Source organism: Burkholderia sp. KJ006 (assembly GCF_000262695.1).
Classification (GTDB): Bacteria; Pseudomonadota; Gammaproteobacteria; order Burkholderiales; family Burkholderiaceae; genus Burkholderia; species Burkholderia vietnamiensis.
In genome coordinates, this window is record NC_017922.1 from 1 (window position 1) to 922,746 (window position 922,746).

Consider the following 922,746-nt stretch of genomic DNA (forward strand, 5'->3'; position numbering starts at 1 on the left):
GGCGTCGGCCTGCGCATGCGCCCGATGCGTCGAGGCCCCTGAGCGACGCCATTTTCGTTACATTCGTGCTACGAATGCTCGGATGCTACGTCACGCGGCGGGCGGCGCTTCATTCCCGCCGCCCACCGCGTACGATCAACCGCCCGCAGACCGCCCGGTTCGGCCGCCCTGCGCACCACCGTCAGGAACCCTCGCCATGAAGAAGCTCGTGAACCTCCCGTCCGATGTCGTTAGCGAAATGCTCGAAGGCATCGCGCGGCAGTCGCCGCATGTCGCGATCCTCGGCGACGAGCACGTGCTCGTGCGCCAGCCGCTGCCCGAGCCGTCGCGCCGGCCGGTCGCCGTGCTGTCCGGCGGCGGCAGCGGCCACGAGCCCGCGCACAGCGGTTACGTCGGCGAAGGCATGCTGAGCGCGGCCGTGTGCGGCGAGGTGTTCACGTCGCCGTCGACCGACGCCGTGCTCGCCGCGATCCGCGCGAGCGCCGGGCCGAACGGCGCGCTGCTGGTGGTGAAGAACTACACCGGCGACCGCCTCAATTTCGGCTTGGCCGCCGAACTCGCCCGCGCGGAAGGCATCCCGGTCGAGATGGTGATCGTCGCCGACGACGTGTCGCTGCGCGGTGTCGTCGAGCGCGGCCAGCGGCGCGGCATCGCCGGCACCGTGCTGATTCACAAGCTGGCCGGCGCCGCCGCCGCACGCGGGCTGCCGCTCGCGCGCGTCGCGGCCGTCGCGCGCGAGGCGGCCGCCGAGCTCGGCACGATGGGCGTCGCGCTGGATGGCTGCACGATCCCCGGCGCGGACAAGTCCGGGTTCAGCCTCGCCGATCACGAGATCGAGCTGGGCCTCGGCATCCACGGCGAGAAAGGCATCGAACGCACCGCGCCGCTGCCGGCCGACGCGCTGGTCGAGACGCTGCTGTCGCGCATCGTCGCCGACCTCGTGCTCGATCGCGGCGAACGCGTCGCGCTACTGGTCAACGGCCTCGGCGCGACGCCCGACATGGAGCTCGCGATCGTGCTGCGCGCCGCGTACGACAACCTGACCCGGCGCGGCATCACGGTCGCACGCGCCTGGGCCGGCACGTTCCTGTCGGCGCTGAACATGCCGGGCTGCTCGATCTCGCTGCTGCGGCTGAACGACGAACGCGCCGTGCTGCTCGACGCACCGACGCAGGCGCGCGCATGGCCCGGCGGCGGCGCAGTGAACCCGCATGTACGGATCGACGCGCCGGTCGCGCACGAGCCGCCGCCCCAGCCGGTCGATGCGGCCGCGAGCCCATGGGCTGCGCGTTTGCAGCCGGCGCTGCGCGCGGTCGCGCAAGCACTGCTCGACCACGAAGCGACGCTGACGGAGCTCGATACCGCGGCCGGCGACGGCGATCTCGGCGCGAGCATGCATCGCGCCGCGCAGGCGATCCTCGCGCTGCCGGACACCGCCTACGGCGCGCCGGCCGCTACGCTCGCGGCGTTGGGCGCCGCGTTGCGGCGCGCGATCGCCGGCAGTTCGGGACCGTTCTATGCGAGCGCGTTGTTGCGCGCATCGCGGCGCCTTGCCGACGCGTCGGACCCCATCGCGCCGTCCGCGCGCGACTGGGCGGCTGCGCTGCGCGGCGCAGCCGACGCGATCAGCGAACTCGGCGGCGCGCGCGCGGGCGACCGCACGATGCTCGATGCGTTGGTGCCGGCCGCCGACGCGTTCGGCCGCGCGCTCGATCACGACCACGACGTCGCGAGCGCATGGGCGGCCGCCGTGCAGGCCGCCGAACACGGCGCGCGGCAAACGGCCGACATGCCGCCGCGCGCGGGACGGGCGAGCTATCTCGGCACGCGCGCGCTCGGTACGCCGGACGGCGGCGCCGTGGCCGTCACGTACTGGCTGCGCGCGTTGCTGCCGCACGTGCGGTAGGCTGGGCGCGGGCGCCGCGGGCGGGCGTTTGCGGCCATCGCGTGCGTGGTAGGGCTGGGCGCGGCGTGGCGCACTCGGTTCGGCATCGTTGTCGCCGGCCGGCGCGCTCGCGGGGTGCGTCGCTGGAGGCATGGAACCGCCCGCCATGTCGCCCGCGACCGGCTGTGCGCGTTGCAGCCACACGTGCGGTAGAAGGGGCGCGGGCGGGCGTGTGCGGCCATCGCGCGCGTGGTAGGGCTGGGCGCGGCGTGGCGCACCCGGTTTGGCGTCGTTGTCGTCGGCTGGCGCGCTCGCGTGGTGCGTCGCTGGAATCGGCCGCCATGTCGCCCGGGTCGCGGGTGAAGCGGATGCGGCAAACGGGGGCCGCAGCAAGCGCGCGCGACGCGTGGTATGTCGTGCCGTGCTGTGCATTGTTGTGCCGCTTCGGGCCATGCCTTGCCATGCGGTCCCGCTCTGCGCCGCGGGGGGCCTCGCATCACCTCGCATCACCACCCCACCCCAGCTCCCCCCGGGGAAAACCCCGATCCTCACATCGTCCTATGACATCCGGCGTCGCTAATTGGCGGGATTACTTTGATCCTCGTCGGCGCCCGTCCGGGCGCATGCTGATAGCGAGGATCCCTCATGCGATACGTGCCATCGATGACTTCCGTTTCCGCGGCCGCTTCCGTTGCGGACGACGCGGCTTCCCGCGGCGACGAGCCGCACTGTCTGCCGCGCGTCGCGATCGCGGCCGCGGCCCTCGGCAATGCGACCGAATGGTTCGACTACGGCATTTACGCGTACGGGCTCGCCTATATTTCGGCCGCGCTGTTTCCAGGCAGCACGGCCAGCGCGACGCTGTTCGCGCTCGGCACGTTCGCGATCTCGTTCCTGATCCGTCCGCTCGGCGGCCTGTTCTGGGGCCCGCTCGGCGACCGCCTCGGCCGCAAGCGCGTGCTCGCGCTGACCGTCCTGACGATGTCGGGCGCCACGCTGCTGGTCGGCGTGCTGCCGACCTACGCGAGCGCCGGCTGGCTCGCGCCGGCCGCCCTGATCGTGCTGCGCATGGTGCAGGGCTTCTCGACCGGCGGCGAATACGGCGGCGCGGCGACCTTCATCGCCGAATACGCGCCCGACGCGCGACGCGGCCTGTGCGGCAGCTTCCTCGAGTTCGCGACGCTCGCCGGGTTTTCGCTCGGCGCGCTGCTGATGCTCGGCTTCGCGCTGCTGCTCGGCGACACCGCGATGCACGCCTGGGGCTGGCGCCTGCCGTTCCTCGTCGCGGCGCCGCTCGGGCTGATCGGCTTCTACCTGCGCTCGCGCCTCGAGGAAACGCCGGTGTTCCGCGAGCTCGAAGAACAGGCGCAGCGGCGCGAGCAGAGCGCCGCGGCCGCCGCGCTGCCGCTCGGCCGGCTGCTGGTCCGCTATGCGAGGCCGCTGCTGCTGCTCGGCGGGCTCGTCGTGGCGCTGAACGTCGTCAACTACGTGCTGCTCGCGTACATGCCGACCTACATGCACAAGGAACTCGGCGTCAGCGAAAACCTGTCGCTGTTGATTCCGCTGCTCGGCATGCTCGCGATGATGGTGCTGCTGCCGTTCGCCGGCTGGCTGTCGGATCGCGTCGGCCGCAAGACGATGTGGTGGATCTCGCTCGTCGGGTTGTTCGTCGCGGCCGTGCCGATGTTCGGGCTGATGACGCACGGCGTGCTCGGCGCATTCGTCGGCTTCGCGGTGCTCGGCCTGCTGTACGTGCCGCAGCTCGCGACCATTTCCGCGATGTTCCCGGCGATGTTTCCGACCCACGTGCGCTATGCGGGCATGGCGATCGCGTACAACGTGTCGACGTCGCTGTTCGGCGGCACCGCGCCGATCGTCAACGACTGGCTGATCGGCAAGACCGGCAACACGATGATCCCCGCCTACTACATGATGGCCGCGTGCGCGGTCGGGCTCGTCGCGCTGTCGGCGGTGATCGAGACGCGCGGCTGCTCGCTGCGCGGCGACGCGGTGCCGGGGCAAGCGCGTTGACGCGCGACCGAGCACGCAGCGCCTCCCATAAACGGTAACCGTCGAATCGCCCGCCGCCCGGCACCGGACGGCGGGCGATCTGCGTTTCAGATGCGGCGGGATCAGCGATGTCATCGCAGCGCGCGGAGGATCGCGCGGCCGTCCGTTTCGATCGCGCATGCGCGGCCGTCGACACCGGTTGCTTGGCGAGGCTCCGAGGCGCTGGCGCTTTCGCGTGCGGCTCCTTAGGGTCTGTTTACATTCAACGAAATGTGTTTACATCTTGTCTTTTGCGCGAGCAGGCCAAGATGATTCGAACGTTACTGAGCAACGAGGTATGGGCACGAATCGAATCGGTGTTGCAGGGCAAGGAAGGCGATCCAGGGCGAACGGCGACCGACAATCGCTGGTTTATCGAAGGGGTTCTGTGGATTGGCCGGACCGGTTGCCCGTGGCGCGATCTGCCGAAGGAATTCGGACGATGGCATACGGTGTACATGCGCTTCTCCCGGTGGCGTCGCAAAGGCGTGTGGGGGCGCGTTGCGCACGCAGTGTCCGACGAAGCGGAGATCAAACGCGTGCTGATCGACTCGACCATCGTGCGTGCGCACCAGCATTCGGCCGGGGCCCGAAAAAAAGCGGCCCGCAAGGGCTCGGGCGTTCGCGCGGTGGACTGACGACCAAGCTGCATCTGGCTGTCGATGAAGCCGGGCGCCCCCTGCGAATGATCGCCACCGAAGGACAGGTCTCGGATATTTCCCGTGCGCACGAATTGGTTGAGCATTTGCGCACAGGTGCTGTGATCGCCGACAAATGAAATGAACGCGTCCCACCCTGCGGCCGAGTGGGAGGAAACGGAAGGGTGTGGACCCTCACGGGCCAACGGCATCGATGTGCCTAGGTGGAAAATGCACGCATTTCCAAAGCAACCGGAGGATCCACGATGGACAGTATTGCAGTCGGTGTAGACATCGCCAAGCACGTGTTCCAGGTTCATTACATCGATCAGGAAACGGGCGAAATCGTGAACAAGCCTATCAAGCGGGCCAAGTTTCTTGAGCACTTTGCCAACCGTGCCAGATGCCTGATCGGAATGGAAGCCTGCGGTGGAGCGCACCACTAGGCGAGGCAGTTGATCCAGATGGGCCACGAAGTCAGGTTGATGCCGGCGGAGTTCGTGAAGGCATTCAACATTCGGAACAAGAGCGATGCGGCCGATGCCAAGGCGATCTGGCTGGCGGTGCGGCAGCCCGGCAAGCCGGTGGCGGTGAAAACGGAAATGCAGCAGGCGATGTTGACGTTGCACCGGATGCGCGAGCAACTGGTGAAGTTCCGCACGATGCAGAGCAACGGACTGCGAGGGCTGCTGACGGAATACGGCGAGGTGATGAGCCGGGGCCGCGCGAAACTGGATGGCGAGATTCCGGCGGTGCTGGGGCGGCTTGCAGAGCGATTGCCAGTAGCGTTGATCGCCACGTTGCGCGAGCACTGGAACGAGCTGGCGAGGCTGGACGGACAGATTGCCGAGATCGAGCGACGCATGCGTGCGTGGCAGAAGGAGAACCGGGCTGTGAAGGCGATCAGCGAGATTCCCGGTGTCGGCCTTCTGACGGTGACGGCAGCGGTGGCGATGATGGGTGACGCAAAGGCATTCAGATCAGGTCGAGAGTTTGCGGCATGGGCGGGACTGGTGCCGGAGCAGACGGGCTCAGGTGGCAAGGTGAATCTGCACGGTATCAGCAAGCGCGGCGACACGTATTTGCGCACGCTGCTGATTCACGGTGCACGCAGCGTTCTGACACACGCGAAAGATCCTGGCCCCTGGGTCGAGCAGATGAAGAAGCGGCGACCAATGAACGTAATCGTCGTCGCGTTGGCCAACAAGATGGCAAGAACGATCTGGGCCGTGCTGGCTCACGATCGGCAGTATCAGAAAGGCTACGTGAGTGTGAGACCCGTTTGAACAGGCCAACACTGGGTTGAAGATAAACGTTTAACACAGGGTGAACGTCGAAAGGTTGCGCAGCAATCGAGTGCGATGACAAGCCAGGTAGGACCGGGACTCGCTAAACCTGTATAGCCTGATGAGCTTCGAGCTCGCCGGACAAATGAGGTGCGAGTCAGCGAATTTCATAGGGGCCTGCAGCAGTTGTACCGGCTGCAACAAGGCCGGATATAAAGCTGCAGCCCATCCTGTCAGTCTGAACCCACGAAAACTGTTGCAAACGGGACGCGTTCATATAAAGGCTATGACTCGGATGCCTTCGTGAACACCATCCGCGCTGCACATGCGAAGGCCGTTATTCCACCGCGCTCGAATCGAAAGACCAAGCGGCTCCACTCGTTACGACAAGCTCGCAGGCAACTATCTCGCCTTCGCGGTGCTTACCTGCGCCTTTGGGCCGCTGGTGAGAATGTGAACAGGACCTAGTGCAATTGCGTGCGGTGTGACGCGGGTGTCGCGTGCCGCGCGCGACGTCGCGCATGGTGCGTGCCCGGTGTACTGCACCGCTATGGCGCACGTCGACACCAACGGTACGACCAATCGATCGGTCGGACGATGCGGCACGGCACCACCCGCTTGTCACCGGCTCGCGAATCGGAGCTTCGTCGGTCGGCGCACCGCGGCTTTGGACGGCCGTTGCGCGGCCGATGCACAGAAGCTGCAAGACATCCGAATGACAAAACCGGTAGTTTGCTATCGAATTACTTTGCCCCTATCATCTCGTGCATGACGAATCTGCCCGATCTCCGCCTCGCCGTCAGCAGCCTGCTGGTGCTCAGCGCGCGCAAGTGGCGCCGCACCAGCGACGCGGTGCTGACCGCATACAACGTGTCCGAGGCCTGCGCCACGCCGCTGCTGATCGCCGGGCGCCTGGGCGAAGGCGTGCGCCAGGGCACGCTGGCCGAACACGTCGGCATCGAAGGGCCGTCGCTCGTGCGGCTGCTCGACCAGCTGTGCGCGGCCGGTCTCGCGCGCCGCGACGAGGACCCGTACGATCGTCGCGCGAAAACGATCTCGCTGACGGCCGCCGGCCGCTCGGTCACCGCGAAGATGGAAGAAGACCTGCGCGTGCTGCGCGCGCAGGTGCTCAAGGGCGTGTCGCGCGCCGACCTCGAGGCGACGCTGCGCGTGCTGAATGCGTTCAACGCCGCCGACGTGCCGAACCCGGCCCCGGGCGCGCCGCAATCCGCCAGTTCCGCGTCATGACCTTTCCGAGCCTTCGCGACTGGCTGTTCTCCGGCAAGACGTTCGCCGCGTCGATGCTCGCGCTGTACCTCGGCCTGTATTTTCAGCTGCCGCGTCCTTACTGGGCGATGGCGAGCGTCTACATCGTGTCGAACCCGTTCGTCGGCGCGACGCGTTCCAAGGCGCTGTATCGCGCGCTCGGCACCGCGCTCGGCGCAGCCGCCGCGATCCTGTTCGTGCCGCCATTCGTCGAGACGCCGATCCTGTTCAGCATCATCGTCGCGACGTGGTGCGGCACGCTGCTCTACCTCGCGATCTCGGACCGCACCGCGCGCAGCTACGTGTTCATGCTGGCCGGTTACACGATGCCGCTCATCGCGCTGCCGACGGTGGCCGATCCGTCGACGATCTTCGACGTCGCGATCGCCCGCACCGAGGAGATCGTGCTCGGCATCGTGTGCGCGAGCGTGGTCGGCAGCACCGTGTTCCCGAACCGGCTCGCGCCGACGCTGATCGAACGCACCGATGCATGGTTCAAGGATGCCGCGTTCTACGGGCGCGAGACGTTGTCCGGACATCTCGCGGGCAAGGCGCTGTCCGCGTGCCGCCAGCGCCTCGCCGCCACCATCACCGGCCTCGAGTTTCTGCTGAGCCAGCTGAGCTACGACCACGCGCATCCGCGCGTGCTCGAGCGCGCGCAGGCGCTCGCGGGCCGGATGCAGCTGTTCCTGCCTCTGATGTCGTCGCTGGCCGACCCGCTCGTCGCGCTGATGCGCGAACTGAAAGTGCGCCCGCCCGGGCTCGACGCGCTGCTCGCCGACGCCGCGAAGTGGTTCGATGCGCCGCTGCCGGCCGTGAAGGCCGACACCGGCGGCGAGATGGCGCACGATCCGGCCGCGGACGACCTGCGCGCGCGCATCGCGTCGCTGCAGCCGCCCGACAGCGCACTCGCGAGCTGGGACGGCGCGCTGCTGTCGAATGCGCTGTGGCGGCTGCGTCAGGTCATCGACATCTGGCAGGACTGCCGCTCGCTGCGCGCGCTGATCGCGAACGAGTCGGGCATCTGGCAGCCGCGTTTCAGGCACTGGCGGCTCGGCGGCACCGAGCGTTTCTTCGATCGCGGGATGATGCTGTTCTCGACGCTGACCGTGGCCGGCGCGATCGTGTTCGCGTGCTGGCTGTGGATCGCGTCGGGCTGGCACGACGGCGCCGGCGCGGTCACGCTGGCCGCCGTCGCGTGCAGCTTCTTCGCCGCGCTCGACGAGCCCGCACCGCTCGTGTTCAAGTTCTTCCTCGCGACCGCCGCGAGCGTCGTGTTCGCGGGCCTGTACCTGTTCGCCGTGCTGCCGCACGTGCACGACTTCGCGATGCTCGTGCTGATGTTCGCCGGCCCGTTCATCCTGATCGGCACGCTGCTGCCGCGCCCGCAGTTCAACATGGTGACGATGCTCGTCGCCGTCAACACGGCGACCTTCATCAGCATCCAGAGCGCGTACGACGCCGACTTCTTCGTGTTCCTGAACAGCAACCTCGCCGGTGTCGCCGGGTTGCTGTTCGCGTATCTGTGGACGCGCGCGACGCGGCCGTTCGGCGCCGAACTCGCCGTGCGACGGCTGCTGCGCTCGGGCTGGGAGGACGTCGCGCGCTCCGCGTCGACGCAGCCGCTCGACGACCAGCGCAACCATGCGTCGCGGATGCTCGATCGCGTCACGCAATTGCTGCCGCGGCTCGGCGCGTCGGACGATCATCGTCATCCGTCGATCGAGAGCTTCCGCGACCTGCGCATCGCGCTGAACGCGCTCGACCTGCGCCGCGCGCGCCGCAGACTGTCGGGCGACGTGCCCGATGCGATCGACCGCGTGCTGGCCGGCGTCACCGATCACTACGCGCGCTGCGCGGCCGCCAACGCACGGCAGCCGGCGCCGCCCGCGCTGCTCGCGTCGATCGACGATGCGCTGCGGCGCGTGGCGGGCCGCACGCGGCCGCACGCCGCGTCGGCCGGCGCGGCAGAGGCCGGCGCGACGCCTGCGGCACCGACGTCGCGCGCCGCGCACCGGCGCTTGCGCAATACGCTGCACGCGCTCGTCGGGCTGCGGCTGTCGCTGTACCCGGCCGCGGCCGCGCAGCCGCCGCAGGCCACGGCGGACGGAGCACGCGCATGATCCGGCTTTCCCACCCGTCCTTCCGAGCGCGACCATGATCGGCGAAATCGACATCTTCGGCGTATTCGTGCCGGCTCCCCTCGTGCTGATGCTGATCGCGTATCTGATCAACATCGTCGTGCGCGCGCTGCTCGAGCGCGTCGGCTTCTACCGCCTCGTCTGGCACCGTTCGATCTTCGATCTCGGCATCTACGTGTTCGTGCTTGCCGCCGTCGTGGTCGTGTCTCACCATCTCGTGGCTAGCTAATCGTGAAAAAAACCTGGTACTCGGCAGGACAGATCCTGCTCACGCTGATCGTCGTCGTCGTGGCCGCCCTCGTGTTGTGGCGCATCATCAATTACTACATGTTCTCGCCGTGGACCCGCGACGGGCACGTGCGCGCCGACGTGATCCAGGTCGCGCCGGACGTGGCCGGCCTCATCACGTCGGTGCAGGTCGCCGACAACCAGGAGGTCAAGCGCGGCCAGGTGCTGTTCGTGATCGATCAGGCGCGCTACACGCTCGCGCAACGCCTCGCCGAAGCGACCCTCGCGCAGCGCCGCGCGACGCTCGCCCAGGCGAAGCGCGAATATGCGCGCAACCTGCAGCTCGGCAATCTGGTGGCGAGCGAACAGGTCGAGGAAAGCCGCACGCGCGTCGAGCAGGGCGAAGCCGCCGTCGCCGATGCGCAGGTGTCGCTCGACACCGCGAAACTGAATCTCCAGCGCACCACGATCGTGAGCCCGGTCGACGGCTATCTGAACGACCGCGCGCCGCGCACCGGCGAATACGTGGCGGCCGGCCGTGCGGTGCTGTCGGTCGTCGATCGCAACTCGTTCCGCGTGGACGGCTATTTCGAGGAAACCAAGCTGCGCGGCATCCATATCGGCGAGCCGGTCGACATCGTCGTGATGGGCGAACCGCATCCGCTGCGCGGCCACGTGCAGAGCATCGTCGCCGCGATCGAGGATCGCGACCGCACGCAGGGCGCGAACCTGCTGCCGAACGTGAACCCGGCATTCAGCTGGGTGCGGCTCGCGCAGCGCGTGCCGGTGCGCGTCGTGCTCGACGAGGTGCCGGACGATTTCCGGATGATCGCCGGCCGCACCGCGACCGTCGCGGTGCGCTCGCATGACGCGCGCCGTGACGACAAAACGCGGCCGGCATCGGCGCCCGCCGCGGCCAGCGCGACTGGAGCATCGCAATGAAGCGGCATGGGCTGCGCCTCGCGGCGGCGCTCGCGCCGCTCGCGCTCGCACTCGGCGCGTGCAAGTCGGTCGGCCCCGATTACGCGCTGCCGCAGCACGCATACGTGAATGCGCCGCTCGCGAACCATGCGCTCGACGATGCGGACGGCGCGCTCGTCTCGCGCGATGCGGTGCCCGGCAACTGGTGGCAGCTGTACGACGATCCGGTGCTGAATGCGCTGGTGCAGAGCGCGCTGAAATCGAACACCGACCTGCGCGTCGCTGCAGCGAACCTCGCGCGCTCGCGCGCGGCGCTGGAGGTCGCCAACGAACAGGGCGGCTTCTCGGGCCACGCCGAAGCCGGCGTGCAACGCGCGCAGGAATCGGCCGAACAGTATCTGCTCGAGAACAAGCTGCCGGTCGTCAACGAAGGCGCGGTCGGCATCAACGTGTCGTACGAGCTCGATCTGTTCGGCAAGCTGCGGCGTGGCGTCGAGGCCGCGCACGCGGACAGCGACGCGGTGCAGGCGGCGGCCGACCTCGCGCGCATCACCGTCGTCGCGGATGTGGTGCGGGCGTACGTCGAGTCGTGCTCCGCCGGCGACGAACTCGCGATCGCGAAGCAGTCGCTCGCGCTGCAGCAGCAGCGTGTGAAGCTGTCGCAGCGGCTGCGCGACGCGGGACGCGGCAATCAGACCGACGTGACGCGCGGGGTCACGCAGGTACGCACGCTGTCGGCCGACATCCCGCGCTTCGAAGGCCGGCGCAAGATCGCGCAATACCAGCTCGCCGCCTTGCTCGCGCGAGCGCCCGCAGATCTGCCGAAGGCCGTCGCCGAATGCGAGCGGCTGCCGCAGCTGCGCCAACCGATCCCGATCGGCGACGGCGCCGCGCTGCTGCGCCGCCGTCCCGACGTTCGCGAAGCCGAGCGCCAGCTCGCGGCTGCCACGGCCCGCATCGGCGTGGCAACCGCCGCGCTGTATCCGTCGGTGAGCATCGGGTTATCCGCGGGTTCGGTCGGCGTCGCCGCCGATCTGTTCTCGTCGACCACCAACCGCTGGTCGTTCGGGCCGCTGATCAGCTGGGCGTTCCCGATCAACGGCCAGCGTGCGCGCGTGCGCGAAGCCGAAGCGGCGACCGGCGGCGCGCTCGCGCACTTCGACGGCGTCGTGCTGAACGCGCTGCGCGAAACGCAGTCGAGCCTCGCGACCTATGCGGCCGACGTGCAGCGCACCGACGCGCTGCGCACGGCCTACGAATCGGCGCGAAGTTCCGCCGACGAAACGCACCGGCTCTATATGGCCGGGCGCGAGTCGTTCATTTCGGATCTGGATGCGACGCGCACGTTGACGAGCGTGCGCGCGCAGGTCGCGGCGGCTGAGGGGCAGGTTGCGGCGGATCAGGTCAGGTTGTTCCTCGCGCTCGGCGGGGGGTGGGAGGGCGATGGGGAGGTGGTGGCGGGCGTGGCGGCGGGTTCGGCGGCGGGTTCGGCACCAGCATCGGCGGCGGCTAAGTCGGCGGCATCGGCAATGGGTCGGTAAGTTTCCGTGTGGCGACAAAGCGCGACGAGCGTGTCGCGTCTACTACCGCCCCGCGGTCGCGGTTGCGTTCACGCGCAATCGCCGTTGCGGAGAAGACCGCGCCGACATCGCGCCGCACCCGCATTCCCGATAAACTCGTCTGCGGTTTTCGTCCTTCGCTCGCCGCGCGTCGCGCGGCTCACTTCCCGGAGAGTCCTCATGCGAACCAGCGCCCGTAACCAATTCCCCGGCCAGATCGACGTCGTCAAGCCCGGCGCCGTCAACGACGAAGTCACGCTGCGTACCGACAATGGCCTCGAGATCGTCGCCGTGATCACGCACGGCAGCGCAGCGTCGCTGGGCCTCGCGGCGGGGACGAACGCCTTCGCGCTCGTCAAGGCGTCGTCGGTGATCGTGATGGTCGACGTCGACAGCAGCAAGGTATCGGCCCGCAACTGCATCGCCGGCACCGTGTCGTCGATTGCGAAAGGCGCGGTGAATTCCGAAATCGTGATCCGCGCGGCCGGCGGCGCCGAGATCGTCGCGATCGTTACCAACGATAGCGTCGATCGTCTCGGTCTCGCGAGCGGCAAGGCCGCATCCGCAGTCTTCAAGGCATCGAGCGTGATCGTCGCCGTCGCGTGATTGGCCGTTCACGCAGCTGAGCGCCGTAACGACCCGGAGCAGTTGGCGACACCCGTATGCGTTGGCTGCGCAAGTCAGCTTGCGGGCATAGCAACAAGATCGATGCTTTGAAGACATCCGCCGCGACGTTGTCGACGTGGCCGCCACGCATTAGCGCCGGCATGGGCGAGCGCGAAGTAAGTGCCGCGCTCGCACCGAATAATCAGCATTGATACCGCAGGGAGACGAGGAACGACGCCCCATAAACGGTTACCTTGCCGTCCAGGCAGACGACGTCCTCGTCTTTGTCAGTGCCGATGACGGTGATGAATGTCCGGAAAATGCGCGTGACTGTGCGTGATCGGCAGATGCACGTGCGGATGGGTGTGCGGCTCGTTGCCGTCGTACGGAAAATCGTGCGCGTGCTGATGGTGTTCGTCGTGACGATGCCGGTGCGCGTGTTCGAGCCGTTCGTGCGCGTGCTCGTGTTCGTGCCGCTCGCGCACATGCAGCCAGATGCCGAGCGCCATCAGTGCGGAGGCGGCCCAGAAAGTGACGGACGGCAGCGCCGGCCAGATCAACAGTGACAGCAAGACGCCGAACAGCGGCGCCACGGAGAAGTACGCACCCGTGCGTGCGCTGCCGAGGTGGCGCAGCGCGACGACGAACAGCACGAGACTGATGCCATATCCGCCGAGTCCGGTGAGCATCGCGGCGAGCGTAATCGGAACGGTCGGCAACGCGGCGCCCGTCGCGAGCGCGATGGCGATATTCACCGGGCCCGCGACGAGGCCCTTCACGCATGCGATGACCATCGCATCGTTCGCGGCGACCTTGCGCGTCAGGTTGTTGTCGATCGCCCAGCACAGACAGGCGCCGGCAATCAGCAGCGCACCGGCCGGCACGCCCGCCTGGGCCGGCGCCCACGACAGCAGGATGCCCCCGGCGACGATCGCCACCATGCCGCCGAACACCTGCAGATCGACGTTCTCGCGGAATACGACCCACGCGATGACGGCGGTCAACACGCCTTCCAGATTGAGCAGCAACGCGCTCGTCGCGGCCGGCGTCGTCGACAGCCCGAGCATCAGCAGCGCAGGGCCTGCGATGCCGCCGGCCGCGATCGCTCCGGCGAGCCAAGGCAGCTCGGCACGTTGCAGCGGTGCGGCGCCATCCGTCGACGGACGGTGCCCGCGCAATGCGCGCAGGCCGATTACAACCCCGAGGCCGACACCGCTGCCGAGATAGAAAAGACCTGCGACCATGAACGGCGACATCGTACCGATCAGCGCCTTGGCGAGCGGCGTCGCAGCGCCGAACAAGATGGCGGCTGTGAGCGCGACGAGAATTGCGGAACGTCTCGGGTTCATGATGCGGATTGGCGTTGAGTGTCGCGAGTGGATATCGGTATTGTGCGCCGGGAGATCGGGCCAGCGGGCGGCGGGCGGTGCTTCAGCGAAATCGGTTTTGCGGTGCGTTTACATCGAGCGCCGGGCAGCGCGATTCGGTTGAGCTTTCGGCTGCGGGTGGTATTGCGTCGCGCGCATGATGCGTGTCGGCGCGGCGGTTCGGGCGAGACATTATGGCGGTTGCGGCGCGCGGCGACAATCGACGTAAGGCAATCGCGGCGCGGCGTGGTGATAGCGCATCGGGGCTCGCTGACGTGCTGGCCGATCGGGCGCGGCGAAGCCGATTCTGCGATATGGATTCGTGCGGAGCTACTCGGCCGGCTCTTCGTCGGAGATCCGTCGGCGTGAGTCGCGCCCAGGTGTGGCGATATCAGTAGCCCGAACTATTATTGTTTGCGGTGAATCTGTTCGTGAGGTCGCAACTTGCGATTGCGTATACGGCTTCGTATCGGATTTATATCCACTCGACGCGATTGATGCGTTGCCTGCGTCGTCGCGTGTCTGCGCAGCGGCGCAGCGCGCGGAGCGGCGGACGGTCGGGATAGTTCGTCGATTGGGGTCGACAGCAAAGGGCGCGGCGACAAAGCGGACACCGATGACCCACGGGCCAAGCGCCGTCGACCGCCAGGCAGTTCGATGCCGGTGCGATGATGGAAATCAGGTGATGGCGGTGTGGGCAGTGCAGGTCGTACCGACGCGCTCTTGAGCGTTCGCCGGTCCGTCACACGATGCACTGCATACGCAGCGCGGACTGGATGTTGCCGCGCGCTCGCGCGGCAACACATCGGGCGTTACTCGTTCGCAGCCGTCTGCTGTTCGGCCTGCGATGCTGCGTCCGAAGGCGCATCCGTCGGTGCATCTGCGGCCGCCGGCTGCGCTACTGCCGCGTCGACAGGCGCCTGCGCTTTCGGCTGCTGCGGTGCACCCTTTGCTGCCTGCGCCCCACCCTTGCCCGGCCGGCGCGATTTCAAGCGGCGCGCGCGCGCGGCATCGTCGTGCGTCACGCGACCGGCTTCGTTACCTTGCAGATCGACCCGCACCGCGTCTTCGACCAGACACGACCAATAACGATTGCCGCGGCACCACGTGGACATCGCTTCGCGCAACTCCGCTTCGCTCAGCCCGACGGACTGCGCCTCGCGCGCGAGGTCGTCCCAGATGCCGACCTTCAGGGGCACCTTCGGAGCCGGATTCTTCGGGAATGCGCGCGGGAAGCGACGCTGCAGTTTGCCGATCGCGACGATGACCGGATCGACCGGCGTCGACGGTTTCGCCGAAGCGGATTTGGCGCCGGACGGCGCTTTGGCCGGGGCACCCGATTTGGCCCCGCGAGCCGGCCGGTTGCCCGACTTGGGCTTTGCACCGGCATCCGGTTGCGTTGCCGGTTGCTTCGCGTTGCGCTCCTGCTTGGCCTTTGCTGCGAGCTGCGCCCGCAATTCGGCAAGTTGTTCAAAACCCATAAATTCAATCCACCAGGAATATAAGGCGTGGTTCGTGCAGCCGCTTCGCACATCGACATCCGCCGCATCGCATGCGGCTTGTTTGCCGCCGATGCACGCGATTGCGGGGCCGCATCGCCATCGCCGCTGTTTCAGGCACCCGGCCACGATGCCGGAGAAGGCAGGAGTGGAAGTATACCGGTACGCGCGACGGTCGGTTCGCCGACGGGTTCATATTTGGCTGGAACCGGGGCCGCGGGGCGTCCGAATCAGCGTGCTGCGCATTATCGCTGCGTTTTCGTCGAATAACGACCGCGTGTTACGTAGCGCCGCTTTACCCGCGTTTGAGGTGCGGTGCGTAATGCGTGTAATGCGTGCGTTGTTCCGCCGCACGAAACTTGGACGTTGTCATTGGCGGCGTTGGCGTTCGCATGTCGCGTTACGGGTCATTCAACATATGGCTGTGCCATCCTTTGCATGCTGCGTGTCGCGCGGTCGGTGCGTTCAGTGATTCGCGTCACACGCTGCCGTGGTGGCCTTGGTTGCGTATGCATCGATATGCAATCGCATGCCATGTGGGCACTCGTACGATGGCGGCGACGGGAGGCGGCATCAGGTATCTCCGGTCGACGGCATGTGCCAACGACGATCGGCAGCATCTACATCGGATCCAGCAATACAACGGAAATTGGCGCAGTGCGCCTCGTCCGCATTACATCGAAGCTGCGAATCTTCCAATTGGTAGCAACGGAGCCGCTTATTGGGAAGCGTCGTGTATGGGACTGCTTCGTATCAACGGGTTCGCATTGACATCATCGATCAAAACACGCCAAGCGCTAACCCGGCAGCAAGCGCTGCACCGGTCTCCGCGCAGCGCTCGAGATCCTCGCGGTCGATCATTTTCGGCGCCAGGATGCGCTCGGGCGTTTGCGCGTGGGTACAGACGATCAAGCCCGGCACCACACGCCTGAGCCGCCATCCGGTCGCGATTCGATCGATCTGGCGCAGCGCGTTCTGTCCGTCGCTGCCCGCACAAATCATCGCCGCATACGGACGACCGTTCACGCGATCGACCGCCGCGTAGTAACAGCGGTCGAAGAAGTCTTTCATCATCCCGGACATCGCCGCGAGATTTTCCGGCGTCGCGAACAGATATGCGTCGGCGGCGAGCACGTCGTCTGCGTGCGTCTCCTCGGCACGCTGCAACCGAACGTCGACGCCCGGCTGCTCGCGCGCCGCGGCGGCGGCCGCTTCGACCATTTGCCGTGTGCCTCCGGTCATCGTGTGATAGACGATCAACAGCGTCTTCATCTGTATTCGCTCTCTCTATTCGGTCGCGTCAGATTCAGCCGCGCTGATGGCGGGTAGCGGAGTGCGCGTGGGCCCGCATCTGCGCGTTGTCCAATTGCGGCGCGTGACTGCTGCATTGGATACCGGATTAGCCCCGCGCCGGCGCCGACGAATCCGCGTCGGCCGGACGGCCGTAGTACGTGAGAAACATGTCCGCGGCCGCTTGCGCGACCTTTTGCTGCTGCGCAACTTCGAGCGGCGGCTGACCAAGCGTCACTTGCGGCCAGAACGCGAACGCCTTCACGATGCCATGCAGTTGGTGGGCAGCAAATTCCGGATCGGGAGCGGACAGGCGACCGGCCGCCGCGGCCGCGCGAATCCAGACGGTCAAATCCTCCTCGCGTTCGCCAATGCGCTCCACCATGTCGCGTGAACGTTCCGGCGAGTGAATGACGGCGCCGATCGCAACGCGTGCCAGTGCGAGAAACGCTTCGTCGCTCAGCAGCCGCAGTTTGCGGTCAAGCAATACGAGCAACTGCTCCCGCAGCGGCACGTCTGCGCGATAAGCGGACACGCCGACGGTGCACGTCGCATCCCATAAGCGATGCAGGATCGCGGCGAACAACGCCTCCTTGCCGGGGAAATGGTTGTACACCGTGCGCTTCGACACATTTGCGCGCGCGGCGATGCGATCCATGCTGGTCGCGTCGTAGCCTGCCGCGAGAAATTCCTTGATCGCGGCATCAAGGATGGCCGCTCGCTTTCTTTCGGTCAGGCGCTCAGAGGGTGTGTTCGTATTCATGAAAGAAATTCTATACCGTTGAGTTTACTTTTCGCCCAACAGGTCTACACTGCTCGGTGTACTTTTATTGACGGGAAATCAAATATGGCGTCCCCGCTCGTTTTTCTTCATCGGGTCCTCGGTATCGCAGCCGCGAGGCGTGGCCGCGATTTGTCCGGCGGCTCGCCACAACACAATGGCGAGCGCTTCCGCAACACGACGGCAAGGCCCGCGGAGAGTTTTGGCAAGACGCTTCGCATCGCCTGGAACATGCTGTTCAACAAACCGCGCAACACGGTGCCGACGGGCGTTTTACCAATCGATCCGCTTACTCGCGAGCAACTCGACGCAGCTCCGGATCGGAGCCTGTATCGGCTCGGGCATTCGACGTTGCTATTCAAGTTGCGCGGCGACTTCTGGTTGACGGATCCGGTATTCGCCGAGCGAGCATCGCCGTTTCGGCGCGTGGGCCCGAAACGCTTCCATGCGCCGCCGATTGAACTCGGCGATCTACCGCCGTTGCGCGGCGTGATACTTTCCCACGATCACTATGATCACCTCGATCGCGATGCGGTGTGCGCGCTGGCGGACACCACGAGTGTCTTCGTTACGACGCTCGGTGTCGGCGACCGCCTGATCGAATGGGGCATCGACGCCGGGAAGGTGCGCCAGCTCGACTGGTGGCAAAGCGTTGACGTCGCCGGCCTGACGCTCACCGCGACGCCCGCCCAGCATTTTTCGGGGCGCAGCCTGTTTGACGGCAATAGCACGCTGTGGGCGTCGTGGGTCATCGTTGACGACGAACTGCGCATGTTCTTTAGTGGCGACACCGGGTACTTCGACGGCTTCCGAATGATCGGCGAGCGCCTCGGACCGTTCGATGTGACATTCGTCGAGACCGGAGCGTACGACCCGCAATGGCCATACGTGCATATGCAGCCGGAGGAGACAATCCAGGCCCATATTGATCTGCGAGGTCGTACGCTGATCCCAATTCATAACGGCACATTCGATCTCGCGATGCATTGCTGGCACGAACCGTTCGAACGTGTCACCGCGTTGTCGGTCGCCCACGGCATTCAATTGTCGACTCCAAGGATGGGCGAGCGGGTGGATCTCAACGAGCCGCATCGCGGCGAACGGTGGTGGCGAACAGTTAAGCAGGCATTGGCGGCGCCTTCCAAGAAGGTGTGGCGATGGCCATTGTGCGCAGCGCGATCGGCGAAGTAGACGCACGGAGTCGGGGCGGCTATGCGTCGATTTGTCTGCGCCCCGTGGCGCTAGCGCATCTCGCTCCTGAAGCCCCATGCGAAAAAACAACCAATTGGCTTCGGGGAGTCTGCGGTTGCTCAGCGACGCGATTGTCGATCACCCTGCTGGGAATCGTGTCGTCGCGGGCTTTAGTGTCGGGAACACTGATTCGGATTCGGCAGCACCCGCCTCTCGCCGATCGGAGGTTGGCGCCTTTTCAACCACGAACTCTAGGGTCCCCGCCGTCATCGGTCGGACTAACAGTTGCGCGCCCGCACTGTGTTGTCACGTGACAACTGCACATTGCGCCCCTGCGGAAACCGCTCCACCGCCCGCTCGAATGTATCGCAAACTACATAATACGTTTCAAATACAATGAATGTAGTCGTATTGAGGGTGCCCTGGAGAATTTCAGACCCGGTCGCGCATGTGCCCCCTAATTCGAGCCGGCAATGGCGGATCTTCCCGTGAAACAACATGAAAAATGCTGGGCAAACCATTGCAGGATAAGGGTTTCCGCTTGCGCCCGCTTTTTGGAGAAATGTTTCACGGCCAGTGGGCCGGCACGTCTAGTTGTCACATCGTCGCCGAGAATCTCCCGTTAATGTGACGCGATGAGGGGCGCTATCTGCCCCACTCCACACCTGGCTGGCGCTCAGTACGCGAGACCGCACAAAACCCGACATCCGACAGCTTCGGATGAGCATGTACGACGCGATATTGGGGTCATATCATCGCCGGGCCGTCATGGCATGCAGGGCTGTAGGTCGTTGGCCCGTCGCCGAGCGTCACCCGCGGCCGATGTTTCTCCGAGCCCCGCTCGCATATGACGAACCGACGAGCGGTTGTTACGTGACAACCCAGTCGGACCCTCGGTCTTATCCCCAGAGCAATCGAAATCCGGCGCGCGCCGTAACGCGCTGCACTTCGGATCCTGCAGTATTAACGCCAGCCGCCGCTTGGGCGCAAATCGTTGTCACGTGACAACCCGCCTTCCGCATTGGGCCGCATTTGAGCGTGGCCCGTGGCCGGCAGCAAGGTTTAGAACCGCATCAAAAGCAAGGTGCCAATGCGCTATACGCAAAGAATCCACGATTGCTGGTCGCCCACACCGTTGTCAATGAAAACCTTCATTAAGGGATCGGTGCGCAGGCGTCCACGGCAGTTGAGCGTTCGCGCAACCCAACAGGAAATACGGGCAACCCGGCTCAATGAGTGCATAGAAGAGCAACTCGTCACTTCGGCAATCACCGCCGGATTTAAAGTCATTCCGTTCGTGCCGCTCGAAGGCCAGCTACGGTAGCTATCTGGCCAACTTGTCACGTGACAAACTCAAGCCATGGTTCTCGTCTCGAAATAACTCGTCTCTCTGGACTTTCCAAAAATATTTGCATATATTACGCAAAACTCCTTGGAGAGATTTAATGGCTTTCAAGATCGCCGTCAGCAACCAAAAAGGTGGGACCGGAAAGACGACCATCTCGGTCAACATCGCGGCCGCCTTCGAAGCAGGCGGCAACAAAGTCGCCTTGATCGATGCCGATCCCCAAGGCACTTCAGTGCGATGGGTCACGAGCGGGGAAAATACGCTTCCGATGACGGTCCTGTCCCTCGCCCCGGCCGGCCGAGGAATCGGTGGCGAGATCAAAAAACAAGATGCGAATTTCGACGTAATCGTCGTCGATTGTCCGGGTAACCTCGAAGATCCACGAATCGCATCAGTGCTTGAAGTCGCCGACTTCTGCCTGGTGCCGCTGTCGCCGTCGCCCGCCGACCTTTACAGTACCGTCGCCATGATTCGCATGATCGAGTCGATGCGAGCCGTTAGAAACCCAAATCTTTCTTCTGCGTTGATGTTAAATAGCGTCAATGGAAAAACTAAAATGAGAGAAGAGATTTTAAAAATTCTAAAGGCAGAAGAAATAGGGGAGCATCTGCTCGATAGTCAGATCGCGCAGCGCGAGGTCTACCGGCAGACGTTTGCTCTCGGCACGACGATTCACCATCACAACCGATATCTGAAAGGGCTGAAGGAGGCCCGCGCGGAGATCGAAAAACTCGTTACAGAAATGGCCCAATACATCGCGTCGACGCGCGCCACCGGAGCGGCTCATGGCTAAGGACACTTCGAAGGAAAAGAAGCCGACGGGCAATCTGCATCTCGCGGCCGGTCTGCTGCGCGGCCTCGCGCAAGAAAACGCCGCACTGGAAACGCGCTTGCCCGAGCCCTCGGCGGCGTCGAATACCGCCGTCGAAGCCGCGATCGCAATCGCGCCGACCGTGACGACGCCAACCGATACACCCGACCTCGGCGCACCGCAAAAAGTCGCGGTCAAGGACTGCATCCCGAATCCGTTCAACCCACGCGTGTTCTACTCTGAATCGAGCCTGCACGAACTGGCGTTGACGCTGAAGCGGGAAGGGCAGATCGAGCCGATCAAGGTGACGCGCCTTCCGGAATTCCCGGGCAAGCTCGTCGTGATCGATGGTCAACGCCGCCTGCGTGCGACGAGCATCAACGGCGACGAGACGATCAACGCGACGTTCCGTACCGATCACACGCCCGAGCAGCTCTACACGATCGCGTACCGCGCGAACCACGACCACGAACGCCAGACGATCTTTGACGATGCGGTCGCGTGGAAGCGCCTGCTCGACGAAAAGGTCTTTCCCGACCAGAACACACTCGCGGAAAAGATCGGCAAGGACAAAGCGTCGATCAGCAAGACACTATCGCTGAACGCACTGCCCAACACCCTCCTCGAGCGGATGGCCAGCGCCAACGACGTGGTCGGCCTGCAAGCGGCATATTTCCTGAAACTGATTTTCGAACGGGTTGGCGAAGCGGCTGCCGACCGTCTGCTCACCGCCGTCATGGAGCGCAAAAAGTCGGTGCGCGATCTGGAGAACTTCCTGCGTACGCAAGGCGACGGCAACAAGAAGACGGGACGCACGCGCTACAGCGTTCGTCACGATTTCGCGCTCGAGTCGCGCGCGGTCGGCCAGTTGAAGACCTACCCGGACGGACGACTCGATCTGCAGCTGAAAGGAGTCGATACGTCGCACCAGGAAGCCCTGGCCGATCAGCTCAAAGCCGTGATCGACGCATACGTGGCCGAATTGGCCGTCGCGGCTCAGAAGTAAGCACTAAGAACCACGACCACGCATCTGCATCGCGACGCGTCGCCGGCCGAAGCCCGGCACGCGTCGCCTGACAAGCTGCGAGGCCGCTCTCAATTCGTCGCGAGGCTGCTCTTCAGCAGAAATTCGAGCAGATCGTCCGACGTCGGTTCGCCCCAGGTGTCGAGCGCCAGCCATCGGAAGAAGCTCGTTTGTGCGAGCTTGCTTGCCTTCTTCTTCGGCGACAGCGTGAGATCCTTCGAGCCTGCCACCGTCTCGTTGTAACGCTCGATCAGCTTGGTCTGATCGTCGATCTCCAGTTCGCGGAAATACGCGCCCGCTTCGTCGACCTTCGCGGCCAGGTATTTGTCGCGGATCTGCTCCTGCTTGCTCTGCGCGGACTCCTTGGCCGGCGCGGCGGCTTCCGTGCCTTGTCCATCGGACAACGTATAGCCGTGCGTAAGCGCCTTGCGGAAATACGCGCCGACGTTGTCGACCGGTGCCGCGTTCTTTTTCGTTGTCCGATTGAGCGTGTACGCAATCGCCGCCTTGATGCGCTGCACTCCATATTGCGTGATCAGACGACGCGCCTCGGAACGCGGGATGCCGAACTTGGCCACTTCGTCGACGAGCGCTTCGTTCTTGACGTCACCTTCTTCGACCGTATCCGCGCTCTGCTTGCGCGTCACCTTGAACTGAACGGCCTCCACGCTGCGGCCCGACTTGTGTTCGATCAGCTCGAGCGTATGGTCGGAAACTTCGTTCACCTCCTGAATGCAGGGCACGAGGACCTTGCTCTTGAAGAGCTTGTATTCCTTGTACGACTGCGATGCCTTGTCCTGGCCGAGGATCAGATCGCGGAACTTGGGCAACGGAATCTTCGCCGTGATGCCGATGCCCTCGTAGCGCACGGTGTTCTCCCACAGCGCGAGCGAGTGCGAGCGCCGAAACTCACGCGCAATCCGCATATCGATGAGCGCGTAAATTTCAGGATTGAGCAGTTCGCTACGGATCTGGTCCGAGAAGCTGTACTTGAGCACCGACTGCTCGAGCTCGGCGCCGGCGAGCAGGCCCGACGCCTTCCACACGGTCGACCGATCTGCGGCAAGGTAGTCCCAGTTGACGACGGTACTGATCAACGAGTTGACCGTGTCCTTCACGTACTTGGTGTTGTTGCTGTTCAGCCCGCTCTCGTGCGAAAGCGCCGCAATCGAGATCGAAAAGCTCGTGCGCCCCGGTTCGAACGCTTCCTGACGCAGCGCATTCTTGATCAGCGAACTGAACATCTTGCGCTGCTGCAGACCGATCTTTCCGGACTTCGGCGCGATGTGAATAGCCTGAACCGCCTTGCGCAGCAGATCGGGCGGCTCGGGCGTCTGGAACAGAGAGACCTGCTTGTCGGAGCCTTTGATTGCGGGCTTGCGCGGCATCGTGATGTCCGGAGAAGGTGACCTTATTGATGGCGGACTTTATACCTTTTCGCGTAATCCAGCAACTGGCGATCCTCTAGCAATACTTTCAGTAACTCTTACAACGCATTGTTTTATAAAGATAATCAATCTGTTTTGCCACGCTAAATCTGCCCCATATCCATATACCTTTTCGCCACAATGCGTCCCAAAACCAGCTACCTATGCGCCAGATCAATCGAATCCGGCACGGGTCTTGCCCAGCTCAAAGGTAACCGTTCATGGGAAACAGGCATGCAGAAAGCTACCCGCGGACCCAAATCGTGGTGCCTTGCAGCACTGGTCCGTTACCTCCCATAAAACGCTACCTTTGCCGAACCCCATGGAAGGCTACCTATCAAGACCGGCCACCGTCGTGCTTTTCGAAGGCAGCGTAAATTCTGTGCGAAGATCGACCCATAAACGGCTACCTTCGAATGCCCCCATAGGAGGTTACCCATGGTGGCTATCGAGCCGGTGGGCGGGCACAGCCTTGTTTAAGATTCCAGGGAAATCGTCGGTGACACCAGTAGTACGCCCCATAACCGGCTACCTTAACGTCGCCCTATAAATGGCTACCTTAGAGAAAACGACCTTGCTCTCCCGTCGCAGCGGTCCGAGCAACTAGCTCCCATAGCCGGCAACCAAAGAGTGTCCCCATAGACTGCTACCTGAGGTACTTCTGCGTAGAAATCCCATAACAGGCTACGCGTGCCCCATATCCACAACCCTAACTTCCCACAGCACGGTACCCGATTCCCCAAATCCACAGACCTGACACCCCATACACTTCCGCCTGTGCTCCCATAAATGGGTACCGAACCCCCCTCAAACCCTTGTGCAATAAGGCTGTGAGCCGGCTAAAAGTAGTTAAAGAAGTAAACGTCGTTTACCAAAGATGTAAACACACGCGTGCCTGTGAGAAAAACCAACCCCCATAAACCGCTACCAATAGGCGCTCTCGGGCAAGGAACCGCACGAAATGTTCTCGCGTTGCCCTCGGCAATGACCGTTTGCCGCCTCGTTCTACTGCGAGGCCACGCCTGACACGGGTTTCCAAAGGGGTGAGTACACACTCACAGCGATGGAAACGTAGCAACTTATGGGATGGAATAGCGGCTTCACGGCCAAAGGTTCCCCCCTATGGGATCGTATAAGGGCTGACGATGCCGAGCGCTTTGCCGAGTATTGGGCGTGCCGAGCAGCTGAGCCTTCCTGCGGCGCGCATCACTTTTGACGCGGCGGTGGAGGAAAATCGCCCGAATCGAGACTTGCGTAGTGTGTTGTGCGTCAGACGTGCCCCTTTCCTGAAAAAGTCGCCCGGAGTCATAGCCGCGCTGTCCCGCGTTTTCGGCGCCCCTACCTGCCCACTATGGAAGCGCCTCCTGTGATGCTTGCCTCACGCAGCCTCACAACTTTCTACCTTTCGACTAGCCGGCACAGTGAGGTTCGGCGCACCACATGGCGGCGATCAACGGCACCAGCGAGAGCGCCCGCGCGTTGCTGCAGAGCTCGACCTGGGCTCGTCGACCGTGCACCTTTTTCGATACCACTGCTGAACGGCGGTGGAATCGTGGAAGGCGGCATCTGTGGGATCCCCCAGGCCATAGTGGCGTGAACAACGCGCCAGGTTGCGCTGACCCAGCACTGAGTCGCGGCTATTAAAAGCGCGACCACAGCCAGGACATGCGGGCGAGATGCCGATCGAACCTTCAAACTGTGCCGTCGACCTCGACGCCATAGCGGCCCCAACACCTGATGCATCCCGACGAAGCGCGCAGACAGGTCACCGGATACCCTGGCGTTGGGTGACCAATCGTCCACCGCGTATGGGAGTGTCAGACGCAGCGCCGCGTACCTATCCCGGACACACCGTGGTCGTTTATGGGGCAAATGAATGGATATAAAACGGAACGACACCGAATAACGGCGCGGCGGAGAGTCCGCCCGCACAGCCATCGACGTCGATGACAAACCCACACTTGACCGGCCCCCACATCGCGCTACGCGCGTGACGCTATTCCCGAGGTGGCGGTGAGCGAAGCACCAAAACGGAGCATCGGAACTTGAAGCGCATCGTATGGCGGAAACGCATCGGGCCGGCCACACGCTCGTCGCGACGTCGAAGCCTAAGATCGCCGACACACGCTGACGGCAACCACGATTGTGGCGTCTCCTCGACATCCCGACGAATGTCGCGACGATAGCGCCACCTTTTCCGCAACCCGGTTATGATGTTCGGGCCCTGTTCGAAATATGAAGACGACCAGGGGCAGGGGCGGTATCTCGATGTACTTCACTCCGTGACCAATCACAAAAGAGAGTTCAGTGATGCGAATCCAGATCAAAAAGCTCGCACTGGCTGCTTCGGCGGCTGCTTTCCTCCTCGGCTCGACCGCGCCGGTATTCGCGCAGACCGATGCCAGCGCACCGGCCGCATCCACCGCGTCGGATGCCAAGGCCGCGAAGCACGAGGCGCGCAAGGCTGCCCGCGCAAAACGCAAGGCCGAACGCAAGGCGGCACGCGCGAAAAACACAGCTGAGCTGAAGAAGCTCGAAGCCGCTGGTTACAAGCCGGCAGCCAACGATCCGAACTATCCGCAGAACCTGCAGAACGCGCAGAAGAAAGCAGCCGAGGCGGCTGGCGCAAGCCAATAAGCGTTATCTGGCGACAAGCCCTGCTCGAACCGGGGTTTGTCGCTCGCGCATGCACAAATGAATGCGCGTCATCCAGTCATCATATGAGTTCGTCTACAGCTGAATTGATTCGTTGTCCTTGGTGATTGAGGTGCAATGATCGTCAGGGTACGTTTCGGCCAACACCGCCATTCGCCTATTCCCAGACGGTTCACTTAGTCAGTGCATCTGACATGATCAGCTGCGCGTTTCCGCGCGCACCACGTTTCCCACCGATTTCAACCAACCCGTGAATGCGCGCACGGATTCATCCTTCGCACGCGCGGTCGGCACGTAAGTGAAGTAGCGCCACGCCGGCAGCGCCGGCTCGCTGAATGGCTGCACCAAACGCCCTTCGGCGATGTCGTCGGCGACGAGCGCGATCGGCCCCATCGCGACGCCGAGGCCGTCGAGCGCACCTTGCAGCGTCAGATAGAAGTGCTCGAGCGTGAGCGAGTGCCGCGGAACCAGATCTGCATGGCCCGCCGCCGCGAGCCACTCGGGCCACATGCCGGGATAGGTTGCCGCATGCAGCAGCGTGAAGCCAGCAAGGTCCGCCGGTGTGCGCAGTTGCCGGCTGTCGAGCAGTTTCGGCGCGCACACCGGCAGCCGGACTTCGGACAGGAATTCCTCGGCGACGTAACCGTCGATCGTCTGCGGGCCGCCTCGGACGATCAGATCGACCTTGTCCCGCAACTTCTCGATCGGCTCGTTCGATGTAGACAGGCGCACCTCGATGGTTGGATGAGCAACCTGGAACGACGACAGCTTCGGCACGAGCCAACGCAGCGAGAACGTCGCCGGCGCGTTGACGCGTAGTACGCGCTGCTGCCCCGCGCCGAATTGCTGCGCAGTCGCGAGCGCGATCCGGTCCAACGCGGCGCCCACTTCAGCGAGATACGCGCGCCCCGCATCCGTGAGCTCGACGCGCCGATTGTGCCGGACGAATAGAGGCCGGCCGAGCCATGCCTCCAGTTGCTGCACATGGCGGCTGATTGCACCGTGCGTCACGCACAGTTCGTCGGCGGCCGACGTGAAACTGCCGAGTCGCGCCGCGGCTTCGAATGCGCGCAATGAATTCAACGGTGGGAGTCGCCGGGCCATTTATCCAGATCTGTGAGATTTCCTCACGCGAATTATCAGTTTCAATCGTTTGATCGCGCAAGCGGGACTGCGCCACTATTGCGTTCAAGCGGCCGGTGGCCGGCGTATATGTCTGGATTTATCACATGGAGGATCGGCCATGCCGAACGTGGTGGTGGTGGGCGCGCAATGGGGCGACGAAGGCAAGGGCCGCGTCGTGGACTGGCTCGCGGCGCAGGCGGATCTCGTCGCACGCTATAACGGCGGCCACAACGCGGGGCACACGCTGGTCGTCGGCGGGAAAACGTACAAGCTTGCACTGCTGCCGAGCGGCATCGTACGCGGCAAGCGCGGCGTGATCGGTAACGGCGTGGCGCTCGATCCGGAGGCGCTGCTGGCCGAGATCGCGCGGATGGCCGAACTCGGCGTGTCGGTGACGCCCGACAATCTGTCGATCGCGGAGAACGCGACACTCGTCCTGCCGATTCACCGCGCAATCGACGAGGCGCAGGAGCGCCTGCGACGCGAGCCGATCGGCACGACGCTGCGGGGAATCGGGCCGGCCTACGAGGACAAGGTCGGCCGCCGCGCGCTGCGCGTCGCCGATCTCGCGGAACCGGACCGGCTTGCCGACAAACTCGACGTACTGGTCGACCACCACAACGCGTGGTTTCGCGGCCTCGGGCTCGCGCCACGCTCGCGCGACGCGATGCTGGCGACGCTGGTCGAGCTCGCGCCGAAGATCCTGCCGTTCGTGCGACCCGTATGGGCCGAACTGAACGACGCTCACGCGCGCGGCGAACGCATCCTGTTCGAAGGTTCGCAGGCCGTGATGCTCGACATCGACTGGGGAACCTATCCGTTCGTGACCTCGTCCGGCACGATTGCGTCGGCGGCTGCGGCCGGCACCGGCCTCGGTGCGTCGAAGCTCGGCCACGTGCTAGGCGTGACGAAGGCCTATGCGACACGGGTCGGCGGCGGCCCGTTCCTCACCGAACTCGGCGACGCGACCGGCGAGCGATTGCGTGCCCGCGGTCGGGAATTTGGTGTCAACACGGGCCGGCCACGTCGTTGCGGATGGCTCGACGCAGCGCAGTTGCGTCAGGCCGTTTGCGTATCCGGCATCGATTCGCTCGCGCTCACGAAGCTCGATGTGCTCGACGGCTTCGAGTCGATCGCGCTGTGCGTCGGCTACGAAGTCGACGGCGCCCGCATCGCTCACCTGCCGACGAGCCTCGATGCGCAGTTGCGCGTCCGGCCCATCTACGAGGAATTCGCCGGCTGGGACGGCACGGTGAAAGGCGTACGTGAGCGTACGGCATTACCGCATGCCGCGCAGGCTTTCATCGAGCGGGTCGAGGCGGTCGCGGGCGCGCCGGTGTCGATGATCACGACCGGCGCCGAGCGCGATGACACGATCGTGCTGAGCAATCCGTTCGACTTCGAACGCGCCTGAGTGCGACGCTGCATGGCGTGCGTGAAGTGATGGCCGCGCCGCGCGCCCACCTGCTGCGGAGCCGGCTCACGGTTGGTCGTCGACGTCGGTTGCCGCGCGCGAACCGCGTTCCCCGCGCGTGCCTGCTGCAAGCTGGACACGTCTGCACTGCTGCGGTACTGTTCCGCACGATTCGCGCCAGCCCGTGCCGTGCCGGAGAGGGCGCTGCAGCGACGCGATTTCAATCCCGGAGACAGGCCGATGGACACGTTACAGATGATGCGCATTTTCGTCCGGGTGGCGGAGGAGGGCAGCTTTACGAGCGCGGCCCAGCGGCTCGACATCACGACTGCATACGCGTCGCGCTCGGTCGCACAACTCGAAACTCATCTGCGCACGCGCCTGCTCAACCGCAGCACGCGCCGCATCGCGTTGACCGATGCGGGGCAGCGTTACCTCGATCGCTGCCAGCGCATTCTCGGCTATATCGACGAAGCGGAGGCCGAGGCGGCAGACGCCCAGGTGAAACCCTCCGGCCGCCTGCATGTGCACGCGACGACGAGTTTCGGTCAGGCGTACCTGGTGCCGGCGGTGGTGCGCTACCGGCAGCGCTATCCGTCGGTGGCGGTGGAACTCACGCTGTCGCAGCATGTGCCCGATATCATCGACGAAGGCTACGACGTGTCGCTGCAATTGAGCACGACGGAACTGCCCGATTCAGGGCTGATCTCGCAGCGGCTAGGCGATGTGCACAGCGTGCTGTGCGCGGCGCCGGCGTATCTGAAGGAGCACGGTACGCCGCGCACGGTACGCGATCTCGAATCGCATGCTTGCCTGCAGATCGTCACGCCGATATTTCCGCGCGATCGCTGGCATCTCGACGGGCCCGACGGACGCGAAACATTCGAGCTGCCGACGTCCGATTTCCAGGTCAATATCGCCGAGGCACTGGGCGCCGCGCTGCGTGCGGGCCTCGGGATCGGCTCGTTGCCGATGTCGACCGCAGTGCCCGCATTGGCGAGCGGCGCGCTGGTGCGCGTGCTGCCGGAGTATCGGCTGCAGAAGCTGACCGTCTACACGCTCTATGCATCGCGCCAGTATCTCGATGCGAAGATCCGGACGTTCGTCGAGTTCCTGCGGGAGTGCGTTCCCGAAATGCTGGCGGCCGACGAAGCGGCGCTGCGCGGGACTTGCGTGTCCTGAGCGATATCTGGCGCTGACGTGGCGTTGTTTGGTGCGCCACAGTTGCAACGGTCAGGAAATGGTGTCGTTCGCGATATGTTCTGCGAAGTTGATGCCCGCGATTAGAGCCGCCATCGTATAAGACGCTCTGCCAGCTTCGACGCGTAGCGTCGAGCGTCAACGATTTCGGCCAGCGTGCCGATGAGGCGGTGGTGGGTAATGCGGGACGGCGGGTCTGCGGTCCCGCATGCACCCCTGTAAACGGACGACGCCACGGAGTCGATCCGTGGCGTTTCGTTTTCAAGCGCAGCAGCGGCAACGCCGGTCAGCGGATCACTTGCTCCAGAGCGTGCGTCCGAAGAACGTCAGCGTTCGATCCCATGCGATCTGCGACCATACCGGATCGAATTGCGTACCGCCGATGCGGCCCGGACCGACCGCCGTCTCGTTTGCAAACGCATGGTGCGCGAGATAGCGGTGGAATTCGATGCCGACGTTCGCGTCCGTCAGCTTCTTCTCCAGCGCGTCGACCTGGTCGATCTTGAAGAAGTCGTCCTGCGTCCCCCAATGGCCCATCAACGGCACCTTGATCTTCGACGCATCGAGGTAGTCGAGCGGCGGGAAGCCATACCACGTGACGCCGGCATCAGCATCGGCAAACTGCAGCGACAGCAACGTCAGCGCACCGCCCATGCAGAAACCGGTGACCGCCACACGCGACGCGCGCGTCTTCAGGTATTGCACTGCACCCGGAATGTCCTGCGAAGCTGCATCGCCGAAGTCGAGCCCGGTCATCAAGTGGTGCGCTTCTTCCTCCTCGACGGTCGACTTGCCGCGGTACAGATCGGGCACCAGCGCGACGTAGCCGCAGCGGGCGAGGCGATCGGCTACACCGCGGATCTGGTCATTCAGGCCCCACCACTCCTGAATGACGACGACCGCGGGCGCGCCTTCGGTCTTTTCCGGTGTGGCCAAGTAGCCTTGCAGTTCCTGGCCGTCCGGACGGCGAAACGTGATCATGGAACCGGATGTTTGAGACATGAAACCGCTCCTTTGCGAGAAATGCGATGAATGCGGCATCGGGCGGCCAGCGAGTGCAGTGTGTCCGGAGACTCGCGGTTCGGTTGCATTCGCTTCGGCCGGCGCCGACCACGCGGCCATTCTATGCGCAAAAGGAGGCACGCTGCGTGACGCGAAGACGGCCGGTCCGTGTGTCGCGTTGCATGCAAATAGGAGCTGCGGGAATGCAATACCCGCCTCGATGAACGGCGGCGGGGTGGCGCGCAGGCTCGGCGCGTCGCGCTTATTGACTGAAGTAGATCGACTCGCGAGCGTCCTGCTTGATGGCAACGACCCGGCCCGCATGCACACCGGCACCGGCCTGAGCACCGTAACCCGTTGTGTCGTTGTTCGTCATACGGGCCTGGGCAGCTTGCAGCGCGTTCGGGTAGTGGGCGTCTGAAAGTTCGGGCTTGTATCCGGCCTGTTCGAGCTGGATCAGTTCAGCGCGGACTTGCTCGCGCGTCAGCTGGCCGGACGAATTCGACTGCGCGAGCGCGGCAGCGGATGCGGACAGCGCGGTAGCAGCGGCAACTGCGTAGATAAAGGACTTCATGGTGACCTCCGGTTCTCGTAGATTTCGCGCTTCGCTGGTTGCGTCAAGCGGTGGATTGCATCGTAGCGAGCGAGATACTGGTCGGAAATACGCGTTCCGGCGAATAATTGTTGCAACTGAGTAAACGGTGGGAGGGAGATACCGCTTGTTGGGGGCGGGGGCGTTTGTACTAAGTTGATGGCGATGCGGCATCGGACGGACGCCGGAGATCTTTTGTTCGAATAGGAACGCTAACTGTAGAGCGAAACTAGGTAGTCATTACCTTGCGGCTCATGTCCACCGTTGCACCTTCATGGATCTGCCAGAACGTTCAGATGCACCATCGCGCCCAGCAGATCATTCACGTGAAGGCTCGATCAAGTCCGCTTCAGGCGCGTAGTCGCGGCGAACCCGTATATATCAATGCTGCGCGAGCATGCGACCACGCTGTCTTCGAGCGGAGGCATCTTCTGGACGCTTATGGGGAATTCGCCATCTGTCCTGTGCGAATCTGTGTTGCCAAAGTGAAGATCGCCAGCCCTTCAACTTGGTTGCGTGAACGAATCCGGCGACATGGTCGCAGTAAAGACCAAACCGACGGCCGGATTTCGACAGCGAATGACCGGCGAACCTTCGCTGCGCCCCAACCTGCGGACGTGCCAGCCCGGCGTGCACCGACGGTACACCATCGGAAAATTTGTCACGTGACAACCGTATGACGTTTCGCTCGACTTTATATACTGAACGAACCAACCGCCACTTCCCGGCCGGTCCCGGCCATAAATACAGCGACAGCGCCAGTAGTCAACGAACGGCACAACCCTTCCTCCCGGCAACATCCGCCCCCAGCCTTCGGCAAAACGCCTATAATGTTTGGGCAAATTGCCGGAGCACACCCATGAGCACGATCGCGTTCCATCCATCGGGCATTGCCCACCCGCGCCAGGCCGAATTTACGATCCTGGAGCAGTTGCTCGCGATTCGCGTTCGCTCCGGAGCCGATCTCGCCGATCTGGCGAACGCACGTGTCGATGTCGCGGTGATTGATCGACTCTCGGAGCGTGGTTTGAAATCCGACGAACTCGCGTTCATCATCCCGCGTCGCACATTGAGTCATCGTCGCCAGGCGCACGAGCGCCTGTCACCCGAGGAATCGGACAAGGCGATCCGGCTCGCGCGGATCGTCGCGCAGGCGATGGCCACGTTCGGCGATGCGGACAAGGCGATGGCATGGCTGCGCAACGGGCTTCAGCGCTTCGGCGGCCGCACGTCGCTCGACATGTCGAGCACCGAGCACGGTGCGCGGCTCGTCGAAGAACTCCTTACGCAGATCGACGAAGGGTACTTCGCTTGACGACGCTCTGGCGGATCAGCAATTACGCCGACCTCAAAGGCGTCGGCGGATTGCGGGCCGGCGGGCGCTGGCACTTCGCCGGACAGCCCGTCGTCTACCTCGCCGAGCATCCGGCGCTTGCGCTGCTCGAGACCCTCGTTCACTTCGAAATCGCCACCGTCGCGCAGTTGCCCAGCGGATACCAGCTTCTCCGCATCGAGGCGTCTGAATCGGTCGACGTTGCCGAGATTTCCGAAGGCGACGCGCCCGCAGATTGGCGTGAGAACGTCGACTGGACGCGCAGCGCCGGCACCGAGTGGTTGCAGACGCAACCGAGCGCGTTGCTGCGCGTGCCGAGCGTCGTCGTCCCGCATGCGCACAACTTTCTGCTGAATCCGCTGCATCCGGCCGCATCCGACGTGCGGATCGCGGAAGTCATGCAGTCGCCGTACGACAGGCGCATTCTGCATCTGGTCCAGACCACTCGACGCGACTAGCGTCCGCTGCGCACTGTCGAGCGTGTCGCGCCGATCACCGCTCGTGCGCGGCGCGATCCGCCGCTGCGTCGGGCGCGAGAGTCCGGCCGATTCGCGTGACCGTTCTTGCGCTGCTCAGGCCGAGCAGCGCGCTGACATTGGCATGCGATCGGCCGTCGAGCAACTGGCGACGCGCATACGTATTGCGCAGTACGCGCGGCCCGAGATCGGTTGCGTGAAAGCCGATCGCCTTCAACGCGTCGCGCACGACCATCAGCAGGAACATGTCGTTCATCGCAGCGCCGCTTCGCGGAGCAGGAAAGAGCAACGTGGAGGCCGGCGCATCGATGGACATCGCGCACCACGCGCCGAGCGGCGCAACCGCAAACGGCGCGACCGGGATCGTACGCGCGGGCCTCGCATGCGTGCGCGGTACGCTGATCGACGGTGGCCGTGCGTCGAGATCGAGCGCATGGCGCGTCGCTGAGCGAATCTCGGCTGACGTGATACCGGTCCCGAGCAGCACTGCAACGATCGCGCGGTTCCGGCACGCGGTGGGCGTATCTCCGGGACGCGGCTGCACGTAGCGCTGCAGCGCCGTGTCGGCTTCGGCCGGCAGATAGCACGGTTCGGGTTCGCTGTCCGGCCATCCTGCGTTGTGCGTCGTCCGGCCAGCCGGATGGATCGTGCGTACATCGGTTTCGACGAGATGTCGGCACAGTCTGTCGATCAGCTTCGCGTAGCGCACGCGCGTCGACGTGCCGGGCGCGCAGCTGCGCTCCAGTTCGCTCAAAAACGCCGCCACGTGATCGGCGCCGAACGTGGCGAGCGACACGCGATGCGCGACGAGATGGCGCAAGAACCGCTCGAACATCGCTGTGTGCTGCACGATCGATCGCGGCGCAAACGGACGACGGTCGGCTCCCCTGGCAGCCGTTTGCTGCCACGCGAGAAACGCACCGACGGGGTCGTGAGTCCAGCGATTCGTGACCATGCCTGATTTATAGCCGTAATGCGGTGCCGCCCGCAATGTTGCCGTCGGCACGTGCAATGCGTTCACGCGTATCGATCGACGTCGAGCGGATTCACGGCAGTTGCTTGCCGCGCAACTTCATACCCGTGGCGCTGCACATATGTTTCGGATCACTACGTGAACGGAGAGGTTCGCTATCAGCCAACGGCATCACGTCGTAATCGCCCATGCCCGCGATTGCGGGCCGCCCGATCAGCGGCCCGCCGACATGATTGTCAAACACTGTGAGTCAATCGTCAGCATTTGCAACCGAAGTAACAGTCGCCGCAATTCGGCGGTTTTCGGCGTTGGCATCGCTACATTAGCTCCACCTGCCGCACGTCGCGGCGAGGCATGCGACAAGCCGCGACAGGCGGCCCGCAGCAACAACGTCTTTAGGGAGAATGACCATGAACAAGATTCGTACGATCCTGCTTGGCGCCGCGCTGACGGCAATCGCATCGGCTGCCTTCGCACAAACGGCTCAGACGGGCGCCGCGGGCTCCGCTGGCGTTGGCGCACAAGTTCAGACGCCGTTGCTCGGCGGCGGCGTGGGCGTGCAGGCGGGTGCCGGCGCGAACGCGGCGGGCTCGGGTGCGGGCGCGGGCAATCTCGTCGGCGGGGCGCTGCACGGCGTCGGCAACACGGTCAGCGGCGTGGGCTCGGCCGCGGGCAACGCGGTCGATGGCGCGACGCACGCAGTCGGTTCGGCTGCCGGCTCGGCCAAGGACGCGGCGACATCGGCTGCGCATGCGACCAAGTCGCACGTGAAGCGCGTCGCAAGTTCCGCGAAGAGCCACGCGCAAGGTGCGGTCTCGACGGCCGGCGACGTCGCCGGCGAAGCGAAGGCAAAGGCCGGCGAAGCGCTCGAAGGTGCGGCGAACCCGGTACAGGGCGGCGCATCGGTCGGATTGAAGGGCTCGGCGTCGGCGCAAGGCGGTGCGCTGTAAGCAGAACGCTTTGAGCGAACACGCGGCCCGCTTCGATTCGGGCCGCGATTGAGCAGAGCCATCGAACTCGATGGAAGCAGCCCGGTCACCTATGTGACCGGGCTGCGTCATTTTATGGAGATAGGCGCTGCCGTCAGCGCTCGCACGCGAATCTAGTCGTTCGAGTCGTTCCGCAAAAGATCCGGCTGACCATAGGCCGATTGATTCGCCGCGGGCGGTCCGCGTCGGGATGCCGATCGCCAGCGCGCCATGCTTAAATAGCGAGGCAAGCTCGCCGCTGCGGGCAAAGCGGGTACAACGATCACCATCGTGACGCGTGACTCCGCTAGGCTTCCACACCGATTTCCCCTTGCTGCACCGCGACGCACGTCGAACACCGCGCGGGCCGCAAATGTGTGGGCAGCTTCGCCGGTCGACAGCGAAACATCGCACGACGCCATGATGCATCGCGTCTACCATGCTTCGCCCGGCACGTTTATCGAGCCGGAGCCACCACGCGCTTGCCGGCGTTCCGGGCCCGGCACATGCCGCGCACCGGCTTTCGGGTACCATCCCGCCCGCAGGGCGACGCGCTCGCAGCGGTTGTGACGCGCATCGCCCCATCGACGGTGCGAGCTTCGTTCAGCGCGCAATCGCCGCGACATCGCCCATCGTCATGAACCAGAGGATTCTTCGTGAAGTTCATCCACGCGGCAGACATTCACCTCGACAGCCCGTTGCACGGCCTGAGCGCCTATCCCGACGCGCCGGCTGCGCAATTGCGCAACGCCTCGCGCGAAGCGTTGCGGCAACTCGTCGATCGAGCGATCGAAGAGGAAGTCGCCTTCCTCGTGATCGCGGGCGACCTCTACGACGGCGACTGGAAGGATCACAACACCGGCATCTTCTTCGGGCAGCAGATGGGGCGCTTGCGCAAGGAAGGCATTCGCGCATTCGTGCTCGGCGGCAATCACGATGCCGAAAGCGAGATGACGAAGAAACTGACGTTGCCCGACAACGTGACGGTGTTCGGCCACCGCAAGCCAGAAACTTTCCGGCTGCCGGAATTCGACGTGGCGCTGCACGGGCAGAGCTTCAAGGACAAGGCTGTCGTCGACAATCTCGCGATCGGCTATCCGGACCCGGTGCCCGGCCATTACAACATCGGCGTGCTGCACACGGCGCTCGAAGGCTATGCCGCGCACGCGAACTATGCGCCGTGCACGCTCGCCGAGCTGCATGCGAAGGGCTACGACTACTGGGCGCTCGGTCATGTGCATGAATTTCAGCAATGGTCGGAGCCCTCAACCATCGTGTTTCCCGGCAACCTGCAGGGCCGCCACATCCGCGAGACGGGCCGCCGCGGCGCGGTGCTCGTGACGGTCGAACAGGGCCGCACGCAGGTCGAGCGTCTGTATCTCGACGTGCTGCGCTGGGAAGCCGTATCGGTCGACGCGTCCGAGTGCCTCACCGTCGCCGATCTGTCGAAGAGAATCGGCCAGTCGCTGGACGCGCTGCTGAGCGTCGACGCACACGTGCCGCGTGCGGTGCGCGTCACCGTCACCGGCCGCACACCGGCGCACGGTCTGTTTTTCGGCCGGGCGCCGCAGTTGCGCGCCGAGGTGCTGAACCAGATCGGCATCGTCGGCAACGATCGGCTGTGGCTGGAGAAGGTCCGGCTCGCGACGTCCGCGCCGGAGCAGCAGAAGGGCGACCGGGAGCAGCTCGAAGCGCTCGAGGATCTGAAGCAGATCCTCGCCGACGCCGCGCACGATCCGGATTTCCTGGCGCTGCTCGAACGCGACCTCAAGCCGTTCGTCGGCAAGGTGCGCAGCGACGTGAAGGAAGAGGTGCCGTTGCTGACGATGGCGCGCGCCGGCGAACTCACGGCGCTCGTCGAGCAGGTCGGTCCCGCGTTGCTCGCGCGGCTCGCGACGGGGGAATAAGCGATGCGCATCAGCCAACTCGATCTGATCCGGTACGGCAAGTTCACCGACGAAACATTGCGCTTTCCGGCAGCCGCGCAGGATTTCCACGTGATCGTCGGGCCGAACGAAGCCGGCAAGTCGACGATCCGGACCGCCGTGTCGGAATTGCTGTTCGGAATGAAATTGCAGACGCCGCTCGACTTTCTGCACGCGACGCCCGACCTGCGGATCGGCGGCGTGCTGGAGGGCAACGCAGGCATGCTCGCGTTTCATCGCGCACGCGGGCGCAGCTCGTTGCGCACGCCTGCCGACGACAAACTGCCCGACGATTACCTCGCGGCGATTCTCGACGGCGCGACGCGCGAATTCTTCGAGCAGATGTTCGGGCTCGACCATGGGCGCCTCGTCGACGGCGGCCGGAGCATTCTCGATGCGTCCGACAAGCTCGGCCAGGTGCTGTTCGAGTCGGCGGCCGGCGTCGGCACGCTCGGGCCCGTGCGCGAGGAGCTCGACGCGCGAGCGGCCGAGCTGTGGGCGCCCCGACGCAGCGGCAGTGCGTTCGCACTGGCCGAGACTTCATACAACGATGCGGTCGGCGAACTGAAGGCGGTTCAGGTGCGCACGCGCGACTGGGTCGAGCGCAAGGAGGCGCGCGACGCGATCGAGCACGAGATCGACCAGGCGCGTGCCGAGCAGCGTCGTCTCGAAACGCTGCGCTCGAAGCTCGAACGCGTGCGGCGGCTGGCGCCGTACCTGAAGGAATTGACCTTCAAGGAAGCGGCGCTCGCGGAACTGGGCGCCGTCGTCGAGCTGCCGCCCAGCGCGTACGCGGACTTGCTGAAGGCGCAAGGCGATTTGGCTGCCGAGCAGAAGGTGCTCGAAGAGCGTCGCGCGGACCTGCTCGCGAAACGGCAAGCGCGCGACGCGATCGTTCCCGATGCCGACGCGCTCGCGCTCGCCGGCGACATCGAAGCGCTCGACCGCTTGCGCGGCGCCTGCATGAACCATGCACAGGATCTGCTGCTGCTCGGCGCCGACGTCGAGCGGCATCTGTCCGCGGCAGCGGCCGCCGCCGCGCAGCTCGGCTGGCCCACCGACGAGCCGTCGCTGCGCGCGGCGTTGCCGACAGCGCTGTCGCTGAAGACGGTCGCGAACCTGTTGCGCGACCACGGCGCGCTGCATCAGGCGCTGAGCGGCGCACGCGAGTCGCTCGACGAGCGCACGCGCGAACTCGCGCACGCGCAGGAACAACTGGCGCGCGTGTCCACCGTCGATGTGCCGCAGGCACTTCGCACCGCGCTTGCCGATGCGCAGGGTTTGCGCGGCAGCGCTCAGCGGGAACAGGCGCTCGAACGCGACATCGCGGCCGCCGAACGCACGCTCGCCGACGCGCTCGATGCGCTCGGCCAGTGGCGCTGGCCGGTCGATGCGCTGCGGGTGCTCGATGTGCCGTCGGCCGCGCGGCTCGGCGTGCTGCTGAACGAAGCCAGCGAGCGCGCGAGTGCGGCGGCAGCCGCGCGCGATGCACGCGACGGCGCGCGCGAAGAACTCGAACGGCTCGAACTGCAGGAGCGGCATTTCGCGGAGACGCACAAGGTCGTCACGACCGCGGAGGTGCTGGCCGCACGCGCACGCCGCGACGTCGCATGGGGCGACGTCCGCGACGGCGCGGTCGACCTGGCCATCGGTGCGCCGGCCATCGACGATGCGATCCGCCTGGCCGACGAACTCGTCGACGCCCAGCTCGGCGCCACGCAAGCGGCGGCCGCGCTGCAATCGCTGCGTCAGCAGGTCGAGTCGGCGCGGGCGGTGCTCACGCGCCGGCAAGCGGCGATGGACGAGCGCGAACGTGAGCTCGCCGCGCATCGCAGCGCGTGGGCGGAACTCGCGACGGCGGCCGGCGTACCCGGCATGCCGCTCGCGGCGATGAGCGACTGGCTCGCGAAGCGCGATTCGGTTTTGGCCGCGCAGGTGGAGCTCGACCGTCAGCGCCGCGAGCTCGCGACGATCCGCGATGCGCGCACCGCGACCGAGCACGCGTTGCGTTCGGCGCTGCGCGCCGTATCCCGCGGCAACGACGCCGACGGGTTGGCGGCGCTCGTCGCGATCGCGGAGACATACGTGCAGACGGCCGAAAAGACGCTCGCGCAGAAGGAGAGCCTCGAGGACCGCGTGCGCGAAGCCGACCGCGGCTGCGCGACCGCGCGCTCGCGGGTCGGCCAGGCCGAGACCGCGTATGACGCCTGGCACGCGCAATGGCTCGAGGCGCTTGCCGACGCACAGCTTTCCGCGAGCGCGGGCACGCTGGCCGCCGCGGAAGGTGCGCTCGGGCTCGCGACGACGGTAACGGCCGAACTCGCTGCGGCCGACGCGCCGCGCAACCGGATGGCCGCGATCCGCGCTGAACTCGCTGCGCTCGAGGCAGGTGCGCGCCGGCTCGCGGGCGCGCTCGCGCCGTCATGGCTGGCGAGCGACGACTGGCTGGACGTCGCGCGCCGGTTGACCGTGCGGCTGGCGGCGGCACGGGAAACGGCACGCGCCGTCGATCGCGCCGACGAGGCGGTGACGCAGGCCGACGACAAGGTGGCCGATGCGGCCGCCGCGGTGGCCGGTGCGCAGGCACGCGTTCAGCCGCTGCTGCAGCTGGCGGCAGTCGCGACGATCGATGCGGCGTTGCCGCTGGCCGAGCGCTCGGATCGGCATCGCGCGCTTCGACAGGCCGTGGACGCCGCGAAGCAAGCGCTGGTGCGCGACGGCGATGGGTTGTCCCAGTCGGCGATCGAGGCGGAAGTCGAGGAGCAGGACATCGCCGACGTGCCCGCGCAGCTCGAAGAAGTGAAGCAGGCGCTCGGCGACATCGGCGCGCGCCTGAACGCGCTCGCCCAGCAACAGGTCGTCGCGCAGCAGGCGTTCGGCGCGATCGACGGACAGGCCAACGCGGCGCTGGCCGAGGCGAAGCGGCAGGAGGCGTTGGCGGCGATGGGCGAGGCGGCCGAGCAGTATCTCGAAGCCGCTACGGCGAGCCGTCTGCTGAAGTGGGCGATCGATCGCTATCGCGACCAGAAGCAGGGGCCGATGCTGCGCCGCGCCGGCGAGATTTTCGCGGGGCTCACGCTCGGCGAATTCGCGCGGCTCACCGTCGACACCGAACGGTCGCCGCCCGCGCTGTATGCGCGGCGCACGAAGGGCACGTCGGTGGACGTCGCGGGCCTGAGCGAAGGCACGCGCGACCAGCTGTTCCTCGCGCTGCGGATCGCAGCGCTCGAATTGCAGCTTGCCAGCCGGCCCGGCTTGCCGTTCGTTGCCGACGACCTGTTCATCAACTTCGACGATACGCGTGCGAAGGCCGGGCTCGAGGCGCTGCGCGATCTGTCGACGCGCACGCAGGTGCTGTTCCTCACGCACCACGATCACTTGCTGCCGCTCGTGCGCGACGTGTTCGGCGTGCAGGTGAACGTGGTGGCGTTGCAGCGCGAGGCGGCCGGTGCGTGATGGCGAGCGGCGCGCTACCCGATAGGTGGGAATGGTCGTTGCGGACAGGTAGTATGTGCGGTTGCGAAATGCCGACGGCCGGCCCGCTCGTCGCGGGCCGGCCACACGAGGGAGCGACATGAACAAGCTGGTAGCCGCCATCGCGTTCGCGGCCGACAAACACCGAAATCAGCGACGCAAGGACGAAGACGCGTCGCCGTACATCAATCACCCGATCGCGCTCGCCGACGTGCTGGCCAACGAAGCGGGCATCGACGACGAGCGCGTGCTCGTCGCAGCGGTGCTGCACGACACGATCGAGGATACGGAGACCACCGAGCAGGAATTGCTGCGACTGTTCGGCAAGGACGTCGCGGACATCGTGATGGAAGTCAGCGACGACAAGTCGTTGCCGAAAGACGAGCGCAAGCGCCTGCAGGTCGAGCATGCGGGCAGCATCAGCCGGCGCGCGAAGCTCGTGAAGCTTGCCGACAAGATCTGCAATGTGCGCGACATCGCACGGCATCCGCCGGCCGACTGGCCGCTCGAGCGCAAGCGCGCGTATTTCGACTGGGCGAAGTCGGTCGTCGACCGGATGCGCGGCGTGCATCCCGGCCTGGAAGCGATCTTCGATGCCGCGTACGCCGCGCGGCCCGCCGAGTGATACGCGGCCATGCCGGCGGCCCGATTTCTATCCGTCGCGCGATCGCTGCCCGCGGTGGCGGGCGTCGACGTGGGCGGCGACAAGAAACAATGCGATCTAGTGATACTGCGCGGCGCGGCGATCGTCTACCACGCGGCGCGGATCGCACCCGAGGCGCTGCCCGCGCTGTGCATCGAGCATGACGTGGTGGCCGTCGGCGTCGACGCGCCGAGCATCTGGTGGACGGGAAGCGGTCGTCGGGCCGCCGAGCAGGCGCTCGCGCGCGAACGGATTTCATGCTTTCCGACGCCGTCGCGCGAGCAGGCCGTAGCGAGCGCGTCGGGCTTCTTCGACTGGATGTTCATCGGAGAGCGCGTTTACCGCGCGCTGGCGGATACCTATCCGTTGCTCACCGACGCGCGGTATGCGGGCGAGCGCATGAGCTTCGAGACTTACCCGTATGCAATTACGTGCGCGTTGCTCGGCAAGGCGATCGCCTCGGCGAAGCAGAAGCGCAACCAGCGCCGGCAATTATTGATGCAGCTCGGGGTCGACGTGACCGCACTTCGATCGGTCGACGCACGCGATGCGACGCTTTGCGCGTTGACCGCGCAATACGTGATCGATGGAAACGCGCATGCGTATGGGGATGCGGCGGGCGGCTATATCCGCGTGCCGGTGGTCGACCGGACGATCGTTCTCGATACGCTGTAGCGACGCGGCGGTGTGCGGTTGAGGCTCTGATCGCACGGCGCCAAGGTGAGCCTTTTCGGGAGCCGCGCCGAGCGATCGCCGTTGATGGCGGAAATGGTGGCGGGCGGCCGCAAGCGCGACGTGCGCAGGCGAGTCGTCTGCCTTCCGGCCGCGGCGTTCATTCTTCGAGAATCGATTTCGGTATGTTGGACAGATCGCAGGCGTCTGCCTGCTCGAAATACGTTTGCGCATCGTCGATCATCACGACCGCTACGTCGATCAGTTCGTCGAGTCGCTGCAGCAGCGATTCGCGCCACTCGACGTCCTCATCGCGCTCCGGCGTCTTGTCGAGCTGTTCGATGATCGAGTCGGCCGTCTGCAGGAATGGGATCGCCTGCTGATAGTTTTCGATCGAGACCATCGCAGCGTTGCGCGCGCCGACGAGCCGTTCGCGATGCTGGTCCGCGAGTTCCGACTCGCCGCTGATTCGCGGCAGGACGTCCGAAATGCGTTGCAGGAGCGGCGGCACTTGTTCTTCGAGCATGACGGCGCGCTCGCGCAGGGCTGCATATTCGTCGCGAAGATCGGCATCGCCGGATTGAGTGGTGCTGTCCATCGTCGGTATGAGTGCGTTATTCGATCGCGGCATGATACGCGACGGCGTGCACGTCGTTGTTTGTGCCCCAGCCTGATGGCTGGCGTGAGTCAAATGCCGCGCGTGGTCGAATCGCGGCGTGACCGCTGTTCGATATAGCGGCGCTGACTTCCTCTTATCCGGCGGGTACCTCGTTCGTGCGGCGATATATATAGAGCGTGATGAGCACGACACCGGAAGCCGCTGTACGCGATAGCCCAGGTGGCTTTTTCAAAATATTTTCATAAAGGGGTTGCATTGCGAGAGGCGGGTGCATAGAATCACGCCTCTTTCGCGCTACCGGAAACGCGGTGCGGGAGAAGAAGGGAAGCGGTGCGGTTGGGGTGGTTGTAGTGACCCGAACGCACACGAAGCTGAACCCCTCACCGTCACAACGAAGCAGTTCAAAAAGTTGTTGACGAGTGAAGAAAGACGGTTCATAATCTCGCTTCTCTGCTGCTGAAAACGCAGCGCTGCTGAGAAACACGAAGTTCCTCGCAGAAATGCTCTTTAAAAATTAACAGCCGATAAGTGTGGGCGCTTGATGGAAGCGGGCTGATCTTCGGATCAGAAAGCGAAAGTATCAAGAGTCTCACACTAAAGTAAGTCAGGTTTATGAAGTGATTCATATACCTGTCAGCTTTGAGTGAGCGACCGGTTCTTAACGGAACCGAAAACAGTAACAGGTTTAAACTGAAGAGTTTGATCCTGGCTCAGATTGAACGCTGGCGGCATGCCTTACACATGCAAGTCGAACGGCAGCACGGGTGCTTGCACCTGGTGGCGAGTGGCGAACGGGTGAGTAATACATCGGAACATGTCCTGTAGTGGGGGATAGCCCGGCGAAAGCCGGATTAATACCGCATACGATCTATGGATGAAAGCGGGGGACCTTCGGGCCTCGCGCTATAGGGTTGGCCGATGGCTGATTAGCTAGTTGGTGGGGTAAAGGCCTACCAAGGCGACGATCAGTAGCTGGTCTGAGAGGACGACCAGCCACACTGGGACTGAGACACGGCCCAGACTCCTACGGGAGGCAGCAGTGGGGAATTTTGGACAATGGGCGAAAGCCTGATCCAGCAATGCCGCGTGTGTGAAGAAGGCCTTCGGGTTGTAAAGCACTTTTGTCCGGAAAGAAATCCTTGGCTCTAATACAGTCGGGGGATGACGGTACCGGAAGAATAAGCACCGGCTAACTACGTGCCAGCAGCCGCGGTAATACGTAGGGTGCAAGCGTTAATCGGAATTACTGGGCGTAAAGCGTGCGCAGGCGGTTTGCTAAGACCGATGTGAAATCCCCGGGCTCAACCTGGGAACTGCATTGGTGACTGGCAGGCTAGAGTATGGCAGAGGGGGGTAGAATTCCACGTGTAGCAGTGAAATGCGTAGAGATGTGGAGGAATACCGATGGCGAAGGCAGCCCCCTGGGCCAATACTGACGCTCATGCACGAAAGCGTGGGGAGCAAACAGGATTAGATACCCTGGTAGTCCACGCCCTAAACGATGTCAACTAGTTGTTGGGGATTCATTTCCTTAGTAACGTAGCTAACGCGTGAAGTTGACCGCCTGGGGAGTACGGTCGCAAGATTAAAACTCAAAGGAATTGACGGGGACCCGCACAAGCGGTGGATGATGTGGATTAATTCGATGCAACGCGAAAAACCTTACCTACCCTTGACATGGTCGGAATCCTGAAGAGATTCGGGAGTGCTCGAAAGAGAACCGGCGCACAGGTGCTGCATGGCTGTCGTCAGCTCGTGTCGTGAGATGTTGGGTTAAGTCCCGCAACGAGCGCAACCCTTGTCCTTAGTTGCTACGCAAGAGCACTCTAAGGAGACTGCCGGTGACAAACCGGAGGAAGGTGGGGATGACGTCAAGTCCTCATGGCCCTTATGGGTAGGGCTTCACACGTCATACAATGGTCGGAACAGAGGGTTGCCAACCCGCGAGGGGGAGCTAATCCCAGAAAACCGATCGTAGTCCGGATTGCACTCTGCAACTCGAGTGCATGAAGCTGGAATCGCTAGTAATCGCGGATCAGCATGCCGCGGTGAATACGTTCCCGGGTCTTGTACACACCGCCCGTCACACCATGGGAGTGGGTTTTACCAGAAGTGGCTAGTCTAACCGCAAGGAGGACGGTCACCACGGTAGGATTCATGACTGGGGTGAAGTCGTAACAAGGTAGCCGTATCGGAAGGTGCGGCTGGATCACCTCCTTTCCAGAGCTATCTCGCAAAATTGAGCGCTCACGCTTATCGGCTGTAAATTTAAAGACAGACTCAGGGGTCTGTAGCTCAGTCGGTTAGAGCACCGTCTTGATAAGGCGGGGGTCGTTGGTTCGAATCCAACCAGACCCACCATTTGTCTGGCGGTAACACCCTGAGGCATCTGTACTCATGGGGGCATAGCTCAGCTGGGAGAGCACCTGCTTTGCAAGCAGGGGGTCGTCGGTTCGATCCCGTCTGCCTCCACCAATCCTCAATGACAAGCGTTCGACGCGTCGAGCTTTTGTCATTGGCGATTGAGCCAGTCAGAGTGATATGAGTAACACCATATCGGCTGTCGTTCTTTAACAATCTGGAAGAAGTAAGTAATTTGGATAGCGGAAGCGTCTTGAGATGGACGTGAAAACTATCCGGGTTGTGATTGTATCGATGTATCTCAAGATGATTCGAACTTCATGTTCGGCTCAATTGGAATACGGCACAACGCGAGAACTCAACCTGTAGCGACTGTCGATGAGACAGACTCGTTATAGGGTCAAGCGAACAAGTGCATGTGGTGGATGCCTTGGCGATCACAGGCGATGAAGGACGCGGTAGCCTGCGAAAAGCTACGGGGAGCTGGCAAACGAGCTTTGATCCGTAGATGTCCGAATGGGGAAACCCGGCCCTTTTGGGTCATCCTGGACTGAATACATAGGTCCAGAGAAGCGAACGCGGTGAACTGAAACATCTAAGTAACCGCAGGAAAAGAAATCAACCGAGATTCCCAAAGTAGTGGCGAGCGAAATGGGATGAGCCTTGCACTCTTTATTTGTATTGTTAGCCGAACGCTCTGGAAAGTGCGGCCATAGCAGGTGATAGCCCTGTAGGCGAAAACAGTATGAAAGAACTAGGTGTGCGACAAGTAGGGCGGGACACGTGAAATCCTGTCTGAAGATGGGGGGACCATCCTCCAAGGCTAAATACTCGTGATCGACCGATAGTGAACCAGTACCGTGAGGGAAAGGCGAAAAGAACCCCGGGAGGGGAGTGAAATAGATCCTGAAACCGCATGCATACAAACAGTCGGAGCCTCGCAAGGGGTGACGGCGTACCTTTTGTATAATGGGTCAGCGACTTACGTTCAGTAGCAAGCTTAACCGTATAGGGCAGGCGTAGCGAAAGCGAGTCCGAATAGGGCGTTCAGTTGCTGGGCGTAGACCCGAAACCAGGTGATCTATCCATGGCCAGGATGAAGGTGCGGTAACACGTACTGGAGGTCCGAACCCACTAACGTTGAAAAGTTAGGGGATGAGCTGTGGATAGGGGTGAAAGGCTAAACAAACCTGGAAATAGCTGGTTCTCTCCGAAAACTATTTAGGTAGTGCCTCGTGTCTCACCTTCGGGGGTAGAGCACTGTCATGGTTGGGGGGTCTATTGCAGATTACCCCGCCATAGCAAACTCCGAATACCGAAGAGTGCAATCACGGGAGACAGACATCGGGTGCTAACGTCCGGTGTCAAGAGGGAAACAACCCAGACCGCCAGCTAAGGTCCCCAAATATAGCTAAGTGGGAAACGAAGTGGGAAGGCTAAAACAGTCAGGAGGTTGGCTTAGAAGCAGCCACCCTTTAAAGAAAGCGTAATAGCTCACTGATCGAGTCGTCCTGCGCGGAAGATGTAACGGGGCTAAGCTATATACCGAAGCTGCGGATGCGAGCTTTGCTCGCATGGTAGGAGAGCGTTCCGTAAGCCTGCGAAGGTGCCTTGTAAAGGGTGCTGGAGGTATCGGAAGTGCGAATGCTGACATGAGTAGCGATAAAGGGGGTGAAAGGCCCCCTCGCCGTAAGCCCAAGGTTTCCTACGCAACGTTCATCGGCGTAGGGTGAGTCGGCCCCTAAGGCGAGGCAGAAATGCGTAGCTGATGGGAAGCAGGTCAATATTCCTGCACCATTGTTAGATGCGATGGGGGGACGGATCGCGGAAGGTTGTCCGGGTGTTGGAAGTCCCGGTCGCTGCATTGGAGAAGGCACTTAGGCAAATCCGGGTGCGTAATTCAAGGGTGTGGCGCGAGCTCCTTCGGGAGCGAAGCAATTGGAAGTGGTTCCAAGAAAAGCCTCTAAGCTTCAGTCTAACGATGACCGTACCGCAAACCGACACAGGTGGGCGAGATGAGTATTCTAAGGCGCTTGAGAGAACTCGGGAGAAGGAACTCGGCAAATTGGTACCGTAACTTCGGGATAAGGTACGCCCTTGTAGCTTGACTGGCCTGCGCCAGGAGGGTGAAGGGGTTGCAATAAACTGGTGGCTGCGACTGTTTAATAAAAACACAGCACTCTGCAAACACGAAAGTGGACGTATAGGGTGTGACGCCTGCCCGGTGCCGGAAGATTAAATGATGGGGTGCAAGCTCTTGATTGAAGTCCCGGTAAACGGCGGCCGTAACTATAACGGTCCTAAGGTAGCGAAATTCCTTGTCGGGTAAGTTCCGACCTGCACGAATGGCGTAACGATGGCCACACTGTCTCCTCCCGAGACTCAGCGAAGTTGAAGTGTTTGTGATGATGCAATCTACCCGCGGCTAGACGGAAAGACCCCATGAACCTTTACTGTAGCTTTGCATTGGACTTTGAACCGATCTGTGTAGGATAGGTGGGAGGCTATGAAACCGGAACGCTAGTTTCGGTGGAGCCGTCCTTGAAATACCACCCTGGTTTGTTTGAGGTTCTAACCTTGGCCCGTGATCCGGGTCGGGGACAGTGCATGGTAGGCAGTTTGACTGGGGCGGTCTCCTCCCAAAGCGTAACGGAGGAGTACGAAGGTACGCTAGGTACGGTCGGAAATCGTGCTGATAGTGCAATGGCATAAGCGTGCTTAACTGCGAGACCGACAAGTCGAGCAGGTGCGAAAGCAGGTCATAGTGATCCGGTGGTTCTGTATGGAAGGGCCATCGCTCAACGGATAAAAGGTACTCTGGGGATAACAGGCTGATACCGCCCAAGAGTTCATATCGACGGCGGTGTTTGGCACCTCGATGTCGGCTCATCTCATCCTGGGGCTGTAGCCGGTCCCAAGGGTATGGCTGTTCGCCATTTAAAGAGGTACGTGAGCTGGGTTTAAAACGTCGTGAGACAGTTTGGTCCCTATCTGCCGTGGGCGTTGGATATTTGAAGGGGGCTGCTCCTAGTACGAGAGGACCGGAGTGGACGAACCTCTGGTGTACCGGTTGTCACGCCAGTGGCATCGCCGGGTAGCTATGTTCGGAAGAGATAACCGCTGAAAGCATCTAAGCGGGAAACTCGCCTTAAGATGAGATATCCCTGGGGACTAGATCCCCTTGAAGGGTCGTTCGAGACCAGGACGTTGATAGGTCAGGTGTGTAAGCGCAGTAATGCGTTCAGCTAACTGATACTAATTGCCCGTAAGGCTTGATCCTATAACAAGTCTGCCTTGTAGATCGGCGCCGTGCGAAAGCACTGGCCGCGATCCAGAGCGACATGTTGGATTCTCGTGTGTGATACACACAACTCAAGATTACTGCTTCTTCCAAGATTGGTTCTGTTGGCCACGCCAGCAGAACAACCCTCTTTGCCTGATGACCATAGCGAGTCGGTCCCACCCCTTCCCATCCCGAACAGGACCGTGAAACGACTCTACGCCGATGATAGTGCGGATTCCCGTGTGAAAGTAGGTAATCGTCAGGCTCCCTAAGCCAGGAACCCCCGCCCGAAAGGCGGGGGTTTTTGCATTGGCGCGGCAGAAAGAGCACTCGGCCAGGTGCATCGGCTTTCGAATCGGCGGGATCGAACGAACCCAGTCGGTTTGCGATAGCTCGGTGATGTGCCCAGGACGGACTCGCTAGAAGCCACGCTGCTCACCAGGTTCACGACGAGTCGGCTCATATCCCCTGATCGTCACGCTGCCGCGGAACTGCTCATCGCCGGAACGCGCGATGCATCAAGCTGGCGATATCTGCGATGCATGTCCGGCGGCCACGCGCCAACGATCTCCTACTGGGCGCCACAGCCGCGTGTAGGCGAACCTGCCGCTGAACGCCGTGCCATCGAAATCACCGGCAAGCACGACCGTTGTCGCGGTGACGATCATCTCGCCGATTGCCTGTACCCGCATCTCCACGAGATCCAGCGTGTCCACGCGCAACAGCTTCGCGCGATGCGCGGCCAGGTCGTCGGGTTTCGAAATGATCTGCCCCGTCGGAATGGTGAAAATCAGGTCATCATCAAGCAGCGTGTCCAATGCGTCGACGTCGTTGCTCAGCATCGCCGCGCGGAGCGCGATTTCATACGGTTCAATGATTTCACGAGCTGAATTCATGTCCGGGCCTCGCATCAGCTTGAAAAGTTGGGGTTTGCTGCATCGTCCATAAGGCGCTACGGAAGCTCGGCTACGCGGCCAACGTCATTCGGCCTTTGAAAGCGTGTCATCATCGTCGGCCACACGGCGGTCGATGTGAGGTGCCGCCCCAAAAGAGAGACGCGACCGCGACATTGAATATGTCAGCTGCTTGCCGCGCTCACAGCACAGCATCGATCCGCCGCGCAGCATCACGCCACAAGAACCCCCGGCGCCAATCAACAGTACACCGCCATTCCAGAATCGTTCCCAAATCCGCCGCCGGTCCCGCGCAGCGAGCGTTGACGCGCCAAACCACAATACACGCCCGCGCCGCAACCGTATCGGCTCAACCCCCTCCACGCTCCAACTGCGCCGCATTGACATCGCGCCGGAAAGCCCCCGGACTCGTCCCCGTCCATTTGCGGAACGCGCGATGAAACGCACTCGGCTCGGTGAACCCGAGTTCGGCTGCGATCTCCGCGACACTGAGCTTATGTCCGCGCAGCAGCGACTGTGCCAGCGCACTGCGCAACTCGTCCTTGATCGCCGCAAAACTCTGACCCTCGCTGCGCAAGCGCCGACGTAGCGTCGCCGGTGTCGTGCCGAGACGCACGGCCAGCGTGTCGAAGTCCGGCCACTCGGCGGCTGGTAACGCTTTCAGGTGCGCACGTGTCTTCGCGACCCAGCCGCTATCGTGCCGGTAACGGACCAGCAAGTTCCCCGGTGTGCCGCGCAAAAATGTCTTCAGCGATTGTGCGGAGCGGATCGTCGGCAACGACAGATACGCGGCATTGAACGCAAGCCTGCTGTCGGGGCGATCGAAATGCACCGGTACACCGAAGAATTGATGGTAATCGCTGCGCTGGTCCGGGCTCGGGCATGCAAAATCGATGCGTTGCAGCGGAATCCGCCGCCCGATCAGCCAGCACGCCACCCCGAGCAGTATCAGCCAGAACGTCCGGTAAGCGAACGCAGAATAGGGCGTGCCTGCTTGCGTGAGGACGATCTGGGCCTGACCGTCGGCGACGACGAGCTCGCCGCGCGGCTCGTCGAGTACCACGCGCAGAAACTGCAGCGCGCGCCGTAGCGCCTTCTCCAGCGTGCCGGCATCCAGCACGGCGTGACACAGCAACGTGAAGCTGCCGCGCCGCATCGGTCGAGCCGCAAGCCCGAAGAATTCGTCGTCGATTGCGCTGGCGATCGCGAGCCACAGCCGGCCGTACTGCTGCGGCGTGACGGGTTCGCGCACCGCAACGGGGAGTCCGGCCGCCCGCAGCACCGGCTCGGCCGCGATGCGTTGCCGGTGCAGGCATTCGAGCGCATCCTCGACGAAACCGGGCGAAATCATCTGCGGCGCCATACTCTTGATCTCCTCCGGACATGGTAAAAGCGATCACGATTCTAGATTCGCTTTGTCATTGATTGCAATGTGGCCGCTGTCTACCATCATCGACATAGCCGCGGTTCGCCGACGGTCATAACGAAACAGGAGACAAGCATGCGCAATGGAGCAACCGCCCGGGCGGCGCCGGCCTACGCCGACGCCGTTGCCGGCTTCCGTATCGAGACGGCCGCCACGCAACTGCACGGCAACCTCGAGCAGGGTCTGAACGCCTGCGTCGAATGTTGCGACCGCCATGCCGCGGCGAACCCCGACGCCATCGCGCTCGACTGGATCGATGCCGGCGGCCGACACCGCAGCTATACGTTCGCGCAGATGCTCGCGCTGTCGGCGCGCGTCGCGAACCTGCTGGTCGAGCAGGGCGTGCAGCCCGGCGACGTGGTGGCCGGCATGTTGCCGCGTACGCCCGAACTGGTCGCGACGATCCTCGGCACGTGGCGCGCCGGCGCCGTCTATCAGCCGCTTTTCACCGCGTTCGGGCCGAAGGCGATCGAACATCGGTTGCGCATGAGCCACGCACGCGTCGTCGTCACCAACGTCGCGAATCGCGGCAAGCTCGACGAGGTCGCGGATTGCCCGCGAATCGCGACCGTGCGCGGCGAGGCGCTCCCGGCCGGCGACATCGACTTCCGTGCCGCGCTCGACGCTCAGCCCGACGCGTTCGAGCCGGTGCTGCGCAAGGGCGCCGATCTGTTCATGATGATGTCGACGTCGGGCACGACGGGCCTGCCGAAGGGCGTGCCCGTCCCGCTGCGCGCGCTGCTTGCGTTCGGCGCGTATATGCGGCACGCGATCGACCTGCGTCCCAGCGATCGCTTCTGGAACATCGCCGATCCGGGCTGGGCCTATGGCCTCTACTACGCGATCACCGGCCCGCTGCTGCTCGGTCACGCGACGACGTTGTACGAAGGCGGCTTCACGGTCGACAGCACGTACGACGTGATCGAGCGGCTCGGCATCACGAGCCTCGCCGGTTCGCCGACCGCATACCGGATGCTGATGGCGGCCGGCCCCGAAGCTGCAACGCGCGTGAAGGGCAAGCTGCGCGTCGTGAGCAGCGCGGGCGAACCGCTGAACCCGGAAGTCGTGCGCTGGTTCGACGCCGTGCTCGACGCGCCGATCTACGACCACTACGGGCAGACCGAACTCGGGATGGTCGTGAACAATCATCACGGGCTCGCGCACGTGGTTCATACCGGGTCGGCCGGGCTGGCGATGCCCGGCTATCGCGTCGCGGTGCTCGACGAAGCCGGCCGCGAGCTCGGCCCCGGCGAGCCCGGCAATCTCGCGATCGATATCGCGCGCTCGCCGCTGCTGTGGTTCGACGGCTACTGGCAGCAGGCGACGCCGGCGATCGCGGGCGGCTACTACCGGACCGGCGACAACGTCGAGCTCGAGCCGGACGGCACCGTGAGCTTCATCGGACGCGCGGACGACGTGATCACATCGTCCGGCTACCGGATCGGCCCGTTCGACGTCGAAAGCGCGCTGATCGAGCACCCGGCCGTGAGCGAAGCGGCGGTGATCGGCGTGCCGGACCCGGAGCGCACCGAGATCGTGAAGGCCTTCGTCGTGCTGTCGAAAGGCTTCGAAGGCACGCCGGCGCTGGCCGACGAGTTGAGCCAGCACGTGAAGCGACGTTTGTCCGCCCACGCATATCCCCGCGCGATCGACTTCGTCGACGCGCTGCCGAAAACCCCGAGCGGCAAGATCCAGCGCTTCGTACTGCGCAAGATGGAAGCTGAAAAGGCGGCTTGACCGCCGCATATCTCACCCTGAATCGGACGACGAATGAACATCAAGGACCGTGTTTTCATGATTACGGGCGCAGGCTCCGGCCTCGGCGCCGCAGTCGCGCGCATGGTGGTCGAGCAAGGCGGCAAGGCCGTGCTGCTCGACGTCAATGACGAGGCCGGCGCGAGCCTCGCACGCGAGCTCGGCGCCGCCGCGCGCTTCGTGAAGACCGACGTGACGAGCGAAGCGGACGGGCAGGCGGCGGTCGCCGCTGCGCAACACGCGTTCGGCCGCATCGATGCGCTCGTGAACTGCGCGGGCGTTGCACCGGGCGAGAAAGTGGTCGGCCGTGAAGGTCCGCATTCGCTGGAGCGCTTCGCGCGCGCCGTGTCGATCAACCTGGTCGGCACGTTCAACATGATCCGCCTCGCGGCCGATGCAATGTCGAAGCAGGACGCCGACGAACACGGCGAGCGCGGCGTGATCGTCAACACCGCGTCGGTGGCAGCGTTCGACGGGCAGATCGGGCAGGCCGCGTATGCGGCGTCGAAGAGCGGCGTGGTCGGCATGACGCTGCCGATCGCGCGCGAGCTGGCGCGCTTCGGCATCCGCGTGGTGACGATCGCGCCGGGCATCTTCGCGACGCCGATGATGGCCGGCATGCCGCAGGACGTGCAGGACGCGCTCGGCAAGAGCGTGCCGTTCCCGCCGCGCCTCGGCCGGCCGGACGAATTCGCGGCGCTGGTGCGCCACATCGCCGAGAACATGATGCTCAACGGCGAAGTCATCCGTCTCGATGGCGCGCTGCGCATGGCAGCGCGCTGACACTGAACTGGAGGAACTCGATCATGACGACACAGGACCCGATCGTAATCGTCGGCGCGGCACGCACGCCGATGGGCGGTTTTCAGGGCGCGCTGGCCGCGGCCAGCGCAAGCGAACTCGGCGCAGTGGCGATTCGCGCGGCACTCGAACGCGCGAACGTGCCGGCCGAGCGTATCGACGAAATCGTGTTCGGCTGCGTGCTGCCGGCCGGACAGGGCCAGGCGCCGGCGCGGCAGGCCGCGTTGAAGGCCGGCTTGCCGCTGGGGGCCGGCGCGACGACCGTCAACAAGATGTGCGGCTCCGGGATGAAGGCCGCGATGTTCGCGCATGACCTGCTGTTCGCCGGCTCGGCCGACGTGGCCGTCGCGGGCGGGATGGAGAGCATGACGAATGCGCCGTATCTGTTGCCGAAGGCGCGCGCGGGAATGCGCATGGGCCACGGTCAGGTGCTCGACCACATGTTCCTCGACGGCCTCGAGGACGCATACGACAAGGGCCGCCTGATGGGCACGTTCGCGGAAGACTGCGCGCAGGCCTACGCGTTTTCGCGCGAGGCGCAGGACGACTTCGCGATCGCGTCGCTCACGCGCGCGCAACGCGCGATCGCGGAAGGACGCTTCACGTCGGAGATCGCGCCGGTGACCGTGAAGGCCGGCAAGACGGAAGCCGTCGTGTCGATCGACGAGCAGCCGGGCAATGCGAAGCTCGACAAGATCCCGACGCTGAAGCCGGCGTTCCGCGAAGGCGGCACCGTGACGGCCGCCAATTCGTCGTCGATTTCGGACGGCGCGGCCGCGCTCGTGATGATGCGCCGCTCGCAAGCGGAGCGGCTCGGTGTCACGCCGAAGGCCGTGATCGTCGGGCACTCGACGTACGCGAACAAGCCCGGCCTGTTCGCGACCGCGCCGATCGGCGCGATCCGCAAGCTGTCGGAGAAGACCGGCTGGAACCTGCGCGACGTCGATCTGTTCGAGATCAACGAGGCGTTCGCGGTGGTCGCGATGGCCGCGATGCGCGATCTCGACTTGCCGCACGACAAGGTCAACGTGCACGGCGGCGCATGTGCGCTCGGCCATCCGATCGGCGCCTCGGGCGCGCGCGTGGTGGTGACGCTGCTCGCTGCGCTCGAAACGTATGGGCTGAAGCGGGGCGTCGCGTCGCTGTGCATCGGCGGCGGCGAGGCGACCGCGCTCGCGATCGAACGCATCGCATAATCGAGACGCATGCCGCGACGCAAAGCGGGCGACGGGTTTCGCACCCGTCGCCCGCTTTGCTTTGCGCGGGACCCGGTACGCGCGACCCCGCTAAGCGTTCGGCGACACCGCGCCGCACGCGCGAATCACGAGCTGCACGACCTGCTCCGTCCGTTCGGCGAACGCCTTCTGCGTGAAGGCACGCTTGCCGCTGAGCGCGCGAATCTGCGCATCGAAATCCGCGTAGTGCTGCGTCGTCGCCCAGATCAGATACAGCAGCGCCGGTGCGTTGATCGGCGCGAGCAGCCCGCGTGCGATCCAGCCTTCGATCACCTTCACACGTGTCTCGAACCACGGCTTCACGCGCTCGGACAGGATGTCCTGCATGTGCGCGGCGCCGTGAATGATCTCGTTGGCCCACACCTTCGAGCCGAGCGGCCGGCGTCGCGACAGGTCCATCTTCGCGCGCACGTAGCCGCCGATCGCTTCCACCGGATCGTCGCCGGCCTCGAACGAGCCGGCCGCGCGGTGCCAGTCTTCGAACAGGTCGTCGAGCACGCGGCGGTACAGCGCCAGCTTCGTCGGGAAGTAGTAATGCAGATTCGCCTTCGGCAGGCCCGCGCGCTCGGCGATCATCGCGGTGCTCGCGCCGTCGAGCCCGCGCTCCGCGAATACGGCTTCGGCGCACGCCAGCAGATGCGCTTCGTTGGACGCGCGGATGTGCGCCTTGCGTCGCCGCAAAGGCGCGGCCGCTTCGTCCCCATCGGCCGCGTCGGCGGCCGTTTCGTCATGTCTCATCGTCACCCTCGCGCGGCATGCATGCCGCGTCGGGCTTCATTCTAGCCGCAGGTCCTGTTTCGTCGCACGTGCGCGCGTCGCGCGCCCCGCACACATGCTGCGTTGCGGTGGCACGCTTCTCGCTCGACGCGCTCGCACAAGAAAGACATTGCGTCGGGCTTTTTGATCGTCTAAAACCTGTCCAATCGGACAGGATTTAACGGGCGACGGAACGCGGTGCCGAACGTGCCGCAACTCGCTGCACGAATCGCGCGAACGATGCGCGCCTGCACCTCGCAGGTGCGCGTTGGCGCCGACGGCAGCAACGTGCGCACCGGCCTCGTCCGGCTGACGACATGACCGACCCCACAGGAGCGATACGAATGGACGCGGTATCGGAAACAGCGAAGCGGGCAGCATTGGACACGTCGATCAAGGTCGACGGCAGGCGGTTGTGGGACAGCCTGATGGAGGTCGCGAAGATCGGCGCGACGCCGAAGGGCGGCGTGTGCCGTCTCGCGCTGACCGATCTCGACAAGGCCGCACGCGACCTGATCGTCGGTTGGGCGAAGGCAGCCGGCTGCACGGCGACGGTCGATACGATGGGCAACGTGTTCATGCGGCGTGCGGGCCGCGTGGCCGACGCGGCGCCGGTCGTGACCGGCTCGCACGCGGATTCGCAACCGACCGGCGGCCGTTTCGACGGCATCTACGGCGTGCTCGGCGGCCTCGAGGTGATTCGGAGTCTGAACGACCACGGGATCGAGACCGAGCACCCGGTCGAGGTCGTGATCTGGACCAACGAGGAAGGCTCGCGCTTCGCGCCGGCCATGGTGGCGTCGGGCGTGTTCGCGGGCGTGTTTCCGCTCGAGTACGGGCTGTCGCGCAAGGACGTCGACGGCAAGACGATCGGCGAGGAACTCGCGCGGATCGGCTATGCGGGCGACGCGCCGTGCGGCGGCCGCAAGCTGCACGCGGCGTTCGAGCTGCACATCGAGCAGGGGCCGATACTCGAGGCCGAGTGCAAGACGATCGGCGTCGTGACCGATGCGCAGGGGCAGCGCTGGTACGAGATCACGTTCACCGGCCAGGAGGCGCACGCAGGGCCGACGCCGATGCCGCGCCGCCGCGACGCGCTGCTCGGTGCATCGCGCGTGGTCGATCTCGTGAACCGCATCGGCCTCGATCATGCGCCGTACGGCTGCGCGACGGTCGGGATGATGCAGGTGCATCCGAACTCGCGCAACGTGATTCCGGGCCGCGTGTTCTTCACCGTCGATTTCCGCCATCCGGACGACGCAGTGCTCGCGAAGATGGACGCGGCACTGCGCGACGGTGTGGCGCGCATCGCCGCCGACATCGGGCTCGACACCGCGCTCGAGCAGATTTTCTACTACGCGCCCATTGCGTTCGACTCCGCGTGCGTGGCCGCGGTGCGCGCGGCGGCCGACCGCTTCGGCTACTCGCATCGCGACATCGTGTCGGGTGCCGGTCACGACGCGTGCTATCTCGCGCAGGTCGCGCCGACGTCGATGGTGTTCGTGCCGTGCATCGACGGCATCAGTCACAACGAGATCGAGGACGCGACGCCTGCGTGGATCGAGGCCGGCGCGAACGTGCTGCTGCACGCGATGCTGTCGCGTGCGTGCGAGCCGGTTTCATGACCGCCCGAGCGTAGCGCGGCCGGCCGCCGATCCGCCCGGCCCCGGCCATCCAGAACATGACCGCCCTGACTGCGCCACGCGCAGCCGGCAGGGACGGCTTCGTCTCCACCCAGTCGAAGGAACGCGCATGACCACCAAGCCAATTGGCGATATCGCCGCGCATCGCCTGTCGTCCACGCAACTCTCGTGCGAATTCGCCGATATCGCGCCGCTGCTCGATCCGACCGCGGCGGCCGCCGCCGCGAGCCGCTGCCACTACTGCTACGACGCGCCGTGCGTGCAGGCGTGCCCGACGCAGATCGACATTCCGAGCTTCATCCGCAAGATCGGCAACGGCAATCTGAAAGGCGCGGCGATGGACATCCTCGGTGCGAACCCGCTCGGCGGGATGTGCGCGCGCGTATGCCCGACCGAGATCCTGTGCGAAGGCGCGTGCGTGCGCAACCATCAGGATGCGCAGCCGGTCGCGATCGGCGCGCTGCAGCGGCACGCGACCGACTGGGCGATGGCGACCGGCGCGGTGCGCTTCACGCGCGCGCCGGATACGGGGCGGCACGTCGCGGTGGTCGGCGCGGGGCCGGCCGGGCTCGCGTGTGCGCACCGGCTCGCGCTGGCCGGCCATCGCGTCACGGTGTTCGACGCGCGACCGAAGGCGGGCGGCCTGAACGAATACGGGATCGCGGCCTACAAGACGGTCGACGATTTCGCGCAGCGTGAAGTCGAGTGGCTGCTGTCGGTCGGCGGCATCGCGTTGCAGACGGGCGTCGCGCTCGGCCGCGACGTGACGCTCGACGCGCTGCGCGAGCGGCACGATGCGGTGTTCGTCGCGACGGGCCTGACCGGCGTGCGCACGCTCGCGATCGACGGCGAGCAACTGTCGGGCGTGATGAACGCGGTCGACTTCATCGAACAGGTGCGGCAGGCCGATGCGCTGGAGAACGTGCCGGTCGGGCGGCGCGTGGTCGTGATCGGCGGCGGCAATACGGCAATCGACGCCGCGGTGCAGAGCCGCAAGCTCGGCGCGCAGCGCGTGACGATGGTGTACCGGCGCGGCGTGGACGCGATGAGCGCGACCTGGGCCGAACGCGAGTTCGCGCAGACGAGCGGCGTCACGCTCGTCACGCACGCGAAACCGGTGCGCATCGTCGGCGAGGGCGGCCACGTGACGCGCGTCGAGTTCGAGTCGGCGTCGGGCGAACGCTTCGATATCGAAGCCGACATGGTGTTGAAGGCGATCGGCCAGACGTTGGTGCCGGCCGGGATCGACGCCGCGCTGCTGACCGCGGACGGCACGCGCATCGCCGTGGATGCGCACGGCCGCACCGTGTTGCCTGATGTCTGGGCCGGCGGCGATTGCGCGGCAACCGACGGCATCGACCTCACGGTGCAGGCCGTGCAGGACGGCAAGCGCGCGGCCGCCGCGATCGACGCGGCGCTCGCGCAGCGCGACGCCAAGGCGGCGTGAGCGCGGCCTGCGCGAGCGCATCGGGCGCACCGCAGGCATCGCTGGCGTCGCACCCCACCACGCGGATCACGATCAACGTCCCTCATTCACGGAGCCGACCATGGCCGACCTTCGCTGCACGATCGCAGGCATCACTTCGCCGAATCCTTTCTGGCTGGCGTCCGCTCCGCCGACCGACAAGGCGTACAACGTCAACCGCGCATTCGAGGCCGGCTGGGGCGGCGTCGTGTGGAAGACGCTCGGGCTCGACCCGCACGTCGTCAACGTCAGCTCGCGCTACGGCGCGGTGCAGTGGAACGGCCAGCGCATCGCCGGGCTGAACAACATCGAGCTGATCACCGATCGCCCGCTCGACGTGAACCTCGCGGAGATCGCGCAGGTGAAGCGCGACTGGCCGGACCGCGCGCTGATCGTCTCGCTGATGGTGCCGTGCAACGAGCGTGACTGGAAATGGATTCTGCCGCTCGTCGAGGATACGGGCGCCGACGCGGTCGAGCTGAACTTCGGCTGTCCGCACGGGATGAGCGAACGCGGAATGGGCGCGGCCGTCGGCCAGGTGCCCGAATACGTCGAGATGGTCACGCGCTGGGTCAAGGAGGGCACGAAGCTGCCGTGCCTCGTGAAGCTCACGCCGAACATCAGCGACATCCGGATGGGCTCGCGCGCGGCATACAAGGGCGGCGCGGACGGCGTGTCGCTGATCAACACGATCAACTCGATCGTCGCGGTCGACCTCGACCAGATGGCGCCGATGCCGACCGTCGACGGCAAGGGGACGCACGGGGGCTATTGCGGCCCGGCCGTGAAGCCGATCGCGCTGAACATGGTGGCCGAGATCGCCCGCGATCCGCAGACGCCGAACCTGCCGATCTCCGGCATCGGCGGGATCTCGTCGTGGCGCGACGCGGCGGAGTTCATCGTGCTGGGCGCCGGCAGTGTGCAGGTGTGCACCGCGGCGATGCATTACGGATTCCGGATCGTGTCGGATCTCGTCGACGGTCTGTCGAACTGGATGGACGACAAGGGCTATGCGACGCTCGACGACGTGCGCGGCCGCGCGGTGCCGAACGTGACCGACTGGAAATACCTGAACCTCAAGTACGACATCAAGGCGCGCATCGACCAGGACCGCTGCATCCAGTGCGGGCTGTGCCATATCGCATGCGAGGACACGTCGCACCAGGCGATCACCGCGACGAAGGACGGCGTACGGCATTTCGAAGTGGTGGATGCGCAGTGCGTCGGGTGCAATCTTTGCATGCATGTGTGCCCGGTCGAGCAGTGCATCACGATGGAGCGGGTCGATGCGGGCGACTATGCGAACTGGACCACGCATCCGAACAACCCGGCGCGGGCCGACGCGGGCGCGAGCCCGGCGCAGCCCGCGGAACCCGCGAAGGCAGCATGACCGGCGGCCGGCGGCGCGCGATGCGCGGCGCTGCGGCCTTTCCCCTGTTCGGCCGGCATCGCGCGATGCCGGCGCCGACGTTTACGTGGAGCGTTCGATGAAACCAGCAGCGATTCCCGCCGAACCGGACGCCGCCGCGGCGCCGGCCGGCAGCCTGTACAACGACGACCTCGCGCCGACCTCCGCCGCGCAGCGCACGTGGCGCTGGTATCACTTCGCGGCGTTGTGGGTCGGCATGGTGATGAACATCGCGTCGTACATGCTCGCGGCCGGGCTGATCCAGGAGGGCATGTCGCCGTGGCAGGCGGTGCTCACCGTGCTGCTCGGCAACCTGATCGTGCTGGTGCCGATGCTGCTGATCGGCCATGCGGGCGCGAAGCACGGGATTCCGTATGCGGTGCTCGTGCGCGCGTCGTTCGGCACGCAGGGCGCGAAGCTGCCCGCGCTGTTGCGCGCGATCGTCGCGTGCGGCTGGTACGGCATCCAGACCTGGCTCGGCGGCAGCGCGATCTATACGCTGCTGAACATCCTGACCGGCAACGCGTTGCACGGCGCGGCGCTGCCGGTGGTCGGCATCTCGTTCGGCCAGCTCGCATGCTTTCTCGCGTTCTGGGCGCTGCAGCTGTACTTCATCCTGCACGGCACCGATTCGATCCGCTGGCTCGAGAGCTGGTCCGCGCCGATCAAGGTCGTGATGTGCGTCGCGCTCGTGTGGTGGGCGACGTCGCGGGCGGGCGGCGTCGGCTCGATGCTGTCGGCGCCGTCGCAGTTCGTCGCGGGCGGCAAGAAGGCCGGGCTGTTCTGGGCGACGTTCTGGCCGGGGCTGACCGCGATGGTCGGCTTCTGGGCGACGCTCGCGTTGAACATCCCGGACTTCACGCGCTTCGCGCATTCGCAGCGCGACCAGATGATCGGGCAGTCGCTCGGGCTGCCGCTGCCGATGGCGTTGCTGTCGGTGGTGTCGGTGGTCGTCACGTCGGCCACCGTCGTGATCTACGGCAACGCGATCTGGGACCCGATCGACCTGACGAGCCGCATGACGGGCATCGGCGTCGGCATCGCGCTCGTGATCCTGACGCTCGACACGATGTGCTGCAATCTCGCGGCGAACCTGGTCGGCCCCGCGTACGATTTTTCCAGCCTGTGGCCGAAGGCGATTTCCTACCGCACCGGCGGGCTGATCACCGCGACGATCGCGATCGTGATGATGCCGTGGAAGATCCTCGCGACGACGGACGGCTACATCTTCACCTGGCTCGTCGGTTATTCGGCGCTGCTCGGGCCGGTCGCAGGCATCCTGATGGTCGACTATTTCATGATTCGCGGCACGCGGCTCGACACGCGCGCGTTGTTCGACGAGCGCGGCGATTTCAGCTATACGCGCGGCTGGAATCCGGCCGCGCTGGCGGCGCTCGCGATCGGCGTGCTGCCGAACCTGCCCGGCTTTCTGCACACGGCGTTCCCGGCATCGTTCGCGAACGTGCCGGCGTTCTTGAACACGCTTTACACGTATGCGTGGTTCGTCGGGCTCGTGCTGGCGTCCGCCGTGTACGGCACGTTGATGAAGCGGCGTGCGGCGCAGCGCGCGCAGGTCGCGAGCGCGTGACGCGCGCACGCGGACCGAACCCGACAGTCGAGACAGTCAACGAGGAGGCATCGAAATGGCAATCCTGATTCGCGGCGGCACGGTGGTGGATGCGGAGCGCACCTATCGCGCGGACGTGCTGTGCGCCGACCCGCAGGACGGCGGCACGATCCTGCAGATCGCGGAGAAGATCGACGCGCCGGCGGGTGCGGCGGTCGTCAACGCACACGACCAGTACGTGATGCCGGGCGGCATCGATCCGCATACGCACATGGAGCTGCCGTTCATGGGCACGACGGCCAGCGACGATTTCTACTCGGGCACGGCCGCCGGGCTGGCGGGCGGCACGACGAGCATCATCGACTTCGTGATCCCGAGCCCGAGGCAGCCGCTGATGGACGCGTTTCACCAATGGCGCGGCTGGGCCGAGAAGGCGGCGGCCGATTACGGCTTCCACGTGGCCGTCACGTGGTGGGACGAATCCGTGCATCGCGACATGGGCACGCTCGTGAACGAGCACGGCGTGTCGAGCTTCAAGCACTTCATGGCGTACAAGAACGCGATCATGGCCGACGACGAGATCCTCGTGAACAGCTTCTCGCGTTCGCTCGAGCTGGGCGCGCTGCCGACCGTTCACGCGGAGAACGGCGAGCTCGTGTTCCGGCTGCAGCAGGCGCTGCTCGCGCGCGGGATGACGGGGCCGGAGGCGCATCCGTTGTCGCGGCCGCCGGAAGTGGAGGGCGAGGCCGCGAACCGCGCGATCCGCATCGCGCAGGTGCTGGGCGTGCCGGTGTACATCGTCCATGTGTCGGCGAAGGATGCGGTCGATGCGATCGCGCGGGCGCGCAGCGAAGGGCTGCGCGTGTTCGGCGAAGTGCTGCCGGGCCATCTGGTGATCGACGAGGCCGTCTATCGCGACCCGGACTGGACGCGCGCGGCCGCCCACGTGATGAGCCCGCCGTTTCGCTCGGCCGAGCATCGCGAGGCGCTGTGGCGCGGGCTGCAGGCCGGGCAGCTGCATACGACGGCGACCGACCATTGCGTGTTCTGCGCGTCGCAGAAGGCGATGGGCCGCGACGACTTCACGAAGATCCCGAACGGCTGCGGCGGCGTCGAGGACCGCATGTCGGTGCTGTGGCATCACGGTGTGAACCGCGGGCGCATCACGCCGAACGAATTCGTGCGGATCACGTCGACCAACGCCGCGCAGATCTTCAACCTGCACCCGCGCAAGGGCGCGGTGCAGGTGGGCGCCGACGCCGATCTGGTCGTATGGGATCCGGCCGCGACGAAGACGATCTCGGTGAAGACCCATCACCAGCAGGTCGACTTCAACGTGTTCGAGGGCATGACCGTGCAAGGCGTGGCGACGCACACGCTCACGCGCGGCGCGCTCGCCTGGGCCGACGGCGACCTGCGCGCGCAGCGCGGTGCGGGGCGTTATCTGAAGCGGCCGCCCGCGGCCTCGTATTACGAGGCCACGCGCATCGCCAACCGGCTGCGCGAACCGCATCCGGTCGAGCGCAGCCGATAAGCACGTGGGAGGCCGAGGGCGAACCTCGGCGGCGACGCTCAGCGAGCGTCGCTCGTGCTCGCGTCGCGGATCGGGATCACCGTGCGCGCGCCGCACTGGCGCAGCAGGTCGCGCAGTTCGTTGATGACCGGAAACACCTCGTGGTTCCAGTCGGCGCCCTGGCGGTCGTGCGCTTCCTGCTCGCGCTCGACGATCCAGCGATCCTCGCGGAAGATCCGTTCGGTGAACCACACGAGCAGCGGCCATGCGAGATCGAGCGCGAACGGAATGCCCGGCTTGTGGATCGACAGCAACCCGAACGTGCGATTGGTGCGTTGCTCGGCATCGAGCGGCACGTAGACGATCCACAGGTCCATCACGAGCGTGCCTTCGCTCGAACGGATCTGCAGCGTCTGATACGGGTAGCCGGTGCGCACCGTCATCACGCTCTTGTCGGCCTGATCGCCGGGCTTCTTGCTCGAGCCGAACACGAGCGCCTCGCCGACCGGCTGCTTGCCTTCCATCCGCGCGAACGTGTAGTCGACCTCGACCCAGTCGTCGCCGCGACGGCGGCCGACCGAGCGTGCGCGCATCTGGCCCATCTGCTTGCGATGCAGGAACTGATGGTTCATGTCCATCAGGTTCTCGTGCATGAACGAGTAGTGGCACTTGACCTCGCGGCCGAAGCGGCGCGTCTTGTATGCGGGATTGTCGGCCGATTCGAGTGCGGGCACCGGGCGTTCGTCCGCCAGCGTCGCGTCGCCGGGGAACACGAAGATCACGCCGTGCGTCTCGCGGCACGGATACGCGCGCACGCCGTTGGGCAGGCGTTCGCGGCCGAGATACGGCACGTCGACGCAGCGGCCGCTGTCGCACGCGTAGGTCCAGCCGTGGTAACAGCAGCGCAGCGTTTCGCCGTCGACGACGCCCGCGTGCAGCGGCACCTGGCGGTGCGCGCAACGATCTTCGAGTGCATACACGGCGCCGGACTCGGTGCGTACGAGCACGATCGGATCGCCGGCGAAGCGCACGCCGAGCGTCTTGCCGCGTTTGAGCTCGCGCGACCATGCGAGCGGATACCAGTGATCGGGATGGATCGGCACACGGCGCAGGTCGCGCACGACCGCTTCGGTAGCCGGTTGTTCGAGGGTGCTGCTGTCAGACAAAGGCACTGCGCGCATGCGTGACGCCTCCTGGCTGGCTGTTGCATTTCGGGCGCCGCAGGTTGCGGCGGCGATCTGTAACGGAGAAGTCTACGCGAAGTTGACGCGCGAAGCTGAACCGATGCGGGTTTGTCCGGCCGGCGCGCCAGGCGTTTCGTTGATGCAGCGCAATCCGGGCCGCGGTGCGCGCCACGTGGCGCGCGGCGTGTCAGCGTCGCGCGTCGTGCCACAGCACCGCATCGGCGCGATACAACGCGGGGAAGCGCTGCTTCAGCGCGGCGACCTTCGGCAGATCGTTGAACGCGATGTACGGTGCGTCGGGATGCAGCTCGAGGTAGTTCTGGTGATAGTCCTCGGCCGGATAGAAGCCCTGGTACGGCTCGACGCGCGTGACGACGGGCGCCGCGAACGTGTGTGCGGCGCCGAGCTGCGCGATGTACGCGGTCGCGACCGCGCGCTGCTGCGCGTTGGTCGGAAAGATCGCGGACCGGTACTGCGGTCCTTCGTCGGGGCCCTGGCGATTCAGTTCGGTCGGATCGTGCGCCACCGAGAAGAACAGTTGCAGCAGGTGGCCGTAGCTGACCTGCGCCGGATCGTAGACGATGCGCACCGACTCGGCATGGCCCGTGAGGCCCGAGCCGACCAGCGCGTAGTGCGCGGTTTCGGATGCGCCGCCTGCGTAGCCGGCCGTGACCTGCTTCACGCCCTTCACGTGCTCGAACACGCCCTGCACGCCCCAGAAGCAGCCGCCGGCAAGGACGGCCGTTTCGTCGTGCGATGCACCGGGCGTTTCGTCGAGCGCCGGCGCGGGTGCGTTGTGGATCGGCTCAGCGGCGCGCACGACGCGCTGATAGCCGAAGACGGCGGCGGCCGCCAGCGCGAGCGCAGCGAGGCGGCGCAGCAGCGCCGCGCGCCGCGGCGCTGCGGAAATACGCGTGGATGTCGGGATCATCGATTGCTCCTTCGAGATGCTGTGTGGAATGACGAGAACGGCGCGCGCGTTGCGTTCGCAACGGCGGCGGCGCGAATGCGACGCTCAACCGAACGAGAATGCATACGCATCGACGCCGGGATCGAGAAACTCGATCGAGAACGTGCGATCGGCGATCACACCCGGCTGCCGGACGAGCTGATACAGCCGCTGGCCGCTGACGGTGCCGTAGCCCTGCGCGTCGACGTCGGCGCCATGAGCGGCGCCGGGCGCCGCGCCGTCGAGCGTCACGCGAAAGTGCACCGGTTTGCCGTGCGCGCCGGGACCGAGCACGAGATGCAGGTCGCGCGCGTGGAAGCGATAGACGATCCGGCCGCCCGGCGCCGCGAGCGTCGCGCGCTCGCCGCCGACCTGCCACGTGCCGGCCACGCCCCAGTCGTTCAGGTCGAGGCGGGACGGTGCGTCGTAGCGGTGGGCCGCGTCGCGCACGACGCCGCCCGGCGACGCGAACGCCTGCGCGCGTGCATAGCCGACGTAGGTTTCGGGCGAGTGGACCTCCGGACCGTCGGCCGGCGCGAGCGCGCCTTGTGCCGGTGCGCCGGTGAGCCCGAGCGGCACGTTCAGCGCTTCCGGGTGGCCGGCATCGGCGAGCAGCGCCTGGATCGTGCGTTCCGATTGCGCGTATTCGCCTTCGCCGAAATGGTGATGGCGGATGCGCCCCTGCGCATCGACGAAGTAGTGGGCCGGCCAGTATTCGTTGTCGAACGCACGCCAGATCGCATAACCGTTGTCGATCGCGACCGGATAGTCGATGCCGAGGTCGTGCACGGCCTTCTTCACGTTGCCGACATTGCGCTCGAACGCGAATTCCGGTGCGTGCACGCCGATCACGACGAGCCCGTCGCGCGCATATTTGTGCGCCCACGCGCTGGTGTACGGCAGCGTGCGCAGACAGTTGATGCACGAGTAGGTCCAGAAGTCGACGAGCACGACCTTGCCGCGCAGGCCGGCCGCCGTCAGCGGCGGCGAGTTCAGCCACTGCACGGCGCCGTTGAGCGACGGCAGCGTGCCTTCGACGGGCAGCGCGGCAGCCGCGTGCGTCGCGGGCGCGGGATCGGCCGCGCGCATCATCGCGCCGCCCGCGTCCGGCGTGGGCGCCGACGTTGCGGCCATCATCGCGCCGCTACGGCCGGCGAGTGCGTCGCGGCCGTCGTCCGCGCCCGGCTGGGCCGGCGGTGCGCCGTTCGAGCGGCCGCCGAGGCGCGCGACCAGCTTCGTTTCGAGGCTGCCGGTCGTGACGGTCGATAGTTGCGCGAGCGCGCCCGTATCGGCGCCGAGCGCGATCGCGCCGACGCCGGCCAGCAGCGCGACGCCGATCCCGCGCCGGATCCATTCGCCGGCGCCGAGCGAGCGCTTCATCGCGGCGAACACCTTGCCGCCGATCACGAGCGCGACGGCGAGCGACGTCGCCGCGCCGGCCGCATACGCGACCAGCAGCAGCGTCGTGCCGACGCTCGCGCCGCGCAGCGCGGCGCCGGTCAGCACGAGCCCGAGGATCGGGCCTGCGCACGGCGCCCACAGCAGGCCGGTCGCGACGCCGAGCAGCAACGACGACGCGGGGCCGGCCGCGCGGCCGTCGCGCCGCGCGAGGCCGGTGAGCCGGTTGCCGGCCGCGACGAGCGGGCGCGTCAGGTGTTCGGCGAAGCGCGGCAGCAGCAGCGTCAGGCCGAACAGCGCGAGCAGCACGATCGCGAGCCAGCGGCCGGCCTGGTTGGCCTGTGCGACCCAGCCGCCGCCGACCGCGGCCAGCGTCGCGACGACGGCGAACGTGAGCGCCATGCCGATCAGCAGCGGCAGGCCGGTGCGCACGAACGGCTGGTCGGCGCGCGCGAACACGAACGGCAGCACGGGCAGGATGCACGGGCTCAGGATCGTGAGCACGCCGCCGAGATAGGCGAGGACGATGAGCAACATGGAGCAGTCTCCGGTCGTTCGGGGAAGCCGCGGCCGTTCAGGCGGCGGCCGGGTGGAAGGCGAGCGCGAGCCCGTTCATGCAGTAGCGCAGGCCGGTGGGCGGCGGGCCGTCGTCGAACACGTGGCCGAGATGGCCGCCGCAGCGGCGGCAGTGCACTTCGGTGCGCGCCATCCCGTACGACGCGTCGGCTTCGGTCGCGACCGCGTGGTCGAGCGGCTTCCAGAAGCTCGGCCAGCCGGTATGGCTGTCGAACTTCGTGCTCGACGGAAACAGCGCGAGGTCGCAACCGGCGCATGCGAACGTGCCGCGGCGGTGCTCGCCGTTCAGCGGGCTGCTGTACGGCGGCTCTGTGCCGGCATCGCGCAGCACCGTGTATTGGGCCGGCGTGAGGCGGCGGCGCCATTCGGCTTCGCTGCGGGTAACGTCGAACGACGCGGTGGCGCCGCGTGCGCCGGGCGGCGCGGCGAATGCGCGGCCGACCAGCATGCGGCGGCCTGCCGAGGACAGCGCCGCGAGCGCGGCGACGCCGGTGGCGCCGGCGAACAGCAGATGTCTGCGAGTGGGCATGACGGGCTCCTGGAAGCAGGTGCGGGAAACATGCGCACAGAGTAGGCAGCGGGTGGTGTCGAAGTCCTCACGGAAAGTTAAATGAACCGTGATGACGTCGCCTTCGTGCGCGTCGAGCGAAATACCCTTCAGCACGTGGTGATCGCCGAACGACTTGTGGATGTTCTTGACCGACAGCGCAACGGGAGCAGCGGTATTCAGGACTTCACGGTCGACACGCCGAATCACTACATGGTGCGGCTCGCGCCGATCCAGCGCGCCGAGTTCCGCATCTACGCGGAGAAGCCGAACGCGCAGGTGCGTCGCCATCTCGTCATGGAAATCGGCGAACCGTGCCTGCTGTTGAAGCGCCGCACGTGGGTCGGCGAGCACGTCGCCACGTCGGTCACGCTGTGGCATCCGGCGTCGCGGTTTCACCTCGCCGGGACGATGTAGCGATCGGCTTGCCGCGCGCGCGGCGTGGCGGCCTCGTCACTTCGCCACGCGCGCAGCGCGCGACGGTCAGTGCGCGTCGACCAAGCGCGGATCGATATACGTGTCGACGTCCTGCGCCTGCTTGTACACGGCGTTGCGCACGTTGAACGCGTTCGCGTTACGCGTCGAGCCGTAGATCGAATCGAGCCCGTCGCCCTTGCGGAACGCGCGCTTCGCGGCCGCCTCGTCGAGCAGGTGCGTGCCCTTCAGCAGCGGCAGATATTGCTCCGGCTTGAGGCCGACACGCGCCGACATGATCCTGACCGCATCGGCCTGCGTCTTCGGATCGTTGATGTAGGCGACGCAGCGATACCAGACCTTGACGACCTTCGCCCAGTCGGCGCGACGCGCGGCGAGGCTCGCCGGCGCGACCGTGATCGCATCGTAGATCAGCCCCGGCGCATCGGCCGACGTGAAGATCGCCCGCGCGCCCGGTGCGCGCTTCAACGCCTCGCCGGCGTTCGGCTGCCATGCGGCCACCGCGGCGATGTCGGACGACGAACCGAGCACCTGCGGCAGTTCGTTGGTCTTCGCGTTCACGAGCGTGACGTCGCCGTCCTTGAGCCCGTGCTTCTGCAGCGCGGTTTCGAGCAGCAGATGATCGACGAGGCCCAGCTCGACGCCGACCTTCTTGCCTTTCAGCGCCTCGACGGTGCGCACCGGCGGCTTCGCGACGATCATGTCGTTGCCGGCCGAATAGTCGGTCAGCAGGACCATCACGTTCTTCGCGCCGGACGCGCCGGTCACGAGCGCGTCGCCGTTGGTCGCGGCGACCGCGTCGAGCTTGCCCGCGGAGAACGCATCGAGCGACGCCGAATAATCGAACCATTCGAAATCGACGTCGACGCCGGCTTCCTTGAACCAGCCCTTGTCGAGCGCGACCTGGAAGGCGACCCAGCCCGGCCAGTCGCTGTAGCCGATCTTCAGCGGCGCGGCCGCGTGCGCGGCGGGCGCGGCCCACAGCGCGGCGGCCGCGGCGGCGGCCCCCAAGGCATGACGGATGAGACGGAAGGACGGCAGGCGGCGCAACGCCGAGGCGGGACGGGTCATCGTTGTTCTCCAGGAGACCGGGATCGGGATCGTCGATACGGATCGTGTGCGAGCACACGGTCCGGCTGCGTGACCGGTTCCTGCGGATGCGGAACGGACGGGCGGCCACGGAGAGGCGCGACGGCCGTTGCCATCGCCAATCTCCCGGGCTTTTGTCCCGCCGTGTAGCGCGAGGGCGTCCGTTTTCGTGATCGGACGCCCGCGCGCCGGGCTGCTCTCGGACCAGACGTTCGATGAACCGGAACCCTAGCGACCCTAAGATGCGACACCGCCGCACCTCTCGGCGTCATGTCGAGCGAGAAGCGTGCCAATCGATGGCGATCGGTGTCGGTCGCGCGCGGTCGCACGCGGCCGTGCGACTCAACGGCGTCGCACGCTGCGCTGAAGTTCGATGAAGCGCGCGGCGAACAGCGCGCTCAGGGCGCGCCGGAGCAGGTCGAGCTTGTTCATGAAGGAGCGGATGGCGAGTGGCGTCGCTGCGATTTTCAGCAATGCCCATGCCATTGGGCATCGTGCGGCCCGCGCACGTGAAGCGCAGGCGGGGCGCACTGAGCCGGTGCGCCGGCGCGTGCGCATGGTGCGCCGCACGCCCGCCGCGAGGGCAAGCGTCTGCCGGGCTGCTCGCGCATGCCGCCACGTCGTCGCGCCGTCGCAGGCTGCGGTGCGGGCGCCGGGCGGTCCTCATGCATCGGCTGGCACGCAACTCGCTTCATCGACACCCGAGAGGTGCGAAGCAATTTGCATCATCTTCAGGATCGCTAGGGTTCCGGTCGTGTGGCGCAGGCGCGCCGCGCGATGTCTGGTCCGAGAGCAATCCGGTCTTGCCTTCGCCTCGACGAGAGGAAACGGCGAGGCTCCACGGAGGGATAAAAGCCCGGGAGGTCGCGATGTCGTTCGGTCGCCCTCTCACGCCCTTTGTCCAACCGACCCCGGAGCCGTCATGTCGCCGAGCCCCCAAGCCGTTCTCGCCCCGCCGCCACACATCGCGTGGGAAGCCTTGATTCCCGCCGGAACCCACTGGTCCGGCATCCTGCGCCGCGGCCTCGCGCTGCGCATCGTCGATATCGAAGGCGGCGCGAACCTGTCCGCCGTCTTTCATCGCCAGGAAGATCTGCTCGAACGCTACAACATGGCCGATACGCTGAAGGCGCAGCACACCGCGCATCTGACGCGCGGTCATGCGCTGTACACGGACATGGGACGCGTGATCGCGTCGATCACGGCCGACACGCTGGGCTGGCACGACCCGCTCGGCGGCGTCGGCGACGCGCGGCTCTTTGCGAGCAAGTACGGCACGACGTCGTATCAGGCCGCGCGCAACGCGATGGTCCGCAACGGCCGCGACAGCCTCGTGCTCGAGCTCGCGAAATACGGCTTGTCGGCGCGCGACCTCGCCGCGAACGTCAACTTCTTCAGCAGGCTCGACACCGGCGACGACGGCGCGCTCGATTTCGTCGTCGGACATTCGCCGGCCGGCAGCACGCTCGACCTGCGCTTCGAGATGAATACGCTCGCGGCGTTCTCGACCGCGCCGCATCCGCTCGACCCGCGCGCCGACTATGCGCCGAAGCCCGTGAAGCTGATCGCCTACCGCGCGTATCCGGCCGACGGCGCGGCACCCGACGACGACCCGTGCCGGTGCGCCTGCGCGGAAAACACGCGCGGCTTCGCCAACACCGACCGTCTGTTCGCCTAAGGAGCGCCGCCATGCCGATCATCGAAAGCCGTCTCGACCCGCGCGACGCGATCCACGACACCACGCTGCCCGCGGGCGAACCGTGGCTGCACGACCTGAAGCGCGGCCAGATCTTCCGGATCCTCGACCTCGAAGGCAACCAGGCCGTCGACACGCTGTTCTACCGCACCGACGACACCGACGAACGCTATAGCGCGCAGGACACGATCCGCGCGCAGCGCAACCTGTACCTGAGCGCCGGCAGCGTGCTGCTGTCGAGCCGCGGCAACCCGATGGCGACGATCGTCGCCGACACCTGCGGGCGTCACGACACGCTCGGCGGCGCGTGCGCGGCGGAGAGCAACAGCGTGCGCTACGCGCTCGACAAGCGCTACATGCACAACTGCCGCGACAGCTTCCTCAACGCGATCACGCACTGCGCGTGCGGTGCCGGCGCAAGGCTTACGAAGCGCGACCTCGTCGGCAACGTCAACTTCTTCATGAACGTGCCGGTCACGCCGAGCGGCGGGCTCACGTTCGAGGACGGCATCTCGGCGCCCGGCAAGTACGTCGAGATGCGCGCGGAGATGGACGTCACGGTGCTGATCTCGAATTGCCCGCAACTGAACAATCCGTGCAACGGCTACAACCCGACGCCGGTGCGCCTGCTCGTCTGGGAGGCCCGATGAACGGCCTGCACGCTTACGATCGTTCGCCGCGCGGCCGCCTCCGCCACGCCGGCCGGATAGTTGCGCGCGCAGCGATGCGCGGCGCATGCCGCGCTACGCCCATCGGCGCCGCCGCGCGGGAGGCAACATGAGATTCGCCAAAGTCCTCGTCGCGAACCGCGGCGAAATCGCGTGCCGCGTGATCCGGACGCTGAAGCGCCTCGGCATCGCGTCCGTCGCGATCTATTCCGATGCCGATCGCGACGCGCGCCACGTGGCGCTCGCCGACGAAGCGGTACGCGTCGGCCCCGCGCCGGCCGCCGACAGCTATCTGAACGTCGCGGCGATCCTCGCGGCCGCGCAGGCAACCGGCGCGCAGGCCGTGCATCCCGGCTACGGCTTCCTGTCCGAGCATGCGGGCTTCGCCGATGCGTGCGAGGCGGCCGGCCTGCGTTTCATCGGCCCGCGCGGCGAGCACATGCGCGCGTTCGGCCTCAAGCACACCGCGCGCGAGCTTGCCGCCGCGCACGGCGTCGCGCTGCTGCCCGGCACGGGGCTGCTCGGCGACATCGCGGCGGCGCTCGCCGCAGCCGATGCGATCGGCTATCCGGTGATGCTCAAGAGCACGGCCGGCGGCGGCGGGATCGGCATGTCGCTGTGCCGCGATGCCGCGCAGCTCGACGCGGCGTTCGACTCCGTCGTGAGGCTCGGCAATGCGAACTTCGCGCATGCGGGCGTCTATCTGGAGAAGTTCGTCGAGCATGCGCGGCACATCGAAGTGCAGATTTTCGGCGACGGCCGCGGCGGCGCGATCGCGCTCGGCGAGCGCGATTGCTCGGTGCAGCGGCGCAACCAGAAGGTGATCGAGGAAACGCCCGCGCCCGACCTGACCGCCGCCGAACGCGACGCGCTGCACGCGAGCGCGGTGCGGCTCGCGCGCGCGGTCGGCTACGCGTCGGCCGGCACGGTCGAGTTCGTGTTCGACGCGAACGCGCGGCGCTTCTATTTTCTCGAGGTCAACACGCGCTTGCAGGTCGAGCATTGCGTGACCGAAGCGGTGACGGGCATCGATCTCGTCGAATGGATGATCCTGCAGGCCGAAGGCGATCTGCCGCCGCTCGACACGCTCGTCGTCGCGCCGCGCGGCGCGAGCATCCAGGTGCGGCTCTACGCGGAGGACCCGAACAAGCAGTTCCAGCCGAGCGCGGGGCTGCTCACGCACGTCGCGTTTCCCGACGACGTGCGCGTCGACGGCTGGATCGAGGCGGGCACGGAGATCAGCGCGCATTACGATCCGCTGCTCGCGAAACTGATCGTGCGCGGCGACACGCGCCGCGATGCGCTGGCCGCGCTGCAGGCCGCGCTGGCGCGCACCGAGCTGTACGGGATCGAGACCAACCTCGACTACCTGCGCGCCATCGCCGGCTCGGACACGTTCGCGCGCGGCGCGCCGACCACCGCGTTCCTGTCGCGCTTCGCGTTCGCGCCGCATACGATCGACGTGCTCGACGGCGGCGTGCAGACCACCGTGCAGCAGGCGCCGGGGCGCGTCGGCTACTGGAGCGTCGGCGTGCCGCCGTCGGGGCCGATGGACGACCGCGCGTTCGACCTCGCGAACGCGCTGCTCGGCAACCCGCGCGACGCGGCCGGGCTCGAATTCACGATGGTCGGCGCGACGCTGCGCTTCAACACGGCGACGCTGTTCGTGCTCGGCGGCGCGCCGCTCGCCGCCACCCTCGACGGCGAGCCTGCGCCGTTCTGGCAGGTGTTGCGCGCGCGGCCGGGCGCGGTGCTGAAGCTCGGCGGCGTGACCGGCGCCGGCGTGCGCGCATGCCTCGCGGTGAAAGGCGGGCTGCAGGTGCCCGACTATCTCGGCAGCAAGGCGACCTTCACGCTCGGCCAGTTCGGCGGCCACGCGGGGCGCGCGCTGCGCCGCGGCGACGTGCTGCACCTGCACGCCGACGCCGCGCGCGGCGACGCCGGTGCGACGCTGCCCGCGGCCGAGAGTCCCGCGCTCACGCATGCGTGGACGCTCGGCGTGCTCGACGGTCCGCACGGTGCGCCGGACTTCTTCACGCTGGACGACATCGCGATGCTCTACGGCACGCAATGGACGGTTCACTACAACTCTAGCCGCACCGGCGTGCGGCTGATCGGCCCGAAGCCGCAATGGGCGCGGGCCGACGGCGGCGAGGCCGGCCTGCATCCGTCGAACATCCACGACAACGCATACGCGATCGGCGCCGTCGATTTCACCGGCGACATGCCGGTGATCCTCGGCCCGGACGGGCCGAGCCTCGGCGGCTTCGTGTGTCCGGTCACGGTCGTGCGCGACGAGCTGTGGAAGCTCGGCCAGCTGCGGCCGGGCGATACCGTGCAGTTCGTGCGCGTGGGGACGGACGGCGCTACAGCCTCGAATACAGCCGAAAAAGATGCGGCCGCGAGTAGTGCGACGCACACCCCCGCCACGGCCCCGGCCGCCGCGCTCACGCCCGCCGCGCCGGCCGTCGTAACCGGCTCGACCGCCGAGCCCAGCGAGCCCGGCGACTGCATACTGGCGCGCGACGCATCGGCCGGCGGCGGCATCGGCGTCGTCTACCGGCGCTCCGGCGATCGCAACGTGCTCGTCGAATACGGGCCGCTCGTGCTCGACCTGAACCTGCGTTTTCGCGTGCATGCGCTGATGTGCTGGCTCGACGCGCATCGTCTGCCCGGCATGCTCGACCTGACGCCGGGCATCCGTTCGCTGCAGGTGCAGTTCGACCCGCGCACGCTGCCGCTCGATGCGCTGCTCGCGCATCTGCAGGCCGCCGAGCGTGAACTGCCCGACGTGACCGACATGCGCGTGCCGAACCGCATCGTGCATCTGCCGCTGTCGTGGGACGATCCGTCGACCCGCGTCGCGATCGAGCGCTACATGCAATCGGTGCGGCCCGATGCGCCGTGGTGCCCGAGCAATATCGAGTTCATCCGCCGCATCAACGGCCTCGCCCACATCGACGACGTGAAGCGCATCGTGTTCGACGCGCGCTATCTGGTGATGGGGCTCGGCGACGTCTATCTCGGCGCGCCCGTCGCGACGCCGATCGACCCGCGGCACCGGCTCGTGACCACCAAATACAACCCCGCCCGCACGTGGACGCCCGAGAATGCGGTCGGCATCGGCGGCGCGTACCTGTGCGTGTACGGGATGGAAGGGCCGGGCGGCTACCAGTTCGTCGGCCGCACGGTGCAGATGTGGAACCGCCATCGGACCACGCGCGAATTCGAAGCCGGCAAGCCGTGGCTGCTGCGCTTCTTCGACGAGATTCGCTTCTACGAAGTGAGCGAAGCGGAGCTGAGCGCGCTGCGCGCGGATTTCATCGCGGGCCGCGCGGCGCTGAAGATCGAGGAATCGGTATTCGACCTGCGCGCATACAACGGCTTCCTGCGCGACGAGGCCGATTCGATCGCCGCGTTCAAGGCATCGCAGCAGGCCGCGTTCGACGCGGAGCGCGAACGCTGGCGCGCGGCCGGGCATGCGGAATACGTCGGCGACGCCGAGCCGGGCGACGCGCAAGCGGCGCGCGTCGCGGGCGCGCTCGACGCCACGCAGCGCGCGATTGCGGCGGACGTGTCGGGCAGCGTCTGGAAGGTGCTCGTCGAAGCCGGCGAGCGCGTGACCGAAGGTCAGGTCGTCGCGATCGTCGAGTCGATGAAGATGGAGGTGGCGGTGACGGCAACGGAAAGCGGCACGATCGAGACGATCGATTGCGCGCCGGGCGCGGCGGTGGTGGCCGGGCAGCGGCTGATGGTGATGAAGGCGGGCGCCGCCGAGGAGGTCGCATGAGCACGACGCAACGTTCGATTCTGCCGGGGCTGCATTCGATCGCCGAACTGCGCGCGCGCTACACGGCGGGCGAGCTGACGCCGCATGCGCTCGTCGAGGCGATCGCCGCGCATTTCGACGCGGGCGATCCGCACCATGCGTGGATCAGGCCGCTCACGCTCGCGGAGATGAGCGAGTATGCGCATGCGCTCGCCGTGCGCGACCCCGCATCGTTGCCGCTTTACGGCGTGCCGTTCGCGATCAAGGACAACATCGACCTCGCCGGCATCCCGACCACGGCCGGCTGTCCGGCCTATGCGTATACGCCCGAACGCAGCGCGCCGGTCGTCGCGCGGCTGATCGCGGCCGGCGCGATTCCGATCGGCAAGACCAATCTCGACCAGTTCGCGACGGGGTTGTCGGGGCAGCGCTCGCCTTACGGCGCGTGCCGCAATGCGCTCGACCCGCGCTACGCGTCGGGCGGCTCGAGCTCCGGCTCGGCGGTGGCCGTCGCGCTCGGCGTCGCAACGTTCTCGCTCGGCACCGACACGGCCGGCTCGGGCCGCGTGCCGGCCGCGTTCCACGGGCTCGTCGGGCTCAAGCCGACGCGCGGCGTGTTGAGCACGCTCGGCGTCGTGCCGGCGTGCCGCTCGCTCGATTGCGTATCGGTGTTCGCCCGTTCGCCGGCCGATGCGCGCGCGGTGTTCGACGTCGCGCAGGGCGTCGCCGAGCGCGATCCGTATGGGCGCGCATGGCAGCCGCTGCTCGACACGCATGGCGTGTGCGCGCGGCCGGCGCCGCCGCTCGGGCAACTGCGCTTCGGCGTGCCGCGCGCCGATCAGCTCGAGTTCTACGGCGACGCATCGTATCGCGCCGCCTGGGACGCAGCGCTCGCACGATTGCGCGCGACCGGCGCGCGGGTCGTCGAGATCGACTTCGGCCCGTTTCTGTCCGCCGCGCGGCTGCTGTACGGCGGCCCGTGGGTGGCCGAACGCGTCGCCGCGATCGGCGCGTTTGCCGCGCGGCAGCCCGATGCGCTGCATCCGGTGATCCGCGAAATCCTCGGCGGCGCCTCGCGCTTCAGCGCGGCCGATGCGTTCGCGGCGTTCGACCAGCTCGCGACGCTGCGCGTCGACGCGGCTGCCGCGTGGGAAGGGCTCGACGCGATCGCGATGCCGACCTCGCCGACGACCGCGACCGTCGACGCGCTCGAAGCCGATCCGATCGCGATCAACTCGCGCTTCGGCTACTACACGAACTTCGTGAACCTGCTCGATCTGTCGGCGATCGCGGTGCCTGCCGGCACCTGCGAGACCGGGCCGCATGCGGGCCTGCCGTTCGGGATCACGTTCGTCGGCCGCGCGCACGACGACGCGCGCCTGCTCGATCTCGCGCAGGCGTGGGGCGACGGCGTGGGTCACGCCGACGGTGCGGTCGCTGCGGCGTCGGCGGCTGCGTCGACGGGCGCGTCGACGGCCGCGCATCGCACCTGCGCCGGCTTCGTGCGCGTGGCCGTCGTCGGTGCGCATCTGCGCGGCGAGCCGTTGAACGGCGAGCTCACGCAGCGCGGCGCGCGCTTCGTCGCCGAGACCACGACCGCGCCCGCCTATCGCCTGTACGCGCTGTCCGCCGCGACCAGCGGCGGCGTCGCGAAACCGGGCCTCGTGCGCGTGCCGGCCGGCGGCGCGCCGATCGCGGTGGAGGTCTGGGAGATGCCGGTCGACGCGTACGGCAGCTTCGTCGCCGGCATCGCGGCGCCGCTCGGCATCGGCACGCTGACGCTCGCGGACGGCGCGACGGTGCAGGGCTTCGTCTGCGAAAGCGCGGCGCTCGACGATGCGCAGGACATCACGCGCTTCGGCGGCTGGCGCGCGTATCGCGCGCAGGCCGCGAGCCGCGCGCTGCAATGAACGTCCGGTCGCGCGGGGCTGCGGCCTGCGCGCGACCGGCACCCAAACGATACGGAGATTTCCATGTCAACGACCCGCAATACGACCGGATGGCTCGCCGTGCGCCGCGAACTGACGACGCGCGGCAAGTGGACGCTCGGCATCGCGTCCTTCCTGCTGCCGTTCGCCGTCTGGTGCCTGGTCAGCTACGTGCCGTTCATTTGGCATCCGCAAATGCGCATCACGAATCCCGGCAGCGTCGACTATTTCCAGACCGGCATGCAGATCGACCGCGACGTGTTCGACGACGAGCTCGCGCATGCGCGCGCCACGCACGCGGCCGTGCCGGAGGGCGTGCGCGCGAATCCGGTGTACCTGCCGGCGCCGCATCAGGTGCTGCGCGCGTTCTATACCGCGTTCACGACGCCGCCCGCGTCGCGCGACGGCGTGTGGCTGCACGAGAGCCTGTGGCACAGCATCCGGATCATCTTCTGGGGCTTCGTGATCTCGTCGGCGATCGGCGTGCCGCTCGGCATCGTGTGCGGCACGTTCAGCGCGCTCGCGCGGCTGCAGGAGCCGTTCCTCGAATTCTTCCGCTACCTGCCGGCCCCGGCGTTCGGCGCGCTGATGGTCGCGATCCTCGGCATCTACGACGCGCCGAAGATCGCCATCATCGTGATCGGTACGCTGTTCCAGCAGGTGCTGATCGTCGCGAACACCACGCGCAAGCTCGAATACGGGCTGTTCGAGGCCGCGATGACGCTCGGCACCAACAAGCTGAAGCTGCTCACGCACGTCGTGATTCCGGGCGTGCTGCCCGACCTGTATCGCGACCAGCGCATCCTGCTCGGCTGGGCGTGGACCTATCTGATCGTCGCGGAGCTCGTCGGCACCAGCTCGGGCATCACCTGGTACATCAGCCAGCAGGCGCGCTACCAGCATTTCGACAACGTCTACGCGGCGATCCTGATGATCGGGATCATCGGCGTCGGCACCGATCTCGCGCTCGGCGCGCTCGGCCGCCGGCTGTTTCCGTGGGACCGCACGCTCAAAGCGTGACGCCCGCTCGCGCATACCCATCGACCGATCGTTGCAGAGGCCATCATGCAGAACCCGCAAGCCGTTCCCGACTACCTGATTCAATCCGACGCGGTGCGCGAGCGCTTCGCGCGGCTCAAGGCGCGCGACGTGATCCTCGACGTGCGGCACGTCGGCAAGCGTTTCGCGACGCCGCAGGGCGAGTGCGTCGCGCTCGACGACATCAGCTTCCGCACGCACCGGCGCGAGTTCGTCTGTGTGATCGGCCCGTCGGGCTGCGGCAAGTCGACGTTGATCCGCATCCTGGCCGGGCTCGACACGCAGACGAGCGGTGAGGTGCTGCTCGACGGCAAGCCGGTGCAGGGGCCGGGCGCCGATCGCGGGATGGTGTTTCAGGGCTACACGCTGTTTCCGTGGCTCACCGTGAAGAAGAACGTGATGTTCGGCCTGCGGATGAACGGCAGCAGCAGCGGCGAGGCCGAGCGCGAGGCGCTGCAGTGGCTCGATCTGGTCGGGCTCACGCGCTTCGCCGACGTGTATCCGCACCAGCTGTCGGGCGGGATGAAGCAGCGCGTCGCGATCGCGCGCTCGCTCGCGAACCGCCCGCGCATCCTGCTGATGGACGAGCCGTTCGGCGCGCTCGACGCGCAGACGCGCGCGAAGATGCAGGCGCATCTGCTCGACATCTGGCGCAACATCGACGTGACGATTCTGTTCATCACGCACGATCTCGACGAGGCGATCCTGCTGGCCGACCGGATTCTGGTGCTGAAGGCGAATCCGGGCTCGGTGCACGAGTTGATCGAGGTGCCGGTGCCGCGGCCGCGCGACGGCTCGCAGGTCAATACGCCGGAGTTCGTCGCGACGAAGGCGCGGCTCGACGCGCTGATCTATCCGAAGGAAGCCGCACCGGCGGACGACGACGGCGTCAGGCCGCACATGATTCGGATGACCGACGTGGCGGATAACGTCGAGTAGCGGTTCGATTCGTGGCGGGTGCGTGGCGTCGGCTTGCGGGCGTGGTTTGTACACGCGGCGGGGACGATCACGCTTTCGCGATGAACGCGGGCGGGTTCGGATAGCAACGCGTCGTCGCGTCGAAATGGCCGGGTCGTCCGCCAGGCGATGGCCATGTGTCTCGTGCTGCTCGACGGTCAGCCGGTGCACCGTCGCGCACGTCGGCGCGACGCGTGCTATCGCGACGATCGCGACGCCGACGGAGGCACGCTGACAGGCGGAACGCGAGCCGCCCACCGGGCGGCGCGTTCGAGTTGCGCCCGCGCCGAACGCGGCCGCGAGACGGTCGCCGATCGACAAGCCGCGCCCGCCCCAATACAACGAGCGGCACGGGCACCGCAGGCGTACCGCGCGCATTGAACCAAGACCGCGAACGGCGAACACCGATGCGACGGGTCGATGACTTCGCCTCAGAGATTGCGAGTCGTCCACCGTCGCGCGTGCGGCCGGCGCAAGCGACGGCGTCGGCCGCACGCCGTAGCCGTTGCCGTCAACAAGCCGAACGTTCGCCCCAGCGGGGCGAGTGCCGAGTGCTCGGCGCCGCTCACATTGCCCTTCCCGCGCACGCTGATGCGAGTGCGGGCTTCCCTCTCTCCATCGTTCGATCGGTCGCGATTCGTCTTCACCCCTGGCGCGGCCCACGTGTCCGTCCATCAATGAGCCTCCTCAGCGCGCGCGAACACGCCGGCAAGCGGCGCCGCGTCGAACGCGACGCCGTTTCCATGAATACCGAAATACGGGAATTCGCGATGTCTCGCAGCCTGACGGGCGGCGGCGGGACAGCAACCTGAACGACAGGAATTCGCAATTTAACCGGGTAAACGTGAATCCGTTCAGCCGCCGTTGTCAATAGCGATAGTTTGACAAATCCCGTATTTCGGGATTAAAGTGAATTCCACTTCGTCACCTAACCCAGAGCCGCCGAATGGAAATCCCACACCTGGACACCGATGCCCGAACCCGCGATGGCGCGAGCATCGTGCTCGAAACGGCGCGCGAGCGCGGCGTCGACGTCTGTTTCGCGAATCCCGGCACGACGGAAATGCCGTTCGTCGTCGCGCTCGATCGCGTGGCGGGCGTGCGTCCGATCCTGGGGCTGTTCGAGGGCGTCTGCACGGGCGCCGCGGACGGTTACGGCCGGATGGCCGGCAAGCCCGCGATGACGCTGCTGCACCTCGGGCCGGGCCACGCGAACGGCATCGCCAACCTTCACAACGCCCGCCGTGCCCGCACGCCGATCCTGAACATTGTCGGCGATCACGCGCGCGCGCATCTGAAATACGACGCGCCGCTCACCTCCGACATCGAATCGCTCGCGCGGCCGGTATCGGTCTGGTATCGCAGCGTCGCGCATGCCGACGATCTGGCGCGCGACACCGCCGCCGCGATCGCGGCAGCGACCGCGGCGGCCTCGGGCGTCGCGACGCTGGTGCTGCCGGTCGATCTGCAGTCTGCGGCCGTGAACGAAACCGCATCGCAGCCGCGTGCGCAGGCCGCACCGGCCGTGCCCGCATTCGACGCGGCCCGGCTCGCACGGGTCGCGGACCTGTTGCGCACCGGCGTGCCCGCGGTGCTGCTGCTGGGCGCCCGAGCGCTGTCCGCGCGCGGCCAGAAGGCGGCAGCGCGGATTGCGGCGGCCACCGGCGCGGCTTGTTTCGGCGAAACCTTTCCCGCCCGCGCGGAGCGCGGCGGCGGCCTGCCGGACATCGACCGGCTGCCGTACTTTCCCGAGCCGGCGCGCGCGGCCCTCGCCGGGCGCAAGGTCGTGCTCGCCGGCGCGCTCGCGCCCGTCACGTACTTCGCATACGAAGGCATCCCGGGCGAGCTCGCGCCGCCCGAGGACCTCGTCACGCTGGCCGATCCGGGCGAGGCGGCCGACGCGGCGCTGGAAGCGCTCGCCGAAGCCGTCGGCGCGACGGCCGACGTCGACGGCGTGCGCGTCGCACGCTGGAACGTCGAAGCCGGCCCGCTGACGCCGCAGACGGCCGGGCGCGTGCTGGCCGACGCGCTGCCGGACGACGCGATCGTGTCGATCGAAGGCGGCACCTGCGGCTATCCGTTCGTGACGGCGTCGGCGCGCGCGCGCCGGCACACGATCCTCACGAACACCGGTGGGGCGATCGGCCAGGGGCTGCCGGTCGCGCTCGGCGCCGCCGTCGCATGCCCGGCGCGCCGCGTGTTCGCGCTGCAATCCGACGGCAGCGCGCAGTACACGATCCAGGCGCTGTGGACGATGGCGCGCGAGCGTCTGCCGATCGTGATGCTGATCGCATCGAACCGGCGCTACGCGATCCTGCAGACGGAACTCGCGCGCAACGGCCAGCCGGCCGACACGCCGCACGCGAGCCGGCTGACGCTGCTGGACGATCCGCCGATCGACTGGCTCGCGCTGTCGGCCGGCTACGGCGTGCCGGCCGAGCGCGTGAGCACGACGCAGGCGCTGTCGCGCGCGCTGGACGACGCGCTCGCGCACACCGACGGGCCGCGCCTCATCGAGATGTGCCTCGCCTAAGCGGGCGCTTGCCCGCTCCATCAATCCCGACTCTCACCATTTCTCGCCATGGATCTGCAACTCAACGGAAAGGCCGCGTTCATCACCGGCGGCAGCATGGGCATCGGCAAGGCCGTTGCGCTGGAGCTGGCCCGCGAAGGCGTCAACGTCACGATCGCGGCGCGACGCATGGAACACCTGGAGGCCGCCGCCGCCGAGCTTCGCACGGCGCTCGAACCGCTCGGCAGCGCCGCGGGCGCGATCCTGCCGGTCACGCTCGACACGACCGACATGCGCTCCATCGAAGCGGCGATGGCGGCCAGCGTCGAACGCTTCGGACGCCTCGACGTCCTGCTCAACGGCGCCGCGCATCCGGGCGGCCTGGTGCGCGCGGAGCTGGAGCATGCGGACCCGCAGGGCCTGCTGCAGGACATCGACATCAAGGTGATCGGCTACCTGCGCTGCGCGAAGGCGGCCGCGCCGTACATGCGCCGCAACGGCTTCGGCCGGATCGTGAACGTCGGCGGCCTGACGGGCCGCGGCAGCAAGCAGCTGTCCGGCATGCGCAACGTGGCGATCGTGCATCTGACCAAGACGCTGTCCGATCAGCTCGGGCCGTTCGGCATCACGGTGAACACGATTCATCCGGGCGTGGTCGAGACGCCGCACATCCACGAACTCTACGAGAAGGAAGCGCACAAGCAGGGGCTGACGGCCGCCGAGGTCGAGGCCAACTACGTCAAGGCGACGCCGATCCGGCGCGTGCTGCAGCCCGAGGAGATGGGCTGGATCGTCGCGTTTCTCGCGTCGCCGAAAGCCGGCTCGATCACCGGCGAGTCGATCGGCTGCGACGGCGGGCTCACCCGCGGCATCTTCCTCTGATTTCCCCGACTTCCCCGACACAAGGAGCTTCCCATGACCGCAACCGTACTGGTCGCCACGGCCGGACAAGGCATCCTGCGCTCGAACGACGACGGCAAGACCTGGCATCGCCTCGGCCTGACCGAGCCGATCGAATTCGACGGCATCGTGCGCGCGCTCGCCGTGGACCCGGCCACGTCGTCGCGCGTGTATGCCGGCGCCGATGCGGGGCTGTGCATCAGCGACGACGGCGGCGCGCACTGGTATCGCCCCGCGAACGCGCTGAACGGGCAGACCGTCTGGTCCATCGCGATCGATCCGGCGAACCCGGCGGTGCTCTACGCTGGCACCGGCGCGCCGTCGCGGGCCGCGCTTTACAAGTCGACCGACGCCGGCATGAGCTGGACGCCGACGGCGCCCGTATTCCCCGAGTTCTGCTCGGGCGTCAACCGGCCGCGCCTGCTGACGATCTGCGTCGACCCGAGCGACAGCCGCAACGTGTGGTACGGCGTCGAGGAAGGCGGTGCATGGCGCAGCCGCGACGGCGGCGCGACCTGGGTGCGGGTGGACGGCCCCGGCACCGCGATCCGCAACAGCGACATTCACGCGATCGCCGTGTTGCCCGCGACGGCCGATACCGCGAAGACCACGCTGCTGCTGACGGTGAATGCCGTGTACGTGAGCGATGACGACGGACGGACGTGGGACGGCGAGCTGTCGCGCGAGCGTTTCGACGGGCTGTACTACACCCGCACGGTCGTGCCGCTGGCGACGCCCGACGGCGCACTGCTGATGGCGATCGGCGACGGCACGCCGGGCACGCAAAGCCGCATCTACCGCTCGACCGACCGCGGCCGCGCCTGGCGCGAGACGGACCTGCAGACGCCGCCGAACTCGACGTTCTGGGCGTTCGGCGTCCACGGCGCGCGCCCGGAGCTCGTCTATGCGGGCACCAAGTACGGCCACCTGTTCCGCTCGCGCGACGGCGGCCGGAACTGGACCAAGGAATGGCGCGATTTCAGCGAGATCACGGCGGTCGCATGGACGCCGTTCGAAGCGCCGCTCGTGGCCCATGCGCAATCCACGCACTGACCGGAGCCCGCGATGACGTCATCCGACTTCCGCCAGCAGGCCGAACGCGCGAACGCGAGCGGCCGGCCGATGCCGACGCCGCACATTCAGCGCACCCACCTGTCGCTGTTCGTGCGCGATCCGGTGCGCTCGAGCACGTGGTACGCCGACGTGCTCGGCATGAAGGAAACCGCGCGCGGCGATCAGTGGGTGTTCATGTCGTTCGGACAGAAGCATCACGACATCGCGCTGATCCGCGCGGCGTCCGATGCGGAGCTCGGCACGATCGGGCTGCAGCACTACGGCCTCGAAATCGCGGGCGGGCTGACCGAGCTGCGCCGCCTGTACGGCATGCTGATCCGCCGCCACGTGCCGATCGTCAAGATCACCGATCACAAGGTGGGCATCGGCGTGTACTTCAACGATCCGGACGGCAACCGCCTCGAGTTCTTCTGCGAGACCGTCACCGACGACGAGGAAGGCAAGCGCGTGCTCAACCGCTACCACGCGCCCAGCGATCCGACGCAGCTCGAACCGCTGTTCGACTAGCGTCGCCGCCGTTGCCGCTCCGAACCACCGCATATCCACACCATTGACCAGGGAATCCCGATGAGCAAGACCGCCAATTTCGAAGGTTTTCATATCCGCAAGTGGTACACGCAGATCGAGGATTCGCTCGCGAACGAGACCGGCCAGCTGGCCGACGGCGAACCGCTGCGCAAGATCGTGATCGCGGCGGCCGTCCACAATCCGTACGCCGGGCGTTTCAGCGAGAACCTCGACGACCTCGTGCGTCCGTCGCCCGCGCTCGGCCGCGAGTTCGCGCGACGCATCGAAGCGCTCGCGGCGGGGCGCGCGATCGAGAGCTACGGCAAGGCGTGTCTCGTCGGCTCGGCGGGCGAGTACGAGCACGGCAACGCGTTCCTCACGTCGATCTTCGCCGAACCGATCCGCGCGGCGCTCGGCGGCGGCAAGGCGTGGGTGCCGTCGAGCGGCAAGCGCGGCCCGATCAACACGGTGATCGACGTGCCGCTCGCGCACAAGGACGCGCTGTACGTGCGCTCGCACTACGACACCGTCACCTGCCTGTTCCCCGATGCGCCGAACGACGACGAAGTGCTGGTGATCTTCGCGTTCGCGACACGCGGCCGCCTGCATGCGCGGCTCGGCGGGCTGAAGGCGAGCGAGATCGTCGGCCGCGACGGTCTGGTCTGAATGCTGGCGCGGCGCGGAGGGCGAACGATGAACCGGGCATCCGGAACCGATGGATGGATCGTCAGCGACGGCTTGCGGCTGCACTACGTCAGCTGGGGGCGCGACGATGCGCCGGCCGTGGTGATGCTGCATGGCCTGCGCAGCTACGCGCAGACGTGGGCCGACGTGGCGCATGCGCTGACCGACCGCTACCGCGTCGTCGCGCTCGATCAGCGCGGGCGCGGCGCGAGCGACTGGGACCCGCGGCGCGAATATTACGCGGCGGCCTATGTGCGCGATCTCGACGCGCTGGTACGGGCGCTCGGCCTGCGGCGCTTCGTGCTCGTGGGCCATTCGATGGGCGGCGCCAACGCGTTCGTCTATGCGGGCCGCGATCCGGAGCGGCTCGCCGGCCTCGTGATCGAAGACATGGGCCCCGGTGCGTCCGTCGGCTCGCAAGGATCGGCGCGCATCAAGCGCGAGCTGCTGGAAACGCCCGACGGGTTCGCGACGTGGGCCGACGCGCGCGCGTTCTGGCGCCGCCAGCGGCCGAACCTGCCGGAGGCGGCGCTCGATTCCCGCGTCGCGCATTCGCTGCGGGAGCACGCGCCCGGACGCATCGTCTGGCGGCACGACGCCGCGGGAATCGCGGCCGCGCGGCTCGCCGCGACACCCGAGCAACTGGTCGACCTGTGGCCGCTGATACGGAGCCTGCGGGTGCCGACGCTGCTGCTGCGCGGCGGCGATTCGGACTTTCTATCCGCGCAGGTCGCGGCCGACATGAGCGCGGCCAACGCCGTGATCGAGCGGGTCGATATCGCGGGCGCGACGCACTACGTGCATGACGATCGGCCCGCGGCGTTCAACGGCGCATTGCGCGAATGGCTCGACCGTCTCGACGATCCGGCATGGCGCGCGGGGGAGCGGGGCGCATGAAAGCGGACAACCGGAACCGGACCTCGGTCGCGATCGTCGGCGCGGGGCCGAACGGCGCGGCGCTGGCGAACCTGCTCGGCCTGTATGGCGTCGATACGGTCGTGGTCGAGCGGGCGCCGCAGATCGTCGACTTCCCGCGCGCGGTCGGCATCGACGACGAAGCGCTGCGGCTGTTCCAGACTGCCGGCGTGGCCGACGAGCTGAGTCGCGACATCATCCAGAACGTGCCGTTGCGGATGTTCAATGCGCGCGGCGAATGCTTCGCCGACGTGCGTCCGTCGGTCCGCGAGTTCGGCTGGTGGCGGCGCAACATCTTCATGCAGCACCTGGCCGAGCGCACGTTGCGCGATGCGCTGGCGCGCTATCCGCACGTGTCGCTGCGCACCGGCGAGGAAGTCGTCGGGCTGGAGCAGGACGACGCGCACGTGACGCTGCGGGTGCAGGGCGCCGACGGGCAGCACTATGCGCTCGACGCCGATTACGTGGTGGCGGCCGACGGCGGGCGCAGTCCGCTGCGCGAGATGCTCGGCATCCCGCTCGCCGGCACGACGCATCCGATGAAGTGGGTCGTGGTCGACGTGAAGAACGCCGGCCTCGACCAGCCCTGCACCGCGCTGAACTGCGACCCGCGCCGCCCGAACGTGTGCATCTATCTGCCGTTCAACTACCGGCGCTGGGAGTTTCTCGTGTTTCCGCACGAGGACGAACAGGCGATCGCGCAACCGGAGTCGATACGCGCATTGATCGCACCGTACGTCGCAGACGTCGAGCGGCTGGAGATCGTCCGGGCGCGCACCTACACGCATCACTCGCGCGTGGCGGAGCGCTTCGTCGCGGGCCGCATAGCGCTCGTCGGCGATGCCGCGCACCTGAGTCCGCCGTGGATCGGGCAAGGGCTGAATGCGGGCCTGCGCGACGTGGGCAACCTCGCGTGGAAGCTGGCCGGGATCGTCCACGGTACGTTGAACCCCGGCGTGCTCGCGACCTACGAAACGGAGCGCCGCGCCCATGCGAAGGCGATGATCGACCTCGCGGACACGTTCGGCGCGATGCTGATGCCGACCAGCCGTCCGGTCGCATTCCTGCGCGATCGGCTGCTCGCGGCCGCGCGGTTTGCGCCGGGCCTGAAGGACTACGTGCTGCAAATGCGTTTCAAGCCGATGCCGAGCTATACGCGCGGGATCGTGGTGACGGGCGCATCGGATGCGTCGGGCGCGATCGGCCGGATGATCGTCCAGCCCGACGTCGAAACGGCCGACGGTGTGCGCCGCAAGCTCGACGACGTGCTCGGCCCGTGGTTTTCGATCATCGGCTGGCAATGCGATCCGCAAGCGAGCCTGAGCGACGACGATCGCGCGTTCTGGACCGCGCTGGGCGCGAAGTTCGTGCAGATCGTCCGGTCGCGCAGCGGCACGTGCCGCGAGCAGCGCATCGCGAGCGCGCACGGCAGCGAGTGCGTCGAAGACGTCGACAACGCGATGGCCGACTGGTTCGACCGGCATGCGGGGCCGCTGGTCGTCGTCCGTCCGGACCGGTACGTCGCCGCGCAGACCGACGCGGTCGGCATCGCCGGCGTGACGGCCGCGTTCCGCGCATTCGCGCCGCAGCAGCAAGCGGAGGCCGCGCATGTTTGTTGAGCAACGCATCTATACGCTGGTGCCCGGCGGCGTCGCCGAGTATCTGCGGCTCTATGCGGAGTGCGGTCGCGCGCCGCAGGAGCAGGCGCTCGGCACGATGGTCGGCTGCTTCACGACCGAAGTCGGGCCGCTGAACCAGCTCGTGTATCTGTGGGCCTTCGATTCGCTCGACGAGCGCGCACGGCGTCGCGCGGCGCTGATGGCCGATCCGGCGTTCGGCGTGTTCCGCGGCAAGGTGCGGCATCTGCTGGTCCGGCAGGAGAACCGGATTCTCCGGCAGGAAATCGGCGGTTTGCTGGCCTGGCCGCAACCGGCGGCGTGACCTGCCGGTCGTCGTGCCGGCGGCGGTCACGCGCCGCGCCGGCGCCCTTCATGCAATTCCACGTGAGGCACCCGCGTTGATTCCGTTTACTCCGCTGACTTCCCGGATGAGCTCCGGCGTCCGACACGACTACGCGCCGCTTCGGCTGTACATCGACGGCAGGTTCCACGATGCCGACGGCCGGCGCACGCAACCGGTCGTCGATCCCGGGACCACACGCGTGCTCGGCGAGCTGCCGCATGCGACGGCGCACGACATCGACGCCGCGGTGCAGGCCGCGCATCGCGCATTCGTCACGTGGCGGCACGAGTCGCCGCTCGTGCGTTCCGACCTCCTGCGTCGCGCCGCCGCGCTCGCGCGCGAGCGCGCCGAGACCATCGGCCGGCACATCACGATGGACCAGGGCAAGCCGCTTCGCGAGGCGATCGCCGAGGTCGTGTCGGCGGCCGAGCAGCTCGAATGGCATGCGGAGGAGGGACGCCGCACCTACGGGCGGGTCGTGCCGGCCCGTTCCCCGGACGTCATGCAGACGGTGCTGCGCGAGCCGATCGGCGTATGCGCGGCGTTCTCGCCGTGGAATTTCCCGTTCAGCCAGGCGATGCACAAGATCGCGGCCGCGCTGGCGTCGGGATGCACGCTGGTGCTGAAAGGGCCGGAGGAATCGCCGAGCGCGATCGTCGCGCTCGCGCAGCTGTTTCACGATGCCGGCTTGCCGCCCGGCTGCCTGAACATCGTCTGGGGCGTGCCGGGCGACGTATCGAAGCAGCTGATCGAAGCGCCGCTGGTGCGCAAGATTTCGTTCACCGGATCGGTGCCCGTCGGCAAGCAACTGGCGGCGCTCGCCGCGTCGCTGATGAAGCGCATGACGATGGAGCTGGGCGGTCATGCGCCGGTGCTCGTCTGCGCGGACGCCGACGTCGAGCGCGCCGCGGCGATGCTGGCCGCGTACAAGTTTCGCAACGCCGGGCAGGTGTGCGTATCGCCGACGCGGTTCTTCGTGCAGCGCGCGGCGTTCGACCGGTTCGTCTGCGCCTATCTCGACGCGGTGGGCACGATCCGCGTCGGCTACGGGCTGGACGCGGGCGTGACGATGGGGCCGCTCGCGCATGCGCGGCGCGTGGACGAGATCGACGCCTTCGTGGCCGACGCAACGGCCAAAGGCGCGCAGATCGCCACGGGCGGCATGCGCCTGCCGGGGCCCGGCCACTATTTCGCGCCGACGGTCGTGCTCGGCCCGGCGCGCGATACGCGGCTGATGAACGACGAGCCGTTCGGCCCGATCGTGGGCATCGTGCCGTTCGACGATCTCGACGATGCGCTCGCCGAAGCCAACCGTCTGCCGTTCGGGCTCGCGTCGTACGCATTCACGACGTCGGCGCGCAACGCGCACCGGATCAGCCGCGCGCTCGAGGCCGGCATGGTCAACATCAATCACTTCGGCATGGGGCCGGCGGAAATTCCGTTCGGCGGCGTGAAGGACAGCGGCTTCGGCAGCGAAGGCGGCACGGAAGCGTTCGACGGCTATCTCGTCACGAAATTCGTCACGCAGATGAATTGACCGACGGGCGCCTGCCGCCGATCGTGCGCGGCGCGGCGCGTGTTCAGGTGGCTGCGCCGATCCGCGCGGTGGCGTCGATCAGCAGTTTGCCGAGCACCTGCTCGTCGAACAGCGCGAAGTGCTCGGCGCGGAACACGAGCGACAGGCTGCTGTTGATTTCGCCGCTGCTGGCCGTGCGGATCGGTGCGGCGATACCGACGAAACCCGCGTCGAGTTCGCCGCGCGAAATCCAGTAGCCGGACTCGACGATCTGCTGGCAGTGGCGCCAGAACGCGGTCCAGTCGGTCGCGAATTCGCCGAGCTCCGCGTTGTGCCGTTCGTGCAGGCGCTTCAGGCGCGCGCGCGACATCGCGGCGACGATCACCTTCGACGAGGCGCCGACGAACAGCGGCATGATGCGGCCGCGCCCGAAGCCCAGCTGCAGGTTTTCGGCGCCGGACTCGTGCATCACGTTGATGATCTGCTCGTCGAACAGCGTCGACACGAGCGCGTCGCCGCCGGTGACCTGGACCAGATGCTGAATCACCGGTTTCGCCGCATTCAGCGTCGGGTCCGACTGCCGCATGTTGTAGTCGAGATGGATGATGCGCGGCCCGAGCGTATAGCGGCCATTGCTGCCGACGAGCAGGCCGACGGACGCCAGTTCCTTCACGTAGCGGTAGCACGTGGTGCGAGAGAAGCCCATGTGTTCGGCGATCTCCTCGGCCGTCATCGACGTCGCGGACGACGAGAAGACGTCAAGGATGGACAGCATTTTGGTCAGGCTCGACATGACGTGATCCGGGTTCAGACGGGTTGCGGCAACCGAACGAGCGGCGCGACGGCGTTGCAGCGCAAGCGGGCCGGCCACGCTGCCGCTGCGCCGGCGACAGGGCCGTAGTCTAACTGAAGTCGGTCGCGCGGCGCCCGACCGCAGGGCGCGCAGCACCGACCAGCAACGACGGATTTCGATAGGCATCCCTACATGAAGAGGAGAGTGAAGATGAAGACGTGGATCCGCGTGCTGGCAATCTACGGATGCGGCAGCGCCGTGCCGGCGTTCGCGCAATCGAGCGTGACGCTCTATGGTTCGCTGGACACCGGCGTCACCTATACGAGCAATGTCGCGTCGGCGCCGCGCGGCGGCCGCCAGCTCGCGTTGCAGGCCGGCGTGGCGCGCAACGACGTGTGGGGGCTGACGGGCCGCGAGGATCTCGGCGGCGCGAACTTTGCGGTCTTCCGGCTCGAAAGCCAGTTCCAGACCTCGGACGGCACGCTCACCGTGCCGGGCGCCGCGTTCAGTTCGCAAGCGTACGTCGGGCTCGGCGGGGACTGGGGAACCGTGACGCTCGGCCGCCAGTTCGATTTCGTCGGCGATCTGATGCCGGCCTTCGCGATCGGCGCGAATACGCCGGCCGGCCTGCTCGCATGGGGCTTGCCGGCGAATGCGTCGGCCGGCGGCGCGCTCGACAACCGCGTCTGGGGCGTGCAGGTGAACAACGCGGTGAAGTACGTGAGTCCGACCTTCGGCGGCGTGTCGTTCGGCGGCATGTGGGGGTTCGGCAACGTACCGGGCACGGTCGCGCGCAGCAGCGTGCAGAGCGCGATGGTGTCGTACACGCAAGGCGCGTTCAGCGCCGCGCTCGTGTATTTCGGCCAGCACGACGTGACCTCCGGCGGCAATCTCCGCAACTTCTCGGGCGGCGCCGGCTACGACGTCGGCCGGCTGCGTGTGTTCGGCATGGTGTCGGACGTGCGGATCAGCGCGGCCGCACCGCTGCGGGCCACGACCTACGATGCCGGGCTGACCTATGCAGTGACGCCGTCGCTGCAACTCGGCGGCGGCTTCCAGTTCCAGCAACGCGGCGGCGATACGGGCTCGGCCAACCAGCTCACGCTGACGGCCGACTATTCGCTGTCGAAACGGACCGGCCTGTATGCGGTATTCGCGCGCGGGCACGACAGCGCGTACGGCGCACAGGTCGAGGCCGCGCTCGGCGGCGCGGCGTCGGGGTCGACCCAGAGCGCGGTCCGCGTGGGCCTGCGCCACCAGTTCTGACGGTGCGGCGCGCGACGGCCGGCACGCGCAACGCGCGGCCGCCGTCGCGCCGCGCGCATGTCAGAAGCGATGCATCATCCCGATGCGCAACGCGAGCTGGTTGCGGCCCGACGACTGTCCGGCGGTGCCGAGCACGTGCGCATGATCGAAGTCGGTGCCGGTGTTGCCGGTCGCATGCTGGTACGCACCCTGGATGTACGTGGAGGTCCGCTTGCTGAGGTCGTAGTCGAGCATCATCGACAGCTGGTGCCAGCTCGGCGAGGCGTCGCCCGCCGCCGTCGCGACGCGCGCGTGCGTATAGGTGTAGGCGGCGCCGAACCACACGTCGGGCAGGAGGAAATACTGGCCGTTGACCTCGAAATTGTCGAACTTCCACGCGTTCTGCGAGCCCGTCGCAGGCTGGTTCGTGAAGTAGACGTTCGCCTCGGGGCTGTAGACGTCGACGTGCGAATAGGCGGCGGACAGCGTCAGCTTGTCATTGAACTTGTACGACGCGCCGACATCGATGTTCTGCTGCGAACGGCCGCTGAAAACCGTATCGTCGCTCGACAACGCGCCGGCCGCCGTCGCGCCGCCGTTGTTGGCCTTCAGATACGCGATGGCGGCGGAGAACGCACCGGCCTGGTACTGCATCGCGGCGCTGTAGACGCGGTTGCGGGCGAAGCCGCCCGCCTGATTCGAGAGCCCGTAGAGCACCTCGCCCTTGAAGCCGCCGTACGTCGGCGACACGTACTTGACGCTGTTCTGGATGCGGTAGTCCCAGTCGGCGTTGTCGTTGTCGTACGGGTGGGCGCCGAAGTCGCCGAGCCAGTTTCCGGCGGCCGCGAACGGGCTCCACATGTCGAGCGTGGGGTCGTACTGACGGCCCAGCGTGAGTGTGCCGAAGCGATCGGAATCGAGCCCGACGTAGGCCTGCCGGCCGAACATCCGCGACGCGACGCCGAGCGCGCCGGTGCTTGCGTTGAAACCATTCTCGAGCTGGAAGATCGCCCGCAGGCCGCCGCCGAGATCTTCCGTCCCCTTCAGCCCCCAGTTGCTGCCGACGGTGTCGCCGCTGACCATCTGGTAGGCGCGGCTTCCGGCCGCGTTGCTCGTGAAATTGATGCCTTGGTCGATCGATCCGTAAAGCGTCACGCTGCTCTGCGCGTGAGCGCCCAGGTTGAACCCCATCGCGCAGGCCGCCGTGACGGCCGCAATCCTCTTTTTCATTGTCGATCTCCGGGTGACGCAGGAATGGCAGCCCGCGTCGCGACGGGCACGCACGCGCCTCCCGCCGGATCAGGATCTGCCATCGGTTAGTAAGACGAAAGACGTGACGTGGAACGAGCCGGGCCGCGACGAGCGGCCCGGTGGTGAAGCGTCGGGTGGTGCGCGCAGGCGCGCGGCGACGGCGTTACAGCATGCGTCGCAACACGTCGTTCTCGCGGTTCGGATCGAAGAAGCGGTGCTTCAGCGCGGCGAGCACGTGCAGCACGACGAGCGCGAGCAGCGTGTAGGCGAGCGTCCTGTGCAGCCACTGGAACGCGACGAACCAGTGGTCGTTCTTCGCCAGCAGCTCGGGCACGCGCAGACCGAAGAACGGCACGCCGTCGCTCTGCGTATAGGTGCTCGACATCGAATAGCCCATCAACGGCACGACGACGGCCAGCGCGTACAGCAGGTAATGGGCGAGCTTGGCGAGCTTGCGGTCGAGTTTCGGCAGGCTCGCCGGCAGCGGCGGCAACGTCTGCATCGAGCGGATCGCCAGTTGGGTCAGGACCACCAGCAGCGTGAGCACGCCGAATTCCTTGTGGGTCGGGTAGTACCAGTCGAATTTGGCGGGCAGGTTGTCGTCGAGCCGGACCATCGTCCATCCGGTCCACAGCTGCGCACCGATCAGGATCGCCCTGAGCCAATGAAGCAGCCGAAGCGTGAGCGGATACTTGTGCGCTGGAATTGCAATAGCCTGGTCGTTCATCTGGATGGTCTCTCGTGTAGGCACAACTGCGAAGGGCGGGATGTCGAACGCCGGCGTCGACATTCCGCGCCGTATGGGGCAACTCGCGCCGGGCCGATGCCCCCGACCGCCGCGCGGCGCACGCGTCGTCGAAACGACGCGCGTGCGGCCGATGCGCCGCGTCGTCAGGCGATCGCTCGCGCGTCCGCGCAGCACTCCTGCAGCGCGTCGCGCAGCGCATGCGCGATGAGGTCGGTCTCTTCCGGCTGCAGCGTCAGCGGCGGCGACATCACGATCTTGTTGGCGATCGCCCGGACCAGCACGCCGCGCTTGCGTGCGGCATCCGCCACGCGCGCCGCGAACCCCTTGCCGGGATCGAGCGGCGTGCGGCTCGCCTTGTCGGTCACGAGATCGAGCGCCAGCATCAGCCCCTTGCCGCGCACGTCGCCGACCGTTTCGAAGTCGCGCGTCAACGGCAGCAACTGCTCGAGCAGGCGTTGGCCCATGCGCGCCGCGTTGCCCGGAAGATCCTCGGCTTCGACGATGTCGAGTACGGCGAGCGACGCGGCGCAGGCGAGCGGATGGCCGCTGTACGTATAGCCGTGCATGACGACGTGCGAGAAGCCCGCGCCGTGCTCGATCGCTTGCGCGATCCGGCCGTTGTACAGCGTCGCGCCGAGCGGCACGTAGCCGGCCGAAATGCCCTTGGCGACGCACAGGATGTCGGCGGCGACGCCCCAGCCGCGGCTGCCGAGCATGCTGCCGGTGCGACCGAAGCCGGTCACCACTTCGTCGGCGATCAGCAGGATGCCGTGCCGGTCGCATACGTTCCGCACGCGCGCCCAGTAGCTGGCCGGCGGGACGATCAGGCCGCCGGCGCCCTGCACCGGCTCCGCGACGAACGCCGCGATGGTCTGCTGGCCATGAAAGGCGATCGTGTCCTCCAGTTGCCGGATGCAGTGTTCGACCAGCTGGTCCGGATCATCGCAGTTCCACGGATTGCGATACAGCCACGGGGTATCCAGCAGCACGCAGCCGGGCAGCAACGGACCGTGATTGTAGTGGTAGACGCCGTTGCCGCCGATCGACGTGCCGCCCATGTGCACGCCGTGATAGCCGTTGCGCAGCGACAGGAACTTCGTGCGCGACGGCTCGCCCGCGGCGACCCAGTACTGGCGCGCCATCTTCAGCGCGGTCTCGATCGCGTCGGAGCCGCCGCTGCCGAACATGACGCGCTGCATGTCCTCCTGCTCGAACATCGCGCACAGGCGGTCGGCCAGATCGTAGACGCGCGGGTGGGCCACGCCGTCGAAGGTCTGATAGTAGGACAGCTCGTCCATCTGGCGCGCGATCGCGGCCTTCACTTCCGGCCGGTTGTGGCCGACGTTGACGTTCCACAGGCCGCCGACGCCGTCGAGCATGCGGTGGCCTTCGACGTCGTACACGTAGTTGCCGTCGCCGCGGGCGATGATGACCGTCGGGGTCGTATGCCCGGCCGCGGCCGAGCTCATCGGGTGCCAGAATCGCTTTTGTCGCTTTTGGTAGTCCATGAGGTATCTCTCTTCAAGTGCGTGAACACGGTGCGGCGCGGCGTGCGCCGCGACATCACAGCGCGGCCGTGACGATCTTTTCCTCGAGGTACGAATCGAGCGCGGCCTTCGACAAGTCGCGCCCGATCCCGCTTTGCCGGGTGCCGCCCCACGGCAGGCGCGCATCGATCGGGCTCCATGCGTTGATGGCGACCGCGCCGACGTCGAGCCGTTCGGCGACGCGGTGCGCGGTGCCGACATCCTGCGTCCAGACCGAGGCGGACAGGCCGAACGGCGTGTCGTTGGCGATCCGGATCGCATCGTCCTCGGTCTCGAACGGCATCACCATGCCGACCGGGCCGAACACTTCTTCGCGCGCGATGCGCATGCCCGGATGCACGCCGCCGAGTATCGTCGGGCGCATGAAGCAGCCGCGCGGCGGCACCTGTTCGTCGCCGGCGAGCATGACCGCGCCTTCGGCCAGCGCCGCCGCGACGTGCGCCCGCACGCGTGCGAGATGCCGCGGGTTGATGAGCGCGCCCATCTGCACGCCGGCCTCGGTCGGCGGCCCGACGCGGATGGTGCGTGCCGCGTCGGCGAGCCGCGCTTCGAGTGCGTCCGCGATCGACCGGTGCGCGAGCACGCGCGAGCCGGCCGCACACGTCTGCCCCTGGTTCGCGAACATGCCGGCCACCAGCGACGGGATCGCGCGGTCGAGATCGGCATCCGCGAAGACGATCTGCGCGGCCTTGCCGCCGAGCTCGAGCGTGACGCGCTTGAAGGTGCGCGCCGCATCGCAGGCGATCGTGCGGCCGACTTCGGTACTGCCGGTGAAACTGATCTTGCTGACGAGCGGATGCGCGACGAGCGCAGCGCCGACCTCGGCGCCCATGCCGTGCACGATGTTGACGACGCCGGCCGGCAGGCCGGCTTCGCACGCGAGCTTGCCGAGCCGCGCCACGGCGAGCGGCGCATCCTCGGACGGCTTGATCACCACCGGGCAGCCGGCCGCGAGCGCCGGTGCGAGCTTCCATACGGCGATCATCAGCGGCGCGTTCCACGGCACGATCTGGCCGGCCACGCCGACCGGCGCGCGCCGCGTGTAACTGAGCGTCGGGCGGCCCATGAAGCCGTCGGTCGGGATCGTCCGGCCCTCGAGCTTGTCGGCCCATCCGGCGAAATAGCGCAGCGTGTCGATGGTCATCGGCAGGTCCATCATGCGCATCTCGGCCGGCGGCCGCCCTTGTTCGACGGCGAGGAGGCTCTCCAGCGCTTCGCTTTCGCGCTCGACGAGGTCCGCCAGCCGATACAGCCAGCGGGCGCGGGCCGCGCCGCCGGCGCGGGCCCATGCGTCGTCGTGCAATGCGTCGTGGGCGGCGCGCACGGCGCGATCGACGTCGTCGGCGCTCGAGGCGGGAACGGTGCAGATGCAGTCTCCGGTCGCGGGCGCCAGCTTGTCGAAGGTGCGGCCGGTGGAGGCATCGCAATGCCGGCCGCCGATCAGGTTCTGGATTTTCATCATGGTGTCCGTGTGTCACAGGTACGAAGCGTCGGGCCGATCGGGCGGGGCGATGACGGCTGCCACGGCCGCGGTCCAACGTCGGATTCACTGTATGTCGATGAAACGGCGCGCGTTGTCCGCTATCGGCAATCGCTGCCGCGCGTATCGGTCAGGGAATACCCGTGCCGACGGCGGCGCGACGCGTCTATGCATAGACGCGCCCGCGGCGGGATTGCGATGGGAATGCGGTGGGATTGCGGCGCGGCGGCAGCGCTGCGCGCGCCGGGCCGCGCTTACTGGGCGGCGCGCCCGAGTTCGCGGTACAGGTCGGGATCGCTGCGCTTCAATCGCAATGCGGCGCGAATGCCGAGCGCGCCGATGGCGAGCAGGAAATACGGAAACATCGCGACGAACGCGGAGTCCGATCCGCTCAGCACCGACAGGTTGCGCACCACCAGCACGAGACATGCGCCGAGCGCGACCACGCTGACGAGCGGCGCGATCAGGCGGTGCACGATCGAGGCGTCCCGATGGTCGCGCGCGAAGAAGGCGATCACCGACGTCGCCACGAGGATCTGCACGGCGATGATGCCGATCGTCGCGAGCGCGCTCATCCACGAGAACACGATGGCGAACGGGTCGAGCCGGAACGCGGCCGAGCCGACGATCGCCGCGAGCGCGATCACCGTCTGCACCTTGCCCGCGACGTCGGGGCAGCGATGCACGGGGCACGTATGGCCGAGCTTGCGCCACAGCACGCGTTCCCGCCCCATCGCGTAGAAATAGCGCGTGATCGTGTTGTGGAACGACAGGATGGCCGCGAACAGGCTCGTGACGAGCAGCACGTTCATCGCATCGGTGGCGATGTTGCCGAGCAGCCGGCTGCTGACGGCGAACCACAGATTGGCCGGATCGCGGGCCGCTTGCGCGGCGATGTGGCCTTCGCCCCACGCCTCGACGATGGCCCATGACGACAGCGCGTAGAACACCATGATGAGGATCACGGCCAGATACGTCGCGCGCGGGATCGTGCGCTTCGGGTCGCGCGCTTCCTCGGAGAAGATGGCCGTGGCCTCGAAGCCCATGTACGAGCCGAGGACGAACACGAGCGCGGTGCCGAGGCCCGGCACGAACACCGCCGCGGGCATGAACGGCCTCGCGCTGAAGCCGCCGGCAGTCGCGCCGTGCGCGACGATCGCGACGTCGAGCAGCATCACGATCGCGATCTCGCCGAGCATCAGCAGGCCGAGCAGCCGTCCGCTGAACTCGATGTGTCGCGCGCCGCAGAGATGCACGGCGGCGACGCAGGCCAGCGCGAACGCCCACCACGGCACGTCGACGCCGTAATGCTGCTGGACGGCGTTGTTGAGAAAGAAGCCGAACATGCTGTAGATCGCGATCTGCACCGCGTTGTACGCGACGATCGCGACGAATGCGCCGCCCACGCCGACGGGCCGCCCGAGCCCGTTCGCGATGTACGCATAGAAGGCGCCCGCGTTGGAGATATGCCGGCTCATCGCCGCGTATCCGATGCTGAAGATCAGGTACATCACGCCGGCCAGCACGAAGACGCCGGGCACGCCGGGGCCGTTGCCGAGCGAGAACGCCGCCGGTGTCGCGCCGACCATCGCGGTGAGCGGCGCGGCCGCGGCGACGACGAAGAAGACGATGTGTGAGAGTCCGACCGCGTTCCTGCTGAGCCCCGCGTCGGACCGGGATGACGATTCGTTCATGAGTAGTCCCGCTGGCCGGATCGTCCGTCAGGAAGCGACCACGGCATGCCTGATCAATGTCCGTGCGCCGCGGGACCATCCTGACGATCCGGCAACGGGTGCTGCCGTGCGGCGACGACACAGGTGTGTGCTTCGACGGCCGCCCTGTCACGCATCTGGTGCATGCGTGCGAACGGGCCGACGCCAGAATTTAGGGTGCCGAAATCCGGGACGTTGTCCGCTATCGGCAATCCGCGCGCGCCGTGCGGCAGGGAATTACCCGGATACGGCGCGCGGCGGCGCGACGGTTCAGCTCAGGCGCGGCGTGTGCGACGGCAGCTCGTGGAAATGTTGCTGGTAGTACGCGGAGAAGCGCCCGAAATGACAAAAGCCGAATTGCGCCGCCGCGTCGCCGATCCGCATCGTCTCGGGTGTCGTCATCAGGAAGCGGCGCACCGCGTTGAGCCGGATCGAGCGCAGGTAGGCGGTCGGCGTGGTGCCGACGACGTTCTGAAAGCTGTATTGCAGCGTGCGGCGGCTGATTCGGAGGTGATGGCAGAGATCGATCACCGTCGGCACGTCGTCGCATTCCAGTGCGATTTCCTGGCTGCGCCGCACGATGTAGCTTTGCGTCGACGCCGACGGCAGCGCGCCCGCATCCGCTTCGTCCGACTGTACGAGGTCGAGCAGGATGCCGACCACGTTATGGGCGAGCACGCGTTCGTCGAACGCGTCGCGGGCCGTGAGCGAACCGTGGTCGAGCGCCTGGCAGAGCACGCGCTCGAGGCCGTCCAGCGCCGTGCGGTAGCGCACCGGCGAGATCGGCAGCACCGGTTGCCGGAGGACGCGCGCGGGCAGGTTCGCCAGTTCGTCGAGCGCGTGATCGGCCGTGAGCGTGCGATCGATCGTGAAGGCGAGCACTTCGGTGTCGCACGGAAGATGCGCGACGAACTCTTCGCCGCCGCGCAGCGTGAGCAGGCTCGGACGCGCGACGGTGCGCCCCTGCACGATCGGTGCGGCCGTGTTCGCGATCGGCAGCGCGAAGCAGAGGCGGCCGCGCGGCGCGAGGCCGTGCTGCATGACACGCTGGTTGATCCGTTCGCGGAACACGTGAAAGCGCTGGCCGGCGACCTGGCGCAGCGTCGTCGTGGCGATGCCCGGACTGATCTGGTCGTAGTGCTGCGACCAGTTCACGATGGCCTGCGAATGGAGGAAGACGTCCGAGAAGCAGCGGGATTCGGCATGCAGGTTCATGGTGTCGCTGAGGCGCCCCATCTCAAATTCAATGCCGGCCGAAGCCGGCTCATGCTGCCCGTCGCGGGTCACGGGAATCGCGCAATGCGCGGCCCGCCGCGGCGTTGCGCTGAAGGCGGCCGGTCACGGGACCGGTCGTGCAGACGATCATATCCAGAAAAAAACCGCGGGGTGACGCGGTCTGCGGGGACCGTAATGAAGTGAAGCGACCCCTGGAAACGGGACCGACCGCGGGTGCTGGCTGCCGCAATCGTCCACGTCGTGTCGGTGAATCCCATTATAGGGGATTCAATTTAATGTCGAGAGCGGGTTTACGCATGGTGTCGCCGGGTAGTGCTGGCGCCGCCGCGACGGGCGAGAGCGCGGATCGAAGACAGGGCGGAAGGCGTCGCCTTCGAGTGGGGGTAGACGCGCGCGGACGGCAAATCGCGCCGTTCTCCGCGCCGACCGCCTCGGGGCCCCACCCGTTACCGGGCGCCGGGCAGAGCGCCGCCGGCCCGAATCTCGTGTCGCCCGTGCTCCGCCGCCGCGCGCGGGCCGTAGGCGGCGTGAAGCAAGCTGCTCGTCTCGCCGGCTTGGTTGATGACTGAAGCCAGATTCCCGATTCCGGGACATTGATGAATGAGGTGCGGATTGAATCTCATGTAAACCACCTATTAGTACCAAATTACGGGATTCATATAATCCGTTCATGCGGCCTGGCATTGGTGCCCGTTCGCTCGACGCGTTTCGGCATGCCGGGGCGCGGCTTCATCGGGGCAGCCGTCCGGACGCCAGGACGACGGCCTCGCCCCCTGCCATGCGGCGGCGAGCGGCTGCCGCGAGCGACGTTCATCTTCCGGGAGCCGTCGATGTCCGAGTCATCCTCTGCGTTCCTGTACCGCCGGGTCGCGCTGCGCGTGATTCCGTTTCTGTTCGTCTGCTACGTGGTCAACTTCATCGACCGCGTGAACATCGGCTTCGCCAAGCTGCAGTTCCTGCAGGACCTCGGCCTGAGCGAGGCCGCGTTCGGTGCCGCGACGGCCATCTTTTTCATCAGTTACGCGGCGTTCGAGGTGCCGAGCAATCTGGTGCTGGCGCGGATCGGCGCGAGCCGGACGCTGATGCGCATCATGGTGCTGTGGGGGCTGTGCACGATCGCGCAGATGTTCGTGACGGGCAGCGTGTCGCTGTACGTCGTGCGCTTTCTGCTCGGCGCGGCCGAGGCCGGCTTCTTTCCGGGCCTCATCCTGTATCTGTCGTACTGGTTTCCGGATGCCGTGCGTGCGCGCGTGAACAGCGTGCTGCTGCTCGCCGTGCCGGTGGCCGGGATGATCGGCGGGCCGCTGTCCGGCTGGATCATGGCGCACCTGCAGGACGCGCTCGGGTTGCGCGGCTGGCAGTGGCTGTTTCTGATCGAAGGTCTGCCGGCCATCGCGCTGGGCCTGATCGCGCCGCTGATGCTGAGCGACCGGCCGGAACAGGCGGCGTGGCTGTCGGCCGCGGACCGGCACGCGCTGTCGCGCGACCTGCAGGCCGAGCGGGCCGCTGCCGTCGTCGGGTACGACGGGGCCGGCGTGCTCGACGTTCTCCGCAACGGGCGCGTGCTCGGGCTCGCGGCGATCTATTTCTGCGTATACGTCGGGATGGGCGCGGTGACGTTCTGGTCGCCGTCGGTGTTGAAGGCGTCCGGGGTGGCGACCGTGTCCGGCGTCGGCTGGCTGTCCGGGCTGATTTCGGTCTTCACGATGATCGGCAACGTCGCGATCGCGTGGAGTTCGGACCGGCACGGCGAGCGGCGCTGGCATACGGTCGCGTGCATGCTCGTCACCGCGTGCAGCCTGCTGCTCCTGCGGTTCGCGGCCGGGCACGTCTGGATGACCGTGACGCTGCTGGCCGTCGCGCAGCTGTGCGCGTTCACCGTGCCGATCGTGTTCTGGACGATTCCGGCGGCGCAGCTCACCGGCCGCGCCGCGGCGGCGGGCATCGCGGCGATCAGCATGCTCGGCTCGCTCGGCGGCGCGTTCAGTTCGTGGCTCGTCGGCGTGCTGTTCACGCGCACCGGTGCGCCGTATGCGGGGCTGGCGGTGGTTGCGATGCTGCTGATGCTCGGCGCGCTGCTGGTGACGAACCTGGTGCCGCGCACACTGCGGTCGCCGCGCGTGAGCGGCGAGCGCGCAGCGTAGCCGCGGCATGACGCTGCGCGGCAGGCAGCCTCACGCGCAGAGCAGGCCGCGCGCCGCGAGGTTCGCATACAGCGCGCGCACGCCGAAGCTCCATGGCGCGATCTCCGTGCACAGCCGCACGGTGTTCACGAGCGCGCCGAGCGCGGGCGTCGCGATCGTCACGCGGTCGCCGAGGTGGTGCGTAAAGCCGGCGCCAGGCGCGTCGCGATCCTGGATCGGCGAGAACATCGTGCCGAGGAACAGCATGAAGCCGTCCGGGTACTGGTGATGCGCGCCGCAGGTCTGGGCGACGAGATCGGTCGGGTCGCGGCTGATCTCGCGCATGTGGCTGATGCCGTCGAGCACGAAACCGTCATCGGCGCCTTCGACGCGCAGCGACACGCTGGCCTGCCGCACGCCGTCGAGCGTGAAGCCGTCGGCGAACAGCCGCACGAACGGGCCGATCGCGCACGAGCCGTTGTTGTCCTTGCATTTGCCGAGCAGCAGCGCCGAGCGGCCTTCGATGTCGCGCAGGTTGACGTCGTTGCCGAGCGTCGCGCCGACCGGCCGGCCGTCGCTGGCGACGGCCAGCACGATCTCCGGTTCCGGGTTGTTCCATACCGATGCCGGCAGCAAGCCGACGTCCGCGCCGAAACCGACCGCCGACATCGGCTGCGCCTTGGAGAACACCTCGGCGTCGGGGCCGATGCCGACCTCCATGTATTGCGACCACGCGCCGCGCCGCTCGAGTTCCGCCTTCAGGCGCAGCGCGGCGTCCGAGCCGGGCACGATTTTCGACAGGTCGGTGCCGAGCGTCGCGGTGATCGCTTCGCGCACCTCGCGCGCGCGCGCCGGATCGCCGCCGGCCTGTTCCTCGATCACGCGCTCGATCAGGCTGACGGCGAACGTGACGCCGCAGGCCTTGATGGCCTGCACGTCGCACGGCGCGAGCAGCTGCGCCGCGCCGGACGCGCCAGGCGTGCCGTCGAGCGCGGCCTGCAGCAGCGGCTCGACGCGGCCGAGCGATTCGCCAGGCGCGCTGCGGGCGAGGTCGGCGGCGTCGGCGCGGTCGAACAGGTCCGCGGTGGTCGGCACGGTGCGCGTGATGTCGATCAGTTCGCCGCCGCGCACGGCGACGACGCTCGGGCCCGCGTGGACGCCGTCGTGCCGCCATACGCGGCCGATCAGCAGCGCCTGCGCGAGATCGTGCGGCAGGCAGTCGGAGACGGAAAGAGTACGCATGATGAGCTCGGCTGGAGTCGTGGGACGTTGGATCAATGCGAATGGCGCGGATTGCCGTGCCGTTCGATCACCTTCAGATACAGCGTGGCTGGCTCGAGGCAGCCGCCGGTGGACAGCTGGCCCACGAAGCGGCGATACAGCTCCTGCCACGGCGTTTGCGCCGGCGGCGCGGCGAACGTCGCGGTTTCGCGGCGCCGCGCGAGTTCCGCTTCGTCGACGAGCACGTCGACGGTCCGGCGGTTCAGGTCGACGCGGATGCGGTCGTCGGTGCGCAGCAGCGCGAGGCCGCCGCCCACCGCCGCTTCCGGCGACATGTTCAGGATCGACGGGCTGGCCGACGTGCCGCTCTGGCGTCCGTCGCCCATGCACGGCAGCGACGTCACGCCGCGCTTCACCAGCGCCGCGGGCGGCGCCATGTTGACGACCTCCGCGCTGCCCGGGTAGCCGACCGTGCCGCAGCCGCGGATCACCAGGATGCAGCGCTCGTCGATGTTCAGCTGCGGATCGTCGATGCGCGCGCGGTAGTCCTCGGGGCCGTCGAACACGATCGCGCGTGCGTCGAAGGTGTTTTCGGCGCCCGGCTCGGCGAGGTAGGTCTGACGGAACGCGTCGCCCACCACCGACATCTTCATGATCGCGCTGTCGAAGAAGTTGCCCGACAGCACGATGAAGCCCGCGCCGTGCTTGAGCGGCGCATCGGGCGTGCGGATCACGTCGCGATCGGCGGGCGGCGCGGCATCGGCGATCGCGCCGATCGGCCGGCCGGACACCGTCATGCAATCGCGCCGGAGCAGGCCGGCCGCATCGAGCTGGCGCAGCACCGCGGGCACGCCGCCGGCGCGATGGAAGCTCTCGCCGAGATATTCGCCGGCCGGCATGCAGTTGACGAGCAGCGGCACGGCTTCGCCGAAGCGCTGCCAGTCGTCGAGGCTCAGCTCGACGCCCATGTGGCGCGCGATCGCGATCAGGTGCGGCGGGCAGTTGGTCGACGCACCGAGCGCGGACGCGACGACGATCGCGTTCTCGAACGCGGCGCGCGTCATGATCTGCGACGGACGCACGTCGTCGCGCACCAGCTCGACCGCGCGCTTGCCGGTCGCGTAGGCCATCTGGCCGCGCTCGCGGTAGGCGGCCGGAATGCTCGCGCAGCCCGGCAGCGACATGCCGAGCGCCTCGGCGAGGCTGTTCATCGACAGCGCGGTGCCCATCGTGTTGCAGTGCCCGATCGACGGCGACGCCGCGGTGGTCAGCGCCATGAATCCTTCGTAGTCGATCTCGCCTGCCGCGAGCAGGTTGCGCGCGTGCCAGATCACCGTGCCCGAGCCGACGCGCTTGCCGTCGTGCCAGCCGTCGAGCATCGGCCCGCCCGACAGTACGATGGCCGGCATGTCGACGGTGGCCGCGGCCATCAGGCAGGCGGGGGTGGTCTTGTCGCAGCCGGTGGTCAGCACCACGCCGTCCAGCGGAAAGCCGTGCAGCACTTCCACCAGCCCCAGGTAAGCGAGGTTGCGGTCGAGCGCGGCGGTGGGGCGGCGGCTCTGCTCGGCGAGCGGGTGCACCGGGAACTCCATCGGAATGCCGCCCGCGTCGCGAATGCCGGCGCGCACGCGCTCGGCCAGTTCGAGATGGTGGCGGTTGCACGGTGCGAGGTCGCTGCCGGTCTGCGCGATGCCGATGATCGGGCGACCCGACTGCAGCTCGTCGCGCGTCAACCCGTAGTTCATGAAGCGCTCGACATAGAGCGCCGTCATGTCCGCATGCGCGGGATCGTCGAACCACTCCTGGCTGCGCAGGCGGCGTGGGGTGTTTGCCATGGCGAGGCTGTCTCCGAATAGGACTGTCGTGCGGGACAGTCGTGCGTTGTGCGTGCCGGATAGTTACCGGTAACATCGAGCGGATGTTAGCACGGTGGTTTTGCGTTGCGGAAGGGAATTTGCGCGGAAGGCGGCGGGGCGTTCGTGGCAGGGCGTCGCGCGTTCGCGCGCGGCGGAGCGGGCCGGCGGCGCGCTCGTGTCGACCGACGGCGGCCGGGCGGCGGGCTGCCGGCGCGCCGCGGCGGTCAGCGCGTCACGCGCTTTCGCGCGCGACGATCGTGTAGTCGATCCGGATGCTGCGCGATTCGAGCGGCTCGCCGCCGTCGCGCGCGTGCAGCGCGGCCAGCAGCGCCTCGCCCGTGTGCAGGCCGATGCCGTACGCATCGACCGACACCGTCGTGATGGTCGGATGGCAGCAGGTCGCCACTTCGAAGTTGCCGAAGCCGGCCACGGCGATGTCGGCCGGCACGGCCAGCCCGCGCCGGTGACACTCCATGATCGCGCCGAACGCCGACATGTCGCTCACGCACATCACCGCATCGGTGTCCGGCCATTTGTCCAGCAGCGCGGCCATCGCGGGGCCGCCGTGGCTCATCGTGATCGGCGAATCGCCGAGCCGCACGACGCGCGGTTCGCCCAGTGCGAGCGCCTTGATTTCGGCCTGATAGCCCTTGAGCCGGTCCAGGCCGCGGCGGTCCAGTTCGCTCGCGCCGCCGAGAAAGCCGATGCGCCGATAGCCACGCTCGGCCAGATGCCGCACCATCGCGCGCGCCGCGCGCACGTTCGAGAACCCGACCGCGGTGTCGATCGGGCGCGTGGGCAGATCCCACATCTCGACCACCGGAATAGCCGAGCGCGCCAGCAGCTTGCGCGTCGCGTCGGTGTGCTGCGCGCCGGTCAGCGCGACGCAGCGCGGCTGGTGGCGCAGCATCGAGCGCACCAGCCGTTCTTCGCGTTCGAGGTCGTAGTCGGTATCGCCGAGCAGCAGTTGCAGCCCGTGCGGTTCGAGCGCATCGGTGAGGCCGCGCACGGTGTCCGAGAAGTTGGAGCTCGACAGCGACGGCACCAGCACCGCGACGAATTCCGAACGGCCAGACGATAGCGCGCCGGCCGCGGCATCGGCGACGTAGCCGAGCTGGTCGATGGCGCGGCACACCCGTTCGCGCGTGTCGGCGGCCACGCTGTGGCCGGCGAGCACGCGCGACACGGTCATCTTCGATACGCCGGCCAGGCGCGCTACGTCGGACATGCGGGGCGGCCCGGCGGGCCGGACGGCGGTGGGACTGGGCATCGGAATTGCGTGCGGAAGAAGCATGTGAAGGCTACATCATACCGGTGCCGGATCGCGTGCCGAGCGGCGCCCGCGCGCCCGTTGCCGCCGCGCGCGTACTAGGGAAACCACTCGGCGGCCGGCGCTTGAACTGGCCGGTCCCGGCGTGCTACGTTGCTGGGCGTTACCGGTATCAGAGCGCCGGTGGCATCCGTCGCCCCGTCGGCGGATTTTTTTGCCGCAGGATGTTATCGGTAACATCGCCGGCCCGGCGAGCGTGCCGATGCGAAGAAGACCTACACAATCAGGAGACGAACGGATGCCAACCATCACACAGACCGCGGCTGCGCCGGCCGCGGCCGACTTGTCCGAAGACGCCGTCTATCGCAGGGTGATGCGGCGCATCCTGCCCTTGCTGCTGCTGTGCTACGTCGTCGCGTATCTGGACCGCGTCAACGTGGGCTTCGCGAAGCTGCAGATGCTCGACGACCTGAGCCTGAGCGACGGCGTCTATGCGCTCGGCGCCAGCATCTTCTTCTGGGGCTATTTCCTGTTCGAGATGCCCAGCAACCTGCTGCTGCATCGCTACGGCGCGCGCTTCTGGATCGCGCGGATCATGATCACGTGGGGCATCGTGTCGTCGTCGATGGCGTTCATCGTGCCGCTCGCGCAGTTCTTCCACGTGCAGACGTCGACGATGTTCTACGCGCTGCGCTTCCTGCTCGGCCTGTGCGAAGCCGGCTTTTTCCCGGGCGTCATCCTGTACATGAACTACTGGTTCCCGGCGCGTCGCCAGAGCGTCGCGATGTCGGGCTTCCTGGTCGCGATTCCGCTGAGCCTGACGCTCGGCAGCGTGGTGTCCGGCTGGCTGATGGAGCAGACGCACGGGCTGTCGGGTATGAGCGGCTGGCAGTGGATGCTGCTGCTCGAGGGCCTGCCGTCGATCGTGGTCGCGTTCGTCGTGCTGGCATTCCTCGGCGACGGTCCGCAGTCGGCGAAATGGCTGTCCGCCGACGAGAAGGCGCTGCTCGCGCGCAACCTCGAACGCGAGGCCGCGCACAAGTCGCACCGCGTCGGCGTCGCGCTGCGCAGCCCGCGCGTGTGGCTGCTGACCTTCATCCTGCTCTCGTTCAACACCGGCTTCTACGGGCTGGCGTTCTGGCTGCCGTCGATCATCCGCGCGTCCGGCGTGCGCAGCCCGCTGCATATCGGGCTGCTCACCGCGATTCCGTATCTGACGGCCATTTTCGCGATGCTGTGGAACGCATCGCACTCGCGCAAGACCGGCGAGCGCCGGCTGCATGCGGCGATTCCCGCGTTGATCGGCGGCGTCGGCCTGATCGCGAGCGCCGCGTGCGCGCAGAACGTGGCGCTGTCGATCGTGTTCCTGACCATCGCGACATGCGCGATCCTCGCGCTGATGCCGATCTACTGGACGTTCCCCGGCCAGATCCTGTCGGGCACGGCGGCGGCCGCCGGCATCGCGCTGATCAATTCGGTGGGCAACCTGTCCGGCTTCACGGGCTCGATGATCACCGGCATCGCAAAGGAAATGACCGGCAACATCAACAACGGCACCTATGCGCTCGGCGCGTGCCTGTTGATCAGCTGCGTGCTGATCCTGTCGATTCCGCGCAGCATCCTGGTGCCGCCGGCCGAGCGGTAGTACTGCGTGGTCGCATGCGGCGCGGCGGGCGACCTGCCGTATTCCCGGCGCACCGCCGCCCGACCAACATCATGCAGGCGAAGCGGCGCGTTCGGCGGCGCCTCCGCTGCGATACAGCGCAAGCGTCGCGCACAGCCCGCAGCACGCGGCGAAACTGAGCCAGTAGCCGGGCGCCGCCTTGTCGCCGGTCAGCTCGATCAGATAGGTCGACACCGCGGGCGTGAAGCCGCCGAACACCGCGGTGGCGAGGCTGAACGCCAGCGAGAAGCCGGCCACCCGAACGTTGGCGGGCATGATCTCGGTGAGTGCGGCGACCATCGCGCCGTTGTACATGCCGAAGAAGAACGACAGCCACAACAGCACGGCCAGCATGCGGCCGAAGCTCGGTGCGCCGGCGAGCCACGCGAGCGCCGGGTACGACGTCGCGATCGCCAGGACCGTCACGGCGACGAGAATCGGCTTGCGGCCGATGCGGTCCGACAGCGCGCCGCCGACCGGCAGCCACACGAAATTCGACAGGCCGACGCACAACGTGACGATCAGGCTGTCGGCGGTGGAGAGCTTGAGAACCGCCTTGCCGAACGTCGGCGTGTAGACCGTGATCAGGTAGAACGTGGTCGTGGTCATTGCGACGAGCAGCATGCCGGCGAACACCGTCCGCCAGTTCTTCAGCATCGTCGCGAAGACTTCGCGCGCCCGCGGCCGGTGGGTGCGCGCGTTGAACTCTGCGGTTTCCTGCAGCGAGCGGCGCAGCAGGAAGATCGCCGGCACGATCGCGCAACCGATGAAGAACGGAATGCGCCAGCCCCATGCGCCGATCTCCTGGCTCGTCAGCAGATGATTGAGCAGATAGCCGATGGCCGCCGCGACGACGATCGCGACCTGCTGGCTCGCCGACTGCCAGCTCGTGTAGAAGCCCTTGTGGCCCGGCGTCGCCATTTCCGCCAGATAGACGGACACGCCGCCCAGTTCCGCGCCCGCGGAGAAGCCCTGCAGCAGCCGCCCGAGCAGCACCAGCACGGGCGCGGCGACGCCGATCGTCGCGTAGCCCGGCACGCATGCGATGAGCACCGTCCCGCTCGCCATGATCGACAGCGTGACGATCAGGCCTTTGCGCCGTCCCACTTCGTCGATGTAGGCGCCGAGCACGATCGCGCCGAGCGGACGCATCAGGAAGCCGGCGCCGAATACGGCGAACGTCAGCAGCAGCGACGCGAATTCGCTCGCCGTCGGAAAGAAGACCCGCGAGATCGTGGTCGCGTAGAAGCCGAACAGGAAGAAGTCGAATTGCTCGAGAAAATTGCCGCTGGTCACGCGCAGGACCGCGCCGAGCTTCGACGGGCGGGCGGCGGCGCGAACCGGCGCGTCTGACGGTAAGCGATGCATGAGTTGTCTCCTATGGTGTGGTGGGCGGATCTGGCGCGATGCCGATCCGCTTCGCATGGCCCGGATCAGTCCGGGCTCGGTTGCAGGCGCGCGGCCTGCCGCTTCTCGATCGACGCCTTGAGCAGTGCGGCGCAGCGAAAGACGCCGTGCGCGAATTTTCCGTACGGCAACGTGACGAACAGCGCCATCACGATGCCGAGGTGGACGGCAAGCAGGCACGCCATCGCGCCGCTGTCACGCCACGCGAGCAGCGCCAGCCCCGAAGCGCTCACGAGCATCAGCAGCGCGATGAAGCCGCGATCCATCGGGCGCTGCTTCGGATCGGTCCGCGCCGGGTCGCGCCGCAGGTTGAGCCAGAGCAGGCCGGCCGGGCCGATCAGCAGGCCGATTCCGCCCGCCGTCCCGAGCAGCACGGGGACGCTCGCGAACGCATACGGCGCATGCAGGTTCAGCGCGTAGTGATAGAAGGTGGCCGTCACGGTGGCCGCGAAGCACAGCATGAAGCCGTAGAACGTGAAGTGATGGAAGCGGCGTCGCGCGAGCGTGAACGCATCGTCCGCCTCGTTGCAGCCGTCGCCGTGGCCGCCGCCGAGATAGGTCAGCGCGAGCGCGTGCTGCGCCGCTTCCGCCACGGCCGGGACGCTCGCCGTGCCGGCCGACACGTCGCGCCAGAACCGTTTCACGCCGTTGCCGAGCGCGAGCATCGCGAGGCCGAACACGCTGCCGAACATCGCCGCCAGCAGGTTGTGCGGAAACACCGCATAGAAGTTGCCGTGCGCCGCGCCGCTCAGCAGCGACCCGTTCAGCGCGGCGCCGAGTATCAGGAACAGCGCGAGCCCGACGGCGAGCGCGAGCGCGATGGTGAGTCCGTTGCGCTGATAGAGCTTGCCCATCGGCGCCGGCCACGCGTACTCGACGTAGGTATCGAAGCGGACCTGCGCCATCGCCTTCGGCACGTTGACGGCGAACGCGTGCGGCGGCGCGTACTGGCATGCGTGATAGCACGCGCCGCAGTTGTGGCACAGGTTCGCGAGGTAGTTGACGTCCGCCTTGGCGAACGCCATCCGGCGCGTCATGGCGGGGAAGACCGCGCAGAATCCCTCGCAATAGCGGCACGCATTGCAGATGCTCATCTGCCGCGCGACTTCGGCTTCGTTGTCGATGACGGGCTGCAGGCGAATGACCGGCCGGCCGGCGGCGTGCGCGGCGGGTTCGGCGCGCTCGGTGCGAGCGACGCGCGCGGCCGGCGGCGCGTCGTGGATGCGTTCTTCAAGATTCTGCACGTTGAACTCCAGTCGATTGCGCGGCCTTCGCCGCCTGAGTGCCGGCGATACGTCCGAACGCGGTGCCGATCGACATGCCGACGCCGGCCGTATAGCCCTTGCCGAGCACGTTGCCGGCCATCATTTCGCCCGCGACGAACAGGTTGTCGCTCGGTCGCCCGCCGAAATGGACTTGTGCGCGCTCGTTGACCTTGAGCCCCAGGTACGTGAACGTGATGCCCGGTCGCAGCGCGTAGCCGAAGAACGGCGGCGTGTCGAGCGGGCGCGCCCAGTGGGTTTTCGCCGGCGTGAGCCCTTCGGTGCGGCAGTCGTCGAGCGTCGTGTGGTCGAAGGTGCCGCCGCGGCAGGCCGCGTTGTAGGCGTTCAGCGTGGCGACGAACGCGTGCTCGGGCAGCTTCAGGCCGCGCGCGAGTTCCGGCAGCGAATCGGCCCGGACGCCGGGAAACACCGGCGGCATGAAGCGTCCGAGCGCCTTTGCGTCGATGATCGAGTAGGCGATCTGGCCCGGCTGCCGCGCGACGAGCCGGCCCCAGATCGCATAGCGCTTCGGCCAGAAGTCTTCCCCTTCGTCATAGAAGCGCTCTGCGTCGCGGTTGACGACGACACCCAGCGACACGCAGTCGATGCGCGTGCAGATGCCGCCGTCGTACAGCGGCGCGCGGGCGTCGATCGCGACGCAATGCGATTGCGACGGATCGCCGATCGCGTCCGCGCCGGCGTCGATCATGTAGCGCAGCAGCACGCCCTGATTGAAGCGCGTGCCGCGGATCAGGAAGTTGTCGGCGGGCCACTCGCCGCGCTCGTCTTGTCCCCACGCTTCGCGCAACCATGCGCGATTGGATTCGAAGCCGCCTGCCGCGAGCACGCAGCTGCGTGCCTCGAAGCGTTGCGCGCCGCTGCGCGCGGCGACGAAGCGCGCGCCGTCGAGCTCGATCGCGTCCACCGGCGTGTCGTAGCGGATCTGCACGCCGAGCGCTTCGGCGCTGCGGTAATAGGCGTTCACGAGCGCCTTGCCGCCGCCCATGAAGAAGGCGTTGGTGCGCGCGACGTGCAGCGCGCCGGACAGCGGCGGCTGAAAGCGCACGCCATGCGCCTGCATCCACGGACGACAGGTCGACGACGCGCGGATCACGAGCCGCGCCAGCGCCTCGTCGGTGATGCCGCCGGTCACCTTCAGCAGGTCCTGCCAGTATTCCTCTTCGGGATAGGCGCCGATCAGCACGTCCTGCGGCGCGTCGTGCATGCAACGCAGATTGCGGGTGTGCTGCGAGTTGCCGCCGCGCCATTCGCGCGGGGCCGATTCGAGCAGCAGCACCGAAGCGCCTCCTTCGCGCGCCATCAGCGCGGCGCAGAGCGCGGCATTGCCGCCGCCGATCACGAGTACGTCGACCATCTGAGTTGTCTCCTTTGAGACGCGACTCTACGGATCGACGCGACACGCCGCCATCACGCGGACGGCAACACGTCTTCAGTTTTCGTGAAGGGAAGGGCTACGTGCGCAGCGTGGCGCCCGGCCAGCGGCCGGCCGCGACGATTTCGCGCGCCACGTCGGCGAGTACGACGCGCGCGGCCAGCCCGGCCGGCGACAGCTCGTCGTCGGACACGCTCGCGATCAGGTTGGGCCGCGTCGCATGCGCGTCGGCAATCGGAACGCTCGCGAGCGCCGCATTCTCGAGCCGCGCGAGCGCCGCGCCCGGTTGGATGGTTGCGCCGAGGCCGCCGCGCACCGCGTCCATCAGCATCGCGAGGCCGTCGACTTCGGCGGTGATGTGCGGCGTAAAGCCGGTGCGCGCGAACGCGGCATCGAGCAGCGCGCGCAAGCCATGCGGGCCGCTGGGCAGGATCAGCGGCAGCGCGCCGAGCTGCGCGAGACCCACGGGCGACCCTTCGGGCATGCCGGGCTGGCCGGCGCAGCCGATCACGAACAGATGCTCGTCGAGCAGCGGCATGACGCTCCAGCGCTGTGCGGGCTCCTCGCGGAACAGCACGGCCAGGTCGATCTGCCGCGCGCTCAGCATTGCGCCGAGGTAGCCGGACAGGCTCTCGACCATGCGCAGCCGCACCTCGGGATAGCGCTGCCGCATCGCCTTCATGAACGCGAGGCCGAGCACGCCCGTGGTGCTCGGCGCGAGCCCCACGCTGACGTGCCCGGACAGGCGCGCCTGACGGGCGGCGAGCGCCGCATCGTCGATGTGGCGCAACGCGAGCTGCGCCTGTCGCCAGAAGGCGAGCCCCGCGTCGGTCGGCACGACGCCCGTGGAGGTTCGCTGCAGCAGGCGCGTGGACAACTCGCTCTCGAGCCGGCTGATCTGCTGGCTCAGCGCCGACGTCACGACGCCGAGCTCCAGCGCCGCCTTGCCCATGCTGCCGTGCTCGACCACGCAGACGAAATAGCGCAGTTGCCTGAGTTCCATCGATGCCTCGAATTGATGCGACGGCGACATTGTCGCAGCCGACGCGCGATGCGTCGCGCGAATCGCTTTCCGATCGCCACCGGATCGCTACCGGATCGCCGGTGCGCATGAACGTCGCGACTCGAATCCCGCAGCGGAGCGGTTCTCTTTTTGTCGTTTTTCGCATGCGTTCAAGCGCGCATCGATTCATGGATGAACCGCGCCGCGCTATTGCGATATTCGATTATTCATGGATGAAACGGGCGAATGATTTGCTCGGGCAGAAAATCGCCCGCCGCGTGTGATCTCGCAATCCGTAACGCATCTGCGTTACGGCGTGTCGTTACGTAACGGCCGAGAACGCGGCATTCGCGCAAACGTTACACCGGCCTGTTTCGATTTATTCAGATTATTGGCCCGCACACCTAGGTCATTGGTTTATCGATGGTTTTCCGCGCTGCAGCATCAGAATGCGCAGCGGTGGCACGGAACCTGCATTAAATGCCATGTGCCGCAGTAGTTAATACCATAACGTTAGACCAACCATGAATTACACAAGCATTCCGATCACCGGCCGCGCCGTGGGGGCAAGGCGGCCGGGGCTGGGCCTTCAATCGACGGAGCAGGTCCGCTCGCGCGTCCATTGCGGATTGCTGCGGCACGACATGTCCGTCGCCCCATTGCGTGTTATCGAGCCGTTTTCCGCGCCTGTACATAACGGTGCGATGCGCGCTTTCGAGCAGGCTGCAGTGCGTTCAACGTCCGCATGGCCCTCGCGAATCGTGGCGTGGGTCCGCTAGTCGCGAATTCGATTTCATAAGGGCATTCGAATTAATTGATTGGTTCGCGCGAATGAATCGCATTCGCGGCGAATGTGCGATGCATCGGGATACCGAGGGCTTAACGCGTCCGGCATTTCCGCGCATGTGAAAAGAGCTTGTATTGAGGAGCGCAAAAATGGGCGAACTCGCTTCCATCGGTAATGCGCGCATTGCCGCTGCGGATCTGCACGAACCCGGCCGCGGCGCCGCCGCCGCCGCCGCGGTCGTGCCGGTGATCCTGGCCGGCGGCGCGGGCACGCGGCTGTGGCCGATGTCGCGCGAGCAGCATCCGAAGCAGCTGACGCAGCTCGTCGGCGACGAATCGTTGCTGGAATCGACGCTGCGTCGCGTGCGCGGTCTGTCCGCGACGTTCGAGCTGGCCGCTGCGCAGGTGGTGTGCGGCGATGCGCATCGGCACATCACGGTGCGCCAGCTCGCGGCGAGCGAGCTGCGCGCGCAGGTGATCGTCGAGCCGGCGCGGCGCGACACGGCGCCCGCCATGACGCTCGCGGCCGAACTCGCGCGCGTGCGGCACGGCGATGCGGTGCTGGCGGTGATGCCGGCCGATCACGCGATCGCCGATACGGCCGCTTTCGAGCGTGCGATGGAGACGGCGTTGCGCTACGCGCAGCTCGGTTGCCTCGCGACGCTCGGCGTGCGGCCGACGCATGCCGATTCGGGCTTCGGCTATCTGCGCACCGGCATGCCGGTGGCGCTGGACGGCGCCGCGGGCGCGTTCGCGCTCGATGCGTTCGTCGAGAAGCCCGCGCCGGAAATCGCCGCGCATTACGTCGCGTCCGGGTCGCACTGGTGGAACAGCGGGATCTACGTCGTGCGCGCCAGCGTGTGGCTGCGTGCGATCGCCGCGCTTGCGCCGGAGATTCATCACGCGTGCGTCGCCGCGATCCGCGACGGCGCCGCCGCGGCGGACTGCTTCCATCCGGCCGCGCAGCCGTTCGCCGCGTGTCCGTCGAACTCGATCGACTACGCGGTGATGGAGCGGCTCTCGTCGCTCGCCGAACCGCCGACGGCCGTTGCGGTGCCGCTCGACGCGGGCTGGTCCGATCTCGGTTCGTGGGACGCGGTGTGGGCCGCGCTCGACAAGGACGCGAACGGCAACGCCGGGCGCGGGCGCGTGATGTTCGAGGACGCAGCCGCGTGCTACGCGCATTCCGAGGGCCGGCTCGTCGCGTGCGTCGGCGTCAGCAACGTGGCGGTGGTCGAGACGCCTGATGCGGTGCTGGTGGTGAACCGCGAGCAGGTTCAGGGCGTCAAGTCGCTGGTGGCACGGATCAAGGCCGAGCGCGGCGCGGAAGCCGACACGCATCGGCTCGTGCGGCGTCCTTGGGGCTGTTACGACTCGGTCGATCGCGGCGAGCGCTTTCAGGTGAAGCGGATCGTCGTCGATCCGGGCGCGCGTCTGTCGTTGCAGATGCATCACCATCGCGCCGAACACTGGACCGTCGTGAAAGGCACCGCGGCGGTCACGCGCGGCGACGAGCAGTTCCTGCTCGGCGAGAACGAATCGACGTACATCCCGATGGGCGTGCGCCACCGGCTCGAAAACCCGGGGCGGCTGCCGCTGGAAATCATCGAAGTGCAGACCGGCAGCTATCTCGGCGAAGACGACATCGTCCGCTTCGACGACGCCTACGGACGCGTGTGACCGCGATTGCGGCGCGCTCGTGCGCCGCGTGGAGAAAGCCCATGTTTGGAGTTCAGTCGATGGTGGCGCGCGTGCTCGACGCGGTGGTCGTGGTGGCCGCGGCGGCCGTCGCGTCGCATGTGCGCTTCGCCGACGATACGCTCGGCCGATCCGACGCGATGGTCGTGCCGTTCGTCGTGATGCTGACGCTCGCCGTGTTCCCGGCCTTGCAGGTGTATCAGTCGTGGCGCGGGCGCTCGTGGATCGCGATGATCAGCCGCATCAGCGCCGCGTGGATCGCGGTGCAGGCCTGCAACCTGGTGCTGCTGTTCGCGCTGCATCGGGCCGATCAGGTGTCGCGCCTGTGGTTCGCGTACTGGACCGGCATCGCCGGATGCGGATTCATCGCGATGCGCATGCTCGCGTATGCGATGCTCGCGCGCGTCAGGCATGCGGGCCTGAACCTGCGCAAGGTGGCGATCGTCGGCAGCGGCGCCTATGCGGTGCGCGTGATCGAGACGCTCGCGCTGTCGCCCGCGAGCGGCTTTCGCCCGGTGCTGTTCCACGATCCGGCCGGCGCGTCCAACGGCGTGCTTCCGGCGATCACCGACTTCGCCGCGTTCGCCGCGGCCGTGCGCGCCGAAGCGGCCACCGAAATCTGGCTCGCGGTGCCGATCTGCGAGGAGCGCACGATCCGGCGCGTGTTGAAGGCGTTCGGCGACGACCTCGTCAACATCCGCTTCATGCCGGACATGCGCAGCATTGCGTGGCTCGGCGGCACGATGATGGATCTGGTCGGGATGCCCGCGATCAATCTGGTCGCGTCGCCGATGTCGCATCGCGCGCTGCTGCAGAAGGCGCTGTTCGACCGCGTGTTCGCGGCGGCGGCGCTCGTCGCGCTCGCGCCGCTGCTCGGCGCGATCGCCGTCGCGGTGAAGCTGTCGTCGCCGGGCCCGGTGCTGTTTACGCAGTATCGGAAAGGCGCGGACGGCCGCGTCTTCCGCATCTACAAGTTCCGCACCATGCGCGTACACGCCGACCCGGCCGGCGTCGTGCGTCAGGCCACGCGCGGCGATGCGCGCATCACGCGGGTCGGCGCATTCCTGCGCCGCACGAGCCTCGACGAACTGCCGCAGTTCTTCAACGTACTGCGCGGCGACATGTCGGTCGTCGGGCCGCGGCCGCATGCGATCGAGCACGACGATCTGTACCGGCCGCTCGTCGACGGCTACATCCATCGCTACCGGATCAAGCCCGGTATCACCGGCTGGGCGCAGGTCAACGGCTATCGCGGCGAAACCGATCAGCTCGACAAGATGGTCGGGCGCGTCCAGCACGACCTCTATTACCTGCGCAACTGGTCCTTCGGGCTCGACATGCGAATCGTCGCGGCCACGGTGCTGAAGGGCTTCGTGCATCCGAACGCGTACTGAGGCCGCCCATGATCGAACGCATTCTGATCGTTTGCGACGGCAACGCATGCCGCAGCCCGATGGCGAGCGCGATGCTTGCGCGGGCGCTGCCGTTCATCCAGGTGCGCAGCGCGGGACTGATCGCGCTGGCCGGGCGGCCCGCCGCGCAGGCCGCGATCGACGCGATGCGCGCGCGCGGCTTCGACCTCACGCCGCATATCGCGCAGCCCGTGCATCTGGGCCACGTGCGCGCCTCGCAGCTGATTCTCGCGATGACGCTCGTCCAGTGCCGCGAAATCGAACGCCGCTATCCGTTTGCGCGCGGCCGCGTGTTCCAGCTCGACCACGCGACCAAGCGCGATATCGAGGATCCGGTCGGCAAGTCGGCAGACGTGTTCGATGCCGTGGCCGCCCATATCGAGCGCGCGGTCGCGCAGTGGATCGTGCGCATTCCGGCCGCCGCCGCACATGGAGGCGCGTGATGCGACGGCGCGTGCTGCGATTCGCGATGCTTGCGTGCGCGATCGGCGCAGCGGCGCCGCACGGCGGTGCGTGTGCGGCCGCTGCGCTGACGGTGTCGGCGCGTGGGCTCGCCGGCCTCGCGAACGTCGCGCCGTCGCGCGCGGATGGCCCGCGTGGCGCGCGTGCAAAGCCGGCGGCCGCGTCCGGCGTTGCCGTGCCGGCAGCCGGCGATTACGCGCTGCTGCCGATCGAGCGGCGCATGCGTGCGCTCTCGCTCGACGCGCCCGACCTGCCGGGCGTGCCGCGCGCCGGCCACGCGCGCCGCGTCGCGGTTCCGACTCGCGGCGCGCAGGACGGTGCGCGCGACGACTGGCCCGGCCTCGCGCCACCGTGGGCTCGCTCGCCATGGTGACCGACCGCAACGCATGCGAGCGGCGCGCACGGACGCTCGCCGTCGCGCAACGAAACGAGAGCCGCCGTGCGCCTGCTGCCGCGACGGACGCAACGACAGCCCGACATACGAGGCCGCAATGAATCGAGCATCAGACGTTGTATCGACCGCAGGCCACTGGGGCCGCTGGGGCCGACCGGGCCGCTGGGGCCGCGCGCTGGCGCCGCTCGCACTGTCCGTTGTCGTGGCCGGCTGCGCGGTCGCACCGGGCATGCGGATGAACGACGCGCCGGCCCTTCAGCTGAGCAGTGCGCGCAACGGCGAGCCGGCGCGGGCGCTCGACGTGCCGATCCGCGAGATCGACGTCGACCTGCTGCAGCGGATGCGCGACGGCGACGGCGGCGACGCCGGCGACCGGTCGGCGAACGTCGATGCGCTGCTGGCCGAGCGTGGGAAGGGCGGTTACCGCATCGGCGCGGGCGACGTGCTGCAGATCACGGTGTGGGACCACCCGGAGCTGTCCGCGGCGGCGCCGACCAATCAGACGTCGTCGACGCAACGGCCGAGCGACCCGGTCGGCGGCTTCGTCGTCGACGAGAACGGCAGCGTGCAGTTTCCGTATGTCGGCACGCTCGCGGTCGCGGGCAGGACGACGACCGAGGTGCGCGATGCGTTCCGCGTCGCGCTCGCGAAAACGTTCCGCGATCCGCAGGTCACCGTGCGCGTCACGTCGTACCGCAGCCAGCAGGTCTATGTCGAAGGCGAGGTGCGCAATCCCGGCAACCAGCCGATCAACGACGTGCCGATGACGCTCATCGAGGCGCTCGATCGTGCGGGCGGCCTGCAGCCCACCGCCGACCGCAGCCGGATCGAGCTGCTGCGCGGCGACGCGCGCTACGTGCTCGACCTGTCGCGGCTCGTCGCGCGGCGGATCGACCCGGCGCGCATCCTGCTGCGCAATCGCGACGTGCTGCGCGTGCAGTCGCGCGAGGACAGCGGCGCATACGTGATGGGCGAGGTCACGAAGCCGACGCTCGCGCTACCGCTGCGCGACGGGTCGCTCACGCTCGGCGACGCGTTGCAGCAGGCCGGCAGCTTCAACAGCGGCACCGCCGACACCGCGCAGGTGTACGTGATCCGCGCGCGCGGCTCGCGTACGCCGGACGTGTTCCATCTCGACGCGAAGTCGCCGGTCGCGATGGTCCTCGCGAACGACTTCAGGCTCGCGCCGAAGGACGTCGTCTATGTCGACGGCAACGGCCTCGTGCGCTTCAGCCGCGTGCTGTCGCTGCTGCTGCCCGCGATCAATGCCGGCATGACCGGCGCGCTCGTCGCGAAATGATCGCCCGCCGCGTCGCAGCGACCGCGCCGTAATCCCGCCGTAACCCGATAGACACTGGATTCGCCATGAACGACCTCTCCGAAACACGGCTCTACGACGCGGCGTTGTACGACGATGCGCCGCTCTCGTCCTACGTGGACATCGTGCTGGCGCGCTGGCGCCTCGTGCTCGGCATCGCGGCCGGTGTGTTCCTGCTGGGCCTGCTGTACGCGGTGTTCGCGACGCCGGTGTATCGGGTCGACGCGACGATCCAGGTCAACGAATCGACCGCCGCCGGCAACTCGCCGCTGCACGACATCGCGGCGCTGCTCGACAACGGCAGCACCACCGCAGCCGAACTCGAGCTCGTGCGCGCGCGCATGGTGATCGACGCGGTCGTCACCAAGCAGCATCTGAACCTCGTCGCCGCGCCGCGCTATGTGCCGCTGATCGGCCGCTGGGTCGCGCGCCGCTATCGCGGCGAAGGCATCGCGCCGCCGCTGTGGGGCCTGTCGCGCTTCGCGTGGGGCGGCGAGCGGTTCGACGTCGCGACGTTCGAGACGGCCGGCGCGACGAGCCACGACGGCGTCGATGCGCTGGACGGGCTGTGGTTCACCGTGACCGCGCTGGACGGCGGCCGCTACATGCTGCGGGACGACGACGACGCCATCGTGCTGAGCGGCGCGGTCGGCGCACCGGCGCATGGCGAGTACCAGGGCAAGCCGCTGACGCTGCTGGTCGCGGCGCTCGACGCGCGCCCCGGCACGACGTTCCGGCTCAAGCACATCCCGCAGATCGAGGCCGTCGCGCAACTGCAGGACGATCTGAGCGTCGAGGAAAAGGCGAAGCAGTCGGGGATCCTGTCGGTCACGCTCGAGGGCGACGACAAGGTGCGCATCAGGGAGATCCTGAAGGCGGTGGTGGACGGCTACGTCGCGCAGAACCGCGACTACCGGAGCAAGGAGGCGGCCGCCACGCTCGAGTCGCTGAAGATCAGCATGCCGGCGGTCGAGCAGACGCTGAAGGACGCCGAGGAGCGCTACGCGAAGTTCCGCGCGCGCACGCGCACGGTCGATCTCGACGAGCAGGGCAAGCTGCTGCTCGGCCAGGAAGTCGACATCGACACGCGCATGCTCGAACTCAAGCAAAAGCGCGTCGACCTGATCGCGCGCTTCGCCGACGGTCATCCGGCCGTGCAGGCGCTCGATGCGAACCTCGCCGAACTGGCGGGCAAGGCGGCGGAACTGCGCGCACGCGAAGCGCGGCTGCCCGATACGGAGCGCGAGGGCCTCGCGGTGTTGCGCGACGTGCGCGTGAACACCGAGCTGTACACCAACCTGCTGAACACCGCGCAGCAGCTGAACATCGCGAAGCAGAGCGAGATCGGCAACGTCCGCGCGGTCGACCAGCCGGTGCTGCCGGTGAAGCCGGTCAAGCCGAAGCGCCTGCTCGTGATCGCGCTGTCGCTGTGCGTCGGCATCGCGCTCGGCGTGGCCGCGCCGTTCGCGCAGCGCGCCGTGTGGGGCCGCGTCGAACACTCGGAGCATCTGGAGCAGGCGCTCGGCGTGCCGGTCTATGCGGTGGTGCCGCACAGCCGCGAGCAGCGGCGCCTCGTGCGCAGCCAGCAGCGCGCGGCGCAGGGCCCGCACGTGCTCGCCTCCGAGATCCCGGAGGACGTCACCGTCGACGCGATCCGCAGCCTGCGCACGACGCTGCAGTTCACGCTGTCCGAGACGGGCCACCACGTGATCATGGTCACGAGCCCGCAGCCGAACGCCGGCAAGTCGTTCCTGTGCGCGAACCTCGCGTCGCTGTTCGCGTCGGGCGGCAAGCGCGTGCTGCTGATCGACGCGGACATCCGTCGCGGCCAGGCGCATCGGCACTTCGGCCTGCCGGCCGCGCCGGGGCTGCCCGACGTGATCGCGAGCGGCGCGCTCGAGCGCGGCGTGCAGCGCACGTCGATCGCCGGCGTCGACGTGCTGCCGCGCGGCGCGGTCGCGCGCACGTCCGAGCTGTTCAACGACGGCCGCTTCAAGACCGTGCTCGACGCCGCGTCGCGGCGCTACGACATCGTCATCGTCGACACCGCGCCGATCCTCGCGCTGCACGACGCGGCGACCATCGGCCGCCACGGCGCGACGACGCTGCTGTGCGTGCGGCACGGCCGCAGTTCGATGCCGGAGATCCGCGAGGCGGAGCGACGCCTGCGCAACGCGGGCATCGCGATCAGCGGCGTGGTGCTGAACGACGTGCCGCGCCGGCAGGCCGTCTACGGCACGTACGGCGAACGGAATTACGCATATGAAACCGAGCACTGAGCCGGCGCTGCGCGAGTTCGCGCCGCACGCCGCGCCCGCGCACGCTCATGCGCAGGCGCACGCGTCGCCCGGCGGCGAGCGGCTCGGCGCGCGCACCGTGCGCGGCCTCGCGTGGGCGCTGGTGCAGGCCTGGGGCGGCAAGCTCGTCACGCTCGTCACGTATCTGCTGGTCGCGCGCTGGCTCGGTCCGGCCGACGTCGGCCTTGCCGCGGCGGTCACGTTGTCGCTGTCGCTGGTGCTGATGATCGCCGAAGGCGGCCTCGGCGATGCGGTGGTCCAGCGCGCCGCGCTCGCCGACGACGATCTCGAATGGCCGTTCGCGTTCTCGATCGGCATGGCCGTCGTGCTCGCGGCCGTGCTGTTCGCGCTCGCCGCGCGCGTCGAAGCATGGCTCGGCGTGCCGGGGCTCGCGCCGTATCTGCGGGTGGCCGCCGCGTTCGTGCCGATCGGCTCGGCCGGCTCGTTTCAGGAGGCGCTGTACAAGCGGCGGCTCGATTTCCGGACGCTTGCGATGCGCCAGCTCGTGTCGGTGAGCGTCGCGGGCGCGGTGGCCGTTGCGCTCGCGGTGGCCGGCGCCGGCGCGTGGAGCCTGATCGCGCAGGCGGCGACCTTCATGACGGTGTCCGCGGCGTGGCTGTGGCGCCGGCCGGTGTGGCGTCCGCGCGGCCGCCGCAACGTGTCGACGTTCGCGCCGCTCGCGCGCTTCGGCGCGCATGTCGTCGCCGCGCGGCTGATCGACTGGTGGGCGACGCGCACCGTCGACCTGATCGTCGTCGCGCTGTACGGCGCGGCCGGCCTCGGCATCTATGCGATCGGCGCGCGGCTCTATCAGACGGCGCTCGAGCTGCTGTGCCGCGCGGCGACCGACGTCGCGCTCGCCGTGCTGTCGCGCGTCGCGCACGACGCCGAGCGGATGGCGGCCACCTACGTCGACGTCACCGGCCTCGCGGCGATGACGGCGGCGCCGCTGTTCGTGCTGATGGCCGTGTTGAGCCACGACATCACGATCGTGCTGTTCGGTGCGCGCTGGGCCGCCAGCGCCGCGGTCATGACGCCGCTGATGGCGCTCGGGGCCGTGCAGACGGTTCAGTTCGTCAACGGCGCGTTCCTCGCGGCGCGCGGCCGCCCGCACGTGACGATGTGGCTGACGCTCGTCAAGCTCGCGCTGGTGCTGGCGACGATGGTGGCCGTGCCGTCGCATCGCGTCGCGCAGCTCGCATGGCTGTACGTCGGCGCGGTGCTGTGCATCACGCCGCTCAGTTTCGGCGCGGTCGTCGTCGAGCTGGCCGTGGACCGCACGCGGCTGCTGGGCCGGCTCGTGCCGCCGTATCTGATCGCCCTCGGCTGCGCGGCGATCGTGCGACAGGCGGGCGTGCATCTCGGCGGCGTGCCGGTCCTGGTCCGATTGCCGCTGCTGATCGTCTGCTTCGCGAGCGCGTACGTCGGCGCGACGTGGATGCTGCGCCGCGACGCCGCGCGCCGCACCGTGTCGATGCTGATCGCGCTGCGCGCGGCGAGGAGCGCGACATGAGCGCCGCCGTTCGTCCGCTGTCGCATTCCGCCGCGCCGACGCCCGCGCGGCGCGCGCGCCTCGACGTCGCCGATGCGGTCCTGCTGGCGCTGCTGCTGCTGAATTCGATCCAGTTCCTGAAGATCGGCGGCGCGCAGCTCGGACAGCTGTTCGCGGTGCTGGTGCTGCCGGTGCTGCTGGTGCGTCGGCGCATCCACGTCGGCGCATGGGAAGTGTGGGCGTTCGCGCTGTTCGCGGGCGCCGCGCTGTCGACCACCTTCCTGTCCGGCTATCCGCGCTTCAAGGCCGCCGAGCAGATCGTGAAATTCATCTTCGTGATGCCGGCGTTCTATCTGATCGGCCGCTACTACGGTGCGCGTGCGTGCCGGCGGCCGCTGCCGTTCGGCTATGTCGCGATCGCGGCATTCGTCGCGATCCAGTACGCGCTGCAGTACTTCGACGTGCCCGTGCTGTACGAGAAGGTCGATTTCATGCAGAACGCCGTTCACGGGTCGTTCAAGGAGCGCAACTGGTTCGCGGCGTTCTTCTTCCTGAGCGCGTACGCGTGCTTCCTGCAGTCGCCGCGCCGCGTGTCCGACGTCGCGAAGTTCGTCGCGCTCGCGCTGGTCGTGACGCTGCTGAGCGAATCGAAGACGGTGCTGATCGCGTGCGCGCTCGTGATCCTGCTGCAGGTGCGCGGCCATCTGTTCGCGAAGGTGCTGACGATGGCCGCCGGCGCGGCGTTCTATCTGTACATGTTCACGCGCGAGCTGACCGGCGACCAGCTGCAGGTGCGGCTGCAGCAGGAGCGCGGCCTTGCGTTCGTCGAGTCGGTCAAGCTCGTCGGCCGCGACTGGATCGGCCACGGCTTCGGCTTCGTCGAGCATTACTTCTCGCATTCGGCGGTCGCCGTGCGCGGGCTCGGCGAGGGCACGAGCGCCGTGTTTTGCGCGCCGCTGGACCTGCTGCTGGTCGCCGGTCCGATCGGGCTGCTCGCGTGGGCCGTGTTCTTCGGCGGCCTCGGCCAGGGGCGGCGCGCGATGCTGCTGCTCGCGCCGATCGCCGCCTGGTCGCTGATCAATCCGATGCACCAGAGCGAAACGTCGTACCTGTTCCTCGGCTATCTCGCGTCGTTCGCCCGCGCGCCGCGCGCGGTCCGCCGGACGGTGCGCGCCGCACCGCGCGTCGCGCGGCCCCGATCCCCGTTCCCTACCGTGCCCATCCGATGAAATTCTCCCTGATCATGGCGACGCTCGGCCGCAGCGACGAGATCGAACGCATGCTCGATTCGCTGCTGCAGCAGACCTACGCCGACCTCGAAGTCATCATCGTCGACCAGAACCCGGACGCGCGCGTCGCGCGCATCGTCGAGCGGTATCGCGAGCGGCTGTGCATCGTCCATCTGCGTTCGGAGAAGGGCAAGTCGCGGGCGACCAACGTCGGGCTGCAGGCAGTGACGGGCGACGTGGTCGCGTTCCCCGACGACGACTGCTGGTATCGGCCCGGCACGCTCCACGCGGTCGCCGCGCTGCTGTCCGCCGACCGCATGCTCGACGGCGTGACCGGCATGAGCATCGATGCCGCGGGGCGGCCGTCGCAGGGACGGTGGGCCACCGCGGCGCAGCCCGTGAACCGCTTCAACGTGTGGGTCTGCGCGACGTCGTACACGATCTTCCTGCGCCGCTCGGCGGTGAGCGCGGCGGGGCAGTTCGACGTCGAGCTGGGCGTCGGTGCGACGAGCCGCTGGGGCGCGGGCGAGGAAGTGGATTTTCTCGTCCGTGCGTTGCGCGCCGGGTGCCGGATCGGCTACGACCCGCAGTTGCGCGTTCATCATCCCGAGCCGCTCGCCGTGCTCGACGAGCACGCGTATGCGCGCGGCCGACGCTACAACCGCGGCTTCGGCCACGTGCTGCGCATCAATCGCTATCCGCTCGCTTACGTGCTGTACATGATCGCGCGGCCTGTCGCCGGTTGCGCGCTGGCGTTCGCGCGCCGCAATCCGCAGCGCGCGAAGTACTACTGGATCGCGGCGTCGCATCGGCTGCTCGGCTGGATGGATTGAGCGATGAGCACGCCCTTCTCCATTGCGACGACGGCGGCGGACGATGCGGTGGCCGCGTGCGCGGATCGTGGCGATCACGCCGATCACACCGACCGCGCACCCGTCACCGTCTATACGGATACGCGCTGGCCGGCCGCCACCGGCATCCACAACGTGATGGCCGCTTACGCGGCGCGCGCGCCGTCCAACATCCGCATCGTCCCGTTGCCGGTCGGCGGCGGCGTCGCGCATCCGCTGTCGCCGCTCGCGCTGAGCCGCGCGCTGCGCAAGCTGCCGGCGCGCAACGCGGTGTTCTGGAATCCCGGCTTCGTACCGGCCGCGTGGCCGGGCCTGCCGTCGGTCGTCGTCGTGCACGACCTCACGCATCGCCACTTCTATACGCGTGCGCATCGCCTGTACTACGACACCGTGCTGCGTCCGCTGTACCGCCGCTGCTCGGCCATCGTCTGCGTGTCGGCGTTCACGCGCGACGAATTCCTCGCGTGGTCGGGCATGCCGCCCGAGCGCGTGCACGTGATCCACAACGGGACCGACGACGCGTACACGCACAACCGCGACACGCTCGGCCATCCGTTTCCGTACGTGCTGTATCCGGGCAACCGGCGCAACTACAAGAACCTGCACCGGCTGATCGAGGCGTTCGGCGCGAGCGGGCTGGTCGCGCTCGGCGTGCGGCTGATGCTGACCGGCGCACCCGATCCGGCGCTGCTCGAGCACGCGGCGCGGCATCGCTGCGCCGACGCCGTCACGTTCGCTGGCGTCGTGCCGAACGACGCGATGCCGAAGCTGTATCGCGGCGCGTTGTTCGTCGCGTTCGTGTCGCGGTACGAGGGCTTCGGGCTGCCGATCCTCGAGGCGATGGCGTCGGACGTACCGGTACTGACGTCGCGCGTGTCGGCGATGCCCGAGGTGGCCGGCAGCGCGGCGATGCTCGTCGATCCGGCGTCGGTCGCCGACATCGCGGCCGCGATGCGGCGGCTCGGCACCGACGCCGGCTGCCGCGAGGCGCTCGTCGCACGCGGCCGCGAGCAGCTGCGCCGCTTCAGCTGGGACGACTCGGCTTGCCGCTTCTGGAAACTCATCGAGCAGGTCGGCGCGTCGGGATGACGCGCACGGCAACGCACAGAGCCGGACCCACCGGCCAGCACATTCAACCACCGCGCGGGGTATCACGATGGAAACCGAAGGAAGAATCAGCGTCATCGTCGTCAACTACGGCACGCCCGGCCTGACGCTGCGATGCGTGGCGTCATTGATCGCGTTGCGCGTCGCGCATGCCGGCGACATCGTCGTCGTCGAGAACGCGTCGCCGGACGACTCGTACGCGCGCTTGCGCGGCGAACTGCCGGGCGGCGTCCGGCTGCTGCGCGCGGCGTGCAATCGCGGCTTCGGCTCCGGCGTGAACTTCGGGATGGCCGCGTGCCGGCGCGACTACGTGCTGGTCGTGAACCCCGACACGCGCTTCGACGAGAACGGGCTCGCGAAAGTGCTCGACCTGTTCGACGCGTGCCCGCAGGCCGGCCTCGTCGGGCTCGACCTGCAGTATCCCGACGGCCGCCGCCAGTATTCGGCGCGCCGCTTCTACAGCTGGCTCGACATCCTCGCGCGGCGCACCGCGCTGGGCCGCTCCGACCGCTTTCGCGCGCGCGTCGACCGGCATCTGATGATCGACGCGTGGGCGTGCGGCAATCCGTTCGATGCCGAGTGGGTGATGGGAACGGGCTTCGTGGTGCGCCGCGAACTGTTCGAATCGCTCGGGGGGATGGACGAAGCGTATTTCCTCTACATGGAAGACGTCGACCTCTGCGCGCGAACCTGGCTCGCCGGCTATCGCGTGCTCGGGATGCCGGGCGTCACGCTCGTGCACGAGCATCAACGGCAGTCGGCCGCGAGCCCCGTATCGCGCGCGGGACGGCATCATCTGCGCAGCCTGTGGCGGTTCTATCGCAAGTTCCACGTGCCGCTCGCGTTGCCGCCCGGCGTGTCGCGGATCGCGCGGCAATGACGCGCCTGCCATCCGCCGCGATCGCGGCGTGCATCGCGCTGGCCGCGCTATGCGGCGGCGCCCGCGCGCAGCGCGCGCCCGCGTCGCACGTCCGGCTCGCGCAGCACGGCGTCGCGCGCTACGTCGTGCGCGCCGGCGCGGCGGATGCCGTCACGCGTCATGCGGCGGACGAGATCGCCGATTACCTGTCGCGCATCAGCGGCGCGTCGTTCGCCGTGTCGAACGATGCGCCGGGCCGCACGCCGGCCATCGTCGTCGGCGGCGAGCATGCGGCGCGCCGCTGCAGCGACGCGGCGCTCGGCAGCGACGGCTTCGTGATCTGCCGCAGCGGCAGCGATCTCGTGATCGCCGGCGACACCGTGCGCGGCACGCTGTTCGGCGCGTACTGGTGGCTCGACCGCCGGCTCGGCGTGAAATGGCTCGCGCCCGATGCGACCGAAGTGCCGCGGCAGCCCGAGCTGCAGGTCGACACGACGCCCGTGCTGCAGATCCCGCGCTTCGCGTATCGCGAGGTGCTGAGCGCCGAGGGCGAGGACAAGGCGTTCCGTGCGCACAACCTGCTGAACGGCGAATCTCACGGCCCGTCGTATCGCCCGTCGCCGCCCGGTATCGACATCTGGGATCACAGCTGGCTCGCGCGCGACGGTGACGCCGATTTCTGGACGCTGGTGCCGCGCGACCGTCATGCGTCGACGCACCCGTCGTGGTATGCCGGCGGGCAACTCGCGATGATGTCGGACGAGGTCCGCGCGACGATGGCCGCGGAGATCGTCAAGCGCCTGAAGCGTCGCGCCGACCCGACGCGCATCTGGTTCGGCATCCGCGCGATGGACTGGGGCTGGGACCCCGACGACGCGAGCCGTGCGTTTGCGCATGCGCATGGCGATGCGCCGTCGGCGGCGTTCGTCGACCTCGTGCGCGACGTGTCGGAGCGCGTGCGCGCCGAGGTGCCCGGCGCGCGCTTCGCGATGCCGGCCTATCACTGGGGCTTCGCGCCGCCCGACGGCATGCTCGTCCCGGACCACGTGCGCGTGTACCCGATGACGATCCAGGTCGACTACAGCGCCGCACTGAACGACGCGCGCAACGCACGGCTGCGCGACGGCCTCGTGCGATGGAACGAGACCGCGCAGCACGTGACCGTGTGGGACCACGTCGTGAACTTCGGCGGCTATCTGCAGCCGACGCCGAATCTCTATCCGATCGGCCGCAGCATCGCGTGGCTCGCGACGTTGCCGCACGTCGACGGCTACTTCGCGGAGGGCGACTGGCAGTCGCGTGGCGGCGAGTTCGCGAGCCTGCGCGTGTGGCTGATCGCGCGGCTGCTGTGGACGCCGCCGGCCGATCCGCGCGCGCTCGTGCGCGAATACTGCGACGCGTATTACGGCGCGGCCGGCCCCGCCATCGTGCGCTACATCGACCGCATGCACGCCGCGCTGCGCGCGAGCGGCGACGTGCTCGCCGAGCAGACGCCGCTCGGCATGTCGATGTACACGTACGAGTTCGTGCGCGAGTCGGAACGGGATTTCGACGCGGCCGCCCGCGCGGTCGACGGCGATGCGCTGCACGGCGCGCGCGTGCGGGCCGCGCGCATGCCCGTCGATTTCGTGATCCTCGCGCTGCGCGATCGTTATGCGGCGCGCGCGGCGCAGGACGGCTGGGATCTCGCACTCGGCGCGCGGCGCGCGCGCCTCGACGCGGCGATTCAGGCGGCCGGCCTGCGCCAGTACCGGCAAAGCGGCGATCTCGCCGCACTCGATGCATTGCTCGACATCGACCGGCATCCGGTCGTCGCGCCGTCGATCGCGGCCGGCGTCGCCGCCGCCGACTGGCGGGCGATCGACGTGTCGCGCGTGAATCTGTACGACAGCGCGAGGATGGTCGCCGACGCCGCCGCGCCCGAAGGCGCGGCGATTGCGATTCGCGGCGATTCGGGCGTCTGGGCGATCCAGCTGAAGCTCGACAAGCTGCCGCCCGACGGGCGCTGGGATCTCTATGCGTCGGTGCGGCTGCCGGAACGCGGGGCGTCGGCGGCTGCCGTGCGCGTCGGTGCGTATCCGCCGATGACGCTGCACACCGACACGCCGGCCGGCATGCTCGACGACGCGCAGTTCCGCTGGCTGCCCGTTCCCGGCGGCCCATTCGTTCACGACGTCGATCACGAACGCGGCATCTACGTTCATGGCGTCGGCTTCGCGCACGGGCAGTCCGTGCGGGTCGGCGCGTTCGTCGCCATTCGTCATCGTGCGCCCGACGGCGCGCAGCCGCCGGCGCCACCCAAAGGAAGTGCTTCATGAAAGTCGCGATCGTTTCACCCGTTCCGCTGTTTCCGGTCAACGCCGGCAACCGCAGCCGCATCCTCAATCTGGCGCGCGCGGTGCGGTCGCTCGGCTGCGACGTGCACTTCGTCTATCTGGAGTCGAGGCAGACCGGCGGCATGGACCTCGACGCGCATCGCGACGAATTCGGCGCCGACCACGTGCAGGTACTGCATCGCACGGGCGTCGCGCTCGCGTGCTATCGGCTCAAGCGCGTCGCATGGCTCGTGCGCCGGCTGGCGGCGAAGGCGGTCGGCAGCCGTCACGCGTACTACACGGGCCTCGACGAACTGTTCAGCGACAGCTTCTCGTCGCAGCTGCGCGCGTTGCAGCGCCGTCATGCATTCGACGCCGTGTTCGTCGAATACGTGTTTTATTCGCGCGCGCTCGACGCGTTCCCCGACACGGTCGTGAAAGTCCTCGACACGCACGACATCTTCGCGGACCGGCACGTGCCGTTCATCGGTCGCGCGGGCGCGAAGCGCTACATGTTTTCGATTCCGCCGGAGCGCGAATGCGAAGGCTTGCGTCGCGCGCACGTCGCGCTGGCGATCCAGGCCGACGAAGGCGACGCGCTGGCCGCGCGCCTGGGCAGCGATGGCGCGCCGTCGGTCGCGGTACTGAGCCACTTGCTGGCGTTCCCGCGGCAGGTGGACTGCGCGCCGCATGCCGACGCGACCTTCGTCGGCAGCGACAACCAGCCGAACCGCGACGCCATGCATTATTTCGTCGACGAGATCCTGCCGCACGTCGTCGCGCGGCTGCCGGCGTTTCGCGTGCATCTGGCCGGCACGATCGCCGCGGCCGTGCCCGACGGCGCGCACGTCGTCAAGCGCGGCCCGGTCGCCGAGCTCGGCGATGCGTTCGCGTGCGCGCCGATCTCGATCAATCCGATGCTGCTCGGCACCGGCATCAACATCAAGCTGCTCGAAAGCATGGCGCTCGGCGTGCCGACCGTCAGCACGCAAACGGGCGCGCGCGGCCTCGGCGAACACGCGGCGGGCGGCGTCACGATCGTGCCCGATGCGGACCCGCGCGGTTTCGCCGATGCGCTCGTCCGTCTCGCGACGGATCGCGCTCATCGCGTCGCACAGGGCGCGGCGGCGCGCGATGCCGCGCGCGCATGGCACGACGCGCAGTTGCGCGTGCTGCGCGAAACGCTCGCACATCGCGCGTGCGCGCGTGCGCTGGCACCTTCCACCATCCAGAGGAAACCGGACATGTCGAAACTGGCGGATCTGAAGCAGCGGCTGCGCGTGTGGCTGTACGTGAAGCGATTGACCGCGCAATGGCGCCGCGAGGCCGCACGCTGCGTCGCGCGCAACGACGCAGCGGCCGGTGCGCATCTGCTGATATTGCCGTGCGATCCGTGGACGCTGGTCGGCTCGAAAGGCGACGAGGCGATGCTGAGCGCGGTGGTCGAACGGTTGCGGGCGGCCAACCGCGCGTTGCAGGTCTCGGTCGTCACGGCCACGCCGCAGGCCGCGCAGGCCGCGACGCGGATGGGCTTTCATGCGGTCGACGCGTGGCGCGAGCCGTGGCGGCTCACCGACACGGTCGAACGGCTCGCGGCGCTGCGCCCGAGCGCGCTGGTCGTCATCGGCGCCGACGTGATGGACGGCTACTACTCGCCGATGACGTCGCTGCGTCTGCTCGCGACGGCCGATCTGCTGGTTCGGCGCGGCGTGCGCGGCACGATTCTCGGCTTCAGCTTCAACGCCCGGCCGTACCGGCCGTTGCGGCACGCGTTCGACCGCCTCGACGCGCGGCTGCTGGTCAACGTTCGCGACGACGTGTCGCTCGATCGATTCAGGCGTTTCAGCTCGGCGCCCGCGACGCTCGTCGCGGATTCGGCGTTCATGCTGGCGCCGGATCACGCTTCGGACAGCGTGCGGGACACCGCCGCATGGATCGACGCACGGCGCGCGGCCGGCGATGTCGTGATCGCGTTCAATCTGCATCCGATGCTGATTCGCGGAGCCAGCGACGCCGACATCGCCGCGCTGGTCGCGGCGGCGCAGCACGCGCTTCGCGCGATCGCGGCGCAACGTGGCCTCGGCATCGTGCTGCTGTCGCACGACTATCGCGGCCGCGACGGCGACGACACGTGCCTCGAGCCGCTGCATCGCGCGTTGGCCGCGGCGTTGGGCGAGCGGCTCTGCTATCCGCGCGCGCGCATGTCGGCGGCCGAGCTGAAGGCGATCGCGGGGCAGGTCGACGGCGTGGTGACGGGCCGCATGCATCTGGCGATCGCGAGCCTCGGGATGGGCGTGCCGGTCGCGGCGCTCACCTATCAGGACAAGTTCCAGGGGCTGTTCCGCCATTTCGGCTTGTCCGACGCCTTCCTGCTGAAGCCCGCCGATGCGATGCGCGCGACGCGTCTCGCGGCCGTGCTGGAGCGGTTCGTGTCGGCGCTGCCGCAACTGCGCGAGCAGGTGCGTGCCGCGCTGCCGCGCGTGAAGGACGCGTCGCTGCGCAATCTGCGCGGCGTGATCGACGAGATCGACGCGATCGAGCCGTCGTGCGCGGCGGCCTTGCCCGTTGGTCTCCATTCCAAGCCGCGCACGAGCACCGGCGCGCTCTCCCCTCAACCTGTCGAGTTTTCCCGGAACGCGTGACATGACCCATCCGACCATACGCGAGCTGCAGCGGCAGCTCGGCCGATTGAACCTGATCGTCGAAGAGGCGCGGCAGAAGGAGAAGCAGGCGCGGCTGAACGAAATTGCGGCGCACGTGCGCGAGTTCGGCATCACCGAAATCGAACTGCTGCGTGCGGCCGGTTTCGTCAAGGCGAGGAAGCAGAAGGCGCCGGCGAAATACTACGATCCCGACACCGGCCGCGCGTGGTCGGGCAAGGGCGCGCGCCCCGGCTGGCTGGCCGGCAAGAATCTCGACGACTACCTGATCAGGACGACCCCGCAGCCGTGGTGGCCGGAAACGCCTTGATCGCGTTCCCGCTGCCGATGTCCGGGTATCGCGCGGCCGAGCGCCGTGCGAATCGAACGACCACCTTGAAGGGTAATGGCTGACATGCGCAATCCAGAGATGGACCCGAACGATTCGGGCAATCCGGTGCGCCGGAAGAAAGTGAACTATCGCGCGCCGGCGCTCGAGAAGGGGCTCGATATCCTCGAATTGCTGATCGATCGGCAGTACGGCATGGCGCAGGCGGACATCTGCCGAGCGCTCAAGCGCAGCCGCAGCGAGCTGTACCGGATGATGCAGGTGCTCGAGGAGCGCGGCTACATCTACCGGATCGATCGCCACGATCGCTATGCGCTGACGATGAAGCTGTATTTTCTCGGCCAGCATCACGCGCCGACGCGCTCGCTCGGCGCGCTCGTCACGCCGGCAATGCAGGAGTTCACGCTGCAGACCGTGCAGTCGTGCTACCTGACCGTGTTCGACGGCGACACGATGATCGTCATTGCCGCCGCCGACGCCGAGACGGAGTGGAACATCGCGGTTCGCGTCGGCACGCGCGTGCCGTTGCAAGGCAGCGCAGCGGGCGAGATGTACGTGGCGCTGCAGGGCGACGACGCGCGGTCCCGCTTGCTGCGCGCCGGCGCGCGGGCCGTCGGCTTGCCGGGCGCGTCGGGCCACGATGAGGCGGCGGCATCGCGTTGGGCGGACGGATGTATCCGCCGCCCGAACGCGCGCATTGCGGGCGTCACGGATATCGCGACGCCGATCGTCGACAAGACCGGTGCGGCCATCGCGATCCTCGCATGTCCGTACTTGACGCATCCTGACGATGCCGGCGCCATGCCGGTCGAGCAGGTGGGCGTCGCACTGTACGAAACGGCGCGGCGGATTGCCGCGACGGTCGACCAGCGGTTCATGCAATCGGCGGTCGAGACGCCCGCGCGGCGCGCGACCTGCGCATGATGCCGGCGTGATACGCAGTGTGCCGGCGGTCGAGCGGGATCGCCGGCTTCCCGTCGTTGCCGACACGATCGTCGGCAAGCGGCCGCTCGCCACGACGGCCCGCATAAATCAGAGTTCTACGATATCTACACGCGTTCGCCGTCGATAGCATGCGGGTGTGGTGCTTCATTGATTCGACGGAAGCCGGGCGATGCGGAGATTGACGTTTCGCATAGCCGGTTCACGCGAGCGGAAGCATATCCCGTCAACATTTTTCCGTGCGGCGGCGTCGTTCCGTGAGGGGACCACTTCATCTGTCGAAGCTGGACGGATGAGGCGGCGCGCCGGTGCGCAAATTCGAGCGCCAAGAAATGAACATGTATCGCCTGTTTGCAGGGTGCCTGATCGCGGTGTCGTTCGCGGCGCCGGGCGACGCGAGCGCGGAATGCTGGTTCATCAACGGCAAGAGCGAACTGATCGCCAATTTTCCGTTGAAGGACGAGTATTACGTGGCGCCGGGCACCCCCGTCGGCACCGTGCTCGACGACGTGAGCATTTCGCCCGATACCGTTGCGTACGCGCGGTGCAGGTTGCCGGAGTCGCCGATCCGGAACGTTTATGGCGGGGTGCCGGTCGGCAACACCGGTGCATTCACAACCGGCGTGCCGGGCATCGGGTTGATCTTTTACGAGACCGATCCGCCCGACAGCTTCGGCCACCGCTTCGTGCACTACTGGGGCGACGGCATCGGCCCCTGGCGTCCGGGAGACTGGGGATGGTGGGGCTGGGTGTCGAGCACACCGCGGCTGGGCTCGAGGCTCGGCGTGATGCTCGTCGTGACGGGGCCGGTGGGTGTCGGCAGCGTCGCGGGCGGCTCCGTGTATGCGCGGATGACGATCTCCGGTCTTCCCGTTGGGACATTGAGGACCGGCGGTTTCAGGATTACGACGCCGGCCTGTTCCGTGCCGAACGTCAGCGTCGTTATGGGCGAAGTGTCGGCGAGCCGCTTCAGAGGCGTGGGCACGACTGCCGGCGACACGCCGTTCGACCTGCGTTTGAACGCATGTCCGGCCGGCCGCACGGCAATCTATTACCGGCTCGATCCGACCACGAGCGTCGTGCCCGGCACGGGAGAGTCGGTTGCCGCGTTGACCGGGAGCCGGCCAGCGACGGGCATCGGGCTGCAACTGCTCGACGCACTCGGCAAGCCGCTTGTGTACGGATCGACGATGCAAGTGGCCGGGTATGCCGGCAGCGCGGGCGATTACAGCGTGCCGCTTCGCGCTCGCTACTACCAGACCGACGCTTCGGTAACTGCCGGTAACGCTAACGCGGCAGTTACCGTCACGATCAGCTATGACTAGCGGTCCGCTGTTTTCAAATCGGATGCCGGTTCAAATCAAGGTAATGGCGCGGTTCTGATTCGAATTCAATTGGCGCTTTGGAGCGAAATACGGGGGAAATGCCCTCGACATTTTCGACGTGGGTCGCGGTGCACACGATGTTCGCCGCGGTGCCGAGTCGTGAGCGAATGGAATGGATTCGAACCAATTTTTGGAAAGACGAGTTTTCGGACAAATCAATTGCGCGTTCATGGAGGGTTCTGCGCTGGAGTGGTGAATAGCGGTATCTCGTATAAATATTGGTAATACGTCAAATCAGCATTCTCAACAACGGAGTAAAAGCAAATGAAAAATATCGCATTCGCGATGTCGCTGTTCGGCCTGGCATGCGCGGCGGCAAATACCGCTCATGCGGCCGACGGCACCGTCAATTTCACGGGCTCGATCGTCGCGTCGACGTGCCAGATCGAACCGGGGACGAACAATCAGGTCGTCAACCTGCCGAGGGTGTCCACCAGCCAGCTTGGGTCCGTGGGCGCCACCGTCGGCCGTACACCGTTCGTATTCCTGGTGTCGGGATGCGAGATGAACGCGGAAGGCGGTGACACCTCCGCACCGGCGAAGAAGGTATCGGTCGCGTTCGAGCCCGGCCCCAACGTCGACCTGTCAACCGGCCGTCTGAACCTGACCGGCGCCGATGCGGCCGGCGGCGTGCAAATCCAGATCCTCAACGACAAGTATGAGCCGATCCTTGTCGGCGCCCCGGCCTCGGAGCAGCGTACGCAAACCGTCAATGTCAATACGGACTCGGGTAGGGCAGCGCTCGTGTTCTCTGCGCAGTACATCGCGACGAGCGCTACTGTAACCGGCGGTTCCGCAAACTCGTACGTCACGTATTCGCTCGTCTATCCCTGATCGCACGATGAGCTGACCCCCGGCGCCGGCGGTCGCAAGGCGTACCGGCGCCGGGGTGTCATTCGGTGCGGTGGAGGTGGTCTTGTCTATTCGCACTGCAGAGGAACTGTCAGGAGGAAAAGGGAAATGAATCGTCCATATGCCATCGTCGTGGTCCTGATGTCGCTGCTGTTCTGCATGAATGCACAGGCCAGCGTGACGTTATCCGGCACCCGCGTCGTGTTCCCGGCCGCCGACAAGGAAGTCACGGTTCAGCTCACCAACGACGGCAAGCAGCCTGCGCTAGTTCAGGCCTGGATCGACAAGGGGAACCAGCGCACGTCCCCGGATGCGATCGACGTGCCGTTCGTGATCACGCCGACGATTTTTCGTGTCGAGCCGGGCAAGGGGCAGACGTTGCGGATCTTGTATACCGGCGAGCCTCTGCCGGAGAACAAGGAGTCGCTGTTCTGGTTGAACGTGCTCGATGTGCCGCCCAAGGTTAGCGGCAAGGACGACGTCAACCGCCTGCAGTTCGCGTTTCGCACCCGCATCAAGCTGATGTACCGGCCCGCCGGCCTGGCCGGAACGGCAGGCGACGCGCCCGCCCAACTGAAATGGGCACTCGGCACCGACGATGGACATCGTCCGGTGTTGAAGGCGACGAATCCGAGCGCCTACGTCGTCAATCTCGCCGGCGTCGAATTGAAATCAGGCGGGAAAACCTACGCGGCGGAGCTCGGTTATGTCGGTGCCGGCGAAACGGCTTCCTTCGCGCTGACCGGTGCCAACGGTGCCGCACTCGCGGGTGGGACCGTCCACTACAGCAGCGTGGACGACTGGGGGACGGCCCATGCGCACGAGGCGACGATCACGAAGTGATTCGGCGGTGCGTTGGAAGGTCCCAAGCGGCCGATGAGCGGAACACGAACGGGACGGTGGCGACTTCGCCATCGATGGGAGGAGAAAGCACGATGGAGAAAAAATACAGTGGCCCGCACGCGGAGATTGCGCCACGGCTCAAGCCGATATGTGCGCTGGTTTTCTCGATCGTCGCCAGCTGGCAAACGGACGCACTTGCGGTAGCGGATGAACACGCCCGGCCGCAGCAGATTGCGCAGATGGAGTTCGCGCAAGTCGAATTCGAGGGTGGATTTCTCAATAACGGCGCCGGTTCGATCGACGTGTCGCGCTATTCGCGCGGCAACGTGGTGCGCGCCGGCACCTACAGTCCAGACGTCTACGTCAGCGGCCGCTGGGCCGGGCGATTCGAGGTGCCGTTCAAGAGCGTAGCGGACAGTCCCGACGCGCAGCCTTGCTTCGACAAGGCGCTGCTGGAGCGCATCGGTGTCGAGCTGACCGCGCTGTCGCAGGAAATCCGCACGCTGCTTGAACAACAGGGTGGTTGCGTGCGCATCGGTCAGGCGATTCCGGAAGCCACCGTCGGCTTCGACTTCAACGATCTCCGGCTCGATCTCGGCATTCCGCAGGTATCGCTGAGCCGCACCGCGCGCGGCTACGTGAGCCCCGACCGATGGAGCGCGGGCGTGCCCGTCGCGATGCTCGGCTACAACGCGAACGTCTACCACGCGCAGGCGAGCGGCGCGCACGGCAGCACGCAAGGCTATGTCGGTGTCGATAGCGGATTCAACGTTCAGCGCTGGCATTTCCGGCACAGCGGGTCGTTCAACTGGGACGACCGCGGCCGCCGGCGCTACCAGAACGTCGCGACCTACGTGCAACGCGATCTGGCGTCGTGGTCGTCGCAGTTCGTGGCCGGCGATACGTATACGTCGGGCGATCTGTTCGACTCGACGTCGTTTCGCGGCGTGAGGATCAGCAGCGACGACCGGATGCTGCCGGACTCGCAGCGCGGCTACGCGCCGGTCGTGCGCGGCGTCGCGAACACCAACGCGAAGGTGACGATTTCGCAGAACGGCGTGAAGCTGTACGAGACGACGGTCGCGCCGGGCGGGTTCGTGATCGACGACCTCTATCCGACCGGCTATGGCGGCGACCTGAACGTCGTCGTCACGGAGGCGGACGGCTCCACGCACACCTTCTCCGTCCCGTATGCAGCCGTGCCGATGTCGTTGCGCCCCGGCCAGAATCGCTACAGCTTCACGGCGGGCGCTGTGCGCAACCTGTCGAACACGACGCCGTTGTTCACGCAGGCGACCTGGCAGCACGGTTTCACGAATATGCTGACCGGCTATGGCGGCGCGACGGCCGCGCAAGGCTACCTGGCGGCGATGGTCGGTGCGGTGCTGAACACCGGGTGGGGCGCAATCGGCGTCGACGTCGCGCATGCGACGACGAGGGTGCAGAACGACCGCACGTATTCGGGGCAGAGCTTTCGCGTCAGCTACGCGAAGACCGTCGCGGCCACCGGCACCAACGTCGCGATTGCCGCGTATCACTATTCGACGAACGGCTATTTCGGTCTGAACGATGCCATGACTGCGCGCGACCGCTCGGTGTCCGGCGGACCCTTGCGCCAGGTGTACCGGCAACGCAACCGCGCGTCGCTGGTGGCGAGTCAGCAGCTCGGCGACAAGGGCGGCAGCCTCAGCGTGACGGCGTCGACGTCGACCTACTGGAATCGCGCTGGCTCGGATGTCGATTTCACGGTCGGCTACAGCAACGCGTTTCGCAGCGTGGCGTACAACGTGTCGGCGACGCGTCAGCGCGACGCGTGGGGGCAGGCCAGCACGCTGGTCTATCTGGGGCTGTCGATTCCGCTCGGCAGCACGCGGCCGGCAACGCTGTCGACCAGTTTCAATCACGATACGCGCGGCTCGACGCAGATCGCGACGAGCCTGAGCGGTTCGGCCGGTGTCGACAGCAACGTGTCGTATGGCGTGAACGTGAACCGCAGCAGCGGGCCGGGCGGGGCGCAGACCAGCGGCGGCGCCAACGTGTCGTATCGCGGGGCACGGGCGGAGCTCAGCGCAAGCGTCGGCGCGAGCGCCGATTATCAGCAGTACTCGATCGGCGCGCGCGGTGCAGTCGTCGCGCACCGCGGCGGCGTCACGCTGTCGCAACCGCTGTCAGAGACTTTCGCGATCGTCGAGGCGAAGCATGCCGAAGGTGCGCGCGTCACGAATGCGTCGGGCGTGCGCGTCGATGCGAACGGCTATGCGATCGTGCCGTACCTGACGCCGTTCTCGATGAACGACGTGTCGCTGGACCCGAAGGGGCTGTCGACGGACGTCGAACTGAAGGAGACCAGCCAGCGCGTCGCACCGCTTGCGGGCGCCGTCCCGCTGCTGGTGTTCAAGACGGACTACGGGCGCTCGGCGGTGATTCGCCTGCGGCAGGCGGACGGATCGCCGGTGCCGTTCGGTGCTGTGGTGACCGATCAGGCCGGCAAGGACATCGGCGTGGTCGGGCAGGCCGGCAAGCTGCTGGCGCGCGGTCTCGCGGAGCAGGGCGAACTGAACGTCGGGTGGGAAAGCGACGCCGGGCGCTCGGGCTGCCGGCTGTCGTATGCGTTGCCGGCGAACCCGCGCGGCGCCGGCCAGCGGGCGCTGCGGAGTCTCGATTTGCCTTGTGTGGCGGCTGGCGCGGAGCAGTACGCGCCGACGGAGGCGCAGCCGGCTGCGTGAATCGGTGTGAAGCGGCGTCGCGTGCCACTGGTTGGCGTGGCGGCTGCATCGGACGCCGGAGTGCACGACCTTCACGCATTGCGCCATTGTCGACACGGCCTGACGACGGCGTCCGATCGTCACGGCGAGGCGCATGAATCGCAGTTCTCCGATTTTCATGCATGACTCGCGCCGATAGGCTGTGCAGATGTTGTTCTGTCGGCTCGATCGAAGTCGGAGCGATGCGGAAATTGACGTTTCGCATAACCGGTTCAGTCCAACGAATGCATAGCCCGCCAACATTTCGTCGTGGGCAGCGCCGTTCCATCATCGGAACACCTCATTGATCGATCGCAGATGGACCGATGAAGCGGCGCGTGCCTGTTCGCGTCAATCGGAGCGCCGAAAAATGAACATGTATCGCCTGTTCGCAGGCTGCCTGATGGCGGTGTCGTTTGCGACGCCGGACGGTGCACACGCGGCCTGCCAATTCATCAACAACAAGACCGAACTGCTCGCCAATTTCGCGTTGAAGTCGGAATACCAGGTGGCGCCCGGCACGGCCGTCGGCACCGTGCTGGACGACGTAAGCATTCCGGTCGATGCCGTTGCGTTCGCGAAATGCACTGCGCCCGGCCAATCGAATCGAAGCGTTTACGGCGGAACCAAGGTCGGCAGCAGTGTGACGCCCTATACGTTCGCAACCGGCGTGCCGGGCATCGGACTGGCCTTTTACGACATGGCCGACGGCGTCGTTCCGGCCTCCTTCGGCGGTTCTTCCACGAGGTACTGGGGTGCGGGCGACGGCGACGCATACGCCGGAAACTGGGGATGGTGGGGCTGGGTGGGCATGCCGTTACCGGGCGCGCGGCTCGGCGTGAAGGTCATCGTGACCGGGCCGGTGGGTGCGGGCGACGCCCCTGCCGGTTCCCTGTCGGCGCAGATGAAGCTCGATGGGCTTTCGGTTGCGACGTTGACGACCACCGGCTTCAGGGTCACGACGCCGGCCTGTGCGGTGCCGGACTTGAGCGTGGATATGGGCCAGATGGTGACGAACCAGTTTACCGGCGCGGGGTCGTCGGCCGGCGACACGCCGTTCGATTTGCGGTTGAATGCGTGTCCCGCCGGTCGCACGGGCATCTATTACCGGTTCGATCCGACGACGCAGGTCGTGCCGGGCACGGGCGATTCGGTCGCCACGTTGAACGGGGCATCGAGCGCGACCGGAATCGGGCTGCAACTGCTCGACGCAAGCGGCAAACCGGTTGCGTTTGGAACGACGGCGAAAGTTACCGGGTATGCCGGCGCGGCCGGCGATTACAGCGTGCCGCTGCGCGCCCGTTTCTATCAGACCGCCGCTGCGGTAACGGCCGGCAGTGCCAACGCATCGATTACCGTCACGATGAGTTATGACTAGCGGTTAGTGCGTCGTTCGCGCGTTCGCGGTGTGGCGTTCGAAAATCAGAAGCTCCGATCGTTCATGGCGAGCGGCGGGCGCCCGACGGTGATTCGCGTGCGGAGGGCGGTTGGCTCGCCGGCTGCCGTCCTCGCCTCGTCGAGGCGATTCGACGAGGCGTGCTGCTCGTGTGCCGCTGCCCGCTGCTTGTGGCCTGCTCCTGGCCGCCGCCCGCCTCCTATCATCCGCCATCTGCCACCAACTCGCCGCGCCCGCCATCTAGCAACTGGCAACCGCCAGCAGGCAACCAGCAACCAGCTACGGCTAAACCGCTGACTGCCGACCGCCGACCCAACCGGCAACTGGCAACCGGCAATCGGCAATCGGCAACCGGCAATCGGCAATCGGCAACCGGCAATCGGCAACCGGCAACCGGCAACCGGCAACCGGCAACCGGCAACCGGCAACCGGCAACCGGCAACCGGCAACCGGCAACCGCCCGCCACCACTCGCCCCCCCAGGCACACGCCTTGCTGTCCGACACCCCGACGACGGCAGGCGCGCATGCAGCAGCGCCTGCCGCGCGTTTTCACGCCACACGGGTAGCGCTCGGCACGCTCAACGGCCGCGGCTCCGCGGCGCTATCTCGACCTAATCGAACGGGAGAACGCATGACGATGATCATCACGCGCGACCGCCTGCCCGCGTCGTGCAGGTTTTGCCACCGGGCGTGTCATTGCGCGCATCGCGCGCCCACCGGAGCTGTCGTCGCATGACCACGATCGGCTGCCCTACGTGCGGGACGCTCGACCATATCCCGCCGATCGAAGCACACGCGCTGGCGCGCTGCAGACGCTGCCATGCGACGCTCGAACGCCGCCGCGGCCGCAGTGTTGAGGCCGCGCTCGCCTGCACGACGGCGACCTTCGTGCTGTTGTTTCCCGCCAACCTCGCACCGCTGATGACGGTCACGATGCTGGGCGCGTCGCATTCTTCGGTGCTCGCGTCGGGCATCGTGTCGATGTGGAACGACGGCTGGGTGATCCTGGCCGTGTTGCTCGGGATGTTCGGCATCGTGCTGCCGTTCGCGCGCTTCGGCGGCCTGATGCTGGTGCTGGCCGCGATTCGCTTCGGCTGGCGGTTCTCCGGTATCGGCGCGGTGTTCCGCTGGTCGCTCGCACTCGACGCTTGGGCAATGCCGGACGTGTACCTCGTCGGCTGCATCATCGGCTACGTGCGCGTCACGCACGGTCTCACCGGCTCGATGGGCGCAGGCGGCTATTGCCTGATCGCGGCCGGCCTGATGTCGATGCTCACGCGCGCGTCGCTCGACCGGCGCACCGTGTGGCGCGCCATCGAAGCCGATCGGCATCCGTCGCGCAGCGAGGCCGTGCTGTCGTGTGCCGGTTGCGACATGGTGCAGCCGTACGCGTGCGCCGGGCGTTCGTGTTCGCGCTGCGGGCTGACGCTGCGCGCGCGCCGGGTCGCGGCGCTTTCGCGCGCGAGCGCGCTGTCGCTGGCGGCGCTCGTGCTGACCGTGCCGGCCAACCTGTTGCCGATGACGACCTCGATCCAGCTCGGACGCGTGCACATGCACCGCATCGTCGACGGCGTCATGCAGCTCTTTCACGTCGGCCTGTGGCCGTTCGGCATCTTGACGTTCATCACGAGCATCGTGATCCCGGTCGCGAAGATCGTCGGCATGGGCTGGTTCGTCGCGTCCGTGCTGCGGCGATCGCGCCGGCATCTGCGCCTGAAGGTGCGCCTCTACCGCTGGATCGACGAGCTCGGCCGATGGTCGAACGTCGACGTCTTCACGATCGCGGCGTTCGTTCCGTTGATCCGCTTCGACGGCGTCGCGTCCGCGCAGCCGGCTACCGGGGCCACCGCATTCGCGCTCGTGGTGTTCCTGACCATGCTCGCGTCGCGCGCCTTCGATCCGCGCCTGATGTGGGACCGCCGCGACCGGAGGGTTCGATGAACCCGCCGCGCATCCGCCGCTCGCGCGCCGAGGTGCGGCACAGTCGTTGGCCGGGATTGATCTGGGCGGTGCCCGTCGCCACGCTGGCCGTGGTCGGATGGCTCGGGATACGGGCGCTTGCGCAGGGCGGGGAAAGCGTCACCGTGATGTTTTCCGACGCGCACGGAATGAAAGTCGACGATACCGACGTGACGCTGCGCGGCGTGAAGGTCGGCAAGGTCGCAGGCATCGCGTTGTCGCCCGACGGCCGGCATGTGGAGGTCGAGTTGAAGATCGATCGCGCGCAGCAGAAGTATCTGCTCAGAGGCACGCGCTTTTTCCTGCGCGGTGCGCAGCCGGACATGAGCGACCCGACCTCGCTGCGCGCGCTCGTCGTCGGGCCGGAAATCGTGATGGAGCCGGGCGCCGGCGCCCCCGCGCGGCACTTCGACGGCACCGAGCGCCGCCCGGCGCTCGCGCCCGAGCATGGGCCGGTGGTCCCGTACGTGATTCGGTTCGCCGGTGCGGCCGGCGAGCTGAAGGACGGCGCGCCGGTGAAACTGCGCGGCTTCCAGGTCGGCACGGTCACGCGCGTGCGGCTGAGTTACGATGCCGCCACCGGGCAGCTCGGCACGCCGGTGCAGATTGCGCTCGAACCGTCGGCGCTCGGCATCACCGGCGTGCGTCCGCCGGCCGACGGCAACTGGCGCCCCATCGTCGACGGCATGCTCGAACGGCTCGTCGCCCGCGGGCTGCGCGCGCGGCTGGTGCAGGATCCGCCGCTCGTCGGCCCGCGCATGGTCAGCCTCGATTTCGTCGCCGGCGCTTCGGCGGCCGCGTTTTCCGGTGGCGCCGGCCCGGCGGAGATTCCGAGCGTCGCGTCGGCCGACTTCGATGCGATCGCCGCGCGCGCCAACGCGATCGCCGGCAAGATCGACGCGCTGCCGATCAAGGAGACCGGCGACGACGTGCGCGCGATCGCGGCGCGGCTCAATGCGCTGACCGCATCGCCGCAGATCCGCGACAGCCTCGCGCATCTCGACCGATCGGTCGCGCAGATCGACCGCACGCTGCAGCAGGTGTCGCCGCAGATCGGTCCGCTCGTCGCGCAGCTGCGCGACGCCGCGAACAGCGCCGACCAGGCCGCGGCCGCAGCCAGCCGGACGCTCGGCGACGACGCCACCACGCAGACCGGCGTGCCCGCGGTGCTGCGCGAGCTTGCCGATACCACCCGTTCCGTGCGTGCGCTGGCCGACTATCTCGACCGACACCCCGAAGCGCTCGTGCGCGGCAGAGCGAAGGAGAAGCCATGATCCGTCGATCGAAGCGACCGGCCGGCGACGCATCGGAGCCGGCCCCGATGAAATGGGCGGTCGTTGCGCTGGCCGCCGTGCTCGCTGCCGTGCTCGCCGGATGTGGGCACAGCCCGCCGACGCGCTATGTGGCGTTGAGTGCGACGCCGGCTACATCGACCCGCGCGGACGAGCCCATCGAGCCGGTGCAACTGACTGCCGTCCACGTGCCGGCGGAGCTCGACCGTCCCGAGGTCGTCGTGCAGCGCTCGGCGAACCGTGTCTGGATCGACGAAGGCGCGCGCTGGGCCGGGCCGCTCGACCGGATGATGCGGCGCACGCTCGCGCAGGACCTGCTGACGCGCCTGCCGACGGGGGCCGTCGTCCTGCCGGATGCGCCGCGGCCGCCCGAGACGCGCACGCTCGTCGTCACGGTGCTGGACGTGCATGCGGACGACGGCGGCACGTTGACGTTGGAGGCCGCATGGACGGTGTTGGCGGGCCGGCCCGAGCGCGTGAGCGCGAGCCGCGAGACGACCTTGACCGCATCGTTGACGCAGCGCGGCGCCGCCGCGCAGGCCGCCGCGCTGAGCGCGATTCTGGGACGCCTCGCGGACCAGATCGCGGCCGGGCTGCCGCCACGCTGAGCGGACGCGATCCGGCCGGCGTGGTGGCCACGACCATTGGTGGACGGGCCGACACCGATCGAGCGATCACATCGGCACCGGTGCCGCTCGCCGCGCAGCGACGATCGGCTTGCGCCGGCCGGGCAGCAGGGAACGCCCGCGCCAAATCCAGTGCGTGTCGATCGAGAGCGTTCCCCGTCTTGATCGTTACTGGCGTGGGAGGACTTTGCGGATCGACCTGTGTGATCGGCAGCGCTTGACGGAGGCGGTATCGAAGTACGGCGCCGCCAGCCAGCACATTCCGCCGGCGCGACGCGCCTCACGATCGAACGCAGCCGGATCGACTGCGTTCGATCGCCGTGCCTGCCCACCGACGCGCCATTACGCCACGGCCGGGAAATCGAGCGTCGTATCGTTGACGCGATTGACCAGGTTCGTGAACGTGATCGACGCGATCGCCAGGCTGATCTCGATCAGCTGGCGCTCCGTGTAACCGGCGGCGCGCACGGCGTCGACGGCCGCCTCGGGCACCGTGCCGCGCGTGCCGACCAGCGTACGCACATAGGTCACCAGCGCGTCGCGCTTGGCGTCGCCGGTGGCCGCGCCGGCGCGCACCTGCTTCATGGCGTCGCCCGACAGTCCGGCCAGCTTGCCCATCAGCGTATGCGCGGCGACACAATAGTCACAGCCCACGTGTTCGCTGACCGCCAGCTTGATGACTTCGATGTCGGCCTTGCCGAGCGTGCCGGCAGCCACGGCAGCGTCGAACGCGAGCGCCGCGCCGAGGGCTTCGGGGCTGTGCGTGCCGATGGTGGCGTACGCATTGGGCACCTTGCCGACGGCCTTCTTGATCTTCGCGAACACTTCCGCTGCCGCGCCGGTGGCTTCTTCAGGGCGAATGGTGGTGAGACGGGACATGATCGACTCCTTCGTTCAGTTGAGTGGTTGAACTGCTTAGCCATGTCGTATGGCATGGGAGTCAGTGTAGGGATGCAGGGCGAGTTCTTTAATGCCATACTTGCGCAAATTCATGCTCAAACGTCTCATATGGACATGCTGGACCGATTGCTGTCGATGATGCCGGTCACCGGCCGGCTGGACGTACGGTGCCATTTCGGTTCGCCGTGGCGCATCGACCATCCCGAGTCGAACGAGCGGGAGCTTCCGTATCACATCCTGTTGCGCGGCGAGGCTGTCGTCGAAGGCGAGACGGGCGGCGCGGAAGAGCCGACGCTCCGAATGAAGGCCGGCGACATCGTGGTGTTCCCCTCCGGCAGTGCGCACCGGCTGCACGACGGCAGCGGCGACGCGCCGCGCGCGGTGCAGGAGCGGCACCGCAACGGCCTGACCATTACGACGAACGGCAGCGCCGACGCGAGCATTGACGTGCTGTGCGGGCGCTTCGTGCTGCCGGCCGTCCCGCAGCAGTTGCTGCGCGACCATCTGCCTCGGCGTCTGATCGTGAGCAGCGTCGCCGCCGGCGATGGACAGACGCGCGACGCCGCGTTTGCCGCCACGCGGCTTGCGCGAGTCATCGAATTGATGCGTGAGGAAGCGCTGGAGCAACGTGCCGGCAGCGCGGCGGTGGTCGATCATCTGTCCGGCGCGCTGTTCGCGTTGACGCTGCGCAGTGCGTCCGAGTCCGGTCACGCGCCGCGCGGGCTGCTCGCGCTGGCGCAACGCCATCGGTTGCAGCCGGCGCTCACTGCGATGTTCGACGAGCCGGAAAAGCCCTGGACGCTGGCGCAGCTGGCGGAGCGCTGCCACATGTCGCGCGCGACGTTCGCACGCCACTTCGACGAGGCGATCAGCCGCTCGGCGACCGATGTGCTGACGGAAATCCGCATGGCGCTTGCCGGGCGCAAGCTGGCGCAAACGACGATGTCCGTCGCGGAGATCGGCGAGACGGTCGGATATCGGTCGGAGGCTGCGTTCCAACGCGTGTTCAAACGGCAGGTGGGGATGACGCCGGCGAAGTGGCGCATGCAAGCGACGAGAATCGCGGCGCCGGAAGCGCGGTCATCCTGACGGACGGTGCGACCATCCGTAACGTGGGCGAGCTCGCTGGAAGCATCGAGTCAGGCGCTTGCTCGCAACGCTTGGAGGTCCTCCTTGATTCGATCGCGCAAACCTGCGGCATCGCAGTCGAGCGCGCGCGGCCAGTCGAAGTCGATGACGGCGGCCCTGCTCCGATCCGGCTCGGCAACAAGACCATCAGCAGATTCGCAAACTGCGTCACGTCCTCGCGATCGATACCGTACTGAATTACGGCGAAGTCCTGGTAAAGCTCAGTGCCATCATTGAAGTGCGCAATTGTATGGTCCATTCGGCAGGGCGAGTACCAGGCGCATTGACGTGATGAACCACCGCCAAACGCATCCGGCCGCGACCAGACGATACCTATCGACTGCTTACGAGCAAGCCACTCAACGTCGGCACCTCAGTCGACGTCGTAGTTGAGATCGTGCCACCGCTGCGACGTGCCGCCTCCTGAACCCAGCTGACCGCGTGGAAAGCGCATGACGGCGATTGCATGGAGGGCGCGCTCGTCGCCGGCCGGGTCGCCACAACTTCGGCGGACCTTCAGGTCGCGCACCCGACCTTCGTCGTCGAGCCAGACGCGCACCAAGACCCTTCGACGGCCTTTGCCGGTTTGCGGTGTTGCACGCGATAGCATGCGGTCAAGAAGCGACATGTAATTCCTCTGCATTGGTAGGCCCGGCCGGACTTGAGCCGGCGGCCGATCGACCGAGAGTCGACTGATCCAACGGGCCGTGGTACGGGCTTCAACGACGCGATCGGTGCGGGATTTTCCGATCTCGATGTATAGCTGAACAGCGTACACGTCGATCGGCACTCCCGGGAGGTATTTGGCGTCGGGAATCAAAACCGGTTGCGATTTTCCGCGCTCGTTTGTGGGTACGAACAAGACGCATCGACGATGCCGCTCGCCCAAAGTTCGGACATCGGGTTCCTCAGTAACCGCGACGCGTATCGCTCGTGTTCGACGTAATCGCGCCATGCGTTGCCGCCTGTCCGGCGCCTGGACGAAAGGAAGAACGACCTCCCGGCCGAGGCCCGCCCCAGAGTTAAACGATTTGTGATCCCTCGCCGCCGCAAAATTCTGCACAATGACGGCATCGCGGCCGCGCGATGTGTCGGCCGCCGCCGCTCGGCCGCTCCGCCACGGCCCGCGGCCACTACCGCGCTCACGCGCCCGACACCCTTACCGACGCACTGCCGCGTTCACCATGGATCACGCCAAACGCATCCTGATCGTCGAAGACGACGCCGACATCGCCGACGTGTTGAGCCTGCATCTGCGCGACGAGCGCTACGAAGTCGTCCACAGCGCGGACGGCGCCGAAGGCCTGCGTCTGCTCGAGCAGGGAAACTGGGACGCGCTGATTCTCGATCTGATGCTGCCGGGCGTCGACGGCCTCGAAATCTGCCGGCGCGCCCGCGCGATGGCGCGCTACACGCCGATCATCATCACGAGCGCGCGCTCGAGCGAGGTGCACCGGATTCTCGGCCTCGAACTCGGCGCCGACGATTACCTCGCGAAGCCGTTCTCGGTGCTGGAGCTGGTCGCGCGCGTGAAGGCGCTGCTGCGGCGCGTCGACGCGCTCGCGCGCGACTCGCGCCTCGACGCCGGCACGCTCGACGTCGCCGGCCTGTCGATCGATCCGATCGCGCGCGAGGCGAGCGTCGACGGCACGCGCATCGACCTCACGCCGCGCGAATTCGACCTGCTGTACTTCTTCGCCCGGCATCCGGGCAAGGTGTTCTCGCGGATGGATCTGCTGAACGCCGTCTGGGGCTACCGGCACGAAGGCTACGAACATACGGTGAACACGCACATCAACCGGCTGCGCGCGAAGATCGAGGCCGATCCCGCCGAGCCCGTGCGGATCCTCACGGTGTGGGGGCGCGGCTACAAGCTGGCCGCACCGGGCCAGCGGGACGCGTGATGAAGCTGAATCTGACCCAGCGGCTGTCGTGCGTGTTCGCGGTGCTGCTGCTCGCGTGTTCGGGCGCGTCCGCGTGGCTGCAGATCCGCGCGAACGACATGCGAGAGAAGGAAGTCGTGCAGGCGCTGTCGCGCGATCTCGCTGCGCACATCGCCAGCAGCACGCCGCTGATGGACGCGAACGGCCTGCGCCCGGATGCCGTGCGCCGGCTGTTCGGTCAGCTGATGGGCGTGAACCCGAGCGTCGAGGTCTACCTGCTCGACAACGCGGGACGCATCGAGGGCGACGACGCGCCGCCCGGGCACGTGAAGCGCACCCGCGTCGATCTCGCGCCGGTGCAGCGCTTCATCGCGGGCGAGCCGCTGCCGATCCTCGGCGACGATCCGCGCAGCATCGACGCGCGCAAGGTGTTCAGCGCCGCGCCGCTGCAGCGCGCCGGGCAGCCGCCGTCCGGCTACGTCTACGTGGTGCTGCTCGGCGAAGCGCACGACCGGCTGGCCGCGCGCGTCGACGCCGGCAACGTGCTGCGCACGACGCTGTGGTCGATGGCGGTCGTCGCGCTGCTCGGGCTGGTGGCCGGCCTGATCGCGTTCAGCTTCATCACGCGGCCGCTGCGCCGGCTGACCGACGCGATGCGCCGCTTCGACGCGAACGGCGCGCCCGACACGCAGCCGCCGCTGCCGCGCCCCGCGCCGGGACGCCGCGGCGACGACCTCGCGGTGCTCGAATCCGCGTTCGCGCAGATGGCCGACCGGATCGGCGAGCAGTGGCGCGCGCTGACGCGTCAGGACCAGCAGCGGCGCGAGCTGATCACGAACATCTCGCACGATCTGCGCACGCCGCTGACCTCGCTGCACGGCTATCTGGAAACGCTGTCGCTGAAGGCCGACACGCTCGCCGACTCTGAGCGCCGCCGCTACCTGTCGGTCGCGCTCGCGCAGAGCACCAAGGTCGGGCGGCTCGCGCAGGCGCTGTTCGAGCTGGCGCGGCTCGAGTCGGGCAGTGTGCAGGCCGAGCGCGAGCCGTTCTCGCTCGTCGATCTCGTGCAGGACGTCTTCCAGAAGTTCGAACTCGCGGCCCAGTCGCGCGGCATCGCGCTGCAGGCGCGCATCCCGCCGCGCGTGCCGGCCGTGTCGGCCGATCTCGCGATGATCGAGCGCGTGCTGACCAATCTGCTCGACAACGCATTGCGGCACACGCCGCAGCACGGCGCAATCGAAGTCGCGCTGACGCCGCGCGACGACCGCGTGGTGGTGACCGTGTCGGACACCGGCGAAGGGATCCCGCTGGCGCGCCGCGCAGGATTGTTCCAGCGACCGCAGCGGCCCGCCAGCGGCGGCATGGCGACGAACGGCGGCCTCGGCCTGCTGATCGTGCACCGGATGCTGGCGCTCAACGGCAGCGACATCCGGCTCGTCGACCGGGACGGGCGCGGCGCGGTGTTCGAGTTCGCGCTCGCGATCGCGCAGCCGGCGCCCGGCGACCCGCAGTGACCGTGCATGCGCGACCTGCGCCGGCGCGGCGCACGCGTCACGTCCCGCGCTTGCGCCGTACTTCGGTCGGCGTCGTGCCGGTCCAGCGCTTGAACGCGTGGCGGAACCCGACCGCGTCGCTGAAGCCGAGCGTCAGCGCGATGTCCTCGGTGCTGAGCGTGGTGGTGCTCAGGTAGTCGATCGCGAGCGCCTTGCGCACGCTCGTCAGCAATTCGCTGTACGACGTGCCTTCGGCGTCGAGCTTGCGGCGCAGCGTGCGGGACGTCATGCACAGCGTGCCGGCGATCGCGACGATGTCCGGAAACTGCCCGGGCGTGCGCGTGAGCTCCTGGTAGACGCGCCGCGTGACGTCGGCCTGGCTGCGCAATTCGTCGAGCAGATGCGCGCAGTGCGACGACACCTGCGCGGCGGTGATCGGGTTCGCGAGCTGTGGCGCGCGGGCGAGCCACGCGGCCGGGTAGCTCAGCACATGGTGCGGCTGGTCGAACGCGATCGGGCATTCGAGCGCCTCGGCGAGCAGCGCCGCGTGCGCGGGCCGCGGCTGCGCGAACTGCGCGCGCGCCGGCAGGCACCACGCGCCCATCACGTCCTTGATGACCGTCACGTGCAGCGCGAACTGCATGTCGATCAGAAAGCGGTACAGCGGCAGATCGGGGCCGGCCAGCGCGGCTTCGTGCGGATCGGGAAACAGCCACGCCGCGGTGTCGCCCTGTTCAACCCAGCGGATGGTCAGCATCCCATTCGCGAGCCGGTGATATTTGACGGCCGAATCGAACGCACGCGCGAGCGATTCCGAGCACAGCATCGCGTAGCCGTACATCCCGTAGCTCGACGCGTGCAGCCGGCGGCCGACGCGCACGCCGAGGTCGGAGCCGTCGTAGCGCTCGAGCGCGTTGCGCGCGGCGGTCAGGAACTGCAGCGGCGACGTGAGCGTGAACGGATCGGCGACGGCCTCCGGCGACAGGCCCGTGCCGGCGAGCACCGCCGACGAATCGAGCCCGAGCTCGCGCGCGACGTCGACGAGCACGGCGAGCTTCGCCGGCGAAAAGCGCTTGTCGCGCAACGCATGGGCGGGCAGGGTCTCGGGCAGCGCCGCCGCGCGGGCGGTCGTCGGGTTCAGGTGCGCGGTGCGCGGCATGGCTAGGTGTACGTCCGATTCGATACCGTTCCGGGTTGGCGATTCTGCCCCCGAACGCGCGGCCGCGCCATAGGGTTCACCCTGATCCGGCGCTTGCGTGCGCATCATGTCGCCATCCGGGCGGGCGGGTTTGCGGTTTACGGACCGAGGCGCCGGTGTGTCCGTTTCGATCATGTTTTCGGCCGCGCGAATCATTTTCAAAGCGGGCCGCGCGCGCGATATTCGTCGGTCAGGCGACGGCCCGCGCGCATCCGATGCGCGGGCCGCCGTGCGAACGGCGCCGCGTGGCGCCGTCCCCCGAGGAGCAGGACATGACGAAGAGACACTGGATCGGGTCGTATGGCTCGATCCCCGCCGAGATCGATCCCGATCGCTTTCCTTCCGTAACCGCGCTGCTGGACGACGCGATGCACCGCTTCGCCGGCCATCCGGCGTTCCGCGCGTCCGACCGCACGCTGACCTACGCGGACGTCGACCGCCTGTCGGCCGCGCTCGCCGCGTACCTGCAGCAGGTCGCGCAGGTGCGCAAGGGCGACCGCGTGGCCGTGATGCTGCCCAACGTGCTGGCGTTTCCGGTGGTGTTCGTCGCGCTCGCGCGCATCGGCGCGGTCCAGGTCAACGTGAACCCGCTCTATACGCCGCACGAACTCGAACACCAGCTCAACGACGCGGGCGTCGAAGTGGCGGTCGTGTGCGGCGGGTCGATGGCCACGTTCGCCGACGTGGTCGGCAAGACGCGCGTGCGCACGGTGCTGACCGTGGGCCGCGACGATCTCGGCGTCGTCGATGCGCCGGCCGGCGCATGCGCGGCGCTGCCGCCCGGCTCGCTCGCGCTCGCCGACGCGTTCGCGGCCGGCGCGGCGCTGCAACGCGCGCCGGTCGCGCTCGACGGCAGCGACCTCTTGCTGCTGCAATACACGGGCGGCACGACCGGCCTGTCGAAGGGCGCCGCGCTGTCGCACCGCAACCTGATCGCGAACGTCGAGCAATTCGCGGCGATCGTGCCGGCCGCGCGGCAGCCGGGCGAGGAGGTCGTCGTCACGGCGATTCCGCTGTACCACATCTTCGCGCTGACGGTGAACTTCCTGTCCTACTTCGCGATCGGCGCGCAGAACTGGCTCGTCGCCAATCCGCGCGACATGGACGGCCTGATCGACGTGCTGAAGGCCGCGCGGCCGTCGGTGTTCGTCGGCGTCAACACGCTGTATGCGGGGCTCGCGGGCCATCCGCGGCTGAAGGAAGTCGACTGGTCGCGGCTGAAGCTGTCGGCCGGCGGCGGCGCGGCCGTGATCGACGTGATCTCCGCGCGCTGGCAGGCGGTGACGGGCAATTTCATCCGCGAAGGCTACGGGCTGTCGGAAACGTCGCCGGTCGTCACGTTCAATCCGCAGTCGGTCGACCGGTTCACGGGCACGACCGGCCTGCCGCTGCCGTCGACCGACGTGAAGCTGCTCGACGACGAAAACCGCGAGGTCGCGATCGGCGGCGCGGGCGAGATCTGCGTGCGCGGGCCGCAGGTGATGGGCGGCTACTGGCAGAAGCCCGAAGCGAACGCGGCCGCGTTCACCGAGGACGGCTATTTCCGCACCGGCGACATCGGCGTGTTCGACGCGGCCGGCTTCCTGAAGATCGTCGACCGCAAGAAGGACATGATCATCGTGTCGGGCTTCAACGTGTATCCGAACGAAGTCGAAGCGGTGGTGACCGCGCTGCCGGGCGTGGCCGAATGCGCGTGTATCGGCGTGCCGGACGAGCGCACCGGCGAGGCGCCGAAGCTGTTCGTGGTGCTCGCGCCCGACGCGACCATCGGCGAGGCCGAGATCGTCGCGCATTGCCGCGCGAATCTCGCCGGCTACAAGGTGCCGAAGCAGATCCGCGTGGTCGAGCGGCTGCCGAAGTCGACGGTCGGCAAGATCCTGCGCCGGGAACTCAGCCACGCGCAGTGATGGTGCGCACGCGCCGCGCGGGCGACGACGCGCGGGCCGGCTCGCCTGCCGGCGCGGTCGTCCCGAAAGCCCCGAAACACCGGAAAGCCCCGCAAGCCCGCCGTGGGTCGCTCAAGTACAATGCGAGCGGTTCGACCGACGGGGACGCGATGACCGGTACAGATTCACCTCCCGCCCAGCCTGGGCGTGCGCTGCCGTCGCCCAGCGCGACGGTGCCGATTTCGCTCGTCAACGGCTTTCTCGCGAGCGCGGGCGCGCAGCGCGACGTGGTCGAGCGCTACCTGCGCGGCGCCGGCATTCCGCTCGAACTGCTCGGCGAGCCGCATGCGCGCGTGACCGAAGATCAGTTCTCGACGCTGTACCGCACGCTCGCGATCGACCTCGACGACGAGATGCCCGGCATCTTCTCGCGCCCGCTGCGCCGCGGCACGCTGAAGTACCTGTGCCTGAGCCTGCTCGATGCGCGCAACCTCGGCACGGCGCTGTATCGTTTCGGCCAGTTCTTCCATCTGCTGCTCGACGACTTCTTCGTCGAATCGACGCGCGACGGCCTGGTCGCGCAGGTGCTGCTGCGTCCGAACCCGGCGATCGGCCCGATCGGCGCGCTCGGCCAGGAGCTGATGCTCAAGCTCGTGCACGGCGTGTGTTCCTGGCTGATCGGGCAGAAGATCCCGCTGCTGCGGATCGAATTTGCGTGCCCGCGTCCGCGGCATGCGATCGACCATCTGTACTTCTTCTCCGGCTCCGTGCAGTTCGACTGCGAGCGCACGCTGATGCGCTTCAGCGCCGACCTGCTCGACGTGCCGATCCGGCAGAGCAAACGCAACCTGCGCAAGTTCCTCGCGCGTGCGCCGGGCGACTGGATCTTCGAATCGTTCAGCGAGCAGCTCGTCTGCCACCGCGTGCGGCAGTACCTGTCGGCGGCGCTGCCCGAGCTGCCGGTGATCGAGCGGGCGGCCGAACATCTGCATTGCTCGGTGCGCACGCTGAGCCGCCATCTGGCCGCCGAAGGCACGACGTTCCAGGCGCTCAAGGACGAGCTGCGACGCGACATCGCGATCCAGCGGCTCACCGATACGCTCGACACGATCGCGGCGATCGGCACCGATCTCGGCTTCGACGATCCGAGCGCGTTCCATCGCGCGTTTCGCCACTGGACCGGCAGTACGCCGGGCACGTACCGGCGGCGCGCGTAGCGCTTTCCCATAACCGGCATCCTTGCCGCGCTCCCATGGACGGCATCCCAGCCGGGCCGCTATCTTGCCGGCCCCGTACCGATGGCGCACATGCGCGTCGGCCCGTCGCGCATCGCTGCGGGACGGGCCGACGGTCATCGCATTCGTGCGCGGCGCAGGCCGGCGTGCCACCGGCCGCGCGCGCCGTCGCGATCAGGCTTTCAACGCGCCGAAGATTTCATTGAGCATCGACTTCGCGTCGCCGAACAACATGCGGTTGTTGTCCTTGTAGAACAGCGGATTGTCGACGCCGGCATAGCCGGACGCCATGCTGCGCTTCATCACGATCGACGTTTTCGCCTTCCACACCTCGAGCACCGGCATGCCCGCGATCGGGCTCGTCGGGTCGTCCTGCGCGGCCGGGTTCACGATGTCGTTCGCGCCGATCACCATCGACACGTCGGCGTCGGGGAAGTCGTCGTTGATCTCGTCCATCTCGAGCACGATGTCGTACGGCACCTTCGCTTCGGCGAGCAGCACGTTCATGTGGCCGGGCATGCGGCCCGCGACTGGGTGAATCGCGAAGCGCACGTCGACGCCCTTCTCGCGCAGCAGCTTGGTCAGCTCGAACACCGTGTGCTGCGCCTGCGCCACCGCCATCCCATAGCCGGGTACGATGATCACGCGCTTCGCTTCGCGCAGCAGCTCGGCCGTCTCCGTCGCGCTCACCGCGACGGCCTCGCCGGCCGGTTGCGCGGCGCCGCCCGCGGCGGCCGGTGCGCCCGCGCCGCTGCCGAAGCCGCCCGCGATCACGCTGATGAAGTTGCGGTTCATCGCGCGGCACATGATGTACGACAGGATCGCACCGGACGAGCCGACCAGCGCGCCGATCACGATCAGCAGGTCGTTGCCCAACATGAAGCCGGTCGCGGCCGCGGCCCATCCCGAGTAGCTGTTGAGCATCGACACGACGACGGGCATGTCGGCGCCGCCGATCGCCATCACCATGTGCACGCCGAACAGCAGTGCGATCACCGTCATCACGACGAGCGGCAGCATGCCGTCCTGGATGGTTTCCGCATGCAGGAACGCGCGGCCGTAGTAGATCACGATCAGCAGCGCGGCGAGGTTCAGCCAGTGCCGTGCCGGCAGCAGCAGCGGCTTGCCGCCGATCTTGCCCGACAGCTTGCCGAACGCGACGATCGAGCCAGCGAAGGTGATCGCGCCGATCAGGATGCCGACGTAGATCTCCACCTCGTGGATCGCCTTCTCGGCGCCGACGAACTGCAGCGACGTGTCGACGTAGCTCGCGAAGCCGACCAGGCACGCGGCGAGGCCGACCAGGCTGTGCATCAGCGCGACCAGCTCCGGCATCTGCGTCATCTGCACTTTCTTCGCGGCATAGAGGCCGACCGCGCCGCCGACGACCAGCGCGGCGATCACGTACGGAATGCCCGCTGCCGACACGCGCGGCCCGGCGACGGTGGCCAGCACCGCGATCAGCATGCCGATCATCCCGAGCAGGTTGCCGCGGCGCGCGGTTTCAGGGTTGGCGAGCCCGCCGAGGCTCAGGATGAACAGGATCGCGGCGCCGATATAGGAGACGGTGGTCAGATTGGAAGTCATGGTTGTCGTCCCCTTATTTGCGGAACATCGCGAGCATGCGGCGCGTGACCGCGAAGCCGCCGAACATGTTGACGGCGGTGAGCGTCAGCGCGCCGACCGCGAGGCCGAGGATCAGCCCCGACGGACGATCGCCGGCATTGGCGAGCTCGGCCGTCGGCGGCGCCACCTGCACGAGCGCGCCGATCGCGATGATCGACGAGATCGCGTTGGTCACGCTCATCAGCGGCGTGTGCAGCGACGGCGTGACGTTCCAGATCACCATGTAGCCGACGAAGCACGCGAGCACGAACACCGTGAAGTGCGACAGGAAGCTGGCCGGCGCGAACTGGCCGACCAGCAGGAACGCGAGCGCGCCGACCGCGAACACGATCGCGAGCGCCTTGGCCGACATCGGCTCGCCGCTGTGGCCGTGGCCCTTGGACTTCGCCGGCGCGGCCGCGGCGGGTGCGGCGGCCGCGGGCTTGGGCGCGACGGCCGGCTGCTTGAGCGGCGGCGCCGGCCAGGTGACGGTGCCTTCCTTGATGACGGTCAGGCCGCGGATCGCGTCGTCGTCGAAGTCGACGTCGATCGCGCCGTCCTTGCCCTTGCACAGCTCCTCGAGCACGCGCAGCAGGTTGGTCGCATACAGCGTGGACGACTGCCGCGACAGGCGCGACGCGAGGTCGGTATAGCCGACGATCGTCACGCCGTGGCGCACGACCGCCTCGCCGGGCACCGTCAGCTCGCAGTTGCCGCCCTGTTCGGCGGCCATGTCGACGATCACGCTGCCGGGCTTCATCGACTGCACCATCTCGGCGGTGATCAGCTTCGGCGCCGGCTTGCCGGGGATCAGCGCGGTCGTGATGATGATGTCGGCGTCCTTCGCCTGCTGCGCATACATCGCGCGCTGCGCCTGCTGGAAGCCTTCGCTCATCACCTTCGCGTAGCCGCCGCCGCCCGAGCCTTCCTCTTCGTAGTCGACCTTGACGAATTCGCCGCCCAGCGACTTCACCTGGTCGGCCACTTCGGCGCGCGTGTCGTTCGCACGCACGATCGCGCCGAGGCTCGCGGCCGTGCCGATCGCGGCGAGGCCGGCCACGCCCGCGCCGGCGATGAAGACTTTCGCCGGCGGGATCTTGCCGGCCGCCGTGACCTGCCCGTTCAGGAAGCGGCCGAACGCATGCGCGGCCTCGATCATCGCGCGGTAGCCGCTGATGCCGGCCATCGACGTGAGCGCGTCCATCTTCTGCGCGCGCGACAGCGTGCGCGGCAGCGAATCGATCGCGAGCACGGTCGCGCGCTTCGCCGCGAGCTGCTGCATCAGGTCGGGGTTCTGCGCCGGCCACACGAAACCGATCAGCATGCCGCCTTCGCGCATCAGCGCGACTTCGTCGGCGCTCGGCGGGCGCACCTTGAACACGATGTCGCTGCCGGACCACAGCTCGGCCGCCGTCGCGGCGATGCTCGCGCCGGCCGCGCGATAGGCGTCGTCGTCGAAGTTCGCGCCGGCACCGGCGCCGCTTTGCACGGCCACCGCAAACCCCAGCTTGATCAGTTTCTCGACCACCTCGGGCACGGTCGCAACGCGCCGTTCGCCGGTGGCTGTCTCCAGAGGAATCCCAATCTGTAGTGTCATGGTATGAAAGATGGGTGATGGCCGTCGCGAAGCGCTCGGGCCGGTGCGTCAAGTTACCAGAATCATGCCTGTGTTTCGTGGACCGGTTGCGAGATTGCATCACAGGATGATCGGTCGTTCGCGGTGCGGCGCCGACGCGGTCCGGGCGCCGCGCGCCTGCGTCGGACAAGGGCAGCACGCGGTCGCATCGCGGCTGTCTTTTGCCGCGCCGCTGTGTTTCGTCGACGCGCGCGTCTCGGCGCGGCATCCGGATCGGCGACCGACGCGGCCAGTCTGCCGCGCATCGTGCAGCGCGGCACCGGCATGCGAAATGCGCAGCGCGCGCAGGCCCTAGGGTTTTCCCATAGAAGGCGTCCATCGCGATGACCGGCGCGCCGCCCCGGCCGCCCGATCGGCGTGCCGTGGGCGCGTCGGCCCCGTGGAAATCCGCGTCGGCACACGCTGCGCAAGGGCCGGGTTCGGGTGTCGGCATGCGCGCATCGTGTGGCCGGTTTTGTCACTATCTGGGCCGGATATGACAGTGGGAAACGGCCGCGTCGGCATTACGATGGGCCACGACGTCGCCTGGTGCTGGCCGGTTTTGCCGCAGCCGCGCGGGCCGCGCGCTTCATTCACTGCCTGATTTGGAACAACGACCATGAGCTATAACGCCCCCGTCAAGGACATGCTGTTCGTGCTGAAGGAACTCGCGGGCATCGACACCGTTGCGCAGCTGCCCGGCTTCGAGGACGCCGGCTACGACACCGCGCAGGCCGTGCTGGACGAGTCGGCGAAATTCTGCGGCGAGGTGCTGGCGCCGCTGAACGTCGACGGCGACCGCAACCCGAGCAGCTGGAAGGACGGCGCCGTGACGGCGACGCCCGGTTTCGGCGCCGCGTTCCGCCAGTTCGTCGAAGGCGGCTGGCAGGGCCTGCAACACCCGGTCGAGTACGACGGTCAGGGGCTGCCGAAGCTGATCGCGACGCCGTGCATCGAGATGCTGAACGCGGCGAACCTGTCGTTCGCGTTGTGCCCGCTGCTCACCGACGGCGCGATCGAAGCGCTGCTGACGGCCGGCACCGACGAGCAGAAGCAGCGCTACGTGCCGAAGCTGATTTCGGGCGAGTGGACGGGCACGATGAACCTGACCGAGCCGCAGGCCGGTTCGGACCTCGCGCTGGTGCGCTCGCGCGCCGAGCCGCAGGGCGACGGCACGTACAAGGTGTTCGGCACCAAGATCTTCATCACGTGGGGCGAGCACGACATGGCGGACAACATCGTCCACCTGGTGCTCGCGCGTACGCCGAACGCGCCGGAGGGCGTGAAGGGCATCTCGCTGTTCATCGTGCCGAAGTTCCTGGTCAACGAAGACGGCTCGCTCGGCGCCCGCAACGACGTGCACTGCGTGTCGATCGAGCACAAGCTCGGCATCAAGGCGAGCCCGACCGCGGTGCTGCAATACGGCGACCACGGCGGCGCGATCGGTTACCTCGTCGGCGAGGAGAACCGCGGCCTCGAATACATGTTCATCATGATGAACGCGGCGCGCTTCGGCGTCGGCATGCAGGGGATCGGCGTGGCCGACCGTGCGTACCAGAAGGCCGCGGCCTTCGCGAAGGAGCGCGTGCAGAGCCGCCCGGTCGACGGATCGGCGAAGCAGTCGGTGACCATCATCCACCACCCGGACGTGCGCCGGATGCTCGGCACGATGCGCGCGTTGACCGAAGGCGCGCGCGCGCTCGCGTATGTCGCGGCTGCGCACAGCGACATTGCGCACCGCCATTCGGACGACGCGACGCGCACGCGCCATCAGGCCATCTACGAATATCTGGTGCCGATCGTGAAGGGCTGGAGCACCGAGATGGTCAACGACGTCGCGAGCCTCGGCGTGCAGGTGCACGGCGGGATGGGCTTCATCGAGGAAACCGGCGCGGCGCAGTATTACCGCGATGGGCGGATCCTCGCGATCTACGAAGGCACGACCGCGATCCAGGCGAACGACCTGGTCGGCCGCAAGACGCTGCGCGACGGCGGTGCGGTCGCGAAGGCGCTGATCGCGGAGATCGACGCAACCGTCGCGGCGCTCGGCAAGGTCGACGGCGCGGCCGCCGCATCGATGAAGGCGCAGCTCGAGAAGGGCGCGCGCGCGCTGTCGGCGGTGGTGGACTACGTGCTCGCCAATGCGAAGCAGGACCCGAACGCGGTGTTCGCGGGCAGCGTGCCTTACCTGAAGCTGGCGGGCGTCGTGCTGTGCGGATGGCAGATGGCGCGTGCGCTGCTCGCGGCCGACGCGAACCGCGCGAGCGACGCGGCGTTCCACGACGCGAAGATCGCGATCGCCCAATGCTATGCGGAACACGTGCTCGTGCAGGCCGGTGCGCTCGAAGCGTCGATCGTCGGTGCGAAGGGTAACCAGAGCGTGCTCGCGCTGACGGAAGACCAGTTCTGACCGCCACGGTCGGAGCGCAGGAGGAGACAGTATTTTGACCACCCAGGACTTGCTCGCGCAATACGGCCCGCGCGAATCGATGGAATACGACGTCGTGATCGTCGGCGGCGGCCCCGCCGGGCTGTCGGCGGCGATCCGGCTCAAGCAGCTGGCCGCCGAGAAAGGCGCCGAGATCGGCGTGTGCGTGCTCGAGAAGGGTTCCGAGATCGGCGCGCACATCCTGTCGGGCGCGGTGATGGACCCGCGCGCGATCACCGAGCTGTTCCCCGACTGGAAGGAACGCGGCGCGCCGCTCACCGTCGAGGTGACCGAGGACCGCTTCCTATTCCTGTCCGAGCAGAGTGCGGTCACGACGCCGAACTGGGCGTTGCCCGACAACTTCAAGAATCACGGCAACTACGTGATCTCGCTGGGCAACGTCACGCGCTGGCTCGGCACGCAGGCCGAAGCGCTCGGCGTCGAGATCTTCCCCGGCTTTCCGGCCGCGGAGATCCTCTACAACGACGACGGCTCGGTGAAGGGCGTCGCCACCGGCAACATGGGCGTGGGCAAGGACGGCGAGCCGACCGAGAACTTCCAGCTCGGCATGGAACTGCACGCGAAGTACACGCTGTTCGCCGAAGGCTGCCGCGGTCATTTGGGCCGCCAGCTGATCTCGAAGTTCAAGCTCGACGCGAACGCGGATCCGCAAGCGTACGGGATCGGCATCAAGGAGCTGTGGGAGATCGATCCGGCGAAACACAAGCCGGGCCTCGTGATCCACACGGCCGGCTGGCCGCTGAAGTCGGATACCTACGGCGGTTCGTTCCTGTACCACATGGACAACAACCAGGTCGTGGTTGGCTTCGTGGTTGGGCTTGGCTACACGAACCCGTACCTGTCGCCGTTCGAGGAGTTCCAGCGCTACAAGACGCATCCGTCGATCCGCGCATTCCTCGAAGGCGGCAAGCGCGTGTCGTACGGTGCACGTGCGATCACCGCGGGCGGGCTGCTGTCGTTGCCGAAGACGGTGTTCCTGGGCGGCGCGCTGATCGGCGACGATGCGGGCTTCCTGAACGCATCGCGCATCAAGGGCAGCCACGCGGCGATCAAGACCGGCATGCTGGCCGCCGACGCGGCGTTCGATGCGGTGCAGGCCGGCCGCCAGTCGGACGAGCTGCACGCCTACCCGGACGCATTCCGGCAGTCGTGGCTGTACACCGAGCTGTACCGCGCGCGCAACTTCAAGCAGTGGATGGCGAAGGGGCTGTATCTCGGCACGCTGATGGTCGGCATCGAGCAGAAGGTGATGGGCGGCAACGTGCCGTGGACGCTGCACCACAAGCATGCGGACCACGAGATGCTGAAGCCCGCGTCGCAATGCACGCCGATCGAATATCCGAAGCCGGACGGCAAGCTGACGTTCGACCGGCTGTCGTCGGTGTTCATCTCGAACACGAACCACGAGGAGAACCAGCCGGCGCACTTGACGCTGAAGGATGCGAGCGTGCCGGTGAACGTGAACCTGCGCACCTACGCGGGGCCGGAGGGACGGTTCTGCCCGGCGGCGGTATACGAGTTCGTGAAGAACGACGACGGCAGCGACCGCCTCGTGATCAACGCGCAGAACTGCGTGCACTGCAAGACCTGCGACATCAAGGACCCGACGCAGAACATCGTGTGGGTCACGCCGGAAGGCGGTGGCGGGCCGAATTATCCGAACATGTAATGCAATTCATGGTCGCGCCCGCGGGCGCGACCGAACCGGAGTGAGACGATGAGCAATGCAGCGAAGGAAGTCGTGGTGGTGAGCGCGGTCCGTACCGCGATCGGCGATTTCGGCGGGAGCCTGAAGGACTTCTCGCCGACCGATCTCGGCGCGAAGGTCGTCGGCGAAGTGCTGGCGCGCGCCAACGTGCCGGGCGATGCGGTCGGGCACGTGGTGTTCGGCCACGTCGTGAACACCGAGCCGAAGGACATGTATCTGGCGCGGGTGGCGGCGGTCAACGGCGGCGTGGCGCAGCACGCGCCCGCGCTGACCGTGAACCGTCTGTGCGGCTCGGGCCTGCAGGCGATCGTGTCGGCGGCGCAGACGATCATGCTCGGCGATGCCGAGGTCGCGATCGCCGGCGGCTCGGAAAACATGAGCCGCGCGCCGTACACCGTGCCGTCCGCGCGGTTCGGGCAGCGCATGGGCGATGCGAAGCTGATCGACATGATGCTCGGCGCGCTGCACGACCCGTTCCAGACCGTCCACATGGGCGTGACGGCCGAGAACGTCGCACGCAAGTACGGCATCTCGCGCGACGCGCAGGATGCGCTCGCGCTCGAATCGCATCGCCGCGCGGCGCGCGCGATCGCGGAAGGCCGCTTCAAGGATCAGATCCTGCCGATCTCGATCCGCACGAAGAAGGGCGAAGTCGCGTTCGACACCGACGAGCACGTGCGCCACGACGCCGGCCCCGACGATTTCACGAAGCTCAAGCCGGTGTTCGTCAAGGAAGAGGGCACGGTGACGGCCGGTAACGCGTCGGGCATCAACGATGCGGCCGCCGCGGTGCTGATGATGAGCGCCGACGCTGCACGCGCGCAGGGCGCGAAACCGCTCGCGCGCCTGGTTGCGTATGCGCATGCGGGCGTCGATCCGGCCTACATGGGCATCGGGCCGGTACCGGCCACGCAGAAGGTGCTTCAGCGCGCCGGCCTGACGGTCGCCGATCTCGACGTGATCGAGGCGAACGAGGCGTTCGCCGCGCAGGCGTGCGCGGTGACGCAGGAACTCGGGCTCGATCCCGCCAAGGTGAACCCGAACGGCTCGGGCATCTCGCTCGGTCACCCGATCGGCGCGACCGGCGCATTGATCACCGTCAAGGCGCTGTATGAACTCAAGCGCATCGGCGGCCGTTACGCGCTCGTGACGATGTGTATCGGCGGCGGTCAGGGCATTGCCGCGATCTTCGAGAATATTTGATAATCGGGGCGCACAGCACCCGAACACACAGGAATCGTCATGACCATCGAAACCGTCGGCGTCGTGGGCGCCGGAACCATGGGCAACGGCATTGCGCAAACCGCGGCCGTTGCAGGACTCAACGTCGTGATGATCGACGTCAGCGACGCGGCGCTCGACAAGGGCCTCGCGACACTGAAGGGCAGCCTCGAGCGGCTCGTGTCGAAGGACAAGCTCGAGGCCGGCGCGCGCGACGCGGCGCTCGCGCGCATCACGACGTCGACCGATTACGCGAAGCTGGCTGCGGTCGACATCGTGATCGAAGCCGCGACCGAGAACGTGGAGCTGAAGGGCCGCATCCTGAAGCAGATCGAGTCGGTCGCACGGCCCGACGCGATCATCGCGACCAACACGTCGTCGATCTCGATCACCTCGCTCGCCGCGCTGCTCGCCGATTCGTCGCGCTTCATCGGCATGCACTTCTTCAACCCGGTGCCGCTGATGCCGCTCGTCGAGATCATCCGCGGGCTGCAGACGAGCGACGCGACCGCGAGCGCGGTGCGCGCGCTGACCGAGCGTTTCGACAAGTCGCCGATCGGCGTGCGCAACTCGCCGGGCTTCGTCGTGAACCGGATCCTGGTGCCGATGATCAACGAAGCGTTCTTCGTGCTGGCCGAAGGCATCGCGACGGCCGAGGAGATCGACGCCGGCATGAAGCTCGGCGCGAGCCATCCGATCGGGCCGCTCGCGCTGGCCGATCTGGTCGGGCTCGACGTCTGCCTCGCGGTGATGGACGTGTTCCTGAAGGACTTCGGCGACACCAAGTATCGCGCGTGCCCGCTGCTGCGCGAGATGGTGTCGGCCGGGCGCCTCGGACGCAAGACCGGCCGCGGCGTGTACGACTACAGCAAGTAAGCGCCGCTCCTGGTTGATCGATGCGGCCGCCTTCGGGCGGCCGTATTCGTTTGCGGCGGCCGTCGCGCGCGATCGTCGCGCGCCCGGCAGGCATGCGGATTGCGTGGCGCGATGGACACAACCGTTTCGGAGGTCGTCCATGAACCCGCTCTCGACACGGCGGCCGGTGCTCGCGATCTGTGCATGCGCAACGTTTGCTCTCGGCTCGAACGCTGGGTCGACTGCATCGGCTGCAGCGGCCGCGCCCGACGTGTCCGTCAGCCGTGCGGATTACGGCACCACCGCGGCCGGCCAGCCGGTCAGCCAGTACACGCTCGCCAACGCGCACGGCGTGACGCTGAAGATCATCACGTACGGCGGCATCGTGACGGCGCTCGACGTGCCGGACCGCAACGGCAAGCCCGCCGATATCGTGCTCGGCTTCGATTCGCTGCGCGACTACGAGGCGCACAACGGCAACATCCATTTCGGTGCGTTGATCGGCCGCTATGCGAACCGCATCGCACGCGGGCGCTTCGTGCTCGACGGCAAGACCTGGACGCTGCCGGTCAACGATCCGCCGAATACGCTGCATGGCGGCCCCGATAGTTTCGACGCGAAGGTGTGGACGGTGACGCGCACGCGCAGCGACGCCGACGGTTCGAGCGTGACGCTGCGTTACGTGAGCCCCGATGGCGAAAACGGCTTTCCAGGCACGCTGACTACCGACGTGACCTACACGCTGACGCGCGACGACCTGATCCGCATCGACTATCGCGCGACGACGGACCGGGACACGGTCGTCAACCTGACCAACCACAGCTATTTCAATCTGGCCGGGCACGACAGCGGCAGTGTCGAACGGCAACTGATCGAGATCGCCGCGTCGCGCTTCACGCCGATCGATGCGACGTCGATTCCGACCGGCGCGCTGGCGAGCGTGGCCGGCACGCCGATGGACCTGCGCCAGCTGACGCCGATCGGCGCGCATCTGCGCGACCGTGATCCGCAGCTCGCCATCGCGCACGGCTACGACCAGAACTGGGTGCTCGACCACGGCGGCCAGCCCGCGCCGGCGTTCGCCGCGCGTGCGTACGATCCGGCATCGGGGCGGTTTCTGGAGGTCTACACGACGCAGCCGGGGCTGCAATTCTATACGTCCAACGGGTTGAACGGCAGCGTCGCCGGCAAGGGCGGCACGCTTTACCGGCAGGCCGACGCGTTCGCGCTGGAGGCCGAGCATTTTCCCGATTCGCCGAACCGGCCGGCGTTCCCGACGACCGTGCTCAAACCCGGCGAGACGCTGCATGAGGTGACGGTGTGGAGGGTGGGGGCGCGGTGAAGGGGGGGCTTTTCGCCCGGCTCGACGCAGTTGCTGCCTAGCGCGTCAATCAGGGCCACGCCGGCCATCACGGTCACGGCGTCCACCGTTGTGGGTACATCGTCAAGACTGCGCGCTGCGGGTAGCCAGTCAGCGGTCTCGCTGTCGATCAGCGTGCCGTCCGGCAGACGCAGGGCGAGCGCCGTGCATTGCAGGCGATCGACGCTCAATGCCTGGCTTGTCGAGCGCCACGTGCACCGCGCCCCAAGCGTCCGGGCTCGCGATACGTGCAACCTGATCGTGGACGTGTTGTTCCCATATCGCCTGCTGCTGGAAGTGCTGCGGCGTCGTGAAAATCCCCTTCGCCCACAGCGGTCTAGTTATCTTCATCTTCTTGGTTGGTCTGGAATGGAAGTAGCGATGTGGAGGTGCGCAACTGAACGCCCGTCACTGTTTCGCTTTCGGCAACTGCGAAACCAGAGACAGGTTGATGTCGACGCCCTCGATCTGAAAATGCGGGACGATGAATAGCTTGATGCGGAAGAACCCGGGGTTGTCCTCGATGTCCTCGACTGCCACCTTGGCCTCACGCAAAGGGAGAGCAGCCTGAAGATCGTCGCCAGGATCGGTCATTTCCGTGACAAGCGACTTAATCCAGGTGTTCAGCTCAAGCTCCAGCAATCGGCTATCGCGCGTCGTGCCGATGTTTTCGCGCTGGATCAGTTTCAGGTAATGCGCGACGCGCGACAGCAGGAAAATGTAGAGCAGACGCGCATTGATGCGGCTATTGGCTGACGCGTCACGCACGTCGTAAGCTCGCGGCCGTTGCGTTGGATGCGCTGAGAAAAAACACGTGTGGTCGTGATTGCTGGTATAGGAGAGCAGAATCAGCCCGATATCTGTGAATTCATTCTCGCGCGTTTCGGAAATCAACGCCTCAGTCGAGATCTTGCCGAGTTGTCCGGTACCAAGGTCGTATTGATGAACGGGAATATCTTCGATCAGACCGCCCGCTTGCGGGCCACGAATCTGAACGCACCAGCCGTTTCGGATAAAGCTGCGCACGATATTGACCCCGAAAGCGAATGCCGCGCTCGTCCAAAGATAGGCGTTCTGTCCGGATTCCCGTACGTTTTCGGTGTAATTGAATACGCGAACGGGACTCGTATCCAACTCGTAGGGCAACCGCGCGAGGAATCGCGGCATCGTCAGTGCGACGTAGCGCGCATCCTCGGTTTCACGGAAACCTTTCCATTTCAGATATTCGGCGCGCTCGAAGCAGGTCGGCAGGTCGCGAATGCCTGCGACCGCCTCCATTGAGGGCTCGTCGAAGAAGGCCGGCGAGGCCGCGCCGATGAACGGCATGTGGGCCGCTGCGGCGACTTTCGAGATATTGCGTAACAGCGCGATGTCTGGCGCGCGATGGTCGAATTAGAACACCGAAATAATCGCGGCGATGGGTTGTCCGCCCGGCATGTCGTACTCCCCAACGTACGTCAGCCGAAACAGGCCACTCTGGATGATATCGGGCGCGTCTTCGAAATCGTGATGGAGCGCTTCCTTCGACACGTCCAGCACTTCTAAAATCGGTGCGATCGACCAAGAACTGCAGGCCACGCCACGTGGATTCAAGCGCCTGAAATGCAGGGTGGTACAGGATAGCGTTAAGCTGCCGATCCAGCTGTTCGTCCAAATCTGCCAGACACCAATCGAGCAAATCCGGATCCACGCAGGTAATCGCGTTCGAGTTCGCGCCGGTAGGCATATCGGAAGCTGTAGCCGCTTTGGTGTGTTGATCGCTCGAAAATCCTGCGTTCATTGCTCGTCGCATTTAGTCTGACCGGACATCAGCGGAGAGCGACATATAGCACGGCGAACATCTCAAAAACAGCGCTATACGTAAACAATTGTCAGGCTTCGACCAAATACAACAATTCCCCTGAATAATGGGTGTCGACTCTTCCCGAGTCGGGGTGGGTATGGCTATTGTTTTTGCCCTGGCTCTGCTTGCGATAGTGGTATGTAGCATTGCTATCTGGATACGGGGTAACAATAATGTCAAGCCTGTTTGATGATGCGAAGCGGTTCGTGTCGAACCTGACGGGAGTTCCGGGGCGTCAGGCGTACTTTCTCGAAGTGCCCGGCACGGACTCGGCGGCTGCGCTGTCGGTCGTGTCGGTGACAGCGACCGAGCGGATGGGCGTGCCGACCGAGGTGCGCGTCGTGCTCACGCATCCGCTGCAGCTTGCGCGGACCGACTACCTGAACCGCGATGCGGCTTGCACGATCGTTCCCGACGACGGTGTGCCGCGGAAGTTCTCCGGCTTCATCGCGCGCTTTTCGACACTGCAGACGACGGACGACTTCACCAAGTACGAGATCGTGCTGAAGTCGCACTTAGCGCGTCTCGAAGCGGTGACTACCAACCGTATCTACCAGCACCAGACCACCCCGCAGATCATCGAGGCGGTGCTGCGCAGCCACGGCCTGGAAGGGCACCAGTTCGAATTCCGCCTGCGCCGCGAGTATTCGAAGCACCTGTTCCGCTTCCAGTACAAGGTCGACGACCTGTCGTACGTGCAGATGCTGATGCAGAAGGCTGGCATCTACAGTTACATCGTCGAGACCGAGCACGGCGATCAAGTCGTGTTTGCGGACGACATTGACCATTACCTATGGGACCCGCACCTGACGGCCGCATACCGCGAGACAGCGGGGCTGGAGGCAGCCGGCGCCGAGGCGGTGACGGCGCTCAAGACGCATACGGTGACGGTGCCGCAGTCGTTCCTGGTGGCTGACTACAACCCGGAGCAGGCGTGGGAGCGCTTCAAGGACGAGGCGAACGTTGCGCCGCGGGATCCGACCACCTACGGGCAGCCATACGTTTACGGCACGCACCACCTCGACCAGAACGGCGCGAAGTGGGAGGCGCAGCTGCGCCACGAGGCTGCGATTGCATGGCAGGTGGTGTACGAGGGCGAGAGCAACGTGCTGGCGCTGCAGGCCGGGCGCGTGCTGAACCTGGATACCGCACTGCCGGATGCCCCGGACGGGCAGGTGGTGATCGAGGTCACGCACACTGGCGCGCGCGACCAGGCCTACACGAACAGCTACAAGGCGATGCCGGCCAACCGTCGCTTCAGACTGAAGCTCGAGCCCGAGAGGTGGCCGAAGATCGCGGGGACGCTGAGCGCACGCGTGACAAGCCCGGATCAGTACAAATACGCGTACCTGACCGCGGCGGGCTACTACACGGTGCGGTTCGACGTCGATTTCGCGGACTGGCCAGCGGGCGGGGAGAGCGTGCCGCTACGGTTGGCGAAGCCGTTCGCGGGCAAGCTGCAGACCGGGATGCACTTCCCGGCGCTGGACAAAGACGAGGCCGTCATTTCGTTCCGCGATGCGGACCCGGACAAGCCGGAGATCATCGGGTTCCACCACCACAGCCAGGCGCGCGATCTGGTGACGAGCGATCGTCGCTGGCTGTCGCGCAACATGGTCCGCACGCAGGCGAACAACAAGCTGCGGATGGAGGACTGGGCGGGTCAGGAAGGCATCAAGCTCAGCACCGAGCACTCGGGCACCAGTCACCTCGACCTCGGCTATCTGGTCGATGACAAGCTCGAACGGCGCGGTGTGGGGTTCGAGTTGCGTACCTCGGGCCACGGCGTGGAGCGCGCGGGCAAGGGCCTGCACTTGACGACATACGACCGTCCTGGCGCAACCGGCCAGCAACTGGACATTCAGGAGACGATCGCGCAGCTCGAGCAGGCGCTTGCATTGGCGAAGTCGTTGGGCGACGCCGCACGTGTAGCGAAGGCGGTGCCGGCGGATACCGACGCGCAGCAGCAGATCAAAGATGAGTTCGACGGGCTGAAGCAGCCGGGCCTGCTGGCGAGTGCGCCGGCGTCGGTCGGGATCGTGGCGGGCAGCGGCGTACAAATATCGGCGAAGGAGAGCATTTCGGCGGTGGCGGGGAAGAACGCCGACTTTAGTGTAATGAAGCGTTTCACGGTGGCGGCCGGCGAACTGGTTTCGGTGTTCGCGCAAAAGCTCGGGATCAAGATCTTTGCAGCGAAGGGGGCGGTCGAGGTGCAGGCTCAAAACGGCTCGATGTCATTGACGGCTGACAAAGACATTACCGTGGCGAGTGTCAACGGCGCGGTCTATGTGCGGGCAGAAACCGAACTCACGCTTGGAAGCGGCGGGGCCTTCATTCAGCTCAAGGACGACAATATTACCCTCGGCGGACCGCTGGATCTCCTTCTGAAAGTAAGCATGATCCAGACCAAGGGACCTGCTTCGATGGCGATTCCGGTTCCACCCATGCCGGCATTTAAAGACGGATTCGATGATCGATATAAGTTGGTCGATCGCCAAACCAGCCAGCCTATGAAACGCCACGAATACGCAATTGTCCGCGCCGATGGGTCAGTCGAGCATGGGATCACTGACGATGAAGGTCGAACACACCTGCTCAGTCAAACCGTAAAGGCAGAATCCGTGAAGATTTACGCTTAGACGCTGTTGCGAAATTAGTCGGACGCTGTCTTGAGCTTGTTCCAGCAAATCAAGCCGCACGCGAGCGAGAGGAATGCCTCGTGCACGTGTGCGTACCGTCCGTAGCGAATCTTGAGCCGTCTGAATGCATGAAGCCAAGCAAAGGAACGTTCGATGAACCAGCGCGTTTTACAGAGGCCACTGCCGTGAGGCGAACCGATTTTGGCAAGCAAGGGCGTGATGCCGCGTTCGCGCAGACGCTGCCGGTGCGGCTCGGAACTGTAGGCCCGGTCACCCTGAACAATCTTCGGCTTGCGCAGAGGACGTCCGCGTTTTCCTCGGATGGGGGGAATCGCCTCAACCAACGCATCGAATTGCGTGATGTCGTTGCAATTCGCGGCAGTCAAGATGACCGCGAGCGGGATACCTTGCGCATCGACGATGAGGTGGTGCTTGCTGCCGAGCTTGCGCCGGTCCGTTGGGTTCGGGCCGGTTTTTTTCCCGCGAGCATCGCGCGGACCGAAGAACTGTCGACAATGGCGCGTGCCATGTCGAGTTGGCCACGACGGCGTAACTCCGCCAGCAGCGTCTCGTGGATGCGTTGCCAGACGCCGGCCTCTTGCCATGCAACCAGTCGCCGCCAGCATGCAGTGCCTGAGCCGCAGCCCATTTCTTGCGGTAGCAGATTCCAGGCGATGCCTGAGCGCAGCACGAATACGATGCCGGTCAGCACCGCTCGGTCCGGCGTCGGCTTGCGTCCCGCGTATCGGCGGTTGCGCGACGCGGGCTTCGGCAGCAAAGGGTCGATGAGTGACCACAGCTCGTCGTCTATCAGTTCTTGGGGCATCGCTTTCTGTCAGGCAAAACAAGACAGAAAGTTAACACCCTCTCGAAAAAGTTAACAGACCCAATCCGTAATTTCGCAACAGCTTCTTAGGGTGATCTGAGCAGATAACGTTGCAGAAAGAGAATGCGCCATGGACGAAAGTTTTATTTTCCCGGAAACCGAAAGTGACCAGCTTTGGATTACCAGTCCATCTGGTCGAAATCTCTCCTATATGTGCACGAAAGACACCACTATATTTAGTGACGAAAGTGTCAAGTCGGTCAATGTTCCTGAGAAGTACACAATACTCAAAATAACAACTGATACGACTGGCTACACACTTCAAAAGGTGTACGGTCATCCTAACGTGTCTTCAACGTGGAAGAAAATTACAGAGCATCAACCGGCTGTCGTCGTTCCAACATATCGCGCAATCCTCACATTGTTCGATTCGTCCAAGGAAGAAGCGAATCGCACGCATTACAACATAAACGTTACGCGTGACGCTTGGTACTATCTCGGGAAGGATAATGCAGGTGCTACCTGGTGCAGAAACATTGCATTTGAGCCTGCGGACGCGAACAAGAACAGATATTTGACGGAGCAGATTCACTTTCCGTCTGCTGCTGCCGATATTATCCACGGATACTTCTTAATGGAAAACGAATCTCAACGCGGGCATACGCCTCGACTACTGCATGCTGAGAAGGTCATCAATGCAAATCCGTACGGCTCACCGATTCCACTTCGAAAGGACGAGTCGATCGCGAGCAACGTCATGTTTCATATTGGCGGCTTCTACGAGGCGTCAGCGCAGTTTCTTCACGCAAAATGGCTAGGTGGCTCAGAAGGGTGCGTTGCGTTTATTCCAGAGAAAAGTATTCGTTCTACCCCTGAAGACGCAGCTAGGATAACGTTGGAAACGGGTTTCTTCTCTAACAAGACGTGGGTTAATTTGACGGCGCTCTTAGAGCGATATCGTGATAGTGATCCGCACAAGAGATTTTATGTGGAAATCAAGAAGCGACCGGATTTTGTTCGGGACGAGAAAATGCAGATTTTTAGCTTGTCTGGTGCGGTAGACGACACTGCGAAGCTGCTTGAGGCTGGGTATGGGCCTTACATAGTTATTCCTTAACAATTTTAGAAAACGGTGAAAAATATCATGAATTCGTCTGGAAAATATTTGTGGCCGCCGGTGCTGAAGATTGTTGTTTTGGCTTTTCTGGTAGTTTTTATTGCCGTTGCATTCTACCTCTTTTACCCGGTCATGCAGTGCGTGAGGGAATGGGGGGGATTCTCGGTGGATTGCAAGGAGACGCTTGAGTTGACTCTCTATATTCCGTTTACTCTATTTGTTGTCGTCTGGATTTTATTTCTCGCTGTCGCGATTTTAACAATGCGAAGAAATAAATAACGGCGGACGTTAGCTCTCCCTGCACCGGATAACCGACCCATATGAAGTGAGGTGTCTGGGGAGGTGACCCTAGCCCACAAAACTGTCCCATTTGAAAGTGGAAAATTCCAGCATGACGTTGTCATCAAGACCAGGAGGTCATGCCGTGAAGAAGAGCAGGTTCACCGAAGAGCAGATCGCATACGCGTTGAAGCAGGCCGAACTGGGTACGCCGGTCGCGGAGGTCTGCCGCAAGATGGGAATTAGTGACGCGACGTTCTATAACTGGCGGACGAAATCCAAGCAGACCGACGATGCGGTGGTGGTCGAAGAAATCCGCCGGGTTATCGCCGATTTGCCCAGCTATGGCTATCGCCGCGTCTGGGGCACGTTGCGTAATGAACGCGTTGCCGCCGGACAGGTGCCGTTCAATGCGAAGCGCATCTATCGCGTCATGCGCACGCATAGTCTGCTGATGCAACGTCGCCCGACTCCGGCTCGGCAGCAACGCCGGCACGATGGCAAGGTGGCCGTCGCGCGCAGCAACCAGCGTTGGTGTTCGGACGGCTTCGAGTTCCGCTGCGACAACGGCGAACCGCTGCGCGTGACGTTCGCGCTGGACTGCTGCGATCGGGAAGCCATGAGCTGGGCGGCCACGACGGCAGGCCACAGTGGTGACATCGTGCGCGACGTGATGCTGGCTGCAGTGGAAAATCGGTTTGGCAACGAGCTGCATACACCGTCCGAAATCGAGTGGCTGAGCGACAACGGTTCGGGCTATACGGCCGACGATACACGCCGGTTTGCAGCAGCCATCGGCCTGAAGCCATTGACCACGCCGGTGTGCAGCCCCCAAAGTAACGGGGCGATCAGGCAACTGCGTCGCATGCGTTGCTCAATGCGACGCCACGAACACCGCGCCGTCGAACGGCTCGGGCAGCGCGAAGCTCGCGCGCATGCGCTTCGCTTCCTGCGCGGGCGTCAGTCCGAACAGCCGTTTGAACTCGCGGCTGAACTGCGACGGGCTCGTATAACCGACCGCATAGGCCGCCGCTTCCGCCGTCAGATCCTGACGCACCATCAGAAGACGCGCCTGATGCAGCCGCGTCGATTTCAGGTACTGCATCGGCGACGCGTGCGTGATCGCCTTGAAGTGGCTGTGAAAGCTCGGCACGCTCATGCCGGCCTCGGCCGCAAGCCGCCGCACGTCGAGCGCGCGCGCGTAGTCGGCGTGGATCATGCGCAGCGATCGGCCGATCCGGCCGAACTGCCCGCGCATCGCCAGCGCGCTTCTCAGCGCGCCGCCCTGCGCGCCGGTCAGCACGCGGAAATACAGCTCGCGCAGCAGCGCCGGCCCGAGTACCGCCGCTTCGAGCGGCCGGTGCATCGCGTCGACGAAACGCCGCACGCTCGCGTGCATCGCTTCGTCCATCGGCGTCGACATCATGCTCCTGGGCGCCTCTACGGGCGCCGCGCCGCCTTCCCGATCGATCTGCGCCGTCAGCTCGGCGGCCATCGTCAAATCGACGTGCAGGTACAGCGCGAGCAGCGGGCGCTCTACGGTGGCGTCGGTTTCCATGCTGAACGGCACGGGGACCGACACGGCCAGGTAATGGTCCTCGTCGTACAGATAGCATTCGCCGCCGAAGTAGCCGCGCTTGCGGCCCTGGCACACGATCACGATGCCAGGGTCGTACAGCACCGGCGTACGCGACAGCGCACGGTCCGAGCGCAGGATGCGCACGCTCGGCAGCGCGATCGCGTTGTAGCCTTCGTGCGGCGCCAGCGCGCGCAGCAGCGCGATCAGCCGCGCGCGGCGCTGCGCCGGCTGAGACGGTGACGGCGATGACAGTGACGTGGTGATGGCGCTCATAGCTTTAGGCAAGAATCTCAGCGGAATCGGCGTTATTCGTCGCAGGCCCTCAGACTAGCATGCATGCCGTGATCGACTTTCTGGAGAACTTCACATGGCATCAGGCACCATCATGCTCATCACCGGCGTGAGCAGCGGCTTCGGCCGGGCGTTGGCGCAGCAGGCGTTGGCGGCGGGGTACACGGTGGTCGGCACCGTGAGAAGCGACGATGCGCGGCGCGCGTTCGAAGCGCTGTCCCCGCAGGCGGCCATCGGCCGCGTGCTCGACGTGACCGACTTCGAGCGCATCGACCGCGTGGTCGCGGACCTCGAGGCGAGCGTCGGGCCCGTTGACGTGCTGGTCAACAATGCCGGCTACGGACACGAAGGCATCATGGAGGAGGCGCCGCTCGCGGAGATGCGCCGGCAATTCGACGTGAACGTGTTCGGCGCCGTCGCGATGACGAAGGCCGTCGTGCCGTTCATGCGCACACGCCGGCGCGGCCGCATCCTGAACATCACGTCGATGGGCGGGCACATCACGATGCCGGGCATCGCCTATTACTGCGGCAGCAAGTTCGCGCTCGAAGGAATCTCCGAAGCGCTCGGCAAGGAGCTCGCGCCGTTCGGCATCGCGGTGACGGCCGTCGCACCGGGCTCGTTCCGCACCGACTGGGCCGGCCGTTCGATGACGCGGACGCCGCGCTCGATCGCCGATTACGACGCGCTCTTCGATCCGGTCCGGCAGGCGCGCGAACGCAACAGCGGCCGGCAATTGGGCGATCCCGTGAAGGCCGCGCAGGCGATGCTCGCCGTCATCGAAGCCGACGCTCCGCCGGCCCATCTGCTGCTCGGCAGCGACGCGCTGCGCCTCGTGCGCGCCAAATGGGCGGCGTTGCAGGACGATATCCGAGCATGGGAGCCATTGACGGTGTCGACCGACGGCTGATGCGTGGGCGCGCCGCCGCGCAAGCGTCGCGGCTTCGCACGGTTAGTTGCGCAAAAGAGTGTGCGCTGACTGGCTGTTGGGCGCCGCTGCATGCGCTCATGTATTTGGCTTCATGACGCGGTCGCAGTTTTCCGCTACAACGAAGAGGTGCCGAATCGCCCGGCGCGGCATGTGCCGTCGCGCCGCAACTCGATCCCGCCATCCGCGAGGATGGTCCGCCGGCATGCGACGTCCACCTACCCCAAAGGAGCCTGCAGCCATGCCGTACATCACTACGAAGGACCACGTCGACATCTTCTACAAGGACTGGGGCGCCAAGGACGCCCAGCCGATCATGTTCCACCATGGCTGGCCGCTGTCTTCCGACGACTGGGATGCGCAGATGCTGTTCTTCGTGCAACGCGGCTTTCGCGTGATCGCGCACGACCGCCGCGGCCACGGGCGCTCGGCGCAGGTGTCGGACGGCCACGACATGGATCACTACGCGGCCGATGCGTTCGCGGTGGTCGAAGCGCTCGACCTGCGCAACGCGGTGCACGTCGGCCACTCGACCGGCGGCGGCGAGGTCGCGCGCTATGTGGCGCGGCACGGCGAGCCGGCCGGCCGCGTCGCGAAGGCGGTGCTGGTCAGCGCGGTGCCGCCGCTGATGCTCTAGACCGACGCGAATCCGGAGGGGCTGCCGCTCGAGGTCTTCGACGGCTTCCGCAAGGCGCTCGCCGACAACCGCGCGCAGTTCTTCCTCGATGTGCCGTCCGGCCCGTTCTACGGCTTCAACCGGCCCGGCGCGACGGTGCATCAGGGCGTGATCCAGAACTGGTGGCGCCAGGGGATGATCGGCAGCGCGAAGGCGCACTACGACGGGATCAAGGCGTTCTCCGAAACCGACCAGACGGAAGACCTGCGGTCGATCTCGGTGCCGACGCTGGTGCTGCACGGCGAGGACGACCAGATCGTGCCGATCGCAGACGCGGCGCTGAAGTCGATCAAGCTGCTGAAGAACGGCACGCTGAAAACCTATCCCGGCTATTCGCACGGGATGCTGACGGTCAACGCGGACGTCCTCAACGCCGACCTGCTGGCGTTCGTCCAGGCGTAACCAGCTAGCGGCGGCGCGGCGCAGTCCCGGCGGGCGGCGCCACCGCTGCATAGCCGCGCGTTAGCCGTTGCGCAGAAACACGACGTAGCCGCGAAACCACGGATTGGCCGCGAGGTACGGCGGCGCGTCCCAGTCGCCGCCCTGGATCACGCCGATGCGAAACGGCAGCGCGAGCCGCGCGACGCGCGGCAGGTACGCGGCGTAATCGGGGATCGTGCTGCGCCCCTGATACGTCTGCACGACCACCTCGTCGACGATTCCCCTGAGCTGGTTGACCTGGTCGGTGTCGATGCGGCTGCTCCAGTCGAGCAGTCCGGTGATGCTGAGCCGGCATTCGGCGGGCAGCGTTTGGCGCAGCGTCCGCAGAAATTCGACGTAGTCCTGCAGATGGCGCGTGCGCGCGTCGAAGTCGATCTGGATGCCGGCGATGGTGCGGCCCGACGCGCGCCAGCGTTCGAGCTGCGCGAGCATGATCTGCGACACGCGCGGCGTCCAGCGCAGCGTGTGCGCGCGGTAGACGAGCCACACGCGCGCGTTCGGCGCGCGCGGCAGCGCGACGCCCTGCGCGATGACGCGCACCTGCGAGTCGTCGCGCGGCGACGCTTCGATCTGCCCGAGCAGCACGTACACGGTGCGCGCGCCGCTCACCACCGGCTGCGGCTTCACGCCGGCCCACAGCCAGAACGCGTCGTAGTCGCGCGCATCGACGGTGCCGCCCAGCGCCGCGCGGGCCGCCAGCAGCAGCGCGACGCACGCGAGCCGCCTCATGCGGCGCTCACCAGTAGTAGCGCAGCTTGCGCGCCCAGGGGGTGCCCGCATAGCTGGTCTTCAGCGTGTCGAACCAGCGCTTGCGCGCGCTCTTCGGTACGTCCTTGCCGCCGCATTCGTTGGAGCCGGCCGGCGCATAGCAGTTGACCGCCCGGTACAGCGCATACGCGCGATCGTTCGGGTTCGCCTGAGCATCGGCGATCACCGTCACGTAGCTCGACATCCGCTCGTACGGCTTGCCCGCGAACTGCGACGGCGCGTCACCGAGCGTCGGCGGCACGCGCGTGGCGGCGGCGGCCGGCGCGCTGCGCAGCCACGCCGGGGTCGCATAGCTTTCGATGCCGGCTGCGGGCGGATGAAGGCGCACGAAGTCCGCAAGGCAGTTGAGCGCTGGCGCGTCGGCGGGGTTTTGCTGCAGCGCCGCGGCGATGTCGCGCGCGGACGGGCACACGTAGCCGTCCGCATTGCGCGCGCCGGACGCGACGAACGGCTTCAGCGGCTCGGCCGGCGCACCGGACACCAGCGCGGTATCGGCGACGAAGTCGGCGTAGCGGCCGCGCGTGAGCTCCTTGTACAGCAGCGTATACAGCGCGGTGTCGCGCAGCGCCGCGCTGGTCGCCGGGTTCTGCGCCTGCGTGCGCAGCAGCGCCGCCCCGGCCGTACGCTGCAACAGCACGGCGCGGATCGCCGCGTTCTGCACCGGCGAATCGGCGGCGAACGCGTCGTCGACGTGCCCGGCCTGTTCGAGATTGATCGCGAGCGCGAGTTCGAGTGCCTCGCGCTGGAAGCGCAGGGTCGCGAGCGGGATCAGGTCGCGCCACAGCTGACGCGCCTGATCGGCCTTGCCGCTGTCCTCCAGCGCGAAGCCGCGCAGCGCCTGCTGGCTCAGTCCGAAGTAGTCGAGCGGCGCGGCCGGCGCCTGCGGCAGCAGTGCGAGCGCGGCATCGGGCTTGTGTCCGATCTGCAGATACCAGGTCGCGACCAGATAGTCGTACAGCGCCGGCGCGTTCGCGAAGCGCGGCTTCTGCGCCTGCAGGTCGTCCAGCGTCAGCGGCTTGTTGCGGCTCGGGTCCGTGCTGTCCGACGTGCGCATGCGCAGTAGATCGACGGTTGCGAGCACGGTCGGCGACTGGATCCGGCTCGCGTCGAATTCCGGCCCGAACAGCAGCTTGCTGTCGAGTTCGTTCGCGAGCTGTATCAGCGGCACGTTCGACGTCGCGGGCGACCAGCGCGCGAGCGCGTGACCGTACAGGTCGGCCTGCTGCGTGACGTTGCCGCCGAGCCACGCGATGCGCCGCAACAGCCCGGTCGCGGATACCGCGTAGTCGCCTTGCGGATAGATCTTCAGGTAGGTGCGAAACACGGTGTCGGCGGCGTCGAGCGACACCTTCGTCACGCGTGCGCGCGACGGCGCCGGGTTGTCGTTGTCGAATGCGTTGGCCTGCGCGGCGTTCAGCTGCGCCCGCCCGGTCATGTAGAGCGCGGTTTCCTTCAGCCACGGGTTCGCGCTGTGCGACGCGCTCGCGAACGCGCGCGTCGCGGTGAGGAAGTCGGCGCGATAGAACGCGTTGGTGCCGTCGAGGTAGGTCGCGAAGTCGCGCGCGAGCGCCGATTTGACCGGCGGTCGCGTCCAGGAGGCGGTCGCGCCGCCGGCGGCGCAGGTCTTCTGCGCGATGTCGGCGCGGGCGGCGCGCAGGCGCGCGGCTTCGTCGGCGGGAAGGCCGGCCGTGCCGCTCAGGGCGTCGTCGAACGCTTGCGCGCCCGACTCCATGCTGCGGCAGATGCTGCCTTCGCCGTCGGCGTACCGGTTCGACGATGGATCGGCGTCCTGTCCGTCGCCGGTCTTGTCGGGCGACTTCTGGCCGATATAGATCCAGCCGGAAAAATCCATCGGGAACGGCACGACGATCTGGTTGATCCGCTCCTTCGCCGGGATCGTCTTCGGGTCCGGGAACACCTGCGCGACCTTGCGGCTTTCGACCATCATCAGCAGCGCGTTGATCCGCGTGTCGTTGCCGGGGCTCAGCATCGGCACGTTGCCGCACGAGTAGGCGCCCTGCCGCAGCGTGAGCTGCACGTCGCAGGTGTCGTCGGAGCTGGCATGGGCGGCGGGAACGCAAAGCAGGCTGGCCGTCAGCGCGGCGAGCAGGTTGCGGTGCAGCGTCAGGGTGATTGGCATTTTTTTTGTGCTTGGATGGGGGCGCGACGGCCGGTTCTCTCAGGAGGATTTCGCCTCGGCGCGTATCGTACATCACGTGTGGCGGGGAGTTGGGGACTTCGCGGGGCGCTGGTGCCTGCGGTGAGAACGATGCCGATGCCGAAAGTGACAGCGATGTCGGGCTCGCCGGACACCGCGCGTCGCGCGGTGTCCGAACCGTGCACTCGCTGCCGGTCGCGCATTGGATGGCGCGGCTGGCAGCGCGAATGGCCTCGACCGTCGAACGGTCGATGAAGCTCCTGAACGTAGTAGACGAAGCGCAGACGGACAGCGCAATCGCGCGGGGGCTGGGAGCGACCGCGCCGCGCTGGCGCCGCAGAGGCTCGTTGAGCCAGCCGACCGCTTATGCGGCGCGCATCAACGCGCAACGCGATGCGTCGAGTAACGCGTCACGCATCGTTCACGGCGTTGTCGGCCTGGTCGCCGTCGATCGCGGCGAGCAGATCGTCGACGCCGACCATCAGCGCGCGCACCTGCCGTAGCGATTCGTACTGGTGCAGCACCGGCCGCCACGACGGTTGCGTCAGCAACGCGTCCCAGACGGCCTGCAGGATGGCCGTGTCGGCGTCCCCGTGCTGCGCCAGCGCGCTCGCATACGCGAGGCTCGCCGGCGTCGACAGCAGCTGCATCCGGCTGGCCGCGCCGAGCAGCCGCGGCGTCGGGTCGGCCGACGCATCGCAGCAGTACAGCACCTCGCGCTGCAATGCCGCATCGTCGATCGTCAGCGCGTGCAGCGACGCGCCGTGCACGCGTATCGAGCCTTCGCGCGTGTCGAACGCGTAGACGGTATGCGGATCGGCCTGCGCGAGCAGGCTCAGCCCGCGCAGCAGGCGCGGCAGATCGGACGTGGCCGCATCCGCGGATGCCTTCGCCTCGACGAGGAACCGCATGTTCCACGCGGTCGACGGATCGCCGCTGCGCGCGCGCTCGAGCAGCACTGCGTCCCATTCGGTCTTCGCGCGGTCGTGCTTGCCCGGAATCGACGCCGGCACGCGCATCGACGTGACGACCCGATACGTGCGCTGCGTGTCGATCGCGTCGAGTTGGTCGGCCAGCGTCCCGAGGGCCAGCGCGGCCAGCGCTTCGACCGCCGCGCCGCGCCGTTGCGACGTCGCGCCTTGCGCGACGGCCAGGGCGCTGCCTTCGGGCGGCCCCTGGCGTTCCCACAGGGCGCGGTACTGCCGAACCACCGGGTCGACCGATAGCGCGGCGAGACGCTGCAGACGCGCGAGCGCCGGGTTGTCGTGGAGTTTCGCGAGGTCCCGCTGGAATGCCGGGTCGGCTGCCGTTTCCGGCTGCGCGAGCAGGCGTCGCAGCTCGGCGTCGAGCGTGTCCCACGACGCGCCGGCCGCGGCCGCATGCAGCCGCGCGAGCGGCGCGCGCTGCCACGCATGCGCGTGCCGCTCGAGCCGCGCCGGATGCGCGATCGTGTTGACGGCCGAGCGCAGCGTGCGCCGATCCGGTTCGGCGTGGGCGGCGAGCGACGCGTATTCGCGCACGACCGGCGCGCGATGCCGCAGCACGGCGGCCTGGAAGGCGGGATCGCCGCCGCGCACGTCCATCGCGGCGCGGATGATCCGCGCGAGCGCGTCGACGAAACGCTGCTGCAACGCGGCGCCGGGTGCTCGGCCGTCGGCGAGCTCGCGGCGCGCTTCGTCGATCACGGTCGCGATGACGACGGCCGGATTCGTTGCGTCGTCCAGCGACGACGCAGGCACGAGCGGCGGCAATCGGTAACGGCGATCGACGGTGCGCAGGACTTCGTCGAGCAGGGCGGGTAGCGGTGCGGGCGGCATGGCGAAGGACCGGTGGAGGCGGTGCGTGCGCGATGTGCAACGGTATCACGTGGCGCCGGCATGCTGCGCAAGGGGTGATTGCGGTGTAGCCCGGTGGGGAAGGCGCGCCGGGGCGTTGGGCTCGGCGTGGCGCGGCAGCTGCGGCGGACGACTTGGTCTCAAGCGACGCGTCAACCTCGACCGACGCGCCGCTTGCGTGAACTGCGCGATGGCTCGCGCGTCAGGCGCGTCAGCGTCACCGAGGCGGTTGCGGTGCTGTCGCGCGCGGAAGTCGCAGGTGCGTTGGCCTGAGTCCGGGGCAGCAGCGGCAGCTGACGCCTCGGACTCAGCGTCAACCGACGCCTCAACCGACCCGCGCGACTGCGCGACGGCTCCCGCCTCAAGCCGTCAGCGTCACCGACAGGCTGCCCAGCTCGCCGAAGCGCACCGTCAGCGCATCGCCGAGCGGCACGTCGATCGCGCCCGCATACGAGCCGGTCGTCACGATCTGGCCGGCGCGCGCGCCGTCGCCGCGCGACGCGAGAAAGTTGACGAGCCATACGAGCGGCTTGAGCGGATCGCCGTCCGGATGGCGGCCGTCGATCGTGCGGTTCAGCGCGCCTTCGAACGACAGCGCGAGCGTCTCTAGCGGCGCGTTCAGTCCGTCGCGCACGACGGGGCCGACACACAGCCCCTGGTTGAACTGGCCGTCGGCGAGGAGTTCGAACTTCGACGCGCGGGCCGGCTCCGCATAGCGGCAGCCCAGCACTTCGAGCACGATGCGTACTTCGCGGATCGCGCCGCGCACGTTGGCGTCGTCGTACGGCTGCGCGCGCGCCGGCAGGTCGCGATCGAGCACGAACGCGATCTCCGGCTCGATGCGCACGATCGGGCCGCCCACGACGCGGTACGGCCCATCGGCTTCGCGGATCGTCGACGCGAAGATCGGCGCGACGATCACGCGATCCGGCGGCGGCAGCGCACATTTCCATCCGCCGATGGTTTCGCCGAGCAGGTCGGCGACGCGATGCTGGATCGCCAGCGCGGTATCGACGTCCTGCGGGCGGCAGGCATCGGGCAGCAGCGGGCCGGGCACGCCGGCATGGCGGGCGGCGACGAGATGCTGGGCGGCGCCGTCCACGCGTTCGGTAGTCGTTGTCATGTCGGTTGAGTGAGGTGAAAGTGAGCCGGCAAAACGGGGCCGGACGCAGATCGAAGGTCTGATGATAGCGCCTTCGGCGCGATGCACCGAGCGTGGCGCGCGGCGCTTGGCCGCACAACGGGATTTTCGCGGAGCTTGATCGTCGTCAAGCCCGCAGCCGCACGCGCGCTGATGATGGTGACACGGCCGCGCGACGTTGCGCGGCAACTCACCCCAGCGAGGAACGCATGTACAAGAAGATCATGGTGGCCGTGGACGGCAGCGCTTCGTCGAAACAGGCGCTTGCGGAGGCATTGAAGATGGCGAAGGCGGGCGGCGGGAACGTCAGCATCGTCTACGTGGTCGACAAGTCGGTGCTGTTTACGTATGCGGGGCGCTTCGATCCGAATGCGCTCATCGAGGAAATCCGCACCGAGGGCACCCGCGTGCTGCGCGAAGCCGAACAGACGGTCGCGGCGGCCGGTGCGCAGGGCGAAGGCGAGCTCGTCGAGACGGAAAGCATCGGCGAGGACGTCGCGGAACGCCTGCAGCGTTACGTGAAGGAACACGGCATCGAGCTGGCGGTGGTCGGCACGCATGGCCGCCGCGGCTTCCGGCGCATGCTGCTCGGCAGCGTCGCCGAGCGCTTCCTGCGCGGCTCGAACTGCCCGGTGCTGCTGATTCGCGGCGACGACGCCGACGTGTCGGCGGCCGCCGCAGCATAACGGCGCGGGGGTCGCGATGATACGTCGCCAGTCCCGCATCGTGGTTGCAGCGATCGCCGTGTTCGTATCGCTGGCCGGCATGATGGCCGTCGTGACCGGGCTGCTGTTCGACGAGACGGTCGCGCTGCGCGGCGGCGCGGCCGCGCTGATCGTCGGCGTGGCGTGCTTCGTCGTGATGCTGAACCCGGGGCCGAAGGGCGAAAGCTGACGCGCCGCGCTTCGCGCGCGTCCTGCCGCAGCATCGGTGGCGGCGGCCTCCGTTGGGCCGGCCCGCGGAGACTTTCCGCCCGTTCCATCCGGCGCGTTAGCGCCGTGCGACCCGACCGGTGTGTCCGCCGCGTCGGGTTTTGTCTATTCCGTCTGCATATTCCGCTCGAGCGCTGCGCGCTCGCCGCGACGTGCCGCACATCGCGGCGCTACGGTGCGATCCGCACTGCGTCGTCGTCGCTTCTCCTGTATGCCCGCCTTTTCTGCCCGGCTGATGCGGCGGTCCGCGCGGCCTGCACGGTACCTTCGTCACCGCATGGTGCGGCAAGGCCACGCACGGTCGGGTTCAAGCACGCTTTTCATAGGCCAAGGCGCAATTGAACGCGCAGCCTAAATCCGTCGCACTCCTTGCACTGCGGCGCGTCGCTCGCTCTCTGATGGTGAGTGCGCCAGTCCACATCACGCAATCCAATCCCGCCAACTTCGTATTTCGCCCCGGCAACCGTTCGGGAGTGCGGGCTGACGCTTGTGGCCGTGGCCGGCCGGCTGGGACGACGACCAGCGGCAGATAGCGCAGGCCGCGACAAGCAGCGGCCGGTTGCAGCGGACAACACAGGCAGCGACGAGCGACGGCGGGCGACCGTGGACAGCGCTGGCAGCGGCGAGCGGCGGCGGTCAGCGCGGGAGCCACGAACAGCGGCGGCTAGCGGCGGTCACCGCGGCCAGCGAAGAACAGCGGCAGGCAACCGAGCCAGCGGAAGCCAGCCGAGCCCGGCCACCCCCATCAGCCGTCAGTACTCCTCCGCCAACCCTCAGCACTCCTTCCCCACCGATCTTCCCCCATTTCCACCGTTGCACGCCGGCGAACGATCCCTCTGATTTGTATCAAGCCGTGATATGTCCTTCTACCAGACAATCTGCCCGACCCGGACAAAACGCGTCGATCAGATGCATCTTTTTGCGGCCGGCATTCCACCCCTTTCAACAATCTGAGTCTGCCAAAAGACCGGAAAAACGAGATCCCCATGAGCCATTTCCTGGATAGATTGCGTTATTTCTCCACCGCCCGGCCAGGCTTTTCCAACGGGCACGGCGCCGTCACGGACGAGGACCGAAAATGGGAAGACGGCTATCGGCTGCGCTGGCAGCACGACAAGATCGTCCGTTCGACGCATGGCGTGAACTGCACGGGCTCGTGCTCGTGGAAGGTCTACGTGAAAGGCGGGATCGTCACCTGGGAAACCCAGCAGACCGACTACCCGCGCACCCGCCCGGACATGCCGAACCACGAGCCGCGCGGCTGCTCGCGCGGTGCTTCGTATTCCTGGTATCTGTATAGCGCCAACCGCCTCAAGCATCCGATGGTGCGCAGCGCGCTGGTGAAGCTGTGGCGCGAGCGCCGCCGCACGCTGGCGCCCGTCGACGCATGGCGCTCGATCGTCGAGGACGACGCGTCCCGGCGCGCGTACCAGAGCCGGCGCGGCCTCGGCGGCTTCGTGCGCGCGAGCTGGGACGAAGTCAACGAGATCGTTGCGGCCGCAAACGTCTACACGGTCGAGCGGCACGGCCCCGATCGCGTGGTCGGCTTCTCGCCGATCCCGGCGATGTCGATGGTGTCGTATGCGGCGGGCTCGCGCTATCTGTCGCTGATCGGCGGCGTGTGCCTGAGCTTCTACGACTGGTATTGCGACCTGCCGCCGGCGTCGCCGCAGACCTGGGGCGAGCAGACCGACGTGCCGGAATCGGCCGACTGGTACAACTCGACCTTCATCATGATGTGGGGCTCCAACGTCCCGCAGACCCGCACGCCCGACGCGCACTTCCTCGTCGAGGCGCGCTATCGCGGCACCAAGGTCGTGTCGGTGTTTCCCGATTACGCGGAAGGCGCGAAGTTCGGCGACCTGTGGCTGCACCCGAAGCAGGGCACCGACGCGGCGCTCGCGCTCGCGATGGGGCACGTGATCCTCAAGGAATATCACCTGGCGGGCAACAGCGACTACTTCATCGACTACTGCAAGCGCTTCACGGACATGCCGGCGCTCGTTCGGCTCGTGCCGCACGGCGACGGCTACGTGCCCGAGCGCCTCGTGCGCGCGTCCGACTTCGACGATTCGCTCGACGAGGCCGCGCATCCGGACTGGAAAACCGTGATGATCGACGATGCGAACGGCGAATTCGTCGTGCCGGTCGGCTCGGTCGGGTTCCGCTGGGGCCAGCAGGCCGACGCCGACAAGGGCAAATGGAACCTGCGCGGCGAGACGTCGAAGGGCGCGGCGCTGGCGCCGCGGCTGTCGTGCACGGCGGCGAATGACGACGTCGTCGACGTGCTGTTCCCGTACTTCGGCAACCAGCCTCACGCTCATTTCAACTCGACGCACCACGGCTCCGAACTGTCGCGCCGGATCGGCGTGCGGCGCGTCGCGACGCGCAACGGCGAGATGCTGGTCGCGACCGTCTACGACCTGTTCGTCGCGAACTACGGCCTCGACCAGGGGCTCGGCGGCCGCGACGTGGCCGCGAGCTACGACGACGACATTCCGTACACGCCCGCGTGGCAGGAAGCGATCACCGGCGTGAAGCGCGCCGACGTGATCTCGGTCGCACGCCAGTTCGCGGAGAACGCGCACAAGACGCAGGGCAAGTCGATGGTGATCATCGGCGCGGGGATCAACCACTGGTTCCATATGGACATGTCGTACCGCGCGATCATCAACATGCTGATCATGTGCGGCTGCATCGGCAAGCCGGGCGGCGGCTGGTCGCATTACGTCGGGCAGGAGAAGCTGCGTCCGCAAACCGGCTGGACCGCGCTCGCGTTCGCGCTCGACTGGACCCGGCCGCCGCGGCACATGAACGCGACGTCGTTCTTCTACGCGCACACCGACCAGTGGCGCTACGACACGATGGACCCGAGCACGCTGCTGTCGCCGCTCGCCGACAAGACGCAGTTCCACGGCTCGCCGATCGACTACAACGTGCGCGCGGAGCGGATGGGCTGGCTGCCGTCCGCGCCGCAGCTGGCGGTGAATCCGCTCAAGGTCGGCGCGAGTCTCGGCGATGCCGCGCACGCGGGCGCCGAGCTCGCGCGGCAGTTGCAGAACGGCACGCTGCAAATGGCGTGCGAAGACCCGGATGCGCCCGAGAATTTCCCGCGCAACCTGTTCGTCTGGCGCTCGAACCTGCTCGGCTCGTCGGGCAAGGGCCACGAGTATTTCCTGAAGCATCTGCTCGGCACGACCAACGGCGTGCAGGGCGAGGATCTCGGCGCGACGGGCGGCGCGCGGCCGGAGGAAGTGAAGTGGCGCGACGACGCGCCGCGCGGCAAGCTCGACCTGCTCGTCACGCTCGACTTCCGGATGTCGACCACCTGCATGTATTCCGACGTCGTGCTGCCGACGGCGACCTGGTACGAGAAGGACGACATGAACACGTCCGACATGCACCCGTTCATCCATCCGCTGTCGGCGGCGGTCGATCCCGCGTGGGAATCGAAGAGCGACTGGGAGATCTTCAAGGGCATCGCGAAGCGCTTCTCGGAGCTGTGCGACGGCCACCTCGGCGTCGAGCGCGACGTCGTGCTCGCGCCGATCGCGCACGATACGCCGGGCGAACTCGCACAGCCGTTCGACGTGCAGGACTGGAAGCGCGGCGAATGCGAGCCGGTGCCGGGCCGCACGATGCCGGCCGTGATCGCGGTCGAGCGCGACTACCCGAACACCTACGCGCGCTTCACGTCGCTCGGCCCGCTGCTGGACAAGCTCGGCAACGGCGGCAAGGGCATCGGCTGGGACACCAGGGACGAAGTGAAGCTGCTCGGCGAGCTGAACTACAAGGTCGTCGACGGCGCCGCACGCGGGCGCCCGCGCATCGACACCGCGCTCGACGCGGCCGAGGTGATACTCGCGCTCGCGCCCGAGACCAACGGCGAAGTCGCGGTGAAGGCGTGGCGCGCGCTGTCCGGCATCACCGGCATCGACCACACGCATCTGGCCGCCGCGCGCGAGGACGAGAAGATCCGCTTCCGCGACATCCAGGCGCAGCCGCGCAAGATCATCTCGTCGCCGACGTGGAGCGGGATCGAATCCGAGCACGTGTCGTACAACGCCGGCTACGTGAACGTGCACGAGCTGGTGCCGTGGCGCACGCTGACCGGCCGTCAGCAGCTGTATCAGGACCATGCGTGGATGCGCGCGTTCGGCGAGTCGCTGTGCGTGTACAAGCCGCCGGTCGACACGGGCAGCTATGCGCACATGGTCGGCACGCGCTCGAACGGCAACCCCGAGCGCGTGCTGAACTTCCTGACGCCGCATCAGAAGTGGGGCATCCACAGCACCTACACGGACAACCTGCTGATGCTCACGCTGTCGCGCGGCGGCCCGATCGTGTGGATGTCGGAGGACGACGCGAAGGCGATCGGCGCGGTCGACAACGACTGGATCGAGTGCTTCAACTCGAACGGCGCGTTGTGCGCGCGGGCGGTCGTGAGCCAGCGGATCCCGTCGGGGATGGTGATGATGTACCACGCGCAGGAGAAGATCGTGAACACGCCGGGCTCCGAGATAACGGGCACGCGCGGCGGCATCCACAACTCGGTCACGCGCATCGCGCTGAAGCCGACGCACATGATCGGCGGCTATGCGCAGCTGTCGTACGGCTTCAATTACTACGGCACGGTCGGCTCGAATCGCGACGAGTTCCTGATCGTGCGCAAGATGAACAACATCGACTGGCTCGACGGGGAAGAACCCGTCGGCGCCACGCCGAACGTCCGCGCCGGAGAAACGTCATGAAGATACGTGCACAGATCGCGATGGTGCTGAACCTCGACAAGTGCATCGGGTGTCACACCTGCTCGGTGACCTGCAAGAACGTGTGGACCAGCCGCGAAGGGATGGAATACGCGTGGTTCAACAACGTCGAGACCAAGCCGGGCATCGGCTATCCGAAGGACTGGGAGAACCAGGACCGCTGGCGCGGCGGCTGGCAGCGCCGCGCCGACGGCCGGATCGAGCCGCGTCAGGGTGGCAAGTGGCGGCTGCTCGCGCAGATCTTCGCGAACCCGCACCTGCCCGAGATCGACGACTACTACGAGCCGTTCACGTTCGACTACGGGCATCTGCAGGAGGCCGGTCACACGCGCGCGATGCCGGTGGCGCGGCCGCGCTCGCTGATCAGCGGCCAGCGCCTCGAGAAGATCGAGTGGGGGCCGAACTGGGAGGAGATTCTCGGCGGCGAGTTCGAGAAGCGCGCGAAGGACTACAACTTCGAGGCGGTCCAGAAGGAGATCTACGGGCAGTTCGAGAACACCTTCATGATGTACCTGCCGCGCCTGTGCGAACACTGCCTGAACCCGGCGTGCGTCGCGTCGTGCCCGTCGGGCTCGATCTACAAGCGCGAGGAGGACGGCATCGTGCTGATCGATCAGGACAAGTGCCGCGGCTGGCGCATGTGCGTGTCCGGATGCCCGTACAAGAAGATCTACTACAACTGGCAGAGCGGCAAGGCGGAGAAGTGCATCTTCTGCTATCCGCGCATCGAGGCCGGCCAGCCGACCGTGTGCTCGGAAACCTGTGTCGGCCGCATCCGCTATCTCGGCGTGCTGCTGTACGACGCCGACCGGATCAGCGAGGCGGCCAGCGCCGAGAACGAGCAGGACCTGTACGAGGCGCAACTGTCGCTGTTCCTCGATCCGAACGACCCGACGGTGATCGCGCAGGCCGAGCGCGACGGCGTGCCGGCCGCGTGGCTCGACGCCGCGCGCCGTTCGCCGGCCTACAAGATGGCGATCGACTGGAAGATCGCGTTCCCGCTGCATCCGGAATACCGGACGCTGCCGATGGTCTGGTACGTGCCGCCGCTGTCGCCCATCAATGCTGCCGCGAACAGCGGCGAGCTCGGGATGAACGGCTACCTGCCCGACGTCGAATCGCTGCGCATTCCGCTGCGCTATCTGGCGAACCTGCTGACGGCCGGCGACGAGGCGCCCGTGAAGCTCGCGCTCGAGCGGCTGCTGGCGATGCGCGCGTTCATGCGCGCGCGCCACGTCGACGGCGTCGACGCGCACGGCGTGCTCGACCAGGTCGGGCTGTCGCTCGCGCAGGTCGAGGAGATGTACCGCTATCTCGCGATCGCGAACTACGAGGATCGCTTCGTGATTCCGACCACGCACCGCGAGTATGCGGAGAATGCGTACGACCTGCGCGCCTCGTGCGGCTTCTCGTTCGGCAACGGCTGTTCGGACGGCCGTTCCGAGGGCAGCCTGTTCAGTCCGAAGAAAGGCGCGAAAACCATTCCGATCAACGAGGTATCGCGATGAGCGGCGCACCCGATCCGACCTATGCGGCGTTCGCGGCGCTGCTCGACTATCCCGACGACACGCTCGTCGACGTGCTCGATTCGATCGACGGCCACCTGCGCGAGCGGGCGCAGCTGCCGGAGCGCGCGCGCGCCGGCCTCGAGCGGTTTTTCGCGTACGTGCGTGCGCGCGACCTGCTCACGCTGCAGGAGAACTACGTCGCGCTGTTCGACCGCGGCCGCGCGACGTCGCTGCATCTGTTCGAGCACGTGCACGGTGAATCGCGCGACCGCGGGCAGGCGATGGTCGACCTGCTGCAGATGTACGAGCGCCACGGGCTGACGCTAAACCCCGGCGAGCTGCCCGATTATCTGCCCGTGTTCCTCGAATACCTGTCGCGCCTGCCCGCGCCCGACGCACGCACGCTGCTCGCCGAGACCGGAGACATCCTCACCGCGCTCGCCGGCCAGCTCGCGCGGCGCGGCAGCCATTACAGCTTCGTCGTCGGCGCGCTGCTGCCGCTCGCCGGCCTCGCGCCGGTCGAGCCGCCGGCCGCCGCGGACGACGACGTGGCGGCCGTGACGCCCGGTGCGGACGACTACCGCGCGCTCGACGCGTCGTATGCGGACGAAGCCGTGCGCTTCGTCGGCGCGGCGACGCCGGCCGAGCAGACGATCCAGTTCCACGACAAGCGGCCCGCCCGCAGCGCGTGAGCGCGGGCCCACACTTGGGGAAACACATGAACGCTTACTTGCATCAGTTCCTGTTCGGGATCTACCCGTACATCTGTCTCGCCGTGCTGCTGGTGGGCAGCCTGATCCGCTTCGACCGCGAGCAGTACACGTGGAAAAGCGACTCGTCCCAGCTGCTGCGGCACGGCATGCTGCGGCTCGGCAGCAACCTGTTCCATTGGGGCGTGCTCGTCGTCGTGCTCGGGCACTTCGGCGGGTTTCTCGCGCCGCACTGGCTGGTGTCGCCGTTCATGTCGGCGTCCGGGCATCAGCTCGTCGCGATGGTGGCAGGCGGCGCGGCCGGCGTCGCGGGGATCGTCGGGCTGACGATCCTGATCTGGCGGCGCCTCGGCGACGCGCGCATCCGCAGCAACAGCCGCACGTCCGACATCGTGATCGTGCTGATGCTGTGGGTGCAGCTCGCGCTCGGGCTCGGCACCGTCGTGCTGTCGACGCGTCACATGGACGGCGCGATGTTCGAGCAGCTGACCGACTACGTAAAGGGCGTCGTCACGTTCCGCCCGGACATCGCGAGCCTGCTCGTCGGCGTGCCGCTCACGTACCGGCTTCACATCCTGCTCGGCTTCACGATTTTCCTCGTGTCGCCGTTCACGCGGATGGTTCACATCTGGAGCGGGATCGCTTCGGTTGCGTACCTGATCCGCCCATACCAGCTCGTGCGCAAGCGCTGAGGAGACCCGCATGAACGACGTTCTCTGCGAAGCCGCGACCGCGCCGCTCGCCATCAACGGCGTCGCCTTCGACGCCGCCGCCATCGCGGCCGAAGCCGAACATCACGGCGATGCGCGCGATCCGCTCGATGCGGCGCGCCATGCGCTGGCCGTGCGTGAACTGCTGCGGCAGCGCGCGGTCGCGCTCGCGCTGATCGATGCGAGTGCACCGCTCGACGACGCGGCCGTCGACGCGCTGCTCGAACGCGAGCTCACGCACGTGCCGCAGCCGGATCGCGCCGACTGCGAGCGCTATTACAGCCGGCATGCGGCGCGCTTTCGCCGCGGCGACATCGTGTACGCGAGCCACGTGCTGTTCGCGGTGACGGAGCGCGTGCCGCTCGCGCCGCTGCGCGAGCGCGCGCAGGCCGCGCTCGCCGACGTGCTGGCCGCGCCCGATACGTTCGAAGCGGTCGCGCGCGCGTCGTCGAACTGCCCGTCGGCGCAGGTCGGCGGCAACCTCGGGCAGCTGCTGCGCGGCGACACCGTGCCGGAGTTCGAGGCCGCGCTGTTCGACGGCGACGCACTCGGCGTACTGCCGAAGCTCGTCAACACGCGCTTCGGCTTTCACATCGTGCGCATCAAGCGGCGCGTGCCGGGCGCCGCGGTGCCGTTCGACGAAGCCGCCGGCCAGATCGCCGAGTACCTCGCGCAATGCGTGCGTCAGCGCGCGATGCGGCAGTACGTGGCCGTACTCGCGGGCGCCGCGCGCATCGAAGGCGTCGCCTTCGACGGCGCGAGCGGTCCGCTCGTTCAATGAAACGGAGGTCGGCATATGGCCGTTCACCAAGCTAATGTCGGTCTGCCCGCCCAGGCGCAGACCATTCCGCTGCGCGCGTGGTCGGTATTGGCCGCCAGTACGCTCGCGTTCATGGTGTGTTTCGTCGTATGGATGATGTTCGGCGTGCTCGGCGTGCAACTGCGCGCGGACCTCGGCCTGAACAGCACCGAGTTCGGGTTGCTCACGTCCACGCCGGTGCTGACCGGCGCGCTGATGCGTCTGCCGCTCGGCACCTGGACCGACCGCTTCGGCGGGCGCATCGTGATGACGGTGCTGCTCGTCGTGTGCGCGGTGCCCGTGTATGTGGTCAGCTACGCGACGCAGCTCTGGCAGTTTCTCGTGATCGGGCTGTTTCTCGGCTGCGTCGGCGCGTCGTTCGCGGTCGGCACGCCGTACGTCGCGCGCTTCTTCCCGCCGCAGCGGCGCGGCCTGGCGATGGGCGTGTTCGGCGCGGGCACCAGCGGCGCGGCGGTCAACCTGTTCGTCACGCCGCTGCTGCTCAATGCGTACGGCTGGCGCGTCGTGCCGCGCATCTATGCGATCGCGCTGCTCGTCACCGCGGTGATCTTCTGGCTCGCCTCGGCGCCCGATCCGGGCGCGGGCAAGCGCGGCGGCTCGTTGCTCGATTCGTTCAAGGTGCTGCGCGATCCGCGCGTGTGGCGGCTGTGCCAGTACTACTCGATCGCGTTCGGCGGCTTCACCGCGCTGTCGCTGTGGATCCCGCAATACCTGAAGAACGAATACGGGATGTCGCTCGTGATGGCGTCCGCGTTCGCGGCCGGCTTCTCGCTGCCGGGCTCCGTGCTGCGCGCGCTGGGCGGCGCGCTGTCCGACCGCTTCGGCGCGCATGCGGTCACCTGGTGGGGGCTGTGGGTCGCGTGGATCAGCCTGTTCCTGCTGTCGTATCCGGCGACCGACTTCGTGATCCACACGATCGACGGCACCGCGGCGCTGAAGCTGTCGATGCCGGTGGCCGGCTTCGTCGCGCTGACCTTCGTGCTCGGTGCGGTGTTCGCGTTCGGCATGGCGTCGACCTTCAAGTACGTCGCCGACGATTTCCCGGACAACATGGGCGTCGTCACCGGCATCGTCGGGCTCGCGGGCGGGCTCGGCGGGTTCCTGCTGCCGATCCTGTTCGGCATGCTGCTCGACTTCGCGCGCGTGCGCACGACCTGCTTCATGTTGCTGTACGGGATCGTGTGGGTGTCGCTGATCCTCATCTATCTGACCGAGGTGCGGCGCACGCCCGTCACGGGCTGAGCGCCGTCGCCCGACGCGCGTGCGCGACGCCCGATCCCGGCGGCGGCGCACACGCGCGCTCGCCGCCGCCGTTCGGCGTTTGCCGTCGCACGCAGTTCTGTCAAACTGGCGCCGACGACCACGCGCGGCGGCTGATCTCCTTCCTACGATTCCGAGACTGTGAACGCAGGCGATCGCCGCTTCTCCGACGAACCGCCCGCGCCGCATGCATGCGATGCGCGCATCCCGGACGGGACGGGAGGGAACGACACCGCGCCGCCGACGGTCAGAACCGGTGTCCGATAACGGAGAGGATGGATGGCATCGAATCAGGGAACCGTCGATTTCATCGTCGAGCAGAGCGCATTGGCTGGCACGGTGTCGGCGCGCAAGATGTTCGGCGAATATGGAATCTACTGTGACGGCAAGATGGTCGCGCTGGTGTGCGACGATCGCTTGTTCGTCAAGCCGACGCCCGACGGACATGCGTTTCTCGGCGCGTGTGAGCAGGCGCCGCCGTATCCGTCGGCGAAGCCGCATCTCGTCGTCGCGGGCGAGCGCTGGGACGACCGCGAATGGCTGTCGACGCTGATCCGGATCACCGCCGCGCAATTGCCGATGCCGGTGAGGCGCGGTCGATAGCCGTCGATAGCAGGCGGCATATTCCATCAAACAGGCGCGGCGACATCGCGCCATCCGCTGGAGCAAATCAATGGAGACATCCGAACATCCGCAGGCGCGCCGACGCGTGCGCCGTGCGTGGGCCGCATGCATCGCGATGCTGTGCGTGGGCTGGAGCACGCTGTCGTTCGGTGCGGACGGCGCGGCCGCGCTGCTCGAGCGCTACCGCAGCCTCGGCGAGCAGTTGAAGCACAACGCATTCCATCGTCCGCTGTACCTCGAATCGTCGGAGGCGTCCTCATCGCTGAAGGGCGATATCTACGCGGTCGTCGACTATCCATTCGCCGTCGTGAACGGCAAGCTGAGCGATCCGGCGCAGGGCCCGGCGAACTGGTGCGCGGTGCTGATCCTGCACCTGAACACGAAGTACTGTCATGCATCGGCCGGCAGCGGCGGCCCGGTGCTCGACGTGAACCTCGGGCGCAAGGTCGAGCAGAAGCTGTCGGACACCTATCGCGTACAGTTCCGCTATCGCGTGGCGGCATCGACGCCCGATTACTTTCAGGTCGACCTGAGCGCCGACAGCGGCCCGATGGGCACGAAGGATTACCGGATCGCGCTGGAAGCGGTGCCGGTGGGCGCGTCGCGCACGTTCCTGCACCTCACGTACGCGTACGGTTTCGGCACGGTCGGCCGGATGGCGATGAAGACCTATCTCGCGACAATCGGCAGCGACAAGGTCGGGTTCACGCCGGCGAGCGGTGCGTCGGCTGGCGAGCCGCAGTATGTCGGCGGCGTGCGCGGGCTGCTGGAGCGCAACACGATGCGCTATTACCTGGCGATCGACGCATATCTCGCGACGCTCGACAAGCCGCTCGACCAGCGTCTCGCGCGCTGGTTCGACGCGACCGAGCAGTATCCGCAGCAGCTGCACGAAGTCGACCGTGCGGCGTATCTGCAGATGAAGGCGCAGGAGGTGCAGCGGCAGCAGGCGGCGCGGTGACGCGTGCTGCTGCCTGAGGCCGCTGCCGGCTGCTCGGCGGCGGTCGGTTCGACGCGCGGCCGACCGTGCGAATGCTGTGCCACCGCGCCCGTTCGACGCGGAACAGCGTGTAGGGCGGCTTGATCAGGTCGCCGCGCTCGTCGAACGCGATTTTCCCGGTCACACCGGTGACCACTCCGCGTGCGCGCAGCCCGATCCGCCGGATCGGCAACGCGCGCATCCAGTCAACATTGCCGCTGAACCGTCATGACGGTCATCCGTCGCTCACTGCGGGTAGCGGGCGAACTGCCTCGCGACATCGCGCGATTCATCACCCGATCCGAGCGCAAGTGCGTACGTGCGAGCCGATTCCGAGAGACGGTAGCGCGCCGTGACGCCGACGAAGCTCACATCGAGGATCGACTTTTCGACCAGTTGCGCGATGCAATCGAGCGCGGTCGGGCGATCGACGTTGTCGTCACAAACGACGGAGTACACGGAATCCAGCGTGAACGCATGGTCGAACCGTGCGATGCGGAGAACGACGGCCTGTTCGTTGTGCGTGAGCCGCTGGAAACTCCAGTCAAATGCGGCGCGCAAGGTTCGGTGTCGCGGCTGTGCCGTGCGATAACCCCCTGCGAGCAGCAGAAAGCGTTCTTCGAGACGCTGGCGCACCCCTTCGAGGCCCAGCACGGACGCACGCTCGGCCGCGAGTTCGATCGCGAGAGGCAGCCCGTCGAGCCGGCGACAGATTTCAGCGACGAGCCTGAGCTGATGCTCGTCGACTCGCACGCCGCATCGGCTTGCGCGCTCCATGAACAGCCCGACGGCAGGCGACTGCATCAGCCCGTCGCGGCACGACTCGTCTACCGGTAGCGCGAGCGGTTCGACGCGGAACACGGTCTCGGGCGCGATGCGAAGGCGCTCGCGGCTCGTGAGCAGCACGCGCAAGCCAGGCCATTGGCCGATCAGCCGTTCCACGACATCCGCCACCTCGTCGACGATGTGCTCCGCATTGTCCAGTACGAGCAGGGTGCCGGCCGGCGGCGAGGGCGCGGGCTCGATCTGCGCGACGGCCGCGAGCGATCCCGCTTCCTCGAGGTCGATGAAGACGACGTCCGACGCGCCGGTAGCGATCGTGCGGTGCGCATGTTCGATGGCGAGGCAGGTCTTGCCGACGCCGCCCGGCCCCGTCAGCGTGACCACGCGGCTGCGCGCGAACTGGCCCTCGATTTCGTCGAGCGCCGCGGCGCGCCCGAGCAGCGTTCTTCTGCCCGGCAATCGATGCCGCGGCGCGGTCATTGCATCCGCATTGCGGAAGTGCGGCGCATGCCGCTCGGTCGGTACGTCGCGTGCCGGCTCGGCTGGCGGGTCGTCGAATACCTTGAGTCGATAGCCGCGCCCCGGTATGGTGTCGATCAGTTGACGATGGTCGCCGAGCGCTTTACGGACCGCGCTCAGATGCACGTGGATGTTGTTTTCTTCGACGAACACACCGGGCCATACGGCGTCCATCAGTTCGTCCTTGGACACGATGCGTCCGGCTGCCAGCACGATCACCGATAGAATGTCGAACGCGCGCGAGCCGAGCGGCACTTCGCGTCCCGCCTTGTACAGCGCCCGCATGCCGAGGTTCAGTTCGAATTCCCCCAGCGCGATGACGGAATGCTCGGGGGTGCTTCGATACTGCGGCCTGGCCGGCTGTTCCATCACCGTGTTCATAAGCATCGTCCGACAAAGTGTGAATGGGCTGCACGTGCCGGCGGGGCTCGGTGCGCGTGAGTTTCGCACCGTCATCTTATGAAGCGGCGGCTTGGCGGAGCGTTGCGATACCGTTAACGTTTGTTAATGTGCGCGGCCGGATGCCGCCGAGCCGCGCTGACAAACGGCGGCACGCACCCCACGCGCGCCTTGATTAAAAAAATTTAATACGGGGCGGCCGCTTGATCTGTCCCGACGAGGCGATAATGAAAGGTCAGCGCGACGGTGCACTATTTCGCCCGACCTGCACACGTCGGCGACCTTTCTGTCAGGTCGCACACGACGCGTGACCGACGGGCCGCCAATCCAGAAATGAAAATCCTCTTGGTCGAAGACAATCAGCAGGTGGCGGGCTTTCTGAAGAAAGGCCTGCTCGAAACCGGCCACGTCGTCGATTGGGCCGACAACGGCCGCGACGGCATGGCGCTCGCGATCGGGGAATCCTACGACGCGATCGTGCTCGACCGCATGCTGCCCGGCGGTATCGACGGGCTCAAGATCGTCGCGGCGCTGCGCGCGGCGGGCAGCAAGGTACCCGTGCTGATCCTCAGCGCACTCGACGAAGTCGACGAACGGATTCGGGGGCTGAAGGCGGGCGGCGACGATTACGTCGTCAAGCCGTTTTCGTTCGGCGAAGTCGTCGCGCGGCTCGAAGCGCTCGCGCGGCGTTCGCAGGACAACGGCTTCGACACGAAGCTCAAGGTCGGCGATCTCTGCATCGACCTGCTGTCGCGGAAAGTGACGCGCGCCGGCAATGCGATCCTGCTCAAGCCGCGCGAGTTCAAGCTGCTCGAATATCTGATGCGCCACGCGGAGCAGGTCGTCACCCGCACGATGCTGCTCGAAAACATCTGGGAATACCATTTCGATCCGCAAACGAACGTCATCGACGTGCACGTGAGCAAGCTGCGCCAGAAGATCGACACGGGCTTCGACCGCTCGCTGCTGCGGACCATCCGCAACGCGGGCTACATGCTCACTGCCGCCGACTGACCCAGAGCGTCTCGCGAGATGGGAACCATGATGCTGACGGGCTACGACGTAACGACATTGAGCGACGATGGTCAGTTCGTGCTGTCGCGCCTGACGAGCCCGGGGGCGTCGGACAGTTGGCTGGCGGTCACGCTCTCGGCATCGCAGCCGCAGCCGGAAAGCCATGAGCGTCTGGAGCACGCGTATCAGTTGCGCGGCATGCTCGACGGCGCGCATGTCACGCGGCCTCACGCGCTGCTGCGCGACGAGCGCAGCGCGACGCTCGTGCTCGAGGATCCGGGCGGCAGATCGCTTCGCATGGCGCAAGCGGGGCCGTTGCCGATAGGCCGGTTCCTTACCCTTGCCGTCAACCTCGCGTCGGCGCTGCGCTCCCTGCACAGCCGCGGCCTCACGCACAACGACATCCGGCCGGGCAACATTCTGATCGACGACGCGACCCAGGCCATCGCGCTCACGGGCCTCGGCCTCGTATCCCGTGCGCCGCGCGAGCGTCCGCGCGACGGCCCGCCCGCGATCGCCGTCGAAGCGCTCCCGTATCTGTCGCCCGAACGCACCGGGCTGATGAACCGCTGGTCCGACTCGCGTGCCGATCTGTACTCGCTCGGCGTCGTGTTGTACGAAATGATGACGGGGAAGCTGCCGTATCGGGCCGCTTCGGCGGCCGAGTGGCTGCATTGCCATACGGCGCAAGTGCCCATTCCGGTGGCCGAATGCATCGACGGCGTGCCCGCGCAACTGAGCGCGATCGTTGCACGCCTGCTGTCGAAGGACGCGGCGCAGCGCTATCAGACCGCAGCAGGGCTCGAACACGATCTGCGGCGCTGTCTCGACGCATGGCGCACATCGGGCGACGTCGAGGCGTTCGCGCCGGGCGCCGCCGATGCGCCCGATCAGCTGCAACGGCCGTTTCGTCTCTATGGACGCCAGAAGCAGCAGCACAAGCTCGAAGCCGCGCTGGAGCGCGTCGTGCAAAGCGGCGAGCCTGGCGTGGCGTTGGTGTCGGGTTATTCGGGCATCGGCAAATCGACGCTCGTGAGCGGGTTGCGCATGACGCCTGCCGCGTCGCGCGGATGGTTCGCGTCGGGCAAGTTCGAACGCTACAAGCGCGACATTCCTTACGCCACGCTCGCGCAGGCGTTCCGGACGCTGATCCGCGAGCTGATCGACGACGGCATGCGCACACACGCGGACCTGCGCCAGCGCCTGCACGATGCGCTCGGCGCGAACGGCCAGCTGATCGTCGAGCTGATTCCCGAGCTGGAGGCGCTCGTCGGGCCACAGCCGCCCGTGCCCGAACTCGCGCCGCAGGAAGCACGCATGCGCTTTCTCGCCGTGTTTACGCGTTTCATCGCGGCGTTCCCGTGCGACGGCCAGCCGCTCGTGCTGTTTCTCGACGACCTGCAATGGAGCGACGCGGGCACGTTCAGCGTGCTCGAACAGCTGTGCGGGCCGGGCGCGCGCAACGTGTTCGTGGTCGGCGCGTATCGCGACAACGAAGTGGGCGTCGCGCATCCGCTCAGACGCACGGTCGATCTGATCCGGCAGACGGGCACGCGCGTCGACGAAATCATGCTGACGCCGCTGCAGCCTGACGACGTGGCGCATCTGATCGGCGACGCCCTCACGACCACGCGGCCCGAACTGGAGGGCCTGAGCCGTCTCGTGTTCGAACGCACGGGCGGCAATCCGTTCTACGTCGTGCAGTTTCTGCAATTTCTCGCCGACGAGCGCTTCCTCGCGTTCGATCGCGACTGCCGCATCTGGACGTGGGACAACGAAAGGCTGCGCGAAGCGCGTTTCGCGGACACCATCGTCGATCTGATGGTCGGCAAGATCGAACGGTTGCCGCGCGGCACGCAGGCGTTGCTCGAACAGTTCGCGTGTCTGGGCGGCCGCGCGACGTCGCCGCTGCTCGCGCGCATCAGCGGCCTGGACGAGGCGCAGGTGACCACGACCCTCGCCGACGGCGTCGAGGCCGGCCTGCTGTACCGCAGCCGCGAAGGCTATGCGTTCGTGCACGACCGCGTGCACGAGGCAGCGTATGAACTGATCCCGCCGCAGCTGCGTGCGCAGGCCCATCTGCGGATCGGCCGGATTCTCGCCGCGCAGCCGGCTGCGGACGAAGCGCGCAGCATCTTCGAGATCGTCAACCAGTACAACCGCGTCATTCCTTTACTCGACGATCCCGCCGAACGCGCGCGCGTGGTTGACTTCAATCTCGAGGCGGGGCAGCGCGCACGCGCGTCGGCGGCGTACGGCTCGGCGCTCGCGTACCTGTCGACCGGCAGCGAACTGCTCGGCGAAGCAGGCTGGGACGCGGACTATGCCCGCAAATTCCAGCTGGAATGCCAGCTCGCCGAATGCGAGTTTCTGACGGGCGCCATGGACAGCAGCGAACGACGGTTGTCGACGCTCGACACGCGCGCGCGCACGCTGGCCGACCGTGCGGCCGTCACGTTTCTGCGCGTCACGCTGTACACGGCGCTCGATCGGATGAACCTCGCGGTGCAGACGTGCCTCGACTATCTGCGGCACGTCGGCATCGACTGGGATCCGCATCCGGGCCGCGACGCGGCGCGCGCGGAATACGACACGCTGTTGCAGGGCATCGGCGGCGTGCCGATCGAAACGCTGGTCGATCTGCCCTTGCTCGACGACGCCGGACTCGCCGCGACGATGAACGTGCTGACGGCCGTGTTGCCGCCCGCGTTCTTCAGCGATGAAAACCTCGTGTGCCTCGTGCTGTGCCGGATGGCGAACCTGAGCCTGCTGTACGGCAACAGCGATGCGTCGTCGCTCGGCTATGCGTATCTCGGCATGGTCGCGGGTCCGCTGTTCGACGACTACGACGCGGGCTACCGCTTCGGCCAGCTCGGCCTCGCGCTCGTGGACAAGCGCGGGCTGGACCGTTTCAAGGCGCGTGTCTACATGTGCTTCGCGTATCACGTGACGCCGTGGACGCGGCCGATCCGCACCGGTTTGCCCTTGCTGCGCCGCGCGTTCGAAGTCGCGAGCGAAGGCGGCGACCTGACCTACATCGGCTTCAGCAGCTGCTGCACGGTCACGACGCTGATCGCCGCGGGCGAGCCGCTCGCGGAAGTCGAGCAGGAAGCGCAGCGTCGTCTGCAGATCGTTCAGGCCGCGAAGTTCGGCCTCATCGTCGACATCATCACCGCGCAGCTCGCGCTGATTCATTCGTTGCGCGGCAACCTCGACGCGCATGACGCGCTTCCCGATCGCTTCGACGATGCCGCGTTCGAGCAGCGCCTCGACGGCGATCCGAGTCTCGCGATCGCGGCGTGCTGGTACTGGATCCGCAAGCTGCAGGCGCGCTATCTGGCCGGCGATATCGACGGCGCGATGCATGCGGACAGTAAGGCGTCGCCGTTGCTGTGGACATCGTCGGGTCATTTCGAAATCGCCGAGTATCAGTTCTTTGCGGGGCTCGCGCGCGCAAGCTGGCACGACGGCGCGCCGGAAACCGCCCGGGCCGGGAATCTGGACAAGCTCGCCGCGCATCAGCGGCAGCTGGCGCTGTGGGCCGGGCACTGCCCGAGCAACTTCAGCAGCCGCGCGGCATTGATGAGCGGCGAAATCGCGCGCATCGCGGGCCGCGAGTTCGAAGCGATGAACCGCTACGAAGACGCGATCCGGCTCGCGCGCAAGCATGATTTCCCGCACGACGAAGCGCTCGCGCAGGAGATTGCCGCGAAGTTCTATCTGGCGCGCGGCTTTACGACGACGGCCGCCGCGTATGTCCGCAACGCGCGCCGCGCGTGGTTGCGCTGGGGCGCGATCGCGCGCGTGAAGTCGCTCGACCGGCGTTATGCCGAGCTGCTGCGCGAGCCCGTCGAGCAGGCGCCGGCGCCCGGCGTCGTCGCCGAACAACTCGACGTCGATACCGTGGTGAAGGCGTCGCAGGCGATCTCCGGCGAACTGGTTCCCGAGCGTCTGATGCGCACGCTGATGACGATCATGCTCGAACACGCGGGCGCGCGGCGCGCGCTGCTCGTGCTGCCGCGCGCCGACGCGTTGTGGATCGAAGCGACCGCGGTGGCGGGGCGCGAAGGACCGGAAGTGCACTTCGACAGCAGACCGGTGAATGCGCAGGATCTGTCGAGCGCCGTGCTGCTCGAAAGCATTCGCACGCAACGCGCGTTGCTGATCGACGATGCGATCTTCGACCAGACCTGGTCGGCCGACGAGCATTTCGCCGCGCAGCATTCGCGTTCGGTGCTGTCGCTGCCGCTCGTCAAGCAGTCGAAGCTGATCGGCGTGCTGTATCTGGAGAACGAACTCGCGCCGGGCGTGTTCACGCCCGCGCGTCTCGCCGTGCTCAGGCTGCTTGCGTCACAGGCGGCCGTGTCGCTCGAAAATGCGTCGCTCGAAGAGAAGCATGCGTTGCTCGCCGAGAAAGACGCGCTGCTGCATGAAGTGCATCACCGCGTGAAGAACAATCTGCAATTGATCAGCAGCCTGCTGAATCTTCAGGCGGAGCGCGTGACGGACAAGGCGGTGGCCGAACTGTTCGCCGACAGCCGCAATCGCGTACGCTCGATGGCGATGGTGCACGAGAACCTCTATCGCGCGGGCAACTTCGCGCGCATCGCGATGACGGCGCACGTGAAGACCTTATGCGGTCATCTGGCGCGCGTCTACGACATGGGGCGGCTGGGCGTCGACCTGCAGATCGACGTCGACGACATTCAGCTCGACATGAACCGCGCCGTGTCGTGCGGTCTCGTCATCAACGAACTGGTGTCGAATGCGCTCAAGCATGCGTTCCCGGATCAGCGCGGCGGCGTGCTCAAGGTCGAACTCAAGGCGATCGACGACCGGCGCTGCGCGTTGATCGTCGCCGACGACGGCGTCGGCCTCGCACCCGGCTTTTCGTTCGAACGCGATGAAACGCTCGGCTTGCGCCTCGTTCACGACCTCGTGCTGCAATTGCGCGGCCGCATCGATATCGCGCAGCAGCACGGCACCACTTTCACCATTCAATTCAATGCAGCAGAACGTTGACGGCCACACGCCATGACCAGCGCGCAAATCTTGATCGTCGAGGATGACCGCATCGTCGCACGCGACATCGCGCAACAGATGAGCCGCGCGGGCTATGTCGTGGTCGGCAGCACGGGCAGCGGCGAAGACGCGCTCGCGCTGGTCGAAACGCTGGCCGCAGACAGCAAGCCGGATCTGGTGCTGATGGACGTGCGGCTCGAGGGCGAACTGGACGGCATCGACACCGCGCGACGTATCCGTGAAGCGCGCGACATTCCCGTCGTATTTCTCACCGCCTATGCGGACGAAGAGACGATCCGCCGCGCGACGGCAGCGGAACCGTACGGCTACGTGCTCAAGCCCTTCGACGACATGCAGTTGCGTACCGTCGTCGAAATGGCGCTTTACAAGCACGGCGCCGAGCGGCGTTTGCGCGAGAGCGAGCAGCGCTATGCGATCACGCTGTCGAGTATCGGCGACGGCGTGCTGTCGACGGATGTGGACGGCTTCGTCACCTTCGTCAATCTCGCCGGCGAAGCGCTGACGGGCTGGTCGCGCAGCGAAGCGACGGGACGGCGGCTAGGCGAGGTTTTCAGTCTGCACGATGAGAACACGCACGCGCCGATCGAGGATCCGATGGCCGCCGTGCTGCAAACCGGGAGCGACGGTGGGCTGCCCGCGCGCGCCATTCTGCGCGCGCGCGGCGGCAGCGACCTGCCGGTCGAATGCACGGGTACGCCGATGACGGACGAACGCGGCGTACGGCAGGGCATCGTGATCGTGTTTCGCGACGTGACGCAAAAGCGCCGCGCGCAGGAAGCGGAGATTCTTCGCGAGACCAATGCGCGACTCGAAATGGCGATGTACGGCTCGAATGTCGGCGTGTGGGAAATCGACATGCCCGAAGGCGATCACAAGCGCGGCTTCGCTCGCTATTCCAACATCTACGAGTGGCTCGGCTTCGACACGCCGCAAGCGCGCCTCGATTACGAAGCGTACATGAGCGTGCTGCATCCCGATCATCGCGACAGCACGGATCGCGCGGTCGCGTCGTTCCTCGAAAGCGGCGACGGCCTGTTCGAGCTGGAGAACCGGCTGCGGCATCGCGACGGCAGCGACCGCTGGGTGCTGGTGCGCGGCACCGCGCGCCGCGACGCGACGGGCAAGCCGGTGCGCTTCGTCGGCAGTCTGGTCGACATCACGGAACTGAAGATGACGGAGCAGGCGCTGCGCGCGAGCGAGGAGCGCTTTCGCGGCACCTTCGAAAACGCCGCGGTCGGCGTCGCGCATTGCGATCTCGATGGGCGTTTTCTGCGTGTGAATCGTCGGTCGGGCGAGATCGTCGGCTGGCCGCTGGCCGCGTTGCAGCAGCGACGGCTTCACGAACTGATTCATGCCGATTTCAGCGTGGCGAGCATCGAGCGGTTCCGCCTGCTGACGGAAGGCGGGCTCAAGCATTATTCGGAGGAAGTGCCGCTCGTCAGGTTCGATGGGGAGCGCGTGTGGGTCACGCTGTCGGTTGCGCTTCAGCACGACGCGTCCGGTCAGACGGCGCACGTCATCGTCATCATTCAGGACATCTCCGAGCGCAAGGCGCTGGAAGAAACGGTGCGCGTCGCGAAGGATGCGGCGGAAGCGGCCAGCCGCGCGAAGGACCAGTTCCTCGCCAACATCAGTCATGAGCTGCGCACGCCGCTCAACGGCATTCTCGGCTATGCGCAGATACTCCAGCGTGACGCGCGGCTCGACACGCGCCAGCTGGCGAGCGTCGGCGTGATCGAGCAGAGCGGGCAGCATCTGCTGACGCTGATCAACGATATTCTCGACTTCGCGCGTCTGGGCGCCGGCAAGCTGGAACTGCAGGTCGGCGAAGTGTCGCTGCGCGGGTTTCTCGAGACGATCGCGGAAATCGTCGCCGTGCGCGCGCAGCAAAAGCGCCTCGTGCTGAACTATGTGGCCGCGCCCGATCTGCCTGCCGTGGTCCGTGTCGATGAGCGCCGGCTACGCCAGGTGCTGCTCAATCTGCTCGCGAATGCCGTCCAGTTCACCGACCACGGCGAGGTCACGCTGTCGGTCAGCCGAGGCGCGGCCGGGCGCCTGCGCTTCGAGGTGCGCGATACCGGTATCGGCGTGAGCGCCGACCGGCTGGAAGCGATCTTTCAACCGTTCGAACAGGCGGGCGATCACACGCGGCGCGGCGGCGGCGCGGGGCTGGGTCTCGCGATCAGCCGGCAACTCGTCCGCATGATGGGCGGCGAGATCGAAGTCACGAGTTCGGCCGGCGAGGGCAGCGTGTTCGGTTTTGAACTGGATGCGCCCGCGTCGGCTGCGGGGCCGTGCGAGCGCATACCGCGTCTCCAGGCGGACCGCCTCGATGGCGCGCGCCGGGTCATTCTGGTGGTCGACGATGTCCCCGCAAACCGCACGCTTCTGGCGGAAGTGCTGGGACAGGCGGGCTTTCGGGTGATCGAAAGCAGCGATGGGCGCGATGCGCTCGACAAGGCTGCAGCGTGCGCGCCCGACCTGATCGTTCTCGACACGGTGATGCCCTTGATGGGCGGCATAGAGACGCTGCACCATCTGCGCCGTTCGCACACACTGGGTGCGACGCCCGTGATCGTCGTATCCGCCGACGCCTCCGAACAGAACGCCCGCGCGAACATCGACGCGGGCGCAAACGTGTTTCTGGAAAAGCCGCTCAATCTCGACCGCCTGTTGGGCTCGATCGCAATGCTGCTCGGCCTGGCGACCCAGCAGGGCGCCGGTCCGGCCTGCGAAGCCGACCGGCCGATGATCATCCCGCCGCGCGAGGACATGGCGGCGCTGCACCGCTATGCGCTGCTCGGCTCGATGCGCGACATCAGCCGGCACGCCGATCGTCTTGCGAGTTCGCATGAAAAGTATGAACCGTTCGCCGCGCGTTTGCGGCACCTTGCCATGACCTACGAATCGCAGGCCCTGCTTTCGTTGATCGAACATCATCTGAACAGCGAAGGGAGTTGACGATGCGAGAGCACAACATGGACGCGCCCGTCGTGCTCGTGGTCGACGACACGGCGGCGAATCTCGGGCTCGTCGTCGATACGCTGGAGGCCGAAGGGATGCGCGTGGCCGTCGCGCGCGACGGCCACGAAGCGCTGCGCCGCGCCGAACTGGTCAAGCCCGACCTGATCCTGCTCGACGTGATGATGCCTGGCCTCGACGGCTTCCAGACCTGCCGCGCGCTCAAGGACAATCCGGTCACGCGGGATATCCCCGTGATTTTCATGACCTCGCTGACGCAGACCGAGGACAAGCTCACGGGTTTCCGCGTCGGCGCGATGGACTTCGTGACCAAGCCGCTGCAAATGGAAGAAGTGGCCGTGCGCGTGCAGACGCATCTGAAGCTGCATGCATTGCAACGCTTGCAGCAGGAACAGAACGCGAGGCTCGAAGAGGAGGTCAAGACGCGCATCCAGGCGCAGGACGCGTTGATCGAAGTGCTGAACGGTGTTCGCAATGTGTCGAACGCGATTGCGCACGATCTGCGCACGCCGCTCACCGAACTCCGTTCGAGACTCGAGGTGCTGCTGCTCGGGTTGCGCAAGAAGGGCGATGAAGACACGCTGGGCCAGCTCGAAGTCGCGATGACCGACGTGGACCGCGTGATCGGCATTTTCAATGCGCTGCTGCGTCTCGCCGAGATCGATGCGGGCGTGCGGCGCTCGGGTTTCGTCAAAAGCGACGTCGTGACCATCCTGTCCGATGCCGTCGAGTTCTATCAGCCGGTCGCGGAGTTGCGCGGCATTTCGCTGACGCTGTTGCTGTGCTCGGAAACCGAGGTGCTGGCCGAGGTCGACCCGTTGCTGCTCGCGCAAGCGATCGGCAATCTGATCGACAACGCGCTGAAGTACGCGCAGGACAACGGCGAGGTCGAGGTGTCGCTGTGTGAGCGTGACGATCGGATCGAGGTCACGGTGTCGGATGACGGGCCCGGTATTCCGTTCGCCGAACGGTCCAAGGTGACGGAGCGGTTCTATCGCGGCGACCGAAGCCGGGGAACACCGGGCGTCGGACTCGGGCTTGCGCTCGTCAAAGCGGTGGCGACACTGCACCACGGTTTTCTGGAGTTCGCCGACAACGAGCCGGGCCTTGCTGCCACCATGACGATACTCCGGTTCAGCTGAACGGCTGCGGCTCACGGCATATCAGAATCACACGAAGCGTCGGCAGTCGTTGCGACTGCCTTCTCCATTGCGTCGCCTGAATGCGGCGACGGTCTTGAAGTCCGGCGCATGCCGGCCAGTCAAACCCCATCAGTTCAAGATCGCGCTGGCACGGTCGCGCCATGCGACGGCTCGGCTGCACGCGATTTGAGGCAGCCGCGACGTCGATCTCGAGCAGCACGGTCGGGTGATAGGGCGGCCGGTGCTCGCAGGCGTTGCCCCTTCGAATCCCAGGGAAGCCGGCTCCAGTTTTTCGACGAACGGGTTCGCTCCGGAAGCAATGCTAAGGTCGCCTTCCAAAATTCGCCGGTCGCACCGGACATTCTCGGACGCCTCAGGTGTATTGCGCGCCAGACCAGCCGAGGGACTCATAGTTAGGACTCGCACGCTAGTGATTTGCGCGCGCACCCGGGGATGACGTGGCCCGTCGGATAACTCACGTTCTCCAGAACCCTGACGCAAACGATTGGGACGATAGAGGCGCTCAAGGATGGTTGAGAAGCACCCGTTAAAGCAACAAGCAGCGGGGAACTCGATGACGGCCGAGCATCCCGGCAGAGGCTTCGAAACTGAATCGATGGGGGTATGAAACATGAGTTCCAAACGAATGACTGTCCGTACGAAGCTCACGGCGACCTTCAGCCTGCTTGCGGCGCTGGTGCTGATGGTATCGGGTCTTGCGTTGAACGCGTTGAATGAGGCGAACAATCGTTTTTCCGGATTCGTCAGTGGAATCAACAGTCGCGCCGAGATGGCTGCGTCCGTCCGTACCGCCGTCGACGATCGCGCGATGGCAGTACGCAACCTCGTCCTGGTCACCGCACCTGCGGATGTCGAGATCGAAAAAAATGCCGTCAGCGACGCCGAGCGGAGAGTCGAAGCCAATCTGACGAAATTCAAGGCGATGGTGGCCAGCGCGCCCGACATGAGTGAGCGGGAGCGCAGCCTGGCGGCTGAAATTCCACGCATCGAATCGCTTTATCGCCCGGTGGCGCTGGAGATCGACAGGCTTGCCGTGAGCAATCAGCGCGACGCGGCCATCGCCGAAATCGACACCAAATGCCGGCCGCTGCTTTCTGCCCTGATCAAGGCCTCCAACGACTATGCGGCCTTTGCCAATGAACGTGCGGCCGAGATGGTCAGGCAGTCCGAGGATCAATTCTCGAACCAGCGCATGCTTTTGATCGGTATCTGTCTGGCTGCGGTCGCGATGGCGATGATGGCCGGCGTTCTGATTACGCGGGGCCTGCTGCGTGCGCTCGGCGCCGAGCCGGCCGCACTGGGCGAAGTGACACAGCGTGTGGCCACCGGCGATCTCAGTGTGGTGGTGGGGGCGAAGGACGCGCCTGCGGGGAGCGTGCTTGCCGCAATGGGTGCGATGCAGGCCAGCCTCGTGAAGCTGATCGGGCAGGTGCGGACCTCGGCAGACAATATCGCCACCGGGTCGAGCCAGATTGCTTCGGGCAACCAGGACCTGTCGTCGCGCACCGAGCAGCAGGCGTCGTCGCTGCAGGAGACTGCGTCGAGCATGGAGGAACTCACGTCCACGGTGAAGCAGAACGCGGAGAATGCACAGCAGGCGAGCGCGCTGGCTGCCAATGCATCGGAAGTTGCACAGAAAGGCAGCACCGTGGTCGGGCAGGTCGTGGAAACGATGACCGACATCAGCCAGAGCTCGACGAAAGTCGCGGATATCACCGGGATCATCGAAGGCATTGCGTTCCAGACCAACATCCTGGCGCTCAACGCCGCGGTGGAAGCGGCGCGCGCCGGTGAGCAGGGCCGTGGCTTCGCGGTGGTCGCGAGCGAAGTCAGAAGTCTCGCCCAGCGCTCGTCGAGCGCGGCAAAGGAGATCAAGGACCTGATCAATGCCTCGGTACAGAAGATTCAGGACGGTTCGGCGCTCGCCGGTGAAGCCGGCAAAACGATGGCCGAAGTGACGCAGGCGGTGGCTCGCGTGACCGACATCATGGGCGAGATCGCAGCGGCTTCGGGCGAGCAGAGCCGGGGGATCGAACAGGTCAACCAGGCGATCACGCAGATGGACGAGGTCACGCAGCAGAACGCGGCGCTGGTGGAAGAAGCGGCGGCGGCTTCGACATCGCTGGAAGATCAGGGCCGTCAGCTGAGCGAAGCGGTGGCCTTCTTCCGCGTCGACGGCACACGCGCGAGCCAGCCGGTTCCGGCTGCGCCGAAGCCGGCACGGCGTCCGGCTTCCCGGGCCACGGCAGGCAAGACCACGGCGCCCGTGGCCCGACCCTCCGCGCCGGCAGTTGCTACCCCTGGCGCGACTGAAGACTGGCACACGTTCTGAACAGACCGTCACCGATCGACAACTGGAGAAAGATTCATGAACGCAGTACTTGAAGATCCGCACACGAAGGGCACGCGCGGACAGGCCGCCGTGCGAGACACGCAGGAGTTCGTGACGTTCCGGCTGGGTGCCGAGGAATACGGCATCGACATCCAGCGAGTGCAGGAGATCCGCTCCTACGAAACCCCGACGCACATCGCCAACGCACCGGCGTTCGTCAAGGGCGTGATCAACCTGCGCGACGTGATCGTGCCCATCGTGGATCTGCGGCTGAAGTTCGCGCTGGAATCCGCCGAGTACAACGACGCGACGGTCGTCATCGTAGTGAACGTCGCGCGACGGACGGTGGGCATCGTCGTGGACGCGGTGAGCGATGTCCTGGCCCTGGCGCCGGCCGATCGCCGGCCTGCGCCCGAATTCGGGGTGATGGGCGACGCCGGGTTCATCACCGATCTCGGCTCGGTCTCGGACGAGGACGGTGACCGGATGTTGATCCTGCTCGACATTGAACGGCTCATCGAGACTGTCGACGTCGGCCGGCTCGCCTGACGAGGGCTCCGTCCATCGCTTCATTTTTCGACCGGATGGTCTGACGCGCGAACCGGCGCATCGCGCGCCGCCCGCAATAAAAAATGGCGCCGCAGGCATCGAGCCCGCGGCGCCATCGGATCTCGCTGCGGCAGGTGCAACCCGCCGCAGCTCGACCGCGTGCTTACATCTGCACGGTATCGGCGACTTCCTTGAAGTCTTCGATCTGGTCGAAGTTCATGTACTTGTAGATCTTGTCGCCGTTCGCGTTGAGCACGCCGATGTCGGCCATGTACTCTTCCTTGGTCGGGATCCGGCCCAGACGCGAGCAGATCGCAGCCAGTTCCGCCGAGCCGAGGTACACGTTCGTGTTCTTGCCCAGACGGTTCGGGAAGTTGCGGGTCGACGTCGACATCACCGTCGCGCCTTCGCGCACCTGTGCCTGGTTGCCCATGCACAGCGAGCAGCCCGGCATTTCGGTGCGGGCGCCGGCCGTGCCGAACACGCCGTAGTGACCTTCTTCCGTCAGCTGCTTCTGGTCCATCTTGGTCGGCGGCGCGACCCACAGCTTGACCGGAATGTCGCGCTTGCCTTCGAGCAGCTTCGACGCGGCACGGAAGTGACCGATGTTGGTCATGCACGAGCCGATGAACACTTCGTCGATCTTCGCGCCGGCGACTTCGGACAGCGTCTTCACGTCGTCCGGGTCGTTCGGGCACGCGACGATCGGCTCATGGACGTCGGCGAGATCGATCTCGATGACGGCCGCGTATTCGGCGTCGGCGTCCGGCGACAGCAGCTTCGGATCGGCCAGCCACTGCTCCATCGCCGCGATGCGGCGCTGCAGGCTGCGCGCGTCCTGGTAGCCCTGCGCGATCATCCACTTCAGCAGCGTGATGTTGCTGTGCAGATACTCGATGATCGGTTCCTTGTTCAGGCGCACCGTGCAACCGGCGGCCGAACGTTCGGCCGATGCGTCCGACAGCTCGAATGCTTGCTCGACCTTCAGGTCCGGCAGGCCTTCGATTTCGAGGATGCGGCCCGAGAAGATGTTCTTCTTGCCTTGCTTCGCGACCGTCAGCATGCCCTGCTTGATCGCGTACAGCGGAATCGCGTTGACGAGGTCACGCAGCGTGACGCCCGGCTGCATCTTGCCCTTGAAGCGGACCAGCACCGATTCCGGCATGTCGAGCGGCATCGTGCCGGTGGCGGCCGCGAATGCGACGAGGCCCGAGCCCGCCGGGAAGCTGATGCCGATCGGGAAGCGCGTGTGCGAGTCGCCGCCGGTGCCGACGGTGTCGGGCAGCAGCATGCGGTTCAGCCACGAGTGGATCACGCCGTCGCCCGGACGCAGCGCGATACCGCCGCGCGTGCTGATGAAGTTCGGCAGCGTCTGGTGCGTCTTCACGTCGACCGGCTTCGGATAGGCGGCGGTGTGGCAGAACGACTGCATCACGAGGTCGGCCGAGAAGCCGAGGCACGCGAGGTCCTTCAGTTCGTCGCGGGTCATCGGGCCCGTCGTGTCCTGCGAGCCCACCGACGTCATCTTCGGTTCGCAGTACGTGCCCGGACGAACGCCCCGGCCTTCCGGCAGGCCGCATGCGCGACCGACCATCTTCTGCGCGAGCGTGAAGCCCTTGCCGGTGTCGGCCGGCTGATGCGGCAGGCGGAACAGCGTCGACGGCTGCAGGCCCAGCGCTTCACGCGCCTTCGCGGTCAGGCCGCGGCCGATGATCAGCGGAATGCGGCCGCCGGCGCGCACTTCGTCGAACAGCACGTCGGACTTCACCTGGAATTCGGCGATGACCTTGCCGTCCTTCAGCGCCTTGCCTTCGTACGGGCGCAGTTCGACCACGTCGCCCATGTTCATCTGCGACACGTCGAGTTCGATCGGCAGCGCGCCGGCGTCTTCCATCGTGTTGTAGAAGATCGGAGCGATCTTGCCGCCGAGGCACACGCCGCCGAAACGCTTGTTCGGCACGAACGGGATGTCCTGGCCGGTGAACCACAGCACCGAGTTGGTCGCCGACTTGCGCGACGAGCCCGTGCCGACCACGTCGCCGACGTACGCGACCAGGTGGCCCTTTTCCTTCAGCGATTCGATGAACTTGACCGGGCCGCGCTTGCCGTCTTCTTCCGGCGTGATGCCCGGGCGTGCGTTCTTCAGCATCGCCAGCGCGTGCATCGGGATGTCCGGGCGGGTGGTGGCGTCCGGCGCCGGCGACAGATCGTCGGTGTTGGTTTCGCCCGTGACCTTGAACACGGTGATGGTCAGGCTTTCCGGCACTTCCGGACGGCTCGTGAACCATTCGGCGTCGGCCCAGCTCTGCAGCACGGCCTTCGCGTGGGCGTTGCCCTTGTCGGCGAGTTCCTTCACGTCATGGAACTGGTCGAACATCAGCAGGGTTTTCTTCAGCGCGTCGGCCGCGACGGACGCGACGGCTTCATCGGACAGCAGCTCGATCAGCGGCTGGATGTTGTAGCCGCCGAGCATGGTGCCGAGCAGCTCGGTCGCGCGTTCGCGCGAGATCAGCGGGCAGGCCGTCTCGCCTTTCGCGACGGCGGCCAGGAAGCCGGCCTTCACGCGCGCGGCTTCGTCGACGCCGGCCGGCACGCGATGGGTGATCAGGTCGAGCAGCGTCTGCTCTTCGCCGGCAGGCGGGTTCGTCAGCAATTCCACCAGTTCGGCGGTTTGCTGAGCCGTCAGCGGCAGGGGAGGGATACCGAGCGCGGCGCGGGCGGCCACGTGAGCACGAAAGTTTTCAAGCATGGGGGGACCTGCTGAGATTGCGTTTCAGGGGAAGGGCTTTCCAGGTACGCCGGGGCTGCTATTCCGGATACTGCGTCAATGCTTCGACGCGATTGTAGTCGCAATGTGGTCAAGCGTCAAATGTCTTATGTCTTATATAAGAGTTGGTTGGCGCGGTGGCGGTTGGGGCTTCGTGTGTTCGCCGCGATGCCGCAGCGCGGCGGTGCGCACGAAGGCGGCGGCCGGCGCGGGCCGGCCGTGCGGCGAGCCGGCCGTGCGTGCGGATGAGCGGACGAATCTGGTGGAAAAGCGTCGCCGCCGCTGCCAAAATGACGCCCCCGTGGCGAACGGCCGCGCCGGGCGCGCGTGCCGTCGGCCCGGCGCCCGGCGGGTGCCGGACCGGCGTCCGGATCGCCGCGGGCCTACCTGAAAGGTGATCGTTGTGAAGTTGTCGTTTGAGGTCATGGAGGCGCTCGATGCCATCGACCGCACGGGCACGTTCGCGGAAGCGGCCGTGCTGCTCCATCGCGTGCCGTCCGCGTTGACTTATCTGGTGCAGAAGACCGAGAGCGAGCTCGGCGTCACGCTGTTCGATCGCAGCGGGCGGCGCGCGCAGCTGACCGACGCGGGCCGTTTGCTGGTCGACGACGGCCGCCGCCTGCTGCGCGCCGGGCGCGAGCTGGAGGACCGGATCCGCGGCGTCCATGCCGGATGGGAGGCGGAGCTGCGCCTGTGCGTCGACGAAATCCTGCCGCTCGCGTCGTTGTGGCCCCACGTGCGCGCGTTCTACGCGCTGCAGATGACGACGCGGCTGCGTTTCTCGACCGAAGTGCTCGGTGGCGTGTGGGACGCGCTCGTGTCCGGGCGTGCCGATATCGCGATCGGCGCAGCCGGGGAGCCGCCGCACGCGCCGAACGTCGCCGCAAGACCGATCGGCGTGTTGCGCCACGTGTTCGTCGTCGCGCCGCAGCATCCGCTGGCCGCGGTCGACGCACCGCTCGACAGCGGCGTCATTTCGGGCCATCGCGGCGTGGTGATCAGCGACACGTCGCGCGACCTCGAACTGAAGTCGGTGGCCGTCCACGACGGGCAGCCGGTCATCGTCGTGCCGACGCTGGCCGCCAAGCTCGAGCTGCTGTGCGAAGGCCTCGCGGTCGGCATGCTGCCGGCGCCCGTCGCCGAGGAGCCGATTCGTCAGGGCAAGCTCGTCGAGCGGCGGCTGACGGGCGTGCGCGAGCATACGAACTGCTATCTCGGCTGGCGGGAGGACAAGGCCGGGCGCGCATTGAGCTGGTGGCTCGAGCAACTCGACGAGGTCGACCTGGTCGCGGGGCTGTTCGGCGCACGCAGCGCCGCCGCGTGACGCCCGGCCGCACCCGGCGATCGTGCGGCAGCGGCAGCGGCAGCGCTGCGCCGCAGGCGGTCCGACGGTCCGGCCGTCACGCGGCAGCGCTACATTTCGCCGCGCCGCCCTGTAAATGTCGCCACGGGGCTCAATTCTTGTCCGAACCTGTCGTTAACCCGGAATGGCCGCTCTCGATGGGGCCGCACGCCGGCGTATGGATGTGCTGAACGATGGAATGGCCAACGCGCCGCGCAAAAGTGTCGCGCTCGTCGCGACGGCGACCGGTCGGCCGGTCGCCTTCAAGGCCGTTGAGCAGGCAACCGTTCGGCGCAAATGCAATCACATCTTGCCTGCCGTTGCAGGCGAGCCCGCAGGGTGCCCGATCGAAGTGCGCCGGCGAGGACTTTTCGTGTTGATTAGAGAATGTACCCGAACAGCTACGATGTTCCGATTGGACGCCTCGTCGCGCGTCAGATCCTGTCCTGCGACCCTGCCACGCCGGTGCGCGAGGTTGCGCGGCGCATGTTCGCCGAGCGCCGCAGCTCGATCGTCGTGATGGAGGGCCAGCAGGTCGTCGGCATCTGGACCGAGCACGACGCGCTGTCGGCCGGCGACGATCCCGACGCGCTCGACCGCCCGGTCGGCGACGTGATGAGCCGTCCGGTGCTGACGCTCGACGCGTCGACGCCGCTGGGCGAAGCCGCGATGCGATTCAAGGAGTCGGGCGTGCGGCACTTCATCGTGGTCCGCGACGGCGCGGCGATCGGCGTGCTGACGCAGACCGACGTCGTCGTGAACCAGGGCCCGGAATTCTTCCTGCATCTGAAGCCGATCGAATCGATCCGCGTCCATCTGCCCGTGGTGGTGTCCGAGCACGATGCGCTGCCCGACGTCGTCGCGCGGATGCGCGCGCAGCGGCTCGATGCGATTCTGGTCCGTTACGACGACGGCGAGCACGGCATCCTCACCGAACGCGACGTCGTGCGGCTGCTGGCTCAGAGCGGCGTGCGAGGCGCGGTGGGCGCATGCGCGAGCAAGCCGTTGCAGATGCTGCTCGCCACGCAGAGCCTGTATGCGGCGCAGCGCTTCATGACCGAGCACAACATGCGGCACGTCGGCATCTGCGACGAGGAAGGGCGGCTCACCGGCCTGCTTGGCTTCGCCGACGTGCTGCTGAGCATCGAGCACGAATACGCGAACGAGCTGCGCAGCGCGCTGCGCGAGCGCGACGAGGCGCTGGGCCTCGCGCGCTTCAACCTGCGCATGGCGGACCGCGTGTTCGAATCGGCGCTGGAAGGGATCATGGTGACCGATCGCCACGCGCGGATCGAGCGCGTGAATCAGGCGTTCACGCGTCTGACCGGCTACACCGAGGACGAAGTGGTCGGCCGCAACCCGGCGATGCTGAGCTCGGGCCGCCAGACGCCCGATTTCTACAAGCAGCTGTGGCATTCGCTGACGACCGACGGCCACTGGCAGGGCGAAATCTGGAATCGCCGCAAGAGCGGCGAGCTGTTCCTCGAATACCTGACGATCACCAGCATTCGCGACAACGCCGGCGAGATCTCGCACTACGCGGCGATTTTTTCCGACATCACGCAGCGTCGCCAGGCCGAGGAGCGGCTGGGCTATCTCGCCACCCACGACGTGCTGACCAATCTCGCGAACCGCGCGCTGTTCGAGGAGCGGCTCGCGCGCTCGATCGTCCAGGCGAAGCGGCTCGGCCGCAAGGTCGCGGTGATGTACGTCGATCTCGACCGCTTCAAGCTCGTCAACGATACGCTCGGCCACAACGCCGGCGACGAGGTGCTGAAGGTGGTCGCCGGGCGCATCGCCGGGCAGGTGCTTTCGAACGACACAGTGGCGCGCATGGGCGGCGACGAGTTCGCGATCGTGCTCGAGGAGTTCGACGACGTGCGCGACGTCGGCCGCATCGCGCGCAATCTGCTCGACGAAGTCGGCCAGTCGATCGAAATCGAGGGCCGCGAGATCTTCGTGACGCCGAGCATCGGCATCAGCATCTATCCGGACGACGGCATCGACGCCGAACATCTGCTGCTGCTCGCGGACCAGGCGATGTACGGCGCGAAGAACCGCGGCAGGAACGTGTTCCAGTTCTTCGAGAGCAAGATGACGTCGTCGGCGATCGAGCAGCTCGAAACGCTCGGCGAGCTGCATCGTGCGCTCGAGCAGAACGAATTCAGGCTGTTCTACCAGCCGCAGTACGATCTGGCGAGCGGCCGGATCGTCGGGGTGGAGGCGCTGCTGCGCTGGTTGCATCCGCGCCGCGGCCTCGTCGCGCCCGGCGAGTTCATCGGGCTCGCCGAGCGCTCCGCGCTGATCGTCCCGATCGGGCGCTGGGTGCTGCAGGAGGCGTGCCGCCAGGCGCGCCGCTGGCTCGACGAAGGCTTCGAGTTCGGGCGCGTGTCGGTGAACGTGTCGGCGCGCCAGTGTTTCACCGACCATTTCCTCAGCGACCTGACGACCATCCTCAGCGAAACCGCGTTGCCGACCAAATGCCTGCAGTTGGAGCTGCTCGAGAGCATGGCGATGAACACCCGCGAGGAGATCGGCATCCTGCTGCGCGAACTCGCGATCCGCGGGATCAGCCTCGCGATCGACGATTTCGGCACCGGCTATTCGTCGCTCGTGTATCTGAAGGATCTGCCGGTCGATACGCTGAAGATCGACCGCTCGTTCCTCACGGATTGCGGGACCGGCAGCACGGACGACGCGATCGTGCGCGCGATCGTCGCGATGGGACGCGCGCTCGGGCTGCACGTCGTGATGGAGGGCGTCGAGACCGAAAAGCAGCTGAGCTTCCTGCAGGAGATCGGCTGCCATCAGGTGCAGGGCTTCCTGCTCGCGCGGCCGCAACCGGCCGAGCAGCTGACGCGAAGCGTGTCGCGCCGCGGCGCGGAGCTGCTCGTCGACTGAGGCTTTGCGCGCGGCGGCCGGCGGTCGTGTGAGCCGTCCGGGCGCCGTGCGGCGCCCGTGGCTCACGAGAGCGCCCAAGCGCCGGCTCAATCGAAGTACGTGAGCCCCATCGCGCGCTTCACCTGCGCGAGCGTGTCGCCTGCGACGTCGCGCGCACGCATCGTGCCGCGCTTCAAAATCGCCATCACCTCTGCCTTGTCGGCTTCGAATTCGCGGCGGCGCGCGCGGATCGGTTCGATCAGCGCCTGCAGGCGCTCGTCGAGCACCCGCTTCACGACGCTGTCGCCCAGCCCGCCGCGGCGATAGTGCGCCTTCAGCTCGTCGACCTTCTGCACGTCCGGCTCGAACGCGTCGAGGAACGTGAACACGACGTTGCCCTCGACCTGGCCGGGGTCGCTCACGCGCAGATGGTTCGGATCCGTATACATGTCCTTCACCGCGCGCGTGATCTCGTCGGGCGTCGCGCCGAGCGTGATCGCATTGCCGAGCGACTTGCTCATCTTCGCCTTGCCGTCGATGCCGGGCAGCCGCGTGACGGCCGACAGCACGGCCTCGCATTCGACCAGCACCGGCTGCTCGACGGTCGCGTTGAAGCGCCGCACGAGTTCGTTGGTCTGCTCGATCATCGGCAGCTGATCGTCGCCGACCGGCACGTGGGTCGCCTTGAACGCGGTGATGTCGGCGGCCTGGCTGACCGGGTAGGTGAGGAAGCCGGCCGGGATGTCGCGCTCGAAGCCGCGCAGCCGGATCTCCTCCTTGATGGTCGGATTGCGCTCGAGGCGCGCGACCGTGACGAGGTTGAGCAGGTATTGCGACAGCTCGGCGAGCTCGGGCACCTGCGACTGCACGACGATCGTCGACAGCGCCGGGTCGATGCCCACGGCCAGATAGTCGAGCGCGACCTCGATCACGTTTTCCGTGACGCGCTGGCGGCGCCCCATGTTGTCGGTGAGTGCCTGCGTGTCGGCGAGCAGCAGGAATTGCGTCGCGTCGTGCTGCATCTGCACGCGTGCGCGCAGCGAGCCGATGTAGTGGCCGAGATGCAGCGGGCCGGTGGTGCGGTCGCCGGTGAGGATGATCGGTCGGGCAGGGTGCGTCATGACGAGTGGGCTCCGGGTTATCGACGCCTTCAACCATGACGCAGCCGCAGAAACGACGATGCCGCCATGGCTGGCGGCATCACGTTCGGGACATGCAAGAGGAAACGGGCCGCCTGGGTCAGGCGCGCCACCAGCGATGCAGGTTCGGCGAGGCAGGTCGGGTTTCCATCGCGCAAGTATAGCGCAGCGCGCCGGCCGCGGCCGCTGCGGCCGTTCGCGCTCCGTCGGCCCAAGCTTTTTGCTCGTCAACAACCACAAAAATGATCGTTTCGCACGCGTCGGCGTGTCAGCAGAATGTCTCCGTTCCCGGCCGCGCGACGACACGCGCAGCGCAGCGGGCCGCACTTCAAGGAGACAGCCGTGGCAGTGGAAACAACTTCGATCGATACGCTGGTGGTCGGCGCCGGACAGGCCGGCGTCGCGATGAGCGAGCATCTGGGCAAGCTGGGCGTGCCGCATCTCGTGCTCGAGCGCGACCGCATCGCCGAGCGCTGGCGCACCGCGCGCTGGGATTCGCTGGTCGCGAACGGCCCCGCATGGCACGACCGCTTCCCCGGCCTGGAATTCGCCGGCCTCGATCCCGATGCGTTCGCAACCAAAGACCAGGTTGCCGATTACTTCGACGCCTATGCGCGCAAGATCGACGCGCCGATTCGCACCGGCGTCGACGTGAAGAACGTCGTGCGTAACGCCGGCAAGCCGGGCTTCGTCGTCGAGACGTCCGACGGCACGATCGAGGCGACGCGCGTGGTGGTCGCGACGGGGCCGTTCCAGCGCCCGGTCATTCCGCCGATCGCACCCGACGATGCACGCATCCACCAGATCCATTCCGCGCACTATCGCAATCCGGCGCAGTTGCCGGACGGCGCCGTGCTGGTGGTCGGCGCGGGCTCGTCGGGCGTGCAGATCGCCGACGAGCTGCAGCGCGCCGGCCGGCAGGTGTATCTGTCGGTCGGCCCGCACGATCGTCCGCCGCGCGCGTATCGCGGCCGCGACTTCTGCTGGTGGCTCGGCGTGCTCGGTGAATGGGACAAGGAAGCGGCGACGCCCGGCCGCGAACACGTGACGATCGCCGTGAGCGGCGCGCGCGGCGGCCACACGGTCGATTTTCGTGCGCTCGCGAATCGGGGCGTGACGCTGGTCGGGCTGACGAAATCGTTCGACGGCGGCGTCGCGGCGTTCGAGCCCGACCTCGCGATCAATCTCGCGCGCGGCGACGACAACTATCTGTCGCTGCTCGACGCGGCCGATGCGTATGCGGCCCGCAACGGGCTCGAGCTGCCCGCCGAACCGCAGGCGCGCCGCATCCTGCCCGATCCGGCATGCGTGACGAACCCGCTCCTGTCGCTCGACCTCGCCGGCGCGGGCGTGACGTCGATCGTATGGGCGACCGGCTACGCGACGGACTACGGCTGGCTGAACGTCGATGCGTTCGACGCGAACGGCAAGCCGCAGCATCAGCGCGGCGTGTCGAAGGAGCCGGGCATCTATTTCGTCGGGCTGCCGTGGCTGTCGCGACGCGGCTCCAGCTTCATCTGGGGCGTGTGGCACGACGCGAAACACATCGCCGACCACATCGCCACGCAGCGCAAGTACGTCGACTATCACGACGCAGCGCAACGGCGCGGCCACGCGAGCGCCCGGCAGGACGACGCGGCGCGCCTCGCACCGGCCGCTGCGCGCCCGGTCGTCGACGCGATCGACTGAGCCGCGGCGCGCCGCGAGCGCGCCTCCACCCGCACGCCGCCGCCGGCGCGGCGTGCGAACCCACCGACATTCGAAGGACCGCGATGAGCCAGCCCACCCACACCCGTATCCGCATGTTCAACACGAAGGATACCTACCCGAACCAGACGCTCGACAACGACCTGTGCCAGGCCGTCCGGGCCGGCAATACCGTCTACGTGCGCGGCCAGGTCGGCACCGATTTCGACGGCAATCTCGTCGGCCTCGGCGACCCGCGCGCGCAGGCGGAGCAGGCGATGCGCAACGTGAAGCAGCTGCTCGAGGAAGCCGGCAGCGACCTCACGCACATCGTCAAGACGACCACCTATCTGATCGACCCGCGTTATCGCGAGCCGGTGTATCGGGAAGTCGGCAAGTGGCTGAAGGGCGTTTATCCGATTTCGACGGGGCTCGTCGTGTCGGCGCTCGGTCAGCCGCAGTGGCTGATGGAGATCGACGTGATCGCCGTGATTCCCGACAACTGGCAGCCGGCGCAGGCGTCGGCGTCGGTGCGGGAGGCGCAATGACGTTCTCCATCGTCGGCCGCTGCGCCGAAACGGGCCAGCTCGGGATCGCGATCAGCTCGTCGAGCATCGCGGTGGGCGCGCGCTGCCCGTGGGTGCGGGCGGGTGTCGGCGCGGTGGCGACGCAGAACGTCACGCTGCCCGCGCTCGGCCCGCAGACCCTCGATCTGATCGAGCACCAGCAGCTCGCGCCGGCCGCCGCGCTCGATCGCGCGCTGAACGCGAACGGCTGGAGCCAGTATCGACAGGTGACGGCGATCGATGCGCAGGGCCGCACCGCGTGCTTCACCGGCAGCGAAGCGCTCGGCACGCATCACGCGGTGCAAGGCGAGCAATGCGTGGCGGCCGGCAATCTGCTGGCCGCGCCGGCCGTGATCGACGCGATGGCGCGTGCGTTCGAACAGGCGCCGGGGCTGCTGGCCGAGCGCCTGCTCGCCGCGCTGCATGCGGCGGTCGCGGCGGGCGGCGAGGCCGGCCCGGTGCATTCGGCGGCATTGACGGTAGCCGGCGACGTGACCTGGCCGATCGTCGACCTGCGCGTCGACTGGGCCGATGCCGATCCGATCGGGCAGCTCGATGCGCTGTGGCGCGCGTATCGCCCGCAGATGCAGGATTACCAGACGCGCGCGCTGAACCCGACCGCCGCACCGAGCTACGGAGTGCCCGGCGATGAGTGACACGTCGAGCCGTACACTGCTCGCGCGGCTGGTCGGCTTCGCGACGGTCAGCCGCGATTCGAATCTCGCGATGATCGACTTCATCCGCGACTATCTCGACGGCTACGGCGTGTCGAGCGAGTTGTTCTACAACGCGGAAGGCACCAAGGCGAGCCTGTACGCGACGATCGGGCCGCGCGATCGCGGCGGCATCGCGCTTTCCGGGCATACGGACGTGGTGCCGGTGGACGGGCAGGCGTGGAAGGTCGAGCCGTTCCGGCTGACCGAGCGCGACGGCCGGTTGTACGGGCGTGGCACGGCCGACATGAAAGGCTTCATCGCGTCGATGCTCGCGGCCGTGCCGGCGTTGGTCGCTCGGCCGCTGCATACGCCGGTGCATCTGCTGCTGTCGTACGACGAGGAGATCGGTTGCGTCGGCGTTCGGCCGATGCTCGAAGCGCTCGCCGGCCGCGAGCAGCGGCCGCGCGTGTGCGTGATCGGCGAGCCGACCGGGCTGCAACCGGTGCTCGGCCACAAGGGCAAGCTCGCGATGCGGTGTCACGTGAAGGGCGCCGCGTGCCACTCCGCGTATGCGCCGCTCGGCGTCAACGCGATCGACTACGCGGCGAAGCTGATCGGCCGGCTCGGCGAAATCGGTGCGGCGCTCGCGCGGCCCGAGCATCGCGACGAGCGCTTCGATCCGCCGTTCTCGACCGTGCAGACCGGCTTGATCAGCGGCGGCCGCGCGCTGAACATCGTGCCGGCCGAATGCGAATTCGATTTCGAGGTGCGGGCGCTGCCGAGCTTCGATGCGCACGACGTGCCGAGCCAGTTGCAGCACTACGCGCAAGCCGAGCTGTTGCCGAGGATGCGCGCGGTGCAGCCCGACACCGATATCCGTCTGCAACCGCTCGGCGCCTATCCGGGGCTCGCCACGGCGCCGGACAGCGACGCGGCGCGGCTGATCGCGATGCTCAGCGGTTCCGACGCATTCGGCACGGTCGCGTTCGGCACCGAGGGCGGATTGTTCGGCGAGGCCGGCATGCCGACCGTCGTGTGCGGACCGGGCAGCATGGACCAGGGGCACAAGCCCGACGAGTTCGTCACGCTCGAACAGCTGCACGGATGCGACGCGATGTTGGGGCGTCTCGTCTCGCACGTCGCTTCGTCCGCGTGATCGTCGCGGCGGCCGCACGTTTCTACCGGCCCGTCTGCTCGACGATCTGCGCGAGCCGCTCGCGGCAGAAGTCGACGAACGACTGCGCCTGCTTGGTGAGCTGACCGCGCTTGAGCCGCGCGCTCACGAGCCCCGACGGGCTCACCGTTTCGCTGAGATCGACCGTCACCACGCGCCGGCCGTCGTACGTGTATTCGGAATGCGGGCGCGTGACGAGCAATGAGAAACCGAAGCCCTGTCCGACCATCCCGCGCACCATCTCGATCGACGGCGACGCGAACACGATGTTCGGCGTGAGCCCGAGCTCGCGGAACAGGCTGACGAAATAGGTGCGGCTCGGCAGCACGTCGAGCAGGATCATCGGCTCGACGCTCAGCTCGCGCAGCGACACGTGTGTCTGTTCCGCGAACCGGTGGTTCTCCGGCAGCAGCACGTACGGCTGCTGCGCGGGCATCAGCGGCTCGGTCTCGATCGTCCCGTCGAGGTCGTGGTCGTACAGGAACGCGAGGTCGAACGTGCCGGCGGTGAGCCCCTGCACGAGCTCGTGCTGCTCGCCGTCGCGCAGCCGGATGTTCACGCCCGGATAGCGCTCGCGAAAGCCGGCGATCAGCTGCGGCAGATAGAGCGGCGCGACCGTCTCGAAGCAGCCGATGTCGATCTGGCCGGTCACGACGTCGTTGTCGGCCAGCGCGTTCTGTTCGAACTCGTGCGCGATGCGCAGCAGCTCCTGCGCCTTGCGGTAGAAACGCGTGCCGCCCGGCGTCAGCGACACGCCCTGCGCATGATGGCGGATGAACAGCTTCACGCCGAAACTTTCCTCGAGCCCCTTGATCGCGCTGGAGATCGACGGCTGCGCGATGAACAGCTGGCGCGACGCCTCGGCGACGCTGCCGGACTCCACCGTCGTCACGAAATATTTCAGTTGCCGCAAAGTGTAGTGAGCCACGAGCACCTCTGATACGCGCCGCGGCGGCGCGTGCCGCCGCGCAGCGCGTGCTGTCCGCTGGATGCGTAGCACCTTACCCGAACCCGCGCGGCGCCGAAATTTCCCCTGCAGAGCTTTTTCGTATGTCTCGGAAATATTTTTAGTATTTTCGGGTCGCGACGCGCGTGGCGCACCATCGTCTCCAATCCGGATCGCGACAAAAGCGCGCACGTGCTGCGCCGTCGCCGCGCATCCGGACCCGATTGCCGGCGCGCACGCTCGCGCGCCGGCCGACACGGCAGGCGCGCGTTACTGCGCACGACAGGAGACTTGACCATGACGACCGCGGATCGCAACGCGTCATCGATGATAGAGAAGCACACGATCGGCTACGTGCCGCCCGCGGAACGCCACGGCAACGTGCGCGACCTGTTCACGCTCTGGTTCGGCGGCAACATCGCGCCGCTGCCGATCGTGACCGGTGCGCTCGGCGTGCAGCTGTTTCATTTGAACCTGATGTGGGCGATCGTCGCGATCGTCGTCGGGCAGGCGGTGGGCGGCGTGCTGATGGCGCTGCATTCGGCGCAAGGCCCGCAGATGGGCATTCCGCAGATGATCCAGAGCCGCGCGCAGTTCGGCTCGTGGGGCGCGCTGCTGGTCACGGTGATCGCGGCGGTGATGTACGTCGGCTTCTTCGCATCGAACATCGTGCTGGCCGGCAAGTCGGTGCACGGGATCGCGTCGTCGGTGCCGGTGCCCGTCGGGATCGTGATCGGCGCGGTGGGCTCGGGGCTGATCGGGATCGTCGGCTACCGGTTCATTCACATCCTCAACCGGATCGGCACGTGGGTACTCGGCATCGGCATCCTGATCGGCTTCTGGATGATCCTGTCGCACGTGAGCACCGCCGATTTCTTCACGCGCGGCGGCTTCGACTTCGCGGGCTGGCTCGCGACGGTCTCGCTGTCGGCGCTGTGGCAGATCGCGTTCGCGCCGTACGTGTCGGACTATTCGCGGTATCTGCCGGAAGACGTCGGCGTCGCGTCGACGTTCTGGGCCACCTATCTCGGCTGCACGATCGGCTCGACGCTCGCGTTCATCTTCGGCGCGGTCGCGGCGCTCGCGGTGCCGGCCGGCGTCGACACGATGGACGCCGTCAAGCAGGCGACCGGCCCGCTCGGCCCGCTGATGCTGGTGCTGTTCCTGTTGAGCGTGATCAGCCACAACGCGCTGAACCTGTACGGCGCGGTGCTCGCGGTCATCACGTCGGTGCAGACCTTCGCGTACCGCTGGATTCCGACCGCGAAGGCGCGCGCCGTGCTGTCGGTCGTGATCTTCGTCGGCTGCTGCTACGCGGCGATCGGCGCGTCGACGAACTTCGTCGGCAATCTCGTCGATCTGGTGCTCGCGCTGCTCGTGGTGCTGGTGCCGTGGACGGCGATCAACCTGATCGACTTCTACGTGATCCACAAGGGCAAGTACGACATCGACGCGATCTTCACCGCGGATGGCGGCGTGTACGGCCGCTTCAATCCGCAGGCGCTGCTCGCGTATGCGATCGGGATCGTCGTGCAGATTCCGTTCATGAACACGCCGATGTACGCGGGCCCGATTCCGGCGCATCTGGGCGGCGCGGATCTGTCGTGGCTGGTCGGCCTCTTGCTGACCTCGCCGCTGTACTACTGGCTTGCGACGCGCGACAGCGCGTACCGGCGCCGGCAGATGGGCGCGCAGCTGCCGTCGTCGGCGGCGCGGTAACGCGGTGAGTGTCGAGAGGGGCGGGCGAAGCGGCGGTCGTCGTGGATGAGGCATGGCCGGTGCGAACCGGCCGTGTCGTGCGCTTCGTCGCGGGTGGTTGCCGTGCGATCGGATCGCATGGATGCCCGCCGTCGTCGCCGGGCCACCCCGGCGACACGGCCGATGCGTGCGCCGCCGAGTAAGGCCGTCGCGCGCGGAGCCGGCGTCAGACGCCTGCGCTGCCCTGCGGCGTGACGGCCACCGACGCCTCGCTCGTCAGCATCAGGAACGTGAGCGTCTCGCGCAGATACAGGCGCACGACCTTGTCGGTGTGGCTCGTATAGCCGATCGATACGTCTTCGCCGAGATGCAGTTCATAGTCGCCGCCGCGCGTGGAGAGCACGCAGCCGCCGCTGATTGCCGGCGCCCAGATGATCTCGCCGCTGACGATGCGCTTGATGTGGCCGAGCACCGGATAGCCCTGGTCGCGCGCTTCGCTCAGCGCCGTGTAGGCATCGGAGCCGAGCACGACCGAGTACGGGCCGTCGACGCCGGCGAGCCGCAGCGCCTCGAGCGCGTCGCTGATTGCGTCCGGATATGCGCTGACGTCGGCCGGCAGCGCGAGCTTGCGGTTCGACGTGCCTTCGCGGATGCCGACGATGCCGGCCGCGGCATAGCCGTCGAAGATCGCGCCGTCTTCCGCGAAGGCGAGCCGTTGCGCGGCATCCTTGGCCGGCTGCCAGTCGGCGTCGCGCGCGCCGCGCTCGACGCTGTCGATCGCATCGCGGCTCAGTTCGAACGGCACCGTCAGTTCGACGATCGTGCGGACTTCGCGCAGCCGTGCGCTCACCAGCTCGCGCGGGGCGGCGACGTCGCACAGGTGCCCGGTGCCGACGGCCGACAGCGCGGGGCCGGCCGGCCCCTCGACGTCGACCACGCGGCGCCCGGCCACCGAGCGCTTGAACGTGCGTGCGACTTCTTCCTCGATCTGCTGCCATGCTGACGCCGAAACCGGCGCGAGTTCGCGGTGCAGGTTATTCATGGATAGGGGCTCCTTTCAGCGATCCGATGTTCAGCGAGCCGTCACGACGCGGCTCGGGAGATGAGGGGACGGGCGGCGCGACGGCGCCGGCATCGGCCGGCGCGGCGCGGTCGGCCAGCGCTTCCAGCAGGTCGGCCGACGGCACGAAGAACAGCGAGCCGGTGACCGCGCGGCTGTAGTCGAGCAGCCGGTCGTAGTTACCGGGCGGGCGGCCGACGAACATGTTTTCCAGCATCTGCTCGATCGGCGCCGGCGAGCGCGCGTAGCCGATGAAATAGGTGCCGAATTCGCCGTAACCGGGCCGCCCGAACGGCATGTTGTCGCGCAGGATCTTCACTTCCTGGCCGTTGTCGTCGAGCGTGGTCAGCGAGCTGTGCGAGCACGACGGCTTCACGTTCTCCGGCAACTCGATGTCGGACAGCTTGGTGCGGCCGATGATGCGCTCCTGCGTCTCGACCGGCAGCGCGTTCCAGCCGGCCATGTCGTGCAGGTACTTCTGCACGATCACGTAGCTGCCGCCGGCGAAGTCGGCGTCTTCGTCGCCGATCACCGTGAAGTCGACCGCTTCGCGGCCTTCCGGGTTCTCGGTGCCGTCGACGAAGCCGATCATCGCGCGCTGGTCGAAGTTCCGAAAGCCGTGCACCTCGTCGACGACGGTGACGGCGTCGCCCAGCGCGCCGAGCAATTGCGTCGCGAGTTCGAAGCACAGGTCCATCGTGTCGGCGCGGATGTGCAGCAGGATGTCGCCCGGCGTTGCGATCGCGACGCGCTCGCCGCCGCCGAATTCGCGAAACGGATGCAGCGACGCGGGCCGCGGCTCGCCGAACAGCGTGTCCCACGCGGCGGCGCCGAAGCCGCACACGCACGACAGCTTGCCCTCCGGCACGCGCTTGCCGACCGAGCGCACGAGCGCGGCGACGTCGCCGCACCACGCGCGGATGGTGTCGGCATGGCCGGCGCCGGGGTTCAAGGTTGCCACGATGAAGATGGCGCTGCGCGTGATCGGACTGTGGACGGCCTGCGGGAGCGGGGAGCGGGTCTGCATCGCGGGCTGGCGGTCAATCATGTCGGGACGCGCGGGCCGCGCAGATCGCGGCACACGCAGACGAACGGTTGGACTGGGTCATGCGACGGTTCTCTTTGGGCTGTGTGACATGCGAATGAAGGACGTTGTGCGCGCATGGGCGGCGCGCGCTGCGTACCAGCGTCGAGCCTGCAATCTAGCAGTTTCGACTGATCTTTGGAACATGAGCAGGAAATGCGGAAGCCGCCGGGAGCCGTTGTCGCGATCGGCGGCGTGCTTCGGGCCGGGCGGCTTCGGCAGGCGGGGCGCCCGACGGTTTAAATACCTTGCTCGCACACTGGCCGACCCAATACGGCGGAAAGCACGCCATTCGGTGGCGTTACACACTAGCCGAGCCGTGAGCCGCGCGTCGTTGCGATCGCATGGCGGATGACGCGGGGTGATGTTGTTTACGGCGGCAATCGCGCAGCCGCATGCAGAAGCGGTGTAGCGGTCGACTTTGCCGAGATGCATCGATGAACTGACGATTCGAACGCCGGACGAGCCGGCGAGCGCGCTTCTTATGACGACCCATGGCGTCTTCCGGCGCTGCGTTCGTGCAGCAACGACTTCCTTCAGCAATCCGATAATCTGCACCTTGCCGAACTTCGACCAGTTCACCAGAGTTTTTTGGGAAGGCTACTCGCAAACGTCAAAGTGGGTAGCCCGGCGATGAAAAAGATCATAAGAAACAAAGTGGGCGGTCAACTCCCATCGGTTCTCGATCTCATTTGTTCACACCTATGTACGTTTGAAACTACGGCTCACCGAGCTGCTGAACGAATTAGTCTGACGTAAATGACATGAAGCGCTATCTGGGGCGCTGCAGTGGTGGATTACTTCCTAATGGTTGGGGAATTGGGCCGGGCAAGTCGATGGCTCGGCATTGGTAGATAAATAAGCTTAGTCTGCCATCAATATGCTCATACGAATGACGGCGTTTTGCGTCGCTGCTTTGGGCTAAAGAGTTAATCAATGTCAAATCTTATGGATCCCTGACATAACGCGATGGACATGACCGGTCTATTGTTGCAATGTTACAAAAAATAATTGTCAGAGAGTGAAGAGCCTGTAGGGCGATGGTGGGGCTGGATGGGGTTCCTGAAAAGAAAGATCAACTTTTAGGTTTACTAACGGAAATTCGTCGTACGGATTGCGGATCAGTAGTCGTATCCACCGTGGATACCGGCGGCGGGGCTGTCGTGGTCACCGCCCGCTCCACTGTTGTCTCGTGGCGTGAAGGCGTCAAAGAAGGTCGATGACGGAGAGCGATTTATATGCCGAGGAACGGGTGAAGTGGATCAGGAATCGATTCGATTTGGCTTTGGTGAAATTCCGCAGGTAGGCGATATGAACATTGTCAGATTTATTTAAATAGCGGAATTTGAGATTGATTTATTTGGAATGGCGTCGGCAATTGCCGATGGGTATGAAGGGCGACTTCAACTAGAAGCGCGGGGGCGTTGAGGGATTGAGAGCGATCGGCTGGTTCGGTCTATCCGCGCGGCGCGGAGATGGCGGGCGGCTGTCCGACTCAAGCGTGACGCGGGATTGGGTACTTACGAGTAGGTGGGCGAGATGAATAAGATATTTAAAGTTATCTGGTGCAAAGCGAAGTCAATGTTCGTTGTCGCATCGGAGTTGGCCACCGCCCGAGGAGCGTCGGGTGGAACACGGGTTCGGTCGGGTGTGGGACGTGCAGACAACGAACCGGCCTTGTCGCGCGTTGCGCTCGCGGTCAGTTCCGCTTTGTCGGTTCTGTCGTTTGGGCTCGGGTTCGCGCCTGCGGCCCACGCTCAAACCGTGATGCCCGCGATCGATACCAGCAATGCGACCATTCAAACCACGTACTGGGGCGGCGGGAGCAATCAGTCCTGGTTGTGGCTGGTGAACAGCGATGGCGTGCCGCTTTGGCCGGTGGCGTCGGGCGATAATGCCCAGCCGGACTCAGTCGTGTTTTCAAGCTACTACAACAACACCACTACGGCATACAACTTATTCACTGCTTATCTGAATCCGCAATGGCCGTCCTCACCGACGCTCTGGGGCCTTTCCACGGTCATTCTCGGAGATCCGACGCTCGATACGGGTAACCACGCGAACACTTTCGTGTACGGCGGGGTCGTTTCGATCGGCAATAACAACACGTTCGGCGGCGCGACGGCGCGTATCGGCACGTTGACCAACGTCCTGGCCATGATGGGTGCGGCCGTCAACGCCAACAATGGCGTTGGCATCGGTGCCGGCTCGACGGTCGCGACGGGCGCGACCAACGGGCTGGCGATGATGGGCGCGACCGCCACGGGCGTCAATACGGTAGCGATCGGCAAGAACGCGAATACGGCCGTGGCGTCGGACGTGGCGATCGGCGCGGGCGCCAAGGCGGCAGGCGCGGCCGGTACCGGCTCGGCGGTGTCGATCGGCGCGGGGAATACGGCCTCGGGCGCTGGCGCCGTGGCGATCGGCGACCCGAGCATTGCCAATGGCACGGGCGCGATCGCGATGGGCTTCAACAGCATCGCGACTTTGGACGGGACTGCCACCGGCGGCACGGCAAACGGTGCGGTGGCGCTCGGCAACACGGCCGTGGCGGCGGGTCAGGGCTCCGTTTCGATCGGTAATACGACGACGGCCGGTAATGCTGGGTCGATCGCGCTCGGCGATGGCGCGCTGGTTGGCGCTGCGGCCACCAAGGGCGTTGCGTTGGGTTCCGGGGCTAGCGCGTCGGTGGCGAATTCGGTCGCGTTGGGCAACGGGTCGACGACAACCACCGGCGTCAATACCACGTCGTTCACCATTGGCAGCACCGTGTTCAGCGGCTTCGCCGGAGCGACGCCTGCCACCGCGGGCGTCGTTTCCGTCGGTTCCGTGGGGGCCGAGCGACAAATTCAGAATGTCGCGGCCGGTCGCGTGAGCGCGACGTCGACGGATGCGGTGAACGGCAGCCAGCTCTTCAGCGTCGCGTCCGTCCTCAATGCGGGCGTGGTATCGCTGTCCACTAGCGTGAGTTCGATGTCGACGAGCGTGAGTTCGATGTCGACCAGCGTCAGCTCGATGTCGACCACTGTTGGGTCGATGTCGACCAGCGTGGGTTCGATGTCGACGGCAGTCAGTTCGATGTCGACCGGCGTGAGCTCGCTGTCGACGGGTCTGAGCTCGACCAATAGCTCGGTCGCATCACTGTCGACCTCGACGTCAACGGGTCTGTCGTCGGCCACCAGCTCGATTACGTCGCTGTCCACCTCGACCTCGACGGGCTTGAGCTCGACCAACAGCTCGGTTGCTTCGCTGTCGACGTCGACGTCTACAGGTCTGTCGTCGGCCACCAGCGCGATTACGTCGCTGTCCACCTCGACCTCGACGGGCTTGAGCTCGACCAACAGCTCGGTTGCTTCGCTGTCGACGTCGACGTCGACGGGTCTGTCGTCGGCCACCAGCGCGATTACGTCGCTGTCCACTTCGACGTCGACGGGCCTGAGCTCGACCAATAGCTCGGTCGCATCACTGTCGACCTCGACGTCGACGGGTCTGTCGTCGGCCACCAGCTCGATTACGTCGCTGTCCACCTCGACTTCGACGGGCTTGAGCTCGACCAACAGCTCGGTTGCTTCGCTGTCGACGTCGACGTCTACAGGTCTGTCGTCGGCCACCAGCGCGATTACGTCGCTGTCCACCTCGACCTCGACGGGCTTGAGCTCGACCAACAGCTCGGTTGCTTCGCTGTCGACGTCGACGTCTACAGGTCTGTCGTCGGCCACCAGCGCGATTACGTCGCTGTCCACCTCGACCTCGACGGGCTTGAGCTCGACCAACAGCTCGGTTGCTTCGCTGTCGACGTCGACGTCGACGGGTCTGTCGTCGGCCACCAGCGCGATTACGTCGCTGTCCACTTCGACGTCGACGGGCCTGAGCTCGACCAATAGCTCGGTCGCATCACTGTCGACCTCGACGTCGACGGGTCTGTCGTCGGCCACCAGCTCGATTACGTCGCTGTCCACCTCGACTTCGACGGGCTTGAGCTCGACCAACAGCTCGGTTGCTTCGCTGTCGACGTCGACGTCTACAGGTTTGTCGTCGGCCACTAGCGCGATCACGTCGTTGTCCACTTCGACGTCGACGGGCATCGGCTCGTTGTCGACGGGCCTGAGTTCGGCCGACAGTTCGATGACCTCACTCTCGACGTCCACGTCGACCGGCTTGGCGTCGGCCACCAGCTCGATCACATCACTGTCGACCTCAACCTCCACAGCGATCCAGACCGCGAAGGGTCACTACAACAGCATCAACGACAACGGCACCCAGCAAGGTAATTACAACAACGACGGTGCAACGGGCATCAACGCACTCGCTGCCGGCACCAATGCAAGTGCTTCCGGGGCTAGCAGCGTTGCGGTTGGCGATGGATCGCATGCATCGTCGGACGGTGCAGTCGCAATCGGACAGGGCGCATCGGCGACCGGCGGCAAGGCCGTGTCGATCGGTGTCGGAAACACGGCGAGCGGTGATGGCGCGGTTGCACTCGGCGATCCGAACGTGGCAACCGGTACGGGCGCCGTGGCAATGGGTGCCAACAACACGGCGACCGGCAACGGCGCTGTCGCACTGGGCAATGCAAACATTGCGACGGGCGTGGGCTCGTTGGCCCTCGGCAATACGTCGACGGCAGCCGCCGACGGCGCGGTGGCATTCGGATCGGGTGCGGTCGCGACGAACACCAATGATGTTGCCCTGGGTTCAGGGTCCGTCACCGCGACAGCCAGTCCGACGAGTAGTGCCACGGTCGGGACCACGACATATGGCAACTTTGCCGGTACTTCTCCGACGAGCGTTGTGAGCGTCGGTTCGGCGGGGGCCGAGCGTCAGATTACCAACGTCGCAGCAGGTCAAGTCACATCATCGAGTACTGATGCCATCAACGGCAGCCAGCTCTATTCGGTTGCCAGCACGACTGTTTCGAGCATCACGTCGCTGTCCACCGGTCTGAGCACGACGGATAGCACGGTGACGTCGCTGTCGACCTCCACGTCGACGGGTCTGTCGTCGGCGACGAGTTCGATCACGTCGCTGTCCACGTCGACCTCGACGGGTATCAGCTCGCTGTCGACCGGTCTGAGCACGACGGATAGCACGGTGGCCTCGCTGTCGACCTCGACGTCGACGGGTCTGTCGTCGGCGACGAGCTCGATCACGTCGTTGTCCACGTCGACTTCCACGGGCATTAGCTCGCTGTCGACCGGTCTGAGTACGACGGATAGCACGGTGGCCTCGCTGTCGACCTCGACGTCGACGGGGCTGTCGTCGGCGACGAGCTCGATCACGTCGTTGTCCACGTCGACTTCCACGGGCATTAGCTCGCTGTCGACCGGTCTGAGCACGACCGATAGCACGGTGACGTCGCTGTCGACCTCCACGTCGACGGGTCTGTCGTCGGCGACGAGTTCGATCACGTCGCTGTCCACGTCGACCTCGACGGGTATCAGCTCGCTGTCGACCGGTCTGAGCACGACGGATAGCACGGTGGCCTCGCTGTCGACCTCGACGTCGACGGGTCTGTCGTCGGCCACCAGCTCGATCAGTTCGCTGTCGACGTCGACTTCGACCGGCATCAGCTCGCTGTCGACCGGTCTGAGCACGACCGATAGCACGGTGACGTCGCTGTCGACCTCCACGTCGACGGGTCTGTCGTCGGCGACGAGTTCGATCACGTCGTTGTCCACGTCGACCTCGACGGGTATCAGCTCGCTGTCGACCGGTCTGAGTACGACGGATAGCACGGTGGCCTCGCTGTCGACCTCGACGTCGACGGGTCTGTCGTCGGCGACGAGTTCGATCACGTCGTTGTCCACGTCGACCTCGACGGGTATCAGCTCGCTGTCGACCGGTCTGAGTACGACGGATAGCACGGTGGCCTCGCTGTCGACCTCGACGTCGACGGGTCTGTCGTCGGCGACGAGTTCGATCACGTCGTTGTCCACGTCGACCTCGACGGGTATCAGCTCGCTGTCGACCGGTCTGAGTACGACGGATAGCACGGTGGCCTCGCTGTCGACCTCGACGTCGACGGGTCTGTCGTCGGCGACGAGTTCGATCACGTCGTTGTCCACGTCGACCTCGACGGGTATCAGCTCGCTGTCGACCGGTCTGAGTACGACGGATAGCACGGTGGCCTCGCTGTCGACCTCGACGTCGACGGGGCTGTCGTCGGCGACGAGCTCGATCACGTCGTTGTCCACGTCGACTTCCACGGGCATTAGCTCGCTGTCGACCGGTCTGAGCACGACGGATAGCACGGTGGCCTCGCTGTCGACCTCGACGTCGACGGGTCTGTCGTCGGCGACGAGCTCGATCACGTCGTTGTCCACGTCGACTTCCACGGGCATTAGCTCGCTGTCGACCGGTCTGAGCACGACCGATAGCACGGTGACGTCGCTGTCGACCTCCACGTCGACGGGTCTGTCGTCGGCGACGAGTTCGATCACGTCGCTGTCCACGTCGACCTCGACGGGTATCAGCTCGCTGTCGACCGGTCTGAGCACGACCGACAGCACGGTGACGTCGTTGTCCACGTCCACATCGACGGGTCTGTCGTCGGCCACTAGCTCGATCAGTTCGCTGTCGACTGGCCTGAGCACGACGGACAGCACGGTGACGTCGCTGTCGACCTCCACGTCGACGGGTTTGTCGTCGGCCACCAGCTCGATTAGCTCGCTCTCCACGTCGACTTCGACGGGCATCAGCTCGCTGTCGACCGGCCTGAGCACGACGGACAGCACGGTGACGTCGCTGTCGACCTCGACGTCGACGGGCTTGTCGTCGGCCACCAGCTCGATCAGTTCGCTCTCCACGTCGACTTCCACGGGCATTAGCTCGTTGTCGACCGGTCTGAGCACGACGGATAGCACGGTGACGTCGCTGTCGACCTCCACGTCGACGGGTCTGTCGTCGGCCACCAGCTCGATCAGTTCGCTGTCGACGTCGACTTCGACGGGCATCAGCTCGCTGTCGACCGGTCTGAGCACGACGGATAGCACGGTGACGTCGCTGTCGACCTCCACGTCGACGGGCTTGTCGTCGGCCACCAGCTCGATCAGCTCGCTGTCCACGTCGACTTCGACGGGCATCAGCTCGCTGTCGACCGGTCTGAGCACGACGGATAGCACGGTGACCTCGCTGTCGACGTCGACTTCGACGGGCATCAGCTCGCTGTCGACCGGCTTGAGCACGACGGATAGCACGGTGACGTCGCTGTCGACCTCGACCTCGACCGGCATCAGCTCGCTGTCCACCGGCCTGAGCACGACGGATAGCACGGTGACGTCGCTGTCGACGTCGACTTCGACGGGCATTAGCTCGTTGTCGACGGGCTTGAGCACGACGGATAGCACGGTGACGTCGCTGTCGACCTCCACGTCGACGGGCATCAGCTCGCTGTCGACTGGTCTGAGCACGACGGATAGCACGGTGACCTCGCTGTCGACGGGCTTGAGCACGACCGACAGCACGGTGACATCGCTGTCGACGTCGACTTCGACCGGCATCAGCTCGTTGTCGACGGGCCTGAGCACGACCGACAGCACGGTGACATCGCTGTCGACGTCGACTTCGACCGGCATCAGCTCGCTGTCGACCGGCCTGAGCACGACGGATAGCACGGTGACATCACTGTCCACGTCGACTTCGACGGGCATCAGCTCGCTGTCGACCGGCCTGAGCACGACGGATAGCACGGTGACGTCGCTGTCCACGTCGACTTCGACCGGCATCAGCTCGCTGTCGACCGGCCTGAGCACGACGGATAGCACGGTGACATCACTGTCGACCTCCACGTCGACGGGCATCAGCTCGCTGTCGACCGGCCTGAGCACGACGGATAGCACGGTGACGTCGCTGTCCACGTCGACTTCGACCGGCATCAGCTCGCTGTCGACTGGCCTGAGCACGACCGACAGCACGGTGACGTCGCTGTCCACGTCGACTTCGACCGGCATCAGCTCGCTGTCGACCGGCCTGAGCACGACCGACAGCACGGTGACGTCGCTGTCCACGTCGACTTCGACCGGCATCAGCTCGCTGTCCACCGGCCTGAGCACGACCGATAGCACGGTGACATCGCTGTCGACGTCGACTTCGACCGGCATCAGCTCGTTGTCGACGGGCTTGAGCACGACCGACAGCACGGTGACATCGCTGTCGACGTCGACTTCGACCGGCATCAGCTCGCTGTCGACCGGCCTGAGCACGACGGATAGCACGGTGACATCGCTGTCGACCTCGACTTCGACGGGCATCAGCTCCCTGTCGACGGGCCTGAGCACGACGGATAGCACGGTGACGTCGCTGTCGACCTCGACTTCGACGGGCATCAGCTCCCTGTCGACGGGCTTGAGCACGACGGATAGCACGGTGACATCGCTGTCGACCTCGACTTCGACGGGCATCAGCTCGCTGTCGACGGGCTTGAGCACGACCGACAGCACGGTGACGTCGCTGTCCACGTCGACCTCGACCGGCATCAGCTCGCTGTCAACCGGCCTGAGCACGACCGACAGCACGGTGACCTCCCTGTCGACCTCCACCTCGACCGGCCTGTCATCTGCAACGAGCTCGATCACGTCGCTGTCCACGTCGACCTCGACCGGCATCAGCTCGCTGTCGACCGGCCTGAGCACGACCGACAGCACGGTGATGTCCCTGTCCACCTCGACCTCAACCAGCGTGAGTTCGTTGTCGACCGGCCTGACCACCGCGACCAGCGGCATCACGTCGCTGTCGACGAGCTTGAGCTCGACCAACAGCAACCTGGCATCGTTGTCTACGTCGACGTCGTCCGGTTTCTCCACGACGAACAGTTCGATCTCGTCACTGTCGACCTCCACGGCCTCCAGCGTCGGTTCGTTGTCGACGGGCCTGAGCACGACCAACAGCAACCTGACGCAGTTGTCGACCTCCACGTCGACGGGCCTGTCGACGGCGACCAGCTCCATCGCGTCGCTGTCCACATCCACCTCGACCAGCGTCGGTTCGCTGTCGACCGGCTTGAGCACGACCAACAGCGCCGTCGCATCGCTGTCGACCTCGACGTCGACCGGCCTGTCGTCCACCGCGAGCGCGATCACGTCGCTGTCGACCTCGACCTCGACGGGTTTGAGCACGACGAACAGCGCCGTCACGTCGTTGTCGACCGGTTTGTCGACGACGAACGCGACCCTGACGTCGCTGTCGACGGCGGTCGCACCGCTGACGGCGATCAAGACGCAGACGACCGACGGCAGCATGGCCATCGGCACCGGTGCGTCCGCAGCGCCGAACTCGACGGCGGTCGGCCAGGGTGCAACGGCTTCCGGCGTGAACTCGACTGCGCTCGGGAACGGCGCAACGGCGTCCGGGGACAACTCGACCGCCGAAGGCCAAGGCGCGATCGCGTCGGGTGTCAACTCGAAGGCGGACGGTCAGGCAGCGGCGGCGACGGGCGCCAACTCGACGGCATTGGGCCAAGGCTCGACGGCGTCGGGTGCCAATACGACCGCCGTCGGCCAGGGCAGTACCGCGGTCGGCGTGAACTCGGTCGCCATCGGCACGGGATCGGTGGCGTCCGAGCCGAACACCGTTTCGTTCGGCTCACAGGGCAACGAACGTCGCTTGACGAACGTGGCGCCGGGGGTCAACGGGACCGATGCGGTGAACATGAACCAGCTCTGGCGTGTCCAGTCGGGCATCAACGACGTCGCGCACCGTGCGTATTCGGGCATTGCCGCGGCGACAGCGCTGACCATGATCCCGGAGGTCGATCCCGGCAAGACGATCGCGGTCGGCGTGGGTGCCGGTAGCTACCAAGGGTACTCGGCGGGGGCGATCGGCGTCTCGGTGCGGTTCACCGATAGCCTGAAAGCCAAGCTCGGCGTCGGGATCGGCGGCGGCAGCAACACCTACGGAGGCGGTGTGTCGTATCAGTGGTAACGCGTGAGTGATCCCCGGGCGAAGCTGCGCGGCCTCGCCCGGGGGCACTCCATCCACGACAACCGGTATAGCGCGAAAGCCGACGACCGGTGATTAGTGGCCAAAGCTAACAGGCGTCCCGACCATCGATTCATTTGCATCGATGTGTCGGGGCGCTGCACATGGGTGGCACGGCTCGCGGGCGCATCACGTTCGCGCGAGCTGGCCCGATTCAAAGGCGGCCGCCGCCGGCCGTTCGCTATCCATACCAATATGTCCGGCGCGATTCGCCGGGAAGATTGTTTTGTTCCGAGCGGTGAAAACGTTGAGATGGAAAAGTATTGTGACCTGGTCCGACAGCAGCGGGAACTCCTGCATCGGTTGGCCGCGGCGCGAGACCGCGAAATCGACGACGTCATTGCGAATATCGTGGAGACGATGTTGACCTATCACATCACGCTCGACGATCTGCGAAGGGCGTTACCGATACGCAGCAGTCATGCTGCGCTGTCGAAGCGGAATGCGGCCGTCATGAAAAGACCGCCGCCCAAATATCTCGACCCGGTGTCGGGAAAAACCTGGTGCGGGAAAGGACGCCGGCCGGCGTGGCTGGTCGGCAAGGACCTCAGCGAATTCCTGCTGGAAGAAAGCGTAGAGACGTGCTGAACCGATGCGGACCTCGACGTATCGGTCGTCGATGAGCACGAGCGCCGGATCGCGCTTCTTGGCACGATTCACCACCGACGGTCGGGACGGCGCCGTCGCCCTCGTCGATCGGACGCATCGCATCCGATGAATTCGCATGGACGAACGACATGAATCGAGAGCGGATGATGCCGATGAAGGCGATGCACGACAGCAGCAAGGGAATCGGCGACTTGCGGGCGTTGAGCTACTCGCGCCCGGAAGCAGATGTCGCGGCTCGACCTGCGGGCGGGCATAGCCGGCGTCGCAAGATCGTCGCGTTGATCGCGGCGGTGCTGGCGATCGCCGTTGCACAATACGTCGCGCTGAAGATCATCTACGCGACGCAGCCGGCTCACGTCGCGCCGCGGAAGTGAATGCGCGCGCAACGGTCAAGATACCGGCTCGATAACGGAGAATCGCACGATGAAGCGCCTGCTGCTGCTCTGGAAAACTGCGCGACACGATCTGCGCGTGTTGTACGGCGCGCTCGCTCACCCGGATCGTCCGGTGTGGCTGATTCCCGCGCTGGCGGTCGTCGCGCTGTACGCATTCGAGCCGTTCAACTTCGCGATGCCCGTGCTGGGTTTCGTCGACGACGGCGTGCTGGTGCCGTTGGCGCTCCACATGCTCGTCCTCGGGCTGCCTGTGTCGATGCGTCGCACGTCGGCGCGGCCCCATCCTGAAGATGCTTGACAGTCGCGCGCGACACCGCGCAGTACACTGATTTTCAAGTCGATCCCGTAAGCGAGGCGACGATCGACCCAGAAGCCCTTGAATGCCACACGTGGATTTCAAGGGCTTCGCTACGTGTGGCCGACGTCGCAGCGAAGTGCCGACGTGCTGCCACCGTTCCAACGGAAATCGCAAGAACCAGCAAGGGGCGTGATATGAAGAAGGACATCGGGTGTGGGTTCTTTCTGCCTGCATCGGCGCGTAAGGAACTACAGGAAGCGAAGCGTCAGGGCGGCATGTTCCTCGACGACGTCATCAAGCGCTTGCGTGTCGAGTATCCCGAGGCGTTCCATACGGAAAAGACGTTGCCCGAACGTCGCTTCGCGCTCAAGCCCGTCACCGACGAAACGCCTCATAGCGTGGAACACCGGTATCCGCGTCACGACCGCGGCACGGCCTGAACCGCCGCGCCCGCCAGATTGCCGGCGCCAGGGCGCACGCGCGGCGCCGGGCACCACCACGGTGCCGCCGATAGACCGCTGAATCGGTCCTTCGCGATCGACGTTTCACCTGCATCACTCCACTGCGTTGCCCCCGACGCGCAACGGGCGCGCGCCTTGCTCGAACAGTGCGACGGTCCCCGGACCGTTCCCACTTTCGACAAGGAGGGCCTGACATGAAAGCAGTGGTATTTCACGGCATCGGCGATATCCGCGTCGATACGGTGCCCGACCCGCAACTCGCGCAGCCGACCGACGCGGTCGTGCGCCTGACGGCCAGCGCGATCTGCGGCACCGATCTGCACATGGTGCGCGGCACGCTCGGCGGCATGAAGCCGGGCACGATTCTGGGCCATGAGGGCGTCGGCATCGTCGAGGCGGTCGGACGGGACGTGCGCAATCTGAAACGCGGCGACCGCGTGCTGATCCCGTCGACCGTCGCATGCGGCAGCTGCGCGTATTGCCGCGCCGGCTACACCGCGCAATGCGACGTCGCGAATCCGGGCGGCCCGCGTGCGGGCACCGCGTTCTTTGGCGGTCCGGCCGATACCGGCGCATTCGACGGACTGCAGGCGGAATACGCGCGCACGCCGCTTGCGCATGCGAGCCTGATCCGCCTGCCCGATTCGATCGACGACGACCGCGCGATCCTGATGTCCGACATCTTCCCGACCGGCTACTTCGGCGCCCAGCTCGCGGAGATCAAGCCGGGCGATACGGTGGCGGTGTTCGGTGCGGGGCCGGTCGGCCAGTTCGCGATCGCGAGCGCGAAGCTGATGGGCGCGGGCCGCGTGTTCGCGATCGACCGTATCGCGTCGCGGCTCGACATGGCGTGCGCACAGGGCGCGGAGACGATCGACTTCGCCGAGGAGGATCCGGTCGACGCGGTGCTGCGACTGACCGGCGGGATCGGCGTGGACCGCGCGATCGATGCGGTCGGCGTCGACGCTATGCGCGCCACGCATGGGCCTGCGGCGGCCGATGCGGACGCGGCGCGCGCTTTCGATGCGGAAGTCGACGCGGTCGCACCGCGCCGCAAGCCGGACGGTCGCAACTGGGTGCCGGGCGACGGGCCATCGCAGGTGCTTCAATGGGCCGTGCGCGCGGTCGCGAAAGCAGGCACGGTGTCGGTGATCGGCGTGTATCCGCCGCAGGCGCGCGTGTTTCCGATCGGCGAGGCGATGAACCGCAATCTCACGATCAAGATGGGCAACTGCAACCACCGGACCATCACGCCGCATCTGATCGAGCTGGTGCGCAGCGGCGCGTTCGATCCGGCCGCGGTGCTCACGCGCCGCGAGCCGCTGACCAACGCGATCGACGCGTATCGCGCGTTCGACGTGCGCGAGCCCGGCTGGATGAAAGTGAAGCTGACGCCCTGACCGATGCAACCATCACGAGGAGTACTGCGATGAACGAAACGAACGCTTCCTATGACAACTGCATCGACGCGTGCGACGCATGCGACACGTGTGCGGCCGGATGCCTCGCCGGATGCCTCGCCGAATCCGACACGAACCCGCTGGCCCGCTGCATCGCGCTCGACATCGAATGCGCGCAGTTGTGCCGCGTCGCGTCGGGCGCGATGGCACGGCGCAGCACGCTCGCGCCGCAAGTGTGTGCGTTGTGCGCGCAGGCGTGCGAAGCCTGCGCGGCGATGTGCCGCGCGATGGCGTGAGGGTTCAGCGGTTCGCCTGAGCGTTGCGGGCGACGCGCTCCAGCAGCGCGTCGAGCACCGCCATTTCGACGGGCTTCACGAGGTGATCGTCGAAGCCCTCGCTCGCGGTGCGCGCACGATCGGTCGGCCGCGCATGGCCGGACAGCGCGACGCAGGTCGTGCCGGCCAGCGCATCCATCGCGCGCAGTTCGCGCAGCAGCGTGAAGCCGTCGACGTCGGGCATCGACAGGTCGACGAGCATCAGCTGCGGTGCGAACTCGCGCGCGAGCGCGAGCGCGTCGTCGGCGTTGTACGCGACGCGCGGCGCGTGGCCTTTCACTTCGAGCAGCACGGCGAGCGTATCGGCAGAGTCGCGGTTGTCGTCGACGACGACGATGCGCAGCGGCTCGGCAGCGGGCGGCGCGACGCTGCGCGCGCCTGACGCTTCGAGCGCGGCCGCTTGGTCGGCGGGCTCGGCCGGCAGCCGCACGACGAACGTCGCGCCCTGGCCGGGGCCGGCGCTTTCCGCCGAAATGGCGCCGCCGTGCAGTTCGACGAACGACCGGCAGATCGCGAGGCCGAGGCCGAAGCCGTCCGATGCGAGCGTGCCGGTCGCGTTGCCCTGATCGAACAGGTCGAAGATCGACTCGAGCGCGCCGGGCGCGATGCCGATGCCGCGGTCGCTGACGCGAATCACGGCGGCGCCGTCCTCCATGCGCGCGCCGATGCCGATCTGGCTGCCGTACGGCGAAAACTTCGACGCGTTGTCGAGCAGGTTGTGCAGCACCTGCACGAGCCGCGCCGCATCGCCGCGCACGACGAGCGGCGCGTCGGGTACGTCGACGCGCAGGTGCTGCTCGCGCGCCGCCAGTTTCGGCTGGACGCTCTCCACACCGCGGCACACGAGATCGCGGATCGTCACCGGCGCCGTGTCGAGCTCGAGCTTGCCGGCGGTGATGCGGCCGACGTCGAGCAGATCGTCGACGAGCCGCGTCAGCTGCCCGACCTGGCGATGCACGGCGTCGCGGCACTGCGCGAGCGCGGGCGCCGGCTCGGGCAGGCTCTGCAGCACGCCGACCGAATGGCGCAGCGGCGCGAGATGGTTGCGCAGCTCGTGCGCGAGCATCGCGATGAACACGCTGAGCCGATGCGTCGACGCTTCGAGTTCGGCGAGCCGCTTGCGCTCGGTCATGTCGCGCGTGATCTTGATGAAGCCGACCAGCTGGCCGCCCGGCCCGCGCACCGCGGTGATCGTCACGCTGGCCCAGAACCGCGAACCGTCCTTGCGCACGCGCCAGCCTTCGTCCTCGAAGCCGCCGTGCGCGACCGCTTCCTGCAGCCCGAACGCGGGCCGACCGGCCGCGATCGCTTCGGGCGGGTAGAAGCGCGAAAAATGATGGCCGAGGATCTCGGCCGGCAGATAGCCCTTGATGCGCTCGGCGCCCCGATTCCACGTGGCGACGTTGCCTTGCGGGTCGAGCATGAATACGGCGTAGTCGGTGATCGCGCCGACGACCGTCTCGAACCGGAATTCGGCGAAGCGGTGCAGGAGATCGCGTGCATCGGCGGGGCCGAGTGGCGGATGCGGGTCGGAAATGGCGTCGTCTTGTGTCATCGGAACGGCTAATGAAAGGGGCTCGCGCGAGCGGCGGCCGGCCGACGCCGGGTGCGCCGCTGCGGCAATTGTTGGAATCGAATGGACCCGGTCGAAACCATAAGGGTACTCAATTCCCCTGATGAATGGGTGCGCATCACGCGTGCCCCCTGCGAGCGACCGGCCCGGCATGCCGATTGCGCAGCGCTGCCATCTGCCCGCTGCGGCCCGTACGGCGGCCTTCGGCGGCGCTTCACCGTTACGAGAGGGCATCGACATGAACAGCACACTGGACCCCGACAACGAGCCGATCGGCCCGGACGAGGACAACGAGCGGCGCGGCCGCGATGGGCGGGCGCTCGGCCCGAGCGACTCGTCGGACAGCGGCAGCGACACGGTCGGCGCGCGGCGTCACGCGTTCGACGTCGATTCGCCGCTCGACCAGCACGCGCTCGAGCGCGGCGACGCGGCGCTCGACAGCGACACGGACCGTGCGGGTACCGGCGAGCGCGCGTCCGCGGACGGCGACGCGGGGCTCGACGAAGATGCGGACATCGAACCGGATCACACCGAGCGGCTGAGCGAACCGGGCAATACCGACGATCCGGATGCCGGGTCGGTCTAGCGGGCGGCTTGCGAGCGGTGGATGCGAAAAAACTGCAATCGCGTTGCAGATAGTGCGGGCTGGGTAGGGGCTCTCGGTGACGGGCGGCCGGTGGGGTAGGTGGCGGTGGTCGGGTACCGCTCGATGCCGGGATGGTTGGCGCGGCCGTATCTGAATGGCGTGTCGCCGGCTGTTTCGCCGGGACCACCGGCGCGACCGCGGGGACTCGGGCATTCGAGCACGCTGAGAACCGCAAGAACCGCAAGAACCGCAAGAACCGCAAGAACCGCAAGAACCGCAAGAACCGCAAGGACGCCGAGAACGCCGAGAAGGCCGAGAAGGCCGAGAAGGCCGAGAAGGCCGAACACGCCGAACACGCCGACAACCGTCAGAACCACGTCGATCCCGTCACCGCAACGGCCCCCGCTGCCCGCAGCCGCAACCAATGCGGCACGCAGCTTGCAACCCTTGCATCGACGCGCGCCGCGATGCGGCATCGGGCCGTGCGTGCAACGGGCGCGAACCAGGAGAGACACCATGCAACGACGATATCCCGGAGGGCAGGGCGGCCGTAGTCGCTCGTCCGACTGGCAGGAGCGCGACGAACGCGCGTACCGGGGCGTGGGGCGCGGTATCACCGACGAGCCGTCGCCGTGGCCGGAAGAAGCGTACGAATCGGCATACCACCGGTTCAGGAGCGAGGACGTCGGCCCGGAGGACTGGGGCAGCGAGTGGAGCGAGCGCGCCGCGCGTTCGCCGGCCGAAGAACGCAGCGCCGGCTGGCGCGATGCGCCCGCCGGCGCGCGCGAGCCGGGCCGCGGCTACGGCGAACGTCGTCGCGACCCGCAACGCACGGGCGGCGAGCGCGGCGGAGAACCGCAATGGCGTACCGGCGGCTACCGCGGCGAACGTGGCTACGACGCACGCGACCCGCGCGACGGCCGGCCCGGCGAAGCGCCGGACCTGTCGCGCTTCGGCGGCGGCGCGATGCGCGCTCGCACCGGCCCGAAGGGCTACACGCGTTCCGACGAGCGCATTCGCGAGGACGTATGCGAGCGGCTGGCGCGCGCGCTTGAGATCGACGTGAGCGACGTCAGCGTGGAGGTCCGCGACGGCTGCGTCGTGCTCGAGGGCACGGTGCCGACGCGCTGGATGAAGCACGACATCGAGGATCTCTCCGACGACTGCATGGGCGTGCGCGACGTCGAGAACCGCGTGCGCGTGCGTCGCGACGGCGAACACGACACGGGCACGGTGCTGCGTCCGTCGCAACGCACGGTCACGCCGACCCGGCCGAACCCGAACACCCGCGAGCCCGAGCCGGAGTCCGGGTCCGCCCGCCGCGACGAAAACGGCGCCGACCGCGAGCCGCGCCATTGACGAGCGATGCGCGCGACCGATAGACCAAGGACACCGACATCGTACGCATGACCAACGGGAACAACGGGACCGACGACCTGCTTCGGGGCACGGGCGACGATCGTGACACGCGCGGCGCCGGCGCGCGCGAAGCCGGCCGCGACCGCCGCGAGCGCGGCCTGCGCATGCGCATCGCACTGGAGCTGTGGCGCGCGATCTGGCAGTACCGCGCGCGCGTGCTCGCTGCGGTCGCGCTGCTCGTGCTCGCGAAGGCGGCGGCCATCTCGGTGCCGCTGCTGCTCAAGGAGATCATCGACGGCTTCGCCGGCGCCGCGCGCCAGCCGATGGCGCTGCCGGTGTGGCTGCTGTTCGCATACGCGGTCGTGCGCTTCGCCGCGAACGCACTGAACGAAGTGCGCGACATGACGTTCGTGCAGGTCACGCAGCACACCGTCGCGTCGTTCACGACCCGCACCTTCGGCCACCTGCATCGGCTCGGCGCGCGCTTTCATGCGCAGCGCGAAACCGGCGCGGTGGTGCGCGACCTCGAGAAGGGCACGGCCGGGATCGGCTATCTGCTCGGCGTCGCAGTGTTCACCGTCGTGCCGACCGCGATCGAGATCGGCTCGGTGCTGGTAATCGTGATCAGCAAATATGGCGGCGGCTTCACCGCGATCATCCTCGTCACGTTCGCGGTCTACGCGGGGTACACGATCGCGCTGACGCGGCGGCGGATGCGTTATCAGCGCCGCGTGAATGCGCTGGAAGCCGAATCGAATTCGCGCGTGGTCGACAGCCTGCTGAACGTCGATACGGTGAAATACTTCGCGCGCGAGGACGTCGAGCGCAGCCGCCTCGAGCGCGTGCTCGACGCGTGGCGCGACGCCGGCGTCGACAACCAGTACGCGCTGTCGACGCTGCATATCGGCCAGAGCGCCTGCATCGGCGCCGGCATCGCGGCGGTGATGCTGCTCGCCGGCCAGCACGTCGCGCGCGGCACGATGACCGTCGGCGATCTCGTGCTGATCAACGCGTACCTCATCCAGATCAGCCTGCCGCTGAACGCGCTCGGCTTCGTATTCCGCGAGGCGAACGACGCATTGACCAACATCGAGCGGCTGTTCGGGCTGCTGGACGCGCGCGGCAAGCCGGGCGAGGACGGCGACGCGCCGGGCGCGCAACCGCTCGTGGTGCGCGGCGGCGCGATCGAGTTCGAGCACGTCGACTTCGGCTACGAGCCGAGCCGGCAGATTTTGTGGGACGTGTCGTTCCGGATCGAGCCCGGCCAGTCGGTCGCGGTGGTCGGCGGCAGCGGCTCGGGAAAGTCGACGCTCGCACGGCTGCTGTTCCGGCTCTACCAGCCCGACGCCGGGATCATCCGCATCGACGGCCAGGATCTGCGCCTCGTCACCGAGCGCAGCCTGCGCGACGCGCTCGGCATCGTGCCGCAGGACACCATCCTGTTCAACGACACGCTCGCGTACAACATCGGCTACGGCAAGCGCGACGCGACCCGCGCGGAAATCATCGCGGCCGCGCGCAGCGCGCAGCTCGACGCGTTCATCGAGCGGCTGCCCGACGCGTACGACACGCGGGTCGGCGAGCGCGGCGTGCGCTTGTCGGGCGGCGAGCGGCAGCGCGTCGCGATCGCGCGCGCACTGCTGAAGGCGCCGCCGATCGTCGTGTTCGACGAGGCGACGTCGGCGCTCGACACGCGCTCGGAGCTCGCGATCCAGCAGGAGCTGATGCGCGTCGCGCAGCACCGCACGAGCCTCATCATCGCGCACCGGCTGTCGACGGTCGTCGATGCCGACCGGATTCTCGTGATGGAGCACGGCCGCCTCGTGGAGCAGGGCACGCACGACGAGCTGCTCGCGAGCGGCGGCGTCTATGCGCAGATGTGGGCGTTGCAGGCGAAGCAGCGCGAGCTCGAGCGTACCGAAGCGAAGTTCGCGCGGCTGCCGGTGCGCATCAACCCGCTGGTCGCGCAGGTGCTCGATTCGCTCGCCGACGCGGCCGCGCAGCGCGCGGTGCCGGTGTTTCGCCAGTTGGCGGACGAGGATCTCGTCGTCAAGGCCGATGCGGCCGCGCTGCGGCGTTTCGTCTGGGAAATGTGCCGCGCCGGCATCGACGCGAGCGGCGGCGGCCAGCTCGAGGTGCGCACCGCGCGTCACGACCCGGACGCGCGCATCACGATCACGTGCGCGGGCGTCGATGCGCCGGAGCTGTCGCTGGTCGATCTCGACCCGCTGCAGACGGCGATCGAGGAGGCGGGCGGCTACGTCGTGCGCGAACGCGACGACAACGGCCTGACGCTGCACCTGTCGCTGCCGATGAGCGCGGTCGCGCCGGCCTCGACCGACGCGCAGCCCGCGGGCGCGAAGCCGCTCGACGGGCTGCGCGTCGCATGCGTCGACGATCACGACGAGGCGCGCGAGGCGCTCACCGCGCTGCTGCAGACGGCCGGCGCCGACGTGCACGCGTTCGCGTCCGGACAGGCGCTGCTCGACGATCTGTGGCGCACGCGGCGCGCGGAGTGGCCGGCACTGCTCGTCTGCGACATCGACCTCGGCGACGACGAAGACGACGGCTACGCGGTGATGAGCCGCGTGCGCCAGCTCGACGCCGAGCGCCCGCGCGACGGACGCGCGCCGCTCGAAGCGCTCGCGCTGTCCGGCCACGCGCGCGAGCGCGACCGCACGCGTGCGGTGGAAGCGGGATTCCATGCTTACCTGACCAAGCCCGCGGCAGCGGCCGACCTGATCGCGACGCTGCGCGCGCTCGCAACTTCCACTGGAGAGATACATGCCGAACCTTCTGAACCCGACGACTCCCGAAACGCCGACGCAGCAGCGCGGCGGTAGCGCGTTCGCCGACCGTCAGGCCGCGGTCGCGGCCGTCGAGCTGTTGCTGCCGACCTTGTCGGCGGCGTTGCAGAGCGACTTCGTCGGCGACAGCGGCTGTCTGCACATCGTCATCATGGACCCGGCGATCGGCCCGCGCGACGCGGCGTTCGAAGACGCGATCCTGTATGAGTTCTCGCTGCCCGATCCGAAGGACTGGGATGCCGACTACCGCGCATACGCCCGCGCGAAGGCGCGGCTGTCGTGGGAAACCGGCCGCGACGGCCACGTCGTGCAGGCGCTCGAGCCGTACCGGCTGCGCGCGGGCGACACGAACCTGTGGGGCGCGGTCGCGCAGCACGGCATCGTGGTGGGCGTGTCGGGCGCGCAGCCCTGGTTCGACGAAGCCTTCGCCGGCTGCATCGCGCATTGCCTGCGCGCGGTCGCGAAGCATCGCGCGCAGGCCACGCCGGACGCGCTCGCGATCTGAGCGCGCGCCTGCGGGCCGGTTTTTACAGCCGGTTATAAAAAAGCCAGCGGGCGCGCGCGCCACCGCGATGCGGCGCGGGCGCCCCGGCAGTGGCACGCTTCTCGCTCTACTCCCCTGCATCGACACTTGTCCCGACAAGTGTCACGGCCTCGATCCTCAGGATTTCTTCGAACCGCTTGCAGGAGGTATATGTGAACGCGACTCACGATTCAGCCCGACCGCCGCTCGCCGGCCGCACCGCACTCGTCACCGGCGGTGGCCGTGGCCTCGGCGAGGCCATTTGCGAGGAACTTGCGCAGTACGGCGCGCACGTGATCGTTGCCGATCTCGACGGCGATCGCGCCGCAGCCGTCGCCCAGCGCCTCGAGCGGCACGGCGGACAGGCGATCGGACGGCCGCTCGACGTGCGCGACGAAGCGTCGGTGCTGCAGGTCGTGCACGACGCGCGCGAGGCGCTCGGCGATCTCGACGTGATCGTCAACAACGCGGCGATCGACGTGACCGCGCCGATCGACGACGTCAGCGTCGACGCCTGGCAGCAGGTGATGATGACCAACCTGTTCGGCCCGTATCTGATGTGCCACGCGGCCGTGCCGATCATGAAGGCGCGCGGCAGCGGGCACATCGTCAACATCGCGTCGACCGCCTCGAAGCGCGCGTGGCCGAACGCGTCGGCGTACCACGCGACCAAGTGGGGCTTGCTCGGGCTGTCGCATGCGCTGCATGCGGAGTTGCGGCCCGCGGGCGTCAGCGTCTCGGCGATCGTCGCCGGCGGGATGCGCACGCCGTTCCTGCTCGACCGCTTCCCCGACATCGACGAGGACACGCTACAGCCGCCCGAGCACGTCGCGGCGGCCGTGCGTTTCGTGCTGACGCAGCCGCCGGGCACCGTCGTGCCCGAGCTGATGGTGCTGCCGATGAAGGAGACGTCATGGCCCTGACGCGCGAGCGCCGGCTGCCCGGCGCCGTATTGCTCGACAAGGACGGCACGCTGCTCGAGAACGTGCCGTACAACGTCGATCCCGCGCGCATGCGGCTCGCGCCCGGCGCTGGCCGAGCGCTGCGCACGCTCGGCGCGACCGGCATGCCGATCGCGGTCGTCTCGAACCAGCCGGGCGTCGCGCTCGGCTACTTCCCCGAATCGAAGCTTGGCGCGGTCCGTCAGCGTCTCGCCGAACTGTTCGAAGAGAACGGCGCGGCGCTGGCGGATTTTTTTTACTGCCCGCATCACCCGGCGGGCAGCGTGCCGCGCTACACCTGCGACTGCATCTGCCGCAAGCCGCGCCCCGGGATGGTCCGGCGCGCGCTCGCGACGCTCGGCGCACTCGCCGAATCGAGCTGGATGATCGGCGACATCCTCGACGACGTCGAGGCCGGTCGCACCGCGCGCTGCGGCACGATCCTGGTCGATTGCGGCAACGAGACCGAATGGCGGCTCGACGCCGCGCGCACGCCGCACCATGTGGTCGACCGGCTCGATCTCGCGGCCGACATTGTCGTGCGCGAGGTCGCGCGGTGTCACGGCACGTGGGTGCGGCGATGAGCACCGCCTGGGATCGTGCGCGCCGGATCCTGTGCGTGCGCCTCGACAGCCTCGGCGACGTGCTGATGACGACGCCCGCGCTGCGCGCGCTGAAGGACGGCGGCCGCGGCCGCCAGCTCACGCTGCTGACGTCGCGCAGCGGCGCGGCGCTCGCTGGCCACCTGCCGATGGTCGACGACGTGTGGACGTACGACGCGCCGTGGGTCAAGCATCCGGAAGCGCGCGGCGATCCGGTGGCCGATCTCGACATGGTCGACCGCCTGCTGGCCGGGCGCTTCGATGCGGCCGTGATCTTCACCGTCTACAGCCAGAGCCCGCTGCCGGCCGCGATGATGTGCTGGCTCGCGGGCATTCCGCTGCGGCTCGCGCATTGCCGCGAGAATCCGTACGAGCTGCTGACCGACCGCGTGCCCGAGACCGAGCCGGAATCGCACGTGCGCCACGAGGTCGCGCGCCAGCTCGCGCTGGTGCGCTCGGTCGGCGCGACGACGTCCGACTGGCGCATGGCGTTCGAGCCGGGCGACGCCGCGCGCCGCGCGCTGCACGCGCGGTTGCGCGCGGCGCTGCAACGGCTCGGCGGGCCGCGCGACCCGGCGCGCGCGCGCTGGCTGGTCGTGCATCCGGGCGCGAGCGCCGCGTCGCGGCGCTGGCCGGCCGAGCGCTTCGGCGAGGCGGCCGCGCGGCTCGCGCCGCTGTTCGACGGCATCGCGGTGACCGGCAGCGCGAGCGAGCACGCGCTGGTCGAAGCCGTGTGCGAGCGCGCCGGGCCGCGCGCGGTGCCGCTCGCCGGCGCGCTGCCGCTCGGCGAGCTCGGCGCGCTGATCGAAACGGCCGACCTGCTGCTGTCGAACAACAGCGGCCCCGTGCATCTCGCGGCCGCGCTCGGCACGCCGGTCGTCGACCTGTACGCGCTGACCAACCCGCAGCACACGCCGTGGCGCGTGCCGCACCGCGTGCTGAACGTCGATGTGCCGTGCCGCAACTGTTATCGCAGCGTGTGCGATCAACCGGGGCATCCGTGCCTGCTCGGCGTGAGCGTCGACGACGTCGTCGCGGTGACGCACGCGCTGGTGCGCGGCGGCGAGCGTCATGCGCTGCGTGCGGCCGCGCGCGCCGCCGCACACGGCGCCGCGCCGGTCGCGGTGAACGCCTCGAACGTGATCCCCTTCGCGCACGCCATCACCAGGAGCTGACGCATGCCCGAACCCATTTATACGCTGGGTATCAACGCCGTCTTTCACGACAGCGCCGCGTGCCTCGTGCGCGACGGCATCGTGATCGCGGCCGCCGAAGACGAGCGCTTCACGCACGTGAAGCACGCGAAGCGGCCGGTGCCGTTCTCGACGTGGGAGCTGCCGTTTCACGCGATCGACTACTGTCTCGCGGAAGCCGGCATCGCGCTCGCGGACGTCGATCACGTCGCCTATTCGTACGACCCGTGGCTCGAGCTCGATCGTCACGGGGCCGAGCCCGAACTGACGCTGCCGCTGCAGCCGTCCGCCCATGCGCCGCGCGCCGACGGCGCGTCGCCGTGGCATCCGCTGTTCCTGTCGTCGATCGTGAACGCGCCGCGCCAGCTCGCGGGCGGCGCGCCGCACCATCTGCAGCGGCGCTTTCGCGGCGTCAGGCACGACGGGCCGTTCCGCTGGCACTTCATCGAGCACCATCTCGCGCACGAGGCGAGCGCGTTTCTCGCGGCGCCGTACGACCGCTGCGCGGTGATGACGATGGACGGGCGCGGCGAGCGCGCGACCACGAGCTACGGCCTGTTCGACGGCAAGTCGTACCGGCGCCTCGGCCAGGTCAACCTGCCGCATTCGCTCGGGCTGCTGTACGAGCGCGTCACGCACTACCTCGGCTTCCTGCATTCGTCCGACGAGTACAAGGTGATGGCGCTCGCGTCGTACGGCAAGCCCGTGTATGCCGACGAGATGCGCAAGCTGGTGCGCTATGCAGGCGACGGACGCTACGAGATCGTCGAAGGCGACCTCGCCGCGCTGTTCGGCCCGGCGCGCGAACGCGGCGGCCCGATCGAGCCGCATCATTGCGACATCGCGCATGCGTTGCAGCTGGTGCTGGAGGAAGCGACGCTGCAGGCGGTCGAATGGCTCGCCGCGCAGACCGGCGAGAAGCAGCTCGCGATGGCCGGCGGCGTCGCGCTGAACTGCGTGATGAACGCGAAGATCCGCGATCGCGGCCCGTTCGACGACGTGTGGGTGCAGCCGGCCGCCGGCGATGCGGGCACTGCGCTCGGCGCCGCGCTGTGGACCGACTTCCGGATCCGCGGCGCGCGCGGCGACTGGCGCATGGACCACGCGTATCTCGGGCCGTCGTACAGCGACGAGGCGATCGAAGCGTTCCTCACCGAAGCGCAGCTGCCTTACCGGCGGCTCGACGACGTCGCCGGACAGACGGCTGCGTTGCTCGCGGCGAACCGCGTAATCGGCTGGTTCCAGGGCCGCATGGAGTTCGGCCCGCGCGCACTCGGCGCGCGCTCGATCCTCGCATCGCCGACCGATCCGGACATGCAGCACAAGCTGAACCGGATCAAGGATCGCGAGGATTTCCGGCCGGTCGCGCCGGTCGTGCTCGAAAGCCATGCGCACGAGTGGTTCCGGGGCGGCCGCCGCACGCCGCTGCGCGCGCCGTTCATGCTGTTCGTCTACGACGTCGCGCCCGGCGCCGAAGCGACGATTCCGGCCGTGCGCCACATCGACGGCACGGCGCGCGTGCAGACCGTCGACGAAAGCCAGCATCCGCTGCTGCATGCGCTGCTGTCGGAGTTCAACGCGCTGACCGGCGTGCCGGTGCTCGTCAACACGTCGTTCAACACGCGCGGCGAGCCGATCGTCTGTTCGCCGCGCGACGCGATCGAATGCTTCTGGACCTCGCCGCTCGACGCGCTCGTGATCGGTTCGTTCCTGCTGGAGAAGCCGCGACATGAACATGCGTGACACGCAACGGGCGCCGGTCGTGTCGGTCGTCGTGCCGACCTATCGTCGGCCCGATCTGCTCGAACGCTGCCTCGACGCGCTGTGCGCGCAGGCGTTCGACCCGACGGCCTACGAGATCGTGGTGGTCGACGACGATCCGGCCGGCAGCGCGCGTGCGGTGGTCGATGCGTGCCGCGCGCGCGTGAGCGACGTGCCCGTGATCCGCTACATGAGCGCGCCGGACACGCAGGGGCCGGCCGGCGCGCGCAACGTCGGCTGGCGCAGCGCGCGCGGCGGGCTGATCGCGTTCACCGACGACGACACGATTCCCGACCCAGCGTGGCTGCGTCATGGTTCGGCCGCGTTGCTGGCCGAGCCGTCGGCGTCGGCGGCGGCGGGGCGCATCGACGTGCCGCTGCGCCCGCGGCCGACCGATTACGAGCGCGATGCGGCCGGCCTCGCGCATGCGGAATTCGCGACCGCCAACTGCTTCGTGCGGCGCGCGGCGCTCGAGCGCGTCGGCGGTTTCGACGAACGCTTCACGCGCGCGTGGCGCGAGGACGCCGACCTGATGTTCGCGTTGCGCGAGCACGCGGGGCCGATCGTCGAGGCGGAGGCCGCGCGGATCGTCCACCCCGTGCGCCCGGCGCGCTGGGGCACCAGCATCGGCCAGCAGTCGAAGGTGTATTTCGACGCGCTGCTGTACAAGAAGCATCGCGTGACTTACCGGCGGCACATCCGGCCGACGCCGCCGTGGAATTACTACGCGGCCGTGCTGTTCGCGCTCGGCGCGCTCGGCTGCTTCGCACTCGGCTGGCGCGCGGCCGGCATTGCCTGCGCGCTCGCGTGGGCCGCGATCACGGCCGCGTTTTGCGTCAAGCGGCTGCGCGGCACGCAGCTCACGCCGTCGCACGTGGCCGAGATGATCGTCACGTCGATCGCGATTCCGCCCGTGTCGCTGTACTGGCGGCTGCGCGGCGCGCTTCATTTCCGGGTGTTCTTCCTATGACGCACGATTCGGCTTCATCGTCCGGTCCGACGCGCATCGCGGTGTTTCGCGCGCTGCAGCTCGGCGACATGCTGTGCGTGGTGCCGGCGCTGCGCGCACTGCGGCGCGGCGAGCCGGAGGCGCGCATCACGCTGATCGGGCTGCCGTGGGCGCGCGAGTTCGCGTCGCGCTTCTCCGACTACATCGACAATTTCATCGCGTTCCCCGGTGCGCCGGGGCTCGCCGAACAGCCGGCCGCCGATGCGGCCGCACGCGAGGCCTTCGTCGCCGAATGCCGCGCGCGCGATTTCGATCTCGCGATCCAGCTGCACGGCAGCGGCGCGCACACCAACGCGATCGTCGCGTCGCTCGGCGCGGCGCGCACCGCCGGCTTCGTCCCGGCCGACGGCGGCACGACCGCGCTCGACTGCTCCATCGTGTGGCGCGACGACGAACCCGAAGTCACGCGCTACCTGTCGCTGATGCGCAAGCTCGGCTATCGCGACTGGGGCGATTACCTGGAATTTCCGCTCGGTGGCCTCGACTATGCGCTGTGGCACGTGCTGCGCGACGAGCATGCGCTCGAGCCGGGCCGCTACGTGGTCGTCCATCCGGGCGCGCGCATGGCGTCGCGGCGCTGGCCGGTCGAACGCTTCGCGCGCACCGCGCGGCAGCTCGCCGACGACGGCTGGCAAATCGTGCTGACCGGCACGCGCGCGGAGCTCGCGCTGGCCAACGCGTTTGCGGAGCAGCTCGCGCGGCCGTGCGTGAACCTGTGCGGCCGCACGCCGCTCGGCGCGATGGCCGCGCTGATCGCGCGCGCGCGGCTGCTGTTGTGTAACGACACGGGCGTGTCGCACGTCGCGGCGGCGCTCGGCACACCGAGCGTCGTCGTCGCATGCGGCAGCGACACGGCCCGCTGGGCGCCGCTCGACGCCGAACGTCATCGCGTGCTCGCGAGCTACCCGGCCTGCCGGCCGTGCATGTTCGACACGTGCCCGTACGGGCACGAATGCGCGATCGCGATCGGCGTCGACGACGTGATTCACCAGGCGGGCACACTGCTCGCCCAGGAGAGACGTCATGTCACGTAAACGGTTGCGCGTGCTTACCTGGCACGTGCACGGAAACTATCTGTATTACCTGTCGCAGGCGCCGCACGATTTCTATCTCGTGACGCGGCCGCAGCATCCGCCCGGCTATGCCGGGCGCGTCGGACACCTGCCGTGGGGCGACAACGTGTTCGAAGTGCCGGCCGAATGCGTGCGCGACACCGAGTTCGACTGCGTGCTGTATCAGCATCACAGCCACTACGCGCAGGATCGGCTCACGCTGTTGAGCGACGCGCAGCGCGCGCTGCCGACGCTGTTCGTCGAACACGACCCGCCGCGCGAGCATCCGACCGACACGCTGCATCCGGTGCAGGACCCGAACGTCCTGCTGGTACACGTGACGCCGTTCAACGCGCTGATGTGGGACAACGGCGTCACGCCGACGCGCGTGATCGAGCACGGCGTGCTGGTGCCCGACGACGTCGCGTATCACGGCACGCTGCCCAAGGGCGTGACGGTCGTGAACAACCTCGCGCGGCGCGGCCGGCGGCTCGGCGCGGACCTGTTCGAGGAAGTGCGTCGCAACGTGCCGCTCGATCTGGTCGGCATGGGCTCGGCCGAGCTGGGCGGGATCGGCGAGGTGCCGAACCCGGCGCTGCCGCAGTTCCTGTCGCACTACCGGTTCTTCTTCAATCCGATCCGTTACACGAGCCTCGGGCTCGCGGTGATCGAGGCAATGATGATCGGGCTGCCGATCGTTGCACTGGCAACGACCGAGATGGCGCAGCTCGTGAAGACCGGCAGCAACGGCGTGGCCGACACGCGTCCGGCCGCGCTGATCGATGCGATGCGCATGCTGATCCGCGACGCGGACCTCGCGCGCGAGTGGGGCGCGGCCGCGAGGCGCGACGCGCGCGAGCGCTTCGGGATCGAGCGGTTCGCGCGCGACTGGGACAGCGCGTTGCGCGACGTCGCGGCGTAGCGGCCGCGGTTACTGGCTTGCCGCGGTCGGCGGCGCCGTAGCGGCCGATGCGGCCGATGCGGCCGACCCGGTTGACGCACCGGCCGCGCCGCCCGCCGTGGCGGCGCCACTCGTCGCGGCGCCGGGCGCGCCGCCGCTCACCGCATTGCGCTCGTGCTCGGGCAACAGCGCGAGGCGGTTGTACAGCGTCTTCAGGCTGATGCCGAGCGCCTTCGCGGTGCGCGGCTTGTCGCCGTTGAAATGCCGCAGCGAGGCGACGATGAAGCGCTGCTGCGTATGCGCGAGCGTCGCGCCGATGTGCAGCGTCATCGCGTTGTGACGCACTTCCTCGCGCGGCGGCTGGCGACGCGGCAGCTGCAGTTCGATCTGTTCGTCGGCGAGGATGAACGCGCGCTCCAGCGCGTTGCGCAGCTCGCGCACGTTGCCGGGCCACGTATAGGCGCGCAGCGCCTTCATCGCCTGCATCGACAGGCGCTTGCGCGTGCGGTGCCGCGCATTCAGCCGGTCGATGATCTGCACCGCGATGTCGCCGACGTCGTCCTCGCGCTGACGCAGCGCGGGCACGTGCAGCGCGATCGTCGCGATCCGGTAGAACAGGTCTTCGCGCAGGCGGCCGCTGCGCACGGCATCGACCGGATCGTGATGCGTGGCCGCGACGATCCGCACGTCGAGCGGAATCGGTTCGTGACCGCCCACGCGCATGATCGTGTTGGTTTCGAGCGTGCGCAGCAATTTGACTTGCAATTCCGCCGGCATTTCCGCGATTTCATCGAGAAACAGCGTGCCGCCGCGCGCGGCTTCGAACATGCCGACATGTTGCGCGACCGCGCCGGTGAAACTGCCTTTTTCGTGACCGAATAAATGCGACTCAGCAAGATCTTTCGGAATCGCGCCGCAATTGACCGGCACGAACGGCCCGCGCCGACGCGGGCTCATGTCGTGAATGAGCCGCGCGACGATGTCCTTGCCAGCGCCGCTTTCACCTACTACGAGCACGCTGACGCGCGTGGCCGCGACGCGCGAGATTTTATGCAGCAAATCCTGGATTGTTCGCGAGCGGCCGTACAGTCGCGTGCCGTCATCGTCGGATTTCGACATAAGTGTTATCGCTTTGGGAAGTTTTGACCGAAACCGTCGAGGCATGCAGAAAAAGTGACACGGTATACGTCGCTTTTATGTATCAAGGATACCGGTTATGGCCCTCCCAATAGATTGAATATTGCAATGCGAGTTTCGCGAATAGATAGATTTATTCGATGATCGCCGAATGCGCGACACGCTTCTTCTATACTGCTAAGCACTCGTTTGTCATGGCGGACAAACTCCCATTTATTCGCGTGCAATGCGGGTCGTATCGCCGAGTGCCCGGCGTCGTACTCCCAGCGCACGCTCGCTGCGGTTCCGGTCGAACTTCATACCGGCCGCCCCACCAGGAGCTTCGATGCCTTATGTGCTGATCGTCGAAGACGATGCCGATACGCGCGCGATGCTCGCGGCGCTCGCGCAGGCGCAGCAGCTCACCTGCGACACGGCCGCGACGCTGGAAGAAGCGCGCACGCTCGTCTCGACGCATACCCCCGATCTCGTGCTGTGCGATCTCGTGCTGCCCGACGGCAACGGGATGGATCTGTTCGATGCATTGCCGAAGCGCGGGCATTGCGAAATCGTGCTGACCACCGGTCACGCGAGCCTCGAAACCGCGATCGACGCATTGCGTCGCGGCGCGACCGACTACCTCGTGAAGCCGCTCAACATGCAGCGGCTGAACAGCATCTTCGCGCGCGTGCCGCGCACCACTGCGCTGCACGAGGAGATCGCCGAACTGCGCTCGGAGTTGCAGCGCCTCGGCCGCTTCGGCCGCATGCTCGGCAGCTCGCCGGCGATGCAGGCCGTCTACGATGCGATCGGCCGCGTCGCGCGCACCGAAGCGTCGGTGCTGCTCACCGGCGAGTCGGGCACCGGCAAGGAGCTGGCCGCGCAGACGGTCCACGATCTGAGCCTGCGCCGGCGCGGCCCGTTCCTCGCGGTGAACTGCGGCGCGATCGCCGCGAATCTCGTCGAAAGCGAAATGTTCGGCCACGACCGCGGCAGCTTCACCGGTGCGGAGCGACAGCACAAGGGCTTCTTCGAGCGCGCCGACGGCGGCACGCTGTTTCTCGACGAAATCACCGAGATGCCGCTCGAATCGCAGGTCAAGCTATTGCGCGTGCTGGAGACGGGCCGCGTCACGCGGCTCGGCTCGACGCGCGAGATCGACGTCGACGTGCGCATCGTCGCGGCCACCAACCGCGACCCGGAAGCCGCGATGGCCGACGGCAAGCTGCGGCCCGACCTCTATCACCGGATCAACGTGTTTCCGATTCCGCTGCCGTCGCTGCGCGAGCGCGGCGACGACATTCCGATGCTCGCCGATGCGTTCCTGCAGCGCTACAACGAGGAAAGCGGACGCAACCTGCGCTTCGCGCCGGCCGCACGCGAGGCGTTGAAGTCTTACGCATGGCCCGGCAACGTGCGCGAGCTGCGCAACTTCGTGCAGCGCGCGAGCATCTTCAGCGATGCAGACGTGATCGAAACCCTGCCGCCGCCGATCATGGAAGAGCTGTCGAACATGGTCGACTCGCAGGACGACCGCGTGACCGTGCCGTTCGGCACGCCGCTCGAGGAGGTCGACCGCAAGCTGATCCTCGGCACCATCGCGCAGTGCGGCGGCGTGAAGGCGCAGGCGGCCGAAGTGCTCGACGTCAGCCTGAAGACGATCTACAACCGGCTCGCGCAACTCGAAGGCGAGGTGGAGAAGCCGGACTCCTGATGCAACCGCCGGCGCACTCATGCGCGTGCGCGCTGCCGCGCGTCGTCGTCGAGGCGGCGCCGCATGCGTTCGACGTGCGGCGGGATCGCATGCCGTTCGCGCAGGATCCACGGCAGGCCGGCAAGCGCGGGCAGGATCCCGCGCTCGCGGCGCAGCCGCGGCAGCATGCGCACGGTGTGCGCGAACGCGGCGCCGGCCGGCCATCTGAGCCATGCGGTCCACACGTCGTTGCGGGTCGATACGCTGCGCCGCGCGCGCGCGTCGCGATGCGTCGAAGGGTAATGATGAACCGTCAACTGCGGCGCATAGACGAGCCATGCGCCCGCGCGATACAGGTCGAGCGCGAGCAGCGCTTCCTCGCCGCCGAGAAAGTAGCGTGGGTGATAGCCGCCCGCGCGCAGATACGCATCGCGCCGGAACGCCGTCGCGCCGGCCAGCAACCCGAGGATCGGCCGCCCAGGCAGCGCGACGCTCGCGTCGAGCGGGCTATCGGCCATCAGTTTGCAGGTCGGGTCCTCGCGTTCTTCCGCGCCCACCAGCACGCGCGCGGTGACGGCCGCGACGTGCGGATACGCGTCGAGCAGGTTTGCTGCCTCGGCGATCGAGCCGGGCGCCCACCACGTATCGTCGTCGCAGAACGCGACGTGGCGCGTGCGCGCGACGCCCACGCCGAGATTGCGCCCGGACGCGCCCACGTTGCCGGGCGCATGCACGAGCGTCACGTGTGCGAAGCGCTCGCGCACGAGTGCGGCGGTCGCGTCGTCCGAACCGTTGTCGACCACGACGATCGCCGGACGGTCGGGCAGCGCGGTGAGGCGCGCCAGCGTGCGCGCGAGTTCGTCCGCGCGCCGGTAGGTGAGCACCACCGCGGTCACGCGCGGCTCGCGCGGCGCGAGCGCTGTGCGTGCGGGCGTTATCCGGACGTGCTGTCGCATTCGAGTTGCCAGTATGTTTCCGGTTCATGGAGGTCGGCGCGCATATGAGGCTCGAACAGCGCAATCTGGCTCTGGTATGCGTCGACCGCAGCGGCCTTCGCTGCCGCGCCGTCACTGCGGTCGCCGGCCGGCGCGGCGACCGGCCGCGCAAACCAGCCGCGCTCGCGCCATTCGGACACGCGCTTCGACATCAGCCCGTCGATGCGCCGATACGGCGCGTCCTCGTAGAAGCGCCATGCGCGCGACGTGTCGCCCGCCGCATGCCGGTCGCGCAGCACCGACAGCGCGGCCTGCTGCACCTGCAGATGATCGCGATGGAACAAGCCGGCCGGCGCGAGCACGCCGTAGCCCGGATGGGCGTCGAGCGTGTCGGCCAGCCGTGCGGCGATCTCGGCGGTCGCGGCCGGCGCGCCGTACTGATCGTCGAAGAAATCCAGCCACACCGGCCGCGCGTCGAGCAGCGCGAGCGCGCGGCGATCCTCGTCGCGCCGCGCGCGCACCGCTTCGTCGGCGCTGCGAAACCCCGCGCGCCGATCCCACGGCGGCGCGGCCGTATCGCGTGCGGGGATGCCGGCGAACACGGTCACGACGACCGAGCCGGGCGCCTGCGCGATCGCCTGCCCGCAACTGAAGACGGCGTCGTCCAGATGCGGCGAGATGACGAGCCAACGTGTCGGAGCGGTCATGTACTCGGAACCTCCGTGATGATGGACATGAACGGGCGGGCGGGCGACGCCCGCCGGCGAGCATGCGCCAGCATCCCGCGTGCCCGTCCGTATTCCCGCGCGCCGTGGCGGCCGGCCGCGCGGCAGGAGCGACCCCGATGATCGATATTGCAAGGACGCAGGCCGGAAATTACGCGACGGCCGTGATGCTGGTTGCGGTCGCAACGGTGTTGCAGGCGCTCGCGATCCGCTTCGGCGGCGTGAACCTGCCGCTGGTGCTGTACTACCCGATGCTGGCCGGCGCCGCGTGGGCGACCTCGTTCGTGTTCGGGATCGTATCGACCGCGGCGAGCGGGCTGCTGGTGTGGACGCTGTTCCTGTCCGATGCCGGCGCGTATACCGGGACGCAGCCGGAGCGGCTGGTGCGGCTCGGCGCCTTCATGCTGATCGGCGTGCTGGTGTGCGCGGTCGCGGCGATGCTGCGCGATACGCGGCTCACCAACGATCGCGCACGCCGCCGCGAAGCCGCGGCGCGCGAGCGGCTCGAGGCGATCCTCGACGCGCTCCCGCACGGCGTGATCGCGGCCGACACACAAGGCCGCGTGACCTACCTCAATGCGGCGGCGGCCGAGCTGACCGGCTGCTCCTCGGGCGCCGCGCTGCAAGAACCCGTGCGCGACGTCGTGCGCTTGTTCGATCGCGACGAGCGGCTCGTGCCGACCACCGCGCTCGACCGCGCGCTGGCAGGCGTCTCCGCGCAATCCGATCAACACTGGCTGCAGCGTCGAGGCGGCAGCGCGCCGGTGCCGATCGCCGAGATCGCGCGTCCGCTCGCCGATGCGCACGGCAACATCGACGGCGCCGTGCTGGTGCTGCGCGATGCGCTCGCGCAGCGTGCAGCCGCCGAAACGTCGCGGCTGCAACTCGCGGTGGTCGATGCGTCGCCCGATGCGATCGTGGGGATCGACGCGCAGGGCCGCGTCGTCAGCTGGAACGGCGCGGCCCAGCGGATCTTCGGCTACGACGAAGCCCACGCGCACGGACGCGCGCTCGACACGCTGGTCGCGCAGCGCTGGCTGCGGCGCTACCCGCTCACCGTATCGTTCGAGACGCTGCGCGAGCCGATCGGCCCGCTCGAAGTGCTGTGCGTACGCCGCGACGGCCGGCGCTTTCGCGCGTCGGTGTCCGCATGCCCCGTGCGCGGCGATGCGCGCAACTGCGTCGCGCTGTCGCTGACGCTGCGCGAGACGCGCGTGCAGCGCCGCCGCGATCTGCGGACGCAGCGCTCGCTGCAGGGCGCGCGCACCGCGCGCGAGCGGGCCGATACGTCGAACCGCCTGAAGGACGAACTGCTCGCCACCGTGTCGCACGAGCTGCGCACGCCGCTGAACGTGATCTACGGCTGGGTCGAGGTGCTGCGCAGCGCCGGCGACGACGCGCTGCAGCAGCAGGCGATCGACGCGATCGATCGCAGCGCGCATTCGCTCACGCGCATGGTGGGCGACATCCTCGACGCGTCGTCGCTCGCGACCGGCAAGCTGCGGCTCGACGCGATGCCGGTCGACGTCGTGCGGCTGTTCGCCGACGCGACGAGCGCGTTCCAGACCGCCGCGTCGGCGGCCGGCATCGCACTTGAGTTCGATTGCACGGCGAGCGCGTGCGTGGTGTCGGGCGACGCGGAGCGCCTGCGCCAGATGCTGTCGAACCTCGTGTCGAACGCGCTGAAGTTCACGCCCGCCGGCGGCGCCGTGACCGTCACGCTGACGCATGACGCCGCGCACGCCGTGCTCGCGGTCGGCGACACCGGGCAGGGCATCGCGAGCGAGTTCATCCCGTACGTGTTCGACATGTTCCGGCGCGCGGACGGTTCGCCCGCGTCGCCGCGGCGCGGCCTCGGGCTCGGCCTGTCGATCGTGCGTCATATCGCCGAACTGCACGGCGGCGAGGTCCGCGTCGACAGCGCGGGCCGCAACCGCGGCGCGACCTTCACCGTCACGCTGCCGGCCGGCTGGCAGCCGATCGGCGCGATGGCGTGGGGCGTGACGCAGGTCCTGCGCGATGCGCCGGCGCTCGACACGCAGCGCATCCTGATCGTCGACGACGACGCGACCACGCGCGACAGCCTCGCCGCCGCGCTGACGACGCTCGGCGCCGTCGTCGCGATCGCCGTGTCGGGCCGCACCGCGCTGGACGCCGTCGAGACGCTGCAGCCGACCGTCGTGCTGTCCGACCTCGCGATGCCGGACGGCGACGGCTTCTGGCTGATCGACGCGCTGCGCCGGCGTGGCGCGGGCGGCGTCGATGCGGCCCGTCCGCGCGTGCTCGCGGTGACCGCGCATGCGGGCCTCGGCGACGAGCGCCGCGCGCTCGACGCAGGCTTCGACGGCTATCTGTGCAAGCCCGTCGACGCGCGCGACCTCGCGCACGCAATCGCACGCGTCACGCAGCAAGACGGCTGACGCGCGGCCGCCGCCGCTTCGCTCCGCACTCCTCACGCCGGGGTGGCCGGCCGGTTCTGCGTACTGATCTGCGCGAGCAGGTGCGACGCGATCTGCGTGCTGCGCACCAGCTCGCCCGGCGCGTGGTGCGCGGCCTGCCGGTGGATGAAGTAGCGCGCCGTGTGCGCGAGCCCGGTGGCGAGCGGCGTCGTCGCGCGCCAGCCGAGGCGCCGCCGCGCCGCTTCGAGATCGGGGCGGCGCTGGCGCGGATCGTCGGACGGCAGCGGGCAGAACTCGATGTCCACGTCCGTGCCGACGACGCGCACCACTTCGCGCGCGATGTCGAGCATCGCGATCTCGTCGTCGCTGCCGAGGTTCACCGGTTCGCACGCATCGCCCGGCTCGTCCATCAACCGCACCAGCGCGTCGATCAGATCGTCGACGTAGCAGAACGAGCGCGTCTGCATGCCGTCACCGTACACGGTCAACGGCTTGCCGGCCAGCGCCTGGGTGATGAAGTTCGACACGACGCGGCCGTCGGCCGGATGCATGCGCGGCCCGTACGTGTTGAAGATCCGTGCGATCCGCACGTCGACGCCGTACTGCCGGTGATAGTCCATGAACAGCGTTTCCGCGCAGCGCTTGCCTTCGTCGTAGCACGCGCGCACGCCGATCGGGTTCACGCGCCCGCAGTAGCGCTCGTCCTGCGGATGCACGTCGGGGTCGCCGTACACCTCGCTCGTCGACGCCTGCAGGATGCGCGCCTTCAAGCGCTTCGCGAGGCCGAGCAGATTGATCGCGCCATGCACGCTGGTCTTGGTGGTCTGCACCGGGTCGCGCTGATAGTGCACCGGAGACGCCGGGCACGCGAGGTTGTAGATCTCGTCGACTTCCACGTACAGCGGAAACGTCACGTCGTGACGCATCAGCTCGAAATTCGGCGCATCGAGCAGGTGCGCGATGTTGTCCTTCGCGCCCGTGTAGAAGTTGTCGACGCACAGCACGTCGTGCCCGGCCGTCACGAGGCGCTCGCACAGATGCGAACCGAGAAAGCCCGCGCCGCCGGTAACGAGTACGCGTTTGCGATCGTAGCCCTTCATCATGCATTCTCCTTGCGGTGCGCGAGTACGCCCGGCGTGGGCGAAACCGGCGTGCGGCGGGTCGCGGCGGTGCCGGCGCGCTGCGGATACGCGACGTCGCGGTAGACGTCGACGAGGCGGTCGGCCACGCCGCGCCACGTGTAGAAGCGATGCGCGCGCAGGTAGCCGGCGCGGCCCAGCGCCGCGCACAGATCCGGTTGCGCGCGCAACTGCAGGAGCCGCGCGGCGAGCGCGGCCGGGTCGCGCGGCGGCACCAGATAGCCCGTGACGCCGTCGTCCACCGTCGTGCGGATGCCGCCGACGTCGCTGCCGATCACCGCCGCCGCGCATGCCATCGCCTCGACCGGCGTAATGCCGAACGGCTCGTACCACGGCGTCGTCACGAACACGTCGGCCGCGCTGTAGTACAGGTGCAGCGCCTCGCGGTCGCGCCGGCCGACGAAGGTCACGCGATCGGCGATACCGTTGTCGTGCGCGAGCGCCATGAGTCGCGCGAGTTCCGGGTCGCGCGCCGGGTCGGGCGTGGCCTGGCTGCCGCCGACGATGTAGAGATGGGTCGGCCGCTGCGGATCGCGCGGCATCCGCGCGAGCGCGTCGATCACGTTGTCGATGCCCTTGCGCGGCACCAGACGCCCGAGCTGCAACACGACGAACGCGTCCTGCTGCCAGCCGAGCTGCGCACGCGCGTCGGCGCGCGGCACCGGTCGAAACTCCTGCGCATCGAACCCGCACGGCACGATCTCGATGCGCGCCGCGTCCGCGCGGTAGTGCGTGGTCAGGTCGAGCGCGTCCTGCGGGCATTCGGCGATCAGGCGGTCGGAGCGGCGCGCGAGCGTGTCCTCGATCTTGAAGCGCGCATCGGGAAAGCCGTCGGCCGCGCCCTGATGCAGCCGGCGCACGCGGCCGAGCGCGTGGAAGGTCGTGACGAGCGGAATGCCGAGGCGCTTCTTCACGCGCAGGCCGGCTTCGCCCGACATGAAGAAGTTCGCGTGCATCACGTCGACGGGGTCGGGCTCGCGCCGCATGCGCGCGATCATGTAATCGGCGAACGCCCCCATGTACGGCAGCAGCCGCTCCTTCGGCACATCGGTCGGCGGACCGGCCGGCACGTGGATCACGCGCATGCGCGGGCCGATCTGCACGACCTCCGGCAGGTGCGCATTGTCGCAACGCGTGTAGACGTCGACGTCGAGGCCGCGTTCGGCCAGCTGCTTCGCGACGTTGGCGACGTAGATGTTCTGGCCGCCCGCATCGACGCCGCCGATGACGCCCAGCGGCGACGCATGTTCACTGATCAACGCGATTCTTTGCATGGTGATGCTCCCGAGGTCGGGGCCGCGCCGGTGGGCCCCGTTGCATCCCTGTCCGGCAATCGGCATGCCCGCCGCTTTGCGGGGGAAGCGGCCCGCATCGGCGCCGAAAAAATTACAACGGCTTGGATGAAAGGGCGTCTGATCGGCGCGCCGCACGCGCGAGCCGCGCCGTGCGCGCGGCACGCGACTTGCGACATCGGCATACCAGCCGGCACGGCCGGCGCTCACGAAAGGAGGTCACGATGAAGGTATTTCTGCTGCAAGCCAGCGCGCCGCGAGCGCGCCGTCGTGCGGGCACGCGTATCGGCATGGCGATCGCCGTCGCCGCTGCCGCCGCCTGCACCGTCGTCGCGCCGAGCGCGTTCGCCGCCGGCGACGACGCCGCTTCGTCGTCCGCATCGTCGTCCCATTCGAGCACCGGGACGAAGATTCACGACGCGACCATCACGACCAAGGCGAAGGCCGAACTGGTCGGCACGAGCGGCCTGTCGGCCGGCGACATCCACGTGAAGACGCGCCGCGGCGTCGTGATGCTGACCGGCAGCGTGCCGGACGAGCAGCAGCGCGGGCAGGCGACCGACGTCGTCAGGAAGATCGACGGCGTGCGCGACGTGCGCAACCAGTTGACCATCCGCCCGAAGTGATCGGCGCGACGTAACAGGAGGTGTTATGAAGTGCACGCTCAAACCCGTCGGCGAGCAGACGATCGTGATCACGGGCGCGACGAGCGGCATCGGCCTCGTCACTGCGCGCAAGGCGGCACGCCGCGGCGCCAAGCTCGTGCTGTTCGCGCGCAACGGCGACGCGCTCGATACGCTGTGCGACGAGATCCGCCAGCACGGCGGCCTCGCGGTGCCGGTCGCGGGCGACGTCGCGAATCTCGAGGATCTGCAGCGCGCCGCCGCGCAGGCCGTCGACACCTACGGCGGCTTCGACACGTGGATCAACAACGCCGGCGTCTCGATCTTCGGCACCGCGGCCGCGGTGCCCCTCGAGGATCAGCGGCGGCTGTTCGACACGAACTACTGGGGCGTCGTGCACGGCTCGCTCGTCGCGTCGGACCATTTCCGGCGCAAGGGCGATTTTCATGGCGGCGCGATCATCAACCTCGGCAGCGAGGCGTCGGACGCGCCGCTGCCGCTGCAGAGCGCGTATGTCGCGTCGAAGCACGCGGTGAAGGGCTTCACCGATTCGCTGCGGCTCGAGCTCGAGTCGGACCGCTTGCCGGTATCCGTCACGCTGATCAAGCCGGCCGCGATGGACACGATGTTCGTGATGCACGCGAAAAACTACATGAACGTCGAGGCGAAGCTGCCGCCGCCGATCTACGACCCCGAGCTGGTGGCCGACGCGATCCTGTTCGCGGCCGCGCATCCGCGCCGCACGCTGTTCGTCGGCGGCGCGGCGAAGCTGGCCTCGGCGGGCGCGTATCACGCGCCGCGCCTGTTCGATCGCCTCGCGGCCACGTTGTTCTCGCGCGGCCAGCGCACCGTGCGCCCGGCACGCCCGCGCGACGACAACGCGCTGTACGAGTCGCGCCACGCGCTGCACGAGCGCGAAGGAATGGAAGGTCCGGTGCTGCGCGGCTGCGCGTACAACGCAGTGGTGCAGCGTCCGAAGGTCGCGGGCGCCGTCGCGTTGGGCGCGGCCGCGCTGATGGTCGCGGCGCTCGCGCGTGCGCGGCGCACGACCGCGTAATCGATCTGCAGTGCGTTTTTCTTTCGAAGGAGGTTTCCATGTCATCCCGACAACACACCGGCCACGAATACAGCCACTCGCGCGCGCACGAAGGCGAGCGCACGCAGCAGGACCACGACAAGGGCGGCCATCAGACCGGCCACGGCAAGGCGCCGAGCCCGGTCGACGTGCAGAAGGCGCTGAAGGGCATGGACTACCCGGCGAGCAAGGCCGACGTCGTCCAGTGCGCGGAGCGCTCGCATGCGGACCAGCAGGTGCTGGAGATGCTGCGGCAGATTCCCGACCGCGAGTACACCACGCCGGCATCGGTGTCGAAGGAACTCGGGCGGCTGATGTGAGCGCCGCCGTCGGCCGTGCGCGCCGGCGCGCGCACGGCGCGTTACCGTCACGAGGAGCACGAGCATGGCGATGATCGTCGCAGGCCGCTTCACGACGTTCGATGAAGCGGAAGGTGGGGCGCGCCACCTCTACGAGCGCGCGTTCGGACCGGACGACGTGTCCATCTTCTTTCTGAACCCGGGCGGACAGCACGCGCGCTATCCGATCGGCGGCGACGTGTATGCCGATACGGCCGCGAAGCCCGGCGGCCGCGGCGCGATGGTCGGCGCATTGCGCGGCATGCTGATCGGCGTGATCGTCGGCCTGATCGCTTACGCGATCGGCCTGCGCTACTGGTTCGTGCCGGTCGCCGGCGCGTTGGCCGGCGCGTATCTCGGCGCCTTCGGCGGCGCGCTCGGACGGATGCGCGGCGAGCAGGCCGAGGGCAAGGGCACGCTCGAGCAGACCGAGAGCGGCGTGATCCTCGCCGCGCGCGTGACGGCCGCCACCGCGGCGGCGGCCGAAGACGTGCTGCGCGCGACCGGCGCGCAGGCGATCGAGCGCGTCGAAGGCGAATGGCAGGACGGCGAGTGGCGCGACTTCGACCCGGTGCGCCGGCCCGACGGCACGACGCAGGACGCCGCGCACTGACCATGCCGTTTCTGCACGCGCTTGCAATGCAGGGACGCACCGCGCGCGCACGGCCGCGAGCGGCCGTGCGGCACGAGCGGCGGCCTGCGGCATGCGGCTTGCGTCGTGCTCCCGACCCACGATCAAGGAGGCATACATGATCCAGGCACACACCCCGCCGCCCCAGAAGCAGACGCAGCAGCCGGGCAGCGAGCGGGACATGCAGCCGAAGCCGCGCGACGAGGCGGCCGATTACGTCGGCAGTGGCAAGCTGGCCGGCAAGGTCGCGCTCGTCACCGGCGGCGACAGCGGGATCGGCCGCGCGGTGGCGATCGGTTTCGCGAAGGAAGGCGCGGACGTCGCGATCGTCTATCTGAACGAGTCGGACGACGCCGCGCACACGAAGCGGCTCATCGAACAGGCCGGCCGGCGTTGCGAGGCGATCGCGTGCGACATCGGCGACCGGCAACAGGCGCGCGACGCGGTCGCGCGCACCGTCGAGCGGCTCGGCCGGCTCGACGTGCTGGTAAACAACGCGGGCGAGCAGCATCCGCAGCCCGGCATCGAGGACGTGACCGAGGAGCAGCTCGAGCGTACTTTCCGCACCAACGTGTACGGGATGATCTTCTGCACGCAGGCGGCGCTGCAGCACATGAAGGGCGGCGGCCGCATCGTCAACACGGCGTCCGTCACCGCGTACCACGGCAGCCCGAAACTGCCCGACTACTCGGCGACCAAGGGCGCGATCGTCGCGTTCACGCGCTCGCTGTCGATCGAGCTGGCCGAGCGCGACATCCGCGTGAACGCCGTGGCGCCGGGGCCGATCTGGACGCCGCTGATCCCGTCGACCTTCAGCGCCGAGCAGGTGTCGAAATTCGGCTCGAACGTGCCGCTCAAGCGGCCGGGCCAGCCCGACGAGCTGATCGACTGCTACGTCCTGCTCGCATCGGAAGGCGCGAGCTACATGACGGGACAGACCTTGCATCCGAACGGCGGCTCGATCGTCGGCGGCTGACCGGTTCCCCACACAAGGAGAAAGCGCATGAAACGACCCAACTGGACGACCGCGGCGCTCGCTGCGGGCGCGCTCGCGGTAGCGGGGCTCGCGCACGCACAGATGCCGAGCGAGCCGCCCGCCTCGAATTCGCACGTGCCGGGCGGCGTGATCAATCCGTCGTCGGGCGCCGGTGCCGGCGATGCGGGCATGGCGAAGGCGCCGCAGGGCGCCGATGCGGAATTCGTCGACAAGGCCGCGATCGGCGGCAAGGCGGAAGTGCAGGCGAGCCAGCTGGCGCTGAAGCAGTCGAAGTCGTCCGACGTGCGCGCGTTCGCGAAGCGCATGGTGGCCGACCACGGCAAGGCGAATGCGCAGCTGAACCAGATCGCCGCGCGCAAGGGCATCAAGCTGCCGGTCGAGCAGGTGACCGACCCGGACGTGGAGGCGCTGCGCGGCAAGCAAGGCAAGGACTTCGACACCGCTTATGTCGCGGCGGCCGGCCCGGAAGCGCACCGCAAGACGATCGCGCTGTTCGAAACGGAGGCCCGCGACGGCAAGGACGCGCAACTGCGCGCGTTCGCGCAAGCCACGCTGCCGAAGCTCAAGCATCACCTGAGCATGGCAGAAGCGCTGCAGCGCAAGGTGGGCGCGCAGTAACGCGCGCCCGGTTCAACCCCGGGCCGCGCGTGCGGCCCGCATTTTTCGGAGAAGCAGTCATGGCCCAACGTCAATCGAAGCACGAAGGCATCCTCGAACTGCTCTGTCAGGCATACGAGACCGAGCTTGGCGGCGCGCAGATCTACGAGGCCGCGCTCCAGTGCGCGACCGACCCGGACCTGCACAAGGAATGGGAGAAATATCATCGCGAGACCCTGCATCACCAGGAAGTGCTGCGCAAGGTGTTCGAAACGCTCGGCCTCGATCCGGATGCGCAGTCGCCCGGCCGTGCCGCTGTCGCGGCCACCGGCAAGTCGCTGGTGCAGGTGATCCAGCAGGCGAAGAAGCAGGCCGATCCGGCCGTCGCGCAGGTCGTCGCGGCCGAGTGCGTGGTGCTCGCCGAGACGAAGGACCATCTGAACTGGGAGCTGATCGGCTATGCGGCCGACCAGCTGCGCGACAGCGACGCAGCGCGTGCGCTGAAGGCCGCGCACGACGAAGTCGAAGCCGACGAGGATCATCACCTCTATCACACCCGCGGCTGGGCGCGCGAGATGTGGATCGAGTCGATGGGCTTCAAGGCCGTGCTGCCGCCGCCGGAGGAAGTGAAGAAGGTCGAGTCGGCGGCCGATGCGGCGCGCGCCGAGCGCTCGCGCGGGAAGATGATGTAAGCGGGTCCGCTCGCGATCGGGCCGTGCCGCTCGCGCGGCCGGCCCGAGGCGACCGTGACCGAGAAGCGCGGGAATCCGCAGGCAAGAACCGCGGCCACTTCCCGAGCGACGTGGCCGCCAGCAGCAAACCAAATGGGCCGATCAGGGGCGGTAGAGTCTGCTCGCGAGCCTCGGTGACGCCCGCGCTGTAGCCCGCTGCAATGGCGGGTTTGATTCCGGCTGGTTAAAACTCCCGTTTTTCAAGAAGGCGTCCACGCTCGTCAGGAGCGGCGCGCAGGCATTCGCGGCGGCTGTGCCTGTGAACGCTGGAATGCTCGTAAAATCGAGCATACGAGCCATAAGGAGCGATTTATCGAGCATGAAGGTCAATCAAGAGATGGCTGCCAGCCCGGCCGTGCTTGCCGAGACAAAGCACCTGGGGCAACTGCTCTCCCGTCTCCGTATAGCGAGAGGGGTCCATCAGAGCGAGGCAGCCACGCGAGCCGGACTGTCGCGCAATACCGCCTACCGCATCGAAAAGGGCGACCCTGGCGTGGCGATCGGTCAGGTGGTTCGATATCTGGAAGCGTTTGCTCCCGGCCTGCGCCTGCATGACTTGCTCTCCGAGACGGATCCGGCGCTCAAGTCGCTCGATGCCCGCACCCGTCGTCGACGAGTTAGCGTTCTGTCGGAGAGGGAACTCAAGGAGCTGGACTTCTAATGGCAGCAACGATCGCGAAGCTCGCGAGATCGCTGCGAACACTTCATCAGTGAGCCGGAGGGCATCGCAGGCCCGGCCGTCAACCGTTGTTGTATCCGCCGTCGCAGTCAGCCTCCATCGATTACCGCCATCCGTCGCCCGCAGTTGCAAACAGCAACGGCCGCCGCTCACGCCAGCATATCCACCACCATCACCACCACCGACGCCGCCATCAGCGCGACGGCAAGCCACCCCAGCACCCTCGATGCGACGCCGCTGCCCGGCTGGCCGGCCGCCCCGCGCCGCTGGGCGAGCAGCATCACGAGCACCAGCATCGGCACCGCGGCGATGCCGTTGAGCACCGCGCTCCAGTACAGCGCCTTGATCGGATTGACCGGGCCGAAGCAGATCGCGATGCCGACCAGCACGCACAGCGCGAGCACGCCGTAGAACGCCGGCGCGCGATGCACCGGCTCGTTGAGGCCCTCGCGGAACTGCCATGCCTCCGCGCAGCCGTAAGCGGCGCTGCCGGCGAAGGCCGGAATCGCCAGCAGCCCGCAGCCCACGATGCCGAACGCGAACACGACGAACGCCGCTTCGCCCGCGATCGGCCGCAGCGCTTCGGCGGCCTGCGCCGTCGACCCGATGTCGTGCCGGCCGTGCGTGAAGAACACCGCCGCGCCGATCACCATGATGCAGAACGACACCGCGTTCGTGACGATCATCCCGGTCCACGTGTCGAACGTGATGCGCCGCTCGGTGTCGCGACGGGTCGCGGGCGGGCTGGCGGTGTCGCCATCGCCGTTGCGCCGCTCGGCCTGGGTTTCCTCCACTTCGAGCGCGGCCTGCCACACGAACAGATACGGGCTGAGCGTCGTGCCGAGCACCGCGACCGCGGTGGTCGCGTAGTCGTGCGTGAACGCGATGTGCGGCAGCACCAGCGTATGCAGCAGATTGCGCCAGTCGACGTGCACGAAGCCGAGTTCCAGCACGTACGCGAGCAGGCCGAGCGTCATCCATTTGAGCCAGCGCGCATAGCGCTCGTACGACATCAGCACCTGCAGCGCGAGCGACGCGATCCCGTACAAGGCCGCGTACCGGTAGCTGCGCCCGCCGGCGACGAGCGCGGTCGCGTCGCCCATCGCGGCGAGATCGGCGCCGACGTTCACGACGTTGACGATCACGACCATCACGATCAGCGTTTTCGCGAGACGGTCGGAGAAGTGCTCGCGGATGCCGGCCACCAGCCCCTTGCGGTTGGTGCGCCCGACGAACGCGGCCGCGAGCTGCACGACGACCATCATCGGCAGCGTGACGACGATCATCCACAGCATGTTGAAACCGAACTGGCTGCCGGCCTGCGCGTACACCGCGACGTTGCTCGGATCGGCGTCGGATGCGCCCGCGAGCAGGCCGGGGCCGAGCCGCCGATACCACGGCTTCGCGGCCGGCGCGGGCGCGGACGTGGATGTCGAGGTGGGCGCGGCGTGCGTTGCGTCGTCGTTGCGCAGGTCGCTCATTCGGCGTCTCCGCGCGTGCCGTGCGCCGTGCCGGCGTCGCGCGCGAGTCGCGCTGCGGTGCGCAGCGCGTCGACCAGCGTCCGGTACGCGCGCTCGCGCGAATCGGCGCCGCGCGTGCGCAGCACGTAGGACGGGTGATACGTCGCGACGACGAGGCGGCCGTCCGGCGAGCGCAACGGCTGGCGCGCGCGTTCGAGCGTCGCGTCGTTGTCCTGCAGCACCGCGCGCAGCGCCGTCGCGCCGAGCGCGACGATCACGCGCGGCGCGAGCGTCTCGAGTTCGCGTTCGAGCCAGTAGCGGCACGCGGCGACTTCCCGCTGCGCCGGCGTCTTGTGCAGCCGGCGCTTGCCGCGCGGCTCCCACTTGAAGTGCTTGACCGCGTTGGTCACGTACACGCGGGCGCGATCGATCCCGGCTTCGTCGAGCGCACGGTCGAGCATGCGGCCCGCCGCGCCGACGAACGGCACGCCGGTCCGGTCTTCCTGATCGCCCGGTTGCTCGCCGACCAGCATGATGCGCGCGTCGGCGGGGCCGGCGCCCGGCACCGGCTGCGTCGCGTGTTCCCACAGCCCGCAGCGGCGGCACGCGTCGAGCGTGGCCGGCGCGTCGTCATCGGCGTCGCCGCCGGGCGCGTCGGCCGCGTCGGGCTGCGGCCGCTGCGACGGCTTGGCGTGCTGCGCCGCATGCGTCGGGTGTCGGGACGTGCGTTCCGTCATGCGGCGCCTCCCACGCAGCCCGACGCGTCGGCGTGCGCCGCGCGGCATGCGTCGCGCCCGCATGCGGGCGGCTTGCTGGGTTGGCGGTTCGGCCGTGCGCGCATCGAGGGGCTCCCGTATCGACGATATCGCGTCGATGCAGCAACCGGCATGCCGGGGACTTTCAATATGGGCGCGCAGTTTGCGCGGGGGCCGTATCCGCTGAATGGAGACACCCGATGCATACCCCCCGCGTCAACGATCCGGCGGCCGACGACGTGCTGCTGTGGCGTTCACCCGACAGCGTCCCGCCGCGCCCGCGCCGGGTGCTGGTGGTCGACGACTACCGCGACGCGGCCGATGCGCTGCAACTGCTGCTGGAGGCGCGCGGTTTCGAATGCCGCGTCGCCGACGATCCGTTCGCCGTCTGCGCGCTCGCGCGCGACGGGCAGCCGTTCGCGATCGTGCTGGACATCGCGATGCCGGGCCTCGACGGCCTGCAGCTCGCGACGCGGCTGCGCGCCGACCCGCGCACCGCCGACATGCTGCTCGTCGCCTGCAGCGCGCACGCGTCGCAGCGCGATCGCGAGCGTGCGCGCGAAGCAGGCTTCGACGCGCACTGCGCGAAGCCGCTCACGCCGCACCGGCTGCTCGCCTACCTGGAATCGGCGAGCGGCGGGCGGCGCTGACGCGCGCGGCGCGGGACGTTACACGACGCTTGTAAAACGGTGCCGGGGCGGCGCGGCGGCGGGCTCGCGCGCCGGTATCTTCCCGGCTGGGTCTGCCCGGGCGAATCATGCACAATACCGGGCATTCGAGAACCGGAGACTAGGCCCGTGGGAATCAATTTCGATTTGACCGACTTGCAGGCGTTTCGCGCGGTGGTGGAGCTGGGGAGCTTCCGTAAGGCCGCCGAATCGATCAGCATTTCGCAGCCCGCGTTGAGCCGCCGGATCGAGAAGCTGGAGGACGCGCTCGGCGTGCGGCTGTTCGAGCGCACCACGCGCAGCGTCACGCTGACGACCGTCGGTCGCGTGTTCGCGCCGAGCGCCGAGCAGCTGCTCGACGATCTCGACGTCGCGCTGCTCGGCATCCGCGACGTGTCGTCGAGCCGCCTCGGCCATGTGACGATCGCCTGCGTGCCGTCGGTCGCCTATTACTTCCTGCCGAACGTGATCGCCAGCTACCATCGCCGCTTTCCGCGCATTCGCGTCAAGCTGCTGGATGCGAGCGCGAACGAGGTGCTGAGCGCCGTCATCAGCGGCGAGGCCGATTTCGGCGTGAGCTTCATGGGCAGCCAGGAGCCTGAAGTCGAATTCCGGCTGCTGCTGCAGGAGCGCTTCGTCGCCGCATGCCGGCGCGATCATCCGCTCGCGGGCAAGAAGCGCGTGACGTGGAACGAGCTCTATGCGTACGACTACGTGTCGGTCGACAAGACCTCAGGCAACCGTCTGCTGCTCGATCAGGCGCTGACCGCCGTCGCGCCGCGCGCGGCGAGCGTGTGCGAAACCCGTCACGTGACGACCATGCTCGGCTTGATCGAAGCCGGGCTCGGCGTGGCCGCGGTGCCGTCGATGGCGATGCCGGGGCGCGACCATCCGGTGCTCACGAGCGTGCCGCTCGTCGAGCCGGTGGTCAAACGCCGCGTGGGGATCGTGAAGCGGCGCGGACGCACGCTGACGCCGGCCGCCGAAGCGTTTCACCGCGCGGTGCTCGATGCGCGGCGCGGCGCCGCGGCCGGCAGCGAGGCGGCGGCATGATGCGCGCATCCGCTGCCGTTCCCGCATACGCATCCGCAACCGCAACGGCGGAGCGCGCCGCATCGTGACGACCGCAACACCGCTTCGTTCGTTGTACGTGCAGGTCCTGCTCGCCATGGCGCTCGGCGTGAGCGTCGGCCATTTCTGGCCGCACGCGGGCGCGCTGCTCAAGCCGCTCAGCGATGCCTTCGTCGGGCTCGTGCGGATGATGATCGCGCCGATCGTGTTCTGCACGATCGTGTCGGGCATCACGTCGCTGGCGAACGGCCGGGCGATCGGCCGCACGATCGTGCGCGCGCTCGCGCTGTTCTATCTGCTGACCGCGGCCGCGCTCGCCTTCGGGCTCGTCGCCGCGTTCGTGCTGCGCCCCGGAGCGGGCATGCACGTCGACGTGCATCACCTCGATCCGAACATCCTCGCGCCATACGCACGGCAGGCGCCGCCGCGCGGCCTGGTGGCGTTCGCGCTCGACGTGATCCCCGACACGATGCTGGGCGCGTTCCGCAACGGCGACGTGCTGCCAGTGCTGCTGCTGTCGCTGCTGTTCGGCTTCGCGCTGAATGCGCATCCGCAGGCCGGGCGGCCCGTGCTGGCGCTGATCGACGGCGTCGCGCAGGTCGTGTTCCGCGTGCTCGCGATGATCATGCGGCTCGCGCCGCTCGGCGCGTTCGGCGCGATGGCGTTCACGGTCGGGCGCTTCGGTATCGGCTCGGTCGGCTCGCTGGCGTGGCTGATCGTGTCGTTCTACGTCGCCTGCGTGCTGTTCGTCGCGCTGGTGCTCGCGCCGCTCGCGCGGCTGCACGGCTTTTCGCTGTGGCGGCTGTTGCGCTACATCCGCGAGGAGTTGCTGATCGTGCTCGCGACGTCGTCCACCGAGCCCGTGTTGCCGCGGCTGATCGTCAAGCTCGAGGCGCTCGGGTGCGACAAGGGCGTGGTCGGGCTCGTGCTGCCGGCCGGCTATTCGTTCAACCTGGACGGCACCGCGATCTATCTGACGCTCGCCGCGATGTTCATCGCGCAGGCGTGCGACGTGCCGCTGTCCGCGCCGCAGATCGCCGCGCTGCTGGCGGTGATGCTCGTCACGTCGAAGGGCGCGGCCGGCGTGTCGGGCAGCGGGCTCGTGGCGCTCGTCGCGACGCTCGTCGTGATGCCCGACCTGCCGGTCGCGGGCGTCGCGCTGCTGGTCGGCATCGACCGGTTCATGTCCGAGGCGCGCGCGTTGACGAGCGTGATCAGCAACGCGTGCGCGGTGATCTTCGTGGCGTCGTGGGAAGGCGCATGCGACCGTGCGCGTCTCGTGCGGGTGCTGAGCGGCGCCGGGACGGCCGGCGCGGACGAGGCCGAAGCCGGCGCGTAGTGCACGTAGTGCGGCGGGAAGGCGGGAAGGCGGGGAAGGCGGGGGAGAGCGGCGGAAGCGCGGCGTCGTGCCCGCGCCCGCCGCACGTGCTCAATGCGCGGACACCGAATCCAGCCCGGTCGACTTCACTTGCGGCTGCACGTCGGGCGACGCGAGATAGTCGAGCAGCGCCTTCGCTTCGGCCTGATGTTGCGCGCCGACCGGGATGCCGGCCGCGAAGCGCGTGACGGACTGCAGCGCTTCCGGAATCTTGCCGACGTAGGTCGCGCCCTTGACGGGCAGCAGCTCGCTGACCTGCTGGAAGCCGATTTCGTAGTCGCCGTTCGCGACCACCGAGGCGACCGGAATCCGCGGAATCATCTTCGCCTTCGATTTGACCTGGTCCTCGATGCCGAGCTTCTTGAACAGCTCGCGCTCGATGTAGACGCCGCTCGCGCTGTCCGAGTACGCGATCGATTTGGCATGCAGCAGCACCTGCTTGAGGCCGTCGGCCGTGCCGATGTCGGGGGTCGGCGCGCCGGCGCGCACCACCATGCCGATGCGCGAATCGGCCAGCTCGACGCGCGAGCCGGCGATCACCTTGCCTTGCCGGATCAGGTCGTCGAGCGCGTAGCCGACCATGATCACCGCGTCGGCCGGCTCGCCGCGCGCGAGCCGGTTCGGAATCGCCTCGGCCGACTTGCCCATCGACGGGCCGAGCGCGGTGTCGAGCGTGTTGCCGGTGTGCGCTTCGAACTGCGGGCCGAGCAGCTTGTAGGCGGCCGTGAAGCCGCCGGAGCTCATCACGTGCAGCTCGGCCGCCTGCACGGTCGTGGCGAGCGCGGCAGCGGCGACGAGCGCGCTCGCGCAGAGGGTGTGGAACAGTTTTTTCATGGTCGTGTCGGTCGTCGTGGTCGAGCGGTGTCGGGGCTGCGATGCGGCTGCGGATTTCAGTGCGTCAGTGCGCGGGCGTGAGCGTCGCCGGCTGGCGGCGATACAGCGCGAAGGTCGCGAGCAGCGCGCACACAGCGGCGAGGCTCATCCAGTAACCGGGCGCGGCCTTGTCGCCCGTCGTATGGATGAGCGCGGTCGAGATCGCCGGCGTGAAGCCGCCGAACACGGCGGTGGCGAGGCTGTAGGCGAGCGAGAAGCCCGCGACGCGCACTTCGACCGGCATCACTTCCGTCAGCGCGACGACCATCGCGCCGTTGTAGATCCCGTACATGAACGACAGCCACAGCAGCACGAGCAGCATGTTGATGAACGACGGCGCGTGAGCGAGCAGCGACAGCGCCGGATACGCGGTGGCGATCGCGAGCAGCGTCATGCCGACGAGCAGCGGGCGGCGGCCGATGCGGTCCGACAGCGCGCCGCCGATCGGCAGCCACACGAAGTTCGACACGCCGACGCACAGCGTCACGAGCAGGCTGTCGGCGGTGCTCAGGTGCAGCACCGTCTTGCCGAAGGTCGGCGCGTAGACGGTGATCAGGTAGAAGCTCGTGGTGGTCATCGCGACCAGCATCATCCCGGCGATCACGACGCCCCAGTTGCGCGCGAGCGTGGCGAACACTTCCTTCATGCCCGGGCGATGCCGGCGCGCGGTGAACTCCTGCGTTTCCTGGAGATTGCGACGCAGCATGAAGATGAACGGGACGATCATGCAGCCGACGAAGAACGGCACGCGCCAGCCCCACGCGGCGATGGCCGACGTGCTGAGCCAGTGATTCAGCGCGAAGCCGAGCGCGGCCGCGACGACGATCGCGACCTGCTGGCTGGCCGACTGCCAGCTCGTGTAGAAGCCCTTGCGGCCGGGCGTGGCCAGTTCGGCGAGATAGACCGACACGCCGCCCAGCTCGGCCCCGGCCGAGAAGCCCTGCAGCAGCCGCCCGGCCAGCACCAGCACCGGAGCCAGCATGCCGATCGTCGCGTAACCCGGTACGAACGCGATCAGGATCGTGCCGCTCGCCATGATCGCCAGCGTGACGATCAGGCCCTTGCGGCGGCCGACGTCGTCGATGTACGCGCCGAGCACGATCGCGCCGAGCGGACGCATCAGGAAGCCGGCGCCGAACACGGCGAAGGTCATCATCAGCGACGCGAATTCGCTCGCGGCCGGAAAGAACACCGCGGCGATCTGCGTCGCGTAGAAGCCGAACAGGAAGAAGTCGAATTGCTCGAGGAAGTTGCCGGCCGTCACGCGGAATACCGCGGCGGCCTTCGAGCGTCCGGTCGAAGGGCTGGACGAGGGATGCATCAGGGTGTCTCCAGGAAAGCGGGAAAGGCGCGGGGCGCGATCGATTGTTGTTTCGCCAATGTTCGCCCGGAGACGGCAAAACGAGAAGTGCGATTTTTGCAGCGATTGATGTTGTTTCGTTATCAATCGGCGCGCGGGCCGAGGACGAAACCAGGACGAAAAAAAGCCCCGCATTGTGCGGGGCAGGTCGGCTCAACTGCCGCCGAATCCGGATGACGCGTCAGTTTCAGTGATGGCCGCGGGTGCGCGGGTCGGTCAGATCCTCGGTCGGGTCGGTCAGCCCGAGCTCGTCGCTGGCGCTCCAGTACGGCGTGCTGCCGTAATACTCGTGCAGCGGCTCGGCCCATTGCGGGTCGGCCATCGCCGGCCAGTGATCCTTGTCGAAGCCCGGCGCGTTCTTGATCCGCTCGGACGACACCGACAGCAGGAAGCACTTGCGTTCGGTGTCGAGCGTGAGCGCGCTCCACGGGATCGCGAGCAGCTTGTCGCCGATGCCGAGCAGGCCGCCGCTCGACAGCACGGCGTACGCCACGCGGCCCGAGCGCACGTCGAGCATGATGTCCTTGATCTTGCCGACGTCGTCGCCGTCGGTCGTGTAGACCTTGTTGCCTTCCAGCGTGTCGGCGGCCATCACGTCGGGACCGGGGCCGGCTGCGGTCGCCGCGCCCTTGCCGATGATGCGGGCTTGTCCTTGGTCGGTAGTCTGCATGGTTGTCCTCCTGGCTGTGTAGGCGCGACCGTGCCCGGGATGGGCCCTGCGGGTCGCGCGGGTGGTCGGGCGGGGCGCGCGCGCCCCGTCACGTCTGCTTCGGTTGCGACACGCCTTCCAGCGTGTTGGCTACTTCGTCGCGCGCGGGGCTGGCCGTGCGCGTCGCGATGTCCGCGAGCGACAGCATGCCGACCAGCCGCTTGTCGTGGTCGACGACGGGCAGCCGGCGCAGCTGCGCGTCGGCCATGTAGTGCTGGATCTCGTCGAGCGAATCGTCGACGAAACACCATTCGATCGGGCCCGACGCGACTTCGTGCACGCGCGTTTCCGGCGGCTTGCCCGCCGAGATCGCACGCACGGCGAGATCGCGGTCGGTGACCATCCCGATCAGCCGGTTGTTGTCGCACACCGGCAGCGCGCCGATGTCGTAGCGCTCCATCAGTTGCGCGGCATGACGGATCGAGTCGGTCGGCGCGATGCGCACGACGTCCTGCGACATGATTTCGTTGACGCGATGCATTGAGGTCCTCCTCGCGAGTTGGGAGCCGGGTCATGCGCTGCCGCAAGCGGCGTGCCGCGGAGTGCGCGTCGCCCGGCCAGGGTCATTCGTCGCGGCGCTTGGCCGGGTCCTGCCAGGGGCCGTCGTCATGCGTGCCCGGGGGCGTGTCGGGGTCGATGCGCGTGACGCCGCCGGTCGCGGGCGGGTCGCTCGCCGGGAACGTGTCCTCGAGCTGCTCGTCGATGTGGCGCTCCGAGCGGCCCGTCTTGGTCTGATCCTGGTCCTTCAGCGGCGGCTGCGGGTCGGGATGCCGCTCCTGTTCCGGCGTATCGATGCCGGCTCGGGTCGAATCGCTCATGGCGTGGCTCCGTATCGTTGGCGTTGACGTGCCGATGGCGCAACCGGCGTGCCTGCAACGCGCGGCGGCACACGATTTGCCGTCTGCGTGGCAGAGGACCACGCGCGGCGCACGCACACACGCACACGCAGTCCACACGCAATCGAGCGGGAGGCACGATGACCATTCCAAAACGACGACCCGGAGTGCGCTACGAAGTGAACGTATGTGGCGGCGGCTTCGATTCGGTGAAGAGCCACTTCAGCGCATGGAAGCGGGAGCCGCTGATTTACCGGCCCGAGCGGCGGATGTTCGAGGGCAAGGCCGACGTGCGGCCGCTCGACGAGACCTTCGGCTCGACCGAACCGGCGCGGTTCGCGCTGCAGACCGCGTGCGAGCCGGCCGACGCGTATGCGCTCGCCGCGCGGGTGCGCGACGACGGCCGCGAGCTGTGGCTCGTGATGGCCGCGTACGAGAGCTAGCGCGATGCCGTTGAAAGAATTGCAGCGCGCGGTGTAGGGAAGACATGGAATGCGATCGCGCCGCGGCGCGCGGCGGCGGGCGGCCCGTCAGGACGCGCGTGTCGCGGCGGCATAGCGCTTGCGGGCCTTTGCGAGCCTTAGCGGGCCTGATGATCGCGCGCACGCGCGACAGCGGGCGCCGCCATGTGGAGATCGGCGCCGCTTGCGCCGACACGACGCGATGAACGACTGCCTATGAACCCGATCGTTATCCGAGAGCTGCATCGCCCCGAGCCGCCGATGCCGGACGTCGAGCCGGAGCCCGAGCCGCCCGCGCCGACCGAGGTGCCGCCCGGCGTGCCGGAACCGTACCAGGATCCCGAGGGCGACCCGCCCGGGCACCCGCCGCCCGAGCGTGAGCCGCCGACCCGCGAGCCGTCGATCCGGGCGCGAGGGGCGCGGCGGGCGGTGAAATCCACAACGTTGATGGAGGTCCCACGATGAATATCCGCGTGAAACCCGGCATGTTGCGCGACGTGGCCGAGACGCTCGGCCGTCATTTCGACGCACGCGAGATGCCGTTTCATGTCGAGGAGCGGCCGGCCGGCGCGCTGCATATCGGCTTTCGCGTCGACGGCCATCCGGCGTCGCTGACGGTCACGTTCGACGCCGACGCGTTCGCCGCGCTCGAACACGCCGGCGTCGAGCGGCAGCGCGGCGCGCTCACGCGCGTCGCCGCCGAATTCGACACGATGATGGCGCGCCGCGCGCCCACCGCGTATGCGGGCGATTTCCACTTCAACCGGCTCTGAGCCGGGCCGTTCAGGCCGGCGCGGTGCCGGCCACTTGTCACGGAGGATTCGATGAAACCGATCCAGACGATACGCGTGGGCGCCGTTGCGTTCGCCGCCGCGTGCGCGCTGGGCGCATGCATGCAACCGCGGCCGAACGACGCCGCACACGCTGCGCCGCCGGCGCCTCCGGGCGCGCACGGTCCGCAGCCGACCACGACGATGCCGGACGCGAACACGCGTTACGACACGCGGCCGTCGCCGCACAACACGCTGCCGGCCGGTGCTGCCGGTGGCGAGCCGGCCGACGTGCCGCCGCCCGGACCGAACGGCGCAGAGGGCGACGCGCCGCTGCCGGGCACGCCGCCGCCGATGCAGTACTGAGGCGAGCGGTTGGTGCTGCGGGGTGGGAGCGGGCGGGACGGGGGCGCACGTGACGCATGACGCGCGCACGGCTCACGGCGCACCGCGCACGGAGGGCGCGCCGGACCCGCGGGATGCGCGAGAAGCGCGAGAAGCGCAGGACGCGCTCGACACAAGAGGCGCAAGAGGCGCAAGAGGCGCAAGAGGCGCAAGAGGCGCAAGAGGCGCAAGAGGCGCAAGAGGCGCAAGAGGCGCAAGAGGCGCAAGAGGCGGAAGACGCGGAAGACGCGCGGCCGCCAACAACGTAGCCCCCAGCGCGCGCCCAGCGCGCCACGCCCTCCGTCGCCGTCCCCCAAACCCCCGCCGCGCGCCCCTCGCCCCCGCAACCCCCGTGCCCCGCCCACCCCCGAACTTCCCGCCGCTTGTAAAAAAGCGGTTTCGCGCGCCGCCAACACCAGGGTACGAACCCTTGAGAGCCGCGCCGGACGGCGCTTTGCCGTACTGGCACGGAAGCTGCATCGATTCCCGCATACGAATTCCGCACACCGTCAGGAGGACATCGATGTCAGTCACGCTTGCGCTCCAGATGCGACAGCACCTGGCACTCACGCCGAGGCTTCAGCAGTCGCTTCGTCTGCTGCAGTTGTCTTCGCTCGAATTCCAGCAGGAATTGCGGCAGGCGCTCGACTCGAATCCGTTTCTCGAAGATGGCCAGAGCGACGACGAGGCGCCGGCCGATACACCCGAACATACCGCCGAGGCGGCCCCGCAGGACACCGCGGCCGAACGCGACGACGTGCGCGCGCCGGACGGCGACGTGTCGTACACGGCGGCCCCGACGATGCGCGGCACCGGCCGTCAGGGCGAGGATGGCGGCGATCTGTCGCCGGGCGAATGGATGGCCGCCGAGCCGTCGCTGCATCGGCATCTGCACGACGCGCTCCGGCTTTATCCGCTGAACCGCCGCGATCGCGAGGCGGCGCGCATCGTGATCGACGCGCTCGACGAAGACGGCTACCTGCGGCAGGAACTCGGCGATCTGCTGGGCGCCGCCGATCCGGCGCTGCTGGTGTCCGAGCAGAATCTGGCGGTCGCGTTGCGGCTCGTGCAGATGCTCGATCGGCCCGGCATCGCCGCGCGCTCGCTGTCCGAGTGCCTGCTGCTGCAGCTCGACGCGATCCCGGCCGGCACGCCGGCGCTCGCCGAAGCGAAGGCGATCGCCCGCGACCACCTCGAACGGCTCGCGCGCCGGGAAACGGCGGAGATCCAGCGGCGCGTCGGCTGCAACCAGCAGACGCTGCAAGCCGCCTGCGCGCTCGTGCGCGGGCTCGATCCGCGCCCCGGCAATCACTACGGCAGCACGCGCGGCGACTACGTGGTGCCGGACGTGATCGTGCGTCAGGTGCGCGACGAATGGATCGTCACGATCAACCCGGCCGTGCTGCCGCGCGCGCGTCTGCACGAGCGTTACGCGACGTTGTTCGCGCAGTCGAGCGGCGAGCGCGATTCGCCGCTCGGCCAGCAGCTGCAGGAAGCGCGCTGGCTGATCCGCAACGTGCAGAAGCGCTTCGACACGATCCAGCGCGTCGGCGAATGCATCGTCGCGCGGCAGCGCGACTTCTTCCGCTACGGCGAGATCGCGATGAAGCCGCTCGTGCTGCGCGACATCGCCGAGGAGCTCGATCTGCACGAATCGACCGTGTCGCGCGCGACGGGCAACAAGTACATGGCCACGCCGCACGGCACCTTCGAGTTCAAGCATTTCTTCCCGCGCAAGCTCGAGGCAGCCGGCAAGGGCGTGTGCTCGGCATCGGCCGCGAAGGTGCTGATCCGCGACATGATCGCGGCCGAGCGCCACACCGATCCGCTGTCGGACGTCGCGCTCGCGCAGAACCTCGCGGGGCGCGGCATTCTTCTTGCGCGCCGTACCGTGACCAAGTATCGCCAGGCGATGAAGATCCCGCCGGCCGAGATGCGCCGGCGCGACGCCGCATGACGATACCGTTCGAACTGCGCGCGGCCCGCGAGCCGCGGCCACCGCGCGCGTCACCGAAAGGAGGCAAGCGATGCCAGCCAAATCCCAGGCACAGCAGCGCGCCGCGGGGGCCGCCCTGTCGGCCAAGCGCGGCGACACGAAAATGAAGGACCTGAAGCCGCCGTCGAAGTCGATGGCCAAATCGATGAGCGAGAAGGAACTCGAAAAAATGGCCTCGACGCCGACTCACGGCAAACCCAAGCACAAGCACGATTCTTGACCGCGGCGAGCGCGCCGCCGGTCACCGTCAACCAGGAGGAATTCATGCTTCGATACGCTGTCATCTTCTTCGTCATCGCGATCATCGCCGCCGTGTTCGGCTTCGGCGGCATTGCGGCCGGGGCGGCCGAGATCGCGAAGATCCTGTTCTACATCTTCGTCGTGATCTTCCTGGTCACGCTGCTGCTGGGCGTCGTGCGTAGATGACGGACGCGCCCGACCGTTCGCAGCGCATCGCCGAACTCGAACATGCGCTCGCGAACGGGTTTCCGTCGCAGTCGACCCTCGTCGTCCACGCGGACGACGCTTCGGGCCGGCTGACGATCCAGGTGTCGTGGGTGCGCGTGCCGGCCGACGAGCGCGCACGCCAGTGGCGCTGCGTGGTCGACCTCGGCTTCGCGCCGGACGTGCTCGCGCGTTATGCGTCGCTCGGCACGGCCGACCGCCTGCGCGTGCGCACGCACGTGTGCGACCTCGCACGCCGCGCGGTGGACGAGGAGAAGCCGCGCGTCGAGGATGCCGAGATCGAATGCCGCGTCGCGGTGGACGTGACGCGCGCCGAACTCGACGACGCATTGCGCGCGCCCTGACGCCGCACCCGCGGCCCGCCGCGCCATGGCGCGCGGCCGCGCCGGCTCGCGCCGCCCCGGCGCGGGCCGTTTTCCGTAGCGGCGACACGCCGTCACGTGCACGTCGTCGCTCCTGACCGAATCGATACGAGGATGCCTGCATGACGAACTCCGCTCCATCCGGCAGCCAGCCTTCCGCCGCACCGCAATCCGACAGCGCGAAGGCGCGTCAGCTCGACGAGCACCGTCAACACCCTGACGGCGAGGCGTTGCGCACCAACCAGGGCGTGCGCATCGCCGACAACCAGAACACGTTGCGCGCCGGCGCGCGCGGCCCGTCGCTGCTCGAAGACTTCATCATGCGCGAGAAGATCACGCACTTCGATCACGAGCGGATCCCCGAGCGTGTCGTGCATGCGCGCGGGTCGGCCGCGCACGGCGTGTTTCGCGTCTACGAGTCGATGGCCGACTACACTAAGGCCGCTTTCCTGCAGGACCCGGCGGCCGAAACGCCGGTGTACGTGCGCTTCTCGACCGTGCAGGGCCCGCGCGGCTCGGCCGACACCGTGCGCGACGTGCGCGGCTTCGCGGTGAAGTTCTATACCGAGGAAGGCAACTACGATCTGGTCGGCAACAACATGCCGGTGTTCTTCATCCAGGACGCGATCAAGTTTCCGGACTTCGTGCACGCGGTGAAGCCCGAGGCGCCGAACGAGATGCCGACCGGCGCATCCGCGCACGACACGTTCTGGGATTTCGTGTCGCTCGTGCCCGAGACCACGCACACGGTGCTGTGGCTGATGTCCGACCGCGCGCTACCGGCGAGCTATCGCGCGATGGACGGCTTCGGCGTGCACACGTTCCGGTTCGTCAACGCGGCCGGCGCCGAGCACTTCGTGAAGTTCCACTGGCGGCCGGTGAGCGGCGCGTATTCGCTGTTGTGGGACGAGGCACAGCGTATCGCCGGCCACGACCCGGACTTCAACCGCCGCGATCTGTGGATGGCGATCGAGCGCGGCGACTATCCGGAGTTCGAACTGGGCGTGCAGCTGATCGACCCGGCCGACGCGCGCAAATTCGACTTCGACCTGCTCGACCCGACCAAGCTGGTGCCCGAGGAACTCGTGCCGGTGAAGCCGATCGGGCGCATGACGCTGAACCGCAACCCGGACAACTTCTTCGCCGAAACCGAACAGGTCGCGTTTCATCCCGGTCATGTGGTGCCGGGCATCGACTTCACGAACGATCCGCTGCTGCAAGGGCGGCTGTTCTCCTACACCGACACGCAGCTGAGCCGGCTCGGCGGCCCGAATTTTCACGAGCTACCGATCAACCGGCCGCTGTGCCCGTTCGCGAACAATCAGCGCGACGCGATGCACCGGCAGACCATCGCGGTCGGTCAGGCGTCGTACGAGCCGAATTCGCTGAACGGCGGCTGGCCGCGCGAGACGCCGCCGGCGCCTGCCGGCGGCGGCTTCGAGACGGTGCCCGAGCTGCTCGAAGGCACCAAGGTGCGCGTGCGCAGCGAATCGTTCGCCGACCATTTCTCGCAGGCTGCGTTGTTCTACCAGAGCATGACCGACATCGAGCAGCGGCACATCCGCGATGCGTATTGTTTCGAGCTCGGCAAGGTCACGAAGCCGGAGATTCGCGCGCGCGTGGTGAACGACATCATCGCGCGATTCGACGCGGGGCTCGCCGCGGAAGTGGCCGAGCGGCTCGGCTTGCCCGCGCCGCAGACGGCGACGACGCCGGCCGTCGCGCGCCTTGCGCCGTCGTTGAGCCTCGTCGGCCGCGCGAAGCCGACGATCCGCTCGCGCAAGATCGCGCTGGTCGCGACGCCGGGCGTGAGTCAGGCGCTGGTCGACCAGGTGCGCAGCACGCTGGCGGCGGCGGGCGCGGTGCCGACCGTCGTCGCGCCGACGCTCGCGCCGATCGGCGGCATCGTGCCGCAGGCGACGCTCGCCGGGATGCCGTCGGTGATGTTCGACGCGGTGTTCGTCTGCGGCGGCGACGGCCGCGAACTCGCGCACAACGCCGAGGCGTGTCACTTCGTGCGCGAGGCGTTCAAGCACCTGAAGCCGATCGCGGCGGTCGGCTCGGGCCGTCAGCTGTTGAGCGCCGCGCATTTGCCGGACCCGGCCGAAGGCGTGTGCGTCGCCCACGTGGCCGATCTCGACGCGGTGCTGGGCGCGTTTTCCGGCGAGCTCGGCCGGCACCGCGTCTGGGCGCGCGAGCAGCAGGCGGCCGAGCTGCCGGCGTAGCGCCGCACCGCGCGCCCGGCTCGCGCAGACGGGCGCGCCTGCGGCAAGGAGGAACAGGGATGCCACCGCGGATGATATGGAAAGGCGCGATCAGCTTCGGGCTGGTGCACGTGCCCGTGCAACTGTTCCCGGCGACGCGCACCGTCAAGCCGTCGTTCCGGATGCTCGACAGGCGCTCGATGGACCCGGTCGGCTACCGGCAGATCAACAAGCGCACCGGCAAGGAGGTCACGCGCGACGACATCGTGCGCGGCTACGAGTACGAGAAGGAGCGCTACGTCGTGCTGACCGACGACGAGATCCGCTCGGCGAATCCGGAATCGACGCAGACCGTCGACATCCTGACCTTCGTCGACGAGGACGCCGTGTCGTTCCTGTATCTCGACACGCCGTACTACCTCGTGCCTGACCGCAAGGGCGAAAAGGTCTACGCGCTGCTGCGCGATGCGCTGAAGGACAGCGGCAAGATCGGCATCGCGCTGGTCGTGATGCGCGATCGCCAGCATCTCGGCGCGCTGATTCCGGTCGGCCCGCTGCTCGCGCTCGATACGCTGCGCTGGCAGGACGAGCTGCGCCCGCTCGACGAGCTGTCGGTGCCGGCCGACGACGCCAAGCGCGCCGGCGTGACCGCACGCGAGTTCGAGATGGCGAAGAAGCTGATCGACGACATGTCGGGCAAGTGGACGCCCGACGAGTATCACGACACGTTTCGCGACGACATCCTCGAGATGGTCGAGCGCAAGGTGCGCGCGGGCAAGATCGAGGAGATCGAGGAGCGTCCGGCCGAGACCGGACGCACGGCGACCAACGTCGTCGATCTGACCGAGCTGCTCAAGCGCAGCTTGCGCGGCGGCGATGGCGGCGGCGGCCGTGCCGCGCGCGCGCGCGATGCGGAGGACGACGGCGAAGCGGATGGGGCGGGCGCCGCGCCGCGCGGCGGCGCCCGGCGCAAGCCCGCCGCGAAATCGGCGTCGAAGGGCGCGGCCGCGAAGTCAGCCGCGAAGCCCGCGGCGAAGCGGCCGGCCGCGAAGCGCGCGTCGGCGGCCGAGCATGCGACGAAGAAGACCGCCGCGCGTCGCAAGCACGCGGCCTGACGGTGCGCGATCCAGTTCACGCGAGGTGACGCGATGGCAGGCAAGCTCGATCCGTATCGCCGCAAACGCCATTTCGACGCGACGCCCGAACCGGATGGCGCGGGTGCGCGGCGGCGCGCGAAGCCGCAGCCGCAGCCCGATGGGCGTGCGGCCCCACGCCGGCCGTTGCGTTTCGTGATCCAGGAGCACCATGCGCGGCGGCTGCACTACGACTTCCGGCTCGAACTCGACGGCACGCTGAAATCCTGGGCGGTGCCGAAGGGACCGAGCTTCGATCCGGCGGTGAAGCGTCTGGCCGTGCACGTCGAGGATCATCCGGTCGAATACGCGTCGTTCGAAGGGCAGATTCCGGCCGGCCACTACGGCGCCGGCTCGGTCGTCGTGTGGGACGAAGGCACGTGGACGCCCGACGGCGGCGTCGCAGGCGCGCGCAGCGGCTATCGTGCGGGCAAGCTGACGTTCCGGCTCGATGGCGAGAAGCTGCACGGCGGCTGGGCGCTGGTGCGCAGCGGACGGCAGGAGGGACGCCAGGAGCAGTGGCTGCTGATCAAGGAGCGCGACGAAGCGGCGCGCAGCGCCGATGAATTCGACGTGGTCGGCGAGCGGTCGGGCAGCGTGCACGACGGTGAGGGCGGGGCATCGTCGGCGGCAGGCGGCGCGGGCGCGGACTCGCACGATGCGACGGCGCGCACGGGTGGCGGCGGCCCTAGCAAGCGCGCCACGCAGACCGGCAAGCGCGCCGCGCGAAGCGGCGAGCGCGCGGCACGAGCCGCCAAGCGCGCCGATGACCGCGATCGCGCGACCGCTCGCGCACACGTTCGCGATGGCGACCGCGCCGCGGCCAGCGACGGTGCTGCCGCACGCGACCCCGGCGCCGCCAGTATCCGAGCTAGCACCGGCGACGCCGACCGCACCCCTCGCCGTACTCGTACTCCCGGCCGCGCATCCGCCGGCGACCGCGACCCCTCCACCGTCGAAGGCGCCGTGCGCGCGCCGCTGCCCGAGCGCATCGCGCCGCAACTGGCGACGCTGGTCGACGCGCCGCCCGCCGACGCCGACTGGCGCTACGAGCTGAAATTCGACGGCTACCGGATCCTCGCGCGCATCGCGGGCAAGGGCGCGCGTCGCCACGTGAAGCTGATGACGCGCGAAGGCCGCGACTGGACCGCGAAGCTGCGCGCGCAGCGCGAGGCGCTCGCGGCGCTGCCCGTCGACGACGCCTGGCTCGACGGCGAGGCCGTCGTGCTCGGCGCGAACGGCCTGCCCGACTTCCAGGCGTTGCAGAACGCGTTCGGCGCCGGGCAGTCGGACGACGTCACGCTGTTCGTCTTCGACCTGCCGTATCTCGACGGTTACGACCTGCGCGATGCACCGCTGGCCGCGCGCCGCGCGCTGCTCGAGCCGCTCGTCGCCGACAGCGACCCGACCCGGCTGCGCTTTTCCCCCGATCTCGGCGACGACGTCGCATCGCTGATCGCGAGCGCCTGCGACACCGGCCTCGAAGGGTTGATCGGCAAGCGGGCGGAATCGCGCTATCGCGGCGGACGGTCGGCGGCCTGGATCAAGCTCAAATGTCGGCGCCGGCAGGAATTCGTGATCGGCGGCTACACCGAGCCGTCGGGCAGCCGCCACGGCTTCGGCGCGCTGCTGCTCGGCGTGCACGACGCGCCGCCGGCCGGCAAGCGCTCGCGCGCGGCCGCGCCGCTGCGCTACGTCGGCCGCGTCGGCACCGGCTTCGACGCGCGCGCGCTCGACCGGCTCGCGGCGCTGCTGCGCCGGCACGAGCGCGACACGACGCCGTTCGAGCCGGCGCCGCGCGAACGCACGCGCACGCGCGTGCACTGGGTCGAGCCGACGCTCGTCGCCGAATGCGAATTCGCGGAATGGACCGGCGACGGCATCGTGCGGCAGGCCGCGTTCATCGCGTTGCGCGACGACAAGCCGGCGACGCAGATCGTCCGCGAAATGCCGAAGCATATGGAAACGGAGGGAGCGATGGAGCGACAGCAGAGCACGCCCGACGCGGGCCATGAACGCAAGCGCGCGTCGCGCGCCGCCGACGATACGGGCAAGCGCAAGCCAAACGCGCGCGCGAGCGCGTCCGCGCGCAACGCCCGTGAGGATGGCGACAGCGACGCGGAGCTGTCCGCTCGCGTGCGCATTACGCACCCCGAGCGCGTGCTCGACCCGGCGAGCGGCACGCGCAAGATCGACCTCGCACGCTACTGGCAATGGGTGGCGCCGTGGCTGCTGCCCGACCTGAAAGGGCGGCCCGTGTCGCTCGTGCGCGCACCGGGCGACATCACCGGCGAGCTGTTCTTCCAGAAGCACGCCGAGCGCCGCGAGATTCCGTTCGTCACGCAGCACCCCGGGCTCGATCCCGGGCATGGGGCGCTGCTGTCGCTCGACAGCGTCGATGCGCTGCTCGGCGCGGCCCAGATGGGCACGATCGAATTGCATACGTGGAACGCGCACGCATCGAACATCGAGCGGCCCGATCGCATCGTGTTCGACCTCGATCCCGATCCGGCGCTGCCGTGGAGCGCGATGATCGAGGCCGCGCAGCTGGTGCGAGGGCTGCTCGACGAGCTCGGCCTGCGCTCGTTCTGCAAGACGAGCGGCGGCAAGGGGCTGCACGTCGTCGTGCCGATCACGCGGCACATGGGCTGGGACGACGTGAAGGCGTTCTCGCGCGCGCTCGCGCAGCACGTGGCGGGCGCGTTGCCCGAGCGCTTCACCGCGACGATGGGGCCGCGGCACCGGCGCGGCAAGATCTTCATCGACTACCTGCGCAACGGCCGCGGCGCGAGCACGATCGCCGCCTACTCGGTGCGCGCACGGCCGGGGCTGGGCGTATCGGTGCCGCTGCACTGGGACGAGGTGCCCGACACGACGGGCGGCGCGCAGTGGACCATCGACACGCTGCACGAGCGCCTCGAGCGCTTGAAGCGCGACCCGTGGGAAGGCTACGACGACACGCGCCAGCGCATCACCGCGCAGATGCGCGCGCGGCTCGACGGGGCGTGACGCGTTCAGCGGCGACGCTGCTGCAGCCGGTAATACCAGTCCATCAGCGGCGTCGCGGAGATGCCGTGCGCGATCACCGACGCGGACACGACCGCCAGCACCGGCGCCGCGAGCGGACGCACGGCGCTCGACGGTCCGTGCTCGAGCGCGAACAGCAGATAGTAGAAGGAGCCGATTCCGCGGATGCCGAACCATGCCATCAGCCGCCGCTGCGCCGGCGTCGCGCGTGAGCCGGCGAGCGTGAGCGACACCGCGAGCGGGCGCACGGCGAAAAACAGCAGCGCCGCGAGCGCCGCCGCGCCCCACGTGACGAGCGGCGCCGTCAGCGTGCCGAGCACGCTGCCGATCATCGTCATCACGACCGCTTCGGCGATCCGTTCGAGTTCGATCGTGAAATCGAGCACCGATTCCGTCATGAACGCATGCACCTTCTCCGGATGCTTCTCGGTCGCGACCACGTCTTCGGAGTCGATCCGGCCGATCACTTCGCGCGGCCGCCGGCCGCCGCTCGCGCGGTACTCGACGCGGCGCATCGCGATGCCCGCCGCGAAGGTCGCGATGAAGCCGAAGGTCTGGGCGAGCTGCGCGGCGCCGAACGACAGCACAATCAGCGCCAGCGCGAAGAAGCCCTCGAAGCCGAGCGCCTGCGCATAGCGCGTGCGCAGCCAGCCGATCACGCGCGTCGCGCTGGCGCCGAGCACGCCGCCGATCGCCGCCGCGCCCGCCGTGCCCCACAGCGCGGCCAGCAGGAACGTTCCCGACAGCGCCGGCTGCCCGTGCGGCATGTCGGCCGCGCCGCACAGCGCGAGCCCCGCGAGCGCGAACGGCAGCGCGATCCCGTCGTTCATCCCGCCTTCGCCGGACAGCGCGAAGCGCACGAGATCGCGGTCGCCCGGATCGTGCACCTGCACGTCGTGCGCGAGCACGGGGTCGGTCGGCGCGAGGATCGCCGCGAGCAGCAGCGCGGGGCCCCAGCCGAGCCCGAGCGCGAGCATCGCGCAGCCGGCCAGCAGCGGCACCGTGACGATCATCGCGAGCAGGCCGAGCCGGCACGGCACCAGCCACAGCTTGTCGGACAGCGGCACGCGCAGCCGCAAGCCGATCGCGAACAGCGACACCAGCAGCGCGATCTCGACGATTTCGCGCAGCAGCGCCGCGTCGCGTTCGATGTCGAGATGGAGCAGCCCCGCGCCGGCCGGGCCGAGCGCGATGCCGAGCGCGAGATAGATCATCGCGCTGCTGCAAGGCAGATGGCGCAGCGCCGAGGTCGCGACGCCCATGCCCATCAACACCGCACCGACGATCAGATACCAGAGGGTTTCATGCATGCGAAAACGGGCAGTTGGAGAGGGGAAAAAGGCGTGCGGTCACGGCTTGCGGCCGAACGCCTCGCGCAGTTTCCGCTTCGCGCGCTCGAGCGTCGCGCGACGGGTTTTCGGCAGGTTGCGGCCCGCGCGGTTCACATAGAAGTTCAGCATCGACATCGCCGACTGGAACGGCGTCGCCTTGCGGCGGCGGCTGTGCTCGGCCGAGCGCTTCAGCGACGCGGCGATCTCCGCCGGATCGTCGGACTGGAAGATGTGCGGCTCGAGGTCGAGGGCGTCACTTTTTTGCATCACGTCGGCAGACCAGCGGTTGCGGTGCTGGGGACCGTTGCTGCGCGCGCGGCCGGGGCGGCGCGACGCGCGTTTGCCGTGCGGCGGTGAAGCGGAAGTGGAAGGCATGGCGGCGACTCCGTAAGGGATCGGATGAACGGACGCGGGGCCGCAAGTGGCGTGCCGGCCGACGACGACGGCACGGGCCTTGCTGATTCGTCTGCGCATGAACGTTCCACGACAGCGGTTCCATTGAGGGAGAACGCACCATGAAGTCAGCATCCGAATCGAAATCTGCCGCGCGCCGTCTGGTCGCGTGCGCAGCCGTCGCGCTCGTCGCCCCCGCGCCCGCCGCGTGGGCGCAGAACTCGCAGCGCGCGGACCACGGCACCGGCGCGCCGATCCTGTCGCCGCCCGATACGTCGGCGCAGGACGGCGGCAGCGGCATGTCGAACGGCAACACGGCCGCGCCGCCGCCTGCGACGCGGATGAACGACGCACGCGGCAAACGTTCGCACGCGCGGCCGCATGTACGCACCAAGCCGGGCGGCCCGAGCGCAGCCGGTAATGGTGGCAGCGGCGGCAGCAGCGCGGGGATGGGCGGCGTCGGCGCGGGCCAGGGCGGCACCGGTGCCGGCGCGGGCGCCGGCCGCTCGTCGGGCGCGACCGGCTCGGGCGGCGGCGGTGCGGGCGGCACGGGCAGCGCGGGCTCCAGCGGGTATTGACGCGCTCATTTGACGATCACGGTGTCGCGTCGGCGCAGCCGGCGCGGCGCGATGGCGGGGGCCGGCCGCGCAGCCGGCGCGCCGCCGCCACGCAGGAGGACATCATGCACTCGAATCATTGGAACTCGTTCGACCCCAACGACCTCGACGCGGACGACATCGATACCGACGATCTCGACACGACGGTGCGTCTCGACGTCGAAACCGGCAGGATCATGTTCCATGCGGCCTGGGCGTCGGCGCCCAACGCGTCGCCGATTGCCGCGCGGCACTCGGTCATGCTCGCGCTCGACTGCGACACGATGGAGCGCTACGCGAACCTCGACGAAGCTGCGCGCTTGCGCGTTCACGCGATGCTGCACGACAGCGTGCAGGCGACCCTCGAGACGTTGCCCGACACCGGCGACGAGATGACGCTGACGGTCGAGCTCACCGATGCGATGCTCGACGTGGCGCGCCATTTGCAGTAACCCGGTAACGCGATACTCGCGACGCGTGCGACACCTGGCCGACGTCGCATGTCGATGCGTCGCCGGCCGGCCGCAGCGCGCGTTACACCGCGTTGCAATGTTTGCAGAGCACGCGGAGCGGCACCGCGACCAAAGTCGCTTGGGCGAGCGACCGGCATGGCGATTGCTGCGCAAGCTGCACGGCACGATGGGTGCCGCAACGCGGTAACACGACAGGGAGCGATCCATGAGCAACAAGCTGGACCAATGCAAGGTGGCGATCCTCGCCGTCGACGGCTTCGAGGAAGCCGAACTGGTCGAACCGCTGCGCGCGCTGAAGGCCGAAGGCGCGCAGGTCGACGTGATCTCGCAGCAAGCCGGCGAGATCCAGGGCTTCCGGCACGTCGACAAGGGCGAGCGCGTGAAGGTCGATCGCACGTTCGACGACGTGCGCGAAGGCGATTACGACGCGGTGGTGCTGCCGGGCGGCGTCGTGAACGGCGACGCGATCCGCATGCTGCCGGCCGCGCGCGAATTCGTGACCGCAGCCGTCGGCGGCGGCAAGCCGATCGCGGCGATCTGCCACGGCGGCTGGCTGCTGGTGTCGTCCGGGCTCGTCAACGGCCGCACGATGACGAGCTGGCCGAGCCTGCAGGACGACATCCGCAACGCGGGCGGCAAGTGGGTCGATCAGGAAGTCGTGCGCGACGGCAATCTGATCACGAGCCGCAAGCCGGACGACCTGCCCGCGTTCAACGGCGCGCTGGTGCAGTGCCTCGCCGCGCGGGGAGCCTGAGCGATGGCTTCCTCCGAGTGCCGCGTGACGCTGACCGATGCGCCGCCTGAATTCGACGGCGCGGCGCTGCAGTTGCGCTTCGTGATCGACGTCGACGGCAAGCCGCAGACTGCCGCGATCAGCGTGGAAGCGCTGGAAGATCATTTCGGGGCACGCTCCGCGCTGGAAGCCGACTTGCGCGACGCGTTCGAGCGTGGCCGTGCGCGGATCCAGGCGGCTTGCGCCGAGCTGCTGGCGAACGGCGAAGGCGTCGTCGAGCTGCATAGCGGCTACTTCCGTGTGCGCGAGACGGTCGTGGGCGAGGCCGCGCGCGCCGGCCTCGAGCGCGCGCGTCGGTCGTGAGCCACGCGCTGCACCGCGCGGCGACGGCCGGCGTGGCGGCGTGGCGGCGAAACCGTCGGCCGTTGTCCCGCGGCATTACATGGCGTTGAAAACTTTGCACCGGGCCGCGCCTCGCCCGTAGCGACAGACCACGCTGCACGCGCGCTGTGCGCCGATCTCGCGCTTCATCGCGGTTGGCACGATCCCTGCGTGTCCCTGTAGCTGCGGCGCGCGCCTGCACGCCCGCGCCGACGCTACGAGGCGCGCGCCGCACCGTATGAAGCCGTCCACGGGGAAATCAAACATGCTGACCGCACACGAATTCGCTGCACTGTTCCTGGTGCATCGCGCACCGGAACAGATCCAGCTCGACCGCGACGACGTCGTCGCGTTGATGGAACGGGAACTGGTCGAAATGCGGCCGGACGGGTCGGGCGCACACCGTCCTGCCTTGACCGCCGGCGGCTTGACGATGGTCCGGAGCGTGCAGCGGCACGACGACCGGCGGGTCGACGGCTTCGAGCTGTAACCCGCGCGCCGCGCGCCGCCGGCCCGCGCCTCAACGCGCGATCGCCACGGAATCGTTGACCTTCACGACCGGCGGTTCGCCGTCGAACGGCGGCGCATACAGGAAGCGGTCGATCACGCCCGGCTCGAATACCAGGCAGCAGGTCGAGCCGCCGAACTGGAAATACCCGATCTCATCGCCCTTGTCGACGCGCTGCCCCGGCACCACCTCGATCACGCACGACGACACGTCGCCCATCCCGATGAACACCGCCGCGACGGTGCCGATGCCCGGATCGTCGCTGTCGATCGCGACGATCGCGCGGGCGGCCACGGCCGTCATATAGCCCTGCGAGTCGTTGAGCCCGGCCGGATCGGGGCCTTCCGCTTCGGCGACGGAGTAATACGCGCCTTCCACACGGTACGCGTGCGTGACGGTGCCGCGCACCGGCGCGTGCCAGCGGTGATAGTTGTACGCGGCCAGATAGGCCTGATAGATCTCGCCGCCGACGAAGCGCTCGGCGAGCGGCTGCCACGTCGGCGTGAAGATGTCGCGCAACGAATACGGTTGCCCCTTGATCCAGAACGTGTCGCGAATCTTCACGTTCGACGCGATGTGGTACGGCGTGGATTCGCAGGGGCTGACGATCACGTGTGAATCGCCGGGCGCCGCGACCGGCCGCATGCCGGCCCGAAAACGCCGCGTAAAGAAGTCGTTCCACGAATCGAAGCCCCAGTGCGGCTGATCTTCGCGGTACTCGAACTGCGACAGACCGAGGCGCTTGTGCGCGGCCTCGCAGAACCAGCCGTTCGGCGCGGACGTGTCGAGATGCGCGCGCGAATGCGGACCGCCGAGAAAGTCGCACCACACGTTCAGCACCTGCTTCAACTGCGCGTTGACCGCCGCGTCGCGAAACACCGCATGGCCCGACGGCATGCACATCGGCCAGTCGAGGAATGCGTTCACCGGACACACGATCAGGCTCGTTTCGCTGAACGGCGGCGCGTACGTCATCAGATGGTCGAGCACCGTCATCAGCTCGCCGATCGACGCGTAGCCGAGCCGGCGGCCCGCGGCGCGCGCCTCGTCGATCGCGCGCGTGAGGCCCATGCGCAGCACCGCGTTATCGTCGAACAATTGCGCGAGCGCCTGCACGGCCGGCGTACGCAGCCGTTCGCCGGCCTGCGCGCGCGCGTCGCTCGCGAGCTTTTCGCGGTACGCCGCCATCTGCGCTTCGTCTCCGGCCATCCAGGCGCCGAGCCGGCGTCGCGTCGAGGGTGGCGTGCTGCGGTCTGTCGGCATGGTTACCTCCGTAACGAGTTGCGATAAGGCGCTCATAGCAAGCCGCTTGCCCGGCCATCGGCACCGGAATTGCTGCTCCAGAGGGCAGCGTTTCCTTCACCGACCCAAGGAGGGCACCCATGACTGCAGCTTCCGACATGCAACGGACCGAGGATCGAACCGCGAGCGGCGAGCAGTTTCCCGGCGGGCAACGCACGGTCGCACCGACCCGCACGCGAGCGCGGCTGCGTGCGGCGACGTCGCGCGACGCGGCGCAGCGCAAGGAGCGCCCGGACGGCCAAGGGCCAGTCGCCACGAGCGGCGGTCACGATACTGGCGAGCCGCTGTGGGAGGACGATCGCCCCGCGATGCCGCCGGAGGAATGGTCGTAACGGGCGCGGACCTGGCCAGCGGGCATTTTCGAGTGACGCAGCGATGATTCGGCAATAACCCGCCTGTCGCGGCCGAAAATTTCACTGAAGTTTTTGCGCCGCGCACCGATATATCAGGTCGGAGACAAAATTCCTGCCATGACGGGACTGGCCCCATATTCGAACAGCCGGGACTGAGAGCCGGTTGCGTGTAGTGCTGCGCTTCTTGCCGTCTTATTGCCCTTCGATGAAGTTCGTCCTGTTATCTCGTGCTCCCGCTGCGGTCCGGCGTTGGTGGCAACGTCACGTCGTCGACGGCGCCCGTCTTCCCGTCACGCTCGGGCTCGCCTTCGTGGGGCTCGCGATGTTCGCGTCGGGTCTCGGCTACATCACGATCAGCCACAACCGGCTGAATGCGCAGCGCGTGCATGCGCTGCACGCGCGCAACGATATCGACGCGCTGCAGGCGCTCTATCTGCGCGCCAACGCCGATTTTCTGCAGGGCTTCGGCAGCACGCGCGCGGCGTCGTTCGCGTGGCCGGTCGAGCGCGTCGGTGCGGTCGTGGCCGGCTTCCGGCGTCTCGAGCAGAGCTATGGCGGCGACCGCGGCGGCATCGAGACCATCCACGCGCTGCGTCAGGAAACCGCGCGATGGGCGTGGCTGCTCGCCGAAATCACGGTCAACGCGCAGGTCGCAGGCGGTCGCGCGTCGGTCGACAGTGCCGGCTTGCTGGAGGCGAACCGCCTGCTCGCGCAGATCATCGGCCAGCTCACGGCGCTGCGCGAAGGGCAAACCCGGATCCTGCGCGCGATGTCCGACCGCGCGAGCCGCAACGAGGCGATCGAGGGCAGCGTGCTGGCGCTGTCGTCGCTGCTCACCTGTGCGCTGCTCAGCTACGCGTTCGTCGCGCGCTACCGCGCGCGGCTCGAACGGCAGCGCGGGCGTCTGGTCGCCGCCGAGAACGAGCGGCGCTTTCGCCAGTATTTCGAGCACCATCCGCTGCCGATGCTGATTTTCGACGTCGAGACGCTGGCCATCATGGCCGTGAACGTCGCCGCGGCAGCCCAGTACGGCTATCCGGCGGGCGAGCTGTGCCGGCGCGACATGGCGTCGCTGTACGCGCAGGCCGACATGCCGGCGTTCCTGCGCGATCTGCAGCATCTGCGCACGTCCGGCACGGGCAGCGGCTCGGCCGGCATTTGCCGGCACCGGCGCAGCGATGGCCGCGCGATGTACGTCGATCTGTCGTATCACTTTCTGACGTACACGAAGCGCGACGCCTGCTTCATCACCGCGATCGACGTGACCGAGCGCAAGAACGCCGAGCTGGCGCTGCGGCTGCGCAGCCGCGCGCTCGACGCGATCGGCAACGGCGTGCTGATCACGCGCATCGAAGCGGGCGAGGAGATCGTCGAATATGCGAATCCCGCGTTCGAGACCATCACCGGCTACACCAGCGCGCAAGTCGTCGGCCGCGACCATGCCGGCCTCGCGCGTGCCGGGCAGCAGGGGCTGCTGTTCGAGCAGATGGCCCAGGCGCTGGCCGCCGGCAGCGCGGGCGCACGGCTGCTGCGCAGCCGGCGGGCCGACGGCTCGGCGTTCTGGGGGCAGCTGTACGTCGCGCCGGTGCGCGACGATCTGACGTATCACATCTGCGTGATCAGCGACCTGACCGAGCTGATCGATTCGCGCGATCAGCTGGTGAGGCAGGCGCGGCGCGATGCGCTGACCGGTTTGCCGAACCGCGCGACGCTGCGCGAGCTGATCGAGCAGGCGGTGGCGGAGCAGCGCGCGTTCGCGCTGCTGTTCATGGACGTGGACCGGCTCAAGGACATCAACGACAGCCTCGGCCACGGCGCGGGCGACCGCCTGCTGCGCGAGATCGCGCAACGGCTGTCCGGTTGCGTCGGCGACGACGGCACGGTGACGCGCTACGGCGGCGACGAGTTCGTCGCGATGCTCGGGCGCCCGGACGACGGCGACCGGCTGCCCGCGCTGCTGCGGCGCATCGCCCGTGCGTTGGAGCGTCCGGTGCAGATCGGCGACGCCCAGTCGCGCGTGCAGTTGAGCATCGGTGTCGCGTGCTACCCGGCAGACGGGCTCGATGCGGAGACGCTTCTGAAGCACGCCGATCTGGCGATGTACCAGGCGAAGGCGCGCGGCCGCAACACCGTCGAGCTGTTCCAGCCGTCGTTCGCGGAAGCGGCGGAGCGGCGTATCGCGCTGTCGCACCGGTTGCGCGCCGCGTTGGAGCACGATGGCTTCGAGCTTGCGTACCAGCCGCAGATCGACGTGCGCACGAGCCGCGTGAGCGGCGTCGAGGCGCTGTTGCGCTGGCACGACCCCGAGATGGGCGCCGTGAGCCCGGCCACCTTCATCCCGCTTGCCGAAGATATCGGGCTGATCGGGCAACTGGGCGAGTGGGTGCTGCGCAGCGCATGCGGACAGGCGAAGCGCTGGGCGGACACGTTGCCGGCGTTGCGCGTGTCGGTGAACGTGTCGCCGCGACAGCTGGCGAGCGGCGACTTCTGCAGCGTGGTGCGGCGCGTGCTCGAGGCGTCCGGGCTGCCGGCTCATCAGCTCGAGCTCGAGATCACCGAAGGCGCGCTGGTCGCGCCCGGTGCGCTGCCCGCGCTGCGCGCGCTGAACGAAATCGGCGTGCTGATCGCGATCGACGATTTCGGTACCGGGTATTCGAGCCTGTCGTACCTGCGCACCTTCCACGCCGACCGGTTGAAGATCGACATGTCGTTCGTGCGAGGTATCGGCACCAACTGCGCCGACGAGGCGATCATCCGCGCGATCCTCGCGCTCGCTCGCAGCCTGCATTTCGAAGTGGTGGCCGAAGGCGTCGAACGTTCGGACCAGTTGTCGTTCCTGGTCGCCGAGGGCTGCCCGATCGTGCAGGGCTATCACTTTTGTCGCGCGGTGCCGGCTGCCGAGATTCCGACGTACGTGCGGAGCTTCTCGATGCTGTCGACGGCGTAAGAGTGGGGCCGCGCGGTGCGCGCATACCGCGCGGCCGTCGCGTTATCGGCTGGCGATTTCGATTCGACGGACGTCGCCGAGCACGAACAGATAGGACGCGACGCCAAGCGCCGCGACCGCCGCAACGTAGACGAGCGCGAGATTGAACCCGCCCGTCGACTTGACGATGAAGCCGACCACGATCGGCGCCAGCGTCCCGCCCACGTTCGCGACGAAGTACAGCAGGCCGACCATGCCGTTCGGCGCGATGTCGGAAAGCAATGCGCCCGTCACCGTGGACGCCATTGCCTGACCGAAGAACGCGACCGCCATGAATGCGATCACCACGTTGATCGACGACGTGTAGTTTGCGCCGAGGATCACGCACGACAACGTGAAGCCGATGATGATCGGCACCTTGCGGGCCTTGCTGTTCGTGAAGCCTGCGCCGACCATCCAGTCGGACAGGCGCCCGGCGATCAGCGTGCCGAAGACCGCGACCAGGAACGGAATCGCCGCATAGATGCCGCCATTGAGCATCGTCATACCCTTGCCGTTGATCAGATAAGTGGGAAACCCGGTCAGGAAGAAGAACAACGTCGTATTCACCGAGAGCTGGCCGATGAACATGCCCCACAGCTGACGGTGCGACAGCAGCTGCTTCACCTTGGTCCAGGTCGGCACGGTGGGCTGATCGTGCTGCACGTCGCCGGTCGAATCGGCGAGACCGCCGCCCGCCTTGATGAAGTCCAACTCGGCGCGACTCGCGTTCGAGTGCTGCGGATCGCGGTAGCGCGCGTACCAGATCGCCGCGACCAGCACGCCGAGCGCGACGTATTGCATCGCGGTGTACATGCCGATCGCGAGCGCGCGCTCTTTCGCCGGGTGCCATGCGGTGACGACGCGCACGTTCGCCGGAAACAGATTCTGGGAGTCGGCTTTTTGCCGGGTCCGAATCGAGCCATCGCTTCTGCGAGCTTCGCGGTCGTCGCTTCGAACTTGCGGTGAAGCTGCACCACGCACCCGCAAGCATCGACTCGTTCGGCATCCAGGCCGAGCGGCAAGGCTTCGTCGTTACACTGTCAGCTTGCGTATCGCCACCGATTTTCGGCGCGGCCGGATCCTCATAAACGGGCAGTGCGACGAGCGTCGCATCGGTGTCGGCTGCGGGCCGGCGCGAACGAGAAAAATTACGTCCGCATCGGGCGACAGTTGCGCCGGGACCGGCCAGCTCGGCCGAACAGGTCAACCGATCCGGCGCAACGGCTCGTCGCGGGCCATCAGCCCGCCACGAACCGAAACCCGTCAACTCTCGTTGAGAAAACGCCCCAGCGCGCCATACACCGACGGCCGTGCATGCCGCAGCCATACCGCGAACGCGGCACCGGCGACGGCGATGGCCGGCGTCGTCCACGGCAGAATGGACACGACCGTCGACGACGTACCGGCCATCAGCGAGACGTTGCCGATCATCGCGTACAGGAAATAACCGAATCCGGCAAAGCTGATCGCCGGAAACACCGCCCACCGGATGAACGGCGTTGCGCGCTCGCGACGCATGCGGAAGAACCGGATCACCGCGAGCGCCGTCAGTGCCTGAACGCAGACGATGCCGATCGCCGCCGGAATGCTCAGATACGGCGTGATCACCATCACGGGGTCGACGCGATATACGGCGAACAGCACGATCAGCGCGATCATCAGCACGGACTGCATGTTGGCTGCGCGGATCGGCAGCCGCTTGTTGCTGCTCAACTCGCCGAGCGAGCCGAATGCGATCCCGTCGCGGCCGAGCGAATACCAGTAACGTACGGTCGCGTTGTTGAAGCTGATGATCGCCGCAAGCATGCTGGTGATGAGCAGCGCATTGGTGACCATCACCATCTGCTTGCCGAGCACGCGCTCCGTCACTGCGAACCATAGATCGGCCGGCGACTTCTGCGCCAGCGCGACCACTTCGGCGTAGCCGAATGCGTTGGACATCTGCACCGTCGACACCACATAGATCGCCATGATGATCGCGACGCTGACGTACGTGGCGATCGGAATCGACCGGTTCGGATTGCGCACGTCGTTCGCGTAGATCACCGTCGTCTCGAAGCCCATGTACGCGACCACGACGAACACGAGCGACGTGCCGAACTTGCTCGTCAGCACGTTCGCCGGATGCAGCGGCGCCAGGCTGAAGTGCTCGACGCCGCCGCCCGTGGCCGCGACCTTGACATTGAACGCGACGATCAGCCCGATCTCGATGATCATCAGCAGGAACAGCACCGCGCCGTTGAACTGCACGTTGTTGATCGCGAACACGTGCACGACGGCCGCCGCCGCGAGCGTGCAGGCCCACCACGGCACGGCGACGCCCGTCAGGCTGCCGATGAAGTAGCTGATGTAGAAACCGAGCAGCGCGTAGCACGCGAGCGTGATCACGAAATACGACGCGACGGCCATGAACGCGGCGCCCACGCCCGCCGGCCGCCCGAGCCCTTGTCCGACGTACGCGTACAGTGCGCCCGCATTCGATACGTGGCGGCTCATCGCGGTGAAGCCGACCGCAAAGAACAGGTAGATCAGCCCCACGCACAGATAGGAGCCCGAGATGCCGATGCCGTTGCCATAGGCGACGCCGTACGGCACGCAGCCGATCAGGCTGGTCAGCGGTCCGTTGGTGGCCAGCACGAAAAACACGATTCCGAGCCAGTTCAACGGCCGCGTTGACTGGGATGCACCGGTTGCCGCTGACGTCTCCATGTCTATTCCTTGTCGATGAGAGTGGAACTGCTGAATGCGTTCGAATCCGCGGCGAACAGCGCATGTCGCCGCGGCCCGTCCGGATCGGTCTCGATCCGGCAGATGCGGTCGAAGATGCGGGTCGCGGGTTGGTCGCGCGTGTAGCGCCGCCATATCGATGCATCGCCGGCCGACGGATCGCCGCAGCGCGCAAACCCGGCCCACGCGCGGCGCACGCGGGCGGCGAGGCGGAACCGGTCGCCGTGCGGGTCGTCGCGATAGCGGTCGCGCGGAAGATCGGCGCTGTCCCAGGCGGGCAGCGCGTAGTCGAGCGTGCCGAACACGAACGGGATTTCGGCACCGTGGATCGCGTAGCGGCCGCCGCAGCACGGGAATGCCCAGTCGAACCGGTAGACGAACGTGTCCGCGTGCTCGGCGTTACGCTCGGCGAGCGCCAGCGCGGGCATCCGGAACATCACGTCGGTCAGGTCGCGGCCGAGCGAGCGCGGCCCGAGCGCGTGCAACCGCGCTGCGGTGGCGGCTGCCGCCCGCACGTCGTCCGCGCCGATGCACAGCGGGCGCATGCCCTCTTCGAGCGCATCGCGATAGTCCGTCGAGTCGAGCGGGCTTCGCGCGAGCAGCTGCGGCGGCAGAAAATAGGCGGCCTCGTGCCGCGTCGTGCCGATTAGCATCGGCACCGATGCCGCACGCCGCCGCGACGCATCGACGACGTTGCCGTCGTCGACCGGCCAGAACGCGGTATAGCCGTATCGGTCGATCAAGCGGCGCGCCGCGCCGAGCAAGCGCGCATCGTCGATCGCGGCGAGCGAGCGCGCATCGGCGCCGAGCAGCGACAGCAGCGCGTCGGTGCGCTCGCGTGCCTGCGCGCGCGACAGCATCGTGACGAACGCGCCGCTCTGGATGATGGCCTTGTGAAACAGCCCGTCGGCCGACGGCATCATCGTCAGCGCGCAGATCTTCCCGCCGCCGCCCGATTCGCCGAACAGCGTGACGTTGCCCGCATCGCCGCCGAACGCGGCGATGTTCGCGGCGATCCACTCGAGCGCCAGCACGATGTCCTGCTGCCCCACGTTGGCGGCTTGCGCGCCATGCTCGTCTCGATCGCTCAGGTACAGGTAGCCGAACGCGTTCAGCCGATGGTTGATCGACACGACGACGACCTGCTGCTCGTCGGCGAGCGTGCGTCCGTCGTACAACGGCAGGTTCGCCGAGCCGGACAGATAGGCGCCGCCGTGCAGCCAGACCATCACCGGCAAACGGTCGCCGGGCATGGCGGCGGCCGGCGTCCACACGTTGAGGTTCAGACAGTTCGCCGAATGATCGCCGTCGAACCGCCACGCCGGCAGGTCGTCGTTGACCTGCGGACAGGCATCGCCGTACGCGCGGCAGTCGCGCGTGCCGTCCCACGCGAGCGGCGCGACCGGCGGCGCGAAGCGCCTGCTGCCGGTTGCCGGCATTCCGTACGGGATGCCAAGGAAGCGCGCGACGCCGTGCGAGCGGCTGCCGCGAAGCCGGCCGTGCGCAAGCGTGAGCACGCAGTCGCTGCCCGCGTGACGGTGGTCGATCTCGGAAATGTGCGCTTGCTCGTTCATCGTTCCATCGAAGCCAGGTATCGGACCGAAATTGGGCCATGGGACGGTCCGTCCAATCTAACTAAACCGTCCAGCCGGTACAGTACCGAGATCAAAAAAAAGCGCAAAGGGTATTTGTATAATGCAGCGCCCGGCCGGTATGGCTTGCCGCATCACTTCATTCCATCAAAACCCAATGAAAGAGACCAGCGATACCGATATCGGCGCGACCAAGAGAAAAATCTTCGAAGCGTCGCGGCAGATTCTGCAGGAAAAAGGGATCTTGGGACTTACCCTTGCCGAGGCTGCGGCGGTGGCCGGCGTCAGCAAAGGCGGGCTGCTCTATCACTTTTCGAGCAAGTCCGAGCTGCTTGCCGGGCTGCTGGACTTCGAGGCGGCGACGTTCGAGCAGGCGGTCACCGAAGCCGCGCACGCGGATGGCGAGCCCGGCGCGTGGACGCGTGCTTACATCATTGCGAGTTCCGAGCAGGCGCTGCAGGGGCGCAGCCTGTCGGCCGTGATCGGCAGCCTGCTGCTGGAGCCCGGCCTGCTGCCCGTGTATGCCGGTCACGTCGCGCGCTGGGGCGAATTGCTCGCGCGCGACCAATTGCCGGAACGCACGGCCCGGCTGATCCGGTTTGCGGTGGAAGGCTTGTGGTTCGACGAAGTATGCGGCGTGCGCCCGCTGGAGGCCGAGCAACGCAGCGCGTTCATCGAAGAACTGCTCGCGATGACGCGCGTGTCCGGCGACGCGTAGCGCGCGCGCCGTGGCTACGCGTCGCCGGGCGCATCACGCGCCGGATCCGTCGCGTGTCAAATCCGCCTGACGCGGTGCGATACGCGGCACCGCCACGCCATGTCACGCGCGGCGCGGCAGCCGCACCGCAAAGACCGTTTCCGACTCGTCGGAGCGCGCGTCGATCTGCCCGCGATGTGCGTTGGCGATTTCGCTGGCGATGTACAGCCCGAGGCCCAGTCCGACGTCCTCGCCGCTTTTCTCCGATGGGCCGGTGCCGCGTTGCAGCGGATCGAAGATGCGCTCCAGCAGACCCGGCTCGACGGGCGGACCGCTGTTGCCGATCTCGATCGTCACTTCGTCGTCGGTCGCGATCGCGGTGGCGCGAACCGGCGTCTTGGGCGTCCCGTACTTCAGCGCGTTGGTCAGCAGATTGCTGAGCAGTTGTTGCAGCCGCTGATCGTCCCAGTCGCCGCGGAGGTCGCCGCGCACGTCGACGTTGATTTCGCGATCCGGATGTGCGGCCCGCAATTCGTCGACCACATTGGCCACGACATGGGCGAGATCCGCGTCGCGGCGGATCACGTTGATGCCTAGCCCAAGCTGGGTTCGGCTGAAATCGCACAGGTCGTCGAGCAGGGACTGCATGCGGCGGCCGCTGCGGATCAGCCGGGCGGCCGCTTCCGACACCTGCTCGCCCGCATTGAGCGCCGACAGATAGCTTGCCGTCAGGCGAATCGTCTGCAACGGCGTGCGCATGTCGTGCCCGAGCATGCCGAGCAACAGGTTGCGCGCCTGCTCGACCTGCTCGGTAAAGAACGCGACCGATTCCGCGAGCGCCTGATCGATCGCTTCGTTGAAGCGGATCATGTCGTCGAGATCGGGCGGGCTCGGCCGACACTCATCGATCCACAGCGCCAGCACGCTGGCGCGCAGCGCGCGATACTCGGCCGCCAGCTGGTTGATGTCGAAGCCGCGCCGCGCGCGCAGCACGGCATGCGTCTGGGCGGCCGTTTCCGAGGCATTCGTCGGCTTGGGTGCGCGGCCGAGCGATTTTTCCCGCTGTTCTTCCCGCGATTGCGGGGTTGCGATGTCCTTGGCAATCGCCTCCAGGATCTGGCGCGCATGGTCGCGCAGCCCGTGGGAGTCGATGGTTCTCGCGGCCGGGAGCAGCGTTGCAGCGAACGCTTCCCACTGCACGAGGATCGGTTCCATGTTGCGCGTGATGAATTCGGCTAGACGCATGTCGCCCCTCATGACGGAATGAATGGTGGACGCTTCTGTCGATGCGCACGATATCACGTCAATGCCGGGAAACGGGATGATCCGCGGGCTGGTGGGGGCGATCGACCGCGCGCGCCGGGGATCGCGCGTGGCGGGGGCGGTTCGATCGCGAGCGGTGGGTCGGGCGCGAGGGTAGTCGACCGGTCGGCGGTTGCCGTCGCCGGGGGAGTGCGGGCCGCCCCCCGCTTCAGCCCCGACCGCGCGTCGCGACGACCACGGCCACCGGCAGCGCCGACAAACACCGATCGAGCCGCAGCATGCCGTCATGCGTCTCGACCGCGCCGCCGCCGTTCAGGCAGTCGAGCCACGGCTCGCCCGCCATCGGCGGGAGCACGACCGCCGTATCGCCCCATTCCCGAGGCTCGATGCGCGGCAAGCCCGGCATGTCGCCGAGCAGGCGGCACGCGAGCCGCGTCACGACGACCACGACGGTCGCCGTGTCGTCGCGGCGCGCGAACGCCACCGCATGCCGCCCGAGCGGACCGCGCACGCGCAGCGGCACGTAGGCGCCGTCCGCGAACGTCGCCGGCCGGTGCGCGCGCAGCGCGAGCATCCGCTCGATCAGCGCGCGCTTCACGCGCGCGTCCGGCCAGTCGCGCAGATACGCGGCGACCGGCCGATCGACCGGCTCGGCCGCGAGCTGCGCGAACGGCACCTCGCGCCGGTTGTCGGGATCGACCAGCGAGTGATCCCATAACTCGGTACCTTGATACAGATCGGGCACGCCCGGCGACGCGATGCGCAGCGCCACCTGCGCGAGACTGTTGACGACGCCGGCCGGGGCGATCCGCGCGACGAACGCATGCAGCCGATGCAGAAAATCGCCCGCACCGCGCGGCGTGAGGATCGCGCGGACGAACTGCTCGCTCGCGCGTTCGTAGTCCGCATCGGGCGCGAGCCAGTCGGTGTGCTGCTTCGCCTCGCGCAACGCCTTCGTTTGCCAGCCCACCACACGCTCCGCCAGCGCGGCGACGCCCGCCGCGTCGTCGGGCGCGAGCGTCGGCGGCCAGCAGCCCACCAGCGTCTGATACAGCATGGCCTCGGCCGCCGGCCCCGGCGTCCACGCGAGATCGCGATGCGCGGCGCCGCGATGCGGCTGGTTCAGCGCCGACCAGTCGAGCGATACCGCGCGCCACGCGTCGGGCACTTCGCTCAGCACCGCGAGCCGTGCACGCGCGTCTTCGCCGCGCTTGTGATCGTGCGTCGCGGTGGCGACGAGCGTGCGCGGCACGCTGCGCGCGCGACGCCGGTTGCGCGCGTGGAACGCGCCGCGCGACAGGCTGAAGTCGCCCGCGTCGGCGCCGACCTCGTTGCGCGACAGCAGCCGGCCGTAGCGGTAGTTCGCCGTATCCTCGACGCCCTTCGCGGCAAGCGGCGCGCTGAGCTGCGCGAACGCGACGCGCACCGCGAGCAGCGCGGCCGCATCGGCGCGCGGCACGCGGATGCCGGGCAGCCCGAGCCAGGCGGCGGCGCGCTCGAGCGCATAGCGGTCGGACGGATCGGTCGCCGCGCGGGCCGCGTCGTACGCGCGTTCGAGCACGCGGCGATCGGCGTCGCCCGGTTCGTCGCCGAGCGCCGGATACATGCGGTACACGGGCAGATGCACGGCGAGTTCGCCCAGCACGCGGTGCAGCGCGTTGCGGCTGATGTCGCGGGTCGCCGGCGCGGCGCGCGCGATGCGGTGCAGCGCCCGCGCGAGCCGCGCATGCTCGCCCGCGAGCTGGCGCGCGAGCACGCGCCGCTTGCCGGCGATCGCCTCGTCGGCGAAGGTGCGCGTCGAGCCCGACACGGCGGCCCAGTGCGCGGCGAGTGGCTCGGCGCCGGCCGGGTCGTGCAGCAACGCGGCGACGTCGTTCATGAAGTCGTAGCCGGTCGTGCCGTCGGCGTGCCAGTCGTCGGGCAGCGTCTCGCCCGGCGCGAGGATCTTCTCGACGACGAGGAACGGCCGCTCGTCGCGCTGCGCGGCGAGCCGCGCATGCAGACGCCGGCAATACGCCCGTGGATCGGCGAGGCCGTCGACGTGATCGACGCGCAGGCCGTCGACGAGGCCCGCCGCATGGAGCGCCAGCGGCAGCGCATGCACCGCGTCGAACACCGCTTCGTCCTCGACGCGCACGGCCGCGAGCGTCGCGATGTCGAAGAAGCGCCGCCAGTTCAGTTCATCGGCGGCGGTGCGCCACCATGCGAGCCGATAGTGCTGGCCTTCGAGCAGGTGGTGCAGGCAGGCGCGCGAGCGCGCGCGCCGCGGATCGACGCCGCGCAGCACCGCATCGAACGCATGCGCGCCGTGCTCGGCCGCGTAGTCGCACAATGCCGCGTGCGCCTGCGCGAGCCGCGCGCTGCCGCGCAGCGGCGCGGCGGCGAAGCGTTCGGCCAGCGCGTTCAGGTCCGCGCGGTTCGCGATGCGCAGGATCTCCGCATAGGTCGCGGCCGCGACCGGCAGCGTGCGGCCCGGACATGCGAAGAAGAAGCGCCCCGTCTGCGGATCGACGTCGAGCGTGATGTCGCCGGCCGCGAGCGCGTCGCCGTACGGCGCGCCGAGGCAGGGCAGCAGCACCTTGCCGTCGAGCGCCGCATCGGGCGGATGCCAGTCGATGTCGAAGTAGTGCGCGTAGGGGCTCTCCGGCCCCCATTCGAGCACGTCGTTCCACCAGTGGTTCGATGCGCCGCCGACGCCCATGTGGTTCGGCACGATGTCGACGATGACGCCGAGGCCGCGCGCGCGCAGGGCCTCGACCAGTCGCTCGAAGCCGGCTTCGCCGCCGAGCTCCGCGCTGATCGCGCGATGGTCGACGGTGTCGTAGCCGTGCAGCGAGCCGGGCTCGGCCGTCGTGATCGGCGACAGGTACAGATGGCTCACGCCGAGCCGCGCGAAATAGTCCGCCTGCGCGGCCGCATCGTCGAACGTGAAGCCCGCGTGCAGTTGCACGCGCAGGGTCGCGCGCGGCGTCATGCGTCCTCCCGGCGCACAGGGCGTGCGCGTTCGATCGCGGCGATGCGCTCGCGCACCGGCGCGTCGAACAGCGCGTCGATCGCGCGCGGCAGCCGCCGCAGCCAGTTCGGATGGCCGCACGGCGGGCCGGGAAGGTTCGGCTGCGCGTCGAGGGCGAGCAGGTCTTCGAGCGGCACGATCGCGAGCGGCGACGGGCTGCGCGCGACGTAGGCGACGACTGCGTCGACCGGCGGCGCAGCGGGCGGCGGCATGGCCTGATCGGCCGCGGCGCAGCCGGCGCGCTGCAGCGCGCGCCACAGCGCCGTGCGTTCGGCCGCGCGCTCGGTTTCCGCGCCGGCGGCAGCCGCCGCGAGGTCGGGATCGGGTGGCGACGGATCGCGGCCGGCGTCGGCGTCGTCGTGCAAGCACGGCGCGTTGCGTTCATCGCCATCCGCGCCATCCACGCCATGCGCGGCCGCGGCCAGCCCGACGTCGCCGCCCGCGCCGTGTGCAGGCTCGTCGTCCCGCTGCGCGTGCGCGCCGCGCCGCCATTCGAGATCGACGCCGCGCCACCAGCCGGCGACGGTCGGCAGATCGTGCGTCGACGTCATCGCGACCGTGTCGCGATCCCAGTCCGACGGCGGCCGGAACGCGCCGTCGGCGTCGCGCTCGAACCACAGCACGCGCATGCCGGCGATGCCCTGCGCGGCGATCCGCTCGCGAAAGCCGGCCGGCACCGTGCCGAGATCCTCGCCGATCGCGATCGCGCGATGCCGGGCCGCTTCCAACGCGACGATGCGCAGCAGATCGTCGAGCGGATAGCGCAGGTACGCGCCGTCGCGCGGCGAGCGGCCGTGCGGCACGATCCACAGCCGCGCCAGGCCGAGCACGTGATCGATACGGATGCCGCCCGCATGCGCGAACGCCGCGCGCAGCAGCTCGATGAACGGCGCGAAGCCGGTCGCGCGCAGCGCGTCCGGCGTCCAGGTCGTCACACCCCACGCCTGGCCGTCGGTGTTGAACAGGTCCGGCGGCGCGCCGACCGACACGCCGCGCAACAGCGTCGTGCCGTGCGCCCATGCATCGCTGCCCGCGCAATCGGAGCCGACCGCCAGATCGGCGATCAACCCGAGCGCCATCCCTGCATCGCGCGCCGTCGCCTGCGCGCGGCCGAGCGCGTCGGACGCGCACCATTGCAGGTACGTGTGGAAGGCGATCGTGTCCGTGTGGGTCTGCGCGAACGCGTCGACCTCGGGCGACGTCGGGTCTCGCCACTGCGCGGGCCATTGCCGCCAGTCCGCGCCGATCCCGTTCTCGATGCAGAACGCCTGCAGCGCGTCGAAGCGCGCATGCGCGTCGAGCGCCGCGCCGCCGGCCGCGCGGAATCGTTCGAATGCGTCGCGCGCCGGCTCGCCGTTTTCGCGCCAGGCGTCGAAGCACGCACGCAGGCGCCGCAGTCGCAGCGGAAGCACGTGCGGCCAGTCGATCAGCGGCGTGTCGGGCGCGCGGCCGTCGGCGGCGGCCGGGTCGAGCGTGCGTCGCACGAAGTCCGCGCCCGGCACCGCCTCGCCGTCGAGATACGCGACGTTGTGCCAGCGCCGCGACGACGGCGAATACGGGCTGTCGTGCTCGGGCAGCGCCGGATAGCCGGCGTGCGTCGGGCTGATCGCGACCGCGTGCGCGCCATGCCTTGCCGCGTGCGCGGCGAGTTCGGCGAGCGCCGAGTAGTCGCCGGCGCCGTCGTCGTTGGTGCGGCGCAGCCCGTACAGCTGCGCTGCGATTCCCCAGCGTCCTTCGGTTTGCGGCATGCGCTCGCCGGCGGACGGGCGCGCGCGCGGCGGCGCGATCGCGAGCGCAATGCGTCGTGCGCCGAGGTCGAGCGTGTGATAACCGGGCTCGTCGAGCGGCGCCAGCGTGCCGGATTCGCCGCTCGCTGCGATGCGCCCGTCGACGTGCGTGCCCGATTCGAGCGTGACCCGGTAGCGCGTGCCGGCCGGCGCGATGGCGTGTGGCAGCGCGAGCGGCGCACCGGCGTCGCCGGTGACGAGCTGCGGTGGCGCGTTGCGCGCATCGGCAAGCGCGGCCGCGCTGTCGACGCGCTCGATCGGCGTGCCGCAGGGCCAGCCGAGTGCGTCGACCAGCGCGACGAGCGCGTCGTCGTCCACCCGACGCGCGACACCGCCCGCGTCGGTCCAGTCCGGTTCGAGCCCCGCGGCGCGCGCGAGCTCGGCGATCGATACGTCGGTCGTCATGTGTTAGCCGTCATGTGTTGGCCGTCGGTGCGTTCGCGCGATGCATCAGCGCGTCGTGGTTGACCGCGCCATCGCGCCAGGCGATGCAGCTGCGCGCCGGCAGTCGCCGGTCAGCGAGCCGGTCGCGCGCGCGCGGTGGCGTCTCGAACACGACCTTGCCGACCGGCAGCGTGTCGAGCACCGCATCGTGCGAGCCGGGATTGAAGGCGATCGTCAGCGTGCTGCCGTCGCCGAGCCGCCAGCGGGCGGCGAGGGCGATGGGGGTGTCGTTGGCTTTGCCGTTGTCGTGGCTGTCACCGGCGCGGACGGCGTTGCCACCGTCGTCTCCGGCAGCACTAGCGCCGTCAGCGCCAGCGTCGCCGGTACCGCCAGCTTCACCAGCGCCGCTCCCAGCCGCACCAGCCGCACCAGCCGCACCAGCCGCACCAGCCGCACCGGCAGCACCGGCAGCACCGGCAGCACCGGCAGCACCGGCAGCAGCACCGGCGCCCCCGGCAGCAGCACTAGCAGTACCGGCAGCGGCCCCGGCAGCCGTGCCGGCAGCACCAGCAGCGCCCGCCCCAGCACCAGCACCAGCAGCACCGCCGTTACCCACGCCCTCCACATGCGCCCCCAACAACTCGACTCCCAACGCGCGCGCTCCCGGCAAATGCGGCGTCACAAGCGCCGCCCGCACCGTCAGCGCGCTGCGGTAGAAGCGCCGCCACGTATCGGCATCCTGATGCGCGTTCTCGTGCGCATGCGCCGGCGACGACCGCACGAACGTCCCGAGGTCGTTCGGATCGGGAATCGCGTCGCGATGCGCGGGGTCTGCAAAAGCCGGGAACGCGGCGAACTCGCGGCGGCGGCCGTCGCGCACCGCATCGGCGAGCTCGCCGCGATAGTCGGTGAAGAACTGGAACGGCTGCGTGCTGCCGTCTTCCTCGCCCATGAACAGCAGCGGCACCTGCGGCGCGAGCAGCAGCAGCGCGGTCGCCGCGCGCACCGCGTCGTCGTTGGCGAGCGCGCGCAGCCGTTCGCCGAACGCGCGGTTGCCCACCTGATCGTGGTTCTGCAAAAACGCGACGAAGCTCGTCGGCGCCAGGTGCGCGCTCGATTCGCCGCGCGGCGCGCCGTCGTGCAGCGGCGACGGCTCGCCCTGATACGCGAAGCCCTCGCCGAGCGTGCGCGCGAGCCGACGCAACGGCGCGTCGGCGTACGCGCGGTAGTAGCCGTCGCGCTCGCCGGTCAGCAGCACGTGCGCGCTGTTGTGGAAATCGTCGTTCCACTGCGCGTCGAAGCCGTCCGGCCCGAGCAGGCTCGCGGTATTGCGCTCGTTCTCCAGCACCAGATGCACGTGGCGCGCGTCGCCGACATGGGCGCGCACGCGGCGCGCCAACTCGCGCAGCCACGCGTCGTCGTCGATCGCATGTGCGGCGTCGATCCGCAGCCCGTCGAAGCGATACTCGTCGAGCCAGTACAGCGCGTTGTCGATGAAGAAGGTGCTCGGCTGCGCGCGCGAGAAGTCGATGGCCGGCCCCCACGCGGTCTTGCGGTCCGCGCGGAAGAACGCCGGTGCGTAGCGCGGCAGGAAATTCCCGTCCGGGCCGAAGTGGTTGTAGACGACGTCGAGAAACACCTGCAAGCCGAGCCCGTGCGCGGCATCGATCAGCGCCTTCAGTTCCTCGGGCCGGCCGTACGACGCATCGGGCGCGAACGGCAGCACGCCGTCGTAGCCCCAATTGCGCGCGCCGGGGAACGCGTTGATGGGCATCAGCTCGATCGCCGTCACGCCGAGCGCGGCCAGCGCCGGCAGCCGCCGCTCGACGTTCGCGTAGCCGCCGCACGCGCCGACGTGCAGCTCGTACAGCACCGTTTCGTGCCACGGCCGGCCGCGCCATGCGTCGTTGCGCCAGCGGTACGCGGCCGGATCGACGACCTGGCTCGGGTCGTGCACGTCGTACGGCTGGAAGCGCGACGCCGGGTCCGGCACCGCGAAGCCGTCGTCGAGCACGTAGCGGTACAGCGCACCGGCGCCGCACGCGGCGACCACCTCGAACCAGCCGTCGCCGACTGGCTGCATGTCGATGCGCTGTTCGCCCGGGCGCTTGTCCTCGAAATCGCCCTGCAGCTCGAGCGCGGCGCTGCGGCTCGCCGGCGCCCATAGCCGGAAGCGCGTGCGTCCGGCGTCGACGCAGGTCGCGCCGAACGACGACGCATACGCGTGCGTGCCGGGCGGAAGGTCGGAACGTGACGTCATGACGGCTCCTTCGTGGACAGGTCGGGCGGCACCGCCGCCACCGCGATCACGGCGGCGTGCGCGGCCACCTCGACGCCGCTGTCGGGCCACGAGCGCGGGCCGGCGTCGGGCGTCGCGGTATCGAGCAGCACGCGGTACTCGAGCGCGGGCGCCGGCTGCTGGAACGTGATCGTGTCGGCCGACGCATTGAGCATCACGAGCAGCGCCTCGGTGCGGCCGGTGCGGCCGGTGCCGACGCGCCGCATCGTCAGTGCGCGGCGCTCGCCGTCTTCCCACGCGGGCACGCTCAGCACCTCGCCGCGCTCGTCGAACCATTCGATCTCGCGCATGCCGGGCGCGCCGTCGCGGTCGCCCGACGGGTAGTGCGGCGCGGACATCACCGGATACATGCGCCGCATCGCCGCGAGCCGCGACACGAAGCGAATCATCTGCGTGCCTTCGTCGCCGTGCGCGAGCTCCCAGTCGAGCCACGACAGCTCGTTGTCCTGGCAATACGCGTTGTTGTTGCCGTGCTGGGTGCGGCCGAATTCGTCGCCGGCCACGAGCATCGGCGTGCCGAGCGCGGTGAACAGCGTCGCGAGCATCGAGCGCGCGACGCGCGCGCGCAGGTCGCGGATCGCCGGATCGTCCGTCGGCCCTTCGGCGCCCCAGTTGGCGCTGCAGTTGTCGTCGCGGCCGTCGCGGTTGTCCTCGCCGTTCGCGTCGTTGTGCTTGTGCTCGTACGACACGAGATCGGCGAGCGTGAAGCCGTCGTGCGCGGTGACGAAGTTGACCGACGCCCAGGTGCGGCGCCGCTGATGATTGAACAGGTCGGCCGACCCGGCGAGCCGCGCCGCCAGCTCAGGGCGCTGGCCGGCGTCGCCGCGCCAGAAGCGCCGCACCGTGTCGCGAAAGCGGTCGTTCCATTCGGCGAAGCCGGGCGGATGGCGGCCGAGCTGATAGCCGCCGGGGCCGAGATCCCACGGCTCGGTGATCAGCTTGCGCTGCGCGAGGATCGGGTCCTGCCGCAACGCGTCGAAAAAGCCCGAGCCGGGCTCGAAGCCGTGATCCTCGCGGCCGAGCGTCACGCCGAGATCGAAGCGGAAGCCGTCGACGTTGAACGCGGTCGCCCAGTAGCGCAGCGAATCCATCACCATCTGCACGACGCGCGGATGCGACATGTTCAGCGTATTGCCGCAGCCGGTCTCGTCGACGTGATAACGCGGATCGTCCTGCCGCAGCCGGTAGTAGCTCGCGTTGTCGAGGCCGCGCCACGACAGCGTCGGGCCGAGCTCGTTGCCTTCGCAGGTGTGGTTGTAGACGACGTCGAGCACGACTTCGATGCCGGCCGCATGCAGCTGGCGGATCGCGATGCGCATTTCGTCGAGCCGCCGCGTCGACAGGTACGACGGCTCCGGCGCGAAGAACGCCGCCGTGTCGTAGCCCCAGTAGTTGCGCAGCCCGCGGTTCACGAGCGCGCGCTGCTGGAGGAACGCATGCACGGGCAGCAGCTCGACGGTCGTCACGCCGATCGACAGCAGGTGATCGACGAACGCCGGATGCGCGAGCGAGGCGAACGTGCCGCGCTCCGGCGCGCGCAAGCCGGCGCGCCGCATCGACGCGCCGCGCACGTGGGTTTCGTAGATCACGGCATTGCGCCACGGCACGTTCGGGCGCCGGTCGGTGCTCCAGTCGAACGCCTCGTCGACGACCACCGCCTTCGGCATCGCGGGCGCCGAGTCGCGGCGATCCATCGACAGGTCGGAGCGGTTCGAATGCACGCGGTAGCCGAACAGCGCGTCGGACCAGCGGAAATGACCGACCAGCTTGCGCGCGTACGGGTCCAGCAGAAGCTTGGTCGGGTTGAAGCGATGGCCTTGCTGCGGCTGATACGGCCCGTCCGCGCGAAAGCCGTACACGGTGCCCGGATGCGCGTTCGGCAGATAGCCGTGCCACACCTCGTCGGTGCATTCGGGCAGGTCGAGCCGCGCGAGTTCCTTGCGGCCGGTCGGATCGAACACGCACAGCTGGATGCGCTGCGCATGCGCGGAAAACACCGCGAAGTTGGTGCCGAGCCCGTCCCAGGTCGCGCCGAGCGGATAGCAGCGGCCGGGTTCGAGGCGGGCAGGCAGTGCAGACGGCATGGGGAGCGTCTCCGTGTTGAAAGCGTGATGGGTCATGCGGGGGTCAGCCACAGCGTCGCGAGCGGCGGCAGGTGCAACGTCGCCGACCACGGCTGGCCGTGCGCGGGCACGTCCTGCGCCCACACGGCGCCGTCGTTGCCGGCGTTGGTGCCGCCGTACACGGCCGCGTCGGTGTTCATCAGTTCGCGCCACTGTCCGGGCGCGGGCAAGCCGACGCGATAGCCGCTGCGCGGCACCGGCGTGAAGTTGCAGATCGCCACCACCACGCGGCCGCTGTCGTCGCGGCGCGCGAACGCGAGCACGCTGTTGTCGCGATCGTCGCCGATCAGCCACGCGAAGCCGGCCGCATCGCAGTCGAGCGCATGCAGCGCCGGCTCGGCCGCATACGCGCGGTTCAGGTCGCGCACGAGCCGCTGCACGCCGCGGTGCGCGGGCGCGTCGAGCAGATCCCAGTGCGGCGTCGCGTCGTGCGCGAACTCCGACCATTGCGCGAACTCGCTGCCCATGAACAGCAGCTTCTTGCCCGGATGCGCCCACATGAAGCCGAAGTACGCGCGCAGCGTCGCGAGCCGCTGCCACGCGTCGCCGGGCATTTTCGCGGCGAGCGAGCCCTTGCCGTGCACGACCTCGTCGTGCGACAGCGGCAGCACGAAGCGCTCGGAGAACGCATAGACGAGCCCGAACGTCATCCGGTCGTGGTGATAGCGGCGATGGATCGGGTCTTCGTGCAGATACGCGAGCGTGTCGTGCATCCAGCCCATGTTCCATTTGAAATCGAAGCCGAGGCCGCCGTCGCCGGTCGGCGCGGTCACGCCCGGCCACGCGGTCGACTCCTCGGCGATCGTGACGACGCCCGCCGGCGCGGCCGCGCCGTGCAGCGCGTCGTTGAGCGTGCGCAGGAACGCGACCGATTCGAGGTTCTCGCGCCCGCCGTACACGTTCGGCACCCATTCGCCTTCCTTGCGCGAATAGTCGCGGTACAGCATCGAGGCGACCGCGTCGACGCGGATCCCGTCGACGTGATAGCGGCGCGCCCACGCGAGCGCGGACGCGATCAGGAACGCGCTGACCTCGTTGCGCCCGAGGTTGAACACGCAGGTGTTCCAGTCCGGATGCATGCCTTCGCGCGGATCGGCGTGCTCGTACAGCGCGCTGCCGTCGAACTGCGCGAGCCCGTGCGCGTCGTTCGGAAAATGCGCGGGCACCCAGTCGACGATCACGCCGATGCCGGCCGCATGCGCGCGGTCGACGAAGCGCGCGAAGCCGTCGACCGGCCCGAAGCGCGCGGAAGGCGCGAACTGCGCGAGCGGCTGATAGCCCCACGAGCCGCCGAACGGGTATTCGGAGATCGGCATGAATTCGACGTGCGTGAAGCCCATGCCCTTCACGTACGGAATCAGCCGCTCCGCGAGCTCGTCCCACGTCGCGCTGCGGTCCATTTCCTCGGGCACGCGCTGCCACGACTCGGCATGCACCTCGTAGATCGACCACGGCACCCGGAACCGCCGCCCGGCGTCGGGCCGCGCGTCGATCCAGCCCGCGTCGTGCCATCCGAAGCCGTCGAGCGCGGCCGTATCGGCGACCACCGACGCGGTGCGCGGCGGCGCCTCGGTCGCGCGCGCGCACGGGTCGGCCTTGTGCGGCAGCAGGCTGCCATCGGCCGCGCACAGCTCGTACTTGTAGTGCTCCCCAGGGCCGATGCCGGGCACGAACAGCTCCCACACGCCCCACGGGCGCCGCAGCCGCATCGGGTGGCGGCGGCCGTCCCAGCTGTTGAAGTTGCCGACCACCGACACGCGCTGCGCGTTCGGCGCCCATACCGCGAAGCGCACGCCGTCGACGCCGTCTACGCGGATGGGCGTCGCGCCGAGGCAGTCGAGCACGGCGGCCGGGTCGCCGGCCGCGAAGCGGGCCAGCGCGGCGTCGTCGAGCAGCGTGCCGAATGCGTAGGCGTCGTCGGTCACCTGCTGCGCGTCGGGCCAGTCGATCGCGAGCCGGTAGCGGCCGTCGTGCGTGATCGTGCCGGCGAAGCAGCCGGCGTCGTCGACGCACGCGAGCGCGCCGAGCTCGTCGCCGCCGGGCGTCACGGCGCGCACGCGCAGCGCGCCGGGCAGCAGCACGCGCACCACCGTGCGCCCGGCCTCGCCGTGCGGGCCGAGACACGCGAACGGATCGGGATGGCGGCCGCCGAGCAGGGCGTCGATATCGCGGCGGTCGAACAGCGTGTCGGTCATCGGGTGCCTCCGTGGTCGGACGCGGCGTGCGCGTCCAGCAGGCGTTCGACGAGCGCGGCGAGCCCGCCGACCGGCACGCCGAGCCAGTCGGGGCGGTTCGCGGCTTCATAGCAGAGCTCGTACGACGCCTTGTCGATCAGGAACAGCGCGAGCAGGCGATCGGCGTAGCGCGGCTCGACGAAGCGTTCCGGCGCGTGTTCGGCCGCCGCGCGATAGCACTCGACGAAGCGGTCCGCGGCTGCCTGCCCGAAGCGGTCGAACAACGCGCGCTTGCGGCCGGCCGCCTGCGGCGGCGCCTTCTCGATCGCGAACTGCGCGGTCGCGCTCACGTACGACAGCGAACGCAGCAAGCCGGCGACGTCGCGCAGCGGATGCGACTTCGCGCGGCGGCGCTCGAGCGCGCGCGCCGGCTCGCCTTCGAAATCGATCAGCAGCGCGTCGCCCTGCACGTCGAGCACCTGGCCGAGATGGAAGTCGCCGTGGATGCGCGTGCAGACCGCGTCGAGGGTGCGCGGCACCAGCGCGCCGAGCGCCTGCACGGCCGCGTCGCGCGACGCGAGCAGCGTCTCGGCCGCGTCGCGGGCGCTCGGGTCGAGCGCGTCGAGCCGCGTGGCGAGCACGTCGAGCGCATGGCCGAACGAGGCAATCGCGTCGACGCACCAGCCGTCGACGTGCTCGGGCGTCGCGCGCTCCGGCGCGAACGCGGCGTCGTCCGACGGCTGCGCGAGCGCGACGTGCAACTCGCCGAGCCGTGTGCCGACGACGCCCGCGAACGCCGCGTAGCCGAGCAGCGCATCGGGCTCGCCGTCGCGCTCCGCGGGCTCGCCGTCGCCGACGGCCGGCAGCGCCAGCTCGTCGATCGCGCGCTTGAGGAAGTCGAACGAGCGCGTCCACGCGTCGCCCTGGTTGTCGACGTAGCGTTGCAGGATCGCGACCGTGTGCGGCGTGCCGTCGGGATCGACGTGCACGACCTCGCCGGCGAGCGTCGCGGTGTTCGCATAGCCGATCCGCGTCAGGTAGCGGCTCATCTCCGCTTCCGGATGCACGCCGTGCGCGACCTTGCGCACCAGCTTCAGCACGATCGCATCGCCGATCACGAGCGAGCTGTTGCTCTGCTCGGCGGCGAGCCAGCGCACTTCGGCATCGTCGCCCGGATCGAGCGCCGCGAGCGCCTGCTCGGGCAGGAACTCGAGGCGGCCGCCGTCGGAAGTCGGCACGGTCGCGCCGTCGCGCAGCATCCGCAACATCCCGCGCGCGAAGGCCGGCAGCGCGAACGCGTCGGTCAGATAGCCGACCGTGTGGCCGCGCCGCACGCGCGCGAGCGCGAGCTGCGCGAACAGCGGGTTCGACGTTTCGCCGCCCCATGCGGCCGCGAGCGGCACCACGTAGCGTTCGACGTCGCCGCCGTGGGTTGTCACCCATGCCTCCGCGTACTGGAACGGCTCGTCGGGCATCGGCGTGACGACGTTCAGCCGCGCGTCGCCGATCTTGCGGTCCTTCGACGCGAACCAGCGGCGCCGCGTGAGCCACGACGACAGCGCGTCGTGCGCGAGCGTATGCAGCTGGCCGACGTCGGGCCGCTGCTCGCCGCGCCGCATCACGATCGTCACGTACTCGGGCAGCGGCTCGGCCTGCGGCTGCCGCCACGACGGCTCGCGGCCGTGCTCGGACAGCACGAACCACAGGAAGCCGTACGGCGGAAACGTCAGCAGGTAGGTGAGCTGCCCGATCGGCGGGAACGGCGAGTCCGACGTCATCTCGATCGGCACGCGGCCCGCGAATTCGGACAGATCGAGCTCGACCGCCTGCGACGCGCGCGACAGGTTCGCGACGCACAGCACCGGCTCGTGGCCGTCCAGCTCGCGCAGGTAGGCGAGCACCTTGCGGTTCTCGGGGCGCAGGAAGCGGATCGTGCCGCGGCCGAACACCTGGGTCGCGCGGCGCGTCGCGAGAATGCGGCGGGTCCAGTTCAGCAGCGAGTGCGGGTCGCGCGTCTGCGCCTCGACGTTGATCGCGTCATAGCCGTACAGCGAGCCCATCACGGGCGGCAGCACCAGCAATTCCGGATCGGCGCGCGAGAAGCCGCCGTTGCGGTCCGACGACCATTGCATCGGCGTGCGCACGCCGTCGCGGTCGCCGAGGTGGATGTTGTCGCCCATCCCGAGCTCGTCGCCGTAGTAGATCACCGGCGTGCCGGGCATCGACAGCAGCAGCGAGTTGATCAGCTCGATGCGGCGCCGGTCGCGCTCCATCAGCGGCGCGAGGCGGCGGCGAATGCCGAGATTCAGCCGCGCGCGCCGGTCGCTCGCGTAGGTCTGCCACAGCAGGTCGCGCTCGGAGTCGGTCACCATCTCGAGCGTCAGCTCGTCGTGGTTGCGCAGGAACACGGCCCACTGGTTGCTCGGCGCGAGGGCCGGCGTCTGCCGCATGATGTCGAGGATCGGGAAGCGGTCCTCGCTCGCGATCGACATGTAGATGCGCGGCATCAGCGGGAAGTGGAACGCCATGTGGCATTCGTCCTCGTTGCCGAAATACTCCTGCACGTCTTCCGGCCACTGGTTCGCTTCCGCGAGCAGCATGCGGTTCGGATACTCGGCGTCGATCGTCGCGCGGATCCGCTTCAGGATCGCGTGCGTCTCGGGCAGGTTCTCGTTGTTGGTGCCTTCGCGCTCGACCAGATACGGCACCGCGTCGAGCCGCAGCCCGTCGATGCCGAGGTCGAGCCAGAAGCGCATCACCTGGATCACCTCGCGCACGACGGCCGGGTTGTCGAAGTTCAGGTCCGGCTGGTGCGAGTAGAAGCGGTGCCAGTAGTACTGGCCGGCGACCGGATCGTGGGTCCAGTTCGAGGTTTCCGTATCGAGGAAGATGATGCGCGTGCCCGCGTACTTCGTGTCGGTGTCGGACCACACGTAGTAGTCGCGATGCGTCGAGCCGGGCTTGGCGCGCCGCGCGCGCTGGAACCACGGGTGCTGGTCCGACGTGTGGTTGATCACCAGCTCGGCGATCACGCGGATGCCGCGCGCATGCGCCTCGCGGATGAAGCGGCGCACGTCGGCGAGCGTGCCATAGTCCGGATGTACGCCGCGATAGTCGGCGATGTCGTAGCCGTCGTCGCGGCGCGGCGACGGGTAGAACGGCAGCAGCCAGATCGTGTCGACGCCCAGCTCGGCGATGTAGTCGAGCTTCATGATCAGACCGGGGAAATCGCCGATCCCGTCGTTGTTCGAGTCGTAGAACGACTTCACGTGCACCTGGTAGATGATCGCGTCCTTGTACCACAGCGGATCGTCCGTGCTCAGTGCGGGCTCGCGGCGCCGCGCACGGCGTGCGCGCGCGGTGCCGGCCGGTGCGACGGACGCGAACTGGGCGCGGCGCACGTCGTCGAGGGAATCTTCGCGTTTCATCATCCGTGTGCTCCCGAGAGGCGCCGGGCCTCGCCCGGCTCGGGCGCCGCCGCTCGCGCGGCGCCGGGCGACGGCGCGAGCCGCCAGATCGCGTACGGCCGCACGTGCGGGTCGAGCGATACGTATTGACGATGGCCGCGCCAGGTCTCGGCATGGGCGGCGTCCTGTTCGAGCGCGTCGAGCGGCTCGCCGTCGACCAGCCCGAAGCCGCGCCACAGCGACGCGTCCAGCGTGAAGTCGGTGGCCTGCGGATGCCAGGGGTCGAGGCTGATCGCCACCACCACGACGCTGTCGTGGGCCGGCGTCGCCTTCACGAACACGAGCACCTGATCGTTGTCCGCAGGGACGAACGTGAGGCCGAGATGGGTCTGCAGCGCCGGATGGTCGCGCCGCGCGCGGTTCAGCCGCGCGACTTCGCCGCCGATATGCGCGGCCTTGCTCCAGTCGCGCGCGCGCAGCTCGTATTTCTCGGCGTCCGCATATTCCTCGCTGTCGGGCAGCGGCGCGGACTCGCCGATCTCGAAGCCCGAATACATGCCCCACGAGCCGGCGAGCGTCGCCGCGAGCGCCGCGCGGATCACGAACTGCGAGCGCGGCGCGTTCTGCAGGTGGCGCGGATTGATGTCGGGCGTATTGACGAAGAAGTTCGGCCGGAAGAATTCGCGCGGCGGGCCGGCCGTCAGCTCGGTCAGATACTCGATGAACTCGTGCTTCGTCTCGCGCCACGTGAAGTACGTGTACGACTGCGAGAAGCCGACCTTCGCGAGCCGGTACATCATCCCGGGGCGCGTGAACGCCTCCGACAGGAACACGACGTCCGGATGCTTGCCGCGTACGTCCGCGATCATCCACGCCCAGAACGGCAACGGCTTGGTGTGCGGGTTGTCGACGCGGAAGATCCGCACGCCGGCTTCGACCCAGAACAGCACGGCGTCGCGCAGCGCGACCCACAGGCCGGGCAGCGCATCGGGCGCGTAGAAGTCGGGGTTCACGATGTCCTGATAGCGCTTCGGCGGATTCTCCGCATAGCGCAGCGTGCCGTCCGGGCGCCACGCGAACCAGCCGGGATGCGCGGCGAGCCACGGATGATCGGGCGAGCACTGGATCGCGAAATCGAGCGCGATCTCGAGCCCCTGCGCGCGCGCCGCGTCGACCAGCGTGCGGAACGACTCGAGCGTGCCGAGCTGCGGATGCACGGCCGTGTGGCCGCCGTCGGGCGAGCCGATCGCATATGGGCTGCCGACGTCGTCGGGGCCGGCGCTCAGCGTGTTGTTGCGGCCCTTGCGCGCGGTCGTGCCGATCGGATGGATCGGCGGGAAATACAGCACGTCGAAGCCCATGTCGCGGATGCGCGGCAGCTGCGCGATCACGTCGTCGAAGGTGCCGTGCCGGTGCGCGTCGTTGCTCGCCGAGCGCGGAAACATCTCGTACCAGCTCGAGAAGCGCGCGGCGCGGCGCTCGACCTCGACCGCGTACACCGTCTCGTCGTGCGTGACGAACGGCCGGTAGCGCAGCGCCGCGTATGCGTCGGCGAGCGCCGGTGCGCCCAGCATCGCGAGCCGCGCTTCGTGCGACGCGTCGCCGAATTCGTCGGCGAGCCGCTGCATCTGCGCGATCGCGCGGCGGTCGGCCGGCGCGGCCTGTTTCAGCGCGGTCGCGAGCAGCAGTTGCGCTTCGCGCAGCTCCAGCATCACGTCCTGGCCGGCTGCGCGCTTCTTCGCGACGTCGGTGACGAGCGACGCCCAGTCGTCGCGCCATGCGACCACGCGGAACGCGTGACGGCCGAGCCGGTCGAGCACGACGCTCGCGTGCCAGCGATCGTTCGGCTCGGCGATGAACGGCACCTCGCGCCAGTCGTCCTCGTCGTCGGCGCGCCATTGCAGCACGGCCGACAGATGCGCATGGCCGTCCGTGAAGATCGATGCGTGTACAACCAGCGTGTCGCCGATCACGCGCTTGATCGCGAAGCGCCCGCCATCGACGGCCGGCTCGACGCGCTCGATCGCGATCCGGTCGGCCGCGAGCGCCGCCGATAGCGCGGTGCGCTCGCGGGCCGCGTCGGCGCGCGTCGTCGCGGGCGGGGCGCGCCGGGCGTCGAGCACCGCATAGCCGCCCGGCTCCAGCGTGAACGCCTCGAGCGCGGCCGAGCCGCGCTTGCGCGTGCCGCCGGGCGCGGCGACGTGCGTGAAGCCGCCCGGCACGCCGGGCAGGATCGCCGCCGGGTCGACGAGTGCGGGCGCGTCCAGATCGGGATTCAGCGCGACGACGAGCGCCGTGTCGTCGTGTTCGAGCGACGGGCCGCTGCCGCGCAGCAGTACGGTCGCGGTCGCGCCGGGCGCGCTCAGTTGCGCGATCTCGCCGCGTTGCGCCGCCAGCGGCATCGCGCGGCGCCACGCGTTCGCATCGGCCAGCGCGCCCGACAGATCGAAGCGCGCGCCGTCGAACGCGGCGCGATAGCGCGCGGCATCCGCGTCGTGCGTCATCAGCGGCAACGCGACGCCGCGCTCGAAGCCCATCGGCACGAGCCAGCCGGTGCCGAGCGCCGCCGCGGTCCACATGGCGCGGTGGTACGCGCGCACCAGCACCTCGTCCGATGCGCCATGCCAGTCTTCCGCGATGCGCGGGCCGTCGAACGCATCGGGGCACGCGATCGGCGACGCGATGCGGCGCAGCAGCCGGTGCTCGTCGACGAACCACGGCGCGCGCAGATCCCACCAGCGCGCCGACGAGAACACGCCGTCGAAGCCGGCCGCCTCCAGCTGCACGAGCGCGTCGCGCGCATGGCCGGGCACGCCGGCGAGCACCGCGACGTCGGGGCGCGCGCGGCGCAGCGCCGCGCGCCACGCGGGCCACCATGCGGCCGGCAGACGCTGCGGCGCGTCGATCAGGAAGCCGGCCGCGCCGGCATCCGCGTACGTGACGAGATGTTTGCACCACCATGCGCCGAGCCCGTCGTGCGCGTCGTGCGGCGCATCGTCGCCGAGCTGCGCGTGCGCGACGTCCATCTCGTGCGCGGCGCTGCGCGGGTCGATCAGGGCGTCGTCGTGCGCGCGCTCGACGTACCAGTCAGGATGCTCGCTGCGCAGCGGGTTGACGCGCGCGATGCGGTCCGGCACGACTTCGAGCATCACGCGCAAGCCGTGACCGTGCGCGAGCTGCGCGAGCCGCGAGAAGGTTTCGAGCGCGCCGGCGCGCGTCGCGAACGCCGCGGCCGGCCGGTGGAAATCGGCGACGTGACGCGGAAAACCCGCGGCGCTGGCGGCCCAGAAGCTGCCGATCAGCACGTGGTCGAAGCCCATTCCCGCGATGTGCGCGAACGTGGCGGGCCATGCGTCGAGCGGGCCGACGAGGCGCGCGTCGCAGAAGTAGACATGCGGGGCGAAGGGCGATGTGACGTTCATGAGGTGCGGATGAGGATCGTGACGAAGGGCGGACGGCGGTTTGCGTCGCAACCGGCGTGCCTGCTCCGTTTGGCGCTTGGGGCCGCGCGCCGCAGCGGACGCTCGCGGCGCTGCGGCCGTCATGCTGTCGTTTTTACATGCGGGTGGCACGACATCTGCATCCCTTGCGCGGCGGCGGCCCGGCATCGCGCTGCGTCACATGCGCGGGATCGAGCGGATATCCGAGCTTTCGCCCGTGGCCGGATCGTGGTCGGTGGAAGGAATCGGCACGCCGACGTCGTGCCGCACCGGCATGCCGCGCTCCATCCGGTGCGCGAACGCCGGCGGCGTGTCGACTTCGTCGCCGAAGCGCGCGCGCACGAACGCGCGCAGCAGCGCGACGCGCAGGTTCGGCGCGCGGGCCGCGCAGGTCGACGGGCCGTCGTCGAAGCGCGCATCGCATTCGACGCCGTCCGCGCGCCGCACCACGCGCAGTTCGACCGCGTGCTCGAGCACCGCGCCCGCATCGGCCCACGACGCCGACGGCGCGAACTGCGCGTCGAGCCGCCGCAGCGCGTCGCATGCGGCGGTCACGATCACCTGCGGCTCGACGGCCGTGAAGCTCAGCGTGTCTTCGGCGTCCGCGCACAATGCGCGTGCGCACCAGTAATCGAGGGCCGTTCCGGTGAGTTCGTCGGTTCGCATGGGCAAGGCTCCGTGAGGCTCCATAAAGGGACTGCGCTCAGCCCGCAAGCGGCGTGCCCGCGCCCAGCTCCACGCGCATCTGCGCGACCAGCGGATAGTGATCGGATGCGTGGCGCGCGAGCATGCTGCGATGCACGGCCACGTCGACCAGCAGCTCGCCCGGATGGATCCAGATGCGGTCGAGCGAGAACACCGGCCACGCGGTCGGGAACGTGCGCGGCGCGGGCGCGCGGCGGAACCGCGTGGTCAGTGCCTGCAGCGCGCGGCCGCGCACGAACCATTCGTTGATGTCGCCCATCAGGATCACCGGCATCGCGCCGGTGTCGAACGCGGCGAGCAGCCGCTGCACCTGCGCGCTGCGCTCGTTCGCCGACAGCCCGAGGTGGGTCGCGACGACGCGGATCGGGCCGGCGCTGCAGTCGATGTCCGCGTCGAGTGCGCCGCGCGGCTCGCGCTGATGAAACGACAGGTCGAGCGTGCGCGCCGCGCGGATCGGGCAGCGCGACAGCACCGCGTTGCCGTAGCGGCGCTCCGGCGTGTCGATGGTCGGGCCGGCGACCGCGTGCATGCCGGTCGCGTCGCGCAGATGCGCGAGCACGTCAGGCGCGCGCGTGCCGCCGAGCGGCACTTCCTGCAACGCGATCACGTCCGCATCGAGCTCGCGGATCACCGCGACGATCCGCTCGACCGCGCGCGCGGGCCATGCGCCGTAGCCGCCGTGGATGTTGTATGTCGCGATCCGCAGGTCGTGCCCGCGCGGCGCGCCGTCCGACGTGACGATGTCCGGCGGCGGCGCCGGTTGCGTGCTCAGCGCCATCGTCGCAGCGCCCGGACGAGCAGCACCGACAGGCCGACCAGCGCGATGCCGATCGCCGTGAGCCACGCGAACGCGCCCGGATCCGGATGGCTCAACGCGGCGGTCAGCTGGTGCGCGAAGGTGACCGTCAGCACGATGCCCGGCAGCATCCCGATCGCGGTGCCGATCAGGTAGTCGCGCAGCCCGATGTGCGACGCGCCGGCCACCAGGTTCACGATCGTGAACGGCGCGATCGGCAGCAGCCGCAGCACGGCCATCGCGACCACGCCGCGCCGGCCGATGCGTTCGCTGAGCCGGTTCGCGCGCGAGCCGGCGAGCCGTCGCACCGCGTCGCGCCCGAGCCAGCGGCCGATCCCGTAGGTCGCCGCCGCGGCCGCCATCGTGCCGACCGATGCATAGGCGAGGCCCGGCCACGCGCCGAACACGAGGCCCGTTACGGTGATCAGCAGCGTGATCGGCACCGACAGCGTCGCCGCGAGCACGTAGCCGGCGAGCAGCAGCGCGGGCGCGCCCGGCAGTTGCGCGGCGCGCATTGCCGCGCGCGCGAGCGACGCGACGTTCAGCTCATGGCCGAGCGGCGAGAAGCGCCACGCGAGCGCGAGCGCCGCGATCAGCAGCACGGCCGCCCCCAGCACGAAGAAACGCGCGGTCAGCGATCGATGCTGCTCCTGCGGAACGAACTCGCGCACGAAGCGGTCCGGCTCGATCGGCTGCTCGGGGTCGAGGCGCGCGCTGACCGGCACCAGCGCATCGAGCTGCGGCGTCACGGCCGGCTCCAGCGTGCGCAGCGTGCGTCCGTCCTTCGCGCGCAGCCGGTCGAGCGCGACATTCGGCCGTTCCGGCTGCGCGAACGCGTCGGCGACGGCCGCGGGCGTCGTGCCGAGATGTTCGGCGAGCAGCCGGTCGCGCAACGCGGCGATCGCCGCGCGGATGCGCGGCTCGCCGGCCGCGACGAGCGCGACGCAGCATTCGGTGTCGAGCGCCATCGAGCGGTTGTTCAGGTTCGCGCTGCCGATCACCACGCATTCGTCGTCGACGATCGCGAGCTTGCTGTGGACGTTCACGCAGCCGTCGCCGAGGCCGTCGACGTGCGGATACAGCAAGCGGTAGCGGTCGAAGCGGTCGGCCGACTTCAGCGTGCCGTGCAGCCGCGCGCGCAACACGCCCATCGTCGCCTCCTGCAGCCAGCCGCTCTGCACGCGCGGCGCGACCACCGTGACGTCCGGCCCGTGCGGGTCGGCGAGGCGCGCGCTCAGCGCATCGCGCACCACCGCCGCGGTGAAATACTGGTTCTCGATGTACAGATGGCGACGGGCGGCGCGGATCGTGTCCTCCACCAGCGCGCGCACCTGCGACACCGGTTCGCGGTCGCGATGCCGCGGCGCCGTATAGGCGATGCCGAGTTGCACGTCGCGCACGTCGACCGGTACGCCGGGCGGCCAGGGATCGACGTCGTCCTCGCGATCGAGATGGCGATGCGCGCGGATCGCGATGCGGCGCCCGCACGCATTGAACCAGCGCGTGCGCGCCTGCTCGCCGATCGCGGCGGCCGCGTCGCCGTCGAACATCGCCTGCACGTCGTGGAACGGCCCGTACGGCATTCCGCGCGCGTCGCGCCGGCGCGGATCGTCGGCTGCGTGGGCCGACGTGTCCCAGCGCGCGACCGTCAGGTCGAGGCCGCCGACGAAGGCGAGCCGGTCGTCGATCACCACCAGCTTCTGATGATGCGACGCGCCGCGCGGATGCGAGTCGTCGAGGCGGAAGCGGATGCCGCGATGCGCGCGCCACGCCGCGCGATAGACCGGCGGCCAGTCGCGCTCGAGCGCGTAGATCATCGCGAAGTCCCACGCGAGCACGTAGATGCGCAGGTTGTGCCGCGCGGTCGCCAGCGCGTGCAGGAAGGGGGCGAGCGTGTTGGGCAGCCCGTCGTCCGCGCCGTCGGGCGCGAGCTGCATCCGGCTGTCGACGTCCCAGCCGAGGACGAACACCGTGTGGCGCGCGCGGCGCAACGCGGCGCGCAGCGTCGGGAAATACGCGGCGCCGTCCACCAGCGTCGTGAAGCGGTCCGCATGACGGATCGCGTCGCAGTTGCGGCCGCGTTCGAGCAGGCCGTGGCGCGTGGGCTCGTTCGCGGGCGACCAGGCCGGTACGGCGTCGTCGCGCGCGTTGGCCGCGAACGGCCGGTGCGTCGTCTGGTCGGGCGTGCTCATCGGGCGCCGGCGTCGCGGTTGCCGTCGATACGTTGCAGCAGCACGTCGCAGCGCGCGCGCAACGCCTTCAGCTCGGGCGACGCGAGGTCGATGCGAATCCGCTCGACGCCTTCCGGGTCGCCGTACGCGCACGCGATCTCGTAGATGCCCTGCGCGATCAGCAGCGACGCGTGCGCGATCCTGATCCGGTCGAGCCAGTCGCATTCGGCGTGATGGCACGCGAGCCACGCGCGCAGCGCGCCGACGACCTGGCTGACGGTGAGCCACTCGCCGCCGCGCATGCGCGCCGCGAGCTGGCTCGTCACTAGGTAGGAGAGCAGGCGCGTCTGGGTCACGCGAAACTCCTTGACGAGTTGTCGTTGTCGGGGCAACAGGTGCGCACGCCGGTGATGCCCTTCAGCGTCCGGCAGATCGCCGCAAATTCCGCTCCGCTCGTGCGCGAGAACGACACCGAGATGTCGTCGGTATCGGGGTCGTCGTCGGATTGCTGGACGATGAAACGCTTCACGCGCACGCGGCCGTTGCCGAGCGCGTCGTGCAGCGTCGCGAGCGTGAGGCCTCCGCGCTCGACGACGAGGCGCAGCGTGCGCTGCTGCCGTTGCGCGATGAAGCGGCGCTCGAGCGGCTTCACGCCGGCGAGGATCACGAGCACGATCGCGGTTGCGCCCAGCGCCGCGACGTACATGCCGCCGCCCGCGGCGAGGCCGATGCCGGCCACGGCCCACAGGCTCGCGGCCGTCGTCAGCCCGCGCACCACTTCGCCGCGCAGCAGGATCGAGCCGGCGCCGAGAAAGCCGATGCCCGACACCACCTGCGCGGCGACCCGCGACGGATCGAGCACGACGCCTGCCTGCCCGTGCACGTCCGCGAAGCCGAAGATCGAGACGAGCATCACGAGCGCGGAGCCGACGCACACCAGCATGTGCGTGCGCAGGCCCGCGGCCCAGTTGAGTCGCTCGCGCTCGAGCCCGACCACGCTGCCGAGCAGCGCGGCGAGCAGCAGGCGTCCGAGAAGTTCGATATGGCCGATCATCGTGGCCTCCCTTTTTATCTGGCGTACCGGAGCGGTGCGATGTGCAATGGGGACGCAAGGGGCGTGCCGGGCGCGGAGGCGCGGGCATGTCGTATGCGCGCGGGCAGCGCGGCGTGCGCGCCGATCATGCGGCGCGCATTTTTTTCATGTCATCGCAGATAAGCACAGGGGGCCAGCATGGAGCATCAACCCGATGCACAGGTGCGCGATCCGTATCGCGGCCACGAGATACGCGTGTGGGCGCGCCGCAACGAACGCGGCGCGTGGGCGGACGAGGTGCAGGTGTACGTCGATGGCGCGCGCATCGAGCTGTTCGTGCCGGAGCCGGCGAATCCGGAGTGGGCGTCGGAAGAGGAGGCGCTGCGCGCGGGCGTCGAGCGTGGACGTTATCTGATCGACAAGCGGCTCGACGACGATTGAGTCGCGTTGATGCACGTTGATGCGCGGCCGGCCGGTATGGCGTTTGCGGGCCGGCCGCGCACCTTGTCACCCGATGCCGGCGCCGTGCCGGGAGGAACCATGAACGATCCGCGTACGCTTCATATCTACCGTTACGATCCCGACCGCGACGCCGCGCCGTACATGCAGCGCTACGAGATCGACGTGAGCGCCGACGACCGCATGCTGCTCGACGTGCTCGGACGCCTGAAGCACGACGACGAGACGCTGTCGTACCGGCGCTCGTGCCGCGAGGGGATCTGCGGCTCCGATGCGATGAACATCAACGGCAAGAACGGGCTCGCGTGCCTGACCAACATGAAGACGCTGCCGCGCGAGATCGTGCTGCGGCCGCTGCCCGGGTTGCCGGTGGTGCGCGATCTGATCGTCGACATGACGGACTTCTTCAACCAGTACCACTCGATACGGCCTTACCTGATCAACGACACGACGCCGCCTGAACGCGAGCGGTTGCAGACGCCGGAGGAGCGCGACCAGCTCGACGGGCTGTATGAGTGCATTTTGTGTGCGTGCTGTTCGACTGCCTGCCCCAGTTATTGGTGGAACCCGGACAAGTTCGTCGGCCCGGCGGGGTTGCTGCAGGCGTATCGGTTCATTGCGGATTCGCGCGATATGGCGACGGCCGAGCGGCTCGATGATCTCGAGGATCCGTATCGGCTGTTCCGGTGCCGGACGATCATGAATTGCACGGATGCGTGTCCGAAGGGATTGAATCCGACGAAGGCGATTTCGGAGATTCGGACGATGTTGGTCAGGAGGACGGTTTAGGGGGCGGGGGGCTCAGCGATCCGGGCGAACGCGACGCGCGTACCGTATTTTTGCTGGAAACTACGGTCGCGATTTCGTCGGGATGCTGAAACTTGGCGCCGAGTTCGTGCGCGGGGAACCGGGTCTTGTCTGCATCACCTCGTTGCCATGAATACGGGCTGCTTTTGCCCGTGGATTCGTGTAACGCCGGGAAGCCGGTGATGGATTGTCCCGTCGCGTTACGGGATTCGGGTTTGCGGCAATACGAGACGCCCCGTCCCACGACCCCCGCACGCATCCGAATCGACCTCACGGCCGCGCGGCCACCTCGTCGAGATGCCGCAGCAAATCGGCCGGATCGTCATACACGCGCAGCGCGCCGGCGCGCTCCAGTTCGTCGCTGCCGTAGCCGCCCGACAACAGCCCGACGCCCAGCGCGCGACAGCGGCTCGCCGCGAGCATGTCCCAGATGCTGTCGCCGACCACGACGCTATGTTCGATCTGCACGTTCAACTTCGCCGCGGCCGTCAGGAACAGATCGGGGTCCGGCTTCGCATACTTGACTTGATCGCGCGTGACGACCACGTTCTTCGCCGGATCGACGCCGAGCGCCTCCAGATTGATGGCCGCGGTTTCCATGCGTCCGCTGGTCGCGATCGCCCAGCGGATGCCGGCGTTCGACAGCGCGGCCAGCAGCTCGCGCGCACCGGGCAGCGGCCGCACCTGCGCGCGCAGCCGCTGGTAGGCGGCCGCATGCAGCCGGGCGAGCCGTTCGACGCGGTCGGCGTCGATGTCGCCCGACGTTTCGCGCAGCAGCTGGTTGAGGAACAGCCCGCCGCTCATCCCGATCTTGCGATGGATGCGCCATACCGACAGCTCGATGCCTTCTGCATCGAGCGCTTCCTTCCACGCGAGCACGTGCTGGTAGACGCTGTCGACGAGCGTGCCGTCGAGATCGAACAGAAATGACGTTTCAATGCGCATGTGAATCTCCTGGCCTGGTGACATTCGGGCGAATCGTTCGCGAAGGGTTGCGCACATTATCGGCCCGCCGACGTGTCGCTGCCATGTCGCCATGTCGCCCTCGCGCCGCGGCGGCATGTCGGGCACCGCTGTACAATCGGCGCGATGCGCGGGGCGGCACTGCCCGGCACGCTCCGTTACGGCCCGCGCACGCGCGCCCAACCTTCGTCGAATTCCCGTATGGCAACTCCGGACGCCGTCAGTTCCGAGCAGTCGTGGTGGGGCGTCCTGGCCCTCGCGCTCACTGCCTTCATCTTCAACACCACCGAGTTCGTGCCCGTCGCACTGCTGAGCGCCATCGGCGACAGCCTGCAGATGCAGCCCACCGCCGTCGGCCTGATGCTGACGATCTACGCATGGGCCGTCGCCGTCGTGTCGCTGCCGCTCACCTTCGTCACGCGTCACGTCGAACGCCGCAAGCTGCTCAGTTGCGCGCTGCTCGTGTTCGTCGCCAGTCACGTCGTGACCGGCGTCGCGTGGAATTTCACGGTGCTGATGATCGGGCGGCTCGGCGTCGCGTGTGCGCATGCGGTGTTCTGGTCGATCTCGGTGCCGCTCGCGGTGCGCCTCGCGCCGAGCGACCGCAAGAGCCGCGCGCTGAGCCTGCTCGCGATGGGCACCGCGATCGCGATGGTCGCCGGCATTCCGCTCGGGCGCGTGATCGGCGAAGCGCTCGGCTGGCGCGTCACGTTCCTCGTGATCGGCGTGGCGGCGGCCGTCGCGTTGCTGCTGCTGCGCGCGACGCTGCCGACGCTCGCGAGCCAGGGCGCCGGCTCGCTCGCCAGCATCGGCACGTTCCTGCGCAAGCCGGCGCTGGTGTCGCTGTACGCGATCACGGTGCTGGTCGTGTCCGCGCACTTCACGTCGTACACGTACATCGAGCCGTTCGTGCAGACCGTCAATCATGCGAGCAGCAGCCGGATCACCTACGTGCTGATCCTGTTCGGCGTCGCCGGGATGCCCGCGGCCATCTGCTTCAATCGCGTGTTCCCGGAGCGGCCGGCCGATTTCCTGCTCGCGTCGATCGTGGCGTTGTCCGCATGTCTGCTGGTGCTGTTTCCGAGCGCGCTGAACATCGTCACGCTGTCGGTGCACACGCTGGTGTGGGGCGGCGCGATCGTCTGCTTCGGGCTCGCGATGCAGGCGTGGGTGCTCAAGCTCGCGCCGCACGCGACCGATCTCGCGGTGTCGATCTTCTCGGGGCTGTACAACGTGGGCATCGGCGCCGGCGCGCTGCTCGGCAACCATATCGCCGCGGATTTCGGCCTCGCGTGGGTCGGCACGTTCGGCGGCGTGGTCGGTATCGTGTCGGCCGCGATCGCGTGGGCCGCGTTGCGGCTGCATGAGCGACGCGCGGCGGCGTAGGGCGGCGCTGTGCCGGCTGCCGGTGAGGGCGCAGTAGGCGATTTGGTGATGTGCTGGTGTGCCGACGCCCGGTGTGTCGACCCACCGATGTACCAATGCATCAATCGGCCCATCCGCCCATCCGCCGCATCCCCATCCGCCGAGACGCTGATGCGCTGACGTGCCGGTTTGTCGATACGTCAATCGTCTATGCACCGACGCACCGACGCACCGACGCACCGACGCACCGGTGCGCCGCTGCACCTACGTGCCTCGCGCGATGGTCACTCAGCGATGGCCCGAGATCTTCGCGGGCCGCCGACTCCCTATACCGGCGCGATACCATCGCCGCGCGCCCCAGTCCCGCCGACGTCATCCCGGCGAACGGATAAGCCGCCGCATTTCCACTAGCGCCACGGTAAATCCTTCCATTCCGCCGTCAGGAAAACCCTGACCGCCCCCAGCCGACCGCTGCCTTCCGCCCAGTTTTCGCGACCGCAGCCTGCGCCGCCGCACGCCTATACCCGCGCTGCCCCCAAACCTCCTCCGACCGCGCTCCAGCAAGCGTCCCGGCACGCTCGACTGCCCATTCAAGGTATCGTGCGCCGCGAAATTTCCGTTCGTACGATGTATTTCGATACCTGGTGGGTATCAAATAGCCAGGACAAAAGTATTGGACGCAGCATTTCCCCGCCGCGTATAAATCCGTTCCATGAACTCGCCACACGCAACGTGCGACCTGCCGCGCAACGTCGAGCCGCACGACATCGCAACCGCACCACCGGCGTTGCCGTACCTGAAGTTTTCGGCGATACCGTCGCGTCGCCGCCCGCCGTTGCAATCCGACGGCGACGTTTGATTCGAGCAGCCGTCGTGTTGCGCGAGCCGCATCCGTCGATCGCTTTTTCCAAAACTACACGTGGAGACACCATCATGAGCGTCAAGGTTTTCGAAACCAGGGAAGTGCAGGATCTGCTGAAGGCCGCATCGAGTGCGAACGCCAACGGCGCGAGCACCGGCGACGCGCGCACGCAGCAGATCGTGCTGCGGCTGCTCGGCGACCTTTTCAAGGCGATCGACGACCTCGACATCACGCCCGATGAAGTCTGGGCCGGCGTGAACTACCTGAACAAGCTCGGTCAGGACGGCGAAGCTGCGCTGCTCGCGGCCGGCCTCGGGCTCGAGAAGTATCTCGACATCCGCATGGACGCCGCCGACGCCGCGCTCGGCCTCGACGGCGGCACGCCGCGCACGATCGAAGGCCCGCTGTACGTCGCGGGCGCACCGGTGCGCGACGGCGTCGCGAAGATCGACCTCGACGCCGACGCAGGCGCCGGCCCGCTCGTGATCCACGGGACGGTCAAGGACCTCGACGGCAAGCCGGTGGCCGGCGCGCTGGTCGAATGCTGGCACGCGAACTCGCACGGCTTCTATTCGCATTTCGATCCGACCGGCGCGCAGCGCGACTTCAACCTGCGCGGCGCAGTCAGGACCGGCGCCGACGGCACCTACGCATTCCGCACGCTGATGCCGGTCGGCTACGGCTGCCCGCCGCAGGGCGCGACGCAGCAGCTGCTGGACCGCCTCGGCCGCCACGGCAACCGTCCGGCGCACGTGCACTTCTTCGTGACGAGCGACGGCCATCGCAAGCTGACGACGCAGTTCAACATCGAAGGCGATCCGCTGATCTGGGATGACTTCGCGTATGCGACGCGCGAGGAACTGATCCCGCCCGTCACGACGAAAACCGGCGGCGCGGCGCTCGGGCTGAAGGCCGACGCGTACCAGGACATCGCGTTCGACTTCGTGCTGACGCCGCGCGTCGGCGGCGCGGACAACCAGATCGTCGAACGCCCGCGCGCGAGCGCCGCCGCCTGAACACCCGACCGCGCGGCCGCGCAAACACGCGGCCGCCGGTCTCCCCAGGATTCAATCGACACCGATGCGAGCGTGCTTGCAGGACGCGGCACGCGCACAGGAGGAACCAACATGTCCGCGACGATCGACCCCACCACCGAACTGGACCACCTGCTCGCCACCGCGGTGCAGGACGACAAGGACGCCGGCATCTTCCGCTGCCGCCGCGACATCTTCACCAACGAGGCGCTGTACGCGCTCGAGATGAAGCACATCTTCGAGCGCAACTGGGTGTATCTCGCGCACGAGAGCCAGATCCCCGACAACAACGATTACTACACGACGTGGATCGGCCGCCAGCCGGTCGTCATCACGCGCGACAAGACCGGCGAGCTGCACGCGGTGCTCAACGCCTGCGCGCACAAGGGCGCGATGCTGTGCCGCCGCAGGCACGGCAACAAGGGCAGCTTCACGTGTCCGTTCCACGGCTGGACCTTCTCGAACACCGGCAAGCTGTTGAAGGTGAAGGACGAGAAGACCACCGAGTATCCGGTGCAGTTCAACACGAACGGCTCGCACGACCTGAAGAAGATCGCGCGCTTCCAGAGCTATCGCGGCTTCCTGTTCGGTAGCCTCAGCGACGACGTGCTGCCGCTCGAGGACTACCTCGGCGACGCGCGCGTGATCATCGACCAGATCGTCGACCAGGCGCCGAACGGGCTCGAAGTGTTGCGCGGCAACTCGTCCTACATCTACGAAGGCAACTGGAAGATGCAGATGGAGAACGGCTGCGACGGCTATCACGTGAGCACCGTGCACTGGAACTACGCGGCGACGATGGGCCGCCGCAAGGAAGACGGCACCAAGGCCGTCGATGCGAACGGCTGGAGCAAGTCGGTTGCGGGCGTCTACGGCTTCGATCACGGCCACATCCTGCTGTGGACCAAGACGATGAACCCGGAAGTGCGGCCCGTGTACCGGCATCGCGACGAGATCGCCGCGCGCGTCGGCGCGGTGCAGGCCGACTTCATCGTGAACCAGACGCGCAACCTGTGCGTGTATCCGAACGTGTTCCTGATGGACCAGTTCAGCACGCAGATTCGCGTGGTGCGTCCGCTCGCCGTCGACAAGACCGAGGTCAGCATCTTCTGCTTCGCGCCGAAGGGCGAGAGCGACGCCGACCGCGCGACGCGGATCCGTCAGTACGAGGACTTCTTCAACGTATCCGGGATGGGCACCGCCGACGACCTCGAGGAATTCCGCGCATGCCAGGCCGGCTACGCGGGCAGCGCGGCGATGTGGAACGACCTGTCGCGCGGCGCGCCGCTGTGGATCGACGGGCCCGACGAGAACGCCGCGAAGATGGGGCTGAATCCGCGCGTGTCGGGCGAGCGCAGCGAGGACGAAGGGCTGTTCGTGTGTCAGCACGAATACTGGGTGCGCGTGATGCGCGATGCGTTGCAGCAGGAACGCGGGGAGGCACAGGCATGAACATCGACTACCAGACCATTTGCGCGGCGCTGTATCGCGAAGCGCGCCTGCTCGACGATCGCGAGTGGGACGCGTGGCTCACGTGCTACGCCGAGGACGTCACGTACTGGATGCCCGCATGGGACGACGATGATCGGCCGACCGAGGATCCGCAACACCAGATCTCGCTGATGTACTACGCCGATCGCGGCGGCCTCGAGGACCGCGTGTTCCGGATCAAGACGGAGCGCAGCGGCGCATCGACGCCCGAGCCGCGCACCAGCCACAACGTGACGAACGTCGAGGTGCTGGCGCAGCGCGACGACGAGGTGGACGTGCGCTACAACTTCCACACGCTGAACCACCGCTACCGCGTGACCGATCACTTCTTCGGCACGGCGTTCGTCACGCTGCGTCGCGCGGGCGATGCGTGGCTGATCTCGAACAAGAAGATCGTGCTGAAGAACGACTACATCCGGCAGGTGCTCGACGTGTATCACGTCTGACGCCGATCGACCGACAGTAACCAGACGGAGACGAAGCGATGTCCACCTACCAGATCGCACTGAACTTCGAGGACGGGGTCACCCGCTTCATCGACTGCAAGGCCGGCGAGAAAGTGCTCGATGCGGCATTCCGCGCGAAGATCAACCTGCCGATGGACTGCTCCGACGGCGTGTGCGGCACCTGCAAGTGCCGCGCGGAAAGCGGCCGCTACGACCTCGGCGACGACTATCTCGACGATGCACTGAGCGACGACGAGAAGGCGGCCGGCGTCGTGCTGACCTGCCAGATGGTGCCGCAAAGCGATTGCGTGATCGCGGTGCCGGCGTCGTCGCTCGCGTGCAAGACCGGCCACGGCGCGTTCGCCGCGACCGTCGCGAAGGTCGAGCCGCACAACGACGCGGCGATCGTGCTCGAACTCGACGTCGGCGCCGCCGCGCCGGTCTTTCTGCCGGGGCAGTACGTAAACATCGGCGTGCCGGGCAGTGGCCAGCACCGGTCGTATTCGTTCTCGTCCGCGCCGGGCGACGCGAAGCTCGCCTTCCTGATCAAGAAGATTCCGGGCGGCGTGATGAGCACGTGGCTCGAGACGGCTCGCGCGGGCGACACGCTCGAGCTCGACGGGCCGCTCGGCAGCTTCTACCTGCGCGAGGTCGCGCGCCCGCTGCTGTTTCTCGCGGGCGGCACGGGGCTCGCGCCGTTCCTGTCGATGCTCGAGGTGCTCGCGCGCAGCGGCTCGCAGCAGAAGGTGCATCTCGTCTACGGCGTGACGCGCGATCTCGATCTGGTGTGCGTGGAGGCGCTCGACGCGTACGCGGCGCGGCTGCCGAACTTCACGTTCGCGACGGTGGTTGCCGATGCGGCGTCGAACCACGCGCGCAAGGGCTGGGTCACGCAGCACATTCCGGCCGATGCGCTGAACGACGGCGACGTGGACGTCTATCTGTGCGGGCCGCCGCCGATGGTCGACGCGGTACGCGGGTATTTCGACGAGCAGCGCGTGACGCCGCGCAGTTTCCATTACGAGAAGTTCACGCCGAACGTGACGGCGAAGGCGGCATGATGATGCAACGATTCTCGGGCAAGGTCGTCGTCGTCACCGGCGCGGCACAGGGCATCGGCCGCGGCGTCGCATTGCGCGCGGCGGCCGAGGGCGGCAGCGTGCTGCTGGTCGATCGTGCGGAATTCGTCGCCGAGGTGGCCGCCGAAGCGCCGGCGGGCAGCGCGGCCGCATGCGTCGCCGATCTGGAAACCTACGACGGCGCGCGCGCGGCGATCGCATGTGCGATCGCGGCGTTCGGTCGGATCGACGTGTTGATCAACGGCGTCGGCGGCGCGATCCGGATGCGGCCGTTCGCCGAGTTCGAGCCGGCGCAGATCGACGCGGAGATTCGCCGCTCGCTGATGCCGACGCTGTACAGCTGCCATGCGGTGCTGCCGCATATGGTCGAGGCGGGCGGCGGCACGATCGTCAACGTGTCGTCGAACGCGACGCGCGGGATTCGCCGCGTGCCGTATTCGGCCGCGAAGGGCGGCGTCAACGCGTTGACGGCGGCGCTCGCGATGGAGTATGCGGAACACGGGATCCGCGTGGTCGCGACCGCGCCGGGCGGCACCACGGCGCCGCCGCGCCGCGTGCCGCGCAATGCGGCCGGCGACAGCGCGCAGGAACAGGCGTGGATGGCCGAAGCGGTGCGGCAGGTGACCGATTCGACGTTCTTCAAGCGCTACGGCACGCTCGACGAGCAGATCGCGCCGATCCTGTTCCTCGCCTCGGACGAAGCGAGCTACATCACCGGCACCGTGCTGCCGGTCGCAGGCGGCGATACGGGCTGAACGACGCCCGGTCAGGCGCGCCGCGTTGCAGTTCAACAGGAGGAACGGCCGGCGCTGTGCGCCCGGCCACGGAGACACCGATGCGCAACCGCGAAGCGATCATCCCGGCCGGGATGGAAAGCGTGTACGACAAGATCGGCTACGCGCCGGCGATCAAGGTCGGCGATACCGTGTACGTGTCGGGCCAGATCGGCCGCGACGCGGGGATGCAGTTGGTCGAAGGTCGTGAAGCGCAGATCGTGCAGGCGTTCGAAAACCTCAAGCGCGTGCTCGAGGCGGGCGGCGCGACGCTCGACGACGTGGTCGACCTGACGACGTTCCATACCGACATGCGCGACCTGCCGCTGTTCATGCAGGTGCGCGACCGTTATTTCCACGCGCATCCGCGGCCGGCGTGGACGGCCGTCGGCGCGCACATGCTCGGCGGCGCGCCGGGTTACATCGTGGAGATCAAGGCGGTGGCGGTGGTGGAGCGGTGAGCATGAGGCTCGCGACGTGCGAGGTCGTCGGTTGGTTGTATGTACGGGTGCGCGCGATGCTGGCCAGTCGCGCGATGGAGCCGAAATCGCTGGCACGTCGGGCCGCGACGACGCAATGAGTCCGCCGGATTGCGTCGCCGCGAGCAACGCGATCGGAGATGGGCGTGAGTGAAGGTGAGTCGGATACGTGTCGATCCGTTCGCCCACGCGCGGTATCGCCGACGATGGATCGCCGCGCGTAACCGCCTGACATCCTGTTCCGAAGCCGAAGCCGAAGCCGAAGCCGATGCCGATGCCGAAGCCGAAGCCGAAGCCGATGCCGAAGCCGATGCCGAAGCCGATGCCGATGCCGATGCCGATGCCGAAGCCGAAGCCGAAGCCGAAGCCGAAGCCGAAGCCGAAGCAGATGCCGATGCCGATGCCGATGCCGATGCCGAAGCCGACACCGACACCGACACCGACACCGACACCGACACCGACACCGACACCGACACCGACACCGACCTTGGCGCCACCCGATTCACCCACCCGCGCCGCCCCTAGCGATGAATCGCCGCACGCAATCGCCGGACGTCCTGTTCGGACACCGGCGCCGCGCGATTCCCCCACGCGCCGCGCACGTAGCGGACCACCGCGGCGATCTGACTGCTCGTCAGCGCGTCGCGCATCGCCGGCATCCACTCGACGGGGCCGTTCTTGCCGGGCGCCGGCTGCGCACCTTCGACGACGATGCGGATCGTGCTGGTCGGTTGAGGTAAATGGCGATCGCATGACGATCGCCGTCGGTCAGTAGCGCGGTGCGCTTGCCGACGACCGGCGCCATTGCGCCGAATACCGCGCCGCGCGCGGCGTGGCCGCCGCGCAGGAACGCGGCGACGTCGTCGGCCGACCAGCGGCCGAGGCCGTCCGGCGCCGCGCCCGTAAGGTTCGGCGCGAACCAGTGATCGTTGATGCCGCCGGTCAGGAACGCCGGGCTGCGCTCGTCGTAGCCGCGCTCGGTGTAGGCCGGCCCGCGCGGCGTATGGCACGCGCCACAGTGGCCGAGCCCCTGCACCAGATACGCGCCGCGATTCCATTCCGCCGATTTCGACGGCTGCGGCGTGACGCGGTCGCGGTTCGCGAACACCAGGCTCCATAGCGAAAGCGCCCAGCGCTGGTTGAACGGAAACGGCAATTCCGTACGCGTTGCCGCATTCGCGGACGGCGCGACGCCGCGCATGAAGTACGCGTACAGCGCACGCACGTCGGCGTCGCTCAGGTGCGCGAACGACGGGTACCGCATCGCCGGATACAGCCGGCTGCCATCCGCGCACACGAGCGCGGGTGAGCGCGCGAGCATCGCCGCGAAGACGGCGCTGGACAGCAGCGCGAGCACGAACGGCACGCAGCTGTCGTCGGGCATCTTGAGGATCGCGCTCGGCTTCGCCGCGAGCGGCGTGACCGCCAGCGCCTCGCGGCCGTGCGCGAGCCGATAGCCGACCCGCATGCTGCTGCGCTGCGCGGCGTCGCGCGTTTCCCACAGCGGATGCCGCGACGCGACGAGCGGCAGCACCGCAAAGTTGTACGCCGGCGCGGGCGACGCGACCGACCATTCGAGCCCGGCCGCGCCCCACGGGTTCGCGCCGGCGCGCTGGCCGCGCCGCGCGCTGACGAGCGCGTTGACGACGAACATCACGATGCCGATGCCGAACACGAACGAGCCGATCGTGGTGAGCAGGTTCGACGTGTCCCAGCCCATCCCGGACGGGTACGTGTAGACGCGCCGTGGCATGCCGAGCAGCCCCGACACGTGCATCGGGAAGAAGCCGAGATTGAAGCCGACCAGCACGACCCAGAACGTCAGCCGGCCGAAGCGCTCGTTCATCATCCGGCCCGTGAACTTCGGGAACCAGTACGTCACGCCGCCGAGCACGGGGAACACGTTGATCCCGAGCAGCACGTAATGCAGGTGCGCGACGACGAAATACGTGTCGGTGAGCTGCCAGTCGAGCGGCACTGCCGCCGTCATCACGCCGGACACGCCGCCGATCACGAACATCAGCACGAAGCCCGCGAAATAATGGAATGGCGTGCGGAACACCGGTCGTCCGGTCCAGATCGTCGCGATCCACGCGAACACGGCGACCGCGCTCGGGATCGAGATCAGCATGCTGGCCGCGCCGAAGAACGCGAGCGCGAGCGGTGCGATGCCGGTCGCGAACATGTGATGCACCCAGACCTCGAAGCCGATCAGCATCGTCGCGACCGTCGATACCGCGACGGCTTCGTACGCGACGAGCGGGCGGCGACAGAACGTCGGCAGCGCGTCCGACACGATGCCCATCGCCGGCAGCACGACGACGTACACCCACGGGTGCGCGAACATCCAGAACAGGTGCTGCCACAGCAGCGGCCGGCCGCCGTGCGCGACGTCGAAGAAATGCGTGCCGGCATTGCGGTCGAGCCACATCAGCAGGAACGCGAGGCTCACCGACGGCACCGCCACGAGGTTCGCGACCGACGCGGTCAGCGTGCCCCAGACGATGATCGGCAGCCGGTCGATCGACATGCCGTGCGCACGCATGCGCAACAGCGTGACGACGAAGTTCGCGGCGCCGCCCGTCGTCGAGATGCCGAGCAGGATCATCCTGAGCGCGTAGATGTCGATGTTCGCGCCCGCGCTGTAGTCGAGCGACGTGAGCGGCACGTAGTTGAACCAGCCGCCGTCGGGCACCGCGCCGAGCGGAAAGCTCGCGTACAGGAACAGCCCGGCGAACAGGAACACCCAGTACGAGAACGCGTTGAGCCGCGGGAACGCCATGTCGCGCGAGCCGAGCATCAGCGGCCACAGGTAGTTCGCGAAGCCGGACAGCACCGGCAGCGCGTACAGGAAGATCATCGTGACGCCGTGCATCGTGAACAGCGAGTCGTACTGCGCCGGGGTGAGCACCGTCGCGTTCGGCCGCGCGAGCTGGATGCGCATCACGAGCGCCTCGACGCCGCCGAGCAACAGGAACGCGAACGCGGTGACGATGTAGCGGATGCCGATGCGCTTGTGGTCCACCGTGCCGAGCCAGCCGCGCCAGCCGGGCGCCGATTCCCACAGCTCGGCGAGCGCCCGCTCGTGCTCGGAGCCCGGCGGTGCGTCGCCGAGGTCGGGCACGCGGCTGAGCGCGGGGCGCGTGTCGCGGGCAACGGCCATCGTCATCCTCCGTTCAGTGCAGGGTTGCGAGATAGGCGGCGAGATCGTCGGCGTCGCGCGGCGCGAGCGCGAACGACGGCATCAGCGTTTGCGGCTTGCGCTGCTGCGCATGGGCGATCCAGTCGCGCAGGTTGGCCGGCGTGTTCTCCAGCGTGCCGGCCGCGAGCAGCCGGCGCGAGCCGACGTGCGTCAGTTCGGGGCCCGCATCGCCGGTCGCGTCGGTGCCGCGCACCGCGTGGCAGCCGGCGCAGCGTTCGGTGAACAGGCGCCGGCCGCGCAGTTCCGGGCCGGCGGCGTCAGCCGGCGCCGGCTGCCGCTGCGCGGCGAGCCACGCGCGAAACGCGGCGGGCGGCTCGGCCACGACCTCGAACGCCATGTGCGCATGCTGCGCGCCGCAGTACTGCGAGCACTGCCCGCGATAGAGGCCCGGCCGGTCGGCTTGCAGCCACTGGCGATTGGTCTGGCCGGGGATCGTCTGCGTCTTGCCGGCGAGTTGCGGCACCCAGAACGCGTGGATCACGTCGGCGCTCGTCAGTTCGACGAGCACCGGTTCGCCGACCGGGATGTGTATCTCGTTCGCGGTGACGAACGCCGCGCCGTCCGCGTCGGCCGGATAGCGGACGGCCCACCACCAGTCGTGCGCGGTCACGCCGATCGTCAGCGCCGGCGGCCGCGGCGGCGCGGCCACCACCGCGAGCACGCGCAGCATGTAGACGAGCGCGCCGAACAGCAGCACGGCGATCGTCACGCACACCAACGCGCACAGCGCCAGCAACGCCCAGCCGAGCACCAGCACTGGCCGGGCGGCCGGCCCGGCCGCATGCGCGAGCGCCGACTCGCCGCGCCGGATCATGCCGCCCGGCAACGTCCAGCGCAACGCTTGCCGGCGCGCGACCAGCAGGACGCGGCCGTTGCGATGGCAGACGATCGTCGCGCGCTCCTTCGTCAACGGTGCGAGCGGCACCGCGCGCACCGGAAAATCGGACGGGTCGGGGAGCGTCATGCGAGGCGGGTAGGTGATGAGGGCGAGGCCTATGACCATGGGCGGCAACGGGTGTGCCCGAAGCGGTGCGCGGTGGGCGGCGACGAAGTCGCGGCGGCGTGGTCGTCACGTGTATCGGGCTGGACTCGACCAAACAGACAGCGTCAGATTGGCTGACTCAGTTCGGCTACAAGGTGACTTTCTGATGCACGGACCAAGTGGCCGGCCCAGTCCCGATTGAAGACACACGAAAGCGGCTCGCTCCGCCAGACTGGAGAGCAATGGTTGCCAGCTCTAGATCGCGTGCTTTCGAGCGCCGCGTACACTCGATTCTACGAGTCAACGACTTCAACCGCTTTTGCTGATGCCTAGACTCCCGGATCAAGCAGATTAGAGGAGAAGTCGCACGATTGCGCCGCAAGTCGCGCCACGGCGGCACTGAGCGAATGCGACTGTTCCGCCCGATGCATGGCGACGTACCGCACTAGCGGGAGCGCGGGCCGCGTCGGCACCACAACGAGCGCACGTCGCTCGACCATGCGCGCAAGACAGGCTTCGGGTAGGTAACTAACGCCAAGCCCCGACAGGGTGAGCCCAATCTGCGCAATCAGGCTGTTGCTCGCCAGCACTTTCTGCAACGCGACCCCTTGCTCCTCCAGAAACCGGCTATACACGTAGCCCGTACCCGACAGGCCGCCCTGCAAAATCAGCGGAAACTTCGCGATATCGGCAAGCGGAATCGCACGCTTTCCCGGCGCGAGACTGGCCGCGCACATCCACGCATTCCGGACCTGACCGACGAGCGTCGATGCATACGGCTCGACTTCGTGCATCTGCGGCACGATGATCACGTCCACCGTGGCAGCCGCCAGCCGCTCGCGCAATGTTGCATTCAGATCGACCTCCGCTTCGACCTTGACCTTAGGGTATTCGGCCTGAATCGCGGCAACGAGGCGCGGCAGCCACGTCAGGGCCGTGAGTTCCGTTACGCCAATGCGAATTTGCCGAACCAGCGCCTCTTTCGAGCTCATGCGCTCGACGATCTGGTCACGCCGCTCGAGCAATTCCCTCGCGTGCTCGAAGAATTCTGTGCCCTTCTCCGTGAGGCGCGCGCTGCGATTCGCGCGGTCGAACACCGCCATGTCGAAAGCCCGCTCCAGTTCCTGCACGCGCTTGGAGATCGCCGATTGCGTGGTATTCAGGCGCGTCGCGGCCGCTTCGAACGAGCCGAGCTGGACGATCCAGTACAAGGCTTCCATTTGCTTGAACGTCAGCATGGCTCCGGACTCACATCACTAAAAGCGATAGTTTCTCATAGAAAAAAATCGCTTTTTTAGTTCATTTTGACTGGGTACTTTTTCCTCTAACGAGTCCCTGCAGAGGCTCGACTCATCTATATCAACCGATACGTGTCTGGAGAGCGCATGGAGTCCGTCATGGAAACACCTCACCCCGAACGCGCGGCGCGCAAGCCTCGCATCGGGCTCGCGTGGCAAATTTTGATCGGCCTGATCGCCGGCATTGCGGTCGGGCTGGTGCTCAACCGTTTCCCGGAGTTTCGCGAGTCAGCCATCAACGGCTTCCTGCAACCGGCCGGCGATATCTTCATTCGTCTGATCAAGATGGTGGTCGTACCCATCGTGTTCACGAGCATGGTGATGGGCATCGCGGGCGTCGGCGACGGGCGCTCGCTCGGGCGCATCGGCCTGAAGACGCTCGTGTACTTCGAGGTCGTCACGACGATCGCCATCGTGCTGGGACTCGTGCTCGGCAACGTGCTGCATCCGGGGCTGGGCACGGATCTGTCCCAGCTCGGCCACACCGATATTTCGCGCTATCAGCAGACCACGCAGCAAACGCAGGGTCATCACGGCTTCATGGCGCTTTTGCTGAGCATCATTCCCGACAACATCGTCATGGCGATGGGGCGCGGCGATCTGCTGCCGGTGATCTTTTTCTCCGTGCTGTTCGGATTGGGCCTGCAATCCGTGCCTGCCGAATATCGCCAGCCGGTGCTCGCAACCTTCAAAGGCATCAGCGATGCGATGTTCAAGGTCACCGGCATGGTGATGCGTTACGCGCCGTTCGGTGTGTGTGCGCTAATCGCGGTGACAGTCGCGAGTTTCGGCTTCGGTTCGCTGCTGCCGCTCATCAAGCTGGTTGCGGTGACGTATCTCGCGATCGTGCTGTTCGCGGTGTTCGTGCTCGGCATTACGGCACGCCTCTTTGGCTTCAACATTTTCACGCTGGTGCGCGTCATCAAGGACGAATTGATCATCGCCTTCTCGACGTGCAGTTCGGCGACGGTTTTGCCGCAACTGATGAAGAAGATGGAAGACTTCGGCGTGCCGAAGAGCATTACGACGTTCGTGGTGCCCACGGGCTACACGTTCAATCTGGATGGCGCGTCGATCTATCTCGGCATCGGCACCCTGTTCGTCGCACAGCTCTATGGCGTGCATCTGGGCGTGCAAGAACAGATCGTGCTCGTGCTCACGATGGTCGTGACCTCCAAAGGCGCGGCAGGCGTGCCCGGCTTCATGTTCGTGATCCTGCTCACGACGCTCGCCAGTGCGGGACTACCGCTCGAAGGGCTCGCGTTCATCGCAGGGGTTGACCGCATCATGGACATGGGACGCACCGCGCTGAACGTGGTGGGCAACGCGCTTGCGCCGCTCGTCATCGCCCGCTGGGAAGGCCAGTACGACGCGGAGAAAGGCAAGGCGTATATCGCGTCGCTGGACGCATGAGATGCGTTGAATTCAGTAATGACTAACATGGAACGAGGAGCAGATCCAATGAGCAGCAATCGCGGGCAGTTGTTTTCAGCATCGATGATGGAGGCCATCAAGCAGCGCTTTCATTACGTCGATCGCGATATCGACAACCGTGAGCGTCTTTTCTTCGACAACGCAGGCGGGTCGTTCAGACTGAAATCGGCACTGGAAGCATTCGCGCGAATCGATGCGCTGCCGGACTGCCCCGAGCGTATCCACGAGCGCGCGCTGTTTCTGCAGGATATTCAGGCGCGCGGCGAAGACGACGTGCGCCGCATCCTCAACGCGCGCGGCGGAAGTGTGTACCTCTCGCTGACCGCTTCGGCGGCGATGTTCGACATGGTCCGCGCGGTGATGGAGAACGTGCCGGGCACGAACGCCGTCACCACGATTCTCGAGCATCCGTCGTCTTTCGATGCGATGACGATGTACTGCGAGCGTACGAACAAGGAGCTTCGCATTGCACCGAGCAATGCCGAAACCGGCGGCGTCGATACCGATGCCATCGTCGCGCTCATCGACGACGATACGGCACTTTTAAGCGTGATGTACGCCTCGAATATCTCGGGAGCGAAGCTCGATATTGCGGCCATCGTCGAACGTGCGCGGGCGCGCAAGCCGGATCTTTTTATCATCGTCGATGCGGTTCAGCATGCGCCACATGCGGTTATCGATCTGCAAAAGACCCCAGTGGACGGCATCAATTTCGCGCCGTACAAGTTCTTCGGGTGCCGTGGTTCTGGCGTGTCATGGCTGTCCGAACGGCTTGCCGAACTTCCGCATCATCGGCTCGCGGCCAAGGACAAAGGGGTTTGGGAACTCGGCAGCCCCACGCCCGCGCAATTCGCCGTGGTGAGCGCGATCGTCGATTATGTCGCGTGGATCGGCACCCAGTTTAGCGACGCCGAAGACCGGCGCGAACGGTTCGTACAAGGCATGCAGCGCATCGAAGAGCACGAGCGCGCGCTGCTTTCGTTGTTACTCGACGGCGTTGACGGACAGCGCGGGCTGCGAGCGATCGAAGGCGTACGCGTGTTCTGGGATCACGACGATCTGACGCGCCGCGATCTGATCGCCGGCATCGACTTCGATAACCTGGACCCGACCGCCGCCGTACGCGCCTATGAAGAGCGGGGCGTGATCGTCTATGAGCGGATTGCGACGAGCCTTTACTCGGGGCGGATGTTGAAATCGTTCAACCTCGACGGTGCGGTTCGCATCTCTCCGTTGCATTGCCATGCGCCGAGTGACGTTGCGAAGTTCCTGGCAGTGACTGAGGACATTGCGATCGCGAGTCGGCTCGCCGGATAGCGGAGGGTGAGACAGAGACGCATCGAGATTTTGTTGTGATTCTCGGTGCGTCCCCATAGCCACGTCGGAGGGGCAGCTAGTTTGCATGTCGGGAGAGTCACAGGTATCGCTTGCAAACAAATGGTCGAGTTCAAGCCAACACCCGACTGCTGACACGCCGCGTCGAGGGGCAGTTAAGGGTCGATCACGGCCCTTGATGAAGTGACGGTCGCCGCGACCAGCGAGCCGATCACTTCGAGGTGGCTCAACTCCTCGGTCGCGATGTCCAACAGCATGTCCTTGCGGCCTGGATCCTCCTCGGTGACCGCCTGCGTGAAATAGCGCATCGCAGCGGCGAGTTCGCCCTGCGGGCCGCCGAACTGTTCGAGCAGCAGGTTCGCGAGCCCCGGATTGGGCGCATCGACGCGTACCGTGTACTGAAGCCGTGTGTTGTGAATGAACATGAAACCTCCGTTGAGGGAGGGGAGCACACCTGCGATGCAGCCGCGAGCACGACGCGCACCCTTAGTGCTGGGGCTGCTCGGGCGCGCGCATCGTTGCCGGACGGCGTTCGGGTGCTGGACGGGCGCGGAAGCCATACCGTGATGGGGCCGATGCACGGCCCTGCGCCGCATCCGTCCGCGACTTTTCAACGCGTTGTCATTTCTGCCGTCAGCGCGCGAGTGTGCGCGCAGCTGCGCGGCGATAGCACCGGGCAAGCGCAGTCAGCGCGTATCGCCGTTGCCTGTGGGCATGTGCGCCCCGGCACCATCGGCCGGCGCGCGTTCATCGGAGGACAGCGGCTTGCCTTCGGGGCCGGGCGTGCTGTCGCCGCGGTCCTGTCCTTGCGAATCGGTGTCGAGTGAATTCGAACGGGTCATCGGGCTGGCTTCCTGTCGAGACATTGGGGAAGGCGCGCACGCATGGCCCGTGCCGGCGCCTTCGCGGGGCGATGCACACGGCCGGGCGCGCCGTTTGCTCACCCGCGCCGTCGAGGCCGGCCCGCGCAATGTCGCGCGCGGCCGTTGCCTGGAGCGTTGTTCGATGTCAGATGCGCCCCTGTTCCCGCTGTTCGATCCGCAGCAAGTCCTTGCCTCCCTCGTGCGTGCTTTTGCGTTTACGCCGGCACGACGCGCCGCCGTGTGCGCGTGGCGCGCGCTCGCGCCGCCCCGCGTCGCGGTATCGGCCTACGCCGGTGGTGCGGTCGGTCTCGCACCGCGCGTCGCCGTTGCGCGCGCCGGAGACGGCAACGCGGCCGGCGGCGACGACGGCAATGCCGGCCGCGACGAACGCGACGAACGCGACGAACGCGATGAGCGCGACACCGACGCGCCGGGCGGCGGCGGCGGTGACGGCCATCCGCACGACGATCGCGGCGGCCGCACCGGCGGCGATGGCGACGGCGACAGCCATGACGGCGAACGCAAGCGCCCGGGAAAGAAGCCGCTGATCATCCTCGGCGCGGTGCTGCTGGTGTTGCTGATCGTCGGGCTCGCGTGGTGGCTCGCGACGCCCGATCAGGAGCGCACGGATGACGCTTATACCGACGGCAACGCGGTCGCGATGGCGCCGCACGTGTCCGGCTAGGTGCCCCGGCTTGCCGTCGACGACAACACCTTCGTGCATCGCGGCGACGTGCTCGTCGAAATCGATCCGCGCGACTATCGCGCGCGGGTCGACGCGGCGCGCGCACAGCTCGGCCTCGCGCAGGCGCAACTCGATGCGGCGCGCGTGCAGCTCGACATCGCCCGCGTGCAGTATCCCGCGCAGTACCGCCAGGCGCGTGCGCAGATCGAGTCGGCGGACGCCGCTTACCGGCAGGCGCTGGCCGTTACCGCAAGGGGCTGCCGCCGTTTCTCGACGTGCTCGACGCGGAGCGGCAATGGTCGGAGGGGCGGCAACAGGCGGTGCAGGGCGCGTTGCAGACGACGACGGATTTCGTCGCGCTGTACAAGGCGCTCGGCGGCGGGTGGCAGACGTCGGGTACGGTGGCGGCTGCGAAGATGGGGGATGCGGCGCCGAGCGATGCGGCGCCGAGCGATGCGGCGTCGCCGTCACGCGCCGCCACATCAGCCGCGTTTCAATAGCGCGCGGCCCTCACAGGCACGCGCGCGAGAACAGCAGCGAATCGGCGTCGTTGAAGCGGATGCGCACCGGATCGGCATAGCCGGCCTTCTGCGCCACGCGGATCGACGCGGTGTTGGTCGGCGCGATCAGGCAGACGCTGCGCTCGAAGCGCTGCTGCGCATCGAGCCAGTGCAGCGCGTGCGTGAGCGCTTCGGTTGCATAGCCTTTGCCGTGCGCCCAGCTCGCGAGCGCCCAGCCGGCCTCCGGCACGCCGCGGATCGACGGCTCGATCGCGCGGTGGAAGTCCGCGAAACCGAGGTCGCCGACGTAGCGGCCCGACGCCTTCTCGCGAATCGCCCAGTAGCCGTAGCCGAGCAGCGGCCACAGTCCGCGATACGCGAGCAGCCGCATCCACGAGTCGCGCGGCGCCGACGGCTTGCCGTTGAAGATGTGCGCGACGACGGTCGGTTCGGTCCACATTGCGGCGAGCGCGTCGAAGTCGCCGAGCGGATGGCCTTCGAGTATCAGGCGTGGGGTGTCGAGAATGGGCGGGGACGTGACGGGCGGCAGGGCGCTGGAGGTCATCGGGCGTTCCATCGGGAAGGACGGGCGAAGGCGGCACGCGGCGTCGCCTTCGGGCTGCCGTACGATACCGCGGAACGCGCTGCGGATGCGCAAAGCCCCGCCTGTATCGTGGAATCCGCGCGTGTCGACGGCCGTCGCTACCCGTCGTTCTCGCGACGCTGTCGCGTGCGATCGCGCAGGCGCTCGTCGAGTGCTGCTCGCTTGCCCGTCACGCGAGGCGTGCGGACCCGCGGACTTGCTGACTGGTGGGGTTGCAACTCACAGACCCAGAGACCCGCACACTCGCGCGGCGACGCCCCGCGGAGCGTCGCCAACGAGTCCGCTCATGCCGACGTACGGCCCGCCCGCGTACTGGCGCGACGCGTCAGCGGCCGCATGCCGGCCGCCGACTACTTGCGGCTTTTCAGAAAATTGCGCCCGTGCGCGGTGATCGACGCGCCGGAGCGGCCGTTCGCCGAATGGCTGACGAAACCCGCGCCGACGAGTTCGTGCTCGACCGACCAGCCGAGCGCCGGCGCATCGCGGCCATAGCGCACGTCGGCGAGGCGCTCGAGCGCCCACAGTGCGGCGGCCGACAGGTTGGGGGTGTTGGTGGACGTGGCGTTGTCGTTCATCGCTTCCTCTGGCTGGGTGATTCGGGGTGGACGGCACGGGGCCGTGGGGCCGGACGACGCAGCGTCAGCCGGCCTGCAGCAACGGCAGCAGCGCCTGCAGCGCGGTGTCCTCGTCGCGGCCGGTGGCCAGCAACTGGGCGGACGTGCCGCCGTGCAACTGCAGCGCCGCGATCGCGGCGGCGTCCTTGGCGGCGGCGCTGACGCCGTTGGCGATCAGCAGGATGTCGCTTTCGAAGCGGCGAGCCGCCGCGACCAGCGCATCGCGCGCATGGCTCGCGCGCTTGCGGTTCCATGCCGCACCGATTTGGACGTAGACGACGGTTGCCACGATGCGGATCAGCCGCGAAGCGCGCGGTCGGAACGGCGCGCGGCGGCCGGCAGGATCGGCTGGGTGCTTGCGTCGCTGCATCGTGCGACCAGCCTGGCTGCATCATCTATCTCGAACATGTCGGCATCCTCGGTTAAGCGGCGATCAAGTCCGGCGAACGATCGGAATGGAGGATTATAATACGTACACCAGTTTATGTGTATGGCATTATAATATCGTGCGCATGATCTGCGGCCTGTCGAACGTTGGCGGGCCGCTGCGACATGCGATCCCGGCGCCGGTTTGCGCGCCGGTATTTTTTTGTCGATTGACCCGAACCCCCACCGAATGGAAGCTGCAATGAACGCCGCCCCCGCCTGCCCGCAATGCGCGATGGAAAACACTTACCCGGACGGCACGCTGTACGTGTGTCCCGACTGCGGTCACGAATGGTCGGCCGGCGCCGGCGCCGAAGCGGGCGACGAGCCGGCGGGCGACGTCGTGAAGGATGCGAACGGCAACGTGCTGTCGGACGGCGATTCGGTCGTCCTGATCAAGGACCTGCGCGTGAAAGGTTCGTCGATCACGTTGAAGATGGGCACCAAGGTGAAGAGCATCCGGCTCGTCGGCGGCGATCACGAAGTCGATTGCAAGACCGACATGGGCGGCTTCATGCTGAAGGCCTGCTACCTGAAGAAGGTCTGAGCGCGTCATGGCGCGGAGCGCCAATCGCAAGGCTTGCCGAACATGAGCGACGATCGGGCATCGTACGATGCATTCCTGCGTTTTCTGGCGACGCCGTTGAGCGACGGGCGTCCGTTCGTGCTCGAGACGAAGCACGCGGTGTCGCTGCATTTCGATCATTTCGGCACGCAGAGCTTCATGTCGCTGAAGGATCCGGTCCGGCTCGAACTCGGCTACACGCGCGTGATGATGGGCTTCCTGCTGCTGCAGCCGGCGCCCGCGCGCATCAGCATGCTCGGGCTCGGCGGCGGATCGCTCGCGAAGTACTGTTACCGCCACTTGCCCGGCAGCGCGATGGAGGCGGTCGAGATCAATCCGCAGGTGATCGCGCTGCGCGACGTGTTCCGGATTCCATGCGACGACGCGCGCTTCGCAGTGGTGTGTGCGGACGGCGCCGACTACGTCGCGCGTCCCGACGTGCGTGCGGACGTGATCCTGCACGATGCGTTCGTCGCCGACGGCACGGCCGGCCGCTGCACCGGCGCCGAATTCCTCGACGCATGCCGCGCGCGGCTCAGTGAAACGGGGGTGCTGGCGATCAACTTCATGAACGACGATCCGGCGCTGCCGCGGCATCTCGAACAGCTGCGCGCGGTGTTCGACGATTCGTACTCGCTGGTGCCGTGCGGCGACGACAACAATTTCATCGCGTTCGCGTGGAAGAACGGCAACCCGTTGCCGTCGTTGCGCGTGCTGCTCGAGCGTGCGCTCGCGTTCGGCTCGGCCGGCGAGCTCAAGCTGGCGTCCACCGCGCGGCGCATGAAGGCGGGCGAGGGTATCGACCCGGCGCGGCTGGTGTGGCGCGCGCGCGAACATCCCCGCTGGGAAATCTGCACGTGACGGCGGTGCGCGCGACGGCGCCGCCGCCATGCACGCAGCGTTATTTCCGTACCCGCTTCGCGACCGCGCTCTTGGTCTTGTAGCTGATGCCGTGCGTGTCGAGATATTCGCGGATCAGCTGACGCACGACTTGCGACGGCGTGAGATCCTGCTCGGCGCACAGTATTTCGAAGGCTTCCTTCTTCGCGGGATCGATCAGGACGGTCAGGCGGGCGGTTTTCGTTTCCATCGTCAGGCGTGCGTATTCGATAGGTTGATCGGATTGAAATTCGTCGGCATTGGCGGCCGGGCCGGGGCCGCGCTCAACGCCGGCGTTCGAACCATGTGAGCAGATCGTCGATCACGGGCATCGCGGCGAGCATGACCAGCACACCGGCGAGCGGCACGGTCGACACGTAGCCGACATGCTTGAAGCCGATCGCGCCCATGAGCCCGCCGATGAAGAACGACGCGAGCATCGTCGCGTGAATCTTCAGCTTCGACCGGTTGGCGATCACCGCATGCGCGTCGACGACCATGGCCGAGCGGTTCCAGTAGAACAGCTTGCCCAGCTCGATGCCGAGATCGGTGACGATGCCGGTCATGTGCGTCGTGCGGATTTCGGCGCCCGACATCTTCGTGATCGTCGCGTTCTGCAGCCCCATGATGAAGCAGAGCAGCGTGACCGTCGCCGGCACGAACAGCCCTTCCCACAGCGCGAGATGGCTGCCGAGCAGGCCGAACACCAGCAGCAGCACGGCTTCGACCAGCAGCGGCAGCACGAACTGGCTCTGCAGCCCGCGCCGCCGCCCCCAGTTGACCAGAATCGCCGAGCAGCCGGCGCCCACCAGGAACGACGCCAGCGAGCTGACGCCGGCCAGCGCGAGCGGGATGTCGCCGAGCGCGGTCTGATCGGCGATCGCCGACACGATGCCGCTCATGTGTGACGTGTATTGCTTGACCGCGAGGTAGCCGCCGGCGTTGGCCGCGCCGGCCACGAACGCCAGCGAGAAGCCCAGCTGGCGATTGGCGGGTGCGCTCCGGTGTTTTCCGGTCAGACTCAGAAAGTACTGCGCTGGCATAAGGGTTCGGGGTTCGCTCGATCGCCCGGATCGCCGGGCACGGACAGGGCGGCACGCGCTGGTGCCGGCCCCGGACCTGCGGGCCGGCGGCAAACGGTGCCGGATCGCTTGCATCATCTGCGATACATGATAATTACATTATCATACTCTGTTAGTCAGACTGCACTTTAAGTACAATGTCTCGCGATGCCGACGGAGCGTGTTTTTCGGCCGGCATCGTTCGTGCAGCCGGTTGCCGGCTGCTTCCGGATCGACCCGGCCGCACCCGCCACCCGTTCGCAGTTCGCTCGATATCCGCATCATGACCCCCATCAAGTTCGTTCTCCGCTACACGGCGATTCCGTTCGTGGCTATCGTGGCCGTCGTCCTGTGGGCGGTCGTGCCGTCGTCGAAGGAAATCGACGCGCGGCAATATGCGGCGCTGTCGCGCGGATACGCGAACTTTCCGCTACCGTTGCGGCATGAGATCTCGGAATCGATGGCCGACGGGCGGATCAGCGACCGGCGTTATCAAACGCTCGTGCGCGATTCGCTCGGCAATGGCGTCGCGCTGGACTGGCCGGCATCGGGCGTCGCCGACGTCGCGGCCGAGCGGCAAAAACTCGCCGAACTGCTGAAGGCCGATCACGGCCTGGAGGACCATCGACAATGAAGGTTGCACTTGTTTCAACGGCTTTCGTGCTGATCATCGGAAGCCTGATCTTCGCGCTGTATTTCATGAACCACGACCGCGGCAAGAGCAAGCGGATGGCGTGGTCGCTCGCGGCGCGCGTGGGCTTGTCGGTCACGCTGTTCCTGTCGCTGTTGATCGCGTACAAGCTCGGGTGGATCGAGCCGACCGGGTTGCCGATCGGGCGGTGACGGGCGCGACGTGCGGCGGATTTCTGCGCTGTCAGGGTTCCGTATGTGACGGCAGCAGCGTGGCGAGAAGATCGCTCGAGCCGCTGGCCGTTCGACCGAAGCCGTGGTGCGAAGGCGGTCATGCGACGCGTTGGTTTGCGCGCGTCGGCTCGCCACGCATCACACGGCGGTTTGGTTCAATGCGCGGCGCGTTGCCGCCATCCGCGCGTCGTCGGTAGCCTAGCCGCGCCCCCCGCGTAACGCCCGCCCCATCTCCGCGATCGGCATCGCGACGATCGAATTCAGCAGCCGCATCTCGCCGGCATCCGGCTTCGCCAGCTCGCGCACCTCATCGAGCGTCTGCGCGACATGACGGTCGAGCGGTTCCAGAAAGCGCTGGAGTTCGCTCGCAGCCGCCTTCTCCCTGAGCCCCAGCGCCTGACCGAACGCCATCAGCGCATTCGCGTCGATATCCGCAAACCGCGTCGCCGCGCCGAGCGGCATCGTCAGCTCGCAGTCGGGCCAATGATCGCCGCGCTGATCGGGCCGGTGCGTCGGCGTCTGATAGACGACCGTGCTGACGATGTCGTAGAACGGCGCGAGCCGGTAGCCGCGCGCGTCGACGAAGAACGACAGGTTCTTCAGATGCGCATCGCCATTGCCGACCACGACGTTGAACACGGTCCAGCGGAACACCGACAGACGCGCAAGCGCCCGCGTGCTGGTGCGGTCGATCGCGCGCGCGAGCTCCTGCGCGTTCGCGCGCTGGTACTTGAAGCCGCGGTCGTAATTGAGCAACTGCATCGCGTCGATCGTGTGCAGCCGCCGGGCCGGCTGCGAGGCGACGTCGCGATCGAACCGGTCGATCACGTAGCACGCGGACGGTGCGCGCAGGAAGTGCACGTCCGGCACGTCGAGGCCCATCCTGCCCGCGAGCTTCATGCAGAAGAATTCGTTGATCGCCGAATGCGGATAGCCGGCCGCGCGCATGTCGGGCTTGAGCAGGTGCATCGACGGCTCGCTGCCGATCGGCTCGTACAGCGCGTAATCGGGCGCGTCGCCGCGCAGCACCACCAGCAGCTTCTGCTGCGCGCCGGCCGCCGACATGCGCTTGGGCGCAGTGGCCGTCAGCGCGCGCTCGGGCATCGCGCGGATGCGTCGCTCGAGCTCGTCGAGCGGCAGCGGTTGCAGAGCGCCGGGCGCTTCGTGCTCGCCGGCGGCCAGCAGCGTCAGCGCCCCGGCCGATTCGCGCCCGAAGTACGCGAGCAGGCCCCATGCGTCGGCGGCGGCGACGTTCGCTTCGCGTGCGAGCGACGTGCGCATGCCTTCCTCGGGCAGCAGGTTGTCGAAGAACCACTGGACCGGACGATCGCTCGACGTGTCGGTGAAGGCGCCGCCGCGCAACGCGAACGCCGGCGACAGCGGATACGCGGCCGCGCTCGCCAGCCATTGCGCATCGTATTCGAACGACCAGATTCCTTTGTCGTCGGCGAGCGTGCCCATTCGCACGCCGTTGGCGGACACGACCAGCGTTCTAGCCGCCATGGCTGCTCCTGCGGCGTTGCGCGGCCTTCAGCGCCGTCGCCTCCGAAATCTCGACCGACGATTCGGCATACAGCCGCACGCCCAGCTCGCCGAGCAGCAGCATCACCTTGCCGATCTGCGCGGTCGGCTTGCCGGCTTCGACCTGGCTGATGAATTTCGGCGACAGACCGGTCGCATTCGCCAGCTCGTCGCGCGTGAAGCCCTGCTGCAACCGGGCCGCGCGGATGAGATGGGCGAGCGCGCCGAGCGTGTCGACGGACTGGGACTCCGACATGACGTTCTCCGTGCTTCGTATCTGATCGGGAACAGTATTGCACAATTCGGGCGCGCAACCGCGGTTCGTATCCAGTCGGAAACGAAAAGCGATTTGCGGGAGTTGAATCGAGGTTCCGTATCCGGTCGAATACGGAACGAGCGCAACGAGGCCTACACGGCGATGCCCGTATCCGCTCGGGTACGCGCGTTCAGGCGACGCCGGGCCGGCCGGCATCGGGCATGCGAGGGCGGCCACCAGCAGCGTGCGCCGGCGCATCTACGCCGCGGGCCGCCGCGCGCCGAATCCACGCGCGAGCCGCTGCGCGACCTCATTCGGCGAACAGATCGGGCCCGAACACCTCGTAATGAATCCGCGTCTCGGGAACGCCGAGCTGCTTCAACGCGTCGTGCTGCAACCGCATGAACGGCACCGGGCCGCAAATGTAGTAATCGGCATCGGGCAGCAGGAGCGCGTCCTTGATCGCACTCACGTCGACCAGCCCTTTCAGGTCGTAGTCGACGCCTTCCACATCTTGCGGCAGCGGTCGTCGTAGAACACGACGAGCTTGAAGTTCGCATAGGTGCTGGCCGTCTCGCGCAGCCGGTCACGCATCGCATGCACGCCGCCGTTGCGTGCGCCGTACACGAACACGGCCTGCCGGTGCGGATCCTGGATCGCGCGCTCGAGCATGCTGATCATCGGCGTCGGGATGCGCGTCGAACAGCTTCCTGTAGAAGCACGTGATGATGTCGTAGCCGTGTTGGGCGAGGACCGGGGCCGTCGCCTTGACGATGTCCTTGGTTTTCTGCGTGAGCATGGTCGAACTCCTTCGTGACGAGGTGCGGGCGAGCGTCGCGCGCCCGATGCCCGTTTCTACAATTGCGCTTGCCGCGCTACACGGTCCGCGCGCTCGGGCCGGTACGCGCATAGCGGGTCCGAACCTTGCGACGTACGCGGCGCCGCTCGCGGCCGCGCCGCGCCGCATGACGCTCGACGATTTGCAAGGAGGCACGCATGGAGCCGATGCCCGTCGTACTTCAGTGGGGCGACGTCGTCGCCAGGATCGTGCTCGCGCTCGTCGCGGGCGGGCTGGTCGGGCTCGATCGCAGCGAGTCGGGCAAGACGGCCGGGCTGCGCACGACGATCCTCGTGTGTCTGGCCGCGTGCCTGTCGATGCTGCAGGTCAATGCGCTGCTGCTGCAGGCCGGCAAGCCGCAAGGCGCGTTCTCGGTGCTCGACCTGATGCGGCTGCCGCTCGGCATCCTGACCGGGATGGGCTTCATCGGCGGCGGCGCGATCCTGCATCGCGACGGCCTGGTGTCGGGCGTCACCACGGCCGCGACGCTGTGGTTCGTGACGGTCATCGGTCTGTGCATCGGCGGCGGCCAACTGCTGCTCGGCGCGCTCGGGCTCGTGCTCGCGCTGCTGGTCGTGTGGCCGCTACGCTTCGTCGAGCAGCGCCTGCGGCGCGTCATGAGCGCACATGTCACGGTCGAATATCCGCCCGGCTCGGCCGCCCGCGAACAGCTGAACGAGAAACTGCGCGCGGCCGGCTTCACCTGCCGTACGCGCGGCTTTTGCGAAACGGCGGGGCGCGACGTGCGCGAGGAAGAGTTGATCGTGCAGTGGCGCGAAGCCGCTTCGAGCGATGCGATGCTGCAGCAGTTGATGCGAATCGTCGCCTCGGCCGGCCTGAGTTCCGCGCGCTGCTCGGCGCAGAGTTGAGTCCGCGGAACGCGCGATGCTCTGGCAGCAGGCCGCCGTGGGCGGCTTGAACAGGAGCCAAGCATGACCTCTGTATCTGAAGTGATGACACGCGATGCGGCGACCATCGCGCCGACCCAGACGCTGCGCGAAGCGGCGCAAATGATGGACGCGCTGAACGTCGGCGCGCTGCCCGTGTGCGACGGCACGCGCCTCATCGGCATGCTGACGGACCGCGACATCGTTGTGCGGGCCGTCTCGATGGGCGTGCGGCCCGACGAGCCGATCGAGGGCGTCGTCAGCGGGCCGGCGAACTGGTGTTACGAGGACGACGACATCTCCGCGGTGCAGAACAAGATGGCCGAAGCGCAGATTCGTCGCGTTCCGGTGGTCGATCGCGACAAGCGGCTGATCGGCATCGTCGCGCTGGGCGATCTGGCCACGTCGGCCGACGGCGGGATGTCGTCGACGCTCGGCGCGGTGTCCGCGCCGTCGAAACCGGAACGATAGAACGTGCAATCAGCTCAGGAGAATCGGATGAACGAAGACAGGGAAACGCAGATCAGGGAACGTGCGTACCGGCTGTGGCAGGCGGACGGCGCGCCTGAAGGGCGCGCGGACGAATACTGGCAGCGCGCCGAGCGACAGCTCGACGCCGAGGGCGGCGACCCGGACGGCGGCGGCGAGCTTGCCGCGGACGTGTCGATCGATCAGTCGGCGAAGCGTCGCAGTCCGGGGGAACCGCTGCAGGATACGGATGCCGTACCGGCCGCGGAGGTCGCGCGGGAGAAGCGGCGCACGCGGTAAGGCACGGCGTAGGGCGCGCCGGCCATCGGGCGTAAGGGCGCTGCTCGACGGCGCTGGCCGTCGCTGGCGCCGCCGCGCGCGTGGGTCCGAACTCAAAGAAGCGCGGTGGCTGCGGAAGCATCGGCAGTCGCCGCGCAGCACCAGCACGCATTCCCCGAGCGCACGCCCGGCGCCGCGCCCCCTCCGTTACGTCGCGATCGACGCGCTCACCCATCCTCCCCGACTTCAGTCGGATCGGGAAGCTCGGGCAGATCGTCCCGACGCTCGGGCTGCGGATTGCCCGGCTTGCCGGCATGGCCGCCTTGCTCGTCGTCGTCGGGTGTCAGATCGTTCGGGTCGCTCATCATCGTTCTCCTCGGTCGCAAGGGCGCCGGCGCGGCCGGCATGTCGATCTCGAGCATCGAGCGTGCCGCGGCTCAGCGCCCGGCTTGCGGACCGTCGTGGTTGGGCGTCCCGCCTTGTGCGCCGGTGCGGCTCATCGCGAGATGCAGCACGGCCGGGTCGACCGGTTTCACGAAATGCTCGGCGAACCCGGTCGCGAGGCAGCGCTCGCGATCCGAGTGGCGACCATAGCCGGTCAGCGCGAGAAAGACGCACGGCGGGACTTCGTTGATCGCCTTCAGCCGCCGCAGCAGTTCGTAGCCGTCCATCACCGGCAACCCGATGTCGAGGATCGCGACGTCCGGACGATACGCGCGATACGCGGCCAGCGCCGTCACCGGGTCGTGCACGACCGCGACTTCGTGGCCGGCGTCGCGCAACCACTGCGCGAGCGTCGATGCGGCGTCCTCGTTGTCGTCGACGAGCATCACGCGCCGGCCGCTGCCGGGTGCGGCCGCGCGGATGCCGGGCTCCGCCTGCGGCGCGGCCGCGGCGCCGGCGCGCGGCCGGAATTCCGGCAGCACGATCGTGAACGTGCTGCCGCGGCCGGGCCCGGCGCTGTCCGCGCGCACGGTGCCGCCATGCAGGTTCACGAGGCTGCGCACCAGCGCGAGGCCGATGCCGAGGCCGCCGTGCGCCTGCTTGTTGTCGCCGTCGATCCGGTAGAACGGTTCGAAGATGCTCTGAAGGCGGTCGGGCGGAATGCCCGCGCCGTTGTCGTGCACTTCGATCAGCGTGCTGCCGTCCGCGCCGCGTTGCGCGTGCACCGCGATGTCGCCGCCCGGCAGCGTGTATTTCGCCGCGTTCGTCAGCAGGTTCGCGACGACCTGCGACAGGCGCACGGGGTCGCCGTGGCAGCGCGCCTCGGGGTCCGTGTCCACGTGCAGACGGTGGCGGCGCTGCTCGAGCAGCGGGCTCGCGACCTCGACCGCGCGGTCGACGATGTCCGCGAGCCGCACCGCTTCCTTCTTCAGCGTGATCTTGCCGCGCGTGATGCGCGACACGTCGAGCAGATCGTCGATCAGCCGGACCATGTGGTCCAGCTGGCGCTGGATGATCGCAATCTCGTTCGGCGTGGCCTGGCCGTCGCGATTGCGGATCAGCTCCAGCGCGAGCGAGATCGGCGTCAACGGGTTGCGCAGCTCGTGGCCGAGCACCGCGAGAAACTGGTCCTTCGCCTGGTTCGCGTCGCGCAGCTCGCCGAGCAGCCGGTCGCGCTCGGCGTTGGCCGCGACCAGCTTCTCGCGCGCCGCGACGTGTTCCGTCACCTCCACCGCGCTGACGATCACGCCGAGCCCGTCCGCCAGCGGTTGCGGATTGAAGTGCAGCCGGTACACGCGCGCGCCGTCCGCGTCGGTATCGTCGGTATCGGGCCGGTCGTGGTGCTCGCCGATCGTCGTCGAGCGCCCCTGCACGCGCGCCGCTTCCAGCGCACGCGCGATCGCCGCGGTGTCGCCGCCGGGCAGCACCGACGTCAGTGGCCGGCCGACGATGTCGGTTCGGCCGCACAGCGCGGAGAAGCGGTGATTCGCGAGCACGATCCGATGCGCGGCGCCCGACAGCAGCGCGATCGGCAGCGGCGCATGCATCAGCACGCCGTTGCGTTGCTGCTCGGCATCCTCGCGGCGGCGGATCTCGTCGGTCAGCGCGCGCGCCCGTTGCTGGGACAGCGCGAGCGTCAGATGCAGCGCGTTCTCGTCGCTGCGCAGCGACGCGGCGGGCAGGATGCGCCGGTGCAGCGCACAGACATGGCGGAACATCTCCGACTGCTCGGCGCTAGGAAACGCGTCGTGCGGATAGCCGCAGTACAGCGAGAAGCGATATCGCTCGATCAACTCGTTCCACAGCGCTTCGAGCCGCAGCGCACCCGCGTAGCGATGCTGCGCGCACAGCAGCGCGACCATTTCGCCGAACGCGTGTACCGGCCGGCCGGCGCGCACGGCCGCTTCGACGATGGTGCCGATCGAGCGGCGAAAGCGTGTTGGGTCGGGCAGGTCGCCGTCCATGAAGCTGTCGAGCAGCGCTTGCGCGCTCGACATGAAGACGCGGTCGCGCGCCGCACTGCCGCTCGCTCGCTCGAGCGTGCCGAGCCGCGCGTAGACGGCCGCCAGCCGCTCGGGCCGCGCAATCACGATCGCGCTGCCGCCGTCGCGCAGCGCGTCGGCGGAGAACGACGCGACTTCCGACACGAGCTGCTCGTCGGAGTCGTAGAACTGAACGAAGTGGTCGGTGCGCATCGGCGCCGATTTCAGCAGGGTAGAGGCAGATTTCATATCTCACGACACCACGACGCCGCAGGCAGCCGGCGAACCGGTACGGCCGGCCTATCCCGGCCGGCCTGAGCAAACTGCGTGCCGCGCCCGGATTCCCGTGCGGCGGGCGTCGCCGCGCCGCCATGCGGGGGCGCGCGGTGCCGGGCGGCGCGGCGTTTGTAAATTCTGCAGTGCAATGATCGGATGGATACGCATATTGCACGGCCGCATGACGGCATGGCGCTTGCTGAAAGCGGGAATCGTCGCACGCCGCCGCGCGCTCGCGCTTCGAGCGCGTTCTGCATCGCCGCGGCGGCGTTGCGCCCGCCCATCCGCACACGGAGAAAGCCATGACCCGATCCCGCCAACCGAACGATCGCGACGCACGCGGCCCGGCCCGCACGCCGGACCCGCGCGGCGGCACGCAGGCCGAACCGGCGCGGCCGCCCGGCCACGCGCCCGGCGGCGGCGAGCTCGATTCGATTCCGGACGATCAGGCGCGCAAGGTCGTGCCCGACGATCCGCGTCAGACCGCCGCCCGCGATCCGTCCGACAAGCCCTGGCCCGACGGGCACGACGCGCCCGACGACGCAGGCGACCGGCCGCGCCCGTTGTAATGGCCCGTTGAGTTGCGCGCGCCGCACCGCAGCCGCGGCTCGGCGCGCTTCGGCATCCATCGCTATTCGTGTAGATCCCGCACCGGAGCACACCATGTCATCAGACGAAGTATCCGAATCGCGCCGCAAGTGGATGCAGGGCACGACGGCCAGCCTGGTCGCGAGCGTCGCGATTCCGGCCGTCGCGCAGAATGCCGGCGCGACCGATGTCGGCGACACCGCGCCGCACGACCCGCGCACGCTGTATCCGCACGCGCCGTTTCCGCAGCAGCACCAGCCGTGGCCCGGCCTCGCCGGACGCATGACGCCGCGGCCCGATCACGGTGAACGCAGCTACCGCGGCAGCGGGCGGCTCGACGGCCGCAAGGCGCTGATTACCGGCGGCGACTCCGGGATCGGCCGCGCCGCCGCGATCGCGTTCGCGCGCGAGGGCGCGGACGTCGCGATCGCCTATCTGCCGGACGAGGAGCCCGATGCGCGCGAGGTCGTGCAATACATCCGCAGTGCGGGCCGCAAGGCAGTGCCGCTGCCCGTCGACATCCGCACCGAAGCGGCGTGCGGCAAGCTCGTCGAACAGGCGGTCGCGGGCCTGGGCGGACTCGATATTCTCGTGAACAATGCGGCGCGTCAGCAGAGCCACGATTCGATCCTCGACATCAGCACCGAGCAGTTCGACTGGACGTTGCGCACCAATTTGTATGCGCTGTTCTGGATCACGCGCGCCGCGATTCCGCACATGCCGCCCGGTTCGGCGATCGTCAACACGACCTCGGTGAATGCGTACGATCCGTCGGCGAACCTGCTCGACTACGCGATGACGAAGGCCGCGATCGCCAACTTCACGAAAGGGCTCGCGAAGCAGATGATCCAGCGCGGGATTCGCGTGAACGGCGTCGCGCCGGGGCCGTTCTGGACGCCGCTGCAGGTGAGCGGCGACCAGACCGAGAAGAACGTCGAGACGTTCGGCCAGCAGGTGCCGATGGGGCGGCCGGGGCAGCCGGCGGAACTCGCGTCGATCTATGTCGAACTGGCGTCGTCGCGTGCGAGCTATGTGACGGGGCAGATCTACGGCGCGTCGGGCGGCGCGGGGCAGCCTTAGCGGTGCGGCGCAAGTGCTGATCGGCTGGACCGCTCCGGCGATCAGGCGCCGTTCGAACCGATCTTCAAGGCGTCGAATTCGACGGCGAGTTCGGCGCCGAGGCTTGAATACAAGTAGGCGATGGTCGCTCCTCGACGGCCGGAAAGGCGTTCGCCTTTGGCCAATTGGGCCGATACCCGCGCATAGTCGTGATCGGCAGGATTCATCAGCCGAAGGCTATACACGATGTTCAAAAGGCCGAGCCGGTCGAGCTGAAAGCACGTCACGCCTTCGAATGTCACCGTTGCGCGCCGATTGCCAAGATAGAGCCCAAGCGTCAGCGTGCGCGGCTCTTCATTGGGGCCGATTGCCACGATGTCGAGATACCAGTCGTGGAAGTGGCCACTATCGTCTAGGGTTGCTGTAGTTGTCATCTAGCTCACCACGGGTCGTCCGCGATTTGACGTTCCATTTGCTCGCGCGTGTCGCGATCCGCAAACGGGCTCCTGCGCTCCCGATAGCTCCAGTCTTGATAGAACGCGCTCACTGGCACGAGCGCGCATTGCCACGTGCCGATAGCAAGCGGGACATGCAGGCTGTTGTAGTTCATGGGCACGTGGCCTCATCCAGTTGTGGGTCCGCTGTGCATGCTAGCGCAAACCCGGACACCCCCTTCCCGGAAGTCAGAGAACGTTAAAACAATCCACCGATCTGCGTTCCCGGGTTCCCGAGCGTGGCAGCGCCGATCTGCCGGTCAAATTCGAAAAAGGGAGAGATGTAGCTGAGTTCGCCGTCATATCGATCGATGCAATCGTTCGATCGGCAGCCGTGCGATGCGGGAACGCGTGTGGGTTGCGCAGGCGCGATGGCTGTGGTCAGCGCAACATGCACGCATCCACGCCGCGCGTATCCCCTTACGAAAACGTGGTCGCGATCATGATGCCGAACACCACGCCGATCGCGATGCCGGTCAGCCGGCCGTAGATCGACGCGCGCACGTTGTCGTCGAGTTCGAACGGCGAGCGCTTGTGCTTCCATACCGTGCTGAAAGCGAGCGGGCGCGCGAGCAGCAACGCGCACGCGATCAGCACCGGTGTCGCGATCAGCAGCGCGATGCGCGCGGCGTTCCAGTCGACGCCGTGCATCAGCAGCGATACGACGGCGGCGAGCGGCACCTCGACGCACAGGCCGAGCAGCGATCCGCCGACGAAGGAATCTCCCGGTGTTTGGAACATGAGCGTCGGTCCGTTCGAAGGAATTGCGCACCCGCTTCGGGTCGCATGAGAAAGCGACCGTGGTCGATCGTGTGGCCGCGATGTTAAGGCAATTTGCCGGCCGGTTGCCGGCGACTCACGCTATTTAACAAAGCGCCGATGCGCCGTGACGTCATATGCGCTCGACGCACGCGCGACACTCGACGGCGCGCGGCTTCGGCCCGACAATACGCTCGCGCGTCGGCCGCTCGATTCGGCGAAACGCATGACGGAGCTTGCCGATTCGACGGCCATCGCGGCCGTCGGCGGCGCGCTCGAAGATTCCGGGGAGACCGAAACATGTTCGAAGACATCACCCACTATCCGACGACGATCGCATGCAAGGTGTGCGCTGCCGAAGCCGACATCTGCGGCGTGGTCGATTTCTCGCGCTGCGGCGCCGACATGATCGCGGGGAACAAGGTCGACCCGTTCGTCGGTGTGCCGATCTACTACTACGCATGCCGGCAGTGCGGCTTCACGTGCACGCCGGCGTTCGACCATTGGACGCACGACGACTTCGCGCGTCATGTCTACAACGACGATTACGTCCGCCATGATCCCGAGTATCTCGAGCATCGCCCGCAACAGCATGCCGACCTGATCTGCACGAGCTTCCCGGAAATGCGCGACGGCCGCATTCTCGATTTCGGTTCGGGGTTGGGGCTGCTCGAGCGCAAGTTGTCGGCGCGCGGGTTCGGCGACGTCACGTCGTACGATCCGTTCAGCCATCCCGTCGCGCCGCACGGCACGTTCGATGCGGTGCTATCGTTCGAGGTGTTCGAGCATCATCCGCAGCCGCGACGCCTGTTCGCCGACATCGTCCGCTACCGCGGCGTCGCGGGCGCGCTGCTGTTTCAGACCTCGCTGATCACGCCGGAGATTCGCGCGCGCGGCATCGAGCAGTGGTGGTACTGCGTGCCGCGCAACGGACATATTTCGTTCTACACGAGCGCGGCGCTCACGCTGCTGGCGACGGAGCACGGGCTCGAACTGGGATCGTTCAGCCCGGAACTGCACGTGGTGTTCGATCGCGCGTCCGCGCCGCGGTGGGTGTCGAAGTTCTTCTGAACGATGCGGCGCGCAACGCGCTACGTGGCGTCCGCGTTCATACCGCAATCCACCGCCGCTACGACCATGCTACGCATGGCTTTCCGAATCGAGCCGCTTCACCGATTCCAGCGCGCGTGCACGCGCGCACTGATGATCGACGATCGGCATCGGATAGCTTCGCCCGAGCGTGACGGACGCGCGTTGCAACTGCTCGCGCGACGCGGCCCATGGCGCGTGGACGGTGTCTGCGGAAAGCTGCGCGAGCTCGGGCACCCAGCGACGCGTGTAGTCGCCGTGCGGATCGAACTTCTGCGCCTGCAGAACCGGATTGAAGATGCGGAAATACGGCGCCGCGTCGGCGCCGCTGCCCGACACCCACTGCCAGCTCGCGGGATTGCTCGCCTCGTCGGCATCGACCAGCGTATCCCAGAACCATGCTTCGCCCTGTCGCCAGTCGATCAGCAAGTGCTTCGACAGAAACGACGCCGCCACCATGCGCACGCGGTTGTGCATCCAGCCGGTGTGCCACAGCTCGCGCATGCCGGCATCGACGAGCGGGTAGCCCGTGCGGCCCGTCTGCCACTTGCGCAGCGACTTCGCGTCGTCGCGCCACGGCATCGAATCGAACTGCCGGCGGAAATTGACCTGATGAAGCGGCGCGAAGTGATACAGGAGGTGGTACGAGAATTCTCGCCAGCCGATTTCGCTGAGGAACTTGTTCAACGGCCCGTCCTTTGAGTCGATGCCGCGCACGGTGTGCGCACTTCGCATTGCATCGGCCGCCGACAGCGTCGCGTACCAAACCTGCCGAACCGATATGTTGCCGAAGCGCAGATACGGCGACAGCCGGCTCGTCGCGCGAGCGGCCGGAAAATCGCGCAGCGTCGGATAGTCGGACAGCGAATTCTCCAGGAATGCTTCGAGTTGATCGCTGGCGGCTTGCTCGCCGCACTGCCAGGTCTCACGCAGCCCGCCGGCCCAGTCGGGAGCCGACGGCTGCAGCTCGAGCTCGCGAAGCGTGCAGACGTGTGGCGTCGCGTGGGCTGGAACCGGAAAAAACCGGATGTGCGACGGCGCCGGCAGCGGAACCGGCGGGAAAAAATCGTCGCGCCGAGCGGCTCTCCAGTACGCGCTGAAGACCTGGAACGGCAGGCCTTCGCGCGTGGTCACCGTCCACGGTTCGCGCAGCAGGTGCCCGTTGAACGTCGACACGGCGATCCCGCGGTCGATCAAGTCTCTCTTGATCGACGCATCGGTGCCGGTCTGCGCCTTCGCGTAACGCCGGTTCCAGACGACCATCGCCGCGCCGATCGCCGAGGCGAAACCGGTGATCGCTTCATGCTCGTTGCCGCGCAGCAGAATCAGCGAGCCGCCATGCGCCGCGAGCGCGTCGTCGAGTTTGCTCAGCGATTCATGGAGCCACCAGCGCTGCGCGCCGCCCATCGCACGACCGTGTTTCGGCGCGGCGTCGTGCACATACACGCAAACGACCGGGTGCCCGGTGTCGAGCGCATGCGTCAGCGCGGGGTTGTCGGCCAGCCGTTGGTCGTCGCGGAACCATACGACGACGGGGCGAGCTTCGTGCGGAAGGTCGGAGCGGGTCATGAGTGTGTCGTGAAGAGTTGCGGTTGCATGGTGTGAACGGGATGGGGCCGAGCCGCGCGACGAATCCGAGCGATGGCTGCGTTATTCATGTCGCGGCCGTCCATTGCCTATGCGGACCGGCGCGGTCACGCCGTCCCAACGCGCTGCGATCGCGATCGCCGCCGGCAGGATGAGCGCCCAGCCGGCCGCAATGACGACGAGCGCCGTCGTCGGCTCGTTGACATGGACGGCGCCCAACGCAGCGCCTGCACGATACGAAGCCGGGCCGCCAATTGCGCCGACGAGCGCCGCGATGAGCGGCCGCTGCCGGAGCCAGCGCAGGACGGTATTGAGTTGAATGGCGAACAGCGCCCACAGCGCCGCGAGCCAGTAAGGCGCCGAACCGTTCAGCACGACGCCGTTCGGGTATTCGAGCAGGCCGGCATGCACGACGGCGCTGTCCCATACCCATCCGGACGCCGCGATGGTGACGACGAGCCGCGCCTCGGATGACGGCCGCTGCGCGAACGTCAGATGGCCCGCGGTCGCGATCAGCGCATATGCGCATCCCCACCATGGTCGTTGCGCTGCAGCGCTCATCACGCAGACCAGCCAGCCGATCTGCGTCGTCGCGAGATAGACGCCCATGTGAGCGGCTCGCAGCGGCCGCTCATGCGATGTTCGTCGGTTCGGTGCAGTGCTCATGATCGTCTGTGGCCGCAGCGAAGCGCGCGTCGCATCTCGACAACGCGTGCAACGCAATACGTCGTTCGCAGGCGCAGCCGAGCAGCGCCGAAGGAATAGGGCGATTCGCGGACGATGGCTTCATCGGGAGCGATGGCGGGCATGCGGGCTCCGTTTGTTGGTTCATGGGTATACGGCGGTGCGCGGCGAACGGATGCATCTCGTGCCGACACGAGCGGAACGCGCGCATGCATCCGCCTGCGCTCCGGCTACGTATACGCGGGTGTGCGACCCGCATGGTCGCAATTGGAGATTTGCATGAGCCTCAAGGTGGCGCTCGCCGTGCTGTCCGTGCTGGTCGCAGCCGCTTTGCTGGCCGCGCACAGTCCGCTGCGGCTTCTGAATGCATTGACGCCGACCAACACGTTCCGCCTTTTCGCCGATATCCCCTACGGGCCCGGCGAGCGGCAAGTGCTCGACGTCTACTTGCCGGCGCGCGTGGCGCGCGACTGGCCGACCGAGCCGAATGCCGGCGCGCCCGTCGTCGTGTTCTTTTACGGGGGAAGCTGGCAGTCGGGCAGGCGCAACGACTATCTGTTCGTCGGCGAGGCGCTGGCGTCGCGCGGTTTTGTCGCCGTGGTGCCCGACTACCGCACCTATCCGGCCACCACCTTTCCCGGCTTCATCGACGACGCGGCCCGTGCGGTCGCATGGGCGCGCGGGCACGCGGCCGCGTTCGGCGGCGACCCGCGGCGCGTGTTCCTGATGGGGCATTCCGCCGGCGCGCAGATCGCCGCGCTGCTCGCCACCGACGGCCGCTATCTGGCCGCGAGCGAGATGCGCAGCAGCGAGATCGCCGGCGTGATCGGGCTGGCCGGCCCATACGATTTCCTGCCGCTGCGCGATGCGACGCTCGAACGGATCTTCCCCGACGACCGGCGCGGGGCGAGCCAGCCGATCCGCTTCGTGCGGGGCAACGAGCCGCCGATGTGGTTGGCCGTCGCCGAGAACGATACGGTGGTCGAGCCGGGCAACACCGATCGATTCGCGCGGGCGTTGCAGAACGCCGGCGATAGCGTCGTGGTCACGCGCTACCGGCATCTGACCCATGCCGCGCTGGTCGGCGTGCTGGGCGCGCCGCTCAGACGCGCGGCGTCGGTGCTGGACGATCTGTCGGCATTCGTCGAGCGAGCGGGCCGCGCGTCGAACGCCGGAGTCGCGAGCGGCGACGCAAAGCCGCGTGCTGCGACGGTCGCGTCGCCGCTTTCGGCACAGCGAGTGGTGGTGAAATGAAACGGGCGCGCTCGTCGCCGCGCATCGCGCGTCGACGACGCGCTACGCGACAACGCAACCTAACCGAACCGCTGGCTGGCGATTGCCGCCCTAGACCGACTTCGGCGCTTGCGCCGCCGCGTCCAGCCCTTCTTCGCGCAGGATGACGGCGAGCGCGGTTTCGAGCAATTCGGCGGCCCGATTCGCCGCGTCGCCGAGATGGCGGTGCAACAGCGCATCGGCGGGCGAGCGCGACACGCATTCGTCGCTGTAGCGCTCGAACGCGCTGAGCTGCATGATCAGTTCGGACAGATGGCGCGGGCACTCGCATTTGACCGTCGTCGACAAGCCGCTCAGCGACGCGAGCGTCGCTTCGTCGAAGCGGCGCTGCGTGCGCAGCCACAGCCCGCGCTCGGCGTCGTTCGCCTGTCGCGCCTTGACGACCGCCTGGGCGAGTTTCGAGATGATCGAGGCCGAGTTGGTCTGGCCTTCCGTCGAGCGGAACAGCTCGAACCCGGACAGCCGCGCCAGCTCGACTGCCTCCGCCGTGCCGAACCCGTATATGACGGCCACAGCATGTGCATTGAACGCTTGCGCCGCGCTGGCCAGTTGCGACACGACGTCTTCATGAAGCGACGTGGTCGTCGCGATCAACGCATCGGCGGACGGACCGGTGTGCCGGCTCGCTTCGTCGATCGATTCGATGCGCGCCGCGATATGGATGCCCATGCGCTCGATAGCGGAGGCCGAAATCGGCAAGGCGCCGATGACGGCCAGGCTCACGCCCGTTTCGGGCAGCGCCGCGCCGCGTGTATCGGTCAACGACAACGCCTCGAGTTCGTCGCGGCTCAGGCTCGCGATCGAGCCGATCGCATGGCCCTGGTTGACGAGGGCCTTTAGCAAACGAATCCGCTGCACGTCGTCGTCCGAGTACATCCGCTGCCCGGACGGCGTCTTCGGCGGCGCAACCACGCCATAGCGCCGCTCCCAAATCCTCAGCGTGGCTGCTGGCATGCGTGCCAGGCGCGCGGCCTCGCCGCTGCGATAGCGGTGCGGCGTATCGCGATCCTTGCGAGCGGACATCGGTGCTCTCCTGAAGTCGATGGCTGATGTATCAGGATTTTACGCAGTTTGCCGGAAATTTGAAGCAGGAAAGTGATTCAATGTGCGTAATTTTGGTCGGAAAGATGGTTCGTGAAGCGCATGCGCGGCTAGAATGTATCGGCGCGGCGGGCGTTGTGCGCGAAGTTGTAAGTGAAGGATCGTGACGCATGCGGCGTCGCGATGCGCCCGCCTCGACACCCCATGAACGACCAGCGATCGCAAAGCATCCCATGACCACCTTGAGGCTCGTTGTCGGCGACCAGCTCGACCCGCATCACTCCTGGTTCGCCGAGGTCCGGCCCGACATCGTGTACGCGCTGATGGAGATTCGGCAGGAGACCGACTACGTGCTTCATCACGCGCAGAAGCTCATTGCGGTGTTTGCGGCGATGCGCCGCTTCGCCGAGTTGCTGCGCGAGGCGGGGCACGTCGTCCACTACATCGGGATCGACGATCCGCTCAATCGCCAGGCCATTGCGGCGAACCTCGACATGCTGGTCGACCGCTACGGCGCACATCGCATCGAGTATCTGCTGCCCGACGAGTGGCGCGTCGACCGGCAACTGCATGCCTATGCGGCGTCGGCGCGCGTGCCGGTGCAAGTGCTCGACACGAACCATTTCTACACGACGCGCGACGAAGTCGCGAGCCTGTTCGGCAACAGCCGCACGTGGGTCATGGACCGTTTCTATCGAAGCATGCGCGTACGCCATCGCGTGTTGCTCGACGCGCAAGGGCGTCCCGCAGGCGGGCAATGGAACTACGATGCCGAGAACCGCGAGGCGTGGTCCGGTAAGCCTGTCGAGCCGCCCGACTGGCGTCCCCATCACGACCATCGCGCGTTGTGGAGCCGGATCGTGGCCGCCGGCGTGCGCAGCTTCGGCGCGCCGTCCGCCGGCGAGTTCCGCTGGCCGGTCGACCGCAGCGAGGCGCTCGCGTGTCTCGATTCCTTCATCCGGCATGGGCTGCCTTTCTTCGGACGCTTTCAGGATGCGATGCACCGCGATGCGCGACGCCTGTTCCACTCGATGCTGTCGTTCGCACTCAACGTGAAGATGTTGAATCCGCGCGAAGTCGTCGAGCGTGCGGAGCATGCGTATCGCACCGGCGCCGCGCCGCTGGCCGCGGTCGAAGGGTTCATCCGGCAGATTCTCGGCTGGCGCGAGTTCGTGCGCGGCGTGTACTGGACGCGCATGCCGGGTTACGCCGACAGCAACGCGTTCGGCCATCGGCGCGCGTTGCCGCATTGGTTCTGGAACGGCAGCACGCGCATGGCGTGCATGGCGCATGCACTGACGCAATCGCTCGACGCTGCGCATGCGCACCATATCCAGCGACTGATGGTGATCGGCAACTTTGCGCTGCTGGCCGGGCTCGAGCCGCGCCAGGTGCATCAGTGGTATCTCGGCGTCTACATCGATGCGTTCGAATGGGTCGAGCTGCCGAACACGCTGGGCATGAGCCAGTACGCGGATGGCGGCGCGATGGCGACCAAGCCGTACGTTTCCAGCGCCGCGTACATCAACCGGATGAGCAACTACTGCAAGGGCTGCGCGTACGACCATCGTGCGCGCACGGGCGAGCACGCGTGCCCGTTCAATGCGCTGTACTGGGATTTCTTCGACCGGCATCGCGGCGCGCTGCAACACAACCACCGGCTGTCGATGGTCTATCGGCAACTCGCGCGTTTCGACGACGAGGCGCTCGATGCGATCCGCACGCAGGCGGAGCGCGTGGTGCGGGATATCGAGTCGCTGTAGGGTGTGTTAAGGGGAGGGGGATGGGGAGCGCCGCTTGCGTCGAAATGCCGAAGTGCGCGGGCGCCGTGTGTTGCGCCCGTGTCGCATATCGAGCACTGCCGCGGCGCCGCACGCTCGCTCGCCGTATGCCTTAAGCAGCAGAGAGCAGCGCGGAATATGCGCGCGCCTCATCCTCCAACGTTTGCGAATCGATCAACGATCGGACCGGGGTGTCTCAAGGCGCGACCTCCGCGCGCCCAACGCATCGACCACGGCGCCGCCGAGCCCGCTGCCGCTCAACCATGCACCTTCGACCTTGCCGCCGCCCAGCCAGTCCCCGCACAGTCCGACGCCGGCCGTCGTCCGCCATGCAAAGCGGCCGTGCGTCGAGGCCGTGGCAACGGCCGGCTCCGCATAGCGCCACCGATGGGCAGTCGCCGACTCGGCGCCCGCGCCCGTGATGTCCCGAAACGCCGCCAACAATGCGTCGGTCACCCATTCGGCCCGCGCTTCCAGATGAGCGTGACTCCAGTCGGGCGTTGCATGCAGTACCCACGTGTCGATGCCGGCGCGCCCGGGCTTGGACGTGTCGTTGGCGATCCAGCCGAGCGGCCCGGAGTTGACGAAGGCCGCGTCGAAGCCGGGGTCCGGCAGCCCGCGACACTGCGCCATCACCGTCCACGTCGCGCGCATCTCGCTGCGCTGTGCGATGACGGCAAGACTCGGCTCCGCATGCCGCAGAAGCGGCACGGCCTGCGGCGCGGGGACGGCGACGATCACGGCGTCGTGGTGCGCGTCCAGTACGCCGTGCTCGGCCGACGTCGCGCGCCAGCAATCTCCGTCGCGAATCAACTCGACGATCGCCGTTTCGCAGAGCGTTCGAATGCCGGCCGACAGACGCCGCGCCGGCGCCGACATGCCCGGCACGCCGACGTACCGCAGCGCAGGCGCGAGCAACGCGCGCGGGCCGAGCGAGCCGATCGACGCCACGCGCGCCTCCCACGGGGCTGCTGCTCCACTTGCCACCCAGCGCGCTACTTCGGCGACGAACGCCGGATGTTGCGCGGTGAAATACGGCGCACCGTGATCGGCTTGCCAGAGCGCGGTACGGCGCGTACTCATGCGTCCGCCGACACCGCGGCTCTTTTCGTAGACGGTCACGCGGTGACCCGCGTCGGCCAGCACGCGCGCGCAGGCCAGCCCCGCTATCCCGGCGCCGACGATCGCGATATGTGCCGATGAGTCGGAAAACGGCGGCATGTGATTCATCGTGGCAACCCCGTACGTTGGGAGATCGCCGCAGCGCGTGCCGCATGGGCATCGGCACTCGACGTCGAACTTCTGCGACCGGGCTGGCTCATTGCTCGAGGTAAATCCTGAGCCGCAGCAGGCTGCGGCGAATCCAGCTCTTCATCGTGCCGAGCGGAACCTGCATGCGTTCGGCCAGCTCGGCATACGACGCGCCGCCGTGAAACGCTTCACGCAGCACGTAGGCTTGTCGCTCGCCGAGATGGGCGAGCCCGCGCTCCAGGCGCTGGCGTTCCTGGCTTGCCTGAGCGCCCGCGTCGGGCGTCGGGCCTTCGTCCGGTATCAGCAGCGCCTGTTCTTCGTCGAGCGGCGCGTCACGGTGCTGCCGGAGCCGATCGATGGTTCGATTGCGGGCGAGCGTCAGCAGCCATGTCATCGCGGTGCCGCGTTCGGCGTCGAACGCACCGGCGCGCCGCCATGCCGTCGTGAACACCTCCTGAAGCAGATCTTCCGCTTCATGGCGGTCACGTATCATCCGCACGATCAGGCCGTACAGCCGTGCCGACGTCAATCGGTACAGCTGCGCGAACGCCTGCTCGTCGCCGGCGGCGACGCGACACAGCAGGCTGTCGAGCGCCGCGTGCCAGACGGCTTGCTCGTCCGGCTCGCGCTGCGCCGTGTCGTCGGCGAACGCGTCGGCGCCTGCCGCATGCGATCGGGGATGAGCGGCGCCGCGGCGTTGCTGTCTGGCCGAATGGAGCGGCTTCGCGCGCCCGTGCGCCGACGACGGGCGGAGTGACTCGTGCGAACAGTTCATCTGCAACTCCGCATGCTGTGAGCTTCCTGCTTTTGCGCGTCGCGGTGCGAGCGGACGCCGATCATGAGTGAACACCAGGCCGGTGGATTCATTGCGCGTGGCTCCGTGCCGGCCTACGCGTCCTTGCCGGACAGAAGGGCAAGGAACTCGCGGCGAAGCGACGCGTCCGCGAGGAACTTGCCGCGCATCACGCTGTTGGTCATCTTCGCTTGGTCGTCCTTGGTACCGCGCCAGTGCATGCAGAAGTGGTCGGCTTCGAGCACGACGGCAAGCCCGTCGGGCGCGATGCGCCGTTCGAGCAGGTCGGCGATCTGCTTGACCGCCTCCTCCTGAATCTGCGGGCGCGCCATGACCCAGTTCACGAGCCGGCCATACTTCGACAAGCCGATCAGATTCGACGTGGCGCTCGGCAGCACGCCGATCCATATCCGCCCCATGATCGGGCAGAGATGATGCGAGCACGCGCTGCGCACGCGCAGCGGGCCGACGATCAGCAGTTCGTCCAGCCGCTCGACGTTGGGGAACTCGGTGACGGGCGGCGGTGCCTCGTAACGGCCGGCAAACACTTCGCGGACGAACATCTTCGCGACGCGCCGCGCGGTGTCGCGCGTGTTGTGGTCGTGATCGACGTCGATGACGAGCGAGCGCAGCACCGCTTCCATCCGCTGTGCGACTTCGCTCTGCAGCGCGTCGAGCTCGCCGTCGCGCAGGTGCGCGGCGATGTTGTCGTTCGCATGAAAGCGCGCGCCCGCATGCTCGAGCCGACGACGAATCAGTTGCGACAGAGGAATGCCCTCGTCGATCGCGGTCAACGTGTGCTCGGGCGCGTCGATTACATTTCCCATTTCGGTTCGTTTCTCGAGGTTGAATGGTGGTGCGGCAGATCGTGATCCGGTGCGATGCCGTGCGTGCGCGAAGAGGTATCGGCCGCGCGTGGCTCAGGTGCGAACGCGCGCGCGTGCCTGCCGAGCGGGCCGGCCCGCGCGCTCGCGACGGCGGCGGGCGTGCGATGTGCGGTGTCGCGCGGCAGGCGTCGTGTCGTCGCGATGCCGCATGCGCGGCAACTCCGGTTCGCTGTCGGTTCGTTCCGGCGCGAACGTGGCGGCGACCGCGCGTTTCAGTTTCGCCAGCACGAACTGACGGTCGACCTGACCGTCGGCCGCACGGAACAGATCGAAGCCGGCGACACGCAGCAGCTCGACGGCGCGCACGCTGCCGTATTCGTAGACGACCGAGGCTGCACGGACGCGACGCCCGTGCGCCAGCGACACGAGGAGCTGCGCAACGTCGCTGTGCAGCCACGTGACGTGCGCGACGAATGCATCGACGAAAAGCTCCGGTTGCCGCAGCGCCTGGAACACCGACTCGGCGCGCTCGCTTATGCGCAATCCGGGCGGCGCGGCCGGCGCGACCGGCATGTCGGCGGCGAACAGGTCGCCCATCACCAGCAGCGTCGGATAGGCGGGCGTACCGAGGTCGGCTTCGGCGAGCGTCGTTTCGTCAGTGCGGACGAACGTCGCTTCGGCGCGCGCGCATCGGTCGTTCGCCTGTGGCTGCGGGCGACGACGGCGTTCCCCGCGCGTCAGCGCCGCGAGCCGCTGGCGCGAAGCAGGTTCGTCGGCGTTCGCGGCGGGACGGTGCGAGCGCGCGCGCGCGGTGGCGGCGGCCGCACGCATCCGGCCCGCGGCCGCACGGATGGCGAGACGGCTCAGCTTGATGTGGTCGTTGCGTGTTGGCACGGAGCCTCCCTTGGGTCGATACCTGCGTCACGGCTCGATTGTATGCAAATTTTCGGGAATGTGAAGCAGAAAAGCGAGTCAATAGTTGTGAAAATGCGAATTTAGTGTGTCATTGCCTCTGCGGTGTGGGGTATCCGTGTGGAATTATGCGTGTGATATGGCCTATCGAGCTGAATCTGCTTCAATTTCGTGTCTATTGAAACGGAATTATGAGTCGCTAATCGTGATGAATTTGCGCCAAACGATCAGATTCATACGGATGCGAGCCAATGGGATGGGGTGTGTTGGGCGTCTGACTCAGGATATGACTCAGATAGATGAGTCAATGGCTCAAATTCGATTCATCCAGCCGCAGTGATGCGCTCGCCCTCCAACTGCTGGCCCATCTCGACCGGACACTGACAGGGACAGCCGGCGTGCAGCTCTTTCGACTTGCATCAACCGCGGAGAACGCACGGCGCGCATGGGCCAACAGCGCTCAACCGCGCGACGAGGTTCACCCCTGATTGGCCCGGCGCTATGCGCGACGAGCCAGCGCGACCTCAATCGCGCAAACCGAGCGACTTCCTCCTCGCGGGCGGTCGCCGATTTTGCCGGCAGCGATCCGAGCAATATCGGACGTCCTCCCACACTGCCTTCCACTTCTTTCTCCAGCTGAAAGGCAACCCACAGGCGGCACACGTTTTTCGAGGCAAGTGAGTCTTGTCGACCATGGCGAACGACGCGTTGAAAGCGATCCCGACGAAGTTCGATCACGCGGCAACGCGGCCGCGTGCGGTATTCGGCCGGCCGCGACTGCCGGCCGAATCAGCGTGCATCGTCGCCGAGCAACTGGCGGCGCAACGACGTCGCGCGTGTGCGCGGATCGAGCCAGATCTCGAAGAACGCGCGCGCGAACGCCGGATCGGCCACTTCCGCGGTGAGGCGACCGTTCGTATAGAAGCGTGCGCCGCGCTCGGGCAGATACACGCCGCAGAGCACGTCGCCGCGCGACACGTCGGTGAACGCGCGGGCGATGTCGCGTCGCCAGGCGTCGCGCGTCGCGGCGGGCAGCGGCGCTGCCGCGAGGCGCTCGATTTCATCCATGCCGGTCGCTACGAGCCGCTCGCCCTTCACGTCGTGGCGATAGGCCAGCGACAACGCGAACGGCGTGTCGAACGCGCCGGGCGCGCGACGCGCCCACAGCTGCGCGTCGTACAGACAGATCGCGAACACGCAGAAGCGGCCCGAGCCGATCAGCCGCGCCGACGCGACATCGTCGACGCAATTTGCATCGGCGGCGCCCGGCATCGCGAACGCCGCCCACGCCGCAACGGCCGCGAGGGCCGCGAACCGGCGCGTCATGTCAGCGGCCCGCCGACACGACGAAATGCATCACGTCGGTCCGCCGTTCGGCAAATCCCGCTTCGCAATAGGCGAGGTACAGCCGCCACGTGCGAATGAAGGTCTCGTCGAATCCTTGCGCGCGCACCAGATCGGCGTGTGCATCGAACGTGTGCCGCCACGTGCGCAGCGTGCGCGCGTAGTCGTCGCCGAACGCGTGCACCGGTGCGGCGGCGAGTCCGGCGCGGCGCGCTGCGTCGACGAAGCGCTCGGCGCTCGGCAACATCCCGCCGGGAAAGATGAATTCGCGGATGAAGTCGCTCGACGCGCGGTACGCCTCGAATTGCGACTCGGCGATCGTGATCGATTGGATCAACGCGCGTGCACCGGGCTTCAGACGCCGCACGAGCGTGTCGAAGTACACGGGCCAGAACTTTTCGCCGACGGCCTCGAACATTTCGATCGACACCGCCGCATCGTATTGGCCGTCGACGTCGCGATAGTCGCGCAATTCGATCGTGACGAGATCGGCCAGCCCCTCGCGCGCGACGCGTTCGCGAGCCAGCGAATATTGCTGCTGCGAGATCGTCACGCCGTGCACGCGGATGCCCTGACGCGCCGCGTGTACGGCGAAGCCGCCCCAGCCGCAGCCGATCTCGAGCACGCGCATGCCGGCGCGCAGGCCGAGCGTCGCGACGATGCGCTGATACTTCGCCGCTTGTGCGTCGGCGAGCGGGCGGCGGTCGTCGCCGTCGAAGCATGCGCTCGAATAGGTCCACGTGTCGTCGAGCCACAACCGGTAGAAGTCGTTGCCGAGGTCGTAATGCGCGTGGATGTTGCGGCGGCTGCCCGCGCGCGTATTCGCGCGCAGCCGATGGCGCAGCGCGTACCACGCGCGTGCGAAGGGGCCGCCCGTCACGGTCTTGGCGATCACCGGCTGATTGCGGATCGCGACGCGCAGCAGCGCGACCGGATCGGGCGTGTCGACCCAGCCGGCGCGATACGCGTCGGCAAAGCCGATGTCGCCGGCGCGCAGGATCGCGCGGCAGGCGCGCCAGTCGCGGATCTGCAGCGTCGCGGCCGGCTGGCGGTGCGGATCGCCGAACACGTGTTGTGCGCCTTCGGGCGTCACGAGCGTGAGATGGCCGTCGTGGATGCGTCGCATCAGCGCGATGAACAACCGGGCCGACAGCGGCAGCGCCGCTTGCGAGGCGGCAGAGAGCAGACGCAGCAGGGTCATGGGCGGGCCTCGTGATCGGACGTCGCCGGACGGCCGCGCGACGACGCGTCCGGCGAGCGGGACAGGGACGAATCGGCGCCGGCCGAATGGCCCGGCGGCGTCTTGCCGTAGAACGGCACGCGCGCGAGCCACAGCCGCAGCGCCTGCCAATGGATGCGGATGACGACGTTCACCGCGTTCAGCGGCTGGCGAGCCAGCGCGCGCCACGCGCGGGCGGCGGTCAGCGGTTCGGCGCGCATGCCGAGCGCCGTGCGCAGCAGCAGGCCGTCGTCGTCGCGATAGTCGATCGCGACGCTCAGGCGGTCGCCGCGCTGCCGCACGCGAAACGCATAACTGCCGACCACCTCGCAAAACGGCGAGACGTGAAACGTCTTTCGGCAGACGAGGGCGGTGCCGGCGTCGATCGGCGCGTGATGCAGCGCCGTCAGCAGATAGCCGTGGTACGCGCCGAAGGTGTTGCGCACGTCCGCGTAGAGCGCGCGCAGCCGGCCCGCGCGGTCGTAGCAGTACCAGAAGCTGACCGGGTTGAACGCGTATCCGAAGATGCGCGGGATCGTCTGCAGCCAGATCGGGCCGTCGGCCGGAATGCCGGCCCGCGCGAGCAGATCGCGCATCCATGGCCCGAGCGGCCGCCCGTCGCGCGGGCCGTAGTCGCGCGATGCGAGCGCGAGCGGGCGCCAGCGGTCGACGCCGAACCAGCGGCCGTCGATCTCGTCGAGCCGTTCGACGTCGCAGCAGACCTGGAAGATCGGATACGTGAACGCATGGTGCACCGGCCGCAACCGTTCGTGCATCACGTGGCCGACCAGAAGCCGCGCGGCATGGCCGTCGCGGGCGAACGGCGCGTTCATGGGCGCGCCCAGACCGGCGCGATGCCGAAGTCGGCGGCGACGCGCAACGCCGATTTCAGCCCGTCCTCATGAAACCCGTAGCCCGTCCACGCGCCCGCGAACCACGTGTTGCGCCGTCCCTGCAGCGCGGGCAGACGTTGCTGCGCGTCGACGGCCGCGAGATCGAGCAGCGGATGCTCGTAGTCGTAGCGCCCCAGCTGCGTGCCGGGCGCGGGCTCGTCGACCGGATTCAGCGTGACGACCACCGGCGAACGGAACGGCAGCGGCTGCAACTGGTTCAGCAGATAGCTGACGCACACCGGCGCTGCGTCGCCGCCGCCCGGCGCGGAGCGGCCGCTCAGGTAGTTCCAGGCCGACCACACGCGCTTGCGGCGCGGCAGCAGCGCCGTATCGGTATGCAGCACCGCGACGTTGTGCTGATAGCGCACGGCGCCCAGCACGTCGCGCTCGGCGTTGCTCGGGTCGGCGAGCAGCCGCAGGCTCGTCGGCGCGTGGCAGGCGAGCACGACCGCATCGAAGCGCTCGTGACCGGCCGCGTCGGTGGCGACCGTGACGTAGCCGTCGTCGCGCCGGATCGCGCGCACCGGCGTGCTGACGCGCACGTCGTCGAGCGTCGCGGCGATGCGCTCGACGTACTGCCGCGCGCCGCCGGCGACTGTGCGCCACGGCGGGCGGTTGTTGACCTGCAGCAGCGCGTGATTCAGGCAGAAGCGCAGGAACGTCGCCGCCGGAAAACGCAGGATGTCGTTGGCCGCGCTCGACCAGATCGCCGCCGCCATCGGCAGCAGATAGTGATGCTGGAACGGCGCGCCGTAGCGGCCGGCGGTGAGCAGTTCGCCGACCGACAGACGCTGGCGGTGCGCCGCGTCGAGATGATCGCGCGCGGCCGCGTTGAAGCGCAGGATGTCGCGCAGCATGCCGAGAAACGTCGGCGAAAACAGGTTGCGGCGTTGCGCGAACACCGTGTTGAGATTGCTGCCGGCCCATTCGAGCCGGCCGCCGTCGACCGACACCGAGAACGACATGTCGGTCGCATGGGCCGCCACGCCGAGTTCGTCGAACAGCGCGATCAGGTTCGGATAAGTGCGGTCGTTGAATACGAGGAACCCCGTGTCGACGGGGTGGCGCGCTCCGTCCAGTTCGACGTCGACCGTATGCGTGTGGCCGCCCAGATAGTCGGCGGATTCGAACAGCGTCACGCGGTGACGGCGGGCCAGCAGATAGGCGCTTGCGAGGCCCGCGATGCCGGCGCCGACGACGGCGATTCGTCGTCCGCGCGGCAGCGAGCCGATGTATTGCGGGTGCATCGCGAAGGGTCTCCGTCAGTCACAACAGCGGAATCGGAAATGACATGTCCGGATATACGTGGCGCGCGCGCGTGCGGATGCACGTCAAGCCGTCAATCGCGCCGGCCGGGCGACGCGAAGCCGGGTTGGCCGAGCTGGTCGGGCGTTTGCGGCACGCGCCTGAAGCGCGACGTGTCGTAGCCCATCGCGTCGAGCCGCGCGAGCAGCGACCGATAGGTGGCGTCGTCCATGGTCGGCTCGCGCGAGAAGATCCAGCCGAGCGTCTTGCCCGGGTAGCCGAGGATCGTATGGCGATAGTCGGCGTCGACATACAGCGTCAGCTGCGTGACGTACACCGGCCAGAACAGCCGCACGCGCCATTCGCCGCCGTCGCTGCCGGGCTTGACCGAATCGACGAACCGGTAGCGCGTCTCGGGTCGATCGAAGCCGCCTTTGCGGCCGACGAACGCGTCGTCGATCCGGCCGTCGTCGCGCAGCCGCCATTCGGCCCGGCTGCCGACGAAATCGCGCTCCGCGAAATACGGAATGTTCGCGATCACGTACCAGCGGCCCATATAGCGTGGCAGGTCGACGGGAACGGTCGACAGCGGAACGCCGGCGCGCGGATTCGGATTCGGCGGAGCGTCGGAGCAGCCGGCGGTGCCGAGCGCGAGAGCCATCGCCATCGCGACGGCCACGCGGCGCACCGCGCCGTGCGACATGACGGGCCTCACGCGCGCCCCCGGCGCTTGTCGAACAGATAATGGGCGACGCCCCATTCCTGCCCGCCGGCATAGCCGAACAGCTCGGCGACGGCCATGTAGAACATGCGCCAGCGCTGGAACCAGATGCGCGCGTCGGCGCCATAGACGGTGTCGAAAATCGGCATGATCCGGTCGCGCGCCGCGTCGAGCGACGCGAGCCACTGGTTCGCCGTGCGCGCGTAGTGCGTGCCGTCGAGCCACCATTGGCGGGCGATGCGCACGTCGTCCTGGAACCGCAGCAGCAGATCGGCCGACGGCATCGTGCCGCCGGTGAAGAAATGGCGCGACATCCAGTCGGTGTCGTCGCGCACCGCGAAGTGATAGGCGAGCAGCTTGTGCGCGAAGATGTGCACGAACAGCTTGCCGTCGTCGCGCATCCAGCGTGCGATCTTCGCGAGCAGTTGCCCGTAGTTCTTCATGTGCTCGAACATCTCGATCGACAGCACGCGGTCGAAGCCGGCGTCGTCGGCGTCGAAATCGAAGTCGACCACGTTGCCGGTCACGATGCGCAGATTGGTCAACCCGCGCCGCGCCGCGCATTGCTCGATGAACAGCCGTTGGCCGTGCGAGTTCGACAGGCCGACGATCTGCGCGTGCGGATAGCGTTCGGCGAGCCACAGCGACAGCGAGCCCCAGCCGCAGCCGAGGTCGAGAATGCGCTGGCCGTCCGCGAGCTGGGCGCGCTCCGCGTACAACTCGAGCATCGCGTCCTCGGCCTGCGGGAGCGTTTCGGTGCCGCGCGGGTAATAGCCGCACGAATACTTGAGCCGCGGGCCGAGATGCGCCTCGAAGAACGCGCCGGGCACCTCGTAGTGCTGCGTGTTCGCTGCTTGCGTGTCGATCGCGATCGGGCTCGCGCTCAGTTCGCGCACCAGCGCGTCATGGGCCGCCGCGCGCCCTTCGCCGTCGTAAGCATGTTCGGCGCGCAGGCGGTCGCGCATCAGCGAGCGCATTCCGGCGCGGATCAGCGGGTCCGGCAGCCAGCCGCGCTCGCAACAGCGGATCAGCCAGGAGTCGTCGGGGGCCGGCAGCGTGGCCGGCGACGGTTGCGAGGTGGTAGCGGTCATCAGCGTGAGCTCCGGTCTTCGGGGTGATCGGTTGGCGCGGCGGAAGTGCCGCGCATCGGCCTGGGCGGCCACGGCACGAGCGCGCTGGTCGTGCGCATGTAGTCGCGGTAGCCCGGCCGGGTTTGCACGAGACGTGCTTCGAGCAGCGGCAAGCCGGACATCTTGAGCAGCAGCACGGCCATCAGCAGCGGCGGCAGCAGCGTCAGCCAGCCCCACGGCATCGCGATCGCCAGCGCCGTGTACGCGAGCCAGTGCACGCACTCGAAAAAGTAGTTGGGGTGCCGCGAATAGCGCCACCAGCCGACACGACAGACCTGGCCGCGGTGGCCGGGATCGGCGAGGAAGCGCGCGAGCTGCCGGTCGGCGGCCGTCTCGCCGGCCACGGCGGCGATCCAGATCGCGACCGCGGCGGCAAGCGCCACGCCCGACGGCGCTTCCGCGCTATAGGCGGGGACGAAGAACGCGACCGACAGCAACATCGAGATCAGCGCTTGCAGCTGGAACAGCCAGAACATGTTGCGCGGCGCGGCGTCGCCCCATTGCTCGCGGAACCGGCGATAGCGCGGATCTTCCGGCTGCCCGCGATTGCGCCGCCACAGATGCCGCGCGAGTCGCAGGCCCCAGACGCCGCCGCCGATCGCGACGAGTGCGCGATTCGCGGCGAGGCCGGTGCCGAGCGCGGCGACGAACACGGCTACGCCGCCGAGCGTCGCGGCCCAGACGGGGTCGATCATTGCGGCGTTGCGGGAATGCAATTGTTCGATCCATACCGCCGTGAACGACAGGAACAGACCGATGAAAGCGAGCAGGGCAACGGCGACGGCGGGCATACGGGCTCCGAGGACGCAATGTCTTCGATATACGGAGCCGTGGGCCGAACGGATGCAGCAGGCAGGATGCAGCGCGGTTCGGCGGTGTCGGGAAGGGTTGGGTGAGACGTAGTCGCGCGCCGCGCGGTTGCGCGGCGTGCGTCATGTGGTGCGCGTTATGCGGCGTGCATCGGCCCGGTGGCGAGCACGGGCCCGGTCGGTTGACCGGTCGGCGAGCCGCCGCGCGGCTCGAGCGACACGGCGAGGACCGCGCGCGCGCCGAGTTGCGCGACGATCGCATCGGGCAGCGTCATCGACGCCGGCGCGTTCGGCGCGAAGACGCCGAGCGAAATCGGCTTCGCATTCGGCGGAATCAGCCACAGTTCGGTCGAGCGATCGGCGGCGATCGCCGGCGTGTTCGCCGGCACGACGACCATCGTCGCGCGCCGCAGGTCGACCGTGGCCGTCCAGTCGGCCACGCCGTCCTGCCGCGCGAGCGTGGCGGCCATGTAGGGCGTGCCGACGGCGGCGCGCTGCGGCGCCTCGCCGACGCGGAGCACGTTGACCGCGAGCAGCCCGAGCGCCGCGGCGCTCGCGCCGATGCCGACCCAGCGCCACAGTTGCAGGCTGTTCCACCATCCGCTTGATCGTGCGTCGCCGTGAGCGGGCGGCGCAGCGGCGAAGTCGAGTTCGTGCTGGATTTTCGTCCAGACGCGCGCGGGCGGCGCGACCGGCGCGACGTCTTCGGCGAGCGGCGCGAGACGGCGCTGCCAGCGCTCGAGCGTGGCGCGCAACATCGGATCGCGTGCGGCGGACTGCTCCAGCTCGCGGCGTGCGTCGGCGTCGAGCACGCCGAGGGCGTATTCCGCGCAGCGCAGTTCGGGATCGTGATCGGGCGGCGTATTCATTGCTCCAGACACACCTTTAGCTGCATCAGGCTGCGCCGGATCCAGCTTTTCATGGTTCCGAGCGGCACGCGCAATTGCGCGGCCAGCTCACTGTAGGTCGCACCGCTGAAGAAGGCTTCGCGCACCGCGCGGCCGTGATGCGGATCGAGCCGCTCGAGGCAGCGCTCGAGGCGTTGGCGCTGCTGACTCGCCTCCGCGAGCGCGGCCGGCGTCGGAGCGTCGTCGGGGAGCGTCAGCCAGTGTTCGTCGTCGAGCTGCGCGTCGCGATGCTGCCGCAACCGGTCGATCGTCCGGTTGCGCGCGAGCGTGACGAGCCATGTCATCGCGCCGCCGCGCGCCGGGTCGAACGCATCGATGCGCCGCCACGCGGTGGTGTAGACCTCCTGAAGGAGATCCTCGGCTTCCCCGTGATCGTGCACCATCCGCACGATGACGCCGAACACGTGCGCCGCGCTCAGCCGGTAAAGCTCGGCGAAAGCGGCCTGATCGCCGAGCGCCGCCTGCGACATCACGCGATTCAGGTGTTCGCGGCGCGCGGCGTCCGCGTCGCCGTCGCGCGCAGACGCCGACGGAGCGACGCGCCCGGCATCCTTCGGCCTGTCGTTCATGCGGAGAAAATGGCGCGCAGAGCCATGGCTTGAATGTGGAGCGAAATATAGCACTGTCGGACGTACCGGTTGAGCGATCGCGGTCGACACGCCGCCTGTCGTGCAGGCCGGCGCGCGTCGCAGGATCTTCAGTCAGATACGAGCGTCGCGCGCGTGCAGATGCAGCCGTCATTCGCGGGATGCTGCAGCATCCCGCCGGTCGGGTGCAAAATGGCCGGACATCGTGCCTGGAGAGCTAGTCAATGAAGCAAAGTATCGTCCGTAGGCCCGCGCGTGCGGTGTGCATGATCGTCGCCGGCGCAGCACTGTTGCTCGCCGGATGCGCCGGCCTGGCCGGCGGGCCGAGCGGCAATGCGCAGGTGCCGCAACCGGCCAGGCCCGTCGATCTCGATCGCTACGTCGGCCGATGGTACGAATTCGCACGCTACGAAAACCGCTTCGAACGGGGATGCGACGGCGTGACGGCCGACTATGCGAAGCGGGAGGACGGCCTCATCGGCGTGCGCAACAGCTGCCGCGAAGGCGGCCCGAACGGGCCGGTGCGGAGTTCCGAAGGGCGGGCGAGAATCGTCGCCGGCAGCGGCGACGCGAAACTGAAGGTGTCGTTCTTCGGGCCGTTCTTCTTCGGCGATTACTGGGTGCTCGATCACGCCGACGACTATGCATGGTCGATCGTCGGCGAGCCGTCGGGCCGGTTCCTGTGGATCCTCACACGCAGCGCGAAGCCTTCTGCCGACGAGGCCGCGGCGCTGATCGAACGCGTCCGCACGCTCGGTTACGACACGAAGATGTTGCGCCGCACCGCGCATTAGGGCGGCCGCGCGAGGTCGGCTCAGGGAGGCGACACACGCAAGCTGCATGCACGCGGCCGATCGAAGCGCATGGCGGGCGCGTGCCGACCGGCCTGCGACCCGGCTCGCGCCGGGCCACTGCCGGCGCAAGCCGGTAAGCGACTAAACCTGCCCGCGATCGCGCGCGTTCACGGCGACCACCGACGGCGATTCCGCAAGCGGGACGAAGCGCCGCGTCGCGCCGTCGAGCGCGTCGATGCCGCCGCTCTCGATGTCGTAGACCCAGCCGTGCAGGTTCATGCGGCCTTGCTCGAGCGCGAGTGCGACCGACGGGTGGGTGCGCAGGTTCGCGAGCTGCGCGATCACGTTTTCGCGGACCAGCCCGTCGAGCTTGGCGCGCGGCGTGTCGTATTCATGGGCGGCATTGATGACCTTCGCGGCATCGGCATGGCGCAGCCAGTTCGCGACGGCCGGCAGATGATCGAGGCACGTGCAGCGCGAAATCGCGCCCATCGCGCCGCAATCGGAGTGGCCGCAGATCACGATGTCGCGCACGCCGAGGACGGCGACCGCGTATTCGACGGTGGCCGACACGCCGCCCGGCTCGGGGCCGTACGACGGCACGATGTTGCCGGCATTGCGGATGACGAACAGTTCGCCGGGTTCGCGCTGCGTGAGCAGCTCGGGGACGACGCGGCTGTCGGAGCACGTGACGAACAGCGCTTTGGGGCTCTGTGACGTGGCGAGTTGCTTGAACAGCGCCTCGCGTTGCGGAAAGATGTCGCGCTGAAAACGCAGAAAACCGTCGATGATGTCTTGCATGCTTGCTCCAAGGCTTCAAGTTCGGATGCCGGCGCAGAAGCGGCACGTGCCCCTGCGCGGCGCGCAATATTATCCCGATATCGAGCCGGTGTGGTATCGCGCCTTCGCGAGCCTTCGTGTGGGGGCAGAACGATCGCGCGCAGATGCCGTGGCGATGATTCCGCTGGATTTTTGGGGTCGCACCGAAAACGAGAGAGCCGCGCGAAGCATGCCGATCGGCACTCGGCGCCGTTTTCCTGGCTCGCCGTATGGCCATTCTCCCGCGCCGGAAAAATCTTGTAGCATCGCCGGCGTGCCAGCGGGCAGGCAGCGAGCGCCGCTGCCTGCCGGCTTTTTCCTGTTTGTCGCGGTCATGCCGGGTCGGCCGGCGGTGCCGATTCACATGAGGTCAGTATGCGTCGCATTGGGCTCGTCCTCGTCCCGCAGTTCCAGGTGATGAGCTTGCTAGCGTTATCCGTGTTCGACATCGCCAATCTGCGGGCCGGGCGCTCGCTGTACGAGGTCAGCGTCATCTCGGAGGATGGCGGCCCGGTGGAGGCGTCGTTCGGCATGTGCGCGTCGACCCGGCCGGCTCACGCGGCGGAGCTGCACACCGTATTCGTCGGGGCGTCGTTGTCGAAGCCGCCGCTGACCGACGGCATGCGCCAGTTGCTGCTCGATCTCTCCGGCAAAGTCGAGCGGATGGCCTCGATCTGCCTCGGCGCATTTCTGCTGGCCGACGCCGGCCTGCTCGACGGGCGCCGCGCCACGACGCACTGGGCGTACGTCGACCAGTTCAGGGAGCGCTTTCCGGCGGTGAGCGTCGAGAAGGACTGCATCTTCGTGCGTGACGGCAGGATCTGGAGTTCGGCCGGGATGAGCACGGCCATCGACATGGCGCTCGCGATGCTCGAGGAGGATCTCGGCGCGGATGCCGCGCTGGAGGTCGCGAAGGATCTCGTGATCGAACGGTGGCGGCGCTCGGGCGCGCAGCCGCAGACGTCGGTGCTGCTCGAGCATCCGGCGCGCAGCAACCGGATCCACGACGTCATCACCTACATCCGGCAGCATCTCGGCACCGAGCTGACCGTAGAGAAGCTCGCCGACGTGGCGCGAATGAGCAAGCGCCAGTTCACGCGTCGCTTCAAGGACGAAACGGGCCTGACGCCGGCCAAGGCGGTCGATCGCATCAGGCTCGAAACGGCGCGCGATTTCCTGACGAGTTCGTCATGGACCATCGACACGATCGCGCGCGAAACCGGATACGCGGATCCGGAGCGCATGAGGCGCTCCTTCGTGCGCGCGTTCGGACAGCCGCCGCAGGCGCTGCGGCGGCCGGCCACGGCCGAGCCCGTGGATCCCGACTGACGCGTGCCGGCGGATGTCGCCCCCAGCATGGCGCGAAACGAGGGAACTGTGTCCCTCCGCGCGCATCGTTGATAAATAAAATGAGCGCTGTCCGGATGGCATCGGTTCCGGGATGTCGCCGGCCGGGGCCTCGCAGCCGATGGGGCGCATCCAGCTGATCTCGCGTCAACCCGTCGACATCGTTTCCGCCAGTTGGACAAACTTTCCGCACCCGATTTCAGTGCCGCGCTCGGCTGCGTTCGCGCATGGGGGGGGCGATGCTGGTGCTCGCCGATCCGGCGACGGCGGCCCGACCACCTCGATGCGACGCGACGCTCGCAGCACGACGGCCGGCCGCTGGTTCGGCGGCGAAGGGACGCGGTCGGTCGGGCGCGTGCCGGGTACGCGCGCGAACGCGCTCGTCCGCCGCGCACCGCACGCAATTGCCCGCGGCAAGCATCGAGCACCGGTGACGCAAGCGCCGTCGGACACGCCGGCGCGAGATGCGTCGCGGCCCGCATTCGCGGCACTGAACCATGACTGAATGGACCGTTGAGACGCAGGATATGGCAGAGGTAGCGACGCAAGACGGTTCGACGCCGGTCGTGTACATCGTCGACGACGATGCCGCGGTGCGCGCGTCGCTCGATACGCTGTTGCGCTCGATGGGCATGCGCGTCGCGACGTTTGCGAGCACGGCCGAATTGCGCGCGACGCAATGGGCGGACGCGTCGAGTTGTCTGCTGCTCGACGTCCGGCTGCGCGGCGAGAGCGGGCTGGTGTTCCAGCAGGCGCATGATCGGCCGCCGGTGCCGATCGTCGTCATCAGCGGCTTCGCCGACGTCGAGGTGTGTCGCAAGGCGCTGAAGGGCGGCGCCGTCGATTTTCTGGTGAAGCCGTTCACCGACCAGGAGCTGATCGACGCCGTGAACCTCGCGCTGTCGCTCGATACGGCTCGGCGTACGAACGACAGCACGCGCCGGCGGCTGCAGCAGTTGTTCGAGCAGCTCACGCGGCGCGAGCGCGAGGTGCTCGCGCACGTGGTCAGCGGGGCGTTGAACAAGCAGATCGCTTCGCAGCTCGGATTGAGTCTGATCACCGTCAAGCAGCATCGCGCGTCGGTGATGCGCAAGATGAATGCGTCGTCGCTCGCCGACCTCGTGCGCAAGTCGGAAGCCATCGGCGTGCATGCGCCGGTGGCGGGTTAGGCGGCGCGGCGATGACGCCCGTTCGGTGTGGTTTCAGTTCGTCTTGCCGATCGAGGTGCCGGGCTCGAACCTGTCGGTGACCGTCTATGGGGGGCGGCCGTCGTGTTGATCCGGCGCTTGGGCGAACCGCGCGTTAAGCCGCCCCGCGGCGACGAGGGCAAGCGTTCAGCAAAACTGCGTCCGGCGCTACGGCGTTCTTCACGCGTCGGCGGCGTCGGCGGCGTCAGCCGGACGGCGCGCCGGTAGCGCGAACGAGAAGCGGCAGCCCGCGCCCGGTTCGCCGTGTGCCCATATCCTGCCGTGGTGCGCGTCGACGATCGAGCGTGCGACGGTGAGGCCCATTCCCATGCCGTCGCACTTGCTCGTGAAGAACGGCTCGAAAAGCTGGTCGATCGTTGCCTGTTCGACGCCGGGGCCGGTATCGCAAACGTCGAACACGACTTCTTCCGCATTCGCAGTGACCGACACGCTGAGCACGCGCTCGCGCGACGAACCGATATCGATCGCCTGGATACCATTGAGCAGCAGATTCGCGAGCACCTGCTGGATCAGCACCGGATCGGCGAATACGCGCGCGTCCGGATCGATCGAACGTTCGATGCGGACGTCCTTTGCGCTGGCTTCGGGCGAGACCAGAAACAGCGCGGCATGCACGGCGTCCGACGCCGCGAACTCGACGAACTGGACCGGCGCCTTGGCGATGAAGCCGCGAATCTTGCGGCATATCTCGGTCGCGTCGCGCGCCCAGCGCGCGGCGCGGGCGATGGCGGCCGTCGCTTCGCCGATGTCGGGCTCGTCGCGAGCGAGCCAGCGCAACGCGGCTTCGGCCGATGAACCGACGGCCGACAGCGGCTGGCTCACCTCGTGCAGGATCGACGCCGACATCTCGCCGAACAGCGACACGCGCGCGGCACGCGCGGCTTCCGCGCGCAACGCGTCGAGCCGGTCGCTGTGCTCCTTCTGTTCGGTCACGTCGAACGCGTAGAAATGCAGGCGCCGGTAGCCGTCCTCGTGCTTCGGCAGCGAGCAGCGCCACACGATCGGCACGCTGCGGCCCTTGAAGGTCAGCAGCGTGCGCTCGCCCTGGCACGCCGGGCGAGCGTCGTAGATGGCGCGCAGCACCGCGCGGTTGCTCAATCGATCGGGCGGCAACAGGATCTGCGCATGCTCGAGGAAATGCGCTCTCGACTCCGCTTCGAACAGGCTCACCACCGCGTCGTTGACGGCTACCAGCGTGTGCTGCGCGCGCAGCTCCGCGACGGCGTGCGGATGCTCGTCGAAATAGCGGTCGAGATCGACGATGCCCGACCGCCGCAGCGCCTGCACCGCCCAATAAACGTGCGACCAGTCTTCGATCAGGATCGGTATCGGCGCCGACAGAAAGAACTCGCTTTCCGCCGGAGGTGAGCCGCCTGGCGGCTCGATCGTGAGGGTTGCGGACGTGGGCATTAGGACCAGGTGCTTGCGCTGAGGGCTCGCGTTGCGCGCGAAAAACCGGATGGACGGACGTGACGCATCGGGCCGGCGAACGATGCGTTGCATGTGCGTTCGATGCAAGTGCAACTATAAGGGAGATCGTTGCGCGTTGCAGCGCGTGCCGCGGGCGACGGATCGACAACCCAAACCTTGGTATGAGATGGAATCCACCACCGGCTGATGGTTCAGACGAAATCGTTCCACTAGACTCGCCTTCAACGTGAGTGAAGGGCGTGGTGCCGCGAAGCGGGGAATCGCCGAGGCGGGAGCTTCGCGGTTTCTTCGGCGCAACGCACCGATGGCGGGCGCTGCATGCGCGGTCGATGCGAGGGGAACGGAAGATATGACGCAGCCAACGTTTGCATACGACGATGTGTTCGAACGTGCACTGATGCGCTTGCTCGATCCGTCGAGAGGCGCAGGCGCGTGCGAGGGCGTGGCCGACGCGGCAGGTCGGCGGACGCGGCGCGGGGCGACCGCCGACGCTGCGGCCGACGTGGCCGACATGACCGCGCCTGCGGCCGTCAAGATCAGGATCGTCGAGATTCTGTCGGCGACGTCGGTCAGTGTGCGCTGGAGCGATCCGAGATTCGGGCATTTCGGCGAACAGGTATGGCGCTGCGTGACCGCGCGGATGGCGTCGCGCTGCGTGCTGACCGGTGTGCCGATCCATTGCGGCGATCGTGTGTATCGCCCGCAGGGGCGCGGCCGTACCGTGCCGTGCAACTGGGACAGAATGATCCACGCGGCAGCCGTCGCGCCGGGCACTTCGTGCATGGTGGACGACCAGTGACGCACGAGGGACCGCGGCCGGTATCGCACACTTCCACCTGGGCATGACCGTCGCGGCAGCGCGCCGACGATACGTTGCCCGAAATCCGGTTGCGTTCCCGGCCCGGCCGGCGAGCGTGGCGTCACGCGAGACATGCTGTGCACGACAAGACGGTTTGCATCATCGACGATGAAATGGCGGTAAGGCAGTCGCTGGAATCGCTCGTGCGCTCGATGGGCGCGCGCGTGATGTTGTACGCGTCGGCCGAAGCGTTTCTCGCGCACGGAAGCGGCGGGCCGTTGCACTGCATCGTATGCGATATCCAGATGCCCGGTATGTCGGGCATCGAACTGCTCGCGTGCCTGCGCGCGCGCTGCTGCGACGTGCCGTTCATCTTCGTGACCGCGCACCTGAGCGCGCGGCGGCTGGGCGACGCGCAACGTCTCGGCGCATTGTGCGTCCTGGAGAAGCCGTTCGATCCGGGGGAACTGGTGCAGCGGCTGATGTGGGCGCTCGCGGGTTGCTGACAGGGCGGCAGCGGGACACCTTCACTGCGTGCATGTGCTCTGACGGAGCCGCGGGTTGCGCCGCTTCCCCCGTGGTCGCGATCCATTCGCCGGGACGCTCCGGCCGTGTTGCCGTGCAGCGTGCGAACCGGATGTGGGCCATACCATCGCGATCGTACGGCGCCGACGAGGCGGCGCGCGCTGCCATATCGAGCGCCGCCCGACGCGCCGCTCGCGTCGTGTCCGCCATGCTCCACGGCGACACACTGCCACGAGCGGCTGTCACTTTACGCAACACGTGATCGGTGGCGCACCGTCACACGCGCGCCGCCTGCTGCGCTTCGAACATGCCGTGCAGAAGCTCGAGCGAGATCTACGCGATCGGCGTGCCGTCATCGCTCAGGATTTCATACAGCAGTTCACCGGGCTGCGGGCGCATGCTGAACAGTGCGATGGCGCCCTCATCGCCACCGCCCTCGCGATGCGGCGTCTCGGCCGCCGGCGTGATCGTGTAGCTGCCGGCCGGACGTGCTTCCCGCAGGCTGCCGTCGTGTTCGTAGATGCGGTGCTCGCCCTGCACGACAAACGTATGGTTCAGCGATGTATGGCGATGCGAAACGATCTGCCTGCCCGCATCGAACCTGAAGATCACATCGGCGATTCGCTGCTCCATGTCGACGTTCATGATGAAGAACGCGAAGTGCGGGAATTCGCCGAAGGGCTGCCAAGCGATTGCGCTGGCGTCGAAATTGCTAACGGTCATGCGTCTGTCTCCTGAATGGATCGTGTCCGTTTCCTTGGGGTGGGGCGGAAACGTCCCATCAAGATATGCGCCGGATCGCACCCACACTTGCCATTTCGTGCCACGTGCCGATGCGATGGTTCACCGGATCCGCGCGATGTCGGCCGTAGGCCTGACGCGCGCGCGGTCGATGGGGCCGCTGGTCGAGGCCGTGGTGCAATGCGGCGCATCGGTCGAGCGTCTGTTCGCGCGGGCCGGCTTGCCGCCGCGATTGATCGACGATCCGGACCATCTGATTCCGCTGCGGGACCAGTTGGCCCTGGTCGAGCATGCGCGGCGCGGTGGCGAAGCTCGCCATGCCGATGAACTGCTCGACGCGCCGAATCCGATGCGCACAACCGGCCCGCTGCACATTCCGCCGTCGCTGCCGGACGAGGACGACTTCGTCGGTACCGTGACCGAATTGGTCCGTACCAGCACGTTGTTGGACCAGCAGGCTCGCGTCGACTGGGTAGCGAAACGGCTCGGCATATCGAGCCGAATCCTGCAACGGCAGTTGGCGATGCACGGGCGCGATTTCCGGAGGATTCGTCAGGATCCGTCAGGCGGTTTCCTGTGAACGGGCGCACGCGATGCTCGCAACCGGGATGCGCGTGACCGAGATCGCGTATGAACTCGGCTACAGCGATCCCGCGCATTGTTCGCGCGCGTTTCGCGCGTGGACCGGGCGGCCCCCGCAGCGGTGGCGGTAGCGCCGCATTGGCAGTGCGTCGAGGCCGGGATCGCGAACGCGGAAATTCAGCGCAGCCGCGTGCTTCGGAGGCGATACGACGGGGAGCAGATCGCGGCCACCGTCGATGCAGAGAACGCGCGCCTGTCCGCAGCGAATCCGGTCAAGAAGTTCGCGATATGCGTCACTGCGTTTGCCGAACGGTGCAACTCGATTCGCTCGCATGCCGCCAGCGTGCCGATCGTCGGCGACGCAACGAAGTCGGCTCGACTCGCCTCGCGTGCCGGTTCCCTGAGCCTAGCCCGGCCCATCGCTGGCGGCGGCAAGCAGCGGTACGACCAGATCGCTGATCGGCGTCGGAATGCCGTGAGATCGACCGAATCGCTGCACGACGCCGTTCCGGCAATCCCATTCGAGCGGGTGACCGTGCTGCCGGTCGGCGAGAATGGACGTGCCCAGATCGGGCGGATAGCGCCGAAATGCATCGACGATTTCCTGCGGCACGTCGTCGCCCAGCTTCGCCCCTTCCGCGCGGGCGACCACCAGACATTCGCGCAGATAAGCGAGCGACAGATCGGCGATGTCGCTTCGCGCGTACATTCCGGCGCGACGGCCGGTCAGCACCATGAGCCCCGCGACCGCGTTCTGCAACAGCTTGCGCCACGCGAGCGAGATGAAATCCTCGGCGACCTCGACCGAGCAGCGCGTGCCGCGCAAGGCCGACACCACCACGCTGCTCGCCGGCGTATCGGGCACGGTGAGACGCGGCGCGGCGCGCAGCCACACCGACGCGCCCGACTCGCGTTGCGCAGGAAACCAGACCACCGACGGCACGACCGTCGCGCCCGCCGCGTACGGGGCGAAGGCGGCTTGCTGCTCGACGCCGTTCTGCAACACGCAGACGACGGAGTTCGCATCGCTGAGCGCGGCGAGCCATGGTGCGGCGCTCGCCACCTGGGTCGACTTCACCGCGACGAACACGAGATCGAACCGTGCGCGGATCGCATGCGGATCGGCGATGACGGGCCCCGGCACGACGATCTCGCCGCCATCGAAGCGCAATTTCAGTTGCGCGTGCGCCGAGCGGCCGCAGATCGCCGGCGTGCGGCCGGCTTCGTGAAGCGCGGCGGCGATGGTGGTTCCGATTGCGCCCGGGCCCACGACGGCGATGGTTGGATGGTCACGCTTGGTCATCGTGTTCCTCCTGATTGGTCATGCGCCAGATGCGGACGCAGTGCGACGGCGAACGGAAAAATCGCCAGCGCGGTCAATGCGGTGGCATAGGTCGCGGCGCGCACGCCGATCGCGTCGCCGAGGAAGCCGTAGAGCACCGGCGAAAGTGCGCCCGATGCAATCGTCCCCGTGTAGAAGATCGCGAACGCGCGCTCGGTGCGGTCGGGCGACGACATCTCCGGAACGGTTCCGTACAGCACCGACGATGTGCCGTTGAGCATCATGCCGAGGATCGGCAGCAGCACCATGGTAAGCGTCAACGGCAGATACATCACCGCGACGATGCACGCGGCCGTCCCGCCCTCCGTGAGCAGCACCGTGGCGACCACGCCGGTGCGCGCGCCGAGCCAGCCGCACATGAATTTGCCGGCCGCCCCGCCGATGAACACCAGCGCGAGCGCCGTGCCGACGAGTGGCGGCGACACGCCCTTTGCGTTGAGCAGGAACGGCAGAAACGTGAGCAAGCCCATGCGTACGGCCGTATCGAGCACGCCGATCGAGAACAGGGCCCGGAATCCGCTTCCCACCGCGCCGTCGCGGCGAGCCGGCGCCGCGGCGCCGGCCGTCACGTCGCGAGACGCCGACGGCACCGCGGGAAACGACGACGCGATGACCGCGGCGAGTACGCAGCCCAATCCGGCGACGATCCAGAGCGCGTGACGCCACGGCATCATCGTCGCGAACAGCGAAATGGCCGCCGGCAGCGCGGATTTCCCCAGATCGCCCGAAAAGTTGTAGATACCGAGCGGGCCTCTCGCGTCGCGCCCATAGCTGCGCGACACGGCCGCCGATGCGATCGGGTGCTGCGTGCTCGACCCGACGCCCGAAAGCGCCAACGCCGCGGACAAACCGAGCAGCCCGCCCGACATCCCCGCTAGCGCATAGCCAAGCGCGGCGAGCAGCGTGCCGACGGCGAGCGTGGCGTGACTGCCGAAGCGTTCAGCAAGACGCCCTGCAGGCAATTGCAGCGTCGCCATCGTGCCGGCATAGACGCCGCGCACGATCGCGAGCGCGGCGAAGTCGAGCCCGAACTCGGCCTGCCACACCGGCAGCAAGGCGTAAATCATGTCCGTATAGCCGTCGTGCAATGCGTGCGCAATGCACGATAGCCACAGCACGCGCGGCCGCGATTGCGCAGCGTCCACAGCCATCGGAGGGGAAAAATCCGGCAAGCGCATCGTGGTTCTCTCCGTACGCGAGGGAGGTGGGAGCCGCTCGTGGTGTCGATTTCAGCCTCGCCATGCGAATTCTATGACCGAGCTCGAGGGCATTTCAATTGAGCTAAAATTGCGTCACTAGAGAGAAAAAGTCACGCCATGAGCGGAATCGGAGAAATTGCGAAGTACCGGGACGAGTTGCCGCCGCTCAATGCGCTGCGCGCGTTCGACGCGGTCGCGCGGCACGGCAGCTTCGCGGGCGCCGCGGTCGAACTGCACGTCACCCACTGGGCCGTAGGAAAGCAGATCCGCTTGCTGGAAGACTGGTTCGGCCGCCCGTTGTTCGACCGTCGCCCGCGCGGCGTCGTGCTGACCGACGACGGCGCCGCGTTGCTCGGCGACGTCAGCAGTGCGTTCGAGCGCCTCGGGACCGCGGCGGTGCGGCTGCGCCAGCACGCGTCGACGCAGCGGATATCAGGCGTCGTGCGGGTGAACGTGCCGATGAGCTTCGCGTTTTGCTGGCTGCTGCCACGGCTCGCCGATTTCCATGCGCGTTACCCCGACATCGACGTGCGGGTGTCGACGACGTCGCGCAAGCTGCGCTATGTCGCCGACGCGTTCGATATCGGCGTCCGGTCCGGTGCCGAGGAAGGCGCGAGCGTGGTGTCGCGATCGTTGATGGCCGACTTGCGCGTGCCGGCGTGCAATCCCGCATTGTTGCGTCAGCATCCGATCCAGAGCGCGACCGACCTGCGTCATCACACGCTGCTGCATTCGGCCACCACGCGCTCCGCGTGGTCGCACTGGTTGAAGGCGGCCGGCGCTGCCGATCTGCGGGCGGCGCGCCACGTCGAATTCGATCACGTGAATCTTCAGCTCTGCGCGGCCGTCGAGGGGCTCGGCGTGGCGCTGGCGTCGCTGCCGCTGATCAGTCGCGATCTCGCCGAGGGGCGCCTCGTGTGTCCGCTGGCAGCGCCGGTATGGCGCGCCGACGACTACATGCTGGTGACGAATGCCGATCGCGGCGCGGATCCGGCGGTAGCCGCGTTCGAGCAATGGATCGAGCACATGGCGGGCCGCGACGGCGGCGCGTGAGCGCGTGGCGCAACGGCAGTGTATGTGGTCGAGCGCCTCGGTCTGACCGGCCGCCGGCTTTCGCGGCGATCCGAAGCAACGCACCCGAGGACGCTCTCGAGAATTGAAATGCCCGGCCTGACGGTCAGCTGAGGAAGACGACCTTGCCGCCGACCAGGTGGTACATGGCGCCGACGATCTTGATCTTCCCGTCCTTCTCCAACTGGGCCAGCACGCTGCTGCGGCGACGGATCTCGCTGATCGTCAGTTGAACATTGGTCGTCGCGACCGCGTCGACGAACTCGTTGTTCTTGCTGCTTCGGTCGCCGGTGTACGTGGTGCTCTCGACCGCGGGTTTGATTTTCGCGAGCAACTCGGTCAGATTTCCGAGTTCCGCGCCGTCGATGGCTCCCTTGATTGCGCCACAGGACGTGTGCCCCATTACCAGCACGACTTTCGAGCCGGCCACGGCACAGGCATATTCGAGACTGCCCAACAGGTCGTCGTTGGCGACGTTGCCGGCGACGCGGGCATTGAAGGTATCGCCGATGCCGGCATCGAGAATGACTTCCGCCGGTGCGCGCGAGTCAATGCAGCTCAGAATCACGGCGGCAGGGTATTGACCGTTTACGCTGGCCCGCTTCTGGGCGAGGTAATCATGCGTATGCATTTTGCCCAATCGGAATCGGTCATTACCCTTCTTGATCATCTCCAGCACGTCGTCGGGCGTCATCGCGTCACGCTGGGCCTTGGTCAGCGCAGCCGCTTCCGCTGCCCCGGGAAATATCCCGCCGACGATTCCGAGCGCCGCAATGCCGAATGCGGATTTCAGGGTGGCGCGACGCCCGATGTGGTGCGCGGTACAGCAATCGCTATCTTCGTGATTCATTGATACCTCCGGAGTATATTTTCCCGTAATTGAAACTTGGCGCCCATGAAAATTACAGCGCGCAATGAGGCGTTGCAAGAATCGTTTTTGATGTAGATCAATTGCGTTGTGGAATTTCGGTATTTCAAATTTCCAGACTGCTAAACATTAGATGAGGATATCGTTTTGTTTATCAATCTGATATCGTTATTTAAAGTATTGTATTCCGATTTTGTGCGTGACATTCTCGCGCTATTTGTGGTATTGATTTGGCGCGTTATGCATGTAAATTGAAGCGCGCCGTGTATTAAGTCGACGACGCGGCGCGATACCGGGAAAGCGCGTACGCCGGAGGCTCTGACGGATAGACGTGCCCGCGCGGCAGGCGGCGGGCGCCGGTTTTCATCGCGATAAAACGATTTGGATCACATACGAAATCGACCGCGAGTTCTACTCACGGTAGAATGCGAGCATACAAGCCCGCATGGAACGTACACGAGCCCATCTTCTGACGACGCTCGTGTGAATACTCGCAATGGACGACAAATGCGCGCGTGAAACTGCGAAGCGGGGATTGCAGGCGCCGTTGGGTCGGGTCTAAACGCGCAGCGCGTTCGACGGCCCGCGGTTCGACATCGAGATTGTTCCGGAGTTGGCCTGTCACGTCCGCTAGAGGCCATTTCGTTTTTCTGCCGTTTTTGGAGTTGTCATGTCCCACGTCGCATTGACCACCAACGTCGCGGTTGCCGACGATCACCCGATCGTATTGCGCGCCGTGACGAGCTACTTCGACTCGCTGCCGGGGTTCCGCGTGGCCGCGGCGGTCTCGTCGGGCAGCGCGTTGCTGGATGCGCTCCGCGAGCAAAAGGTCGATCTGGTCGTGACCGACTTCGCGATGCAGCAGGGCGATGACGACAAGGACGGATTGCGCCTGATCTCCCAGTTGATGCGGGCCTACGAACACACGCCGGTGGTCGTCTTCACGATGCTCACGAATGCGGGCTTGATCAATCAGCTGTGCAGGATGGGCGTGGCCGGAGTGGTCGGGAAGGAAGAGGAGATCGGCGAACTCGGCCAGGTCTGCAGAAAGATCCTGAACGGCGCGACGCAATCGTTGTCGCCGGGCATGGCCCACCGGCTCGCGCTGGCCGGCAGTTTGAAGCCCGGCATGTCGGACTTCCAGGCATTGACGCCGAAGGAGCTCGAGGTCGTGCGGCTGTTCGTGACCGGCGTGGCACTGACGGACATCGCACGCATGCTCAATCGTTCGCTCGGGACGATTTCCACGCAAAAGCGTTCTGCAATGCGCAAACTTCATGTGGAGACGAACGTCGATCTGATCGACTGCGCGCGTGAGCAGGGACTGCTCTGATGCAGAGCATTCTTCAAGAATCCGACGGCTCGCCGCTGAAGAAATTCTATTCGGTCGAATCCAATCTGACGCGCGAGCGTCGCGTGTTTTCCGTCGTCATTGCGCTGCTCGTGGCGCTTGCGCTGGCCGTGTCGATCATCACGATCGTCGGATTGTTCCAGACGGCGTTCAGGCAGGAGGAGCAAGCCGCGCGCATTCACGAGAGGGAGGTGGTCGATACCTTCCTGCAGCGGCGCATGGTGCTCACGACGGCCGCGCTCGTACTGCAGTTGCGGATGAACGGCACACCGGCGATGACGAGCGTGGCCGCACCGAACACGTGCACGGCGATCGACCAGAACAAGGTCGACGACAACGCGCTGCGCGAGAGCTGCGACTACACGGTGCAATTGCTGACGAACACCGGGCAGGCGCCCAGCATCGGCATGGTCACCGCGGACGGCTCGGTCGGCTACGGTCATCTGTTTCCGATGGGCGACCTGAGTGCGCTGCGTTCGAGCACGCCGGCCGAACTCGTCGCCGCCGTGCTGGATCGCTACAAGAAGCGCGGCATCGACCCAGCGGAAGCCGCCCGCAAGAAACAGATCCTCTGGTTCGCAGTCGGGAGCGGCGGGCAGGGCGGCGAGTTGCACATGGTCGGCGCTTCCGTGGTGTTCAGGGGCGACGAGCTCTATGCGATCGTGCTGACAAGCGTGGATCTGCACAGCCTGATCGCGACGATCGAGCGCGCGGGGCGCGTTCAGCAGCCGGTCGTGGTGGATGCGGACGGCGTGCCACTGGTCGATGCGGCCGACGTCGCGATGGTCCGCCGCGTCGACGCGAGCCTCGTCACGAAACAGGATGGCCTGTATCACTGGGTGCCGGGATTCGGCTGGGCGCTGCGCCGCCCGGCGCTGTACGCGGGGTTCGGGCACATGATGTACCTGCTGCCGCTCGAGCTGCAGCTGCGGTCGATGCGTTACGAGCTGTGGCTGATCGGCGGCGCCACGATCGTGCTGATCGCGCTGCTGTTCATCGCGTTCCGCTACTGGAACTACCGGTTTCTGACGCGCATCTATTCGGAGGCATCGCGCGCGCTCGAAAGCGAGATGCTCAATCACTTGCTGGTGCATGCGACGCCGGTGGGCCTGTGCATCGTGCGGCGCGTGACGCTCGAGATCGTGGTCGCGAACCCGATCGCGCGCACGATGCTCGGGCTGCGGATCGCTGACAAGCATCTGCCGCCCGAGTTGCAGAACACGTTCGAATCGGCGCTCACGGACCAGGACGCCGACGCGGACGATTCCCGCATTTTCCAGTTCCCGTTCGCGCTGTCGCGCGCCGGGCATGCGGCCGTCTACATCGAGATCACCTACGCGCCCGCGACGCTGAACGGCCAGGAGGTGTTCTTCTGCGCGATCACCGACATGACGGTCCATCATCAGGCGGAAATCCTGCTGAGGGAGGCCAAGCTGACGAGCGATGCCGCCGCGAAGGCCAAGGTCGCCTTCTTCGCGTCGATGAGCCACGAGATCCGCACACCGCTCGCGTCGCTCGTCGGCAACATCGAGCTGCTCGCAGGCGGCGCGCTCGTGCCGGAGCAGCAGGCTCGCGTGAAGGCGATGGAGACGTCGGCCCGCGGGCTGATGCAGATCGTCAACGACGTGCTCGACTTTTCGAAGATCGACGTCGGCGAGCTGAGCCTGATGGAAGAATGGGCGTGCGTCGCCGATCTGCTCGAGCGTCTCGCGCTGTCGCACGCATCGCTCGCGACGCAGCAAGGGTTGAAGTTCTATACGGTGTTCGAGCGCAACCTCCCGTCGCGGCTCTACTTCGACCCGATCCGCATTTCGCAGATCGTCAACAACCTGCTGAGCAACGCGCTGAAGTTCACGCCGTCCGGGAAGATCGTGCTGCGCGCGAGCTGGCGCGCGGGCGAGCTCGAGATCAGCGTGACGGACTCCGGCATCGGCATTCCGGACGACCTGAAACAGCGACTGTTCCTGCCGTTTACGCAAGGCGACAGCAACCGGCTTACGCAAGCGCGCGGCACCGGCCTCGGGCTGTCGATCTGCGCGCGCCTGTGCGACTTGATGAAAGGACAGATGGATTTGCAGAGCACGGTGGGCGTCGGAACGCGCATCACCGTCACGCTGCCGCTGAAGGCCTCCGAGGGCGATGTGAGCTGCGCCGGCTGGACGCTGCCGTATCGTCGCGTCGCCGTGCTGTGCCGCGCGCAGGAGAACCTCGAATGGCTCGGCAACTTGTTCGACCCGGCCGACGCAGTCGTGACGGCCGTGTCGAATCCGGTGGACCCGATCGACGCGCATGCGCACGAGTTCCTGATCGTGACGGACGAGTTCGCGCCGGCGGAAGTGTTGGCGTGGTGGCCGACGCCTGGCTCGATCGTGTGGGCCGCGCAGGCCGGGCCGCTGGTGCCAAGCCGGCGCGACGACGGCGGTATCGAGATCAGCATCTACAGCCTCGAGGGATTGAAGTCGGCGGCACGGATGCTGACGGCGGGACGCGACGTGCCGATCGGCGTGGCGAACCTGCGCGGCGGCGCCGGTGCCGCGACGATCCTGATCGTCGAAGACAACCTGCTCAATCGCAGCTTGCTGCTCGATCAGCTGACCACGCTCGGCGCGCACGTGATCGAGGCGACCAACGGCGAGGAAGCGCTGGCGCTGCTGTCGAAGGAGACCGTCGACATCGTGATGACCGACATCGACATGCCGGTGATGGACGGATTCCGGTTGCTCGCCGAGATGCGGGCGCAGGGTTTCGCGATTCCGGTCTATGCGGTCAGCGCGAGCACGCGGCCGGAAGACATCGCCGAGGGGCGCGCCCGCGGCTTCACCGACTATCTGGCCAAACCCGTTCCGCTCGAGACGCTCGCGGCCATCGTGCGGCAAAGCGCCGAGCGTGGCCGCTGTGACAAGCAGCGGGGCGACGAAGGTGATGTGGCCGACGCGCTTCCCGACGTACCCGACGTGCCGCAAGCATACGTGGAGGCCTTCCGCATCCAGGCCGGCCGGGAACTCGCCGAGTTCGACGAGGTGATGCGCGAGCGTACGCTGACGCGGCTCAGGCACTGGCTGCATGGCGTCGCGGGCGGGCTTGCGGTGCTCGGGCCGTCCGGGTTGTACGAGCAATGCCAGGAGCTGCGGACCTACGCGCGCGAAGCGGTCGAATGGGATCGCGAAGTCGAATTGCAGGCGATGGCCATCCGCGATCAGCTTGCGTACATGGCCGCGGTCCTGGCGCGACGCTGATCGTCAGCCGCGCGACGTTGCGCATTGATCCGGCGCGCGCGATTTGGCGCGCCGGGCCCGGTCTGTCGCAAAGCACGTGCTCGTCATCCTCCCGATCTCTGAATCTAAGAATTGTGATTCGCGCGCCGCTGTGCCCGGTTTACCTTTGACGGAAGTTCGCGCGCGCATCGCAGCAAACGCTTCGGATCAGGGGTGGCACGATGCGACGTCGCGCGCGACGGACATGAGGCGCCGCAATCGCGGCCCGTCGATAACGGCGTCTTTGGGAGAGCAACATGGGAGCGGGCATCCCGCATCATCGGGACGCATGGACCGCTTGGGAGCACGAGGTCGACTTCCCGTTCCGGGCGGCCGAGCTCGAGCAGGCGATCGAGCTCGGTGAGTTCGCAATCGATTACCAGCCCATCGTTTCGACGTGGTCGGCGGCCGTGACCGGCGCGGAAGCGATGGCGACATGGCATCACCCTCGATGGGGTGCATTGAGTCAGGCAGTTTCGTACGCGATTGCAGATCGGCTCGGCGTATCGGCGAGCATCAGCGAATATGTCGTGCGTGAGGTGTGCCGGCAGTTGGGCCAGTGGTACAAGCAGCGCAGTGGCGCGCTGCCGATCTCGCTGAGGCTGTCGGGCGCGCGGCTGTGTGCCGACGGAATGTCGGAGCATCTGGCGCGGTCGGTCGCGGAATTCGGCGTGGCGCCGGCGCAGTTGACGCTCGACATTCCGGAGATGCCCGAGCGCGAGGAATCGCAGTCGTTGCTCGACACGCTCAAACGTTTGCGACGAAAGGGATTCGGCATCGTGTTGAGCGATTTCTGCGCGCACCACACGGCGATGTCGACGTTGCTGGTGTTGCCGGTGACGGGCGTGAAGTTCAGCGAGCCGTTCACCGCGCGCTTGCCGCAGTCGACGACGGCCGAGGCTATTCTGTCGAGCGTGTCGCGCCTTACACATGACCTGCGCTTGACCTTGACTGTGTCCGGCGTCGATAGCGCAAGCCAGCTCGAATTCCTGCGAAAGTACCGCCACATCGACTTGCAGGGCGACGCGCTGTTCAAGCCGATGAACGCGCAAGCCTTGCTTGCTTGTGCCGACGGGCGCGGGTCGTCATGAGGCTCTTGTCGTGAGGCGCTATGCCCGCTTGTCGCTCGCAACGAGTTCCGGGAACCCGAGGTACCGCAGTAACGCGGCGGCGTGACGCCGCCGCATGTGCCGCTGCTCCGTTCATACGATCAAGGCGCCGCAATGCAACGCGTCGAGTACGCTGTTGTGTCAAGTCCCGCACCGGGATGTCGGCGAAAACATCGTTCGCAGCAATGCACCGGCGTTCGTGAGCGCAATGCGGAGTGCGCGTGATTCAACGCGTGTTCACGCCCACCAAGTTGGAACATCGTGTATCCGGGCTTCGCATGAAGCGCAGCGTCGATTGGATAGCGATCGAGCAGCGATGAAAGGCGTTTCGCCGCCAGTCGCGGATCTGGTTCACTCTTCGGTTTGAACTCCATTTGCCAGCGGTGCGACCAATCCGAGGTACGCGTCCCTGCGCGTGCAGGTGCGGCGAAGCGCGCGTGCCAGGCGCAGCCCGTGGAAATACACGACCGGTTCAATGGAAAATCGCCGGTCTGCCTGAGGTGTCGTCGACGCGCGTGCTCGTAGCTCTTCAAGGGCGACTGTCGACAGCTTGCTGCGCTTCTATCATCTGATCCCTGTTTCGGCTTCGTGACCTGAGTCGCTGCAGGCTCGCGTCGATATCCATCTGTCGGTTGCCGTTCGTACATACGTACTTGTGTCGCTGCGGATTCGGACGTGTACGGAAAATTAGAACAATTGAGATATTCTGATTTTCGGTATCTCGATATCTTTGAGTCTAGATCTCGCGGGGTGATGTGAAGACATTCTGTCCTTGGCGAGCCTTCTCGATTAATCCGATGTGGCGGATTAATTCCATGTTCTGACCGTGTCGTTGACGACGCTTCCGGCTCGATTCCAGTCATGTGTGTCCGCCGTCAACGTAGCACTACGAACTAAATTCGTGGGAGGATTGCATGAACAAGATTTACAAAACGGTGTGGTGCGAAGCGACGCGTACGTGGGTTGCAGTGTCGGAGAACGCAGTAGGGCACGCTGGCGGAACGTCGAAGATCGTCGAGCCTGCGCTCGAAACGAAGCGCTTTTTGAAGGTGACGCTTCTGGGTGCGGCAGCATTGCTTGCGCTCGGCATGGTCGGACCGTTTGCCCACGAGGCGCACGCTGCATCGAATACTGGCTTGTGTTTGACGTACAAGGGCGGCACCAACAACGTCAGCGGCAACGGTGGCGTGCTGTCCAACGGCTGTAATTCGGCAGCCTGGATCAATGGCTTGACGCCCGGTGGATCGACCGATTGGGTCGGGTTGACCGCGGACGATACGCAGGTCGTTCTCGACGGCAATGCTGGCAAGATTTACTTCCGAACGGGCGGAGCGAATGGCAACGTATTGACGATGTCGAATGCAACCGATGGCATATTACTCAGCGGTGTGGCTGCCGGTGTCCGGTCGACCGACGCCGTCAACATGTCGCAGCTGAACTCGCTGTCGACGTCGACTGCGAGCAGCGTCAGTTCGCTGTCTACTTCCACGGCCAGCGAAATCGCATCGTTGTCTACTTCTACGGCTGGCGACATCGCATCGTTGTCGGATTCGGCGGCAAACAGCCTCGCCTCGTTGTCGACGTCGACAAGCGGCAGCATTGCATCGTTGTCGACTTCGACGAACAGCGGCTTCGCGTCCTTGTCGACTTCGACCGAAGCTAGCATCACGGCGCTGTCGACTTCGACGAACAATGGCTTTGCATCCTTGTCGACTTCGACGGCAAACAGCATCACGTCGTTGTCGACGTCGACGGCGGAGAGCATCGCATCGCTTTCGACCAGCATGCTGTCAACCGGCACGAGCGTCGTGACGCAGGATGCGACGACCGGTGCAATCAGCGTCGGCGCCGAGTCGACCGGCCGCACGGTGGATTTCGCGGGCAGCGAAGGAACGCGTACGCTGACGGGTATCTCCGCCGGCGTCGACGATACGGACGCCGTCAACGTCAGCCAGCTGCATTCTCTGTCGACCACGACGTCGAACAGCCTGACTTCGCTGTCGACAGGGTTGTCATCGAGCGAACGTGACGTGTCGTCGTTGTCCACGTCGCTGCTTGGCACTGCCGACGAGGTCGCGACGCTGTCGACGAGACTCAGCACGGTCAACTCGAACCTGAGCGATCTCGGCGCGACTATAAGCGGTCTCCAGACGTCGATGGGCAACGCCGTGTCTTATGACGATTCGTCGCGGGCATTCATCACGCTCGGCGGGGTAGGCGCCACGAACGCAGTCCTGCTGACGAACGTCGCGGCCGGTACGATTTCGGCTACCAGCACGGATGCGGTCAATGGCTCGCAAGTGCACACTCTGCAGCAGGACTTCGCCGCGCAGTACGACGTGCTGACGTCGCAAGTGTCGTCGCTCAGCACAGCGGTAGTCGGCCTGGAGAGCGCCGCGAGCGAGAACGCCGCCGTGTCTCCCGACAGCAGCACCGCGTCGGGCGACAACAGCACGGCGACGGGTACGAACTCGACGGCGACCGGTGAGAACAGCACCGCGACCGGCACCGACTCGACCGCATCCGGCAACAAGACGACGGCGACCGGTACGGAGTCGATCGCATCGGGCGACAACAGCACGGCGACGGGCACGAACTCGACGGCGACCGGCGAGAACAGCACGTCAACCGGCACCGACTCGACCGCATCCGGCAACAAGACGACGGCGACCGGTACGGAGTCGATCGCATCGGGCGACAACAGCACGGCGACGGGTACGAACTCGACGGCGACCGGTGAGAACAGCACCGCGACCGGCACCGACTCGACCGCATCCGGTGTGGGCTCCACCGCAACCGGTGAGAAGGCTTCGGCAATGGCGGACGGCACGACGGCCACGGGCAACAACTCGACGGCCTCGGGCACCAATAGCACGGCGAACGGCTCGAGCTCGGTTGCCTCCGGCGACAGCAGCACGGCATTCGGCGCGAGCTCGGCGGCGACCGGCGAGGGCAGTACCGCGCTTGGCGTGAATTCGGTTGCGTCCGGCACGAACGGCGTCGCGACCGGCTCGGGTGCGGTTGCGGCGGGCTCGCACAGCTCGGCGTACGGCACGAACGCCAGCGCGACGGGCGAGCGCAGCGTCGCGATGGGCGAGGGCGCTGTCGCATCGGGTTCGAATTCGGTGGCGCTCGGAACGGGCTCCGTCGCGAACGAGGCCAATACGGTGTCGGTCGGTTCGTCCGGCAATGAGCGCCGCGTCACCAACCTCGCAGCGGGCGTGGCCGATACGGATGCAGTGAACGTCGGGCAGTTGAACGCCACCGTTTCCGGCATCCAGAACCAGTTGTCGAGCATGCAAGGCCAGATCAACTCGGTCGCGCGTGATGCGTACTCCGGTATTGCAGCGGCAACGGCACTGACGATGATTCCGGACGTCGACGCGGCGAAGACGCTGGCGGTCGGTATCGGCACCGCGAACTACAAGGGGTATCAGGCATCCGCGCTCGGTGCTACCGCACGCATTACGCAGAACCTGAAGGTGCGAGCCGGCGTGAGCTACAGCAGCAGCAATTATGTCTGGGGTGCGGGCGCGTCGTATCAGTGGTAAGTCGCCGGCTGCGACGCTCGACGCTGGCAATCGACCGTACGGTCGAGACGCCAGCGTCGGCGTTGCAGAGCGCGTATGTGGTGGTGGTCTGCTCCTCGCGTATGTCCGCGAAACGTGACGCAGTGGGGCCCCGCGACATGGCCTTGAATGATCGGTTTGCCGGGCGAGGGCATTCTCCACATCCTCGCCAAGCCGGGTGAGTACCCGCGCGATAGTTGACTCACAGCTCGTAGAACCACGCGCAGCGCTTCGCAATGATCCACAACGCGTATCGTCAACACCGAATCCTGCCCGCGAACTACGGCGGCGTCGCTGCGGCGATAGATGCCGGCAACCGTTGCCTGTCGCGAGTCGCTCGAACAGCTTTGGCACTTGCGAGCCCTGCTGCGAAGTACGCACTGTCGTGACAAGCCACCTGGCATGTCGTTATCGAAGCGAGCTCAAGCCTGGTCGAAGCTATACCGTATCGCGCGCCGGGCAAGTGGCTGGTGAGCGGCTCGTGAGTGGCGTGCAGCGAGCGCGGCACCGAGTGGGGCACTTCAGCGGTGAGCGGCGGCACGTCGGGCCGAGCCTCGTTCCATCACCCTCGACACGCATGAAGACATCACCGGCGACATGTCGCTGGACTTCTTGCTCTGTCCATTGACGGATCAGTTAGCGGTGTCGCTCGATCTCGAACGACGCCGATCGGAGGTTTGAAATGCTCGATCAAACGACGTCGACCCGTTTTCCATCTTCCACGCGATGGCACGCCGATGATGCATGGGACAAGACTTCGCGATGGGTGCTGTTCGTCGTGCCCGCAGTCTTCGTGATTCTCTGCGTGCTGTTGGTTTCGCTCTGGTGCGTCGACCTGCTCGACGGCTGGTTGATCGTCACGTTTGTATTGCTGATCGAGGCGATGCTGTTGGGCGTCTGCGTTTTCGTGTTCGCGTTGACGACCGTGTCCCGCTTGCGTCTGCGTAGGGCGAAGGACAGCATCTGCTGCTCGGGGCGGCCGATCGATGCGGATGCGTCGGCGTCGCCTGACGAGTTCGAGGGCATGCAGGCGGTTCGCTGCATGCCGAATTCGGGGTCTGCCGATGTGTTCCAGGTGCGCTGTTACAACACCCATTGCCCGCGCATCGGTTGTCGCGGTGACCTTGCCCCGGTCGCGCACCCTGCCGGAACGCCGGCTGCAAGTCCGCACGACGAAGCACGCGATGAAGAAGTCGCGGATCTGGTTTGATGGCACGGCGATTTGGAATGATAGGCACACAGTTCAGATCCACGAGCGCATTGCGCGACGATTCAGCGAACTCGCTCACTTATACATGATGCAATAACCAAGATCGAGCGATCCGATTCCTACGTTCCAGACCCTGTCCTTGAACAGATTCATATCGAACAGTATGGAGTTGCCTTTATGAATTTGTATCAGAAACGGATCGTCTTTGGGCAGGTCGCCCGAACCGGAAAAGTCCGTGACGACGCCAGACAACAGGATGCGCTCGCGTGAAGCTTTTACCGAAGTCTGGCCGAGTCGAATCTGCCTTATCGCCGACGCATGTCCATTGGCATCCATGTAGCGGAACTGCGCGCTGCCGTCTGCGGGCGATACTGAATAGACGAGCGTATGCATTATCACGCCATCGTTACCCGACATGGATATCGTCTTTCCCTCGCATTCAATGAGGGAATCTTTCTTGATGTCGCCTGCCGTGAGGCGTATGTAAACGCCATATGATGCAGCGATCGTGACGGCCGCAGTCAGTAAAAATAATAGGTAACGCATGGGAGCCGGGTTTGGGGTTCGTAAACGAGCATTTGCATCACTGAGGGTGTTTCCTCAAAATAATAATCAAAGCTCCGCGGTTCGGAATCGCATTGATTTTCCGGGTGTGCCTTCGATATATAGAAGGCGATCAACTCTGACGACAGCGCCGGATCCCGCACATATACTCGCATGCCCGATACATTGCGCTCTATCCATGGCTTCGACTTTTTCCCGGATGGGGCTCGTGTGTACGATACGCTCAAATAGACGCTGATCAGCGCTACGCCCATCGTTGCGAGCAGTATCGCCAGGTATCGCGCTCGCGTGATCTGCGACAAGAGGCCGAATCGGCCGCGCGGCGTCGGCTTTGCTTCAGCGCTTGCCGTCGTCGGGCCAACGCTGTCGTTCTCCGCACCTGCGGTAGCCGGTTCCGGAACGGATTGCTGATCCGCACACGAGGCGTCCGGTGCTGATGCGACGCTTGCGTTTTCCGGCGGTGTGTCGACTTCACCGCGTTCGGGCTCATCATCGAGCGACTCATCGTCGAGTTCAGGACGATTTGGCACGAGTTCGAGCCCATACCGCGGAATAGTCCGAAGAATCTTCCTGGACAAACTGAGTTCTTCGAAGCTGTTTCTTACCTGCGTGACCAGCTGGTAGTAGCTCGCGTCCGTCACGACAACACCGAGTTCGCCCCAAACGCGATGAATCAGCGCTTCTTTGGTCTGCGGCCCTTCCAGCAGCAATCCCAACAAGCGCGCTTCGTTGCGTGACAGAAACTTCTGGTCGCCGGTCGCTGGATTGCTCAACATCCGCTCGTCGAGATGAAACGGGAGCGAATCGGCGGCAAGACCGGGTTTTTGGCTTTCGTCCGTCATTGTGCCCCTACAGGGGAAGGACAAAACGGACCGCTTGGGCGTCGAATTCTGTCGGTTAAGGTAATGGTCATACTATTTTTGATGTGCTTCCAACTGCATTGCTGTACGAGGCGGAAGCCGTGAATCGACTCTCCGAACCTGATATTGCAGCGGCCTTTCCGTGTCTGTTGCACTGGCAGACGTGGAAGCCTCACGTTGACGAAAATTAACCATATTGTACATGCTGACGTTCGTCGTGCTGAAGGAAGGACGGCTGGTATTTCGGACTGCGCGAGCTTTTCGGTTATCGGACTGTTACTTCGGCGCCCGATGGTATCGACACGCAAGACGCGATACACCGTTGCGGTGTAGCGCACCGGGCGCAAACTAGGCGCCGCGCGGGATGCAACAGCTGTGGGCATTTGACTGGTGCGGCCTGATTCTGAAAAATTTCTGAAGCGTTTCTGATTCAGGGGTGCCGCACCTCATGCAGCTTAATCATTCGGTGGTTCATGTCCGGCGGATTGATGTGTCATTCACGGCTACGGGCGTGGAACACCGTCTTTACGGGGGCGGTAAAAATTTCACAATTGTGATATTCGCTGCTAAACAGAGCGAGACATGAGGCGGAATAATGCGAGGCAGCAATTCTGAATCGTAAGGTGCCGCTGATGAACCGTCAGAAGGGGCGTCGGCTTAATATCTGAAGCGCTTGATGTGCGTCGAATGTCGCCCGGCAGTATGTTGGTCTTACAAAATGCCCGTTCGCGAGCGCGTTGGTCGTCAACGCCCCCGGCCTGACGGGGCGGACGCCGCGTCAGGCCGGGGCGGTTGATGTGAAATCAGAATTATTCATATATCGATCATATATTCCTCACGGCTCGGCGTTTCTCGCTCAAGTAGACTGCTGTTTCGTTGGCATGGCGCTACTCCGTTTGCGGATCGACCATTATCCTGGTTTGGTCTGGTCTTGGTCGTTTTGCGGTGACGTATTTGAATCTTCCTGCCGCGATTGCCCCATTAGGACAGGGCGCGATTCGGGGCGGCGGCTGCCGTCATCGTTTGACTTTCAGGCGAGAATATTATCGAAGACGGCGTGGTATGAAATCGCGGTGTGGTGGAAATGACGATTTCTTCGGTTTCTCTGGCGAAACGTTGATTTTGAAGTTGGTGCGCTCAGGATCGCCGGACTTGTATCCGTCGCGTATGTGGGATGCACCCCAATATATCGGGTTGTACGCGGTCGCCGCCGCCCGACATTGGAACGCCGATTGATTAAAGGATATTTTTAGGCCGTCACCTACGACGCTCCGATCCCCCGCGGAGCAAGGTGGCTTTGCGATCGCCGGTTCGGCGATCGCCTTTTTATTCAGTACGTTTCGACGCGTGCATCGCGCGTGCCGCGCCGACTGGTGTCGCGGGAAAATCGAATGGCGCGTCGAAACGCTAATTATCTGGAGGGTGTTGTGGCAACTTATGAGGAATTGAAGGCACAGATTGACGCGCTCACCCAGGAAGCCGAAGCAGCGAGAGCGCGCGAAATCTCTGCGATCGTTTCAGAAATTCGACAGACCGTGCGGACGTATCAAATTCGACCGGAGCAGATCTTTCCGCAAGGCGCTCGTCGCCGGCCACCGACCACCCGGCGTGAACCGGCGCCAGCGAAATATCGGAATCCGGTGACGGGCCAGACGTGGAACGGCAGAGGCCGAACGCCGAAATGGCTGTGCGACGTGCGTCGCGACGAATTTCTGGTCGATGGGCTTTCGTGAGCGCAGCCTGACATTCGCCGGGTATTGGGCCGCCGGGCAACATTCATTAGTCTGGCTTGCGTTTGTCCGGTGGCGGAACCGGGGCGCTGCGGACGCCCTCGTTAATGGATAGTTCTGAGTCATCGCGCCGGCTGCAAGGCGGGAGAGCTTTTTCGAATGTCGCTTGCGTCGTGCGCGTCGCCTTGCGAACTTCTGCGTAGTACTACCCGGTGCGCGTACGCCCGGAAAGTGGCGGGCGCGATGCGAGTAGAAACTGCGTTACGACGCGACCGTTGAAACTCCCGCGGTACACCGCACCGCGGACTTGGCCAATCGACTCTAGCCAGCTTGCTGTTCGATTGCCGGAGAAAACGCCGAAGCTCGTGCGGAACTGAGCGTGCGATGTGACTCGCTATCGAGTAAAGGAGTGAATCGCTGACGCGTTGGTTTCGATTGGTGTGGTGATTTTTAAAGTGGCTAATTGAGCGAGGGTATTTTGAGCAAGAATTGCAATGTGGATTGGTGTGAGTCGGTAAATGCGTGTGGTGTGGGGGCGGAATGTGCAGCGGGATGCAGTCAAGGCACTTTGAGGCGGCGGCAGAATGCATTCACGCTTTCGCGTGTCGGTGTCACATTGCTGCTGCTTGCGGGTATTGTCGTCGGGCCGTTTGCCAGCGAAGCGATGGCCAACGGCAAGGACTCGATCGCCAATGGCGACGGCGCGACAGCCAACGGCAAGGAGTCGTACGCCAATGGCGACGGCGCGACAGCCAACGGCAAGGACTCGACCGCCAATGGCGACGGCGCGACAGCCAACGGCAAGAACTCGGACGCTGAAGGCGACGGCGCGACAGCCAACGGCAAGGAGTCGTACGCCGAAGGCGACGGCGCGACAGCCAACGGCAAGGACTCGTACGCCCGAGGCGATGGCGCGACAGCCAACGGCAAGGACTCGTTCGCCCGAGGCGATGGCGCGACAGCCAACGGCAAGAACTCGTTAGCCGATGGCGACGGCGCGACAGCCAACGGCAAGAACTCGTTCGCCGATGGCGACGGCGCGACAGCCAACGGCAAGAACTCGGACGCTGAAGGCGACGGCGCCACAGCCAACGGCAAGAACTCGAAGGCTCTCGGCGACGGCAGCACGTCCATCGGCAAGAACTCGGACGCTGAAGGCGACGGCGCCACATCCATCGGCAAGGACTCGAAGGCTCTCGGCGATGGCAGCACCGGACTCGGCAACCAATCGAACGCATCGGGCGATCGCAGCACGGCGCTCGGCAACCAATCGAACGCATCGGGAAATCGCAGCACGTCCCTCGGCAACCAGTCGAACGCGTCCGGAGATCGCAGCACGGCGCTCGGCGACCAATCGAGGGCGTCCGGCCAGAATTCCGTCGCGTTGGGTGCAGGCTCGGTCGCTGACGAGGCGAACACGGTATCGGTCGGGTCGTCCGGCCACGAACGCCGGATCACCAATGTCGCGGCAGGTGTCCACGACACCGACGCAGTCAACGTAAGCCAGCTGAACAGCGTCAGGAGCCAGATCAGTGCGGTCGAGCGCGGTGCGTATTCGGGCCTTGCCGCCGCAACCGCGTTGACGATGATCCCGGACGTGGGTGACGGCAAGACCCTCACGGTTGGCGTCGGCACCGCGAACTACAAGGGTTATCAAGCGGTCGCGATCGGCGCTACGGCGCACGTCACGCAGAACATCAAGGTCAGAAGCGGCATCAGCTATAGCGCGGACAACATGCTGTGGGGCGCCGGGATGGCTTATCAGTGGTAATGCGGTCGCCGCAGGCTCTCCCGACCGGCGTTGGATCGAGCCTGCAGCATTTCGCACGCGTTCTGCAAAGAGCGAAATACCGGCTCGACTGCGAGGGTTCGAACCGACTGGCGGTCGCTAAACCGGCGCATATCTGCGCGACCGACCAATCAACGACCGCCGGGCGGCATGGGCAATCCGAATGGCTGGCGCTATCGGTCGCGATGCCGCTACCGCCGTTCGGAAACGGCGCGACCCATCGCCGTAGATGAATCGCAGATTTTCTGCAACCCCGGCAAACACAGCTATCTGCCGGTAAGCAAGAAAAGCCACGCATCGCAAGAAAGCTAGACGTTTTATCTCGACATCATTGGAAACTCTGATGAAGAAGCAAATATTCTGGGCCGTCCTTATTGCATCGGTGTGCTGCTGCATCGCGATCGCGCTGTTCGAGCCGGCATGCGCGCGTCGATTTTCCGGTAACGATATCGGGCGCATCAGATAAGCGTATGGGAATCCCATATTGCATACGGCACTGAACACGCATTCCGCGCGCAGCAAGCCAGCAGTCGTTCAATGCACACACCGGCATATCAATCAATTCAACTCAACAGGAATAAAAACGAACATGTGTAAATCCGATACTTGCAAAACGGCAACGAACCATCCGGCCCGCCGACAATTCATCCGGATGGCAGGCGTATCCGCACTCGGTGTAGCCGCAAGCGGTGCTTCACTGACGAGTTTCGCCGCGACGCCCGATACTCGTCCGCTGCCGAAACCGCTGAATGCGATGAGCCCGGATGCCGCGATCAGCCGGCTGAAGGAAGGCAATGCCCGCTATGTCGCAGGTCTGATGCTTCGTCACGACTTCGCACACGAGCGTGAATCGCTCGGTACCGGACAGAATCCCTATGCGGCCGTCCTGAGCTGCGCAGACTCGCGAATCGCTCCCGAGTACGCGTTCGATAGCGCGCGAGGCGACCTGTTCGCGGTGCGCGTAGCCGGCAATTTCGTCAATGACGACGTGCTGGGAAGCCTCGAGTACGCAGTTGCCGTACTGAAAACCCCGGTGATCCTCGTGCTCGGCCACGACAAGTGCGGCGCAGTGAGCGCCGCCGTCAATATCGAGACCAAAGGAACCATTTACCCCGGAAAGATCCAGGACCTGGCGATGGCCATGTTGCCGTCCGTCAGACAAGCGCAGCGGGCCGGCGGCGTACCGCTGGATGCTGCGATTGCACAGAACGTCAAAGACTCCGTTCGCCATCTGTCCGCACGCTCGACCATCATTTCAGGCGCAAAGCGGGATCGAAAGCTGAAAATCATCGGCGGCATTTATCGACTGGCGACGGGTCACGTCGATTTCATCGTCTGACCGTTCGGTGTCGCTCACCCGGCCGTCATTGAAGAAACAGTCCAATCAGTTTGAATCCTCGAATCCGGCCGACGAGAGAGCGTCGGCCGGCGAGTGCGCCAAAACACAGAAACAGCACGGCACAGCAACGACGCGGCTGCCCCGGTGACTCAAGGAAAGTGCGCCATGAAGCAAGACATCAACGACATCATCGTGAATATCCTCTCGGTGACGCAAAGAGAGTGGGCCATCAACCAGGACATCAAGCGCATCGTCGCGCAGATTCTGCGCCTGAGCGGCCCCGACCAGGTGGCCGACTCCGCGTCGCTGTTCCGCGAACTCAACATGAGTCCGATCGACTACGTCGCGCTCTGCGACGCGCTGCACACCAAGGTGGACCATCGCGTCAACCTCGACAACCTGTGGCCGTTCGACCACATGCTGCTCGACCCGCAATGGCACACGGGCACGGAGTGGACCGACGCGGGCTGGAAACAGGTCTGCGACCTGATGAACTGGCCCGCTCGCGACAAGTGCGGCGCGCAGAATCTCGACGAGCACTTCTCGGTGAACTACATCGGCCGCCGCATTGCGCAGTTCGGCTGACACGTGCGCGGCACGTTCCACCCGAGCGCCCGCATCACCGTTTCTCGAGCAGCCGGTCGCCGATCCACAGCGCGTCGATGTCGTTGCGCGCGAAGCCGCGCAGCGCATCGGCCGGCGTCTCGACGAGCGGCTCGCCCGCGACGTTGAACGACGTATTGAGCAGCACGGGGATGCCGGCCACGCGTTCGAACGCGCGCAGCAACCGATGGAGATGCGGGTTGTCTTGCGGCGAAACGGTCTGCGGCCGCGCGGTGCCGTCGACGTGCGTGATCGCGGCGAGGCGCGCGCGCCACTGCGGCCGGACCGCGCAAATCCGCAGCATGTACGGGCTCGGCGTGTCGAGCTCGAAATAGCGCGCGGCGTCCTCCACCGGAACGCATGGCGCAAACGGTCGGAACGCCTCACGCCGCTTCACCCGCAGATTCATCCGGTCGCGCGCGTCCGCGTGCGCGGGACTCATCAACAGCGAGCGATTGCCGAGCGCGCGCGGGCCCATCTCGGCGCGCCCGGCGTGCAGCGCGACGCACTGCCCGGCGGCAAGCAGCGCCGCCGTGCGTTCGGCCAGTTCGTCGATCGTGCCGCGCGTGTCGCGATAGCGCGCCCGGTCGGGCAGTGCGGCGAGCGCGGCGTCCACGTCCGCCTCGCTGTACGGCCGTCCGCCGTACGGAGAAAACGGTCCGGGGCGAAACGGCACGCCCTGAACACCGTGATACCCCCACAGCGCCGCGCCCAGCGCCGTCCCGCAATCGGCGCCGGCCGGCCCGGCGAACACCGCGTCGAAGCCTGCGTCGCGCCACACCAGATCGTTGGCGCGCCCGTTGAGCGACACCTCGCCCGCGAGACAGAGCCGGCGTATCCCGGTCATCTCGCGCACGGCCCGCGCGAGATGCAGCATGGCGCGCTCGCATTCCCGCTGTGCCGCGCGGGCGAGCGCGGCGCGCGCGGTCAGGCTTGCGTCGTCCGTCGCGCCCGCGAGCGGCGACAGGCCGAACAATCGCGCGCCGTCGGCGTCGCAGCGGGCGCCGTAATCCACGGCCAGGCCATCGAGGCGTCCGCCGAGGTCCGGTGCGGCCGCATCGTCGCCATACGGCGCGAGCCCCATCGTCTTGCCGGTTTCGTGCGCGCCGAAGCCGATCGCGACGGTGACCGCCTCGTACAGCGCGCCGATGCCGCACGACGCGCTGCGCATCACGGGCTCGATGCGCCCGTTCCAGCCGATCCACACGCTGTGCGACGACGGCGTCGCGCCTTGCTCGCGTCGATGGCCGTCGACGACGAGAATCGCGGCTTCGTCGAACGGCGAGCAGTAGTACCCGGCGGCGGCATGGCAGAGCGCGTGTTCGACGCGCAGCTGCGGCACGGTATCGACATATGGCGGCAGCGGCGCGGCCTGCCCGGTGTCGACGCACGCGACGAGCGACGGGCGCGCGTCGGCGGGCAGGTCGAGCGCGATGCGGCAGGCGTCGACCGCGGCGGCCGGATACGCACACGACTGCTTGATGCGGTCGAAACGCTCCTGCCCCGCATGCGCGATGCGGCGAGCGCCGGCCGCCGTCGCGACCCATGCGGCGCCGGTGTTCGGCGCGGGGCCGGTCTGCACGCCCAGCACGCCATCGGCGTGCGCGGGCGGAATTCTGTGTGACATCAACGACGTACTTCCCTGAAAATCGCGACGCCTAGCCGTGATCGTGCTCGGCGAGCGGCGCGAAGCTGCCGCGCCTGAACCGATAGATCGCCGCGCACACGAACCAGCTCGCCGCGCACAGCACGACGATCGCGTAGCCGAGCGCGCCGAGATGCGCGTTCAACGCATCGAAGACATCGCGGAACGCGCCACGTATCCCGAACGTGTCGCCGAGCAGCGCGAAGCCCTCGACACAGCCGATCAGCAGCGCGACCGCCGCGGACAGCGCGGTGATCCCGACGTTGTAGTAGAGCTTGCGCACCGGCTCGCGGAACGCCCAGCCGTACACGCCGAGCATCAGCATGCTGTCGGCGGTGTCGACGAGCGACATGCTCGCGGTAAACAGCGCCGGAAACACCATGATCGACCACGCGGACATCCCGTGCGCCGCGCTGGTCGCGGAGATGCCGAGCACGCCGATCTCGGTCGCGGTGTCGAAACCCAGCCCGAACAGCGCGCCGAGCACGTACATGTGCCAGCTTTTCGTGACCATCCGGAGGACCGGCCGCAGCAGCCGTGCGAGAAATCCGTGGTGGTGCAGCGCCGTGTCGGCATGCGCGTCCGCGTATCGCTCGCCGCGTTTCACGCGCCGCAGCGTGCGGACGACCGAATGCAGCGTCACGAGGTTCGCGACGGCGATCGCGAGCAGGAACGTCGTCGACACGAGCGTGCCGATCGTGCCGGCGATGTCGTGAAACGCGGCGAGGCGCTCGCGCAACCCGAAGGCCGCGGCCGCGATGGCGGCCGACGCGACGATCACGATGGTCGAGTGCCCGAGCGAGAACATCAGCCCGACGGTCAGCGGACGCCGGCCTTCGTGCATCAGCTTGCGCGTCACGTTGTCGATCGCGGCGATGTGGTCGGCGTCCACCGCGTGGCGCAGCCCGAACGTGTAGGCGAGCACGCAGGCGCCCATCAGCGTGGGCTGGCCGCCGAACACGGCGACGGCCCAGCCCCAGGCGGCCAGGTTGAACGCCGCGAGCGCCGCGAGCAGCAGGACGAGCTTGCCGCGCGCGCCGCTTGCGCGAACGCCGGCGCCGGGCAGGACGGGCGCGGTCATGACGACCGCCGGCGCACGGCCGGTACACGGGCTGCCGCGTGCGGTGCGGCGCGCTCACCGTGGCGTGACGGCGCGAGAGGCGCGGCGCATGAGCGTCGCTGCGGCGGGGGGAAGGCGTTCACGGGAAGTTCCATCGTCTCTGAGTCGAAGCGGTTGCGTTGCCGCGCAATGGCCAATGGCGCGCGCAGCAGCGGCCCGCATTGTGCCGCTTTGCTGGACCGCGCGCCATGAGCGGCACATGAGCGGCACATGAGCGCGCGGCGCGACAAAGCCGTTGACTCATGCAACTTCCGTTCCAATCGGAATGACGCGCTGACCGCGCGCATATGCCGCCGGGCATCGCCGCCGAGCCCGGCGCTGCGTGCCGCCGCGCGGCCGTGCGAACGCGCTGGTCACGCCATTGCCAGTTTGGCCGGCCAACCGGATGCGCCGTGACTACCGGCCCATCCGGCGTGCGCCGCCGCCGCACCGGCCCCGGCGCCGATTTTTCCTTTTTGATACAGATCAATGGCGTCGAGTGGGCCTGCCCGTACCGTGTCGGCGCGCCCCTGGCACGGTTCTTGTTTTAAAGCACGGCATTCACGCCGAAGCCACGCTCCGGCGCCCGCTCCGGCAGCGCCCCCGCATGCCGGGCCGTCGGCCAGATGGCCATCAAGGAACCACACCGTGATTGAAACGTTTTATGAGGTCATGCGCCGCCAGGGCATCTCGCGCCGCAGCTTCCTCAAGTTCTGCTCGTTGACCGCCACGTCGCTCGGCCTCGGGCCGGCCTTCATGCCGAGGATCGTCGAGGCGATGGAAACGAAGCCCCGCACGCCGGTGCTGTGGCTGCACGGCCTCGAATGCACGTGCTGCTCGGAATCGTTCATCCGTTCCGCGCATCCGCTCGCGAAGGACGTCGTGCTGTCGATGATCTCGCTCGACTACGACGATCTGCTGATGGCGTCGGCCGGCCATCAGGCCGAGGCGATCCTCGAAGAGGTCATGACGAAGTACAAGGGCAACTACATCCTCGCCGTCGAGGGCAATCCGCCGCTGAACCAGGACGGGATGAGCTGCATCATCGGCGGCAAGCCGTTCGTCGATCAGCTGCGCCGCGTGTCGAAGGACGCGAAGGCCGTGATCTCGTGGGGTTCCTGCGCATCGTGGGGCTGCGTGCAGGCCGCGAAGCCGAACCCGACGCAGGCGGTGCCGATCCACAAGGTGATCACCGACAAGCCGATCATCAAGGTGCCCGGCTGCCCGCCGATCGCGGAAGTGATGACGGGCGTCATCACCTACATGCTGACGTTCGACCGCGTGCCCGAGCTGGACCGCCAGGGCCGGCCGAAGATGTTCTACAGCCAGCGCATTCACGACAAGTGCTACCGCCGCCCGCACTTCGACGCCGGACAGTTCGTCGAGGCGTGGGACGACGACGCCGCGCGGCGCGGCTGCTGCCTGTACAAGGTCGGCTGCAAGGGCCCGACGACCTACAACGCGTGCTCGACGGTGCGCTGGAACGGCGGCACGAGCTTCCCGATCCAGGCCGGACACGGCTGCATCGGCTGCTCGGAGGACGGCTTCTGGGACAAGGGATCGTTCTACGACCGCCTGACCCACATCAACCAGTTCGGCGTCGAAGCGAACGCCGACAAGATCGGCGGCACCGCGGCCGTCGTCCTGGGCGCCGCCGCCGCTGCGCATGCGGCCGCCTCGGCGATTCAGCGCGTCAGCTCGAAACGCGATCGCGACGGCCGCTAGCCGTTAGCCGCCCGACGCCACGCGCAGCCCCCACACGCACAGGAACTACACAACAGCATGACAGCCTATTCCACCCAGGGTTTTCAGCTCGACAACAGCGGACGCCGGATCGTCGTCGATCCCGTGACGCGCATCGAAGGCCACATGCGGGTCGAAGTGAACGTCGACTCGAACAACGTGATCCGCAACGCGGTGTCCACCGGCACCATGTGGCGCGGACTCGAAGTGATTCTCAAGGGCCGCGACCCGCGCGATGCGTGGGCGTTCGTCGAGCGCATCTGCGGCGTCTGCACCGGCTGCCACGCGCTGGCGTCGGTTCGCGCGGTCGAGGACGCGCTCGACATCCGGATTCCGCCGAACGCGCATCTGATCCGCGAGATCATGGCGAAGACGCTGCAGGTGCATGACCACGCGGTGCACTTCTATCACCTGCACGCGCTCGACTGGGTCGACGTCGTGTCCGCGCTGAAGGCCGACCCGAAGCTCACGTCCGAACTCCAGCAGCGCGTGTCGCCGTCGCATCCGATGTCGTCGCCGGGCTATTTCCGCGACATCCAGACGCGGCTGCGCAAGTTCGTCGAAAGCGGCCAGCTCGGCCCGTTCATGAACGGCTACTGGGGCAACCCGGCCTATCTGCTGCCGCCGGAAGCGAACCTGATGGCCGTCACGCATTACCTCGAGGCGCTCGACCTGCAGAAGGAATGGGTCAAGATCCACACGATCTTCGGCGGCAAGAACCCGCACCCGAACTACCTGGTCGGCGGCGTGCCGTGCGCGATCAACATCGACGGCGACCTCGCGGCCGGCGCGCCGATCAACATGGAGCGCCTGAACTTCGTGCGCTCGCTGATCGACCAGGCGGAGACGTTCTGCCGCAACGTCTACGTGCCCGATCTGCTCGCGATCGGCACGATCTACAAGGCGCGCGGCTGGCTGCATGGCGGCGGCCTCGCCGCCACCAACGTGATGGACTACGGCACGTATCCGCTCGTCAACTACGACCCGTCCACCAACCAGATGCCGGGCGGCGCGATCCTGAACGGCGACTGGGACAACATCCTGCCGGTCGACGCGCGCGATCCGGAGCAGGTGCAGGAGTTCGTCACCCATTCGTGGTACCAGTACCCCGACAACGACCGCGGCCTGCATCCGTGGGACGGCATGACCGAGCCGCACTACGAGCTCGGACCGAACACGAAGGGCACGCGCACGGCGATCGAATCGGTCGACGAAAGCGCGAAGTATTCGTGGGTCAAGGCGCCGCGCTGGCGCGGCCACGCGATGGAGGTCGGGCCGCTCGCGCGCTACATCCTCGGCTATGCGCATGCGAAGCAGGGCAACCCGCACGGCGCGCGGATCAAGGAGCAGATCGACGCGGCGCTGCAGTCGGTCAACCAGGACATGCCGAAGCTCCTCGGGCTGCCCGAGACGACGCTCGGCGCGAAGCAACTGCTGCCGACCACGATCGGCCGCACGCTCGCGCGCGCACTCGAAGCGCAGTACTGCGCCGAGATGATGTCGGACGACTGGCAGCGGCTCGTCGACAACATCCGCAACGGCGACACCTCGACCGCCAACGTCGAGAAGTGGGACCCGTCGACGTGGCCGGCCGAGGCGAAGGGCGTGGGCACCGTCGCCGCGCCGCGCGGTGCGCTCGGTCACTGGATCAAGATCAAGGACGGCCGCATCGAGAACTATCAGTGCGTCGTGCCGAGCACGTGGAACGGCGGCCCGCGCGACGCGAAAGGCCAGATCGGCGCGTTCGAGGCGAGCCTGATGAACACGCCGATGGCGAACCCCGAGCAGCCGGTCGAGATTCTGCGCTCGCTGCACTCGTTCGATCCGTGCATGGCCTGCTCGACGCACGTGATGAGCGAAGACGGCGCGGAAATGACCACCGTCACGGTGCGTTGATCGTGCAGCGCCGCTGGCGATACTTCCCGCGTCGACGCACCGTCGCCTGACGCACCACCGGTAACAACAGGACGCCGTCGCGGCCGGCTTCGGCCGGCCCGCGCGGCAAGGAAGAATGATGACGATGCAAACGCAGTCGCGGCGCGGCCGCGCGCCCGATACCGTTCCGGCCGCCAAGGCGATCTACGTGTACGAAGCGCCGGTGCGCATCTGGCACTGGATGAACGCGGCGTCGATCGCAGTGCTGTCGATCACCGGCTACCTGATCGGCTCGCCGCTCGCGACGCAACCTGGCGAGGCCAGCGCCCATTTCCTGATGGGGTACATCCGGTTCGCGCATTTCGCGGCCGCATACCTGTTCGCGGTCGGCCTCGCGGGCCGCGCGTATTGGGCGCTGGTGGGCAACCACCACGCGCGCGAGATGTTCTGGGTGCCCGTGTTCACGCGCGACTACTGGCTCGACGTGTTCGGGATGCTGCGCTACTACATGTTCCTCGGTCCGTGTCCGCGGCAGTACAGCGGCCACAATCCGCTGTCGCGCTTCGCGATGTTCTTCGTGTTTCTGACGGTCTCGCTGTTCATGGTCGTGACCGGCTTCGCGCTGTACGGCGAAGGCGCGCAGGCCGGCTCCTGGCAGCAGCGCACGTTCGGCTGGATCCGGCCGCTGCTCGGCCAGTCGCAAGGCGTCCACACGTGGCACCACCTCGGGATGTGGGCGATCCTGCTGTTCGTGATCCTTCACGTGTATGCGGCGATCCGCGAGGACATCATGGGGCGCCAGAGCGTGGTCGGCTCGATGATCTCCGGCTACCGCACGTTCAAGGACTGACGCACCGATGGACACTTCCCCGCAAACCATCCCGTCGGCGCAGGACGGCGCCGCGATCGTCGCGCTCGGCATCGGCAACGTGCTGTGGGCCGACGAAGGTTTCGGCGTGCGCTGCATCGAGGCGTTGCAGCAGCGCTTCGAATGCGCGCCGAACGTCACGCTGATGGACGGCGGCACGCAGGGCCTCTATCTGATCCAGCACGTGCAGGCGGCCGACTTCCTGCTGATCTTCGATGCGGTCGACTACGGCCTCGCGCCCGGCGAGCTGAAGATCGTCGAGGACGACGAGGTGCCGAAGTTTCTCGGCGTGCGCAAGATGAGCCTGCACCAGACCGGCTTCCAGGAAGTGCTGATGCTCGCGCAACTGACCGGCAAGTATCCGCGCCGCGTGGTGCTGATCGGCTGCCAGCCGGAAGAGATCGAGGACTACGGCGGCAGCCTGCGTCCGTGCGTGAAGGCGGCGCTCGAGCGGGCGCTGGACGCGGGCGTCGCGTATCTGCGCGAGTGGGGCGGCGCGCCGCTGCCGCGGCGCACCGCGCTGCGCGACGACGAAGCCGTCACGCTGCACCATCTGGCGCTGGCTCGCTACGAAGGCGAGCGCCCGAGCGAAGCCGACGCGTGCCGCATCGGCGACGAGCGCGTGCTGGTGCGCGCGCTCGCCAAGGAGCCGCCGTCATGTGCATAGGGCTGCCGATGCAGGTCGTCGACGCGCAACCCGGCCATGCATGGTGCGTCGGCCGGGGCGTGCGACGCCGCGTCGACACCGCGCTGGTCGGGCCGTGTGCGCCCGGCGACTGGCTGCTGGTGTTTCTCGATGCGGCGCGCGAACGGCTCGATGCCGCACGCGCGGCCGAAATCGACGCGACGCTCGCGCTGATCGAGTCGGTGATGGCGGGCGAGGGCGGCGCGGCAAGCCCGGCCGCGTTCGCGCTGCCGTCGGCGCTCGGCGTGGATGAATTGAACCGGCTCGTCGGCGGCCCGCAGCGCGCGGCCGGCAGCCTTGCTGTTCCTGAGGAATCGAAATGAGCGAAACAAGCGGCTCCGTGCCCGGAGCAACGCAGGCCGAGGTGCCGAATGTGCCGAGCGCAGCGGCGGCCGGCCAGGATTGCCCGGCCGTCGTGCAGCGGCTGATCGAGCAAGCGCACGCGACCTTCGTCGACGAGCACACGCTGGACGGCTGGCTCGCCGACGGCGGCGAGTGCGTCGTGCTGCTGATGGGCGATCCGGTGCGGTTTCCCGAATCGCTCGACGTCGCGGCCGTGCTGCCGGAGCTTGCGCACGTCGCGGCGGTCCGCTTCGGCCGGGCGCTGCGGCTGGCGGTGGCGACGCGCGCCGGCGAGAACGCGATCGCGCGCCGCTTCGGCTCGCTGCGCTGGCCCGCGCTGCTGTGGCTGCGCGACGGCCAGTACGTGACGGTGCTGTCCGGCATGATGGACTGGGACGACTACGTGAAGTGCGTCGCCGACGCGCTCGCCAGCCCGACCACGCGCGCGCCGTCGATCGGCATTCCCGTCAACGTCGCCGGCGGCTCGTCCGGCTGCCACTGAATTCACGCTCGCCGACCATGCAGATGAAAACCTTTCCCGTCCCCGTCGTGCCGTTCGGCCCGGGCAGCCAGCCCGAAGGCGATGCTGTGCTCGACTACATGCCGATGCCGCAGGCGATGCACACGTTCGTCGCGCCGTCGCTGCCCGAGCGCGCCGACGCGCGTGCGCTCGACGTGGTGCGCGGCATCCTGCTCACCGTGCTCGACGCGCTCGACGCATGCCGCCGCGGCGAACAGCCCGCGCCGATCGATCTGACGGCCTGCGACGCCGATGCGCTGCGCATCCTGAACGCGGTGCTCGGCGAAGGCGAGGTCAGCGCCCGCATCGACACCGCCGACGCCGGCAGCGTGCTGATCCAGGAGACCGTGTTCGCGGGCGTGTGGCGCATTGCCGAGGACGGCCCGGCCGGCCGCGCCGAGCGCATCGAGGTCGGCGGCGCGCCGGCCGCGCTGGCCGCGGCTGCCCACGCAGCGGCCGCGCCCGAGCTGCCGGCGTCCGACGCTCACCCGAGCGGCGTGATGAACGCGCCGGCGATCCTCACCGAAGTGCGCGACCAGGTCGCCCGCTGGCGTGCCGGCGCTGCGCCGCACGTGATCAACCTGACGCTGCTGCCGCTGTCGTCCGAAGACGGCGCGTTCATCGACGCAGTGCTCGGCGGCGGGCCGGTGTCGGTGTTGTCGCGCGGCTACGGGAATTGCCGGATCGCCAGCACCGGCGTCGTCCATTGCTGGCGCATCGCGTACTTCAACTCGCAGGACACGCTGATCCTGAACACGATCGAGATCACCGATCTGCCCGAGATCGTCCAGGCAGCGCCCGAGGACATCGACGACTCGCACGAGCGTCTCGCACAATTGATCGACTGGGTCGAGGAGGCGTGACCATGAACCAGACCGCGGCGCTGTTCGAAGGCAGCTATCTCGGCGATCGCAGCCGGATCGCGGCCGATACGCGGCTCGAATGCAAGATCTGCTGGTGGATCTACGATCCGCGCCAGGGCGATCCGGTTTGGCAGATTCCGCCCGGCGTGCCGTTCGCCGCGTTGCCGGCGCACTGGCGCTGCCCGACCTGCGACGGCGATGCGGAGCAATTCATGGTGCTGAGGGACTGACGTTGACCACGCGAAGCCCGACCCGCGACGGCGATGCGTTGCGTGCGTCCCTGCCGGGCGGATCGTCCGATCCGCGCATCGGCGCGCTCGTCGCGCACTACACAACGGTCGCGGCGACCACGATGCTCGGCATGCCGGTCGTGCATCCCGGCTTGCGGGTCGAGGCCGTGGCGTTCGGGCCGTATCCTGCTGGCGGCGATGCCAGCGGCGATCTGCTCGGCATCCTCGTCACGCCGTGGTTCATGAACCTCGTGTGGCTGCCGGGCGGGAACGGCGCGGCTCACCCGTGCCCGTCGCCTGGGCAGCTGGCCGCGCGTCGCGTGGGCGCCGTCGAGTTCGACTGGATCGGCGCGCACGTGCCGCAGGCCGGCGCGCACGCGTGCTGTTCGCTGTTTTCGCCGATGTTCGACTTCAGCGATCATGCGAGCGCGGTGGCGACCGCGCGCGCGGTGCTCGCCCAGTTGCGCTCCGCGGCCGCCGACGCGCCGCGCACGAGCCGGCGCGCGTTCCTGCTGCGCCGGCCCGCGACGCGCGAGGCCGGCGCATGACGGGCGGCGCGAGCACGAGCGAAGATACGTCCGGGTTCGCCGCGCTGGCCGGGCGATACGTCGTGCGCCCGGGCCGCTCGCCGAGCATCGACGGCGGCCGGCCGCCGCTCGCCGGGCTGCTGCTCGCCGGTCAGCCGGCCGCGCTGGCCGCGCCGCGGCTGTCCGCGGTGTTCTCGCTCTGCGGGCGCGCGCATGCGCTGTGCGCCGAGCTTGCCGTGACGGCGGCCCGCGCGTATGCGAATGCGGGCGGCGCGGCTGGCGATTGCGGTGGCGAAGGCGATGGGGATCGCAATGGCGCGGGCGATGACGATGGCGCGGGCTGTGGCAACGGCGAAGGCGATGGCAAAGGCAACGTCGATCGCAACGGCGCGGGCGATGACCATGACGCGGGCCGTGGTGAAGGCGAGCGCGACGGCGAAGACGCTCGCTCAGCCACGCTCGCGCGCGAGACGATCGCCGAGCATCTGCGCCGGATCTGGCTCGACTGGCCCGCGCGCCTCGTCGGCGGTGTGCCGTGCGCGCTGCCCGACGTACGGGCGGCCGGCACGCGCGAATGGATCGAACGTCACGTGCTCGGCGAACCGGCCGACGGCTGGCTCGCCCGCTGGGATCAAGATCCGCGCGCCTGTCTGGCCGCATGGACGGCGCGCGCGACGAGCTTCCCGGCGTCGCTGCTGCTGCACTGCCGCACGGTCGCCGACGCGCTGCGGATGCCGCCCCGCGCGCTGCGTATCGATGGCGCGGACCGCGCGCGGCTGCGCCGGATCGGCGCGGCGATCGCGGGCGACCCGCGCTTCGCGCAGCGGCCCGAACAGGACGGCGCGCCGGCCGAAACCGGCGTCTGGACGCGCTGCGGCGATCCGCACGCAGCCGCTTACGACAGCGCATGGCTGCGGCTCGGCGCGCGTGTCGCGGAGCTGGCGCGGCTCGCCGCCGGCGGCCCGGCCGCGTTCGCGCTGCGATCGGGCGCGCTGGCGCTCGCGCCCGGCGAGGCGCTGGCATGGTGCGAGACGGCGCGCGGCGTGCTGATCCACTGGGTCCGCCTCGTGCCCGGCGACGCCGCGCGCGTCGCCGACTACCGCGTGGTGTCGCCGACGGAGTGGAATTTTCATCCGGACGGCACGCTCGCGCACGCGCTCGCACGCGTCGATGTGCGGCCGGACGGCGGCGGCGATGCCGCGCTCGCGGCGCGCGTCGGCGCATTGATGGGCGCGTTCGATCCGTGCATCGCCTATGCTCTCGAAACCGCCGCGCCGGTTCGGCGCGACGATGATCATACGAATGGAAACCGATCGACATGCATGAAGTGAGTCTGGCGGGCGGCGTGCTCGCGGCGGTCGAGGCAGCCGCCGCGCGCGAGCGTTTCGCGCGCGTCAACGTGCTGCGGCTCGAAGTGGGCCGGCTCGCGGGCGTCGAGGTCGACGCGCTGCGCTTCGCGCTCGACGCGATGGCGCCCGGCACCTGCCTGGCCGGCGCGCGCATCGAGATCGCGGAGCCGCCGGGCCGCGCGTGGTGCCTGAACTGTCATTGCGACGTGCCGCTGGCCGCGCGCGGCGAGCCGTGCGGCCGCTGCGGCGGCTACTGGCTGCAGCCGAACGGCGGCACGGAATTGCGCATCGTCGACATGCTCGTCGACGATGCCTGAAATCAACCGAATTGCGGAAGGAGAACGACATGTGCGTGGTATGCGGCTGCGACAGCCCCGACGGGGCGCACCGGGATCGGCACGATGCGCATCACGCGCACCACGACGCTCAAGCGCACGTGCGCGCCGATGCGGCGAGCGGTGACCTGCATTACGGCCTCGGGCCGGCCGGCGTCACGGTGCATGGCCTGGATCAGGGGCGCACGGTGCGCATCGAGCAGGACGTGCTCGGCGAGAACGATCGCCATGCGGCGCACAACCGGCGGCATTTCGCGGCGCACGGCGTACGCGCGCTGAATCTCGTGTCGAGCCCCGGCTCGGGCAAGACGACGCTGCTGTGCGCGACGATCGCCGCGCTGCGCGCGCGCGCGCCGGCGTTGCCGATCGCCGTGATCGAAGGCGACCAGCAAACCGCGAACGACGCCGAGCGCATTCGCGCGGCCGGCGCGCCGGCGATCCAGGTCAACACCGGCAAGGGATGCCATCTCGATGCGGCGATGGTCGCGGCGGCCTATGAACGGCTGCCGCTGCACGCGCATGGTCATGATCACGGCCACGCGCATGGCCACGGCCACGAACATCACCACCACGATCACGATCATCACCACCCGCACGACGCGCACGCTTCGTCCGAGCGCCGCGGCGCGGCGCAGCAGCCCGACAGCGTGCTGTTCATCGAGAACGTCGGCAATCTGGTGTGCCCGGCGTTGTGGGATCTCGGCGAGGACGCGAAGGTCGCGATCCTGTCGGTGACCGAAGGCGAGGACAAGCCGCTCAAGTACCCGGACATGTTCGCCGCCGCGCGGCTGATGATCGTCAACAAGACCGACCTGCTGCCGTACGTGCAGTTCGACGTCGAGCGCTGCATCGAATACGCGCGCCGCATCAATCCGGCGCTCGACGTGATCTGCGTGTCGGCGACCACCGGCGACGGGATCGACGCGTGGCTCGACTGGGTTCTGCGCACGGGCGACGCGCGCGATCCGCTGGCCGCGCGAATCGGCGAGCTGGAGGCCGAGCTGGCGGCGCTGCGCGCGCAGCAGCGTCGCGCCGGAGACGCGGCATGACGCTGCGGCGCGAACGCCTGCCGCGCGCGTGGGGCGCCGACACCGTGCTCGCGACCGGCGCGTGGCTGAAGAATGCCGCGTGCGTGTACCTCGACGGCGACGTGTACTGGTCGCCGCTGCACGGCGATCTCGACGATCCGCGCCATTGCGTCGCGCTCGAGGCCTCCGTCGCGTCGCTCGTCGATGCGGCCCGGCAAGCCGGTCGGCCGGTGCGCGCGATCGCACATGACCTGCATCCGGATTTCCACAGCTCGCGGCTGGCCGTCGAATGGAGCGAGCGCCTCGGCGTGCCCGCGATCGCGGTGCAGCATCACCATGCGCACATCGGCGCGGTCGCGGCCGAGCACGGGCTCGCGGAGCCGGTCGTCGGCCTCGCGCTCGACGGCGTCGGGCTCGGCACCGACGGCGCCGCCTGGGGCGGCGAACTGCTCGAGGTCGCGCCGGACGGCTGGCGGCGGCTCGGGCATCTGACGCCGCTCGCGCTGCCCGGCGGCGACGTCGCGGCCCGCGAGCCGTGGCGCATGGCTGCGGCGGCGCTGCACACGCTCGGCCGCGCGGACGAGATCGAAGCGCGGCTCGGCGGCGACGTCGGCACACGCGCGGCGCGCACGATCGGCACGATGCTGGCGCGCGGCCTGAACTGTCCGCCGAGCACGGGTGCGGGCCGGTGGTTCGACGCGGCCGCCGGCTTGCTCGGCATCTGCCGCCATCAGCGCACCGAGGCGGAAGCCGCCATCGCGCTCGAACGACACGCCGCCGACTATCTGCGCGACCATCCCGAGCCCGATACGGACGGACTGTGGCGCATCGCCGACGATGGCGAGCTCGACCTGCGCCCGCTGCTGGTTCGCGTGCTCGAACTGGCCGATGCCGGCGCGAGCGCGCAGGGCGCCGCGCTGTTTCATCTCGCGCTCGCCGACGCGCTCGCCGCGTGGGCCGCCGCGGCCGCGCACGGACGTGCCGTGCTGCTCGGCGGCGGGTGCTTCGCCAACCGGCTGCTGTCGGCGCGCTTGCGCGCCGCGCTCGACGCGCGCGGCGTGCGCAGCTGCGCGCCGTCGTCGGTGCCATGCGGCGACGCCGGCCTGGCGTTGGGCCAGGCATGGGTCGCCGCGCATACATTGACGTCGGGCGCCGTGCGCGCGACGTCCGAAGGAGTTTCGACATGTGTCTAGCCATTCCCGCACGCGTCGTCGAGCTGCGCGACGCCGACATGGGCGTCGTCGACCTCGGCGGCGTGCGCAAGACGATCTCGCTCGCGCTCGTCCCCGACGCGCGGCTGGGCGAATACGTGATCGTGCACGTGGGCTACGCGCTCGGCAGGATCGATCCGGACGAGGCCGAGCGTACGCTCGCGCTGTTCGGCGAATTGGCGCACGCGGCCGGCGACGGCGACGTGCATCCGAGCGGAGCGCCGCAATGAAGTACATCGACGAATTCCGCGACCGCGCGCTCGCCGAACGCATTTCCGCGCGCATTCAGGCGGAGGCGCAGCCCGGCACGCGCTATCACTTCATGGAATTCTGCGGCGGTCACACGCATGCGATTTCCCGCTACGGCGTGACCGACCTGCTGCCCGACAACGTGCGGATGATCCACGGCCCCGGCTGCCCCGTCTGCGTGCTGCCGGTCGGACGCATCGATCTCGCGGTGCAGCTCGCGCTGGAGCGCGGCGTGATCGTCTGCACCTATGGCGACACGATGCGCGTGCCGGCCTCCGGCGGGATGTCGCTGATGCGCGCGAAGGCGCACGGCGCCGACATCCGGATGGTTTATTCGCCGCTCGACGCGCTGAAGATCGCGCGCCTGAATCCCGACCGCGAGGTCGTGTTCTTCGCGATCGGCTTCGAGACCACCACGCCGCCCACCGCGCTGATCGTGCGCGACGCGGCCGCTGCCGGCGTCGACAATTTCAGCGTGCTGTGCTGCCACGTGCTGACGCCCGCCGCGATCACGCATCTGCTCGCGGCGCCGGCCGTGGCGGCCGACGCCGTGCCGCTCGACGGCTTCATCGGCCCCGCGCACGTCAGCATCGTGATCGGCTCGGCGCCCTACGAGGGCTTCGCGCGCGACTATCGGAAGCCGGTCGTGATCGCGGGCTTCGAGCCGCTCGACGTGATGCAGGCGATCCTGATGCTGATCCGCCAGGTCAACGACGGCCGCGCCGAGGTCGAGAACGAATTTTCGCGGGCGGTCACGCGTGCCGGCAACGCCGCCGCGCAGGCGCTGATGGACGACGTGTTCGAGGCTCGCGAGAGCTTCGAGTGGCGCGGCCTGGGCGAGGTGCCGGCCAGCGCGCTGCGGATCCGCGCGAAATACGCGCGCCACGACGCCGAAGCGCGTTACGGGCTGGTCTACCGGCCCGTCGCCGACCACCGCAAATGCGAGTGCGGCGCGATCCTGCGCGGCCTCAAGCAGCCGCGCGACTGCTCGCTGTTCGGCACCGTGTGCACGCCCGAGAATCCGATGGGTTCGTGCATGGTGTCGAGCGAGGGCGCGTGCGCCGCGCATTACTCGTATGGCCGTTTCAAGGACATTCCGCTGGTACCCGCATGAGCTCGACACCGACCCCTCGCACCAAGCCCGCGTACGTGCGGCCCCTCAATTTCCGCGACGGCCGGATCGACATGGGTCATGGCGCGGGCGGCCGCGCGTCGGCGCAGCTGATCCGCGAACTGTTCGTCGCCGCCTTCGACAACGAATGGCTGCGGCAAGGCAACGATCAGGCCGCGTTCGCGCCGCCTGCGACGGCGCCCGGCGAGCGCGTGGTGATGGCCACCGACGCGCACGTCGTGTCGCCGCTGTTCTTTCCGGGCGGCGACATCGGCAGCCTGGCCGTGCACGGCACGGTCAACGACGTCGCGATGTCCGGCGCGCGGCCGCTGTACCTGGCCGCCAGCTTCATCATCGAGGAAGGCTTCGCGCTGGCGGACCTGAAGCGCATCGTCGAATCGATGGCGAACGCGTCGCGCGAGTGCGGCGTGCCGATCGTCACCGGCGACACCAAGGTCGTCGAGCGCGGCAAGGGCGACGGCGTGTTCATCACGACCACGGGCGTCGGCGTCGTGCCGGCGGGCATCCGGATCGACGGCGCGCTCGCGCGCCCGGGCGATGCGGTGCTGCTGTCGGGCACCATCGGCGAACACGGCGTCGCGATCATGTCGACGCGCGAGGCGCTCGAGTTCGACGTCGAGATCAGCTCCGACAGCGCCGCGCTGCACACGCTGGTCGCGAGCATGCTGGCGGCCGTGCCGGGCGTGCGCGTGCTGCGCGACCCGACGCGCGGCGGGCTGGCGACCACGCTCAACGAGATCGCGAGCCAGTCGGGCGTCGGCATGCTGATCCGCGAGGACGCGATTCCGGTGCTGCCGCAGGTAGACGCGGCATGCGAGCTGCTCGGCCTCGATCCGCTTTATGTGGCCAACGAAGGCAAGCTCGTCGCCGTCTGCGCGGCCGAGGACGCGCCCGCGCTGCTGGCCGCGATGCGTGCGCATCCGCTCGGCGCGCACGCCGTGCAGATCGGCGAGGTGACCGAGGACGCGCACGGTTTCGTGCAGGTCGAGACGAAGTTCGGCGGACGGCGGATCGCCGACTGGCTGTCGGGCGAACAGCTGCCGCGCATTTGCTGACGCCGCGGAACGGCGAGGATCGTCCGACGCGGGTATCATGCGCGTTGTCAGGCCGCCTGCTGCCGCATTCCGCGTGCGGCGGGCCTGAATCGGCCGGATCTGCACGGCCTCGATCGACCCATGAGCTCGCCTTTACCCGTCCATCCCAGCACCGACCCCGAACCCGATCCGGCGCCGCTGCGCAGGCCCCCCACCGTGCTGGTCGTCGACGACGAGCTGCGCGCGCAGGAAACCATTCGCCGCGTGCTGGACGAGGAGTTCGAGGTGCTCACCGCGAGTTCCGCCGACGAGGCGCGGGCGATCCTGCAACAGCAGCCGGTCGCCGTGATCCTCTGCGATCAGCGGATGCCGGGGCGCACGGGCGTCGAGTTCCTGTCCGAAGTGCGCGAGACGTGGCCCGACACCGTGCGGATCATCGTGTCCGGCTACACGGATTCGGAGGACATCGTCGCGGGCATCAACCAGGCCGGCATCCACCGCTTCGTGCTGAAGCCGTGGATGCCCGACCATCTGCTCCACACGGTGCGCCAGGCCGCGGAGGCGCAGTCGCTGCAGCAGGACATGCATCGGCTCGACCTCGAGTTGCGCAACAGCGTCCCGCTGCTGCGGCAGCGCAGCCACGAGAAGCTCGCGCAGGTGCAGAACACGCTCGGCTTCGATGCGATCGTGCGCGCGCCGGGCAGCCCGCTCGATCCGATCTGCAAGCTCGCGTCGAAGCTCGCGCGCTACGACCTGTCGATCCTGATCCTCGGCGAGTCCGGCACCGGCAAGGAGATGCTCGCGCGCGCGATCCACTACGCGAGCCCGCGCGCGGCCGGCCCGTTCGTCGTCGAGAACTGCGCGGCCGTGGCCGACACGCTGCTCGAATCGGAGCTGTTCGGCCACAAGCGCGGCGCCTTCACCGGCGCGGTTCACGACCACGCGGGGCTATTTCAGCGCGCGAACGGCGGCACCATCTTCCTGGACGAGATCGGCGACACGTCGCTCGCCTTCCAGGTCAGGCTGCTGCGCGTGCTGCAGGAAGGCGAGGTGCGGCCGGTCGGCGCGACGCGCGCGGTGCCGGTCGACGTCCGCGTGATCGCCGCGACGCATCGCGACCTCGAGCGCGAAGTCGAGGCCGGGCGTTTCCGCGAGGATCTTTACTACCGGATCGCGACGGCCACGCTGGCGCTGCCGCCGCTGCGCGAGCGCAGCGGCGATCTGGTGCCGATCGCGCACCGGCTGCTGCAGGCCATCGCCGAGCACGAGTCGCGCCCGGCCGGGCTGGACTTCGCCCGCGATGCGCTGGCGGTGCTGCTCGGCTATGCGTGGCCGGGCAACATTCGCGAGCTGCGCAACGAGATCTACCGCGCGGTCGCGCTGAGCGACGACGACCTGATCCGCGCCGACGCGTTTTCGCCGAAGGTGCTGCGCGGGCAGTCGGGGCCGGCCGCACGCGGGCCGGAAGCGCAGATTGCGTCGGCCGGCACGTTGCAGGAGCGGCTCGATGCGATGGAAACGATGTTGATCAAGGAGGCGCTGTTGCGGCACCGGTGGAACAAGACGCGCGCCGCGTCCGAGCTGGGCCTGTCGCGCGCCGGGCTGCGCCAGAAAATGCAGCGATTCGGTCTGGAGAAGAAATGAGCGTCGATACCCGCGCGCCCGACGGCACGGGCGCGTTCAACGTGTTGTGGCTGCAGTCGGGCGGCTGCGGCGGCTGCAACATGTCGCTGCTGTGCGCCGACACGCCGGACTTCTCCGGCATGCTGTCGCGCGCCGGCATTCGGCTGCTGTGGCATCCGTCGCTGTCGCTCGAAACCGGCGCGGACGCCCGCGACGTGCTGCAGGCGTGCCTCGACGGTACCGTCGAGCTGCATGCGCTGTGCGTCGAAGGCGCGATGCTGCGCGGCCCGAACGGCACGGGGCGTTTTCACGTGCTGGCCGGCACCGGGGTGCCGATGATCGACTGGGTCGCCCGGCTCGCGAGCGTCGCGCATTACACGGTGGCGATCGGCACCTGCGCCGCTTACGGCGGCATCACCGCGGCCGGCGCGAATCCGGCCGATGCCTGCGGGCTCCAGTACGACGGCGATCAGCCGGGCGGGCTGCTGGGCGTGGCGTACCGGTCGCGCAGCGGCTTTCCGGTCGTCAACGTGGCCGGTTGCCCGACGCATCCGGATTGGGTCGTCGAGACGCTGAGCGCGCTGTCGATGTCGCTGCTCGACCCGGCTGCGCTCGATACGCTCGGCCGGCCGCGCTTCTATGCCGACCAGCTCGTCCATCACGGTTGCACGCGCAACGAGTTCTACGAGTACAAGGCGAGCGCCGTGCGTCCGTCCGATCTCGGCTGCATGATGGAGCACATGGGCTGCAAGGGCACGCAGGCGCATGCCGACTGCAACACGCGCCTGTGGAACGGCGACGGCTCGTGCACGCGCGGCGGGTATGCGTGCATCAACTGCACGGAGCCGGGCTTCGAGGAGCCCGGCCACGCGTTCCACCACACGCCGAACGTCGCGGGCATCCCGATCGGCTTGCCGAGCGACATGCCGAAGGCGTGGTTCGTCGCGCTCGCGTCGTTGTCGAAGGCCGCGACGCCGAAGCGCGTGCGCGAAAACGCGACGGCCGATCATCTGAAAGTCGCGCCCGCGGTCCGTTCGCGGCCCCGTAATAAATAGGTGTCTTGATGTCTCGACTCGTGATCGGTCCGTTCAATCGCGTCGAAGGCGACCTCGAGGTGCGCATCGAGGTCGTCGACGGCCGGGTCAGCGACGCGCATGTGAACGCCACGATGTTTCGCGGTTTCGAGCAGATCCTGCTCGATCGCGATCCGCTCGATGCGCTCGTCTACGTGCCGCGCATCTGCGGTATCTGCTCGGTGTCGCAGGGCGTGGCGGCCGCGCGCGCGCTGGCCGACCTGGCCGGCGTGACGCCCGCGCCGAACGGCCAGATCGCGACGAACCTGATGCTCGCCGCCGAGAACCTCGCCGATCACCTCAGTCACTTCTATCTGTTCTTCATGCCGGATTTCGTGCGGCCGGTCTATGCGGCGCGCGCGTGGCACGCCGAAGCGGTGTCGTGCTTCACGCCTTATCAGGGCGAACGGCACCGCGCCTCGCTTGCCGCGCGGCAACGCTGGCTGCGCCTGATGGGCACGCTCGGCGGCAAGTGGCCGCACACCGGTTCGATCCAGCCCGGCGGCAGCGCGCGCGCGATCGACAACGCGGAGCGGATCCGCCTGCTCGGGTTCATCGGCGAATTCCGGCAGTTTCTCGAAGAGGTGCTGTTCGACGCGCCGCTCGAGGAGATCGCGCAGCTCGACAGCGAAGTCGCGCTCGCCGCATGGCGCGCACGCGGCGAGCGGCGCGGCGATTTGCGGTTCTTCCTGACGCTCGCCGACGATCTCGGCCTCGACCGCCTCGGCGCCGGCCCCGGCCTGTACCTGTCGTACGGCGCGTATCCGCAACCGGACGGCGCTCATGCGTTCCGCGGCGGCGTCTGGGACGCGCAGCGCAAGCAGGCCGATGCGCTCGATCTCGACGCGATCACCGAAGACGCGACGCATGCATGGCTGGACGATGCGGGCGGCGCGCGGCATCCGTTCGCGGGGCTCACCGAGCCGCGCGCGGACAAGCCGGGCGCTTACACCTGGAACAAGGCGCCGCGGCTGAACGGCGCGGTGCTGGAAACCGGTGCGATCGCGCGGCAGCTGGCGGATGGTCACCCGTTGATCGCTGACGCCGTCGCGCGTTGCGGCGGCTCGGTGTACACGCGCGTGCTGGCGCGATTGCTGGAGCTGGCCCGCGTCGTGCCGATGATGGAGCAGTGGGTGCGCGCACTCGCGCCCGGCATGCCGTATTGCGCGGCCTTCGCGCTGCCGGACGAGGGCCGCGCGGTCGGGCTCAACGAGGCCGCGCGCGGCAGTCTCGGCCATTGGCTGGCGGTGAAGGACGGCAGGATCGCGAATTATCAGATCATTGCGCCGACGTCGTGGAATTTCTCGCCGCGCGATGCCGGCGGCCGTCCGGGCGCGCTCGAAGCCGCGCTGATCGGCGCCCCGGTCGAGCCGGGCGAGACGACGCCCGTGGCGGTCCAGCACATCGTGCGGTCCTTCGACCCGTGCATGGTCTGCACGGTGCATTGAGCCGGCCGCCACGGTCGGCCGAACCCGGATTACGAACAGCGTACTGACAGCGTCATGGCGAGCAATCGATCGAACCCACCCAAACCGGCGGCGAAGCGCCGCGCGGCGCCCGGCGCGGATGCGCTGAGCCACGCCGCCGCGGGGCCGGACGCCCGGCCCGATGCCGAAGGTCTCGACGACGCAGCCTGGCTCGAAGTGATCCACAAGATGGACGAGGTCTACTCGCAGCTCGTGCAGGACGAGATTGCGCTCGAGGAGAAGAACGCGCAGCTCGAGCAATCGCAGCAGTTCATTCTCGGGCTGCTGTCGTCGATGTCGGACGTGCTGGCCGCGTGCAATGCGCGCGGCGAGGTCGAGGAAACCAATGCCGCGATGTGCGAACTGCTCGGGCAGCCGGACAGCGTGCTGCGCGGATCGCGCTTCGAGAGCTGGCTCGCCGACGACGCGAGCGTCACCGCGCTGCGCGCCGTCACGGCGTCGGGCACGCCGGCGCAGGGCACGGTGGTCGAACTGAACATGCGCGATCGGCAAGGCGCGGCCGTGCCGGTCGACTTCAGCTGTACGCCGCGCGGCGGGCCGCGCGGCCGCAGGCTCGGCTACCTGCTGGTAGGCCGCCCGACGGGCGAGCTCAAACGCGCGTATCGGCAGCTGCGCGAAGCGCACGACGCGCTCAAGCACGCGCAACAGCAACTGCTTCACTCGGAGAAAATGGCGGCGCTCGGGCGTCTGGTCGCCGGCGTCGCGCACGAGCTGAACAACCCGATCAGCTTCGTGCTCGGCAACGTGCATGTGCTGAAGCGGTATGGCGAGCGCCTGACGCGCTTCATCGATGCGACGGCGCAGCCGCTATCGGCCGCCGAGCGCACCCGGCTGCGCACGGAGTTGCGGATCGATCCGATTCTGGCCGACTTGCCGTCGCTGGTGGACGGAATGGTCGAAGGCGCGCAGCGCACGGCGGACATCGTCAGCGCGTTGCGCAGGTTCTCCGCGGTCGATCGCGAGGATCTCGGCGCGGTCGACATCAACGAGGTCGTGACGCGCGCGATTCACTGGATCAGGAAAGGCGCGGGGCCGGATTTCGACGTTCACTGGTCGCCCGGCGAGCCGCAACTCGTGCACGGCAGCGCGGGGCAATTGCTGCAGGTGATGATGAACCTGATCCAGAACGCGTGCGACGCCGCGTCGAGCGCGCATCGAGGCACGCCGGAGATCTGGATCGACGCGACCCACCGTGACGGCCAGGTGATCGTCACGGTGCGCGACAACGGCACGGGCATCATGGACGAGCATCTGCCGCACGTGTTCGAGCCGTTCTTCACGACCAAGCCGCAGGGGCGCGGAACGGGGCTCGGGTTGTCGATCAGCTACGGCATCGTCGATCGTCACGGCGGAACGCTGACGGCCGGCAATGCGGAGCAGGGCGGCGCGATCTTCACGCTGGCGTTGCCGCAGAGTTGAAGCGGCGTCGGGCGGGGCTCGGCAAGTCAGACGCCAACGAGCGATTTTGGAAACACCGAGGCGAAGACCAACGCCCGTCTCGCTGCAAGAAAATACCGGCCATCGCGACGGCAAGATTATCGCCACATCGAGACGCGACAAACCGCTCGTGAAATCGTATCGCCGTATCGAATCGGGAAACCCCGCGACGTAATCGAATACCTCCGCGGCGGCTGATACTGGATTCGGATAAATGATCCGCATTGCGCGTTCTTCGGCGCGCTCGAAATGCCCGCGACTACATCGCCGGTTGCGCCAGACGCATCAGTGTCAGGAACGAGGCCCGCGGTTCGACGCAACGGTGCGCCCGGCGGCGGCATGCGCACGCATAACGCGTCGAGACGCGCGCCCGAATGGACACCGGCTATCCGGTTCACCGCATCGCGCTCGCCGGTTATGCGCTCGACCGCTAACGCGTTATACTCCCGACCGTTTGACGCTTTCGAATCGAGCGTTTCATAACAATTGACAAATCGGATTAAATATCGTCTGACGCCGGCGTCGGCGCGTTGATTTCGCACGACGGTCCTGTTACAGTCTCGCCGAAACAAGACCGCCCGACGGTCGGCCGTCCGTCGATTGTGTTGCGTGACGCCGCGATTTCCTGCGTGATCGGCTGTATGGCTCCGGGGAGCCGGTAAGCCGATGTCTCGAACCGCCGAGTCCGACGTGCAGGACGGCATGCTGGATGAAACGGCATCTGACTGCGCATCGCGAGCGGCGCATTAAAAAAACTACCCTCAGCGAAGTAACCGTAAAGAGAACAAAAAAATGGCCGATTTGCATTGGACCATGCCAATCGCCAGATGGACGTCGATTTCGACCGCGGGGGCACCGGGCGTCGAAGCTCTCGATCCGATGGTGCGACGCCGCTTGAGCCGGCTGTCGCGTGTCGCGCTTCAGGCAGCGTACGACTGCGCAGGATCGGACGACGATCCGCTGCGCATGGTGTTCGCATCGCGCCACGGGGAGCTGGCGCGCACCACCGGCATACTCGCCGCCATCGGCGCGCGCGAGCCCGTGTCGCCGACGGCGTTCAGTCTCTCGGTTCTCAATGCGGTCACCGGCATCTTCGGCATCGCTAGGCGCGACCGCTCGCCCGCGACCGCGATCGCGGCCGGACACGAAACGCTCGGTTACGCGCTGCTCGAAGCCTATTCCCAATACGAAACCTCGCCGGCGTCGCCGGTGTTGCTCGTCTATGCGCACGAGCCGGCCGATCCCGTGTACGGCGCGGTCGACGACGATCCGGAGAGCGTCGGCCTCGCCATCCTGCTGGGCGCCGCCGAACCGGCCGGCTATCTGACCTGCGAGATGGCCGCCGAGGATGCGGACGACTGCGCGCACGAAGAAGCGGCCGACGCAGCCGGCACGCAAAGCGCCGCGCTGCTGCATTGCCTGTCGACGCGCACGACGGCGTCGTGGCGCAGCCGCCATGCATCGTGGCGATGGAGCTGGCATGATCGCGCGGCTTGACTACGGCTGGCGCCTGTTCGCGACCGGCGCGAGCCTGGCGTTTTTCGCGCTGTGCGGCTCGGCCTTCTCGTTGCTGGCGATCGTCGCCGGCGCCCTGTGGCCGCATCGGCGTTCGCGTCAGCGCGGCGTCACGCTCGTCATCCATCATTTCTTTCGCGCGCTGGTCGCGCTGCTGCAGCGCGTCGGCGTGATGAAGCTCGAACTGAGCGGCGTCGAGCGTCTGGCGCAGCGCGGCCCGGCCATCGTCGTGGCGAACCACCCGACCTGGCTCGACGTGATGGTGCTGCTGTCGCTGACGCCGAAGGCCTGCTGCGTGGTCAAGCGCGGCCATTGGGGCAACCCGTGCTTCTGGGGCATCGTGCGCGCCGCCGAGTACGTGAGCAACGCGGACGCCACGGAGCTGGTCGACGCCGGCGCGCGCCAGCTGGCGGCCGGCTACACGATGATCATCTTCCCGGAAGGCACGCGCAGCCCGGGCGGCAATCGCCTGCACGCGTTCTCGCGCGGCTTCGCGCACATGGCGCTGCAGTCGGGCAGCAGGATTCAGCCGGTGCTGATCGATTGCGACCCGCCGGTATTCACCAAGACGCTGCGCTGGTATCACGTGCCGTCTCGTGCGTTCCGCATGCGCATCGACGTGCTCGAACCGATGGACCTGGACCGGCTGGCAGCGAACGTCGCGTCGCCGTCGATCGCCGCGCGCAGCATTGCCCGCGAGGTGGAAGTGCACATTACTCAAAGTCTCATTCAGCATGGATACTTTAAAACTGCAAATTAAGCAGCTTCTGATCGAGACGCTCGATCTCAGCGACATGACCGTCGACGACATCGACGACGATGCGCCGCTGTTCTCGACCGACGGCATCGGGCTCGATTCCGTCGATGCGCTCGAAGTCGGCATCATGCTGCGCAAGAAGTTTCATCTGACGATCGCCGCCAACGACGAGCGCACGAAGGCGCATTTCCGGTCGGTCAACACGCTCGCGGCGTTCATCGCCGAGCAGCAGTCTCATCAGGCATCGCACGAAGCCGTGCTGGAAAAGGGGAGTCTCTCGTGACCGACGCAGAAATCCTGGAGCGCATCCGCGCCATCTTTCACGAGAACTTTGCGATCGAGCCCGAACAGGTGCAGCCCGACACGCACCTGTTCGAAGAACTCGACCTGGACAGCATCGACGCCGTCGATCTGGCGATCAAGCTCCAGGAAATGACCGGCAAACGCATCAAGCCCGAAGAGTTCAAGTCCGTGCGCACGGTCGGTGACGTCGTGGCCGCCGTGCACGCGTTGCTCGCAGACGCGTGACGATGGCGGTGACGGGCATGCGCGCGACCACCGGCACGCGCGGTTCGCGGCGGCTGGCCGTCGCGGGCCGGGCGGTGGTGGCACTCGCCTATCCGCTCGTCATCCTGTTCGCGTGGCAGAGCATGTCGCCGCGTTACGTCGGCTGCCTGCTGGTTGCGCTGCTGTGGCTGCAGCGCACGGTCGGCAACGGACCGTTCGCGAACGCGCTCCGACGCCTCGCGCTGCTCGACTGGTGCGTCGCCGGCGCATTGACCGCACTGTCGGTTGCGATCGCCGTCACCGACAGCGAGCGGCTTCTTCATCTGTATCCCGCATGCGTGAGCGCCGGCTTGCTGATCGCGTTCGGCGCGACGCTGCGGCACGGTCCGACCATGATCGAAAAATTCGCGCGGCTCACCTATCCGGAGCCGAGCCCTGAAATCGTCCGCTACACGCGCCGCGTGACCCAGGTGTGGTGCGCGTTCTTCATCGCAAACGGCGGCTTCTCCGTCTACACGGCGCTGTACTGGCGCCCGGCCGCGTGGGCGGTCTACAACGGGCTGGTCGCGTACGTGCTGATCGGTGCGCTGATCGCCGGCGAGTGGCTGTGGCGCAGGGCCTTCATCGCCGCCGCGCGCAAACGGGCAGGTGTCGCATGATCGCGCTGCACGAGATGCTCGCGGCCGAAGCGGACAGCGGCGCGGCCGTCTGTCGCGACGGCGCGCAGGTGCTGACGCTCGGCGACCTGCGCGCCCACGCCGACGCCATTGCGCGGCGCGTGGAGGCGAGCGGCGCGCGGCGCGTGGCGATCAGCACGGACGATCCGTTCGCGTTCGCGTGCGCGTTGTTCGCGGTAGCGGCCGCGCGCGCCGAAGCCGTGATTCCGGCCAGCAATGCGCCCGGTTATCTCGCCGAGCTGGCCCACGCATACGACCTCGTGCTCGATGCACCCGCGCTGGCCGCGTGTGCGCCGGCCGCGGGCGGCGAGGCCGCACCCGCGGCCCGCACGATCGACGCCGACGCCGCGGTGACGCTTTACACGTCGGGCAGCAGCGGCAGCGCGAAGCCGGTGCGCAAGTCGCTCGCGCAGTTCGACGCGGAGGTGCGTACGCTGCAGCGCGAATGGGCCGAGCGCGTCGGTGCGGCGGTCACGCTGTCGAGCGTGCCGCATCATCACATCTACGGATTGCTGTTCAGGATTCTGTGGCCGCTCGCGGCCGGCCGCGCGTTCGACCGGATCGCCGTGCTCGAGCCGTTGCAACTGCAGCAGCGGCTCGCCGCATACGGCGGCGGCATCGTCGTCTCCACGCCGGCGCAACTGGCGCGCTGGCCGGCGCTGCCGGGCTTCCCGATGCAGGCGCCGGCGCCTCGCGCGTTCTTCTCGTCGGGCGGCCCGTTGCCGGCCGATGCGGCAGCCGCGTATGCGAACGCGTTCGGCGCGGCGCCGCTCGAAATCTTCGGCAGCACTGAAACGGGCGGCATCGCATGGCGGCGTCAGGACGTTTCGCCCGCATGGCAGCCGTTCGCGGGCATCGGCGTGCGCTGCGACGACGACGGCGCGCTGTGCGTGCGCTCCGCGCATCTCGGCGACGATCGCTGGCACCGCACCGACGACACCGCGCAGTTCGATGCGTCCGGCCGCTTCGTGCTCGCGGGGCGGCGCGATCGCATCGTCAAGCTCGACGGCAAGCGCGTGTCGCTGCCGGAGCTCGAGGCGCGGCTGCTCGCGCAAGCCTACGTCGCGCAGGCGGCGGCCGTGGTGGTCGACGGCGCGACGCGCGCGCACGTCGGCGTCGTCGCGGTATTGTCCGCGGCCGGGCGCGACGCGCTGGCCGCCGACGGACGGGTCGCCGTGGCGACCGCGCTGCGGCATGCGCTCGGCGACTATTTCGACGCGGCCGCGTTGCCGCGCTACTGGCGCTTCCTGCACGCGATGCCGTTCGACGCGCGCGGCAAATTGCCGGCCGCCGCGCTCGCGGCCGCCTTCACGGCCACGCCGGAAGGTTTCGAACTGCTCGCGTCCTGGCGCGGCGACGACGCGTTGCATTACGAACTGCGCGTGCCGCCCACGCTCGCGCATTTCGACGGACATTTTCCGGGGCTGCCGATCCTGCCCGGCGTCGTGCAAATCGACTGGGCGGCGCGTCTGGCCGCGCGCGAGCTGCCGGCCGTGCGCGAGCTGCGTTGCGTCGAGCATCTGAAATTCAAGGCGCCGGTGCCGCCCGGCGCGGTGCTGACGCTGCGCATCGCGCATGACGCGGCGCGCGGCCGCGCGCGCTTCGCGTTCCGCCGCGGCGAGCGCGAATGCACGTCGGGCGTGCTCGTCTACGAGGCGGCGGCGCAATGAGCGGCACCTGCATCGTCGTTCCGATCTACAACCATCGCGACGCGATCGGCGGCACGCTGGCGCGGCTCGCCGTGCACGGCCTGCCGATCCTGGTGGTCGACGACGGCAGCGATGCGCCGACGCAACAGGTGCTGACCGCGCTCGCCGCGCGCTACGCAGGCACGATGACGCTGCTGCGGCTGCCCGCCAACCGCGGCAAGGGCGCGGCCGTGATGGAAGGATTGCGCGCGGCGCGCGCGCGCGGCTATCGGCACGCGATTCAGATCGACGCCGACGGCCAGCACGACACCGCCGACGTGCCGAAGTTCGTGGCGGCCGCGCAGGCCGAGCCGGACGCGGTGATACTCGGCCGGCCGCGCTTCGACGACAGCGTGCCGAAGGCGCGCCTGTACGGCCGCTATCTGACCCACGCGTGGGTATGGATCGAAACGCTGTCGCTCGACATTCCCGATGCGATGTGCGGCTTTCGGCTCTATCCGGTCGACGCGGTCTGCGAGCTGATCGACGCGGTGCCGCTGCCGACGCGCATGGCGTTCGACAGCGAAATCCTGGTGCGTCTGCACTGGCGCGGGCTCGCGTTCAGGACGATCGAGACGCGCGTGATCTACCCGGCCGACGGCGTCTCGCATTTCGACGTCTGGCGCGACAACGTGCGCATCAGCGCGAGCCATACGCGGCTCGTGGCCGGCATGCTCATGCGCGCGCCGCTGCTCGTCGCGCGCCGGCTCGTCGGGCGGCGCGGCGCCGCGCCGACGGCGCGCGCACGCGCGTGGTGGCGCACGCCGGAGCGCGGCAGCCGGCTCGGCATGGCCCTGCTGGCGCTCAGCTGCCGCTGGTTCGGCAAGCGCTTCACGTCGTGCTGGCTGCATCCGATCGTCGGCTATTTCGTGCTGACGAATCGCACCGCACGCGCGGCATCGCATACCTATATCGCCCGCCTGCGCGATGCCAAGGCCGCGGCCGTGCCGCAGCCCGGATGGCGCAGCGCGTACCGGCACATGCTGGCGTTCGCGCAGGCCGGCTTCGACAAGTTCGTCGCGTGGTCCGGGCGGCTCGACGAACTCGACGTGCGTTTCGACGATTCGTCCGCGTTCGATGCGCTCGCGGCGAGCGGCCGCGGCGCGCTGGTGATCGGCGCGCATCTCGGCAACCTGGAGATGACGCGCGCGCTCGCGTTGCGCGACGCCCACACGAAGGTGACCGCGATCGTCTACACCGAGCATGCGAAGCGCTTCACGGGCGTGCTCGCCGGCGCGAACCGCGACTACGGCAAGCACCTCGTCGAAGTGTCGGACTTCGGGCCGGACACGGCGATGATGATGCAGTCGCGCATCGACGCGGGCGAACTGCTCGTGATCGTCGGCGATCGCGTGCCGCCGAACGATTCGGGCAAAACGGTCGACGCTCGTTTTCTCGACGCGACGGCCGCGTTCGCGCAGGGCCCGTACGTGCTCGCGCATGCGCTCGGCTGCCCGGTCTATCTGTTCTTCTGCCTGAAGGAGGCGCGCGGCTATCGGCTCTATTTCGAGCCGTTCGCCGAGCGCATCGAACTGCCGCGCCGCGAGCGCGCCGCGCACGTCGCGGCATGGGCGCAGCGCTATGCCGCACGGCTCGAACACTATTGCCGCAAGGCGCCCTACCAATGGTTCAACTTCTTCGATTTTTGGGCGCGGCCCGATGGAGGTCCGCGTGGCCGAGCATGAGATGAGCGACGTCGCGGCAAGCGCCGCGGCGGCAGCGGGCCGGGCGGCCGTCGTGGTCGGCGCACGGCATCTGACGATCGAGGACGTCGTCGCGATCGCGCGCGACGGCGCGCCGCTCGCACTGAACGCGGCGCCCGCCTGGCGCGCGCGGATCGAGCGCGGCGCGGCGTGGCTGCGCGACCACCTCGCGAACGGCGGCACCGTGTACGGCGTCACGACCGGATATGGCGACGCGTGCGTCGTCGACGTGCCGCCGTCGCTCGTCGAAGCGCTGCCGCTGCAGCTGACGCGCTATCACGGCTGCGGAATGGGCAACTGGTTCGACGCGACCCAAACGCTGTCGATCGTCGTCGCGCGCCTGAACTCGCTCGCGTTCGGCTACTCGGGCGTGCGCTTCACGTTGCTCGAACGGCTGGCCGACATGGTGAATCACCGCATCCTGCCGCGCATTCCGTCGGAAGGTTCGGTCGGCGCGAGCGGCGATCTGACGCCGCTGTCGTACGTCGCCGCGGCGCTGGTCGGCGAGCGTAGCGTCGGGTTCGCCGGCGGCGAGTGCGACGCGCGCGACGCGTGGCGCGCGATCGATCGCACGCCGCTCACGCTCGCGCCGAAGGAAGGGCTCGCGCTGATGAACGGCACGGCGGTGATGACGGGCCTCGCGTGTCTCGCGTTTGCGCGCGCCGACCACCTGACGCGCATGGCGGCGCGTCTGACCGCATTGACGACCATCGCGCTCGACGGTCGCGCCGGACACTTCGACGCGCGGCTGTTCGACGCGAAGCCGCACGCGGGGCAGGCGGAGGCGGCGGCGTGGATTCGCGCCGATCTGGCCGGGCGCGACGAATTGCCGGGCCGCCGGCTGCAGGACCGCTATTCGGTCCGGTGCGCGCCGCACGTGATCGGCGTCGCACGCGACGCATTGTCGTGGATGCGCCGCGATATCGAGAACGAACTGAACAGCGCGAACGACAACCCGCTGATCGACCCGGACGAAGGCTGCGTGCTGCACGGCGGCAATTTCTACGGCGGGCACATCGCGTTCGCGATGGACGCGCTCAAGACCGCGGTGGCCAATCTGGCGGACCTGATGGACCGCCAGCTCGCGCTGCTGGTCGACGACAAGTTCAGCAACGGCCTGCCGCGCAACCTGAGCGGCGCCGCGCCCGAGCGTGCGGCGATCAACCACGGGTTCAAGGCCGTGCAGATTTCGTCTTCCGCATGGACGGCCGAAGCGCTGAAGCACACGATGCCGGCGAGCGTGTTCTCGCGTTCGACGGAATCGCACAATCAGGACAAGGTCAGCATGGGCACCATCGCCGCACGAGATTGCCTGCGCGTGCTGGCGCTCACCGAGCAGGTCGCCGCCGCGCACGTGCTCGCGACCGTGCAGGCCGTGCGCTTGCGGCTGCGTGACGATCCGCACGCGCAGCTGACGCCGGCGCTGCGCGCGTTCGTCGACGACGTGGGCCGGCAATCGCCGCTCGTGGTCGAGGACCGGCCGCTCGAAGCGGAACTGCGTGCGCTGTGCGCACGGCTCGCCGCATGCGAACCGATCGGCGCATCGCGCGACGGCATCGGGCAGGAGGAGGCGGCATGAACGAAGCTCGTCCGGCGCTGACCGCGACGGCACGCGTCGAAGTGCTGTTTCACGACGTCGATGCGATGAACGTCTGCTGGCACGGCCACTACCTCAAGTATTTCGAAAGCAGCCGCGCGGCACTGCTGCGCATGATCGACTACGACTATCCGACGATGCTGGCGTCCGGCTACATGTGGCCGGTGGTCGAGGCGCACCTCAAGTACGTGCGTCCGGCCCTGTACGGCCAGCAGCTCGACGTGCGCGCGACGCTGCTCGAATTCGAGAACCGGCTGAAGATCGGTTACGAGATCGTCGATGCCGTGTCCGGCGAGCGTTTGACGAAGGGGTATACGGTGCAACTGGCCATCGACGCGACGACGCGCGAACTGCAGTTCGTGTCGCCGCCGGCCTTGATCGAACGGGTGCGTGCGCAATGGGCCTGATGCTGCGTAACGGACGGCTCGTGACGATGTTCGCGGCCGCATGCCTGACGCTGGCCGGCGGCGCGGCCGCGGCCGTGGCCGCACCGGCGTCGGGCGCGGCGGCGCAATCCGCGAATGCCGCGCTCGTGTCGAACATCGCCGCGCGGCTTGCGCGGGTCGGCGCGATCCGCGCGGAGTTTCGGCAGACCCAGACGCTGTCGGCGATGAAGCAGCCGCTCGTCAGCACCGGCTCGATGTTGTTCGATCGCCGGGCCGGCGTCGTGTGGCGGATCGAGACGCCGTACCGGGCGACTTACGTGATCACCGACGGCGGCGTGCGCGAGGTCGGCGCGGACGGACGCCTCGTCGCAGCCGGCGGCGGCGGCCGTGGCGTCGCGCAGGTGTCGCGGATGATGCGCGACATGCTCGGCGGCGACCTGTCCGCGCTGTACGCGCAGTTCGACGTCGAAGCGAGCGGCACGCCCGAACGATGGCGGATGGTGTTGCGGCCGAACCAGCCGCAGCTCGCGCAGGCGGTGCGCGTGCTCGAAATGAGCGGCGGCGCGTATCTGGGCCGGCTCGACATGACCTTCGCGAACGGCAACGCGAGCGCGCTGGAGTTTGCTCGGCCGACGCCGGTCGACGCACCGGCGCCGGCCGAGCGCGCATGGCTGGAGGCGCGCTGATGAGCACGGCGCGCGACGTGAGCGGCGGCGCACCTGCACGCGCGCGACGGCGCTTGCTGTGCGGCGCGTGGCTGCTCGTCACACTGGCTGCCGCGGCGATCATCCTGTGGCGCTTCAGCGGCCCGTCGCCGCTGCAGACGAACCTGCTCGCGCTGCTGCCGGCGACCGAGGCGAACCCGGTCGCGGAACGCGCGGTCGACCTGCTCGGCGACGCGCTCGGCAACCGCACCGTGTTCCTCGTCAGCGACCGCGACGCGGCTCGCGCGAAGGCCGCCGCGAAACGCTTCGGCGCGCGGCTCGCCGCGAGCGGCGCATTTCGTTCGGTGACCGTCGAGGTGCCGCCGTTCGACCTGTCGCAGATCGCGGCCACCTATATGCCGGCGCGCTTCGGCTTGCTGACCGATGCCGATCGCAAGTCGCTGGAGCGCGGCGACCCCGCGCTCGGCGAGCAACTGGCCCGGCGCCTCTATGCGCCGCCGGCCGACGGCCTGCAGACGCCCGTGGCCGACGATCCGTTCGGCTGGCTGCAGCACTGGCTCGGCGCGCTGCCGCTGGCGGCGTCGGATCTGTCGATGGAAGACGGCATGCTGGTGTCGCATCGCGACGGCGCGACCGGCGTGCTGGTGATGACCTCGCTGCCGGGGTCGGCCTATGAATCGACGGTACAGCACGCGGTACGCGTCGCGACGGACGATGCGCAACGTGCGCTCGCGGCCGACTTCGCCGGCGTTCGCGTCGACCGCGCCGGCGCCGTGTTCTACGCGCAAGCGGCGCGCGCGAGCGCCGAGCGCGACGTGCACGTGATCGGCGCGGTATCGCTGGCCGGCATCGCGCTGCTGCTGATGAGCGTGTTCCGTTCGCCGCGCCTGCTGGTGCTCGCGTTTGCGTCGACCGCGTTCGGCATCGTCTGCGCGCTCGCGGCGACGCTGCTCGTGTTCGGCAAGCTGCACCTGCTGACGCTGGTGTTCGGCGTGAGCCTGATCGGCGAGGCCGTCGATTATTCGATCCAGTATTTCGTCGCGTATCTGTCGGCGGGGCCGCAATGGGATGCGCGCCGCGGCGCGGCGGCGGTGAGGCCGGCGCTCGCGGTCGCGCTCGCGACCAGTCTGCTCGGCTACGCGATCCTGATGTGGGTGCCGTTCCCGGCGCTCAAGCAGATCGCGTGCTTCGCGATCGTCGGCATCGCCTGCGCGTTCGCCGCGGTGACCGGCTTCCTGCCGCTGATGCTGACACGGCCGCCGCGGCGCGTGCCGGCGCGCGTGTTCGCGAACGCGGCCCGCTTGCTGCGCGGCTGGCAGTCGCTGCTGGCCGGCCGGCGCGCGGTGGCCGTCGCCGTGCTGGTGGCGCTGGTCGCCATCCCGGGCTGGGCGCTGTTGAAAAGCGACGACGACGTTCATCTGCTGATTCAGCGCGACGCGGACCTCGCGCGGCAGGAAAGCAGCATTCGTGCGGCGGTGGGCCTCGCGAACACCGCCCAATTCTTCGTCGTTCAGGGCGCGTCCGACGAACAGGTGCTCGAGCGATCGGAGGCGCTGATCGGCGCGCTCGATGCGCAGCGGCTCGGCCGCGTGCAGTCGATCGCGACGTTCGTGCCGTCGGCGCAGCGGCAGGCGCGCGACCGTGCGGTGCTCGCCACGCAGGTATTCGCCGACAGGGCCGCGTTGCGCGCGACGCTCGCGCACGCGGGCTTTCGCGACGAGGTCGCCGACGCGTGGCTGCGCGCGTTCTCCGCCGACGCCGCGGCGACGCTGTCGGTCGACAGCTGGCTCGCGGCGCGCTGGTCGGCGCCGTTCCGGCATCTGTGGCTCGGTCGAATCGACGGCGGCGCCGGCCCGGTCAGCGCGGCGCTCGCGATTCCCGAGCGCGTCGATGGGGCGAACGTCGCGACGTTCGCGGCCGTCGCGCGCACGTTGCCGGGCGTGTCGTGGGTCGACAAGGCCGCGAGCGTGTCGAGCCTGTTCGGCGCGTATCGCGTCGACAGCGGCCTGTGGCTGGCCGGTGCGCTCGTCGTGGTCGCCGCGCTGCTGATGTGGCGCTACGGCGTGCGCGGCGGCATCGCGACGACGTTGCCGGTCGTGTTCGCGATTGCGTTGACGCTCGCCGCGTTCGGCTATGCGCGCGTGCCGCTCACGCTGTTCAACTGGCTCGCGCTGATGCTGGTGCTCGGCGTGGGCGCGAACTACGCGGTGTTCCTGCACGAAGGCTGCATGCGCGACGCGGCCGGCCTGGGCGCCGTATGGACCGGCGTGCTGCTGTCGGCGGCCACGACGCTGCTGTCGTTCGGCATGCTCGGCGCGAGCGCGATGCCCGCGCTGCGCAGCTTCGGCACGACGCTCGCGCTGGGCATCGTCTTTTCGGTGCTGTTCGCACCGCTCGCCACGCCATCCGGCCAGGAGCGCCGCGCATGAATTCGACTCGTACGGCCGTCTACCTGTCGGCGCCCGGCATGATCAACGCGCTCGGCGCCACGACCGACGCGATCGTCGACGCCCTGGGCCGCGGAGTCGCGCCCGGAATGGCGCCGCGCGCCGATGCGCCGGCCGGCGGCTGGGTCGGGCGCGTGACCGCGCCGCTCGAGTGCGCGCCGCCAGCCGCGCTCGCGCACTTCGACTGCCGGAACAATCGGCTGTTGCTCGCGGCGCTCGCGCAGATCCAGCCGCTGGTCGATGCGGCGATCGCGCGTTACGGCCCGCGCCGGATCGGCGTCGTGATCGGCACCAGCACGTCCGGCGTCGACGCGGCGGAACACGCGCTCGCACGACGTGCCGCGACCGGCGCGATGCCCGCCGGCTTCGATTACCGGCAGATGGAGATCGGCACGGCCGCGCCGTTCGTGCGCGCGGTGCTCGGCGTGACCGGGCCGGCGTACACGCTGTCGACGGCCTGCACGTCGAGCGCGAAGGCATTTGCGGCCGCGCGCCGCCTGCTGCAGCTGAAGATCTGCGACGCGGTGATCGTCGGCGGCGCCGATTCGCTGTGCGAGCTGACGCTGCAGGGCTTCGCGTCGCTGGAATCGGTCAGCCCCGGCCGCACCAATCCGATGAGCCGCAACCGCAACGGCATCAACGTCGGCGAAGGCGCCGCGCTGTTCGTGATGAGCCGCGACGAAGCGGCGGTCCGGCTGGCCGGCGTCGGCGAGTCGAGCGATGCGCACCACATCTCGGCGCCCGACCCGGCCGGCCACGGTGCGCAAGACGCGCTGCGCGCGGCGCTCGCGGACGCCGGCGTGGCGGCATCCGCGATCGGCTACGTGAATCTGCACGCGACGGCGACGCGCCTGAACGACGAAATGGAAGCCAACGTCACCGCCCGGGTGTTTCCGCACGGCGTGCCGGCGAGCGGCACCAAGCCGCTGACCGGCCACATGCTCGGTGCGGCGGGCGCGACCGAGCTCGGCTTCGGCTGGCTGACGCTGGCGCGCCGGATCGCGCTGCCGGCCCACGTGTGGGACGGCGAGCACGACCCGGCGCTGCCGGCGCTCGACCTCGTGCGCGACGAACGGCGGCTGGCCGGCGACGCAGCGGGACGCTACGTGATGAGCAATTCGTTTGCATTCGGCGGCAGCAATGCCAGCCTGATTCTGGGGGCCTGACATGGATGCCGGACCATTGACCGATGCGCTGCACGCGGGCGCGGACATCGCGGTCTGCGACGTACCGGAGGTGTTGCCGCATCGCGGCACGATGCTGCTGCTCGATGCGATCGAGCGCTGCTCGGAAACCGGCATCGAGGTGCGCGCGACCGTGCGCCGCGATGCATGGTATGCGGACGGCAACGGCGCGATGCCGGCATGGATCGGCATCGAGCTGATGGCGCAGGCGATCGCCGCGCACGTCGGCCTGCTCGCCGCCCATGCGGGCGGCCGCGCGAAGCCCGGCGTGCTGCTCGGCGCGAACCGCTATGTCGCGCATCGCCCGGCGTTCGGCGCGGATACGGTGCTGCGCATCGTCGCGCGCGAACTGCTGCGCGGCGACGAAGGGCACGGCGCGTACGACTGCGCGATCCATGCCGACGGCGGCTGTTACGCGGAAGCGGTCGTCAAGGTGTACCAACCGCAGGACTTTCAATCTTTCATCGAAGGGAGCTTCAATTCATGACTCGGCGAGTTCTCGTGACAGGCGCGAGCCGCGGCATCGGCCGCGCCGTGGCAATGCGCGTGGCGTCCGACGGTTTCGCCGTGACGGTTCATTGCCGCAGCGGGCGCGCGGACGCGGAGGCCGTCGCCGAGACGATTCGCGCGCAGGGCGGCACGGCGAGCGTGCTGCAGTTCGACGTGCGTGATCGCGCGGAATGCCGGCGTGCGCTGGAAGCCGACGTCGCAGCGAACGGCGCGTACTACGGCATCGTCTGCAACGCGGGCGTGACGCGCGACGGCGCGTTTCCCGCGCTGTCCGAAGAGGACTGGGACATCGTGATCGAAACCGGCCTGGACGGGTTCTACAACGTCGTTCATCCGCTGACCATGCCGATGGTGCGGCTGCGCGGCGGCGGGCGCATCGTGACGATCGCATCCGTGTCGGGCGTGATGGGCAATCGCGGCCAGGTCAATTACAGCGCCGCGAAGGCCGGCCTGATCGGCGCGACCAAGGCGCTGGCTGTCGAGCTGGCATCGCGCAGGATCACGGTCAACTGCGTCGCGCCCGGCCTGGTGGATACCGGCATGCTGGGCGAGGTGCCGCTCGAGCACGCCCTGAAGACGGTGCCGATGGGCCGCGTCGGTCAGCCCGACGAAGTCGCGGCGGTGGTGGGCTTCCTGATGTCGGATGCGGCGAGCTACGTCACCCGGCAAGTGATCGGCGTCAACGGCGGGATGGTGTGATGAAGCGAGTGGTCGTGACGGGGATGGGCGGCGTGACCGCCTTCGGCCAGCACTGGCACGAGATCGACGCGCGCCTGCGCGAGCGGCGCAATGCGGTGCGGCGCATGCCGGAATGGGATTGCTACGAAGCGCTGCATACGCGGCTCGCGTGTCCGTTGCCGGCGTTCGAATTGCCGAAGTCCTATCCGCGCAAGAAGACGCGCTCGATGGGGCCGGTGTCGATGTATGCGGTGCGCGCGAGCGAACTGGCGCTTGCCGACGCGCGGCTGACCGACGATCCGTCGATCCGCGACGGCCGGATGGGCGTCGCGTACGGGTCGTCGTCGGGCTCGGTCGAGCCGATCCGCGCGTTCGGCACGATGATCGAAACGGGCTCGATGCACGACGTCACGTCGAACAGCTACGTGCAGATGATGCCGCATACGACCGCGGTCAACGTCAGCCTGTTCTGGGATCTGAAAGGGCGCATCGTGCCGACCTCGTCCGCGTGCGCGTCGGGCAGCCAGGCGATCGGCTACGCGTACGAAGCGATCGCGACGGGCAAGCAGGCGCTGATGCTCGCGGGCGGCGCGGAAGAACTGTCGGGCCCCGCGGTGGCGGTGTTCGATACGCTGTACGCGACCAGCACGCGCAACGATACGCCCGACCTGACGCCGCGTCCGTTCGATGCGGCTCGCGACGGCCTGGTGGTCGGCGAAGGCGCGGCGACGCTGGTGCTCGAGGAATACGAGCACGCGAAGGCGCGCGGCGCGACGATCCACGCCGAGATCGTCGGGTTCGGCTGCAATTCCGACGGCGCGCACATCACGCAGCCGACCGCCGACACGATGGCGATCGCGATGCGGCTCGCACTCGGCGATGCGGGGCTCGATGCCGGCGCGATCGGCTACGTCAACGCGCACGGCACGTCGACCGACCGGGGCGACGTGGCCGAGAGCCATGCGACGGCGTCGGTGTTCGGCGAGCGCATGCCGATCAGTTCGCTGAAGAGCTATGTCGGCCACACGCTCGGCGCTTGCGGCGCGCTCGAGGCGTGGTGGACGATCGAGATGATGAAGCGCAACTGGTATGTGCCGACGCTCAATCTCGAGACGGTCGATCCGGCCTGCGCGTCGCTCGACTACATCGTCGGCGACGCTCGCCCGATCGATGCGGAATTCGTGATGAGCAACAACTTCGCGTTCGGCGGGATCAACACGTCGTTGATCTTCCGGCGGATGGCGCCGTGACGACGCGCGTCGTCGTCACGGGGCTCGGCATCGTGTCGTGCCTCGGCAATTCGCTCGATGAAGTGGCGGCCGCGCTGCGCGCCGGCCGCTCGGGCGTGACGCGCGTGCCGGCGTGGCGCGACCGCGGCTTTCGCAGCCAGGTCGCGGGCGTGGCGTCCGTTGCCGCGGCGGCGCGCTTCGCGCGCAAGCACGAACGCTTCATGGGCGACACGGCGCGCTTTGCCGCGCATGCGGCCGCGGCCGCGCTGGACGATGCGGGCCTCGACCCGGCCGGGCTGCGCTCGCCGCGCGCCGGCGCGATCGTCGGCTCCGGCATCGGATCGATCGCCGATTACGACGACGCGATGGCCGTCGCGCAGCAGCGCGGCATCGACCGGACGCCGCCCTACGTCGTGCCGAGAGCGATGAGCAGCACGGCGTCGGCATGCGTGGCGCAGCTGTACGGCATCGAGGGCGTGTCGTACTCGCCGTCGTCCGCGTGCACGAGCGGCGCGCTCGCGATCGGCCACGCGACGCAATTGATCCGCCACGGCTGCCAGGACATCGTACTCGCCGGCGGCAGCGACGCGCTGCACGACAACATGACGTTGATGTTCGACGCGATGGGCGTGCTGTCGAGCGGTTTCAACGACACGCCGGACAGCGCGTCGCGCCCGTATGCGCTCGACCGCGACGGCTTCGTGATCGCGTCGGGCGCGGGCCTGCTCGTGCTCGAATCGCTCGACCATGCGCGCTCGCGCGGCGCGCGGATTTATGCGGAGGTGAGCGGGTTCGGGCAATGCACGGACAACGCCGGCATGGCGACGCCGCATGCGCGCGGCATCGCCCGCGCGATGCGCGATGCGGTCGAAGCCGGCGGCGGACGGCGCCCCGACTACGTCAATACGCACGCGCCGTCGACCCAGCCCGGCGACGTCGAGGAGTTGCAGGCGCTGCGCGACGTGTTCGGCGCCGACGTACCGGCGTTCTCGTCGACGAAAGGAATGACGGGCCATCCGCTCGGCGCGAGCGGCGCACATGAAGCGATCTACACGATGCTGATGATGCGCGACGGTTTCGTCGCGGGAACGGCCGTCGCCGGCCGACCCGATCCCGCTATCGCCGGCATGCCGCTCGTGCGCGACGCGCGCGACGCGACGATCGGCCGCGCGCTGTCGGTTTCGTTCGGCTTCGGCGGCAGTTGTACGAGTGTGTTGTTGGACGCCTGGAAGGGCGATTGATCTGAACCTGATGAGCTGAGAGGGCGATAACCATGAAACAAGCAGGACTTCTGGCCGGCGTGCTGGCCGCGGCCGCGTTGCTGACGGGGTGCGGCACGGTGGTGCGTTCGCTGCCTTTGCCGGCAGCGGCGACGGCGGCGGACAGCAGCGGCGTCGCGGTCTACTTCGGTGCACAGCCGCATCCGGACGTGAAGGCCGTCATCGGCCCGCATTCGGCGTCCGTGCGCGTGCAGCGCGGCACGCTGAACGAGCAGCCGACATGCGAGCTGGCGCTCGCCGAGGCATTGAACCGCCTTCGCACCTATGCGAAGAATCATGGCGGCGACGCGGTCATCAACGTGACGACGCGCTTTCACGAGAACCAGTCGAATTCGACCACCGGCTATACGTGCGGCGTGAGCCCCAGCGCGGGCGCGATCGCCGTGTCGGGCGATGTCGTGAAACTGAACGTCCGATAACGGAGTACCGATGAAACATCGCATCGCACTGGCGTTGCTCGCCGCGTCGTTTGCTGCCCCGGCCGCCTACGCGCGCGACACGATCGACACCTACCCGATCGACAGCGCACTGACGAGCGAGCCGGGCAAGGTCGACGACAGCATCGCGCTGTATTTCGGCGATCGGCCGCATCCGCGCGTGCTCAAGTCGTACGGGACGTTCGCGACCAACAAGAAGACCAACGCGTTCGGCAAGAGCGACGAGGCCGCGTGCCAGCACGTGTTCCTGTCGGCCGTGATCGAGCTTCAGGCGCGCGCCAAGCAGGAAGGCGGCAATGCCGTGATCGGCATCAACAGCAACTATCGGAACGTGTTGCACTCGAGCACGAGCGCGTACACCTGCGGCGCCGGCGCATTCGTGGCCGGCGTGGCGCTGACGGGCGAAGTCGTGACGTTGAAGCGGTAACGCGCGTCGATCCGCAACGGGCCGCCGCGAGGCGGCCTCGTCGGGCTCAGGCAGGCTTGCGTGCGGCGACGTTGACGAGCGTCTCGCGACGCTTGCCGGGCTTCGGCGTGTACAGGCCGATGCGCTCGAGCAGGCCGAAGTCTTTCGCGCGGCTCCACCACAGGTACGGGAACGACACGTTGCGGGCGTCGAAGGCGAAGCCGGCATCGCGCAGCATCGCGAGGTAGCCGTCGGCGCTTTTCTGAACCTGCATCGGATGGCGGAACAGCAGCCGGATCACCCACGACTTGATGTACGCGTCGGTCGATTCGGCGAACAGCAGCACGCCGCCCGGCTTCAGTACGCGGCGAAACTCGGCCAGTGCCTCGTCCTGATGAACGAGGTGGTGAAAGGTCTGGTGGCAGAACACGACGTCGACGCTCGAATCGGCCAGCGGAATCTGCGTGCAGTCGGCCCAATGCAGCTCGACCGGCGTGGCGCAGCGGCCGGCTTGTTGCGTCGCTTGCGCGAGCGATTCGTCGTGGCAGTCGACGCCGATGATCTTGCCGGGCGCGAACGCCTCGCTCAGCAGCCGGAACGACTTGCCCTGGCCGCAGCCCGCATCGAGGAGCACCGGCGCGGCCGGCAGCGGCGCGGCGATGAGCCGCTTCAGATCGGCGATCGCCACCCTGAGCACGTGATGCTCCCAGGTGTGCGTGCGCAGGAACCAGACGCCGAAGCGGGTTTCGGGAACATAGGCGGGAGCGTGCGTGCGGTGGGACGTCATGGGCCTTGGTCGGAATCCGGGATTTGTTTGGCGCCCATTGTAGTTTGCAACGCCATGTTGCGGCGTGAGAAACGTAAGATACCCAATCAATCGAAATGAACGGGCAAGCATGAACGAAATGAAATCGAATTCGGTCGACGTCGCCATCATCGGCGCCGGGCCGTCCGGCGCCGTCGCCGCCGCGCTGCTGCGCAATGCGGGCCGCTCGGTGCTCGTGCTCGAGCGCCAGCATTTTCCGCGTTTCTCGATCGGCGAGAGCCTGTTGCCGCAGAGCATGCGGTATCTCAAAGAGGCCGGCATGCTGCAGGCGGTCGTCGAGGCCGGCTTCCAGTTCAAGAACGGCGCGTATTTCGTTCATCGCGACCGGATGTCGTCGTTCGATTTCCGCGACAAGTTCTCCGACGGCTGGGGCACGGCCTATCAGGTCGAACGCGCCGCCTTCGACGATCTGCTGATCCGCTGTGCGGAGAAGCAGGGCGCGCAGGTGCGATTCGGTCATGCCGTGCGTGCGTTTCACGCCGGCGATACGCCGCGGCTCGACGTGGTCGACGAGGCCGGCCACGAATACGCCGTTCAAGCGTCGTTCGTGCTCGATGCGAGCGGCTTCGGCCGCGTGCTGCCGCGGCTGCTGGGGCTCGAAGCACCCACCGGCCTGCCGACGCGGGCGGCGATCTTCTCGCATGTCGAAGATCGTTTGCCGGCCGGCTCCACCGATCGCGACAAGATCTGTATCGCCGTGCATCCCGAGCGGCGCGACGTCTGGTTCTGGATGATTCCGCTGACCAACGGGCGCTCGTCGGTCGGCTGCGTGGCCGATGCGGCGTTCCTCGACGTGCCCGAAGCGGAGCAGGAAGCGCTGCTGCGCGAATTGCTGCAGACCGAGCCGACCCTGGCGCGGCTGGTCGGCAGCAAGCCGTTCGTGATGCCGGTGCGCCGCATCTGCGGCTATGCGTCGAACGTCGAGTCGCTGCACGGCCACGGCTATGCGCTGCTCGGCAACGCGGGCGAGTTTCTCGATCCGATCTTCTCGTCGGGCGTGACGATCGCGCTGCGCTCGGCCCATCTGGCGGTCGCCACGCTGGAACGGCAGCTGCGCGGCGAGACGGTCGACTGGGCACGCGATTACGACGTCGCGCTGCGCAAGGGCATCGATACGTTCCGCGCGTTCGTCGAGCGCTGGTACTCGGGCGCGCTGCAGGACATCGTGTTCCACGAAGACAAGGCATCCGACGTGAAGCGCATGGTGTGCTCGATCCTGGCAGGGTACGCGTGGGACGAGACCAATCCGTTCGTTCGGGAGCCGGCGCGCGGGCTCGATATCCTCGCGCAATTGTGTTGCCCGACGGGGGCGTCCGGCAACGCCGCTCAAGCGGCGACGCCGGATGGGGCGCGACGCCGTTGAATCCGAAGGCGTTCCTGCTCGCAAAAGCACGGCGTTTCCGCTCCCCGAAGCATCGCAATCTTCCGGCGAGGAGCGGGACGCAAAGCGGACCGGCGTGAATGCGCGTGCGCTACTTGCTGGCCGTCCGCAATTTCTCGCTCGCCGCGCGGAACGCGGCGTAGTGATCGCCCTCGTCGGCGGCGATCTGCCGGAACATCGCGGCCACTTTCTTGTCGCCGGCCGCATCGGCCTGCTCCGCGAATTTGACGTACATCTTGGTGTTCTCGTAGTGCTCGCCGGCCATGCCGTCGGCGAGGTTGGCCTCGTCGGACTTCGCCAGATTCAGCGCTTCCGCCTCGCGTGCGAAGTGCTCGTTGGCCTCCACGTTCGCGCTCTCGTCGAACAGCTTCGCGATCTCCGGGTGGCCGCTCTTGCGCGCATGCTCGGCGTAGGCCAGGTACTTCAGGTGCGCGTAGGCCTCGCCGTGCATCGCGGCCTCGAGGTTCTGCTTCGTCTGGTCTTTCAACGGACCGTCGGCGAACGCGGGAGCCGCGACGAACGAAAGCGCCGCCAGCGCGGCGACGGGCATCTGTTGCTTGAAGCGTTTCATGATCGGTATCCTTTTCGGGAACGTCGCCGACCGTGGCGACACCGACCATGTTGTCGTGCAGGATTGACAATGTCCTGACGTGCGCCACGACGTGCAACGACCATCGATGTGTGACGACGCGCATCGGCGCGGGTTTGTCAGGACATGGTCAGAAGGCGTCTCTAAGCTTGGCGATGAGCGCGCCTTGCGCTCGCCGTTTCAGGCAATAGGAGCCGCAACATGAATCGCAACCGCATCGGCAGCATCGTCGCTATCATCCTGCTGGGCAGCATCGCGGGCCAGGCCGTCGCCAGCCCGACCTGCACGCGTCAGCCCGAATCGCAATGGCTGAGCGAGACGGAGATGCAGAAGAAGATCAGTCAGATGGGCTACAAGGAAATCAAGGTGTTCAAGAAAACCACGTCCGGTTGCTACGAGATCTACGGTCGCACGGCCGACGGCCGCAAGGCCGAGGTCTATTTCAATCCGGTGACGGGCGCGGTCGTCGAAAGCAACGTGGACTAGCCATGCTGCCGCTGCATCGTCACGACACGCAGATCACTCCCGCCGCCGCCGGACATGACGCGAACGCGCGGTCGATCCCGGTGTGGGACCTCGTCGTGCGCATCTTTCACTGGAGCGTCGTGGCCGGCGTGCTCGCGAACTACGTGTTTCTCGAAGCCGGCAAGGCGCCGCACCGTTACGTCGGCTACGCGGTGGCCGGCGCGCTCGCCGTGCGCGTCGTGTGGGGCTTCGTCGGCAGCACGCACGCGCGCTTCGCGGACTTCGTCACGACGCCGCGCGCGGCGGCGATGCACATCGCGAGCGCTGCAACCGGGCGCGATCGCCGCTATGTCGGCCACAACCCGGCGGGCGGCCTCATGATGCTCGCGCTGATGGCGCTGCTCGCCGCCGTCTGCATCACGGGCTGGATGCAGGGCCTCGACCGCTTCTGGGGCGAGCAATGGCTTCAGACCACGCATGCGTTGCTCGTCGACGCCGTGCTGGTCATGGCGGCGCTGCACGTGACGGCCGCGGTAGTGGAGAGCCGCCGACATCGCGAGAACCTCGTGCTTGCGATGGTGACCGGGCGCAAACGGGCAGCATCTGAAACGGACGTCGATCATGCGGCTGCTGCTCGTCGAAGATAACGCCAGGCTCGCGTCGCTGCTCGCCGACGGGCTGGCGAAGGAAGGCTTCGCGGTGGACTGGTGCGCGACACTCGATCTCGCGACGCGTGCGTTCGCGTCGACCCCCTACGACCTGGTGCTGCTCGATCTCGGCATGCCGGACGGCAACGGCGTGACCTTCGTGAAGGCGATGCGCCGCGGCGGCCATACGGTGCCGGTGCTGATCATCACGGCGCGTAGCAGTCTGGACGACCGCGTGATCGGGCTCGACTCGGGCGGTGACGACTACCTGGTCAAGCCGTTCGAGCTGCGCGAGCTGACGGCGCGGTGTCGTGCGCTGCTGCGCCGGCCGGGCGCGTGCCTCGGCACCACGCTTGCGGTGGCCAATCTCGAACTCGATACGGCGGGGCGGGAAGTGCGCGTCGCGGGGCGCGTCGTGCCCGTGCCGCCGCGTGAGCTGGGGCTGCTCGAATGCCTGATGCGGCGGGTGGGCCATGTGGTCACGAAAGGCGCGCTCGAGGATTCGCTGTACGCGCTCGAAGCCGAGGTCACGCCGAACGCGCTGGAGGCAGTGGTGTCGCGCTTGCGGCGCCGGCTCGCCGCGGCGCATGCGCAGGTCGCGTTGCACACCGCGCACGGGATCGGCTACATGCTGACCGGCACATCCGCGTCCGCGTCGGACGACGGCGACGAAGCGCAGCGCAATGGTTGACGGGGCGGGCACGCGGGTGCGGCGACGCCACACGCTGTTCTTCACGATCTCCGTGCGGCTGGCCGTCGTCGGTTGCATCTTCATGCTGGTGCAGTTGCTCGCCGTCATGTGGATGTACGTGCGCAACCCCAACGAGCTCGATCAGTTGCTGATCTCGGCCGAGGCGACCCGCATCGCGCGCGCCATCGCCGCCGACGGCGCGGATGCCGGCCTCGCGCGATCCGCGGATCTCGCGCAGCCGCTCGCGCCCTACACGCGCCGCGCGTTCGTCGTTCACGAGAAGGGCGGCGCGATCGTCGCGCGACATGACGACGGCGAGGTGCGGATCGAACAGGAGGCGCCCATGTCGTTCCTGGTGATCCGCACGCAGCGCGAAACATGGGGCGACCGCTTTCTGCTCACGGGCACGCGGCGCGTGACGGTGGCCGACCGCCCGTACTGGGTGACGGTGGCGATCGCCGGCCGCGGCTTCAAGCCGTTCGTTCCGGTGATCTTCGACGAGATCCGCTTCCATGTCTTGCTTCCGCTCGCGCTGCTTTCGGGCTTGCTGCTGCTGTTCAACTTCAGCGTGGTGCGCAGCACGCTGAAGCCGCTCGATGAAACGATTGCCGCGGTGGATCGCATCGATCCGGCGCAGATCGCCACGCGCATAACGGATGCGACGCCGCTGTGGGAGGTGCAGGCGCTGGTCGGATCGGTGAACCGCATGCTCGACCGGCTGCAGCTGTCGGTGGAAACGCTGCGCGAGTTCGCGGGCGACGCTGCGCACGAGTTGCGCACGCCGCTGGCGATCCTGATGCTCGGCATCGGAAGCCTGCCCGACGGAGAGACGAAGACGAAGCTCACGCGCGACGCGCAGCGAATGAAGCGGCTCGTGGACCAGATGCTCGACATGGCGCAGGCGAGCACGGTCGAAATTGCCGCGGACGATCGCGTCGACCTCGGTGCGCTGGCGCGCGACGTTTCCACCGACCTGCTGCCGCTCGCGGTGGCGCGCGGCCGTTCGATCACGTTCGTCGATGCAGGCGGCGCGACGATCCGCGGCCACACGGAAGCGCTCGGCCGGGCGCTGCGCAACGTGATCGAGAACGCGCTCGAGCATACGCCGAGGGGAACGACGGTCGAGGTGGTGAGCGGGCCGGGCAGGTGTTGCTCGGTCCGCGACCACGGCCCGGGTGTTCCGGCGCGCGAGCGCGCGAGAATATTCGATCGCTTTTATCGGGTCGACCGGAGTCGCAACGCAGGCGCGGGGCTCGGACTCGCGATCGTCGCGACGATCATGGAAGCGCACGGCGGCTGGATCGAAGTCGACGATGCGGCGGATGGCGGCGCGTTGATGCGTCTGCGGTTTTAGGGCGGCCATGCGGGCGCGGCGTAGCGGGGATGCATGACGACATGCACGCTCGCCTGCCTTCACGCCGCCTGCCTTCACGCCGCCTGTCGCGCGACGCCGAGTGCGAGCGCCGCCTTCGCGAGCAGCCGACGCAAACGCTCGGTGGCGGTCGCGACCGCGTGAAGCGGCGCGCGCGCCAGTTGCCGATCGTGCAGCGTCAGCAATTGCGCCACGTGCCCGTGGTCCTGTGCATCCATGCGCCATTCGCCCGTGGTGTGGCCGCGGTCGGTGCATCGGCGCAGCGCCGCTTCCATCTCCGCGAACGCGGCCTGGTCGCCGTCCCCATAGCCGGCTTCGTGAAGAAACTCGGCCAGGAACAGGATCTCGACGAGCCGCGAGAGCTGCCGCTCGTTGCCGTGGCCCGCACGGATCGCGGCCAGCACGAGGTGGTACTCGAGCGATTGTCGGTCGACCGTCGCACGCGGCGTCGGCAGCAGCATGGCCTTGTTGCGCGAGCGAACCGGCGAACGTCGAAGCGTCATCGTGCGGGATCCTTCAGGCGGAACATCGGACCGCGAATAGCCATGCACCGGCGCATGCCGCGTATGCGGAGCGGCCGAGCGGCCGGTTCCGCTGCGTTCCACTGCGAACCATCTCGACCTCCTTCATGCGCGGCCCGTCACCGTTCCGGAACCTGGGCGAGCAGCGCATCGACGACGCCGTACCCGACGCGATCGGCCGGATCGAGCGCGCGCAATTTCTCGACCAGCGCGCGCGCGACGCGGTACTCGCCCAGCCGCACGCTGATGAACGCGAGCGCCTTCAGCGTGAACAGCCAGAAGCGGGCGGGGCCGGGCACCGAAAAATCGGCGTCGCTCGCGCGCACCGTGCGCCAGTCGCGGGCGAGCGACGCCTGCTCGGCCGCGACCGCGAGCGCCTTGATCGCGACCTGTTGCGCGTGCGCGAGCTCGCCGGCCGCCGCATGGAACTTGTAGAGCAGGTAGTACGCGGGCAGGCTGCGCGGCGCGCTGAGCACGGCTGCCCACAGCGCCGCGCCGGTCTCGTCGCGCGTCGCCCCGCGCGCCGAGTCGATCAGATGCCGGATCGACGCGGGCACGTCGCCGCCGAACAGCTCGGCGGACTCGGATCCCGTCATCAGGTTCACCAGATCTCCCTCGGCGCGAGCAGACGTGCGACCGGCTCGCCACGTTCGAGGTGGCTGGAGAAAATCTCGTCGACGTCGGCCGGCGTGACGCCGCTGTACAGCACGGCTTCCGGATAGACGACGACATTCGCGCCGCGCTCGCACGGGCCGAGGCAGCCCGCGTAGGTGATGGCGACCGTGTCGTAGGCCTGGCGCTTCTGCTGCTCGGCCCAGAACGCCTGCAACAGCGCGGCCGAGCCGTGGCCGCCGCCGCAGGAGCCGCGCGGATGGTTCGGCGGCCGGTTCTGCGTGCAGACGAAGACGTGTCGTGTCGGACGTGGCATCGCGGTATCCCTCCTTCAACCGAACTTGAACAGGATCCCGTGGCCGCCCCGCGGGTACTCCCATTCGATGTTCTGATGTTCGCTGCACAGGATCCGGCAGCTCCCGCACTCGAGGCAGCCGTCGGTGATCAGCGTCACCGCGCCGTTGCCTTCGGCCTTGTAGCACGACGCCGGGCAGACGAACGTGCAGCTCTTCTGCCTGCAGTCGTTCAGGCAGACGTCCGTGCTCTTGATGCGGATGTGCGGCCGGCCCGCGTCGACGCGGTAGCGGTTCTGAAACAGCTTTTCCTCGACGTTGACTGTCACGGTGTTCATCGGAATGCCCTCCAGATTTTGAACGCGTCGCCGACCAGGCCGGCGAACGAACGGCTCTTGCGGAAACTCGACACGATCGCGCGCTCCTTGGTCTTCTTGTCGACGCCGTCGACGGTGATCATCGTGCGCGCGGCGTTCGCGACCAGATCCGGATAGGTCGTGAAGAACTGCGGATTGCGGTGCAGCGTGTCCGGCATGTCGCGGTACTTGTACAGATCCTTCATCACGAAGCTGTCGTCGAGCTTCGCCTTGTACGCCTTCAGCTCGCCCGCGCGATAGCCGCAGCCGGCCGCCTTCGCCGCGATCACCGTCTCGGCCGCGAGGCGCCCGGTCGTCATCGCGAGGTTCGAGCCTTCGCGGTGCGCGGCGTTGACGAAGCCGCCCGAGTCGCCGACGATCATCCAGCCGTTGCCGTACACGCGCGGCACCGCGTGGAAGCCGCCTTCCGGGATCAGGTGCGCGCAGTACTCCTTCATCTCGCCGCCCTCGATCAGCGGCGCGATCGCCGGATGGCGCTTCATCTGCTCGATCAGCACGTACGGGCTCGTGCGGTTCGCGTTCTGCTTGAAATCGGACAGCATGCAGCCGACGCCGATCGTCAGCGATTCGCGGTTCGTGTACAGGAAGCCCGTGCCCATCATGCCGTCGGTGATCCGGCCGACCATCTCGATCACGACGCCTTCGTCCTCGCCGATGTTGAAGCGCTGACGGATCGTCTCTTCCGGCATGAACAGGATTTCCTTGACGGCGAGCGCGACGTTGCCGGCGTCGATCTCGTCGTGGAAACCGGCCTTGCGCGCAAGCGTCGAATTCACGCCGTCGGCGAGGATCACGACGTCGGCGTACACGTCGCCCTGCTCGCGATCACACTGCACGCCGACCACCTGGTCGCCGTCGAGGATCAGATGGTTGACGGTCGTCTCGCAGATGACCAGCGCGCCGGCCTCGCGCACCTTCGACGAGAACCACTTGTCGAACTGCGCGCGGATGATCGTGTAGCGGTTGTACGGCGGCTTGTTGTAGTCGTCGCTGCGCACGTGCGTGCCGACGAACGACGTCTCGTCGAGCATCCACAGGCGCTGCTCGATGATGTGACGCTCGAGCGGCGCGTCGTCGCGAAAGTCGGGGATGATCTCCTCGAGCGCCTTCGCGTAGAGGATCGCGCCTTGCACGTTCTTGCTGCCCGGATACTCGCCGCGCTCGATCTGCAGCACCTTGAGGCCGGCCTTCGCCATCGTGTAGGCCGCGGCATTGCCCGACGGCCCCGCGCCGACGACGATCGCGTCGAATTGCGACGGTTTTTTCATCTCGCTGCTCCTTATGCGACCTGCTTGCCGCGAACCGACAGGTGTTCCGCGAACGCTTGCGTGAGCGCGGGCAGCACCTGCATCGCATTGCCGACGATGCCGAAGTGCGCGAAGTCGAAGATCGGCGCGTTCGGGTCGGTGTTGATCGCGACGATCACGTCCGCGCTCTCCATCCCCACGCGATGCTGGATCGCACCGGAAATGCCGGCCGCGATGTAGAGCTTCGGCCGCACGGTCTTGCCGGTTTGTCCGACCTGCCGGTCGGCCTCGACCCAGCCGGCCTGCACGCACGGGCGCGTCGCGCCCACCTCGCCGCCGAGCACGCGCGCGAGCTCGAACACGAGGCGGAAGTTCTCCGGATTCTTCAGCCCCTTGCCGCCGCTCACGATCACGTCGGCATAGGGCAGGTTGATGCGGTTGCTGTTCGCGTCGGCGATGAAGTCGAGCAGCTTCGTGACGATGTCGGTCTCGACCATGCCGAACGTTTCCTGCACGATCTCGCCGCCGCGGCCGGGCTCGGCGCGCGGCATCGCCATCACGCGCGGGCGCACGGTCGCCATCTGCGGCCGGTACGCGAGCGTCATGATCGTGCACAGCAGCGAGCCGCCGAAGGTCGGCCGCGTCGCGGCCAGCGCACGCGTGGCCGGATCGATGTTGAGCGCGGTGCAGTCCGCGGTCAGTCCGGTCAACAGCGTGGTCGCAACCGAGCCGGCGAGGTCGCGGCCCATCGACGTCGCGCCGAGCAGCAGGATTTCGGGCTGGTAGCGATTGACGAGCTCGGTGAGCGCCTTCGTGAACGGCTCGTTCCGGTAGCCGTGCAGCACCGGCGCGTGAATCACGTAGGCCTTGTCGGCGCCGTAGCCGAACGCGTCGGCGGCGAACGCCTCGAGCGCTTCGTCGGGGCCGCCGAGCAGCACGACGGACACGTCGCTGCCGAGCTTGTCGGCGAGCTTGCGCGCCTCGCCGACGAGTTCCCACGACACGCCGTGCACGTGGCCGCGGTCGTGCTCGACGAACACCCAGACGCCCTTGTACGCCTTCAGGTGCTCGGGCAGCTCCAGATTGCGGCCGCCGGCCTTCCTGACGGGCGCGGCGGGCGGGTTGGCGGCGGTCGTCATGTCGACTCCTTCATCAGCAGGTCGGTTTCGAGCGTCGGATGACGCGTGAAGATCTTCTGCAGCAAGGTCAGCGACACGTCGCGCAGCGTCGACGTGTCGAGTTCGAGCAGGTCGGCCTTCTCGCTGCGCGGGGTCGGGCCGAACACCTTGCTGACGACGGTCGGCGATCCCTTCAGGCCGATCTTCGTCACGTCCTCGATGCCGGCGTCCTCCTTGTTCCATCTGCGCACCGGGAAACCGGCCGCGTGGATCATCGCGGGCATCGTCGCGAAGCGCAGCTCGTTGGTGTTCTCGAGCATCGTGACGAGACACGGCAGCGCGGTCTTCAGCACCTGCACGCCGCCTTCCGCGCGACGCTCGACGACGATCGTGCGCGCCTCGGGATCGATCTCGACGATGCGCGACACGTAGGTCAGCAACTGCATCCCGAGCCGCTTCGCGATGCCGGGGCCGACCTGGGCGGTGTCGCCGTCGATCGTCTGCTTGCCGGTGAACACGATGTCGACCGCCTGTTCGCGCGCGATCTGGCGAATGCCGGCCGCGAGCGCATAGGAGGTCGCGAGCGTGTCGGCGCCCGCGAACGCGCGGTCGGTCACGAGGATCGCGTCGTCGGCGCCGTAGCTCACGCATTTGCGCAGCGCGTCCTCGGCCTGCGGCGGCCCCATGCAGAGGGCGGTGACCATGCCGCCGAAGCGGTCCTTCAGCCGCAGCGCTTCTTCGAGCGAGAACAGGTCGTACGGATTGGGGATCGCGGGCACGCCCTGCCGCATGATCGTGTTGGTGACCGGATGAACCCGGATCTGCGCCGAATCCGGAACCTGCTTGATGCAGACGACGATGTGCATGGTGGGTTTCTCCGTCATGCGGTGCCGCGCGCCGGCAGCGACGCGCGGAGAGTGTCGACGGACACGTGCTGGCGGCCGTCGACGTCCTGGAATACCTTGAAGACCTTTTCCTCGGCGGGCGTCGACGCGACGAAGTCGCGGTAGGCCCGTGCGAGCTGGTCGCGGTAGGCGGCGAACAGCGCGGCTTCGGTGTCCTGCGGGATCGACGCCTGCTGCCGGATGTACTGGAAGAAGCGCTTGAGGATGTGCAGACGGCAGACGTCGACCACCTTCTGGTCGAACGGCACGCCAAAGAACTGCAGGAAGTCCTCCGCGGAGGACAGGTGTTTCAATCGTTCGGCGAGGGGCGTCATGGCGAATCACTCCGGACGGCGGGACGGGGATGGCGCGTGCACGGCGTCCATGCAGCCGTCGCCGCAGCATGGTTCGCCGGGCGCGCCGGGACGCGGCGGCAGCGGGCCGCCTGGGCTGGACTGCTCGAGCCGGGCGACGCGATCGAGCAGGCACGCGAGCGCCTTGCCGACCGGGTCGGGAATCAGGTGATGGTTCAGGTCGTAGCCGTGCGCGGTGCGCCGGTCGCGCGGCGCGACGACGCGCGCCGGAATCCCGACGACGGTCGCGTGGTCCGGCACCGCGTCGATCACGACCGAGTTCGCCGCGATCCGCGCGCCATCGCCGACCGCGATCGGGCCGAGGATCGTCGCGCCCGCGCCGACGATCACGCGCTCGCCGAGCGTCGGATGGCGCTTGCCCGCGTGCAGGCTGGTGCCGCCGAGCGTGACGCCGTGATAGAGCGTGCAGTCGGCGCCGATCTCGGCCGTCTCGCCGATCACGACGCCCGAGCCGTGATCGATGAACAGGCGCGGGCCGATCGTCGCGCCGGGATGGATGTCGACCTGCGTGACCATGCGCGCGACGAACGACAGCACGCGCGGCAGGTAGCGCCAGCCGCGCCGCCACAGCGCATGCGCGACGCGGTGCGCGGCGAGCGCGTGCAGCCCCGGATAGATGGTCCAGACCTCGAGCCGGCTGCGCGCGGCCGGATCGCGCTCGAGCACGCAGCGTGCGTCGCCGCGCAGCAAGGCCCACCATGAGCGGCCGGCGGCGCGCTCGGCCGCCGCCGCCGCCGCGGATGCGGTGCGCGGCACGGCGCTCATGACCATTCCTCGACGAGTTCGCGCGTCTCGACCAGGAACCGGTACAGATCGGCCGCGTTCGGCGCCTGCTTCGTCTGGGTCGCATGCTGACGGATGCGCGCGAGCAGCAGCGGCACGAGCTGGTCGGCGACCGGCAGCCCGAGCGCCTCGTACGCATGGCGCACGCCGTGCGAGCCGGAATGCTTGCCGAGCACGAGCGAGCGCGCGCGGCCGAGCTCGGCCGGATCGAAGCTCTCGTAGGTCGTCGGATTCTTCGCGAGGCCGTCGGTGTGGATGCCCGACTCGTGCGTGAACACGCCGCCGCCGACGATGCTCTTGTTGAGCGCGACCTGCCGCCCGGACGCATGCTCGACGAGCCGCGAAATGCCGACGAGCGCGGTGGTGTCGACGCCGGTGTCGCGGCCGAGCAGATGGCGCGAGCACATCACGACCTCCTCGAGCGCCGCGTTGCCCGCGCGCTCGCCGAGGCCGTTGACCGTCGTGTTCGCATGCGTCGCGCCGGCCCGCAGCGCCGCGAGCGTGTTGGCGGTGGCGAGCCCGAGATCGTTGTGCGCGTGCATCTCGATCTCGATGTCGACGGCGTCGCGCAGGCGCGCGACGGCTTCGTAGGTCGAGAACGGATCGAGCACGCCGAGCGTGTCGGCGAAGCGGATGCGCTGCGCGCCGCATTGCTGCGCGAGCCGCGCGACGTCGGCGAGGAACGCCGGGTCCGCGCGCGACGCGTCCTCGGCGCCGAGCGAGATCTTCAGGTCGCTGCGCACGGCCTCGCCGATTACGCGCTTGATCTGCGCGAACACCCAGGCGCGCGGCTGGCGCAGCTTGTATTGCAGATGGATGTCCGACACCGGCACCGACAGGTGAATGATGTCGGGCCGGCTGCGCAGCGCCGCGGCGAGGTCGCCCGGCGTCAGGCGTCCCCAGACCATGACGCTCGCGTCGAGATTCAGGTCGACGATCGAGCGGATGTCCGCAATCTCGTCGGCGCCCATCGACGGGATGCCGATTTCGAGTTCGGGCACGCCGGCGTTCGACAACGCGGTCGCGATCGCGCATTTCTCCTCGACGGTGAACGCGACGCCGGCGGTCTGTTCGCCGTCGCGCAGTGTCGTGTCGTTGATGATCGGAATGGACATGGTTGCGATTCCAGAGGGCGTTGCGATACGTATTTGCAAAGGTCGTGCCAATTGCGCATGGGTTCGCGAGAGGCCGTCGCGACGCGGGTTTGCGCGAATCGCGCAGCGTGCGGATGGCGGCTTGCCGCCGACGCGTGTCGCGAATGTGCTGTTTCGGACAGCGGTGCGTCGGCTGGATGTCGGGTCGTTGGCGCGCCGTGTGCGCGACGTCGCGCGTGCAGCGCGGCGCGCAGGAGAACGTACGAGCGGGATGAGCGGCAGGCGCGTGACGAAGAGGTGAACGGCGTCCCGCGGACGGCCCGCGCGCTCAGCGTTCGCGTGCGAGATTGCGCGTGTGGCGCGGGAGTTCGATCGTCAGGTCGTCGTTGCCGAGGCTCACGCAGCACGCGAGCCGTGACTGCGCGTCGAGCCCCCACGCGCGATCGAGCTGGTCGTTCTCTTCGTCGTCCGGCGGCGCGAGCGACGCGCCGCCTGCGCGTACATACACATGGCAGGTCGCGCACGCGGCGACCATCTCGCACGCATGCTCGAGCGCGATCCCGCTTGCGAGCAGGCTCTCGCACAACGACGCGCCGCGCGGCGCATCGAATGCATGGCCGTTGGGACACAGCGCAGGATGGGGCAGAACCCGGACGCAGGGCATACGCGCTCCTCGGTGTCCGTTACGCGAGGCTGTCGAGCGCGCGCCCGGCGAGCGCGCTGCGGATCGACGCATCCATCCGGCGCGCGGCGAACTGCTCGGTGGCGCGGGACAGCGCGTCGGCGGCCTCGCGCAGCGCGTCGAGCGGCGCGGCCGTGCCGAGCGCATCGGCGACGCGGAACAGCGCCTGCCGGACCGCCGCGAGTTCGTCGGCCGACAGCAGCGATGCATGCTCCGTCAGCGCGGCTTCGGTCGCGTCGAGCATCCGGCGCGCATCGACCTGCGCTTCGCGCCACGCGCGCAGCTGCATGTCCGCCACGGACGTGTCGATCGCATCGCGCAGCATCGACGCGACCTGGTCGTCGCTCAGGCCGTAAGACGGCTTCACTTCGACGTGCGCATCGACGCCGCTGCGCTGCTCGCGCGCGGTGACGGCCAGCAGCCCGTCGGCGTCGATCTGGAACGTGACGCGGATGCGCGCGGCGCCGGCCACCGCGGGCGGAATCCCGCGCAGCGTGAAACGCGCGAGCGAGCGGCAGTCGCCCACCGATTCGCGCTCGCCCTGCACGACGTGAATCGACATCGCGGTCTGGCCGTCCTTGAACGTCGTGAATTCCTGCGCGCGTGCGACCGGAATCGTCGAGTTGCGCGGAATGATCTTCTCGACGAGGCCGCCCATCGTCTCGATGCCGAGCGACAGCGGGCACACGTCGAGCAGCAGCCACGCGTCGCTGCCGGCGTTGCCGGCGAGGATGTCGGCCTGTTTCGCGGCGCCGAGCGCGACCACCTGATCGGGATCGATGTCGGCCAGCGGCTCGCGGCCGAACAGGCTGCGCACCGCGTCGCGCACGACCGGCATCCGCGTCGATCCGCCGACGAGGATCACGCCGTCCAGCTCGCCGATCGCCAGCTGCGCGTCGCGCAGCGCGCGTTTGGTCGCCGCCAGCGTGCGCGCGACGAGCGCTTCCGCGAGCCCCGCGAACGCCGCGCGCGACAGCGTTTGCCGCAGCTCGACGCCGTTCGACAGCCGGATCGCGAGATCGGCGCTCGCCGCGTGCGACAGCGTTTCCTTCGCCGCGCGCGCGGCGCTCAGCATCGCGCGCTGGTCGCCGGGCGCGTGCGAGGCGAGCGTGTCGACGCCGTGCGCGCGGCACAGCCAAGCCGCGATCGCGTGATCGAAATCGTCGCCGCCGAGCGCCGAGTCGCCGCCCGTCGCGAGCACTTCGAACACGCCGTTCGCGAGCTTCAGCACCGACACGTCGAAGGTGCCGCCGCCGAGATCGTAGACGACGTACGCGCCTTGCGCGCCGCGGTCGAGGCCGTAAGCGACCGCGGCGGCCGTCGGCTCGTTCAGCAGGCGCAGCACGGTCAGGCCGGCGAGCCGCGCGGCGTCCTTGGTCGCTTGCCGCTGCGCGTCGTCGAAATACGCGGGCACCGTGATGACGACGCCGGCCAGCTCGCCGCCGAGCGCCGTCTCGGCGCGCACGCGCAGCGCGCGCAGGATCTCGGCCGACACCTCGACGGGCGTGCGAACGCCGCCGGCCGTGTCGAGCGCGACCATGCCGGGCCGTTCGACGAACCGGTACGGCAGGGCGTCGGCGCCCGCGACATCCGCGAGGCCGCGGCCCATCAGGCGCTTCACCGACACGATCGTGTTCTGCGGATCGTCGACCTGACGCAGCTGCGCGAGCCGGCCGATCTCGGTTGCGCCGGACGGCAGATAGCGCACGATCGACGGCAGCAGCGCGTGGCCGTCCGCATCCGGCAGCACGCGCGCGAGCGCGCTCTGCACGGTCGCGACGAGCGAGTTGGTCGTGCCGAGGTCGATGCCGGCGGCGAGCCGGTGCTGATGCGGTGCGGCGGCGCGCCCGGGTTCGGCGATCTGTAGCAGGGCCATGACGGGTCTCCGTGCGGTCGGTGCGAATGTCGCGTGCGGGCGTGCTCAGACGGCGAAGCTCTCGCCGCAGCCGCAGTTCGCGGTCGCGTTCGGGTTGTGGAACTTGAAGCCTTCGTTCAGGCCCTCGCGGACGAAGTCGAGCTCGGTGCCGTCGAGCATCGGCAGGCTGCGCGGGTCGACGACGACGGTCACGCCGTGCGTCGCGAAGCACAGATCGTCGTCGTTCGGCGCGTCGACGAATTCGAGCGCGTAGGCGAAGCCGGAGCAGCCGCTCGTCTTGACCGCGACGCGCAGGCCGAGCCCGGCGCCGCGCTTTTGCAGCGCCTTCTCGATGTGGCGCGCGGCCGCTGGAGTGACGGAGATGGCCATCGCGCGCTCACACGGAAAAGGAACTGCCGCAGCCGCACGTGCTCTGCGCGTTCGGGTTCTGGATCACGAAGCGCGAGCCTTCGAGCCCGTCCTCGTAGTCGACGCGGGCGCCCGCGAGGTATTGCCGGCTCATCGCGTCGATCAGCAGCGTGACGCCGTCGGTGACGACTTGCAGGTCGTCATCGGCGACCTGGTCGTCGAACGCGAAACCGTATTGAAAGCCCGAGCAGCCGCCGCCCGACACGTAGAGCCGCAGTTTCAGCTGCGGGTTGCCTTCCGCGTCGATCAGCGCCGCGACTTTCGCGGCCGCGTTGGGCGTGAAGTCCAGAAAGGCCGGCAGCGGGACGGGCGCGGCGTCGGCGGACGGTTGCAGGAGTTCCATGGGGCGATCCTCGAAGGAGTGAAGCGTTCAGTTCGGCGTGGACGTGCAGACCGGCTGCTCGGCGAGCGTCTCGCCGCCCGCGCCCGGATGCCGCGAGCGGAAATCGGCGACGGCGGCCTTGATCGCGTCCTCGGCCAGAATCGAGCAGTGAATCTTCACGGGCGGCAGCGCGAGTTCTTCGGCGATGTCGGTGTTCTTGATCGCGAGCGCTTCGTCGAGCGTGCGGCCGCGCACCCATTCGGTGACGAGCGAGCTCGACGCGATCGCGGAGCCGCAGCCGTAGGTCTTGAATCTCGCGTCCTCGATCACGCCGTCGGCATTCACGCGGATCTGCAGCCGCATCACGTCGCCGCATGCGGGCGCGCCGACCATGCCGGTGCCGACGTCGTCGGCGCCGGCGTCGAACGAGCCGACGTTGCGCGGGTTTTCGTAGTGGTCGAGGACCTTGTCGCTATAGGCCATTGCATGCTCCGCGTGGAGGGATGACGACGGTGGATTGACGACCGCCGGATTTGCAACATCCATGCCACGCTTTTTTTTCGCTTGATATCGTGGATGTCGAGCTGCGCATTGTCGAGTTTGTCGCGCGCACCCGGCGAACGGCGCGCGACCTTGTCGCCTTTGTCTGGTCTTTTCTCGCCTGTGTCGGCTTTGTCGCCGCGGGCAGGCGTCGTGATCCGGCAGCACGAGATGGGCGCAGATATTGCTTCGCCATTACGTCGCGCCGGAGTGCTGCACGCGCGGGCGAGCCATCGCAGGAGCGAAAGCCATGCCGAATTCCCATGCAAGCGAGCATCGCCGTGATCTCGACGTGGTCTATGAAGTGGGCAAGACGCTGATATCGTCGCTCGACGTCTCGCAGACCTTCCTCACGTCGCTGCGTTACCTGTCGTACACGCTGGGTTGGCGCTCGGCGTTCGTCGTCGTCGTCGAGCCGGACGGCTACCTGCGCGGCCTGTGCTGCACCGGCCTCGCCGACGACTGGCGCCAGCGCGTGCGCTTCCTGCCCGGCGAGGGCATCGTCGGACGCATCTTCACGAGCGGCTCGCCGGTGATCGTGCCGGAAGTGCGCGACGAGCCGCTGTTCCTCGATCGCACGGGCGGCGCGGGCGAGCCCGACGACGGCTCGGTCGCGATGCTCGGCATGCCGATCCGCCACGAGCAGCGCACGCTGGGCGTGCTGGTCGCGTTTTGTTCGAACCCCGATCGCAACCGCGTGTTCGCGAACGACCTGTATCTGATGAAGATCGTCGCGACGCTGATGGGGCAGGCGATGCTGCTACATCGCAGCGTCAGCTGCGCGCACGACCGCCTGCAGGACGAGGTGCGGCGCATGCAGAAGGCGATCCGGCCGGTGCAGCAGCTCGATCAGGTGGTCGGCGTGTCGGCGCCGATGCAGCAGGTGTTCTCGCAGGTCCATCAGGTCGCGCCGGCTCGCACGACGGTGCTGCTGCGCGGCGAGAGCGGCACCGGCAAGGAGGTGATCGCGCGCGCGATCCACCGGCTGTCGCCGCGCAACGACCACGCGTTCATCTCGGTGAACTGCGCGGCGCTGACCGAGACGCTGCTCGAAAGCGAGCTGTTCGGGCACGAGAAGGGCGCGTTCACCGGTGCGCAGGGATTGCGCAAGGGGCGTTTCGAACTGGCGCATGGCGGCACGCTGTTCCTCGACGAGATCGGCGACATCTCGCCGTCGTTCCAGGCGAAGCTGCTGCGCGTGCTGCAGGAGCGCGAGTTCGAGCGGGTCGGCGGCGCGGCGCCGGTGAAAGTCGATGTGAGATTGATTCTCGCCACCAATCGCAATCTCGAGCGGATGGTGAAGGAAGGCGAGTTCCGCGCCGACCTCTACTACCGGATCAACGTCGTCAGCATCCAGTTGCCGCCGCTGCGCGAGCGGCGCGACGACATCCCCGCGATGGCCCAGCACTTTCTCGATCGCTTCAACCGCGACAACGGCCGCGCGCTGCGCTTCAGCGAGGACGCGATGCGCGTGCTGACGAGCTGCTACTGGCCCGGCAACGTGCGCGAGCTCGAGAACTGCGTCGAGCGCACCGCGACGATGACGCATCACGACACGATCGACCGCCTCGCGTTCCTGTGCCAGGAGGACCGCTGCCTGACGAAGGTGCTGCATCACATCGAGCGCGAGGACGCGGTGCGTCCCGCGCGGCTGCTCGACATTCCGATCTGCGAGGTGCCCGCGCCTGGCGCGGGCGATCACCGCGGCTTGCCGCGCGACGGCGGCTTCGCGGACGACCCGTTCGACGACGCGTTCCATGAACACGAGCACGACCACGACCACGACGACGCGTTCGCGATGAACGGCGACGACGAAGGCAAGCCGGAAGGCGAGCGCGAGCGGCTGATCTGGGCGATGGAGCGCTGCGGCTGGGTGCAGGCGAAGGCCGCGCGCCTGTTGAAGATCACGCCGCGACAGATCGGCTACGCGCTGCACAAGTACGGCATCGAGGTGCGGCGGTTCTGACCGGCGCCGCCATGCCGCGCGTGCGCTGAGCTGCACGCGCGGCGCCTGACTGCGCGCTTGCGCCGCCGCATGCGCGCACGCCGCTTCCGCTTCCACTTTTCTTCCCGACCGACCTCACGCGCACGCCCGCGGTCCCATCCCGCTGCAGCCGCCGACGCATCGGCGCGCTTCCCTCCGCCACTTCCCGTTTGTGTCGTTTGTCGCAACCGCGACAGCGGCGGCCGCCGTTCTCGTCGCGGAACACGCGCCGGCCCGACAAACCGGACATCGGATCCGCCGCTCAGGCGCGCCGCTGCGTGCGTCGCGGCGTGGCACGGTTCTGGCTTTTAACGTCGCACGTCGTCCCCGTCGAATTCCAGGAGAAGTCCATGCACAGCGCACAGAACGTCGGCATGCCCCCCGCGTCGGCCTATATCGGCATCGGCGAGATCAAACCGCTCGGTATGCCAGCGGACGTCCCGGCAGCGGGCGGCGGTTGCGGCACGCAGGGCGGCGACGGCAAGGCGAGCTGCGGCTCGTCGGGCGGCCCCGACGACATGCCGGCCGAGATCTGGGAGAAGGTCAAGAACCACCCGTGCTACTCGGAAGAGGCGCATCACCACTACGCGCGGATGCACGTCGCCGTCGCGCCCGCCTGCAACATCCAGTGCAACTACTGCAACCGCAAATACGACTGCTCGAACGAGTCGCGCCCCGGCGTCGTGTCGCAGAAGCTCACGCCCGAGCAGGCGGTCAAGAAGGTCGTCGCGGTCGCGAGCGAGATTCCGCAGATGACGGTGCTCGGCATCGCCGGCCCCGGCGATTCGCTCGCGAACCCGCAGAAGACCTTCGACACGTTCCGGATGCTCCAGGAGCAGGCGCCCGACATCAAGCTGTGCCTGTCGACCAACGGCCTCGCGCTGCCTGCGCTGGTCGACGAGATCTGCCGCTACAACATCGACCACGTGACGATCACGATCAACATGGTCGACCCGGCCGTCGGCGCGAAGATCTATCCGTGGATCTTCTGGGACCACCGGCGCGTGACCGGCTACGAGGCCGCGCAGATCCTCCACGAGCAGCAGATGAAGGGGCTCGAGATGCTCACCGCGCGCGGCGTGCTGACCAAGATCAACTCGGTGCTGATCCCCGGCGTCAACGACGAGCACCTGATCGAGGTCAACCGCGAGGTGAAGAAGCGCGGCGCCTTCCTGCACAACATCATGCCGCTGATCTCCGAACCCGAGCACGGTACCTATTTCGGCCTGAACGGCCAGCGCGGACCGAGCGCGCAGGAACTGAAGGCCGTGCAGGACGCGTGCATGGGCGGCGCGAACCTGATGCGGCACTGCCGGCAATGCCGCGCGGACGCGGTCGGCCTGCTCGGCGAGGACCGCAGCGACGAATTCACGCTCGACCGGATCGACGAGATGGAAGTGGTCTACGACCTCGATCGCCGCCGGGCCTATCAGGACCGCGTCGAGGCCGAACGCAGCGCGCAGCATGCGGCGAAGCAGGAGGCGCTCGCGGCGTCGATGGCGAGCGACGTCGCCACGGATCTCAAGGTGCTGGTCGCCGTCGCGACGAAGGGCGGCGGGCGCGTCAACGAGCACTTCGGCCACGTGAGCGAATTCCAGATTTTCGAGGTGTCCGCGTCGGAAGCGCTGTTCGTCGGCCATCGCCGCGTCGACCTCTACTGCCAGGGCGGTTTCGGCGACGACGAGCAATTGCCGTCCGTCGTGCGCGCGATCAACGACTGCCACGCGGTGCTGGTCGCGAAGATCGGCGCGTGCCCGCGCGACGAGCTGGCGCAGGCCGGCATCGAGCCGGTCGAGCGCTTCTCCGGCGAGTTCATCGAGAAGGCCGCGCTCGCATGGTTCGACGATTACCGCAGCCGCGTCGCGTCCGGCGCGGTCGTGCATGCGGATCGCGGCGACGCGGCGATCCGGCAGGGCGCGTACACCGGCAGCGCGGCGGCGTAACGCGCGCGTCATCAGGATCTCACCCACAACAGGAGCGTCACCATGTCCCTGAAGATCATCGCTTCGACCTGCACCGGCTGCTCGGCGTGCGAACCGGAGTGCCCGAACGTCGCGATCGGCGAAAAAGGCGGCGTATTCGCGATCGATCCCAAGAAGTGCACCGAATGCGAAGGGCACTTCGACAGCCCGCAATGCGTCGCGGTGTGCCCGGTCGACGGCTGCATCGTGCCGGCGTGAGCCGCGTGCCGACCGCCGTCCACGCGTTCAATGCGTTCAACGACAAGGAGTGAATCGCGATCATGCTGCCGAATGTCACCATCACCGCCGCGGCGGACAAGTTCATGCGCCGCATCGTGCGTTTCTCGGGCTTGCCGGCCGGCGCGGGCTTCCGGCTCGTCGTCAGCGCGGGCGGCTGTTCGGGCTATAACGCGGCGTTCAGCGCCGAGGCCGCGCCGCAGGCGGGCGAGGCGGTGCTCGACGCCGACGGCCTGCGCGTGTTCCTGCCCGCGGAAAGCCGGATGCTGCTCGACGGCGTGACGATCGATTTCGTCGAAACGGCGACGCAGTCGGGCTTCACGTTCACGAACCCGAACCAGGCGCCGTGTGCGTGCAGCAGCGCCGCGCCGGCGGAGCCCGGCGTCGCGAAGATCGGCATCGACGCGATCGGCCGCGGCCGGCCGCCCGAGCTGTCGCGCGCGTCGTGACCGACGGGAGCGGACCATGTACGGCGAATCCCGCACGCTCGACGACGCACTCTCCGCGTTCGCGTGTTCGGCGCTCGGCGGTGGCCTGCCGGCGCCCGTTGCCGCATGGATCGACGCCGCCGGGCGCTTGCAGCATCGCCCGGACGACGCGCTGGCATTGCTCGAACGCGCGCGGGCGGCGCTGCCCGCGCATCCTGCGCCGCTGATCGCGTTGTACCGCTTCCATTTCTACGGCCATCGGCTCGCGCAGGCGCGTGCAGTCGGCGAGGCAGCGCTTGCGCTCGTGCGCACGGCGCTCGGCCCGCGCGTCGCCGATGCGCCGCCGACGGGCGACGCGGTGCGCTACGACGCGACGGTGCGCTTCCAGCTGTTCGTGATGAAGGGGCTCGCATACCTGAACCTGCGGCTCGGCGAGCGCGCGGCGGCGCGCTCGCTGCTCGACGAATTGCGGCGCCTCGACCCGGACGACCGGGTGGGCGGCGCACTGCTGCTGCACGTGCTGACGCGCGACGAACGCCGCGCGGACGACGATGACGACGACGCGCTGCACGCGCATCCGGCGCGCGGCTGGGCGGAGACGCCGAGATGAACCGCTCGCCACGCTCCCCGCGCGCAGGGCGGTCGCCGCGCGAGCGCGCCGCCGCGCCGTCTCGCGAAAGCGCGCTCGGCCGGGCGCGCAGCGTCCCGGCGCAGGCCGACGCGAACGCGCCGGCCGCGCCGCGCGCGTCGGCGCCCGCCGGCGACATCCCGCCGCTGGACTGGCAGGGCGGCGCGCTCGACTGTACGCGCTGCCCGTACGCGGCGCTGCGGGGCCGCGCGGGCGAAGCCGGCTGCGAGCCGGGCCGCGCCTGCATGCAGGACGCGTATGCGCGCCGGATCGACCGCTTCTTCAGTTGGCATCCGGCACTCGCCAACGAACAGCTCGCACACCCGTATTTCGAGGTGCGCGCGATCGCCGCGCGCTACGCGGACGTGTTCCGCCTGCCCGCGCTGATCGACGATCCGGACGAAACCGTACGGCTGCAGGTGGCGTTGCGCCTGCCGCACGCATATCTGTCGCGGCTCGCCGGCGATCCGCACCGCGAGGTGCGGATCCGCGTCGCGCAGCGCGTCGATCCGGCCGTGCTCGCGAGCATGCGGACCGATCCCGACTACGGCGTGCGCGACTGGGTCGCGCGCCGCCTGCCGGTCGCGCTGCTGCCGTCGATGGCGCGGGACGCCGATCGCGGCGTGCGCATGCGCGTGGCCGAGCGGCTCGACATGCCGGCGCTGCTGCGGATGGTGGACGACGCCGACGCCGAGGTGCGCCGGCGCATCGCCGCGCGGCTGCCGGCGCCGCTGCTCGGCAACCTGCTCGGCGACGCGGATTGGCGCGTGCGCTGGGAGATCGCGCGGCGCGCGCCGCCGGGCATCGTCGTGCTGCTGCTCGACGATGCGGACGACGAAGTGTGCGCGCTCGCCAGGCGCCGGCTGCGTTCGGACGATCCGTCGCAACCGCTGGAACTCGATAGTGGAGCGGACCATGGCTGACATCAAGCGCGACGACGACGTGATCGAGGTCGCCCATCCGCCGCGTTTTTCGTTCGGCGAGCGGGTGGTCGCGCGCTCGGCGGTGCGCAACGACGGCACCTACAGCGGCAAGGACATCGGCGAGGTGCTCGTCAACAAGGGCGACGTCGGCTACGTGACGAGCATCAACACGTTCCTGCAGCAGTTCTATATCTACGCGGTCGACTTCGTCGACACCGGCCACCGGGTCGGGATGCGCGCGAAGGAGCTGTGCACGCTCGACAACCTGCCCGACGACGTGCTCGCGAAGCTCGGCGCGCACGCGAGCCGGCTCGGCGAGCTCGGGCGGGCCGTTGCAGCCGACGGGCCGCACGCCGCGGCGCGCGAAGAACCGGAGACGTCGTCGTGAACATGATGGAGCCCATGCGGGAGCCCGAATATTCGTGGGGCATGCGCGTCGTCGCGCTGGACGATCTGTGCAACGACGGCAGCTATCCGGACCATGCGCTCGGCGCGCGCCTCGTCGACGCGGGCGCGGTGGGCGAGATCGTCAACGTCGGGCAGGTCGTCGACACGGGCGAGCCCGTCTACCTGGTCGAATTCGGCCGGCAGGTGATCGGCTGTACCGAGGACGAGATCGCGCCGGCGCCGGCCGGCCTGCTGCCCGGACACGACGGGGCGGCGCGATGATGACGCAGGGGCGAGCGGCGCCCGGGCGCGGCCAGCCGGCGAGCGTCGTCGATTTCACGCAGCGGCGGATCGAACGCGCGCTGCGCGAGCGTGCGCGCTATCGCTACGTGAGCCCGCGCGTGCTGCGCGACGCCGACGGCTTCCGGATCGAGAGCCCGTGCTGCTCGCGCAACGTCGATCCGGGCGGCGGCGTGATCGACATCGCGCGGCTCGCGCGCGGCCCCGCCGGGCGCTGGAGCCTGTACGCCCGCGATCATGCGGCGCGCCGCTGGTCGTGGCGGTACGAAAGCGCCGATCTCGACCTGCTGCTGGAGCTGCTGTGCGTCGACGCCGAGCGCGTGTTCTGGCCGTGACGCACGACGGGGAGCGACGATGATCTATCTCGACCACAACGCGACGACGGCACCCGCGCCGGCGGCGATCGACGCGATGCTCGCCGTGCTGACCGACGTGTGGGCCAACGCGTCGTCGCAGCATGGCGCCGGACAGCAGGCGAAGCGCACGCTGGCCGCCGCGCGCGCGACGATCGCCGGCGCGCTCGGTTGCAAGGCCAGGGACGTGGTCTTCACGAGCGGCGCGACCGAGGCGAATCATCTCGCGGTGCTCGGGCTCGGGGCGTCGGCCACGGCCCCGGCCGTGCGGCGCAGGCTCGTCTTCGGCGCGACGGAGCATGCGGCGCAGCTGAAGCTCGCGCACGCGCTCGCCGCCCAGGGCCGTCCGGTCGATTTCATCGCGGTGCGGCCGGACGGCGTGCTCGATCTCGACAGCGCCGCGCGCGTGATCGGCCCGGACGTCGCGCTGGTGTCGGTGATGGCGGCGAACAACGAGACCGGCGTGCTGATGCCGATCGCCGACGTGAGGGCGCTCGCGCAGGCGGCGGGCGCGCTGCTGCACGTCGACGCGACGCAGCTGGTCGGCAAGCTGCCGTTCGATTTCGCGGCGCTCGGCGCCGACGCGGTGTCGCTGTCCGCGCACAAGCTGCACGGGCCGAAAGGGATCGGCGCGCTGCTCGTGCGCGACGGCGTGCCGCTCGCGGCGCAGTTTCCCGGTAGCCAGGAGCGGCACCGGCGCGGCGGCACTGAAAACCTGCCCGCGATCGTCGGCTTCGCCGCGGCGCTCGAGCGGCTGGCCGATGCGCTCGCCGACGCCGCGCGCATCGCCGCGCTGCGCGACGCGTTCGAGGCCGGCCTGCGCGCGGCGCTGCCCGGCGTGCACGTGTATGGCGCGAGCGCGCCGCGCTTGCCCGGCACGAGCTGCCTGCGCGTCGGCCGGCTGGACGCCGACACCGTCTTGCAGCGCTGCGAGCAGATCGGCGTGTGCGCGTCGTCGGGCTCGGCGTGTTCGTCCGGCGGCAGCGAGCCGTCGCACGTGCTGAGCGCGATGGGCGTGCCGCGCGACGAGGCGCTCGGCGCCGTGCGCTTCTCGCTCGGCGCGGCCACCAGCGCGCGCGACATCGATTACCTGCTCGCCGCGCTGCCTCCGTTGTTGAAGCCGTTGCTGGCCGAAGCGGCCGTGCAGCCGACCTGAACCCGTCGTATCCCCGGAGTCTTTATCGTGAAAGTGATGATTCGCAGAGACAGCAAAGGCGTGCTGAGCGCCTACGTGCCGAAGAAGGACCTCGAGGAGCCGATCGTGTCGATGGCGCGGCCGCAGATGTGGGGCGGGCTCGTCACGCTCGGCAATGGCTGGCAGCTCGAGCTGCCCGAGATGGATGCCGCCACGGCGCTGCCCGTGACGGTCGAAGCGCGGCGTATCGCCGGCGTGGAGGAATGACATGGCGCTCACCGCCGAGCAAGTCCAGGCCGCGGCCGAGCTGATCGGCTCGGCGTCGACGCTCGACGCCGCTGCGAGCCGGTGGCGCGAGCGCTTTCCGGACGTGCGCACGATGCAGCTCGGCGCGGCCGACATGTGCGGCGAGACGCCCGCGTTGCGCGTCGGCGCGCGGGCCGTCTACTTCGTCCGGATCGCCGGGATGTGCCTGTCGATCACGGCGCATGCGAGCGAAGCGAACGCGCTGATCCTGACCGACGATGGGAGCGGCCATGGAACTTGACGAGATTGCGCTCGCCGAGCCGGCGTGCGGTGCGCGTGAAATCGAGCTGGTGAGCGCGGTGCTGCGCTCGTCGCGCTGGAGCGACGGCCCGATGCGCGAAGCATTCGAGCGCGCGTTCGCTGGCTGGGCCGGCCGCGCGCATGCGGTCGCGGTCGCGAGCGGCACGCTCGGCGCGTGGCTCACGCTGCGCGCGCTCGGCATCGGGGCCGGCGACGAGGTGATCTGCGCATCGCACACCTGGCATCAGGTCGCGCAGGCGATCACGCTGGCGGGGGCGACGCCGGTGTTCGCGGACATCGATTACTGGAGCGGCTGCCTGAGCGCCGACAAGGCCGGCTCGAAGATCGGGCCGCGCACGCGGGCCATCCTCGCCGGCAACACGAACGGCCATCCCGCCGCGTGGGGCCCGCTGCGCGAGCTGGCCGATGCGTACGGGCTCGCGCTAATCGAGGACAGCACCGAGGCGCTCGGCTCGCGCTACCGCGGCCGCACGGTCGGCTCGTTCGGCGACGTCGCGATTTTCGAGTTCTCGGCGCCGAGCGCGCTGTGCGCGGGCGAGGGCGCGATGCTCGTCACCGACGACGACGCGCTCGTGCACGAGCTGCGTTATCTGCGCGAGCGGCGCGTCGCGGACCGCGGCTCGGTGTCGGTCGGCGCGCGCGTGCCGCTGCAGGCCGGCATCAGCGAGCTGACGGCGGCGCTTGGCCTCGCGCAGCTCGCGAGCCTCGACGAGCGCCTCGCGCAGCGCAAGCAGGTCGAGCGCTGGTATCACGAGCAGATGCGCAGCTTCGAAGGCATCAAGCCGCCGTACACGGCCGACGACGTCGACGAGGTGAACTGGATGCTGTACGTCGTGCACCTCGGCAAGCGCTTCACGCAAAGCGCGCGCGCGCAGATGATCGACGATCTGAAGTCGTGCGGGATCGAGACCGCCGCATACAGCCATCCGCTGCACGAGCAGTTCCACTACATGCAGGCGGGCGACTCGATCGGCCGCAAGCGCGGCGTGCTGCCGGACACCGAGCGCATCGGCGACCGCGCGCTGGCGCTGCCGCTGCACACCTTGCTCGACGCCGACCAGGTGAAGTTCATCGTCACGACCCTGAAGGACACCGCGACCAACGTGGGCGCGGGAGCCGCGATCTATCTGTGAGGAAGCCGTTCATGAGCATGTCGATCGAGCACATCGCCCGCCGGATCGAGGCGGGCAGCATCATTCCGTATCTCGGCCCGGGCCTGCTCGCGCTGTGCGCCGACGTGCGCGTGCCGGCCACCGCGGAGGCGCTGGCGCGGCTGATGACCGACAAGGTCAGCGTGCCGCACAAGATCCGCCACCGGCTCACGCAGGCCGCGCAGTTCATCGAGAACTTCAAGCATCGCAAGTCGGTGGTGAGCCTGATGAACGACGCGTTCGCGGCCTCGCCGGCGCCGTCGGCGCTGCATTGCGCGCTCGCCGCGAGCGGGGCGGGCCTGTATGTCGACACCTGGTACGACGACACCTTCGCGGCGGCGCTCGCGCGCATGCGGCCGGGCGGCTGGGCGCAGGTGCAGGGGCTGTCGCAGTCCGAGCACTTCGGCGAATGGTTCGCCGGCTACGACGCGCACGGCGCGCGGCTGCCCGAGGTCCCGTCCGCCGGCGCGCTGCTCTACAAGCCGATCGGCGCGCATGCGCCTGCCGCGAACTATCTGGTGTCCGACAGCGACTTCGTCGAAGTGCTGACCGAGATCGACATCCAGACGCCGATTCCGCCCGCGGTGCAGGCGTGGCGCAGCGGCCGCAGCTTCCTGTTCGTCGGTTGCCGCTTCGACGACCAGCTCGCCCGCAGCTTCGCGCGCCAGATCATGAAGCGTTCGTCCGATACGCACTGGGCCGTGCTGCCGGACGAGCCGACGCGGATGGAGGCGCGCTTCCTCGACGAGCAGCGCATCGAGCGGATCGCGATGCCGCTCGATGCCTTTGCTCGCGCGCTGGTCGCAGAGTTGAGGCACGCGCTTCCCGCGTGACGGCCGCGGCGCGGCATGTCGTCACGCGGTAGTTGCCGCCATTTTCCTTGTTGTCTTTCTCGTCCCGTGAGTATCTGACCATGACCATGACCATCCTGACCGTTCTTCCTTCCGGTAAATCCTACGATGTCGCCGTCGGCGCGACGCTGTTGCAGGCGCTCCTCGGCGTCGGCGAGGCCATCGCGCACAAATGCGACGGCAAGGCCGAATGCGGGTCGTGCCATCTGTTCGTGCAGGAGGGCCGCAAGAGCCTGTCGAAGATTCAGCGCACCGAGAACGAAAAGCTCGATGCGATCGTCGGGGTCGGGTCGAAATCGCGGCTTGCGTGCCAGGCGGTGCTCGGCGACGAACCGGTGACTGTCGAGCTGTTGAGCTTCGTGTGAGGCTGACGTGAGGCCGTCGTGAGGCGGTATGCGGAGGCGGGCGTCGATGTCGCGAGCGGCTCTTGAGAACCGCATCGCGCTCATCGCCCGACCGACGCGCCCCCCGTCATTGCGCTACTTCAGCAGCTTCGCGCGCTCCGCGGCCGAGAAGTTGCTCAGATGGCCCTCGTGGGCCGCCTGCCGGCGGGCGTTCCTGACGATCTCGCGCGAGCGTCCGGGCGGCGCGGGCGCGCTGACCTGCTTGTCGAGCGCGGTGCTGCCGCAGTGCGGACACGCAGGCGACGCGCCCGCCCGCACCAGCGCTTCGAAGGTCCGGCCGCAGTCGCGGCACCGATAGTCGTAAAGAGGCATGGCGGCTCTCCGGTCAAATTGCATTCAGGCCGACGCGGCGGCGCAGCCCGTCGTCGCGGCCGCACAGCCTTCGAGCGAACCGGTCGTCACGTCTGCCGCCGTCAACGGACCGAGGCCGATCCACGCATGCACGCGCGCCGCATCGAAGCCGACCATCCGGCCGTCGCCCGCTTCCATCAGCGGCCGGCGGATCAGCAACGGTTCGGCCAGCAGCAGCGCGAGCGCGGCCGCGGCGTCGAGCGCCTCGGGGACGATCCGGCCGGCTTTCACGTCCGGCGCCGCGCGGTTGAACCATTCGTGCACCGGCAGCGGCTCGAGAAACGCGAACAGCGTCTTCGGCGTCCACGGCCAGCGCAGCAGATTGCGCGCCTCGAGTGTGTGGCCGGCGGCGACCAGCAGCGCCTTCTGCGCCGCATTGCCGCCGCAGCCGGGTTTTTCGTAAAACGTGACATGAGCCATCGCAAGATCCTTCATCAGAGTCGGCGCAGCAATTGCAGGCATTCGGCCGTCGCGGCCATGTCGAGGGCGGTGAAGCCGTCCCGCGAGCGGATCGCCGGATCGGCCCCCAGCGCGAGCAGCGCACGGACGACCTCGGCCTTGCCCGACGATGCCGCGTACATCAGGCAGGTCGCGCCCGTCACGTTCGCATGGTCGAGCGGCACGCCGGCCCGCGCGAGCCGCTCGATGCCGGCCGGGTCGCCGTGCACGCATGCGAGCCACAGCGCGTTGTTGCCGTCCGCGTTGATCGCATCGACCGCCACGCCGTGCGCCAGCAGCGCGTCGACGGCTTCGCGCGCGCCGCGCCACGCGGCAACCATCAGCGGCGTGTTGTCGTGCGCGTCGCGCGCGCTCGGGCCGACGAAGCCGACGCTCGTGAGCCACGCGGCAAGCGCTGGCTCGACCGGGCTGCCGGACGGGTTCGCGCCGGCAACGCTCGCGGCCCATGCCGCGTGCCCGCCGATCAGGTCGCAGACGACCGTGAAGCCGAAGTCCGCGAACATGCGCGCCCAGGCCTGGCTCGCGTTGCCGCGATGGCAGTAGATCAGGATCGGCCGGCCGCGCCGCGTGCGCAGCAACAGCTCGTCCTGGTTGTCGCGTGACAGCCGCACGGCGTCCGGCCAGCCGGAGCGCGCATGACTGTCGGCATCGCGCGCGTCGAGCACCAGCGCATCGGGATGACGGCCGCGCCACGCGCCGAGCTCGTTGACCGTGAGACGTCGAAAGACGCGTTGCCCCTTCATTGCGAACGCTCGCGCTGCATGCGCTTGCCGACGACGCGCGCATCCGCGAGCGGCAGCGGTTCGAGCGGCGCGCCCTCATCGCGCCGGAACGCGGTGCGGGGTGCGTCACGGCTCGGTCCGGCTGCATGGCGCTCGTGCCGGAATACCGGCCGGAGCAGATGATCGAGCGCGCCCGCCGCATCGGCGAGCGTGTAACCCGAGGCCGGGCGACGCGAAGCACACGCGCTCATGCCGCGTCGTCCTGCGTCGCATGCGCGAGCCGGTGCGATTCGCGCAGCAGCTGCAGCGCACGATCGGTGGCCATGTCGCGCGCGCTGCGGCCGTCCGGCGCGCATAGCGTCTCGCTCGCGCCGCATGACAGCAGCAGCTGCATCACCTCGATCCGGCCGCTGGCGGCCGCCTGCATCAGACACGTGACGTCGTCGTCGTTCGCGTGGTCGACGTCGGCGCCCGCCTCGATCAGCCGCAGGATCGGCGCCGGCGCGCCGCCGATGCACGCATACCACAGCGCGCCGTTGCCGGCGTCGTCGAGCGCGTCGAGCCGCGCACCGTGCGCGAGCAGCGCGTCGAGCACGCCGTCCTCGCCTTGCAGCGCGGCCAGCATCAGCGGCGTGACGCCGCCGGTGCCGCACGAGTGCAGATCGGGAAAGTCGTGCCACGCGAGCCAGGTGGCGAGCGCGGCGGGCATCCGTGCGCGCGGCGGGTCGTCGTCGCGCACCGCGCGCAGGTTGCCGCCGCGGCGTGCGACGAAGGAACTGTGCAGGGACATGGTCGTGCTCCGGCTCCGGTTGACGGACAGGGTTCGGCCAAGCGGCCCGCGGGCGCCGGTGCCGGCGCGCGGGAAACGCCGGGCCGCCCCACGTTGCTCAGGCCCGCTCGTGCGCGAGGCCCGAATCGACAGGTTCGCGGCCGCTCATACGGGCCGGTTCTCGTTCGGGTTGCGCACCGGCCCCATCAGTTCGAGCCCTTCCGCGTACGTGATCGTGTCGAACGTGACGTCGAACTTGAGCGCCGCGTCGGCGACGGCGTCGAGCTTGCCCGCGGTGTCCTTCTTCTTCAGCTCGCTCTTCTCCAGATAGAGCAGCTCGAGCATCTCGTTGTAGACGGTGCTCTCCAGAATCGGCAGCACATAGAACATCGCGCCCTTGTATGGCACCTGGTAGCGCTTGCTCAGGTCGATGTTGTCGCAGAACAGGAAGTACTTGCCGCCGGCGCTCAACGTGTCGCCGAGCACTTCGGCGACGTCCTTCAGATATTCGAAGCTCAGCAGGAAGCCCGCGAAGAACGGCAGGTGCGGCTCGCCGAAGGTCGCTACGGCCATCACCTGATCGCAGGTCAGCTCGGGCGGGCGCGCTTCGTCGGCGAGCTTGGCCGCGAAACGCAGCGCGAGTTCGCCGCGGAATCCGACCCGCCCGAAGGTATTCGTGAGCCCCTTCAGCACGGGGTTGAGCAGACGGCCTTCGGCTTCGAGCCGCGCGAACGCGGTATCGTCGAGCGTGGTGCGGGTGAGCGCTTCGGTCATGATGAAAAATCCTCGGTGTCGTCGTCAAAGGTGAGGGCGAACGTCATCGCCCGGTGTTGCGCAACCAGTCGGCCAGCTTGAAGAGCGCCTGCATCAGTTCGTCCCGCAGTGCCGGCTCGACGCCGCATTCGTCGAGCGCCGCGCGCATGCAGGCGAGCCACGCGTCGCGCTCGGCCATGCCGATCGCGAACGCGCGATGCCGCATCCGCAGACGCGGGTGCCCGCGCTGCGCCGAATAGTGACGCGGGCCGCCGAGCCACTCGCACAGATAGGTGACGAGCACCGTCTTCACCGGGCCGAGATCCGCGCCGTGCATCGCGCGGATGCCGGCGGCATCGGGCCGCGTGTCCATCTGGCGATAGAACGCATCGACGATGCGCGCGAGCGCGGCTGCGCCGCCGAGACGATCGAAAGGCGACGGCGGCGCGTGCGCCGCGTGAAGCGAATGAGCGGAGTGGGCGGGCGTGTTCATGAAGCCGCTTGGTGCAACAACCGTACCAGGCGAGATGCGCCGGGCCGCAGCGGACGAAGCGGACAAAACCACGCACGGACGCGCGACAACTGCGTGTCGTTTGCGACGCTGCGCGCGGCGTTTGTCGGGAATCCGACACGACGAAGGAAGCCGGCGCCGACCTTGCGCCGCGTGCAGCCGGCCCGTCGCGACGGGCGTTGCAACGAATGTCGTGCGGGTTGGCACGGAAGCTGCAATTGCTGGGCTGCGGACAACTCCTGGCCGATGCGCGGTGCGACAGAAGAAGACCAAAGGCGATACGGACACGGCAGGCTGACATGGTCGCGATTTCGCAACCCTGGTTTCAACCTCTTTTCTCAATGTGGAGCACGCAATGTCTCAACTTCGGCAAATCGCCTTCTATGGCAAAGGCGGCATCGGCAAATCGACCACGTCGCAGAACACGCTCGCGGCGCTGACCGATCTGGGCCAGAAGATCCTGATCGTCGGCTGCGACCCGAAGGCCGACTCGACGCGCCTGATCCTGCACGCGAAGGCGCAGGACACGATCCTGTCGCTCGCGGCGGAGGCCGGCTCGGTCGAGGATCTCGAGCTCGAGGACGTGATGAAGATCGGCTACAAGGACATTCGCTGCGTCGAGTCGGGCGGCCCGGAGCCGGGCGTCGGCTGCGCGGGGCGCGGCGTCATCACGTCGATCAACTTCCTCGAGGAGAACGGCGCGTATGACGGCGTCGACTACGTGTCGTACGACGTGCTCGGCGACGTGGTGTGCGGCGGCTTCGCGATGCCGATTCGCGAGAACAAGGCACAGGAGATCTACATCGTGATGTCGGGCGAGATGATGGCGATGTACGCGGCCAACAACATCTCGAAGGGCATTCTGAAGTACGCGAACAGCGGCGGCGTGCGCCTCGGCGGCCTCGTCTGCAACGAGCGTCAGACCGACAAGGAGCTCGAGCTCGCCGAAGCGCTGGCGGGCATGCTCGGCACCCGGCTGATCCACTTCGTGCCGCGCGACAACATCGTGCAGCACGCGGAGCTGCGTCGCATGACGGTGATCGAGTTCGCGCCGGATTCGAAGCAGGCGAACGAGTATCGCCAGCTCGCCAACAAGATTCACAACAACGCGGGCAACGGCACGATCCCGACGCCGATCACGATGGACCAGCTCGAAGATCTGCTGATGGAGCACGGGATCATGAGCGCGATCGACGAGTCGCAGGTCGGCAAGACCGCGTCGGAATTGACCGCGTAACGCGCGTCGCGCGACATGCCCCGCCGCGCGGCGCGCGCGGCGGGGCGCGCAGTGGAGAACGACCTCACATATGGAGCATGCTATGACCGCCACGGTTGAAGAGCGCAAGGCCGCGAACAAGGCCCTGATCGACGAAGTGCTGAAGGCCTATCCGGAGAAGATGGCCAAGCGGCGCGCCAAGCATTTGGGTACCTTCGAGGAGGGCAAGCCAGACTGTGGCGTGAAATCCAACATCAAGTCGCTGCCCGGCGTGATGACGATCCGCGGCTGCGCGTATGCGGGCTCGAAGGGCGTCGTCTGGGGGCCGATCAAGGACATGATCCACATCAGCCACGGCCCGGTGGGCTGCGGCCAGTACTCGTGGGCGGCGCGCCGCAACTACTACATCGGCACCACCGGCATCGACACGTTCGTCACGATGCAGTTCACGTCCGACTTCCAGGAGAAGGACATCGTGTTCGGCGGCGACAAGAAGCTCGACAAGATCATCGACGAGATCCAGCAGCTGTTTCCGCTGAACAAGGGCATCTCCATCCAGAGCGAATGCCCGATCGGCCTGATCGGCGACGACATCGAGGCGGTGTCGAAGAAGAAGGCGACCGAATACGCCGGGCACACGATCGTACCGGTGCGCTGCGAAGGCTTTCGCGGCGTGTCGCAATCGCTCGGCCACCACCTCGCGAACGACGCGATCCGCGACTGGGTGTTCGACAAGACCGATCCCGACAAGCGCCCCGCGTTCGAATCGACGCCGTACGACGTCGCGATCATCGGCGACTACAACATCGGCGGCGACGCATGGTCGAGCCGCATCCTGCTCGAGGAAATCGGCCTGCGCGTGATCGCGCAGTGGTCGGGCGACGGCACGATCGCCGAGCTGGAGAACACGCCGAAGGCGAAGCTCAACGTGCTGCACTGCTACCGCTCGATGAACTACATCAGCCGGCACATGGAGGAGAAGTACGGGATTCCGTGGGTCGAGTACAACTTCTTCGGCCCGACGATGATCGAGAAGAGCCTGCGCGAGATCGCGAGCCACTTCGACGACACGATCAAGGCGAACGCCGAGAAGGTGATCGCGAAGTACCGCCCGCTGATGGATGCCGTGATCGCACGGTACAAGCCGCGGCTGCAGGGCAAGAAGGTGATGCTGTTCGTCGGCGGCCTGCGTCCGCGCCACGTGATCGGCGCATACGAGGATCTGGGGATGGAGGTGGTCGGCACCGGCTACGAGTTCGGCCACAACGACGACTACCAGCGCACGACGCACTACGTGAAGGACGGCACGCTGATCTACGACGACGTGACGGGCTACGAGTTCGAGCAGTTCGTCGAGCAGGTGCAGCCTGACCTCGTCGGTTCCGGGATCAAGGAAAAGTACGTGTTCCAGAAGATGGGCGTGCCGTTCCGGCAGATGCACAGCTGGGACTACTCGGGCCCGTACCACGGCTACGACGGCTTCGCGATCTTCGCGCGCGACATGGACATGGCGATTTCGAGCCCGGTCTGGAGCCTCGCGAAGGCGCCGTGGAAGAAGGCCGCCTGACCCCGCCCGCCGACGCTCGCTGCAGACCGCCGGCACCGCGCCCACCGCCCATTTGACGACTGAATCAGGAGTACGTGATGCCACAATCCGCCGACAAGATCCTCGATCACGAGTTGCTGTTCCGCGAACCCGAGTATCAGGAGATTTTCCGCACGAAGAAGGAGCAATTCGAGTTCAACCATCCCGACGAGGCGGTCAAGCAGATCGTCGAGTGGACCAAGACCGAGGACTACAAGCAAAAGAATTTCGCGCGCGATTCGCTGACCGTGAATCCCGCCAAGGCGTGCCAGCCGCTCGGCGCGGTGTACGTCGCGAACGGCTTTCACAAGACGCTGTCGTTCGTGCACGGCTCGCAGGGCTGCGTCGCGTATTACCGTTCGCACTTCTCGCGCCACTTCAAGGAGCCGACCTCGTGCGTCAGCTCGTCGATGACCGAGGATGCGGCGGTGTTCGGCGGCCTGAACAACATGATCGACGGCCTCGCGAACGCATACAACCTCTACAAGCCCGAGATGATCGCGGTGTCGACGACCTGCATGGCCGAGGTGATCGGCGACGATCTCGATGCGTTCATCAAGAACAGCAAGCAGAAGGGCAGCGTGCCGGAAGACTACGACGTGCCGTTCGCCCATACGCCGGCGTTCGTCGGCAGCCACGTCACCGGTTACGACAATTCGCTGCTCGGCATCCTCAAGCACTTCTGGGACGGCAAGGCCGGCAGCGCGGCGCCGCTCGTGCGCGTGCCCGACGACAGCGTGAACTTCATCGGCGGCTTCGACGGCTTCGTCGTCGGCAACATGGCCGAAATTCGCCGGATCTTCGCGCTGTTCGACGTGAAGGTCAACGTGATCTGCGATCCGTCCGAGACCTGGAACACGCCGACCGACGGCGAGTTCCGCATGTACGAGGGCGGCACGACGAAGGAAGAGGTCGAACGCGCGCTGCACGCGAAGGCGACCTTCGTGTTCCAGGAGTACTGCTGCGAGAAGACCAGCAAGTTCATCGCCGAGCACGGCCAGGAAGTCGTCGTGCTGAATGCGCCGGTCGGCGTGGCGGGCACCGATCATTTCCTGATGGAAATCTCGCGCGTCACCGGCAAGCCGATCCCGGCGGAGCTCGAGAAGGAGCGCGGCCAGCTGGTCGACGCGATGGCCGACAGCCAGGCGCACCTGCACGGCAAGCGCTACGCGTTGTACGGCGATCCGGACCAGATGCTCGGCTATACGCAGTTCCTGCTCGAACTCGGCGCGGAGCCCGCGCACGTGCTCGCGACCAACGGCAACGAGGCATGGGCGGCGAAGGTGCAGGCGATGTTCGACGCGTCGCCGTACGGCGCGGGCTGCAAGGTGTATCCGAAGCGCGACCTGTGGCACATGCGCTCGCTGCTGTTCACGGAGCCCGTGGATTTCCTGATCGGCAACACCTACGGCAAGTATCTCGAGCGCGACACGAAGACGCCGCTCGTGCGCATGGTGTTCCCGATCTTCGATCGCCACCACTACCACCGCTATCCGACCTGGGGCTACGCGGGCGCGCTGCGCACGCTGATCATGTTGCTGGACGAATTCTTCGAAGCGCTCGACGCGAACACGATGGTGCCGTCGAAGACCGACTACAGCTACGACATCATCCGTTGACACGGAGGCCGCGATGACGGAACGGGTACTCGTCAAGACGACGCAGGACGGCCGCAAGGTCGAGGTGATCGACGGCTGGGTCTGCCTCGCAGGCGTGCGCGAGACCGATCATCTGGTGCCGTTGGGCGAGCATCCGAACCGCCAGGCGATCGCCCGCACGGTGCGCGGCGCCACGCACGTGGCGGGGCGCCTGCCGCTCACGCACGACGAGGCCGCGATCGCGCAGGGCGCGCTGGCGGCCGCGCAGCGCGCGTTCGATGCGAGCCCGCAAGGGATCGCGCAGCGCATCCGGAAGGCCGTATGGGCGAAGACGGCAGCGGAGGGCGTCGAGTGAGCGCCGGCCGTTGCGATACGACGGCGTTACGACGTGGCGTCGCTCGGTCGCGGCGCGATCGGTCGGTCGGTCGGTCCAACAGGGTTTTACCTCGCGAAATTTGGCCCGCCGCCGGTATGGGGCTGCTTTTTTTCGGCGCGGCGATCGAGCGGCGCGCGTGACGAGGATTCGACGGCGTGCGCCGCGGCAGCGATCGGCCATCGCCGGGCCGCGATGCATGGCCCGACGCATGCGCCGTGGCCGCAGCGGCCGGATGGCGCCAGGAGGACGCGGTGATCTACGTGCTTGAACTGCCGGAAGCCGGCGCGCCGAACGCGTGGTTCGCGTACGACGACGCCGATTTTGCGCGCAAGGTGGCGGCGTCCGACCCGCTCGCGCGCGACGAAATCCACGACACGCTGACGGTGCGCGAGCTGCTCGGGTTCGACGGCGCCGAACCCGGCGTGGCGCTGCGCGCCGCGTATCCGGCGCTGTGCGCGCTCGGCGATGCCTATGGCTGGGACGCGACGCTCTACCGGGCCGACTACGTGCTCGGTCGCGGCGTCTGCGGCAACCAGCCGGTCACGCTGCGCGACGCGGCGGCGGCCGCGCTCGCCGCACGCGGCGCAGCCATCGTGTACTGGACCGACGACGACGCGCTCGCCGCATTCGAGGGCGGCGATCCGCGCGTGGCGGGCGAGCGAAACTGGCGGGCGAGACGGGCGCTGTACGAGCAGCTCGTCGCGCTCGACGTACTGGCCGACGACAACTGACCGGCGGCGCACGAACATGAAGAAACGGCGAACCGCACGAACTCCGGCCGATGCGTCGGCGAACGCTTTCGCGACCGGATACGGGAACGAGCGATCGCCCGCTCGCACCGGCGCTGCGCCTTACAGCGTTCGCCGCTCGAGCGCGACTCGCGCGTTGTCGGGTTCCGTTCAAAACCGTCCAAAGCGCGTCCGAATCCCGACAACGCGCGCGCCCCGTCAGACCGCATCGAACGGTGTTCATGGGGCTGAGCCGCATGGTATGGAATTTGCGGATATCCCGTTGCACGAACCTGAGAGGAACCCGTCATGTCCGCATCGCTGAAAGCCAAGATTGCCGAAGTGTTCGACGAACCGGGTTGCGACAAGAACCAGGACAAGAGCGAGAAGGCACGCAAGAAGGGCTGCACGAAACAGCTTTCGCCCGGCGCGGCGGCCGGCGGCTGCGCGTTCGACGGCGCGAAGATCGCGCTGCAGCCGATCGTCGACGTCGCGCATCTCGTGCACGGCCCGATCGCGTGCGAAGGCAACTCGTGGGACAACCGTCACTCGGCATCGTCGGGCTCGCAGCTGTACCGCACCGGCTTCACGACCGACATCAACGAGCTCGACGTCGTCTACGGCGGCGAGAAGCGGCTATTCCGAAGCGTGCGCGAAATCATCGAGAAGTACGATCCGCCCGCCGTGTTCGTCTACCAGACCTGCGTGACCGCGCTGATCGGCGACGACATCGAGGCCGTCTGCAAGCGCGCCACCGAGAAGTTCGGCAAGCCGGTGATTCCGGTCAACTCGCCCGGCTTCGCGGGGCCGAAGAACCTCGGCAACAAGCTCGGCGGCGAGGCGCTGCTCGACTACGTGATCGGCACGCGCGAGCCCGACTACACGACGCCCTACGACATCAACATCATCGGCGAATACAACCTGTCCGGCGAGCTGTGGCAGGTCAAGCCGCTGCTCGATGCGCTCGGCGTGCGCATCCTGTCGTGCATCTCCGGCGACGGCCGCTACGACGCGGTGGCGAGCGCGCATCGCGCGAAGGTCAACATGATGGTGTGCTCGAAGTCGATGATCAACATCGCGACGCGGATGCAGCAGCGCTATGGGATTCCGTATTTCGAGGGCTCGTTCTACGGGATCGGCGACATGAGCGATACGCTGCGGCAGATCGCGACGCTGCTCGTGCGGCAGGGCGCGCCGGACGACCTCGTCGAGCGCGCCGAGCGTCTGATCGCGAGCGAGGAAGCGCGCGCGTGGGCGCGCATCGCGCACTACAGGAAGCGCCTCGCCGGCAAGCGCGTGCTCCTGATCACGGGCGGCGTGAAGTCGTGGTCGGTGGTCGCCGCGCTGCAGGAGGCGGGGCTCGAGATCGTCGGCACCAGCGTCAAGAAGAGCACGAAGGAAGACAAGGAGAAGATCAAGGAGATCATGGGCGACGACGCGCACATGATCGACGACATGACGCCGCGCGAGATGTACGCGATGCTGCGCGACGCGAAGGCCGACATCATGCTGTCGGGCGGGCGCTCGCAGTTCGTCGCGTTGAAGGCCCGCATGCCGTGGCTCGACATCAACCAGGAGCGCCACCATCCGTACGGCGGCTACGAAGGGATGGTCGAGCTCGTGCACGAGATCGATCGCGCGATCTTCAACCCGGTGTGGCAGCAGGTGCGGATCCCCGCGCCGTGGGGCGACGACGGCGAGACGCTCGGCGCGGTGCGCGCCGGTGCCGCGGCCGCATCGGCACCGATTCCGCATGGCGTGCATGCGTGGGCGATGGGGCTCGAACCGGGCGTCGTCGCCTGAGCGGGCCGGGGAGAGCTGCGATGGCTGAAGTCGTCGATTCGAAAAAGGCTTGCGCGGTCAATCCGCTCAAGATGAGCCAGCCGCTCGGGGCGAGCTATGCGTTCATGGGCCTCGACGCGTGCATGCCGGTGATGCACGGCTCGCAGGGCTGCACGTCGTTCGGCCTGGTGCTGCTCGTGCGTCACTTCAAGGAGGCGATCCCGTTGCAGACGACCGCGATGAACGAGGTCACCACGATCCTCGGCGGCTACGAGAACATCGAGACGGCGCTGCTGAACATCCGCAAGCGCGCGGCGCCGAAGATCATCGCGATCTGCTCGACGGGGCTCACCGAAACCAAGGGCGACGACGTCGAAGGCTATCTGCGGACCGTACGCAAGCGCAAGCCGGAGCTCGACGATACCGAGATCGTCTACGTGTCGACGCCCGACTACGTCGGCGGCTTCGAGGACGGCTACCGGCTTGCGGTCGCCGCGATCGTGCGCGCGCTCGTGAAGCCGCTGCCGGCGAACGCGCGGCAGGTCACGCTGCTGCCGGGCAGCCACCTGTCGCCGGCCGACATCGACGAGCTGCGCGAGATCGTCGCGGCGTTCGGGCTCGACGCGATCGTGCTGCCGGACCTGTCCGGCTCGCTCGACGGCCACATCGCGCCGGACTGGCGCGGCACGACGCTCGGCGGCACGACGCTCGAGCAGATCCGGGCGGCGGGCGCGTCCGCGTTCACGATCGGCGTCGGCGAGCAGACGCGCATGGCGGCCGAGACGCTCCATGCGCTGACCGGCGCGCCGTTCGAGATCTTCGAGCGGCTCACCGGGCTCGCGCCGAACGACCGGCTGCTCGTGCGGCTCGCGCAGCTCGCCGGGCGGCCGGTGCCGGACAAGTATCGGCGGCAACGCAGCCAGTTGCTCGACGCGATGCTCGACGGCCACTTCTACACGGGCGGGATCAAGGTCGCACTCGGTGCGGAGCCGGACCTGCTGCTCGCGCTCGGCTGCCTGCTGCACGAGATGGGCGCGGAGCTGCGCTGCTGCGTCAGCACGACCGCGTCGGCCGCGCACGCGCTGCTGCCCGCGCCACACGTGCTGCTCGGCGATCTCGAGGACCTGGAGCAGCGTGCGGCGGATTGCGATCTGCTGATCACGCATTCACACGGCCGGCAGATGGCCGAGCGGCTCGGCAAGCCGCTGATGCGCGTCGGCTTCCCGGTGTTCGACCGGATCGGCAACGCGCACCGCTGCCAGGTCGGCTATCGCGGCACCATGAACCTGATCTTCGAGATCGCGAACCTGATGATCGAGCGGATTGCGCATCACGGCCCGGGCGACTGGCCGCTGCCGCCGCACGCGGTCGATCTCGCGGCGCGCGATCCCGCGCGCACATTGGACATTCCGATCGTCGCCCAACCGATATTCGACCAGGAGCACACCGCATGAAGATCGCCTTCGCGACCCAGGACAAAGAGCATGTCGACGCGCATTTCGGCTGGGCGAAAAGCATCGTCACGTACGACGTGCGGCCGGACGGGCACACCTTCGTCGAGTCGTTCGAGTTCGGCGGCAAGCTCGAGGAGGACGGCGACGAGGACAAGCTCGCCCCGAAGCTCGACGCGATCAGGGACTGCGCGATCCTGTACGTCGCCGCGATCGGCGGCTCGGGCGCGGCGCGCGTCGTCGCACTGAAGATCCATCCGATCAAGGTTCCGCAGCCCGAACCGATCGGCGAGATCCTGGTGAAGCTGCAGGAGGTGCTCAACGGCACGCCGCCGCCATGGCTGCGCAAGGCGCTCGCGAAGGACGGCGGGCGCACATTCGATTTCGACGAAGACGACGAGGTATCACATGGCTGACGCCACCATCGACACGACGCCCGACGCGGCCGCGGACGAAGCGCTGCTCGCGACGCCGTTCGTGCAGCAGCTGATCAAGCAGCTGCGTGCACAGGACCTGCACGGCACCTGGGAGAACCGCAGCGACCTGCAACTGCTGAAGCCGTTCATCCTGAGCGCGGACGAGCGGCGCGCGATTCCGATCATCGGCGACCCCGATCCGGAGACGCTGTGGCGGCTCGAGCTGTTCTACGCGGCGGTTGCGGTCGCGATCGAACGCGAGACGCGCCAGATGGTGTCGCCGATGATGAAGATGAGCCACGAGGGCTTCGGCCGGATGGTGCTGATCGCGGGGCGGCTCGTGGTCGTCAACAAGCAATTGCGCGACGTGCACCGCTTCGGCTTTCCGTCTCTGGAGAAGCTCGCGGCGGCGGGCGGCAAGTTCCTCGACGACGCGATCGAAATGATTCGCGCGTACCCGGCCGTCGCGCAGTACGGCGCGTGAGCGGCGCAACGCGGAGAAAATCGATGACCAACCAAGCCGACGAACTGAAAGCGCGCCTGAAGAAGCTCAATGCCCAGGCGACGCAGGCGAAGATGGATCTGCACGACCTGTCCGAGGAACTGCCGACCAACTGGGAGCAGATTCTCGCCGTCGCGCAGCGCTGTCACGACGCGCATGCCGCATTGATGGAAGCGCGCAAGGCGAGCGCCGCGTGACGCGAGGCACCCGACCATGAGCGAAACCTTCAACGTGAAACTGCCGAGCGGGGAGACCTGGACGCCGACGTTCGTGTCCACGCTCGATGAGGCCAAATGCATCGGCTGCGGCCGCTGCTTCAAGGTGTGTCCGCGCGGCGTGCTCGAGCTGGTCGGCGTCGACGAGGACGGCGAGCACGTCGCGCTCGACAGCGACAGCGACGATGACGACGAGTACGAGAAGAAGGTGATGACGATCGCGCACCGGCAGCTGTGCATCGGCTGCACCGCGTGCGCGAAGATCTGCCCGAAGAAGTGCTATACGCACGCGGCGGCGCAGGTTTGACGGGGCGAGCGGCGATGGACGTGCGCGCGATCCTGATGCGTTGTGCGCTCGACGCGCAGGATCCGACCGTGCTCGCGTTCGTCGGCCCGCTCGCGGTAGCGTTTGCACGCGGCGAGGCCGACGCCGCGACGATCGCCGGGCTCGACGCGACCGATACGCACCGCGTGCTGGATCGCTGGTTTCCGGGCGCACGGGCCGCACTCGCGGCATGCGCCGAGTCGCCCGGCGCTGCGCTGCCGCCGATGCACACGCAACCGCACACGCCGCGTGACGACGAGTTCGACGATCTGGTCGCGCTCTTCGTCGAGCACGCCGACTCCGATGCGGGCACGCGCGACGAAGCGCGCTGCGTCGCCCACGTGCTGGCGGCCGCCTGCGCGGGCGACAACCATTTGTGGCAGGACTTGCTGCTGCCGTCGCGCCGCGAGCTGTCCGCGCTGATCGGGCGGTGGTTTCCACGGCTCGCCGCGAAGAACACGCGCGACATGAAGTGGAAGAAGTTCTTTTACAAGCAGCTGTGCGAGCGCGAAGGACTGTTCGTCTGCAAGGCGCCGAGCTGCGGCGCGTGCGCCGATTACGCGCACTGCTTCGGACCGGAATAGCGGCGTTTCGCGCGATGTGGCGCGGAACCTGCTTCGTTTCGGACATCGTTATGTAGCGCGATATATAACCGACAAACCGAACAGGGAGCCGACACGCTCATGAACCCGAACCCGGGGGCCACGCCCCGCGCACGCTGGACGCCGTGTACACGCGCCTGCTATCGGACGCTGCAATGGCCGGCCGCGCCTTTTCCACATGAGCGGCGCGACGCCGTCGGGCCGACCGTATGCCCGACGCTGCCCGCTCCGCCGCACCGGCTGCTCGCGATCTGCACGGAAGCGGGCCTGCGCGATCTGGTGGCGTGCCACATGGCGCGCTTGAAGACGACGCCGCTGTTCGCACGCGCCGGCGACTGCTTCGATTGCATCGTCGAGCGCGTCGCGGACTTCGTCGTCGAATCGTGCGGCGGCCCGCTGTATTTCAGTCAGCGTCACGCGCGTCTGCAGGCGGGCGCCGGGCTGCCGCTGCTGCTCGACGAGGAGGGGCGGGAGCTGTGGCTCGTGCATTTGTGGCATGCATTCGACGACGTCGGCTTGCCGAGCGCGTTGCGCGCGGATTTCTGGCGCTGGGCGGAACCGCTGTCGGTGCAGCTGCTCGCGCCGCCTGCGCAGCCCGACCCGCCGGGCCGGGATCGCACCGGCGCGCGCTGATCATGCCGCGGCCGGCGATGCGCGCGCTCGAGCGCAGCACGCAGCGCGCGTCGCAATCGATGCGCGAGCACGACGAAGCGCTCGCGCGTCTCGCGCGGGTACGCGCGCATGCGGCAAGCCTCGCGCACGAGCTGCAGGCGGTCGAGCAGGTCATGCTCGACGGCGACTTGCTGTCGGCGATGCTGGTCGGCCGCCGCTTCGTCTACGTCGGCGGCCGGCCGGTGAGCAACGCGGTATTGCGCGCATGGTCGAGCGCGTCGGGCGGCGAATTCGTTCATCACGTGGCGCGGATCGACGACGACGGCGGCCCACGCGCGCAGCAGTTCGCGGCGCTGCTGCAACGCGCCGACGCGGTGCTGTGTCCGCTCGACACGATCGATCCGGACTCGCTCGCCGCGCTGCGCGCACACTGCGCGCGCCGTCGCGTGCGCTGGATCGCGCTGCGCACGTCGAGCGTCGCCAGCTTCATCGCCGGTGTGCTGAAGGCGCAGCGCATCTCGCGCGCGGCGCGTGCGGCGGCATGCGTGTGTCCGCGTCATGGATGACACCGGCGCTGCACGGCATTCGTGTCATGTCGGGAATCGGACATGTCGGTTTCGTTACGTTGCCCCGGTGTCTTTCTCAATGTCGAGAACGCGTGCGGCGACGAGCGCCGGGTTCGGTGGCCTGGCACGCTGCGCAGCGCCGATTTGTCGCGTGGCCGCATTGCTCCGCCCGCATCGGCAGCTGCTCGAGCCGGCCGCGCGTGACTTCGAACCTGCGCAGGGCGCTCGCGCGGCTCCCGGCGCGCCTCGGTCGGAGTTGAGGCTTTCCTGCGGGCCGACGCCTCGCGATGGAGGATGGCCTGCATCTTGCAACATCGGTGATGTAGCCGAGTTCATCACGAAAGGTGTCGCAAATGTCGGGTTTCCTACAACGCATCGACTGGCCGCCGCTGTTGCTGTCGCTGAAAGTCGCGAGCCTCGCGACGCTGCTCGCATCGATCGCCGGCATCGCGCTCGGCTGGCTTTTCGCGCGCCGTCGCTTTCCGGGGAGCGCGATCGTCGAAGCCGCCTGCATGTTGCCGCTGGTGTTGCCGCCGACCGTGATCGGCTACGGGATTCTGATCGTCGCGGGCCGGCGCAGCGCGCTCGGCAGCTGGCTCCATGAACAGTTCGGCTACACCTTCGTGTTCAACTGGCACGGCGCGGTGCTCGCGTCGACGATCGTCGCGCTGCCGCTGGTGCTGAAATCCGCAAGCGCCGCGTTCGCGGGCGTCGACCGCTCGCTCGAGGCGGTCGCGCGCACGCTGCGGCAGTCGCCATTCTCGACCTTCGTGCGCGTCACGCTGCCGCTCGCATGGCCGGCGATTCTGGCCGGCGCGCTGCTCGCGTTCGCGCGTGCGATGGGCGAGTTCGGCGCGACCTTGATGATCGCGGGCGACATCCCGCGCGAGACGCAGACGCTGTCGCTCGCGATTTACGACGCGATGCAGGATGGCCGCGACGGCACCGCGTTCTTCCTCGCGTGCGTCACGTCGGTGCTGTCCGTCGCGGTGCTCGTGTTGTCCAAGCGCTTTTTCACACTACGTTGAGCCGGAGAGGGATTCATGAAATCAATGATTCGATGCTTCGCGAGCCTGCTGTGCGTGCTCGCGCCCGTCGTCGCGCTCGCGCAGCAACTGACCGTGTCGGCCGCGGCCAGCATGACCGATGCGTTCAAGGAAATCGTGCCGCGCTTCGAAGCCGCGCATCCCGGCGTGACGGTGCGGATGAACTTCGGCGCATCGGGCACGCTGCTTCAGCAGATCCGCGTGGGCGCGCCGGTCGACGTATTCGTCAGCGCCGATGCGGCGACCGTCACGCACGGCATCGATGCGGGCATCTTCGACGGCGCGACGCAGCGCACGCTCGCGACGAACACGCTGGTGCTGGTCGTGCCGGCCGGCGACGCGTCGCCCGTGAAGTCGCTCGCCGCGCTAGCGGACCCGGCCGTGCGACGGATCGCGATCGGCAAGATCGCGACCGTGCCATGCGGCCGGTATACGCAGCAGGCGCTCGAGCGCGCGAAGCTGTGGGGCGCGCTCGGGCCGAAGATCGTGGAGTCCGACAGCGTGCGGCAGGTGCTCGACTACGTCGCGCGCGCCGAGGCCGACGCGGGCTTCGTCTATCGGACCGACGCGATGCTGATGCCCGATCGGGTCGCGGTCGTGCAGACGGTGGATGACCACGATCCCGTCGTTTATCCGGTCGTCGCCGTTCGCGCGAGCAGCGCGCCTGCGCTCGCGAAGGCGTTCATCGCGTATCTCTTCGGCCCGGACGCACAGGCGATCCTGAAGCGGTACGGCTTCACGCATGCGTGACGGAGCGCACCGGTGATCGACGTCGACTTCGATGTGGCGGTGTCGGACGGCACACGGCGTTTCGCGCTCGCGATGCGCTTCGCGTCCGACGCGCGCGTGATCGCGCTCTACGGGCCGTCGGGCGCCGGCAAGTCGTTGACGCTGCAGACCGTCGCCGGGCTGCTTGCGCCGCGACGAGGGCACGTGCGCGTCAACCGGCGCACGCTGTTCGACGCGGACTGCGGAATCGACGTGCCGCCCGAGCGGCGCGGCATCGGCTGCCTGTTCCAACATTACGCGCTGTTTCCGCATTTGTCGGTGCGCGAGAACGTCGCGTTCGGGCTGACCACGTGGTATCGACGCCGCTTGTCGATCGACGCGCGTGGGCGCGTCGACGAGCTGCTGGAGCGCTTCGGTCTCGCGTCGCTCGCCGGCAGCCGGACCGACGGGCTGTCGGGCGGGCAACGGCAGCGTGTCGCGCTGGCGCGCTCGCTCGCGTGCCAGCCCGGCCTGCTGTTGCTCGACGAGCCGTTTTCCGCGCTCGATCCACCGTTGCGACGCGACTTGCGACGCTATCTGGACGAGGTGCTCCGCGAGTGGCAGATCCCCGCGATGATGATCACGCACGACGTCGACGATGTGGTGGCGCTTGCCGACGTCGCGTTCGTGATCGAGCAGGGCCGGGCGGTGCGCGAGGTCGACGTGCAGCGCGGCGTGGCGACTTCGCTGGAACGTATGTGCGCGGACGCGCGCCCGCCGACGCCGCACGAACAGCGTGTGCGCGGCTTGCTGCGGGCGTCCGCGATCGACTGACGCGGCGGACGGATGCGAGAGACGAGTGGTACGCGCAACGATGCGACGCTGTTGATCGGCGAGCTGAAGCTCGCGGGCCGCCTCGATGGGCGGTTTTTCGCGCTCCTGGAAGCGATCGACAACACGGGCTCGATCAACCGTGCGGCGCGCGTCGCCGGTTACAGCTACAAGGGCGCGTGGCTGGTGCTCGAGAGCGCGTCGAATCTTGCGAGCCAGCCGTTGTTCACGACGGAGACGGGAGGCAAGGGCGGCGGCGGTACACGACTTACGCCGGCCGCACGGGAGTTGCTGTCTGCATGGCGGGTGCTGCAGGTGAGGACCCGACGGTTCCTGCGGGAACAGGAAGCATGGCTGGTTCAATCTCCGGCGCTGTCCGGATTACTCAGGAGAATCGCAGTGAAAACCACCGCTCGCAATCAGTTTTCGGGAACCATAGCTGCGGTCAGCGATGGACCGGTCACGACCCAGGTGACGTTGAAGATATCGGGCGATCAGGAGATCGTTGCGACGATGACCACGGCCGCGGCGAAGCGGCTCGGTCTCAAGATAGGGCAGGACGCGATCGCGCTGATCAAGTCGTCGGCCGTCGTGCTGGTCGCCGATTTCGCCGGCTACGTGCTGTCCGCGCGCAATCAGTTCAGCGGGTCGATCTCGCGGATCGAGCGCGGCGCGACGACGTCGCTCGTCGTCGTGACGCTGGCGGGTGGCGTGAACGTGACGTCGAGCGTCACGAACGACGCGGTCGATGCGTTGGGGCTTGTCGTGGGGCAGCCGGCGACGGCGGTGTTCAAGGCTTATTCGGTGATGGTGGCGGTGGCGGCGGCTTGAGGGGAGGCGGTTGGTTGATTGGCGGGTTTGTCCGATGATCGGCTTCATCGGCAATACGCGGCTCGAGTGGGCGCGTATTGCCGGGGGCGACGGGTGCGGCGCTTGCACCTGGGACCCCCGAGACCGAGGAGATGGATGCCTTCGGGCCGCTCGATACAAGCTCACGCCAGCGCTTGGCGAAGCGCTCGCGAAGGTCAGTACGCGCATATCGATCAGACGAACCAAAGCGACGTGTCGTTGTTGACGCGGCTCGCGAAGCGGTACGACGCGGTGATGACGGTCAAGGATGGGCGGCGGCTGCTCATGCAGATCGGGGCAGGTACGAGCGCGAGCGGTAAGCCGCTGCCGACGCTCGAGATCCGGAAGGCGACGGGGCGATTCGTACCGCTATCACGTGTCGCAGGGCGAAAGCGATACGTCGGTGCGTGCGCGCTGGCATACGTCAAAGAAGGGCAAGCAAGAATCCGTGATCGTCGGCGGTGAAAACAACCGCAGCACGAATCTGCTGCCGGACATCTACGGCTCGCGCGCTGAAGCGGAAGCGGCGGCCAAGGCTGAATACGCGCGCGCACAGCGCGGACAGGCAGCGTTCGATATGACGCTCGCGCTCGGCCGGGCCGACCTGTACCCGGAAATGACCGTGAACGCGAAGGGATTCAAACTGGATATCGATTCGACGCAGTGGCTCGCGAAACGTGTCGTGTCTCGTATCGATCGAAACGGCGGATTCACGTCATCGCTCGAAATTGATGGAGCGGCCCCACGTATCTGAGGACGCGAGGACTCTCTTAAAATCAGGGATAGTCTTGTGCCTATCAGTAAGCCTAGCTAGAGCCGCTTCAGATCGGGAAGCAGGCGATCGAATTCGCGTTTGACCACGCTGTAGCATTCACACACACGCTTTTCGAGCCCCGGCCGATCCAGCACCTCGATATGACCGTAGTTGTAGCGGATGAGGCCCGCGTCCTGCAGCTTCAATGCCGCTTCCGTCACGCCCGACCTGCGCACGCCCAGCATGTTGGCGATCAGCTCCTGCGTCATTCGCAGCTGGTTCGAAGGCAGGCGGTCGAGGCTGAGCAGCAGCCAGCGGCACAGCTGCTGATCGATCGAATGATGCCGGTTGCATACCGCGGTCTGAGCCATCTGCGTGATCAGCGCCTGGGTATAGCGCAACAGCAGGCGCTGCATTGAGTTGCCGCGCCGGAATTCTTCTTTCAGGATGCTCGCGTCGAGCCGATAGGCCAGCCCCGCGCTTTGCACGACGGCTCGACTCGGCGTCGTTTCGCCGCCCATGAACAGCGACACGCCGATCATGCCTTCATGGCCGACGATCGCGATTTCAGCGGACGAGCCGTCCTCCATCACATACAGCAGCGACACGATCGACGTGGTCGGAAAATAGACGTGATGAAGCTGGCCGCCCGACTCGTACAGGACTTTCCCCAACGGCATGTCGACGAGCGTCAGGTGTGGGGCGAGGTGGGCGCGCTCGTTTTCCGGCAGCGCGGCAAGCAGGTGATTTTCGGTAATGAGCGGGATGTCCTGCATGCGTGGCTCCTGCACGTGCGCCCGGCTGACGACGGAGAATCCGGCCGATGTGGGCGCAGCGGGAATCGGCGGAAGGGGCCAACCGTCATATCTTACCCATCCGATGACCGGACGGGTGGGTGGCGGCAATGTGTCCCTTTTCCCGATGAGTTCGGGATGACCGACCGTTCGAATTGCGAATCCACCTTCAAAAATTATAGTGCCGATACATGTCTCATCAAGGTGCGCGCAATCCCGCGCGCTCGATACGGAACCGATATCTCACGGCGCGATTGACGGGAAATCGCGGTCGCCGGGCCTGGACGGCGTCGACCGCGAAATGATGCGCCGCGATGATTCGCGTGCATCAGGGACCTTGCCGGACAAGCGCCAGGCACGAACACGCTTGCGCTTACTTGCATATCAGGCGGTCGAGTCCGGATTCGCCGCCGCGCCGCCGCGCCGGCGGATCGCCGCGTTGGCCACTCGTTCGCCTGGCTGGCTTTGAGCGCTACAGCGCCGTCAGCTTGGTTATCTTCGTTCCTTCCAGCGTCACACCCGCCATCAGCCCGCTGTTCGTCAGCACGAACGCTTCGATCGGCGCGGTCGCGGTGCTGGTGTCGGCATTGCCGTTCGCGCCGACTTTCAGTACTGCAACCGATGCGTCGCCGCCCACCGACCAGCCTTCGCTGTTACGGAACTGGTCAAGCACGTCCTGGGTTATGAACAGGAAAATGATGGCCTTCGATTGCGCGCCGATCTGCAGCCCGATCGAGCCGGTCGTGGTGCTGTAATACCCGACCGTGCTGCCGGCAACGCGCAGCGAGCCTTCACCGTACTGACCGCCGATCCAGAAGCCGGCCGCGATGACCGACGGGAACACCAGCACGCCACGCGCTTTGCCGACGAGTTCGCGCGAGCCTTTGGCGCTGGTGTAAAGACGTGCGAGGGTCGAGTCGACACCGGCATCGATGGTGTGGCGCTTGTCGACCTGGTGGCCGCTCGCGTCGGATTTTCCGGTCATCGTGCAACCTGAAACAACGAGGGAAATGGTAAGGATGGATCCCGGCGTGCCCCATAGGAATGTTCGTCGCAGCATCATCGCTATATGAACGCCTCCCGTTTGCGACGGTTTTTCGTGTGTTCCGACTGCGACAGGATGGGTCGCAGCTTTATACCCAGCAACTGGACCTTACCGCCCGTGCCGGTTTGCCTCGGCACCAGCCCGATCCACGCCGCAAACTCGCGCCCGGATCGGAACGTCTTCACATCGCTCATCGTTGCAACTGCTGCGGTCGCCGTCAGCGGCCCGACACCCGGTACCGCGGCAATTGCCCGGCACGACTTGTCCTCTCTCAGCCATGCCCGTAGACGCCGTTTGATTTCGGCAATCGGCTTATCGAGGTCCGTCAAGCCGTTCCACTGATCGCGCAGCGTGTCGATCAGTATCTTTGGCAGACGATCAACCAGTCGCGCGAGCACGCTCGGAACCGCCTTGTCTAGTGCGGCACGCCCCTTGCCCATCACTTCACCGTATTCAGTCAGCAAGCCGCGCAGGCTGCTGGTCTGCATCGTGCGAAACTTCACGAGTTGCTCACGCATCCGGTGCAACCCCAGCACCGCCTGCTGAATTTCCGTTCTCACTGCCACCGACCTGCCCGGCTGCTGCGCCGCCATCCAGATTGCTCGCGCATCAGCTGCATCGTTCTTGTTGCCCATCACGAATGCCTTGACGAACTTCCCCGGCATCGACTTCACCTGATGGCCCATCGCGATCAGCTTGCGAGCCCAATGTTGGGAACCGCCACACGCCTCCATTCCGATCAAGGACGGTGACCGGTTCGAAAAATGTTCGAGAAATCCCGCGCGCTTCACGGGTTTGTTCACGATCTCGCCCGTCTCCGCATCGCTGAAATGGAGCTGGATCACGTTCTTTGCGATGTCCGCACCAACTGTCGTAAGCTTCATCTCGGATGCTCCGGTATGCCTGTGAAGAATCTTTATGATCTTCCACCTTGGGCACTTTGATGCCGTCGGCCCGTGAGGGGCCACCTTCCTTCTTGGCTCCCCCCATTCACGGGTGGGAGGCGTTCATATCATTTCTCCTGGTTGTCCGTGGAGCTTCGACGCTATGCCAGGGCGGCTACGGACGCGGTGCGACCGCGTACAAAGGCGCGATATCCGTCTCGGCCGGTGTGGCGTTCGGCTTCGCAGCGCATGCGTCGTGTGCGGGTGAATGTCGGTCGATGTCGCGCAACCGGTGTGGCAACGTACGCAAAATCAAGTTGCGGAGATTCACGATGGCGGCCGGGACCTTCCTCCGGTTCGCCTCCGCAAGCGTCCTTCACCGTACAGACACGCAATCTCGTTGACAGGAGGATGTCTGCTGAAACCATCCATTCGTGCGTGATCCTTTCACGAACATCGACGTGCGTCACATCGGCGGCGAACGATTCCGTCATGCGTCTCCGGTCGATCGAACGAAGCGCCACACTCGAATGCGACTGGCAAGGAGAGCAACATGCGTGCATCTATCTATGTCTGTCTTGCGGCTATTGCAACCGTGCTTGCCGGATGCCTTTGGGCACCCGGCGACGGCTATCGCGGTGATCGAAACGGGGGGTATGGCGGCGCGTACGGCGACAGTTACGAAAGCGGATGGAACCGAGGCGGTACTTACCGCGACCACATGAATCATTCCCGGCATCCCGATGACCGGTGGCCGCATAGGGACGGGCAGCGGGAAGGATGGTAGGCGGGCTGCGGTCATCACATGTATACGGCCGGTCAGCGTGCGTTCGGCGCGCTTCATCATGACCGATTCGCGTCGTTTCGCGACGCTGGCGAACCTGATGCCCCATCGTTCACGTCCTGCCGGACTCGAGCAGGTTCTTCAGCGCCGCCATCTGTTCCTTCTGCATGTTCAGCAATTCAGTCCATTGCTCCTCGCGCAACCCGTCGAGCTTTTCATGGAGCAACATGATCTCGAGTTCGGCCTTCAGATTGATTTCGTAATCATGTTCGGCAGATACCCGGTCCTTGTATGACTGCCGGTTCTGGGCCATCAGGATAATGGGTGCCTGGATCGCTGCCAGCATCGAGAGAAACAGGTTGAGCAAGATATACGGGTAAGGATCGAAGGCCTTGCTGTACGTTGCCAGAATCAGCGAATTCAGGCTGACCCACACGACCATGACGACCATAAAGCACGTGATGAATATCCACGACCCGCCGAAGGCGGCAACGGCATCTGCCGCGCGCTGGCCGCGCGTTGCCGCTTCCTCCAGTTCTTTCGTGGAGTCTCTCGCTATGCGCTTTCGTTCCGAAACGAGACGTGCAACATTCTTCGCGCGTTCGTCCAATGATTCATAGGGTACGCCAAAGAATTTTTCGGCAAGCTCCGCAGGTTTATGCATGTTGCCCTCCGCGCGGTCGCGCAATCCGAACAGGATGGAATCGCAATAAGGTCACGGCAAAAGACTGGTTGCGCAGTAATCGCGAAGCAAAGAAACCGAGACAGGCCGAACAGCGGTCTCTCCCGGCTTCGTTGCCATCCGACCCAGCAGACAAAGCCCCGTGCGATTCCGCACCCTACCGGAATCGGAGCGGTATGAACAGGCTGACACCCGGTGACGACTGCGGGGCATAGACCACGGGTGGTGGCGCATACACCACGGGTGGTGGTGCATACACATAGTCCCGGTTGTCGTAGTAGTCGCCGCGACGGTAGTCATTGCCCGGATGTCGATAAACCTGCCGATTGCGGTGATCCCACTGATGCCCATGGTTCTGCCAATAACCGTCACCCATGCGATGTTGCTGTGGTTGGCTTTGGTAACGCTGATAGTCGTCATTCGCGCCATACTGCTGTTGGTTCTCGTAGTTGCCGTAGTCTGCGCCGAAAGCCGGTGCCATGGACATGCCGCCGATAGCCAAGACCAAGCCGACCGTCGTCATGATTCCGGTCGTCATCGAGCCTATGAACGCGGTGTGTACTTCTGGGATTTTCATGATGTTCCCCTGTCTGAGATCCGGAACCTGACGGCGGCGCCGGTCCGCTTCCTGCTGCGGGTATCTTGAGATCACCCCTTCTTTGCGGAGTGTTGATGGTCAGTCCGGAAAATCAGATCGGCATTCTTCTTCTGGGCGTCGGACATGCTGTCGTACAGCGCCTGAAACGCAGGGATGACCTTTCTCATGCCGTCCGCATGGGCGTCGGCGACCTCGCCATAGGACTTAAGGTCGTCGACGGCGGTCATGCTGGTTGCATGACTGGTTCGCGCCTGTCTGAGCGAGTCCATCGTGGCTGCATTGTCGCGCATGACCTGCGCGACCTTGCGCCAAAGTTCTTCCTCCGCCGCGGTGATCTGAAGCCTGTCGTGAAGGTTATTGATGCGCGTATCGATCTGGTCGTGGGTCGCAACGGTCTTCGCGCTTGCAGGTGCTTGAGTCTGCACGGGGGAGGCAGCGCTCGCAGGATTGGCGAATGCCGTTATCGCGAGAAAAACCGCTATCGCGAGCGCCGATGCAGTTCGCGGTCGGGATGGAGGGGCAATGAGGCTCATGATCGATCTCCAAAGGAATTCGATGGACTCGCGAAGGGATTGCCATCATTGCGCGCGAGTTCGATCGAATAGATCATCTGTGCGCCGACTCCCGACCGGCGTCTGTCCGGTGCCGGACGCTTGTGCGCCGCCGTTGCACGACCGGATCGACGGAGCAGCGGGTGACCCGATTCGAAGCCCGGCGCTTGCGCTGCAAATGCAAGCGGCCGCACGTTCTTGCCGCCGTTTGCCCGTTACGCTGCAACGCCGTCAGGCTTCGGCTCTGGGCCGAACGCGCTTGCCGTGCCGGTCGAGACAATGCATGCGTTGACCATATCCCGGACCGAAGTGGCATAGTGATCGGCGCCGATCGCACTGCGGAGATCCTCGGGCCACTGATCGGTATCGCCTGCCGGCCAGAGGCCGACGACGATCGGCGCGTCCGGCAAGCGCTGCCGCACGCGTCGCAAAAGGTAACGCAGGTGCGACGGGATTCCATTGATGGCTAGATAAAAAATGCACACTATCGTCACTGCGGTGACGTCCAGACCGTCGATCCGGACGCGCGAGGCCGCGTCATGGTTGACCACTCGGCAATCGAGATCGTGCTTGCCGAGAAGCTGAACGAGAATGGCCGATGCCAACTCGTCGAGCGGCCCCCGGCCTGCTATGCAAAGGACCTGATTGTCGGCATGCCGAACCGGGCGAGCTTCGATACCGGACGAAGAAGCGTTCCGAGCCGGTTGGCACGATACCTTTTGTGCGGCAGCAGGCGCAGCCGGTGCGCCCCAGTCGGCTGCTGCTGCATCGGTAGCCGGATCGGTGTCCGCGAAACCATCCAGGCCCTCGATGAGGTCGTTGACCGTGGTCTCGATTCGCGCCAGTTGTGCCAGCGTTACGCCGCCGCGCAAGACATCGTCGGCCGCAAGCTGCAAGCCCTTGAGAACGATTTCATCGTAATAGGAGGACAGCGGCCGGTCGCGAAGCAGTATCCCGGCTTGTTCTACTGCGTCATCGGGGTCACCGGCGAGCGCTCGCTGGTAGAAACTTTCGACTGGAGACAGCGCGGGCTGGTCGCCAAGCAGCACGTCGAGAAATTCGAGCCGCGTAACATGGCGACCGAGGACCAGCAGGCAAAGTGTCAGCGGAGTGGACAGGATGAGCCCGATTGGCCCCCATATCCAGCTCCAGAAACTCGCAGCGACGACGACCGAAAACGGGGAAAGGCCGGTGCTATGGCCGTACAGCAGTGGCTCGACGGCCTGACCGGCCAGCAACTCGACGGTCACGAAAAGCACCATCGACCAGATCGCCATCGTCCATTCCGGACTGACGGCTGCGGCGAGTGCGGTAGCCAGAATGGCGGAGATCCAGATTCCGACGTAGGGGACAAGACGCAACAGCGCGGCCAGAATCCCCCACAGCACCGGGCTGGGGACGCCAATGAGGAACAGCCCGGTTCCGATCACGACGCCCACGCCCGCATTCAAGCCGAGTTGCGAAACGAAATATCGACTGAGGCGCCGCGCGGCTTCGTCCATTGCGGTGGTGGTCCGATGGAGATCTCTCGAACCGAACAAGCGGATAGCCCGGTCCCGAAGATCATCGCGCTGCAACAGAATGACGATGGTGACGACAAATACGATGAAGGCCGTCTCGAGTGGACTGACGACGGGAGACAGTATGCGCCGTGCAAGCTGGAATGGTGTCTGGGCCGGCTCGCGCACCTCGACGAGAAGCGCCGCGGGCGGTTGGGCGCCGGACGAGGATGAGGAAGATTCGCGTATCGTTTTCGGCTGATCGACGGTTGCCCGTTGAAGCGCCTGACCGGCGGTACCCGCCAGCTGGTTCAATTTTCCAACCGTGAGCCCATGCACGACAGAGATCTTCTTGTCGATCGTCGCCTGATAACGGGGGATGCCGACAGCGAGGTCCGTGATCTGGGTGGCGATGATCCCCCCAAGCACGACGATCACCGAGACCGACATCGTCACCGCAAGGAGAACCGAGGCCACGTGGCCAAGCTTGATGCGGCCAAGAAGATTGGCGAGGGGAGCGACCAGGAAGCTGAGCAGAATCGCCAGCGTGAACGGGATCAGGATCTCGCGCGCAAAATAGAGCGCGGCGATGACCGTGACGCCAACGGCAAGCGTAATCAAACCCTGCACGCTGGGTTTTTCAGGAGGCTCGATGCGCGCTGCTGGCCTCGCGGGGCGCAATTCCTTGAAATCGAACATGACGGCTAACGCCCGCGATATCGTCCATTCTGATGGGTGCTTTCGGCGCGGATGCGTCCCATGTCACGCGGCGCGGCGTGGCGGGAACGATGAAAGTAAAACGGGATGATACGTATCGAACGCGATAAAACAGACACTTCGAGTGTACGGCCTACGTTGCTCGCCGTCTGGATTGAAGTCGGTACGGTGCCGTACCCGGGACACAGTCATGCCAGGGCACGCTGACGACGCGAGGAGTCGAGTTCGCTGCGGCGTTCCCGATCCCGGGGCGGCAAAACGGATATCTCGATGTCCTCCACCGTACCGACTGCGTGGCTGCTCGATGTCAAGTTCACTTTGCCGGGCAGGTTTCTCACTCACATTGCAGATGTCCAACGGCATCAAATTGAACTGTGCGGCGATACCTCGCGCAAGGCCCGGAATGTTCCGGGTCCCAAGCGCGGGCGGCGACGGGTTCGTCGAAACACTGAGTCGAAAGGAGAAGGCCCATGTTGGGAACAATATTGATCGTCGTGCTGGTGCTCGTATTGATCGGTGCGATACCGACCTGGCCGCACAGCCGTTCGTGGGGCTATATGCCCAGCGGCTTGCTGGGCGTGGTGCTGCTCGTCGTAGTTGTGCTCCTCCTCCTGGGGCGGATATAGGAGGCTCGAGAGTCCTGTCGGGAAAGGCCGCTTCGTGGATCATCGTTGCCGTACCGTTGCATCTCGAAACGAGTGGCCGCCGCGCATCCGCGAGACCGGGGTGGCGCGCTTGCGGTTGCCGGGTATGACGCGGCAAGCGCCGCCTTGCGCAGATCGCCCGCAAACGATTCCGACGCAAGGCGGCCGGGCAGGTGGTACGGCTAACGAGCATGGCGGACTTGTCAGGTCCGCGCAGACTGTCATGAGAAAAACACTCCTCAACGCGCTGGCCGCATGCCTTGCAGGCGGAGTCGGGCTCACCCCCGCGCCGAGCCAAGCCTATGCGCTGGACGCGCAGTTCGACTGCACCACCGACGCGCACGCGTTCATCGTGCGCCTGTTCAATCACGGCTATATCGATCGCGATCCGATGCGGGTCGAACAGAATTCGGTCAACGCGTTCCGGCCTACCCGCGACGCTGCGCTCACGGTGTTCGGCTTCAGCGTCTATGCTGTGTTCGCCTATGCGCAGTATGACGCGCTGTTCAAGCAGGGAACCGGTCGACCTCTGCCGGGTTCGATTTACGGCGTCGTCGTCAAGGCGCCGATCGATTCGGTCGAAGCACATTCTCGGTTAGCGGGCAGCAAGGCCGTCGCGCATCAGGTCATTCCGTTCATCCTCACTGCCGTCGTCTGTGCAAGACCCTGAGACTGGCGCTGCGCAACCGCACTAACGGTGCTTGATGTGCGACGGCTTCCGCTGATGCTTTCGACGGACCGGTTTGGAAATCGTCTTGGTGACGGCGCCTATTAACGGCGGACCGCTGGCGGGAAACGTCCCTTCGACCGCCGCGTCGACATCGCGTTCGCTCTTGTTGCGGTTCATATGCCGTGCTTGGACCTGTTACGCATAACGGCTTCCACGGAGCATGACCGTCTGATCCGGTTGCTCCCGAATTCGCCCGGCCCAAGTAGTCGCGCATGGCCGGTCCGAGCCAATACGGAGGCTGCTTCGGTTCCACGTGCCACACGCGTGAGCAAACCGTCCGGCATCGGACAGACCGAGCCCGTACATCCCGTACATCACTACGCGACCGGCCTGGTGCGTGGCATGAATGGCTGATTCACTCCATTAATCAACAGTTGTCGCGCCACGCCGGCGTTCATGGAATACGACATGGTTCCGTCCACAAAACTCGACAGCGATATCGACCGCCAGGCGGATTCGTGACTGACGAAGCTCGGTCCAGGACTGATCACCGGCGCAGCGAACGACGATCCGAGCGGCATCGCCACCTATTCGCAGGCGGGTGCGCAATTCGGCTTCAACATACTGTGGACCGTCCTGCTGACCTATCCGCTGCTGGTCGCCATTCAGGTCGTGAGCGCGAGAATCGGCCGGGTGAGCGGCCACGGTCTCGCGACGAACCTGCGGACGCCATTACCCGCGGTGGCTGCTGTATGTCACCGTCGTCCTGCTGCTGGCGGCGAACACGATCAATATCGCAGCCGACCTGACAGCCATGGGTGCCGCCGTCCATCTATTGGTCGGCGGCCCCACGCATACCTATACGGTCGGCCTGGGCGTGTTTTCGCTGGTGTTGCAGATGTTCGTGCCGTACCGCAGGTATGTCCGCATACTCAAGTGGCTCACCCTGGCACTGTTCGCCTACGTCGGCGTGATCTTTGCCGTCCAGATCCCATGGGCGACCGTGGCCCTGCGCACGGTACTTCCGCACGGCTCGTGGAGCGCCGGCTACATTACGACGGTGGTCGCCGTGTTCGGCGCCACCATCAGGCCCGTATCTGTTCTTCTGGCAGAAGTCCCAGGAGGTCGAGGAACTGCAGGCGAAGGATGTACAGCAGGCGTTGACGAAGAAGCCGTCGCAAGGGCCGGCAAACCTGAGCCGCATCCGCGTTGATACGTCGATCGGCATGGCATTTTCCAATCTCGTTGCGTTTTTCATCAATCTCACGACCGCGGTCCGCTGCATGCGCACCATATCACCGACATCCAGACGTCGGCGCAGGCCGCCACCGCATTGAAATCGATCGCCGGCCAGTTTGCGTTCCTGCTCTTCAGTCTCGGCATCATCGGCACGGGGTTGCTCGTGCTGCCGGTGCTGGCCGGCTCGGCAGCCTACACGATGGCCGGCACGTTCCAGTGGAAAAAGCAGCCTCGCGCTCGAGCCGCAACTGGCGAGACGGTTCTACGCGTTCACCGTGCTCGCGACGGTCGTCGGCCTCGCACTCGATTTCACGTCGATCGACCCGATCAAGGCGCTGTTCTGGAGCGCAGTCATCAACGGTGTCACGTCGGTGCCGATCATGGCGCTGATGATGCTGATGGCGTCGAACCGGAAGGTCATGGGCACCTTCGTCACGCCCGTGCTGCTGCGGCTAGCGGGGTGGCTTTCCACCGGGGTGATGGCCGCCGCCGTGATCGCGATGTTCGTGTTCATCTGAGCACCGGCCGATCATTCCTTTTCGCGGCCCGGTACGGCGCCGTACCGACTTCGTATCCCGGCTGCGCGCATCGTTGCCACTCGTTCTCAGTGTTCAATGCCATGGGTTTCCCGCGTGAGCGGCAGGTGCGCAACGAATATGGTGACGAGGGGCGATGCATATCGCGTGACCGGTATGTGCCGTCCATCATGGCGATCCGGCGATCCGCGCCGGTATCCCGCGAAATGAACCCAGGAGAAAATCATGACGATATCGGACCCGACCCATCGGCCATCGACCAGCGATACAGGTGCCGCGATTATCGGCAGCGGGACCGGCGACGGGCCAGGCCCCAACGTGATGGAGGCCGATACGCTCAAGGGCAACAAGCTTTACACGTCCGACCAGGCGGAGATCGGAAAGATTTCGGAAATCATGCTGGACGTACGCAGCGGCCGGGTCGCCTATGCCGTACTGTCGAGCGGCGGCTTTCTCGGCGTCGGCGGAAAACTCTACGCCATTCCGTGGAGCGCGCTGACTCTCGACACCGACGAAAAATGCTTCCGGCTCGACGTCACGGCGGATCACGTGAAAAATGCCCCCGCGTTCGACAAGGACCATTGGCCCTCGATGGCAGACGAACAGTGGGGGGCGTCGCTTCACCAGTTCTACAATCGGCAGCCGTACTGGATCGCGACGCGCGACGTTGTCGCGAATCGTCCACCGGAACATTGAAGCGCACTCGCCAACCGGGAAAACGATCGGGATAACAGAGGATTTTCATCGAAAACCGATCCGTCGGTCAGTCAGCCCCTGTGATCGCCTGACGGCAAGCGATAGCAGCATCATCCACGAACCAGTTATGTATTGGAGCTTTACCATGAACAAGGATCAAGTCAAGGGAACTGCGGAGAAGGTAAAAGGCAAGGTGAATGAAGTCATTGGCCGAGCCACAGGTAACGCGAAGCAGGAAGTCAAGGGGGATCTCCAGCAGGCGGCCGGGCAGGCGAGAAAGCATCTCGGTGACGTGAAGGAATCCGTCAAAAAGACCTGATCGAACACGGAGGCTTAGCGGGGGGGCATTCCCCCTCTCACCGTGCTTCACGCCGGGAGGCTGTATCGAACGGACGTGCGGCTACTGCCGTACAGACATGCGCTGTCGGATGCGAGAACGTCAAGTTGCGTCCTTCGCGCACCGGGATTCCCGCCCCCTCTGTCGCGACGCACGCAGCGGATCAGGTCAGCGTCTAACTTGAGAGGAGTTGCCATGTACAACGTTGTTTGGCTCGTTGGAGCCGTGGTTATCGTTCTGTTCGTCCTTGGCTATTTCGGATTGAGATAGGGCGTCTCGTTCACGTGCTCGTCACGCGATGGCTGGTCAACGACCGCTATGACACCGGCGGCGGTAAAACCGCAAAACGATCCAGGTCGCGACAACCATCGTTTATCGCAGGAAGCAAGATGAAGACGCTCAGGATCATCGGCTATGTGGGGCTCGCGGCAGTCGCGATCATGCTGCTCGTCGCGATGTGCGCGATACTCGAGGACGGCGTGATTTCGCGCGATGCGCAGCGACCGGGACTGACCGGCAACACGCTTTCCAGCCCTGGATCGCCGAATCGCATCGGTTAAGTCGGCCGTCACCGATTGACCGTTCCCAACTTCTTTTGAGCGACTCCGGCACGCGCGGTCGGAGCCCGCGTGCACCGTTGTCGATGTCCGCACGAGCCGAAAATCGGCCTGCCATTTGCAATCGACGCTCGAGATCACGGCAGCGCCGCAACAGGCGATCGGCTGCCGCTCACGCGATCCAGCCGCATCACAGCCGTTCCCGTCTGGGTACGGCAGCGTACCGACTCCCGGGTTGCTCGCGCATAGGGTAGGTTGAACTGATCGGAACGCATGTCGCGACCGTTCGCGATGGGTTCTCCAGCCGCATGCACGATACGCGACCAGAGCACACATCAGCGCCGGGCGCCGCCGGCATGGCACCTCGAAGCACATCGCTCGTGCGCTGCGCTTCGAATGTCATCGCGTCGACAGCAACGGATACCGGACCGCGAGACGATGGTGCTCAAAGCGATGCTCAGGCTGTGAGCATGTCACAGCAACCCGCGCGCATGCCGGCACGAAACACTCGAATCGAGCATGTTGTTCGGCCCGCATGACGGCGGGCGATTGCAGGCGAAGCGCGCTGTGCGCGTCGCACCGTCACACTGGCCGGCGAGGCTCGCCGGCATTTCGCGAAATGATCACAGGAGTGGGTCATGACACTCGTTTCTCCCAGCAATCAAGCGCCGAGCAACAGCAGCGGCGCCCGGATCATCGGTCACGCAACCAGCATCGGCGGGGCCGGCCCCAACGTCATGGCGGCCACCACGCTGACTGGCGACAAGGTTCTATCGTCCGACGGCAAGGAAATCGGGAAGGTTATCGACATCATGTTGGACGTATGCAGCGGCCGGATCTCATACGTCGTGTTGTCTTGCGGAGGCTTTCTCGGGATGGGCGACAAACTTTTCGCCGTTCCGTGGGGAGCGTTTACCCTGGATACCGACGAGAAATGCTTCCGGCTCGATGCGACCGAAGAGCGGATGAAGAGCGCCTCCGGATTCGACAAGGACCATTGGCCTGCAATGGCGGATTCGCAATGGGGGGCACTTCATTCGGGTAACACGCCGCTGATGTAGCGACACGTCCGCAGGAAGCCCGGCCGGCATGCGGCCATGCACGCACCGGCGTGACGGCGCAATGCGGTGAGCGATTGCTGTTTTTTTCGGATCCTGCCGTATCGCGTGCATTGGCCGACGCGCCGACCGCGACGGGCGGCAGGTCATCCAGCCAGCAGATGTGACCGGAGCATTCATCATGAACAAGGATCAAGTCAAGGGCGTCGCAGAGAAGGTAAAAGGCAAGGTCAACGAGGTGATTGGCCGAACCACTGGTGACACGAAGCAGGAAGTAAAGGGCGATGCCCAGCAAGCAGGCGGCGAAGTGCAGAAGAAGTACGGCGACGCCAAGGAAGCGATCAGGAAGCACGCGAAGAGCCTGCATGGATCGCGGCGTCAGCCGTGACCGAGAGGCGTCGTGATGCTGCGACTTTCGCCGGTGGACCCGACGCGCGATGTGTCTCGCGTTCGATCCGCCAATCCGCACGCCGTCACGAGCCGGAGCCTATCGATGAGTGCACCTGCCGGAAGCCCGATCAGCCGCGCGCTACGCAACGCGGCGCTGATGGCGTCGGTGCTGATGGCGTGCAACCTGCCATGCCTGGGAGGAGCTCCTGCGGACGAGGCGGCCAGCTTGCGCGATGCATACCGGAAGCTGATTCCCCGCCTCGATCACAACGCGTTCAAGCGCCCGTTGTATCTAGATTCCGAGGAATCGTCCTCCACGCTCAAGGGCGAGGTCTACGCAGTGATGGCCTACCCGTTCGCGACCGTCAACGGCGCGTTCAATGACCCCGCGCGAGCCCCGTCGAACTGGTGTGATGCGTTGATCCTGCACCCGAACATCAAGTATTGCCGTGCCACCAGCGGCGACGGCAAGACACTGATCGTGAACGTCAGCAAGAAGGAAGTTGCCGAAGAACTCAGCACGACCTATCGGGTGCAATTCGAATACGACGCGACGACCACCGGCCCGGGTTACTTACAGGTCAGGCTCCATGCGGCCCAGGGGCCGTTGAACACCCGCGATTATCGGATCGCGCTGGAAGCGGTGGCGCTTGGCGGCGACCGCACGTTCCTACATCTGACCTATGCCTATAGCTACGGTCCGATCGGCCGTCTGGCGATGAAGACCTATCTTGCCGCCTTCGGCCGTGGCAAGGTCGGCTTCACCGACATCGCCGATCCGTCCGCGGCTCAGGCGGAATACATCGGCGGGATGCGCGGCCTCATGGAGCGCAACACGATGCGCTACTACCTGGCCATCGATGCATATCTCGGTGCATTGTCCAGCCAGCCCGACAAGCAACTGGAGCAACGCCTGACCGACTGGTTCGACGCCAGCGAGCGTTATCCGCGGCAACTGCATGAGATGGATCGCCAACAGTACATGCAGATGAAATACGAGGAATACCAGCGCCAACAGACCATGCAGTAGCGTCGGGGGATGAGCAGGCCGCATCCCCCCAGCAGACAGGGCAGGTGCTCGGGATATAGGTGCAGCGTTAGCTGAGCAATCTGTTCAGCAAATCTCCAAAGCCCCAGATCAGGGTGCCCATGAAGCTGACGAAAGGCCCCCACAACCCAACTGCCGCCCTGGTTCGGTGATCCTCATGCACCCAATCCGGAACGGGCTCGCCAACCTGTCTATAGTGCTCCGGGTCAAGCCTGCTCAGCCCCGTTTCGCCCTCTATAATGTGGGTTCGGATGTCCTCCCGGATCACGCTGGCTCGCGACAGAAGCGTAATGCCGACCGCCACGACCAGCGCACCGCGCTACGGGAAAACCAAGTGAAGTCGTGGGCTGCGAGGCCGAGCGACAAGCCGCCAATGGCAAGCAGTGTCGCAAGCGTTAGCATCGATTGGGTGTTCCCAAAAAAAGCGCGCATTTTGTTCCATCCTTCGTCCGACCCGGTCGCTGTCGTTACTCATGGGTAGCGGGGTCGTTCGCGGCGCAGGGCGCGTCAGGTGTGGCCGGTGCTGTCCTCGCGCCACGAGCAACTTCCTGCGTGTCGACCCATGCGAGCATGAGGGCATAGGTGACGGCAAGCATCACCGGCCCGATAAACAGTCCGATCATACCGAAGGCAATCAGACCGCCAAGCACGCCGGCAAGAACGAGGATCATCGGCAGCGCGATGGCGCGCCGGATCAGGATCGGGCGCAAAATGTTGTCAAGCGTCGCCACGCCGATGGACCAGACGAACAGCAGGATCGCCGCAACCCGTGCGTCATGCATGAACAGCCAGGCGACAGACGCCAATAACGGCAACAGCGGGCCGAGCTGAGCGAAGCAGGAAATGAACAAGATCGCTGTTAGGACGCCGGCATACGGGACGCTAGCGACCCACAGCCCGATGCCGCCCAGCGCGGATTGGGCCAGTGCCGTAACCACGACGCCCAGTGCGACCGCGCGAATCGCATGTTCGACGAGCCGCACCATAGCCGCGCCGTTCCCAGGTGCCACACGCCGTGCAACGCGGGTCGCGATGAGCCCGGCTGCTTCCCCCTTCGTGTAGAGAATGCCGCAAATGATGACTGTGAGCAGCAAATGAAGCACGAGTACACCAATAGCGCTCGCGCGTTGGAGAAGCCACCCGGCAACGCGACTCGCATACGGCTGCAGCGTCGCCAGGACGCCGCCCGGTCCTGCGTCCGTCAGCATTTGCCATTCGTGTGTGGCACGCGCGCCGACGAACGGCAGGCTACCGAGCCAGTTCGGCGGCGGTGGCAACGTGTAGTTCGGCAAACTCTTCGCGAGTGTCGAGATCTCGTCTGCGTGGGCCGCCAGAGTCGACACCGCGCCATAGATGGGAAGCACGATCACGACCATCAATGCGAGCAACATCACGACCACGGCCGGCCCGCGGTGACCTCGCAGACGTCTCTGCACCGCGTCCAGGGCCGGCCAGGTCGCGACGACGATCATGGTGGCCCACACGAGCGCGAGCAGAAACGGACGAAGGATATAGAGGCTACCGCCAATCAGCAGTGATAGCGTTAAAACTCCCAGCACGATGCGGGCTAGGTCGACCGTCGGGCGGGCGTGCACGACCCGCCTGGCTCGGACAACTGTTACATGAGGGTGGCGGTTCAATTCGCGGCCTCCAATCTCTGCCCCGACTGTTCCAGCTTGCATGACCTTACGCGGCTCGCAAACGCCGCGCTTGAAGCTTGATTGTGAGCGGCCACGGCCCCGGCGGATTGACGAAAATCAACCTTGCCGGCCAGGTGAGAAATACAGTGAATGGAAGTGCGTACGGTCGGCGTGCCGGCTTTGTCAGGTTGATTGGGCGGTAGGATGACCCCGGATCCCGCCTTGAACAATGGCCCTGGTTGCTTCGGTTGAAAGAGGTGGCCTCGCTCGTTCGGACAGTTTCTGAGATTTTTAAGTGGAGCGTCCGAGGCAATCATGCTGCCGATTTGATCGCAGGCAGCGTCGCGAAGTATGCCTCATCCGGCGTCTGATCCGCCAGGCTCGAATGGGGCCGTTTCCGGTTGTACAAGTTGATGTACTCGCCGATGGAGCGCCGGGCATGGCTGACCGACTCGTACGCTTTCAGGTAGACCTCTTCGTACTTGATGCTTCGCCACACTCGTTCGACGAACACGTTGTCGCGCCAGCTTCCCTTGCCGTCCATCGACAGCCGGATGCCTCGGCCCAATACGGCTTCCGTGAACGCGTTCGCCGTGAACTGGCTGCCCTGATCGGTGTTCACAATGTCGGGCTGCCCGTAGCGCGCGAACGCTTCCTCGAGCGCCTCGACGGCGTGCACCGCTTCCAGCGTGATCGCCACCCGGTGCGAGAGCACCTTGCGACTCGACCAATCCACTACCGCCGTCAGGTACACGAAGCCTCGCGCCATCGGAATGTAGGTCGTGCAGTGCCCACGCCTGATTGGCCCGGTCGATTTTCATGCCGCGCAGCAGGTACGGCCAGATCTTGTGCTGCGCATTGCGTCGGCTCGTGTTCGGCTTGCAGTACAGCGCTTCCACGCCCATGCGTTTCATCAGCGTGCGCACGCGGCGGCGGCCGACCTCATGGCCTTCCCGGCGCAACAGACGCGCCAGCATCCGCGCTCCGGCAAACGGAAACTCCATGTGCAGTTTGTCGATCCGCCGCATCAGCAACTGATCCGCCTCGCTCACTGGCTGCGGCCGGTAATACGCGCTCGATCTCGCCACGCCAACGAGCCGGGCTTGCTGCGAAACCGACAACGCATGCGTACGGTCGATCATCGCTTTGCGCTCAGCAATCCCGCTTTGGTGAGCGCGCCTTCTAAAAAATCGTTCTCCAGCGTTAGCTGCCCGATCTTCGCGTGCAACGATTTCAGATCAACCGGCGGCTCGTTCGACGGCGCACCGGCCGCGCCGAACACATCCGCGGCACGCTCCTGCAGTTGCCGCTTCCATTCCGTGATCTGGTTCGGGTGCACATCGAACTGCTGCGCCAGTTCGGCCAGCGTCCGCTCGCCCTTGACCGCTGCCAGTGCCACTTTCGCTTTGAACGCCGCTGAGTGCGTCCGTCGGGTTCTCTTCGTCATCTTTCCGGTTCCTTTGCCTGCATTATCGCTGGCCCAGGCCCCGGGCATTCCACTTACCCGGCTGTCCGAATTTGCGCGGCCACCTCTGAACGATACTATTGCTTGAACTCGCTGGCGCAATTTCTAACGGAGGCACTATGCGGCTGCGCCATCTTGAACTGCATCGTCTCGGATCTATGAACTGGCTGCGTGCCGCTGTATTAGGCGCCAATGATGGCATTGTGTCGACGGCGAGCCTCGTCGCCGGCGTCTCCTCTGCGCACACCCCTCATGGAAGCGTTGTGCTCACGGCCATAGCCGGCTTGGTGGCCGGTGCGATGTCGATGGCGACCGGGGAATATGTTTCTGTTTCCTCGCAAGCGGATACCGAAAAGACCTCCCTCGCCCAGGAGCAGGCCGAACTCAATGCCGACTTCCCGCGCGAACATCGAGAATTGACTGCAATCTATGTACGTCGCGGCCTGGATGTGCCGCTTGCCAAGCAGGTTGCCGAAAAGCTGATGGCGCACGACGCACTAGGTGCGCATGCGCGTGATGAGTTGGGCATTTCGGAGGCGACGTCTGCCCGACCTCTTCAAGCCGCGCTGGCTTCTGCCTCCAGTTTTGCGGTTGGCGCCACGTTGCCGACTATCGTTGCTGCGCTTGCGCCCGAATCGGTGCTGCTTCCAGCCATCGTCCTCTCGGCTCTCGTTTCGCTAGCCGCGCTAGGTGGTCTAGCCGCTAAAGCGGGCGGAGCGAAGGTTGGCCCAGGTGTCCTTCGCGTCGTGTTCTGGAGTGCTCTGGCAATGGGCGTATCCTCAGGCGTCGGCGCGTTGTTTGGTGCGGTCGTCTGAAGCGCCGGACGCTCGCATTGCTTGTCGCCGGCCTGTCGCTATGGAAGAGCATCAGCATCATGACACGGGTGCGATGCCGCTCTGAGTGTCGTGCTGTGCGCTTTTCGCTTCCCATAGCGAACCAGCCAATTGCCATCACGCGTTGCTTTCAGCAGGTCTTTCCTTCAATCGATCGTGGCACGACCGACGCCTTGGAAACGGCGTGAATGAATCGTTGAGACGGGGCGGTGTTGATGTACGTCAACGTGGGCCATTGGCGCCGGGGTAGCGTGAGTCGGAATACAAGCCTCGGAGGTAAGCGCATATGAAGCCCCAAACCAGGCCGTTTAAGGCCGGCAGCCAAGAAAAACTGTTCCCGGAACGAGGGCACGATGCGTACAAGTTGCAACACAAGTTGCGCGAACCCACAGTGTGTCCAACCTGCGGAGCGGTTTATCAGGAGGGCAGATGGCAATGGGGGCCGCGTCCGTCGGACGCGGACGAGGTTGTCTGCTCAGCCTGTCATCGCATTGCCGATCGTGAACCTGCAGGATTCGTGTACATCGAGGGTGAGTTTGCGACGCAGCATCGAGATGAACTGGTTCATCTTCTGCGTCATCACGAGGAGCATGCGCGCGCGGAGCATGCCATGGAGCGCATCATTGCGATCGAGGACGAGTCTGGCAAAACGATTGTGACGACGACCGGCGTTCATCTTGCACGCGACCTGGGTTCGGCGCTCAAGGCAGCTTTCCAGGGAACTCTGGAGCTTAAATACAGTAAGGACGAGAACTTGCTGCGCGCCTACTGGCGACGTTAGGGGGTACGAGGTAATACTTGCCGGCTGCGTACTGCACGAATGGCCGTTGTATCTTGAGATCCGCCCTTGATGTTCCGGCGGGTCGAGGGGCCGAAGTGGGTCGCAAAGAGTCCTTCGCGTGGCTCCACAACGGCCACTCTGTATCGCGCGCGGCTGTTTGCAGACATCGCCGAACGGCGTGATAACGAGGTAATCGCTGATATGCTGGTAGTGGTTTTCATCGATTGCGACGTTGTTGAGCCTGCCATACCGCTCCATCCGCCATACGATCCGCCGCCTGTTGATATCGGTCAAACTCATCCCGCATTTCTGAGTGAGGCATTCATCCTGTAGTCCGGTCGGTTTCCGTGACGGCGAGCGCAGCTTCTGCCGCCGACAAGCCGGTGAAGGGCCAGTGCATTGAAGGAGAATCTTCATGTGGGCGCGTGACGTGATGACAACGCCGGTCATTTTCGCTACTCCGGAGATGGGCGTGCAGGAGACCGCCAAACTGCTCGTCGAACACTCGATTAGCGCGGTTCCGGTAGCAGATGCAGACGGCAAGCTGATTGGTATCATCAGCGAAGGCGATCTAGTGCGCCGCGTCGAGATCGGCACCGGCGCCAGGCGGCGCTCCTGGTGGCTGGAGTTACTCGCATCCAGCCGCGAACTGGCCAGCCAGTATGTGAAAGAGCATGCGCAGACGGTGAAGGATCTGATGAGCATCAACGTCGTAACCGTCGACGAAGACACGCCCCTCTCTGAAGTTGCCGAATTGCTGGAGCGCTACCGTATCAAGCGTGTGCCAGTCGTCAAGAACGACAAGGTGACAGGATTGGTAAGCCGCGCGGATCTCGTGCGTGCGCTGGCCAGCGATACGCACGACAATCGGCAGCCAGTGGCGCGTGCTGACGCAGAGGTACGCGAGGCGATACTACACGCGATGTCTGGCCAACGTTGGGCGCTAACGCGCGGCCAGGTCATCGTCAAGAAAGGACAGGTACATCTCTGGGGCGTGATCTTCAGCGAGGAGGAGCGCAAAGCAGTGTGCGTTGCAGCACAGACTGTACCGGGTGTTAAACGGGTAATCAGCCATCTTGGCTATCCGGTTACGCTTCCGTCCATGTAAAAGTACACAAATCCGCGCTATTGGCAGCACGTCCGCAGCACACCTGGAGGCCTCGCGGTGCGAGATTGGCCATACGAATAGCAGTGTCGATGGATGGCACTCCCAGTGCTGCGATCTCAGGAGGTTGACCATGGCAAACGACCGTCCCAAGGCGGTTCGGGCAGAAACGCATCGGACTTTATTGGACACTGGCGACGTCGGCCTTCTGCAGTATTTGCGTCGCGTTTATAACTATATGGCCGGGGGGCTGGCACTGACAGGCGTCGTTGCTTACGTTGGAGCAACGAGTGGCTTTTACGTGGCGATCGCCGGAACGCCCCTCATCTGGGTCGTGCTGCTCGCCCCGCTGGGGTTGGTCATGTTTCTGAGCTTCCGCATCGAGCGCATCCGCCTTGGCGCAGCGCAGATCAGTTTCTGGGTCTATGCGGGGCTAGTCGGACTGTCCCTTGCCGGGATCTTCCTCGTATATACGGGCGAGAGCATAGCGCGTGTGTTCTTCATCAGTGCGGCCACCTTCGGCGCAATGAGCATCTATGGTTACTCGACGCGGGCCGACCTCTCACGCTTCGGCTCGTTTCTGTTCATGGGGCTTGTCGGGATCGTCATCGCCGGGCTCGTGAATATCTTCGTGGGTTCCACGGCACTCCAGTTCGTCGTATCCGTGATCGGCGTGCTCGTGTTCACGGGCCTTACGGCATACGACACGCAACGGATCAAGAACATCTATACAGCGGGCGAAGATGACGCGATCGCCGGCAAGAAGGCGATCATGGGCGCGCTTGCCCTCTATCTCGATTTCCTCAATCTCTTCCTGATGCTGATGCGACTCTTCGGCGACCGCCGCCGCAGCTAGGTGAACGATTGAGGATCAGGACCGAGAGCGCCGCGGCAAGCCTCTGCAGGATCGCCGCCGGAGGAAGCGGAGATCGCTGGGAAAGTAGTCAGCGTCAAGACACCCCAAGCCGCTTCGGGCGGCACGGGTCGAGCACTCGTGCCGGCGGAAAACCCCTGTCCACGCGACCAGGCCGAGGGCAGGGATGTGTCCCCGGCATCGCCTGCCGAAACCGGCCACATATCATGTCGGTTTAGTCTGAGAGTTGACGCCGCCCAACGCCTCGAGCGCGGCGAGTCGGGCATTCATCAGTTCCGCATGCAGCTTGATTGCCCGGATCAGAAATTGAACATCCTCGTTTTCGCTTTTTGAAGCAAGGTCATCGAATTCGGCCCACAGCTCCTTTATCCGTTCGGCGCGCATGGCGACTCTCCTTTGGCGTATGGATGGAACTACGTTGAACGGCAGGTCGCAACATCCTTGATGCCGTACGAACAGCATCCGCATTAACCTGCCTTGGGCGCTGATCTGGATCAAGGGGGCGTAACTTGGGGCGGCTTTGATTTCCGTGCATTTTCTTGATTAGTCTTACTGTGTCAATAAATCAGCATTGGACGCTGAACAAAACGGACATCGCCGGAGCCGGCGCGCGATGTAGGCGGAGGTACGCCAGCGCAACGTGGTGATGGAATCAGCCACGTGGCGCTGCGCGCGCTGGGGACCCGCGTGGCACGTAATCCGAGGGTAAGGTAAATGGGTCGCGGATCGCGGAGTTTTTTTTACTGTCGCCTTGAATGAGGCGTTGAGCAACAAGAAACCCATAGGCAGCAATACACAACGATGCATGGTGATGGAATCCACGCCAGCCACGTCCTTCGAAGTGTCCCAGGCCGAATTCCTGCTTGAGATCTTGATAATCCCGCTCGATACGCCAGCGCATCTTGGCAACATGAACCATGCGTTCGAGCGTCGTGTCTGGGGGCAAAGTCGAAAGCCAATATTTGAGTGGCTCCGGATCACCTTCGGGCCATTCGATCAGCAGCCATTGCTCATCGCGCAGTGTGGACCGCCAGTAATCGCGGTGTGAAGCACGCACGCGCACGGCGGCAAAGCGCGAACTGAGCGCGACGCATGTGCCTTCGCGCCATATCACATTGCGATAGCACGAGGCATCGAGCGTCGAGGCCAGATCCTTGACTCCGATCGGCTCATGTCCCGGCGCGCGCCGCAACAAGCTACGCGGCCGGCCCGATTTCCCCGCGGAGGGCTCGGGCGGTAGAGGAGCGGTGCCCGGCGCCCATACGCGCGTGTTCGAGCGAATGCCCACCGCATATTGCAGCCCGAGCTCGCTGACGGCCTCGCGAAACGAGGTGTCGTCTCCATACCCTGCATCGGCCAAAACGACACCGTCGGGCGCGCCGCTTTGCCGTGCTTCGCGCAACTGCCCGGTCGCAATCTCCGGTTTGGTTGCAAACTCGATTTCTTCGGGCACGCCGGCTTTCTCTCGTCGAGCAGGATCGTCGCTCCATTCACGCGGCAGATACAGTCGATACGACACCGGTAGGCTCGCGTCTTCCGTCGCCACCGATAGACTCACCGCAACCTGACAGTTTTCCTGCTTGCCCAACTGGCCGCAGTATTGCCGCGCTACGCCGACCGAATGCTTGCCCTTCTTGGGAAAACCCGTGTCGTCAATGATCCAGTACAACCCGCCAGCCGGGTCCATGTGCGGCAGCACCCAGCGCCGCACTTGCTCGAGAAGCGCCGTATCGGACCATTCCGACTTCGCCACGAAATGATGCAGCGACTGGTGTCGCGCGCTTACACGTTCCGGTTCCAGATGTGCCGCCAGCGGCTCGACGCTCTTGCGCCGAATTGGCAGCATCAGCCCTTGGCAATAGCCCCTCAATCCTGAGTCGCGATCGTTATGCCCAAGCGCTTCACACAAATGTTCCAGATACGCCTCGAATGACGTCTCCCAGTCCATCATTCCTCACGCCATGGATGAAGAAGTTTCTATAATGGCATGAATTTATTGACACAGTAAGACTAAGAATGCCCGACTCACTTTCGGGCGTCGACTTGAGATGGTTCAGGAGATCACCGAATTCGGTTCGAGTGTGCAGCAGGCCGCGGCCGATCACGGCGTGACAGCGCCGACCGTGCGCAAATGGCTGGGCCGCTATCTGGCTGGTGGCGCAGCAGCGCTGGCTGATGCCTCGGCCCGGCCCGCTCGCTCTCCATGCACAATCGCTCCCGCCACGGCTTTGTTAATCGTGGAATTACGTCAGCGGCGCCTGCTGCAACGTCAAATCGTCCGACAGGGGGTAATTGTCCTTTTCGTGCAAAATCTGGTGGTTTCGCCGCAACGCCTTCTGTAGGAAGGCCTTCCGGTCGATTCTAACTATCGTCGGCAGTCCCGGCGGCGATCTGCTGCAAGCTACGTGCCCGCAATTTTCAATTGCGATCGTGACGGAGGCAGCAGATGCCAGGCCTGGAATTTCGGTATGTGCGGCAAGACCGCTTGCCCGCGCGACTGTCGGAGTTCGACGTCCAGTGCTACTTCGCGCTGAACGACAGCGACGTAGCTGCGATCAACGAACGTTTCCGGCGCGATCGTCGCGCGGGCGCCGCCGTTCAACTGGCTTTCTGCGGGCCAGCGGCCACACGCAGGACCACGTTGGCACCCTTCCACGGCAACTGTTGCGCTATGTCGGCGAGCGACTCGGTCTGCCGACGCCGTCGATCGCATCGCTGCGCGCGCTCTACCAACGCTACAAGACTCAATACGAGCACCAGGTGTGGGCGTGTGAATACCTCGGCCTGACGTCGATCCGCGCTGACCAGTGGACCGGCCTCGGAACATGGATGCGTCAGGATGCGGCCGAATCGCTGACGCTCGACGAACTCGTCCAGCATGCGCATTACTGGCTGTCCGAGCGGCGACTGTTGATTCCTGCCGAGCGAACGCTGCGGGATTTGGGGCGAGCGATCTGGGTGGAGGCCGAACGCGGTCTGCTCGCCACGATTCAGGCGACCGTCAGCGACTCCGAATTGATGCGCGCCGATGCGGTCTTGTCCACGCAACACGGCACGTCAGGGATGACCGTGCTCGAATGGCTGAAGACGCCGCCGGCACGGCACAGCCCGTCGACCATTACCGAAACACTTTCGCAGGTCCGTTTCCTCAAGTCACTCGGCACTCGTACGTGGAACTTGGACGCGGTGCCGATCGAGAAGCAGCGTGCCTATGCACAGTGCATACAGGCCCAGCGTCCCGCCCAGGTTCGTGAGCTCAAGGCGTCGACGCGCACGATCGAGCAGATCATTTTCTGCACTTCACGCTGCTGGAGTTGACCGACGCGCTGCTCTATCAAACGGGTCGCCGCGTGTCCGATCTCGTCCGGCACGTCTACGATCGGACGACGGTCAAGCACGCCCGGTCCGCTGTCGAGTACGGCCAGCAGCTGATGTAAATCAACGTACTCGTCAACGATATAAGCCGCTCCGCAGAAGAACGGCTCGACGACATTGGCAAGTTGCTGGAGGATCTGTCAGACAAGCCGCCGACGAGTCACGCAGCCAGCGTTCGCGAAACGCTGACCGACGATCATCATCGCATCCGCAACCTGCTGGTGCCGTTACGCGAACTGGAGCTGTCCGGCAGGGAGGCTGAGCCGAGCCTGCAGCAGCTCGAACTCCTCAGCTCACTGCACGACCGCGGCGTGACCGAACTCCCGTCCGACTGCGAGGTGCCAGTAAGCGCAAGCTGGCGGAGACCAGCCGGCACCAGCACGACCCACAAGATGCTGATCGTGAGCCGGATCCCGTTGAGCAGCGGCCCGGCGATGGCCGGCAGCATGATGTGGATCAGCGGTTCACGGCGGTCGCCGCCAGGCTTGAGCCGAACTGCAGCCACTACCGCTCGATCTGCGTGGGCGCGCCGGCGGAGTATGCGTGGTAATAGCTGCTTTGACATTTGCAGCATGCCAATAAGTCGATATCGTCAGGCTGATAAATATATACGGACCTTTGCCCGCCAAACAGCAGCATGTCAGCATATTTGCTGATTAATCAGCAGCGCTGCAATCGAATTCGGGTGATCTCAATGCGGTTCCGGTGATGGTGCTTGATGGCACGGCTTCTGCTTTAGTCCTGGCATTGCAGCCATTTCTGATCTGCTGGAGCCAATATGACCGCATCAAATCACCTTAAATCCGTCCAGTCTTTCGATTCGCAATTATCGACAGGCACGGATTATGAGCGCCTGGCAGAACGCTTTCGCCCGATTTTCGCTCGTATTGCAGATGGTGCGCTTGAACGCGAGCGTTCTCGCATGCTGCCGTATGAGCCGGTCGAATGGCTCCGAAAGGCGGGGTTCGGCGCCGTGCGAGTGCCCGTCGAACGAGGCGGTGCGGGCGCGTCGTTGCCGCAACTGGTACAGCTGCTCATCGAACTGGCCGCCGCCGACTCGAACGTGCCGCAGGCGTTGCGCGGGCACTTCGCTTTCGTCGAGGATCGGCTCAATTCCGAACCGGGGGCGGCGCGCGACGAATGGTTCCGCCGCTTCGTCGCGGGTGAACTCGTCGGCAACGCGTGGACCGAGGTCGGCAGCGTTGCAATAGGCGATGTGATCACACGCGTGCGGCGCGATGGCGACGGCTGGATTCTCGACGGGGAGAAATACTATTCGACGGGCAGCATCTTCGCGGACTGGATCGACGTATTCGCGCGCGACGAAGATGGCCGGGACGTGATCGCGGCCGTGCGAACGAACCAGCCCGGCGTGCAACGCAGCGACGACTGGGATGGCTTCGGCCAGCGCACCACCGGTAGCGGCACGACCCGCTTCGACGCGGCACGCGTCGAAGCGGAGAACGTCATCGACTTCGCGACGCGCTTCAAGTACCAGACGGCGTTCTACCAGCTCGTGCTGCTCGCGGTGCTTGCGGGTACCGGACACGCCGCGCTACGCGACATCGCGCGAGAGGTGGGCGCACGCAAGCGCATCTTCAGCCACGGCAATGCGCCGTCGTTCGCGCAGGACCCGCAGATCCAGCAGGTGGTCGGCGAGGTCGCGGCGCGCGTATTCGCGGCCGAGGCGACGGCGGTGCGCGCGAGCGAGGCGGCGCAGCGCGCATACGAGGCCCGCTTCGGAGGTGACGAGCAGGCCGAGCACCGGGCGAACGTCGACGCGGAACTCGACTCCGCACGTGCGCAGATCGTGGTCTCGGATCTCGTGCTGCGCGCGACGACCGATCTGTTCAACGCGCTCGGCGCATCGGGCTCGAGCGTCGCGAAGGGGCTCGATCGCCACTGGCGCAATGCGCGCACCGCGGCCTCGCACAATCCACTGGTGTTCAAGGCGCGCATCGTCGGGGACTGGGAGATCAACGGCACTGAGCCGCCGTATGTCTGGGCCATCGGCAGCGGACCGGCCGCGCAGGGCGCTTCCCAGGCCGCCGCCTGAACCGGCGTAGGGAGCGGCTCGGATGCATCCCGCTGCCGTTCCCGGACGCGACAGACCGTTGCATCAGGAACGATTGCTGCATACCGGGCAAGTGTCCGGCATGGTTGCTTGTCGGTACGTATGCGGATCAACGCCGATCGGATATCGATCGTGCCTTACGTAATGCCGCCGTTTGAACGCCGGCTGACGCTTCGACAATGTCGAGGTCAACGGCATGTATGGGCTGACGCCCGCGCTCGCGCTGGTCGGCAACGACGGATTCACGTCCGGCAAGGCGTCGCAGAACGGCAGGTCGGATTCGCTGCGCCGGTACTCGGTTACTGCGGGCGTGGATTATTCGTTCAGCAAGCGTACCGATGGCCTATCGAGCGTCTATCCGGCCGGTATTTACCAGCATGCAACGGGCATTGACCAGCGCCCGTGCGGAGCGTGCTACTTCAGCGCATTGATTTCCTTTGCCCGGATCAGACGCGCGCGCAGTACGTTGCGGCTGATGCCGAGCAGTTTCGCTGCCTGGATCTGATTTCGATGACTGAATTCAAAGGCAATGCGCATCACGGTATCTTCGATATGCTCGAACAGATTGTAGTGTTCCTCGTCGAACAGGCCGCGTAACGCCTGCTCGAAATTTTCCTGGGCATCATGGTGTTGAAGCGGATCGCTGCGAGGCGTGAACGGCGTGTCGCCGTACCTGATCTGGAGATCGGATTCCTGCAGCAGATCATGGCGGCTGACCAGGAGCGCGTGGTGGATCACGTTCTCCAGCTCGCGGATATTGCCGGGCCAGTTGTGCGCAAGCAGTTTCTGTTCGGCTCGCACGTCGATATCCGCGGGGCCGTATCCGAGGCGGCTGCGATAGTCCTCGATGAAATAGCGTGCGAGCGGCAGGACGTCGCCAGGGCGTTCGCGTAGCGCGGGGATCGCGAGCTGCACGACGTTGAGCCGATAGAACAGATCGCCGCGGAAGTGGCCTGCGGCGACCGCATCGTTGAGGTGGACGTTGGTCGCCGCGACCACTCGAACGTTGATCGGAATGCTGTGGCGCGACCCGAGCCGGACGATTTCGCGCTCCTGCAGCACCCGCAGCAGTTTGACCTGCATCGACAACGGCAGGTCGCCGATCTCGTCGAGGAACAAGGTGCCGCCGTTGGCCGCCTCGAACCATCCGGGCTTCGCGCAGAATGCGCCCGTGAACGCTCCTTTCTCGTGGCCGAACAGTTCGCTTTCCACCAGCGTTTCCGAGAACGCGCCGCAGTTGACCGCGATGAACGGGCGGTCCTTGCGGTGGCTCAGATTGTGAACGTGTCGCGCAACCAGTTCCTTTCCGGTTCCCGTTTCACCGACGATGAGCACGCTTGCATCGCTGGGCGCGATCATGCGTATCTGGTTGAGCAACGCGAGCGAGCGGGGATCGACGAAGACCTGCGCGCGCGCCCGGATCGACGTGGTGAGCGCGTGCCGGTCCGGCAGGGTCAGCACCGCCGAGTCGGCGGTCCCGGCCGGTTCGCTCAGCTGGACAGGAGGGAGCGGACGGTTCATGAGTAGAAGCTCGGTTGGGGGTAGGTCCGTTTGAGTGCCCACTCGCCGAGTTCGCGCAGCTTGTACGCCAACGGATCGTGCAGCGAGTGGGTTCGCAGGTTGCGCCAGTGTCTGTCGAGGCCCAGTGCGCCGTGGGTCGCGCGTGCTCCTGCAACGTCGAACATCCGGGTACAGATGTCGAGTCCGGTCCGGATCGACGAGACTTTTGCGCTCGCGACGGCCACCGCGACTTCTCCACGTTGGTCTTCGCCGAGTGCCGCGCCGAGCGCCCACGCGTCGTCGAGCCGGGCGGCCGCGCGGTCGGCCAGGACGCGTACGGCTTCGAGCCCGACCCAGAACTCGCCGTACTGGCTCAGGATGTAAGGATCGTCGGCGGTTCGTGCGACGCGCGTAGCGGGCCATGGCCGGGCCTCGTGCAGCGTGTAGTGTTGCGCGTCGTTGAAGGCGGCTTCGCTGATGCCCAGATAGATGTTCGTGAGCACGAGTTGCGCGATCAACGGGCGCAGGCACGCAAACGGTGTGGAGAGCGGCCCGGGATTGGCGAGAATCTCGCGATGCTCCACGCGCACCCGTTCGAACGTGACAGTTCCGCTGTCGGTCTGGCGCTGGCCGATGTTGTTCCAGTCTTCCGAGATGGAAATGCCGCTGCGTTGCGTCGGCACGGCGGCCACCAGCAACGCATTCGTGTCGACGGCGCGCGCGGACGCGATCAGCATTTCCGAATCGAGCGCACCGGAGCAGAAGCTTTTCTGTCCACTGAATTCCAGCCAGCCATTGCGCGGCGAACTGATCGTGCGTTCGTCGAGCGGGTTGAGCGCATTCCCCCAGAACCAGTCGTGGGTGGCCGTCTGCTGGAACCACGGCTCCCATTGCTCGGGCGCGCCGAACAGACGGGCGGTCGCAAGCAGCAGATGATGAAAACCAAACACGTGGGCGATCGAGCTGTCGGCGCGAGCCAGCGTGCGCACGATATCCAGCGTGGTGAGCCAGTTCGTGCCCAGGCCGCCATACGCAGTCGGAATGCTGAGCCGCAGCAGCCCGCTCGCACGTAACGCATCGCGTTCGGCCTTCGGCGTGCCGCCGGCACGATCACGTTCGGCGGCGGTTCGCGCGAATTGCGTGGCGAGTTGTTCGGCGATAGCCAGCGGATCGGGGTGCGCGCCGTTCGGCCCGGTCGTAGGCGGATAGGTCGAGAGTGTTGCCATGTGAAAGGGGGATGAGTGAGATGAAACCGAGCGTCCCAGTCCAACGATTCTGTTTGTCTCGGTGCTGCGTGGGAAGCAACAAATTGTCATATTCAAATCAGATGCCCGGCTTTTAGGCAGCAAGCGCTGAAGAATTGCGGATCGAGCAGCAGTTTGCTGGCGCGCTGCTGCCAGACAAGCGCGGCGGCTCCGGTTTCGACGTCTTTCGAGCCCATTCGCCCGTGGCATGGAACCTGCATGAACGCCCGCTCGAATAATCTCGATCGGAAGGCGTCTTGCTAATGAAGCATATCGGTGCTGAGACAGTTGCATTGGCGTCCTGGCAGCCGGCGGTGGAGTCGGTTGCGCAGGAACTGGAGCGTACGGCCGTTGCGCGTGACCGGGCCGGCGGGACGCCATTGCGCGAGCGTCGCATGTTGCGCGACAGCGGCCTGCTGGGGCTGAGCGTGCCTCGTGCGTACGGCGGTCATGGCGCGAGCTGGTCCGAGACCCTGGCCGTAGTACGGCGGTTCGCGCAGGTGGACAGCTCGCTGGCCCATCTATTCGCTTTTCACCATCTGCATCTCGCGACGGTGCGCCTGTTCGGGCGCCCACAACAGTGGGAACCATGGCTGGAGCAGACCGTCTCGCAACGCTGGTTCTGGGGAAATGCGCTTAATCCGCTCGACCGGGGCACGCGTGCGGAACCGGACGGTGCAGACGGATGGAATTTCGTTGGACGGAAGAGTTTCTGCTCCGGCGCGGCGGATTCCGATCGTCTGCTGGCCTCGGCTTTCGATGCGCAGGGACGTTTGCTGATCGGCGTGGTGCCGACTGCACGCGAGCGGATCGTGATTCTCGACGACTGGGACAACATCGGGCAGCGCCAGACCGATAGCGGCACGGTGATATTCGAACGCGTGGCGGTGGCGCGCGATGAAATCCTCGCCGATCCGGGGCCGCTGTCTTCGCCGTTTGCCTGTTTGCGGCCGTTGTTGGCCCAACTGATCCTGGCGCATATCTATCTTGGCCTCGGCGAGGGCGCGTTACGTGCGGCGCGGGATTTTACGCGGGAGAGCACGCGCGCGTGGATCGCATCCCCGGCGCGCCATCCGACCGAAGATCTTTACGTACAGGGGCACTACGGCCGGTTCTGGCTTGCGCTCGAGGGTGCGGGCGCACTGGTGGAGCGAGCCGCCGCCGCGTTCGATGCGGCGTGGACGCGTGAGGCCGCGCTCACCGAGATCGAGCGCGGCGAGGTCGCGATTGCCGTTGCGGCGGCAAAGGTCTCGTCTGCGCAGGCCGGCCTCGATGTCACGCAGTGCATGTTCGAGGTAACGGGCGCGCGGGCGACCACCGCGGCGCTGCGGTTCGACCGCTTCTGGCGGAATCTGCGTGTCCATACCCTGCACGATCCGATCGACTACAAGATTCGCGAGCTCGGGGACTGGGCGCTCAATGAGCGTTTTCCGACGCCGTCCTTTTACTCCTGATGCTGCTCATGAAGCAGTGAGGAAGCAGCTTTGCTGCCGCTCGGTCATCTGCGCCGGCGATATGGTTTCCAGTCTGCCCGGAATGACGCGTGGGTCGTCTCGCGAACCACGCATGTCGTGAATATGCGGCGAATCGCGGCCGGTTTTCCTGTCGTGGAACGAGAACGAGGCCGTTTGGCACGGTATTCGCTAAATGTTTGGCCTGCACGGCTGGCTGCAAGGCTGGCGTCACGCAGCACATGAAAAGGAACGCACGATGGGCAAGAAGATTTACAAGGTGGTCGTTGTCTCGGGCAACACGTCACGGCCTTCGCGAACGCTCGCACTGACGGAGGCGTTGCTGTCGGGCCTGCGTGCGGTGCTGCCGGTCGAGCCGCATTTGATCGAACTCGGAGAGATTGCGCCGGTGCTGTCCGGCGTGCTTTCCCGAGCGGATGCTTCCGCCGAGCTGGCGCTTCAGTTGCGCGCCATCGAGGAGGCCGACGTGCTGATCGTTGGCAGTCCGGTCTACCGGGCGTCGTACACGGGGCTTTTCAAGCATTTGTTCGATCTCGTGCATCACGAGGCGCTGATCGACGTGCCCGTGCTGCTGGCCGCGACGGGCGGCAGCGAGCGTCATGCGCTGGTGATCGACCATCAGTTGCGCCCGCTGTTCAGTTTCTTCCAGGCGCGGACCTTGCCGCTCGGTGTGTTCGCATCCGAGCGGGATTTCCACGACTACGCGATTACGAGCCCGGAGCTGCTCGATCGCATCCGGCTTGCCGTCGAGCGGGCCGTACCGCTCGTGCGGGAAGCCAGTCGTCTCGAACCTGCGGTGGCCGCGTCGGCCGCGTGAGTTTCAACATCTTCTGAACAGGACCTTTCCATGAGCAATGCCACTTCTTCCGACGAAGCCGTCAAGTTCGCCTACTGGGTGCCGAATGTGAGCGGCGGCCTTGTCGTCAGCACGATCGAGCAGCGTACCGACTGGAGCCTCGAATACAACCAGAAGCTCGCGAAGACCGCCGAAGACGCGGGTTTCGAATACGCATTGAGCCAGATCCGCTTCACGGCCGGTTACGGCGCCGAGTATCAGCACGAGTCGGTGTCGTTCAGCCACGCGCTGCTGCACGCGACGACCAAGTTGAAGGTGCTTGCCGCGATTCTGCCGGGGCCGTGGCATCCGGCCGTGGTCGCGAAGCAACTGGCGACGATCGATCACCTCACGAACGGGCGCATCGCGATCAACGTGGTGAGCGGCTGGTTCAAGGGTGAATTCACTGCGATCGGCGAGCCGTGGCTCGAGCACGACGAACGCTATCGGCGCTCGAAAGAGTTCATCGAAGTGCTGAAAGGTATCTGGACCCAGGACAACTTCACATACAAGGGCGACTTCTATCGCTTCCACGACTACACGCTGAGCCCCAAGCCGCTGCAGAAGCCGCACCCGGAGATCTTCCAGGGCGGCAGTTCGCGCGCGGCCCGCGACAACGCCGCGAGCGTGTCGGACTGGTATTTCACCAACGGCAATACGCCGGAGAACCTGAAGGCGCAGATCGACGACATCCGCGCGAAGGCGGCTGCGAATGGCCATCGTGTGCGCATCGGCGTGAACGCGTTCGTGATCGCGCGCGACACCGAGGAAGAAGCGCGGGCCGTGCTCGACGACATCATTGCGCATGCGCACGTCGAGGCGGTCAATGCGTTCGGCGACGCGGTGAAGCAGGCGGGCAAGGCGTCGCCGGAAGGGGAAGGCAACTGGGCGAAATCGACGTTCGAGGATCTCGTGCAGTACAACGACGGCTTCCGCACGAACCTGATCGGCACGCCGCAGCAGATCGCGGAGCGGATCGTCGCGCTGAAGGCGATCGGCGTCGATCTGGTGCTGACGGGTTTCCTGCACTTCATCGAAGAGGTCGAGTACTTCGGCAAGAAGGTGCTGCCGCTGGTGCGCGAACTCGAAAGCCGGCTGCAGCCGGTCGCGGCCTGAACGGGTGCCTGACACATGACGCAGACCGCACCGCCGCTGCTCGCGCTCGAGCGCATCTCGCTGTTGTTCAAGGGCGTGAAGGCCGTCACCGACGTCAGCTTCGAGGTGGCGGCGGGCGAAATCTGCGCGCTGATCGGACCCAACGGCGCGGGCAAGAGCTCGCTGCTCAACGTGATCAACGGCGTGTATCGCCCGCAGCAGGGCGCGGTCCGCTTCGACGGACACACGTACCGGCACATGGACCCGTATCGCGCCGCGCATCGCGGCATCGCGCGCACGTTCCAGAACCTCGCGTTGTTTCGCCGCATGAGCGTATTCGACAACGTGCTGACGGGCCGCAACCTGCATCGGCGCAGCACCTGGCTGGAACAGACGCTGCATGTCGGCCGCGCCCGCCGCGACGAAGCCGCGCAGCGCCGGTATGCGGAGCGTGTGATCGAGAAACTCGACTTGCAGGCGTATCGCGACGCCGTGGTCGGCTCGCTGCCGTACGGGCTGCAAAAGCGCGTCGAACTGGCGCGCGCGCTCGCGGCCGAGCCGCGGCTGTTGCTGCTCGACGAACCGATGGCCGGGATGAATGCCGACGAAAAGCATGCGATGGCCGAATACGTGCTCGACGCCAACGCGCACTTTGGCGTGACCGTGGTGCTGATCGAGCACGACATCGGCGTTGTGATGGGCGTGTCCGATCACGTGGTGGTGCTCGACTACGGCAGGAAGATCGCCGACGGCAGACCGGACGAGGTGCGGGCGCACCCGGACGTGCTGGCTGCCTACATGGGCACGCATCACTGACGGAAACGGACAACGGGGAACGTGATGGCGTTTTTTATCGAGGTGCTGGTCGGCGGGTTGCTGGCGGGCGTGATGTATTCGCTGGTCGCGATCGGTTTCGTGCTGATCTACAAGGCATCCGGCGTTTTCAACTTTGCGCAGGGCGCGCTCGTGCTGTTCGGCGCGCTGACCTATGTGAGTCTCGTCGAGCGCGGCTGGAACGGATGGCTCGCGTTTGCCGCCACGCTCGTCGCGCTGGTCGTGATCGCGATCCTGACGGGGCGGCTGGTGCTGCGCCCGCTCGTGAACCGGCCGCCGATCGTGCTGTTCATGGCGACGTTGGGCCTGAGCCTGATACTCGAGGGCGCGGCGCAATTGTTCTGGGGCGCGCAGGTCCACGGTCTCGATCTCGGCATCGACGATCGGCCTCTGCATCTGGCCGGTGTGATGGTCAGCCAGTTCGACCTGTTCGCGGCGGCGGCGGCCGGCGTGCTGGTGCTCGGACTGTCGCTGTTCGCGAAATGGTCGCGGCTCGGCCTGTCGCTACGCGCGGTGGCCGACGATCCGCTTGCCGCACTGGCAGTCGGCGTCCGTCTGCCGCGTGTATGGGCGGTGGTGTGGGCGCTTGCCGGATTCACGAGTCTGGTCGCCGGCCTGCTGTGGGGCGCGCGGCTCGGCGTGCAGTTCTCGCTTTCCCTGGTCGTGCTCAAGGCCCTGCCGGTGCTGATCATCGGCGGCTTTTCGTCGATTGGCGGCGCTATCGCGGGCGGGCTGCTGGTCGGCGCCGCCGAGAAGCTGGCGGAAGTTTACGCGGGCGGGGTGATCGGCGACGGCATCGAGAACTGGTTCCCGTATCTGCTGGCGATGCTGTTCCTGCTGGCGCGGCCGTACGGCCTGTTCGGCGAGCCGGCCGTCGAGCGTGTCTAGGAACGGACCCAGGGGAATTCACATGGATTTGACCAATACCGCTTCGATTCCCGCGTCGCGTCGCCTGGCCTGGCGCCAGTGGGTCGGGCCGGGCATGCTGGCGGTGGCCGCATTCGTCGGCGTGCCGCTGTGGGCCAACGATTACTGGCTCAATGCGATTCTCGTGCCGTTTCTGATCCTGTCGATCGCGGGACTCGGCCTGAACTTTCTGACCGGCTATGCGGGGCAGCTTTCGCTCGGCTCGGCGGCATTCATGTCGATCGGTGCATACGCGAGCTATAACCTGCTCGTGCGCGTGCCGGCGCTGCCGTTGCCGGCGGCGCTGCTGCTCGGCGGGGTCGCGAGCGCAGCGGTCGGTGTGCTGTTCGGGTTGCCGAGCCTGCGCATCAAGGGTTTCTATCTGATCGTGTCGACGCTGGCCGCGCAATTTTTCGTGGTCTGGCTGTTTACCCGCGTGAGCTGGTTCTCGCACGACGACATGTCCGGTGTGCTGAGCGCGCCGCAGCTCGCGATCGGCCGCTGGCACATCGACAATCCGGCATCGCGCTATTTGCTGGTGCTTGGCGTGGCCACCGTGCTGTTCGCACTGGGGGCGAGCCTCGTGCGAAGCGAACTGGGGCGGCGCTGGATGGCGGTGCGCGACATGGATACGGCGGCGCGCGTGATCGGCATCCCGATCGGGCGTACCAAGCTGCTCGCATTTGCGCTCAGTTCTTTCGTGCTGGGCATCGCCGGCGCGCTGTGGGCCTTTGCGTATCTCGGCACGATCGAACCGGACGGCTTCAGCCTCAACCTGTCGTTCCAGATCCTGTTCATCATCATCATCGGCGGCATGGGCAGCATCGGCGGGAATTTTCTCGGCGCCGCCTTCGTCGTGCTGCTGCCGATCCTGCTGTCGAACGCGGGCAGCGAACTCGCCCGCATCGGAATCGGCAGCGACCAGTTGCAGAACCTGCAGAAGATCGTGTTCGGCAGCCTCGTGATCGTGTTTCTGATCAAGGAGCCGGACGGGTTGGCGCGCCTCGTCCAGGTGGCGCGACAGCGGTTCAGGCACGCGAAATGAATCCGTATCGACCGGGAATGACGTCTTTTATCATCATATAAATAAGGAATATCGATCATATGGGAAATGTTCGCAGGCACCTTGGCCGTTCGGCATGGAAAAAACGGGCTGGCACATTCATCGCTGCGCTCGCGCTGTGCTCGGCGGCGCTGCCGCAGGCACACGCGGCTGCCGAGGAATATTTCCCGCTGCAAAGCTACCGTGTCGGCCCGTATGCGGCCGGCGGCAGCGGCTTTTTCGGCGGCTTCATCGATTACATGCAACTGATCAACGCGCGCGACGGCGGCGTCAATGGTGTCAAGCTGGTATGGAAGGAGTGCGAGACCGAATACGTCGTGGAGAAAGGCGTCGAGTGCTACGAACGCCTGAAGAACGGCGGCCCGGACGGCGCACCGGCAGCTGCCACCAATCCGCTGTCGGTCGGTATCGCGTATGCGACGCTCGACCGTTCCACGGCCGACAGGATTCCGCTCATCACGATCAACCACGGGCGCACCGATTCGACCGACGGGGCCGTGTTTCCCTACGTGTTTCCTCTGCAGCTGAATCCGTACAGCGAAGTCTCGGCGATCGTCAACTACATCGGGCAGCGCTCGGGCGGGCTGGCCAACCTGAAGGGCAAGAAGATCGTCGTGCTTTATCACGGCTCGCCATATGGCCGCGAGACGATTCCCGTGGTCGACCTGCTGGCGAAGAAATACGGCTTCGACGCGATCCAGATCGAGGTGCCGCACCCGGGCAACGAGCAGGGCTCGCAGTGGCTGAAGATCCACCAGATCAAGCCCGACTGGGTGATCCTGCGCGGCTGGGGCGTCATGAACCCGGTGGCGCTCAAGAGCGCGCAGAAGGTCGGGTATCCGGCCGACCACATCATCGGCAACATCTGGAGCAATTCGGAAGAAGACGTGCGCCCGGCCGGCGATGCGGCCAAGGGCTTCGTCTCGATCACGACGCACCCGTCGGGCACCGATTATCCGGTCCTGCAGGCGATCAACCAGTACGTGATCAAAACCGGTAACGGCAACCTCAAGGACCCTGCGCGCTTCGGCACCGTCTACTACAACCTCGGCGTGGTGAACGGCATCCTGAACGTCGAGGCGGTGCGCGTCGCGCAACGCAAGTACGGCAACAAGCCGCTCACGGGCGAACAGGTACGCTGGGGCTTCGAGCACCTGAACCTCGACGATGCGCGGCTTCGGCAGCTCGGCGCGCTCGGTCTCGTGCAGCCGCTCAAGCTGTCGTGCTCGGACCACGAAGGCGGCGGCGCGGTGCGCTTCCAGCAATGGAACGGCAGCAAGTGGAACGTGATCAGCGACTGGGTGCAGGCCGATCGAGCGCTGCTGCGCCCGATCATCGAGAAATCGGCGCTCGCCTATGCGAAGGAAAAGAACATCACGCCGCGCGATTGCAGCAAGGAGCCTTGAGCATGAGCGAACCGATCCTGCAGGCCGACGAGATCTCCGTGACCTACGGCGGGATCATTCCCGCGTTGCGCGGGGTGTCGCTGACGGTGCCCGAGCGCGCGATCGTTGCGCTGCTCGGCGGCAACGGGGCGGGCAAAACCACCATGCTGAAGGCGCTTTCGAGCCTGGTGCGCGCCGAGCGCGGCGAATTGACGGGCGGGCGTGTCGTCTATCGCGGCGAGGACGTCACGCGTCTCGAGCCCTGGACGCTGGTCGAGCGCGGTCTCGTGCAGGTGCTCGAAGGGCGTCGCTGCTTCGGGCACCTGTCGATCGAGGAGAACCTGCGGATCGGATCGTTCGCGCGACGGCCGAAGCGGGCCGAGATCGACGCCGATCTCGAACGGATCTACACGATTTTTCCGCGCTTGAAGCAGAAGCGCGGCGCGTTGGCCGGCTATGCGTCGGGCGGCGAGCAGCAGATGGTGGCGATCGGTCGCGCGCTGATGGCGCATCCGTCGCTCGTGCTGCTGGACGAGCCGTCGATGGGGCTGGCGCCGCATGTCGTCGAGGACATCTTCGAGATCGTCGCGGCGCTCAATCGTGACGAGGGCGTGAGTTTCCTGCTCGCCGAGCAGAATGCTTCGATTGCGCTGCGCTTCGCCAGTTGCGGCTACGTGCTCGAAAGCGGACGGGTCGTCGCGCATGGCACGTCGGCGCAACTGCGGGAGCTGGATGCGTTGCGAGATGCCTACCTCGGCGGTGCGCCGGTGGATTACGCGGCGAGGCGTGCGCAACGGGCGGCGGCGACGACCGGCGTATGACCGTGTTTCGGCAGCCGTGGGGCTGATTTTGCAGGACCCCGGCATCGCAGGATGTCACGGGTGCGGTGGATGATCATTTAACGAATACATCATGAGTCTCGATATTTTCTGGTTCCTGCCCACTTCGGGTGATACGCGTTATCTCGGCAAATCGGATTTCGGCCGTCAGGCAACGAATGCATACATGCGCCAGATCGCGGTGACGGCCGACCAGCTCGGCTACGACGGGCTGCTGATTCCGACGGGCGCTTCCTGTCTCGATCCGTGGGTGACGGCGGCCAGCCTGATTCCGGTCACGCAGCGTATCAAGCTGCTGGTGGCGCTGCGCACGTCGCTCGGCAATCCGACGGCTTCCGCGCGCCAGGCGGCGACGCTCGACCAGGCGCTCGGCGAGGGGCGGTTGCTGCTCAATGTCGTGCCGGGCGGCGATGCGACCGAACTCGCTGCAGACGGCGTGTTTTACGGTCACGACGAGCGCTACGAGGCCGGCGACGAATTTCTGACGATCTGGCGCGGCCTGCTGTCGGGCGAGAAGGTCGATTTCGACGGCAAGCACCTTAAGGTGCAGGGTGCACAGAATTTCTTTCCGCCCGCCAGCAAGCCTTATCCGCCGCTGTATTTCGGCGGGTCGTCGCCGGCGGCGCACGAGTTGGCTGCGAAGCATGTCGATGCCTATTTGACCTGGGGCGAACCGCCGGCCGCCGTGGCCGAGAAGATCGCCGACGTGCGGCGGCGAGCCGAGCGGTATGGCCGCAAGATTCGGTTCGGCGTGCGGCTGCATGTGATCGTGCGCGAAACGAGCGAGGAAGCGTGGGCGGACGCGGATCGATTGATCAGCCACCTGACGGACGACGATATCGCGGCGGCACAGCGCAATTACGCGAGCATGGATTCCGTGGGCCAGAAGCGCATGGCGGCGTTGCACGGCGGCAGCCGCGACACGCTGGTGGTCGGCCCCAATCTGTGGGCCGGTGTCGGCCTCGTGCGCGGCGGTGCGGGCACGGCGCTCGTCGGCAGCGCCGAAGAGGTGGCCGCGCGACTCAACGAGTATGTGGAGCTCGGCGTCGATAGCTTCGTGTTGTCCGGCTATCCGCACCTCGAAGAAGCGATTCGATTTGCGGAGCTGGTGTTCCCGTTGCTGCCCGGCAAGACGCCGGTCACGTTGCGCGACCGGACGCTCACGGGCGGAGCGTTCGATATCCGCGCCACGCCGCAAGGCGCCGGAGGGAAACACTGACGGGTTCGCCTGTCCGAATCCATTTCTTCGGCCGCAGCGTGATCGATCCGCGCTGCCGGCCAGCCTATCAACCTGACGTTTTCGGGGCGATCGCCGAGTCCGAGCGCGAATCCATCGTGCGCTGATTGAACCGGCGCACGGGTATCGAACGGTGCGAGCGGAAGTGGAGCGTGATCGCGCGGATCTTGGCGTGTCTTGGCCAGACGAACCCGAAGCGCGCGTAGTAGACGAGAAGGAACCAGACCTGCGTTTTGGCGCGAAGGCCAGCGACGTCAATGTGGTCACGGCAATCGAGGTTGCGCCGCGTTGGACGATGCAGCGGCTTGAGGGCCGCGCGTCGGCCCGCTATGCGGGCAATCTCTGCGCACGCAAGATCGCCGCGAAGGCATCCTTCTCTTCGCGCATCGGAAACCGCGGTCAAGGGGCTGGCGGACCGACGCCGCGCCGGTCCGTCCTTTCGCAAACCCCTGTCTTTGGCGGCCGTGCGCCAGCGCCGTGCGCGGGGACACGCGTCATTCGTCGGTGTACAGCCCGCTCGCGTGCTTCTTTGGAAATGAAAATTTATTGGTTCGCCGTTCGCGGACGCTCGCGCATCATCGTTTCCTGATGGCTATAGACGGCTTGCCGTGAAACGGCCATGTAACGAACCCGGGAGGCGTAATGGCAGCAGTACTCGAAGAACGACCGGTCCACGCAGCACTCGAGACGGCACGCGAACAGGCGGCGAAGGAAGGGCTGGCCTACGCGGGCGGCGTCGCGCCGCGCGATGCATGGGCGCTGGTCTCGGCAGGCAACGCGGTGCTGGTGGATGTCCGCACCGCCGAAGAGCGCAAGTTCGTTGGCTATGTGCCGGACAGCGTGCATGTGGCGTGGGCTACGGGGACGAGCTTGACGCGCAATCCCCGTTTCGTGCGCGAGCTCGAAGCGAAAACAGGCAAAGATGTCGTCGTGCTGCTGCTGTGCCGCAGCGGCAACCGGTCGGCGCTCGCGGCGGACGCGGCAGCCAAGGCCGGTTTCGCACACGTGTTCAACGTGCTCGAAGGCTTCGAGGGTGCGCTCGACGACGCGCAGCACCGCGGCGGCCAGAACGGCTGGCGTTTCCATGGGCTGCCGTGGGTGCAGGACTAGCCGCACGACTGCGGTGGATCGCTCGGGCGCATTATGGGGATGGCGGTGCGATGCGCTTCGGTCGAACCATGCTCGGTCACGTGCCGGCGATGAATGACAAGGAGTAAAGCCTGTGGCCGTATTCGAAATCGATGAAATCGTGGGCTCGCTGTACACGGTCCGGCAACGGTGGCGCGACGAGCAGAAGCGCGCGCTGGAGCCCGGCGGGCGAGACCTGCCTTCGCGGGATGCGTTGTCGGAAGTCGTCGACGCGCTCAAGGGCGTGCTGTTTCCGATGCGGCTCGGGCCGCCCAGCCTGCGTCAGGACAGCGAGAACTTCTACGTCGCACATGCGCTCGACGCCGCATTGCACGGGCTGCTCGCGCAAGCCAGGCTCGAATTGCAGTACATCGCGCGGCGCGAAGCCAAAGACAGCGAAGCCGTGGAGGCGCGCGCCGTGCACGCCGTACGCGCATTTGCGCAGCGTTTGCCCGAGATTCGCGCGCGGCTGGATGCCGATGTGATCGCCGCCTATCACGGCGATCCGGCGGCAGGCAGCGTTGACGAAGTGCTGCTCTGCTATCCCGGCGTGCTCGCGATGATTCATCACCGGCTGGCACACGAGCTGTATCGGCTCGGGCTGCCGTTGCTCGCGCGCATCGTGGCCGAGCTCGCGCACGCGCAGACGGGTATCGACATTCATCCAGGCGCGCAGATCGGCGCAGGCTTTTTCATCGACCACGGCACCGGCGTCGTGATCGGCGAAACGTCCGTGATCGGCCAGCGTGTGCGTCTCTACCAGGCGGTGACGCTCGGCGCCAAGCGGTTTCCGGTCGATGCAGACGGCCATCTCGAAAAGGGGCTTGCAAGTCACCCCATTGTCGAGGACGACGTCGTCATCTATGCCGGTGCGACGATACTGGGCCGCGTGACGATAGGACGCGGCGCGACGATCGGCGGCAACGTGTGGATCACGCAGGACGTCGCGCCCGGCAGCCACGTGACGCAGGCCAGCTTGCGCAGTGAAGCGGCCCGGCCGGCTGGCGCGGTAGTGGTCGGCCTGACGGCGGGAGTGCACGTATGACCGCACTCGTTCGCAATTTCGGCGCGGCCGTGCGCGCGCAGCGGGAAGCGCATGCGTGGTCGCAGGAGCAGCTCGCGGAGCACGCCGGCCTGAATCGCTCGTATGTCGGCGAAATCGAGCGCGGTACGGCCATCGCGTCGATCGTGACAGTCGAGAAGCTGGCTCGCGCGTTCGGCGTGCCCATCTCGACGTTGCTGGGCGTGCCGCCCACCGCTTCAGCGAGCGTGCTCGCGCCGGATCGCGGTCCGGCCACACCTGCGCCAACCTTCTGATTTTCATCGGCCATGGCCGGCCGGCGGCGTCGCACCTTGCCGGTCGACCGGCCGGTGATGGCTATAGCATGTTGAGCGCCATTTTCAGGCTCCCGATAATTCCCCATCGCAATAAGCATTCCCGTATTTCTTCTATCGACCAGGAGCCTCCGAATGTCGACGATCGTGAGCGGCCCGACCGCGCTCGGCGATAACGCAGCACGGCAACTCGCCAATGCCACCAAGACCGTCCCGCAACTTTCGACCATCACGCCGCGCTGGCTGACCCATCTGCTGCAATGGGTGCCAGTGGAGGCCGGTATCTATCGCCTGAACCAGGTGAAGAACCCCGAAGCCGTGCGCGCCACCTGCACGGCACGCGAAGACGAAGGGACGCTTCCCACCACCTTCGTCCCGTACGAAGAAAACCCGCGTGAATACTTCCTCAATGCGGTGAGCACGGTGCTCGACGTGCATACGCGCGTGTCGGACCTCTACAGCAGCCCGCACGACCAGATCAAGGAACAGCTGCGCCTCACGATCGAGACGATCAAGGAATTGCAGGAAAGTCAGCTCATCAACAATCCGGACTACGGCCTGCTCGCGAACGTGGACGAAGAGCAGCGCGTTTTCCCGCTGACCGGCGCGCCGACGCCCGACGATCTGGACGAACTGCTGACGAAAGTCTGGAAAGAGCCGGCGTTCTTTCTCACGCATCCGCTCGCCATCGCCGCATTCGGCCGCGAATGCACGCGCCGCGGCGTGCCGCCGCCCACCGTCAATCTGTTCGGCTCGCAGTTCATCACGTGGCGCGGCATTCCGCTGATTCCGTCCGACAAGGTCCCTGTCGCCGACGGCAAGACGAAGATCCTGCTGCTGCGGGTGGGTGACAAGCGCCAGGGCGTGGTCGGTCTGTACCAGCCGGGTGTGGCGGGAGAGCAAGGTCCGGGGCTGTCGGTGCGCTTCATGGGCATCAACAATCAGGCGATCGCGTCGTATCTGATCTCGCTGTATTGCTCGCTCGCAGTTCATTCGCCTGATGCACTGGCGGTGCTCGATGACGTGGAGATCGGCAAGTACCATGACTACGCTGACACCTACCGGTAACCTGCGGCCAGGCGACGCAGCGCCCGATATCCCGCCCGCCACGGTGCCGGCCGGACTGCCCGATGCGGACACGCTCGCACGCCTCGCCAACGCGTTTTTCTCGACGTTGCCCGGCAGTGTGGCGTCGCCGGAGTCGCCGTCGGCCGTAGGCGGGCTGCCGTCCGCGTGGCCCGCTGCGGTGCCGGTGGTCTCCACGCTCACGAACCCGGCGCCCGCCGGCTCGCCGCTCGCGGGGCCTGGCGGAGCGGGCACGGGTGTGCCCGGCGCGTCGCTGCCGGCAGGGCGCGTGCCGGGCGGAAATTTGTTGCCCGCCGCGCCCACGCACGTGCTCACGCTCGGCAACCGTGCACCCGCGTTGGCACCGCATGCGGTCGCGCAGACCGGGGTGCCCGACAACGTGGCGACGATTGCGCCCGCCCTCGAACCGCGTATCGGCGGTGCCGCGCTCGGCGTGCCGCCGGTGCAGGCGCCGGCGCCGGCCGTTGCCTCTCACGAGGCAGGGGCTGCGGCGTCTTCATCGTCCGCGGGGAGCGCACCGTACTACTTCATCGGCGCGCCGGAACATGGCTGGCAGCGTCCCGCGCAGGATATCGTCGTGCCGTCGGCGGCGGGCGTGACGCCGCAGTCGTTCGGGCTGCCTCACGAAGACGATCTGCGTTCGCTGCTATCTATTCATCGCTTCGCACCGGGCGTCGAGCCGCATCGTCACGCAGCTCACGGCGTACCGTACTTTCTCGACGGCGAGCGTGCCGCGCTTGATCCGCGCGGCGCAGGCCCAGCCGTGCCGGCCGCGCATCCGCCGTTCGACATCAACGCGATTCGCCGCGACTTCCCGATTCTGCAGGAGCGCGTGAACGGCAAGCAGCTCGTCTGGTTCGACAATGCGGCGACGACGCAAAAGCCGCAGGCCGTGATCGACCGCCTCGCGTATTTCTACGCGCACGAGAACTCGAACATCCATCGCGCCGCGCATGCGCTGGCGGGCCGTGCGACGGATGCCTACGAGAACGCGCGGGCCATCGCGCGGCGTTTCATCGGCGCGGCGTCACCGGACGAAATCGTGTTCGTGCGCGGCACGACCGAGGCCATCAACCTGATCGCGAAGACCTGGGGCGCGTGCAATGTGGGCGAAGGCGACGAGATCGTCGTGTCGCATCTGGAGCATCACGCGAACATCGTGCCGTGGCAGCAACTCGCAGCGCAAGCGGGCGCGAAGCTGCGGGTGATTCCGGTGGACGATTCGGGCCAGGTGCTGCTCGACGAGTACCGCAAGCTGCTTTCCAGCCGCACGAAGATTGTGTCCGTCACACAGGTGTCCAATGCGCTCGGCACCGTGGTGCCGGTGCAGGAGATCATCGAGCTGGCCCACCGTGCGGGTGCGAAGGTACTCGTGGACGGCGCGCAGTCGGTGTCGCACATGCGGGTGGACGTGCAGGCGCTGGACGCGGACTTTTTCGTGTTCTCCGGCCACAAGATTTTCGGGCCGACCGGCATCGGCGTGGTGTACGGCAAGCGCGCCATTCTCGACGACATGCCGCCGTGGCAGGGCGGCGGCAACATGATCGCGGACGTGACGTTCGAGCGCACGGTGTTCCAGCCGCCGCCCAACCGCTTCGAGGCCGGCACGGGCAACATCGCGGATGCCGTCGGACTCGGCGCGGCACTGGAGTACGTCGAGCGGATCGGTATCGAGAACATCGGTCGCTACGAACACGATCTGCTCGAGTACGCGGCGAGCCGGCTCGGTCCGGTGCCGGGCGTGCGGCTCGTCGGTACGGCGCGGCACAAGGCGAGTGTGCTGTCGTTCGTGCTGAAGGGTTACGAGACGGAAGAGGTGGGGCGTGCGTTGAACCAGGAGGGCATCGCGGTGCGCTCGGGCCATCATTGCGCTCAACCGATTCTGCGACGTTTCGGGCTCGAAGCAACCGTGCGTCCGTCGCTCGCGTTCTACAACACCTGCGACGAAGTGGACGCGATGGTGTCGGTCATCCGGCATCTGTCTGCGCGAAGCGCCTGAAGGGAGCGGCTCCTGACGTGTTGGGCAGCGGGTCGTCATCGATGCGATGACGGCCATCCATGCTCGATGGTCGGGGCCGCTTCTTCCCCTGCAAGGACGTTCATAAACGTCGCCCGTTCCCCCCTCGGGCGATATGTCGTGCAGGACGAAAACGAGCCGGATGCGCCGGTCGTCATCCGGCCAACGATCCGATCGCTCGATGCTCATGCTCCCGCGTGATAGCGAGTCGCGACGCGGCGCAAACAACAGCGCACGGTGCGACGCGCAGAGCCGCAATTCGCGCACCGTCATTTGCTTTGCTCTAAACATCGGTTCACCGACGCGCATGCGGCCGTTAGCATCGGCTGTCTGACTGCGTGAATCCGGCCGTATGCACTGCCGTTCCTTTCGCTGCGGCACACGCCCACTCCATATGACCGAACCGGGGAAATACCATGAAGCAATCGAGCCGCGTCGGCTTCGCGCGCGTGCGGGCGGCCGTCGCCGCCTTTGTGGCCGTCGCCTTCACGATGCTGACCGCGGCGCTCCCGCCGCGTGCGGCTCACGCCGCCGAGGCCATACCCACGGAGCTGAAGCTCGACTACGCGTACTACTCGCCCGAAAGCCTCGTGATTCGCCACTACGGCTGGCTCGAGGAAGCGTTTGCGCCGGACCACACGAAGATCACGTGGGTGCTGAGTCTCGGCAGCAACCGCGCGCTGGAATACCTGAACAGCGGAGCGATCCAGATCGGCTCCAGCGCGGGGCTTGCCGCGGTGCTCGCCAAGGCGAACGGCAACCCCATCCGCACCGTCTACATCTTCTCGCGCCCCGAGTGGACGGCGCTGGTCGTGCGCAAGGATTCGAACATCCAGTCGCTCGCGCAGCTCAAGGGCAAGAAGATCGCCGCGACGAAGGGCACCGACCCGTATCTGTTCACGCTGCGCGCATTGCACACGGCGGGCTTGTCCGCGGACGACGTCGAGATCGTCAATCTCCAGCATCCCGATGGCCGCACGGCGCTCGTCAACGGGCAGGTGGACGCGTGGGCCGGGCTCGATCCCCACATGGCCGCGGCGGAAGTGGACAACGGCGCGCGCCTCTTGTACCGGAACGTGGACTTCAACACGTGGGGCTTCCTGAATGCGCGCGAAGACTTCATCAGGCAGTACCCCGGCGCGCTCGCGCGTGTGCTGAAAGTCTACGAGAAAGCCCGGCTGTGGATCGCCGCGCATCCGGACGAGACCGCACAGATCATCGCGAAGGAGTCGAAAGTGTCGCTCGCGGTGGCGAAGCTACAACTGAGCCGCAACGATTTCAGCCAGCCGCAGCCGGGGCCGAAGCAGATCGCCGCGCTCAAGGCCGCCGCGCCCATCCTCACGCGGGAGCAACTGGTGAAGCCCGGCACGAAGGTGGAGCAGGTCATCGATGCGCTGATCGACGTTCGGCCGGCCCAGACAGTCATCGCGTCGACGGGCGCACATTGAAGGGTCACCTTAAAGGAACACCCTGAAGGACCATCCGATGGCTATCGACGACGCGCTCACGCTGCGCAACAGCAGCGCATCCGGCGCCGTGCCCGCGCACGAAGCACACGAGCGGGGCGCCACGCAGGCGGCCGCCGTTTCGCATGCCGTGACGGCGCGCCGTGACGTAGCGGAAGCCGGGCACGGCGAGACTGCGGAACAACGCCTGCGACGCTGGCATTGGGCCGGCCTTGCGTTGCCCGTGGTGTTTCTCGGCGCGATCGAACTGCTGGTTCGTGCGCAGGTATTGCCCGCCAACCTGGTGCCCGCGCCTTCGGCGATCGCGGGCACGATGATGCACATGGGAGGCGAACGGCTTCTGCGCCACGTCGTCGCCAGTACGCTGCGCGTGCTGGCGGGCTTCGGCCTGGGTGCGGCGCTCGCTGTGCTGATTGGCGCGGCGATGGGGCTGAGCAGCAGGCTCGAGGCGCTCTTTGATCCGTCGTTCCAGGCGCTGCGCGCGATTCCGTCGCTGGCGTGGGTGCCGGTGTTGCTGCTCTGGATGGGCATCGACGAAGCACCGAAGGTCGCGCTCGTCGCGATCGGCGCTTTCTTTCCGGTCCACCTCGCCGTGGTGGCGGGCATTCGCAATGTGGAGCGCAAGCTCGTAGAACTCGGCGCGGTTTATCGGCTGAGTCCGGCACGCATGCTGACGCGCATCCTGTTGCCGGCCGCGCTCCCGCAACTCTTCACGGGGCTGCGCACGGGCCTGAGCCTCGCGTGGATGTTCGTGGTGGCCGCGGAACTGATCGCCGCCACGCGCGGCCTCGGCTATCTGTTGAGCGACGGGCGCGAAACCGGACGGCCCGACATCGTGTTTGGCGCCATCATCCTGCTGGCCTTGATGGGCAAACTGACGGACGGCGCGATGAAGGCGCTCGAAGCCCGCGTGCTGGTGTGGCGCGATACGGATACCGGCGAGAGGCGAGGATGAGCGATTCCGTGCTCCATGTACGTGTGCGGCTGAAGCGCTACGGCGGCCGCGCGGTGCTGAACGACACGCAGCTTGCGGTGCGCCCCGGCGAGATCGTGAGCCTGCTCGGCCCGAGCGGCTGCGGCAAGAGCACGCTGTTGCGCATCGTGGCCGGGCTCGATCGCGATTTCGATGGGGTAGTCGCGCTCGGAGGCCTGCCGCTCGATGGTCCGTCGCCGGCGCTTGGTGTGATCTTTCAGGAGCCGCGGCTTTTGCCGTGGCTCGATGTGGCGAACAACATCAGCTTTCCGCTGCGTGCTCGCGACGAAGCCGCCGACCGCGTCTCGGCACTGCTCGCCGAGGTTGGCCTGCCCGGGATCGAGGCGCGCTGGCCGAAGGAGCTATCGGGCGGTATGGCGCAACGCGTGGCAATCGCGCGTGGGCTCTTTTCACGACCGAGCGTGCTGCTGCTCGACGAGCCATTCAGCGCGGTCGATGCCATTACGCGAATGCGCTTGCAGGATCTGTTATTGCAGGTCACGTCGTCGCATCGGATGGCCGCGCTGGTGGTGACGCACGACGTGGACGAAGCCCTGCTGCTCTCGGACCGCGTGCTCGTGATGCAGTCCGGGCAAGACGGCGCGGGTGGCGGCATCGTGCACGAGTTGCGGGTCGATCTGCCGCGTCCGCGTAACCGGCAGGCAGCAAGCGACGGTGGATTGCGAACGGCGTTGCTCGATCGGTTGGCTGAGTTGTTCGCACAACCGGCTTGAAACTGGCTCGAGCTGTTGCCCTGAACCGGCACGAGCGCCACGACGATGACGGTTGGCCGGCGCCTGCGGGCGCCGGCATTTTCCCGTTGAGGGGATTAGAACTCGAAGCCCGGACCGCCCGCGCCTGCGCCAGCAGGCAATGCGGAGGGCGCCGCGTCCTTGGGCGCTTCATATACCGTCGCATCCGTCGTCAGCAGCAGACTCGCCACGGAGGCCGCGTTGAGCAGCGCCGTGCGCGTCACCTTCGTGGGATCGACCACGCCGGTTTCCACCAGATCGCCGTATTCGCCGGAGGCCGCGTTGTAGCCGAAGTTGCCCGAGCCCTCCGCCACCTTCGCGACAATCACGCTGGCTTCTTCGCCGGCATTCGCGACGATCTGGCGCAGCGGCTCTTCCAAGGCGCGGCGCACGATGTTGATGCCCGCGTTCTGGTCCGCGTTCGCACCTTGCAGGCCGGCAATGGCCTGCTTCACGCGAATCAACGCGACGCCTCCGCCCGGCACGATGCCTTCTTCCACAGCGGCGCGCGTGGCGTGCAGTGCATCGTCGACGCGGTCCTTCTTCTCCTTGACTTCGATTTCGGTCGCACCGCCCACCTTGATGACCGCTACGCCGCCCGCAAGCTTCGCCACGCGCTCTTGGAGCTTCTCGCGGTCATAGTCGGACGTTGCTTCCGCGATCTGCACGCGAATCTGCTTGACCCGCGCCTCGATGTTGGACTTCTCCCCGCCGCCGTCGATCACGGTGGTGTTCTCCTTGCCGACCTCGATGCGTTTGGCCTGGCCCAGTTCGGCAAGCGTCGCTTTTTCGAGCGTCAGGCCGGTTTCCTCCGCGATCACTTGGCCGCCCGTGAGAATTGCGATGTCTTCGAGCAGTGCCTTGCGGCGGTCGCCGAAGCCCGGCGCTTTCACGGCCACCGTCTTCAGGATGCCGCGAATATTGTTCACGACGAGTGTGGCGAGCGCTTCGCCTTCCACGTCTTCCGCAATGATCAGCAGGGGCCGGCCCGACTTCGCGACCTGTTCGAGTACGGGCAGCAGGTCGCGGATGTTCGAAATCTTCTTGTCGTGCAGCAGCACGAAGGGCTCTTCCAGGATGGCGAGCTGCCGGTCCTGATTGTTGATGAAGTAGGGCGAGAGGTAGCCGCGATCGAATTGCAGCCCTTCGACCACATCGAGTTCGTCGGCAAGCGACTTGCCGTCTTCCACGGTAATCACGCCTTCCTTGCCGACGCGGTCGATGGCTTCCGCAATGCGCTGCCCGATCGACTCTTCCCCATTGGCCGAAATGGTTGCGACCTGCGCGATTTCCTTGCTGGTGGTCGTCGGCTTGCTGATCTTCTTCAGTTCCTCGACTGCCGCGACCACGGCTTTGTCGATGCCGCGTTTCAGATCCAGCGGGTTGAGGCCGGCTGCCACGTACTTCTGGCCCTCGCGCACGATGGCCTGTGCGAGCACCGTCGCGGTGGTCGTGCCGTCGCCGGCGTCGTCGCTCGTTCTCGAGGCGACTTCCTTGACGAGCTGCGCGCCGATGTTCTGCAGCTTGTCGGCCAGCTCGATTTCCTTGGCGACGGATACGCCGTCCTTGGTCACGACGGGGCTGCCGAAACTGCGTTCGAGCACCACGTTGCGGCCCTTCGGACCGAGTGTGACTTTCACGGCATTGGCGAGCAGGTTCACGCCTTCAACCAGTTTGGACCGTGCGTTGTCGCTGAAGGCGACTTCTTTGGCTGCCATGTTTGACTCTCCCTCAGGATTGAACGACTGCGACGATGTCTTCTTCGCGCAGCACGAGCAGTTCGTTGCCGTCGACTTTCACCGACTGCCCCGCATATTTTCCGAACAGGACGCGTTCGCCGACCTTCAGGTCCGGCTCGATACGCCTGCCGTCGTCGCCGCGACGGCCCGGACCGACTGCGACGATTTCGCCCTGATCCGGCTTCTCGGCGGCGCTGTCCGGAATGACGATGCCCGATGCCGTACGGCTTTCCTGATCGAGACGCTTCACGATCACGCGATCATGTAACGGACGTAGACTCATTTGCTGTTCCTTTCTGGACGAGTGACGGAGGGTGATGCCCCTGCACCTTTGCTGCATCTTCGACTGGCACTCTCGGATGGTGAGTGCTGACCGGAAGCCGAGTATAGAAACGGCGTGCAAACGGCTCCAATAACCGATTGGCAGAACGTTTGCCGGCAGCGCGGGATTTGCAATGCACGGTTTGCGCTAAAGGGCCAGGAGGAGCGGCCCGCGTGAATCCGCACGGAGGGAGCTTTCCTATCGCGAGCGGCGAAAAAGCATCGAAAGAATGCTTGGTTGTGCGGCCGTGCGACGGTGACTAGATTGAATGCGTGAACGCCAGATGACCAGGAGGTGCCGTCATGTCGATGAGCCTCGCATTGCTCTCTCGCAACGCGATATCGCGGCTGCTACACAGCGTGCGGCGACGTTCGAGAGACCACGCCGCGTCCGTTGTCGCGCGGGAAAGCGCACGCCCTTTTGCAGCACGGCGGCTGTCCGCCCCGCAGGGCCATGACGCCGAGCACTTCGAACGCATTGCGACGTACGCGCTCGCCGGCTACTTCAACATGGGCTACACGCTCGAAGTGTTTCACGTGAGCGACTAACTTTCGCCGACGTAGAGGGAGCCGGATTCAACTACCCGGTTCTGAATGGCGAGTGGCCGGCAACATGCGCGTATGAGCCACCTGAGGGGCTGCCGAGCCTGCGGGGTATGCCGGGTGCGCCATTACGCAGCGGCGTCTATCGCGCGCAGCGCTGACTGACCCCGCGCGCCTGACCGCCGATACGGCGTTCGACGATCCATCTGCGCTACCCGATGCGCCGGCGCGCCGCAGCATCGAATCGCACTCGCTACTGTTCTTCCAGGCGAGCGACTGCCGGGCGCGCGATGGCGCCCGGATCAGGAAGCGACACAGAACTGCTGATAAAGCACATCCATCACGGCAAGCGCCTCGGCACTCGCCACCGAGTAGAAAATGTTCTTGCCCTCGCGGCGCGCAGTGACCAGACCATTTTCCCGAAGCACGCCCAACTGCTGGGACAGGGTGGGCTGGCGGATGCCTAGCTGATCCTCCAACTCGCCGACGGACAACTCGTCCTGAGACAAACGGCACATGACCAGCAAACGATCCGAGTTGGCGAGAACCTTCAGCAGGGCGCAGGCATTTTTCGCAGAAGCCTGCATGGTGCGAAGGTCGATGGTGGAATCGGAAGAACTCATTGAACGATTACAGTTTATATGTTGATAATCTATCTAAAGCTTATGTGAAAAATTTGGTTTGAGGCGCGAACCCTGGTCAATAGACTCTGCCCCGTTGGCTGTTAAACATTATTCGGGGAAACGTATGAAGCTACAAGGGACCTCACGCGCACTCCTTGCTGTTGTCGCGGCAATACCGGGCCTGGCATGGGCGACCAATGGCTATTTTTCCAACGGCTATGGCGTGGCGTCGCAGGGCATGGCCGGCGTAGGAATCGGGTTGCCGCAGGATGCCCTGTCCGCGGCGGCCAACCCTGCAGGCATTGCCTTCGTCGGCAACCGGTTCGATGGCGACATCAGCCTCTTTCTGCCGAAGCGCGGCGCGGAAATTTCGGGCAACGGCTTCGGCGCTGACGGCAGCTACGCAGGCAACAATCGCTCGATTTTCGCGCTGCCCGAATTCGCCGTGACGTATCAGGTTCTGCCGAACACTTATGCAGGTCTCGCACTGTACGCGAACGGCGGCCTCGACACGGGCTATGCGCGCAATCCCTATCGTGCCTTCGGTGCCACGGGATCGGCCGGCGTGGATCTCGAGCAGTTGTTCCTCTCCCCGACGATTGCCTACAAGTTGCTGGACCGACATGCGTTCGGTATCGGCCTGAACATCGCCTATCAGCGCTTTACCGCAAGCGGGCTGCAACCGTTCACGGGCATGTCGGTCGCCCCCGGCAACGCCACCGATCGCGGAGCCGATTCGACAGTGGGAGTGGGCGTGCATCTCGGCTATACCGGCGAAATCACGCCCACGCTGACGGTCGGCGTGACGTGGGCTTCGAAGATTCACGGACGGTTCGACAAATACAAAGGTCTCTTTGCCGATGGCGGATCGTTCGATATTCCGGAGAACTACGGCATCGGCCTCTCCTGGAAAGTCACGCCGGCATGGACAGTGGCGGCCGATTTTCAACGCATTCTGTACGGCAATGTGAAGTCGATTGCGAATCCGCTCGCCAACCTGTTTTTAGGCAACACAATGGGGTCGTCCAACGGGCCGGGTTTCGGCTGGCGCAATACCAACGTAATCAAGATCGGCACCAGCTATGACGTGACTAGCCACCTCACGCTTCGTGCAGGCTACAGTCATTCGAGCCAGCCGGTCGCCAGTACGGAGACCTTCCTGAACGTCCTCGCGCCAGGTGTCGTGCAGGATCAGGCGACGCTTGGCGCCACGTGGAAGACCGATGCGAAGACGTCGTTCGGTGTGTTCTACGGCCATGCGTTCAAGAAGACGGTCGACGGCAACAACTCGATTCCCGCAGCCTTCGGGGGCGGCAATGCAAATTTGCATCTGGCCGAAGACGTCGTGGGCGTGTCCTTCGGAAAATCGTTCTGAGTCTCGTCGTCCGGCGAAACCGCACGGGTTGCCGGCTCGATGCGGCTAGCCACGCGATCCGATCGCTCGGCCAAGCGCATACGTCTGACGTTGCGCATTCGCGAAGCGGCCGCCCGTGTCGGCAGCCGTATCGTGCTGCCGTTTGCGGCGAGGCGCAGAGAGACGACGAAACGAATAGCAATGGTTGCATGGCGCTCACAGCGCACTCGATCACCAGCAAATCACGCTGTTCACGTTCCTCGTCCGCCAACAGGAACTGTTTTGCGAGAGAACTGCCTCGCAGATTGCCGGTAAGACCCGACCCGTCTCAAACCTCTGTTCAGCGAATTTCGCAACTGCTTCTTGAACCAATCAGCCCCCACGATTCCCGGTGCGGTTCAATCGGTCGCGCAGGATAGCCGCATCGTGCAGGCGACCTCGCGGCGCGGGTAATTTTGCGGATGCATCGATTTGTCAAAGCCAGATTCAAATGTCCGGGTTTCGGCTAGATAGAAATGTCCGGTTTTGACGTCGTTTTTGCCTTGGTTCCGTTTGTGTTTTTGGGGTGGGGCGGCGCAGCCACCTCCGTTCCCTCACTTCTTTTGCGCTGATATCGAGAACGGCCTGGTTCAGGTCGGCGACCTCGATGGCACGCTGCTTCTTCAGCCCGACGAGCGCCTTCTTCGCACGGACCGCTTCACCGATATGCGTGCGGGAAGGCGAGCCCGCCGCGCGCCGGTCATCACGTATCGCCTGAACCTGCCGCACCACTTCCAGCGCGCTCGCGAGCCGCTTGTTGTCGATTTCCGCGCCCTGGTCGATCTTCGTGATGCGGTCATATTCGGTGTGCGGCAACACCGTGCGGTCGGCCTGCACCTCGATCACGCCATCGGGATACTCGACGACCTCCACGTACTCATGGATCAGGCGGCGATTGACCGCCGTGTCTTCCAGCAGGTACATCACACGGTCGTACTGCACCGTGAGTGAATTCGTTACCTTGCGCGGCACGCGATAGGCCAGGATCTGCCGCAGGTCCTCGTCATCGCGCAGTGGCCGGTGCGCGTTGTAATCGCTCGCCGGCGGCTTCGCGAAACGCCGGTTGAAGTCCACGATGAAGGAGGGCGCGTACGCATTGGCGGCTTCCCGCGTGCTGATGCCGCGCAGCCGAAGCTCCTTCACGAGCCGGTCCTGCAGCGTACCGTTGGCGCGCTCGACGCGCCCCTTCGCCTGGCTCGAGTTCGCACAGAACGTCTCGATGTTGAGCTCGTACAGCGCCCGCCCGAACTGCGTGACGCCTTTGCCCGCAGTCTCCGAGCGCTTCTTCACGTAAAAAACGCTGGCCTTGTCGCTGTAGAACGCCACCGGCTTGCCGTGCGAATCCAGATACTTGGACAGCGCCTCAAAATAGCTGAAGGTCGATTCGGTGGCCGTGAAGTGCAGCGCCATCAGCCGGCTGGTCGCGTCGTCGACGAACACCAGTAGCGTGCACGCTGGCGCCCGCTTCTCGAACCAGTGATGGTCACTGCCATCGATCTGGATCAGCTCCCCGTAAGCACGCGCGACGGTTGCGCGGCTGGTACACCTTCGGCGGACGCTGCGCGCGCGGCACCCAGAGCCCGGCATCGTACATCCATTGCCGCAACGCTCCTTGGCCAGCAGGATGCCGTGACACTCGTGAAGCTTCTCGCGCGCCAGCGTCGGCCCGAAATCGGCATAGCGCTCGCGGATGATGGCGATCACGCGAGCCCGCACGTCCACTGGCAGTTGTCTGTTGCTCGGCCTGCCACGTTTGGCCGAAACCAGACCCGCAGCCCCCAACGCCTCGAAGCGGCGTCTCAGGCGCGAAACCTGACGCTCGCTCAGTCCCAACTGATCGGCAGCACGCACGCCGCTGAGCCGTCCTTCGAGAACCGCCTCGATGATCTTGACACGCTGCAGTTCGTTCATGCTGATCGTCATCAGTCCGGGTTCGTTCATCACAGGCTCCGTCGTGTGCGCGCGCCACAGCATGCGCCTCGCGGAGTCCCAAACCGGACATTTCTAACTGGCTCAAACCGGACATTACTAAATGGCCGTTACATCGTTCCGACTGATAATAGTTATTATGTCAAGTGTACTCCTAACGGATTTTTGGCAGATGGCCCGCGACAACGCCATCTGCTTTTTCAAGACAAGCGGTAATACCCCCGTTCAGTAGGCGGGATCAGAAGTAGAATTTCCAGCAAAGGGAGTTCTACGCGATGAAGAAGTCGAAGTTCACGGATAGCCAGATCATGGAAGCGCTCAAGCGCGCGGAAGCTGGGGTGGCGGTGCCGGAGATTTGTCGGGAGTTGGGCGTTAGCACGGCGACCTTCTACAACTGGCGCAGCAAGTACGGCGGGATGGACGTGTCGCTGATGGCCAAGATGAAGGAGCTGGAAGCGGAGAACGCGCGACTGCGCAAGATGTATGTCGAAGAGAAGATCAAGGCGGAGATCGTCGCGGAGGCGCTAGCAAAAAAAGACTGAGGCCATCTACCCGCCGCGAGATGGCCAGAGAAGCAGTAGCGAGCCGGGGTGTGTCGATCCGGCTTGCGTGCGAGGCATTTGGCATAAGCCAAACGTGCTACCGCTATGAGCGGCAGCGCAATGCGGAGAACGAACAGATTGCCGATTGGCTGCTACGGCTGACCGACAATCATCGCAACTGGGGCTTCGGGCTGTGTTTCCTGTATCTGCGCAACGTGAAGGGCTTCGGCTGGAACCACAAGCGCGTGTACCGGATTTATCGAGAACTGGAGTTGAACCTGCGCATCAAGCCGCGCAAGCGGCTCGTACGGCAGGCGCCGGAGCCGCTGATCGTGCCGGCGTCGGTGAATGCGGTATGGTCGATGGATTTCATGCACGATCAGTTGAAGGACGGCCGCAGTATCCGGCTGTTCAACGTGATCGACGACTTCAACCGAGAAGCATTGGGAATCGAGATCGACTTCTCGTTGCCCTCGGCGCGCGTCATTCGGTCACTGGAGCAGATCATCGGCTGGCGGGGAAAACCGATGGCGTTACGCTGCGACAACGGTCCAGAGTATTTGAGCGATGCGATCACGCAGTGGGCCACCAGACAGGGCATTTCATTGAACTACATCCAGCCTGGCAAGCCGCAGCAGAACGCCTACGTGGAGCGATTCAACCGGACAGTACGCTATGAATGGCTATCGCAGTACTACTGGGACGACCTCGCGCACGTGCAGCACTTCGCAACCGAGTGGATGTGGCAATACAATCACGAGCGCCCTAACATGGGCCTTGGCGGCGTGACGCCGAAACAGCGGCTCATGGCCGCGGCATAGTCTCTACTTCTGACTCGCGTTAAAAGCGGGGGGATTACCCATCAACAACACCATCAAGGTCATCAAGCGTCGGGCTTACGGGTACCGTGACGATGAATACTTCTTCCTCAAGATCCGCGCCGCCTTCCCCGGTAATCCTCGATGAACCTGAAAAAATGACATCGGCTCGCATGCGCGTCATCCCATCTGGATGGGCCATGCGCTTCGAATGTTGCGCCCTCGCGCAGACCACGCACCAAGAGCCTTTTCGCAGATTCTCAGCGGTCTTCTCGAAAGCGTGCCCTGCCTTACAGAGAAACTGGAGTGGTGTGCCGCGGCCCGCATACTGCTCCGAAAGACAGCGCCCGCCCGCCTGCCGCGCGAGTTGATGGATCTGACGAAGTACCTCGTCAACACGACACGCCGGACACTGAACCATCGTGTAGAACAGATAGGAGCCGCATCGACTTGATTCGTGTCCTTTGCGACATCGAAATCGATACTGCGCGTGCCAACCTTTCCATTCTGATTCCAGCAACTTCAGTCCGTATGGACGAAGTGCCTCTCGCATTCGCTTCAACTGATCGAGTGACAACGTCGCTGCTCCGCTAAATACCTTTCGCCGGCTTACTCGTGCATACGGGACAGGAAACCGACAAGCCCCAACTAACGACTCTCACAAGGCAACCTCACCGAACCAATTAAAGCGCAACAAACCTACACAAACAGTTCATCATTCAAATTTCACGCACACTAGAATAAATGGCGGTTTTAACAACACCCGACCGGAGCAACAGGTCGAGCGACGTCGTTATAGAACTGAACGCTGCCATTTATCTTTAAAATTAAGGAACTCCTTTTTCTTCACCATCCATTTACCCGCCATTTCCTTCATAGTAAATCGGGATATCGTCAACATTCCCGATGTCTGGCGAATGGTGAAAATCACCTCTCCGTCGGTGGATTCGACGCTATCTTCAACATCAGTTTCAGGATCGTATGTCGGCGGATCCGAACAACCCAAGTCAATTAATCGACCTTGGTTTGTTTTTTCTTGGAACGCCCATTTCTCTAAAATAGCAGAAAGATCTTTCCGTGCACGGACATCAATACCAGAAACATCGCCACCATCTTTCAAAGCACTATGCTTTTTCTCGTAAAAATCCTTTTCCCATCGATTCATCTCCAACATAAATGATCGCAACGCCGCTCGTGCTTGCTCAACATTATCATCCATCATCTTAAACCTTTAATTATTGAAAATACTACCCATAACCTTCTGCCCATTCTGGAATACGTCATAGATTATTTGTGTGGGCCGAGTGCCACCATTACCGTAGACAAATTGGATGTCCACATCAGCCGAGCCAGTCCTCTTCACATACGCTGCAACCCGTCCCTCGAAATCTCTGAACAAACCGCGGTTGATACCCGGCAACTGAGGGAAGACACCGTCCTTTCCACCACTCCCGCCGAGAAGTTTTCCTAGAATGTGGCCTGCATCGTCAGTTGGATACCCCAATAATCTCGCCCACGCTCGAGACGAAGCATTCGTTGCGGTTCCGGTGCCGAGGTCCGCAGCCGTGATCGTCGCGGTTGCACGAAGCGGCTGACCGGCTGCCCCACGCGAAACAGTAGGTGTAACACACCATCCCCACGGATCAATCCATCCGGTTGGATTGGGCGCATACGCGTACAGATTGTCACCACCCAACAAGCCGATCGGATCTTGGTTGATGAACCGACCTACGTCCGGATCATAGTATCGAAACGTGTTGTAGTGGAGGCCGGTGCTGTCGTCGGCATATTGCCCAGCATAGCGCAACGGCTGATCGGTGCGCGCGGCCGTCACTTGTCGGCTGCTCGGTTCGACCTTACCCCAAGCCGCATATCGCCCGGCCCACGCCAACTCCCCCGCCTCGTCGGTCACTTCGAGCGGCGCCCCCACGAGATCGGTATGGAAGTAGTAGATCCGCGCGGCACGCTTGGCCGTGTCGATTGCCGCTGCAGCCAACGCCTCTGCGAGTACCGCGTCGACGCGCGCCACTGGCGAGTAAGGTGCGTCTGGACTGTACACATAGCTGCTCACACCAGTCTCGCGGACCTCCTGAGCCAGTCGCGCCCCCTCCCAAACAAACCGTTTCGTCTCGGACCGTCGCTTCGCGCCGCGCACATCGAAAGTGGTATCGGTTTTCGCGATGCGCCGACCGAGCGGATCGTAGGCAAAATGAGTTTCGACGACGCCACGCACGTCCTGCGTTCGGACCAGAATCAGCCGGTCCTGCCCGTCATACGTGAAGCGCTGCGTCCGGTTCGCCCCGCGAAACTTCGCCGCCAGATTGCCGAACGCGTCGTATTCGAAGCGCAGGTCCTGCCACATGCGCAGGCGATTGCCTTCGACGTACCCACGACTTCGCCGCTGCGCTTCGTCGAGCAGATTTCCGGCGGCGTCCCAAGCAAATTCCTCCAGCTGCCGGTCCACGGTGTTTGCGCGGCGAGTCAGTTGCCCAGCCGGATCGTAGTTGTACTGCGTGTTGCCGCGTAGGCTGTCGCTCATCTCGATCAACTCGCCGGCGGCGTCGTATCCGTAGTTTCGCCACAACTGACCGCGCCCGCGTACCAACGCTTCAGGTTGGAGGCCAGACGACTGCCAGACCTTACGACCGAGCGGATCATAGGCGGAGCGTTGAGTCAGCCGCCCCTGTGTGCGCGTGATCTCGCGATGCAAGTCGTCACGCTCGAAGTCGCTCACCACCTGATCTCCGCAGCGGATCTGGTGGACGTGCCCAGAGCCGTAACGCAACATCTGCAGCGTCTGATTGTGCGGCAACTCGAGCGCCATCACGTTATCGAGTGGATCGAGCGCATATTCGACCCTGCCATTCGCACCATGCTCGGCAAGCAGTCGACCGGCCTTGTCGTATTCGAAGTTCACAACGTCCGGCGAGATCCCAAGTGCTATGCCGGCTGACGTCGGCGTCCGCTCTACCCTCACTAACTGGTCGCCCTTGTTGTACTCGAAGCGCGTGACTTCGGTCGGCGAATATTGCACCTTCACATTTCCCATCCGGTCACGTTCCAATCGGATGGTTCGAATCGGACGATCTTGCGCCGAATGGCCTTCCGGCGCACCAACAAAGTCTACAGCCAACAATTCACCAGCTTCCCCATACTCAAACCGCCGCTGCACGCCATCCGGACGGGTCTCGGTCAACAGGCGGCCGCCTGCGCTGTACGTGAATGTGTAGTGGGCGTGGCCCTGCCGGAGCTCGCGAAGCCGTCCTTGTTCATCGTAGCGATAGCAAAGCCGCCTTCCGGCGGGATCGATCGTCTCGATTAGCTGCCCTCGAGTATTCCGCAGCAATTGCTGGACGTGTCCGCCACGGTCGACGTGTCTGACCATCAATCCTGCCGCATCGTGCTCGAATGTCTCCGCGCTGCCGTCTGGATACCTAATCTGGCGCGGCTCCCCGGTGGCGCGCAGATCATACGAGATGCGTTGCCCCAGTGCATTCTCGCGCGCGAGCGGCAGGCCGAACGCATCGAAAATCGTCCGCGTCGTTTTGCCGGAACAGTCCGTGTAGCGGACCAGCTCGCCGAGGCCGTTCCACTCCAGCGTCGAACGGCCGCCACGCGCGTCGACGTGCGCGATCGGCAGCGCGGTCAGCCCTTTGGGATATTCGTAGCGATTTTCCCGACCAAGCGGATCCTGACTCAACAGCAGCCGGCCCTGCGGATCGTATTCCGCGCGCCAGGCGCCGCCGTCAGCCCCGACAACCTCCACGGGCCGCATGCTGTTGCCGTCATAGCGAGTGCGAGTCGTACGGCCCAGCGGATCGGTCTCGGCGACGATCCGGCCTGCATCGTCGTACTCGAACTCGACCGTGCGCTCACCCGGCAGCATCAGCATCACCGGCATGCCAGCGTCGTTGTATTTGATCCGGTAGAGTCCGCCGTCGAAGTCGGTGTACTCGACAATCTGAAACTGTGCGTCGAAGCGCCAGTGCGCGGTGCGGCCATCGGCGTACCGAACGCGGGTTTGACGGCCTTCGATGTCGTATTCGAGCGTCGCGTCCTCGCCTTCGCTGGTGCGTGTCGCGACTACCCGCGGCTGGCCTTCTATCGTCGACCACACGTAACTCGACGTGAAACCCAGTGCGTTCACATGACTCGCCATCAGGCCGTTGGTATATGCGAACTGGCGCACGACCGCCCCATTTGCATCCGTCACCGACGCCAGCTGGCCGTTCTCATCGTATCCGTAAGCGACGGCCAGCCGGCGCTCATTGCCATGAACGAGCGTGACCGCGCTAAGCCGTCCGCGTTCCTGCTCGTAATCGAGCACAGCATTCAATCCGCCGCACGTCAGAATCTCGGTGACGCGGGCGCGGCTGTCGCGCTCGAACTGGCACCACTGCCCAGCCTGATCCTCGATGCGGCGCACCCATGCGATACGGCCGGAGTCCGGATCGTATCGGCCGAAGTCGTAATACGTCTCGCCAATGTCATGCAGGACGTAACGTCCATCCGGCGTACAGGTCAGATATTGCTGCTCGGCTTCGCTGAACGCAGCTTGGCCAGCCCTCAGCAGCGGAAACCCGCTCTCGCGTCCTTGTGTGTCAGTCAACCAGAGGCGCCCGTCACGAGCATGCAGACGGCGCTCCCACGGCAGCACCCACCCGCGGCCGAGCGTTCCCGCATAGTCAATGCTGCTTGAATAAAATCGTTCGACCGAAACCGGCATCGGGCTCGGGATCACGAAGTCGGTTTCCGATTCGGCCTGCAGGATCTTCCGGCCGGTCGTCACATCGACCGGGTTACCAAACATCCCGCCTATCGCCTTGTTGATCGCAGGGCCGGCGACGTAGCGCCCAAAGGCTTCTCCAAGAACAAACCCGCCGATGAACTTTGCGGCGCACGGTAGAACCGCGCGCGACAGGCCGCCAGCTGCCTTCAAGAGTCCGCCAAGCCCCCCGACCAGTCCCGCCAGCGCAAACGCCCAGTCGGTCGCGGTCCGTAACCAAGGCGGCACTTCGTCATCAACCGGTAGGTATGTCTGCGTGCCGCCGTGAAAGAACGTGTCGTGAGAACCGTCGCCGATCGTCGCGCCGCAGGTGATCTTGTCGTCCTTCCGCGCCGCGGGACGCCCGTTGATGAAGATGTTCGTCGATCCTTGCGCGACAAGCGGAATGGGATTGTGCTTGCTGCATGCCACGCCGCTCAACGTCGCATAGGCCGCCGACAAGGAATTGACGTAGACGTCCGGCGAACCTGTAATGATGTTGCCGGATTGCGAGCTGAACATCTTCCCGATCGACTCTCCTATTGATAGGAGAGCCTGCGCTCCGATACCGGCCATCATACCGGCCAACAACGCGACGCCGAATCCGCATGTGAATGTGGCGAAGGCGACCGCGGCGATCAGGGCAATGCCCAGCACGGCGCCGACCAGAAAGCCCGCGAGCGCGCTGGTGTGATCGATCGGGTCAGTGACTCGTGCGGCTTCGTACACGATGATTGTCCTTTGCTGTTGTTATGCCGGCTCTTGTTCTGCCGGACGGTAGCCGTCGAGCCAGTTGCGCCACAATGCGTCGAGCGTTTCGCCGAAGCTCTTCGCGCTCGAAGCGGTAAAGATCAGCACGCGTCCTGGGGCAACGATGAATGCGCCTTGCCGTTGAAAAACGGTCTTTGGACCGTTCCGATAGGCAGCGTCGATGCGCTCCCCCGGCATTCCATCGGCTTCAGGCCCAAGCCGTTCAGCCCGGCGCGAAAGCAGCCGGTGTCCCTGCAGCCTCGATTTGAGCAGCGCGATCTGCCGATCGATATACGGCGCAAGGGTCTCTCCGTCCTTGAGCCAGTCGCGTGCGACACTGAGGTTCGGCTGCGCGACCGTATCGACCGGCACGAAGAGGTTGGTCGTGCGATCCTCGAAACCGTTCGGCAGAACGATGCTGCCTTCGTGAATCCGGATACGGTTTTCGGACTCCGTCATGCTAGTTCTCTCGTGATGTGTAGTTGTTGGAATGAGTGAAAATCAGCGTCCAATCGCGCCGACACTCATTTTCCCTGCGGCGCGACGGCGCTTTCCCGGCGCAAGCGCAAGCTGCCCGCGAGCAGTACGACATGCGCGACGAGCCACACGTAAAACGCGACGCCGTAGCCGGATATTGGCGTCGCGTCTGCTTCGTTGAAGTACCACTTTGTCGTGAACAATGAACAGAGCGCACATGCGAGCGCAGCTGCCGAAAACTGGCTCGCACGCGTATATCGGTTCCGGGCGAGCTGGACGGCCGCAACGACGTAGAGCGGATTAGCGAGCCATGCTGGATTGAGCATGAACAGTCCCCACCAGCCCTGGGCGAGAACCGACAACCCGCTAAGCGACGCTTCCTTTTCGAAATGCATCGCCGGCATCGTCAGCGAAAGGAAGTACAGCGCACCGGATACGCCGAGGACCGTCTCTCGCCTGACACGCGGCGTCGAATCAAAAACGTTCATCATTTCCCGAATCCATTGCACGACGCTTCAACCGTCACGCGTGCGTTCAATCCGTCTGGCCGGCCGGCGTCACGACCTTCTCGCCGCGCGCGCGCATCGCTGCACGTTGCGCCTTCGGATCGAGCGGCGGCCAGGGCGCGCCGGCCGTTACGATCTTGCGACGGATCTCTTCGACGCGCGCACGCGCCGGCGAATCAGTGGTCGTATGGTTCTTCAACTCGTTCTGCAGCACCCACCCGTACGACACGCCGAGCTGGCTGGCAATCTTCGGATCCGCGCCGTGCGAGAGGAGGTAGTCGACGACGTCCCACTGCTGAATCATCGTCGCCTCGAAGAGGGCCGTCTTTCCGAGCGAATCGCGAGCATTCACGTTCGCCTTGTGCTCGATCAGCAGCTTCAGCTGGGGCAGCAGCCGGTTCTCTGCAACCGCGAAGATCATCGGCGTGTCGCCGTTGTACAACCAGTTGGGATCGAGCCCGCTGTTCAACAGCACGCGCAGGAGGTTGGGCGTATCGGCCCGCAATGCGACATCGACTACAGATCCGCCGCTGGCACCGACCGGCGCCTTGGGATCTGCGCCGTTCTTCACGAGCACCGAAATGATCTGGTAGCGCGGATTGGACGCGTCGTTCTTGACCGGGACGACTTCCTGCACTGCATACGACAGCAGCGTCGTATTCTTCGCGCCCGGCGCATTCAGATCCGTCTTCGGCGCGAGCTGCTGAACGCGGCTGAGATCGCCGTCATGAATGGCCTGCGCCAACGTGAGTTGCTGCCCTGAAAAGAAATCTTCCGGTGCGTAACGCTTGAAGCCAGTCATGTTCGTCCCTTGGGCTTGAGTGGGCCACCAGAGCGGCGAGGACACTCCAACGAGTGCGGCAATCGCGCCGGCGGTTATCGCTTTCTTGTATCGCATCAGTGAGATGAATTCAGTTGGGAGACCAGGTCGAGTTGTTCCTTCGCGACCTGCTGGTTGATCCCGTTCGTCACGTCACCCATCAGGTGACGGCCGACTGTGGTCACGCTTTCACCGTCGAGCGTGACGGGGCTACCAACCGCCTTTGGCATCAGCGCCGCCGTCCCGTCGCTGATCGGCCCGAGACGGCCTTCCTGCAGGCCGGTCAGGATATCGCCATCGACGCGGTAGGCCGTGATGTTGGCCGGCTGGGCGGTCCCACCGTATTGCGCGACGGTCTCCGGATTGAGGCCGGCAGCATTGAAGGTCACCGCCGAGCCTCCGCTGGCCTCGGCTGCAGCGGACGCCAGCCCGCCGCCGAGCGAATGCCCGGTGAAATCGACGCCGGCCGACGCGCCCGTGGTCTCGATGTTCTTGCCGATCGTGACCGCATTGCGGTAATACGGCGCATCGGCGCCGAGCCCTTGCGCCATGTTGTTGCTCATGTCTTCGCCGAAGAGCTGCTGGGTACCCTTGAACGCGACCGTCGGCTTCATGCTGTCGCCGAAGACATTCGGATCCGGGATATACATCTGCGACCCGAAGTTGCTACCGCTTTTCTCGAAGTCGCTCGGCTTGAGCCCGAAAGCCTTCAACGCTTCCGGATCGTTGGTCGCCATCTTCCACCCGGTCGGCGGCGGATCGTTCGGGTGATACACGTGATCCGCGAGTTTCGCCAGTTGCTGCGCCTTCAGCGAGCTCGCCAGCTTGGCCGCCGCCGCGCGCGTCGCCGGATCGGGGCTCGCCAATCCCTTCGCGATCGTCGCCTGCTCTGCCGCCCACTCGAGCGCGAGCGCCTGTTCCGCGGATTGCGCACTGCCGCGATTCAAATGGATGACCGGCCCGTCGAGATAAATGCCGTTCGCGTTGATGACGATCGTTGACGGACCGAAGGTCAGCTTGATGCTGTCCGGCGTCATCGTCACGACGCCATCGCCGACACGATGCTCGATGCCGTCGCTCGCCTGATGGCTTTGCATGCCGGGTCCGGCCTTGCTTGCGATGGCCTTCGTATTGATCACGTTCGCCGTGGTGTCGCGCGTCAGCGCGATGGTTTCCTTCAGTCCGCCCTGCGCGATCTGCTTCGTCTCGCTGCCCTTGAGCAGCGACACCGTGCGCCCGCCGGCTTCGACCGTATGCGTTTCCGAATCCTTGATGACCGTGTTCATGTCTTTCTGCGCGTGCAGAAAGACTTCTTGCGCGCCGTTCACGTCGGAGAACCGCAGTTCGTTCGAGCCGGCGCCCTTGTGCGTCTGGCTCTTGATCCCCATCGTCTGCCCGGCAGCCCCGTGATAAGGGTTGCCCTGCTCGCCGTTGTAGACGCGGCCCACGATGACCGGATTGTCGGGGTCCCCTTGATTAAACGCGACCAAGACCTCCTGATTGATCCGTGGGATGGCGGCCGCCCCCCACCCGTCGCCCGCCCAAGGTTGGGACACGCGGATCCACATCGAATCCGAGCCGTCCAACTTGCCGCGGCGATCCCACAGAAAGTGCACCTTCACGGCACTGCCGTTCGTGTGAATTTCTTCGCCCTTGGGGCCGACCACGATTGCCGACTGCGTGCCGTGAATGACGGGCTTTGGTGTATGCCTGGGTGAACGATACGGAAACTTCTTCGGGAGCAGGGAAAATGTATTGCGGTACGGCAGTTTCGCGTTGTGTTCCGTGTAATCGTTCACGGCCTCATGACGAACGTGCAGGACTGCGTATTCCTGATTGTTGGCCATCACTGGATGGTTGGTCACCGTCACACTGCCTGCAGCGCTCATCCGCCACGCATAGCCGCTGCCCGTATACCGATGCGCGCTCGCTTCTTCTGCTTGCATCGCAATGCGTGCGTAACGGTCGCCGTCATCGCCGTGGTCGAATAACGACTGATGTTCGAAACGCTCTGTCGTTTCGAGCCCCGCATGCCGGAGATTCTCCGGCTCGGCCTGCGCCAGCATCAGCGGCGACGACGGGTTCTGGTGATTGAAGTCGCGAAAGGCGATCTTGCCCACACCAAAACGCCGACCTTCATGCAACTGGTCGATACCGTTGTCTTCACTCGCTGCGCTGGCGTTATACGGCAAGTTGGCCAGCCCGTCGATGGGGCGGAAAACGAAATTCGTATCGCCGATGACAAGGAAGTGCTTTTCCTTCTCGTAGCGGTGCGTCCAGATCAGGCCTTCCTGCTCCATCAGACGCGCACAGAAGTTGTAATAGGACTCCTGGTACATCACGATGTATTCGAGCGGCTTCTGCGCGGTCCGGATGTCGAACTCGAATTCGGTGAACCCGTGATCCTGGAAAATCTCGGTGAGGATGTCCTGAGCGGTCTTGTTCTGGAAAATCCGGCAGTCGGTCGAGCGCGTCAAAAACCAGAACCACGGTGCCACCGTCATTTGATATTGCGTCACCTTGCCCGGGTTGCCCGCCCGGTCGAACGATGTGACGTATCCGTCGAAGTAGCGAATGCTGTCGGCCCCGCCTGACGAGACGATGCGCTCGAGCGTGGATTGCCGGGCGCTTTGGTCGAATCGAATCTTGATCGGTTGCCCGATCAGCTGATCAGGCACCAGATCATGCTGGTGTGACAGTAAATCGAGGTGAATCTCTGGCAACCGATTGACATGTTCATCGATGACCGCGGTGCTGACCAGAAGCACGTCCGGACCGAGCGGTGAGTCGATGGTCACGTATCGATTGAGCTGAGTCAGTCGAGCAACGCCGCCGGCCGCATTGTTGAGCGCGTCCGCAATCGCGGCCGGCGTTTTGTTCATCAGCGAAAAACCGGTCTGCGCCAGCTGAACCGCGCGTTGCACGGTGTCGATATGACTTGCGACGCCGGCGAGCGGGCCAATCTGGCCTGCCACCGTGGATGCGACCGGCCCGGCAAGGCCGCCAAGCGCGCTCAGCGAGCCCAACAGATTCCCGCCGGAACCGGCCGGAATACCGCCATTCGGGGCGAAACTCATTTGAATTCCCTTTATTTTCGTCTCAGGTTCTGTCCCCAATTGGCTCACCAGCTTGAGGCCCCGCTACTGTAGGACAAAACGTTTGCCAGCGAAAGATACCTGAAATTCCTTTGCAATTTCCCTGCTGATCAAATAAGCGGTTGGGAACCGGCGCAGGGTTCACCGCGTCGCAGTGCCGCACCGGTCTCTGCCGAGACCAATACGATTTGCACGAAGCTGGTGACTGGAACGTACGGGGAAAATAGTCGATCCATCACGCGCGCCAATCCGGCGAGACTGAATTGGACGAAACGCTGCTCGTCGATCACGAGCCGGACATCCAATCCTTGGACGAACGCTGAAGCCGGCTTGCCTGGCATCCAGCCCCGCACCCGCGCAGTCGAGAGCGACACGAGCGCGTCGAATCGCCGGCCGGCGTCGGGCGCGGACATGCCGAAGCGGGTGCACAAGCGCTTGAACTCATTGAGCCCGTCGGCGTTTAGCCGCGCTGCCTGCGGAACCAGCCACGACAGCAATTCCCACAGGTCGCCGCGGCGAAGAATCGGCGCGGGACTTGCACTGGGCTGAGCCAATAACTCGATCTCGTCACCCGAGTCCCCATCGCGCACGGCTAACCGGCGCTCGCGCATGTCCGCCAGGTTGCCATTTGTGCAAGACAGCGCGATGTCGAGCTGGCGCTGCGCGGCCGGATCAACCGGCTCGCCGCGGGCGTTCACAAGCGCGAGTTCCAAGCCACGCAATCCGGCTGCGCGCGCTCCAGTTGCATGTCTGCGCAGCGCTTCCTGTCCCGGCTTGCCGGGCTCGGAAGGCGGCTTCGGCGCGCGCCGGGCTTCGTCCAGCAAAACGATCCAATACGGGCCTGGAGCTGCGCCAAGCGCATGCTGCAAGGATTCGAAGGGCGGCAGAAGTGCGGCACCCTGGGCGGTCGTGATACGGACCTGATCAACTGACCAGATCTCGGTCGTGGCTGCGCTCTTCAGCGAAAACGGTTTCAGCGCATAGTACGCTTGCCCAGCCTTCGTTTCGATTGGCTCCGCATTGCTCGAGAACAAGTTGACTACTGGTGTGCAAAACAGCCGGAGATTGTCGGCCGACGCTGCAATCAATCGTTGGGCGCGACGTGAGTCGGGGTGGACGCCGGCAAGGGCCAAATGCAACGTGATCCGGCGCGCACCGCCCGCCAACCGTTTCAACCGCGCCAAATCCAGATCGAGGTTGTCAAATCGAGCGGGAAACGCGCCGTACTCCATCAACAAATGAAACGGAGCAGTCGTATTGTCGCGAGGCGGCGGAAGCAGCGCGTCGGCATCGTCGAAACCTGCGGCCGCCAGCGGCATGTCCACCCGACGCCAGCGCCCGTTGCCGTCCAGTTCAACGAAGGCACGCGTGGCGTGCATCAGCACGCCGTCGGCGAGCGCAGCCACCACCTCCCTCTCTCCCGCCAAATGTATCCGCAGCATATCGGGAGCGATGGAGAACTGGGCCGACGGTGCCGTGAGCTCAAGGGTGAAAGACAAAATCCCCGTCGTGTCGGACGGCAGTGTCGTTTGCATCGGCGCGACGGTCGACGTCGCGTAACGTACAGCGGAAACGGTCAACGGCACCAACGTGACGTCGGCGGCAGTGCGGAACACCAAGCGGCTATTCGGCGCCACCAATTGGGTGCCGCGTGGAACTATTCGCGGCTCGGTCTGCTTGCTGTCTCGATCCACGCGGAATTGGGCCATCGCACAAGATGGAAACGGCCGCAGGAACGCTCCGTGGATTGTGTCAATCAATGCGTGAGTAAACTCCGGCACCTCATCTTCGAGTCGGATGTCGTGCCGAGCGCACATCAACGCGAACGATTGCAGCAGCCGTTCGACGTGTGGGTCATCCGAGTGCTCACCTGCCATCGCAAGGCGAGCCGCGATTTTAGGGTAATGCTGAGTGAACGCGCGCATCGAACGGCGCAGCAGCCCCAACTCACGCTCGAAGTGTGGTAGAAGATCCTCAGGTTCGATGGCCATACACTTTCCGGATGGTCACGCCGATCAGGTAATCGGTGCAGTGTCCAAGAGGTAGAGGGGACGATTTTAACCGGACGTTCGCCCCCGTTACTATCTTCACGCCCCGATAATCGGGGCTATGGCCAGCCAGGCCCGGCATGATTCTCGCCCCCAGTCGCAGTCATGATCCGGGGGGTGTTGTCACCGGGCCTGGTGGGTGGCTGGTGATCGCTGATAGGGGTTTGGCCGGGATATCCCGACGCCGTCCGTAACGTGGATGCCGAGACTTGCCACCGTTGTTGCAGGCCAATCCGTTCACTCTGCATAAACTTCGATGCAAGACACTCAACAACGTGACGCCGTCGATGTCTTTGTCGGCGTCGATGTCGGTAAGGGCCACCATCACGCCGTGGCACTCGATCGGAACGGTAAGCGCCTGTACAACAAGGCACTGCCCAACGACGAGGCCAAGCTGCGCGCCCTCATCGCCGAACTCAAGACTCACGGTCGACTGCTGTTCGTCGTCGATCAGCCTTCCACCATCGGTGCGCTTCCTGTAGCCGTCGCCCGCGCCGAAGGCGTACTCGTCGCCTATCTGCCCGGACTGGCCATGCGCCGCATCGCTGATTTGCACGCCGGCGAAGCCAAGACCGATGCCCGCGACGCCGCGATCATCGCCGCAGCCGCTCGCTCGATGCCGCATACGCTGCGCTCGCTTCGACTGGCCGACGAGCAACTCGCCGAACTCACCATGCTCTGCGGCTTCGATGACGACCTCGCCGCTCAGGTCACGCAAACCAGCAACCGCATTCGCGGGCTGCTTACCCAGATCCATCCGGCGCTCGAGCGTGTTCTCGGACCGCGCCTTGACCATCCAGCGGTACTCGATCTGCTTGAGCGCTATCCGTCGCCCGCCGCGCTTGCCGGCACCAGCGAGAAGACGCTCGCCAATCGCCTGACCAAGCTCGCTCCGCGCATGGGCAAAGGCTTAGCGGCCGAAATCGTTCAGGCACTGAGCGAACAAGCCGTGACCGTGCCCGGCACGCAAGCCGCCACCATCGTCATGCCCCGTTTAGCCCAGCAGCTTGCGGCATTGCGTAAGCAACGCGACGAGATCGCTGCCGAAGTGGAGCGATTGGTGCTTGCTCACCCTCTTTGGCCGGTCCTGACCAGCATGCCGGGAGTCGGCGTCAGGACCGCCGCCAGACTCCTGACCGAGGTCGCTCATAAGGCGTTCGCTTCGGCGGCGCATCTGGCGGCCTACGCCGGCCTCGCGCCGGTTACCCGACGCTCAGGTTCATCGATACGCGGTGAACATCCATCCAGACGCGGCAACAAGGTGCTCAAGCGCGCCTTATTCCTATCCGCCTTCGCGGCCTTGCGGGACCCAGTCTCACGGGCCTATTACTCGCGCAAGATCCAGCAAGGCAAGCGTCATAACCAAGCGCTCATCGCGCTCGCGCGGCGACGCTGCGACGTTCTGTTCGCCATGCTGCGCGACGGCACCATTTACCAACCCAAGTCAGTCCCTAACGCTTGACGAAACACATAGGGGCACCCCCCTTATCTCGAAATTATCGGGTTCGGCACACACAAAAAAAACGGCCGTCCCATCGGGTCGGCCGAAATAGCTCCGGCGAATGAGAAGCTCGCCAGAACCTGAGAGGCCTTCATTATGCTCTATGCGGGGGAACGATCCGAAAAGGAGTCCTCGCGCACATCACAACTCGCACTTGCTTGATGCCGCGTGGCACGCGGCTATCTCACGCCAGTCGACCATCGCCAACCGACAGAAGCGGACCAGCTGCGGCGAATCGCTCCCACTCATATGGAAGGTATCAACTTGCGCGGCACCTACTATTTCCAAGTGGCGCTCTATGCGAAGCGGATCCTGTCGAGTACCGCGACCGACAACGCCATCGCATCAACCAGTCAGCGAGCCTGACAAGGAGACCTTTCGAGCTCGCGGTGTTGGAATTTCGGGCCGACACAACCTGCTGACAATGACCAGCGACTTTCAAGCGAGGGGTAGACAGTATTGCTTTGATTTATATAGACATTTATTTGGGGCCACAAGGAAAAACCTTACTGGGCCTAAAGCCGGCTGACCGGAAAAATGCGTGAAAATCGAGGGCACTCCGATTGCCGACTCTTTGGGCTTCCATGTGAACACCATCTATGCCGCCTTCAAGGAACTCGCTCGGCGAGGCCTGACTCGCGCCTTCGCGCGTCGCGGCACTTTCGTTCTTAACGTTGAGACAGTGTAATTGCGATCGCCCGCCTGCCACGCGCAGGCGGGGCCTCCCGAACCCTTACGGGCATGCTGGCCGATCACGAGTGCATGAATGGTGACCGCGCGTCATAGGCCGGTGCCGCCATCACCGCGTTCCCTGCGATCGCAATCGAGCGCATTTCGACACGGAGTCGGAACGGGCTGGGGAAGCGGCGCGACGAAGCGGCGAATCTGCCGCGTCGTCAATTCCGGCCGTGCTGCCGCGCGCCGCGGCTCGAGCTTGCCGTCCACCACGTCCTGAACGACCTTGCATCGATCCAGATCGCGCATCGTCACCGTGATCCGCTCCGTTGCAACCATAACGACATCCGGCGCCTGAAAACCGGCAACTGGACAGCTTACGCGGCCCGAAAGCGGACATTCCAATCTAGCCACTAGACTCGTGTCATACCCGGATTCTGAACCGCACCGGATTTTGTGGAGGCTCGTATTCTTGAGAGAAATGGTATGGACGCCTCCCTCCCGCATCGTGAGGCGCAGTCCTTCGACATGAGCGAGCGTATAGCGCAAGATCACATGGATCTTCACGGCGAAGCGGAGGCATCTAGTAGCATTAGAACCTCGCCCGGGGACCTTCGGTTGCAGTCCAAAGCGGCAGATCGATCGTAGCGTTCCAGCCGGTTTCAACGTCACGCCACGGATCAACGTTTAGCTGCTCGTCTGGCTCGGTTAACTATCGCACCCAGACGAACATCACGAGCTCGCCGGAAGGAAGATCGGCGTCAGACCCAATCGACCTTCGGTAACTCAGAAGCCCCGCCGGCGCATCTCCAACGCTACGGCAACTGCGACGGGGCACTCCGCCCGTCCCGTTTTCCTACGACATACACCGACGCGCCCTCATGTTTAACTCATGCCGAACCGTATCGCGTGCCTGCTGAAACCGAGCCGCACCCCGATCGAACCTTCATGAACTGAACGGCCGCCTTCACGACTTCAGGCGTATTCGCCATGCTGCCGTTGCAAAGCGCTGACGCCCCAGCAACCGGGAACCGAGCGAGACCCGCGCAGGGCAATCGCGCCGCTTTCCTGCCGAGCCAAAATCGCCGACGCATCGCGACGACAACAGCGAGTGGAACCTCAATGACGACATCCCGCCAACACGTGACGCCCCGCCGCGCGCGCACCGACACGTCCGAAGCAAGCACCCCGCCCGCATGCGCCTGATCTGCTTCCCCTACGCCGGCGGCTCGGCCGCCGTCTATCGCCCTCTCGAAGCCTTGTTGCCCGGCATCGACGTATACCGACACGAGCTCGCAGGCCACGGCAGCCGCTTGTCCGAGCCAGCCGCACGAGACATGTCGACGTTGATCGACACGTTGCTGCGCGACCTGCGCGACTGCTTCGATCGCCCGTTCTCGTTACTCGGCCACAGCATGGGCGCGGCGATCGCCGCGGAACTGGCGCTGCGGCTTCCCGCCGACGTGCGCCCGAACCTGCGCCATCTGTTCGTGAGCGGCCGCGCCGCACCGGGCAACGCGCGACCGGGTCGTCGCATGCAGGCGCTCGACGATCGCGCCTTCATCGAAGCCTTGCACGAAATGGGCGGCACGCCGAAGCCCGTCCTGGAGAACGACGAGCTGATGGCGCTGCTGATGCCGGCCCTGCGTGCGGATTTCGCGCTGATCGAAAACTACCGGCCCGAGCCGGGGTGCCAACTGGCGGTGGACATCACCGCGTTCGCCGGCCGCGCAGATACGCATGCTCCGGTCGATTCTGTTGCAGGCTGGCGCGCCGCGACGGCCGGGCACTTCGATTTCCACGTCATCGAAGGCGATCACTTCTTCCTGCGAAGCGAAATGCGGGCGATGGCCGGCATCATCGCGGCGCGCCTGCGGCACGCGCACTGCATCGCGTCGAACGCTTGAAACGCATCACCGGCCGATCGTCGCGATCGGCGAACGAAACGGCCCGCGCGCCCGATCGGCCCAGCCGCCGCCGGGCGCGCGAAACTTTTGGGGTGCCATTGTGCAACGTAATCGAAAGCGAATCCTCGTAACAGGCGGCGCGGGTTTCCTCGGTTCGCATCTCTGCGAGCGACTGGTCGAACTCGGCAACGATGTGCTGTGCGTCGACAATTACTTCACCGGTACGAAGCGGAACGTGGCGGCGCTGCTCGGCAACCCGAGCTTCGAGGCGCTGCGCCACGACGTCACCTTTCCGCTGTACGTGGAGGTGGACGAAATCTACAACCTCGCCTGCCCCGCTTCACCGATCCACTACCAGTTCGATCCGGTGCAGACGACCAAAACCAGTGTGATGGGCGCGATCAACATGCTGGGGCTCGCGCGACGCACGCATGCCCGCGTGCTGCAAACGTCGACCAGCGAGGTGTACGGCGACCCCGACGTGCATCCGCAGCCCGAGAGCTATCGCGGCAACGTCAGCCCGCTCGGCCCGCGTGCCTGCTACGACGAAGGGAAACGCTGCGCGGAGACGCTGTTCTTCGACTATCACCGCCAGCAAAACGTCCAGATCAAGGTCGTACGCATCTTCAACACGTATGGCCCGCGCATGCATCCGAACGACGGCCGCGTGGTGTCCAACTTCATCGTGCAGGCGCTGCGCGGCGACGACATCACGCTGTATGGCGATGGCAGCCAGACCCGCGCGTTCTGCTATGTCGACGACATGGTCGACGGCCTGATCCGAATGATGGCCACGCCCGCGGATCTCACCGGGCCGATCAATCTCGGCAATCCGCACGAGATCGCGGTCAGCGAACTTGCGCAAGTGATCTTGCGCCTGACCGGTTCGAAATCGCGGCTCGTGTTCCGACCGCTGCCGCAGGACGATCCGACCCAGCGCTGCCCCGATATCGGCCTCGCACGCACCCACCTCGACTGGGCGCCGACGGTCGGGCTCGAAGCCGGTCTGCGACGGACCATCGACTATTTCCGCTCGACTCTGCCCGCTTGATGCCGCGCATCGAAGCGACCGGACGACGACCGGCACGACGATGGCCTCACGCGGTGACGCGCGCAGCGCAATGTCCCATTTTTACGTGACAGACGCGCTATGGCGTCCATGCTCCAATCACACCGTGCCGTTACACCATTGGCGGAGATCGAGCGATTCTCGCGCGCCAGTGTTCCTCACTCCGTATCGCAAGCCGGATCTCCGCGCATGGAAAAACTCGAGTATCTGAAGCGTGTCGAATCGAAGGCGCGAACCTACGCGACCTCCATTCCGCGGCTGTTTACCCATGCCAAGGGCGTCCGCATACGCGACTCGGACGGGCAGGAATACATCGACTGTCTGTCGAATGCGGGCACGCTCGCGCTCGGACACAATCACCCGGAAGTCAACGAAGCCGTCATGCGGTTTCTGTCGTCCGATCAGATGCAGCAGGCGCTCGACCTCGGTACGCCGGCCAAGCACGCGTTCGTCGAGCAGCTGTTCTCGCTGTTGCCCGCCGCGCTCGCCAGAACCGGCAAGATCCAGTTCTGCAGCCCGAGCGGCGCGGACGGCGTCGAAGCGGCGCTCAAGCTGACCCGGCACCATACGGGCCGCTCGACGGTCATGGCGTTTCACGGCGCGTATCACGGGATGACGGCGGGCGCGCTCGCCGTGACGGGCAAGCTCACGCCCAAACCGGCCGGCGCCAACGGGCAGGACGTGCATTTCCTGCCGTTTCCGTATGCGTTCCGCTGCCCGTTCGGCACGGACGGCTCGGCTACCGATCGACTGAGCATCAACTATATCCGGACCGTCCTGTCGGACCCGGAGAGCGGCATACCGAAGCCGGCGGCCGTCATCGTCGAGGTCGTGCAAGGCGAAGGCGGCTGCATCCCCGCCTCCGACGCGTGGCTGATCGAGCTGCGCGAGCTGACGCTGCGGCATGAAATCCCGCTGATCGTCGACGAAGTGCAGACGGGGCTCGGCCGAACCGGCGCGATGTTCGCGATCGAGCATTCCGGCATCCGCCCCGACGTGCTGGTGTTGTCGAAGGCATTCGGCGGCGGCTATCCGTTGTCGGTCGTGGTCTACGACGAGCGCCTCGACACCTGGCCGGCCGGCGCGCACGCCGGCACGTTCCGCGGCAACCAGATCGCGATGGTGGCCGGCCTGACGACCATGCAGATCGTCGAACGGGACGGGTTGTCGGCTCACGCCGAGCGCGTCGGCAAGCTGCTGCTCGCGGGCCTCGAGGCGCTGGCGCAACGGTTTGCGTGCCTTGGCCAGATCCGCGGCCGCGGCCTGATGATCGGCGCCGAAGTCGTCGCGCCGGGCAGCGACGGCCGCGCCGGCCCGGCCGATGGGGCGCTCGCCAAAGCCATCAAGCAGAACTGCCTGCGCAATGGCCTCGTCATCGAAACCGGCGGACGCAACGGCGCGGTGCTCAGGTTTCTGCCGCCGCTGATCCTGTCCGAGCCGGACGCCCACGAGGTTCTCAATCGCTTCGAGCATGCCGTGGAAACGGCCTCCCGCGCATAGCCGCGCCGCGGCGCGACCACGCATTCCGGCCGGCTGCGGCTCGGGTCCAGAAAGGAACACACACGATGCAGGGCATGACGGAACGCAAGCTGCTTGCCGACGGGAGTTCTCCGTGGCTGCTGGAACCTGCGTCGAACGAGCGCGATATCGCAGCGGCGGTGAATGCCAATCGGCCGGCACTCGAAGCGCGGCTACACGAGCACGGCGCGCTGCTGTTCCGCGGCTTCGACGTTTCATCCGTGAGCGACTTCGACGCGTTCGTCAATGCGGTTTCAAGCCACAAGTCCGACTACGTCTATCGCTCCACGCCGCGCACGTCGGTCGGCAATGGGATCTTCACGGCCACCGAGTATCCGCCGAGCGAGACGATTGCACTGCATTGCGAAAACGCGTATCAGCGCAGCTGGCCGCTCAGCGTGGCGTTCTGCTGCCTGACGCCGGCCGCGAGCGGCGGCGAAACGCCGATTGCCGACATGCGCGAAGTGACCCGCCGAATCGGGCCGCGGCTCCTGGACGCGTTCGAGACGAAGCAGGTCCGCTATGTCAGGCACTACCGCAGCCATGTCGACATTCCGTGGGAAACCGTCTTTCAGACGCGCGACCGCAACCGGGTCGCGGCGTTCTGCGCGGACCACGACATCGCGTTCGAATGGCTCGCCGACGACACGCTGCGCACCGTCCAGATCAATCAGGGCGTGGCCTACCATCCCGTCACCGGCGAGCGGGTGTTCTTCAATCAGGCGCATCTGTTTCACATCTCGAACCTCGAAGCCTCGCTCGCCAGCTCCATCGTCAGCCTGTTCGGCCTTGACCGCGTGCCGCGCAACGCGTGCTACGGCGACGGCCAGCCGCTCGATCTCGCCGACATCGAGCACGTCCGCAGCGCGTTCCGCGAATGCGCGATCACGTTTCCGTGGCAACGAGGCGACGTCCTGCTCGTCGACAACATGCGATTCGCCCACGGCCGCAACCCGTTCGAAGGCGAGCGCAAGGTCGTCGTGTCGCTGCTCGACCCGTACGCGCCAACCGCCACGCAACAACCGCGCGCCGGCGATCACGCGCGCATTCCGCAATAGAAGCGCGGACCGATCGCTTACGCGAAACGCCGTGTCATTGGATTACGGGGCAGACGTCGGATTAGAGCGATGCTCTAATTTCAATGCCGCCCCGACCCCGGCAAGCGCCGCGGGATAGCGACACCGGTCCAGAGGGTTTGAACGTTCAGCGGACAACGAAGATCGAGTATGAATCCCGATACAAAATTCAGGACTGTTACTGAAGTAATAGCGTTTCGCGGCGCGACCCAACCCGAGAAGACGGCTTTCATTTTTCTCGAGAACGGCGAAACGGAACAGGCTCGGCTCACGTTCGGCGATCTGGACAGGCGGGCTCGCGGTATCGCCGCGAGGCTGCAGCGCCTGGCGCAACCCGGCGAGCGCGTGCTGCTGGTCTACCCGCCCGGGCTCGAATTCATCTGTGCGTGGGTGGGATGCCTGTACGCCGGCCTGATCGGCGTGCCGGCCTACGCGCCGCGCCGCCATCGGCCGGCCGACCGGCTGAAGGCCATCGTCGCCGACGCGACGCCCGTAGTCGCGCTCACCGATGCGGCCACGCTCGACGGTCTGACGGATCGCGCAGACGGCTATTCCGACACGCTGGAGCTGTATGTCCTGGCGACGGACCAGCACTTCGATGCGCCGGCCGAGCAATGGCGTGCGCCGGACATCACGCCGCAGACACTGGCGCTTCTGCAATACACGTCCGGTTCGACCGGCACGCCGAAAGGCGTGATGATCAGTCATGCAAACATCCTGAGCAATATGGAGGTCATCGCCGAGGCGAGCGATGCCGATGCGTCGACGGTTTTCGTCAGCTGGCTCCCGGTGTTTCACGACATGGGCTTCTTCGGCAAGGTGCTGCTGCCGATCCATCTCGGTGTGTTGTCGGTGCTGATGGCGCCCGCGGCCTTCGTGCAGCGGCCGGTCCGCTGGCTTCAGGCGATCACGAATTATCGCGCCACGCATTGCGCCGCGCCCGACTTCGCCTACGACCTGTGCGCACGCAAGGTCTCGGATGACGCGCGCGCGCAGCTCGATCTCGGCAGCTGGAAGGTGGCATTCAACGGCGCCGAGCCGGTGCGCGCGGAGTCGGTCGCGCGTTTTTCGCGCGCGTTCGCCGCATGCGGCTTTCACGCGCACACCATGCGCCCCGTCTACGGGATGGCCGAGGCGACCTTGTTCATCTCGGGGCAGCCGGCGCATTCGCCGCCGCTGGTGGCGGACTACGACGCCGACGATCTCGCCCGCGGCGTGGCGACGAGGCACGAGCACGGCAAGCGCCACGCGCTGGTTTCATGCGGGCGGCCGTGGGCCGGGCATCGCGTGCAGATCGTCAATCCGGATACCGGCGAGCGGTGCCCGCCCGGCCGGATCGGCGAAATCTGGCTGACCGGCCCGAGCGTCGGCGCGGGCTACTGGAAGCGCGACGACGAGACGGCGCGCACCTTTCGCGCGACGCTCGACGGCGATGCCGCGCATTACCTGCGCACCGGCGATCTGGGCTTCGTCGACGGCGAGCACCTGTTCGTCACCGGCCGCCTGAAAGACCTCATCATCGTCGCGGGTCGCAATCACTACCCGCAGGATCTCGAGCACACCGCCGAGGGCGCGCACGCCGCACTGGCGCCGAACGCATCGGCGGCCTTCTCGATCACCGTCGACGGAGCCGAGCGGATCGTCGTCGCCTGTGAAGTGCGCCGCGAAGCGCTCAACACGCTGAATGCGGAAGCCGTCGCTGCGGAGATCCGGCGCACGCTCGCGGAACAGCATGACGTCGATCTGTACGCGGCTGTGCTGTTGAAGCCCGCGACGATCCTGCGCACGTCGAGCGGAAAGATCCAGCGCAGCCGCATCCGGCAGGCGTTCGTCGACGGTCAGGGGCTCGCGATCGCGGGCGAGTGGCGCCGCCCGCTGCCGGCGGCGCACGCACCGTCCGAGGCCCCATCGCGCGATACGCAAGCGCTCGTGCAATGGTGCGTCGAGCGTGTCGCACATCTGTCGGGAATCGACCCGGCCGCCATCGACCCCGACCAGCCGTTCAGCATCTACGGCCTCGATTCGCGGGACGCGATCATGCTGTCGGGTGAGTTGCAGGACTGGCTCGGGCGTCCGGTTTCGCCTACCGTCGTCTACGATTTTCCGAGCATTGCGCTGCTTGCGCGCCATCTGTGCGGCGCCGACGACGTCGCGCCGGCCCGCGCCGCGGCCGCGCCGTCCAGTGCACATGCCGACATCGCGATCGTCGGCATCGGATGCCGATTCCCTGGCGCGAACGGCCCCGACGAATTCTGGCGACTGCTGCTCGACGGCCGCGACGCGATCGGCGCGTCCACCCGGCGCGCCGGCGCGCTGCCGCCGACGGGGCTGCTGGAAGACGTCGACCGCTTCGATGCGGCGTTCTTCGGCATCAGTGCCCGCGAAGCCGAGTCGATGGATCCGCAACAGCGTCTGCTGCTCGAGGTCGCATGGGAGACGCTCGAGCATGCGGGGATCGCACCGCGCAGTCTCGCCGGCGCACGCACCGCGGTCGTCGTGGGCATCAGCAATGCCGACTACATCCGGCTGGCGCAGCAGGAAGCGGTCGATATCGGCCCTTATGTCGCGACCGGCAATGCGCTCGGCGTCGCCGCGAACCGCATCTCGTACACGCTCGATCTGCGCGGCCCGAGCTGGGCGGTCGATACCGCGTGTTCGTCGTCGCTCGTCGCGGTTCATCACGCGTGCCGCACGCTGCAGCGCGGCGAGTCCGACGCGGCGCTGGCCGGCGGCGTCAACCTGATTTTGGCGCCGCAATTGAGCGCGTCGTTCACGCAGGCCGGCATGCTGTCGCCGGACGGCCGTTGCAAGGCTTTCGATGCGGCCGCCAACGGTTACGTGCGCGGCGAAGGCGTGGGCATGGTGCTGCTCAAGCGTCTCGACGATGCGCTCGCGAACGGCGACACCGTGTTCGCGGTGATCCGCGGCTCGGCGGTGAACCAGGACGGGCGCAGCAACGGCTTGACCGCCCCCAACGGCCCGGCGCAGCAGGCCGTGATCGTCGACGCGCTGCGCGATGCGGGCGTGCCAGCGCAGGACATCGGCTTCGTCGAGGCGCACGGGACGGGGACGCCGCTCGGCGACCCGATCGAGTTGAACGCGCTGGCGGCCGTGCTCGGTGAATCGCGCGCACCGGACGCGCATTGCTGGATCGGTTCGGTCAAGACCAATATCGGGCATCTGGAGTCCGCAGCCGGGATCGCCAGCCTGATCAAGACGGCCCTCGTGCTGCACCACCGCGCGATTCCGCCGAACCTCCATTTCCGGTCGATCAATCCGCAGATCGCCATCGACGGCACGCCGTTCCGCATTCCGCAGCAAGTCACGCCGTGGCAGGCCGAACACGGCACGCGCATGGCCGGCGTGAGCTCGTTCGGCTTCGGCGGCACCAATGCGCACGTGATTCTGTCGGAAGCACCGCAGGACGCGCGCCCCCAAGCGGAGGCGACTGCGAGCGCATCGTGCGTCGTGACGCTCTCCGCGCGCACGCCGGAAGCGTTGCAGACGCTGGCGGCCGCGTATGCGGCCTATCTCGACGCCCATCCCGACGCGCGGGTGCAGGACGTCGCGTTCACCGCGAACACCGGACGCACGCACTTCGCGCGGCGGGCGGCGCTCGTCGCGTCGAGCCTCGAAGGGTTGCGTGCGCAACTGGATGCCGTCGTGGCCGGCGCGCCGGCCGAGCAGCCGCCCGCGGTGACGTTCCACTTTGCCGCCGACGACGGCGGCAGCGCCGATGCCATGCGCCACCTGCGCGCCGCGAGCCCGGCCTTCGACGCGCTGATGCAGCGGAACGCGGACGCAGCCGACGCAGCCGAAGCGCCGCCGTTCACGGCGTTCCAGTGCGCGCTCGCGCAACTGTGGATGTCGTTCGGCGTCACGCCGACGGCGCTCAGCAGCACGGGCGACGGGCATCGCGCGGCTGCATCGCTGACCGGCGTGCCGCAGCTGTCCGACGGCGCCAAGGCGGCCGACACCGGCAACTCGATCGAGATCGGCACGCAGGCGGCCGCGTGGAACACGATCCTGCACACGCTCGCAGATCTCTACGTGCGCGGCGCGTCGCTCGACTGGGATGCCGTCGCGCGACACGCGCCGCGTCGCCGCCTCGCCCTGCCCACCTATCCGTTCGAGCGCCGCGCCTTCTGGATCAGTCCCGACGCGCCGCGCCATCCGCTGCTCGGGCGTCGTCTCGAGCAGCATGCGCATGCGCCGGCCACGTGGATCTGGCAGTCGCGTCTCGACGCGCCGGCCACCACGTTTCTCGACGGTCATCGCGTCAAGGGTTCGCCGGTGCTGCCCTACTCCGCATATGTGGAAATGGCGCTGGCCGCGACCTCGGAAATCGGCGCGGCCGGCCATACGACGTTGAAGGACCTCGCGCTGCATGCGCCGTTACCGTTGCATGCGCATCGATCGCACACCGTGCAGACCGTGCTGAGCCGGCGGTCCTGGGGACCGTTTTCGTTCGCCGTCTATCACCGGATCGACGACACGAGCGGCGCCGCCGCATGGCAAATGTGCGCGAGTGCCGAAATACACGAATCGGAGCGGAGCCACGCATGAAATTCGGCCTGATGTTCTTCGCGAGCAGTGAAGAGGCGCTGTCCGGCAACAAGTACCAACTGGTCATGGAGAGCGCGCGCTTCGCCGATGCGAACGGCTTCTCCAGCGTCTGGGTCCCGGAGCGCCACTTCACCGAATTCGGCTCGCTGTACCCGAATCCGGCCGTGCTGCATGCGGCGCTGGCCGCGCTCACCCAACGCGTGACGCTGATCGCGGGCAGCGTGGTAGCGGCGCTGCACAACCCGATCCGGATCGCGGAAGAATGGTCGATGGTGGACAACCTGTCGAACGGCCGCGTCGGCGTGTCGTTCGCGTCGGGCTGGAATCCGGACGACTTCGTGTTCGCGCCGGACAAGTACGCGACCCGGCACGACGAGATGCTGACCACGATCGACGCCGTCCGAAAGCTGTGGCGCGGCGCGCTGCTGGAGGCGACCAACGGCGTGGGCAAGCCGGTGCAGCTGCGCATCTATCCGACGCCGGTGCAGCCGGAGCTGCCCGTCTGGGTCACGGCGGCCAGCAATCCGCAGACCTTCGTGCGCGCCGGCGAAGTCGGCGCCAACCTGCTGACCCACGTGCTCGATCAGGACCGCGACCAGCTCGCGCAGAAGATCGCGCTGTACCGCGACGCGCGCGCGCGGCACGGCTTCGATCCGGCTGCCGGCACCGTGTCGGTGATGCTGCATACGTTCGTCGGCGACGACGCGGCGCGCGTGCGCGAGCAGGCGCGCGCGCCGTTCTGCAACTACATCCGCAGCAATATCGGCCTGCTGAACGGGCTGGCGCAGAGCCGCGGCCAGTCGGTGGACGTGCGCGCGATGGGCGCGCGCGAGCTGGACGAGTTCGTCGAGTTTCTCTACGAACGCTTCGCGCAATCGCGCGGGCTCATCGGCACCCCCGATACCTGCGTCGAACTCGTGCGGGAACTCGAATCGATCGGCGTGGACGAGGTGGCGTGCCTGCTCGATTTCGGGCCGCCGGTCGAAGCGATCCTCAGCAATCTGCCGCACCTGCGCCGGCTGCGCGAGATGTGCGCGCCGACGCGCCGCGTCGCGCCGACGAAGTTCGATGCCGCCGCGGTGCAGGCCCGCTGCACCGAGACGACGTCGGGCGTCGACTTCAACGGCGAGATCGGCCAGCACGGCGTGCAGATCGACGGCGCGTTCAACGCGATCCAGCAAATCTGGCGCACGGCCGGCGAAGCGCTCGGCCGCATCAGCCTGCCGGCCGACGCGCCGGCGTCGTCGCAGTACCACGTGCACCCGGCCTTTCTCGACGCGTGCAGCCGCGTGCTCGCCGCCGCCGTCGATCCGGCTGCGCTGGAGGCCGGCGACCTGTACCTGCCCAGTTCGATCGGCGCGGTGCGGGTTCACCAGCCGCCGTCGTCGACCGATGCGTGGAGTTACGCGACGCTGCGCAAGGCGGACGGGCAACGCGTACTGGAAGGCGATATCCGCGTCCACGACCTCGCCGGCCGGCTGCTGATCGAGATCGACGCGCTGCGCTTGCAGCAAGTGCGCTCGGCGCGCGGCGCCGAGCGGCACGACCTGTCCGGGCTGCTTTATCAGCGCGTCTGGAGGCCGTCGAGCGCCGACGCGACCATCGGCGCTTCGTCCGCCGGCGAGTGGCTGATATTCGCGGATCGCGGCGGCGTCGGCGCGCAACTGGCCGGCCTGCTCGAAAGCGCCGGCGATACCTGCACGCTGCAGTTCGACGACACGACGCCGGCGCTGCCCGCGCTCGACCGTCCGCTCAAGGGCGTGATTCATCTGTGGAGCCTCGATCTCGCACCCGCCGACATCGCGGCGCGACGGCGTGCCAGCGCGAGCGTGCTGCAACTGGTCAGGGCGCTGGCGTCGGGCGCGGCGGCCGGCCCGCAGCCGCGTCTGTGGCTGGTGACGTCCGGCGCGATGAACGTGCTGGACGGCGAAGCGACCGCGGTCGCGCAGGCGCCGCTGTGGGGGCTGGGCCGGGCGATCGCGGTCGAGCATGCGACGCTGTGGGGCGGGCTCGTCGATCTCGATCCCGAGCAGCCGTCGGCGGCCGATGTCGTGCAGGCGATCCGGGCCGCCGGCCGCGAAGACATGATCGCGTTTCGCCGCGGCCAGCGCCACGTCGCGCGCATCGCCCGCGACAATCGCGAATTCGTCAGCCACCGGCCGGTCCGGTTCCACCGCGACGCGACCTATCTGGTGACGGGCGGCCTCGGCGGGCTCGGCCTGCGCCTCGCGTCGTGGCTCGCCGACAACGGCGCCGGTCAGGTCGTGCTGCTCGGCCGCAGCGCGCCGTCGGCCGAAGCGGAGCAGATGCTGCGCACGCTCGGCGCGCGCTTCATCCGCGCCGATCTCGCGGATCGCGACGACGTCGTGCAAGCGCTCGCCGAAATCGCGCACGCGATGCCGCCGCTCAAGGGCGTGTTCCACCTCGCCGGTGCCCTCGACGATGCGCTGCTGACGCGCCAGGACGACGACTTCTTCCACCGCGCCGGCAGCGGCAAGGCCGACGGTGCGTGGTATCTGCACGAGCTGACGGCCGACTTGCCGCTCGATCATTTCGTGCTGTTCTCGTCGATGGCCGCGCTGCTCACCATGCCGGGCCAGGGCAACTACGCGGCGGCCAACAGCTTCCTCGATGCGCTGGCGCAGCACCGGCGCGCGCACGGGAAACCGGCGCTCAGCGTCAATTGGGGGCCGTGGGCCGACATCGGCCATGCGGCCAGCGACTACGGCCGGCGCGCGCACGAACAGCTGGCTGCGCTCGGCGTCGGCACGCTGTCGCCGGACCTCGCGATCGCGACGCTGGAGCGGCTGATGGCGGCGGGCGTCGCGCAGTCCGGCGTCGCGCACATCGACTGGCCGACGCTGTTCCGGGTCGATGCGCCGGCCGCCGGGTCGGCGCTCTTCAGCGAGCTGGCGCAACCGGCCGCCCAACCCGCGCAGCAGGAGACGCCGCTGGTGCGCGAGCTGCAGGCGTGCGCGCCGCGCGAGCGGCTCGCGCTCGTCACCGACACGCTCGCGAAGATGCTGGCCGAGACGCTGCGGCTCGCCGGCCCCGACGCCATCGCGCCCGAACAGTCGCTGCTCGATCTCGGCCTGGATTCGCTGGTCGCGCTCGAACTGACGGACCGCCTCGCCAAGACGTTCGGCAAGCCGTTGCGCGCGACGCTGTTCTTTTCCTATCCGAACCTGCAGACGCTCGCCCGCTTCATTCTCGACGAGCTGTCGTCGTCGCTTCCCGAGGCGGCCGGCGACGCCGCCTCGGACGACCTCGACGAGCTCGACGAGGACGAACTTTCCGAACTGATCGCCCAGGAGATCGGCGCCCAATGAACGCCAAGGCCACGCAAGCACTCAAAGCCGCGCTCGACGAACTCCGCCTGCGGCGCGCGGAAATCGCGGCGCTGCGATCGGACCGCAACGAGCCGATCGCCGTGATCGGCATGGCGTGCCGCTTTCCCGGCAGCAGCGACACGCCGGACGCGTTCTGGCGATTGCTCGACGGCGCGCGCGATGCCGTCACCGAAGTGCCGGGCGAACGCTGGAGCATTGATCGCTATTACGACCCCGATCCGGCCACGCCGGGCAAGATGGCAACGCGGCACGGGGCCTTCCTCGAGCGCGTCGACGAATTCGACGCCGCGTTCTTCGGGATCGCGCCGCGCGAAGCGACCTACCTCGATCCGCAGCAACGGCTGCTGCTCGAAGTCGCGTGGGAAGCGCTCGAGAATGCGCATCTGCCGCCCGAGCGCTTCCGGCAATCGGCCACCGGCGTGTACGTCGGCATCACGTGCTTCGATCATGCGATCCAGGTGTCGAACGCGGCGATGCCGTCGAGCAGCTACGCCGGCACGGGCAGCGCGCTGAACATGGCCGCCGGCCGGCTGTCGTTCGTGCTGGGCCTCACCGGGCCGAGCATGGCGATCGACACCGCGTGCTCGTCGTCGCTCGTCTGCCTGCACCTCGCGTGCGAAAGCCTGCGCTCGCGTGAAACCGACATGGCGCTGGCGGGCGGCGTCAACCTGATGCTGTCGCCCGAGGTGATGGTCAGCTTCTCGCAAGCCCGGATGCTGTCGCCGGACGGCCGCTGCAAGACCTTCGATGCGGCGGCGGACGGCTACGTGCGCGGCGAAGGCTGCGGGATGGTGGTGCTCAAGCGCCTCGCCGACGCGCTCGCCGACGGCGACCGCGTGCTCGGCGTCGTGCGCGGCACGGCGGTCGACCAGGGCGGCGCGGGCGGCGGCCTCACCGTGCCGAGCCGCGATTCGCAGGAACGCGTGATCCGCCGCGCGCTGAGCCAGGCCGGTGTCGCGCCGGACGAGGTCGGCTATGTCGAAGCGCACGGCACCGGCACGTCGCTGGGCGACCCGATCGAGGTCGACGCGCTGGCCCGCGTCTACGGCGCCGGGCGTGCGGCGCACGAGCCGCTCGTGATCGGTTCGGTCAAGACCAATATCGGGCATCTCGAATCGGCGTCCGGCATGGCCGGGCTGATCAAGGTGCTGCTGTCGTTCCAGCACGGCCGGATTCCTGCGCACCTGCACTTCCGGCAACCCAATCCGCATACGCCGTGGCAGGAGATTCCGGTCCGCGTCGCGGCCGAGCCGCTCGACTGGCCGCGCGGGGAACGCCGGCGTGTCGCCGGCGTGAGCGCGTTCGGATTCAGCGGCACCAACGCGCACGCCGTCGTCGAGGAGCCGCCGGTCGCGCCGTCGCCTGCGGCGCAGCGCGCGCTGTTGCTGCTGTCGGCCCGCTCCGAAGCGGCGCTCACGGCGCTCGCGCAACGCTACGAGCGCGCGCTCCGCGACGCGCCGCCGCAAGAGCTTGCCGCCGTGTGCCGCGCCGCCGCCACTGGGCGAAGCCACCATCCGTATCGCGCGGCCTATGTGGCCGGCGTGCGCGTGCCGTCGGCCGGCGCGCCGCGCACCGGCAAGGCGTTGCGCGTGGGCGTCGCGTTCGGCGCGCCGGACCCGGACGCCGCGCGCGCGCTTCACGCGTCCGAGCCGCTGTTCCGCGACGCGTTCGCGCAATGCGCGGTGCCGCTCGCGGCGCTCGATACCGATGCGGGCCGCTTCGCGGCCGCGTTCGCGTGGGCGCAGCTGTGGCAGGCGTGGGGCATCCGCCCGGCCGTCGTGGCGGGGCACGGCGTCGGCGAATATGTCGCGGCCTGTGTGGCCGGCGTCCTGAGCATCGCCGACGCGCTGCGCGTGCTCGCCGTCCGCACGGATGCCGCCGCCATGCGCGCGGTGCTGCACGACGTACGGCTCGCGCGGCCGGCGGTGCGGCTGATCTCCGGCTGCCTCGGCGCCGAGGTCGCCGACGAGGTGACGCACGCCGCGTACTGGTTGCAGCTCGCTGAAGCGTCCGAGCGGGCGGCCGAGCCACCCGTGCCGGAAGGGCTCGCCGACAGCTGGCTGCCGCCGCCCTGCGCGGGCGATGCGCTGGAGCGCGCAATCGCGGCGCTGTACGTGCGCGGCGGGCAGTTCGACTGGCAGGCGCTGTTCCCCGTGGCTGCGCAGCCTGCCACGATGCTGCCGAACTACCCGTTCGAGCGGCAGCGCTTCAGCCTCGAGAAAATCCAGTCGCCGGCCGTCGGCATGGACGCCGGCAGCATCGACGCGGCGGTGCGGCACCTGAAGGCGTCGGGCAAGTACCCGGACGACGTGCTGAACGCGTTTCCGGAGCTGGTCCGCACCGCGTTCGCACCGGCCGCCGACGAAGCCGCAGCACCGGCCGCGCCGTCGCTCTATCACGTCGCATGGGAGCAGCACGTCGCGGCACCGACTGCGCGCGCGGCCCTGCCCGCATCGTCGTGGCTGATCTTCGCGGACGAAACCGGCGTGGGCGAGCGGCTGGCGGCGCTGCTGCGCGCGCGCGGCGCGTCGTGCGCGCTGGTGCGCGCGGGCGCCGACTATGGCGGCAACGCGGCGGCAGGCTGGCAGGTCGCGCCGGAGCGCCCGGACGATTTCGTGCGCCTGCTGGATGAAGCCGCCGCTCCCGCCCGGCACATCGTGTTTCTATGGGGGCTGGACGAAGCCGCCGGCGCGACGCGCATGTCCGCCGCGCTGCTGCATCTCGTGCATGCGCTGGTCGGCGGCGAGCGCGACTGGACGGCTTCGCTGCGGCCGCGCATCCGGGTGGTCACGCGCGACGCCGTGGAAGCGGGCGACGCCCCGCGCGTGACGGGCGTCGCCCAGGCCGCGCTGATGGGCCTCGCGCGCGGCGCGATGATCGAGCATCCGGACTGGTTCGGCACCGCGATCGACCTCGACCCGGCCGCGCCGGACGACGAACCGGACGCGCTGCTGGACGAACTGCTCGTCGAGAGCCGCGAGGATCAGGTCGCGTTGCGGCACGGCGCGCGCCTGGTGGCGCGCCTGAGCCCGCTCGTGCCGGCCGAAACGGACGCGCTGCGGGTCGAGCCGGACGCGACCTACCTGATCACCGGCGGGTTCGGCGCGCTCGGCCTGCACACGGCCCGGTGGCTCGCGGCGCGCGGCGCGCGCACGCTGATCCTGGCCGGCCGCCAAGGCGCGGCGAGCGACGCGAGCCGGCAGGCGCTCGCCGAGCTGCGCGAGCGCGACGTGGCGGTGCGCTGCGAGCGCCTCGACATCGCCGACCCGGTGGCGGTCGACGCCTTCTTCGCCGAACTGCGGCGCGATCGCGTGCCGCTGCGGGGCATCGTGCATGCGGCCGGCGTCGTCGGCTACAAGCCGATCCTGCAGGTCGGGCGCGACGAACTCGACGCGGTCCTGCAGCCGAAGGTCGCCGGCGCGTGGCTGCTGCATCGGCACAGCGAGGCTTTCCCGCTCGACTTCTTCGTCATGTTCTCGTCGATCGCATCCGCCTGGGGCTCGCGGGAGCAGGCGCACTACAGTGCCGCCAATCGGTTCCTCGACGCGCTCGCGCATCATCGCCGCGGCCTCGGCTTGCCGGCCCTCTCCGTGAACTGGGGGCCGTGGGCGCAAGGCGGCATGACGTTCCCCGATGCGGAAGCGCTGCTGCGGCGGGTCGGCATCCGTTCGCTGGCGGCCGATCGCGCGCTCCACATGCTCGACCGCGTGGCCGCCGTGCCGCAGGCGGCGATCGTCGACATCGACCTCGAACGGTTCCAGGGCTCGTACGAGGCGCGTGGGCCGCGGCCGTTCCTCGATCGCGTGCGGACCAGCGCGAGCCCGTCGAACCCGTCGGGTGCCACGGGCACAGCTGCGCTGCCGGTGTCGGGCGACGTATCGCCGCGCGAGCGGAGGCGGCAGGTCGCGGACAGCATCGAGCAGGCGGTGGCCGACGTGCTCGGCTACGGCGCCGGGACGCTGGACCGCGACCTCGGCTTCTTCGAGATGGGCATGGATTCGCTCATGGCGCTCGACGTGCGCACGCAGCTGGAGAACGCGCTGGGCATCAAGCTGTCGGTCGCGCTGTTGTTCGATCATCCGACCATCAACGCGCTCGCGGATTTCCTGACGGAGCAAGCGCCCGGCGTGGCGCCGGACGCGCTCGCGGAGCCGACGCAGCCTGCAGCCGCCAAGCCGGCCTCGCAACCGGCCGCGCCGACGGCCACGGCCCGCGAGGCCGGCACGCCGGAGCCGATCGCGATCGTCGGCATGAGTTGCCGCTTTCCGGGCGCCGCGCACGATCTCGACGCCTATTGGCAGTTGCTGAACGACGGCGTGGACGCGATCTCCGAGGTGCCGCGCGAGCGCTGGGATGTCGATGCGTACTACGATCGCGATCCCGAAGCGCCGGGGCGCATGTATTGCCGCTTCGGCGGCTTTCTCGACGGCGTCGACCAGTTCGATCCGGCCTTCTTCCGCATCACGCCGCGCGAAGCGGCTGCGATGGACCCGCAGCAGCGCTTGCTGCTCGAAGTCAGTCACGAAGCGCTCGAGCATGCCGGCATTCCGGTCGACGGCCTGAAGGGCAGCCGCACCGGCGTGTTCGTCGGCATCACCACCAACGATTACGCGAACCTGCAGCTGCGCCACGGCGGCATCGACGGCTATTTCTTCACCGGCAATCCGCTGAACACGGCCGCCGGCCGCATCTCGTACGGCCTCGGCCTGCAAGGGCCGAGCATGGCGATCGACACCGCGTGCTCGTCGTCGCTCAGCGCGATCCATACGGCCAGCCAGAATCTGCGCAGCGGCGAATGCGATCTCGCGATCGCGGGCGGCGTGAACCTGATCCTGTCGCCGGACAATTCCATCGCCGTGTCGCGCACGCGGGCGCTCGCGCCGGACGGCCGCTGCAAGACCTTCGATGCGGCAGCCGACGGCTTCGTGCGCAGCGAAGGCTGCGGCGCGCTGGTGCTCAAGCGCCTGTCCGATGCGCTCGCCGCGGGCGATCGCGTGCTGGCCGTGCTGCGCGGATCGGCGGTGAATCACGACGGCGCATCGAGCGGCTTCACCGCGCCGAACGGCCGCGCGCAGGAAGCCGTGATCCGCCAGGCGCTCGGCGCCCTTCCCGCCGCGTCGATCGACTACGTGGAAGCGCACGGCACCGGCACGCCGCTGGGCGACCCCGTCGAGCTGAACGCGCTGGCGACGGTGTTCGGCGAAGGCCGCGACGGCCGCCCGCGCCTGCGCGTCGGTTCGGTGAAGACCAACATCGGCCATGCCGAATCCGCCGCCGGCATCGCGGGGGTCATCAAGGTCGTGCTGGCGCTGCACCACGAACGCCTTCCCGCCCATCTGCATTTCCGCCAGCCGAGCCTGCTGGTGCAGTGGGACGCTTTGCCGCTCGAGATCTGCGCCGAGGCAAGCGCGTGGCCGCGCGGCGAGCGGCCTCGCCGGGCCGGCGTCAGCGCATTCGGCGCGAGCGGCACCAATGCCCACCTCGTGCTGGAAGAGGCGCCCGCGCCGGCGCGCGCGGCGACGCCGTCGAAGCACAAGGTGCATCCGCTGGTGCTGTCGGCGAAGACGCCCGCGGCCCTGCGCGAACTCGCCGGGCGCTATCGGAGCCGGCTCGAAGCCGAGCGCGGTCTCGACATCGCGGCCGTGGCGTTTTCGGCCGCGACCGGCCGCTCGCACTTCGCGCACCGGCTCGCGCTGCCGGTGACGTCGATCGACGACGCGATCGACAAGCTGCGCGCGTTCCACGAACAGGAACCGTCCACCGCGGCGCCGCGCGCGGCCCGCGTGAAGACGGCGTTCCTGTTCACCGGCCAGGGCTCGCAATATGCGGGCATGGGCCGCCGTCTGTACGACGCGTATCCGGTGTTCCGCGACGCGATCGACCGCTGCCGCGCGGTGGCCGATCCGCTGCTCGACAAGCCGTTGCTCGACGTGCTGTCCGCCCCCGGCGACGACATCCACCAGACCGGCTACAGCCAGCCGGCCCTGTTCTCGCTGCAGTTCGCGCTCACCACGCTGCTCAGGTCGTTCGGCGTGGTGCCCGACGCCGTGATGGGCCACAGCGTCGGCGAGTACGCGGCGGCATGCGCGGCGGGCGTCTTCTCGCCGGAGGACGGGCTGCGCCTGATCGCCGAGCGCGGACGCCTGATGCAGGCGTTGCCGCGCGATGGCGAGATGGCGGCCATCTTCACCGACCTCGGCACGGTCGAGCGTGCGATCGCCGCGTGGCCGCAGGAGGTCGCGGTGGCCGCCGTCAACGGTCCGGCGAGCACCGTGATCTCGGGCCGGCGCGAGCGCATCGCGCTGCTCGTCGACGCGTTCGCCGCGCAGGACATCCGCTCCGTGCTGCTCAACACGTCGCACGCGTTCCACTCGCCGCTGGTCGAGCCGATGCTCGACAGCTTCCAGGCCGCGGCGAAAGGCGTGCGCGTCGCGCGCCCGGCGATCCCGTTCTATTCGAATCTCACCGGCGCCGTGATGGACGACGCGCCCGACGACACGTACTGGCGTCGTCATTGCCGCGAGCCGGTGCAGTTCGCGAGCAGCGTCGAGCGTCTCGCCGAAGCCGGCTTCAACGTGCTGGTCGAAATCGGCCCCAAGCCGGTGCTCGTCAACCTGGCCCGCGCGTGCTGCGCACCGGACGCCGCGATCCACTTCGTTGCGCTGCAGCGACCACAGGCCGAGCAGCAGGCGCTGGTCGAAACCCTGACGGGCCTGTATGCGCGCGGCGTCGACATCGACTGGGCCGCAACCGAAACACCGGCGCCCGCGCGCGTCGCCTTGCCGTCCTACCCCTTCCAACGCAGCCGTACCTGGTTCCAGAAAACGGAAACGTCCATGACACAGACAAGTGCATCTCCCGTCGCCGCCACGCCGGCGCCCGATCGTAGCGGCGAGGTTCTCGACTGGCTTCGCGGCAAGATCGGCGAGCTGATCCAGGCCGATCCGGCCACCATCAACATCGATGTGCCGTTCCTCGAGATGGGCGCCGACTCGATCATCCTGATCGAGGCAATCCGCCACATCGAAAAGCAGTACGGCGTGAAGCTCGCAATGCGCCGCTTCTTCGAGGACCTCGCGACGATGGAGGCGCTCGCCGAGTATGTCGCGGACAACCTGCCGGCGGTCGCCGCGCCGGCCGAGCCGGAGGCCGTGGCTGCGGCCGAGCCGGCTGCTGCCGCCGCTGCGGTCGCGCTCGCACCGTCGGCGCCGTCCGCGCCGGCGCTCGCGCCGGTCGCAGCGGCCCCGACGCAATGGGTCGCGGCCGAAGGCGGCTCCACGGTCGAGCGCGTGCTGCGCGAGCAGAACCAGCTGCTGTCCCAGCTGATGAGCCAGCAGATGGAACTGCTGCGCACGTCGCTGCACGGTCAGGCCGGCGCGGCGGTGGCCCCGCAAGCCGCGGCGAGCGGCGCCGCCAGTCCCACGAACGCCGCCAGCGTCGCGAACGTCGCCGCCAAGGCCGCGGTGGCGGCCCCGGCCGCCGCTCGCGCGGCGACGCCCGCTGCCGCGAACCCGGCCGCGCCCGCCGCGGCCGACAACCGCAAGCCCAAGCCGATGATGCCGTGGGGCAGCCCGGTCGAACAGCGCGCGCGCGGCCTGTCCGCGGCGCAGCAGGCGCATCTCGAAGCGCTGATCGTGCGCTACACGTCGCGCACCCGCAAATCGAAAGAGTCGGTGCAGGCGTCGCGTCCGGTGCTGGCCGACAGCCGCGCGACGGTCGGCTTCCGCTTTTCGACCAAGGAGATGCTGTATCCGATCGTCGGCGATCGCGCGGCCGGTTCGCGGCTGTGGGACATCGACGGCAACGAGTACATCGACTTCACGATGGGCTTCGGCGTGCATCTGTTCGGCCATTCGCCCGACTTCATCCAGCAGCAGGTCACGCGCGAATGGCAGCGCCCGCTCGAACTGGGCGCTCGCTCGAGCCTCGTCGGCGAAGTCGCCGCGCGCTTCGCGCGCGTCACCGGCCTCGATCGCGTCGCGTTCTCGAACACCGGCACCGAGGCCGTCATGACCGCCATGCGGCTCGCGCGCGCCGTGACCGGGCGCGACAAGATCGTGATGTTCACGCACTCGTATCACGGCCATGCCGACGGCACGCTCGCCGCGGCGAACGCGGAAGGCGCGACGGAAACCATCGCGCCCGGCGTGCCGTTCGGTTCGATCGAGAACATGATCGTGCTCGACTACGGCAGCGACGCCGCGCTCGATGCCATTCGCAACCTCGCGCCGACGCTCGCCGCCGTGATGGTGGAGCCGGTGCAGAGCCGCAACCCGTCGCTGCAGCCGGTCGCGTTCCTCAAGGAATTGCGCCGCATCACCGAGGAAGCCGGCGTCGCGCTGATCGTCGACGAAATGATCACCGGCTTCCGCGTTCATCCGGGCGGCTCGCAAGCGATGTTCGGCATCAAGGCCGACCTCGCGACGTACGGCAAGATCATCGGCGGCGGCCTGCCGCTGGGCGTCATCGCGGGTTCCACCCGCTTCATGGATGCGATCGACGGCGGCATGTGGACCTACGGCGACCATTCGTTCCCCGCCGCGGACCGCACTGCGTTCGGCGGCACCTTCTGCCAGTACCCGCTCGCGATGGCGGCCGCACTGGCCGTGCTCGAGAAGATCGAACAGGAAGGTCCGGCGCTGCAGGCCGCGCTCAACGAACGGACCGCGCAGATCGCCGACACGCTCAATGCCTTCTTCGTGGAAGCCGAGGCGCCGATCAAGGTCACCTGGTTCGGCTCGATGTTCCGCTTCGAATTCACCGAAAACCTCGACCTGTTCTTCTATCACATGCTCGAAAAGGGCATCTACATCTGGGAATGGCGCACCTGCTTCCTGTCGACCGCGCATACGGATGCCGACATCGAGCGGTTCATCGGCGCGGTGAAGGACAGCGTGGCCGACCTGCGGCGCGGCGGCTTCATCCGGCCGCACTCGAAGCACGGCACGGTCGCTTCTCTCAGCGAGGCGCAGCGCCAGCTGTGGGTGCTGTCGGAAATCGATCCCGAGGGCTCGCTCGCGTACAACGTCAACACGACGCTCGAACTGAAGGGCCGCCTCGACGAGGCCGCGATGCGCGCGGCCGTCCAGAGCCTCGTCGATCGGCACGAGACGCTGCGCACCACGATCCTGCCGGACGGCTCGGGCCAGATCGTGCATCCGTCGCTGACGCTGGCGCTGCCGCTGATCGACCGCGATCAGGACGCGTGGCGCGAGCAGGAGAGCCGCCAGCCGTTCGACCTGGTGAACGGGCCGCTCTTTCGCGCCGCGCTGGTGCGCATGGACGACGAGCATCACCTGCTGGTGATGACGGCCCATCACATCGTCTGCGACGGCTCGACGTTCGGCGTGCTGCTCGAGGATCTGGCCCGCGCGTATGCCGGGGCCGCGCCGGACGCGGCGCCGCTGCAGTTTCGCGAGTACCTGAAGACGCTCGACGCCCAGCGTCACAGCCCGGAAACGAAGGCGAATCGCGACTACTGGCTCGCGCAATGCGCGCGCGCGGTCGAGCCGTTGAGTCTTCCCGCGGACTATCCGCGGCCGGCCGTGAAGACGTTTCACGGCGCGCGCGTGTCGCTGCACCTCGACGCCGCGGCGGCCGCGGCGCTGCGCACCGTCGCGCGCCAGAACGGCTGCACGCTCTATATGGTGTTGCTCACGGGCTTCAATCTGTTCCTGCATCGCGTCGCCGGTCAACAGGAAATCGTCACGGGCATCCCGGTGACCGGCCGCTCGGTGGCCGGCAGCGAGCGCGTGGCCGGCTACTGCACGCATCTGCTGCCGCTGCGCTCGACGCTGCCGGACGGCGCGTCGGTCGCCAGCTTCCTGGCTGCCACCCGCCAGAACCTGCTCGATGCGCTCGAGCACCAGGATTATCCGTTCGCCGAACTCGTCCGCGAAATCGGCGCGCAGCGCGATCTGAACGCCGCGCCGCTGGTGTCGGCGGTGTTCAACCTGGAGCCCGTGTCGGCGCTGCCTGAACTGCCGGGCCTGACGGTCGGCCTGGTTGCGCCGCTGATCCGCTATACCGCGTTCGATCTGAACGTCAACGTGCTCGACGCCGGCGACGAGCTCCTGATCGATTGCGACTACAACACCGATCTGTTCGACGAGCGCACGGCCCAGCGATTCCTCGGCATCTACGAGACGCTGCTGACGGCTGCGGCCGCCGACGCGTCGGCCGCGGTTGCGCGGCTGCCGCTGACGAGCGACGCCGAGCGCGCTTTGGTGACCGTCGAATGGAACCGCACCGACGTCGATTTCGGCGACGCGGCCGCGCAACCGCTGCATCGGCTGTTCGAGCAACAGGTCGAGCGCACGCCCGATGCCGTCGCCGCCGTCTACGACGGTGCGGCCCTCACCTACGCCGAACTCAACGCGCGCGCCAACCGTCTCGCGCACCGGCTCATCGAACTTGGCGTCGCGCCCGATACGCTCGTCGGCGTCGCGATGGAGCGTTCGCTCGACATGATCGTCGCGCTGCTCGCGATCCTGAAGGCCGGTGGCGCATACGTGCCGGTCGATCCCGACTATCCGGCCGAACGCGTGCGCTTCATGATCGATCACGCGCAGCTGCGCTGGCTGCTCACGCAACAGCATCTGCTCGCCGCGCTGCCCGATACCGGCGCGCAGGCGATCGTCGTCGATCGCGACACGCTGGACCTCGATGCGGCGCCGACGTCGAACCCCACGCCCGAGCTGAACGGCGACAACCTCGCGTACATGATCTACACGTCCGGCTCGACCGGCCGGCCGAAGGGTGCGCTCAATACCCATCGCGCGATCGTCAACCGCATCCTGTGGATGCAACACGCATATGCGCTCGACGCCGACGATGCCGTACTGCAGAAAACCCCGTTCAGCTTCGACGTGTCGGTGTGGGAGTTCTTCTGGCCGCTCGTCACCGGCGCGCGTCTCGTGTTCGCGCGCCCAGGCGGGCAGCGTGAGACGGACTATCTGGTGGAACTGATCGAGCGCGAGCGGATCACCACGCTGCATTTCGTGCCGTCGATGCTGCGTGCGTTCCTCGATCATCCGCAACTCGACGCGCACTGCACTTCGCTGCGCCGCGTCTTGTGCAGCGGCGAGGCGTTGCCCTACGACCTGCAACAGCGTTGCTTCGAGCGCCTGGATGTCAAGCTGTACAACCTGTACGGCCCCACCGAGGCCGCGGTCGACGTGACCGCGTGGGAATGCCGGCGCGACGACCCGCAGCGCATCGTGCCGATCGGCCGGCCGATTGCGAACACGCGCATCTACATCGTCGACGCACAGCTGCAGCCCACGCCGATCGGCGTGCCCGGCGAGTTGCTGATCGGCGGTACGCCGGTGGGCCGTGGCTATTACAACGAGCCTGTGCTGAGCGCCGAGAAGTTCATCGCCGACCCGTTCTCCGACGACCCGCACGCACGCCTCTACCGCACCGGCGACCTCGCGCGCTACCGCCCCGACGGCAACATCGAGTTCCTCGGCCGCATCGATCATCAGATCAAGCTGCGCGGCCTGCGCATCGAGCCCGGCGAAATCGAGGCCGTGCTGACGTCGCACCCGCTGGTCGACGCCGCGGTCGTGGCGCTGCGCGGCGTGGACGACGGCGCGCGACTCGTCGCATGGCTGTGCTCGCCGCATCGCGAGGCCGACGTGATCGACGCCGTGCGCACGCACCTGCGGCAACGGCTGCCCGAATACATGGTGCCGTCCGCGTTCGTCGTGGTGCCCGCGTTCGCGCAGCTGCCCAACGGCAAGCTCGATCGCGCCCACCTGCCCGAGCCGGCCGACGGCGTGGCTCACGTCGCGCCCGGCAACGCGCTCGAAGCGCAGCTGGCGGCGATCTGGCAGGAGGTGCTCGGCAACGCACGGATCGGCACGACCGCCAATTTCTTCGAGCTGGGCGGTAACTCGCTGCTGGCGACCAAGGTCGTCGCGCGCATCCGTCGCGATCTGCACGCGAAGCTGGAGATGCGCAGCCTGTTCGAGCACCCCACCATCGCGAGCCTCGCGAAGCGCATCGCCGCGACGCAGCCGATCGACTACGCGCCGGTGACGCCGCTGCCGCCGCAGGCCCACTACGAGCTGTCGCCGGCCCAGACGCGGCTCTGGGTCCAGGATCGCCTCAATGCCGGTCAGGCCGGCGGGCCGCTGCCCACGTCGCTGCTGCTGGAAGGCGTGCTCGACGTGGACGCGCTCGTGCGGGCGTTCCGCGCGTTGAGCGAGCGTCACGAGATCCTGCGCACGCGCTTCGTGCTGGCCGGCACCCAGCCGGTGCAACAGGTGCTGCCGCCCGACGAAGCCCCGTTCGCGGTCGAGGTCGTGGATCTGCAGGACGCGGCCGACCGCGATGCGCGCGCGATGTCGATCCACGCGAGCGAGCGGCTCGCGCCGATGGATCTCGCCACCGGCCCGCTGTTCCGCGTCAAGCTGCTCAGGCTCTCCGAAGTGCGGCACGTGTGCATCTGCACGATGCATCACATCGTCACCGACGGCTGGTCGACGGAGGTGCTGCTCGACGATCTGTCGACGCTCTACGACGCATTCGTGCAGCGTCGCGACAACCCGCTGCCGCCGCTGCAGATCCAGTACAAGGATTACGCCGGCTGGCTGAACCGGCTGCTCGCCGGCCCGGACGGCGCGCGCATGAAGGACTACTGGCTGAACAAGCTGGCCGGCCTGCGCGCGCTGGCGCTGCCCGGCGACGTCGCGCAGCCGGCCGCGCCGAGCTGGAAAACCTGGCGCTTCGCGCTGCCGGCCGCCGAGACGGCCGCGCTCGACGCGCTCGGCAAGCGCCACGGCGCGACGTTGTTCATCGCGCTGCTGTCGGCCATCAAGGCGCTGTTCTACCGCCGTTCCGGCCAGGAGGACATCGTCGTCGGTACGCCGGTCGCCGGACGCGAGCTGCCCGAACTCGAGTCGCAGGTCGGCCCTTACCTGAACGTGCTGGCGCTGCGCGATCGGGTCGCCGGTGACGACCGCTTCGACACGCTGCTGACCCGCGTGCGCGACACCACGCTCGAAGCGTTCTCGCATCCGCTGTATCCGCTCGACCGCCTGCTCGACGAGCTGCACATCGAGCGCGTCGCCGGACGCAATCCGCTGTTCGACATCGGCCTGACGCTGCAGAACCAGCGTGACGGCGCGACCGATCGCTATGCGGGGCCGGTGCGCCTCGCCGAGCTGCCGGATCACGATCCGCAGCACGCGGACAGCGAAGCCGCCACCGATTTCTGGTTCCTCGCCGAGCCGCGTGCGGACGGTCTCGCGATCAGCGTCGTCTATCACGCCGGCCGCTTCAGCGACGCGCTGGTGCGTGGCCTTGCGGACGAACTGACGTCCGTCGTCGGCGAAGTGCTGGCCGATCCGGGCGTCCGCATCCGCAACCTGACGCTCGGACAACGCGCGCTGCAGGCCGACGCGCGCCAGCCCAGCGTCGAACTGAGCGCATTCTAAGGAGCCTTCGTTGACCATTTCGTCCAACACGCAGGTCTACCTGCGACAGAACATCCAGTTCGAACCGTTGATCAACAGCTGGTACGCGTGGTTCCACACGCTGCCGCCGTTGACCGCCGCGCTCAACGTGGCCGAGCGGTTCCTGCCGCTGCTGAAGTCGTACGCCGCATCGCCGCTGATGCACGCGGCCGCCTGCAGGGACCCCGCGATGCGCGGCGGCCCGTTCCTCGATCTGGACGGCAAGCGCGTCGACGAGATCCGCGCGCTGATCGAGCAGACCGAGCGCCGCGCGACCCGCCAGCTGGAGCTGGCGAAGACCTACAAGGCGTTCTCCGCGCTGCTGCTGGACCAGGCGAAGGGAATGGCCTCGGACCCGCTCTATCGCGCGCTTCCCGACGTGTTGAAGGGTTACGTCGAGATCTATTACGACTTGAATCACAACCCGTCGTTCCGGATCTTCGAAAGCCTGCTGTACGCGAGCCCGTTCTACGCGCGCGATGCGCAGAGCATCGCGCTGTCGGCGATCGAGGAACACACGCCGCGGCCGTTCATCCTCAGCACGCCACGGCTCGGCGACGAGCGCACGCTGTTCCGCGACATGGCGTTCGACGAGCCCGCGCTCGACGCGCTGTTCCGCATGCGCGAGACGCCCGCCAGCTACGCGAAGATCGTCGACCTGATGCGCGTGGAGGAACGCGACGAGCCGCTGTTCCGCTCGTTCTTCGTCGAGGAGGCGCCGGCGCCGAAGCCGGACCGCTCGTTCGACGGCGACGACATCCGGATCCGCTACTACGGCCATGCGTGCCTGCTGATCCAGAGCCGCGGCGTGAGCATCCTGATCGACCCGGCGATCAGCTACGGCTACGACACCGCGCTGCCGCGCTATACGTTCGCGGACCTGCCGGACCAGATCGACTACGTGCTCATCACGCACAGCCATCACGACCACATCGTGCTCGAAACGCTGCTGCAGCTTCGCCACAAGATCAAGACCGTGGTGGTCGGCAGGAACCTCGACGGCTTTCCGCAGGATCCGTCGCTGCAACTGGCGTTGCGCAAGCTCGGCTTCGCCGACGTGCTCGAAGTCCGCGACGCGCAGGAGATCCCGCTGCCCGGCGGCGCCATCACGGCCATTCCGTTCCTCGGCGAACACAACGACCTCGCGATCCAGAGCAAGCAGAGCTTCATGATCCGCTTCGGCTCGCGCTCGGCGCTGTGCATCGCCGATTCGTGCAACCTCGATCCGTGCCTCTACGAGCACGTGTTCCGGCTGGTCGGCAAGCCCGACACGCTGTTCGTCGGGATGGAGACCGAAGGCGCGCCGCCGTCGTGGGTCTACGGCCCGCTGTTTCCGCACGCGCTGCCGCGCGACATCGACCAGTCGCGCCGCGCGCGCGGCTGCCAGTTCGGCGAGGCCGCCGCACTGGTGGACGACTTCGCGTTCAACGCGGCGTACGTCTATGCGATGGGTCAGGAGCCGTGGCTGAACCATCTGCTCGACAACACCTTCGACGAAAACTCGCCCAGCCACGTCCAGTCCACGCAATTCGTCGCGCACTGCAAGGCCAAGGGCATCGCGTCGGAAATCCTGTACGGGACGAGGGAGATCGTGCTTTGTCAGAACTGAATCTCAATGCGCTGTCGACCAGCGGGCAATACCGGGAACACGCGGCGTTCTGGCGCGACGCGCTCGGCCGCAGCGCCGAGGACTTCCGGCTGCAGCAGGCGTGGCAAGCCTATGCGCTGCCGCTCGGCCCCGCGCCGGAACTGACGTACGCGCTCGACGGCGACGCGTCGCTCACGCTCGACAAGCTCGCCGCCGGCAACGAGCTCGGCGCGTTCGTCGTGCTGCTGGCTGCGCTGTTCCGCGTGCTGGCCCGTTACGGCGACACGTCCGCGGCCTTCGTCGAGACGCCGGGCCTCGTCGCCGCGGCCGCACGCGATCTGACCAATCCGGTGCCGCTGTTCGACGCGATCGAGCCCGGCCCGACGGTTCGCGCGTATCTGAACCAGCTGCGCGACACGGTGCAGCGCAGCTATTCGTATCAGGATTTTCCGGTGGCCGCGCTCGCGCACCAGCTGCACGGCGAACGGCGCACGACCAACGTCGGCGTGCGCTTCGACGGGCTTCACGAAGCGTGGGCGGCGGCGGACTACGACCTGTCGATCGAGATCAGACGCCGCGCGGGCTACGAGATCGTGCTGACGGGCCGGCCAACGGTGTTCACGCTGCACTATCTGCGGCACCTCGCACGCCATCTGGGCAACGTCGTGGCCGGCTTCGGCGCGCTGGACGCGCCGCTCGACACCGTATCGCTGCTCGACGACGCCGAGCGCGCGCGCCTGCGTGCGCATGCGGCGCCCGTCGCGGTCCGGGGCACCTTCCTCGAACAGTTCGCGCAGCGGGTCGCCGCCGCGCCGGACAGCATCGCCGTCGCGAGCGCCGAGGCGTCGCTGACCTATGCCGAACTCGACGACCAGGCGTCCCGGCTCGCGCAGTTCCTGCGCGCCGAATACGCGATCGAACGCGGCGACGTGGTGGGTGTCGTGGCCGACCGTTCGGTCCGCTGGATCGTCGGTCTGCTCGGCGCGCTGAAGGCCGGCGCGGTCTATCTGCCGCTGGACCCGGAGTTTCCGCCGGAGCGGCTGCGCTTCATGATCGACGACGCGAAGGTCAAAGCGCTGCTGACGCAATCGGAACACCTGTCCCTGCTCGCCGACTTCTGGGCGATTCCGATGTTCGCGCTCGACTTCCAGCTCGACACGCTCGAGCCCGCACCGGAACCGGCGCAGGCCGACGTGCGGCCCGACGATGCGGCGTACGTCATCTACACGTCCGGCTCGACGGGCGTACCGAAGGGCGTCGTGCTCGAACACGCCGGGCTGCTGAACATGGCGCGGTACCACGTGGACGCGTTCGGCTTCGACGCTGACGACCGCTTCGTCCAGTTCTACTCGCCCGGGTTCGACGGCTCGATCATGGAGATCTTCGTCACGCTGCTCGCGGGCGCGCGTCTGGTGCTGGCGAAACCGAGCGTGATCCGCGACGTGCCGCGTTTCGTCGAATACGTCGCGCAGCAGCGCGTCACCACCATCAACGCGACGCCGGCCTATCTCGCCGCGCTCGACTGGCGCGCGCTCGACACGGTGAAACGCGTGATCAGCGCGGGCGACGCCGCGCGCGCGGCCGAGCTGCGCGAGCTGGCGCGTACCCGCATCTGCCACAACTCGTACGGCCCCACCGAGGCGACCGTCTGTATCGCCGACTACGTGGTCGATCCCGCGATCGCGTACGGCAGCCGTCTGCCGGTCGGCCGCCCGATCGGCAATACGCACCTGTACCTGCTCGACGAGCACGGCGCGCTCGCGCCCGACGGCTGCACGGGCGAGGTCTGCGTGTCGGGCGTCGCGCTGGCGCGCGGCTATCTCGGCCGCGACGACCTGACGGCCGCCGCGTTCGTCGCGCATCCGTTCGAACCCGGCGAGCGCCTGTATCGCACCGGCGACCTCGGCGTGTGGCTGCCGGACGGCAACCTGGAAATCACCGGCCGCCGCGACACGCAGGTGAAAATCCGCGGCTACCGCATCGAGATCGGCGAGATCGAAGCGGCGCTGCGGCAGCATCCCGACGTCGCGGACGCGATCGTGTTCGTGCGCGAGGACGCCGCGCAGCACAAGCAGCTGATGGCCTGCGTCGCCCCGGCGACGGCGAGCGCCGCGAGCCTGCGCGAGCACTTGAGGGCACATCTGCCCGCCTTCATGGTGCCCGCGTCGATCGTGGCGCTGGAACGCCTGCCCGTGACGCCGAACGGCAAGCCCGATCGCAACGCACTTGCCGCGCTCGACGCGCTGGACGCCTCGCCGGGGCCGGCCGACGCCGCGTACGCCGCGCCGACCAACGACGTCGAAGCGCGGCTGGGCAGGATCTGGTCGGATGTACTCGGCCGCGCGCCGATCGGCGTGCACGACAATTTCTTCGAGCTGGGCGGCGACTCGATCCTGCTCATCCAGGTGATGTCGCTCGCGCAGCAGGTCGGCCTCAAATTCACCGCCAACCAGTTCTTCGCGCATCCGACCATTGCGGGCCTCGCGCAGGTCGTCGTCGATGCGCCGCCGCTGCGCGCCGCGCAGGAGCCGGTGGTCGGGCCGGCGCCGCTGACGCCGATCCAGCACTGGTTCTTCGCGCAGGACGTGGCCGACCCGCACCACTACAACCAGTCGACGATGATCGAAGTGCCGGCGACGTTGCGGCCCGACGTACTGCAACGCGCGCTGACGGCCGTCGCAACGCATCACGACGCGCTTCGGCTCGGCTTCGAGTGCGTCGCCGGCGCGTGGCGGCAAACGCACGCGGCGGCGCCGCTCGCGATTCCGCTCGGCGTCACGTCGCTGGTCGGCGCGCCGGCCGCCGCCCGCCACGCCGCAATGCTCGACACGGCCACGCACATGCAGCAGGGCTTCGCGCTGTCGTCGCCGCCGCTGCTGCGCGCGCATCTGTTCCAGTTCGAACCGGACGCGCCGCAACGCCTGCTCGTCGTCGCTCACCATCTGGTCATCGACGGCGTGTCGTGGCGCGTGCTGTTCGAGGATCTGTACACGGCGTGCCGACAGCTCGACGCCGGCGAAGCGGTGGCGCTGCCGCCGAAGACGACGTCGTGGCTCGACTGGTCGACCCGCGTCGCCGCGCTCGGCGCACAGGGGCTCGACGGGCTCGACTACTGGCTGCAGCGGAACGTCGACGCGCTGGCGTGCTTCGACGACATGCCGGTCGGCACCGTCGCCGACGCCGGCACGGCCGTCGTCGAGCTCGACCCGCAGCACACGCTCGCGCTGTTGCAGGACGTGCCGCGCGCGTTCAACACGCAGGTGAACGAAGTCCTGCTGACGGCCCTGCTGCTCGCGTTCGGCGACTGGGCCGGCACCGCGTCGCTGGTCGTCGATCTCGAAGGCCACGGCCGCGAGGCGCTGTTCGACGGCGTCGACACGTCGCGCACGATCGGCTGGTTCACCGCGCACTATCCGGTGTACCTCGACGCCGGCGACGCGACCGGGGCCGTCGAGGCGCTGCGCGCCGTCAAGGAGCAGCTGCGCGCCGTGCCGCTGCGCGGGCTGCCCTACGGCATCGCGCGCTACCTCGGCCGCGACCCGCGCGTCGCGGCCGCGCTGGAGCGGCAGCCGCCGGCGCCGGTGCGCTTCAACTATCTCGGTCAGGTCGATCGCGTGCTGGGCGACGACACCGGCTGGAAGCCGGTGCTCGATTTCCAGAGCCCCGAACACAGCCCGCGCGCACGGCGCGGCCATCTGTTCGAAATCGACGGGATGGTATTCGACGGGCGCCTGCGCCTCACCTGGCACTACAACGGCGCGAGCTGCGCGCCGGACGTCGTCGAGCGGCTCACGCAGTGCTACCGCAGCCGCCTGCTGTCGATCGTCGCGGCCGCCCGCGACGGACAGCACGGGCTCAGCCCGTCGGACTTTCCGGCTGCGCGCATCAGCCAGGACGCGCTGGACGCCCTCGTCTCAAGGATCAAATCGTGACATCCCCGACCATCGCCGATATCTACGAGCTCTCCCCGATGCAGGCGGCGATGCTGTTTCATGCCGTGCACGCGCCCGGCTCGCGAAGCAGCTTCAACCAGCTCAGTTGCCGGATCGCCGGCAGCCTCGATCCTGCGTCGTTTCATGCCGCATGGCAGCAGCTCGTCGATCGGCATCCGGTGCTACGCACGTCGTTCCATTGGGAGGAAGTCGACAAGCCGATGCAGGTCGTGCATGCGCACGCCACGCTGCCGTGGGTGCAGGACGACTGGCGCGAGGTGCCGGAGCGCGAACAGCGCGCGCGCTGGAGCGCGCATCTCGAGGCGGATCTGGCCGAGGGCTTCGCGCTCGATCGCGCGCCGCTCGTGCGCTGCCGCCTGGTGCGCATCGCCGACGATGCCCATCTGTTCAGCTGGAGCCACCATCACATCCTCGCCGACGGCTGGTGCCTGTCGCTCGTCATCGAGGAGATCTTCCACGTCTACGGTGCGCTGCTGCGCGGCGCGGCGCCCGCGCTCGCGCCGGTGCGCCCGTATCGCGACTATATCCAGTTGCTTCAGCAGGGCGACCCGCAGGCCGCGCAGCAATACTGGAAGCGCTATCTGGAAGGGTTCCGCTCGCCTACCCCGCTGCCGAACGCGGCGCGCGCCGGCGCGAGCGAGCGCTTCGGCCAGGGTCTCGCACAGGTGCAGGCCGACCTGTCGGCCGATCTCAGCGCGCGCTTGCGGCAGTTCGCGGCGCGCCATCACATCACGCTGAACACGCTCGCGCAGGCGGCCTGGGCGCTCGTGCTGTCGCGTTACAGCGGCGAGACCGACGTGGTGTTCGGCGCGGTCGTGTCCGGGCGCGGCGTCAATCTGCCGGGCATCGAGACCATGCTCGGCCTGTTCATCAACACGGTGCCGGTGCGCGTGCGCGTCGATCCGCGGCAGCCGCTGGTGCCGTGGCTGAAGATGATCCAGGCGCGCGTGGCCGCCCGCGCGCCGTTCGAGCACACGCCGCTGCCCGACATCCAGCGCTGCAGCGACGTGCCGGCGGCGACGCCGCTGTTCGAGAGCAACGTCACGTTCATGAACTACCCGCTCGACGCGTCGCTCACGCACGGCGCGCACGGGCTGGCCGTCGACGAGGTGCAGCTCTACAACCGCGCCGACATTCCGCTCGAGTTCGTGGTGACGGCGCGCGACGACTGGAAGATGGAGCTGTCGTTCGACCCGCGTCGTTTCGACGAAGACGCGATGCAGCGCATGCTCGGCCACGTGGCCGCGACGCTCGACGCGTTCGCGGCCGATCCGGGCCGGCTGCTCGGCCGCGTGCCGATCCTGCCCGACGCCGAACGGCATCGGTTGCAGGACGTGTTCAACGACACCGCCGTGCCGTTCGACGCCGCGCGCACCGTGGTGCACCGTCTGGAGCAGGCGGCCGCCGAGCATCCCGAGCGGCCGACGGTCGAGTACCGCGACGGCGTGCTGAGCGCCGCCGAACTGAACGCCCGCGCGAACCGCACCGCGCGCATCCTGCTGGCCGCCGCCGAGCTCGGGCCCGACACGCTGGTCGCGATCTGCATGCAGCGGTCGGCGCGGCTGATGGAGGCGATCCTCGCCGTCTGGAAATGCGGCGCCGCGTACGTGCCGATCGACCCCGACTATCCGGCGGCCCGCATCCGCACCATCCTCGAAGACTCCGGCGCGGCGCTGGTGATCACCTGCGACGGCCTCCTTCCGCCTGAGCTGACCGCAATCGCGCCGGTCGTGTCGCTCGACGCGGACGGCGGCGACGTCGATGCCGACGACAGCAACCTCGGCCGCCCGGTGTCGCCCGACGGCCTCGCCTACGTGATCTACACGTCCGGCTCGACCGGCAAGCCGAAAGGCGCGATGGTCGAACACGCCGGCATGCTGAACCACATGCTCGCCGAGATCGACGCGCTGTCGATCACGGCGTCGTCGGTGATTGCCCAGACGGCGCCGCATTGCTTCGACATTTCGGTCTGGCAGTTCTTCACGGCGCCGCTCGTCGGCGGCAGGACCCTGATCGTCGACGACGACTGCATCCGCGATCCCGCGCGTTTCGTCGACTATCTGGAAGCCGCCCGCGTCAGCATCCTGGAACTGGTGCCGTCGTATCTGTCGGCCGTGCTCGACCGCGCGTCGGAACGGCCGGCGTCGATGCGGCATCTGCAGGAACTGCTCGTCACGGGCGAGATGGTGAGCCCCGCGCTGGTGAAACGGTGGTTCGACCTGTTCCCGGACATCGCGCTGTCGAACGCGTACGGCCCGGCCGAAGCGTCGGACGACGTCGCGCAGCACCGCATGACCGGTGCGCCGGCCACGCCGTACGTGCCGGTCGGCAAGCCGCTGCGCAACGTGCGCCTGTACGTCGTCGATGCCCAGATGAACCTGTGCCCGATCGGGATCCCCGGCGAAGTGTGCGTATCGGGCGTCGCGGTCGGGCGCGGCTATCTGAACGACGAAGCCGCCACGCGCGAGGTGTTCGTCGAGGACCCGTTCCGTCCGCAGCGCGGCGTGCGCCTGTACCGCACGCGCGACATCGGCAGCTATCTGCCCGACGGCACGCTGGTGCTGCACGGCCGCAGCGACCACCAGCTGAAGATCCGCGGCTACCGGATCGAGCTCGGGGAGATCGACAACGCGCTGGCCGCGATTCCGGAGATCCGCCAGGCGGCCGCGCTCGACTATCGCGACGAGAACGGTCGCGCCGCGCTGTGCGCGTATGTCGCGTTCCGCGACGGCGCGTCGCTCGGCGACGCCGAGATCGCCGCGGCGCTGTCCGCCACGCTGCCGGCCTACATGGTTCCCGGCGTCTACGTGGTGCTCGACGCGCTGCCGCTCAGCGGCAACGGCAAGATCGACCGCAAGGCGCTGCCCGCGCCGGACCGGTCGCGGCGGTCCGCCGTCGCCGACGCGCCGACGCCGCCCCGCACGCGCACCGAGACGCTGCTGTGCGGCATCTGGGCCGAAGCGCTCGGCATCGCCTCGCCCGGCATCCACGACAACTTCTTCGCGCTCGGCGGCGATTCGATCCTCAGCATGCGCATCGTGTCGCTGGCGGCCCGGGCCGGCCTGAAGATCACGACGCGGCTGGTGTTCCAGCATCCGACCGTCGCCGAGCTCGCCGCCGTGGCCACGCTCGGCACAGCGGCCGCCGCGCAGTTCGTCGCGTCGTCCGGCCCGCTGCCGCTGACGCCGATCCAGCAGCGCTTCTTCGCGCAGCGCAAGACCGATGCGGATCAGTACAACCAGGCCGTGCTGCTCGACGTGCCGGCGGACCTCGACCCGCAGCTGCTGCGTCAGGCGCTGCGGCACGCGGTGCGATGGCACGACGCGCTGCGGCTGCGCTTTCGCGCAGGCGAAGCCGGCTGGCTTCAGGAAGTCGTCGACGATCAGGAGGTGCCGGTCGGCGTGTTCGACGTTGTGCGCGACGAGCTCGCGCAGCACGTCGCGCAGTCGCATGCGAGCCTGAATCTCGCGCACGGCCCCGTCGTGCGTGCGGACCTGCTGCGCCTCGATGGCGGCCGCTCGCTGCGCCTGCTGCTGATCGCCCATCATCTGGTGGTCGACGGCGTGTCGTGGGGCGCGCTGCTCGAAACCGTGTACGACGCCTATACGCGGCTGCGCAACGGCAAGGCGCTGGAATTCGCCGGCGGCAGCGCGACCTGGACCGCATGGACGCAGGCGATATCGGCGTGGGCCGGCTCCGGCGCCGCCGACGCCGATCTCGCCCATTGGCAGGCCATCGCGCGCGGCAGGCAGCCGGGGCTGCCGGTCGATCGCGCCGCGCCGGCCGCCGCCAATACCGTGTCGTCCGCCGAGACGATCGTCGTCGAACTCGGCGAGGCCGCCACCGCGGCGTTGCTCGGCGCCGCGCCGCGCGCCTACGACGCGCAGATCAACGACCTGCTGCTGGCGGCGCTCGCGCGCGCGGTCGGCGACTGGAGCGGCTGCGCCGACGTACTGGTCGATCTCGAAGCGCACGGGCGCGAGGAGCTGATCGACGCGCTCGACATCTCGCGCACGGTGGGCTGGTTCACGTCGATCTTCCCGGTCGTGCTGAGCGCCGATGCCGGTGTGCGCGATCCGGCGCGACTGGTGGCGTCGGTCAAGGCGCGACTGCGTGCGGTGCCGAATGGCGGCATCGGCTACGGCCTGCTGCAGGACCGCCTCGACGGCCCGCTGCCGCAGCCGGCGCTGCTGTTCAACTACCTGGGCCAGACCGACCAGCTGTTCGCCGCCGCACGCGACTGGCAGCCGGCCGCGGAGCCGAGCGGCGACGGCCGCCATCCGGACCAGCTGCGCGAGCACCTGCTCGACGTGAACGCGTACGTCGCGGGCAATCGCCTGCACGTTGCATGGGAATTCAGCCGCGCATGCCACGACGCCGACACGATTCGGCGCGTCGCGCATGCGTACGTCGCGGCGCTCGAGGCGCTGGTCGCCGCACATGCCGCGTCGCCCGCGTTGTCGGCGTCGGCGCCGGCAGCGCTCGCCGCCGACGAGATCGCCGACGTCTACGCGCTGACGCCGACCCAGCAGGGCATGCTGTTCCACGGCCTGTACGAACCCGAGTCGGATGCGTACTTCAGCAGCCTGAATTTCCGGATCGACGGCGCGCTCGACGTCGCACGCTTCCGCCGCGCATGGGAGACGGTGGCGCAGCGACACGACGTCCTGCGAACCTCGTTTCACTGGGAAGAAACCGAAAGTCCCGTGCAGGTCGTGCATCGCCGGATCGACTTGCCGTGGCACGACGAGGATCTGCGCGCGGCATCCGCCGCGGACGCGCAACGGCGCTGGGACGCCTACGTGGCGCAGGACCGGGCGCGCGGCTTCGACTTCACGCAGGCGCCGCTGTTCCGCGTCGCGCTGTTCCGCCTCGCCGATCAGGCATGGCGGTTCCACTGGAGCCATCACCACATCCTGCTCGACGGGTGGAGCTCCGCGCGGCTGCTGAGCGAAGTGGCCGCCGCGTATCAGGCAGCGGCCGACGTCGCGCCGCCACCGGCCTTCGGCGATTACGTGCGCTGGCTCGCAAGTCAGGACACCGCTGCCGCCGAACGCTTCTGGCAGGCGAAACTGGCCGATTTCCCGGCGACCACGCCGCTCGTACTGGGCCAGCCGGAACTCGACGGCACGGCCGCGCCGGGCGCCTATGTCGAAGAGCCGTTGCTGCTGTCGGAGCACGACACGCAGCGGCTGGTCGCGTTCGCGCGAGCCAGCCGGATCACCCTCAACACCCTCGCGCAGGGCGCGTGGGCGCAGTTGCTGAGCCGCTACAGCGGCGAAGCGGACGTCGTGTTCGGCACGATCGTGTCCGGTCGCCCGGCGTCGCTGCCGGCGTCGGACGAGATGGTCGGGCTGTTCATCAACACGCTGCCGGTGCGGGTGCGGATCGACGCGCGTCCGACCTCCGCATGGCTCGCCCAGCTGCAGGCGGATCTCGCGCAGCAGGACGAATATGCGCACCATCCGCTCGCCGACATCCAGAAATTCGCCGGCCTGCCGCCCGGCGTGCCGCTGTTCGAAAGCCTGCTGATCTTCCAGAACTATCCGGTCGAGGAGGCGCTGGCCGATGCGCTGCCGGGCCTGCGGATCGGCGCATTCGACGTGTCCGATCCGAACAACTACCCGCTCACGCTGGTCGTGACGCCGGGCAAGCGCCTGTCGCTGCAGGCGCTGTACGACGACGGGCGGTTCGATCGCGACACGATCGTGCGGCTGCTGCGCCATGTCGAAACGCTGCTCGTCGGCCTGGCCGGCGCGCAGGATCGCCCGAACCGCAGCATCCCGCTCCTCGCCGCCGCCGAGCGCGACGCGCTCCTGCACGGCTGGAACGATACCGGCGCGCCCGTTCCGGTCGACCACACGCTGCCGGAACTGATCGAGGCCGTCGCAGCCGCCCACCCGGACCGGATTGCGGTGCGCTGCGGCACGGAGGTGCGCACCTACGGCGAGTTGGTCGAACGCGCGGACCGGATCGCCGCCCGTCTGATGCAGGCCGCGCCGCTGCGCGCGGACGACCGGATCGCCGTGTGGATGCCGCGCTCGCCGCTGATGCTCGAGACGATCCTCGCCATCTGGAAATGCGGCGCGGCATACGTGCCGGTCGATCCGGCCTATCCGGCCCAGCGCGTCGAGACGATCCTGACGCTGGCGCGCCCTTCGATCATCGTCGGCGCCGACCGTCGGCCGCCGGCCGCGCTCGCGTCGGTGCCGCTCGTCGACCCCGCGCATGCCGCGCACCGCGACGGCGACGGCGACGCGCCGCCGCGCACGCCGCGCGCCGGCCCGGCGGACCTCGCCTACGTGATCTTCACGTCGGGTTCGACCGGGCAGCCGAAGGGCGCGATGGTCGAGCATCGCGGCATGCTCAATCACGTGCTCGCGATGGCGCGCCGAGTCGGGCTCGGCGCGCACGGCGCGGTGGCGCAGACCGCGTCGCACTGCTCCGACATTTCGGTGTGGCAATGCTTCGCGGCGCTGGCGTCGGGCGGCACGACGGTGATCTATCCCGACGACGTCGTTCTCGAGCCCGCGCGCCTGATCGACTGCCTCCGTCGCGACCGCATCACGGCGATGCAGTTCGTCCCGTCGTATCTCGCGACCTTCGTCGAAGAGCTGGAACAGCACGCCGAGCCGGCCTTCCCTGACCTCGACACGCTGCTGACGATCGGCGAAACCTTGCAGCCGGCCACCGCGCAGGCGTGGTTCCGGCTGAATCCGGCCGTGCGGCTCATCAACGCGTATGGCCCGACCGAAGCGTCGGACTCCGTCGCGCACTACGCCATGACGCACGCGCCGGCGCTGCGGGCCATCCCGATCGGCCGGCCGATCGAGAACCTGCGCCTCTACGTCGTGGACGCCGACATGAATCCGTGCCCGGTCGGCGTCAAGGGCGAAATCTGCATCGGCGGCGTGGGCGTCGGGCGCGGCTATCTGTTCGACGAAGCGCGCACGCAGGCGGTGTTCCGCGACGATCCGTTCAGCCCGGAACCCGGCGCACGCCTGTATCGCACCGGCGATATCGGCTGCTTCGGGGCCGACGGCAACCTCCACTTCTTCGGCCGCCGCGACTTCCAGGTCAAGATCCGCGGCTACCGGATCGAGCTCGGCGAAATCGAAGCCGCGCTGACCGGCCTCGCCGGCATCTCGAACGCGGTCGTCGTCGCGCGCGACACGCAGGACGCGGGCAAGACGCTGTGCGCGTACGCAGCGTATGCGGCCGGCGCAGCGGGTGCATCGGACGCCGGCTGGACGCCCCAGCGCGTGCGCGACGCGCTGCGCGAGCAATTGCCCGCGCACATGGTGCCCGACGCGGTGGTGCTGCTGCCGGCCCTGCCGGTGATGCCGAACGGCAAGATCAACCGCGCGGCGCTACCGCTGCCGGAAGCCGCTGCGCCGCCGGCCGGCGCGCCCGCCGACGCGCAGACGCCGGTGGAAGCGGCGCTGCTGCGGATCTTCGCCGACGTGCTCGGCCACCGGCCGACCGGCGTCGACGACGACTTCTTCGAGCATGGCGGCCAAAGCCTGAAGGCGATCCAGATGGTCAGCCGGATCCGCCGCGAACTGAAACTGAACGTCGCGGTGGCCGACATCTTCCATGCGCCGTCGCCGCGCGCCCTCGCGCGCAAGCTCGCCTCGTCGGCCGCGGGCGACGCCGCCGACGACGCACTCATCCCGGCACTCGCCGCACGAGCGTCCTATCCGGTATCCCGCGCGCAGAAGCGCATCTGGCTCGCGAGCCGCAGCGCGGACCCGTCGACCTACAACATGGCAGGCGCGCTGCAGCTGGACGGCGCCGTCGACACCGCGCGCCTCGTCGCCGCGTTCGACCGGCTGGTCGATCGCCACGAGAGCCTGCGCACGGTGTTCGCGATGAGCGAAGGCGAGCTGCGCCAACGCATCCTGAGCCGCGACGCGTCCGGGTTCCGCGTCGAGCACGCGACGCTCGCGGCCGACGCCGGGCCGGACGCGATCGATGCGCTGATTCGCGCGGAAAGCGAGCAGCCGTTCGATCTCGCCACGGGGCCGCTGCTGCGCGTCAAGCTGGTGAGGCTGTCGCCGACCCGGCACCTGCTCCTGCTGAACATGCACCACGTGATCTCCGATGCGTGGTCGATCCGCGTGCTGACCGACGATCTGCAGGCGCTCTACGACGGGCGCGCGCTGCCGCCGCTGTCGATCCAGTACCGCGACTACGCCGCGTGGCACAACGCGAGCGTCGCCGGCCCGCGCGCGGCCGCGCATCGCGCGTACTGGCTCCAGCAACTGGCGCCGCCGCTGCCGCGCCTGCAACTGGCGGCGGATTTTCCGCGGCCCGAACGGCTCGGCCATGCGGGGCAGACGCTCGAAGTCGCGCTGTCGCAGCCCCAGGCGGACGGCCTCGCGGCCCTCGCCCGCGCGCACCACACGTCGCTCTACGCGGTGCTGCTCGCGTCGTTCTGCGTGTTGATGCACCGCTACACGGGGCGCGAGGACATCGTCATCGGCAGCGTGTCCGCGGGGCGGGACCGCGAGCAGCTCGAGCCGCAGATCGGCCCGTACCTGAACACCGTCGTGCTGCGCGTTCCGGTACGCAACACCGCGACCGTCGCCGACGTGATCGACGCCGTCGCGCAGGCGTCGACGCAGGCGCTCGAGCACGCGTCCTATCCGTTCGACGCGCTGCTCGACGATCTGAAAATCCGCACGCCGGCCAACCATTCGCCGGTCTTCGACATTCAGGCGAACCACGTGTCGATGCCGGCGCCGCAGTCCGGCCTGCGCATCACCGACGTTTCGCCGCCCGACACGACCGCGAAGTTCGATCTGTCGTTCCAGGTCGTCGAAAGCGCGGGCACGCACCTGATCCAGTTCATCTACAACACGCACCTGTTCCGCGCCGCGACCATCGCCGCGATGCGCGACCGGCTGCTCGCGATCCACGACGCGTTCCGTCGCGATCCGGCCATGCCGATCGATCGCATCGCGCTCTCCGCGGAGGCGCCCGCGGGCGGCGAGCGCGTGCGGGTCGGCCTGCGCCTGAAGCGCACGGCCGCGCCCGCGGTCACGGCCGACGCCGCGATCGAGGAGAAGACCTGATGCGCGCCGTCCGTGGCGACCGCGGCGCGCGTCATGCGCGCGGCCGGGGGTCGTTCCAGCTAAACAAAACGTCTCAAGGAGTGTCCTGTGCAAGACAATAACGTGCTGGTCACCGACCATCGCTATGCGCATACCGCGCGTTTCTGGCGCGAAAGCCTGTCGCAGGTTGCCGGCGTCTATCGGATCGCACCGCACGGACCGGGCCGCCAGCCCGCGCGCCGGCTGTCGCGCACGGTGCCGCTCACGCGCGCGTCGGTCGACGTGCTGCGGCGCATCGGCGACGGCGAGCTCGGCGAGTTCGCGGTCGCGGCGGCGGGCATCGCGTTTCTGCTGTGGAAGTACTTCAGGATTCCCGTGACGGTGCTCGGCACGCCGGGCCTCGCCGCGCAGCCGTCGGCGCGCGCCGCCGCCATTCCGCTGATCGTCGAGGTCCGTCCCGACGAGCGCGTCGACGACTATCTGGCGCGCGTGGCCGCGATCGTCGAAGACAGCTACGCCGCGCCCCATTTCCCGCTCGACACGCTGGTGCGCAACGAAAAGGACATGGACGTCGCGCAGCTCACGCGCGTCGCGCTCGCGGACGATCGCGTCCACCAAGCGCCGACCCTGCGCGACGACGACCTGCAGCTTGAGCTGCGGCTCGCGCGCGGCGAAATCGAGCTGCACCATAGCGACGCGATCGAGCCGTTCGTCATCGACGGTTTCGCGAACAGCCTCGGCGCCGTGCTGGAGGCATTCGAACGCCTCGACGCGGCGGTCGGCGACATCGTCGCGAGCACGCCGGCGGAGCGCCGGCTGCTGGCATCCTTCAACGAAACCGCGACGGCCGGGCCGCGCCACCCGACGGTCGTCGAGATGTTCGAGGCGCAGGTCGCCCGCACGCCCGCGGCGCCGGCCCTCGTCACGGACACCTCGCTGATGAGCTACGCGGATCTGAACGCGCGCGCCAACAGCCTCGCGCATCGCTTGCGCGAAGATCATGGCGTCGGGCCGGAAGCGCTGGTCGGCGTCATGTTCGACCGCTCCGAATGGATGATCGTCGCGATCCTCGGCATCCTGAAGGCCGGTGCGGCGTTCGTGCCGCTGGACCCGGCGTATCCGGCCGAACGGATCGATCACATCCTCGCCGACACGGGCCTCGCGCTGCTGCTGACCCACTCGGACCAGCTCGCGCAGTGGTATGAGTTCTCCGGCGCGACGCTGCTGCTGGATCAGGAGCTGCCCGGCTGGACGCCGCTGCCGGACAATCCGCCGTGCCGCGCGGAGCCGGCGCAGCTCGCCTACGTGATCTACACGTCCGGCTCGACCGGCAAACCGAAAGGCTGCCTGCTCGAACACCGCAATCTGGCCCACTACATCGGCTGGGCCGCCGACTACTACTTCCCGGAAAGCACGACCGGCAGCTTCGGGCTGTACAGCTCGCTGTGCTTCGATTTCACGCTGACCAACATCTTCTGCCCGCTGGTGCGCGGCAAGACGCTGCGCATCTATCCGCAGTCGGAGAGCATCGACACCATCCTGGCCCGCATGTTCCAGCCCGGCAGCGGCGTCGACACGCTCAAGCTCACGCCGACCCACATTCACCTGCTGGAATACATGAACCTCGGGCGCTCGGGCGTGCGCAAGGTGATCGTCGGCGGCGAGGAGCTCGCGCCGCAGCACATCGCGACGCTGCGCAAGATCGACCCTGCGATCGAGATCTACAACGAGTACGGTCCGACCGAAGCGACGGTCGGCTGCATCGTCGAGCGCGTCGACGACGTGCCGTCCACGGTGCTGATCGGCCGGCCGATCGCGAACACGCGCGTGTACATCGTCGACGATGCGCTGCGCCCGGTTCCGCTCGGCGTGCCGGGGGAAATCTGCATCGCCGGCGCCGGCCTCGCGCGCGGCTATCACCAGCGTCCCGACGTCACCGCCGCGAAGTTCGTCGAGCAGCCGTATCCCGACGAACCGCGCATCTACCGGACCGGCGACATCGGCCGATGGCTGCCCGACGGACGGATCCAGTGCTACGGACGCGTCGACGACCAGGTCAAGATCCGCGGCCACCGCATCGAGCTGGGCGAGGTCGAGGCCGCGATCGCCGCGCACGAGGAGGTCGTCGGCGCGGCGGTCATCGTGCGCGAGTCCGCGCACGGCGCCCGCAAGCTGGCCGCCTACGTCAAGGGTTCCGCGAACCTGAGCATGGCGGACCTGCGGGCCTTCCTGGCCGCGAAGCTGCCCGACTACATGGTGCCGTCCGACCTCGTCCCGATCGCCGAATTTCCGCTCAACGCGAACGGCAAGCTGGATCGCCCGGCGCTGCTCGCGCTGACGCCCACCGCCGCGCCCGACGATGCCGCCGTCGACGCCGACGCCACGCCGATCCAGCTCGAGCTGTTGCGGATCTGGCGCGATGTGCTCGACAACCCGGCCGTCGATCTCGCCGGCCGCTTCTTCGACTACGGCGGCGATTCGCTGCAGGCCATGCAGCTGGTGTCGCGCATATGGAGCAGCTTCGCGGTGGAGATCGGCATCGACGCGATCTTCGAGCTCCAGACCATCGGCGCCGTGTCCGACCTGATCGAGGCGTCGTCGCCGCGCGCCGGTTCGACGGCCGGCAGCATCGTGCCGCGCCCGCGCGCCGGCGACCTGCCGCTGTCCTTTCCGCAGCAGCGCCTGTGGTTCCTCGCGCAACTCGAAGGACCGTCGTCGACCTACAACGTTTCGAGCGCACTGCGCTTCGAGGGCGAGCTGGACGTCGAGCGGCTGCGCGCCGCCGTGTCGGAGATCTGCCGGCGTCACGAGATCCTGCGCACGACCTTTCCGGCCGTCGACGGTCTCGGGGTCCAGCGCATCGCGCCGGCCGCAGCGGTCGCGCTCGACGTCGTCGACGTCGCGACCGAAGCCGATGCGCTCGAACGGCTCGCGCAGCAAGCCGACCGGCCGTTCGATCTCGCCGCCGGGCCGCTCCATCGCGTCGCGCTGTATCGCGTGCATGCGCGGCTGCACGTCTTCGGCATCGTGATGCATCACATCGTCTCCGACGCGTGGTCGTCGGGCATTCTGCTCGGCGAACTGGCCGCGCTCTACGCCGGGCGGTCGCTGCCGGAACTGGCCGTCCAGTACGCCGATTACGCGGTGTGGCAGCACGAGCGTCTCGCATCCGCCGACACGCATCGCGAGCTTGCGCTGCTGAGCGCCGCGCTCGCCGACGCGCCGGACCTGATCGCATTGCCGACCGACCGCCCGCGGCCGGCGATCCAGCAGTTTCGCGGCGCGGTGCTGCCGTTCCAGCTCGACCGCGATCGCGCCGGCGGCCTGCGCGCGCTCGCGCGCGCGTCCGGCACCAGCACCTACATGGTCGTGCTCGCCGCGTATGCGCTGCTGCTGTCGCGCTACAGCAACCAGCAGGACCTCGTGATCGGCTCGCCGATCGCCAATCGGCGCTCCAGCATGACCGAGCCGCTGATCGGCTTCTTCGCGAACATGCTCGCGCTGCGCGTGGACCTGTCGGGCAGCCCGAGCTTCGGCGAACTGCTCGCGCGCGTGAAGCGCGTCGCGCTCGACGCCTACAGCCGTCAGGAGATTCCGTTCGAGCAGGTGGTGGACGCGCTCGCGCTCGAACGCGACCTGAGCCGCACGCCGGTGTTCCAGGTCGTGTTCGCGTACGAGAAGGCGCAGCCCGACGCGCTGAACTTTCCCGGCCTCGTGACCACGCCGGTGCAGGTGGAGAGCCACACGTCGAAGTTCGATCTCACGCTGCACGTCGAGGATGCCGACGACGGCCTCGCGGGCGCGATCGAATACAACCTGGACCTGTTCCATGGCAGCACGATCGAGCGGATGGCCGCGCACTTCCGCACGCTGCTCGATGCGGTGATCGCCGCGCCCGACCGGCCGCTCGGCGAGTTGCCGCTGACGAGCGACGCCGAGCGCGCTTTGGTGACCGTCGAATGGAACCGCACCGACGTCGACTTCGGTGACGCGGCCGGGCAACCGCTGCATCGGCTGTTCGAGCAACAGGTCGAGCGCACGCCCGATGCCGTCGCTGCCGTCTACGACGGTGCGGCCCTCACCTACGCCGAACTCAACCAGCGCGCCAACCGTCTCGCGCACCGGCTCATCGCGCTCGGCGTCGCACCCGATACGCTCGTGGGCGTCGCGATGGAGCGTTCGCTCGACATGATCGTCGCGCTGCTCGCGGTCCTGAAAGCCGGTGGCGCATACGTGCCGGTCGACCCCGACTATCCCGCCGAGCGCGTACGCTTCATGATCGATCACGCGCAGCTGCGCTGGCTGCTCACGCAACAGCATCTGCTCGCCGCGCTGCCAGATACCGGCGCACGCACGATCGTCGTCGATCGCGATACGTCCGAGTTCGACGCCGCGCTCACGTCCAACCCGGCGCTGGACCTGAGCAACGACAACCTCGCCTACATGATCTACACGTCGGGTTCGACCGGCCGGCCGAAGGGTGCGCTCAACACCCATCGGGCGATCGTCAACCGCATCCTGTGGATGCAGCACGCGTATGCGCTCGACGCCGACGATGCCGTGCTGCAGAAAACCCCGTTCAGCTTCGACGTGTCGGTGTGGGAGTTCTTCTGGCCGCTCGTCACCGGCGCGCGCCTCGTGTTCGCGCGCCCAGGCGGGCAGCGCGAGACCGACTATCTGGTCGAACTGATCGAGCGCGAGCGGATCACCACGCTGCATTTCGTGCCGTCGATGTTGCGTGCGTTCCTCGATCATCCGCAACTCGACGCGCACTGCGCGTCGCTGCGCCGCGTCGTGTGCAGCGGCGAAGCGTTGCCCCACGACCTGCAACAGCGTTGCTTCGAGCGCCTGGATGTCAAGCTGTACAACCTATACGGCCCCACCGAGGCCGCCGTCGACGTGACCACGTGGGAATGCCGGCGCGACGACCCGCAGCCCATCGTGCCGATCGGCCGGCCGATTGCGAATACGCGCATCTACATCGTGGATGCACAGATGCAGCCCACGCCGATCGGCGTGCCCGGCGAGTTGCTGATCGGCGGTACGCCGGTGGGCCGTGGCTATTACAACGAGCCGGATCTGAGCGCCGAGAAGTTCATCGCCGATCCGTTCTCCGACGACCCGCACGCGCGCCTCTACCGCACCGGCGACCTCGCGCGCTACCGCCCCGACGGCAACATCGAGTTCCTCGGCCGCATCGATCATCAGATCAAGCTGCGCGGCCTGCGCATCGAGCCCGGCGAAATCGAGGCCGTGCTGCGCACCCATCCGGCGGTCGACGACTGCGTCGTGATCGCGAAAACCGAGGACGCGCGAACCTTCCTGATCGCATACGTCGCGACCGCTTCCCGTGACATCGCCGGCCTGCGCGACCATCTGCGCGGCAAGCTCGCGGATTACATGGTGCCGTCGCAATTCGTCGCGCTGGCGTCGTTGCCGCTGCTGCCGAACGGCAAGATCAACCGCAAGGCGCTGCCGGCTCCGGCGGCGGCCGACGATGCGGCGCGGCCATACGCGCCGGCCGTCACGCCGCGGGAAATGCTGCTCGCGTCGATCTGGCAGCAGGTGCTGCAACTGCCTTCCGTCGGTATTCACGACAATTTCTTCGAGCTCGGCGGCGATTCGATTCTCAGCATCCAGGTGATCGCGCGCGCGAACCGGGCCGGGCTGCGCGTGACGGCGCAGCAGCTGTTCCAGTACCAGACGATCGCGCAACTGGCCGCCGCGCCCGACGCGCACGCCGCGCCCGCGCCGGTAGCCAGCCCGCTCGGCGATGCGCCGCTGACGCCTGTACAACACTGGTTCTTCGAACAAGACCTCGACGCGCCGTCGCACTACAACCAGACGGTCCTGATCGAGGTGCCGGCCGACCTCGACGCCGCGCGGCTCGCGGACACGTTCCGGCAGGTCTGCGAACATCACGACGCGTTGCGCACGCGCTTCGCGCGCGGCGCGGACGGCTGGACTCAGGAAGTGATCGGCAGCGGCGCGATGCCCGCCGTCTTCGCGGTGCAGACCGTCGCAGGCGACGCCGCCGAGCGCCTCACGGCGATGCGCGCGGCGGCCGCCGACGCGCAGCGCGGCATCGACATCGTGCACGGCCCGCTGCTCGCGGCGCGGCTGTTCCGTGCGGCCGGCGAGCCGCTCTCCCGCCTGTTCGTGGCGATCCATCACCTCGCGGTGGACGGCGTGTCGTGGCGCGTGCTCGTCGAGGATCTGCATGCCGCGTACCACGGCCGGCCGTTGCCCGAGAAGACGACGTCGTTCCGCGAATGGGCGCTGCATCTGCAGCAACTGGCCGGCTCGCAAGCCGTTGCCGACGAAGCCCCGACGTGGCAGGCGCTGCTCGCGCAGCCCGTCGAGCCGATGCCGGTCGACTATCCGGCCGCGGGCACCAACAACGCGGTCGGCGATGCGGCGTCCGTGTCGTTCGAGCTGGACGAAGCCGCCACCACGGCGTTGCTGCGCCGGCTGCCGCGCGCGTACGACACGCGCATCAACGACGTGCTGCTGGTCGCGCTCGCGCAAGCGTGCAGCATGGCGACCGGCAACGTCCGCACCCGGATCGACCTCGAGAGCCACGGCCGCCACGTGGCCGATGCGGCGCTGGACCTCAGCCGCACGGTGGGCTGGTTCACGTCGATCCATCCGGTCGTGCTCGAAGTCGACGCGATGCAGGCGCCGGGCGACGCGCTGCGTGCCGCGCGGCAGCAACTGCGGCGCATCCCGGCCGACGGCCTCGGCTATGCGCTGCTGCGCTACCTGAGCCCCGACGCCGCCGTGCGCGCGAGCCTCGCCGCGCTGCCGAAGGCCGACATCCTGTTCAACTATCACGGCCAGCTCGATACGGTATTGCAGCAGTCCGACGACTGGCGGCCGGCAGGCGATGATCTCGGTGCGCTGCGCGCCGAGCGCTCGCAGCGCACGCACGCGTTCGAGATCGTCGCCGCCGTTGCCGACGGCAAGCTGCAGGTCGACTGGCATTACGGCGAGCGGCTTCACCGTCGGCAGACGGTCGAGAACCTGGCCGCGCACTTCAAGGACCGGCTGCTCGACTTCGCGGCGTCGGTGCGCGACACCGCGTGGGACGGCGTCGACGACAGCTATCCGCTGTCGTCGCTGCAGCAGGGCATCCTGTTCCATTCGCTGTACGACCTCGACCCGGCCGCCTATTTCCAGCAGTTCAGCTTCGTCGTCAGCGGGCCGCTGCAGGTGCCGGCGCTGCGGCAGGCGTGGGCCAACGCGATGGCGCGCCATCCGGTGCTGCGCACCGCGTTCGCCTGGGCCGACCGCGAACGCCCGGTCCAGACCGTGCTGCATACGGTCGACCTGCCGTGGAGCTTCGTCGACTGGCGACACCGCGACGCGACGCGCCGCGCGCAGGACTTCGACGCGTTCCTCGCCGACGACCGGCAGCGCGGCTTCGATCTGCGCCATGCGCCATTGTTCCGCTGCACGCTGATCCAGGAAACCGACACGCGCCATCGCTTCTGCTGGAGCGCGCACCACATCATCCTCGACGGCTGGAGCACCGCGATCCTGATGAAGGAGGTGTTCGACGACTACCTGTCGCTCGCCCGCAGCGGCGCGCCGGTCGCCGTCGCGCCGGTGCCGGGCTACCGCGCGTACCTCGACTGGCTCGCGCGGCATCCGCGCGCGGCCGACGAGCGCTGGTGGCGCGCCGAGCTCACGGGCTTCCGGGCCGCGACGCCGATCGCGGGCGGCGCCGCGCAGCCGGCGGCCGGCGACGCCGCGCGGCGCGACACGCTGCGCAAACAGCAGTTCGTGCTCGACGACGCGCTGACGGCGCGGCTGCAAGCGCTGCTGCGGGCCCATCGCGTCACGCTGAACGTGCTGATCCGCGCGGCCTGGGCGCTGGTGCTGTGGCGCCGCGCGGCGACCGACGACGTCGTGTTCGGCGTCACCGTGTCGGGCCGCCCGCCGGCGCTCGAGGGCGTCGAGTCGATCGTCGGGCTGTTCATCAACACGCTGCCGCTGCGCGTGCGCATCGCGCCGGAGCGCCCGTTCGTCGACTGGCTGGCGGCGCTGCACGCCGCACAGGCCGCGATGGAGCCGCATTCGTACAGCTCGCTGGTCGATATCCAGTCGTGGAGCGAGCTGCCCGCCGGCGACAGCCTGTTCGACAGCCTGCTGGTGTTCGAGAACTTCCCGGTCGCCGCGGCCCCCGATCTCGGGCCGGACGAAATCGAGATTCTCGACGTCCGCGCGTTCGCCGAATCGAACTACCCGCTGACGCTGACCGTGCATCCGAACGAGCGCATCGGCTTCGAGCTCTCGCACGATGCACGCCGCGTCGCGCCCGAGGTCGTGCGGCAGATGCTCGACACGCTGCGCGCGTTGCTGGAGCGATTCGCCGACGACCCGCTGCAACTGACCGGCCAGCTCGTCGATGCGGCGAGCGCCGCCGGCCGGCCGGGCACGCCGCACGGCGCGCCGGGGCACGCCGCGCCGGCCGTCGAGCCTGCCGCCGACGCGGCCGCGACGGCGCGGGCCGTCGTTGCGCCGTCGGCCGACGAGCGCACGTTGCTGGAGATCTGGCAGCGGATCTTCAAGCGCGACGACATCGCGGTCACGGACAACTATTTCGATCTCGGCGGCCATTCGATCATCGCGATCCAGCTGATGGCGAACGTCGAGAAGGCGTTCGCGCGCCGGCTGCCGATTTCCTGTCTGTTCGAGAATCCGACGATCGAGAAACTGGCGGCGGCGCTCGCGACCCAGGCGACGTCGGCGCGCACGGACGTGCTCGTGCCGATCCGCGACGGCGGCCCCGCGGCGCCGCTGTTCCTGCTGCCGGGCGCGGGCGGCAACGTGGTCTACTTCCACCCGCTCGCGCACCATCTGAGCGCGGCCCACGCCGTGTACGGGCTCGAAGCGCTCGGCCTCGACGGCTCGTGTGAGCCGCTCACTCACGTGGAAGACATCGCGGCCCGCCATGTCGAACGCATCTGGCCACTGGTGGGCGCCGGGCCCTACTACCTCGCCGGCCATTCGTTCGGCGCGCACGTGGCGCTCGAGATGAGCCGGCAGCTCGTCGCCAAGGGCGCCGTCGTGAAACTGCTGGCGATCTTCGACGCGTCCGCGCCGGTCGACAGCACGGCCGCCGCCTACTGGCACGACTGGGACGACACCGACTGGCTCGTCGCGATCGCGCACGAAATCGGCACCTTCCTCGGCGCCGATCTTCAGGTGACGCGCGACGACCTCGTCGCGCTCGATCCCGACGGCCAGGCGGGCCTGATTCTCGCGCGGATCGGCGCTCGCGGCAGCTGGTTCGCGGACGCCGACTCCGACCGGCTGCGCGCCTATCTGCGCGTCTATCAGGCCAACTTCAAGTCGCGCTACGCGCCGCAGGCCGAGCCGCTGCCGGTGCCGATCGCGCTGTTGCGCAGCGTCGAGCACGACCCCGGCGACCACGCCCCGTCGCCGGAGATCGCGCAGCTCCGTCTGGACCCGACCTGGGGATGGTCGCGCTTCTCGACGCTGCCGGTAGCCGTGATGGACGTCCCCGGCGACCACCTGACCATGCTGCTCGATCCGCATGCCGGCGCCGTCGCTGCCCATCTCAACCCGTTCCTGGAAAAAACGCCCTCATGAAATCGACCGCGACGATCGACAACACCTTTGCCCGCAAGGTCTGCATCAACCTCGACCGGCGCCCCGACCGCTGGGAAGCGATGCAGCGCAAATTCGCGGAACAGGACATCCGCACCGTCGAACGGCTGTCCGCCGTCGATGCCAGACAGATCAGCGTGCCGGCCTCGCTGAGCCACATGCGGCCACAGGATTACGGCTGCACGATGAGCCATCTCGCCGCCGTGACACAGGCGAAGGCGGCCGGCGCGAGCGAAGTCCTGATCTTCGAGGACGACGCGTTCTTCGCCCCCGAGTTCGCGGAGCGCTTCCCCGAGTTCATCGCGCAGGTGCCGCAGGACTGGCACATGCTGTTCCTGGGCGCCTACCACTTCACGCCGCCGATTCCCGTCGCGCCGAACGTCGTGAAGGCCGTGGAGACGCTGACCGCGCACGCCTACGTCGTCAGGGACTCGCTGTACGACGCGTTCATTGCGATCAACGAACGGCCACCCGCGATCAACGACCGCAACAACCTCGTGCTGCAGAAGACCTTCAACTGCTACTGCTTCGAGCCGAACCTGGTCGGACAGGAGTCCGGCTACTCCGACATCATGGAAGAGGTCATGCCGGAGAAGCCGCTGGCCTATTCGCTGCCGATTCCCGACGGCTGGTGAGCGCCGCGTGCGCCGTTCGCAGCAATCCCTATCCCGACAGACTATGACGACCATGAAAATCACCACCGCCGACCACGAAGCGGCGTTCGTGCAGTCCGCACTCGATTCGCTCCACCGCGATCACAAGCTCGCCGAGGCCATTGCGCTGACCTTCGGGAAATGCGAATCGGCCGCCGACGTGATCGATCTGATTTTTCCGCTGATCACGAAGAAGCGGCGGGTCGATTACGTTCTCATGTACAGCATCGTGAGCAATCCGCGCACGCTGCTGCAGTTCCTTCGCGCGGCCGATTCGCGGCTGAGCCAGGCCGTCGCGTGGGCGCCCGCGTCGGTCGACGCGTCGTTGCGCGCCGCGGCCGCGGCGGCCGACCTCGGCTGGGACCGTGCGCAGCGCGTGCTGAAGTGCTGCGTGCTGTTCTCCGACTCGCCGCTCGAAATCGTCGCCAGCATCGCGTTCCTCGGCCGGCACGAAACCGCGTCGAGATTGCGGTCGGCGGCGCACAACGTCGAGCTGAGCCACCTGGTCAACTGAGCATATTGGCATCCCATGGATTTCGCTGAAAGCAAATCGCCGCCGTGGCATTCGGCCGTCACGCTGATGTGGCGCAGCCATCCGTGGCTGACGCTCGGCACGGTGCTGACGGGGCTGCTGAGCGGCGTCGCGTCGATCGTGGGCGTCGGCCTCATCAGCCGCGCGCTGCACGACCCGGACGAGCGACGCACGCTGCTGCTCGTGTTCATCGCGGTCAACGTCGTGGCGATCGTCTGCCGCAGCGGCGCTGCCGTGATGCCGTCCTATGCGTGCATGAAGCTGATGACGCGCCTGCGCGTCAACCTGTGCAAGCGGATCCTGGCGACCCCGCTCGACGAAATCGACCGGCGCGGCGCGCCGAACGTCCTGACGCTGCTCACCCAGGACATTCCGCAACTGAGCCAGACGCTGCTGACGATACCGACGATCATCGTTCAATCGGTCGTGCTGATCTGCAGCATCGCCTATCTCGCGTATCTGTCCTGGATCGTCTTCGCGTCGACGATGGTCCTGACGATCGTCGGCCTCGCGCTTTACCTGTTCTTCTACCGGAGGGCGGTCAATTTCACCGAGCGCGTTCGCGACGAGTTCGTGCGCTTCAACGAATACACGCACGGGCTCGTGTTCGGCATCAAGGAGCTCAAGCTCAACCGCGCGCGGCGGCGCTGGTTCACGCGTGCCGCGATCGAGCTGTCGTCGAAGCGCGTGGCCGGCTTCAATTACATCGAGCGCTTCTGGTTCATGGGCGGCGACACCATCGGCCAGATCACGGTGGCCGTGCTGCTCGGCTTCCTGCTGTTCGGCGTGCCGTCGCTCGGCGTCGTCGATCCGTCGGTGCTCACCGCGAGCATTCTCGCCGTGCTCTACATGATGGGTCCGCTGACCATGCTGATCAATATTCTGCCGATGGTGGCCGAGGGCAAGACGGCGCTCGCGCGGCTGGCGGAGTTCGGCTTCCTGGTCGACGACACGCAGGTCTCGCCCGCCGACCGCTCGCCCGAGCGTGCGCCGGAATCGTCATCGGCCGGCGCGTGGCGCGTCATCGAGCTGAAGGGCGTGAAGATGAACTACCGCGACAGCGAGTCGACGACCGACTTCGTGCTCGGCCCGATCGACATGACGATTCATGCCGGCGAGCTGGTCTACGTGATCGGCGGAAACGGCAGCGGCAAGAGCACCCTGGGCAAGGTGCTCAGCGGCCTGTATGCGCCCACCGAAGGCCACATCGCGCTCGATGGCGCAGTCGTCGACGACGATGCGCGGGAGCGCTACCGAAACCTGTTCTCCGCCGTCTTCACCGATTTCCATCTGTTCGACCGCGTGATCGGCCCCGATCGCGAGGACGAAGGCATCGCGCGTGCGCGCCGATACCTCGAGACGCTGAAGCTGGCTGACAAGATCAGGATCGACGGCAAGCATTACTCGACGACGACCGCGCTGTCGACCGGGCAACGCAAGCGGCTCGCGCTGCTTTGCGCGTACATCGAGGATCGCCCGATCTATATCCTCGACGAATGGGCCGCCGATCAGGACCCCGTTTTCAAGCGGTTTTTCTACGAGGTGCTGGTGCCCGACCTGCGAGCGCGCGGCAAGTGCGTCGTCATCATCACGCATGACGACCAGTACTTCGGGCTGGCCGATCGCGTCATTCGCCTCGAGCGCGGCCGGATCTTCTCCGATACGGCGATGGAAACCGCGCGAGCCGAAGCGGCAGGATGAGCGGCGCGCCGGGCGCGCGCGTCGCCGCGCCCGATTCACCGCCGGCCGTTCATCGGCTGTCCCTGCTATCCGTTACAGACGCGGCCGCCGCCCGGTGCTTAAATCACGTCGGCATCCGTGCGCGCAAGCGCAGCTTCAACGTCTCATCAGGAATCCATTCATGGAGTTCAGCAGATTGTTCGCACACGTCGGCGAAGCGATCTCGAGCAGCGGGAGCCGACGCTTTCCCCGCATGATGTACAGCCTGATCTCGGCGGCGGTCCCCGTCGACGAGATTCGCATTTCGGAATTTTCGGTCGACGCCGCGCCCGCCGGCGAGCTCGCGATGCGCAGCCTCGGCGCCGCGCCCGACAAGACCGGCGCGGCAGGGGCCGGCCATGAAGCGCAGATGCCGCCGCAAGCGAGCGCGCGCCGCGTGTACGTCGACGACACGCCGGCCGGCCTCGGCGCGGCCCCCGCGCTGGTCGAGCGCATCGTCGCGCTGCTGTCGGCAAACGCGTCGCCGCACGGCCGGCAATTCCATCTCGTGAGCCGCAAGCGCACGCACTGTTACGTGATCTCGTTGCATCGCGCCGAGACGGCGGACGATTTCTCGCCGCAGGAGCAGGACTTCATCAAGGAACTGTCGCACGTGCTGTTTCCGATCGTCGCGAGCCACGCGACGGCGCTGGGCTCGGCTCCGCCCTCACCGGCGCGGCTCGCCGCCGTTGTGCCGCCCGCGACGGAATCGGGCCGCGAGCGCGTCGCGCGGCGATTCGCCGAGCGTCTGCGGCATGCCGGCGTCACGCTGTCGGCGCGCGAGATCGACGCGTGCACTGCGCTGCTGGCCGGCGACACGGTGGCCGCGATCGCGATGCGCTTGGCGCTGCGCGAAAGCACCGTCGAGACTTACCTGAAGCGGGCCGCGGTGAAGCTCGGCTTCGGCGGCCGTCATGGCCTGACGCGGTGGATGCTGGACGAAACGGCCGGCGGCGCGACGGAAGCCGGCCTGGAGCGCGCCGGCGGCGCGTGCCGCGACTGCGGGGCGTCGCGCCTCGGTACCTGAACGCTCGCGGGTAGGATGCGCGAGGGCCGTCGGTTGCTCTGCGTGCGTTGAGCCCGGCGCCGCGCGCTGCTGCATGCCGGCCGCCGATGCAGGCGTCGTACGAACGCGTCACGTATCGCCACGGCGGCCGCGCTGTGCGTCGATTCGTACGCCGGCTATCGTACATTCGGACTCAACCGCGCCGCAGCGCCGACCGACATCGTCACGGCTCTTGCTGCAACCGGCGTCGAAGCGGCCGAGCACATCCGCAATCGGGGCTCGCTCGGCCTTGCCGGCGATCGTCGTCGATCGCCGGCATGAACCGGATCACGCTGCCGACGCGTAGGTCGTGCAGTCGTCGATCATCCATTTCGTGAGCCCGTGCCGGCCGCTGATGCCGAGCTTCACCGCGGCGCGCTTGATGTACGTCTCCACCGTGCTTTCCTTCACGCCGAGCTCTTCGGCCAGTTCCCGCAGCATCTTGCCCGCGAGCAGGCCGAGGCACACTTCGCTTTCGCGAGCGGACAGCGCGACCGCCGCTCGCGCCAGCCTCGACTCGAACTCGTGCCGCAGCGCGTCGACGCCCGGCAGGCCGCCGGTCGCGAGCGGCGCCGGCGCGCAGTCGCGCTCGCCGTGGCGGCGCGTCGACGCGTGCCATTCGACGAGCGGCAGCAGCGTATCGGCGAAATTCTTCAGGAACGACATTTCCCGCAACGAGAAGTCGTGATGCGATGCCGCGCGATGCAGCGAGATCACGTAGCGGCGGTTCGCCTTGCCCGACACCAGATGACACTGGAATCCATCGCATGCGCCGCGCGGCGGCGCGGCTTCGCTGCCGTGACCGTGCTGGCGCTGCGGGCTGATGTGGATGAGTTGCCGGTCGCTCGCGGACCGGATCCGGTTCAACAGCGGATGCGCCGGCTCGCGCTCGCCCTGCGCCGCCGCCGTGCCGAACGCGCCGAGCGACTGCACGTGCACCACTTCGCCGGCCGGCTTGTCGAGCGTCCATTCCGTCATTCGGGTGATGGCGAGCGGAACGGATTCGACCAGCAATGCATGCATGTCGGATGCGAATCGCTCGCTGCCGGCGCTCGAAATCACCTTCCCAAGCTTCGCGAATATCGCGACCATCTGACTCTCCTAGTTGTGCCTGCGTGACGACCAGCGGCGCAATGCCCGCGTGCATCGGCGCGATTTGCTGCCGCTGCTTCTCGACACGCATCGTTGCGCGCGGCTGCCGCGATTACCGCGCCGTCGCCACACGTGTTGAAGGCCAAAATCGAAAAACCCGACGACGTTTCGAACGGGATGAGTTCCCTGCAAATCAAGCAAAAATCGCAATCGAAAAATGAAACAATCATTTTCATTGAATTTGATCGGCATAAATACCCGCTGCGTATGATAGCCACGATTTTAGAAGTTTGCAGATGGCGTGATGGTGACTTCGTCGATTTTCGACCATCGAGAATACGAATTCAGCTTCCCCTACCGTCTGACACGTGAACGCAACATGAATCAGCTCGATAAATCAATATCATTTTGCATTGAATTTCTGTAACAATCCGATGACGTCGGCATACCACGAATTCTCGCCATTCGACGTTCCCGGCAGTTGGAATATCAACCTTTGCCGCGCCGTTTTTCTTTTAACCGTATGGCTTCGCGTTCCGCATACCGTGCATTGTTGCGAATCCCTCAATGCTCGGCCGAATATGCGCGACGAAAGGGCACAATTCATCGCGGCCGCCAGGCGGCCTCGTCCGACCGATTACCCCATTCGGCAATAAAAATCCACCTCGATAATATTTACGATGGCATCGACGCCTGCGTTGCAAAATACCCACAAAATGCCGTTCACTGGCTGCCGCAAACCCGTCATATTGAAGCCGCGCAGTTCATCAACTCCGCGGCTTGCTCACGGATGGATAAATTGCTAATCTCGCCCGGCGATATAACGCATGTGCAGTCCAATTACCTTGAATTACGATAGCGTTTATTCAGAAAATCGAAACATGCCTATAAACATTCACGCCGCATCATCTTTTATCGCGCGCCGTTGCTGACGGCCGCCCGCCGCAATTAAAGATTCAATCGAAATACCGATATTCCCTCGGCCGAAGGATCGGTCGACGGCTCGTTGCAAAAGTCGTCCGAAAAATACTCGTTTCTCTCGTTGAACGCCCGTGACGATGCGCGCTCGCGCCACCTCGTTCGCGCATCACACGCGCTTGAAGTGCCACACCCGCCTCAACGCATCGATTGCCGTTTCTCCAATCACAAAACGCATCCGAAGAACTGGAGCACACGATGAATCAAGACTTCCGAGACGAACCCGCGCGCCGATCCTTCCTGGCCGACATGGCGAAGCTGGCGGCGGCCGGCGTCGTCGCCGGCTGGACCCCGCTCTATCAGATCGCCGCGCACGCGCAGTCGGCCGGCGCGACGCCGCCCGGCTTTCCGGCCGACGTGCCGCTTTACAAGCAGGCGTTCCAGAACTGGAGCGGCGAAGTTGCCGTGCAAGACGTGTGGACGGCCGCGCCGCGCTCGGCCGATGACGTCGTCGCGATCGTCAACTGGGCGCGCGCGAACGGCTACCGCGTCCGACCGCGCGGCTACATGCACAACTGGTCGCCGTTGACGCTGGATCCGGGCGCCGGCGCCGCCAATGTCGTGCTGCTCGACACGACGAAGTCGCTGACGACCGTATCCGTCGACACGTCGGCGCGTCCGGCGCGCGTCACCGCGCAAACGGGCGTGTCGCTGGAGAGCTTGCTCGCGACGCTCGAGCAATATGGCCTCGGCTTGATCGCCGCACCTGCGCCCGGCGACATCACGCTCGGCGGCGCGCTCGCGATCGACGCGCACGGCACCGCGGTGCCGGCCACCGGCGAAACGCTGCAGCCGGGCCATAGCTATGGGTCGCTGAGCAATCTCGTCGTCGCGCTGACGGCGGTCGTGTTCGATTCGGCGCGGCAGCAATACGCGCTGCGCCGGTTCGAGCGCAACGATCCCGAGATCGGCGCGTTCCTTGCGCATCTCGGGATGGCCTTCGTCGTCGACGTCACGCTGATCGCCGGGCCCAACCAGCGGCTGCGCTGCCAGAGCTTCGTCGACATTCCGGCTTCGGAGTTGTTCGCACCGGCCGGCACGGCCGGCCGCACGATCTCATCGTTGCTCGACCGCTCGGGCCGGATCGAAGCGATCTGGTTTCCGTTCACGAGCGCCCCGTGGCTCAAGGTCTGGACGCCGACGCCCAGCAAGCCGTTGTTGTCGCGCACCGTCACGCAGCCGTACAACTATCCGTTCTCCGATTCGATCTCGCAGTCGATCTCGGATCTCGTGAAGCGGATCGTGATCGGCGGCGAAGCCTCGTTGACGCCGCTGTTCGGCCAGACGCAGTTCGCGGTGACGGCCGCCGGCCTCGCGCTCACGCTCAGTGCGGACCTCTGGGGCTGGTCGCGCACGGTGCTTCAGTACATCCGGCCGACGACGCTGCGCGTGACCGCGAACGGCTACGCCGTACTGGCGCGGCGCGCCGACGTGCAGCGCGTGATCGGCGAGTTCGTGCAGTTCTATCAGAACCGCATCGACGCGTACAAGGCACGCAACGAATATCCGATCAACGGCCCGGTCGAGATCCGCATCACCGGCCTCGACCAGCCGGCCGACGTCGGCGCTGCAGCGGTGGCGCCGACGCTGTCCGCGCTCACGCCGCGCCCCGATCACCCGGAATGGGACGTCGCCGTCTGGTTCGACATTCTGACGTTGCCCGGCACGCCCGGCGCCGACCGCTTCTATCGCGAGATCGAGCAATGGATGCTGGCCAACTACACGGGTTCGTATGCGATGCTGCGCCCCGAATGGTCGAAGGGCTGGGGCTACACCGACACCGCCGCCTGGCAGGACGGCACCATGCTGTCCGTCACGATCCCGCGCCTGTATCGCGACGGCCAATCAACGACAAGCAACTGGGACGCCGCGCGAGCGACGCTCGCGCGCTACGACCCGCAGCGGATCTTTCGCGCACCGCTGCACGACCGCTTGATGCCGTAGCGAACCGTGCGACTGCGGGCTCGCTCGATGCAACGGAGCCGATGCCGATAGCGGCGCGCGAGCCGGGCCTGTTCGGCGCATAGAGGACGGCCGGTCCGGTGCGCCGCGAGGTGACGACTCGGCTCGCGGCCCGCGGCCGTCTGCGCGTGTCCGAGCGGCCTCGCAGCCCGCTGTAAAAATCGACGCAGCGGCGATCGCGCCGATGCCCAGGCTCGCGTCGTTCGACCGATTCGGTTCGCTCGTCACGGTGTCGCGCACACGCGCCGTGAATCGTCGGCGGGACGATCGCGCGTCGCGTCGTTCGCGCACTTGACGAGGTTCGTAAGCGGAATCGAAGCGATGGGAAAGATTGCGGACGACGAACCGACGTTGCGCGGGCGCGTTACATGCGCTGCATCGATGAACGCAGCATGTACCGTACCGCGGATACGGCGAGCGCCGGGCGATACGCAACCTGCGCGTACCGCCCGGCGTCGCCCGTTCCGACGGCTGCTTGCTTCGCCTTCGATCAGCCGATCGATCAGCGTGTGGGCACGGACGCCCTGTCTCGTCACGCCAACTTCGGCTGCCGCACGCTTGCTCGTTCCAAAATCGGCGTCGCCGCGCATGCTCGCCGCGCCCACCGCATCTTCATCGAACCGACGCGTCGGCGTCGGCCTGGCGGCGCGTATTGCCGAGCACGGCGACGAGCACCAGCCCGCCGATCAGCCCGAGATGCTCGAAGAACGCGTTGAGCGCCATGAAGCGCGCGGCGCCCGACATGTTCCAGAAGTCGGCGGCCACCAGCATCGCGACGAGCGTCAACACGCCGAGGCCGCCGGCGCCGAGCCACGTGAAGCGCCGGGACAACACGCACAGCGGCCCGCCGATCTCGACCACGATCGCCATCGCGGCCCAGACGGGCCCGGGATGCAGGCCGAAGTGCGCCTGCTCCGCGGCAGCTGCATTGAAGTCGAGCAGCTTGTAAATGCCCGCGATCAGATACGCGGACACCAGCGCGGCGCGCGCGACCGGCAGCACCCACCGCTGCGACAGCAGTGCGCCGACCCAGGCCGGACAGTCGTAAGCCGCACGTGCCGTCATCTCAGATCGCCCAGCACGAGCATCCGAACGCGCCCCAGAAGCCCTTCGCGTCGGACGTCGGCAACGCGCTGCCCCATGCGCCCGCGTGCGCATGCTGGTGAACGTTGCATTCGTTCGCGCAGCCGCACATCGCGGCGGCCGCCGCGCGTTGCAGCGGCGCACCGGCGCGCTGCGTCGCGCCCCAGCCGCCGTAGCCGCCGAACTCGCGCACCGGCGACCAGTCGGGCATCGCCGGCGGGATCGGCGCGTCGTGCGACTCGAACGGCCCCGCACCCCAGACGATCTTGCCGTCGACCACCGTCAGCAACGCAGTCGTGGCGGCGATATCGTCCTCCGCGCACGCGAAGAAATCGCGGTCCGGGACCACGAGGTCGGCAAGCTGCCCCACCGCGATGCGCCCTTTCTTGCCTTCTTCGTTCGAGAACCACGTCACGTACTCGGTCCACATCCGCAGCGCGGTTTCGCGATCGAGCAGGTTGCGCTGCGGATACATCCTGAGGCCGCCGACCGTCTTGCCCGTCACGAGCCACGCGAGCGATACCCACGGGTTGTACGACGCCACGCGCGTCGCGTCGGTGCCGGCCGACACCTTCAGCCCCTTGCCGAGCATCTTCGCGACCGGCGGCGTCGCCTCGGCGGCTTGCGCGCCGTAGCGCTCGACGAAGTATTCGCCCTGATACGCCATCCGGTGCTGCACCGCGATGCCGCCGCCGAGCGCGGCGATCCGGTCCATCGATTTCTCGGTGATGGTTTCCGCGTGATCGAAGAACCAGTTCAGCCCTTCGAGCGGGATGTCCTTGTTGACCTTCTCGAACACGTCGAGCGCGCGGCTGATCGTCTCGTCATAGGTCGCGTGCATGCGCCACGGCCAGCGGTTCTCCGCGAGCACGCGCACGACGCCTTCGAGGTCGTCCTCCATCTGCGCGGGCAGGTCCGGGCGCGCCACGCGGAAATCTTCGAAGTCGGCCGCGGAAAACGCCAGCATCTCGCCGGCGCCGTTGTTGCGGAAGTAGTCGGTTCCGTCGTGATACTTGACGCTCTTGGTCCAGTTCACGAAGTCTTCCTTCTCGGCGTTCGGCTTCTGCGTGAACAGGTTGTACGCGATGCGGATCGTCATCTCGCCGGCGTCGTGCAGCTTGCGGATCACCTCGTAGTCTTCCGGGTAATTCTGCGAGCCGCCGCCCGCGTCGATCACGCCCGTGACGCCCAGCCGGTTCAGTTCGCGCATGAAATGGCGCGTCGAATTGTATTGATACTCGAACGGCAGCTTCGGCCCCTTCGCGAGCGTCGCGTAGAGGATCGTCGCGTTCGGGTTCGCGAGCAGCAGGCCGGTCGGGTTGCCGGCGGCATCGCGCAGGATGGTGCCGCCCGGCGGCTCCGGCGTGTCCTTCGTATAGCCGACGACACGCAGCGCCGCTGCGTTCAGCAGCGCACGATCGTACAGGTGCAGGATGAACACCGGCGTGTCCGGCGCGACTGCATTGAGTTCGTCGATCGTCGGCAGGCGCTTCTCGACGAACTGATGCTCGGTGAAGCCGCCGACCACGCGCACCCACTGCGGCGCGGGCGTCACGGCCACCTGGCGCTTGAGCATCTCCATCGCGACGGCGAGCGACGGCACGCCGTCCCAGCGCAGCTCCATGTTGTAGTTCAGTCCGCCACGAATCACGTGGCAGTGGTTGTCGATCAGGCCGGGCAGCACGCCGCGGCCGCCGAGATCGACCACCTTCGTCGCGCGGCCCGCGAGCGGCATCACGTCCGCGTCGCTGCCGACGGCGACGAAGCGGCCGGCGGCAATCGCGACCGCGGTCGCGATGGGGTTCGCGCGGTCGAGGGTCGTGAATCGCCCGTTATGCAGGATCAGATCCGGTTGGGTCACGGTTGCGGTCATGTGCATCACCTCTTGATGATCAGAAGCCAAACAGCTGTTTGACGGTGGGCAAGGCCTGCACGCCGATCAGCATGCCGAGCAACCCGACCAGCGCAATCAGCGGCGGTGCGGGAGAGCGAACCTTGATGGCGCTGTAAATCACACCGATCAGCAGGCCCGCACCAAGGGAAACCAGATAAGGTTCCATGCGATAAATCTCCCGGAGAATGTCGAACGCGGCGGCGGTGTGCCGGCCCGCATGCCGCGCGCGGCATGCGTGACGCGCTCACGTGCGCCCGCGCGGCAATGGCCGCTGCGGCGGTCGTAGCCCGTCTGCGCTTACTTCGCCGGAACCGGCGGGATCGACTCGTGCGGCGTCGCGGTGCGCGGCGCGGTCTTGTGGACCATCGTGTACGCGTAGTCGACGCCCATCCCGTACGCGCCCGAATGCTCCTTGGCGATCGCCATCACGGCGTCATACGTTTCGCGGCGCGCCCAGTCGCGTTGCCATTCGAGCAGCACCTGCTGCCACGTGACCGGCACCACGCCGGCCTGCACCATGCGCTGCATCGCGACGTCGTGCGCGGCTTGCGACGTGCCGCCCGATGCGTCGGACACCATGTAGATTTCGTAGTCGCCTTCGAGCATCGCGCACAGCGCGAAGGTCGTGTTGCAGACTTCGGTCCACAGGCCCGACACGACCACCTTCTTGCGGCCGTTGGCGGCCAGTGCGTCGCGCACTTTCTGGTCGTCCCACGAGTTCATCGACGTGCGTTCGAGCGTCTTCTGGTTCGGGAACACGTCGAGCAGTTCCGGATACGTGTGGCCCGAGAAGCTGTCGCTTTCGACGGTCGTGATCGTGGTCGGGATGTTGAAGACCTTCGCGGCCTTCGCGAGGCCGACGACGTTGTTCTTCAGCGTCTGGCGATCGATCGATTGCACGCCGAACGCCATCTGCGGCTGCTGGTCGATGAAGATCAGCTGGCTGTTGTGCGGAGTCAGTACTTCAAGCTTCGGGTTGCTCATGGCGATGATGTCCTTTGACGCGGAGAAATGTGAGGCTTGCCCCGCCGACGAATCTGCGAGGCGTCCGATGCGTTGTGTCGAGCGGTTCGACAGTCAACGCGCACCATTTCAGCGGCAAGCAGCCGACTACGCCAGTTAATCGTTCTGATTATCTCGACCAGCGATATTCAGGCTTAAAAGATCTGAATTTCAATGAAAGCACATGGGATGAACGCGAAGACCTGATAGGCTGATTCGAGACTTTCGGATCGCCGCCGAACCGGTCGCGATCGCTATTTCAACACGCTGTCCGTCACGTTCCATTGCCATGAAACCGTACGTTGCTTCACTTCTCGCCGGCATTCTCGCCGGCATCGTCTACGCGCTGATCGGCGTGCCGTCTCCGGCGCCGCCCACCATCGCGCTGGCCGGCTTGCTGGGCATTCTGGCGGGCGAACAGATTCTTCCCGTCGCGCGGCGGATGATCGGCGGCATTCGGCTCGGGACCGCCTGGCGCGAGGCGAAGTGCAGTCAGCATATGTTCGGTGCGCTGCCGGGCGGTCATGCGGCGGATGCTGGGGTGAAGCGCGATTGATGGCAGGACAGCCGGCTTGCGTGAGATCACGGCGGGGTCTGCAAACGGCCGTCGGATTTGGACGTGAGGCGTTGCCGCATGCGGCTCTGAGCGGAGAGCCCGCCGGCTTTTGCACGAGACGGACGATTGACGATTGAGGCGCCTCGACGGTGTCGCGGCGCACACCGTCACGACGTCACGTTCTGCGCGCCAAGCTCGCCGAGCAAGCAGCCGGCTGCTTGCCCATCCCAACAGCAGCGCAACCGCTGGGCATTCGCCGGCGCCACCGTCGAACCACCTGTCGACGAGCGATCGACGAATCCGCGCACGCCGCCCCCCTCATCCCCCCGCCCCACCGCCTCCCCGCACCCCGCTCCGATAAGCCCCCGGCGGCACCCCATACCAGCGCTTGAACGCCTGCGAAAAGCTCGATAAATCGCTGAAGCCGAGCCGTTCGGCCACTTCGGTCAGCGGCAGATGCGCGTCGCCGAGCAGCGCCTCGGCCATCGCGCCGCGGGCCTCGGCCAGCAGCGTACGGAACGTCGTGCCCTCCTCCTGCAGCCGGCGCTTCAGCGTGCGCGGGCTCGTGTTCATCAGCCGTGCGATGTCGTCGAGCGAAAACGGCACGTTGCCGGGCGTCGCGGTCAGATACTGCCGCACCATCTCCGCCGTGCCGATCCGGGCACGCCGCGCATCGAGCAGATGCGCGCACATCTGCTCGCACATCGAAACGGTCAGCGGATTCGCATGCGGCAATGGACGGTCCAGAAACGTGCGATCGAACCCGAGGCTGTTCGCCCGCGCGCCGAATACCGGTTCGATGCCGGCAATGCGCGGCGCGGCGCCACTCGGCGCGCTCGCCGCCTGCATCGTGAAGCGCGACAACCTGAAATCGCCGCCGCCGATTTCCTGCAGCAGCACGGCAGCGGCCGCCATGTCGCGCTCGACGAGGAAACGGCTCAGATCGGTCTCGAGCTCCGGCGCACCGAAATTCAGCACGCCCGTATGCGGCTCCTCGCGGTACGTGATCACCGTGTACGCATACGTGAGCGGCAGGAAGCGCATCGCGAGCGCCAGCGCGTCGCGCGCGGTCGCGCTCGCGATCAGCCCATAGCCCCACACGCCGTACGCGGAGAAGTGATAGCGCTGCCCGACCTCGAACCCGAGGCCCGGCGCACGCCCGAGCGCGCGCACCAGGTTGCCGGTCAGCCGCAGTTCCTGCGCGGCCGTCACCTCGGCGTTGGGATCGTCGAGCTGCGCGTCGGCGAGGCCCGTGCCGGCCAGCAGCCTTGCATGCGGCACGCCCCGTTCGTCGCCGAAATCGACCAGCAGCCGTGCGCTGGCCGGACTCCGGGTGAAGTCCCAGAAGCTCATGCGGAGAAACCCTCGAAGCGCCGATTTGGCCCAAATACTAAAACAATTGTCCCGAACCAGCATTGGTGTTTTCCCATGCGGCCCGCACCATCGGCGTCATCAGTCGTCGCCCGAACGACGCCAACACCCCGGAGGAGACACCATGCGACCGAGTCGCCCACCCGAGCTCGCCGCCCGCTTCGAACGCCAGCGCGCCGCCTATGCGCGCGATCCCGCGCCGCCGCTCGCGATCCGCCTGTCGCGGCTCGACCGTCTGCGTGCGCTGCTCGATACGCATGAAGCCGCGCTCGTGCAGGCGATCGACGCCGATTTCGGCGGACGCTCCGCGCACGAGACGCGGCTCGCCGAACTGTTCGTGGTCCGTAGCGGCCTGCGCCATGCGCGCGCGCACCTGCGGCAGTGGATGCGCGAGCGCCGCGTGCCGACCGCCGCGCATTTCCGGCCGGGCTACAACCGGATCGCGCCGCAACCGCGCGGTGTCGTCGGCGTGATGGCGCCGTGGAACTATCCGCTGCAGCTCGCGCTCGGGCCGGCGGTCGCCGCGCTCGCCGCCGGCAACCGCGTGCTGGTCAAGCCGTCCGACCTGACGCCGCGGCTGTCGGCCCTGCTCGAATCGCTCGTCGCCGACGCGTTCGATGTGGACGAACTCGCCGTCGTCACCGGCGACGTCGACACCGCGAAGGCGTTCGCGCGCCTGCCGTTCGACCATCTGTTCTTCACCGGCTCGACCGCGGTCGGGCGCGACGTCGCGCAGGCCGCGGCCGCGAACCTGACGCCGGTCACGCTGGAGCTGGGCGGCAAGTCGCCGGCGATCGTCGACCCGTCGTGCGATCTGGCGCACGCGGCCGCGCGCATCGCGTTCGGCAAGCTGCTCAACGCCGGCCAGACCTGCATCGCGCCCGACTATCTGCTGGTGCCGGCCGGCACCGCCGAGACCGTCGCGGCACGCGTGGCGGACGCGATCGCGCATCACTACCCGACGCTCGCCGCCAATCCCGACTACACGTCGATCATCGCCGCCACGCATCGCGACCGCCTCGCGGCGCTCGTCGACGACGCGCGCGCCGGCGGCGCACGCGTGCGCGAAGTGAACCCGGCAGGCGAACGCTTCGCTGCCGGCTCGCGCAAGTTCGCGCCGACCCTCGTGCTGGACGCGCGCGACACGATGCGCGTGATGCGCGAGGAGATCTTCGGCCCGGTGCTGCCGATCGTCGAATACGCGGATCTCGACGATGCGATCGACCGCGTGAACCGCGGCCCGCGCCCGCTCGCGCTGTACTGGTTCGGCCGCGACGCCGCGCGGCGCGATCGCGTGCTGCGCGAGACGGCGTCGGGCGGCGTCACGGTGAACGACTGCCTGTGGCATCTCGCGCAGGAGCACCAGCCGTTCGGCGGCGTCGGCGCGAGCGGCATCGGCGCCTATCACGGCAAATGGGGCTTCGATACGTTCAGCCACCACAAGCCCGTGTTCCATCAGGCGCGCCGCAGCGGCACCGCGCTGTTCCATCCGCCGTACGGCAAGACCTTCGATCTGCTGCTGCGCGTGCTGACGCGCTTCGCGTGACCATCGACCACTGGGAGACGATTCCATGAGCAGGACTTTCGACTACATCGTCGTCGGCGGCGGTTCGGGCGGCTGCGTCGCCGCGGGACGGCTGACCGAGGACCCTTCCGTGACCGTCTGCGTGCTGGAGGCCGGCGGCCGCGGCGACGACGCGCTCGTCAACGTGCCGACCGGCGCGGTCGCGATGCTGCCGACGCGCGTGAACAACTGGGCGTTCGACACCGTGCCGCAGTCTGGGCTCGGCGGACGCATCGGCTACCAGCCGCGCGGCAAGGCGCTCGGCGGCTCGTCCGCGATCAACGCGATGGTGTACGTCCGCGGCCATCGCGTCGACTACGACGGCTGGGCCGCGCTCGGCAACGAAGGCTGGGCCTACGACGACGTGCTGCCGTACTTCCGGCTCAGCGAACACAACGAACGCTTCGACGACGCGTTTCACGGCCGCGACGGCCCGCTGTGGGTCAGCGACCTGCGTACCGGCAACCCGTTCCATGCGCGCTATCTCGAAGCGGCGCGACAGGCCGGGCTGCCGCTCACCGACGACTTCAACGGCGCGCAGCAGGAAGGCATCGGCCTCTACCAGGTCACGCAGAAGCACGGCGAGCGATGGAGTGCGGCGCGCGCGTATCTGCTGCCGCACGTCGGCCGCCGCGACAACCTGAGCGTCGAGACGCACGCGCAGGTGCTGCGCATCCTGTTCGACGGGACGCGCGCAACGGGCGTCGAGGTGCGGCAGCACGGCGAGGTGCGCACCTTGCGGGCCCGGCGCGAGGTCGTGCTCGCGGCCGGCGCGCTGCAGACGCCGCAACTGCTGATGCTGTCGGGCGTCGGCCCGGCCGACGAACTGCAGCGGCTCGGCATTCCGGTGCGCGTCGCTCTGCCGGGCGTCGGCCGCAACCTGCAGGACCATCCGGACTTCGTCCTCGGCTACCGCACCCGCGGCGTCGACACGATGGGCGTGTCCGCACGCGGCGCGCTGCGCCTGCTGCGCGAATTCGCGCGCTTTCGGCGCGAGCGGCGCGGCATGCTGACGTCCAATTTCGCCGAAGGCGGCGGCTTCCTGACGACCCGCGCCGGCCTCGCCGCGCCCGACATCCAGCTGCACTTCGTGGTCGCGCTGGTCGACGATCATGCGCGCCGGCACCATGCCGGCCACGGGCTGTCGTGCCACGTGTGCCTGCTGCGCCCGCGCAGCCGCGGCACGGTCACGCTGCACAGCGCCGATCCGCTCGCGGCGCCGCGCATCGATCCGGCGTTCTTCGCCGATCCGCGCGACCTCGACGACATGGTCGCCGGCTTCCGGCTCACGCGCCGTTTGATGGAAGCGCCGGCGCTGGCCGACTGGACCACGCGCGACGTGTTCACCGCCAACGTGAGCACCGACGACGAGATCCGCGACGTATTGCGGCGCCGCACCGATACCGTCTATCACCCGGTCGGCACCTGCCGGATGGGACGCGACGCGCTCGCCGTCGTCGATCCGCAACTGCGCGTGCATGGCGTCGACGGGCTGCGCATCGTCGATGCGTCGGTGATGCCGACGCTGATCGGTGGCAATACCAATGCGCCGACGATCATGATCGCCGAGAAGGCGGTCGACCTGATCCGTGGCGTGCGCCGCGTGCCCGCGCGGCCGTCCATCGACACCGCATCCGAAACCGCCGCCCCATCGTGCCCGTCCTGCACCTCGGACGCGGCCCACCACCCGGAGGAAAACCGTCATGTCGTCGCCTGAAACGTCACGTCCCGCCGAAGCGAGCGCACCGCTCGCGGCCATCGTCATCGGCGCCGGCTTCGCCGGCATCGGCATGGCTGTCGCGCTGCAACGCGCCGGCATACACGACTTCGTGATCGTCGAGCGTTCGCACGACGTCGGTGGCGTGTGGCGCGACAACCGCTACCCCGGCGCCGCATGCGACGTGCCTTCGCATCTGTACTCGTTCTCGTTCGAGCCGAACGCGAACTGGTCGCGCGTGTTCGCACCGCAACCGGAGATTCATGCGTACCTGCAGCATTGCGCGCGCAAGTACGGGCTGGCACGCCATCTGCGCTTCGGCGCCGAGGTCGAGCACGCACGCTATGACGAAGCCGGTGCGTTGTGGCGCGTCGCGCTCGCCGACGGCACGACGCTCAGCGCCGCCGTGCTGATCAGCGGCACCGGCCAGTTGAGCCGGCCGGCGCTGCCCAAACTGCCCGGCATCGATACGTTCCGCGGCCGCGCGTTCCACTCCGCGCAATGGGATCGCGACTATCCGCTCGCGGGCAAGCGCGTGGCGGTAGTGGGCACCGGCGCATCGGCGATCCAGTTCGTGCCGGCGATCGCCGGCGACGTCGCGCGGCTGCTCGTGTTCCAGCGTTCGCCGGCCTACGTGCTGCCGCGCCCGGATCGACCGTATCGCCGCTGGGAACGCACGCTGTTTCGCCGCTTGCCGGGGGCGATGAAGCTGCATCGCGCGTCGATCTACCTGCGTTACGAATCGCGCGCGATCGCCTTCACGCGGCTGCACGGGCTGATGGACTTCGCGGTCGGCCGGCCGTTCCGGAAGCTGCTCGCACGCGACGTGCGCGACCCTGCGCTGCGCAGCAAGCTCACGCCCGACTATCCGATCGGCTGCAAGCGGATCCTGCTGTCGAGCGACTACCTCGCCGCGCTCGGACGCGACAACGTCGAGCTCGTCACGCGGGGCATCCGCCGCGTGACCGAAACGGGCATCGAGACCGACGACGGCGTTCACCATCAAGTCGATGCGATCGTCTACGGCACCGGTTTTGCCGCGACCGAATTCCTGTCGCCGATGCGCATCACCGGTCGCGACGGGCTCGACCTGAACGACGCGTGGCGGCGCGGCGCGCAGGCGTATCTGGGCGTCACCGTGCCGGGCTTTCCGAACTTCTTCATGCTGTACGGCCCGAACACGAACCTCGGCCACAACTCGATCGTCTACATGCTCGAAAGCCAGATCGCGCACGTGATGCGCTGCCTCCGCGCGATGCAGCGCGACGGCGCGAGCGCGATCGACGTCGACCCGCGCCGCTACCGCCGCTACAACGCGCACGTGCAACAACGGCTCGAAGGCTCGGTGTGGAGCGGCTGCAAGAGCTGGTACGTCGACGCGTCGGGCCACAACAGCACGAACTGGCCCGGCTTCACGCTCAGCTACCGCTGGATCACGCGCTTCACCGGCCTGTCCGCGTATCGCTTCTCGCGACCGCTGGCCGGCGACACCGCGCCGGCACAGGCGGTCGTCGTCGCGCCGCCTGCCGGGCGCGTGGAAGCGCTGGCCGCAGCGTCGTTGCGCGGTTTCCTGCGCGCTGCGTTCCGGCCGCTGATCGGGCCGCCGTTCGGCGCGCGCGTGCAGCGCCGCGTCGTCGCGATGCTGTCGCCGCTGATGCCCGGCGCGGGCGGCACGCTGCGCTACCGGACGGCTGCCGCCGGCGTGCCGGTCGAAGTGATCGCGCCGAAACGTGGCGACGCCGGCGGCGCGATCCTCTACCTGCATGGCGGCGCCTTCTGCGTCGGCAGCCCGCGCACGCATCGCAGCGTGACGACGCGCCTCGCGGCCGAAGCCGGGCTGCCGGTGTGGGCGCCCGACTACCGGCTCGCGCCCGAGCATCCGAGCCCGGCGGCCGTCGACGACGCGCTGGCCGCGTACGACGCGTTGCGCGCGCAGGGCTACGCGCCGCACCGCATCGTGATCGCCGGCGATTCGGCCGGCGGCGCGCTCGCACTGGCGCTCGCCATAGCGCTGCGCGAGCGCGGCGAGCCGGCCGCGGCCGCGCTGCTGCTGATCTCGCCCGTGACCGACGCGGCGCTCGGCGGCGCCACGCTCGCCTCGCGCCGCCACGACGATCCGATGATCCGCCGCGGCTGGCTCGAACAGGGGCTGCGCTGGTATCACGGCGCGGGCGCCGGCGCGTCGCGCGGCCCGCTCGACGCCGACCTGCGCGGGCTGCCGCCGATGCTGGTGCAGGTCGGCGATCAGGAGGTGCTGCTGTCGGACGCCCAACGGCTCGCCGCGCATGCGCGCGCATGCGGCGTGCCGTGCCGGCTCGAGATTCATGCCGCGCGCTGGCATGTGTTTCATCTGCAGGCGTTCTATCTGCAATCGGCGCGCGACGCGTTGCGGACGCTGGCCGGATTCGCCGCGCAGCGCGTTGCCGCGCCGGTGTAGTGTTGCTTGCTGCGGCGATGCTTGACGAGCCTGGCGGTCGTACGCGGCTGCCAGAGCACGCCCACCGCGCCCGCATGCGCGTCAAAACCGATGCCGGATCCCGACCGCCATCACCAACTGGTTCGCGCCGGATGCGCGCGAGAAATTCGAGATCTGCGCGCCGGCAATGCCCGTTCCGGCCAGTCCGTTCGCATGCTGGAACAGCGCTTCCGTATAAACGTCGGTGCGCGGCGACAGCGCATCGATCGCGATGACGCCCGCTTGCTGCCATCGCGGCCGCGCCGCGCCCGCCGCACCGTCGAACGACGCGACGGTGAACACGTAGTCGGCCGCGACGGTCCATTTGCGCGTCAGCGCGTAGCGCGCGTTGATCTCCGCGTTGTGGAACGTGATGTTCGCGCCGTGCAGCACGATCGGCGCATCGGCGACGTTGTTGATCGACGTGACCGCATCGAGCCGCGTGCGCGTCGCGATCGCGGACACCCGCAGCCGGTCCCACGTATAAGCGGCCGCCGCGCTGACGGTGCGCTGCCGCGCCGCGTTGAACGGCGCGCCGGCCGGCTCCGCGCCATCGGCATTGGCGGGCGGCAGATTGCCTTCGCGGTCGAATGCGAGGTAGCTCACGCCGGCCGAAAACGGCCCGTGCTCGTAGGTGACCGCGAACGCGTAGCCGCGGTTGTCGCCGAAGCCGCCGGCCTCGTTCGAGAACCCGTAGGTCGCGCCGAACCGGAAGCCGCCGAGCAGCGGGCTCGTGTACTTCACCGAGTTGTTGGTGCGCGTGTAGTTCGCGAGATTGTCGTTGTCGAACGGATGCGCGAACGCGACGCCGCCGAACGGCGTGCCGGCCAATGCAAACGGCTGGACCAGTTGCAGCGTCGAATCGAACTGGCGGCCGACCGTCACCGTGCCGTACCGGCCGGACGCGAGCCCCACGTAAGACTGGAAGCCGAACAGCCGCCCTTGCTGCCCGAGCGCGCCGCTGGTGACCGCAAAACCCGTCGCGAGCAGAAACAACGCGTTCAGATCGGCGCCGAGCGGCTCGTTGCCGGAGAGCGTCAAGCGGCTCACGTTGGCGTCGCCGGATTTCGCCTGGAACGCGTGCGCGTCGCCGCGGTGGCTGCCGATGTCGTCGACGAACGCGATCCCGCCGTCGATCAGGCCGGAAATCGCGACCGTGCCCTGCGCACGCGCGACGGCCGGAATGAACAGCGCGACGATGCAGCCGCGCACGGCGGCTCGAATCCGTGGGTTCATACGCGCTGCCGCGATGCGCTCGACGGCTTGCCGGACGCCGCTTCCGCGCGGCGCAACGGCGCGCGCTGCACGGCCGAGATGCGCGAACGCAGCGCATGGACGATCCACGCACGCTCGGCCACTTCCCGCTGAATTTCGCGCGCGTGGCCCGACGCGTGATCGCCGTCGCGCGAGCTTTCCGGCCGCGTCGCGTGCGCGTGCGCCGGCGCGGCGTCGGCGATCAGGCGCGCGGCGTCGCGCGCGGCTGCGGCAATCGTCGCCCGGTCCAGCGCGTCGAGCGTATCGTCGAGATACTCGACCGGCGCGAGCGCGCCGACCAGCGCCTTCATCTGCTGCATCGCGACGGTTGCGCTCGCGGTGCGCGGGTCGGACGCAATCGATTCGAAGCGCGTCGCCGCGATGGTCGCATCGAGCCGATCGATCGCAACGCACGCCTGGCGGCGCAGCACGGTCAGCGATTCGCGGCGCGCGCGCGCGTGCGCGGGCGCGTCGTCGCCGACCGCGCGCAGGTAGGTCGCGGTGGCCGCCATCGCGAGATCGGCCACCTCGCCGATCCGGTGATGCTCGCGGTCGGGCCATGCGAGCAGGCTGATGACCACGCCGACCAGCACCCCGGCAAAACTGTTGCCGACCCGCAGCGCGGCCAGCATCCATGACGGCCCGATCGGCGTCCCGAGATGCGCGACCAGAATGAAATGCGACGTCAGGAACAGGATGTACGACACGTAGCTCACGCTGCGCGTCGCGAGCGTGCCGGTGGCGAGCGGCAGCACCGCGAGCGCCAGCAGCAACGGATCGTGAACCAGCAGCGACACGGCCGATGCGAGCACCGCGCCGAGCAGCGTGCCGCCGATGCGCAGCCCGGACAGCTTCACCGTCTGCGACAGCGTCGGCTGCATGATGAACATCGTCGTCAGCGCGAGCCAGTATCCCTGCTGCACGCCCGAGATGCGCGCGAGCGCGACGGCGATCATCGCGGCCACGGCAAGACGCGACGCATATCGATGAAACGGATTCGGCGCGACGATCTCGCGGCGCAGCGCGGCGAGCCGGCCCGCGCCGCGCGCGGGCTTGCCCGGTGCCGGCGCGGTGAGCGCCGCAGGAGCGGTCGCGGTAGAAGGCGACTCCACCGCCGGATGAAGCAGCACTGCCGCGTATCGCGCGATCAGCGTTTCGCACGCGCGCAACCACGTCAGCCCCGCGTCGTCGCGATGCGCAACGCGAAACTCGGCGACGCGCCCCGCGAGCGTCGCGCGGAGTTCGGCGAGGTCGTTCGCGAGCGACTGCGCCGCGTCGGCGGCCGCGCCGTCGCGGCCAACGGCGCGCGGACACGCTTCCACGAGCCGCGCCAGTTGCGCGAGCACCGGCGCGAGCAGCGCGGCGGCTTCGCGCCGTTCGCCGACGCCAGCCGCGGCGATGTGCGACTCGAGGCCGGCGAGCAACGCCATCGCGCGTTCCGCATCGGCGCGCCACTTGGCGGACAGCGGCGGAAGACCGCCGCGCGGGTGCATCGACACGGCGATCATCGCGTCGAGGCGCGCGCGCAATGCCGCGCGGCCGCGCTCGAGCGAGGCGGAATCGCCGTTCGCGGCCCGTGCGAGCCGTTCGACGAAGTTCGCCATCGCATGCAGGAACGCCATCGTCGCCATCCGCGCGCGTGCGCTGCCGTCGGTCTGCCACAGGACGATGCCGGCCAGCGTCGCCCAGACGCTGCCGCCGAAGTAGAACAGCGCGTACTGCACGGCCGACGCGCCGCCATGGACCGGAAAGCATGCAGAGACGGCGCATGCGGTCGCGGTCAGAATGCCGCGCGTGCCGGCCGCGCCGCCCCACTTGCGCGCCGACGCGCCCAGATACGCGACGGCCCCGACGATGACGATCGACAGCGGCGGCAGCGCATGCGTCGCGATCGCGCTGGCGGACGCCAGGCCGCCCAGCATCCCGAACGACAGGCCGGTGGCGAGGCGGCCGGCGGCCGGGCGCTCGGACTCGTCGGCGAGGCAGGTCCAGAACGCGGCGATCGCGGACCAGCACAGCATCGGCATATGCAGCCGCGCCGCGGCGACGGCCGGCACGACACAGATCAGCCCGCCGCGCAGCGCTTCGGCGAGCGGCAGGTAGTGTCCGCCGAGATTGACGAAGCGCCGCAATCGGTCGCGAGCGGTTGAGACTAGACCCATCGTCGATCCTGCGCGCTCAACGTGCGTCGCCTGCGAGCGGGACCGGAATCACGGTCAGCGACCGGATGCCCTGCGCACCGCGGATCAGCACGCCTTCGATGTCGGCCGTCGCGGACGGCCCGCTCATCAGGCACGCGTAGCGCGCCGCGAAGAACTCGGGGCGGTGATACGCGTGATGCAGGTTGCCGACGATCTGCGCCGGGTCGAGCAGCGCGACCAGATGTTGCGACAGGTAGCCGAGCGCGTTCACGCGATACTCGCGCTCGCTCAGATAGAGCGAGCCGGTTTCCGCGACCGCGAACGCCGGCCGCACGATCCCGACGTCGACGTCGTTCAGCTCGTGCGGCCGCTCGACGGCTTCGATGCGCCGCGTGCCGGCCACCTCGGGCACCGCCGAACAGACCACCCGCGCGTCCGGAAAGCGCGCGCGGAGCAGCGCGTCGAGGTCGCCGTCCGCCGGCGGCTCGCACCAGATGCCGCCGACCCGCGCGAGCGCCTGCTTGAACGCGTCGAGCGCGGGCGGCAGATCCTGATCGAACAACGGCACCGCCGGCAGCGGCGCCGGCGTCCGGCCGGCCGCGCGCAGGCGGGAAAGGATCAGGTCGCGGCTGCTCATTTCTTGTTCCTCTTCAGATACCAGTCACGGAAAGTTTCGGCCGGCGGCTCCGGCAGTTCGCGCTGCTTGCCCCACTCGTTGAGCGGGTTGTACAGCACCGCGCGCGGCAGCGTCGAGATCGCGCCGGCGGCGCCCTTGATCGCCGCGCGATAGAGCTTCGGCCGGGACAGCACCTTGCCGGCGACCGTCATCGCTTCGCGCTTGACGAACGGCAGCGCGTGCCGCTCGGCGATGATCTGCCGCCACTTGTAGATCTGCTCGTGGATGTTGATCTTGACCGGGCACACGTTCGTGCAGCTGCCGTTCATCGTCGACGCGAACGGCAGCGAGCTGTATTTCTTGAAGTCGTAGGTCGGGTTGATGATCGCGCCGATCGGACCGGAGTAGACGCCGCCGTAGCTCAGCCCGCTGCTGCGCCGGTAGACCGGGCACGTGTTCATGCACGCGCCGCAGCGGATGCACTTCAGCGAATACCAGAAGTCGTCCATCGCGAGCCGCTCGGAGCGGCCGTTGTCGACCAGCACGAAGTGCATTTCGCCGCCGTCGCGCGGCCCGCGGAAATGCGACGTGTACTGCGTGATCGGCGAGCCGAGCGCGTTGCGCGACAGCATGCGGATGAAGAGGCCGAGGTGCTCGAGCTTCGGAATCAGCTTCTCGATGCCGATCGACGCGATGTGCAGCGGCGGCAGGTTGGCGCTTAGGTCGGCATTGCCTTCGTTCGTGCAGACGGTGATGCCGCCCGTCTCCGCCACCGCGAAGTTGCAGCCCGTCATGCCCGCTTCCGCGGCGAGGAAGTGCGGGCGCGTGGCCTGCCGCTGCGCCTCGGCCAGCCGCGGAATGCTGCTTTCGGCCGGATCGGTGCCGAACGAGGCCGCAAAGGTCTGCGCCACGTCCGTCGCGAGCTTGTGTACGGCCGGCACGACGATATGCGACGGCATCTCGTCGTCGAGCTGCTGAATCCGCTCGCCGAGATCGGTTTCGACCACCGCGATGCCGCGCGCCTCGAGGTACGGGCGCATCTCGCACTCCTCGGTCAGCATCGACTTGCTCTTGACCAGCGTGCGCACGTTGCGGCCCTGCAGGATGTCGTAGACGATCCGGTTGTGCTCTTCCGCGTCCTTCGCCCAATGCACGACCACGCCGTTCGCGGTCGCATTGCGCTCGAACTGCTCGAGATAGTCGGGCAGATGCGTGAGCGTGTGCTCTTTGACCGCGGACGCGAGCGCGCGCATCGTTTCCCATTCGGGGATCGCATGCACGGCCTCGTCGCGCGCGGTGCGCAGCCCCCAGAGGCGCTTGTCGTGGAACTCGACGTGTTTCTCGTCGGCGATGAACTTCTTCGAGTAACCGACGTGGTCGACGCGTTTCATGCTCGTGCTCCGTTCAGGATGCTCGCGATGTGGATGAACTTCAGGCCGAGTCCGAGGCGCTCCGAGCAGCCCTTCTGGTGCATCAGGCACGACGAATCGGCCGACACGACGTACTCGGCGCCGTTGCGCGCATGATCGCGCACCTTGTCGGCGCCCATCCGCGCGGATACCGGCTCCTCCGAGACACAGAACGTGCCGCCGAAGCCGCAGCATTCGTCGGGACGGTCGGGCTCGATGAACTCGATGCCCTTCACGCCCTTGAGCAGCGTCAGCGGCTTCGAGAAGAACGGGCCGCCGATTTCGGACATGCTGGCGGTCTTCAGGCCGCGCAGCGTGCCGCAACTGTTGTGCAGGCCGACCTTGTGCGGAAATTCCGCCCACGGAAAGTCGCGCACCTGCAGCACGTCGTGAATGAACTCGACCAGCTCGTAGGTGTTGCGGCGGACCGCGAGCGCGTCGGGCGTCTGATCGGCCGCGCTCAGATGGTCGCGCACGTGATGCACGCAGCTGCCGCTCGGCGCGACGATGTAGTCGTAGCCGGCGAAGTTGCGCACGAACAGGTTCTCGGTGGCCGCGGCCTGCTTTTCACAGCCGCTGTTTCCCATCGGCTGCCCGCAGCAGGTCTGGTCGAGCGGATAGTCGACCTCGCAGCCGAGGCGCTCGAGCAGTTCGAGCGTCGCGACGCCCACGTCGGGAAAGAACGCGTCGATGAAGCACGGGATGAACAAGGCTACTTTCAATGCAGCGGCTCCTGAAAACGGTTTGCTGGTTCGGGGTACGGCGCGGCCGCGGCGGATCAGTCGTGCGCTTCGCGGTACTTCGCGAACTTCGACGTCTGGCCGATCCCCGGGTTGAAGCAGTTGCACGGGTCGAGCCCTTCGTAGAACGCCTTGAGCGCCGGCTTCGCGTGGTACAGGTGCCCGACGTTGTGCTCGGCCGGATATTCGGCGCGGCGCGCGTCGAGCAGCTTCCACATCGCGTGTTCGAGCGCGAGGCAGTCGTTGCCCTTCTTGACGATGTAGTCCTGGTGGAACACGTGGCACAGGAAGTGGCCGTAATACAGCTTGATCGCGATCGGCGCGTCGATGTCGGGCGGCAGCGTCTCGAACCAGTCGCGATCGTTGCGGCGAAGCGCGATGTCGAGCGCGACGATGTCCTCAACGTCGCGGGTATGCACGTTGCGGTAGCGGATCGCCGCGCCGGCCGCCGCGAACCGGTGCAGGAACGCCTTCTCGCCTTCCGCCGGCGTGCATTCGAAGAACGCGCCCGTGCGCTTCGCGAAGAACGACGTCAGGAAGCTGCGCGCTTCCTCCGCGGTATCGGCCGATACCTTCAGCATCAGATGATGTTCGTAGCGCTTGCCGTAGTCGCGAATGCGCGGCGGCAGGTGATTCGGAAACAGGTTGCTGACGGCCTGCATCACGCGATCGCTCAGATGCCGCGGCAGGAAGCCGAGCCGGTCGAACCACGCGTCGCATTTGCTCTTGAAGCCGAACAGCATCGGCATGCGCTTCGTGCCGAAGTGGCGGATCATCAGGAACGTGTCCTTGCCGTACTTCTGCGCGATGTCGAACGCGTCGCGGTGCAGGTATTCGCCCGCGATCGGCAGCCGCTTGAACTGCGTGAGCGCGTGGCGGCGGATGTCGGTCAGCTCGTCGATGTCGTTGGTGCCGATGTAGAACACCTTCGCACCGGCTTCGATCGGAAACGTGTCGAGGCGCACCGCGAACACCATCACCTTGCCGGCCGAGCCCGATGCTTCGTGCAGCCGCAGCGGATCGGCGTTGTAGCGCGCGGGCGTGTCGGCATCGACGTCGCGCACGTGCTCGGCGTAGTGGTGATCGGAACCGGACGCATCGCCGTCGACGATGTCGCGCTCCGAGAAGTCGCCGTTGTCGAGGCGCGCGAGGATTTCCTCCGGCACCGCGCCCAGGCGCACGTCGAGATGGTTCACGAGCTTCAGGCGCCCGTCCGCACCGACCTGGGCGAACACCGACATCTCCGTATAAGCCGGGCCGCGCTGCACCAGCGCGCCGCCGGAGTTGTTGCAGACGCCGCCGATCACCGATGCGCCGATGCACGACGAGCCGATCACCGAGTGCGGCTCGCGCCCGAGCGGTTTCAGCGTCTGCTCGAGCTGATCGAGCGTCGCGCCCGGCAGGCAGATCACCTGCTTGCCGCTTTTGATGACGTGCACCTTGCGGATCCGTGCGGTGCTGACGATCACGATGTCGCGGTCGTAGTCGTCGCCGTCGGGCGTCGAGCCGCCTGTGAGACCGGTGTTCGACGCCTGGCAGATCACGATCACGTTCGCGGCCACGCAGGCCTGCAGCACCTTCCATTGCTGGAGCAGCGTGCCGGGCCGCACCACCGCGAGCGTCCGGCCTTCGCCGAACCGGAAGCCGGTCCGGTAGCGCCGCGTGTCCCGCTCGTTCGTCAGTACGTCCTGCTGGCCGACGATTTCCGTCAGCGAACGGATGAACGCCTCATGCCGCCCGGTGGGCGGCGCAAGCGGCGAAGACGATTCGCCTGATACGGTTGACACGTGAATTCTCCTGTTGACCGAGCGCGGAAGAGGGATTGAACGGCGCCGCAGCGGCGTCCGATCGGAATGCCGTAAGGCTAGGCGTGCGGGGCGGTGAAGTCCAATATCGCGTGGACGCGATTTCAAGACGAAATGCATATCGCTCGCCGCGCGGGCGGGCGTGCAGGCGGCGCGGCGGGTCGCGCGGCGGCGGCGATTGGGGGCGTGGTGCGGGGTGGTTTGCGGGCAGTTTGCCGGCGGATCGCCCGCGGTTTTCTGCTCCCGCGCGGCGTGCCGCGTCGAATCGACGGGCCGATGCCGCTAACGGCGCCCGTGGGCGCCGGCGCTCATGGCTTTCACGGCGTCGCGGCGCCGTCGGCCGTTTCGCGCGCGAGCGTGCGGACGGCGCGCACGAGATTCTGAATCACCGGCGATTTTTCGCGCGGCCGGTGAACGAGCACGATCGGCGAGCGCAGCGGCTCACCCTGCAAGCCGTGGTACGTGACGCGATCCGTCGGCGCCTGGCGCACCGACTCGGGAATCAGCGTCACGCCGAAGCCGGCCGCGACGAGGTTCACCGACGCGGGGATCTGCGGCGACTCCATTTCGATGGTCGGCGTGAAGCCGGCTGCCCAGCACGCGCCGACGATCGCGTCGTACAACGCGGGGCCGATCGCGCGCGGGAACAACACCAGCGGGTCGTCGGACAGCGCGTGCAGCGCGAGCACCGGCTCCGCGCCGTGGCGGTGGCCGGACGGCAGCACGGCCAGAAAGCGCTCTTCGACCAGCGGCTGCACGGCCAGGCCGCGGCAATCGAGCGGCAGGCGCACGAGCGCCGCATCGACGCGCGCCTCGAGCACCTTGTCGATCAGCGCCGGGCTGTTGCTCTCTTCGCAGTGGATCAGGACGTCCGGATAGTCGCGCCGGAAGCGTTGCATCAGCGACGCGACGAATGGATGGAACACGATCGAGCCGGCAAAGCCCAGCACGAGCCGGCCGCTCAGGCCGCGCCCGGCGTTCTGCGCTTCGGCGAGCGCGAGCTCGGCTTCTTCGACGATATGCTTCGCGCGCTCGCGGAACAGGCGGCCGGCGTCGGTCAGTTCGACGCGCCGCGGATGGCGGATGAACAGGCGTGTGCCGATCTCGCGCTCGAGCTTCAGGATCTGCTGACTCAGCGGCGGCTGCGCGATGCCGAGAAACTCGGCGGCCTCGGTGAAATGCAGATACTCGGCCACCGCGAGGAAGTAGCGTAGCTGACGGAATTCCATGCGGGTGTCGGGTCGGAAAAGCGTGGGGCTCGGGGCCGGGGGAAGGCTTGGGGGGCGATTTTAACTCGGGCGGGCGGGGGGTGGGTTTTGGCGGGGTATGGGGGCCCTCCAACAGAATTCGCTATCTGGACCGGCGCGAGATCGCGTGACCAATGCGGTCGATCCGGTGGCGGCGAGACTACCGCGCAAAGAGCCGACGCTGTGCGAGTCGTCGTCCGCGGTGGCACGCATGTTTCGATGCCGCGTTCGTCGTCGCGAGGCGCGGCACATGCGGACAGCCTCGCCGCATTCCCCGCCAACGCTCACCCCACCCGAAACCCACCCTGCTCCACCGTCAACCCAGCAAACACCGACCAATCGCAATCGCCCATGCCCGCCTCGACGGCTTCCTCCATTCGATCCCGCACCACCGCGAGCATCGGCAACGTGCGGCCCGCCTGCGCGGCGGCGTCGCCCGCGAGGCGCAGATCCTTCAATCCGAGCGACGCCTTGAAGCCGGGCCGATACGCGTTCTCGACGATATTGCGCGAATAGGTCCGATACGGACGGCTGCCGAACAGCGTGCCGAGGATCAACTCGAAGAACCGCGTGCGAGAAAGCCCGTTCGCCTCAGTGAGCACGACCGCTTCGGCCATCGCTTCGATCGCCATCGTGATCATCATGTTGCACGCGAGTTTCGCGGCATAAGCGGCGGGCGGCGCTTCGCCCATGTCCCATACCTGCTTGCCGATGGCGTCGAGCGCCGGCATGACGCGCGCGAGCGCCGCCGGCGCGCCCGCGGCCAGCACGTTCAGCTCGCCCTGCGCCGCGACGTCGGGTCGCCCGAGCACCGGCGCAGCCACATAAGCGACGCCCGCCGCGCGATGAAGCGCGACCAGCTCGTGCGCGAACGCGACCGAGATCGTCGATGCGACCACATGCACGAGCCCCGGCCGCGCCTGCTGCAACAGCTTCGCATCGAGCAGCACGGCGCGGATCGCCGCGTCGTCGGACAGCATCGTCAACGCAACGTCGGCCTGCAGCGCATGCACCGGCGCGTCGACCATGCGCACGCCGTCGACGGCGCCGCCCGACCGATTCCACGCCGTCACCGCATGGCCGGCGGCGACCAGATTGCGGGCCATCTCGCGCCCCATCGAACCCATCCCGATGATGCCGATTTCCATTCGACTCTCCTTGCGCACACGCGCGTTCACGAGGTGCTGTGCAGCGGCTCGGCTGCCTCGGTATGTTCGACGAGCCAGCTCAGCACCGGCGCCAGCGCCTCATCGGAGTTCTTCTCGTAGATGAGCCCGTGGCCGTTGCCGAACACCCGATGGTCGGGCAGATGCAGCACTTCAGCGTGGCTGCCGGCTGCGTTGAGTTGCCCGCCGCCCGATGTGCGGCGGTCCGGCCGAAGCCGCAGTCGATCGCGACGACATGCGGTGGATCGAAGTCTGTCAAATTCAGTTTCGTGCGGCAATTCAATATAATGAACAGCATCCGTTCATTTTTGTGGGTACATCGATATGGAGTGGAGCGACGTCCGGATCTTCCTCGCGATTGCGCGTACGGGCACGCTCGGCGCGGCGGCACGCGCGCTGGCGCTGAGTCACCCGACGATCGGGCGACGCTTGCGCGCGCTGGAAGCGTCGATGGGGCAAGTGCTGTTTCAGCGAACCGCGGACGGCTTCGTTCTGACCGAGGAAGGCGTCGCCATCCTGCCGCTCGCCGAGCAGATGGAAGAAAGCGCGCTGACGATGGAGCGCCGGCTGACCGGCGAGCAGCAAAAGCTCGAAGGCACGCTGAAGATATCGTCGTCCGACTGGTTCGGCGCGTATGTGTTGCCGCCCGTGATCGCCGAGTATTCGCGCGACTATCCGCTGGTTGAAATCGACGTGCTGACCGGCACGCGCCTGTTCAATCTCGCCCAGCGTGAAGCGGACGTCGCCTTCCGGATCGTTCCATTCACCGGGCAGGACATCGTGCAGCGCCGGCTGACGCGGATGCGCTACGGCGTCTACGTGGCGGCCGCGCATGCCGATCCGGTCGAAGGCGACGGCGCCGGGCACCGCCTGATCGCGATGGATACGTCGACCGGGAGCTTCCCCGACATCGACTGGCTGAAAGCGCGCTTTCCGAATGCGGGCATGGTATTGCAATCGAATAACCGGAATGTCCAGGCCCAGATGTGCGGCCGCGGTTTGGGCATTGCCGTATTGCCGCGGCCGGTCGGCGATCAGCTCGCGACCATTCGCAGGCTCGAGTTACGCGACGAGCCGCCGCAACGCGATATCTGGATGGGCTACCACCGCGATCTCAGGCGGCTGCATCGCTTGCGCGCGTTCGTCGATCTCGCGGTCAAGCACATCGGCAACGAATGAATCGCAACGACCCGCGGCCGCGAAAGCCTCACGCGGCAATCCAACGTCGAGCCCGATAATTCACCGCGTACCACTAAACATTCGCGGCCGAACGGAAGTGACGGCACCGACCTATCCGCAGGGCAGCGGTCGTTCAGGCATCTGCTTCGACGCGTATAGAACGACGCTTCACGTCTTACCAAATCACACATTCAAGTGCTTAGCAAGCCAAATATGCTGGCTCAGCCATCACACTGCTGGATATACGAAATATTCGGCATTCGAAATTCTCATCTAAGTTCTTCTCCGCTTGATTTTAATCAATATAGATATGCCCGCCGCTGCCTTATAAACCTTAAAGGGAATACTTGATATTTCCTGTTTTCATCATACGGATGATCGCAGTGCGAGCATCCAATCGACTGGCATCAAGGCGCGGCATGTATTTGTTTCTTATGTTTGGTTTGTTGTGCTGCGCAATCGTCGTCCTGTTCTGGACCAATCCACGGGACGGCGATCGGTAGAGCATTCAACCGGTACGGGTGTGCGTCGCCTTGCTCACGACCACATCCGCACGACGCAACGCGCCACAGCGGACGTAAAGAACGCGAATACCCACCATCGACGCCTCACGCAATACCGCCCGATAGCACCCCGAACAGATACACCGATGCCGTTGCGACAACGGCCGACGTGCTGCCGACGCACGTGCGCCGGACTCAGAATTTGTGCGCCACGCCGACCATGAACATGTCCTGGTCCTTGTCGTTGCGGGTCGCGACACGGTTGAAGCGCACGCTCGCCGCCCAATCCTCGGTCACCTGATAACTTACCTGCGCGCTGAGCAACGCATTGAGCCGCGTCTGGCTCGACGCTTCGTCGCGATCGCGTGACAGATACGGGCCGACGCCGGCCGACAGCGTCCAATTGCTGCCGACCGGCGCGACGTACCAGAATTGCGCGGCCACGCCGCGCCGGCCCGCGACGCCATTGTTGCCTTCGTAGACGAAGCTCGCCGAATAGGCCCACGCAGTGCCGAACGGCCGCCGGACTTCGACCATGTACCCCTTCTCCATCGGCACTTGCGGACGGTTGGTCTGCGACGTGCCGGCCCACACCGCGACCTGCGTCTTGCCGTCGGATACCGCCGGATGCGACTGGCCGCCGAAGTCGGAGCCGATGCCGAACAGCACCGCGTCGGAATTGAAGCCGCCGAGCATCTGCACGTGGTTGTATTGCACCTTGACGAAGAAGCGATCGGGAACGACGTAATAGCGCATCGCCGCCGACGCGCGCACGCCCCATCGCTTGTCGTTGCGCGCCTCGTTGTCGACGTGCGTGGTGTCCATGCTGAAGTACGGCCCCGCCGACAGTTCGAGCACCCACCGATTGGCGAGCGGCCAACGAAACGAGCCGAGCGCCGCGAAGCCGTCGCGGTGATGGTCGAGCGGATGCCCTTCGTTCAGGTACGCGACATAGACCGACAGGTAGTCGTTCAACACGTCGCCGAAACCGACTTCGTAGGCGCGCCAGTGCATATCGCCGCCCTCGGTCGCGCGGCCGTCGCCATACACCGCATAGACGTCGATCGTCCGGTCAGCTGACTTGGGGGTGGCAGGCAAGTCCGGCGCGCCGTCGGCGGCGCGGGCATGCAGTGGAGACGCCAGCAATGCGAAACCGGCGATCGAACTCGTGACAACGAAGCGCAAGCAGACGCGACGATATCGTCCCATTTCGCCCCCGTTACTATCTTCACGCCTCGATAATCGGGGCTATGGCCAGCCAGGCCCGGCATGATTCTCGCCCCCAGTCGCAGTCATGATCCGGGGGGTGTTGTCACCGGGCCTGGTGGGTGGCTGGTGATCGCTGATAGGGGTTTGGCCGGGATATCCCGACGCCGTCCGTAACGTGGATGCCGAGACTTGCCACCGTTGTTGCAGGCCAATCCGTTCACTCTGCAGAAACTTCGATGCAAGACACTCAACAACGTGACGCCGTCGATGTCTTTGTCGGCGTCGATGTCGGTAAGGGCCACCATCACGCCGTGGCACTCGATCGGAACGGTAAGCGCTTGTACAACAAGGCTCTACCCAACGACGAGGCCAAACTGCGCGCCCTCATCGCCGAACTCAAGACTCACGGTCGACTGCTGTTCGTCGTCGATCAGCCTTCCACCATCGGCGCGCTTCCTGTAGCCGTCGCCCGCGCTGAAGGCGTACTCGTCGCCTATCTGCCCGGACTGGCCATGCGCCGCATCGCTGATTTGCACGCCGGAGAAGCCAAGACCGATGCCCGCGACGCCGCGATCATTGCCGAAGCCGCTCGCTCGATGCCGCATACGCTGCGCTCGCTTCGACTGGCCGACGAGCAACTCGCTGAACTTACCATGCTCTGCGGCTTCGATGACGACCTCGCCGCTCAGGTCACGCAAACCAGCAACCGCATTCGCGGGCTGCTTACCCAGATCCATCCGGCGCTCGAGCGTGTCCTCGGACCGCGCCTTGACCATCCAGCGGTACTCGATCTGCTTGAGCACTATCCGTCGCCCGCCGCGCTTGCCGGCACCAGCGAGAAGACGCTCGCCAATCGCCTGACCAAGCTCGCTCCGCGCATGGGCAAAGGCTTAGCGGCCGAGATCGTTCAGGCACTGAGCAAAAAAGCCGTGACCGTGCCCGGCACGCAAGCCGCCACCATCGTCATGCCCCGTTTAGCCCAGCAGCTTGCGGCATTGCGTAAGCAACGCGACGAGATCGCTGCCGAAGTGGAGCGATTGGTGCTTGCTCACCCTCTTTGGCCGGTCCTGACCAGCATGCCGGGAGTCGGCGTCAGGACCGCCGCCAGACTCCTGACCGAGGTCGCTCATAAGGCGTTCGCTTCGGCGGCGCATCTGGCGGCCTACGCCGGCCTCGCGCCGGTTACCCGACGCTCAGGTTCATCGATACGCGGTGAACATCCATCCAGACGCGGCAACAAGGTGCTCAAGCGCGCCTTGTTCCTATCCGCCTTCGCGGCCTTGCGGGACCCAGTCTCACGGGCCTATTACTCGCGCAAGATCCAGCAAGGCAAGCGTCATAACCAAGCGCTCATCGCGCTCGCGCGGCGACGCTGCGACGTTCTGTTCGCCATGCTGCGCGACGGCACCATTTACCAACCCAAGTCAGCCCCTAACGCTTGACGAAACACATAGGGGCACCCCTCACGTTGGGCACCGCGGTTTCGTGGACAAGTCGCTGGCGATTATAGGTGGCGCCGGGCCGTGAGGACCAGCCCGGAGATGCACGTAGGCGTGCGGATAGCAGCGCGCCTGCGGTGAACGCAGTCGCTGGCGATTATAGGTGGCGCCGGGCCGTGAGGACCAGCCCGGAGATGCACGTAGGCGTGCGGATAGCAGCGCGCCTGCGGTGAACGCAGGCGCGGCAGTGATGATAGTGAGGGCCGCGCGGTCTATCGGCGCGTGTCGCCGAACGTGGCGTCCGGCGGCGTCCGGCCGTCATGCCGGGCCCTCGGCGCACATCGTCAACGCGCCGGATCGCGAACTGCCGAGCGCCGCGCGAAGCGCTCGACTTTGGTCATACGAAACGATCGACGGCCGCGGCTCGCTACGTTCCGCTACGTTCCGCGGCGCGCCGGCAAACGCTCAGGCGTCGCCCTGCGCCGCGCCGATCCGAAATACCGAGACGGTCGCCGCGAGCTGCTCGGCCTGCGCCTTCAGCGACAGCGCCGACGACGACGCCTGCTGAACCAGCGCCGCGTTCTGCTGCGTGACCTGATCCATCTGCGTCACGGCCTGGTTCACCTGCTCGATGCCCTTCGACTGCTCGTCGGATGCGGCGGCGATCTCGCCCATCAACACCTGCACGCGCTGCACCGACGCGAGGATCTCCGACATCCGGTCGGTCGCACGGTCGACCTGGCGCGCGCCCGTCTCGACGCGCCGCAGCGAATCGTTGATCAACTCCTTGATCTCGCGCGACGCGGTGGCGCTGCGCTGCGCGAGCGAGCGCACCTCGCCCGCGACCACCGCGAATCCGCGGCCCTGCTCGCCGGCGCGCGCCGCTTCGACGGCCGCGTTCAGCGACAGGATGTTGGTCTGGAACGCGATGCCTTCGATGACCGAGGTGATTTCCGCGATCTTGCCGGACGCGTCGGACAGGCCGCGCATCGTGCCGACTACTTCCTGCGTCGCCTGATTGCCCTCTTCGGTCAGCATTGCCGCGTTGTGCACCACCTGGTTCGCCTGCTTCGCGTTGTCGGCGTTCTGGCGCACGGTCGACGTCAGCTGCTCCATCGACGCAGCCGTTTCTTCCAGCGACGCGGCCTGCTCCTCCGTGCGCTGCGACAGGTCCAGGTTGCCGGCCGTGATTTCATGCGCAGACGTCTCGATGGACCGGGAGCCTTCGCGCACGATCCGGATGGTCTGCAGCAGCTTGCTCTGCATCGTCTGCAGGCCGCTCATCAATTGGCCCATTTCATCTGACGATTCGACGTCGATCCGCGTCGTCAGGTCGCCCTCGGCGATCGCGCTGAAGTGGCCGAGCGCACGCGCCAGCGGCACGCCGATCGCGTTCTGCAGCGACCACCACGTGAACGCCGCCGCGCCCAGCGCGACCGCGATGCCCGCGATCGCGAAGCCGACGAACCAGTGAAAGCGGCCCTGCGCGGCATCGAACGTCACGCGCGACGCGCTCATCTGGATCCGGCCGAGCGCATCCATCGAATCCGATGCGTCGATGAACAGCGACGGCGGGATGTGCCGCCACACGTTCGGAATGTTCGCGGGATCGCGCGCGGCGATCGCGGTGAACATCGGCTCGAGGCCGTGCTCGACGAGCGCGTTGAACTTCGTGTTCGCGTCGGCTGCGCGGCGCGCTTCCTCAGGGCCGGAAAGCCGCAGCCCACGATAGGTGTCCCATGCCTTCTTCGACGCGGCGAGCAGCTCGCGGGCCGTGGCGCTCTCTTGCGCGACGTCGGGGCTGTCCGGATCGAGCGCGATGCGATACAGCCACAGACGCGTTCTCGACAGCGCGACGTTGGCCTGCCCGAGCGCCTCCGACGACGCCAGCCGTTCCGAATAGAGCGTCTTCACATCGTCGTTGCTGATCGCGACGCCGATGACGCCGATGAAGCCGCCGATGACGAGCAACACCCCGAGAAAGCCCATTGCGAGCGCCAGCCGGACGCGAATGCTTAAATTTCTGATCATGAAGAGGCGAACGTTGAGCACGAAACCGTTGCATGCGACGCATGCGTGTGAAGCCGATCGAAGCGGCACGTGCGGGACCGATGCCTCGATAACGACCAAAGCGGCGCGCGAATTAGTGCGGAGCCCGTAATGGACGTTTCCTGAAGCCGAGATTAATGGGGGGAATTTGGCGTGGTAGCAGCAGCGCGAGCCGGTTCATTGCTCGCGCGTGCGTGGGTGACGGCGTGGCGCAGGTCACGCGATGACATTCATCCGACCAATCCTACAACAACACGATTTTTTTTGGAACGCGAAATCGCGCAGCGACGATCCGCACGACGACGTGATGACCGCGCCGGCATCCATGCTCAGCGCGCAGCGGCCTCCGTATTGCGCACGCTGCCGAGGAAGCGCCCCAACTCGACCGTCTGCGGACGCTCGAAGATGTCCTCGGCGCTCCCGCTCTCCCAGACTCGCCCTTGATGCATGAACACGATCCTGTCGCTGACCGCACGCGCGAAGTTCATCTCGTGCGTGACCATGATCAGCGTCATGTGCTCGCGCGCCAGCTGCTCGACGACGCCCAGCACCTCGCCCACCAGTTCGGGATCGAGCGCGGACGTGATCTCGTCGCACAGCAGCACGCTCGGCTTCATCGCGAGCGCCCGCGCGATCGCGACGCGTTGCTGCTGGCCGCCCGACAGCTGGTCGGGAAATGCGTCGAACTTGTCGCCGAGGCCGACGCGCTCGAGCATCAGTTCGGCGACCGCGCGCGCCTGCTGCCGATGCGCGCGCTTCACGACCGTCTGCGCCAGCATCACGTTCTGGCCGGCGCTCAGGTGCGGAAACAGGTTGTACTGCTGGAACACCATGCCGACCTTGAGCCGCAGTGCGCGCAACTCCGAGTGCCGCGCGTCGACGCATTCGCCGTCGATCGAGATGCTGCCCGCGTCGATGCGCTCGAGCCCGTTGAGCGTGCGCAGCAGCGTGCTCTTGCCCGAGCCGCTGCGGCCGATGATCGAAACGACCTGGCCGCGCTCGACGGAAAAATCGATGCCCTTGAGCACATGATGGGTGCCGAAGTACTTCTCGACACCGCGGGTTTCAACGAGCGGCATGCCATCTCCTTTGCAACGTGCGCGCATAACGCGTGAGCGGATAACAGAGTGCGAAATAGATCAGCGCGACGAGCCCGTACACGACGAACGGCCGGAACGTCGCGTTCGAGATCGCGATGCCGGTCTTGGTCAGCTCGGTGAAGCCGATGATCGACACGAGCGCCGTATCCTTGACGGCCTGCACGCCGAAGCCGACCGTCGGCGCGACCGCGATGCGCGCGGCCTGCGGCAGGATCACGTGCCGCAACTGCTCGACGTAGCTCATCGCGAGGCTCGCCGACGCTTCCCACTGCCCTTTCGGCACCGCCTCGACGCAGCCTCGCCAGATTTCGGCCAGATAGGCGCTCGTGAAGAACGTGAGCCCTGCGGTCGCGGCGACCCACGGCGGCACGTCGAAGCCGAGCAGCGGCAGACCGAAGAACACGATGAACAGCTGCATCAGCAGCGGCGTGCCCTGGAACACCTCGATGTAGACCTTCGCGCAGCCGCGCAGCAGCGTCGAGCCCGACACGCGCATCACGAGCACCGCGAGGCCGACGATGCCGCCGGACAGGAACGACACGATCGACAGCACGACCGTCCAGCGCGCGGCGAGCAGCAGGTTCGCGAGAATCTGCCCGAACGAGAATTCGATCATCGCGCACCTCGCACGCGGCGGGAGAACAACCGCCGCCCCATCGATCCGAGCGCGCCGCGCAGCAGCAGCGCCATCGCCAGATATGCGGCGGTGATGACGAAATACGTCTCGAATGCGCGGAAGTTGCGCGACTGGATGTAGCCGGCCGCGTAGGTCAGATCGGCCACCGAGATCTGCGACACGACCGCCGAACCGAGCATCGTGATCACGATCTGGCTCGACAGCGCCGGGAACACCTTCGCGAGCGCCTGCGGCAGCACGACGTGACGCAGCATCTGTGCGCGCGACATCGCGAGCGCGGACGCGGCCTCGACGTGTCCGTTCGGCACCGCGGCGACGCCCGCGCGCACGATCTCGACCGAATACGCGCCGAGATTGAGCGTCATCGCGAGGATCGCGGCCGCGTATTCGCCGATATGCACGCCGAGCGCCGGCAGGCCGAAGAAGATGAAGAACAGCTGGACGACGAACGGCGTATTGCGGATCGCCTCGACGTACGCGCCGATCAGCGGCCGCAGCCGCACGGCCGCGCGCGCGTCGACGCTGTAGGCGGCCGCGCCGAGTATGCCGATCGCCACGCCGAGCACGGTCGCGACCGCGGTCAGCGCGAGCGTGGTCGCGGCGCCGCTCGCGAACACGCCGGCGTAGTCGGCAAGCTCGCCGAATTGAAGCTGGTAGCTCATGACGGTCGATGGATTCAGGTTTGACGATGCAAGCCGCTGCGGCGGCCGCCGGGCGCGCCGCGGCGGCGGATCAGGCGGGGCAGCGGCCGGTCACAGCCCGGCCGGCAGCGGCTGGCCGAGCCACTTCTTCGACATCACGCCGAGCGTGCCGTCCTGCTTTGCATGCGCGATGGCGTCGTCGATCTTCGCGAGCAGGCGCGGTTCGTTCTTGTTGACGCCGACGAAGCACGGCGAATTCTTGATCACGAACTTGACCTCGGGCCGGCGCGGCGGATTCTTCGCGAGAATCGCCGCGGCCACGATGTTGCCGGCCGCGATCAGCTGCACCTGCCCGGAGAGGAACGCCTGGATCGTCGCGTTGTTGTCCTCGAAGCGCTTGATGGTCGCGTTCGGCGCGAGTTGCGTCAGCGCGATCTCCTCGAGCGCGCCGCGCGTGGCGCCGACCGTCTTGCCGGTGAGATCGGCCGGCGTGCTCACCTTCACGTCGGCCGGCCCGAACACGCCCTGGAAATACGGCGCGTAGGCGCTCGAGAAGTCGATGACCTTCTCGCGCTCCGGGGTCTTGCCGAGCGACGAGATCACCATGTCGACCTTGTTGGTCGTCAGGTACGGAATCCGGTTCGCGCTGTTCACCGGCACGAGCGCCAGCTTCACGCCGAGCGCGCGCGCGAGCAAGCCGGCCATGTCGATGTCGTAGCCTTGCGGCTGCATGTCGGTGCCGACCGAGCCGAACGGCGGATAGTCTTCAGGCACCGCGACGCGCAGCGTGCCGCTCTTGGCGATGGTGTCGAGCGCGTCGGCCTGGGCCGGGGCTGCGGCGAACAGCGCCGTCACGGAGGCAGCGAGCAACGCAGCCAGCCACGTGCGTCGGGAAAACGGTCGAATCGTCAGGCTCACGGTCAATCATCCTCGTCTGGTATGTCGTCGGGCGGCGCGCAACGATTGCGCGGCCGGCACCACACCAGCAAGAAGCGGGCCATCGTCGTGAATCGGCTGTCGCATCGGCATCGCACACACGCGCCGGCGATCTGCATTCCTCATTTCGGTGCATCGCCCGACGCGGCGCGCGGCCGTTGCCCATTCGCAGCGCGCGCGAGCGCACCAAATTAACCGGCTGGTTCACGCGCGGCGCGACGATGGCGATGAGGTTGCGCGCGGGTCGAACGTCGATGGCCGCGGATGCGCGTGGCGCGGCGCGTCGGTTGGACCGATCGGCCCGCAACGCGATGGCGAGAGGAAGGCATTACGCACGCCGTGCGCGGCCGGCCGCGCGCATCCCGCCCGAAATACCGCAGCGGATGCGCGCTCGGGATACCTATCGACCCTGCACCGGCAAGGTCACGCGCACGCCGAATCCGCCGCCGTTCAGCCCGTCGACGTAGGTCAGACGCCCGCCGAGCTTGGCCACGATCCGCGCGACGATCGACAGCCCCAGGCCGCTGCCGCTCGCGTCATGATCGGCACCGCGAAAGAACCGGTCCTGCAAGCGCGCCAGATCCTCGGTCGGCACGCCGGGGCCGTCGTCGCACACCTGGAGCGTGACCGCGTCGGCGTCCTGCCAAGATGCGATTTCGACGTGCCCATGCTCGCGGCCGTACTTGATCGCGTTATCGACGAGGTTGTCGAGCAGCACGCGAAGCAGCGTGGGCGGCGCGTGCATGACGACGCGGCCATCGACCCGCGACGTCACGGACATCTCCTTGCGCTCCGCGCGCGCCTGATGATCGTTCACGCATGCGGCGATCAATTGACGAAGATCGACGTCCGCGCCGTCAAGCGGAACCGTCTCGTCGAGCCGCGCCAGCGCGAGCAACTGATCGGCCAGATGCGTGCTGCGGTCGACGCCCTCGACGACCCGCTGCATCGCGCGCCGCTGGCGCTCCGGATCGCGCGCGGTGAGCGCTACCTGCGCCTGGACCTTGATGGCGGCGAGCGGCGTCTTCAGCTCGTGCGCCGCGTCGCTGGTGAACGCGCGCTCGCGAACGAGCGAGTCGCGCAGGCGTTGCAGCAACGTATTGAGCGCGGCGACCAGCGGACGCACTTCATCGGGAATGCCGTGCGTGCCGATTGCGTCAAGGTTGTCGGCCGAGCGCGCTTCGATCGCGTCGGACAGCGTGCGCAGCGGCGTCAGGCTGCGGCCGATCGCGAACCAGATCAGCACCGCCAGCACCGGCAGCGCGAACGCCAGCGGCCGCGCCACGCGCCGCGCGACTTCGGCGGACAGGTCCGAGCGGCGCGTGCGCTGCTCGAAGATGCTCACCGTCCGGCCGCGCGCGGCATCGGTCAGCACGTACGCGTGCCACTTCGGATTGCCCGACTCGGCCGCGCCGGATGCAGCAGCCGCAGACGCCGGCACGTCGAGCGCCGCGAGACCCGGACTGGCCGCGAGGACGTGCCCGTCGGCATCGCTGACCTGGTACAGCATCGGCGGCGCGGCATCGTTGTCGCCGTCGTCGTCGTCGCGGCCGGCGAGCACGATCTCGGCGAAGCGCGGCAGGTCGCGCGCGTCGAGCACCGCGAAGGTCCGGGCGATCTGCTCGACGCGCGTTTCGTACCATTCGTCCGCTTCGTGAATCGCCTGACGATAGCTCGACACGAGCGAATAGGCCCACACCACCACCACGCCCGACAGCACGAGCAAGGTCAGCCGTTGCCGGATCGAACGCATCACGACGCCTTCTCCACCACGTAGCCCACGCCGCGGATCGTGCGGATCAGGTCGGCGCCGAGCTTCTTGCGCAGGTTCGACACGTGCACCTCGATCGCATTGCTCTCGATCTCCTCGTTCCAGCCGTACAGGCTGTCCTGCAGCTGCGCGCGCGACAGCGGGCGGCCCTGATTCGACAGCAGTTCGACCAGCAACGCGCATTCGCGCGACGTCAGCGCGATTCGCTCGGCGCCGCGGGTGGCCGTCATCAAGGCGGGATCGACCGACAGGTCGCCGTATTCGATCGTGTCGGTGCTGCGCCCCTGCGAACGCCGCACGAGCGCACGGCAGCGCGCGACCAGCTCGGTCAGGTCGAACGGCTTGCCGAGATAATCGTCGGCGCCCGCGCTCAGGCCGCTCACGCGATCGGCCACCGTGTCGCGAGCGGTCATCACCAGCACCGGCGTATGGTCGCGACGCTTGCGAAGCCACGCGAGCAGCTCGACGCCGGACATGCGCGGCAAGCCCAGATCCAGCACGACGAGGTCGTACGGCGTGGTTTCGAGCGCCAGTTGCGCATGCCGGCCGTCGTGCGCCCAGTCGACCGTCATGCCGGCCTCGCTCAGCCCGTCCTCCACGCCGCTGCCGATCAGCTTGTCGTCCTCCACGAGCAATACCCGCATGATGCGCAACTCCTCTTCGATCCGGACCTCGCGTCCGTTGCGGCACGATAACCGCAGGCGTGCCCGCGCATCAAGCGGGTCGCGGCCGAAATCGGGCCTTAAGAATCCGTTAACGTCGGCGCCCTATCGTCGCGCTCACCGATACTGCCGACCCGAAACGCCCATGAAGACGCCCGCATTCCGATTCCGCTTCTGCGCCGCGCTCGCCGCGCTGCTCGTCGTGACCGCCGCGCCCGCGCAGGCGGGCGAGATCAAGCCGCTGATGCGCGACATGAAGCAGACGATGCAACGCGCGCTGAACAGCCGGACGACCGCCGAGATGCGCGGCTACGTCACCCGGCTCGAAAGCGACGCGCAACAGGCGAGCCGCCAGCGCTATCGCAGCGACCAGTCGACCTACGACGAAGGCATGCGCACCTTGCAGCGCGAACTGACCGAAGTCGATCGCGCGATCGCGGCGAACGATCTGCCGGCCGCCAAGCAGGCATTGCGCCGCATCAACGACACGAAGAAGCACTACCACGACCTGCTCGGCTGAGCCGATCGCACTCCCCGCCTGCCACTGAACGATATTTCGTCATGAAGACCGCTACCCGTTATCCGCTGTCGATCAGCCTGCTCCATTGGCTGCTGGCCGTCGCACTGATCGGCAACCTGATCGTCGGCCTGCTGCTGGACGACAACGAAGACCTGGTCGGCCTGCACAAGTCGATCGGCGTCGCCATTCTCTTGCTCGTGGCGCTGCGTCTCGGCAACCGGCTGCGCGCGCGCGACCGGCTGCCGCCGTCGGTCAATCCCGCCGGCACGCTGCGGCATTCGGCCGAACGCGCCGTCCACGGGCTGCTGTATGCACTGATGCTGGCGATCCCGGTGCTCGGCTGGCTGAAGACGAACGCGGCCGGGCACCCGGCCAGCTGCTTCGGGCTTTTTTCGCTGCCGACGCTGGTCGCGAAGAACCGCGAGCTGTCGCACTGGCTCGGCGAACTGCACGCACTCACCGCCTACGCGCTCGTCGCGCTGGTCGGCCTGCACGTCGCCGCGGCCGTGGCCCATCGTGTGGTCCACGCGGAAAACGTCCTGCCGCGCATCCTGCCGTGGTCGGCCCGTTCCGGCCGACGCGGGCTGCAGGCGAAGGATATCGGCTGACGCCGGCATTGCGATGCGCGGCGGCCGGACCGCTTCGAGAAGCGGCAGGAAACCGGCGTCGCGCGTCGCCCGCACGTCTCGGCAGCCATGCGGCAGACCGAACGCGATCGGCAGGCGCACACGCTCCACGCGACCGTTGATCTTCGTCAACGCCTCGGTGTCCACACCCTTCAACGACGGGCGGCGGTCGATCAATATCGACGTATCGCAACCGGGCTTCATGCGCGCAGCCGAAGCGAGCCGCGAGCACGCCGGTCATTCCGTTACCGCTGTGGGGTGTGAAATGTCGATGCCCGGGCCACGTAGCGCCGTCGCCATCATCCGCCACGAACATGCGCAGTTGTCGACCGTGATCGACGGCATGCGGCACTTCGTCCGTCGGCTCGTGGCGGGCGAGCCGGTGCCGGGCGTGATCGTGTTCCGCGCGATGCTCTATTACATCCGGGAATACCCGCAGCGCATTCATCATCCGAACGAAGACCGCTACCTGTTCGCGCCGTTGCGGGCGCGCACCGGCGAGTTCGACAGCGTGCTCGACCAGCTCGAGGCGCAGCACGACAAGAGTGACATGAAGCTGCGGAATCTCGAGCACGCGCTGACGCGCTACGAGTTGAAAGGCGCGAGCGCGCTGCATACGCTCGGCGCGCTGATGGACGATTACGCGGAGTTCCATGCGGACCATCGCTGTCTAGAAGAGACCGTGATCCTGCCGGCCGCCACCCGCGTGTTGACGCCCGACGACTGGGTCGGGATCGACGCGGCGTTCGCCGCGAATCGCGATCCGTTCGACGGCCAGCCGCTCGACGAGGATCTCGACCGGCTGTTTTCGATGATCGTCCAGGCGATCCCCGATCGGGCGCCCGATTAGCAGCGCGGCCGCCCTTCGGCCGCTGGACAGCCAGCGGCACGCATTACCCGGCGAACATGAACGCGCTTGACGAAGGTCAAGCCGCGCGCGCCTCGCGTGCGAACAATGGCCGTATGCACGATCGCCGGTTGCCACCGGACCGGGAGACCTTCATGAGCGCCAGCAACTCACCCCTCCACCCCCACCACGCGCCCCAACGGGTGCTGATCGCGATCGACGGCTCCGCCGCGTCCGATCATGCGCTCGCGTATGCGCGTAACCTCATTGCGCCGAATGCGTCGGTGCACGTGGTCAGCGTTGCGGAAAATCCGCGCACACTCGTTCCGCGCGGATCGAAATCGGCCGCGTTCTTCGAAGCGGCGCGCGACGAATTGCTGCACGACGCCGCCGACGCGCTGTCGCGCGCCACCGGCGCATTGCGGCGCGACGACATCGCGATCGACAGCGAAGTCATCGACCTGTCCGTGCACGGCGCCGATATCGCCCATGCGCTGGCCGAAACCGCGCAGGCGTGGCGCGCCGATCTGCTGATCGTCGGCGCGCGTCAGCATCACGGCCTGCTGCGGTGGATCGAAGGCACGGTGTCCGGCCCGCTCGGCCACCTCGCCGGCTGTCCGCTGCTGATCGTCCCGGAAGGGTTCCAGCCGGCCGCCGAGCATGTGCCGGCGCGCATGCTGTTCGCCGTCGACGGCAGTGCGATCGCCCTCAACGCACTGCGCGCGGGCCTCAAATTCGCGCGGTCGGACACCGAATTCCGCGTGATCCACGTCGTGGACCGGCCCGTATCGCTGGGCGATTTCGTTCCCGTCGAGACGCTGGAACAGGCGTCGATCGACGAAGGCCGCCGCGTCCTGCAAAAAGCCGTCGCGCTGTTCGACGGCGCGGCCCGACACGCGCAGTCGCAGCTGATTCAAACCGACCGCACCGGCGACGACGTATCGCAACGGATCGTGCACGACGCGAGCGGCTGGCATGCCGACCTGATCGTGATGGGCACCCACGGACGGCGAGGCGTCACGAGCTGGGTGCTCGGCAGCGTGGCGCGCCGCGTCGCGCGGATCGCGCCAACGCCGGTCCTGCTCGTGAACGCGCCGCATGCGTAGCGCGCTAGCGCGTCACACGTCCGCGCCCACCGCGTGGAACAGCTCCTCCTCCTGCGCGCAATGCAGGCGGACGATCGCTTCGAGCCCGTACAGCGTCCGTTGGATCGCCTGAGCGCCCGCGGCGTCGGCGTGTTCGCGCGGCAGATCGGCGACCATCTGCCTGAGCGCCCTGACCATCCGGAAGATCTCGCGGTGCGCGCCGCTCATCGCCGCAAGCGGATCCTCGCCGCCGAGCAGCGGCGCGAGACGCGCGTAGACGTCGCGGTCGTCCGCGCGCTCGTGCGGCAGCAGCCGCGCGTCCAGCACACCGATCATCCGCGCCGATTCGCTCGCGATGGTCGCGGCCGGCAAGCCGGGGATGCGATCGGCGAGATCCCGCAACTGGTCGAGCAGCGGCGACAACGCGGCGTGCTCGCGCTTGAGCTGCTCGACGTCGAGGCCGCTCGGCCGCGCCTCCGACGGCTTCGCGCGGACCAGCAACACGCGCAGCGCATTGACGATCACGACGACGTCGATCACCTCCTGAATCACCGCGCCCGCAATCGGCGGCAGTAATCCGGCCGCCGCGACCGCCATCGCGAGCACCGACAACGACATGCCGGCCACCACGCTCTCGAGCGCGATGCGGCGCGCGCGGCGCGCAATGCGGATCGCATCCACGAGGCGGTCGAGCCGGTCGACCAGCAGCACCACGTCGGCGGCCTCGGACGACGCGGCCGCGCCACGCGCGCCCATCGCGATGCCGACGTCGGCGGCCGCGAGCGCCGGCGCGTCGTTCACGCCGTCGCCGACCATGATCGTCACGCCGTCCTTGCGAGCCGACTGGATCGCGGCGAGCTTGTCCGTCGGCGTTTGCTCGGCGCGCACGTCGGTCACGCCGAGCAGTTCGCCGACTGCCAGCGCGATATCGCGCCGGTCGCCGGTCAGCATCACGAGGCGCTCGACGCCTTCGCGCTTGAGTAGCCGCAAGGCGCGCGGCGTCTCCAGCCGCAGTTCGTCGGCCAGCTCGATCGCGCCGATCATCGCGCCATCCACGCCGACGAATACCGCCGCGCCGCCCTGGCCGCCGACGCGCGCGACGAACGCATCGCTCCACGGCGCCGGCGTCGAGCACGCCGCGACGAAACTAAACTTGCCGATCGTGACCGTGTGACCGTCGACGCTGCCCGTCACGCCTTCGCCGGGCGTCTCCAGTACGGCCGACGGCGCCGACAGACCGACGCCGCGCTCCCGTGCGGCAACCGTCAGCGCGTCCGAAATCACGTGCGCCGACGCCTGTGCGAGCGACGCCGCGAAGCGCAGCACGTCGGCGGCGGCGACCTGCGCGCCGCATTCGATCGCGACGATGCGTGCGCGCCCGCCGGTCAGCGTGCCGGTCTTGTCGAAGAACAGAATCGTCGCTTGCGCGAGGCGTTCCAGCGCGCCGCCGCCCTTGACCAGCACGCCGCGCTTCGAGCAGCGCGACATGCCCGACACGATCGCGACCGGCACCGCGAGAATCAGCGGACACGGCGACGCGACGACGAGCACCGCGAGCGCGCGGCCGACGTCGCCGGTCGCGAGCCACGCGCCGCCCGCGACGAGCAGCGCAATCACGACGAAGCCCGCCGCGTAGCGATCCGCGACGCGCACGGACGGGCTGCGCTCGCGCTGCGCGCGCTCGACCATCCGTACGATGCCGGCAAACGTGCTGTCGCCGGCGGTCGTGCGCGCCACCATTTCGAACGGCGCGCCGGCGTTGACCACGCCGCTGCATGCGGTTTCGCCCGAACGTCGCCGCTGCGTGGACGATTCGCCGGTCAGCATCGATTCGTCCAGTTCCGCGTCGCAGGTGAGTGTGCCGTCGACCGCGACGCACTCGCCGCTGCGCACCAGCAGCCGGTCGCCGGGGACGATCGCATCAGGAGCGACGGGCCGCCATTCGCCATGCTCGAACCGCGTCGCCTGCCGCGGCGCGCGGCCGAGCAGCGCGGTCATCTCGCGTTGCGCGCGGCGCTGCGCGTGCTGCTCCAGCGTCCGCCCGCTCGCGAGCATCAATGCGATGACCGCGGCGGTCAGCGTCTCGTCGAGCGCGAGCGCGAGCCCGATAGCGAGCCACGCGAGCACGTCGATGCCGGGCTGCCGGCGCGCGACCGCCTTGGCGACGGTGACCGTCAACGCGAGCAGCACGGGCAGCGCGCCGAGCAGCCACACGAGGCGCGCGAGCGCAGGCAGGCCGAACGCGACGCACGCGCCGCCGGCGGCGAGCGTGACGGCAGACAGAACCAGCAACGTGAAATCGAGCGACCAGCGCATTCGGGGCATGACGAGTTTTCCGGTTGCCGCGCGTGGGCCCGAGCGTTGCGTCGGGCGCCGTTGACGACGGCGTGGCATCAGTCTAGAAAATGCCGCGCTTCGACCGTTGACGTGGGTCAGCCCGACGCGCGTGCCCGCGCGGTGCGTTGCTTGACGTGAGTCAACGGGGCGGCCCGTCTCTTCAGCACAATCGAAACGTGACACCGGATGGTCTGGAGCCGATATCGTGCTGACGCTGGCTGTGCTGTTCCTGCTGATTCTGCTGCTGAATCTCGTGCCGGCATTCGCGCCGCCCACCTGGATGGCGATGTCGTGGGTGGGCTTCAACCTGCCCGACGGCAATCCGTTCGTGTTCGCCGTCGTCGCGGCGGCCGCGGCCACCATCGGCCGCGTGATCCTCGCGACCTTCGCGCGCTCGCTGGTGCGCTCGCGCTGGGTGCGGGACGCCGATCGCGAGAACATCGCCGTGGCGACGCGCTGGCTGCGCAAGCACGGCACGCTGACCGCCGGGGCGTTCTTCCTCTATGCGCTGAGCCCGCTGCCGTCGAACTATCTGTTCATCGCATACGGGCTGTCCGGCTTGCCGCTCAGGATCATCGCCGCGGCGTTCTTCATCGGCCGCGTGACGACCTATGCGATCTGGGCGCACGTCGGCCGCTTCGCGTCCACGCAGCTCGACGCCGAGTCCGAACTCGGCGGCAGCTATCTCGGCGGCTACTTCATCGTCACGCAGCTCGTGCTGCTCGCATGCATCGTCGTGTTGATGAAGCTCGACTGGCACGCGCTCGTCCACGAACGTCGATTGACGTTCCGGCGCGGCCAGCGCGTGCGCCGCTCCGATTGAGGCCGGCGCGGGCGTGCGTTGGCCGATACGCCGCCCGTCCCCTCTTAATTTCGGTGAAGCGCTGCGGCTTCGAGCGCCGTTTCGCGCTTGCGCGGATCGACGTGCGTCATCACGTTCAGCACCCGATGATGGCGCAGCACGCGCGCGCGCGCGTCCACCGCGATGTCGTGCCCTTGCGCGACGGTGAGATCGGCGTCGATGTCGAGATGCACGTCGACCAGGATCAGATCGCCGGTCTTGCGCGTGCGCAGGTCGTGCAGGTCGAGCACGCCGGGCGTGGCGAGCAGCGTCGCGCGGATCGCCTGCACGTCCTCGGCGTCGGCCGCGCGGTCCATCAGATCGTGCAACGCGTTCCAGCCGAACGTCGCGCCCATTTTCACGATCATCCCGCCGACGATCAGCGCGGCGACCGGATCGAGCAGCGGATAGCCGAGCAGGTTGCCCACGATCCCGCATCCGACCACCAGCGACGACGCGGCGTCCGACCGCGCATGCCACGCGTTGGCCACCAGCATGCTCGACTTCACGCGCGTCGCGACCGCGAGCATGTAGCGGAACAGGCTCTCCTTCGCGACCAGCGCGACGAGCGCCACCCACAGCGCCGCGACGTGGACGCGCTCGATCGCCTCCGGATGCTCGAGCTTCTGCACCGCCGACCACAGCATCCCGCCGCCGACCACCAGCAGGATCGCGGCCAGCGCGAGCGACGCGCCGGTTTCGAAGCGTTGATGGCCATAAGGATGCTTTTCGTCGACCGGCTTGCGGCTGTGATGACCGGCCAGCAGCACGACGAAATCCGCGACCAGATCGGACAGCGAATGAATGCCGTCCGCGACGAGGCCCTGCGAGCGCGACAGGATGCCGATCACCACCTGGCCGATGCTCAGCGTGAGGTTCACCGCGACGCTCACCCAGGTGCTTCGGGTAGCCGCGGCGGCCATGGCGGGCGTCGCTTCGGCGACAGTTTCGGGTACGGCGTCGGGGGTGTTCGGGATCACGATTCAGTTCACGTTACAGGGTTAGCAAATTCGAAGGTCGCTGGCAGCACCGGCAGCGGCGCTCAGCTGACGCTCAGTCGGCGCTCAAGCGGCCAGCTGGTCGTAAGCGATCAGCGCATGGGCCGCGTACATCATCGACGGGCCGCCACCCATGTACACGGCGACGCCGGCCACCTCCTCGACTTCCTCGCGCGTCGCCTTCAGCTTGATCAGCGCCTGCATGTGGAAGCCGATGCAGTCGTCGCAGCGCGATGATATCGCGATGCCCAGCGCGATCAGCTCGCGCGTCTTCTTCGTCAGCGCGCCGGCGCGCGTGCCGGCCGCCGCCAATGCGCCGAACGCCGACATCAGATCGGGCTGCGACTGCCGCAGCTTGCGCATCTGCTCGGTAATCTCGGCGGTTCGTTGACGATAGTTCAGTGAATCGGTCATGGCAGGTCGCCTCCGCGTTGGGCAAATCGGACCGGCTCACGGCGTCGCGCCGCGGTCGCTGCACGCGACGCACGATGATGCACCGCAGGAGCGACATCGCCGTGACGGCCGGCACACGTTTCGATGGTATGAGCGGCTCCCGGACGGCCCTTGATCTGCCGCAATGGACAGGCTGCGCTCACGTGTACCGTTGAACGCATGCAAACCGTCGGGAGACTGCCATGTTTCGCTTGAATACCTTCACCGCACACTGCGTGATCGGCGTCGCGATCGCGATGTCGGCCGGGCTGGCCCACGCGCAGGCGAGCCAGCCGAGCCAGCCTGCACGCGGCGGCGTCGAATCGGGGCACATGATCTACGGCAGTCAGCTGATGACGCCGGCGGAGCGCACCGAATACCGGACGCGGATGCTCGCGGCAGCGTCGGACGCCGAGCGCGACAAGATCCGCGCCGAGCATCACGCTCAGATGCAGAAGCGCGCGAAGGCGCGCGGCATCACGCTCCCCGACGCGCCGCCGATGCGCGGCATGCATCGCGGCCAAGGGATGGGCATGGGCTCCGGGATGGGGCCGGGATCGGGGATGGGGGCCGGGATGGGCCCCGGCTACATGCACGGGCAGCCCGGCGGCCCCGCCAGCGGCGCTGCCGGCCAGTGACCACGCGGCGCGGCACGCCGGGCGAGGACCGAGGCCAGCCTGACACGCGCGCCGAGCCGGCCATGAAAGGCCGCTGCGGTGACCTTCGGTCACGCGCCGACCTTGTGCGGTGTGATTCGTAATCGACATGATCGCCTAGTGCGCGGCTGTGCCGGCTGCATCGGCTGCATCGGCGGCCGGCCAAGACACGACGACGCACAACCCGCCCAACGCCGCCGAACGCCCGACCTCGAGGTCCGCTTCATGCGCGGCCGCGATGCGCCGCACGATCGACCAGCCCAGGCCGCTGCCGCCCGGCCGGCTTCCCGCCGGCCGAAAGAACCGCTCGCCCAGCCGGCGCAGATCGTCGTCGCCGATGCCGGGGCCGCTGTCCTCGACGCGCAGCGTCGTGCGCCCGTCGCATCGCGCGACCGACACGGTGATGCACGCGTCGGCCGGGCTGTAGCGAATCGCGTTGTCCACCAGATTGCGCACCATCGACTCGAGCAACGGCTCGTTGCCGCCGACGAGGCACGGCGCTCGCGCGTCGAGCTCCAGCCGCTGCCGCATGTCGATCGATCGCGGCGCGGCCTCCGCGACCACGCGCTTCGCGAGCGCCGCCAGATCGACCGGTGCGCGCTGGGCCAGCGCGCCCGCATCGAGACGCGACAGCAACAACAGCTGATCGACGAGCCGCGCGGCCCGATCGCAGCCTTCGAGCACGCCGCGCAGCGCATGCCGGCGCGGCGCGTCGTGGCGCTCGGCCAGCGCGACCTGCGCCTGCGCGCTGACGGCCGCGATCGGCGTGCGCAACTCGTGCGCCGCATCGGCAGTGAAGCGCCGCTCGGCGTCCATCACCGCACGAATCCGTTCGAACAGGCGGTTCAGCGCGTCGAGCATCGGCTGCATTTCGAGCGGCGTGCGCTCGAGCCGAATCGTGTCGAGCGCCTGCGGGTTGCGCCTGGCGAGCGCGCGGCCGAAATCGCGCAGCGGCGACGTGCCGCGGCGCACGGCCCAGCCGATCGCCAGCACCAGCAGCGGCAGCGCGGCCGCCATCGGCCAGAACGCGCTGCGCATGACCGCGCCGAGGATCGACTTGCGCGAATCGATCCGTTCGCCGACGAACACCTGGACGTCGTGGCGCACGCCGTGCACGACGAAGACGCGCCACGCATCGCCGTCGATCGCGACGGTCCAGAATCCCGACGCGCGAGCCTGCCCGGTCAGCTCGGGCGCCACCATCGGCTGCGACGGCGCGTTTTCCGAATGCAGGCCGAGCCGGCCGTCGTGGAATACCTGGAACGCCACACGCGGCCCGTACGGATGAAGCATCGGCGCGTCGATCGCGGTGTCGTCGTCGTCCGGCCCGCGCGCCTGCTGCGCGACCAGCAGCGCGGCGGCCTGCGCGAGGTGACCGTCGAGCAGCCGGTCGATCTCGCGCTGCGCATCGAGCCACGTCAGCATCAGCGTCGCGAGCCAGACGCCGAGCACCACGGCCGGCACCAGCGTCAGCAGCCGGCCGTGCAGCGAGCGCGCGGGCAGCAGCGCCTTCATGCGGCGTCCCGCATCAGCACGTAGCCCACACCGCGCACGGTGCGGATCACTTCGCTGCCGAGCTTCGCGCGCAGCCGATGGATGTGGACCTCCACCGCATTGCTCTCGACTTCCTGCCCCCAGCTGTACAGATACTGCTCGATCTGCTCGCGCGACAGCACCCGCCCGGCGTTGAGCATCAGGATGTGCAGCAGGTCGAATTCGCGCGTCGACAGCGCAACGGCCACGCCCGCGCGGCGCGCGGTGCGCGACGCGGGCTCCAGCTCGACGTCGTGCGCGCGCAGCCGTTCGGTCGGCCGGCCGTGCGCGCGCCGCACCAGCGCGCGGAGGCGTGCGCCGAGCTCGTACAGATCGATGGGCTTGATCACGTAGTCGTCGGCGCCCGCGTCGAGCGCGCGGATGCGGTCGGGCACCGCGTCGCGCGCGGTCAGCACGAGGATCGGCAGCGCAATGCCGTCGCGGCGAATGCGTTGCAGCACGTCCATGCCGTCGACGAGCGGCAACCCGAGGTCGAGCACCGCGGCCGCATGAACGTGCGCGCGCAGCTCGCGCTGCGCCGCGTCGCCGTCGCGGACCCAGTCGACCTGGAACCCTTGCTGGCGCAACCCGGCGCGGATGCCGTCGCCGAGCAGGACATCGTCTTCCACGAGCAGGATGCGCACGATCGGGCACTCACTCAGCCGGCGGCCGTCAATCGTCGTCGCGGTCCGCGCCGTGCGCGGGGCGTCCGATGTCGGTCGCGACCGGGCCGTCGCCCGGCGCGGGTTGCGGCGCCGCGTGCCATTGCGTCCACCACCAGCCGATCGCCGCGGCCGTCATGATCGCGGCGACGCTCCACCACGCGCGCCGGATGCCGTCGGCCGGCGCACCGCGCTTGTAACCCGTCACCATCGCGCGGGCCAGATTCTCGCGGTGCACGATGCTGCTGACGAACACCGCGCCGACGTGCACGGCGACCAGCGCGAGCATCGCGTTCGCCACGCCTTCATGCAGCTCGCCGAACGCTTCGCCGTTACCGTTGTACGCGGCCCAGCCGCTCGCGCCGAGCGCGGCCGTCATCGCCAGCATCGCGACGATCGCGATCGCGCCGGCCGGGTTGTGGCCGACGTGATGTTCGGGCCGGCCTTTCGCGAGGCTCAGCAGATAGCGGACCACGGCCGCCGGCGAGCGCACGAACGACGAGAAGCGCGCATGGCGCGTGCCGGCCACGCCCCAGACGACGCGAAACGCGACGAGCGCCAGCATCGTGTAGCCGAACGCGACGTGCATCAGCCGCCATCGTTCGCTTTCGGCGCTCAGCCACGCGCCGGCAAATGCGATCACCATCAGCCAGTGAAACGCGCGCACCGGCGCGTCCCACACCAGCACGCGTTCGGCGCGCGGCGTGGCCGGTTCAGCGGGCGCCTGGAATGCGGACGAATCGTTCATCGAAATTTCCCTTGTCTGCCTGCGTATGACATGCGGCGCAATTGGACGGCCGCTTCACTGCCGGGCTGTTCCACACCGCGGCCGGTACTTCGTCGTGGGTCGAGATGAACCACGACGAGCGCGTGATCCTGTCGTCGGGCGGCCGTCGCGCCGCAGCGCCCGTCGCCGCGTGCGCGCTCAGCCAGGTCTGCAGTTGCGCGACGGTGGCCGCATCGAGCGTCGCGTCGGTGCCGAAGTGATGCTCGAGACCGTTGAGGATGCGACGCCACGACTCGGCCGGCAGCGCGCCGGGCGGATAGGCGACGTGGCAGGTCGCGCACTCCTGCTTGTAGCGGGGCAGCAGCGGCATGGCCATGCCGCGCATTTCGTCTTCGGCGAGGACGGTGTGCGGCAGCAGCGAAACCAGCAGCGCCGCGGCGATGCCGGCCCGCAGCGCGGGGCGCCACGACGAGATCGTCGGTTCGAAACGGTTCATCTGCGTTCCCCTTCAGGGTTTCAACGTGATCAGCCACGCGAGGATGTCGGCCTTTTCGGCAGCCGAGCATTCGCGCCCGACGACGTCCTTGCAATTTCTGCGAAACCATTTTTCGGAGCGTGCGCCGTCCGAGAACCGCGCCGGGTTGAACGCGGGCGCGAGCGGCTCGATCGTCTTGCCGGTCACGACGTGCCGCCCTGCACCGGTCGGCGAGCTACCGTGACAGCTCGCGCAACTCCATTCGCGTCCGTGGCGGGACGTGAAGAACTGTTGTCCGCGCAACGGCACCGCGGCCGTGCCCGCCTGCGCCGTGTAGCCGGCCAGCAACGCGGCCGGTGTTTCGGCATGCGCGCCGGCGCCGGCGGCCATGCATATCGCGGCCGCCGCGCAGGACCGGCGCAGCATGCGAACCGAGTCAGATAGACGCATCGTGATCCTCCTGAGCGATGCATTCATCTTCGGGCGCGTTCCTTACCGGATTCTTAAGGAAGCGGCGTGTCACCGTTCGGCGGCGAGATGACGGTCATACACTCGTGCCGCCTTGACGCACGTCAAACGTTGCGACACCTGCCGAAGCCGGAACTGGAGCCGGCGTCGGACGCGATGCGGCCGCTCGCGCACCGAAACGAGCGGCGCGCCGGCCCGATGGCGTGGTGGCGCTTGACCTGCATCAAGCCGGCACGCGCGTTCCGCGTCAGCATGGACACGATACCGTTTGCTCCGCACGTGCACGGCCGATGCGGCAGCCCAATCCCCGAGGAGACTTCGATGCGATCGAGACCTTTCGTTGTACTGCTTGCGTGGCTGGCATTGCTGGTCGGACAGGTAGCGCCTGCCGCTGCGAACGACCTGACGCGCAGCGTGACGTCCGGCGACATTGCCGTCAACTTCGGCGTGGTGCCGGCGAATCAGACTGCCGCAGCGGGCGGCAGCGCCGCCGACGCGTCGTCGAACGTGAACCTGTATCTGCTGACCGTCGCGCTGTTCGACCGGTCGACCGGCAAGCGCATCGAAAACGCGCACATCACGGCCGTAGTGAAGGGCCCGCGCAGCGAAGCCAGCTCGTTTCACACGAAGCCGAAGCAGATGCAGCTCGAACCGGCGCGGGACGGCAATGCGGTCACGTACGGGCACGTGTTCGACGCACGCTGGAAAGGCATCTATCACATCGACCTCGCGATCACGCGAGACGGCTCGACGCATGTCGAGCATGTCCGCCTGAACTACGACCAGCAGTTCTGAGCTTCCGACCGGGTCGGCAGCGCCAAGGGTGCGCCACCGCGACGCGCGGCGGTCACGGCGACGCCGTTCCGTTGCGCAGCCGGCCGAACACCCGACGCCGCACGCCGACCCGCGCTTAATACAGCAGGAACGCCGCCCGCTCGGGCGCGAACGCGGCATTTTGCGCAGCGACGAACGCTTCGATGTCGTCGAGCGAGCGCCCCGCTTCCAGCATGTCGGCCACCTCGCGCGAGCCGACCGACGCGCGGATCGCATCGATCCGGAACCGCGCCGGATAACGGCGGTGCAATGCCAGCGCGAGCGCCAGCCCGATCTCGCCGGGCCGCGTCGCGCCCGGCAGCCGTTCGATGCGCACGCCTTCGCAGAGCCTGCCGCGATATTGGCCCTCGGTCGGCACGAAGCGCACCGGCGAGAACGTCGCGGCGAGCCGCATCGCGCGCAAATCGTCCGCGACGCTGCGCGCGTCGATCCACGGCGCGCCGACCACGCTGAACGGGGTCGCGGTGCCGCGCCCGACACTGACCGCCGCGCCTTCCACGAGCCCCGTCTCCGGATAGAGCGACAGCGCGGCCGTATCGCGCAGGTTTGGCGATGGCGGCAACCAGCCGAGCCCCGTGTCGTCGAAGCGCATCGTGCGCGCGTAGTTCGCCAGCGGCACCACGCTGAGCGTCGCGCCGATCTGCAGCCGGTCGTTGAACAGCCGGGCCAGTTCGCCGATCGTCATGCCGGGCGCGAGCGGCAGCGCGTAGTAGCGCGTGAAGGTCGACGGCCCCGCGTCGGCGACGGGCCCGCCGAACGCGTCGGCGCCGAGCGGGTCGGGACGGTCGAGCACGATCACCGGACGATGGGCGGCCGCGCCGGCTTCGAGCGCATAGCCGAGCGTCGCCAGGTACGTGAAGAAGCGCACGCCCGCGTCCTGCAGGTCGACGACCAGCACGTCGACGTCGGCCAGCAGCGCGGGCGCGATCGTGCGGCGCTCGCCGTACAGGCTGTGAACGACCGCGCCGGTCGCCGCATCGACGCTGTCGCCGAACGTGTCGTCCACGTCGGTGCCGAGCCCGTGCTCGGGCGCGAACAGCGCAACGAGCCGTGCGCCCGGCGCGTGCGCGAGCAGGTCGGCCGTGCGCCGGCCGAACCGGTCGAAGCCGCTGCGGTTCGTGACGAGCGCGATGCGCTTGCCGGCCACCGCCGCGTAGCCGCTCGCGGCCAGCACGTCGATGCCGGCCAGCACCGGCCCGCGCGATGGCGGCGGCCGTACGGCTGCGGCGAGCGCGTCCGCCATCGGCGGCACGCGCGCGGCGATCTGCGCCGGCGTCACCGGCGCCGCCGCGCTCGATATGATGCCGACCACGAGCGCGCGCAACGGCATCGCGGTGCCGGTTTCGTCCGGATAGAGACGGCTCGTCAGCACGATCGCGAAGCGACGCGTCACGGGATCGATCCATAGCGCCGTGCCCGTGTAGCCGAGGTGTTGCAGCGCGCCGACCGGCGGCAGCCGGTAGCGGTTCGCCACGAGCGGCGGCCCGACCGCCCAGCCGGGCGTGTGCAGCTCGCTTGGCGTGTCGGCCGGGAGCGGTGTTTCGAGTTCGGCGACGCTGCGCGCGCTCAGCACCCGCGTTGCACCGAGCGTGCCACCGTTCAGCAGCATGCGCGCGAAGCGCGCCAGATCGTCCGCGCTCGCGAACAGGCCCGCATTGCCCGCCACGCCGCCCAGCGCCGCCGCGACCGGATCGTGCACGCGGCCTCGCAGCAGGCGGCCGTCGCGTACGACGGTGGGCGCCACGCGCGCGCTCAGCGGGGCGGCTGGGCGGAACGTGGCGCTCGTCATCCCGAGCGGCCCGAACACGTGCTCGGCGCACCACGCGTCGAGCGGTCGGTGCGACACGCGCCGGACGATCTCGCCGAGCACCACGTAATTGACGTCGCTGTAACGGACGCGCGTGCCGGGCGTCGCGACCGGCGCCATCGCGACGATGTCGGCGAGCACGGCCGCGCGGCTGCGCAGCGCGCGGGCCGACGACACGCCGGCCGGCAGCCCCGACACGTGCGCGAGCAACTGGCGGATCGTGATGCCGACCTTCTCGTTCGTGCCGAACGCCGGCCAGTAGTGCGCGGCCGGCATGTCGAGGCCGAGCATGCCGCGCTCCGCGAGCTGCATGATCGCGACGGCCGTCGCCACCGGCTTGGTCAGCGACGCGAGGTCGAACACGGTGTCGGCCGTCATCGGCTCGGCCTGCTCGCCCGTCACGCGCGCACCGCGGGCGACCCGCACGCGCGCGCCGTCCGCGTCGCCGGTCACGACCACGGCGCCCGCGAGATGCCCGTCCGCGATCTCCGCGGCGATCGCCGCGTCGATCGCGGCCGCCTGCTGCGACGCAGCGGGCGCGTCGGCTTGCGCCCACGCGTCGGCCGCGCGGAATGGGCCGAGCGGGCCGAATGGGCCGAACGCGAGCAGCAACGCGCCGCTCAGCGCGACAGCGCGGCGCAATCGCACCCATCGAACGCGTTCCACTGGATCGCCTCCTTCGTGGCGGCGGATGGATCGAGGCCGGCATGCGAGCGCGTCGCTGCCGAGCCGAGGCCGGGAGTCCTGCACGCCTACCTTCGGGTCGGCGCCGACCCGCCGCGCGGCTAGCGCGCCGGTTGCTGCTGCGGGGCCGGGCAGCCGGTGCAGAGTCGCATCGCGCCTTCGCGTTCGGGATCGCGCCAGGCAAAGCGGACCTCGACGCCGCCGCGCGCCGGCACGACGACATGCCGGACCTCCTGCACCGCGCGGTCGCGCGCGGTGATCGTGTACCTGCCCGGCGGCACGCGAGCGAACAGGAACGGGCCGCCGGTGCGTACGTCGAGAAGCGCCGACTTGCCGGACGCCAGCTTCACGTCGACGTCGGACAGATAGTGGCCGGCCTTCGACGTGAACGTCATCCGCAGGTTGTAGCGCGGCGCGACGTCGCGAAACGCGGTGACTTCGTCGCTGCCGATGCCGCCGGTGATGTACACGACGCCGTTACGCGAGATCGGCTCGTTCGCGGTGTCGGCCAGCGCGTTCGCGCCGAGCGTCAGCACGCAGGCTGCCAACAGCATCTTGATGGTGGTGGTCCGCATCTTCACTCTCCTGATTGAGCACGCGTGGCTGCACGGCCGCCCGTCGATCGCGGCGCGGTGCTGCGTGCGACGGCGTCGTGCGTTCGCTTTGGCGATGCTGTGAGCGTCGCGCGGAACGTCGATTTCCCATTGATGCAAGTCAACGGCGTTCCGGTCGAGGCGCGCAAAACCGGACGAAGCGCAAGCGTTACTGCGATCGCGTCGCGGCGGTCGGGGTGCGCGGCCGAGCGGCGTACCGCGGGTGAATGGCGGGCGGCATGGTGTCGGCGCGCGCTGTCAGGCGATCCTGCGCAGGCCGTCGGAAATTGCCGACACGGCCGCCCGACGTCGGACAGCAAGCTCAGGCCGAGCTGATTGTGTCGCGCGGGGTCGCCGCCAATACTGAAGACGTGGCAGTACGCCATGCATCGAGCGGTTGACGCACGGTTGGTCCGCGCCGCCGCCGCACTGGGAGTTCGCGATGATCGATCCGACCGCAGCGCACGCCGACGCCGCCGATTCCAATGGCGAACCGCCGGTCGGTGCGCACCTCGTGACGCGCCGACCCGGCTATCTGCATCACGGCATCTATATCGGCGACGGCAACGTGATTCACTACGCCGGTTGGTCGCGCGATCCGAACGGCGGCCCGGTCGAAGTGGTCACGCTCGACGGCTTCCGGGCCGGTCGCGCGCTCGCGGTGGTGCGCCACGCGCATACGCCCTACGACGGGATGCAGGCCGCGCGCCGCGCGGCGTCGCGCCTCGGCGAATGCCGCTACCGGCTGCTGACGAACAACTGCGAGCATTTCTGCCTGTGGTGCCTGTTCGGCGTCGGCCGGAGCGAACAGGTGGCGTCGTGCCTGCGCAATCCGGCACATGGCCTCGCGGTCGCGGCGATGCTGATCGCCTGGGTGCTGGCTGCGCGGTTGTATCCGGGGATGGGTGGGCGGGGGTAAGGGGCTTGGTGTCGGTCGAAATATGGTTGTCACCGGTCGCGCCGCAAAGATGTCGCTCCGTACGTTGTCGTCCGATAGAGGTGAAATCCGCGCAGGGACCTATCCGCGATTTCGTGGGCGAGGCATATCATGAGGTGTAAAAGTCATGGATATGCCAATGAAGAAGAAAAGGCAAACTGTAGCGCGTCAGGCAGCGGCCCGCGGGCCGCTGCCTGAACTGCCCAAGGAACTGCTGGACCAACTGGTCAAGGGGCCGATGACGCCGACCGAGGTCCAGGATTTGATGCTGGCGTTCAACAAAGCAGTCATCGAACGCGCAATGGGCGCCGAGAGGAATCTGCATCTGGGCTACCCGTCGGGCCAGTCCAAGCCGCCCGGGCAAGCCAACGAGCGCAACGGCGCCAGCGGCAAGACGGTCATCACCGATCGGGGACCAGTTCGGGTCGAAGTCCCCCGCGATCGTGACGGCAGCTTCGAGCCAATCCTGATTCCCAAGCACGAACGCCGTTTCACTGGATTCGACGAACGCATCATCGCGATGTACGCCCGCGGCATGAGCGTGCGCGAGATTCAGGCCTTTCTGGCTGAGAGCTACGGCACCGAGGTGTCTCCCGACTTCATCAGTTCGGTCACCGACGAGGTGATGGCCGAGGCGCTGAGCTGGCAAAGCCGCCCGCTCGAAACGATGTATCCAGTGGTGTTCTTCGATGCGCTGCGCGTCAAGATCCGCGACGACGGCGTGGTCAGCAACAAGGCCGTCTATCTGGCCTTGGGCATTCAGGCCGATGGCCAGCGCGACGTGCTGGGCCTCTGGATCGAGCAGACCAAGGGTGCCAAGTTCTGGCTCAAGGTGTTCAACGAACTGAAGACGCGCGGCTGCCAGGACATCCTGATCGCCGTCGTCGATGGCCTGAAGGGGCTCACCGAAGCCATCGGCGCGGCCTATCCGCGGACCACCGTTCAGACCTGCATCGTGCATCTGATCCGCAACAGCCTCGAATACGCCAGCTACAAGGACCGTAAGGTGCTCGCCGCCGCGCTGCGCCCGATCTACGCGGCTGCCAGCGAAGAGGCGGCACGGCAGGCGCTGCAAGACTTCGCCGACGGGCCTTGGGGTGCGAAGTACCCGACGATCGTGCAGTCGTGGCAACGCGCGTGGGAGCACGTCGTGCCGTTCTACGTGTTTCCGCCGGAGATTCGACGGGTCGTGTACACCACGAACGCGATAGAAAGTTTGAACATGCAGCTGCGCAAGATCATCAAGACCCGCGGTCACTTCCCGAATGACGAGGCGGCCATCAAGCTGCTCTGGCTGGCGTTGCGCAACGTACTGGCCAAGACCGTGCGGTCCGCGTTCGACTGGAAATCAGCAATGAATCAGTTTGCTATCCTGTTCGGAGAGCGATTTATGCAGGCGCGTGGATAACGTGCTGTTCAACCGCCTCGCCCACAAAAATGCGGACAGGTTCCCGCGCAGATTGCGCCTGACCGACGAGGTGCCAGCAATACGCGAACCAAGACGCTCATTCGACCCGCGTCGGGCCGCCGTCCTCGCGCATCAACACGACCCACGTCACCGGACCTTCCTGGCCGTCACGGCCAATCGCCGCCGGGAACACGTCGCCCTCCTTGAACATCCGCTCTTGCGCGAGCGCACCCGGCGATTCCAGCACGCCCCAGCGGCCCGAATACGGGCATCGCTCCCCCGTTTGACGCGAAATATGCGGCTTGTCTACTTCTTCGCCGCCGCCGGCTGCTTGCTGCTGACGCGCGAAGTCCACCAGATCCTTCGGATACACGAGATGGTCTCGATAGCTGCTGTCGTCAATGCCCCATAGCACCGTCACCAACGCGGCTTCCAAGCACCAGTAACCGAAATACAGGCCGTCCGTGTGCGCGCCATACCAATAGGTCGGCTTCATGCCCTTGTACCAGCCGTCGACAAACTCCTTGACCAAGACGGGCCGTTCCTCCGGTGCGGAAACGGTTGCGCGTGCAAGCGGACGATACGGATCAGGATGCAGCACCACACGCGGCGCTTCGACGTGGGTGCCTGTCAGGGCCTGCACCACGTTTTCAAACAGGCCGTCACGCCCGCGGTTGTACTCGCGAGTCTTATCTACCCAACGCATCACCGTCGGAACGAACTCCGGATGTCCCAGGAGCCTGCATAGTGCCAGCAGCCAGAACACATATACGTAGGCGTCGAATTGGGTGATCTCCAGCGTGTCGGCAACGTTCTCGGGAGGATTTTTGCTGCGCGGCGAAACCTCGTGCTGAATGTAGCTGTCGAAGCGCTCAATGATCTCTGGCAACGCCGCTCTCAGCTCTTCGATTGGACTGCCTGCTGTGTAGTTGAGAAGAAGTAGCTCGAGACTCTTGAATGCAATTGACCATCGAAGACGCGATTCAGTGCTCGGCGCTATGGGATTATCTGAGGCGAGTGATTCGTAACGAGACTGGATCCCGTATTTGTAGGCGTCACGCTCTTCAATGTAATCCTTTTCGCCCAAAAACTTCTGTCGCCTGATGCTATTAAAGTCACTCACTCGACACTCCTAGAACGTATTTTCGTCAGATTGAGATGGGTTCGGTTGTGCGGGGCTCTCTAGATTCATTCCGGCCCCTGCAACATCGATCAAAACGAACAGCTTGGACGTCAAGCCGACCGAGCCAGGTAGGCAGACAAAGATCCAACGAGCGTATCCGCTGATTTCCATCCGCTCTTCCTTTCTCTCTCTTTCTCGGCGGGACATCCCGGCATTCTTCACACGTCGATTCAATGCTTGTGGAATCCTTGGTGTAGTCCAACCCACACTCATCTGCGTGCAATCACAGGTTTCCCCAAGTCGCCGTTTTGCCTCCTTCTTGATACCGTCGGTATCGCCTGGATCAAAGCCCTTCGATATGTGCTTTGCCTCGAACACCACGAACAGCGGATAGGTGACTGAATCTGCCGCTTCAGGGTTCAGCGCCTTATACAGCGGCTTTGGCGGCCTCATCGTTTCAGGAATGAACACGAGCTTGCCGCCGGGCGGTGGCGCACTCACGATCTGCGGCATCGGGTTCGGCGCACTCATGTCACCCTGCTTCTCGAACAGGCCGTCGAGACCCCGCCCCTTCGGCGGATCAATCAAGCGTTTGTATTGCAACGCCTGCTCCATCAAGGTATAGCCGTCGTTCTCGCACTTCGCACCGTTCTGCCTATTGACTTCGGTCTGGGACTTGCACTCATTGTGGACCGTATCCACGGCGACGGCGGTTTTCGTCTGCAGTGCGGGTATCGCCAGCTTCTTTTGCAGTGCATATGCGCGCTGCTGCTCGCGGATCTTTTTCAGCGCCTCGTCTTCTCCATCGTTCAGACTGGGCGAGTAAGTCAGCAACGCAATCCCGACGATTGACGGAAGCGATGTCAGCTTCGTCAGTAGCTGCGTCAGGACGCCACGCTCGGCTTCTGCAGCCGCTGGTAGCACCGGATTGGGCACGTCCGTGACGGGCCGGCTTTTCAGCCACGGCGAACTCTCCGGCGCTACAAACGCAACCACGCTCGATGCCGTCTTCAGCTTACGGTCCTCCTCCCTCAGCGGTTCCAGCCACGCCTGCACTTCCGCTTGCGCTACCTTCCCGCCGCCCGACCAGTCGAACGATTCGACGTACCGCTTCGCGTTGCCGTAAGCCTGGCTATGCATGAACGCCCGCACGTCGAGCCAATTTCCACCGTCATTCACAATACTCAGAAACGTGCGCGCCGCTCCATAGCTCGGCATGAAACCCGAAAAGAGGAAAGATAACTGATCCGACGCCAGCGATCGCTCGCCTCCACTGAGCACCCACGATAGAAAATCGCGCACGATATGCAGGAAGTCGTCGTCGTCGTGAAAACCCTTCACACGCGATAGCCACTGCCCTGCAATCGCCAACCCGGATTGTTGCCGCCGAATATCGCCGATCGGGTAGAACATCGCGAGAAAGCGCTCGATCTCCGCCACCGCCATCCGCACCGAGTCCTTCAGGTCCGGCTTAACCTGCGTAATAGGCAATACTCGAGCGATCATGAAAGAAACTTCCTGACAAGGTTGATGGCCGACTGCCGGTCGGGAGCCGCATCAGCGTCGCTATTGGGACGCTTCGCCTCGCCCCTCCAGTGACGGGCGTCTTCCCCCAGTTCGATGGTCGCCTTTCCTGGCTCGACGCCATCGAGATGGGCAAAACCCTTAGCGTCGAGCGTGCCAGTAAGAATCACTCCGTCACTCAGTTGCACCTTGTAGGGCGCGTTTCTGACCGGCTCAATATCCGCGTAGTGGTGGTTGATTTCGAGGAAGTGCGGCAGATCGCCGACCTTGCCAGACGGCAACACGACGAAACTCGGAGCGAGCGATTCCTTTCCTTTTTTCTGGATCGTGATGACCTTCAAGAACAGATCCAGCGGACCACCCAGCGTGATATCACCGTCCTTCAACTGGATGAACGCGCCGCCGCAATTGAGCGTCAATTCCTTTCTTGCGCTGATCCGCACCGTCCCATTGACGCTCGCGACCGTCACATCCTTGTTCGCAACCAACGACATCGCATCGCTCTGAGCCTGAATTTCGACAGGCCCCTTAGCCGCAAAAATCTTGATTCCAAGCTTCTGCGCGAACAGCGAGACCGCCTCGCCGGCCGACGCGGTGAAGCGCTTCATCACGCTGAAGTCAGCGTTCTTGCCAGCCACCGCCGAGATACTCTCCTTCGCAGCCATCTGCACGCCGCCGCCTGCCACGACGCCGATCGAGGCCGGCGCACTCGCCAGTAAGCCCGGCTGCTTCAGACCGTCGAACTCGTCCTTCATCTGCTGTTGCGCATCCGTGCCGGCCGGAATCGCCTTAGCCGTACGCGCCGCGTCGCCCAGCGACTTCGCCAACGCCAGCGCCTGCTCCAGTTGCGCGATCGTCTCCTGCATGTCGAGTTGCTTCCCGCTCGCACCCGGGCGGTCGTAGGCCGTCAGATGCAGCCCCTTACCGGCGCGCTCGACACCGTGACCCGACGTGCGCAGTTCGAAACCCTCACCGCGCCGCTCCAGTTTCTCGTCGACCAGATAGCCCAGGTCCAGGTGGCTCGTGCCGGAGTGTTCCGTGCTAAGCTTGACGCCCTCCTGCCCCGCCCAGTCCTCCATCCGCAGCTTGTTATTCGACTGCGTGCGAATCACGTTGCGCGACAGCCAGCGGCGATCGCTCGTCACCAGATCGCGCGCCTGACTGTGATGGTGGAAGCCGATGATCTCCGGCTTGTCGGGGTCCGCGTCCCGGAACGCGATCACAGCCTCATCGTTGTCCAGCGCCGGGAAGTGGAAGCCCGTCTGCAACTTGCCCGCGAAGGGCTTCGCCAGCCGCAGCGGCACGCTTTCCCCGCCCGCCGGCCAGTCCGCGAAGTCCACGTCGAACCGGACCGTGTAGTAGCCTGCCGCCGTCAGGTAAGCGTATTTGTAGTTGTCGGGGCTCGTCACCCGAGCGCTCAGCGTCCCGGCAATCTTCGGCCACTTCGCGTCTTCGAGCTGGAGCCGGAAGCGCCGGTTAGCGGGAATCGCCTTATAGCTGTTCGTATAGGCCCGATCGCGCGCGCCGCGATGCGTCACTTCGATCACCACCTGTCCGTCGGGTGCATCGGGCAATACCGTGTCGAGATTCAGCACGCGCCCGGCCTGCAGCGCCAGCACGTTGCTCTCACCTTCGTACACGACCTGCCATGCGATCGCCGCTTCATGGCGCAGTTGCGCCTCCCATTTCGCGCCGTCCTGATCGAGATGGTGAGTGCCGTAGACGTAGGTCTGGCCGTACGTGGTCGGATCCTGCGGTGCAACGTTTGCGTCGTCCCGGAAACGCTCCCACGCCTGCTCGGGGTTGTAGTCGGCCACGACGAACGACTGCGGGACGACAACGGAGTGAGTTCTAAGCGCCGTCACAGCCTCCATACCGGTCGCTTCGAGCCCGGCCACCTCGCGGTACGGAACCGTGAGGTGCGGGTCCCACAGGTAATGATCAATGTCGTCGGCGAACACGACCTGATCTCCGTGCTCGGTCTCGACGATGTAGCTGTAGATGCCGGCCTTCTGCATCAGCATCTGCACGTACGACAGGTCGTCTAGCTTGTACTGGAAGCGGAACAGGTGCTTCGGATACTCGCGGCGCAGCCGGAATGCGAACTGGTGGCCTTCCAGACCATGACTACGTAACACCGCGTCGATGATCTGCGGCGTCGTCTGGTGCTGGTAGATGCGGCTGGTGCTCACCGCTTTCAGTCGCGCGAAGTGCGACTTCAGCACGACCTCGTACTTGGTGAAATCCGCAGTCGTCTGTAGCGTCGAGAAGCCCGCAATGAACCCTGAAAACCTGCGCGGCATACCATCGACGGACACGATCGAAAACGCGGCATCGCGGTTCAGGTAGTCGGCTCGCTCAAGTGCCAGAGGATGAGTCAGGACGATCCGAACTTCGGTGGGCGCGCCCATTTTTTCGGTCGCTTCAACCGACACTATCGATAGCGCGGCCGCCGAGTCGGCACCCGGCACTTCGAGGAAATAGGCCTGACGCCCCGAAACTTCCGTCAGATTCGATACGAATCGCCTCGCATCGTCAAACAGGTCTGCCATTGTTGTAACCCCGTATCCAGAACACTGTCGCCGCATTCGGAGTCTGGAGGAAACAACAGAACGTGCCCCGACTCTGAAAGAGACGAGGCCGATTATTCAGGCAAATCGTTATATGCGGCCGAAATCTGACAATTGTTGACACCAAACTTTCTTCGTACTTGGCCTTGGTCAAACCGAGCCACGATCGCGCCGTAACGTGTGTGCCGCTAATCCGGGTCCTGTTTGCAAAGACGTCACGTCTGGGCCGTGTGGTGCTACGTCGTCCTACGGGTTGATGTTGGGAATCTCGAACGACATGCCACACGCCCGGGCTTTCAGATTGCTCGTCGACGGCAAATAATGCGGATCGGCCTACGGCATCGTCGATTGGCGCCACACGATATCGCCGCTCTGGACCTCCCACTCACCGCGGCAACGCCGCCGGATCATAGCGATTACGCGGATTCCACAGCATCCACCCATCAGTCCCCTCCGCGTCGGCCGCATCGACCTGCGCGCGGATCTCGTCGGCGTCGAACGGCCGATGATCGAACGCGTAGTCGCGAAAGGCCTGCAGCCACGGCCGGAAGCGCACGCCGTCCATCCCGGTCCGGCGCTTCGCCTCGGCCAGCGACCGCGCGACGATCTCGCCGGCATGCTCGGTCGGCTTGCGGCAGCCGGGCAGCCCCCACGTGAAGCCCGACGGATACAGCATCGGCGACACGTAGTCGACCACCGTGCCCAGTGCATCGAGCCGCTGCCCGATCGCGGTGTCGTCGCTGTTCCAGCACACGTAGCCGAAAATGTCGGCCGACAGGTACAGGTTGTACGGACGCAGCCGCTCGCGCGCGCCGGTCAGAAAACCGGTGATCGCCGCGACCCGGTTGGCCTCGGTGTTGGGCTCGGCGAACCGCAGGCCGTTCGCGTCGGGAAACCGCAGATAGTCGAACTGGATTTCGTCGAAGCCCATCCGGGCCGCCTCTTCGGCGATGTCGTAATTGTGTTGCCAAGCCGCGCGCGACGTCGGATCGATCCAGCGCTGATGCTCGCGATCCTGCCAGATCTCCCCCGCCGCATCGCGCACCGCCCACTCAGGATGCGCACGCGCCAGTGCGTCGTCCTTGAACACGACGATGCGCCCGATCACGTAAAGGCCGCGCGCATGGAACGTCCGCAGCAGCTCCGGCAGATCGGGCGGATGCACGATCGCGCCCGCCGCATGACTCGCCGCACCGGACACGTCGCGCGCGAGGCTGCGATACGGCGTGACGCCGCTGTCGCCCTTCACGTCGATGACGAGCGCGTTGATCGCGGTCGTGCCCTGCAGCGCGAGCGCGGCGTCGCGCAACGTGTGGTCCGCGACACCGTACGCCGACAGGTAAACCGCTTTCGGACGCACCGGCGCCAGCCGGATCGTATGGGCCGCGTCGGTCGGCGCCAGCGTGAGCTCGGCGCGCGCGTAGCCGGGCGCGCGCACGCTCACGCGCGTACCTGCCGCATCGAGCTCCAGCGAAAACGCGCCGTCGCGATCCGCGGTCCGGTTCACGCCGCCGGCATGGCCGATCGCGCCGGCCAGCGGATGACCGTTGGTCGCATCGACCACGGTGATCCACACCGGCGCCGCATGCGCGGCGACCGCGGCGACACCGGCAAACAATACGAGCAGACACGCGATCACGCGCTCAATCATGGCTTCCTCCGGCGCTTCTCAGCAGTCCGTTCATGCAGCGCGTGTCGCACGCGTCGGTCATCAGATAGCGCGGCAGCGCCATCGCGGAATCGGTGCGCCGGACCGGGCGCGCATCGATCGTGAAGGCGGCGACGTAGCCCTCGGCCGCCGCCTGCTCGTCGGTCTGCGCATCGTGGACGCCGAACGGCCAGGCCAGCAGCGTGACGGGCCGGCCGATCTCGGCCTCGAGCCGCTCGCGCGAGCGCCGCAACTGGAACGACACGAAGCGCCGGTAGTCGGCCGGCGTCTGCCGCGCCCGCTCGGTATGGAAATTCGGATGCCAGTACGTATGCGACTCGATGGCGACGTCGGCGGATTGCCCGAGCGCGCGCAGCTGATCCCACGTCATCGCATAGCCGGCATTGGAGATCGCCGACGGATAGACGAACAGCGTGACGGGTATCGGATGCGCCGCGAGCAGCGGGCGCAGCACGTCGTAGACGGAGCGGTGACCGTCGTCGACGGTGATCGCGACCGCACGCGCGGGCAATGCAACCGCATCGCCACGCTGCCAGCGCACGACGTCGGCGAGCGGCACGATCCGGTAGCCGTTCGCGTCGATTGCCTGCAACTGGTCGCGCAACGTGTCGATGCGCACCGTCATCGAATCGACGCGCGTCGTCGCGAACCGGTGGTAGGCCAGGATCAGCACACGCTGCGGCTGCGGCGCACCGGCGCCTGCATCGTCCGCCGCCCACAGCGGCGGCACGCACGACAGCAGGAGTAGACAGACGAGCATGCGCAAGGCCATGGCGGTCCTCGTAGACGGGCTGCCCCATTGTTCGCGATCGCGGCGCGCATGCCGCTGAGCCAGATCAACGGTCACCGATCAGCTTGCGAGCGCAACGATTTCGTCGTGGATGCGCTCGACGTCCGCGCGCGTGCACAGGGCGGTGCCCGGATGCTCGACCGACGAAGCCGATGCGGCGAGCGCATAGCGGCACGCGTCGTCGAGCGGCACGCCGCGCGCCAGCGCCCACACCATGCCGCCGACGAAACTGTCGCCGGCGCCGACCGTGCTGCATACCGCTGCCGGCCGCCCGGGCAGACGCAACGACCGATCGCGCGTGACGACCCACGCGCCGCGCGCGCCGAGCGTCAACGCGACGATCTCGGCCTGGCCGCGCGCGACGAGTTCGCTCGCCACTCGGCACGCGGACGCATCGTCGAGCGCTTCGCCGGCCAGCGCGCTGAGTTCGCCGATACTGGGCTTCACGAGATGAACGCCCTCCTCCAGCGCCGCGCCCAGCGCACGGCCCGACGCGTCGACGACGACGCGACTGCCCCGCGCCTTCGCGGCCCGTGCGAGCGTCGCGTACAGATCGTCGGGCGCGCCGGGCGGCAGACTGCCGCTCAGCACGAGATAGCGCGGCGCCGGCTGCATCGCGTCGAGGCGGGCCGCGCAGTCGCGCCACTCGGCGTCGCTCACCGATGGCCCCGGCATCAAAAAGCGGTATTCGCGCCCGGTCGAGGTCTCGGTCACGCAGACGTTCTCGCGCGTCTCGCCGACGATCCGGATGCGCACGCTCGGCAGGCGCTCGGCCTCGATCAACAGCGTCAGCACGTCGCCGGTCGGGCCGCCGGCCAGGTACAGCGCGACGCAGTCGCCGCCGAGCCGGTGGATGGTCCGCGCGACGTTGATGCCGCCGCCGCCCGGGTCGCGGCGCGGCCGCGCGCAGCGCAGCTTGTGCGTGTCGACGATGTGCTCGACCGACGTCGCGACGTCGACGGCCGGGTTCAGGGTAACGGTAACGATATCTGTCATGGTGTGGGTCTTGTGCAGTCGATGGCACGCGCGCCGCGACGGTGCGCGCGCCGGCCGTGGCTCCACCATACGTGCGGCGACGGTCGCGGCGTTGATGCCAGTCAATCGATCCCGCAACCGCACACGATTGCGCTCGATCAACGACGCACGCGTGCAGGCTCCTACAGTGAATCATTCTTCGCCGCCGAGCCCTCCATGGATGAGCAGCCGCTGTGCAGCACCGTGTTCGCCGAGCGCTACGCGCAGCCCGGCGAGACGTCGCGTGCGGCCGTATTCCAGCGCGTCGCGCGCGCGCTGTCGCTCGCCGAGCCGCCCGAGCTGCGCGCGCAGTGCGAGCGTGCGTTCTTCCAGAACCTGCAGCGCGGCGCGATCGGCGCCGGCCGCATCCTCGCGAACGCCGGCGCCGATACGGGCGGCACGATGGTCAACTGCTTCGTCCATCCGCTCGCGATGCCGGCCGACACGCGCGCGCGGGCCGTCGATGCGGCGCTCACGCACGCGCTCGGCGACGCGCGGCGCACGCTGCTGATGGGCGGCGGAATCGGCTACGACTTCTCGCCGGTGCCGCCGCTCGACGCCTACGAGCGCCGCGCGGCGTCGGACGCCGGCGCATGCGCGGCGATCGACCGCTTCGATGCGATGTGCCGCGCGCTGCCGTTCACCGGCCCGCGCCGCGGCGCGCAGATGGCCGTCCTGCGCTGCGATCATCCGGACCTCGCGGCATTCGTCGCGGCCAAGCGCGGACGTTCGCGCTGGCCGACCTTCAACGTGTCGGTCGGCATCACCGACGCCTTCATGGAAGCGGTCCTGCACGACCGGCCGTGGGCGCTCGTCCATCGTGCGCCGCCGCACCGGGCGTCCATCGCGGCGCCACGCCAGCCGGACGGAAATCATGTTTACGCGACGGTCGCGGCACGCACGCTGTGGCACGAGATCGTCGCCGCGGCGCGCGACAGCGCCGAACCGGGGCTGCTGTTCGTCGACACCATCCGCGCTGCGAACCCGCTGCGCGAGCACGAACGGATCGACGCGACCAACCCGTGCGGCGAGCAGCCGCTGCCCGCGTACGGCAGCTGCGTGCTCGGCCCGATCGACCTGTCGCGGTTCGTGCTGCACCCGTTCGGCGTCGAAGGCAAGCCGCGCTTCGACTTCGCGACGCTCGCCGACGCGGTGCGCATCCAGGTCCGCATGCTCGACGACGTGCTGGACCTGACCGCATGGCCGCTCGCCGCGCACCAGCGCGAGGCGCGGCGCACGCGCCGCATCGGCGTCGGCGTGACCGGGCTGGCCGACGCGCTGACGATGCTGCGGCTGCGTTACGACAGCGCCGACGCCCGCGCCTTCGCGCGCTCGATCGTGCTGTCGATGCGCGAACATGCGTTTGCCGCGTCGGCGGCGCTGGCGGCCGAACGCGGCGCCTTTCCGGCATACGATCCGGCCGACTATCTGACCGGCCCCGCGCACCGCACGCTGCTGCCGCTGAACGTACAGCACGCGATCGCGCGGCACGGGCTGCGCAACAGTCATCTGCTGTCGTTCGCGCCGGCCGGCAGCGTGAGCCTCGCGTTCTGCGACAACTGCTCGAACGGCATCGAGCCGGCCGTCGGCTGGACCCAGCGCAGGATGGTGCATACGGCCGACGGTCGGGTCCGCCAGTTTCATGCGCAGAATCACGCTTACCGGCTGTTTCGCGCGCTGCATGGCGAGCACGAACGGCTGCCCGACTATTTCGTGACCGCGGCGGAGATCGCACCGGCCGATCACGTCGCGATGCTCGCGGCGCTGCAGCCCTGCGTGGACGCCGGCATCTCGAAGACGGTGACGCTGCCCGACCGGTGTTCGCTCGCGCAGGTCGACGCGCTGTTCGTGCAGGCGTGGCGCGACGGTCTGAAGGGCATCACGGTGTTCCGGCCCGACCCGCGGCTCGCGGCGGTCGTCATGGACGACGCGACGCAAGCGCGCCGCGACGGGCCGGTCTGCATCGGTTGTTGAACCGAACCGCGCGACAGCCGGCGGACGACAGCCCGCGGTCCACATGCGACGCGATAGCGATGAACCCCGCCCCGCCGCGCTCCGGCCGTCAGGCGGACGTGCCGCTGACGCTTTCAGTATCGGTCGATGCGGCGCCCGACGTCGGGCCGGCGTCGTCCGGCGCCGCGATCAGCGCGACCAGCATGTCGTGGTCGATCGATTCGTGCTGCAGCAGGCTGCGCGCGATCCGTTCGAGCGCATCGCGGTGCGCGGCGAGCGTCGCGGTCACGCGCGCGTGCGCGTCCTCGAGCAGCGCGCGCACCTCCTCGTCGATCAGCTGCGCCGTGTGTTCGCTGCAGTGGCCGTCGCCCGGCGTCCATACGCCCGGCGCGCCGTGCTGCAGTGCACCGTCGTCGAGCGTCGCGAGGCCGAGCCGCTCGCTCATCCCGTACTGCATGACCATGTGGCGCGCGAGCGCGGTGGCGCGCTCCAGATCGTTCTGCGCGCCGGTCGACACGTCGCCGAACGCGATTTCCTCGGCCACGCGTCCGCCGAGCAGCACGTCGAGCCGGTCGAGCAGTTCGCTCCTGCGCAGCACGTAGCGATCTTCGGTCGGCACCTGCTGCGTGTAGCCGAGCGCCGCGATCCCGCGCGGGATGATCGACACCTTCTTCACCGGATCGCAATGCTCGCGGCTTTGCGCGACGAGCGCGTGCCCCGATTCGTGGTACGCGATGGTGCGCTTCTCCTGCTCGTTCATCACGCGGCTCTTGCGCTCCATGCCGGTCATCGCGCGATCGATCGCCTCGTCGAAATCGGTCATGTCGATCGCCGGCTTGCCGAGCTCGGCCGCATGCAGCGCGGCTTCGTTGACGACGTTCGCGAGATCGGCGCCGACGAATCCCGGCGTGCGCTGCGCGAGCTCGGCGAGATCGACGCCGGGTGCGACCTTCACGCGCTTCGTATGCACGGTCAGGATCTGCTTGCGGCCGTTCAAGTCGGGCCGGTCGATCGCGATGTGCCGGTCGAAGCGGCCGGGGCGCAGCAGCGCGGGATCGAGAATCTCCGGCCGGTTGGTCGCGGCCATGATGATCACGCCGGAGTTGGCCTGAAAGCCGTCCATCTCGACGAGCAGCTGGTTGAGCGTCTGCTCGCGCTCGTCGTTGCCCGACATCAGCCCGACGCCGCGCGCCTTGCCGAGCGCATCGAGCTCGTCGATGAAGACGATGCACGGCGCGGTTTGCTGCGCCTGTTCGAACAGGTCGCGCACGCGCGCCGCGCCGACGCCGACGAACATCTCGACGAATGCCGAGCCGCTGATCGTGAAGAACGGCACCGCCGCCTCGCCGGCGACGGCGCGCGCGAGTAGCGTCTTGCCGGTGCCCGGCGCGCCGACGATCAGCACGCCCTTCGGAATCTTGCCGCCGAGCCGCTGATAGCGATCCGGATCGCGCAGAAATGCGACGATCTGCTGCAGCTCTGCCTTCGCCTCGTCGATGCCCGCGATGTCGTCGAACGTGATGCCGGTTTCCTTCTGCATGTACACGCGCGCGCGGCTCTTGCCCATCCCGCTCAGGTCGCGCATCCCGCCCGGCCGGCGCGTCATGAACGTCCAGATCACGACGAAGCCGATCAACGGAAAGATCCAGGTCGCGAGCGTGCCGATCCAGCCGGTATCGGCCGCGCCGCGGTAGCGAATCCCGGCCGCGGTCAGCGCCGCAACCAGATTGTCGTCGCTCACGCGGTTCGTGGTGAAGCGCCACGGCGCGCCGGCCGCCTTCACGTCGGCCGCGTCGGAGGCCGGCAGCGCCGCCCCCGCCTGCGGCATGCGCAGCGTGCCGGAGATCGACGTCTGCCCGATCTCCAGATCGTCGACGAGCCGCGCTTCCACGAGGTGGTGGAAATCGCTGTAGGAGATCGCGGTCGCCGCCGGCTGACGCCCGAACAGTTGAACCGCGATCAGTACCGCGAACGCGATCGGAATCAGCAGGCCGGAGTAGTCGAAGGTTTTTTTCATCGGCTAGACCCTGCCGGGCGGCCCAGCACCGGTTCACGCATCGTCGCGCGTCCAGTGCGCACGCAGCATGTCTTCGCCGTCGCGATAGTTGATCGCGAGACTGCCGTGATGCGCATGCAGCAGCGCGTCGGCCAGGCGCCTGACCATGTGTGCGCCGGTCGTGCGCACGGTGACCGAATCGGCGGACCGCTCGATCTCCATGATGCGCTCGAGCGCGTGCTCGCTCGTCTCCATGTCGGCCTGACGCTGCAGCAGCTCGAGGATCATCCCGCGATGCGCGTGCAGATACGCGCCGTGCAGCACCAGCTCGCCGGCCGGCACGTTTTCGCGCATGCGCTTGCAGGCCGGGCATTCGAGCTGGCGCCGATCGCGCGGCGTCGCGTACCAGGTCCAGCGGCCCGCGTCGCAGACCGCGCCGCAGCCCTCGCAGATCCGGTCGCCTTTGGGCCGCTTCGGCTCGCGATAGCTGTCCTTCGTATGCGGTTGCATCCGCTTGTCGCGGCGCAGAGGGTTGCGGCCGGAGCCGCCATTCGAACGGTTCATCGCCCTTCTCCTGACAGTGGACAACACCGGCGCGACGGTCGTGCGACGCTCGCGCACCGGTCATGCAACGCTCAGGCGACGGTCAGCCGGTCCACGACCTGCCGTACGCCGCGCACTGCGCCAGCCGCGCCGCACACGGCACGCTTGTCGGCCAGCGACGCCACGGTGCCCGACAGCGTGACCACGCCGTCGCTCGCGTCGATCGAAATGCCGGAGGATTCGCGCCGCGCGCGACGCGCGAGGGCGTCGGCGATCCGCGCGCCGACGTCCGGCACCGTATGGTCGCCGCGCACGCGGATGCGGTTCGCCACGCCGACGACGCCGATCATCCGGCTCACCATCGCTTCCGCCGCGCGGCTCTGATACGCATGGTCGACTTCGCCGTCGAGCGTCACGCAGCCGTGATCGACCTCGACCGCGATCTTGTGATCGCGCAGCGCCTCCTGCCAGCCGAGCGCGAACGTGATCGCGATCGCCAGCTCGTGGTCGGCGCATGCGCTTGCCGGCGGCGTGACGCTCAGTTCGAGCACCAGCGCGCGCGCATCGGCGACATGCAAAGCGGTTTTCTGCGCTTCCAGCTTCTGCGCCCAGCTGTCGACGCTGCCGCGCAGCGTCACGATCCGGTCGCGGACCTCGACGTCGATCCGGCGCGCATCGATCGCCGGATTCCAGAACAGCGCCTGCTCGACATCCTGCTTCAGTACGGCGTCGGACTTCATGCCGGTCTCCCGTCGGCGCATGCCGGCCGCGACGTTTGCGACCGGATCCGTGCACCATCGCGATCAGCATCGCGCACGGCGGCCGCGACGGCTTGACGAGGATCAAGCAACGGCCGGCTCGCGGCGGCCGCGCGTCGGTGCGCCGCCGTCCGCCCCGCGCTGCTTCGATCGCCCCGCTCGGCCAAAAAGGACGACGCCGCGGCGGCACAGCCGGCCGCGCCGACGCGCCCGCATCGCGGCCACGTCTCGGTGCGCGCGTCAATCGAGGGGCCGCTCGACACGCAATCCGGCCCGAGTGACCCAGATCAAGGGGAAACCCGGTAATCGTCGGATATAAACGAGGCCGAAGCGGCGACGCCCGAGGGCGCCGCCATCCCGTATTCCTGCATTCGTCGAGGCCTTCCATGCGCGCTGCCGCGCTTGCCGCTCCGTTTCACCCGACCGTCGTGCGGCGCATGCGTGTCGCCGTGCTGTTGGCGGGCCTGGGACTGCTGTCGGGATGCCTGTCGCTCGCGCCTGCCGACACGCGCCCGCCCGCACCGATTCCCGCCGCCTTCCCCGATCCGTCGGCCGCCGCGGCGCCCGCCGCGCAGGCGCCCGACTGGCACGCCTACTTCGTCGACACGCGCCTTCAGGCGCTGATCGCGCAGGCGCTCACGAACAACCGCGACCTGCGCGCGGCCGTGGCACGCGTCGACGAGGCGCGCGCGGTCTACGGCGTCCGCAGCGCGGACCAGTGGCCGACGATCGGCGCCGGTGCGGCCTACGCGCGGTTTCGCACGCCGGGCGGCTTGCTGACGCCGGCGCCCATGATCGGCCAGCTCTACGAGGTGCAACTGGCCGAGACCCAATGGGAGATCGATTTCTGGGGGCGCGTGCGCAGCCTGAAGGCGGCCGCGCTGCAGCGCTATCTGGCGAGCGACGCGGCCCGCCAGGCGACGACGCTGAGCGTCGTCACCGGCGTCGCGAACGCGTATCTGACGCTGTGCGAGATCGACGAGCGGATCGTGCTGACGCGCGCGACGATCGACACGCGCCGCGAATCGCTGCGGATCTTCCGGCTGCGTTACGCGGCCGGCGCGATCTCGCGCCTCGACCTCACGCAGTCGGAGATCCTGCTGCAGCAGGCCGAGTCGCTCGGCGTCCAGTTGCAGCAGGCGCGCGCCACGGCGGCCGATGCGCTCGCGCTGCTGGTCGGCGCGCCCCCCGAGCTGGGCGCCGCACCGCTCGCGCTCGACGACGGCGCGGTGCTGCCGTCGCTCGCGCCCGGCCTGCCTTCGTCGCTGCTCGAGCGCCGTCCGGACGTGATCGCGGCCGAGCACGAACTGCAGGCGAGCCGCGCGAACATCGGCGCGGCGCGCGCGGCGTTCTTCCCGCGCATCGCGTTGACGAGCGCGATCGGCTCCGGCAGCTCGGCGCTGCACGACCTGCTGACGTCGGGAACGGGCGTGTGGTCGCTGATCCCCAGCGCCACGCTGCCGCTCATCGACGGCGGCCGCAACCGTTCGAACCTCGCACTCGCGAACGCACAGCGCGACGAGGCGCTCGCCCGCTACGAGAAAACGCTGCAAGGCGCGTTCCGCGACGTCTCCGACGCGCTCGCCGCGCGCCACTGGCTCGCCGACCAGGTCGCGATCGAACGCGCGACGCTGGCGTCGCAGGCCGAGCGCGCGCGCCTCGCGAAGCTGCGCTACGACAGCGGCGCGACGCGCTTCCTCGAAGTGCTCGACGCGCAGCGCGACCTGATGAACGCTGAGCAGCAGCTCGTCGTCACGCGACGCGCGCTGCTGTCGAGCCGCGTCGCGCTGTACGGCGCGCTGGGCGGCGGCCCCGACGATCCGCGCCTGCCGCCGACGGCGCAGCAGCCTATCCATTCGACTGACTCGGAAAACAGACAATGAAAACCATCCCGCGCCCTCTTCTGATCGGTGCCGGTGCGGCCGTGCTCGCCGTCTGCGTCGCCTATTACGGCTGGTCGCGCTGGCGCGACGGCCAGACCGATGCGGGGCTCGTCAGCGGCAACGGCCGCATCGAGGCGACCGAAATCGACGTCGCGACCAAGCTGCCCGGGCGCGTGACCGCGATGCTCGTCGACGAAGGCGACTTCGTGAAGGCCGGCCAGCCGCTCGCCCGGATGGACGTCGTGGTGCTGCAGGCGCAGCTCGACGAAGCGCAGGCGCGCGCGCAGCAGGCCGTGAACACCGCGGCGAGCGTCGACGCGCAGGTCGCGCAGCGCCGCAGCGACAAGGCGGCGGCAGAGGCCGTCGTCGTGCAGCGCGAAAGCGAGCTCGACGCAGCCACGCGGCGGCTGGCGCGCTCCGAGACGCTGTCGCGCGACGGCGCCTCGTCGCTGCAGGAACTCGACGACGACCGCGCCCGCGCGGGCAGCCTGCGCGCGACCGTGAATGCCGCGCGCGCGCAGGTGCAGGCCGCGCAGGCCGCGATCGACGCGACCCAGGCGCAGCTCGTCGCGGCGCGCTCCGCAGTGACGGCAGCGCAAGCGACCGTCGCGCGCGTGCGCGCCGACATCGCGGACAGCGAGCTGACCTCGCCGCGCGACGGCCGCGTGCAGTACCGCATCGCCGAGTCGGGCGAAGTGCTGCCGGCCGGCGGCAAGGTGCTCAACGTCGTCGATCTGTCCGACGTGTACATGACGTTCTTCCTGCCGGAATTGGCGGTCGGTCGCGTGCCGCTCGGCGCCGACGTGCGGATCGTCCTCGATGCGGCGCCGGAATACGTGATTCCGGCCCGCGTGTCGTACGTGTCGAGCACCGCGCAGTTCACGCCGAAGACGGTCGAGACGGCCAGCGAACGGCAGAAGCTGATGTTCCGCGTCAAGGCGCGGATCGATCGCGACTTGCTGCAGCGCCATCTGAAGCTGGTGAAGACCGGGCTGCCGGGCGTCGCGTGGCTGAAGACCGATTCGCACGCGGCGTGGCCCGAGCGCCTCGCGATCAAGGTGCCGCAGTGAACACGACGACGCGCGCAGATACCGACAGCCGCGCGACCGACGGCGCGCCGGGCGCGGCCGGCCCGGCGCCGGTCGCCCGGCTGTCGGGCGTGTCGCTGCGCTACGGCGGCAAGGCGGCGCTCGACGACGTGACGCTCGAGATCCCGGCCGGCCGCATGATCGGGCTGATCGGCCCGGACGGCGTCGGCAAGTCGAGCCTGCTCGCACTCGTGTCGGGCGCGCGCGCGATCCAGCAGGGGCACGTGCACGCGCTCGACGCCGATCTGTCGTCGCGCCGCGATCGCGCGCGCGTATGCCGGCGCATCGCGTACATGCCGCAAGGCCTCGGCCGCAACCTGTACGCGACGCTGTCGGTCGAGGAGAACCTGCAGTTCTTCGCGCGCCTGTTCGGCCACGACGCGGCCGAGCGGCGCCGCCGGATCGACGCGCTGACGCGCAGCACCGGCCTGCATCCGTTCCTCGACCGCCCGGCCGGCAAGCTGTCCGGCGGGATGAAGCAGAAGCTCGGCCTGTGCTGCGCGCTGATCCACGATCCCGACCTGCTGATCCTCGACGAGCCGACGACCGGCGTCGATCCGCTGTCGCGCGCGCAGTTCTGGGATCTGATCGCGCGCATTCGCGTCGCGCGGCCCGCCATGAGCGTGCTGGTCGCGACCGCCTACATGGACGAGGCGCGCCGCTTCGACTGGCTGATCGCGATGGACGCCGGCCGCGTGCTGGCCACCGGCAGCCCCGCCGACCTGCTCGCGCGCACCGGCTGCGACACGCTGGAGGCCGCGTTCATCGCGCTGCTGCCGGACGAGCGCCGCAAGGGGCACCAGCCGGTGCAGATCGAACCGTTCCGGCCCGACGCGACCGCCGGCTACGCGATCGAGGCCGACGGGCTGACGATGCGGTTCGGCGAGTTCGTCGCGGTGGACCACGTGAGCCTGCAGATCCGTCGCGGCGAAATCTTCGGGTTTCTCGGCTCCAACGGCTGCGGCAAGTCGACGACGATGAAGATGCTCACCGGCTTGCTGCCGGCGTCCGAAGGCACGGCGACGCTGTTCGGCCAGCCGGTCGCCGCCAACGACATCGACACGCGCCGCCGCGTCGGCTACATGTCGCAGGGCTTTTCGCTGTACGGCGAGCTGACCGTGCGGCAGAACCTCGTGCTGCACGCGCGCCTGTTCGGCGTGCCGGAAGCCGACGTGCCCGCGCGGGTCGACGAGATGGTCGCGCGCTTCGGGCTCGCCGGCGTGCTCGACGTGCTGCCGGAGCGCCTGCCGCTCGGGATGCGGCAGCGGCTGTCGCTCGCGGTCGCGATGGTGCACAAGCCGGAGCTGCTGATCCTCGACGAGCCGACCTCGGGCGTCGACCCGGTCGCGCGCGACGACTTCTGGCGGCTGATGATCGAGCTGGCGCGCCGCGATCGCGTCACGATCTTCATCTCGACGCACTTCATGAACGAGGCCGCGCGCTGCGACCGCATCTCGCTGATGCATGCGGGCCGCGTGCTCGCGAGCGCCGCGCCGGCGGAACTGGTGCGCATGCGCGGCGCGGCATCGCTCGAGGATGCGTTCATCGGCTACCTCACCGATGCGCAGCGTGAGGACAGCCCGAGCGATGCGGCCGCAGCGGCCGATGCGTCGTCCGACGCCGGCTGGCTCGCCACTCCCCCGTCGGCCACGCCCGCGGCCGCCCGCGGCGCGGCGCGGACCGCATGGTTCAGCGCCGCGCGCGCCGGCAGCTACCTGTGGCGCGAGGTGCTGGAGCTGCGCCGCGACCCGCTGCGGGCGACGCTCGCGCTGTTCGGCTCGCTCGTGCTGATGTGCGTGATCAGCATCGGCATCAGCCTCGACGTCGACAACCTGACGTTCGCGGTGCTCGACCGCGACCAGTCGATCCTGAGCCAGGACTACGCGCAGAACCTCGCCGGCTCGCGCTACTTCGTGCCGCGCGCGCCGCTCGCGGACGATCGCGACATCGAACGCCGCATGCGCAACGGCGAGCTGTCGCTCGCGATCGAGATTCCGCCCGACTTCGCGCGCGACGTCGCGCGCGGGCGGCACGTCGAGATCGGCGCGTGGGTCGACGGCGCGATGCCGATGCGCGCCGAGACGATCCGCGGCTACGTGGCCGGCATGCACGAGAACTGGCTGCGCGACCAGGCGAAGCGCCGCCTCGGCGTGGCGCTCGCGCCGGCCGTCGACATCGCGGTCCGCTATCGCTACAACCCCGACGTGAAGAGCTTGCCCGCGATGATTCCGGCGATCATGCCGATGCTGCTGCTGATGCTGCCCGCGATGCTCACCGCGCTCGCCGTGGTGCGCGAACGCGAGCTCGGGTCGATCGTGAACCTGTACGTGACGCCCGTCACGCGCGCCGAATTCCTGATCGGCAAGCAGGTGCCGTACGTGATGCTGGCGATGCTGAACTTCCTGCTGATGGTCGTGCTCGCCGACCTCGTGTTCGGCGTGCGGATCAAGGGCAGTTTCGCGACGCTGGCGGCCGCGGTGCTGATCTTCAACGTGGTGGCGACCGGCATCGGCCTGTTCGCGTCGACCTTCACGCGCAGCCAGATCGCCGCGATCTTCATGACGATCGTCGGCACGCTGATACCGGTCGTGCAGTTCTCGGGGCTGCTCACGCCGCTGTCGTCGCTGGAAGGCAGCGGCAAGTGGATCGGCACGATCTATCCGGCCACCTACATGCTCGCGATCAGCCGCGGCGTGTACAACAAGGCGCTCGGGCTGTCCGACCTGTCGTCGCAGTTCTGGCCGATGCTCGTGGCCGTGCCCGTCATCCTCGTGATGACCGGCATGCTGCTGCGCAAACAGGAGCGCTGATCATGTCACGCCTGAACGCCATCTTCCGGCTCGGAGTGAAGGAACTCTGGAGCCTCGCGCGCGACCCGATCCTGCTCGCGCTGATCGTCTACACGTTCAGCGCGTCGATCTACGTCGCCGCCACCGCCCGCCCCGAGACGCTGCACAAGGTGCCGATCGCGATCGTCGACGAGGATGCGTCGCCGCTGTCCGCGCGCATCGCAGCGGCGTTCTTCCCGCCGCAGTTCGCGCCGCCGCCGATCGTCGGCGCGGCCGCAGCCGATCGCGGCCTCGACAACGGCGACTACACGTTCTCGCTCGACATCCCGCCCGACTTCCAGCGCGACGTGCTGGCCGGCCGCCATGCGACGGTCCAGCTCAACGTCGATGCGACGCGCATGACACAGGCCTTCACCGGCGGCGGCTACGTCCAGCAGATCGTGTCGGGCGAGATCGACTCGTTCGTGCAGCGCTATCGCGGCTCGCCGCTGCCGCCGGTCGATCTCGCGATGCGCATGCGCTTCAACCCGAACCTCGACGAAGTGTGGTTCGGCGCGCTGATGGAGCTGATCAACAACGTCACGATGCTGTCGATGATCCTCACCGGCGCCGCGCTGATCCGCGAACGCGAGCACGGCACGATCGAGCATCTGCTCGTGATGCCGGTGACCGCCGCGGAAATCATGCTCGCGAAGGTGTGGTCGATGGGGCTCGTGGTCGCAGCGGCGGCGGTCGCGTCGCTGAGCTTCGTCGTGCAGGGCGCGCTGCACGTGCCGATTCCCGGCTCCGTGCCGCTGTTCGTGGCCGGCATGGCGCTGCACCTGTTCGCGACGACGTCGATGGGGATCTTTCTCGCGACGCTGGTGCGCAGCATGCCGCAGTTCGGCATGCTGCTCGTGCTCGTGCTGCTGCCGCTGCAGCTGCTGTCGGGCGGGCTCACGCCGCGCGAGAGCATGCCGCTCGCGGTGCAGGACATCATGCTCGCCGCGCCGACGACCCATTTCGTCGAGCTGGCGCAGCGCATCCTCTATCGCGGCGCCGGCCTCGACGCGGTGTGGATGCAGTTTGCCGCGCTGTTCGCGATCGGCTGCGCGCTGTTCCTGCTGTCCCTGACGCGCTTCCGCAAGACGATCGGCCAGATGGCCTGAGCGGTCCGGCGCGCGGCGCCCCCGGGTCCGTTGACACAGATCAACTGCGACGCGACGCCGCACGCGATCATGACGCCATGTGCCGCAACCAGCGGCGCCATCGCCTGCGGCCCCGCCGTGCCATCGGCCGCCGCTCAACCGGAGAACGTCATGATTCGACTGCAATATCGAAGCACGTTGGCGACGTCCTGCGTGTTCATCGCGCTCGCATCGCTGCTCGGCGTCGTCCACGCGATGCTGATCGACGAGCAGGTCGCGCCGTATGCGATCGTCGCGCTGGTGTCGGGCATCGTCGGCTTCGTCGCCCAGCTGGACCCGGCGTCGAGCGAGCGCTAGCCGGACGGCCGCGCGCTTCGCACCGGCACCATGAACGGCATCCTGCGCCTCGCGTTCAAGCTGCTCGTCAACGACGGCGCGAAGTTCACTGCCCTGATCGTCGGCATCACGTTCTCGGTGCTGCTGATGATCGAGATGACGTCGCTGTTCGCCGGCATTCTCAACAAGTCGTCGGCGTCGGTGATCAACATCGGCGCGAAGGTCTGGGTGATGGACCCGGCCGTGAAGACGATCGCGAACAGCATCGGCATGCCCGGCTACGTGCTCGACGCCGTGCGCAGCATCGACGGCGTCAAGTACGCGGTTCCGCTCTACTCCGGCGGCGCGCTGGTGAAGCTGCGCTCGGGCGCGTATCAGGCGGTCACGGTGGTCGGCCTCGACGACGCGAGCCTGCTCGGCCGGCCCACGATGCTCAAGGGCCGCATCGAAGACATCTACGCGGAAAACGGCTTCATCGCGATTCAGGACCCGGAGTTCGCGAAGCTGGAGAACCCGACCATCGGCACCGATTTCGAGCTGAACGATCATCGCGGCGTGATCGTCGGCATCGCGAAGGTCGCCGCGAGCGGCCTGTTCGGCACGCCGACGCTCTACACCACCTACGCACGCGCGATCCGCTACATCCCGTCGCCGCGCTTCACGACCTCGTACATCCTCGTCGAGCCGAAGTCCGATGCGGACATCGCGCACATCCAGGCCGTCGTGAAGTCGCTCGGCTACCGCGCGTACACGCGCGACGAGTTCATCGCGCAGATCTCGCGCTTCTACAAGTACGAAACCGGGCTCGGCACCAACATCATGCTGATGACGATCATCAGCTTCATCATCGGCCTGTCGATTTCCGGGCAGACCTTCTACGCGTTCATCGTCGAGAACCTCGACAAGTTCGGCGCGCTGAAGGCGATCGGCGCGAAGAGCCGCGAGCTGGTCGCGATGATCCTGTTCCAGGCGACCTTCACCGCGCTGACCGGCTACGGCATCGGCGTCGGGCTGTGCGTGCTGATGATCTCGCTCGCCAAGCTGCGCATCCCCGACTACGCGGCGCTCATCACGTACGGCAACCTGTCGCTCGCGTTCGGGATGGTCGTCGTGATCGCGGCGATCTCGAGCTATCTCGGCGTGCGGCGCGTGCTGCGCATCGAGCCCTTCGACATCTTCCGGGGCTGACGATGGCCGGCATCGCGATCGACGCGCGCGGCGTCGACAAATGGTTCGGCGAAGGCGAAGCGCGCACGCAAGCGCTGCGCGACGTGTCGATGCAGGCGCACTTCGGCGAGATGCTGCTGATCGTCGGACCATCCGGCAGCGGCAAGACCACGCTGCTCAGCGTGATCTCCGGCATCCTGCGGCCGGACGGCGGCTCGGTGTCGATCGACGGCGTCGACCTGTGGGCGCAGCCGAACGACGCGATCGCCGAGTTCCGGCTCAACCGGATCGGCTTCGTGTTCCAGGACTACCACCTGTTCCCGCGGCTCACGACCGCCGAGAACGTCGCGATTCCGTTGATTTTGAAGCGCCAGCCGTGGGACGACGCGATCCAGGCCGCGCACACCTACCTGGGCGTCGTCGGTCTCGCCAATCGCGCGCAGCTGCCGCCCGTCAAGCTGTCCGGCGGCGAGCAGCAGCGCGTGGCGATCGCGCGCGCGATCGTCAGCCAGCCCGACCTGCTGATCCTCGACGAGCCGACCGCATCGCTCGACGGCGACACCGGCCGCATGATCATGGAGTTCGTCAAGCACGAGGTGCTGAACGACACGCGCTGCATCGTGATCGTCACGCACGACGCGCGGATTTTCGAATACGCGGACCGCATCCTGCGCATGGAAGACGGCAAGCTGACCGGCATCGAGCGCGGAGGCGTGCGATGAAGCGCCGGCTCGTGTTCGTCGCGGCCGTGCTCGGCTTCCTGGCGAGCGTCGTCGCCGCGTGGCTCTACGGCCGCCAGGAGCCGCCGCAGCCGCCGGTGTTCAAGCCGGCCGCCAATCCGTACGCGCGCGGCGTCTATGCGAACGGCATCGTCGAAAGCGAGCAGCCGGCCGGCGCGAACGTGAACGTCTATCCGGACGTGTCGGGAGCGGTGACGCGCATCTACGTGCACGACGGCGATCCGGTGAAGGCCGGCGACGTGCTGCTGACGATCGACGACGCCGTGCAGCGCGCGAGCGCCGCGCAGCTCGCCGCGCAGGCCGATGCGGCCGCTGCGCTGCTCGACGAGCTGAACGCGCAGCCGCGCCGCGAGGTGCTCGACGTGGCCGGTGCGCAGACCCGGGCCGCGCAGGCGAGCCTCAAGCTCGCGCAGGATCAGTACGACAAGCAGCGGCGCGCGTACGACATCGATCCGAAAGCAGTGAGCCGCGACGCGCTCGATACGGCCGCGAACGCGGTGCGCGTCGCGGCCGCCAACCTGGACGTCGTGACGCGCCAGTATCGTCTGACCAAGGCCGGCGCATGGAGCTACGACGTGCGCAACCAGCGTGCGCAGGTCGTAGCGCTGCGGCGCGCGGCCGATGCGGCCGCCGCGCTGCTGGCCCGCTACACGCTGCGCGCGCCGGCGGACGGCACCGTGCTGGCGATGAACGCGGCGCTCGGCTCGTACCTGAGCCCGCAGGGGATCTACGACACCTACACGCGGGCCAGCGCGCCGGTCGCGGTGCTCGGCGCGCCGGTCGACCGGCTGCAGGTGCGCTGCTACATCGACGAGATCCTGATCCCGCAACTGCCCGACCTGCATGCGCTGAAGGCGCACATGTTCGTGCGCGGCACGTCGGTCGAGGCCGATCTGCAGTTCGTGCGCGTGCAGCCGTACGTGACGCCGAAGATCGAATTGTCTGACCAGCGCACCGAGCGCGTCGACGTGCGCGTGCTGCCGCTGATTTTCCGTATCGTGCCGAACCGCAACGGGCGGCTGTTCCCCGGGCAGATCGTCGATGTGTACGTCGCCGGCAAATGACCGCGCGTGCGGCGGCCGTACGTCGCGGCGCCGAACCGCTGCGCGCTTGGCCGCCGGGCTGCTCGCCGCGCTGCTCGCGGGCGGCTGCACGGTCGGGCCGAACTTCGTGCCGCCGCCCGCGCCGCGCGTCGAGCGCTTCGTCGCGCCCGACGATCCGCACGCGGCGTCCGGCCCGTGGACCGGCGACGGCCGCACGCAGGCGTTGTCGCCCGACGCGCCGCTCACGCGCGACTGGTGGACGCGCTTCGGCAGCCACGCCATCGACGCGAGCGTCGACGCCGCGCTGACCGGCAGCCCGACGCTCGCGCTCGCCGAAGCGACGCTGCGGCGCAGCGAGCACGCGTTGCGGGCCGGCCAGGGCGTGTTCTTCCCGCAGATCGACGCGCAGGCCGGCGCGGCGCGCGAGCGCGCGACGCCGTCGCGCGGCCCGGCGTTGCCGGCGTCGATCTTCAACCTGTTCACGCTGTCGGCGACCGTCAGCTACACCCTCGACCTTTGGGGCGGCGAACGGCGCCAGGTGGAGGCGCTGGCCGCCGGCGTCGACGCGCAGCGCCACGCGCTGGCCGGCGCGTATCTGATGCTGAGCGCCAACGTCGTCAACACGATGATCGCGCGCGCCGCGTATCGCGACGAAGCCGCCGCCACGCGCGAGACGATCGGTCTCGTCGACGAGCAGATTCGCCTGACGCGCGCGCAGGTGACGGCCGGCGCGGCGGCCTACGTCGCGGTGCTCACGCTCGAGTCGCAGCGGGCGACGCTGCAGGCAACCTTGCCGGCGCTCGACCAGAAGCGCGCGCAAGCCGACGATCTGCTCGCGCTGCTGGCCGGCCGATATCCGGCCGACTGGCGGACGCCGGAGCTGTCGCTCGCCGCGATCGAACTGCCGGCGAGCCTGCCCGATACCGCGCCGTCGTCGCTGGTGCGCCGCCGTCCGGACATCCAGCAGGCGGAAGCCGAACTGCACGTGGCGAGCGCCCAGGTGGGCGTCGCCACCGCCGCGCTCTACCCGAACCTGACGCTGTCCGCGTCGGGCGGCTTCGACAGCGGCGTCGCGGCCAATCTGTTCTCGCCGGCCGGCCGTGCTTGGAGCGTCGGCGCCGGCGTCACCGCACCGCTGTTTCACGGCGGCACGCTGCTGAACCAGCGGCGCGCCGCCCAGGATGCCTACGACGAGGCCGACGCGTCCTACCGGCAGGTCGTGCTGGCCGCGTTCTCGCAGGTGGCCGACGCGCTGCGCGCGCTCGCGAACGACGCCGCGGCGCTCGATGCGCAGGCTCGCGCGATGGCCGCCGCCCGCGATGCGCTGCGGCTCACGCAGGCCGGCTACGACGCGGGGATCACCGGCTACGTGCCGTTGCTGGTCGCCGACGTGCAATATCACCAGGCCCGCATCGCGTGGCTTCAGGCGCTCGCGCAACGCCTGCAGGATACGGTCGCGTTCTACGTCGCGCTCGGCGGCGGCTGGGGCGAAGCTGGTTGACGGACATGGCGCGGGCGGGCCGGCTGCTCGACGGTGCGATGCGCTCAGGCGACGATGTCGGGCCGTTCCCAGCGCGGCAGTTCGGCCCAGCCGAGCGGCGCGTACACGGTGCCGCCGGCCGCGTCGATCGTTTCGACGAATGCGGCGAGCGTCGCGCCGGCCGGTACCGTGAGCGTGGTCGCATCGACGAAATCCTCGCTGCGCAGCCACGGCGCCGCGCCGCGGTTGATCTGCTGGACGCTCCACGCGTGGCCGTGGCGCCCGGCTTCGGGCGGCAACAGCCCGGGCGCGTCGAACGCGACCCGCAGCAATTGCGCGCGCGAATCGCTGTACGGCGGTTTCGCCGCGTTCTGATACGGCACGTCGGCCCAGTTCTCGCCGCATTGCTGATTGAGCGGCAGGCACGTAAACCACGCCCATGGCGAACGAACGAAGCACAACCGGTACAGGTGCGCGGCGCCGTCCAGATTGGCGATCAGCGTCATGATGGATCGATCCCGAGAGACTCGCGATGCCGATGCGCAGCGCGCGCACGGCAGGCGCGGATCATCGAATCATGACACCGCGTCCGCGCGCCGGACCGCCATGCGCGGGCCGACGCGACTGACGATTGATCGTAGTCAAACCGCGCGAGCAGCCTCATTGGGCGGCGCCGGCGGTACGGCCGGCGGGGCATGGAATCCTGCAATTGCTGACTTCGGTCAAGCGCTGCCCGCGCGTTCGCGCTGTAATCGCCTTACCGATCCGTCGATTCCCGGCGAGGCTATCTCATGAAACTGACTTTTCTCGGCGCGACCGAAACCGTGACCGGCTCGAAATACCTGGTCGAGCACGGCAGCCGGCGCATCCTGGTCGATTGCGGCCTGTTCCAGGGCACCAAGAACCTGCGGCTGCGCAACTGGCGGACGCTGCCGTTCGCGGCCGACACGCTCGACGCCGTCGTGCTCACGCATGCGCACATCGATCACACCGGCTATCTTCCGGTGCTTGCACGTGAAGGATTTCGCGGGCCCGTGTACTGCACGGCGGCCACGGCCGAACTGTGCGACATCATGCTGCGCGACAGCGCGCGGCTGCAGGAGGAGGAAGCCGACTTCGCGAACCGCCACGGCTATTCCAAGCACCATCCGGCGCAGCCGCTCTATACGCTCGACGATGCGCAGCGTGCGCTGCACCTGCTGAAGCCGGTGGCGTTCGACGAATGCACGTCGCTCGGCGGCGGCGTGTCGTTCCGGCTGCTGCCGGCCGGGCACATCCTGGGCGCGGCGAGCGTCGTGATGCACTGGGATCACAAGGTGCTCGCGTTCTCGGGCGACCTCGGCCGCTACAACGATCCGATCATGCAGCCGCCGCGGGCGCCCGCGCATGCCGACTATCTGGTGGTCGAATCCACGTACGGCGACCGGCTGCACCCGGCGTCGGACCCGGAGACCGAACTCGCCGCGATGTTCGACAAGACCTTCGGGCGCGGCGGGGTCGTCGTGATGCCCTGCTTCACCGTCGGCCGCGCGCAGGAAATCCTGCACTACATCGCGCGGCTAAAGGCGTCCGGCCGCATGGCGCGCGTGCCGGTGTTCCTCGACAGCCCGATGGCCACCGACGTGACGGAGATCTATCGCCACCATATCCTCGAACACCGGCTGACCGTTTCGGAAGCGAACGCGCTCGGCCACGCGGCGACGATGATCCGCTCCGTCGACCAGTCAAAGGCGATCTCCGATCACCACGGGCCGATGGTCATCATCGCCGGCAGCGGCATGGCGACCGGCGGACGCGTGCTCCATCACCTCGCCCGCTATGCGCCCGATCCGCGCAACACGATCGCGCTGGTCGGCTATCAGGCCGCCGGCACGCGCGGCGCGGCGCTGGCCGCGCACGAGCCGACGGTGAAGATTCACGGCGAATACGTGCGCGTGCGTGCGCAGATCGAGTCGATCACGACGCTGTCGGCTCATGGTGACTACGAAGACGTGCTCAAATGGCTCGGCACGATGCAGGGTGCGCCGGTGCGAACGTTCGTCACGCATGGGGAGCCGGCTGCCGCGGATGCGCTGCGTCGGCGCATTGCCGATACGCTGCACTGGAGTTGTGAGGTGCCGGTTTATGAGCAGTGTGTCGATTTGAATGAGGGGGATGAGGGGGATGGTCTCCATCAAGAGGCAGCCGAAGCCGAACCGGCCGACGCCGCGCAGCAGCCCGCTGCACGCTCGTCCTGACGCTTAGTGGCGCCGGTGAAGCGCCGCATACGCATGACGCGTATAGGCCGAGACCTGACCGGTCAGTCAACGTCAGGTTAAGTCTCGGACAATACGACTGTTCGTCGCCGTTGGCGGTGATCGACCCTAAAGAGACCGTCAGACCTCCCGCAAGCGGACACTCGGCGCATGAGCAGGTGCCGGAGCGAATTCAGGCGCGAGTTCCAGTCGATGACCTCGCTGGTCATGTGCGTTTTCCAGTCCGTGTGCGTTTAGAGCGAACCGTGTTGGGCGCAAAGTAATAATGAGCCACTTCGCGCGAAGTAAATCTAAGCCACCTTTCAGTACAGTCAGCCTTTTGCGCGCAAAGGCTGGCGATGCTCCAGAAGGAACAGTGGATGCAAATCCATGTGCTCAAAGCCCAAGGCGTATCGGAGCGCGAGATCGCGCGGCGCCTGGGCATTTCTCGCAACACGGTGGCGCGGTACCTGTCGGCTGAGGAAGTGCCGCGCTACAAGCCGCGTGAACCGCGGCCAACCAAGCTCGGAGCGTTCGAGGCGTACATCATCGAGCGCATGAGGGCCGCAGCACCGGAGATCATCGCAGCGCCGGCGCTGCTGCGCGAGTTGCGGGCGCGCGGCTACGAGGGCCAACTGCGAAGCCTGCAGGCTTTCATGAACACGCATAAGCCCATGCCGAAGCCCGATCCAGTCGTAAGGTTCGAGACCGAGCCCGGTCGGCAGATGCAGTGCGATTTCGTTGTCTTCCGACGAGGCACCGACCCGCTTTACGCCTTCACCGCCACGCTCGGCTTCAGTCGTTGGCGCTGGGCACACTTCACCACCGATGAACGCGCCGAGACGCTGGTTGCCTGTCATCATGCGCTGTTCGAAGCCTTGGGTGGCATTCCTCGCGAGATCCTTTACGACAACGCCAAGACCATCGTTGTCGAACGCGATGCTTATGGCGACGGCCAACATCGCTGGCACGCCGGCCTGCTCGATCTGGCCAAGCGGTACGGCTTCCTGCCCAGATTGTGCCAACCGTACCGCGCGCAGACCAAGGGCAAGGTCGAGCGATTCCACCGCTATCTGCGCGGCAATTTCTATGTGCCGCTGGCAAGCCAGCTTAAACAATCCGGCTTGATGCTCGATGCCGCGACTGCGAACGTCGAGGTGAGTAAATGGCTGCGCGACGTGGCCAACCAGCGCGTGCATCCGGTTACCGGGCAGGCACCCGCGATTCTGTTGGAGCAACGAGAACGGGCTTGCTTGCTCGATATGCCTGGCTACACATTGCCCCGATTGCCGGCTCGCGCCGTCGCTCGGCCGCGCGTTGATCCCGCGATGTCGATCCAGCACCCGTTGTCCGTCTACCAGCAATTACTGACCGAGGTGCGCGCATGAACTTGCAGCAGGAACGCATCGACGGGCACTGCCAAAGCCTGAAGCTCGAGGGACTCATGCACCGATACGTCGCTCTGGCCAGCGACGCGGCGGCCAAGCAATGGAGTTTCCTCGACTTCCTCGAGAACGCGCTCGCGCACGAACGAGAGACGAGGCAAGTTCGTTCGCGGCAAACACTGGTGCGCATGGCCGGGTTTCCCGCCATCAAGACACTGGATGACTACGACTACAGCTTCGCCGTCGGGGTCCCGCGCGAGGCAATCGACGAGCTTGCCACGCTACGCTTCATCGAGCGAGGCGAGAACGCCGTGTTGCTTGGTCCGTCGGGCGTGGGCAAGACGCACCTCGCGATCGCCATCGGATATGCAGCGACGCAGGCCGGCATCAAGACGAAGTTCATCACGGCGGCGGATCTGATGTTACAGCTCGAGGCTGCACGCCGACAGGAGCGATACGACGCCGTTCTTCGGCACAACATTCTCGGCCCGAGGCTGCTCATCGTCGATGAGATCGGCTATCTACCGCTCTCGGGCGATCAGGCCAGTCACTTCTTCCAGATCGTCGCCAAGCGCTACGAGCGTGGCTCGATGATCCTGACCAGCAACCTGCCGTTTGCGCAGTGGGACGAAACCTTCGGCGGCAACACCACCCTCACTGCAGCGATGCTCGACCGCATCCTCCACCATGCCCACATCATCCAGATCAAAGGAGACAGCTACAGACTGAAACAGCAACGCAAAGCCGGGCACGTCCCGACATCGAAGAAGTAACGACTGGCTCAGTTTTACTTTGCGCGATCAGGCGCGAAGTGGCTCAGATTTCAAATGCGTTTGACAACCGGTGACAGAAAACGTACGACGAGGGAAGGACAGGCGAGGCGGCGGCTGCTATAGCCGCCGAGCCTAGTCGTTCCACCGCCCAGGTGTGGGCAGCTTCTTGGTGTAAGGCGAGCACTGCTCGCGAAGAAGTCGCATGCCCTTGTAGTCCAACGTTACGACCGAAACGGCAGGGTCGGTTGGCCACTCCGCAATCGCGAAATCAGCCTCGTACTCTTTGCCTTCAATGCACGCGATATAAGGCTCGCCCTTGAAAGGCACAGCCGTAATCGCCCAGATACGCGCTTCTCCATGTCGATCGAGGGTGCCATCGAAGACAGTCGATTGGTAATGATTGCAGGAGGCCTCGGACAATCCGAACATCGGGATGCACGGCGTCTGCCATGTCGTTTGGTAAACCGTGACATCTGCTCCCGATAGAGGGTGCCCTTCTCCAGCGACTACCCGTAACGTAAAGTGCCGGGGGAAGACCCAAGGCCCCGCGTGCCCCCACACCAGGAAAAAGAGCGCCGCAGGAATGGCAACGAAGAGCCAACTTTTTCTAAGCTTCATTCGCGCCTACGCGTCAAATCCCTGCGCGTTCAAAGCCGCAGCGCCCCCAAGAGGCAGCGCGCGATGCGCCGCCTCCAAGGTCACCATGTTGAATGCGTCGCGGCTTTTTGCATCCGTCCGAATATGCGCTATCCACTTTCTGATGCTCATCGTTCCAACGCCATGCCTGGTTTAGAAAGCCAGTGCCATCGGTTTGATTTGAGGGGGCGTGGCTGTGGTTTGGGCTTGCATTGTCGACGATTCAGATTTCGTTGTCGCACGGCCGATTCTGGCCGCCTGTTGCCGCAGAGCTACTCGGTTCCGTCAATCGCCGACGCAGCGAGTACAGAGCCTTTATACCTATATGCGTCGAAAGAAAACGGTCCAAACGCCTCAACTATCTGCAAGTCAGATTCACTTGTCTGGTAGGCGAAGCTCTCCCAAACGTAGGATTCGCGTTCACGCCGCACAAGGGCCGAATATGCACCGCACGCGACGTCGCCACACTCAGGGCAGATGTAGAGTAGTACGCGCTTTCCGCTCTCCGGCGGAACGTCGAGCAGCATAGCGGACATGCGTTCGCATTCCTTCGCGTAACCACTCACGAAACAACCCATGAAGTCGGCATGTCCACCGGCACTTTTAACCAGCATTTCCAGCAAAGACTGTCCGTCTATCAGAAAGTCCGCAGAGGTTCGCTCTGTGCAGGTGGCGCCTCCCGACGAGGTTGCTGGTCGATGCAGTCGGCGATGCCCAAGTAGGTTCATGTTCGTGTGCGGAATAGGTATGACGTGCCAAGATTGTCACCGATCGCGGAGCCTGTGTCGAAGGGCCGTTCCTGGCCGACCTGTGACCGACGACGCCGTCGCACCGTGCCCGGTCCGGCGGACGGCCCGCGTCGACCCGGAGCGGTCCTTCGGATTTCTCGAAACCGGTCATTGGGGCAGCGCTAGACCGCCGCCACTTTAGACAATCTAATCGCCTTGGTTGCCCTGCCAGTCGATATACGCGGCGGTACCCATTGCGTCGAAGTTCGGCATTTCACCGACCTGAACGTGCTGGAAAAAGCCCAAGCAACGGCCCCAAGACGACATTCCCGGGTTGGGCTCGACCCAGCACGAATATCCAAAGCGCGTCCAATCCAACGACCTATCGTCATTGCAGCGGCATAGAAGCTCCTGGGCGATTGCCCTGCACCAAATCAAAGCTTCTTCTGCCGCCGCCGCTTTGATGAAGACTCCAGTCGTCGACTCGTAGTCTTCGATCACTCCGCGGTCGAATAGCTGTCGCGGTTCGGGCTCGTGGTACTGGAAAATGACAAGGTATTCGTGTGACATGTTGCAGGAGCTTGTTTAACGACTTCATAGTTTCGTCCGTCACGCCGGTTCTAGACGATCTTGGCGGAAACATCGGACGACCGGTAGTGCCCGAACTGAGTCAGCCAACCCGCCACTGCCCGTTTAGTCCGGTCCAAGCGCTTTCCGCATGCGCCCTACGACCCGGCGCAAGCACCGGCTCGTAGCGCATCCAGCCCCACCCTCAACTAACCTCAATAATCACCTTCAACGCATGCGTTTGCGCCGCGCGCCCGAACGTGTCATAAGCGTCCTCGACATCATCGAGCGCGAACCGGTGCGTAATGAGTTGCGCCGGATCGAGACGCCCCGCCCGCACCGTTTTCAGCAGCATCGGCGTGCTGACCGTATCAACGAGCCGCGTCGTGATCGCGATGTTGCGATCCCACAGCTTCTCCAGATGCAGATCGGCCTTGACGCCATGCACCCCGACGTTCGCCACGACGCCGCCCGGCGCCACGATCGACGTGCACAGCTCGAACGTCGCCGGAATGCCGACCGCCTCGATCGCGCAATCCACGCCGATGCCGTCGGTCAGCTTCATCACGTCCGCCGCCGCGTCGCCGCTGCGGCCGTCGACGCAGTCCGTCGCACCGAAGCGCCGCGCGATGTCGAGCCGGTTGCTGTCGGGGTCGATCATGATGATCTGCCCCGGCGAATAGAACTGCGCCGTCAGCAGCGCGGCAAGCCCGATCGGCCCGGCGCCCACGATCGCCACCGAGCAGCCCGGCTGCACCTTGCCGTTCAGCACGCCGCACTCGAAGCCGGTCGGCAGGATATCGGACAGCATCACGAGCGCGTCCTCGTCGGCGCCGGCCGGGATCGGATAGAGGCTCGTCTGCGCATGCGGAATGCGCACGTACTCGGCCTGCGTGCCGTCGATCCGGTTGCCGAGAATCCAGCCACCGGTGGTGCAGTGCGAATACAGGCCGCGCCGGCAGTATTCGCAGCGGCCGCACGACGAAATGCAGGAAATCAGCACGCGGTCGCCCGGCTTCAGCGCGTCGACCGCAGCGCCAACCTGCTCGACCACCCCCACCCCTTCGTGGCCGAGCACGCGCCCCGGTTCGCAGGTCGGCACGTCGCCTTTCAGGATGTGCAGGTCGGTGCCGCAGATCGTCGTGCGCGTCACGCGGACGATCGCATCGGTCGGCGACTGCAGCTCGGGTTTCGGACGTTGTTCGAGCGCCATGCGCCCAGGGCCGTGATAGACGAGTGCTTTCATCGGTATTCCTCCATGGAAATCAGGTTTCTAGCACGTATGCGCCAGGCGCCGCCGCGAAGCCGGCGGCTGGCACGCGAGCCGGCACGTCGCCCGACGAATGCGTGCGCAACCAGCCGCTCCAGCAGGTCCACCACGAACCTTCTACGGGCGGCGTGTCACGCACGAAGTCGTGCCCGCTGCGGTAAGGCGCGCCGTGCTCGCGCGTCGCGCAGCGGTAGTGGCGGCCGGGATGGCCCGGTTCGGACACGATGCCGGCGTTGTGGCCACCCGACGTCAGCACGAACGTCAGCGCGTGGTGCGTCATCAGATGGAGCTTGTACACGGAACGCCACGGCGACACGTGATCGCGTTCGGTGCCGACCACGAACGTCGGCACGTCGAGATCCGACAGCGCGACCGGCCGCCCGTCGACGCAGTAGCGGCCGGCCGCGAGATCGTTGTCGAGAAAGAGCCGCGTCAGGTATTCGGTATGCATCCGGTACGGCATGCGCGTGGTGTCGGCGTTCCACGACATCAGGTCGTTCGGCTTGGTGCGCGTGCCGAGCAGGTATTCGCTCATCATGCGCGACCAGATCAGGTCGCGTGCATTCAGCAACTGGAACGTCGCGGCCATCTGCGCGCCGTCCAGATAACCCTGCCGCCACATCAGCGCATCGAGCGCGGACAGCTCGCTCGCATCGATGAACAGCCCCAGCTCGCCGGGTTCGCTGAAATCGGTCTGCGCAGCCAGCAACGACACCGAGCGCAATGCCTCGTGTTGCCGGCCGTCACGCGCGAGTGCGGCCGCGGCGATCGCGAGCAGCGTGCCGCCGAGGCAATAGCCGACCGCATGCACGGCCTCGCCGCAGATCGACCGCGCGGCGTCGAGCGCAGCCATGCAGCCGTCGCGCAGATAATCGTCGAGCCCGAGCCCGCGCGCTTCGGCGCCGGGGTTGTGCCACGACACGGCGAACACCGTGTAGCCGGAATCGACCAGGAAGCGGATCAGCGAATTGTGCGGCTGCAGATCGAGGATGTAGTACTTCATGATCCACGACGGCACGATCAGGATCGGCTCGCGTGCGACGTCGGTGGTCGTCGGGTCGTATTGCAGCAGCTCGCACAACGCGTTGCGCCACACGACGCGGCCCGGCGTGACCGCGACGTCGCGGCCCGGCAGATAGGGACGCGCATCGTGCGCGCGCTGCTCGCCGGTGTGCTCGAACAACGCGCGCGCGTCGTCGGCCCAGTGCCGCAGACCAGTCGCCAGATTCGCCCCGCCGCTGCGCATCGTAGTGTCGAGCACGACCGGATTGGTCGCGAGAAAGTTACCGGGCGAGCACGCATCGAGCCACTGCCGCGCGGCGAACCCGACCAGCTCCTCGTGATGGCGCTCGACGCCCGGCACGCCGCTGGTCGCGTCGCGCCACCAGCGCTGAATCGCCAGGAAATTGTCGCGATAGACGTGAAACGGCCAGGCGTCCCACGCGGGCGCGGCGAACCGCGGATCGGCGTCGCCGGCATGCACGGCCAGGCCGCCCGGGTCGGCCGCAGCGGCATCGCGCGCCTGCGACGACGGCGCGACGGCCGCCTGCCACGCCTGTGCCGCAAGCTCGAAGCACTTGCCGGGCGCGACCGCGAGATGCGCGCCCCAGTCGAGCATCGCGAGCGCCATCGACACGGGAGACAGGCCGAGCGTCAGCGCGGCCACGTTCGCGTGGGCCGCGCGATTCCATTGTTCGGCCGGCGTCGCATCGGCCGGCGCAGTGGCGAGCGCACACGGCGCCGGTTCGTTCGGCTGCGGCAGCCGTATCGCTTCCTGCGCGAGCGGCGCGCGCATCGCGGGTGCATTCATCAGATTTGCTCCGGGAAACCGGCCTGCCGGTCGCAAGACGCGTGCAGTGGAGCGCGTATCGCGCCGGACCTTCAACGCGGCGCACGCGCATCGCCGGATGAGGAAAGCCTGCGTCCGCGGACGCAGGCACACGTCAATGCATGTGCATCCCGCCGTTGACGTCGAATTCCGCGCCGGTCGAGAAAGCGCCGGCGTCGGAGCACAGAAACGCGATGAGCTCGGCGATCTCGTCCGGGTGGCCGAGCCGACCGACCGGAATCTGCGGCAGGATCTTCGTGTCGAGCACTTCCTTCGGCACCGACTCGAGCATCGCGGTCGCCAGATAGCCGGGCGCGACCGTGTTGACCGTGATCCCGTGGCGGGCCAGCTCGAGCGCCAGCGCCTTCGTGAAGCCGTGAATACCGGCCTTCGCGGCCGCATAGTTGGCCTGCCCGAACGCGCCGCGCGAGCCGTTCACCGAGCCGATGTTCACGATCCGCCCGAAGCCGGCCGCGATCATGCCAGGCACGAACGGCTTGGTCATGTTGAACATGCTGTCGAGATTGGTGCGCAGCACCGCATCCCACATGGTCTTGGTCATCTTCACGAACGTCGCGTCGCGCGTGATGCCCGCGTTGTTGACCAGCACGTCGACGTGCCCGAACTCCGCCAGCATGCGCGCCGCGCAGTGCTGACACGAATCGTAGTCGGCCACGTCGACCTCGAACGCATGAAACGTGCGGCCCGCCTCGCGCTCGCGTGCGATCCACGTCGCGAGTTGAGCGTCGCCGTTCATGTACGACACGGCCACGGTGATGCCTGCATCGTGCAGGCGCCGCGCGATGGCGGTGCCGAGGCCACCCGTCCCGCCGGTGACGAACGCGACTCGTTCAGCGCCCATGGCCGTTCTCCGGTGCGTCGACCTTGCCTTTCAGGCGGCGTACGGCAGTCGGTGCGCCGTCGGTCGCGTCCTCGATCCCGTGCTCGAGCGCCGTCATCCATTCCGCCCACGGCATGCTCGCTTCGTTGACCGCGGCGAGCCGCTCCAGATCGGGCAGCCAGTCCGTCTGGCTGCGCGACAGCACACCCGCGCCGTATTCGCGCAGCCAGGTACGCCACACGCCGGCATGCTCGAACTGCGCGCGCATGGACAGCTCGCTGGCGTCCTGCCACAGCGCGACGCTCGCGAGCGCGTAATCGCTCATCACCTGCCGGCTCGCTTCGCCGAACGCGGTCCATTCTCCGCTGCCGGCGAGCGCCTGCTGCAACCGGCGCACCGCGTCGCGATCGCGCTCGATGCGCCGGCCGGCCAGTGCGTGCCATTCGTGCTGCCAGTCGCGGTTCAGCGCGGTCATCCGCAGCGCGAGATCGCAGCCCGCGCGGCAAACGTCAATCGGTGTGGTCAAAGCGTAGGTGCTCATCGGCTTCCCTCGTTCGGTCCGGTCAATCGGTTGGCATGCGCCCGGTGCCCGTACGTGGCCTCGGCGGCGCGACCGCCTAACTGTGCGGGCAAGCCGCGCAGCGCCCGTTGATCTGAGTCAAGCACGCGGAAAGCCCGCTCCGTAGACTGGATTGCACTGGCGGATCATCCGTCGATGGAGCGATTCCGATGAGCTACAAGAGCATAGTCGTGCACCTCGATACGAGCGTCCGTGCGCATGCGCGCCTCGAGTTCGCACTGCGCGTCGCGCGGCGCTTCGGCGCCCATCTGACGGGCCTGTTCTCGGTCTACACGGCCGAGCCGCATTCGTTCTACGTGATGGCCGGGTCCGCCGATTACTTCCGCGAGCATCGCGCGCAGCGCGACGAACGCCGCGCCGCGCTGGAGCGGCTGTTCCATGCCGAGACCGCGCGCGCGAAAGTGCATGCCGCGTGGGTCGAGGCGGACGCGCGCGCCAACGTCGCGGTGCCTCGCGCCGCGCGCGTGGCCGATCTCGTGATCGTCGGCCAGAGCGACCCGAACGATCCCGAGAGCTTCGTCGACAACCAGTTTCCGGAGAGCCTCGTGTTGTCGGCCGGCCGCCCGGTGCTGTTCGTGCCGTATGCCGGCGCCTTCACGTCGATCGGCGAGCGCGTGTTCGTCGCGTGGGACGGCAGCCGCGAAGCGGTCCGCGCCGCGCACGACGCGATCCCGTTTCTCGCTCATGCGAAGCGCACGACGGTCGCCGCGGTGGTCGACGGCAATTCGGCGGCGGCGGCCATGCGCATTCCGGCCGCCGATGCCGCGCTGATGCTCGCGCGCCATGCCCGCGACGTGAGCGTGCTCGACATCGACGCGGGCGACGGCCGAGCGATCGGCGACACGTTGCTGTCGCGCGCGTACGAGACGGGCTCCGACCTGCTCGTGATGGGCGCGTACGGCCATCCGCGCTGGCACGAGCTCGTGATGGGCGGCGCGACGCGCACGGTGCTCGCGTCGATGACCGTGCCGGTCCTGATGTCGCACTGAGCCGGCCGATGCGCACGCTTGCGTTGCTGGTCGTCAACGCCGGTTCGTCGAGCGTGAAGTTCGCGCTCTTCGCGTATCCACCGCACGGCGATCCCGCACGGCGGCCGCTGCACGACGGCGAGGCTGTCGCGGCCGGCAACGGCATCGCGATCCGCTTCGACGCCGATCGGGACGGCACGCTGCCGCTCGGCGCCGGCGACCCGTACCGCGCCGTGCTGGCGCAGGTCGCGATGTGGATCCGCGAGCGCCTGCCGCACATCACGCTCGCCGCGATCGCGCATCGCGTCGTGCACGGCGGCGCGCGCTTCGCGGAGCCGGTGCTGGTCGACAACGACGTGCTGGACGCGCTGCGCACGCTGACGCCGCTCGCGCCGCTGCATCAGCCGCACAGCATCGACGCGATCGACGCACTGCGCGATGCGTTCCCCGACGTGCCGCAAGTCACCGTATTCGACACGGCGTTTCATCGCACGCTGCCGCGCACCGAGCAGCTGCTGCCGTTGCCGCACGAATGGTTCGACCGCGGCGTGCGCCGCTACGGATTCCATGGGCTGTCGTACGAATATCTGTCCGTCGCGCTCGATGAAGCGTTCGGCGCGCAGGCGCACGGGCGCGTCATTGCGGCGCACCTCGGCAGCGGCGCGAGCCTGTGCGCGATGCGCGACTGCCGCAGCGTCGCGACGACGATGGGCTTCTCCGCGCTCGACGGGCTGATGATGAGCACGCGCTGCGGCACGCTCGACCCCGGCGTCGTGCTGCACCTGCTCGATGCCGGCCAGTTGTCCGGCGACGCGCTCGGTCAGCTGCTCTATCACGAGTCGGGGCTCAAGGGCGTGTCGGGCGCGTCCGGCGATCCGCGCGTGCTGCTCGCATGCGAAGCGGCCGGCGACGCGCGGGCGCACGACGCGCTCGCGCTGTACGTCCACCGCATCGTGCGCGAGGTCGGCGCACTCACCGCGCTGCTCGGCGGGCTCGACATGCTGGTTTTCACGGCCGGCATCGGCGAACACGCGGCGGTGCTGCGCGAGCGGATCTGCGCGGCGCTCGGCTGGCTCGGCGTCGAGCTGGACACGCGCGCGAATGCGGCCCATGCGCACGTGCTGTCGGCGGCGGCGAGCGCGGTCACGGTCGTGGTCGAGCCGACCAACGAGGCGTGGGTCGCGGCGCGCGCGGCGGTGCGCGTGCTGCGCGGCAATCGCGACGGTTGATCCAGATCAGCGCGACCGGCGTGCATGCGCCGATGATGATTGCATCGATCTCCGTTCAAGGAAAACGCCATGTACTCGAACATCCTGGTTGCGCTCGACGGCAGCGACACGTCGTCCCGCGCGCTCGACGCCGCCCTGGATCTCGCGGCGCAAACGGGTGCGCGGCTGACGCCGGTCTACGTCGTCGATTTCCTGGTGCCCGCGTACGACACCTACGGCTACGATCCGTCGATCCTGGTCGACGCGTTCCGTGAAGAAGGACTGCGCGTCACCGACGACGCAGCCCGGCGCATGAAGGCGCGCAACGTGGCCGGCACGCCGCAGATCTCGAACGTCGCGCCCGAGGGCGACGACATCCCGCAGCGGATCGTGACGGTCGCCGGCGAGATCGGCGCCGATCTGATCGTGCTCGGCACGCACGGCCGGCGCGGCTTTCGCCGGCTCGTGCTGGGCAGCGTCGCCGAGCGCGTGCTGCGCCACGCGAAAACCCCGGTTCTGATGATTCCGGCCGGTTGCATGTCGAACCACCCGGCCGAAACCGCCACCGCATCGACCGAAAAGGAGCCGTCATGAGCTACAAGACCCTGCTCGTCCATCTCGACGATAGCGCGCGCTGCGCGACGCGCGTCGACCTCGCGCTCGAACTCGCGGGACGCTGGAACGCGCATCTGATTGGGCTCTACGTCGTCTGCCAGGATCTGTTCGAGCCGCTGCGGCGGCCCGACGAGCCGCTGAAGCTGGCCGTCTACGAGCGCCTGTGCGAGGAGCGCCGCAAGGAAGCCGAGCAGCGCTTTCTGACGGCCGCCGAACGCGCCGGGCGCAGCGTCGAATGGCAGGCGCCGACCGGCAACGCGACGGAAGCCGCGATCCTGCATGCGCGCCACGCCGATCTGCTGGTCCTCGGCCAGGTCGATCCGGACGATCGTCTGACCTATGTCGCGCGTAATTTCGTCGAGGATGTGGTGATGGGCAGCGGGCGCCCCGCGATCGTCGTGCCTTACGCGGGCGACGTGCGCACGCTCGGCGAGAACGTGCTGATCGGCTGGGACGGCGGGCGCGAAGCCGCGCGCGCCGTGGCCGACGCCGTGCCGCTGCTCGCCCGCGCGCGCTTCGTCAACGTCGAGACCGTCAGCCACGGGCAGCCCGCTACCGACGAGACGCCCGCCGGCGTGGACGTCGCCGCCTATCTCGAACGGCACGGCGTGCGCGCGTCGTTCTCGACGACGCCGCGCGAACCGTCGGTCGGCGTCGGCGCGACGCTGCTGAACCGCGCGACCGATCTGCATGCGGATCTGCTCGTGATGGGCCTGTACAGCCATACGCGCATGCACGAGCGCGTGCTCGGCGGCGCGACGCGCACGATCCTCGAGACGATGACGGTGCCGGTTCTGCTGTCCCACTGAGCGGGTTTATCGGGCGGCCGTCTGCTGGCCGCCCGTCTCTCCTTTGACGAAACGTCGCCGTCACAGCATGCCGGCGCCCGCGCCCGGCCCTTCCCGGACGACCAGCACCGGCCGGTCCGCCTCGCGCAGCAGCGCTTCCGCGACGCTGCCGAGCACCGCGCGGCGCACGCCGCGGCGGCCGTGCGTGCCCATCACGATCAGATCCGCATCGCATTCGGCGGCCGCGCGCGCCAACACGTCCGAGACGTCCTGGCCGTTCGCTTCGACCGTTTGCGCGATGCCGCGCACGCCGGACAGCTGAAACGCCGTTTCGGCGTCCGCGACCGCGATCGCGGCCTTGTCCGCATCCAGCCCGGCCGGGTCGCGCTGCTCGACATAGCCGCTGTCGACGTCGGTCAGCCGCGGCGCATCCGACACCACACACATCGCGATGACGAGGCCGCCCGACTCGCGCGCGAGCGAAATCGCCTCGTCGAGCGCGAGCCGCGAGCCGCGGCTGCCGTCGAGCGCCGCGAAAATTCTTCGATACATGGTGCCTCCCTGCCGTCATGCGGATTCGATGGATTCGTGAAGCCAGTCTGATCGCGGCCGGCGGCGCGCGATTGACGCCGGTCAAGCAGATACGGCGGCGCCCGTATCCGTCGGTCCCGATTGGCGAACGTCACCGTGACGCGCATAATTCCGACGACATCGCAGTTCCGGACGGTGGCGCGTATCGTGCCACGCGCCGCCAGCCCGCCGACGACCCGCTCCGTCAGGATGAACGGCAATGACAGTGAATCCCCGCGCCTTCAGGGCCGGACCGGTTACGCCCGGTGCCCGGCCCGCCCGACGTGCCGCGACGGCCGCGCCGCGGACGCTCGCAGCGCGCCATCTTCCAAGCACGTGCCGCCTCGGCGCTGCCGTATCGGGAGGCGGCACGCGTGCTTCCGTGTTACCGCCTGTCGGGCCGCGATCCGGGGCCGCATCACGCCGCCGGTTCGTGAGTCTTGCTTCGGATGAACGGCGCGAAATTGTCCACATCGGCACTTCGCAGCCGGGCGATGCACCCGACGCCCGGTCAATGCGGCGGCTGCCGCGCACGGCGCGAACGCGGCCGGCGGCGCCGGCCGCAAACGATATCCGGCAGGAGGACGCGCCGACATGATCACGGTACTCATCGCCGACGACCACGCCCTCGTCAGGGACGGCCTGCGGCACATCCTGAAGAACGCCAGCGACTTCGAGGTGGTCGGCGAAGCGCGGGACAGCGCGTCGACGATCGCGCTGGTGCGGGACCGCGACGCGGACGTGCTCGTGCTCGACCTGTCGATGCCCGGCCGCAACGGCGTCGAACTCATCAAGCAGATCAAGGACGAGAAGCCGGCGCTGCATATCCTGGTGCTGACGATGCACGCGGAGCAGCAATACGCGGTGCGCGCGTTCCGCGCGGGCGCGGCCGGCTACATGACGAAGGAAAGCGCGAGCGCCGAACTGGTCGCGGCGCTGACCAAGATCGCGGCCGGCGGCGTCTACGTGAGCCTGACGATGGCCGAGCAGTTCGCACAGAGCCTGAACGAGCCGACCGATCTGCTGCCGCACCAGCGCCTGTCGGACCGCGAATTCGACGTGTTCCGGCGCGTGACGACCGGCGAGTCGATTTCCGAAATCGCGCACGCGCTCAACGTCAGCGTGAAGACCGTCAGCACCTACAAGATGCGGATCCTCGAGAAGATGCAGATGGCGAACGACACGGCGCTCGTGCGCTACGCGATGCGCCACAAGCTGTTCGACGACCCCGACGAACTCTGACAGGCGGCGCCGGCCGCCCGCGCCGGCGCCCGCCTTCCGCCACGGCGCCGCTCCCGACGCCGCGGCGGCGACCCGCGCGGCAACGCGCCGCGCGCGTGTAGGAAACGCCCTACACGGCTTCCATCTTGCCTACCGCAACTTCAATTCCGGCTGATTTCCTTGACGTCGCGCAACATCCATACTCCATTCCAACAAAAACACTGAATGTGCCTCGCGGAGCATGGGCGGCATCGAGGAGACCGGCGTAGCGGTCTCCCGGCGCGCCGGACGCGTCAGCGGGGCGTCCCCACAGGAAGGCGGCAGAAACCAAGGCCGCCGGTACAACGGTCAGCGCGAGTCCGCCCGATGGCGGGCCGACGCTGCCCCCAACTGGAGCCGATCATGCAAACCATTGCGAATGTTGCGACGAACCTGCCGTCCCGCCCGTTCATCCCGCTGCACCGCGTCGAGCCTGCCGACCAGCCGAAGCGCGCCACGTCCCGCTGCTCGTCGTGCGCATTGCGCACCGTATGCATGCCGGCCGACCTGTCGACCGAAGAATTCGCACGCATCGACGCGATGATCTGCACGACGCGCAACGTCAAGCGCGGCGAGACGCTGTTCCGCGCCGGCGACGCGTTCAACAGCATCTATGCGGTGAGAACCGGGTCGTTCAAGACGATCGTCATGCATCGCGACGGCGACGAGCAGATCACCGGCTTCCAGATCGTCGGCGAATCGCTGGGGCTCGACGGCCTCCACGCAGGGCAGCACAACGGCGACGCGATCGCGCTCGAAGACAGCACGGTCTGCATCATCCCGTTCGGCCAGCTCGAGCAGATGTGCCGCGAAGTCCGGCCGATGCAGCACCACCTGTACCAGATGATGAGCGGCGAAATCGTCCGCGAATCGTCGCAGATGCTGCTGCTCGGCACGATGAGCGCCGAACAGCGCGTGGCCGCGTTCCTGCTGAACCTGTCGGCCCGCTTCAAGGCGCGCGGCTACTCGGCCGCCGAATTCGTGCTGCGGATGACGCGCGACGAGATCGGCGAATATCTCGGGATGAAGCTCGAGACCGTCAGCCGCATGCTGTCGAAGTTCCAGCACAAGGGGCTCGTCGCCGCGCAAGGCAAGCAGATCCGGATCGTCGATTCGGAAGGCCTCGGGCAAATCTGAGCGCGCGGCGCCAAACGGATCCACGAGGATCCCAACGGCGCCGAACCACTCGGAGCGGACCGAAACGGCGCGCGCGGCGCCGTTCAACCAATCGGCCCACTCAGCCCATTCGGCCCATTCGGCCACTCAACCGCTCACCCGCCCATCCCGAGCACGGCCGCGCCCGACACGCGGCCGGCGCGCAGATCGTCGAGCGCGCGGTTCGCATCGGTCAATGCATAGCGCACGGCCTCGACGCGCAGCGGCATCGCGTCGGCGAGCCGCATGAATTCCACCGCATCCGCACGCGTGAGGTTCGCCACCGACGCGATCCGGCGCTCGCCCCACAGCCACGCGTACGGAAAGCTGGGGATGTCGCTCATGTGAATGCCGCCGCACACGACGATCCCACCCTTGTCCACCGCGCGCAGTGCTGCCGGCACAAGCGCGCCGACCGGCGCGAAGATCAGCGCGGCATCGAGCGGCTCGGGCGGCATTTCGTCGCTGCCGCCGGCCCACACCGCGCCGAGCGACAGCGCGAGCTGCTGCGCTGCGGCATCGCCGGGGCGCGTCAACGCGAACACCTTGCGTCCTTCGAAAAACGCGACCTGCGCGACCAGATGGGCGGCCGCCCCGAAGCCGTAGATGCCGATGCGCTGCGCGTTGCCGGCCATGCGCAGCGTGCGGTAGCCGATCAGCCCCGCGCAGAGCAGCGGCGCGGCTTCGAGGTCGGAATAGCGCCGCGGCAGATGCACGCAATACCGATGGTCGGCCACGGTGCGTTCCGCATAGCCGCCGTCGATCGTATAGCCGGTGAAGCCGGGGCTGTCGCACAGGTTTTCGCGGCTGGACGCGCAATACGCGCAGTGTCCGCACGTCGCGCCGAGCCAGGGCACGCCCACGCGATCGCCGACGGCGAAGCCCGTGACGCCCGCGCCCAGCGCGCGCACCGTGCCGACGATCTCGTGCCCGGGAATCAGCGGCCGCTTCGGATGCGCGAGCTCGCCGTCGACCACATGCAGATCGGTCCGGCATACGCCGCACGCGTGGACGTCGATCAGCAACTGGCCGGCTGCGGGCACCGGGTCGGGCACGCGCGCCTCGCGCAGCGTGGGCGTCGTGCCGTCGAACATCATCGCAAGCATGCTTTTCTCCTTCGCGCGAATCGCTTTCGCGCGCTTCGTGTTGCAACGCTAATCGCAGCGCAGCCGGTCTGCACGGCGCGGTGACGCGCGCTTGACGTGGGTCAACGGGCACCCGGCCGTTCCTGACACGATGAAGTGGCGTGACGCCGCCCGAGCGACGCGTTGGAGATGACCGAATGATATCCGTTCCCCCCCTTGCCGCGAGCGCCCATCCCGAAGACCAGCTGAAGGCGCTGCTGGCCTATGCGGTGCTGGCCCCGTCGAGCCACAACTCGCAGCCGTGGCGCTTCGTCGTCAACGGCGCGACGATCTCGGTGTGCGCCGATCGCATGCGTGCGTTGCCGGTGGTCGATCCGTTCGACCGCGAGCTGATCATCAGTTGCGGCGCGGCGCTGCTCAATCTGCGCGTCGCGCTCGACCACGCCGGCCTCGCGCACACGATCACGACGTTTCCGTCGGAAGTCGATCCCGATCTGCTGGCGCTCGTGCGCGTCTGCGACGACGGCTATTCGGACGCCGCGCTCGGCGCGCTGTTCGATGCGATCCCCGAGCGCGTGACGACGCGTGCACCGTTCGAATCGAGCGCAGTGCCCGACGATCTGCAGCAAGCGCTGATCACGGCCGGCGTCGCGGAAGGCGCCGAGGTCGCGTGCATCGATGCGCTCGCGAATCGCGCCCGAGTGGCCGAGCTGGTCGCCGAAGCCGACCGTCAGCAGTTCGCCGATCCGCGCTTTCGCCGCGAGCTGGCGAGCTGGATCGATCCGCGCCGGCATACCGACGGGATGCCGGCCTTCGCCGCGGGCGTACCGACCTTGCTCGACTTCGCCGCGCCGGTCGTCACGATGGCGGTGCGGACCTTCGATATCGGCAACGGCCTCGCCGCGCTGCATCACCAGCTCGTCGACGCGTCTCCGTTGATCGTCTGCATCGCGACCGCGCGCGACGACCGCGACGCGTGGCTCGCTGCGGGACAGGCGCTCGAGCGGATTCTGCTGGTCGCGACGCGCGCCGGCTACACGGCGTCGTACCTGAACCAGCCGATCGAGACGCCCGCTTTGCGCGCGCACCTGTGCCACATGCTCGGGCTGCACGGCGAGCCGCAGTTGCTGCTGCGCGTCGGGCGCGGCCCGCAGGCGCCGCGTTCACCGCGCCGCCCGCTCGACGAAGTGATCTCCTGATTCCTGCAAGGACAACCAGATGAAACTCCTGCGTAGCGCAGCGTTGTGCGTGTTCGCCGCGACGGCCGGCCTGGCCGCCGCGCAGACGGCCGTGCCCGAGCCGACCGAGCTGGTCGAAGCGCAGCACTGCATGTTCTGCCACACGGGCGACATGGCGTTCCTCGGGCCATCGTTCCATGCGATCGCCGAGCGCTACCGCGACGATCCGCACGCCGCCGCCGAACTCGAACGCAAGCTGCGCGTCGGCGGCCGCGCGCATTGGGGCGACACGCCGATGCCGTCGGCGATCGATCGCGGCGGCCCGTTGTCCGCGGACGACGCGCATCGGCTCGTGCAATGGGTGCTGAGCCAGTGACCTTCGCATTGCCCTTCCGCTCATGTCGACCGTAGTCAAACCCCCGCTCAAACGCGGGTCCGCCGCTGCCGTGCAGAGCAAGACCGCGCGCCGCACGCCGCGCGACCGGCCTGCCGCGAAGGCGCGCGGCAAACGCGCATGCCGGCGCCCCGGCGCGCTGGTCGGCCACGACGATCGGCTCGGCATCGCGCGCCAGGTCCGGCGCATCACGAAGCGCGCGGCGCGTACGCCCGTGGACGAAGACGCGACGCTGCTGCAAGGCGCCGGCATGCGCGGCATCAGGCTGCAATTCGACTACTGGAAGGCCGAGGAGCGGCTGCAGATGGAGCGCATCGGCCATGCGGTCGTGATCTACGGCAGCACGCGCATCGTCGCGCCGTCGGTCGCGAACGCGCGGCTCGACGAGGCCAACCGGCTGCTCGCGGCGCACCCGCACGACACCATCCGGCGCCGCGCGGTGACGGCCGCCAGCCGGCTCGTCGAACACAGCGCGTACTACCGCGTCGCCCGCGAGTTCGGACGCATCGTCGCCCATGCGGACCGGTGCGCGCGCAGCGCGCGGCTCGCGGTCGTCACCGGCGGCGGCCCCGGCATCATGGAAGCCGCCAATCGCGGTGCCTACGAGCGCGGCGCGCCGAGCATCGGCTTCAATATCGAGCTGCCGCGCGAGCAGCGGCCGAATCCGTACATCACGCCGTCGCTCTGCTTCAGCTTCCACTATTTCGCGATCCGCAAGCTGCACCTGCTCGAACGTGCGAAGGCCGCGGTGTTCTTCCCGGGCGGCTACGGCACGTTCGACGAGCTGTTCGAGGTGCTCACGCTGCTGCAGACGCGCAAGATCGCGCCGCTGCCGGTGATTCTCGTCGGCGAGGCGTACTGGCGTCGCGCGGTCGATTTGCCGTTCCTCGCCGACGAAGGCATGATCGATCGCCGCGATCTCGAGCTGTTCACCTACTGCGAGACTGCGCCCGAGATCTGGCATGCGATCGGCAACTGGTACGCGCAGCGCAGGCCGACACGCGCGGTGCGGCGCAGGGCTGCGCCGAAGCCGCGGGCCGTGTAGGAATCGGCCGACGCGCCGGGCACGATTCCTACCGCGACTTCGGGGCGCGCTGATTGAATCGCGCACGCGCGGCGCCGATACTGAATTCAAGGATACCGGCCGCCCGGCACCCCGCTCGCACGGCAACCAGGAGAGACGCCATGTCATACGCCGACTATCGTTCCGATTCTGCGATGCAGGCCGACACGCGCGCGGCTGCGCTCGACACGGCCGCGCTCGTCGCGCTCGCGCGCGACGCCGGCATGCTCGTGACGCTCGACGGACAGATCGGGCGCGAGCGCTACGAAAGCGTGACGGGTTCGATCGCGACGCTGGCGCGCTTCGCGCAGGCGCTGCGGCAGTCGGTGCTCGAGGCGACGTGATGCCGCGCTTCACGCTGCCGCGCCGCGGCCTCCACGACCCGCGCGATGGCGCCGCGCGCCACGTGCGTGCGCGCACGCGTCGACCTACGCGCGGAAGCTGGCGCCGGCTCCGCTGCGCGGTGCGGGCCGCGTCGCGCTGATGCGACTGCCCGTCGGAGCACGTATCCCATTGCACGCCCATCCCTGCCCGTCGAACCCGCGATGAACCGGCCTTGGTCCGCGCGCGTCGCGCGCATGCTCCCCGGCATCGCACTGCTCACCAACTACCAGCGTGCGTGGCTGTCGCGCGACCTGTACGCGGGCCTCGCGCTGTCGGCCGTGCTGCTGCCGGTCGGCATGAGCTACGCGCAGGCGGCCGGCCTGCCCGCCATCACAGGGCTCTACGCGTCGATCGCCGCGCTGCTCGCGTATGCATTGTTCGGCCCGAGCCGCATCCTCGTGCTGGGGCCGGATTCCGCGCTGGCCGCGCTGATCGCCAGCGCGATCACGCCGCTCGCCGCTCACGATCCGCAGCGCGCGATCGCGCTGGCCGGCGCGCTGGCGCTGTCGGCCGGGACGATCTGCATCCTGCTCGGTGCGCTCGGTCTCGGCTTCGTCACCGATCTGCTGTCGCGCCCGATCCAGTACGGCTACCTGAACGGCATCGCCGTCGCGCTCGCGATCGGCCGCTTGCCGGAGCTGCTCGGCATGCAAACGTCGGGCGGCGACGTCTTCGCCGGCGTGCAGCACATCGCGCATGCGCTCGTCGATGGCCGGTTTTCCGTCGCCGCGGGCGTGCTCGGCGCAGGTGTGCTGGCAGCCATTTTCCTGATGAAGCGCGCGCTGCCGCGCTGGCCCGGCGTGCTGCTCGCCGTGATCGGCGCGACGATCGCGACGAGGCTGTGGCCGCTGCCCGGCGTCGCGACGATCGGCGCGCTGCCGGGCGGCATTCCCGCGCCGCGCCTTCCGGCCGTGTCGCTCGCCGACCTCGGCGCACTGGCGTCCGGCGCGTTCGCCGTCGCGCTGGTGTCGTTTGCCGACATCAGCATGCTGTCGCGTGCGCTGTCCGCCCGCGCGGGCGACACGCCGGACCGCAACCAGGAGCTGATCGCGCTCGGCGCGGCCAACCTGCTGGCCGGCGTGACGCAGGGCTGCGCGGTCAGCAGCAGCGCGTCGCGCACGCCGGTCGCGATCGCCGCGGGCGCGCAAAGCCAGTTGACGAACGTCGTCGCGGCGGCGTGCATCGCGATCCTGCTGCTCGCCGCGCCGACGCTGCTCACGTACGTGCCGCGCACCGCGCTGGCCGCCGTGGTGATCTACGCGGCATGCGGGATCGCCGACTTCCGCAGCGTCGTGCGGCTGTACCGGATGCGCCGCGGCGAATGTCTGATCTCGGTGCTGTGCTTTGCCGGCGTGATCGCGATCGGCGTCGTGCCGGGCATTCTGCTCGCGAGCGGGCTGTCGCTGCTGTCGTTCGTGTGGCGCGCGTGGCACCCGTACGATGCGGTGCTCGGGCGACTGACCGGTGTGCGCGGCTATCACGACGTCGGCCGGCATCCCGACGCGGCGCAGACGCCGGGGCTCGTGCTGTTCCGCTGGGATGCGCCGCTGTTCTACGCGAACGTCGAGATCTTCTGCGAACACCTGCACGCCGCGATCGCGCGCTCGGCGAGCCCGGTCACGCGCATCGTGGTGGCCGCCGAGCCGGTTACCGACATCGACGTGAGCGCCGCCGACCGCCTCGTCGCGCTGCACGCCGAACTGGCGGAGCAACGCATCGAACTCGATTTCGCGGAGATGAAGGGGCCGGTGAAGGATCGGCTGCGCGCTTACGGGCTGTTCGACGTGTTCGGCACCGCGAGCTTCTTTCCGACCGTCACCGATGCGGTTGCCCGGCACGTTCAGCGAACAGAGGGGCATGCGCGCGCGTGCAAGAAGAAACGCGCGATGCGCAAGCGGGCGGCGCGGAAGGCGCGTTAGGGGTGCTGGAGGTGTCGGCTGCGTCGAGCATGATGTACGTAACGCAAGACTCGATCGCTCGGTCAGCGGGAGATCGGGTCCGGGATTGCCTGGTCGTCACTTCGTCACGGGCCGCGATCGACCCGGCGCCGCCGTTCGACTCGAGCGCAAGCGATCACTCGAAGGCTGCTAAAAACCGGATCGCGCGATGCCTGATTCTGCCTCGGACAGGGAACGCCACTCCAGCGATGGCAATGCCCGCGCATGATCCATGCATACTTTCCAGACCCGCACATGCGATACGATGCGCACTCGCCGCCGCAGCGGTGCCATCGAGTCGATTCGTTTTCGTATGACTTTCATTCGTCGAGTGCCGTCTCGTTTATCCTGCTGCGTCCTTCTCTTGTCACCTACCCCGATCTCATGCTCACCCCGCTCGCTCTGATAGGTATCGTGATCCTGTCTTGCCTGATGAGCGTCGCCGTCCTTGGTTCGCTGCTCCGGACTGCGGTGCCGGGTATAGGCCGCTGGTGCGTCGCTCACGCGCTGCTTACCGCTGCATCGTCGTGGGTGTTCATCGCAGGCGCTCAGCCAGGACAGATCGCGACCCTCGGCGCGTCGCTCATCACGCTCGCGGCGGTGCTGCTGCTCGTGCAGGGGATGCGTCAGTTTTTCGGTAAGGATCCGGCGTGGCACGTAGAGTCGGCGGCGTTCGCCATCGTCTGCGTTGCGTTGGTGTACTTCACGTGCGTGTCGCCGAACATCGACGCGAAGGTCGCGCTCACATCGAGCCTCCTCGCCTATGCACGGATCGCCGTGGGTACGTTGGCGCTGCGTCACGCGCCGCGTGATGGAGCGCGCTACCCCTATCGCTTCGTCGCCGCCGCCGCTTATCTGGGTGCGTTGTTCCACGTCACGCGAGCCGTCGCGGCCGCCTTCGGCATGCCGCACATGGCCTTTCCGCAACCGTCGCCCTGGAATGTCCTGTTTCTCGGGCTTGCGATCGTCACGTTGCCGTGCATGTCGACCGGCATGGTGATGCTCGCGCACGATCGGCTCGTCCGAAAGATGGAACAGTTCGCGAGTATCGACGAACTGACCGGCGTACTCATGCGGCGTGCGTTCATGGCGAGGGCGAGCGTCCTGCTTCGCGAAGCGCCGGAAAAGGGCAAGCTGCTGTCGATCGCCATTCTGGACATCGACAAGTTCAAGGCCGTCAACGACGGCTTTGGCCATGCGGTCGGCGACCGAATCCTCAGACATGTCACGTCGGTGGTGTCCGCGCGGCTGCGATCGTGCGACCTTTTCGGGCGTCTGGGTGGAGAGGAGTTCGCGATCGTGTTCGTGGACGCGGGCATGACCGACGCAGCGGCGTTGACGAACGAACTGCGGCTTGCGGTCGAACGATCGCCAAACGAAGGCGTGCGCTGCACGTTCAGCGCGGGGGTCGAATGCGTCACGCCCGGCGATACGCTGGCGGGCGCCCTGGCGCGGGCCGACGCGGCGCTTTACATGGCGAAGGCGACAGGGCGCAATCGAGTCGTGACGGCGTCCGAGGTCGACGAGCGCGACCTCGAAACGCATTGACCTACTGGCACGTCAAAGCCGATCCACCTCGGTGTGATCGCGGCGGCGCACTGAGGCGCCCGATTGGGCTTCGGATGGTCCAAGAGTGAAGGCCAGCGGCGGTCACTCGGGCTTGTTCCCGCTCGCTTTCGCCGCACCGCTTCATAGCGCTTGCGCCACCGACTCGATGAGCGCTCTCAACCATTGCTGCGCCGGATTGCCTTCGCTACGCCGATGCCACATCACGTGAAAGACGATATCCGGCAGCGGCATAGGCGGCGGAAACAACACCAGCTTGCCGCCTGCGGGCGAATTGAGCGCGACCCGTTTCAGGACCGTCGCGGTCATCGCCGTGCGCGCGACGACCGCCGGCACGGCGAACATCTGCGGTAGCGTCAGCGCGAGCGTGCGCTGCATGCCCTGTTGCGCCAGCGCCTCATCCACCAGCCCGTGCCGTTGCCCTTCCGGCGACACAAGCGCATGCGGCAGCGACAGATAAGACTTCATGCTCATTCCGCGCCGCGCCGCCGGATGATGACTCGCGACGATCGTCACGAACTCGTCGCGCAGGATCGGACGAGTGAGGATTCGGCCAACCGGCTGCGTAGGCGGTACGCCGATGGCCGCATCGATCTCGCCTGCATCGAGCATGTCCACTGCATCGTCGCGGTCGTTGAACGCATGCACGTTGATCGCGATGCCGGGCGCCTGCTCGCCGAGCGCTTCCAGGAGCGCGGGCAGAAGCACGAACGCCGGGTAGTCCGACAACCCCAGGTTGAACGCGAGCACCGCCTTGCCCGGCACGAACTCCGGCTGCTTCACCAGGGTGGCTTCGATCTGCCGTAGCGCCTGCGAAATGGGCTCGGCCAGTTCGCGCGCGCGCGGCGTGGGCAGCAGGCCATCCGCGCTGCGCAGAAACAGCGGATCGCCGAGCAGGGTACGCAGCCGCGACAGAGCCGCGCTCATCGCCGGCTGACTCACGCCGACCAGTGCCGCCGCCCGGGTGACGTTGCGCTCGCTCATCAAGACGTCGAAGGCGGCCAGCAGATTCAGATCGATGCCATGAAAATCCATAAATCAAATAATCATTTATATCTGTTATTTGTTGGATGGATTCTACCGGCGGCGCACACTCTCGTCACCTCCAACCGCAACGTCACGACGACGCCACCACGAGAGCACAACCATGACCGCCATCGACTCCCAACTCTCCGAGCGCCTGCGCATCGAACGCGTGGCCGTGGAAACGCTGTACCGCGCATTCAGCGACAACGACCCCGACCTTGTCGACACGGTGCTCGCCCCTGACTGGGAAGATATTCCGCTTGCGCCGGGCCAGGGTCCTGGGCCGGCCGGCATCAAGCCGATCATTGGCAGTTTTGCGCAGGCCTTCCCCGACGTGCGCATCGTCATTCACGACATGGTCCAGGTGCCGGGGCAGATCGCGGTGCGCGCGGAAATTACCGGCACGCATCGCGGCGAACTGTTCGGAATCGCCCCGACCGGCAAGCAGGTCAGCTTCCGCCTGCACGAATTCCACGCGCTGGACGGTCAGCGCGTAACCACCACGTGGCACATGGAGGACTGGTTCGGCCTGTTCCTTCAACTCGGCCAGTTTCCGACGCAAGCCTGAGCTGCCTCGTTCCGAAATCTCGAACCTCTGAAACCTGGACGGGACCCGTGAGCATCGCCCTCAAGCAAACCATGAAAGCAGCAGTCATCACCACCTTCGGCCATCCCGATGTCGTCAGCATCGGCGAGACCGCACTGCGGGACATGCGGCCCGATGAGGCCATCGTCCGCATCGAAGCGGCGGCCGCAAATCCGCTGGACCTGAAGATCGTCGCAGGCTACATGCAGCAGGTTTTCCCCGTCGCCCTTCCCTACACGCCGGGCACCGATTTCAGCGGCATGGTCGAGGCGATCGGCGAGCATGTCACGCATCTGCAGCCGGGTGACCGCGTATTCGGCCGCAGCGCGCCGAGTGCGGGCGGCGCATTCGCGCAGCAGCTGGTGATCGCGGCCGCCGAGCTGTGCGCGATTCCTGCCGGAATGAGTTTTGAGCAGGCGGCGTCGCTGCCGACCACATTCGGCACAGCGCGTCAGGCGCTGTTCGATTCAGGGCGCCTGCAACGGGGACAGCGCGTGCTGATCCATGCGGCAGCCGGTGGCGTCGGCAGCATGGCCGTGCAGCAGGCGCACCTGGCGGGCGCGTATGTGATTGCCACGGCATCGGCAGGCAATATCGAACTGGTGAAGAGCCTCGGCGCGGACGAAGTGATCGACTACCGCACGCAGGACTTTGTACAGATGCGCAATATCGATCTGGTGCTCGACCCGATCGGCGGCGAGACGCTGGAGAAGTCGTGGGCGGTGTTGCGCGAGGGCGGCCGCATCGCGACGCTGGTGGAGTTCGGCATCGAGTCGCGAAACGGGCGTATCGGTGAGGCGGTGTTCTTCAGAAGCGCGACGCCTTCGCTTCCCGAAGCGGTCAGGCAGTTCCGGGCGGGGCAGTTGCAGATCGTCATCGATTCGATCTTCCCGCTGGAAGACACGCGCGCCGCGCTCGAGAAGCTCGCGACGGGTCATACGCGCGGCAAGGTGCTTATCCGCACGCGCATCTGATCGAGGAGCCGGACGATGACATACGAAACGAATCAGGTGGTGCTGGTAACGGGCGCAGGCTCCGGCATCGGACGGGCGATCGCGCTCTCGCTTGCACGCGGAGGACATAGGGTCTATGCGAGCATGCGCGATCCGCAAGAGAAAGATCGCGAACGCAGCGACGCGCTGCAGCAGCTCGCACGACGGGAATCGCTCGCGCTCGACGTGCTCGAACTGGACGTGCTGTCGGAGACGGCCTGCCGTGCCGCCGTCGATTTCATCCTCGCGCAGCAGGGACGCATCGACGTGGTCGTGAACAACGCCGGCATGTTGATGGTGGGCCTGACGGAAGCATTCTCGGTGGAACAGGCCGCGCAGATCATCGATACCAACGCGCTGTCGTGGCTGCGAGTGGATCGCGCGGCGCTGCCCGCGATGCGTCGGCAAGGCCGCGGTCTGTTGATGTACGTGGGCAGCACCACGTCGCGCCTGCACGAGCCGTTCCTCGGGCCGTATACCGCGAGCAAGGCGGCGGGCGATGCTCTCGCCGAGATCATGGCGATGGAAGTGCGGCCGTCGGGCATCGACAGCGTGATCCTCGTCCCCGGCGCCTTTACTTCAGGCACCGAACATTTCTCCGATGCGGGTTCGCCTGCGTATTCCACCATCGAGCGGCAATACGGCCCGCTGGCACAGCGAATCGCGGGTCTCGGCGAGAAGCTCGCTTCCATCGATGCGGGGAACGGCGGCGCGCTCGATGTATCGGCGGTCGGTACGGCGGCGCTCGATGTATTGGCGATGCCGCACGGCCAGCGGCCATTGCGCGTAACCGTCGATGGCCAGCGCAAGGGTACCGAAGCAATCGATGCGGTTCATCACGAGAAGCAGGTCGCGTTTTTGCGCAGGATGGGCCTGGAAGACCTGATCTTGCCGCCGCCCGTCGCAACACGCGAGGAGATGAAAGCATGAGGACGCAACCCGATCGCGCCGCTATCGTGACGGGCGCATCTCGCGGCATCGGCAAGGAGATCGCGCTGCGGCTCGCCGACGACGGCTTCGCCGTCGCGGCAGGTTATGCCGGCAACCGTGCTCAGGCCGACGCGACAGTCGCGGCAATCAAGGCGCGCGGCGGCACGGCCATTGCAGTACAGGGCGACGTGTCCGACGCGGACGATGTCGCGCGCCTGTTCTCGGCGGCGCAACAGGCCTTCGGCCGACTCGATGCAGTCATCAGCAATGCCGGCGTAATGAGCATGGCGAAGATCGAGACCGGCAACGCGGCAGCGTTCGATCGCATGATGTCCATCAACGTGCGTGGCACCTTTCTGGTACTCGCCAAAGCCGCCGAGGTGTTGGGCGATGGTGGGCGCATCGTAGCCTTGTCCACCAGCGCAATCGCCAAGGCGTCGCCGGGCTATGGGCCGTATATCGCCTCGAAGGCGGCCGTCGAAGGCCTGGTCCACGTGCTCGCCAACGAACTACGCGGACGCAACATCACGGTCAATGCGATCGCGCCTGGCCCCGTCGCAACCGAACTGTTTTTCGACGGCAAAACCGAAGAACAGGTGGCGATGCTCGCGAAAATGGCGCCGCTGGAACGACTTGGACAACCGGTAGATATCGCCAATGCGGTCTCGTTCCTCGTGGGTCGGGACGGAGCGTGGATCAATTCGCAAATCGTGCGGGTTAATGGTGGATTTGCGTGACCGAAGGTCGTACGCATGGCATGTATGGTGTCGCCGTCGGGACCGCTGCGTGCATACGTCGTGCGGCGGGCGTCTCATGGGTCGCATGGGATCTGGGAAGTGTGACTCGATCGGGCTCTCCCGAGATTTGACCTAAGCGGCACCAGGGAGCCGGTCGGTTGATTCGGCCAAGGGGTGGGGCTTTACGGCATTGAATGGCCGATGATCATGCGCACGCTCCAGTGAGTGGATCCATCTGCCGGCTTCGTATGCAGGGTCATGTGAATCAGTTGAGCCAGCTGCTCGTCGTCTACCGTGCGCGGTTTGCCGGGACGAACTTCGTCATAAAGTCCGTTGATTCGCTGCTCCAGAAACCGCAGACGCCACTTGCCCACCGTGGCGCGCGTGAGTTGCAGGCGTTGTGCGATTGCGCTGTTCGGTTCGCCGTCAGCCGCGTGCGCCCGCGCGACCAGCAGCCGAAATCGAACGAGAACGTGCTATCGACATCAACTGCGAGCGTTCGTCTTCGCTCAGTACCAGTTCCGCTTTCGGTCGCCCCATGGGCATGCCGATGTCTCCCGTTCCGTTGACGCCAACGTCCTACGCGAACATAGATCGGCTAACAACGGAACAGGACACTAGATGCACCTCGCCAAACATCCACGGTCAAGGAACAGTGTAGTTGCTGCAATCCGGCAATGGATGCTCTGGCATATAGATGCTCTGGTCGGCCTTGAAATGGAAGATGCGCTTATAGGTACACTGTTGGTCCACGGCGGTGACGAGATCCCGCTTGCGCAGCGGCGGCCCAGCTAGAGAATCCTTATTGCGCGAAACTTTGCCGGGAAAACTTGTGGCTCGCGTTTGGTAGATCAGGCGCGGAAAACCAGATTTGACGGACTGATCTAGTCCGAGCGTTGCGGTGAATTGGTAATCGTCATGGCACGCACCAAGCCGGCGGCGCGCGTCTTGGTCGGTAAAACAGGCGCGAATCAACAACGATCCTGCAATGGGGACGGACAACACTTCATGCTCATGGAGCGTAGACCTTTCCCCGCCTACTTCAAACAATCGCAATTCCGACGCATCACCGCCACCGCCTGAGTACGCAGTGGAGACGTTCACCATCACGCCTACCAGAATGACGCCATTGTCATCGACGAGTCGCAACACGTGAGGCCATAGTGTGACGTTTATGTTTTGAGGAGCGTCCGGTATATCAGACAACGTTAAGCGATAGGTGGAGGGGTTTGCCCCCCAACTGTCGATCTGTATTAGTGGCGGAGAGTCGGCATCTTCATGCACGACTTGAACACAGAGGCGTTTGTCGACAGTGCATCTCTTTCCTTCGGCGGCAGTTGACCGCCCCCGACTTTCCTCTATCAATGCTTCCAGGCGATTACCTGCCTGATCCACATACACTGTGGACTGAGCGCCCACCAGTGCAGCCAATCGCTCGTTGTAGCGCGCACTCAGACACGAAGTATCTGCACCACATGCATCCCGAAACTTTAGCCATTTCAATTGGGATGCCTGTATGGCGGCCGGGGCAATGGCAACGTCCGACGCATCGTTCCAGGCGACTGAAAGCTTGCTATCCAGTTTTGATAACTTGTCGTTGGCGCAAATCGTTTTCTCGGTGATGGAAGTTGCTTTGGTGCAATCAAAGCTGGCCGCATGACCCGACGGCGAAACTAGAAGGAACGCACCAGCACTCAACAACGACAGCAGTTGGTTCAATCGAAGACTCATGCTGAAATCAAAAAATAACCAAAACTCAATCATAGATTGTCGACAATCGACGGGCCGGTCCACCACTCTGAACCTTCAGTTACTTCAACGCGTCGACCTAGCTAAAACCTGTGTGGGTATGCCTCAGGTGATAAAAGCCAAACCTCCGCCTTACATTGCTGCCCGGTGCGGACGCCCGTGCCGCCCACGAATTCGTGATATGCAGATGACCAGTAGTCAGCGCGCACCTGGTAGATCGGGTGATAGCCTGAAATGACCTCCTTCAGGGAACCGTCTGATCGTTGCGCAGTTAGGGACAAGTTCACAATTAGGTCGGATGGACGAGATGAGCGGGACATAAACAGATGTGCGGTAGCTGGTCGTTGAAGGGGGTTTGTCAACGATTCAGCTCGGTCGCATCGAATGTCCCCTCTTGGCCGAGGCTGTGTAAAAACGTGTGCCGGGGCCGGCCAATGGAGAAAGCGACCCGCCAGAATGCTCTGTATCGGCCTCGCGGCACTTCGGGAAGGGTAAAGCGGCACCCGAAAAACGGGTAATTTCGCGTTTTGACACGGCCTCGGCCGATCGCCGCCGCATGCAAATCGGGGGAACGAAGCCCTCGGCTTCTTATTCCCACCAACAATAAAGCGGGTTTCCACAAACGCCGTATGCACCAAGGTCATCGGGATCGGTTCCCCAGAAACAGTAATACTCACCTTCTTCGGGCTCGAAAACTAGCCAATATCCCGCGTCCCTCGCGAGAAGATAGCCCGCAACTTTGGAGCCAAGCTCACGGTGCTTGAAGCCGGGCGCTACAACGGTAGCGGAAACCCACTCCGCCGCTGTCGCGTGTCTTCTGATACTCGCGCGAAGACCTTCAAAATACTCCGCCTCATTTCGCCCCTTGGGCACAATGATTCCCGATGTATCACCAAGGTCGATCTCCAATCGCGCCCAGTATGGATTCAGTTTGGTGATTGGCTGCATGGCAAAAAGGGTCCCGACGCCAGCTTCGGAGATGGATGAATTTGTGTGCGTGCTGATGATACAGGAGAGTGATCCGCTTGCCGGCTGCTGCTGCCGCTCGAATGTCTGAGCGAAACCTCGGCCGAGCGTCGCATGTTGGCCGAACAGAGTCAGACGATCTGGCGCTGTCCGTTTGGTCCAGTCCAGCCTCATACACATGATCCGACATGGCAATCGGCGCGGTGCGCGCGCAGCCTGCCGATTGCCGCCCCGCGCTCGTGCGCTCAGCGTGTCTTCCGCAACCATCGGCTCGCAAGAGCCATTCATCCAATGCGATTCGATGATGATGGATATTCCGCAGCGAAAGCCTCCCGCCCCGAAGCATCCCCACCCGACGTAACGTACCCTCGCCTCGAGCCCCCTCTCACCAGCACGCCCGTCACTCGACCACCAGATCGTCGACGACCGCACGCACGCCGCGCGCCGACCACGCAGCACCGCGCACGGCCTTGCGCTCGGAAAACGAGCCGACCTTGCCGGACAGCCGCACGGTACCGTCGTGCACGTCGATCGTGATGTGCTTCGCCTCGCGCTCCGCGTGGCGCATGATCGCGCGCTTGATGTTGCCGCTGATGTCGTCCGCGCCGACCGTGCCCAGCACCACGATGTGGTCTGTCACGCCCGTCACGCTGCGCATCTGCGAGATCGCCCGCACGGCCAGATGACTCTGGTACGCCCAGTCGACGGTGCCTGACAGCGTGATCCAGCCGCGCTCGACCTGCACCTTGATCGCGTCGTCGTGCACCCCGACCGTCCAGTGCAACACCGACCGCACCGCCTTCGCGATGTCCTCGTCGGTGCGCACGTCGTCGTCCAGCAGGTGCACGGTCATGTCGACGACGAGCGCCTTCACGCCGGCCACACGGTTCGCCGCGCGTTCGATCGCCAGCTTCTCCGCATAGCTCGGCGGATGCCCCGAAAGCGTCACGATCCGGTCGGCCACTTCGACGCCGATACGTGTCGCATCGATCGCCGGGTCGGACTCCAGTTCGTCCTGGACGTCCTGCTTCAACTGCTTGTCGGTTTTCATCGTTGCTCTCCTGTGAGCCGCGGCGCGCCTGTTCGCCGCACTCAGCCAGATTTGCACACGCGCGGCGGCGGCTCGCTGACGCAGGTCAACGGATGCGTCGCGCGGCTTCGTGCGCCGGGCCGGCGCGTCGGTTGACGGAGGTCAATGCGGTGCCGCCCCGCCGCCGTATCGTGAAATCGAAGATGCGCACCGTTCCAGGCACGCGCATCCAAGCCTGAAGGAGACTCGTATGACCGAACCGCAACGATTGGCCTACTCGCCGGCGCCCGCTGCACTGCCGGCCCCTGCGCACGGCGAGTCGCCGGAGATCGTCGATCTGCCGAGCCCGATGCTCGACAACGACGTGCCGCTGATGGCGGCGCTCGCCACCCGGATGAGTTCCCGCGAATTCGCGGCCGCGCCGCTGCCGCCCGCGACGCTCGGCACGATGCTGTGGGCCGCGAACGGGATCAACCGTCCGGCGAGCGGCGGCCGCACGGCGCCGTCCGCGCACGCGTTCAATGAAATCGACGTGTACGTCGCGCTGCCGTACGGCGTCTATCGCTACGACGTGCCCGCGCACCGCCTCGTGCTGAAGCACGCGGTCGATGCGCGCAACCTGACCGGCTATCAGGACTTCGTCGGCCGAGCGCCGCTCGACCTCGTCTATGTCGTGCGCACTTCCGCGATACTCGACATGCCGCCGCAGCAACGCGACGTGTTCGCGGCAGTCGCGGCCGGCGCCATCTCGCAGAATGTGTCGCTATATTGCGCGTCGGCCGGCCTCGGGACGGTCGTGCGCGGCTGGATCAACCACCGTGCGCTCGCCGACGCGCTGCGGCTGAACGAGGACGAGTTGCCGATCCTCGCGCAGACGGTCGGCTTCCACGTCGGCAACACGGCGACACACGGGTGACGCATGCGCCGGCCGCTGCAACGAAAATGAAACGAAACGGCGCACGGATCGCTCCGTGCGCCGCTTATCGTTTCTCGTTGCTCGCGACGGGCGATGCGCAGATGCGCTTGCCCGCCACGCGCTTCCGCTCAGCTGATCGCGAGCTTCTTCTGCCCGACCGGCGCCTTCTTCGGCAGCGTCAGCGACAGCACGCCATCCTGGTACGTCGCCGTCGCATTCGCGTCGTCGATGTCCGCGGCCAGCGAGAACGAGCGGCTGATCGCGCCGCTATAGCGTTCGCGCCGGATCACGCGCTCGCCGTCCTTCTGTTCTTTGTTGCGTTCGACCTTCGCGTTGATCGAGACGGTATTGCCGGTCACCTGGACGTCGATGTCGTCCTTCGCCACGCCGGGCAACTCCGCCTTGACCGTGTACGCGCCGTCGTTCTCGGTGACGTCGATCTTCATCGACGCGAGGTCGGGCTGGTCGGCAAGCGTCATGCCGCGCAACGGCCTGAACAGCCCATGGAACAGGTCGGAAACGGGCTCGATCGAAAACGGATCGTAACGGGTCATATTGCTCATGGTTCGTAACTCCTGAGACGGTTGACGTGCGGCCGGCGCTTGCGTCCCGACAGGCGCGGCCGCGCTGAAGATCGAATGGCGCGACGACGCTGCCGCGCAAGGGACGAAGATCGTTCGAAACGCAACGTACCGGCCCGCCGCCGCGCGCGCTCGAAGCGCGCCGACGGCGGCGGCCGGCACTCATCTGCAGAACCTGAAATAGCCGCTGTGCAGCAGGATCGGCCGCCCGTCCATCTCCTCGAGCAGCGCGCGCGCGGCGCGCTCGATCGCGGGACGATGGCGCGCGAACGCGTCGACCAGATCCTGCTCGCGCGGCGAGGCCGCGCGAAAGTGATCTTCCAGCGCTTCCGCGGTGATCGCGCAGCGCACACGCCGGCCTTCGACGAGCGCCGGGAAGATCAGCGCGGGATCGAGGCCGGAATACGTCGGATGTTCGGATGGAAACGAGATCTGCATGATGGTGACCTGACCAGGTAGCGCGCAGTTCGTCGCGGCCGCTAGGCGGCCGTCTTGGCCGGCGCGGGATCGTCGCTGCGCAGCAGCAGGACCGGGCAACTCGAGCCGCGCAGGAAGCGCTCGGCGACGCTGCCGAGGAACAATCGCCGGACCCCGCGTCGCCCGTGCGTGCCGATGACCGCGAGGTCGATCGCGTGCTCGGCGACATAGCGTTGCAGCCGCTCGGCGACGTCCTGCCCGAGTTCCGTCTCGATGAGCTCCGTGTCGCCGTTGACGGCCGCATGCGAAATCGCGCGTTCCGCGTCGTGCAGCACGGCCGTGCCGTCGCGGCGCACGTCGTCGAGCAGCGCGTCGGGGTCGATGCGCCCGCCGTACGCGAGCAGGATCGACTTGTCGACGGCGAACACCGCGAACAGGCGCGCGCCGCACGACGCAGCGACCTTCAGCGCTTCGTCGAGCGCCCGTTTCGAAGACGGACTGCCGTCCACGGCGACCATGACGTTCTTGTACATACCGACCTCGCTGGGAGAACCGACGCGCCTGTGGCGTTCGGTGCAATTCCATCATCGGCGCTTGCCGCCGGCGGGCGTTGACCGAAGTCAACGGTTTGGAAGCGTGAAGCGATCGGCAGCAGCGCGGCGCGTTAGCCCGGCAGATTCCCGTCCGCGCGGAAGCCGCGCTCGATGTCGAGAATTTTCCGTGCGCATGCATCGTATTGCCATCCGGGGCCGCCGGCGCTGTCGTACATGCCTTTGCACATCGCCTTGAGCCGGATCACCGACGCGCCGTCGCCCGCTGCGGTGCGCGACGCCCACAGATAGACTTCGCCGGCCAGATGCGGCTGCGCCGTTTCGATCCGGTCGGCGCTCGCGCGCGTGATCCGCGTCGCCGAATGGGTTTCGATGTAGCGCCGCACGCGAGCCCACTCGCGGTCGCATTCGGATGCCGTCGAACATTGCACCGCGGCGGACTGACGCGCCGCCAGCAGTTGCGTCTCCGACTTCCTGAACGCGGTCGCCTGCTCCGTGTCCGCACACGCGGCCAACGCGAGCAGCATGCCGATCGCCAATCCCCATCGCTTCATCGCCAACGCCTCTCCAGACCAGGAATTCCGCACACGATCGCGCGGCGTGAACGCGTACGGCCGCGGCCGTGACGCAACGCACATGCCGCCGGCGTGCACGCTCGCGCATCGCTGCGCGACTACTGGCACCGACTGTATTGCCGCCGCGCGGAATGCGGTTGACCTGCATCAAGCGTGCCTCTGCACGGCGGCGTTGACCCGTATCAAGCCGGATCGCGCGCCGATCGGCTGCAATAGCGAGGTCGCGTCGCCGGTCGCCCGATGTCGCTCGATCCGGCGACGTCCGGCCAACAGGCGCACGCTGCGGCTTGCGTGCGAATTCCACCCGCGGGGCGTCGACGAACACGCGCCTCGTCCGACCGCTCCGTTCACCATGTCCCGAACGCGCCACGTATCGTTCTCGCTGGGCCGCGCCAACGCACGACGCAAGGCGATCCAGTTCGATCGCGCATTGCGCCGCCCGGCAACCTATCCGCACCCCGCAGGCCGCATCGAGCGGATCGAAACGCATCTGTCCGTCGTCTATCTGGCCGGACGCTACGCGTACAAACGTATCAAGCCGGTGCGCTTCGCGTTCGTCGATCTCGTGCGGCCCGCGCAACGGCGCCGCTGCGCGCTCGCGGAATACACGCTCAATCGCGCGCTCGCTGGCCCGCTGTACCTCGGCGTCTGGCCGCTCGTCGCGCGCGGCCGACACTGCGCATTCGGCGAGCCGGTGCAGACCGGCGCGCGCCGGCAACGGCAGCCAACGCCCGGCGAGTACCTCGTACGCATGCGCCGGTTCGACGCACGCGCGATGCTGTCGATTCGCAGCGCGGCGCACGACGCCGGCCTCGTGGATGCCGATGCGCTCGCCGCCACGCTGGCCGGCCATCATCTGCACGCGCCGCGCAACGCACCGCGCAGCCACTTCGGCAGCGCGGCGAGCGTGACCGCGCAGTGCCGGCCGCTGCTCGATACGCTCGACGTCGCGCTGCCGCGCGAAGCCGCGCTGCACGCTTGGTACGAAGCGGAACTGACGCGCATCGCACCGCTGCTCGCCGAGCGGCACGCGCAGGGCTTCGTGCGCGCATGCCACGGCGATCTGCATCTCGACAACATCGTGCGCTGGCGCAACCGCATCCTGATGTTCGACTGCATCGAATTCGACGACGCGCTGCGCTGGATCGACGTGGCGAGCGATCTCGCGTTCGCGCTGATGGACTTCTCCGCACACGGTCGGGACGATTGCGCGCACCGCTTGCTGTCCGGGTGGCTCGCGCGCACCGGCGACTACGCGGCGCTCGGCGTGGTGCCGTGCTATTTCGTCTATCGCGCGCTGGTGCGCGCCCTGACCGCGCGACTGCGGGGCGACGATGCAGCGCGCGACCGCTATCTGCGCATTGCAGCGGCGATGGCCGACACACGCCGCGACGCGCAACCGCTGCTGCTCCTGTGTCACGGCGTGTCGGGCTCTGGCAAATCGCTGGCCAGCCGCGCGCTGGCCGAGCGGCTCGGCGCGATCCGGCTGTCCAGCGACGTCGAGCGCAAGCGGCGCGCGGGCGTACCGGACGAAACGCGCCTGTCCGCCAGCGCCTATTCGGACGCGGCGATCGAGCGGATCTACGAACGGCTGCTGGCAGCGGCCGCGACCGTCATCGACAGCGGCTACACGGCGATCGTCGATGCGACGTTCCTGCGCGAAGCCGACCGCGCGGCATTCGTGTCGCTCGCCGCACGGCGCGGCGTGCGCATCGCGATTCTGGATTTCACCGCGAGCCCGGCCACGCTCGCCGCACGCGTGGCCGCAAGGGCAGCACGCGGGAACGATTCTTCCGATGCCGACACCGCCGTGCTGGCGCGGCAGCTCGAGCATGCGGACGCGCTGACCGACGCGGAGACTGCGATCGCGATTCGCTTCGACACCGACTGCGATGCCGCGGCATACGAAAGCAGCGAGTTCTGGGCGCCGTTGTTCGAGGCGCTGCACGCGTAAAAGCGGGCTGCGCGCGCCGCCGCAAGGTTTACGCGTGGCTCACGTGCGGAACCGGTGCTCCTCGATCTGCTGCAGCTTGCCGACTTCCGCGACGCCGCCGAGCAATCCGGCGAGATGCTCGACGAGGTCGTCGAGCGTCACGATGCCGACGAGGCGGCCTGCGTCGTCGACGACCGGCAGCCGGCGGATGCCGGACCGGCGCATCTCCTCGAGCGCGACGCCGATCTCGTCGGTCTCCGCCACCACGACCAGACCGCGCGACATGATCTGCCCGGCCGTCACGTCGGCCGGATCGTCGCCGCGCGCCATCACCTCGACCACCAGATCGCGGTCGGTCACCAGACCGATCGGGATGGCCTCGCCGTTGCGGTACTCGATCACGACGATATCGCCGACATGCCCGTGCCGCATCCGGTCGGCCAGTTCGAACGCGCTGCATTCGGCCGTGCACGACTCGACCGGCTGGGTACAGATTCTTCCGATGTGCATGATGACGCTCCCGTTGCCCGATGCATGGGCGATCCCCGCGCCGCGACGACGCGTGCCCACGAATTCAGAGTAAGCGCGACACCCGCGGCCGGGTTGACTCACGTCAACGTGCGTCCGGCGTGCGGGTTTTGGCGGGGTTCGGGTGGCGATGCGGCAGCTGCGACGCCTCGCGCGACGGATGTGCGCGGCGTGTGTCGTCGGCCACGCACGCGCTCCGCCCGGTGCGGCCTAGATGCTGAGATAGCCCTGGAATAGCCACGGAGGGCCGCTTCGCTCGCCTGTCGCGCGGCCGCTGGCTGTCGGTGCGCAGATTCCCGAGAAGCCCGGTGAACCGTCCTGCCAGAACGTCGGCACGAACGAAAACTCGCCGTTGACGGTCATCACGAAGTCGGAGTTGAACGGCGACGGCGCGAAGATCGTCACCTCATGGAAGAACGATGCGGCGTCGTCTCGCGCCGTGCTGCGCGCGGCGAACAGCCCGCGTGCGTCGTAGCGCGCCGGCAGCGTATAGATATTGCCGTCGCGCTCGACCGTTTCGCCCGGCGTGTACACGAGTTCGACGCCCGGATAGGGCAACCGGTACGGCTCGCGACAGACCGGGCCGTCCGGCCCGAGCGCGAGCGGCGGATGCGCCCACATGGAAAGCGCCAGCGGGCTCGTGCGCTGCGCGAAGTATTCGGCAAGCCAGTTCATGATCATTCCTCCCGTAGGCGGTTATTGGAATCGGATGGCGCGGACGACGCGCCGTCGTCGAACGATGCAGTGAGGCTCGCGCATCGACGCTTCGGGCATCGGGAAGCGGCGTTCGAACGCGCTGCAACGGCGTATCCGCACCTACTCATCCTTGCGTCTCTCTTCGTTGCTCTCGCGCTTTTCGCTGCGATCGATGCGGCCGGCATTCATGATGCGCAGTTCCACCGTGACCTCATATGCGTATGCGATTTCGGCCCGACATGTCGAGCGGGTGTCTGAACGAAGCCGTCGACGAACGCTCGGCGCGGGCCGCCGTCGGCTACGTTGGCAGGAACCGCACATGTCGCCGCTACTGCGCGAGAACGCTGCGATCATTCTCGATCGCGCTGCGCGATGGGGGTTGACGGAGGTCAATGTACCAACCCGCATGCCGCGCGCGTGTTCGAACGCGCTGGAACGCGCGTGCCGATGCGTTACAACGTGAAGGCGTCGGACTTCTTCGTCTCGCACCATGTCATGCAGTTGCGCAAGGTTTTCAGCGCCGCGCTCGGCCTTGAATATCGGTGACGTGTCGTACTTGCCGTTTGGCGTGGGACGCATCACACGGATGCGGCAGCGATAACGTCCCGCCCCGACGATGCTCGTCTCGATCGCCATCAAGCAACGCGCGTCGTGCAATTCAGCTGAAATCGTCACGGTCGTTCCGGCGTTCGTGCCGTCTGGCCGATGCCACAGCGGCGATGCTCACGTATCGATACCTGCGCCGCGATCAAAACGCCGCAGCCACCGCCGGATCAGCATGACCGTCCCCGCGACGACGACCAGAATCGTCGCGCACAGCAACAGCACATAGCCGACCAGATACCGGAATTCGGCGATGCGCTGCTGGAGTACCCACGTGCGGTACGACGCGACGTCGCTCGCGGCGTCCGGATACGACGCGCGATACACGAACAACGGCATGCACAAGTCATTTTCCGGAAGCGGTGTGGTCAGCAGCGAGCCGGCCGGGCGCACGCCCACGCGCGCACATTCCGACGCGTTCATGCCGGCGACGACACCTTCGCGTACAGGATGGTCGTAGATCGCACCGAGCCATGTGATGGCTGCCGACAGCAGCACGCAGAGACCGACGCAGCCGAGCCACCAGCGCAGCCGGGCGGGCGTAGCGGTATCGGCCTCCGTATCGGGATCGGGATCGCGCGTCATCGCATCGCGCACGCACGGTCGATGAGGCGCGCCGTTATCGAGCCGGCTGCTGCGCCGCACACCGCGCACCGTCCCCGCTCACCCACGCTGCTTCTCCTCGAAATACACCTGACGCGCAGCGACGAGACGCAATTCATCGAGCAGCGCCGCGGCCGCGCGCAGCATGTCGTCGAGCGACACGACGCCGACCAGTTCCCCATCGGCGCCGACGACCGGCAAGCGACGCACGCCATGCTGGCGCATCCGCTTCGCGAGCAGCCAGATGTCGTCGTCGGCGTTCGCGAGCGCGACGGGCGCCGACATCACGTCGCCGACGAACAGCGCGCCGGGCGCCGCGTCGGCGCGTACCACGGTCAGCACGATGTCCCGATCGGTGACCATCCCGACCGGCACGCGCCGCCCGTCCTGTTCGCTCACGACGACGAGATCGCCCGCGTGGGCGTCGCGCATCATGGCGGCCGCCTCGACGACGGTAGCCTGCGTCGTACACGTGGCGACATCGCGGGTGCAAAGCATCGCGGCATTCATGTCGATTCTCCCGTCAGCAGTTCAGCGCAACACCGGTCGATGCCCGTCGCGACGCACGACGCCCTGCTTCGGCTCGCTGTCGCATTGGATGGCCACCGGCTCGTGTCCGCATCGGATACGAACAACGGTACGTGCGGCGTCGCCGCCGCGAATTGATGCTAGTCAGCGCGACACGGCGGCGTCGGAACGCGAAATCGTCGGGCGATTCGGCACATTCGCGAGCAACGCGCGCACGATCCCTGCCGCCTCGTCGACGTGCATGGGAAGACGGCACCCGACATGCCGACGCGGATCGCGATCGACATGCGGGAACGTCGATCTTCGCTCCGACGTGCCGATCGACCTTGACGCAGGTCATCCGGCGAGCTTCGGCGATCGAAGCAATCGAAGCGGTCAACGACGGATCCGACGCGACGACAGCCGAGCACTGCGGCGATGCAGCATGCCGATTCGGCTGAACGTCGCCGCGAAAAATCGGATGAATCGCTGCGTTGAGCGGCATCAAGACACGACCGCGTCGCGAGGCTCAGCATGCACCGGTCAACCTCGGGAGACCACGAATGAACTGGTACTGCGACGTCGAACGCGAGCTGTCCCATATCGAAGGTTCCATTCGTCTGCTCGAGCAGACACGCTCCTACTTCCCGGGCAGCGCATCCGTGAGCGATCCCGCGTACTGGCGCGCGAGACTGAACGCGGTCAGGGAGACCGTCGAGCGCAATAATGCGCTGCTGCGCCGCACCGACGAGATCTTCGCGCTGCTCGACCGCCTTTGAGCGCGACGCGCGAGTCGATCACGGCGTCGCCGTCCGGCGTTTGCGCACCGCGCGTGCGCGCACCGCGAAAGCTGTGCGAAAGACACATGAAAGCCGGTATAGACGCACGGTGGAACGAAGCCGCCCCCGGCCCGACGCCGCCATCACACGATTCGCGTCCCGGTCGACCGCGCCGACCATTCGCGCGCTCGCGATCGCGGATTCATGCGTCATTTATGCTATAAATGGGCGCCTGATCCGATCCCCTGTTGCCCTTGCGACGGGACTGCGTCGCAGGCTGAACATCGTGCACGACTGGTATGCATTATTCGACGAAGTAAAAAAGCTGGGCGGCTATCCCAGCGACGCCCAACTCGCGGAGGCGCTCGCGTTGACCCGCGCCCAGATATCCGCGTGGCGCACCGGTAAGAGCGACCTCGGCACGCTGTCGAAGCTGCGCATCCTCGATGCGCTCGGTCAGGACGACGTGCGCTCCGCGGTCCTGAGTCTCCTGCCGGAAAGCAACCGCGACATCCTGATCCGTCAGCATCTCGAACTCGTCGCCCGCGTGGCGCAAGGCACGCAGTCCGATCGCGGCAGTCGCGACGGCGCGCGCGCAACCGGTGCCGCGCCTTCGGACAACCGGCTGCTGCGTGCGCTGCCGGCCGACGAACTCGACCGGCTAGCACCGCATCTCGTACCGGTGGATCTCGCGCCCGGACAAGTGCTCCACAAGCAAGGCGACAGCCTGAGCCACCTGTATCTGCCGACTACCGCGGCCTGCGTCGTCTTCCATTCCACGAAAGCGAGCGCACCGCTCGGCCTGGCCATGATCGGCAACGACGGGCTCGTGGGCTTGTCTGCATGTATCGGCGAGCCGCGCGCGGCCAACCGCGTGGTCGTCCAGGGCGCGGGCCATGCATACCGGCTCGACGCCGACGTCGCCAAACAGGAATTCTCGCTCGGCGGCACGTTCCAGCGACTGCTGCTGCGCTATACGCAGGCATTGCTCGCGCAGATGTCGCAACTCACCGTGTGCGGGCATCACCATTCGCCGCTGGAGCAGCTGTGCCGCTGGCTGCTGCAAACGCTCGACCGGCTGGACGGCAACGCGATCCAGTTCAGCAGGAAAGTCTTTCCGGGGGTACTGGCGTTCGACGGCGCGCTCGCCCGCAATACGCTGCGCAAACTGGAGACCGACGGCGCGATCCGCTATCGTCCCGGCCTGATCACGATCGTCGATCGCGACGCGATCGAGCACCACGCGTGCGAGTGCCACCGCATCCTGTGTCGCAACGACGCACGCGTGTTCGCCATGCGCTGACCCACGACGGGAAACGCGTTCAGGCGGGCGGCGTGTCGCGCACCGCACTGTGCCCGCGTGCCGCGAACACCGCGTCGATGATCTGCTGCAGCCGCATCAGGCAGCCTTGAGCATCGCCCGGGGAGTTCAGTTCGAGCGCTTCCAGCACGTTGACGATGCCTGCCAGAAACGCGTCCCCGACCGGATCCTCGCGGCCGCACGCGCGCAGGTACTCGGCGCGCCCATACAGCGCACAGATGAAATCGACCTGATGGGCCGCAAACGATTCATCGTCCTGCGCGTCGACCTCGAAACGCTCGTGCGCGTGTCCCTGCAGCGCGATGGGCAGACGAAAAAACATGTTCATACCACTGGCCTCGAATGAGAAGGGACCGCTAGGCCGGAGCGCCTGCGACACCCCTCTCTGCCATTGAAACTTTCGCCGGACCCCGCCGGCTCGCCATTTTTCTTCCGCGGCGATCCCTTCGTCAAGTATATTTGACACTCGGAGACTCGCGAAGATGATGCACAACGATTCGATGGACGTATTGACCGTCGCCGGGCTGTTCGTCACGCTCGGAACCTGGGCCTGGGTTTTCTGCAAAATGCAGCGCGTCGCCGCCACGGACCATCAGACGAATGCCGCGTGCGATACGCCCGTCGCGTCCAGCAATCGCGATCACGTCGTTCTGTTCAATCCGGCAGCCGAACGCATGGTCGGACGCAGCGCGCGCATGCCGGCCCACCCTACCATCGCGACGTGTCGATCCGCTGAAACAGAGCACGCGCGCCGTATCGAACCGGACTCGGCACCGCTCGCAAACGCCGCCGGCATCGCGACGTGCGTTCGCGCCATCGACGCATCGCCGGCGCGCGCCGCGCACCCGCGCGCATGTGCCGAACACAACCCCGTTGCGACGTGGCTGATGCGCGACGGCGTGATCGTCGGGGTGAACGACGCATGCCTCGCGCTGCTCGGCGCGCTCGCGCCGGCAGACGTGATCGCCACAGCGGCATCCGCGTGGCTCGACGCGGACGGCCTGAAAGGCGTGCGTCGACAACTGGCGATGGCGCCAGTCGCGCCGCACGGGCGGACCGAGCCGACGGCTGGCGTCCTCACGCGCCGCGACGGTCGGACCCGCGACGTCGACGTGTTGGCGACCGTATCGAGCGACGCAGTTCATGCGCCGGTGCTGTTGACGTTCCACGACGTCACGCGCCGCAATGCGACCGAGCGCGAGCTGCGCGAATCGCGCCATGCGTTGCGCGAGCTCGCGCGCGGCGTGCAGCGTGAGCGCGAGGCCGAATTCGCACGCGTTGCCCGCGAGCTTCACGAAGGGCTCGCACAACCGCTCGACGCGTTGAAGATCGAGATCGCCGCGCTGAACGCACGTTATGCGCAGCTGATGCAGCGAGACGGAACCGCGGACGAAGCCAGCCGGAAGATCGACGCGCATCTGGACCATCTCGCCGCGCACGTGCGGCAACTTACCGCCGACCTCAGGCCGCCGATGCTCGACGAGTTCGGGCTCGCCGCCACGCTCGAGTGGCTCGCGCAGGATCTGTTCGCCCGATACGGCGTGAAGATCGACACCGACCTCAGCGCGACCGTGGTGGACGATGCGGCCGCGTCGGTGCTTTATCGGATCGCACGCGATGCGCTCGAATCCGCGCGGCTGCGCGTGCCCGTTGCGCGCATCGGCGTGCAGTTGCGGCAGGCCAGCGGTTTCGTCAGGTTGACGATCCGGGAGGACGGCGCGCTCGACGACGCCTTCGTCGACCGGCAGCGCCCTCCGGCGCTGTTCGCGATACGCGAGCAGGTCGCGACGATCGGCGGCGACGCCGACTGGAAGACGCTCGCCACGGGCGGGCAGGAACTCGTCGTGCACTTGTCATCGTTGTCGCGCCGCTAGCGCACACCGGAGGCCGTTCATGACGGTGAGGCGAGCGTAGCGGCAGTTGCGCGTTCGACCGCTGCGCGCACGTCGCCTTCGTCGATCATTGGGCCGGCCGATCGCTGCGCGTGACGAGATTCGTCTTCAGCGCCGCGCTCATCGGCATGTCGAGATTCGCGCCGCGCGGCGGAATCGGCGATTCGAACCACTTCGCATAGAGCCGCGCGAACTCACCGCTTCCGATGAGCCGCGTGAGCGTGCCGTCGATGAGCCGCTTGAACGCCGGATCGTCCTTGCGCACCATGCATGCGTAAGGCTCGACCTGCAGCGCGTCGCCGGCGACGACCCAGCTGCCGGGATCGTCGGCATTCGCCCGCAGTCCGTACAGCAGAACGTCGTCGAGCGCGAGCGCGGCGGCCTTGTCGGTCGCGACCATCTGCAGTGCATCCGCATAGTCCTTCGCGAGCACCACGTCGGCATCGATGTGCCGCGCGGCGAGTTCGCGCCGCAAGGTCTTCTCGTTCGTGCTTCCGGCAACCGTCGCGACGGCCTGGTGCGCAAGGTCCGCGTAGTCGCCGATGTGCGACGCGCGCTTCGCCATCAGCCGCGTGCCGGCATAAAAGTAGTTGATCGAGAACGCGACGTCCTTGCCGCGCGCCGACGTATTGGTCGTCGATCCGCATTCGAGGTCGTAGCTGCCGTCGACCAGCAGCGGAATGCGGTTCTGTCCGGTCACCGGCACGTAGGCGACCCGCAGGTCGGGCCTGCGCAGCGTCTTGCGGACGTCGTCGACGACGGCCTCGGTCACGTCGACCGAAAAGCCGACGGCCTTGTGCGGCGTCAGCAGATAGCTGAACGGCACCGCGGCTTCGCGGTACGACACGACGATCCGGCCGGACCGCGAAATCTTGTCGAGCGTCTGCGCGCATGCGGCCGTCGACGCGACGCACGCCGCGACCAATGTGGCGAGCACGGCAAAGGATCGATGTCTCATGACTCCCCCTTTCCACGATGGGCACCCCGCAGGCGCGGTGTGGCGAGCCGTCGCGGCCACGGGCGGAACGCATTCCGCATCCGTCGCCGCGCGTGTTCGAGACCCGACGTGAATTCACTGTAGGCGCCGCCCCTCGCGTGCCCTTGACGCAAGTCAACGGCACGGCGGCGCCGTGGCGCAGGGCCGTCCGGATTTTCCCGAGCGACAATGCAAACGGCCCGAGGTCGATCGACGACCTCGGGCCGCGCACGCGCCGGGCATCCCGCCTGCCCGCCGCGCGCCGCCGTTCAACGGGCTCGCGCCCGCATCAGAACTGGTAGCCGGCGCCCACGACCGCACCGAAGTCGGAGCGCGTATTGCCCGTCACCGACGCCTTGACGACCCAGCGGTTGCTCTCCGTCACGTACGAATAACCGGCCGCGAACCCTTGCTGCCCGTGATAGTTCGACGTCGCCGCCGACACCATCGAGCGGCCCGCGCCGGTCGGCTGCGGCAAGCCGGCCACCGCCATCGCCGAGGCAACGCCGCCGTACATGTCTTTCTTCAGATCGTTGAACGCGTTGTACACCTGTCCGACGCGCTGATCGGTGTAGCCCTTCGCCTGCGTCGACGCAGCGTTCAGGTTGTCGTTCAGCTGCTGCACGTTCACCGCGTCGGTCGGCGCCGTGCCGGCCGCGACGTTGGTGATCTGCCGCTCGTTGCCCTGCGCGCCGACCGAGAACGAATTGTCGCGATCGGCCACCGAGCCCTGCCCGACCGCCACCGCGTTCTTGCCGGTCGCGGTCGCCGTCGAGCCGATCGAACCGGCATCGGCGCGCGCGATCCACGTGGTGTTCGCATCGGTCGCCGCCGCACGGATCCGGTCGTTGGCCGCCGCGGTGTTCAGCGCGCTGTTGAACTGCGCCATGTTGACCGCGTCGTTCGCGTTCACGCCGGCCGCGACGCCGCTCAGCACGCGGTCGCCCGACGTGCCGGCGAAGTTCACGCTCGTGCCGCCCGAGTCCTTGCCGACCGTGATCGCGCCGTTCGCGTCCTGCTGTTGCACGAGCCCGGCCCGGCCGTTCGCGATGTTGGTCACGTTGCTCTGCAGGTTCGAGATGTCGGTCGTGTTCTGTGCGACCTGCTGGTTCGTCGCGTACAGTTGCGAGCCGTTCACCGCGTCGGTGCTGGTCGCATTGAGCGCGCCGGCCTTCACGTTGGTGATGCGCGTGCCGCCCGCGCCGCCGAGCGTGATCGAGCTCTTCGACGCATCGTCGTACTGCACCGCGAGCGCGCCGAGCTGGTCGAGGTTCGACTGCACCGACTTCAGCTGCTTCACGTTCACCGCGTCCGTATCGTCGGTGCCCGCCGCGACGTTCTTCAGCACGACCGCCGCGTTGGCGTTGCCGCCGACCAGCGACACCGAGTTCAGCCGGTTGCCGTTGCCGTCGACGTCGTACTTGACGACGTTCTTCACGGCCTCGCCGGTCTGGTTCGACACCTGGGTGATCTGCTGCTCGAGATCGGTCTTCACGCCGTACAGCTGGCCACCGTTGACCGCATCCGTGCTGCCGGCCGCGATCCGGCCGTCGGCGACGTTGGTCAGCTGCGTCGGCGCGCCGTCGCGTGCGGCGCTGTAGGCGCCGAGCGTCGGGTCGAACTGCAGCGCGTCCTTCTGCAACCCGGCGATCGCGGTCGTATTGCCGGCGATATGGGTTTCGGCGTCGCCGAGGCGCGTTTCGTGATTCTCGAGCGTCGTCGTGTTGCTGCCGACGCGGCCGTCGAGGTTCGTCAACGCGTCGCCGACGTTGTTGAACGCATCGCCGCCAACCCGGTACGACGGCGCGCCGAGCGAGCCGTCGGCATTCGCCGTTGCGCCGCCGCCGAGCGCGGCCGCCGTGGCGTCGGTCGCGCGGCGCAACTGTGCGCCGTTGACCGCGTCCGTGCTGCCGGCCGACACGCTGCCTTCCGCGACGTTGGTCACGCGCACCGGCACGCCGCCGTTGCCCGCGCCGAGCGACACCTGGCGCTTGCTCGCATCGTCGTACTTCACCGCGAGCGCGTCGAGCTGGCTCGTGCCGTCGTGGATCGCCGCATTCAGCTGATCGACGTTCACCGCATCGGTGCCGTCGCGGCCGGCCGCGAGGTTGCCGATGCGCTGCGGCCCGTTGCCGCCGTGGCTCGCGTCATAGGTGCCGAGGCCCGCGTTCCATTGCAGCGCGTCCTGTTGCAGCGCGGCGATATTGCCGGTGTTCACGTTCACCTGATCGCCGAGCTTCGTCACGCTGTTGCCGACGTTGGCGATCGACTGGTTCAGCGTATCGGTCGCCTTGCCGAGCTGGCCGACGTTGACCGCGTCGTTGGTGGCGACGCCGTCCGCGACGTTGTGCAGCGTCGTGCCGTTCGGGCCGGCGAACGTGACCGAATCGAAGCCGCTCGCGCCGTCGTACTTCACGTTGCGCGCGTCGGCCGCCTGCAGGCCGCCGATGTTCGACGCCGCGGTGCTCAGCGACGCGCTCAGGCCGGTCACGTTGTTCTGCAGGTTCGTGATGTTCCCGACGGCGGTGGACAACGACGTCTGCAGCGGCGCGACGGTGCCCTTCAGTTGCCCGACGTTCACCGCGTCGGTATCGGCAACGCCGGCCGCGAGCCCGCTGATCGTCGTGCCGCTCGCGCCGTCGAGCGCGATCGCCGCATGCGAATCGTCGGTGTATTTGACGACGTTCTGCGTCGCGGTGACGATGCTGGTGCTCAGGCTGTTGCCGACATTGGTCACGCGCTGGTCGACGTTGGCGATCGACGTCGACAGCGTATTGCCGACGGAGGTCACGCGCGCATCGACGTTCGCGATGCCGGTGCTCAGCGTACCGTTGACGTTCTTCAGCTGCTCGACGTTGACCGCGTCCGTATCGGCCGCACCGGCCGCGACGTTGCGGATCTGCCGTTCATGGCCGACCGAACCGAACGACACCGCGCCGCCGACCGGCGCCGCGGTGCCGCCGAACACGGGCGTACCGCCGTTGTTCGCGCCGATGCTGCCGGAGCCAATGGCCACCTGGTTGTTGTCGTTCGTCTGCGCGCCCGCGCCGATCGCGACCGACTGCGTGCCGCCCGCACGTGTCTGCGTCGCCGCGTCGTAGGAAGCGCCGTTCGAGACGCCGTCGCTGGTGGTCGGATTCGCGCCGCCGATCGCAATCGAACGATCGCCGCTCGCCAGCGCCGAGTGACCGAGCGCGATGGAGCTCGTGCCGTGCGCGTCGGCGACGTTGCCCAGCGCCATCGAGTAGTCGCCGATCGCGGCCGACTGGCGGCCCATCGCGAGCGCCGTGTTGCCTTGCGCGAGCGCCACCGTGCCGATCGCGGTCGCCGAGTTCGCGAGCGCCTGCGCGCCGACGCCGATCGCAATACCGCCGCCGCTGCTCGAGCCGCCCTGGCTGCCGGCGTTCGACTGGTCGCCGATCGCGATGCCGCTGGAACCGGCCTTCGCGTTCGCGCCCGACGTGAAGTTCGTGCTGCTGGTCGCGACGTACGTGCCGCTCTTCGTCGCGACGCACAACCGGTTCGTGCCGTCGATGCATTGCCCGGTCAACGCGTTGTCCGGATTGCCGCGGTCGACGAAGTTGTCGGCGTGGGCGGCCCCCGCGACCAGCACACCTGCGCTTGCGAACATGGCGGCGACGAGCGCCGAGATCTGGTTCCTCTGCATTTTCTGCTCCGTTATGTGGCTTATGGTTTATGGACTACTTACGTTCATTCACACCGTCGAATCCGACTTCTCGTTGCTCGCGCGGCGCACCGGGCTGTGTTTCGCCATTTGCCCAAATATCAGTAATGCGAAGTTCAGGTTATGGACGAGTTCGGCCCGGCCGATTCTCGCGATTCAGCCTGCTGCAATTGACAATCCGAATGGGACGCACCGCGCGGCGCGACTAACCCCGTTTTTTCTATTTCGTCCGTCGCGCCCCGACCGACTGCTTTACGCGACACATTGTTACCAAGGCAATTCGTTCTGCACCGCTAATGCAGATGCGAAGATTGCCGCGCCGAATATGTATCGTGGTACACATCGATTAGCGAAACCGATTTGGTTTCCTCAGCGCCGGACTTCTTTGTCAGACCGACAGATCCGGTGAATCGATTCGCCATCCAAAGTTCGGACGAATTATGGGACAGCACCTTGCGCTCGAGAAGATGCCATTCTTTATAAAATGACAAATCCTGTATTTTCAATGACTTACATTATAAAAACGGTATGCGCAAACGATTGCGCATTTCCGCGACCAATAAAAATGTTTTCTGAAGCGGACAAATACTTTGCCGGAGCGAATCCGAGGGAAACGCAATTAAGTTAAAAAACGTAAAACCGCAAAACCTTCCCGCGGCACTTTCGCCACGCGTCCGAATAATCCATGCCGTTATGCTGGTGAGGATTCGAATCTCCCACTACAATCCCATTCGCATCGATTCCGGTCGCGACCATGATCTGCCGCTTTATCGCGTCAGCAATAGAAAGAGACAACGCCGGGTATTGGGCCGAGATACTGCCTGCCGTGCAGACCGGCCGATTCTGTTTGTCGATGCGCGCGTGCCGCGCCCGTTCGTGAAGCCATGTCGCAGCTTCCGACGATTTTCCCGCAATGGAATCGATACGCACGGCAACGCAGCCCGCGGCACTTCCCGAACAGGTAAACGATGCAGCCCTCGACATCCGTATTGAGCAATGCCCATATCCTGATCGCTGACGATCAGCCCGACCAGTTGCGCTTGCTGGTCGACCTTCTGCGCGACACCGGGTGCCGGATCAGCATCGCGCATGACGGCGTGCAGGCGTGCCAGCGCGCGCAGGCGTTGTTGCCCGACCTCGTGCTGATGGATGTGCGGATGCCGCGCATGGACGGGTTCACCGCGTGCCGGCGGCTGGCGGCCGACCCGCTGACGAGCGCGATCCCGGTGATCTTCCTGACGGTGGCCGGCGAACTGCACGAGCGCATCGAAGGGCTCGAGATCGGCGGCGTCGATTACATCGTCAAGCCGTTCGAGCCGGCCGAAGTCATCGCGCGGATCCGCGTGCAGCTGATGCGAATGCGGCGCCCGCTGCCAGACGACGCATCGGACGCGCCCGCCGTGGCTGCGGCCGGCAGGGACGACGGCATCATCGTGCGCGCGGCGATCCGCCACCTGTCGCGTTCACTGCACGAGCCGCCGACGGTGGAGCAACTGGCACGCGCAGTCGGTACGCACGAGAAGCGCCTGTCGCGCGCGTTTCGCGACAATCTCGGACAGACGGTGTTCGAATACGTCCGCCACGAGCGGCTGCGCGTCGCGCGCGATCTGCTGGATTCGACGTCGCTCAGCATCGCCAGCATCGCGAAGGAGATCGGCTTTGCGACGCCCGCGAATTTCGCCACCGCGTTCCGCGAACGGTTCGGCATCACGCCGACCGAATGGCGCAGGCAGCGCGTCGCGGCCGCGCCCGCGACCGGCCGCAAGCGGGAACGCGACGCGTAACCGCGGCGGCAACGACGGCTGCGGCTGCCCCGCCCTGTTTCGCGCTTGGCAGCCCGTGCGGGCATTGCCGAATCCTCACACCGCGAACGAGTGATAGCCGCTCACGGCGAGACGCTCGAACAAGTTGGCGACTTTCATCGCGAAGCGCCGTTGGCATAGCTCGTCGTGCGCACCTACGCCTGCCATCGGCCGAACGAAGTCGTATGAAGAAGTGTCCGACCCGCGAGCCGTCACAAGCCGCGCCAGCGAGCCGACGACGACGCGCACCAGCCCTGCGAATCGCGACGACCCATGCTGCCCGCGCCGCGCTGGCGCTGGTACCATACGCCAGCCTCTCTACCGGAACCCGCGATGAAGCTGTCATTCGAAGCGCTCGAAGCCCTGGACGCGATCGACCGCACCGGCACGTTTGCCGAAGCGGCGGAGCTGCTGCACCGCGTGCCGTCCGCGCTGACCTATCAAGTGCAGAAACTCGAGAGCGACCTCGGCATCGCGCTGTTCGACCGCAGCGGACGACGCGCGAAGCTCACGCATGCGGGCCGCGTCGTCGTCGAGGAAGGCCGGCGCCTCTTGCGCGCGGCCGAACAACTCGAGCTGAAGGCGCTGCGCGTGCAACAGGGCTGGGAAACGGAAGTGCGCGTCTGCATCGACGAGATCCTGCCGTTCGACGCGCTGTGGCCGTACGTCCATCGCTTCTATGCACTCGGGATGGATACGCGGCTGCGGCTGTCGACCGAAGTGCTCGGCGGCGCGTGGGACGCGCTGATTTCGCGTCGCGCCGATCTCGTGGTCGGCGCGGCCGGCGAGCCGCCCGAGCTGCCGGACATCATCGCGCGGCCGATCGGCTCGCTCAAGCACGTGTTCGCGGTCGCGCCATCGCATCCGCTTGCCGCACTGCCCGAACCGCTGTCGATGGCCTCGGTCGTCCAGTATCGCGGCGCGGTGATCAGCGATACGTCGCGCGAATTGCAGCCGCAGTCGATTGGGATCGACCCCGGCCAGCCGTACCTCGCCGTGCCGACGCTCACCGCCAAACTGGAGGCGCAATGCGCGGGCCTCGCGGTCGGCACGCTGCCGGAATGCATCGCGGCGCCCGCGATCGCCAGCGGCAAGCTCGTCGCGCGCGAGGTGACGGGCATGCGCGACACCACGCACTGCTATCTCGCATGGCGCGGCGACGAAGCCGGACGCGCACTGCACTGGTGGGTCGAGCAACTCGACAAACCCGACCTCGTCGATTGCTTCACCGCTGCGCACTGACGCTGCCGTTCGACGGCCCGCGCGCGGGCGCGTTCGCCCTGCGCGGCACGCATGGCGCGTGATCACGCCCGCTTCCACGCACGGCCTCGGGCGCCCCGTGCCGATCGTCTGACACGCCGCTCAGGGCTTTAATCGGCGTGGCCTCTGCCCCGGCTGCATCACGCTGCTCTCCGCTCCCGCTTGCGCCCGGCCGACAGCGCCGCGACTTTGCCGGCGTCAGCCGAGCGCATCGTGCAGGCGCTTCATCTCCTTCTCGAGCCACCCGATCGGGCTGAACGACGCGTGGGTCTTCTCGGCCGGCGGAACCAGCATCCGTTCCTCGGCGGCGATATGTTTCGCCAGGCCGTCCGGCGACGCGGCGAAGGTCAACGGGCGCAGGCCGGCCGCGCCTGCGCTCGCGCTACGCGCGCCGAAGCGGGATGCGCGGCAGCGCATAGCGGCCGGCGCCGGCGATCGCGATCGTGCCGAACAGGATCAGCAGCATCCACGCGAACTGCCCGTCGCGCAGCGACCAGTCGGGATGCACGAACACCAGCGCGACGACGGTGATGATCATCACCGGCAACGCGGCGAGCCTCGGCCACAGGCCGACGATCATGAAGATCGGACACACGACTTCCGCGAAGATCGCGAACAGGATCGACAGCGTGCGCCCGAGATGGAACGGGTCCTCGATCGCGGCCGCTTCGGCCGTGTAGTGGACGAGCTTCGGCAAGCCGTGCACGACGAGCAACAGCAGGCTTGCGCTGACGCGCAGGAACAGCAGGCCGAGATCGACGGCCATGCGGGCGGAGGCGGGAGCGGGAGCGGGTTGGGCAGGATTCATGTAACGGTCGTCCGGATGGGCGGATGAAGCGCCGATGCGCCCGTTCGGTGGCGTCACGCCACCGCGAGCGAGCGCGGGCGATCGCGGCACGCACGCCGACATGCGGCCCGCGTGCGCCGTTCGCACAATCTACGCGCGCGAACCGGTGCCGTCCTGTAGCCGGACTGAAACGTTCTGAAGCCTGCGCGGCGTTACGGTTCGCGCGACTGCGCGTCGACGTCGAGCGCATCGTGGCCGAGGCGATGCACCTGCAACCATGCGTGATGTGCGGCCTGCGTCGAGCCGCCGGTATGGGCGAGCGCCGCCGCGTACGCGGCGAGCAAGCGCACGCGCGCATCGGCGCAGGCCGGCGTCACGTCGGCCTCCTGCATCGCGTCGAGCGCCACGCGCGCGCGCTCGCGGCATTCGTCGACGAGCGACAGGTCGAACAGGCACGGCACCGCCACCGCGGCGAGGTCGATGCCGAGCGCGCGGTCACCGCCCGTCGAGAATGCCCAGTCGAGCGCGGCGCGCAGGTTGCCGAGCTCGCGCCGCACGACTTCGAGCCGCACGCTGCCGCCCGCGCCGTTGCCGCGCCCGCCGGGCGCGTGCCTGAACAACTTCAGGAAGTAGCACAGATGCGAGCGCGCCGCGGCCGCATACTCGCCGTGCGCCTCGAGCTGCTGCCGTGCATAGGCGCGGGTGGTCGTGAGCAGCCGGTAGCGCGGCCCGCCTTGCGAGGTCTCGAGGATCAGCAGCGACTTCGACACGAGGCCGGCGATCGTATCGAGCAGATCGGTGCCGGCCGGCCCGTTCGCGCCGACGACCTCGCGCACGGCCTCGATCGTGAAGCTGTCGCGGAACACGCCGAGCCAGCGCAACAGCAGCTGCTCGTCGTCGCCGAGCAGCCGGTAGCTCCAGTCGTACATCGCCTGCAGCGTCTGGTGGCGCGGCAACGCCGTGCGAAAGCCGCCGGTCAACAGCCTGAAGTGATCGTCGAGATGCGCGGCCAGCACGTCGATGCCGAGCACGGCGGCGCGCGCGGCCGCCAGCTCGATCGCGAGCGGCAGCCCGTCGAGCCGGCGACACACCGATGCCATCAGCGCGAGGCTGCGTTCATCCAGCGGAAAGCGCGGATCGGCCGCACGCGCGCGCGCCGCGAACAACTGCACGGCGCTCGCGTTCATCGCATCGCGCGGGTCGGCGTCGGCAGCGGGCACGTCGAGCGGCGGCACCGGGCACACGCGCTCGCCATGGATGCGCAGCGCCTCGCGGCTGGTCGCGAGCACGCTCAGCCCGTCGTCGGCATCGGTCAGCGCGCTCGCGATCCGGGCGGCGTCGTCGAGCAGGTGTTCGCAATTGTCGAGCACGAGCAGCATCCGGCGCCGCGCGACACTGGCCAGCACGGCTTCGAGCGTCAGCGAGCCGGCCGGCTGCGCGATGCCGAACGCGCTGGCAAGCGCGTCGGGCACGAAGTTCGAGCAGGCCACCGTGGCCAGCGATACGAACACCGTCCCTTCCGGGAACCGCTCTTCCGCACGCGCGGCCGCCTCGATCGCGACGCGCGTCTTGCCGATCCCGCCGGCGCCCACCAGCGTGACGACGCGCGCGACTTGCAGCGCGGCCTGCACGTCGGCCAGCATCGTTTCGCGGCCGAACAGCGCACCGGGCACCATGGCCGGGCGCAGCGTCTCCGTGCGCACCGGCGGCTCGGCGCCGTCCCGCTCGACCACCAGCCGGTAGCCGCGGCCCGGCACCGTCACGATAAGGTTGCGGTCGGCGGCCAGCGCCTTGCGCAGCGACGCGATATGCACCTGCAGGTTGTTTTCTTCAACAACGGTATGCGGCCAGACGCGCTGCATGATTTCATCTTTCGATACCAGCGCACCGTCCGCCCGAATCAATAATTCGAGAATTTCGAATGCGCGGCTGCCGATACGCAGCAGCGTGCCGTTCGAACGAATTTCACGTCTGTCGAGAAAAACGTGAAGTGTTCCAATCCGGATCATGAGAATTTCGCGTTGGTGACGGTCAACCGCGCGCCGCGGGGGCAGCGCGCGTATCCGGCGTCAATGCTACGGTATTTGCATGATCGAATGATTCAAATTATCCGAATGGAACGATCGCATTTTTTGAAATGACCGGAAATTGGTAAATACCGGTATTGGATTCGCCGAATCGGCTGCCGCCCCACGCAGGTGCGTTTCACGCATGAAAGCGGGGCTGCGTCGATGAATTTATCGGCCAATAAGCGATGAAAAGGCTTTCGACCGAATGCCGATTTTTATTCGTCCAACGAATACCGGTCGATCGTCTGCCGCGTCGCGTCACGCGTGCGGCTGCCGCACGGCGAAGCGGTCGAGCGCCGCCGCGAGGATCATCTCGCGGCAGTTCGCCGGGCGCTTCGCGCCGCGCCATTGCGGCTTGTAGATCGCGTCGCCGGTCGCGATCGGCAGCCCGGTCAGCGCGCAGCGGCCGCGCGAGCGCGCCTTCGCGCTGATCCAGCGCTGCTCGTCGTAGCGGCAGTGGGTCGAGTCGCTCCACGACACCAGCACCGACGAATCGGTCTGCCGTTCGGCGGCGATGATCGCGCTGCGGCGCCGCGCGTCGCCGCTCGACGGGATCGGCGGGTCGTCCCGATGAAGGCGGCTGCGGCCGTCCGTCTGCGCGGTGCGCGGCATCGGCCGCAGCCCCGCGACGGGCGACGGCCCGAGCGATGTGATCATCAGCTCCCAACGAGTGAACGCGTCCATGGCGGCATATCCAGGCAAGTAACGGGCGGGCCCGCGATTCGGTGATCCGGGCGATCCGGGCTCGTTCGCGTCGCGCGGCGCGGGCTGCGGCCGACGCCAGCCGACGCGACGTGCGCCGGGCGGCCCGATGTCGACGATAGTCGCCGTCCGCTGAAGAGTCTCGGTGACGGACTGAATTGTTCTGCAGCGCGGCCTCCCGCTCGCACGCGGGCGCGTTCAAGAAAATTCAGCCGGATTTCAGTACGGCGCTCGCGGCGCCGGGATACGCTCCTGACGGCATTCGCTCGTCCGCGCCGCGTCGGCCGGCACGTGGCGGCGCAGACCGGCCGCACGACGGGATGGCGGGGGCCGGTCGCACCGATTCACCATCCCGTGCGGCACCGCCGCCGCATACCCCAGGAGTCCAGATGCATCCCGAACAAACCGATGCCGTACCGTCGGCGCGCCGCCGCGACATGCTGCTTGCGGGGGCCACGGCCGTTGCGGCAGCCGCGCTGCCCACGATGGCGGCCGCGGCCGGCAAGCCGGCCGGCAACGCCTCTTCAGCCCACCCAGGAGCTCATACGATGAACACGATCACCACGAAAGACGGCACGCAGATTTACTTCAAGGACTGGGGCGCGGGTCGCCCGGTCGTGTTCTCGCACGGCTGGCCCTTGTGCGCCGACGCGTGGGATGCGCAGATGCTGTTCCTCGTGCAGCACGGCTATCGCGTGATCGCGCACGACCGCCGTGGCCATGGCCGGTCGAGCCAGCCGTCGCACGGCAACGACATGAACACGTACGCGGACGATCTCGCCGCGCTGCTCGACGCGCTCGACGTGCGCGAAGCGACGCTCGTCGGCCACTCCACCGGCGGCGGCGAAGTCGCGCGCTACATCGGCCGCCACGGCACGAAGCGCGTGTCGAAGGCCGTGCTGATCGGCGCGGTGCCGCCGCAGATGGTGAAGTCGCCGACCAATCCGGGCGGCCTGCCGATGGACGTGTTCGACGGCATCCGCAAGAACGTCGCGGAGAATCGCTCGCAGTTCTACAAGGATCTCGCGGTGCCGTTCTTCGGCTACAACCGGCCGAACGCGAAGGTGTCGCAAGGCACGATCGACGCCTTCTGGTCGCAGGGCATGATGGGCGGCATTCACGGCCAGTACCTGTGCGTGAAGGAGTTCTCCGAAGTCGATTACACGGACGACCTGAAGAAGTTCGACGTGCCGACGCTCGTGCTGCACGGCGACGACGACCAGATCGTGCCGATCGACGATTCGGCCCGGCTGTCGTCGAAGATCGTCAAGCACGCGGTGCTGAAGGTGATCGAAGGCGGCGCCCACGGGATGTGCGTCGTCAACGCCGATCGCATCAACGCGGAGCTGCTCGCGTTCCTGCAGGCGTAAGCGTGATGTGCGTCGTCGCGGCGGCGAACCCGCCGCGACGACGCACGCCGCCACAGATTTTTTCAGGAATTTTCAGATGCGCGGCCGCGCGCTCACGGCGCACGCGCCGGGCGCAGCACCAGGCCGATCGCGGCGCCGACGAGCGCGAACGCCATCGCGACGCGGAAGTTGTCGGCGAGTGCAAGCGTGGTGGCCTGCACGCGCACCGCGCGATCGACGAGCGCGTAGGTGGCCTGGTTGCCGGTCGCGAACGTCGCGCCGTGCGCCACCAGCGACGCCGCCCCGGCCCGCAGCCGCTCGAGCGTCTCCGGATCGGACAGCGATACGTGCAGACCGACGAGATTCGAATGGGTTGCCTCCCTGATACGCTGGATCACCGCAATGGCCGTCGTGCCGAGCTGACCGCTCAGCAGACGCGTCGTCTGCACGACCGCGCCGAACGTCAGCGCATGCTCGGCCGTCACGTGCCGGCCGAAGAACACGATGACCGACGTGAGCGCCATCGTCTGCCCGAGCGCCTGCAGCAATTGCGACGGAACGAAGTCGGGCTCGGCCCACACCGGCGTGAGCTGCGCGCCGAGCGCGAACGCGATCGCCACCGTCACGAACCCCGCGACGATCAGCCGGCGCGGATCGACGCGTTGCAGCAGCAGCGCGACGCACGGCGCGAACAGCAGTTGCGGTATCGCGATCCAGTGCAGCGTATCGCCGATCTGCAGCGGACGCAGCCCGTAGGTGCTGGCCAGGAACAGCGACGGGATGAAGCTCGTGTTCAGCACGGTGAAGCGCACGAGGCCGACCAGCACGATCAGCAATGCGATGTTGGGGCGCACGAGATAGCTCAGATCGATGCCCGCACGCGGCGACACCAGCTCGTGAATCAGGAATGCGGCGATCATCAGCGTGCCGATCGCGAGCAGCGCGACGATCAGCGGCGACTGCAGCCAGAACAGCCGCTCGCCCTGGTCGAGCGCGATGCACAGGCACGTGAAGCCGCCCGCGCCGAGCAGCATGCCGCGCGCGTCGATGCCGGATGCGAAGCGGCGGACCGGCTCGTCGGCGAGCGACACCATCAGGCACGCGATGAACGGCACGGTCAGCGCCGCGTTCTGCCAGAACAGCCAGCGCCAGCTCAGGTGTTCGCTGTACCAGCCTTCGAGCGTGGCCGACAGGTTCAGCGACATCTCGAGATTCATCGCGTACGCGGCGATGCCGAACGGAATCAGCCGCGGCGGCAGCGTGCGCACGACGAAGCCGATCGTCAGCGGGACGAACACGCCCGACGCGAGCCCGGCGATCGCCTGGCACACGATGAATGCGCCGAACTGCGTGCACAACGGCAGCGCGGTCTCCGCGCACAGAAACACCCCGGCGCCTGCGAGCAGCACGCGGCGTGTGCCGAACAGGAACGCGGCCGCGATCGCGAGCGGCCCGACGAACATCTGCGATGCGGTGAATGCGGTGTTGATCCACGCGCCTTCGTCGAAGCCCGCGCCGAGCGCGCCGCGCACGTCGGCGAGGCCGAGCGACGTGATGCGCGACGTCAGCGTCGCGATGATCGCGCCGAGCAGCACGGCCGCGATCGCCGCGATCGAACGAAACGTCGGGATGTCGGAAGCGGGGCCGACAGCCGGCGCCGCGGCACTACCGGGGGCGAACGTGGTGTTCATCGTCGAGCGGCTCCCGCCTGTCAAGCTGGCGCAAGCATAACGCGATGCGCCGAAACCTGCCCGTACGATGGAGTTTGCCGAACATGACGCCGCCCCCGTCCCCCACCCCGCCCGTTGCATCGGCTGCGACTGCGCCCGCGCCGTCGCGTGCGCGCGCGCCGGCGATCGTCGCGATCGCGGTGCTCGCGCTGCTGCTCGTCGGGTCGTTGCTGTACGCGTTCGATACGCGCGACCTGGGCACCGACGATGCGTACGTGACCGGCCACCTGCATGTGATCTCGCCGCGCGTGGCCGGCACGGTCGAGCGTGTGCTCGTCGACGACAACCAGTTCGTCCACGCGGGCGAGGCACTCGTGCAGATCGATCGGCGCGACTTCGACGTGCGCGTCGCCGCGCAGCGCGCGCGCGTCGCGCAGACCCGCGCCGATGCGAGCCGCGCCGTCGCGCTGATCGCGCAGGCCGACGCGGCGCTCGTTGCCGCGCGCGCCGATGCCGAGAAGGCCGAGCTCGATTACGCGCGGGCCAGCGAGCTGGCCCACGAGACGCCGCGCGGTTTGTCGAAGCAGGAGTTCGACGCGGCCGATGCCGCGCGCAAGTCCGCGCGGGCGCGCGTCGCGGCGGCCGACGCGCAACGGCGCAGCGCCCTCGCCGCGTCGCAGGCCGCCGATGCCGCGGCTGCCCAGAACGACGCCGAACTGCGCGACGCGCAGCTTCAGCTCGGCTATACGACCGTCGTCGCGCCGTCGGACGGCTACGTCGGCAAGAAGACCGTCGAGACCGGCGAGCACGTCGCGCCCGGCCAGGCGCTGCTCACTCTGGTCGAGCCGCATCCGTGGATCGTCGCCAATTTCCGCGAGACGCAGCTGCACAACGTGCGCACCGGCGACGCCGTGCAGTTGCGCTTCGATGCGCTACCGCAGCGCACCTTCAGCGGCCGCATCGACAGCCTGTCGCCGGCGACCGGCGCGCAGTTCGCGCTGCTGCCGCCCGACAACGCGACCGGCAATTTCACGAAGGTCACGCAACGCGTGCCGGTGAAAATCCTGCTCGACGGCCCGGCGGCGACGGAGCCGCGCATCCGGCCCGGGCTGTCGGTCGTCGTCACGCTGCAGCGCAGCCCTGACGCACGATGAAGCGCGCATCCGCCCTGCTCGCCGCGAGCCTGTTGAGCGCGTGCTCGATCGCACCGCAGCCGCTCGCGCCGGTGGCGCTCGGGCACGACCGGTTTCAGCATGCCGACGCGTCGGCCGAGCATGCGCCGTCGATGCAAGCATGGCCCGCATGGTTCGGCGACCCGCAGTTGCACTCGCTCGTCGACGCCGCGCTCGCGCGCAACTTCGACGTGCGCGCGGCCGCCGCGCGCGTCGCGCAGGCGCAAGCGCTGCTCGGCATGCGCGACGCCGCGCTGTGGCCGAGCGTGCGCGCCGATCCGTCGTTCAGCCGCGCGCGCGTATCAGGCACCGTCGACAACGCGTTGCCGAAGCGCACGATGCACAACTGGTCGGTGCCCGTCGCCGCGAGTTACGAAGTCGATCTGTGGGGCCGGCTGCGCGGCGACACGGATGTCGGTGCGCAGAACGTGCTGCAGGCCGCGGCCGATCGCGATGCGGTTCGGCTGCGGGTGGCGACCGAGGTTGCCGTCGACTACCTGACGCTGCGCTACGTCGACGACGATCTCGCGACGCTCGACAGCGCGATCGGACTGCGCCGCACCGCGCTGGACGTGATCGCCGCCCGCGTGCGGGCCGGCGCGGCGAGCGACCTCGACGCACTGCGCGCGTCGGCCGATCTCGATACCGCGCGCGCCGATCTCGCGGACAGCCGGCGCTTGCGCGAGAATCTCGTCGATGCCATTGCGGTGCTGACGGGTATGGCCCCGAGCGCGTTCGAGCTCGAGGCGAGCGCCGTGCCCGTTCGCGTGCCGGACGTGCCGCCCGGCCTGCCGTCGACGCTGCTCGCGCGCCGTCCGGACGTGTTCGCGGCCGCGCGGCGTGTCGATGCCGCGTCGCTCGAGGTCAGCATCGCGCGCACCGCGTGGCTGCCGACGCTGACGCTGACCGCCGACGGCGGCTTCGCGACCCGCGACCTGCGCACCTTCATCGATCGCAACAGCTCGCTGTGGAGCCTCGGCGCGAACGTCGCGCTGACGCTGTTCGACGGCGGGAAACGCGATGCCGCGGTGGCGGCCGCGCGAGCCGGCGTCGAGGTTGCCGACGCGAACTACCGGGCGACTGCGATCGGCGCGCTGCGCGACGTACAGGACGCGCTCAATGACATCGCCGCGCAACGGGAGCGGATCGCGCGCTACGGCGACGCCGTGCGCGCGACGGATGCCGCCGCGCGGCTGTCGCTGAGCCGCTATGCGCATGGTTACGTCGGCTATCTGGAAGTCATCGATGCGGACCGTGACGCGTTGAATGCCCGGCGCCAGTTGATTCACAGCCGGCAGGCGCTCGCGATCGCGACGGTGAGCCTCGTGCGTGCGCTGGGTGGCGGCTGGACGGCGCCCGTGGGAGCGGGCCGGCAAGCGCTGCGCGATGCGGTGCAAACCGATGCGCGGTGAAGCCGCGCTCGTCGTGCGGTGCGCACATGCACGCGCGCATCATGCGAGCCGGTGCGCGTCCTCGCCGAGAAACCGGTGCACGAAGGTCACGGCCATCGCGCCTTCGCCGACTGCCGACGCGACGCGCTTGACCGACCCGGACCGTACGTCGCCCGCCGCGAACGAGCCCGGCACGCTGGTCTCGAGATAGTAGGGACGGCGTTCGAGCGGCCACCCCCGTTCGAACGCCGGACAGTCGTACAGATCGGTGCCGGTGACGAGATAGCCGCCGGGATTGCGGATGATGGCGGTGTCCTTCGCCCATTCGGTATTCGGCGCGCCGCCGATGCAGACGAACAGGCGCGTGGCCGGCACGCGTTCGGATGGGCCGTCGTCCGTGCGTATTCCGATCGCATCGAGCCAGCCGTCGCCGTACAGTGCGTCGACCGCCGACCGGTAGCGCACCGTGATGTTCGGCGTGCGCTCGATCCGGTCGATCAGATAGCGCGACAACGTGTCGGCGAGCGATGCGCCGCGCACGAGCATCGTGACCTCGCGCGCATGGCGCGAGAAATTCATCGCGGCCTGGCCGGCCGAATTGCCGCCGCCGACGATGAACACGTGTTCACCGGAGCACATCGGCGCCTCGCTCGATCCGGCGCCGTAAAACAGCCCGGCGTTGAGAAACGCGGGCTCCTCCGGCAGCCCGAGGCTGCGGTATTCGATGCCGGTCGCGCAGATGTTCGAGCGGGCGACGAGCACCGAGCCATCGGCGAGATCGACGTGAATCTTGCCGTCGACGAAGCGCGCGTGCACGCCTTCGCGCATCGTCAGCAGTTCGACGCCGAACTTCGTCGCCTGTTCTCGCGCGCGCTCCGCGAGTTCCGCGCCGGGAATGCCGTCCGGGAAGCCCATGTAGTTCTCGATCAGCGAGCTGGTGCCGGCCTGACCGCCCACCGCGGCGCGCTCGATCAGCACCGCGCGCAGCCCTTCCGATGCCGCATAGACGGCCGCCGACAAACCGGCCGGCCCCGCGCCGTAGATCGACACGTCGTATTCGACGAAGCGCGGCTGCGCGACCCAGCCGAGCCGCGCGGCGATTTCCGCGAGCGTCGGCTGGTACAGGCGCGAGCCGTCCGGAAAGATCACGACCGGCAGCCGGACGTCGCGCAACGGTGCGATGCCGAGCTCGCGCGTGCAGTCGGCGTCGGAGGTGAGCTCGCACCAGTCGTACGCGACCATGCGACGCTGCAGGAAATCGCGGATCGCATACGCGTCGCGGCTGCGCGGCATGCCGATGATTCGTATGTGGTGCGGCTGATTCATGCGCGGCTCCCGATGTTGGCGATGGGGACGCGGCCGGCTGGTGGGATGATCGCCGCCGCAGTCGCGAATGTACGCCGGGGTGGCGCGGCGCGCGGCGGGGTTCATAACAATTAAGGTGGGGGTGGGTGGACTGGCGGGATTCAGTGTCGAGGTGGCTGGACGTTTTCCCTCATTTCGTCATGCTTCGTCATTGGCTACCGCTCGCCTCGCATGGTCGATGTATCGAGAATCGCCGCGCTCATCCGCTGCATCGTCAATGGTTCGCGCCCAATTCAATCTGGTTGCCCGTCACGATGAGTTTCACCGGGTCCGTTTTCTTCCACTGGGACTTGGGGATCACCAATTGCCACGTGGCGCCGTCCTGATCGCGGAAAAATCCCACGACACCCACCGCCTGGACTTCGTCCGCCATCGGCGCCGACAGCTCGACCGTTGCGCCCGGCCCAAGTACGGCCTCCATGCTGCCGGCGAGATCGGCCTTCAGCAGTTCACGATCATCGTCAAGCAGTCGGCTGTAGGATGCCTTTTCAAAGGCCTTCGTATCCTTCAACTGATAAACGCGCACTACGACGGGCAATGATTGGCCCCGCTCGTTCGGATTCAGCGCAGCGCGGCTCTCGATCACGAGGTTCATCTGCTTGACCTTGCGGGTGAATACCGCGCGCGTTGCGTCGACGGTCGTTTCCTTTGCCGACTGCCACATGCCGCAGCCGGAGAGCAGTGCAGCGGCCATTACCCATGCGCCCACAAGCTGGCTCAGTCGTCGCGTCCGTTTCGTCTGCTGTGTCACAACCAACCTCCCGCCTTGACTGCGCTTGGATAACGGCGAACCGGTCCACCCACACCTTCATGCAGCACGAGTCGCACCGCGTAATGGAAACAGGCGTAACGACCGACGAAGCGGCTCATCACGTCGCCGAACAGCGCGACATCGCCCGGACCGGCGAAGCTCGATGGCTCGATGCCAACATTCACGTTCATGATTCTGTCGACGCGTGCACCCACGATTTCAGTGTCTTCGTCCAGCCACACATCGCGAATCGCCTCGATACGCCGCCGGTTATCGTCCTGTGGCGACCAGTCGTACAGCGACAGCGCACCGCGCAGCACACTCGCATCCATCATGTTGAGTTCAGTCGAACCCATCGCATTGAAGTGTGAAACGACTTTCCAGTCGTATTCGCTGCCACGCGGCGGATAAAGCGGCATCGTCGGCGCCGTGAGATTGCGCACCCGCTCGACACCAGCAAACGCCGATACCGGCTCGGTAATCATCGATTCGCGTAGCGCCATACGCGGCAAACGGCCATTATTTGCCAGCACCCGAACCGTTACGTGCCCGTCCGGCAGGCTGTCGGGTTCATCCCATAGATGGCCGCCGAGCGTGATCCACATCTCTCGCTGGCCGGTAACGCCGTGACGAATCGACGAGTGGTAATAGCGCTCGGGCGACTCGTAGCGCATCATCCCGCCGCGGTGCCGAAACTCCTTGAACGACTGGTATTCGAATTGCATCGCATTGCGAGGATCGGCTGCCACGACCGACAAGGCGTCGTAGGGCTCGACATGATCGCCAGCGGAAACAGGTGGACGTACCGGATAATCGCGGTCATGGGCATTGGGGCGAATCGCCTGCGCATCCACTTCGAACAGGTTGATCACCGGCGTGCAGAACAGACGGATATTGTCCGCGTCGAACGTCACGTCGCCGGCCATGCGGCCGTCGATCACGATCTCGAACTCCATGCGCGTCTCACCGGACGGCACGCTTGCCGTGTTGAATCCGCAGAGGTCGACGAAGTGGAATTTTTCCGGGAACGAGAAATACTCGAGCAGTGTCTGTTCACGATCGAGCTCGGCGTCGCGGGCGCCGTGGCCGACCGGCCACAATCGCGTATCGGGACCGAATCCGGCCGCCTCGAAACGCACATCCGGTTGTGGTTGCAACTGACCGTCGAGCACGCGTGGCATACGCACACCGACCGATTCGACCTGCCGTGTGAACACTGCATACAGCGCCGATGCGGTCGGCCGATCACCATGGAGATACAGGCGAATGCGCGACAGATCGTCGAGCAGACGCTGCTCGCGATGCAGCAGATTGAATGCAAGCCGGATCACCGTGCGGCCGTCCTCTCGCATCCGCACGCCGGCTTCGCGGATCTCGAGCGGCAGCAAGCGTACCGGTTGAGTGGTGCGATAGACACACACCGTCGCGTCGGACCCAATCGGCGTGGAGCGCACCCGCAGCCCCGCCGGTAAGGTATCCAGAATCCGGGCCTCGCCCGTGCGTGGCTCGCACTGAAGGATTGCCAGCGACGGAATGGTACGGCCCGCATGCGGCCACAAATGGTCGATCAGCGGATCAGTCACTTCCGGCAGCGCATCATCGAGCTTCATTCGCAGCCGACTCGCTAGAAATGCGAAGCCCGCGTATGCAGCTTCCACTCGCTCGTCCCGTGCACCGGGCGAAGTCATCCCCAGTTGGCGCGCGGCCTGTGGCTGCGCTTCGGCGAATTCTCTGCCCGCTTCGCGCAGGTAGCGCATTTCCGAATCGAAATACTTCAGAAACGGATCGTCTTGCTGCGTTATCCGCTCGGCATCCATGCGCACTCTCGCTCCATAGTCCACAGTGACGTCCTGCGAAGCGCCGGACTCCCGTGGTAAGGCCGGCGGTCTGTTCCTGCGTTCGTTCATGGCTGGAGCTCCGGCGGGAGGGGCGGCAGCAGCACCGGCATGGCACCCGCTTTCCCGACGATAAAAATCCGCTCGGGCATTCGGAAACCTCGCAGCTTCAGCAATTCGAGCGGCCCGGCGCCGATCTGCGTACGCATCACATAGGACAACGGTTCTCCGGCGGCCGCGTTCCACGTCAACTGATAGCGGGTGCTGTCGAGTTGCTTGATGTCCGCTTTGCCAAGAAGGCGCAGCAACGCCCAATCACCGGTCGAATCGAACGCCTGGCGAAGGCCGGCATTGAGCGTCTGCCATGTCAGTCCCGCATGCCCATTCAAGCCGGTACCGGGCCACGAGAGCGGCTTCCAGCTTTCCTTCTGGTTGAAGTACACGATCTGTTTGCCGTCGACCGACAGTTCCAAGCGCGTCACGTTCAGAGTGGGCAGTGCCATCATCTCGAAACGCTCCCCCGCATCGCCTTGCACGTAAAGCTGCGCACCCACCGTCGACAATTGCCGAATACCGGCCAGGAACTTCGGATCGAACTGTAGTGCCTGCGGCGCCAGCTCGTTCGGTGCCCAGTGATCGCCTTCGAGCTTCAGCACCCCCGCAAGCTGCGTGGTCACGAAGCGTGCGATCAGCCCCGTGTCGGGTCGCACATAGCGTCCTAGTTCGGCAAATGATGCGTCGGCATTCGTGTCAAAGAATGGATACCTGCCACTCATCGCCGCGTTGAACGGTGCCGCGACACTCGCCCGCCACGCCTCGTTGAGGCTCGCCGCCGCCGGCTGCAGGATCGTTTGCCAGGCTGCCTCGAGCGGTTGTGCGAACGCCGCATCGCCAAAGCCGGACCACGCCGTGCCGAGGGCTGCGGCTGTCAGCGCCGCGTCGTCACGCGCCTGTGACAACTCCGAGAGCTTGCCCTGGAACACCGCCTGCGCGAGCGAACGTGCCATCGCTTGCGAGTCGGAACTGCTTGCAATCTGCTGCAGCTTCAGACGCATCGTCGTGACCGCCGTCAGGTACCGCGACAAACTCACGCCGTTCAGCGCGATGTTTGCCGCCGCATTGCCCTTGCCTCCGCCGTCGCCGCCTGTAGCCGGTGCGGTATCGGCGTCGCCCATCAGCGCGAGCAGCGGGCCGAACGGTTTGTCGAGCGGGTTGACGCTCAGCGCCGTTGCCTGGTCGTCACTGCCGATCAGACTCTGCGCCTTGCGCACCAGCGTGTCGGTCAGGGCTTGCAATGGCCGCCCTGTCTGCGCCTGGTATTGAACCGCCTTCATCAGTGCGATGAGCGGCGAGGTTTGTGCATCGGCGAGACGTGTCAGTTGCTCGATCGCGTCGCTCAGGTTCGCCGCCGGCTGCCAGCGCACGCTATTGAGCAATCCCTGCCAGGCAGCCGTGTACTCGGCGAAATACCGGGCCGTCAGGCGCTGCTTCAGTTCCTCAGCCGCATGCTTTTCGTCGATCATGGCTGTGGTCCGGATCGCACCCTGCGACAGCGTGTTACCGATGGTCTGCGCCGGTTGTGCACCGGTCAGCACCCAGTCGCCGCTCACGCGCCGCTCGCTCGCCGCCTTTTCGATCGCTGCGCCGATCATGCCGTCCCATGCCGCACGCGTGTATATACCCGGCACTGTCTGCGCGGCCGTAAACAGGCCATGAGCATCCGCACCGGCAAGCAGCGTTGGGAGAGATGAATCTGCGTACTTGCCTTTCGCCTCTTCGATGATGCCCTGATAGACCGTATCGTCGGCCGACGCGAGTCCCATTTGGGTGAGCAACATATTGCGAGTCGATGTCACGAGACCATCGTTCAGTGCGATGCGCCATTCAGGATGCGCCTTGAGGTGATCGGCATAAAACCCCGCCAGCCGCTGCCCCGTATCGTCACGCTCACCCAAGGGCATCTCGACCGGACGCGGCCACAGGGACACCAGCATGCGTTTGAGGAACGCCGGTTCGGCACGGGACGGACGCCCAGCATCAAGTACGTCTTCAGCGCGTTGTAGGTACCGCTACGCGTGTCCTGCGATTCGAGACTATCGGCGCGCGCCTGGCCGGCAGCCTTGAACAGATCGTCAATCGTCTGCATGACGGGCGTCTGCAAGTTGCGGGTCGCAGCAGTCCGATATGGCAGCCACAAACCCGCCAGCACCTCGTCGTTGCGCGAGAGGCCGCCGCGCAAGTACCACGGCGCGCCATGCTGCTGGCGGTACTCGAGCTTTTCGATCAACTGCTGCAACGCGAGTTGTGCGCGCCAGGCCACTGCGGTCTGCGGCCGGGTATTGATCGCAGCATTTGCCGTCGCTTGCGCTTCGCGTGCGAGCTGCTGGTTGCCGACGAACGATACGGTCATCCACACGCACCACGCGACTGCAGCGACAATCACCGACCATGCCAGCACGTTGGGCCAGTAGAAGCCGACCCGCCGGCCGGTCCCGCGCCGGAGCGCGATGGTTTGCCATGCTGGTAGCAACGCGGCCGGTTGATTCTGGAGCAGGCCCGGTCGTTGCGTACCCGCCGACACGAACGCTTCCGCCCCGGCCAGCGCAGTCGATGCCAGTGGGACGGGCGCCGGCGCAGCGACGGTACTCTCGAAGACAGGCGCGAACATTACACCGGTCAGTTGGGACCGATGCCAGTGCGAGGCGAATAGTGCATTCCAGCCCGAGATGATGCTTTCGCACTGTTCGTCAATGTAATGGGAGATCTGGGCCAGATATGTGACCCGTGCGGGTGTGGCGCAGAGCTGCACGCCAGCGTCTGCCGTGTGCCGGCCGATCGTGGCGAGCTGCTCGCGCAAAGCCGAAGCGGGTTGTGTACCGCGGAGCGACGGACCTGGGAACGCGCCGATTGTCTCGAAAGACTCGGGGAGGCCACCCTTGGCCGGCACCGTGTGCAGGAGTGTGACGGGCGCAGCCCAGCCGAGATCCGTCGCGAGCCCAGCCAATGCGCGCGGCAGCTCGGTCTCGCGTGTGTTTGCATCAGTGACATGGACGACGCTGTCGACGGGACGTCGGCGGCGTAGCTGCCGGATCTGGCGGCGCCATTCTCCGGCATCAATGCCGTCCGGTGCTGCATGCACAAGGATCGCGTCGGCAACGGGCATTACACCCGCGCGCTTCAGGCCGGGCGCGACATCGTCGATCAGGGCGTCCGTACCGTTCAGAAGCAGCCAACGTGTTCGGTAACGCCACGACCAGCCGCGCGTGGCGCGCAGTTCGTCACAGAGGGTCTGCAGGCGAGCGTCGCGTTTGAGCCTTTTCGTCTGCTTTACTGCGGCTCCCCGATCGCGAATTTCCGCACGAAATGCCCTTCCAACAAGGCGGTACGCTCCACCGAACAGCAGCCCCACGTGCAACAGAAGCACCGCCACGAGCACCAGGAAAATCCAGACTGATGCGCCGAGCTTCGCCTCGCGCGTGAGCACGCCGAACAGGTCACCCTTGAACCACACCAGCGCGCTCGCGATTCCGGCCAGGATCAGTGTCAGAAATATGGGCCCCCAGGCGAGCAGCCTGCTGGTGTCGGTCGACTCCGCCTCGGCCGTCCCGAGAATCTGCATGTTATTGCGAGCGTTCGTCATCAGGTTCTTCGTAATTCATTCGGTTGTTGACATGCAGGATCGCGGCCTGTGCGATCGACGTTGGCGATGGTGAATGGAGAATCAGCTGGGTTCCGGCGGTCGCCTCGAGCGCCGCGGCAACCGACAACCACCCGCCAGCCGCGCCAGCGTGCCCGATGATAGAGTCGGGCCGGCGCTGGGCTTCCGGTTTCGCGATGGCCGCGAGGCCGGAGGTACGCAGCGCCGCCAGCAGTTTTGTATCGCTCGCCCCTTCCAGGCCGCTGATCCACGCCGTCGCGACGGTGTCGGAATCGGTTTTGCCCCACAGCACGCCGTTCGCCAACACCGCATCCAGAGCATCAAGCTCGTCGTCGACCGGACGGTGCAGTTGGCCGAGCACGCTTATTGGCCCGGGCAACTGGAACACGCCCGGGCCGAGCAGCACGGCGACCGCGCCCTCAGTACTGCCCGGCGGTGCCGCGTCATGCCATTCCGCTGCGATGATCAGCAACGGTCGCTGATCGCGAGCATCCAGCCAGGCATCGGCCACCATCAGACCGTCTGTGGCCGGCACGGCGAAGCACTCGAGGTCCGGCAGGCCAACCCATTGCAGTGCCAACCCGACCTGCTCCACATCCACACGGGCCGTTTCGGAGGCCGTCAGTACGCGCACCGCAGGCGCGTACTTCACGCCGTACTGCGAGAGCGCGAGCAGGCTTTCCACGAGAGGTGTCAGCGCCTGTGCAATCAAGCGCACGGCGGGCGATACGGTTGCGCGGGGATCCTGCGCTTCGACCGGCGCGAAAGCCTCGACATGCCCGGCGTCGAGGTCCTCCGGCAGCTCGGTATCAAATAGAGCGGGCGCATCCGCGTCTTCGCGGAGCGCGGGGTCCTCATCGGCAAAACGGTTGTGCACGACACGACCGGTGCCGCTACGAGGCACGCGTGCCTCCAGTAGTGACGTCTTCCCGGCGAGTACCTCGCGTAGCGGCTTGCCGCCCAATGGCAGACAGTAGCCGGCGCCGAGCACCTGCAGCGGCCGCTGCGCCGTAAGGATGCGGTCGCGGAGCCAGGCTGCGCGATGCCTGTTGCGGAACAGCGCGTGGAGGTAATTCGCCTCGTAGATCGTCCGCGCGATGGCCAGCGCTGCGAAAAACACGGCGTTCGGGATGCCGAACAGGCATAGCCAGAACCGCGTGCCGCGCGCTGGCGTGCCCGTTGGCCACAGCAACAGCACCGCGGCCGCGCCGAGCCCGCAGCATAATAGCCAGCCGAGCAGCCACGGCCAGAAGCGCGGCCCGTGTGCCGGATACGCTGATGGAAGACCGGCTGGCGAGAGATCGACGGGCATGCTCAGCCGATGTGTACGTTCTGCAACGACGAGATCAGCCGACAGCCGCACGCACAACGATGCAGATGCATCGCCACTGGCCTGCCGTCCTGGTCAGGAAACGATTCGTCGCCCTCATCGATGACGGTTTCGCCGTGCCGGTCACAGAGCGCAGCATCGCCTTTGCGGGCCAGCGGTCGGCCCATGAATTCCATGGTCGACGAACCGCCCGTTACCCGGCCGCCGTGCTCCAGTTCATCATCCTTACGAATTGGTGATCTCATTTGCCGTCCGACGATTTATTACCGCCTTGCCCAGAAAATCCATTGCTACATTTAAACTTTTTTGATCGCGAAGAGGGATCGCAAAAAATTCCGGCGCGCCTATCGCAAAATAGTTCAAACCACATATCATTCAGTGGGCCGTCATGTGATTGCCTAATTTTTTCAGTGAATTTTATACTGAAGGAATTTTTATTGGATTCACCCGATGGATTGGAAAACCAACAGAATGGCTGGCCATTCACAAATTCAAAATCAGAATCCCCAATTTTTTCATAGATTGCGCAACCAGCAGATCGACCTATTCCCTCGCGAGCTGCAACGATCATTCCGTGCCCCGCTATTCCGTCCCACGTAATAATCTCCATCACCTTCCTATTTGCATCGGAATTTGATAATTTCCTTAGTGATCGCTCCGTTTCATGGCGAAGAGTGTTATTTATTTCCCCCTCCTTTTACATTTATATTGATGGAATCCGTGGATTTCGCGACTCCGACATCAGAGAATACCGACGTTGACAGCATGAACCCAAGCCCAAACATCGATGCCAAAAAAATTTTCACCAGATTGCCACCCATTTAATTCCCGCGAGCGAGGCGATTGGATTTCCGAAAAGCCCATCGTCCAAAATATTCAAAGTTGATATGCAGCCAATCCCCCACCTTTGGAGGGGAGTGGGCGCGTTCGCCCGCCACTTATTTGATCATGCGAAGAAATGATCTGTAATCCTTTAATTCCCTCTTTCCCAGGGCGGTATTTGGAGTGCAAAACCGAGATTTGAGGGACCGGGATTCGTCTCCGATTACGTCAATAAGGCAAGAAACTCTACCAGAATACGGTGCGGCATTTTTCCATTGCGCCTTGGGGATGACTTGGACGAAGAAATCAGCTCGCCCCTCGAAACCACCCATTCCATTAACGCGGATAGGTGTTGCCTGATACTGCTTGACCACTTTAATTGTGACATTCGAGTCATCAACATCCTCATTCACGAAATATTGCTTGCCACCTTCATTAACAAGGAACGTGTTATCGGAAAGCACATCTGCTACGTTCGAGCTGAGCAACGTAAGGTAATTCAAGCCAGCCGGATTTATAATATTTTGTGCGACCATAGAGCAGTCACCACCGTTTTCCAAAACAATCGCGCCCACCCTATCTGGCAGCGTGAAACCACATTGGGATACTGCCGACGCGCCCGTTGCAAAGCACATCAGCAGACTGCCACCCAAGACACGCAATTTGTACGACCTAGTCAGGAAGAACTTTATACCCATTAGGAAATACAGATAAATCCGAAAGATAAGCGTATGCATTTTTGAAGTACTCCCGTCTATCATCTCGTCCATCAAGCACAGAGTTAACGCATCTCGTAACGTCGTCGACAGCTCCGTTAATTTGAACGACGTTATAAAAACTTGAAATCTCAACCCTATCAGCCCAATAATTAACACCCAGAGATCCAAGCGGCACAAGTCGGTTTGTTATTGTGTCTTTGCGATACCTTTGTTTGCTCGCCCAATAGTACCCGCCAGCGTCGCATGCGTCATGAGGGTCATTAATTATGTTTTCAGGCCCAGGGTCAACTGTAAAATTTATCCCGCCGTGATACTTTTGATAGGCGCGGTAATTATCACCACCTGTCAGCTGTATCATCCCTTTCCCAGAAAAACGAACACCATCCCCGGGATTGCAATTTCCGAGTGGGCTCAATACCTTCATTGACCCGTTTATTAGTCGACGCACCGGGGTGTTACAACGTCCCTCATAGTAATTTGTCAGATAAGGCTCTTCTCCAAGCTCGCGCATATACGAGAACAAGCCGGTCTCCCGAAACGTTTGCCCAAACCAATGAGCCATCCGCAGGGGTGTATTGATTCCGTACTTACGCATGGTGTCGGGCAAGGCGGGATATAGATTCGCCGGCCGCATGAGTCGATGATGGCGATCTCGAAGTTCGCTCACGAACAGGCGCGAGACTGTTGTAATTGTTCGATGTTGGTCGGCAGGAACCGTTTGTGCCAGCTCTCGCATGTCCAACCACCCACATTTCCTGAAATGCCGGATGAACGCGAGCGGATGGAAAAACCATACCGTTCCGCCTGCAGACAAACCCGTCTTATCCCAGAATTGAAGCTTTTTGACGAATTCCAGAAACTGGTTGTACGCGTTCTGGTTTCCCTCGAAATGCTCCCCTTCGTCCAGCAGGTTGCGATAGCGAGGTTCAAGATTGGCACTATCCCATTCACTGGGCGCTTCGCAGATAAAGCCATGCAACAGCTGCTGTACCGCCTTGTGGTCCGGATCACTGATGTAATGCCGCATGGACTCGTTTTTCTGCTGTGCGGTTTGCAGTGCCACTGGCGCGCCGCTGCCGGCTGCCCCGACGTTCCCGATCGATGCGCGGACCAGCGCTTTGAGCTTATCGAGGTCCCATAGCCCGTTCTGATCAACCGGTGCGGTCTGCGTCTGGATCTTCCGCCACCCCATAAAGAACGGGAAATCCGCGTCCGACAGTTTCTTGATGCTCGACTTGCTAATGTCGATATATCCCTGCTGTCCCCTTGCGAACGGAATGCAATACCATGTCGCGCGCGGATTCAGGGTTGCGGGCGTCGCCTGATCTGGGATCGGCGGCAATGTTGCCGGTTGGCTAAGAATCCGCCCGAACCGCAACATTTCGTACCCGTCGCTCGCACAGAATGAGTACAGTGCAGTTGCACGCTTGTACAAGTCGTATTCGAACTGTGCTTCACACACCGGAGCAGGGGTGAGGAGCATGCGGCTACCGTCGGCCGCAATGCTCCAGACGTTAGTGAATTTGTCCCCCTTGTTGAAATACACCTCAACGTACAAGGGATGTTCATTCTGCCCTTCTTGCTTGGGGGCGAATTGGATCCCGTGCAATTTGTGGTGCGCGTCCACGCCGGGCGGCTGCGCGCGGAAAGTTTGGTTCGCAGGAATCACGTAGTAACTGCGGCCCCAGCAATCACTCCCTTGTGACGTCTCGACCTGCTGGTGCCCTAGCTGCGTGGCGCCAAAATAGCCATCGAAATCGCCGGGCGTCATGAAGATCTCGAAGTGCAGATGCCGTTTGCCCTGACACCGCCCCGTATATCCGAGGATATCCTTGCGCCGAACCTTCCTGCCCCCGCCCGAAACAGCCGCGCCAGTTGAATGCCGGAGCCAGTCGGACATGCTGTGGGGCTCATTGACCGCAGGCGGCTGAATACCGTCGGTCGTCATGCCATCCAGATCAAGCAGGTGCATGTACAGCGAGTAGAACGTCAATTTACGGTTTTCGCCTGTCTCGCTGCTGTGCTTGAGCAGCACGAATCCCGCGTTGGTATTCTTGTCGTCGAACACGTCGGCTATTGGCTTCTGGTACACACCATAGGCCACAACCTCCCCGTCCGCGATGGCTCGCACTGGCAGCGAGCGGTCATCCGACGGAACGAGATGCACACCTGTATGCCATCGGCGATCGAAAGCGACCGGATAGATGCCGCCGCTATCGGCGATCTTGTCGAGTTCGTCCATCAACAGATCGTCCTTCGATCGATCATTCGAAGCAGGAACGGGGAGCAGGAGAGGCGGACTGATAATCATAGGCTTCAGTGCGAAAGCGGGTAGTCGTCGGGTGAATTCAGATTGCTTTTGGGCAGAACGGGCAATGGCGGATTGACATTCCCGGGCCCCTGGAACACAAACGATCCGGCCTTGATCTTGAAGGCTCCCGGACCGATGAATTCGAAGGTGCCGTCTTCGATCTTGAGTGCGGCGCCGCCGCTGGCCAGCACGATTTTCTTGCGGGCGACCACCAGCACGTCTTCGTCCGCACATGCTAGCTTCAGCTGTTTGGCCGCAACCAGATCCATCGCATCGCTCTGCGACTGGATCTCGACCTTGCCATGCGTGGCAAAAACTTTCAGGCCGAGTTTGTGTGCGCACAGCGAAATCAGTTCGCCCGCGGCGACGGTAAAACGCTTGACCACGCTTACGTCCGCGTGCTGACCAGCCGTCACGATCACGTTCTCGCCGGCGGCCTGCTGGATCGATTTCGGCGTGACAAACGCCATGCCGGCCGGCGCGCTGGCAAGCAGTCCCGCGTCCTTCAACTGGTCCAGCACGTCCATCAGGTTCGATTGCGTTGCCTTATCGGCCGACGTGGCCCTTGCCTGCCCGGTCGCATTGGCCAGCGCGGTCACGCGCTGAATAGCGGCCTGCAGCTGTTTGATCGCGACCTGCATTTCAAGGTGCGGAGCGGTCCGGTTCACCGGGTCGGCCGACCAGAACAGCCCCTTTGCCGCACGCACTACGCCCCAACCTTGCGTGGTGAGCTCGTAGCCTTCCCCGCGCTTGTTCTTCTCGCTGTCGACCAGATAACCCATGTTCAGCGACGACTGCCCGAACACCGTCGCGAGCCGAATGCCCTCGTGATCTTTCAGATCTTCGAAGCGCAGCTTGTTGCCGAGCAGCGGCGAGCGGAACACCGCACGGCTGTACCAGCCCTCCTTGCCATGCACCAGGTCCCGTCGCGCATAGTCGTGGGTGGCCCCAGCGATCAGTAAGCGATCACAATTCCCCTGAGTCGCAATGACGCGAACTTCCGTGTTCGGCAGCAATGGAACATGCAGGCCGCCTTGATATGAGGCCGACGTACGCAGCAAGCGCAAAGACATACTGTTTGCACCGCGCTTGCCAGTGTGCCGCGTAAACAGAAGCCGCACCCGATAACCGCCATACTCGTCCATCCACGCATACGGCTGGTCGTCACCGGATTCCACGATGCCGATGAGTGCACCTCCTATCCAGCGCCAATGCCTTTCCGGTACATACTCGGGCCGGTAGGTTAGATGCGATGGAATCGCCTCGAACTGATTGGTCACCGACTCCTTGCGGCTGCCTGTCGTGACGAGCTTCGTGATCACGAAGCCATGTGGCGCTTCGGGCGTGACGTCGTTCATCACGCGCACCACCATGCCCGGCATCACGCCCATCACATTGCTCTTGCCCGCGATACGCGTCTGACGCGTGATCAGCCCGTCACGCCGCGCATCCGCAAGTGCCTGCCCTTCCTCGGCCGTATGAAAATGCTCAATGCTGCGATTGACGCTGCCGTATACCGAGCGGTCGCCCTGTTCAGCCACAGCCGACTCGACCTGCAATGGATCATCGGGCTGCCGGTAGTTGTGATCCCACTCACGTACCGTCTGCGGCACGAGCGAACGCGTCACATTCAGTTCAAGAATCGCCTCATGCCAGCTTACGAGCCCCGAATTCGGCAGCAGCGGAACCTCGATCTCTCGCATGTATCCGCGCGCCGTGTTACTGAATACCAGCGTGTCCCGCTGCGGTCCGTCTTCCTTGTTTGCGTGTTTGAAGTAATAGAAGACACCGGCACGCCTGCAATGCCGGTCGATGAAATTCGCAACCGTCTCCTCGTACATGACGGTCTGATCCAGCTTCGCATCAAGTCCATCCAGTTCGAACTCGACATCGTAGGATTGAAACAGTTCGCGGTCGATAATCGTGTCGGTCAGCAATTCGCGAAACGACCGGTCAAGGAACACCGCCGAATCATGTACCTGCCCGAGCAATGCAAGACGCGGCTTGAGAAGCACCTGGTAAGTCGCCTCATCGCGCGATGTCTTGATCCGCGTCCACTGGGTCACGATGCCGTGCACCGTGCGCGCTGCACGCTGCACGCTGGACAGGATTGATCAGTTCAGACAATGACGGCACCGACGCATGTTCTTCAATCGTGAAGATGGCGGGGCGCCCGACTACGGCGGCGCCGTCGATATGCTTGTCCTTCGACGTGACGGTGATGTCCGCGACAAACGGTGCATTCATTTCTTCCGTCAGGACAAACGAAAACACAGAAACGGGCGACTGCAGCGTCGCTATCTCGAGATGAAGAGGCTGTGTGACGATCGCGCTCGGGTGAGCAAGCACGTCCTGGATAGTTTGCATGGTCGCCGTAAGATCGAGTGGTTTCACACTGACAAAGTTGCCCGTCAAGAGGTTTGGGACGCAACGCCGTCGACTTCTTACAAGTACATCAAGTCTCGGAAACAAAGTCCATCGGACCGATCCGAATTTGACGATACCTGACAGCAGTTATTTCAGGACCACGATATTTATCGAAATAACGATGTTGTCACTTGGCATTGACCGTAACAAAAAGATCCTTCATGGCGATCTTCTCCGTGTCGTCGAGGCGTCAGCTTGTAACTCGATCGATTCTTCGTTAAACGTAAGCTTTAGCGGCTTTTCGGCATCGAGCTTCTTTCTGTCGATTACGCGTTTCACGGTCGGCAACGGGCCAGAGTTCGCTGGCAAGGTGCTGGCTGCACGGGGCTACGAAGCCAGAGTCACGCCGCCGTTCATTCGGCCCCGCAAGCCGGTGGAGAATGCCTATATCGAGAGCTTCAACGGGCAGTTCCGCGATGAATGCCTGAACGAGGAGCACTATTCGTCTCAATGCGCCAAGCCAAGCGGCTGATCGAGGAACGACGTATCGAGTACAACATCAAGCGGCCACATAGTTCACTCGACTATCTGACGCCTGTGCAGCTCGCTCATGCGCGCGATGCAAACCACCAGTCTTTAGCCGCGAACTCTAACGGCAGTTCGGGCTAATACCGGCGGCAGGTCACTATCGCGAAATGCTCCGACGCGCATCCCCCGACGCAATGAGCAACTGGTCGACCAACTCGAGCCTCAACGGCTTGTCCGCGTCGAGCTTCTTTTTCTCGATCACGTATTTCCAGCCGTCGCCATCGCCGGGGTTCCGGTAGAACGCGACGATTGCCACGTACTTCGTGTCGGCCTGCATCGGTTGCGTGAGACTCGCGGATGCTCCGGGGTTCAGCACGGCACCGATACTCGTCTGCAGGTCCTGCGCAAGCACCGTGCGGTCGTTCCGCAAAAGGTCCTCGTACGACGCCCCGTCGAACATCTTGCGGTCTTTAAGCTGATACACGCGCACCGCAACCGACGTGGGGCGTCCTGCATCATCGGGATTCAGCGCTTCGCGGGCCGACAGATCGATGTTGAGCACCTTGACCTGCTTGAAGAACACGGCGTGATATGCACTGGACGAGGCGTCCGAGACGGACTGCCATGCGCCGCAACCTGACAGCAGCGCGAGAGAAGCAAGCGATGAAGCAACGAAACGGATGGACATCGACGTTCCTGAAATTGTCATGTATTGGACCGGGGGAAAGCACGGCGGCCGTGAGCGGCCTTGCCTTCTTGCTGGCAGCAATTACGCAGCATGCGACGCGGTGAGGCGCGGATTTGGCCTGGGCGCGGGAAACGCTTCGCAGACGCCGAGTGCGATGCTGATAAAGCGCTCTTCATCGCCCGGCAGAACGGTCGTCCAGCCGAGGCGCGGCGACGGATCCGTTAAGGCTGACCCGATCGCCGGCCTGGGCGCATGTCGCGAAGAAATCTCCATACGCAGATGAACGTCCGCCTTTACGCCCACATACAACCGCACCACCGCCATCAGCTCCCGATGCAGCCGAGCACCGGGCAGCAGATCCTGGGCCTGTCGCGCGTCGGCCGGCTGCACCGTGACGAGCACCGCGCGACAGCGATAGGCAAGCCTGCGGCCGAGCACGTAGCCGCCCCCGAGCCCCCGGCGAGCAGCGCCGTCGGACACCGGGGCATGGCCCGCGGAAGTCAGTGGCCGCGGCCGTCCAGCCCGCGTGAGCACCGGAAAGAACTCGTCGACCCGCACACCGACGCCGGGCACCGCGAGCGCAACGACGCCTGCGAGACCTTCGGGCGTTCGCGTTCGCTGAATCAACAAGCCCAGCAGCGCGAGCATCCGCGAATCGGGCAGTCCTGCGCGCTGCGGCTTGTCGCCCCAGCCGAAGCCGGCCAGGCACAGCAGACTGCGCGAATGCGCGTCGGCTCCGCCGTCGCGGAAACTCTCCGGATAACGGTACTTCTTCCACGCACGGTACAGCAGCGTGACGAAGCGGTGATTGAACTGGTCGAGAAACGCTTCGACCACTTCGTGCCCTTCCTCGCGCAGCACGATGTCGTCAATCATGTGCGACGGCATCGCCGCATCGACGCCGTATAGCCCCATGAAAGTCGTACGCACGGTCGGCGGCGCATCGGGCCGTTCGTCATCGAAGTCGACCGACGCGACCTCGCCCGCCGGAAAACCCGTACGCGGTCGCGGCCGGAAGCGCACGGATTCGTGCGCCAGCGCATCGCGTGTACCGAACCCCGGCCGCCCGGGAACACGCAGTTCGAGCAGCCGGCAAAGCTGCATGAAGTTCATCAGCGGTGCGCGTGCCATCAACGACGCGACCAGCGGGTCGAGATTCGGCAAGTTCTGCGGCTTCATAGCGGCGCCCGCTCGGCCTTGCTGCGGGGCCATTCGGTGCGCGCCTGCGCCGGCAGGCTGACGATCGCGAGCTTCGTGAACAGGTTGATGTCGGCGTAGAGCGCGAAGAATCGGTGCAGCAGCTCGCCGAACAGCATCACGTCGCCGTCGCCGGCGAACGCGTGGCTGTCGAGCGTCACCTCGATCGACACCCCTCGCTCGACCGCGCCGCCCGACACTTCCTCGATCAGTTCCTGTGACACCCACAAGATGCCCGCGAGACGTCGGCGGTTCAGTTCGTCGTTGGTCCAGTCGTACAGCGCGAGCGCCCCGCGCAGCACTTCCGCGTTCATCATCGACAGGAAGTTCGGCGCGAGATGCGACAGCACGCGCCACTGGAAGCGGTCTTCCGTCGGCGGATACAGCGGCAAGGTCGGCGAAACGAGATTGCGCACACCTGCGACGTTTTGCGTGCTGGTCGCGAGCTCGTTCAGGCTCGCTTCGCGCAGTCCCTTGCGCGGCAGCAACCCGTTCGTGCCGGTCACGCGCAGCGACAGGCTTTCCTCGGGCAGCGCGTCCATCGTTTCCCATGCATGGCCGCCGAGAATCACCCACGTTTCGTGCAGCCCGGAAACGCCCGGCCGCACACGCGTGTGGAAATACCGCTCCGGCGCCTCGTGGCGCAGCATGCCGCCGCGGTGGCGGAACGTTGCAAACGGCACGTATTCATACCGCTCGGCCGTTTCGTGGTCGAACGCGTCGATCGCGTCGACGGAATACGTTTCGACGTGTTCGCCTTGATGCCCGGCCGGCACCACGCGGTATTCGGTTTGATGATGGTCGATCTCGATCGGCTCGGCATCCAGCTCGAACAGGTTGATCACGGGCGAGCAGAATAGCCGCACGTTTTCAGCGCTGAAGCGTTGGTCCGATGGATACGCATGCTTCAGCACGATCTCCAGCTCGAACTGCGTCGAGCGCTCCGGCAGCTTCGTGACGTCCAGTCCGCACAGGTCCACGAACAGGAACTTCTCGCGAAACGTGAAGTACTCGAGCAGCAGCTGATACCCGGAAAACGCAGCATCGGCCTTCGGCCACAGCCGCTCCTCACTCGAAAACCCGGCCGGCTTGATCGTCACGCCATCGAGCGGCACGGCTTCGCCGTCGCGAATCTCCGGTACCCGCCAATGGATCGCATCGACGTGGCGCGTGAGCGCGACGTGCATCGCGAACGCAGTCGGCAGGTCCGCGCTCAGGTGCAAGCGCAGTTGCGACAAATCGGTTTCCGTGCGGCGTGCCGACTCGTCGAGCGTGAAGCCGAGCCGGATCACCGAGCGCCCGTCGTGACGTACGCTTGGACTCGCGTGCGCGATCGCGACCGGCTGCAGCGTCACGGGCTGTGTGGTTCGGTACACGCATTGCACGGTCTTCGGCATCGCGCCTTCCCCACCAGCCGCAGCCGGTACCGCGATCGGCGCGGAGCGCACGGGCACGCCCGCCGGCACGACTTCGGTCTTCTGCAATTTTTCCGCGAGCGGCACGAGCTCCACAATCGACAGCGACGGAATCATCCGCAGATAGTGCGGCCATAGCAGGCTCACCAGTCCTTCGGTCAGTTCCGGCAGTTCGTCGTCGAGCTTCTGTCGCAGTCGGCCGGTCAGGAACGCGAAGCCTTCGAACAATCGCTCGACGTAGGGATCGCGATCGCCTACGCGATCAAGGTTGAGCAGTCGCGCGCGGTCGGGATGCGCCTTCGCGAACTCCTTGCCGGACTCCCGCAGGTAGCGCATTTCCGCTTCGTAGTAGCGCAGGATCGGATCGTCGTTTTCCATTGATCGTGTCGTTATGAAAGTGTCAGTGCCCGACCGGGATCGAGCACGGTAAGCTCGGCCTGCAGTTCGCCGATGCGGCGCGCAAGCGTCGGCTTGTCGGCGTCCTTGCGGGCACTCATCGCTTTCAACGCCCTCACGAGTTGCTGCTTGACCTCGAAAACCAGCGCCGGCTCCCAGCGGACCAGCGGCAGCGATCGCGAATGCATATCGAGCTCGGCAAGCAGGGCGTGCGCGGTATCGGGCCGGCCGGCATGATCGGCCAGGCGCGCCATCACGAGCCGCTGCAGGTAGCGATGACGATCGGTCTTCATGCCGGGCAGCGCCTCGAGCCACGCGAATGCCGCCTCCACGCCTTCGCGCACGGCGAGATCCCGCGCTTGCGCTTCGATTTCCGGCCAGTCGCCGGCATCGCCTTCGCTATCGGCCGACACCGGCAACGGCGCCACGGCCTCGCCCGCTTCGAGGTCGCGCACGACCGCGTGGCGCGCAATCCATTCGAGCGTCGCGTCTTCGGCGAACGGCGTGCCGTCGTTGAATGCCAGCCGCTCGATGCCGGGCAGGCGCTCGAGGAATAGCGCGAAGTCCGCGCGCAGCAGCTCGCTCCACGCGTTATGGGGCGCACCGACATGGTCGAGCGCGACGTGCTGGAAATACTGGAGATCGAACCAGAGGTGATTCACGCCCTCCATGAACGCCCCTTCGACGCGTTCGAGCAGTTCGTGCCACTGCTTCTGCAAGACCAGCCGCTTCATCTGCTGGCGCAGCTCGCCGCGAGGCGGCACGAGCCGCGTACGTGCGGCGGCGTCCGTCGGCGGCACCTCGTGCAGCGTGTCCCAGCGGACGCTGCGCACGAGCCGGACCGACGGCAAGTAGCCGTTCTCCTGATCGCGCAACCAGACCGCCATCGCACGCGCCTGATCCAGCAGGTCGCGTGTCGATGCGATGGTGCTCGTCGACGTCGACGCGAACGGTATCGTCGACGCAACCGCTTCCGCCTCCGCGCTGCGCACGGGTTCGCCGCTGCGCTCGAAACGCACGACGAGCGGTTGCAGGTTCGGACGCGCGGCTTCCGGCCATGTGCTCGTCCCCGCGACGAGCACATCGAGCGCGGCGAGTGCACGCTCGAGGTCGGCCGGCAGGAATGCGCCGCGGCTGTCGAGCAGGTCGACCACACGTGCGGTGGCGAGCATTTCGAGCGCGCCCTTCTTCGCCTCCGCGCGCGCGGGCAGCACGGCCTCGCCGAAACGATCGACGAGCGCGGCCGCGAGTTCGAGCGCGTCCGCGAAGCCTGCGGGGCCGTCCTGCCGCAGCCGCGCAAATGCGTAGTAGCCGGCCAGACGCAGATCCTTGCCGGTTTCCTTGAGCAATTGCTCGCAGGACCTGACGATGAGGCCGTCGTCGATGCCGGAAAGCTTCTGCGTCTCCTCGCGCAGTTCGAAAAACATGTCCTCGTAGCCTGGATCGCGGCCGACGCCGCCGTCGCCCGCAAGCGGCAGCAACCACGCATTCCAGGCATCGAGCCTGGCTTGCACCAACTGCTCGGCGTCGACGCGAGCAGGGAAAAGCTTCTGGAACAGTCCGCCGAGTTTCATTCGACCTCCGACAATGCGCCACGCGGGAGCGGTACCGCGGCATGCTTCGCCGCTTCGATCATCGACCGAGGCAGCGGCGGCGGACTCGCGCCCGAAAGTTTCGGTCCCGACTTGGCCGAACCCGTCAGGAAAACCCGCGCCGGCAACGTGAAATTGCGCAGCTGCAGCACGTCGAGCGGACCCGCGCCGGCCTCGCTGCGCAACTGAACCTTGAGCGGAATGCCCTGGCTCGTATCGGGCGTCCAGGTCAGCAGATAGCGCGCGCTGTCCTGCTGCGACACCTTTGCGCGCTCCAGCAGCCGGATCAGGCCGAAGCGGCCTTGCGAATCCAGCGCGGTGCGCAGACCGCCGCGCTCGGTCTGCCATTCGATGTGCGACAGATTCTCCAGTGACTGGCCCGGCCATTCGAACGGCATCCATTCCTGCTTCTGGTTGAAGTAATGCAGTTCGCGGCCGGACAGCACGAACTTCATGTCGGTCACGCCCGGTGTGGGTACCGCTTGCAGTTCGTAGCGCACGTGCGCGTCGCCGGCCGGGAACAGCACGGTCGAGATGCGCGTCAGCTTGTTCAGCGCGTTCAGAAAGGATGGATCGATCGTCAACGCGCCATGGTCGGCTCCTTGCGCGGCCACCCAACGGTCGCCCTGCCGTTCGACGACGCCGGCCAGCTGCGTCGCGACGAACTGAGCGATCACGCCGTTGTCGGGCCGCATGAAGCGCGCCATTTCGGGCAGCGACGCGTCGTTGTCCGAGTCTGCAAATGGATAGCGCGCACCGAACGTCTTGTTCCAGTCGGCCACGATCGCCGTGCGCCAGATTTCATTCAGGCTCGACGCGGCCGGTTGCACGACGACCTGCCAGGATTGATCGAACGGTGCGCGAAGCAGTTCGCCGAAACCCGACCATTGTTCGCCGAGGCTCGCGGCCACGCGGCTCGCGTAGTCGCGGCTGTCGGCGATGTCGGATGTCTTGCCTTGCAGCACGGACTGCGCAGCGAGGCGCGCGATCGCGTCCGGATCTGCGCCGGCGACGATTTGCGATGCTTTCAGACGCATCGCGGTCACGCGCTCAAGGTAGCGCGCGAGACTCAGGTCGCCGGTCGCGGCGAGTTGCGCGGCTGCCTTGCCGTTTGCCGGGGCGCCCGACACCAGATCGCTGCCGGTCAAGCGCAAGATCGGACCAAAGGCGGCGGCCAGCGGCGCGAGCGGCGGCTGGGCCTGCTTCGCCGGATCTTTCTCCGTCGCGCCGACGAGCTGCTGCGCCTTGTTGATCAGGCTGTCCGACAGCGACTGCGTATTCGCGCCCGTGCCCGCCTGGTAGACGACCGCGTTCATCAACGCGACGAGCGGCGAGCGCTGCGGGTCGCCCAGCAGCGTCAATTGATCGGCTGTCGCCGACAGCGTCGGTGCAGATTGCCAGCGCAGGCTGTTGAGGAATAGCGCCCACGCGCGCGCGTAATCCTCGAAGTAGCGCTGGCGCAGTTCGGCCTTCAGCGTCGACGGCGTCTGGTTGCTGGCCTTTGCGTCAGACAGCACCCAGTCGCCCGACACGTCGCGCTGCGCGCTGGCGTCGTCGATCGATTTCGAAATGCGTTCTTCCCACGCGGCGCGCGTGAAAACGCCGGGGACGTTCGCCGTCGTGTTGAACAGGCCACGACTCGTCGTGTCGCCGAGCAGCGTGGCGAGGGTAATCGGCGAGTACTTGGGCGTAGCTTCGTCGACGATCTGGCGGTAGAGCGCATCCGTCGAATTCTGGATGCCGCGCACGCCAATTACCGTTTGGCGGGTCGACGCAATCAGGTTGCCGTCTGGAACGATTGCGAGCGCGGAGGTATTCGACGCGGTGTCTCGGCCGAGATGCGTTGCAAAGAACGCGATCGCATGGAGACGCAAATCTTCCCAGGCACCTGACGACATGGTCGAGTTGGCCGGACGTGAAGGCACGGCCGTAGCGGCAAGCAGCGGCGTCAGGAACGGAGCGACGGCCCGCTGGGGCTTCGCGAGCATCAGGTAAGCCTTGAGCGTGTCATAGGAGGCCTGAATCTGTGTATTGCCACCGCTGGCAATCTGCGCATCGGACAGGGACGCGAGCTGATGCAGGCGTTCCTCGAGCTTCTGACGGATCGGGCCAACCAGGATGCGGCTCGCAGCATCGGCATAGTTTGGCCAGAGCGCGTCGAGCAGCGCGGCATCGCGGTTCAGACCGAACCGCGACGTCCATGGGGCGCCTTCGCGTTGGTGGAATTCGAGCGTGTCGACTTGTCGATCCAGGTCATTTAAGCCCTGTAATGCCCGTGTGCGATCCTGCACCATGGCGAGATTCGTGACCGTGTCTGCCGCGTCCTGAATCGTTGCACGGTTGACGAATCCGGACAGCGTCGTGCCAGCGATCCAGCAACCCATGAGGGCCGTTGCGAACCATGCGGCCGCGGTAGAAAGCGAGAAGCCTACTCGGCGGCCGTGAATCTTGCGGCTGTGCTCGCCGACGGTCTGCCAGATGGTTCGATGTTGCGGGCCGACCGCTGGCTCGTCGCCGTTGGCGTCGACGGGCGCCGCCGGCGCCAACTCCCGTTCCTTGAATAGCGGCGCGAACAGCAGGCCGTGAATGGCATGTCGCCAGGCACGGGAGTGGGTGGTTTGCACGACGAGACCGGACAGTGCTCCGCTCAGGTTCGAGATATGTTGCGATAGCTCAGCGGGGTAGCGGTCGTGAGCATCTTTGGTGAGACGCACGACGCCGGCCTCCGCGAGGCAGTAAGCGAGGTCTTGCAGCGACGCGTCGATCTCGGCTGCGTTCACGCGCGCGTTTGACCAAGTGAACCCGATCGCTTCGTCGGGGCTTGACGTTTCGCTACCGAAGTCGGTGACGTTCACAACATACGCGGGTGCGGCCCAGCGCAGCGCGCGGGCGATACGGGCCAGACGCTGGCCGACCTCCTCTGCATCAAATGGCGCAGCGGCAAAACTGCGGTTCCGGGTTATCGCCACAATGGCATCGACGGGGCGACCGCGGCGCAGTCGACGAATCTGATCGAGCCAATGGGTCTCGAGAGCTTCCCGGGTTTGCTTGGCATGCAGCAGCACCGTGTCACAGGTGATCAGATACCCGTTGTCCACGAGTCGTGGTGCGAGGCGTTTCACCAGTGGTACATCACCAGCGACGATTACCCATCGTTCGCGGTAACGCCAACGCCAGCCATATCGGTCACGCAAGGCATTGCGTAGCGCAGCAGCCCGATCAACTGGCCCGGATAGTCCGTCCTCGTCACCGTGCGCCACGGGCGCGGCGCGGTCATTGGCATCGTAACGAACAAACCAGCGTTTCGCTCTAAGCGAGGCAATCCAAAGAAGTACCGCTTCAAAAAATTTGAGCGTCAGGATCACCACCAGCCAAGTCGAGAACAGCACGAGTTCGATGATAATCCGCGTATCGCGAGACCACCCCTGACGAGGCCCCGCCACCCATACAGCTATACCGAGGCCAAGGAACACGATGAAGGCCGCGATGCCGATGAAGAGACCGGCCGGTAGGGTCTTGTTGTCGTTCTTGTCGTTACTCATGTCTGTTTTCTGCACATCAGGGCGACCAGTTCGTCGCTTTCGCCGCACAGCACCATTTGCGGTTCGCCCATTGTCTGGGCACTTTCTGCGGCAAGAGCGACGGCCAGCCATGGCCCTGCGTCAGAACAGTTGCCTACTGAGGTCTCGAGTGCAATCCATCGCGTTTCGGTGGGAAGTGCCGCGGCTTGCCGAACGGCGCCGACTTGGTCGCCGGTCAGACCATGTACCCACACTGTGCGCAGACGATCGCGTGACGACTGCCCCCAACGGGTGGCAAGCTCAAGCGTGCGCGCAGCAGCATCAAAGGCACCTTTGGCCGGGCGATGCAGCCGCAGCTCAGCTCGGATGGCCGGTGACGTCAGGCGCGGATGCCCAACGAGCAGCACGACACCCGCTTCGGCCACGCCATCGGACAAGATCGTACTGATTGCATCGCAAAGGTTCACGGCAATCAGCAGGCGGGCTGTATCGCCGCGGCGATTGTCGAGCCATGCATCCGCCCGGAAGAGCGACGGTGCATGTTCACCGGATTCCATTTCTACTTTCAGCAAGGGCGCTCGTGCGGCGATCAATTCCCGTACACGCGCTGCAACTACCTCGGATTCCAGCCTCGTTTGATCTTGAAGCTCGACCCGGAGCTTGGTTCCTGGCGAAAGAGCACTCAGCTGCGGCAGGACACGGCCAATCAAACGTTCGAGCAACCACGTAAATACGGCATGATGGCGGGCATGTTCGGCAAGTTCGTTGCCCGACTGAAAATGCATATCGGGAATGTTGAGCCATCGCGCATTGACGTCGGTATCCGCGACTGCGCCGCTCGGTCGCGGTTTCGCCCGCTCCAATCCTGTCAAGATGCCCTCGAGGGAGTTTTCGGAATCGTCCGCGGAGAAATACCAGGCGTGGCCCAATATCTCCAGCGATCTGCCCGCCGCTTCGTGACATTCCTGCTCGGCCTTATCGCTGACGCAGTTCGTCGCAATCGCCTGATTGCGACGGACGTAACCGTATGCAAGCCACGCGAATAGCAAGAATGCCCAGGCCAGGGTGGGATAAACGAAGACACCGAGCCAGAACCAGGGGCCGTTGGTCAGACTGCCAGTCGGCCACAGCATGATAGTTAACCCTGCGCCTGCCGCTATGACGAGTAACAGCAGCGCCGTCCAGGCAATCATCGAGACCCGAGGTGGCGGTAGCACGTCCGCTCGCGGCGGTACTCGGTTGAAATCGATAGGCATTGCTTATCGAACCTGTGCTACGTCGGTTGAGGCAATGAGCTGCGCCCCACATCGTGTGTGATCGCCGTCCCGCGATAGTGACGCTGTGCCATCCTTCATCCTGTCGCTACCTTCGACGATCTCGTTGTCGCCGTGGATCGGACAAGAGACCTTGTCGCCGACGCGTGCTGCACGACGCCCCTTTACCTTGATGCGATCCGAGCCGGTCAGAATCGTGCCGCCGTGGCTCGTTGCGTCACCTTCATATGCGAGATGTTTCATCGGTTGCCTATGTTTAAAGGAATCCACTTCACCGAAATGTTCAAGATCCGACATGCAGACTCGGGTAGTTCATCACTGAGACTTATTTCGCCCTGTTGCGTCAGTATTTCATAAATTCCATCGCCACGATAATTTATACCCCAGGCGATGATTTAAAATGCATTAAGTGACCATGCAGAGTCGAAAAAATATTGACTCGATTATTGACACCCCACTCTCAATCGAGTATCGAGTAAATTCTAATTTTTTGCACCCACCACGGCTTTATAAGGCCCAAGAACAACGGAATACTCTGCGATTCCATTTTCAATGTAAATCATTGACTTTTCCCCAGTGCCGACGCATCGAACACGTTGTTCTTTACGTTTCCCACTAGGCAATCACCGATACCTGTAGCCCCATATCCGCCGGTCACCAATGCAAATAAAATCGCAATTACCACGAGTGATCTAAAAATAGGCATTATTTATCTTGGCGCGCATAAAATTCTCTTTTCGAGTGTACCGCAACCGCCACTACAGGTCCAATTATTGCAACCGTTACTGCCTGACAAGCTTCCATAACGACCCCACCGAAAAATCCAAGAATTTCCCAAAGAATCAAGATTCGACGGTTTATTTACCTGCGGGGCACGCGCTTACATCTTCACAATGAATCCATCGTTCGATAATATTTCCGCTCTTCTGACGATATCTCGATACAACAAACCCCTTCGATATCCCAGATTCATTCACCAATACTGAATCACCTCGCACAAGATAGGCCGCCGTAACTGATGATTTATCAGGCATTGCATATAGATATGCCTTCCTTGAAATCACTGTATGTCCGACCCAGACACTCGACTCAACTGGCGCTACGTGGATAGACGTGCCATTCCGATCGCCAGCCAGAATCTTCTTCAGCTTGGCGCTGTTTTCAGCGTCTCCATCTCTCTGCAATTTGGCAAGCAGTTTCGAATAAGCACTTCTATTACCTGTGTTCGGTGGATCGCACGCGAGCAGATTATCAAATGTGGTGCCTTCCGCCAGATATGCTAGGATTGGTGGCTGCGAAGTTTGGTATCCGCTTTTGCGTTTCGATGAATAAGCGGCATAGATGTTCGCTACATTAGGTGGATTAGCGAAGATCGGCTCAATGTTAACCGACCACTGGTGAGGCGAGTGCCACTCTCCACCACAGACTGCATCTTGCGCCACATGCACAACGCAACCGTCCTTCATACGGACGAAGGCACACATATACTCGGAATGCGCAGACACACCACTGGAATCAGCGAGATCTCCTTCAGCAGAGAAATTCACGATAGCGTACTGTTTGTCGGGAGACAGACTGTTTTTGCTGGGCTCGTAAAATTCCAATCCCTCGTCGAAAGGGATAAACATCGTGCCATCTGGTCGCTTAAAGCGAAGTGATCGGTAAGCGTTGTGTCCGCGATTTGTATACTCTAAAGTACTTGATTCACCCGGCACACTTACTTGTGCCTGAACGCAGACAGATAGTACTGTCAAGAACAAAAATATTGATCCACGAATCATTTGAAGTCCTACAGCATTCCGCGAAGTTGATTGTAACGCTCTACAGCATTGTTCATATGGCGTGATGGACCATAGATCTGAATAAGTTCGGCTTCATACTGCGATCTGTTGTCACCCCATTGCGCCGGGTCCGCCGCCAATCCCGTGTGCCGTGCCCGCAGTGTATTAATCGATGTCCCAAGGTCTTTGGAGACATTACCGGGTGCGTTGACGTCGTGATCAAGAACAAGCGCGCGACCCAGCCGGGATAGAAGGAAGTCACTTGCGGGATTACTATAGCCACTCGGCTTCTTAGAGATGGCAATGTGCAAACGGCCAATGAAATCCACGACCTGCTTCTTCTGATACTGCTCATTGAGCATCGCGTGCGCGATGGAAGCCAATGGTTTCGACTCTTTTGGGAATCCGCTGTCTGCTTCTTGAAACCCCTTCTTGATGAAGTCATAGAGTTCCTGTCCAGTGATTTTTCTGTTTTCGGTATCGCTGGATGAATAGTAAATCCTCGGGCCTTCTTCCTGCACAACGGACCATCCGCATCGGCCAAAAATCTCCTCAAACAGACTAGGATTTTCGTCCCGAAACTCCAAGATCTGTTGCGGGAGTTCTCCATAGCCTTCTGGTGTCACGGTCTTCTGCATGGCACCGACACTGAATATCTGCCAATCCCAGGCCTGCACAGCATCCATATTGCCTTCGTTGGATGACATGGCGACCACGATTGCCCTTTCGTCCTCGGTGGCCTTGGACTGGGCAATGAGATCGTCCCATCCTGTGAACTTATCCAACTTCTTTGTACCAGAAAAAACTGGGCCATAGTATGTCTGAGGCGGATGGTGACGTCGATGTCTTACCCAACGATAGCGGTTAAATACCTTAGCAAGACAACTTCCGCAGGCGCAGGTATCGCCCTTGAAGAAATTCCCCCCTAACGCAATCGGATGAATATGAAAAACCTCCGGCCCGGGGAAGCCCGGTATGCCTGCTTTCACCTCGGCCCACCACGCAAGCTTGTCGATTCGTTTCTGCTCTTCCGCGTGTTGCACCCGCGACACCGGGTCCGACGGCTTGTCCAGCGCGGCGATCAACTGCTTCCATTTACCGGGATTCGCCCACTCGCTTTCGTGTTTTACGATCAGGCGTGAGGCAGCCTGCATCAGCCACGGGTATCCGCCACGCTCGGTCTGCGACAGTGTGGATAGCTCAGAAGCGGCCTGCTTGCCATCCCCTTTCTTGAACAGACGGTCGTACACCTTGAGCATCAACGGGCTGAGATTCGCTTGCGCAGCAAGGTTGGCATCTCCGTTCGTATAATCCACCCATTTCTGGGTTGTCGCGAAAATCGTATGCGTTGGATCATGAGCATCCGAGACGCACTCGAAGTCGATCCACTTCTGCGCGAATTCCCGCGTTACCTTCCCACTTGGGTGGTTGAAGTCGCATACCCAGCCGTCGATCGGTTGACCTTGTGCATTCACACCGTCAACGTGCCACCAGTTCACCGGGAAACCTGGAGTGGGCTGCGGATGCGGTTCGGAGACCCGCCGATTCGGGTCGCGTGCCAGTTCGGCGAGCGAGTACACCTGAACGGCGTCCATCTTTCTCAACTGCGGGTCCGCGCCTGGGACAAACTTTTTGTCCTGGCGTTGATACAGCACCGTGCCGGGCTCGATTCGCAGGATCGTCGGCTCGGACGGCAAGCCGAGCGCTGCCCAGCTCTTGTCGTGCGGACTGTTCTGGCCCACCCAAGCTCGCCCCTGTGTGATGAACGGCTGGATGCTGTCGTCGCAGAAGATCTCGATGTGCGCCATCCGGGATCCCGACGTGCCTTGCTTCAATGAATCGTAACGGCCAAGGTGACCGATTGGGTCGCCAGCTTTAATTGGGATGCCACCTCCGGGCTGATTCGCCACCACGATCACGCGGTCGAACATCGAGTCAGGGAAGATCTCCGCAACGACGGGCCCGCCGTTCTCCTTCCCCAAATAAACCCATCCTCCGATGGCACGGGACGGTTCGACGTACCCGCCGGCTTCGGACGGATACAGCGAGGCCCCTTGCAGATCCGTTACTTGGCCCCAACCCTTTTCCATCTTGCCAACGCTAATGCTGGCCCCTTGCGGCACAATGCCGATGGTCTCGCCGTGTGGATGACTTTTGCGAACCCGCAATCCCTGCTGCGATGGATCGGCCATCTGTCCACTGCGCCCCTGCAAGGGTCTGTCCTGCGCGTATTGCGTGACCTTCCATTGCCGTGGCCAATACGATGGTTTTTCACGTTTCGGGAAGTTCGCGTAGTCCTCATTGGACATCAAGTGCATGTACAGGCTGTAGAACGTCAGCTTCGTGCCCTGCGGGAATTCCATGGTATGCCGCACCAGTGCGAAGCCCGTGCTATACGGCGCTTGTACCGCCGATCCGCCAGCGGCCACCGCGATCTCGCTAACCGGATAGGTCTTGTTCGCGCGAAACGCAATCAGCACACCGTCGGCGATACAGCGCAACCCCGCATCGAGATCCAGCGATTGCCCTGCTCCGGCTTCCGTAACGTGGATGCCGCCGTGCCACATCCAATTTCGGCTGGCCAGATACGTGCCCGACTGCTCGCGCTCGGCCAGTAGCCGGTAAATTTCGTGCTCGTCGGTGAATTGAGCGGCAGCCTCGGACTTGCCCTGTCCCTTGCGCAGGAACGGAAACGCGAACGGCAGCAGCTTCAGCTTGGCTGGAGCGGGTGTGGGCGAATTTCTCGGTGTGGGTTGGCTCGTCATCGTGGTAACTTACTCAGAAAATCCGAAATTCGTTGCGGCCTTCACATCGTTGAGCGGCACCTTGGACCATGTGGGGAACTTGAAGCTGCCACCGTCAGGATCGTCAACTTTCAGGTTGCCCTTGAGTTCAATTTCTCCGGCCGGGCTGCCCAGGATGATCTGGCCGCCCGCGAGCTTGATGTAGGCGCCAGAGCCGTCTCCAATCGTGACGCCTTTGCGGCCCGTAATGATTGCTTCGCCATCCGATGAACTAACGACCATATCCAGCATCGACATCAATTCCATCGCGTCGGACTGCGCTTGCACTTGTACCTTGCCCTTCGCAGCAAAAATCCGGATGCCCAGCTTCGCAGCGAAAAGCGAGATCGTCTCACCGGCAGCGATGGCGATACGCTTCACGACGCCGACATCGAGTCCGTCGCCTGCGGTAACGAACATCTGCTTGCGAGACGCGAGTTGCATCTGTCCGCCGGTCGTAAGGCCCAACCCTTCCGGAGCCGTCGCCATAATTACCGGCTTCTGCAGGCCCTTGAGTTTTTGCTGGATCAGTACGCGCTGTTGATCGATATCAGCCTGCAATGCCTTCGCAGCATTCGCCGAATCATTAAGCGCACGCAGAATTTGTTCGGCCTGCTCGAGCGTCATGTCGGCATCCTGCATGGCGAGTTGCTGGCCCGCCGCACCAGGTTGCCCCTCCGCGCTGACCAGCACCCCTTTTGCTCCCCGCAGTGCCGCAGGTCCATCCGTGCGCAACTCCGCGCCTTTTCCGCGCTCCTTGCGATCGAGGTCGACCATATGACCGAGAGTGAGCTCACTGGCCTGGAACGGGCTCATCAGATGGACATGTTCGTTGCCTTCTCTGTCCTCCATCCGCTGCGTATTCCCCGCAGCAGTCACAATGAGATTCCGCGTGTGATTGAGGTTGTTGACGAGATCCGGATGCAAACTGTCATGCATGGCCCCGATGATCACGGGCCGATCCGGATGACCGTCGGTAAAGACGATCGCCACCTCCGCCCCATCGATCAACGGGAAGTGATGCCCATAGTTGTCGCCGCTATAAGGCTTCGCGAACCGCACCGGCCGGCTCGTCCCACCCGGACTCCATTCATCGAGGTCGAACGGCAGCTTGATCACGTACCAGCCTTGCTCGGTCAAGTACGCATATTTGTAGTTGCCCGGCGAAGTGATGCGAGCCGGCAGAATGCCGTCGACGGCTGGCTTTGATATCGACGCCATCGCCGTACGCCACACGCGATCGGAAGGAATCCCCTCGAAGGTCACCCAATACGACTGATCGCGGCCGCCGTGCGACTCCACCGACGTGACGAAGATCCCATGCTTCGCGTCGGACGGATTGGGCTCGAGCCGCATGACTTCACCCGCCTCGAGCCAGAACGGATTACCGGTGCCCTTGAAGGTGATCTGCGCAGCCAGAAACTCCTCATGCCGCCGGCGAGCGACACACTTGCCTTCCTCCGGCGTCTCGTAGTGCTCGCCCCAGCTGTAATCGATGCCGCTCGTCGTCTTGTCGTCGCGCGCAGCATTTTCCTCGACCAGCAGCGACACACCGGCCTGCCGGTGGTTGTAATCGTGCAGCCGCACGGCTTCGGGTACGCGCCTGGTGCGCTTGTCGAGCGTCTTGATCGCGTCGGCACCCGAACTCTCGAGCCCCGCGTCGCGCCGGTACGCCAACGTACGTTGCTTGCGCGAATAGGCATCCAGATCGTCGCCGAACACGAGCACGGCGTGATCCTTCTTCTGCTCCCAGCGAAACCAGATTCCCTCCTCCGTACAAATGCGCCGGATAAAGGCAAACGTGGTCTCGTGATACTGAGTGACGTACTCGCGACGCTTGTACTGGTCACGAAGCTGGAACTGGAAATCGACGCCTGCCCGGTAGCCGTAATGACGCAGCGTGTCGGTCACGATTTCGTCGACCGACTGCTTCTGAAACAGTCGGCTCGTCACACCGCGGTTCAGGTCGGCGAGTTTGGGCTCGAGCCGAACCCGATAATGCGTCTGATCGTTCGAGGTGCCGAACTCGTCGAACTCGGTGATGATGCCGTGGATCGTATACGCCGTCGGCAACGCGCTGAACTGCTCCGCATTCTCGCCGAACATCCTGCGCAGATAGTTCATGTTCGGATCGACCGGCGAGACGATGAACTTCGCCGGGCGGCCAACCACCTGGTCCATCGGTATACCTGCCACCGGGCTCGTGAACTCGATGTCGTAGTGGTACAACTCGCTCACCGCGTCCCGCCCGGTGAAGCGGAGGACGGAGGTCGGCGCCGGGTGCGGCGCCAGCTTCAGTTCGTAAGCCTGTGACGGCAATATCATCGACATGGATTTTCTCTCAGGTGCACGGACACAACGGCACCACCGGGGCGACCTCGGCCGCCCCGGCCGGTCATGCATCAAACGTCAGATCAGCCCTTCGCCTTCGGCATCTGCGACACCAGCGACAGCCCGATATCCATCCCCTCCACCTGGAAGTGCGGAATGATGAACAGCTTGATGCGGAAGAATCCCGGGTTGTCCTCGATGTCCTCGACCGTCACCTTCGCCTCGCGCAACGGATGCGATGCCTGCAGCTCGTCGCCCGGATCCTTCATCTCGGTCACGAGGCCCTTGATCCAGTTGTTCAGCTCGAGCTCGAGCAGACGCCGGTCCTTCGTCGTACCGATGTTCTCGCGCTGAATCAGCTTGAGGTAATGGGCGATGCGCGACAGCAGGAAGATGTACGGCAACCGCGCATTGATGCGGCTGTTGGCCGTCGCCTCCTTGGTCTCGTACAGCGCCGGCTTCTGCGTCGAGCTCGCCGAGAAGAAGCACGCGAAATCGTGGTTCTTGTAGAACGACAGCGGAATGAAGCCGAGGTTGGCGAATTCGAACTCGCGCGTCTCCGGGATCAGCACTTCGGTCGGAATCTTCGGCTGCACGCCGGTGCCGAGGTCATACAGGTGCACCGGCAGGTCCTCGACCTTGCCGCCTGCCTGCGGGCCGCGGATCTGCACGCACCACCCATTGCTCACGAAGCTGCGCACCATGTTGGCCGCGAACGCGAACGACGCATTGACCCACAGGTACTTGTCGTGGTCCGGGCCTTTCACCGCCTCTTCATAGTTGAAGGCGCGCACCGGCGTCGTGTCCTTGCCGTACGGCAGGCGACCGAGCACGCGCGGCATCGTCAGGCCGACGTAGCGCGCATCGTCCGTGTCGCGGAAGCTCTTCCACTTGATGTATTCGGCGCGATCGAAGTAGTTGCCGATGTCCTGAATCGCAGCGACCTCTTCCATCGACTTTTTGCCGAAGAACGCGGCGCCGACCGCCCCGATGAACGGCATGTGCGCCGCGGCCGCAACCTTCGAGATGTTGCGCAGCAACGCGACGTCCTGCGGCGAATGCGTAAACTCGAAGTCGCTGACCATCGCGCTGATCGGCTGGCCGCCCGGCGTGTCGTATTCCTCGATGTAGGTGAGGCGGTACAGGCCGCTCTGGATCAGTTCGGGCGTGTCCTCGAAGTCGCGCTGCAGCGCATCCTTCGACACGTCGAGCACTTCGATTCGCGCGTTCTTGCGGAAGTCGGTGCGCGAAACCAGCATCTTCAAGCCGCGCCAGCGGCCCTCGAGCGCCTGGAATTCCGACGAATGCATGACCGCGTCGAGCTGCCGGCTGATCTGCCGGTCGAGCTGGCCGATGTAGAAGTCGAGCAGCGATTTGTCGAGCCGCTCGACCGGCTTGCTCTCCTTCGCGATGAGGTTGAGCAGCGCGTCCATCCCGCGCGCGACGCGTTCGTCGGCCGATGCCTCCGACAGCGTGTCGTTGTCGCGGAACGCCTCGAGCGGCCGCGCTTCGGCCACCGGCTTCAGGTTGATCTTGTTGCACAGCGCAGCGTAGACGCTGTCGTTTTCGAGCACCACCGTTTCCGATGCGCCCTGGCTCGCTTCATTTTGCTTCATGGTTCTCTCAGTCCCGTTTCGTATGGCTGCGTGGTTGCGTGATGCGGTGACGGCTCGCTTGGGCAGGCCGCGCTCAGGCATGACCTTCCTGTTGCGTCGCGGCCGTGACGATCTGCGCCAGCTCGCCGCGCAGTTTCGCCGTGAGGCGCTTGTCCTTCAGGATCTTCTCGAACTCGCGACGGAACGTGCCGTTGTCGAGCAGATTCGACTTCAGGTCGCGCAGCAGATTGCGCATCGCCAGCATCGCCTGCAGTTCGGGGATCTGGCGCGCGACCTGCTCCGGCTCGAAATCCTTCATCGAGCGGAACGAAAGATTCACCGGCAGTTCCGTGCCGTCGTCGGCCAGCGTATTGTCCGCCGCGATCTTCAGATCCGGCGCGTAGTCGGCCAGAACGGCATCGAAGTTGTTCTTGTCGATATTGACCTTCTTTCGCTCGGCCAGCGGCGCCTGCTCACGGCCCGCACTGAAGTCGCCCGCGACCAGCAACTTCAACGGCAGCTCGACCTTCTTCTGAGCCCCGCCCGTATGCAAATCCAACGTAATTGAAACGCGACTCTTCGGAATCTCTCTCTGGAAGCTATCCATTTGCAATCCTTATTTGATAATGGGCAAGCGTTTGGCAGGCAATCGAACCATTCCCGTACGACGATGCCGCCCTCGATTCAGCGCGCACACGCGCAATGCACGACATGCAGCAAACCGATTCGGCATCGTTCCCCGGGTTCGTACGGCGAAGTGGCATGGCACTTATACACGGTAAACCGACAGGCCGTCAAAGCACGAATCACTCGACCCATCCGGATTAAATGTCATAGACAGTTAAATCTCAAAATAACCTGTCAGTTCACTCCAGCGCCTTATCTCGAAAACAAAAAATACATAAACGTCGTCAAATCGTCGCCCCGTCGCGCCGACCTCACCAAACCGTTGTGCCACAAGACGGAGGCCGTTGCACGATTGTCTACCCTATGCTTTTTCACCAGCGCACGCCACGATCCATAAAACACGACATCAAAACAAATAATCCACTTTATTTAACATTTAATGGCACACAACTCCGACACCATTAGTAAACCAAACTACTTGGTTTTAGCCTCATCGCCTGGCTCTTTCAATAAAGTTCGTGTATAGGTTACGCCGTTGTACCGAATAGCGAACCGCCGCACCACACGAGAGACCATGCGAATCGATAAGCCACTTTGGCACGAGGGCCTAATCCTGACTCAGCAGCATTTTCAGCAGCAGGACAGATGGGCTGAATTTGCGTTACGTCAGTACGCCTCTGCGGCAATTGCGGAACCGTGGGGCACACTCGCCGTCGAGATCGACGAAGAAGCCCTGGCGACAAGCCGCCTGAAACTCACCCGTCTGAGACTGTGCTTTCCCGACGGCACCCCGATCGACACGACGATCGCCGATTCGCTGCCGCCCGCGCGCGACCTGACGCGAGGTGTGCCGACCGATCTTCAAAGCGTCGTGGTGCTCGCGGCGCTTGCGCTGCCCGATGCAAACGGCAGCAATTGCCGCTTCGACGAAGCCGTGCTCGCCCGTCCGCGGCGCTCGTACCGGGAGTTCGTCAAGGTCCCCGATCTGAATGGCACCACCGAGACCGAAATCGCAGCCGAACGGCATGCGGTGCGGCTGCTGTTCGACTTCGAGTCGCACGCCGACGACACGGTCTGCGCGATCGCGCGGCTGACGCGCGGCTCGAGCGGTCAATTCCAGGTCGATCACCGGTTCGTGCCGCCGTGCCTGACGCTCGGCAGCCATCCGCTGCATCTCGAACGGATCCACCGCATCGCCGACATCCTGCACGCCAAGAGCCTCGCGTTAGGCGCTCGCCGCAGCGAGCGCCTCGAGCAAGTCGCCGAATATGGCGTGGCCGACGTGCAACTTTTCTGGCTGCTGCACTGCATTCACGCAGCGTGGCCGCAACTGCGCCTCTTCGTGACGCACCCCAGCCGGTCTCCTGAACAGCTGTATGCGACGCTCGCTCAGCTGGCGAGCGCGCTGATCACGTTCTCGACCACGGTGCAGCTCACGGACATTCCCGCCTACGACCACTCGCGCGCCGACGAGGTATTCGCGCGACTCGAAACGATGATCCGCGAGCTGCTCGACGCGATCATTCCATCACGCGTCGTGTCGATCGGCCTGACCCGCAACGGACCGACGACCTGGACCGGCCAGTTCCTCGACGAGCGGATCGTCGCGGATGCGGCCGACTGGTACCTGTCGGTCAATGCGCCGATGCCTGCATTCGAGCTTGCCGAGCAATTTCCGCGGCTGTGCAAGATCGGCGCGCCGGACGACGTCGAACACATCATCAACTCCGCGCTGCTCGGCGTTCCGCTGAAGGCGGTGCAGCGCGTGCCGTCCGCGATTCCGGTACGTCTCGACAATCACTACTTCGCGCTCGATTCGGCCAGCGTCGTGCACAGGAAGATGCTTGCCGCACGAGCGTGCCAGATCTATCTGCCCGCGTCGATTCCGGACGCGTCGCTCGAACTCTACGCGGTGCTGCGCTCATGAAAGCCCTGAAGCTCAATCGACCCGCTGCAGCGCTGATGCAAGGCGCGGCAGGCCCGGGAAACGCGCCCGCCGACGGCATTCGCGACCTGCTGCGCGATACGGCGCTGCTGGTCACGACGCTGACGTCGGGCGGACAGGTTCCGGACGCAATCGCCCTGCGCGCCCGCTGCAAGCAGCTCGTCGAGCAGTTCGCGAGCGCGCTGGAGCGCCGCGGTTTTCCCGACGACGTTCGCAACGAGGCGCTGGTCGCGCAGTGCGGGCTGCTCGACGAGGCCGCGCTGCGGCATTTGCCTGCCGAATCGCGGTCGGGATGGGAACAGAAGCCGCTGCAGGTCGAACAGTTCAACTTGCACGAGGCCGGTGAGCGGGTGTTCGAGCGACTCGACGCGCGCATGCGGGAAGCGTCGCCGTCGGTGGCCCTGCTCGAGTGCTACGCGGCGATTCTCGGGATGGGCTTCGTCGGCCGCTACGCGCGCGAGGGCGAAGCGAAACGCGCCGCGTTGATCGCATCGCTCAATGCCAAGCTGGAGACGCTGCGCCCGCCGTCCGAGCGGCCGTTCATCGCGGATCGTGCCGGGCGGCGTCTCTCCGACTGGTTTTACCGGCTGTCGCCATGGGCCATCGCGGGCCTCGCCGTGATTGCGGCGGCGATCGTATGGGGCGTCTGGTCCGCCGTGCTCGACGCGCAACTCGCGCAGCTGATCGCAACGAAGGCCGTCCGCCCGTGAAATCCGACCTCCCTGTTCTTTCGTCGGCGTCGCCGCGCACGCCCGACCGTGGCCACGAAGGGCTCGGCTATCCGTCCCGGCTCATGATCGCGTTCGCCGCGGTGCTGGCGCTCGCGGTGGTTTGGCTCGTGCTTCCGCTCGGTTCGGGCGTCGCGTGGGGGATCTCGGCATTAGTCGGCGTCGCCGCGCTCGCGATGATCGCGTGGCACACGCGCAGGCTTGCACGCGCGCGCGGCGACAGTGCGCACGTGCTGGCCGCGCTCGGCGCCGCCACCGCAGACATTCCGGTGAAGCTGCGCACGCGCATGCCGCTCGTGCTGGTGACCGGAGACGGCCTGCCCGCACTGTTCGACCGAACGACGGAAACCCGCCATGCGCACGTCGGCGACGGCGGCATCTGGCTGCGCGTCGACCGCGTGCAGGATCTGCCGCGCCTGGCCGTGGCGGTCAGACAGTGGCGCGACGGCCGCGCGCCGGATGGGATCGTGCTGTCGATCGCGCCTGCGCTGCACGCGGACGCCGAAGTACTTTCGCAAAAGTTGCGGGTCGTTCGTCAAGCGGCCGCCGATGCCATGCGCATGTTGGGCGTGCGGCTGCCTGCGTACGTTGCGGTCTATCAGCGGCTCACCTGCGGCCCGCTCGGACTGTCGACGCCCGAGTGGTACGGCGTGTCGTCGGCCACGCAGCTGGCAGGCGGCGCGCGTTTCGAGCCCGCGATGCGCACCGCCGAAGACCAGGTCCGGCGCGCGGCCGACGCCCGCGTTGCCGCCACGCGCGCCGCCGCGCTGACATCGGTGATCGGCTGGACCCAGCGCGTGGTTTTTGCCGCGCTGGCGGACCGACAGCAGCCGGCTACCGGGTGGCCGTTGTTCGGCGCCGGCTGGATCGACTGCGGACCGGCCAGCGATTCGGAAAAGCCGTGGGAACGCGATGTCAACATGCAGGCGCGCGTGAGCCGCGCGGGCTCGGCCGCGTCGCCCGCGCCGTGGCCGTTGCCGCAGCCGCTGATCGAAGCGATGCCGCGTCGATACTGGATGTCGCCTCGTCTCGTCGCCACTTTCCACGCGCTGGCTTTGCTCGCCTGCGCCGCGGGCGCTGCGTTCTGGGGCGCGGCCCGCAACAACGAGGCGCTGTTGAACCGGGTCGGCGCGGATCTCGGTCGCTATGCGGCGGTCCCGGCCGATCATCATGCCGCGCAGCGCGACGCGTTGACGGCGCTCGTCGCCGATCGCGATCAACTCGATCGTTACGCGCGCACCGGCATTCCGCTGCGCCTGTCGTTCGGCATGTATCGGGGCGCACGGCTGATTGCGCCGTTGAACGACGCGATCGCCTCTTACGTGCCGCCTGCCCCGCCGCCGGCGATCGTCACGCTCGACAGCATGTCGCTGTTCGACAGCGGCAGCGCACGGTTGAAGCCCGGCTCGAACCACGCGATGGTCGGCGCGCTGGAAATGATCAACGCGCATCCCGACAAACGCATTCTCGTCGCGGGCCATACCGACGACACGGGCGACCCGAACGCCAACCTGAAGCTGTCGGCCGCGCGCGCGCAAGCGGTACGCGACTGGCTGGTCGACGCGTCGGGCATTGCGTCGACCCGGTTTGCGATTCAGGGCTACGGCATGACGCGGCCGCTCGCCAGCAACGATACGGCCGAAGGCCGCGCGCGAAACCGTCGCGTGGAAATCACGCTGGTCCCGGACTCGGGCAAATAGCGATTCACGTTTGGCCCCCGAAGCGGTCCGCTTCGGGATTCCGAAGCTCGGGGGCGAGCTCCGAGCAGGTTTAGTAGTGCAAAAAAGGAGTAAGACAATGGCAATTCCCGCATATGCGTGGTTCAAGGACGACGGCGGCGCCGACATCAAGGGTTCGGTCACGGTTCAGGACCGCGAAGGCAGCGTCGAAGTCGTCGCGTTCGATCACGGCGTGCATATCCCGACCGATGGCAACACGGGCAAGCTGACGGGCACGCGCGTCCACGCGCCGATCACGTTCACGAAGGAAACCGACGCGTCCACGCCGTACCTGTACAAGGCGGTGACGAGCGGCCAGACGCTGAAGTCGGTCGAGATCAAGTGGTACAAGATCGACGACGCGGGCAAGGAGAAGGAGTACTTCAACACGAAGCTCGACAACGTCAAGATCGTCGCGGTGCGTCCGAAGATGCTCGACATCAAGATCCCGGACTACGAGAAGCACAATCACCTCGAAGAAGTCGAGCTGCGCTACGAAACGATCACCTGGTCGTACAAGGACGGCAACATCGTTCACAAGGACACGTGGAACGAGCGTTCCTGACCGGTCCTGTCTCGTGCCGGAACTGCTGACCTCTGGCGGTTCCGTTGCCGGCCTGACCGATTCGGGCCGGCTTTTTTCTACCTGGGAGCGGGCGGCGAAATACATCGTTGCCCGCTCCTCTTCGTGACCAAACTTCCCGATGATCTCGCGCGATACCACTCACCTGCTCCGCCGGCTCAATACGCATTGCGCGAAGGCGCTCGAAGCGGCAGCCAGTCTGTGCCTGGGGCGAATGACGGATGAAATCACCGTCGAGCACTGGCTGTTGAAACTGATCGAGGCAGGTGATGGCGACATCCCGGCGATTCTTCGGCACTACGCGATCGACGTCGACAAGGTGTGGGACGCGCTGATCGCGTCGATCGATCGGCTGCCGCGCAATCTGCGCGGCAAGCCGGCGATCTCGCTGCAACTGGCGACCGTCCTGCAGGACGCGTGGCTACAGGCGTCGCCCGACGGCGAAGATACGTCGATCCGGTCCGGCAACCTGTTGCAGGCGATCGTCGCCACGCCATACGTTCTGCGCGCGCAAGACGCCTGGCCGCTGCTGTCGATCAGCAGCGCGCAGATCGAGCGCCTGCTGCCGCGCCTCGCGCATCGATCCTGCGAAAGCCGCGTCGAACCCGAAGCGATGGCCGACGCGGATGCCGACACGCCGTCTGCGAGCGACGAACCGCACGGCCAGGCCGACGAGCACGCAACCGAAGCGGCATCGGTACGTAGCCGGTCCACCGACGGCGAAGCGCTCGCGCGCTTCGCGATCGATCTGACCGACAAGGCGCGTCGCGGCGACATCGATCCGGTCTTTGGCCGCGACCGCGAGATCCAGCAGATGGTCGACGTGCTCGCGCGTCGACGCAAGAACAACCCGATCCTCGTCGGTGAACCGGGCGTCGGCAAGACCGCGCTCGTCGAAGGGCTCGCGCTGCGTGTCGCCAACAAGGACGTGCCGAACGTGATTCGCGACGTTCGGATCCTGACGCTCGATCTCGGCCTGCTGCAGGCCGGCGCCGGCGTGAAGGGCGAATTCGAGCAGCGCCTGAAGAACGTGATCGACGAGGTGCAAGCGTCGCCGGAGCCGATTCTGCTGTTCATCGACGAAGCCCATACGTTGATCGGCGCCGGCAACGCCGCCGGCGGCGCCGATGCGGCCAACCTGCTGAAGCCGGCCCTCGCGCGCGGCGAACTGCGCACCATCGCCGCGACCACGTGGTCCGAATACAAGCAGTTCTTCGAGCGCGACGCCGCGCTCGAGCGACGCTTTCAGATCATCAAGGTCGACGAGCCCGACGACGATGCCGCCTGCCTGATGCTGCGCGGGCTGAAGAACCACTACGCGAAATACCATCACGTCCACATCCGCGACGAAGCGCTCGTGGCCGCGGTCAAGCTCTCGCGCCGCTACATCCCCGCTCGGCAGCTGCCGGACAAGGCGGTCGACCTGATCGATACGGCGGCCGCGCGCGTGCGCATGGGGCTCGAAACGCCGCCCGCCGAACTGCAGCGCGCACGCGCGGCGGTGTCGGCGCTCGAGCTGGAGCAGACGACGCTCGACGCCGATGCGCAGGCCGGGATCGACGGCATCGAGAACCGGCGCGAAGTGCTGGCGCGCGCGCTGAGCGACGCGCGCAATGCGCTCACGCTGTTGCAGACGCGCTATACCACCGAACTCGAACTGGTTCAGCTGGTGCATGAGCAGCGCGCGGCGAAAGAAAACGCAGAGGCCGTCGCCGAACTCGGATCGCTCGACGACGCGCAGCAGCTCCTCGCCGATGTGCAGGGCAAAGCACCGCTAGTGTTCGTGGACGTCGATGCGGCGGCCATTGCGCGCGTCGTCGCCGAATGGACCGGCGTGCCGGTCGGCAGCCTCGTGGAGGACGAGCTGCAGAGCTTGCTGACGCTCGAACGGCAACTGGCCACGCGGGTCGTCGCGCAGGACGATGCTCTCGGCGCGCTCGCCGAGAGCTTGCGGACCGCCAAGGCCGGCCTCAAGAACGAGAACGCGCCGCTCGGCGTCTTCCTGCTCGCCGGCCCGTCGGGTGTCGGCAAGACCGAAACCGCGCTGGCGCTGGCCGACCTGCTGTTCGGCGGGGAGGCCGCGCTCACGACGATCAACATGTCGGAGTATCAGGAAGCGCATACGGTGTCGCAGCTGAAGGGCTCGCCGCCCGGCTACGTCGGCTACGGCCGCGGCGGCGTCCTGACCGAAGCCGTGCGGCAACGGCCGTACAGCGTCGTGCTGCTCGACGAGGTCGAAAAGGCGCATCGCGACGTGCTCGACATGTTCTATCAGGTGTTCGACCGCGGCACGATGCGCGACGGCGAAGGACGCGAGATCGACTTCCGCAATTGCGTGATCCTGATGACGTCCAATCTCGGCAGCGCGCAGATCGACGACGCCACCGCCGACGATCCGCACATCACGCAGGCGGCGCTGCTCGACGCGATTCATCCGCAGCTCGTCGCGCACTTCCAGCCCGCGTTGCTCGCACGCTTCCAGTCGCTCGTCTACCGGCCGCTCGATGCCGCCGCGCTGTCGTCGATCGTGCGGCTGAAGCTCGCGAAGGTGGCCGAGCGCCTGCGCCGGCAACACGACGTCGAACTGTCCTGCGACGACGCGCTGATCGGCTCGATGGCCGAGCTTTGTCTCGCTCGCGAATCCGGCGCGCGCAACGTCGACGCGTTCCTTAATCAACGCATTCTGCCGACCGTGTCGCGCGAGCTGCTCGCGCGCATGGCCGCCGGCGACATGCCGGCGAAGATCGTCCTGTCGAGCTCGGCCGACGGCAACCTGACGATCGATTTCGTCGCCCGGGACGCCGTCGCGGCCGGCCCGAGCGAGCCGGCATCGGCCGCCGCGTGACGGGAGAGGACCACCATGCCGGCCGGCCCTTCCCTCTACGACATGCTGCTCGGCCAGATCAGCGGCGAGCCGCTCGACGCCTACGACGACCGGACGCTCGAGTGCATGAGCGTCCAGCAGAACGTCCAGCGCATTCTGAACACGCGCGCCGGGGCGCTGAAACACCTGCCCGATTACGGCCTGCCGGACCTGACGAACATCTACAAGGCGCTGCCCGCATCGGCTCACGTGCTCAAGCAGCAGATGGAAGCGACGCTCGTGAAATACGAGCCGCGCATCCGTTCCGTCGACGTCGACATCCTCGACAACGACGATCCCGGCGTGCTCGTCTGTTTCGAGATGACGTGCCATCTGAAGAAAGCCGGCCTGGTGCGGTTCGGCACCTACTTCGAGCCGCCCGGCCGCATGTGGCTGAAACGCCGGGCGGCTGACCGCCGCTGATTCGACGCCCCGGGCCGCACCAACCCGGCCCGATCCCCGCCCCATTCGACACCGAGGGTTAACACGGCGCACGTCCGGCTTTGTGCCGCGCATCTTTTCGCCTAGAATTTATCGACCGATAACTTATCTCTCGATAAACAAGGAGTTCGCCATGCCTGTCTCGCGACTCGCGCACTACTCGATCCGCACGCTCGACCTCGACCGGTCGTGCCGGTTCTACGAGCGGGTGCTCGGCTTCAAGCGCGGCTACCGCCCGCCATTCGACTTCCCGGGCGCGTGGCTCTACGCCGGCGACGACGAAGCCGACTATGGAATCGTGCACCTGATCGGCATCGATCCGGCCGACCCGCGCGGCCTTGCCGCCTATCTCGGCGACAAGGCCGTGCCGGCCACGGGCACCGGCACCGTCGATCACATCGCGTTCCTCGCGACCGGCGTCGAAGCGATGTGGCGCACGCTGCGCGCCGAGAACGTCGCGTGGCGCGACCGCACCGTGCCGAGCCTCGGGCTGCATCAGATCTTCATCGAAGACCCGTCGGGCGTGACGATCGAACTGAACTATCCGGCCGCCGAAGTGGCCGGCCTCGACCCGCGCGGCGCAGCCGCGGCTACCCGTGGAGCGTGACATGAACGACCGCAATTCGACCAAGCGCAAGGCCGCCATCGTCGGCGGCTCACTGGGCGGCCTGTTCGCCGCGAACCTGCTGCTGCGCAACGGCTGGGACGTCGACGTGTTCGAGCGCGTGCCGGACGAACTGTCCGGGCGCGGCGCGGGCATCGTCACGCATCCCGAGCTGTTCGACGTGCTGCGCGCGGCCGGCGTCCGGATCGACGCGTCGATCGGCGTGAACGTCGACGCGCGCATCACGCTCGCACGCGACGGCTCGCTCGCCTCCGAGCGGCCGCTGCCGCAGACGCTCACCGCGTGGAGCAAGATGTACCACGTGCTGCGCGCCGCGCTGCCGGACCAGCATTACCACGCGGGCGCCGTGGTCGCCGACGTCGCGGACGGCCCCGATCGCGCGTCGGTCACGCTCGCCGACGGCTCGGTGGTCCACGCGGATCTCGTCGTCGCCGCGGACGGCCTGCGCTCGGCGATCCGCGAAACCTTCCTGCCCGACGCGCGCTTGCAATACGCGGGATACGTCGCGTGGCGCGGGCTGGTGGACGAACGCGAGCTGTCCGACACGACGCACGCGACGCTGTTCGACAAGTTCGCATTCGGGCTGCCGCCCCGCGAACAGATCCTCGGCTACCCGGTTGCCGGGCGGCACAACAGCACGCAGCCCGGCGAGCGCCGCTACAACTTCGTCTGGTATCGCGCGACGCGCGAAGACACCGACTTGCCGAACCTGCTCACCGATGCGACCGGCAAGCTGTGGGCCGGCGGCATTCCGCCGACGCTGATCCGGCCCGACGTGCTCGCCGCGATGGAAGACGCCGCGCATGCGCTGCTCGCGCCGCAGTTCGCGGAAGTCGTGTCGCGCGCCGCGCAGCCGCTGTTTCAGCCGATCTACGACCTCGAGGTGCCGCACATGACGTTCGGCCGGATCGCGCTGCTCGGCGACGCCGCGTTCGTCGCGCGCCCGCACTGCGGGATGGGCGTCACGAAGGCGGCCGGCGACGCGATGGCGCTCGTGCAGGCGCTGGGCGCCCACGCCGATACGCTCGATGCGCTGCATGCCTACAGCGACACGCGCACCGCGTTCGGCGCGGCGATCGTCCAGCATGCGCGTCATCTCGGCGCGTACATGCAGGCGCAGTTGCAGAACGACACCGAACGCGAAATGGCCGAGCGCTATCGCACGCCCGAAATCGTGATGCGCGACACCGCCGTGCCGCCGCAACTGTGAATCGTGCAGGCCGCCTGCCCGACGTGCCGCACCACGTCATGACCGATACCAACCAGGAGACACCGTGAACCGCTCGATTCCGGCTTGTGCCGGCCCCGTCCCCGATCCGGACGCATTCGCCGCGCCCCAGCATCCGCTGCTGCGCGAGGCCCGCTTCCGCCAACTCGTCGCGCGCAGAAGGCGGTTCGCGTGGTCGCTGACCGCCGTCATGCTCACGCTCTACTTCGCGTTCATTCTCGCGCTGGCGTTCTCGCCCGCCTGGCTGGGCCGGCCGATCGCGCCGGGCCGCACGACGACGTGGGGCATCCCCGTCGGCTTCGGGATGTTCGTCGCGACCTTCGCGCTCGTCGCGCTGTACGTGCGGCGCGCCAATTCGGTACACGACGCGCGCGTCGCGTCGATTCGCGACGGAGGCGGCCAATGAAGCGCGCCGCCATCCTCGCTGCGCCGATCGTCGCGGCGGCCGGCGCAACGCCCGCATGCGCGGCCGCACCGGCCGTGCATGCGCCCGCGCACGATCCGCTCGCGATCGGCATGTTCATGCTGTTCGTCGCCGCGACGCTCGTCATCACGCGCTGGGCCGCGCGCCACAACCACAGCGTCGCCGATCACTACGCGGCCGGCGGCCGCATCACCGCGCTGCAGAACGGCTGGGCGATCGCCGGCGACTACATGTCGGCCGCGTCGCTGCTCGGCATCTCCGCGCTCGTGTTCACGAGCGGCTACGACGGGCTGATCTATTCGGTCGGCTTCCTCGCGAGCTGGCCGATCATCCTGTTCCTGATCGCCGAGCCGTTGCGCAACCTCGGCAAGTACACGCTCGCCGACGTCGTGTCGTACCGGCTGCAGCAACGCCCGATCCGCGCGTTCGCGGCGTCGAGCTCGATCGTCATCGTGCTGCTGTACCTGGTGTCGCAGATGGTCGGCGCCGGCAAGCTGGTCGAGCTGCTGTTCGGGCTGAACTACACGGTCGCGGTCGTGATCGTCGGCGTGTTGATGGTCGTCTACGTGTTCTTCGGCGGCATGCTCGCGACCACGTGGATCCAGATCGTCAAGGCCGTGCTGCTGCTCGCCGGCGCGGCCTTCATGGCGGTCATGGTGCTGAGCCGCTTCGGCTTCAGCCTCGACGCGCTGTTCGCGCAGGCGATACGCATCCATCCGAAGCACGCGGCGATCATGCGGCCGGGCGGGCTCGTGTCCGATCCGGTGTCCGCGGTGTCGCTCGGGCTCGCGCTGATCTTCGGCACGGCCGGCCTGCCGCACATCCTGATGCGCTTCTTCACCGTCGGCGACGTCGGCGCCGCGCGCAAGAGCATTCTCTATGCGACCGGCATCGTCGGCGCCGGCTATGCGCTGATCATCGTGATCGGCTTCGGCACGATCGCGCTCGTCGCCGCGGACCCGCAGTATCACGACGCAAACGGCGCGATCGCGGGCGGCGCGAACATGGTCGCGATCCATCTCGCGCACGCGGTCGGCGGCGACCTGTTTCTCGGCTTCATCTGCGCGGTCGCGTTCTCGACCATTCTCGCGGTGGTCGCCGGGCTGACGCTGGCCGGCTCGTCGGCGATCTCGCACGACCTCTACGCGAACGTGCTGCACCGCGGCCGCGCCACCGACCGCGACGAAATGCGCGTCGCGCGCGCGACGACGCTGGTGCTCGGCGTGCTCGCGATCGTGCTGGGCATCGCGTTCCAGAAGCAGAACATCGCGTTCATCGTCAGCCTGACGTTCTCGATCGCGGCCAGCTCCAATTTCCCGGTGCTGCTGCTGTCGATCTACTGGCGCGGGCTCACCACGCGCGGCGCGGTAGTCGGCGGCGCGGTCGGCCTCGTCACCGCGGTCGCGCTGACCGTGCTGAGCCCGACCGTCTGGGTGCAGGTGCTCGGCCACGCGCATGCGCCCTACCCGTACGAATATCCGGCGCTGTTCTCGATGGCGGCGGCGTTCGTCGCGATCGTCGCGGTGTCGGTGACCGACCGGTCGGCCCGCGCGCGCCGCGAACGCGCGCTGTTCGATCTGCAGCTCGTCGCATGCGAGTTGGGCGTCGCGCCGTCGCAGTACGACCATCACAACCTGGAGACGACACGATGACCTGTACCTGCTGCATGTCCAGCGGCCGGCGCCGCGTGCTCGGCGCCTTCGCGGCGCTCGCCGGCGCGGCGGTTGCCGGACGGCCGGCGACTGCCGCCGAGCCGGGCTCGGTTTCATCGCTTGCATCGGCTTCATCGGCTCCATCCACGCCGCCCGCCGCCCACCCGCGCGCGATCGACATTCACGCCCACTACTACCCGGAGAGCTTCTGCACGCTGGTCGGCGGCGAAGGCAAGCGGTTCGGCGGCGCGTTCACCTGCGACGACACGACCTTCACGTTCCGCACGCCGGCCGGCGGCCTCGGGCCGCTGCCGATGAAGTTCATCGACGTCGACGCTCGGCTCGCCGACATGGACGCATCCGGCGTCGACGTGCAGGCGCTGTCGCTGAGCGTGCCGATGGCGTACTGGGGCGACCGGCCGTTCAACGCGAAACTGGCGCGCACCTGGAACACGGCCGCGTCGCGCGTGCACCAGCGTCATCCGACGCGCTTCGTCGTGCTCGCGACGCTGCCGATGCTCGATGCGACCGACGCGATCGACGAGCTCGAGCGCGCGTCGCAGCTGCCCGGCGTACGCGGCGTCTACATGGGCACCAACATCGACAACCGCGACCTCGACGACCCGCGCTTCGCGCCGGTCTTCGCCCGCATCGAGCAGCTCGGGCTGCCGGTGTTCCTGCATCCGCAGCAGACGGTCGGCGGCGCGCGGCTCGGCGATTTCTATCTGAGCAACCTGCTCGGCAATCCGTTCGACACCGCGATCGCCGGCGCGCATCTGATACTCGGCGGCGTGCTGGACCGCCATCCGGCGCTGCATTTCACGCTGCCGCATGCGGGCGGCGCGTTGCCGATCCTGGTCGGGCGGCTCGATGCCGGCTGGACCGTGCGGCCCGAAACGCGCCGGCTCGCGCAGCAGCCGAGCAGCTACCTGCGGCGCTTCAGCTACGACACCGTGTCGCATTCGGGGCCAGTGCTGAACTTCCTGATCGACACGGTCGGCATCGACCGGCTCGTGCTCGGCAGCGACTACTGTTTCGACATGGGCTACGCGCAGCCGGTGCGCTTTCTCGACCGGCTGGACCTCACCGCCGCCCAGCGCGCGATGGTGCTGGGCGGCAATGCCGGCCGGCTGCTGCGGATCTAGGCGCGGGCGTGGCGTGCGCCGCGCCAGGGCCTGTTCACCGGCCCGATGCGTTCAGAACGTTTCAGCCGGGCTTCAGGTCTTGATCGCGCCCCGTGCGTAGACTGCCATCCTGAGCTGCCGCGCAGCACCGCGCGTGCGCTCGTCATCGACTGCTGGAGTAATCACATGACCCCTGTCGCCCATCACCGGCGCGCGACAACCCGACCCGCACGACACGGCCTGCACGCGTCGTGCGGCGCCCCGACGCGCACGGAGCACGCATGAAGCACAAGCGACTCTGGATCGGCGCAGCCGGCATCGCGATCGCGGGCATCGCCGTCGCGATCGGCATCATGGTGCGGCCCGCGATCGCGCCGATCGATCCGCCGGCCGCCGCTTCGTTCGATCCGCAACTCGTGCGCGCGGGCGCGCGCGTGGTCGCGCTCGGCGATTGCGTCGTGTGCCACACCGCGAAGGACGGCAAGCCGTTCGCCGGCGGCCTGCCGCTCGCGACGCCGTTCGGCACGATCTACGCGACCAACATCACGCCCGATCCGGACACCGGCATCGGCCGCTGGTCGCGCGACGCGTTCGCCCGCGCGCTGCGCACCGGCATCGGCCGCAACGGCCAGCCGCTCTACCCGGCGTTCCCGTACATCCATTTCACGCGGATGTCGGACGACGACATCGCCGCAGCCTATGCGTACCTGATGACGCGCGAGCCGGTACACGCGAGCGCGCCGGCCAACGACCTGATGTTCCCGCTGAACTTCCGGCCGCTGGTCGCGTTCTGGAACGTGCTGTTCCTGCGTGAAGGCGCCTATCGCGCCGACCCGGCCCAATCCGCCCAATGGAACCGCGGCAGGATGCTCGTCGATGGCCTCGGCCACTGCGCGTCGTGCCATTCGCCGCTGAATGCGATCGGCGGCGAACAGGGCGGCCGCGCGTTCGACGGCGGCCTCGTCGACGGCTGGGAAGCGCCGCCGCTCAACGCGCTCGGCCACGCCGCGCGCCCGTGGACGCAGGCGCAGCTCGTCACGTATCTGCGCACCGGCCGCGCGAGCGAGCACGGCGCCGCAGCGGGGCCGATGCTGCCGGTCACGCGCGATCTCGCGACGGTGCCGGCCGACGACGTCGAAGCGATCGCCACGTACATCCTGTCGATCCAGAAACCGGCCGATGCGCGGGCGCGCGACACCGCGTCCGGGTCGGAACGCATCGCGAAGGACCCGGCCGCGCAGCGCGGCGCCGTGCTGTTCCAGGCATCGTGCGCGCAGTGCCACGGGCCGGGCGCGCCGATGCAGTCGATCGGCGAGCGTCCGACGCTCGCGTTCAGCACCGCGCTGAACGCCGATACGCCGCGCAACGCGATCCAGATGATGTTCAACGGCATCGGCTGGCACGGCGAGGACACGCTGAACTACATGCCGTCGTTCGTCGACCAGTACGACGATGCGCAGATCGCCGATCTCGCCGCGTACGTTCGCGCGGCATACACCGATCGCCCCGCGTGGACCGGTGCCGACGCGATGGCCGCCAAGCTCAGAAAAGAGGACACCGCTCGATGATCACCCTCACCGTCAACGGCGTGCGGCACACGCTCGACATCGATCCATCCACGCCGCTGCTGTACGCGCTGCGCAACGACCTGCACCTGCACGGCGCGAAGTTCGGCTGCGGGCTCGGCCAATGCGGCGCCTGCACCGTGATCGTCGACGGCAAGCCGACCTTCTCGTGCCTGATGCCGGTCGCCGCGGTCGGCTCGCGCAACGTGCGCACGATCGAAAGCCTCGGCACCGCCGAGCATCCCGGGCCGCTGCAGCGCGCTTTCGTCGAGCATCAGGCCGCGCAGTGCGGCTACTGCATCGCCGGCATGATCATGCGCGCGCAGGCGCTGCTCGAGCGCAATCCGAAACCGACGGAGCAGGAGCTGCGCACGCACATGGAACCGAATCTGTGCCGCTGCGGCACGCACATGCGCATTCTCGCGGCCGTGCGCTCGGTCGCCGGGCTGCCGGCCCCGGAACCGGCTTCCGCTCCCGTCACGATCAGCAAGGCACTGTGATGAATTCCCACGACGACATCGACGAAGGCCGCCGGCATTTCATCGTCTCCGGCGCGCTGTTCGTCGCGTTCACGCTCGCGCCCGCCGCGCGCGCGGCGGCGCAGCTCGTGATCGCCGACGAAGGCGCGGCCGTTCACGTCTCCAAAGCCACGCAGGCGCTGGCCGGCAGCCTGAAGACGAATCCGCTGCTCGACGCGTGGATCAAGATCGCCCCCGACGGCAAGGTGACCGTCTTCACCGGCAAGGTCGAGCTGGGCACCGGCATTCGCACCGCGTTGCTGCAGGTCGCCGCCGAGCAGCTCGACATGAAGCCGTCGCTGATCACGTTCCTGACGGCCGACACCGGCGCGTCGCCCGACGAGGGATTGACCGCCGGCAGCCACACGATGGCCGACAGCGGCTCCGCGCTGCTGAATGCGGCCGCGCAGGTGCGCGCGCTGCTGGTCGAGGGCGCGGCGAAGCGCCTGGGCGTCGCTCCGAACACGCTGACCACGGCCGACGCGGTGATCCGCGCGCCCGACGGCCGCACGATGACCTACGGCGACGCGATCCGCACGGTCGACCTGCACCGCAACGCGGCGCCGACCTCGCCGCTGAAGAATCCGTCGACGTTCGCGGTCATCGGCACGTCGCTGCCGCGCGTCGACATTCCGAACAAGGTCACGGGCGGCGTCAGCTACGTGCAGGACATGCAGCTGCCCGGCATGCTGCACGCGCGCGTCGTGATGCCGCCGGTGTACGACGCGAAGCTGCTGTCGTTCGACGAAGCCGCGATCCTGAAGCTGCCGGGCGTCGTTCGGATCGTGCGCAACGGCAGCATGCTCGCGGTGGTCGCCCAGGGCGAGTGGCAGGCGGTGGTCGCGCAGCGCGCGCTGGCCGCGGGCAGCCGCTGGTCGCCGGGCCGCAAGCTGCCCGATCGCGCCACCGTCCACGCGGACCTGAAGCGGATCTCGACGCAGCGCATCGAAATCGCGAACACGCACGCGGCGACGGCGCCGGCCACGAAGACGCTGAACGCGACGTTCCTGAAGAACTACCTGCTGCACGGGTCGATCGGGCCGTCGTGTTCGGTCGCGCATCTCGAGAACGGAATGATGACGGTGTGGACCCATTCGCAGGGCGTCTACCCGCTGCGCGATGCGCTCGCGCAGATGCTGTCGATGCCGAAGGCGAACGTGCGCTGCATCCACACCGAGGGCTCGGGCTGCTACGGCCACAACGGCGCGGACGACGTCGCCGCGCACGCCGCGCTGATCGCGGCCGCGCTGCCCGGCAAGCCGATCCGCGTGCAGTGGATGCGCGAGCAGGAACACACGTGGGATCACTTCACGCCGGCGATGGTGACCGAGGTCAGCGCGTCGCTCGACGCGAGCGGCCGCATCGTCGACTGGAACTACGCGCTGTGGAGCAGCTCGCACAACGAGCGGATCGTCGACGCCGGCCGGCTGCTGCCCGCGCGCATGCTGGAGCCGCCGTTCGTGCCCGCGCCGTCGACGCCGATGCTGCAGCCCGAAGGCGGCGCCGACCGCAACGCGATCCCGCTGTACACGCTACCGAACCAGCACATCGTCAACAACTTCTCGCCGACGATGCCGCTGCAGACCTCCGCGATGCGCTCGCTCGGCGCGCACACCAACGTCTGGGCGATCGAGAGCTTCATGGACGAGCTCGCGCACGCGGCCGGCGTCGATCCGGTCGAGTTCCGGCTGCGCCACATGGACGACCATCGCGCGCGCCAGGTCATCAAGCTCGTCGCGACGCACTTCGGCTGGCCGCGGCCGCCGCGCGCGCGCAACCGCGGCGTCGGCTTCGCGTTCGGCAAGTACAAGAACCTGATGGCGTACGTCGCGATCGCCGTCGAGGTGTCGATCGTGCCGGAGACGGGGCAGGTCACGCTCGAGCACGCGGAAGCGGCCGTCGACGCCGGCCAGATCGTGTCGCCGGACGGCATCCGCAACCAGATCGAAGGCGGCATCGTGCAGGCCGCGAGCTGGACGCTGTACGAGGCGCTGAAATACGACACCGAGCGGATCCGCAGCTTCGACTGGAGCAGTTATCCTATCCTGCGTTTCTCCGCCGCACCGCAAAGCGTGAAGGTGCACCTCGTCAATCGTCCGGGCGCGCCGTTTCTCGGTGCGGCCGAAGCGTCGATGGGGCCGACCGCCGGCGCACTGGCCAACGCGATCTTCGATGCGACCGGCCAGCGCATGCGGGAGATGCCGTTCGCCGGCGACGCGCTGAGAAAACGCATCGACGCGTAGCGCGCCGCGCGACGCCCGACCTACCCGCGCCGCTGGCGCCGGCACGCACCGGCGCCACGCGCCCACCGCCTGGAGAACCCCGACGATGGATACCTTGCTTTCGATGCGCGTGTTCACGCGCATCGTCGAAACCGGCAGCTTCACGCGCGCGTCGGACACCACGGGCCTCACGACGCCGCGCGTGTCCGCGCTGCTGAGCGCGCTCGAACAGCACCTCGGCTGCCGGCTGCTGAACCGCACCACGCGCCGCATCTCGCTGACCGAGGACGGTCAGGCGTACTACGAGCGCTCGGTCGCGGTGTTGCGCGAGATCGACGACATGGAGGCGTCGGTATCGCACGCGCGCAACGTGCCGCGCGGCCGCCTGAAAGTGAACCTACCGCCGGCGATGGCGCGGCAGGTCGTGGTGCCCGCGCTGCCGGAGTTTCTCGAAGCGCATCCGGGCATCATGATCGAGCTCGGCGTGACGGACCGGCAGATCGACCTGGTCGGCGAAGGCGTCGACTGCGTGGTGCGCATCGGCGCGCTCGACGACTCGGGGATGATCGCGAAGCGAATCGGCAGCCTGACCACCTGCACGTGCGCGTCGCCCGCGTACCTCGCCCGCTTCGGCGAACCCGAGACCGTCGACGATCTCGCGCAGCACGTCGCGGTCAGCCACATCTCGGCCGACACCGGCCGGCCGCGCGTGTGGGACTACGTGGTCGACGGCGAACCGCGCATCGTGCAGATGTGCGGCACGGTGGCCGTCAACGATGCGGACAACTACATCGAGTGCGGCGTGGCCGGCATCGGCCTCATCAAGACGTCGCTGTATCTGGTGGACCCGTACCTGAAGTCCGGGCGGCTGCGCGAAGTGCTGACCGCATTCAACGCGCCGCCGCGGCCGATCTCGGTGCTGTATCCGCCCAACCGTCACATCCCCGTCAAGCTCAAGGTGTTCGTCGACTGGCTCGCGAGCCAGTTCGAGCGGATTCCCACCCTGCAGGGCCAGCGCGGCTGAACCCGCGCGGCGCGGCACCTTTGCGTGCCGCGCAACGCTCGATTGCGCGCTCGCTCGATTCCCGTTTTATCGAATGATCAATAGTATCGACGGCAATGCGGTGCATCGTCGCCCGCCGGGCCGACAGGCGCTGCCGGCGCGGTGATACGGCGCCCGCCCTTCCCTTTTTCAGGAGTCGACCATGTCAGCAGATTCAACGCCGCTCGCGGCGGGCGCGCACGGCGCCAAACTCACGCAGGGGCTGATCCTGCTGTTCGCGTTCAGTTGCGGCGCGATCGTCGCGAACCTGTACTACGCGCAGCCGATCACCGAACTGATCGCGCCGGGGCTCCACATGTCGGGCGACACGGCGAGCCTGATCGTGTCGCTGACGCAGATCGGCTATGCGCTCGGCCTGTTCTTCATCGTGCCGCTCGGCGACCTGCTCGAGAACCGCAAGCTGATGATCGTGACGGCCGTCGTGTCGATCGCGAGCCTCGCGGCGGCCGCGTTCGTGCACACCGCCGGGCTGTTTCTGGCGATCTCGCTGCTGATCGGCTTCAGCTCGGTGGCGGTCCAGATCCTGGTGCCGCTCGCCGCGCATCTCGCGCCCGATCATTCGCGCGGCCGCGTGGTCGGCACCATCATGAGCGGGCTGCTGCTCGGCATCCTGCTCGCGCGTCCGCTGTCGAGCGTGGTCGCCGACGCGTTCGGCTGGCGCTTCGTGTTTGCGGCGGCGGCGGTGCTGATGACGCTCGTCACCGCGGTGCTCGCGCTGACGATTCCGGCGCGCCAGCCCGACCATCGCGCGACCTACTTCGAGCTGATCGGCTCGCTGCTGCATCTGGTCCGCACGATGCCGATCCTGCGTCACCGCGCGTTCTACCAGGGCCTGATGTTCGCGTCGTTCAGCCTGTTCTGGACCGCCGTGCCGGTCGAGCTGACGCGCCACTACGGTCTGTCGCAAACGGCGATCGGCGTGTTCGCGCTGGTCGGCGCGATCGGCGCGACGTCGGCGCCGGTGGCCGGCCGGCTCGCGGACGCCGGCCATACGGTGCGCGCGACGCTGATCGCGCTGATCGCCGGCGCCCTCGCGTATGCGATCGCGCTGGTGCACGGCGCGGGCCTCTACGGGCTCGTCGTCACCGGCATCGTGCTCGACTTCGCGGTGCAGATGAACATGGTGCTCGGCCAGCGCGAGATCTATGCGCTGCATGCAGCGAGCCGCAATCGCCTGAACGCGCTGTACATGACGAGCATCTTCGTCGGCGGCGCGCTCGGCTCGGCGCTCGCCAGCCCGCTTTACGAACGCGGCGGCTGGCCGCTCGTCGCGGCGGTGGCCGGTGTGTTCCCGGTCGTCGCGCTTGCGCACTACCTCGCGATCGGGCGGCCGCATGCGCGCCGCCACGCCCAAGGCTGACCGCGCGGACGTCACCGCGCCCAACGTGAAACGAAAGGAGTCCACCATGTCTTCCCTGCTCAGTGCCTACGACCTGCGCGGCCTCGCGCTGCCCAACCGTGTCGTGATGGGGCCGATGACGCGTTCGCGCGCGCCGTCGCGCGGCCTGCCGACCGAACTGATGGCCGAGTACTACGCGCAGCGCGCGTCCGCCGGGCTGATCGTGACCGAGGCGACCAACGTCAGCACGGCGTCCGCGGCATTCGAATCGACGCCCGGGCTGATCGACGATGCGCAGGTCGCCGGCTGGAAGAAGATCACCGACGCCGTCCATGCGAACGGCGGGCGCATCTTCGCGCAGTTGTGGCACGGCGGGCGCGTCGGCTCGCTGGCGCTGCTCGATGGCGCCGCGCCGCTGTCGCCGTCGGGCGTGAACGACGACCTCGAGCAGCTGCAGGTGTGGGCGCAGCTGCACAACGGCTATTACACGAAGATCCACGCGACGCCGTCGCGCGCGATGACGACCGACGAAGTGGTCGCGGCGGTCGCCGAATTCCGCCACGCGGCAATGCAGGCGATGGCCGCGGGCTTCGACGGCGTCGAGATCCATGCGGCCAACGGCTATCTGCCGCACCAGTTTCTGTCGTCGACGCTGAACCGCCGCGACGATCGCTACGGCGGCTCGGTCGCGAACCGCGCGCGCTTTCTCGAGGAGATCGTCGACGCGGTGGGCGGCGTGATGCCGCTGAGCCGCGTCGGCGTGCGCGTTTCGCCGTACGCGAAGTACAACAACGTGCGCGACGCCGATCCCGATGCGACCTACGCATACGTCGGGCGCATGCTCGACGACGCGGGCGTCGCCTACCTGCACGCGGCCGACACCAACGGCTGGAGCGGCGAGCCCGATCTGCCGCGCATCGTCGCGCAGGCGCGCCGGTCGTTCGGCGGCACGCTGATCGTCAACGGCGGCATCGCGCCGGACGCGGCGAACGCGCTGATCGATGCGGGCGACGCCGATCTCGTCGCGTTCGCGCGTGCGTACATCGCCAACCCGGATCTCGTCGAGCGCATCGCGACGCGGGCGCCGCTCGCGCAGCCGAAGTCGATCGGCTGGTACGGCGGCGACCGCGCCGGTTACGTGGACTATGCGCGGCACGATGCGGCGGAAGCGGGGGTGTAGGGATGTGGGGGGCGGAGAGCGTGCAGTTACCCGTCGCCGCCCGCCCCGTCCCACGGCAGCCGGCCATCGCCCGGCCGCCCCGACGCCGTCACGCGTCGGTCCAGCGCGCGCCCAGCACGCGCCCGCAGAAGTTCGGCCGATGAAAATCCGGATCCGCGCGTTCGAGCACGTCGGCGCTCCACGTACCGAACGTCGACTGCGGCCGATGTTCGACGCCGCGCGCGACCGTGTCGAGAAACGCCTCGCGAAAACCGCTGCCGCGCGGGTACGCGGCCAGCAGCGCGGCCCGCTCGTCGGCCGTATAGGCGTCGAAGTCGGTCGCCATCAGATCGGTCGACACCGCACCGGCCAGCGCGCGCGCGAGCGGCGATGCGCGCACGGCCACGCCCGGCGTCGTATGCAGCGCGATCGCGTGCCACACGTCGTCGCGCATGCGCCGCGAGCGGCGATGCCGCAGCAGCAGCGCATGCGCGGCATCCGCCCCGTCGAGCTCGTAACGTGCGGTCGAGCGGCAGTACGCGTGGCTCAATCCCATGTTCACGTACATCGCGGCGACATACAGCGCATCGGCATCGCACGTGTCGCCCGCGCGCCGCGCGGCGAGCGACGCGAACACGAATACGCGCGCGGCGTGACCGGCGAGCGCGGCAGGCAACGATGCGCGCGCCGCGTCGGCCGCGTCGATCGCCAGCGGCGTGCGCGGAATGCGCACGCCGGCCACTTCGCCGCCGTCAGCCGGTGCGCGCGTGTGCGCAGCATTCATCTCGTCTCCTCATGCCCCGTGCACGGGGCGGAAAATCGTTCAATGCAACGCGCGGCCGCGCACGCGGCACGCCGGGGCGGCGCGCTAGAACGCGACGCAGCGGCAGCCGAACGCGTCGCAACGATCGCCGGCGGCGCTCGCCGTCGGGAAGCGCGAGCGCGCGAAGCGGCGTCCGTGGCCGCGGGTACGGCACGCGTCCATCCCCGGCTCGGCGCATGCGCCCGCCGCTGCCGACGCGCGCGCACGGGCTCGCGCGCCGCCCGCCGCATCGTCGGCGCCGCCGTCTGCGCCGCGGTCGGCCACCGGCGACCACGCGGGGCTGACGGGCGGCAACGGCGGCGCGAGCGACGCGAATTCGGCATCCGCGTGCACGACCTTGCCGTCCACGACCGTCAGCACCGACGACAACTGCGGAATGCGCGCGACGTCGATCGCGAAGTAGTCGTCGCTCAGCACCGCGAAGTCCGCGTACCGGCCGGGCGTCAGCGCGCCCTTGCGGTACTCGTCCGCCGAGAACCACGCGCTGCCGAGCGTGTGGACGCGCAGCGCGTCCATCCGGCCGAGCCGCGCACGCGCGGGGTACAGCGGCGTGCCGCCGACCGAGCGCCCCGACACCATCCAGTACAGCGCGACGAACGGGTTGTAGCCGGCCGTCTGCGTCGCACCGGAGCCCGCGCCGACCGGCAGCCCGGCCGCGAGCATCGCGCGGATCGGCGGCGCGCGGCGCGCCGCGGTCGCGCCGTAGCGCGCGATGAACGCCTCGCCCTGGAACGCCATGCGCGGCTGCACGGTCACGCCGCCGCCGAGCGCTGCGATCCGGGCGATATTGGCGTCCGACAGCGTTTCACAACGGTCGAAGCACCAGCGCAAGCCGTCGAACGGCAGCTCGCGGTTCACCGCTTCGAGAACGTCGAGGAAACGGCCGATCGACTCGTCGTAGGTCGCATGCAGCCGGAACGGCCAGCGGTGGCGCACCAGCAGCCGCACGACGGCCGCGAGATCCGCCTCGAGCGACGCCGGCAGCTCGGTGCGCGGCTCGAGGAAGTTGCCGAGATCGACCGCCGAGAACAGCAGCCGCTCGCCGGCGCCGTGCGTGCGCAGGAACGCGTCGCCGTCGCCGGGCGCCGTCAGCGCGATCCATTTCGCGAAGTCGTCGACTTCGCGGCCCGCATGCCGCGCGCCGAGCGCGTAGGCGATGCGCGTCGTCAGCTCGCCGCGCCGCGCGAGCGTCATGACGGCCGCATAGTCGTCCGGATAGACGAGGCCGTCGCCGCCCGCGTCGATCGCGCTCGTCACGCCGACGCGATTCAGCGCATGCATGAACTGTTGCGTCGAGTTGAGCCGGTCGCCGTCCGACAGCGCCGGCGCTGGGTCGAGCGCCGCGCTCAGCACGGCCGGGTCGGGCCGCGCGAGCAGCAGCCCGGTCGGTCGCCCGTAGCGGTCGCGCCGCAGTTCGCCGCCGCCCGGATCGGGCGTGTCGCGGTTGTAGCCGAGCGCGCGCAGCGCGGCCGCGTTCAGCCACGCGCTGTCGCCCAGGTGCTGGACGAACACGGGCGTATCGGGCGCGATTGCATTGAGCTCGGCCAGCGTCGGCCCGCGCTTTTCCGCGAACTGCAGCGCGCTCCAGCCGCCGGCGACGCGCACCCACTGCGGCGCAGGCGTGCGCCGCACCTGCCGGCGCAACCGGTCGAGCGCGTCGGCGAGCGACGGTATGCCGTCCCAGCGCAATTCGAGGTTGAAGGTCTGGCCGCCGCGGATCGCCTGCAGATGCGCATCGACGAGGCCGGGAATCACGGTGCGGCCGTGCAGGTCGATGCGCGTCGTGGCGACGCCCGCATGGCGCAGCACGTCGCGATCGTCGCCGGTCGCGACGATGCGCCCGTCCTTCACCGCGAGCGCGCTGACGAACGCGCCCCGCTCGTCCTGTGTCGCAATCTTGCCGTTGAAGACGACTAGATCCGCCGAGTGCGCGGGTTCCGTCGCTCTAAGCACTGTCGGGCCTCCGGTGCGCGGCGCGCCGCGCGGTCCGCGGCTCGTACGCACTCGCCAATGCGGCCTGCACGCGCACGGCGGCACGCATGCCGCCCACCCACAGCGGCCCCGCCGCCCCGAACGCGCGCATCGTCATGCCCCCTGCTGCGCCGCGTCGACGGCGTCGTGTCGGGCGCGCGGGCGGGACGGCACGGGCGCCGCGTCCTGACGCACGAAACTCTGCACCCGCAGCAGCCGGCGCACGTCGTGCGAGCGCGAGCGCGGGTCGAAGTCGTGCGCGATGCCGGCGACCAGCGTCGACGCCTGCGCGGTACGCCCGCGCTCGATCAGGTGATCGGCGAGATCCAGCGAGCTGCGCAGCGCCCACATCCCGGCGCCCTGCGCGTTCGCCGTCTCGATCGCCATCTGCAGATGACGCTGCCCGTCCGCCTCGCATGCGACCGAGAGGTCCGCGCCGACGGTACGCGCGTGCTCGAGCATCGCGACGCCGCGCACGCGCAGCAGTTCGGGGACGAACAGGTGCTCGCCGTGCGCGCGGCAGCGCGCGAGCGTCGCGTCGAGCAGCGCGCGCGCCTGCGCCGCGCGGCCGGTGCGCACCAGCCCTTCCGCATACGCGACGTTCAGCGGCGCGAGCAGCCTGCGGAACCCGCTCGCGTCGACACGCTGCAGCGCCGGCTCGAGCCGCGCGAGCCCCGCGCCCGGATGGCCGGCCTGGATGTCGAACTGGCCGGTCAGGCATTCCGCGTGGCTGCGCCAGATGTCGAAGCCGTGCGCAGCGGCACTCGCGCGCAGCGTCGCGAGATAGTCCGACGTGATGTCGTGATCGCCGTAGCGCAGCGCGATCGGCACGGCGGCCGCGCCGAGCACGATGCACAGCGCGAGCGGCGAGCCCGCGCGACGCGCACACTCGACCGCCTGCGCGGCGAAGCGCATCGCCGCTTCCGGCTCGCCCTGCATCCACACGAGCCGCGTGAGCATGGTGCGCGCGAGCGTCGCCACGTCGACGCCGAGCGCCGCCTGCGCGCACGGCGGTTCGCCGGCGTCCGCGAGGCCGGCCGTGGCCGCCTCCAGCCGCTCGCGCGCCTGCGCGTGCTCGCCGAAATAGTGCAGCGAGGTCGCGACCATCGCATGCGCGAGCAAGCGCTGCGACGGGTCGCCGCGCCGCTCGGCCGCGCGCTCGAAGCGCATCGCGTAGCGCAGCGATTCGTGGATGTCGGACAGCGTCAGCATCGTGTTCCACAATCCGACCAGCGCGCGCGCGTCGAACGCGTCGTCGCCGCTGCGGGCCGCGAGGCCCAGCGTGCGGTCCCACATCGCGGCCGCGGCCAGCGCATCGCCGTCGGTGTGCAGCACCGCCGACGCGCATGCAGCGCGCAACCGCATCTCGCGGCCCGCGTCGAGCGGGGCGGCGGCGCCTGCGTCCAGCGCGTCGAGCATCTGTATCGCGTGCGCGGCGGACTCGCGCATCCGCGCGGGCTCCTGCAATGCGTGCGTCAACAGGTCGGCGTCGGGGATGGCGGCGGCCGGCGGCGCCGGGTCGGTCGTGGCTTGGGCTTGGGCTTGGGCTTGGGCTTGGGCTTCGGCTTCGGCTTCGGCTTCGGCCGCTGCCATGATCCGGGCTTGCGCGTGGGCCTGCGCATGGACTTGCGCATCCGCCCGCGCATCGTCCGCGTGCGCCGCGCGCCCGTCCGCGTCCGCGTCCGTGCCCGCTTCAGCGCCGACACCCACACGCGCCGGCGCATGTTCGCGCTCGTACAGCGCGTGGCGCGCGGCGATCCGCTCGAACTCGCCCTCGTTGTGCAGTTTCTCCAGCGCATAGGCGCGCGTCGACTCGGTGAGCCGGTAGCACACGTACGCGCCATGGAATTCGACGCTCACCAGCGATTTCGCGACCAGTTCGCCGAGCACCGCGATCGTGTCCGACGCCGACGTGTCGGGCTCCGCGGCGACCGCGCGCGCGGCATCGAACGAGAACGGCCCGATGAAGCAGCCCATCCGGCGAAACAGCGCACGCGCGGTCGGATCGAGCAGCACGTAGCTCCAGTCGAACGTGGCGCGCAGGGTCTGATGGCGCGGCAGCGACGACCGCAGGCCGCCGGTCAGCAGGTTCAGCCGGTCGTCCAGCCGCGACGCGACGACCGCGAGCCCGAGCGTCGCCACCCTTGCCGCGGCCAGCTCGATCGCGAGCGGCAGCCCGTCGAGGCGCCGGCAGATGTCGCCCATCAGCCGCACGGCCGCTTCGTCGATCGGGCACTCCGGCGCGGCGGCGCGTACGCGTTCCAGGAACAGCGCGACGGCCGAGCACCGGGCGATTTCGTCGAACGACGCATCGCTTGCCGGCACCGCGAGCGGGCTCATCCGCAGCACCGCTTCGGCCGAGATGTGCAGCGGCTCGCGGCTCGTGACCAGCACGCGCAGCGACCCGGCAACGGAGGTGAGGGTTTCGACGAGCTTCGCGACCAGATCGACGATGTGCTCGGCGTTGTCGAGCACGAGCAGGCTGCGCGACTCGGCGAACGCGGCGCCGACGCACTCGACGGCCGGTACGCCGTCGACGCCGAGCGCGAGTTCGGCCGCGATCGCGATCAGCATGTCGTCGTGCGTCGACGCGGCTGCGAGCTCGACGAACAGCACGCGCTCGCGTCCGTGGCAGCGCGCATCGTGCGCCACATGCGCGGCGAGGCTCGTCTTGCCGATGCCGCCCGCGCCCACGAGCGTGACGACCGGCGTGCGCGCCAGCATGGCGACGATCTGCGCGAGCTCGGCATCGCGCCCGACCAGCGGCGGGGTCGGCACGGCGTGGGAGGCGTCGGGCAGCGCGGCGAGATCGGGGGCTGCGGACTCCACGAGCGCAACGGATCCAGCGGGCGCAGCGGCCGCGGACATGCCCTGCCCAGGCTCGCCGCCCTCTGGGACGTCCGGCGCCGGCCCGGCCGCGGCCGACGCGCTCGCGACGAGCAGATAGCCGCGCCCGGGAACCGTCTTGATCAGATCGCGATTCGCGCCGAGCGCCTTGCGCAGCGTCGCGACGTGCACCTGCAGCCGGTTTTCCTCGACGATCAGGCCCGGCCAGACCGCATCCATGATGTCGTCCTTCGACACGACCGAACCGCTCGCGCGGTGCAGCACTTCGAGGATGTCGAGCGCACGCGCGCCGATGCGCAGCGACGCGCCGTGACGACGAATGTCCCGCTGCTCGAAATCGACCGACAAAGTACCGATCTGGATCATGGCCGCCTCCGGGTACCTCAGGATGACCGCCGCATGAGCGCGGCAGCTCACGCGGCAGGAAGTCGGAGCCCGGCGCGCGATCGCGCCGGGCGGGGAAATATCGAATTGACGGCCCAGTGTAAAAGGACGTCCGGCGGAAATCTTGAAGAAAAATGCGCTGCGCGGGCGCCGCTGCGCCGCTCGGCGCGGTCACTTGCGTGTCGGGCAGCGCCGCTATACTGTGCCGGGCCCCGCGCACACGTGCCCCGCGCGGGCGTTCGGGCGTGCGGCCGTCGCGCCCGCGCATCGAAAGCCGATCGTCAGGGTCGCGAGCGGACCTTTGTACAAATTCATTTTGAATGCACGCGTGCCCGTATAAACTCGACTCGTCGTAACGCGCCACGAGTCACTCGCAGGAAAACAATCCATGCCCGACCTCGTCATCGCAGCGCCGGACGCCCCGGTCGCGCCAACGCCGAAAGACACGCTCGGCTGCGCGGCAAGCCTGCTGTCGAAGGACATCGAGACGGCCGCCGGCGGCCTGAAGCTGCACCGCAAATGCATGCGCGAGGCGCACGTCGAGCATATCGACATGCCCGCATGCGATCGCGGCTTCCTGGTCGGCGTATCGCTGAACGGCGGCCACCGCCGCACGCTCTACGGGCGCGCGGGCGCGAGCGAGCGCCGGTTCCAGCAACACTCGATCTACATTCGCGACTTCTCGCGCCATTTCCGCGCCGACCTGTACGGTAATTTCGACTTCGTGCTGGTCGAGCTGCCGCCCGCGTATCTCGAACGCGTCGGCCGGGAGCATGGCGGCAGCGCGGTCGGCGGCCTGACCTCGCGGCCCGACGTGCGCGACCCGGTGCTCGGCCATCTCGCGCACGCCGTGGCCGACAGCCTCGACGCGCCCGGTCCGCTCGATGCGCTGTTCATCGAGCAGATCGGGCTGGCGATGGGCACCCATCTGCTGCGCCGCTACGGCGCTGCGCGCGTGCGCGACCTCGAGCGCAAGGGCGTGCTGTCGCCGGCAAAAGTGGCGCTCGCGAAGGAACTGCTGATGGAGAAGGCGAACCTCGGCGTGTCGATCGAGGAAGTCGCGAACGAATGCGACCTGTCGCGCGGCTATTTCATCCGCGCGTTCTCCCGCACCACCGGCCGCACGCCGCACCAGTGGCTGCTCGAACAGCGCGTGACGCGGGCGCGCCATCTGATCGAGACGTCCGACATGACGCTCGCCGAGATCGCCGCCGATTGCGGGTTCTCCGACCAGAGCCATCTGAACCGCGTGTTCCTGCGCGTGATCGGCCATCCGCCCGGCGCGTGGCGCCGCGCGCGCTCGCGCTGATCGCGTCGGCCTGGCAACGGCGTCGGCGCGCAGCGCGCCATGCGAGGCTCATGAAACAGTTCAACGTCGACAGCGTGGCCGAGCTGCTGCGCCTCGCGCCGTCGAAGCAGCGGGCCTGACGTTGCGCGAAGCCGTCAGGCGTGCGCGTCGCAGAATGCACGCGCACACCTCACAACCCACCTCCCACCCCGCCCCTGAATCGTCCTGAAGATCGCCCACGCCGCCGCTGCGCCCCACGCAGCCGACGCTAGAATGCGAACCGCATGCAACGCGACGTTGCGACACGCACGAGGGCGACCCGATGGACAAATTCTCCGCGCTGCGCGCGTTCGTTGAAGTGGCCGAAGCCGGCGGTTTCTCGAGCGCCGGACGGCGTCTCGAACTCGCCGCTTCGTCGGTGGTGCGCGCAGTGGACGCGCTCGAGGCATCGCTCGGCACGGTGCTGTTCAACCGCACGACCCGGCAGGTCACGCTGTCCGATGCCGGCGTCGTCTACTACGCGCGGGCGAAGCGCGTGCTGGAGGAACTGGCCGATGCGGATGCGCTCGTCGCCGACCGCGGCAGCGAGCCGTCCGGGCCGCTGCGCGTGTCGGTGCCGGTCGCCTACGGGCTGCGCCGCATCGCGCCGCACGTCGCGGCGTTGCTCGCGCGCCATCCGAAGCTCGACATCGACCTGCAGCTCACCGACGAACGCGTCGACCTCGTGACGAGCCGGATCGACGTCGCGATCCGGCTCGGCGACGCGGCGCCGAGCGCAGACGTCGTCGCGCGCCCGCTCGGCACGTTCCGGCGCCACGTGGTCGCCAGCCCCGGCTACCTCGACGCGCACGGCACGCCGGCCACGCCCGGCGACCTGGTCGACCACGCGTGCCTGCGCTTTCACTTCGGCGTCGACCAGCAGGCGTGGACCTTCGTCGGCGCGCAGGGGACCACGCAGGTCGTCGTCGCCGGCCGGCTCAAATCGAATCACAGCGAAGTGCTGCGCGAAGCCGCGCTCGACGGCGCGGGCATCGCGCTGCTGCCCGACTGGCTGGTCGATGCGGACGTCGAGGCCGGCCGCCTGCGGCGTCTGTTCGACGACTACGACGTCACGCCCGGCGCCGCACGCGCGGTGATCACCGCGCTGTACCTGCCGAACCAGCGCGGCTCGAAGCGCGTCGCCGCGTTCATCGACTTCATCGCCGCGCTCGCCCGCGCGCCGGCATGACGCGTCCCGCGTCACACGTCGGCCGTCACGCGCGTCACCAGCCGAACTTCGCTTCCATGCCGACGTAGTCGGCATTGCGCGCGCCGAGCGCGCGAATCGACGAGCCGAGCTCGAAGTGCACGGCCTCGAGCGCGAGCGCGAGGTTCGCGTTGACCAGCCAGTCGACGCGCGCCTGCGCGTACATGCCGGTCCATGCCCCGCCCTTGCCCGCCGTGCCCGGCACGGCCGACATCCCCTGCCCGTAGATCGCGTCGGCCGTGGTCTGCCGCCACTGGAAGCCGACGGCCGTGAGCACCGTCACCGAGCTGGACGGCTTGAACGTCAGCGACGGCTTCACGTGGATCAGGTTGCTGTACCCCGTGTAACCGGCGAGCGTGAAGTAATAGCCGTTCGGAAACATCGGGTTGAACGTGCCGACGCGGTGGTCGCCCGGATGCGCGTCGCCCGACGCGCCGTCGACCTGGATGCCGACGCGCGGCGTGCCGGGCGTCTTCGCGAACGTATAACCGCCCAGTGCGCCGAACGCCCACGCGCCGACCGTGTCCTGTCCGACGTGACCGGTCTGCAGCATCGCCTCGACGTCCCAGTCGAGCGAGTCGGCCTTGCCCGCGTAGCGCACGTCGAACACGTCGCGGCGCTCGGTGCCCGCCGCGTCGGCGAAGCGCGCGTTGTCGCGCGTATAGCGCGACCAGTACGCGGACAAGTCGCCGGGCCCCGTGCCGTTGCGCTCGACGCGCACGCCGTCGAAGCGCAGATGGCGGTTCGACACGTCGTCGAACGCCGCGTCGTCGCGGTACTGCACGGGCCGCGTCACATAGCCGATCAGCCGCCACTTGCCGATTTCATAATCGGCCCACAGGCCGTCGTAGGCCTGCCGCACGTTCGGACCGTCGCGCACCGACACGAAGCGCTGCAAGTCGAACGCCATCTCCTGCCGGCCGATGCGCGTCTTGATCGTGCCGGGCCCCACCTGATCGACGTACGCGACGAACGCCTGTTCGAGATCGAGCTGATCCTTGTCGACCGGGCCGACCGTGTTCTTGCCGAACGGCCGCGCGTCGACGAACTGCACGAACGCCTGCAGATGGCCGCGATAGCGCAGGTCGGCATGCACGTTCGCGCGCTGGATCACGTAGTTGTCGTCGTGCGCCGCGCCCAGCCCGAACAGCGGCGCGTTGTTCAGCTCGAAGCGCTCGCGCAGGCTCGCGCCGAGCGACAGATAGGTCGACGGGTCGTCGCCGAGCGGCACGTATTTCAGCGAGTCGAACGGCTTGCGCGGCACGCACGGGTTCGCGAGCACCGACCAGTCTTCCTGCCAGCGGTTGAACAGCACGACGGGCCGCTTCGCGGTACACGTCGCAGCGGCCGCGGCTGCGGGTGTCGCAGCGGGCGTGGCGGCCGGTGCGGCCGCCGGGGCCGTCGCGTCTGCCGCTTCGGCGCCGGCCGCCGCGCCCGCGTGCAACGCGACGCCGCCCGCCAGCACGACGCACGGCAGCGCGCCGCGCCACGCTCGGTTCATCGGGCGGCGCACGGTTATTTCGTCCGCGCGTGGATCTCGGCGACGTAGCCGCCGGGGAACTGCACCAGCGCCGCCTCGCGGCCGTCCGATGCGAACGGCGGCACGAGCACGGTCACGCCGGCCGCTTCGGCCTTCTTCAGCGTCGCGGCGAGATCGGTCACTTCGTAGCCGGTCATCTCGCGGCCGAACGGATAGGGCAGATGGCCGTCGGTCGCCAGCACGGTCATCTTGCCGAAGCCCGATTCGATCCGGATGCGGCGATACGTGTCGTTCGGCCGGCCGATCTCGACGCCCGGCGCATGGCGCACGTCCGACACGATCTTGCCGTGCGAGAACGCGACGAAGTCGCGCGCGAGCTTGCTCGCGCTTTGCGGCGACACGTACACGCGATTCTCCGGCACCGTCTGCAACGGGTCGTAGTTCGGCGCCTGCGTGTGCCAGTAGAGCTGCATGTTCACGCCGCCCGGCCAGCGGACGATCGCGTCGCGCCCGATCGGATCGGGGAACGTCGCGACGATGACGTCGGCGCCGTGCGCGCGCGCCGACTTCACCGCCACGTCGATGTCGCTGACCAGATAGCCGGTGCGCTCGTCGCAGAACGGATACGGGATCGGCGTCTTGAAGCCGAACACCGAGATCGTGCCGACCGGCGTCAGCACGAGTTGCGACATCGTCTGGCTCGGCGTCGGCGTGACCTGGAACACGCCCTGCTGCGATTTCTTGCCGCCGAAGGTCGCGACGAAGCTGTCGGTGAAGCGGTCGAAGTCTTCCGGCGCCACGCACACATGGGTCGTGTCGTACTGCGGGCCTACGGCGACGGCCGGCAGGCGCGTCGAGGCGGCCGGCGACGCGATGTCGTCGAGGTGGGTTTCGTCGGCATGGGCGGGCGCGCCGACCAGCAGCGCGGCGAGTACGGCCGACGCCGCGGCGGTCGAGCGCAGCATGCTGCGCAGATTCAGTGAACTCATCGGGTTTCTCCTTGATGGTGACGCGCGCGGCGTGGCGCCGCGCGCGGATTCGGATTCAGCGGGATGCGGACCGCGCGTCGCGGCGACCCGCGCGACAGGCAAGAAACACCAGCACCGCCAGCGGCAGCGCGAGCGCCCAGAACCCCGCATACAGATACGCGGTCGCACCGGCGCCCGCGCCGAGCGCAAAACCGGCGACCGGCGGCAGCGTGCGCCGCAACCGGGCGCGGGCGGCTTCCCGCTCCGCGGGCGCGGCGATCGGCACGAGCCAGTCGAATGCGTCGATGACGGCCTGCGTGACGTTGCCGGTCATCACGGTGTTCGCCACCACCGAGCGCGCGGTCAGCCGGCCGTGGGCGTTCTGCACGCCCATCGCGGCGGCGCCGAGCAGCCCGCAGAGGATCGTCGCGGGCGCATCGGCGCTCGCGATCGGCGACGCCGCCACCCCGGCCAGCATGAAGCCGGTCAGCAGGATCGCCTGCATCGCATACAGCGAGCACGCGCGCGGGCCGTGGCCGCGCACGCGCATCCGGTGATCGAGCAGGCGGGCGGCGGCGATCCCGGCGATGAACGCGGGAAACGCGAGCCACTTGATCACGAGGCCCTGCCCGACGCCCGCGATGCCGGAGCCGATCAGGATGAAGTTGCCGGTGACGTGCGCGGTGAACAGCCCGAACAGCGCGACGAAGCCGAGCGTGTCGACGTAGCCCGCGATCGACGCGAGCATCACGTCCTCGCCGGCCACGTGATCGGGCGCGCTCGCGCCGCTTGCCGCTAGCTGGCCGGCTGGCATGACGCACCTTCCTTCATGTTCTGCGGCGCGCGCATCGGCGCGGCCATCAAGGGAAGCGCGGGCTCGCCCGCGACGATGACGATGTCGAGCGGCCCGGCGGGCGGGAGCGACGACGGCACGAGCGACGGCACGCGCGCCAGGTAGTACGGCGGGCCGGCTGCGATGCCGGCTCCCAGCGAGATCAGATGAGGCATGGTCCGTTTCGGTTGCGGCGCACGGGCCGGCGCCGGGCGGCGTCCGATGCGTGCGGCGATCACGGAGCAGCCTAAGGAACGCCATCCTTAAAGTCATGGCGGCGAACTTAAATCTTCTGAATCCGGCGGCCGGCTCGCCTTGCTATTTTTCGACCGATAAGTGCAGAATGGGCGCCACTCAGGAGCCGATGGATGACCGAAACCAAGCGCAAAGCAGCGTCCCGCCCGAGCCGGACGGCGGCCGCCGAACCGGCCGCCACGCCGGGCCGCCGCCTCACGCCGGAGGCTCGCGAGCGGCAGATCGTCGAAAAGGCGGTCGAACACTTCGCGACGCACGGCTTTTCCGGCAGCACGCGCGAGCTGGCGCGGCAGATCGGCGTCACGCAGCCGTTGCTGTACCGCTACTTCCCGAGCAAGGAAGCGCTGATCGATCGCGTGTACGACGAGGTCTACACGTGGAATCCCGATTGGGAAAAACTGATCGCCGACCGGACGATTCCGCTGCAACAGCGGCTCGTCGCGTTCTATCGTTCGTACGCGCAGACGATCCTGCGGCGCGCATGGATCCGCACCTTCATCTTCGCCGGCCTGAGCCGAGAAGGGTTCAATACGCGCTATCTGTCGCGGCTGCGCGAGCGCGTGTTCCTGCCCGTGCTGCGCGAGCTGCGCCATGAATACGACATCCCGACGCCGGCGTCCGACGCGCAGCGCAATGCGGAGATCGAGCTGGTGTGGAGCCTGCACGCGAGCATCTTCTATCTCGGCGTGCGCAAATGGGTGTACGGGCTGCCGGTGCCCGACGACGTCGACGCCGAGATCGAGCGGCAGATCGACGCGTTCCTGAACGGCACGCCGGCCGCGCTGAAGCGCGTGGCGGCGGACACGCCGACCACCACGACTACACCCGCCCCAACGCCCACACCGCGCCGCAAGCGCGGGTAGCGCAAACCCCGCCCGCCGTCCGAGCGCTTCAGAACGATTCAACTCGCGCGCGCCCATCCTGCCCTAAGCTCGGTGCGATATCGGCGCTACGCCGCCGCGCACGGCCGCCCGCCGTTCGCATGGATCTTCGTCGGGAGCACACATCATGGAACGCGCATCGGGCCGCAAGGCCGTCATCGTCGGCGGATCGGTCGGCGGCCTGTTCGCCGCGACCGCGCTACGCGCGCGCGGCTGGCACGTCCGCGTGTTCGAGCAATCGGCGCGCGAGCTCGACAGCCGCGGCGGCGGCATCGTGCTGCAACCGCCGATCGAGCGCGCGTTCGCGTTCGGCGGCGTCGCGCTGCCCGCCAACGCGGGCGTCGATTCGATCGAGCGCATCTACGTCGACGCGCAGGATCGCGTCGTGCAACGCCTGACCATGCCGCAAACGCAAACCGGATGGAACGTGATCTATACGGCGCTGAAGCACGCGCTGCCGGACGACGTGATCCATGCCGGCGACGCGTTCGAGCGGTTCCAGCAGGACGGCGACCGGGTCGTCGCGCAGTTCGCGAGCGGCCGCGTCGAGACGGCCGATCTGCTGATCGGCGCCGACGGCGCGCGCTCGACGGTGCGCGCGCAATTGCTGCCGGACGTGCGGCCCGCGTATGCCGGCTACGTCGCGTGGCGCGGGCTCGTCGACGAACACGCGCTGCCCGAGCAGGTGCTGTACCTGCTGCGCGAGCGCTTCACGTTCCAGCAAGGCGGCGCGCACCTGTTCCTGACCTATCTGGTGCCCGGCGCGGACGGTGCGATCGAACCCGGCAAGCGGCGCGTGAACTGGGTCTGGTATCGCCGTCTCGCGCCGGAGCGGCTGACGTCGCTGTTCCTGACCCGCGACGGCACGCAGCGCGACGGGTCGCTGCCGCCGGGCGCGATGCGCGACGACAACCGCGCCGAACTCGTGGACGCCGCCGACCGCATGCTCGCGCCGACGCTCGCCACGCTCGTCGACACGACACCGGCCCCGTTCGCGCAGGCGATCTACGATCTGGCCGTCGAGCGCATGGCGTTCGGCCGCACCGTGCTGCTCGGCGATGCCGCGTGCGTCGTGCGCCCGCACACCGCGGCGGGCGTCGCGAAGGCGGCGGACAACGCGGTCGCGCTCGCCGCGGCACTGCACGACGTCGCGCCGGGCGCGGCGTTCGACGCCGCACTCGCGACCTGGGATGCCGATCAGCGCGCGGCGAGCGCGCTGGTGTCCGCGCGCGGCATCGCGCTCGGCGCGCGCTTGATGGGCGCCGCATGAGCATGCGCATGCGCGACCCGCGCCTCGCCCGTCGTGCCCGTGCCCGTGGCCGCGACCGCGCGCTCGGGCGTCGCGTCGTGCTGCGGATTCAACGCGGCGAGCACGCTGGCGCGTCCGCCGTCGTCGTCGGGTAGTTGCGGCTGGCCGCGCGCGAACGCCGGTGCGACGGCGGCCGCGAGCGCTGCGGCGAGCGCCAGCGCCGTCACGCGCGCCACGACCACACGGGCCTTCACAACGCACTCCCCGTCGACCCGGACGGCGCCGCCGCGGCGCTCTGCGTGTGCTGCTCGCCATGCCCGAGCGCATACAGCTCGCGGTTGCGCTCGATCGTCGGCGCGCTCGGCGGGTAATCCCAGCGCGACGTCGGCACCGTGCCGTCACGCTGGGCCTGGACCAATTCGGCGAGCACGTCGGCGCGGGTCAGGCCCGCCGAGGCGCTCTGGGCGAACGCGGCCACCGGCGTGCCGATGGTGAGCGCGAGCAAGGCGGCTGCAATCATCCTGCGGTTCATGATGGAACTCCCGGAAACGATTCGAGGAAGACGCATCGTCGATGCGCCGCCGGCACGAGCCCCGATGCGACTCGCTGCCTGACGTCTTCATTCTGGCGATCGCGGTGCACGCGACGCTGACCGGAACATGACAAATTCGTCATCCGCCGCCGCCGCACGCGGATGACGGTTTCGTAATCTTCGCGACAGGCTCGGGTCAACGCCGCGCCGGCAGACTGCATGCTCGCCGCATCGAACGCGGCATCCGTGCCCTGCTTCGAGGAACAACATCATGTGGATCGTCCGGCTCGCATTGCGCAGGCCCTATACGTTCGTCGTGCTCGCGCTGCTGATCTTCATCGCGGGGCCGCTTGCGCTGCTGCGCATGCCGACCGACATCTTTCCGAACATCGACATCCCGGTCGTCAGCATCGTCTGGTCGTACAACGGCTTCTCCGCCGATGACATGGCCAAGCGCATCACGTCGAACTACGAGCGCGCGCTCACGTCCGACGTCGACGACATCGAGCACATCGAATCGCAGTCGCTGAACGGCGTGTCGGTCGTGAAGGTGTTCTTCCACCCCGGCGCGGACATCAATCGCGCGATCGCGGAAGCCGCCAGCAACGCCGCGTCGATCCTGCGCATCCTGCCGCCCGGCACGCTGCCGCCGAACATCATCACGTACAACGCGTCGACGGTGCCGATCCTGCAGCTCGGGCTGTCGAGCGACACGCTCGCCGAACAGCAGCTGTACGACCTCGGCAACAGCTTCATCCGCACGCAGCTCGCAACCGTCCAGGGCGCGGCCGTGCCGCTGCCGTACGGCGGCAAGATCCGCCAGATCGTCGTCGATCTCGACACGCGCGCGCTGCAGGCGAAGGGGCTCGCGCCGATCGACGTGGTGAACGCGATCAACGCGCAGAACCTGATCCTGCCGGGCGGCACCGCGAAGATCGGCACGCACGAGTACGACGTGCAGCTGAACGGCAGCACGCAGACGGTGGTCGCGCTGAACGACCTGCCGGTGAAGACGATCGGCGGCAGCGTCGTCTATGTGCGCGACGTCGCCCACGTGCGCGACGGCTACGCGCCGCAGACCAACATCGTGCGCGCCGACGGCAAGCGCGCGGCGCTGCTGACCGTCGAGAAGACCGGCGGCGCATCGACGCTGACGATCATCGACCAGGTGAAGGCGATGCTGCCGAAGATCGCGGCCGGGCTGCCGAAGGCGCTGCACATTGCGGCGCTCGACGACCAGTCGGTGTTCGTGAAGTCCGCGATCCAGGGCGTCGTGCGCGAGGCGCTGATCGCCGCGTGCCTGACCGCGCTGATGATCCTGCTGTTCCTCGGCAGCTGGCGCGCGACGCTGATCATCGCGGTGTCGATTCCGCTCGCGGTGCTGACGTCGCTGCTCGCGCTCGGCGCGCTCGGCCAGACCATCAACATCATGACGCTCGGCGGGCTCGCGCTGGCGGTCGGCATACTCGTCGACGACGCGACCGTCGCGATCGAGAACATCACGCATCACCTCGAACGCGGCGAGCCGCTCGAGGACGCGATCCTCACCGGCGCCGGCGAGATCGCAGTGCCGACCTTCGTGTCGACGCTGTCGATCTGCATCGTGTTCGTGCCGATGTTCCTGTTGACGGGCGTCGCGCGCTACCTGTTCGTGCCGATGGCCGAGGCGGTGATCTTCGCGATGGTCGCGTCGTACTTCTTCTCGCGCACGCTGGTGCCGACGCTCGCGATGGTGCTGATGCGCGCGAAGGGCCAGGGCCGCCCGCCGCGCGGCGTGTTCGCGCGTATCGCCGGCCTGCAGGCCGCGTTCGAACGCCGCTTCGACGCGATCCGGCTCGGCTATCGCGCGCTGCTCGCCGCGGCGATCGCGCACCGGCGCCGCTTCGCGGCCGCGTTCGTGCTGGCGTGCGTGGCGTCCACGGGCCTGTTCGCGTTCGCCGGCCAGGACTTCTTCCCGGCGATCGACACCGGCGAGATCCGCCTGCATCTGCGCGCGCCGACCGGCACGCGGATCGAGCAGACCGCACGGCTGACCGACGAAGTCGAGGCCAAGGTGCGCAGCGTGATTCCGGCGCGCGAACTGGCCGGCATGCTCGACAACATCGGCGTGCCGGTGAGCGGGATCAACCTCACCTACGACTCGTCCGACCCGATCGGCACCGAGGACGCCGACGTGATGATCACGCTGAAGCCGGGCCACGCGCCGACCGCCGCGTACGTCGCACGGCTGCGCAACCTGCTCGCGCAGTCGTTCCCCGGCGTGACGTTCGCGTTCCTGCCGGCCGACATCGTGAGCCAGATCCTCAATTTCGGGCTGCCCGCGCCGGTCGATATCCAGATCGTCGGCAACAAGCTGGATCAGAACCGCGCGGTCGCGAACGCGCTGCTCGCGAAACTGCGCGGCGTGCGCGGTTTGGTCGACGCGCGCATCCAGCAGCCCGGCGACGAGCCGGCGATCGACGTGAACGTGGACCGCACCAAGGCGATCGAGGCCGGGCTCCAGCAGCGCGACGTCGCGCAGAACCTGTTGATCGCGCTGTCCGGCAGCTCGCAGACGACGCCGAACTTCTGGCTCGATCCGCGCAACGGCGTGAGCTACCCCGTGCTCGTGCAGACGCCGCAGTACACGATCGATTCGCTGCAAGCGCTCGCGAACGTGCCGTTGCCGACCAGCGGCGCGCCGTCGCCGCAGCGCCCGGCCGGCGGCCCGGCGGCCGGTGCGCCCGCGCAAAACCTGCTCGGCACGCTCGGCAGCTTCTCGCGCACGACGCAGCAGGCGGTCGTGTCGCACTACAACGTGCAGCCGGTGCTCGACATTTTCGCGTCGGTGCAGGGGCGCGACCTCGGCGCGGTCACGGCCGACGTGACGAAGCTCGTCGACGACGCGCGCGCGCAGCTGCCGCCCGGCTCGTCGATCGTGCTGCGCGGCCAGGTGCAGGCGATGCACGAGTCGTTCGCCGGGCTGCTCGGCGGTCTCGCGCTCGCGATCGCGCTGGTCTACCTGCTGATGGTCGTCAATTTCCAGTCGTGGCTCGATCCGCTCGTGATCGTCGGCGGCCTGCCGGCGTCGCTGGCCGGCATCGCATGGATGCTGTTCGTGACGCGCACGACGCTGTCGGTGCCGGCGTTGACCGGGACGATCCTGTGCATCGGCATCGCGACCGCGAACAGCATCCTCGTCGTCAATGCGGCGCGCGAGCTGCTCGCCGGCGGCGCATCGCCGTGGCAGGCCGCGCTCGACGCCGGCTTCAGCCGCTTCCGTCCGGTCGTGATGACCGCGCTCGCGATGCTGATCGGGATGCTGCCGATGGCGCTCGGCCTCGGCGACGGCGGCGAGCAGAACGCGCCGCTCGGCCGCGCGGTGATCGGCGGGCTCGCGTTCGGCACGCTGTCGACGCTGCTGTTCGTGCCCGTCGTGTTCGGCTTCGTGCACGCGTGGCTCGAGCGGCGTCGCGACGCGGCGGGCGCGCGTGGTGCGTCCGGTATGCCCAGTGCGCCCGGTGCGCCCGATACGCCGGCGCTGCGTTGAGCGCGGACGGCCGCTCCTTCATCCCACGACTCGCCCCGACCCCGGACCCATCATGAACGACTCGATCGAACCCGTCGCCCCGCCGCCGGCTGGCGAAGCCGGCACTTCAACCGCCGCGATTGCGACGCCAGCGACGTCTGCTACGCGCGCCACCTCGGCCACGTCTGCTACGTCCGCCACGTATGCCACGCCCACCGCCACACCCTATGCAGCACCCGACGCGCCGCCCGCCCGCGGCGACCGCAAGCTGGCCGTGCCGCTCGCCGGCATCGCGCTGGCGGCCGCGCTGCTCGCGATCGGCATCGTGCCGCGGCTCGACGCGCGCGCCGCGCAGCGTGCGCAGGTGGCCGCGCAGCAGGTGCTGCCGGTATCGGTGATCGTGCCGGGCGCGGCGCCGGCCGACCAGACGCTGACGCTGCCGGGTGCGGTGATGCCGTACGAGGAGGCGTCGATCTATGCGCGTACGAGCGGCTACATCGCGCACTGGAGCGCCGATCTCGGCGCGCACGTGAAGGCTGGCCAGGCGCTCGCGCAGATCGCCGCGCCCGACCTCGACGCGCAGTTGCGCCAGGCGCGCGCCGACGCGGCCACCGCGCAGGCGAACTACGACTATGCGAAATCGACCGCGCAGCGCTGGCAGCAGATGCTCGCGACGCAGTCGGTGTCGCAGCAGGACGCCGACACGAAGACCGCCGACATGAACGCCAAGCGCGCGATGCTCGCCTCCGCGCAGGCCAATGTCGCGCATCTCGCCGAACTGGTGTCGTACGAGTCGGTCACCGCGCCGTTCGACGGCGTGATCACCGCGCGCGACGTCGACGTCGGCACGCTCGTCACCGCGGGCGGCACGCCGGGCAGCGCGGGGCTGTCCGGCGAACTGTTCCATCTCGAGCAGACCGACACGCTGCGCGTGTTCGTCGACGTGCCGCAGGACAGCGCGACCGGCATCACGACCGGCACGCAGGTCTACCTGAGCACGCAGCAGTATCCGGGGCGCCGCTTCGCCGCGCGCGTCGCGCGCACCGCCGGGGCGATCGATCCGGTCACGCGCACGCTGCGCGTCGAGATCGACGTCGACAACCGCGACGGCGCGCTGCTGCCCGGCGCGTATGCGCAGGCGCATCTCGTCGTGCCGAGTGCGGCGCCCGCGCTCGAATTGCCGGTCAGCGCGCTGCTGTTCCGTCCGAACGGCGTGACGGTCGCGACCGTCGACGCGCACGGACGCACCGCGCTGAAAACCGTGCAGATCGGCCGCGATTTCGGCACGCGGGTCGAGATCGTCGCGGGGCTCGCGCCGACCGATCGCGTGATCGACAACCCGGGCGATGCGATCGCCGCGGGGGAAGCCGTGAAGATCGTGGCCCGCGCGGGTTCGGCAGTTGGCGCACCGGTTGCCTCACCCGCTGGCGCGTCGGCTGCGTCATCCGTTGCCGCGCCGCTTGCCGCATCGTCCGCGCACGCCGTGCCGTCCCGGCCCACGACCGCCGCGTCACCGGCGTCTGCGTCGACATCGACACCGACCCACAGCTGATTCATCGACGACCACCCGCGAGACACCTGCCATGCGCCTTCTTCGTCATCCGCTCCCGTTTGCCCGGCGCATCGTCGCGCTCGGGGCCGCCGCCGCCCCACCGCCATCTGCGTCGACATCGACACCGACCCAAAGCTGATTCATCGACGACCACCCGCGAGACACCTGCCATGCGCCTTCTTCGTCATCCGCTCCCGTTTGCCCGGCGCATCGTCGCGCTCGGCGTCGCCGCCGCGCTGAGCGCGTGCTCGACGCTGCCGCCGTACGCGCCGCCGTCCGTCGCCGTGCCCGCCCGTTACGCGGGCGCCCCGGCCGCCGCAGCGGCCCAGGCCGGCTGGCACGTCGCGGTGCCGGCCGACGCCGCCGCGCGCGGCGCGTGGTGGACCGTGTTCGGCGACGCCGACCTGAACGCGCTCGAAGCCCGCGTCGACGTGTCGAACCAGACGGTGAAGAAAGCCCTCGCCGATCTGCAGCAAGCACGCGCGATGGTCGATTACCAGCACGCGGGCTTCCTGCCGACGATCACCGCGGGCGCCGCGCAAAGCCGCGCGCGCGTGTCGCAGAACCGGCTCGGCTCGTCGCTCGCCGGCAAGACCACGCCCGACTATCAGGTCGGCGTCGCCGCGAGCTGGGAGCCCGACGTGTTCGGCCGCGTGCGCGACGCGGTGGCCGGCGCGCAGGCCGATGCGGCCGCGAGCGCGGCCGACCTGCAGGCGGTGAAGCTGTCGGTGACCGCCGAACTCGCGACCGACTATTTCGCGCTGCGCTCGCTCGATACGCAAAAGCACTTGCTCGACGACACGGTGCGCGCGTACGCCGACGCACTCACGCTGTTGCAGCAGCAGTTGGCGGCCGGTGCGATCGACGCGTCGGCGGTCGCGCAAGCCGACACGCAGCTCGAAGCGACGCGCACGCAGGACACCGACATCGACGCAGCGCGCGCGCAGCTCCAGCATGCGATCGCGACGCTCGTCGGCGAGAGCGCGTCGACCTTCGCGCTGCCGCCGCGCGTGACGCCGTTCGCGGTGCCGGCCATTCCGGCCGGCGTGCCGTCGCAGCTGCTCGAACGGCGGCCCGACATCGCGGCGGCGGAACGCCGCGTCGCGGCCGCGAACGCGCAGATCGGCGAGGCGCGCGCCGCGTTCTTCCCCGATCTCGTGCTGTCCGCGAGCGCCGGCCTCGAAAGTTCGTTCTTCGCGCCGTGGCTCACCGCGCCGAGCCTGTTCTGGTCGATCGGCCCGCAGCTCGCCGGCACGCTGTTCGACGGCGGACGCCGCAGCGCGTCGCTGCGCGGCGCGCACGCGCAATACGACGGCGCGGTCGCCGGCTATCGGCAAACGGTGCTGGTCGCGTTCCAGCAGGTCGAGGATCAACTGTCGACGATCGCCGCGCTCGCGTCCGAAGCGCGCAGCCAGCAGCGCGCGACCGACGCGGCCGACCTGTCGCTGCGGCTCACGACGAACCGCTTCAACGCGGGCGCGGTCAGCTATCTGGACGTGGTCACCGCCCAGACGATCGCGCTGACGAACCGCCGCACGGCCGACCAGATCGACGCGCGCCGCATGGAAGCCGAAGTCGGATTGCTGAAGGCGCTGGGCGGCGGCTGGCAAGGCGCCGCGAGCCGCGACGCAGACGCGGCGGCCGGCGCGCAACCGGCGCCGTCAGCGGCGATGAACGACCGCGCGGCCGTCACGCCGCCGGCGGCGGGTTGAACGTGAGGATGAAACGCGTGCCGCGCGCGTCGCTCTCGACGCGCACGCTGCCGCCGTGCAGCTCCATCACCGAGCGCACGATCGCGAGGCCGAGCCCGGCCGTGCCGCCCGGCGCACCGCCGCTGCGCGCGGGGTCGCCGCGCACGAACCGGTCGAAGATCCGCGGCAGCAGCGCCGCGTCGATCGGCTCGCCCGGATTCGCGACGACGACCTGCACGGCGTCCGCCGTTTCGTCGACCGCCAGCGTGATCACGCCGCCGGCCGGCGTGTAGCGCAGCGCGTTGGCGAGCAGGTTGCCGATCGCGCGGCGGAACAGCTCGACGTCGGCCGTCAGCCGGCCGTGCCCTTCGACGCGCACCGTCGAGCCCGCTTCGTCGGCGAGCCCCTCGAAGTATTCGGCGATGCGATCGAGTTCGTCGCGCACGTCGAATGCGCGCTGCCGCGTGACGAAGCTCGGGTGCTCGGCGCGCGCGAGAAACAGCACGTTGTCGATCATCCGTGCGAGACGGTCGTATTCCTCGAGGTTCGATTCGAGCAGCGCCTGGTATTCGTCGGCCGAGCGCGGCCGCGCGAGCGCGACTTCCGTTGCGCCGCGCATGTTGTTCAGCGGCGTACGCAGGTCGTGCGCGAGATCCGCGCTGAACTGCGACAGGTGCGCGAACGCCTGCTGCAGGCGCGCGAGCATCGCGTTCTGCGCGTCGACCAGCGCGCGCAACTCGTGCGGCGCGCGCGACGCGTCGAGCCGCGTGTCGAGCTTGTCGACCGTGATCCGGCCGGTGTTCGCCACGATCTCGCGCAGCGGCGCAAGCGCCGTGCGGATCAGCCAGTAGCCGAACAGCAGCGCAAACAGCGCGCCTGCCGCTCCCGCAACCTTCAGCCGGTCTCGGTAGCCGTCGAGCAGCTGCGCGCGGTCGTGCATGTTGCGCGCGATCGCGATGCGGATCGGCGTGTGATCGCCGAGCGCCGCGGCGATCACGACGCCGCGCATCGGCGTGCCGCCGTCGACCGTCCACGTCTGCAGGCGCTCGGCCGTGATCCGTTCGTTGTCGGGCACCGGCACGGCGCGGGGTGCCAGCAGCTGCGCGTCGGTCGGTGCGCCCGGCGCGTCGTAGAGCGCCGCGTCGGGTGCGCTCAGCCGGACGTTGTGGCGCACCAGCACGTCGCCGTTGGCGTCGAGGACGACCATCGACAGCGCCTCGTTGCCGAGCACCTGACTCGTCAGACGCTCCGCATGCGCGCGCACCGCATCGAGCGATTCGAGCTCGCCCGCGAGCCGGCGCGTGTGGCGCGCGGCCAGCACGATGTCGAGATCGTCCTGCGTGTTCACCTGCCGCTCGAGGCCCATGTACACGTACGCGCCGACGAGCGCGAACGCGGCGAGCGTGGTCGCGGCGAACGCGAGCGCGAGCGTCGCCGACAGCGATCGCAAGCGCGTCACGCGTCGTCCTTCGGTTCGAGCACGTAGCCAACGCCCCGCACCGTATGGATCAGCTTCACCGGGAAGGCATCGTCGATCTTCGCGCGCAGCCGCCGGATCGCGACTTCGACGACGTTGGTGTCGCTGTCGAAATTCATGTCCCAGACGTAGGACGCGATCTGCGTGCGGCTCAGTACCTCGCCCTGCCGGCGCGCGAGCAGTTGCAGCAGCGAGAATTCGCGCGGCGTCAGGTCGATCCGCACGGCGCCGCGCTTCACGCGGCGGCGCACCACGTCGATCTCCAGATCGCCGACCGCCAGATGCTCGGTTTCGCGCGGCGGGCCGCGACGCGCGAGCGTGCGGATGCGGGCCAGCAGCTCGACGAAGGCGAACGGCTTCACGAGGTAATCGTCGGCGCCGAGTTCGAGCCCATGCACGCGGTCCTGCACGTCGTCGCGCGCGGTCAGGAACAGCACGGGCGTGGTGTGCGTGTCGCGCAGCCGCTTGAGCACGCCCCAGCCGTCGAGCACGGGCAGCATCACGTCGAGCACGATCACGTCGTAGCGCTCCTCCTGCGCGAGCATCAGCCCTTCACCGCCGTCTTTGGCGAGATCGACGCTGAATCCGGACTCCTCCAGACCCTTCTTCAGGTACGCGCCCGTCTTCGGTTCGTCTTCGACTATCAGGATGCGCATCGCCGGCTCCGTCGCATGGGGAAAGATGCGGCGATGTTACCGGGAAACGGCGATGGCGAGACGTTCCGTGCATGCGTCGGCAGCGTCGATGACGAAACTGTAATGTGCCGGTCATCATCGCGTTCGGCGGCGATCGCGGCACGCGGCACATGGCGTGCGGCATGCGGTCGGCCCGGCGGCGCGTCGGCGCCCGGCTGGGCGTTACACCATCGCCTGGCTGACGAGCGCGTACAGCCCGCAGTCCGGATCGTGCGGCGCGCCGTGCGCCGCGGCAGGCGCGTTGCGGACCATCTTCGAGCAGGTGTCCACGCGCTTCAAGCCCTGCGCATGGAGCCAGTCGGGCAGGCAGGTGCCGGACGGCACGTCGATGCGAACGAATTCGCCGTCGCGCGCGCGCAGCCAGTGCGCGATCAGCGCCTTCGCATGCGCATCGTCGGGCGAACGCGGCGCGACGACCGGGCCGATCACGTGGCCGCGGCCGAAGCGGCGCAGCACCGCAAAGCCGGCGATCTCGCCGCCGCGCTCCAGCACGACGCCTTCGCCGCGCGCGAGCAATGCGGCCAGCAGCGCGGCGCGCCCGAGCCCGGACGCGCGCGTGTCGAGCGCCACCAGGCAATCCAGGTCGCCCGGCGTAGCGGCCCGCAGGCGCTCGCCGTCGGCGAGCGTCACCGACGCAGGCCGCTCGACGTTGCCTTGAAACTGATCCAGCGAGCCGCACACGGCGAAGCCGAGCTTTTCGTAAAGCGGCTGGCCGGCCGGCGTCGCGTGCAGGAAGGTGATGCGCGGCCCGAGCTCGTCGAGCACGATCTCCATCAGCGCGCGGCCGATGCCGCGGCCCTGGTGCTCGGACGACACGATCACGTGTCCGAGCGCAGCGCGATCCGCGCCGTACTTCCAGCACATCGCCGTACCGATGACCACGCCGTCTTCCTCGGCGACGAACGCGGTCGACGTGTCGGCGGAGAACTGCCAGTCTTCGGCCCGGAACGGCCAGCGCAGCGCCATCGACAGCGCGTGAGCTCCGCTCACGTCGGCGGCGGTGAAGCGTCGATAGTGCAGCGCCGTCGCCGGCGCGGCAGCGTTGGTCGCGTGTTCGTGTGTCATCGGGCGATCCTTCTTGTGTCGTGTGTCGAGCCGGCGCGGACGACGGCCCGCGCCTGTGTTGCCGTATCGCCGGCGACATCGCGCGGCGTGTTCGCAGCGGTCACTATAGGAACAGACGTGTTTGCTGTGGCTAACGCACGCTTAAGCGTTCGTTAGCCGCCGTTTAATGCGGCGCGTTCGAAGCCGCGCACCGTCACGCCGCGCGCGCGAAATACCGCTGCGCCAGCGACACCCAGTAGCGCACGCCGGCCGGAATGATGTCGTCGTTGAAATCGTATTTCGGGTGATGCAGCGCCGGCGCCGCGTCACCGTCCGCCGCGTTGCCGATCAGCACGTACGCGCCGGGCCGCTCCTCGAGCATGAAGCCGAAGTCTTCGGACGTCATGTTCGGCGGCACCTCGCGGCGCAGGCGCTGCTCGCCGAAGGTGTCGCGAATCACCGCCTCGCACAGGGCCGTCTCGGCCGGCGTATTCACCGTCGCCGGGTAGTACTGAAAGAACTCGACGTCCGCGCGCGCGCCGCTCGCGCCGGCCAGCGCCTCGCACATGAGCCGGACGTCGCGCTGCAACTGCTGCTGCAACGCGGACGACAGCGTGCGGATCGTGCCGCGCAGCTCGGCGCTGTCGGGAATGACGTTGTCCGTGGTGCCGGCCTGGAACATGCAGACGGAGATCACGGCCGGGTCCACCGGGTCCTTGTGCCTTGCGGCGATCGTCTGGCACTGCAGCACCATCGCGCAGGCGAGCGGGACGGGATCGATGCCGAGATGCGGCTGCGCCGCGTGCGCGCCCTTGCCGGTCACCGTGATGCGGAACCGCGAGCCGGCCGCCATGATCGGGCCGGTGCGCAACCCGAAGTGCCCGGCGGGCAAGCCGGGCCAGTTGTGCATGCCGAACACCGCTTCGGTCGGAAACTGCTCGAACAAGCCGTCGTCGATCATCTTGCGCGCGCCCGCGCCGCCTTCCTCGCCCGGCTGAAACACGAAGTGGACGCTGCCGGCCAGCTGCGGCAGCTCCCGGAGCACGCGCGCGGCGCCGAGCAACATCACCGTATGGCCGTCATGGCCGCAGGCGTGCATCACGCCGTGCGTGCACGACGCATGCGCGAAGTCGTTGGCTTCGCGAATCGGCAACGCGTCGAGGTCGGCGCGCAGCACGATGCCGCGGCGCGGGTCGGCGCCGGGCAGGCTCGCGACCACGCCGGTGCCGCCGAGCCCGCGCGACACCGCGTAGCCGAGCGCCGCGAGTTCGCGGGCCACGACGTCGGCGGTCCGGTGCTCGTCGAATCGCAATTCGGGATGCGCATGCAGGTCGCGGCGCAAGCTCGCCCAGTGGGCACGATGCGCGCTCAGCGACGCTTCGGAAAGAATGGCGTGTTCCAAGTTCGACACCTTCGATGATGGACGGTCGGGATTGTGCATCGCCGCGCGGACGTCGCGCGGCCCAGGCTTCAGTCGTAGTAACCGAGGATCGACTTGACCTCCATGTACTCCTCCATCCCTTCGACGCCGTACTCGCGGCCGTTGCCCGACTGCTTGTAGCCGCCGAACGGCGCCTGCGGGTCCCACGCCGGGTAGTTCAGATGCACCTGCCCGGCCCGGATGCGGGCCGCGACGGCGCGCGTGCGTTCCCTGTCGGCGCCCTGCACGTGTGCGCCCAGCCCGTACACCGTGTCGTTGGCGATGGCGACCGCTTCGTCGATGCTGTCGTAAGGCAGGATCGCGAGCACCGGGCCGAAGATCTCCTGCTGCGCGATCGCCATGCCGGTGCGCACGTCGGAGAAGATCGTCGGCCGCGCATAGAAGCCGCGCTCGCATCCCGCCGGGCGGCCGGGGCCGCCGGCGATCAGCTTCGCGCCTTCGGCGATGCCCACGTCGATCATCTGCGCGACCCGCTCGAACTGCGCGCGATTGGCGAGCGGCCCGTGCGTCGTTGCGTCGGCGAACGGATCGCCGACCACGCAACGCTGCGCCGCGGCGACGGCGAGCGCCTCGACCGCGCCGAGCGCTTCGCGCGGCACGATCATGCGGGTCGGCGCGCTGCACGACTGCCCCATGTTGCGGAACGCGGCGGCCACGCCCGGCGCGATGGCGCGCTCCAGGTCGGCATCGGGCAGCACGACGTTCGGCGACTTGCCGCCGAGCTCCTGTGCGACGCGCTTGACGGTCGGCGCCGCGGCCTGCGCGACCAGCACGCCGGCGCGCGTCGAGCCGGTGATCGACACCATGTCGACCAGCGGATGCGACGACAGCGCGGCGCCCACCTCCGCGCCGGTGCCGCTCACCAGGTTGAATACGCCCGCGGGCACGCCCGCATCGGCGAGCACTTCCGCAAACAGCAGCGCGCTGAGCGGCGACAGCTCGCTCGGCTTCAGCACCACGGTGCAGCCCGCCGCGAGCGCCGGGCCGACCTTCGCGGTGATCTGATAGATCGGCCAGTTCCACGGCGTGATCAGCGCGCATACGCCGATCGGCTCGCGCACGATCGCGGTCGTGCCGCGCTGCTTGCGAAACGGGTAATCGGTCAGGTTGTCGCGCGCGACCCGGATATGTTCGGCGGCGAGCGGCACGTGCGCGCTGCGCGCATAGCCGAGCGGCGCGCCCATCTCCAGCGCGAGCGCCGTCGCGAACCGCTCGGCGCGCTCGAGCAGCAGCCGATGCACGCGGTCGAGCAGCGCCGCGCGTTCCTGCGGCGACGTCGCGGCCCAGCCGGCGAATGCGTGGCGCGCGGCTTGCACCGCGCGATCGGCGTCGCGCGCGCTGCCGAGCGGGATCTCGCACAGCGTGTCTTCCGTCGACGGGCAGACGACCGCGAAGCGGCCGCCGCCGTCGGGCGCGACCCAGTCGCCGTCGATGAAGAAGCGCTCGAGCCGGCCGGCTTCGAGCAGGTGACGAACCGGTGATTGGTCGTAAGAAGTCATTGGAGTGTGTCCTTGAGTCGGTACCATGCGCCGACGAGCGGCAGAAACCACGGTTTGCCGAAGTGGCCGGGAATCGCCGGCCAGTCGAAACGTTGCCACGGGTTGAGATCGGCGCGTCCGTCCATGATCTCGGCCATCAGCGTCCCCATCAGCGTGGCCATGTGGGTGCCGTGGCCGCTGTAGCCCATCGAGTAATACACGCCGTCGCGCTCGCCGGCGCGCGGCAGCCGGTCGGCGGTCATGTCGACCATGCCGCCCCAGCAGTAGTCGACGCGCACGTTCGCCAGCTCGGGAAACACGGCGGCCATCTGACGGCGCAGGATCAGTCCGCTCTTTTCGTCCGAACGCGGGTTCGAGGTGGCGAAACGCGCGCGCCCGCCGAACAGCATCCGGTGATCCGGCGTCACGCGGAAGAAATTCACGAAGTTCTTGGTGTCGGTGACCATCCGGCGGGTCGGCAGCAGGCGGTCGAGCAGTTCGCGCGGCAGCGGCTCGGTGACGATGATGAACGCGCCGACCGGCACGATCCTGCGCCGGATCCAGCCGAACGGCCCCACCTGCGAGATCCCGCTCGCGAGCAGCACCTGACGCGCGCGGATCTCGCCGAGCGGCGTGCGCAGCGCGTATGCGCCGCCTGCGTCGCGCTTCATCCCGAGCACCGGCGCATGTTCGACGACGTGCGCGCCGCGCGCCTGCGCGGCGTTGGCGAGGCCGCGCACATACCGGCCGACGTGCATCCCGGCGCTCTTCTCGAACAGCAAGCCGCCGTGGTAGCGGCTCGATCCGATCTCGTCGCGCAGCTGCGCCTTCGTCACGATGCGCGTGTCGCGATCGACGTTCGCGGCGAGCAGCGCCTGGCTGCGCACGAGCTTGTCGTAGTGCGCGGGCTTCGCCGCGAGCTTGAGCTTGCCGCGCCGCACGAAATCGCAATCGATCGACTCTTCTTCGACCAGACGCTCGACCATGTCGACGCCCGCGTCGAACGCCTGATACAGCCGGTTCGCCAGCTCGGCGCCGATACGCTGCGACAGCATCGCGTAGTCCTGCGCGAAGCCGTTGTTGCACATGCCGCCGTTGCGGCCCGACGCGGCGTGTCCGACGGTGCCGGCTTCGCACACCACCACGCGCGCGCCCTTCTTCGCGAGCGCGAGCGCGGCCGCCGAACCGGTGATCCCGCCGCCCACGACCGCCACGTCGCACATTCCGTCCGGCAGCTCAGGCGAGCGGCTCGCGAAGGGCTCGGACGTATCGAGCCAATAGGAACCGAAACGCATCACGCACTCCATTGTCGGCCGCACCATGCCGCGAGGCATGGTGCGCATTGTTCGCGTCGCATCGCGTCGCACCGTGTCGTATCGTCTGCCTGCGCGAACGGCGCGTGACGATGCGCAGCGTCGTCACGCCGCCGGCGTCGGCCTAGAAATCGGCGACCTTGCCCCACGCGGAATCGGCGAACCGGCTCGGCCGGTACGGCGTCGGGTCCACCAGCGGTTGCGCGCCCGTCACGAGATCCGCGATCAGATGCCCGGCGCCGGGGCCGATGCCGAAGCCGTGGCCGGAAAAGCCCGCCGCGAGCACGAGGCCCGGCACGCCCGGCAGTTCGCCGATCCCGGGGACGCCGTCCGGCGTGCTGTCGACGAAGCCGGCCCACGCGTGCGTGATCGTCGCGTCGCGCAGCTCGGGCAACAGCTCGACCGCGCGGCGATACGTTTCGTTGACCGTCGGCAGATCGGGCTTCGGGTCGAGGATGCGCACGGCCTCCATCGGCGTCGGCGCATCGAGACGCCAGCGCTTCAGCGTTTCGTGGCCGCCGCGCACGCCTTCGAGGCCGCCCGGCAGAAGATTGCGCCAGCGCTTCGCGAACATCGGCACGAACTGCGGCGCGAAGCGCAGGAACTGCGCGGTCGGGTCGACGCGCGCGCGGCCGCTGATGGCCAGCGCGTAGCGGCCGTCGCTGCGGCGCGTCACCGACACACCGGACGTATACAGCGCGCCCGGCAGCGCCTGCTCGACCGGCGACACGCTCAGGATCGACTGGCGGATCGACGCCTGCGGGAACCGGACGCCCAGCTGCCGGCAGAACGACGACGCCCACGCGCCGCCGGCGAGCACGACCTTGCGGGTCTTGATGACGCCGGCCTCCGTGATGACGCCCGCGACGCGCCCGGCCGCCAGTTCGATGCCGCGCGCGGCGCAGTGCTGGTGGACGCTGCCGCCGAGCTTCATCAGCGCGGCCGCGACGGCCGGCGCGGCCTTCTCCGGGTCGGCAGTGCCGTCGCTCGGCGAGAACACGCCGCCTTTCCACGCACGCCCGGTCGCGCGCCCGCGCTCGCCGGCCTGCTTGCTGTCGAGCATGTAGGTCGTCACGCCCGCCGTCTTCGCGAATTCGCCCCAGCTCGCCCAGCGCGACAGCTCGGCCTCGTCGTTGCTCAGGTACAGCAGCCCGCAGCGGTGAAAGCCGGTGTCCTCGCCCGATTCGGCAGCGAAGCGCTCCCACAGGTCGATGCTCTTGCTCGCCATCGGCAGCTCGCGCTCGTCGCGGTTCTGCTGCCGGCACCAGCCCCAGTTGCGGCTCGATTGCTCGGCGCCGATACGGCCCTTCTCGACCAGCGCGACCGACACCCCGCGCCGGGCGAGGTAGTACGCGGTGAAGACGCCGATGATGCCGCCGCCGATCACGACGACATCTGCTTCGGCCGGCAGCGTCGGCGACGTTTCTATTTGGCGCAGCGGAGGCGACATGTTCAGTTCCGTTCGGTTGATGCGTTGACGTTCTGCACGACGTAAAACTTGGCCACGTGCTCGCGGCTTTCCCACCCGATCGGCGCGCCGCGCGGCACGAACAGCGCGTCGCCGGCGCCGAGCGTCAGCACGCTGCCGTCGGGCGCGGCGAAGCGCACGCTGCCGGCCAGCAGGAACATGAATTCGTTGACGCGATGCGGCCGGACGATCCGGTGATACGGCGTCGAATCCCAGGTGCCCGCGCAGTGGCCGATGCCGTCTTCGACGAACACGTTGGCGCTGCGGCAGTCCGGCGCCGGGCCGAGCAGCACGTCCGGCGGCAGCGACGCCGACGGCTTGGAGTCGGCGTCGGCGCGCAGCGCGATCAGGCCGCGCCTGGTCGGTTGCAGGCACGCGGCGGCGCAGAACACGAGCCGCACCGGCGACGCCGCGCCGATGCGCAGCGCGGTGCCGGCGCCGATGACCGCACCCTGTCCCGGCCCCAGCACCAGGCGGGCGCCGCCCGCTGCGTCGAGCGTCAGCTCGCCTTCGACGACGACGATGCTTTCGACGTGCGGATAACGCGCGACGTCGAGCTCGCCGACGAAGCCGATCCGGCCGGCCGCCATCGCGTCGGGGCCTTCCCACGCGATCTCGCGCTGGCGCGCGAACGGGTCGTGCTCGCCGAACGCCTGCTGGCGAAACGCGGTTGTGTCAGCCGTGCCGTCGGCGCGGTGCAATACGTAAGCTGCGGTCATTTCTGCTCCAGCCGATGCGCGACGACGTGGCAGCCCAGCGGTCGCGCGTGTTGCAAAATATGCGTTTGCGGACGTCGGGTCCGCGCACCCCTCGGCGCACTCGATCGCGGTTGCGCCACTTGCGAACCATTGTGTCGCGTCGGTTCGCCTACCGGATTAACGCCTCACAAAACCATCGTTAAGCGCCACTTAATGCGGCAAACGTGCCCGCGCCTCCCGTCGCGAGCCGCGCCTATGCAACGTGACAGGGCGTGTCGCGGCGCTCGGCGCGCGCGTGCCGCGGCGCCGCGCCGTCCTGCCGCGCGCCCACGTAGTCGCGCGGCGTGACGCCGAGCACGCGGCGAAAATGCCGGCACAGATGGCTCTGATCGAAGAAGCCGACGTCGGTCGCGACGACCGAAGGTGCCAGCCCCGCGCGCAGCAGCTCCTGCGCGCGCCGCACGCGCACCAGGCACAGATAGCGATGCGGCGACAGGCCGACTTCGCCGCGAAAGCGCGCGGTGAAGCGCGACACGCTCAGGCCGGCGACGGCCGCGAGCGTGTCGAGGTTCAGCGGCTGCGCGAACGACGCGTCGATGGTGCGCAGCACGTCGCCGATCGCAGGCGATACGGAACACGGCGCGGAATACGGCGCGCGCCGGGCGCGCGCTGCCTCGCGTTCGGGCACAGCGGGAAACAGGGTCGCCATGCTCGCGGTCCTCATGCGCCCGCGCACGCGGCGGGCGGACAAACGAATCGTGCGGTCATATCCAGTCCTTGCGGCATTCGCTTCAGTGCAGGAAGTCCTGCATCCGGTAATAGGCGCCGACCAACGGCAGGAACCACGCGTGGCCGAAATGGCCCGGCATCGCCGGCCAGTCGAGCTCGCGCCACGGATTCGACGCGGCCGCGCCGTACAGCACGTCGGCCATCACGCGGCCCATGTGTACGGCCATCTGCACACCGTGACCGCTGTAGCCCATCGAGTAGTAGAGCCCTTCGTGCTGGCCCGCCCTCGGCAGCCGGTCGGCCGTGATGTCGACCAGCCCGCCCCAGCAGTAATCGAGCCGCACGGCCGCCAGCTCGGGGAAATAGCCGGCGAGGCCCGCGCGCAGGATTTCTCCGCTTTTCGCGTCGGAGCGCGGGCTCGACATCGCGAAGCGGGCGCGACCGCCGAACAGCAGCCGGTTGTCGGGCGTGACGCGGAAGTAGTTGCCGATCTGGCGCGACGTCACGTACGCGCGGCGATGCACGAACAGCCGGTTCAGCTGCGCGTCGGGCAGCGGCTCGGTGACGACGATGAAACTGCCGACCGGCGCGATGCGCCGCCGGAACCACGCGAACGGCCCGTGCTGCGATGCGCCGGTCGCGACCAGCACGCGATCGGCGACGATCGTGCCGCGCGTGCTGACGATCGTGTGACGCTCGCCGCCGAGCCGCTCGATCTGCGTGACCGCCGCGTGCTCGTAGATGCGGGCGCCCGCCCGTGCCGCCGCCTGCGCGAGGCCGACGCCGAACTTGCCCATGTGCATCTGCGCGCCGTTGTGCTGCAACAGCCCGCCGTGGAAACCGTCGGAGCCGATCTCGTCGCGCACCCGCGACGGCTCGATCAGCTCGATGTCGGCATCGACGTCGCGGCGCAGCGCGTCGTACGTCTTCGCCAGCGCCGCGAAATGCTGCGGCTTCGCGGCGAGCTTGAGCTTGCCGGCGCGCCGGAAATCGCAATCGATCGCGTGTTCGGCGACGAGCGCCTCGACGCTTTTCACGGCGCTCTCGTATGCCCGATAGAACTGCCGCGCCGGCTCCGCGCCGATGCGCGCGGCCAGCGACGCGTAGTCCTGCGCGACGCCGGTGTTGCACTGTCCGCCGTTGCGTCCCGACGCTTCGCCGGCGATCTGCGCGGCTTCCAGCACGACGACCGAGACGCCGCGCTGCGCCAGTGCAAGTGCCGCCGACAGACCGGTGAAGCCGCCGCCGATCACGACCACGTCGGCGCGCCCGTCGACGGGGCCTTCGCAGCCGGCATGAAACGGCGGACGAGTATCCAGCCAGTACGATTCGAATTTCATCCGATCCTTCTCGAACATTGCGGCGGACGCGATCGGCGATCGCTCACCGGAAACCATTTAATCACCGTCAAAAAGCGCATTTGCCGCGTATTCGTGCGCGGCACGCGCCGGTTGCATCGTTTTGCACGACCGCCGCAGCACACTGTGCGCAGCGTCCATCTGCATCGGCCATGAGCCGTGAGTCACGAGCCGCCGGCGCGACATACACATCGCTACAGCCGCACCGGCTGCCCCAGCACGGCGCCTTCGGGCTGCGGCTCGGCCTGGAATCGCGCGAGATCTTCCTCGCTGCGATGGCACAGCACCTGTGCGCCGTTGCCGAGCGTGCGCAGCGGCGGCGCGGCGAGGTTGCACACGCCGTCCACCCGCATCGCGCAGCGGGACAGGAACGGACACAGGCCGGCATCGTCGGCGCTCGCGCCGATCGGCACGAGCGGCCGATGGCAGCGCTCGGCAGCGACGTCGAGCCAGCCCGCGCGCAGTTCCGGCGCCGACGACACCAGCAGGTGCGAATACGGGTGGTACGGCGGCGCGCACAGCGCGTCGCGGCTGCCCGTCTCCACGCGCCGGCCCGCGTACAGCACGACGATGTCGTCGCTGATCGCGCGCACCTTCGCGATGTCGTGCGTGATGAACACGTACGACACGCCGAGCTTCGCCTGCAGATCGCGCAGCAAGTCGATGATCGCGGCGCCGACCACCGTATCCAGCGCCGACGTGACCTCGTCGCACAGGATCAGGTCGGGCTCGGCCGCCAGCGCGCGCGCGAGGTTCACGCGCTGCTTCTGTCCGCCGGACAGCTCGCCGGTGCGGCGCGCGGCGACCGCCGGCGGCAGCCGCACGAGTTCGAGCAGCTCGGCGACGCGCTGCCGCGCACGCGCGCCCTTGATGCCGTGATAGAACGCAAGCGGCCGCGCGAGCGTCCGCTCGACGGTATGCACCGGATTGAGCGCGGTATCGGCGTTCTGGAACACGATCTGCACGCGCCGGTGCTGCTCCTTCGAGCGCTTGCCGATGTCGAGCGCGAGCGGCTGGCCGTCGAGCAGGATCTGGCCGGCCGTCGCCGGCACGAGCCCCGCGATCACCTTCGCGAGCGTGGTCTTGCCGGAGCCCGATTCGCCGATCACGCCGACCGTCTGGCCGCGCCCGATGCGCAGGTCGACCTCATGCAGGATCACCTTCGCGGGCCAGCCTTGCGCGTTACGGGCGCCGTAGCCGGCGATCGCGCCGCGCACGTCGAGCAGCGGCGCCGGCGCGGCGGCCGGCGCCTGCGGCTCGCGTGCGGCACCGTCGGGCGTGACGGCCGCGATCAGGCTTTGCGTATACGGATGGGCCGGCGCATGCAGGATCTGTTCGGTCGCGCCCGCCTCGCGGATCACGCCGTCGCTCAGCACGACGATCCGGTCGGCCATCTGCGCGACCACCGCCAGATCGTGCGACACGTACACCGCGCTCATCCCGCAATCCCGGATCACGCGCTTGAACGCCTGCAGCACGTCGATCTGGGTGGTCACGTCGAGCGCGGTCGTCGGCTCGTCGAGGATCACCAGCTCCGGATCGGTGATCAGCGCCATCGCCGCCATCAGCCGCTGCAACTGACCGCCCGACACCTGGTGCGGATAGCGTCTGCCGATCGTCTCGGGCTCCGGCAGCGCGAGCGCGCGGAACAGCTCGACCGCCTTCGCCTGCGCAACGCGCTTCGTCATCGTGCGGTGGATCAGCGCGCTCTCGATCACCTGATCGAGGATCGTGCGGGACGGGTTGAACGCGGCCGCCGCGCTCTGCGCGATGTACGCGACCTTGCGGCCGCGCAGCGCCGCGAGCGCCGGCGCGGACAGCGTGCAGACGTCGGCGCCGTCGAACTTCACCGAGCCGCCGGCGATCCGGCAGCCCGCGCGCGCATGGCCCATCAGCGACAACGCGATCGTCGTCTTGCCCGAGCCCGACTCGCCGATCAGCGCGAGCACCTCGCCGCGCCGGATGTCGAAGTCGACGCCGTGCACGATCGTCGTTTCCGCGCCGCCCGGACGTCCGCCGACCACGCGCAGCCCGCGCACCTCGACGAGCGGAGTCGATTCATCTCGCATCAGTGTTCTCCCGCGGCCGCGGCCGCGCCCTTGCGGCGGCCGCGGTGCGGCAGGCCGTCGATCAACAGGTTGACGCCCACCGTCAGGATCGCGATCGCGACCGCGGGCATGATGGCGACGGCCGAGCCGTCGCCGAGGCTCGCGATGTTCTCGCGCACCAGCGAGCCGAGGTCCGCGTACGGCGGCTGCACGCCGAGCCCGAGAAAGCTCAGGCCGCTCAGCAGCAGCACGACGAACGTGAAGCGCAGCCCGGTGTCCGCCAGCATCGGATGGATCATGTTCGGCAGCATCTCGACGCACGCGATGTACAGCGCGCTTTCGCCGCGCGCCTTCGCCACCTGCACGAACTCGAGCGTGCTGATGTTGACGGCCAGCGCGCGCGCGATCCGGTACGAGCCCGGCATGTAGCTGACCGCGGCGGTCAGCACCAGCAGCGGCAGCGACGAGCCGAACGCGGCCACCAGCATCAGCGCGAACATCTTCGACGGAATCGACGTGAGCGCATCGAGCAGGCGGCTCATCGTCTCGTCCACCGCGCGGCCCGACACGGTCGCGAGCAGCCCGAGCGTCGTGCCCGTCAGCGCGGCGAGCAGCACCGCCGCGAGCGCGAGCAGCACGGTCAGCCGGGTGCCGTACAGGATGCGGCTCAGCATGTCGCGGCCGAGGAAGTCGGAGCCGAACGGCAGCTTCGCGCTGAACGCCGCGAACACGTCGGGCGTGACGATCGTGCCGACGTCGTGCGGCGCGAGCAGCGGCGCGAACACCGCGATGAACAGCATCAGCGCGACCATCGCGAGGCCGGCGCGGCCGCCGCCGGTCAGGGCGAGGCGCGGCGCGCGACGCTTGCGCGGCGCGCCGGGCGTCGGCGCGGCAGGCGGCGGGCCGCCGCGCGACGGGCGCGGGTCGCCGGACGGCGGCAGCGTGCTGCTGCGTTGAACGGAGTCGGTCGGTTGCATGATCGGCATCTCGGAAGAAAGCGAAACACTCAGGTGCGCAGGCGCGGGTTCGACACGATCGAGCACAGATCGGCCAACAGCACGAGCAGCAGATAGGCGACGCAGAAGATCAGCGTGCACGCCTGCACGAGCGGGAAGTCGCGGTTGCCGACGGCATCGACCATCAGGCTCGCGAGGCCCGGATAGTTGAAGATCGTCTCGACGACGATCACGCCGCCGAGCAGATACGACAGGCTCAGCGCGATCGCATTCGCGATCGGGCCGATCGCGTTGGGCAGCGCATGGCGCAGCACGACGCGCGCGGGGCTCGCGCCCTTCAGCACGGCCATCTCGACGTACGACGCGCTCAGCTGCTCGATCACCGCGGCGCGCGTCATGCGCGCCATCTGGGCGATCACGACCGCGCACAGCGTCAGCACCGGCATCGCGTACGCGCGCAGGAAGTCGTGCATGCCGTCGATCGGGCCGCCGTACGACAGCGCGGACAGCCAGTGCAGCTTCACCGCCAGCACGAGCACGGCCACCGTCGCGATCAGGAATTCCGGCGTCGCGACCAGCGCCAGCGTGCCGAGGCTGATCACGCGATCGACCACCGACTCGCGCTTCACCGCCGCGACGATGCCGAGCAGCAGCGCGATCGGCACCGACACGGCCGTCGTGATCGCGGCGAGCGCGAGCGACTTCGGCAGGCGTCCGCCGATCATCTCCGACACCGGCAGGTCGCCCGACAGCGAGCGGCCGAAATCGCCGTGCAGCAGGCCGCCGAGCCAATGCAGATAGCGCACGTGCGCCGGCATGTCGAGGCCGAACTGCTGGCGCAGCGCGGCGACCGTCTCGGGCGTCGCGGACTGGCCGAGCGCGGCCTGTGCGGCGTCGCCCGGCAGCAGGTTCGTGATCGTGAAGATGATCGCGGACACGATCAGCAGCGTCAGCGCGGTGACCGCGATGCGCCGGCCGATCAGCCCGAGCAGGATTCGGTTCATGGGCTTGCGTTCCCGGAAAGGCCGCGTGCGGCCGGCGCGCTCAGCGGCGCCGGCCGCACGGCGGCAGCAGGCAATGGCGTCAGGCGTTCCACCAGACGTGCTCGGCGAACATGCCGCCCATCATCGGACCGGTCGGGATCGAGCCGAGGCCCGAGAGCCGCTTGTCGTAACCGTCGAGGAAGCTGATGAACGACGGAATCCCGACCCGGCCCTGCTGCGCGACGAGCACCTGCATCTCGCCGTACATCTGCTTGCGTTTCGCGTCGTCGGTTTCCGAGCGCGCGGCGAGCAGCAACTGGTCGAACTTCGCGTTCTTCCAGCCCGACTCGTTCCACGGCGCGTCCGACTTGAAGAACTGCGTGAACAGCACGTCGGCGCTCGAGCGCGGGTTGATGTTGCCGAAGCCGAGCGGATGCTTCATCCAGTGGTTCGACCAGTAGCCGTCCGGCGACACGCGGTTCACCTGCAGGTTCAGCCCGATCTTCGCGCCGGCCTGCTGGAGCAGCACGGCCATCTCGATCGAGCCGTTCGCGTCGGAGGTCGCGTAGATCGGCGGCAGCGTGGCGCCGAGCGCGCCGGCCTTCTGGAACAGGAACTTCGCCTTGTCCGGATCGTGCGGGCGCTGCGGCAGCGACGCGTTGAAGTAGCGATGCCCCGGCGGGATCGGCTGATCGTTGCCGATCACCGCGTAGCCGCGGAACACCGCCGAGCGGATCTGCTCGCGATCGAACAGGTACTTCATCCCTTCGACGAAATCGGGATTCGCGGTGATCGGGTTCTCGCTGCGCATGATCAGGTCGGTGTACAGGCCCGACTTGGTTTCCTTCAGCGCATAGCCGGGCGTCGACGCGACGCGCTGCGTCGAGCGCGGATCGATCGCGTTGATCAGGTGCACGTCGCCCGACAGCAGCGCGTTCAGGCGCGCGGCGCTGTCGCTGATGCCGATCATCTCGATCTCGTCGAGGTACGGCATGCCCGGCTTGAAGTAGCTGTCGTTGCGCACGCCGATGGTCGATACGCCGGGCTTGAACGACTTCAGCTTGTAGGGGCCGCAGCCGATACCGGCGCTGAAGTCGGTGGTGCCGTCCTTGACGATCACGAGCTGCGGCGTCGCGAGGATCACCGGCAGGTCGGCGTTCGCGCTGGCGAGCGTCAACGTGACTTCGTCGGGGCCGCTCGCCTTCACGTCGGCGAACTGGTCGGCGAGCGGCTTGACCTTCGATGCGGTCGCGGCGTTCTTGTGGCGCAGCAGCGAGAACACCACGTCGGCCGGGCCGACCGGTTTGCCGTCGTGGAACGTGACGCCCTTGCGCAGCTTGATGATCCAGGTCTTCGCGTCGGTCGTCTGGAGCGACTCGGCGAGGTTCATCTGCGGCGTGAGGCTCGCGTCGAGCTGCGTGAGGCCGCTGTAGAACATGAAGAAGCGAATGTAGTCGGCGCCTGTGGAGCCCTTGGCCGGGTCGAGCGTATCGGCCGTCGAGCTGGATTCGTTCGCAACCCGGATCTTGCCGCCGCGCTTGGGCGCCGGCGCGGCGAACGCCGACTGCGCGTCGAGCAGCAGTCCGCCGCCGCCGACGGCCATCATGCCGCTCGCCGCCATGACACGCATCATGTCGCGGCGCGTGAAGCCGCCCTTGCCGCTGCCGTTGTCGATATCGTCGTTCATCCGAACTGCTCCTGACTGTGGAAAGTGGGTCCTGGGGTCCAGCGTGGTTGTCGAATCCCGCCGCGCCCGCATGCTGGTGGCGGGTACGACGTCGTGCAGTTGCAATTCATTTAAGCACCGCCAAAATGCGGTTTGTCGCGATTCGGGCCGGCCGCACGATACGAATCGACCGTTTTGGACCGCCCGCGCAGCATGAATTGCTGCATGCCTGCGCGCGTCGCCGGGTGATGGGCGCCCGGGCGTCGCGCTCGCGCCGCGCATGCCGATGAAGGGAATCGTAAAGCGGCACGCGCGGCAGATTGCACCGACAAAATTGGGGATTCGGCGTCCGAAACGCGTTTGGCGCGCGCAAACGGCATGTTTGAGTGGAATGTGTGTGCGGGCGGCGGTGCGGTGGCGGGAGGAGATTCAGCAGACGAAAATGGCACTTCACGAGAAGCGGGTTTGCCCGAGGGCGGGGGCGAGGTGGTACCGGGCCTGGATACGGGCCTGGATACGGGCTTGGTCTCGGGTACGGGCTGAATGCGTGCGGGATACGCACGCGATGCGAGCGTGACGTGCCTGATCGCGTCAATCTGGATCGAGGACGGCACCGCGCGTCACATCATGGACGCACAGCTTGCTGAATTCGCGCGCGCCAGGATCCGGCGTGCATGTTCGTATGGCTTGAGTTGCCGCCGCCGTGGCGTGCTGACGATTTCGCCGCCAACGCGAAGGCGCGCGGCGTGGTGGTGATGCCGTCGTCGGCGTTTGCCGTGGACCGTTCGGAGATCGAGCACGGCGTGCGCATCAACCTCGCGTGCGCGACGAGCCGTGATCAACGGGTGAGTGCGTCAAGGTTGTTGACTGCGACGCTCAAAGACCGTCCGAGAGCGCTGTTCGGGACGATCTGATGCTGGCTGACCGGTGTTGCGGAGGGCGGTCGTCGATTCACGAGTTGCACGTCGCGAATTAAAGTCGTCACCGGTCACCGCCGCATCCAGATCTGTCTCGAGCGGCAGGGTCATGTTTGTAGCCGGAAGAAGCCGACCGTCGCGTGCAGGTCGCGTCCCTGCACGCTCAGCGATTCGGACGCCGCCGCGATTTCCTCGACGAGCGCCGCGTTCTGCTGTGTGTTCTGGTCCATCGACGCGACCGCCTGGTTGACCTCGTCGATGGCGCGGCTCTGCTCCTCGGCCGCAGCCGAAATTTCGGTGGTGATCTGGGCGACGTTGCCCACCGCCGCGTTAAGTTCCGCGATGGTCTTGCCGGCCAGCCCGATCTGGCTGGCGCCTTCGCGCACGTTGCTGACCGAGGTTTCGAGCAGCGCCTTGATCTCCTTCGCCGCGCTGGTCGAGCGCTGCGCGAGGTTGCGCACTTCGGAGGCGACTACCGCGAAGCCGCGGCCGCTCTCGCCGGCCCGCGCGGATTCCACTGCTGCGTTGAGCGCCAGGATGTTGGTCTGGAACGCGATACCCTCGATGATCCCGACGATGCCGATGACGCGCTCCGATTCGTTCACGGCCGCCAGCATGGTTTTCGCGGCATCGGCCACCGCCTCGTCGCCGCGGCACGCGGTGGCGACGGCGCCGGACGCAATCGCGTTGGCGTGCTTGGCGCGATCGGCGGCCTCCCGCACCGTGCTGGCCAGTTGCTCCATGCTGGCCGCGGTCTGCTGGATCGAGGCGGCCTGCTGCTCGGTTCGGGCAGATAGGTCGTTGTTGCCAGAAGAGACTTCGCGCGAGGCGGTTTCGAGATGATTGATGCTCGACGACACCTTGACGAGCACGCCGTGCAGCTTCTCGACGAATGCATTGAAGCGGCCCGCGAGCAGCCCGACCTCGTCGCTGTTGACGACCGGCAGACGCCGCGTCAGGTCGCCGTCGCCGACCGCGATCTCGTGCATCGAATCCGCGAGCGTGCGCAGCGGTACCACGATTTGCCGGCTCAGCACGACCATCGCGAACAGCGCGATCACGATCACCAGCGCGCCCGTGCCGACCAGTTGGAAGGTTAGCCGGTTCGCGGCAGCCATCATCTCCGCCTCCGGCTCGAGCGCGTAGTAACGCCACCCGTTTTTGCGCGACGTGTAGGCATAGGCCTGGTAGCGGGTCGAGTTGATCGTCACGACAGCGCGGCCGTCGGCGGCGGACGCGAGTTGGTCGTAGCCACCGCCGAGCGACTTGAATTCCTTGAATTCGTGGCTCTTGTCGCGCGGATCGATCAGCACCTTGCCGTTGTTGTCGGTCACGATCAGATAACCACTCTGGCCGAAGCAGATGCCGCTGGTGAGCTTGGCGAAGCCTTCGAGGGAGAGGTCACCCTCGAGCACGCCCAGTACTTCGCCGCCGGCGTTTTTGACCACCCGCGCGAACGGAATGATTGCGCCGCCGGAGCCCGCCGCGCTCAGGTACGGCGCGGGCCGCGCCACGCGGTCGGGGGTTGCCATGGCGGCGGTATACCACGGCCGCTGACGGGGATCGTAGTGGTCGCCGTTCATGGTTTCCAACGGCCACTGCACGTAACCGCCCCAGTGCGTGCCGATATCGAGGTAGCGCATGTTGGGGTGCGCGTCGCCGAACTGCTTGAGTACCGTGAAGATGCGCTGCTCAACGCCACCGTTGCTGTCAGGCGTCATCTTGCCGGTGTGGGTCAGATAGTTCGTGATGGTGGCGTCGGCCGACGTCAACTCGGGGGTTTGTGCGAGATACGTGAGGTTTTGCTCGACTTCGCTGAAGGTTCCGTCGAGCGAGCCGTCAGCCTGTGTGATGCGCGCTTGGCTCGATTGCTCGAACTCGCTGACGGCCTGGTGGCGCACATTCAGCGCGCCGACGGTCGCCAGCACGGCGACGCTGAGAACCAGCGCAGTACCGAACGCAAGGTTGATCTTGAAACCGATCGAATTCGATACTTTCATTCCGATTCTTCAGAGGATTGGTTTGACGGCCCCGGAAGCAGCATCAACAGCCCACCCGGCAGACGTATTTTCGACAAGGCCTTGAATTTTCTTGAGGGGCGGGAAAACCCTTACAGAGATGTTCCGGGTGCAATGGCTCGTAGTCGGCAGACATGCGACGGAGGTCCCCGATTCATGCCCCCGTGGAGCATGATATGAAAGGTCGAGGGAACCCCATGTCGAAGACCGAAGCAGTGAAAGTGACGCAGCGCCCGTGATTGACGTAGTGCTCGAGCGCCCCGTTCTTCTGTTCTTCCGAGCGACCTGCTCCCGGCGTTTAGTACCGTGACGGTGTAGGGTCCGTTCCAGAGAGGAACGGCAATGAAAAGGCGATTCACCGAGAGCAAAATCATCGGCATCTTGAAGGAAGCCGAGGCTGGCCTGAAGCGGGCGGAGCCGTGCCGCTACGAATCACGTCGCCGAGTTGACGACGAAGCGCTGACTGGCCGGATGATGGCCATCGCCGCGCAGAAGCGCCGATATGGCTATCGCCGGATGCACGTGCTCGCCGCACGCAGCACCCGCCCCCACCACCATCAAGCCGCCACCCTAAACACCGCCACCGCCGCCCTGAGCCGCGCCGCCTGTTCGTCGAGCGACGACGCGGCCGCAGCCGCCTGCTCGACCAGCGCCGCATTCTGCTGGGTGACTTCGTCCATTTGCGCGACGGCTAGGCCGACCTGCTCGATGCCGGTGCTCTGCTCCGCCGATGCCGCGGAAATCTCGCCCATGATGGCGGCCACCCGGTCGATCGACCGCACGATCTCCGTCATGCGCGTGCCCGCCGCCTCGACGAGCCGGCTGCCGCTGCCGGCCTGCTCGACCGACGCGTCGATCAATCCCTTGATGTCCTTCGCGGCCGCCGCGCTGCGCTGCGCCAGCGAGCGGACCTCCGCCGCCACGACCGCGAACCCGCGCCCTTCCTCGCCGGCCCGCGCCGCTTCCACCGCGGCATTGAGCGCAAGAATGTTGGTCTGGAACGCGATGCTTTCGATCACGACGGTGATGTCGGCGATCCGCACTGACCCATCGGCAATCTGCCGCATCGTTTCGACGACTTCCTGCACGGCCGCGCCGCCCAGCTCGGTCGCCTCCTTCGCGCGGGTCACCAGCGCATCGGCCTGCCGCGCGTTGTCGGCGTTCTGTTTGACCGTCGACGTGAGCTGTTCCATGCTCGCGGCCGTTTGCTGCAGCGACGCCGCCTGCTCCTCGGTGCGCTGCGACAGGTCCAGATTGCCTTGCGCGATCTCGCCCGTGCCGATGGCGATCGAATGGGTCGTCGCCTGGATGTCGGCGATGGTCTCGGTCAGCCGTGCCTTCATGTCGCCGAGCGCGACGAGCAGGCTGCCCGGCGCCGCGTTGGCGGTGTCGAACTGCACGTCCAGCTCGCCGGCGGCGATGCGCGCGGCGATCTGCGTCGCATGGGCCGGCTCGCCGCCCAGCGTGCGCCGGACGCTGCGCAGCACGCCCCACGCGATCGCCGCGAGCGCGGCGGCGATCACCAGCGTGATCCCGCCCAGCACCCACGCGAGCCGGCTGAACACGGTGTTGATGTCGTCGTAGAAAAAGCCCGTGCCGATCCACCAGTTCCAGTCCGGAATGGCCACCACGCCCTGAAGTTTCGGCTCAAGGTCGGCGTCGGGGCTGCGCTTGATCAGCACGTCGACGAGCGCGAAGTGATCGCGCGCCATCCCCTCGCGGTAGGCGTCGCTGTCCGACAGGCCGCCCGTCGTGCGATTGCCCTTGGCGCGGGTGCCGATGAACTTCGCGTTCGGATGCACGAGATTGACGCCGTCCGACGTCGTGACCCAGAAGTAGCTCTTCGAATTCGCATTCAGCGCCGACAGCGCGGCCTTGGCCTGCTGCTGCGCCTGCTCCGCGGTCAGCGTGCCGTTCGCCTGCATCGCGCGGTACGAATCGACCAGATGCTCGGCCTTCGTCAGAAGAATCACGATCTCGTCGCGGCGGCTGTCGATCAGCGCGTCGCGCAGCGTGTACAGCGACATCGCGGCGAGCAACACGACGCCGAGCAGCGCCGCGGCGACCAGCAGCAGCAGTTTCGTGGACAACTTCATGCGGGGGCCTCGATATATTAACCGTCTGGTACATATATCGGCTCGACCGGCCCCATCTTGAACGAGTCCTTATCGGTATTTACCCTCGATCCGTGCGCTGAGCGCACGCGCAACGGCAAGCGGCCGCCTGCATGGCGCGCCGCCTGCCGGCGCAGGCGCGCGCGTCGCTCACAGGCCGAGCTGCGTCGCGAGATGGCCGATGTCCGAGACTTCGTAGTAGTTGTAGAACGGCGTGCCCGGCTCGTGGCCGCGGTTCACGAACGCCTTGTGCTTGATGCCGAGATCCTCGGCCGTCATCAGGTCGTAGCGCAGGCTCGACGACACGTGCAACACGTCCTCGGGCTTGCAGCCGAGCTTGTCGAACATGTATTCGAAGCCCTGCATCCGAGGCTTGTACGACTGCGCCTGCTGCGCGGTGAACACCGCATGGAACGGCGCGCCGAGCTTGTCGACGTTGCTCATGATCTGGTCGTCCGACGCATTCGACAGGATGACGAGCTTGTATTTGCTCGCCAGCCGCGACAGCCCGGCCGGCACGTCCGGATGCGGGCCCCACGTCGGCACGGCCAGATAGAAACTTTCGGCCTCGGCTTCGTCGAACTTCACGCCGATCCGCGCACAGGTGCGGCGGATCGCGTTGACGACGACGTCGCGATACGGCTTCCATGCGCCCAGCACCTCGTCGAGCCGATACGCGGCGAACGCGCGCACGAAGTCCTCGAGCGCGACCGGTGAAAGCCGGTCCCCGTAGACCTCGCGCGCCATGTCGGCCATCCGGAAACGGGTCAGCGTGCCGTAGCAATCGAAGGTGATGAACTTGGGTTCAAACTGGATCATGGTGACGTCCTGTCGGTGTGAAGCCCCGGCAGGGCCGGGGACGGGCTGGGTTCAACGAAATTGAATCAAGGCAAAAAGTCGTTCGCGCATCGTTCGGCGCCGCTCAAAAGGCAGAATCGCCGCGTGTTGCCGGGCGCGTGCAGCACGATCTGCGGCGCGGCCGGCAGGCGCCGCACGGCAAGCCGTTCGGCGAGCCGTCCTGCAAGCGGCAGCGCCACCCTGCCGTCATCGTAGTGGCATTCCCACAGCAGGAGCTGTCGGATTGGCGGCCCTTGCCGGCACGCTCCACGCGTTCGTCGGCACGGATCGAGCGGGTTTGCGTCGATCTCGCGGGCGCGGCGGCAGCCGCCGCAAAACAGGCGAATCGTCCTATCCGCGCGGCAACCGCGCTGGCAGAGTGAGCGCGTCATTCCCATCCATCCGGAGTCCGGCGTGTCCGACCTCAACCCTTCCAGCACGCTTACCTATCGCCCCTTCGCCGAAACCGACCTGAGCGCCGCGCACCGGCTGTCGGAGGCGGTCAAGTGGCCGCACCGCGTCGAGGACTGGCGCTTCGCATTCCAGCTCGGCAGCGGCTTCGTCGCCGAGGACGAATCGGGCGTCGTCGGCACCGCGCTCGGCTGGCGCTTCGACGACGCCTGCGCGTCGCTCGGCATGGTGATCGTGTCGCCCGAGCAGCAGGGCCGCGGCATCGGCCGCGAGCTGCTCGCACGCGTGATCGACAGCCTCGGCGCGCGCACCATCTTCCTCCATGCGACGCCGTCCGGCGAACCGCTCTACGTGAAATTCGGCTTCGCAGCGATCGGCACCATCGACCAGCATCAGGGCGCCGCGTTCCAGCCGCCGCTGATCTCGCTGCCGCCCGGCGAACGCCTGCGCCCGCTCGGCGTCAACGACGGGCCGCGCCTCGCGGCGCTCGCGTCGCGCGCCGCCGGCCATGCGCGCGGCACGGTGATCGACGCGCTGCTCGACGTCGCGAACGGCATCGCGCTCGACCGCGACGGCGAACTGCTCGGGTTCGCGCTGTTCCGCCGCTTCGGCCGCGGCCACGTGATCGGCCCCGTGATCGCGCCCGATGCGCTGCGTGCGCAGGCGCTGATCAGCCACTGGCTCGCGCTGCACGAAGGCATGTTCGTGCGCCTCGACGTACCGGGCGATAGCGGGCTGTCGGACTGGCTGCAGGGGCTCGGCCTGCCGCGCGTCGATACCGTCGTCGCGATGGCGCGCGGCGCGGCGCCCGAGCGCGACCCGGCGCTGCGCGCGTTCGCGATCGTCAATCAGGCACTCGGCTGAGCCGCGCGATGAGCTTCCTGTACAAAGCCGACCCGGTGCGCGGCGCGCAATGGGCGCAGCGCTTCGCACAACGGGCGCCGGACCTCGCGTTCCGGATCTGGCCGGACCTCGGCGACGCCGCGGCCGTCCGCTATCTCGCCGCCTGGCAGCCGCCGGACGACCCGGCCGCGCTGCTGCCGAATCTCGAGGTCATCTTCTCGGTGGGCGCCGGCATCGACCAGTTCGACCTGTCGCGCGTGCCCGCGCACATTCCGGTCGTGCGGATGATCGAGCCGGGGATCGTCGAAGGGATGGTCGAATACGTGACGCAGGCCGTGCTGACGATCCATCGCGACCTGTTCGACTACGCGGCCCAACAGCGCGCGCAAGTGTGGCGCGAGAAGCCGGTGCGCGCGGCCGCGTCGCGGCGCGTCGGCGTGCTGGGCCTCGGCACGCTCGGCCAGGCCGTGCTCGACACGCTGCGGCGCTTCGGCTTCCCCTGCGCGGGCTGGAGCCGCACGCCGCGCGCGCTCGACGGCGTCGACTGCTACGCGGGCGACGCGGCGCTCGATGTGTTCCTGGCCAGCACCGACATTCTGATCTGCCTGCTGCCGCTCACCGACGCCACGCGCGGGCTGCTGGGCGCGCGCGTGTTCGACGCGCTGCCGGCCGGCGCGTCGCTCGTGCAGGTCGGCCGCGGCGAGCAGCTCGACGCGAGCGCGCTGCTCGACGCGCTCGACGGCGGCCGCCTCGACAGCGCGATCCTCGACGTGACGGACCCCGAACCGTTGCCGGCCGGCCATCCGTTCTGGACGCACCCGCGCATCCGGATCACGCCGCACATCGCCAGCGCGACGCGGCCCGACGGCGCGGTCGACGCCGTGCTCGCCAACCTCGCGCGCCATCGCGCGGGACAACCGATGATCGGCGTCGTCGATCGCGCGCGCGGCTACTGACGCGCCCCTGCCCCGCGGGGCGCGCAGCAGAAAATGCCGAAGCGCCCCGCGCAAACGCCGTCTCCATACGTTTCCGCCCGCAAATTGAAGACGCATGTGGAATTCTCGCCCGGTAGCATGAACTCATCGCTGACACCCGACGAGAACCCCGCCCCGCCATGAACCAAGCCGCGCTGATCGAAGCCGATCGTCAACATCTGATCCATCCCGTCGTCAACTATCGTGCGCACGAAGCGCGCGGCGTCACCGTGCTCGAATCCGCCGACGGCGTGTTCCTGCGCGATGGCGACGGCCATACGCTGCTCGACGCGTTCTCGGGCCTGTGGTGCGTGAACGTCGGCTACGGCCGCGAGAGCATCGTGAAGGCCGCCGCCGAGCAGATGGCGAAGCTGCCCTACGCGACCGGCTATTTCCATTTCGGCTCGCAGCCGGCGATCGAACTCGCCGAGCGGCTCGCCGCGCTCGCGCCGCCGTCGCTGAACCGCGTGTACTTCACGCTCGGCGGCTCGGACGCGGTCGACTCCGCGGTGCGCTTCATCACGCATTACTTCAACGCGACCGGCCGCCCGTCGAAGAAGCAGATGATCGCGCTCGAGCGCGGCTATCACGGCTCGTCGTCGATCGGCGCCGGCCTGACCGCGCTGCCCGCGTTCCACCGTCATTTCGATCTGCCGCGCGCCGATCAGCACCATATCCCGTCGCCCTACCCGTACCGCCATCCGCTCGGCGACGACCCGCAGGCGCTGATCGCCGCCTCGGTCGCCGCGCTCGAGGCGAAGGTCGCGGCGCTCGGCGCCGACAACGTCGCCGCGTTCTTCTGCGAGCCGATCCAGGGCTCGGGCGGCGTGATCGTGCCGCCGGCGGGCTGGCTGAAGGCGATGCGCGACGCATGCCGGCGCCTCGGCATCCTGTTCGTCGCCGACGAGGTGATCACGGGCTTCGGCCGCACCGGCCCGCTGTTCGCGTGCGAAACCGAATCCGTCGAGCCGGACCTGATGACCGTCGCGAAGGGGCTCACCGCCGGCTACGCGCCGATGGGCGCGGTGCTGATGTCCGACGAAATCTACGAGGGGCTCGCCGGTAGCCGTACCGAATCGGCCGTGGTCGGCCATGGTCATACGTATTCCGCGCACCCGGTCAGCGCGGCGATCGGCCTCGAGGTGCTGAAGCTCTATCACGAGGGCGGGCTGCTCGCGAACGGCCGCGCGCAGGCGCCGCGCTTTGCCGCGGGGCTCGACGCGCTGCGCGCGCATCCGCTCGTCGGCGACGCGCGCTCGGCCGGTCTGCTCGGTGCGCTCGAGCTGGTGGCCGACAAGGCGCGCAAGACGCGCTTCGACCCGGCGCTGAACGTGCCGGACAAGATCGCCGCGGCCGCGTACGCGAACGGCGTGGTGTTTCGCGCGTTCGGCGACGGCGTGCTCGGCTTCGCGCCGGCGCTGAGCTTCACCGCGGGAGAATTCGACCTGATGTTCGAACGCGTGCGCAAGACGCTCGACGACGTGCTGGCCGACCCGGGCGTGCAACGCGCGCTCGACGCCGCCCACGCGCAGCCGGCCTGAGCCGGACGAGGGAAAGCCGGGCTTGTGGCGGCCATCGTTCGACTCTAAAGTAACCGGACATTCCATTTTTGCCCTCTCACGTGAACATGACGGACAGCAAGCTGGATCGCATCGACCTGCGCATCCTCACCCAGTTGCAAAAGCGCGGTCGCATGACCAACGTCGAGCTCGCCGATGCGGTCGGGCTGTCGCCCAGTCCGTGCCTGATCCGCGTGAAGCGGCTCGAGAAGGCCGGCTACATCGGCGGCTACGGCGCACACATCCAGCTCGAGAAGCTCGGCGACGTGCAGGTGGTATTTACCGAAGTCACGCTGGCCGACCACCGGCGCGAAGACTTCGACCGGTTCGTCGCGGCGATCCGCAACGTCGATGAAATCGTCGAGTGCCACCTCGCGAGCGGCGGCTACGACTATCTGCTGAAGTTCATCACGCGCAGCGTGAGCCATTACCAGACGATCGTCGAAGGGCTGCTCGAGCAGAACATCGGCATCGAGAAGTATTTCAGTTACGTGATCATCAAATCGCCGTTCGTCAAACGGCACTACCCGCTCGAATCGCTGTTCGGCGAACGCCACTGACGGCGGGCGCGCAGCAGCCCGCAACGCGGCAGCACGCCGGCCGCGCCGGGTCGTTGCGCGCGCGCCGCCGGCGCCGAACCGTTTCGCCTCACTGCAAGGACTTGTCATGCCGCTTACGCTGTCACGCACCGAACTCGTTCGCACCGCCAATCTCGTCGACGGCAGCTGGCGCGCCGCGCTCGACGGCCGTTGCTTCGATGTCACCAACCCGGCGACGCTCGACACGATCGCTTACGCACCCGACAGCGGCGCGGCCGACGCACGCGCCGGGACCGATGCGGCCGCCCGCGCGCTACCCGCGTGGCGCGCCACCCCGGCGCGCGAGCGCGCGGCGATCCTGCGCGCGTGGCATGCGGCGATCGTCGCGCACACCGACGATCTCGCGAAGCTGATGTCGCTGGAACAGGGCAAGCCGCTCGCCGAAGCGCGCGGCGAAGTCGCGTACGGCGCGTCGTACGTGCTGTGGTTCGCCGAGGAAGCGACGCGCACCTACGGCGACCTGATTCCGCAGCAGCAGCGCGGCAAGCAGCTCAGCGCGGTGAAGGAGCCGATCGGCGTCGTCGCGGCGATCACGCCGTGGAATTTCCCGCTCGCGATGATCGCGCGCAAGATCGCGCCGGCGCTCGCGGCCGGCTGCACGGTCGTCGCGAAGCCGGCCGAGGACACGCCGCTGACCGCGCTCGCGCTCGGCTTCCTCGCGATGGAAGCCGGCGTGCCGCCCGGCGTGCTGAACCTGATCGCCGCGTCGCGCGAGCGCGGCATCGACGCGGTGGCCGACTGGCTCGCCGATGCCCGCGTGCGCAAGATCACGTTCACCGGCTCCACGGCGGTCGGCAAGCTGCTCGCGCGCGAATCGGCGGCGACGCTGAAGAAGCTGTCGCTGGAGCTGGGCGGCAATGCGCCGTTCATCGTGTTCGACGATGCGCAGCTCGACGCCGCGGTCGACGGGCTGATGGCCGCCAAGTTCCGCAACGGCGGCCAGACCTGCGTGTCGCCGAACCGCGTGTACGTGCAGGCCGGCGTCTACGATGCGTTCGCCGCGAAGCTGGCCGCGCGCGTCGCCGCGCTGAAGGTCGCGCCGGCGACCGATCCGGCCGCGCAGATCGGCCCGATGATCAACGCGCGCGCGGTCGACAAGATCGCGCGCCACGTCGGCGACGCGCTCGAACGCGGCGCGCGCGTGCTGACCGGCGGCAGGCGGCTGTCGCAGCTCGGCCCGAACTACTACGCGCCGACGGTGCTGGCCGACGCCACCGCCGACATGCAGCTGAGCTGCGAGGAAACCTTCGGGCCGGTCGCCGCGCTGTTCCGGTTCGATACCGAGGAACAGGCCGTCGACGCCGCCAACGACACGCCGTTCGGGCTCGCCGCGTATTTCTACACGCAGGACGTGCGGCGCATCGCACGCGTGTCGGCGCGGCTCGAAACCGGCATCGTCGGCATCAACGAAGGCGCGCTGGCTAGCGAGGCCGCGCCGTTCGGCGGCGTGAAGGAGTCGGGCTACGGCCGCGAAGGCTCGAAGTACGGCCTCGACGACTACCTGTCGATCAAGTATCTGTGCCAGGGCGGGCTCGACTGATCGGTTGGGCGGCGCCGATTCGCCAAGCGCAACCAGCGCGACGATTGCCGCGATTGTCACGATCGCATCGCGTAAACGCCCGCAGCCGGCCCATAGCCGGTTGCGCCGCCGCCATCATCGCCCCGCATGCCGGCCTCGATTTCTGGGCAGTCCTGCCGTTAACACGGATTTGACCCGGCCGCGTCAGTCGCGGCCGGCTTCCGGAACGAGCGCGACCAATGCCTGCAACTCTTTCGATCGAGAAAATTGCCGACTGGGCCGGCCGCCACCATCTCGCCGTCGGCGTGCTCGGCACGCTGATGTCGGTCGCGGCGCTCGGCATCAGCGCGGCGACGCTATGGGCCGCGCGCAGCGAGGTCGTGGAGCACGCGCGGGAAAACTCGCGCAACGTCGCCGCCGTGCTCGCGAGCGAGGTCGCACGCACCGTCGAGACGTCGAACAGCGCGCTCGCGTCGCTCGCGACCAATATTCGCAACCCGGCGATGGCCCGCATGAATGCCGGCTTGCGCCATGATCTGCTGTTCGAGCGCACGGCCGCGCAATACGTGACCGGCATGGGCGTGACCGACCGCTACGGACGACTGATCGACGGCTGCTGCGGCCCGTCGCACCGCTGGGATTTCAGCGATCGCGACTACTTCAAGGTCCATCGCGATTCGGACAGCGTGGGCCTCTACGTATCCCAGGCGTACCGTGCGCGCTCGCGCGGCGGCACCGAATCGATCGCGCTGTCGCGCCGTATCGAACAGCCGGACCATACGTTCGAGGGCATCGCGGTGGTCGCCATCGACCTCGCGTATTTCGACCGGCTGCTGTCGCGCCTGAACGTCGGGCCCCACGGCATCAGCGCGATCCTGCGCGCCGACGGCACGATACTCGCGCGCAACCCGCCGCTGAGCGATGGCCAGATGGTGCGCCTGCGTCGCTCGAAGGCGTTCGAACGGATGGTGCAGCACGAATCGGGCTTCTACGCGGCGCGCTCGAGCATCGATGGGACCTTGCGACTGTATACGTACCAGCAGGTGCCGGGCACGCCGCTGATCGCGGTGGTCGCGCCGGCCGAACAGGACGTGCTGGCCGACATCACGCGGCTGTCATGGAAGGTCGGCGTGTCGGCGTCCGTGATCGGTGCGCTGTTCTGCGCGGTCATGTGGCTGCTCGCGTTCGCGCTGCGCGACAACCTGCGCAAGCAGACGCTGCTCACCGACCTCACCCGCACCGATCCGCTGACCGGCCTGCACAATCGCCGCGCGCTCGACGCAGCGCTCGCCGACGAATGGCAGCGCCTGCAGCGCGGCAACGACGGCAGCCTGTCGATGCTGTTCATCGACGCCGATCACTTCAAGCAGTACAACGACCGCTACGGCCATGCGCAAGGCGATACCGCGCTGCGTTTTCTCGCCGAATGCATCCGCGCCCATACGCGACGGCGCGGCGATCTGGCCGCGCGCTACGGCGGCGAGGAATTCGTCGCCGTGCTGCCCGATACTGACGAAAGCGGCGCGGCGACCGTCGCGGAAGCGATTCGCGGCGCGGTGGAGCGCAACTGCCTCGACGGATTCGACGCGACGATGCCCGCGTTCACGGTCAGCATCGGCTGCGCGACCGCGCATCGCGGCCACCCGAAGTCCGTGCAGGCGCTGTCGCATCACGCGGACCTCGCGCTCTACACGGCGAAGCGCCAGGGCCGCAATCGCGTGTGCCGCGCGGACGCGAAATCGTTTGCGCAACCGGCTTGACCGTACCGCTTCGATCGTTCGTTTGAGCATACGCGACCCGCAAACGATTGGGCGATTCACACCCCCATATCCTTCATGTACCGTGCGCGCCATCCGGAACGCTATCGAATTACATGACAGGATGTGCAAGATGAGTAACAAGCCGTTGACCATTCGCGCGAAGTTGATGCTCGCGTTCGGGGTTCTGACCTGCGTCGTGCTGCTGGTGTCGGTGCTCGGCATCGTCTCCCTCAGCCGCGCGCATGGGAGGTTCTCGGACTACGTGAACGGCATCAACGCGCGCGCGACGCTCGCCGACCGCGTGCACGTCGCGGTTGACCGGCGCGCAATCGCCGCGCGCAACATCGTGCTCGCAGGCTCCGCAGCCGACGTCGAACACGAAAAGGAGGCGGCGCTGCAGGCGGACCGCGACGTCGGCACCCTGCTTCGCCAGTTGCGGCTCGCCGTCGGCCCGGGCACCGACGCGACCGACAAGGCGCGCGAACTCGTCAGACAGATCGACACGGTCGAGGCCAGCTACGGGCCCGTCGCGCGCGCGATCGTCGATGCCGCCGTGAACAACCGGCGCGATCAGGCGATCACGATGATCGACGAACAGTGCCGCCCGCTGCTGGTCCGGCTCGTCGCCGCGACCGACGCCTTTGCGACCTATTCGCGCGAGCGGGCCGCGCAGCTCGTGACCGACTCGGGCAACCGCTATACGTCGCAACGGCTGCTGCAGATCGCCATCTGCCTCGCCGCGGCGGTCGGCGCGATGGTGGCCGGCTGGGCGATCGCGCGCGACCTGGTCCGCTCGCTCGGCACCGAACCAGTGATGCTCAACGGCATCGCGCAGCGCATCGCGGCCGGCGACCTCGCCGGCAACGCCGCGAGCGCCGCCGCACCGCGCGGCAGCGTGCTGGCGTCGATGCACGAAATGCAGGCGAACCTCGTGCGGCTGATCGCGCAGGTCCGCGCCGCGTCGAGCAACGTCGCGGCGGGAGCGAGCCAGATCGCGTCCGGCAACGTCGACCTGTCGTCCCGCACCGAACAGCAGGCCGCATCGCTGCAGGAAACCGCCTCGAGCATGGAGCAATTGACGTCGACCGTGCGGCTGAACGCCGACAACGCCCAGCAGGCCAGAGCGCTGGCCGACAACGCGTCGCAAGTCGCACAGCGCGGCAACGTCGCGGTCGGATCGATGGTCGAGACGATGACCGACATCAGCGCCGGCTCGGCCAAGATCGCCGATATCACCGGGATCATCGAAAGCATCGCGTTCCAGACCAACATCCTCGCGCTGAACGCGGCCGTCGAGGCGGCCCGCGCCGGCGAGCAAGGGCGCGGCTTCGCAGTGGTCGCGAGCGAGGTCAGAAGCCTCGCCCAGCGCTCGTCGAGCGCCGCGAAGGAAATTCGCGAGCTGATCTCGCATTCGGTGGAGAAGATCGAAGACGGATCGCGCCTCGCGAACCACGCGGGCGACACGATGAGCCAGGTGACGCAGGCCGTCGCGCGGGTGACGGACATCATGGGCGAGATCGCGGCGGCGTCGAGCGAGCAAAGCCGCGGCATCGAGCAGGTCACGCTGGCGATCACACAGATGGATGAAGTCACGCAGCAAAACGCCGCGCTCGTCGAGGAAGCGGCCGCCGCATCCCGATCGCTCGAAGAACAGGGCAGCCAGCTGGCCAACGCAGTCGCGCTGTTTCGACTCGATGAGAGCGCAGCCCACGCGTAGCCGCACGCGGCCGGTTCATACTGGCCGCAAACGTTTTGCAGCACGAATTCACCAAATAGTGAGCATTCGGCCGCGTCGACCGCGACGCGCCACAATTCCTTAACGGCCGCGTCACGATCGCGCTCGACAATCCGCCATCTTCGACCTTCAGGATGGAGTCCGCATGATCGTGTCACCCCGCCGTTTTCCGCTGCACGTCGCAGCACTCGCGAGCGCGCTCGCACTGGCCGCCTGCGGCGGCGGCGACGACGTCGCATCGACCCCGGCGACCAGCGCCGCGATGCCGGCGCCGCCCGCCGACCCCGGCTTCGTCGACAGCGCACCGGTGCCGAGCGTGCCGGCGTTCGTCGACAACATCGCGACCAACCAGCGCGGCGACGCGCGCTATGCGACGTTGTCGACCAACGCCGCGGTGCGGGTCGTGAGCCGCTTCCTCGATCTGTGGCAGCCGTCGACGATGATCGTCGACGCGGGCGTGAACGCGCCGGCCAACGGCGCGTTTCCGGCGGTGGTGGCGTCGACGTGCTCGGGCCTGCCCAGCAGCGGCACGCCGTGCGGCACGATTCTGAACGGCACGGTGCTCGCCGCCAACGTTCAATACGTGGTCGACGCAACGACCGCACGCACGCAGCAGCAGGCCGATGCGGCCTACTTCGACGACCGGCGCGGCAAAGGCTACAGCGTGACCGACGGGATGGGCCCGCTCACCGACGCGTGGCGCACGGCCGCGCAGCAGACGACCAGCATCACCAGCGTGCCGGCCGATGCGACCACGGTGCTGTACAACGACGCCGGCAACAACACCGGCGTCGGCAGCAGCACCAACGCGAACTTCGGCAAGGTCGTCGATCTGCTCAACGAAATGGGCACCAACGCGTCGACCGAACCGTCGAAGCGCTTCTATAAATATGCGCGTCCGTACCGCTGGAGCGCCGCGGTCGTCGTCGCGCCGACGCTCGTGCCCGCCGAAAGCGCGACGCCCGCCACCGACGGCGGCTTCATCAGCGGCCACGAGGCCGAAGCGATGCGCGACGCGACGACGATGGCGTGGCTCGTGCCGGAGCGCTTCCAGGAGATGGTGAGCCGCGGCCTCGAACTCGGCGAGAACCGGATCCTCGCCGGCATGCATTCGCCGCTCGACGTGATCGGCGGCCGCATGCTCGCGCTGGCCATCAGCGCGGCGAACCTGACCGCCTACGCGAGCGACGCGCAGGCCGCGTACGGCCAGGCGCACCAGGCGCTGCAGCAGCTCACGGGAACGACCGACGTGACGTTCGCCGCGTTCGCGCATTCGGGCACCACGGCGACCGACCGGTTCGCCGATTACACCGCGAACCGGGCCGCGTTCCTGCGCCGCCTGACGTTCGGCTTCGGCGCGATCGAATCGACCGACGCGCCGCCCGTCGTGCCCAAGGGCGCCGAGGTGCTGCTGCAGACGCGCTTCCCGTACCTGAGCGCGGACCAGCGGCGGGTCGTGCTGAAGACCACCGAGCTGCCGTCGGGCTACCCGGTGATGGACGATGCGGAAGGCTGGGGCCGCCTGAACCTGTTCACCGCGGCCGACGGCTACGGCACGTTCAACGGCAACGTGGTCGTGTCGATGGACGCGTCGCGCGGCGGCTTCTACGCGGCCGACCAGTGGCGCAACGACATCGGCGGCGCCGGCAAGCTGACGCTGCAAGGCACCGGCACGCTGACGCTCGCCGGCAACAACAGCTACACGGGCGGCACGCAGGTGAACGGCGGCACGCTCGCCGCGGCGTCCGCGAGCGCGTTCGGCAACGGCGACGTGTACGTCGGCGCGGGCGGCGGCGTCCGGATCGCGGCGGCCGCGCCGGTCACGATCGCGACGCGTTACACGCAGCTCGCGAACACGACGCTCGAACTCGACATCGACGGCAAAGGCGGCGGCCGCCTGCGCGTCGGCGGCCCGCTCACGGTCGCCGGCGGCACGCTTCACGTGAAGTTCGTGAACGGCTATGCGCCGAAGGCCGGCGACACGATCGCGCTGATCGACGGCGCGGCGCTCGCCGCGAAGTTCGCGACGGTGACGGTCGACGGCTTCAAGGCAACGCCGGTTTATACGGCTACGGGCGTGTCGGTGGTGTTGTCGGCGTCCTGATCGGCGGTCCAGCCTCAGCGTGCCGCGCGGCCGTCGCGAGCACGCTGTGTGCGGGTCCCCATTTCATACCGGCCGGCACGCGCCTTGCTCGTCGCGACACGATCCACGGCATCTCCGAGGTATCGACGTGACGAGCCCATCAGCGCGCATCCATATCGGCATTTCCGGCTGGCGCTACGCCGGCTGGCGCGGCACCTTCTACCCGCAAGGGCTGAAGCAGGCCGACGAGTTGCGCTACGCAGCGAGCCGGCTGCAGACGATCGAGATCAACGGCACGCATTACAGCCTGCAATCGCTCGCCAGCTGGCGGCGCTGGTACGACGAAACGCCGCCCGGTTTTACGTTCGCGGTGAAAGGCGCACGCTATCTGACCCACATGCTGCGGTTTCGCGACGATACCGCGACGGTCGCGTGCGCGAACTTTTTCGCGCAGGGGCTGCTTGCGCTCAACGACAAGCTCGGCCCGCTCCTCTGGCAATTTCCGCCGTCGCTGCGATTCGACCCCGACCACATGGAACACTTCCTGGGCCTGCTGCCGCACGATACCGAAGCGGCGCTGGCGCTCGCGCAACGGCACGACGGGCGGGTCAGGACGCCCTATCTCGAGATCGACCGCAAGCGCGCATTGCGTCACGCGATCGAAGTGCGTCACGCGAGCTTCGTCGATCCGGCGTTCGTGAAGCTGCTGCGCCGGCACGCGGTCGCGCTGGTCGTGTCGGATTCGACGGAACCGTGGCCGCAGTTCGAGGACCTGAGCGCCGACTTCGTCTACATGCGGCTGCACGGCACCGAGACCAAATATTCGGGCGAGTACTCGGACGAGTCGCTCGACCGCTGGGCGCAGCGCATCGAAACGTGGAGCCGCGGCGCGCAGCCGGCCGACGCGCGCCTCGCCGCACCGGACCTCGCGCCGCCGCGCGCGCATGCGCGCGCCGTCTACTGCTACTTCGACAACGATACGAAGACGCGCGCGCCGTTCGATGCGCGGCGCCTGATGGCGCGCCTCGGCGTGCGGGCGCACGACGCGACCGTCGCAGCGGACAGCGCGCCGCAGGCTGAACCGCAACCGCAAGGAGAAGAACGATGACCCTGCTCATCTATCTGGTCGGATGGATCATTTTCATCGGCGGCGTCGCGTGGGGCTTGATCGCGCTGCACGTGTCGCAGCATGTCGTCGAGATCGTCGCCGTGATCCTGTTCGGCATCGCGGTGATCACGGGCGCCACGCGCGCGCGCAGCCGCGATCGCACCTAGGCGCGCGCGTCACGCGGCGTCGAGATAGGCGGCAAGCGCGTCGGGGCTCGCGGACGGAAACCCATCGGACAGATGCGCGAGAAACGCGGACACGCGCGCGCTCAACAGCCGCCGCGACGGATACAGCGCCCATAACGCGATGTCCGGCCCCGGCACGTCGCCCCAGCTGACGAGCGTGCCGGCCGCGAGGTCGCCGCTCACGAGCGACACCGGCAAGCACGCCGCGCCGCGCCCGAGGCGCACCGTATCGCGCACCATCACCAGCGACGACAGCCGCGCCACCGGTTCGAATGCGATGCGGGCGGGCCCGGTCGGCCCGATCACGTCCCACGCGGTGCGCAGGTCGTCGGCGGTGCGCACGACGGCCGGCGCGGCCGCGCCGTCGCCGGGCCGCGCGAGCGCCGGCGTCGCGACGACCGCCAGCCGGTCGCGCAGGAACACGCGCCCGATCAGCGTTGCGTCCGGGTCGGGATTCACGCGGATCACGAGGTCGTAGCCTTCTTCGATCATGTCGACCGGCCGGTCGTCGGTCGTCACTTCCAGTCGCACCTCCGGATACTTCAACGCGAACGTCGCGACGAGCTTGCCCATCGCCAGCTGCGAGAACAGCATCGGCGCGCTGATGCGCAGCCGGCCGCGCGGCCGCTCGCCGCCCGACGCGATCGCGGCGGCGCTGGCTGGGTGAGTGGGGAGCGTTGGGGGCGGTGCTGGCGCGCTAGCGCCTGCGCCGATGCGGCGATACGCCGGGACGCGCTGGCATGCGATGCGCGGTAAGGCGATGCGCCGTGCTGCGACGCGGTGCGGGTGGTCTGATGCGGCTGAACGCTGTCGAGCCGGTCGTCATCGGCAGCCGGTTCGCGGCGATCGCCGCGACCGATCCACCACCGCGATGGGCGCGATCGCCGCCATCACGGCAAAACGCCCCGCGCATCGACCACCCCACATCGCCGCATTCGCGACCCAAGCAGCCGCGTGACGGCCTCCCTATAATCGGACCTTTCGCCGCGTTCGCGCGCGATGACGCAGCACTTCCCATTCCGAGCAACACCCTTCGCCTCTGGAGACGAGATGACCCTCCCCGCCGTTCCGTTCGCCGAATCGTTCGATCTCGAAGCCGCATTCGACGACGTATCCGAATACTGGTCGCCCAAGGTGGTCGCGCAGGTCAACGATCAGTACGTCAAAGTCGCGAAGGTGCGCGGCCGGCTCGTGTGGCACGACCATGTCGGCGAAGACGAGCTGTTCTTCGTCGTGCGCGGGCACCTGAAGATCGAGTATGAAGGCGGCCGCGTCGTCGATCTGCCCGCCGGCTCGATGCACGTGGTGCCGCGCGGCACGCTGCACAACCCGATCGCCGAAGAAGAATGCTGGATCGTGCTGATTGAGCCCGTGCAGACGAAGCACACCGGCGACGTGCAGTCGCCGTTGACGCGCACCCTCGACGAGCAGCTCGGTCAGCCGCAGCCGCGCTGAATTCGCGCGCGTCGCGGGCAGCGCAAGCCAGCGCGCGACGGGCGGTGCACGCGGTTCGATAGCGCGCGCCCGCAGCGAACGCGCGTCCCGTTACCGCGGACATCATATGTATCCAGCACGCGGGTACGCGCACGCGGCACCGCGAGCTGGTCGCGGCTCGGGCGGCCGGCGCTTCGGGCGCACGCTGCCGCACGCAGCACCTCGCGCAGTACCTCGCGCAGTACCTCGCGCAGCACCTCCCGCAGCAAGCCCCGCCAACCGCCCCGCCCGCCTCAGCCGCGCACCGCCGCGATGCCGTCGAGTTCGCGCATCGCATCGTCCGGCAGCGTCAGCGCGCCGGCGGCCAGATTCTCGCGCAGATGAGCGACCGACGACGTGCCCGGAATCAGCAGGATGTTCGGCGCGCGGCGCAGCAGCCACGCGAGCGCGGTCTGCATCGGCGTCGCGCCGAGCCGCTCGGCGACCGCGTCGAGCGTCGACGACTGCAACGGGTTGAAGCCGCCGAGCGGAAAGTACGGGACGTACGCGATGCCGTCGCGTGCGAGCGCGTCGATCAGGCCATCGTCGTCGCGATGCGCGAGGTTGTAGTGGTTCTGCACGCACGCGATGTCGCAGATCCGCCGCCCTTCGGCGATCTGCGCGGCCGTCACGTTGCTCAGCCCGATGTGCCGCACGAGGCCCTTCCGCTGCAGTTCGGCGAGCGCGCTCAGCGGCGCCTCGATCGAGCCTTCGGCCGGCCCGTGCACGTCGAACATGATGCGCAGGTTGACGACGTCGAGCACGTCGAGGCCCAGGTTGCGCAGGTTGTCGTGCACGGCCGCAGCGAGCGCGTCGGCGGCGAAGGCCGGCAGCCACGAGCCGTCGTCGCCGCGCGTTGCGCCGACCTTGGTCACGATCAGCAAATCGTCGCGATACGGGTGCAGCGCGTCGCGAATCAGCTGGTTCGTCACATGCGGGCCGTAGAAGTCGCTGGTGTCGATGTGGTCGACGCCCGCTGCCACGGCTTCGCGCAGCACGGCAAGCGCGGCGTCGCGATCCTTCGGCGGCCCGAACACGCCGGGCCCGGCCAGCTGCATCGCGCCGTAGCCGAGACGGTGAACGCGCCGGCCGGCGATGGCGAACGTGCCCGATTGAACGATGGGGGACATGATCGTGCTCCTGTTTTCGAATGACAGAACGCAGGTTACGCCGCCCCACACTGCGCGATAACCCGTCATAATCTGCACGACCTGTACGAAAGGACGAACAATGCAAGTCGATCTGGGCGATCTGAACGCGTTCGTGGCGGTGGCGCGCGCGAAGGGCTTCCGCGAGGCCGCGCGGCTGGCCGATGCGAGCGCGTCGGGGCTCAGCGAGGCGGTGCGCCGGCTGGAGGCGCAATTGGGGGTCCGGCTGCTGCACCGGACGACGCGCAGCGTGTCGCCGACCGAAGCCGGCGAGCGTCTGCTGGCGCGGCTCACGCCCGCGCTGAGCGAGGTGCAGGCCGCGCTCGACGTGGTGAACACGTTCCGCGAGCGGCCGGTCGGCACGCTCAAGCTCAATGTGCCGACCAGCGCGGCGCGGCTCGTGCTGCCGTCGATCATCCCGCGCTTTCTCGACGCGTATCCGGAGATCCGGCTCGACATCGTCGCGGACGAGAGCTTCGTCGATATCCTGGCAGCCGGCTGCGACGCCGGCATACGCTACGACGACCGCCTCGAACAGGACATGATCGCCGTGCCGATCGGTCCGCGCTCCCAGCGCTTCGCGACCGCCGCGGCGCCCGCCTATCTCGCGCGGCGCGGCCGGCCGGCCCATCCGCGCGAGCTGCTCGACCACGCGTGCCTGCGCGGCCGCTTCGCGAGCGGCGCGATGCCGGCTTGGGAGTTCGAGCGCGACGGCGAAGTGGTGCGCGTCGAGCCGTCGGGGCCGCTCGTCGTGCAGATCGGCGGCGCCGTCGATCTCGTCGTCGACGCCGCATGCGCGGGCGTCGGCATCGTCCACCTGTACGAAGACTGGCTCGCGCCGCAGCTCGCGAGCGGCGCGCTCGAGCCGGTGCTCGACGCGTGGTGGCGGCCGTTCTCCGGCCCGTATCTGTACTATCCGGGCCGGCGCTTCGTGCCCGCGCCGCTGCGCGCCTTCGTCGACTTCATCAAGGCCGACGCAGCGTAGCGCATGACGCGGCGCGGGTGTCCCCGCCCGCGCCCGCCTTCCGCCCCACAAGCCCCCCACCTCTACACAAGCCGCACCGCCAGCGCCGCCACGAGCGCCGGCAGCATCACACACGCGCCGATCGCCAGAAACTTCCCCGCGCTCACTTGCAGCCCGTCGCGCCGGATCGCCGCGAGCCACAGGATCGTCGCGAGCGAGCCGGTGACGGACAGGTTCGGCCCGAGATCGACGCCGATCAGCAGCGCATCGACCACCGGCTGCGGGCTGTGCGCGACGCCCACGATCGCGCCGGCGACGAGCCCCACCGGCAGGTTGTTGACGAGGTTCGACGCCAGCGCGATGGCGACGCCCGACGCAGCCGCCGCATGCGCCGTACCGCCGGCCGTCAGCGCGCGCAGCAGCGCCGCCAGCGCATCCACCGCGCCGGTCCGCTCGAGCGCCTCGACCAGCACGAACAGTCCGGCCACGAGCGGCAGCACGCTCCACGAAATCGCGCGCAGCGTCGGCCCGCAGGCCGCGCGATCGCGCGCCAGCACACAGGCCGCGGTCAGCGCGCCGGCCAGCGCGGTCGGCAACCCGAGCGGCCGGTCGAGCAGCGACACGATCATCAAGGCGGCGGCCGTCGCCGCGATGCCGGCCAGCGCGATGCGCGCGCCCGCGCTCAGCGAGGGCACCGGCAGATCGCGCGCGCAATGGCCGCGCAACGCGTGACGCTGCGTCGCGCGCAGCATCGCGTAGGTGCACGCGATCGACGCGACGGACGGCAGCGCGAAGCGTGCGAGCCAGGTGCCGAGCGCGGGCATGTGCGCACCGTACAGCACGAGATTCGCGGGGTTCGAGATCGGCAGCACGAAGCTCGCCGCGTTCGCGACGAACGCGCAGACGTACAGCAGCGGCAGCGGGTCCGTCTTCGCGCGGCGCGCGGCCGCGAACACGGCCGGCGTCAGCACGACGGCGGTCGCGTCGTTCGACAGGAACACGGTCGTGACGGTCCCGACCAGATAGACGAGCGCGAACAGCCGCCGCGGCGAACCACGCGCGCCGTTCACGACGTGGGCCGCGACCCAGTCGAACAACCCCTCGCGCCGCGCGACTTCGGACAGCAGCATCATCCCGGTCAGGAACAGGTACACGTCGCCGCCTTTCGCCACGGCCGCGAGCGCCGCGTCGGCGGGCAACAGGCCGAGGGCGACCAGCAGCACCGCGCCGGCCACGGCCCAGATCGCCTCGGGCCAGCCGAACGGCCGTACGATCACGCCGGCAGTCGCGAGCGCGGCGATCGACCACGCGAACGGAGCGAAATTCATCGGCATACCGGGCGGCTGCAATGGATCGACGCGCGCTTCATCGCGATGCGACCGGCAGGTCGGCCGGCTCACCGCCGTCCGCGCCGCCCGGCGGCTTGCCGCACGCCGCGCGCAGCGAGCGCGCGTAGCCGAGCCACAGCGCGAGCGAACCGGTCGACACCGCGCCCAGCACGACGAACGCGACCGGATAACCGTAATGCTGCGCGAGTACGCCGCCGAGCGCCGGGCTGAGCGCCGCGCCGATGCCCTGCACGGTCGCGACCGCGCCCTGCCCGGCGTTCACGTGGCCCGTGCCGTCGAGCAGGCGCACGACGAGCGCCGGCACGACGACGCTTTGCAGGCCGGCGCCGATCCCGTCGAGGATCTGCACCGGCCACACGCCGGCCTCGCTCATCAGCGCGGCCGCGAGCACGCCGCGCAGCGGCAGCGCCAGATACGACAGCAGCAGCACGCACCAGTATCCGTGCGCACGAATCAGCCGCGGCGCGCACCACGCCGCCGCGATCATCACGCATTGCGCGATCACGATGGTCTGCGCGGTAAACACACTCGGATCGCTGCGGTGCGCGGCGACGACGCCCATCCCGTACAGCGGCAGCATTGCCGCGTTGCCGAGATGGAACAGCGCGAGCGACGCGCTGAGCAGCACCAGCGGCCGGTTCGCGGCCACCGAGCGCCACGCGCGCGCAGGCGGCGCCGCGCCGCCGCCCGAGCGGCCACGATCCGACGCCGGCTCGCCGCGCGCGCGGCCGGCTGCGTCGTCCGGCATCGCGAGGCCGCGCGCGCACGCATGGTCGATCGCCCGCGCCGGAATCGCGCACGCGCTCGCGATCGCGAGCACCGCGAACGCGGCGACGAGCGCGAACACGGCATCGAATCCCGCGTGCCAGCCGAGCCAGCCGGCGAGTGCGGCGCCGACCACGTTGCCGGCGTGATTCGCCATCTGGTTGCGGCCGAACTGGCGGTCGAAGCCCTGTCTGCGCGCGATGCCGAGCGTCATGCCGGCGATGGCCGGCGCGAGCGCCGCGCCGCACACGGCGGCCACGACCTGCGATGCGGCGACGGCCGCGTAGCCGTCGGCGAAACGCAGCGTCATCGACGCGAGCGCGGTCGCGGCCGTCGCACAGACGATCAGCAGCCGCTTCGCGCGCAGCGCGTCGACGAGCGCGCCGGCGGCCGGCGTCGCGGCCATCGCCGCGAGCCCGGCGAGCGTCATCACGGAGCCGATCGCGTCGGCACTCCACCCGCGCGACAGCAGGATCACGCCGGCGAACGGGCCGATCCCGGCCTGCACGTCGGCGATGAAGAAGTTGAGCGCCTCGAGCGCGCGCGCCGGCCGCATGGTCGCCGCGCGTTCAGTCGGCCGGCGCATCGACGAGCTCGGCGATCTCGACGACGTCGATCGTCGTGCCGTGCGGCGTGACGACCGCGTCGCCCCACACCTGTACGTGCGTGCCGGGACGCAGGTAGTCGGCGAGTTCGGCGGCCGCGTGCGGCGGCATGCGCAGCGCCGCGCCGCTCGTCAGCAGCGCGCCGTTGCACTCGCCGCGCGGGCCATGCAGCGCGAACGCGATCTGGCCGCACACGTCGATCGGCTCGCGTGCGGGATGCGGCCGCGCGTGCGGTTCGGGGCCGGGGCCGGTATCGACCAGCTCGGCGCCGTCGCGAGCGGTCAGCTGCACGGCCGACACCATGTCGGCGCCGCGCGGCTTGACGCCGCGCACGCGGATGCGATCACCGCACGCGACGTGCCGTACCAGCGCGCGGCCGAGATGCGGCGGCACATGAACCTGCAGTTGGCCGTCGAGGATCAGCCCGTCGACTTCGCCATGCGGGTTGAGCAGGAACTGCGTGACGCGGCCGCGCGTTTCGGGCAGGCACGCCGGATCGATCCAGTGCATCGTGGGGTCCTCATCGGGGTGTCGCCGCAGGCGTCGCACCGAGGGCCGCGGCACACGCTGCGGCGGCCGGGCGGCGCGCAGCGTCGAACGCGCGGCGACGGAGGCGTGACGGACCGCGACGACGGGTTGCGGTCCGCCTCTCTTTGCAAACGCCGTGCCAGTGCGCACGGGCCCGCGCGGCCGTGCGGCGATCGCGGCGGTCACGCCCCAGGTGTCGGAAAGACGGACAGCAGCAGCCGGCCGGTGTCGGGAAACCCGACACCCGCTGCGCCGTTCAGTCGTCGCGCTCGATGCCGAGGCTCGCCATCCGCGCGTACAGCGACTGACGGCCGATGCCGAGCTGCCGCGCCGCCTGCGCGCGATTGCCGTTCGCGAGCGCCAATGCGCGCAGGATCGCGGCGCGCTCGACCGTCGCGAGCGCATCGGGCAGCGGCTGGTCGAACAGGAACGCGGGCAGCGCGTCGTCCGCGGGCCACGCCAGCGCCGGCGCTGATGCCACGCCGAGCGCGAGATCGGCCGCGCCGATCGCAGGCCCGGGCGCGAGCGCTGCCGCGCGCTCCATCACGTTGCGCAGTTCGCGCACGTTGCCGGGCCAGCGGTGGGCCAGCAGCGCACGCTGCGCATCGTTGGTCAGATGCAGCACACGCGCGCCGGCCGCGCGCTCGAGAAAATGCGCGGCGAGCGGCAGGATGTCGGCGACCCGCTCGGCGAGCGGCGGCAGATGCAGCGGGATCACGTTCAGCCGGTAGAACAGGTCTTCGCGGAACCTGCCGTTCGCCACCGCGGCCGCGAGGTCGCGGTGCGTCGCGGCCACCACGCGGAGGTCGATCGTCGTCGGCCGGTCGGCGCCGAGCGGCGTCACCTGACGCTCCTGCAGCGCGCGCAGCAGCTTCGCCTGCATCGCGGCCGGCATGTCGCCGATTTCGTCGAGGAACAACGTGCCGCCGTCGGCCTCGACGAGCCGCCCCGCGCGATCCGCATGCGCGCCGGTGAACGCGCCGCGGCGATGGCCGAACAGTTCGCTCTCGAGCAGCTCGGCCGGCACGGCCGCGCAGTTCACCGCGACGAACGGCCCGGCATGCCGCGCCGACGCCGCGTGCAGCACGCGCGCGGCCACTTCCTTGCCGGTGCCGGTTTCGCCGGTGATCAGCACCGTCGCGTCGCTGGTCGCGGCGCGGCCGAGCTGCTTCTGCACGTCGCGCATCGCGGCGCTCGCGCCGAGCAATCGCGGCCGGTCCGACGCGCTCTCGCCCGCGAACCGGGCCGGTTCGGCGTCGCCGACCGGCAGCGGCGCATGCGCGGACACGATGCGCTCGAGCAGGCGCGCGATGTCGTCCCGCCCGACCGGCTTCGTCAGATGATCGAACGCGCCGAGCCGCATCGCGTCGATCGTGTTGTCGCTGGTCGCATGGGCGGTCAGCATCACGACCGGAATCGCGGCGAGCGCCGGGTCGTCGCGCAATTGCGCGAGCACCGCGAGGCCGTCGAGGTCCGGCAGCCGGAAGTCGAGGAACACGCAATCGACGCGCGCGCCGTCGCGCAGCGTCGCGAGCGCCGCGCGCGCGGATGCGGCCTCGACGACCCGATGACCGAGATCGCCGAGGGTTTCCGCGAGGCCGTCGCGGAATGCGGCGTCGTCGTCGACGATCAGGATGCTTGCCATGGGATCTCGATCACGAAGGAAGCGCCGCGCGGCGTCGTGTCGACCCACGCGCGGCCGCCGTGCGCCGCGGCCACTTCGCGCACGACCGCGAGGCCGAGGCCGGTGCCGTCCGCCCGGCCCGTCACGAACGGCTCGAAGATCCGCTCGCGCTGCGCGTCGGGAACGCCTGGCCCCGTATCGGACACCGTGAAGCGGAGCATCGCGCGCCCGTCGGCCGTCGAGCGCGCGGCCGCGACCGCGACCGCACCGCCGTCGCCCGCGTGGCGCAGCGCGTTGAGCAGCAGGTTGTCGAGCGCACGGCGCATCTGCTCCGCGTCGAACGCCGGGCCGTCGGCGGGCGCCGCGAAGCGCTCGCCCCGCCCGTCGGGCGTGCACGTCACGGCGATGGATTGCCGCTGCGCGAGCTCGCGATGCGCATCGACCACCTGCGGCAGCCACGTGTCGAGATCGACGCGCGTCGCGTGCGGGCTCACCGGCTGGGTCAGCGCGAGCAGGCCCGACAGTTGTGCGTCGATGCGGGCGATCTGCGCGAGGATGATGCGCAGCGCCTCCTGCTGCCGGCTCACGTCGCCGGCGAGCGCATTCTCCGCCTTCAGCCGCATCGCGCCCATCGGATTGCGGATTTCGTGCGCGAGCTGTGCAGCCAGCTTGCCGAGCATCGCGAAGCGCTCGGCCTGCACGAGCCGCGCGCCGAGTTCGCCGGCCTGCTGCTGCAGGCGTTCGGCCCGTCGCGTGCGCGCGTTGAACGCGTCGATGATGCGGTCGAGATCGGGCTCGCCCACGCGCGGCAGCTGCGCGTCGCGGCCCTCGGTCGACAGCGCCGCCTCGATGCGGCCGAGCTTGCGGTTCCAGCCGCGCAGCGCGAACGCGAGCGCCGCCGCGATCACGAGCAGGACCGCGAGCACCGCCGCCAGCGCCGTCGCGAGCAACTCGCCATGCCGGCCGAGCGGCGGATGCGCGCGGGTCAGCATCCACGCGAACAGCCCCGGCATGCCGGGCACCGGGCAGGCCGCCGCGACGACCGCGTCCTGCGCGCCTTCGACCACGCTGGTCGACGCGATGCCGATCGCCGCGCTCGCGCGCAGCGTCCGCACGATCAGCGGCGTTTCGGCCTCCGGCACGTCGCGCTTGATGCCGCTGCCCTGATAGGTCGGAAACGCATACGCGACGAAGCGGCCGTCGGCGTCGGCGCCGCTGCGCGTCCAGAAGCCGCCTTCGACGTCCGGCGTGCGGGCGAGCACGATGTCGAGGACGGCGTGCATCCGGTCGGCGTCCGGCTGCGCGCCGGGCGGCGAGCCCGCGCCCGCGTAGCGCGACGCGACCGCTGCACACGCCGCCGCGGCCTGGGTGCGTGCGTCGGCGACCTGCTCGCTCGCGGCGGAACGCGTGACGATCCACACGAGCGCGACGAGCGTCGCGCACAGCACGGCAACGAGTGCCCACAACATCACGAGCTGGTTGGAAAACGACGGGCGCTTCATGGGGTCCGGCGGGGTTCCGGCGAAAAGGCGATCGCGACAGGATAGCGTAAAGCCTGCCGACCACCCAGGCGCGGGCCGGGCCGGGCTGGCGCGTCGGGCCCCCGCCGACGCGCCCGCGCCGTCAGCGCCGGTTCGAGCGCGACACCACGTCGATCCACACGGCCAGCACCAGCACCGCGCCCTTCACGATCATCTGCCAGTACGCGTCGACGTCGAGCATCGACATCCCGTTGTCGAGGCTCGCCATCACGAGCGCGCCGATCAGCGCGCCGTACACGGTGCCCGACCCGCCGCGCATCGACGTGCCGCCGATGAAGCACGCGGCGATCGCGTCGAGCTCGCCCATCGTGCCGGCCGACGGCGAGCCGGCCGCGAGCCGCGCGGTGTTGACGATGCCGGCAAACGCGCACATCAGCCCCATCAGCGCGAAGATCGCGAGCTTCACGCGATCGGTGTCGACGCCGGACAGGCGCGTGGCCTCCAGGTTCGAGCCGACCGCATAGATGCGCCGGCCGAACACCGTCTGCGTCGCGATCCACGAGAACACGCCGAGCAGCGCGAGCAGCAGCAGCACCGGCACCGGAATGCCGCCGTAGCGATCGAGCGTCGCGACGAACGCGAACAGCACGGCGCCGGCGCCGACGACCTTCGCGACGTCCTGCCACGGCGGCACGACCGCGAGCCGGTAGCGGCGCCGCGTGCCGCGCTGCCGCACGACCAGCAGCGCGACGAGCGCGAACAACAGCACCGCGAGGCCGTCGCCCACCGCGCGCGGCAGATAGCCCTGGCCGAGGAACACGAAGCCGTCGGACACCGGCGCGATCGTCGAGCCGCCGGTCACGCCGAGCAGGATCCCGCGGAACGCGAGCATCCCGCCGAGCCCGACGATGAACGACGGCACGCGCCGATAGGTCGACCACCAGCCATTGAACAGCCCGACCAGCACGCCGAGCGCGAGCACCGCCGGCACCGTCGCGGCCACCGGCCAGTGGCGGTTGACGTCGAGGATCGCCGCGACGCCGCCGAGCAGCCCGAGCAGCGAGCCGACCGACAGGTCGATCTCGCCGGCGATGATGACGAACACCATCCCGCACGCGAGCATGCCGGTGATCGACATCTGCCGCAGCAGGTTCGAGACGTTGCGCGGCGTGACGAACGCGCCGTCGGTCAGCACCGAGAAGAACGCCCAGATCGCGACGACCGCGAACAGCAGCGCGAGCACCTTGTAGCGCACGAAGATCTGCCGCAGCGGATGGCCGCGCAGGCGGCGCGCGTCGGCGTCCGGCGGCACGGCGGAAGAGGAGGAAAGTTCGGTATTCATGTCGCACTCGCTGCAATGGGTTCGGCCGGACGCCGCGCGGGCTTCAGCGCGGCGCCGAGAATCTGTTCCTGCGTGAGACCGTCGTTCGCGAAATCGCCGCGCAGCTCGCCTTCGCCGATCACCAGCACGCGATCGGCGAGCCCGAGCACTTCCGGCAGCTCCGACGACACGACGATCAGCGCGACGCCGCGCCGCGCGAGCGCGAAGATCAGCCGGTAGATCTCGGCCTTCGCGCCCACGTCGACGCCGCGGGTCGGCTCGTCGAGGATCAACACCTGCGGGTCGGCGAGCAGCATCCGCGCGAGCACCGCCTTCTGCTGGTTGCCGCCCGACAGGCTCGCGATCGGCAGGAACGGATGGGCGGCGCGCACCGACAGCCGCTGCATCTCGGTGCGGATCGCGTCGAGCTCGGCGGCCGCGTCGATCCGGCCGCGCGTGGCGAACCGGCGCAGCACCGACAGCGTGATGTTGTGGCCGACGCCGAGCTGCGGCACGATCCCGTGACGCTTGCGATCCTCGGGCACCATCGCGATGCCCGCGCGGATCGCATCGGCCGGCGAGCGGATCGCGAGCGGCCGGCCGTTCATTCGCACGGTCGCCGTGCTCGCCCCCGGATACGCGCCGAAGATCGCCTGCATCAGCTCCGTGCGGCCCGCGCCGACGAGCCCCGCCACGCCGAGGATCTCGCCGCGCCGCACGCTGAACGACACGTCGTCGACGCGCTTGCGGCGCGGGTTGGCGACGTCGTGACAGGTCACGTTGCGCGCTTCGAGCACGACCTCGCCGATCTCGTGCGGCTCGCGCGGATACAGGTTGCCGATGTCGCGCCCGACCATCATCGAGATGATCCGGTCGGTGCTCAGCGCGCGCATCGGCTCGGTCGCGACGTGGCGGCCGTCGCGGATCACGGTCACGGTGTCGCACACCGCGTCGATCTCGTCGAGCTTGTGCGAGATGTACACGCACGCGACGCCGCGGCGCTTCAGGTCGCGCACGATGTCGAGCAGGATGCGCGTTTCCGCGGCGCTCAGCGACGACGACGGCTCGTCGAGGATCAGCAGCTTCGCGCGCTTGTTGAGCGCCTTCGCGATCTCGATCAGCTGCTGGTGGCCGCCGCCGTAGTTCATCACCGGCTGCGCGACGTTGATCGCGTCGATGCGCAGCTCGCGCAGCAGCGCCTCCGAGCGGCGCACCATCTCCGCGTAGTGCATGCGGCCGCCCGGCAGCGTGATCTCGTTGCCGAGGAAGATGTTCTCCGCGACCGACAGCTCGGGCACGAGCATCAGCTCCTGGTGAATGATCACGATGCCCGCGCGTTCCGTGTCGCGCACGCCGGACGCGACGAGCGGCGCGCCTTCCCAGCGGATCTCGCCGTCCCACGTGCCGTGCGGATACACGCCCGACAGCACCTTCATCAACGTCGACTTGCCGGCGCCGTTCTCGCCGCACAGGCCGACGCATTCGCCGGGGCGCACGGTCAGGTCGATGCCGTCGAGCGCCTTCACGCCGTCGAATGCCTTGACGATGCCGCGCATCGTCAGCAAGGGTTCGGTCATACGTTCATTGCCTCGCAATCGGCACGCGGCCGCGCACAGGGCCGGCCGCGTGCAGCGCGCCGCGCGCGCCGTTACTGGCTCGCCAGCTGCGCCTGGGTGTAGAAGCCGTCCTTCACGACGATGTCGACGTTGCGCTTGGTGAGCAGCGTCGGCTGCAGCAGCACCGTATCGACCTTCTTCCTGCCGTTGTCGTACTGCGCGTTGAACGCGGGCTTCGTGCCCTTCGCGAGATCGACCGCGAGCTTCGCGGCTTCGCTCGCGATCAGCTTCAGCGGCTTGTAGACGGTCATCGTCTGCGTGCCGCCGATCACGCGCTTGACCGCGGCGAGATCCGCGTCCTGCCCGGACACCGGCACCTTGCCGGCCAGATGCTGGGCGGCGAGCGCCTGGATCGCGCCGCCGGCGGTGCCGTCGTTGGACGCGACGATCGCATCGATCTTGTTGTTGTTGGCGGTCAGCGCGTCCTCGACGATGCGCAGCGCGGTCGAGGCGCTCCACTCGGGCACCCATTGCTGGCCGACCACCTTGATGTCGCCGCGATCGATCGCCGGCTTCAGCACCTTGAGCTGCCCTTCGCGCAGCATCTTCGCGTTGTTGTCGGTCGGCGCGCCGCCGAGCAGGAAGTAGTTGCCCTTCGGCTTCGCGTCGAACACGCCCTGCGCCTGCAGTTCGCCGACCTTCTCGTTGTCGAACGAGATGTAGGCGTCGACGTCCGCATCGAGGATCAGCCGGTCGTACGACACGACCTTGATGCCGGCCTTCCTCGCTTCGGCGACGACGTTGCCGAGCGTCTTCGAGTTGAACGGCACGATCACGATCACGTCGACGCCGCGCGAAATCAGGTTCTCGATCTGCGAAATCTGCCGCTCCTCGCTCGCATCGGCCGACTGCACCGACACCTTCGCGCCGAGCTTGGTTGCCGCCGCAACGAAATAGTCGCGGTCGCGCGACCAGCGCTCGACGCGCAGATCGTCGATGCAGAAGCCGATCTCGGGCTTGTCCTTGCTCGCATGCGCGAGCGGTGCGCCCAGTGCGAGGATCGCCAGCGCAGCGGCGCCGGCAAGCGAACTCAATACGGTACGACGCGTCACGGATTGCATGTCTCCACTCCTTGTTATGGAACCACCTTACGAACGCCGGGCGGCCGTCGGAACGGGCCGCCCGCATCGAGTCGTCGCCGGGCGCGTCATGCGCCCGTCGCGAACACCGGTTCGAGCGCGCGGTACAGCGCGCGAAACGTCGGCCGCCGCACGTCGCGATACCACGCGTGCCGCTCGCGATCCGGCTCGCGCACCGCGACCACCGGCGGCTGCGGGCACACGTCGTCGAGCGACGCGGCGGGTTCGCACGCAAGCTGTGCGAGGCGCGCGGCGCCCAGCGCCGGGCCGACTTCGCCGCCCTCGCGCAGCGTCAGCGCGCGGCCGCTCAGGTCGGCGAGCATCTGGGTCCAGTACGCGCTGCGCGAGCCGCCGCCGATCACCGTGATGTGCTCGGGCGCGAGACCTGCCGCATGCAGCGCGTCGATGCCGTCGAGCAGCGCGAAGCCGACGCCTTCGAGCGTCGCATTGGCCAGATCGGCGCGCCGCGTGTCGGGCGTGAGCCCATAGAACACGCCCTTCGCGTTCACGTCGTTGTGCGGCGTGCGCTCGCCGCTCAGATACGGCAGGAACCACGGGCGCGCGTCGCGCGCGTTCGCTTCCGCGTCGGCGAGCAGCGCCGCCACGCCTTCGTAGCCGGTCAGTTGCGCGGTGAAGTCGATGCAGCCAGCCGCGTTCAGCATCACCGACATCAGATGCCACGTGTCGGGCAACGCGTGACAGAAGCTGTGCACGGCCGACTCCGGGTTCGCGCGAAAGCCGTCCGACACCGCGAAGTACACGCCCGACGTGCCGAGCGACAGCAGCGCATCGCCGGGCCGCACGATGCCGACGCCGACCGCGCCGGCCGCGTTGTCGCCGCCGCCCGCCACCACCGGGATCTCGGGCAGCCCGAGCGTGCGGGCCACCGCCGGCAGCAGCGTGCCGGTCACGCGATTGCCTTCGAACACCGTCGGCATCTGGGCGCGCGACAGTCCGCACGCGGCGAGCAGCGTGTCGTCGTAGTCGCGCTTCGCGACGTCGAGCCACAGCGTGCCGGCGGCATCCGACGCATCGGTCGCGAACGCGCCGGTCAGCCGGTAGCGCAGATAGTCCTTCGGCAGCAGCACGTGGGCGATGCGCGCGAACACGTCCGGTTCGTGACGGCGCACCCACAGCAGCTTGGGCGCGGTGAAGCCCGGCATCGCGATGTTGCCGGCCACCGCGCGCAGCGTCGGCGCGGCGCGTTCGAGCTCCGCGCATTCCGCGTCCGCGCGGCCGTCGTTCCAGAGGATCGCGGGGCGCAGCACGTCGCCGTGCGCGTCGAGCAGCGTCGCGCCGTGCATCTGGCCGGTCAGCCCGAGCGCGACGATGTCGCGCGCATCGATGCCGGCCGCGCGCGCGTGGGCGACGAGCGCCGCGAGCGCGCCGCATGCGGCGTCCCACCAGTCGCCCGGCGCCTGCTCGGACCAGCGCGGATGCGGCCGGCTCACCGTCAGCGCGTGGCTGGCGGATGCGCGCACCGCGCCGTCGCGGTCGAGCAGCACCGCCTTCACGCCCGACGTGCCGAGATCGAGTCCGATGTACATGGCGTCAGCGCAGCGCGTAGATCGCCTGGTTCACGATGTTCTCCAGCCGCTCCTGCGCGCCGCTCACGTGCTGCGGGTTCACGCCGCGCGCGAGCGCGTCGTCGGCGAGCGACTGCAGCGTGTAGCCGCCCGACAGGATCTTGCGGCCGAACGCGTCGTCCCACTGCGCGTAGCGCTGCCGGCGCAGCGCGTCGAGCCGGTCGTTCTCGACCAGCACCGCCGCGCGTTCGAGCGCGAGCGCGAGCACGTCGATCGCGCCGACGTGGCCGTAGAACAGGTCTTCCGCCGCGACGCTCTGGCGCCGCACCTTCGCGTCGAAGTTCATCCCGCCGGTCGTGAAGCCGCCGTGCCGCAGGATCTCGTAGAACGCGAGCGTCAGCTCCTCGACGCTGTTCGGGAACTGGTCGGTGTCCCAACCGTTCTGCGGATCGCCGCGGTTCGCGTCGACGCTGCCGAACACGCCGAGCGCGAACGCATTCGCGATCTCGTGATGGAACGAATGGCCGGCGAGCGTCGCATGGTTCGCCTCGATGTTCACGCGGATCTCGTCCTGCAGGCCGTACTGCACGAGGAAGCCGTGCACCGTGGCGACGTCGTAGTCGTACTGGTGCTTGGTCGGCTCCTGCGGCTTCGGCTCGATGAGCAGCGCGCCGTCGAAACCGATCCGGTGCTTGTGCTCGACCACCATCGACAGGAACCGCGCGAACTGGTCGCGCTCGCGCTTCAGATCGGTATTGAGCAGCGTCTCGTAGCCTTCGCGGCCGCCCCACAGCACGTAGTTCTCGCCGCCGAGCCGGTGCGTCGCGTCGAGCGCGTGACGCACCTGCGTCGCGGCCCATGCGAACACGTCGGGATTCGGGTTGGTCGCCGCGCCGGCCGCGAAGCGCGGATGCGAGAACAGGTTCGCCGTGCCCCACAGCAGCCGCACGCCGCTCGCCTGCTGGCGCTCGCCGAGATAGTCGACCATCCGCGCGAAATTCGCAGCGTACTCGCGCAGGTTGTCGCCTTCCGGCGCGACGTCGGTGTCGTGGAACGTGTAGAACGGCGTGCCGAGCTTCGAGAAGAATTCGAACGCGGCGTCGGCCTTCATCCGCGCGCGCTCGAGCGGGTCGCCCGGCTGCTGCCAGGGCCGCACGAAGGTGCCCTGCCCGAACATGTCGTGGCCCGGCCAGACGAACGTGTGCCAGTAGCACACCGCGATGCGCAGATGCTCGGCGAGCGTCTTGCCGAGCACGTGCTTGTCGGGGTCGTAGTGGTGATAGGCGAGCGGGTTGTCCGACTGCGGACCTTCGTAGCGAATCGCGGGAATGTGTTCGAAATACGACATGGCGTCTCCATCCGGGGTCGTGTTGCAGCGCAGCGCGCCGGGGTGGCGCGCGCAGCCGAATTCGATCTGGCTGGATCGTGCCCGCGCGCCTGCCGGCCGGCAATTGCGAAATTGCGCAGCACGCTTAACGTTTCTTGCCAGCCGCGCACGCGCGGCGCGCGTTCCGTCCTACAATCGCCGGACACCAGACGAACGCGCGCCGCCCGCGGCGCGCCCCGGAGACAACGGCGCGGCGCCCCGGCGGCGCCCGCCCCGACACCGACATGACCCGCGCCCCTTCCGCCCAGACACCGCACCGCATCGCGCTGCTGTTCAACGCGAACAAGGTCTACGACCGCGAGATCATCAGCGGCATCGGCCAGTATCTGCACACGACGCGCGTCGTGTGGGACCTGTTCCTCGAAGACGACTTTCGCTGCCGGCTGGCCGGCATCGAGCGCTTCGACGGCGACGGGATCATCGCGGATTTCGACGATCCGGCCGTGGCCGATGCGCTCGCCGGCTCGCCGCTGCCGGTCGTCGCGCTCGGTTCGTCGTACGAGGACCCGGCGCAATACCCGCAGGATGTCCCATATATTGCGACCGACAATCCGAAGCTCGTGTCGCTCGCCTATACGCACCTGATCGGCGCGGGGCTCGCTCACTTCGCGATGTACAGCCTGCCGGCCGCGCAGGAGAACCGCTGGGCGCAGCAGCGCGAACTCGCGTTCGACCGCCTCGCGCGCGCAGACGGCCTCGATGCGCCGATCTACCGCGGCGTGTCGACGAGCGCATCGGGCTGGGATCACGCGATCGAGCAGCTGATCGGCTGGCTGCGCGAGCTGCCGAAGCCGGTCGGCATCATCGCGGTGACCGATGCGCGCGCGCGGCACCTGCTGCAGGCGTGCCTGATCGCCGGCATCGCGGTGCCCGAGCAGGTCGCGATCATCGGCATCGACAACGATCCGCTCACGCGCACGCTGACGCGCATTCCGCTGTCGTCGGTGATCCAGGGCACCGAGGAAATGGGCCGCACCGCGGCGCACCTGCTGCACCGGATGCTGCGCGGCGCGCGGTTTCCCGGGCAGCGCATCCTCGTGCCGCCGGTCGGCATCAACGTGCTCGAATCGACGCGCCATCAGCCGCTCGCGAGCCCGCACGTGATGCGCGCGCGGCACTTCATCCGCCAGTACGCGTGCCAGGGGATCAAGACCGAGCAGGTCGCCGACTATGTCGGCGTGTCGCGCTCGCTGCTCGAAGAGCATTTCCGGCGCGAGCTGCAGCGCACCGTGCATCAGGAGATCCTGCGTCACAAGCTCGAGGCCGCGCAGGCGCTGCTCGCGGCGCGCGATGCGCCGAGCGCGGAAGTCGCGATCCGCTGCGGCTTCACGTCGTTGCAATACATGTATGCGGTGTTCCGCCGCGAACTCGGCTGCACGCCGCGCGAATACCAGGAGCGCGCGGCGGCCGCCCACTGAATTCACCGCCACCAGCGAACCACTCATGCGTATCGATACCGACACTTCTCACCCGGCGACCGACGTCGGCCGCATTCCGTCCGAGCCGTGGGGCACGCTGCCCGGCGGCGACCCCGTGCGGCGCTATACGCTGCGCAATGCGCACGGCGTGCGCGTCGTCGTGAGCGATCTCGGCGCGACCGTCGTGTCGTGGCTCGCGCCGGATCGCACCGGGCGCTTCGCCGACATCGTGCTCGCGCACGACACGCCGGCCGAGTATCTCGACGCGGGCGCGTACCTCGGCGCGACGATCGGCCGCTGGGCCAACCGGATCGCCGCCGGGCGCTTCACGCTCGACGGCATCGACTATCCGCTCGACCGCAACGAGAACGGCAACCTGCTGCATGGCGGCGCGAGCGGCTTTCACCGTGCGCGCTGGGACGTGATCGACGACCGCGGCGGGCTGACGCTGCGGCTCGAGTCGCCGGAAGGCGATGCGGGGTTTCCCGGCAACGTGCGCGTGCAGGTCCGTTACACGCTCGACGACGACGGCACGCTGACGATCGACTACACGGGCGTGACCGATGCGCCGACGCCGCTGAACCTGACGAATCACAGCTACTTCAACCTGAGCGGACGCGCGGGCGGCGACGTGCGCGGACATCTGCTGCAGATCGACGCCGATGCGTTCGTCGAAGTGGACGACGCGCTGATCCCGACCGGCACGGCCGACGTGACGGGCAGCGCGTTCGATTTCCGCCAGAGCGCGCCGATCGGCGCGCGCCTCGACTGGCCGCATGCGCAGCTCGCGCGCGGGCGCGGGTTCGATCACTGCTACGTGTTGCGCGAACCGGGGGGCGGCGTGCGCACGGTTGCGTCGATCTACGATCCGGAGAGCGGGCGCGAGCTCGCCGTGTCGACCGACCAACGCGGGCTGCAGCTTTATACGGGCAACTATCTGCAGGGCTTGCGCGTGAGCGGCGGTGTGGTGTGCACGCCGCATGCGGCGCTGTGCGTCGAAGCCGGGTACTTTCCGGATCAGGTCAATATGGATGGGTTGCGCGAAGAGACGATTCTGCGGCCGGGGCAGGTTTATCGGCAGACGACGCGGTATCGGGTGGGGGTGCGGGGGTAGTGGGCGCGTGCATGCCGCGGTTCGCCGGCGGCGCGCGTGATCGCGTCGTGCCGCGGTGCTCGGGGTGAGTTGCGGTCGAATTCGGCTTCGGTTCGTGCGCGGATCGTCTGCGCGGCCGCGATGCGTGATGTGGGGCGCAGGTGGCGAGCCGTTGGGATATAGCTGAGCTGACACACGTATCCCCCGCCGCTGTCAGCGCTGCGACGGCTCCACTCAGCGCTCGGGAATCTCGATCGCATGCGTCGCTCCGGACATCGATCTGGATGGTTGCTTTTTCAACAGCATGATGCTGAGCCCGACACCGACCAGGGTCAGTAGCGCATTCCCGGTCATCAGCTTGCCGAGCGCCGAGTAGTAGGCAGCATGCGCAATCTGCGTCGCCGCCGCGAACGTCGGCGCATCGTTCTGCAATCCCGATTCGGCAATATTGCGGCTGCCGTTCGCGGCCATGAACAGTGCAGCGCGTGCCGGTTCGGCGAGCGGCAGTGCCGCATGCGCGAGACGGGCGACCACCTCCGCGTGGCTCACGCGATCCAGCACGAGCCCCGCGACGCTCACGCCGAACATCGAGCCCACCATCACGAGCGTAAAGAACAAGCCGATCGCCGTACCGGCATCTTTCGCAGGCACCTGGGTGGTGACGCCGTTGATGGTCGCGGTCGTCAGCATGCCGTTGGACACACCGAAGCAGAACAACCCGACGACGAAGATCGCACTCGACGTAGCGGGCCCGAGCACGCAGAACGCCGCGCAACTGACGAACAGCAGCGACATCGATACGAGCGTAGGAATGCGGAAGCCAACGCGATCGATTACTTTGCCGGCCAGCGGCGCGATGAACGCGACCGCGATCGTCATGCACAGCAGCCACATGCCGGATTTCAGCTTCGAGTAGTCGAGTACGTTCTGCATGAACAGCGGCAGCACGAACAGAAAGCTGGCCATCGTGTAATTGAAGATCATCCGGATCAGGATGACCGTGAGATAGCCGCGGCTCGTCAACAACGTCACGTTGATCAGCGGAGCCGGCTTGCGCAGGCTGCGTCGCACGAATATCGCCGCCGACAGCAGCCCGGCCACGGCGATCGCGGCGAGTGTGGCGGTCGCGGCCGTGCTCAGCATGTTCGATACATAGATCAGGCAACCGAGGGCGAACAGGTAGAACGGCACGCCCGCGACGTCGAGCGCCAGCGGGCGACGCGCTTCGGCTGCATCGTCGGACACGAAAATCCAGGTCAGTACGATCGAAAGCAAGCCGAGCGGAACGTTCAGCAGGAAGATCCAGCGCCACCCGAGATATTGCAGGATGAAGCCACCGGTCGGCGGTCCGAGCGCCATGCCGACCCCGGTGATGGTGACCGCAACGCCGGTCGCGAAGCCCTTCTGGTCCGGCGGAAACGCATTCGCGATGAGCACGAGCGCAAGACCCAGCGTGGCGGCGAAACCCGCGCCCTGGACGAACCGCGCGACGATGATCTCCGTGACCGTGCTCGACCACGCGCCGAGATACAGCGACGACACCATGAAAAGCACCGCGCCGAACATGAACACGCGCTTTCGGCCCACGCTGTCGGCCATCTTGCCGAACAGGCAGAAGAACGCCGCAGCCGCGGTCAGATAGCTGACGATGATGAGCTGAATCTGCTGCATCGACGCACCGAACTCGGTCGAGAACGCCGGCAAGGCCAGATTCACGATCGTCATGTCGAGATTGGCGAGCAGCAGGCAGATGCCGATCGAAAATAGAACGATCCATTTCTTCATTGAATTGCCTCGTTATGGCTGCGCTGATCGCTCACTGGAACATGTGCATCTGTCGTCGCGATGAACCAGGGACGTGCCGAGCGACGCCGCTCGGCACGGCCGCCGGCCACGCCGTCATGCGAGTTGCCGCTCCAGCGTCTGCAGATCGAAATAGTCCTTGAAGAGCGTCAACTTGCCGTTTGCGTCGAACTCCAGAATCACCACCATCGGCAACCGAATCTCCTTGCCGCCCAGCACGATATGGCTCGTGCGCTCGACGATCGCGGTGCTGCCCTGTGCGATCAAGCGCTGCTGCTCCCAGCGATAGGTGCTTGCCTTGCCGAAGAAGTCGGTGATCTTCTCGACGACGGCATGCCTGCCGACATGCGCGCCGAGCGGTACGTCCTCGAGGCGCACGTCGTCGGCGAGCAGCGCCGACATCGACTCGATATCGCGCGCCTCGAACGCGCGGACGACTTGCTCGGCGAGGGTTTTCGTATCGTGACTCATGGGTTTTCACCTGTTCGTTGGGTTGGTGGAACGACGATCGACCCGGTGTTCGGGGCGAGCCGGCCTGATGCGCCGTTGCTGGACGGGCCGTGCGGCATTCGGGGCGCGTCTTCGACGGATAGACGACGGCCGAGCGATTCCTACGACAAGATGGATTCGTCGTCGCGGTCGCGATGGAGCTCTTGCGTGACCGCATTGCACACATCGCCGTGCGGCCTCACGACGGCGTTGCCGTTTTCGTTTTCCACGTAGTGGTCTTCTCACGCTGCGATGCCGATCGAGGTCTCATCTTATCGACGGCCGCGGCCCGATCAAGTGTGAAAATTCACAGTCGCCGGCGCGTGAAAATTTCCAGGAAAACTGCTAGTGAGCGCGTCATGCGCCGAACCACGCCGGTGCGCGTGTCGCTGCCGGCGCATCGCGACGGCATGGCAACCGACCGGTGCCGGACCAAGCCAATCAGGGCGCGGGCCTCCCGCCGATCGCCGCCGCCAGCGCCGCGTGCGATACGACCTCCGCCATCGAGCAGCCTCAAGACGGCGTCGCACGCACGTTGCTATGCTCGCACCGCCCGACGCTGACGCGCCGGCAGTCCACCGACGGCTGCCGTCGCGCAGGAATCGGCGTTTGCTGCCGGTGCCAAGCCGGGACTAATCGCGAACCGGAATCAGCCCGAGCATCGCCGCCTTGACCGTTGCGTGAGTCTTGTTGGTGGCGTCGAGCTTGTCCATCGCATTCTGGATATGGAAACCGACGTTGCGTTCGGTCAATAGAAGAATCGCCGCGACTTCGGCGGCCGTCTTGCCCTCCGCCGTCCAGTGCAGCACTTCCTTCTCGCGGAGCGACAACCGCATTGCGCCGCTCGGCATCACGTCCGAAACGATCAGGTTGCTCATCGTCGCGTGCACGAACTGGCAAAGCCAGATCATCTCCGGCTCCGTGCGCCGCAACTCTTCCGGCGAGATGGGCGGCCCGCCGCGCACGAGGCTGAAGGTGCCCATCGCGCCGCGATGATCGCGGAGCGTCTGCGACCAGCCGTGGCGCAGGCCGAAGTCCGCTGCGTCGCGCCAGAACGCGTCATGGCCGGCCAGCGGCCCCGGCCAGGGCATTGGCCGGGTGCAGGCTTGTCCGTAATGGAGAACCGGATCGGCATGCTGATACCGCTTTTGCGCGTAATGGGCGCGCCATGCTTGCGGAAAATTGTTCCATTCCATGCTGGCGGGCCGCGTAATCGGTATCGTGACCCGCAGCACATATGCGTGGTATTCGAACCCCAGCGCGCGAACGGCCGGCGCGAGACCATCGAATGCGTCGGATGCGGTTTCCGCCTGCTCCATGCTCGCCAGCAGCGATTCTCGCCATTGACTCATCTACGGCCCCTTTGATCGCTCGGTTATTCAATATAGTGTTCCCGACCCGTGAATCGCGCCGGTCACCATATCCGAACTCCGGAACCGAATCAATTCGGCCGCGTTTCCCAAAATGGCGAACGCTACGTGGCCGCGCGGCCGGCCGCGACACCGGCGGCCCGGAACTGCCGAATGTCCTGCGGTCGCACACCCCCGAGCAGGAGCCGCCGGTAACGCTGCCATTGCCGCTCCCATCCCGATCGCGACGGACCTCCCTTCCCTGCCGCCCAGTCATCCCCCCGCCCCCCGGCAACCCCCCCGTATACCTCCCCCCGACATTCCTCTATACTGCCCCCCAGTATCCGGAGCCCACGATCCCATGCCGCATTCCCCCGAAGAAAAGAAGCGCGTCCTGACCCGCGTGCGCCGCGTGCGCGGGCAACTGAACGCGCTCGAGCAAGCGCTGGAAGACGGCGCGGACTGTGGCCCGATACTCCAGCAACTGGCTGCGATTCGCGGCGCGATCAACGGCGTGATGGCCGGCGTGCTCGAAAGCCATTTGCGCGAGGAATTCACCCAGCTCGCGGACGCGACGCGCCCCGCTTCCGGGTCGATCGACGATATCGTGACGCTCGTCCGGTCGTATTTGCGCTGACCGATACGGGATCGTCGACGTGCCGATTCATTCGATGATTACTTAAAGGATTCCCATGAAATCACGTGCCGCAGTTGCATTCGAGGCGGGCAAGCCGCTGCAGATCGTCGAGCTCGACGTCGAGCCGCCCCGCAAGGGCGAGGTGCTCGTCAAGATCACGCACACCGGCGTATGCCACACCGATGCGTTCACGTTGTCGGGCGACGATCCGGAAGGCCTGTTCCCCGCCGTGCTGGGCCATGAGGGCGCCGGCATCGTCGTCGAAGTCGGCGAAGGCGTGACGAGCGTCAAGCCGGGCGACCACGTCATTCCGCTGTACACCGCCGAATGCGGCGAGTGCCTGTTCTGCAAGAGCGGCAAGACCAACCTGTGCGTGTCGGTGCGCGCGACGCAGGGCAAGGGCGTGATGCCGGACGGCACCACCCGCTTCAGCTACAACGGTCAGCCGGTCTATCACTACATGGGCTGCTCGACCTTCAGCGAATACACGGTCGTCGCCGAAGTGTCGCTCGCCAAGATCAGCCCCGACGCCAACCCTGAGCAGGTCTGCCTGCTCGGCTGCGGCGTCACGACCGGCCTCGGCGCGGTGAAGAACACCGCCAAGGTGCAGGAAGGCGACACCGTCGCCGTGTTCGGCCTCGGCGGCATCGGCCTCGCGGTGATCCAGGGCGCCAAGCTCGCGAAGGCCGGCCGCATCATCGCGGTCGACACGAACCCCGGCAAGTTCGACCTCGCGCGCGTGTTCGGCGCGACCGACTGCGTGAACCCGAGCGATTACGACAAGCCCATTCAGCAGGTGATCGTCGAGATGACCGGCTGGGGCGTCGACCACAGCTTCGAGTGCATCGGCAACGTCAACGTGATGCGCGCCGCGCTCGAATGCGCGCACCGCGGCTGGGGCCAGTCCGTCATCATCGGCGTCGCGGGCGCCGGCCAGGAAATCTCGACGCGTCCGTTCCAGCTCGTCACCGGCCGCCGCTGGCTCGGCACCGCGTTCGGCGGCGTCAAGGGCCGCTCCGAACTGCCGGGCATGGTCGAGGACGCAATGGCCGGCAAGATCCAGCTCGCACCGTTCGTCACGCACACGAAGCCGCTCACCGGCATCAACGAAGCGTTCGACCTGATGCACGAAGGCAAGTCGATCCGCACCGTCGTGCATTTCTGATCCCCATCCGACCGGCCGGCCACGCAGCCGGTCGCGCCGCATGACGACGCCGGCAAACCGCGAGGTTTGGCCGGCGTCGTGCATTCTGCGGGTGCGTCACGATCGCGCCGGCCGCGGCCTGCTGCGCCGGGAATGCGGCGGCGCTTCACACATACGCGCGGTCCGGTCGCACGCCCGTCAATCCCTGCGACCATCCGCGCGCGGCGACATCAGGATCGGCGCGTAATGCACGGCATACGCGGCGAATGCCACGATCCAGCAAGCAGCGGACGCATCGAGCCACACGACGTAGCCCACCCCAGGCACGAGCGGCCCGAACACGCGGAGCACCGCCGCGACGATCACCAGCCAGTAACACAGCTGCTCCCACGGGCCGGCGACGAGCATGCGCCCCGTGTGGCCGAGCGCGGTGCGCGTGATCATCGCGACGATCGCGCCGCCGATCGCCCCGACCGTCAACGCATGCACGGCGAGCGAGTGCGCGACCACGCCGGCGACCGACAACGCGAGCAGCACGAAGCCGATCGGAATCCACAGACACGACACGTGCAGAATCCACACGATCGGCCGCTTGCCGACGCGCCACGAGCGCCACCCGACGATGCGCCACGCATGCAGCACCGCAGTCGCGAGCGCGGCGGCAATCAGCAATGCGCCGGGTGCGCCGAGCGCATCAGCGAACAGCGTGAGCGCGACCGCCGGCCCCGTGAGCGTATCGACGAGCCGGAAGCGGCGCATCGTGAAGCCGGGGATCGCGTTCATCGTGAACATCGGCACGATGCGGCCCGTGATCACCGCGACGAAGAACACGACGAGCCCCGTCGCCGCGTAGGCGGCGCGCAGCGCGAGATCCGCGCGGCCGGTCGTCACGGCCACATGGAACAGCACGTTGAGCGCACCGAACAGCAGCAGCGCGACCGGCAGGAACACGTTGTGCCGGTTCTTCGCGGCCAGCAGCACGCGCAGCAGCACGGCGGCGGTCACGGGCAGGAACAGCGCATCGACGATCGCCGCGGGCAGGGCCGGCCCCGACCAGACGAGCACGCGTCCGGCGAGCCAGAGCAGCCACAGGGCTCCGAGCGCGGGGCCGCGCAGCGTCTCGCGCGACGTCCACGCGCGCGTGGCGGTCAGCAGAAAGCCCACGACGATCGCGGCGACGAAGCCGAAGATCATCTCGTGCACGTGCCACATGAGGCCGGTCATCGCGCCCGCGCGCCCCGCGGCCGGCACACCGTGCCAAGCCGCGAGCCACACCGCGACGGCGATGCTCGCGAACCCTGCGCCGGTCAGATAGAAAGGCCGCAGCCCGAGTTGCAGCAGCGGCGGCGTGGCGGGCGCGGATGGCGCCTGCATGGGCTCGCTGATTTTCATGTGCGCTCCGTCGATCGAGGATGACGTCATTCATCCTAGACCTCCGACGCACGCGACGACGGGTGCCCCTACGGAGCGCGGTGGCATCGTCCGCGTTCGTGACCTGCGTCAAGCTCGCACTTCACGCATGTGCGAGACTTTCGCAACCGCGCGTGTGTTGTCATCGCCCCGTCAGCATCGCGCGCGTCGCATCCGCAGCGTGGCCGACGGCGATTCCCCGAACGCCCGCTTGTATTCGATCGCGAACCGCCCGAGGTGCGCGAAGCCCCATTTGAGCGCGATGTCCGTCACCGACGCGAGCCCCGGCGTCGCGTCGTCGAGCAATTCGTCGCGCACGCGCTGCAGCCGCAACTGGCGCAGATACGCCATCGGCGTGCTGCCGTGGCGGTTGCGAAACCCGGCGAACAGCGTGCTCGGGCTCACGCCCGCCAATTCGGCCAGGCGCTCGATCGTCAGCGGCTCGTCGAGATGCGCGCGGATGTACTCCTCGACGCGCCGCACGTAGAACGGCGCGAGCGGCGCCGGCGCCGGACGTGCGCCGTTGCGTATGCTGTTCGGATGGCCGTACAGCAGCAGGTTCAGCAGCGTCGACTCCAACTGCTCGAACGCGAGCGGATGGCGCAACGGATGCCCGTCGGTTGCGATCGCGTCGGCCAGCATCGGCAGCATCTGGGCGAGGCACGCGCCCTGCGGCGACGCGAGGCTGAACTCCGGCTCGAACTCCACCGGCGCGCGGCGCTCGTCGCCGAAATGGCGCCGCGCATGCCGCTCCATCACCTCGCGCTCGACGCGCAGGATCACCTGCGGACACGCGTCGCCCCACTGCATCCGGACCGGCAACGTCGGCGACAGCAGCGACGCGGTGTCGGGCGACGACACGAAGCGTGCCGCGCCGCACTCGATCTCGGCATCCCCGCGCAACGGTATCTGCAGCAGATAGAAGTGTTCGAGCGGCCCCGGCTCGATCGCCACCTGCCCGCCGTAGTCAAGCAGGTTCAGCGACAGGTTGCCCCAGCGCGCGTGATGCATGCAGCCGTGCAGCGCGTGCGCGGCGCCGGTCGGCGTGAGCCGATGCGGCTTGAACACGTCGGCCACACGCGCGCGCACCTCGTCGACGTCGTTCGACTGCAGCAACAGCGTGTCGCGATTGAAACAGGCGGCCTCGCCCAGCCAGCCCGTTCCCGTAAATTGCCCCATCGAAGTTCTCCCGTCGTGCCCGATCGCACTTGCGCAGTGCACGTGTTCCCGATTCCTGGGAAACGCGTCGCACGATCCGGATAGCACCCGGACTATCCGGACAGTCCGCGCCGTCGCGCGCGCAAGCCCCACGCCCATCACGCAAGAAGCGGACCGTTCGCGCATCGTAGAAAACTGCGCGGGTCTTCCGCATCCGCACATACCCGCAGTGCGCCGCGCGCCCGCCGCGGCGCCGCATGGCGCGCCGCAGGTTTCCGGAATCCTCGGATACCGGCCGAAGAAAGCGGATAGAAGTGCCAATTTCGTCCGCCAATACTGGGTCCATACAAGCAACGCACCGAAGGGAGGGACGCATGAAAGGACGACACATCGAGGTTCCGTCGCCGCACGGCGGCACGTTTCGCGCGTATCTGAGCACGCCGGCGGCCGGCAAGGGGCCCGGTATCGTGTTGTGCCACGAAATCTTCGGCGCGAACGCGACGATGCGCGACGTGGCCGACTATTACGCCGAAGAAGGCTATACGGTGCTCGTGCCCGATTTGTTCTGGCGTCAGGCGCCGGGCATCGAGCTCGGTTACACCGCGCCGGACTTCGAGCGCGCGATGGCGCTGTACCGCGACTACGACGAAAACGACGGCGTCGACGACGTCGCCGCCGCGCTGGCCGCGCTGACCGGCCGGCCGGAGTGCACGGGCAAGGCCGGCGTGCTCGGCTTCTGCCTGGGCGGCAAGCTCGCCTATCTGGCCGCGTGCCGGCTGCCGGACGTGGCGGCCGCGGTCAGCTATTACGGCGTCGGGATCGAGCACGCGCTCGACGAGGCGGCCGGCGTGCGCGGCCGGCTCGTGCTGCAGATCGCCGCCCAGGACCGCTTCTGCCCGCCGGACGCGCAGGCGCGCATCGCCGCAGCGCTGAGCGGCCGCGATGGCGTCGAGGTGTACGTGTATCCCGGCGTCGACCATGCGTTCGCGCGCAGCGGCGGCGATCACTTCGACAAGGCGGCCGCCGTGATGGCGCATCAGCGCGCGATCGCCGCGTTCCGTGCGGCGCTCGGCCCGCACTACGATCTGTCCGCACTGTGGGAAGAACACCTGCGCCACGAATTCGACACGCGCAACGTCGACGCGACGATGGCCACGATGGTCGCGCAACCGTACGTGAACCATATCCCGACGCTGACCGGCGGCGTCGGCCACGACGAGCTCAAGCGCTTCTACACGCATCACTTCGTGCATGCGAACCCGCCCGACACGACGATCACGCCGATCTCGCGCACGATCGGCGCGAGCCAGATCGTCGACGAGCTGCTGTTCTGCTTCACCCACACCACCGAGATCGACTGGATGCTGCCCGGCGTCGCGCCGACCGGCAAACGCGTCGAGATTCCGCTCGTCGCGATCGTCAAGTTCCGCGGCGACAAGCTGTATCACGAGCACATCTACTGGGACCAGGCCAGCGTGCTCGTGCAGATCGGCTTGCTGGACGCGGCCGGGCTGCCGGTCGCCGGCGTCGAGACGGCGCGCAAGCTGCTCGACGAAACGGTGCCGTCGAACCAGCTGATGCAGCGCTGGCGCGACAGCGCGTAAGCGCCCGAGCGACGGCCCGCAGCGCGAGCGCATCGCCTTCACTCAATCATTCCAGGAGACACCCCATGACAGCTCTGGCAGGCAAAGTCGCGATCGTCACCGGCGGCGCCACGCTGATCGGCGCGGCGGTCGCGCAGGATCTGGTGCGCGCCGGCGCGTGCGTCGCGATCGTCGACCTCGACGTGCAGAACGGCGCGCGCGTCGCCGACACGCTCGGCGAGCACGCGATCTTCATCGCCACCGACATCGCCGACGATCGTGCGATCGAGCGCGCGGTGGCGGCCGTCGTCGAGCGCTTCGGCGCGATCGACCTGCTGATCAACCTCGCATGCAGCTACGTCGACGACGGCATCCGCGCGACGCGCCGCGACTGGCTCGCGGCGATGGACGTCAACGTCGTATCGGCGGCGATGCTGGTCAAGGCCGTGCATCCGCACCTGGTGCGGCGCGGCGGCGGCGCGATCGTCAACTTCAGCTCGATCTCGGCGCAATGCGCGCAGACGGGCCGCTGGCTCTACCCGACCTCGAAGGCCGCGATGCGCCAGCTCACCCGCAGCATGGCGATGGATCTCGCGGCGGACCGGATCCGCGTGAACTCGGTGTCGCCGGGCTGGACCTGGTCGCGCGTGATGGACGAGATGACGCACGGCGACCGCGCGAAGACGGACCGCGTGGCCGCGCCGTTTCATCTGCTCGGGCGCGTCGGCGACCCGTCGGAAGTCGCGCAGGTCGTCACGTTCCTGTGCAGCGACGCGGCGAGCTTCGTCACCGGCGCCGACTACGCGGTGGACGGCGGCTATTCCGCGATGGGCCCCGAGCAGGCCGTGCCGGCGATCCCGCAGCTCGCGCAATAGCGGCAAGCCGATTCGCCGCGCCGCATCACGACCCGATTGATTCGTCATACAAAGGATTTCATCATGAAGCGCATCGCCATCGTCGGTGCCGGCCAGTCCGGCCTTCAACTCGCTTTCACGCTGCTCGACCACGGCTATCACGTCACGCTCGCGACCAACCGCGACGCGCAGCAGATCCGCTCCGGCAAGGTGATGTCGAGCCAATGCATGTTCCACACCGCGCTGCAGCTGGAGCGCGATGCCGGCCTGAACCACTGGGAAGAAGCGTGCCCGTCCATCGAGGGGATCGGCGTCGCGGTGCCGCATCCCGACGGCGGCGGCCGCAAGGCGATCGACTGGTCGTCGCGCCTGACCCGCTACGCGCAGTCGGTCGACCAGCGCGTGAAGATGGCCGACTGGCTCGACGCAGTCCGCGACCGCGGCGCCGACGTGCGCATCTGCGACGTCGGCATAGCGGAGCTCGAAGCGCTCGCGAGCAGCCACGATCTCGTGCTGCTCGCGGCCGGCAAGGGCGACATCGTCAACCTGCTGGGCCGCGACGACGCGCGCAGCGCGTTCGAGCGCCCGCAACGCGCGCTCGCGCTGACCTACGTGAAGGGCATGACGCCGAGCCAGCCGTATGCGCGCGTGCGCTTCAACCTGCTGCCCGGCATCGGCGAATACTTCGTGTTTCCGGCGCTGACCACGACCGGCCCGTGCGAGATCATGGTGTTCGAGGGCATTCCGGGCGGCCCGCTCGACTGCTGGGCCGACGTGAAAACGCCCGAACAGCACCTCGACCGCAGCCTGTCGTTCCTGCAATGCTACGTGCCGTGGGAATTCGAGCGCTGCCGCGACGTCGAGCTGACCGATCCGAACGGCACGCTCGCCGGGCGCTTCACGCCGACCGTGCGCAAGCCGTTGTTGCGGCTGCCGTCGGGCCGCACCGTGTTCGGCATGGCCGACGCGGTGGTCGTGAACGACCCGATCACCGGGCAGGGTTCTAACAACGCGGCAAAATGCGCGAAGGTTTACGGCGACGCGATCCTCACGCGCGAGGCCGCGCCGTTCGACGAAGGCTGGATGCACGACACGTTCGAACGCTACTGGGCCTACGCGCAGCACGTCGTGCGCTGGACCAACTCGCTGCTCACGCCGCCGCCGCCGCACGTCCTCGAATTGCTCGGCGCGGCCGGCCAGTATCCGACGCTGGCCGCGACGCTCGTCGACGGCTTCGACGACCCGCGCCGCTTCGCGCCATGGTGGTTCGAGCCGGCCGCGTGCGCCGCGATGATCCGCGAGCACGCGGCACGTTCGAAGCAAGCGCGATGAACGCCAGCGATTCCTCCCCTCTCGCCGCCGTCGATCCGCTGCAATTGCGCGCCGCGTTCGGGCACTTTCCGACCGGCGTCACCGTGATCACCACGCGCGCCGCCGACGGCCGCAAGGTCGGGCTTACCGCCAATTCGTTCTCGTCGCTGTCGCTCGATCCGCCGCTGCTGCTGTGGAGCCTGCGCAAGGTGGCGCCGAGCCGGCCGGATTTCGTTGCGGCCACGCACTTCGCGATCAATATCCTCGCGCACGACCAGCTCGAGCTGTCGCGCCGCTTCGCGACGCCGCGCGCCGACAAGTTCGACGGCGTGCCGCACGACGACGCCGAAGCCGGCGGCGTGCCGTGCCTGCACGGATCGAGCGCGCGCTTCGTGTGCCGCAACGTCGGCCATTACGAAGGCGGCGACCACCTGTTGTTCATCGGCCGGATCGAAGCGTTCGACGCGTTCGGCAAGGCGCCGCTGGTCTTCCATGCCGGCGAATATCGCGCGCTCTGCGCGCACCCGGATCTCGCACGCGCCGTTTGACCGGCTCTACTCATAACGCAACAGGAGGTGGTGATGAAGAATTGCGGCTCTCGCCTGCTCGCGATCGCGGGCATCGTGGTCGCCGGCCTGGCCGTCCACGCGCCGGCCCAGGCGGCCGACCTGCCGTCGGTCAACCTGGGGATGACGAGCTTCGTCGACGGGCTGCCGCCGGCCGGCTCCGGCTGGTACGGCACGCAGTACCTCGAGTACTACACGGCCGGCCGCGTCAACGACAACGCGGGCAACAAGGTCGGGCTGCCGAAGCAGGACATCGACCTGTTCGCGGGGCTGAGCCAGCTCGTCTACCAGGCGCCGCTGACGTTCGGCGGCATGCATCCGGGGCTCGACGTGATCCTGCCGTGGGTCGGCTCGGTTCATACCGACGACGGCATCGGTAACGTCGCGCTGAACGCGCGTGCGGGCGTCGGCGATCTGTTGATCGGCCCGTTCGTGCAGTTCGACCCGGTGATGGGCGCGCACGGACCGCGCTTCGCGCAGCGGGTGGAATTCCAGTTCATCGCGCCGACCGGCGCGTACGACCGCACGCGCGCGATCAATCCGGGCAGTCATTTCTGGTCGTTCGATCCGTACTGGGCCGCCACCTTCTGGATCACGCCGAAGTGGACCGTGTCGTGGCGGCTGCATTACTTGTGGAATGCAACCAATCACGCGCCGGCCGCCTCGCTCGGGCCGGACGTGACGTCGACGCAGGCCGGTCAGGCCGTGCATGCGAACTTCGCGACCGAGTACGAGGTGCGCCCCGGATTGCGGCTCGGGCTGAACGGCTACTGGCTGCGTCAGACCACCGACATGAAGGCGAACGGGCAGGACGTGGCGGGCACGCGGGAAGCGGTGTTCGCGATCGGACCGGGCGCGATGTACAGCTTCTCGCCGCAGGACCACATCATGTTCAACGCCTACTTCGAGACCTATGCGCGCAACCGCCCGCAGGGCACGCGGATGGTGCTACGGTACGTGCATCACTTTCAGTGACGGGTGACGGGTGACGGACGGCATCGGGCCGTGCAACGCGATCGCGGCTCGCGCGCGCCGCATCGCGCGTGGCTCGCACGCGCGCCGTGCGTTCCAATGGCCGTAGGGGGCCACCCGCGCGGGCGGTGGACTACGGCCTCGTCCAGGGTCGACCATGGGTCCGGGTTGCGTTGACGCCGCTATGATCGGCCTGTCTCGCGACGCCGCCCGGGGGACGACGAGCCTCCCATGAAGACGGTTGCCGTGCCGGCTCGCGATGCCACGCAGCCGGCACGCCGATCCACGGCGCGGCCGGCCGCGCCGCGCCGCTTACTGGCCGATGGTCGCGAAGCTCGGCAGCAGCACGCGGTACACATGAATCATCGCCGGCCCGAGCAGCACGCCCATCAGCGCGGGGAAGATGCAGAAGATCAGCGGGAACAGCAGCTTCAGCGCGATGCGCGCGGCGCGCTCCTCGGCGCGCATGCGGCGCCGCGTGCGCAGCATGTCCGACAGCACGCGCAGCGATTCGGCGACGCTCGTGCCGAACCGGTCGGCCTGGATCAGCATCGCGCAGAACGACTCGATGTCTTCCACGCCGGTGCGCAGCGCGAGGTTGCGCAGCGCCGTGTCCTTGGTGAAGCCCGACCGCATTTCGAGCAGCAGCAGGTCGAGTTCGCCCGAGACCACTTCGCTGCGAAAGCGCAGCTCCTCGCTGACCCGCATCAACGCCGCATCGAGCCCGAGCCCGGCCTCGACGCAAACCGTCAGCAGGTCGAGCGCGTCGGGGAAATCCTCGAAGATCGTCCGCTGACGCTTGGTGATGCGGCGCGACAGGACGAAGTTCGGCAGGTAGTAGCCGATGCCGGCCAGCGCGACGAGGATGAACGACAGCAGCATGCGCTGATCGGCGAGCCGCGTCGTGGCGAGCGCGAGCAGCGCGGCGCCCGGCAACGCCAGCGCCAGCACCGTCTTCGCGGTGAAGTAGAGCCCGGCCGCGCTCGGGTCGCGCCATCCGGCATTCATCAACCGCACCCGCAGCGGCGAGTTCTCCCAGCCGTCCTGCGGCACCGACAGCTTGGAGATCGGTTGCGACAGCTCGACGAGCCGCGCGATCCAGCGCGGGCCGGGCGCGCCGGCGTCGTCCGCTCCGGCGCCGGCCGCGCCGACCGCCACGCTCGCGCCGCTGGCCTGCTGAAGCCGGCGCTGCAGGTTGCGCGGCGCGAACAGCAGCATCGCGGCCAGCACGCCGCCCGCGACGAACAGGAACAAGCCGGCGAGCATCACGGTATGTACTACGCTCAGGTTTTGCATGACAGCCTCGAATCGGTTCGTGAAGCCTGAGACACGCGTCAGACGCGAATCCGGATGATCCGGCGGATCCACAGCAGGCCGAACGCCATCGACGTCAGCATCGCGCCGACCATCTTGACGCCCGCCGGGTCCTGCCAGAGCACCGACAGAAACTCGCGGTTCAGCACGGCCATCATCCCGGCGGTGCCGAACGGCAGCAGGCCGAGAATCCACGCCGACAGCCGCCCTTCCGCCGACAGCACGCGGACCTTGTCGAACAGCTTGAAGCGCTCGCGCACCAGCGCCGCGATGCTGTCGAGCAGCTCGGCGAGATTGCCGCCGGTCTCGCGCTGGATCAGCACCGCGATCACGAAATAGCGCAGGTCGTTCGCCGGCACGCGCGTCGCGAGATTCACCAGCGCGTCGTGCAGCGACACGCCGTAGTTGATCTCGTCGAAGGTGATGCGAAACTCGCCGCTCATCGGCTCCGGAAACTCCTCGCCGACCATCCCGAGCGCGCTCGTGAACGAGTGGCCCGAGCGCAGCGCGCGCGCGATCATGTCGCACACGTCCGGCAGTTGCCGCTCGAGCTTGAGCATGCGGCGGCGGCGATGCCGCGTCACGTACAGCGTCGGGACGCAGCCGGCGAACAGCGCGACCGGCAGCACCGCGACGAGCGGCAGCGGCGTGACGCTCAGCACCAGCGCGGTGGCCGCGCACAACGCACCGCTCAGCACGACCAGCTTGGCGACCGTCCAGTCGAGGCCGGACTGCTGCAGCACCAGATCGAGCGACTGTACGCGCGGCACGCGCAGCAGCAGCCGGTCGAACGGCTTCGACTCGTCGAGCATGCGCTTCTTCAGGATCGACATCCGCTCCTGCTGCACGCTGCCGCCGGCCGACATCGCGCGCAAGCGCGATTCGATCCGGCGTGCGGCATTGCCGTGCCGCGCGTTCCACCATTGATAGACGCCCTCGATCGCGAGCACGACCGCGACGAAGGTGAGAATCACAAAACCGTAAAAGATCGAGTCCATGAGGCCTCCGGCCGTCGTCAGTTCGTCTCGTAGTGGCGCGTCGGGTCGTACAGCGCGTCCGGCAGGTTGATGCCGAACGACTGCAGCCGCTCCGCGAACTTGGGCCGCACGCCGGTCGCGCAGAAGTAGCCGCGCACCGACCCGTCGCCGTTCATGCCGGTCCGCTTGAACGTGAAGATTTCCTGCATGTTGATGATGTCGCCCTCCATCCCGGTCAGCTCCTGGATGCTGACGATCTTGCGCTTGCCGTCGGTGAGCCGCGACGCCTGCACGACCACCGTGATCGCCGATGCGATCTGCTGGCGCATCGTCTTCGGCGGCAGCGACAGCCCGGCGATGCTGATCATGTTCTCGAGCCGCGTGAGCGCGTCGCGCGGCGTGTTCGCGTGGATCGTCGCGAGCGAGCCTTCGTGGCCGGTGTTCATCGCGTTGAGCATGTCGAGCGCTTCCGCGCCGCGCACTTCGCCGAGGATGATGCGGTCCGGCCGCATCCGCAGCGCGTTGCGCACCAGCGTGCGCTGCGTGATCTCGCCCTTGCCCTCGATGTTCGGCGGCCGCGTCTCGAGCCGCAGCACGTGCGGCTGCTGCAGCTGCAGCTCGGCCGCGTCCTCGATCGTCACGATCCGTTCCGTGCGCGGAATGAAACCCGACAGGATGTTGAGCAGCGTCGTCTTGCCGCTGCCGGTGCCGCCCGACACGAGCACGTTCACCTTCGCCTTCGCGAGCGCCTCGAGCAGCTCGGCCATCGGCTCCGTGAGGCTCTGGAAGCGCAGGAGGTCGTCGATCTTCAACGGATCGACCGCGAAGCGCCGGATCGACAGCAGCGGCCCGTCGATCGCCGACGGCGGAATGATCGCGTTCACGCGCGAGCCGTCCGGCAGCCGCGCGTCGACCATCGGGCTCGATTCGTCGATGCGGCGCCCGACCCGCGACACGATCTTCTCGATCACCTTCATCAGGTGCGCGTCGTCGTAGAACGTCACGTCGGTCAGCTCCAGCTGGCCGCTGCGCTCGACGTAGACCTGCCGGTACGTGTTCACGAGGATGTCGGACACGCCGGGATCGCGCAGCAACGCCTCGAGCGGACCGAAGCCGAACATCTCGTCGTACACGTCGATCGCGAGCTGGCGGCGCTCGATGTCGTTCGCCGGCATGCGCCCCTCGTCGAGGATGCGCGAGATCAGCGCCGAGATCTCGTGGCGGACCTGCTCCTGCGGCAGCCGCGAGAGCCGCTCCAGCTCGACGCGCTCGAGCACCGCCAGATGAATCTCGCGGCGCATCTTCTGATACGCGTCGCGTACCGACGCATGGCCCGATCCGGCCCACTCCGCGCCCGTTGCAGGCGCCTGAGTCCGATACAACGACATCTGTTCGCGCAATGACATGATGGTTTCCCCGAAAGATTCACATGGACTTGAGCTTCGGCGTGGCCTTGCGGCCGAACAGCCGGGACATCAACGGTTCGCTGCGGGCCGCTTCGTGCTGGGTGCGCACGTCGCCTTCGACGATCTGCTTCGCGCACGCGTGCAACGCGCGCGCGACGCCGGCGGCGCGCGCCAGGCGCGACACCGGATAGCCCTGGTCGATCGCTTCGCGCACGGTGTCGGCATCCTCCGGAATCGTGGTGCTCGCGTGCAGCCCGAGCACTTCCTCGAGCGCGGTGCGGGTGCGCTCGCCCATGCGCGTCATCCGGTTCACCACGAGCCGCAGCTGGTCGCTCGAGTAGCCGAGCGACACGAGGATTTCCAGCATCCGGCGCCCCGCGCGCACATGCGGCATCGCGGGCTGCAGCACGAGCTGGATCTGATCGCTGCGGTCCAGCGCGACCATCGACAGCGCGCTGATGCTCACGCCGATGTCGAAGATCACGAAGTCGTAGCGCGGCGCCGCCACGCCGAGAATCCACTCGAGCGCGTCCTCTCGCATCTCCGCGGCCTTGACCGGGTCGCCCGCGCCCGCCAGTACGTGGAAGGTCGGCGTCACGTGCGCGACGCTCGCATCGAGGAAGGCGCCGTCGATCCGTTCGATCTGCGCGCACAGCTGCGGCAGCGTCGACGGCGGCGTCTCGTCGCTGACGAGGAACGCGGCATCGGCATACTGCTGGTTCAGGTCGATCAGCAGCACGCGCCGCTTGAACTGCTCGCTGATCTCGTAGGCGACGTTGCTCGCGACGAAGCTCGTGCCCGCGCCGCCCTTGCACGACGTGAACGAGATGATCCGCGTATCGTCGCCGTCGCGACGCGTGCTCTGCGCGGCCGCGCGTTCGAGCGCACGGGCGAGCGCGGCCGTGTCGATCGGCCACTGCAGCACGTCGCGCGCGCCTGCGCGCATGGCGTCCAGCAGCATCTGCGGCGATGCGTCGGCGCTCACCAGGATGCCGGTCAGGCCCGGATGCTGCCGGCAGATGCGTTCGAGCGCCGCCAGCTCAGCCGCATCGATCTGCCCGCTGTCGATCAGCAGGATGTCGAACGAGTCGAGCCCGTCGGTGCGATGCTCGATCTGCGACGGACGGCCGGCCGCGCGCGTCACGCGGTAGCGGCCGGCGTCGCTGACGAGACGCGCGATCCGCATGAGCCGGGCCGTGTCGTCGGAAGCTACGAGGATATTGATCATGACTGTGCCTCGTCGTGCAATTATTGACAGGCTGATCCGCCGGTCGAGGAATTCAGGCTTTCGCGCGTGAGCGTCGTCGTGAAAGGCGGCATCGTGAGCGCGACGTTGACGAACGGGACCATCGTTTTGACGGTGAGGTTCGTGATGCTCAGCGTCACGAACGAGCAACTGCTCACGTCGCAGCCCGACGGCGTATAGGTCACCGCGACGTTCGCATCGGCCAGGATCGGCAGCATCGACTTCACGCGCTTGACGATGCCGGCGGCGTTCACGTCGCACACGATCGCCGTGCGCGCGCCGAGCCGCATCGCCTCGGTGGCCGTGTTCCAGTAGAACAGCACCCGGCCGAATTCGAAGATGCCCAACAGCAGCATGACGAGAATCGACGAGATCAACGCGAACTCGACGATGGTCGCGCCGCGTTGGCCGCGGCGGCGCGACAGCGGAACATGGCGTGCGTTCATGACACTTGCCTCATCACGGTGACGATGTTGCCGAACGTGATCGACGACAGCCCCGGGTAGGCTGGGATCGGCTGGTACGTGTAGCCCTTCACCTTCACTTCGACGACGTTGATGCTGCCGGTCGCGGTGCCGCTCGGCGCGTTGTTGCTCGAGTCGTAGGTCGGCAGGTTCGCGAACTGCGGCGGATCCGACGCATCGGCGCAGTCGGGCGTGTGCGCGGCGTCGCAGACGATCACCATCGACGTGGTAAGCCCCGGCACCAGCTCGGTGCCGGCCGCGCCGCACGTCGTGTTGCCGTAGACGACGAGGCACTGCGCCGCGGCAAGCGGATAGGCGGCGTCGCTCGGCAGATAGACGGACAGGTAGCGCGCGGCGTTGCGCGTCGCCTTGGTGAGCGTCTCGTACTGGTAGATCGCGCGGCCGAACTCGGCCACGCCGGTCGCGAGCACGATCATCGGGATCAGCACCAGCGCGAACTCCACGGCGGCCACGCCGCGCATGCGCGAACGGTGCATCGGAAGCCTTTTCATGATCGCGTCTCCTCTATTGAACGAGCATCGGCACCTTGACGCCCGCCGAGCTGCCGATGCCCGGCAGCCCGTGCGTCGCGCAAGGCGTCGAGCCCGATGCGGTCGAGCCGAGATATTCGAGGTGCGCGACCACGCCGCCCGCGCCCGGGCTGAACGGCAACGGATCGAGCATCAGCACGCAGTCCCACTGCGTGACGTGCAGCTTGCTGCTGCTGCCCGACAGCGTCGAGCAGTCGCCCTCCGGCGCCAGCGCGAGCCGGCGGTCGCCGCCGTACGTCTGATAGTTGCTCGCGGTGGCCGTCCCGTTGGTCGCGATGCCGCTGCCGGCCGGCGGCGCGCCGTCGCCCTGGTAGGACTTGAAGCTGGCGCGATCGAGCACGAACTGTGTGTACGCATCGCCGACGATGCCCGGCGTGCCGGGCGGCCCGTATTTCGGCCCGACGTACGCATAGCCGGTGAAGTCAGGCTGGCCGCTCGAGCCGTTCGCGCCGTTCGTATAGATGCCGAAGCGCGTGTTCCAGGCGCGCAGCGACGCGGACTTCAAGCCGGTCGAGCCGAGATCGGGCGGCGACGTGATGTTGCAGGTGTTGCCCGACAGCTCGCTCGCGATGGTCGTCTCGTTGGTCGAGCCATCGAGCGCGGCCCAGCCGAAGTTGCCCGGCCCGTAGGTCGACGACGACCCGGACGGCGACGAGATCCAGTCGCCGACCTTGTACGGCGCGGCCGACGAGGCGCGGCACACGAACACCGGAATCGCACAGGTCGTCTGCCCGGCGGCGACGGTCGCGATCGCGCTCGCCGACACCTGCGTCGCGTTCGCGACCTGTACGCCGGGCATCGTGTTCAACACGCCGACGAACCAGTTCGCGATGCCGCTCAACGTGGCCGTGCATTTCACGTACTTGACGTTGGCCGGCGTCGAAACCGCCGTCTTCGTCAGGAACGGATTCGTCAGCGCATCGCTGAACGTGACGTTCGAATCGGTCAGCATCTGCACCGCGCTCTTCTGAAAGAACGCGAAGTTGACGTGACCGGCGGCGATGCCGTCCGCCTCCGCGACGGACAGGCTGATCGCCGAAGTCAGGTCACGCGCGGCGGACAGCGCGCATGCATCGGCGCTGTTCTGCAGTTCGCTGCGCGTGACGTACAGCTTGCCGAGGTCCAGCGCGAGACCGACGAATCCGATCATCACCGCCAGTGCGAGACCGACGACGATCGCGACGGCACCGCGCTGTCGATGCAAACTGCGGCGCGTGAGTTTCGGATGACGAGTTGCGCTGGACATGGCGTTCTCCCTGAGCTTGCCTGTTGTTATTGCGCCGACTTGCCGATGCCGATCACGAAGGCATTGCCCTTCGGCTCCGGCTGCTTGAACGACTTGTCGTAGTTGTCGAGCGCGGACGCGGCGGCGCTGCCCGCGACCACCGGCTGCGACGCGTGTTCGGCCGCGTGCGGATCGATGATCTGCGCTTGCGTGACGGCGCGCACGGAGTCGCCGAAGCGTGTGTCCCACACCGGCGTCGACGACATGCAGCCGGCCAGCGCGAACGCGAGCGGTGCGGCGAGCGCCGCGCGGCGCACGAATACGAGGTAGGCGGATTTCATGAGCTTCCCCTTGGATGACTTCAACGATCGGTGGACTGGGGGCCTGCGTTCGCCCGCGCGACCTGCGCGTGGGCGGCGGCTGGCAGCCGGGGCTTCTGGGGCGGCGTGTTGCCCGCGGCCGCCGCGAGACGCGCGGCGGCGGCTTCGATGCGTGCGACACGGGCTGCGTTGGCTG

General features: G+C 67.4%; 757 protein-coding genes, 3 tRNA genes, 3 rRNA genes, 28 pseudogenes and 2 riboswitches (1 of these 793 only partly in view). Of the genes and pseudogenes, 452 read left to right on the top strand and 339 right to left on the bottom strand.

Going from position 1 to position 922,746, the window contains the following annotated elements; genetic code table 11:
* Nucleotides 1-196: 196 nt before the first annotated feature.
* The 11 genes and pseudogenes from MYA_RS24215 (at nucleotide 197) to MYA_RS24260 (ending at nucleotide 12,579) form a co-directional block, all read left to right on the top strand.
* Entirely contained in the window at nucleotides 197-1,906 is a 1,710-nt protein-coding gene (locus tag MYA_RS24215) for a dihydroxyacetone kinase family protein (protein ID WP_014725492.1), read from the top strand.
* Nucleotides 1,907-2,530: 624 nt separating this feature from the next.
* Nucleotides 2,531-3,916, top strand: a complete 1,386-nt coding sequence (locus tag MYA_RS24220) for an MFS transporter (RefSeq protein WP_014725493.1) — start codon at nucleotides 2,531-2,533, stop codon at nucleotides 3,914-3,916.
* Between the two features lie 287 nt (nucleotides 3,917-4,203).
* A pseudogene (locus MYA_RS24225) lies at nucleotides 4,204-4,709 on the top strand (IS5 family transposase); the annotation flags it as partial.
* 129 nt (nucleotides 4,710-4,838) lie between these two features.
* Nucleotides 4,839-5,858 (top strand): annotated as a pseudogene (locus MYA_RS24230) (IS110 family transposase).
* A 279-nt stretch (nucleotides 5,859-6,137) separates the two neighbouring features.
* Nucleotides 6,138-6,315: pseudogene (locus MYA_RS32015) on the top strand (IS5/IS1182 family transposase); the annotation flags it as partial.
* Nucleotides 6,316-6,626: 311 nt separating this feature from the next.
* The gene (locus MYA_RS24235) at nucleotides 6,627-7,106 is read left to right on the top strand and encodes a MarR family winged helix-turn-helix transcriptional regulator (protein ID WP_011879625.1); all 480 of its coding nucleotides are present in this window, start codon (nucleotides 6,627-6,629) and stop codon (nucleotides 7,104-7,106) included.
* Nucleotides 7,103-9,247, top strand: coding sequence for an FUSC family protein (locus tag MYA_RS24240; RefSeq protein ID WP_014725496.1), 2,145 nt, complete (start codon nucleotides 7,103-7,105; stop codon nucleotides 9,245-9,247). The genes MYA_RS24235 and MYA_RS24240 overlap by 4 nt, the downstream gene beginning before the upstream one ends.
* 34 nt (nucleotides 9,248-9,281) lie before the next feature.
* The gene (locus MYA_RS24245; RefSeq protein ID WP_011879627.1) at nucleotides 9,282-9,494 is read left to right on the top strand and encodes a DUF1656 domain-containing protein; all 213 of its coding nucleotides are present in this window, start codon (nucleotides 9,282-9,284) and stop codon (nucleotides 9,492-9,494) included.
* A 2-nt stretch (nucleotides 9,495-9,496) separates the two neighbouring features.
* Nucleotides 9,497-10,435 carry an efflux RND transporter periplasmic adaptor subunit gene (locus MYA_RS24250; RefSeq protein WP_034194408.1) on the top strand — a complete coding sequence of 313 codons (939 nt, stop codon included), beginning with the start codon at nucleotides 9,497-9,499 and terminating at the stop codon, nucleotides 10,433-10,435.
* A complete protein-coding gene (locus MYA_RS24255; protein WP_014725497.1) occupies nucleotides 10,432-11,955 on the top strand; it encodes an efflux transporter outer membrane subunit in 1,524 nt (507 codons plus the stop codon). The genes MYA_RS24250 and MYA_RS24255 overlap by 4 nt, the downstream gene beginning before the upstream one ends.
* A 198-nt stretch (nucleotides 11,956-12,153) precedes the next feature.
* Nucleotides 12,154-12,579, top strand: coding sequence for a TOBE domain-containing protein (locus tag MYA_RS24260; protein WP_014725498.1), 426 nt, complete (start codon nucleotides 12,154-12,156; stop codon nucleotides 12,577-12,579).
* Between the two features lie 287 nt (nucleotides 12,580-12,866).
* On the opposite strand, the gene MYA_RS24265 is transcribed toward MYA_RS24260, so the two are convergent.
* From MYA_RS24265 to MYA_RS24280, 4 genes are all read right to left on the bottom strand, one after another.
* Nucleotides 12,867-13,928 carry a DMT family transporter gene (locus MYA_RS24265; RefSeq protein WP_014725499.1) on the bottom strand — a complete coding sequence of 354 codons (1,062 nt, stop codon included), beginning with the start codon at nucleotides 13,926-13,928 and terminating at the stop codon, nucleotides 12,867-12,869.
* An 830-nt stretch (nucleotides 13,929-14,758) separates the two neighbouring features.
* Complete coding sequence (locus MYA_RS24270; protein WP_014725501.1) at nucleotides 14,759-15,427, bottom strand: ProQ/FINO family protein; 669 nt, start codon at nucleotides 15,425-15,427, stop codon at nucleotides 14,759-14,761.
* A gap of 798 nt (nucleotides 15,428-16,225) precedes the next feature.
* A complete protein-coding gene (locus tag MYA_RS24275) occupies nucleotides 16,226-16,717 on the bottom strand; it encodes a flavodoxin family protein (RefSeq protein WP_011879636.1) in 492 nt (163 codons plus the stop codon).
* A 127-nt stretch (nucleotides 16,718-16,844) separates the two neighbouring features.
* On the bottom strand, nucleotides 16,845-17,498 hold the full coding sequence (locus MYA_RS24280) for a TetR/AcrR family transcriptional regulator (protein WP_014725502.1): 654 nt from the start codon (nucleotides 17,496-17,498) through the stop codon (nucleotides 16,845-16,847).
* 84 nt (nucleotides 17,499-17,582) lie between these two features.
* Between MYA_RS24280 and MYA_RS24285 the strand changes: the two genes are divergently transcribed.
* From MYA_RS24285 to MYA_RS24295, 3 genes are all read left to right on the top strand, one after another.
* Nucleotides 17,583-18,707 (top strand): MBL fold metallo-hydrolase, encoded by a 1,125-nt coding sequence (locus tag MYA_RS24285; protein ID WP_014725503.1) that lies wholly within the window; start codon nucleotides 17,583-17,585, stop codon nucleotides 18,705-18,707.
* Nucleotides 18,708-20,152: 1,445 nt separating this feature from the next.
* Nucleotides 20,153-20,848, top strand: a complete 696-nt coding sequence (locus MYA_RS24290; protein ID WP_014725504.1) for a ParA family protein — start codon at nucleotides 20,153-20,155, stop codon at nucleotides 20,846-20,848.
* Nucleotides 20,841-21,872, top strand: a complete 1,032-nt coding sequence (locus tag MYA_RS24295) for a ParB/RepB/Spo0J family partition protein (protein WP_014725505.1) — start codon at nucleotides 20,841-20,843, stop codon at nucleotides 21,870-21,872. Before MYA_RS24290 ends, MYA_RS24295 begins: the two co-directional genes overlap by 8 nt.
* Nucleotides 21,873-21,961: 89 nt before the next feature.
* On the opposite strand, the gene MYA_RS24300 is transcribed toward MYA_RS24295, so the two are convergent.
* On the bottom strand, nucleotides 21,962-23,278 hold the full coding sequence (locus MYA_RS24300; protein ID WP_011879642.1) for a replication initiation protein: 1,317 nt from the start codon (nucleotides 23,276-23,278) through the stop codon (nucleotides 21,962-21,964).
* Between the two features lie 2,349 nt (nucleotides 23,279-25,627).
* Between MYA_RS24300 and MYA_RS24305 the strand changes: the two genes are divergently transcribed.
* Nucleotides 25,628-25,954 (top strand): hypothetical protein, encoded by a 327-nt coding sequence (locus MYA_RS24305; RefSeq protein WP_011879644.1) that lies wholly within the window; start codon nucleotides 25,628-25,630, stop codon nucleotides 25,952-25,954.
* 216 nt (nucleotides 25,955-26,170) lie between these two features.
* Here the strand turns inward: MYA_RS24305 and gcvA (MYA_RS24310) are convergent, their stop codons facing one another.
* Nucleotides 26,171-27,076 carry a transcriptional regulator GcvA gene (gene gcvA / locus MYA_RS24310; protein WP_041494333.1) on the bottom strand — a complete coding sequence of 302 codons (906 nt, stop codon included), beginning with the start codon at nucleotides 27,074-27,076 and terminating at the stop codon, nucleotides 26,171-26,173.
* Between the two features lie 139 nt (nucleotides 27,077-27,215).
* On the opposite strand from gcvA (MYA_RS24310), the gene MYA_RS24315 reads away from it, so the two are divergent.
* Together MYA_RS24315 and MYA_RS24320 are read left to right on the top strand one after the other, a co-directional pair.
* The gene (locus tag MYA_RS24315) at nucleotides 27,216-28,511 is read left to right on the top strand and encodes an adenylosuccinate synthase (RefSeq protein WP_014725507.1); all 1,296 of its coding nucleotides are present in this window, start codon (nucleotides 27,216-27,218) and stop codon (nucleotides 28,509-28,511) included.
* A gap of 240 nt (nucleotides 28,512-28,751) precedes the next feature.
* Complete coding sequence (locus tag MYA_RS24320; protein WP_014725508.1) at nucleotides 28,752-29,693, top strand: LysR family transcriptional regulator; 942 nt, start codon at nucleotides 28,752-28,754, stop codon at nucleotides 29,691-29,693.
* Between the two features lie 312 nt (nucleotides 29,694-30,005).
* Here the strand turns inward: MYA_RS24320 and MYA_RS24325 are convergent, their stop codons facing one another.
* Complete coding sequence (locus MYA_RS24325; protein ID WP_041494334.1) at nucleotides 30,006-30,713, bottom strand: dienelactone hydrolase family protein; 708 nt, start codon at nucleotides 30,711-30,713, stop codon at nucleotides 30,006-30,008.
* Nucleotides 30,714-30,975: 262 nt separating this feature from the next.
* Nucleotides 30,976-31,287 carry a DUF4148 domain-containing protein gene (locus tag MYA_RS24330; protein WP_014725510.1) on the bottom strand — a complete coding sequence of 104 codons (312 nt, stop codon included), beginning with the start codon at nucleotides 31,285-31,287 and terminating at the stop codon, nucleotides 30,976-30,978.
* A gap of 877 nt (nucleotides 31,288-32,164) precedes the next feature.
* Between MYA_RS24330 and parS the strand changes: the two genes are divergently transcribed.
* Together parS and MYA_RS24340 are read left to right on the top strand one after the other, a co-directional pair.
* Entirely contained in the window at nucleotides 32,165-32,620 is a 456-nt protein-coding gene (gene parS / locus MYA_RS24335; RefSeq protein WP_014725511.1) for a type II RES/Xre toxin-antitoxin system antitoxin, read from the top strand.
* Entirely contained in the window at nucleotides 32,617-33,096 is a 480-nt protein-coding gene (locus MYA_RS24340; RefSeq protein ID WP_011879651.1) for an RES family NAD+ phosphorylase, read from the top strand. The genes parS and MYA_RS24340 overlap by 4 nt, the downstream gene beginning before the upstream one ends.
* A gap of 34 nt (nucleotides 33,097-33,130) precedes the next feature.
* Here MYA_RS24340 and MYA_RS24345 read toward each other — a convergent pair whose 3' ends face one another.
* Together MYA_RS24345 and MYA_RS31765 are read right to left on the bottom strand one after the other, a co-directional pair.
* A complete protein-coding gene (locus MYA_RS24345) occupies nucleotides 33,131-34,069 on the bottom strand; it encodes a tyrosine-type recombinase/integrase (protein WP_041494335.1) in 939 nt (312 codons plus the stop codon).
* A 91-nt stretch (nucleotides 34,070-34,160) separates the two neighbouring features.
* Nucleotides 34,161-34,331, bottom strand: a complete 171-nt coding sequence (locus MYA_RS31765) for a hypothetical protein (protein WP_155624560.1) — start codon at nucleotides 34,329-34,331, stop codon at nucleotides 34,161-34,163.
* Between the two features lie 166 nt (nucleotides 34,332-34,497).
* Here MYA_RS31765 and MYA_RS24350 point away from each other — a divergent pair, with 166 nt between their 5' ends.
* From MYA_RS24350 to MYA_RS24370, 5 genes are all read left to right on the top strand, one after another.
* The gene (locus tag MYA_RS24350; protein ID WP_014725513.1) at nucleotides 34,498-35,037 is read left to right on the top strand and encodes a hypothetical protein; all 540 of its coding nucleotides are present in this window, start codon (nucleotides 34,498-34,500) and stop codon (nucleotides 35,035-35,037) included.
* Between the two features lie 674 nt (nucleotides 35,038-35,711).
* Nucleotides 35,712-36,962, top strand: coding sequence for a metallophosphoesterase family protein (locus tag MYA_RS24355; RefSeq protein WP_014725514.1), 1,251 nt, complete (start codon nucleotides 35,712-35,714; stop codon nucleotides 36,960-36,962).
* A gap of 3 nt (nucleotides 36,963-36,965) precedes the next feature.
* Nucleotides 36,966-40,436 carry an ATP-binding protein gene (locus tag MYA_RS24360; RefSeq protein ID WP_014725515.1) on the top strand — a complete coding sequence of 1,157 codons (3,471 nt, stop codon included), beginning with the start codon at nucleotides 36,966-36,968 and terminating at the stop codon, nucleotides 40,434-40,436.
* 118 nt (nucleotides 40,437-40,554) lie between these two features.
* Nucleotides 40,555-41,079 (top strand): HD domain-containing protein, encoded by a 525-nt coding sequence (locus MYA_RS24365; RefSeq protein WP_014725516.1) that lies wholly within the window; start codon nucleotides 40,555-40,557, stop codon nucleotides 41,077-41,079.
* Nucleotides 41,080-41,088: 9 nt separating this feature from the next.
* Entirely contained in the window at nucleotides 41,089-41,772 is a 684-nt protein-coding gene (locus MYA_RS24370; RefSeq protein ID WP_014725517.1) for a DUF429 domain-containing protein, read from the top strand.
* 157 nt (nucleotides 41,773-41,929) lie between these two features.
* On the opposite strand, the gene MYA_RS24375 is transcribed toward MYA_RS24370, so the two are convergent.
* Nucleotides 41,930-42,400, bottom strand: a complete 471-nt coding sequence (locus MYA_RS24375) for an ATPase (RefSeq protein ID WP_041494336.1) — start codon at nucleotides 42,398-42,400, stop codon at nucleotides 41,930-41,932.
* 675 nt (nucleotides 42,401-43,075) lie between these two features.
* Between MYA_RS24375 and MYA_RS24380 the strand changes: the two genes are divergently transcribed.
* From MYA_RS24380 to rrf, 5 genes are all read left to right on the top strand, one after another.
* Nucleotides 43,076-44,608 (top strand): 16S ribosomal RNA (locus MYA_RS24380).
* Between the two features lie 64 nt (nucleotides 44,609-44,672).
* Nucleotides 44,673-44,749, top strand: a tRNA-Ile gene (locus MYA_RS24385).
* A gap of 38 nt (nucleotides 44,750-44,787) precedes the next feature.
* Nucleotides 44,788-44,863 (top strand) — tRNA-Ala (locus tag MYA_RS24390).
* Nucleotides 44,864-45,147: 284 nt separating this feature from the next.
* Nucleotides 45,148-48,029 (top strand): 23S ribosomal RNA (locus MYA_RS24395).
* A 155-nt stretch (nucleotides 48,030-48,184) separates the two neighbouring features.
* Nucleotides 48,185-48,297: ribosomal RNA gene (rrf, locus tag MYA_RS24400) — 5S ribosomal RNA — on the top strand.
* The 16S, 23S and 5S rRNA genes sit together here with 2 tRNA genes alongside, the layout of an rRNA operon.
* Before the next feature lie 253 nt (nucleotides 48,298-48,550).
* On the opposite strand, the gene MYA_RS24405 is transcribed toward rrf, so the two are convergent.
* Complete coding sequence (locus MYA_RS24405; protein ID WP_014725519.1) at nucleotides 48,551-48,928, bottom strand: nuclear transport factor 2 family protein; 378 nt, start codon at nucleotides 48,926-48,928, stop codon at nucleotides 48,551-48,553.
* Between the two features lie 367 nt (nucleotides 48,929-49,295).
* Complete coding sequence (locus tag MYA_RS24410; protein WP_014725520.1) at nucleotides 49,296-50,309, bottom strand: AraC family transcriptional regulator; 1,014 nt, start codon at nucleotides 50,307-50,309, stop codon at nucleotides 49,296-49,298.
* Nucleotides 50,310-50,447: 138 nt separating this feature from the next.
* Here MYA_RS24410 and MYA_RS24415 point away from each other — a divergent pair, with 138 nt between their 5' ends.
* Genes MYA_RS24415 through MYA_RS24425 form a run of 3 tightly spaced genes read left to right on the top strand, consistent with a single transcriptional unit; the run spans nucleotide 50,448 to nucleotide 54,124 of the window.
* Nucleotides 50,448-52,109: an acyl-CoA synthetase gene (locus MYA_RS24415; protein WP_014725521.1), complete on the top strand. Its 1,662-nt coding sequence runs from the start codon at nucleotides 50,448-50,450 to the stop codon at nucleotides 52,107-52,109.
* Nucleotides 52,110-52,142: 33 nt separating this feature from the next.
* The gene (locus MYA_RS24420; RefSeq protein ID WP_014725522.1) at nucleotides 52,143-52,910 is read left to right on the top strand and encodes a 3-hydroxyacyl-CoA dehydrogenase; all 768 of its coding nucleotides are present in this window, start codon (nucleotides 52,143-52,145) and stop codon (nucleotides 52,908-52,910) included.
* Between the two features lie 23 nt (nucleotides 52,911-52,933).
* Nucleotides 52,934-54,124, top strand: coding sequence for an acetyl-CoA C-acetyltransferase (locus tag MYA_RS24425; RefSeq protein ID WP_014725523.1), 1,191 nt, complete (start codon nucleotides 52,934-52,936; stop codon nucleotides 54,122-54,124).
* Nucleotides 54,125-54,214: 90 nt separating this feature from the next.
* On the opposite strand, the gene MYA_RS24430 is transcribed toward MYA_RS24425, so the two are convergent.
* Nucleotides 54,215-54,901, bottom strand: a complete 687-nt coding sequence (locus MYA_RS24430) for a TetR/AcrR family transcriptional regulator (protein ID WP_014725524.1) — start codon at nucleotides 54,899-54,901, stop codon at nucleotides 54,215-54,217.
* Between the two features lie 362 nt (nucleotides 54,902-55,263).
* Here MYA_RS24430 and MYA_RS24435 point away from each other — a divergent pair, with 362 nt between their 5' ends.
* From MYA_RS24435 to hydA, 5 genes are all read left to right on the top strand, one after another.
* Entirely contained in the window at nucleotides 55,264-56,544 is a 1,281-nt protein-coding gene (locus MYA_RS24435; protein WP_014725526.1) for a Zn-dependent hydrolase, read from the top strand.
* A 127-nt stretch (nucleotides 56,545-56,671) separates the two neighbouring features.
* Nucleotides 56,672-58,009, top strand: coding sequence for an NAD(P)-dependent oxidoreductase (locus tag MYA_RS24440; protein WP_014725527.1), 1,338 nt, complete (start codon nucleotides 56,672-56,674; stop codon nucleotides 58,007-58,009).
* A gap of 100 nt (nucleotides 58,010-58,109) precedes the next feature.
* Complete coding sequence (gene preA / locus MYA_RS24445; RefSeq protein ID WP_014725528.1) at nucleotides 58,110-59,417, top strand: NAD-dependent dihydropyrimidine dehydrogenase subunit PreA; 1,308 nt, start codon at nucleotides 58,110-58,112, stop codon at nucleotides 59,415-59,417.
* Between the two features lie 97 nt (nucleotides 59,418-59,514).
* A complete protein-coding gene (locus MYA_RS24450) occupies nucleotides 59,515-61,023 on the top strand; it encodes an NCS1 family nucleobase:cation symporter-1 (RefSeq protein WP_014725529.1) in 1,509 nt (502 codons plus the stop codon).
* A 55-nt stretch (nucleotides 61,024-61,078) separates the two neighbouring features.
* Entirely contained in the window at nucleotides 61,079-62,536 is a 1,458-nt protein-coding gene (gene hydA, locus MYA_RS24455) for a dihydropyrimidinase (protein WP_014725530.1), read from the top strand.
* 38 nt (nucleotides 62,537-62,574) lie between these two features.
* Here hydA and MYA_RS24460 read toward each other — a convergent pair whose 3' ends face one another.
* The 4 genes from MYA_RS24460 to msrB all read right to left on the bottom strand — a co-directional run bounded on the left by MYA_RS24460 (nucleotide 62,575) and on the right by msrB (nucleotide 67,151).
* The gene (locus tag MYA_RS24460) at nucleotides 62,575-63,696 is read right to left on the bottom strand and encodes an aromatic ring-hydroxylating oxygenase subunit alpha (protein WP_014725531.1); all 1,122 of its coding nucleotides are present in this window, start codon (nucleotides 63,694-63,696) and stop codon (nucleotides 62,575-62,577) included.
* Nucleotides 63,697-63,886: 190 nt separating this feature from the next.
* The gene (gene msrA / locus MYA_RS24465) at nucleotides 63,887-64,630 is read right to left on the bottom strand and encodes a peptide-methionine (S)-S-oxide reductase MsrA (RefSeq protein WP_014725532.1); all 744 of its coding nucleotides are present in this window, start codon (nucleotides 64,628-64,630) and stop codon (nucleotides 63,887-63,889) included.
* Between the two features lie 84 nt (nucleotides 64,631-64,714).
* Complete coding sequence (locus MYA_RS24470; RefSeq protein ID WP_014725533.1) at nucleotides 64,715-66,583, bottom strand: cytochrome c biogenesis protein DipZ; 1,869 nt, start codon at nucleotides 66,581-66,583, stop codon at nucleotides 64,715-64,717.
* Nucleotides 66,584-66,620: 37 nt separating this feature from the next.
* On the bottom strand, nucleotides 66,621-67,151 hold the full coding sequence (gene msrB / locus MYA_RS24475; RefSeq protein ID WP_011879675.1) for a peptide-methionine (R)-S-oxide reductase MsrB: 531 nt from the start codon (nucleotides 67,149-67,151) through the stop codon (nucleotides 66,621-66,623).
* An 81-nt stretch (nucleotides 67,152-67,232) separates the two neighbouring features.
* Between msrB and MYA_RS24480 the strand changes: the two genes are divergently transcribed.
* Nucleotides 67,233-67,586, top strand: coding sequence for a UTRA domain-containing protein (locus tag MYA_RS24480; RefSeq protein WP_014725534.1), 354 nt, complete (start codon nucleotides 67,233-67,235; stop codon nucleotides 67,584-67,586).
* A gap of 66 nt (nucleotides 67,587-67,652) precedes the next feature.
* On the opposite strand, the gene MYA_RS24485 is transcribed toward MYA_RS24480, so the two are convergent.
* Both MYA_RS24485 and MYA_RS31770 read right to left on the bottom strand, forming a co-directional pair.
* Nucleotides 67,653-68,675 (bottom strand): ABC transporter substrate-binding protein, encoded by a 1,023-nt coding sequence (locus MYA_RS24485; RefSeq protein ID WP_014725535.1) that lies wholly within the window; start codon nucleotides 68,673-68,675, stop codon nucleotides 67,653-67,655.
* A 139-nt stretch (nucleotides 68,676-68,814) separates the two neighbouring features.
* A riboswitch (guanidine-I (ykkC/yxkD leader) is annotated at nucleotides 68,815-68,936 on the bottom strand.
* A 99-nt stretch (nucleotides 68,937-69,035) separates the two neighbouring features.
* Nucleotides 69,036-69,179 (bottom strand): hypothetical protein, encoded by a 144-nt coding sequence (locus MYA_RS31770; protein WP_014725536.1) that lies wholly within the window; start codon nucleotides 69,177-69,179, stop codon nucleotides 69,036-69,038.
* Between the two features lie 243 nt (nucleotides 69,180-69,422).
* Nucleotides 69,423-69,558: riboswitch (guanidine-I (ykkC/yxkD leader) on the top strand.
* A gap of 57 nt (nucleotides 69,559-69,615) precedes the next feature.
* Between MYA_RS31770 and MYA_RS24490 the strand changes: the two genes are divergently transcribed.
* From MYA_RS24490 to MYA_RS24560, 16 genes are all read left to right on the top strand, one after another.
* Complete coding sequence (locus MYA_RS24490) at nucleotides 69,616-70,371, top strand: urea amidolyase associated protein UAAP1 (protein WP_014725537.1); 756 nt, start codon at nucleotides 69,616-69,618, stop codon at nucleotides 70,369-70,371.
* An 11-nt stretch (nucleotides 70,372-70,382) separates the two neighbouring features.
* Nucleotides 70,383-71,039, top strand: a complete 657-nt coding sequence (locus MYA_RS24495) for an urea amidolyase associated protein UAAP2 (protein WP_014725538.1) — start codon at nucleotides 70,383-70,385, stop codon at nucleotides 71,037-71,039.
* Between the two features lie 127 nt (nucleotides 71,040-71,166).
* Nucleotides 71,167-74,847: an urea carboxylase gene (gene uca, locus MYA_RS24500; RefSeq protein WP_041494419.1), complete on the top strand. Its 3,681-nt coding sequence runs from the start codon at nucleotides 71,167-71,169 to the stop codon at nucleotides 74,845-74,847.
* A complete protein-coding gene (gene atzF / locus MYA_RS24505) occupies nucleotides 74,844-76,736 on the top strand; it encodes an allophanate hydrolase (protein ID WP_014725540.1) in 1,893 nt (630 codons plus the stop codon). Before uca ends, atzF begins: the two co-directional genes overlap by 4 nt.
* Before the next feature lie 63 nt (nucleotides 76,737-76,799).
* Nucleotides 76,800-77,774 carry an ABC transporter permease gene (locus tag MYA_RS24510; protein ID WP_011879728.1) on the top strand — a complete coding sequence of 325 codons (975 nt, stop codon included), beginning with the start codon at nucleotides 76,800-76,802 and terminating at the stop codon, nucleotides 77,772-77,774.
* A 45-nt stretch (nucleotides 77,775-77,819) separates the two neighbouring features.
* Nucleotides 77,820-78,731, top strand: a complete 912-nt coding sequence (locus tag MYA_RS24515; protein WP_014725541.1) for an ABC transporter ATP-binding protein — start codon at nucleotides 77,820-77,822, stop codon at nucleotides 78,729-78,731.
* 695 nt (nucleotides 78,732-79,426) lie between these two features.
* Nucleotides 79,427-79,561, top strand: a complete 135-nt coding sequence (locus tag MYA_RS32470; RefSeq protein WP_257785823.1) for a hypothetical protein — start codon at nucleotides 79,427-79,429, stop codon at nucleotides 79,559-79,561.
* A gap of 134 nt (nucleotides 79,562-79,695) precedes the next feature.
* Entirely contained in the window at nucleotides 79,696-81,282 is a 1,587-nt protein-coding gene (locus tag MYA_RS24520; protein ID WP_014725543.1) for an acetolactate synthase large subunit, read from the top strand.
* Nucleotides 81,283-81,330: 48 nt separating this feature from the next.
* Complete coding sequence (locus MYA_RS24525; RefSeq protein ID WP_011879732.1) at nucleotides 81,331-82,143, top strand: SDR family NAD(P)-dependent oxidoreductase; 813 nt, start codon at nucleotides 81,331-81,333, stop codon at nucleotides 82,141-82,143.
* Nucleotides 82,144-82,176: 33 nt separating this feature from the next.
* Complete coding sequence (locus MYA_RS24530; protein WP_014725544.1) at nucleotides 82,177-83,214, top strand: sialidase family protein; 1,038 nt, start codon at nucleotides 82,177-82,179, stop codon at nucleotides 83,212-83,214.
* A 12-nt stretch (nucleotides 83,215-83,226) separates the two neighbouring features.
* The gene (locus tag MYA_RS24535) at nucleotides 83,227-83,742 is read left to right on the top strand and encodes a VOC family protein (protein WP_014725545.1); all 516 of its coding nucleotides are present in this window, start codon (nucleotides 83,227-83,229) and stop codon (nucleotides 83,740-83,742) included.
* Between the two features lie 60 nt (nucleotides 83,743-83,802).
* Nucleotides 83,803-84,408: an amino acid synthesis family protein gene (locus MYA_RS24540; protein ID WP_011879735.1), complete on the top strand. Its 606-nt coding sequence runs from the start codon at nucleotides 83,803-83,805 to the stop codon at nucleotides 84,406-84,408.
* Nucleotides 84,409-84,435: 27 nt separating this feature from the next.
* Nucleotides 84,436-85,323, top strand: a complete 888-nt coding sequence (locus MYA_RS24545; protein WP_014725546.1) for an alpha/beta fold hydrolase — start codon at nucleotides 84,436-84,438, stop codon at nucleotides 85,321-85,323.
* Complete coding sequence (locus tag MYA_RS24550) at nucleotides 85,320-86,960, top strand: bifunctional 3-(3-hydroxy-phenyl)propionate/3-hydroxycinnamic acid hydroxylase (RefSeq protein WP_014725547.1); 1,641 nt, start codon at nucleotides 85,320-85,322, stop codon at nucleotides 86,958-86,960. The genes MYA_RS24545 and MYA_RS24550 overlap by 4 nt, the downstream gene beginning before the upstream one ends.
* Nucleotides 86,950-87,282: an NIPSNAP family protein gene (locus tag MYA_RS24555; RefSeq protein ID WP_014725548.1), complete on the top strand. Its 333-nt coding sequence runs from the start codon at nucleotides 86,950-86,952 to the stop codon at nucleotides 87,280-87,282. Before MYA_RS24550 ends, MYA_RS24555 begins: the two co-directional genes overlap by 11 nt.
* A 106-nt stretch (nucleotides 87,283-87,388) precedes the next feature.
* The gene (locus tag MYA_RS24560) at nucleotides 87,389-88,840 is read left to right on the top strand and encodes an NAD-dependent succinate-semialdehyde dehydrogenase (RefSeq protein WP_014725549.1); all 1,452 of its coding nucleotides are present in this window, start codon (nucleotides 87,389-87,391) and stop codon (nucleotides 88,838-88,840) included.
* Nucleotides 88,841-88,883: 43 nt separating this feature from the next.
* On the opposite strand, the gene MYA_RS24565 is transcribed toward MYA_RS24560, so the two are convergent.
* Complete coding sequence (locus MYA_RS24565) at nucleotides 88,884-89,798, bottom strand: IclR family transcriptional regulator (RefSeq protein ID WP_238539619.1); 915 nt, start codon at nucleotides 89,796-89,798, stop codon at nucleotides 88,884-88,886.
* A gap of 24 nt (nucleotides 89,799-89,822) precedes the next feature.
* Between MYA_RS24565 and MYA_RS24570 the strand changes: the two genes are divergently transcribed.
* Nucleotides 89,823-90,878 carry a porin gene (locus MYA_RS24570; protein ID WP_014725551.1) on the top strand — a complete coding sequence of 352 codons (1,056 nt, stop codon included), beginning with the start codon at nucleotides 89,823-89,825 and terminating at the stop codon, nucleotides 90,876-90,878.
* A 60-nt stretch (nucleotides 90,879-90,938) separates the two neighbouring features.
* Here the strand turns inward: MYA_RS24570 and MYA_RS24575 are convergent, their stop codons facing one another.
* The 6 genes from MYA_RS24575 to MYA_RS24600 all read right to left on the bottom strand — a co-directional run bounded on the left by MYA_RS24575 (nucleotide 90,939) and on the right by MYA_RS24600 (nucleotide 98,831).
* On the bottom strand, nucleotides 90,939-92,087 hold the full coding sequence (locus tag MYA_RS24575; protein WP_014725552.1) for a porin: 1,149 nt from the start codon (nucleotides 92,085-92,087) through the stop codon (nucleotides 90,939-90,941).
* Between the two features lie 184 nt (nucleotides 92,088-92,271).
* The gene (locus MYA_RS24580; RefSeq protein ID WP_014725553.1) at nucleotides 92,272-92,835 is read right to left on the bottom strand and encodes a cytochrome b; all 564 of its coding nucleotides are present in this window, start codon (nucleotides 92,833-92,835) and stop codon (nucleotides 92,272-92,274) included.
* A gap of 164 nt (nucleotides 92,836-92,999) precedes the next feature.
* On the bottom strand, nucleotides 93,000-94,364 hold the full coding sequence (locus MYA_RS24585) for an aspartate aminotransferase family protein (protein ID WP_041494339.1): 1,365 nt from the start codon (nucleotides 94,362-94,364) through the stop codon (nucleotides 93,000-93,002).
* 55 nt (nucleotides 94,365-94,419) lie between these two features.
* Nucleotides 94,420-95,865 (bottom strand): aldehyde dehydrogenase family protein, encoded by a 1,446-nt coding sequence (locus MYA_RS24590; protein WP_014725554.1) that lies wholly within the window; start codon nucleotides 95,863-95,865, stop codon nucleotides 94,420-94,422.
* 272 nt (nucleotides 95,866-96,137) lie between these two features.
* Nucleotides 96,138-97,577: an APC family permease gene (locus MYA_RS24595; protein WP_011879746.1), complete on the bottom strand. Its 1,440-nt coding sequence runs from the start codon at nucleotides 97,575-97,577 to the stop codon at nucleotides 96,138-96,140.
* Nucleotides 97,578-97,865: 288 nt separating this feature from the next.
* Nucleotides 97,866-98,831, bottom strand: a complete 966-nt coding sequence (locus tag MYA_RS24600; RefSeq protein WP_014725556.1) for a helix-turn-helix domain-containing protein — start codon at nucleotides 98,829-98,831, stop codon at nucleotides 97,866-97,868.
* Nucleotides 98,832-99,661: 830 nt separating this feature from the next.
* On the opposite strand from MYA_RS24600, the gene MYA_RS24605 reads away from it, so the two are divergent.
* Nucleotides 99,662-100,975, top strand: coding sequence for an MFS transporter (locus MYA_RS24605; RefSeq protein ID WP_041494340.1), 1,314 nt, complete (start codon nucleotides 99,662-99,664; stop codon nucleotides 100,973-100,975).
* 30 nt (nucleotides 100,976-101,005) lie between these two features.
* Here the strand turns inward: MYA_RS24605 and MYA_RS24610 are convergent, their stop codons facing one another.
* The 3 genes from MYA_RS24610 to MYA_RS24620 all read right to left on the bottom strand — a co-directional run bounded on the left by MYA_RS24610 (nucleotide 101,006) and on the right by MYA_RS24620 (nucleotide 105,301).
* Complete coding sequence (locus tag MYA_RS24610; RefSeq protein WP_014725558.1) at nucleotides 101,006-102,196, bottom strand: fumarylacetoacetate hydrolase family protein; 1,191 nt, start codon at nucleotides 102,194-102,196, stop codon at nucleotides 101,006-101,008.
* A 32-nt stretch (nucleotides 102,197-102,228) separates the two neighbouring features.
* Complete coding sequence (locus tag MYA_RS24615) at nucleotides 102,229-104,010, bottom strand: IlvD/Edd family dehydratase (RefSeq protein WP_011879750.1); 1,782 nt, start codon at nucleotides 104,008-104,010, stop codon at nucleotides 102,229-102,231.
* Between the two features lie 253 nt (nucleotides 104,011-104,263).
* Nucleotides 104,264-105,301 carry a LacI family DNA-binding transcriptional regulator gene (locus tag MYA_RS24620; protein WP_043292734.1) on the bottom strand — a complete coding sequence of 346 codons (1,038 nt, stop codon included), beginning with the start codon at nucleotides 105,299-105,301 and terminating at the stop codon, nucleotides 104,264-104,266.
* 298 nt (nucleotides 105,302-105,599) lie between these two features.
* Between MYA_RS24620 and MYA_RS24625 the strand changes: the two genes are divergently transcribed.
* Entirely contained in the window at nucleotides 105,600-106,946 is a 1,347-nt protein-coding gene (locus MYA_RS24625) for an MFS transporter (protein WP_014725560.1), read from the top strand.
* A gap of 69 nt (nucleotides 106,947-107,015) precedes the next feature.
* On the opposite strand, the gene MYA_RS24630 is transcribed toward MYA_RS24625, so the two are convergent.
* The 4 genes from MYA_RS24630 to MYA_RS24645 all read right to left on the bottom strand — a co-directional run bounded on the left by MYA_RS24630 (nucleotide 107,016) and on the right by MYA_RS24645 (nucleotide 112,029).
* Complete coding sequence (locus MYA_RS24630) at nucleotides 107,016-108,332, bottom strand: MFS transporter (RefSeq protein WP_014725561.1); 1,317 nt, start codon at nucleotides 108,330-108,332, stop codon at nucleotides 107,016-107,018.
* A 65-nt stretch (nucleotides 108,333-108,397) separates the two neighbouring features.
* The gene (gene tcuB, locus MYA_RS24635; protein ID WP_014725562.1) at nucleotides 108,398-109,615 is read right to left on the bottom strand and encodes a tricarballylate utilization 4Fe-4S protein TcuB; all 1,218 of its coding nucleotides are present in this window, start codon (nucleotides 109,613-109,615) and stop codon (nucleotides 108,398-108,400) included.
* Nucleotides 109,602-111,008, bottom strand: a complete 1,407-nt coding sequence (tcuA, locus tag MYA_RS24640) for an FAD-dependent tricarballylate dehydrogenase TcuA (RefSeq protein ID WP_014725563.1) — start codon at nucleotides 111,006-111,008, stop codon at nucleotides 109,602-109,604. Before tcuA ends, tcuB begins: the two co-directional genes overlap by 14 nt.
* Nucleotides 111,009-111,105: 97 nt before the next feature.
* Nucleotides 111,106-112,029: a LysR family transcriptional regulator gene (locus MYA_RS24645; RefSeq protein ID WP_011879756.1), complete on the bottom strand. Its 924-nt coding sequence runs from the start codon at nucleotides 112,027-112,029 to the stop codon at nucleotides 111,106-111,108.
* Between the two features lie 2 nt (nucleotides 112,030-112,031).
* Here MYA_RS24645 and MYA_RS31500 point away from each other — a divergent pair, with 2 nt between their 5' ends.
* The 24 genes from MYA_RS31500 (at nucleotide 112,032) to MYA_RS24760 (ending at nucleotide 143,259) form a co-directional block, all read left to right on the top strand.
* Nucleotides 112,032-112,313 (top strand): hypothetical protein, encoded by a 282-nt coding sequence (locus MYA_RS31500; protein WP_148278604.1) that lies wholly within the window; start codon nucleotides 112,032-112,034, stop codon nucleotides 112,311-112,313.
* A gap of 652 nt (nucleotides 112,314-112,965) precedes the next feature.
* Nucleotides 112,966-114,495 carry a mannose-1-phosphate guanylyltransferase/mannose-6-phosphate isomerase gene (locus MYA_RS24650; RefSeq protein ID WP_014725566.1) on the top strand — a complete coding sequence of 510 codons (1,530 nt, stop codon included), beginning with the start codon at nucleotides 112,966-112,968 and terminating at the stop codon, nucleotides 114,493-114,495.
* Between the two features lie 41 nt (nucleotides 114,496-114,536).
* Entirely contained in the window at nucleotides 114,537-115,907 is a 1,371-nt protein-coding gene (locus MYA_RS24655; protein ID WP_014725567.1) for an undecaprenyl-phosphate glucose phosphotransferase, read from the top strand.
* 8 nt (nucleotides 115,908-115,915) lie between these two features.
* Complete coding sequence (locus tag MYA_RS24660; RefSeq protein ID WP_014725568.1) at nucleotides 115,916-116,368, top strand: arsenate reductase/protein-tyrosine-phosphatase family protein; 453 nt, start codon at nucleotides 115,916-115,918, stop codon at nucleotides 116,366-116,368.
* Nucleotides 116,368-116,760, top strand: coding sequence for a hypothetical protein (locus tag MYA_RS24665; protein ID WP_014725569.1), 393 nt, complete (start codon nucleotides 116,368-116,370; stop codon nucleotides 116,758-116,760). Before MYA_RS24660 ends, MYA_RS24665 begins: the two co-directional genes overlap by 1 nt.
* 118 nt (nucleotides 116,761-116,878) lie before the next feature.
* Nucleotides 116,879-118,081: a polysaccharide biosynthesis/export family protein gene (locus MYA_RS24670; RefSeq protein ID WP_014725570.1), complete on the top strand. Its 1,203-nt coding sequence runs from the start codon at nucleotides 116,879-116,881 to the stop codon at nucleotides 118,079-118,081.
* A 65-nt stretch (nucleotides 118,082-118,146) separates the two neighbouring features.
* Nucleotides 118,147-120,378, top strand: a complete 2,232-nt coding sequence (locus tag MYA_RS24675; RefSeq protein ID WP_014725571.1) for a polysaccharide biosynthesis tyrosine autokinase — start codon at nucleotides 118,147-118,149, stop codon at nucleotides 120,376-120,378.
* On the top strand, nucleotides 120,362-121,909 hold the full coding sequence (locus tag MYA_RS24680) for an oligosaccharide flippase family protein (protein ID WP_014725572.1): 1,548 nt from the start codon (nucleotides 120,362-120,364) through the stop codon (nucleotides 121,907-121,909). The genes MYA_RS24675 and MYA_RS24680 overlap by 17 nt, the downstream gene beginning before the upstream one ends.
* Entirely contained in the window at nucleotides 121,906-123,117 is a 1,212-nt protein-coding gene (locus tag MYA_RS24685) for a hypothetical protein (RefSeq protein WP_014725573.1), read from the top strand. Before MYA_RS24680 ends, MYA_RS24685 begins: the two co-directional genes overlap by 4 nt.
* Complete coding sequence (locus tag MYA_RS24690) at nucleotides 123,114-123,950, top strand: glycosyltransferase family 2 protein (protein WP_014725574.1); 837 nt, start codon at nucleotides 123,114-123,116, stop codon at nucleotides 123,948-123,950. Before MYA_RS24685 ends, MYA_RS24690 begins: the two co-directional genes overlap by 4 nt.
* Nucleotides 123,951-123,953: 3 nt before the next feature.
* Nucleotides 123,954-125,057 (top strand): glycosyltransferase family 4 protein, encoded by a 1,104-nt coding sequence (locus MYA_RS24695; protein WP_014725575.1) that lies wholly within the window; start codon nucleotides 123,954-123,956, stop codon nucleotides 125,055-125,057.
* A 67-nt stretch (nucleotides 125,058-125,124) separates the two neighbouring features.
* A complete protein-coding gene (locus MYA_RS24700) occupies nucleotides 125,125-125,955 on the top strand; it encodes a glycosyltransferase family 2 protein (RefSeq protein ID WP_014725576.1) in 831 nt (276 codons plus the stop codon).
* Entirely contained in the window at nucleotides 125,952-128,252 is a 2,301-nt protein-coding gene (locus tag MYA_RS24705; protein WP_014725577.1) for a DUF4838 domain-containing protein, read from the top strand. Before MYA_RS24700 ends, MYA_RS24705 begins: the two co-directional genes overlap by 4 nt.
* Complete coding sequence (locus tag MYA_RS24710) at nucleotides 128,249-130,891, top strand: polysaccharide pyruvyl transferase family protein (protein ID WP_014725578.1); 2,643 nt, start codon at nucleotides 128,249-128,251, stop codon at nucleotides 130,889-130,891. The genes MYA_RS24705 and MYA_RS24710 overlap by 4 nt, the downstream gene beginning before the upstream one ends.
* A gap of 1 nt (nucleotide 130,892) precedes the next feature.
* A complete protein-coding gene (locus MYA_RS24715; protein ID WP_014725579.1) occupies nucleotides 130,893-131,219 on the top strand; it encodes an H-NS histone family protein in 327 nt (108 codons plus the stop codon).
* Nucleotides 131,220-131,318: 99 nt separating this feature from the next.
* Complete coding sequence (locus MYA_RS24720; protein ID WP_224056556.1) at nucleotides 131,319-132,161, top strand: IclR family transcriptional regulator; 843 nt, start codon at nucleotides 131,319-131,321, stop codon at nucleotides 132,159-132,161.
* 350 nt (nucleotides 132,162-132,511) lie between these two features.
* On the top strand, nucleotides 132,512-133,504 hold the full coding sequence (locus MYA_RS28965) for a fimbrial protein (RefSeq protein ID WP_014725582.1): 993 nt from the start codon (nucleotides 132,512-132,514) through the stop codon (nucleotides 133,502-133,504).
* A 324-nt stretch (nucleotides 133,505-133,828) separates the two neighbouring features.
* Nucleotides 133,829-134,398: a fimbrial protein gene (locus MYA_RS24730; protein ID WP_014725583.1), complete on the top strand. Its 570-nt coding sequence runs from the start codon at nucleotides 133,829-133,831 to the stop codon at nucleotides 134,396-134,398.
* A 126-nt stretch (nucleotides 134,399-134,524) separates the two neighbouring features.
* Nucleotides 134,525-135,259, top strand: coding sequence for a fimbrial biogenesis chaperone (locus MYA_RS24735; protein WP_014725584.1), 735 nt, complete (start codon nucleotides 134,525-134,527; stop codon nucleotides 135,257-135,259).
* A gap of 92 nt (nucleotides 135,260-135,351) precedes the next feature.
* On the top strand, nucleotides 135,352-137,985 hold the full coding sequence (locus tag MYA_RS24740; protein WP_014725585.1) for a fimbria/pilus outer membrane usher protein: 2,634 nt from the start codon (nucleotides 135,352-135,354) through the stop codon (nucleotides 137,983-137,985).
* Between the two features lie 388 nt (nucleotides 137,986-138,373).
* On the top strand, nucleotides 138,374-139,381 hold the full coding sequence (locus tag MYA_RS28970) for a fimbrial protein (protein ID WP_014725587.1): 1,008 nt from the start codon (nucleotides 138,374-138,376) through the stop codon (nucleotides 139,379-139,381).
* Nucleotides 139,382-140,132: 751 nt separating this feature from the next.
* On the top strand, nucleotides 140,133-141,341 hold the full coding sequence (locus MYA_RS24750; RefSeq protein WP_014725588.1) for a paraquat-inducible protein A: 1,209 nt from the start codon (nucleotides 140,133-140,135) through the stop codon (nucleotides 141,339-141,341).
* Nucleotides 141,338-142,633: an MlaD family protein gene (locus MYA_RS24755; RefSeq protein ID WP_014725589.1), complete on the top strand. Its 1,296-nt coding sequence runs from the start codon at nucleotides 141,338-141,340 to the stop codon at nucleotides 142,631-142,633. The genes MYA_RS24750 and MYA_RS24755 overlap by 4 nt, the downstream gene beginning before the upstream one ends.
* Nucleotides 142,630-143,259 carry a PqiC family protein gene (locus MYA_RS24760; RefSeq protein ID WP_014725590.1) on the top strand — a complete coding sequence of 210 codons (630 nt, stop codon included), beginning with the start codon at nucleotides 142,630-142,632 and terminating at the stop codon, nucleotides 143,257-143,259. The genes MYA_RS24755 and MYA_RS24760 overlap by 4 nt, the downstream gene beginning before the upstream one ends.
* Nucleotides 143,260-143,619: 360 nt before the next feature.
* On the opposite strand, the gene MYA_RS24765 is transcribed toward MYA_RS24760, so the two are convergent.
* On the bottom strand, nucleotides 143,620-144,156 hold the full coding sequence (locus MYA_RS24765) for a carboxymuconolactone decarboxylase family protein (protein ID WP_014725591.1): 537 nt from the start codon (nucleotides 144,154-144,156) through the stop codon (nucleotides 143,620-143,622).
* A 72-nt stretch (nucleotides 144,157-144,228) separates the two neighbouring features.
* Here MYA_RS24765 and MYA_RS24770 point away from each other — a divergent pair, with 72 nt between their 5' ends.
* Entirely contained in the window at nucleotides 144,229-145,266 is a 1,038-nt protein-coding gene (locus MYA_RS24770) for an AraC family transcriptional regulator (protein ID WP_050991248.1), read from the top strand.
* Nucleotides 145,267-145,678: 412 nt separating this feature from the next.
* On the opposite strand, the gene MYA_RS24775 is transcribed toward MYA_RS24770, so the two are convergent.
* Together MYA_RS24775 and MYA_RS24780 are read right to left on the bottom strand one after the other, a co-directional pair.
* Nucleotides 145,679-145,933, bottom strand: a complete 255-nt coding sequence (locus tag MYA_RS24775; protein WP_034194387.1) for an energy transducer TonB family protein — start codon at nucleotides 145,931-145,933, stop codon at nucleotides 145,679-145,681.
* Between the two features lie 15 nt (nucleotides 145,934-145,948).
* Nucleotides 145,949-146,025 (bottom strand) — tRNA-Glu (locus tag MYA_RS24780).
* Between the two features lie 464 nt (nucleotides 146,026-146,489).
* On the opposite strand from MYA_RS24780, the gene MYA_RS24785 reads away from it, so the two are divergent.
* Complete coding sequence (locus MYA_RS24785) at nucleotides 146,490-147,209, top strand: response regulator transcription factor (protein WP_014725594.1); 720 nt, start codon at nucleotides 146,490-146,492, stop codon at nucleotides 147,207-147,209.
* The gene (locus MYA_RS24790; RefSeq protein WP_014725595.1) at nucleotides 147,209-148,702 is read left to right on the top strand and encodes a sensor histidine kinase; all 1,494 of its coding nucleotides are present in this window, start codon (nucleotides 147,209-147,211) and stop codon (nucleotides 148,700-148,702) included. Before MYA_RS24785 ends, MYA_RS24790 begins: the two co-directional genes overlap by 1 nt.
* Nucleotides 148,703-148,739: 37 nt before the next feature.
* On the opposite strand, the gene MYA_RS24795 is transcribed toward MYA_RS24790, so the two are convergent.
* Complete coding sequence (locus MYA_RS24795; protein WP_014725596.1) at nucleotides 148,740-149,840, bottom strand: AraC family transcriptional regulator; 1,101 nt, start codon at nucleotides 149,838-149,840, stop codon at nucleotides 148,740-148,742.
* Between the two features lie 311 nt (nucleotides 149,841-150,151).
* Between MYA_RS24795 and MYA_RS24800 the strand changes: the two genes are divergently transcribed.
* Entirely contained in the window at nucleotides 150,152-151,786 is a 1,635-nt protein-coding gene (locus MYA_RS24800) for an AMP-binding protein (protein ID WP_014725598.1), read from the top strand.
* Between the two features lie 149 nt (nucleotides 151,787-151,935).
* The gene (locus tag MYA_RS24805; RefSeq protein ID WP_041494422.1) at nucleotides 151,936-152,982 is read left to right on the top strand and encodes an AraC family transcriptional regulator; all 1,047 of its coding nucleotides are present in this window, start codon (nucleotides 151,936-151,938) and stop codon (nucleotides 152,980-152,982) included.
* A 192-nt stretch (nucleotides 152,983-153,174) separates the two neighbouring features.
* Here MYA_RS24805 and pntB read toward each other — a convergent pair whose 3' ends face one another.
* Nucleotides 153,175-154,587, bottom strand: a complete 1,413-nt coding sequence (gene pntB, locus MYA_RS24810; protein ID WP_014725601.1) for a Re/Si-specific NAD(P)(+) transhydrogenase subunit beta — start codon at nucleotides 154,585-154,587, stop codon at nucleotides 153,175-153,177.
* Between the two features lie 13 nt (nucleotides 154,588-154,600).
* Nucleotides 154,601-156,202 carry a Re/Si-specific NAD(P)(+) transhydrogenase subunit alpha gene (locus MYA_RS24815; RefSeq protein ID WP_041494341.1) on the bottom strand — a complete coding sequence of 534 codons (1,602 nt, stop codon included), beginning with the start codon at nucleotides 156,200-156,202 and terminating at the stop codon, nucleotides 154,601-154,603.
* Nucleotides 156,203-156,839: 637 nt separating this feature from the next.
* On the opposite strand from MYA_RS24815, the gene MYA_RS24825 reads away from it, so the two are divergent.
* From MYA_RS24825 to MYA_RS24845, 5 genes are all read left to right on the top strand, one after another.
* Nucleotides 156,840-158,630, top strand: coding sequence for an acyl-CoA dehydrogenase (locus MYA_RS24825; RefSeq protein ID WP_014725604.1), 1,791 nt, complete (start codon nucleotides 156,840-156,842; stop codon nucleotides 158,628-158,630).
* Nucleotides 158,631-158,709: 79 nt separating this feature from the next.
* The gene (locus MYA_RS24830) at nucleotides 158,710-160,338 is read left to right on the top strand and encodes an electron transfer flavoprotein-ubiquinone oxidoreductase (protein WP_443101907.1); all 1,629 of its coding nucleotides are present in this window, start codon (nucleotides 158,710-158,712) and stop codon (nucleotides 160,336-160,338) included.
* A gap of 48 nt (nucleotides 160,339-160,386) precedes the next feature.
* Nucleotides 160,387-161,580, top strand: a complete 1,194-nt coding sequence (bktB, locus tag MYA_RS24835; RefSeq protein ID WP_041494342.1) for a beta-ketothiolase BktB — start codon at nucleotides 160,387-160,389, stop codon at nucleotides 161,578-161,580.
* A gap of 39 nt (nucleotides 161,581-161,619) precedes the next feature.
* On the top strand, nucleotides 161,620-162,474 hold the full coding sequence (locus MYA_RS24840) for a 3-hydroxybutyryl-CoA dehydrogenase (RefSeq protein ID WP_011879793.1): 855 nt from the start codon (nucleotides 161,620-161,622) through the stop codon (nucleotides 162,472-162,474).
* Between the two features lie 139 nt (nucleotides 162,475-162,613).
* Nucleotides 162,614-163,795, top strand: coding sequence for an aldose epimerase family protein (locus MYA_RS24845; RefSeq protein WP_041494343.1), 1,182 nt, complete (start codon nucleotides 162,614-162,616; stop codon nucleotides 163,793-163,795).
* A gap of 80 nt (nucleotides 163,796-163,875) precedes the next feature.
* On the opposite strand, the pseudogene MYA_RS32290 reads toward MYA_RS24845, so the two are convergent.
* Nucleotides 163,876-164,067, bottom strand: a pseudogene (locus MYA_RS32290) (hypothetical protein); the annotation flags it as partial.
* A gap of 154 nt (nucleotides 164,068-164,221) precedes the next feature.
* Nucleotides 164,222-165,605: pseudogene (gene tssC, locus MYA_RS24850) on the bottom strand (type VI secretion system contractile sheath large subunit).
* A 224-nt stretch (nucleotides 165,606-165,829) separates the two neighbouring features.
* On the opposite strand from tssC (MYA_RS24850), the gene MYA_RS24855 reads away from it, so the two are divergent.
* Nucleotides 165,830-168,295 (top strand): DUF2345 domain-containing protein, encoded by a 2,466-nt coding sequence (locus MYA_RS24855; protein WP_014725608.1) that lies wholly within the window; start codon nucleotides 165,830-165,832, stop codon nucleotides 168,293-168,295.
* A 14-nt stretch (nucleotides 168,296-168,309) separates the two neighbouring features.
* On the opposite strand, the gene MYA_RS30385 is transcribed toward MYA_RS24855, so the two are convergent.
* Nucleotides 168,310-169,121, bottom strand: a protein-coding gene (locus MYA_RS30385; protein ID WP_085954527.1) for an IS5 family transposase whose coding sequence is annotated in 2 segments (ribosomal slippage) — nucleotides 168,310-168,782 and nucleotides 168,782-169,121 — 813 coding nt in all. Because the reading frame shifts where the segments join, the coding sequence is not laid out codon by codon here.
* Between the two features lie 130 nt (nucleotides 169,122-169,251).
* Between MYA_RS30385 and MYA_RS31505 the strand changes: the two genes are divergently transcribed.
* The 3 genes and pseudogenes from MYA_RS31505 to MYA_RS32295 form a co-directional block, all read left to right on the top strand.
* On the top strand, nucleotides 169,252-170,238 hold the full coding sequence (locus tag MYA_RS31505) for a hypothetical protein (protein WP_148278606.1): 987 nt from the start codon (nucleotides 169,252-169,254) through the stop codon (nucleotides 170,236-170,238).
* A 27-nt stretch (nucleotides 170,239-170,265) separates the two neighbouring features.
* Nucleotides 170,266-170,517: a hypothetical protein gene (locus MYA_RS31775; RefSeq protein WP_155753979.1), complete on the top strand. Its 252-nt coding sequence runs from the start codon at nucleotides 170,266-170,268 to the stop codon at nucleotides 170,515-170,517.
* A 145-nt stretch (nucleotides 170,518-170,662) separates the two neighbouring features.
* Nucleotides 170,663-171,361, top strand: a pseudogene (locus MYA_RS32295) (DDE-type integrase/transposase/recombinase); the annotation flags it as partial.
* A gap of 30 nt (nucleotides 171,362-171,391) precedes the next feature.
* Here the strand turns inward: MYA_RS32295 and MYA_RS24865 are convergent.
* Entirely contained in the window at nucleotides 171,392-172,369 is a 978-nt protein-coding gene (locus MYA_RS24865) for an AraC family transcriptional regulator (protein ID WP_014725609.1), read from the bottom strand.
* A 94-nt stretch (nucleotides 172,370-172,463) separates the two neighbouring features.
* Here MYA_RS24865 and MYA_RS24870 point away from each other — a divergent pair, with 94 nt between their 5' ends.
* Complete coding sequence (locus tag MYA_RS24870) at nucleotides 172,464-173,297, top strand: oxidoreductase (protein WP_014725610.1); 834 nt, start codon at nucleotides 172,464-172,466, stop codon at nucleotides 173,295-173,297.
* Nucleotides 173,298-173,556: 259 nt separating this feature from the next.
* Nucleotides 173,557-174,393 (top strand): annotated as a pseudogene (locus tag MYA_RS24875) (alpha/beta fold hydrolase).
* A 60-nt stretch (nucleotides 174,394-174,453) separates the two neighbouring features.
* On the opposite strand, the gene MYA_RS24880 reads toward MYA_RS24875, so the two are convergent.
* The 4 genes from MYA_RS24880 to MYA_RS24900 form a co-directional block, all read right to left on the bottom strand.
* Nucleotides 174,454-175,161, bottom strand: coding sequence for a DUF3142 domain-containing protein (locus MYA_RS24880; protein ID WP_014725611.1), 708 nt, complete (start codon nucleotides 175,159-175,161; stop codon nucleotides 174,454-174,456).
* Between the two features lie 7 nt (nucleotides 175,162-175,168).
* Nucleotides 175,169-177,340, bottom strand: a complete 2,172-nt coding sequence (locus MYA_RS24885; RefSeq protein ID WP_014725612.1) for a hypothetical protein — start codon at nucleotides 177,338-177,340, stop codon at nucleotides 175,169-175,171.
* A 428-nt stretch (nucleotides 177,341-177,768) separates the two neighbouring features.
* The gene (locus MYA_RS24895) at nucleotides 177,769-179,175 is read right to left on the bottom strand and encodes a hypothetical protein (RefSeq protein WP_014725613.1); all 1,407 of its coding nucleotides are present in this window, start codon (nucleotides 179,173-179,175) and stop codon (nucleotides 177,769-177,771) included.
* Nucleotides 179,176-179,554: 379 nt separating this feature from the next.
* Nucleotides 179,555-180,316: a 2-keto-4-pentenoate hydratase gene (locus MYA_RS24900; protein WP_041494346.1), complete on the bottom strand. Its 762-nt coding sequence runs from the start codon at nucleotides 180,314-180,316 to the stop codon at nucleotides 179,555-179,557.
* Nucleotides 180,317-180,543: 227 nt separating this feature from the next.
* On the opposite strand from MYA_RS24900, the gene MYA_RS24905 reads away from it, so the two are divergent.
* The 10 genes from MYA_RS24905 (at nucleotide 180,544) to MYA_RS24950 (ending at nucleotide 192,628) form a co-directional block, all read left to right on the top strand.
* Nucleotides 180,544-181,020: a universal stress protein gene (locus MYA_RS24905; RefSeq protein WP_014725615.1), complete on the top strand. Its 477-nt coding sequence runs from the start codon at nucleotides 180,544-180,546 to the stop codon at nucleotides 181,018-181,020.
* Nucleotides 181,021-181,036: 16 nt separating this feature from the next.
* Nucleotides 181,037-181,228 (top strand): DUF2964 family protein, encoded by a 192-nt coding sequence (locus tag MYA_RS24910; RefSeq protein ID WP_011879803.1) that lies wholly within the window; start codon nucleotides 181,037-181,039, stop codon nucleotides 181,226-181,228.
* Nucleotides 181,229-182,252: 1,024 nt separating this feature from the next.
* Entirely contained in the window at nucleotides 182,253-186,017 is a 3,765-nt protein-coding gene (locus MYA_RS24915) for a nitrate reductase subunit alpha (protein ID WP_014725617.1), read from the top strand.
* Nucleotides 186,014-187,543, top strand: coding sequence for a nitrate reductase subunit beta (gene narH, locus MYA_RS24920; RefSeq protein WP_014725618.1), 1,530 nt, complete (start codon nucleotides 186,014-186,016; stop codon nucleotides 187,541-187,543). Before MYA_RS24915 ends, narH begins: the two co-directional genes overlap by 4 nt.
* Nucleotides 187,540-188,235, top strand: coding sequence for a nitrate reductase molybdenum cofactor assembly chaperone (gene narJ / locus MYA_RS24925; RefSeq protein ID WP_014725619.1), 696 nt, complete (start codon nucleotides 187,540-187,542; stop codon nucleotides 188,233-188,235). Before narH ends, narJ begins: the two co-directional genes overlap by 4 nt.
* 26 nt (nucleotides 188,236-188,261) lie before the next feature.
* Nucleotides 188,262-188,945 carry a respiratory nitrate reductase subunit gamma gene (narI, locus tag MYA_RS24930; RefSeq protein WP_014725620.1) on the top strand — a complete coding sequence of 228 codons (684 nt, stop codon included), beginning with the start codon at nucleotides 188,262-188,264 and terminating at the stop codon, nucleotides 188,943-188,945.
* Nucleotides 188,946-188,955: 10 nt separating this feature from the next.
* Complete coding sequence (locus MYA_RS24935) at nucleotides 188,956-189,744, top strand: peptidylprolyl isomerase (RefSeq protein ID WP_014725621.1); 789 nt, start codon at nucleotides 188,956-188,958, stop codon at nucleotides 189,742-189,744.
* Nucleotides 189,745-189,759: 15 nt separating this feature from the next.
* A complete protein-coding gene (locus MYA_RS24940) occupies nucleotides 189,760-191,025 on the top strand; it encodes an MFS transporter (protein ID WP_014725622.1) in 1,266 nt (421 codons plus the stop codon).
* A gap of 297 nt (nucleotides 191,026-191,322) precedes the next feature.
* On the top strand, nucleotides 191,323-191,646 hold the full coding sequence (locus MYA_RS24945; RefSeq protein ID WP_014725623.1) for a TfoX/Sxy family protein: 324 nt from the start codon (nucleotides 191,323-191,325) through the stop codon (nucleotides 191,644-191,646).
* Nucleotides 191,647-191,716: 70 nt separating this feature from the next.
* The gene (locus tag MYA_RS24950) at nucleotides 191,717-192,628 is read left to right on the top strand and encodes a hypothetical protein (protein ID WP_014725624.1); all 912 of its coding nucleotides are present in this window, start codon (nucleotides 191,717-191,719) and stop codon (nucleotides 192,626-192,628) included.
* A 58-nt stretch (nucleotides 192,629-192,686) separates the two neighbouring features.
* On the opposite strand, the pseudogene MYA_RS32300 reads toward MYA_RS24950, so the two are convergent.
* Nucleotides 192,687-192,800: pseudogene (locus MYA_RS32300) on the bottom strand (branched-chain amino acid ABC transporter substrate-binding protein); the annotation flags it as partial.
* 92 nt (nucleotides 192,801-192,892) lie between these two features.
* Nucleotides 192,893-194,317, bottom strand: a complete 1,425-nt coding sequence (locus tag MYA_RS24955) for an ATP-binding protein (RefSeq protein WP_238539620.1) — start codon at nucleotides 194,315-194,317, stop codon at nucleotides 192,893-192,895.
* 363 nt (nucleotides 194,318-194,680) lie between these two features.
* On the opposite strand from MYA_RS24955, the gene MYA_RS24960 reads away from it, so the two are divergent.
* The 4 genes from MYA_RS24960 to MYA_RS24975 are packed head-to-tail and all read left to right on the top strand — an operon-like array spanning nucleotide 194,681 to nucleotide 204,528.
* Nucleotides 194,681-195,361 carry a response regulator transcription factor gene (locus tag MYA_RS24960; RefSeq protein WP_034195618.1) on the top strand — a complete coding sequence of 227 codons (681 nt, stop codon included), beginning with the start codon at nucleotides 194,681-194,683 and terminating at the stop codon, nucleotides 195,359-195,361.
* A gap of 18 nt (nucleotides 195,362-195,379) precedes the next feature.
* Nucleotides 195,380-200,383, top strand: coding sequence for an AAA family ATPase (locus tag MYA_RS24965; RefSeq protein ID WP_238539621.1), 5,004 nt, complete (start codon nucleotides 195,380-195,382; stop codon nucleotides 200,381-200,383).
* A 12-nt stretch (nucleotides 200,384-200,395) separates the two neighbouring features.
* Entirely contained in the window at nucleotides 200,396-203,365 is a 2,970-nt protein-coding gene (locus MYA_RS24970; RefSeq protein ID WP_014725630.1) for a PAS domain S-box protein, read from the top strand.
* Nucleotides 203,366-203,367: 2 nt separating this feature from the next.
* Nucleotides 203,368-204,528, top strand: coding sequence for a hybrid sensor histidine kinase/response regulator (locus MYA_RS24975; RefSeq protein ID WP_014725631.1), 1,161 nt, complete (start codon nucleotides 203,368-203,370; stop codon nucleotides 204,526-204,528).
* A 30-nt stretch (nucleotides 204,529-204,558) separates the two neighbouring features.
* On the opposite strand, the pseudogene MYA_RS32635 reads toward MYA_RS24975, so the two are convergent.
* Nucleotides 204,559-204,828, bottom strand: a pseudogene (locus MYA_RS32635) (transposase); the annotation flags it as partial.
* Between the two features lie 331 nt (nucleotides 204,829-205,159).
* Between MYA_RS32635 and MYA_RS24980 the strand changes: the two are divergent.
* Both MYA_RS24980 and MYA_RS24985 read left to right on the top strand, forming a co-directional pair.
* A complete protein-coding gene (locus MYA_RS24980; protein WP_041494348.1) occupies nucleotides 205,160-206,881 on the top strand; it encodes a methyl-accepting chemotaxis protein in 1,722 nt (573 codons plus the stop codon).
* Nucleotides 206,882-206,917: 36 nt separating this feature from the next.
* Entirely contained in the window at nucleotides 206,918-207,430 is a 513-nt protein-coding gene (locus tag MYA_RS24985) for a chemotaxis protein CheW (RefSeq protein WP_014725633.1), read from the top strand.
* Between the two features lie 163 nt (nucleotides 207,431-207,593).
* Here the strand turns inward: MYA_RS24985 and acnB are convergent, their stop codons facing one another.
* Entirely contained in the window at nucleotides 207,594-210,179 is a 2,586-nt protein-coding gene (gene acnB, locus MYA_RS24990) for a bifunctional aconitate hydratase 2/2-methylisocitrate dehydratase (RefSeq protein WP_011879819.1), read from the bottom strand.
* A gap of 421 nt (nucleotides 210,180-210,600) precedes the next feature.
* On the opposite strand from acnB, the gene MYA_RS24995 reads away from it, so the two are divergent.
* Together MYA_RS24995 and MYA_RS25000 are read left to right on the top strand one after the other, a co-directional pair.
* Nucleotides 210,601-211,521 (top strand): LysR family transcriptional regulator, encoded by a 921-nt coding sequence (locus MYA_RS24995; protein ID WP_014725634.1) that lies wholly within the window; start codon nucleotides 210,601-210,603, stop codon nucleotides 211,519-211,521.
* Nucleotides 211,522-211,926: 405 nt separating this feature from the next.
* Nucleotides 211,927-214,440 carry an EAL domain-containing protein gene (locus MYA_RS25000; protein WP_014725636.1) on the top strand — a complete coding sequence of 838 codons (2,514 nt, stop codon included), beginning with the start codon at nucleotides 211,927-211,929 and terminating at the stop codon, nucleotides 214,438-214,440.
* A gap of 86 nt (nucleotides 214,441-214,526) precedes the next feature.
* On the opposite strand, the gene trpS is transcribed toward MYA_RS25000, so the two are convergent.
* The gene (gene trpS / locus MYA_RS25005; protein WP_014725637.1) at nucleotides 214,527-215,540 is read right to left on the bottom strand and encodes a tryptophan--tRNA ligase; all 1,014 of its coding nucleotides are present in this window, start codon (nucleotides 215,538-215,540) and stop codon (nucleotides 214,527-214,529) included.
* A gap of 360 nt (nucleotides 215,541-215,900) precedes the next feature.
* Here trpS and MYA_RS25010 point away from each other — a divergent pair, with 360 nt between their 5' ends.
* From MYA_RS25010 to argE, 4 genes are all read left to right on the top strand, one after another.
* Entirely contained in the window at nucleotides 215,901-217,247 is a 1,347-nt protein-coding gene (locus MYA_RS25010) for a flavin-containing monooxygenase (protein ID WP_041494349.1), read from the top strand.
* 83 nt (nucleotides 217,248-217,330) lie between these two features.
* Nucleotides 217,331-217,792, top strand: coding sequence for a RidA family protein (locus tag MYA_RS25015; RefSeq protein ID WP_034195625.1), 462 nt, complete (start codon nucleotides 217,331-217,333; stop codon nucleotides 217,790-217,792).
* Nucleotides 217,789-218,466 (top strand): DUF1028 domain-containing protein, encoded by a 678-nt coding sequence (locus MYA_RS25020; protein WP_014725641.1) that lies wholly within the window; start codon nucleotides 217,789-217,791, stop codon nucleotides 218,464-218,466. Before MYA_RS25015 ends, MYA_RS25020 begins: the two co-directional genes overlap by 4 nt.
* Entirely contained in the window at nucleotides 218,459-219,622 is a 1,164-nt protein-coding gene (gene argE / locus MYA_RS25025; RefSeq protein WP_014725642.1) for an acetylornithine deacetylase, read from the top strand. Before MYA_RS25020 ends, argE begins: the two co-directional genes overlap by 8 nt.
* 22 nt (nucleotides 219,623-219,644) lie before the next feature.
* Here the strand turns inward: argE and MYA_RS25030 are convergent, their stop codons facing one another.
* Nucleotides 219,645-220,568, bottom strand: coding sequence for a LysR substrate-binding domain-containing protein (locus tag MYA_RS25030; protein WP_034195632.1), 924 nt, complete (start codon nucleotides 220,566-220,568; stop codon nucleotides 219,645-219,647).
* Between the two features lie 315 nt (nucleotides 220,569-220,883).
* Between MYA_RS25030 and MYA_RS25035 the strand changes: the two genes are divergently transcribed.
* Entirely contained in the window at nucleotides 220,884-222,305 is a 1,422-nt protein-coding gene (locus tag MYA_RS25035; RefSeq protein ID WP_014725644.1) for a purine-cytosine permease family protein, read from the top strand.
* A 205-nt stretch (nucleotides 222,306-222,510) separates the two neighbouring features.
* On the opposite strand, the gene MYA_RS25040 is transcribed toward MYA_RS25035, so the two are convergent.
* From MYA_RS25040 to MYA_RS31515, 3 genes are read right to left on the bottom strand one after another with little or no spacing between them, the layout of a single operon-like run.
* Nucleotides 222,511-223,326 (bottom strand): family 1 encapsulin nanocompartment shell protein, encoded by an 816-nt coding sequence (locus MYA_RS25040; protein ID WP_014725646.1) that lies wholly within the window; start codon nucleotides 223,324-223,326, stop codon nucleotides 222,511-222,513.
* On the bottom strand, nucleotides 223,319-224,392 hold the full coding sequence (locus tag MYA_RS25045; protein ID WP_083854919.1) for a Dyp-type peroxidase: 1,074 nt from the start codon (nucleotides 224,390-224,392) through the stop codon (nucleotides 223,319-223,321). Before MYA_RS25045 ends, MYA_RS25040 begins: the two co-directional genes overlap by 8 nt.
* A gap of 57 nt (nucleotides 224,393-224,449) precedes the next feature.
* Entirely contained in the window at nucleotides 224,450-225,010 is a 561-nt protein-coding gene (locus tag MYA_RS31515) for a hypothetical protein (protein ID WP_146230258.1), read from the bottom strand.
* A gap of 957 nt (nucleotides 225,011-225,967) precedes the next feature.
* Between MYA_RS31515 and MYA_RS32640 the strand changes: the two are divergent.
* Nucleotides 225,968-226,072 (top strand): annotated as a pseudogene (locus MYA_RS32640) (ESPR domain-containing protein); the annotation flags it as partial.
* Between the two features lie 323 nt (nucleotides 226,073-226,395).
* Here MYA_RS32640 and MYA_RS32645 read toward each other — a convergent pair.
* On the bottom strand, nucleotides 226,396-226,908 hold the full coding sequence (locus MYA_RS32645) for a hypothetical protein (protein ID WP_050991249.1): 513 nt from the start codon (nucleotides 226,906-226,908) through the stop codon (nucleotides 226,396-226,398).
* A 78-nt stretch (nucleotides 226,909-226,986) separates the two neighbouring features.
* Nucleotides 226,987-227,232 (bottom strand): hypothetical protein, encoded by a 246-nt coding sequence (locus MYA_RS32650; RefSeq protein WP_226246453.1) that lies wholly within the window; start codon nucleotides 227,230-227,232, stop codon nucleotides 226,987-226,989.
* A gap of 52 nt (nucleotides 227,233-227,284) precedes the next feature.
* On the opposite strand from MYA_RS32650, the pseudogene MYA_RS31520 reads away from it, so the two are divergent.
* From MYA_RS31520 to MYA_RS25095, 8 genes and pseudogenes are all read left to right on the top strand, one after another.
* Nucleotides 227,285-233,581: pseudogene (locus MYA_RS31520) on the top strand (ESPR-type extended signal peptide-containing protein); the annotation flags it as partial.
* A 120-nt stretch (nucleotides 233,582-233,701) separates the two neighbouring features.
* A pseudogene (locus tag MYA_RS32655) lies at nucleotides 233,702-234,346 on the top strand (YadA-like family protein); the annotation flags it as partial.
* Between the two features lie 96 nt (nucleotides 234,347-234,442).
* Nucleotides 234,443-234,991, top strand: a complete 549-nt coding sequence (locus tag MYA_RS25070; RefSeq protein WP_139164673.1) for an H-NS histone family protein — start codon at nucleotides 234,443-234,445, stop codon at nucleotides 234,989-234,991.
* A gap of 167 nt (nucleotides 234,992-235,158) precedes the next feature.
* Nucleotides 235,159-235,386, top strand: a complete 228-nt coding sequence (locus MYA_RS25075) for a hypothetical protein (protein ID WP_148278607.1) — start codon at nucleotides 235,159-235,161, stop codon at nucleotides 235,384-235,386.
* Between the two features lie 49 nt (nucleotides 235,387-235,435).
* Nucleotides 235,436-235,705 carry a hypothetical protein gene (locus tag MYA_RS25080; protein ID WP_014725653.1) on the top strand — a complete coding sequence of 90 codons (270 nt, stop codon included), beginning with the start codon at nucleotides 235,436-235,438 and terminating at the stop codon, nucleotides 235,703-235,705.
* 194 nt (nucleotides 235,706-235,899) lie between these two features.
* Nucleotides 235,900-236,145 carry a hypothetical protein gene (locus tag MYA_RS25085; RefSeq protein WP_014725654.1) on the top strand — a complete coding sequence of 82 codons (246 nt, stop codon included), beginning with the start codon at nucleotides 235,900-235,902 and terminating at the stop codon, nucleotides 236,143-236,145.
* Nucleotides 236,146-236,360: 215 nt separating this feature from the next.
* On the top strand, nucleotides 236,361-237,566 hold the full coding sequence (locus MYA_RS25090) for a zinc-dependent alcohol dehydrogenase (RefSeq protein WP_014725656.1): 1,206 nt from the start codon (nucleotides 236,361-236,363) through the stop codon (nucleotides 237,564-237,566).
* A gap of 29 nt (nucleotides 237,567-237,595) precedes the next feature.
* Entirely contained in the window at nucleotides 237,596-237,862 is a 267-nt protein-coding gene (locus MYA_RS25095) for a ferredoxin (protein ID WP_014725657.1), read from the top strand.
* Nucleotides 237,863-237,866: 4 nt separating this feature from the next.
* Here MYA_RS25095 and MYA_RS25100 read toward each other — a convergent pair whose 3' ends face one another.
* Nucleotides 237,867-239,456, bottom strand: a complete 1,590-nt coding sequence (locus tag MYA_RS25100) for a hybrid sensor histidine kinase/response regulator (protein WP_014725658.1) — start codon at nucleotides 239,454-239,456, stop codon at nucleotides 237,867-237,869.
* A 256-nt stretch (nucleotides 239,457-239,712) separates the two neighbouring features.
* Here MYA_RS25100 and MYA_RS25105 point away from each other — a divergent pair, with 256 nt between their 5' ends.
* The 12 genes from MYA_RS25105 to MYA_RS25160 all read left to right on the top strand — a co-directional run bounded on the left by MYA_RS25105 (nucleotide 239,713) and on the right by MYA_RS25160 (nucleotide 252,229).
* A complete protein-coding gene (locus tag MYA_RS25105; protein ID WP_011879837.1) occupies nucleotides 239,713-240,060 on the top strand; it encodes a hypothetical protein in 348 nt (115 codons plus the stop codon).
* A 131-nt stretch (nucleotides 240,061-240,191) separates the two neighbouring features.
* A complete protein-coding gene (locus MYA_RS31780; protein WP_014725659.1) occupies nucleotides 240,192-240,614 on the top strand; it encodes a hypothetical protein in 423 nt (140 codons plus the stop codon).
* The gene (locus MYA_RS25115; protein WP_014725660.1) at nucleotides 240,577-241,419 is read left to right on the top strand and encodes a BON domain-containing protein; all 843 of its coding nucleotides are present in this window, start codon (nucleotides 240,577-240,579) and stop codon (nucleotides 241,417-241,419) included. Before MYA_RS31780 ends, MYA_RS25115 begins: the two co-directional genes overlap by 38 nt.
* Nucleotides 241,420-241,583: 164 nt before the next feature.
* The gene (locus MYA_RS25120; protein ID WP_050991265.1) at nucleotides 241,584-244,262 is read left to right on the top strand and encodes an ABC transporter transmembrane domain-containing protein; all 2,679 of its coding nucleotides are present in this window, start codon (nucleotides 241,584-241,586) and stop codon (nucleotides 244,260-244,262) included.
* Nucleotides 244,204-244,731: a hypothetical protein gene (locus tag MYA_RS25125; protein WP_034192865.1), complete on the top strand. Its 528-nt coding sequence runs from the start codon at nucleotides 244,204-244,206 to the stop codon at nucleotides 244,729-244,731. Before MYA_RS25120 ends, MYA_RS25125 begins: the two co-directional genes overlap by 59 nt.
* 191 nt (nucleotides 244,732-244,922) lie before the next feature.
* Nucleotides 244,923-245,672, top strand: coding sequence for an SDR family oxidoreductase (locus MYA_RS25130; protein WP_014725663.1), 750 nt, complete (start codon nucleotides 244,923-244,925; stop codon nucleotides 245,670-245,672).
* Nucleotides 245,663-246,274 carry a D-glycero-alpha-D-manno-heptose-1,7-bisphosphate 7-phosphatase gene (locus tag MYA_RS25135; RefSeq protein ID WP_014725664.1) on the top strand — a complete coding sequence of 204 codons (612 nt, stop codon included), beginning with the start codon at nucleotides 245,663-245,665 and terminating at the stop codon, nucleotides 246,272-246,274. The genes MYA_RS25130 and MYA_RS25135 overlap by 10 nt, the downstream gene beginning before the upstream one ends.
* Nucleotides 246,271-247,467, top strand: coding sequence for a glycosyltransferase family 9 protein (locus MYA_RS25140; RefSeq protein ID WP_041494427.1), 1,197 nt, complete (start codon nucleotides 246,271-246,273; stop codon nucleotides 247,465-247,467). The genes MYA_RS25135 and MYA_RS25140 overlap by 4 nt, the downstream gene beginning before the upstream one ends.
* 3 nt (nucleotides 247,468-247,470) lie before the next feature.
* Nucleotides 247,471-249,228 (top strand): carbamoyltransferase family protein, encoded by a 1,758-nt coding sequence (locus MYA_RS25145; RefSeq protein ID WP_014725665.1) that lies wholly within the window; start codon nucleotides 247,471-247,473, stop codon nucleotides 249,226-249,228.
* On the top strand, nucleotides 249,215-250,216 hold the full coding sequence (locus MYA_RS25150) for a glycosyltransferase family 2 protein (protein WP_014725666.1): 1,002 nt from the start codon (nucleotides 249,215-249,217) through the stop codon (nucleotides 250,214-250,216). Before MYA_RS25145 ends, MYA_RS25150 begins: the two co-directional genes overlap by 14 nt.
* Nucleotides 250,213-251,289, top strand: coding sequence for a glycosyltransferase family 9 protein (locus MYA_RS25155; RefSeq protein WP_014725667.1), 1,077 nt, complete (start codon nucleotides 250,213-250,215; stop codon nucleotides 251,287-251,289). Before MYA_RS25150 ends, MYA_RS25155 begins: the two co-directional genes overlap by 4 nt.
* Nucleotides 251,279-252,229, top strand: coding sequence for a glycosyltransferase (locus MYA_RS25160; RefSeq protein ID WP_014725668.1), 951 nt, complete (start codon nucleotides 251,279-251,281; stop codon nucleotides 252,227-252,229). Before MYA_RS25155 ends, MYA_RS25160 begins: the two co-directional genes overlap by 11 nt.
* A gap of 9 nt (nucleotides 252,230-252,238) precedes the next feature.
* Here MYA_RS25160 and MYA_RS25165 read toward each other — a convergent pair whose 3' ends face one another.
* Complete coding sequence (locus MYA_RS25165) at nucleotides 252,239-253,327, bottom strand: sigma-54 interaction domain-containing protein (RefSeq protein ID WP_014725669.1); 1,089 nt, start codon at nucleotides 253,325-253,327, stop codon at nucleotides 252,239-252,241.
* A gap of 343 nt (nucleotides 253,328-253,670) precedes the next feature.
* Here MYA_RS25165 and MYA_RS25170 point away from each other — a divergent pair, with 343 nt between their 5' ends.
* Nucleotides 253,671-255,038 (top strand): sigma-54-dependent transcriptional regulator, encoded by a 1,368-nt coding sequence (locus MYA_RS25170; RefSeq protein ID WP_011879849.1) that lies wholly within the window; start codon nucleotides 253,671-253,673, stop codon nucleotides 255,036-255,038.
* 17 nt (nucleotides 255,039-255,055) lie between these two features.
* On the opposite strand, the gene MYA_RS25175 is transcribed toward MYA_RS25170, so the two are convergent.
* Nucleotides 255,056-255,973 (bottom strand): glycosyltransferase family 2 protein, encoded by a 918-nt coding sequence (locus MYA_RS25175; RefSeq protein WP_014725670.1) that lies wholly within the window; start codon nucleotides 255,971-255,973, stop codon nucleotides 255,056-255,058.
* Nucleotides 255,952-256,659: a PIG-L family deacetylase gene (locus tag MYA_RS25180; protein ID WP_014725671.1), complete on the bottom strand. Its 708-nt coding sequence runs from the start codon at nucleotides 256,657-256,659 to the stop codon at nucleotides 255,952-255,954. Before MYA_RS25180 ends, MYA_RS25175 begins: the two co-directional genes overlap by 22 nt.
* Before the next feature lie 137 nt (nucleotides 256,660-256,796).
* On the opposite strand from MYA_RS25180, the gene MYA_RS25185 reads away from it, so the two are divergent.
* A complete protein-coding gene (locus MYA_RS25185) occupies nucleotides 256,797-259,097 on the top strand; it encodes a hybrid sensor histidine kinase/response regulator (RefSeq protein WP_014725672.1) in 2,301 nt (766 codons plus the stop codon).
* Between the two features lie 32 nt (nucleotides 259,098-259,129).
* On the opposite strand, the gene MYA_RS25190 is transcribed toward MYA_RS25185, so the two are convergent.
* On the bottom strand, nucleotides 259,130-260,176 hold the full coding sequence (locus MYA_RS25190; RefSeq protein WP_041494352.1) for a UDP-glucuronic acid decarboxylase family protein: 1,047 nt from the start codon (nucleotides 260,174-260,176) through the stop codon (nucleotides 259,130-259,132).
* The gene (locus MYA_RS25195) at nucleotides 260,176-261,489 is read right to left on the bottom strand and encodes a glycosyltransferase family 4 protein (protein WP_041494353.1); all 1,314 of its coding nucleotides are present in this window, start codon (nucleotides 261,487-261,489) and stop codon (nucleotides 260,176-260,178) included. The genes MYA_RS25190 and MYA_RS25195 overlap by 1 nt, the downstream gene beginning before the upstream one ends.
* 242 nt (nucleotides 261,490-261,731) lie before the next feature.
* On the opposite strand from MYA_RS25195, the gene MYA_RS25200 reads away from it, so the two are divergent.
* The 8 genes from MYA_RS25200 (at nucleotide 261,732) to MYA_RS25235 (ending at nucleotide 267,160) form a co-directional block, all read left to right on the top strand.
* Nucleotides 261,732-262,133 carry a BON domain-containing protein gene (locus tag MYA_RS25200; protein WP_014725675.1) on the top strand — a complete coding sequence of 134 codons (402 nt, stop codon included), beginning with the start codon at nucleotides 261,732-261,734 and terminating at the stop codon, nucleotides 262,131-262,133.
* Between the two features lie 25 nt (nucleotides 262,134-262,158).
* Nucleotides 262,159-263,187, top strand: a complete 1,029-nt coding sequence (locus MYA_RS25205; protein ID WP_014725676.1) for an SDR family oxidoreductase — start codon at nucleotides 262,159-262,161, stop codon at nucleotides 263,185-263,187.
* A gap of 38 nt (nucleotides 263,188-263,225) precedes the next feature.
* A complete protein-coding gene (locus MYA_RS25210) occupies nucleotides 263,226-263,525 on the top strand; it encodes a DUF2795 domain-containing protein (RefSeq protein WP_014725677.1) in 300 nt (99 codons plus the stop codon).
* A 64-nt stretch (nucleotides 263,526-263,589) separates the two neighbouring features.
* Nucleotides 263,590-264,156 (top strand): membrane protein, encoded by a 567-nt coding sequence (locus MYA_RS25215; protein WP_011879858.1) that lies wholly within the window; start codon nucleotides 263,590-263,592, stop codon nucleotides 264,154-264,156.
* Nucleotides 264,157-264,292: 136 nt separating this feature from the next.
* Nucleotides 264,293-265,150: an SDR family oxidoreductase gene (locus MYA_RS25220; protein WP_014725678.1), complete on the top strand. Its 858-nt coding sequence runs from the start codon at nucleotides 264,293-264,295 to the stop codon at nucleotides 265,148-265,150.
* Between the two features lie 27 nt (nucleotides 265,151-265,177).
* Nucleotides 265,178-265,789, top strand: a complete 612-nt coding sequence (locus tag MYA_RS25225; protein ID WP_014725679.1) for a DUF4142 domain-containing protein — start codon at nucleotides 265,178-265,180, stop codon at nucleotides 265,787-265,789.
* 59 nt (nucleotides 265,790-265,848) lie between these two features.
* Nucleotides 265,849-266,460 (top strand): DUF892 family protein, encoded by a 612-nt coding sequence (locus tag MYA_RS25230; RefSeq protein WP_011879861.1) that lies wholly within the window; start codon nucleotides 265,849-265,851, stop codon nucleotides 266,458-266,460.
* Nucleotides 266,461-266,818: 358 nt separating this feature from the next.
* Complete coding sequence (locus tag MYA_RS25235; protein ID WP_034192851.1) at nucleotides 266,819-267,160, top strand: helix-turn-helix domain-containing protein; 342 nt, start codon at nucleotides 266,819-266,821, stop codon at nucleotides 267,158-267,160.
* A gap of 167 nt (nucleotides 267,161-267,327) precedes the next feature.
* On the opposite strand, the gene MYA_RS25240 is transcribed toward MYA_RS25235, so the two are convergent.
* Both MYA_RS25240 and MYA_RS25245 read right to left on the bottom strand, forming a co-directional pair.
* Nucleotides 267,328-268,659 carry an NRAMP family divalent metal transporter gene (locus MYA_RS25240; RefSeq protein WP_014725681.1) on the bottom strand — a complete coding sequence of 444 codons (1,332 nt, stop codon included), beginning with the start codon at nucleotides 268,657-268,659 and terminating at the stop codon, nucleotides 267,328-267,330.
* Nucleotides 268,656-269,375 carry a UdgX family uracil-DNA binding protein gene (locus MYA_RS25245; protein WP_014725682.1) on the bottom strand — a complete coding sequence of 240 codons (720 nt, stop codon included), beginning with the start codon at nucleotides 269,373-269,375 and terminating at the stop codon, nucleotides 268,656-268,658. Before MYA_RS25245 ends, MYA_RS25240 begins: the two co-directional genes overlap by 4 nt.
* 218 nt (nucleotides 269,376-269,593) lie before the next feature.
* Here MYA_RS25245 and MYA_RS25250 point away from each other — a divergent pair, with 218 nt between their 5' ends.
* The 3 genes from MYA_RS25250 to dctA all read left to right on the top strand — a co-directional run bounded on the left by MYA_RS25250 (nucleotide 269,594) and on the right by dctA (nucleotide 272,471).
* A complete protein-coding gene (locus tag MYA_RS25250) occupies nucleotides 269,594-270,043 on the top strand; it encodes a response regulator (protein ID WP_014725683.1) in 450 nt (149 codons plus the stop codon).
* Nucleotides 270,044-270,190: 147 nt separating this feature from the next.
* Nucleotides 270,191-271,114 carry a LysR family transcriptional regulator gene (locus tag MYA_RS25255; protein ID WP_014725684.1) on the top strand — a complete coding sequence of 308 codons (924 nt, stop codon included), beginning with the start codon at nucleotides 270,191-270,193 and terminating at the stop codon, nucleotides 271,112-271,114.
* 64 nt (nucleotides 271,115-271,178) lie between these two features.
* Complete coding sequence (dctA, locus tag MYA_RS25260; RefSeq protein ID WP_014725685.1) at nucleotides 271,179-272,471, top strand: C4-dicarboxylate transporter DctA; 1,293 nt, start codon at nucleotides 271,179-271,181, stop codon at nucleotides 272,469-272,471.
* Nucleotides 272,472-272,561: 90 nt separating this feature from the next.
* On the opposite strand, the gene MYA_RS25265 is transcribed toward dctA, so the two are convergent.
* From MYA_RS25265 to MYA_RS25285, 5 genes are all read right to left on the bottom strand, one after another.
* Nucleotides 272,562-273,344 carry a substrate-binding domain-containing protein gene (locus MYA_RS25265; RefSeq protein WP_014725686.1) on the bottom strand — a complete coding sequence of 261 codons (783 nt, stop codon included), beginning with the start codon at nucleotides 273,342-273,344 and terminating at the stop codon, nucleotides 272,562-272,564.
* Between the two features lie 64 nt (nucleotides 273,345-273,408).
* The gene (locus MYA_RS25270; RefSeq protein ID WP_014725687.1) at nucleotides 273,409-274,704 is read right to left on the bottom strand and encodes an MFS transporter; all 1,296 of its coding nucleotides are present in this window, start codon (nucleotides 274,702-274,704) and stop codon (nucleotides 273,409-273,411) included.
* A 226-nt stretch (nucleotides 274,705-274,930) separates the two neighbouring features.
* Nucleotides 274,931-275,413, bottom strand: a complete 483-nt coding sequence (locus MYA_RS25275) for a PRC-barrel domain-containing protein (RefSeq protein ID WP_011879870.1) — start codon at nucleotides 275,411-275,413, stop codon at nucleotides 274,931-274,933.
* Between the two features lie 88 nt (nucleotides 275,414-275,501).
* The gene (locus MYA_RS25280; RefSeq protein ID WP_011879871.1) at nucleotides 275,502-275,933 is read right to left on the bottom strand and encodes a CBS domain-containing protein; all 432 of its coding nucleotides are present in this window, start codon (nucleotides 275,931-275,933) and stop codon (nucleotides 275,502-275,504) included.
* A gap of 82 nt (nucleotides 275,934-276,015) precedes the next feature.
* Nucleotides 276,016-276,270, bottom strand: a complete 255-nt coding sequence (locus MYA_RS25285; RefSeq protein ID WP_014725689.1) for a hypothetical protein — start codon at nucleotides 276,268-276,270, stop codon at nucleotides 276,016-276,018.
* Nucleotides 276,271-276,428: 158 nt separating this feature from the next.
* Between MYA_RS25285 and MYA_RS25290 the strand changes: the two genes are divergently transcribed.
* The 12 genes from MYA_RS25290 to ligD all read left to right on the top strand — a co-directional run bounded on the left by MYA_RS25290 (nucleotide 276,429) and on the right by ligD (nucleotide 287,072).
* Nucleotides 276,429-276,731: a hypothetical protein gene (locus MYA_RS25290; RefSeq protein WP_011879873.1), complete on the top strand. Its 303-nt coding sequence runs from the start codon at nucleotides 276,429-276,431 to the stop codon at nucleotides 276,729-276,731.
* Between the two features lie 234 nt (nucleotides 276,732-276,965).
* The gene (locus MYA_RS30420) at nucleotides 276,966-277,214 is read left to right on the top strand and encodes a hypothetical protein (protein WP_060081420.1); all 249 of its coding nucleotides are present in this window, start codon (nucleotides 276,966-276,968) and stop codon (nucleotides 277,212-277,214) included.
* A complete protein-coding gene (locus MYA_RS25295) occupies nucleotides 277,211-277,522 on the top strand; it encodes a hypothetical protein (protein ID WP_011879874.1) in 312 nt (103 codons plus the stop codon). The genes MYA_RS30420 and MYA_RS25295 overlap by 4 nt, the downstream gene beginning before the upstream one ends.
* 51 nt (nucleotides 277,523-277,573) lie before the next feature.
* Nucleotides 277,574-277,885, top strand: a complete 312-nt coding sequence (locus tag MYA_RS25300) for a hypothetical protein (protein WP_011879875.1) — start codon at nucleotides 277,574-277,576, stop codon at nucleotides 277,883-277,885.
* A gap of 113 nt (nucleotides 277,886-277,998) precedes the next feature.
* Nucleotides 277,999-278,172 (top strand): hypothetical protein, encoded by a 174-nt coding sequence (locus tag MYA_RS31785; RefSeq protein WP_014725690.1) that lies wholly within the window; start codon nucleotides 277,999-278,001, stop codon nucleotides 278,170-278,172.
* A 254-nt stretch (nucleotides 278,173-278,426) separates the two neighbouring features.
* On the top strand, nucleotides 278,427-279,860 hold the full coding sequence (locus MYA_RS25305; protein WP_014725691.1) for an RNA polymerase factor sigma-54: 1,434 nt from the start codon (nucleotides 278,427-278,429) through the stop codon (nucleotides 279,858-279,860).
* A gap of 70 nt (nucleotides 279,861-279,930) precedes the next feature.
* Nucleotides 279,931-280,119 (top strand): DUF3008 family protein, encoded by a 189-nt coding sequence (locus tag MYA_RS25310; RefSeq protein ID WP_011879877.1) that lies wholly within the window; start codon nucleotides 279,931-279,933, stop codon nucleotides 280,117-280,119.
* Nucleotides 280,120-280,163: 44 nt separating this feature from the next.
* Entirely contained in the window at nucleotides 280,164-280,325 is a 162-nt protein-coding gene (locus MYA_RS25315) for a DUF1328 domain-containing protein (protein WP_034192901.1), read from the top strand.
* Complete coding sequence (locus tag MYA_RS25320) at nucleotides 280,322-280,708, top strand: DUF3022 domain-containing protein (protein ID WP_014725695.1); 387 nt, start codon at nucleotides 280,322-280,324, stop codon at nucleotides 280,706-280,708. Before MYA_RS25315 ends, MYA_RS25320 begins: the two co-directional genes overlap by 4 nt.
* A gap of 140 nt (nucleotides 280,709-280,848) precedes the next feature.
* Nucleotides 280,849-282,951 (top strand): catalase HPII, encoded by a 2,103-nt coding sequence (gene katE / locus MYA_RS25325; RefSeq protein WP_014725696.1) that lies wholly within the window; start codon nucleotides 280,849-280,851, stop codon nucleotides 282,949-282,951.
* Between the two features lie 59 nt (nucleotides 282,952-283,010).
* A complete protein-coding gene (ku, locus tag MYA_RS25330; protein WP_041494354.1) occupies nucleotides 283,011-284,045 on the top strand; it encodes a non-homologous end joining protein Ku in 1,035 nt (344 codons plus the stop codon).
* A 33-nt stretch (nucleotides 284,046-284,078) separates the two neighbouring features.
* Nucleotides 284,079-287,072 carry a DNA ligase D gene (ligD, locus tag MYA_RS25335; protein WP_014725698.1) on the top strand — a complete coding sequence of 998 codons (2,994 nt, stop codon included), beginning with the start codon at nucleotides 284,079-284,081 and terminating at the stop codon, nucleotides 287,070-287,072.
* A gap of 5 nt (nucleotides 287,073-287,077) precedes the next feature.
* On the opposite strand, the gene MYA_RS25340 is transcribed toward ligD, so the two are convergent.
* Both MYA_RS25340 and MYA_RS25345 read right to left on the bottom strand, forming a co-directional pair.
* Nucleotides 287,078-288,400: a cation:proton antiporter gene (locus tag MYA_RS25340; RefSeq protein ID WP_014725699.1), complete on the bottom strand. Its 1,323-nt coding sequence runs from the start codon at nucleotides 288,398-288,400 to the stop codon at nucleotides 287,078-287,080.
* A 39-nt stretch (nucleotides 288,401-288,439) separates the two neighbouring features.
* Nucleotides 288,440-288,796 (bottom strand): DUF3175 domain-containing protein, encoded by a 357-nt coding sequence (locus MYA_RS25345; protein ID WP_014725700.1) that lies wholly within the window; start codon nucleotides 288,794-288,796, stop codon nucleotides 288,440-288,442.
* A 140-nt stretch (nucleotides 288,797-288,936) separates the two neighbouring features.
* On the opposite strand from MYA_RS25345, the gene MYA_RS25350 reads away from it, so the two are divergent.
* The 5 genes from MYA_RS25350 (at nucleotide 288,937) to MYA_RS25375 (ending at nucleotide 291,487) form a co-directional block, all read left to right on the top strand.
* The gene (locus tag MYA_RS25350) at nucleotides 288,937-289,392 is read left to right on the top strand and encodes a hypothetical protein (protein ID WP_014725701.1); all 456 of its coding nucleotides are present in this window, start codon (nucleotides 288,937-288,939) and stop codon (nucleotides 289,390-289,392) included.
* Between the two features lie 104 nt (nucleotides 289,393-289,496).
* Nucleotides 289,497-289,862 carry a DUF3022 domain-containing protein gene (locus MYA_RS25355; protein ID WP_014725702.1) on the top strand — a complete coding sequence of 122 codons (366 nt, stop codon included), beginning with the start codon at nucleotides 289,497-289,499 and terminating at the stop codon, nucleotides 289,860-289,862.
* A gap of 226 nt (nucleotides 289,863-290,088) precedes the next feature.
* Complete coding sequence (locus MYA_RS25360; RefSeq protein ID WP_014725703.1) at nucleotides 290,089-290,637, top strand: type 1 glutamine amidotransferase domain-containing protein; 549 nt, start codon at nucleotides 290,089-290,091, stop codon at nucleotides 290,635-290,637.
* A 3-nt stretch (nucleotides 290,638-290,640) separates the two neighbouring features.
* Nucleotides 290,641-290,979 carry a DUF1488 domain-containing protein gene (locus tag MYA_RS25365; RefSeq protein ID WP_041494355.1) on the top strand — a complete coding sequence of 113 codons (339 nt, stop codon included), beginning with the start codon at nucleotides 290,641-290,643 and terminating at the stop codon, nucleotides 290,977-290,979.
* Nucleotides 290,980-291,262: 283 nt separating this feature from the next.
* Entirely contained in the window at nucleotides 291,263-291,487 is a 225-nt protein-coding gene (locus MYA_RS25375) for a hypothetical protein (protein ID WP_014725705.1), read from the top strand.
* 30 nt (nucleotides 291,488-291,517) lie between these two features.
* Here MYA_RS25375 and MYA_RS25380 read toward each other — a convergent pair whose 3' ends face one another.
* Nucleotides 291,518-292,768 carry a phosphatidylserine decarboxylase family protein gene (locus MYA_RS25380; RefSeq protein WP_041494357.1) on the bottom strand — a complete coding sequence of 417 codons (1,251 nt, stop codon included), beginning with the start codon at nucleotides 292,766-292,768 and terminating at the stop codon, nucleotides 291,518-291,520.
* 119 nt (nucleotides 292,769-292,887) lie between these two features.
* Here MYA_RS25380 and MYA_RS25385 point away from each other — a divergent pair, with 119 nt between their 5' ends.
* The gene (locus MYA_RS25385; RefSeq protein WP_014725707.1) at nucleotides 292,888-293,139 is read left to right on the top strand and encodes a hypothetical protein; all 252 of its coding nucleotides are present in this window, start codon (nucleotides 292,888-292,890) and stop codon (nucleotides 293,137-293,139) included.
* A gap of 226 nt (nucleotides 293,140-293,365) precedes the next feature.
* Nucleotides 293,366-296,107: a putative bifunctional diguanylate cyclase/phosphodiesterase gene (locus MYA_RS25390; protein ID WP_050991250.1), complete on the top strand. Its 2,742-nt coding sequence runs from the start codon at nucleotides 293,366-293,368 to the stop codon at nucleotides 296,105-296,107.
* Between the two features lie 42 nt (nucleotides 296,108-296,149).
* On the opposite strand, the gene MYA_RS25395 is transcribed toward MYA_RS25390, so the two are convergent.
* From MYA_RS25395 to MYA_RS25405, 3 genes are all read right to left on the bottom strand, one after another.
* Nucleotides 296,150-296,995, bottom strand: a complete 846-nt coding sequence (locus MYA_RS25395) for an MFS transporter (protein ID WP_050991251.1) — start codon at nucleotides 296,993-296,995, stop codon at nucleotides 296,150-296,152.
* Nucleotides 296,996-297,391: 396 nt separating this feature from the next.
* Nucleotides 297,392-298,792 (bottom strand): APC family permease, encoded by a 1,401-nt coding sequence (locus MYA_RS25400; RefSeq protein ID WP_238539622.1) that lies wholly within the window; start codon nucleotides 298,790-298,792, stop codon nucleotides 297,392-297,394.
* A 47-nt stretch (nucleotides 298,793-298,839) separates the two neighbouring features.
* Nucleotides 298,840-300,429, bottom strand: a complete 1,590-nt coding sequence (locus tag MYA_RS25405; RefSeq protein WP_014725711.1) for a carboxylesterase/lipase family protein — start codon at nucleotides 300,427-300,429, stop codon at nucleotides 298,840-298,842.
* Nucleotides 300,430-300,568: 139 nt separating this feature from the next.
* Between MYA_RS25405 and MYA_RS25410 the strand changes: the two genes are divergently transcribed.
* Nucleotides 300,569-301,165: a TetR/AcrR family transcriptional regulator gene (locus tag MYA_RS25410; RefSeq protein WP_224056778.1), complete on the top strand. Its 597-nt coding sequence runs from the start codon at nucleotides 300,569-300,571 to the stop codon at nucleotides 301,163-301,165.
* A gap of 102 nt (nucleotides 301,166-301,267) precedes the next feature.
* Here the strand turns inward: MYA_RS25410 and MYA_RS25415 are convergent, their stop codons facing one another.
* From MYA_RS25415 to MYA_RS25475, 13 genes are all read right to left on the bottom strand, one after another.
* Complete coding sequence (locus MYA_RS25415) at nucleotides 301,268-302,389, bottom strand: sensor histidine kinase (RefSeq protein WP_014725713.1); 1,122 nt, start codon at nucleotides 302,387-302,389, stop codon at nucleotides 301,268-301,270.
* Between the two features lie 226 nt (nucleotides 302,390-302,615).
* The gene (gene treY, locus MYA_RS25420) at nucleotides 302,616-305,381 is read right to left on the bottom strand and encodes a malto-oligosyltrehalose synthase (RefSeq protein WP_014725714.1); all 2,766 of its coding nucleotides are present in this window, start codon (nucleotides 305,379-305,381) and stop codon (nucleotides 302,616-302,618) included.
* Nucleotides 305,378-307,612, bottom strand: a complete 2,235-nt coding sequence (malQ, locus tag MYA_RS25425) for a 4-alpha-glucanotransferase (RefSeq protein WP_014725715.1) — start codon at nucleotides 307,610-307,612, stop codon at nucleotides 305,378-305,380. The genes treY and malQ overlap by 4 nt, the downstream gene beginning before the upstream one ends.
* A gap of 10 nt (nucleotides 307,613-307,622) precedes the next feature.
* Entirely contained in the window at nucleotides 307,623-309,851 is a 2,229-nt protein-coding gene (treZ, locus tag MYA_RS25430; RefSeq protein WP_014725716.1) for a malto-oligosyltrehalose trehalohydrolase, read from the bottom strand.
* The gene (gene glgX / locus MYA_RS25435) at nucleotides 309,848-311,974 is read right to left on the bottom strand and encodes a glycogen debranching protein GlgX (RefSeq protein ID WP_014725717.1); all 2,127 of its coding nucleotides are present in this window, start codon (nucleotides 311,972-311,974) and stop codon (nucleotides 309,848-309,850) included. The genes treZ and glgX overlap by 4 nt, the downstream gene beginning before the upstream one ends.
* Before the next feature lie 32 nt (nucleotides 311,975-312,006).
* Nucleotides 312,007-314,208 carry a 1,4-alpha-glucan branching protein GlgB gene (glgB, locus tag MYA_RS25440; protein WP_014725718.1) on the bottom strand — a complete coding sequence of 734 codons (2,202 nt, stop codon included), beginning with the start codon at nucleotides 314,206-314,208 and terminating at the stop codon, nucleotides 312,007-312,009.
* Nucleotides 314,205-317,615, bottom strand: coding sequence for a maltose alpha-D-glucosyltransferase (treS, locus tag MYA_RS25445; protein ID WP_041494358.1), 3,411 nt, complete (start codon nucleotides 317,613-317,615; stop codon nucleotides 314,205-314,207). Before treS ends, glgB begins: the two co-directional genes overlap by 4 nt.
* A complete protein-coding gene (locus tag MYA_RS25450) occupies nucleotides 317,615-321,016 on the bottom strand; it encodes an alpha-1,4-glucan--maltose-1-phosphate maltosyltransferase (RefSeq protein ID WP_014725720.1) in 3,402 nt (1,133 codons plus the stop codon). The genes treS and MYA_RS25450 overlap by 1 nt, the downstream gene beginning before the upstream one ends.
* Before the next feature lie 195 nt (nucleotides 321,017-321,211).
* Entirely contained in the window at nucleotides 321,212-321,700 is a 489-nt protein-coding gene (locus MYA_RS25455) for a phage protein NinX family protein (RefSeq protein ID WP_014725721.1), read from the bottom strand.
* A 37-nt stretch (nucleotides 321,701-321,737) separates the two neighbouring features.
* Nucleotides 321,738-322,517, bottom strand: coding sequence for an endonuclease/exonuclease/phosphatase family protein (locus MYA_RS25460; protein WP_014725722.1), 780 nt, complete (start codon nucleotides 322,515-322,517; stop codon nucleotides 321,738-321,740).
* Nucleotides 322,508-324,727: a VTT domain-containing protein gene (locus MYA_RS25465; RefSeq protein WP_014725723.1), complete on the bottom strand. Its 2,220-nt coding sequence runs from the start codon at nucleotides 324,725-324,727 to the stop codon at nucleotides 322,508-322,510. The genes MYA_RS25460 and MYA_RS25465 overlap by 10 nt, the downstream gene beginning before the upstream one ends.
* Nucleotides 324,724-325,062: a hypothetical protein gene (locus tag MYA_RS25470; RefSeq protein WP_011879955.1), complete on the bottom strand. Its 339-nt coding sequence runs from the start codon at nucleotides 325,060-325,062 to the stop codon at nucleotides 324,724-324,726. Before MYA_RS25470 ends, MYA_RS25465 begins: the two co-directional genes overlap by 4 nt.
* On the bottom strand, nucleotides 325,059-325,760 hold the full coding sequence (locus MYA_RS25475; RefSeq protein WP_011879956.1) for an MgtC/SapB family protein: 702 nt from the start codon (nucleotides 325,758-325,760) through the stop codon (nucleotides 325,059-325,061). Before MYA_RS25475 ends, MYA_RS25470 begins: the two co-directional genes overlap by 4 nt.
* Nucleotides 325,761-325,937: 177 nt before the next feature.
* Here MYA_RS25475 and MYA_RS25480 point away from each other — a divergent pair, with 177 nt between their 5' ends.
* Nucleotides 325,938-326,180 (top strand): DUF6566 family protein, encoded by a 243-nt coding sequence (locus MYA_RS25480; protein ID WP_011879957.1) that lies wholly within the window; start codon nucleotides 325,938-325,940, stop codon nucleotides 326,178-326,180.
* Nucleotides 326,181-326,279: 99 nt separating this feature from the next.
* Nucleotides 326,280-326,987 carry a succinate dehydrogenase/fumarate reductase iron-sulfur subunit gene (locus tag MYA_RS25485; protein ID WP_041494359.1) on the top strand — a complete coding sequence of 236 codons (708 nt, stop codon included), beginning with the start codon at nucleotides 326,280-326,282 and terminating at the stop codon, nucleotides 326,985-326,987.
* A 288-nt stretch (nucleotides 326,988-327,275) separates the two neighbouring features.
* On the opposite strand, the gene MYA_RS25490 is transcribed toward MYA_RS25485, so the two are convergent.
* On the bottom strand, nucleotides 327,276-327,950 hold the full coding sequence (locus MYA_RS25490) for an HAD family hydrolase (RefSeq protein ID WP_011879959.1): 675 nt from the start codon (nucleotides 327,948-327,950) through the stop codon (nucleotides 327,276-327,278).
* 219 nt (nucleotides 327,951-328,169) lie between these two features.
* Between MYA_RS25490 and MYA_RS25495 the strand changes: the two genes are divergently transcribed.
* The 8 genes from MYA_RS25495 to MYA_RS32020 all read left to right on the top strand — a co-directional run bounded on the left by MYA_RS25495 (nucleotide 328,170) and on the right by MYA_RS32020 (nucleotide 336,022).
* Complete coding sequence (locus MYA_RS25495) at nucleotides 328,170-329,354, top strand: sugar transporter (RefSeq protein ID WP_014725725.1); 1,185 nt, start codon at nucleotides 328,170-328,172, stop codon at nucleotides 329,352-329,354.
* Between the two features lie 912 nt (nucleotides 329,355-330,266).
* Entirely contained in the window at nucleotides 330,267-331,211 is a 945-nt protein-coding gene (gene catA, locus MYA_RS25500; protein ID WP_041494360.1) for a catechol 1,2-dioxygenase, read from the top strand.
* A 111-nt stretch (nucleotides 331,212-331,322) separates the two neighbouring features.
* On the top strand, nucleotides 331,323-332,681 hold the full coding sequence (locus MYA_RS25505; protein ID WP_014725727.1) for a Rieske 2Fe-2S domain-containing protein: 1,359 nt from the start codon (nucleotides 331,323-331,325) through the stop codon (nucleotides 332,679-332,681).
* Complete coding sequence (benB, locus tag MYA_RS25510; protein ID WP_014725728.1) at nucleotides 332,678-333,166, top strand: benzoate 1,2-dioxygenase small subunit; 489 nt, start codon at nucleotides 332,678-332,680, stop codon at nucleotides 333,164-333,166. The genes MYA_RS25505 and benB overlap by 4 nt, the downstream gene beginning before the upstream one ends.
* Nucleotides 333,167-333,204: 38 nt before the next feature.
* Entirely contained in the window at nucleotides 333,205-334,227 is a 1,023-nt protein-coding gene (benC, locus tag MYA_RS25515; RefSeq protein WP_014725729.1) for a benzoate 1,2-dioxygenase electron transfer component BenC, read from the top strand.
* Complete coding sequence (gene benD / locus MYA_RS25520; protein ID WP_014725730.1) at nucleotides 334,224-335,000, top strand: benzoate diol dehydrogenase BenD; 777 nt, start codon at nucleotides 334,224-334,226, stop codon at nucleotides 334,998-335,000. Before benC ends, benD begins: the two co-directional genes overlap by 4 nt.
* An 80-nt stretch (nucleotides 335,001-335,080) precedes the next feature.
* Nucleotides 335,081-335,479: a RidA family protein gene (locus MYA_RS25525; RefSeq protein WP_014725731.1), complete on the top strand. Its 399-nt coding sequence runs from the start codon at nucleotides 335,081-335,083 to the stop codon at nucleotides 335,477-335,479.
* A 174-nt stretch (nucleotides 335,480-335,653) separates the two neighbouring features.
* Complete coding sequence (locus tag MYA_RS32020) at nucleotides 335,654-336,022, top strand: hypothetical protein (RefSeq protein ID WP_193373730.1); 369 nt, start codon at nucleotides 335,654-335,656, stop codon at nucleotides 336,020-336,022.
* Here the strand turns inward: MYA_RS32020 and MYA_RS32310 are convergent.
* The 4 genes from MYA_RS32310 to MYA_RS25550 form a co-directional block, all read right to left on the bottom strand.
* Entirely contained in the window at nucleotides 336,019-336,147 is a 129-nt protein-coding gene (locus MYA_RS32310) for a cytochrome c (protein ID WP_014725733.1), read from the bottom strand. The genes MYA_RS32020 and MYA_RS32310 overlap by 4 nt on opposite strands.
* The gene (gene ctaD / locus MYA_RS25540; RefSeq protein ID WP_014725734.1) at nucleotides 336,132-338,660 is read right to left on the bottom strand and encodes a cytochrome c oxidase subunit I; all 2,529 of its coding nucleotides are present in this window, start codon (nucleotides 338,658-338,660) and stop codon (nucleotides 336,132-336,134) included. Before ctaD ends, MYA_RS32310 begins: the two co-directional genes overlap by 16 nt.
* Nucleotides 338,661-338,673: 13 nt before the next feature.
* Complete coding sequence (locus MYA_RS25545) at nucleotides 338,674-339,663, bottom strand: c-type cytochrome (RefSeq protein WP_014725735.1); 990 nt, start codon at nucleotides 339,661-339,663, stop codon at nucleotides 338,674-338,676.
* Nucleotides 339,664-340,010: 347 nt separating this feature from the next.
* Nucleotides 340,011-340,919: a LysR family transcriptional regulator gene (locus tag MYA_RS25550; RefSeq protein WP_014725736.1), complete on the bottom strand. Its 909-nt coding sequence runs from the start codon at nucleotides 340,917-340,919 to the stop codon at nucleotides 340,011-340,013.
* A 147-nt stretch (nucleotides 340,920-341,066) separates the two neighbouring features.
* Here MYA_RS25550 and gltP point away from each other — a divergent pair, with 147 nt between their 5' ends.
* Nucleotides 341,067-342,392 (top strand): glutamate/aspartate:proton symporter GltP, encoded by a 1,326-nt coding sequence (gene gltP / locus MYA_RS25555; protein ID WP_014725737.1) that lies wholly within the window; start codon nucleotides 341,067-341,069, stop codon nucleotides 342,390-342,392.
* Between the two features lie 48 nt (nucleotides 342,393-342,440).
* Nucleotides 342,441-343,730: an aminotransferase class V-fold PLP-dependent enzyme gene (locus MYA_RS25560; RefSeq protein WP_014725738.1), complete on the top strand. Its 1,290-nt coding sequence runs from the start codon at nucleotides 342,441-342,443 to the stop codon at nucleotides 343,728-343,730.
* 212 nt (nucleotides 343,731-343,942) lie between these two features.
* Here MYA_RS25560 and MYA_RS25565 read toward each other — a convergent pair.
* Together MYA_RS25565 and MYA_RS31790 are read right to left on the bottom strand one after the other, a co-directional pair.
* Nucleotides 343,943-344,173, bottom strand: a pseudogene (locus MYA_RS25565) (manganese catalase family protein); the annotation flags it as partial.
* 261 nt (nucleotides 344,174-344,434) lie between these two features.
* A complete protein-coding gene (locus tag MYA_RS31790) occupies nucleotides 344,435-344,590 on the bottom strand; it encodes a hypothetical protein (protein WP_014725740.1) in 156 nt (51 codons plus the stop codon).
* Between the two features lie 163 nt (nucleotides 344,591-344,753).
* Between MYA_RS31790 and MYA_RS25570 the strand changes: the two are divergent.
* Both MYA_RS25570 and MYA_RS25575 read left to right on the top strand, forming a co-directional pair.
* A pseudogene (locus MYA_RS25570) lies at nucleotides 344,754-345,551 on the top strand (HlyD family secretion protein); the annotation flags it as partial.
* A pseudogene (locus tag MYA_RS25575) lies at nucleotides 345,539-345,796 on the top strand (efflux transporter outer membrane subunit); the annotation flags it as partial. The pseudogenes MYA_RS25570 and MYA_RS25575, both read left to right, overlap by 13 nt.
* 10 nt (nucleotides 345,797-345,806) lie before the next feature.
* On the opposite strand, the gene MYA_RS25580 reads toward MYA_RS25575, so the two are convergent.
* From MYA_RS25580 to MYA_RS25590, 3 genes are all read right to left on the bottom strand, one after another.
* The gene (locus tag MYA_RS25580; protein WP_014725743.1) at nucleotides 345,807-346,361 is read right to left on the bottom strand and encodes a GNAT family N-acetyltransferase; all 555 of its coding nucleotides are present in this window, start codon (nucleotides 346,359-346,361) and stop codon (nucleotides 345,807-345,809) included.
* Between the two features lie 389 nt (nucleotides 346,362-346,750).
* Nucleotides 346,751-346,975, bottom strand: coding sequence for a hypothetical protein (locus MYA_RS25585; protein ID WP_011880010.1), 225 nt, complete (start codon nucleotides 346,973-346,975; stop codon nucleotides 346,751-346,753).
* 64 nt (nucleotides 346,976-347,039) lie between these two features.
* Nucleotides 347,040-347,303, bottom strand: coding sequence for an HPr family phosphocarrier protein (locus MYA_RS25590; RefSeq protein WP_034192816.1), 264 nt, complete (start codon nucleotides 347,301-347,303; stop codon nucleotides 347,040-347,042).
* Nucleotides 347,304-347,642: 339 nt separating this feature from the next.
* Here MYA_RS25590 and MYA_RS25595 point away from each other — a divergent pair, with 339 nt between their 5' ends.
* Together MYA_RS25595 and MYA_RS25600 are read left to right on the top strand one after the other, a co-directional pair.
* Nucleotides 347,643-347,987 (top strand): zinc ribbon domain-containing protein YjdM, encoded by a 345-nt coding sequence (locus MYA_RS25595; RefSeq protein WP_014725746.1) that lies wholly within the window; start codon nucleotides 347,643-347,645, stop codon nucleotides 347,985-347,987.
* Nucleotides 347,988-348,029: 42 nt separating this feature from the next.
* On the top strand, nucleotides 348,030-348,866 hold the full coding sequence (locus MYA_RS25600) for a spermidine synthase (protein WP_034192815.1): 837 nt from the start codon (nucleotides 348,030-348,032) through the stop codon (nucleotides 348,864-348,866).
* 40 nt (nucleotides 348,867-348,906) lie between these two features.
* Here MYA_RS25600 and MYA_RS25605 read toward each other — a convergent pair whose 3' ends face one another.
* The gene (locus MYA_RS25605) at nucleotides 348,907-349,095 is read right to left on the bottom strand and encodes a CopG family transcriptional regulator (protein WP_011880014.1); all 189 of its coding nucleotides are present in this window, start codon (nucleotides 349,093-349,095) and stop codon (nucleotides 348,907-348,909) included.
* A gap of 73 nt (nucleotides 349,096-349,168) precedes the next feature.
* On the bottom strand, nucleotides 349,169-349,927 hold the full coding sequence (locus MYA_RS25610; protein ID WP_011880015.1) for a YoaK family protein: 759 nt from the start codon (nucleotides 349,925-349,927) through the stop codon (nucleotides 349,169-349,171).
* Between the two features lie 301 nt (nucleotides 349,928-350,228).
* Here MYA_RS25610 and MYA_RS25615 point away from each other — a divergent pair, with 301 nt between their 5' ends.
* Together MYA_RS25615 and MYA_RS25620 are read left to right on the top strand one after the other, a co-directional pair.
* The gene (locus MYA_RS25615; protein ID WP_014725748.1) at nucleotides 350,229-350,579 is read left to right on the top strand and encodes a hypothetical protein; all 351 of its coding nucleotides are present in this window, start codon (nucleotides 350,229-350,231) and stop codon (nucleotides 350,577-350,579) included.
* Nucleotides 350,576-350,788 (top strand): twin transmembrane helix small protein, encoded by a 213-nt coding sequence (locus tag MYA_RS25620; protein WP_011880017.1) that lies wholly within the window; start codon nucleotides 350,576-350,578, stop codon nucleotides 350,786-350,788. Before MYA_RS25615 ends, MYA_RS25620 begins: the two co-directional genes overlap by 4 nt.
* Before the next feature lie 219 nt (nucleotides 350,789-351,007).
* Here MYA_RS25620 and MYA_RS25625 read toward each other — a convergent pair whose 3' ends face one another.
* From MYA_RS25625 to MYA_RS25635, 3 genes and pseudogenes are all read right to left on the bottom strand, one after another.
* A complete protein-coding gene (locus MYA_RS25625) occupies nucleotides 351,008-352,312 on the bottom strand; it encodes a HipA domain-containing protein (protein WP_014725749.1) in 1,305 nt (434 codons plus the stop codon).
* Nucleotides 352,302-352,586, bottom strand: a complete 285-nt coding sequence (locus tag MYA_RS25630) for a helix-turn-helix domain-containing protein (protein WP_011880019.1) — start codon at nucleotides 352,584-352,586, stop codon at nucleotides 352,302-352,304. The genes MYA_RS25625 and MYA_RS25630 overlap by 11 nt, the downstream gene beginning before the upstream one ends.
* Nucleotides 352,587-352,896: 310 nt before the next feature.
* A pseudogene (locus MYA_RS25635) lies at nucleotides 352,897-353,273 on the bottom strand (nitric oxide dioxygenase); the annotation flags it as partial.
* Between the two features lie 309 nt (nucleotides 353,274-353,582).
* Between MYA_RS25635 and MYA_RS25640 the strand changes: the two are divergent.
* The 3 genes from MYA_RS25640 to MYA_RS25650 all read left to right on the top strand — a co-directional run bounded on the left by MYA_RS25640 (nucleotide 353,583) and on the right by MYA_RS25650 (nucleotide 355,079).
* Nucleotides 353,583-354,293, top strand: a complete 711-nt coding sequence (locus MYA_RS25640; RefSeq protein ID WP_014725751.1) for an MgtC/SapB family protein — start codon at nucleotides 353,583-353,585, stop codon at nucleotides 354,291-354,293.
* A 63-nt stretch (nucleotides 354,294-354,356) separates the two neighbouring features.
* Nucleotides 354,357-354,782 carry a CBS domain-containing protein gene (locus MYA_RS25645; protein WP_014725752.1) on the top strand — a complete coding sequence of 142 codons (426 nt, stop codon included), beginning with the start codon at nucleotides 354,357-354,359 and terminating at the stop codon, nucleotides 354,780-354,782.
* 27 nt (nucleotides 354,783-354,809) lie between these two features.
* Nucleotides 354,810-355,079, top strand: coding sequence for a DUF2934 domain-containing protein (locus MYA_RS25650; protein WP_014725753.1), 270 nt, complete (start codon nucleotides 354,810-354,812; stop codon nucleotides 355,077-355,079).
* A 206-nt stretch (nucleotides 355,080-355,285) separates the two neighbouring features.
* Here the strand turns inward: MYA_RS25650 and MYA_RS31525 are convergent, their stop codons facing one another.
* Both MYA_RS31525 and MYA_RS25655 read right to left on the bottom strand, forming a co-directional pair.
* Nucleotides 355,286-355,480, bottom strand: a complete 195-nt coding sequence (locus MYA_RS31525; RefSeq protein WP_014725754.1) for a hypothetical protein — start codon at nucleotides 355,478-355,480, stop codon at nucleotides 355,286-355,288.
* Nucleotides 355,481-355,495: 15 nt separating this feature from the next.
* A complete protein-coding gene (locus MYA_RS25655) occupies nucleotides 355,496-357,697 on the bottom strand; it encodes a hybrid sensor histidine kinase/response regulator (protein WP_014725755.1) in 2,202 nt (733 codons plus the stop codon).
* 365 nt (nucleotides 357,698-358,062) lie between these two features.
* Between MYA_RS25655 and MYA_RS25660 the strand changes: the two genes are divergently transcribed.
* Nucleotides 358,063-358,329 carry a hypothetical protein gene (locus MYA_RS25660; protein WP_014725756.1) on the top strand — a complete coding sequence of 89 codons (267 nt, stop codon included), beginning with the start codon at nucleotides 358,063-358,065 and terminating at the stop codon, nucleotides 358,327-358,329.
* Between the two features lie 94 nt (nucleotides 358,330-358,423).
* Nucleotides 358,424-359,428: an SDR family oxidoreductase gene (locus MYA_RS25665; RefSeq protein ID WP_014725757.1), complete on the top strand. Its 1,005-nt coding sequence runs from the start codon at nucleotides 358,424-358,426 to the stop codon at nucleotides 359,426-359,428.
* Nucleotides 359,429-359,469: 41 nt separating this feature from the next.
* Here the strand turns inward: MYA_RS25665 and MYA_RS32315 are convergent, their stop codons facing one another.
* The 3 genes from MYA_RS32315 to MYA_RS25675 all read right to left on the bottom strand — a co-directional run bounded on the left by MYA_RS32315 (nucleotide 359,470) and on the right by MYA_RS25675 (nucleotide 360,642).
* Nucleotides 359,470-359,841, bottom strand: a complete 372-nt coding sequence (locus MYA_RS32315) for a hypothetical protein (RefSeq protein ID WP_230939083.1) — start codon at nucleotides 359,839-359,841, stop codon at nucleotides 359,470-359,472.
* Between the two features lie 5 nt (nucleotides 359,842-359,846).
* Nucleotides 359,847-360,017: a hypothetical protein gene (locus MYA_RS31795; protein ID WP_014725759.1), complete on the bottom strand. Its 171-nt coding sequence runs from the start codon at nucleotides 360,015-360,017 to the stop codon at nucleotides 359,847-359,849.
* 304 nt (nucleotides 360,018-360,321) lie between these two features.
* Nucleotides 360,322-360,642 (bottom strand): hypothetical protein, encoded by a 321-nt coding sequence (locus MYA_RS25675; protein WP_014725760.1) that lies wholly within the window; start codon nucleotides 360,640-360,642, stop codon nucleotides 360,322-360,324.
* 318 nt (nucleotides 360,643-360,960) lie between these two features.
* Between MYA_RS25675 and MYA_RS25680 the strand changes: the two genes are divergently transcribed.
* Entirely contained in the window at nucleotides 360,961-361,731 is a 771-nt protein-coding gene (locus tag MYA_RS25680) for a class I SAM-dependent methyltransferase (RefSeq protein ID WP_014725761.1), read from the top strand.
* Between the two features lie 69 nt (nucleotides 361,732-361,800).
* On the opposite strand, the gene MYA_RS25685 is transcribed toward MYA_RS25680, so the two are convergent.
* Both MYA_RS25685 and MYA_RS25690 read right to left on the bottom strand, forming a co-directional pair.
* On the bottom strand, nucleotides 361,801-363,318 hold the full coding sequence (locus MYA_RS25685; RefSeq protein ID WP_014725762.1) for a cryptochrome/photolyase family protein: 1,518 nt from the start codon (nucleotides 363,316-363,318) through the stop codon (nucleotides 361,801-361,803).
* A gap of 81 nt (nucleotides 363,319-363,399) precedes the next feature.
* Nucleotides 363,400-363,945, bottom strand: a complete 546-nt coding sequence (locus tag MYA_RS25690) for a DUF2878 domain-containing protein (RefSeq protein ID WP_014725763.1) — start codon at nucleotides 363,943-363,945, stop codon at nucleotides 363,400-363,402.
* Nucleotides 363,946-364,299: 354 nt separating this feature from the next.
* Here MYA_RS25690 and MYA_RS25695 point away from each other — a divergent pair, with 354 nt between their 5' ends.
* Nucleotides 364,300-365,274: an alpha/beta hydrolase gene (locus tag MYA_RS25695; RefSeq protein ID WP_014725764.1), complete on the top strand. Its 975-nt coding sequence runs from the start codon at nucleotides 364,300-364,302 to the stop codon at nucleotides 365,272-365,274.
* Nucleotides 365,275-365,364: 90 nt separating this feature from the next.
* On the opposite strand, the gene MYA_RS25700 is transcribed toward MYA_RS25695, so the two are convergent.
* Nucleotides 365,365-366,336 (bottom strand): MerR family transcriptional regulator, encoded by a 972-nt coding sequence (locus tag MYA_RS25700; protein ID WP_014725765.1) that lies wholly within the window; start codon nucleotides 366,334-366,336, stop codon nucleotides 365,365-365,367.
* A gap of 251 nt (nucleotides 366,337-366,587) precedes the next feature.
* On the opposite strand from MYA_RS25700, the gene MYA_RS25705 reads away from it, so the two are divergent.
* Nucleotides 366,588-368,117 (top strand): cryptochrome/photolyase family protein, encoded by a 1,530-nt coding sequence (locus MYA_RS25705; RefSeq protein ID WP_041494361.1) that lies wholly within the window; start codon nucleotides 366,588-366,590, stop codon nucleotides 368,115-368,117.
* Nucleotides 368,118-368,309: 192 nt separating this feature from the next.
* Here the strand turns inward: MYA_RS25705 and MYA_RS25710 are convergent, their stop codons facing one another.
* From MYA_RS25710 to MYA_RS25770, 14 genes are all read right to left on the bottom strand, one after another.
* A complete protein-coding gene (locus MYA_RS25710) occupies nucleotides 368,310-369,356 on the bottom strand; it encodes an NAD(P)/FAD-dependent oxidoreductase (protein WP_014725768.1) in 1,047 nt (348 codons plus the stop codon).
* Nucleotides 369,357-369,453: 97 nt separating this feature from the next.
* A complete protein-coding gene (locus MYA_RS25715; protein ID WP_014725769.1) occupies nucleotides 369,454-370,161 on the bottom strand; it encodes a sigma-70 family RNA polymerase sigma factor in 708 nt (235 codons plus the stop codon).
* A 113-nt stretch (nucleotides 370,162-370,274) separates the two neighbouring features.
* Nucleotides 370,275-371,006 carry a GTP cyclohydrolase I gene (gene folE, locus MYA_RS25720; RefSeq protein WP_011880035.1) on the bottom strand — a complete coding sequence of 244 codons (732 nt, stop codon included), beginning with the start codon at nucleotides 371,004-371,006 and terminating at the stop codon, nucleotides 370,275-370,277.
* 93 nt (nucleotides 371,007-371,099) lie between these two features.
* Nucleotides 371,100-371,900: a hypothetical protein gene (locus MYA_RS25725; protein WP_014725770.1), complete on the bottom strand. Its 801-nt coding sequence runs from the start codon at nucleotides 371,898-371,900 to the stop codon at nucleotides 371,100-371,102.
* A 542-nt stretch (nucleotides 371,901-372,442) separates the two neighbouring features.
* Nucleotides 372,443-372,613, bottom strand: a complete 171-nt coding sequence (locus MYA_RS30430) for a DUF2256 domain-containing protein (protein ID WP_081054166.1) — start codon at nucleotides 372,611-372,613, stop codon at nucleotides 372,443-372,445.
* A gap of 94 nt (nucleotides 372,614-372,707) precedes the next feature.
* Nucleotides 372,708-373,244: a chalcone isomerase family protein gene (locus MYA_RS25730; RefSeq protein WP_014725771.1), complete on the bottom strand. Its 537-nt coding sequence runs from the start codon at nucleotides 373,242-373,244 to the stop codon at nucleotides 372,708-372,710.
* Nucleotide 373,245: 1 nt separating this feature from the next.
* On the bottom strand, nucleotides 373,246-374,463 hold the full coding sequence (locus MYA_RS25735) for an SAM-dependent methyltransferase (RefSeq protein WP_014725772.1): 1,218 nt from the start codon (nucleotides 374,461-374,463) through the stop codon (nucleotides 373,246-373,248).
* On the bottom strand, nucleotides 374,460-375,314 hold the full coding sequence (locus MYA_RS25740) for a DUF1365 domain-containing protein (protein WP_014725773.1): 855 nt from the start codon (nucleotides 375,312-375,314) through the stop codon (nucleotides 374,460-374,462). The genes MYA_RS25735 and MYA_RS25740 overlap by 4 nt, the downstream gene beginning before the upstream one ends.
* Nucleotides 375,311-376,621: an NAD(P)/FAD-dependent oxidoreductase gene (locus tag MYA_RS25745; RefSeq protein ID WP_014725774.1), complete on the bottom strand. Its 1,311-nt coding sequence runs from the start codon at nucleotides 376,619-376,621 to the stop codon at nucleotides 375,311-375,313. Before MYA_RS25745 ends, MYA_RS25740 begins: the two co-directional genes overlap by 4 nt.
* Before the next feature lie 92 nt (nucleotides 376,622-376,713).
* Nucleotides 376,714-377,322: a lipocalin family protein gene (locus MYA_RS25750; protein WP_014725775.1), complete on the bottom strand. Its 609-nt coding sequence runs from the start codon at nucleotides 377,320-377,322 to the stop codon at nucleotides 376,714-376,716.
* An 8-nt stretch (nucleotides 377,323-377,330) separates the two neighbouring features.
* Entirely contained in the window at nucleotides 377,331-378,431 is a 1,101-nt protein-coding gene (locus tag MYA_RS25755; protein ID WP_014725776.1) for an SAM-dependent methyltransferase, read from the bottom strand.
* Nucleotides 378,431-379,261 (bottom strand): DUF1295 domain-containing protein, encoded by an 831-nt coding sequence (locus MYA_RS25760; RefSeq protein ID WP_014725777.1) that lies wholly within the window; start codon nucleotides 379,259-379,261, stop codon nucleotides 378,431-378,433. The genes MYA_RS25755 and MYA_RS25760 overlap by 1 nt, the downstream gene beginning before the upstream one ends.
* A gap of 155 nt (nucleotides 379,262-379,416) precedes the next feature.
* Nucleotides 379,417-380,148, bottom strand: a complete 732-nt coding sequence (locus MYA_RS25765) for an anti-sigma factor (RefSeq protein ID WP_014725778.1) — start codon at nucleotides 380,146-380,148, stop codon at nucleotides 379,417-379,419.
* Nucleotides 380,145-380,756 carry a sigma-70 family RNA polymerase sigma factor gene (locus tag MYA_RS25770; protein WP_014725779.1) on the bottom strand — a complete coding sequence of 204 codons (612 nt, stop codon included), beginning with the start codon at nucleotides 380,754-380,756 and terminating at the stop codon, nucleotides 380,145-380,147. The genes MYA_RS25765 and MYA_RS25770 overlap by 4 nt, the downstream gene beginning before the upstream one ends.
* Nucleotides 380,757-380,998: 242 nt before the next feature.
* Here MYA_RS25770 and MYA_RS25775 point away from each other — a divergent pair, with 242 nt between their 5' ends.
* Nucleotides 380,999-381,568: a lipocalin family protein gene (locus MYA_RS25775; protein WP_014725780.1), complete on the top strand. Its 570-nt coding sequence runs from the start codon at nucleotides 380,999-381,001 to the stop codon at nucleotides 381,566-381,568.
* Nucleotides 381,569-381,709: 141 nt separating this feature from the next.
* Here the strand turns inward: MYA_RS25775 and MYA_RS25780 are convergent, their stop codons facing one another.
* Nucleotides 381,710-382,369, bottom strand: coding sequence for a carbonic anhydrase (locus tag MYA_RS25780; RefSeq protein WP_014725781.1), 660 nt, complete (start codon nucleotides 382,367-382,369; stop codon nucleotides 381,710-381,712).
* A gap of 393 nt (nucleotides 382,370-382,762) precedes the next feature.
* Between MYA_RS25780 and MYA_RS25785 the strand changes: the two genes are divergently transcribed.
* Both MYA_RS25785 and MYA_RS25795 read left to right on the top strand, forming a co-directional pair.
* Complete coding sequence (locus tag MYA_RS25785; RefSeq protein ID WP_014725782.1) at nucleotides 382,763-383,716, top strand: GlxA family transcriptional regulator; 954 nt, start codon at nucleotides 382,763-382,765, stop codon at nucleotides 383,714-383,716.
* Nucleotides 383,717-384,261: 545 nt separating this feature from the next.
* A complete protein-coding gene (locus MYA_RS25795) occupies nucleotides 384,262-384,903 on the top strand; it encodes a response regulator transcription factor (protein ID WP_014725784.1) in 642 nt (213 codons plus the stop codon).
* Between the two features lie 198 nt (nucleotides 384,904-385,101).
* Here MYA_RS25795 and MYA_RS25800 read toward each other — a convergent pair whose 3' ends face one another.
* Nucleotides 385,102-386,352, bottom strand: a complete 1,251-nt coding sequence (locus MYA_RS25800) for a sensor histidine kinase (protein WP_050991252.1) — start codon at nucleotides 386,350-386,352, stop codon at nucleotides 385,102-385,104.
* Nucleotides 386,353-386,884: 532 nt separating this feature from the next.
* Between MYA_RS25800 and MYA_RS32320 the strand changes: the two genes are divergently transcribed.
* Together MYA_RS32320 and MYA_RS25810 are read left to right on the top strand one after the other, a co-directional pair.
* A complete protein-coding gene (locus MYA_RS32320) occupies nucleotides 386,885-387,172 on the top strand; it encodes a DUF3331 domain-containing protein (protein WP_050991268.1) in 288 nt (95 codons plus the stop codon).
* 173 nt (nucleotides 387,173-387,345) lie between these two features.
* Nucleotides 387,346-387,678, top strand: coding sequence for a response regulator transcription factor (locus MYA_RS25810; RefSeq protein WP_063900338.1), 333 nt, complete (start codon nucleotides 387,346-387,348; stop codon nucleotides 387,676-387,678).
* Nucleotides 387,679-388,030: 352 nt separating this feature from the next.
* Here MYA_RS25810 and MYA_RS25815 read toward each other — a convergent pair whose 3' ends face one another.
* Nucleotides 388,031-388,507, bottom strand: coding sequence for a cupin domain-containing protein (locus tag MYA_RS25815; RefSeq protein WP_014725788.1), 477 nt, complete (start codon nucleotides 388,505-388,507; stop codon nucleotides 388,031-388,033).
* Nucleotides 388,508-388,535: 28 nt separating this feature from the next.
* On the opposite strand from MYA_RS25815, the gene MYA_RS25820 reads away from it, so the two are divergent.
* Nucleotides 388,536-389,018 (top strand): hypothetical protein, encoded by a 483-nt coding sequence (locus MYA_RS25820; protein ID WP_041494363.1) that lies wholly within the window; start codon nucleotides 388,536-388,538, stop codon nucleotides 389,016-389,018.
* A gap of 28 nt (nucleotides 389,019-389,046) precedes the next feature.
* Nucleotides 389,047-389,151 (top strand): helix-turn-helix domain-containing protein, encoded by a 105-nt coding sequence (locus MYA_RS32660; protein ID WP_366918699.1) that lies wholly within the window; start codon nucleotides 389,047-389,049, stop codon nucleotides 389,149-389,151.
* A 275-nt stretch (nucleotides 389,152-389,426) separates the two neighbouring features.
* Here MYA_RS32660 and MYA_RS25825 read toward each other — a convergent pair whose 3' ends face one another.
* The gene (locus MYA_RS25825) at nucleotides 389,427-390,323 is read right to left on the bottom strand and encodes an oxidoreductase (protein ID WP_014725789.1); all 897 of its coding nucleotides are present in this window, start codon (nucleotides 390,321-390,323) and stop codon (nucleotides 389,427-389,429) included.
* Entirely contained in the window at nucleotides 390,320-391,540 is a 1,221-nt protein-coding gene (locus MYA_RS25830; protein ID WP_014725790.1) for an MFS transporter, read from the bottom strand. The genes MYA_RS25825 and MYA_RS25830 overlap by 4 nt, the downstream gene beginning before the upstream one ends.
* A 138-nt stretch (nucleotides 391,541-391,678) precedes the next feature.
* Between MYA_RS25830 and gcvA (MYA_RS25835) the strand changes: the two genes are divergently transcribed.
* Nucleotides 391,679-392,614 carry a transcriptional regulator GcvA gene (gene gcvA / locus MYA_RS25835; RefSeq protein ID WP_014725791.1) on the top strand — a complete coding sequence of 312 codons (936 nt, stop codon included), beginning with the start codon at nucleotides 391,679-391,681 and terminating at the stop codon, nucleotides 392,612-392,614.
* A 124-nt stretch (nucleotides 392,615-392,738) separates the two neighbouring features.
* Here gcvA (MYA_RS25835) and MYA_RS25840 read toward each other — a convergent pair whose 3' ends face one another.
* Nucleotides 392,739-393,482 carry a carbonic anhydrase family protein gene (locus tag MYA_RS25840; RefSeq protein ID WP_014725792.1) on the bottom strand — a complete coding sequence of 248 codons (744 nt, stop codon included), beginning with the start codon at nucleotides 393,480-393,482 and terminating at the stop codon, nucleotides 392,739-392,741.
* 688 nt (nucleotides 393,483-394,170) lie between these two features.
* Here MYA_RS25840 and MYA_RS25845 point away from each other — a divergent pair.
* The 5 genes from MYA_RS25845 (at nucleotide 394,171) to MYA_RS32325 (ending at nucleotide 403,993) form a co-directional block, all read left to right on the top strand.
* Complete coding sequence (locus MYA_RS25845) at nucleotides 394,171-394,833, top strand: response regulator transcription factor (protein ID WP_014725793.1); 663 nt, start codon at nucleotides 394,171-394,173, stop codon at nucleotides 394,831-394,833.
* Nucleotides 394,833-398,087 (top strand): ATP-binding protein, encoded by a 3,255-nt coding sequence (locus tag MYA_RS25850; protein WP_014725794.1) that lies wholly within the window; start codon nucleotides 394,833-394,835, stop codon nucleotides 398,085-398,087. Before MYA_RS25845 ends, MYA_RS25850 begins: the two co-directional genes overlap by 1 nt.
* 275 nt (nucleotides 398,088-398,362) lie before the next feature.
* The gene (locus tag MYA_RS25855; RefSeq protein WP_014725795.1) at nucleotides 398,363-399,196 is read left to right on the top strand and encodes an EAL domain-containing protein; all 834 of its coding nucleotides are present in this window, start codon (nucleotides 398,363-398,365) and stop codon (nucleotides 399,194-399,196) included.
* Nucleotides 399,197-400,128: 932 nt separating this feature from the next.
* Nucleotides 400,129-402,765, top strand: a complete 2,637-nt coding sequence (locus tag MYA_RS25860; RefSeq protein WP_041494364.1) for a YadA-like family protein — start codon at nucleotides 400,129-400,131, stop codon at nucleotides 402,763-402,765.
* A 700-nt stretch (nucleotides 402,766-403,465) separates the two neighbouring features.
* Complete coding sequence (locus MYA_RS32325; protein WP_014725800.1) at nucleotides 403,466-403,993, top strand: hypothetical protein; 528 nt, start codon at nucleotides 403,466-403,468, stop codon at nucleotides 403,991-403,993.
* A 75-nt stretch (nucleotides 403,994-404,068) separates the two neighbouring features.
* On the opposite strand, the gene MYA_RS25870 is transcribed toward MYA_RS32325, so the two are convergent.
* On the bottom strand, nucleotides 404,069-404,386 hold the full coding sequence (locus MYA_RS25870; RefSeq protein WP_014725801.1) for a hypothetical protein: 318 nt from the start codon (nucleotides 404,384-404,386) through the stop codon (nucleotides 404,069-404,071).
* A 128-nt stretch (nucleotides 404,387-404,514) separates the two neighbouring features.
* Nucleotides 404,515-405,399, bottom strand: coding sequence for a winged helix-turn-helix domain-containing protein (locus MYA_RS31535; protein ID WP_060081309.1), 885 nt, complete (start codon nucleotides 405,397-405,399; stop codon nucleotides 404,515-404,517).
* A gap of 1,445 nt (nucleotides 405,400-406,844) precedes the next feature.
* On the opposite strand from MYA_RS31535, the gene MYA_RS30445 reads away from it, so the two are divergent.
* The 4 genes from MYA_RS30445 (at nucleotide 406,845) to MYA_RS25885 (ending at nucleotide 410,860) form a co-directional block, all read left to right on the top strand.
* The gene (locus tag MYA_RS30445) at nucleotides 406,845-407,150 is read left to right on the top strand and encodes an H-NS histone family protein (protein ID WP_014725802.1); all 306 of its coding nucleotides are present in this window, start codon (nucleotides 406,845-406,847) and stop codon (nucleotides 407,148-407,150) included.
* 613 nt (nucleotides 407,151-407,763) lie between these two features.
* Entirely contained in the window at nucleotides 407,764-408,918 is a 1,155-nt protein-coding gene (locus MYA_RS25875; protein ID WP_050991254.1) for a YadA family autotransporter adhesin, read from the top strand.
* 607 nt (nucleotides 408,919-409,525) lie between these two features.
* A complete protein-coding gene (locus MYA_RS25880; RefSeq protein WP_034192777.1) occupies nucleotides 409,526-410,275 on the top strand; it encodes a carbonic anhydrase in 750 nt (249 codons plus the stop codon).
* 165 nt (nucleotides 410,276-410,440) lie between these two features.
* Entirely contained in the window at nucleotides 410,441-410,860 is a 420-nt protein-coding gene (locus MYA_RS25885) for a hypothetical protein (protein ID WP_014725807.1), read from the top strand.
* Between the two features lie 34 nt (nucleotides 410,861-410,894).
* Here the strand turns inward: MYA_RS25885 and MYA_RS25890 are convergent, their stop codons facing one another.
* Nucleotides 410,895-412,505, bottom strand: a complete 1,611-nt coding sequence (locus MYA_RS25890; protein ID WP_014725808.1) for a carbamoyltransferase C-terminal domain-containing protein — start codon at nucleotides 412,503-412,505, stop codon at nucleotides 410,895-410,897.
* A 31-nt stretch (nucleotides 412,506-412,536) separates the two neighbouring features.
* A complete protein-coding gene (locus MYA_RS25895) occupies nucleotides 412,537-413,604 on the bottom strand; it encodes a HoxN/HupN/NixA family nickel/cobalt transporter (protein ID WP_014725809.1) in 1,068 nt (355 codons plus the stop codon).
* 666 nt (nucleotides 413,605-414,270) lie between these two features.
* Here MYA_RS25895 and MYA_RS25900 point away from each other — a divergent pair.
* The 38 genes from MYA_RS25900 (at nucleotide 414,271) to MYA_RS26085 (ending at nucleotide 450,920) form a co-directional block, all read left to right on the top strand.
* Nucleotides 414,271-415,347: a hydrogenase small subunit gene (locus MYA_RS25900; RefSeq protein WP_014725810.1), complete on the top strand. Its 1,077-nt coding sequence runs from the start codon at nucleotides 414,271-414,273 to the stop codon at nucleotides 415,345-415,347.
* Nucleotides 415,348-415,404: 57 nt separating this feature from the next.
* Nucleotides 415,405-417,261, top strand: coding sequence for a nickel-dependent hydrogenase large subunit (locus tag MYA_RS25905; RefSeq protein WP_011880063.1), 1,857 nt, complete (start codon nucleotides 415,405-415,407; stop codon nucleotides 417,259-417,261).
* A gap of 118 nt (nucleotides 417,262-417,379) precedes the next feature.
* Nucleotides 417,380-418,090 carry a Ni/Fe-hydrogenase, b-type cytochrome subunit gene (gene cybH / locus MYA_RS25910; protein ID WP_011880064.1) on the top strand — a complete coding sequence of 237 codons (711 nt, stop codon included), beginning with the start codon at nucleotides 417,380-417,382 and terminating at the stop codon, nucleotides 418,088-418,090.
* 7 nt (nucleotides 418,091-418,097) lie between these two features.
* A complete protein-coding gene (locus MYA_RS25915) occupies nucleotides 418,098-418,775 on the top strand; it encodes a HyaD/HybD family hydrogenase maturation endopeptidase (RefSeq protein ID WP_014725812.1) in 678 nt (225 codons plus the stop codon).
* Nucleotides 418,766-419,116 carry a HypC/HybG/HupF family hydrogenase formation chaperone gene (locus MYA_RS25920; RefSeq protein ID WP_011880066.1) on the top strand — a complete coding sequence of 117 codons (351 nt, stop codon included), beginning with the start codon at nucleotides 418,766-418,768 and terminating at the stop codon, nucleotides 419,114-419,116. Before MYA_RS25915 ends, MYA_RS25920 begins: the two co-directional genes overlap by 10 nt.
* Nucleotides 419,113-419,637: a hydrogenase gene (locus MYA_RS25925; protein ID WP_014725813.1), complete on the top strand. Its 525-nt coding sequence runs from the start codon at nucleotides 419,113-419,115 to the stop codon at nucleotides 419,635-419,637. Before MYA_RS25920 ends, MYA_RS25925 begins: the two co-directional genes overlap by 4 nt.
* Nucleotides 419,638-419,654: 17 nt before the next feature.
* On the top strand, nucleotides 419,655-420,518 hold the full coding sequence (locus tag MYA_RS25930) for a hydrogenase expression/formation protein (RefSeq protein WP_014725814.1): 864 nt from the start codon (nucleotides 419,655-419,657) through the stop codon (nucleotides 420,516-420,518).
* A gap of 2 nt (nucleotides 420,519-420,520) precedes the next feature.
* The gene (locus MYA_RS25935; RefSeq protein ID WP_011880069.1) at nucleotides 420,521-420,748 is read left to right on the top strand and encodes a rubredoxin; all 228 of its coding nucleotides are present in this window, start codon (nucleotides 420,521-420,523) and stop codon (nucleotides 420,746-420,748) included.
* A 2-nt stretch (nucleotides 420,749-420,750) separates the two neighbouring features.
* Nucleotides 420,751-421,296, top strand: coding sequence for a [NiFe]-hydrogenase assembly chaperone HybE (hybE, locus tag MYA_RS25940; protein ID WP_014725815.1), 546 nt, complete (start codon nucleotides 420,751-420,753; stop codon nucleotides 421,294-421,296).
* Nucleotides 421,293-422,606, top strand: a complete 1,314-nt coding sequence (locus MYA_RS25945) for a hydrogenase maturation factor HoxV/HupK (RefSeq protein WP_014725816.1) — start codon at nucleotides 421,293-421,295, stop codon at nucleotides 422,604-422,606. Before hybE ends, MYA_RS25945 begins: the two co-directional genes overlap by 4 nt.
* Complete coding sequence (locus MYA_RS25950; protein ID WP_011880072.1) at nucleotides 422,594-422,941, top strand: hydrogenase maturation nickel metallochaperone HypA/HybF; 348 nt, start codon at nucleotides 422,594-422,596, stop codon at nucleotides 422,939-422,941. The genes MYA_RS25945 and MYA_RS25950 overlap by 13 nt, the downstream gene beginning before the upstream one ends.
* 29 nt (nucleotides 422,942-422,970) lie before the next feature.
* Complete coding sequence (hypB, locus tag MYA_RS25955) at nucleotides 422,971-424,008, top strand: hydrogenase nickel incorporation protein HypB (protein ID WP_014725817.1); 1,038 nt, start codon at nucleotides 422,971-422,973, stop codon at nucleotides 424,006-424,008.
* Nucleotides 424,005-425,180: a Kae1-like domain-containing protein gene (locus MYA_RS25960; protein WP_014725818.1), complete on the top strand. Its 1,176-nt coding sequence runs from the start codon at nucleotides 424,005-424,007 to the stop codon at nucleotides 425,178-425,180. The genes hypB and MYA_RS25960 overlap by 4 nt, the downstream gene beginning before the upstream one ends.
* The gene (locus tag MYA_RS25965; RefSeq protein ID WP_011880075.1) at nucleotides 425,171-425,428 is read left to right on the top strand and encodes a HypC/HybG/HupF family hydrogenase formation chaperone; all 258 of its coding nucleotides are present in this window, start codon (nucleotides 425,171-425,173) and stop codon (nucleotides 425,426-425,428) included. The genes MYA_RS25960 and MYA_RS25965 overlap by 10 nt, the downstream gene beginning before the upstream one ends.
* Complete coding sequence (gene hypD, locus MYA_RS25970) at nucleotides 425,425-426,561, top strand: hydrogenase formation protein HypD (protein WP_011880076.1); 1,137 nt, start codon at nucleotides 425,425-425,427, stop codon at nucleotides 426,559-426,561. Before MYA_RS25965 ends, hypD begins: the two co-directional genes overlap by 4 nt.
* On the top strand, nucleotides 426,558-427,634 hold the full coding sequence (gene hypE / locus MYA_RS25975) for a hydrogenase expression/formation protein HypE (protein WP_011880077.1): 1,077 nt from the start codon (nucleotides 426,558-426,560) through the stop codon (nucleotides 427,632-427,634). Before hypD ends, hypE begins: the two co-directional genes overlap by 4 nt.
* Before the next feature lie 120 nt (nucleotides 427,635-427,754).
* The gene (locus MYA_RS25980) at nucleotides 427,755-429,257 is read left to right on the top strand and encodes a sigma-54-dependent transcriptional regulator (protein WP_045579647.1); all 1,503 of its coding nucleotides are present in this window, start codon (nucleotides 427,755-427,757) and stop codon (nucleotides 429,255-429,257) included.
* Complete coding sequence (locus tag MYA_RS25985) at nucleotides 429,254-430,291, top strand: Uptake hydrogenase small subunit precursor (protein WP_014725821.1); 1,038 nt, start codon at nucleotides 429,254-429,256, stop codon at nucleotides 430,289-430,291. Before MYA_RS25980 ends, MYA_RS25985 begins: the two co-directional genes overlap by 4 nt.
* A gap of 8 nt (nucleotides 430,292-430,299) precedes the next feature.
* Nucleotides 430,300-431,757: a nickel-dependent hydrogenase large subunit gene (locus MYA_RS25990; RefSeq protein ID WP_014725822.1), complete on the top strand. Its 1,458-nt coding sequence runs from the start codon at nucleotides 430,300-430,302 to the stop codon at nucleotides 431,755-431,757.
* A gap of 54 nt (nucleotides 431,758-431,811) precedes the next feature.
* Nucleotides 431,812-433,215: a PAS domain-containing sensor histidine kinase gene (locus MYA_RS25995; protein WP_014725823.1), complete on the top strand. Its 1,404-nt coding sequence runs from the start codon at nucleotides 431,812-431,814 to the stop codon at nucleotides 433,213-433,215.
* Nucleotides 433,216-434,025: 810 nt separating this feature from the next.
* The gene (locus tag MYA_RS26000) at nucleotides 434,026-434,730 is read left to right on the top strand and encodes a beta-ketoacyl synthase chain length factor (RefSeq protein ID WP_041494365.1); all 705 of its coding nucleotides are present in this window, start codon (nucleotides 434,026-434,028) and stop codon (nucleotides 434,728-434,730) included.
* Nucleotides 434,714-435,508 carry a lysophospholipid acyltransferase family protein gene (locus MYA_RS26005; RefSeq protein ID WP_011880085.1) on the top strand — a complete coding sequence of 265 codons (795 nt, stop codon included), beginning with the start codon at nucleotides 434,714-434,716 and terminating at the stop codon, nucleotides 435,506-435,508. The genes MYA_RS26000 and MYA_RS26005 overlap by 17 nt, the downstream gene beginning before the upstream one ends.
* Nucleotides 435,483-435,788, top strand: coding sequence for a phosphopantetheine-binding protein (locus MYA_RS26010; protein WP_011880086.1), 306 nt, complete (start codon nucleotides 435,483-435,485; stop codon nucleotides 435,786-435,788). The genes MYA_RS26005 and MYA_RS26010 overlap by 26 nt, the downstream gene beginning before the upstream one ends.
* Nucleotides 435,785-436,033: an acyl carrier protein gene (locus MYA_RS26015; RefSeq protein ID WP_011880087.1), complete on the top strand. Its 249-nt coding sequence runs from the start codon at nucleotides 435,785-435,787 to the stop codon at nucleotides 436,031-436,033. Before MYA_RS26010 ends, MYA_RS26015 begins: the two co-directional genes overlap by 4 nt.
* A gap of 2 nt (nucleotides 436,034-436,035) precedes the next feature.
* The gene (locus MYA_RS26020; RefSeq protein ID WP_014725826.1) at nucleotides 436,036-436,671 is read left to right on the top strand and encodes a membrane protein; all 636 of its coding nucleotides are present in this window, start codon (nucleotides 436,036-436,038) and stop codon (nucleotides 436,669-436,671) included.
* The gene (locus MYA_RS26025) at nucleotides 436,668-438,359 is read left to right on the top strand and encodes an acyl-CoA synthetase family protein (protein WP_014725827.1); all 1,692 of its coding nucleotides are present in this window, start codon (nucleotides 436,668-436,670) and stop codon (nucleotides 438,357-438,359) included. Before MYA_RS26020 ends, MYA_RS26025 begins: the two co-directional genes overlap by 4 nt.
* Complete coding sequence (locus MYA_RS26030; protein ID WP_014725828.1) at nucleotides 438,356-440,062, top strand: glycosyltransferase family 2 protein; 1,707 nt, start codon at nucleotides 438,356-438,358, stop codon at nucleotides 440,060-440,062. The genes MYA_RS26025 and MYA_RS26030 overlap by 4 nt, the downstream gene beginning before the upstream one ends.
* The gene (locus MYA_RS26035; protein ID WP_041494441.1) at nucleotides 440,049-441,659 is read left to right on the top strand and encodes an HAL/PAL/TAL family ammonia-lyase; all 1,611 of its coding nucleotides are present in this window, start codon (nucleotides 440,049-440,051) and stop codon (nucleotides 441,657-441,659) included. The genes MYA_RS26030 and MYA_RS26035 overlap by 14 nt, the downstream gene beginning before the upstream one ends.
* Nucleotides 441,656-442,084, top strand: a complete 429-nt coding sequence (locus MYA_RS26040) for an acyl-CoA thioesterase (protein WP_011880092.1) — start codon at nucleotides 441,656-441,658, stop codon at nucleotides 442,082-442,084. The genes MYA_RS26035 and MYA_RS26040 overlap by 4 nt, the downstream gene beginning before the upstream one ends.
* Nucleotides 442,075-442,749 (top strand): outer membrane lipoprotein carrier protein LolA, encoded by a 675-nt coding sequence (locus MYA_RS26045; RefSeq protein WP_014725830.1) that lies wholly within the window; start codon nucleotides 442,075-442,077, stop codon nucleotides 442,747-442,749. Before MYA_RS26040 ends, MYA_RS26045 begins: the two co-directional genes overlap by 10 nt.
* Nucleotides 442,749-445,157 (top strand): MMPL family transporter, encoded by a 2,409-nt coding sequence (locus MYA_RS26050; protein WP_041494442.1) that lies wholly within the window; start codon nucleotides 442,749-442,751, stop codon nucleotides 445,155-445,157. Before MYA_RS26045 ends, MYA_RS26050 begins: the two co-directional genes overlap by 1 nt.
* On the top strand, nucleotides 445,154-446,341 hold the full coding sequence (locus MYA_RS26055) for a beta-ketoacyl-[acyl-carrier-protein] synthase family protein (protein WP_014725832.1): 1,188 nt from the start codon (nucleotides 445,154-445,156) through the stop codon (nucleotides 446,339-446,341). The genes MYA_RS26050 and MYA_RS26055 overlap by 4 nt, the downstream gene beginning before the upstream one ends.
* 1 nt (nucleotide 446,342) lies before the next feature.
* Entirely contained in the window at nucleotides 446,343-446,846 is a 504-nt protein-coding gene (locus tag MYA_RS26060) for a hotdog family protein (protein WP_011880096.1), read from the top strand.
* Nucleotides 446,843-447,568, top strand: a complete 726-nt coding sequence (locus MYA_RS26065; protein WP_014725833.1) for a 3-ketoacyl-ACP reductase FabG2 — start codon at nucleotides 446,843-446,845, stop codon at nucleotides 447,566-447,568. Before MYA_RS26060 ends, MYA_RS26065 begins: the two co-directional genes overlap by 4 nt.
* A complete protein-coding gene (locus MYA_RS26070; RefSeq protein WP_014725834.1) occupies nucleotides 447,568-448,797 on the top strand; it encodes a beta-ketoacyl-ACP synthase in 1,230 nt (409 codons plus the stop codon). The genes MYA_RS26065 and MYA_RS26070 overlap by 1 nt, the downstream gene beginning before the upstream one ends.
* The gene (locus MYA_RS26075; protein WP_014725835.1) at nucleotides 448,794-450,017 is read left to right on the top strand and encodes a beta-ketoacyl synthase N-terminal-like domain-containing protein; all 1,224 of its coding nucleotides are present in this window, start codon (nucleotides 448,794-448,796) and stop codon (nucleotides 450,015-450,017) included. The genes MYA_RS26070 and MYA_RS26075 overlap by 4 nt, the downstream gene beginning before the upstream one ends.
* Nucleotides 450,018-450,049: 32 nt before the next feature.
* Nucleotides 450,050-450,475, top strand: coding sequence for a hypothetical protein (locus tag MYA_RS26080; RefSeq protein ID WP_014725836.1), 426 nt, complete (start codon nucleotides 450,050-450,052; stop codon nucleotides 450,473-450,475).
* A gap of 10 nt (nucleotides 450,476-450,485) precedes the next feature.
* A complete protein-coding gene (locus MYA_RS26085) occupies nucleotides 450,486-450,920 on the top strand; it encodes an excinuclease ABC subunit A (RefSeq protein ID WP_011880101.1) in 435 nt (144 codons plus the stop codon).
* A 46-nt stretch (nucleotides 450,921-450,966) separates the two neighbouring features.
* Here MYA_RS26085 and MYA_RS26090 read toward each other — a convergent pair whose 3' ends face one another.
* The gene (locus MYA_RS26090) at nucleotides 450,967-451,686 is read right to left on the bottom strand and encodes a class I SAM-dependent methyltransferase (protein ID WP_014725837.1); all 720 of its coding nucleotides are present in this window, start codon (nucleotides 451,684-451,686) and stop codon (nucleotides 450,967-450,969) included.
* 109 nt (nucleotides 451,687-451,795) lie between these two features.
* On the opposite strand from MYA_RS26090, the gene MYA_RS26095 reads away from it, so the two are divergent.
* Entirely contained in the window at nucleotides 451,796-453,088 is a 1,293-nt protein-coding gene (locus MYA_RS26095) for an NAD(P)/FAD-dependent oxidoreductase (protein ID WP_014725838.1), read from the top strand.
* 109 nt (nucleotides 453,089-453,197) lie between these two features.
* Here the strand turns inward: MYA_RS26095 and MYA_RS26100 are convergent, their stop codons facing one another.
* Entirely contained in the window at nucleotides 453,198-453,677 is a 480-nt protein-coding gene (locus MYA_RS26100; protein WP_014725839.1) for a rubrerythrin family protein, read from the bottom strand.
* Nucleotides 453,678-453,896: 219 nt separating this feature from the next.
* Between MYA_RS26100 and MYA_RS26105 the strand changes: the two genes are divergently transcribed.
* From MYA_RS26105 to MYA_RS26120, 4 genes are read left to right on the top strand one after another with little or no spacing between them, the layout of a single operon-like run.
* Complete coding sequence (locus MYA_RS26105; RefSeq protein WP_011880105.1) at nucleotides 453,897-454,181, top strand: PepSY domain-containing protein; 285 nt, start codon at nucleotides 453,897-453,899, stop codon at nucleotides 454,179-454,181.
* A 2-nt stretch (nucleotides 454,182-454,183) separates the two neighbouring features.
* Nucleotides 454,184-454,807 carry a cytochrome b/b6 domain-containing protein gene (locus MYA_RS26110; protein WP_014725840.1) on the top strand — a complete coding sequence of 208 codons (624 nt, stop codon included), beginning with the start codon at nucleotides 454,184-454,186 and terminating at the stop codon, nucleotides 454,805-454,807.
* Nucleotides 454,782-455,498: a response regulator transcription factor gene (locus tag MYA_RS26115; protein WP_014725841.1), complete on the top strand. Its 717-nt coding sequence runs from the start codon at nucleotides 454,782-454,784 to the stop codon at nucleotides 455,496-455,498. Before MYA_RS26110 ends, MYA_RS26115 begins: the two co-directional genes overlap by 26 nt.
* Nucleotides 455,491-456,852 carry a sensor histidine kinase gene (locus MYA_RS26120; protein ID WP_014725842.1) on the top strand — a complete coding sequence of 454 codons (1,362 nt, stop codon included), beginning with the start codon at nucleotides 455,491-455,493 and terminating at the stop codon, nucleotides 456,850-456,852. The genes MYA_RS26115 and MYA_RS26120 overlap by 8 nt, the downstream gene beginning before the upstream one ends.
* Before the next feature lie 74 nt (nucleotides 456,853-456,926).
* On the opposite strand, the gene MYA_RS26125 is transcribed toward MYA_RS26120, so the two are convergent.
* The 15 genes from MYA_RS26125 to iscU all read right to left on the bottom strand — a co-directional run bounded on the left by MYA_RS26125 (nucleotide 456,927) and on the right by iscU (nucleotide 467,944).
* A complete protein-coding gene (locus MYA_RS26125; RefSeq protein ID WP_011880109.1) occupies nucleotides 456,927-457,373 on the bottom strand; it encodes a hypothetical protein in 447 nt (148 codons plus the stop codon).
* A gap of 137 nt (nucleotides 457,374-457,510) precedes the next feature.
* Entirely contained in the window at nucleotides 457,511-457,996 is a 486-nt protein-coding gene (locus MYA_RS26130; RefSeq protein ID WP_014725843.1) for a hypothetical protein, read from the bottom strand.
* Nucleotides 457,993-458,319, bottom strand: a complete 327-nt coding sequence (locus tag MYA_RS26135) for a (2Fe-2S) ferredoxin domain-containing protein (protein WP_014725844.1) — start codon at nucleotides 458,317-458,319, stop codon at nucleotides 457,993-457,995. Before MYA_RS26135 ends, MYA_RS26130 begins: the two co-directional genes overlap by 4 nt.
* A gap of 15 nt (nucleotides 458,320-458,334) precedes the next feature.
* Nucleotides 458,335-458,634: a ferredoxin family protein gene (locus MYA_RS26140; protein ID WP_014725845.1), complete on the bottom strand. Its 300-nt coding sequence runs from the start codon at nucleotides 458,632-458,634 to the stop codon at nucleotides 458,335-458,337.
* The gene (locus MYA_RS26145) at nucleotides 458,631-459,941 is read right to left on the bottom strand and encodes an FAD-dependent monooxygenase (RefSeq protein WP_041494366.1); all 1,311 of its coding nucleotides are present in this window, start codon (nucleotides 459,939-459,941) and stop codon (nucleotides 458,631-458,633) included. The genes MYA_RS26140 and MYA_RS26145 overlap by 4 nt, the downstream gene beginning before the upstream one ends.
* 11 nt (nucleotides 459,942-459,952) lie before the next feature.
* On the bottom strand, nucleotides 459,953-461,059 hold the full coding sequence (locus MYA_RS26150) for an electron transfer flavoprotein subunit alpha/FixB family protein (protein WP_034192750.1): 1,107 nt from the start codon (nucleotides 461,057-461,059) through the stop codon (nucleotides 459,953-459,955).
* Entirely contained in the window at nucleotides 461,056-461,904 is an 849-nt protein-coding gene (locus MYA_RS26155; RefSeq protein WP_014725846.1) for an electron transfer flavoprotein subunit beta/FixA family protein, read from the bottom strand. Before MYA_RS26155 ends, MYA_RS26150 begins: the two co-directional genes overlap by 4 nt.
* Nucleotides 461,905-461,918: 14 nt before the next feature.
* Nucleotides 461,919-462,257 (bottom strand): nitrogenase stabilizing/protective protein NifW, encoded by a 339-nt coding sequence (gene nifW / locus MYA_RS26160; RefSeq protein WP_014725847.1) that lies wholly within the window; start codon nucleotides 462,255-462,257, stop codon nucleotides 461,919-461,921.
* A gap of 6 nt (nucleotides 462,258-462,263) precedes the next feature.
* Entirely contained in the window at nucleotides 462,264-463,061 is a 798-nt protein-coding gene (cysE, locus tag MYA_RS26165; RefSeq protein ID WP_014725848.1) for a serine O-acetyltransferase, read from the bottom strand.
* Nucleotides 463,058-464,194 carry a homocitrate synthase gene (nifV, locus tag MYA_RS26170; RefSeq protein WP_014725849.1) on the bottom strand — a complete coding sequence of 379 codons (1,137 nt, stop codon included), beginning with the start codon at nucleotides 464,192-464,194 and terminating at the stop codon, nucleotides 463,058-463,060. Before nifV ends, cysE begins: the two co-directional genes overlap by 4 nt.
* A 307-nt stretch (nucleotides 464,195-464,501) precedes the next feature.
* Nucleotides 464,502-464,837: a 2Fe-2S iron-sulfur cluster-binding protein gene (locus tag MYA_RS26175; protein ID WP_014725850.1), complete on the bottom strand. Its 336-nt coding sequence runs from the start codon at nucleotides 464,835-464,837 to the stop codon at nucleotides 464,502-464,504.
* A gap of 19 nt (nucleotides 464,838-464,856) precedes the next feature.
* A complete protein-coding gene (gene hscA, locus MYA_RS26180) occupies nucleotides 464,857-466,731 on the bottom strand; it encodes a Fe-S protein assembly chaperone HscA (RefSeq protein ID WP_014725851.1) in 1,875 nt (624 codons plus the stop codon).
* 45 nt (nucleotides 466,732-466,776) lie between these two features.
* Nucleotides 466,777-467,100 (bottom strand): iron-sulfur cluster assembly protein IscA, encoded by a 324-nt coding sequence (gene iscA / locus MYA_RS26185; protein WP_011880121.1) that lies wholly within the window; start codon nucleotides 467,098-467,100, stop codon nucleotides 466,777-466,779.
* A 7-nt stretch (nucleotides 467,101-467,107) separates the two neighbouring features.
* Nucleotides 467,108-467,482: an iron-sulfur cluster insertion protein ErpA gene (erpA, locus tag MYA_RS26190; protein ID WP_011880122.1), complete on the bottom strand. Its 375-nt coding sequence runs from the start codon at nucleotides 467,480-467,482 to the stop codon at nucleotides 467,108-467,110.
* Nucleotides 467,483-467,509: 27 nt separating this feature from the next.
* A complete protein-coding gene (gene iscU / locus MYA_RS26195) occupies nucleotides 467,510-467,944 on the bottom strand; it encodes a Fe-S cluster assembly scaffold IscU (RefSeq protein ID WP_011880123.1) in 435 nt (144 codons plus the stop codon).
* A gap of 307 nt (nucleotides 467,945-468,251) precedes the next feature.
* Between iscU and nifA the strand changes: the two genes are divergently transcribed.
* From nifA to MYA_RS26270, 15 genes are all read left to right on the top strand, one after another.
* Nucleotides 468,252-469,967: a nif-specific transcriptional activator NifA gene (gene nifA, locus MYA_RS26200; protein ID WP_014725852.1), complete on the top strand. Its 1,716-nt coding sequence runs from the start codon at nucleotides 468,252-468,254 to the stop codon at nucleotides 469,965-469,967.
* Between the two features lie 368 nt (nucleotides 469,968-470,335).
* Nucleotides 470,336-471,928, top strand: coding sequence for a nitrogenase cofactor biosynthesis protein NifB (gene nifB / locus MYA_RS26205; protein WP_014725853.1), 1,593 nt, complete (start codon nucleotides 470,336-470,338; stop codon nucleotides 471,926-471,928).
* Nucleotides 471,929-471,970: 42 nt separating this feature from the next.
* Nucleotides 471,971-472,165 (top strand): 4Fe-4S binding protein, encoded by a 195-nt coding sequence (locus tag MYA_RS26210; protein ID WP_011880126.1) that lies wholly within the window; start codon nucleotides 471,971-471,973, stop codon nucleotides 472,163-472,165.
* A gap of 62 nt (nucleotides 472,166-472,227) precedes the next feature.
* On the top strand, nucleotides 472,228-472,632 hold the full coding sequence (locus MYA_RS26215; RefSeq protein ID WP_011880127.1) for a HesB/IscA family protein: 405 nt from the start codon (nucleotides 472,228-472,230) through the stop codon (nucleotides 472,630-472,632).
* 16 nt (nucleotides 472,633-472,648) lie between these two features.
* A complete protein-coding gene (locus tag MYA_RS26220; protein WP_011880128.1) occupies nucleotides 472,649-473,221 on the top strand; it encodes a hypothetical protein in 573 nt (190 codons plus the stop codon).
* Nucleotides 473,218-474,162 (top strand): 4Fe4S-binding leucine-rich repeat protein, encoded by a 945-nt coding sequence (locus MYA_RS26225; protein WP_014725854.1) that lies wholly within the window; start codon nucleotides 473,218-473,220, stop codon nucleotides 474,160-474,162. Before MYA_RS26220 ends, MYA_RS26225 begins: the two co-directional genes overlap by 4 nt.
* The gene (locus MYA_RS26230; RefSeq protein WP_014725855.1) at nucleotides 474,155-474,550 is read left to right on the top strand and encodes a nitrogen fixation protein NifZ; all 396 of its coding nucleotides are present in this window, start codon (nucleotides 474,155-474,157) and stop codon (nucleotides 474,548-474,550) included. Before MYA_RS26225 ends, MYA_RS26230 begins: the two co-directional genes overlap by 8 nt.
* Before the next feature lie 5 nt (nucleotides 474,551-474,555).
* Nucleotides 474,556-474,831, top strand: a complete 276-nt coding sequence (locus MYA_RS26235) for a nitrogen fixation protein NifZ (protein WP_041494444.1) — start codon at nucleotides 474,556-474,558, stop codon at nucleotides 474,829-474,831.
* Entirely contained in the window at nucleotides 474,828-475,184 is a 357-nt protein-coding gene (locus MYA_RS26240) for a DUF3024 domain-containing protein (RefSeq protein ID WP_041494367.1), read from the top strand. The genes MYA_RS26235 and MYA_RS26240 overlap by 4 nt, the downstream gene beginning before the upstream one ends.
* A 19-nt stretch (nucleotides 475,185-475,203) precedes the next feature.
* Nucleotides 475,204-476,358, top strand: coding sequence for a cysteine desulfurase family protein (locus MYA_RS26245; protein WP_014725858.1), 1,155 nt, complete (start codon nucleotides 475,204-475,206; stop codon nucleotides 476,356-476,358).
* Nucleotides 476,359-476,385: 27 nt separating this feature from the next.
* Nucleotides 476,386-476,604 carry a putative nitrogen fixation protein NifT gene (gene nifT / locus MYA_RS26250; RefSeq protein ID WP_011880134.1) on the top strand — a complete coding sequence of 73 codons (219 nt, stop codon included), beginning with the start codon at nucleotides 476,386-476,388 and terminating at the stop codon, nucleotides 476,602-476,604.
* A gap of 1 nt (nucleotide 476,605) precedes the next feature.
* The gene (locus tag MYA_RS26255) at nucleotides 476,606-476,884 is read left to right on the top strand and encodes a hypothetical protein (RefSeq protein WP_011880135.1); all 279 of its coding nucleotides are present in this window, start codon (nucleotides 476,606-476,608) and stop codon (nucleotides 476,882-476,884) included.
* Nucleotides 476,874-478,037 carry a DegT/DnrJ/EryC1/StrS family aminotransferase gene (locus MYA_RS26260; protein ID WP_014725859.1) on the top strand — a complete coding sequence of 388 codons (1,164 nt, stop codon included), beginning with the start codon at nucleotides 476,874-476,876 and terminating at the stop codon, nucleotides 478,035-478,037. Before MYA_RS26255 ends, MYA_RS26260 begins: the two co-directional genes overlap by 11 nt.
* An 11-nt stretch (nucleotides 478,038-478,048) precedes the next feature.
* The gene (locus MYA_RS26265; RefSeq protein WP_011880137.1) at nucleotides 478,049-478,888 is read left to right on the top strand and encodes an SIR2 family NAD-dependent protein deacylase; all 840 of its coding nucleotides are present in this window, start codon (nucleotides 478,049-478,051) and stop codon (nucleotides 478,886-478,888) included.
* An 86-nt stretch (nucleotides 478,889-478,974) separates the two neighbouring features.
* Entirely contained in the window at nucleotides 478,975-479,271 is a 297-nt protein-coding gene (locus MYA_RS26270) for a 2Fe-2S iron-sulfur cluster-binding protein (RefSeq protein WP_011880138.1), read from the top strand.
* A 114-nt stretch (nucleotides 479,272-479,385) separates the two neighbouring features.
* On the opposite strand, the gene MYA_RS26275 is transcribed toward MYA_RS26270, so the two are convergent.
* From MYA_RS26275 to MYA_RS26305, 7 genes are all read right to left on the bottom strand, one after another.
* Nucleotides 479,386-479,622, bottom strand: coding sequence for an FmdB family zinc ribbon protein (locus MYA_RS26275; RefSeq protein WP_014725861.1), 237 nt, complete (start codon nucleotides 479,620-479,622; stop codon nucleotides 479,386-479,388).
* Between the two features lie 24 nt (nucleotides 479,623-479,646).
* Nucleotides 479,647-480,081: an ArsC/Spx/MgsR family protein gene (locus MYA_RS26280; RefSeq protein ID WP_014725862.1), complete on the bottom strand. Its 435-nt coding sequence runs from the start codon at nucleotides 480,079-480,081 to the stop codon at nucleotides 479,647-479,649.
* A gap of 14 nt (nucleotides 480,082-480,095) precedes the next feature.
* On the bottom strand, nucleotides 480,096-480,863 hold the full coding sequence (locus MYA_RS26285; protein ID WP_014725863.1) for an ankyrin repeat domain-containing protein: 768 nt from the start codon (nucleotides 480,861-480,863) through the stop codon (nucleotides 480,096-480,098).
* Nucleotides 480,860-481,093, bottom strand: coding sequence for a hypothetical protein (locus MYA_RS26290; RefSeq protein ID WP_014725864.1), 234 nt, complete (start codon nucleotides 481,091-481,093; stop codon nucleotides 480,860-480,862). The genes MYA_RS26285 and MYA_RS26290 overlap by 4 nt, the downstream gene beginning before the upstream one ends.
* Entirely contained in the window at nucleotides 481,090-481,632 is a 543-nt protein-coding gene (locus tag MYA_RS26295; RefSeq protein ID WP_014725865.1) for an ankyrin repeat domain-containing protein, read from the bottom strand. The genes MYA_RS26290 and MYA_RS26295 overlap by 4 nt, the downstream gene beginning before the upstream one ends.
* A gap of 144 nt (nucleotides 481,633-481,776) precedes the next feature.
* The gene (locus MYA_RS26300; protein ID WP_014725866.1) at nucleotides 481,777-482,385 is read right to left on the bottom strand and encodes a hypothetical protein; all 609 of its coding nucleotides are present in this window, start codon (nucleotides 482,383-482,385) and stop codon (nucleotides 481,777-481,779) included.
* A 43-nt stretch (nucleotides 482,386-482,428) separates the two neighbouring features.
* Nucleotides 482,429-482,857 (bottom strand): group II truncated hemoglobin, encoded by a 429-nt coding sequence (locus tag MYA_RS26305; RefSeq protein ID WP_011880144.1) that lies wholly within the window; start codon nucleotides 482,855-482,857, stop codon nucleotides 482,429-482,431.
* A gap of 373 nt (nucleotides 482,858-483,230) precedes the next feature.
* On the opposite strand from MYA_RS26305, the gene nifH reads away from it, so the two are divergent.
* From nifH to MYA_RS32330, 19 genes are all read left to right on the top strand, one after another.
* Entirely contained in the window at nucleotides 483,231-484,112 is an 882-nt protein-coding gene (gene nifH / locus MYA_RS26310; protein ID WP_011880146.1) for a nitrogenase iron protein, read from the top strand.
* 82 nt (nucleotides 484,113-484,194) lie between these two features.
* Nucleotides 484,195-485,658, top strand: coding sequence for a nitrogenase molybdenum-iron protein alpha chain (nifD, locus tag MYA_RS26315; protein ID WP_014725867.1), 1,464 nt, complete (start codon nucleotides 484,195-484,197; stop codon nucleotides 485,656-485,658).
* A gap of 77 nt (nucleotides 485,659-485,735) precedes the next feature.
* On the top strand, nucleotides 485,736-487,295 hold the full coding sequence (gene nifK, locus MYA_RS26320) for a nitrogenase molybdenum-iron protein subunit beta (protein WP_011880148.1): 1,560 nt from the start codon (nucleotides 485,736-485,738) through the stop codon (nucleotides 487,293-487,295).
* A 13-nt stretch (nucleotides 487,296-487,308) separates the two neighbouring features.
* Nucleotides 487,309-487,629 (top strand): hypothetical protein, encoded by a 321-nt coding sequence (locus MYA_RS26325; protein ID WP_014725868.1) that lies wholly within the window; start codon nucleotides 487,309-487,311, stop codon nucleotides 487,627-487,629.
* 272 nt (nucleotides 487,630-487,901) lie between these two features.
* On the top strand, nucleotides 487,902-488,381 hold the full coding sequence (locus tag MYA_RS26330) for a hypothetical protein (RefSeq protein WP_041494445.1): 480 nt from the start codon (nucleotides 487,902-487,904) through the stop codon (nucleotides 488,379-488,381).
* Nucleotides 488,382-488,687: 306 nt separating this feature from the next.
* On the top strand, nucleotides 488,688-490,181 hold the full coding sequence (gene nifE, locus MYA_RS26335) for a nitrogenase iron-molybdenum cofactor biosynthesis protein NifE (protein ID WP_014725870.1): 1,494 nt from the start codon (nucleotides 488,688-488,690) through the stop codon (nucleotides 490,179-490,181).
* A 20-nt stretch (nucleotides 490,182-490,201) separates the two neighbouring features.
* Nucleotides 490,202-491,614: a nitrogenase iron-molybdenum cofactor biosynthesis protein NifN gene (gene nifN / locus MYA_RS26340; protein ID WP_014725871.1), complete on the top strand. Its 1,413-nt coding sequence runs from the start codon at nucleotides 490,202-490,204 to the stop codon at nucleotides 491,612-491,614.
* Entirely contained in the window at nucleotides 491,611-492,027 is a 417-nt protein-coding gene (gene nifX, locus MYA_RS26345; RefSeq protein WP_011880153.1) for a nitrogen fixation protein NifX, read from the top strand. Before nifN ends, nifX begins: the two co-directional genes overlap by 4 nt.
* The gene (locus tag MYA_RS26350; RefSeq protein WP_014725872.1) at nucleotides 492,020-492,511 is read left to right on the top strand and encodes a NifX-associated nitrogen fixation protein; all 492 of its coding nucleotides are present in this window, start codon (nucleotides 492,020-492,022) and stop codon (nucleotides 492,509-492,511) included. Before nifX ends, MYA_RS26350 begins: the two co-directional genes overlap by 8 nt.
* Nucleotides 492,512-492,534: 23 nt before the next feature.
* Nucleotides 492,535-492,726 (top strand): CCE_0567 family metalloprotein, encoded by a 192-nt coding sequence (locus MYA_RS26355; RefSeq protein ID WP_011880155.1) that lies wholly within the window; start codon nucleotides 492,535-492,537, stop codon nucleotides 492,724-492,726.
* Between the two features lie 16 nt (nucleotides 492,727-492,742).
* Entirely contained in the window at nucleotides 492,743-493,051 is a 309-nt protein-coding gene (fdxB, locus tag MYA_RS26360) for a ferredoxin III, nif-specific (RefSeq protein ID WP_011880156.1), read from the top strand.
* Nucleotides 493,052-493,065: 14 nt separating this feature from the next.
* Nucleotides 493,066-493,653, top strand: a complete 588-nt coding sequence (locus tag MYA_RS26365; RefSeq protein ID WP_014725873.1) for a nitrogen fixation protein NifQ — start codon at nucleotides 493,066-493,068, stop codon at nucleotides 493,651-493,653.
* Between the two features lie 99 nt (nucleotides 493,654-493,752).
* The gene (locus tag MYA_RS28985) at nucleotides 493,753-494,304 is read left to right on the top strand and encodes a Truncated hemoglobin (protein WP_014725874.1); all 552 of its coding nucleotides are present in this window, start codon (nucleotides 493,753-493,755) and stop codon (nucleotides 494,302-494,304) included.
* Between the two features lie 2 nt (nucleotides 494,305-494,306).
* Entirely contained in the window at nucleotides 494,307-494,849 is a 543-nt protein-coding gene (locus MYA_RS26375) for a DUF2325 domain-containing protein (RefSeq protein ID WP_014725875.1), read from the top strand.
* Between the two features lie 353 nt (nucleotides 494,850-495,202).
* A complete protein-coding gene (modB, locus tag MYA_RS26380; protein ID WP_014725876.1) occupies nucleotides 495,203-495,877 on the top strand; it encodes a molybdate ABC transporter permease subunit in 675 nt (224 codons plus the stop codon).
* 15 nt (nucleotides 495,878-495,892) lie between these two features.
* Nucleotides 495,893-496,645, top strand: coding sequence for a molybdate ABC transporter substrate-binding protein (gene modA / locus MYA_RS26385; protein ID WP_014725877.1), 753 nt, complete (start codon nucleotides 495,893-495,895; stop codon nucleotides 496,643-496,645).
* Between the two features lie 12 nt (nucleotides 496,646-496,657).
* Nucleotides 496,658-497,437, top strand: a complete 780-nt coding sequence (locus MYA_RS26390; RefSeq protein WP_014725878.1) for an ATP-binding cassette domain-containing protein — start codon at nucleotides 496,658-496,660, stop codon at nucleotides 497,435-497,437.
* Between the two features lie 12 nt (nucleotides 497,438-497,449).
* The gene (locus MYA_RS26395) at nucleotides 497,450-498,265 is read left to right on the top strand and encodes a TOBE domain-containing protein (protein ID WP_014725879.1); all 816 of its coding nucleotides are present in this window, start codon (nucleotides 497,450-497,452) and stop codon (nucleotides 498,263-498,265) included.
* A 394-nt stretch (nucleotides 498,266-498,659) separates the two neighbouring features.
* On the top strand, nucleotides 498,660-499,037 hold the full coding sequence (locus tag MYA_RS32330; RefSeq protein WP_014725880.1) for a hypothetical protein: 378 nt from the start codon (nucleotides 498,660-498,662) through the stop codon (nucleotides 499,035-499,037).
* Between the two features lie 56 nt (nucleotides 499,038-499,093).
* On the opposite strand, the gene MYA_RS26405 is transcribed toward MYA_RS32330, so the two are convergent.
* The 7 genes and pseudogenes from MYA_RS26405 to MYA_RS26435 all read right to left on the bottom strand — a co-directional run bounded on the left by MYA_RS26405 (nucleotide 499,094) and on the right by MYA_RS26435 (nucleotide 506,573).
* The gene (locus tag MYA_RS26405; RefSeq protein WP_014725881.1) at nucleotides 499,094-499,813 is read right to left on the bottom strand and encodes a Crp/Fnr family transcriptional regulator; all 720 of its coding nucleotides are present in this window, start codon (nucleotides 499,811-499,813) and stop codon (nucleotides 499,094-499,096) included.
* A gap of 490 nt (nucleotides 499,814-500,303) precedes the next feature.
* The gene (locus tag MYA_RS26410) at nucleotides 500,304-500,891 is read right to left on the bottom strand and encodes a BPSL1445 family SYLF domain-containing lipoprotein (protein ID WP_041494447.1); all 588 of its coding nucleotides are present in this window, start codon (nucleotides 500,889-500,891) and stop codon (nucleotides 500,304-500,306) included.
* Nucleotides 500,892-500,956: 65 nt separating this feature from the next.
* Nucleotides 500,957-501,760: pseudogene (locus MYA_RS26415) on the bottom strand (IS110 family transposase); the annotation flags it as partial.
* Nucleotides 501,761-502,656: 896 nt separating this feature from the next.
* Nucleotides 502,657-503,208, bottom strand: a complete 552-nt coding sequence (locus tag MYA_RS26420; protein WP_014725884.1) for a DUF1003 domain-containing protein — start codon at nucleotides 503,206-503,208, stop codon at nucleotides 502,657-502,659.
* Between the two features lie 175 nt (nucleotides 503,209-503,383).
* The gene (locus MYA_RS30450) at nucleotides 503,384-503,803 is read right to left on the bottom strand and encodes a hypothetical protein (protein ID WP_193373731.1); all 420 of its coding nucleotides are present in this window, start codon (nucleotides 503,801-503,803) and stop codon (nucleotides 503,384-503,386) included.
* A 71-nt stretch (nucleotides 503,804-503,874) separates the two neighbouring features.
* Nucleotides 503,875-504,357, bottom strand: coding sequence for a Spy/CpxP family protein refolding chaperone (locus tag MYA_RS26430; protein ID WP_238539623.1), 483 nt, complete (start codon nucleotides 504,355-504,357; stop codon nucleotides 503,875-503,877).
* A gap of 233 nt (nucleotides 504,358-504,590) precedes the next feature.
* Nucleotides 504,591-506,573, bottom strand: a complete 1,983-nt coding sequence (locus MYA_RS26435) for an AI-2E family transporter (RefSeq protein WP_014725886.1) — start codon at nucleotides 506,571-506,573, stop codon at nucleotides 504,591-504,593.
* A gap of 488 nt (nucleotides 506,574-507,061) precedes the next feature.
* Between MYA_RS26435 and MYA_RS30455 the strand changes: the two genes are divergently transcribed.
* From MYA_RS30455 to MYA_RS26475, 10 genes and pseudogenes are all read left to right on the top strand, one after another.
* The gene (locus MYA_RS30455) at nucleotides 507,062-507,217 is read left to right on the top strand and encodes a DUF3309 family protein (RefSeq protein WP_006413558.1); all 156 of its coding nucleotides are present in this window, start codon (nucleotides 507,062-507,064) and stop codon (nucleotides 507,215-507,217) included.
* A gap of 241 nt (nucleotides 507,218-507,458) precedes the next feature.
* Entirely contained in the window at nucleotides 507,459-507,905 is a 447-nt protein-coding gene (locus tag MYA_RS26445; protein WP_014725887.1) for a hypothetical protein, read from the top strand.
* Between the two features lie 772 nt (nucleotides 507,906-508,677).
* Nucleotides 508,678-509,118 carry a divalent metal cation transporter gene (locus MYA_RS32535; RefSeq protein ID WP_338000011.1) on the top strand — a complete coding sequence of 147 codons (441 nt, stop codon included), beginning with the start codon at nucleotides 508,678-508,680 and terminating at the stop codon, nucleotides 509,116-509,118.
* Nucleotides 509,119-509,238: 120 nt separating this feature from the next.
* Nucleotides 509,239-509,662, top strand: a pseudogene (locus MYA_RS32540) (divalent metal cation transporter).
* Between the two features lie 243 nt (nucleotides 509,663-509,905).
* A complete protein-coding gene (locus tag MYA_RS26455; protein WP_014725889.1) occupies nucleotides 509,906-510,376 on the top strand; it encodes a PRC-barrel domain-containing protein in 471 nt (156 codons plus the stop codon).
* Nucleotides 510,377-510,521: 145 nt separating this feature from the next.
* Nucleotides 510,522-510,695 (top strand): CsbD family protein, encoded by a 174-nt coding sequence (locus tag MYA_RS26460; protein WP_014725890.1) that lies wholly within the window; start codon nucleotides 510,522-510,524, stop codon nucleotides 510,693-510,695.
* A 302-nt stretch (nucleotides 510,696-510,997) separates the two neighbouring features.
* Complete coding sequence (locus MYA_RS31540; protein WP_148278610.1) at nucleotides 510,998-511,273, top strand: hypothetical protein; 276 nt, start codon at nucleotides 510,998-511,000, stop codon at nucleotides 511,271-511,273.
* Between the two features lie 635 nt (nucleotides 511,274-511,908).
* A complete protein-coding gene (locus MYA_RS26465; RefSeq protein ID WP_014725893.1) occupies nucleotides 511,909-512,331 on the top strand; it encodes a PRC-barrel domain-containing protein in 423 nt (140 codons plus the stop codon).
* 178 nt (nucleotides 512,332-512,509) lie between these two features.
* Complete coding sequence (locus tag MYA_RS26470; RefSeq protein ID WP_014725894.1) at nucleotides 512,510-512,716, top strand: CsbD family protein; 207 nt, start codon at nucleotides 512,510-512,512, stop codon at nucleotides 512,714-512,716.
* 105 nt (nucleotides 512,717-512,821) lie between these two features.
* Nucleotides 512,822-513,748: a hypothetical protein gene (locus tag MYA_RS26475; protein WP_443101906.1), complete on the top strand. Its 927-nt coding sequence runs from the start codon at nucleotides 512,822-512,824 to the stop codon at nucleotides 513,746-513,748.
* A gap of 485 nt (nucleotides 513,749-514,233) precedes the next feature.
* Here MYA_RS26475 and ydiK read toward each other — a convergent pair whose 3' ends face one another.
* The gene (ydiK, locus tag MYA_RS26485) at nucleotides 514,234-515,361 is read right to left on the bottom strand and encodes an AI-2E family transporter YdiK (RefSeq protein WP_014725896.1); all 1,128 of its coding nucleotides are present in this window, start codon (nucleotides 515,359-515,361) and stop codon (nucleotides 514,234-514,236) included.
* Nucleotides 515,362-515,719: 358 nt separating this feature from the next.
* A pseudogene (locus tag MYA_RS31545) lies at nucleotides 515,720-516,853 on the bottom strand (IS3 family transposase).
* 137 nt (nucleotides 516,854-516,990) lie between these two features.
* Here MYA_RS31545 and MYA_RS26500 point away from each other — a divergent pair.
* From MYA_RS26500 to MYA_RS26515, 4 genes are all read left to right on the top strand, one after another.
* A complete protein-coding gene (locus MYA_RS26500) occupies nucleotides 516,991-517,686 on the top strand; it encodes a VIT1/CCC1 transporter family protein (protein WP_041494370.1) in 696 nt (231 codons plus the stop codon).
* A 304-nt stretch (nucleotides 517,687-517,990) separates the two neighbouring features.
* Complete coding sequence (locus MYA_RS26505) at nucleotides 517,991-518,485, top strand: BCAM0308 family protein (protein WP_041494371.1); 495 nt, start codon at nucleotides 517,991-517,993, stop codon at nucleotides 518,483-518,485.
* Between the two features lie 415 nt (nucleotides 518,486-518,900).
* Entirely contained in the window at nucleotides 518,901-519,593 is a 693-nt protein-coding gene (locus MYA_RS26510; RefSeq protein ID WP_014725900.1) for a CBS domain-containing protein, read from the top strand.
* Nucleotides 519,594-519,723: 130 nt separating this feature from the next.
* Nucleotides 519,724-520,446 (top strand): Bax inhibitor-1/YccA family protein, encoded by a 723-nt coding sequence (locus MYA_RS26515; RefSeq protein ID WP_014725901.1) that lies wholly within the window; start codon nucleotides 519,724-519,726, stop codon nucleotides 520,444-520,446.
* Nucleotides 520,447-520,668: 222 nt separating this feature from the next.
* Here the strand turns inward: MYA_RS26515 and MYA_RS26520 are convergent, their stop codons facing one another.
* Together MYA_RS26520 and MYA_RS30470 are read right to left on the bottom strand one after the other, a co-directional pair.
* A complete protein-coding gene (locus MYA_RS26520) occupies nucleotides 520,669-520,848 on the bottom strand; it encodes a hypothetical protein (RefSeq protein WP_014725902.1) in 180 nt (59 codons plus the stop codon).
* Nucleotides 520,849-521,116: 268 nt separating this feature from the next.
* Nucleotides 521,117-522,412: an IS701 family transposase gene (locus MYA_RS30470; RefSeq protein ID WP_083854932.1), complete on the bottom strand. Its 1,296-nt coding sequence runs from the start codon at nucleotides 522,410-522,412 to the stop codon at nucleotides 521,117-521,119.
* A gap of 64 nt (nucleotides 522,413-522,476) precedes the next feature.
* Between MYA_RS30470 and MYA_RS30475 the strand changes: the two are divergent.
* Both MYA_RS30475 and MYA_RS32665 read left to right on the top strand, forming a co-directional pair.
* Nucleotides 522,477-522,785 (top strand): annotated as a pseudogene (locus tag MYA_RS30475) (helix-turn-helix domain-containing protein); the annotation flags it as partial.
* A gap of 125 nt (nucleotides 522,786-522,910) precedes the next feature.
* A pseudogene (locus tag MYA_RS32665) lies at nucleotides 522,911-524,201 on the top strand (DUF4158 domain-containing protein); the annotation flags it as partial.
* A 5-nt stretch (nucleotides 524,202-524,206) separates the two neighbouring features.
* Here MYA_RS32665 and MYA_RS32545 read toward each other — a convergent pair.
* Nucleotides 524,207-524,343: pseudogene (locus MYA_RS32545) on the bottom strand (ABC transporter permease); the annotation flags it as partial.
* Nucleotides 524,344-524,617: 274 nt separating this feature from the next.
* On the opposite strand from MYA_RS32545, the gene MYA_RS26535 reads away from it, so the two are divergent.
* Nucleotides 524,618-525,895, top strand: a complete 1,278-nt coding sequence (locus MYA_RS26535; protein ID WP_014725905.1) for an acyl-CoA dehydrogenase family protein — start codon at nucleotides 524,618-524,620, stop codon at nucleotides 525,893-525,895.
* Nucleotides 525,896-526,327: 432 nt separating this feature from the next.
* On the opposite strand, the gene MYA_RS26540 is transcribed toward MYA_RS26535, so the two are convergent.
* The 3 genes from MYA_RS26540 to MYA_RS32480 form a co-directional block, all read right to left on the bottom strand.
* Complete coding sequence (locus tag MYA_RS26540; protein ID WP_014725906.1) at nucleotides 526,328-527,434, bottom strand: sigma-54 interaction domain-containing protein; 1,107 nt, start codon at nucleotides 527,432-527,434, stop codon at nucleotides 526,328-526,330.
* Complete coding sequence (locus tag MYA_RS26545; protein WP_014725907.1) at nucleotides 527,431-528,639, bottom strand: acyl-CoA dehydrogenase family protein; 1,209 nt, start codon at nucleotides 528,637-528,639, stop codon at nucleotides 527,431-527,433. The genes MYA_RS26540 and MYA_RS26545 overlap by 4 nt, the downstream gene beginning before the upstream one ends.
* Before the next feature lie 92 nt (nucleotides 528,640-528,731).
* Nucleotides 528,732-528,854 carry a hypothetical protein gene (locus tag MYA_RS32480; protein ID WP_014725908.1) on the bottom strand — a complete coding sequence of 41 codons (123 nt, stop codon included), beginning with the start codon at nucleotides 528,852-528,854 and terminating at the stop codon, nucleotides 528,732-528,734.
* Nucleotides 528,855-528,920: 66 nt separating this feature from the next.
* Here MYA_RS32480 and MYA_RS26550 point away from each other — a divergent pair, with 66 nt between their 5' ends.
* The 17 genes from MYA_RS26550 (at nucleotide 528,921) to MYA_RS26630 (ending at nucleotide 547,062) form a co-directional block, all read left to right on the top strand.
* Nucleotides 528,921-530,111, top strand: coding sequence for an acyl-CoA dehydrogenase family protein (locus tag MYA_RS26550; protein WP_014725909.1), 1,191 nt, complete (start codon nucleotides 528,921-528,923; stop codon nucleotides 530,109-530,111).
* Between the two features lie 256 nt (nucleotides 530,112-530,367).
* Nucleotides 530,368-530,946, top strand: a complete 579-nt coding sequence (msuE, locus tag MYA_RS26555; RefSeq protein ID WP_014725910.1) for an FMN reductase — start codon at nucleotides 530,368-530,370, stop codon at nucleotides 530,944-530,946.
* A gap of 30 nt (nucleotides 530,947-530,976) precedes the next feature.
* Nucleotides 530,977-532,080: a dimethylsulfone monooxygenase SfnG gene (gene sfnG / locus MYA_RS26560; RefSeq protein ID WP_014725911.1), complete on the top strand. Its 1,104-nt coding sequence runs from the start codon at nucleotides 530,977-530,979 to the stop codon at nucleotides 532,078-532,080.
* A gap of 15 nt (nucleotides 532,081-532,095) precedes the next feature.
* Complete coding sequence (locus tag MYA_RS26565) at nucleotides 532,096-532,875, top strand: ABC transporter ATP-binding protein (RefSeq protein ID WP_014725912.1); 780 nt, start codon at nucleotides 532,096-532,098, stop codon at nucleotides 532,873-532,875.
* Between the two features lie 24 nt (nucleotides 532,876-532,899).
* Nucleotides 532,900-533,781 (top strand): branched-chain amino acid ABC transporter permease, encoded by an 882-nt coding sequence (locus MYA_RS26570; protein WP_014725913.1) that lies wholly within the window; start codon nucleotides 532,900-532,902, stop codon nucleotides 533,779-533,781.
* A gap of 22 nt (nucleotides 533,782-533,803) precedes the next feature.
* The gene (locus MYA_RS26575; RefSeq protein ID WP_014725914.1) at nucleotides 533,804-534,844 is read left to right on the top strand and encodes a branched-chain amino acid ABC transporter permease; all 1,041 of its coding nucleotides are present in this window, start codon (nucleotides 533,804-533,806) and stop codon (nucleotides 534,842-534,844) included.
* A gap of 59 nt (nucleotides 534,845-534,903) precedes the next feature.
* The gene (locus MYA_RS26580; RefSeq protein WP_014725915.1) at nucleotides 534,904-536,268 is read left to right on the top strand and encodes an ABC transporter substrate-binding protein; all 1,365 of its coding nucleotides are present in this window, start codon (nucleotides 534,904-534,906) and stop codon (nucleotides 536,266-536,268) included.
* A gap of 2 nt (nucleotides 536,269-536,270) precedes the next feature.
* Nucleotides 536,271-537,068: an ABC transporter ATP-binding protein gene (locus MYA_RS26585; protein WP_014725916.1), complete on the top strand. Its 798-nt coding sequence runs from the start codon at nucleotides 536,271-536,273 to the stop codon at nucleotides 537,066-537,068.
* Between the two features lie 91 nt (nucleotides 537,069-537,159).
* Nucleotides 537,160-538,305, top strand: coding sequence for an FMNH2-dependent alkanesulfonate monooxygenase (ssuD, locus tag MYA_RS26590; protein WP_014725917.1), 1,146 nt, complete (start codon nucleotides 537,160-537,162; stop codon nucleotides 538,303-538,305).
* 660 nt (nucleotides 538,306-538,965) lie between these two features.
* Entirely contained in the window at nucleotides 538,966-539,433 is a 468-nt protein-coding gene (locus MYA_RS26595; RefSeq protein WP_014725918.1) for a rhodanese-like domain-containing protein, read from the top strand.
* Nucleotides 539,434-539,545: 112 nt separating this feature from the next.
* The gene (gene epsC, locus MYA_RS26600; protein WP_014725919.1) at nucleotides 539,546-540,496 is read left to right on the top strand and encodes a serine O-acetyltransferase EpsC; all 951 of its coding nucleotides are present in this window, start codon (nucleotides 539,546-539,548) and stop codon (nucleotides 540,494-540,496) included.
* Nucleotides 540,493-540,768: a helix-turn-helix domain-containing protein gene (locus MYA_RS26605; RefSeq protein WP_014725920.1), complete on the top strand. Its 276-nt coding sequence runs from the start codon at nucleotides 540,493-540,495 to the stop codon at nucleotides 540,766-540,768. The genes epsC and MYA_RS26605 overlap by 4 nt, the downstream gene beginning before the upstream one ends.
* 153 nt (nucleotides 540,769-540,921) lie before the next feature.
* Nucleotides 540,922-541,854 (top strand): family 2A encapsulin nanocompartment shell protein, encoded by a 933-nt coding sequence (locus MYA_RS26610; protein ID WP_014725921.1) that lies wholly within the window; start codon nucleotides 540,922-540,924, stop codon nucleotides 541,852-541,854.
* Nucleotides 541,829-543,871: a family 2A encapsulin nanocompartment cargo protein cysteine desulfurase gene (locus MYA_RS26615; RefSeq protein ID WP_041494373.1), complete on the top strand. Its 2,043-nt coding sequence runs from the start codon at nucleotides 541,829-541,831 to the stop codon at nucleotides 543,869-543,871. The genes MYA_RS26610 and MYA_RS26615 overlap by 26 nt, the downstream gene beginning before the upstream one ends.
* A gap of 434 nt (nucleotides 543,872-544,305) precedes the next feature.
* Nucleotides 544,306-545,337: an aliphatic sulfonate ABC transporter substrate-binding protein gene (locus tag MYA_RS26620; RefSeq protein ID WP_014725923.1), complete on the top strand. Its 1,032-nt coding sequence runs from the start codon at nucleotides 544,306-544,308 to the stop codon at nucleotides 545,335-545,337.
* 37 nt (nucleotides 545,338-545,374) lie between these two features.
* Nucleotides 545,375-546,310, top strand: coding sequence for an ABC transporter permease (locus tag MYA_RS26625; RefSeq protein WP_014725924.1), 936 nt, complete (start codon nucleotides 545,375-545,377; stop codon nucleotides 546,308-546,310).
* Nucleotides 546,307-547,062, top strand: a complete 756-nt coding sequence (locus tag MYA_RS26630; RefSeq protein ID WP_014725925.1) for an ABC transporter ATP-binding protein — start codon at nucleotides 546,307-546,309, stop codon at nucleotides 547,060-547,062. Before MYA_RS26625 ends, MYA_RS26630 begins: the two co-directional genes overlap by 4 nt.
* 95 nt (nucleotides 547,063-547,157) lie before the next feature.
* Here the strand turns inward: MYA_RS26630 and groL are convergent, their stop codons facing one another.
* Nucleotides 547,158-548,798 (bottom strand): chaperonin GroEL, encoded by a 1,641-nt coding sequence (gene groL / locus MYA_RS26635; protein ID WP_014725926.1) that lies wholly within the window; start codon nucleotides 548,796-548,798, stop codon nucleotides 547,158-547,160.
* Nucleotides 548,799-548,811: 13 nt separating this feature from the next.
* A complete protein-coding gene (gene groES, locus MYA_RS26640) occupies nucleotides 548,812-549,102 on the bottom strand; it encodes a co-chaperone GroES (RefSeq protein WP_014725927.1) in 291 nt (96 codons plus the stop codon).
* Nucleotides 549,103-549,443: 341 nt separating this feature from the next.
* Here groES and MYA_RS26645 point away from each other — a divergent pair, with 341 nt between their 5' ends.
* On the top strand, nucleotides 549,444-549,689 hold the full coding sequence (locus MYA_RS26645) for a hypothetical protein (RefSeq protein ID WP_014725928.1): 246 nt from the start codon (nucleotides 549,444-549,446) through the stop codon (nucleotides 549,687-549,689).
* Nucleotides 549,690-549,985: 296 nt separating this feature from the next.
* Here the strand turns inward: MYA_RS26645 and MYA_RS26650 are convergent, their stop codons facing one another.
* Complete coding sequence (locus tag MYA_RS26650) at nucleotides 549,986-550,306, bottom strand: ArsR/SmtB family transcription factor (RefSeq protein WP_041494374.1); 321 nt, start codon at nucleotides 550,304-550,306, stop codon at nucleotides 549,986-549,988.
* 124 nt (nucleotides 550,307-550,430) lie between these two features.
* Between MYA_RS26650 and MYA_RS26655 the strand changes: the two genes are divergently transcribed.
* Nucleotides 550,431-551,681, top strand: a complete 1,251-nt coding sequence (locus MYA_RS26655) for an OmpP1/FadL family transporter (protein ID WP_014725930.1) — start codon at nucleotides 550,431-550,433, stop codon at nucleotides 551,679-551,681.
* Between the two features lie 465 nt (nucleotides 551,682-552,146).
* Here the strand turns inward: MYA_RS26655 and MYA_RS26660 are convergent, their stop codons facing one another.
* Entirely contained in the window at nucleotides 552,147-553,640 is a 1,494-nt protein-coding gene (locus MYA_RS26660; protein ID WP_014725931.1) for an ISNCY family transposase, read from the bottom strand.
* 263 nt (nucleotides 553,641-553,903) lie between these two features.
* Between MYA_RS26660 and MYA_RS26670 the strand changes: the two genes are divergently transcribed.
* Nucleotides 553,904-554,991, top strand: a protein-coding gene (locus MYA_RS26670) for an IS3 family transposase (RefSeq protein ID WP_085954460.1) whose coding sequence is annotated in 2 segments (ribosomal slippage) — nucleotides 553,904-554,165 and nucleotides 554,165-554,991 — 1,089 coding nt in all. Because the reading frame shifts where the segments join, the coding sequence is not laid out codon by codon here.
* Nucleotides 554,992-555,031: 40 nt separating this feature from the next.
* Nucleotides 555,032-555,136 (top strand): annotated as a pseudogene (locus MYA_RS31555) (transposase); the annotation flags it as partial.
* A gap of 645 nt (nucleotides 555,137-555,781) precedes the next feature.
* Here MYA_RS31555 and MYA_RS30495 read toward each other — a convergent pair.
* The 7 genes from MYA_RS30495 to tssF (MYA_RS26700) form a co-directional block, all read right to left on the bottom strand.
* Nucleotides 555,782-556,210, bottom strand: a complete 429-nt coding sequence (locus MYA_RS30495; RefSeq protein WP_148278611.1) for an NTF2 fold immunity protein — start codon at nucleotides 556,208-556,210, stop codon at nucleotides 555,782-555,784.
* 9 nt (nucleotides 556,211-556,219) lie between these two features.
* Nucleotides 556,220-560,482, bottom strand: coding sequence for an RHS repeat-associated core domain-containing protein (locus MYA_RS26675; protein ID WP_014725932.1), 4,263 nt, complete (start codon nucleotides 560,480-560,482; stop codon nucleotides 556,220-556,222).
* A gap of 21 nt (nucleotides 560,483-560,503) precedes the next feature.
* Nucleotides 560,504-560,962: a DcrB-related protein gene (locus MYA_RS26680; protein ID WP_014725933.1), complete on the bottom strand. Its 459-nt coding sequence runs from the start codon at nucleotides 560,960-560,962 to the stop codon at nucleotides 560,504-560,506.
* Between the two features lie 65 nt (nucleotides 560,963-561,027).
* Complete coding sequence (locus tag MYA_RS26685; protein ID WP_014725934.1) at nucleotides 561,028-561,471, bottom strand: hypothetical protein; 444 nt, start codon at nucleotides 561,469-561,471, stop codon at nucleotides 561,028-561,030.
* A gap of 43 nt (nucleotides 561,472-561,514) precedes the next feature.
* The gene (locus MYA_RS26690) at nucleotides 561,515-562,384 is read right to left on the bottom strand and encodes an ankyrin repeat domain-containing protein (RefSeq protein ID WP_041494375.1); all 870 of its coding nucleotides are present in this window, start codon (nucleotides 562,382-562,384) and stop codon (nucleotides 561,515-561,517) included.
* Entirely contained in the window at nucleotides 562,384-565,383 is a 3,000-nt protein-coding gene (locus MYA_RS26695) for a type VI secretion system Vgr family protein (RefSeq protein WP_014725936.1), read from the bottom strand. The genes MYA_RS26690 and MYA_RS26695 overlap by 1 nt, the downstream gene beginning before the upstream one ends.
* Nucleotides 565,384-565,511: 128 nt before the next feature.
* The gene (gene tssF, locus MYA_RS26700; RefSeq protein WP_014725937.1) at nucleotides 565,512-567,392 is read right to left on the bottom strand and encodes a type VI secretion system baseplate subunit TssF; all 1,881 of its coding nucleotides are present in this window, start codon (nucleotides 567,390-567,392) and stop codon (nucleotides 565,512-565,514) included.
* A 313-nt stretch (nucleotides 567,393-567,705) separates the two neighbouring features.
* Between tssF (MYA_RS26700) and MYA_RS26705 the strand changes: the two genes are divergently transcribed.
* Nucleotides 567,706-568,911, top strand: coding sequence for an IS110-like element ISBma3 family transposase (locus MYA_RS26705; protein WP_014725327.1), 1,206 nt, complete (start codon nucleotides 567,706-567,708; stop codon nucleotides 568,909-568,911).
* Nucleotides 568,912-569,730: 819 nt separating this feature from the next.
* Here the strand turns inward: MYA_RS26705 and MYA_RS30510 are convergent.
* The gene (locus tag MYA_RS30510; RefSeq protein ID WP_238539609.1) at nucleotides 569,731-569,964 is read right to left on the bottom strand and encodes a hypothetical protein; all 234 of its coding nucleotides are present in this window, start codon (nucleotides 569,962-569,964) and stop codon (nucleotides 569,731-569,733) included.
* 857 nt (nucleotides 569,965-570,821) lie between these two features.
* Here MYA_RS30510 and MYA_RS26715 point away from each other — a divergent pair.
* The 15 genes from MYA_RS26715 (at nucleotide 570,822) to MYA_RS26785 (ending at nucleotide 624,735) form a co-directional block, all read left to right on the top strand.
* Nucleotides 570,822-571,532, top strand: a complete 711-nt coding sequence (locus MYA_RS26715) for a thioesterase II family protein (protein ID WP_014725940.1) — start codon at nucleotides 570,822-570,824, stop codon at nucleotides 571,530-571,532.
* A 100-nt stretch (nucleotides 571,533-571,632) separates the two neighbouring features.
* Nucleotides 571,633-572,583: a UDP-glucuronic acid decarboxylase family protein gene (locus MYA_RS26720; protein ID WP_014725941.1), complete on the top strand. Its 951-nt coding sequence runs from the start codon at nucleotides 571,633-571,635 to the stop codon at nucleotides 572,581-572,583.
* 207 nt (nucleotides 572,584-572,790) lie between these two features.
* On the top strand, nucleotides 572,791-574,101 hold the full coding sequence (locus tag MYA_RS26725) for a diaminobutyrate--2-oxoglutarate transaminase family protein (RefSeq protein WP_014725942.1): 1,311 nt from the start codon (nucleotides 572,791-572,793) through the stop codon (nucleotides 574,099-574,101).
* A gap of 65 nt (nucleotides 574,102-574,166) precedes the next feature.
* The gene (locus MYA_RS26730; RefSeq protein ID WP_014725943.1) at nucleotides 574,167-575,177 is read left to right on the top strand and encodes a TauD/TfdA family dioxygenase; all 1,011 of its coding nucleotides are present in this window, start codon (nucleotides 574,167-574,169) and stop codon (nucleotides 575,175-575,177) included.
* Nucleotides 575,178-575,345: 168 nt separating this feature from the next.
* The gene (locus tag MYA_RS26735) at nucleotides 575,346-579,761 is read left to right on the top strand and encodes a hybrid fatty acyl-AMP ligase/type I polyketide synthase (protein ID WP_014725944.1); all 4,416 of its coding nucleotides are present in this window, start codon (nucleotides 575,346-575,348) and stop codon (nucleotides 579,759-579,761) included.
* Nucleotides 579,758-583,090, top strand: a complete 3,333-nt coding sequence (locus MYA_RS26740; RefSeq protein ID WP_014725945.1) for a type I polyketide synthase — start codon at nucleotides 579,758-579,760, stop codon at nucleotides 583,088-583,090. Before MYA_RS26735 ends, MYA_RS26740 begins: the two co-directional genes overlap by 4 nt.
* A complete protein-coding gene (locus MYA_RS26745) occupies nucleotides 583,087-596,553 on the top strand; it encodes a hybrid non-ribosomal peptide synthetase/type I polyketide synthase (protein ID WP_014725946.1) in 13,467 nt (4,488 codons plus the stop codon). Before MYA_RS26740 ends, MYA_RS26745 begins: the two co-directional genes overlap by 4 nt.
* 10 nt (nucleotides 596,554-596,563) lie before the next feature.
* Complete coding sequence (locus MYA_RS26750; RefSeq protein WP_014725947.1) at nucleotides 596,564-598,180, top strand: MBL fold metallo-hydrolase; 1,617 nt, start codon at nucleotides 596,564-596,566, stop codon at nucleotides 598,178-598,180.
* Complete coding sequence (locus MYA_RS26755) at nucleotides 598,168-602,091, top strand: non-ribosomal peptide synthetase (protein ID WP_014725948.1); 3,924 nt, start codon at nucleotides 598,168-598,170, stop codon at nucleotides 602,089-602,091. The genes MYA_RS26750 and MYA_RS26755 overlap by 13 nt, the downstream gene beginning before the upstream one ends.
* Entirely contained in the window at nucleotides 602,088-611,189 is a 9,102-nt protein-coding gene (locus tag MYA_RS26760) for a non-ribosomal peptide synthetase (protein WP_083854927.1), read from the top strand. Before MYA_RS26755 ends, MYA_RS26760 begins: the two co-directional genes overlap by 4 nt.
* An 87-nt stretch (nucleotides 611,190-611,276) precedes the next feature.
* The gene (locus MYA_RS26765; RefSeq protein ID WP_014725950.1) at nucleotides 611,277-620,786 is read left to right on the top strand and encodes a non-ribosomal peptide synthetase; all 9,510 of its coding nucleotides are present in this window, start codon (nucleotides 611,277-611,279) and stop codon (nucleotides 620,784-620,786) included.
* Nucleotides 620,783-621,439, top strand: a complete 657-nt coding sequence (locus tag MYA_RS26770; protein WP_014725951.1) for a glycosyltransferase family 25 protein — start codon at nucleotides 620,783-620,785, stop codon at nucleotides 621,437-621,439. Before MYA_RS26765 ends, MYA_RS26770 begins: the two co-directional genes overlap by 4 nt.
* 52 nt (nucleotides 621,440-621,491) lie before the next feature.
* Nucleotides 621,492-621,971 (top strand): hypothetical protein, encoded by a 480-nt coding sequence (locus tag MYA_RS26775; RefSeq protein WP_226147646.1) that lies wholly within the window; start codon nucleotides 621,492-621,494, stop codon nucleotides 621,969-621,971.
* 15 nt (nucleotides 621,972-621,986) lie between these two features.
* Complete coding sequence (locus tag MYA_RS26780) at nucleotides 621,987-623,690, top strand: cyclic peptide export ABC transporter (protein WP_014725953.1); 1,704 nt, start codon at nucleotides 621,987-621,989, stop codon at nucleotides 623,688-623,690.
* Between the two features lie 160 nt (nucleotides 623,691-623,850).
* Nucleotides 623,851-624,735, top strand: a complete 885-nt coding sequence (locus MYA_RS26785; protein WP_014725954.1) for a helix-turn-helix transcriptional regulator — start codon at nucleotides 623,851-623,853, stop codon at nucleotides 624,733-624,735.
* Nucleotides 624,736-625,041: 306 nt separating this feature from the next.
* On the opposite strand, the gene MYA_RS26790 is transcribed toward MYA_RS26785, so the two are convergent.
* Complete coding sequence (locus tag MYA_RS26790) at nucleotides 625,042-625,845, bottom strand: helix-turn-helix transcriptional regulator (RefSeq protein WP_014725956.1); 804 nt, start codon at nucleotides 625,843-625,845, stop codon at nucleotides 625,042-625,044.
* A 481-nt stretch (nucleotides 625,846-626,326) separates the two neighbouring features.
* Between MYA_RS26790 and MYA_RS31560 the strand changes: the two genes are divergently transcribed.
* Entirely contained in the window at nucleotides 626,327-626,704 is a 378-nt protein-coding gene (locus MYA_RS31560) for a hypothetical protein (protein ID WP_146230187.1), read from the top strand.
* Nucleotides 626,705-627,021: 317 nt separating this feature from the next.
* Nucleotides 627,022-628,767, top strand: a complete 1,746-nt coding sequence (locus MYA_RS26795; protein ID WP_014725959.1) for a cholesterol oxidase substrate-binding domain-containing protein — start codon at nucleotides 627,022-627,024, stop codon at nucleotides 628,765-628,767.
* A gap of 630 nt (nucleotides 628,768-629,397) precedes the next feature.
* Here the strand turns inward: MYA_RS26795 and MYA_RS26805 are convergent.
* The 4 genes from MYA_RS26805 to MYA_RS26820 form a co-directional block, all read right to left on the bottom strand.
* Nucleotides 629,398-629,850: a DoxX family protein gene (locus tag MYA_RS26805; protein ID WP_014725961.1), complete on the bottom strand. Its 453-nt coding sequence runs from the start codon at nucleotides 629,848-629,850 to the stop codon at nucleotides 629,398-629,400.
* Nucleotide 629,851: 1 nt separating this feature from the next.
* Entirely contained in the window at nucleotides 629,852-631,741 is a 1,890-nt protein-coding gene (locus tag MYA_RS26810) for an amidohydrolase (RefSeq protein WP_014725962.1), read from the bottom strand.
* A 19-nt stretch (nucleotides 631,742-631,760) separates the two neighbouring features.
* Nucleotides 631,761-631,928: a DUF1427 family protein gene (locus MYA_RS26815; protein WP_014725963.1), complete on the bottom strand. Its 168-nt coding sequence runs from the start codon at nucleotides 631,926-631,928 to the stop codon at nucleotides 631,761-631,763.
* Between the two features lie 131 nt (nucleotides 631,929-632,059).
* Complete coding sequence (locus MYA_RS26820) at nucleotides 632,060-632,746, bottom strand: hydrolase (protein ID WP_014725964.1); 687 nt, start codon at nucleotides 632,744-632,746, stop codon at nucleotides 632,060-632,062.
* A gap of 307 nt (nucleotides 632,747-633,053) precedes the next feature.
* Between MYA_RS26820 and MYA_RS26825 the strand changes: the two genes are divergently transcribed.
* On the top strand, nucleotides 633,054-633,320 hold the full coding sequence (locus tag MYA_RS26825; RefSeq protein WP_014725965.1) for a XapX domain-containing protein: 267 nt from the start codon (nucleotides 633,054-633,056) through the stop codon (nucleotides 633,318-633,320).
* A 318-nt stretch (nucleotides 633,321-633,638) separates the two neighbouring features.
* Here MYA_RS26825 and MYA_RS26830 read toward each other — a convergent pair whose 3' ends face one another.
* Nucleotides 633,639-634,673, bottom strand: a complete 1,035-nt coding sequence (locus MYA_RS26830; RefSeq protein WP_014725967.1) for an AraC family transcriptional regulator — start codon at nucleotides 634,671-634,673, stop codon at nucleotides 633,639-633,641.
* Nucleotides 634,674-634,815: 142 nt separating this feature from the next.
* On the opposite strand from MYA_RS26830, the gene MYA_RS26835 reads away from it, so the two are divergent.
* The 3 genes from MYA_RS26835 to MYA_RS26845 are packed head-to-tail and all read left to right on the top strand — an operon-like array spanning nucleotide 634,816 to nucleotide 640,409.
* Nucleotides 634,816-636,237 carry a coniferyl aldehyde dehydrogenase gene (locus MYA_RS26835; RefSeq protein WP_014725968.1) on the top strand — a complete coding sequence of 474 codons (1,422 nt, stop codon included), beginning with the start codon at nucleotides 634,816-634,818 and terminating at the stop codon, nucleotides 636,235-636,237.
* A gap of 25 nt (nucleotides 636,238-636,262) precedes the next feature.
* Nucleotides 636,263-637,972 (top strand): GMC family oxidoreductase, encoded by a 1,710-nt coding sequence (locus MYA_RS26840; RefSeq protein WP_014725969.1) that lies wholly within the window; start codon nucleotides 636,263-636,265, stop codon nucleotides 637,970-637,972.
* A complete protein-coding gene (locus MYA_RS26845) occupies nucleotides 637,959-640,409 on the top strand; it encodes a flavin-containing monooxygenase (RefSeq protein ID WP_014725970.1) in 2,451 nt (816 codons plus the stop codon). The genes MYA_RS26840 and MYA_RS26845 overlap by 14 nt, the downstream gene beginning before the upstream one ends.
* Before the next feature lie 81 nt (nucleotides 640,410-640,490).
* Here the strand turns inward: MYA_RS26845 and MYA_RS26850 are convergent, their stop codons facing one another.
* The 9 genes from MYA_RS26850 to MYA_RS31565 all read right to left on the bottom strand — a co-directional run bounded on the left by MYA_RS26850 (nucleotide 640,491) and on the right by MYA_RS31565 (nucleotide 650,957).
* Nucleotides 640,491-641,663: a porin gene (locus MYA_RS26850; protein WP_041494454.1), complete on the bottom strand. Its 1,173-nt coding sequence runs from the start codon at nucleotides 641,661-641,663 to the stop codon at nucleotides 640,491-640,493.
* Nucleotides 641,660-643,843, bottom strand: a complete 2,184-nt coding sequence (locus MYA_RS26855) for an FUSC family protein (protein ID WP_041494376.1) — start codon at nucleotides 643,841-643,843, stop codon at nucleotides 641,660-641,662. The genes MYA_RS26850 and MYA_RS26855 overlap by 4 nt, the downstream gene beginning before the upstream one ends.
* Nucleotides 643,844-643,859: 16 nt before the next feature.
* Entirely contained in the window at nucleotides 643,860-644,459 is a 600-nt protein-coding gene (locus tag MYA_RS26860; RefSeq protein WP_006481910.1) for a LutC/YkgG family protein, read from the bottom strand.
* Nucleotides 644,456-645,829: a lactate utilization protein B gene (locus MYA_RS26865; RefSeq protein ID WP_006481909.1), complete on the bottom strand. Its 1,374-nt coding sequence runs from the start codon at nucleotides 645,827-645,829 to the stop codon at nucleotides 644,456-644,458. Before MYA_RS26865 ends, MYA_RS26860 begins: the two co-directional genes overlap by 4 nt.
* Nucleotides 645,826-646,569: a (Fe-S)-binding protein gene (locus MYA_RS26870; protein ID WP_006481907.1), complete on the bottom strand. Its 744-nt coding sequence runs from the start codon at nucleotides 646,567-646,569 to the stop codon at nucleotides 645,826-645,828. The genes MYA_RS26865 and MYA_RS26870 overlap by 4 nt, the downstream gene beginning before the upstream one ends.
* A 56-nt stretch (nucleotides 646,570-646,625) precedes the next feature.
* Complete coding sequence (gene dld, locus MYA_RS26875) at nucleotides 646,626-648,374, bottom strand: D-lactate dehydrogenase (protein ID WP_014725973.1); 1,749 nt, start codon at nucleotides 648,372-648,374, stop codon at nucleotides 646,626-646,628.
* 335 nt (nucleotides 648,375-648,709) lie between these two features.
* Nucleotides 648,710-649,621, bottom strand: a complete 912-nt coding sequence (locus MYA_RS26880; RefSeq protein ID WP_014725974.1) for a LysR family transcriptional regulator — start codon at nucleotides 649,619-649,621, stop codon at nucleotides 648,710-648,712.
* A 302-nt stretch (nucleotides 649,622-649,923) separates the two neighbouring features.
* Nucleotides 649,924-650,805 (bottom strand): NAD(P)-dependent oxidoreductase, encoded by an 882-nt coding sequence (locus MYA_RS26885; RefSeq protein ID WP_230944962.1) that lies wholly within the window; start codon nucleotides 650,803-650,805, stop codon nucleotides 649,924-649,926.
* A gap of 8 nt (nucleotides 650,806-650,813) precedes the next feature.
* A complete protein-coding gene (locus MYA_RS31565; protein WP_014725976.1) occupies nucleotides 650,814-650,957 on the bottom strand; it encodes a hypothetical protein in 144 nt (47 codons plus the stop codon).
* 172 nt (nucleotides 650,958-651,129) lie between these two features.
* On the opposite strand from MYA_RS31565, the gene MYA_RS26890 reads away from it, so the two are divergent.
* Nucleotides 651,130-651,984, top strand: a complete 855-nt coding sequence (locus tag MYA_RS26890; protein WP_014725977.1) for a LysR family transcriptional regulator — start codon at nucleotides 651,130-651,132, stop codon at nucleotides 651,982-651,984.
* 698 nt (nucleotides 651,985-652,682) lie between these two features.
* Here the strand turns inward: MYA_RS26890 and MYA_RS26895 are convergent.
* On the bottom strand, nucleotides 652,683-653,696 hold the full coding sequence (locus MYA_RS26895) for a hypothetical protein (protein WP_014725978.1): 1,014 nt from the start codon (nucleotides 653,694-653,696) through the stop codon (nucleotides 652,683-652,685).
* A 236-nt stretch (nucleotides 653,697-653,932) separates the two neighbouring features.
* On the opposite strand from MYA_RS26895, the gene MYA_RS26900 reads away from it, so the two are divergent.
* Nucleotides 653,933-655,138, top strand: coding sequence for an IS110 family transposase (locus tag MYA_RS26900; protein ID WP_014725979.1), 1,206 nt, complete (start codon nucleotides 653,933-653,935; stop codon nucleotides 655,136-655,138).
* 462 nt (nucleotides 655,139-655,600) lie between these two features.
* Here MYA_RS26900 and MYA_RS26905 read toward each other — a convergent pair whose 3' ends face one another.
* From MYA_RS26905 to MYA_RS26940, 7 genes are all read right to left on the bottom strand, one after another.
* Nucleotides 655,601-657,166, bottom strand: a complete 1,566-nt coding sequence (locus MYA_RS26905) for a methyl-accepting chemotaxis protein (protein WP_041494377.1) — start codon at nucleotides 657,164-657,166, stop codon at nucleotides 655,601-655,603.
* A gap of 347 nt (nucleotides 657,167-657,513) precedes the next feature.
* Entirely contained in the window at nucleotides 657,514-658,263 is a 750-nt protein-coding gene (locus tag MYA_RS26910) for an amino acid ABC transporter ATP-binding protein (RefSeq protein WP_014725981.1), read from the bottom strand.
* The gene (locus MYA_RS26915; protein WP_034193917.1) at nucleotides 658,250-658,900 is read right to left on the bottom strand and encodes an amino acid ABC transporter permease; all 651 of its coding nucleotides are present in this window, start codon (nucleotides 658,898-658,900) and stop codon (nucleotides 658,250-658,252) included. Before MYA_RS26915 ends, MYA_RS26910 begins: the two co-directional genes overlap by 14 nt.
* Nucleotides 658,897-659,583 (bottom strand): amino acid ABC transporter permease, encoded by a 687-nt coding sequence (locus MYA_RS26920; protein ID WP_014725982.1) that lies wholly within the window; start codon nucleotides 659,581-659,583, stop codon nucleotides 658,897-658,899. The genes MYA_RS26915 and MYA_RS26920 overlap by 4 nt, the downstream gene beginning before the upstream one ends.
* A 90-nt stretch (nucleotides 659,584-659,673) precedes the next feature.
* Nucleotides 659,674-660,480, bottom strand: coding sequence for a transporter substrate-binding domain-containing protein (locus MYA_RS26925; protein ID WP_014725983.1), 807 nt, complete (start codon nucleotides 660,478-660,480; stop codon nucleotides 659,674-659,676).
* A gap of 418 nt (nucleotides 660,481-660,898) precedes the next feature.
* Entirely contained in the window at nucleotides 660,899-662,251 is a 1,353-nt protein-coding gene (locus MYA_RS26935) for an ATP-binding protein (protein ID WP_014725985.1), read from the bottom strand.
* On the bottom strand, nucleotides 662,251-662,913 hold the full coding sequence (locus tag MYA_RS26940) for a response regulator transcription factor (RefSeq protein WP_011880346.1): 663 nt from the start codon (nucleotides 662,911-662,913) through the stop codon (nucleotides 662,251-662,253). Before MYA_RS26940 ends, MYA_RS26935 begins: the two co-directional genes overlap by 1 nt.
* Before the next feature lie 163 nt (nucleotides 662,914-663,076).
* Here MYA_RS26940 and MYA_RS26945 point away from each other — a divergent pair, with 163 nt between their 5' ends.
* From MYA_RS26945 to MYA_RS26960, 4 genes are all read left to right on the top strand, one after another.
* Complete coding sequence (locus MYA_RS26945; protein WP_011880347.1) at nucleotides 663,077-663,451, top strand: cytochrome b562; 375 nt, start codon at nucleotides 663,077-663,079, stop codon at nucleotides 663,449-663,451.
* 41 nt (nucleotides 663,452-663,492) lie between these two features.
* Nucleotides 663,493-664,059: a cytochrome b gene (locus MYA_RS26950; RefSeq protein ID WP_014725986.1), complete on the top strand. Its 567-nt coding sequence runs from the start codon at nucleotides 663,493-663,495 to the stop codon at nucleotides 664,057-664,059.
* A complete protein-coding gene (locus tag MYA_RS32550) occupies nucleotides 663,968-664,927 on the top strand; it encodes a hemerythrin domain-containing protein (RefSeq protein WP_338000009.1) in 960 nt (319 codons plus the stop codon). The genes MYA_RS26950 and MYA_RS32550 overlap by 92 nt, the downstream gene beginning before the upstream one ends.
* Before the next feature lie 152 nt (nucleotides 664,928-665,079).
* The gene (locus tag MYA_RS26960; protein ID WP_034193921.1) at nucleotides 665,080-666,030 is read left to right on the top strand and encodes a universal stress protein; all 951 of its coding nucleotides are present in this window, start codon (nucleotides 665,080-665,082) and stop codon (nucleotides 666,028-666,030) included.
* 12 nt (nucleotides 666,031-666,042) lie between these two features.
* Here MYA_RS26960 and MYA_RS26965 read toward each other — a convergent pair whose 3' ends face one another.
* Nucleotides 666,043-668,334, bottom strand: coding sequence for a heavy metal translocating P-type ATPase (locus tag MYA_RS26965; RefSeq protein WP_014725989.1), 2,292 nt, complete (start codon nucleotides 668,332-668,334; stop codon nucleotides 666,043-666,045).
* A 217-nt stretch (nucleotides 668,335-668,551) separates the two neighbouring features.
* Between MYA_RS26965 and MYA_RS26970 the strand changes: the two genes are divergently transcribed.
* Nucleotides 668,552-669,169, top strand: a complete 618-nt coding sequence (locus MYA_RS26970; RefSeq protein ID WP_014725991.1) for a VTT domain-containing protein — start codon at nucleotides 668,552-668,554, stop codon at nucleotides 669,167-669,169.
* A gap of 44 nt (nucleotides 669,170-669,213) precedes the next feature.
* Here MYA_RS26970 and MYA_RS26975 read toward each other — a convergent pair whose 3' ends face one another.
* Together MYA_RS26975 and MYA_RS26980 are read right to left on the bottom strand one after the other, a co-directional pair.
* A complete protein-coding gene (locus tag MYA_RS26975; RefSeq protein WP_014725992.1) occupies nucleotides 669,214-670,167 on the bottom strand; it encodes a cation diffusion facilitator family transporter in 954 nt (317 codons plus the stop codon).
* An 84-nt stretch (nucleotides 670,168-670,251) separates the two neighbouring features.
* On the bottom strand, nucleotides 670,252-670,599 hold the full coding sequence (locus MYA_RS26980; RefSeq protein ID WP_014725993.1) for a carboxymuconolactone decarboxylase family protein: 348 nt from the start codon (nucleotides 670,597-670,599) through the stop codon (nucleotides 670,252-670,254).
* Nucleotides 670,600-670,820: 221 nt separating this feature from the next.
* Here MYA_RS26980 and MYA_RS26985 point away from each other — a divergent pair, with 221 nt between their 5' ends.
* Complete coding sequence (locus MYA_RS26985) at nucleotides 670,821-671,255, top strand: hypothetical protein (protein WP_014725994.1); 435 nt, start codon at nucleotides 670,821-670,823, stop codon at nucleotides 671,253-671,255.
* A 135-nt stretch (nucleotides 671,256-671,390) separates the two neighbouring features.
* Here MYA_RS26985 and MYA_RS26990 read toward each other — a convergent pair whose 3' ends face one another.
* From MYA_RS26990 to MYA_RS27010, 5 genes are read right to left on the bottom strand one after another with little or no spacing between them, the layout of a single operon-like run.
* A complete protein-coding gene (locus MYA_RS26990; protein ID WP_041494379.1) occupies nucleotides 671,391-672,788 on the bottom strand; it encodes an ATP-binding protein in 1,398 nt (465 codons plus the stop codon).
* A complete protein-coding gene (locus MYA_RS26995) occupies nucleotides 672,785-673,450 on the bottom strand; it encodes a response regulator (RefSeq protein ID WP_034193925.1) in 666 nt (221 codons plus the stop codon). The genes MYA_RS26990 and MYA_RS26995 overlap by 4 nt, the downstream gene beginning before the upstream one ends.
* Nucleotides 673,451-673,478: 28 nt before the next feature.
* Nucleotides 673,479-674,216, bottom strand: coding sequence for a cytochrome b/b6 domain-containing protein (locus MYA_RS27000; protein ID WP_014725995.1), 738 nt, complete (start codon nucleotides 674,214-674,216; stop codon nucleotides 673,479-673,481).
* Nucleotides 674,182-674,691 carry a diheme cytochrome c gene (locus MYA_RS27005; protein WP_014725996.1) on the bottom strand — a complete coding sequence of 170 codons (510 nt, stop codon included), beginning with the start codon at nucleotides 674,689-674,691 and terminating at the stop codon, nucleotides 674,182-674,184. Before MYA_RS27005 ends, MYA_RS27000 begins: the two co-directional genes overlap by 35 nt.
* A 12-nt stretch (nucleotides 674,692-674,703) precedes the next feature.
* Nucleotides 674,704-675,120, bottom strand: coding sequence for a DUF1924 domain-containing protein (locus MYA_RS27010; RefSeq protein WP_011880359.1), 417 nt, complete (start codon nucleotides 675,118-675,120; stop codon nucleotides 674,704-674,706).
* 339 nt (nucleotides 675,121-675,459) lie between these two features.
* Between MYA_RS27010 and MYA_RS27015 the strand changes: the two genes are divergently transcribed.
* Nucleotides 675,460-675,933, top strand: coding sequence for a hypothetical protein (locus MYA_RS27015; RefSeq protein WP_011880360.1), 474 nt, complete (start codon nucleotides 675,460-675,462; stop codon nucleotides 675,931-675,933).
* Nucleotides 675,934-676,048: 115 nt separating this feature from the next.
* Here MYA_RS27015 and MYA_RS27020 read toward each other — a convergent pair whose 3' ends face one another.
* Together MYA_RS27020 and MYA_RS27025 are read right to left on the bottom strand one after the other, a co-directional pair.
* Nucleotides 676,049-678,445, bottom strand: coding sequence for a serine hydrolase (locus tag MYA_RS27020; protein WP_041494380.1), 2,397 nt, complete (start codon nucleotides 678,443-678,445; stop codon nucleotides 676,049-676,051).
* Nucleotides 678,446-678,564: 119 nt separating this feature from the next.
* Complete coding sequence (locus MYA_RS27025) at nucleotides 678,565-679,038, bottom strand: hypothetical protein (protein WP_011880362.1); 474 nt, start codon at nucleotides 679,036-679,038, stop codon at nucleotides 678,565-678,567.
* Between the two features lie 460 nt (nucleotides 679,039-679,498).
* Here MYA_RS27025 and MYA_RS27030 point away from each other — a divergent pair, with 460 nt between their 5' ends.
* Both MYA_RS27030 and MYA_RS27035 read left to right on the top strand, forming a co-directional pair.
* A complete protein-coding gene (locus tag MYA_RS27030) occupies nucleotides 679,499-679,975 on the top strand; it encodes a lecithin retinol acyltransferase family protein (RefSeq protein ID WP_014726000.1) in 477 nt (158 codons plus the stop codon).
* Between the two features lie 151 nt (nucleotides 679,976-680,126).
* Complete coding sequence (locus tag MYA_RS27035; RefSeq protein ID WP_404842415.1) at nucleotides 680,127-681,401, top strand: IS256-like element ISBcen18 family transposase; 1,275 nt, start codon at nucleotides 680,127-680,129, stop codon at nucleotides 681,399-681,401.
* Nucleotides 681,402-681,498: 97 nt separating this feature from the next.
* On the opposite strand, the gene MYA_RS30520 is transcribed toward MYA_RS27035, so the two are convergent.
* The 6 genes from MYA_RS30520 to MYA_RS27065 all read right to left on the bottom strand — a co-directional run bounded on the left by MYA_RS30520 (nucleotide 681,499) and on the right by MYA_RS27065 (nucleotide 690,073).
* Nucleotides 681,499-682,524 (bottom strand): PoNe immunity protein domain-containing protein, encoded by a 1,026-nt coding sequence (locus MYA_RS30520; protein ID WP_226103015.1) that lies wholly within the window; start codon nucleotides 682,522-682,524, stop codon nucleotides 681,499-681,501.
* 9 nt (nucleotides 682,525-682,533) lie between these two features.
* Nucleotides 682,534-684,030, bottom strand: coding sequence for a hypothetical protein (locus tag MYA_RS27045; RefSeq protein WP_014726003.1), 1,497 nt, complete (start codon nucleotides 684,028-684,030; stop codon nucleotides 682,534-682,536).
* A complete protein-coding gene (locus tag MYA_RS27050) occupies nucleotides 684,027-686,600 on the bottom strand; it encodes a type VI secretion system Vgr family protein (RefSeq protein ID WP_014726004.1) in 2,574 nt (857 codons plus the stop codon). The genes MYA_RS27045 and MYA_RS27050 overlap by 4 nt, the downstream gene beginning before the upstream one ends.
* Before the next feature lie 403 nt (nucleotides 686,601-687,003).
* Complete coding sequence (locus MYA_RS27055) at nucleotides 687,004-688,269, bottom strand: putative glycoside hydrolase (protein WP_014726005.1); 1,266 nt, start codon at nucleotides 688,267-688,269, stop codon at nucleotides 687,004-687,006.
* On the bottom strand, nucleotides 688,262-689,059 hold the full coding sequence (locus MYA_RS27060; protein WP_014726006.1) for a polysaccharide deacetylase family protein: 798 nt from the start codon (nucleotides 689,057-689,059) through the stop codon (nucleotides 688,262-688,264). Before MYA_RS27060 ends, MYA_RS27055 begins: the two co-directional genes overlap by 8 nt.
* A gap of 78 nt (nucleotides 689,060-689,137) precedes the next feature.
* Complete coding sequence (locus MYA_RS27065) at nucleotides 689,138-690,073, bottom strand: 1-phosphofructokinase family hexose kinase (protein WP_041494382.1); 936 nt, start codon at nucleotides 690,071-690,073, stop codon at nucleotides 689,138-689,140.
* A gap of 195 nt (nucleotides 690,074-690,268) precedes the next feature.
* On the opposite strand from MYA_RS27065, the gene MYA_RS27070 reads away from it, so the two are divergent.
* On the top strand, nucleotides 690,269-692,065 hold the full coding sequence (locus tag MYA_RS27070) for an adenosylcobalamin-dependent ribonucleoside-diphosphate reductase (protein WP_014726008.1): 1,797 nt from the start codon (nucleotides 690,269-690,271) through the stop codon (nucleotides 692,063-692,065).
* An 88-nt stretch (nucleotides 692,066-692,153) separates the two neighbouring features.
* On the opposite strand, the gene ftsH is transcribed toward MYA_RS27070, so the two are convergent.
* The 3 genes from ftsH to MYA_RS27085 form a co-directional block, all read right to left on the bottom strand.
* Nucleotides 692,154-694,061 (bottom strand): ATP-dependent zinc metalloprotease FtsH, encoded by a 1,908-nt coding sequence (gene ftsH / locus MYA_RS27075; RefSeq protein WP_011880369.1) that lies wholly within the window; start codon nucleotides 694,059-694,061, stop codon nucleotides 692,154-692,156.
* A gap of 33 nt (nucleotides 694,062-694,094) precedes the next feature.
* Nucleotides 694,095-694,604, bottom strand: a complete 510-nt coding sequence (locus tag MYA_RS27080; protein WP_011880370.1) for a BCAM0308 family protein — start codon at nucleotides 694,602-694,604, stop codon at nucleotides 694,095-694,097.
* Between the two features lie 71 nt (nucleotides 694,605-694,675).
* Nucleotides 694,676-695,323 carry a BON domain-containing protein gene (locus MYA_RS27085; protein ID WP_014726009.1) on the bottom strand — a complete coding sequence of 216 codons (648 nt, stop codon included), beginning with the start codon at nucleotides 695,321-695,323 and terminating at the stop codon, nucleotides 694,676-694,678.
* 404 nt (nucleotides 695,324-695,727) lie between these two features.
* On the opposite strand from MYA_RS27085, the gene MYA_RS27090 reads away from it, so the two are divergent.
* From MYA_RS27090 to MYA_RS27130, 9 genes are all read left to right on the top strand, one after another.
* On the top strand, nucleotides 695,728-697,224 hold the full coding sequence (locus tag MYA_RS27090; protein ID WP_041494383.1) for an efflux transporter outer membrane subunit: 1,497 nt from the start codon (nucleotides 695,728-695,730) through the stop codon (nucleotides 697,222-697,224).
* The gene (locus MYA_RS27095) at nucleotides 697,221-698,294 is read left to right on the top strand and encodes an HlyD family secretion protein (protein ID WP_014726012.1); all 1,074 of its coding nucleotides are present in this window, start codon (nucleotides 697,221-697,223) and stop codon (nucleotides 698,292-698,294) included. The genes MYA_RS27090 and MYA_RS27095 overlap by 4 nt, the downstream gene beginning before the upstream one ends.
* Nucleotides 698,291-701,122 (top strand): ribosome-associated ATPase/putative transporter RbbA, encoded by a 2,832-nt coding sequence (gene rbbA, locus MYA_RS27100; protein WP_014726013.1) that lies wholly within the window; start codon nucleotides 698,291-698,293, stop codon nucleotides 701,120-701,122. Before MYA_RS27095 ends, rbbA begins: the two co-directional genes overlap by 4 nt.
* Nucleotides 701,123-701,124: 2 nt before the next feature.
* Nucleotides 701,125-702,249: an ABC transporter permease gene (locus MYA_RS27105; RefSeq protein WP_011880376.1), complete on the top strand. Its 1,125-nt coding sequence runs from the start codon at nucleotides 701,125-701,127 to the stop codon at nucleotides 702,247-702,249.
* A 150-nt stretch (nucleotides 702,250-702,399) separates the two neighbouring features.
* Nucleotides 702,400-702,585: a DUF2964 family protein gene (locus tag MYA_RS27110; protein ID WP_014726014.1), complete on the top strand. Its 186-nt coding sequence runs from the start codon at nucleotides 702,400-702,402 to the stop codon at nucleotides 702,583-702,585.
* Nucleotides 702,586-702,615: 30 nt separating this feature from the next.
* Nucleotides 702,616-703,752, top strand: coding sequence for an ABC transporter permease (locus MYA_RS27115; protein WP_014726015.1), 1,137 nt, complete (start codon nucleotides 702,616-702,618; stop codon nucleotides 703,750-703,752).
* The gene (locus MYA_RS27120; protein WP_172820474.1) at nucleotides 703,749-704,453 is read left to right on the top strand and encodes an ABC transporter ATP-binding protein; all 705 of its coding nucleotides are present in this window, start codon (nucleotides 703,749-703,751) and stop codon (nucleotides 704,451-704,453) included. The genes MYA_RS27115 and MYA_RS27120 overlap by 4 nt, the downstream gene beginning before the upstream one ends.
* Nucleotides 704,450-705,535: an HlyD family secretion protein gene (locus MYA_RS27125; protein ID WP_014726016.1), complete on the top strand. Its 1,086-nt coding sequence runs from the start codon at nucleotides 704,450-704,452 to the stop codon at nucleotides 705,533-705,535. The genes MYA_RS27120 and MYA_RS27125 overlap by 4 nt, the downstream gene beginning before the upstream one ends.
* A complete protein-coding gene (locus tag MYA_RS27130) occupies nucleotides 705,513-707,015 on the top strand; it encodes an efflux transporter outer membrane subunit (RefSeq protein ID WP_041494384.1) in 1,503 nt (500 codons plus the stop codon). Before MYA_RS27125 ends, MYA_RS27130 begins: the two co-directional genes overlap by 23 nt.
* A 44-nt stretch (nucleotides 707,016-707,059) precedes the next feature.
* Here the strand turns inward: MYA_RS27130 and MYA_RS27135 are convergent, their stop codons facing one another.
* Complete coding sequence (locus MYA_RS27135) at nucleotides 707,060-707,500, bottom strand: hypothetical protein (RefSeq protein WP_014726018.1); 441 nt, start codon at nucleotides 707,498-707,500, stop codon at nucleotides 707,060-707,062.
* Nucleotides 707,501-707,785: 285 nt separating this feature from the next.
* On the opposite strand from MYA_RS27135, the gene MYA_RS27140 reads away from it, so the two are divergent.
* From MYA_RS27140 to istB, 3 genes are all read left to right on the top strand, one after another.
* On the top strand, nucleotides 707,786-709,231 hold the full coding sequence (locus tag MYA_RS27140; protein WP_014726019.1) for an MBL fold metallo-hydrolase RNA specificity domain-containing protein: 1,446 nt from the start codon (nucleotides 707,786-707,788) through the stop codon (nucleotides 709,229-709,231).
* A 356-nt stretch (nucleotides 709,232-709,587) separates the two neighbouring features.
* Nucleotides 709,588-710,616 carry an IS21 family transposase gene (istA, locus tag MYA_RS27145; protein ID WP_041494180.1) on the top strand — a complete coding sequence of 343 codons (1,029 nt, stop codon included), beginning with the start codon at nucleotides 709,588-709,590 and terminating at the stop codon, nucleotides 710,614-710,616.
* On the top strand, nucleotides 710,613-711,386 hold the full coding sequence (gene istB / locus MYA_RS27150) for an IS21-like element ISBcen13 family helper ATPase IstB (RefSeq protein WP_011881749.1): 774 nt from the start codon (nucleotides 710,613-710,615) through the stop codon (nucleotides 711,384-711,386). Before istA ends, istB begins: the two co-directional genes overlap by 4 nt.
* A 132-nt stretch (nucleotides 711,387-711,518) precedes the next feature.
* Here the strand turns inward: istB and MYA_RS27155 are convergent, their stop codons facing one another.
* From MYA_RS27155 to MYA_RS27185, 6 genes are all read right to left on the bottom strand, one after another.
* Nucleotides 711,519-712,004, bottom strand: a complete 486-nt coding sequence (locus MYA_RS27155) for a hypothetical protein (protein WP_050991256.1) — start codon at nucleotides 712,002-712,004, stop codon at nucleotides 711,519-711,521.
* 953 nt (nucleotides 712,005-712,957) lie between these two features.
* Nucleotides 712,958-713,320, bottom strand: a complete 363-nt coding sequence (locus MYA_RS27165; RefSeq protein ID WP_034193941.1) for a hypothetical protein — start codon at nucleotides 713,318-713,320, stop codon at nucleotides 712,958-712,960.
* A gap of 202 nt (nucleotides 713,321-713,522) precedes the next feature.
* The gene (locus MYA_RS27170; protein ID WP_014726021.1) at nucleotides 713,523-714,563 is read right to left on the bottom strand and encodes a zinc-dependent alcohol dehydrogenase family protein; all 1,041 of its coding nucleotides are present in this window, start codon (nucleotides 714,561-714,563) and stop codon (nucleotides 713,523-713,525) included.
* 19 nt (nucleotides 714,564-714,582) lie between these two features.
* Nucleotides 714,583-716,397 (bottom strand): PHA/PHB synthase family protein, encoded by a 1,815-nt coding sequence (locus MYA_RS27175; protein ID WP_014726022.1) that lies wholly within the window; start codon nucleotides 716,395-716,397, stop codon nucleotides 714,583-714,585.
* A gap of 133 nt (nucleotides 716,398-716,530) precedes the next feature.
* Complete coding sequence (gene phbB, locus MYA_RS27180; protein ID WP_014726023.1) at nucleotides 716,531-717,277, bottom strand: acetoacetyl-CoA reductase; 747 nt, start codon at nucleotides 717,275-717,277, stop codon at nucleotides 716,531-716,533.
* Nucleotides 717,267-717,797 carry a hypothetical protein gene (locus tag MYA_RS27185; protein WP_014726024.1) on the bottom strand — a complete coding sequence of 177 codons (531 nt, stop codon included), beginning with the start codon at nucleotides 717,795-717,797 and terminating at the stop codon, nucleotides 717,267-717,269. The genes phbB and MYA_RS27185 overlap by 11 nt, the downstream gene beginning before the upstream one ends.
* A 188-nt stretch (nucleotides 717,798-717,985) precedes the next feature.
* Here MYA_RS27185 and MYA_RS27190 point away from each other — a divergent pair, with 188 nt between their 5' ends.
* The 4 genes from MYA_RS27190 to MYA_RS27205 all read left to right on the top strand — a co-directional run bounded on the left by MYA_RS27190 (nucleotide 717,986) and on the right by MYA_RS27205 (nucleotide 721,436).
* The gene (locus tag MYA_RS27190) at nucleotides 717,986-718,825 is read left to right on the top strand and encodes a universal stress protein (RefSeq protein ID WP_011880390.1); all 840 of its coding nucleotides are present in this window, start codon (nucleotides 717,986-717,988) and stop codon (nucleotides 718,823-718,825) included.
* An 8-nt stretch (nucleotides 718,826-718,833) separates the two neighbouring features.
* Entirely contained in the window at nucleotides 718,834-720,033 is a 1,200-nt protein-coding gene (locus MYA_RS27195; protein WP_014726025.1) for an acetate/propionate family kinase, read from the top strand.
* Nucleotides 720,034-720,102: 69 nt separating this feature from the next.
* A complete protein-coding gene (locus tag MYA_RS27200; RefSeq protein WP_011880392.1) occupies nucleotides 720,103-720,606 on the top strand; it encodes a universal stress protein in 504 nt (167 codons plus the stop codon).
* Nucleotides 720,603-721,436 (top strand): universal stress protein, encoded by an 834-nt coding sequence (locus MYA_RS27205; protein WP_014726026.1) that lies wholly within the window; start codon nucleotides 720,603-720,605, stop codon nucleotides 721,434-721,436. The genes MYA_RS27200 and MYA_RS27205 overlap by 4 nt, the downstream gene beginning before the upstream one ends.
* A 60-nt stretch (nucleotides 721,437-721,496) precedes the next feature.
* Here MYA_RS27205 and MYA_RS27210 read toward each other — a convergent pair whose 3' ends face one another.
* On the bottom strand, nucleotides 721,497-721,967 hold the full coding sequence (locus MYA_RS27210) for a universal stress protein (protein ID WP_014726027.1): 471 nt from the start codon (nucleotides 721,965-721,967) through the stop codon (nucleotides 721,497-721,499).
* A 612-nt stretch (nucleotides 721,968-722,579) separates the two neighbouring features.
* On the opposite strand from MYA_RS27210, the gene MYA_RS27220 reads away from it, so the two are divergent.
* Nucleotides 722,580-723,227 (top strand): response regulator, encoded by a 648-nt coding sequence (locus tag MYA_RS27220; protein ID WP_014726029.1) that lies wholly within the window; start codon nucleotides 722,580-722,582, stop codon nucleotides 723,225-723,227.
* A 381-nt stretch (nucleotides 723,228-723,608) separates the two neighbouring features.
* On the top strand, nucleotides 723,609-724,382 hold the full coding sequence (fnr, locus tag MYA_RS27225; protein ID WP_014726030.1) for a fumarate/nitrate reduction transcriptional regulator Fnr: 774 nt from the start codon (nucleotides 723,609-723,611) through the stop codon (nucleotides 724,380-724,382).
* 134 nt (nucleotides 724,383-724,516) lie between these two features.
* Here the strand turns inward: fnr and MYA_RS27230 are convergent, their stop codons facing one another.
* Nucleotides 724,517-725,506 (bottom strand): zinc-dependent alcohol dehydrogenase family protein, encoded by a 990-nt coding sequence (locus tag MYA_RS27230; protein WP_014726031.1) that lies wholly within the window; start codon nucleotides 725,504-725,506, stop codon nucleotides 724,517-724,519.
* Nucleotides 725,507-725,682: 176 nt separating this feature from the next.
* Here MYA_RS27230 and MYA_RS27235 point away from each other — a divergent pair, with 176 nt between their 5' ends.
* The 6 genes from MYA_RS27235 to MYA_RS27260 all read left to right on the top strand — a co-directional run bounded on the left by MYA_RS27235 (nucleotide 725,683) and on the right by MYA_RS27260 (nucleotide 731,989).
* Nucleotides 725,683-726,684 (top strand): Acg family FMN-binding oxidoreductase, encoded by a 1,002-nt coding sequence (locus tag MYA_RS27235; RefSeq protein ID WP_014726032.1) that lies wholly within the window; start codon nucleotides 725,683-725,685, stop codon nucleotides 726,682-726,684.
* 19 nt (nucleotides 726,685-726,703) lie between these two features.
* On the top strand, nucleotides 726,704-727,039 hold the full coding sequence (locus MYA_RS27240; RefSeq protein ID WP_014726033.1) for a c-type cytochrome: 336 nt from the start codon (nucleotides 726,704-726,706) through the stop codon (nucleotides 727,037-727,039).
* 22 nt (nucleotides 727,040-727,061) lie between these two features.
* A complete protein-coding gene (locus MYA_RS27245) occupies nucleotides 727,062-728,102 on the top strand; it encodes a TIGR00730 family Rossman fold protein (RefSeq protein WP_139164702.1) in 1,041 nt (346 codons plus the stop codon).
* 140 nt (nucleotides 728,103-728,242) lie between these two features.
* Nucleotides 728,243-728,464, top strand: a complete 222-nt coding sequence (locus MYA_RS27250) for a hypothetical protein (RefSeq protein WP_011880401.1) — start codon at nucleotides 728,243-728,245, stop codon at nucleotides 728,462-728,464.
* 201 nt (nucleotides 728,465-728,665) lie between these two features.
* Nucleotides 728,666-730,423: a SulP family inorganic anion transporter gene (locus MYA_RS27255; RefSeq protein ID WP_014726036.1), complete on the top strand. Its 1,758-nt coding sequence runs from the start codon at nucleotides 728,666-728,668 to the stop codon at nucleotides 730,421-730,423.
* A 402-nt stretch (nucleotides 730,424-730,825) separates the two neighbouring features.
* A complete protein-coding gene (locus MYA_RS27260; RefSeq protein WP_041494385.1) occupies nucleotides 730,826-731,989 on the top strand; it encodes a GGDEF domain-containing protein in 1,164 nt (387 codons plus the stop codon).
* Nucleotides 731,990-732,130: 141 nt separating this feature from the next.
* On the opposite strand, the gene MYA_RS27265 is transcribed toward MYA_RS27260, so the two are convergent.
* On the bottom strand, nucleotides 732,131-733,042 hold the full coding sequence (locus MYA_RS27265; protein ID WP_014726039.1) for a LysR family transcriptional regulator: 912 nt from the start codon (nucleotides 733,040-733,042) through the stop codon (nucleotides 732,131-732,133).
* 112 nt (nucleotides 733,043-733,154) lie between these two features.
* Here MYA_RS27265 and MYA_RS27270 point away from each other — a divergent pair, with 112 nt between their 5' ends.
* Genes MYA_RS27270 through MYA_RS27285 form a run of 4 tightly spaced genes read left to right on the top strand, consistent with a single transcriptional unit; the run spans nucleotide 733,155 to nucleotide 736,278 of the window.
* A complete protein-coding gene (locus tag MYA_RS27270; RefSeq protein WP_014726040.1) occupies nucleotides 733,155-733,601 on the top strand; it encodes an ester cyclase in 447 nt (148 codons plus the stop codon).
* A 47-nt stretch (nucleotides 733,602-733,648) separates the two neighbouring features.
* Nucleotides 733,649-734,593 (top strand): NADP-dependent oxidoreductase, encoded by a 945-nt coding sequence (locus MYA_RS27275; RefSeq protein WP_014726041.1) that lies wholly within the window; start codon nucleotides 733,649-733,651, stop codon nucleotides 734,591-734,593.
* Between the two features lie 15 nt (nucleotides 734,594-734,608).
* Nucleotides 734,609-735,541, top strand: a complete 933-nt coding sequence (locus MYA_RS27280; RefSeq protein WP_014726042.1) for an SDR family NAD(P)-dependent oxidoreductase — start codon at nucleotides 734,609-734,611, stop codon at nucleotides 735,539-735,541.
* Complete coding sequence (locus tag MYA_RS27285) at nucleotides 735,538-736,278, top strand: SDR family oxidoreductase (RefSeq protein ID WP_014726043.1); 741 nt, start codon at nucleotides 735,538-735,540, stop codon at nucleotides 736,276-736,278. The genes MYA_RS27280 and MYA_RS27285 overlap by 4 nt, the downstream gene beginning before the upstream one ends.
* A 203-nt stretch (nucleotides 736,279-736,481) precedes the next feature.
* Here MYA_RS27285 and MYA_RS30530 read toward each other — a convergent pair.
* From MYA_RS30530 to MYA_RS27295, 4 genes and pseudogenes are all read right to left on the bottom strand, one after another.
* Nucleotides 736,482-736,824: pseudogene (locus MYA_RS30530) on the bottom strand (helix-turn-helix domain-containing protein); the annotation flags it as partial.
* A 99-nt stretch (nucleotides 736,825-736,923) separates the two neighbouring features.
* The gene (locus MYA_RS31570; RefSeq protein ID WP_158333104.1) at nucleotides 736,924-737,997 is read right to left on the bottom strand and encodes a lysozyme inhibitor LprI family protein; all 1,074 of its coding nucleotides are present in this window, start codon (nucleotides 737,995-737,997) and stop codon (nucleotides 736,924-736,926) included.
* 618 nt (nucleotides 737,998-738,615) lie between these two features.
* Nucleotides 738,616-739,167, bottom strand: a complete 552-nt coding sequence (locus MYA_RS31575) for a hypothetical protein (protein ID WP_139164697.1) — start codon at nucleotides 739,165-739,167, stop codon at nucleotides 738,616-738,618.
* Between the two features lie 226 nt (nucleotides 739,168-739,393).
* Entirely contained in the window at nucleotides 739,394-740,044 is a 651-nt protein-coding gene (locus MYA_RS27295) for a BON domain-containing protein (RefSeq protein ID WP_014726044.1), read from the bottom strand.
* A gap of 229 nt (nucleotides 740,045-740,273) precedes the next feature.
* On the opposite strand from MYA_RS27295, the gene MYA_RS27300 reads away from it, so the two are divergent.
* The gene (locus MYA_RS27300) at nucleotides 740,274-740,939 is read left to right on the top strand and encodes a nitroreductase family protein (RefSeq protein ID WP_014726045.1); all 666 of its coding nucleotides are present in this window, start codon (nucleotides 740,274-740,276) and stop codon (nucleotides 740,937-740,939) included.
* Nucleotides 740,940-741,067: 128 nt separating this feature from the next.
* Here MYA_RS27300 and MYA_RS27305 read toward each other — a convergent pair whose 3' ends face one another.
* The 4 genes from MYA_RS27305 to MYA_RS27320 all read right to left on the bottom strand — a co-directional run bounded on the left by MYA_RS27305 (nucleotide 741,068) and on the right by MYA_RS27320 (nucleotide 743,042).
* Complete coding sequence (locus MYA_RS27305) at nucleotides 741,068-741,502, bottom strand: Hsp20/alpha crystallin family protein (protein WP_014726046.1); 435 nt, start codon at nucleotides 741,500-741,502, stop codon at nucleotides 741,068-741,070.
* Between the two features lie 180 nt (nucleotides 741,503-741,682).
* Nucleotides 741,683-741,958 carry a DUF1488 domain-containing protein gene (locus MYA_RS27310; protein WP_014726047.1) on the bottom strand — a complete coding sequence of 92 codons (276 nt, stop codon included), beginning with the start codon at nucleotides 741,956-741,958 and terminating at the stop codon, nucleotides 741,683-741,685.
* Between the two features lie 41 nt (nucleotides 741,959-741,999).
* A complete protein-coding gene (locus tag MYA_RS27315) occupies nucleotides 742,000-742,470 on the bottom strand; it encodes a universal stress protein (RefSeq protein ID WP_011880410.1) in 471 nt (156 codons plus the stop codon).
* A 131-nt stretch (nucleotides 742,471-742,601) separates the two neighbouring features.
* Nucleotides 742,602-743,042, bottom strand: coding sequence for a hypothetical protein (locus MYA_RS27320; protein ID WP_014726048.1), 441 nt, complete (start codon nucleotides 743,040-743,042; stop codon nucleotides 742,602-742,604).
* 373 nt (nucleotides 743,043-743,415) lie between these two features.
* Here MYA_RS27320 and MYA_RS27325 point away from each other — a divergent pair, with 373 nt between their 5' ends.
* Nucleotides 743,416-745,017 (top strand): bifunctional aminoglycoside phosphotransferase/ATP-binding protein, encoded by a 1,602-nt coding sequence (locus MYA_RS27325; RefSeq protein WP_041494459.1) that lies wholly within the window; start codon nucleotides 743,416-743,418, stop codon nucleotides 745,015-745,017.
* Between the two features lie 39 nt (nucleotides 745,018-745,056).
* Here MYA_RS27325 and MYA_RS27330 read toward each other — a convergent pair whose 3' ends face one another.
* From MYA_RS27330 to MYA_RS27345, 5 genes are all read right to left on the bottom strand, one after another.
* Nucleotides 745,057-745,506: a CBS domain-containing protein gene (locus tag MYA_RS27330; RefSeq protein ID WP_011880413.1), complete on the bottom strand. Its 450-nt coding sequence runs from the start codon at nucleotides 745,504-745,506 to the stop codon at nucleotides 745,057-745,059.
* Nucleotides 745,507-745,734: 228 nt separating this feature from the next.
* Nucleotides 745,735-746,199, bottom strand: coding sequence for a hypothetical protein (locus MYA_RS27335; protein ID WP_014726050.1), 465 nt, complete (start codon nucleotides 746,197-746,199; stop codon nucleotides 745,735-745,737).
* A 141-nt stretch (nucleotides 746,200-746,340) separates the two neighbouring features.
* Nucleotides 746,341-746,895, bottom strand: coding sequence for a hypothetical protein (locus MYA_RS31580; RefSeq protein WP_148278612.1), 555 nt, complete (start codon nucleotides 746,893-746,895; stop codon nucleotides 746,341-746,343).
* A 48-nt stretch (nucleotides 746,896-746,943) separates the two neighbouring features.
* Nucleotides 746,944-747,408: a hypothetical protein gene (locus MYA_RS27340; protein ID WP_045579989.1), complete on the bottom strand. Its 465-nt coding sequence runs from the start codon at nucleotides 747,406-747,408 to the stop codon at nucleotides 746,944-746,946.
* Between the two features lie 78 nt (nucleotides 747,409-747,486).
* The gene (locus MYA_RS27345) at nucleotides 747,487-747,936 is read right to left on the bottom strand and encodes a CBS domain-containing protein (RefSeq protein WP_014726054.1); all 450 of its coding nucleotides are present in this window, start codon (nucleotides 747,934-747,936) and stop codon (nucleotides 747,487-747,489) included.
* Nucleotides 747,937-748,496: 560 nt separating this feature from the next.
* Between MYA_RS27345 and MYA_RS27350 the strand changes: the two genes are divergently transcribed.
* Together MYA_RS27350 and MYA_RS27355 are read left to right on the top strand one after the other, a co-directional pair.
* Nucleotides 748,497-748,712, top strand: a complete 216-nt coding sequence (locus MYA_RS27350; protein WP_014726057.1) for a hypothetical protein — start codon at nucleotides 748,497-748,499, stop codon at nucleotides 748,710-748,712.
* 73 nt (nucleotides 748,713-748,785) lie between these two features.
* Nucleotides 748,786-750,015, top strand: coding sequence for a Crp/Fnr family transcriptional regulator (locus tag MYA_RS27355; RefSeq protein WP_238539611.1), 1,230 nt, complete (start codon nucleotides 748,786-748,788; stop codon nucleotides 750,013-750,015).
* Nucleotides 750,016-750,034: 19 nt separating this feature from the next.
* On the opposite strand, the gene MYA_RS32345 is transcribed toward MYA_RS27355, so the two are convergent.
* On the bottom strand, nucleotides 750,035-750,568 hold the full coding sequence (locus MYA_RS32345; protein WP_238539612.1) for a hypothetical protein: 534 nt from the start codon (nucleotides 750,566-750,568) through the stop codon (nucleotides 750,035-750,037).
* A gap of 352 nt (nucleotides 750,569-750,920) precedes the next feature.
* On the opposite strand from MYA_RS32345, the gene MYA_RS27365 reads away from it, so the two are divergent.
* Complete coding sequence (locus tag MYA_RS27365; RefSeq protein ID WP_238539613.1) at nucleotides 750,921-751,907, top strand: sensor histidine kinase; 987 nt, start codon at nucleotides 750,921-750,923, stop codon at nucleotides 751,905-751,907.
* An 85-nt stretch (nucleotides 751,908-751,992) separates the two neighbouring features.
* On the opposite strand, the gene MYA_RS27370 is transcribed toward MYA_RS27365, so the two are convergent.
* Nucleotides 751,993-752,883, bottom strand: coding sequence for an amino acid ABC transporter substrate-binding protein (locus tag MYA_RS27370; RefSeq protein WP_014726062.1), 891 nt, complete (start codon nucleotides 752,881-752,883; stop codon nucleotides 751,993-751,995).
* Between the two features lie 307 nt (nucleotides 752,884-753,190).
* Nucleotides 753,191-756,568 (bottom strand): YadA family autotransporter adhesin, encoded by a 3,378-nt coding sequence (locus tag MYA_RS27375; RefSeq protein WP_041494387.1) that lies wholly within the window; start codon nucleotides 756,566-756,568, stop codon nucleotides 753,191-753,193.
* A 986-nt stretch (nucleotides 756,569-757,554) separates the two neighbouring features.
* On the opposite strand from MYA_RS27375, the gene MYA_RS27380 reads away from it, so the two are divergent.
* Together MYA_RS27380 and MYA_RS27385 are read left to right on the top strand one after the other, a co-directional pair.
* The gene (locus MYA_RS27380) at nucleotides 757,555-758,370 is read left to right on the top strand and encodes a response regulator transcription factor (protein WP_014726065.1); all 816 of its coding nucleotides are present in this window, start codon (nucleotides 757,555-757,557) and stop codon (nucleotides 758,368-758,370) included.
* Nucleotides 758,371-758,721: 351 nt separating this feature from the next.
* Nucleotides 758,722-759,630, top strand: coding sequence for a LysR family transcriptional regulator (locus MYA_RS27385; protein WP_014726067.1), 909 nt, complete (start codon nucleotides 758,722-758,724; stop codon nucleotides 759,628-759,630).
* 216 nt (nucleotides 759,631-759,846) lie between these two features.
* Here the strand turns inward: MYA_RS27385 and MYA_RS31805 are convergent, their stop codons facing one another.
* From MYA_RS31805 to MYA_RS27405, 4 genes are all read right to left on the bottom strand, one after another.
* Nucleotides 759,847-759,999 (bottom strand): hypothetical protein, encoded by a 153-nt coding sequence (locus tag MYA_RS31805; RefSeq protein ID WP_158333105.1) that lies wholly within the window; start codon nucleotides 759,997-759,999, stop codon nucleotides 759,847-759,849.
* A 31-nt stretch (nucleotides 760,000-760,030) separates the two neighbouring features.
* Entirely contained in the window at nucleotides 760,031-760,456 is a 426-nt protein-coding gene (locus MYA_RS27395) for a DoxX family protein (RefSeq protein ID WP_050991258.1), read from the bottom strand.
* Nucleotides 760,457-760,647: 191 nt separating this feature from the next.
* Complete coding sequence (locus tag MYA_RS27400; protein WP_014726070.1) at nucleotides 760,648-762,444, bottom strand: ATP-binding protein; 1,797 nt, start codon at nucleotides 762,442-762,444, stop codon at nucleotides 760,648-760,650.
* Between the two features lie 318 nt (nucleotides 762,445-762,762).
* On the bottom strand, nucleotides 762,763-763,188 hold the full coding sequence (locus MYA_RS27405; protein WP_014726072.1) for a DUF3331 domain-containing protein: 426 nt from the start codon (nucleotides 763,186-763,188) through the stop codon (nucleotides 762,763-762,765).
* Nucleotides 763,189-763,595: 407 nt separating this feature from the next.
* On the opposite strand from MYA_RS27405, the gene MYA_RS27410 reads away from it, so the two are divergent.
* On the top strand, nucleotides 763,596-764,576 hold the full coding sequence (locus MYA_RS27410) for an alpha/beta fold hydrolase (protein ID WP_011880429.1): 981 nt from the start codon (nucleotides 763,596-763,598) through the stop codon (nucleotides 764,574-764,576).
* Nucleotides 764,577-764,668: 92 nt separating this feature from the next.
* Here the strand turns inward: MYA_RS27410 and MYA_RS27415 are convergent, their stop codons facing one another.
* A complete protein-coding gene (locus MYA_RS27415; RefSeq protein ID WP_014726073.1) occupies nucleotides 764,669-766,246 on the bottom strand; it encodes an MFS transporter in 1,578 nt (525 codons plus the stop codon).
* A gap of 83 nt (nucleotides 766,247-766,329) precedes the next feature.
* On the opposite strand from MYA_RS27415, the gene MYA_RS27420 reads away from it, so the two are divergent.
* Complete coding sequence (locus MYA_RS27420; RefSeq protein ID WP_014726074.1) at nucleotides 766,330-767,379, top strand: HlyD family secretion protein; 1,050 nt, start codon at nucleotides 766,330-766,332, stop codon at nucleotides 767,377-767,379.
* A complete protein-coding gene (locus MYA_RS27425) occupies nucleotides 767,376-768,809 on the top strand; it encodes an efflux transporter outer membrane subunit (protein WP_014726075.1) in 1,434 nt (477 codons plus the stop codon). Before MYA_RS27420 ends, MYA_RS27425 begins: the two co-directional genes overlap by 4 nt.
* 39 nt (nucleotides 768,810-768,848) lie before the next feature.
* Here MYA_RS27425 and MYA_RS27430 read toward each other — a convergent pair whose 3' ends face one another.
* From MYA_RS27430 to MYA_RS32360, 12 genes and pseudogenes are all read right to left on the bottom strand, one after another.
* Nucleotides 768,849-770,114: an NAD(P)/FAD-dependent oxidoreductase gene (locus MYA_RS27430; RefSeq protein ID WP_014726076.1), complete on the bottom strand. Its 1,266-nt coding sequence runs from the start codon at nucleotides 770,112-770,114 to the stop codon at nucleotides 768,849-768,851.
* A 253-nt stretch (nucleotides 770,115-770,367) separates the two neighbouring features.
* Nucleotides 770,368-770,847 carry a type VI secretion system lipoprotein TssJ gene (tssJ, locus tag MYA_RS27435; RefSeq protein ID WP_238539614.1) on the bottom strand — a complete coding sequence of 160 codons (480 nt, stop codon included), beginning with the start codon at nucleotides 770,845-770,847 and terminating at the stop codon, nucleotides 770,368-770,370.
* A gap of 53 nt (nucleotides 770,848-770,900) precedes the next feature.
* A complete protein-coding gene (tssF, locus tag MYA_RS27440; RefSeq protein ID WP_014726078.1) occupies nucleotides 770,901-772,721 on the bottom strand; it encodes a type VI secretion system baseplate subunit TssF in 1,821 nt (606 codons plus the stop codon).
* 86 nt (nucleotides 772,722-772,807) lie between these two features.
* On the bottom strand, nucleotides 772,808-774,073 hold the full coding sequence (locus MYA_RS32350; protein WP_443101908.1) for a type VI secretion IcmF C-terminal domain-containing protein: 1,266 nt from the start codon (nucleotides 774,071-774,073) through the stop codon (nucleotides 772,808-772,810).
* Between the two features lie 36 nt (nucleotides 774,074-774,109).
* Nucleotides 774,110-776,379: pseudogene (locus MYA_RS32355) on the bottom strand (ImcF-related family protein); the annotation flags it as partial.
* Nucleotides 776,360-777,709 carry a hypothetical protein gene (locus tag MYA_RS27450; protein ID WP_014726079.1) on the bottom strand — a complete coding sequence of 450 codons (1,350 nt, stop codon included), beginning with the start codon at nucleotides 777,707-777,709 and terminating at the stop codon, nucleotides 776,360-776,362. The pseudogene MYA_RS32355 and the gene MYA_RS27450, both read right to left, overlap by 20 nt.
* A 2-nt stretch (nucleotides 777,710-777,711) precedes the next feature.
* Complete coding sequence (locus MYA_RS27455) at nucleotides 777,712-777,972, bottom strand: PAAR domain-containing protein (protein WP_083854929.1); 261 nt, start codon at nucleotides 777,970-777,972, stop codon at nucleotides 777,712-777,714.
* The gene (locus tag MYA_RS31585) at nucleotides 777,969-778,337 is read right to left on the bottom strand and encodes a hypothetical protein (protein ID WP_148278614.1); all 369 of its coding nucleotides are present in this window, start codon (nucleotides 778,335-778,337) and stop codon (nucleotides 777,969-777,971) included. The genes MYA_RS27455 and MYA_RS31585 overlap by 4 nt, the downstream gene beginning before the upstream one ends.
* A gap of 328 nt (nucleotides 778,338-778,665) precedes the next feature.
* Nucleotides 778,666-779,202, bottom strand: a complete 537-nt coding sequence (locus MYA_RS31590; RefSeq protein WP_148278615.1) for a hypothetical protein — start codon at nucleotides 779,200-779,202, stop codon at nucleotides 778,666-778,668.
* A 19-nt stretch (nucleotides 779,203-779,221) separates the two neighbouring features.
* Nucleotides 779,222-781,510 (bottom strand): M23 family metallopeptidase, encoded by a 2,289-nt coding sequence (locus MYA_RS27460; RefSeq protein WP_226246235.1) that lies wholly within the window; start codon nucleotides 781,508-781,510, stop codon nucleotides 779,222-779,224.
* 74 nt (nucleotides 781,511-781,584) lie between these two features.
* Nucleotides 781,585-783,645: a DUF2345 domain-containing protein gene (locus tag MYA_RS27465; RefSeq protein ID WP_238539616.1), complete on the bottom strand. Its 2,061-nt coding sequence runs from the start codon at nucleotides 783,643-783,645 to the stop codon at nucleotides 781,585-781,587.
* On the bottom strand, nucleotides 783,608-783,946 hold the full coding sequence (locus tag MYA_RS32360) for a phage late control D family protein (protein WP_226211995.1): 339 nt from the start codon (nucleotides 783,944-783,946) through the stop codon (nucleotides 783,608-783,610). The genes MYA_RS27465 and MYA_RS32360 overlap by 38 nt, the downstream gene beginning before the upstream one ends.
* A gap of 181 nt (nucleotides 783,947-784,127) precedes the next feature.
* Here MYA_RS32360 and MYA_RS32670 point away from each other — a divergent pair, with 181 nt between their 5' ends.
* Both MYA_RS32670 and MYA_RS32675 read left to right on the top strand, forming a co-directional pair.
* Nucleotides 784,128-784,478: an integrase core domain-containing protein gene (locus MYA_RS32670; RefSeq protein ID WP_014726082.1), complete on the top strand. Its 351-nt coding sequence runs from the start codon at nucleotides 784,128-784,130 to the stop codon at nucleotides 784,476-784,478.
* On the top strand, nucleotides 784,457-784,615 hold the full coding sequence (locus MYA_RS32675; RefSeq protein ID WP_158333106.1) for an integrase core domain-containing protein: 159 nt from the start codon (nucleotides 784,457-784,459) through the stop codon (nucleotides 784,613-784,615). The genes MYA_RS32670 and MYA_RS32675 overlap by 22 nt, the downstream gene beginning before the upstream one ends.
* A 16-nt stretch (nucleotides 784,616-784,631) precedes the next feature.
* Here MYA_RS32675 and tssJ (MYA_RS27475) read toward each other — a convergent pair whose 3' ends face one another.
* The 12 genes from tssJ (MYA_RS27475) to tssB form a co-directional block, all read right to left on the bottom strand.
* Nucleotides 784,632-785,162: a type VI secretion system lipoprotein TssJ gene (gene tssJ / locus MYA_RS27475; RefSeq protein ID WP_014726083.1), complete on the bottom strand. Its 531-nt coding sequence runs from the start codon at nucleotides 785,160-785,162 to the stop codon at nucleotides 784,632-784,634.
* Between the two features lie 81 nt (nucleotides 785,163-785,243).
* Complete coding sequence (tssG, locus tag MYA_RS27480) at nucleotides 785,244-786,341, bottom strand: type VI secretion system baseplate subunit TssG (protein WP_014726084.1); 1,098 nt, start codon at nucleotides 786,339-786,341, stop codon at nucleotides 785,244-785,246.
* Entirely contained in the window at nucleotides 786,338-788,152 is a 1,815-nt protein-coding gene (gene tssF, locus MYA_RS27485; RefSeq protein WP_014726085.1) for a type VI secretion system baseplate subunit TssF, read from the bottom strand. The genes tssG and tssF (MYA_RS27485) overlap by 4 nt, the downstream gene beginning before the upstream one ends.
* Before the next feature lie 11 nt (nucleotides 788,153-788,163).
* Complete coding sequence (gene tssA / locus MYA_RS27490; RefSeq protein WP_014726086.1) at nucleotides 788,164-789,744, bottom strand: type VI secretion system protein TssA; 1,581 nt, start codon at nucleotides 789,742-789,744, stop codon at nucleotides 788,164-788,166.
* Nucleotides 789,741-793,304: an ImcF-related family protein gene (locus MYA_RS27495; RefSeq protein WP_041494391.1), complete on the bottom strand. Its 3,564-nt coding sequence runs from the start codon at nucleotides 793,302-793,304 to the stop codon at nucleotides 789,741-789,743. The genes tssA and MYA_RS27495 overlap by 4 nt, the downstream gene beginning before the upstream one ends.
* Nucleotides 793,301-794,476, bottom strand: coding sequence for a hypothetical protein (locus MYA_RS30540; protein WP_230973345.1), 1,176 nt, complete (start codon nucleotides 794,474-794,476; stop codon nucleotides 793,301-793,303). Before MYA_RS30540 ends, MYA_RS27495 begins: the two co-directional genes overlap by 4 nt.
* A 66-nt stretch (nucleotides 794,477-794,542) precedes the next feature.
* Entirely contained in the window at nucleotides 794,543-794,800 is a 258-nt protein-coding gene (locus MYA_RS30545; RefSeq protein WP_081053530.1) for a PAAR domain-containing protein, read from the bottom strand.
* Between the two features lie 614 nt (nucleotides 794,801-795,414).
* Complete coding sequence (locus tag MYA_RS31595; protein ID WP_148278617.1) at nucleotides 795,415-796,185, bottom strand: hypothetical protein; 771 nt, start codon at nucleotides 796,183-796,185, stop codon at nucleotides 795,415-795,417.
* 161 nt (nucleotides 796,186-796,346) lie between these two features.
* Entirely contained in the window at nucleotides 796,347-799,103 is a 2,757-nt protein-coding gene (locus MYA_RS27505) for a hypothetical protein (protein WP_014726089.1), read from the bottom strand.
* Between the two features lie 9 nt (nucleotides 799,104-799,112).
* Entirely contained in the window at nucleotides 799,113-801,452 is a 2,340-nt protein-coding gene (locus MYA_RS27510) for a type VI secretion system Vgr family protein (RefSeq protein WP_014726090.1), read from the bottom strand.
* Nucleotides 801,453-801,535: 83 nt separating this feature from the next.
* Complete coding sequence (tssC, locus tag MYA_RS27515; protein ID WP_014726091.1) at nucleotides 801,536-803,068, bottom strand: type VI secretion system contractile sheath large subunit; 1,533 nt, start codon at nucleotides 803,066-803,068, stop codon at nucleotides 801,536-801,538.
* Nucleotides 803,069-803,141: 73 nt separating this feature from the next.
* On the bottom strand, nucleotides 803,142-803,654 hold the full coding sequence (tssB, locus tag MYA_RS27520; protein ID WP_014726092.1) for a type VI secretion system contractile sheath small subunit: 513 nt from the start codon (nucleotides 803,652-803,654) through the stop codon (nucleotides 803,142-803,144).
* Nucleotides 803,655-804,248: 594 nt separating this feature from the next.
* On the opposite strand from tssB, the gene tssK reads away from it, so the two are divergent.
* The 17 genes from tssK to MYA_RS27605 all read left to right on the top strand — a co-directional run bounded on the left by tssK (nucleotide 804,249) and on the right by MYA_RS27605 (nucleotide 824,892).
* The gene (tssK, locus tag MYA_RS27525) at nucleotides 804,249-805,601 is read left to right on the top strand and encodes a type VI secretion system baseplate subunit TssK (protein ID WP_014726093.1); all 1,353 of its coding nucleotides are present in this window, start codon (nucleotides 804,249-804,251) and stop codon (nucleotides 805,599-805,601) included.
* The gene (locus tag MYA_RS27530; protein ID WP_014726094.1) at nucleotides 805,598-806,329 is read left to right on the top strand and encodes a DotU family type IV/VI secretion system protein; all 732 of its coding nucleotides are present in this window, start codon (nucleotides 805,598-805,600) and stop codon (nucleotides 806,327-806,329) included. Before tssK ends, MYA_RS27530 begins: the two co-directional genes overlap by 4 nt.
* Entirely contained in the window at nucleotides 806,326-808,047 is a 1,722-nt protein-coding gene (locus MYA_RS27535; RefSeq protein ID WP_014726095.1) for an OmpA family protein, read from the top strand. Before MYA_RS27530 ends, MYA_RS27535 begins: the two co-directional genes overlap by 4 nt.
* A gap of 97 nt (nucleotides 808,048-808,144) precedes the next feature.
* Entirely contained in the window at nucleotides 808,145-808,630 is a 486-nt protein-coding gene (locus tag MYA_RS27540) for an Hcp family type VI secretion system effector (protein ID WP_014726096.1), read from the top strand.
* Between the two features lie 139 nt (nucleotides 808,631-808,769).
* Nucleotides 808,770-811,493, top strand: a complete 2,724-nt coding sequence (gene tssH, locus MYA_RS27545) for a type VI secretion system ATPase TssH (RefSeq protein ID WP_014726097.1) — start codon at nucleotides 808,770-808,772, stop codon at nucleotides 811,491-811,493.
* Between the two features lie 15 nt (nucleotides 811,494-811,508).
* Nucleotides 811,509-811,934, top strand: a complete 426-nt coding sequence (tssE, locus tag MYA_RS27550; protein ID WP_014726098.1) for a type VI secretion system baseplate subunit TssE — start codon at nucleotides 811,509-811,511, stop codon at nucleotides 811,932-811,934.
* Nucleotides 811,935-812,085: 151 nt separating this feature from the next.
* Nucleotides 812,086-812,559: a VOC family protein gene (locus MYA_RS27555; protein ID WP_011880434.1), complete on the top strand. Its 474-nt coding sequence runs from the start codon at nucleotides 812,086-812,088 to the stop codon at nucleotides 812,557-812,559.
* Between the two features lies 1 nt (nucleotide 812,560).
* Nucleotides 812,561-813,787: an FAD binding domain-containing protein gene (locus MYA_RS27560; RefSeq protein ID WP_014726099.1), complete on the top strand. Its 1,227-nt coding sequence runs from the start codon at nucleotides 812,561-812,563 to the stop codon at nucleotides 813,785-813,787.
* A 64-nt stretch (nucleotides 813,788-813,851) separates the two neighbouring features.
* Nucleotides 813,852-814,211, top strand: a complete 360-nt coding sequence (locus MYA_RS27565) for a DUF485 domain-containing protein (RefSeq protein WP_014726100.1) — start codon at nucleotides 813,852-813,854, stop codon at nucleotides 814,209-814,211.
* Entirely contained in the window at nucleotides 814,208-815,881 is a 1,674-nt protein-coding gene (actP, locus tag MYA_RS27570) for a cation/acetate symporter ActP (RefSeq protein WP_014726101.1), read from the top strand. The genes MYA_RS27565 and actP overlap by 4 nt, the downstream gene beginning before the upstream one ends.
* Nucleotides 815,878-817,026, top strand: coding sequence for an amidohydrolase family protein (locus tag MYA_RS27575; RefSeq protein ID WP_014726102.1), 1,149 nt, complete (start codon nucleotides 815,878-815,880; stop codon nucleotides 817,024-817,026). Before actP ends, MYA_RS27575 begins: the two co-directional genes overlap by 4 nt.
* 260 nt (nucleotides 817,027-817,286) lie before the next feature.
* Nucleotides 817,287-818,573, top strand: coding sequence for a c-type cytochrome (locus MYA_RS27580; RefSeq protein ID WP_011880439.1), 1,287 nt, complete (start codon nucleotides 817,287-817,289; stop codon nucleotides 818,571-818,573).
* Nucleotides 818,570-819,070 carry a (2Fe-2S)-binding protein gene (locus MYA_RS27585; RefSeq protein WP_011880440.1) on the top strand — a complete coding sequence of 167 codons (501 nt, stop codon included), beginning with the start codon at nucleotides 818,570-818,572 and terminating at the stop codon, nucleotides 819,068-819,070. The genes MYA_RS27580 and MYA_RS27585 overlap by 4 nt, the downstream gene beginning before the upstream one ends.
* Entirely contained in the window at nucleotides 819,070-821,331 is a 2,262-nt protein-coding gene (locus tag MYA_RS27590) for a xanthine dehydrogenase family protein molybdopterin-binding subunit (RefSeq protein ID WP_041494393.1), read from the top strand. The genes MYA_RS27585 and MYA_RS27590 overlap by 1 nt, the downstream gene beginning before the upstream one ends.
* 85 nt (nucleotides 821,332-821,416) lie before the next feature.
* On the top strand, nucleotides 821,417-822,334 hold the full coding sequence (locus tag MYA_RS27595; protein ID WP_014726104.1) for a LysR family transcriptional regulator: 918 nt from the start codon (nucleotides 821,417-821,419) through the stop codon (nucleotides 822,332-822,334).
* Nucleotides 822,335-822,515: 181 nt separating this feature from the next.
* The gene (locus tag MYA_RS27600; RefSeq protein WP_011880443.1) at nucleotides 822,516-823,733 is read left to right on the top strand and encodes an MFS transporter; all 1,218 of its coding nucleotides are present in this window, start codon (nucleotides 822,516-822,518) and stop codon (nucleotides 823,731-823,733) included.
* A 46-nt stretch (nucleotides 823,734-823,779) separates the two neighbouring features.
* On the top strand, nucleotides 823,780-824,892 hold the full coding sequence (locus MYA_RS27605) for an alkene reductase (protein WP_014726105.1): 1,113 nt from the start codon (nucleotides 823,780-823,782) through the stop codon (nucleotides 824,890-824,892).
* 88 nt (nucleotides 824,893-824,980) lie between these two features.
* On the opposite strand, the gene MYA_RS27610 is transcribed toward MYA_RS27605, so the two are convergent.
* The 3 genes from MYA_RS27610 to MYA_RS27620 all read right to left on the bottom strand — a co-directional run bounded on the left by MYA_RS27610 (nucleotide 824,981) and on the right by MYA_RS27620 (nucleotide 830,878).
* Nucleotides 824,981-825,655 carry a hypothetical protein gene (locus MYA_RS27610; RefSeq protein ID WP_014726106.1) on the bottom strand — a complete coding sequence of 225 codons (675 nt, stop codon included), beginning with the start codon at nucleotides 825,653-825,655 and terminating at the stop codon, nucleotides 824,981-824,983.
* An 84-nt stretch (nucleotides 825,656-825,739) separates the two neighbouring features.
* The gene (locus MYA_RS27615; protein ID WP_014726107.1) at nucleotides 825,740-827,647 is read right to left on the bottom strand and encodes an amidohydrolase; all 1,908 of its coding nucleotides are present in this window, start codon (nucleotides 827,645-827,647) and stop codon (nucleotides 825,740-825,742) included.
* A gap of 132 nt (nucleotides 827,648-827,779) precedes the next feature.
* Complete coding sequence (locus tag MYA_RS27620) at nucleotides 827,780-830,878, bottom strand: ATP-binding protein (RefSeq protein ID WP_014726109.1); 3,099 nt, start codon at nucleotides 830,876-830,878, stop codon at nucleotides 827,780-827,782.
* 406 nt (nucleotides 830,879-831,284) lie between these two features.
* Here MYA_RS27620 and MYA_RS27625 point away from each other — a divergent pair, with 406 nt between their 5' ends.
* Together MYA_RS27625 and MYA_RS27630 are read left to right on the top strand one after the other, a co-directional pair.
* Nucleotides 831,285-832,205: a helix-turn-helix domain-containing protein gene (locus MYA_RS27625; RefSeq protein ID WP_011880448.1), complete on the top strand. Its 921-nt coding sequence runs from the start codon at nucleotides 831,285-831,287 to the stop codon at nucleotides 832,203-832,205.
* Nucleotides 832,206-832,506: 301 nt separating this feature from the next.
* Complete coding sequence (locus MYA_RS27630; protein WP_014726112.1) at nucleotides 832,507-833,412, top strand: LysR family transcriptional regulator; 906 nt, start codon at nucleotides 832,507-832,509, stop codon at nucleotides 833,410-833,412.
* 34 nt (nucleotides 833,413-833,446) lie between these two features.
* Here the strand turns inward: MYA_RS27630 and MYA_RS27635 are convergent, their stop codons facing one another.
* From MYA_RS27635 to MYA_RS27650, 4 genes are read right to left on the bottom strand one after another with little or no spacing between them, the layout of a single operon-like run.
* The gene (locus MYA_RS27635; RefSeq protein ID WP_041494394.1) at nucleotides 833,447-834,931 is read right to left on the bottom strand and encodes an alginate export family protein; all 1,485 of its coding nucleotides are present in this window, start codon (nucleotides 834,929-834,931) and stop codon (nucleotides 833,447-833,449) included.
* A 14-nt stretch (nucleotides 834,932-834,945) separates the two neighbouring features.
* A complete protein-coding gene (locus MYA_RS27640) occupies nucleotides 834,946-835,899 on the bottom strand; it encodes a lactoylglutathione lyase (RefSeq protein ID WP_011880451.1) in 954 nt (317 codons plus the stop codon).
* Nucleotides 835,900-835,954: 55 nt separating this feature from the next.
* Nucleotides 835,955-836,692: a YoaK family protein gene (locus MYA_RS27645; protein ID WP_014726114.1), complete on the bottom strand. Its 738-nt coding sequence runs from the start codon at nucleotides 836,690-836,692 to the stop codon at nucleotides 835,955-835,957.
* A complete protein-coding gene (locus MYA_RS27650; RefSeq protein ID WP_014726115.1) occupies nucleotides 836,674-836,886 on the bottom strand; it encodes a hypothetical protein in 213 nt (70 codons plus the stop codon). The genes MYA_RS27645 and MYA_RS27650 overlap by 19 nt, the downstream gene beginning before the upstream one ends.
* 192 nt (nucleotides 836,887-837,078) lie before the next feature.
* On the opposite strand from MYA_RS27650, the gene MYA_RS27655 reads away from it, so the two are divergent.
* Both MYA_RS27655 and MYA_RS27660 read left to right on the top strand, forming a co-directional pair.
* On the top strand, nucleotides 837,079-837,828 hold the full coding sequence (locus MYA_RS27655) for a TetR/AcrR family transcriptional regulator (protein ID WP_014726116.1): 750 nt from the start codon (nucleotides 837,079-837,081) through the stop codon (nucleotides 837,826-837,828).
* A 145-nt stretch (nucleotides 837,829-837,973) separates the two neighbouring features.
* Complete coding sequence (locus MYA_RS27660) at nucleotides 837,974-839,116, top strand: FAD binding domain-containing protein (protein ID WP_014726117.1); 1,143 nt, start codon at nucleotides 837,974-837,976, stop codon at nucleotides 839,114-839,116.
* Here the strand turns inward: MYA_RS27660 and MYA_RS27665 are convergent.
* Nucleotides 839,044-839,349 carry a hypothetical protein gene (locus tag MYA_RS27665; protein WP_041494395.1) on the bottom strand — a complete coding sequence of 102 codons (306 nt, stop codon included), beginning with the start codon at nucleotides 839,347-839,349 and terminating at the stop codon, nucleotides 839,044-839,046. The two genes, MYA_RS27660 and MYA_RS27665, sit on opposite strands and share 73 nt — an antisense overlap.
* Complete coding sequence (locus MYA_RS27670; RefSeq protein WP_014726118.1) at nucleotides 839,346-839,627, bottom strand: DUF4148 domain-containing protein; 282 nt, start codon at nucleotides 839,625-839,627, stop codon at nucleotides 839,346-839,348. The genes MYA_RS27665 and MYA_RS27670 overlap by 4 nt, the downstream gene beginning before the upstream one ends.
* A 271-nt stretch (nucleotides 839,628-839,898) precedes the next feature.
* Here MYA_RS27670 and MYA_RS27675 point away from each other — a divergent pair, with 271 nt between their 5' ends.
* The 3 genes from MYA_RS27675 (at nucleotide 839,899) to MYA_RS27685 (ending at nucleotide 846,399) form a co-directional block, all read left to right on the top strand.
* A complete protein-coding gene (locus tag MYA_RS27675; RefSeq protein WP_014726119.1) occupies nucleotides 839,899-843,156 on the top strand; it encodes an efflux RND transporter permease subunit in 3,258 nt (1,085 codons plus the stop codon).
* A 52-nt stretch (nucleotides 843,157-843,208) separates the two neighbouring features.
* Nucleotides 843,209-844,687 (top strand): efflux RND transporter periplasmic adaptor subunit, encoded by a 1,479-nt coding sequence (locus MYA_RS27680; RefSeq protein ID WP_014726120.1) that lies wholly within the window; start codon nucleotides 843,209-843,211, stop codon nucleotides 844,685-844,687.
* 170 nt (nucleotides 844,688-844,857) lie between these two features.
* Nucleotides 844,858-846,399, top strand: coding sequence for an efflux transporter outer membrane subunit (locus MYA_RS27685; protein ID WP_014726121.1), 1,542 nt, complete (start codon nucleotides 844,858-844,860; stop codon nucleotides 846,397-846,399).
* Here the strand turns inward: MYA_RS27685 and MYA_RS27690 are convergent.
* The 14 genes from MYA_RS27690 to MYA_RS27755 form a co-directional block, all read right to left on the bottom strand.
* Nucleotides 846,377-847,837 (bottom strand): heavy metal sensor histidine kinase, encoded by a 1,461-nt coding sequence (locus tag MYA_RS27690; RefSeq protein ID WP_014726122.1) that lies wholly within the window; start codon nucleotides 847,835-847,837, stop codon nucleotides 846,377-846,379. The two genes, MYA_RS27685 and MYA_RS27690, sit on opposite strands and share 23 nt — an antisense overlap.
* Complete coding sequence (locus tag MYA_RS27695; protein WP_011880461.1) at nucleotides 847,834-848,511, bottom strand: heavy metal response regulator transcription factor; 678 nt, start codon at nucleotides 848,509-848,511, stop codon at nucleotides 847,834-847,836. The genes MYA_RS27690 and MYA_RS27695 overlap by 4 nt, the downstream gene beginning before the upstream one ends.
* Nucleotides 848,512-848,712: 201 nt before the next feature.
* Nucleotides 848,713-849,615, bottom strand: a complete 903-nt coding sequence (locus tag MYA_RS27700; protein ID WP_014726124.1) for a GNAT family N-acetyltransferase — start codon at nucleotides 849,613-849,615, stop codon at nucleotides 848,713-848,715.
* Between the two features lie 193 nt (nucleotides 849,616-849,808).
* Complete coding sequence (locus tag MYA_RS27705; RefSeq protein WP_014726126.1) at nucleotides 849,809-851,035, bottom strand: M20 aminoacylase family protein; 1,227 nt, start codon at nucleotides 851,033-851,035, stop codon at nucleotides 849,809-849,811.
* 29 nt (nucleotides 851,036-851,064) lie between these two features.
* Nucleotides 851,065-852,534 carry an aldehyde dehydrogenase family protein gene (locus MYA_RS27710; RefSeq protein ID WP_014726127.1) on the bottom strand — a complete coding sequence of 490 codons (1,470 nt, stop codon included), beginning with the start codon at nucleotides 852,532-852,534 and terminating at the stop codon, nucleotides 851,065-851,067.
* A complete protein-coding gene (locus tag MYA_RS27715) occupies nucleotides 852,531-853,808 on the bottom strand; it encodes an NAD(P)/FAD-dependent oxidoreductase (RefSeq protein WP_041494464.1) in 1,278 nt (425 codons plus the stop codon). Before MYA_RS27715 ends, MYA_RS27710 begins: the two co-directional genes overlap by 4 nt.
* 142 nt (nucleotides 853,809-853,950) lie before the next feature.
* The gene (locus MYA_RS27720; protein WP_011880466.1) at nucleotides 853,951-855,276 is read right to left on the bottom strand and encodes an NAD(P)/FAD-dependent oxidoreductase; all 1,326 of its coding nucleotides are present in this window, start codon (nucleotides 855,274-855,276) and stop codon (nucleotides 853,951-853,953) included.
* A gap of 2 nt (nucleotides 855,277-855,278) precedes the next feature.
* Entirely contained in the window at nucleotides 855,279-856,013 is a 735-nt protein-coding gene (locus MYA_RS27725) for a cupin domain-containing protein (protein ID WP_014726130.1), read from the bottom strand.
* Between the two features lie 232 nt (nucleotides 856,014-856,245).
* Entirely contained in the window at nucleotides 856,246-856,701 is a 456-nt protein-coding gene (locus MYA_RS27730) for a helix-turn-helix domain-containing protein (protein ID WP_014726131.1), read from the bottom strand.
* 82 nt (nucleotides 856,702-856,783) lie between these two features.
* Nucleotides 856,784-858,061 carry an NAD(P)/FAD-dependent oxidoreductase gene (locus MYA_RS27735; RefSeq protein WP_041494466.1) on the bottom strand — a complete coding sequence of 426 codons (1,278 nt, stop codon included), beginning with the start codon at nucleotides 858,059-858,061 and terminating at the stop codon, nucleotides 856,784-856,786.
* Nucleotides 858,062-858,273: 212 nt separating this feature from the next.
* Entirely contained in the window at nucleotides 858,274-860,148 is a 1,875-nt protein-coding gene (locus tag MYA_RS27740) for an ABC transporter ATP-binding protein (RefSeq protein ID WP_014726134.1), read from the bottom strand.
* Nucleotides 860,148-861,104 carry an ABC transporter permease gene (locus MYA_RS27745; RefSeq protein WP_014726135.1) on the bottom strand — a complete coding sequence of 319 codons (957 nt, stop codon included), beginning with the start codon at nucleotides 861,102-861,104 and terminating at the stop codon, nucleotides 860,148-860,150. Before MYA_RS27745 ends, MYA_RS27740 begins: the two co-directional genes overlap by 1 nt.
* A 29-nt stretch (nucleotides 861,105-861,133) precedes the next feature.
* Complete coding sequence (locus MYA_RS27750; RefSeq protein ID WP_011880472.1) at nucleotides 861,134-862,087, bottom strand: ABC transporter permease; 954 nt, start codon at nucleotides 862,085-862,087, stop codon at nucleotides 861,134-861,136.
* Nucleotides 862,088-862,166: 79 nt separating this feature from the next.
* On the bottom strand, nucleotides 862,167-863,753 hold the full coding sequence (locus MYA_RS27755) for an ABC transporter substrate-binding protein (protein WP_014726136.1): 1,587 nt from the start codon (nucleotides 863,751-863,753) through the stop codon (nucleotides 862,167-862,169).
* 546 nt (nucleotides 863,754-864,299) lie between these two features.
* Between MYA_RS27755 and MYA_RS27760 the strand changes: the two are divergent.
* A pseudogene (locus tag MYA_RS27760) lies at nucleotides 864,300-864,646 on the top strand (PLP-dependent aminotransferase family protein); the annotation flags it as partial.
* Nucleotides 864,647-864,756: 110 nt separating this feature from the next.
* Here the strand turns inward: MYA_RS27760 and MYA_RS27765 are convergent.
* The 4 genes from MYA_RS27765 to MYA_RS31810 form a co-directional block, all read right to left on the bottom strand.
* Nucleotides 864,757-866,649, bottom strand: coding sequence for a methyl-accepting chemotaxis protein (locus MYA_RS27765; protein WP_014726138.1), 1,893 nt, complete (start codon nucleotides 866,647-866,649; stop codon nucleotides 864,757-864,759).
* A 575-nt stretch (nucleotides 866,650-867,224) separates the two neighbouring features.
* Nucleotides 867,225-868,763 carry a methyl-accepting chemotaxis protein gene (locus tag MYA_RS27770; RefSeq protein ID WP_014726140.1) on the bottom strand — a complete coding sequence of 513 codons (1,539 nt, stop codon included), beginning with the start codon at nucleotides 868,761-868,763 and terminating at the stop codon, nucleotides 867,225-867,227.
* 168 nt (nucleotides 868,764-868,931) lie between these two features.
* Entirely contained in the window at nucleotides 868,932-869,600 is a 669-nt protein-coding gene (locus tag MYA_RS27775; protein WP_011880480.1) for a haloacid dehalogenase type II, read from the bottom strand.
* Between the two features lie 65 nt (nucleotides 869,601-869,665).
* The gene (locus MYA_RS31810; protein WP_158333107.1) at nucleotides 869,666-870,010 is read right to left on the bottom strand and encodes a hypothetical protein; all 345 of its coding nucleotides are present in this window, start codon (nucleotides 870,008-870,010) and stop codon (nucleotides 869,666-869,668) included.
* A gap of 22 nt (nucleotides 870,011-870,032) precedes the next feature.
* Here MYA_RS31810 and MYA_RS27780 point away from each other — a divergent pair, with 22 nt between their 5' ends.
* The 10 genes from MYA_RS27780 to MYA_RS32025 all read left to right on the top strand — a co-directional run bounded on the left by MYA_RS27780 (nucleotide 870,033) and on the right by MYA_RS32025 (nucleotide 882,376).
* Nucleotides 870,033-870,893, top strand: a complete 861-nt coding sequence (locus MYA_RS27780; protein ID WP_011880482.1) for a GNAT family N-acetyltransferase — start codon at nucleotides 870,033-870,035, stop codon at nucleotides 870,891-870,893.
* Between the two features lie 8 nt (nucleotides 870,894-870,901).
* On the top strand, nucleotides 870,902-871,828 hold the full coding sequence (locus tag MYA_RS27785; RefSeq protein ID WP_011880483.1) for a 2-hydroxyacid dehydrogenase: 927 nt from the start codon (nucleotides 870,902-870,904) through the stop codon (nucleotides 871,826-871,828).
* Nucleotides 871,829-871,986: 158 nt separating this feature from the next.
* Nucleotides 871,987-873,387, top strand: a complete 1,401-nt coding sequence (locus MYA_RS27790) for an aspartate aminotransferase family protein (protein WP_011880484.1) — start codon at nucleotides 871,987-871,989, stop codon at nucleotides 873,385-873,387.
* An 86-nt stretch (nucleotides 873,388-873,473) separates the two neighbouring features.
* Nucleotides 873,474-873,965 (top strand): Lrp/AsnC family transcriptional regulator, encoded by a 492-nt coding sequence (locus MYA_RS27795; protein ID WP_011880485.1) that lies wholly within the window; start codon nucleotides 873,474-873,476, stop codon nucleotides 873,963-873,965.
* 106 nt (nucleotides 873,966-874,071) lie between these two features.
* Nucleotides 874,072-875,544, top strand: coding sequence for an NAD-dependent succinate-semialdehyde dehydrogenase (locus tag MYA_RS27800; protein WP_014726143.1), 1,473 nt, complete (start codon nucleotides 874,072-874,074; stop codon nucleotides 875,542-875,544).
* A 218-nt stretch (nucleotides 875,545-875,762) separates the two neighbouring features.
* Nucleotides 875,763-877,283: a GGDEF domain-containing protein gene (locus tag MYA_RS27805; protein ID WP_014726144.1), complete on the top strand. Its 1,521-nt coding sequence runs from the start codon at nucleotides 875,763-875,765 to the stop codon at nucleotides 877,281-877,283.
* Nucleotides 877,284-877,413: 130 nt separating this feature from the next.
* Nucleotides 877,414-879,000, top strand: coding sequence for a methyl-accepting chemotaxis protein (locus MYA_RS27810; protein ID WP_034193674.1), 1,587 nt, complete (start codon nucleotides 877,414-877,416; stop codon nucleotides 878,998-879,000).
* 163 nt (nucleotides 879,001-879,163) lie between these two features.
* Nucleotides 879,164-881,122, top strand: coding sequence for a phosphatase PAP2 family protein (locus tag MYA_RS27815; protein WP_014726146.1), 1,959 nt, complete (start codon nucleotides 879,164-879,166; stop codon nucleotides 881,120-881,122).
* Nucleotides 881,123-881,249: 127 nt separating this feature from the next.
* Nucleotides 881,250-882,209: a DUF72 domain-containing protein gene (locus tag MYA_RS27820; protein WP_014726147.1), complete on the top strand. Its 960-nt coding sequence runs from the start codon at nucleotides 881,250-881,252 to the stop codon at nucleotides 882,207-882,209.
* On the top strand, nucleotides 882,206-882,376 hold the full coding sequence (locus MYA_RS32025) for a hypothetical protein (protein ID WP_014726148.1): 171 nt from the start codon (nucleotides 882,206-882,208) through the stop codon (nucleotides 882,374-882,376). Before MYA_RS27820 ends, MYA_RS32025 begins: the two co-directional genes overlap by 4 nt.
* 9 nt (nucleotides 882,377-882,385) lie before the next feature.
* On the opposite strand, the pseudogene MYA_RS27825 reads toward MYA_RS32025, so the two are convergent.
* Nucleotides 882,386-883,051 (bottom strand): annotated as a pseudogene (locus MYA_RS27825) (substrate binding domain-containing protein); the annotation flags it as partial.
* Nucleotides 883,052-883,444: 393 nt separating this feature from the next.
* Here MYA_RS27825 and MYA_RS27830 point away from each other — a divergent pair.
* Nucleotides 883,445-883,849 (top strand): cupin domain-containing protein, encoded by a 405-nt coding sequence (locus MYA_RS27830; RefSeq protein ID WP_011880494.1) that lies wholly within the window; start codon nucleotides 883,445-883,447, stop codon nucleotides 883,847-883,849.
* A gap of 272 nt (nucleotides 883,850-884,121) precedes the next feature.
* Here MYA_RS27830 and MYA_RS27835 read toward each other — a convergent pair whose 3' ends face one another.
* Nucleotides 884,122-884,997 (bottom strand): aldo/keto reductase family oxidoreductase, encoded by an 876-nt coding sequence (locus MYA_RS27835; protein ID WP_014726151.1) that lies wholly within the window; start codon nucleotides 884,995-884,997, stop codon nucleotides 884,122-884,124.
* A 100-nt stretch (nucleotides 884,998-885,097) separates the two neighbouring features.
* On the opposite strand from MYA_RS27835, the gene MYA_RS27840 reads away from it, so the two are divergent.
* Complete coding sequence (locus MYA_RS27840; RefSeq protein ID WP_014726152.1) at nucleotides 885,098-886,000, top strand: LysR family transcriptional regulator; 903 nt, start codon at nucleotides 885,098-885,100, stop codon at nucleotides 885,998-886,000.
* Nucleotides 886,001-886,062: 62 nt separating this feature from the next.
* Here MYA_RS27840 and MYA_RS27845 read toward each other — a convergent pair whose 3' ends face one another.
* The 10 genes from MYA_RS27845 to xylA form a co-directional block, all read right to left on the bottom strand.
* Nucleotides 886,063-887,307 carry an arsenic transporter gene (locus MYA_RS27845; protein ID WP_041494468.1) on the bottom strand — a complete coding sequence of 415 codons (1,245 nt, stop codon included), beginning with the start codon at nucleotides 887,305-887,307 and terminating at the stop codon, nucleotides 886,063-886,065.
* Nucleotides 887,308-887,344: 37 nt separating this feature from the next.
* Nucleotides 887,345-888,649: an MFS transporter gene (locus tag MYA_RS27850; RefSeq protein ID WP_014726154.1), complete on the bottom strand. Its 1,305-nt coding sequence runs from the start codon at nucleotides 888,647-888,649 to the stop codon at nucleotides 887,345-887,347.
* Nucleotides 888,650-888,662: 13 nt separating this feature from the next.
* Nucleotides 888,663-889,208: a hypothetical protein gene (locus MYA_RS27855; RefSeq protein WP_014726155.1), complete on the bottom strand. Its 546-nt coding sequence runs from the start codon at nucleotides 889,206-889,208 to the stop codon at nucleotides 888,663-888,665.
* 274 nt (nucleotides 889,209-889,482) lie between these two features.
* Nucleotides 889,483-890,871, bottom strand: coding sequence for a sigma-54-dependent transcriptional regulator (locus tag MYA_RS27860; protein WP_014726156.1), 1,389 nt, complete (start codon nucleotides 890,869-890,871; stop codon nucleotides 889,483-889,485).
* Entirely contained in the window at nucleotides 890,856-892,352 is a 1,497-nt protein-coding gene (locus MYA_RS27865) for a sensor histidine kinase (protein ID WP_014726157.1), read from the bottom strand. The genes MYA_RS27860 and MYA_RS27865 overlap by 16 nt, the downstream gene beginning before the upstream one ends.
* Nucleotides 892,353-892,473: 121 nt before the next feature.
* On the bottom strand, nucleotides 892,474-893,673 hold the full coding sequence (locus tag MYA_RS27870) for a sugar ABC transporter permease (RefSeq protein WP_011880502.1): 1,200 nt from the start codon (nucleotides 893,671-893,673) through the stop codon (nucleotides 892,474-892,476).
* The gene (xylG, locus tag MYA_RS27875; RefSeq protein ID WP_011880503.1) at nucleotides 893,670-895,229 is read right to left on the bottom strand and encodes a D-xylose ABC transporter ATP-binding protein; all 1,560 of its coding nucleotides are present in this window, start codon (nucleotides 895,227-895,229) and stop codon (nucleotides 893,670-893,672) included. The genes MYA_RS27870 and xylG overlap by 4 nt, the downstream gene beginning before the upstream one ends.
* A gap of 71 nt (nucleotides 895,230-895,300) precedes the next feature.
* Nucleotides 895,301-896,329: a D-xylose ABC transporter substrate-binding protein gene (gene xylF, locus MYA_RS27880; RefSeq protein ID WP_014726158.1), complete on the bottom strand. Its 1,029-nt coding sequence runs from the start codon at nucleotides 896,327-896,329 to the stop codon at nucleotides 895,301-895,303.
* An 86-nt stretch (nucleotides 896,330-896,415) separates the two neighbouring features.
* Nucleotides 896,416-897,894 carry a xylulokinase gene (xylB, locus tag MYA_RS27885; RefSeq protein WP_014726159.1) on the bottom strand — a complete coding sequence of 493 codons (1,479 nt, stop codon included), beginning with the start codon at nucleotides 897,892-897,894 and terminating at the stop codon, nucleotides 896,416-896,418.
* 4 nt (nucleotides 897,895-897,898) lie between these two features.
* Nucleotides 897,899-899,221: a xylose isomerase gene (gene xylA, locus MYA_RS27890; RefSeq protein ID WP_014726160.1), complete on the bottom strand. Its 1,323-nt coding sequence runs from the start codon at nucleotides 899,219-899,221 to the stop codon at nucleotides 897,899-897,901.
* Nucleotides 899,222-899,484: 263 nt separating this feature from the next.
* Here xylA and MYA_RS27895 point away from each other — a divergent pair, with 263 nt between their 5' ends.
* Together MYA_RS27895 and MYA_RS27900 are read left to right on the top strand one after the other, a co-directional pair.
* Nucleotides 899,485-900,678: a XylR family transcriptional regulator gene (locus MYA_RS27895; protein ID WP_011880507.1), complete on the top strand. Its 1,194-nt coding sequence runs from the start codon at nucleotides 899,485-899,487 to the stop codon at nucleotides 900,676-900,678.
* A gap of 25 nt (nucleotides 900,679-900,703) precedes the next feature.
* Nucleotides 900,704-901,792: an aldose epimerase family protein gene (locus tag MYA_RS27900; protein ID WP_014726161.1), complete on the top strand. Its 1,089-nt coding sequence runs from the start codon at nucleotides 900,704-900,706 to the stop codon at nucleotides 901,790-901,792.
* Between the two features lie 213 nt (nucleotides 901,793-902,005).
* On the opposite strand, the gene MYA_RS27905 is transcribed toward MYA_RS27900, so the two are convergent.
* The 3 genes from MYA_RS27905 to MYA_RS27915 form a co-directional block, all read right to left on the bottom strand.
* Nucleotides 902,006-903,556: an MFS transporter gene (locus MYA_RS27905; protein WP_014726162.1), complete on the bottom strand. Its 1,551-nt coding sequence runs from the start codon at nucleotides 903,554-903,556 to the stop codon at nucleotides 902,006-902,008.
* A 114-nt stretch (nucleotides 903,557-903,670) separates the two neighbouring features.
* The gene (locus tag MYA_RS27910) at nucleotides 903,671-904,045 is read right to left on the bottom strand and encodes a nuclear transport factor 2 family protein (RefSeq protein WP_011880510.1); all 375 of its coding nucleotides are present in this window, start codon (nucleotides 904,043-904,045) and stop codon (nucleotides 903,671-903,673) included.
* Nucleotides 904,046-904,695: 650 nt separating this feature from the next.
* On the bottom strand, nucleotides 904,696-905,415 hold the full coding sequence (locus MYA_RS27915; protein ID WP_050991260.1) for an autoinducer binding domain-containing protein: 720 nt from the start codon (nucleotides 905,413-905,415) through the stop codon (nucleotides 904,696-904,698).
* 358 nt (nucleotides 905,416-905,773) lie between these two features.
* Here MYA_RS27915 and frmR point away from each other — a divergent pair, with 358 nt between their 5' ends.
* Both frmR and MYA_RS27925 read left to right on the top strand, forming a co-directional pair.
* Nucleotides 905,774-906,049 carry a formaldehyde-responsive transcriptional repressor FrmR gene (gene frmR, locus MYA_RS27920; RefSeq protein WP_011880512.1) on the top strand — a complete coding sequence of 92 codons (276 nt, stop codon included), beginning with the start codon at nucleotides 905,774-905,776 and terminating at the stop codon, nucleotides 906,047-906,049.
* Between the two features lie 55 nt (nucleotides 906,050-906,104).
* Nucleotides 906,105-907,214, top strand: coding sequence for an S-(hydroxymethyl)glutathione dehydrogenase/class III alcohol dehydrogenase (locus MYA_RS27925; protein ID WP_014726164.1), 1,110 nt, complete (start codon nucleotides 906,105-906,107; stop codon nucleotides 907,212-907,214).
* 177 nt (nucleotides 907,215-907,391) lie between these two features.
* Here MYA_RS27925 and MYA_RS27930 read toward each other — a convergent pair whose 3' ends face one another.
* The gene (locus MYA_RS27930; RefSeq protein WP_014726165.1) at nucleotides 907,392-908,585 is read right to left on the bottom strand and encodes an NnrS family protein; all 1,194 of its coding nucleotides are present in this window, start codon (nucleotides 908,583-908,585) and stop codon (nucleotides 907,392-907,394) included.
* Nucleotides 908,586-908,756: 171 nt separating this feature from the next.
* Nucleotides 908,757-909,782, bottom strand: a complete 1,026-nt coding sequence (locus tag MYA_RS27935; RefSeq protein ID WP_014726166.1) for an AraC family transcriptional regulator — start codon at nucleotides 909,780-909,782, stop codon at nucleotides 908,757-908,759.
* 353 nt (nucleotides 909,783-910,135) lie between these two features.
* On the opposite strand from MYA_RS27935, the gene MYA_RS27940 reads away from it, so the two are divergent.
* From MYA_RS27940 to MYA_RS27960, 5 genes are all read left to right on the top strand, one after another.
* Entirely contained in the window at nucleotides 910,136-911,365 is a 1,230-nt protein-coding gene (locus MYA_RS27940) for a dienelactone hydrolase family protein (RefSeq protein WP_014726168.1), read from the top strand.
* 65 nt (nucleotides 911,366-911,430) lie between these two features.
* Entirely contained in the window at nucleotides 911,431-912,219 is a 789-nt protein-coding gene (locus MYA_RS27945; protein ID WP_014726169.1) for an SDR family oxidoreductase, read from the top strand.
* 63 nt (nucleotides 912,220-912,282) lie between these two features.
* The gene (locus tag MYA_RS27950; RefSeq protein WP_041494397.1) at nucleotides 912,283-913,530 is read left to right on the top strand and encodes a styrene monooxygenase/indole monooxygenase family protein; all 1,248 of its coding nucleotides are present in this window, start codon (nucleotides 912,283-912,285) and stop codon (nucleotides 913,528-913,530) included.
* Complete coding sequence (locus tag MYA_RS27955) at nucleotides 913,527-914,057, top strand: flavin reductase family protein (RefSeq protein ID WP_014726171.1); 531 nt, start codon at nucleotides 913,527-913,529, stop codon at nucleotides 914,055-914,057. The genes MYA_RS27950 and MYA_RS27955 overlap by 4 nt, the downstream gene beginning before the upstream one ends.
* A 33-nt stretch (nucleotides 914,058-914,090) precedes the next feature.
* On the top strand, nucleotides 914,091-915,050 hold the full coding sequence (locus tag MYA_RS27960; protein ID WP_014726172.1) for a SphA family protein: 960 nt from the start codon (nucleotides 914,091-914,093) through the stop codon (nucleotides 915,048-915,050).
* Between the two features lie 309 nt (nucleotides 915,051-915,359).
* On the opposite strand, the gene MYA_RS27965 is transcribed toward MYA_RS27960, so the two are convergent.
* The 9 genes and pseudogenes from MYA_RS27965 to MYA_RS28005 all read right to left on the bottom strand — a co-directional run.
* Nucleotides 915,360-916,343 (bottom strand): type II secretion system F family protein, encoded by a 984-nt coding sequence (locus tag MYA_RS27965; RefSeq protein WP_011880521.1) that lies wholly within the window; start codon nucleotides 916,341-916,343, stop codon nucleotides 915,360-915,362.
* A gap of 38 nt (nucleotides 916,344-916,381) precedes the next feature.
* Nucleotides 916,382-917,359, bottom strand: a complete 978-nt coding sequence (locus MYA_RS27970) for a type II secretion system F family protein (protein ID WP_014726173.1) — start codon at nucleotides 917,357-917,359, stop codon at nucleotides 916,382-916,384.
* 17 nt (nucleotides 917,360-917,376) lie between these two features.
* Nucleotides 917,377-918,744 carry a CpaF family protein gene (locus MYA_RS27975; protein ID WP_014726174.1) on the bottom strand — a complete coding sequence of 456 codons (1,368 nt, stop codon included), beginning with the start codon at nucleotides 918,742-918,744 and terminating at the stop codon, nucleotides 917,377-917,379.
* A gap of 19 nt (nucleotides 918,745-918,763) precedes the next feature.
* Nucleotides 918,764-919,972, bottom strand: coding sequence for an AAA family ATPase (locus MYA_RS27980; RefSeq protein WP_014726175.1), 1,209 nt, complete (start codon nucleotides 919,970-919,972; stop codon nucleotides 918,764-918,766).
* 20 nt (nucleotides 919,973-919,992) lie between these two features.
* Nucleotides 919,993-920,436, bottom strand: coding sequence for a TadE/TadG family type IV pilus assembly protein (locus tag MYA_RS27985; protein WP_011880525.1), 444 nt, complete (start codon nucleotides 920,434-920,436; stop codon nucleotides 919,993-919,995).
* On the bottom strand, nucleotides 920,433-920,936 hold the full coding sequence (locus tag MYA_RS27990) for a TadE/TadG family type IV pilus assembly protein (protein WP_175658136.1): 504 nt from the start codon (nucleotides 920,934-920,936) through the stop codon (nucleotides 920,433-920,435). The genes MYA_RS27985 and MYA_RS27990 overlap by 4 nt, the downstream gene beginning before the upstream one ends.
* A gap of 43 nt (nucleotides 920,937-920,979) precedes the next feature.
* Complete coding sequence (locus tag MYA_RS27995; protein WP_014726176.1) at nucleotides 920,980-922,251, bottom strand: TadE/TadG family type IV pilus assembly protein; 1,272 nt, start codon at nucleotides 922,249-922,251, stop codon at nucleotides 920,980-920,982.
* Nucleotides 922,252-922,277: 26 nt separating this feature from the next.
* Nucleotides 922,278-922,571: a hypothetical protein gene (locus tag MYA_RS28000; protein WP_041494398.1), complete on the bottom strand. Its 294-nt coding sequence runs from the start codon at nucleotides 922,569-922,571 to the stop codon at nucleotides 922,278-922,280.
* 20 nt (nucleotides 922,572-922,591) lie between these two features.
* Nucleotides 922,592-922,746 (bottom strand): annotated as a pseudogene (locus tag MYA_RS28005) (type II and III secretion system protein family protein); it runs 1,814 nt beyond the window's last position.

What these genes read in the sequence shown, in the direction of transcription:
- MYA_RS24215 (WP_014725492.1), top strand. Translation starts at nt 197, where the DNA reads ATGAAGAAGCTCGTGAACCTCCCGTCCGATGTCGTTAGCGAAATGCTC.
- MYA_RS24220 (WP_014725493.1), top strand. Translation starts at nt 2,531, where the DNA reads ATGCGATACGTGCCATCGATGACTTCCGTTTCCGCGGCCGCTTCCGTT.
- MYA_RS24235 (WP_011879625.1), top strand. Translation starts at nt 6,627, where the DNA reads ATGACGAATCTGCCCGATCTCCGCCTCGCCGTCAGCAGCCTGCTGGTG.
- MYA_RS24240 (WP_014725496.1), top strand. Translation starts at nt 7,103, where the DNA reads ATGACCTTTCCGAGCCTTCGCGACTGGCTGTTCTCCGGCAAGACGTTC.
- MYA_RS24245 (WP_011879627.1), top strand. Translation starts at nt 9,282, where the DNA reads ATGATCGGCGAAATCGACATCTTCGGCGTATTCGTGCCGGCTCCCCTC.
- MYA_RS24255 (WP_014725497.1), top strand. Translation starts at nt 10,432, where the DNA reads ATGAAGCGGCATGGGCTGCGCCTCGCGGCGGCGCTCGCGCCGCTCGCG.
- MYA_RS24260 (WP_014725498.1), top strand. Translation starts at nt 12,154, where the DNA reads ATGCGAACCAGCGCCCGTAACCAATTCCCCGGCCAGATCGACGTCGTC.
- MYA_RS24265 (WP_014725499.1), bottom strand. Translation starts at nt 13,928, where the DNA reads ATGAACCCGAGACGTTCCGCAATTCTCGTCGCGCTCACAGCCGCCATC.
- MYA_RS24270 (WP_014725501.1), bottom strand. Translation starts at nt 15,427, where the DNA reads ATGGGTTTTGAACAACTTGCCGAATTGCGGGCGCAGCTCGCAGCAAAG.
- MYA_RS24275 (WP_011879636.1), bottom strand. Translation starts at nt 16,717, where the DNA reads ATGAAGACGCTGTTGATCGTCTATCACACGATGACCGGAGGCACACGG.
- MYA_RS24280 (WP_014725502.1), bottom strand. Translation starts at nt 17,498, where the DNA reads ATGAATACGAACACACCCTCTGAGCGCCTGACCGAAAGAAAGCGAGCG.
- MYA_RS24285 (WP_014725503.1), top strand. Translation starts at nt 17,583, where the DNA reads ATGGCGTCCCCGCTCGTTTTTCTTCATCGGGTCCTCGGTATCGCAGCC.
- MYA_RS24290 (WP_014725504.1), top strand. Translation starts at nt 20,153, where the DNA reads ATGGCTTTCAAGATCGCCGTCAGCAACCAAAAAGGTGGGACCGGAAAG.
- MYA_RS24295 (WP_014725505.1), top strand. Translation starts at nt 20,841, where the DNA reads ATGGCTAAGGACACTTCGAAGGAAAAGAAGCCGACGGGCAATCTGCAT.
- MYA_RS24300 (WP_011879642.1), bottom strand. Translation starts at nt 23,278, where the DNA reads ATGCCGCGCAAGCCCGCAATCAAAGGCTCCGACAAGCAGGTCTCTCTG.
- MYA_RS24305 (WP_011879644.1), top strand. Translation starts at nt 25,628, where the DNA reads ATGCGAATCCAGATCAAAAAGCTCGCACTGGCTGCTTCGGCGGCTGCT.
- gcvA (WP_041494333.1), bottom strand. Translation starts at nt 27,076, where the DNA reads ATGGCCCGGCGACTCCCACCGTTGAATTCATTGCGCGCATTCGAAGCC.
- MYA_RS24315 (WP_014725507.1), top strand. Translation starts at nt 27,216, where the DNA reads ATGCCGAACGTGGTGGTGGTGGGCGCGCAATGGGGCGACGAAGGCAAG.
- MYA_RS24320 (WP_014725508.1), top strand. Translation starts at nt 28,752, where the DNA reads ATGGACACGTTACAGATGATGCGCATTTTCGTCCGGGTGGCGGAGGAG.
- MYA_RS24325 (WP_041494334.1), bottom strand. Translation starts at nt 30,713, where the DNA reads ATGTCTCAAACATCCGGTTCCATGATCACGTTTCGCCGTCCGGACGGC.
- MYA_RS24330 (WP_014725510.1), bottom strand. Translation starts at nt 31,287, where the DNA reads ATGAAGTCCTTTATCTACGCAGTTGCCGCTGCTACCGCGCTGTCCGCA.
- parS (WP_014725511.1), top strand. Translation starts at nt 32,165, where the DNA reads ATGAGCACGATCGCGTTCCATCCATCGGGCATTGCCCACCCGCGCCAG.
- MYA_RS24345 (WP_041494335.1), bottom strand. Translation starts at nt 34,069, where the DNA reads ATGGTCACGAATCGCTGGACTCACGACCCCGTCGGTGCGTTTCTCGCG.
- MYA_RS24350 (WP_014725513.1), top strand. Translation starts at nt 34,498, where the DNA reads ATGAACAAGATTCGTACGATCCTGCTTGGCGCCGCGCTGACGGCAATC.
- MYA_RS24360 (WP_014725515.1), top strand. Translation starts at nt 36,966, where the DNA reads ATGCGCATCAGCCAACTCGATCTGATCCGGTACGGCAAGTTCACCGAC.
- MYA_RS24365 (WP_014725516.1), top strand. Translation starts at nt 40,555, where the DNA reads ATGAACAAGCTGGTAGCCGCCATCGCGTTCGCGGCCGACAAACACCGA.
- MYA_RS24370 (WP_014725517.1), top strand. Translation starts at nt 41,089, where the DNA reads ATGCCGGCGGCCCGATTTCTATCCGTCGCGCGATCGCTGCCCGCGGTG.
- MYA_RS24375 (WP_041494336.1), bottom strand. Translation starts at nt 42,400, where the DNA reads ATGCCGCGATCGAATAACGCACTCATACCGACGATGGACAGCACCACT.
- MYA_RS24405 (WP_014725519.1), bottom strand. Translation starts at nt 48,928, where the DNA reads ATGAATTCAGCTCGTGAAATCATTGAACCGTATGAAATCGCGCTCCGC.
- MYA_RS24410 (WP_014725520.1), bottom strand. Translation starts at nt 50,309, where the DNA reads ATGGCGCCGCAGATGATTTCGCCCGGTTTCGTCGAGGATGCGCTCGAA.
- MYA_RS24415 (WP_014725521.1), top strand. Translation starts at nt 50,448, where the DNA reads ATGCGCAATGGAGCAACCGCCCGGGCGGCGCCGGCCTACGCCGACGCC.
- MYA_RS24420 (WP_014725522.1), top strand. Translation starts at nt 52,143, where the DNA reads ATGAACATCAAGGACCGTGTTTTCATGATTACGGGCGCAGGCTCCGGC.
- MYA_RS24425 (WP_014725523.1), top strand. Translation starts at nt 52,934, where the DNA reads ATGACGACACAGGACCCGATCGTAATCGTCGGCGCGGCACGCACGCCG.
- MYA_RS24430 (WP_014725524.1), bottom strand. Translation starts at nt 54,901, where the DNA reads ATGAGACATGACGAAACGGCCGCCGACGCGGCCGATGGGGACGAAGCG.
- MYA_RS24435 (WP_014725526.1), top strand. Translation starts at nt 55,264, where the DNA reads ATGGACGCGGTATCGGAAACAGCGAAGCGGGCAGCATTGGACACGTCG.
- MYA_RS24440 (WP_014725527.1), top strand. Translation starts at nt 56,672, where the DNA reads ATGACCACCAAGCCAATTGGCGATATCGCCGCGCATCGCCTGTCGTCC.
- preA (WP_014725528.1), top strand. Translation starts at nt 58,110, where the DNA reads ATGGCCGACCTTCGCTGCACGATCGCAGGCATCACTTCGCCGAATCCT.
- MYA_RS24450 (WP_014725529.1), top strand. Translation starts at nt 59,515, where the DNA reads ATGAAACCAGCAGCGATTCCCGCCGAACCGGACGCCGCCGCGGCGCCG.
- hydA (WP_014725530.1), top strand. Translation starts at nt 61,079, where the DNA reads ATGGCAATCCTGATTCGCGGCGGCACGGTGGTGGATGCGGAGCGCACC.
- MYA_RS24460 (WP_014725531.1), bottom strand. Translation starts at nt 63,696, where the DNA reads ATGCGCGCAGTGCCTTTGTCTGACAGCAGCACCCTCGAACAACCGGCT.
- msrA (WP_014725532.1), bottom strand. Translation starts at nt 64,630, where the DNA reads ATGATCCCGACATCCACGCGTATTTCCGCAGCGCCGCGGCGCGCGGCG.
- MYA_RS24470 (WP_014725533.1), bottom strand. Translation starts at nt 66,583, where the DNA reads ATGTTGCTCATCGTCCTCGCCTATCTCGGCGGCGTGCTCACGATCCTG.
- msrB (WP_011879675.1), bottom strand. Translation starts at nt 67,151, where the DNA reads ATGCCCACTCGCAGACATCTGCTGTTCGCCGGCGCCACCGGCGTCGCC.
- MYA_RS24480 (WP_014725534.1), top strand. Translation starts at nt 67,233, where the DNA reads ATGAACCGTGATGACGTCGCCTTCGTGCGCGTCGAGCGAAATACCCTT.
- MYA_RS24485 (WP_014725535.1), bottom strand. Translation starts at nt 68,675, where the DNA reads ATGACCCGTCCCGCCTCGGCGTTGCGCCGCCTGCCGTCCTTCCGTCTC.
- MYA_RS31770 (WP_014725536.1), bottom strand. Translation starts at nt 69,179, where the DNA reads ATGGCATGGGCATTGCTGAAAATCGCAGCGACGCCACTCGCCATCCGC.
- MYA_RS24490 (WP_014725537.1), top strand. Translation starts at nt 69,616, where the DNA reads ATGTCGCCGAGCCCCCAAGCCGTTCTCGCCCCGCCGCCACACATCGCG.
- MYA_RS24495 (WP_014725538.1), top strand. Translation starts at nt 70,383, where the DNA reads ATGCCGATCATCGAAAGCCGTCTCGACCCGCGCGACGCGATCCACGAC.
- uca (WP_041494419.1), top strand. Translation starts at nt 71,167, where the DNA reads ATGAGATTCGCCAAAGTCCTCGTCGCGAACCGCGGCGAAATCGCGTGC.
- atzF (WP_014725540.1), top strand. Translation starts at nt 74,844, where the DNA reads ATGAGCACGACGCAACGTTCGATTCTGCCGGGGCTGCATTCGATCGCC.
- MYA_RS24510 (WP_011879728.1), top strand. Translation starts at nt 76,800, where the DNA reads ATGTCAACGACCCGCAATACGACCGGATGGCTCGCCGTGCGCCGCGAA.
- MYA_RS24515 (WP_014725541.1), top strand. Translation starts at nt 77,820, where the DNA reads ATGCAGAACCCGCAAGCCGTTCCCGACTACCTGATTCAATCCGACGCG.
- MYA_RS32470 (WP_257785823.1), top strand. Translation starts at nt 79,427, where the DNA reads ATGAGCCTCCTCAGCGCGCGCGAACACGCCGGCAAGCGGCGCCGCGTC.
- MYA_RS24520 (WP_014725543.1), top strand. Translation starts at nt 79,696, where the DNA reads ATGGAAATCCCACACCTGGACACCGATGCCCGAACCCGCGATGGCGCG.
- MYA_RS24525 (WP_011879732.1), top strand. Translation starts at nt 81,331, where the DNA reads ATGGATCTGCAACTCAACGGAAAGGCCGCGTTCATCACCGGCGGCAGC.
- MYA_RS24530 (WP_014725544.1), top strand. Translation starts at nt 82,177, where the DNA reads ATGACCGCAACCGTACTGGTCGCCACGGCCGGACAAGGCATCCTGCGC.
- MYA_RS24535 (WP_014725545.1), top strand. Translation starts at nt 83,227, where the DNA reads ATGACGTCATCCGACTTCCGCCAGCAGGCCGAACGCGCGAACGCGAGC.
- MYA_RS24540 (WP_011879735.1), top strand. Translation starts at nt 83,803, where the DNA reads ATGAGCAAGACCGCCAATTTCGAAGGTTTTCATATCCGCAAGTGGTAC.
- MYA_RS24545 (WP_014725546.1), top strand. Translation starts at nt 84,436, where the DNA reads ATGAACCGGGCATCCGGAACCGATGGATGGATCGTCAGCGACGGCTTG.
- MYA_RS24550 (WP_014725547.1), top strand. Translation starts at nt 85,320, where the DNA reads ATGAAAGCGGACAACCGGAACCGGACCTCGGTCGCGATCGTCGGCGCG.
- MYA_RS24555 (WP_014725548.1), top strand. Translation starts at nt 86,950, where the DNA reads ATGTTTGTTGAGCAACGCATCTATACGCTGGTGCCCGGCGGCGTCGCC.
- MYA_RS24560 (WP_014725549.1), top strand. Translation starts at nt 87,389, where the DNA reads ATGAGCTCCGGCGTCCGACACGACTACGCGCCGCTTCGGCTGTACATC.
- MYA_RS24565 (WP_238539619.1), bottom strand. Translation starts at nt 89,798, where the DNA reads ATGCCTATCGAAATCCGTCGTTGCTGGTCGGTGCTGCGCGCCCTGCGG.
- MYA_RS24570 (WP_014725551.1), top strand. Translation starts at nt 89,823, where the DNA reads ATGAAGACGTGGATCCGCGTGCTGGCAATCTACGGATGCGGCAGCGCC.
- MYA_RS24575 (WP_014725552.1), bottom strand. Translation starts at nt 92,087, where the DNA reads ATGAAAAAGAGGATTGCGGCCGTCACGGCGGCCTGCGCGATGGGGTTC.
- MYA_RS24580 (WP_014725553.1), bottom strand. Translation starts at nt 92,835, where the DNA reads ATGAACGACCAGGCTATTGCAATTCCAGCGCACAAGTATCCGCTCACG.
- MYA_RS24585 (WP_041494339.1), bottom strand. Translation starts at nt 94,364, where the DNA reads ATGGACTACCAAAAGCGACAAAAGCGATTCTGGCACCCGATGAGCTCG.
- MYA_RS24590 (WP_014725554.1), bottom strand. Translation starts at nt 95,865, where the DNA reads ATGATGAAAATCCAGAACCTGATCGGCGGCCGGCATTGCGATGCCTCC.
- MYA_RS24595 (WP_011879746.1), bottom strand. Translation starts at nt 97,577, where the DNA reads ATGAACGAATCGTCATCCCGGTCCGACGCGGGGCTCAGCAGGAACGCG.
- MYA_RS24600 (WP_014725556.1), bottom strand. Translation starts at nt 98,831, where the DNA reads ATGGGGCGCCTCAGCGACACCATGAACCTGCATGCCGAATCCCGCTGC.
- MYA_RS24605 (WP_041494340.1), top strand. Translation starts at nt 99,662, where the DNA reads ATGTCCGAGTCATCCTCTGCGTTCCTGTACCGCCGGGTCGCGCTGCGC.
- MYA_RS24610 (WP_014725558.1), bottom strand. Translation starts at nt 102,196, where the DNA reads ATGCGTACTCTTTCCGTCTCCGACTGCCTGCCGCACGATCTCGCGCAG.
- MYA_RS24615 (WP_011879750.1), bottom strand. Translation starts at nt 104,010, where the DNA reads ATGGCAAACACCCCACGCCGCCTGCGCAGCCAGGAGTGGTTCGACGAT.
- MYA_RS24620 (WP_043292734.1), bottom strand. Translation starts at nt 105,301, where the DNA reads ATGCCCAGTCCCACCGCCGTCCGGCCCGCCGGGCCGCCCCGCATGTCC.
- MYA_RS24625 (WP_014725560.1), top strand. Translation starts at nt 105,600, where the DNA reads ATGCCAACCATCACACAGACCGCGGCTGCGCCGGCCGCGGCCGACTTG.
- MYA_RS24630 (WP_014725561.1), bottom strand. Translation starts at nt 108,332, where the DNA reads ATGCATCGCTTACCGTCAGACGCGCCGGTTCGCGCCGCCGCCCGCCCG.
- tcuA (WP_014725563.1), bottom strand. Translation starts at nt 111,008, where the DNA reads ATGGTCGACGTACTCGTGATCGGCGGCGGCAATGCCGCGCTCTGCGCC.
- MYA_RS24645 (WP_011879756.1), bottom strand. Translation starts at nt 112,029, where the DNA reads ATGGAACTCAGGCAACTGCGCTATTTCGTCTGCGTGGTCGAGCACGGC.
- MYA_RS31500 (WP_148278604.1), top strand. Translation starts at nt 112,032, where the DNA reads ATGCCTCGAATTGATGCGACGGCGACATTGTCGCAGCCGACGCGCGAT.
- MYA_RS24650 (WP_014725566.1), top strand. Translation starts at nt 112,966, where the DNA reads ATGGGCGAACTCGCTTCCATCGGTAATGCGCGCATTGCCGCTGCGGAT.
- MYA_RS24655 (WP_014725567.1), top strand. Translation starts at nt 114,537, where the DNA reads ATGTTTGGAGTTCAGTCGATGGTGGCGCGCGTGCTCGACGCGGTGGTC.
- MYA_RS24660 (WP_014725568.1), top strand. Translation starts at nt 115,916, where the DNA reads ATGATCGAACGCATTCTGATCGTTTGCGACGGCAACGCATGCCGCAGC.
- MYA_RS24665 (WP_014725569.1), top strand. Translation starts at nt 116,368, where the DNA reads ATGCGACGGCGCGTGCTGCGATTCGCGATGCTTGCGTGCGCGATCGGC.
- MYA_RS24670 (WP_014725570.1), top strand. Translation starts at nt 116,879, where the DNA reads ATGAATCGAGCATCAGACGTTGTATCGACCGCAGGCCACTGGGGCCGC.
- MYA_RS24675 (WP_014725571.1), top strand. Translation starts at nt 118,147, where the DNA reads ATGAACGACCTCTCCGAAACACGGCTCTACGACGCGGCGTTGTACGAC.
- MYA_RS24680 (WP_014725572.1), top strand. Translation starts at nt 120,362, where the DNA reads ATGAAACCGAGCACTGAGCCGGCGCTGCGCGAGTTCGCGCCGCACGCC.
- MYA_RS24685 (WP_014725573.1), top strand. Translation starts at nt 121,906, where the DNA reads ATGAGCGCCGCCGTTCGTCCGCTGTCGCATTCCGCCGCGCCGACGCCC.
- MYA_RS24690 (WP_014725574.1), top strand. Translation starts at nt 123,114, where the DNA reads ATGAAATTCTCCCTGATCATGGCGACGCTCGGCCGCAGCGACGAGATC.
- MYA_RS24695 (WP_014725575.1), top strand. Translation starts at nt 123,954, where the DNA reads ATGAGCACGCCCTTCTCCATTGCGACGACGGCGGCGGACGATGCGGTG.
- MYA_RS24700 (WP_014725576.1), top strand. Translation starts at nt 125,125, where the DNA reads ATGGAAACCGAAGGAAGAATCAGCGTCATCGTCGTCAACTACGGCACG.
- MYA_RS24705 (WP_014725577.1), top strand. Translation starts at nt 125,952, where the DNA reads ATGACGCGCCTGCCATCCGCCGCGATCGCGGCGTGCATCGCGCTGGCC.
- MYA_RS24710 (WP_014725578.1), top strand. Translation starts at nt 128,249, where the DNA reads ATGAAAGTCGCGATCGTTTCACCCGTTCCGCTGTTTCCGGTCAACGCC.
- MYA_RS24715 (WP_014725579.1), top strand. Translation starts at nt 130,893, where the DNA reads ATGACCCATCCGACCATACGCGAGCTGCAGCGGCAGCTCGGCCGATTG.
- MYA_RS24720 (WP_224056556.1), top strand. Translation starts at nt 131,319, where the DNA reads ATGGACCCGAACGATTCGGGCAATCCGGTGCGCCGGAAGAAAGTGAAC.
- MYA_RS28965 (WP_014725582.1), top strand. Translation starts at nt 132,512, where the DNA reads ATGAACATGTATCGCCTGTTTGCAGGGTGCCTGATCGCGGTGTCGTTC.
- MYA_RS24730 (WP_014725583.1), top strand. Translation starts at nt 133,829, where the DNA reads ATGAAAAATATCGCATTCGCGATGTCGCTGTTCGGCCTGGCATGCGCG.
- MYA_RS24735 (WP_014725584.1), top strand. Translation starts at nt 134,525, where the DNA reads ATGAATCGTCCATATGCCATCGTCGTGGTCCTGATGTCGCTGCTGTTC.
- MYA_RS24740 (WP_014725585.1), top strand. Translation starts at nt 135,352, where the DNA reads ATGGAGAAAAAATACAGTGGCCCGCACGCGGAGATTGCGCCACGGCTC.
- MYA_RS28970 (WP_014725587.1), top strand. Translation starts at nt 138,374, where the DNA reads ATGAACATGTATCGCCTGTTCGCAGGCTGCCTGATGGCGGTGTCGTTT.
- MYA_RS24750 (WP_014725588.1), top strand. Translation starts at nt 140,133, where the DNA reads ATGACCACGATCGGCTGCCCTACGTGCGGGACGCTCGACCATATCCCG.
- MYA_RS24755 (WP_014725589.1), top strand. Translation starts at nt 141,338, where the DNA reads ATGAACCCGCCGCGCATCCGCCGCTCGCGCGCCGAGGTGCGGCACAGT.
- MYA_RS24760 (WP_014725590.1), top strand. Translation starts at nt 142,630, where the DNA reads ATGATCCGTCGATCGAAGCGACCGGCCGGCGACGCATCGGAGCCGGCC.
- MYA_RS24765 (WP_014725591.1), bottom strand. Translation starts at nt 144,156, where the DNA reads ATGTCCCGTCTCACCACCATTCGCCCTGAAGAAGCCACCGGCGCGGCA.
- MYA_RS24770 (WP_050991248.1), top strand. Translation starts at nt 144,229, where the DNA reads ATGCAGGGCGAGTTCTTTAATGCCATACTTGCGCAAATTCATGCTCAA.
- MYA_RS24775 (WP_034194387.1), bottom strand. Translation starts at nt 145,933, where the DNA reads ATGTCGCTTCTTGACCGCATGCTATCGCGTGCAACACCGCAAACCGGC.
- MYA_RS24785 (WP_014725594.1), top strand. Translation starts at nt 146,490, where the DNA reads ATGGATCACGCCAAACGCATCCTGATCGTCGAAGACGACGCCGACATC.
- MYA_RS24790 (WP_014725595.1), top strand. Translation starts at nt 147,209, where the DNA reads ATGAAGCTGAATCTGACCCAGCGGCTGTCGTGCGTGTTCGCGGTGCTG.
- MYA_RS24795 (WP_014725596.1), bottom strand. Translation starts at nt 149,840, where the DNA reads ATGCCGCGCACCGCGCACCTGAACCCGACGACCGCCCGCGCGGCGGCG.
- MYA_RS24800 (WP_014725598.1), top strand. Translation starts at nt 150,152, where the DNA reads ATGACGAAGAGACACTGGATCGGGTCGTATGGCTCGATCCCCGCCGAG.
- MYA_RS24805 (WP_041494422.1), top strand. Translation starts at nt 151,936, where the DNA reads ATGACCGGTACAGATTCACCTCCCGCCCAGCCTGGGCGTGCGCTGCCG.
- pntB (WP_014725601.1), bottom strand. Translation starts at nt 154,587, where the DNA reads ATGACTTCCAATCTGACCACCGTCTCCTATATCGGCGCCGCGATCCTG.
- MYA_RS24815 (WP_041494341.1), bottom strand. Translation starts at nt 156,202, where the DNA reads ATGACACTACAGATTGGGATTCCTCTGGAGACAGCCACCGGCGAACGG.
- MYA_RS24825 (WP_014725604.1), top strand. Translation starts at nt 156,840, where the DNA reads ATGAGCTATAACGCCCCCGTCAAGGACATGCTGTTCGTGCTGAAGGAA.
- MYA_RS24830 (WP_443101907.1), top strand. Translation starts at nt 158,710, where the DNA reads ATGGAATACGACGTCGTGATCGTCGGCGGCGGCCCCGCCGGGCTGTCG.
- bktB (WP_041494342.1), top strand. Translation starts at nt 160,387, where the DNA reads ATGAGCAATGCAGCGAAGGAAGTCGTGGTGGTGAGCGCGGTCCGTACC.
- MYA_RS24840 (WP_011879793.1), top strand. Translation starts at nt 161,620, where the DNA reads ATGACCATCGAAACCGTCGGCGTCGTGGGCGCCGGAACCATGGGCAAC.
- MYA_RS24845 (WP_041494343.1), top strand. Translation starts at nt 162,614, where the DNA reads ATGAACCCGCTCTCGACACGGCGGCCGGTGCTCGCGATCTGTGCATGC.
- MYA_RS24855 (WP_014725608.1), top strand. Translation starts at nt 165,830, where the DNA reads ATGTCAAGCCTGTTTGATGATGCGAAGCGGTTCGTGTCGAACCTGACG.
- MYA_RS31505 (WP_148278606.1), top strand. Translation starts at nt 169,252, where the DNA reads ATGGACGAAAGTTTTATTTTCCCGGAAACCGAAAGTGACCAGCTTTGG.
- MYA_RS31775 (WP_155753979.1), top strand. Translation starts at nt 170,266, where the DNA reads ATGAATTCGTCTGGAAAATATTTGTGGCCGCCGGTGCTGAAGATTGTT.
- MYA_RS24865 (WP_014725609.1), bottom strand. Translation starts at nt 172,369, where the DNA reads ATGAGCGCCATCACCACGTCACTGTCATCGCCGTCACCGTCTCAGCCG.
- MYA_RS24870 (WP_014725610.1), top strand. Translation starts at nt 172,464, where the DNA reads ATGGCATCAGGCACCATCATGCTCATCACCGGCGTGAGCAGCGGCTTC.
- MYA_RS24880 (WP_014725611.1), bottom strand. Translation starts at nt 175,161, where the DNA reads ATGAGGCGGCTCGCGTGCGTCGCGCTGCTGCTGGCGGCCCGCGCGGCG.
- MYA_RS24885 (WP_014725612.1), bottom strand. Translation starts at nt 177,340, where the DNA reads ATGCCAATCACCCTGACGCTGCACCGCAACCTGCTCGCCGCGCTGACG.
- MYA_RS24895 (WP_014725613.1), bottom strand. Translation starts at nt 179,175, where the DNA reads ATGCCGCCCGCACCGCTACCCGCCCTGCTCGACGAAGTCCTGCGCACC.
- MYA_RS24900 (WP_041494346.1), bottom strand. Translation starts at nt 180,316, where the DNA reads ATGACAACGACTACCGAACGCGTGGACGGCGCCGCCCAGCATCTCGTC.
- MYA_RS24905 (WP_014725615.1), top strand. Translation starts at nt 180,544, where the DNA reads ATGTACAAGAAGATCATGGTGGCCGTGGACGGCAGCGCTTCGTCGAAA.
- MYA_RS24910 (WP_011879803.1), top strand. Translation starts at nt 181,037, where the DNA reads ATGATACGTCGCCAGTCCCGCATCGTGGTTGCAGCGATCGCCGTGTTC.
- MYA_RS24915 (WP_014725617.1), top strand. Translation starts at nt 182,253, where the DNA reads ATGAGCCATTTCCTGGATAGATTGCGTTATTTCTCCACCGCCCGGCCA.
- narH (WP_014725618.1), top strand. Translation starts at nt 186,014, where the DNA reads ATGAAGATACGTGCACAGATCGCGATGGTGCTGAACCTCGACAAGTGC.
- narJ (WP_014725619.1), top strand. Translation starts at nt 187,540, where the DNA reads ATGAGCGGCGCACCCGATCCGACCTATGCGGCGTTCGCGGCGCTGCTC.
- narI (WP_014725620.1), top strand. Translation starts at nt 188,262, where the DNA reads ATGAACGCTTACTTGCATCAGTTCCTGTTCGGGATCTACCCGTACATC.
- MYA_RS24935 (WP_014725621.1), top strand. Translation starts at nt 188,956, where the DNA reads ATGAACGACGTTCTCTGCGAAGCCGCGACCGCGCCGCTCGCCATCAAC.
- MYA_RS24940 (WP_014725622.1), top strand. Translation starts at nt 189,760, where the DNA reads ATGGCCGTTCACCAAGCTAATGTCGGTCTGCCCGCCCAGGCGCAGACC.
- MYA_RS24945 (WP_014725623.1), top strand. Translation starts at nt 191,323, where the DNA reads ATGGCATCGAATCAGGGAACCGTCGATTTCATCGTCGAGCAGAGCGCA.
- MYA_RS24950 (WP_014725624.1), top strand. Translation starts at nt 191,717, where the DNA reads ATGGAGACATCCGAACATCCGCAGGCGCGCCGACGCGTGCGCCGTGCG.
- MYA_RS24955 (WP_238539620.1), bottom strand. Translation starts at nt 194,317, where the DNA reads ATGGAACAGCCGGCCAGGCCGCAGTATCGAAGCACCCCCGAGCATTCC.
- MYA_RS24960 (WP_034195618.1), top strand. Translation starts at nt 194,681, where the DNA reads ATGAAAATCCTCTTGGTCGAAGACAATCAGCAGGTGGCGGGCTTTCTG.
- MYA_RS24965 (WP_238539621.1), top strand. Translation starts at nt 195,380, where the DNA reads ATGGGAACCATGATGCTGACGGGCTACGACGTAACGACATTGAGCGAC.
- MYA_RS24970 (WP_014725630.1), top strand. Translation starts at nt 200,396, where the DNA reads ATGACCAGCGCGCAAATCTTGATCGTCGAGGATGACCGCATCGTCGCA.
- MYA_RS24975 (WP_014725631.1), top strand. Translation starts at nt 203,368, where the DNA reads ATGCGAGAGCACAACATGGACGCGCCCGTCGTGCTCGTGGTCGACGAC.
- MYA_RS24980 (WP_041494348.1), top strand. Translation starts at nt 205,160, where the DNA reads ATGAGTTCCAAACGAATGACTGTCCGTACGAAGCTCACGGCGACCTTC.
- MYA_RS24985 (WP_014725633.1), top strand. Translation starts at nt 206,918, where the DNA reads ATGAACGCAGTACTTGAAGATCCGCACACGAAGGGCACGCGCGGACAG.
- acnB (WP_011879819.1), bottom strand. Translation starts at nt 210,179, where the DNA reads ATGCTTGAAAACTTTCGTGCTCACGTGGCCGCCCGCGCCGCGCTCGGT.
- MYA_RS25000 (WP_014725636.1), top strand. Translation starts at nt 211,927, where the DNA reads ATGTACCCGAACAGCTACGATGTTCCGATTGGACGCCTCGTCGCGCGT.
- trpS (WP_014725637.1), bottom strand. Translation starts at nt 215,540, where the DNA reads ATGACGCACCCTGCCCGACCGATCATCCTCACCGGCGACCGCACCACC.
- MYA_RS25015 (WP_034195625.1), top strand. Translation starts at nt 217,331, where the DNA reads ATGAGCCAGCCCACCCACACCCGTATCCGCATGTTCAACACGAAGGAT.
- MYA_RS25020 (WP_014725641.1), top strand. Translation starts at nt 217,789, where the DNA reads ATGACGTTCTCCATCGTCGGCCGCTGCGCCGAAACGGGCCAGCTCGGG.
- argE (WP_014725642.1), top strand. Translation starts at nt 218,459, where the DNA reads ATGAGTGACACGTCGAGCCGTACACTGCTCGCGCGGCTGGTCGGCTTC.
- MYA_RS25035 (WP_014725644.1), top strand. Translation starts at nt 220,884, where the DNA reads ATGACGACCGCGGATCGCAACGCGTCATCGATGATAGAGAAGCACACG.
- MYA_RS25040 (WP_014725646.1), bottom strand. Translation starts at nt 223,326, where the DNA reads ATGAATAACCTGCACCGCGAACTCGCGCCGGTTTCGGCGTCAGCATGG.
- MYA_RS25045 (WP_083854919.1), bottom strand. Translation starts at nt 224,392, where the DNA reads ATGATTGACCGCCAGCCCGCGATGCAGACCCGCTCCCCGCTCCCGCAG.
- MYA_RS32645 (WP_050991249.1), bottom strand. Translation starts at nt 226,908, where the DNA reads ATGCTGTTGAAGCCCATCGCGATCGCGCCCGTGCCATTGGCAATGCTC.
- MYA_RS25075 (WP_148278607.1), top strand. Translation starts at nt 235,159, where the DNA reads ATGCCGATGAAGGCGATGCACGACAGCAGCAAGGGAATCGGCGACTTG.
- MYA_RS25080 (WP_014725653.1), top strand. Translation starts at nt 235,436, where the DNA reads ATGAAGCGCCTGCTGCTGCTCTGGAAAACTGCGCGACACGATCTGCGC.
- MYA_RS25085 (WP_014725654.1), top strand. Translation starts at nt 235,900, where the DNA reads ATGAAGAAGGACATCGGGTGTGGGTTCTTTCTGCCTGCATCGGCGCGT.
- MYA_RS25090 (WP_014725656.1), top strand. Translation starts at nt 236,361, where the DNA reads ATGAAAGCAGTGGTATTTCACGGCATCGGCGATATCCGCGTCGATACG.
- MYA_RS25095 (WP_014725657.1), top strand. Translation starts at nt 237,596, where the DNA reads ATGAACGAAACGAACGCTTCCTATGACAACTGCATCGACGCGTGCGAC.
- MYA_RS25100 (WP_014725658.1), bottom strand. Translation starts at nt 239,456, where the DNA reads ATGACACAAGACGACGCCATTTCCGACCCGCATCCGCCACTCGGCCCC.
- MYA_RS25105 (WP_011879837.1), top strand. Translation starts at nt 239,713, where the DNA reads ATGAACAGCACACTGGACCCCGACAACGAGCCGATCGGCCCGGACGAG.
- MYA_RS31780 (WP_014725659.1), top strand. Translation starts at nt 240,192, where the DNA reads ATGGTTGGCGCGGCCGTATCTGAATGGCGTGTCGCCGGCTGTTTCGCC.
- MYA_RS25115 (WP_014725660.1), top strand. Translation starts at nt 240,577, where the DNA reads ATGCAACGACGATATCCCGGAGGGCAGGGCGGCCGTAGTCGCTCGTCC.
- MYA_RS25120 (WP_050991265.1), top strand. Translation starts at nt 241,584, where the DNA reads ATGCGCATCGCACTGGAGCTGTGGCGCGCGATCTGGCAGTACCGCGCG.
- MYA_RS25125 (WP_034192865.1), top strand. Translation starts at nt 244,204, where the DNA reads ATGCCGAACCTTCTGAACCCGACGACTCCCGAAACGCCGACGCAGCAG.
- MYA_RS25135 (WP_014725664.1), top strand. Translation starts at nt 245,663, where the DNA reads ATGGCCCTGACGCGCGAGCGCCGGCTGCCCGGCGCCGTATTGCTCGAC.
- MYA_RS25140 (WP_041494427.1), top strand. Translation starts at nt 246,271, where the DNA reads ATGAGCACCGCCTGGGATCGTGCGCGCCGGATCCTGTGCGTGCGCCTC.
- MYA_RS25145 (WP_014725665.1), top strand. Translation starts at nt 247,471, where the DNA reads ATGCCCGAACCCATTTATACGCTGGGTATCAACGCCGTCTTTCACGAC.
- MYA_RS25150 (WP_014725666.1), top strand. Translation starts at nt 249,215, where the DNA reads ATGAACATGCGTGACACGCAACGGGCGCCGGTCGTGTCGGTCGTCGTG.
- MYA_RS25155 (WP_014725667.1), top strand. Translation starts at nt 250,213, where the DNA reads ATGACGCACGATTCGGCTTCATCGTCCGGTCCGACGCGCATCGCGGTG.
- MYA_RS25160 (WP_014725668.1), top strand. Translation starts at nt 251,279, where the DNA reads ATGTCACGTAAACGGTTGCGCGTGCTTACCTGGCACGTGCACGGAAAC.
- MYA_RS25165 (WP_014725669.1), bottom strand. Translation starts at nt 253,327, where the DNA reads ATGTCGAAATCCGACGATGACGGCACGCGACTGTACGGCCGCTCGCGA.
- MYA_RS25170 (WP_011879849.1), top strand. Translation starts at nt 253,671, where the DNA reads ATGCCTTATGTGCTGATCGTCGAAGACGATGCCGATACGCGCGCGATG.
- MYA_RS25175 (WP_014725670.1), bottom strand. Translation starts at nt 255,973, where the DNA reads ATGCGACAGCACGTCCGGATAACGCCCGCACGCACAGCGCTCGCGCCG.
- MYA_RS25180 (WP_014725671.1), bottom strand. Translation starts at nt 256,659, where the DNA reads ATGACCGCTCCGACACGTTGGCTCGTCATCTCGCCGCATCTGGACGAC.
- MYA_RS25185 (WP_014725672.1), top strand. Translation starts at nt 256,797, where the DNA reads ATGATCGATATTGCAAGGACGCAGGCCGGAAATTACGCGACGGCCGTG.
- MYA_RS25190 (WP_041494352.1), bottom strand. Translation starts at nt 260,176, where the DNA reads ATGAAGGGCTACGATCGCAAACGCGTACTCGTTACCGGCGGCGCGGGC.
- MYA_RS25195 (WP_041494353.1), bottom strand. Translation starts at nt 261,489, where the DNA reads ATGCAAAGAATCGCGTTGATCAGTGAACATGCGTCGCCGCTGGGCGTC.
- MYA_RS25200 (WP_014725675.1), top strand. Translation starts at nt 261,732, where the DNA reads ATGAAGGTATTTCTGCTGCAAGCCAGCGCGCCGCGAGCGCGCCGTCGT.
- MYA_RS25205 (WP_014725676.1), top strand. Translation starts at nt 262,159, where the DNA reads ATGAAGTGCACGCTCAAACCCGTCGGCGAGCAGACGATCGTGATCACG.
- MYA_RS25210 (WP_014725677.1), top strand. Translation starts at nt 263,226, where the DNA reads ATGTCATCCCGACAACACACCGGCCACGAATACAGCCACTCGCGCGCG.
- MYA_RS25215 (WP_011879858.1), top strand. Translation starts at nt 263,590, where the DNA reads ATGGCGATGATCGTCGCAGGCCGCTTCACGACGTTCGATGAAGCGGAA.
- MYA_RS25220 (WP_014725678.1), top strand. Translation starts at nt 264,293, where the DNA reads ATGATCCAGGCACACACCCCGCCGCCCCAGAAGCAGACGCAGCAGCCG.
- MYA_RS25225 (WP_014725679.1), top strand. Translation starts at nt 265,178, where the DNA reads ATGAAACGACCCAACTGGACGACCGCGGCGCTCGCTGCGGGCGCGCTC.
- MYA_RS25230 (WP_011879861.1), top strand. Translation starts at nt 265,849, where the DNA reads ATGGCCCAACGTCAATCGAAGCACGAAGGCATCCTCGAACTGCTCTGT.
- MYA_RS25235 (WP_034192851.1), top strand. Translation starts at nt 266,819, where the DNA reads ATGAAGGTCAATCAAGAGATGGCTGCCAGCCCGGCCGTGCTTGCCGAG.
- MYA_RS25240 (WP_014725681.1), bottom strand. Translation starts at nt 268,659, where the DNA reads ATGAGCGACCTGCGCAACGACGACGCAACGCACGCCGCGCCCACCTCG.
- MYA_RS25245 (WP_014725682.1), bottom strand. Translation starts at nt 269,375, where the DNA reads ATGACGGAACGCACGTCCCGACACCCGACGCATGCGGCGCAGCACGCC.
- MYA_RS25250 (WP_014725683.1), top strand. Translation starts at nt 269,594, where the DNA reads ATGCATACCCCCCGCGTCAACGATCCGGCGGCCGACGACGTGCTGCTG.
- MYA_RS25265 (WP_014725686.1), bottom strand. Translation starts at nt 273,344, where the DNA reads ATGAAAAAACTGTTCCACACCCTCTGCGCGAGCGCGCTCGTCGCCGCT.
- MYA_RS25270 (WP_014725687.1), bottom strand. Translation starts at nt 274,704, where the DNA reads ATGCATCCCTCGTCCAGCCCTTCGACCGGACGCTCGAAGGCCGCCGCG.
- MYA_RS25275 (WP_011879870.1), bottom strand. Translation starts at nt 275,413, where the DNA reads ATGCAGACTACCGACCAAGGACAAGCCCGCATCATCGGCAAGGGCGCG.
- MYA_RS25280 (WP_011879871.1), bottom strand. Translation starts at nt 275,933, where the DNA reads ATGCATCGCGTCAACGAAATCATGTCGCAGGACGTCGTGCGCATCGCG.
- MYA_RS25285 (WP_014725689.1), bottom strand. Translation starts at nt 276,270, where the DNA reads ATGAGCGATTCGACCCGAGCCGGCATCGATACGCCGGAACAGGAGCGG.
- MYA_RS25290 (WP_011879873.1), top strand. Translation starts at nt 276,429, where the DNA reads ATGACCATTCCAAAACGACGACCCGGAGTGCGCTACGAAGTGAACGTA.
- MYA_RS30420 (WP_060081420.1), top strand. Translation starts at nt 276,966, where the DNA reads ATGAACCCGATCGTTATCCGAGAGCTGCATCGCCCCGAGCCGCCGATG.
- MYA_RS25295 (WP_011879874.1), top strand. Translation starts at nt 277,211, where the DNA reads ATGAATATCCGCGTGAAACCCGGCATGTTGCGCGACGTGGCCGAGACG.
- MYA_RS25300 (WP_011879875.1), top strand. Translation starts at nt 277,574, where the DNA reads ATGAAACCGATCCAGACGATACGCGTGGGCGCCGTTGCGTTCGCCGCC.
- MYA_RS31785 (WP_014725690.1), top strand. Translation starts at nt 277,999, where the DNA reads ATGCGCGAGAAGCGCGAGAAGCGCAGGACGCGCTCGACACAAGAGGCG.
- MYA_RS25305 (WP_014725691.1), top strand. Translation starts at nt 278,427, where the DNA reads ATGTCAGTCACGCTTGCGCTCCAGATGCGACAGCACCTGGCACTCACG.
- MYA_RS25310 (WP_011879877.1), top strand. Translation starts at nt 279,931, where the DNA reads ATGCCAGCCAAATCCCAGGCACAGCAGCGCGCCGCGGGGGCCGCCCTG.
- MYA_RS25315 (WP_034192901.1), top strand. Translation starts at nt 280,164, where the DNA reads ATGCTTCGATACGCTGTCATCTTCTTCGTCATCGCGATCATCGCCGCC.
- MYA_RS25320 (WP_014725695.1), top strand. Translation starts at nt 280,322, where the DNA reads ATGACGGACGCGCCCGACCGTTCGCAGCGCATCGCCGAACTCGAACAT.
- katE (WP_014725696.1), top strand. Translation starts at nt 280,849, where the DNA reads ATGACGAACTCCGCTCCATCCGGCAGCCAGCCTTCCGCCGCACCGCAA.
- ku (WP_041494354.1), top strand. Translation starts at nt 283,011, where the DNA reads ATGCCACCGCGGATGATATGGAAAGGCGCGATCAGCTTCGGGCTGGTG.
- ligD (WP_014725698.1), top strand. Translation starts at nt 284,079, where the DNA reads ATGGCAGGCAAGCTCGATCCGTATCGCCGCAAACGCCATTTCGACGCG.
- MYA_RS25340 (WP_014725699.1), bottom strand. Translation starts at nt 288,400, where the DNA reads ATGCATGAAACCCTCTGGTATCTGATCGTCGGTGCGGTGTTGATGGGC.
- MYA_RS25345 (WP_014725700.1), bottom strand. Translation starts at nt 288,796, where the DNA reads ATGCCTTCCACTTCCGCTTCACCGCCGCACGGCAAACGCGCGTCGCGC.
- MYA_RS25350 (WP_014725701.1), top strand. Translation starts at nt 288,937, where the DNA reads ATGAAGTCAGCATCCGAATCGAAATCTGCCGCGCGCCGTCTGGTCGCG.
- MYA_RS25355 (WP_014725702.1), top strand. Translation starts at nt 289,497, where the DNA reads ATGCACTCGAATCATTGGAACTCGTTCGACCCCAACGACCTCGACGCG.
- MYA_RS25360 (WP_014725703.1), top strand. Translation starts at nt 290,089, where the DNA reads ATGAGCAACAAGCTGGACCAATGCAAGGTGGCGATCCTCGCCGTCGAC.
- MYA_RS25365 (WP_041494355.1), top strand. Translation starts at nt 290,641, where the DNA reads ATGGCTTCCTCCGAGTGCCGCGTGACGCTGACCGATGCGCCGCCTGAA.
- MYA_RS25375 (WP_014725705.1), top strand. Translation starts at nt 291,263, where the DNA reads ATGCTGACCGCACACGAATTCGCTGCACTGTTCCTGGTGCATCGCGCA.
- MYA_RS25380 (WP_041494357.1), bottom strand. Translation starts at nt 292,768, where the DNA reads ATGCCGACAGACCGCAGCACGCCACCCTCGACGCGACGCCGGCTCGGC.
- MYA_RS25385 (WP_014725707.1), top strand. Translation starts at nt 292,888, where the DNA reads ATGACTGCAGCTTCCGACATGCAACGGACCGAGGATCGAACCGCGAGC.
- MYA_RS25390 (WP_050991250.1), top strand. Translation starts at nt 293,366, where the DNA reads ATGAAGTTCGTCCTGTTATCTCGTGCTCCCGCTGCGGTCCGGCGTTGG.
- MYA_RS25405 (WP_014725711.1), bottom strand. Translation starts at nt 300,429, where the DNA reads ATGAACGAGCAAGCGCACATTTCCGAGATCGACCACCGTCACGCGGGC.
- MYA_RS25410 (WP_224056778.1), top strand. Translation starts at nt 300,569, where the DNA reads ATGGCTTGCCGCATCACTTCATTCCATCAAAACCCAATGAAAGAGACC.
- MYA_RS25415 (WP_014725713.1), bottom strand. Translation starts at nt 302,389, where the DNA reads ATGCGTCTAGCCGAATTCATCACGCGCAACATGGAACCGATCCTCGTG.
- treY (WP_014725714.1), bottom strand. Translation starts at nt 305,381, where the DNA reads ATGACGCCGCGCGCGACCCTGCGCGTGCAACTGCACGCGGGCTTCACG.
- malQ (WP_014725715.1), bottom strand. Translation starts at nt 307,612, where the DNA reads ATGACGACCGACGTATCGATCGCCGAGCTCGCGCGCGCCGCGGGGCTC.
- treZ (WP_014725716.1), bottom strand. Translation starts at nt 309,851, where the DNA reads ATGACGTCACGTTCCGACCTTCCGCCCGGCACGCACGCGTATGCGTCG.
- glgX (WP_014725717.1), bottom strand. Translation starts at nt 311,974, where the DNA reads ATGCCGTCTGCACTGCCTGCCCGCCTCGAACCCGGCCGCTGCTATCCG.
- glgB (WP_014725718.1), bottom strand. Translation starts at nt 314,208, where the DNA reads ATGACCGACACGCTGTTCGACCGCCGCGATATCGACGCCCTGCTCGGC.
- treS (WP_041494358.1), bottom strand. Translation starts at nt 317,615, where the DNA reads ATGAAACGCGAAGATTCCCTCGACGACGTGCGCCGCGCCCAGTTCGCG.
- MYA_RS25450 (WP_014725720.1), bottom strand. Translation starts at nt 321,016, where the DNA reads ATGAACGTCACATCGCCCTTCGCCCCGCATGTCTACTTCTGCGACGCG.
- MYA_RS25455 (WP_014725721.1), bottom strand. Translation starts at nt 321,700, where the DNA reads ATGCGAACCGACGAACTCACCGGAACGGCCCTCGATTACTGGTGCGCA.
- MYA_RS25460 (WP_014725722.1), bottom strand. Translation starts at nt 322,517, where the DNA reads ATGGCGCTGAGCACGCAACCGGCGCCGCCGCCGGACATCGTCACGTCG.
- MYA_RS25465 (WP_014725723.1), bottom strand. Translation starts at nt 324,727, where the DNA reads ATGAGCACGCCCGACCAGACGACGCACCGGCCGTTCGCGGCCAACGCG.
- MYA_RS25475 (WP_011879956.1), bottom strand. Translation starts at nt 325,760, where the DNA reads ATGATCGGCCATATCGAACTTCTCGGACGCCTGCTGCTCGCCGCGCTG.
- MYA_RS25480 (WP_011879957.1), top strand. Translation starts at nt 325,938, where the DNA reads ATGGAGCATCAACCCGATGCACAGGTGCGCGATCCGTATCGCGGCCAC.
- MYA_RS25485 (WP_041494359.1), top strand. Translation starts at nt 326,280, where the DNA reads ATGAACGATCCGCGTACGCTTCATATCTACCGTTACGATCCCGACCGC.
- MYA_RS25490 (WP_011879959.1), bottom strand. Translation starts at nt 327,950, where the DNA reads ATGCGCATTGAAACGTCATTTCTGTTCGATCTCGACGGCACGCTCGTC.
- MYA_RS25495 (WP_014725725.1), top strand. Translation starts at nt 328,170, where the DNA reads ATGGCAACTCCGGACGCCGTCAGTTCCGAGCAGTCGTGGTGGGGCGTC.
- catA (WP_041494360.1), top strand. Translation starts at nt 330,267, where the DNA reads ATGAGCGTCAAGGTTTTCGAAACCAGGGAAGTGCAGGATCTGCTGAAG.
- MYA_RS25505 (WP_014725727.1), top strand. Translation starts at nt 331,323, where the DNA reads ATGTCCGCGACGATCGACCCCACCACCGAACTGGACCACCTGCTCGCC.
- benB (WP_014725728.1), top strand. Translation starts at nt 332,678, where the DNA reads ATGAACATCGACTACCAGACCATTTGCGCGGCGCTGTATCGCGAAGCG.
- benC (WP_014725729.1), top strand. Translation starts at nt 333,205, where the DNA reads ATGTCCACCTACCAGATCGCACTGAACTTCGAGGACGGGGTCACCCGC.
- benD (WP_014725730.1), top strand. Translation starts at nt 334,224, where the DNA reads ATGATGATGCAACGATTCTCGGGCAAGGTCGTCGTCGTCACCGGCGCG.
- MYA_RS25525 (WP_014725731.1), top strand. Translation starts at nt 335,081, where the DNA reads ATGCGCAACCGCGAAGCGATCATCCCGGCCGGGATGGAAAGCGTGTAC.
- MYA_RS32310 (WP_014725733.1), bottom strand. Translation starts at nt 336,147, where the DNA reads ATGCGCGACGCGCTGACGAGCAGTCAGATCGCCGCGGTGGTCCGCTAC.
- ctaD (WP_014725734.1), bottom strand. Translation starts at nt 338,660, where the DNA reads ATGGCCGTTGCCCGCGACACGCGCCCCGCGCTCAGCCGCGTGCCCGAC.
- MYA_RS25545 (WP_014725735.1), bottom strand. Translation starts at nt 339,663, where the DNA reads ATGACGCTCCCCGACCCGTCCGATTTTCCGGTGCGCGCGGTGCCGCTC.
- MYA_RS25550 (WP_014725736.1), bottom strand. Translation starts at nt 340,919, where the DNA reads ATGCTGACGTTCAAGCAAATGGAAGCCTTGTACTGGATCGTCCAGCTC.
- gltP (WP_014725737.1), top strand. Translation starts at nt 341,067, where the DNA reads ATGGAGTCCGTCATGGAAACACCTCACCCCGAACGCGCGGCGCGCAAG.
- MYA_RS25560 (WP_014725738.1), top strand. Translation starts at nt 342,441, where the DNA reads ATGAGCAGCAATCGCGGGCAGTTGTTTTCAGCATCGATGATGGAGGCC.
- MYA_RS31790 (WP_014725740.1), bottom strand. Translation starts at nt 344,590, where the DNA reads ATGACCCGTTCGAATTCACTCGACACCGATTCGCAAGGACAGGACCGC.
- MYA_RS25580 (WP_014725743.1), bottom strand. Translation starts at nt 346,361, where the DNA reads ATGACCTCCAGCGCCCTGCCGCCCGTCACGTCCCCGCCCATTCTCGAC.
- MYA_RS25585 (WP_011880010.1), bottom strand. Translation starts at nt 346,975, where the DNA reads ATGAACGACAACGCCACGTCCACCAACACCCCCAACCTGTCGGCCGCC.
- MYA_RS25595 (WP_014725746.1), top strand. Translation starts at nt 347,643, where the DNA reads ATGAACGCCGCCCCCGCCTGCCCGCAATGCGCGATGGAAAACACTTAC.
- MYA_RS25600 (WP_034192815.1), top strand. Translation starts at nt 348,030, where the DNA reads ATGAGCGACGATCGGGCATCGTACGATGCATTCCTGCGTTTTCTGGCG.
- MYA_RS25605 (WP_011880014.1), bottom strand. Translation starts at nt 349,095, where the DNA reads ATGGAAACGAAAACCGCCCGCCTGACCGTCCTGATCGATCCCGCGAAG.
- MYA_RS25610 (WP_011880015.1), bottom strand. Translation starts at nt 349,927, where the DNA reads ATGCCAGCGCAGTACTTTCTGAGTCTGACCGGAAAACACCGGAGCGCA.
- MYA_RS25615 (WP_014725748.1), top strand. Translation starts at nt 350,229, where the DNA reads ATGACCCCCATCAAGTTCGTTCTCCGCTACACGGCGATTCCGTTCGTG.
- MYA_RS25620 (WP_011880017.1), top strand. Translation starts at nt 350,576, where the DNA reads ATGAAGGTTGCACTTGTTTCAACGGCTTTCGTGCTGATCATCGGAAGC.
- MYA_RS25625 (WP_014725749.1), bottom strand. Translation starts at nt 352,312, where the DNA reads ATGGCGGCTAGAACGCTGGTCGTGTCCGCCAACGGCGTGCGAATGGGC.
- MYA_RS25630 (WP_011880019.1), bottom strand. Translation starts at nt 352,586, where the DNA reads ATGTCGGAGTCCCAGTCCGTCGACACGCTCGGCGCGCTCGCCCATCTC.
- MYA_RS25640 (WP_014725751.1), top strand. Translation starts at nt 353,583, where the DNA reads ATGGAGCCGATGCCCGTCGTACTTCAGTGGGGCGACGTCGTCGCCAGG.
- MYA_RS25645 (WP_014725752.1), top strand. Translation starts at nt 354,357, where the DNA reads ATGACCTCTGTATCTGAAGTGATGACACGCGATGCGGCGACCATCGCG.
- MYA_RS25650 (WP_014725753.1), top strand. Translation starts at nt 354,810, where the DNA reads ATGAACGAAGACAGGGAAACGCAGATCAGGGAACGTGCGTACCGGCTG.
- MYA_RS31525 (WP_014725754.1), bottom strand. Translation starts at nt 355,480, where the DNA reads ATGCTCGAGATCGACATGCCGGCCGCGCCGGCGCCCTTGCGACCGAGG.
- MYA_RS25655 (WP_014725755.1), bottom strand. Translation starts at nt 357,697, where the DNA reads ATGCGCACCGACCACTTCGTTCAGTTCTACGACTCCGACGAGCAGCTC.
- MYA_RS25660 (WP_014725756.1), top strand. Translation starts at nt 358,063, where the DNA reads ATGACCCGATCCCGCCAACCGAACGATCGCGACGCACGCGGCCCGGCC.
- MYA_RS25665 (WP_014725757.1), top strand. Translation starts at nt 358,424, where the DNA reads ATGTCATCAGACGAAGTATCCGAATCGCGCCGCAAGTGGATGCAGGGC.
- MYA_RS32315 (WP_230939083.1), bottom strand. Translation starts at nt 359,841, where the DNA reads ATGACAACTACAGCAACCCTAGACGATAGTGGCCACTTCCACGACTGG.
- MYA_RS31795 (WP_014725759.1), bottom strand. Translation starts at nt 360,017, where the DNA reads ATGAACTACAACAGCCTGCATGTCCCGCTTGCTATCGGCACGTGGCAA.
- MYA_RS25675 (WP_014725760.1), bottom strand. Translation starts at nt 360,642, where the DNA reads ATGTTCCAAACACCGGGAGATTCCTTCGTCGGCGGATCGCTGCTCGGC.
- MYA_RS25680 (WP_014725761.1), top strand. Translation starts at nt 360,961, where the DNA reads ATGTTCGAAGACATCACCCACTATCCGACGACGATCGCATGCAAGGTG.
- MYA_RS25685 (WP_014725762.1), bottom strand. Translation starts at nt 363,318, where the DNA reads ATGACCCGCTCCGACCTTCCGCACGAAGCTCGCCCCGTCGTCGTATGG.
- MYA_RS25690 (WP_014725763.1), bottom strand. Translation starts at nt 363,945, where the DNA reads ATGGGCGTCTATCTCGCGACGACGCAGATCGGCTGGCTGGTCTGCGTG.
- MYA_RS25695 (WP_014725764.1), top strand. Translation starts at nt 364,300, where the DNA reads ATGAGCCTCAAGGTGGCGCTCGCCGTGCTGTCCGTGCTGGTCGCAGCC.
- MYA_RS25700 (WP_014725765.1), bottom strand. Translation starts at nt 366,336, where the DNA reads ATGTCCGCTCGCAAGGATCGCGATACGCCGCACCGCTATCGCAGCGGC.
- MYA_RS25705 (WP_041494361.1), top strand. Translation starts at nt 366,588, where the DNA reads ATGACCACCTTGAGGCTCGTTGTCGGCGACCAGCTCGACCCGCATCAC.
- MYA_RS25710 (WP_014725768.1), bottom strand. Translation starts at nt 369,356, where the DNA reads ATGCCGCCGTTTTCCGACTCATCGGCACATATCGCGATCGTCGGCGCC.
- MYA_RS25715 (WP_014725769.1), bottom strand. Translation starts at nt 370,161, where the DNA reads ATGAACTGTTCGCACGAGTCACTCCGCCCGTCGTCGGCGCACGGGCGC.
- folE (WP_011880035.1), bottom strand. Translation starts at nt 371,006, where the DNA reads ATGGGAAATGTAATCGACGCGCCCGAGCACACGTTGACCGCGATCGAC.
- MYA_RS30430 (WP_081054166.1), bottom strand. Translation starts at nt 372,613, where the DNA reads ATGGTCGACAAGACTCACTTGCCTCGAAAAACGTGTGCCGCCTGTGGG.
- MYA_RS25730 (WP_014725771.1), bottom strand. Translation starts at nt 373,244, where the DNA reads ATGACGCGCCGGTTCGCGGCCCTCGCGGCCGTTGCGGCGTGGGCGGCG.
- MYA_RS25735 (WP_014725772.1), bottom strand. Translation starts at nt 374,463, where the DNA reads ATGACCCTGCTGCGTCTGCTCTCTGCCGCCTCGCAAGCGGCGCTGCCG.
- MYA_RS25740 (WP_014725773.1), bottom strand. Translation starts at nt 375,314, where the DNA reads ATGAACGCGCCGTTCGCCCGCGACGGCCATGCCGCGCGGCTTCTGGTC.
- MYA_RS25745 (WP_014725774.1), bottom strand. Translation starts at nt 376,621, where the DNA reads ATGCACCCGCAATACATCGGCTCGCTGCCGCGCGGACGACGAATCGCC.
- MYA_RS25750 (WP_014725775.1), bottom strand. Translation starts at nt 377,322, where the DNA reads ATGTCGCACGGCGCGGTGCGCCGCGTGGCCGTCGCGATGGCGATGGCT.
- MYA_RS25755 (WP_014725776.1), bottom strand. Translation starts at nt 378,431, where the DNA reads ATGACCGCTACCACCTCGCAACCGTCGCCGGCCACGCTGCCGGCCCCC.
- MYA_RS25760 (WP_014725777.1), bottom strand. Translation starts at nt 379,261, where the DNA reads ATGCCCGCCGTCGCCGTTGCCCTGCTCGCTTTCATCGGTCTGTTCCTG.
- MYA_RS25765 (WP_014725778.1), bottom strand. Translation starts at nt 380,148, where the DNA reads ATGAATACGCCGCCCGATCACGATCCCGAACTGCGCTGCGCGGAATAC.
- MYA_RS25770 (WP_014725779.1), bottom strand. Translation starts at nt 380,756, where the DNA reads ATGAACGACAGGCCGAAGGATGCCGGGCGCGTCGCTCCGTCGGCGTCT.
- MYA_RS25775 (WP_014725780.1), top strand. Translation starts at nt 380,999, where the DNA reads ATGAAGCAAAGTATCGTCCGTAGGCCCGCGCGTGCGGTGTGCATGATC.
- MYA_RS25780 (WP_014725781.1), bottom strand. Translation starts at nt 382,369, where the DNA reads ATGCAAGACATCATCGACGGTTTTCTGCGTTTTCAGCGCGACATCTTT.
- MYA_RS25785 (WP_014725782.1), top strand. Translation starts at nt 382,763, where the DNA reads ATGCGTCGCATTGGGCTCGTCCTCGTCCCGCAGTTCCAGGTGATGAGC.
- MYA_RS25795 (WP_014725784.1), top strand. Translation starts at nt 384,262, where the DNA reads ATGGCAGAGGTAGCGACGCAAGACGGTTCGACGCCGGTCGTGTACATC.
- MYA_RS25800 (WP_050991252.1), bottom strand. Translation starts at nt 386,352, where the DNA reads ATGCCCACGTCCGCAACCCTCACGATCGAGCCGCCAGGCGGCTCACCT.
- MYA_RS32320 (WP_050991268.1), top strand. Translation starts at nt 386,885, where the DNA reads ATGACCGCGCCTGCGGCCGTCAAGATCAGGATCGTCGAGATTCTGTCG.
- MYA_RS25810 (WP_063900338.1), top strand. Translation starts at nt 387,346, where the DNA reads ATGGCGGTAAGGCAGTCGCTGGAATCGCTCGTGCGCTCGATGGGCGCG.
- MYA_RS25820 (WP_041494363.1), top strand. Translation starts at nt 388,536, where the DNA reads ATGGTTCACCGGATCCGCGCGATGTCGGCCGTAGGCCTGACGCGCGCG.
- MYA_RS32660 (WP_366918699.1), top strand. Translation starts at nt 389,047, where the DNA reads ATGCGCGTGACCGAGATCGCGTATGAACTCGGCTACAGCGATCCCGCG.
- MYA_RS25825 (WP_014725789.1), bottom strand. Translation starts at nt 390,323, where the DNA reads ATGACCAAGCGTGACCATCCAACCATCGCCGTCGTGGGCCCGGGCGCA.
- MYA_RS25830 (WP_014725790.1), bottom strand. Translation starts at nt 391,540, where the DNA reads ATGCGCTTGCCGGATTTTTCCCCTCCGATGGCTGTGGACGCTGCGCAA.
- gcvA (WP_014725791.1), top strand. Translation starts at nt 391,679, where the DNA reads ATGAGCGGAATCGGAGAAATTGCGAAGTACCGGGACGAGTTGCCGCCG.
- MYA_RS25840 (WP_014725792.1), bottom strand. Translation starts at nt 393,482, where the DNA reads ATGAATCACGAAGATAGCGATTGCTGTACCGCGCACCACATCGGGCGT.
- MYA_RS25845 (WP_014725793.1), top strand. Translation starts at nt 394,171, where the DNA reads ATGTCCCACGTCGCATTGACCACCAACGTCGCGGTTGCCGACGATCAC.
- MYA_RS25850 (WP_014725794.1), top strand. Translation starts at nt 394,833, where the DNA reads ATGCAGAGCATTCTTCAAGAATCCGACGGCTCGCCGCTGAAGAAATTC.
- MYA_RS25855 (WP_014725795.1), top strand. Translation starts at nt 398,363, where the DNA reads ATGGGAGCGGGCATCCCGCATCATCGGGACGCATGGACCGCTTGGGAG.
- MYA_RS25860 (WP_041494364.1), top strand. Translation starts at nt 400,129, where the DNA reads ATGAACAAGATTTACAAAACGGTGTGGTGCGAAGCGACGCGTACGTGG.
- MYA_RS32325 (WP_014725800.1), top strand. Translation starts at nt 403,466, where the DNA reads ATGCTCGATCAAACGACGTCGACCCGTTTTCCATCTTCCACGCGATGG.
- MYA_RS25870 (WP_014725801.1), bottom strand. Translation starts at nt 404,386, where the DNA reads ATGCATACGCTCGTCTATTCAGTATCGCCCGCAGACGGCAGCGCGCAG.
- MYA_RS31535 (WP_060081309.1), bottom strand. Translation starts at nt 405,399, where the DNA reads ATGACGGACGAAAGCCAAAAACCCGGTCTTGCCGCCGATTCGCTCCCG.
- MYA_RS25880 (WP_034192777.1), top strand. Translation starts at nt 409,526, where the DNA reads ATGTGTAAATCCGATACTTGCAAAACGGCAACGAACCATCCGGCCCGC.
- MYA_RS25885 (WP_014725807.1), top strand. Translation starts at nt 410,441, where the DNA reads ATGAAGCAAGACATCAACGACATCATCGTGAATATCCTCTCGGTGACG.
- MYA_RS25890 (WP_014725808.1), bottom strand. Translation starts at nt 412,505, where the DNA reads ATGTCACACAGAATTCCGCCCGCGCACGCCGATGGCGTGCTGGGCGTG.
- MYA_RS25895 (WP_014725809.1), bottom strand. Translation starts at nt 413,604, where the DNA reads ATGACCGCGCCCGTCCTGCCCGGCGCCGGCGTTCGCGCAAGCGGCGCG.
- MYA_RS25905 (WP_011880063.1), top strand. Translation starts at nt 415,405, where the DNA reads ATGACAGCCTATTCCACCCAGGGTTTTCAGCTCGACAACAGCGGACGC.
- cybH (WP_011880064.1), top strand. Translation starts at nt 417,380, where the DNA reads ATGACGATGCAAACGCAGTCGCGGCGCGGCCGCGCGCCCGATACCGTT.
- MYA_RS25915 (WP_014725812.1), top strand. Translation starts at nt 418,098, where the DNA reads ATGGACACTTCCCCGCAAACCATCCCGTCGGCGCAGGACGGCGCCGCG.
- MYA_RS25920 (WP_011880066.1), top strand. Translation starts at nt 418,766, where the DNA reads ATGTGCATAGGGCTGCCGATGCAGGTCGTCGACGCGCAACCCGGCCAT.
- MYA_RS25925 (WP_014725813.1), top strand. Translation starts at nt 419,113, where the DNA reads ATGAGCGAAACAAGCGGCTCCGTGCCCGGAGCAACGCAGGCCGAGGTG.
- MYA_RS25930 (WP_014725814.1), top strand. Translation starts at nt 419,655, where the DNA reads ATGCAGATGAAAACCTTTCCCGTCCCCGTCGTGCCGTTCGGCCCGGGC.
- MYA_RS25935 (WP_011880069.1), top strand. Translation starts at nt 420,521, where the DNA reads ATGAACCAGACCGCGGCGCTGTTCGAAGGCAGCTATCTCGGCGATCGC.
- MYA_RS25945 (WP_014725816.1), top strand. Translation starts at nt 421,293, where the DNA reads ATGACGGGCGGCGCGAGCACGAGCGAAGATACGTCCGGGTTCGCCGCG.
- MYA_RS25950 (WP_011880072.1), top strand. Translation starts at nt 422,594, where the DNA reads ATGCATGAAGTGAGTCTGGCGGGCGGCGTGCTCGCGGCGGTCGAGGCA.
- hypB (WP_014725817.1), top strand. Translation starts at nt 422,971, where the DNA reads ATGTGCGTGGTATGCGGCTGCGACAGCCCCGACGGGGCGCACCGGGAT.
- MYA_RS25960 (WP_014725818.1), top strand. Translation starts at nt 424,005, where the DNA reads ATGACGCTGCGGCGCGAACGCCTGCCGCGCGCGTGGGGCGCCGACACC.
- MYA_RS25965 (WP_011880075.1), top strand. Translation starts at nt 425,171, where the DNA reads ATGTGTCTAGCCATTCCCGCACGCGTCGTCGAGCTGCGCGACGCCGAC.
- hypD (WP_011880076.1), top strand. Translation starts at nt 425,425, where the DNA reads ATGAAGTACATCGACGAATTCCGCGACCGCGCGCTCGCCGAACGCATT.
- hypE (WP_011880077.1), top strand. Translation starts at nt 426,558, where the DNA reads ATGAGCTCGACACCGACCCCTCGCACCAAGCCCGCGTACGTGCGGCCC.
- MYA_RS25980 (WP_045579647.1), top strand. Translation starts at nt 427,755, where the DNA reads ATGAGCTCGCCTTTACCCGTCCATCCCAGCACCGACCCCGAACCCGAT.
- MYA_RS25985 (WP_014725821.1), top strand. Translation starts at nt 429,254, where the DNA reads ATGAGCGTCGATACCCGCGCGCCCGACGGCACGGGCGCGTTCAACGTG.
- MYA_RS25990 (WP_014725822.1), top strand. Translation starts at nt 430,300, where the DNA reads ATGTCTCGACTCGTGATCGGTCCGTTCAATCGCGTCGAAGGCGACCTC.
- MYA_RS25995 (WP_014725823.1), top strand. Translation starts at nt 431,812, where the DNA reads ATGGCGAGCAATCGATCGAACCCACCCAAACCGGCGGCGAAGCGCCGC.
- MYA_RS26000 (WP_041494365.1), top strand. Translation starts at nt 434,026, where the DNA reads ATGGCCGATTTGCATTGGACCATGCCAATCGCCAGATGGACGTCGATT.
- MYA_RS26005 (WP_011880085.1), top strand. Translation starts at nt 434,714, where the DNA reads ATGATCGCGCGGCTTGACTACGGCTGGCGCCTGTTCGCGACCGGCGCG.
- MYA_RS26010 (WP_011880086.1), top strand. Translation starts at nt 435,483, where the DNA reads ATGGATACTTTAAAACTGCAAATTAAGCAGCTTCTGATCGAGACGCTC.
- MYA_RS26020 (WP_014725826.1), top strand. Translation starts at nt 436,036, where the DNA reads ATGGCGGTGACGGGCATGCGCGCGACCACCGGCACGCGCGGTTCGCGG.
- MYA_RS26025 (WP_014725827.1), top strand. Translation starts at nt 436,668, where the DNA reads ATGATCGCGCTGCACGAGATGCTCGCGGCCGAAGCGGACAGCGGCGCG.
- MYA_RS26030 (WP_014725828.1), top strand. Translation starts at nt 438,356, where the DNA reads ATGAGCGGCACCTGCATCGTCGTTCCGATCTACAACCATCGCGACGCG.
- MYA_RS26040 (WP_011880092.1), top strand. Translation starts at nt 441,656, where the DNA reads ATGAACGAAGCTCGTCCGGCGCTGACCGCGACGGCACGCGTCGAAGTG.
- MYA_RS26045 (WP_014725830.1), top strand. Translation starts at nt 442,075, where the DNA reads ATGGGCCTGATGCTGCGTAACGGACGGCTCGTGACGATGTTCGCGGCC.
- MYA_RS26050 (WP_041494442.1), top strand. Translation starts at nt 442,749, where the DNA reads ATGAGCACGGCGCGCGACGTGAGCGGCGGCGCACCTGCACGCGCGCGA.
- MYA_RS26055 (WP_014725832.1), top strand. Translation starts at nt 445,154, where the DNA reads ATGAATTCGACTCGTACGGCCGTCTACCTGTCGGCGCCCGGCATGATC.
- MYA_RS26060 (WP_011880096.1), top strand. Translation starts at nt 446,343, where the DNA reads ATGGATGCCGGACCATTGACCGATGCGCTGCACGCGGGCGCGGACATC.
- MYA_RS26065 (WP_014725833.1), top strand. Translation starts at nt 446,843, where the DNA reads ATGACTCGGCGAGTTCTCGTGACAGGCGCGAGCCGCGGCATCGGCCGC.
- MYA_RS26070 (WP_014725834.1), top strand. Translation starts at nt 447,568, where the DNA reads ATGAAGCGAGTGGTCGTGACGGGGATGGGCGGCGTGACCGCCTTCGGC.
- MYA_RS26080 (WP_014725836.1), top strand. Translation starts at nt 450,050, where the DNA reads ATGAAACAAGCAGGACTTCTGGCCGGCGTGCTGGCCGCGGCCGCGTTG.
- MYA_RS26085 (WP_011880101.1), top strand. Translation starts at nt 450,486, where the DNA reads ATGAAACATCGCATCGCACTGGCGTTGCTCGCCGCGTCGTTTGCTGCC.
- MYA_RS26090 (WP_014725837.1), bottom strand. Translation starts at nt 451,686, where the DNA reads ATGACGTCCCACCGCACGCACGCTCCCGCCTATGTTCCCGAAACCCGC.
- MYA_RS26095 (WP_014725838.1), top strand. Translation starts at nt 451,796, where the DNA reads ATGAACGAAATGAAATCGAATTCGGTCGACGTCGCCATCATCGGCGCC.
- MYA_RS26100 (WP_014725839.1), bottom strand. Translation starts at nt 453,677, where the DNA reads ATGAAACGCTTCAAGCAACAGATGCCCGTCGCCGCGCTGGCGGCGCTT.
- MYA_RS26105 (WP_011880105.1), top strand. Translation starts at nt 453,897, where the DNA reads ATGAATCGCAACCGCATCGGCAGCATCGTCGCTATCATCCTGCTGGGC.
- MYA_RS26110 (WP_014725840.1), top strand. Translation starts at nt 454,184, where the DNA reads ATGCTGCCGCTGCATCGTCACGACACGCAGATCACTCCCGCCGCCGCC.
- MYA_RS26115 (WP_014725841.1), top strand. Translation starts at nt 454,782, where the DNA reads ATGCGGCTGCTGCTCGTCGAAGATAACGCCAGGCTCGCGTCGCTGCTC.
- MYA_RS26120 (WP_014725842.1), top strand. Translation starts at nt 455,491, where the DNA reads ATGGTTGACGGGGCGGGCACGCGGGTGCGGCGACGCCACACGCTGTTC.
- MYA_RS26125 (WP_011880109.1), bottom strand. Translation starts at nt 457,373, where the DNA reads ATGACGCTTCGACGTTCGCCGGTTCGCTCGCGCAACAAGGCCATGCTG.
- MYA_RS26135 (WP_014725844.1), bottom strand. Translation starts at nt 458,319, where the DNA reads ATGCCACGTCCGACACGACACGTCTTCGTCTGCACGCAGAACCGGCCG.
- MYA_RS26140 (WP_014725845.1), bottom strand. Translation starts at nt 458,634, where the DNA reads ATGAACACCGTGACAGTCAACGTCGAGGAAAAGCTGTTTCAGAACCGC.
- MYA_RS26145 (WP_041494366.1), bottom strand. Translation starts at nt 459,941, where the DNA reads ATGAAAAAACCGTCGCAATTCGACGCGATCGTCGTCGGCGCGGGGCCG.
- MYA_RS26150 (WP_034192750.1), bottom strand. Translation starts at nt 461,059, where the DNA reads ATGACGACCGCCGCCAACCCGCCCGCCGCGCCCGTCAGGAAGGCCGGC.
- MYA_RS26155 (WP_014725846.1), bottom strand. Translation starts at nt 461,904, where the DNA reads ATGCACATCGTCGTCTGCATCAAGCAGGTTCCGGATTCGGCGCAGATC.
- nifW (WP_014725847.1), bottom strand. Translation starts at nt 462,257, where the DNA reads ATGACGCCCCTCGCCGAACGATTGAAACACCTGTCCTCCGCGGAGGAC.
- cysE (WP_014725848.1), bottom strand. Translation starts at nt 463,061, where the DNA reads ATGAGCGCCGTGCCGCGCACCGCATCCGCGGCGGCGGCGGCGGCCGAG.
- nifV (WP_014725849.1), bottom strand. Translation starts at nt 464,194, where the DNA reads ATGTCCATTCCGATCATCAACGACACGACACTGCGCGACGGCGAACAG.
- MYA_RS26175 (WP_014725850.1), bottom strand. Translation starts at nt 464,837, where the DNA reads ATGCCCTGCGTCCGGGTTCTGCCCCATCCTGCGCTGTGTCCCAACGGC.
- hscA (WP_014725851.1), bottom strand. Translation starts at nt 466,731, where the DNA reads ATGGCCCTGCTACAGATCGCCGAACCCGGGCGCGCCGCCGCACCGCAT.
- iscA (WP_011880121.1), bottom strand. Translation starts at nt 467,100, where the DNA reads ATGGCCATCTCCGTCACTCCAGCGGCCGCGCGCCACATCGAGAAGGCG.
- erpA (WP_011880122.1), bottom strand. Translation starts at nt 467,482, where the DNA reads ATGGAACTCCTGCAACCGTCCGCCGACGCCGCGCCCGTCCCGCTGCCG.
- iscU (WP_011880123.1), bottom strand. Translation starts at nt 467,944, where the DNA reads ATGGCCTATAGCGACAAGGTCCTCGACCACTACGAAAACCCGCGCAAC.
- nifA (WP_014725852.1), top strand. Translation starts at nt 468,252, where the DNA reads ATGCCGAATTCCCATGCAAGCGAGCATCGCCGTGATCTCGACGTGGTC.
- nifB (WP_014725853.1), top strand. Translation starts at nt 470,336, where the DNA reads ATGCACAGCGCACAGAACGTCGGCATGCCCCCCGCGTCGGCCTATATC.
- MYA_RS26210 (WP_011880126.1), top strand. Translation starts at nt 471,971, where the DNA reads ATGTCCCTGAAGATCATCGCTTCGACCTGCACCGGCTGCTCGGCGTGC.
- MYA_RS26215 (WP_011880127.1), top strand. Translation starts at nt 472,228, where the DNA reads ATGCTGCCGAATGTCACCATCACCGCCGCGGCGGACAAGTTCATGCGC.
- MYA_RS26220 (WP_011880128.1), top strand. Translation starts at nt 472,649, where the DNA reads ATGTACGGCGAATCCCGCACGCTCGACGACGCACTCTCCGCGTTCGCG.
- MYA_RS26225 (WP_014725854.1), top strand. Translation starts at nt 473,218, where the DNA reads ATGAACCGCTCGCCACGCTCCCCGCGCGCAGGGCGGTCGCCGCGCGAG.
- MYA_RS26230 (WP_014725855.1), top strand. Translation starts at nt 474,155, where the DNA reads ATGGCTGACATCAAGCGCGACGACGACGTGATCGAGGTCGCCCATCCG.
- MYA_RS26235 (WP_041494444.1), top strand. Translation starts at nt 474,556, where the DNA reads ATGGAGCCCATGCGGGAGCCCGAATATTCGTGGGGCATGCGCGTCGTC.
- MYA_RS26240 (WP_041494367.1), top strand. Translation starts at nt 474,828, where the DNA reads ATGATGACGCAGGGGCGAGCGGCGCCCGGGCGCGGCCAGCCGGCGAGC.
- MYA_RS26245 (WP_014725858.1), top strand. Translation starts at nt 475,204, where the DNA reads ATGATCTATCTCGACCACAACGCGACGACGGCACCCGCGCCGGCGGCG.
- MYA_RS26255 (WP_011880135.1), top strand. Translation starts at nt 476,606, where the DNA reads ATGGCGCTCACCGCCGAGCAAGTCCAGGCCGCGGCCGAGCTGATCGGC.
- MYA_RS26260 (WP_014725859.1), top strand. Translation starts at nt 476,874, where the DNA reads ATGGAACTTGACGAGATTGCGCTCGCCGAGCCGGCGTGCGGTGCGCGT.
- MYA_RS26265 (WP_011880137.1), top strand. Translation starts at nt 478,049, where the DNA reads ATGAGCATGTCGATCGAGCACATCGCCCGCCGGATCGAGGCGGGCAGC.
- MYA_RS26270 (WP_011880138.1), top strand. Translation starts at nt 478,975, where the DNA reads ATGACCATCCTGACCGTTCTTCCTTCCGGTAAATCCTACGATGTCGCC.
- MYA_RS26275 (WP_014725861.1), bottom strand. Translation starts at nt 479,622, where the DNA reads ATGCCTCTTTACGACTATCGGTGCCGCGACTGCGGCCGGACCTTCGAA.
- MYA_RS26280 (WP_014725862.1), bottom strand. Translation starts at nt 480,081, where the DNA reads ATGGCTCATGTCACGTTTTACGAAAAACCCGGCTGCGGCGGCAATGCG.
- MYA_RS26285 (WP_014725863.1), bottom strand. Translation starts at nt 480,863, where the DNA reads ATGAAGGGGCAACGCGTCTTTCGACGTCTCACGGTCAACGAGCTCGGC.
- MYA_RS26290 (WP_014725864.1), bottom strand. Translation starts at nt 481,093, where the DNA reads ATGAGCGCGTGTGCTTCGCGTCGCCCGGCCTCGGGTTACACGCTCGCC.
- MYA_RS26295 (WP_014725865.1), bottom strand. Translation starts at nt 481,632, where the DNA reads ATGTCCCTGCACAGTTCCTTCGTCGCACGCCGCGGCGGCAACCTGCGC.
- MYA_RS26300 (WP_014725866.1), bottom strand. Translation starts at nt 482,385, where the DNA reads ATGACCGAAGCGCTCACCCGCACCACGCTCGACGATACCGCGTTCGCG.
- MYA_RS26305 (WP_011880144.1), bottom strand. Translation starts at nt 482,857, where the DNA reads ATGAACACGCCCGCCCACTCCGCTCATTCGCTTCACGCGGCGCACGCG.
- nifH (WP_011880146.1), top strand. Translation starts at nt 483,231, where the DNA reads ATGTCTCAACTTCGGCAAATCGCCTTCTATGGCAAAGGCGGCATCGGC.
- nifD (WP_014725867.1), top strand. Translation starts at nt 484,195, where the DNA reads ATGACCGCCACGGTTGAAGAGCGCAAGGCCGCGAACAAGGCCCTGATC.
- nifK (WP_011880148.1), top strand. Translation starts at nt 485,736, where the DNA reads ATGCCACAATCCGCCGACAAGATCCTCGATCACGAGTTGCTGTTCCGC.
- MYA_RS26325 (WP_014725868.1), top strand. Translation starts at nt 487,309, where the DNA reads ATGACGGAACGGGTACTCGTCAAGACGACGCAGGACGGCCGCAAGGTC.
- nifE (WP_014725870.1), top strand. Translation starts at nt 488,688, where the DNA reads ATGTCCGCATCGCTGAAAGCCAAGATTGCCGAAGTGTTCGACGAACCG.
- nifN (WP_014725871.1), top strand. Translation starts at nt 490,202, where the DNA reads ATGGCTGAAGTCGTCGATTCGAAAAAGGCTTGCGCGGTCAATCCGCTC.
- nifX (WP_011880153.1), top strand. Translation starts at nt 491,611, where the DNA reads ATGAAGATCGCCTTCGCGACCCAGGACAAAGAGCATGTCGACGCGCAT.
- MYA_RS26350 (WP_014725872.1), top strand. Translation starts at nt 492,020, where the DNA reads ATGGCTGACGCCACCATCGACACGACGCCCGACGCGGCCGCGGACGAA.
- MYA_RS26355 (WP_011880155.1), top strand. Translation starts at nt 492,535, where the DNA reads ATGACCAACCAAGCCGACGAACTGAAAGCGCGCCTGAAGAAGCTCAAT.
- fdxB (WP_011880156.1), top strand. Translation starts at nt 492,743, where the DNA reads ATGAGCGAAACCTTCAACGTGAAACTGCCGAGCGGGGAGACCTGGACG.
- MYA_RS26365 (WP_014725873.1), top strand. Translation starts at nt 493,066, where the DNA reads ATGGACGTGCGCGCGATCCTGATGCGTTGTGCGCTCGACGCGCAGGAT.
- MYA_RS28985 (WP_014725874.1), top strand. Translation starts at nt 493,753, where the DNA reads ATGAACCCGAACCCGGGGGCCACGCCCCGCGCACGCTGGACGCCGTGT.
- MYA_RS26375 (WP_014725875.1), top strand. Translation starts at nt 494,307, where the DNA reads ATGCCGCGGCCGGCGATGCGCGCGCTCGAGCGCAGCACGCAGCGCGCG.
- modB (WP_014725876.1), top strand. Translation starts at nt 495,203, where the DNA reads ATGTCGGGTTTCCTACAACGCATCGACTGGCCGCCGCTGTTGCTGTCG.
- modA (WP_014725877.1), top strand. Translation starts at nt 495,893, where the DNA reads ATGAAATCAATGATTCGATGCTTCGCGAGCCTGCTGTGCGTGCTCGCG.
- MYA_RS26395 (WP_014725879.1), top strand. Translation starts at nt 497,450, where the DNA reads ATGCGAGAGACGAGTGGTACGCGCAACGATGCGACGCTGTTGATCGGC.
- MYA_RS26405 (WP_014725881.1), bottom strand. Translation starts at nt 499,813, where the DNA reads ATGCAGGACATCCCGCTCATTACCGAAAATCACCTGCTTGCCGCGCTG.
- MYA_RS26410 (WP_041494447.1), bottom strand. Translation starts at nt 500,891, where the DNA reads ATGCTGCGACGAACATTCCTATGGGGCACGCCGGGATCCATCCTTACC.
- MYA_RS26420 (WP_014725884.1), bottom strand. Translation starts at nt 503,208, where the DNA reads ATGCATAAACCTGCGGAGCTTGCCGAAAAATTCTTTGGCGTACCCTAT.
- MYA_RS30450 (WP_193373731.1), bottom strand. Translation starts at nt 503,803, where the DNA reads ATGAAAATCCCAGAAGTACACACCGCGTTCATAGGCTCGATGACGACC.
- MYA_RS26430 (WP_238539623.1), bottom strand. Translation starts at nt 504,357, where the DNA reads ATGAGCCTCATTGCCCCTCCATCCCGACCGCGAACTGCATCGGCGCTC.
- MYA_RS26435 (WP_014725886.1), bottom strand. Translation starts at nt 506,573, where the DNA reads ATGTTCGATTTCAAGGAATTGCGCCCCGCGAGGCCAGCAGCGCGCATC.
- MYA_RS30455 (WP_006413558.1), top strand. Translation starts at nt 507,062, where the DNA reads ATGTTGGGAACAATATTGATCGTCGTGCTGGTGCTCGTATTGATCGGT.
- MYA_RS26445 (WP_014725887.1), top strand. Translation starts at nt 507,459, where the DNA reads ATGAGAAAAACACTCCTCAACGCGCTGGCCGCATGCCTTGCAGGCGGA.
- MYA_RS26455 (WP_014725889.1), top strand. Translation starts at nt 509,906, where the DNA reads ATGACGATATCGGACCCGACCCATCGGCCATCGACCAGCGATACAGGT.
- MYA_RS26460 (WP_014725890.1), top strand. Translation starts at nt 510,522, where the DNA reads ATGAACAAGGATCAAGTCAAGGGAACTGCGGAGAAGGTAAAAGGCAAG.
- MYA_RS26465 (WP_014725893.1), top strand. Translation starts at nt 511,909, where the DNA reads ATGACACTCGTTTCTCCCAGCAATCAAGCGCCGAGCAACAGCAGCGGC.
- MYA_RS26470 (WP_014725894.1), top strand. Translation starts at nt 512,510, where the DNA reads ATGAACAAGGATCAAGTCAAGGGCGTCGCAGAGAAGGTAAAAGGCAAG.
- MYA_RS26475 (WP_443101906.1), top strand. Translation starts at nt 512,822, where the DNA reads ATGAGTGCACCTGCCGGAAGCCCGATCAGCCGCGCGCTACGCAACGCG.
- MYA_RS26500 (WP_041494370.1), top strand. Translation starts at nt 516,991, where the DNA reads ATGCGGCTGCGCCATCTTGAACTGCATCGTCTCGGATCTATGAACTGG.
- MYA_RS26505 (WP_041494371.1), top strand. Translation starts at nt 517,991, where the DNA reads ATGAAGCCCCAAACCAGGCCGTTTAAGGCCGGCAGCCAAGAAAAACTG.
- MYA_RS26510 (WP_014725900.1), top strand. Translation starts at nt 518,901, where the DNA reads ATGTGGGCGCGTGACGTGATGACAACGCCGGTCATTTTCGCTACTCCG.
- MYA_RS26515 (WP_014725901.1), top strand. Translation starts at nt 519,724, where the DNA reads ATGGCAAACGACCGTCCCAAGGCGGTTCGGGCAGAAACGCATCGGACT.
- MYA_RS26520 (WP_014725902.1), bottom strand. Translation starts at nt 520,848, where the DNA reads ATGCGCGCCGAACGGATAAAGGAGCTGTGGGCCGAATTCGATGACCTT.
- MYA_RS30470 (WP_083854932.1), bottom strand. Translation starts at nt 522,412, where the DNA reads ATGGACTGGGAGACGTCATTCGAGGCGTATCTGGAACATTTGTGTGAA.
- MYA_RS26535 (WP_014725905.1), top strand. Translation starts at nt 524,618, where the DNA reads ATGACCGCATCAAATCACCTTAAATCCGTCCAGTCTTTCGATTCGCAA.
- MYA_RS26540 (WP_014725906.1), bottom strand. Translation starts at nt 527,434, where the DNA reads ATGAACCGTCCGCTCCCTCCTGTCCAGCTGAGCGAACCGGCCGGGACC.
- MYA_RS26545 (WP_014725907.1), bottom strand. Translation starts at nt 528,639, where the DNA reads ATGGCAACACTCTCGACCTATCCGCCTACGACCGGGCCGAACGGCGCG.
- MYA_RS32480 (WP_014725908.1), bottom strand. Translation starts at nt 528,854, where the DNA reads ATGGGCTCGAAAGACGTCGAAACCGGAGCCGCCGCGCTTGTCTGGCAG.
- MYA_RS26550 (WP_014725909.1), top strand. Translation starts at nt 528,921, where the DNA reads ATGAAGCATATCGGTGCTGAGACAGTTGCATTGGCGTCCTGGCAGCCG.
- msuE (WP_014725910.1), top strand. Translation starts at nt 530,368, where the DNA reads ATGGGCAAGAAGATTTACAAGGTGGTCGTTGTCTCGGGCAACACGTCA.
- sfnG (WP_014725911.1), top strand. Translation starts at nt 530,977, where the DNA reads ATGAGCAATGCCACTTCTTCCGACGAAGCCGTCAAGTTCGCCTACTGG.
- MYA_RS26565 (WP_014725912.1), top strand. Translation starts at nt 532,096, where the DNA reads ATGACGCAGACCGCACCGCCGCTGCTCGCGCTCGAGCGCATCTCGCTG.
- MYA_RS26570 (WP_014725913.1), top strand. Translation starts at nt 532,900, where the DNA reads ATGGCGTTTTTTATCGAGGTGCTGGTCGGCGGGTTGCTGGCGGGCGTG.
- MYA_RS26575 (WP_014725914.1), top strand. Translation starts at nt 533,804, where the DNA reads ATGGATTTGACCAATACCGCTTCGATTCCCGCGTCGCGTCGCCTGGCC.
- MYA_RS26580 (WP_014725915.1), top strand. Translation starts at nt 534,904, where the DNA reads ATGGGAAATGTTCGCAGGCACCTTGGCCGTTCGGCATGGAAAAAACGG.
- MYA_RS26585 (WP_014725916.1), top strand. Translation starts at nt 536,271, where the DNA reads ATGAGCGAACCGATCCTGCAGGCCGACGAGATCTCCGTGACCTACGGC.
- ssuD (WP_014725917.1), top strand. Translation starts at nt 537,160, where the DNA reads ATGAGTCTCGATATTTTCTGGTTCCTGCCCACTTCGGGTGATACGCGT.
- MYA_RS26595 (WP_014725918.1), top strand. Translation starts at nt 538,966, where the DNA reads ATGGCAGCAGTACTCGAAGAACGACCGGTCCACGCAGCACTCGAGACG.
- MYA_RS26605 (WP_014725920.1), top strand. Translation starts at nt 540,493, where the DNA reads ATGACCGCACTCGTTCGCAATTTCGGCGCGGCCGTGCGCGCGCAGCGG.
- MYA_RS26610 (WP_014725921.1), top strand. Translation starts at nt 540,922, where the DNA reads ATGTCGACGATCGTGAGCGGCCCGACCGCGCTCGGCGATAACGCAGCA.
- MYA_RS26615 (WP_041494373.1), top strand. Translation starts at nt 541,829, where the DNA reads ATGACTACGCTGACACCTACCGGTAACCTGCGGCCAGGCGACGCAGCG.
- MYA_RS26620 (WP_014725923.1), top strand. Translation starts at nt 544,306, where the DNA reads ATGAAGCAATCGAGCCGCGTCGGCTTCGCGCGCGTGCGGGCGGCCGTC.
- MYA_RS26625 (WP_014725924.1), top strand. Translation starts at nt 545,375, where the DNA reads ATGGCTATCGACGACGCGCTCACGCTGCGCAACAGCAGCGCATCCGGC.
- MYA_RS26630 (WP_014725925.1), top strand. Translation starts at nt 546,307, where the DNA reads ATGAGCGATTCCGTGCTCCATGTACGTGTGCGGCTGAAGCGCTACGGC.
- groL (WP_014725926.1), bottom strand. Translation starts at nt 548,798, where the DNA reads ATGGCAGCCAAAGAAGTCGCCTTCAGCGACAACGCACGGTCCAAACTG.
- groES (WP_014725927.1), bottom strand. Translation starts at nt 549,102, where the DNA reads ATGAGTCTACGTCCGTTACATGATCGCGTGATCGTGAAGCGTCTCGAT.
- MYA_RS26645 (WP_014725928.1), top strand. Translation starts at nt 549,444, where the DNA reads ATGTCGATGAGCCTCGCATTGCTCTCTCGCAACGCGATATCGCGGCTG.
- MYA_RS26650 (WP_041494374.1), bottom strand. Translation starts at nt 550,306, where the DNA reads ATGAGTTCTTCCGATTCCACCATCGACCTTCGCACCATGCAGGCTTCT.
- MYA_RS26655 (WP_014725930.1), top strand. Translation starts at nt 550,431, where the DNA reads ATGAAGCTACAAGGGACCTCACGCGCACTCCTTGCTGTTGTCGCGGCA.
- MYA_RS26660 (WP_014725931.1), bottom strand. Translation starts at nt 553,640, where the DNA reads ATGAACGAACCCGGACTGATGACGATCAGCATGAACGAACTGCAGCGT.
- MYA_RS30495 (WP_148278611.1), bottom strand. Translation starts at nt 556,210, where the DNA reads ATGATGGATGATAATGTTGAGCAAGCACGAGCGGCGTTGCGATCATTT.
- MYA_RS26680 (WP_014725933.1), bottom strand. Translation starts at nt 560,962, where the DNA reads ATGACGGAGTCCGAAAACCGTATCCGGATTCACGAAGGCAGCATCGTT.
- MYA_RS26685 (WP_014725934.1), bottom strand. Translation starts at nt 561,471, where the DNA reads ATGATGAACGTTTTTGATTCGACGCCGCGTGTCAGGCGAGAGACGGTC.
- MYA_RS26690 (WP_041494375.1), bottom strand. Translation starts at nt 562,384, where the DNA reads ATGCGATACAAGAAAGCGATAACCGCCGGCGCGATTGCCGCACTCGTT.
- MYA_RS26695 (WP_014725936.1), bottom strand. Translation starts at nt 565,383, where the DNA reads ATGAGTTTCGCCCCGAATGGCGGTATTCCGGCCGGTTCCGGCGGGAAT.
- tssF (WP_014725937.1), bottom strand. Translation starts at nt 567,392, where the DNA reads ATGGCCATCGAACCTGAGGATCTTCTACCACACTTCGAGCGTGAGTTG.
- MYA_RS26705 (WP_014725327.1), top strand. Translation starts at nt 567,706, where the DNA reads ATGCAAGACACTCAACAACGTGACGCCGTCGATGTCTTTGTCGGCGTC.
- MYA_RS30510 (WP_238539609.1), bottom strand. Translation starts at nt 569,964, where the DNA reads ATGGTTGCAACGGAGCGGATCACGGTGACGATGCGCGATCTGGATCGA.
- MYA_RS26715 (WP_014725940.1), top strand. Translation starts at nt 570,822, where the DNA reads ATGCGCCTGATCTGCTTCCCCTACGCCGGCGGCTCGGCCGCCGTCTAT.
- MYA_RS26725 (WP_014725942.1), top strand. Translation starts at nt 572,791, where the DNA reads ATGGAAAAACTCGAGTATCTGAAGCGTGTCGAATCGAAGGCGCGAACC.
- MYA_RS26730 (WP_014725943.1), top strand. Translation starts at nt 574,167, where the DNA reads ATGCAGGGCATGACGGAACGCAAGCTGCTTGCCGACGGGAGTTCTCCG.
- MYA_RS26735 (WP_014725944.1), top strand. Translation starts at nt 575,346, where the DNA reads ATGAATCCCGATACAAAATTCAGGACTGTTACTGAAGTAATAGCGTTT.
- MYA_RS26740 (WP_014725945.1), top strand. Translation starts at nt 579,758, where the DNA reads ATGAAATTCGGCCTGATGTTCTTCGCGAGCAGTGAAGAGGCGCTGTCC.
- MYA_RS26745 (WP_014725946.1), top strand. Translation starts at nt 583,087, where the DNA reads ATGAACGCCAAGGCCACGCAAGCACTCAAAGCCGCGCTCGACGAACTC.
- MYA_RS26770 (WP_014725951.1), top strand. Translation starts at nt 620,783, where the DNA reads ATGAAATCGACCGCGACGATCGACAACACCTTTGCCCGCAAGGTCTGC.
- MYA_RS26775 (WP_226147646.1), top strand. Translation starts at nt 621,492, where the DNA reads ATGAAAATCACCACCGCCGACCACGAAGCGGCGTTCGTGCAGTCCGCA.
- MYA_RS26780 (WP_014725953.1), top strand. Translation starts at nt 621,987, where the DNA reads ATGGATTTCGCTGAAAGCAAATCGCCGCCGTGGCATTCGGCCGTCACG.
- MYA_RS26785 (WP_014725954.1), top strand. Translation starts at nt 623,851, where the DNA reads ATGGAGTTCAGCAGATTGTTCGCACACGTCGGCGAAGCGATCTCGAGC.
- MYA_RS26790 (WP_014725956.1), bottom strand. Translation starts at nt 625,845, where the DNA reads ATGGTCGCGATATTCGCGAAGCTTGGGAAGGTGATTTCGAGCGCCGGC.
- MYA_RS26795 (WP_014725959.1), top strand. Translation starts at nt 627,022, where the DNA reads ATGAATCAAGACTTCCGAGACGAACCCGCGCGCCGATCCTTCCTGGCC.
- MYA_RS26805 (WP_014725961.1), bottom strand. Translation starts at nt 629,850, where the DNA reads ATGACGGCACGTGCGGCTTACGACTGTCCGGCCTGGGTCGGCGCACTG.
- MYA_RS26810 (WP_014725962.1), bottom strand. Translation starts at nt 631,741, where the DNA reads ATGACCGCAACCGTGACCCAACCGGATCTGATCCTGCATAACGGGCGA.
- MYA_RS26815 (WP_014725963.1), bottom strand. Translation starts at nt 631,928, where the DNA reads ATGGAACCTTATCTGGTTTCCCTTGGTGCGGGCCTGCTGATCGGTGTG.
- MYA_RS26820 (WP_014725964.1), bottom strand. Translation starts at nt 632,746, where the DNA reads ATGAGCAACCCGAAGCTTGAAGTACTGACTCCGCACAACAGCCAGCTG.
- MYA_RS26825 (WP_014725965.1), top strand. Translation starts at nt 633,054, where the DNA reads ATGAAACCGTACGTTGCTTCACTTCTCGCCGGCATTCTCGCCGGCATC.
- MYA_RS26830 (WP_014725967.1), bottom strand. Translation starts at nt 634,673, where the DNA reads ATGAGCTTCTGGGACTTCACCCGGAGTCCGGCCAGCGCACGGCTGCTG.
- MYA_RS26835 (WP_014725968.1), top strand. Translation starts at nt 634,816, where the DNA reads ATGCGACCGAGTCGCCCACCCGAGCTCGCCGCCCGCTTCGAACGCCAG.
- MYA_RS26840 (WP_014725969.1), top strand. Translation starts at nt 636,263, where the DNA reads ATGAGCAGGACTTTCGACTACATCGTCGTCGGCGGCGGTTCGGGCGGC.
- MYA_RS26845 (WP_014725970.1), top strand. Translation starts at nt 637,959, where the DNA reads ATGTCGTCGCCTGAAACGTCACGTCCCGCCGAAGCGAGCGCACCGCTC.
- MYA_RS26850 (WP_041494454.1), bottom strand. Translation starts at nt 641,663, where the DNA reads ATGAACCCACGGATTCGAGCCGCCGTGCGCGGCTGCATCGTCGCGCTG.
- MYA_RS26855 (WP_041494376.1), bottom strand. Translation starts at nt 643,843, where the DNA reads ATGGGTCTAGTCTCAACCGCTCGCGACCGATTGCGGCGCTTCGTCAAT.
- MYA_RS26860 (WP_006481910.1), bottom strand. Translation starts at nt 644,459, where the DNA reads ATGAGCAGCCGCGACCTGATCCTTTCCCGCCTGCGCGCGGCCGGCCGG.
- MYA_RS26865 (WP_006481909.1), bottom strand. Translation starts at nt 645,829, where the DNA reads ATGAAACGCGTCGACCACGTCGGTTACTCGAAGAAGTTCATCGCCGAC.
- MYA_RS26880 (WP_014725974.1), bottom strand. Translation starts at nt 649,621, where the DNA reads ATGGAATTCCGTCAGCTACGCTACTTCCTCGCGGTGGCCGAGTATCTG.
- MYA_RS26890 (WP_014725977.1), top strand. Translation starts at nt 651,130, where the DNA reads ATGGAGTGGAGCGACGTCCGGATCTTCCTCGCGATTGCGCGTACGGGC.
- MYA_RS26895 (WP_014725978.1), bottom strand. Translation starts at nt 653,696, where the DNA reads ATGGGACGATATCGTCGCGTCTGCTTGCGCTTCGTTGTCACGAGTTCG.
- MYA_RS26900 (WP_014725979.1), top strand. Translation starts at nt 653,933, where the DNA reads ATGCAAGACACTCAACAACGTGACGCCGTCGATGTCTTTGTCGGCGTC.
- MYA_RS26905 (WP_041494377.1), bottom strand. Translation starts at nt 657,166, where the DNA reads ATGATCAGAAATTTAAGCATTCGCGTCCGGCTGGCGCTCGCAATGGGC.
- MYA_RS26910 (WP_014725981.1), bottom strand. Translation starts at nt 658,263, where the DNA reads ATGCCGCTCGTTGAAACCCGCGGTGTCGAGAAGTACTTCGGCACCCAT.
- MYA_RS26915 (WP_034193917.1), bottom strand. Translation starts at nt 658,900, where the DNA reads ATGATCGAATTCTCGTTCGGGCAGATTCTCGCGAACCTGCTGCTCGCC.
- MYA_RS26920 (WP_014725982.1), bottom strand. Translation starts at nt 659,583, where the DNA reads ATGAGCTACCAGCTTCAATTCGGCGAGCTTGCCGACTACGCCGGCGTG.
- MYA_RS26935 (WP_014725985.1), bottom strand. Translation starts at nt 662,251, where the DNA reads ATGCGTTCGATCCGGCAACGGCTGACCTTGCTCGTGCTGTCGGGCGTG.
- MYA_RS26940 (WP_011880346.1), bottom strand. Translation starts at nt 662,913, where the DNA reads ATGCGGGTATTGCTCGTGGAGGACGACAAGCTGATCGGCAGCGGCGTG.
- MYA_RS26945 (WP_011880347.1), top strand. Translation starts at nt 663,077, where the DNA reads ATGAAGACGCCCGCATTCCGATTCCGCTTCTGCGCCGCGCTCGCCGCG.
- MYA_RS26950 (WP_014725986.1), top strand. Translation starts at nt 663,493, where the DNA reads ATGAAGACCGCTACCCGTTATCCGCTGTCGATCAGCCTGCTCCATTGG.
- MYA_RS26960 (WP_034193921.1), top strand. Translation starts at nt 665,080, where the DNA reads ATGAGCGCCAGCAACTCACCCCTCCACCCCCACCACGCGCCCCAACGG.
- MYA_RS26965 (WP_014725989.1), bottom strand. Translation starts at nt 668,334, where the DNA reads ATGCCCCGAATGCGCTGGTCGCTCGATTTCACGTTGCTGGTTCTGTCT.
- MYA_RS26980 (WP_014725993.1), bottom strand. Translation starts at nt 670,599, where the DNA reads ATGACCGATTCACTGAACTATCGTCAACGAACCGCCGAGATTACCGAG.
- MYA_RS26985 (WP_014725994.1), top strand. Translation starts at nt 670,821, where the DNA reads ATGTTTCGCTTGAATACCTTCACCGCACACTGCGTGATCGGCGTCGCG.
- MYA_RS26990 (WP_041494379.1), bottom strand. Translation starts at nt 672,788, where the DNA reads ATGAAGGCGCTGCTGCCCGCGCGCTCGCTGCACGGCCGGCTGCTGACG.
- MYA_RS27000 (WP_014725995.1), bottom strand. Translation starts at nt 674,216, where the DNA reads ATGAACGATTCGTCCGCATTCCAGGCGCCCGCTGAACCGGCCACGCCG.
- MYA_RS27005 (WP_014725996.1), bottom strand. Translation starts at nt 674,691, where the DNA reads ATGAACCGTTTCGAACCGACGATCTCGTCGTGGCGCCCCGCGCTGCGG.
- MYA_RS27010 (WP_011880359.1), bottom strand. Translation starts at nt 675,120, where the DNA reads ATGCGTCTATCTGACTCGGTTCGCATGCTGCGCCGGTCCTGCGCGGCG.
- MYA_RS27015 (WP_011880360.1), top strand. Translation starts at nt 675,460, where the DNA reads ATGCGATCGAGACCTTTCGTTGTACTGCTTGCGTGGCTGGCATTGCTG.
- MYA_RS27025 (WP_011880362.1), bottom strand. Translation starts at nt 679,038, where the DNA reads ATGCGGACCACCACCATCAAGATGCTGTTGGCAGCCTGCGTGCTGACG.
- MYA_RS27030 (WP_014726000.1), top strand. Translation starts at nt 679,499, where the DNA reads ATGATCGATCCGACCGCAGCGCACGCCGACGCCGCCGATTCCAATGGC.
- MYA_RS27035 (WP_404842415.1), top strand. Translation starts at nt 680,127, where the DNA reads ATGCCAATGAAGAAGAAAAGGCAAACTGTAGCGCGTCAGGCAGCGGCC.
- MYA_RS27045 (WP_014726003.1), bottom strand. Translation starts at nt 684,030, where the DNA reads ATGATCGCTCGAGTATTGCCTATTACGCAGGTTAAGCCGGACCTGAAG.
- MYA_RS27050 (WP_014726004.1), bottom strand. Translation starts at nt 686,600, where the DNA reads ATGGCAGACCTGTTTGACGATGCGAGGCGATTCGTATCGAATCTGACG.
- MYA_RS27055 (WP_014726005.1), bottom strand. Translation starts at nt 688,269, where the DNA reads ATGATTGAGCGCGTGATCGCGTGTCTGCTCGTATTGTTTGCCGGTGTC.
- MYA_RS27060 (WP_014726006.1), bottom strand. Translation starts at nt 689,059, where the DNA reads ATGGCCTTGCGCATGCTCGTCTGTCTACTCCTGCTGTCGTGCGTGCCG.
- MYA_RS27065 (WP_041494382.1), bottom strand. Translation starts at nt 690,073, where the DNA reads ATGACAGATATCGTTACCGTTACCCTGAACCCGGCCGTCGACGTCGCG.
- MYA_RS27070 (WP_014726008.1), top strand. Translation starts at nt 690,269, where the DNA reads ATGGATGAGCAGCCGCTGTGCAGCACCGTGTTCGCCGAGCGCTACGCG.
- ftsH (WP_011880369.1), bottom strand. Translation starts at nt 694,061, where the DNA reads ATGAAAAAAACCTTCGACTACTCCGGCCTGCTGATTCCGATCGCGTTC.
- MYA_RS27080 (WP_011880370.1), bottom strand. Translation starts at nt 694,604, where the DNA reads ATGAACCGTTCGAATGGCGGCTCCGGCCGCAACCCTCTGCGCCGCGAC.
- MYA_RS27085 (WP_014726009.1), bottom strand. Translation starts at nt 695,323, where the DNA reads ATGAAGTCCGACGCCGTACTGAAGCAGGATGTCGAGCAGGCGCTGTTC.
- MYA_RS27090 (WP_041494383.1), top strand. Translation starts at nt 695,728, where the DNA reads ATGCGCGCTGCCGCGCTTGCCGCTCCGTTTCACCCGACCGTCGTGCGG.
- MYA_RS27095 (WP_014726012.1), top strand. Translation starts at nt 697,221, where the DNA reads ATGAAAACCATCCCGCGCCCTCTTCTGATCGGTGCCGGTGCGGCCGTG.
- MYA_RS27105 (WP_011880376.1), top strand. Translation starts at nt 701,125, where the DNA reads ATGTCACGCCTGAACGCCATCTTCCGGCTCGGAGTGAAGGAACTCTGG.
- MYA_RS27110 (WP_014726014.1), top strand. Translation starts at nt 702,400, where the DNA reads ATGATTCGACTGCAATATCGAAGCACGTTGGCGACGTCCTGCGTGTTC.
- MYA_RS27115 (WP_014726015.1), top strand. Translation starts at nt 702,616, where the DNA reads ATGAACGGCATCCTGCGCCTCGCGTTCAAGCTGCTCGTCAACGACGGC.
- MYA_RS27125 (WP_014726016.1), top strand. Translation starts at nt 704,450, where the DNA reads ATGAAGCGCCGGCTCGTGTTCGTCGCGGCCGTGCTCGGCTTCCTGGCG.
- MYA_RS27130 (WP_041494384.1), top strand. Translation starts at nt 705,513, where the DNA reads ATGTGTACGTCGCCGGCAAATGACCGCGCGTGCGGCGGCCGTACGTCG.
- MYA_RS27135 (WP_014726018.1), bottom strand. Translation starts at nt 707,500, where the DNA reads ATGACGCTGATCGCCAATCTGGACGGCGCCGCGCACCTGTACCGGTTG.
- MYA_RS27140 (WP_014726019.1), top strand. Translation starts at nt 707,786, where the DNA reads ATGAAACTGACTTTTCTCGGCGCGACCGAAACCGTGACCGGCTCGAAA.
- istA (WP_041494180.1), top strand. Translation starts at nt 709,588, where the DNA reads ATGCTCCAGAAGGAACAGTGGATGCAAATCCATGTGCTCAAAGCCCAA.
- istB (WP_011881749.1), top strand. Translation starts at nt 710,613, where the DNA reads ATGAACTTGCAGCAGGAACGCATCGACGGGCACTGCCAAAGCCTGAAG.
- MYA_RS27155 (WP_050991256.1), bottom strand. Translation starts at nt 712,004, where the DNA reads ATGAAGCTTAGAAAAAGTTGGCTCTTCGTTGCCATTCCTGCGGCGCTC.
- MYA_RS27165 (WP_034193941.1), bottom strand. Translation starts at nt 713,320, where the DNA reads ATGTCACACGAATACCTTGTCATTTTCCAGTACCACGAGCCCGAACCG.
- MYA_RS27170 (WP_014726021.1), bottom strand. Translation starts at nt 714,563, where the DNA reads ATGAAAGCACTCGTCTATCACGGCCCTGGGCGCATGGCGCTCGAACAA.
- MYA_RS27175 (WP_014726022.1), bottom strand. Translation starts at nt 716,397, where the DNA reads ATGAATGCACCCGCGATGCGCGCGCCGCTCGCGCAGGAAGCGATACGG.
- phbB (WP_014726023.1), bottom strand. Translation starts at nt 717,277, where the DNA reads ATGGGCGCTGAACGAGTCGCGTTCGTCACCGGCGGGACGGGTGGCCTC.
- MYA_RS27185 (WP_014726024.1), bottom strand. Translation starts at nt 717,797, where the DNA reads ATGAGCACCTACGCTTTGACCACACCGATTGACGTTTGCCGCGCGGGC.
- MYA_RS27190 (WP_011880390.1), top strand. Translation starts at nt 717,986, where the DNA reads ATGAGCTACAAGAGCATAGTCGTGCACCTCGATACGAGCGTCCGTGCG.
- MYA_RS27195 (WP_014726025.1), top strand. Translation starts at nt 718,834, where the DNA reads ATGCGCACGCTTGCGTTGCTGGTCGTCAACGCCGGTTCGTCGAGCGTG.
- MYA_RS27200 (WP_011880392.1), top strand. Translation starts at nt 720,103, where the DNA reads ATGTACTCGAACATCCTGGTTGCGCTCGACGGCAGCGACACGTCGTCC.
- MYA_RS27205 (WP_014726026.1), top strand. Translation starts at nt 720,603, where the DNA reads ATGAGCTACAAGACCCTGCTCGTCCATCTCGACGATAGCGCGCGCTGC.
- MYA_RS27210 (WP_014726027.1), bottom strand. Translation starts at nt 721,967, where the DNA reads ATGTATCGAAGAATTTTCGCGGCGCTCGACGGCAGCCGCGGCTCGCGG.
- MYA_RS27220 (WP_014726029.1), top strand. Translation starts at nt 722,580, where the DNA reads ATGATCACGGTACTCATCGCCGACGACCACGCCCTCGTCAGGGACGGC.
- fnr (WP_014726030.1), top strand. Translation starts at nt 723,609, where the DNA reads ATGCAAACCATTGCGAATGTTGCGACGAACCTGCCGTCCCGCCCGTTC.
- MYA_RS27230 (WP_014726031.1), bottom strand. Translation starts at nt 725,506, where the DNA reads ATGCTTGCGATGATGTTCGACGGCACGACGCCCACGCTGCGCGAGGCG.
- MYA_RS27235 (WP_014726032.1), top strand. Translation starts at nt 725,683, where the DNA reads ATGATATCCGTTCCCCCCCTTGCCGCGAGCGCCCATCCCGAAGACCAG.
- MYA_RS27240 (WP_014726033.1), top strand. Translation starts at nt 726,704, where the DNA reads ATGAAACTCCTGCGTAGCGCAGCGTTGTGCGTGTTCGCCGCGACGGCC.
- MYA_RS27245 (WP_139164702.1), top strand. Translation starts at nt 727,062, where the DNA reads ATGTCGACCGTAGTCAAACCCCCGCTCAAACGCGGGTCCGCCGCTGCC.
- MYA_RS27250 (WP_011880401.1), top strand. Translation starts at nt 728,243, where the DNA reads ATGTCATACGCCGACTATCGTTCCGATTCTGCGATGCAGGCCGACACG.
- MYA_RS27255 (WP_014726036.1), top strand. Translation starts at nt 728,666, where the DNA reads ATGAACCGGCCTTGGTCCGCGCGCGTCGCGCGCATGCTCCCCGGCATC.
- MYA_RS27260 (WP_041494385.1), top strand. Translation starts at nt 730,826, where the DNA reads ATGCTCACCCCGCTCGCTCTGATAGGTATCGTGATCCTGTCTTGCCTG.
- MYA_RS27265 (WP_014726039.1), bottom strand. Translation starts at nt 733,042, where the DNA reads ATGGATTTTCATGGCATCGATCTGAATCTGCTGGCCGCCTTCGACGTC.
- MYA_RS27270 (WP_014726040.1), top strand. Translation starts at nt 733,155, where the DNA reads ATGACCGCCATCGACTCCCAACTCTCCGAGCGCCTGCGCATCGAACGC.
- MYA_RS27280 (WP_014726042.1), top strand. Translation starts at nt 734,609, where the DNA reads ATGACATACGAAACGAATCAGGTGGTGCTGGTAACGGGCGCAGGCTCC.
- MYA_RS27285 (WP_014726043.1), top strand. Translation starts at nt 735,538, where the DNA reads ATGAGGACGCAACCCGATCGCGCCGCTATCGTGACGGGCGCATCTCGC.
- MYA_RS31575 (WP_139164697.1), bottom strand. Translation starts at nt 739,167, where the DNA reads ATGAGGCTGGACTGGACCAAACGGACAGCGCCAGATCGTCTGACTCTG.
- MYA_RS27295 (WP_014726044.1), bottom strand. Translation starts at nt 740,044, where the DNA reads ATGAAAACCGACAAGCAGTTGAAGCAGGACGTCCAGGACGAACTGGAG.
- MYA_RS27300 (WP_014726045.1), top strand. Translation starts at nt 740,274, where the DNA reads ATGACCGAACCGCAACGATTGGCCTACTCGCCGGCGCCCGCTGCACTG.
- MYA_RS27305 (WP_014726046.1), bottom strand. Translation starts at nt 741,502, where the DNA reads ATGAGCAATATGACCCGTTACGATCCGTTTTCGATCGAGCCCGTTTCC.
- MYA_RS27310 (WP_014726047.1), bottom strand. Translation starts at nt 741,958, where the DNA reads ATGCAGATCTCGTTTCCATCCGAACATCCGACGTATTCCGGCCTCGAT.
- MYA_RS27315 (WP_011880410.1), bottom strand. Translation starts at nt 742,470, where the DNA reads ATGTACAAGAACGTCATGGTCGCCGTGGACGGCAGTCCGTCTTCGAAA.
- MYA_RS27320 (WP_014726048.1), bottom strand. Translation starts at nt 743,042, where the DNA reads ATGAAGCGATGGGGATTGGCGATCGGCATGCTGCTCGCGTTGGCCGCG.
- MYA_RS27325 (WP_041494459.1), top strand. Translation starts at nt 743,416, where the DNA reads ATGTCCCGAACGCGCCACGTATCGTTCTCGCTGGGCCGCGCCAACGCA.
- MYA_RS27330 (WP_011880413.1), bottom strand. Translation starts at nt 745,506, where the DNA reads ATGCACATCGGAAGAATCTGTACCCAGCCGGTCGAGTCGTGCACGGCC.
- MYA_RS27335 (WP_014726050.1), bottom strand. Translation starts at nt 746,199, where the DNA reads ATGAACTGGCTTGCCGAATACTTCGCGCAGCGCACGAGCCCGCTGGCG.
- MYA_RS27340 (WP_045579989.1), bottom strand. Translation starts at nt 747,408, where the DNA reads ATGACGCGCGATCCCGATCCCGATACGGAGGCCGATACCGCTACGCCC.
- MYA_RS27345 (WP_014726054.1), bottom strand. Translation starts at nt 747,936, where the DNA reads ATGAATGCCGCGATGCTTTGCACCCGCGATGTCGCCACGTGTACGACG.
- MYA_RS27350 (WP_014726057.1), top strand. Translation starts at nt 748,497, where the DNA reads ATGAACTGGTACTGCGACGTCGAACGCGAGCTGTCCCATATCGAAGGT.
- MYA_RS27365 (WP_238539613.1), top strand. Translation starts at nt 750,921, where the DNA reads ATGCGCGACGGCGTGATCGTCGGGGTGAACGACGCATGCCTCGCGCTG.
- MYA_RS27370 (WP_014726062.1), bottom strand. Translation starts at nt 752,883, where the DNA reads ATGAGACATCGATCCTTTGCCGTGCTCGCCACATTGGTCGCGGCGTGC.
- MYA_RS27375 (WP_041494387.1), bottom strand. Translation starts at nt 756,568, where the DNA reads ATGCAGAGGAACCAGATCTCGGCGCTCGTCGCCGCCATGTTCGCAAGC.
- MYA_RS27380 (WP_014726065.1), top strand. Translation starts at nt 757,555, where the DNA reads ATGCAGCCCTCGACATCCGTATTGAGCAATGCCCATATCCTGATCGCT.
- MYA_RS27385 (WP_014726067.1), top strand. Translation starts at nt 758,722, where the DNA reads ATGAAGCTGTCATTCGAAGCGCTCGAAGCCCTGGACGCGATCGACCGC.
- MYA_RS27395 (WP_050991258.1), bottom strand. Translation starts at nt 760,456, where the DNA reads ATGAATCCTGCCCAACCCGCTCCCGCTCCCGCCTCCGCCCGCATGGCC.
- MYA_RS27400 (WP_014726070.1), bottom strand. Translation starts at nt 762,444, where the DNA reads ATGATCCGGATTGGAACACTTCACGTTTTTCTCGACAGACGTGAAATT.
- MYA_RS27405 (WP_014726072.1), bottom strand. Translation starts at nt 763,188, where the DNA reads ATGGACGCGTTCACTCGTTGGGAGCTGATGATCACATCGCTCGGGCCG.
- MYA_RS27410 (WP_011880429.1), top strand. Translation starts at nt 763,596, where the DNA reads ATGCATCCCGAACAAACCGATGCCGTACCGTCGGCGCGCCGCCGCGAC.
- MYA_RS27415 (WP_014726073.1), bottom strand. Translation starts at nt 766,246, where the DNA reads ATGAACACCACGTTCGCCCCCGGTAGTGCCGCGGCGCCGGCTGTCGGC.
- MYA_RS27420 (WP_014726074.1), top strand. Translation starts at nt 766,330, where the DNA reads ATGACGCCGCCCCCGTCCCCCACCCCGCCCGTTGCATCGGCTGCGACT.
- MYA_RS27425 (WP_014726075.1), top strand. Translation starts at nt 767,376, where the DNA reads ATGAAGCGCGCATCCGCCCTGCTCGCCGCGAGCCTGTTGAGCGCGTGC.
- MYA_RS27430 (WP_014726076.1), bottom strand. Translation starts at nt 770,114, where the DNA reads ATGAATCAGCCGCACCACATACGAATCATCGGCATGCCGCGCAGCCGC.
- tssJ (WP_238539614.1), bottom strand. Translation starts at nt 770,847, where the DNA reads ATGGCCGCTGCACTGCTCTCCGGCTGCGGCATGTGGCAGTCGGCAAAG.
- tssF (WP_014726078.1), bottom strand. Translation starts at nt 772,721, where the DNA reads ATGGATGCCGAGCGGATAACGCAGCAAGACGATCCGTTTCTGAAGTAT.
- MYA_RS32350 (WP_443101908.1), bottom strand. Translation starts at nt 774,073, where the DNA reads ATGAAGGCGGTTCAATACCAGGCGCAGACAGGGCGGCCATTGCAAGCC.
- MYA_RS27450 (WP_014726079.1), bottom strand. Translation starts at nt 777,709, where the DNA reads ATGCCCGTCGATCTCTCGCCAGCCGGTCTTCCATCAGCGTATCCGGCA.
- MYA_RS27455 (WP_083854929.1), bottom strand. Translation starts at nt 777,972, where the DNA reads ATGAGATCACCAATTCGTAAGGATGATGAACTGGAGCACGGCGGCCGG.
- MYA_RS31585 (WP_148278614.1), bottom strand. Translation starts at nt 778,337, where the DNA reads ATGGAGATTATTACGTGGGACGGAATAGCGGGGCACGGAATGATCGTT.
- MYA_RS27460 (WP_226246235.1), bottom strand. Translation starts at nt 781,510, where the DNA reads ATGGACGAACTCGACAAGATCGCCGATAGCGGCGGCATCTATCCGGTC.
- MYA_RS32360 (WP_226211995.1), bottom strand. Translation starts at nt 783,946, where the DNA reads ATGCAAACTATCCAGGACGTGCTTGCTCACCCGAGCGCGATCGTCACA.
- MYA_RS32670 (WP_014726082.1), top strand. Translation starts at nt 784,128, where the DNA reads ATGTTGTCACTTGGCATTGACCGTAACAAAAAGATCCTTCATGGCGAT.
- MYA_RS32675 (WP_158333106.1), top strand. Translation starts at nt 784,457, where the DNA reads ATGCGCCAAGCCAAGCGGCTGATCGAGGAACGACGTATCGAGTACAAC.
- tssJ (WP_014726083.1), bottom strand. Translation starts at nt 785,162, where the DNA reads ATGTCCATCCGTTTCGTTGCTTCATCGCTTGCTTCTCTCGCGCTGCTG.
- tssG (WP_014726084.1), bottom strand. Translation starts at nt 786,341, where the DNA reads ATGAAGCCGCAGAACTTGCCGAATCTCGACCCGCTGGTCGCGTCGTTG.
- tssF (WP_014726085.1), bottom strand. Translation starts at nt 788,152, where the DNA reads ATGGAAAACGACGATCCGATCCTGCGCTACTACGAAGCGGAAATGCGC.
- tssA (WP_014726086.1), bottom strand. Translation starts at nt 789,744, where the DNA reads ATGAAACTCGGCGGACTGTTCCAGAAGCTTTTCCCTGCTCGCGTCGAC.
- MYA_RS27495 (WP_041494391.1), bottom strand. Translation starts at nt 793,304, where the DNA reads ATGAGTAACGACAAGAACGACAACAAGACCCTACCGGCCGGTCTCTTC.
- MYA_RS30540 (WP_230973345.1), bottom strand. Translation starts at nt 794,476, where the DNA reads ATGATTGCCTGGACGGCGCTGCTGTTACTCGTCATAGCGGCAGGCGCA.
- MYA_RS30545 (WP_081053530.1), bottom strand. Translation starts at nt 794,800, where the DNA reads ATGAAACATCTCGCATATGAAGGTGACGCAACGAGCCACGGCGGCACG.
- MYA_RS31595 (WP_148278617.1), bottom strand. Translation starts at nt 796,185, where the DNA reads ATGTTTATCCCTTTCGACGAGGGATTGGAATTTTACGAGCCCAGCAAA.
- MYA_RS27505 (WP_014726089.1), bottom strand. Translation starts at nt 799,103, where the DNA reads ATGACGAGCCAACCCACACCGAGAAATTCGCCCACACCCGCTCCAGCC.
- MYA_RS27510 (WP_014726090.1), bottom strand. Translation starts at nt 801,452, where the DNA reads ATGTCGATGATATTGCCGTCACAGGCTTACGAACTGAAGCTGGCGCCG.
- tssC (WP_014726091.1), bottom strand. Translation starts at nt 803,068, where the DNA reads ATGAAGCAAAATGAAGCGAGCCAGGGCGCATCGGAAACGGTGGTGCTC.
- tssB (WP_014726092.1), bottom strand. Translation starts at nt 803,654, where the DNA reads ATGGATAGCTTCCAGAGAGAGATTCCGAAGAGTCGCGTTTCAATTACG.
- tssK (WP_014726093.1), top strand. Translation starts at nt 804,249, where the DNA reads ATGCGAATCGATAAGCCACTTTGGCACGAGGGCCTAATCCTGACTCAG.
- MYA_RS27530 (WP_014726094.1), top strand. Translation starts at nt 805,598, where the DNA reads ATGAAAGCCCTGAAGCTCAATCGACCCGCTGCAGCGCTGATGCAAGGC.
- MYA_RS27540 (WP_014726096.1), top strand. Translation starts at nt 808,145, where the DNA reads ATGGCAATTCCCGCATATGCGTGGTTCAAGGACGACGGCGGCGCCGAC.
- tssH (WP_014726097.1), top strand. Translation starts at nt 808,770, where the DNA reads ATGATCTCGCGCGATACCACTCACCTGCTCCGCCGGCTCAATACGCAT.
- tssE (WP_014726098.1), top strand. Translation starts at nt 811,509, where the DNA reads ATGCCGGCCGGCCCTTCCCTCTACGACATGCTGCTCGGCCAGATCAGC.
- MYA_RS27555 (WP_011880434.1), top strand. Translation starts at nt 812,086, where the DNA reads ATGCCTGTCTCGCGACTCGCGCACTACTCGATCCGCACGCTCGACCTC.
- MYA_RS27560 (WP_014726099.1), top strand. Translation starts at nt 812,561, where the DNA reads ATGAACGACCGCAATTCGACCAAGCGCAAGGCCGCCATCGTCGGCGGC.
- actP (WP_014726101.1), top strand. Translation starts at nt 814,208, where the DNA reads ATGAAGCGCGCCGCCATCCTCGCTGCGCCGATCGTCGCGGCGGCCGGC.
- MYA_RS27575 (WP_014726102.1), top strand. Translation starts at nt 815,878, where the DNA reads ATGACCTGTACCTGCTGCATGTCCAGCGGCCGGCGCCGCGTGCTCGGC.
- MYA_RS27580 (WP_011880439.1), top strand. Translation starts at nt 817,287, where the DNA reads ATGAAGCACAAGCGACTCTGGATCGGCGCAGCCGGCATCGCGATCGCG.
- MYA_RS27585 (WP_011880440.1), top strand. Translation starts at nt 818,570, where the DNA reads ATGATCACCCTCACCGTCAACGGCGTGCGGCACACGCTCGACATCGAT.
- MYA_RS27590 (WP_041494393.1), top strand. Translation starts at nt 819,070, where the DNA reads ATGAATTCCCACGACGACATCGACGAAGGCCGCCGGCATTTCATCGTC.
- MYA_RS27595 (WP_014726104.1), top strand. Translation starts at nt 821,417, where the DNA reads ATGGATACCTTGCTTTCGATGCGCGTGTTCACGCGCATCGTCGAAACC.
- MYA_RS27600 (WP_011880443.1), top strand. Translation starts at nt 822,516, where the DNA reads ATGTCAGCAGATTCAACGCCGCTCGCGGCGGGCGCGCACGGCGCCAAA.
- MYA_RS27605 (WP_014726105.1), top strand. Translation starts at nt 823,780, where the DNA reads ATGTCTTCCCTGCTCAGTGCCTACGACCTGCGCGGCCTCGCGCTGCCC.
- MYA_RS27610 (WP_014726106.1), bottom strand. Translation starts at nt 825,655, where the DNA reads ATGAATGCTGCGCACACGCGCGCACCGGCTGACGGCGGCGAAGTGGCC.
- MYA_RS27620 (WP_014726109.1), bottom strand. Translation starts at nt 830,878, where the DNA reads ATGATCCAGATCGGTACTTTGTCGGTCGATTTCGAGCAGCGGGACATT.
- MYA_RS27625 (WP_011880448.1), top strand. Translation starts at nt 831,285, where the DNA reads ATGCCCGACCTCGTCATCGCAGCGCCGGACGCCCCGGTCGCGCCAACG.
- MYA_RS27630 (WP_014726112.1), top strand. Translation starts at nt 832,507, where the DNA reads ATGGACAAATTCTCCGCGCTGCGCGCGTTCGTTGAAGTGGCCGAAGCC.
- MYA_RS27635 (WP_041494394.1), bottom strand. Translation starts at nt 834,931, where the DNA reads ATGAACCGAGCGTGGCGCGGCGCGCTGCCGTGCGTCGTGCTGGCGGGC.
- MYA_RS27640 (WP_011880451.1), bottom strand. Translation starts at nt 835,899, where the DNA reads ATGAGTTCACTGAATCTGCGCAGCATGCTGCGCTCGACCGCCGCGGCG.
- MYA_RS27645 (WP_014726114.1), bottom strand. Translation starts at nt 836,692, where the DNA reads ATGCCAGCCGGCCAGCTAGCGGCAAGCGGCGCGAGCGCGCCCGATCAC.
- MYA_RS27650 (WP_014726115.1), bottom strand. Translation starts at nt 836,886, where the DNA reads ATGCCTCATCTGATCTCGCTGGGAGCCGGCATCGCAGCCGGCCCGCCG.
- MYA_RS27655 (WP_014726116.1), top strand. Translation starts at nt 837,079, where the DNA reads ATGACCGAAACCAAGCGCAAAGCAGCGTCCCGCCCGAGCCGGACGGCG.
- MYA_RS27660 (WP_014726117.1), top strand. Translation starts at nt 837,974, where the DNA reads ATGGAACGCGCATCGGGCCGCAAGGCCGTCATCGTCGGCGGATCGGTC.
- MYA_RS27670 (WP_014726118.1), bottom strand. Translation starts at nt 839,627, where the DNA reads ATGAACCGCAGGATGATTGCAGCCGCCTTGCTCGCGCTCACCATCGGC.
- MYA_RS27675 (WP_014726119.1), top strand. Translation starts at nt 839,899, where the DNA reads ATGTGGATCGTCCGGCTCGCATTGCGCAGGCCCTATACGTTCGTCGTG.
- MYA_RS27680 (WP_014726120.1), top strand. Translation starts at nt 843,209, where the DNA reads ATGAACGACTCGATCGAACCCGTCGCCCCGCCGCCGGCTGGCGAAGCC.
- MYA_RS27685 (WP_014726121.1), top strand. Translation starts at nt 844,858, where the DNA reads ATGCGCCTTCTTCGTCATCCGCTCCCGTTTGCCCGGCGCATCGTCGCG.
- MYA_RS27695 (WP_011880461.1), bottom strand. Translation starts at nt 848,511, where the DNA reads ATGCGCATCCTGATAGTCGAAGACGAACCGAAGACGGGCGCGTACCTG.
- MYA_RS27700 (WP_014726124.1), bottom strand. Translation starts at nt 849,615, where the DNA reads ATGACACACGAACACGCGACCAACGCTGCCGCGCCGGCGACGGCGCTG.
- MYA_RS27705 (WP_014726126.1), bottom strand. Translation starts at nt 851,035, where the DNA reads ATGCACAATCCCGACCGTCCATCATCGAAGGTGTCGAACTTGGAACAC.
- MYA_RS27710 (WP_014726127.1), bottom strand. Translation starts at nt 852,534, where the DNA reads ATGACTTCTTACGACCAATCACCGGTTCGTCACCTGCTCGAAGCCGGC.
- MYA_RS27715 (WP_041494464.1), bottom strand. Translation starts at nt 853,808, where the DNA reads ATGCGTTTCGGTTCCTATTGGCTCGATACGTCCGAGCCCTTCGCGAGC.
- MYA_RS27720 (WP_011880466.1), bottom strand. Translation starts at nt 855,276, where the DNA reads ATGTCGCCTCCGCTGCGCCAAATAGAAACGTCGCCGACGCTGCCGGCC.
- MYA_RS27725 (WP_014726130.1), bottom strand. Translation starts at nt 856,013, where the DNA reads ATGACCGCAGCTTACGTATTGCACCGCGCCGACGGCACGGCTGACACA.
- MYA_RS27730 (WP_014726131.1), bottom strand. Translation starts at nt 856,701, where the DNA reads ATGGCGACCCTGTTTCCCGCTGTGCCCGAACGCGAGGCAGCGCGCGCC.
- MYA_RS27735 (WP_041494466.1), bottom strand. Translation starts at nt 858,061, where the DNA reads ATGAAATTCGAATCGTACTGGCTGGATACTCGTCCGCCGTTTCATGCC.
- MYA_RS27740 (WP_014726134.1), bottom strand. Translation starts at nt 860,148, where the DNA reads ATGCGAGATGAATCGACTCCGCTCGTCGAGGTGCGCGGGCTGCGCGTG.
- MYA_RS27745 (WP_014726135.1), bottom strand. Translation starts at nt 861,104, where the DNA reads ATGCAACCGACCGACTCCGTTCAACGCAGCAGCACGCTGCCGCCGTCC.
- MYA_RS27750 (WP_011880472.1), bottom strand. Translation starts at nt 862,087, where the DNA reads ATGAACCGAATCCTGCTCGGGCTGATCGGCCGGCGCATCGCGGTCACC.
- MYA_RS27755 (WP_014726136.1), bottom strand. Translation starts at nt 863,753, where the DNA reads ATGAACGACGATATCGACAACGGCAGCGGCAAGGGCGGCTTCACGCGC.
- MYA_RS27765 (WP_014726138.1), bottom strand. Translation starts at nt 866,649, where the DNA reads ATGAAAGTATCGAATTCGATCGGTTTCAAGATCAACCTTGCGTTCGGT.
- MYA_RS27770 (WP_014726140.1), bottom strand. Translation starts at nt 868,763, where the DNA reads ATGAAGTTGTCCACGAAACTGCTGCTGCTGGTCGCCGCGGCGCTGCTC.
- MYA_RS27775 (WP_011880480.1), bottom strand. Translation starts at nt 869,600, where the DNA reads ATGATCCAGTTTGAACCCAAGTTCATCACCTTCGATTGCTACGGCACG.
- MYA_RS31810 (WP_158333107.1), bottom strand. Translation starts at nt 870,010, where the DNA reads ATGACGCGCTCACTCTGCCAGCGCGGTTGCCGCGCGGATAGGACGATT.
- MYA_RS27785 (WP_011880483.1), top strand. Translation starts at nt 870,902, where the DNA reads ATGAGCTTCCTGTACAAAGCCGACCCGGTGCGCGGCGCGCAATGGGCG.
- MYA_RS27790 (WP_011880484.1), top strand. Translation starts at nt 871,987, where the DNA reads ATGAACCAAGCCGCGCTGATCGAAGCCGATCGTCAACATCTGATCCAT.
- MYA_RS27795 (WP_011880485.1), top strand. Translation starts at nt 873,474, where the DNA reads ATGACGGACAGCAAGCTGGATCGCATCGACCTGCGCATCCTCACCCAG.
- MYA_RS27800 (WP_014726143.1), top strand. Translation starts at nt 874,072, where the DNA reads ATGCCGCTTACGCTGTCACGCACCGAACTCGTTCGCACCGCCAATCTC.
- MYA_RS27805 (WP_014726144.1), top strand. Translation starts at nt 875,763, where the DNA reads ATGCCTGCAACTCTTTCGATCGAGAAAATTGCCGACTGGGCCGGCCGC.
- MYA_RS27810 (WP_034193674.1), top strand. Translation starts at nt 877,414, where the DNA reads ATGAGTAACAAGCCGTTGACCATTCGCGCGAAGTTGATGCTCGCGTTC.
- MYA_RS27815 (WP_014726146.1), top strand. Translation starts at nt 879,164, where the DNA reads ATGATCGTGTCACCCCGCCGTTTTCCGCTGCACGTCGCAGCACTCGCG.
- MYA_RS32025 (WP_014726148.1), top strand. Translation starts at nt 882,206, where the DNA reads ATGACCCTGCTCATCTATCTGGTCGGATGGATCATTTTCATCGGCGGC.
- MYA_RS27830 (WP_011880494.1), top strand. Translation starts at nt 883,445, where the DNA reads ATGACCCTCCCCGCCGTTCCGTTCGCCGAATCGTTCGATCTCGAAGCC.
- MYA_RS27835 (WP_014726151.1), bottom strand. Translation starts at nt 884,997, where the DNA reads ATGTCCCCCATCGTTCAATCGGGCACGTTCGCCATCGCCGGCCGGCGC.
- MYA_RS27840 (WP_014726152.1), top strand. Translation starts at nt 885,098, where the DNA reads ATGCAAGTCGATCTGGGCGATCTGAACGCGTTCGTGGCGGTGGCGCGC.
- MYA_RS27845 (WP_041494468.1), bottom strand. Translation starts at nt 887,307, where the DNA reads ATGAATTTCGCTCCGTTCGCGTGGTCGATCGCCGCGCTCGCGACTGCC.
- MYA_RS27850 (WP_014726154.1), bottom strand. Translation starts at nt 888,649, where the DNA reads ATGCGGCCGGCGCGCGCGCTCGAGGCGCTCAACTTCTTCATCGCCGAC.
- MYA_RS27855 (WP_014726155.1), bottom strand. Translation starts at nt 889,208, where the DNA reads ATGCACTGGATCGATCCGGCGTGCCTGCCCGAAACGCGCGGCCGCGTC.
- MYA_RS27860 (WP_014726156.1), bottom strand. Translation starts at nt 890,871, where the DNA reads ATGGCAAGCATCCTGATCGTCGACGACGACGCCGCATTCCGCGACGGC.
- MYA_RS27865 (WP_014726157.1), bottom strand. Translation starts at nt 892,352, where the DNA reads ATGAAGCGCCCGTCGTTTTCCAACCAGCTCGTGATGTTGTGGGCACTC.
- MYA_RS27870 (WP_011880502.1), bottom strand. Translation starts at nt 893,673, where the DNA reads ATGAATACCGAACTTTCCTCCTCTTCCGCCGTGCCGCCGGACGCCGAC.
- xylG (WP_011880503.1), bottom strand. Translation starts at nt 895,229, where the DNA reads ATGACCGAACCCTTGCTGACGATGCGCGGCATCGTCAAGGCATTCGAC.
- xylF (WP_014726158.1), bottom strand. Translation starts at nt 896,329, where the DNA reads ATGCAATCCGTGACGCGTCGTACCGTATTGAGTTCGCTTGCCGGCGCC.
- xylB (WP_014726159.1), bottom strand. Translation starts at nt 897,894, where the DNA reads ATGTACATCGGACTCGATCTCGGCACGTCGGGCGTGAAGGCGGTGCTG.
- xylA (WP_014726160.1), bottom strand. Translation starts at nt 899,221, where the DNA reads ATGTCGTATTTCGAACACATTCCCGCGATTCGCTACGAAGGTCCGCAG.
- MYA_RS27895 (WP_011880507.1), top strand. Translation starts at nt 899,485, where the DNA reads ATGACCCGCGCCCCTTCCGCCCAGACACCGCACCGCATCGCGCTGCTG.
- MYA_RS27900 (WP_014726161.1), top strand. Translation starts at nt 900,704, where the DNA reads ATGCGTATCGATACCGACACTTCTCACCCGGCGACCGACGTCGGCCGC.
- MYA_RS27905 (WP_014726162.1), bottom strand. Translation starts at nt 903,556, where the DNA reads ATGAAGAAATGGATCGTTCTATTTTCGATCGGCATCTGCCTGCTGCTC.
- MYA_RS27910 (WP_011880510.1), bottom strand. Translation starts at nt 904,045, where the DNA reads ATGAGTCACGATACGAAAACCCTCGCCGAGCAAGTCGTCCGCGCGTTC.
- MYA_RS27915 (WP_050991260.1), bottom strand. Translation starts at nt 905,415, where the DNA reads ATGAGTCAATGGCGAGAATCGCTGCTGGCGAGCATGGAGCAGGCGGAA.
- frmR (WP_011880512.1), top strand. Translation starts at nt 905,774, where the DNA reads ATGCCGCATTCCCCCGAAGAAAAGAAGCGCGTCCTGACCCGCGTGCGC.
- MYA_RS27925 (WP_014726164.1), top strand. Translation starts at nt 906,105, where the DNA reads ATGAAATCACGTGCCGCAGTTGCATTCGAGGCGGGCAAGCCGCTGCAG.
- MYA_RS27930 (WP_014726165.1), bottom strand. Translation starts at nt 908,585, where the DNA reads ATGAAAATCAGCGAGCCCATGCAGGCGCCATCCGCGCCCGCCACGCCG.
- MYA_RS27935 (WP_014726166.1), bottom strand. Translation starts at nt 909,782, where the DNA reads ATGGGGCAATTTACGGGAACGGGCTGGCTGGGCGAGGCCGCCTGTTTC.
- MYA_RS27940 (WP_014726168.1), top strand. Translation starts at nt 910,136, where the DNA reads ATGAAAGGACGACACATCGAGGTTCCGTCGCCGCACGGCGGCACGTTT.
- MYA_RS27945 (WP_014726169.1), top strand. Translation starts at nt 911,431, where the DNA reads ATGACAGCTCTGGCAGGCAAAGTCGCGATCGTCACCGGCGGCGCCACG.
- MYA_RS27950 (WP_041494397.1), top strand. Translation starts at nt 912,283, where the DNA reads ATGAAGCGCATCGCCATCGTCGGTGCCGGCCAGTCCGGCCTTCAACTC.
- MYA_RS27955 (WP_014726171.1), top strand. Translation starts at nt 913,527, where the DNA reads ATGAACGCCAGCGATTCCTCCCCTCTCGCCGCCGTCGATCCGCTGCAA.
- MYA_RS27960 (WP_014726172.1), top strand. Translation starts at nt 914,091, where the DNA reads ATGAAGAATTGCGGCTCTCGCCTGCTCGCGATCGCGGGCATCGTGGTC.
- MYA_RS27965 (WP_011880521.1), bottom strand. Translation starts at nt 916,343, where the DNA reads ATGCAAAACCTGAGCGTAGTACATACCGTGATGCTCGCCGGCTTGTTC.
- MYA_RS27970 (WP_014726173.1), bottom strand. Translation starts at nt 917,359, where the DNA reads ATGGACTCGATCTTTTACGGTTTTGTGATTCTCACCTTCGTCGCGGTC.
- MYA_RS27975 (WP_014726174.1), bottom strand. Translation starts at nt 918,744, where the DNA reads ATGTCATTGCGCGAACAGATGTCGTTGTATCGGACTCAGGCGCCTGCA.
- MYA_RS27980 (WP_014726175.1), bottom strand. Translation starts at nt 919,972, where the DNA reads ATGATCAATATCCTCGTAGCTTCCGACGACACGGCCCGGCTCATGCGG.
- MYA_RS27985 (WP_011880525.1), bottom strand. Translation starts at nt 920,436, where the DNA reads ATGAACGCACGCCATGTTCCGCTGTCGCGCCGCCGCGGCCAACGCGGC.
- MYA_RS27990 (WP_175658136.1), bottom strand. Translation starts at nt 920,936, where the DNA reads ATGCGCGGCGTGGCCGCCGTGGAGTTCGCGCTGGTGCTGATCCCGATG.
- MYA_RS27995 (WP_014726176.1), bottom strand. Translation starts at nt 922,251, where the DNA reads ATGTCCAGCGCAACTCGTCATCCGAAACTCACGCGCCGCAGTTTGCAT.
- MYA_RS28000 (WP_041494398.1), bottom strand. Translation starts at nt 922,571, where the DNA reads ATGAAATCCGCCTACCTCGTATTCGTGCGCCGCGCGGCGCTCGCCGCA.